Annotated in this window: 593 protein-coding genes, 66 tRNA genes, 28 rRNA genes, 1 other RNA gene, 2 pseudogenes and 3 riboswitches (1 of these 693 running past the window's edge); of the genes and pseudogenes, 444 read left to right on the top strand and 246 right to left on the bottom strand. The window is 46.5% G+C overall.

The window, feature by feature from the left end; genetic code table 11:
• Positions 1-428: 428 nt before the first annotated feature.
• The 23 genes from ACYJZR_RS15500 (at position 429) to glmU (ending at position 20,661) form a co-directional block, all read left to right on the top strand.
• Positions 429-1,175 (top strand): amino acid ABC transporter substrate-binding protein, encoded by a 747-nt coding sequence (locus ACYJZR_RS15500; protein ID WP_005497521.1) that lies wholly within the window; start codon positions 429-431, stop codon positions 1,173-1,175.
• Between the two features lie 115 nt (positions 1,176-1,290).
• Positions 1,291-1,962 (top strand): amino acid ABC transporter permease, encoded by a 672-nt coding sequence (locus tag ACYJZR_RS15495; RefSeq protein ID WP_005497519.1) that lies wholly within the window; start codon positions 1,291-1,293, stop codon positions 1,960-1,962.
• Positions 1,959-2,696 carry an amino acid ABC transporter ATP-binding protein gene (locus ACYJZR_RS15490; RefSeq protein WP_005481188.1) on the top strand — a complete coding sequence of 246 codons (738 nt, stop codon included), beginning with the start codon at positions 1,959-1,961 and terminating at the stop codon, positions 2,694-2,696. Before ACYJZR_RS15495 ends, ACYJZR_RS15490 begins: the two co-directional genes overlap by 4 nt.
• A gap of 241 nt (positions 2,697-2,937) precedes the next feature.
• The gene (gene rpmH, locus ACYJZR_RS15485) at positions 2,938-3,072 is read left to right on the top strand and encodes a 50S ribosomal protein L34 (protein ID WP_005378825.1); all 135 of its coding nucleotides are present in this window, start codon (positions 2,938-2,940) and stop codon (positions 3,070-3,072) included.
• A gap of 46 nt (positions 3,073-3,118) precedes the next feature.
• A complete protein-coding gene (gene rnpA / locus ACYJZR_RS15480) occupies positions 3,119-3,442 on the top strand; it encodes a ribonuclease P protein component (RefSeq protein WP_406966436.1) in 324 nt (107 codons plus the stop codon).
• Entirely contained in the window at positions 3,409-3,666 is a 258-nt protein-coding gene (gene yidD / locus ACYJZR_RS15475) for a membrane protein insertion efficiency factor YidD (protein WP_005378822.1), read from the top strand. Before rnpA ends, yidD begins: the two co-directional genes overlap by 34 nt.
• 2 nt (positions 3,667-3,668) lie before the next feature.
• Positions 3,669-5,291, top strand: coding sequence for a membrane protein insertase YidC (yidC, locus tag ACYJZR_RS15470; RefSeq protein WP_005497514.1), 1,623 nt, complete (start codon positions 3,669-3,671; stop codon positions 5,289-5,291).
• A gap of 116 nt (positions 5,292-5,407) precedes the next feature.
• Positions 5,408-6,769, top strand: a complete 1,362-nt coding sequence (mnmE, locus tag ACYJZR_RS15465) for a tRNA uridine-5-carboxymethylaminomethyl(34) synthesis GTPase MnmE (protein WP_005458483.1) — start codon at positions 5,408-5,410, stop codon at positions 6,767-6,769.
• Between the two features lie 104 nt (positions 6,770-6,873).
• Entirely contained in the window at positions 6,874-7,308 is a 435-nt protein-coding gene (mioC, locus tag ACYJZR_RS15460; protein ID WP_005458506.1) for an FMN-binding protein MioC, read from the top strand.
• A 474-nt stretch (positions 7,309-7,782) separates the two neighbouring features.
• On the top strand, positions 7,783-9,678 hold the full coding sequence (gene mnmG / locus ACYJZR_RS15455; protein ID WP_005481156.1) for a tRNA uridine-5-carboxymethylaminomethyl(34) synthesis enzyme MnmG: 1,896 nt from the start codon (positions 7,783-7,785) through the stop codon (positions 9,676-9,678).
• Positions 9,678-10,313 carry a 16S rRNA (guanine(527)-N(7))-methyltransferase RsmG gene (gene rsmG / locus ACYJZR_RS15450; protein ID WP_025543205.1) on the top strand — a complete coding sequence of 212 codons (636 nt, stop codon included), beginning with the start codon at positions 9,678-9,680 and terminating at the stop codon, positions 10,311-10,313. Before mnmG ends, rsmG begins: the two co-directional genes overlap by 1 nt.
• 10 nt (positions 10,314-10,323) lie before the next feature.
• Complete coding sequence (locus ACYJZR_RS15445; RefSeq protein WP_005458453.1) at positions 10,324-11,097, top strand: ParA family protein; 774 nt, start codon at positions 10,324-10,326, stop codon at positions 11,095-11,097.
• Positions 11,098-11,120: 23 nt separating this feature from the next.
• Positions 11,121-12,002 carry a ParB/RepB/Spo0J family partition protein gene (locus ACYJZR_RS15440; protein WP_005458443.1) on the top strand — a complete coding sequence of 294 codons (882 nt, stop codon included), beginning with the start codon at positions 11,121-11,123 and terminating at the stop codon, positions 12,000-12,002.
• A 190-nt stretch (positions 12,003-12,192) separates the two neighbouring features.
• A complete protein-coding gene (locus ACYJZR_RS15435) occupies positions 12,193-12,582 on the top strand; it encodes a F0F1 ATP synthase subunit I (RefSeq protein ID WP_025538347.1) in 390 nt (129 codons plus the stop codon).
• 8 nt (positions 12,583-12,590) lie between these two features.
• On the top strand, positions 12,591-13,403 hold the full coding sequence (gene atpB / locus ACYJZR_RS15430) for a F0F1 ATP synthase subunit A (RefSeq protein ID WP_005458499.1): 813 nt from the start codon (positions 12,591-12,593) through the stop codon (positions 13,401-13,403).
• A 55-nt stretch (positions 13,404-13,458) separates the two neighbouring features.
• Positions 13,459-13,713: a F0F1 ATP synthase subunit C gene (gene atpE / locus ACYJZR_RS15425; protein ID WP_002540812.1), complete on the top strand. Its 255-nt coding sequence runs from the start codon at positions 13,459-13,461 to the stop codon at positions 13,711-13,713.
• Positions 13,714-13,784: 71 nt separating this feature from the next.
• Positions 13,785-14,255 carry a F0F1 ATP synthase subunit B gene (gene atpF / locus ACYJZR_RS15420; RefSeq protein ID WP_005458451.1) on the top strand — a complete coding sequence of 157 codons (471 nt, stop codon included), beginning with the start codon at positions 13,785-13,787 and terminating at the stop codon, positions 14,253-14,255.
• Between the two features lie 14 nt (positions 14,256-14,269).
• A complete protein-coding gene (atpH, locus tag ACYJZR_RS15415) occupies positions 14,270-14,803 on the top strand; it encodes a F0F1 ATP synthase subunit delta (RefSeq protein WP_005481164.1) in 534 nt (177 codons plus the stop codon).
• Between the two features lie 13 nt (positions 14,804-14,816).
• Positions 14,817-16,358 carry a F0F1 ATP synthase subunit alpha gene (atpA, locus tag ACYJZR_RS15410; protein WP_005457301.1) on the top strand — a complete coding sequence of 514 codons (1,542 nt, stop codon included), beginning with the start codon at positions 14,817-14,819 and terminating at the stop codon, positions 16,356-16,358.
• Positions 16,359-16,402: 44 nt separating this feature from the next.
• Entirely contained in the window at positions 16,403-17,269 is an 867-nt protein-coding gene (atpG, locus tag ACYJZR_RS15405) for a F0F1 ATP synthase subunit gamma (RefSeq protein WP_005457304.1), read from the top strand.
• A 35-nt stretch (positions 17,270-17,304) separates the two neighbouring features.
• Positions 17,305-18,708, top strand: coding sequence for a F0F1 ATP synthase subunit beta (gene atpD / locus ACYJZR_RS15400; RefSeq protein WP_005481178.1), 1,404 nt, complete (start codon positions 17,305-17,307; stop codon positions 18,706-18,708).
• 18 nt (positions 18,709-18,726) lie between these two features.
• Positions 18,727-19,149, top strand: coding sequence for a F0F1 ATP synthase subunit epsilon (locus ACYJZR_RS15395; RefSeq protein ID WP_005456027.1), 423 nt, complete (start codon positions 18,727-18,729; stop codon positions 19,147-19,149).
• A gap of 150 nt (positions 19,150-19,299) precedes the next feature.
• Entirely contained in the window at positions 19,300-20,661 is a 1,362-nt protein-coding gene (gene glmU, locus ACYJZR_RS15390; protein WP_005497454.1) for a bifunctional UDP-N-acetylglucosamine diphosphorylase/glucosamine-1-phosphate N-acetyltransferase GlmU, read from the top strand.
• A 75-nt stretch (positions 20,662-20,736) separates the two neighbouring features.
• Here the strand turns inward: glmU and ACYJZR_RS15385 are convergent, their stop codons facing one another.
• Positions 20,737-21,477 carry an amino acid ABC transporter permease gene (locus ACYJZR_RS15385; RefSeq protein WP_100662331.1) on the bottom strand — a complete coding sequence of 247 codons (741 nt, stop codon included), beginning with the start codon at positions 21,475-21,477 and terminating at the stop codon, positions 20,737-20,739.
• 115 nt (positions 21,478-21,592) lie between these two features.
• Here ACYJZR_RS15385 and ACYJZR_RS15380 point away from each other — a divergent pair, with 115 nt between their 5' ends.
• Positions 21,593-22,369 carry a transporter substrate-binding domain-containing protein gene (locus ACYJZR_RS15380; RefSeq protein ID WP_005456015.1) on the top strand — a complete coding sequence of 259 codons (777 nt, stop codon included), beginning with the start codon at positions 21,593-21,595 and terminating at the stop codon, positions 22,367-22,369.
• A 57-nt stretch (positions 22,370-22,426) separates the two neighbouring features.
• Here ACYJZR_RS15380 and punC read toward each other — a convergent pair whose 3' ends face one another.
• Entirely contained in the window at positions 22,427-23,632 is a 1,206-nt protein-coding gene (gene punC / locus ACYJZR_RS15375; RefSeq protein ID WP_020904422.1) for a purine nucleoside transporter PunC, read from the bottom strand.
• 154 nt (positions 23,633-23,786) lie between these two features.
• Between punC and punR the strand changes: the two genes are divergently transcribed.
• Complete coding sequence (punR, locus tag ACYJZR_RS15370) at positions 23,787-24,689, top strand: DNA-binding transcriptional activator PunR (protein WP_005465352.1); 903 nt, start codon at positions 23,787-23,789, stop codon at positions 24,687-24,689.
• Positions 24,690-24,791: 102 nt separating this feature from the next.
• On the opposite strand, the gene ilvA is transcribed toward punR, so the two are convergent.
• The 5 genes from ilvA to ilvG are packed head-to-tail and all read right to left on the bottom strand — an operon-like array spanning position 24,792 to position 31,090.
• A complete protein-coding gene (gene ilvA / locus ACYJZR_RS15365) occupies positions 24,792-26,339 on the bottom strand; it encodes a threonine ammonia-lyase, biosynthetic (RefSeq protein ID WP_025521626.1) in 1,548 nt (515 codons plus the stop codon).
• A 2-nt stretch (positions 26,340-26,341) separates the two neighbouring features.
• Positions 26,342-28,183, bottom strand: a complete 1,842-nt coding sequence (ilvD, locus tag ACYJZR_RS15360) for a dihydroxy-acid dehydratase (RefSeq protein WP_025591450.1) — start codon at positions 28,181-28,183, stop codon at positions 26,342-26,344.
• 14 nt (positions 28,184-28,197) lie between these two features.
• Positions 28,198-29,136 carry a branched-chain-amino-acid transaminase gene (gene ilvE, locus ACYJZR_RS15355; protein WP_015297538.1) on the bottom strand — a complete coding sequence of 313 codons (939 nt, stop codon included), beginning with the start codon at positions 29,134-29,136 and terminating at the stop codon, positions 28,198-28,200.
• Positions 29,137-29,148: 12 nt separating this feature from the next.
• Positions 29,149-29,433, bottom strand: coding sequence for an acetolactate synthase 2 small subunit (gene ilvM / locus ACYJZR_RS15350; RefSeq protein WP_005378958.1), 285 nt, complete (start codon positions 29,431-29,433; stop codon positions 29,149-29,151).
• A 10-nt stretch (positions 29,434-29,443) separates the two neighbouring features.
• On the bottom strand, positions 29,444-31,090 hold the full coding sequence (gene ilvG, locus ACYJZR_RS15345) for an acetolactate synthase 2 catalytic subunit (RefSeq protein WP_005461385.1): 1,647 nt from the start codon (positions 31,088-31,090) through the stop codon (positions 29,444-29,446).
• A gap of 464 nt (positions 31,091-31,554) precedes the next feature.
• Here ilvG and ACYJZR_RS15340 point away from each other — a divergent pair, with 464 nt between their 5' ends.
• Positions 31,555-33,078, top strand: a complete 1,524-nt coding sequence (locus tag ACYJZR_RS15340; protein WP_140261187.1) for a YifB family Mg chelatase-like AAA ATPase — start codon at positions 31,555-31,557, stop codon at positions 33,076-33,078.
• A gap of 56 nt (positions 33,079-33,134) precedes the next feature.
• Here the strand turns inward: ACYJZR_RS15340 and ACYJZR_RS15335 are convergent, their stop codons facing one another.
• The gene (locus ACYJZR_RS15335) at positions 33,135-34,091 is read right to left on the bottom strand and encodes a DUF2860 domain-containing protein (RefSeq protein WP_406966437.1); all 957 of its coding nucleotides are present in this window, start codon (positions 34,089-34,091) and stop codon (positions 33,135-33,137) included.
• Positions 34,092-34,253: 162 nt separating this feature from the next.
• Here ACYJZR_RS15335 and ACYJZR_RS15330 point away from each other — a divergent pair, with 162 nt between their 5' ends.
• The gene (locus ACYJZR_RS15330; RefSeq protein ID WP_020904428.1) at positions 34,254-35,132 is read left to right on the top strand and encodes an acyltransferase; all 879 of its coding nucleotides are present in this window, start codon (positions 34,254-34,256) and stop codon (positions 35,130-35,132) included.
• A 41-nt stretch (positions 35,133-35,173) separates the two neighbouring features.
• Here ACYJZR_RS15330 and ACYJZR_RS15325 read toward each other — a convergent pair whose 3' ends face one another.
• The 5 genes from ACYJZR_RS15325 to ACYJZR_RS15305 all read right to left on the bottom strand — a co-directional run bounded on the left by ACYJZR_RS15325 (position 35,174) and on the right by ACYJZR_RS15305 (position 39,096).
• A complete protein-coding gene (locus ACYJZR_RS15325; protein WP_005454748.1) occupies positions 35,174-35,776 on the bottom strand; it encodes a thiol:disulfide interchange protein DsbA/DsbL in 603 nt (200 codons plus the stop codon).
• Between the two features lie 34 nt (positions 35,777-35,810).
• Positions 35,811-36,797, bottom strand: a complete 987-nt coding sequence (locus ACYJZR_RS15320; RefSeq protein WP_020839880.1) for a serine/threonine protein kinase — start codon at positions 36,795-36,797, stop codon at positions 35,811-35,813.
• 54 nt (positions 36,798-36,851) lie between these two features.
• Positions 36,852-38,273, bottom strand: a complete 1,422-nt coding sequence (gene ccoG, locus ACYJZR_RS15315) for a cytochrome c oxidase accessory protein CcoG (protein ID WP_015297519.1) — start codon at positions 38,271-38,273, stop codon at positions 36,852-36,854.
• Positions 38,274-38,550: 277 nt separating this feature from the next.
• Positions 38,551-38,817 (bottom strand): YihD family protein, encoded by a 267-nt coding sequence (locus ACYJZR_RS15310; RefSeq protein ID WP_005461387.1) that lies wholly within the window; start codon positions 38,815-38,817, stop codon positions 38,551-38,553.
• A 111-nt stretch (positions 38,818-38,928) separates the two neighbouring features.
• Positions 38,929-39,096 (bottom strand): hypothetical protein, encoded by a 168-nt coding sequence (locus tag ACYJZR_RS15305; RefSeq protein ID WP_011106137.1) that lies wholly within the window; start codon positions 39,094-39,096, stop codon positions 38,929-38,931.
• A gap of 296 nt (positions 39,097-39,392) precedes the next feature.
• Here ACYJZR_RS15305 and ACYJZR_RS15300 point away from each other — a divergent pair, with 296 nt between their 5' ends.
• Positions 39,393-40,199 (top strand): sporulation protein, encoded by an 807-nt coding sequence (locus ACYJZR_RS15300; RefSeq protein ID WP_015297518.1) that lies wholly within the window; start codon positions 39,393-39,395, stop codon positions 40,197-40,199.
• A gap of 72 nt (positions 40,200-40,271) precedes the next feature.
• Positions 40,272-40,925, top strand: coding sequence for a PAQR family membrane homeostasis protein TrhA (gene trhA, locus ACYJZR_RS15295; RefSeq protein ID WP_005461458.1), 654 nt, complete (start codon positions 40,272-40,274; stop codon positions 40,923-40,925).
• A 67-nt stretch (positions 40,926-40,992) separates the two neighbouring features.
• On the opposite strand, the gene ACYJZR_RS15290 is transcribed toward trhA, so the two are convergent.
• The 6 genes from ACYJZR_RS15290 to def form a co-directional block, all read right to left on the bottom strand.
• Positions 40,993-41,577, bottom strand: coding sequence for a DUF3157 family protein (locus ACYJZR_RS15290; protein WP_406966438.1), 585 nt, complete (start codon positions 41,575-41,577; stop codon positions 40,993-40,995).
• A 25-nt stretch (positions 41,578-41,602) separates the two neighbouring features.
• Positions 41,603-43,048 (bottom strand): TrkH family potassium uptake protein, encoded by a 1,446-nt coding sequence (locus tag ACYJZR_RS15285; protein ID WP_005481183.1) that lies wholly within the window; start codon positions 43,046-43,048, stop codon positions 41,603-41,605.
• 9 nt (positions 43,049-43,057) lie between these two features.
• Positions 43,058-44,434 carry a Trk system potassium transporter TrkA gene (gene trkA, locus ACYJZR_RS15280; protein WP_005461427.1) on the bottom strand — a complete coding sequence of 459 codons (1,377 nt, stop codon included), beginning with the start codon at positions 44,432-44,434 and terminating at the stop codon, positions 43,058-43,060.
• Between the two features lie 64 nt (positions 44,435-44,498).
• Positions 44,499-45,782, bottom strand: a complete 1,284-nt coding sequence (rsmB, locus tag ACYJZR_RS15275) for a 16S rRNA (cytosine(967)-C(5))-methyltransferase RsmB (protein WP_021823166.1) — start codon at positions 45,780-45,782, stop codon at positions 44,499-44,501.
• Positions 45,783-45,862: 80 nt separating this feature from the next.
• Positions 45,863-46,810, bottom strand: coding sequence for a methionyl-tRNA formyltransferase (gene fmt / locus ACYJZR_RS15270; protein WP_025606610.1), 948 nt, complete (start codon positions 46,808-46,810; stop codon positions 45,863-45,865).
• A gap of 33 nt (positions 46,811-46,843) precedes the next feature.
• Positions 46,844-47,362 (bottom strand): peptide deformylase, encoded by a 519-nt coding sequence (gene def / locus ACYJZR_RS15265; protein ID WP_005461416.1) that lies wholly within the window; start codon positions 47,360-47,362, stop codon positions 46,844-46,846.
• A 138-nt stretch (positions 47,363-47,500) separates the two neighbouring features.
• Between def and ACYJZR_RS15260 the strand changes: the two genes are divergently transcribed.
• The 4 genes from ACYJZR_RS15260 to ACYJZR_RS15245 all read left to right on the top strand — a co-directional run bounded on the left by ACYJZR_RS15260 (position 47,501) and on the right by ACYJZR_RS15245 (position 50,821).
• The gene (locus ACYJZR_RS15260; protein WP_005461388.1) at positions 47,501-48,595 is read left to right on the top strand and encodes a LysM peptidoglycan-binding domain-containing protein; all 1,095 of its coding nucleotides are present in this window, start codon (positions 47,501-47,503) and stop codon (positions 48,593-48,595) included.
• Positions 48,579-49,691, top strand: a complete 1,113-nt coding sequence (gene dprA, locus ACYJZR_RS15255; RefSeq protein WP_015297512.1) for a DNA-processing protein DprA — start codon at positions 48,579-48,581, stop codon at positions 49,689-49,691. Before ACYJZR_RS15260 ends, dprA begins: the two co-directional genes overlap by 17 nt.
• A 2-nt stretch (positions 49,692-49,693) precedes the next feature.
• On the top strand, positions 49,694-50,173 hold the full coding sequence (locus tag ACYJZR_RS15250) for a DUF494 family protein (RefSeq protein WP_005461440.1): 480 nt from the start codon (positions 49,694-49,696) through the stop codon (positions 50,171-50,173).
• A gap of 78 nt (positions 50,174-50,251) precedes the next feature.
• Positions 50,252-50,821: a DNA topoisomerase family protein gene (locus tag ACYJZR_RS15245; protein WP_285331479.1), complete on the top strand. Its 570-nt coding sequence runs from the start codon at positions 50,252-50,254 to the stop codon at positions 50,819-50,821.
• A gap of 69 nt (positions 50,822-50,890) precedes the next feature.
• Here the strand turns inward: ACYJZR_RS15245 and ACYJZR_RS15240 are convergent, their stop codons facing one another.
• Both ACYJZR_RS15240 and purE read right to left on the bottom strand, forming a co-directional pair.
• Positions 50,891-52,018 carry a 5-(carboxyamino)imidazole ribonucleotide synthase gene (locus ACYJZR_RS15240; RefSeq protein WP_285331480.1) on the bottom strand — a complete coding sequence of 376 codons (1,128 nt, stop codon included), beginning with the start codon at positions 52,016-52,018 and terminating at the stop codon, positions 50,891-50,893.
• 4 nt (positions 52,019-52,022) lie between these two features.
• Positions 52,023-52,508 carry a 5-(carboxyamino)imidazole ribonucleotide mutase gene (gene purE / locus ACYJZR_RS15235; RefSeq protein ID WP_005394016.1) on the bottom strand — a complete coding sequence of 162 codons (486 nt, stop codon included), beginning with the start codon at positions 52,506-52,508 and terminating at the stop codon, positions 52,023-52,025.
• Positions 52,509-52,707: 199 nt separating this feature from the next.
• On the opposite strand from purE, the gene ACYJZR_RS15230 reads away from it, so the two are divergent.
• From ACYJZR_RS15230 to ACYJZR_RS15215, 4 genes are all read left to right on the top strand, one after another.
• A complete protein-coding gene (locus tag ACYJZR_RS15230; protein WP_015297509.1) occupies positions 52,708-53,265 on the top strand; it encodes an L-threonylcarbamoyladenylate synthase type 1 TsaC in 558 nt (185 codons plus the stop codon).
• Between the two features lie 47 nt (positions 53,266-53,312).
• Entirely contained in the window at positions 53,313-54,230 is a 918-nt protein-coding gene (gene hemF, locus ACYJZR_RS15225) for an oxygen-dependent coproporphyrinogen oxidase (protein ID WP_021449063.1), read from the top strand.
• 101 nt (positions 54,231-54,331) lie between these two features.
• Complete coding sequence (aroE, locus tag ACYJZR_RS15220) at positions 54,332-55,165, top strand: shikimate dehydrogenase (protein ID WP_021483941.1); 834 nt, start codon at positions 54,332-54,334, stop codon at positions 55,163-55,165.
• A 3-nt stretch (positions 55,166-55,168) separates the two neighbouring features.
• Positions 55,169-55,432: a DUF1488 family protein gene (locus ACYJZR_RS15215; RefSeq protein ID WP_005461429.1), complete on the top strand. Its 264-nt coding sequence runs from the start codon at positions 55,169-55,171 to the stop codon at positions 55,430-55,432.
• A 7-nt stretch (positions 55,433-55,439) separates the two neighbouring features.
• Here ACYJZR_RS15215 and ACYJZR_RS15210 read toward each other — a convergent pair whose 3' ends face one another.
• Positions 55,440-55,988 (bottom strand): gamma carbonic anhydrase family protein, encoded by a 549-nt coding sequence (locus ACYJZR_RS15210; protein WP_005461433.1) that lies wholly within the window; start codon positions 55,986-55,988, stop codon positions 55,440-55,442.
• 496 nt (positions 55,989-56,484) lie between these two features.
• Between ACYJZR_RS15210 and ACYJZR_RS15205 the strand changes: the two genes are divergently transcribed.
• From ACYJZR_RS15205 to thiH, 15 genes are all read left to right on the top strand, one after another.
• Positions 56,485-58,037, top strand: a 16S ribosomal RNA gene (locus ACYJZR_RS15205).
• Between the two features lie 89 nt (positions 58,038-58,126).
• Positions 58,127-58,202: transfer RNA gene (locus ACYJZR_RS15200), tRNA-Glu, on the top strand.
• Positions 58,203-58,204: 2 nt separating this feature from the next.
• A tRNA-Lys gene (locus ACYJZR_RS15195) sits at positions 58,205-58,280 on the top strand.
• A gap of 30 nt (positions 58,281-58,310) precedes the next feature.
• Positions 58,311-58,386: transfer RNA gene (locus ACYJZR_RS15190), tRNA-Val, on the top strand.
• 319 nt (positions 58,387-58,705) lie between these two features.
• Positions 58,706-61,596 (top strand): 23S ribosomal RNA (locus ACYJZR_RS15185).
• 91 nt (positions 61,597-61,687) lie between these two features.
• Positions 61,688-61,803, top strand: a 5S ribosomal RNA gene (gene rrf, locus ACYJZR_RS15180).
• Together the 16S, 23S and 5S rRNA genes with 5 tRNA genes alongside form the textbook arrangement of a ribosomal RNA operon.
• Positions 61,804-61,833: 30 nt before the next feature.
• A tRNA-Asp gene (locus tag ACYJZR_RS15175) sits at positions 61,834-61,910 on the top strand.
• Between the two features lie 68 nt (positions 61,911-61,978).
• Positions 61,979-62,055: transfer RNA gene (locus ACYJZR_RS15170), tRNA-Trp, on the top strand.
• Between the two features lie 289 nt (positions 62,056-62,344).
• Positions 62,345-62,728 (top strand): fluoride efflux transporter CrcB, encoded by a 384-nt coding sequence (crcB, locus tag ACYJZR_RS15165; protein WP_005497358.1) that lies wholly within the window; start codon positions 62,345-62,347, stop codon positions 62,726-62,728.
• A gap of 61 nt (positions 62,729-62,789) precedes the next feature.
• A riboswitch (TPP riboswitch) is annotated at positions 62,790-62,888 on the top strand.
• A 168-nt stretch (positions 62,889-63,056) separates the two neighbouring features.
• Positions 63,057-64,997: a phosphomethylpyrimidine synthase ThiC gene (gene thiC, locus ACYJZR_RS15160; RefSeq protein ID WP_005497360.1), complete on the top strand. Its 1,941-nt coding sequence runs from the start codon at positions 63,057-63,059 to the stop codon at positions 64,995-64,997.
• Positions 64,997-66,331 (top strand): thiamine phosphate synthase, encoded by a 1,335-nt coding sequence (locus ACYJZR_RS15155; RefSeq protein WP_406966463.1) that lies wholly within the window; start codon positions 64,997-64,999, stop codon positions 66,329-66,331. Before thiC ends, ACYJZR_RS15155 begins: the two co-directional genes overlap by 1 nt.
• A complete protein-coding gene (gene thiF, locus ACYJZR_RS15150; RefSeq protein WP_025523519.1) occupies positions 66,321-67,103 on the top strand; it encodes a thiazole biosynthesis adenylyltransferase ThiF in 783 nt (260 codons plus the stop codon). The genes ACYJZR_RS15155 and thiF overlap by 11 nt, the downstream gene beginning before the upstream one ends.
• 79 nt (positions 67,104-67,182) lie before the next feature.
• Complete coding sequence (thiS, locus tag ACYJZR_RS15145) at positions 67,183-67,386, top strand: sulfur carrier protein ThiS (protein WP_017449536.1); 204 nt, start codon at positions 67,183-67,185, stop codon at positions 67,384-67,386.
• A 5-nt stretch (positions 67,387-67,391) separates the two neighbouring features.
• Positions 67,392-68,159 (top strand): thiazole synthase, encoded by a 768-nt coding sequence (locus tag ACYJZR_RS15140; RefSeq protein ID WP_025983445.1) that lies wholly within the window; start codon positions 67,392-67,394, stop codon positions 68,157-68,159.
• 15 nt (positions 68,160-68,174) lie between these two features.
• A complete protein-coding gene (gene thiH / locus ACYJZR_RS15135) occupies positions 68,175-69,302 on the top strand; it encodes a 2-iminoacetate synthase ThiH (RefSeq protein ID WP_017449534.1) in 1,128 nt (375 codons plus the stop codon).
• Between the two features lie 154 nt (positions 69,303-69,456).
• Here thiH and ACYJZR_RS15130 read toward each other — a convergent pair whose 3' ends face one another.
• Positions 69,457-71,247, bottom strand: coding sequence for an aminopeptidase P family protein (locus ACYJZR_RS15130; protein ID WP_047734290.1), 1,791 nt, complete (start codon positions 71,245-71,247; stop codon positions 69,457-69,459).
• Between the two features lie 201 nt (positions 71,248-71,448).
• Positions 71,449-72,390 (bottom strand): LysR family transcriptional regulator, encoded by a 942-nt coding sequence (locus tag ACYJZR_RS15125; protein ID WP_005465075.1) that lies wholly within the window; start codon positions 72,388-72,390, stop codon positions 71,449-71,451.
• Between the two features lie 106 nt (positions 72,391-72,496).
• Between ACYJZR_RS15125 and ACYJZR_RS15120 the strand changes: the two genes are divergently transcribed.
• Positions 72,497-73,690: a multidrug effflux MFS transporter gene (locus tag ACYJZR_RS15120; protein WP_005480931.1), complete on the top strand. Its 1,194-nt coding sequence runs from the start codon at positions 72,497-72,499 to the stop codon at positions 73,688-73,690.
• A gap of 91 nt (positions 73,691-73,781) precedes the next feature.
• Positions 73,782-74,066 (top strand): H-NS-like global regulator TsrA, encoded by a 285-nt coding sequence (gene tsrA / locus ACYJZR_RS15115; RefSeq protein ID WP_005458563.1) that lies wholly within the window; start codon positions 73,782-73,784, stop codon positions 74,064-74,066.
• Positions 74,067-74,095: 29 nt separating this feature from the next.
• Here tsrA and ACYJZR_RS15110 read toward each other — a convergent pair whose 3' ends face one another.
• The 4 genes from ACYJZR_RS15110 to ACYJZR_RS15095 all read right to left on the bottom strand — a co-directional run bounded on the left by ACYJZR_RS15110 (position 74,096) and on the right by ACYJZR_RS15095 (position 76,528).
• Complete coding sequence (locus ACYJZR_RS15110) at positions 74,096-74,551, bottom strand: DoxX family protein (protein ID WP_025559128.1); 456 nt, start codon at positions 74,549-74,551, stop codon at positions 74,096-74,098.
• Positions 74,552-74,561: 10 nt separating this feature from the next.
• A complete protein-coding gene (locus tag ACYJZR_RS15105; RefSeq protein ID WP_461715832.1) occupies positions 74,562-75,320 on the bottom strand; it encodes an HvfC/BufC N-terminal domain-containing protein in 759 nt (252 codons plus the stop codon).
• Positions 75,317-76,183 (bottom strand): MNIO family bufferin maturase, encoded by an 867-nt coding sequence (gene bufB / locus ACYJZR_RS15100; protein WP_029799798.1) that lies wholly within the window; start codon positions 76,181-76,183, stop codon positions 75,317-75,319. The genes ACYJZR_RS15105 and bufB overlap by 4 nt, the downstream gene beginning before the upstream one ends.
• 84 nt (positions 76,184-76,267) lie before the next feature.
• Entirely contained in the window at positions 76,268-76,528 is a 261-nt protein-coding gene (locus tag ACYJZR_RS15095) for a BufA1 family periplasmic bufferin-type metallophore (protein WP_005458571.1), read from the bottom strand.
• A 281-nt stretch (positions 76,529-76,809) separates the two neighbouring features.
• Here ACYJZR_RS15095 and uvrD point away from each other — a divergent pair, with 281 nt between their 5' ends.
• A complete protein-coding gene (gene uvrD, locus ACYJZR_RS15090) occupies positions 76,810-78,984 on the top strand; it encodes a DNA helicase II (RefSeq protein ID WP_023585906.1) in 2,175 nt (724 codons plus the stop codon).
• 782 nt (positions 78,985-79,766) lie between these two features.
• On the opposite strand, the gene ggt is transcribed toward uvrD, so the two are convergent.
• The 4 genes from ggt to rarD all read right to left on the bottom strand — a co-directional run bounded on the left by ggt (position 79,767) and on the right by rarD (position 84,176).
• Positions 79,767-81,527, bottom strand: coding sequence for a gamma-glutamyltransferase (gene ggt / locus ACYJZR_RS15085; protein ID WP_461715831.1), 1,761 nt, complete (start codon positions 81,525-81,527; stop codon positions 79,767-79,769).
• A gap of 110 nt (positions 81,528-81,637) precedes the next feature.
• Positions 81,638-82,297 carry a LysE family translocator gene (locus ACYJZR_RS15080; RefSeq protein ID WP_406966460.1) on the bottom strand — a complete coding sequence of 220 codons (660 nt, stop codon included), beginning with the start codon at positions 82,295-82,297 and terminating at the stop codon, positions 81,638-81,640.
• 91 nt (positions 82,298-82,388) lie between these two features.
• Complete coding sequence (locus ACYJZR_RS15075) at positions 82,389-83,186, bottom strand: AraC family transcriptional regulator (RefSeq protein WP_005458575.1); 798 nt, start codon at positions 83,184-83,186, stop codon at positions 82,389-82,391.
• A 75-nt stretch (positions 83,187-83,261) separates the two neighbouring features.
• A complete protein-coding gene (gene rarD / locus ACYJZR_RS15070) occupies positions 83,262-84,176 on the bottom strand; it encodes an EamA family transporter RarD (protein WP_005458576.1) in 915 nt (304 codons plus the stop codon).
• Positions 84,177-84,350: 174 nt separating this feature from the next.
• On the opposite strand from rarD, the gene recQ reads away from it, so the two are divergent.
• From recQ to ACYJZR_RS15055, 3 genes are all read left to right on the top strand, one after another.
• On the top strand, positions 84,351-86,186 hold the full coding sequence (gene recQ / locus ACYJZR_RS15065) for an ATP-dependent DNA helicase RecQ (RefSeq protein WP_024700227.1): 1,836 nt from the start codon (positions 84,351-84,353) through the stop codon (positions 86,184-86,186).
• Between the two features lie 9 nt (positions 86,187-86,195).
• Positions 86,196-86,501 carry a DUF3630 family protein gene (locus ACYJZR_RS15060; protein ID WP_005458579.1) on the top strand — a complete coding sequence of 102 codons (306 nt, stop codon included), beginning with the start codon at positions 86,196-86,198 and terminating at the stop codon, positions 86,499-86,501.
• A 293-nt stretch (positions 86,502-86,794) separates the two neighbouring features.
• Complete coding sequence (locus tag ACYJZR_RS15055; protein WP_031382036.1) at positions 86,795-87,463, top strand: 7-cyano-7-deazaguanine/7-aminomethyl-7-deazaguanine transporter; 669 nt, start codon at positions 86,795-86,797, stop codon at positions 87,461-87,463.
• Positions 87,464-87,659: 196 nt separating this feature from the next.
• On the opposite strand, the gene gppA is transcribed toward ACYJZR_RS15055, so the two are convergent.
• Entirely contained in the window at positions 87,660-89,153 is a 1,494-nt protein-coding gene (gene gppA / locus ACYJZR_RS15050) for a guanosine-5'-triphosphate,3'-diphosphate diphosphatase (protein WP_005480964.1), read from the bottom strand.
• A gap of 19 nt (positions 89,154-89,172) precedes the next feature.
• Positions 89,173-90,486, bottom strand: coding sequence for an ATP-dependent RNA helicase RhlB (gene rhlB, locus ACYJZR_RS15045; protein ID WP_005458582.1), 1,314 nt, complete (start codon positions 90,484-90,486; stop codon positions 89,173-89,175).
• Positions 90,487-90,597: 111 nt separating this feature from the next.
• Here rhlB and trxA point away from each other — a divergent pair, with 111 nt between their 5' ends.
• The 12 genes from trxA to ACYJZR_RS14985 all read left to right on the top strand — a co-directional run bounded on the left by trxA (position 90,598) and on the right by ACYJZR_RS14985 (position 102,226).
• On the top strand, positions 90,598-90,924 hold the full coding sequence (gene trxA / locus ACYJZR_RS15040; RefSeq protein WP_005458583.1) for a thioredoxin TrxA: 327 nt from the start codon (positions 90,598-90,600) through the stop codon (positions 90,922-90,924).
• A gap of 196 nt (positions 90,925-91,120) precedes the next feature.
• The gene (rho, locus tag ACYJZR_RS15035; RefSeq protein ID WP_005378757.1) at positions 91,121-92,380 is read left to right on the top strand and encodes a transcription termination factor Rho; all 1,260 of its coding nucleotides are present in this window, start codon (positions 91,121-91,123) and stop codon (positions 92,378-92,380) included.
• Positions 92,381-92,488: 108 nt separating this feature from the next.
• Positions 92,489-93,481: a hypothetical protein gene (locus ACYJZR_RS15030; RefSeq protein ID WP_005480957.1), complete on the top strand. Its 993-nt coding sequence runs from the start codon at positions 92,489-92,491 to the stop codon at positions 93,479-93,481.
• 91 nt (positions 93,482-93,572) lie between these two features.
• Positions 93,573-95,426 (top strand): 4-hydroxy-3-polyprenylbenzoate decarboxylase, encoded by a 1,854-nt coding sequence (gene ubiD, locus ACYJZR_RS15025; protein ID WP_025627508.1) that lies wholly within the window; start codon positions 93,573-93,575, stop codon positions 95,424-95,426.
• A complete protein-coding gene (locus ACYJZR_RS15020) occupies positions 95,423-95,692 on the top strand; it encodes a 2Fe-2S iron-sulfur cluster-binding protein (RefSeq protein WP_031854658.1) in 270 nt (89 codons plus the stop codon). Before ubiD ends, ACYJZR_RS15020 begins: the two co-directional genes overlap by 4 nt.
• A 14-nt stretch (positions 95,693-95,706) precedes the next feature.
• A complete protein-coding gene (fre, locus tag ACYJZR_RS15015; protein WP_005459134.1) occupies positions 95,707-96,420 on the top strand; it encodes an NAD(P)H-flavin reductase in 714 nt (237 codons plus the stop codon).
• A gap of 472 nt (positions 96,421-96,892) precedes the next feature.
• Positions 96,893-98,445: ribosomal RNA gene (locus ACYJZR_RS15010) — 16S ribosomal RNA — on the top strand.
• 65 nt (positions 98,446-98,510) lie between these two features.
• Positions 98,511-98,587: transfer RNA gene (locus tag ACYJZR_RS15005), tRNA-Ile, on the top strand.
• Between the two features lie 41 nt (positions 98,588-98,628).
• Positions 98,629-98,704 (top strand) — tRNA-Ala (locus tag ACYJZR_RS15000).
• Positions 98,705-98,968: 264 nt separating this feature from the next.
• Positions 98,969-101,859 (top strand): 23S ribosomal RNA (locus ACYJZR_RS14995).
• 91 nt (positions 101,860-101,950) lie between these two features.
• A 5S ribosomal RNA gene (gene rrf / locus ACYJZR_RS14990) occupies positions 101,951-102,066 on the top strand.
• A gap of 69 nt (positions 102,067-102,135) precedes the next feature.
• A tRNA-Ser gene (locus ACYJZR_RS14985) sits at positions 102,136-102,226 on the top strand.
• Between the two features lie 951 nt (positions 102,227-103,177).
• On the opposite strand, the gene ACYJZR_RS14980 is transcribed toward ACYJZR_RS14985, so the two are convergent.
• The 4 genes from ACYJZR_RS14980 to hemC are packed head-to-tail and all read right to left on the bottom strand — an operon-like array spanning position 103,178 to position 107,257.
• Positions 103,178-104,359 (bottom strand): heme biosynthesis protein HemY, encoded by a 1,182-nt coding sequence (locus ACYJZR_RS14980; protein ID WP_005478975.1) that lies wholly within the window; start codon positions 104,357-104,359, stop codon positions 103,178-103,180.
• A complete protein-coding gene (locus ACYJZR_RS14975) occupies positions 104,359-105,570 on the bottom strand; it encodes a uroporphyrinogen-III C-methyltransferase (RefSeq protein ID WP_406966447.1) in 1,212 nt (403 codons plus the stop codon). The genes ACYJZR_RS14980 and ACYJZR_RS14975 overlap by 1 nt, the downstream gene beginning before the upstream one ends.
• Before the next feature lie 17 nt (positions 105,571-105,587).
• Positions 105,588-106,316 (bottom strand): uroporphyrinogen-III synthase, encoded by a 729-nt coding sequence (locus ACYJZR_RS14970; protein WP_406966448.1) that lies wholly within the window; start codon positions 106,314-106,316, stop codon positions 105,588-105,590.
• Between the two features lie 2 nt (positions 106,317-106,318).
• Positions 106,319-107,257 carry a hydroxymethylbilane synthase gene (hemC, locus tag ACYJZR_RS14965; RefSeq protein WP_140282248.1) on the bottom strand — a complete coding sequence of 313 codons (939 nt, stop codon included), beginning with the start codon at positions 107,255-107,257 and terminating at the stop codon, positions 106,319-106,321.
• A gap of 347 nt (positions 107,258-107,604) precedes the next feature.
• Here hemC and ACYJZR_RS14960 point away from each other — a divergent pair, with 347 nt between their 5' ends.
• Positions 107,605-110,133: a class I adenylate cyclase gene (locus ACYJZR_RS14960; RefSeq protein WP_406966449.1), complete on the top strand. Its 2,529-nt coding sequence runs from the start codon at positions 107,605-107,607 to the stop codon at positions 110,131-110,133.
• 68 nt (positions 110,134-110,201) lie between these two features.
• Here ACYJZR_RS14960 and cyaY read toward each other — a convergent pair whose 3' ends face one another.
• Positions 110,202-110,516, bottom strand: a complete 315-nt coding sequence (gene cyaY / locus ACYJZR_RS14955; RefSeq protein WP_005459084.1) for an iron donor protein CyaY — start codon at positions 110,514-110,516, stop codon at positions 110,202-110,204.
• A gap of 74 nt (positions 110,517-110,590) precedes the next feature.
• On the opposite strand from cyaY, the gene lptM reads away from it, so the two are divergent.
• The 7 genes from lptM to ACYJZR_RS14920 all read left to right on the top strand — a co-directional run bounded on the left by lptM (position 110,591) and on the right by ACYJZR_RS14920 (position 117,837).
• On the top strand, positions 110,591-110,707 hold the full coding sequence (lptM, locus tag ACYJZR_RS14950) for an LPS translocon maturation chaperone LptM (RefSeq protein ID WP_005459128.1): 117 nt from the start codon (positions 110,591-110,593) through the stop codon (positions 110,705-110,707).
• 61 nt (positions 110,708-110,768) lie between these two features.
• Complete coding sequence (lysA, locus tag ACYJZR_RS14945; protein ID WP_005459130.1) at positions 110,769-112,022, top strand: diaminopimelate decarboxylase; 1,254 nt, start codon at positions 110,769-110,771, stop codon at positions 112,020-112,022.
• A gap of 10 nt (positions 112,023-112,032) precedes the next feature.
• The gene (dapF, locus tag ACYJZR_RS14940) at positions 112,033-112,863 is read left to right on the top strand and encodes a diaminopimelate epimerase (protein WP_029838935.1); all 831 of its coding nucleotides are present in this window, start codon (positions 112,033-112,035) and stop codon (positions 112,861-112,863) included.
• The gene (locus tag ACYJZR_RS14935) at positions 112,857-113,588 is read left to right on the top strand and encodes a DUF484 family protein (protein WP_020839837.1); all 732 of its coding nucleotides are present in this window, start codon (positions 112,857-112,859) and stop codon (positions 113,586-113,588) included. The genes dapF and ACYJZR_RS14935 overlap by 7 nt, the downstream gene beginning before the upstream one ends.
• Positions 113,554-114,486 (top strand): tyrosine recombinase XerC, encoded by a 933-nt coding sequence (gene xerC / locus ACYJZR_RS14930; RefSeq protein ID WP_005459099.1) that lies wholly within the window; start codon positions 113,554-113,556, stop codon positions 114,484-114,486. The genes ACYJZR_RS14935 and xerC overlap by 35 nt, the downstream gene beginning before the upstream one ends.
• Positions 114,487-114,494: 8 nt before the next feature.
• A complete protein-coding gene (gene yigB, locus ACYJZR_RS14925; protein WP_406966450.1) occupies positions 114,495-115,211 on the top strand; it encodes a 5-amino-6-(5-phospho-D-ribitylamino)uracil phosphatase YigB in 717 nt (238 codons plus the stop codon).
• Between the two features lie 139 nt (positions 115,212-115,350).
• The gene (locus tag ACYJZR_RS14920) at positions 115,351-117,837 is read left to right on the top strand and encodes a bifunctional diguanylate cyclase/phosphodiesterase (protein ID WP_021449835.1); all 2,487 of its coding nucleotides are present in this window, start codon (positions 115,351-115,353) and stop codon (positions 117,835-117,837) included.
• Positions 117,838-117,909: 72 nt separating this feature from the next.
• Here ACYJZR_RS14920 and ACYJZR_RS14915 read toward each other — a convergent pair whose 3' ends face one another.
• Positions 117,910-118,524 carry a tRNA-uridine aminocarboxypropyltransferase gene (locus ACYJZR_RS14915; RefSeq protein ID WP_029830260.1) on the bottom strand — a complete coding sequence of 205 codons (615 nt, stop codon included), beginning with the start codon at positions 118,522-118,524 and terminating at the stop codon, positions 117,910-117,912.
• Positions 118,524-120,074: a COG3650 family protein gene (locus tag ACYJZR_RS14910; RefSeq protein WP_140201363.1), complete on the bottom strand. Its 1,551-nt coding sequence runs from the start codon at positions 120,072-120,074 to the stop codon at positions 118,524-118,526. The genes ACYJZR_RS14915 and ACYJZR_RS14910 overlap by 1 nt, the downstream gene beginning before the upstream one ends.
• Positions 120,075-120,121: 47 nt before the next feature.
• On the opposite strand from ACYJZR_RS14910, the gene ACYJZR_RS14905 reads away from it, so the two are divergent.
• Positions 120,122-120,592 (top strand): EVE domain-containing protein, encoded by a 471-nt coding sequence (locus ACYJZR_RS14905; protein WP_011106124.1) that lies wholly within the window; start codon positions 120,122-120,124, stop codon positions 120,590-120,592.
• 50 nt (positions 120,593-120,642) lie between these two features.
• Here ACYJZR_RS14905 and ACYJZR_RS14900 read toward each other — a convergent pair whose 3' ends face one another.
• Positions 120,643-121,467, bottom strand: coding sequence for a Cof-type HAD-IIB family hydrolase (locus ACYJZR_RS14900; protein ID WP_053046720.1), 825 nt, complete (start codon positions 121,465-121,467; stop codon positions 120,643-120,645).
• Positions 121,468-121,712: 245 nt separating this feature from the next.
• Positions 121,713-122,723 (bottom strand): alpha/beta fold hydrolase, encoded by a 1,011-nt coding sequence (locus ACYJZR_RS14895; protein ID WP_102591151.1) that lies wholly within the window; start codon positions 122,721-122,723, stop codon positions 121,713-121,715.
• A 65-nt stretch (positions 122,724-122,788) separates the two neighbouring features.
• Between ACYJZR_RS14895 and rhtB the strand changes: the two genes are divergently transcribed.
• The 6 genes from rhtB to arsJ all read left to right on the top strand — a co-directional run bounded on the left by rhtB (position 122,789) and on the right by arsJ (position 128,121).
• Positions 122,789-123,406, top strand: coding sequence for a homoserine/homoserine lactone efflux protein (gene rhtB / locus ACYJZR_RS14890; RefSeq protein ID WP_005459098.1), 618 nt, complete (start codon positions 122,789-122,791; stop codon positions 123,404-123,406).
• Between the two features lie 24 nt (positions 123,407-123,430).
• Positions 123,431-124,654 (top strand): EAL and HDOD domain-containing protein, encoded by a 1,224-nt coding sequence (locus tag ACYJZR_RS14885; RefSeq protein ID WP_005459079.1) that lies wholly within the window; start codon positions 123,431-123,433, stop codon positions 124,652-124,654.
• 106 nt (positions 124,655-124,760) lie between these two features.
• Positions 124,761-125,096 carry a metalloregulator ArsR/SmtB family transcription factor gene (locus ACYJZR_RS14880; protein ID WP_005478993.1) on the top strand — a complete coding sequence of 112 codons (336 nt, stop codon included), beginning with the start codon at positions 124,761-124,763 and terminating at the stop codon, positions 125,094-125,096.
• A 42-nt stretch (positions 125,097-125,138) separates the two neighbouring features.
• A complete protein-coding gene (locus tag ACYJZR_RS14875) occupies positions 125,139-126,140 on the top strand; it encodes an ArsJ-associated glyceraldehyde-3-phosphate dehydrogenase (RefSeq protein WP_005459102.1) in 1,002 nt (333 codons plus the stop codon).
• A 12-nt stretch (positions 126,141-126,152) separates the two neighbouring features.
• Positions 126,153-126,647, top strand: a complete 495-nt coding sequence (locus ACYJZR_RS14870) for a cyclin-dependent kinase inhibitor 3 family protein (RefSeq protein WP_005496396.1) — start codon at positions 126,153-126,155, stop codon at positions 126,645-126,647.
• A 256-nt stretch (positions 126,648-126,903) separates the two neighbouring features.
• Positions 126,904-128,121 carry an organoarsenical effux MFS transporter ArsJ gene (gene arsJ / locus ACYJZR_RS14865; RefSeq protein WP_021454415.1) on the top strand — a complete coding sequence of 406 codons (1,218 nt, stop codon included), beginning with the start codon at positions 126,904-126,906 and terminating at the stop codon, positions 128,119-128,121.
• Positions 128,122-128,201: 80 nt separating this feature from the next.
• On the opposite strand, the gene ACYJZR_RS14860 is transcribed toward arsJ, so the two are convergent.
• Positions 128,202-128,582, bottom strand: a complete 381-nt coding sequence (locus ACYJZR_RS14860) for a cystatin family protein (protein WP_005478972.1) — start codon at positions 128,580-128,582, stop codon at positions 128,202-128,204.
• A 251-nt stretch (positions 128,583-128,833) separates the two neighbouring features.
• Here ACYJZR_RS14860 and ACYJZR_RS14855 point away from each other — a divergent pair, with 251 nt between their 5' ends.
• A complete protein-coding gene (locus ACYJZR_RS14855) occupies positions 128,834-129,847 on the top strand; it encodes an acyltransferase (RefSeq protein WP_017449415.1) in 1,014 nt (337 codons plus the stop codon).
• Between the two features lies 1 nt (position 129,848).
• On the opposite strand, the gene ACYJZR_RS14850 is transcribed toward ACYJZR_RS14855, so the two are convergent.
• Complete coding sequence (locus ACYJZR_RS14850) at positions 129,849-130,178, bottom strand: DUF2500 domain-containing protein (protein WP_015297474.1); 330 nt, start codon at positions 130,176-130,178, stop codon at positions 129,849-129,851.
• Between the two features lie 241 nt (positions 130,179-130,419).
• On the opposite strand from ACYJZR_RS14850, the gene ACYJZR_RS14845 reads away from it, so the two are divergent.
• The gene (locus ACYJZR_RS14845) at positions 130,420-130,788 is read left to right on the top strand and encodes a hypothetical protein (protein WP_005489749.1); all 369 of its coding nucleotides are present in this window, start codon (positions 130,420-130,422) and stop codon (positions 130,786-130,788) included.
• Positions 130,789-130,851: 63 nt separating this feature from the next.
• Here ACYJZR_RS14845 and ACYJZR_RS14840 read toward each other — a convergent pair whose 3' ends face one another.
• A complete protein-coding gene (locus ACYJZR_RS14840) occupies positions 130,852-131,031 on the bottom strand; it encodes a hypothetical protein (protein WP_005458791.1) in 180 nt (59 codons plus the stop codon).
• Positions 131,032-131,765: 734 nt separating this feature from the next.
• Between ACYJZR_RS14840 and ACYJZR_RS14835 the strand changes: the two genes are divergently transcribed.
• The 3 genes from ACYJZR_RS14835 (at position 131,766) to ACYJZR_RS14825 (ending at position 133,381) form a co-directional block, all read left to right on the top strand.
• Positions 131,766-132,386: a lysoplasmalogenase gene (locus tag ACYJZR_RS14835; protein WP_005481960.1), complete on the top strand. Its 621-nt coding sequence runs from the start codon at positions 131,766-131,768 to the stop codon at positions 132,384-132,386.
• A 69-nt stretch (positions 132,387-132,455) separates the two neighbouring features.
• Positions 132,456-132,677 carry a YecH family metal-binding protein gene (locus ACYJZR_RS14830; protein ID WP_015297472.1) on the top strand — a complete coding sequence of 74 codons (222 nt, stop codon included), beginning with the start codon at positions 132,456-132,458 and terminating at the stop codon, positions 132,675-132,677.
• A 119-nt stretch (positions 132,678-132,796) separates the two neighbouring features.
• Positions 132,797-133,381 (top strand): YhgN family NAAT transporter, encoded by a 585-nt coding sequence (locus tag ACYJZR_RS14825; RefSeq protein WP_005455144.1) that lies wholly within the window; start codon positions 132,797-132,799, stop codon positions 133,379-133,381.
• A gap of 53 nt (positions 133,382-133,434) precedes the next feature.
• On the opposite strand, the gene ACYJZR_RS14820 is transcribed toward ACYJZR_RS14825, so the two are convergent.
• Together ACYJZR_RS14820 and rsmD are read right to left on the bottom strand one after the other, a co-directional pair.
• Positions 133,435-133,701: a DUF1145 domain-containing protein gene (locus ACYJZR_RS14820; protein WP_005496405.1), complete on the bottom strand. Its 267-nt coding sequence runs from the start codon at positions 133,699-133,701 to the stop codon at positions 133,435-133,437.
• 25 nt (positions 133,702-133,726) lie between these two features.
• On the bottom strand, positions 133,727-134,326 hold the full coding sequence (gene rsmD, locus ACYJZR_RS14815) for a 16S rRNA (guanine(966)-N(2))-methyltransferase RsmD (protein ID WP_005455148.1): 600 nt from the start codon (positions 134,324-134,326) through the stop codon (positions 133,727-133,729).
• Positions 134,327-134,549: 223 nt separating this feature from the next.
• On the opposite strand from rsmD, the gene ftsY reads away from it, so the two are divergent.
• The 6 genes from ftsY (at position 134,550) to glpG (ending at position 140,118) form a co-directional block, all read left to right on the top strand.
• Positions 134,550-135,773 carry a signal recognition particle-docking protein FtsY gene (ftsY, locus tag ACYJZR_RS14810; RefSeq protein WP_005491145.1) on the top strand — a complete coding sequence of 408 codons (1,224 nt, stop codon included), beginning with the start codon at positions 134,550-134,552 and terminating at the stop codon, positions 135,771-135,773.
• A 22-nt stretch (positions 135,774-135,795) separates the two neighbouring features.
• Positions 135,796-136,470, top strand: coding sequence for a cell division ATP-binding protein FtsE (gene ftsE / locus ACYJZR_RS14805; RefSeq protein WP_005481953.1), 675 nt, complete (start codon positions 135,796-135,798; stop codon positions 136,468-136,470).
• A complete protein-coding gene (gene ftsX, locus ACYJZR_RS14800; RefSeq protein ID WP_005481956.1) occupies positions 136,460-137,428 on the top strand; it encodes a permease-like cell division protein FtsX in 969 nt (322 codons plus the stop codon). Before ftsE ends, ftsX begins: the two co-directional genes overlap by 11 nt.
• A 175-nt stretch (positions 137,429-137,603) precedes the next feature.
• Positions 137,604-138,464, top strand: coding sequence for an RNA polymerase sigma factor RpoH (rpoH, locus tag ACYJZR_RS14795; protein ID WP_005490420.1), 861 nt, complete (start codon positions 137,604-137,606; stop codon positions 138,462-138,464).
• 491 nt (positions 138,465-138,955) lie between these two features.
• Positions 138,956-139,276: a thiosulfate sulfurtransferase GlpE gene (glpE, locus tag ACYJZR_RS14790; protein WP_005460380.1), complete on the top strand. Its 321-nt coding sequence runs from the start codon at positions 138,956-138,958 to the stop codon at positions 139,274-139,276.
• Positions 139,276-140,118, top strand: coding sequence for a rhomboid family intramembrane serine protease GlpG (gene glpG / locus ACYJZR_RS14785; protein WP_025510242.1), 843 nt, complete (start codon positions 139,276-139,278; stop codon positions 140,116-140,118). Before glpE ends, glpG begins: the two co-directional genes overlap by 1 nt.
• Before the next feature lie 59 nt (positions 140,119-140,177).
• Here the strand turns inward: glpG and ACYJZR_RS14780 are convergent, their stop codons facing one another.
• Positions 140,178-140,588, bottom strand: coding sequence for a flagellar basal body-associated protein FliL (locus tag ACYJZR_RS14780; protein WP_005460376.1), 411 nt, complete (start codon positions 140,586-140,588; stop codon positions 140,178-140,180).
• A 153-nt stretch (positions 140,589-140,741) separates the two neighbouring features.
• Here ACYJZR_RS14780 and ACYJZR_RS14775 point away from each other — a divergent pair, with 153 nt between their 5' ends.
• Positions 140,742-141,281, top strand: coding sequence for a chorismate lyase (locus tag ACYJZR_RS14775; protein ID WP_274018831.1), 540 nt, complete (start codon positions 140,742-140,744; stop codon positions 141,279-141,281).
• Positions 141,282-142,136: a 4-hydroxybenzoate octaprenyltransferase gene (gene ubiA, locus ACYJZR_RS14770; RefSeq protein ID WP_025518796.1), complete on the top strand. Its 855-nt coding sequence runs from the start codon at positions 141,282-141,284 to the stop codon at positions 142,134-142,136.
• A gap of 57 nt (positions 142,137-142,193) precedes the next feature.
• On the opposite strand, the gene plsB is transcribed toward ubiA, so the two are convergent.
• Complete coding sequence (gene plsB / locus ACYJZR_RS14765; protein ID WP_020904471.1) at positions 142,194-144,620, bottom strand: glycerol-3-phosphate 1-O-acyltransferase PlsB; 2,427 nt, start codon at positions 144,618-144,620, stop codon at positions 142,194-142,196.
• A 367-nt stretch (positions 144,621-144,987) separates the two neighbouring features.
• On the opposite strand from plsB, the gene lexA reads away from it, so the two are divergent.
• From lexA to dinF, 3 genes are all read left to right on the top strand, one after another.
• Complete coding sequence (gene lexA, locus ACYJZR_RS14760; RefSeq protein WP_005480871.1) at positions 144,988-145,608, top strand: transcriptional repressor LexA; 621 nt, start codon at positions 144,988-144,990, stop codon at positions 145,606-145,608.
• 194 nt (positions 145,609-145,802) lie between these two features.
• Positions 145,803-146,597 (top strand): class I SAM-dependent methyltransferase, encoded by a 795-nt coding sequence (locus tag ACYJZR_RS14755; RefSeq protein ID WP_025523168.1) that lies wholly within the window; start codon positions 145,803-145,805, stop codon positions 146,595-146,597.
• 55 nt (positions 146,598-146,652) lie between these two features.
• Entirely contained in the window at positions 146,653-147,996 is a 1,344-nt protein-coding gene (gene dinF, locus ACYJZR_RS14750; protein ID WP_406966451.1) for an MATE family efflux transporter DinF, read from the top strand.
• A 95-nt stretch (positions 147,997-148,091) separates the two neighbouring features.
• Here the strand turns inward: dinF and sthA are convergent, their stop codons facing one another.
• Complete coding sequence (sthA, locus tag ACYJZR_RS14745; RefSeq protein ID WP_005460367.1) at positions 148,092-149,492, bottom strand: Si-specific NAD(P)(+) transhydrogenase; 1,401 nt, start codon at positions 149,490-149,492, stop codon at positions 148,092-148,094.
• Between the two features lie 292 nt (positions 149,493-149,784).
• Between sthA and fabR the strand changes: the two genes are divergently transcribed.
• Together fabR and ACYJZR_RS14735 are read left to right on the top strand one after the other, a co-directional pair.
• Entirely contained in the window at positions 149,785-150,426 is a 642-nt protein-coding gene (fabR, locus tag ACYJZR_RS14740; protein WP_005480868.1) for an HTH-type transcriptional repressor FabR, read from the top strand.
• The gene (locus tag ACYJZR_RS14735) at positions 150,426-150,791 is read left to right on the top strand and encodes a YijD family membrane protein (protein ID WP_005460363.1); all 366 of its coding nucleotides are present in this window, start codon (positions 150,426-150,428) and stop codon (positions 150,789-150,791) included. The genes fabR and ACYJZR_RS14735 overlap by 1 nt, the downstream gene beginning before the upstream one ends.
• Positions 150,792-150,856: 65 nt before the next feature.
• On the opposite strand, the gene trmA is transcribed toward ACYJZR_RS14735, so the two are convergent.
• Positions 150,857-151,966 (bottom strand): tRNA (uridine(54)-C5)-methyltransferase TrmA, encoded by a 1,110-nt coding sequence (trmA, locus tag ACYJZR_RS14730; protein ID WP_005480873.1) that lies wholly within the window; start codon positions 151,964-151,966, stop codon positions 150,857-150,859.
• Between the two features lie 186 nt (positions 151,967-152,152).
• Positions 152,153-152,352: riboswitch (cobalamin riboswitch) on the top strand.
• Positions 152,353-152,409: 57 nt separating this feature from the next.
• Between trmA and btuB the strand changes: the two genes are divergently transcribed.
• Genes btuB through murI form a run of 3 tightly spaced genes read left to right on the top strand, consistent with a single transcriptional unit; the run spans position 152,410 to position 155,841 of the window.
• Positions 152,410-154,245, top strand: coding sequence for a TonB-dependent vitamin B12 receptor (gene btuB / locus ACYJZR_RS14725; RefSeq protein ID WP_406966452.1), 1,836 nt, complete (start codon positions 152,410-152,412; stop codon positions 154,243-154,245).
• A gap of 59 nt (positions 154,246-154,304) precedes the next feature.
• A complete protein-coding gene (locus tag ACYJZR_RS14720) occupies positions 154,305-154,988 on the top strand; it encodes a Dph6-related ATP pyrophosphatase (RefSeq protein WP_023583995.1) in 684 nt (227 codons plus the stop codon).
• A 40-nt stretch (positions 154,989-155,028) separates the two neighbouring features.
• A complete protein-coding gene (murI, locus tag ACYJZR_RS14715; protein ID WP_005480859.1) occupies positions 155,029-155,841 on the top strand; it encodes a glutamate racemase in 813 nt (270 codons plus the stop codon).
• Here murI and ACYJZR_RS14710 read toward each other — a convergent pair.
• Entirely contained in the window at positions 155,795-156,250 is a 456-nt protein-coding gene (locus ACYJZR_RS14710; protein ID WP_406966453.1) for an RNA-binding protein, read from the bottom strand. The two genes, murI and ACYJZR_RS14710, sit on opposite strands and share 47 nt — an antisense overlap.
• A 556-nt stretch (positions 156,251-156,806) precedes the next feature.
• On the opposite strand from ACYJZR_RS14710, the gene ACYJZR_RS14705 reads away from it, so the two are divergent.
• The 11 genes from ACYJZR_RS14705 (at position 156,807) to ACYJZR_RS14655 (ending at position 167,545) form a co-directional block, all read left to right on the top strand.
• A 16S ribosomal RNA gene (locus tag ACYJZR_RS14705) occupies positions 156,807-158,359 on the top strand.
• 277 nt (positions 158,360-158,636) lie between these two features.
• Positions 158,637-161,527 (top strand): 23S ribosomal RNA (locus ACYJZR_RS14700).
• Between the two features lie 91 nt (positions 161,528-161,618).
• A 5S ribosomal RNA gene (gene rrf, locus ACYJZR_RS14695) occupies positions 161,619-161,734 on the top strand.
• Positions 161,735-162,051: 317 nt separating this feature from the next.
• Positions 162,052-163,604 (top strand): 16S ribosomal RNA (locus ACYJZR_RS14690).
• 120 nt (positions 163,605-163,724) lie between these two features.
• Positions 163,725-163,800 (top strand) — tRNA-Glu (locus ACYJZR_RS14685).
• Between the two features lie 2 nt (positions 163,801-163,802).
• Positions 163,803-163,878 (top strand) — tRNA-Lys (locus tag ACYJZR_RS14680).
• Between the two features lie 32 nt (positions 163,879-163,910).
• Positions 163,911-163,986, top strand: a tRNA-Ala gene (locus ACYJZR_RS14675).
• Positions 163,987-164,000: 14 nt separating this feature from the next.
• Positions 164,001-164,076 (top strand) — tRNA-Val (locus ACYJZR_RS14670).
• A 264-nt stretch (positions 164,077-164,340) separates the two neighbouring features.
• Positions 164,341-167,231, top strand: a 23S ribosomal RNA gene (locus ACYJZR_RS14665).
• 91 nt (positions 167,232-167,322) lie between these two features.
• Positions 167,323-167,438 (top strand): 5S ribosomal RNA (gene rrf / locus ACYJZR_RS14660).
• A 30-nt stretch (positions 167,439-167,468) separates the two neighbouring features.
• Positions 167,469-167,545 (top strand) — tRNA-Asp (locus ACYJZR_RS14655).
• Between the two features lie 527 nt (positions 167,546-168,072).
• On the opposite strand, the gene pssA is transcribed toward ACYJZR_RS14655, so the two are convergent.
• Positions 168,073-169,413: a CDP-diacylglycerol--serine O-phosphatidyltransferase gene (gene pssA / locus ACYJZR_RS14650; protein ID WP_020904497.1), complete on the bottom strand. Its 1,341-nt coding sequence runs from the start codon at positions 169,411-169,413 to the stop codon at positions 168,073-168,075.
• Between the two features lie 74 nt (positions 169,414-169,487).
• The gene (locus ACYJZR_RS14645; RefSeq protein WP_406966477.1) at positions 169,488-169,916 is read right to left on the bottom strand and encodes a GNAT family N-acetyltransferase; all 429 of its coding nucleotides are present in this window, start codon (positions 169,914-169,916) and stop codon (positions 169,488-169,490) included.
• A 100-nt stretch (positions 169,917-170,016) separates the two neighbouring features.
• Here ACYJZR_RS14645 and murB point away from each other — a divergent pair, with 100 nt between their 5' ends.
• Both murB and birA read left to right on the top strand, forming a co-directional pair.
• The gene (murB, locus tag ACYJZR_RS14640) at positions 170,017-171,060 is read left to right on the top strand and encodes a UDP-N-acetylmuramate dehydrogenase (RefSeq protein ID WP_025543204.1); all 1,044 of its coding nucleotides are present in this window, start codon (positions 170,017-170,019) and stop codon (positions 171,058-171,060) included.
• On the top strand, positions 171,057-172,022 hold the full coding sequence (gene birA, locus ACYJZR_RS14635) for a bifunctional biotin--[acetyl-CoA-carboxylase] ligase/biotin operon repressor BirA (protein ID WP_005478002.1): 966 nt from the start codon (positions 171,057-171,059) through the stop codon (positions 172,020-172,022). Before murB ends, birA begins: the two co-directional genes overlap by 4 nt.
• A 6-nt stretch (positions 172,023-172,028) precedes the next feature.
• Here birA and coaA read toward each other — a convergent pair whose 3' ends face one another.
• A complete protein-coding gene (coaA, locus tag ACYJZR_RS14630) occupies positions 172,029-172,952 on the bottom strand; it encodes a type I pantothenate kinase (protein ID WP_203498424.1) in 924 nt (307 codons plus the stop codon).
• A 206-nt stretch (positions 172,953-173,158) separates the two neighbouring features.
• Here coaA and ACYJZR_RS14625 point away from each other — a divergent pair.
• The 13 genes from ACYJZR_RS14625 to rpoC all read left to right on the top strand — a co-directional run bounded on the left by ACYJZR_RS14625 (position 173,159) and on the right by rpoC (position 187,119).
• Positions 173,159-173,234 (top strand) — tRNA-Thr (locus ACYJZR_RS14625).
• Between the two features lie 36 nt (positions 173,235-173,270).
• Positions 173,271-173,355, top strand: a tRNA-Tyr gene (locus ACYJZR_RS14620).
• Between the two features lie 35 nt (positions 173,356-173,390).
• A tRNA-Gly gene (locus tag ACYJZR_RS14615) sits at positions 173,391-173,465 on the top strand.
• Between the two features lie 13 nt (positions 173,466-173,478).
• A tRNA-Thr gene (locus tag ACYJZR_RS14610) sits at positions 173,479-173,554 on the top strand.
• Positions 173,555-173,657: 103 nt separating this feature from the next.
• A complete protein-coding gene (gene tuf, locus ACYJZR_RS14605) occupies positions 173,658-174,842 on the top strand; it encodes an elongation factor Tu (protein WP_005480487.1) in 1,185 nt (394 codons plus the stop codon).
• 266 nt (positions 174,843-175,108) lie between these two features.
• Entirely contained in the window at positions 175,109-175,489 is a 381-nt protein-coding gene (gene secE, locus ACYJZR_RS14600) for a preprotein translocase subunit SecE (protein WP_005384680.1), read from the top strand.
• Positions 175,490-175,502: 13 nt separating this feature from the next.
• Positions 175,503-176,051: a transcription termination/antitermination protein NusG gene (gene nusG / locus ACYJZR_RS14595; RefSeq protein ID WP_005384681.1), complete on the top strand. Its 549-nt coding sequence runs from the start codon at positions 175,503-175,505 to the stop codon at positions 176,049-176,051.
• A gap of 164 nt (positions 176,052-176,215) precedes the next feature.
• On the top strand, positions 176,216-176,644 hold the full coding sequence (gene rplK / locus ACYJZR_RS14590) for a 50S ribosomal protein L11 (RefSeq protein WP_005489784.1): 429 nt from the start codon (positions 176,216-176,218) through the stop codon (positions 176,642-176,644).
• A 4-nt stretch (positions 176,645-176,648) separates the two neighbouring features.
• Complete coding sequence (gene rplA, locus ACYJZR_RS14585) at positions 176,649-177,350, top strand: 50S ribosomal protein L1 (RefSeq protein WP_005489780.1); 702 nt, start codon at positions 176,649-176,651, stop codon at positions 177,348-177,350.
• Positions 177,351-177,642: 292 nt separating this feature from the next.
• On the top strand, positions 177,643-178,131 hold the full coding sequence (rplJ, locus tag ACYJZR_RS14580) for a 50S ribosomal protein L10 (RefSeq protein WP_005481772.1): 489 nt from the start codon (positions 177,643-177,645) through the stop codon (positions 178,129-178,131).
• Positions 178,132-178,191: 60 nt separating this feature from the next.
• The gene (gene rplL / locus ACYJZR_RS14575) at positions 178,192-178,560 is read left to right on the top strand and encodes a 50S ribosomal protein L7/L12 (protein WP_005466152.1); all 369 of its coding nucleotides are present in this window, start codon (positions 178,192-178,194) and stop codon (positions 178,558-178,560) included.
• Between the two features lie 252 nt (positions 178,561-178,812).
• Complete coding sequence (gene rpoB / locus ACYJZR_RS14570) at positions 178,813-182,841, top strand: DNA-directed RNA polymerase subunit beta (RefSeq protein ID WP_406966464.1); 4,029 nt, start codon at positions 178,813-178,815, stop codon at positions 182,839-182,841.
• Between the two features lie 75 nt (positions 182,842-182,916).
• Positions 182,917-187,119 (top strand): DNA-directed RNA polymerase subunit beta', encoded by a 4,203-nt coding sequence (gene rpoC, locus ACYJZR_RS14565; protein WP_005456484.1) that lies wholly within the window; start codon positions 182,917-182,919, stop codon positions 187,117-187,119.
• A gap of 128 nt (positions 187,120-187,247) precedes the next feature.
• Here rpoC and ACYJZR_RS14560 read toward each other — a convergent pair whose 3' ends face one another.
• Entirely contained in the window at positions 187,248-187,739 is a 492-nt protein-coding gene (locus ACYJZR_RS14560) for an Rsd/AlgQ family anti-sigma factor (RefSeq protein ID WP_005497574.1), read from the bottom strand.
• A 178-nt stretch (positions 187,740-187,917) separates the two neighbouring features.
• Between ACYJZR_RS14560 and nudC the strand changes: the two genes are divergently transcribed.
• The 4 genes from nudC (at position 187,918) to hemE (ending at position 191,432) form a co-directional block, all read left to right on the top strand.
• Entirely contained in the window at positions 187,918-188,700 is a 783-nt protein-coding gene (nudC, locus tag ACYJZR_RS14555; protein ID WP_017449540.1) for an NAD(+) diphosphatase, read from the top strand.
• A gap of 120 nt (positions 188,701-188,820) precedes the next feature.
• The gene (locus ACYJZR_RS14550; protein WP_015297455.1) at positions 188,821-189,312 is read left to right on the top strand and encodes a hypothetical protein; all 492 of its coding nucleotides are present in this window, start codon (positions 188,821-188,823) and stop codon (positions 189,310-189,312) included.
• 4 nt (positions 189,313-189,316) lie between these two features.
• Entirely contained in the window at positions 189,317-190,060 is a 744-nt protein-coding gene (locus ACYJZR_RS14545) for a hypothetical protein (protein WP_140267099.1), read from the top strand.
• A 304-nt stretch (positions 190,061-190,364) separates the two neighbouring features.
• Entirely contained in the window at positions 190,365-191,432 is a 1,068-nt protein-coding gene (gene hemE, locus ACYJZR_RS14540; protein ID WP_005456478.1) for a uroporphyrinogen decarboxylase, read from the top strand.
• Between the two features lie 219 nt (positions 191,433-191,651).
• Here the strand turns inward: hemE and ACYJZR_RS14535 are convergent, their stop codons facing one another.
• Both ACYJZR_RS14535 and ACYJZR_RS14530 read right to left on the bottom strand, forming a co-directional pair.
• Positions 191,652-192,224 carry a uracil-DNA glycosylase family protein gene (locus ACYJZR_RS14535; RefSeq protein ID WP_021450238.1) on the bottom strand — a complete coding sequence of 191 codons (573 nt, stop codon included), beginning with the start codon at positions 192,222-192,224 and terminating at the stop codon, positions 191,652-191,654.
• 6 nt (positions 192,225-192,230) lie between these two features.
• Complete coding sequence (locus ACYJZR_RS14530; RefSeq protein WP_025626642.1) at positions 192,231-193,154, bottom strand: D-2-hydroxyacid dehydrogenase; 924 nt, start codon at positions 193,152-193,154, stop codon at positions 192,231-192,233.
• A gap of 66 nt (positions 193,155-193,220) precedes the next feature.
• Between ACYJZR_RS14530 and ACYJZR_RS14525 the strand changes: the two genes are divergently transcribed.
• Positions 193,221-193,808 (top strand): YjaG family protein, encoded by a 588-nt coding sequence (locus tag ACYJZR_RS14525; protein WP_005456454.1) that lies wholly within the window; start codon positions 193,221-193,223, stop codon positions 193,806-193,808.
• Between the two features lie 58 nt (positions 193,809-193,866).
• On the opposite strand, the gene ACYJZR_RS14520 is transcribed toward ACYJZR_RS14525, so the two are convergent.
• Positions 193,867-194,991, bottom strand: coding sequence for a CNNM domain-containing protein (locus ACYJZR_RS14520; RefSeq protein WP_140164934.1), 1,125 nt, complete (start codon positions 194,989-194,991; stop codon positions 193,867-193,869).
• 253 nt (positions 194,992-195,244) lie between these two features.
• On the opposite strand from ACYJZR_RS14520, the gene hupA reads away from it, so the two are divergent.
• Positions 195,245-195,517, top strand: coding sequence for a nucleoid-associated protein HU-alpha (gene hupA, locus ACYJZR_RS14515; RefSeq protein WP_005433627.1), 273 nt, complete (start codon positions 195,245-195,247; stop codon positions 195,515-195,517).
• A 39-nt stretch (positions 195,518-195,556) separates the two neighbouring features.
• Positions 195,557-196,255 (top strand): DUF1481 domain-containing protein, encoded by a 699-nt coding sequence (locus ACYJZR_RS14510; protein ID WP_406966465.1) that lies wholly within the window; start codon positions 195,557-195,559, stop codon positions 196,253-196,255.
• Between the two features lie 88 nt (positions 196,256-196,343).
• On the opposite strand, the gene purD is transcribed toward ACYJZR_RS14510, so the two are convergent.
• Positions 196,344-197,633, bottom strand: a complete 1,290-nt coding sequence (purD, locus tag ACYJZR_RS14505; RefSeq protein WP_005456447.1) for a phosphoribosylamine--glycine ligase — start codon at positions 197,631-197,633, stop codon at positions 196,344-196,346.
• A 154-nt stretch (positions 197,634-197,787) separates the two neighbouring features.
• Complete coding sequence (purH, locus tag ACYJZR_RS14500) at positions 197,788-199,380, bottom strand: bifunctional phosphoribosylaminoimidazolecarboxamide formyltransferase/IMP cyclohydrolase (protein ID WP_029844829.1); 1,593 nt, start codon at positions 199,378-199,380, stop codon at positions 197,788-197,790.
• Between the two features lie 265 nt (positions 199,381-199,645).
• Here purH and zntR point away from each other — a divergent pair, with 265 nt between their 5' ends.
• From zntR to ACYJZR_RS14435, 13 genes are all read left to right on the top strand, one after another.
• Complete coding sequence (gene zntR / locus ACYJZR_RS14495) at positions 199,646-200,044, top strand: Zn(2+)-responsive transcriptional regulator (protein WP_005456436.1); 399 nt, start codon at positions 199,646-199,648, stop codon at positions 200,042-200,044.
• A 165-nt stretch (positions 200,045-200,209) separates the two neighbouring features.
• A complete protein-coding gene (cadC, locus tag ACYJZR_RS14490) occupies positions 200,210-201,778 on the top strand; it encodes a lysine decarboxylation/transport transcriptional activator CadC (protein WP_023624657.1) in 1,569 nt (522 codons plus the stop codon).
• Between the two features lie 688 nt (positions 201,779-202,466).
• Entirely contained in the window at positions 202,467-203,810 is a 1,344-nt protein-coding gene (gene cadB, locus ACYJZR_RS14485; RefSeq protein WP_005383654.1) for a cadaverine/lysine antiporter, read from the top strand.
• 115 nt (positions 203,811-203,925) lie between these two features.
• The gene (locus ACYJZR_RS14480; RefSeq protein WP_031382113.1) at positions 203,926-206,061 is read left to right on the top strand and encodes a lysine decarboxylase CadA; all 2,136 of its coding nucleotides are present in this window, start codon (positions 203,926-203,928) and stop codon (positions 206,059-206,061) included.
• 820 nt (positions 206,062-206,881) lie between these two features.
• Positions 206,882-208,434 (top strand): 16S ribosomal RNA (locus tag ACYJZR_RS14475).
• A gap of 277 nt (positions 208,435-208,711) precedes the next feature.
• Positions 208,712-211,602 (top strand): 23S ribosomal RNA (locus ACYJZR_RS14470).
• Positions 211,603-211,693: 91 nt separating this feature from the next.
• A 5S ribosomal RNA gene (gene rrf, locus ACYJZR_RS14465) occupies positions 211,694-211,809 on the top strand.
• A 317-nt stretch (positions 211,810-212,126) separates the two neighbouring features.
• Positions 212,127-213,679 (top strand): 16S ribosomal RNA (locus ACYJZR_RS14460).
• A 65-nt stretch (positions 213,680-213,744) separates the two neighbouring features.
• Positions 213,745-213,821 (top strand) — tRNA-Ile (locus ACYJZR_RS14455).
• Positions 213,822-213,862: 41 nt separating this feature from the next.
• A tRNA-Ala gene (locus ACYJZR_RS14450) sits at positions 213,863-213,938 on the top strand.
• A gap of 264 nt (positions 213,939-214,202) precedes the next feature.
• Positions 214,203-217,093 (top strand): 23S ribosomal RNA (locus ACYJZR_RS14445).
• A gap of 91 nt (positions 217,094-217,184) precedes the next feature.
• Positions 217,185-217,300 (top strand): 5S ribosomal RNA (gene rrf, locus ACYJZR_RS14440).
• A gap of 30 nt (positions 217,301-217,330) precedes the next feature.
• Positions 217,331-217,407, top strand: a tRNA-Asp gene (locus tag ACYJZR_RS14435).
• A gap of 130 nt (positions 217,408-217,537) precedes the next feature.
• On the opposite strand, the pseudogene ACYJZR_RS14430 reads toward ACYJZR_RS14435, so the two are convergent.
• Both ACYJZR_RS14430 and ACYJZR_RS14425 read right to left on the bottom strand, forming a co-directional pair.
• A pseudogene (locus ACYJZR_RS14430) lies at positions 217,538-218,360 on the bottom strand (IS630 family transposase).
• A 79-nt stretch (positions 218,361-218,439) separates the two neighbouring features.
• Positions 218,440-219,429, bottom strand: a complete 990-nt coding sequence (locus tag ACYJZR_RS14425; RefSeq protein WP_406966380.1) for a sensor domain-containing diguanylate cyclase — start codon at positions 219,427-219,429, stop codon at positions 218,440-218,442.
• Between the two features lie 489 nt (positions 219,430-219,918).
• Between ACYJZR_RS14425 and ACYJZR_RS14420 the strand changes: the two genes are divergently transcribed.
• Together ACYJZR_RS14420 and ACYJZR_RS14415 are read left to right on the top strand one after the other, a co-directional pair.
• Positions 219,919-221,484 carry an ABC-F family ATP-binding cassette domain-containing protein gene (locus tag ACYJZR_RS14420; protein WP_406966381.1) on the top strand — a complete coding sequence of 522 codons (1,566 nt, stop codon included), beginning with the start codon at positions 219,919-219,921 and terminating at the stop codon, positions 221,482-221,484.
• Positions 221,481-222,638 carry an MFS transporter gene (locus tag ACYJZR_RS14415; RefSeq protein WP_406966382.1) on the top strand — a complete coding sequence of 386 codons (1,158 nt, stop codon included), beginning with the start codon at positions 221,481-221,483 and terminating at the stop codon, positions 222,636-222,638. The genes ACYJZR_RS14420 and ACYJZR_RS14415 overlap by 4 nt, the downstream gene beginning before the upstream one ends.
• Before the next feature lie 127 nt (positions 222,639-222,765).
• Here the strand turns inward: ACYJZR_RS14415 and fis are convergent, their stop codons facing one another.
• The 9 genes from fis to ACYJZR_RS14370 all read right to left on the bottom strand — a co-directional run bounded on the left by fis (position 222,766) and on the right by ACYJZR_RS14370 (position 232,522).
• On the bottom strand, positions 222,766-223,062 hold the full coding sequence (fis, locus tag ACYJZR_RS14410; protein ID WP_000462885.1) for a DNA-binding transcriptional regulator Fis: 297 nt from the start codon (positions 223,060-223,062) through the stop codon (positions 222,766-222,768).
• A 23-nt stretch (positions 223,063-223,085) separates the two neighbouring features.
• A complete protein-coding gene (gene dusB, locus ACYJZR_RS14405) occupies positions 223,086-224,054 on the bottom strand; it encodes a tRNA dihydrouridine synthase DusB (RefSeq protein WP_005496441.1) in 969 nt (322 codons plus the stop codon).
• A gap of 139 nt (positions 224,055-224,193) precedes the next feature.
• Positions 224,194-225,081: a 50S ribosomal protein L11 methyltransferase gene (gene prmA, locus ACYJZR_RS14400; RefSeq protein ID WP_005459549.1), complete on the bottom strand. Its 888-nt coding sequence runs from the start codon at positions 225,079-225,081 to the stop codon at positions 224,194-224,196.
• Between the two features lie 130 nt (positions 225,082-225,211).
• Complete coding sequence (gene accC, locus ACYJZR_RS14395; RefSeq protein ID WP_020839801.1) at positions 225,212-226,555, bottom strand: acetyl-CoA carboxylase biotin carboxylase subunit; 1,344 nt, start codon at positions 226,553-226,555, stop codon at positions 225,212-225,214.
• A gap of 14 nt (positions 226,556-226,569) precedes the next feature.
• Positions 226,570-227,028 (bottom strand): acetyl-CoA carboxylase biotin carboxyl carrier protein, encoded by a 459-nt coding sequence (accB, locus tag ACYJZR_RS14390; protein WP_005459553.1) that lies wholly within the window; start codon positions 227,026-227,028, stop codon positions 226,570-226,572.
• A 61-nt stretch (positions 227,029-227,089) separates the two neighbouring features.
• Positions 227,090-227,539 (bottom strand): type II 3-dehydroquinate dehydratase, encoded by a 450-nt coding sequence (aroQ, locus tag ACYJZR_RS14385; RefSeq protein WP_005478606.1) that lies wholly within the window; start codon positions 227,537-227,539, stop codon positions 227,090-227,092.
• Positions 227,540-227,843: 304 nt separating this feature from the next.
• The gene (gene acs / locus ACYJZR_RS14380) at positions 227,844-229,796 is read right to left on the bottom strand and encodes an acetate--CoA ligase (protein WP_005458005.1); all 1,953 of its coding nucleotides are present in this window, start codon (positions 229,794-229,796) and stop codon (positions 227,844-227,846) included.
• Positions 229,797-230,033: 237 nt separating this feature from the next.
• Entirely contained in the window at positions 230,034-230,663 is a 630-nt protein-coding gene (locus tag ACYJZR_RS14375) for a 3'-5' exonuclease (protein WP_021449808.1), read from the bottom strand.
• Positions 230,664-230,695: 32 nt separating this feature from the next.
• Positions 230,696-232,522, bottom strand: a complete 1,827-nt coding sequence (locus tag ACYJZR_RS14370; RefSeq protein ID WP_031841436.1) for a DUF294 nucleotidyltransferase-like domain-containing protein — start codon at positions 232,520-232,522, stop codon at positions 230,696-230,698.
• Positions 232,523-232,751: 229 nt separating this feature from the next.
• On the opposite strand from ACYJZR_RS14370, the gene ACYJZR_RS14365 reads away from it, so the two are divergent.
• Together ACYJZR_RS14365 and ACYJZR_RS14360 are read left to right on the top strand one after the other, a co-directional pair.
• Positions 232,752-233,942 carry a 3-phenylpropionate MFS transporter gene (locus ACYJZR_RS14365; protein WP_005458010.1) on the top strand — a complete coding sequence of 397 codons (1,191 nt, stop codon included), beginning with the start codon at positions 232,752-232,754 and terminating at the stop codon, positions 233,940-233,942.
• A gap of 121 nt (positions 233,943-234,063) precedes the next feature.
• Entirely contained in the window at positions 234,064-237,495 is a 3,432-nt protein-coding gene (locus tag ACYJZR_RS14360; RefSeq protein WP_406966383.1) for a hybrid sensor histidine kinase/response regulator, read from the top strand.
• Positions 237,496-237,582: 87 nt separating this feature from the next.
• On the opposite strand, the gene ACYJZR_RS14355 is transcribed toward ACYJZR_RS14360, so the two are convergent.
• From ACYJZR_RS14355 to ACYJZR_RS14335, 5 genes are all read right to left on the bottom strand, one after another.
• Complete coding sequence (locus tag ACYJZR_RS14355) at positions 237,583-238,968, bottom strand: class II fumarate hydratase (RefSeq protein WP_053314574.1); 1,386 nt, start codon at positions 238,966-238,968, stop codon at positions 237,583-237,585.
• Positions 238,969-238,985: 17 nt separating this feature from the next.
• Entirely contained in the window at positions 238,986-239,363 is a 378-nt protein-coding gene (locus ACYJZR_RS14350) for a hypothetical protein (protein ID WP_005458016.1), read from the bottom strand.
• A 177-nt stretch (positions 239,364-239,540) separates the two neighbouring features.
• Entirely contained in the window at positions 239,541-240,023 is a 483-nt protein-coding gene (locus ACYJZR_RS14345; RefSeq protein ID WP_005458018.1) for a hypothetical protein, read from the bottom strand.
• 108 nt (positions 240,024-240,131) lie between these two features.
• Complete coding sequence (locus ACYJZR_RS14340) at positions 240,132-241,859, bottom strand: sodium:solute symporter family protein (protein ID WP_005458020.1); 1,728 nt, start codon at positions 241,857-241,859, stop codon at positions 240,132-240,134.
• 12 nt (positions 241,860-241,871) lie between these two features.
• Positions 241,872-242,135 (bottom strand): DUF4212 domain-containing protein, encoded by a 264-nt coding sequence (locus tag ACYJZR_RS14335; RefSeq protein WP_005458022.1) that lies wholly within the window; start codon positions 242,133-242,135, stop codon positions 241,872-241,874.
• A gap of 446 nt (positions 242,136-242,581) precedes the next feature.
• Between ACYJZR_RS14335 and ACYJZR_RS14330 the strand changes: the two genes are divergently transcribed.
• Positions 242,582-244,327, top strand: a complete 1,746-nt coding sequence (locus ACYJZR_RS14330) for a potassium/proton antiporter (protein ID WP_015297432.1) — start codon at positions 242,582-242,584, stop codon at positions 244,325-244,327.
• A 3-nt stretch (positions 244,328-244,330) separates the two neighbouring features.
• On the opposite strand, the gene ACYJZR_RS14325 is transcribed toward ACYJZR_RS14330, so the two are convergent.
• From ACYJZR_RS14325 to aspA, 4 genes are all read right to left on the bottom strand, one after another.
• Complete coding sequence (locus ACYJZR_RS14325; protein ID WP_017449376.1) at positions 244,331-244,960, bottom strand: response regulator transcription factor; 630 nt, start codon at positions 244,958-244,960, stop codon at positions 244,331-244,333.
• Positions 244,961-245,154: 194 nt separating this feature from the next.
• On the bottom strand, positions 245,155-246,996 hold the full coding sequence (locus tag ACYJZR_RS14320; RefSeq protein ID WP_053319976.1) for a protein-disulfide reductase DsbD: 1,842 nt from the start codon (positions 246,994-246,996) through the stop codon (positions 245,155-245,157).
• A gap of 160 nt (positions 246,997-247,156) precedes the next feature.
• Entirely contained in the window at positions 247,157-248,464 is a 1,308-nt protein-coding gene (locus ACYJZR_RS14315) for an anaerobic C4-dicarboxylate transporter (RefSeq protein ID WP_406966384.1), read from the bottom strand.
• A 175-nt stretch (positions 248,465-248,639) separates the two neighbouring features.
• Complete coding sequence (aspA, locus tag ACYJZR_RS14310; RefSeq protein ID WP_005460458.1) at positions 248,640-250,091, bottom strand: aspartate ammonia-lyase; 1,452 nt, start codon at positions 250,089-250,091, stop codon at positions 248,640-248,642.
• A 459-nt stretch (positions 250,092-250,550) separates the two neighbouring features.
• On the opposite strand from aspA, the gene ACYJZR_RS14305 reads away from it, so the two are divergent.
• Positions 250,551-251,069: an FxsA family protein gene (locus ACYJZR_RS14305; RefSeq protein WP_005460455.1), complete on the top strand. Its 519-nt coding sequence runs from the start codon at positions 250,551-250,553 to the stop codon at positions 251,067-251,069.
• Positions 251,070-251,139: 70 nt separating this feature from the next.
• Here ACYJZR_RS14305 and trmL read toward each other — a convergent pair whose 3' ends face one another.
• The 4 genes from trmL to ACYJZR_RS14285 all read right to left on the bottom strand — a co-directional run bounded on the left by trmL (position 251,140) and on the right by ACYJZR_RS14285 (position 254,505).
• The gene (gene trmL, locus ACYJZR_RS14300; protein ID WP_005460447.1) at positions 251,140-251,619 is read right to left on the bottom strand and encodes a tRNA (uridine(34)/cytosine(34)/5-carboxymethylaminomethyluridine(34)-2'-O)-methyltransferase TrmL; all 480 of its coding nucleotides are present in this window, start codon (positions 251,617-251,619) and stop codon (positions 251,140-251,142) included.
• Between the two features lie 111 nt (positions 251,620-251,730).
• A complete protein-coding gene (locus ACYJZR_RS14295) occupies positions 251,731-252,339 on the bottom strand; it encodes a superoxide dismutase (protein ID WP_021822168.1) in 609 nt (202 codons plus the stop codon).
• A 73-nt stretch (positions 252,340-252,412) separates the two neighbouring features.
• On the bottom strand, positions 252,413-253,816 hold the full coding sequence (cpxA, locus tag ACYJZR_RS14290; RefSeq protein WP_193274091.1) for an envelope stress sensor histidine kinase CpxA: 1,404 nt from the start codon (positions 253,814-253,816) through the stop codon (positions 252,413-252,415).
• Positions 253,816-254,505, bottom strand: coding sequence for a response regulator (locus tag ACYJZR_RS14285; protein ID WP_005478591.1), 690 nt, complete (start codon positions 254,503-254,505; stop codon positions 253,816-253,818). Before ACYJZR_RS14285 ends, cpxA begins: the two co-directional genes overlap by 1 nt.
• A 190-nt stretch (positions 254,506-254,695) precedes the next feature.
• On the opposite strand from ACYJZR_RS14285, the gene ACYJZR_RS14280 reads away from it, so the two are divergent.
• The 3 genes from ACYJZR_RS14280 (at position 254,696) to pfkA (ending at position 257,479) form a co-directional block, all read left to right on the top strand.
• Positions 254,696-255,208, top strand: a complete 513-nt coding sequence (locus tag ACYJZR_RS14280) for a CpxP family protein (protein WP_005487153.1) — start codon at positions 254,696-254,698, stop codon at positions 255,206-255,208.
• Between the two features lie 115 nt (positions 255,209-255,323).
• Positions 255,324-256,232 (top strand): CDF family cation-efflux transporter FieF, encoded by a 909-nt coding sequence (fieF, locus tag ACYJZR_RS14275; protein WP_005482190.1) that lies wholly within the window; start codon positions 255,324-255,326, stop codon positions 256,230-256,232.
• A 284-nt stretch (positions 256,233-256,516) separates the two neighbouring features.
• Positions 256,517-257,479, top strand: coding sequence for a 6-phosphofructokinase (pfkA, locus tag ACYJZR_RS14270; RefSeq protein WP_005460467.1), 963 nt, complete (start codon positions 256,517-256,519; stop codon positions 257,477-257,479).
• Between the two features lie 94 nt (positions 257,480-257,573).
• Here pfkA and ACYJZR_RS14265 read toward each other — a convergent pair whose 3' ends face one another.
• Positions 257,574-258,956 (bottom strand): MATE family efflux transporter, encoded by a 1,383-nt coding sequence (locus ACYJZR_RS14265; RefSeq protein WP_406966385.1) that lies wholly within the window; start codon positions 258,954-258,956, stop codon positions 257,574-257,576.
• 229 nt (positions 258,957-259,185) lie between these two features.
• Between ACYJZR_RS14265 and ACYJZR_RS14260 the strand changes: the two genes are divergently transcribed.
• From ACYJZR_RS14260 to ACYJZR_RS14250, 3 genes are all read left to right on the top strand, one after another.
• Positions 259,186-259,476 (top strand): co-chaperone GroES, encoded by a 291-nt coding sequence (locus tag ACYJZR_RS14260; protein ID WP_005381516.1) that lies wholly within the window; start codon positions 259,186-259,188, stop codon positions 259,474-259,476.
• 77 nt (positions 259,477-259,553) lie between these two features.
• A complete protein-coding gene (gene groL / locus ACYJZR_RS14255; protein ID WP_005482180.1) occupies positions 259,554-261,197 on the top strand; it encodes a chaperonin GroEL in 1,644 nt (547 codons plus the stop codon).
• A 299-nt stretch (positions 261,198-261,496) separates the two neighbouring features.
• On the top strand, positions 261,497-262,060 hold the full coding sequence (locus tag ACYJZR_RS14250) for a VC2662 family protein (protein WP_005457036.1): 564 nt from the start codon (positions 261,497-261,499) through the stop codon (positions 262,058-262,060).
• 82 nt (positions 262,061-262,142) lie between these two features.
• Here ACYJZR_RS14250 and ACYJZR_RS14245 read toward each other — a convergent pair whose 3' ends face one another.
• From ACYJZR_RS14245 to epmB, 3 genes are all read right to left on the bottom strand, one after another.
• Positions 262,143-262,640 carry an MgtC/SapB family protein gene (locus ACYJZR_RS14245; protein ID WP_005482203.1) on the bottom strand — a complete coding sequence of 166 codons (498 nt, stop codon included), beginning with the start codon at positions 262,638-262,640 and terminating at the stop codon, positions 262,143-262,145.
• 249 nt (positions 262,641-262,889) lie between these two features.
• Entirely contained in the window at positions 262,890-264,104 is a 1,215-nt protein-coding gene (gene alr / locus ACYJZR_RS14240; protein WP_005496464.1) for an alanine racemase, read from the bottom strand.
• Between the two features lie 707 nt (positions 264,105-264,811).
• Positions 264,812-265,834, bottom strand: a complete 1,023-nt coding sequence (gene epmB, locus ACYJZR_RS14235; RefSeq protein ID WP_029810291.1) for an EF-P beta-lysylation protein EpmB — start codon at positions 265,832-265,834, stop codon at positions 264,812-264,814.
• Positions 265,835-265,867: 33 nt separating this feature from the next.
• On the opposite strand from epmB, the gene efp reads away from it, so the two are divergent.
• Together efp and ACYJZR_RS14225 are read left to right on the top strand one after the other, a co-directional pair.
• On the top strand, positions 265,868-266,434 hold the full coding sequence (gene efp, locus ACYJZR_RS14230; protein ID WP_005456976.1) for an elongation factor P: 567 nt from the start codon (positions 265,868-265,870) through the stop codon (positions 266,432-266,434).
• Between the two features lie 268 nt (positions 266,435-266,702).
• Positions 266,703-268,106 carry an SPFH domain-containing protein gene (locus tag ACYJZR_RS14225; protein WP_005456928.1) on the top strand — a complete coding sequence of 468 codons (1,404 nt, stop codon included), beginning with the start codon at positions 266,703-266,705 and terminating at the stop codon, positions 268,104-268,106.
• 102 nt (positions 268,107-268,208) lie between these two features.
• Here ACYJZR_RS14225 and frdD read toward each other — a convergent pair whose 3' ends face one another.
• The 4 genes from frdD to frdA are packed head-to-tail and all read right to left on the bottom strand — an operon-like array spanning position 268,209 to position 271,523.
• Positions 268,209-268,586, bottom strand: coding sequence for a fumarate reductase subunit FrdD (gene frdD, locus ACYJZR_RS14220; protein ID WP_005456924.1), 378 nt, complete (start codon positions 268,584-268,586; stop codon positions 268,209-268,211).
• A gap of 11 nt (positions 268,587-268,597) precedes the next feature.
• A complete protein-coding gene (gene frdC, locus ACYJZR_RS14215) occupies positions 268,598-268,981 on the bottom strand; it encodes a fumarate reductase subunit FrdC (protein WP_005381491.1) in 384 nt (127 codons plus the stop codon).
• A 2-nt stretch (positions 268,982-268,983) separates the two neighbouring features.
• Entirely contained in the window at positions 268,984-269,724 is a 741-nt protein-coding gene (locus tag ACYJZR_RS14210; RefSeq protein WP_005456956.1) for a succinate dehydrogenase/fumarate reductase iron-sulfur subunit, read from the bottom strand.
• Positions 269,724-271,523: a fumarate reductase (quinol) flavoprotein subunit gene (gene frdA / locus ACYJZR_RS14205; RefSeq protein WP_005496469.1), complete on the bottom strand. Its 1,800-nt coding sequence runs from the start codon at positions 271,521-271,523 to the stop codon at positions 269,724-269,726. Before frdA ends, ACYJZR_RS14210 begins: the two co-directional genes overlap by 1 nt.
• 438 nt (positions 271,524-271,961) lie before the next feature.
• Between frdA and epmA the strand changes: the two genes are divergently transcribed.
• The 4 genes from epmA (at position 271,962) to ACYJZR_RS14185 (ending at position 275,078) form a co-directional block, all read left to right on the top strand.
• A complete protein-coding gene (gene epmA / locus ACYJZR_RS14200; protein WP_029832988.1) occupies positions 271,962-272,933 on the top strand; it encodes an elongation factor P--(R)-beta-lysine ligase in 972 nt (323 codons plus the stop codon).
• A 9-nt stretch (positions 272,934-272,942) separates the two neighbouring features.
• Entirely contained in the window at positions 272,943-273,317 is a 375-nt protein-coding gene (locus ACYJZR_RS14195) for a VanZ family protein (protein WP_005456934.1), read from the top strand.
• Between the two features lie 21 nt (positions 273,318-273,338).
• The gene (locus ACYJZR_RS14190) at positions 273,339-273,974 is read left to right on the top strand and encodes a TetR/AcrR family transcriptional regulator (protein WP_005456944.1); all 636 of its coding nucleotides are present in this window, start codon (positions 273,339-273,341) and stop codon (positions 273,972-273,974) included.
• A 147-nt stretch (positions 273,975-274,121) separates the two neighbouring features.
• On the top strand, positions 274,122-275,078 hold the full coding sequence (locus tag ACYJZR_RS14185) for an acetyltransferase (RefSeq protein WP_020839787.1): 957 nt from the start codon (positions 274,122-274,124) through the stop codon (positions 275,076-275,078).
• Between the two features lie 76 nt (positions 275,079-275,154).
• Here ACYJZR_RS14185 and ACYJZR_RS14180 read toward each other — a convergent pair whose 3' ends face one another.
• The 5 genes from ACYJZR_RS14180 to ACYJZR_RS14160 form a co-directional block, all read right to left on the bottom strand.
• On the bottom strand, positions 275,155-276,300 hold the full coding sequence (locus tag ACYJZR_RS14180) for a murein hydrolase activator EnvC family protein (RefSeq protein WP_406966386.1): 1,146 nt from the start codon (positions 276,298-276,300) through the stop codon (positions 275,155-275,157).
• A 26-nt stretch (positions 276,301-276,326) separates the two neighbouring features.
• Positions 276,327-277,148, bottom strand: coding sequence for a serine O-acetyltransferase (gene cysE / locus ACYJZR_RS14175; RefSeq protein WP_005496472.1), 822 nt, complete (start codon positions 277,146-277,148; stop codon positions 276,327-276,329).
• 78 nt (positions 277,149-277,226) lie between these two features.
• The gene (gene gpsA / locus ACYJZR_RS14170; protein ID WP_005496473.1) at positions 277,227-278,264 is read right to left on the bottom strand and encodes an NAD(P)H-dependent glycerol-3-phosphate dehydrogenase; all 1,038 of its coding nucleotides are present in this window, start codon (positions 278,262-278,264) and stop codon (positions 277,227-277,229) included.
• A 196-nt stretch (positions 278,265-278,460) separates the two neighbouring features.
• A complete protein-coding gene (gene secB, locus ACYJZR_RS14165; protein WP_005456911.1) occupies positions 278,461-278,925 on the bottom strand; it encodes a protein-export chaperone SecB in 465 nt (154 codons plus the stop codon).
• A 224-nt stretch (positions 278,926-279,149) separates the two neighbouring features.
• Entirely contained in the window at positions 279,150-279,584 is a 435-nt protein-coding gene (locus ACYJZR_RS14160) for a rhodanese-like domain-containing protein (RefSeq protein WP_005381472.1), read from the bottom strand.
• A 548-nt stretch (positions 279,585-280,132) separates the two neighbouring features.
• Here ACYJZR_RS14160 and gpmM point away from each other — a divergent pair.
• Entirely contained in the window at positions 280,133-281,665 is a 1,533-nt protein-coding gene (gene gpmM / locus ACYJZR_RS14155; protein WP_005456931.1) for a 2,3-bisphosphoglycerate-independent phosphoglycerate mutase, read from the top strand.
• An 83-nt stretch (positions 281,666-281,748) separates the two neighbouring features.
• On the opposite strand, the gene ACYJZR_RS14150 is transcribed toward gpmM, so the two are convergent.
• The 5 genes from ACYJZR_RS14150 to rsgA all read right to left on the bottom strand — a co-directional run bounded on the left by ACYJZR_RS14150 (position 281,749) and on the right by rsgA (position 288,569).
• A complete protein-coding gene (locus ACYJZR_RS14150; protein ID WP_140124168.1) occupies positions 281,749-282,636 on the bottom strand; it encodes a DMT family transporter in 888 nt (295 codons plus the stop codon).
• A 156-nt stretch (positions 282,637-282,792) separates the two neighbouring features.
• A complete protein-coding gene (locus ACYJZR_RS14145) occupies positions 282,793-284,673 on the bottom strand; it encodes a methyl-accepting chemotaxis protein (RefSeq protein WP_023583858.1) in 1,881 nt (626 codons plus the stop codon).
• A 265-nt stretch (positions 284,674-284,938) separates the two neighbouring features.
• Complete coding sequence (locus tag ACYJZR_RS14140; protein WP_015297419.1) at positions 284,939-286,354, bottom strand: SLC13 family permease; 1,416 nt, start codon at positions 286,352-286,354, stop codon at positions 284,939-284,941.
• A 168-nt stretch (positions 286,355-286,522) separates the two neighbouring features.
• The gene (gene asd / locus ACYJZR_RS14135) at positions 286,523-287,380 is read right to left on the bottom strand and encodes an archaetidylserine decarboxylase (RefSeq protein WP_021822439.1); all 858 of its coding nucleotides are present in this window, start codon (positions 287,378-287,380) and stop codon (positions 286,523-286,525) included.
• Positions 287,381-287,504: 124 nt separating this feature from the next.
• Positions 287,505-288,569: a small ribosomal subunit biogenesis GTPase RsgA gene (rsgA, locus tag ACYJZR_RS14130; RefSeq protein WP_015297418.1), complete on the bottom strand. Its 1,065-nt coding sequence runs from the start codon at positions 288,567-288,569 to the stop codon at positions 287,505-287,507.
• A 127-nt stretch (positions 288,570-288,696) separates the two neighbouring features.
• Here rsgA and orn point away from each other — a divergent pair, with 127 nt between their 5' ends.
• The 14 genes from orn (at position 288,697) to ACYJZR_RS14060 (ending at position 290,856) form a co-directional block, all read left to right on the top strand.
• The gene (orn, locus tag ACYJZR_RS14125) at positions 288,697-289,242 is read left to right on the top strand and encodes an oligoribonuclease (RefSeq protein ID WP_021454005.1); all 546 of its coding nucleotides are present in this window, start codon (positions 288,697-288,699) and stop codon (positions 289,240-289,242) included.
• Between the two features lie 156 nt (positions 289,243-289,398).
• Positions 289,399-289,474, top strand: a tRNA-Gly gene (locus ACYJZR_RS14120).
• Between the two features lie 35 nt (positions 289,475-289,509).
• A tRNA-Met gene (locus ACYJZR_RS14115) sits at positions 289,510-289,586 on the top strand.
• Between the two features lie 19 nt (positions 289,587-289,605).
• Positions 289,606-289,681: transfer RNA gene (locus ACYJZR_RS14110), tRNA-Gly, on the top strand.
• A gap of 39 nt (positions 289,682-289,720) precedes the next feature.
• A tRNA-Met gene (locus ACYJZR_RS14105) sits at positions 289,721-289,797 on the top strand.
• 30 nt (positions 289,798-289,827) lie between these two features.
• Positions 289,828-289,903, top strand: a tRNA-Gly gene (locus ACYJZR_RS14100).
• Positions 289,904-289,958: 55 nt separating this feature from the next.
• Positions 289,959-290,035: transfer RNA gene (locus tag ACYJZR_RS14095), tRNA-Met, on the top strand.
• Positions 290,036-290,065: 30 nt separating this feature from the next.
• Positions 290,066-290,141, top strand: a tRNA-Gly gene (locus tag ACYJZR_RS14090).
• Positions 290,142-290,190: 49 nt separating this feature from the next.
• A tRNA-Gly gene (locus tag ACYJZR_RS14085) sits at positions 290,191-290,266 on the top strand.
• Between the two features lie 49 nt (positions 290,267-290,315).
• A tRNA-Gly gene (locus ACYJZR_RS14080) sits at positions 290,316-290,391 on the top strand.
• A gap of 50 nt (positions 290,392-290,441) precedes the next feature.
• Positions 290,442-290,517: transfer RNA gene (locus ACYJZR_RS14075), tRNA-Gly, on the top strand.
• A 35-nt stretch (positions 290,518-290,552) separates the two neighbouring features.
• Positions 290,553-290,629, top strand: a tRNA-Met gene (locus ACYJZR_RS14070).
• Positions 290,630-290,647: 18 nt separating this feature from the next.
• Positions 290,648-290,723 (top strand) — tRNA-Gly (locus tag ACYJZR_RS14065).
• Between the two features lie 56 nt (positions 290,724-290,779).
• Positions 290,780-290,856, top strand: a tRNA-Met gene (locus tag ACYJZR_RS14060).
• A gap of 620 nt (positions 290,857-291,476) precedes the next feature.
• Here the strand turns inward: ACYJZR_RS14060 and queG are convergent.
• Positions 291,477-292,604: a tRNA epoxyqueuosine(34) reductase QueG gene (queG, locus tag ACYJZR_RS14055; protein WP_025555124.1), complete on the bottom strand. Its 1,128-nt coding sequence runs from the start codon at positions 292,602-292,604 to the stop codon at positions 291,477-291,479.
• A gap of 364 nt (positions 292,605-292,968) precedes the next feature.
• Between queG and tsaE the strand changes: the two genes are divergently transcribed.
• The 8 genes from tsaE to hflC all read left to right on the top strand — a co-directional run bounded on the left by tsaE (position 292,969) and on the right by hflC (position 302,119).
• Positions 292,969-293,433: a tRNA (adenosine(37)-N6)-threonylcarbamoyltransferase complex ATPase subunit type 1 TsaE gene (gene tsaE, locus ACYJZR_RS14050; RefSeq protein WP_005457080.1), complete on the top strand. Its 465-nt coding sequence runs from the start codon at positions 292,969-292,971 to the stop codon at positions 293,431-293,433.
• Positions 293,427-295,142 (top strand): N-acetylmuramoyl-L-alanine amidase, encoded by a 1,716-nt coding sequence (locus tag ACYJZR_RS14045; protein WP_029559151.1) that lies wholly within the window; start codon positions 293,427-293,429, stop codon positions 295,140-295,142. The genes tsaE and ACYJZR_RS14045 overlap by 7 nt, the downstream gene beginning before the upstream one ends.
• 22 nt (positions 295,143-295,164) lie before the next feature.
• Positions 295,165-297,174, top strand: coding sequence for a DNA mismatch repair endonuclease MutL (gene mutL, locus ACYJZR_RS14040; protein ID WP_406966387.1), 2,010 nt, complete (start codon positions 295,165-295,167; stop codon positions 297,172-297,174).
• Positions 297,171-298,103 (top strand): tRNA (adenosine(37)-N6)-dimethylallyltransferase MiaA, encoded by a 933-nt coding sequence (gene miaA / locus ACYJZR_RS14035; RefSeq protein WP_005496505.1) that lies wholly within the window; start codon positions 297,171-297,173, stop codon positions 298,101-298,103. Before mutL ends, miaA begins: the two co-directional genes overlap by 4 nt.
• Before the next feature lie 193 nt (positions 298,104-298,296).
• Entirely contained in the window at positions 298,297-298,560 is a 264-nt protein-coding gene (gene hfq, locus ACYJZR_RS14030; protein WP_005438329.1) for an RNA chaperone Hfq, read from the top strand.
• A gap of 38 nt (positions 298,561-298,598) precedes the next feature.
• Positions 298,599-299,888, top strand: a complete 1,290-nt coding sequence (hflX, locus tag ACYJZR_RS14025; protein WP_015297415.1) for a ribosome rescue GTPase HflX — start codon at positions 298,599-298,601, stop codon at positions 299,886-299,888.
• Positions 299,889-299,933: 45 nt separating this feature from the next.
• On the top strand, positions 299,934-301,136 hold the full coding sequence (hflK, locus tag ACYJZR_RS14020) for an FtsH protease activity modulator HflK (protein WP_005460667.1): 1,203 nt from the start codon (positions 299,934-299,936) through the stop codon (positions 301,134-301,136).
• A gap of 2 nt (positions 301,137-301,138) precedes the next feature.
• The gene (gene hflC / locus ACYJZR_RS14015) at positions 301,139-302,119 is read left to right on the top strand and encodes a protease modulator HflC (RefSeq protein ID WP_005460668.1); all 981 of its coding nucleotides are present in this window, start codon (positions 301,139-301,141) and stop codon (positions 302,117-302,119) included.
• An 84-nt stretch (positions 302,120-302,203) separates the two neighbouring features.
• Here hflC and ACYJZR_RS14010 read toward each other — a convergent pair whose 3' ends face one another.
• A complete protein-coding gene (locus ACYJZR_RS14010; protein ID WP_005480030.1) occupies positions 302,204-302,389 on the bottom strand; it encodes a DUF2065 domain-containing protein in 186 nt (61 codons plus the stop codon).
• A 173-nt stretch (positions 302,390-302,562) separates the two neighbouring features.
• Here ACYJZR_RS14010 and ACYJZR_RS14005 point away from each other — a divergent pair, with 173 nt between their 5' ends.
• Complete coding sequence (locus ACYJZR_RS14005; RefSeq protein ID WP_193275136.1) at positions 302,563-303,879, top strand: adenylosuccinate synthase; 1,317 nt, start codon at positions 302,563-302,565, stop codon at positions 303,877-303,879.
• A gap of 229 nt (positions 303,880-304,108) precedes the next feature.
• Positions 304,109-304,744, top strand: coding sequence for a flagellar protein MotX (gene motX / locus ACYJZR_RS14000; RefSeq protein ID WP_005496512.1), 636 nt, complete (start codon positions 304,109-304,111; stop codon positions 304,742-304,744).
• An 82-nt stretch (positions 304,745-304,826) separates the two neighbouring features.
• Here the strand turns inward: motX and hmpA are convergent, their stop codons facing one another.
• The gene (hmpA, locus tag ACYJZR_RS13995; protein ID WP_063517908.1) at positions 304,827-306,011 is read right to left on the bottom strand and encodes an NO-inducible flavohemoprotein; all 1,185 of its coding nucleotides are present in this window, start codon (positions 306,009-306,011) and stop codon (positions 304,827-304,829) included.
• A gap of 158 nt (positions 306,012-306,169) precedes the next feature.
• Here hmpA and nsrR point away from each other — a divergent pair, with 158 nt between their 5' ends.
• The 5 genes from nsrR (at position 306,170) to trpS (ending at position 311,945) form a co-directional block, all read left to right on the top strand.
• Positions 306,170-306,595, top strand: coding sequence for a nitric oxide-sensing transcriptional repressor NsrR (nsrR, locus tag ACYJZR_RS13990; RefSeq protein ID WP_005460673.1), 426 nt, complete (start codon positions 306,170-306,172; stop codon positions 306,593-306,595).
• A gap of 115 nt (positions 306,596-306,710) precedes the next feature.
• Positions 306,711-309,218: a ribonuclease R gene (gene rnr / locus ACYJZR_RS13985; RefSeq protein ID WP_005480076.1), complete on the top strand. Its 2,508-nt coding sequence runs from the start codon at positions 306,711-306,713 to the stop codon at positions 309,216-309,218.
• 62 nt (positions 309,219-309,280) lie between these two features.
• Positions 309,281-310,024 (top strand): 23S rRNA (guanosine(2251)-2'-O)-methyltransferase RlmB, encoded by a 744-nt coding sequence (gene rlmB, locus ACYJZR_RS13980; RefSeq protein WP_005455666.1) that lies wholly within the window; start codon positions 309,281-309,283, stop codon positions 310,022-310,024.
• A 102-nt stretch (positions 310,025-310,126) separates the two neighbouring features.
• A complete protein-coding gene (locus tag ACYJZR_RS13975) occupies positions 310,127-310,813 on the top strand; it encodes a phosphoglycolate phosphatase (protein ID WP_005496518.1) in 687 nt (228 codons plus the stop codon).
• 115 nt (positions 310,814-310,928) lie between these two features.
• Positions 310,929-311,945 carry a tryptophan--tRNA ligase gene (gene trpS / locus ACYJZR_RS13970; RefSeq protein ID WP_005468382.1) on the top strand — a complete coding sequence of 339 codons (1,017 nt, stop codon included), beginning with the start codon at positions 310,929-310,931 and terminating at the stop codon, positions 311,943-311,945.
• Between the two features lie 64 nt (positions 311,946-312,009).
• Here trpS and ACYJZR_RS13965 read toward each other — a convergent pair whose 3' ends face one another.
• Positions 312,010-312,384 carry a hypothetical protein gene (locus tag ACYJZR_RS13965; protein ID WP_042780492.1) on the bottom strand — a complete coding sequence of 125 codons (375 nt, stop codon included), beginning with the start codon at positions 312,382-312,384 and terminating at the stop codon, positions 312,010-312,012.
• A 535-nt stretch (positions 312,385-312,919) separates the two neighbouring features.
• On the opposite strand from ACYJZR_RS13965, the gene ACYJZR_RS13960 reads away from it, so the two are divergent.
• From ACYJZR_RS13960 to ACYJZR_RS13935, 6 genes are all read left to right on the top strand, one after another.
• Positions 312,920-315,874, top strand: a complete 2,955-nt coding sequence (locus ACYJZR_RS13960) for an ExeM/NucH family extracellular endonuclease (RefSeq protein WP_461715830.1) — start codon at positions 312,920-312,922, stop codon at positions 315,872-315,874.
• Between the two features lie 177 nt (positions 315,875-316,051).
• A complete protein-coding gene (locus tag ACYJZR_RS13955; RefSeq protein ID WP_005458124.1) occupies positions 316,052-316,639 on the top strand; it encodes an aminodeoxychorismate/anthranilate synthase component II in 588 nt (195 codons plus the stop codon).
• 361 nt (positions 316,640-317,000) lie between these two features.
• On the top strand, positions 317,001-318,212 hold the full coding sequence (locus ACYJZR_RS13950; RefSeq protein ID WP_005458126.1) for an aspartate aminotransferase family protein: 1,212 nt from the start codon (positions 317,001-317,003) through the stop codon (positions 318,210-318,212).
• A 109-nt stretch (positions 318,213-318,321) separates the two neighbouring features.
• Entirely contained in the window at positions 318,322-319,341 is a 1,020-nt protein-coding gene (gene astA, locus ACYJZR_RS13945; protein ID WP_029826539.1) for an arginine N-succinyltransferase, read from the top strand.
• A gap of 28 nt (positions 319,342-319,369) precedes the next feature.
• Positions 319,370-320,827 carry a succinylglutamate-semialdehyde dehydrogenase gene (astD, locus tag ACYJZR_RS13940; protein ID WP_005480036.1) on the top strand — a complete coding sequence of 486 codons (1,458 nt, stop codon included), beginning with the start codon at positions 319,370-319,372 and terminating at the stop codon, positions 320,825-320,827.
• Positions 320,828-321,069: 242 nt separating this feature from the next.
• On the top strand, positions 321,070-321,861 hold the full coding sequence (locus ACYJZR_RS13935) for a DUF1338 domain-containing protein (protein ID WP_017449501.1): 792 nt from the start codon (positions 321,070-321,072) through the stop codon (positions 321,859-321,861).
• A gap of 155 nt (positions 321,862-322,016) precedes the next feature.
• Here ACYJZR_RS13935 and crp read toward each other — a convergent pair whose 3' ends face one another.
• The 6 genes from crp to ACYJZR_RS13905 all read right to left on the bottom strand — a co-directional run bounded on the left by crp (position 322,017) and on the right by ACYJZR_RS13905 (position 327,629).
• The gene (gene crp, locus ACYJZR_RS13930; protein WP_005381432.1) at positions 322,017-322,649 is read right to left on the bottom strand and encodes a cAMP-activated global transcriptional regulator CRP; all 633 of its coding nucleotides are present in this window, start codon (positions 322,647-322,649) and stop codon (positions 322,017-322,019) included.
• 240 nt (positions 322,650-322,889) lie between these two features.
• On the bottom strand, positions 322,890-323,759 hold the full coding sequence (locus ACYJZR_RS13925) for a phosphoribulokinase (RefSeq protein ID WP_005458134.1): 870 nt from the start codon (positions 323,757-323,759) through the stop codon (positions 322,890-322,892).
• 125 nt (positions 323,760-323,884) lie between these two features.
• On the bottom strand, positions 323,885-324,097 hold the full coding sequence (locus tag ACYJZR_RS13920; protein ID WP_005458136.1) for a YheU family protein: 213 nt from the start codon (positions 324,095-324,097) through the stop codon (positions 323,885-323,887).
• A gap of 33 nt (positions 324,098-324,130) precedes the next feature.
• A complete protein-coding gene (locus ACYJZR_RS13915; RefSeq protein ID WP_005496534.1) occupies positions 324,131-325,138 on the bottom strand; it encodes a hydrolase in 1,008 nt (335 codons plus the stop codon).
• Positions 325,139-325,224: 86 nt separating this feature from the next.
• Positions 325,225-325,713: a TIGR02444 family protein gene (locus tag ACYJZR_RS13910; protein ID WP_005458139.1), complete on the bottom strand. Its 489-nt coding sequence runs from the start codon at positions 325,711-325,713 to the stop codon at positions 325,225-325,227.
• Positions 325,710-327,629 carry an ABC transporter ATP-binding protein gene (locus ACYJZR_RS13905; RefSeq protein ID WP_021449774.1) on the bottom strand — a complete coding sequence of 640 codons (1,920 nt, stop codon included), beginning with the start codon at positions 327,627-327,629 and terminating at the stop codon, positions 325,710-325,712. Before ACYJZR_RS13905 ends, ACYJZR_RS13910 begins: the two co-directional genes overlap by 4 nt.
• Before the next feature lie 167 nt (positions 327,630-327,796).
• On the opposite strand from ACYJZR_RS13905, the gene kefG reads away from it, so the two are divergent.
• From kefG to ACYJZR_RS13880, 5 genes are all read left to right on the top strand, one after another.
• Positions 327,797-328,390: a glutathione-regulated potassium-efflux system ancillary protein KefG gene (gene kefG, locus ACYJZR_RS13900; protein WP_025578685.1), complete on the top strand. Its 594-nt coding sequence runs from the start codon at positions 327,797-327,799 to the stop codon at positions 328,388-328,390.
• Positions 328,374-330,170, top strand: a complete 1,797-nt coding sequence (gene kefB, locus ACYJZR_RS13895) for a glutathione-regulated potassium-efflux system protein KefB (RefSeq protein WP_005464769.1) — start codon at positions 328,374-328,376, stop codon at positions 330,168-330,170. The genes kefG and kefB overlap by 17 nt, the downstream gene beginning before the upstream one ends.
• 33 nt (positions 330,171-330,203) lie before the next feature.
• Positions 330,204-330,404: a YheV family putative zinc ribbon protein gene (locus ACYJZR_RS13890; protein ID WP_005464767.1), complete on the top strand. Its 201-nt coding sequence runs from the start codon at positions 330,204-330,206 to the stop codon at positions 330,402-330,404.
• Positions 330,405-330,492: 88 nt separating this feature from the next.
• Entirely contained in the window at positions 330,493-331,074 is a 582-nt protein-coding gene (gene slyD, locus ACYJZR_RS13885) for a peptidylprolyl isomerase (RefSeq protein ID WP_005485547.1), read from the top strand.
• Positions 331,075-331,205: 131 nt separating this feature from the next.
• A complete protein-coding gene (locus tag ACYJZR_RS13880) occupies positions 331,206-332,147 on the top strand; it encodes an isoaspartyl peptidase/L-asparaginase family protein (RefSeq protein ID WP_029784730.1) in 942 nt (313 codons plus the stop codon).
• An 87-nt stretch (positions 332,148-332,234) separates the two neighbouring features.
• Here the strand turns inward: ACYJZR_RS13880 and ACYJZR_RS13875 are convergent, their stop codons facing one another.
• Together ACYJZR_RS13875 and ACYJZR_RS13870 are read right to left on the bottom strand one after the other, a co-directional pair.
• On the bottom strand, positions 332,235-332,462 hold the full coding sequence (locus tag ACYJZR_RS13875) for a SlyX family protein (RefSeq protein ID WP_005458294.1): 228 nt from the start codon (positions 332,460-332,462) through the stop codon (positions 332,235-332,237).
• Positions 332,459-333,445 (bottom strand): WD40 repeat domain-containing protein, encoded by a 987-nt coding sequence (locus tag ACYJZR_RS13870; RefSeq protein ID WP_017449506.1) that lies wholly within the window; start codon positions 333,443-333,445, stop codon positions 332,459-332,461. The genes ACYJZR_RS13875 and ACYJZR_RS13870 overlap by 4 nt, the downstream gene beginning before the upstream one ends.
• Before the next feature lie 128 nt (positions 333,446-333,573).
• On the opposite strand from ACYJZR_RS13870, the gene fkpA reads away from it, so the two are divergent.
• The 12 genes from fkpA to ACYJZR_RS13810 all read left to right on the top strand — a co-directional run bounded on the left by fkpA (position 333,574) and on the right by ACYJZR_RS13810 (position 343,525).
• Positions 333,574-334,356, top strand: coding sequence for an FKBP-type peptidyl-prolyl cis-trans isomerase (gene fkpA, locus ACYJZR_RS13865; RefSeq protein WP_005458290.1), 783 nt, complete (start codon positions 333,574-333,576; stop codon positions 334,354-334,356).
• Positions 334,357-334,499: 143 nt separating this feature from the next.
• Positions 334,500-335,216 carry a helix-turn-helix transcriptional regulator gene (locus ACYJZR_RS13860; RefSeq protein ID WP_005438378.1) on the top strand — a complete coding sequence of 239 codons (717 nt, stop codon included), beginning with the start codon at positions 334,500-334,502 and terminating at the stop codon, positions 335,214-335,216.
• Positions 335,217-335,218: 2 nt separating this feature from the next.
• Positions 335,219-335,614, top strand: a complete 396-nt coding sequence (gene tusD / locus ACYJZR_RS13855; RefSeq protein WP_005458288.1) for a sulfurtransferase complex subunit TusD — start codon at positions 335,219-335,221, stop codon at positions 335,612-335,614.
• Positions 335,611-335,967 carry a sulfurtransferase complex subunit TusC gene (gene tusC / locus ACYJZR_RS13850; RefSeq protein WP_005458285.1) on the top strand — a complete coding sequence of 119 codons (357 nt, stop codon included), beginning with the start codon at positions 335,611-335,613 and terminating at the stop codon, positions 335,965-335,967. The genes tusD and tusC overlap by 4 nt, the downstream gene beginning before the upstream one ends.
• A 7-nt stretch (positions 335,968-335,974) precedes the next feature.
• Entirely contained in the window at positions 335,975-336,250 is a 276-nt protein-coding gene (gene tusB / locus ACYJZR_RS13845; RefSeq protein ID WP_023622860.1) for a sulfurtransferase complex subunit TusB, read from the top strand.
• 178 nt (positions 336,251-336,428) lie between these two features.
• Positions 336,429-336,803, top strand: coding sequence for a 30S ribosomal protein S12 (rpsL, locus tag ACYJZR_RS13840; protein ID WP_004399892.1), 375 nt, complete (start codon positions 336,429-336,431; stop codon positions 336,801-336,803).
• Positions 336,804-336,904: 101 nt separating this feature from the next.
• Positions 336,905-337,375: a 30S ribosomal protein S7 gene (gene rpsG / locus ACYJZR_RS13835; RefSeq protein ID WP_005488949.1), complete on the top strand. Its 471-nt coding sequence runs from the start codon at positions 336,905-336,907 to the stop codon at positions 337,373-337,375.
• A gap of 138 nt (positions 337,376-337,513) precedes the next feature.
• Positions 337,514-339,613, top strand: coding sequence for an elongation factor G (gene fusA / locus ACYJZR_RS13830; protein WP_005496543.1), 2,100 nt, complete (start codon positions 337,514-337,516; stop codon positions 339,611-339,613).
• A 153-nt stretch (positions 339,614-339,766) separates the two neighbouring features.
• A complete protein-coding gene (gene tuf, locus ACYJZR_RS13825) occupies positions 339,767-340,951 on the top strand; it encodes an elongation factor Tu (RefSeq protein WP_005480487.1) in 1,185 nt (394 codons plus the stop codon).
• Between the two features lie 330 nt (positions 340,952-341,281).
• On the top strand, positions 341,282-341,470 hold the full coding sequence (locus tag ACYJZR_RS13820) for a (2Fe-2S)-binding protein (RefSeq protein ID WP_005496545.1): 189 nt from the start codon (positions 341,282-341,284) through the stop codon (positions 341,468-341,470).
• Between the two features lie 92 nt (positions 341,471-341,562).
• Positions 341,563-342,039, top strand: a complete 477-nt coding sequence (gene bfr, locus ACYJZR_RS13815; RefSeq protein ID WP_005395745.1) for a bacterioferritin — start codon at positions 341,563-341,565, stop codon at positions 342,037-342,039.
• Between the two features lie 208 nt (positions 342,040-342,247).
• Positions 342,248-343,525: a malic enzyme-like NAD(P)-binding protein gene (locus ACYJZR_RS13810; protein WP_005465132.1), complete on the top strand. Its 1,278-nt coding sequence runs from the start codon at positions 342,248-342,250 to the stop codon at positions 343,523-343,525.
• Between the two features lie 109 nt (positions 343,526-343,634).
• Here the strand turns inward: ACYJZR_RS13810 and metJ are convergent, their stop codons facing one another.
• Positions 343,635-343,955, bottom strand: a complete 321-nt coding sequence (gene metJ / locus ACYJZR_RS13805; protein WP_005432736.1) for a met regulon transcriptional regulator MetJ — start codon at positions 343,953-343,955, stop codon at positions 343,635-343,637.
• Positions 343,956-344,182: 227 nt separating this feature from the next.
• On the opposite strand from metJ, the gene ACYJZR_RS13800 reads away from it, so the two are divergent.
• The 3 genes from ACYJZR_RS13800 (at position 344,183) to metF (ending at position 348,944) form a co-directional block, all read left to right on the top strand.
• Positions 344,183-345,343, top strand: a complete 1,161-nt coding sequence (locus tag ACYJZR_RS13800) for an O-succinylhomoserine (thiol)-lyase (RefSeq protein ID WP_005465135.1) — start codon at positions 344,183-344,185, stop codon at positions 345,341-345,343.
• Between the two features lie 14 nt (positions 345,344-345,357).
• Positions 345,358-347,766: a bifunctional aspartate kinase/homoserine dehydrogenase II gene (locus ACYJZR_RS13795; RefSeq protein WP_406966459.1), complete on the top strand. Its 2,409-nt coding sequence runs from the start codon at positions 345,358-345,360 to the stop codon at positions 347,764-347,766.
• A 275-nt stretch (positions 347,767-348,041) separates the two neighbouring features.
• A complete protein-coding gene (metF, locus tag ACYJZR_RS13790) occupies positions 348,042-348,944 on the top strand; it encodes a methylenetetrahydrofolate reductase (protein WP_005465139.1) in 903 nt (300 codons plus the stop codon).
• Between the two features lie 70 nt (positions 348,945-349,014).
• On the opposite strand, the gene ACYJZR_RS13785 is transcribed toward metF, so the two are convergent.
• The 3 genes from ACYJZR_RS13785 to argE all read right to left on the bottom strand — a co-directional run bounded on the left by ACYJZR_RS13785 (position 349,015) and on the right by argE (position 354,039).
• Entirely contained in the window at positions 349,015-349,554 is a 540-nt protein-coding gene (locus ACYJZR_RS13785; protein WP_005395734.1) for a PadR family transcriptional regulator, read from the bottom strand.
• A 437-nt stretch (positions 349,555-349,991) separates the two neighbouring features.
• Positions 349,992-352,625: a phosphoenolpyruvate carboxylase gene (ppc, locus tag ACYJZR_RS13780; protein WP_343365080.1), complete on the bottom strand. Its 2,634-nt coding sequence runs from the start codon at positions 352,623-352,625 to the stop codon at positions 349,992-349,994.
• A 277-nt stretch (positions 352,626-352,902) separates the two neighbouring features.
• On the bottom strand, positions 352,903-354,039 hold the full coding sequence (gene argE / locus ACYJZR_RS13775) for an acetylornithine deacetylase (protein WP_406966458.1): 1,137 nt from the start codon (positions 354,037-354,039) through the stop codon (positions 352,903-352,905).
• Between the two features lie 144 nt (positions 354,040-354,183).
• Between argE and argC the strand changes: the two genes are divergently transcribed.
• The 4 genes from argC (at position 354,184) to argH (ending at position 359,417) form a co-directional block, all read left to right on the top strand.
• Positions 354,184-355,188 (top strand): N-acetyl-gamma-glutamyl-phosphate reductase, encoded by a 1,005-nt coding sequence (gene argC / locus ACYJZR_RS13770; protein WP_025787234.1) that lies wholly within the window; start codon positions 354,184-354,186, stop codon positions 355,186-355,188.
• Positions 355,189-355,209: 21 nt separating this feature from the next.
• Positions 355,210-356,001, top strand: coding sequence for an acetylglutamate kinase (argB, locus tag ACYJZR_RS13765; RefSeq protein WP_005496562.1), 792 nt, complete (start codon positions 355,210-355,212; stop codon positions 355,999-356,001).
• A gap of 89 nt (positions 356,002-356,090) precedes the next feature.
• The gene (locus ACYJZR_RS13760; protein ID WP_025501305.1) at positions 356,091-357,305 is read left to right on the top strand and encodes an argininosuccinate synthase; all 1,215 of its coding nucleotides are present in this window, start codon (positions 356,091-356,093) and stop codon (positions 357,303-357,305) included.
• 237 nt (positions 357,306-357,542) lie between these two features.
• Positions 357,543-359,417, top strand: coding sequence for an argininosuccinate lyase (gene argH, locus ACYJZR_RS13755; protein ID WP_005465154.1), 1,875 nt, complete (start codon positions 357,543-357,545; stop codon positions 359,415-359,417).
• Positions 359,418-359,609: 192 nt separating this feature from the next.
• Here argH and ACYJZR_RS13750 read toward each other — a convergent pair whose 3' ends face one another.
• Together ACYJZR_RS13750 and ACYJZR_RS13745 are read right to left on the bottom strand one after the other, a co-directional pair.
• A complete protein-coding gene (locus ACYJZR_RS13750) occupies positions 359,610-359,882 on the bottom strand; it encodes a DUF3624 domain-containing protein (RefSeq protein WP_005480479.1) in 273 nt (90 codons plus the stop codon).
• 502 nt (positions 359,883-360,384) lie between these two features.
• Positions 360,385-361,113: a redoxin family protein gene (locus ACYJZR_RS13745; protein WP_406966457.1), complete on the bottom strand. Its 729-nt coding sequence runs from the start codon at positions 361,111-361,113 to the stop codon at positions 360,385-360,387.
• 170 nt (positions 361,114-361,283) lie between these two features.
• On the opposite strand from ACYJZR_RS13745, the gene oxyR reads away from it, so the two are divergent.
• Positions 361,284-362,192, top strand: a complete 909-nt coding sequence (oxyR, locus tag ACYJZR_RS13740; protein ID WP_005465160.1) for a DNA-binding transcriptional regulator OxyR — start codon at positions 361,284-361,286, stop codon at positions 362,190-362,192.
• 55 nt (positions 362,193-362,247) lie between these two features.
• On the opposite strand, the gene ACYJZR_RS13735 is transcribed toward oxyR, so the two are convergent.
• Positions 362,248-364,818 carry a penicillin-binding protein 1A gene (locus tag ACYJZR_RS13735; RefSeq protein ID WP_005480476.1) on the bottom strand — a complete coding sequence of 857 codons (2,571 nt, stop codon included), beginning with the start codon at positions 364,816-364,818 and terminating at the stop codon, positions 362,248-362,250.
• A gap of 142 nt (positions 364,819-364,960) precedes the next feature.
• On the opposite strand from ACYJZR_RS13735, the gene pilM reads away from it, so the two are divergent.
• From pilM to rplI, 14 genes are all read left to right on the top strand, one after another.
• Positions 364,961-365,977 (top strand): type IV pilus biogenesis protein PilM, encoded by a 1,017-nt coding sequence (pilM, locus tag ACYJZR_RS13730; RefSeq protein WP_406966456.1) that lies wholly within the window; start codon positions 364,961-364,963, stop codon positions 365,975-365,977.
• Positions 365,961-366,539 (top strand): PilN domain-containing protein, encoded by a 579-nt coding sequence (locus ACYJZR_RS13725; protein ID WP_015297396.1) that lies wholly within the window; start codon positions 365,961-365,963, stop codon positions 366,537-366,539. The genes pilM and ACYJZR_RS13725 overlap by 17 nt, the downstream gene beginning before the upstream one ends.
• On the top strand, positions 366,532-367,125 hold the full coding sequence (locus ACYJZR_RS13720) for a type IV pilus inner membrane component PilO (protein WP_005480482.1): 594 nt from the start codon (positions 366,532-366,534) through the stop codon (positions 367,123-367,125). Before ACYJZR_RS13725 ends, ACYJZR_RS13720 begins: the two co-directional genes overlap by 8 nt.
• A complete protein-coding gene (locus ACYJZR_RS13715; RefSeq protein ID WP_025554074.1) occupies positions 367,115-367,630 on the top strand; it encodes a pilus assembly protein PilP in 516 nt (171 codons plus the stop codon). The genes ACYJZR_RS13720 and ACYJZR_RS13715 overlap by 11 nt, the downstream gene beginning before the upstream one ends.
• Positions 367,631-367,661: 31 nt before the next feature.
• Positions 367,662-369,410, top strand: coding sequence for a type IV pilus secretin PilQ (locus tag ACYJZR_RS13710; RefSeq protein WP_406966455.1), 1,749 nt, complete (start codon positions 367,662-367,664; stop codon positions 369,408-369,410).
• Between the two features lie 188 nt (positions 369,411-369,598).
• Complete coding sequence (aroK, locus tag ACYJZR_RS13705) at positions 369,599-370,117, top strand: shikimate kinase AroK (RefSeq protein WP_005381319.1); 519 nt, start codon at positions 369,599-369,601, stop codon at positions 370,115-370,117.
• Positions 370,118-370,148: 31 nt separating this feature from the next.
• Positions 370,149-371,249 carry a 3-dehydroquinate synthase gene (gene aroB / locus ACYJZR_RS13700; protein WP_289997995.1) on the top strand — a complete coding sequence of 367 codons (1,101 nt, stop codon included), beginning with the start codon at positions 370,149-370,151 and terminating at the stop codon, positions 371,247-371,249.
• A gap of 52 nt (positions 371,250-371,301) precedes the next feature.
• Positions 371,302-372,819, top strand: coding sequence for an SPOR domain-containing protein (locus tag ACYJZR_RS13695; RefSeq protein ID WP_053315282.1), 1,518 nt, complete (start codon positions 371,302-371,304; stop codon positions 372,817-372,819).
• 69 nt (positions 372,820-372,888) lie between these two features.
• Entirely contained in the window at positions 372,889-373,728 is an 840-nt protein-coding gene (locus ACYJZR_RS13690; protein WP_005486862.1) for a Dam family site-specific DNA-(adenine-N6)-methyltransferase, read from the top strand.
• 101 nt (positions 373,729-373,829) lie between these two features.
• Positions 373,830-374,501: a ribulose-phosphate 3-epimerase gene (gene rpe, locus ACYJZR_RS13685; RefSeq protein WP_017449467.1), complete on the top strand. Its 672-nt coding sequence runs from the start codon at positions 373,830-373,832 to the stop codon at positions 374,499-374,501.
• A gap of 243 nt (positions 374,502-374,744) precedes the next feature.
• Positions 374,745-375,134, top strand: coding sequence for a 30S ribosomal protein S6 (gene rpsF / locus ACYJZR_RS13680; RefSeq protein ID WP_005381299.1), 390 nt, complete (start codon positions 374,745-374,747; stop codon positions 375,132-375,134).
• An 8-nt stretch (positions 375,135-375,142) separates the two neighbouring features.
• Positions 375,143-375,445 carry a primosomal replication protein N gene (gene priB / locus ACYJZR_RS13675; RefSeq protein WP_005467185.1) on the top strand — a complete coding sequence of 101 codons (303 nt, stop codon included), beginning with the start codon at positions 375,143-375,145 and terminating at the stop codon, positions 375,443-375,445.
• A gap of 16 nt (positions 375,446-375,461) precedes the next feature.
• Positions 375,462-375,689 carry a 30S ribosomal protein S18 gene (gene rpsR, locus ACYJZR_RS13670; protein ID WP_000090472.1) on the top strand — a complete coding sequence of 76 codons (228 nt, stop codon included), beginning with the start codon at positions 375,462-375,464 and terminating at the stop codon, positions 375,687-375,689.
• Positions 375,690-375,722: 33 nt separating this feature from the next.
• A complete protein-coding gene (rplI, locus tag ACYJZR_RS13665) occupies positions 375,723-376,175 on the top strand; it encodes a 50S ribosomal protein L9 (RefSeq protein ID WP_005480442.1) in 453 nt (150 codons plus the stop codon).
• An 83-nt stretch (positions 376,176-376,258) separates the two neighbouring features.
• On the opposite strand, the gene ACYJZR_RS13660 is transcribed toward rplI, so the two are convergent.
• Positions 376,259-377,023 (bottom strand): DUF481 domain-containing protein, encoded by a 765-nt coding sequence (locus tag ACYJZR_RS13660; protein ID WP_005455861.1) that lies wholly within the window; start codon positions 377,021-377,023, stop codon positions 376,259-376,261.
• Positions 377,024-377,334: 311 nt separating this feature from the next.
• Between ACYJZR_RS13660 and ACYJZR_RS13655 the strand changes: the two genes are divergently transcribed.
• The 3 genes from ACYJZR_RS13655 to ACYJZR_RS13645 are packed head-to-tail and all read left to right on the top strand — an operon-like array spanning position 377,335 to position 381,025.
• Entirely contained in the window at positions 377,335-378,735 is a 1,401-nt protein-coding gene (locus tag ACYJZR_RS13655; RefSeq protein ID WP_005455859.1) for a replicative DNA helicase, read from the top strand.
• A gap of 13 nt (positions 378,736-378,748) precedes the next feature.
• Positions 378,749-379,825: an alanine racemase gene (gene alr / locus ACYJZR_RS13650; protein WP_021484673.1), complete on the top strand. Its 1,077-nt coding sequence runs from the start codon at positions 378,749-378,751 to the stop codon at positions 379,823-379,825.
• A 3-nt stretch (positions 379,826-379,828) separates the two neighbouring features.
• On the top strand, positions 379,829-381,025 hold the full coding sequence (locus ACYJZR_RS13645; protein WP_029849552.1) for a BamA/TamA family outer membrane protein: 1,197 nt from the start codon (positions 379,829-379,831) through the stop codon (positions 381,023-381,025).
• 52 nt (positions 381,026-381,077) lie between these two features.
• Here ACYJZR_RS13645 and ACYJZR_RS13640 read toward each other — a convergent pair.
• Positions 381,078-381,497: pseudogene (locus ACYJZR_RS13640) on the bottom strand (secondary thiamine-phosphate synthase enzyme YjbQ).
• Between the two features lie 306 nt (positions 381,498-381,803).
• Between ACYJZR_RS13640 and pgi the strand changes: the two are divergent.
• A complete protein-coding gene (gene pgi / locus ACYJZR_RS13635; RefSeq protein ID WP_029784682.1) occupies positions 381,804-383,456 on the top strand; it encodes a glucose-6-phosphate isomerase in 1,653 nt (550 codons plus the stop codon).
• Between the two features lie 103 nt (positions 383,457-383,559).
• Here the strand turns inward: pgi and ACYJZR_RS13630 are convergent, their stop codons facing one another.
• A complete protein-coding gene (locus tag ACYJZR_RS13630; RefSeq protein WP_005381269.1) occupies positions 383,560-384,021 on the bottom strand; it encodes a chemotaxis protein CheX in 462 nt (153 codons plus the stop codon).
• Between the two features lie 9 nt (positions 384,022-384,030).
• Complete coding sequence (gene zur / locus ACYJZR_RS13625) at positions 384,031-384,495, bottom strand: zinc uptake transcriptional repressor Zur (RefSeq protein ID WP_005381268.1); 465 nt, start codon at positions 384,493-384,495, stop codon at positions 384,031-384,033.
• Positions 384,496-384,788: 293 nt separating this feature from the next.
• On the opposite strand from zur, the gene dusA reads away from it, so the two are divergent.
• The 17 genes from dusA to ACYJZR_RS13540 all read left to right on the top strand — a co-directional run bounded on the left by dusA (position 384,789) and on the right by ACYJZR_RS13540 (position 403,073).
• On the top strand, positions 384,789-385,769 hold the full coding sequence (gene dusA, locus ACYJZR_RS13620) for a tRNA dihydrouridine(20/20a) synthase DusA (protein WP_005496589.1): 981 nt from the start codon (positions 384,789-384,791) through the stop codon (positions 385,767-385,769).
• A 163-nt stretch (positions 385,770-385,932) separates the two neighbouring features.
• A complete protein-coding gene (pspG, locus tag ACYJZR_RS13615; RefSeq protein WP_005496590.1) occupies positions 385,933-386,148 on the top strand; it encodes an envelope stress response protein PspG in 216 nt (71 codons plus the stop codon).
• A 101-nt stretch (positions 386,149-386,249) separates the two neighbouring features.
• Positions 386,250-386,909: a TIGR04219 family outer membrane beta-barrel protein gene (locus tag ACYJZR_RS13610; protein WP_005455819.1), complete on the top strand. Its 660-nt coding sequence runs from the start codon at positions 386,250-386,252 to the stop codon at positions 386,907-386,909.
• A 151-nt stretch (positions 386,910-387,060) separates the two neighbouring features.
• Entirely contained in the window at positions 387,061-387,291 is a 231-nt protein-coding gene (locus tag ACYJZR_RS13605; protein ID WP_005455817.1) for a hypothetical protein, read from the top strand.
• A gap of 117 nt (positions 387,292-387,408) precedes the next feature.
• The gene (locus tag ACYJZR_RS13600) at positions 387,409-389,280 is read left to right on the top strand and encodes an assimilatory sulfite reductase (NADPH) flavoprotein subunit (protein ID WP_031411330.1); all 1,872 of its coding nucleotides are present in this window, start codon (positions 387,409-387,411) and stop codon (positions 389,278-389,280) included.
• Positions 389,280-391,016 (top strand): assimilatory sulfite reductase (NADPH) hemoprotein subunit, encoded by a 1,737-nt coding sequence (gene cysI, locus ACYJZR_RS13595; RefSeq protein ID WP_015297344.1) that lies wholly within the window; start codon positions 389,280-389,282, stop codon positions 391,014-391,016. The genes ACYJZR_RS13600 and cysI overlap by 1 nt, the downstream gene beginning before the upstream one ends.
• Entirely contained in the window at positions 391,009-391,788 is a 780-nt protein-coding gene (locus ACYJZR_RS13590) for a phosphoadenylyl-sulfate reductase (protein WP_229608235.1), read from the top strand. The genes cysI and ACYJZR_RS13590 overlap by 8 nt, the downstream gene beginning before the upstream one ends.
• Positions 391,789-392,363: 575 nt before the next feature.
• Positions 392,364-393,916 (top strand): 16S ribosomal RNA (locus ACYJZR_RS13585).
• 120 nt (positions 393,917-394,036) lie between these two features.
• Positions 394,037-394,112 (top strand) — tRNA-Glu (locus ACYJZR_RS13580).
• 265 nt (positions 394,113-394,377) lie between these two features.
• Positions 394,378-397,268 (top strand): 23S ribosomal RNA (locus ACYJZR_RS13575).
• Between the two features lie 91 nt (positions 397,269-397,359).
• Positions 397,360-397,475 (top strand): 5S ribosomal RNA (gene rrf, locus ACYJZR_RS13570).
• Between the two features lie 317 nt (positions 397,476-397,792).
• Positions 397,793-399,345 (top strand): 16S ribosomal RNA (locus ACYJZR_RS13565).
• 65 nt (positions 399,346-399,410) lie between these two features.
• A tRNA-Ile gene (locus ACYJZR_RS13560) sits at positions 399,411-399,487 on the top strand.
• Between the two features lie 41 nt (positions 399,488-399,528).
• Positions 399,529-399,604: transfer RNA gene (locus ACYJZR_RS13555), tRNA-Ala, on the top strand.
• Positions 399,605-399,868: 264 nt separating this feature from the next.
• A 23S ribosomal RNA gene (locus ACYJZR_RS13550) occupies positions 399,869-402,759 on the top strand.
• Between the two features lie 91 nt (positions 402,760-402,850).
• Positions 402,851-402,966, top strand: a 5S ribosomal RNA gene (gene rrf / locus ACYJZR_RS13545).
• 30 nt (positions 402,967-402,996) lie between these two features.
• Positions 402,997-403,073 (top strand) — tRNA-Asp (locus ACYJZR_RS13540).
• Between the two features lie 597 nt (positions 403,074-403,670).
• Here ACYJZR_RS13540 and ACYJZR_RS13535 read toward each other — a convergent pair.
• Together ACYJZR_RS13535 and ACYJZR_RS13530 are read right to left on the bottom strand one after the other, a co-directional pair.
• The gene (locus ACYJZR_RS13535) at positions 403,671-403,862 is read right to left on the bottom strand and encodes a winged helix-turn-helix domain-containing protein (RefSeq protein ID WP_324169927.1); all 192 of its coding nucleotides are present in this window, start codon (positions 403,860-403,862) and stop codon (positions 403,671-403,673) included.
• A 405-nt stretch (positions 403,863-404,267) separates the two neighbouring features.
• A complete protein-coding gene (locus ACYJZR_RS13530) occupies positions 404,268-405,602 on the bottom strand; it encodes a cation:proton antiporter (protein WP_406966391.1) in 1,335 nt (444 codons plus the stop codon).
• A 191-nt stretch (positions 405,603-405,793) separates the two neighbouring features.
• On the opposite strand from ACYJZR_RS13530, the gene metH reads away from it, so the two are divergent.
• A complete protein-coding gene (gene metH / locus ACYJZR_RS13525; protein WP_406966392.1) occupies positions 405,794-409,474 on the top strand; it encodes a methionine synthase in 3,681 nt (1,226 codons plus the stop codon).
• A gap of 124 nt (positions 409,475-409,598) precedes the next feature.
• Here metH and lysC read toward each other — a convergent pair whose 3' ends face one another.
• Positions 409,599-410,951, bottom strand: coding sequence for a lysine-sensitive aspartokinase 3 (gene lysC / locus ACYJZR_RS13520; protein WP_005480997.1), 1,353 nt, complete (start codon positions 410,949-410,951; stop codon positions 409,599-409,601).
• A gap of 102 nt (positions 410,952-411,053) precedes the next feature.
• Positions 411,054-411,232, bottom strand: a riboswitch (Lysine riboswitch).
• A 326-nt stretch (positions 411,233-411,558) separates the two neighbouring features.
• On the opposite strand from lysC, the gene ACYJZR_RS13515 reads away from it, so the two are divergent.
• Entirely contained in the window at positions 411,559-412,680 is a 1,122-nt protein-coding gene (locus tag ACYJZR_RS13515) for a pyridoxal-phosphate-dependent aminotransferase family protein (protein WP_025506344.1), read from the top strand.
• Between the two features lie 118 nt (positions 412,681-412,798).
• On the opposite strand, the gene ACYJZR_RS13510 is transcribed toward ACYJZR_RS13515, so the two are convergent.
• From ACYJZR_RS13510 to ACYJZR_RS13495, 4 genes are all read right to left on the bottom strand, one after another.
• On the bottom strand, positions 412,799-414,577 hold the full coding sequence (locus ACYJZR_RS13510) for a PglL family O-oligosaccharyltransferase (protein ID WP_025498806.1): 1,779 nt from the start codon (positions 414,575-414,577) through the stop codon (positions 412,799-412,801).
• A 67-nt stretch (positions 414,578-414,644) separates the two neighbouring features.
• Positions 414,645-417,467 carry an excinuclease ABC subunit UvrA gene (gene uvrA, locus ACYJZR_RS13505; protein ID WP_005497272.1) on the bottom strand — a complete coding sequence of 941 codons (2,823 nt, stop codon included), beginning with the start codon at positions 417,465-417,467 and terminating at the stop codon, positions 414,645-414,647.
• Positions 417,468-417,604: 137 nt separating this feature from the next.
• On the bottom strand, positions 417,605-418,477 hold the full coding sequence (galU, locus tag ACYJZR_RS13500) for a UTP--glucose-1-phosphate uridylyltransferase GalU (protein ID WP_005466627.1): 873 nt from the start codon (positions 418,475-418,477) through the stop codon (positions 417,605-417,607).
• Positions 418,478-418,734: 257 nt separating this feature from the next.
• Positions 418,735-419,379: a LuxR C-terminal-related transcriptional regulator gene (locus ACYJZR_RS13495; RefSeq protein ID WP_005480993.1), complete on the bottom strand. Its 645-nt coding sequence runs from the start codon at positions 419,377-419,379 to the stop codon at positions 418,735-418,737.
• A 278-nt stretch (positions 419,380-419,657) separates the two neighbouring features.
• Between ACYJZR_RS13495 and ACYJZR_RS13490 the strand changes: the two genes are divergently transcribed.
• The 26 genes from ACYJZR_RS13490 (at position 419,658) to tldD (ending at position 450,867) form a co-directional block, all read left to right on the top strand.
• Positions 419,658-420,188 carry a single-stranded DNA-binding protein gene (locus tag ACYJZR_RS13490; protein ID WP_005466625.1) on the top strand — a complete coding sequence of 177 codons (531 nt, stop codon included), beginning with the start codon at positions 419,658-419,660 and terminating at the stop codon, positions 420,186-420,188.
• Positions 420,189-420,428: 240 nt separating this feature from the next.
• Positions 420,429-422,438 carry an RNase E specificity factor CsrD gene (csrD, locus tag ACYJZR_RS13485; protein WP_406966393.1) on the top strand — a complete coding sequence of 670 codons (2,010 nt, stop codon included), beginning with the start codon at positions 420,429-420,431 and terminating at the stop codon, positions 422,436-422,438.
• Between the two features lie 11 nt (positions 422,439-422,449).
• Positions 422,450-423,895, top strand: a complete 1,446-nt coding sequence (locus tag ACYJZR_RS13480) for an MSHA biogenesis protein MshI (protein WP_140134661.1) — start codon at positions 422,450-422,452, stop codon at positions 423,893-423,895.
• The gene (gspM, locus tag ACYJZR_RS13475; protein ID WP_005497276.1) at positions 423,892-424,542 is read left to right on the top strand and encodes a type II secretion system protein GspM; all 651 of its coding nucleotides are present in this window, start codon (positions 423,892-423,894) and stop codon (positions 424,540-424,542) included. The genes ACYJZR_RS13480 and gspM overlap by 4 nt, the downstream gene beginning before the upstream one ends.
• Complete coding sequence (locus tag ACYJZR_RS13470) at positions 424,535-424,864, top strand: MSHA biogenesis protein MshK (RefSeq protein WP_005481006.1); 330 nt, start codon at positions 424,535-424,537, stop codon at positions 424,862-424,864. Before gspM ends, ACYJZR_RS13470 begins: the two co-directional genes overlap by 8 nt.
• A 20-nt stretch (positions 424,865-424,884) precedes the next feature.
• Positions 424,885-426,528: a pilus (MSHA type) biogenesis protein MshL gene (gene mshL / locus ACYJZR_RS13465; protein ID WP_406966394.1), complete on the top strand. Its 1,644-nt coding sequence runs from the start codon at positions 424,885-424,887 to the stop codon at positions 426,526-426,528.
• Between the two features lie 43 nt (positions 426,529-426,571).
• Positions 426,572-427,417: an ExeA family protein gene (locus tag ACYJZR_RS13460; protein WP_406966395.1), complete on the top strand. Its 846-nt coding sequence runs from the start codon at positions 426,572-426,574 to the stop codon at positions 427,415-427,417.
• Positions 427,414-428,490 (top strand): tetratricopeptide repeat protein, encoded by a 1,077-nt coding sequence (locus ACYJZR_RS13455; protein WP_406966396.1) that lies wholly within the window; start codon positions 427,414-427,416, stop codon positions 428,488-428,490. The genes ACYJZR_RS13460 and ACYJZR_RS13455 overlap by 4 nt, the downstream gene beginning before the upstream one ends.
• Positions 428,487-430,211 (top strand): GspE/PulE family protein, encoded by a 1,725-nt coding sequence (locus ACYJZR_RS13450; protein WP_005456306.1) that lies wholly within the window; start codon positions 428,487-428,489, stop codon positions 430,209-430,211. The genes ACYJZR_RS13455 and ACYJZR_RS13450 overlap by 4 nt, the downstream gene beginning before the upstream one ends.
• Before the next feature lie 8 nt (positions 430,212-430,219).
• Positions 430,220-431,443, top strand: a complete 1,224-nt coding sequence (locus ACYJZR_RS13445; protein ID WP_406966397.1) for a type II secretion system F family protein — start codon at positions 430,220-430,222, stop codon at positions 431,441-431,443.
• 3 nt (positions 431,444-431,446) lie between these two features.
• On the top strand, positions 431,447-431,908 hold the full coding sequence (locus ACYJZR_RS13440; protein WP_005456302.1) for an MSHA biogenesis protein MshF: 462 nt from the start codon (positions 431,447-431,449) through the stop codon (positions 431,906-431,908).
• 294 nt (positions 431,909-432,202) lie between these two features.
• Entirely contained in the window at positions 432,203-432,730 is a 528-nt protein-coding gene (locus ACYJZR_RS13435; RefSeq protein WP_025613185.1) for a prepilin-type N-terminal cleavage/methylation domain-containing protein, read from the top strand.
• A gap of 41 nt (positions 432,731-432,771) precedes the next feature.
• Complete coding sequence (locus ACYJZR_RS13430; protein WP_025613186.1) at positions 432,772-433,005, top strand: hypothetical protein; 234 nt, start codon at positions 432,772-432,774, stop codon at positions 433,003-433,005.
• Positions 433,006-433,120: 115 nt separating this feature from the next.
• Positions 433,121-433,600, top strand: coding sequence for a type II secretion system protein (locus tag ACYJZR_RS13425; protein ID WP_406966398.1), 480 nt, complete (start codon positions 433,121-433,123; stop codon positions 433,598-433,600).
• Positions 433,597-434,196 (top strand): type II secretion system protein, encoded by a 600-nt coding sequence (locus ACYJZR_RS13420; RefSeq protein WP_005497286.1) that lies wholly within the window; start codon positions 433,597-433,599, stop codon positions 434,194-434,196. The genes ACYJZR_RS13425 and ACYJZR_RS13420 overlap by 4 nt, the downstream gene beginning before the upstream one ends.
• Complete coding sequence (locus tag ACYJZR_RS13415) at positions 434,196-434,909, top strand: PilW family protein (RefSeq protein WP_406966399.1); 714 nt, start codon at positions 434,196-434,198, stop codon at positions 434,907-434,909. The genes ACYJZR_RS13420 and ACYJZR_RS13415 overlap by 1 nt, the downstream gene beginning before the upstream one ends.
• Positions 434,899-435,333 (top strand): MSHA biogenesis protein MshP, encoded by a 435-nt coding sequence (locus ACYJZR_RS13410; protein WP_406966400.1) that lies wholly within the window; start codon positions 434,899-434,901, stop codon positions 435,331-435,333. Before ACYJZR_RS13415 ends, ACYJZR_RS13410 begins: the two co-directional genes overlap by 11 nt.
• Positions 435,334-435,335: 2 nt before the next feature.
• Complete coding sequence (locus tag ACYJZR_RS13405; RefSeq protein ID WP_406966401.1) at positions 435,336-439,895, top strand: DUF6701 domain-containing protein; 4,560 nt, start codon at positions 435,336-435,338, stop codon at positions 439,893-439,895.
• 151 nt (positions 439,896-440,046) lie between these two features.
• Positions 440,047-441,090 carry a rod shape-determining protein gene (locus ACYJZR_RS13400; protein ID WP_005381144.1) on the top strand — a complete coding sequence of 348 codons (1,044 nt, stop codon included), beginning with the start codon at positions 440,047-440,049 and terminating at the stop codon, positions 441,088-441,090.
• 137 nt (positions 441,091-441,227) lie between these two features.
• Entirely contained in the window at positions 441,228-442,124 is an 897-nt protein-coding gene (gene mreC / locus ACYJZR_RS13395; protein ID WP_005461822.1) for a rod shape-determining protein MreC, read from the top strand.
• On the top strand, positions 442,114-442,602 hold the full coding sequence (mreD, locus tag ACYJZR_RS13390) for a rod shape-determining protein MreD (RefSeq protein WP_005461823.1): 489 nt from the start codon (positions 442,114-442,116) through the stop codon (positions 442,600-442,602). The genes mreC and mreD overlap by 11 nt, the downstream gene beginning before the upstream one ends.
• A gap of 4 nt (positions 442,603-442,606) precedes the next feature.
• The gene (locus tag ACYJZR_RS13385; RefSeq protein WP_005461824.1) at positions 442,607-443,176 is read left to right on the top strand and encodes a Maf family protein; all 570 of its coding nucleotides are present in this window, start codon (positions 442,607-442,609) and stop codon (positions 443,174-443,176) included.
• An 18-nt stretch (positions 443,177-443,194) separates the two neighbouring features.
• Positions 443,195-444,664, top strand: a complete 1,470-nt coding sequence (rng, locus tag ACYJZR_RS13380; protein ID WP_005461826.1) for a ribonuclease G — start codon at positions 443,195-443,197, stop codon at positions 444,662-444,664.
• Between the two features lie 11 nt (positions 444,665-444,675).
• Positions 444,676-448,554 carry a YhdP family protein gene (locus ACYJZR_RS13375; RefSeq protein ID WP_406966402.1) on the top strand — a complete coding sequence of 1,293 codons (3,879 nt, stop codon included), beginning with the start codon at positions 444,676-444,678 and terminating at the stop codon, positions 448,552-448,554.
• 34 nt (positions 448,555-448,588) lie between these two features.
• Entirely contained in the window at positions 448,589-449,410 is an 822-nt protein-coding gene (locus ACYJZR_RS13370) for a carbon-nitrogen hydrolase family protein (protein ID WP_020835342.1), read from the top strand.
• Between the two features lie 11 nt (positions 449,411-449,421).
• On the top strand, positions 449,422-450,867 hold the full coding sequence (gene tldD, locus ACYJZR_RS13365; protein WP_015297324.1) for a metalloprotease TldD: 1,446 nt from the start codon (positions 449,422-449,424) through the stop codon (positions 450,865-450,867).
• A 70-nt stretch (positions 450,868-450,937) separates the two neighbouring features.
• Here the strand turns inward: tldD and ACYJZR_RS13360 are convergent, their stop codons facing one another.
• Positions 450,938-452,314: a PhoH family protein gene (locus tag ACYJZR_RS13360; RefSeq protein ID WP_042765167.1), complete on the bottom strand. Its 1,377-nt coding sequence runs from the start codon at positions 452,312-452,314 to the stop codon at positions 450,938-450,940.
• A gap of 557 nt (positions 452,315-452,871) precedes the next feature.
• On the opposite strand from ACYJZR_RS13360, the gene rapA reads away from it, so the two are divergent.
• Positions 452,872-455,781: an RNA polymerase-associated protein RapA gene (gene rapA / locus ACYJZR_RS13355; protein ID WP_005461840.1), complete on the top strand. Its 2,910-nt coding sequence runs from the start codon at positions 452,872-452,874 to the stop codon at positions 455,779-455,781.
• Positions 455,782-455,850: 69 nt separating this feature from the next.
• On the opposite strand, the gene ACYJZR_RS13350 is transcribed toward rapA, so the two are convergent.
• Entirely contained in the window at positions 455,851-457,116 is a 1,266-nt protein-coding gene (locus ACYJZR_RS13350; protein WP_343365023.1) for an NRAMP family divalent metal transporter, read from the bottom strand.
• A 328-nt stretch (positions 457,117-457,444) separates the two neighbouring features.
• Here ACYJZR_RS13350 and rluA point away from each other — a divergent pair, with 328 nt between their 5' ends.
• Positions 457,445-458,197: a bifunctional tRNA pseudouridine(32) synthase/23S rRNA pseudouridine(746) synthase RluA gene (gene rluA, locus ACYJZR_RS13345; protein WP_140093096.1), complete on the top strand. Its 753-nt coding sequence runs from the start codon at positions 457,445-457,447 to the stop codon at positions 458,195-458,197.
• 34 nt (positions 458,198-458,231) lie between these two features.
• Positions 458,232-459,194 carry a D-2-hydroxyacid dehydrogenase gene (locus ACYJZR_RS13340; RefSeq protein WP_025637851.1) on the top strand — a complete coding sequence of 321 codons (963 nt, stop codon included), beginning with the start codon at positions 458,232-458,234 and terminating at the stop codon, positions 459,192-459,194.
• A gap of 72 nt (positions 459,195-459,266) precedes the next feature.
• Here ACYJZR_RS13340 and yjgA read toward each other — a convergent pair whose 3' ends face one another.
• Entirely contained in the window at positions 459,267-459,794 is a 528-nt protein-coding gene (gene yjgA, locus ACYJZR_RS13335) for a ribosome biogenesis factor YjgA (RefSeq protein ID WP_005457057.1), read from the bottom strand.
• A 110-nt stretch (positions 459,795-459,904) separates the two neighbouring features.
• On the opposite strand from yjgA, the gene pmbA reads away from it, so the two are divergent.
• The gene (gene pmbA, locus ACYJZR_RS13330; protein ID WP_005459755.1) at positions 459,905-461,248 is read left to right on the top strand and encodes a metalloprotease PmbA; all 1,344 of its coding nucleotides are present in this window, start codon (positions 459,905-459,907) and stop codon (positions 461,246-461,248) included.
• A 76-nt stretch (positions 461,249-461,324) separates the two neighbouring features.
• On the opposite strand, the gene mgtE is transcribed toward pmbA, so the two are convergent.
• The 11 genes from mgtE to ACYJZR_RS13275 all read right to left on the bottom strand — a co-directional run bounded on the left by mgtE (position 461,325) and on the right by ACYJZR_RS13275 (position 470,163).
• On the bottom strand, positions 461,325-462,680 hold the full coding sequence (gene mgtE, locus ACYJZR_RS13325) for a magnesium transporter (protein ID WP_005468659.1): 1,356 nt from the start codon (positions 462,678-462,680) through the stop codon (positions 461,325-461,327).
• A gap of 219 nt (positions 462,681-462,899) precedes the next feature.
• Positions 462,900-463,175, bottom strand: coding sequence for an HPr family phosphocarrier protein (locus ACYJZR_RS13320; protein WP_005468661.1), 276 nt, complete (start codon positions 463,173-463,175; stop codon positions 462,900-462,902).
• Between the two features lie 2 nt (positions 463,176-463,177).
• Positions 463,178-464,041, bottom strand: a complete 864-nt coding sequence (rapZ, locus tag ACYJZR_RS13315) for an RNase adapter RapZ (protein WP_005468663.1) — start codon at positions 464,039-464,041, stop codon at positions 463,178-463,180.
• A 14-nt stretch (positions 464,042-464,055) separates the two neighbouring features.
• Complete coding sequence (ptsN, locus tag ACYJZR_RS13310) at positions 464,056-464,502, bottom strand: PTS IIA-like nitrogen regulatory protein PtsN (RefSeq protein ID WP_406966403.1); 447 nt, start codon at positions 464,500-464,502, stop codon at positions 464,056-464,058.
• A gap of 2 nt (positions 464,503-464,504) precedes the next feature.
• Complete coding sequence (gene hpf / locus ACYJZR_RS13305) at positions 464,505-464,792, bottom strand: ribosome hibernation promoting factor (RefSeq protein ID WP_005467451.1); 288 nt, start codon at positions 464,790-464,792, stop codon at positions 464,505-464,507.
• Between the two features lie 24 nt (positions 464,793-464,816).
• Positions 464,817-466,283, bottom strand: coding sequence for an RNA polymerase factor sigma-54 (locus ACYJZR_RS13300; RefSeq protein ID WP_005484866.1), 1,467 nt, complete (start codon positions 466,281-466,283; stop codon positions 464,817-464,819).
• 50 nt (positions 466,284-466,333) lie between these two features.
• Positions 466,334-467,059, bottom strand: a complete 726-nt coding sequence (lptB, locus tag ACYJZR_RS13295; protein WP_005467801.1) for an LPS export ABC transporter ATP-binding protein — start codon at positions 467,057-467,059, stop codon at positions 466,334-466,336.
• Position 467,060: 1 nt separating this feature from the next.
• Positions 467,061-467,555, bottom strand: a complete 495-nt coding sequence (gene lptA / locus ACYJZR_RS13290) for a lipopolysaccharide transport periplasmic protein LptA (RefSeq protein ID WP_005467803.1) — start codon at positions 467,553-467,555, stop codon at positions 467,061-467,063.
• The gene (gene lptC, locus ACYJZR_RS13285) at positions 467,536-468,099 is read right to left on the bottom strand and encodes an LPS export ABC transporter periplasmic protein LptC (protein ID WP_005467805.1); all 564 of its coding nucleotides are present in this window, start codon (positions 468,097-468,099) and stop codon (positions 467,536-467,538) included. The genes lptA and lptC overlap by 20 nt, the downstream gene beginning before the upstream one ends.
• A 90-nt stretch (positions 468,100-468,189) precedes the next feature.
• A complete protein-coding gene (gene kdsD / locus ACYJZR_RS13280) occupies positions 468,190-469,161 on the bottom strand; it encodes an arabinose-5-phosphate isomerase KdsD (RefSeq protein ID WP_005484881.1) in 972 nt (323 codons plus the stop codon).
• Positions 469,162-469,197: 36 nt separating this feature from the next.
• The gene (locus ACYJZR_RS13275) at positions 469,198-470,163 is read right to left on the bottom strand and encodes a calcium/sodium antiporter (RefSeq protein ID WP_005455122.1); all 966 of its coding nucleotides are present in this window, start codon (positions 470,161-470,163) and stop codon (positions 469,198-469,200) included.
• 388 nt (positions 470,164-470,551) lie between these two features.
• On the opposite strand from ACYJZR_RS13275, the gene mlaF reads away from it, so the two are divergent.
• The 8 genes from mlaF (at position 470,552) to ACYJZR_RS13235 (ending at position 475,993) form a co-directional block, all read left to right on the top strand.
• Complete coding sequence (gene mlaF, locus ACYJZR_RS13270) at positions 470,552-471,355, top strand: phospholipid ABC transporter ATP-binding protein MlaF (protein WP_005455119.1); 804 nt, start codon at positions 470,552-470,554, stop codon at positions 471,353-471,355.
• Positions 471,345-472,136, top strand: coding sequence for a lipid asymmetry maintenance ABC transporter permease subunit MlaE (gene mlaE / locus ACYJZR_RS13265; protein WP_021454015.1), 792 nt, complete (start codon positions 471,345-471,347; stop codon positions 472,134-472,136). Before mlaF ends, mlaE begins: the two co-directional genes overlap by 11 nt.
• 2 nt (positions 472,137-472,138) lie before the next feature.
• Positions 472,139-472,627 carry an outer membrane lipid asymmetry maintenance protein MlaD gene (gene mlaD, locus ACYJZR_RS13260; protein ID WP_005455116.1) on the top strand — a complete coding sequence of 163 codons (489 nt, stop codon included), beginning with the start codon at positions 472,139-472,141 and terminating at the stop codon, positions 472,625-472,627.
• Between the two features lie 2 nt (positions 472,628-472,629).
• Positions 472,630-473,268 (top strand): MlaC/ttg2D family ABC transporter substrate-binding protein, encoded by a 639-nt coding sequence (locus tag ACYJZR_RS13255; RefSeq protein ID WP_005478835.1) that lies wholly within the window; start codon positions 472,630-472,632, stop codon positions 473,266-473,268.
• Positions 473,268-473,588, top strand: a complete 321-nt coding sequence (locus ACYJZR_RS13250; protein ID WP_029801853.1) for an STAS domain-containing protein — start codon at positions 473,268-473,270, stop codon at positions 473,586-473,588. The genes ACYJZR_RS13255 and ACYJZR_RS13250 overlap by 1 nt, the downstream gene beginning before the upstream one ends.
• A gap of 3 nt (positions 473,589-473,591) precedes the next feature.
• Positions 473,592-473,846: a BolA family iron metabolism protein IbaG gene (gene ibaG / locus ACYJZR_RS13245; RefSeq protein ID WP_005484869.1), complete on the top strand. Its 255-nt coding sequence runs from the start codon at positions 473,592-473,594 to the stop codon at positions 473,844-473,846.
• A 9-nt stretch (positions 473,847-473,855) separates the two neighbouring features.
• On the top strand, positions 473,856-475,112 hold the full coding sequence (murA, locus tag ACYJZR_RS13240; RefSeq protein WP_005455110.1) for a UDP-N-acetylglucosamine 1-carboxyvinyltransferase: 1,257 nt from the start codon (positions 473,856-473,858) through the stop codon (positions 475,110-475,112).
• A 155-nt stretch (positions 475,113-475,267) separates the two neighbouring features.
• Positions 475,268-475,993: a 1-acylglycerol-3-phosphate O-acyltransferase gene (locus ACYJZR_RS13235; protein WP_005455109.1), complete on the top strand. Its 726-nt coding sequence runs from the start codon at positions 475,268-475,270 to the stop codon at positions 475,991-475,993.
• A gap of 74 nt (positions 475,994-476,067) precedes the next feature.
• On the opposite strand, the gene ACYJZR_RS13230 is transcribed toward ACYJZR_RS13235, so the two are convergent.
• The 6 genes from ACYJZR_RS13230 to arcA form a co-directional block, all read right to left on the bottom strand.
• Positions 476,068-476,457 (bottom strand): RidA family protein, encoded by a 390-nt coding sequence (locus ACYJZR_RS13230; RefSeq protein WP_005455108.1) that lies wholly within the window; start codon positions 476,455-476,457, stop codon positions 476,068-476,070.
• 162 nt (positions 476,458-476,619) lie between these two features.
• Complete coding sequence (gene pyrI, locus ACYJZR_RS13225) at positions 476,620-477,081, bottom strand: aspartate carbamoyltransferase regulatory subunit (protein ID WP_005455107.1); 462 nt, start codon at positions 477,079-477,081, stop codon at positions 476,620-476,622.
• Positions 477,082-477,097: 16 nt separating this feature from the next.
• Positions 477,098-478,027: an aspartate carbamoyltransferase gene (gene pyrB, locus ACYJZR_RS13220; protein WP_005484879.1), complete on the bottom strand. Its 930-nt coding sequence runs from the start codon at positions 478,025-478,027 to the stop codon at positions 477,098-477,100.
• Positions 478,028-478,116: 89 nt separating this feature from the next.
• A complete protein-coding gene (locus ACYJZR_RS13215; protein WP_005497312.1) occupies positions 478,117-478,212 on the bottom strand; it encodes a hypothetical protein in 96 nt (31 codons plus the stop codon).
• A gap of 92 nt (positions 478,213-478,304) precedes the next feature.
• The gene (locus tag ACYJZR_RS13210; RefSeq protein WP_005484915.1) at positions 478,305-479,309 is read right to left on the bottom strand and encodes an ornithine carbamoyltransferase; all 1,005 of its coding nucleotides are present in this window, start codon (positions 479,307-479,309) and stop codon (positions 478,305-478,307) included.
• 155 nt (positions 479,310-479,464) lie between these two features.
• A complete protein-coding gene (arcA, locus tag ACYJZR_RS13205; protein WP_005455102.1) occupies positions 479,465-480,688 on the bottom strand; it encodes an arginine deiminase in 1,224 nt (407 codons plus the stop codon).
• A 575-nt stretch (positions 480,689-481,263) separates the two neighbouring features.
• Between arcA and rraB the strand changes: the two genes are divergently transcribed.
• Positions 481,264-481,677 carry a ribonuclease E inhibitor RraB gene (gene rraB, locus ACYJZR_RS13200; protein ID WP_005455099.1) on the top strand — a complete coding sequence of 138 codons (414 nt, stop codon included), beginning with the start codon at positions 481,264-481,266 and terminating at the stop codon, positions 481,675-481,677.
• A 146-nt stretch (positions 481,678-481,823) separates the two neighbouring features.
• Positions 481,824-482,624, top strand: coding sequence for a glycosyl hydrolase 2 galactose-binding domain-containing protein (locus tag ACYJZR_RS13195; protein WP_029801856.1), 801 nt, complete (start codon positions 481,824-481,826; stop codon positions 482,622-482,624).
• 19 nt (positions 482,625-482,643) lie between these two features.
• Here ACYJZR_RS13195 and ACYJZR_RS13190 read toward each other — a convergent pair whose 3' ends face one another.
• From ACYJZR_RS13190 to pepA, 5 genes are all read right to left on the bottom strand, one after another.
• Positions 482,644-483,549 (bottom strand): bifunctional helix-turn-helix transcriptional regulator/GNAT family N-acetyltransferase, encoded by a 906-nt coding sequence (locus tag ACYJZR_RS13190; RefSeq protein ID WP_406966404.1) that lies wholly within the window; start codon positions 483,547-483,549, stop codon positions 482,644-482,646.
• 110 nt (positions 483,550-483,659) lie between these two features.
• Positions 483,660-484,064 (bottom strand): DUF2061 domain-containing protein, encoded by a 405-nt coding sequence (locus ACYJZR_RS13185; RefSeq protein WP_015297309.1) that lies wholly within the window; start codon positions 484,062-484,064, stop codon positions 483,660-483,662.
• Positions 484,065-484,276: 212 nt separating this feature from the next.
• Positions 484,277-487,135, bottom strand: coding sequence for a valine--tRNA ligase (locus tag ACYJZR_RS13180; RefSeq protein WP_406966405.1), 2,859 nt, complete (start codon positions 487,133-487,135; stop codon positions 484,277-484,279).
• 94 nt (positions 487,136-487,229) lie between these two features.
• A complete protein-coding gene (locus ACYJZR_RS13175) occupies positions 487,230-487,679 on the bottom strand; it encodes a DNA polymerase III subunit chi (protein ID WP_406966407.1) in 450 nt (149 codons plus the stop codon).
• A gap of 114 nt (positions 487,680-487,793) precedes the next feature.
• Positions 487,794-489,302 (bottom strand): leucyl aminopeptidase, encoded by a 1,509-nt coding sequence (pepA, locus tag ACYJZR_RS13170; protein WP_005461107.1) that lies wholly within the window; start codon positions 489,300-489,302, stop codon positions 487,794-487,796.
• Between the two features lie 201 nt (positions 489,303-489,503).
• Between pepA and lptF the strand changes: the two genes are divergently transcribed.
• Positions 489,504-490,604, top strand: a complete 1,101-nt coding sequence (lptF, locus tag ACYJZR_RS13165) for an LPS export ABC transporter permease LptF (RefSeq protein WP_005461105.1) — start codon at positions 489,504-489,506, stop codon at positions 490,602-490,604.
• 3 nt (positions 490,605-490,607) lie between these two features.
• A complete protein-coding gene (gene lptG, locus ACYJZR_RS13160; protein WP_005461103.1) occupies positions 490,608-491,678 on the top strand; it encodes an LPS export ABC transporter permease LptG in 1,071 nt (356 codons plus the stop codon).
• Between the two features lie 49 nt (positions 491,679-491,727).
• On the opposite strand, the gene ACYJZR_RS13155 is transcribed toward lptG, so the two are convergent.
• Together ACYJZR_RS13155 and ACYJZR_RS13150 are read right to left on the bottom strand one after the other, a co-directional pair.
• Positions 491,728-492,207 carry an RDD family protein gene (locus ACYJZR_RS13155; protein ID WP_005461101.1) on the bottom strand — a complete coding sequence of 160 codons (480 nt, stop codon included), beginning with the start codon at positions 492,205-492,207 and terminating at the stop codon, positions 491,728-491,730.
• A 181-nt stretch (positions 492,208-492,388) separates the two neighbouring features.
• On the bottom strand, positions 492,389-493,657 hold the full coding sequence (locus ACYJZR_RS13150; RefSeq protein WP_025607368.1) for a DUF2254 domain-containing protein: 1,269 nt from the start codon (positions 493,655-493,657) through the stop codon (positions 492,389-492,391).
• A gap of 303 nt (positions 493,658-493,960) precedes the next feature.
• On the opposite strand from ACYJZR_RS13150, the gene ACYJZR_RS13145 reads away from it, so the two are divergent.
• The 3 genes from ACYJZR_RS13145 to ACYJZR_RS13135 all read left to right on the top strand — a co-directional run bounded on the left by ACYJZR_RS13145 (position 493,961) and on the right by ACYJZR_RS13135 (position 495,982).
• Positions 493,961-494,626, top strand: a complete 666-nt coding sequence (locus tag ACYJZR_RS13145) for an SDR family oxidoreductase (RefSeq protein ID WP_005461097.1) — start codon at positions 493,961-493,963, stop codon at positions 494,624-494,626.
• A 190-nt stretch (positions 494,627-494,816) separates the two neighbouring features.
• Positions 494,817-494,901: transfer RNA gene (locus tag ACYJZR_RS13140), tRNA-Leu, on the top strand.
• 478 nt (positions 494,902-495,379) lie between these two features.
• Complete coding sequence (locus ACYJZR_RS13135; RefSeq protein WP_020835356.1) at positions 495,380-495,982, top strand: TetR/AcrR family transcriptional regulator; 603 nt, start codon at positions 495,380-495,382, stop codon at positions 495,980-495,982.
• A 64-nt stretch (positions 495,983-496,046) separates the two neighbouring features.
• Here ACYJZR_RS13135 and ACYJZR_RS13130 read toward each other — a convergent pair whose 3' ends face one another.
• From ACYJZR_RS13130 to cod, 3 genes are all read right to left on the bottom strand, one after another.
• Complete coding sequence (locus ACYJZR_RS13130; RefSeq protein WP_020835357.1) at positions 496,047-497,579, bottom strand: MFS transporter; 1,533 nt, start codon at positions 497,577-497,579, stop codon at positions 496,047-496,049.
• A gap of 5 nt (positions 497,580-497,584) precedes the next feature.
• Positions 497,585-498,598 (bottom strand): HlyD family secretion protein, encoded by a 1,014-nt coding sequence (locus ACYJZR_RS13125; protein ID WP_020835358.1) that lies wholly within the window; start codon positions 498,596-498,598, stop codon positions 497,585-497,587.
• A gap of 596 nt (positions 498,599-499,194) precedes the next feature.
• Positions 499,195-500,478, bottom strand: coding sequence for a chitin oligosaccharide deacetylase (gene cod / locus ACYJZR_RS13120; RefSeq protein ID WP_005478836.1), 1,284 nt, complete (start codon positions 500,476-500,478; stop codon positions 499,195-499,197).
• A 247-nt stretch (positions 500,479-500,725) separates the two neighbouring features.
• Between cod and ACYJZR_RS13115 the strand changes: the two genes are divergently transcribed.
• From ACYJZR_RS13115 to ACYJZR_RS13040, 16 genes are all read left to right on the top strand, one after another.
• Positions 500,726-501,031, top strand: coding sequence for a PTS sugar transporter subunit IIB (locus ACYJZR_RS13115; RefSeq protein WP_005478850.1), 306 nt, complete (start codon positions 500,726-500,728; stop codon positions 501,029-501,031).
• Positions 501,032-501,117: 86 nt separating this feature from the next.
• Positions 501,118-502,452, top strand: a complete 1,335-nt coding sequence (locus tag ACYJZR_RS13110; protein WP_015297303.1) for a PTS sugar transporter subunit IIC — start codon at positions 501,118-501,120, stop codon at positions 502,450-502,452.
• Between the two features lie 49 nt (positions 502,453-502,501).
• On the top strand, positions 502,502-502,813 hold the full coding sequence (locus ACYJZR_RS13105; RefSeq protein ID WP_005461092.1) for a PTS lactose/cellobiose transporter subunit IIA: 312 nt from the start codon (positions 502,502-502,504) through the stop codon (positions 502,811-502,813).
• A 10-nt stretch (positions 502,814-502,823) separates the two neighbouring features.
• Positions 502,824-504,146, top strand: a complete 1,323-nt coding sequence (locus ACYJZR_RS13100; protein ID WP_021822812.1) for a 6-phospho-beta-glucosidase — start codon at positions 502,824-502,826, stop codon at positions 504,144-504,146.
• An 18-nt stretch (positions 504,147-504,164) separates the two neighbouring features.
• Positions 504,165-504,920, top strand: a complete 756-nt coding sequence (gene chbG / locus ACYJZR_RS13095) for a chitin disaccharide deacetylase (RefSeq protein WP_110177987.1) — start codon at positions 504,165-504,167, stop codon at positions 504,918-504,920.
• 105 nt (positions 504,921-505,025) lie between these two features.
• On the top strand, positions 505,026-506,036 hold the full coding sequence (locus tag ACYJZR_RS13090; RefSeq protein ID WP_005461087.1) for a LacI family DNA-binding transcriptional regulator: 1,011 nt from the start codon (positions 505,026-505,028) through the stop codon (positions 506,034-506,036).
• Between the two features lie 148 nt (positions 506,037-506,184).
• A complete protein-coding gene (locus ACYJZR_RS13085) occupies positions 506,185-507,438 on the top strand; it encodes an HD-GYP domain-containing protein (protein WP_005461085.1) in 1,254 nt (417 codons plus the stop codon).
• A gap of 487 nt (positions 507,439-507,925) precedes the next feature.
• Positions 507,926-509,478: ribosomal RNA gene (locus tag ACYJZR_RS13080) — 16S ribosomal RNA — on the top strand.
• A gap of 65 nt (positions 509,479-509,543) precedes the next feature.
• Positions 509,544-509,620, top strand: a tRNA-Ile gene (locus ACYJZR_RS13075).
• 41 nt (positions 509,621-509,661) lie between these two features.
• Positions 509,662-509,737, top strand: a tRNA-Ala gene (locus ACYJZR_RS13070).
• Positions 509,738-510,001: 264 nt separating this feature from the next.
• Positions 510,002-512,892: ribosomal RNA gene (locus ACYJZR_RS13065) — 23S ribosomal RNA — on the top strand.
• A 91-nt stretch (positions 512,893-512,983) separates the two neighbouring features.
• Positions 512,984-513,099, top strand: a 5S ribosomal RNA gene (gene rrf / locus ACYJZR_RS13060).
• 99 nt (positions 513,100-513,198) lie between these two features.
• A tRNA-Thr gene (locus ACYJZR_RS13055) sits at positions 513,199-513,274 on the top strand.
• Between the two features lie 57 nt (positions 513,275-513,331).
• Positions 513,332-513,448 (top strand): 5S ribosomal RNA (gene rrf, locus ACYJZR_RS13050).
• Between the two features lie 31 nt (positions 513,449-513,479).
• Positions 513,480-513,556: transfer RNA gene (locus tag ACYJZR_RS13045), tRNA-Asp, on the top strand.
• A 548-nt stretch (positions 513,557-514,104) separates the two neighbouring features.
• On the top strand, positions 514,105-515,541 hold the full coding sequence (locus tag ACYJZR_RS13040; RefSeq protein WP_406966424.1) for an NAD-dependent succinate-semialdehyde dehydrogenase: 1,437 nt from the start codon (positions 514,105-514,107) through the stop codon (positions 515,539-515,541).
• A gap of 135 nt (positions 515,542-515,676) precedes the next feature.
• Here the strand turns inward: ACYJZR_RS13040 and ACYJZR_RS13035 are convergent.
• From ACYJZR_RS13035 to mutY, 16 genes are all read right to left on the bottom strand, one after another.
• Positions 515,677-515,752 (bottom strand) — tRNA-Asn (locus ACYJZR_RS13035).
• Positions 515,753-515,767: 15 nt separating this feature from the next.
• Positions 515,768-515,843, bottom strand: a tRNA-Thr gene (locus tag ACYJZR_RS13030).
• Between the two features lie 39 nt (positions 515,844-515,882).
• Positions 515,883-515,958, bottom strand: a tRNA-Asn gene (locus ACYJZR_RS13025).
• A gap of 20 nt (positions 515,959-515,978) precedes the next feature.
• Positions 515,979-516,054, bottom strand: a tRNA-Thr gene (locus tag ACYJZR_RS13020).
• Positions 516,055-516,105: 51 nt separating this feature from the next.
• Positions 516,106-516,181 (bottom strand) — tRNA-Phe (locus ACYJZR_RS13015).
• Positions 516,182-516,415: 234 nt separating this feature from the next.
• Positions 516,416-518,041: a methyl-accepting chemotaxis protein gene (locus tag ACYJZR_RS13010; protein WP_140356043.1), complete on the bottom strand. Its 1,626-nt coding sequence runs from the start codon at positions 518,039-518,041 to the stop codon at positions 516,416-516,418.
• 272 nt (positions 518,042-518,313) lie between these two features.
• A tRNA-Asn gene (locus ACYJZR_RS13005) sits at positions 518,314-518,389 on the bottom strand.
• Between the two features lie 43 nt (positions 518,390-518,432).
• Positions 518,433-518,508: transfer RNA gene (locus tag ACYJZR_RS13000), tRNA-Phe, on the bottom strand.
• 7 nt (positions 518,509-518,515) lie between these two features.
• Positions 518,516-518,591: transfer RNA gene (locus tag ACYJZR_RS12995), tRNA-Thr, on the bottom strand.
• Between the two features lie 71 nt (positions 518,592-518,662).
• Positions 518,663-518,738: transfer RNA gene (locus ACYJZR_RS12990), tRNA-Asn, on the bottom strand.
• Between the two features lie 70 nt (positions 518,739-518,808).
• Positions 518,809-518,884 (bottom strand) — tRNA-Phe (locus ACYJZR_RS12985).
• Between the two features lie 7 nt (positions 518,885-518,891).
• A tRNA-Thr gene (locus tag ACYJZR_RS12980) sits at positions 518,892-518,967 on the bottom strand.
• Positions 518,968-519,032: 65 nt separating this feature from the next.
• Positions 519,033-519,108: transfer RNA gene (locus tag ACYJZR_RS12975), tRNA-Phe, on the bottom strand.
• A gap of 100 nt (positions 519,109-519,208) precedes the next feature.
• On the bottom strand, positions 519,209-520,348 hold the full coding sequence (mltC, locus tag ACYJZR_RS12970; RefSeq protein WP_005490305.1) for a membrane-bound lytic murein transglycosylase MltC: 1,140 nt from the start codon (positions 520,346-520,348) through the stop codon (positions 519,209-519,211).
• Positions 520,349-520,436: 88 nt separating this feature from the next.
• The gene (locus tag ACYJZR_RS12965; protein ID WP_005482430.1) at positions 520,437-520,709 is read right to left on the bottom strand and encodes an oxidative damage protection protein; all 273 of its coding nucleotides are present in this window, start codon (positions 520,707-520,709) and stop codon (positions 520,437-520,439) included.
• 19 nt (positions 520,710-520,728) lie between these two features.
• The gene (mutY, locus tag ACYJZR_RS12960) at positions 520,729-521,805 is read right to left on the bottom strand and encodes an A/G-specific adenine glycosylase (RefSeq protein ID WP_241574532.1); all 1,077 of its coding nucleotides are present in this window, start codon (positions 521,803-521,805) and stop codon (positions 520,729-520,731) included.
• Positions 521,806-522,008: 203 nt separating this feature from the next.
• Here mutY and trmB point away from each other — a divergent pair, with 203 nt between their 5' ends.
• The 3 genes from trmB (at position 522,009) to glsB (ending at position 524,781) form a co-directional block, all read left to right on the top strand.
• On the top strand, positions 522,009-522,728 hold the full coding sequence (gene trmB, locus ACYJZR_RS12955; protein WP_406966425.1) for a tRNA (guanosine(46)-N7)-methyltransferase TrmB: 720 nt from the start codon (positions 522,009-522,011) through the stop codon (positions 522,726-522,728).
• Positions 522,729-522,739: 11 nt separating this feature from the next.
• Positions 522,740-523,768, top strand: a complete 1,029-nt coding sequence (locus ACYJZR_RS12950) for a TRM11 family SAM-dependent methyltransferase (protein ID WP_228067970.1) — start codon at positions 522,740-522,742, stop codon at positions 523,766-523,768.
• Positions 523,769-523,860: 92 nt separating this feature from the next.
• Positions 523,861-524,781 (top strand): glutaminase B, encoded by a 921-nt coding sequence (gene glsB, locus ACYJZR_RS12945; RefSeq protein WP_005482494.1) that lies wholly within the window; start codon positions 523,861-523,863, stop codon positions 524,779-524,781.
• Positions 524,782-524,842: 61 nt separating this feature from the next.
• Here glsB and hemW read toward each other — a convergent pair whose 3' ends face one another.
• From hemW to ACYJZR_RS12910, 7 genes are all read right to left on the bottom strand, one after another.
• Positions 524,843-526,021 carry a radical SAM family heme chaperone HemW gene (hemW, locus tag ACYJZR_RS12940; protein ID WP_005482442.1) on the bottom strand — a complete coding sequence of 393 codons (1,179 nt, stop codon included), beginning with the start codon at positions 526,019-526,021 and terminating at the stop codon, positions 524,843-524,845.
• Between the two features lie 18 nt (positions 526,022-526,039).
• Positions 526,040-526,642, bottom strand: coding sequence for an XTP/dITP diphosphatase (locus ACYJZR_RS12935; protein WP_025518666.1), 603 nt, complete (start codon positions 526,640-526,642; stop codon positions 526,040-526,042).
• Between the two features lie 117 nt (positions 526,643-526,759).
• Complete coding sequence (locus tag ACYJZR_RS12930) at positions 526,760-527,191, bottom strand: DUF4426 domain-containing protein (RefSeq protein ID WP_406966427.1); 432 nt, start codon at positions 527,189-527,191, stop codon at positions 526,760-526,762.
• Positions 527,192-527,318: 127 nt separating this feature from the next.
• Positions 527,319-527,609, bottom strand: a complete 291-nt coding sequence (gene yggU / locus ACYJZR_RS12925) for a DUF167 family protein YggU (protein WP_005482461.1) — start codon at positions 527,607-527,609, stop codon at positions 527,319-527,321.
• Complete coding sequence (locus ACYJZR_RS12920) at positions 527,609-528,166, bottom strand: YggT family protein (RefSeq protein ID WP_005482440.1); 558 nt, start codon at positions 528,164-528,166, stop codon at positions 527,609-527,611. The genes yggU and ACYJZR_RS12920 overlap by 1 nt, the downstream gene beginning before the upstream one ends.
• Positions 528,167-528,218: 52 nt before the next feature.
• Positions 528,219-529,037 (bottom strand): pyrroline-5-carboxylate reductase, encoded by an 819-nt coding sequence (gene proC, locus ACYJZR_RS12915; protein ID WP_005482485.1) that lies wholly within the window; start codon positions 529,035-529,037, stop codon positions 528,219-528,221.
• Between the two features lie 119 nt (positions 529,038-529,156).
• Positions 529,157-529,870, bottom strand: coding sequence for a YggS family pyridoxal phosphate-dependent enzyme (locus ACYJZR_RS12910; RefSeq protein WP_005461710.1), 714 nt, complete (start codon positions 529,868-529,870; stop codon positions 529,157-529,159).
• Between the two features lie 28 nt (positions 529,871-529,898).
• On the opposite strand from ACYJZR_RS12910, the gene ACYJZR_RS12905 reads away from it, so the two are divergent.
• Positions 529,899-530,939, top strand: coding sequence for a type IV pilus twitching motility protein PilT (locus ACYJZR_RS12905; RefSeq protein WP_005461712.1), 1,041 nt, complete (start codon positions 529,899-529,901; stop codon positions 530,937-530,939).
• Between the two features lie 30 nt (positions 530,940-530,969).
• Entirely contained in the window at positions 530,970-532,076 is a 1,107-nt protein-coding gene (locus tag ACYJZR_RS12900; protein ID WP_005461714.1) for a PilT/PilU family type 4a pilus ATPase, read from the top strand.
• A gap of 61 nt (positions 532,077-532,137) precedes the next feature.
• On the opposite strand, the gene ruvX is transcribed toward ACYJZR_RS12900, so the two are convergent.
• The 8 genes from ruvX to metK all read right to left on the bottom strand — a co-directional run bounded on the left by ruvX (position 532,138) and on the right by metK (position 538,784).
• Positions 532,138-532,563, bottom strand: a complete 426-nt coding sequence (gene ruvX / locus ACYJZR_RS12895; RefSeq protein ID WP_005461715.1) for a Holliday junction resolvase RuvX — start codon at positions 532,561-532,563, stop codon at positions 532,138-532,140.
• A gap of 48 nt (positions 532,564-532,611) precedes the next feature.
• A complete protein-coding gene (locus ACYJZR_RS12890) occupies positions 532,612-533,175 on the bottom strand; it encodes a YqgE/AlgH family protein (protein ID WP_005461717.1) in 564 nt (187 codons plus the stop codon).
• A 113-nt stretch (positions 533,176-533,288) separates the two neighbouring features.
• Positions 533,289-534,239 (bottom strand): glutathione synthase, encoded by a 951-nt coding sequence (gene gshB / locus ACYJZR_RS12885; RefSeq protein ID WP_005425823.1) that lies wholly within the window; start codon positions 534,237-534,239, stop codon positions 533,289-533,291.
• A 14-nt stretch (positions 534,240-534,253) separates the two neighbouring features.
• The gene (rsmE, locus tag ACYJZR_RS12880) at positions 534,254-534,985 is read right to left on the bottom strand and encodes a 16S rRNA (uracil(1498)-N(3))-methyltransferase (protein WP_005461719.1); all 732 of its coding nucleotides are present in this window, start codon (positions 534,983-534,985) and stop codon (positions 534,254-534,256) included.
• A gap of 123 nt (positions 534,986-535,108) precedes the next feature.
• On the bottom strand, positions 535,109-535,804 hold the full coding sequence (endA, locus tag ACYJZR_RS12875; RefSeq protein ID WP_005493878.1) for a deoxyribonuclease I: 696 nt from the start codon (positions 535,802-535,804) through the stop codon (positions 535,109-535,111).
• 119 nt (positions 535,805-535,923) lie between these two features.
• Positions 535,924-536,421 carry a SprT family zinc-dependent metalloprotease gene (locus tag ACYJZR_RS12870; RefSeq protein WP_020835372.1) on the bottom strand — a complete coding sequence of 166 codons (498 nt, stop codon included), beginning with the start codon at positions 536,419-536,421 and terminating at the stop codon, positions 535,924-535,926.
• Between the two features lie 66 nt (positions 536,422-536,487).
• On the bottom strand, positions 536,488-537,285 hold the full coding sequence (locus ACYJZR_RS12865; RefSeq protein ID WP_005461722.1) for a DUF2189 domain-containing protein: 798 nt from the start codon (positions 537,283-537,285) through the stop codon (positions 536,488-536,490).
• A 344-nt stretch (positions 537,286-537,629) separates the two neighbouring features.
• Positions 537,630-538,784, bottom strand: a complete 1,155-nt coding sequence (gene metK, locus ACYJZR_RS12860; protein WP_005461723.1) for a methionine adenosyltransferase — start codon at positions 538,782-538,784, stop codon at positions 537,630-537,632.
• A gap of 316 nt (positions 538,785-539,100) precedes the next feature.
• Here metK and tkt point away from each other — a divergent pair, with 316 nt between their 5' ends.
• Positions 539,101-541,095, top strand: coding sequence for a transketolase (tkt, locus tag ACYJZR_RS12855; protein ID WP_021486725.1), 1,995 nt, complete (start codon positions 539,101-539,103; stop codon positions 541,093-541,095).
• Between the two features lie 77 nt (positions 541,096-541,172).
• On the opposite strand, the gene ACYJZR_RS12850 is transcribed toward tkt, so the two are convergent.
• Entirely contained in the window at positions 541,173-542,066 is an 894-nt protein-coding gene (locus ACYJZR_RS12850) for a LysR family transcriptional regulator (protein ID WP_065779652.1), read from the bottom strand.
• Between the two features lie 136 nt (positions 542,067-542,202).
• Between ACYJZR_RS12850 and ACYJZR_RS12845 the strand changes: the two genes are divergently transcribed.
• From ACYJZR_RS12845 to mscS, 5 genes are all read left to right on the top strand, one after another.
• Complete coding sequence (locus tag ACYJZR_RS12845) at positions 542,203-544,161, top strand: ligand-gated channel protein (RefSeq protein WP_140163345.1); 1,959 nt, start codon at positions 542,203-542,205, stop codon at positions 544,159-544,161.
• 130 nt (positions 544,162-544,291) lie between these two features.
• Positions 544,292-545,329: an erythrose-4-phosphate dehydrogenase gene (gene epd, locus ACYJZR_RS12840; RefSeq protein ID WP_005461726.1), complete on the top strand. Its 1,038-nt coding sequence runs from the start codon at positions 544,292-544,294 to the stop codon at positions 545,327-545,329.
• Between the two features lie 153 nt (positions 545,330-545,482).
• Positions 545,483-546,643 carry a phosphoglycerate kinase gene (locus ACYJZR_RS12835; protein ID WP_005482432.1) on the top strand — a complete coding sequence of 387 codons (1,161 nt, stop codon included), beginning with the start codon at positions 545,483-545,485 and terminating at the stop codon, positions 546,641-546,643.
• Between the two features lie 154 nt (positions 546,644-546,797).
• The gene (fbaA, locus tag ACYJZR_RS12830; protein WP_005482445.1) at positions 546,798-547,874 is read left to right on the top strand and encodes a class II fructose-bisphosphate aldolase; all 1,077 of its coding nucleotides are present in this window, start codon (positions 546,798-546,800) and stop codon (positions 547,872-547,874) included.
• Between the two features lie 450 nt (positions 547,875-548,324).
• Positions 548,325-549,191, top strand: coding sequence for a small-conductance mechanosensitive channel MscS (mscS, locus tag ACYJZR_RS12825; protein WP_005482477.1), 867 nt, complete (start codon positions 548,325-548,327; stop codon positions 549,189-549,191).
• A 47-nt stretch (positions 549,192-549,238) separates the two neighbouring features.
• On the opposite strand, the gene ACYJZR_RS12820 is transcribed toward mscS, so the two are convergent.
• Both ACYJZR_RS12820 and ACYJZR_RS12815 read right to left on the bottom strand, forming a co-directional pair.
• Positions 549,239-549,721, bottom strand: coding sequence for a YbaK/EbsC family protein (locus ACYJZR_RS12820; protein WP_005493893.1), 483 nt, complete (start codon positions 549,719-549,721; stop codon positions 549,239-549,241).
• A 24-nt stretch (positions 549,722-549,745) separates the two neighbouring features.
• On the bottom strand, positions 549,746-550,375 hold the full coding sequence (locus ACYJZR_RS12815; protein WP_017449137.1) for a LysE/ArgO family amino acid transporter: 630 nt from the start codon (positions 550,373-550,375) through the stop codon (positions 549,746-549,748).
• Between the two features lie 139 nt (positions 550,376-550,514).
• Between ACYJZR_RS12815 and ACYJZR_RS12810 the strand changes: the two genes are divergently transcribed.
• Both ACYJZR_RS12810 and ACYJZR_RS12805 read left to right on the top strand, forming a co-directional pair.
• Positions 550,515-551,411: a LysR family transcriptional regulator ArgP gene (locus ACYJZR_RS12810; RefSeq protein ID WP_005482449.1), complete on the top strand. Its 897-nt coding sequence runs from the start codon at positions 550,515-550,517 to the stop codon at positions 551,409-551,411.
• 223 nt (positions 551,412-551,634) lie between these two features.
• On the top strand, positions 551,635-552,327 hold the full coding sequence (locus ACYJZR_RS12805) for an oxidative stress defense protein (RefSeq protein ID WP_005482489.1): 693 nt from the start codon (positions 551,635-551,637) through the stop codon (positions 552,325-552,327).
• Positions 552,328-552,391: 64 nt separating this feature from the next.
• Here the strand turns inward: ACYJZR_RS12805 and serA are convergent, their stop codons facing one another.
• The 5 genes from serA to ACYJZR_RS12780 all read right to left on the bottom strand — a co-directional run bounded on the left by serA (position 552,392) and on the right by ACYJZR_RS12780 (position 555,729).
• Positions 552,392-553,624: a phosphoglycerate dehydrogenase gene (gene serA / locus ACYJZR_RS12800; protein WP_005482463.1), complete on the bottom strand. Its 1,233-nt coding sequence runs from the start codon at positions 553,622-553,624 to the stop codon at positions 552,392-552,394.
• A 274-nt stretch (positions 553,625-553,898) separates the two neighbouring features.
• A complete protein-coding gene (gene rpiA / locus ACYJZR_RS12795; protein ID WP_005493901.1) occupies positions 553,899-554,555 on the bottom strand; it encodes a ribose-5-phosphate isomerase RpiA in 657 nt (218 codons plus the stop codon).
• Positions 554,556-554,614: 59 nt separating this feature from the next.
• On the bottom strand, positions 554,615-555,208 hold the full coding sequence (locus tag ACYJZR_RS12790) for a 5-formyltetrahydrofolate cyclo-ligase (protein ID WP_024699283.1): 594 nt from the start codon (positions 555,206-555,208) through the stop codon (positions 554,615-554,617).
• Between the two features lie 19 nt (positions 555,209-555,227).
• Positions 555,228-555,412, bottom strand: a non-coding RNA gene (ssrS, locus tag ACYJZR_RS12785) — 6S RNA.
• A gap of 8 nt (positions 555,413-555,420) precedes the next feature.
• Positions 555,421-555,729 carry a cell division protein ZapA gene (locus ACYJZR_RS12780; protein ID WP_005484120.1) on the bottom strand — a complete coding sequence of 103 codons (309 nt, stop codon included), beginning with the start codon at positions 555,727-555,729 and terminating at the stop codon, positions 555,421-555,423.
• Between the two features lie 249 nt (positions 555,730-555,978).
• Here ACYJZR_RS12780 and ACYJZR_RS12775 point away from each other — a divergent pair, with 249 nt between their 5' ends.
• From ACYJZR_RS12775 to ACYJZR_RS12765, 3 genes are read left to right on the top strand one after another with little or no spacing between them, the layout of a single operon-like run.
• Positions 555,979-556,557 (top strand): YecA/YgfB family protein, encoded by a 579-nt coding sequence (locus ACYJZR_RS12775; protein WP_005457285.1) that lies wholly within the window; start codon positions 555,979-555,981, stop codon positions 556,555-556,557.
• A 22-nt stretch (positions 556,558-556,579) separates the two neighbouring features.
• Complete coding sequence (ubiH, locus tag ACYJZR_RS12770) at positions 556,580-557,758, top strand: 2-octaprenyl-6-methoxyphenyl hydroxylase (protein ID WP_005493906.1); 1,179 nt, start codon at positions 556,580-556,582, stop codon at positions 557,756-557,758.
• Positions 557,759-557,807: 49 nt separating this feature from the next.
• On the top strand, positions 557,808-559,016 hold the full coding sequence (locus ACYJZR_RS12765; RefSeq protein ID WP_025540925.1) for an FAD-dependent 2-octaprenylphenol hydroxylase: 1,209 nt from the start codon (positions 557,808-557,810) through the stop codon (positions 559,014-559,016).
• Positions 559,017-559,098: 82 nt separating this feature from the next.
• Here the strand turns inward: ACYJZR_RS12765 and ACYJZR_RS12760 are convergent, their stop codons facing one another.
• From ACYJZR_RS12760 to ygfZ, 3 genes are all read right to left on the bottom strand, one after another.
• Positions 559,099-559,305 carry a DUF1107 domain-containing protein gene (locus ACYJZR_RS12760; RefSeq protein ID WP_005380970.1) on the bottom strand — a complete coding sequence of 69 codons (207 nt, stop codon included), beginning with the start codon at positions 559,303-559,305 and terminating at the stop codon, positions 559,099-559,101.
• Between the two features lie 648 nt (positions 559,306-559,953).
• Positions 559,954-560,427: an aminoacyl-tRNA deacylase gene (locus ACYJZR_RS12755; RefSeq protein ID WP_020835379.1), complete on the bottom strand. Its 474-nt coding sequence runs from the start codon at positions 560,425-560,427 to the stop codon at positions 559,954-559,956.
• Positions 560,420-561,388 carry a tRNA-modifying protein YgfZ gene (gene ygfZ, locus ACYJZR_RS12750; RefSeq protein ID WP_406966428.1) on the bottom strand — a complete coding sequence of 323 codons (969 nt, stop codon included), beginning with the start codon at positions 561,386-561,388 and terminating at the stop codon, positions 560,420-560,422. The genes ACYJZR_RS12755 and ygfZ overlap by 8 nt, the downstream gene beginning before the upstream one ends.
• 403 nt (positions 561,389-561,791) lie before the next feature.
• Here ygfZ and ACYJZR_RS12745 point away from each other — a divergent pair, with 403 nt between their 5' ends.
• Both ACYJZR_RS12745 and ACYJZR_RS12740 read left to right on the top strand, forming a co-directional pair.
• Entirely contained in the window at positions 561,792-562,052 is a 261-nt protein-coding gene (locus tag ACYJZR_RS12745) for an FAD assembly factor SdhE (RefSeq protein WP_086495209.1), read from the top strand.
• On the top strand, positions 562,012-562,446 hold the full coding sequence (locus ACYJZR_RS12740) for a protein YgfX (protein WP_074531431.1): 435 nt from the start codon (positions 562,012-562,014) through the stop codon (positions 562,444-562,446). Before ACYJZR_RS12745 ends, ACYJZR_RS12740 begins: the two co-directional genes overlap by 41 nt.
• A gap of 18 nt (positions 562,447-562,464) precedes the next feature.
• Here the strand turns inward: ACYJZR_RS12740 and nadB are convergent, their stop codons facing one another.
• The gene (gene nadB, locus ACYJZR_RS12735) at positions 562,465-564,087 is read right to left on the bottom strand and encodes an L-aspartate oxidase (protein ID WP_005490333.1); all 1,623 of its coding nucleotides are present in this window, start codon (positions 564,085-564,087) and stop codon (positions 562,465-562,467) included.
• 573 nt (positions 564,088-564,660) lie between these two features.
• On the opposite strand from nadB, the gene rpoE reads away from it, so the two are divergent.
• From rpoE to acpS, 11 genes are all read left to right on the top strand, one after another.
• Complete coding sequence (gene rpoE, locus ACYJZR_RS12730) at positions 564,661-565,239, top strand: RNA polymerase sigma factor RpoE (RefSeq protein ID WP_005493913.1); 579 nt, start codon at positions 564,661-564,663, stop codon at positions 565,237-565,239.
• A 26-nt stretch (positions 565,240-565,265) separates the two neighbouring features.
• The gene (locus ACYJZR_RS12725; RefSeq protein WP_005481241.1) at positions 565,266-565,892 is read left to right on the top strand and encodes a sigma-E factor negative regulatory protein; all 627 of its coding nucleotides are present in this window, start codon (positions 565,266-565,268) and stop codon (positions 565,890-565,892) included.
• Positions 565,889-566,851, top strand: a complete 963-nt coding sequence (rseB, locus tag ACYJZR_RS12720) for a sigma-E factor regulatory protein RseB (RefSeq protein ID WP_005490311.1) — start codon at positions 565,889-565,891, stop codon at positions 566,849-566,851. The genes ACYJZR_RS12725 and rseB overlap by 4 nt, the downstream gene beginning before the upstream one ends.
• Complete coding sequence (locus tag ACYJZR_RS12715; RefSeq protein WP_025592730.1) at positions 566,851-567,321, top strand: SoxR reducing system RseC family protein; 471 nt, start codon at positions 566,851-566,853, stop codon at positions 567,319-567,321. The genes rseB and ACYJZR_RS12715 overlap by 1 nt, the downstream gene beginning before the upstream one ends.
• A gap of 127 nt (positions 567,322-567,448) precedes the next feature.
• Positions 567,449-569,242 carry a translation elongation factor 4 gene (gene lepA, locus ACYJZR_RS12710; protein WP_005460681.1) on the top strand — a complete coding sequence of 598 codons (1,794 nt, stop codon included), beginning with the start codon at positions 567,449-567,451 and terminating at the stop codon, positions 569,240-569,242.
• A 103-nt stretch (positions 569,243-569,345) separates the two neighbouring features.
• The gene (gene lepB, locus ACYJZR_RS12705; protein ID WP_005460682.1) at positions 569,346-570,245 is read left to right on the top strand and encodes a signal peptidase I; all 900 of its coding nucleotides are present in this window, start codon (positions 569,346-569,348) and stop codon (positions 570,243-570,245) included.
• Between the two features lie 20 nt (positions 570,246-570,265).
• On the top strand, positions 570,266-570,943 hold the full coding sequence (gene rnc / locus ACYJZR_RS12700) for a ribonuclease III (RefSeq protein WP_005460683.1): 678 nt from the start codon (positions 570,266-570,268) through the stop codon (positions 570,941-570,943).
• On the top strand, positions 570,936-571,898 hold the full coding sequence (gene era / locus ACYJZR_RS12695; RefSeq protein WP_406966429.1) for a GTPase Era: 963 nt from the start codon (positions 570,936-570,938) through the stop codon (positions 571,896-571,898). Before rnc ends, era begins: the two co-directional genes overlap by 8 nt.
• 121 nt (positions 571,899-572,019) lie before the next feature.
• The gene (recO, locus tag ACYJZR_RS12690) at positions 572,020-572,751 is read left to right on the top strand and encodes a DNA repair protein RecO (protein WP_025535228.1); all 732 of its coding nucleotides are present in this window, start codon (positions 572,020-572,022) and stop codon (positions 572,749-572,751) included.
• Positions 572,748-573,479 (top strand): pyridoxine 5'-phosphate synthase, encoded by a 732-nt coding sequence (pdxJ, locus tag ACYJZR_RS12685; RefSeq protein WP_005484124.1) that lies wholly within the window; start codon positions 572,748-572,750, stop codon positions 573,477-573,479. Before recO ends, pdxJ begins: the two co-directional genes overlap by 4 nt.
• 13 nt (positions 573,480-573,492) lie before the next feature.
• Positions 573,493-573,873, top strand: coding sequence for a holo-ACP synthase (gene acpS / locus ACYJZR_RS12680; protein WP_021450032.1), 381 nt, complete (start codon positions 573,493-573,495; stop codon positions 573,871-573,873).
• A gap of 69 nt (positions 573,874-573,942) precedes the next feature.
• Here the strand turns inward: acpS and barA are convergent, their stop codons facing one another.
• Entirely contained in the window at positions 573,943-576,741 is a 2,799-nt protein-coding gene (barA, locus tag ACYJZR_RS12675) for a two-component sensor histidine kinase BarA (protein WP_017449144.1), read from the bottom strand.
• 193 nt (positions 576,742-576,934) lie between these two features.
• Between barA and rlmD the strand changes: the two genes are divergently transcribed.
• From rlmD to rpoS, 13 genes are all read left to right on the top strand, one after another.
• Entirely contained in the window at positions 576,935-578,254 is a 1,320-nt protein-coding gene (gene rlmD, locus ACYJZR_RS12670; protein WP_140056330.1) for a 23S rRNA (uracil(1939)-C(5))-methyltransferase RlmD, read from the top strand.
• Positions 578,255-578,378: 124 nt separating this feature from the next.
• Positions 578,379-580,598 carry a GTP diphosphokinase gene (gene relA, locus ACYJZR_RS12665; RefSeq protein ID WP_005490307.1) on the top strand — a complete coding sequence of 740 codons (2,220 nt, stop codon included), beginning with the start codon at positions 578,379-578,381 and terminating at the stop codon, positions 580,596-580,598.
• Between the two features lie 224 nt (positions 580,599-580,822).
• Positions 580,823-581,614: a nucleoside triphosphate pyrophosphohydrolase gene (mazG, locus tag ACYJZR_RS12660; RefSeq protein ID WP_025612817.1), complete on the top strand. Its 792-nt coding sequence runs from the start codon at positions 580,823-580,825 to the stop codon at positions 581,612-581,614.
• A gap of 218 nt (positions 581,615-581,832) precedes the next feature.
• Positions 581,833-583,473, top strand: coding sequence for a CTP synthase (locus ACYJZR_RS12655; RefSeq protein WP_005455581.1), 1,641 nt, complete (start codon positions 581,833-581,835; stop codon positions 583,471-583,473).
• Positions 583,474-583,551: 78 nt separating this feature from the next.
• Positions 583,552-584,853, top strand: a complete 1,302-nt coding sequence (gene eno / locus ACYJZR_RS12650; protein ID WP_005455579.1) for a phosphopyruvate hydratase — start codon at positions 583,552-583,554, stop codon at positions 584,851-584,853.
• A 630-nt stretch (positions 584,854-585,483) separates the two neighbouring features.
• Positions 585,484-585,765: a cell division protein FtsB gene (ftsB, locus tag ACYJZR_RS12645; protein ID WP_005455577.1), complete on the top strand. Its 282-nt coding sequence runs from the start codon at positions 585,484-585,486 to the stop codon at positions 585,763-585,765.
• Between the two features lies 1 nt (position 585,766).
• Positions 585,767-586,471 carry a 2-C-methyl-D-erythritol 4-phosphate cytidylyltransferase gene (gene ispD, locus ACYJZR_RS12640; protein ID WP_025507453.1) on the top strand — a complete coding sequence of 235 codons (705 nt, stop codon included), beginning with the start codon at positions 585,767-585,769 and terminating at the stop codon, positions 586,469-586,471.
• A gap of 17 nt (positions 586,472-586,488) precedes the next feature.
• Positions 586,489-586,965 (top strand): 2-C-methyl-D-erythritol 2,4-cyclodiphosphate synthase, encoded by a 477-nt coding sequence (gene ispF, locus ACYJZR_RS12635; RefSeq protein WP_005380896.1) that lies wholly within the window; start codon positions 586,489-586,491, stop codon positions 586,963-586,965.
• Between the two features lie 46 nt (positions 586,966-587,011).
• On the top strand, positions 587,012-588,055 hold the full coding sequence (gene truD, locus ACYJZR_RS12630; protein ID WP_406966430.1) for a tRNA pseudouridine(13) synthase TruD: 1,044 nt from the start codon (positions 587,012-587,014) through the stop codon (positions 588,053-588,055).
• Complete coding sequence (surE, locus tag ACYJZR_RS12625) at positions 588,055-588,831, top strand: 5'/3'-nucleotidase SurE (protein ID WP_021450028.1); 777 nt, start codon at positions 588,055-588,057, stop codon at positions 588,829-588,831. Before truD ends, surE begins: the two co-directional genes overlap by 1 nt.
• Positions 588,831-589,457 carry a protein-L-isoaspartate(D-aspartate) O-methyltransferase gene (locus ACYJZR_RS12620; RefSeq protein ID WP_005455562.1) on the top strand — a complete coding sequence of 209 codons (627 nt, stop codon included), beginning with the start codon at positions 588,831-588,833 and terminating at the stop codon, positions 589,455-589,457. The genes surE and ACYJZR_RS12620 overlap by 1 nt, the downstream gene beginning before the upstream one ends.
• Before the next feature lie 14 nt (positions 589,458-589,471).
• Complete coding sequence (locus tag ACYJZR_RS12615; protein WP_005455560.1) at positions 589,472-590,395, top strand: peptidoglycan DD-metalloendopeptidase family protein; 924 nt, start codon at positions 589,472-589,474, stop codon at positions 590,393-590,395.
• Positions 590,396-590,475: 80 nt separating this feature from the next.
• Positions 590,476-591,465 (top strand): RNA polymerase sigma factor RpoS, encoded by a 990-nt coding sequence (gene rpoS / locus ACYJZR_RS12610; RefSeq protein ID WP_005478537.1) that lies wholly within the window; start codon positions 590,476-590,478, stop codon positions 591,463-591,465.
• A gap of 78 nt (positions 591,466-591,543) precedes the next feature.
• On the opposite strand, the gene mutS is transcribed toward rpoS, so the two are convergent.
• On the bottom strand, positions 591,544-594,105 hold the full coding sequence (mutS, locus tag ACYJZR_RS12605; RefSeq protein WP_406966431.1) for a DNA mismatch repair protein MutS: 2,562 nt from the start codon (positions 594,103-594,105) through the stop codon (positions 591,544-591,546).
• Positions 594,106-594,189: 84 nt separating this feature from the next.
• On the opposite strand from mutS, the gene pncC reads away from it, so the two are divergent.
• The 25 genes from pncC (at position 594,190) to luxS (ending at position 613,579) form a co-directional block, all read left to right on the top strand.
• Positions 594,190-594,672, top strand: a complete 483-nt coding sequence (gene pncC / locus ACYJZR_RS12600; RefSeq protein WP_029826209.1) for a nicotinamide-nucleotide amidase — start codon at positions 594,190-594,192, stop codon at positions 594,670-594,672.
• A gap of 201 nt (positions 594,673-594,873) precedes the next feature.
• A complete protein-coding gene (gene recA, locus ACYJZR_RS12595; protein WP_005478550.1) occupies positions 594,874-595,917 on the top strand; it encodes a recombinase RecA in 1,044 nt (347 codons plus the stop codon).
• Between the two features lie 122 nt (positions 595,918-596,039).
• Positions 596,040-596,507 carry a recombination regulator RecX gene (recX, locus tag ACYJZR_RS12590; RefSeq protein WP_005455548.1) on the top strand — a complete coding sequence of 156 codons (468 nt, stop codon included), beginning with the start codon at positions 596,040-596,042 and terminating at the stop codon, positions 596,505-596,507.
• Positions 596,508-596,649: 142 nt separating this feature from the next.
• Positions 596,650-599,232: an alanine--tRNA ligase gene (alaS, locus tag ACYJZR_RS12585; RefSeq protein WP_025558694.1), complete on the top strand. Its 2,583-nt coding sequence runs from the start codon at positions 596,650-596,652 to the stop codon at positions 599,230-599,232.
• 202 nt (positions 599,233-599,434) lie between these two features.
• Entirely contained in the window at positions 599,435-600,622 is a 1,188-nt protein-coding gene (locus tag ACYJZR_RS12580; protein WP_005478552.1) for an aspartate kinase, read from the top strand.
• Positions 600,623-600,714: 92 nt separating this feature from the next.
• The gene (gene csrA / locus ACYJZR_RS12575) at positions 600,715-600,912 is read left to right on the top strand and encodes a carbon storage regulator CsrA (RefSeq protein ID WP_004415691.1); all 198 of its coding nucleotides are present in this window, start codon (positions 600,715-600,717) and stop codon (positions 600,910-600,912) included.
• A gap of 243 nt (positions 600,913-601,155) precedes the next feature.
• Positions 601,156-601,247, top strand: a tRNA-Ser gene (locus tag ACYJZR_RS12570).
• A 31-nt stretch (positions 601,248-601,278) separates the two neighbouring features.
• Positions 601,279-601,355, top strand: a tRNA-Arg gene (locus ACYJZR_RS12565).
• A 29-nt stretch (positions 601,356-601,384) separates the two neighbouring features.
• Positions 601,385-601,476: transfer RNA gene (locus tag ACYJZR_RS12560), tRNA-Ser, on the top strand.
• Between the two features lie 85 nt (positions 601,477-601,561).
• Positions 601,562-601,638, top strand: a tRNA-Arg gene (locus tag ACYJZR_RS12555).
• A gap of 56 nt (positions 601,639-601,694) precedes the next feature.
• Positions 601,695-601,771, top strand: a tRNA-Arg gene (locus ACYJZR_RS12550).
• Positions 601,772-601,828: 57 nt separating this feature from the next.
• A tRNA-Arg gene (locus ACYJZR_RS12545) sits at positions 601,829-601,905 on the top strand.
• A 57-nt stretch (positions 601,906-601,962) separates the two neighbouring features.
• A tRNA-Arg gene (locus tag ACYJZR_RS12540) sits at positions 601,963-602,039 on the top strand.
• A 57-nt stretch (positions 602,040-602,096) separates the two neighbouring features.
• A tRNA-Arg gene (locus ACYJZR_RS12535) sits at positions 602,097-602,173 on the top strand.
• 57 nt (positions 602,174-602,230) lie between these two features.
• Positions 602,231-602,307 (top strand) — tRNA-Arg (locus ACYJZR_RS12530).
• A gap of 57 nt (positions 602,308-602,364) precedes the next feature.
• Positions 602,365-602,441: transfer RNA gene (locus tag ACYJZR_RS12525), tRNA-Arg, on the top strand.
• A 569-nt stretch (positions 602,442-603,010) separates the two neighbouring features.
• Positions 603,011-603,268, top strand: coding sequence for an oxaloacetate decarboxylase subunit gamma (locus ACYJZR_RS12520; RefSeq protein WP_005493951.1), 258 nt, complete (start codon positions 603,011-603,013; stop codon positions 603,266-603,268).
• A 32-nt stretch (positions 603,269-603,300) separates the two neighbouring features.
• Positions 603,301-605,088 (top strand): sodium-extruding oxaloacetate decarboxylase subunit alpha, encoded by a 1,788-nt coding sequence (gene oadA / locus ACYJZR_RS12515; protein ID WP_025541890.1) that lies wholly within the window; start codon positions 603,301-603,303, stop codon positions 605,086-605,088.
• Positions 605,089-605,097: 9 nt separating this feature from the next.
• Positions 605,098-606,228, top strand: a complete 1,131-nt coding sequence (locus ACYJZR_RS12510; RefSeq protein WP_005462536.1) for a sodium ion-translocating decarboxylase subunit beta — start codon at positions 605,098-605,100, stop codon at positions 606,226-606,228.
• 152 nt (positions 606,229-606,380) lie between these two features.
• Positions 606,381-607,331, top strand: coding sequence for an NADP-dependent oxidoreductase (locus tag ACYJZR_RS12505; protein WP_017447675.1), 951 nt, complete (start codon positions 606,381-606,383; stop codon positions 607,329-607,331).
• Positions 607,325-607,786, top strand: a complete 462-nt coding sequence (locus ACYJZR_RS12500; RefSeq protein WP_406966096.1) for a YqaA family protein — start codon at positions 607,325-607,327, stop codon at positions 607,784-607,786. The genes ACYJZR_RS12505 and ACYJZR_RS12500 overlap by 7 nt, the downstream gene beginning before the upstream one ends.
• 9 nt (positions 607,787-607,795) lie before the next feature.
• A complete protein-coding gene (locus tag ACYJZR_RS12495) occupies positions 607,796-610,639 on the top strand; it encodes a M16 family metallopeptidase (protein WP_406966098.1) in 2,844 nt (947 codons plus the stop codon).
• Between the two features lie 156 nt (positions 610,640-610,795).
• Positions 610,796-612,364: a glutamate--cysteine ligase gene (gene gshA, locus ACYJZR_RS12490; protein WP_015297257.1), complete on the top strand. Its 1,569-nt coding sequence runs from the start codon at positions 610,796-610,798 to the stop codon at positions 612,362-612,364.
• Positions 612,365-612,388: 24 nt separating this feature from the next.
• A complete protein-coding gene (locus ACYJZR_RS12485; protein ID WP_015297256.1) occupies positions 612,389-612,994 on the top strand; it encodes a transglycosylase SLT domain-containing protein in 606 nt (201 codons plus the stop codon).
• 66 nt (positions 612,995-613,060) lie between these two features.
• Entirely contained in the window at positions 613,061-613,579 is a 519-nt protein-coding gene (gene luxS, locus ACYJZR_RS12480) for an S-ribosylhomocysteine lyase (RefSeq protein WP_005462534.1), read from the top strand.
• Positions 613,580-613,640: 61 nt separating this feature from the next.
• Here luxS and ACYJZR_RS12475 read toward each other — a convergent pair whose 3' ends face one another.
• Together ACYJZR_RS12475 and ACYJZR_RS12470 are read right to left on the bottom strand one after the other, a co-directional pair.
• Positions 613,641-614,921 carry an HlyC/CorC family transporter gene (locus ACYJZR_RS12475; RefSeq protein ID WP_005462557.1) on the bottom strand — a complete coding sequence of 427 codons (1,281 nt, stop codon included), beginning with the start codon at positions 614,919-614,921 and terminating at the stop codon, positions 613,641-613,643.
• 125 nt (positions 614,922-615,046) lie between these two features.
• The gene (locus tag ACYJZR_RS12470) at positions 615,047-615,841 is read right to left on the bottom strand and encodes a cytochrome C assembly family protein (protein ID WP_005462565.1); all 795 of its coding nucleotides are present in this window, start codon (positions 615,839-615,841) and stop codon (positions 615,047-615,049) included.
• Positions 615,842-616,053: 212 nt separating this feature from the next.
• Between ACYJZR_RS12470 and ffh the strand changes: the two genes are divergently transcribed.
• The 5 genes from ffh (at position 616,054) to rplS (ending at position 619,637) form a co-directional block, all read left to right on the top strand.
• A complete protein-coding gene (gene ffh, locus ACYJZR_RS12465; protein WP_406966104.1) occupies positions 616,054-617,436 on the top strand; it encodes a signal recognition particle protein in 1,383 nt (460 codons plus the stop codon).
• A gap of 209 nt (positions 617,437-617,645) precedes the next feature.
• A complete protein-coding gene (gene rpsP, locus ACYJZR_RS12460; protein WP_005379962.1) occupies positions 617,646-617,894 on the top strand; it encodes a 30S ribosomal protein S16 in 249 nt (82 codons plus the stop codon).
• A 28-nt stretch (positions 617,895-617,922) separates the two neighbouring features.
• Positions 617,923-618,471, top strand: a complete 549-nt coding sequence (rimM, locus tag ACYJZR_RS12455; RefSeq protein WP_005462552.1) for a ribosome maturation factor RimM — start codon at positions 617,923-617,925, stop codon at positions 618,469-618,471.
• Between the two features lie 27 nt (positions 618,472-618,498).
• Positions 618,499-619,242 (top strand): tRNA (guanosine(37)-N1)-methyltransferase TrmD, encoded by a 744-nt coding sequence (trmD, locus tag ACYJZR_RS12450; protein ID WP_005462562.1) that lies wholly within the window; start codon positions 618,499-618,501, stop codon positions 619,240-619,242.
• Positions 619,243-619,283: 41 nt separating this feature from the next.
• Positions 619,284-619,637, top strand: a complete 354-nt coding sequence (gene rplS / locus ACYJZR_RS12445) for a 50S ribosomal protein L19 (RefSeq protein ID WP_005462554.1) — start codon at positions 619,284-619,286, stop codon at positions 619,635-619,637.
• A gap of 389 nt (positions 619,638-620,026) precedes the next feature.
• Here the strand turns inward: rplS and yacG are convergent, their stop codons facing one another.
• The 8 genes from yacG to nadC form a co-directional block, all read right to left on the bottom strand.
• Positions 620,027-620,221, bottom strand: a complete 195-nt coding sequence (gene yacG, locus ACYJZR_RS12440) for a DNA gyrase inhibitor YacG (protein ID WP_005462546.1) — start codon at positions 620,219-620,221, stop codon at positions 620,027-620,029.
• 68 nt (positions 620,222-620,289) lie between these two features.
• Complete coding sequence (gene zapD / locus ACYJZR_RS12435; protein WP_023624252.1) at positions 620,290-621,030, bottom strand: cell division protein ZapD; 741 nt, start codon at positions 621,028-621,030, stop codon at positions 620,290-620,292.
• 27 nt (positions 621,031-621,057) lie between these two features.
• Entirely contained in the window at positions 621,058-621,672 is a 615-nt protein-coding gene (gene coaE / locus ACYJZR_RS12430; protein WP_029831400.1) for a dephospho-CoA kinase, read from the bottom strand.
• Complete coding sequence (locus ACYJZR_RS12425) at positions 621,673-622,542, bottom strand: prepilin peptidase (RefSeq protein WP_005490359.1); 870 nt, start codon at positions 622,540-622,542, stop codon at positions 621,673-621,675.
• Positions 622,543-622,606: 64 nt separating this feature from the next.
• Complete coding sequence (locus tag ACYJZR_RS12420) at positions 622,607-623,830, bottom strand: type II secretion system F family protein (RefSeq protein ID WP_023585959.1); 1,224 nt, start codon at positions 623,828-623,830, stop codon at positions 622,607-622,609.
• A gap of 24 nt (positions 623,831-623,854) precedes the next feature.
• Positions 623,855-625,540 (bottom strand): type IV-A pilus assembly ATPase PilB, encoded by a 1,686-nt coding sequence (gene pilB, locus ACYJZR_RS12415; RefSeq protein WP_029831398.1) that lies wholly within the window; start codon positions 625,538-625,540, stop codon positions 623,855-623,857.
• Positions 625,541-625,954, bottom strand: coding sequence for a pilin (locus tag ACYJZR_RS12410; protein ID WP_029831396.1), 414 nt, complete (start codon positions 625,952-625,954; stop codon positions 625,541-625,543). It lies immediately after the preceding gene.
• A gap of 263 nt (positions 625,955-626,217) precedes the next feature.
• Complete coding sequence (gene nadC, locus ACYJZR_RS12405; RefSeq protein WP_029831395.1) at positions 626,218-627,105, bottom strand: carboxylating nicotinate-nucleotide diphosphorylase; 888 nt, start codon at positions 627,103-627,105, stop codon at positions 626,218-626,220.
• Positions 627,106-627,197: 92 nt separating this feature from the next.
• Here nadC and ampD point away from each other — a divergent pair, with 92 nt between their 5' ends.
• The 5 genes from ampD to lpdA all read left to right on the top strand — a co-directional run bounded on the left by ampD (position 627,198) and on the right by lpdA (position 635,227).
• The gene (ampD, locus tag ACYJZR_RS12400; protein WP_140289365.1) at positions 627,198-627,749 is read left to right on the top strand and encodes a 1,6-anhydro-N-acetylmuramyl-L-alanine amidase AmpD; all 552 of its coding nucleotides are present in this window, start codon (positions 627,198-627,200) and stop codon (positions 627,747-627,749) included.
• Between the two features lie 405 nt (positions 627,750-628,154).
• Positions 628,155-628,922 (top strand): pyruvate dehydrogenase complex transcriptional repressor PdhR, encoded by a 768-nt coding sequence (gene pdhR / locus ACYJZR_RS12395; protein ID WP_005462576.1) that lies wholly within the window; start codon positions 628,155-628,157, stop codon positions 628,920-628,922.
• 48 nt (positions 628,923-628,970) lie between these two features.
• Positions 628,971-631,634 (top strand): pyruvate dehydrogenase (acetyl-transferring), homodimeric type, encoded by a 2,664-nt coding sequence (aceE, locus tag ACYJZR_RS12390; protein WP_005462566.1) that lies wholly within the window; start codon positions 628,971-628,973, stop codon positions 631,632-631,634.
• Positions 631,635-631,653: 19 nt separating this feature from the next.
• A complete protein-coding gene (gene aceF, locus ACYJZR_RS12385; RefSeq protein WP_140091712.1) occupies positions 631,654-633,531 on the top strand; it encodes a pyruvate dehydrogenase complex dihydrolipoyllysine-residue acetyltransferase in 1,878 nt (625 codons plus the stop codon).
• Between the two features lie 268 nt (positions 633,532-633,799).
• Complete coding sequence (gene lpdA, locus ACYJZR_RS12380) at positions 633,800-635,227, top strand: dihydrolipoyl dehydrogenase (RefSeq protein ID WP_005479684.1); 1,428 nt, start codon at positions 633,800-633,802, stop codon at positions 635,225-635,227.
• A gap of 127 nt (positions 635,228-635,354) precedes the next feature.
• Here the strand turns inward: lpdA and opaR are convergent, their stop codons facing one another.
• Complete coding sequence (gene opaR, locus ACYJZR_RS12375; protein WP_047733522.1) at positions 635,355-635,969, bottom strand: transcriptional regulator OpaR; 615 nt, start codon at positions 635,967-635,969, stop codon at positions 635,355-635,357.
• Between the two features lie 318 nt (positions 635,970-636,287).
• On the opposite strand from opaR, the gene hpt reads away from it, so the two are divergent.
• Positions 636,288-636,818, top strand: a complete 531-nt coding sequence (gene hpt / locus ACYJZR_RS12370) for a hypoxanthine phosphoribosyltransferase (protein WP_005479701.1) — start codon at positions 636,288-636,290, stop codon at positions 636,816-636,818.
• A 73-nt stretch (positions 636,819-636,891) separates the two neighbouring features.
• Here hpt and can read toward each other — a convergent pair whose 3' ends face one another.
• Positions 636,892-637,560 (bottom strand): carbonate dehydratase, encoded by a 669-nt coding sequence (gene can, locus ACYJZR_RS12365; RefSeq protein WP_005462578.1) that lies wholly within the window; start codon positions 637,558-637,560, stop codon positions 636,892-636,894.
• Positions 637,561-637,843: 283 nt separating this feature from the next.
• Here can and ACYJZR_RS12360 point away from each other — a divergent pair, with 283 nt between their 5' ends.
• From ACYJZR_RS12360 to ACYJZR_RS12345, 4 genes are all read left to right on the top strand, one after another.
• Positions 637,844-639,514, top strand: coding sequence for a SulP family inorganic anion transporter (locus ACYJZR_RS12360; protein ID WP_005493993.1), 1,671 nt, complete (start codon positions 637,844-637,846; stop codon positions 639,512-639,514).
• A 252-nt stretch (positions 639,515-639,766) separates the two neighbouring features.
• Entirely contained in the window at positions 639,767-640,684 is a 918-nt protein-coding gene (locus tag ACYJZR_RS12355; protein WP_005462584.1) for an ABC transporter ATP-binding protein, read from the top strand.
• Positions 640,685-641,455, top strand: coding sequence for an ABC transporter permease (locus ACYJZR_RS12350; protein WP_005479696.1), 771 nt, complete (start codon positions 640,685-640,687; stop codon positions 641,453-641,455). It abuts the gene before it with no gap.
• Positions 641,456-641,582: 127 nt separating this feature from the next.
• The gene (locus tag ACYJZR_RS12345; protein WP_005490362.1) at positions 641,583-642,512 is read left to right on the top strand and encodes a Kdo(2)-lipid IV(A) acyltransferase; all 930 of its coding nucleotides are present in this window, start codon (positions 641,583-641,585) and stop codon (positions 642,510-642,512) included.
• A gap of 51 nt (positions 642,513-642,563) precedes the next feature.
• Here the strand turns inward: ACYJZR_RS12345 and panC are convergent, their stop codons facing one another.
• The 7 genes from panC to sfsA all read right to left on the bottom strand — a co-directional run bounded on the left by panC (position 642,564) and on the right by sfsA (position 648,607).
• The gene (panC, locus tag ACYJZR_RS12340; RefSeq protein WP_138938303.1) at positions 642,564-643,469 is read right to left on the bottom strand and encodes a pantoate--beta-alanine ligase; all 906 of its coding nucleotides are present in this window, start codon (positions 643,467-643,469) and stop codon (positions 642,564-642,566) included.
• A gap of 11 nt (positions 643,470-643,480) precedes the next feature.
• Positions 643,481-644,275: a 3-methyl-2-oxobutanoate hydroxymethyltransferase gene (gene panB, locus ACYJZR_RS12335; RefSeq protein ID WP_005454450.1), complete on the bottom strand. Its 795-nt coding sequence runs from the start codon at positions 644,273-644,275 to the stop codon at positions 643,481-643,483.
• Positions 644,276-644,299: 24 nt separating this feature from the next.
• A complete protein-coding gene (gene folK, locus ACYJZR_RS12330) occupies positions 644,300-644,785 on the bottom strand; it encodes a 2-amino-4-hydroxy-6-hydroxymethyldihydropteridine diphosphokinase (protein WP_005494002.1) in 486 nt (161 codons plus the stop codon).
• Entirely contained in the window at positions 644,782-646,149 is a 1,368-nt protein-coding gene (gene pcnB, locus ACYJZR_RS12325) for a polynucleotide adenylyltransferase PcnB (protein WP_015297242.1), read from the bottom strand. The genes folK and pcnB overlap by 4 nt, the downstream gene beginning before the upstream one ends.
• 81 nt (positions 646,150-646,230) lie before the next feature.
• Complete coding sequence (gene gluQRS / locus ACYJZR_RS12320) at positions 646,231-647,115, bottom strand: tRNA glutamyl-Q(34) synthetase GluQRS (protein WP_021450009.1); 885 nt, start codon at positions 647,113-647,115, stop codon at positions 646,231-646,233.
• Positions 647,116-647,307: 192 nt separating this feature from the next.
• A complete protein-coding gene (gene dksA / locus ACYJZR_RS12315) occupies positions 647,308-647,754 on the bottom strand; it encodes an RNA polymerase-binding protein DksA (protein ID WP_005490361.1) in 447 nt (148 codons plus the stop codon).
• 136 nt (positions 647,755-647,890) lie between these two features.
• Positions 647,891-648,607, bottom strand: coding sequence for a DNA/RNA nuclease SfsA (gene sfsA, locus ACYJZR_RS12310; RefSeq protein ID WP_017447689.1), 717 nt, complete (start codon positions 648,605-648,607; stop codon positions 647,891-647,893).
• A 66-nt stretch (positions 648,608-648,673) separates the two neighbouring features.
• Here sfsA and hrpB point away from each other — a divergent pair, with 66 nt between their 5' ends.
• The 10 genes from hrpB to ACYJZR_RS12260 all read left to right on the top strand — a co-directional run bounded on the left by hrpB (position 648,674) and on the right by ACYJZR_RS12260 (position 664,947).
• Positions 648,674-651,142 (top strand): ATP-dependent helicase HrpB, encoded by a 2,469-nt coding sequence (hrpB, locus tag ACYJZR_RS12305; RefSeq protein WP_274000868.1) that lies wholly within the window; start codon positions 648,674-648,676, stop codon positions 651,140-651,142.
• Complete coding sequence (gene mrcB, locus ACYJZR_RS12300) at positions 651,135-653,507, top strand: penicillin-binding protein 1B (RefSeq protein ID WP_025500566.1); 2,373 nt, start codon at positions 651,135-651,137, stop codon at positions 653,505-653,507. The genes hrpB and mrcB overlap by 8 nt, the downstream gene beginning before the upstream one ends.
• Positions 653,508-653,594: 87 nt before the next feature.
• Positions 653,595-655,910: a patatin-like phospholipase family protein gene (locus ACYJZR_RS12295; protein WP_406966124.1), complete on the top strand. Its 2,316-nt coding sequence runs from the start codon at positions 653,595-653,597 to the stop codon at positions 655,908-655,910.
• Positions 655,911-656,178: 268 nt separating this feature from the next.
• Positions 656,179-658,776: a bifunctional aconitate hydratase 2/2-methylisocitrate dehydratase gene (gene acnB, locus ACYJZR_RS12290; protein ID WP_005480203.1), complete on the top strand. Its 2,598-nt coding sequence runs from the start codon at positions 656,179-656,181 to the stop codon at positions 658,774-658,776.
• A gap of 98 nt (positions 658,777-658,874) precedes the next feature.
• Entirely contained in the window at positions 658,875-659,243 is a 369-nt protein-coding gene (locus tag ACYJZR_RS12285) for a YacL family protein (RefSeq protein ID WP_025541514.1), read from the top strand.
• A gap of 188 nt (positions 659,244-659,431) precedes the next feature.
• Positions 659,432-659,770 (top strand): P-II family nitrogen regulator, encoded by a 339-nt coding sequence (locus ACYJZR_RS12280; RefSeq protein WP_005386570.1) that lies wholly within the window; start codon positions 659,432-659,434, stop codon positions 659,768-659,770.
• Between the two features lie 26 nt (positions 659,771-659,796).
• On the top strand, positions 659,797-661,026 hold the full coding sequence (locus tag ACYJZR_RS12275; protein WP_069494401.1) for an ammonium transporter: 1,230 nt from the start codon (positions 659,797-659,799) through the stop codon (positions 661,024-661,026).
• 151 nt (positions 661,027-661,177) lie between these two features.
• On the top strand, positions 661,178-662,191 hold the full coding sequence (locus tag ACYJZR_RS12270; RefSeq protein ID WP_005479089.1) for a Fe(3+) ABC transporter substrate-binding protein: 1,014 nt from the start codon (positions 661,178-661,180) through the stop codon (positions 662,189-662,191).
• 99 nt (positions 662,192-662,290) lie between these two features.
• A complete protein-coding gene (locus tag ACYJZR_RS12265; protein ID WP_005461269.1) occupies positions 662,291-663,916 on the top strand; it encodes an ABC transporter permease in 1,626 nt (541 codons plus the stop codon).
• A complete protein-coding gene (locus tag ACYJZR_RS12260; protein WP_005461276.1) occupies positions 663,916-664,947 on the top strand; it encodes an ABC transporter ATP-binding protein in 1,032 nt (343 codons plus the stop codon). The genes ACYJZR_RS12265 and ACYJZR_RS12260 overlap by 1 nt, the downstream gene beginning before the upstream one ends.
• A gap of 153 nt (positions 664,948-665,100) precedes the next feature.
• Here the strand turns inward: ACYJZR_RS12260 and ACYJZR_RS12255 are convergent, their stop codons facing one another.
• The 14 genes from ACYJZR_RS12255 to hemL form a co-directional block, all read right to left on the bottom strand.
• On the bottom strand, positions 665,101-666,513 hold the full coding sequence (locus tag ACYJZR_RS12255; RefSeq protein WP_005488437.1) for a phosphoglucomutase/phosphomannomutase family protein: 1,413 nt from the start codon (positions 666,511-666,513) through the stop codon (positions 665,101-665,103).
• A gap of 106 nt (positions 666,514-666,619) precedes the next feature.
• Entirely contained in the window at positions 666,620-669,028 is a 2,409-nt protein-coding gene (locus ACYJZR_RS12250) for a GH36-type glycosyl hydrolase domain-containing protein (protein WP_069540773.1), read from the bottom strand.
• An 84-nt stretch (positions 669,029-669,112) separates the two neighbouring features.
• The gene (locus ACYJZR_RS12245; protein ID WP_005494033.1) at positions 669,113-671,032 is read right to left on the bottom strand and encodes a beta-N-acetylhexosaminidase; all 1,920 of its coding nucleotides are present in this window, start codon (positions 671,030-671,032) and stop codon (positions 669,113-669,115) included.
• A gap of 8 nt (positions 671,033-671,040) precedes the next feature.
• Positions 671,041-671,931, bottom strand: coding sequence for a glucosamine kinase nucleotide-binding domain-containing protein (locus ACYJZR_RS12240; RefSeq protein WP_406966130.1), 891 nt, complete (start codon positions 671,929-671,931; stop codon positions 671,041-671,043).
• Between the two features lie 2 nt (positions 671,932-671,933).
• Complete coding sequence (locus ACYJZR_RS12235; RefSeq protein WP_021486807.1) at positions 671,934-673,673, bottom strand: glycoside hydrolase family 9 protein; 1,740 nt, start codon at positions 673,671-673,673, stop codon at positions 671,934-671,936.
• 63 nt (positions 673,674-673,736) lie between these two features.
• Positions 673,737-674,732 carry an ABC transporter ATP-binding protein gene (locus ACYJZR_RS12230; protein ID WP_005461254.1) on the bottom strand — a complete coding sequence of 332 codons (996 nt, stop codon included), beginning with the start codon at positions 674,730-674,732 and terminating at the stop codon, positions 673,737-673,739.
• A 47-nt stretch (positions 674,733-674,779) separates the two neighbouring features.
• Positions 674,780-675,763, bottom strand: a complete 984-nt coding sequence (locus tag ACYJZR_RS12225; protein ID WP_005461267.1) for an ABC transporter ATP-binding protein — start codon at positions 675,761-675,763, stop codon at positions 674,780-674,782.
• A gap of 2 nt (positions 675,764-675,765) precedes the next feature.
• Entirely contained in the window at positions 675,766-676,791 is a 1,026-nt protein-coding gene (locus ACYJZR_RS12220; RefSeq protein ID WP_005461261.1) for an ABC transporter permease, read from the bottom strand.
• Positions 676,792-676,793: 2 nt separating this feature from the next.
• Positions 676,794-677,780, bottom strand: a complete 987-nt coding sequence (locus ACYJZR_RS12215) for an ABC transporter permease (protein WP_005461259.1) — start codon at positions 677,778-677,780, stop codon at positions 676,794-676,796.
• 170 nt (positions 677,781-677,950) lie between these two features.
• On the bottom strand, positions 677,951-679,633 hold the full coding sequence (locus tag ACYJZR_RS12210; RefSeq protein ID WP_005461274.1) for an ABC transporter substrate-binding protein: 1,683 nt from the start codon (positions 679,631-679,633) through the stop codon (positions 677,951-677,953).
• Between the two features lie 908 nt (positions 679,634-680,541).
• Entirely contained in the window at positions 680,542-683,928 is a 3,387-nt protein-coding gene (locus ACYJZR_RS12205; RefSeq protein ID WP_005461251.1) for a hybrid sensor histidine kinase/response regulator, read from the bottom strand.
• Positions 683,929-684,154: 226 nt separating this feature from the next.
• On the bottom strand, positions 684,155-685,180 hold the full coding sequence (gene rsmC, locus ACYJZR_RS12200) for a 16S rRNA (guanine(1207)-N(2))-methyltransferase RsmC (protein ID WP_406966136.1): 1,026 nt from the start codon (positions 685,178-685,180) through the stop codon (positions 684,155-684,157).
• A gap of 86 nt (positions 685,181-685,266) precedes the next feature.
• The gene (locus ACYJZR_RS12195; RefSeq protein ID WP_005461253.1) at positions 685,267-686,352 is read right to left on the bottom strand and encodes an AI-2E family transporter; all 1,086 of its coding nucleotides are present in this window, start codon (positions 686,350-686,352) and stop codon (positions 685,267-685,269) included.
• Positions 686,353-686,689: 337 nt separating this feature from the next.
• Complete coding sequence (gene hemL, locus ACYJZR_RS12190) at positions 686,690-687,985, bottom strand: glutamate-1-semialdehyde 2,1-aminomutase (protein WP_005479079.1); 1,296 nt, start codon at positions 687,983-687,985, stop codon at positions 686,690-686,692.
• Between the two features lie 247 nt (positions 687,986-688,232).
• On the opposite strand from hemL, the gene erpA reads away from it, so the two are divergent.
• The 3 genes from erpA (at position 688,233) to vmeK (ending at position 692,939) form a co-directional block, all read left to right on the top strand.
• Complete coding sequence (gene erpA / locus ACYJZR_RS12185; RefSeq protein ID WP_005461279.1) at positions 688,233-688,574, top strand: iron-sulfur cluster insertion protein ErpA; 342 nt, start codon at positions 688,233-688,235, stop codon at positions 688,572-688,574.
• 108 nt (positions 688,575-688,682) lie between these two features.
• Complete coding sequence (vmeJ, locus tag ACYJZR_RS12180) at positions 688,683-689,798, top strand: multidrug efflux RND transporter periplasmic adaptor subunit VmeJ (protein WP_406966140.1); 1,116 nt, start codon at positions 688,683-688,685, stop codon at positions 689,796-689,798.
• Between the two features lie 9 nt (positions 689,799-689,807).
• On the top strand, positions 689,808-692,939 hold the full coding sequence (vmeK, locus tag ACYJZR_RS12175) for a multidrug efflux RND transporter permease subunit VmeK (RefSeq protein WP_023584010.1): 3,132 nt from the start codon (positions 689,808-689,810) through the stop codon (positions 692,937-692,939).
• A 24-nt stretch (positions 692,940-692,963) separates the two neighbouring features.
• On the opposite strand, the gene ACYJZR_RS12170 is transcribed toward vmeK, so the two are convergent.
• On the bottom strand, positions 692,964-694,253 hold the full coding sequence (locus ACYJZR_RS12170) for a peptidoglycan DD-metalloendopeptidase family protein (RefSeq protein WP_005490383.1): 1,290 nt from the start codon (positions 694,251-694,253) through the stop codon (positions 692,964-692,966).
• Between the two features lie 130 nt (positions 694,254-694,383).
• Here ACYJZR_RS12170 and tyrS point away from each other — a divergent pair, with 130 nt between their 5' ends.
• Together tyrS and ACYJZR_RS12160 are read left to right on the top strand one after the other, a co-directional pair.
• Positions 694,384-695,571, top strand: coding sequence for a tyrosine--tRNA ligase (gene tyrS, locus ACYJZR_RS12165; RefSeq protein ID WP_005479092.1), 1,188 nt, complete (start codon positions 694,384-694,386; stop codon positions 695,569-695,571).
• Between the two features lie 417 nt (positions 695,572-695,988).
• Positions 695,989-696,834, top strand: coding sequence for a magnesium transporter (locus ACYJZR_RS12160; RefSeq protein ID WP_005494055.1), 846 nt, complete (start codon positions 695,989-695,991; stop codon positions 696,832-696,834).
• On the opposite strand, the gene dacB is transcribed toward ACYJZR_RS12160, so the two are convergent.
• Both dacB and ACYJZR_RS12150 read right to left on the bottom strand, forming a co-directional pair.
• Positions 696,813-698,234, bottom strand: coding sequence for a serine-type D-Ala-D-Ala carboxypeptidase (gene dacB, locus ACYJZR_RS12155; protein WP_025594011.1), 1,422 nt, complete (start codon positions 698,232-698,234; stop codon positions 696,813-696,815). The genes ACYJZR_RS12160 and dacB overlap by 22 nt on opposite strands.
• A gap of 198 nt (positions 698,235-698,432) precedes the next feature.
• On the bottom strand, positions 698,433-699,461 hold the full coding sequence (locus ACYJZR_RS12150) for a porin (RefSeq protein ID WP_021486773.1): 1,029 nt from the start codon (positions 699,459-699,461) through the stop codon (positions 698,433-698,435).
• Between the two features lie 537 nt (positions 699,462-699,998).
• Here ACYJZR_RS12150 and greA point away from each other — a divergent pair.
• Positions 699,999-700,472, top strand: a complete 474-nt coding sequence (gene greA, locus ACYJZR_RS12145; protein WP_005485311.1) for a transcription elongation factor GreA — start codon at positions 699,999-700,001, stop codon at positions 700,470-700,472.
• Between the two features lie 81 nt (positions 700,473-700,553).
• Here the strand turns inward: greA and yhbY are convergent, their stop codons facing one another.
• Entirely contained in the window at positions 700,554-700,850 is a 297-nt protein-coding gene (yhbY, locus tag ACYJZR_RS12140) for a ribosome assembly RNA-binding protein YhbY (protein WP_005380066.1), read from the bottom strand.
• A gap of 138 nt (positions 700,851-700,988) precedes the next feature.
• On the opposite strand from yhbY, the gene rlmE reads away from it, so the two are divergent.
• The 17 genes from rlmE to vmrA form a co-directional block, all read left to right on the top strand.
• Positions 700,989-701,618 (top strand): 23S rRNA (uridine(2552)-2'-O)-methyltransferase RlmE, encoded by a 630-nt coding sequence (gene rlmE / locus ACYJZR_RS12135; RefSeq protein WP_005494062.1) that lies wholly within the window; start codon positions 700,989-700,991, stop codon positions 701,616-701,618.
• Between the two features lie 108 nt (positions 701,619-701,726).
• Complete coding sequence (ftsH, locus tag ACYJZR_RS12130; protein ID WP_021447645.1) at positions 701,727-703,706, top strand: ATP-dependent zinc metalloprotease FtsH; 1,980 nt, start codon at positions 701,727-701,729, stop codon at positions 703,704-703,706.
• Between the two features lie 52 nt (positions 703,707-703,758).
• Complete coding sequence (gene folP, locus ACYJZR_RS12125; RefSeq protein ID WP_005481601.1) at positions 703,759-704,589, top strand: dihydropteroate synthase; 831 nt, start codon at positions 703,759-703,761, stop codon at positions 704,587-704,589.
• Positions 704,590-704,608: 19 nt separating this feature from the next.
• Entirely contained in the window at positions 704,609-705,949 is a 1,341-nt protein-coding gene (gene glmM, locus ACYJZR_RS12120; protein ID WP_005481562.1) for a phosphoglucosamine mutase, read from the top strand.
• 222 nt (positions 705,950-706,171) lie between these two features.
• A complete protein-coding gene (gene secG, locus ACYJZR_RS12115; protein ID WP_005481580.1) occupies positions 706,172-706,510 on the top strand; it encodes a preprotein translocase subunit SecG in 339 nt (112 codons plus the stop codon).
• A 15-nt stretch (positions 706,511-706,525) separates the two neighbouring features.
• Positions 706,526-706,609: transfer RNA gene (locus ACYJZR_RS12110), tRNA-Leu, on the top strand.
• Positions 706,610-706,665: 56 nt separating this feature from the next.
• A tRNA-Met gene (locus ACYJZR_RS12105) sits at positions 706,666-706,742 on the top strand.
• A gap of 227 nt (positions 706,743-706,969) precedes the next feature.
• Entirely contained in the window at positions 706,970-707,425 is a 456-nt protein-coding gene (rimP, locus tag ACYJZR_RS12100; protein WP_005456065.1) for a ribosome maturation factor RimP, read from the top strand.
• Between the two features lie 36 nt (positions 707,426-707,461).
• Positions 707,462-708,949, top strand: a complete 1,488-nt coding sequence (gene nusA / locus ACYJZR_RS12095; protein WP_005456069.1) for a transcription termination factor NusA — start codon at positions 707,462-707,464, stop codon at positions 708,947-708,949.
• A gap of 22 nt (positions 708,950-708,971) precedes the next feature.
• A complete protein-coding gene (gene infB / locus ACYJZR_RS12090; RefSeq protein WP_005481598.1) occupies positions 708,972-711,689 on the top strand; it encodes a translation initiation factor IF-2 in 2,718 nt (905 codons plus the stop codon).
• 114 nt (positions 711,690-711,803) lie between these two features.
• Positions 711,804-712,199 (top strand): 30S ribosome-binding factor RbfA, encoded by a 396-nt coding sequence (rbfA, locus tag ACYJZR_RS12085; RefSeq protein ID WP_005456060.1) that lies wholly within the window; start codon positions 711,804-711,806, stop codon positions 712,197-712,199.
• A complete protein-coding gene (truB, locus tag ACYJZR_RS12080) occupies positions 712,199-713,143 on the top strand; it encodes a tRNA pseudouridine(55) synthase TruB (RefSeq protein WP_020835418.1) in 945 nt (314 codons plus the stop codon). The genes rbfA and truB overlap by 1 nt, the downstream gene beginning before the upstream one ends.
• Positions 713,144-713,293: 150 nt before the next feature.
• Positions 713,294-713,563, top strand: a complete 270-nt coding sequence (gene rpsO, locus ACYJZR_RS12075; protein WP_005456110.1) for a 30S ribosomal protein S15 — start codon at positions 713,294-713,296, stop codon at positions 713,561-713,563.
• 354 nt (positions 713,564-713,917) lie between these two features.
• The gene (gene pnp, locus ACYJZR_RS12070) at positions 713,918-716,053 is read left to right on the top strand and encodes a polyribonucleotide nucleotidyltransferase (RefSeq protein WP_005456067.1); all 2,136 of its coding nucleotides are present in this window, start codon (positions 713,918-713,920) and stop codon (positions 716,051-716,053) included.
• Between the two features lie 179 nt (positions 716,054-716,232).
• Positions 716,233-717,153: a lipoprotein NlpI gene (gene nlpI / locus ACYJZR_RS12065; RefSeq protein WP_005481586.1), complete on the top strand. Its 921-nt coding sequence runs from the start codon at positions 716,233-716,235 to the stop codon at positions 717,151-717,153.
• A gap of 96 nt (positions 717,154-717,249) precedes the next feature.
• Entirely contained in the window at positions 717,250-717,663 is a 414-nt protein-coding gene (locus ACYJZR_RS12060) for a MarR family winged helix-turn-helix transcriptional regulator (protein WP_024702430.1), read from the top strand.
• Positions 717,664-717,720: 57 nt separating this feature from the next.
• Positions 717,721-718,687, top strand: the 5' portion of a protein-coding gene (gene vmrA, locus ACYJZR_RS12055; protein ID WP_017447713.1) for a sodium-coupled multidrug efflux MATE transporter VmrA. It continues 380 nt past the right edge of the window; the window shows 967 of its 1,347 coding nt (coding positions 1-967); the start codon lies at positions 717,721-717,723; its stop codon lies beyond the right edge, outside the window.

Below are 718,687 nucleotides of genomic sequence, written 5' to 3'. Positions count from 1 at the left end.
GGTGCCCCCACTGAGTAATTGAATTATCGGAAAAGACTGGCAATTTTACCTGTTGATAACCAAGATCGCCAGCAATTGATCGACGATCAAGTGAATAAGATCTAAGTTATTCACAATTATTTCGCCAAACTTGGTGAGATCAACACATCTTGCCCCAAATTTGCCCACACATTGATCCACATTTGGGCAAATTTAGCGAGATCGACAGATTGGTGATAACTCTGTGTATTATTTTCTTTCCAGCGCCTCTTTTTTCGATCCTTTCGCTTTGATTCGATCGTTTTTCCATCGCCTCCTTGCCAAATTGTCTATTATCTAAACCAAATGAGAACTTATTACTCTCTGGTCTAGGTTATTGCTCTTGGTTATTTATTTAATTGAGCTAACTAACAGTAGTATTTCCAACTATAAAAATATGGAGATGTATTATGAAAAACTGGGTTAAGGTTGCCGTTGCAGCCATCGCACTATCTGCCGCGACTGTTCAAGCCGCAACTGAAGTCAAGGTGGGCATGTCTGGCCGTTACTTCCCATTCACTTTCGTGAAGCAAGACAAGCTACAAGGCTTTGAGGTGGATATGTGGGATGAGATCGGTAAGCGTAACGACTACAAGATCGAATACGTGACGTCGAACTTCTCAGGTTTGTTTGGTCTTTTAGAAACTGGCCGCATCGATACAATCTCAAACCAAATCACCATGACAGATGAGCGCAAAGCGAAATACCTGTTTGCAGACCCTTATGTGATCGACGGCGCGCAAATCACGGTACGTAAAGGCAACGACAGCATCAAAGGTGTAGACGATCTAGCAGGCAAAACCGTTGCGGTTAACCTAGGTTCTAACTTTGAGCAGTTACTACGCCAATACGACAAAGATGGCAAAATCAACATCAAAACTTACGACACTGGTATCGAGCATGATGTTGCGCTTGGCCGTGCTGACGCTTTCGTGATGGACCGTTTGTCCGCGCTAGAACTGATCAAGAAAACTGGTCTGCCACTGGAACTGGCTGGTGAACCGTTTGAAACCATTCAAAACGCATGGCCTTTTGTCAACAATGAAAAAGGTCAGAAGCTACAAGCGGAAGTGAATAAAGCACTAGCAGAGATGCGTGCAGATGGTACAGTAGAAAAGATTTCAGTGAAGTGGTTTGGTGCTGACATCACGAAGTAATGCTACTTTGCTTTCGAGAATGCGAACAATCGCAACTCTCGACCTAAAATAAACTCATGTGAAGGTGGAACATTGTTTTCCACCTTTTCTTTTCTCTAGCCTTTAGGTAAGCCGTATGGGATTTGATTTTAATTACATGTTGGAACTGCTGCCGATATTGCTCAAATATCTTGGCACAACCATGGAAATGGCCACATGGGGCTTGGTCTTTTCACTGATTTTAGCCGTCATTTTGGCGAACATTCGCGTATTTAAGCTGCCAGTTCTCGACCAATTGAGTCAACTGTACATCAGCTTCTTCCGTGGTACCCCACTGTTAGTACAACTTTTCCTGCTTTATTACGGCTTGCCACAAATCTTCCCTGTGATGGTGGGTATCGATGCATTTTCTGCCGCAGTGATTGGTTTAACGTTGCACTTTGCCGCTTATATGGCCGAGAGTATTCGTGCTGCAATCATCGGTATTGATCGTAGCCAAATGGAAGCGAGCCTATCGGTCGGCATGACAACGCCACAAGCAATGCGTCGCGTGATTCTGCCACAAGCAACACGAGTAGCACTGCCCTCATTGATGAACTACTTCATTGATATGATTAAGTCGACTTCCCTCGCCTTTACGCTTGGCGTGGCAGAAATCATGGCTAAAGCGCAAATGGAAGCCTCTTCTAGTTTCCGCTTCTTCGAAGCTTTCCTTGCCGTCGCTCTGATTTACTGGGGCGTGGTGGTGATTCTGACTCGAGTACAAATTTGGGCTGAAGCGAAACTGAATAAGGCGTACGTACGATGATCAAATTAGAAAATATCCACAAGCGCTTTGGCGATACTGAAGTCCTGAAAGGCATTGATCTCGATATCAAACAGGGTGAGATCATCGTGATTATCGGCTCTAGCGGTACGGGTAAGTCGACTCTGTTGCGCACCGTTAACTTCCTTGAGCAAGCCGACGAAGGTCGTATCACTATCGACGACATCTCTGTCGATACACAAAAGCACACGAAAGCCGAAGTCTTGGCGCTGCGTCGCCGTACTGGGTTTGTTTTCCAAAACTATGCCCTTTTTGCGCACATGACGGCTCGCCAGAATATTGCCGAAGGTTTGATTACCGTGCGTGGCTGGAAGAAACAGGAAGCTCTGACTCGTGCACAGCAGATTCTGGATGATATTGGCCTTGGCGAGAAAGGTGACAGCTACCCGGCAGCTCTATCTGGTGGCCAGCAGCAGCGTGTCGGCATCGGCCGCGCTATGGCGTTACAGCCAGAACTGTTACTTTTTGATGAGCCAACTTCCGCGCTGGATCCGGAATGGGTCGGTGAAGTTCTCTCATTAATGAAGAAGTTAGCCAATCAGCATCAAACCATGCTGGTGGTAACACACGAGATGCAATTTGCTAAAGAAGTCGCCGATCGGGTGATCTTTATGGCGGAAGGCAACATCGTCGAACAAGGTTCTCCACAGGATATTTTCGATAATCCACAAGATCCTCGTTTGAAAAAATTCCTTAACCAAGTAGGAATAGAGTAACGATCAAGCAACAGGATCGATTGATCCTTGAGATTTTACTCACACTACGTATAATCGCCCGGCCGGAATTTCGTACTCATTGAGTCATTGACACATTATGTGAGTGTGATTACAATTCCGCCTCTTTGTTGAGAGGCGTCGGTTGTTCTTCTCTATATAAAGAGCTTCTTTATAAAGAAAACAGATGCCCACGCCGGGTTTAACAAGAACCTAAAACTACTGATCAGTAAAGGTAATTATCATGAAACGCACTTTTCAACCTACAGTTCTAAAGCGCAAGCGTACTCACGGCTTCCGTGCTCGCATGGCAACTAAGAACGGTCGTAAAGTTATCAACGCACGTCGTGCAAAAGGCCGTGCGCGCCTATCAAAATAATCGCTAGTTTATTTTGAACACGTACGCGTTTAATCGGGAGTTACGCTTGTTAACTCCCGAGCATTATCAAAACGTCTTCCAGCAAGCTCACCGAGCTGGCTCGCCTCATTTCACCATCATTGCTCGTAATAACAAACTTTCTCATCCACGATTAGGTTTAGCTGTTCCGAAAAAGCAAATCAAAACTGCTATCGGTCGTAACCGCTTTAAGCGTTTGGCTCGTGAAAGCTTTCGTAACTCTCAACATCAACTTCCAAACAAAGATTTTGTTGTGATCGCGAAGAAAAGCGCGCAAGATTTAAGCAATGAGGAAATTTTTAAGTTGTTTGATAAGCTATGGCAACGCCTGTCTCGCCCTTCACGTGGATAGCCATTGGGCTCGTTTATCTTTATCGCTGGTTTATCAGCCCTCTGATTGGTCCTCGTTGCCGGTTCACACCAACTTGTTCCACTTACGCGCTAGAAGCTTTGAGAGCTCACGGTTTTGTAAAAGGATGTTGGTTATCAGGCAAACGTCTATTAAAATGCCACCCTTTGAATGAAGGGGGGTATGACCCCGTTCCACCAGTCCAAAAACAAGACAGAGATAACTAACGATGGATTCTCAACGTAATATCCTGCTCATCGCTCTGGCACTGGTTTCTTTCTTGCTATTTCAACAATGGCAAGTCGCAAAGAATCCAGCACCTCAAGCGGTTGAACAGGCTCAATCAAGCAGCACTCTACCTGCACCATCTTTTGCTGATGAGCTGGACCCAGTTCCTGGTCAACAGCAAGCTTCTGCAAAAACTATCACAGTAACGACTGATGTTTTAACTCTGTCGATCGACACCGTTGGTGGCGATGTGGTACATGCCGACCTAAACCAATACTCTGCTGAACTTGATTCATCAGACCCATTCGTTCTGCTAAAAGACACACAAGGTCATCAATTCATCGCACAAAGCGGTCTTGTTGGTCCTCAAGGTATCGATCTAAGCAGCTCTAACCGTCCTCACTACAATGTGAGCGCAGACAGCTTCACTCTAGCTGACGGTCAAGACGAACTACGCGTTCCGATGACATTTACTGCAAACGGCATCGAATACACAAAAACTTACGTATTAAAACGCGGCAGCTACGCGCTGAACGTTGAATACGATGTAGCGAACAACTCTGGTAACAACGCAACCTTCGGTATGTACGCACACCTACGTCAAAACCTAATGGACGCTGGTGGTAGCATCACAATGCCAACCTACCGTGGAGGTGCTTACTCAACTGAAGATACTCGTTACAAAAAATACAGCTTTGAAGATATGCAGGATCGCAACCTGTCTATCAACCTAGCAGATGGCCAAGGTTGGGCAGCAATGATCCAACACTACTTCGCAGCTGCTTGGATCCCTCGTAACGAACCAGGAACTAACCTTTACACTCGCGTAATTGGCAACCTAGGCGATATCGGCGTACGTATGCCGAACAAAACGATCGCGACGGGTGACCAAGCGAAGTTTGAAGCAACACTTTGGGTTGGTCCTAAGCTACAACAAGAAATGGCAGCAGTGGCACCAAACCTAGACCTAGTAGTGGACTACGGCTGGCTATGGTTCATCGCTAAACCACTTCACTCACTGCTTGCTTTCATCCAAAGCTTCGTCGGTAACTGGGGTGTGGCAATCATCTGTTTGACCTTCATCGTTCGTGGTGCAATGTACCCACTAACGAAAGCGCAATACACGTCTATGGCGAAAATGCGCATGCTACAGCCTAAGCTGCAAGCTATGCGTGAGCGTATTGGCGACGACCGTCAACGCATGAGCCAAGAGATGATGGAACTGTACAAGAAAGAGAAAGTAAACCCACTGGGTGGCTGTCTTCCTCTTGTTCTACAGATGCCTATCTTCATCGCACTATACTGGGCGCTAATGGAATCGGTTGAGCTTCGTCATTCTCCATTCTTCGGTTGGATTCATGACCTTTCAGCGCAGGACCCTTACTACATCCTGCCACTACTGATGGGTGCTTCAATGTTCCTAATCCAGAAGATGAGCCCAACAACCGTAACGGATCCAATGCAGCAGAAGATCATGACCTTCATGCCGGTTATGTTTACCTTCTTCTTCTTGTTCTTCCCATCAGGCCTAGTTCTGTACTGGTTGGTGTCGAACATCGTTACTCTGATCCAGCAAACCTTGATTTACAAAGCGCTGGAGAAAAAAGGCTTACACACTAAGTAACCTTTAACAAAAGAATAAGAAAGGCGGCCAAAAGGTCGCCTTTTTGTTTTTGGCTGATTACAATTCAGCTAATTAATAGTGATGGCTCCACCGAGCCCAGCTCAAAAGGCAAGATTATGACTACAGATACGATTGTCGCTCAAGCTACTGCACCCGGTCGTGGTGGTGTCGGCATTATTCGTGTTTCAGGCCCTAAGGCCAACCAAGTGGCATTGGAAGTCACAGGGAAGACTCTAAAACCGCGTTACGCTGAATACCTGCCGTTTCAAGCCGAAGATGGCACGGTGCTCGACCAAGGCATTGCACTGTACTTCCCTAACCCGCACTCGTTCACGGGCGAAGACGTATTAGAACTGCAAGGTCACGGTGGCCCAGTGGTCATGGATATGCTGATTAAACGTATTCTGGGCATAGCTGGCGTACGAGCAGCCCGTCCTGGTGAGTTCTCGGAACGTGCGTTCTTGAACGACAAGATGGACTTGACTCAGGCAGAAGCGATTGCCGACCTGATTGATGCTAGCTCTGAAGAAGCAGCAAAATCGGCGCTACAATCGCTACAAGGCCAGTTCTCGCAGCGTATTCAAACGCTGGTGGAATCACTGATTCATCTTCGCATCTATGTGGAAGCGGCCATCGACTTCCCTGAAGAAGAAATCGATTTTCTTGCCGATGGTAAAGTTGCAGGAGATCTGCAAGCTATCATCGATAACCTCGATGCGGTACGCAAAGAAGCGAACCAAGGCGCGATCATGCGCGAAGGCATGAAAGTCGTGATTGCTGGTCGTCCAAATGCGGGTAAATCAAGCCTACTGAACGCGCTGTCGGGCAAAGAGTCCGCAATCGTAACAGACATCGCAGGTACCACGCGTGACGTGCTGCGTGAGCACATCCATATTGACGGTATGCCTTTGCACATCATCGATACTGCTGGCTTGCGTGACGCTTCTGATGAAGTCGAAAAAATCGGTATCGAACGCGCTTGGGATGAAATCGCGCAAGCCGACCGCGTATTGTTTATGGTGGATGGCACGACGACCGACGCCACCGATCCAAAAGAAATTTGGCCCGATTTTGTCGATCGCCTGCCAGAAAGTATTGGCATGACGGTGATCCGCAACAAAGCGGATCAAACAGGTGAAGATATGGGGATCTGTCATGTGAACGATCCTACTCTGATTCGCCTTTCAGCAAAAACCGGGGCGGGTGTCGATGCGCTGCGTAACCACCTAAAAGAGTGCATGGGTTTCTCAGGTAATACTGAGGGTGGCTTTATGGCGCGCCGTCGTCACTTGGACGCACTAGAACGTGCAGCTCAACATCTGCAAATCGGCCAAGAGCAGCTTGAAGGCTATATGGCGGGGGAAATCTTGGCAGAAGAGCTACGCATCACTCAGCAGCATCTGAATGAGATAACCGGGGAGTTCAGCTCTGACGACCTACTCGGGCGCATCTTCTCTTCATTCTGTATCGGTAAATAATCCAATACGCGGCACAAAACCTTGTTTTAGTGCCGCGTTTCTTTTTATATGGACACATCCATTCGCGACTCACATCGTGTCCATTGCATTCAAAAGGAAGAAGTATGATCCACATTATTACAGGTAGCACTCTTGGTGGTGCGGAATACGTCGGTGATCACCTGAGCGATCTGCTCGTTGAACAAGGATTTGAAACCACGATCCACAACCAACCGTCATTAGACGAGATCGATAACCAAGGGACTTGGCTTGTGATCACCTCCACCCACGGTGCGGGGGAATATCCAGACAATATTCAACCTTTCATCGCAGCATTGCAAAATACACCACCTAAGATGGCCGACGTAAAGTTTGCAGTCATTGCAATTGGTGATTCGAGCTACGATACGTTCTGCGCTGCCGGTAAGCACGCTTACAACTTGTTAGAAGATATTGGCGCAACGCCGATTGCAGATTGCTTGTTGATTGATGTTCTGGCTCATGACGTCCCAGAAGATGCTGCAGAAGCATGGTTAAAAGAGAATATCGAGCGCTTTTAACCCCATACTCATCTCCTACAGAGTCGCGATGCGGCTCTGATTTCCCCTCTGTGAATAACCTTCCGTAGAAAAAATCTTTTCAACTGAACAAAAAACACCCAAACCGTCTGTGGATAAGTCAGGTAAGATCCAGTGGTTTTCCTTTAGTTATCCAAATAACAACTTTGATCTATTTTAGCCACTGTGTATAAACCCCATTTTTGATCCCAGGTAATCCTCGATCAGATCCAACCATGATCACAAGATATGATCCAAAGAAGATCCATGATCTTGTTGATCATTTTTCACTTATCCACAGAAGTAGTCGATCCTAATAATAGATCCAATAAAAGATCATATATATAGATCTTATATATATTTATCTTGAAGCCTAAAACGGAAAAACGAGAAAACGATTTTCTCTCTGGCATAAAGCAGGTAAAATACTGCTCCTTTATCTGTCCATTAAATCCTTTGAATACCTGAGGTCAGTTCATGCTTTATCACGAAAACTTTGACGTCATTGTTGTCGGTGGCGGACACGCAGGAACGGAAGCCGCGCTCGCATCTGCACGCACAGGACAAAAAACTCTTCTCCTTACCCATAACATCGATACATTAGGCCAGATGTCTTGTAATCCGGCGATTGGTGGTATCGGTAAAGGCCACTTAGTAAAAGAAGTGGATGCTATGGGCGGTTTGATGGCAGAAGCTATCGACCATGCAGGTATTCAATTTCGTACACTAAATGCTTCGAAAGGTCCTGCAGTACGAGCTACTCGAGCTCAAGCCGATCGCGCTCTGTACAAAGCGTACGTACGCAACGCATTAGAAAACGCGCCAAACCTAACTCTGTTCCAGCAATCGGTTGATGATCTGATTGTTGAACAAGATCGCGTTGTTGGCGTTGTGACTCAAATGGGTCTTAAATTCCATGCCAAAGCGGTTGTGCTGACCGTAGGTACTTTCCTTGGTGGTAAGATCCACATTGGTATGGAAAGTTCTTCAGGCGGTCGCGCTGGGGATCCACCATCGATCGCATTGGCGGATCGCTTACGTGAGTTGCCATTCCGAGTGGATCGTCTAAAAACGGGAACACCACCACGTATTGATGCTCGCACGGTTGATTTCTCAGTGCTAGAAGCGCAACACGGTGACAACCCAACACCAGTTTTCTCATTCATGGGTAAGCGCGAACACCATCCGCGTCAAATTCCTTGTTTCATTACGCATACCAATGAACAAACTCATGAAGTGATCCGCAATAACCTAGATCGTAGCCCAATGTACGCAGGTGTGATCGAAGGAATTGGCCCACGTTACTGTCCGTCTATCGAAGACAAAGTGATGCGCTTTGCGGATAAGAACAGCCACCAAATTTTCATTGAACCTGAAGGTCTTACCACGCACGAGTTATACCCGAATGGTATTTCCACCAGCTTGCCGTTTGATGTTCAAGTTCAAATCGTTCGTTCAATGAAAGGCTTCGAGAACGCACACATTGTTCGTCCTGGTTACGCGATTGAGTACGATTTCTTCGATCCACGTGATTTGAAGCAAACTTACGAGACTAAATTCATCAGTGGTCTATTCTTTGCTGGCCAAATCAACGGTACAACAGGCTACGAAGAAGCGGCGGCACAAGGCTTAATGGCGGGCTTGAACGCAAGCTTGTACAGCCAAGGCAAAGAAGGCTGGAGCCCGCGCCGTGACCAAGCATACATGGGCGTTCTGATTGATGATTTGTCGACCATGGGTACCAAAGAACCGTACCGCATGTTCACTTCTCGCGCGGAATACCGCCTATTGCTTCGAGAAGACAACGCCGACCTTCGTTTGACAGAAAAAGCTCGTGAACTTGGCTTGATTGATGATGTTCGTTGGGCGCGTTTCAACGAAAAAATCGAGAACATGGAAACCGAGCGTCAGCGTCTGAAGTCTACTTGGGTAAACCCAAACTCGGCGGGCATTGATGAACTGAACAAACTGCTGAAAACGCCAATGGCGCGTGAAGCAAGTGGTGAGGATCTTTTGCGTCGTCCAGAGATCTCATACTCACAATTGACTCAACTTGATGCCTTTGCTCCTGCTCTTGAAGATCAACAAGCGGCAGAACAAGTAGAAATTCAGGTGAAATACGACGGTTACATCAAGCGTCAGCAAGAAGAGATCGAAAAATCACTTCGCCACGAACACACAAAACTGCCTGCGGATTTGGATTACAAAGACGTAAAAGGTTTGTCGAACGAAGTGGTTGCGAAACTGAGCGAAGCCAAACCGGAAAGTATTGGCATTGCTTCGCGTATTTCCGGCATTACGCCTGCAGCGATTTCAATTCTTCTTGTGCATCTGAAGAAGCACGGCTTGCTGAAAAAAGGCGAGGAAGAGTAATGAGTGCACTACGAACCAAGCTTGATTCACTGATTGCACAGACCGATTTAGACGTTTCAGAAAAACAACGAGAGCAGTTAGTCGGTTACGTTGAGCTGCTCGATAAGTGGAACAAAGCGTACAACCTAACTTCGGTTCGCGATCCTTTAGAGATGTTAGTGAAACATATCCTTGATAGCATCGTGGTCGGCATGCATCTGCAAGGTGAACGTTTTATCGATGTGGGCACTGGCCCAGGATTGCCAGGTATTCCTTTGGCGATCATGCATCCGGAGAAAACGTTCTTTCTGCTCGATAGCCTCGGTAAGCGCATCCGTTTTATCAAGCAAGTTGTCCACACGTTAGGTTTGAAAAACGTGACACCAATTCAAAGTCGCGTCGAAGAATTCCAACCGGAAGAAAAATTTGATGGCGTTTTGAGTCGAGCTTTTGCTTCAATGACGGACATGGTGGAATGGTGCCACCATTTGCCGAAAGAACAAGACGGCGTCTTTCTTGCGTTGAAAGGACAGCACCCTAAAGATGAAATGGATCTGCTTCCTGAATGGTGTAGTGTGACCGAGATCATATCTTTAGCTGTTCCTGAGTTGGAAGGCGATCGTCATCTAGTAATCTTATCGCGCAAGGAAAATTAGCGAGGTAGTCGTGGGTAAAATTGTAGCAATCGCCAACCAGAAAGGTGGGGTCGGCAAAACAACAACGTGCATTAACTTAGCGGCTTCGATGGCGGCAACAAAGCGCAAGGTTTTGGTGATCGATCTCGACCCTCAAGGCAATGCTACGATGGCCAGTGGTGTCGACAAATACATGGTTGATGCCACCGCATACGATCTTTTGGTGGAAGAAACCCCATTTGATCAAGTGGTCTGTACTCAAACGACAGGGAAGTACGATCTAATTGCTGCCAACGGAGACGTAACGGCTGCTGAGATCAAATTGATGGAAGTGTTCGCGCGAGAAGTTCGTTTGAAAAACGCACTGTCGACAGTTCGCGATAACTATGATTTCATCTTTATTGATTGTCCTCCTTCTCTAAACCTTCTTACAATCAATGCTATGGCTGCAGCCGACTCTGTGCTGGTGCCGATGCAATGTGAATACTTTGCGTTAGAAGGTTTAACTGCTCTTATGGATACGATCAGCAAGTTAGCGGCTGTGGTAAACGAAAACCTCAAGATTGAAGGTTTACTGCGTACGATGTACGACCCGCGCAACCGCCTGTCTAATGAAGTATCCGACCAACTTAAAAAGCACTTTGGCAATAAAGTCTACCGTACTGTCATCCCGCGTAATGTGCGTTTGGCAGAAGCCCCAAGTCACGGTAAACCAGCGATGTACTACGACAAGTACTCAGCTGGCGCCAAAGCGTATCTTGCTCTAGCGGGCGAAATGCTCCGCCGCGAAGAAATCCCAGTTTAACTCTAACCTAAGGAATTCAATCCATGTCTAAGCGTGGTCTAGGAAAAGGACTGGATGCGTTGTTGTCGACCAGTTCGTTTGCTCGTGAAAAACAGCAAATTGCATCGCAAAGCCAAGCCTTGTCAGCAGACGGTGAACTCACTGAATTAGCCATTGGCCAATTGCAGCCGGGGATCTACCAACCGCGTAAAGATATGGCACCTGAAGCGCTTGAAGAATTAGCGGCTTCTATTCAATCGCAAGGCATTATCCAGCCGATCGTGGTTCGTCAGGTTGTTGGCGGACAGTTTGAGATCATCGCTGGCGAACGCCGCTGGCGTGCCGCGAAACAAGCAGGCCTGAAACGCGTGCCTTGCTTGGTTAAGAAAGTTGAAGATCGCGCAGCTATTGCTATGGCTTTGATCGAAAACATTCAGCGTGAAGACTTGAATGTGATTGAAGAGGCGCAAGCATTGGAGCGTCTACAAGATGAGTTCTCGCTAACGCATCAGCAAGTGGCGGATGTGATTGGTAAGTCAAGAACTACCGTGAGTAACTTGTTGCGTCTCAACCAATTGGATGCCGACGTTAAACGCTTGGTGGCGGAGAAACAACTTGAAATGGGGCATGCTCGTGCGCTGCTGGCACTGGAAGGTGAACAGCAAGTCGAAGTGGCTCAAATGGTGGCTAAAAAGCAAATGACGGTTCGACAAACCGAACAGTTAGTAAAAAAGTGCTTAGCCCCACAAAATGAGCAAAAAGCTCAACAAGAAGATACCGAAGCCGAGCAAATGTCGCATAAATTGAGTCAACTACTTGATGCGAAGGTTTCCTTAAGCCGTTCTGCAAACGGAAAAGCGAAGTTGACGATAAGTATTGATGAGCCTCACAAATTAGACCAACTAATTGCCAAGCTAGAGGCCTAGATGAGATAATTGATTTAGGTCAATTAATCTAATTAATCGAATTTTGTGCGAAAGTTGTCGTTTTGTAAACAAAACTGTAAGTTTTTGATGCAATATAATTGCATTAACTCCGACTGAACGTATAATTTTCGCCAATTTCCCTGCACATAGAGAATTAGTGCGAAGTGGATATTACTAGAGGTACGAATACATGGTAGCTGCGTTAGCTAGACCAGGACGAGAGCTCGCAAGGCAATTGTTAATGATCCAGTCTGGCGCGGTTATTTTTGTGGCAGCAGGAATGGCGGTAGCCGTAAATCCTGAATGGGGAGTTTCAGCGTTGATTGGTGGTGGCATCTTTGTTGTCGCCAATGCAGTATTCGCGCTATGTGCTTTTATGTTTAGTGGGGCTCGCGCTGCCAAGCGCATCGCTGCGTCCTTCTACACGGGCGAAGTACTGAAAATTCTCATCACGGTTGCACTGTTCTACGTTGCCTACATGTATATGCAGGTGGAACTCGTTCCCCTCAAACTAACCTATTTGCTGGTACTAGGTATTAATATCTGTGCACCAGTGCTATTCATTAACAACAAAAAATAGGATGAGTTATGGCTGCGCCAGGTGAAGCGCTAACATCGTCCGGATACATTGCCCACCACCTTTCTAACCTATCGCTGTATAAGTTAGGCTTAGTAGGGTCGGAGACAAGTTTCTGGAACGTACATATCGATAGCCTGTTTTTTTCTTGGTTTACTGGTTTAATCTTCCTCGGAATTTTTTACAAAGTAGCAAAGAGAACAACAGCGGGTGTACCGGGTAAGCTTCAGTGTGCTGTAGAAATGATCGTTGAATTTGTCGCCGATAACGTCAAAGACACGTTCCATGGACGCAACCCACTGATCGCGCCTTTAGCACTGACTATCTTTTGTTGGGTATTTTTGATGAACGTGATGGACTTAGTCCCGATCGACTTCTTACCATACCCAGCAGAGCATTGGCTAGGTATTCCTTACCTTAAGGTCGTACCTTCTGCTGATGTGAATATCACTATGGCTATGGCTCTAGGCGTTTTCGCATTGATGATCTACTACAGCATCAAAGTGAAAGGTCTAGGTGGATTCGCAAAAGAACTTGCACTACATCCATTCAATCACCCACTGATGATTCCGTTTAACCTACTGATCGAAGTGGTATCGCTACTTGCGAAACCTCTTTCACTTGGTATGCGTCTATTCGGTAACATGTTTGCGGGTGAGGTTGTATTCATTCTTTGTGCGGCAATGCTACCATGGTACTTACAATGGATGGGTTCACTACCGTGGGCAATCTTCCATATCTTGGTTATTACGATTCAAGCCTTCGTATTTATGATGTTGACAATTGTTTACCTGTCAATGGCACACGAAGACTCTGATCATTAATTTTTTAAGCTTTTTATTTGGGCACTAAGCCAACAACTATAAATTGGAGATAGTAATGGAAACTTTACTGAGCTTTTCTGCAATCGCCGTAGGTATTATCGTCGGTCTTGCTTCTCTTGGTACAGCGATTGGTTTCGCACTACTAGGTGGTAAATTCCTAGAAGGTGCAGCACGTCAACCAGAAATGGCTCCTATGCTACAAGTTAAGATGTTCATCATCGCAGGTCTACTTGATGCGGTTCCAATGATCGGTATCGTAATCGCGCTACTATTCACATTTGCAAACCCATTCGTTGGTCAACTAGGTTAATCACCTTTAACTCGGGACAAGCTTTAGCTTGTCACTGATTAACACTAAGTCCAAATAGAGGGGTAGCTGTTGTGAACATAAACGCAACTCTGCTAGGTCAAGCAATCTCGTTCGCACTATTTGTGTGGTTCTGCATGAAGTATGTATGGCCACCATTGATGCAAGCGATTGAAGAACGTCAGAAAAAAATTGCTGATGGTCTTCAAGCAGCTGAACGTGCTGCTAAAGACTTGGATCTAGCACAAGCCAACGCTTCTGATCAGTTGAAAGAAGCGAAGCGCACAGCAACTGAGATCATCGAACAAGCGAACAAGCGTAAGTCTCAAATTATTGATGAAGCTCGCGAGGAAGCTCAGGCAGAACGCCAGAAAATCCTAGCGCAAGCGGAAGCAGAACTTGAAGCTGAACGTAATCGTGCACGCGATGAGCTGCGCAAACAAGTTGCTACTCTGGCTGTAGCTGGTGCTGAGAAAATCCTTGAGCGTACAATCGATAAAGATGCGCAAAAAGATATTCTCGACAACATTACTGCAAAACTTTAAGTCTGGGGGCGCATATGTCTGATTTGACTACAATCGCACGCCCCTATGCTAAAGCAGCCTTCGACTTTGCGGTAGATAAGGGCCAGCTAGACCAATGGGGTCAAATGCTGTCTTTTGCTGCTGAAGTTGCCAAAAACGAACAAATGAATGAGCTTCTAACCAGTTCATTCTCTGCTGAAAAAATGGCAGAAATCTTTGTTGCAGTTTGTGGTGAACAAGTTGATGCGCACGGTCAAAACCTTCTTAAGGTGATGGCTGAGAATGGTCGTTTAGCGGCCCTTCCTGATGTTTGTGAGCAATTCTTCATTCTGAAGAAAGAGCATGAGAAAGAAATCGATGTTGAAGTCATTTCAGCATCAGAACTTTCTGATGAACAACTTGCAAATATTGGCAGCAAACTTGAAGCGCGTCTTGAACGCAAAGTGAAGCTGAATTGCAGTGTAGATGAGACCCTACTTGGTGGGGTTATTATTCGAGCCGGAGACCTAGTCATCGATGACTCAGCGCGTGGTCGTTTGAACCGCCTGAGCGATGCATTGCAGTCTTAATGGGGATTGGAGCATGCAACTTAATTCCACGGAAATTAGCGATCTGATCAAACAGCGTATCGAATCTTTCGAAGTTGTTAGTGAAGCTCGCAACGAGGGTACTATCGTATCGGTAAGCGATGGTATCATCCGCATCCACGGCCTAGCGGACGTGATGCAAGGTGAAATGATTGAATTACCGGGTGGCCGTTATGCACTGGCACTTAACCTTGAGCGTGACTCGGTTGGTGCGGTAGTAATGGGCCCATATGCTGACCTTAAGGAAGGCATGAAAGTTACAGGTACTGGCCGCATTCTTGAAGTGCCAGTTGGTCCAGAACTACTAGGCCGCGTAGTAAACACGCTGGGTGAGCCTATCGATGGTAAAGGTCCAATCGAAGCGAAATTGACTTCACCTGTAGAAGTGATCGCACCAGGTGTAATCGACCGTAAATCGGTAGACCAACCTGTACAAACTGGCTACAAATCAGTTGACTCAATGATCCCAATCGGTCGTGGTCAGCGTGAGCTTGTAATCGGTGACCGTCAGACTGGTAAAACAGCAATGGCGATCGATGCGATCATCAACCAGAAAAACTCTGGTATTTTCTCAATCTACGTAGCAATCGGTCAGAAAGCATCGACTATCGCTAACGTAGTTCGCAAACTAGAAGAGCACGGCGCGCTAGCAAACACTATCGTTGTTGTTGCATCTGCTTCTGAATCTGCAGCGCTACAATACCTAGCGCCATATGCAGGTTGTGCGATGGGTGAATACTTCCGCGATCGCGGCGAAGACGCACTGATTGTTTACGATGATCTATCTAAACAAGCGGTAGCTTACCGTCAGATCTCTCTACTATTAAAACGTCCACCAGGCCGTGAGGCATTCCCAGGTGACGTATTCTACTTACACTCACGTCTACTAGAGCGTGCAGCTCGTGTAAATGAAGAGTACGTAGAGCGTTTCACTAACGGTGAAGTGAAAGGTAAGACTGGTTCTTTGACTGCTCTTCCTATCATCGAAACTCAAGCAGGTGACGTTTCAGCATTCGTACCGACTAACGTAATCTCGATTACCGATGGTCAGATCTTCCTACAAACTGAGCTATTCAACGCAGGTGTACGTCCAGCGGTTGACCCAGGTATCTCAGTATCTCGTGTAGGTGGTTCAGCTCAGACAAAAATCATCAAGAAACTATCAGGTGGTATTCGTACAGCACTAGCTGCATACCGCGAACTAGCAGCATTTGCTCAGTTCTCTTCTGACCTTGATGAAGCAACGAAGAAACAGCTAGACCATGGTCAAAAAGTTACAGAACTAATGAAGCAGAAGCAGTACGCTCCAATGTCTGTATTTGACCAAGCACTAGTTATCTTCGCGGCAGAGCGCGGTTACCTTGATGATGTAGAACTGAACAAAGTTCTAGATTTCGAGGCGGCTCTACTATCGTACGCTCGCGGTCAATACGCTGAATTAGCAGCTGAGATCGACAAGTCTGGTGCTTACAACGATGAAATCGAAGCTCAGTTGAAGAAACTGACTGACGACTTCAAAGCAACCCAAACTTGGTAATTAGGTCGGTGGCAGTTTCTGCCACCAACTAACGGAGAGTAACGATGGCCGGCGCAAAAGAGATACGTAATAAAATCGGTAGTGTTAAAAGCACGCAGAAAATTACGAAAGCGATGGAAATGGTAGCAGCTTCAAAAATGCGTCGCTCTCAAGATGCAATGGAAGCTTCTCGTCCATACGCTGAAACAATGCGTAAAGTGATCGGTCACGTGGCAAACGCAAATCTAGAGTACCGTCATCCGTACCTAGAAGAGCGTGAAGCGAAACGTGTTGGTTACATCATCGTTTCGACAGACCGTGGTCTGTGTGGTGGTTTGAACATCAACGTGTTCAAAAAAGCCGTTACAGACATCCAAACATGGAAAGAGAAAGGCGCTGAAATTGAGCTGGCTGTGATTGGCTCGAAAGCAACAGCTTTCTTTAAACATGGTGGCGCAAAAGTTGCGGCACAGGTTTCTGGCCTTGGCGACAGCCCTAGCCTAGAAGACCTAATCGGTTCTGTTGGCGTAATGCTTAAGAAATACGATGAAGGTGAACTGGACCGTCTATATGTAGTGTTCAACAAGTTTGTGAACACTATGGTTCAGCAACCAACGATCGATCAATTGCTACCTTTGCCTAAATCGGACAGCAAAGAGATGCAGCGTGAGCACTCATGGGACTACATCTATGAGCCTGAACCAAAGCCTCTACTGGATACGCTATTAGTGCGTTACGTAGAGTCTCAGGTATACCAAGGTGTGGTTGAGAACCTTGCTTGTGAGCAAGCGGCTCGAATGATTGCGATGAAGGCTGCAACGGATAACGCAACCAACTTGATTGAAGATCTGGAACTTGTGTACAACAAAGCCCGTCAGGCAGCGATCACACAAGAACTGTCGGAAATCGTTGGTGGTGCATCTGCGGTTTAAGCTTAGGTAAAACGAAATAGTTTAGAGGATTAACGATGGCTACAGGTAAGATCGTACAGATCATCGGTGCGGTAGTCGACGTAGAGTTCCCACAGAGCGAAGTACCTAGTGTATATGACGCTCTAAACGTAACGGACTCAAAAGAGCGTCTAGTTCTTGAAGTTCAACAACAGCTAGGCGGTGGCGTAGTTCGTTGTATCGTAATGGGTAGCTCTGATGGTTTACGTCGTGGAGTTGAAGTGGTTAACACTGGCGCTCCAATTTCAGTACCAGTAGGTACTAAAACTCTAGGTCGTATCATGAACGTCCTAGGTGACGCGATTGATGAGCGTGGTGAGATCGGTGCAGAAGAGGTTTACTCTATCCACCGTGAAGCACCAAGCTACGAAGAGCAATCAAACGAAACAGCACTTCTAGAAACTGGTGTTAAAGTAATCGACTTGGTTTGTCCATTCGCTAAGGGTGGTAAAATCGGTCTATTCGGTGGTGCAGGTGTAGGTAAGACCGTTAACATGATGGAACTTATCAACAACATCGCACTTCAACACTCAGGTCTATCAGTATTTGCTGGTGTTGGTGAACGTACTCGTGAAGGTAACGATTTCTACTTCGAGATGCAGGAAGCGGGCGTTGTAAACGTTGAGAATCCTGAAGAATCTAAAGTAGCGATGGTTTACGGTCAGATGAACGAGCCACCGGGCAACCGTCTACGTGTTGCTCTGACTGGTCTAACAATGGCAGAGCGTTTCCGTGACGAAGGTCGTGACGTACTACTGTTCGTTGATAACATCTACCGTTACACGCTTGCAGGTACTGAGGTATCAGCACTTCTAGGTCGTATGCCTTCAGCGGTAGGTTACCAGCCAACTCTTGCAGAAGAGATGGGTGTACTACAGGAGCGTATCACGTCAACTAAGCAAGGTTCTATCACGTCTGTACAGGCGGTATACGTACCTGCGGATGACTTGACTGACCCGTCTCCAGCAACAACATTCGCGCACTTGGATGCAACGGTTGTACTTAACCGTAACATCGCAGCAATGGGTCTATACCCAGCGATCGACCCACTAGATTCTACGTCTCGTCAGCTAGACCCACTAGTTGTTGGTCAAGATCACTACGACATCGCTCGTGGCGTTCAGCAGACACTTCAGCGCTACAAAGAGCTGAAAGACATCATTGCGATTCTAGGTATGGACGAGCTATCTGAGTCAGATAAGCAAGTTGTATCTCGTGCACGTAAGATTGAGCGTTTCCTAACTCAGCCTTACCACGTAGCAGAAGTATTTACAGGCGACCCTGGTGTTTACGTACCTCTTAAAGAGACTCTACGTGGCTTCAAAGGTCTACTAGCTGGTGAATACGATGACATTCCAGAGCAAGCGTTCATGTACTGCGGTACGATTGACGATGCTATCGAGAATGCGAAGAAGCTATAAGGCTAACTAGGAGGCGATATGGCACCAATAACCTTTCACCTAGACGTAGTGAGCGCTGAGAAACGTATTTTCTCTGGTCGCGTAGAAACGTTTCAGGTGACCGGTAGCGAAGGTGAGCTGGGTATTTTCCACGGCCACACTCCGCTGCTGTCCGCTATTAAGCCTGGTATGGTGCGTATTGTGAAACAGCACGGCCACGAAGAGTTCATTTATGTCTCTGGTGGTATGGTCGAAGTTCAGCCTGGTACTGCTACAGTACTGGCTGATACAGCGATTCGTGGTGAAGATCTAGACGCAGCGAAGGCAGAAGAAGCCAAGCGCCGCGCTGAGGAGAAAATCCAGAATCAGCATGGTGACATGGACTTCGCACAAGCGGCCAGCGAACTGGCTAAAGCCATTGCTCAGCTTCGAGTTATCGAGCTGACCAAAAAGCGTCGCTAAGCTCAATTAGCAACGTTGCATGACAAAAGGCGACCTTTAAGGTCGCCTTTTTGATTATTTTTAGTTGGAAATTTACTTAATTCCATTAACTATTCAAAAAGAGCTGTTTAAAATAACGGCCAATTAACAGAAAACGTCTATAGGTTCTCAATGAAGTTCAGTGCTGTGATTCTTGCTGCGGGTAAAGGTACTCGTATGCACTCAAATATGCCTAAAGTGCTACACACTTTGGCAGGGAAGCCAATGGTTAAACATGTTATCGATACTTGTACTGGCCTTGGCGCACAAAACATTCACCTAGTCTTTGGTCACGGTGGTGATCAAATGCAAACCACACTTGCCGACGAGACTGTCAACTGGGTACTTCAAGCGGATCAGCTTGGTACTGGCCACGCGGTGGATCAGGCTTCTCCACGTTTCGAAGACGATGAAAAGATCCTAGTTCTTTATGGTGATGTTCCACTGATTTCTCCTGAAACTATTGAAAACCTACTTGATGCACAACCAACAGGTGGCATCGCATTACTTACTGTAATGCTCGATAACCCGACCGGTTACGGCCGTATCATTCGTAAAAATGGTCCAGTGGTTGCTATCGTTGAGCAAAAAGACGCAAGCGAAGAACAAAAGCAAATTAAAGAAATCAACACTGGCGTAATGGTTGCGACTGGTGGTGATCTGAAGCGTTGGTTGTCTGGCTTAAACAACAACAATGCTCAAGGTGAGTACTACCTAACAGACGTTATTGCTGCTGCGCACGACGAAGGGCGTGCCGTTGAAGCGGTTCACCCAGTGAATGCCATTGAAGTTGAAGGTGTTAATGATCGCGCTCAACTTGCTCGTCTAGAGCGCGCGTTCCAATCGATGCAAGCACAAAAACTACTTGAACAAGGTGTGATGCTACGTGACCCTGCGCGTTTTGACTTACGCGGTGAGCTTCAGTGCGGTATGGATTGTGAAATCGATGCCAATGTGATCATCGAAGGTAACGTATCGCTGGGTGATAACGTCATTATCGGCACTGGTTGTGTGCTGAAAGATTGTGAAATCGACGATAACACTATCGTTCGTCCTTACAGTGTGATTGAAGGCGCAACCGTTGGTGAAGAGTGTACCGTCGGTCCATTCACTCGTTTGCGTCCTGGTGCTGAGCTACGTAACGACGCGCACGTCGGTAACTTCGTGGAAGTGAAAAATGCGCGCATTGGTGAAGGCTCTAAAGCAAACCACCTGACTTACCTTGGTGATGCGGAAATCGGCCAACGCACTAATATCGGTGCGGGCACGATTACGTGTAACTACGATGGCGCAAATAAGTTCAAGACTATCATTGGTAACGACGTGTTTGTTGGCTCTGATAGCCAGCTGGTGGCACCTGTCACTATTGCTGATGGTGCCACTATCGGTGCAGGTACCACATTGACTAAAGACGTGGAAGAGGGTGAGTTAGTGATCACTCGCGTTAAAGAGCGTAAGATCACTGGTTGGCAACGTCCAGTTAAGCAAAAGTAAGCGTTACCTGAGCTTAAAAGCTAAATTATCAAAGCCGCTCCAGTGAGAGCGGCTTTGTCGTTTTTAGTGCAAGTATCAGTAACTGGGAATCGCGATACGCTTTTCTAACCAACGCACTGCTTGAGAAACGAATAGAATGAGCAACAAGTACTCCAGAACCAAGAAGGTATAAATTTCTAACGGTAAGTACTCATTCACCACTAACTCGTTGGCACGTCTAGTTAAGTCACTTAAACCGATTACGCTCACCAGAGAGCTCATTTTGAGGATATAGACAAACTGATTCCCTAACGGCGGTAAAATTTGTCGAAATGCTTGCGGAAGAATCACCAAGCGCATCTTCTGCCAATAACTCAAACCAAGTGATTCTGCCGCTTCATGTTGACCTCGGTTGATCGCTTGAATCCCACCGCGAAATACTTCTGCCATAAACGCACTTTCAGCGATAGTCAGTGCAATTACCCCCGCCCAAAAATGATTGAGAGAGACATCGAGCAGCGTTGGCATGCCGTAGTAAACCCATAAGAGCAACACCAATACTGGGATTGAGCGGATCACCTCAACGTAGATGCGATTCATCCATTTGAGCGTTGGTGAGCGAGAAAGTGCAGGCAACGCAATCAGCAGCCCAAGTGTCATGGCAAAACACATACTCAAGAGTGACACTTGAATGGTGTCATTAAACCCCGCGACTAAAAACTTTAGGTTGGTTATCCCTTGTTTCGTTGACGGGTCGAGTACATACCAGCCCCATTGGTAATCTGAGCAACCCGTTAACAACAGCAGCGAAATCAGCCATAGAGTTCGAAAGGTCACATTTACTCCCTGAATTAACTAAAAAACTTCCATTGTTACTGCTATGTTATCAATGGGGTTGTAATAAAGGTTAATAATTAAACCGTATAAGGTCATTATTTTTAAGGGAATAAAAATGAAAAAGATTTTGTTTGCGCTAGGAATATGTCTGCTTATGGTCACTCAAGTTGTTCATGCTCAGAGCCGTCTTCAAGAAATTCTGGATAAAGGCGTGTTGAGAGTAGGGACGACTGGGGACTGGAATCCGATGACAATGAAAGATCCAGCCACGAACAGTTATCGTGGTTTTGATATTGATGTCACAACCGAGCTTGCTAAAGATCTGGGTGTCAAAGTGGAGTACGTTGCCACCGATTGGAAAACGCTGGTTAATGGCATTACGGCCAACAAGTACGACATCACTGGCAGTGCGTCTTTAAACATGTCGCGTGCGAAGGTGGCTGGTTATAGCCAACCCTATTTCTACTTGGCGTTTGTGCCAGTGGTGCAGAAAAAAGACCTCGCCAAATTCTCTGATTGGGAGGATTTTAATAAACCCGATGTGAAAGTGGCTGCGACGTTAGGTACGGTACAAGAAAAAATGGTGAAAGAGTTCTTCCCATCGGCGCAGCATATTGTGATTGAAGCCCCCGCGCGAGACTTCCAAGAGCTGTTGGCTCGCAGAGCGGATGTGTCTGTGACTTCCAATGTGGAAGCGGCGACGCTGGTGGACAAGTTCAAACAGTTGGCGATTGTGCCTGTGAAAGCACCTCGCAGACCGACTCCAATCGCCATGTTGTTACCACAAGACGACCAAGTCTGGATTAACTACATCAATCACTGGGTGGAGTTAAAAAAAACACAAGGCTTCTTTAAGCAGACTGCTCAGAAGTGGGGACTGAAAAGTTTATAAATGGAAAGAGCCGCTTTACGCGGCTCTTATTATGACCGGATGGACTGAAGTACAGACTTAAAGTTCATCTTCGCTAACGACGCGAGCGTTGTCAGGTGTAGTGAAATGCTTAGATAGTTCACGATTCGACAAAATGTAACCCATCCACAAACCACCCATACAAATGACGATTGCCACGCCCGTAACCATTTGAGCTTGGCTTGCCATCGCGGCAACTAATGCGCTTGATAGGCTGCTCACGGTAATTTGCAGGCTGTTTTGCAAACCAGCTGCGGTTGCAGGGCTTTGCTTCGCACTTGCCAATGCACGGTTTACTACGATTGGGTACAACGCACCATTCGCTACCGCAATCAGACAGAAAGGCGCTAGGATTGGCCAGATGGAGGTCAATTCCCACTGCGAAGCTACAAAGATAAGCAACGCGGCAACACTGAATAAACCGATCAACTGACGTAGAATTTTTTCATCACCAAATTTGCGAACACCAACTTTACCTAGGTAACCACCCACCATGAAAGCAATGGTTTGTGGGATAAAGCTCAAACCGATGTCTTTTGCTTCGTAGCCGAGTTGAGACATGATTTCTGGCATACCAGTAAGGTAAGCAAAGAACGCTGCCGACGCGGTTGCGAACATAAACACGTTACCTAGGTAAGTTTTTGAACCTAGTAACGCTTTAATATCCGCAGACATGCTGGTTTGTTTGATTTCGGCTTGTTCGTTCTTTTGTGCCATGGTGGCAGCAACCAGCACCACGCCAACAAGCGTTAATGCGATAAAAATACTGTGCCAACCAAAGCTATCCGCTAAAACCACACCCAGTTGAGGTGCAAGTGCTGGTGATAGTGCCACCAACGGCATGATGGTTGCAAAAATTTGCTGGCTACTGCTGGAGTAACGCTTGATTACCATCGCTTGCCAGATAACCGCAGGAGCACACACGCCGATTGCTTGCACAAAGCGCAGTGTCAGTAGCTGCCAAACTTCATCGCAGAATGCTAAGCCGAATGAGGCAATGGTAAATAGTACCAGACCTGCGGCCAGCGTATTGCGGTGACCAAATTTATCCGATGCCAATCCCCACATCAACTGACCAAAAGCCATACCTACAAGAAATACGGTCAGAGAAAGTGCGATTTGTTCGGGACCTGTAGCAAAGTCGATTTCCATCGCTTTGAACGCAGGTAAGTACATGTCAGTGGCAACAAAGCCAAGCATAGATAAAGCTGCAAGATAAACTAGCTGTAGTTTTGATATTTTCATGATTCAACCAATCAAATTATTTAATCATTTTTTAATCAATATCAGTTGGCGCCAACCCTGATTTATTTACCTTATTATTCTATTTTTCGATTTTGAGAAAATAAAACGCTAAAATTGTTGGTTATCAATCAAATTTTTTGAAAGGTCAGAAATCATGTTCTCCAAAGCATCATTGGAAATGCTCGATACGGTTGCTCGGTTAGGCAGTTTCACGGCCGCTGCTGAAGTGCTTCACAAAGTTCCTTCGGCGATCAGCTATGGCGTGCGACAGGTAGAGCAGGATTTGGACGTCGTGCTATTTCGCCGCTTACCAAGGAAAGTTGAATTAACACCAGCGGGTGAGCTATTCATGGCTGAAGCGCGCTCGTTACTGCGTCAGATGGAAGAGGTGAAAGCACAAACTCGTCGAGCTGCGCACGGCTGGAAAACAACGTTGAAACTGACGCTAGATAACGTAGTGAAGCTCGAAAAGCTCAAGCCGTTAGTGGAAGATTTCTATCGTGAGTTTGAATTTGCGGAACTGCAAATCAACATGGAAGTCTTTAACGGCTCTTGGGAGGCGATCGCTCAAGGTCGTGCAGACATCGTAGTCGGAGCCACTTCAGCAGTTCCGGTCGGCGGGGATTTCGAAGTGAAAGACATGGGTGTGTTGGATTGGGCGTTTGTCATGTCGCCTGCTCATCCTTGTGTACGTCAGCAGGTTCTCACCGAAGAGTTTGTTAGCCAGTTCCCCGCGATTTGTCTGGATGACACATCGAACGTACTGCCAAAACGACACACAGGTCACTATGCCAAGCAGCGTCGTTTATTATTGCCCAATTGGTACAGTGCGATTGAATGTTTAAAAAATGGCGTTGGAGTCGGGTATATGCCGCGTCATATTGCGATGCCACTTATTCATGAAGGTGTGCTGGTGGAGAAACTGCTGCAAGATGACAAGCCATTGAGCCGATGCTGTTTGGTATGGCGTAAAGATGACGATCATAAGTTGATCCAATGGATGGTGGATTATTTGGGATCACCGAATCAGTTGCATCAAGATTGGTTGCAGTGTTAGTCAAAAGAATCATCCGATCTCAGTATTAGCTCATCACTTGGTCCATGAAACCGTAAATTGGAAACAAAACACCTCGCTGCAGCGAGGTGTTGATAAGGCGAATTAAGACAAGAAAAACTTGTAGGATGGATTATCGGTTTCATCCTTACATTGGTAGCCAAGTTCTCGTAAATGCGTTGAAAATTGGGCTAAATCGCTTTCATCTAACTCGAAACCACATAGAACGCGTCCGTAGTCGGCGCCGTGGTTACGGTAGTTGAATAGGCTGATGTTCCAATGGGTGCCAAGCGTGCTTAAGAACTTCAATAGTGCGCCTGGATACTCAGGAAATTCAAAGCTATAGAGACGCTCTTTCAGCTGTTTAGAGGGCTTGCCACCGATCATGTAACGAATGTGCAGTTTGGCCATTTCATCGTCGGATAAATCAACGACTGGGTAGCCACCTTCGCGTAGGTCACGAATGATGTTATCCAGCTCTTCCTGACCGCCTTGCAGGCGTACACCAACAAAGATATTCGCCAGTTCATCATCGTTATAACGGTAGTTAAACTCGGTGACAGCGCGGCCGCCAATCAGATTACAGAATTCAAAGAAAGCGCCTTGGCGTTCTGGAATTGTCACGGCCAATAGACCTTCACGCTTCTCACCTAATTCACAACGCTCTGAAACATAGCGTAAACCATGGAAGTTGGTATTCGCGCCAGACAACACCGTGGCAAGGTTTTTGTTTTCCAGTTGGTTTTGCTCAACAAACTTCTTCAAGCCAGCAAGCGCAAGCGCCCCGGATGGTTCAGCAATCGCTCGAGTATCCTCAAAAATGTCTTTTACGGCAGCGCAGATTTCATCGCTTGAAACCGCCACATGACCATCAATGTATTTCTGACACAAGCGGAACGTTTCTTCACCGATGCGTTTTACCGCCACACCATCGGCAAACATGCTGACTTGGTCGAGCACCACCGGTTCACCAGCATCAAGCGCCGCTTTCAGACAAGACGAGTCTTCCGGTTCGACGGCGATGACTTTGATTTCTGGCATCAGTTGCTTGACCAGAACCGCTACACCAGCCGCCAAGCCACCGCCTCCAACCGGCACGAAGATGTAGTCGAGATGACCATTTTGCTGCAGCATTTCCATGCCGATGGTGCCTTGGCCTGCGATCACCAATGGGTGGTCGAAAGGAGGCACGAACGTATAACCGTGTTGTTCTGACAAGCGTTCGGCTTCGGCTTTGGCTTCATCAAAGTTGTTGCCGTGCAGCACCACATTGCCACCGAAACTGCGTACCGCATCGACTTTGATGTCTGGTGTGGTTTTTGGCATAACAATCGTGGTTTTGATACCTAGCTTGGTGCCAGACAGTGCCATGCCTTGAGCGTGGTTGCCTGCCGATGCTGCAATCACCCCCGCGGCTTTCTGTGCTTCAGTTAGGCTTGCCACCATATTGTAGGCACCGCGCAGTTTGAACGAGTGTACGGGTTGGCGGTCTTCACGCTTGATCTGCACGTTATTCCCGATACGTGCCGATAAACGAGGCATTTCTTGCAGCGGCGTTACTGTTGCGACTTCATAAACAGGTGCGCGAAGGATTTGGCGCAGATAGTCTGCGCCAGATTGATTCGCTTTTTTTTCGGGTTGAGATTCCATCATGGCTAGCCCTCTAGCTTCGATTTATCTCGTACTGCACCTTTGTCAGCACTGGTTGCCATGCTGGCGTACGCTTTTAGCGCGAAAGACACTTCACGTTGACGATTTGCTGGTTTCCAACCCAGTTCGTCTTGTTTTACGCGGCGCTCTGCAAGTTCTTGTTCGGAGATCTCAAGAGAGATGCTGCGATTTGGAATATCAATCGCAATCAAATCGCCATCTTGAACCAAGCCGATCGCACCGCCATTGGCGGCTTCTGGAGAAGCATGGCCGATAGACAGACCAGAGGTACCACCAGAGAAGCGACCGTCAGTTAATAACGCACACTCTTTACCTAAGCCCATCGATTTTAGATAAGTGGTTGGGTAGAGCATTTCTTGCATGCCCGGGCCACCTTTTGGACCTTCGTAGCGAATCACAACCACATCGCCCGCTTTCACTTTGCCGCCAAGGATGCCGTCTACCGCATCTTCCTGGCTTTCAAACACTACCGCAGGGCCTGTAAATTTCAGGATGCTTTCGTCCACACCAGCAGTCTTTACAATACAACCATCCAGCGCGATGTTGCCTTTCAGAACGGCAAGGCCGCCATCTTGGCTAAACGCGTTTTCTTTGGTGCGGATACAGCCTTCCGCACGGTCATTATCGAGGGTATCCCAGCGACAATCTTGCGAGAATGCTTGTGTGGTGCGGATACCCGCAGGGCCTGCACGGTAGAATGATTTCACTTCTTCTGAATCGGTCAGCATGATGTCGTATTTGGCTAGCTGCTCTTCCCAAGTCAGACCTAGTACGGTCTTAGACTGATTGTGCAGCAGACCTGCACGGTTCAGTTCACCAAGGATACCGACAACGCCACCCGCACGGTGTACATCTTCCATGTGGTATTTCTGCGTTGAAGGAGCCACTTTACAAAGGTGTGGTACTTGGCGAGACATGCGATCGATGTCCGTCATATCAAAATCGACTTCACCTTCTTGCGCCGCAGCTAAAAGGTGTAACACCGTATTGGTCGAGCCACCCATGGCGATGTCGAGTGCCATCGCGTTTTCAAATGCGGCTTTGGTCGCGATATTGCGTGGTAGAGCCGTTTCGTCATCTTGCTCGTAGTAGCGTTTGGTGAGTTCAACGATGCGTTTACCTGCACTGATAAACAGCTCTTTACGATCGGCATGCGTTGCCAACAGCGAGCCGTTGCCTGGCTGAGACAGACCCAGAGCTTCTGTCAGACAGTTCATTGAGTTTGCGGTGAACATGCCTGAACACGATCCACACGTTGGGCATGCACTGCGTTCGATCTGTTCGCTTTGTTCGTCTGACACTTTAGGATCGGCGCCTTGGATCATGGCATCGACAAGGTCTAGCTTGATGATCTGATCTGAAAGCTTGGTTTTGCCCGCTTCCATTGGGCCGCCAGATACGAAGATAACTGGAATGTTGAGACGCATTGAAGCCATCAGCATCCCTGGAGTGATTTTGTCACAGTTAGAGATACACACCATGGCATCTGCACAGTGCGCATTAACCATGTATTCGACCGAGTCGGCAATCAATTCACGTGATGGCAGCGAGTAAAGCATGCCGCCGTGACCCATTGCGATGCCATCATCGACGGCGATGGTATTGAATTCTTTTGCGATGCCGCCTGCCGCTTCAATCTCTTGAGCAACAAGTTGGCCCAAATCTTTAAGGTGTACGTGGCCTGGTACGAACTGAGTGAATGAGTTCACCACGGCGATGATTGGTTTACCGAAATCTTCGTCTTTTACACCGGTTGCACGCCAGAGCGCACGAGCTCCCGCCATGTTACGACCATGTGTGGTGGTTGCTGATCTATATTTTGGCATTTCTTAAATCCTTCTTACTGCTGCTCTGGGTACACATAGTCTAACCAGCCCCACTTATCTTCCGTGGTGCCGTTAAATAGGCCAAAGTAGGCTTCTTGCAATTCTTTGGTAATCGGACCGCGTTTACCGCTGCCCACTTCAATTTTGTCGATGGTTGCCACAGGCACAACTTCTGCTGCGGTACCGGTCATGAATACTTCATCCGCAAGGTATAGCGCTTCGCGGGCAATGTTAGCTTCACGGACTTCGTAACCTTTATCGCGAGCAATGGTCATGATCGAGTCACGAGTGATGCCCGGTAGGATAGCGCTGGTTGCTGGTGGTGTGGTGATCACGCGATCTTTGATGACAAAGATGTTCTCGCCCGCGCCTTCTGACAAGTAACCGTCAACACTCAGTGCGATACCTTCGTCGTAACCATGACGACGTGCTTCACCACCAACGAGTAGTGAAGAAAGGTAGTTACCACCCGCTTTTGCTGCGGTAGGGATGGTGTTAGGTGCCGCGCGATTCCAGCTTGAAATCATCGCATCCACGCCTTTTTCTAGTGCTTCTTCACCAAGGTACGAGCCCCATGGGAACGCTGCGATGATCAGCTCCATTTCTGTGCCTACTGGAGGACACACACCTAAACCAACATTGCCCACAAATCCCAATGGACGAATGTAAGCGCTGTCGAGTTTGTTTTGACGCAGAGTTTCACGCGTTGCTTCCATGATTTCTTCAACAGAGTATGGAATAGGGAAGCGGTAAATTTTGGCGGAATCTTTTAAACGCTGTGCATGTTCACGGTGACGGAAGACAATTGGGCCTTTTGGTGTGTTGTAGCAGCGTACCCCTTCAAATACCGAGGTGCCGTAATGCATGGCGTGAGTGAGAACGTGCACGTTCGCCTCTGCCCATGGAACCATCTCACCATTAAACCAAATGAAATCTGCAGTTTTCGTTGCCATTTGTTGCCTTCCTTATGCACTTACGTGTTGTTGTAAGTTGTGATTTGGCAGTTCATCGTTGCGGATTTTCAGCACCTCAACTTTACGAACGTCCCACAACTTCTCAATTTGATTGATCAAAAACGAGATTGGTCGATCGCTGTCGACGATGATCTCGACGCTGGCTACTTTACTTTCGTGGTTTTGAGTAGCGGCCACCTGTTTGATCACAAAGCCTCGGTGACGAATCACACGTAGAACGCGCTCTAACAGTACAGGTTTGTCGTCGGCTTTGATGTCGAGTAAATATCTGTCCATGTGATGTCTCCTACGTGTTTTCCAACATATCACTGTTTGATGCACCAGGTGGTACAAGTGGCCACACGTTTTCTTCTTCATCAATTAAAACGTGAAGCATGTAAGAAGTTTCGCTCGCTAGCATCTCTTTAAGTGCTGGTTCGACTTCTTCTTTCTTGGTGATGGTTTTGCCCGGAATGTCGAAGGCTTTTGCCAACATCACGAAATCTGGGTTGTCATCAAGAATGGTTTCACTGTGGCGACCGTCGAAAAACAGTGATTGCCATTGGCGAACCATGCCAAGACGTTGGTTGTTTAGGAGAACAATCTTCACTGGAATTTGGCGACGTTTTAGCGTGCCTAGCTCCTGTACGTTCATCATGAATGAACCGTCACCTGTAATAAGGATAGACTGATCATCCGGACGCGCGACTGATGCCCCCATTGCTGCTGGCAAACCAAAACCCATGGTGCCTAAGCCTGCGGAAGTAATGAAGTTTTGCGGATCGCGTGGCTGAATGTGCTGAGCTGCCCACATTTGGTGCTGGCCTACGTCAGTCGAGACGATGGCGCTGTCTGGCATCATGTCAGATAACTGCTTAAGCAGCAGCGGCGCGTAGATAAGATCGCCAGGGTGGTCGTAACGCCACTTAAAGCCGCTACGCAGACTTTCACTATGGTGAACCCACGATGAGATATCTTGAGTCAGCTCCAATTGAGGAAGAATGGTATTGATGTCGCCTCGCAGTGGTGCGTTTGCGTGGCGAAGCTTATGGATTTCTGCTGCATCGATGTCGATATGAATGACTTTGGCGTGCGGCGCAAAGGTATCGAGTTTGCCCGTCACACGGTCATCAAAACGCGCGCCTACGACAATCAACAGATCCGCTTCTTGAACCACAAGGTTGGCCGCTTTGGTGCCGTGCATACCCAACATGCCTAAGTAGTGAGGGTCATGGCGTTCAATCGTACCTAAGCCTTTCAGAGTGCTTACCGCTGGCATCGGGTTCAGACGTAAGAACTCTCTCACTGCATCTGTTGCTTTCGCAAGCTGCACACCGCCGCCGACATACAATACCGGGCGAGTGGACGCCGCCAGTACGTCTTGCGCGCGTTTGATGTCTTCAGCGCTGACGTCTTCGATTTCAGGTGCAACGTAAGGTGGCAGTAATTCTGTTGGGGCTTGAGCAAGCTGAACATCTTTCGCAATATCGACAATGACCGGGCCCGGACGACCCGTTTTGGCCACTTCAAACGCTTCGGCTAGCGTAGGGGCAAGATCTTCAATGTCAGTAACGAGATAACTATGCTTAGTACAGGCGAGAGACATACCAATCACATCCATTTCTTGGAACGCATCGGTACCGATATGAGAGCTGGCAACCTGACCTGTGATGGCTACCAAAGGAACGGAATCAAGGAAAGCATCGGCTAGGCCGGTAACAAGGTTGGTGGCCCCAGGGCCGGAAGTTGCCATGCACACGGCAACATCTTGAGTGGATCGAGCCATCCCGATGGCGGCCATGGCGGCCCCTTGTTCATGACGGCATAAGATGTGCTCGACACCCCCGTCATACAAGGCATCATATATTGGCATGATGGCTCCACCGGGATAACCAAACACCGTCTTGATGCCTTGCTGTCTTAAAGCGGCTACGACAAGTTGTGCACCAGTCATCGTAAACCTCCTTTGCTACGTTGTGGCTCGTAGCGATTGCCATGTGTGTTGCACTTCATGTGCGCTCCCATTCTTCCCGTTAAACTGTCCGAGGGTTAGACAGATGACAACTTGTAGTTGTAAAAAAACCCCCGGACTTTTCAGCGCGGGGGTTTTTTGTAATTTGTGGTTACCTTTCGCCCACAAGCCCCCGCGCGGTGCCAATAATGACCACGATAATCAGGGCTAGCAGTGTGTTGATATGAGCGAATAGGTTCATCTGTCTGTCGTTCTTTTTTCGTTAAATAGTATTGTGTAATGTTCTACGAAAATGTTTGCGTCATTAGTGGTATCACACAAATCCGCTGCATGACAAGCAAAAAGTCATTCTTTTTTCACATTAACTCTCAATTTGGACGCGGTATATAACATAACCACATAGATAAAACATTTGTTTATATAGTGTTCAATAGATTGGGGAGTTTATGGGGCTGGCAATCATTCATAGTCGGGCAAGTGTCGGGGTGCAAGCGCCGTCAGTTAGTGTGGAAGTGCATATCAGTAATGGCATGCCCGGCTTTACTCTCGTTGGGTTGCCGGAGACTACGGTAAAGGAATCCAAAGATCGTGTACGCAGTGCGATCATCAACTCAAATTTCCAGTTTCCAGCCAAACGCATTACGGTCAATTTGGCCCCGGCGGATTTACCTAAAGAAGGCGGACGTTTTGATTTGCCTATCGCATTGGGTATTTTGGCGGCTTCAGAGCAAATCGCGACAGATAGGCTCAAAAACTACGAATTTGTTGGCGAATTAGCCCTGTCTGGAGGGTTAAGACCTGTCAAAGGTGTGCTTCCTGCCGCGTTGGCTGCAAGCAAAGTAGGACGTCATTTGGTGGTGCCTCATGTCAATGGCGATCAAGCGGCGCTGGTGGGCAAAGAGCAACATAAGTCAGCGCAATCCTTACTTGAGGTGTGTGCGGAGTTATGTGGTCAGCATCGTCTCAATCTTTATCAAACTCCGAAGCGAAAAACGGTTGAAAAGCATGGTCGAGATCTACAAGACATCATTGGCCAGCAACAAGGCAAGCGTGCACTAGAAATTGCGGCGGCTGGAAACCACAACCTACTTTTCCTTGGTCCTCCTGGTACAGGAAAAACCATGCTGGCGTCGCGTTTATGCGACTTACTGCCGGAGATGAGCGACGAAGAAGCGATGGAAACGGCTTCAGTCGCATCACTGACGCAAAGTGAGATTAATGAGCACAACTGGAAGTCGCGTCCGTTTCGTGCGCCGCACCATTCCAGTTCGATGGCTGCATTAGTTGGTGGTGGCTCGGTGCCAAGACCGGGAGAGATTTCTTTGGCTCACAATGGGTTATTGTTCCTTGATGAAATGCCGGAGTTTGACCGTAAAGTGTTGGACTCGTTACGAGAGCCACTGGAATCGGGTGAGATCATCATTTCGCGCGCACAAGGAAAAACGCGTTTTCCTGCTCGTTTTCAGCTGGTGGGCGCGTTGAATCCAAGCCCAACTGGCTATTACGAAGGGAATCAAGCTCGCACTAACCCTCAAGCTATTTTGCGTTACTTAGGTCGTTTATCGGGACCGCTTCTCGACCGTTTTGATATGTCGTTAGAAATTCCATCCTTACCGAAAGGCACGTTGGCGGAAGGTGGTGACCGAGGTGAACCCACGGAACTCGTTAAAGAGCGCGTCAGTCTTGCTCGCGAGAGCATGCTCAATCGAAACGGCAAAGTAAACGCACTACTCGGCAGCCGTGAAATTGAGGCATTTTGCCCGTTGCAAAAAAGCGATGCGGAATTTCTCGAAATTGCACTACATCGGCTGGGGTTATCGATTCGTGCCTATCATCGCATCATTAAAGTGGCTCGCACGATAGCGGATTTAGAAGGTGCTGAGCAGATTGAACGTTCTCATTTGGCGGAAGCGCTCGGGTATCGCGCGATGGACCGATTGCTGAAACAACTCACGGCTCAAGCCGTGTAGTGGTCATTTGAGAGGAGTTCGCGGCGAGTATTCACATGTTCGCCGCGAGAACCATGTTAGAAGCTGTAGTTAAAGCCTAACGACAAAAGGTATTCATTTTCGTCATAAAAGGTGATGTTTGAATCGGTTTGGCTATAACCCGCGAAGGAAATGAACGACCAGTTCTGCCAATCAAACACGTTTTGGTATTCGTAAGCGGCAAACAAGCTCAAGGTGTCATCACTGCGCGTTTTCGCAAAAGTTTGGCTAGCCGATTGATAATCTTTGAGTGCATAGCCTGCGGTTAAGGCTAAACGATGACGGTTGATGAATTTAAACCAACTTACGTCAAAGGCATAAGAGTCATACGATTCTGCTTTTCCATCCGCATCTTGGTTGATGTAGGTGAACGCGGGTTGCAGTAGCGATGTTTGGTCTAGTGAAATACGATATTCGCCTTTTACGTAATAAATACTGGCATCACGCGCGAGTGAATGGTCGGTGACTTCATCTTGTTCGACATCTTTATCGGCATAAGCTAAATCGAGGGTGAAGTTTCTATCGACCAAACCTTTGATTTGAAATCGATAGGCGTTACCACCTTCATCCGTTGTTTTACGAGCCGTACTCACCTGATAAGGATTACGCCACGTTTCGCCTTTGAGGACGGTCGGAAGGTAAGAGACATCCAATACTGTGCCTGACGGCAGTTCGTACTTATAGCCTAATTGAAAAGCCAGTGTACCGACTGCCACATCGGAACGCGTTGTACCAGCATACACTTGGTGGTTGAGCTGGCGACCAAACGTGTAGGCGATACTTCCGAGTGGCGCTGCGATGACGGTTGTGTCGCTTTCAGCGCTTTGGTTTAACGAGTCGATGGTTTTGCTGTTGTCGGTATTAAAGTTCGATTCCGATGAAATCACACCAGCATTGATTGAGATTTCGCCGCTGAACCCTGCAGTTTCAGCGAGTTGAGCCTGAGCAGCACTGACGACAAAGGCCAAAGGCAAAAGGGTTAGCCTTGGTTTCATTCGTTATCTCCTTGTTGTCGAATGAATATTGTGATTTTGATATGAGTCTGGTTTTACATAAAACAAATCTGACCATTCTCACAAATGTTCCAATGTGGCAACGGAGCAGTATAATTACACGCTGTTTTATTACTCACACCTTATCACTGTTGTTTGGTTATCATGTTGGCATATTTGTTATTTTTTTTTAACGCTTCTTTTGTGATCCTCAATTCTGCGATTTGTTCACTCGTAATTTGTGTCATCGCTATTTTTAAGATCCTACTTCCGACCGCGCAGTTAAAAGCTAAAGGGACGGAAGCTGCCAACAAAGTGATGTGGATTTGGGCGACCGTCAATGCGGGGATTCTTGCCTTGTCTAACCGTGTGGAGTGGGACGTTCAAGGCATCGAGAATCTGAAAAAAGATGGTTGGTATTTGCTGATCAGCAATCACCTCAGTTGGACGGATATTGTTGTGCTGTGCTGCGTATTTAAAGATCGTATTCCAATGCCGAAGTTTTTCCTCAAACAACAACTGCTGTATGTGCCGTTTATTGGTATGGCATGTTGGGCTTTAGACATGCCTTTCATGCGTCGTTACTCTCGTGAGTATTTAATTCGTAACCCTCACAAACGTGGCCAAGATTTGGCAACCACACGTCGTTCGTGTGCCAAGTTCAAGCATACTCCAACAACGGTTGTGAACTACGTGGAAGGTACACGCTTTACTGAAGAGAAGCAGCGTAAAAGCAAAGCGGGCTACCAATACCTGTTGCAACCCAAGTCAGGCGGTATTGCTTACACATTGGCGGCAATGGGCGAGCAGTTTGAGAACATCATTGATGTGACCCTCGCGTATCCAGAGAATACGGACAAACCTTTTAAAGACATGCTGATGGGGCGCATGACTAAGATCGTGGTCCATGTGAAAGTGTTGCCAGTTGATGAACAGGTGTTAGGGGATTACTTCAACGACAAGCCGTACAAGCGCCAATTCCAGCAATGGTTAGGGGATGTGTGGCAAGAGAAAGACCAATTGCTACAAGAGATTCACAAATAAAAAGGGGAGCCATGTGCTCCCCTGTTTTCTGTGCGTTGCGCTTATTTTAGCGTTAGCAAGTAGTTCACCAGTGCAAAGTACTCATCCATTGATTTAATGCTTTGTGCTTGAACTAGGTATTTGTTATTTACGATAACCGCAGGAACGCCTGTCAAACCGCTGTTTTCGAACTGCTTGTCCATACGACGAACCATTGAATCAACCGCGAAGCCGTTGTAAGCCGCATCAAATTTCTTCGCATCTATGCCTTCATCTAGGAAGATTTGGCGAAGTTCAGCGTCGTCACGTGGTGGTTTGCGCATGTTGTGGATGCGGTTAAACATCACTGGCACCATTTGATCTTCAACCTTCATTGCGACCATCGTGGCGAATGCTTTGCTCATTGAAGGGCCCATGTTGCCACCCATGAAAGACACGTGGTTCTTTTGCAGTTTGGTGCCTTCAGGTAGCTGCTTTTTAAGCTGCTGGATAACTGGTTCAAAGGTATTACAGTGTGGGCAGTAGAATGAGAAGAACTCAGTCACTAAAGGCTTCTTTGATACCTCAAGATCCAATACTTTGTAATGTTCACCTTCTTTGAATTGCGCTGCATGTGCCGACAGGCTTAGCATTAGCATAGAAAACAGTGCGAACAGTTTTTTCATCTAAATATCTCCATTTTGAATTGTTCGGCCTGACTTACCATTGAGGCATTAAAGACAGTGGTGCTTCTTCTAAGCTGGCAATCTGCTCTTTAAATGCAAGGACCTGACCTTCCCAGTATTTTGGCTCATTAAACCATGGAAAAGCGAGTGGAAATGCTGGGTCATGCCAACGTTTTGCTAGCCATGCCATATAGTGCACCATTCGTAGACCGCGAAGCGGCTCGATTAGTTTCAATTCCGCGGCGTTAAAGTCGCAAAACTCTTGATACGCCTCTAAAATGATGTCCAGTTGCATCAGCTTATCTTGGCGTTCGCCGTTAAGTAGCATCCACAAATCTTGTACGGCAGGGCCGTTGCGCGAGTCATCTAAATCGACAAACATTGGGCCGTCGCGCCACAAGATGTTACCCGGATGGCAATCGCCATGCAGACGAATCGTTGCGAAGCTGCCTTGCCAGTGGTTTTCGATGGCTTTGATGAGCATGTCCAAGTCATTGAAAAAGCTGTTTTCTAAATGCATCGGGATCATATTGGCGTTTTGCAAAATCTCACGTGGTTGGTAGAGATACTCTTGCAAACCAATGGTAGGGCGATGTTGAAAAGCTTGTCGGCTGCCGACTTTATGGATGCGTCCTAAAAAGCGACCAACTCCTTCAAGTTGCTCTAAGTTATCGACTTCAAACTGACGACCGCCCACGCTTTCGAAGAGAGCGAACCCGTAGCCTTGATAGTGGTGCAGGGTGTTGCCATTGATGCGTACGGGTGGGGCGACGGGGATTTCGTTATCAATCAGCTCAAGCGTGAAATCGTGCTCTTCTTGAATCTGCTCGTTGCTCCAACGTTCCGGACGATAGAACTTCACGACGTAGCGACGACGCTCTTCATCGGTAAATTGATACACACGGTTTTCGTAACTGTTGAGAGGCAGAAAGCCCGATTCAGCACGAATGCCAATGCTTTCTAACGCGTACCACATGAAATCAGGGGTGAGGGCGTCAAAGTTAAACATACTTTGGGACATATAAATAAAAAGGCTCATTACTGAGCCTTTTTCCATTAATTGTCGACGTTGTCGTTACAGCTTTTTGATAAACCGACTTTCAACTTCGATAGTGAATTCGTTGCTCTTATCGGTGAGTATAAACTGAATTGTGGTGATCGCAGAGTTTAGCTTGTCAGGATCGGCACCAAGGCTCATTGGCAAGTTCAACACTTCCCCTGGCTCAACTTGAATTGTTTGTTTGCCGTACCAACTCACATCGTTCAATCCTTTTACATCCAGATTGTATTCTTGGACTTGTTGAGTTTTGTTGATCACTTTTAGGGTGTAGGTGTTTTCTACTTCGCCAGCGCTGTTCACGCGGAACAGTTGGTTACGGTCGCGAATCACGCTCATGCCTGCAGGATCGACGGCGGCGATTTGAGCGAAGAACAGACCAATCATCACCAAGAGTACCGCGCCATAGCCCAGTAGCTTAGGTCGCATCACTTTGGTGTGTTTGCCCGATAGACGGTGTTCGGTGGTGTAGCTGATTAAGCCTTTTTCGTAGCCCATGCGATCCATAGTGTTGTCACACGCATCAATACAAGCGCCACAGTTAATACATTCATACTGCAAGCCGTCACGGATATCGATGCCAGTTGGACACACCTGCACACACAGATCACAGTCAATACAGTCACCTAAGCCCAGTTGTTTTGGATCGGCTTTACGTGAACGCGGACCGCGCTTTTCACCACGTTTGGTATCGTAACCGACGATGAACGTGTCTTTGTCGAACATCGCTGATTGAAAACGCGCGTAAGGACACATGTGAATACACATGATTGAGCGCATCCAACCTGCGTTGCCGTAAGTACAGATGGCAAAGAACATCACCCAGAATACTGGCCAGAAGTTCGCGTTGAAGGTGAAGAAATCAATCACCAGCTGTTTCATCGGCACAAAGTAACCAACAAAGGTGAAGCCTGTGGCGAGCGCGATAGCAAACCAAGCGATGTGCTTGAGTGTTTTACGCATGGCTAAGTTGGCGGTGAGTTTATTGGCGTCTTGTTTGCGACGTTTATTCGCGCTGCCTTCGAGTTTTTCTTCAAACCAGATGTACATGAAGGTCCACACGGTTTGCGGGCAGAGATAGCCACACCAGACTCGGCCTAAAAAGGTGGTAATGAAGAACAGGCCAAACGCGGCGATCACAAAGAGCAGAGCGAGTAGGGTCAGATCTTGCGGATAAAGCGTGGTGCCGAAAAAGTTGAACTGCTGGTTGCCGATATCAAGCAAGATCGCTTGTCGCTCGCCGTATGGGATCCACGGTACCAAAGCAAACAGTAGCAGTAAGAACCAACCACCGTAGCGACGCAGTTTTTGGTAAGTCCCTTTACTTTCTCGAACGTAGATGCGATTGCTTGGGTTAAAACGATCCCCGTTTCCTTTATGGGTTTTCGGGTTGAAAGTCTTGGGAGTCACATCTTTGATATCGATCTTATCCTGACTCATGCACTCATCCTTCTTAGGCTTTTTTATAATGTACGGCGGCATTTCTGGTGATGTCGCTCTGTGACATTGCTATTAATTATTTTAGTTAATACTGATAAACGGCGATTATACAAGCAATAACAATTCCTTTTCTTTAACGCAGTCTACGTTTAACAACAAAAGTCAGTACAGTTAACCTAATAAACGGCTGAACAGTTATAACTGTATTAAAAATCTATTTGATTTAGTTATAAAAAAAGCGACTCTGAGGAGTCGCTTCGAAAGTCGTGAGACGTGTTTATTTGATGATGCCGCGAGCACGTAAGATAGCGGTTTTGAAGTCATCTTCTTGGTCTTTCTTCAGGCCTGGGATCATTTCGTCTTTGCTGCTGTTGCGCATTTTAAGATGGTAGATCAGTACGTCGTCGGAGAGATCTTCCAACTTGCCGTCGTAGCCCGCCTCTTGCGCCAGTTTGACGATGAATTGCAGCAGGTTCATTTCTTGGTCTTTTTGCCACTCAGGCTCTAATAGCTCAAGTAGCTCTTCTATGCGATGACACTTCATTTCTTTCTCCACAATATTTATAAGTATTTGCGCTTAAGGTATCAAATTGCATCGCGAAGACAAATAGAAAAGGAAGGAAAAGAAAAAGCGCAGCTGGCGCCGCGCTTTTGGTTAAGCTGCTTTGATAACTTTGGTTGTAACACTCGACACTATTGCTGTCTTCTCAACCAGTGTCATAGCTGGCGCAACTTGTTTTGCCTTAGATGCAGTAGTGAAGCCACTGCGGCGGCGCATTGCACTTGTATTGGTGTGTGCGAACCTGACTGTAGTTGGGCGCATTCGATTACCTAACTGCCAGGCATATCCATTGCCGATGTAATGGCCTGATTCATTATGAGTTGAACTTCAACTGCTTGAAGGGTGGCTCTTTTGGCTTTCGCCAGTCCAATAAATGAGTCAGGAATACCGATATGCATGCATATCATGTATAGGTTAGCACCCTTGTTATAATTGGTCGATAGTTGAGCAATTGAATTCTCTCGATTTTGTTATTTTGTCGCTCGGATCGACGCAAAAATTTGTTTTGATCCCATGATCAGCAGTAGTAGTATGAGATCTCGACAAAGGAGGTGCATATGTCATTTTTGAAGAAGACACTTGCGAGCTTTGGGATCGGCAGCGCTAAGGTAGATTCGATTCTAAATCAGGATGTGCTTTATCCCGGTCAAAGTGTGGATGTTTCTATTCACGTTTATGGTGGCGCGACAGAACAAGCGATCGATAATATCGATATGAAGCTTTGTTGCCGCTACATCGCAGAGGCTCCGGACGACCGTGGTGCGCGAGAAGGGCACAGCATGCGTCGAGTACCGCAAACGCATGTCTTGGCGAAATGGAATCTCCCGTACGCCTTTACGATTCATCCTGGTGAAGAGCGCACCTTCGACGTCAAACTCGACGTGCCTTGGAACACACCAGTGACCATCGGCGATGCAAAAGTCTGGCTAGAAACCGGCTTAGATGTGGCGATGGCGCTTGACCCTACCGACAAAGACATTCTCACCGTTAGACCCGACCCACTTATGGATGCCATATTGTCAGCGTTTGAAGCCCAAGGCTTGCGTATTCGCCAAGTCGAATGCGAAGAGGTAAAAGGTTTCGAACTGCCATTTGTACAAGAGTTTGAAATGGTGCCCACTGATGGCCCATATCATGGCGTATGGCGCGAGTTAGAATTTGTCGCGCATCGCGATGAGCAAAACCTCAAGCTTTGGTTTGAGATTGACCGCACTCGCAGTGGCTCTCGCGGTATGCTTGCCAGCTTGCTCGGCAGTGGAAAACTCAAGCGCGAACTGTGTATTCCGGTGACAACAAACCTGGAAGACGTGGGTGAGCTTGTCCTCAATTACCTCGACCAAACGACCGCGATTCACGAGTCTTAATTTTAGCTTACACGTGTACGCTTAATGTGCCATACTAGAGCGAATATTCAAAACTCTAGTATAGGCGCATTGATGTCCTCACCGCAGAAACCTCAATACAGTCAAAGTGAAGAGCTCGCCAACACCATCACGCACGGTATTGGGATGATTTTCGGCATTGTCGGGTTAATCCTGTTGTTAATCAAAGCGACAAACCACCAAGCTGACACATTGACCGTGACAAGCATGGCGATCTACGGCTCCAGTATTATTGTGCTGTTTTTAGCCTCAACGCTTTACCACGCGATTCCTCATCCTAAAGCGAAACGCTGGCTGAAAACCTTCGACCATTGCGCTATTTATTTGCTTATTGCTGGCAGTTACACGCCATTTTTGTTGGTGAGTTTACGCACGCCACTTGCGTTTGGCTTGATGATAGTTATCTGGAGCATTGCTCTGCTCGGCATCATCATGAAGGTCGCGTTTGTTTATCGCTTTAAGAAGTTGTCGCTGATGACTTATTTGGTGATGGGATGGCTGTCGTTGATTGTGATTTATCAGTTGGCGATCAATCTGGATATCGGTGGACTTACGCTGCTTGCGGTGGGTGGTTTGGTGTACTCGCTAGGGGTGATTTTCTATGTTGCGAAGCGTATCCCCTTTAACCATGCGATTTGGCACGGCTTCGTTTTAGCGGGTTGTGTGTGTCACTTCTTCGCGATTTATTACTTTGTCGAGCCTATCTAAACTTAGCGACCTAAGCCTCATGCGTCAGCGTGGCAAGATACGCTCGACAAAGAATATCAGACCCGTATTAGCGAGTTTTCACTTCTAACACTTTGGCAGAAAACTGGTATTGCTGAGATTGCGGCACGGCCAGTTTAATGCTCTTACCTTGTTCTGCTTGCTGTGGTCTCAGGTAAGTATCCGCCATTCGTTTGATGGATTGCCAAACCGTGACCTTTTCTTTCGCCAGTTGCTTGCCAGACATATCAAACACTTGTACCTCAACTTCCACCTGAATGACAGATTGAGAGCTTTGGTTGGTGATAGACGTTGGCAGTACCAGTTCTCCACCTTCGTAGCTCGCAGAGCCAATCAGTACGTCAACCCCTGAGTCTGACAACTGCAAGGTTAGTTTTTTCGCGTTCACAACCACGGTGGTACCGACGGTTTTTGTTACGACCGGAATTGTCGCAATCGCAGGAGCTGCGACAGTTTCAACCGCGCTGGTTGTGGTTTGGGCTACGGCCTCTTTTGGCGCAGAACTTGTCATCACGTATTCCCAAGTAAAGTCATCGTTCAACTTCACTTCTCGACCGTCGGCTAAAGTGACGACTTCAGCGGCGTAGGCAGATGAGGTGGCGAGTAGGGTCGCCAGAGTGATCCATGTTTTCATTGTCATACCTTTTATTTGTGTCTGCTTAACGGCGCCAAAACGCAGGGAAGAACAGTACAAGAATAGTCAGAATCTCCAAGCGGCCCATCAACATACCAAAGCTTAGAAGCCATTTAGCGGCATCTGGTAGTGGCGCGAAGTTACCTGTTGGGCCGATCACGCTACCCATGCCAGGACCCACGTTGGCAACGGCGGTGATTGAGCCAGAAATGCTGGTCACGGGATCAAGACCAAGGGCACTTAAACAGCCAGCGATAAAGATGATGGTGATAAAGAACATCAACCCAAACGCCACCACAGAGCGCACGATGTCGTCGTTCACAGGACGTTGGTTGTAACGTTGCACGAAAACGCCGGATGGATGAATCAGTTTCATGATCTGTTTGTTCAACAGCGTCATAGCAATTTGGAAACGGAAGATTTTAATCCCGCCTGCGGTTGAGCCAGAACATGCCCCAGCCATCATTAAGAAGGCAAAGAGCGTGGTTGGCAGAGCGCCCCAAGCGGTGAAATCTTCCAAGCCGAACCCGGTGGTTGTCACCACAGAAACGATGTTGAACATCGACACTCGCAGGGCATCCAAAATTGTGTAACCATCGCGAATCACTAGCCAAGCGGCAACCACCAAGCTTGAGAACAAGAACAAGTATGCAAAGCCTCGTACCTGTGCATCTTTGACCAGAATATCGATGCTGCGTTTGCGTAGCGCGGCAACAAACAATAGAAATGGCAGACCGCCCAAGAACATGAAAGTGGTCGCGACCCAGTGCGCGCCGTTGGAGAAGTTGTTCATCGAGCTATCGGAGGTCGAGTAACCGCCGGTAGATAGGGTGGTAAAGGCGTGGTTGATTGCTTCAAACAGGTTCATGCCCGTCAGAACATAACCACCAATGCACATGCCTGTTAAGATCAGATACACCAACACGATGTTCTTCGCTACGGTTTTGGCTCTTGGGCTGCTTTTATCTGACCAGTCGGACGATTCCGTTTGGAACAGCTTCATACCACCGACGTTCAACATGGGTAGGATTGCCACTGCCATTACGATAAAGCCAATGCCACCCAGCCATTGCAAGATGGAGCGCCATAACAAAATGCTCGGCGCCATGTTGTCCAAGCCACTGAGCACTGTGGATCCCGTGGTGGTGATGCCCGACATGGTTTCGAAGTAGGCATCGGTGAAGCTGATGTGGTTAATGAACACAAATGGCAACGCGGCGAACGCGCTGGCGATGGTCCAGACCAAACTGGTGATGAGGAACATGTCGCGCACACTGAGTTTGAACTTGGCGGTTCGACCAATCGTCAAACAGATGAAGGCGGCAAGGTGCGTGATCACAACGGCTTGGGCGAAATCGAGGAAACCGCCCGTACCTGTGAAGAAAGCGACCAAAGTCGGCACGTACATAAAAAGGGCCAGTTTGGATAAAACCAGCCCGATAACAAACAGTACGGGACGTAAGTTGACCATAGGAAAATCCTAGAGGAAGAATGGGCTCGGCTGGAACAGCGCTTCGACGTCTGGTACGTACTTTTTGTCGACCAAGAACATCACGACGTGGTCATCTTGCTCGATGACGGTACGATCGTGTGCGATAAGAACTTCTTCGCCACGAACGACAGCACCAATGGTGGTTCCCGGTGGCAGTTTAATGTCGCCAATCGCTCGGCCAACCACTTTGGATGTGGTTTCGTCACCGTGCGCTACGGCTTCGATAGCTTCCGCCGCACCGCGACGCAGAGACGACACGTTTACGATGTCTGCACGGCGAACGTGTGTCAGCAAGGCGGAAATGGTCGCTTGCTGTGGTGAGATGGCCACATCAATCACGCCGCCTTGGACTAAGTCAACGTACGCGCCACGTTGGATTAGTACCATCACCTTCTTCGCGCCCATGCGTTTTGCCAGCATAGCGGACATGATGTTGGTTTCATCTTCGTTGGTGAGAGCGATGAATACGTCAACTTGGTCGATGTTTTCTTCAGTCAGTAGCTCTTGGTCTGCGGCATCGCCACAGAACACGATGGTGTTCTCTAATTGCTCAGACAGCTTTTCTGCACGCTGATAGTCGCGCTCAATCAGCTTCACGCTGTAAGTTTGCTCTAGGCGTTTTGCCAAGCTTGCGCCGATGTTACCCCCGCCAACAATCATGATGCGGCGGTAAGGTTTTTCTAGGCGCTGTAGCTCACTCATTACAGAGCGAATGTGGTTGCTTGCGGCGACGAAGAACACTTCATCATCGGCTTCAATAATGGTGGTGCCTTGCGGGCGAATCGGACGGCCTTGACGGAAAATCGCTGCCACACGGGTATCGATGTGCGGCATGTGCTCACGCAAAGCAGACAGCGCGTTACCCACCAACGGGCCACCGTAGTAGGCTTTTACCGCCACTAGGCTGACTTTCTGTTCAGCAAAGCTCACCACTTGCAGCGCGCCCGGGTATTGGATCAGACGTTCGATGTAGCTGGTTACCAGCTCTTCTGGCGCAATCAGGTGGTCGACGGGGATCGCACCAGACTTAAATAGGGCTTCTTTTTCTGCCAAGTATTCTGGAGAGCGAATACGTGCAACGCGGTTTGGGGTGTTGAATAGAGTGAACGCGACCTGACAGGCGGCCATGTTGGTTTCATCAGTGTTGGTTACTGCGACGAGCATATCGGCGTCTTGCGCGCCAGCTTCGTGCAGCACGTCTGGGTGGCTCGCATGGCCATTGACCACACGCAGGTCGTATTTGTCCTGCAATTCACGCAGTCGGTCGGCATTGTTGTCGACGATGGTGATGTCGTTGTTTTCACCCACTAGGTTTTCTGCCAGTGTGCCGCCAACCTGACCTGCACCAAGAATAATGATCTTCATACTCTTTTCTCGTTATCTGAAAAAGGCGATTGAAATCACTCCAATCGCCCTATTTAGCATGCTGTTACGCGCGTGTTTTTGTTAGCACTGCGTAGTAGAAACCATCCATATCTTCTTCGCCTGGTAGAATTTGACGACCAGGCTGGTCGGGATCAGAATCCAGCAGTTGCACATCCGCGGTACGTGCTAAAAACGCTTTTACTTGCTCCACGTTTTCTTGCGGTGTGATTGAACAAGTCGCGTAAACCATTGTGCCGCCGGGTTTCAGTTGCGTCCACATGGCATCAAAAATTTCACTTTGTAGCTCTGCTAATGCGGCGATGTCGTCTGCACGACGTAGCCATTTGATGTCTGGGTGACGACGAATCACGCCAGTCGCAGAACATGGGGCATCCAGCAAAATGCGATCAAATTGCTCGCCTTGCCACCATTCTTGTGGATTACGCGCATCACCGCAAACCACTTTTGCCTGAAGGTTGAGACGCTTCAGGTTTTCATGCACACGTTTCAAGCGTGTGTCGTCGCAGTCAATCGCGACCACTTCACTGCCCGACGTGCGCTCTAGAATGTGCGCAGTTTTGCCACCTGGCGCTGCACAGCAATCTAAAATCAGTTCGCCGTCTTGTGGTTTTAGGTAGTTGATCGAGAGCTGCGCCGCCGCATCTTGTACCGAAACCCAACCTTTATCAAAGCCAGGTAGCTTTATCACGTCACATGGTGCGGCCAATTTTATGGCGTCCATTGCTTCTGTGTGTGGCGTGCTATCAATGTTTTCATTTTTGAGTAGCGCAAGGTATTCATCACGAGTGTGGTGTTGATGGTTCACACGCAGCCACATTGGTGCTTTTTGGTTGTTCGCTTCAACAATGCTTTCCCATTGCTGTGGATAGGCCTCTTGCAGCAGTTTTAGTAACCAGCTTGGGTGACCGTACTTGCCAGCGTTGTTGCTGACGGCCATTTGGTCGAGTTCTTCTTGGTTGCGTTGGTAGTTACGCAGTACAGCGTTAATCAAACCACGCAGACGAGGACCTTTCAGCTCTTTAGTGCCTTCAACCGTTTCACCGACTGCTGCGTGCGCAGGAATACGCATGAAGCTCAGTTGGTAAATGCCAACCAGAATTAGGTGATGGAATACACGTTGTTTGCCTTTGAGCGGCTTATCCATCAACTGGTTTGCGATCATTTCTAGGCGAGGTAGGTAACGTAGCGCACCGTAACAGATCTCTTGTAGCAGAGCGTGGTCACGAGGTCGTACCGTTTGTTGAGCCGCTGGAAGAGCGCTTGAAAGTGAGTGGCCCTTGTCGACGACAAGATACAGGACGTTAGCAGCCGCAGCGCGAACATTCATGATGAGTACCTTAAAGTAAAGGAGGGCATCTCTGCCCTCTAAAAGTTCGTATTATTGGGGATAATAACCCCTAGTATGGCTTAAACCAGCAGAGTGCCGACTTCAAACCAAGCAGCACGTGAGTTCAGAATATCCTGAACTGACATGGCTTTTTTGCCAGGAACTTGCAGTTGCTCTAGCACCAGTACACCGTTGCCTGTCACAACATAGATACCGGTTTTATCTGCTTGCACGATGGTGCCGGCTGGCTTGTCACTGGTTTGCTCTGCCACACGGCTTTGCCATACTTTGATGCTGTTTTCTGCCGCCTCAAAGTGGCTCATTGGCCATGGGTTAAATGCACGAACGCAGCGCTCAATGTGCGCCGCATCGTCGTTCCAGTTGATGCGTGCTTCTTCTTTGCTGAGTTTTTTCGCATAGTTCGCTAGCTCATCGTCTTGCTTCACTGGCACTGCTTTACCCGCAGCAATGTCTGCTAGGCAGTCAATCAGGGCTTCTGGACCAAGCTCAGCCAATTTTTCGTACATTGAAGCGCTGGTATCTGTCGCTTCGATTGGCAGAGTTGCAATCTTCAGCATATCACCAGTGTCGAGACCGATGTCCATCTGCATAATGGTCACGCCAGTTTCTGCATCGCCCGCCCAAATAGAGCGTTGGATTGGAGCCGCACCACGCCAACGAGGTAGGATAGAACCATGTACGTTGATACAACCCAGTTTAGGGGTATCAAGAACCGCTTGTGGCAGTAGCATACCGTATGCCACGACAACCATGAGATCGGCGTTCAGGTCGGCAAGTTCTTGTTTCGCTTCGTCGGACTTAAAGCTTTCAGGTTGGTAAACCGGGATGTTGTGTTCCAGCGCCAGTTGTTTTACCGGTGGCGCAGCCAATTTCTTGCCACGACCCGCTGGACGATCTGGGTTTGTGTAAACCGCGATGACTTCATGCTCCGAAGACAACAACGCCGCCAAGTGACGGGCGGCGAAATCCGGAGTACCTGCAAAGACAATACGTAAAGACTGACTCAAGGTAGACTTCCTTCTAATTGGTATGGTTCGAGATTAAGCGTTTTGCTGCTTCTCGTTAAAGCGTTTGATTTTTGCTAGCTTGTCCTGAATGCGTTTGCGTTTCAGTGGTGATAGGTAATCCACGAATAGCTTACCTTGTAGGTGATCAAGCTCGTGTTGAACACAAATCGCTAGCAGGTCGTCGGCTTCAAAGGTGAACTCTTTGCCATCACGATCCAGTGCTTTAACGGTAACTTCTGCAGCGCGAGGCACAAGTGCGCGTGCACCTGGTACCGACAGACAGCCTTCTTCGATGCCATCTTCGCCACGCTTTTCCAGAATCTCAGGGTTGATTAGCACCATCGGCTCATCGCGAGTTTCTGAAATATCAATCACTACGATACGTTTGTGGATATCAACCTGCGTTGCAGCAAGGCCAATACCTTCTTCGTCGTACATGGTTTCAATCATGTCATCGACGATTTTTTGAATCTCAGGAGTCACCGCGTCAACAGGCTTCGCGACCGTGCGCAGGCGATCATCTGGGAATGTTAATACTTGTAATACAGACATATTCACTCGAAATATTGAACTGTGCCGAAACAGCACAAACCTTGTTGGCTCAATTCTAGACATTTTATGGCCTAAATGACAGCATCCTTGCACCAATTTCCATTCTGGTTCCTGCTTAACAGACCAAGGACGAGGGTCATGAATCGAATTTTCCGCAACGTTGCCAGTGTTACGTTGCCGTTACTTTTCTCTTTCAACGCTGTAGCAAATGTGGATGCTAAACCACTGACTGTTAAAGATGATGCGCCACAAACGTATGTAGTCGTGAAGGGCGATACGCTATGGGATATTTCGGCCATGTACTTAGATAGCCCGTGGTTGTGGCCTCGTTTGTGGCAAGTCAATCCAGACATCGATAACCCTCATTTAATTTATCCCGGAGATAAGCTGTCTTTGGTGTGGATTAACGGTCAGCCCGTGCTGAGCCTAAAACCGGTTAAGAAGCTGAGCCCGAAAGCACGCATCACAGAAAAGAAAGCCGTACCAACGGTAGCGGAAGGTTTGGTGATGCCGTATCTCAAATCGGATCGGTTGCTGGATCAAGATGCGTTGAACAATGCTGCAAAAGTGATGGGCAGCAGCAAAGGCAGTAAGTATCTGACGGCAGAAGATGTGCTGTACATCGATGGCAAGCAGACCGCTACAGGCTGGGCTATTTACCGACCGGTAGAAACCTTTTCGCGTGACGATGTGTCTAAAGAGATCACTGCGCTGCGTTTGATTGCCAAAGGCGAACTCGTTGAAGCTTCGAGCGATTATTCTGGTTTGAAGATCACGTCTCAATTGCAAGAAATCCTGCGCAACGATATCGCGTTGCCAAATCAATCGGTTGAGAACACTGACTTCACAACAACGTTCTACCCTATGCCGTCGCCACAAGGCAGTTCTGCAAAGTTGCTAGGCAATATCGAAGGTATTCGCTTTAGCTCAACCAACCAAGTCGTGGTGATTGATAAAGGTACGTCTGACAGTCTGAAACAAGGCAGTGTGTTTGATTTAAAAGAAGACGCGCATCCGGTTTACAAAGATGGCGATGAATTCAAGAAAGAGTTTGGTGTTCTCGATAAGAAAATAACCTTACCTCAAAGCAAGGTTGGCGAGTTGCTGGTCATTCGTCCTTATGAGTACTTTAGCTTGGCGTTGATCACAACCAGCACTAAACCCATCAATAAAGAGGTCTCTGTGGTTTCGCCTCTGACGCAAGAGTCGACCACCAATGAAACCACGCAATAACGACAGTGACCTTGCTGCCTGGCTTAAGCTGAGTTGCTTGCCAGGCATCGGTGGGGTCAAAATGAATAAGCTGCTCGCCAAAGATACGCCTCGCAATATCATCAATTTCTCTTCTGAACAGCTCTATCAATTGGGTTTGACGAACAAACAGTTGCAAGCTTGGGCTTCGGCCGATAAAGAGGTCGATGCTTGTTTAACGTGGCTAGCCACTTCTACAAATCATCACATTCTGACGCTGGCCGATCCTTTATATCCCCCTTTACTCAAGCAAGTTGTCGCTCCGCCTCCGTTGTTATTTGTTGAGGGGAATCCTACCTTTTTATCGCAACCACAAATTGCCATGGTGGGCAGCCGTAACGCCAGTTTTGATGGTTTACACCATGCACGTCAATTTGCGGCAGAGTTGGCTCAGCAAGAATTGATTGTCACTAGCGGCTTAGCGCTTGGGATTGATGGCCATGCTCATGATGGTGCGCTACAAGCGGGTGGTAAGACGATAGCTGTGCTCGGGTCTGGTTTAGAACATATTTATCCTGCTCGTCATCGTAGTTTAGCGCAGCGAGTAACAGAGAATGGCGCACTGGTTTCTGAGTTTCGTCCCAATGCCAAGCCTCGAGCAGAAAATTTTCCGCGTCGAAACCGTATCATTAGCGGCTTATCGTTAGGTGTGTTAGTGGTGGAAGCGGCCGAGAAAAGTGGCTCGCTTATTACCGCGCGTTATGCCCTTGAGCAAGGGCGAGAAGTGTTTGCGCTGCCGGCCTCAATTAATGCTCGCAATGCTAGTGGTGGTAACCAATTGATTCGCAACGGTGCCTGCCTCGTAGAGAAAACCCAAGATATCCTCGATGAAATACAGTCTTTACTCGATTGGTCTGTTAATCAAAGTATCGATTTATTTTCTACGTTAAATGATGAAGAAGAATTGCCATTTCCTCAGCTGTTAGCTAACGTAGGAAGTGAAGCTACACCGGTTGATATTCTTGCAAACAGGACCAATATACCTGTCCAAGAAGTCATGATGCAGCTCTTAGAGCTTGAGCTCTCTGGGCATGTTGTTGCGGTTTCAGGTGGCTATATTCGAAAGGGGAGGGGCTAGCTATGATGATGGATATACTGATGTATCTATTCGAAACCTACATCCATAGCGATGCAGAGTTACAGGTCGAACAAGACGAGTTGGAAGAAGAATTGCTTCGCGCAGGCTTCCAACAAAAAGATATCTACAAAGCCCTTGTCTGGTTAGAAGAGCTCGCAGCGCTGCAGCAAAGTGATACATCTTCTGCGATTTCGGCTTGTATCGCGTCATCATCGACTCGTATCTACACTGCAAAAGAGATGCAGCGTTTGGATTTGGAGTGCCGAGGTTTTTTATTGTTCCTTGAGCAAATCAATGTATTGACGACAGAAACTCGTGAAATGGTGATTGACCGAGTGATGGGTCTAGAAACGAGCGAGTTTGAGCTTGAAGACCTCAAATGGATCATTTTGATGGTGCTGTTTAATGTGCCTGGTAATGAAAACGCTTATACGCTAATGGAAGAGCTGTTGTACACCAAGGAACAAGGGATTCTTCACTAACCCAATCTAGGCAAGTTCGGGTTTAGCTAGCAAGAACGCGAGCTTGTCTTTTGGTGTGTTTTTCACGAAACGGTAAGTATGAGTAGTAAAATCGACAACACCCTTTTCTCTGCCCATGAACACGCATTGGAACACGAGCCGTGTCCTAAATGTGGCAGCGAGTTGACCCTCAAACATGGCAAACACGGCCCCTTTCTTGGCTGTAGCCACTACCCAAGCTGTGATTACATCAAAGCCCTGCACAACAATGATGGACACATCGTCAAAGAGCTTGGCGTTCCTTGTCCAAATTGTGGTAACGAGTTGGTATTACGCCAAGGGCGTTATGGCATGTTTGTTGGTTGCAGTAACTATCCGGCGTGCCATCATATTGAGTCGATTAATCAACCTGAGCCAGAAAAGCAGCCGCAAGAGCAACACGCGTGTCCTGAATGTGGTAAAGGTCATTTAGTTGAGCGTAAAACGCGCTTTGGTAAAACTTTCTACGCATGTGATAACTACCCTAAATGCAAATTTGCAGTTAATCTCCCTCCGGTTAAAGGGAGATGCGAAGAATGTGGTTTTACTTTGTTGGTGGAGAAGAAACTCGCCAGTGGTGTGAAATTGCAATGTGCCAACCGTAAGTGCCAGCACACCCAACAAGGGTAAATACATCAAAGGAATTAAAAAGGGTCGCATCGTGCGACCCTTTGTGGTTTTTGGGGCTAGATTTTAGCGTTATGCTTGTTTCGCAAACTCGTGCACGGCTGGGAATGCCATTGGATCTAAGACATCCGCGAGAGCGCACAATCTACGGTGCAATTCTCCTGGGTAGTCACCGCATACGTTGATGTGACCCATTTTGCGTCCTTCACGTTTCTCTTTGCCGTACCAATGGATGTGACAACCATCCATGGCGAGCAATGCTTCTGGTAACGTATCTTCACCAAGAATATTCACCATTGAGGTTTCGCGAATCAGTTTGGTGCTGCCTAACGGCAAGCCGCACACGGCGCGCAGATGGTTTTCAAACTGACAAGTTTCCGCACCTTGCTGTGTCCAGTGACCGGAGTTGTGCACGCGTGGGGCAATCTCATTGACTAACAGTGTGCCCTCGACATCAAAGAATTCGAGCGCTAATACGCCAACGTAATCTAGGCTATCTGCGACGGCCGTGAACATCTGTTTGGCTTGGGCTTGCAGCTCTGGCGCATCAATTGCGGTGGATAAGCTCAATATGCCATTGGTATGAACGTTTTCTGCTAGAGGGTAAACCTCAACACTGCCGTCTTTGCCACGCGCACCAACTAAAGAGACTTCACGATTAAATGGCACAAACTCCTCAGCCACAATGGCTTGAGTTGGTGTTGCTGCAATGCACTCCGCCATTTCTGCCCAGATCGTCTCGATCTGAGCCGCTTCTTTCAAGCGCCATTGGCCTTTACCATCGTAACCACCCAATGCACTTTTCAGCACCATAGGCATGCCAACATGTTCAATTGCGCGTTCAAAATCTTCACGTGTCTCAATCACGTAGTACTTTGCATTACGCACACCAGCATTATCGAGTAGCGCTTTTTCAACACGGCGGTCACCGCCTGCTTTGATGGCTGCGGTACTAGGGAGGAACTTGCCACTTAATTCACAGATGTCGAGTACATCGTGAGGTATATGTTCGAATTCTGCGGTGATCGCATCCACTTGTTCAATGGCATTTTCCAAACCATGACCAAGCACCTGTTGGGTAAGAGGATGGACAACGTTACCGCTACCGACATCGTAAGCCGAGATTTGGATGTTCAGTGGTGCACCAGCCAGAGACATCATGCGAGCCAACTGACCTGATCCGAGAACCAGTACATGCATCTGATTAATCCTCAGCTGGATTTGGGTTAGCCAGTACGGTTTCCGTCTGTTCATTGCGGAACGCTTCTACCTTCGCCATGATGCTTTCGTCATGAGTACCTAGGATTTGTGCCGCTAAGATGCCCGCGTTTGCAGCGCCCGCTTCGCCAATCGCTAACGTGCCGACTGCAATGCCTTTTGGCATTTGTACAATAGATAGCAAAGAGTCCATGCCTTTTAGAGCGCGAGATTGAACCGGAACGCCAAGTACAGGCAAACTGGTGAAGGCTGCCGCCATTCCTGGTAGGTGAGCTGCACCACCGGCACCTGCGATGATCACTTTGATGCCGCGTTCTTTCGCGCTGCTAGCGTAATCGGCTAATAGTTGAGGAGTACGGTGAGCTGACACCACCTTTGTTTCGTAAGACACGCCAAATTGATCCAGCATGTCTGCTGCTAGTTTCATGGTTGGCCAATCGGATTTAGAACCCATGATGATACCGACTTTCATCTCAAACTCCTTCAAGCTGCAAAATTAGGTGAGCTGATAAATTTGTGCGCATTATACGGGGATTTTTATCTCAAGCAAACGTTTGCGTCTTGTTGTTGACGCTATTGATACATTTTATAAAAAAATTGCTTTAGTGTCTGAGAATGAATATTTGTACACTTAGTGAAAATAATACAGTCAGACAATCAGGAAGTAATCGGTGGATAACTTTGAACAAGTGCTCAACGCACTACAACAAGGCGAAGTGATTGCCTACCCAACAGAAGGGGTTTTTGGTGTCGGATGCGATCCAGATAACCCAGAAGCAATTCAAAAACTGCTGGATCTCAAGCAGCGTCCGGTGGAAAAAGGGCTGATTCTGATCGCCGCAAGTTATGAGCAGCTCTTGCCGTATATTGATGAATCTCAACTGACTCCAGAACAATTAGCGACCGTTCATGCAACTTGGCCTGGCCCATACACTTGGATCATGCCAGCGAGCGATAAAGTCTCCAACTGGGTTTCAGGACAGTTTGATTCAATTGCAGTTCGTGTGACTGATCATCCTTTGGTTCAAAAGATGTGTAATGCATTCGGAAAGCCGTTAACCTCTACCAGCGCGAATCTTTCCGGCTTGCCACCGTGTATGACCACGGAAGAGGTAGAGCAGCAATTAGGTGACAAGCTGGTGGCCATTCTTCGTGGTGAAACCAGCGGCCGTGATAAACCCAGCGAGATTCGTGACGCCAAAACTTCACAAATATTAAGACAGGGCTAACCCTGCTTGCCAGCCATCAATAGGTATCACGTAATAGGTAATAACGTATGTCAGCAATCGATAAGTACGCCGTAAAGCAGTTCCTGATGTCACTTCAGGACTCCATTTGTCAGCAGTTAGAACAAGAAGATGGAAAGGCCGTCTTTGTCGAAGATGCATGGCATCGTGAACCGGGCGAACGTCTTGGTGGCGGTGGGCGCTCACGTGTTCTGCGTGATGGTCTTGTTTTCGAGCAAGGTGGGGTGAACTTCTCGCATGTGGAAGGGAAAGAAATGCCAGCATCTGCGACGGCTCATCGTCCGGAGCTAGCTGGTCGCCGCTTTGAAGCGATGGGGGTCTCTTTGGTTATCCATCCCAAAAACCCTTACGTCCCAACTTCTCATGCGAATGTACGTTTCTTTATCGCAGAGAAAGAGGGCGAAGAGCCAATTTGGTGGTTTGGTGGTGGTTTCGACCTGACTCCTTTCTATCCTTTCGAAGAAGATTGTCAGTCATGGCACGACACAGCTAAGGCCATCTGTGCCCCATTTGGTGAAGATGTGTATGCCGAGCACAAAGCGTGGTGTGATAAGTACTTCTTCTTGCCACATCGAAACGAAACTCGTGGTGTCGGTGGTTTGTTCTTTGATGATTTGAATCACTGGGAGTTTGATAAGTGTTTTGATTACATCAAAGCGGTGGGTGAAGGCTATTGCCAAGCTTACTTGCCGATTGTGTCTCGTCGTAAAGACATCGAATATGGCGAGCGTGAACGTGAATTCCAACTTTACCGTCGTGGTCGTTATGTTGAGTTCAACTTAGTGTACGACCGTGGCACTTTATTCGGTTTACAAAGTGGTGGGCGTACCGAGTCGATTCTGATGTCGATGCCGCCGTTAGCGCGCTGGGAGTACTGCTACGAACCAGAAGCAGGAACGCCTGAAGCCGAACTTTACGAGCGATACCTGAAACCTCGCGAATGGTAAGCACGGAATCTCCTTTTCTATATAGATAGATAATGATAGGGTCATCTGTAATCAGATGGCCCTGTTTTCTCTATATCTAAGTAAGGAATAAAGGTAAGGACATGACCCCGCAAATCGATCGTTACGCCGTGTTTGGTAACCCTATCGGGCACAGCAAGTCGCCATTTATCCATACACTCTTTGCTCGTCAAACTAATCAGTCCCTAACATACACCGCAGAATGTGCGCCTGTGGGTGGATTTATCGAGGCGGCGAAAGCATTTTTTGCTGACGGCGGCAAAGGCTGTAACGTGACCTTGCCTTTTAAAGAAGACGCCTATCAATTTGCCAGCCGTTTGACCGAGCGTGCTCAGCTTGCTGGAGCAGTGAATACACTTAAGAAGCTTGATGATGGTGAAATCATTGGTGATAACACTGATGGTGCAGGCTTAGTGCAGGACTTGTTGCAACATCAAGTCGTTTTAGAAGGCGCCCGCATCCTGATCATAGGAGCTGGTGGTGCCGCTCGAGGAGTGATTAAACCATTGCTCGATCAAAAACCAACATCTCTAACGATAACTAATCGTACATTTTCCAAAGCCGAAGAATTGGCAGAATTGTTTTCTGTGTATGGCCCTGTTACAGCAAAAGAGATGAATACCGTTGCTGAAGAGTTCGATATCATAATCAACTCTACGTCTGCATCATTGAGTGGTGAGTTACCTGCGATCTCTTCCTCGGTGTTCGCCGCCAATAGTACAAGCTACGACATGATGTATGGCAAAGGTGATACCACATTTAACCAATGGGCTAAGCAACACGGTGCGGCACATGCTTATGATGGTTTAGGTATGTTAGTTGGCCAAGCTGCTGAGAGTTTTATGTTATGGCGCGGTCTTCGTCCTGGGGCCAAACAGATTTTGCGTGAATTAAGAAAGAACCTTGAAGGTCAATAAGCGATGAATCAATCCATTTTATTCCCAGACATGCAATCATGGGATGAAGTATCACAATCAGTAAACTTTGCGGCGCAACAATCTGGTGCGCTAATAGAATGCTTTGTGACGAAACAAAAGTTAGAAAAGTTATCTGGCTCAGAGTTAGATACGGAGCAGGCCGTGATCTCTGCTTTTATTGACTACCGATTTGATCTGGAAGAAATAGCAGAAGAGCTAATAGAAGATGAAGCCTTCAACGAAGAAGGCCATATTATCATCGGCTAACAGACCTTTAGTTCAAGTCTTCTACTTCATGTAAGTAGTCGTTTTTGTTTTGAACATAGTTATTGGCAGACTTTTGCAAAAAAGCTCGTTCTGTCTCTGATAGAGGGCGAGCTTGTTTTACTGGACTACCGACATAAAGATAACCGCTTTCTAATCTCTTTCCTGGCGGTACTAAACTGCCCGCTCCAATCATCACCTCTGATTCAATAACGACAGCATCTAAAACAATCGCCCCCATACCAACCAAAACACGATCGTGTATCTCACAACCGTGCAGCATCACTTTGTGGCCAATCGTAACGTCATTGCCAATAATAAGTGGATAGCCGTTTGGGTTTTCAGAGTTCTTATGGGTGACATGCAAAACACTGCCATCTTGAATATTCGTTCGATCACCAATGTGAATGTGGTTCACATCGCCTCGTGCCGCTACTAATGGCCAAATGCTAGAATCGTCCCCAATACGGATATCTCCGACTAACACTGAGGTTGAGTCAACGTAAACACGCTCACCAAGTTGAGGCTTTATACCTTTGTAGCTTCTAATTGAGCTCATCTTTTCTCCTTATTAGGGGTGATTACAGGGGACATGGAGGTAGAATAGAAGTGAAAACTCGCCTTTTAGAATAAAAAACACCCAAACGATAAAAAAATCAAAAAAAACGTGAAAAAGGGCTTGCCAATGTGATCGCAATCTCTATAATGCCACCTCGCTGACACGGCAACGCTTCGAAAGAAACGAAGTCGAGGTTAGCAAGCCAAATTAGCCAAGCGGAAACGCTTGAAGAAAGTTTGAAAAAAGTGATTGACACTAAACTTTAACTCGCTAAAATGGCCGTCCTGTTTTGAGCAAAGCTCATCAGGAAAAGCTCTTTAACAATATAGACCTATCAATCTGTGTGGGCACTCGTTGATGATAATCCAATTCGATACTTCGGTATCAAATTAGGTTTCAATGAAACGAAGTGACCATTGAATCTTCGGATTCAGCACAGTCAATTCAAACATTACTTTATGTAATGTTCAGTATTCATTGAGCCGAACAAAATCTTAAATTGAAGAGTTTGATCATGGCTCAGATTGAACGCTGGCGGCAGGCCTAACACATGCAAGTCGAGCGGAAACGAGTTATCTGAACCTTCGGGGAACGATAACGGCGTCGAGCGGCGGACGGGTGAGTAATGCCTAGGAAATTGCCCTGATGTGGGGGATAACCATTGGAAACGATGGCTAATACCGCATGATGCCTACGGGCCAAAGAGGGGGACCTTCGGGCCTCTCGCGTCAGGATATGCCTAGGTGGGATTAGCTAGTTGGTGAGGTAAGGGCTCACCAAGGCGACGATCCCTAGCTGGTCTGAGAGGATGATCAGCCACACTGGAACTGAGACACGGTCCAGACTCCTACGGGAGGCAGCAGTGGGGAATATTGCACAATGGGCGCAAGCCTGATGCAGCCATGCCGCGTGTGTGAAGAAGGCCTTCGGGTTGTAAAGCACTTTCAGTCGTGAGGAAGGTAGTGTAGTTAATAGCTGCATTATTTGACGTTAGCGACAGAAGAAGCACCGGCTAACTCCGTGCCAGCAGCCGCGGTAATACGGAGGGTGCGAGCGTTAATCGGAATTACTGGGCGTAAAGCGCATGCAGGTGGTTTGTTAAGTCAGATGTGAAAGCCCGGGGCTCAACCTCGGAATTGCATTTGAAACTGGCAGACTAGAGTACTGTAGAGGGGGGTAGAATTTCAGGTGTAGCGGTGAAATGCGTAGAGATCTGAAGGAATACCGGTGGCGAAGGCGGCCCCCTGGACAGATACTGACACTCAGATGCGAAAGCGTGGGGAGCAAACAGGATTAGATACCCTGGTAGTCCACGCCGTAAACGATGTCTACTTGGAGGTTGTGGCCTTGAGCCGTGGCTTTCGGAGCTAACGCGTTAAGTAGACCGCCTGGGGAGTACGGTCGCAAGATTAAAACTCAAATGAATTGACGGGGGCCCGCACAAGCGGTGGAGCATGTGGTTTAATTCGATGCAACGCGAAGAACCTTACCTACTCTTGACATCCAGAGAACTTTCCAGAGATGGATTGGTGCCTTCGGGAACTCTGAGACAGGTGCTGCATGGCTGTCGTCAGCTCGTGTTGTGAAATGTTGGGTTAAGTCCCGCAACGAGCGCAACCCTTATCCTTGTTTGCCAGCGAGTAATGTCGGGAACTCCAGGGAGACTGCCGGTGATAAACCGGAGGAAGGTGGGGACGACGTCAAGTCATCATGGCCCTTACGAGTAGGGCTACACACGTGCTACAATGGCGCATACAGAGGGCAGCCAACTTGCGAAAGTGAGCGAATCCCAAAAAGTGCGTCGTAGTCCGGATTGGAGTCTGCAACTCGACTCCATGAAGTCGGAATCGCTAGTAATCGTGGATCAGAATGCCACGGTGAATACGTTCCCGGGCCTTGTACACACCGCCCGTCACACCATGGGAGTGGGCTGCAAAAGAAGTAGGTAGTTTAACCTTCGGGGGGACGCTTACCACTTTGTGGTTCATGACTGGGGTGAAGTCGTAACAAGGTAGCGCTAGGGGAACCTGGCGCTGGATCACCTCCTTAAACGATGATTACTCACGATGAGTGTCCACACAGATTGATACGGTTTATAAAGTAAAGAGAAGAAGAGTTCCCAAACTCTTCAATCCAGTGTCCCGTTCGTCTAGAGGCCTAGGACACCGCCCTTTCACGGCGGTAACAGGGGTTCGACTCCCCTACGGGATACCATTGGGTCGTTAGCTCAGTTGGTAGAGCAGTTGACTTTTAATCAATTGGTCGCAGGTTCGAATCCTGCACGACCCACCATTCTTCTCCACGAAGAATTAAAACTTATGTGGGCGATTAGCTCAGTTGGGAGAGCACCTGCCTTACAAGCAGGGGGTCACTGGTTCGAGCCCGGTATCGCCCACCATTCTCTAAGTATTTTTGGATAGGAATTCCAAACCACTTCAGTAAGACGTATGTGGTTAGAATCTTCGACTCTGAAAGTCTTTAGAAAATGTACTTCCTTGTGAAGAAACATTGCTCTTTAACAATTTGGAAAGCTGACAAAACAACAATTTATTGTTGTTTGTAAAGTTCTCAATGTTTGTCTTTATGACAAACACCAAAATAACACATTCAAGTGTTCTTGGAATTTGAGTCCGGCAAAATCGAGTCTGCATCATGTATAAAAATTGCAGACAACTTTGGTGACTTGTTCATCAACTCGAAACTCCTTCGGGTTGTATGGTTAAGTGACTAAGCGTACACGGTGGATGCCTTGGCAGTCAGAGGCGATGAAAGACGTAGTAACTTGCGATAAGCCCAGATTAGGTAGTAACAACCATTTGAGTCTGGGATTTCTGAATGGGGAAACCCACTTACATAAGTAAGTATCATTAACTGAATACATAGGTTAATGAGGCGAACCGGGGGAACTGAAACATCTAAGTACCCCGAGGAAAAGAAATCAACCGAGATTCCGAAAGTAGCGGCGAGCGAAATTGGACTAGCCCTTAAGCTTTACACGCGTTAGACGAACGGTCTGGAAAGTCCGACGATACAGGGTGATAGTCCCGTAGTTGACGACGTGTGTTCAGTGAAATCGAGTAGGGCGGGACACGTGATATCCTGTCTGAATATGGGGGGACCATCCTCCAAGGCTAAATACTACTGACTGACCGATAGTGAACCAGTACCGTGAGGGAAAGGCGAAAAGAACCCCTGTGAGGGGAGTGAAATAGAACCTGAAACCGTGTACGTACAAGCAGTAGGAGCAGGCTTTGTCCTGTGACTGCGTACCTTTTGTATAATGGGTCAGCGACTTATATTCAGTGGCAAGGTTAACCATCTAGGGGAGCCGTAGGGAAACCGAGTCTTAACTGGGCGTTCAGTCTCTGGATATAGACCCGAAACCAGGTGATCTAGCCATGGGCAGGTTGAAGGTTGAGTAACATCAACTGGAGGACCGAACCGACTAATGTTGAAAAATTAGCGGATGACTTGTGGCTAGGGGTGAAAGGCCAATCAAACCTGGAGATAGCTGGTTCTCCCCGAAAGCTATTTAGGTAGCGCCTCGGACGAATACTACTGGGGGTAGAGCACTGTTAAGGCTAGGGGGTCATCCCGACTTACCAACCCTTTGCAAACTCCGAATACCAGTAAGTACTATCCGGGAGACACACGGCGGGTGCTAACGTCCGTCGTGGAGAGGGAAACAACCCAGACCGCCAGCTAAGGTCCCAAATTACTACTAAGTGGGAAACGATGTGGGAAGGCTCAGACAGCCAGGATGTTGGCTTAGAAGCAGCCATCATTTAAAGAAAGCGTAATAGCTCACTGGTCGAGTCGGCCTGCGCGGAAGATGTAACGGGGCTAAGTAGTAAACCGAAGCTGCGGCAATGTGCTTTTGCACATTGGGTAGGGGAGCGTTCTGTAAGCGGTTGAAGGTGTGTGGTAACGCATGCTGGACGTATCAGAAGTGCGAATGCTGACATGAGTAACGATAAAGGGGGTGAAAAACCTCCTCGCCGGAAGACCAAGGGTTCCTGTCCAACGTTAATCGGGGCAGGGTAAGTCGACCCCTAAGGCGAGGCCGAAAGGCGTAGTCGATGGGAAACGGGTTAATATTCCCGTACTTCTTACAATTGCGATGGGGGGACGGAGAAGGCTAGGTGGGCCTGGCGACGGTTGTCCAGGTTCAAGTGCGTAGGCTTAAGAGTTAGGTAAATCCGGCTCTTTTTAAGGCTGAGACACGACGTCGAGCACCTACGGGTGTGAAGTCATTGATGCCATGCTTCCAGGAAAAGCCTCTAAGCTTCAGATTGTAAGGAATCGTACCCCAAACCGACACAGGTGGTCGGGTAGAGAATACCAAGGCGCTTGAGAGAACTCGGGTGAAGGAACTAGGCAAAATGGTACCGTAACTTCGGGAGAAGGTACGCTCTTGATGGTGAAGTCCCTCGCGGATGGAGCTGACGAGAGTCGCAGATACCAGGTGGCTGCAACTGTTTATTAAAAACACAGCACTGTGCAAAATCGTAAGATGACGTATACGGTGTGACGCCTGCCCGGTGCCGGAAGGTTAATTGATGGGGTTAGACTTCGGTCGAAGCTCTTGATCGAAGCCCCGGTAAACGGCGGCCGTAACTATAACGGTCCTAAGGTAGCGAAATTCCTTGTCGGGTAAGTTCCGACCTGCACGAATGGCGTAATGATGGCCACGCTGTCTCCACCCGAGACTCAGTGAAATTGAAATCGCTGTGAAGATGCAGTGTACCCGCGGCTAGACGGAAAGACCCCGTGAACCTTTACTACAGCTTGGCACTGAACATTGACCCTACATGTGTAGGATAGGTGGGAGGCTTTGAAGCACGTACGCCAGTATGTGTGGAGCCGTCCTTGAAATACCACCCTTGTAGTGTTGATGTTCTAACGTCGACCCCTAATCGGGGTTGCGGACAGTGCCTGGTGGGTAGTTTGACTGGGGCGGTCTCCTCCCAAAGAGTAACGGAGGAGCACGAAGGTGGGCTAATCACGGTTGGACATCGTGAGGTTAGTGCAATGGCATAAGCCCGCTTGACTGCGAGAATGACAATTCGAGCAGGTGCGAAAGCAGGTCATAGTGATCCGGTGGTTCTGAATGGAAGGGCCATCGCTCAACGGATAAAAGGTACTCCGGGGATAACAGGCTGATACCGCCCAAGAGTTCATATCGACGGCGGTGTTTGGCACCTCGATGTCGGCTCATCACATCCTGGGGCTGAAGTCGGTCCCAAGGGTATGGCTGTTCGCCATTTAAAGTGGTACGCGAGCTGGGTTTAGAACGTCGTGAGACAGTTCGGTCCCTATCTGCCGTGGGCGTTGGAAGATTGAAGGGGGCTGCTCCTAGTACGAGAGGACCGGAGTGGACGAACCTCTGGTGTTCGGGTTGTGTCGCCAGACGCATTGCCCGGTAGCTAAGTTCGGAATCGATAACCGCTGAAAGCATCTAAGCGGGAAGCGAGCCCTGAGATGAGTCTTCCCTGATACTTTAAGTATCCTAAAGGGTTGTCGGAGACTACGACGTTGATAGGTCAGGTGTGTAAGTGCTGTGAGGCATTGAGCTAACTGATACTAATTGCCCGTGAGGCTTAACCATACAACACCCAAGGGGTTTTGATGGACTCGAAGCAAGAACAGAATTGAATGTGTAGAGAACACAAAAACAGCTTTCCGAATTAAAGAATTTGCTTGGCGACCATAGCGTTTTGGACCCACCTGACTCCATTCCGAACTCAGAAGTGAAACGAAATAGCGCCGATGGTAGTGTGGGGTTTCCCCATGTGAGAGTAGGACATCGCCAGGCTTTAAATTTAGACTTAGGTCTAACCAGTGCGGAGCGGTAGTTCAGTTGGTTAGAATACCGGCCTGTCACGCCGGGGGTCGCGGGTTCGAGTCCCGTCCGCTCCGCCACTTATTTCAAAGACCTCGCTTTTGCGAGGTTTTTTTGAATCTACAATGTGATAAACTGTAGATACTACAGGGGTGTAGCTCCAATTGGCAGAGCAGCGGATTCCAAATCCGCGTGTTGGGAGTTCGAATCTCTCCACCCCTGCCATATTTAAAGCCTCAGTCGAAAGACTGGGGCTTTTTTGTATCTGTAGATCTGAGCTGAAGAGATCTTTCTATCTTCAAGTAGTACTTAAACGAGATATGTTTATCTAAACCGCAAATTCCCCTAAGGGTTCTTCCTATGAAAAATTGCTTGGAACGTATGTAAAAGTGACTCCTGTAACTTTTAAATATTTTAGTGGTTTTAAAGCGATTATATTGTCGAATTCTAAGATTGTGTTACCGATGACTGAGCGATTTTGATTACAATATCATCAGAACTTATTGGGGGAATTATGGGGCAGTTTTCTATTTTAGGCTTTATCGCACTCGGTGGGGCAATCGGTGCGTGTTCTCGATATTTAGTGTCTGAGTTTTGTGTCTTACTTTTCGGGCGGGGCTTTCCTTACGGTACGCTGACTGTTAACGTTGTTGGCTCTTTCATTATGGGGTTGCTCATTGCTGCATTTGAAAGTGAAATATTAGCAACTGAACCATGGAGACAAGTGATTGGCCTAGGCTTCCTTGGTGCGCTTACCACCTTTTCAACATTTTCTATGGATAACGTACTGCTTATGCAGCAAGGTGCTTTCTTTAAAATGGGTTTAAACATCTTATTGAATGTTGTTCTTAGTATCTCGGCGGCTTGGATCGGTTTCCAATTATTGATGCGTAGCTAGCAAAAGTAACGAAAATGTAATCAGGTCGGCTTGGTTTAACCAAGCCGTTTTTATATACTGGCTTCACTTGTCGGAGTGCCATAAGGCTGAGACCGTTAATTCGGGATCCGTTGAACCTGATCAGATTAATATCTGCGAAGGGAACAAGAGAAGATACCTACACCAGACAACGTCTGGCTAACCTATCAAAACGTCGAATGCAGTAATAGACAAAGAGTGAGCACCTGAACTCTAATCGTCCATAATTCGACCCCTCTTGTCGCATCTATCCGCCAAGCATTTTTATCCCAATACTTTTTATCTAGAATAACAAGCAAGGAAAAATGCTATGTCGAGTCGCAAACAAGCGAGGCTGGAAGCAAAACAGTTTATTGATACTCTCTCGGTACAGCCGTACCCAAACTCAACCAAAGTGTATGTAGAGGGTTCTCGTCCTGACATCCGAGTGCCAATGCGTGAAATTTCTTTGGCTGATAGCCTAATTGGTGGCACCAAAGAGGCTCCAATTTTTGAGCCGAATGAGCCTGTACGTGTTTATGACACCTCTGGTGTATATACCGATCCAGATTACGCTATCGACCTTTACAGTGGCTTACCAAAGCTTAGAGAAGGGTGGATTGAAGAACGCAATGATACTGAAATCCTTGAAGACGTGAGCTCTGTTTACGCAAAAGAGCGTCTTGACGATGAAACCTTAGATGATTTGCGTTATGGCAACTTACCACGTATTCGACGAGCTAAAGCCGGAAAATGCGTCACTCAACTACACTATGCTCGCAAAGGCATTGTTACTCCGGAAATGGAATACATTGCACTGCGTGAGAACATGGGGCGCGCTAAATATCGCGATGACGTGCTGACTCAGCAGCATCCCGGCCAAAGCTTCGGTGCAAATCTACCTAAAGACATTACTGCAGAATTCGTTCGTAAAGAAGTCGCAGAAGGTCGCGCCATCATTCCTTCGAATATCAATCATCCAGAATCTGAACCAATGATTATTGGCCGTAACTTCTTAGTTAAGGTGAATGCCAATATTGGTAACTCATCGGTCACGTCTTCAATCGAAGAAGAAGTGGAAAAACTTGTCTGGGCGACACGCTGGGGTGGCGATACCGTGATGGACCTTTCTACCGGCCGTAACATTCATGAAACTCGCGAATGGATTTTACGCAATAGCCCGGTGCCAATTGGTACGGTTCCTATGTATCAGGCTTTGGAGAAAGTAAATGGCATTGCTGAGAACCTGAATTGGGAAGTCATGCGCGACACGTTAATCGAACAAGCAGAGCAGGGTGTTGATTACTTTACTATCCATGCTGGTTTACTACTTCGCTATGTTCCAATGACTGCGAAGCGAGTGACGGGGATTGTTTCGCGTGGTGGTTCGATTATCGCTAAGTGGTGTCTAGCGCATCACCAAGAAAGCTTCTTATACACCCATTTCCGCGAGATCTGTGAAATTTGTGCGAAGTACGATGTCGCTCTATCTCTTGGTGATGGCTTGCGTCCTGGCTCGGTTGCAGACGCGAACGATGAAGCGCAATTTGCAGAGCTGCGTACGCTCGGCGAGTTGACGAAAATCGCATGGGAATATGATGTACAGGTCATCATTGAAGGCCCTGGCCATATTCCAATGCACATGATCAAAGAGAATATGGACCAACAGTTGGAACACTGTCATGAAGCGCCGTTCTACACCTTGGGTCCTCTAACGACAGATATCGCTCCGGGTTATGACCATATTACATCCGGTATTGGCGCGGCGATGATTGGTTGGTATGGCTGCGCTATGTTGTGTTACGTGACCCCTAAGGAGCACTTGGGGCTTCCAAATAAAGAAGACGTTAAAACCGGTATGATCACCTACAAGCTAGCTGCGCATGCTGCGGATTTAGCAAAAGGGCATCCGGGAGCACAAGTTCGTGACAATGCCTTATCAAAGGCGCGTTTTGAATTCCGCTGGGAAGACCAATTTAACCTCGCTTTAGACCCCGATACGGCACGTGCATTTCATGATGAAACGCTACCGCAAGAGTCTGGAAAAGTAGCGCACTTCTGCTCAATGTGCGGCCCTAAATTCTGCTCAATGAAGATTTCTCAAGAAGTCAGGGAGTATGCCAAAGATACAGAGCAAGTTGCCGCGGATCAGGCGATTTCTATCAAGATGTTAGATGACCCGCTGGAAGGCATGCGTAAGAAGTCTGAAGAGTTTCGTGCGACAGGCTCGGAGCTTTATCACCCAGCCGTGCACGCCGAGGCGGATGAGTAATGGCTAAAATCCTTATTCCGTCGTCGTTAATTCCGCTGACAGGATCTGTTCAGCAGTGCTTATTGTTGGCGAAAGAACAGGGTTTTAGTATTGATGAGATTGAGTTGGGCGTAAGCCCAACTCAATTTATTCAACTTGTTCTTGGGCAAAATACCTTTCGTGTAGGTACCGATCTGATTGACGTATGTGAGGAAGTAGAGACTGCCGATTTTGTGCTTTACTACAAATCAGGTCTATCGGTCTCAGAATGTCGCCAACAACCATCCTCGGCCATTTTTATTGGTATTGAAGACGTAGAGTCTAAGCACGATGATTCTGTTGAAACGACAAGCGCGGACGTGTTGGATATCTGGCGCCATCCGATTAATGATGAAATAAGAGCTCTGTCAGTTGCTTCTACTTCTAGAACTACAACTCTTCAAACCGATCAACACTTAGCGTGGACAGTAACGCTGCTTGCTCTCGATTTCCCTATTGAAGATGCTTTAACCTTAGCGCGCCCAATGACGAATGTTTCACGTGAAACACTCATTAATGGTGAAACAATGGTTAAGCAGGAGTGGGCGTCTCAGTTTGCTGATTTTCCTACACCAGTCTTAGAAGATTGTCGTTTAGGCATCAAAGTAGGTTGGTCATCACACGGACAGTCGGTTAACTTTCCTCATCTGAGCAAACAGAGTTTGGGGCTCTATCCGGTCGTGGACGACGTCAGTTGGATTGAACGGTTGTTGCCATTGGGCATCAACACCATTCAACTACGTATCAAAGACCCCTATCAGCCAGACTTAGAACAGCAGATTGCACGCGCAATTGAACTCGGTCGTCAGTATGACGCTCAAGTTTTTATTAATGATTATTGGCAACTGGCCATCAAGCATGGTGCTTTCGGGGTTCATCTTGGTCAAGAGGATATCGAAGATTCCAATTTGAGTCAGTTGAGCACCGCAGGCATTTGCTTAGGTCTATCAACCCATGGTTATTATGAACTGCTGCGTATCGTCCAAATTAATCCAAGCTACATTGCGCTGGGGCATATCTTTCCGACCACCACCAAACAAATGCAATCCAAACCGCAAGGTTTGGTTCGCTTAGCTTTGTATCAAAAGCTGATCGATAGCATTCCATATGGTGAAAGTGTTGGCTATCCAACTGTGGCCATTGGTGGCATTGACCAATCAAACGCAGAGCAAGTTTGGCAATGTGGCGTGTCCAGTTTAGCGGTGGTTCGTGCGATTACCTTGTCCGAATCGCCGAAACAAGTGATTGAGTTTTTCGATCAACTGATGAGCACAACGAGCACGTCATTGGTCATGGAGGACTATCGTGCTTACTGATCAAGAATTCATTCGTTATCAGCGTCAAGTTTCGTTACCTGAAATCGGAGAATCGGGCCAAGCTCGTCTTGGTCAATCTCATGTATTGCTCATCGGCTGTGGTGGGTTGGGTAGTGCAGCAAGTTTGTATCTCGCGGCTGCTGGCGTGGGTAAATTGGTTGTGATTGATGATGACCGTGTCGACAGCAGCAATTTGCAGCGCCAGGTTATCTATCGTGAAGGCGACATCGAACTGGCGAAAACCGAGGCGATGGCTCAGCAGCTTCGTCATCTCAATTCAATGATTCAGGTACGCACGATTACCAAGCGTCTCGACCAAGCTCAGTTACAACTCGAAGTCATGTTGGCGGATGTGGTGTTGGATTGCAGTGACAACCTGCCAACGAGGCAGCTGATCAATCAAGTTTGTTATGAGCAAAATACACCTCTGATATCGGCGGCAGCGATTGGTTGGCAAGGGCAGTTTGCTGTTTTTGACTACTCAGACAAACCATCAAATTCAGGCTGCTATCGATGCTTGTATCCGTTTGATGAATTGCAGCAAACAATGACGTGCAGCGAAACCGGCATTATCGGCCCTGTGGTGGGCACTCTGGGGAACTACCAAGCTCTCGCTGCTATTCAAAAGTTGGCGATAGATCGCTTTCATGTTGAGTGTGGTCAGTTACACCTCTTTGATGGACTGCGGATGAACTGGCAGACCATGTCGATCACCAAAGACAAGCAATGTCAGGTTTGTGGTGACAATAATCTTGCACCAGTGAGCAGTTAAGAGATGACCGCCATGACAGTTTCAAATCAATTCGCATCAAATTCGTTTGTACGTTCATTTGCCAAAGGAGAGAGGTAGCGTGATAACTATCGCTATTAACGACCAAGCTCAGCAGGTCGAGTGTAAAGCCAACCTACAGCAAATCATTACACAGTTTTCTCTGCCTGAAATGGGCTGTGTTTTTGCCATTAATAATCAAGTGGTGCCGCGTAGCGAATGGGCGAGTACGGTACTTTCTGAGGGAGATAGCATCTCTCTGTTTCAAGCCATCGCAGGGGGATAATGTCGATGCTGAAAATTGGTGATAAAGAATTTCAATCACGTTTGTTCACCGGAACAGGCAAGTTTTCTAATAGCCGTTTAATGGCTGAAGCCATCCAGGTTTCAGGTTCACAGCTCGCCACGATGGCGCTTAAACGTGTGGATGTGAATGATCAGCAAGATGACATTTTACAGCCTTTGATTCACGCCGGTGTGAATTTGCTACCGAACACCTCTGGCGCAAAAAATGCCAAAGATGCAGTTTTTGCTGCGCAGCTTGCTCGCGAAGCGTTGGGCACAAATTGGGTCAAATTGGAGATCCATCCCGACCCAAAATACTTAATGCCTGATCCGATAGAAACCTTAGCCGCTGCCGAGCAGCTCGTGCGAGATGGCTTTATTGTGTTGCCATATTGCCATGCTGATCCGGTTTTATGTAAACGGCTGGAAGAAGTTGGCTGTGCTGCGGTGATGCCATTGGGAGCGCCGATTGGTTCGAACAAAGGTATCGCTTCGCACGATTTTCTAGAAATCATTATTGGCCAAGCGAACGTACCTGTTGTCGTGGATGCGGGAATTGGTGCGCCTTCACATGCGGCAAGAGCGATGGAAATGGGCGCGGATGCCGTGCTGGTCAATACGGCCATCGCTGCCGCAAGTAATCCCGTTGCGATGGCGAAAGCGTTCAAGATGGCAGTCGAGTCAGGTCGTATGGCTTATGAAGCTGGGCTTGCAGGGAAAGTTTCTCATGCCGTTGCTTCCAGTCCGCTAACGGCTTTTCTCGATGAACTGTAGAAGTGAGGGTTCAATATGAGCTTTTATGATCGCTTTCAGCAGCTCGATTGGGATGACATATCCATGTCGATTTATGCTAAAACGGCGCAGGATGTGGAAAGGGCGCTAGCAAAACCAAAACGAGATTTGGAAGATTTTAAAGCGTTGATTTCTCCTGCGGCTGAACCGTACTTAGAGCAGATGGCAAAGCTTTCTTATTCGCTGACGCGTAAGCGTTTTGGCAACACTATGTCGCTGTATATCCCGCTGTACCTCTCTAATCTTTGCGCCAACGCTTGTACCTATTGTGGCTTCTCTATGGAGAACCGCATAAAGCGAAGAACGCTGAATAGGGACGAAGTTGAGGCGGAGATTGATGCGATTAAGCGAATGAAGTTCGACAGCGTGTTACTGGTAACGGGTGAGCATGAGACCAAAGTTGGGATGAAATACTTTCGCGAAATGGTGCCAATTATCAAGCAGCGATTTAACTATTTAGCGATGGAAGTCCAACCGTTGAATCAGGACGAATACGCCGAGCTCAAAACATTGGGCCTTGATGCGGTGATGGTGTATCAAGAAACCTATCATCCCAAAACATATGCTCAGCATCATTTGCGTGGCAATAAAATGGATTTCCGATACCGGCTTGAAACGCCTGATAGGTTGGCAAAGGCGGGGATCGACAAAATCGGTATTGGCGCTTTGATTGGTTTGGAAGAGTGGCGCGCCGACTGCTTTTTTGCTGCTGCTCATCTGGATTACCTTGAGCGTACTTATTGGCAATCGCGTTATTCGATTTCTTTTCCTCGTTTACGCCCTTGTGCCGGTAATGCACCAGCGTCGGGATTACAACCGAAATCTGTCATGACGGATAAGCAGTTGGTGCAACTGATTTGCGCCTACCGGCTGTTTAATCCGGAAGTGGAGTTGTCATTGTCGACGCGCGAATCACCACAGTTTCGCGACAATGTATTACCGTTAGGTATCACGAGTATGTCTGCGGCATCGAAAACACAACCCGGTGGTTATGCGACCGAAGAGGTGGAACTGGAACAGTTCGAAATCAGTGACGAGCGTAGCGCGGCATCGGTAGAAGACATGATCAGAGCGAAAGGTTTCGATCCGGTCTGGCGTGATTGGCACTCAGCTTACTCAGGTTAACCGAGGCGTGGCATGTTTCACGTGAAACATTGTGATTGAATGAACGCTTAGCTTTGATTTTCATGGATGTGATTTACGAATTTAGCCCTAAAAAAAGGCTCTCCAAGTGGAGAGCCTTTTCTATTTTATCTTTAATAGATGTTCGCACTTTTGTTTAAGAGTGGGCCAACGGCAGAGTTGCTTCGCGTAGCCATTCTTTTACTTCGCCTTCAACAAGCGGGCTGATTTGTTCCCATACTTTTTGATGGTAGTCGTTCAACCAAGCAAGTTCTGGACGAGTCAGCATATCGACATTGATATTGCGTTTGTCGATTGGACAGCGCGTCAATGATTCGAATGATAGAACAGGGAAGTCACCGTTAGTCGGTGTTTCAACTACGAGCTCTAGGTTCTCGATACGGATACCGAACGCATCTGCACGGTAGTAGCCTGGCTCGTTTGATAGCACCATGCCTTCAGTTAGCGGCACATCGATTTGTTTCTTCGAGATACTTGCCGGGCCTTCATGCACACTTAAAAAGTGACCTACACCGTGGCCAGTGCCGTGGTCGTAGTCATAACCTTCGGCCCAAAGATGTTGGCGAGCCAATGTATCGATTTGGTAACCACGAGTACCTTTCGGGAAGCGGGCACGTGCCACACCGATATGACCTTTCAGCGCGAGAGTGAACTGCTTGATCATTTCTGCTGATGGCTGACCAATCGCGATGGTGCGTGTAATGTCGGTTGTGCCATCTAGGTACTGACCGCCTGAATCCACAAGGTAAAGCGTATTCAGCTCTAGCTTACCTGGCTCTGGTTGGTTCTCATGATTGTAGTGACACATAGCCGCATTGCCGCCTGCCGCAGAAATGGTATCAAAGCTCAGATCCATCAGCGTTGGGTCTTCTTTACGGAATGCTTCTAGGCGATCAGCCAGTGTCGCTTCATCATGAAGATTGCCAGCAGCCACTTCGGCATCTAGCCAGCAAAGGAATTTGCTCATCGCTACACCGTCGCGGATATGACAGGCTTTCATGCCCGCAATCTCAACTTCGTTTTTCGCGGCTTTTGGCATTAAACATGGATCGGCTGCAGCAATAACCGATGCGCCTGCATTTTGCAGAACTAACTTAAACCATGCGTTACTGATTGCTGGGTCGAGCAATACCTTTTTACCAGACATGGCTTCAAGGCGAGATTGAAGTGCTTCTGGATGATGAACCGTCACACCAGTACCCACATGCGCTGCAAATTCAGCAGGTAAGCGAGCGGGATCTTGGAAGTACTCTACACTTGAGTCGGCATGAAGAATCGCGTGCGAGAGTAAAACTGGCAAACGCGATACATCCAAGCCACGTACATTCAATAGCCAACAAATAGAATCAAGCGCTGTGATGACTGCGCTGTCTGCACCGGCTTTTGCTACCAGTTGAGCGATCTCTTTACGCTTACTTTCGCTTGATTGACCAACGGCTTTTGTTGGCATGAGGCGAACGTCAGAAACCACTGGTGCAGGGCGGTCATGCCACAATTCATCAATTGGGTTGCCGGAGAGAATGTTTAGCTCAAGTTTTCCGGCCAGTTTTGCTTGTGCCATATCTAGCCAAGCTGAACTGTGCATACGTGGGTCGATAGCCACGGACGCATTTGCGGTTAGATTGTCTTGAATCCAATCCAATGCCGGTTCTTCAATTAGGTGGCGATATTCAAACAACTCGTTAGGAACTTGTTTGGTCACTTGCACTGTATAGCGACCATCAACAAAAATCGCGGCTTTGTCTTGTGTGATCACGGCTGCGCCTGCAGAGCCTGTGAATCCGGTTAGCCAATGGAGGCGTTCATTGTGCGCAGGGACATATTCACCCAGGTATTCATCTTCGTGAGGGATCAGTAGGGCATCAATGTTGTGTTGAGCAAGCCATTCGCGAATTGCGTTCACGCGGCTTAGGGTATCGTTGTGCATCTGTTTTATTCCTTCAAATTACCGCTCCTTCATGCTCAGGTGTGGGAGCTGTTTCCTTCTGCTTCGTGCAGTGATTGAGTTAAACGTCGTAGCAAGATGACGTTTAAGTCTGGGTACAACAGGCCATAGATGAGCCAAAAAGGACTATCGACTGTTAAGCTACTCATTTTAACCGCTAAGCGCAAATTGCGTCCGACATTTTTATCTAAGGTGATCGGTTTTTTGCGTGATCATCGTGCGCAGCCAATTCAAGGCTGGGTCGTTTTCTCTGTCTCTGTGCCAAAACAGAGTGTAAGCCATGGGCGGGAATTCAAGCGGCAATGGCAAGACCACCAAGTCGAGCTGTTTGGCAGCCAGTTGCACAAAATGGCTCGGCGCGGTAAAGATGAAGTCGGTGTAAGAACACAAGCTGGCGGCACTATTGAAATCTGGAACAGTGACTGCAATATCGCGCTCTGCGCCAATGTCCGCTAAACGATAATCCAACAGCCAACGGTCGTTTCCATCACAACGCACTTGTACGTGACGAAGTGCGAGATACGCTTCGAGGTTCCACTTCTGTTTTAGTGCGGGGTGGTTTTTACGAATGATGCACATCTGATGGTCGCGATAGATTTCGAGTTCGCAAATATCATCCGGTGGCAGCAGGGTAAGCTTTGCGTCATTGATGTCGATGTCTTTACCAGTTAATCCCAAATCCAACTCACCACGCTGCAACATTTTGAAGGTGTTATCTGACCAAGGATGCGTGCTGATGGTGACGCCGGGCGCCTGTTGAAAAATCGCTGGTAAGAAATGCGGCAAGATTAATGGGTAGACACTTTCCACCGCTGCAATTTGAAAACGGTATTCACTGCTTTGGGGCGAAAACTCTTCTGGCTGGGTCAGCACTTCTAATTGGTTAATCAACAGATCCAGTTTCGGTTTGAGGAACAATGCACGTGGTGTTGGTGTTAATCCATGTGAGTTACGCGTAAACAATGGATCATCAAATTGAATGCGAAGTTTGGCTAATGATTTGCTCACCGCGGATTGGCTAAGGCACAGTCGATGCGCTGCTCGAGTCACGTTAAGCTCTTCAATTAACACTTTAAAACAGACCAGTAAGTTCAGGTCGAGACGAGCGAGCTTTTCTATGTTCACGGTGAATTTCCTCTGGGGAATAATGGTCATGAGTATACATCATTTCCATTCATATCATCAGATGATTAAGCTCTCTGCAAAGTTCTTGTTCAATTTGGAGTGTTGTGTGTCTAGCCATATTTCTAATAGTAAAAAACAAATGGCGTTGTTGACCCTTTTGGTTCTTTTCAGTCCGCTTGCGATTGATATCTATCTACCTGCGTTACCTCTTATCGCTTCAACTTTTCAGGTAGACAATGCGCTAGCGCAAGACACGATTACATGGTTCCTATTTGCTATGGGTGTTGGCCAACTGTTTGCTGGCCCTTTGGCAGATAAACTCGGACGTCGAACTGTTGCATTGGGCGGCATCACTATCTACGCAATGAGCGCTTTATTGGCGTGGAGTGCTCAAAATATAGAGTGGATGTTGATGTCTCGTTTGCTACAAGGCTTAGGTGCGTGTGCGACATCGGTAGCAGCCTTTGCAACAGTTCGCGATATTTTCGGCCCAGAGAAAAGCGGCAAGATGATCAGCTACCTTAATGGTGCGATCTGCTTTATTCCGGCACTGGCACCAATCTTAGGTAGCTGGTTAACACAGCAATTCGATTGGCGTGCAAACTTCAGCTTTATGGCTGGTTTTGCGGTTGTCTCAGGAACGTTGATGTTCTTGATGATGAAGGAAACCAACCCTGCAACCGAGAAACAAGCGGTATTCAAAGTAAGTCGTTACTGGTCGGTACTGAGCACGCCATCTTTCATTTTCCACGCGTCACTATGTTTGATGGCCATGGCGGTTATCTTAGCTTACGTGACGTCAGCACCGTCGGTATTGATGACAGGCATGGGCCTTTCAATGAATGAGTTCACATTCTGGTTTGGCATTAACGCGGTCATCAACATCGCTGGTTGTATGTTGGCACCGAAGTTCATGGAACGTTTTGGCACACACAACACGCTTGTGGTTGGTATCTCGACGTTGGCTCTGGCTGGTGTGGTGATGCTGGTGATGAATGGCCAAAACACGGCGCTGTCGTTCATGCTGCCAATCTTTATGTCGTCCGTTGGTTTTGCTTTGATTCTTGGCGGCGCCGCGGGCAAGGCGTTGGAACCATTCGGTGATAAAGCGGGCACAGCCGCGGCGCTACTTGGTTTGTTCCAAATGAGCGGTTCTGGTTTGTTAGTGGGTACCTTACAGCGTTTGCCGTTTGATCCACAAACATTGATTGCTATTCATATGTGGGTATTGCTACCAGCATTGGTGATTCTATTTTCAAAGGCTGGTAAGAGCTGGCACGCACGCTTCGCTAATGCGTAAATCAGTGTAATTTAGTATTTTCCAATGTATGTAACGCGTGTATATTTGTCGTTCACACTTTTCCTGACACCATAATGGAATTCAAAAAGTAATGTCGTTAACCACGTATGAAATGGCTCGTATTTTAGAGCAAATGGAAGAATCACCAGAAAAGGTGATGTTTGGTAAGTTGCTTAATGAGCTGGGCAATCAAAGCTCCGAGCGCATTCGTAGTGCGGCAAAACAAGTACCTCTACCAATCTTGCGTGACATTGTGTACCAATTTCAACAAGTGATTGAGTCACGCAAGGGCGAGCAAGTTGAGCTATTAGCAAAAGACCTCGCACAACAAGGTATCTCAGCGGATGAACTGCTGGCTTACCTAAACAAGCAATAAAAGAAATCCCCGCAATCGCGGGGATTTTTCTATCTGACGAATTTGTCTTTTAGCAATCGGTCGAGCGAAAACGGACCGCCTCCCCACAGCGTCACAATCAAAATCATTAACCCCCAGAGTTGGTGGTCATGGAAACCTTTCTCCCAAAGTAGTGGGTAGGACAGGACAGCGATAATGTTGAATACAAACAACATGGCAGCCATAGGGCGAGTAAATAATCCAAGCGCTAAAAAGACCGGAAGAACTAACTCTGCGAATGTGCCTGAATAGGCGGCAAATTCCCAAGGTAGCAACGGAACTTGATACTCAAATTCGAACAAGTACAAGGTGCTATCCCATGAGGCAATTTTGATAAGGCCAGAATTAAAAAACACCCAAGCGACCCATAAACGGCAAAACAGCAGCAACAACGGCATTGCGTGAGTTTGTAAGCTGTTGGTGTATTCGTCGTAGCGGCTAATCAGGCTTTTAACAGAATCTGTCATCGTATCCTCCTTACGCGGTTTGCAGCGTAAAACCTTCAATCAGGTCAAGCGTCATAATGTGATTAAGATGAGCGAGCAACGGCTCAGGGATATCGCTCAAACATTGCTTTTGTTCCAAGCTGGCAAGCAATTGATAGGCTTCGGCATCCAGCGCGAAACACTGCGCTTCACCATTGGGCTCGACGCGGATCACCCCTTGTTGTAATTGGTTGATGTTGAGCTGATCGAATTGCTGACTACGAACAGCTGCGAATAAATCAAACACCGCGTAATGAGCATCAAAGCACTTACACCCAGGACGAAGGTGGAAAACTAAATGAGAATGTTGCGACTCTGGTACGTGTGGTAATTCAGTCAGCGGTTGCACGGCTGTGTCTGCTTGATGCTCATAACGAGCTTGGCGAGCAAGGTCGATGTTCCATTCAAAGAGAGCAACTTCTGGGCTGTATGGTGCTTGAGCCATGACCTGACCAAACAACATCACAGTGAGGTGAAAGTCTTTTCCGTAGTGAATAACACTGCCTTCTTGGAGTGGGTGCGTTAAAACATGTTGGCGTGCTATTTGAGCAAAGCACGTTTCCCCTAGTAACGCTGCAACCATCGGATAAGTAGCAGAAAGGACTTCGCTCAAGCTGATGATAAAGTTGTTGCGATATATCTGCATGCGCTCGTCAGCGGTAAACTGATCGCTCGCAATATCACAGTCATCGCCCAATGCCTGATAGTGAAGCGCTTTCGCAAACTGGTTTTGTAAGGTGGCTAGCTTCATGAGGCTTTCCTCGTAGCGCTAAGCGGGGTGGTAATTTGGGAGAGAAGGAGCGAGGCCTTTTCCGCTTCTGCCAATAACACTTCTGGTGCTGGGATATCTAAGTCCCATTCAATTAAGGTATGGCGCGGACCATACTGTTCGACCCAGTGTTGATATAACTTCCAGACTTCCGTGCTGACGGGACGGCTGTGAGTATCAATCCAAATTTCGCCTTTATCGAGTTGCTTGATGGTGAAACCTGCCAAATGAATTTCATCCACTTTGTCTGCCGGAATGGCGGACAGATAGGTATTGCAATCAAAGCCGTGATTGAAGGCTGATACGTGTACGTTATTCAGATCGAGCAGTAACCGGCAACTTGTGCGCTGCTGAACTTCAGCGAGAAACTCCCACTCGCTGATCGTCGAGTGTTTAAACTTCACATAGCTCGATGGGTTCTCGATTAAGATTTCGCGTTGCAGATAATCCTGAACTTCAAGCACATTGCGAGTAAAAACGTTCAGTGCTTCTTCGGTGTATGGTAGGGGAAGCAAGTCGTTAAAATAATGCCCACCATTTTCACTCCAGCTCAAATGGTCAGAGACAAACATCGGGTCAATGGCATCAATCAACGCTTTCAGTTGAGCTAGGTGTACTTGGCTAACGCGTTCAACAGAGCCTAACGACAAACCAATTCCGTGGCAGCTGATCTGGTATTGCTCTCGCAAAGTGTGTAGATATTTTCGTTCGGCTGCATTGGGTTGAAAGTAGTTCTCGCTGTGAATTTCTAACCAAGACAGTTCTGGGCGTTGTTGCTGAAAAAAGTCCAAATGAGGAGTCCGTAAACCAACGCCAACAAGAGGGTGAAAATCGTAGTGTTTCACGTGAAACTCCTTTTCGAACTGGATGAGAAGAGGTTGTGGGGTGTGAGTTGAGCCATCACACGCCCACAACAATTAACGGAGAAATTAAGATGCGCTGGTGCTGCCGCCAGCCAATTTGTCGCAAAGACCTTTTGGAACCACCACAAATGCGTCTTTCTGGTGGTCTTGTTTTGACGTGCCAGCGCAAGAGCTGTTCTTCGTCGCACAGTCATTTTTCCCCGCTTTTGCCACGCCGTAGCACTTTTCTTTTTCTGCCGCGACAGCAGGTGTTGCTGTTAGTAGAGTGCCACCAAGGGCTAGTAGACCAGTAACCGCAGCAGTAACAGCAAGATTCGACTTTTTCATAATAATTTCCTCTGAATGATTTCCTTTACGTTGAGATGGGCAAGCAGATGAGCGATTGAGATGCACAGTTTTTGTCCGCTTGCTTAACTTAAGAGATAGGAAGGTGAGTGAAAAACTTTCAGGGAAATTGTTTTGGAGAATGCTTTTTGATGGTTTGATTTACATAACTAATTGAATGGATAAGTAAAAAATCGTCGAACTTTTTATCTAGTTTTGTCTCAACACACCCTAGTTGTTTAGGTTATAATCTATTTTTATGTATAAATAACCAGTAGCTCATCATGATGGATCCATCTCTATTACTCGACGGTTTGAACGATAAACAGCGTGAAGCCGTTGCAGCACCTCTAGAAAACTTGCTCGTCCTTGCTGGTGCAGGGAGTGGTAAGACTCGTGTTCTTGTTCACCGTATCGCTTGGTTGATGTCGGTAGAACAAGCGTCTCCGTTCTCAATCATGTCGGTAACCTTTACCAACAAAGCGGCAGCGGAGATGCGTGGCCGTATTGAAGAGTTGATGATGGGCAGTGCGTCAGGCATGTGGAATGGTACCTTTCACGGTATTTGTCACCGCATTTTGCGCGCGCACTATCTTGATGCCAAGCTACCGGAAGATTTTCAAATCATCGACAGCGACGATCAACAACGTTTACTGAAGCGTTTGATCAAAGCACAAAATCTGGATGAAAAGCAGTGGCCTGCACGGCAAGTGGCTTGGTGGATTAACGGCAAAAAAGACGAAGGTCTGCGCCCAGCACATATCGATGCATACCACGATCCTGTGACCAAAACCTACTTGCAGCTATACACCGCTTATCAAGAAGCGTGTGACCGTGCAGGTTTGGTCGACTTTGCAGAAATTCTGCTTCGCGCTCATGAGCTACTGCGCGATAACAAGTTTGTCCGAGAGCACTACCAGGCACGCTTTAAACACATTCTGGTTGACGAGTTCCAAGACACCAACAATATCCAATACGCTTGGCTACGCATGATGGCGGGGCCTGAGTGTCATGTGATGATTGTGGGTGACGATGACCAATCGATTTACGGTTGGCGCGGAGCAAAAGTCGAAAACATTGAGAAATTCACCCGTGAATTCCCAAGCGTAACCACCATTCGCCTAGAGCAGAATTACCGTTCCACCAAGACCATTTTGGAAGCTTCCAATACCTTGATCGCCAATAACACTGAGCGTATGGGTAAAGAGCTGTGGACTGACGGCGTCGTTGGTGAGCCGATTTCGGTTTACAGTGCTTACAACGAGTTGGACGAAGCCCGTTTTGCGGTTAACAAAATCAAAGAGTGGCAAGACAAAGGTGGAGCATTGAATGATGCAGCGATGTTGTACCGCAACAACGCCCAGTCTCGTGTACTGGAAGAAGCGTTGATTCAAGCTGGTCTACCATACCGTATTTATGGTGGTATGCGATTCTTCGAGCGTCAGGAAATCAAAGACGCACTGGCCTACATGCGTTTGATGGCTAACCGCAATGATGATGCTGCATTTGAACGTGTGGTGAATACGCCAACTCGTGGTTTAGGTGACAAGACACTAGAAACCATTCGCCGTGCGGCGCGTGATCGTGGTTGCACGATGTGGGAAGCCAGCGTTGCGATGTTGGATGAACAAGTGCTCGCGGGTCGAGCGGCGGGGGCATTAGGTCGCTTTATCGAACTTATTACCGCACTCGAAGACGACACGTTAGAGATGCCGTTGCACGAGCAAACAGACCATGTGATCAAGTACTCTGGCTTGTTTGCCATGTATGAGCAAGAGAAGGGCGAAAAGTCTAAGGCTCGTATTGAGAACTTGGAGGAATTGGTGACCGCAACTCGCCAATTCGAGAAGCCAGAAGAAGCGGAAGAGATGTCGCTGCTGACTGCGTTCTTGACGCATGCGGCGCTAGAAGCGGGTGAAGGGCAAGCCGACGAATTTGAAGATGCAGTTCAATTGATGACACTGCACAGTGCAAAAGGCTTGGAATTCCCATTGGTGTTTATGGTGGGCGTTGAAGAAGGCATGTTCCCAAGCCAGATGTCGGCGGAAGAGGCTGGGCGTTTAGAGGAAGAGCGCCGCCTGTGCTACGTCGGTATGACGCGCGCGATGCAAAAACTCTACATCACTTATGCGGAAATGCGCCGTTTGTATGGTCAAGATAAGTACCATAAGCCATCGCGTTTTATTCGTGAGTTGCCGGAAACGTGCCTGGACGAAGTGCGGATGAAAGCGCAAGTCAGCCGACCTGCAAGTAGTGGTCGCTTTAGCCAAACTGCGGTGAAAGAGAACTTCAACGAGACGGGCTTTTCACTTGGTTCACGTGTAATGCATCCAAAGTTTGGCGAAGGCACCATCATCAACTTTGAAGGCAGCGGTCCACAGAGTCGCGTTCAAATTGCGTTCAATGGTGAAGGCATTAAATGGTTAGTGACTGCTTACGCTAGACTAGAGAAACTGTAAGGTTTTTATCGAAAGCTAGCTTACATTGTTCGCAAACTAACTCAAGGGCTGCTTTGGCGGCTCTTGTTGTATCTGGAGCCTACAAAGTACCTTATTTGAGTTTGAGTTTGAGTTTGAGATGGGGACAACTGTGCTTTGCAGGTCGGGCGGAAATGGCAGAAAAAGAAAAACCCCGAGGGCTTGCGCCCATCGGGGTTATAGTCTTACTCGCAGCAATCCAGCTACTAAAAAGTGCTCCTTGCATCGAATCCTTGATAGCGTGCTGTATTCCTTCAGCTTAATCCTTTCGTCGCCTTCCTAGCGGTGTCCTTGATGACCTTATCCTGGTCTGCTAACTATCCTCGTTAGCTCTCATCACTTGTTCCCTGAGCGGTGTCCATGACATCATCCTGATGTTCAGTCCTTACCTCGTCCAGAGGTGTCCATTTCCCGTCCTTAGTAGCAACCATCCTAGTCGCTATTGATTCCGTTCAATGTCCAGTTTTGCATTCCATGCCCGACTATTCATCCTGAATAACCGTTTCTTCTTCCTGAAGTTCACCAAATCCGTGGTGTTTCCTGTTCCGTGTCAGCATCCTTCCGACAGGTTTAATATTACGTTTTTGGCGCTATCCAACAACGGTGCAAGTTCACATTTTTTTATTCCGCAAACGTTTAAAAACTGCACGTACTTATATTATTCAATAGGTTATGGTTCGTTTGGGGTGCTTTTACTGCTAAAAAAGAGAGTTTTACTCAACCCTTTGTGAGAGATCTCGCACAAAGGGCCGAGCGAAAGGCTACTATTTTCCGATGGCTGCACCTTCTCGGCGTGGATCCGCAGCACCTTCTAAGCCATTTTCAGTGATGCGAATGGCGTGTAAACCGGAATTTAAATCGCGAATTTCGGTCTTAAAGCCCATCTTTTCGAGTGCCGGTTGCAACTGAGTTGCTGCGCTATCTTGCTCGAGGTCGACTGTACCAAAACGGTTTAACACTCTTGGTTGGTTGATCGCTTGCTGAATGTCCATATCCCATTGAGTATGAGCAATGATGGCTTGTGCCACGTAGCCGATAATGCGACTGCCGCCCGGTGAACCAATTGCCATGTATGGTTGATCATCTTTCATGATGATGGTCGGAGCCATGGAGGAGCGAGGACGTTTGCCCGGTTCTAATCGGTTGGCGATTGGCGCGCCATCTTGATGAGTGCGGAAAGAAAAGTCTGTCAGCTCGTTATTGAGCAGGAAGCCGCGAACCATTAAGCGCGAGCCAAAAGCGTTCTCGATGGTGGTGGTCATTGAAACCACATTGCCTTGCTTATCGACGATGTTGAAATGGCTGGTGGAAGGAAGTTCTATCGATTCATCCATACTGAGATTCATTGCATGTGACCACGGTGGGTTACCGGCTTCCACTTTCGTCAGTGCTTTGCCGACCTGAATAAGCTCGGCACGTTGTTTGAGATAGTCTTTGTCCAACAAACCTTCGGTTGGCATGGGTACATAGTCTTGATCGGCCATGTACTTACCGCGATCAGCAAACGCGAGACCAGATGCGTCCGCAATGACCTGCCAAGATTTGGCGCTGTCTGGTCCCCAGCCTTTGAGGTCGTATTGCTCGGTGATAGCCAAGATCTGTCCGACAGTTAGCGCGCCTGAGCTTGGTGGCCCCATGCCGCAGATGTCGTAGCTTTGATAAGCCGCACAAACGGGCTCTCTCTGTTTGATGCGGTAAGTATCAAAATCTTGTTGTGCCAACACGCCCGGGTTATTCACTGCGGTTTGCACGGTTGCGATAATGTCTTTGGCAATATCACCTTGATAGAAGGCTTGAGCACCTTGCTTGGCGATGGCTTGCAAGGCTTGCGCGTATTCTGGATTCTTTAATCGTGTGCCTTCGGCTTTTGGTGAGCCATCGGCGTTAAAGAAATACGCTTTTGTGGTCGGAAAACGTGATAAACGCTCGGCGTCGTTGGCAATCAAACTGGCGAGACGAGGACTGACGGCAAAACCTTCCTCAGCCAAGTTGATCACTGGCTGAATGATCTTTTTCCATTCCAGCTTGCCGTATTTTTGGTGGGTATCCCACAACAGTTTGACGGTGCCCGGCGTCGCGACAGATCGTCCGCCTACAACGGCATCATAAAATTGCAGCGGCTGGCCTTGGTCGTCCAAAAACAGTGTTGGGGTTGCGGCGAGGGGCGCAGTTTCTCGACCATCATAAGTGGTGAGCTTTTGTTGTTCGCCATCCCAATACACCAAAAATGCGCCGCCACCAATACCGGAAGACTGTGGTTCGACTAAGCCAAGCATCAGTTGTACCGCCACCATAGCATCAATGGCATTGCCGCCTTGCTCCAGTACATCAGCACCTGCTTGGGTAGCCATTGGGTTCGCTGCTGTCACCATATAGTCTTTGGCTTTGACAAGTTGTTTGTGCTCAAACCCAGTACTTTGCTCTGGGGCAATCGCATCGGTGGCTTGGTTTGCAAACGCGGTGTGGGTGATAGAGGCGCTAAGAAAAAGACCCGTAGACACGAGTCGGTTGAACGTCCATTGCATGATGACTCTCCATGTTGCCAGTTTGATTGTTCAGCTTGGCAGCCATGGAGAAGATCGTCGAGTCAGCGTTTTAATAAATGTCGGGTGTGCGACGCTTTTAAATCAGAGAGTTAACCGATTAACGTGCTGATGGTTTGCGCCAAGATGCTGCCGCCAACGAGGGTAAACACCACACCACAGATGCCATCGATGTAGATGCCAGCTTGTTGTAATCGACGTTGTAAACGTTGCGTTGAGAGCATCCACGCCAAGCTGGAAAACCAAACCAGAGACAAGCTGAACAGGATAACTAACGCGATGCTTTTGCCTGAGACCGACATTCCGGTTGGCACCAAGCTCGACATCAAGCTGATGAAGAAAACCAGTGCTTTGGGGTTGAGAATGTTGGTTGCAAAACCTTTGGCAAAAGCCTGACGTTTGTTGCTGATCACGAAGCTGTTTGTTTTATTTTGTTGATCCGTTTGCGGGTTTTTGATCGTAGCGATCACGCCGCGCAGGGCCCCAACACCGATGTAAAGTAGGTAACTGCCACCTAGCAGTTGTAATACCGAATACAGCAAAGGATGTTGATGCACAAGGTAGCTCACACCAGTCAGGCTGAACAATGAGTGCAGCAAAATACCAACGGATAAGCCAAGAGCGATGTATAAGCCCGTCTGGCGACCATGACGCGTGGCATTTTGCACCACTAATGCGAAGTCGGGGCCTGGGCTCATTAAGGCAATAAAGTGAATGCTGGCCAATGTCAGCAGGATAGTGGATTCATTCATAACACATCTCAAAGATTACCAATGCAGCTATTGTGGAGGCTTGTTGTGGCATGCGCTTGTAAAAAACTGACAGCCTAAGATGAGCGTGCTGTTATCGAGTGACTTGAGACGGAGAGACGCCATAAGTCTGCTTAAAGGCTTTGCTGAAATGTGCCTGATCGTAAAAACCAATTTGATGCGCGACTTCAGTACCGCATTGTCCTGCTTGTAGTAGCTTCATCCCTTGCTCGAGTCGTAAACGGGCAAACCACGCATACGGTGTCATGCCGGTTTGCGCTTTGAAATGGCGTTGAAATTGAGTCGGGCTTAGCTGGCAAAGCTCAGAAAGAGACTCCAGCCGTACCGATTGGTCGAGGTTTGCCATTAAGTAATCTTTTAAGGTGTTGAGAGATTGCTTACCTAATGGAATGACTTTTTGCCTTGCCAGCGATCCGTAGCGATCAAAAAGTTGGTTAAATCCCTCAAACGGAAGACAATCTTTGGTCAATTGACTGAGATTTTCGCGTCTCAACAGAGCATGTAAGTTACTAAGTTGTGAAAATATCTGTGGATCGGAGATGATCAACTCATTAAAGCGGATAATTTGACCATTTTGCTTAAGATCTGCCAGATCGCTAAGTAAGTGTGGTTCGATCGAAAAAACATTCACTTGATAGCCACTGGCAAGCTTAGATTGGCCGTCGTGCAGTTCATCGGGCGGCATAATAACGATTTGCCCATGACCGACTTGGTGATGAGAGCCTTGATAATGAAACTTCTGCTCACCATGCGTGATCAAGCCGAGGTGAAAATCCAAATGATAGTGCCGTTGAAAGGCAAACTTTTGGTATTTCGCCTCGATCAGACTCAGTTGGTCATGGTCGGTCGCGTAGTATTGAATCTGTTCCATTACATACAAAAAAAAGCTTGGTCACATAATGACCAAGCTTATCCATCAATTGTTAGATTGTCTTGTAAAAAACGATCACTGTGACTGCATGGCTCGGCGTGAACGTCGGTTGTTGCGCAGCCCATCGAAGCTAAATACCACAAGAGCTCCCCAAATAAAGGCGAACGTAATCGCTTTATCCATCGTGAAGGTCTCGCCGTAAATTAACACTGCAAGCAAGAACATCAGGCTAGGGCCGATGTACTGGAAAAAGCCGAGCGTTGATAATTTGAGGCGAGTCGCGGCACCAGTGAAGCACAGCAATGGCAAGGTCGTCACCACACCGGCTGCAATCAACAACGTATTGAGCTGCCATGGATTTTCAATCATGTTTGCCGTTGGTGAGCTGGCAATAAACAGAAGATAAACGGCGGCAGCGGGTAATAAGATTAGCGTTTCGACAAACAAACCCGTTTGAGCATCCACCGCGACTTTCTTACGTAGCAAACCGTAAAAACCAAAGCTCATCGCCAACGCCATCGCTACAATTGGCACCGAACCAAAGACGATCAACTGCACCAAAACGCCGCATCCTGCCAATACCACAGCAAACCATTGCAGCTTACGTAGTCGTTCGCCCAAGAACACCATACCGAGTAACACGTTGATAAGCGGGTTGATGTAATAGCCTAAGCTGGCATCCAGCATGTGATTGGAGTTAACCGCCCAAATGAAGATCAGCCAGTTGCCACCAATCAATACTGAACTGGAAAGCAAATACGCGATTTTCTTTTTATCTGTGGCGATGTGATAAACCGAGCGCCAGTGACGGCCAAAATGAAGAAGTGCGGCAAGCAAAAAGAAAGACCAAATCACTCGGTGGCTTAGGATCTCGAGTGGAGACACTTGTGCTATCGATTTAAAGTACATGGGCGCAATGCCCCACATCGTGTACGCGCCAACCGCAAGCAGGACACCTTGCCGCGCGCGCTGTTGTTCTTCTGGTGTCATGAAGTGTCACCTAATTGTGTGTTTATAGAGCAGAAAATCAGTATACGAGCCGTGGTGTGAAACACCTAACAATTTGCGGTTTTATTCGCCATGAAACCCCATTACAATGTGCCCTCACTTTGTGTGCTGGTGGCATGCAAAAGCATTTCTACATCACCCAATCTGAGATTTTTCATGACCTCAACTTTGTTAGCCGAACAATCAGACTTACCGGTAACGCCTCAACGTGTGTTGGAGGAAGTTTTCGGTTATCAAACGTTTCGTGATGGCCAGCAAGAGGTCATCGAATCGGCGGTCGAGGGCAAAGACAGTCTGGTGATCATGCCGACAGGTGGTGGCAAATCTCTTTGCTATCAGATACCTGCGTTGGTTCGTAGTGGCATCACCTTGGTGATTTCGCCGCTGATTTCTTTGATGAAAGACCAGGTCGATCAGCTCAAAGCCAACGGCGTTGCGGCAGAGTGTGTGAACTCCACCATGAGTCGTGAAGAGCTGCTGAGTGTGTATAACCGCATGCACAGCGGTCAACTCAAATTGGTTTACGTCTCACCAGAACGCGTGTTAATGCGTGACTTCATCGAGCGACTCGAAAACCTACCTTTGGCGATGATTGCGGTGGATGAAGCGCACTGTATCTCGCAGTGGGGGCACGATTTCCGTCCCGAATACGCCGCGCTGGGTCAGCTAAAGCAGCATTTTTCGCATGTGCCATTTATGGCGCTCACCGCCACTGCGGATGACGCTACACGTCGCGACATTCTTGAACGCTTACGTTTGCATGAACCTCATGTCCACTTAGGCAGTTTTGACCGTCCGAATATCCGCTACAACCTGGTCGAGAAGCACAAGCCGATTTCTCAGATCATTCGTTATCTCGACACCCAAAAGGGCAATTGCGGCATCATTTACTGTGGTAGCCGTAAGAAAGTCGAAATGGTGACGGAGAAGTTGTGCAACAACCACATCCGTGCGGCGGGCTATCATGCAGGGATGGACGCTGATGAGCGTGCTTACGTTCAAGAGGCGTTTCAGCGTGATGACATTCAAATCGTGGTCGCGACGGTTGCCTTTGGTATGGGCATCAACAAGCCGAACGTCCGTTTTGTGGTGCACTTTGATATTCCGCGCAATATTGAATCCTACTACCAAGAAACGGGACGAGCAGGGCGAGATGGTTTACCTGCTGAAGCGATGATGTTGTACGACCCCGCAGACATCAGTTGGCTACGCCGCATGCTGGATGAAAAAGACGATGGACCGCAAAAGCAAGTAGAAAGCCATAAACTTAATGCGATGAGTGCCTTTGCAGAAGCGCAAACCTGTCGTCGTCAGGTTCTGCTCAACTACTTTGGTGAATACCGCGAGAAGCCTTGTGGTAACTGCGATATCTGCCTCGATCCACCCAAACATTTTGATGCGACAGAAGAAGCGCGAAAAGCGTTGTCGTGTGTTTACCGTGTTAACCAAAGCTTTGGTATGACCTATGTGGTTGAGGTGCTGCGTGGTATGCAAAATATCCGCGTGCGTGAACATGGCCACGATAAGATCTCTACATACGGCATTGGCCGCGATCACAGCCATGATTACTGGGTGAGTATCTTCCGCCAGTTAATCCACAAAGGATTGTTGTTTCAAAACATCACCCGAAACTCGACGTTGCAATTGACCGAGGAAGCTCGACCATTATTGCGCGGGGATGTGTCGCTCGAGCTAGCGGTTCCTCGTTTGGATACCGCAGCACGCGCTGCGAAGTCGGACAAACTGACCAGCAAAAACTACGATAAGAAGCTGTTTGCGAAATTACGCAAGCTTCGTAAGTCGATTGCCGATGAGGATGGCTTACCACCATACGTTGTATTTAGTGATGCGACCTTGATTGATATGGCGGAGATTCTGCCGACGTCGTATGGCGAAATGCTGGCGGTGAGCGGGGTAGGTCAACGTAAATTAGAAAAATATGCCGATCCATTCTTGGATCTGATTCAAGAACACATCACTCACCACGGATAAGGAACCGAAATGCAGAAGGAATTTGGCCTAACAGAATACATTGCCGAAGAAGGTCGTTTGCTGATTGCAGCCCCAAGATTTGATTTAGACACCTTTCCGGCGTTAGGTGAGCGTTTGGTGGGTTTACTCTCTGCGACGGTAATCGAAAAACAGTGGGATGCGGATATCCACTCTTGGCTGATCGATTTTGAAGGTTGCCGCTTATTTATGAAAGCGGAGCATTACAGTGAAGCGATTTGGTTTGAAGCGCTGAACATTGAAGAGAGCAGGGAAGAGCTCGATTATCTTGCTGGATTATTTCAACGCGGCTTCTAAACTCAACTTATCAACTCTTTAAATCATTTCCTTATAGGGTGTTTCACATGAAACACCCTTTTTCGTTTTTCGCCCAATTCTTTGGTGTAAAGGTGAAATTATCGGATAAACGTTTGCGTAAAAAGCACCGCTTGCGAGCGCAATTGGTTAATGTATAATCGCCCACCGCTTCGCTTGGAATGAGTGAAGCCGATTTGAATTTTCATTTTACATTGTTGGTAAGAGTTGTTTTCGTTACTGAAAATGCTCGATTTGGGTTCCCTCGCCCCCAAACCAAACTAAAAAGGTATCGCATGAGTAACTTTACCCCTGCGCAGCAGCGCAACGCCCTTATCTATCTGGCTTTATTCCATCTAGTCATTATTGCATCCAGCAATTATCTGGTTCAGCTACCGTTTACTATCTTCGGTCTGCACACCACTTGGGGCGCATTTACCTTCCCATTTATCTTCCTAGCGACAGACTTAACTGTTCGTATTTTTGGTGCTCAGTTAGCGCGTAAGATCATCTTCTTAGTGATGTTGCCTGCGTTAGCGGTGTCTTACTTCCTTTCGGTTGTGTTCTTTGAAGGTCAGTTCCAAGGATTTAGCCATCTAGGGGAATTTAACCTGTTTGTCGCACGTATTGCGATTGCGAGTTTCATGGCTTACTTACTTGGTCAGATCATGGATGTGCATGTGTTCAACCGTCTACGCCAAATGAAGCAGTGGTGGGTAGCACCAACGTGTTCGACACTCTTTGGTAATGCGCTAGATACCATCGCGTTCTTTGCGATTGCGTTCTACCAAAGTCCAGATCCATTTATGGCTGAGCACTGGACGGAAATCGCGCTGGTGGATTACGGCTTCAAGTTGGTGATCAGCCTTGGCTTGTTTGTCCCAATGTACGGTGTATTACTGAATTATCTGATTAAGAAGCTAACCGCAGTAAACCCAGACTTCAAAGTGAGTACGGCTGCGTAATCTCGCTGATTGAATGTGAATAACAAAAAGCCGCTGAATCCAGCGGCTTTTTTGTATTTGAAGGACGGGTGCAAGTCTCGTTGTACAGCACAAGGATCAATAAGATCATGGGTGTTCTAAAGCTCCAAGCACTGTGCATTAGAATGCCAAATAACAAAAAGGCTCCATAAGGAGCCTTTTTACTCGATAACAATCATTAGCAAGCGGTAATTGTTAATGGCCAACCAATGTCTGTTTGACGGTTCGATTCTATTTCTAACTCAGCAGCCGTAAGCGGATTAGCTTCTAGCCATTTCGCATCAATGCTCAACGTCAGTTTATCACCTTCAGCCAATAGCTCGACTTGTGGTTCTAAGCTTGGGTTGCGGCGGTGGGTCAGTAGAACTGCAAGACGCAGCAAGCGCAGCACGCGTTTGGCACTTGTTCCAGATATAGCATGTTGCTCTGGTAGTGAGCTTAGCTGCTCGCGGTAACGGCGCGCAATTTCACCAATAAAGAACTTCTGCGCACGTGTATAGCCTGGCAAATCGAGGTTTTGCAGTAAGTAAGCACTATGTTCACCGCCTTTTTTAAAGTCGATGGTTAGGCCAATTTCGTGCAATTTTGCTGTGGTTTCGAGCAGAACTTTACCTTGAGGCTCAGCAATCCACTCATCGCCACCGGCTTGCTCTAAAAGCTTACCAGCCAGCGTTGCCACTTGTTCACCATATTGGCAATCAAGCTGATAACGGCTTTGCACGCTACAAATGGTGCGAGCACGAATGTCATTTTGACGCAGCTCGTCGACCATTTCATAAACCAAGCCTTCACGCAGTGCGCCGCCCGCGAGTGTCATCGCATCGATTTCAAGTAACTCGAAAATCGCGATAAGAATAGACAGGCCGCTAGGGAAGACCAAGGCACGCTCAAGCGTTAAACCTTCGATGTCGAGCTCTTCCAAATGATCGGCTAGCATGGCTTGCTTTTGTAAACGCTTAAGTTTGGAGTGAGTAATTACTTCGTCCATACCCTGCGCCAGCATGATTTCTTGTAGCGCCTGAACGGTACCAGATGCACCTACGCACACATCCCAACCAAGATCGGTGTACTGTTCTAAGATTGGCTTGATGGTTTGCTTTGCGCCTTCAATCGCAGCTTCGAAGTTACGGGCATTCAGTTGGCGATCTTTAAAGAAGTTCTCCAACCATGTCACGCAGCCCATTTTTAGGCTGGTGAGGGCTTTCGCTTCAAAACCTTCGCCAATAATCAGCTCAGTGCTCGCGCCACCAATATCAACCACAAGGCGACGACCACTACCACCTGACGTGTGGGCAACACCTTTATAGATAGTGGCTGCTTCTTCTTCACCAGAGATGACTTCGATTGGCTGCCCCAGAATCTGGTTCGCTTTCTCTAGAAATACATCCACATTGGTGGCAGTACGTAAAGTCGCTGTGCCGACAATGCGAATGTTTTGTGTAGGAATATCCTGCAAGCGTTCCGCAAATAGACTTAAGCAGTCCCATCCTCGCTGCATAGCTTCCATACTAAGAGAATTATGTTCATCTAAGCCCGCCGCTAGACGAACTTTGCGCTTAATTTTAGCCATTGTTTGAACGCTGCCATCGATGTGACGCACAACGAGCATGTGAAAACTGTTCGACCCGAGGTCGATGGCTGCGTATAGCGGTGATGATCCTGCTTGACTCATAAACGACTTCAGTTTCCTTTTATGATTGTTTCGGCGCTGATTGACGTGGCTGACGAGGACGACGTCCTTGAGGCTTACGGTTACCAGAGCGAGTACCACCGGTGTTGGTGCGGCGTTGCTGAACGCGCGGCGCACGCATGCGGATTGGCGCAGGCAGATCTTGAATCAGAGCTGATGCATCGTATTCCGACACAGGAATGGTGTGTTCGATGTATTCTTCAATCGCAGGCAAGTTGATTGCGTATTCTTCACACGCAAAGCTGATTGAGTGACCGCTCGCGCCCGCACGACCCGTACGACCAATGCGGTGTACGTAATCTTCACAATCGTCAGGCAGGTCATAGTTGAATACGTGCGTTACTTGAGGAATGTGTAGCCCACGGGCTGCAACGTCAGTCGCAACAAGAATGTCGACATCGCCTTTAGTGAATTGCTCAAGAATCTTTTCACGTTTCTTCTGTGGAACATCACCTGTTAGTAGGCCAACGCGGTGACCATCTGCCGCCAAGTGGCCCCAAACTGACTCACATTTATGTTTGGTGTTCGCAAACACGATTGCGCGATCTGGCCATTCTTCTTCAATCAGAGTTTGAAGTAGAGCCATCTTGTCTTCATTAGATGGGTAGAACAGCTCTTCTTGGATACGGTGACCGGTTTTTTGTGCTGGCTCAACCACAACATGCTCAGGATTGTGCATATGCTCGAAAGCCAACTCTTGCACGCGGTAAGACAAAGTCGCAGAGAACAACATGTTCAAACGCTCTTTTGGCTCAGGCATACGACGGAACAAGAAACGAATGTCTTTAATAAAGCCAAGATCGAACATGCGGTCGGCTTCATCTAACACAACTGCTTGAATGTTGTTTAGATTGAAAACGCGCTGTTTGTAGAAATCGATGATACGGCCAGTCGTGCCGATAAGAATGTCTACGCCATCTTGTAGCTTCGCAAGTTGCTTATCGTAGCTTTCGCCACCGTAAGCTAATGCGGCTTTTAGACCTGTGCTTGCAATCAGCGGCTCAGCATCGTTGAAGATCTGAATCGCTAGCTCACGCGTTGGCGCCATAATAATTGCGCGCGGTTGCGTTGGTTGACGGCCTTCGTGCTCAGGTGTCGTAAGTAGGTGGTTGAAGGTTGCAGTTAAAAACGCAAGCGTTTTACCAGTGCCCGTTTGGGCCTGGCCTGCGATGTCTTGGCCGGTGAGCAGTACCGGCAACGCCAAGGCTTGGATAGGGGTACAATATTCGAACCCTTTTTTTTCCAATCCTTCAGTAACTTGGGGCTGTAAACCCAAATCGGCGAACTTTTGCTCTGTGATATGCGTCTTTTTCATGGCTATAGAATATCAGCTAAAGCTTGCAATACGAAAGTAAATACATTCCAATAGGGCATCTAATTACTGGTTATCATCCAACCAGTTTCGAAAAACACATTGGAGTGGAAGATGAGTGATAAGATTTTGCAGCTAACTGATGACGGTTTTGAAAACGATGTAATCAATGCTGCAGGCCCAGTTCTCGTAGATTTTTGGGCAGAATGGTGTGGTCCTTGTAAAATGATCGCTCCTATCCTGGACGAAATCGCTGAAGAGTACGAAGGCAAACTCACTATCGGTAAACTAAACATCGACCATAACGCAGGCACGCCGCCTAAGTTTGGTATTCGCGGTATTCCAACGCTACTGTTATTCAAAGACGGCAACGTAGCGGCAACGAAAGTTGGTGCTTTGTCTAAGACTCAGCTTAAAGAGTTCTTGGACGCAAACTTATAATCACCAAGTGATTACAGATAAAACCGTGCAATGTAACAATGCGCGGTTTTGTTTTTCTAACTCTGGACTAGAATATTAATTAGTGCTAACTTATCGCGCGTTAATTGAACAAATTTCTCTTCTTGGTCGATCCTGAGACCAAATCCATCTTAACTAGAAAACAGATCTTATTTTGACTAAACAAGAATCCACCACCATGAACCTTACCGAACTGAAGAACAGACCTGTGTCTGACCTTGTAAAACTGGGCGAAAGCTTAGGACTAGAGAACCTAGCTCGCTTAAGAAAACAAGACATCATCTTCGCGATTTTAAAAGCGCACGCTAAAGGCGGCGAAGACATCTTTGGCGATGGGGTTCTGGAAATTCTGCAAGACGGCTTTGGTTTCCTACGCAGTGCAGACAGTTCGTACCTTGCTGGTCCGGACGACATCTACGTATCACCAAGTCAGATTCGTCGTTTTAACCTACGTACTGGTGACTCAATTGCTGGTAAAATTCGCCCACCAAAAGACGGTGAACGCTACTTTGCCCTTCTAAAAGTCAATACAGTTAACGACGACAAACCAGACAACGCTCGTAACAAGATCCTATTTGAAAACCTTACCCCTCTGCACGCGAATGAACGCATGGTAATGGAGCGTGGTAACGGTTCTACAGAAGACATCACAGCACGTGTTTTAGACTTGGCATCGCCTATCGGTAAAGGTCAACGTGGTCTGATTGTTGCACCGCCAAAAGCGGGTAAGACAATGCTTCTGCAAAATATCGCTCAAAGCATCGCATACAACCATCCAGAGTGTGAGTTGATGGTACTTCTTATCGACGAACGTCCAGAAGAAGTAACAGAGATGCAGCGTCTAGTTAAAGGTGAAGTAGTAGCGTCAACGTTCGATGAGCCAGCATCTCGTCACGTACAAGTGGCAGAAATGGTAATCGAGAAAGCAAAACGTCTTGTTGAACACAAGAAAGACGTGGTTATCCTGCTTGACTCTATCACTCGTCTAGCTCGTGCTTACAACACCGTAGTGCCTTCATCAGGTAAAGTACTAACAGGTGGTGTGGATGCAAACGCATTGCACCGTCCTAAGCGTTTCTTCGGTGCGGCACGTAACGTAGAAGAAGGCGGCAGCCTAACTATCATCGCAACGGCACTAGTAGATACTGGTTCTAAGATGGATGAAGTTATCTACGAAGAGTTCAAGGGTACAGGTAACATGGAACTGCACTTGAACCGTAAGATTGCTGAGAAGCGTGTATTCCCTGCGATTGACTTCAACCGCTCAGGTACACGTCGTGAAGAGCTACTGACGAAGACTGACGAACTACAGAAGATGTGGATTCTGCGTAAGATCGTTCACCCAATGGGCGAAATCGACGCAATGGAATTCCTAATCGATAAGCTAGCAATGACGAAGACGAATGATGAGTTCTTCGATGCGATGCGTCGTCAGTAATAACTGAGTTCTTATTTTGAAAAAGCCACCACAAAAAATGGTGGCTTTTTTATTGCTTTCTATCAATAGAAGCAGCAGAATGAGAACAAATGTTATCGGGAGGTTAACATGCAACAAGGAATGTTGTCGTCATTACTCCTGAGCTTGTCACTGCTCACTCTACCCGTGGCCGTTTCTGCGAAGGAAATGCAGGAGTCTGTGGTAGAACAGTGGCTTCAGGATACTCAAATTCAAACCAAAGTTTCTGAACTCCTTGAGTACGTGGTCAGAGATGAGGTTGATTCGCTTAAATTTTCCCTCGATCGGCTCGCTTTTCCTCAGCAAGAAGTGGTGCGTTTTCGCCTGTTGGAAAAATTAGAACAGCAAAACATCATACTTACCCCGCGCATGGCACTGTTCGTGGAATCGCAAGTTCGTTTGACACCCACGTATCAAATGTTGGAGCGAGGCGATGGCTATGAATTCAGTGTACCCGCATTCAATTACCCAGCGATTGCGAGTCGTTTAATTAAGCGTTGGAAACAAGACCAAAGCACGTTAGATTTTGTGCTGCAAGCTGAACGAAAAGAGTTAAACCTGCAGCAGTGGTTAACGGGGACGTCTCAACAAATTCAGACGAGAGAATCCTTGCTCATTCGTGAGCTAGATAGCTTATCGCCAAGTGCGTTAAAAGCCTTAACGACGCAGTTAACTCAAGCGAATGTCACCAGTTGGCTACCGTCCACAGCAGTGGTCGTTCGTATGGCGCAAGTCAGCCAAGACAAAGCCATGTACGATTTACTATGGCGAATGCGCGCCGATTACAATAGCCAACAGGAACTCAAGCGCTTAGCTGATACAGGAGATGCTTTCTCTTTGCAGCAGTTGATGAATGCCACGATCAACCCAAGCCTCAAACCTCACGCGATTCGCTTACTCACCAAATCCAATCCATTATCGCCGGAAGTGAAACAGTTTCTTATTGCGAAAATGGCATTATCTGAAGAAGCGACACTGGTCGCTCGTCAACTGGCTCAACAAGGCCACCAAACATGGCTTGAAGAATTAATTTCAAGTAACCGCCAAGTCAAGGCTCGTCAGATCGAGCAAGTACTAAAGTAACCCTGCTCACATACCCACACAAAATAGGAGGATCTTAGCGTCCTCCTATTTGTTATACTGCGGACAGTTTAATCAGCCAGCATGAAGGCCTATGAGTTTTAAGGATTTACGCGAATTTATCGACCATCTAGAACAGAAAGGTCGACTTAAACGCATTACTCACCCTGTCGATCCCGCTTACGAAATGACAGAGATCAGCGACCGCACTTTACGTGCTGGTGGCCCTGCGTTGTTGTTTGAAAATCCAATCGGCTACAACGTTCCTGTTTTGACCAACCTGTTTGGTACGCCAGAGCGCGTCGCGATAGGTATGGGGCGTGAAGACGTAAAAGAATTACGCGAAGTCGGCAAACTGCTGGCTTATTTAAAAGAACCTGAGCCACCAAAAGGCTTCAAAGACGCACTGGAAAAACTGCCAGTATTCAAACAAGTGTTGAATATGCCAGCCAAGCGACTGCGTAAAGCGCCATGCCAAGACATTGTGTGGCAAGGTGACGAAGTCGATTTGGATAGAATTCCGGTGATGAGTTGCTGGGCGGAAGACGTAGCACCACTATTAACGTGGGGTTTGACGGTCACCAAAGGGCCGAATAAAAAACGCCAGAACCTCGGTATCTACCGCCAACAAAAAATCGCCAAAAACAAAATCATCATGCGTTGGCTAGCTCACCGTGGTGGCGCGTTAGATTTGCGTGATTGGATGGAAACCAACCCGGGTAAGCCGTTCCCAGTTTCCGTGGCGTTTGGTGCCGACCCTGCCACTATCCTTGGTGCGGTGACGCCAGTGCCGGATACGTTATCAGAATATGCCTTTGCTGGTTTGCTGCGTGGCAGTAAAACCGAAGTGGTCAAATCCATCAGTAACGATTTGGAAGTCCCAGCAAGTGCTGAAATCGTCATGGAAGGGTACATCGACCCGAACGAGTTTGCCGATGAAGGCCCTTACGGCGATCACACTGGCTACTATAACGAAAAAGAAAAGCATCACGTCTTTACCATTACGCACATCACCATGCGTAAAGACCCAATTTATCACAGTACCTATACTGGTCGTCCGCCAGATGAGCCAGCGGTATTAGGCGTGGCACTGAATGAAGTATTCGTGCCAATTCTGCAAAAGCAATTCCCTGAGATTGAAGACTTCTACCTACCGCCAGAAGGTTGTTCGTATCGCATGGCCGTTGTAACTATGAAGAAGCAATACCCAGGTCATGCGAAACGCGTGATGATGGGGGTTTGGTCCTTCTTGCGTCAGTTCATGTACACCAAGTTTGTGATTGTGTGTGATGAGTCGGTAAATGCGCGTGACTGGAATGACGTCGTCAAAGCGATGACCGAACATATGGATCCAGTGCGCGATACCTTGATGATAGACAACACGCCAATCGATTCTCTCGACTTTGCGTCGCCAGTGGTGGGGTTAGGTTCCAAAATGGGACTAGATGCGACTATCAAATGGGATGCGGAACTTGCAACACGTCCCCAAATCAGTGAGCAAGACAGTAAAGTAATAACAGAAGCCGATTTGGAATCACTGAAACAACAGCGTCCAGAGATCATTGATATCTATCTACCGCCAACAGCCAATAATCGTTTTGCCGTCGTTACGATGAAGAAAGACCAAGCGGGCCAATCTCAAGCATTAATGGAATACCTGTGGGACTTCTTCGCGCAGTACACCGACAACAAGTTCGTTATCTTGTGTGATGAGGACGTCAATGCGCGAGATTGGAATGACATCATTTGGGCGGTGACCACTCGTATGGATCCGGATAGAGATACCACTCAAGTATCAGGTAAGGCAGAAAGTTCGTCCAAACTCGGACTGGATGCGACTAACAAGTTCGAATCTGAAGTCACGCGTGAGTGGGGTACGCCAATTAAAAAAGATCCTAAACTTGTGGCTAAAGTCGATGAGATTTGGGACCAGTTAGGTATTCTATGAGTCATCAAGTCCACCTTCTGTCTATAGACGTAACATTTGAGGTTAAAGAAGGGGAAACGGTGTTGGAAGCCGCGCTCAACAACAATATTCGCTTCCCACATCGTTGCCAAGTTGGCGCTTGTGCCATGTGCATGTGTAAAAAGCTATCGGGCGAGGTGACATATCACCTCGAACCCATGCTAACCAATAAAGAGCAGCAGCAAGGTTGGATATTCCCTTGCCAAGCCTATACAGAAAGTAATTTAGTGCTTACTTTTGATGAGTAAGCGAGAGGAACACCATGACCATCCAATGTAAAGTAAAGTCTATTCAGCCGTTAGCTTGTAATACTTACCAAATTCTACTGCACCCTGAGTCTCCAGTTGCGTTTAAAGCTGGCCAATACCTGATGGTTGTGATGGGAGAAAAGGATAAACGCCCATTCTCGATTGCAAGCAGCCCTTGCCGACATGAAGGCGAATTAGAGCTTCATATCGGGGCTGCTGAACACAACGCTTACGCCATCGAAGTTGTCGAAGCGATGAAAGCTGCGTTAGAAACAGGTAATGATATTGAAATCGATGCGCCGCACGGTGATGCGTGGGTACAAGAAGACAGTGAACGCCCGCTGTTATTGATCGCTGGTGGTACAGGTTTTAGTTACGTACGTTCGATTCTGGATCATTGCGTAGCGCAGAATAAAACCAACCCTATCTATTTATACTGGGGTGCTCGTGATAATTGCCAGCTGTATGCGAAAGACGAATTGCTCGAACTTGCACAGAAATACGCAAATGTTCACTTTGTTCCGGTTGTTGAGGAAGCCCCAGCAGATTGGCAAGGGAAAGTCGGTAATGTACTACAAGCCGTGAGTGATGATTTCGAAAGCTTAGAAAACTACGATATCTATATTGCAGGTCGTTTTGAAATGGCGGGCGCAGCACGTGAGCAATTCACTCAGAATAAAAAAGCGAAGAGTGAACGTATGTTTGCAGACGCGTACGCATTCATTTAAATTCCGCGTTTCAGGCAGAAAAAGAGGGTTTTTTACCCTCTTTTTTGCTTTTTTGATGAAATAGTCATCGAACAGCTAGTTTTATCCATTTTTTTTCAAAAAAGGGTTGCGCTCGGAACTCAACTCCCTATAATGCGCATCCACCGACACGGCAGACGCGATAAGGCTTCAGCAGGGTCGGAGAGGTAAAAAGCTTCTGAGAAAATAAATTGAAAAAAGTGTTTGACTCTTTCAATTATCTCGCTAGAATGCACCTCCGCTTTGAGAGAAAAGCTTCTCGCAGAGCAAGCTCTTTAACAATATAGACCTATCAATCTGTGTGGGCACTCGTTGATGATAATCCAATTCGATACCTCGGTATCAAATTAGGTTTCAATGAAACGAAGTGACCATTGAATCTTCGGATTCAGCACAGTCAATTCAAACATTACTTTATGTAATGTTCAGTATTCATTGAGCCGAACAAAATCTTAAATTGAAGAGTTTGATCATGGCTCAGATTGAACGCTGGCGGCAGGCCTAACACATGCAAGTCGAGCGGAAACGAGTTATCTGAACCTTCGGGGAACGATAACGGCGTCGAGCGGCGGACGGGTGAGTAATGCCTAGGAAATTGCCCTGATGTGGGGGATAACCATTGGAAACGATGGCTAATACCGCATGATGCCTACGGGCCAAAGAGGGGGACCTTCGGGCCTCTCGCGTCAGGATATGCCTAGGTGGGATTAGCTAGTTGGTGAGGTAAGGGCTCACCAAGGCGACGATCCCTAGCTGGTCTGAGAGGATGATCAGCCACACTGGAACTGAGACACGGTCCAGACTCCTACGGGAGGCAGCAGTGGGGAATATTGCACAATGGGCGCAAGCCTGATGCAGCCATGCCGCGTGTGTGAAGAAGGCCTTCGGGTTGTAAAGCACTTTCAGTCGTGAGGAAGGTAGTGTAGTTAATAGCTGCATTATTTGACGTTAGCGACAGAAGAAGCACCGGCTAACTCCGTGCCAGCAGCCGCGGTAATACGGAGGGTGCGAGCGTTAATCGGAATTACTGGGCGTAAAGCGCATGCAGGTGGTTTGTTAAGTCAGATGTGAAAGCCCGGGGCTCAACCTCGGAATTGCATTTGAAACTGGCAGACTAGAGTACTGTAGAGGGGGGTAGAATTTCAGGTGTAGCGGTGAAATGCGTAGAGATCTGAAGGAATACCGGTGGCGAAGGCGGCCCCCTGGACAGATACTGACACTCAGATGCGAAAGCGTGGGGAGCAAACAGGATTAGATACCCTGGTAGTCCACGCCGTAAACGATGTCTACTTGGAGGTTGTGGCCTTGAGCCGTGGCTTTCGGAGCTAACGCGTTAAGTAGACCGCCTGGGGAGTACGGTCGCAAGATTAAAACTCAAATGAATTGACGGGGGCCCGCACAAGCGGTGGAGCATGTGGTTTAATTCGATGCAACGCGAAGAACCTTACCTACTCTTGACATCCAGAGAACTTTCCAGAGATGGATTGGTGCCTTCGGGAACTCTGAGACAGGTGCTGCATGGCTGTCGTCAGCTCGTGTTGTGAAATGTTGGGTTAAGTCCCGCAACGAGCGCAACCCTTATCCTTGTTTGCCAGCGAGTAATGTCGGGAACTCCAGGGAGACTGCCGGTGATAAACCGGAGGAAGGTGGGGACGACGTCAAGTCATCATGGCCCTTACGAGTAGGGCTACACACGTGCTACAATGGCGCATACAGAGGGCAGCCAACTTGCGAAAGTGAGCGAATCCCAAAAAGTGCGTCGTAGTCCGGATTGGAGTCTGCAACTCGACTCCATGAAGTCGGAATCGCTAGTAATCGTGGATCAGAATGCCACGGTGAATACGTTCCCGGGCCTTGTACACACCGCCCGTCACACCATGGGAGTGGGCTGCAAAAGAAGTAGGTAGTTTAACCTTCGGGGGGACGCTTACCACTTTGTGGTTCATGACTGGGGTGAAGTCGTAACAAGGTAGCGCTAGGGGAACCTGGCGCTGGATCACCTCCTTAAACGATGATTACTCACGATGAGTGTCCACACAGATTGATACGGTTTATGTAAAAGAGACGATACTGGGTCTGTAGCTCAGGTGGTTAGAGCGTTCGCCTGATAAGCGAGAGGTCGGTGGTTCGAGTCCACTCAGACCCACCAATTCCTTTTAGGGAGTTGGCATACAGTATCGACACCTTGATGGGGCTATAGCTCAGCTGGGAGAGCGCCTGCCTTGCACGCAGGAGGTCTGCGGTTCGATCCCGCATAGCTCCACCATCTTTAAGCGCATTCGATGAGTGCTTTTAAAAATGGTTACTTCATCAGAAGTGATTAGCTCTTTAACAATTTGGAAAGCTGACAAAACAACAATTTATTGTTGTTTGTAAAGTTCTCAATGTTTGTCTTTAAGACAAACACCAAAATAACACATTCAAGTGTTCTTGGAATTTGAGTCCGGCAAAATCGAGTCTGCATCATGTATAAAAATTGCAGACAACTTTGGTGACTTGTTCATCAACTCGAAACTCCTTCGGGTTGTATGGTTAAGTGACTAAGCGTACACGGTGGATGCCTTGGCAGTCAGAGGCGATGAAAGACGTAGTAACTTGCGATAAGCCCAGATTAGGTAGTAACAACCATTTGAGTCTGGGATTTCTGAATGGGGAAACCCACTTACATAAGTAAGTATCATTAACTGAATACATAGGTTAATGAGGCGAACCGGGGGAACTGAAACATCTAAGTACCCCGAGGAAAAGAAATCAACCGAGATTCCGAAAGTAGCGGCGAGCGAAATTGGATTAGCCCTTAAGCTTTACACGCGTTAGACGAACGGTCTGGAAAGTCCGACGATACAGGGTGATAGTCCCGTAGTTGACGACGTGTGTTCAGTGAAATCGAGTAGGGCGGGACACGTGATATCCTGTCTGAATATGGGGGGACCATCCTCCAAGGCTAAATACTACTGACTGACCGATAGTGAACCAGTACCGTGAGGGAAAGGCGAAAAGAACCCCTGTGAGGGGAGTGAAATAGAACCTGAAACCGTGTACGTACAAGCAGTAGGAGCAGGCTTTGTCCTGTGACTGCGTACCTTTTGTATAATGGGTCAGCGACTTATATTCAGTGGCAAGGTTAACCATCTAGGGGAGCCGTAGGGAAACCGAGTCTTAACTGGGCGTTCAGTCTCTGGATATAGACCCGAAACCAGGTGATCTAGCCATGGGCAGGTTGAAGGTTGAGTAACATCAACTGGAGGACCGAACCGACTAATGTTGAAAAATTAGCGGATGACTTGTGGCTAGGGGTGAAAGGCCAATCAAACCTGGAGATAGCTGGTTCTCCCCGAAAGCTATTTAGGTAGCGCCTCGGACGAATACTACTGGGGGTAGAGCACTGTTAAGGCTAGGGGGTCATCCCGACTTACCAACCCTTTGCAAACTCCGAATACCAGTAAGTACTATCCGGGAGACACACGGCGGGTGCTAACGTCCGTCGTGGAGAGGGAAACAACCCAGACCGCCAGCTAAGGTCCCAAATTACTACTAAGTGGGAAACGATGTGGGAAGGCTCAGACAGCCAGGATGTTGGCTTAGAAGCAGCCATCATTTAAAGAAAGCGTAATAGCTCACTGGTCGAGTCGGCCTGCGCGGAAGATGTAACGGGGCTAAGTAGTAAACCGAAGCTGCGGCAATGTGCTTTTGCACATTGGGTAGGGGAGCGTTCTGTAAGCGGTTGAAGGTGTGTGGTAACGCATGCTGGACGTATCAGAAGTGCGAATGCTGACATGAGTAACGATAAAGGGGGTGAAAAACCTCCTCGCCGGAAGACCAAGGGTTCCTGTCCAACGTTAATCGGGGCAGGGTAAGTCGACCCCTAAGGCGAGGCCGAAAGGCGTAGTCGATGGGAAACGGGTTAATATTCCCGTACTTCTTACAATTGCGATGGGGGGACGGAGAAGGCTAGGTGGGCCTGGCGACGGTTGTCCAGGTTCAAGTGCGTAGGCTTAAGAGTTAGGTAAATCCGGCTCTTTTTAAGGCTGAGACACGACGTCGAGCACCTACGGGTGTGAAGTCATTGATGCCATGCTTCCAGGAAAAGCCTCTAAGCTTCAGATTGTAAGGAATCGTACCCCAAACCGACACAGGTGGTCGGGTAGAGAATACCAAGGCGCTTGAGAGAACTCGGGTGAAGGAACTAGGCAAAATGGTACCGTAACTTCGGGAGAAGGTACGCTCTTGATGGTGAAGTCCCTCGCGGATGGAGCTGACGAGAGTCGCAGATACCAGGTGGCTGCAACTGTTTATTAAAAACACAGCACTGTGCAAAATCGTAAGATGACGTATACGGTGTGACGCCTGCCCGGTGCCGGAAGGTTAATTGATGGGGTTAGACTTCGGTCGAAGCTCTTGATCGAAGCCCCGGTAAACGGCGGCCGTAACTATAACGGTCCTAAGGTAGCGAAATTCCTTGTCGGGTAAGTTCCGACCTGCACGAATGGCGTAATGATGGCCACGCTGTCTCCACCCGAGACTCAGTGAAATTGAAATCGCTGTGAAGATGCAGTGTACCCGCGGCTAGACGGAAAGACCCCGTGAACCTTTACTACAGCTTGGCACTGAACATTGACCCTACATGTGTAGGATAGGTGGGAGGCTTTGAAGCACGTACGCCAGTATGTGTGGAGCCGTCCTTGAAATACCACCCTTGTAGTGTTGATGTTCTAACGTCGACCCCTAATCGGGGTTGCGGACAGTGCCTGGTGGGTAGTTTGACTGGGGCGGTCTCCTCCCAAAGAGTAACGGAGGAGCACGAAGGTGGGCTAATCACGGTTGGACATCGTGAGGTTAGTGCAATGGCATAAGCCCGCTTGACTGCGAGAATGACAATTCGAGCAGGTGCGAAAGCAGGTCATAGTGATCCGGTGGTTCTGAATGGAAGGGCCATCGCTCAACGGATAAAAGGTACTCCGGGGATAACAGGCTGATACCGCCCAAGAGTTCATATCGACGGCGGTGTTTGGCACCTCGATGTCGGCTCATCACATCCTGGGGCTGAAGTCGGTCCCAAGGGTATGGCTGTTCGCCATTTAAAGTGGTACGCGAGCTGGGTTTAGAACGTCGTGAGACAGTTCGGTCCCTATCTGCCGTGGGCGTTGGAAGATTGAAGGGGGCTGCTCCTAGTACGAGAGGACCGGAGTGGACGAACCTCTGGTGTTCGGGTTGTGTCGCCAGACGCATTGCCCGGTAGCTAAGTTCGGAATCGATAACCGCTGAAAGCATCTAAGCGGGAAGCGAGCCCTGAGATGAGTCTTCCCTGATACTTTAAGTATCCTAAAGGGTTGTCGGAGACTACGACGTTGATAGGTCAGGTGTGTAAGTGCTGTGAGGCATTGAGCTAACTGATACTAATTGCCCGTGAGGCTTAACCATACAACACCCAAGGGGTTTTGATGGACTCGAAGCAAGAACAGAATTGAATGTGTAGAGAACACAAAAACAGCTTTCCGAATTAAAGAATTTGCTTGGCGACCATAGCGTTTTGGACCCACCTGACTCCATTCCGAACTCAGAAGTGAAACGAAATAGCGCCGATGGTAGTGTGGGGTTTCCCCATGTGAGAGTAGGACATCGCCAGGCTTTAAATATCGTTACCCGTACTGCGTGTAACAACATCTTCAGTGTACTAATCTGATGATGACAATTTGTGGAGAGATGGCTGAGTGGTTGAAAGCACCGGTCTTGAAAACCGGCATACGTTAATAGCGTATCTAGGGTTCAAATCCCTATCTCTCCGCCACTATACAGAAAGCCTGCAAAGAAATTTGCAGGCTTTCGTCATGTTTGACGTTTGAGAATTGGATGGGGTTTGTATTTAATCCCAAGTCGGTCGCGGCCCAGACTCTCTGTACAATTAAGAAGCCTCGCTAGAAATAGCGAGGCTTTTTTTATTTCAGCGCAAGCTGGAAATGAGAGGGGGTTGTCCCAATCTGGAAAACTAACTGGTCAGGTCTATCCATCTTCTCGAAGACATTTTGGTGACTCTTTTGGAGCAATCCAAAAACCGATTTCATGCATCACAGACTTTGGAGATGATGTCGTCGTAACCCGTAAAAGATTGGTTGGCTAAATAGCGTTGCCTCAACCAAAGCCATACTTGTTCGATAGGGTTTAGTTTTGGGAATAGGGTGGAAGTTTGATGACACTGACTTTCTTAAAGTCCATTGGCTTTATCTTTTATGCATTGGTTCAATTGCTCTCTTTGCTCGGAAATTAAGAATGGTAGTCTTCCTGTTCTTGGCTTTTCTTGCCGTCCTTCCAGCCCTTCTTCCAGAAAGGTTTAAACCTACTTATTGACACTGGTTCGGCTTACCTTGAGAAACTTGGCGATTTGTGTATGTGAGTGTCCATCTTTGAAATGAGCAAGGGTCAGTGGCCTCATTTTCATCTGAATGGATTTTTGCTGACTTGCGAGTTTTTTAACGTCGATATTATTGAGGCTGTCCATAGCGAATCAGTTCTGTGGGTCATGTTTTTACTTAGATTGGTATTACTTGTCTGCTGAGTGGTGCTCATTGGCGTGGGTGGAGAAAAGCCGAAAAAACGATAAGGGTCAAACTGTAGCGAGTGGTTTAAGATAGAGGGGGGGGGCTGGGTTTCTAGTTAATTTAATACGTGTTGATGGTTATGGATAAATGGAAGGCAATAAAAAGCCGACAGTAAACTGTCGGCTGGATAATGTTGTTACTGGTTAGTCGTGCTGAACCAGCATCAGAGCTTTACGAGAGACTTCATGAGCTGCTTTGGTTAGATTTTGCTTCTCTAGTGTGTCTGCTAGGAAAGCATAGTCAGATACGTCTGAGCGAAGTTTTAGAGCTATTTCAAAGTGCTCCTGAGCTTGTTGCCATTTCTCTTGGCGGAAGTAGAAGTGTGCTAGAGCGCTGTGTGCCGCTGCGTTGTCAGCTTCTTTCTTTACTACGCCTTCTAGGAAGACTACTACAGGATGGATATCTGGTAGGTTTAAGTCTGGCAGTAGTTGGTAAAGTTCTGGTTCAGGCTGCTTTTTCAGTGCTTCTTTTAGTACGGTAAAGGCTTCGGTATCGGCTTTACGAGCGATAAGATCACGTGCAAAACAAGCAATAAGATGCGTGTCTTGCTTCACTTTACGAGCCAGACTGTTCCAATGAGAAATTAGTCCTTCGCTACCTTGTTGTTGCGCGACTTCATGCAGTAAACCACATTGTGCTTTCTGAATCAGTTCTGCTTGCTCTTCTTCCGTTACTAGCTTTGCTTTCGCCAGTTGTGGCATTAGGTCAATCAATGGCTGCCACAATTTAAGCTGCATGTAAGTTGTTTTGAGTAAGTTCAAGACAATCGAGTTATTTGGGTATTGGCCTTTTAGCGATTGCAGGGTATCGAAAGCGGCTTCGAACTCATTATCACGAATAAATTGCTTGGCTCGAGTCAGTTCGACAGCGAGATGAGCATTCTCCTGTTGGCTAGCTAATGCAAGATAATGATCGCGTTTTGCTTTATCACCTTGACCTTGAGCAGCTTCAGAAGCAACGAGATAGCACAGTAGTGGCATATCGTGGTGATTTGCCCAACGAGTGACTTTCTTTTCAGCACCTTTCCAATCACCTTCAAGGAGCTTGATAATGCCTTCATTGGTGTAGCGACGAGAACGACGCATTTTACGTACGCTGAAGTAGTTCCAAGTGCTTGAGCTTGCGTAAACCAACTTTTTAATCAGGTATTCAAGGAGGAAAAGACCAGCTAGCGTAGCGATAACGAAGATCACCAAAGTGGTCACGCTCATTTCGATGGTCTTGTTTGCTATTGAGATCAGTACATATCCTTGTTGACCAGAAAACTGAGTACCGACAAATAGACCTGCACCTAGAACGACAAATAGGAAAATAAGGCGAATCATTATTTATCCCCCGTACCTGTCATTGTTGTGACTTCACGACGTAGTCGCTCACGAATCACATCCGATAGCTGAGATTGGCTTTCCAGTTTTGCAGGGTACTCAACTTGAATATTTTGTTGGCTTAATTGGTTGAGTGCTTTGTTGAATTCTTTCACTGCGTTGTCGTCTTGATTGAAGAAAGCCATCGCCCACTTGTCAGCTGTCGTTAACGACGTGGTGTAGATTTCGCCTTGCTCTTGGTAAACCGCTTTGATTGCTGTTTCCAGTTTGGCCTTGATGTTTTCTTTTAAATAGAAATGCTGCTCTGGAGACAATAATGGGATGACGTTGCCATCGCGAGTACGGAAAGTAATAAAGTTCTCAGAGAAGTCTTTCAGAGAGGTCATCAAATTATCTTGCCAGTTTGAAATGTCTTCTGATACTTCATGTTGAGCAACGACTTGGGCTTCCGGCAGTAGTGCATTTGCTAAAGGCAACTTATCTACTTGCTGCTGTAGAGCGGTTAAACGCAGAACAAGACCGTCACGGTCAATCAATGGGACAGTGCGCAGTTTGGTGATGTCGTTTGCCATCGCTTTACGCAGTTTAACTAAGCTTGGATCGTTTAGCGCGGCAATACGTTGGTCTGCGCTTTCCATTAGTTGAGTTGCGCTTTCTACGTCATGCTCTAAGAACAGTTTACGACCAGCCAACTTCACAAGGTAATCGGCCTCTGCCAATAGCCAGTCGTTTGGACGTCGGCCTTTCACATCTGCTACGGCGAGTTGTAAACTTTCAATGCTCTTTTGTTGTTGACCAAGCACCACTTCTGCTTTGTGCGTTACTGTGGTCGCTTTTTCGATGGTTTCTTCTTTAACTTGGTTTAGCTCTTGCTTCATCGAAGCTTGCGCTTTTTCTAGTTGGTTTTGTAGCTGAGCTATTTGGGCTTGGTAATCGGCTTGTTGCTCATGAAGTTTATAAGCGAGACCGCCACCGAAGATGATTGAAAGAATGATCGCTACGGTGCCGAGCCTGACACCACGTTTGCCTTGCTTCTCTTCAAATTCAACCTTTGTTGGTTCCGCTGGTTTTGCTGGCTCAACCGGTTTAGAGGCTTCCTTTTTAGATTCAGCATCCTTTTTCGGTGCGTCTTTTTCAGCTAGCGGTGCCGATGAGGTTTCTTCGGAAAGGTTTTTATCGTTATTTTTTTGGTCGTTATTTTTACTTGTCATGCCTATATCCTGTGTAGCTAGGGCTGGAGAGCAGCCAGTAATTCTTGGTTGGATGCGCTTCCTGTGCACCTCACCCGAGTGAACCCCCTTTGAATTGCAATGTCAGCGATGCGCTGGCTGGGGATATACAACTCTTGTTGATTAAGCCAAGTCAATTGCTCTGACGTCAATTGGCTGCACAAATAATCCAGTTGTTCACCACTGGTGACGACGATCTGGTCAATTTGTAGGGTTTTCCATAGTGAGACACAGCTTACTGGATCGAATGGGATGAATTCTCTCTTGTAAGTCTCACTATAGTGAACTTTTGCTCCGCGTCTCACCAATGCATCTTTGATCAGCTCTCTTCCTCCGTTACCACGAAGGATAAGAACCTGCTGCTGTTCTACATTCTGTAACGCTGGAAGTCGCAATAAGTGTTCACTATCACTGACTTCGGGATAGTGTACTTTCTGTTGGGTGCATTTGCTTAAATAGTGTGCTGTTTTTTGACCAACGGCAAGGTATACCGCTTGTTTCGGCCATGATGCGTCATTGCTGGTTAGGATTTGCTGGGCGCATTGCACGGCGTGTCGGCTAACGGCGATAACTATTTGAGCTTGATGGAGATGAGTCGTGAGGTGCGTGTCCGTGAGATCGGCAACAATGTCGATCAGCGGATGGTGGTGTGCGGAAATGCCGTGCCTTTCGAGCAGAGAGCAAAGCGCGCAGCCTTGCTCTCCCGGCCGAGTGACCAACACTGCCATGATTAATCGTGGTCTGCGTACAGCTTGGTTAGAATGTCGCGGGCACCGTTATCAAGTAGCTCGTTAGCCAACCGGATACCGAGCGCTTCACCATTTTTACGGTGACCACGCACTTCGCCACGCACAATTTCGCTGCCATCTGGTTCACCGACTAGCGCGCGAAGCCAAATTTCATCACCTTCAAGTAGCGCGTAGCTACCGATTGGCACCTGACAGCCACCTTCAAGAGTTAGGTTCATGGCACGTTCGCACAACACGCGATCGGCGGTGTCTTTATGGTTGAGTGGCTCCAGAAGTTTGAGTAAGCGTTCGTCGTCTACGCGGCATTCAATACCGACTGCGCCTTGGCCAACCGCTGGCAGTGATTGTTCTGGTTCGATAAAGCTGCGAATTCGGTCTTCCAATTTCAAGCGCTTTAGACCTGCGGCTGCAAGAATGATAGCGTCGTACTCACCCGCATCCAGTTTGCCAAGTCGAGTCCCCACGTTGCCACGCAGTTCTTTGATAATGATGTCTGGGCGGTATTCTTTCAGTTGGCATTGGCGACGCAAACTGCAAGTACCGACGACCGCACCTTGAGGGAGTTCATCAATGCTGCTATAGGTATTAGAAACGAAGGCGTCGCGAGGGTCTTCGCGCTCGCAAATGGTCACGAGGCCAAGGCCTTCAGGGAAGTCGACAGGTACGTCTTTCATTGAGTGCACGGCTAGATCGGCGCGGCCTTCAAGCATGGCAACTTCAAGTTCTTTAACGAACAAGCCTTTGCCACCAACTTTAGCCAGCGGTGTATCCAAAATCACGTCACCTTTGGTCACCATGGTTACCAACTCGACTTCCAAGCCAGGATGAGCGGCTTGAAGAGCGTCTTTAACAAAATGAGCTTGCCATAGTGCAAGTGGGCTTTTTCGAGTTGCAATGCGAATTGGTGTGGATTGGGTCATGATCTTCTCAATGCTGTTTGGATTTGGCTTTATCCTACCATTCTCATAAAGAAATGCTTACTGTTAGTTAGTTATCTCGTGGGGCTAAGGAAGGATTTACATAAGGTTGTGAAAATAGTGTGACTGGATTCTCAATTAGACTAAGGACTATTATTAGTTAGAGGCGATTACAAGCGACACTACCGCGTCTTCATTTTTGTGACTAAAGTATGGTTTTACGTCCGGTGCGAATTACGGGTGGAAAACTTTACCAACTCCAATGAAAGTGTTAAATTGATCACGTTTTTAGGCCGTTTTGGTTTAAAACATCAGCAGATGTCCGTGATTGTTCAACCAAGGAATTACCCTTGCAGGCTTACACCTATACCATCATTCAGCGATTAGACAATTTGAACCAGCAGCGTATCGATCGCGCGCTGGCGCTTATGGATTCGCAAAGCCAGCAAGTTTTCCACTTGATTCCTGCCTTACTGAACTACAATCACCCAGTCATTCCGGGCTACTACGACGCTGACGTTCCATTCGGCGTACACGGGCTTGAACTCAATCCTATCCAACAGCAATTCATCGACGACATACAACTCGCCATTGGCCAGCCACTCAAGACGGCAGAAAAGCCAGCGATCTTGGGCTTATATACCATGGGTAGTACGTCATCGATTGGTCAAAGCACTTCCAGCGATTTAGACATTTGGGTATGTATTTCGCCAGAGATGGATTGCGAAGAACGTGAACTGCTCACCAACAAATGTTTGCTGATCACCGATTGGGCGCAAAGCCAAGGGGTGGAAGCAAACTTCTTCTTGATGGATGAAGAGCGTTTTAGAAGTAACCATTCTGAAGAGATGACGGGTGACAACTGCGGTTCCTCACAGCATTTGCTTTTGCTTGATGAGTTCTATCGCAGTGCGGTGCGTATCGCTGGCCAGCGCCTGTTATGGCAAATTGTGCCACCAGAAATGGAAGAGTGTTACGACGAGTACGTTTCTCAATTGTGCAGCGATGGCTACATCGACTGTAGCGAGTGGATCGATTTTGGTAAGTTGAACCGCATTCCTGCCGAAGAATACTTTGGCTCGAACTTGTGGCAACTGTACAAAAGTATCGATTCGCCATACAAATCGGTATTAAAAGCCATTCTGCTAGAAGCTTACTCGTGGGAATACCCGCACACACAACTGTTAAGTATTGATACCAAGCGTCGATTCTTTGCCCATGAGCCAGATCTCTATGGTATGGACGCATACTACTTAATGTTGGAAAAAGTTACGCGCTATTTAGAACGAATTCAAGACGATACACGTTTGGATTTGGTGCGTCGTTGTTTTTATCTCAAAACCCATGAAAAGCTATCGCGTGAACCCGATGTCGGTTCGGTGGCTTGGCGTCGTGAAGCGCTGAGCGACATGATTGCGAAATGGAATTGGGATGACTGCGTGGTTGCCGAGCTCGATGACCGTCGCAACTGGAAAGTTGAACAGGTGAAAGTCGTGCATCATGCGTTGCTTGATGCATTGATGCAGAGCTACCGTAACTTGATTCAGTTTGCGCGTCGCAACGACATCACATCCGCGATCAGCCCGCAAGACATCAGCATTCTTGCGCGTAAGTTGTACGCTGCGTTTGAAGTGTTGCCGGGCAAAGTAACGTTGCTGAACCCACAAATTTCCCCTGATTTACATGAACCAGATTTAAGCTTCATCGAAGTTAAAGAAGGTGGGGTGAACAAGTCGGGTTGGTATCTCTACAAGCAACCATTGATCGCACATCGCATTCTTGGTCAGCCATGTCTTGAGCATCACGAGTACTTGAGCAAACTGGTCTCGTGGGCTTTCTTTAATGGCCTAATCACCGAATCCACGCGTTTGCATGCCGTGGTGCGTGAAGCACAGCTAGATATCGATAAGTTCTACCAAATGGTGAGTGACTTACGAAATACCTTTGCACTGCGTAAACGTCGTCCGACGATGCAAGCGTTAGCGAGCCCGTGTGAAATCAGCCAGTTGGCGATGTTCATCAACTTCGAAAATGACCCTACGTCAGAGCTGTCCGGGCGTTCACTGAAGGTGGATGTGAAAAATACCGATATCTTCAGTTTTGGTCCGGAACATAAAAACTTAGTCGGCAGTGTCGATTTGGTTTACCGCAACTCCTGGCATGAAGTGCGTACACTGCATTTCAAAGGCGAAACGGCGATGTTGGATGCGCTAAAAACCATTTTGGGCAAAATGCACCAAGATGCGTTGCCACCAGAATCGGTCGACGTGTTCTGCTACGCGAAGAACATGCGTGGTGTGATGCGTAATATGGTGTATCAGCTTCTTGCGGAATGCATCGACTTGCGTTTGAAGCCGGTGGAGCAAGAAAAACGCCGCCGCTTTAAAGCGATGCGTCTTGGTAACCAAACCTACGGATTGTTCTTTGAACGCCGTGGTGTGTCGGTGCAGAAGTTAGAAAACTCCATCGATTTCTACCGCAGCATTTCTACCAACAAGCTAAAAGGCTCGCCGTTGTTAATGCTCGACCGTGAGCAAGAATACCAATTACCAGAAGCGGTGGATGGTTTTGCCAGTGAAGGTTTGGTGCAATTCTTCTTTGAAGATAACGAAGACGGTTTCAACATCTATGTATTGGATGAGTCGAACCAAGTGGAAGTGTATCACCAGTTCAGTGGCTCAAAAGATGAGATGATCGCCTCGGTCAACAGCTTCTACACTTCGGTTAAAGACGACAGCCGCGTGGCGTCTAAGTTTATTAACTTCAACTTACCGCAGTACTATCAGATCATTCACCCTGAAGAGGGTAACGCTTACATCATTCCTTATCGCAATGATGGGTGCTCACCGCATCGTCCCACTAAAGCGGTAAACGCGTAACGTAACCATATCCATAAACAAAAAGAGCACCTCGGTGCTCTTTTTGTTTTGGTGTTCATCGAGAGGATTTACGCCCAATCAATCTCTTCGCCAGCGTGTTTTTCACACTCTTGCTTCACCATTTCAAACAACTCCATGCCCGTTTTTGAGCAGGTCCATTTGTCTTCTACTAACTTGAAGTGGAAACCACCCGATTTTGAGGCCAACCAAATCTCATGCATTGGCTCTTGGCGGTTGATGATGATCTGGCTGCGGTCTTCAAACTCTAATGTCATTACGTTGCCAGACACCTCGTAATCAATGTCTGCGCCTGAATCATCGATGGATTCTTCGATGATTTGCATCTGCGCATCCACCAGTTGATGAAATTCAGTATCGTTCATCCGTCTATCCTATTGCTTTTCCTGAGTGTGGTGCGATTATAGGGGGCATTGATTCAATAATCACGATATGCCAAATGAAAAAATTAGTAACAGTGTTGTTTGTGATGGCTGCCGCGATGCTGGCAGGGTGTGGCCAATCTGGCTCGCTGTACATCCCAGATGACGCACAACAAAACGAGCAATCACAATAAATAACCGCACCTTAGGGTGAAATTAGGGTTCAGCAGTCGAATTAAATAAGGGAAGCGAATTTTGGATTACTTCAACTATCAGGATGATGGCCAACTTTGGGCCGAAGACGTCCCACTTCAAGCTCTTGCCGAGCAATATGGCACTCCTCTTTACGTATATTCTCGAGCCACGCTAGAGCGCCACTGGAAGGCGTTTGATAGTGCTGTGGGTCAACATCCTCATCTTGTGTGCTACGCAGTAAAAGCCAACTCAAACTTGGGCGTACTGAACGCGCTGGCTCGTTTGGGTTCGGGTTTTGATATCGTATCTGGTGGTGAACTAGAGCGTGTGATTGCAGCGGGCGGTGATGCGAAGAAAGTCGTGTTTTCTGGTGTGGGTAAAACGCCAGCAGAAATGAAGCGCGCACTAGAGCTTGGCATCAAGTGCTTCAACGTTGAATCAGAGCCGGAACTTGAACGCTTGAATAAAGTTGCGGGTGAGCTTGGTGTGATTGCGCCTATTTCGCTACGTATTAACCCAGATGTTGACGCGAAAACTCACCCTTATATTTCGACTGGTCTTCGTGACAACAAATTTGGCATTGCGTTTGACCGCGCGCCAGAAGTGTATCAATTCGCCCAGAGCCTACCTAATCTGAATGTGCAAGGTATCGACTGCCATATTGGTTCTCAGTTAACGAGCATTGACCCATTTATTGATGCAACCGACCGTTTGCTGGCTTTGATTGATGACCTGAAAGCACAAGGCATCAACATTCGTCACCTCGACGTTGGTGGTGGTTTAGGCGTGGTATATCGTGATGAATTACCGCCTCAGCCTTCTGATTACGCGAAAGCGTTGTTGGGGCGTCTTGAAAATCATCAAGACCTAGAACTGATTTTTGAACCAGGCCGTGCGATTGCAGCAAACGCCGGTATTTTGCTCACCCGTGTGGAGTTCCTAAAACACACCGAGCATAAAAACTTTGCCATCATTGATGCGGCGATGAATGACTTGATGCGTCCAGCACTGTACCAAGCTTGGCAAGATATTGTGCCTGTTTCCCCTCGTAATGGTGAGCCACAAACTTACGATTTGGTTGGCCCGATTTGTGAAACTGGTGACTTCTTGGGTAAAGATCGCGCGCTCGTTTTGCAAGAAGGTGATCTACTCGCGGTTCGTTCAGCAGGTGCCTATGGTTTTGTGATGTCTTCGAACTACAATACTCGTACCCGAGCGGCAGAAGTAATGGTGGATGGTAATCAAAGCCACCTTGTTCGCCAGCGTGAAGAGCTGACCAGTTTGTGGCAGCTGGAACAGATTCTACCGGAGTAACACACAACAAATGCATTTCCACTTTTCCAAAATGCACGGTTTGGGCAACGACTTCATGGTCGTCGACTGCATTACCCAGAACGTGTTTTTCTCGCAAGACTTGATCCGTCGTTTGGCAGATCGTCACACTGGCGTCGGTTTTGACCAATTGCTCGTGGTAGAAGCACCTTATGATCCTGAAACCGACTTCCACTATCGCATTTTTAATGCCGATGGCAGTGAAGTGGAGCAATGCGGCAACGGCGCGCGCTGTTTCGCGCGTTTTGTTCGTTTGAAAGGGTTGACCAATAAATACAGCATCAGCGTGAGCACCAAGAAAGGTAAGATGATTCTTGATGTGGAAGACGACGGTGAAGTGACGGTCAACATGGGTGTGCCAGAGTTTGAACCGAACAAAATTCCGTTCAAAGCGAAGCAGAAAGAAAAAACCTACATCATGCGCGCGGGTGACAAGACGCTGTTTTGTGGCGCTGTCAGCATGGGTAACCCGCATGTGGTGACAGTAGTGGATGACGTGGATACCGCAGATGTGGGCACTCTAGGTCCGCTGCTTGAATCACACGAGCGCTTCCCTGAGCGTGTGAACGCTGGCTTTATGCAAGTGGTGAGTCGTGACCACATTCGTCTTCGAGTTTACGAGCGCGGCGCAGGTGAAACACAAGCTTGTGGTAGCGGCGCATGTGGCGCGGTGGCTGTGGGTATTTTGCAAGGGCTTTTGGATGAGAGTGTGAAAGTATCGCTACCTGGTGGTGAGCTGCATATTTCTTGGCAAGGCCCGGGCAAACCACTCTTTATGACAGGCCCTGCTACTCACGTATTTGATGGTCAACTGTCGTGCTAGTCAAAGAAAAAGGAAACGGTTTGTCTCAAGTTGAAGCTGACGCATTAACGGCAGAAGTGGTGGCTGAATACCTAAAAGATCACCCTGATTTTTTTGTTGAGCGCCCTGAGCTGGTGGATCGTCTGTCTTTTCCACATTCGGATTTAGGTACGGTTTCGTTGGTGCATATTCAAATGAATCGCCAGCGTCAGCGTATTGAAGAGCTTGAAGAAGAGATCACCACGTTAATGTCGCTTGCGGCAAACAACGATCGTACCTTCTACGAGTTCATGGATTTGCAGGGCTCGATTCTAAAGTGCGGTGACTTCAAGCAAGTTATTAGCGCGATAGAGCTAAAAGCCAAAGATCTCGGACTGCGTGCGTATGTTCGCTTGTTTAGCCAATGCGATGCATCGACGCAACTTAGCAAAGAACATTACCAGCGTTTTGCGACCAACCACCTAAATGGCAAAGAGGCTTATTTGGGCCGCTTGCGTAAAGTGGATCGTGAAGCGTTGTTTGGCAATATGGATGTGCCAGAAATGGGTTCCTATGTGGTACTGCCGCTGGTGAAGAAGCAGACGCTTGGCGTGCTTGCGTTTTCTAGCGAAGATGGCGGTCATTTCCAACCAGATATGGATACCTTGTTTTTGCGTCACCTATCTTTAGTAGTGGCACATCTTGCTCAAACATTGGTATGGCAAAGTTACGATGACGACAACTCCCAACACTCCTCTGCCAAATAGTCTTCAAAAGCCTCTTGAACGCTTCTACGAATTCTTGCGAAGCGAAAAGGGGCTCAGCTTGCACACTCAACGCAATTACAAGCAACAGTTGGAAACCATGGCGCAGCATCTTGCCGAAATGGGACTGAAAGATTGGTCTCAAGTTGATGCTGGCTGGGTTCGACAACTTGCGGGTAAAGGCATGCGAGAAGGCATGAAGGCCAGCAGCTTAGCCACGCGCTTGTCTTCGCTGCGTAGCTTTTTCGATTTCTTGATTTTGCGTGGTGAGATGTCAGCCAACCCTGCTAAAGGGGTGTCTGCACCTCGTAAAAAGCGCCCGCTGCCAAAAAACCTCGATGTGGATGAAGTGAATCAACTGCTCGAAGTGAATGAAGATGACCCATTGGCGATCCGCGATCGCGCAATGATGGAGCTGATGTACGGTGCCGGCCTGCGTTTAGCCGAGTTGGTCAGTGTGGATGTGCGAGATGTACAGCTGCGCAGTGGCGAGCTTCGTGTTATCGGTAAAGGTGACAAAGAGCGTAAAGTGCCTTTTTCGGGGATGGCAACGGAATGGGTTGGTAAGTGGCTGCGCGTTCGTGGTGACTTAGCAGCGCCAGGTGAACCTGCATTGTTTGTGTCTAAACTCGGAACCCGTATTTCGCACCGCAGCGTGCAAAAACGCATGGCCGAGTGGGGACAAAAACAGTCTGTAGCCAGTCACATTAGCCCACATAAGTTGCGCCACTCATTTGCCACGCACATGCTGGAGTCGAGCAACAACTTACGTGCGGTGCAAGAGCTTTTAGGTCACGAGAACATATCGACGACCCAAATCTACACACACTTGGATTTCCAGCATCTAGCGCAAGCGTATGACCAAGCCCACCCACGCGCCCGCAAAAAGAACGGGGAGTGAGCCAAAGCATGAAACTTTACCGCCGTATCGAGCCGATTAAGGCCATGACATTCGATCTAGATGACACGTTGTATGACAACCATCCAGTGATTGTCCGTATGGAGCGCGAGTTACTGACCTGGTTGCAACAAACGCATCCTGCAGTGGCACACATGGAAAAGGCCGATTGGTTGCAGGTAAAAAAACATGTGCTCCAGCAAAGTCCTGATCTCAAAAGCGATGTGACGCTTTGGCGCCTAGTGCAGCTCAAGCATGCTTTTCTATCCGTTGGCTATGATGAAGCGCAAGCTCAAATCGCAGCGGAAGAGGGCGTGCAACTGGCGTTGGAATGGCGCAGTCAGTTTGACGTGCCGCAGCAAAGTCTCGATGTATTGGCGGAGTTGGGAGAACGCATTCCTCTGGTGGCGATCACCAATGGTAATGTCGACCTAGATAAAATCGGTTTGACGCCATACTTCCAACTCGTATTAAAAGCGGGCCCTGACGGTCTCGCCAAGCCTGCTGCCGATTTGTTTGTCAAAGCGCAGCAGTTCCTCGATTTACCTGCCGAAAACATTTTGCATGTTGGTGACCACCTCACGACGGATGTATATGGTGCAAAGTTAGCGGGTTTTGCCGCATGTTGGTTTAATGATATGAATAAAAATGTCATTAATCATTCAAGAACACGTACGTTACCTGACATTGAAATCAATAGTTTGCAGCCGTTACTCACACTTTTTTAATTGCTTTCGCATTAATCCATTCTAAAGTCATTTTGTGCCTAGAAAAGCATCAAAAAGAAACGTAAATTACTAAGCCTAAAGTAAAAATAACGACGCCACTCATCGTGGTGAAAATAGTGTTACGGCAGTAGTAGGGTACATGCGAGCTTTTTCCAAACGGGTCCACGATGTAAGTCAGCTTAATGACTTTTTAGTCACTTCTCAGTTGCACCCAGATAAACAGTATTTGGTGCAAATTTTGTCTACGCAATCACGAGAATGTGCGGTTGCGCTCGCCAAAGCGGTTTTGTCGATGTTGCCCAATGCTCATGTCATCGGCCACAGCACTCGCAATGTAATTTTGGATGGCGACATTTTTACCTCTGGTTGCCTCATCAACCTGATTGAGTTTGACCAAACCACACTAACGTCTGCCGTCCAAGCGTATTCTTTCTCTCCCGATATAGACGGTGGCGAGCTCAAACGTTCGCTGCAGTTACAAAGCAACTCTCAAGTCATCATCAGTTTTGCCGTGCAAATCGAACGTCGTGATTATCCTTTGTATCAAACTTTTGCGACCGAAAACGTGCGAGTGTCTGGTGGATTAGCGCAGACCATAGAAGACGGCTGTTGGGTGCTCTATCAAAACCAGACATACGACAACGCCGTAGTGGCAGTGGCTTTGCACAGTGATACTTTGAAAACTTGGACAGACGCGTATTCCGAGTGGAACCCAATTGGCATGCCGCACAAAGTGACGCATGCGAAAGGCACGCGCTTGTATTGCTTAGGAGAGCGTAAAGCCCTCGATGTTTACAAGCATTATCTTGCCGACGGGCACGACGTGACGATTAACCAATTACTCAGTTTCCCGTTGTATCGAGAAACGTTGGGGCGCAAGGAAGTTTGTACCGTCACAGAACTTCACGCCGATGGAAGCATGAGTTTCGATAGGCCGTGGTGCCTCGGTGATGAGGTTCAGTTTTGCTATAACCATCCTTCTCTGACGTTAGAACAAGTGCGTCATGGGGTGGTGGAACTTGCTATGCATCAGCCAGAAGTAGTGATGATTTACAACTGTGCCTCACGGCTGGATTTTATTGATAGCAGCGATGAAGTGCAGGCGTTTATGGATATTGCCGCGACCTTTGGCAGCTACTGCATGGGTGAAATACATGGTGACATTGGCCAGCCAGAAATTCTTCACCACAGTTTGACGTACCTTGCGATGCGCGAAGGCGATGAGGTGCAATCGCTGAATTTGCCTAAACCGCAAGTGAGCGCTTCGATTTCACCGCTGTTTAGCTTAATACGCAATGCGATTGGCGATTTGAATCATATGAACGCTCACATGGGTTATCAACTTGATCGTCAAACTCGCAAGTTACAAGAAAGCTACCGTCGCGACAGTCGCACGGGGCTGCAAAATCGCGTGGCGCTGCAAGAGCGCTTAAGTCACATCGATTGTGACGAGCATTTGTTAACGCTTAAGCTGCTCAATTTCAGCCACATCAACGAAAAGTACGGGTATCGAGTCGGAGACCAGCTGCTCAAAGATCTGTCGATGCATTTTACCAATCGATTGAGAAAGCGCTTAGGCATGCCAGCGGCGCTGCAACTGTACAGCATTGGTGTAGGTGAGTGGGCTTTTGTGTTTAAGGCTGAACAAAGTAGCGAGACTATCAAACAACACTTTACTCGTTTTGCTGATGCAGTTGAGCAAACTAACTTTGAGCCGCTCGGCCTGCGCGAAATTGATTACCTGTCTATTTCCTTGTGTGGTGGCTTGGTTAGCCGTCGTGATTTTCCTTCGGCTTCTCCTGATGAGCTCTTATTAAAAGGCATAGAAGCGCGTCGTTCTGGCGTTCGCAGCAACACGCATATTTGCAACGCTAAAGACATCGAAGTCAGTGAAGATGTACGTAAAGAGCAACTAGGGTGGTTGAGTTGCGTCAGCCGCGCGATTCTCAAGCAGAACATTATTACGTATAGCCAACCGATTGTGCACGCTTACAGTCATCTTCCTGCCAGCCAAGAATGTCTGGTGCGGATTTTAGAAGAAGACGGAACAGTGATTGCTCCAGGGCGATTTTTACCGATCATCTCAGACACGCATTTGTACACCAGATTGAGTCGTCACATGATCCGCTCGACGCTGCATTACATGCGAGATAAGAAAGGAGATTTCTCGATTAACCTGTCTCCGCAAGATTTGTTGAGCGACAAAACGTTGATGTTGCTGGAGCATGAAATCAGCCAGTTGAATGACCCGACGCGGATAGGGCTGGAAGTACTGGAGTCTGAACAGATTAAAGATTACGGTCGTATGATAGAAGTGTGCAGCCATTTCAGAAAACTGGGTGCGCGCATTATCGTGGACGATTTTGGTTCTGGATACTCTAATATTGATGAGATCTTAAAGTTAGAGCCGGAAGTGATAAAGCTGGATGGCAGCTTGATTCGAGACATCGATAAGGATTTAAAGCAGCGCAAAATAGCTTCTCAGTTGGTGCGTTTGTGCCAGGTGTTTAATGCAGAAACGGTCGCAGAGTTTGTGCACAATCGAGAGGTGTGCAAAATCGCGCAGGATATGGGCGTCGATTATCTGCAAGGCTACTACTTAGGTGAACCTACGCGTCTGTTTTAGTCGTGTTTCACGTGAAACAATGCCAATAAAAAAACGCAGCCAAGGCTGCGTTTTTTGTTTCGTCGATTGGGTTTACTCGAGAGAGTGTGGCGACGGTTTGAGAGCATGGCCACTTTTCTCGGCTTGGAACAGCGCAAGGTAGTGAGCAAAGAACGTATGCATTTGCTGTTGGTTATCTTGTTCACCAAGTTGACCTAATAAGTGGGCAGCAACCTCAAAGGTGCACAAGTTGCCTTGTTGCTGATTACGTCGCAGTTGATATTGAGAATCGGCGAGTGCGGAAAGTCCCATGGTAGGGATACCTTCTAACCAGCGACTCTTATTGATCATCTTGCGTGCTTCTTGCCAGGTGGCATCCAAAATAATGTACAGCGGCATTTTGGCTTGTTGCTGGCTTTGCATTTCCACATGTTCGAGTGTGATGCTTTCTTCGCTTGGGAATAGAATCACTGGGTACAGTGATGGATTAGCCAAGCGAGTGAGCAACTCTGCTGGTGGTTGTTTGCGATCCCAGATTGCTTGCTCGACGTTGAGTTGGCAATGCTGTAATAGCTGGCCCGTATTGGTGTCACGAGTAAGCTCATTTGGGTGCATCAATAGCAGTATGTTGTGCTTGCTGGTGAGTTTCGGCACCAGCGAGCAAATACAGTTGAACTGAAAACCGCAATGGGGACACGGTTGTGACATTACAGTCGAACCCCTTCACGAACTGGGCTAATACCATCCGAGAACAGACGAACACCACTGATTTGTTCAGGTGTGGCTGTTGGTGCCATGCTCGGGTTCAGAGGGTAGCTTACGCCAGTGTACTGCATGACATGTTTTGCTGGTGTTGCACCGCCGCCACTAACATCGAAAATCAGGTCGCGCCAACCGTGCGACGTTTGTTGGCCGAGCATCATTGGGCTTCTTACCAGTGTAATTCGACTGTTGAAGCGCCATTCTTTTTCATGGTTTTCGAACACCAAGAGCGTACAACCGCCTGAGCCGCACCAATCCAATTGAACCAGCAGTTCTTCATTACCATCACCATTGAGATCGTACGTTAACCAGCGGTATTGGTTATTGCTTGGGTCGGTTTGGTGAATGAAGAAGTAGTTACGTACCGCAGCATCGACTTTGGAATCGAAATCGGCACTGGATGGGATGTCAGCACTGCCGATAGGTTGGTCTGCGCGCTTCGCCGCCGGTTGTTGAACGCCTGCATCACGAACGGTTGCTGGGTAAAGCACTAAGCCACCATCGGCGATCGGGTACACCATGCTGCCCACTTTTTCCTTGGTGGCTTTGAGTTGGTTGCCTTCGCGCGTAAAGAGTCGCTCAGACATCAAACGTTGTTGCTGGTGGTGGGTCATCACAACTTGAACTTGCGACGGGCTCAACTGTTGCCAGAAGCCGCGTTCCACTAATGGGTCTTGACCGTTTGAGTAGCTGTATTTCGTCGTGGCGCTGTGGTCAGGGTTTAAGGTCATTTGCACCTCAAAACCTTGTGATTGCGTTGAGGTGGCTACATAGGTATTTGCCCAGCTAAGCGTTGCATCAACGTTCGCTGCCATGCCACACCCTTGGTAAGTGTTTCCATCGTGTTTGAGTGTTGCTTTCCAGCCATATAAAGAGTCGCTCATGGTGTCTGAACAGAGGTTTTCCGTCATGCGTAGTTCACCATCATCAAGCCTATAAGTGCGTTGGCGCGGCTGCAGTTGACTGCTTTGAATAGACAGCATTTCGGTGGTTTTTCCCATCTGTTGGAACTTAAGCGCATTGGCTTCAAAACTGGCTGCCCAAGACGGCTCGTTGCCAAATACACGCGTCGGTTTTTGCGGTTGGCTGCAACGATTTGGGTTTTCGGTAGTGAGGAAGTTCACTTGCTCAACCACAAAGTTGGCGTCGAAATCCGCAGAGAAACCATCAATGCCCGGAGGATTAAGATGACCGATGACTTCGCCATACATGGTTTGGTACGGTTCATTGCCGAGCTTAATGGCGCGTTGAATTTGTTGAGGTGACAGTTGCAACCAATATTGTTTGTCGCTGCCGCAAGGCATGATGTATTGGCTTTCATGGCCGATGATTACTTTGCCGCGCAACATAAAAGTTTGAGGTTGAATAGTTTCAGGCTTATCTAATGATGCTGGTGGAGAGGTTGGTGTTTCCGCGCCAGATTGTGGCGGTTGCGAACTACATGCTTGCAGAACCAGCAGAGTGGCGAGTGCCACTGGGTTTTTCAAAGCCTTCATGTTATATCTTCCTCATTATTGTTACTCAATCGGCATCGGATGGCATTATGGCATATTGGTTATTTAAAACAGAACCAGATACCTTTTCTATTGACACGCTTAGAACCCAAAAGGTTTCATGTTGGGAGGGAGTTCGTAATTATCAGGCGCGCAATATGATGCGTGACCAAGTAAAGGTGGGCGATTTTGTCCTGATTTACCACTCTTCCTGTAAAAATGTTGGCGTGGCGGGGATTGCCAAAGTCGTGCGAGAAGCCTATCCCGACCATTTTCAGTTCGACCCAGAAAGTGATTATTACGACCCAAAATCGGACCCAGATAACCCTCGTTGGATCATGGTCGATATTGAGTTTGTGCGTAAAACCGCGCGGGTGATCCCTCTGTCGGTCATGAAAGCGATGCCTGAACTTGAGAACATGCCGCTGGTGAAACGCGGAAATCGTCTTTCGATCATGCCTGTGACCGAAGATGAGTGGGAAGCGATTCTTGGCAAAGAGAAGTTACCAAGCCAGAGATAAAAAAGGGCTGCAAGTAGCAGCCCTTCGTGATTTTGTTGTTAACCCAAGGGTTAGAGCAGGTGATCTTGCAGGTAATGCGCCACGGCATCGTCTGCGTTGCTGCCAATCACTTCATTGTTTGGGAGCGCTTTCATCACTTTCTCGTGTGATGTGCCCATTACTAAGCCTTTGCCTGCCATTGATAGCATTTCGACATCATTCATGCCGTCGCCAAATGCAATGCAGTTTTCGAGCGTTAAACCCAGAGTTTCTGCGACTGCTTGTAGCGCGTGGCCTTTCGAAACGCCCGCACTCATTACTTCCAAACACCAAGGAGTAGAGAACGCGATATTCAATTTATCGCCAAACTGTTCACGCAGTTTGTTTTCAAACACCACCAAACGTTCATGATCTTGCGCTGGATGGGTGAAGAAAATTTTCGCAATGCCGTCGGTAGGCGCTTGGTCTTCATCGAATAAGACGTATGTGAATTCGTCATGGAAATCACGCAGTGTTTCGTCGTCTTTGTTCATCAACCAACTGTCGTTTTGATACATGTGGATAAGTATATCGTGATCATGTTTGATCGTGTCGATCACACCTTGAACCAAATCCGCAGGTACGTTTTCACTGTACATCAGTTGATCGTTTTGGTCATGAACACGCGCACCGTTTGAGGTGATCATGTAAGCCGGAATGCCCACTTGGCGACGAATGCTTGCAACGTCTACGTGGTGGCGACCCGTTGCAAAGACAAAGGTGTAACCCTTTTCATGCAGCGCTTTTAGCGTCTCTTTTGAGTAAGCACTTAGCTGATGGTTTGGTGCCAGTAACGTGCCATCCAGATCTGAGGCAACGATTTTAGTGATCTCTTTGCAAGGTAGCGATGTGCTCATGAAGCCCTCGTAAACGGTTTGGATAGAGTGGAACAGGTTGATTGCAAACGGAGTACAGTAGACTGACTAGATCATACTGCTCCGAATGCGGGGGAACTTAATGCTGCCTGCTTTCCTCGTTAAACGTGCGAGGTGGGCGAAACAGACGCAAGCAGTGTACGCCAAAATAAGGATGAAAAAGAGGGTAAATCGTTTGAGAGACATTTCCTCTTTAATCATTGCGGTGAAGTGGTCGCCTACAACTCTTATTGCATTTTTTCGTCTGACGACGAAGTAGGGCCATCCATAAAGCGGAAGATCGCATCGAGCGCTTGATTGCGGTACTGGTCTGTTTCGAACAAGATTTCATGCTGTGCGCCTTCAATAGAAAGCAATGCCGCATGAGGATTGGTTTTACGCAGCTTCTCGATAAAGCGTTTTTGCGCGAGATTGCTGACGATACGATCATTGCCTGCTTGAACCAGTAGCACAGGCACTTTTACTTGGCGAGTTAACAAAAAGCACTGTTTCGCTGCCATGAGCCCTTGCCATACCCAGCGCGTGCTTGGTCCGCCGACTTGCAGTTCCGGTTTTTCTGTATAGAGATTGCGAAACCACTGGTAGCGGCCTGCGCTTTGGCTGAGAGGATTGTCCTCAAAAGGCTTGGGAAAGTACGGCTTGTGACCCGGCGCATAACGCGGCAGTGGTGACACGGCAGAAAGAATTTGCGTCACTGGGATAGCGATGGGTGATAAGTACCACGGCAAGTTAATGCCAAACATGGGTGCGCTTAAAATCAAACCAGTGAATGGGTGCTCTGGGTGGGTTTGCAGGTAGCGCGTCGCGATGGCACCGCCCATGGAGTGCGCGATGATAAAGCACTGCTGATATTGTTTAAGGTCGTGTTGTTTGATCACCACGTCCATATCATCAATATAGTCAGTAAAGTCATAGACGTGACCCATATCAGAGTCAGATAATAGGCGATCTGATAAACCTTGTCCTCGGTGGTCAAAGGAATACACATCGTAACCTTGGCGGTAGAGATCGTAAAACAGCTCTTGGTACTTCCAGGAAGATTCGATGCGGCCATTGACGATCAGCACGGCTTTTTTGTGTTCAGGGTTGGTGAGTTTGCACCAGTAGATTTTCTTTTTCTCTGTCCCTTTAACAAAGCCCTCTTGGCGAGTTTGCCAAAGTGCTGCGATCGGACCACCAATTGCTTGCTCAAATAAAGTCTCTTGAGTATAAGTCAAAGGTGAATGGTTAGTAGCCATTAGTCGATTACCTGAAGATACATTGTAGACGCGATGTATCATCGAAGAATTAGTGAGGAAATGCAATGGATACCCACGTTTGGTTGGCCTATGTGGTAACTGCAATCGTTTTTAGTTTGGCTCCGGGTTCTGGCACGGTTAACTCAATCAGCAATGGCTTGAGTTACGGCACGCGTAAATCGCTTGGCGCGATTGTTGGTCTGCAAATCGGGCTCGCGATTCACATCGCCTTGGTTGGCGCTGGCATCGGTGCGCTGGTGGCGCAATCGGCAACTGCGTTTACTATCATTAAATGGGTAGGCGCGGCTTACCTTGTATGGTTGGGTATTCAGAAATGGCGTGATACTTCAGGCTTGATTGCCAATGAGAGTCACAAAGAGATGTCAGGTAGCGCATTATTGTATAAAGCCGTTTTAATTAACCTGACTAACCCTAAATCGATCGTCTTTTTGGTGGCGTTGTTCCCTCAGTTTATCGACCCTGCAAAAGACCAACTGACGCAATTGTTGGCGCTAGGGGTGACGACAGTGGTGATTGATGCGTGCGTAATGTTGGGTTACACCACGTTAGCGGCGCAGATGGGACGCTTTATCCGTTCAGACAAAATCATGGGTAAAATTAACAAAGTATTCGGTTCAATGTTTATGGGTTGTGGCGCATTATTAGCGGCTGCAAAATCCTAAGCCATTTATAGGTAGTTCTATCGCATGAATACAACGTATGTCGCTCGTCAGCCGATTTTTAACCGTAAAAGACAGACGCTGGGTTATGAATTGTTATTTAGAGATGGGGAAAGCAACGCCTATCCCGCTCATATCGAATCAAACCGAGCGACATACCGATTAATCGTCGAGAACTTTCTATCACTGGGTACTAACCCAGTAATTGCTTCTTCGCGATGCTTTATCAACTTTCCTCATCAGAGCTTGGTACGTCGTTTGCCTCGCAGCTTGCCAAAAAACAAAATCGTCGTAGAAGTCTTAGAGACTTGCCAACCTACCGATGATCTTCTCGATGCAATTCGCGAGTTATATCGAGAAGGTTATTTGATCGCGCTGGATGATTTCACCTTAACGCCGGAGTGGCGTCGCTTCTTACCTTATGTGCACATCGTTAAACTCGATATCATGGCGATGGGGCTAGAAAAAGCGTGTGAGCTGGTTAAAACCCACCTCGCTAAGCGCGTCAAATATCACTTTTTAGCGGAACGCGTCGAAACCGCAGAAGAGTTTGAGCAAGCCAAAGCGGCGGGTTTTAAATTCTTTCAAGGCTACTTTTTTAGCAAGCCATTGGTGTCGCAAACCAAATACGTCAGTCCGGAGCAGGTGTTAGCGTTACAACTGTTTCGGGAAGTCTGCGCGCCAGAGCCGGATTTTGACCGCATTGAAAGCATCATTACGCAAGATGTGGCCTTGTCGTACAAGTTACTGCGTTTTGTGAATACCCAGATCACCACATTAGAGGTGGAAATCAGCTCGTTCCGTCAGGCGCTGATTTACCTTGGTCAAGACAAGCTGAAGCAATTTGTCTCTTTGGTGGTGGCGTCTTACATCTCAAGCAACAAACCGCGTGAGTTGTACAACCTCTCTTTGCAACGTGCCCAGTTCTGTGAGCTGATGTCGCGTTACCAACCTTTTTCTCATCTCAATGAGCAAGGCTTTATGGTCGGCTTATTGTCGATCTTAGATGCCATGCTCGACTTATCGATCGAAGCCCTGGTGAAGCAACTGCCGTTGAGTGATTCTGTGCAGCAAGCATTACTGCATCGTAAGGGTGAGTACGGCGTGCTGATCTCGCTAGAAGAATGCTACGAGCGAGCTGATTGGCATGGCGTCGAAAAGCTCTCGGGTCAGTTGGGTTTGTCATTCGATGAAGTCAAAGCCTCGTTAAGCGAAGCGGTTCGCTGGAGCCAAAGCGTCGTCACGGTCTAATTCTCTCTATTAGTATGAAACTTTTATGAAGGCAAGGGCGTGGCTCTTGACGCCTTGGCACAATTAAATAAACATATACGCATATCCATATATAGGTATGTTAACTATGCTTCCACATCAGTTTTTCAAGCTTTTATCTGACGAGACTCGTGTGCGCTGCTTAATGCTGGTGGCCCGCGAAGGAGAAATTTGCGTAGGTGATTTGGCGTTTGCATTGCAAGAGAGTCAGCCGAAAGTTTCTCGTCATCTTGCTCAGTTAAGATCGAGTGGCATTTTAGTCGATAAGCGTCAGGGACAATGGGTGTACTACGAGTTATCGCAGCAATTGCCAGGATGGATGCGCAAGTTGATTGAAGACTTAGTAGCATCGAATTGCTTGAAGCAAGAATACCAAGACGACATTACACGCTTGCACGATAAAAGTCGTGAGGCTTGCTGTTAACAGCGAACAAAGATTCAAGGTTGAAGATTAAAGGGTAAGACTATGACGATTAAAGTAGGGATTAACGGGTTTGGGCGCATTGGACGTTTGGCGCTGCGCGCGGCCTTCGATTGGCCAGAATTGGAATTTGTGCAAATCAATGATGTTGCGGGCGATGCAGCAACGTTGGGCCATTTATTGGAGTTCGACTCTGTTCAAGGCCGTTGGCACCATGAAGTGCAGGTTGAGGGAAATGAACTCGTCATCAATGGCAAGCGCATCGCGACGACACAGCATCGCGACATCGATGCAGTGAATTGGTCTGGTTGTGATGTCGTGATTGAAGCGACAGGCGTGCACCGCAAAACATCGTACCTTGACCAATATCTCGATCAGGGCGTGAAGCGAGTGGTGGTTAGCGCACCAGTGAAAGAAGAAGGCATTGCGAACATCGTTGTTGGCGTGAACGACCACATTTTCGATCCTGACAAACATCGTATCGTGACAGCGGCTTCGTGCACGACCAACTGCATCGCTCCAGTGGTAAAAGTCATTCATGAGAAATTGGGCATTGAGCAATCCTCTTTCACGACGATTCATGATTTGACCAATACGCAAACCATTTTGGATGCACCGCACAAAGATCTGCGTCGTGCCCGTGCGTGTGGTATGAGTCTTATCCCGACCACCACGGGCAGTGCGACTGCGATTGTGGAAATTTTCCCTGATTTAAAAGGCAAGATTAACGGCCACGCAGTGCGTGTACCGCTGGCGAATGCGTCACTGACAGACATCATCTTCGATGTGAAACGCGATACCACCGCAGAAGAAGTGAATGCTTTGCTGAAAGAAGCGTCAGAAGGTGAGCTAAAAGGCATTCTTGGCTTTGAAGAGCGTCCGTTGGTGTCGATCGATTACAAAGGCGATCAACGCTCAACCATCGTTGATGCACTCTCAACAATGGTCGTTGGCTCTCGCATGGTGAAGATTTACGCGTGGTACGACAATGAAATGGGTTACGCAACGCGCACCGCAGAATTGGTTCGTAACGTTGGTTTGGCTTAATAGGAGTTCACAATGTCTCATCCCACATGGCAATTAGATTTGGACTCTGGTGCATTAGTTTTAACACCGTGCCCGGGTACGAAAGGCGTCGATTTGCAAACGTCTTTACAGCAATTAAAAGAGCAGGGTGTTCAAGCCGTGGTTACGGCATTGGACAATGCTGAGCTAGCATCGAAAGACGTCGCGGATTTGGGTGAAGTTACCCAACAACTGGGTATGAAATGGTTCCAGATCGAGATTGAAGATGATTGCGCACCCAGTGAGGATTTCGCGGTGAAGTGGCAACAAGCTAGCCCTGAACTGCATGCGATTCTTGCTCAAGATGGCAAAGTTGCGATGCACTGCATGGGCGGCTCGGGTCGCACTGGTTTGTTCGCAGCTCACTTACTGCTAGAAAAAGAATGGACGCTGGACGATATCGTGCGAGAAGTTCAGGCACTGCGCCCAGGCGCGTTTACCAAACCAGTGCAGCTTGAGTACATCGAACGGGTGGCAAAAGACGCGTGATCAGCTTAAATAGCTTTTGGAACATCATGACCCAAAAGCTATTGTCTGGTTTTTATAATGGAATATAGCTCAGCGATAAAACGGAAGGTGATAGGTTAAGCTTTTGTTTTTATTGATTATTAATTTTCAATTATAAATGCCAGCGTGTTTGTAAACTCGAACTAAGGTTGTATCGCCTTATGGTTGGTGTACAGGTTAATCAGTATTTAGAACATGATGATCTAAATGCGTCTATCGCTGTACATAAGAGGTCAATATGATTTCTCAATTGAGCAAAAGTATTCGTCAGTACATGTTAGTGACGTTTAACTATTGGAACTTTACCGTAACCGACGGAGCGCTGCGTATGCTGGTGGTGCTCTATTTTCACGACTTGGGTTATTCAACGTTAGCCATTGCCTCGCTCTTTCTTTTCTATGAATTTTTTGGCGTGGTGACCAATCTGATTGGTGGTTGGTTAGGGGCCCGGTTAGGCCTGAACAAAACCATGAATATTGGCCTAGCGATGCAAGTGTTTGCGTTGTTAATGTTGGCAGTGCCCAACGCTTGGCTGACGATTCCTTGGGTGATGGCTGCGCAAGCTTTGTCTGGTATCGCTAAAGATCTCAACAAGATGAGTGCAAAGAGTGCGATTAAGACGCTAGTACCAGATGAGCAGCAAGGCGCACTTTACAAATGGGTGGCGATTTTGACGGGCTCGAAGAACGCACTCAAAGGGGCGGGTTTCTTTGTCGGTGGCTTGTTGTTGTCTTGGGTGGGTTTCCAAAACTCGATGTTTATTATGGCGAGTGTGCTCGCGGTAGTGTTCATTTGCAGCATGATCTGGCTAGAAGCCGACATGGGCAAAGCGAAAAATAAGCCTAAGTTTAGCCACATCTTTTCTAAGTCTGAATCGGTCAACATCTTGTCCGCAGCGCGCATGTTCCTGTTTGGTGCGCGGGATGTCTGGTTTGTGGTGGCTTTGCCGGTTTATCTCGGCAGCGTATTTGGCTGGGATCACTTGTGGGTTGGTGGCTTTTTAGCATCATGGGTGATCGCGTATGGCTTTGTGCAAGGTTTTGCGCCGCGCATTACGGGTAAAGCGCAGGGTCGCGTGCCTGATGGAAGTGCGGCATTAGTGTGGGCGGGGGTTCTTGCCTTAATCACGGGCGGGATTGCTTACGGAGTACAAATTGGTTGGCAGCCGGAAATCGTGATTGTGGTTGGGCTGATGATTTTTGGTGCGGTCTTTGCCATTAACTCTTCGCTGCATTCGTATCTGATTGTGAGCTATGCCAAAGGCGACGGCGTCTCGTTGGATGTCGGCTTTTACTACATGGCCAACGCCATGGGACGTTTGATTGGAACGGTATTGTCGGGGTGGATTTACCAAGAAGCTGGACTAGCGGCGTGTTTGTGGGTCTCTTTCGCTTTCTTGGCGCTGACAACGTTGATTTCGATTAAGTTGCCTAAAGCTAATATCGCCACGGCTTAGTTCTGATGAATGTGATGGGTTGAACAGAACATCGTGAATAAAAATGGCTCCAATCGGGAGCCATTTTTTATGTCTGCATATTATGAGCAGAAGCGTCCAAGTTTTGCAGGTTGCGTCATCTTGATTTCGTCGTCTAACGAGCGGTAGACAATCGTATTCCAGATTTCGCCATTATCCATTTCAAATTCAATCGCGTAATTCATGCCGCTTACCACCTGAGTGCGAACACTGAGGATTTGCTTTAACTTAGCGGAAGTGTTCATTTGCGCGAGTACCACATCAAGCAATGGTTGCGCTTCATCGGTCATGTCACTTTGCGACCATCCGCCGGGCAGTTTTTCTAAGTTACAGATTGGGTTCGCTTCCTGTTGCGATTGGGCAGGCGCCTCGGTCTCTTCCTTTTGATTACATCCAGCTAAAGCCACTACACATACGAGTGACGCCAATAATGTTTTCTTCATAACAAGACCTTTCTTTGTAATGTGCTCAGTATCCTAGGGGGTTCTGTTCATTATATCTGTTTCATATTCGAGAAAGTGTTGGTCACATATCGCTTCGTTTCAATTGATTCTGTTCAGCAGTATTTATCGGTTAAATACAATTAACAGGTCATTGTTGGGTTAAAAATAAGCAAAAACAGATTGTTAACTATTTAATTGAGTGAAAATTGCCCTATGCTATAAACGATAAGCGATCCAAGGTAGGAAAGGATATGAGAGAAAGGGTTCTGTTTTTTGATTTATTGCGCTGCGTCGCCGCAGTGGCCGTGATCGCTATTCATGTCTTGGCGCCTTATCGAAACGAGTTGGGCGTGATCCCAATGGACCAATGGCTCACCGCCGTTGGAGTGAACAGCGTGACCCGATGGGCGGTGCCGGTATTTATTTTGATTACGGGCGCTCTGATGCTCAGTGATACACGTCCTTTTGATGGCAAGTATTACGTGAAGCGGCGTTTGGGGAAGGTGTTGGTGCCTTTTCTAATTTGGTCGACGTTCTACGCGTATCTGTCGGGTTGGACGGCACAAGGATTCGATTTTGAAACCGTCAAAGAAGTGCTGAGTAATAGTCCGTTTCATGCCACCTATTACCATTTAGGCTTCTTCTATTACTTTATTCCACTGTATTTCGTGATTCCTCTATTCCAATGGATGGCTCGTAATGTCGATGACAATGTCCTCTATACCTATCTGGCTTTTTGGATGTTCACTAGCACGTTATTCCTGTTCAAGATTGATGGGCCATGGAGTAACCAAATGTGGCTCTATATGGGCTATCTGCCTTTGGGCTATGTTCTGTTTCAAAAAGTGCCACTAAATCGTTCTATGGTGACGTTGTTCACTGGGTTTGGATTGGTGGCGTTAGCCGTGACATTCACCATGGTGGTGACCAACAGTTTGGAAGCGGAGAAATACACCGTGGGGCGTTGGTTGTCATACAAAACATTGAACGTGATTTTGGCGGCATCGATGATTTTTATGCTGTGTCGGTATTTTGGGGAAGGGTTGCCGAAGAACGTGCAGAAAGTGGTGAGTTTTATCAGCCAGCACAGCTTGGGCATTTACTTACTTCACCCAATCTTCTTATGGCCGATGAAAGAGTTCGGTTGGTATACCGGTCATCCAGCATGGGTGATCCCTGTGTGGATTGTGTTAAGTGGGGCGGGAGCCTTGGCGATGAGTTATTTGTTCTCGAAATCAGCCAAGACTCGTTGGTTACTGCCGTAAGTTAGCGTTTGATGGCGAAATGTAGGAATTTGTCGCCGCAGTAGGTCAGGGTGCCTTTATCGCCTGGATTAAGCGCGTGGTAATAGTGCACGCCAATTTGGAATTCTCGTTTCGGGCCGATTGGGCCACGTTGCACATAAATCCAATATTCTTGGTCGTCCTGTCCCGGCTGCGCATCCGGCACATCGATCGCTTGTTTGTCTAAAATAGTGACTTGAACACTTTGTTCTGGCGCATCTTCACCAACGTAATGTTTGCTGTAGAAACGAAAGAACACCCATGCGCCAAGGGCGATGAGGGCAAAAATGGCCAAGATAAGTGAGATTGGCATGATAACCTCCAATGTTTCATTGGGCCCTATTCTACAGAACTCCCTGATTAAACTATGAGTTGAGATAAACTATTCGTGATCTAATAAAAGGGGTGTAGATTTTATTCGGCGGACTTCACAGTTTATATGCGTGCAAGGGCACAATTTGAAAGGAAAATTGCACTTAACCGCTCGAAAAAGCTCTAAATTTATAGAAGAATGAAATGACTAACGAAGGGAAGGTCAGTAAAGGAGGGTTACGATGTCAGATATCGAAAAAGTAGTCATGCGTACCCGAACGATCGAAAAGCTTTTGCGTACTCAATATCACGCAGAAGGGAAAGGGTTGCACCAACTTATCAGCAGTTGTGAAGAGCGCTTACCTCATGATGTGATCGCGAAATTGCGTTTTATCGCCACTGTGCGTAATAAAGTCGTGCATGAGGACAACTATAAGCTGGATGATCGAAAAGGTTTCATGGCAGCGTGTGATGACTGTGAAAAAGAGTTAACGCCAAGAAGTTCCCGTTTTATTTGGCGAACCGCTATTTTGCTAATGGCGCTAATCACACTCGCTGCACTCGGTTTTTACTACATGCATTGGGACATCTTGTCAGAGCACATACAGTAAACCTAAAAATTGAGAAATAAAAAAGGACGCGAAAGCGTCCTTTTTTATTTTTTAATCAGTAGCTTAGTACATCATTGGCAGTGTCATTAAACCCACAACCACTGCAATCATAACCAGCCCTTGTTTTTGAGAAGATGAAATCATAACACTACCTCTTAAATCTTTGATGAACTCGATGGAGTAAATATAGCACTGTTTTTGGCTGTTGATCAACGTATCTGTAGAAAACTTTTCAAAACTCATACTTAACTTGGCTGTTTTTACTTTAAATTGACCAATAAAACAGTGTTTTTTGGGCTGTATTTAAAGTGTTCGCTTTGGGTCTTAATTATGCTTTTGTGTTTTAAGTTATTGATTTTAATGTGTTATAAATGGTTAATAAGTGGCTGTTATATTGTTTTTTGTCTCAGTTTGGTGGTTGATTTGGTATTTTGTCTGTATTTCTCAAAAGTTGAGAAAAGTGAGTGTTGTGCTATGGCGGTGGTTAATGAAGGCACTAGGATGGTGCAAGAATTTCTTATCTGATGAGAAAATCTGGCAAGGAAGTATAATTGGTGGGTCGTGGAGCGGCTAATGGTGTTTTTGCCCTCATTAACGTTAATGTGTTTTTATTTATCATTGGGTTACGTTGTTTTAATGATATTTTTAATACAAACAAATCTACTTGGAGAGTGATGTTTAGATGGGCTTATCATGGCATTCTTTCCCATATCAGGATGAATAGGGGTAACCAGACTTTTTGTGGTTGATGTTTGTCCGTGTTGATGGTCATACACACAAGTTGGCTTTTTTACACACACTATGAAATCTTGTGAACACTAACCACGAATTCCAATCCACATTATTTTTGCTAGCGCTAGAGAGGGTTACAAAATGTTTCGAATCGCTAGCGAGATCCAACTTTCGTAGATTGTGTCTTTACATCAAAACTGGTCTACCTAGACTAGCGGCGAGTTTAAGTAAAAGGTATGTACGGCATGTGGAGTTGGCTGGCGATAGGGTTATCAGGTATGTATTCCGTGTTGGGTGCAAAGCAAGCGAACCCGACACAATCCTTAGTGTTTAAAATTTTTACGCTATTACTTCTTCTTATTTTGGTGCTAACCCAAGGGCCGTCGGCCGATCACAGCTACTGGATTGCTGGTGGTTTGGTGGTTTCTATGTTCGCCGATACGCTGCATTCGTTTAAAACACGTAAGCTGATCTATTTTGCTGCCTATCTCGCAGCGCAAGTGTGCTACAGCAAATCTTTTTGGGTTCAGCTCAATGGCGATATTGTGTGGTGGTTGTTGGCTTTGTTGCTTGCCGCCAGTATCGTGGCGTTTTTCCTTCTTTTACCGCAGTTAGATTCGCTCGTTTTTCCCGTTGTGACTATGGGCATAATGCTAGTGCAGCTCGCTTGGGCAGCCGGTGAGGTTTGGCTGCAAACGCCTAGCTACGCGAATGCCATTGGCTTTAGTGGTACCGTCATCATGACGTATTCCGCGCTCGCTTACGCCATACACGGATTCCGTAAACCAATGAAGCGCGCGTATGTTTGGGTAAGTGGTAGCTACTTCCTTGCTCATGCACTCATTGTTGCTTCTATCATTTACTAACGTAAGTCAAAGCAGTGCTCGACGATTTCAGTACACTGGTCGGGTTCTATTTGCTAACTGGAGTTAATGATGAGTGACATTCATGCTCACAACTTACTAAACCTACTACGTGAAACCCCAATGAGCCGCGACGAGCTCGCACAACATTTTGGCGCAGACGTACGTTTTCATACCTGTAAGTTGAATGATCTAGACTTAGATGCATTGCTAACCTTTTTATTACAGCGCGATAAGGTTCGCGAACTCGAAGGCAAGTTCGTCGTCAACATGGCGCGTATTTGCAACCATTAAGCGGCGTCTGAGGTTGTTTCGGTAATCGAGGGCGAATTATCTGATTTCGCCCTTAGCCGTATACTCGCACAATCTCCTTACTATACACTGGTCGCCATTTTTTTCGTCGAGGCCAGAACATGGATATTCTTTCTGCAGCGACCATGCTGTTTCTTATCATGGACCCTCTTGGCAATTTGCCCATTGTGTTGTCCATTCTTAAACACATCGATCCCAAACGTCGTCGTAAGGTGCTCATCCGCGAGCTGATTTTTGCCTTGTTGATTTTGATGTTGTTCTTGTTCGCCGGACAAAGCATCTTGAGCTTTTTGCACGTACAGCCGGAAACTTTGAGTATCTCTGGTGGCATCATCTTATTTATCATCGCAATTAAGATGATTTTCCCAAGTGCAGGGAGCATCACCGGGTTAGCTGCGGGTGAAGAGCCGTTTATTGTGCCGATGGCGATTCCAATGATTGCCGGCCCATCAGTGATTGCCGCGTTGCTTCTGCTTTCTTCCCAGCATCCCGACAAACTGGTCGAACTCTCAGCGTCGGTGGTGATTGCGTGGGGCGCGACCTTCTTTATTTTGATGTTCTATGGCTTTTTCAATCGTCTGTTGGGCGAACGCGGTCTGAAAGCGGTGGAACGCTTGATGGGCTTGTTATTGGTGATGATTTCCACCCAGATGTTCCTAGATGGTGTGAAAAGCTATTTGGGATAAATCAAAGACAACAAAAAGCCGCTCTAGTGAGCGGCTTTTCTTTATAACGATGTTTACATCATGTGTTTACGACGAATGTCGAGCAGGGCAAAAATACCAAAAATCAAAATGGAGTACTTTTCCCAACTGCTCATCTGAATCTTATCGCCAAATGCACCAATGAAGATCGCCATTTGCAAACCGTGCATGATGAACAAGAAGGCTGTCATGATGTACAGCGCAATCGCAGCATTACCTGGAAATGGCATCACAATGTTCAGAATCAAAACCAGCCAAACAAAGGCAATCGCCGCTTTAGCTAGGATAAGTAGTGCTTTCATTTAAGTGTCCTTTTAAATCGAGGCGTTAGGCTGAGGTACGTTCATACAAACGGTAACTGACTTGGCCTGCGGTTTTTTCTCTGTGCAGGTGCCAATTTTCCGGAAGCCCAGCAATGCTCAGCTCTTTTTCCGTTTCAATATAAATCATTGCGTCTTCTGCAAGCCAACCGTTTTGCTCTAGCAAGGTCACGGTTTCATCCAATAGTCCCTTACGGAAAGGTGGATCGATGAAAACCACGTGATGTGGTGTGCCTGGTTGTTTCAGAAAGCTCAAGGCATCGGTGTTCACCACTTGGATATTAGTGGCTTTCAACGACGCGACGTTTTTTTGTAACTGCTGAAAAGCTTGCGGGTTGAGCTCAATCATGGTCACGAGTTCTGCTTGGCGTGAAGCCGATTCAAAACCTAAACCACCAGAGCCAGCAAATAAATCGAGGCATTTTGCTTGCGGCACATCTTGTGCTAACCAGTTAAACAGGGTTTCTTTCACGCGGTCAGTGGTTGGACGCAAACCTTCAGCGTCATGAACAGGGAGTTTTCTGCCTCTCCATAAACCACTAATAATGCGAACAAAGCCCGTTGTTGGCTTTTTTTGTGATGTGTTTTGCTGGCGACGTCTTACCATAGATTTTTTGACCGCTAATAAAGTGATACTATACCCAATCGCCCAAGCTTTGAGCTTGGATACAGCCCAGAAAATTCAAGATGACAGAGTGTAACACTAATAAGATTAGAATCACCTAATTGGAAAGTTTTCACAACTTTGTCATTAGCCTTTTTTAGACAGATAATAATCTTGTCAAAAAAGAGTCATTAATAGATAAAAAGACAATCTAGGATAGCCCCAGATGACGGAAAAAAAGAAGCGCGGATTACTTTCGTGGCTAGGTTTTGGTGACGAAGAACAAAGCCCAAAACCAAAAACTGAAGAAACAGTAACAGAAGAAGCAGTGGAAGCGCCTTCTGAAGAACAGCAAACCGAAGAGGTTGCTGAGCAAGCGCAACAAACTCAAGAGCTTGAACAAGAGCCAGAAAAAGCTGAGGCTGCCCCAGCAGAAGCAGAAGCAGAAGCAGAAGCAGAAGCAGAAGCAGAAGCAGAAGAGCCACAAGTACCGGTTGCGCCTCGTATTCAAGAGCAAGAAAAGCCGACAGAAAGCTTCTTCGCTCGCCTTAAGCGCAGCCTAAGCCGTACGAAAGCAAACATCGGTGCTGGTTTCTTTGGTCTGTTCAGCGGTAAAAAAATCGATGACGACCTATTTGAAGAGCTAGAAGAACAACTGCTCATTGCCGATGTGGGCATGGACACCACCACAAAAATCATCAACAACCTGACAGAAAAAGCCTCTCGAGGTGATCTGAAAGATGGCGAAGCCCTTTATGGTCTGCTGAAAGAAGAAATGGCGGAGATTCTATCTAAAGTAGAACAGCCTCTAGAGATCGACAGCAGCAAAACACCTTACGTCATCTTGATGGTTGGTGTGAATGGTGTGGGTAAAACCACCACCATCGGTAAACTTGCGAAGCAGTTCCAAAGCCAAGGCAAGAAAGTGATGTTAGCGGCTGGCGATACTTTCCGAGCGGCTGCAGTTGAGCAGCTGCAAGTGTGGGGCGAGCGTAACAATGTTCCTGTGATCGCGCAGCATACTGGCGCAGACAGCGCATCGGTTATCTACGATGCGATTGAAGCGGCAAAAGCGCGTGGCGTCGATGTGGTTATCGCCGATACGGCGGGTCGTCTACAAAACAAAGCCAACCTAATGGAAGAGCTACGCAAGATTGTGCGTGTGATGAAGAAAATTGATGATTCTGCACCACATGAAATCATGCTGACGCTGGATGCGGGTACTGGCCAAAATGCGATTAGCCAAGCGAAACTTTTCAGTGATGTAGCTCCTCTAACCGGGATTACATTGACTAAGCTGGATGGTACAGCGAAAGGCGGCGTTATTTTCGCTATCGCTGATCAGTTTAGTATTCCAATTCGCTACATTGGTGTTGGCGAAGGCATTGAAGACTTGCGTCCTTTTGAAACTCAAGAGTTTATCGACGCTTTGTTTAGCCGTGAAGAGTAATTGAAGTTAGAGGAAATCAACGGTGATCAAATTTCAACAAGTGAGTAAAGCTTACCGAGGTGGTCGACAAGCACTACAAAAAGTCGATTTTCACCTGAGGCGCGGAGAAATGGCGTTTTTAGGCGGGCACTCCGGCGCCGGTAAAAGTACCTTGTTGAAATTGATATGTGCGATAGAGCGTCCGACCGATGGCAAAATCCATTTCAATGGTCACGACATCACGCGCATTCCAAGCAAAGACATTCCATTTTTGCGCCGCAATATTGGGATTGTCTTTCAAGACCACCGTCTATTAATGGATCGCAGTGTGTACGACAACGTCGCACTGCCGATGCGTATTGAATCGATTTCCGAAACTGAAATTAAGCGTCGCGTTTCTGCGGCGTTAGACAAAACGGGCTTACTCGATAAAGCCCGTTGTTTGCCGAGCCAGCTCTCTGGTGGTGAACAACAACGCGTTGGTATTGCCCGTGCAGTGGTAAACCGACCAACGTTATTAGTGGCAGATGAGCCAACGGGTAACCTTGATCCAGAATTATCCAACCGTGTGTTGCGTTTATTCGAAGAATTTAACCGTGCGGGCGTGACCATCCTACTTGCTACGCACGATGTTGGGTTAGTAAACACTCGCCCACAATATCGTCATTTTGAATTGAACCAAGGCTTCCTAAGTGAGGTAGAAGACTATGGCAGGTAACAAGCACTCCCAAAAGAAAGGGAAAGGCCGCAGTGCCAAGCGTGCAAATACCGATGGTTTTTTCTCTGTCCATGCAAAACAAGCAAAATCCTCTTTTAGCGCCTTATGGCAACGACCACTAGGCAACATTCTGACTCTAGCGGTGATCTCCATGGCACTTGCCATGCCAGCTTGTTTGTATCTATTGGGCAAAAACGTGGCAGGCGCTGCCGAAGATGTGGCATCTCCCTCGCAAGTTAGTGCTTACTTAGTGGAAGGCATGCCGGATGCGCGTGTGATGGTTCTCAAAGATCAAATTGAAACTTGGCCTCTTGTAAAAGAAGTGGAATATATTTCTCCACAGCAAGGTTTGGCCGATTTAAGCCAGTACGCGGGTTTTGACCAAGCACTGAGCTTGCTAAGCGGTTATGCATTACCAGGCGTGTTGGTGATTACGCCAGAATCTGATATCAAAACAGACATTCAAGCCCTAGCAAAAGAAGTAGGTCAACAACAAGATGTGACCGATGTTAGGCTAGATGAAGACTGGCTTGCGCGCTTAAATGCCATCAAAACACTAGCAGGCATTATTGTCGTGACTCTGACAATCCTAATGTTGGGTGCGGTATTTTTAATCGTTGGTAACACATTACGTTTTAATGTACTGGCGAATAAAGAAGAGATTCAAACCATGAAGCTTATCGGTGCGACCGACGGCTTCATTTTGCGTCCGTACCTATACACAGGTATGTGGTTTGGTGTATTAGGTGCAGTCATTGCGTGGTTTGTCACGGCGTTAGTGACTATTGTGATGAACAGCGCCGTAGAAGATCTTGCCGCGTTGTACGACAGCCAATTCCGTTTGATTGGCCTAAGTTGGGATGAATCTTTGCTGCTGATTATCACCGGTAGTCTTTTAGGTTGTATTGCCGCGCGCATTTCAGCGCAGCGTCACTTAAAAGAAATTGAACCAGTTTAAGTGATGAAGGTCTTATACTTGGAATTTATTAGCACAAGCTAATTTTTACCTCTTGTTTAGACCAATTGTTTATGGATAATTGCTCGCCCTTCTTGAAACTTGTTCATTTTGAGTTCAAGATATCGAAGCTAAATTGCAATGTAATGCTCCAGATCAGAGATTGATGAGGAATTGAATGACAAAAGAAGCGTATCCGATGGCTCTAGTCACGCAAGATAGCCTTGATAGCTATATTCGCTCTGTAAACAGCTACCCAATGCTGACAGCAGATGAAGAGCGTGAACTGGCAGAACGATTACACTACAAAGGTGAGATTGAGGCTGCGAAAGGCCTGATCCTGTCACACCTAAGATTCGTTGTTCACGTTGCTCGAGGTTACTCAGGCTACGGTTTGCCAATGGCAGATCTAGTACAAGAGGGCAATATCGGTCTAATGAAAGCCGTTAAACGTTTTAACCCAGAAGTGGGCGTACGTTTGGTGTCTTTTGCTGTTCACTGGATCAAAGCAGAGATCCATGAGTACGTACTACGTAACTGGCGTATCGTTAAAATTGCAACAACTAAAGCGCAGCGTAAATTGTTCTTCAATCTACGCAAATCGAAAAAACGCTTAGGTTGGTTTAACAATGGCGAAGTCGAAACCGTAGCTCGTGAGTTGGGCGTAGAACCTTCCGAAGTTCGCGAGATGGAATCACGTCTTGCGGCGGTCGATTCAACGTTTGATATGCCAACTGACGATGATGACAGTGCGACTAGCTCATACACTGCACCGATGCTGTACCTAGAAGACAAATCATCGGACGTGGCTGACAACATCGAAGCTGCAAACTGGGAAATGCACACCAATAATCGTCTTGGTCACGCACTAGCAAGCCTAGATGAGCGTAGCCAACGCATTGTGCGCTCTCGTTGGTTAGACGATGAGAAAGCAACATTGCAAGACTTGGCTGATGAGTTTGGCGTTTCTGCAGAGCGTATTCGTCAGTTAGAAAAGAATGCGATGAAGAAGCTGAAACTGGCCGTTGGTGAGTTCTAACTTCAGCCTCTAATATAAAGTAAGATTTTCATAGAAAGCCGAGATCATGTGATCTCGGCTTTTTTATTTTCGATCGAAAATAGATAGCGTTTGCGATCTAAATTTTCTGTGCTACCTGTGCATAACTCTGTGAAGTAATTATTTATCAACTGTTCGAAACCCAGACAAAATAAGGGTGATAGCGGTTTTGTCGCTTGGGGATAGTTATAAATATACACACAGCTAGATCAGGATCATCACTACATCTTGTGGATCAAAAGATCCAAATATACTTTATCAACGCAATTCACAGCTTTATCCACAAATGGTTGGAATGTGTACAATTTTAAAAGCCCTGATTATCCTTGTGTCTAAGTTTGCCACTGGATAGGTTACAATGGCGGCAGTATACCCAAATGACTTTTTCCGACTTAATACACCGAGCAGCATAGTGTTTAGTTCGGGTACCAAGGTTATTTGGGTATATTCATAACGACAAAATGAGAAAGTAAATGGACCAGTTTCAGCATATCGATGTACAAGGTGCACAGGCTTTGCTTGAGCAGGGCGAGGCAAAGCTTGTAGATATTCGTGATCCTCAATCGTTTGCCGTGGCACATGCTGAGTCGGCTTATCATCTAACCAACGATACGATTGTGGCGTTTATGGAAGATGTAGAGTTTGAACAGCCGATCCTCGTGATGTGTTATCACGGAATTAGCAGCCAAGGCGCAGCGCAATATTTAGTTAACCAAGGCTTCGAACAGGTGTACAGTGTAGACGGTGGCTTTGAAGCCTGGCAGCGAGCACAACTACCGATAGTGAGAAGTTAATGAAGAGATTGGTAACGTTAAATAATCCACGCATGGCGCAAGCCTTTATCGATTATATGGCCTCTCGTCAGATAGATATTGAGATGATGCCCGAAGGTGAAGGACAATTTGCACTTTGGCTTACGGACAGCCAGCATGAAGTTGAGGCAGAAGCCGAACTGAAGCAATTTTTGGCGAATCCATCCGCTAGCAAATACAGCGCCGCTTCCTGGGACGTTGCCGATACTCGTAAGAGCCAATTTCATTACGCTAGCCCAAGCATCATGGGAATGATCAAAGCCAAAGCCGGTCCAGTGACCTTATTGATCATGACCGTATGCGCCGTGATTTATGGTTTGCAGATGTTAGGCTTTGGAAATGGGGTATTTGCTCTGTTGCACTTTCCCGCGTTTGAAGGCCAGCAATGGCAATTGTGGCGTTGGGTGAGTCATGCATTGCTGCATTTCTCGGTGACACACATCATCTTTAACTTGTTGTGGTGGTGGCAACTTGGTGGCGATATTGAACGTCGACTTGGTTCTGGCAAGTTACTGCAAATCTTTGTGGTGTCTGCGGCACTCTCTGGTGCTGGTCAGTTCTATGTTGAAGGTGCAAACTTCGGCGGGTTATCTGGTGTTGTGTACGCGCTACTCGGTTATTTGTGGGTTTTGGGTTACCGCTTACCTCATTTAGGTTTAACGCTGCCGAAATCCATCATTGGTTTTATGTTGGCGTGGTTGGTACTTGGTTTTGTGCAACCGTTTATGGCCATTGCCAATACGGCTCACTTAGCTGGCTTGTTGGCCGGGATGGCGATTGCGCTGTTCGACTCGGGCAAGCAGAAATACCAACAACAAGCGTGATAGCAAAAACAAAAAAAGACCGCTCGAAAGCGGTCTTTTTGTATCTAAAGCAGCGTTACTTACTGATAGAGGTATTTGGTAAACAGCAAATCAGCAATGACGGTTTTCCCGGTCTCTGGCAGTAAGGTTTCGTTTAGCTCTTTTACCAACGTTTTGCGTAGGTCTTCTCGGCCAGAAAGCGACTTGATCGTATCTTCGGTTTGTTTGCCTAGGAGCTCGATGACCGCATCGCGAATCAAGGGTTGATGGTGCTCAACAATCGCTAGGTCTTGTTGGCTCATCACCATGATGTCGATACGCACTTGTACATAGCCTAATTTTTTACCTTTGGTGTAAAAGTTAGTGGTTAAATCTGGCTCTAGGGTGAAGTACGCTAATTTTGGTCCAGTCTCTTCCGTTTCAGCCCAACTTGGTGCGGAGATCAGGATTGTTAACGCAAAAATAATTTGGGCTACATAACGTTTGTACATATTTCTAACTTTTCTTTCTCTGGATCGCGATATTCGAATCGCTTCAGTCTTGATACAATAGACCGTCTATAACAAATAACGGAACTTACGGTTTCAATAAGACGGTAAGTTGTTGCTTTATTGTACGCATAAAGCCTCCAATTGAATACTAGTATGAATCAGCCAACATCACTCTATCTTGCTTCTTTATTGGAAGTAGAGTGGCAAAAGCCCGAAGAATTTGAATTTCCAAACGAATTTGCCAAGCATTGGCTGGAAGAACAAGGGTCTTTGTCACGTCGTTTAAAGCAGCACTGTCAGGAATTGACGGTAGAACTGCTGCAAAATCATATCGTCACAGCGAAGACACTGAAATCGGATGAAAGTCAGTTACTGTCTGAGCAAGATTGCCTCCTAAGAGAGGTCGTCCTGTGTGGAGACTACTGCCCTTGGGTTGTTGGTCGTACTTTGATCCCACGTACTACGTTGGTCGATCAGCAATACGACTTAGCGCAGCAAGGCGATATCCCACTAGGGCTCACCGTCTTTAGCGCTGATAATGTCGAGCGCGACTCGCTACAAATGGGTTGGGTTCACTTGCCTCAAGGTCGTTTTCTCGCACGACGCTCAAGGTTGTGGATGAATCACAAACCTATGTTAGTCGCTGAGTTATTCTTATCGAATTCACCTATTTACGCCAAGGAGAGAGTGTAAATGTCCGCAGAAAAAGCCAAAGCATATTGGCAGCTGATGCGAATGGATCGCCCAATTGGTTCACTATTGTTGTTGTGGCCAACGGTTTGGGCTCTGGTCATTGCAGCCCAAGGCATACCGAGTTGGGATGTGCTCATTGTATTTGTGTTGGGTGTATTTTTAATGCGTAGCGCAGGCTGTGTCATTAACGATTTTGCAGACCGCAAAGTCGATGGTCATGTGAAGCGTACTAAACAGCGTCCATTGCCTTCGGGTAAGGTCACGGCGAAAGAGGCGATTAGCTTATTTTTGGTTTTGGCCGTGAGCTCATTCTTACTTGTTTTGACTATGAACCCCTTAACGATTCAGCTCTCTTTTGCGGGCCTTGTCTTAGCCTTTATCTACCCTTTTATGAAGCGTTACACGCATATCCCGCAGCTGTTTTTGGGATTAGCGTTTAGCTGGGCGATTCCTATGGCATGGGCGGCACAAACCGGTGAGCTACCAGTGATGGTTTGGTTTGTGTTTGTGATTAATGCATTGTGGACGATTGCCTACGACACTCAGTATGCAATGGTGGATCGCGATGACGATTTAAAAATCGGTATCAAATCGACAGCGATTCTGTTCGGTCGTCACGACAAGTTAATTATTGGAGTGTTACAGTTAGTGACGTTGGCGATGTTGGTGGGGCTAGGGCAGTTTTATCAATTAGGCCAAAGTTACTACTGGACGGTTCTGATTGCCGCATCATTGTTTGTTTATCAGCAGCACTTGATCCGCCACCGCGAGCGCGATTTGTGTTTCAGAGCTTTCCTTAACAACAACTACGTTGGCATGGTGATAGCGATAGGTTTATTAGTCGCGTTCTGGTAATCAATCTGAAGATCAAAAAAGGCATCCAATTGGATGCCTTTTGTTTTTTTGTGTTTGTTATGCCTGAAGTTGGTGGATACTTTCTTCGATGGTCAACTTCACTTCTGGGTACAGCAGCGTAAACAGTAGCTTGGCAAATTTCTGCGTTTTCTTCTTATCGCAGTTACCGTCGCTATCGAGGTACTCTTGCTGTTTGAGCGTATTGAACATGGCGGTAAACACACCTTTGTCGAAGAACTCCGGCGCGTTGATACCGTGCAGGCGACCTAAACGTTGCGCGATGTCTTGGCTCTTCTGTTCCAGATCCGATTTACCCAATTCAGGGTACGCAACCAATAGGTTCATGGCGATGGAGTAACGCTGCAGCGTCTCAGTAATCGTGCGACCAAGTAGAACCAGCGGTTGGTTGTTTGATTGGTTGATGTCCAATTTGTTGCCATCAAGACAGATCATTTTCTGTTCGGCAAACTCATTCAACGTTTTCACCACAAGGTCGTTTAAATCTTCTTCTTGGTAGCTTAGGAACAGCTCTTTCTTCAAGAATGGGTAGATTTGCGCGACGTTCTCTTGGATTTTCTCCACGGTGAGATTGCGCTGACGAATAATCATCTGAGCAATCAACGATGGCAGCGCAAACAAGTGAATGATGTTGTTGCGATAGTAAGTCATCAGAATCGATTGGCTACGATCAAGAGAAATGATGTCGCCCATGCTGTCTGTTTCAATCACAAACTTATCTAACGAGATAGCGTGATCAACCAACTCTTCAGCACTTTCCGTTGGGATGGTTGAAGTGCTTGAGTATGGGTTGTTCTTCAGTAGCTTCAAGTAGCACTCAATCTGATTGATCAGAGAATCACGAGACAGTGCACGTTGACGAGAAGCCAACAAGGCCGTTGCACAAAGCGTTAAGGCGTTTGCCGCTGCCGCATCGTTAATGTGCGTCATCATCTTGTTCGCTAGCTCATTGACCACAGGGTTCATCCATTGTGGTTTGCTACCGCCCATGCTATCGATGTCTTTTGTCCACTCTGGCGCGTGCTCGTTAAGGTATTGGTTGAGCTGAATTGGCTCACCGAAGTTCACGTAGCCCAAACCAAAGTTACGCAGTTTACGTAGAGTGCGCAGAACAAGACCTGCGTTCTCTTTCTCTTTACGTTTACCGCGCAGTTCTTTGGCGTAAGTGCCTACTTCCATTACGTGCTCGTAACCGATGTAAACCGGTACCAGCGTTACGGGGCGGTTTAGACCACGCAGCATCGCTTGAATCGTCATGGCCAACATACCCGTTTTCGCTTGCAGTAAACGACCGGTACGTGAGCGACCACCTTCGCTGAAGTACTCTACCGAGTAGCCTTTTGCAAACAGCTCGGCTAGATACTCGCGGAAAATCGTGGAGTACAGTTTGTTGCCTTTAAAGCTACGACGAATAAAGAATGCACCACCACGACGGAAAATCGGACCCGCAGGGAAGAAGTTCAGGTTGATACCCGCAGCAATGTGCGGTGGCACCATACCTTCATGGTACAGAACGTAAGACAGCAGTAGGTAGTCCATGTGACTACGGTGACACGGCACGTAAACGATCTCATGGCCATCTTGCGCCAAGCGACGCACTGTCGAAGCGTTGTTGATGTGCAGGCCTTGATACAGTTTGGTCCACAGCCAGCTCAGGATGCGATCGCCGTTTTTCACCAGACCGTATGAGAAGTCGGCTGCGATTTCATCCATGATGTCATGGGCTTCTTTGCGCGCTTTCTCAATCGAAATGTCTTTGCTTTTTGCCTCGTCTTCAATCGCTTGTTCAATTGCAGGTGACTTTAACAGGCGAGCAAATAGCACTTGGCGTTGCGGTAGGTTTGGACCTGATGCCGCCAATTTTTGACGAGAAAAGTGGATACGTGCCACGCGCGCTAATTTATGCGCAATAGCACTGTCTGTACCGTGAGAATCCGCCATATAACGCAGTGAAACCACCGGGCTAAAGCGCACCAAACAGTCACGACCTGCTGCCATTACCGCTTTCGCTTTTTGTGGCCCATTCATTGGTTGCAGGTACGGGCGATGGTTCTCTTCTTTACCTGGTTTGCGTCCCCAAAGTACGGTCGCTGGGATCATCTGCACATCAAGCTCGCTATCAAGCTTGTGCAGTTCCAGCAGCTCAGTAAATAGAGAAACAGAATCTGTCGGGATGTCGTTGTCATTACCCATCACGGTTGGACGTGAGGCAATAAAGACGAAACGATTAAGTGTTTTGCCATTGATTTCCAGCGGACTGAGCGGGTCTGGTAACCCAAGGCTCATGGCTTGTTTTTGCAGTGTCAGCAAATCCACGTTCGAACGGAACGGCAAGGCATACACAATCGGCTTAGTTAGGTCGATGTTGAGATCGTCAATCGGATTCGATGGGATTGTGGTGCCCTTTACCATTACCGATAAAGGTAGTTTTAGTAATGAACGTGAAAATGATTGTCCAGAAGACATAAAGTTCACAGCCTCAATAGGTATTCAAACAGGCCCAACCTTAGTTCTGTGTCCGCGTGGCTCAACTTCTTGGCAAAGAAATGAGTACGGCAATAGAAATAAGCCTAGGCAATAAATTTTAAGCGCAGCAAGGATACCAGAAACTGGTCAAACCTTTTAATTTTATTGAGTGGAAATTAGTCGAACTCCTAAGTTGTTGCTTTACTTTGATTAACTTCAGGCACGGTGTTTTAAACGCGCTTTGCGCCACAGTTTGTGGGCAAGTTCAGAAAGCGCAGCAAATAAATTAAAAAACAACCAATTGGGTTTCCATTTGACCATTTACTGGATATACTCACAGTTAACTGTATAAAAAGACAGGTGAGACATGAAGCCGTTAACGCCACGCCAACAACAAGTCTTCGATTTGATTAAAAGCAAAATCGATGACACCGGAATGCCACCAACTCGTGCAGAGATTGCGCGTGAGCTTGGCTTCCGCTCTGCGAATGCCGCAGAGGAACACCTAAAAGCGCTTGCTCGTAAGCAAGCCATTGAAATTATTCCGGGCGCATCGCGTGGGATCAGAATCCTGCTTGAAGATGCGGCCAATGACGAACAGGGCTTGCCTCTGATTGGTCAAGTCGCTGCGGGTGAGCCGATTCTGGCTCAAGAGCACGTAGAAGCGCACTACCAAGTTGACCCTGCGATGTTCAAGCCGCAAGCGGATTTCTTACTTCGTGTAAATGGCGAAAGTATGAAAGACATCGGTATTATGGACGGTGATTTGCTTGCTGTGCACAAAACACAAGATGTTCGCGATGGTCAGGTTGTCGTTGCTCGTGTTGATGACGATGTGACCGTCAAGCGCTTGGAACGTAAAGGTTCAACCGTGTTATTGCATGCCGAGAATGAAGAATTCGCACCAATTCAAGTGGACTTAACGTCTCAGCATCTGACTATTGAAGGCTTAGCCGTTGGTATTATTCGCAATACCGATTGGATGTAAGTTTATCGCAACAGCCCAGCTTCGCTGGGCTGTTGCCTATTTGTCTTAGCTCTTTTTTTCTCATCCGCTTTGATTTCCTGCTCGCAGTTTATTTCTCATATTCTTGTCGGCTCTCTCTGTGCTTGATAATGTAATTGATATTCATTATCATCTTTTTCAGTGTCCATTCTTTCTCACTGGCGCAGGAAATGCCCATGTCTAAGTCAAAACATCAAGTTCCTAATCATCTATTGAAGCCTTTGCTATTACGCAGCCGTGAAAGCATGGTCGACAATGGTTTGGTGTATGACCCCATTGCAGCGAAAGCTTGTCTAAGCTGCAAGATGGCACCTGATTGTTTAAGTGGTGATATCGCGCAAAAGCAGCTGCTACACGTGACGTTGACTCAACTGTGCGACCAACAGGTAACGCAGTTTTTGCAGCAAAATCCGGACGCTTGGATCATCAATGTTGGAGCTGGACTCGATACCCGTTTTTACCGTTTGGATAACGGCCGCTGTCACTGGATTGAATTGGATGTTACGGAGAATCTAGTTTGGCGTCAGCGTCTATTTCATAAAAACGAACGCTACGAACATCGCAGTGGGAGTGTGGAAGACATGTCGTGGCTCGAATCTCTGACCATTCCAGATAAATCACCCGTATTGATTCTGTGCGAAATGGCATTGTTGGATTGCTCTGAGCGACATGTTGCGCGGTTTATTCAAAACTTAGGTCGCCATTTTGTCTCGGCTGAGGTCTGTATGGTACTCGCTGGAGACTTAACAGAAAGCAAGTGGGGGCAAAAGCTTGGCTCGGATTGCTATGCCCATGGATTTGAGGCACCGGCGGAACAAGTTCTGAGATGGTTGCCGTGGGCACAATGGGTGAAAGCGTTCTCGCCATTCGACCGATTCTGTTCACGATGGAAAGCTTGGCAACGCTGGCTCAATAAAATTCCAATGCTAAAGCACCGTCTCACACCAGTGCTTGTTCACATCAAGTGGTAATTGGCTAGTCATTAAGCACTCAGGTACACTCGTCGATCTAAACAACGAGGTGCCTGTGACAAACTCTATTTTCTCTCCTTTATCTAATCCTCAAGTGCATCGCCAGGTGTTATCGCTCGCGATCCCGATGGTGTTGTCGAATATTACTGTTCCACTATTAGGCTTAGTCGATGCGGCGGTGATTGGGCACCTAGAGCACGCGTGGTATTTGGGCGGCGTTACGCTGGGCAGCACTATGATCAGCGTAACGTTCTGGCTGCTTGGTTTTTTGCGTATGTCGACTACTGGGTTGGCGGCGCAGTCCTATGGCGGCGAAGACCGAAAACAGCTCGCATTGGTGTTCATGCAGGGCTCAATCATGGCTTTGCTGTTTGCTTTTGTGTTCCTCATAGTCCACAGCCCACTTGCTGATCTGATTTTTGGCTGGAGTGATGCCAGTGCCGAAGTGAAGCACTACGGCATGCAATATTTCTCTATCCGAGTGTGGAGTGCGCCGGCGGCACTGATGAATTTTGTGTTGTTGGGCTGGTTGCTCGGCACGCAAAACTCCAAAGCGCCTATGTGGATGGTGATCATCACCAATGTCACCAACATCGCTCTCGATTTGTTATTTGTGATGGGCTTAGGTTGGAAAGTTGAAGGTGCTGCGCTTGCATCCGTGATTGCTGATTACTCAGGCATGGCGTTTGGTTTGGTCTGCGTGTGGAAGACATGGCAAGCACGTCAGTTGCCGTCACCCAAGCAATTACTTGCTGACACTCAGCACGGGCTAGGGCGATTTGTGAAACTCAATCGCGATATCTTTCTTCGTTCATTATGTTTGCAAGCTGCGTTTAGCTTTATGACGTTTCAGGGCGCGAGCTTTGGTGATGATGTTGTCGCGGCAAACGCTGTGTTGATGAGCTTCTTGATGATGATTTCCTACGGCATGGATGGTTTTGCCTACGCGATGGAAGCGATGGTGGGGAAAGCTATTGGCGCGAAAGACCGAGCTCAGCTTAGTGATTCTCTGATCGGGACATTCTTTTGGAGTCTGATCATCTGCTTAGGGCTTACTGCGGTATTTGGCTTAGCGGGATCGAATTTGATCTCCATGATCACTTCTATTGCGATTGTGCAGCAGCAAGCAGCGATCTATCTACCTTGGCTGGTGGTGATGCCGTTGACATCCATGTGGTGTTTCTTATTCGATGGCATTTTTGTTGGTGCCACCAAAGGTAAAGATATGCGGAACAGTATGTTCGTGGCGACTTGCTGTTTCTTCGTAATCTTCTTTTTGTTCTCTGGCTGGCAAAACCATGCACTGTGGTTTGCGATGACCAGCTTTATGGCAATGCGAGGGATTGGTCTTGGAGTAATATTCTTCTATCAATGGCGTAAAGGAACGTTCCTCGCGTAAATAAAAACAGCAGGTCGAAAACCTGCTGTTTTTGCATTTGGATCATGGTAACCCAAATACTCATTTAACCTCATTATCTCAGCATTGTATGGCTACTAGAATAATCGGTTCAACCCATTCAATGCCGCTACACGATAGGCTTCGGCCATGGTCGGGTAGTTGAAGGTAGTATTCACGAAATATTCAATCGTATTGGCTTGGCCTTTTTGTTCCATGATGGCTTGACCAATGTGGATGATTTCCGCTGCACGTTCACCAAAGCAGTGAATGCCGAGAATTTCCTTGGTTTCACGATGGAACAAAATTTTCAAACTGCCGACATCTTTGCCTGCAATTTGCGCACGGGCCAGATGTTTGAATGAAGAGCGGCCAACTTCATAAGGCACTTTCGCTGCCGTCAGTTCTTGTTCTGTTTTACCAACAGAGCTGATTTCTGGAATGGTGTAGATGCCTGTTGGGATGTCTTCAATCAGATAGTTTTCTGCCTGACCTTTGGTGATCGCTTGTGCGACAAAGCGTCCTTGGTCGTAGGCTGCGCTTGCAAGGCTAGGGTAACCAATCACATCACCTACTGCGTAAATGTGCTCAACCGCCGTTTGGTAGTTGCGGTTCACTTTAAGCTGGCCGCGAGAATCTGATTCTAGACCGACGACATCCAAACTGAGTTTGTCGGTGTTACCGGTTCTGCCGTTCGCATACAGCAAACAATCGGCGCGCATTTTCTTGCCTGACTGCAGGTGAATAATGACGCCATCTTCTGTGCCTTCGATTTTCTCGTAGGTTTCGTCGTTACGAATGACAACGCCGCTGTTCCAGAAGTGGTAAGACAGTGCATCAGACACTTCGTTATCCAAGAACTCCAACAAACGATCCCGGGTATTGATTAGGTCGGTTTTCACACCAAGTCCGCGGAAGATAGAGGCGTACTCACAACCGATAACGCCTGCACCATAAATGATGATATGACGAGGGTCGTGTTTCAGGCTCAGGATAGAGTCACTGTCGTAGATTCGTTCATGCAAGAAGTCGACATCGCTTGGTCGGTAAGGACGAGAGCCCGTCGCGATGACAAATTTATCGGCCGAGTAGGTTTCTTCCGTACCGTCATTTTGCATTACCGCGATAGAGTGCGTATCGATAAAACGTGCAGTACCGAACAGCAGCGTGCAGTCATTGCGGTCGTAAAACCCCTGACGAAGGCGAGTTTGTTTATCGATGACCGTTTTTGCATGGCCTAAAATGTCAGAAAATGTTGCATGAAGGCTGGTGTTGTTTCTGCAAAATAGCGGGTTGCTATTGAATTCGATGATACGACTTACTGCATGGCGCAGCGCTTTCGATGGAATGGTTCCCCAGTGCGTACAGCCGCCGCCCACACTGCTTTCTTTCTCGACGATGGCAACATTCAGTCCCGCTTTGGTTAACCCCATTGCAGCCCCTTCTCCGCCAGGGCCACTACCAATTACGATCACGTCATAGTGATTAACATGCGCCATGATGCCTTCCTTGTTATATTTGCTTAACATTGCTTTAGCGCGATTTTAACTCATTTGCTCTATACGTACACGTAATGGCTGCGAGAGAGTGGAAGTGATCACGCAGAATCGAACAAAAGGATGAATTGGTATGTTGTATGTCTATAAATTGACTCGAGAACATTGCAATTAGATGCATGCCAATAGTAACGTTCTCGCCGCTTACCTTAGGTGAGGCAACATATCTTTCTCCGTAGGGGTGAATTGCGTTATATTGAAGCTCTTGTACCCTACAGAAAAGAGCAAGTTAAGAATGAAATCGATGGGAATCCGCGCGCAACAAAAAGAGAAGACACGTCGATCACTGATCGATGCGGCATTTAGTCAATTAAGTGCGGATCGCAGCTTTTCCAGTCTCAGCTTGCGAGAAGTTGCCCGAGAGGCAGGAATTGCACCCACTTCTTTTTATCGTCACTTCAAAGACATGGATGAGCTAGGCTTAACAATGGTTGATGAAGGCGGTTTACTATTACGTCAACTGATGCGTCAGGCACGTCAACGTATTGTCAAAGAAGGCAGTGTGATTCGAACTTCGGTTGAAACCTTTATGGAATTCATTGAAAGTAGCCCTAACGTATTCCGCTTATTATTGCGTGAGCGCTCTGGCACTTCTTCTGAATTTCGTACTGCCGTCGCTCGAGAAATCCAGCATTTTGCGGCAGAATTAACCGAGTATTTAATGAGCACCGGTATGACCAGAGAAGAGGCGTATACTCAAGCAGAGGCGTCGGTGACTTTGGTCTTTAGTTCGGGTGCTGAAGCTTTAGATTTAGATCGACGTGAGCGCGATGAACTCGCCGAGCGATTGATCATGCAATTGCGAATGATAGCCAAAGGGGCCTATTGGTATCGCAAAGAACGTGAACGTAACCGATTAAAAGGCGGGATAGAATAATGTCGAATGGAAATAAATCTGAAAAGAAAACGCTGATTTTGGCACTGGTTGCAGGTATGTGTGGTGATGCTTTATTGTCATGGTTGACCATGAGTGAAGTGTCTTTCTCAATCTTCCCACTGATTGCACTCGTACTGGCTGTACAAGCTCTTTACCAAGAGTACTTAAACAACCCGGTATCGGAAGATATTCCGCTAGTGGGCTTAGCGTGTTTCTTTGTTGGTGCCTTTGGTCACTCTGCGTTTATCAAAGCGCAATACCCAGAAGCAGGCTCAAATTTCTTCGCAATCATGGTGTCGATGATCCTGTTGGCATGGATTGGTAAAAAGCTGGGTTTCATGGAAAAGAAAACTTCTGCTGAATAATTGAAAAAATTCCGACAAAAAAGCGAGTTATTAAGCTCGCTTTTTTTATGTCTTTCGCTGGTGGCTTACGCTTTACGTTCTAGTAAAACGCCCGCTTCCATGTGGTGGGTGTAAGGGAATTGGTCGAACAGAGCAAAGCGCGTCACATTGTGAGTTTCGCTTAGAATGTCCAAGTTCTCTTTTAGTGTTTCTGGATTACAAGAGATGTACATGATGCGCTCGTAGCCTTGCACCATTTTGCACGTATCCACATCCATACCTGCACGTGGTGGATCGACAAAAATCGTGTTGCAGTTGTAGCTCTTCAGATCGACACCATTGTCTTTTAAACGACGGAATTCGCGCTTACCTTCCATTGCTTCTGTAAATTCTTCTGCCGACATACGGATGATTTGTACGTTGTCGATCTTGTTCGCTGCAATGTTGTATTGTGCTGATTCTACCGAAGGCTTAGCAAGCTCAGTAGCAAGTACACGGTCGAAGTTTTGCGCTAATGCTAACGAGAAGTTGCCGTTACCACAGTAAAGCTCTAGTAGGTCGCCAGTGCTCTCTTGAGTACAGTCAACCGCCCATTCCAACATCTTCTCTGCTACTTTGCCATTCGGTTGGGTGAAGCTGTTTTCGACTTGCTGGTAGATGTAGCTTTGGCCATTTACGTCCAGTTTTTCGATCACGTAGTCACGGTCTAGGATGATTTTCATCTTACGTGCGCGACCAATGATGTTTAGGTTAAAGCCTTCATCATTTAAACGCTGTTTAAGGGCTTTCGCGTTTTCAATCCACTCTTCATCAAGTTGGCGATGGTAAAGCAGTGAAACCAGAATCTCACCGCTTAGCGTTGATAGGAAATCGACTTGGAATAGTTTACGGCGTAGTGATTCGTTGTCTTTCATCGCTTCAACCAATAGCGGCATCAAATCGTTGATCAGACGGCTGGCTGCTGGGAATTGGTCTACGCGGTATTTCTCACGAGTCTCTTGGTTGAACATGATGTAGTACAGGTCTTCACCTTCATGCCAAACACGGAACTCAGCACGCATACGGTAATGCTGCTCTGGTGATTCAAACACTTCCAGTTCTGGCACGTTGTATGGCGCGAACATATCAGTGAGACGTTCGACTTTTTCAGCCAGTTGTTCTTGGTAGCGTTGTGGATTTACATCAAGAGTAGCCATGATCTTACCTTTTATGGTGCATTCAATTTAAGAGCGCAGATTTTATTCAATCTCAACAGTATGTCCAGTTTTGTACGGGAATTGATTTAAAGATAGTGCGTACAGGTTGAGGAGAAAGCAAAATTAATCAAAACGTTACAATTTCTATGGGCAATATTGGCTGGACAAATAATCAATAGCTGAATAATATTTGCCTCAAGCTGGTGGCATCTAGCAATCTAGATGGCTGAAATGGGAATCTGGTGAAAATCCAGAACTGACGCGCAGCGGTAAAAGAGAACGAACGCTCATCACGACACTGCATTAGTTTATGTGGGAAGTCGAGCAACTAGGTGGTGTAAACCTCGCTCTTCAGTCCGAATACCTGCCAGCAACTGAGCCACAGCATTGGACTGCCTAAGGAGGCAGGGCTCGGAAGGAATTACGCGATTTAGGACAATATAATGAAAAAATCCGCATTGGCGATCACCCTGGCATCGCTGCTTTCACCTGTCTCTTATCTACAGGCCCAAGAAACTTCTGTTGACGAAACCATCGTAGTTACGGCAAACCGTTTTGAGCAAGCCGAAAGCCGTACGTTGGCAGATGTCGAAGTAGTTACTCGACAAGACATCGATCGCATTCAAGCGAAAACCCTACCAGATGTATTGCGTCGTCTTACAGGGATTCAAGTTTCACAAAATGGTGGTCGTGGTCAGTTAGCGTCTTTATTTGTTCGTGGAACCAGTTCCGACCAAGTTTTAGTACTGGTTGATGGCGTACGTTTTGCACGAGCAGCGAAGGGCGCTGTGGACTTTAACCAAATCCCACTTACTTACGTTCAACGTATTGAGTACGTGCGTGGTGCGCGTGCGTCACTTTATGGCTCAGAAGCGATTGGTGGCGTGATCAATATCATCACCATTGCGCGTGCTGACGAAGAAGGAACGAAGTTAAGTGCGGGTTTAGGTAGTTTAGATTATCAAGAATTGAGTGTGGCATCTGGTATTAAAGTCACAGAGAGCGGCCAGCTAAATATCGCGCTTGGTAGTGAAAGTGATGATGGTTATAACGTTCGTCCTGTACCGGGAGTTAATGACGGCGATCGCCATGGCTTTGATACAAAGAATGGTCTGCTAGGTTACGTGCATAACTTCAATGACCAGTGGTCTGCATTTGGTAACCTACGTGCTTACGAAAATGTTTATCAATATGACAGCAGCTACGGCAGTCGCGGTTACTACGAAGCAGAAAAAGACGATCTTTCTGTCACTCTGGGCGGTAAGTATCAGTCTGATAATGTGATGTCAGAACTACAAGTAACAGCACAGAAACAGAAGTCTTGGAACTATGAGCAAGCAAAAGGCAAACACTCAGGTACTGAAGATGAACTTGAGCAGCAAAATGTCCAGTGGACCAACAGTTACTTGCTAAACAACAATACGACGTTGGCTGGTGGTATTGATTGGCGCAACGAGTCTTATAAAGACAAGAGTGCGAATAAAACGTTTGATCGTACCAATGGCGCTCTGTTTGGTATGGCAACCACCAGTATTGATAAAGCAATGCTCGAGGGCAGTGCTCGCCTTGATGATAACGAAGAATACGGTAGTGAGTTCACTTACAGTTTAGCGGCTGGTTACCAGTTTGTACCAGAGTTTGGGGTTAAAGCCTCTTTTGGTACTGCGTTTAAGGCTCCAAACCTATATCAACAGTATGACCCAACATACGGTGAGAAAGATCTGAAGCCGGAAGAGTCAGATGCTTGGGAGTTAGCATTCAGCGGTGATGTCCAAGGCGTTTTTTGGTCCGTAACGGGTTATGACTATAAAATCACGAATCTTATCGATTACCATCCAACCACATACAAATATTTGAATGTCGATGGTGAAACACATATCCAAGGTGTGGAGCTTGTTGCTGAGTTTGATACAGGGATTGTGCAGCACCAGTTGAGTGCAGATTACAAAGATGCTGAAGACGATAAAGGGCATCAGTTGCAGCGCCGCGCTAAAGAAATGTATAAGTGGAATGCTTTAGTGAGCTTCGATAAAGTGGATTGGTCGGTTAGCTATCAGTACGTCGGTAAGCGTCCAGATGTGGATTACAGCACTTGGCCTTCACAAGATATTACGCTTTCTTCTTACTCGTTGGTTGATACGGCGGTGACTTACTATCCGAATGAGTCGACCTCTATTAGCGCTCGTATCGATAATCTACTTGATGAAGAGTATGAGATGGCAAAAGGTTACCCTGCTGCAGAGCGAGCGTACTATCTCAACGTTGGCTACGGATTCTAATCGTGAATGAACACAAACCGCCTTCGGGCGGTTTTTAATATTTTGTGGTGGAAAATCGAATGAAGAAACCCAAGCGAGTGGTGATCAGTTGGTCGAGCGGTAAAGATTCGACATTAACGCTTGAGCGCCTTAACGAGAATCCAAATTATCAAGTTGTCGGTTTGTACACGACTTACGTAGGGAAAGAAGTCCCTTTTCAAGCAACTCCGCTTGAGGTTGTACAAATGCAAGCAGACTTACTTGCGCTTCCGCTCATTACTATCGAACTGCCTGAAGTCTTTCCGAGTAACGACATTTATCAATCAACCATCGTTAATGCATTACAAAGTAGTGGGCTGAACGTAGAAGCTGTCGCTTTTGGCGATATGTTCTGCAATGGTATTGCCGATTATCGTCGTAGCTACATTGAGCCAGCAGGATGGGAATGTGTCTTTCCTCTCTTAGGGGAGAATAGTTTGAGCTTAGCGATGGAAGTCATAGAGCGTGGTATTCAAGCTATGTTGATCACCATAGACGGAAGTGTTCTCTCTCCAGAATGGTGTGGTCGTTGGTATGACCAAGTATTAATCGAGTCATTACCACGTCATATTGATCCATGTGGAGAAAATGGTGAGTTCCACACATTGGTGACATCAACCCCATCATTTCAAGGACATATAGAACTGACTAAGCTTGAAGTAGAAATAGGGGAGCGATTTAGCCATCAAAGATACCGCGCCAAAGCATTGCCAAAACAAATCTAACCAGTATGATCGCCGAGTCTCTATTCATCAGGTAAGACTCGTGCGAGCATCAAGTAAGAAAAAAGTTCTAGTGTTTGATTCCGGTGTCGGCGGACTGTCAGTTTTCCAAGAAATTCACCAACTCCTTCCACACTTAGACTACTTCTATCTGTTCGATAACGAAGCTTATCCTTACGGCGAACTCGATCAGAATGTGCTTATCTCGCGCGTCAATCAGCTGGTTTCCGCATTGGTGGCAGAGCATCACATCGATATCGTCGTCATTGCGTGCAATACTGCCAGTACAATCGTGCTGCCGTCATTGCGTGACAACTTATCAGTGCCAGTTGTTGGCGTCGTGCCTGCCATCAAACCAGCCTCCCTACTAGCGACTCAGGGAGTAGGGTTAATCGCAACGCCTGCGACCGTCACTCGTCAATACACTCATGAACTGATCCGCGATTTTGCACAAGGTAAGCCAGTTGAATTGCTAGGTTCGACGCGTTTGGTTGATATGGCAGAAGAAAAGCTACGTGGTGAAAGTGTTCCTTTGGATGAACTGAAAAGTATCTTATCGCCGTTATGCAATAAAGTAGACGTCGCTGTACTTGGTTGTACACACTTCCCACTAATCAAAAACGAAATTCAGCAAGTGCTGGGTAGCAACGTCGTTTTGATTGATTCTGGGGAGGCGATAGCGCGCCGGGTTAAAGCATTACTGTCTTGTGGTGAGCTTGAAGAGAAAGAAGAAGGGATAAAACGAATCTTTGCCAGTGCACCCCCTTGGCAAGAAGATGCACTGAACATTTGTTTGGCGAAATTAGGATTTAATCCAGTTCAGATTTATCGCCATCTGGGTGTTTCGGATCGTTAGCGATACGCACTTTAAGTGTACGATCCATATATAGCTTTTCATTTAACTTGGCGATGGCTGGTTCAGCATCTGCAGCGGCCATCACAACAAATCCAAATCCTCTTCTTTTACCAGTACGTTTATCTTTCATTAAGCGCACAGCAAATACCTGCCCATACTCTGCAAATAAATCACGAACGTGACTCTCATTTGCTTTATAAGGAAGGTTACCGACATACAACGTTTTAGTTGAAGGATCAGATTCCGTTGGTTGAATAGATGGTGTTTGGCTAGAAAATGAAAATAGAAAAGCAGTAGCGGCAACACCGATAAGAAAGCTCAAAGCTGGTGGAATAGCGAATTGAGAGAATAGCACTCCCCCAATGACGGCCAGCCCGGCAGATAGGATCAGATTTTTTTTAGACGTCATTTTGATTACTACATATAGATAATAAAGAGATCGATTGTCTATTTAACAGAATAGACACATGAATCTTACGTATATGGTTGGTGTTTTTCCAACCAATTGCTGTGATATGTCTCAAATGTGACGAAGAAATATGCAAATTTCGGCGTTTTGATGGATTAATGAACGGTTGAAAGTTTTTTTGCAAAAAACGCTTGTACTAATTTCTCAACTCCCTATACTGCGCATCCACCGACACGGAGTGAGACGAAAGTCACACAGCGAGTCGGAATTGAGAGAAAAGAAATTTGAAAAAAATGCTTGACTCTCTCACGGTGTGAAGTAAGATACGCACCCCTAACGACGAGCGACTAAGTTGCTGAAAATGTTAGAAAAGCTCTTTAAAAATAAGAACCTATCAATCTGTGTGGGCACTCGTTGATGATAATCCAATTCGATACTTCGGTATCAAATTAGGTTTCAATGAAACGAAGTGACCATTGAATCTTCGGATTCAGCACAGTCAATTCAAACATTACTTTATGTAATGTTCAGTATTCATTGAGCCGAACAAAATCTTAAATTGAAGAGTTTGATCATGGCTCAGATTGAACGCTGGCGGCAGGCCTAACACATGCAAGTCGAGCGGAAACGAGTTATCTGAACCTTCGGGGAACGATAACGGCGTCGAGCGGCGGACGGGTGAGTAATGCCTAGGAAATTGCCCTGATGTGGGGGATAACCATTGGAAACGATGGCTAATACCGCATGATGCCTACGGGCCAAAGAGGGGGACCTTCGGGCCTCTCGCGTCAGGATATGCCTAGGTGGGATTAGCTAGTTGGTGAGGTAAGGGCTCACCAAGGCGACGATCCCTAGCTGGTCTGAGAGGATGATCAGCCACACTGGAACTGAGACACGGTCCAGACTCCTACGGGAGGCAGCAGTGGGGAATATTGCACAATGGGCGCAAGCCTGATGCAGCCATGCCGCGTGTGTGAAGAAGGCCTTCGGGTTGTAAAGCACTTTCAGTCGTGAGGAAGGTAGTGTAGTTAATAGCTGCATTATTTGACGTTAGCGACAGAAGAAGCACCGGCTAACTCCGTGCCAGCAGCCGCGGTAATACGGAGGGTGCGAGCGTTAATCGGAATTACTGGGCGTAAAGCGCATGCAGGTGGTTTGTTAAGTCAGATGTGAAAGCCCGGGGCTCAACCTCGGAATTGCATTTGAAACTGGCAGACTAGAGTACTGTAGAGGGGGGTAGAATTTCAGGTGTAGCGGTGAAATGCGTAGAGATCTGAAGGAATACCGGTGGCGAAGGCGGCCCCCTGGACAGATACTGACACTCAGATGCGAAAGCGTGGGGAGCAAACAGGATTAGATACCCTGGTAGTCCACGCCGTAAACGATGTCTACTTGGAGGTTGTGGCCTTGAGCCGTGGCTTTCGGAGCTAACGCGTTAAGTAGACCGCCTGGGGAGTACGGTCGCAAGATTAAAACTCAAATGAATTGACGGGGGCCCGCACAAGCGGTGGAGCATGTGGTTTAATTCGATGCAACGCGAAGAACCTTACCTACTCTTGACATCCAGAGAACTTTCCAGAGATGGATTGGTGCCTTCGGGAACTCTGAGACAGGTGCTGCATGGCTGTCGTCAGCTCGTGTTGTGAAATGTTGGGTTAAGTCCCGCAACGAGCGCAACCCTTATCCTTGTTTGCCAGCGAGTAATGTCGGGAACTCCAGGGAGACTGCCGGTGATAAACCGGAGGAAGGTGGGGACGACGTCAAGTCATCATGGCCCTTACGAGTAGGGCTACACACGTGCTACAATGGCGCATACAGAGGGCAGCCAACTTGCGAAAGTGAGCGAATCCCAAAAAGTGCGTCGTAGTCCGGATTGGAGTCTGCAACTCGACTCCATGAAGTCGGAATCGCTAGTAATCGTGGATCAGAATGCCACGGTGAATACGTTCCCGGGCCTTGTACACACCGCCCGTCACACCATGGGAGTGGGCTGCAAAAGAAGTAGGTAGTTTAACCTTCGGGGGGACGCTTACCACTTTGTGGTTCATGACTGGGGTGAAGTCGTAACAAGGTAGCGCTAGGGGAACCTGGCGCTGGATCACCTCCTTAAACGATGATTACTCACGATGAGTGTCCACACAGATTGATAGTTCACAAGCGCAAGCTTGTAGCTAACATAGCTCTTTAACAATTTGGAAAGCTGACAAAACAACAATTTATTGTTGTTTGTAAAGTTCTCAATGTTTGTCTTTATGACAAACACCAAAATAACACATTCAAGTGTTCTTGGAATTTGAGTCCGGCAAAATCGAGTCTGCATCATGTATAAAAATTGCAGACAACTTTGGTGACTTGTTCATCAACTCGAAACTCCTTCGGGTTGTATGGTTAAGTGACTAAGCGTACACGGTGGATGCCTTGGCAGTCAGAGGCGATGAAAGACGTAGTAACTTGCGATAAGCCCAGATTAGGTAGTAACAACCATTTGAGTCTGGGATTTCTGAATGGGGAAACCCACGTGCATAAGCACGTATCCTTACCTGAATACATAGGGTAAGGAGGCGAACCGGGGGAACTGAAACATCTAAGTACCCCGAGGAAAAGAAATCAACCGAGATTCCGAAAGTAGCGGCGAGCGAAATTGGATTAGCCCTTAAGCTTTACACGCGTTAGACGAACGGTCTGGAAAGTCCGACGATACAGGGTGATAGTCCCGTAGTTGACGACGTGTGTTCAGTGAAATCGAGTAGGGCGGGACACGTGATATCCTGTCTGAATATGGGGGGACCATCCTCCAAGGCTAAATACTACTGACTGACCGATAGTGAACCAGTACCGTGAGGGAAAGGCGAAAAGAACCCCTGTGAGGGGAGTGAAATAGAACCTGAAACCGTGTACGTACAAGCAGTAGGAGCAGGCTTTGTCCTGTGACTGCGTACCTTTTGTATAATGGGTCAGCGACTTATATTCAGTGGCAAGGTTAACCATCTAGGGGAGCCGTAGGGAAACCGAGTCTTAACTGGGCGTTCAGTCTCTGGATATAGACCCGAAACCAGGTGATCTAGCCATGGGCAGGTTGAAGGTTGAGTAACATCAACTGGAGGACCGAACCGACTAATGTTGAAAAATTAGCGGATGACTTGTGGCTAGGGGTGAAAGGCCAATCAAACCTGGAGATAGCTGGTTCTCCCCGAAAGCTATTTAGGTAGCGCCTCGGACGAATACTACTGGGGGTAGAGCACTGTTAAGGCTAGGGGGTCATCCCGACTTACCAACCCTTTGCAAACTCCGAATACCAGTAAGTACTATCCGGGAGACACACGGCGGGTGCTAACGTCCGTCGTGGAGAGGGAAACAACCCAGACCGCCAGCTAAGGTCCCAAATTACTACTAAGTGGGAAACGATGTGGGAAGGCTCAGACAGCCAGGATGTTGGCTTAGAAGCAGCCATCATTTAAAGAAAGCGTAATAGCTCACTGGTCGAGTCGGCCTGCGCGGAAGATGTAACGGGGCTAAGTAGTAAACCGAAGCTGCGGCAATGTGCTTTTGCACATTGGGTAGGGGAGCGTTCTGTAAGCGGTTGAAGGTGTGTGGTAACGCATGCTGGACGTATCAGAAGTGCGAATGCTGACATGAGTAACGATAAAGGGGGTGAAAAACCTCCTCGCCGGAAGACCAAGGGTTCCTGTCCAACGTTAATCGGGGCAGGGTAAGTCGACCCCTAAGGCGAGGCCGAAAGGCGTAGTCGATGGGAAACGGGTTAATATTCCCGTACTTCTTACAATTGCGATGGGGGGACGGAGAAGGCTAGGTGGGCCTGGCGACGGTTGTCCAGGTTCAAGTGCGTAGGCTTAAGAGTTAGGTAAATCCGGCTCTTTTTAAGGCTGAGACACGACGTCGAGCACCTACGGGTGTGAAGTCATTGATGCCATGCTTCCAGGAAAAGCCTCTAAGCTTCAGATTGTAAGGAATCGTACCCCAAACCGACACAGGTGGTCGGGTAGAGAATACCAAGGCGCTTGAGAGAACTCGGGTGAAGGAACTAGGCAAAATGGTACCGTAACTTCGGGAGAAGGTACGCTCTTGATGGTGAAGTCCCTCGCGGATGGAGCTGACGAGAGTCGCAGATACCAGGTGGCTGCAACTGTTTATTAAAAACACAGCACTGTGCAAAATCGTAAGATGACGTATACGGTGTGACGCCTGCCCGGTGCCGGAAGGTTAATTGATGGGGTTAGACTTCGGTCGAAGCTCTTGATCGAAGCCCCGGTAAACGGCGGCCGTAACTATAACGGTCCTAAGGTAGCGAAATTCCTTGTCGGGTAAGTTCCGACCTGCACGAATGGCGTAATGATGGCCACGCTGTCTCCACCCGAGACTCAGTGAAATTGAAATCGCTGTGAAGATGCAGTGTACCCGCGGCTAGACGGAAAGACCCCGTGAACCTTTACTACAGCTTGGCACTGAACATTGACCCTACATGTGTAGGATAGGTGGGAGGCTTTGAAGCACGTACGCCAGTATGTGTGGAGCCGTCCTTGAAATACCACCCTTGTAGTGTTGATGTTCTAACGTCGACCCCTAATCGGGGTTGCGGACAGTGCCTGGTGGGTAGTTTGACTGGGGCGGTCTCCTCCCAAAGAGTAACGGAGGAGCACGAAGGTGGGCTAATCACGGTTGGACATCGTGAGGTTAGTGCAATGGCATAAGCCCGCTTGACTGCGAGAATGACAATTCGAGCAGGTGCGAAAGCAGGTCATAGTGATCCGGTGGTTCTGAATGGAAGGGCCATCGCTCAACGGATAAAAGGTACTCCGGGGATAACAGGCTGATACCGCCCAAGAGTTCATATCGACGGCGGTGTTTGGCACCTCGATGTCGGCTCATCACATCCTGGGGCTGAAGTCGGTCCCAAGGGTATGGCTGTTCGCCATTTAAAGTGGTACGCGAGCTGGGTTTAGAACGTCGTGAGACAGTTCGGTCCCTATCTGCCGTGGGCGTTGGAAGATTGAAGGGGGCTGCTCCTAGTACGAGAGGACCGGAGTGGACGAACCTCTGGTGTTCGGGTTGTGTCGCCAGACGCATTGCCCGGTAGCTAAGTTCGGAATCGATAACCGCTGAAAGCATCTAAGCGGGAAGCGAGCCCTGAGATGAGTCTTCCCTGATACTTTAAGTATCCTAAAGGGTTGTCGGAGACTACGACGTTGATAGGTCAGGTGTGTAAGTGCTGTGAGGCATTGAGCTAACTGATACTAATTGCCCGTGAGGCTTAACCATACAACACCCAAGGGGTTTTGATGGACTCGAAGCAAGAACAGAATTGAATGTGTAGAGAACACAAAAACAGCTTTCCGAATTAAAGAATTTGCTTGGCGACCATAGCGTTTTGGACCCACCTGACTCCATTCCGAACTCAGAAGTGAAACGAAATAGCGCCGATGGTAGTGTGGGGTTTCCCCATGTGAGAGTAGGACATCGCCAGGCTTTAATTTGCACTTGCTTAAGATTTAAGCAAGTCACCATAAAGTTCTAATCTTTTTTAGAGTTTTATGTTGACTTTAAAAGTGGAAAGCGTATTATACGCACCTCGCTTGAGTGCTAAGGCACTGAAAGCCAAGCTCTTTAACAATATAAACCTATCAATCTGTGTGGGCACTCGTTGATGATAATCCAATTAGATACTTCGGTATCAAATTAGGTTTCAATGAAACGAAGTGACCATTGAATCTTCGGATTCAGCACAGTCAATTCAAACATTACTTTATGTAATGTTCAGTATTCATTGAGCCGAACAAAATCTTAAATTGAAGAGTTTGATCATGGCTCAGATTGAACGCTGGCGGCAGGCCTAACACATGCAAGTCGAGCGGAAACGAGTTATCTGAACCTTCGGGGAACGATAACGGCGTCGAGCGGCGGACGGGTGAGTAATGCCTAGGAAATTGCCCTGATGTGGGGGATAACCATTGGAAACGATGGCTAATACCGCATGATGCCTACGGGCCAAAGAGGGGGACCTTCGGGCCTCTCGCGTCAGGATATGCCTAGGTGGGATTAGCTAGTTGGTGAGGTAAGGGCTCACCAAGGCGACGATCCCTAGCTGGTCTGAGAGGATGATCAGCCACACTGGAACTGAGACACGGTCCAGACTCCTACGGGAGGCAGCAGTGGGGAATATTGCACAATGGGCGCAAGCCTGATGCAGCCATGCCGCGTGTGTGAAGAAGGCCTTCGGGTTGTAAAGCACTTTCAGTCGTGAGGAAGGTAGTGTAGTTAATAGCTGCATTATTTGACGTTAGCGACAGAAGAAGCACCGGCTAACTCCGTGCCAGCAGCCGCGGTAATACGGAGGGTGCGAGCGTTAATCGGAATTACTGGGCGTAAAGCGCATGCAGGTGGTTTGTTAAGTCAGATGTGAAAGCCCGGGGCTCAACCTCGGAATTGCATTTGAAACTGGCAGACTAGAGTACTGTAGAGGGGGGTAGAATTTCAGGTGTAGCGGTGAAATGCGTAGAGATCTGAAGGAATACCGGTGGCGAAGGCGGCCCCCTGGACAGATACTGACACTCAGATGCGAAAGCGTGGGGAGCAAACAGGATTAGATACCCTGGTAGTCCACGCCGTAAACGATGTCTACTTGGAGGTTGTGGCCTTGAGCCGTGGCTTTCGGAGCTAACGCGTTAAGTAGACCGCCTGGGGAGTACGGTCGCAAGATTAAAACTCAAATGAATTGACGGGGGCCCGCACAAGCGGTGGAGCATGTGGTTTAATTCGATGCAACGCGAAGAACCTTACCTACTCTTGACATCCAGAGAACTTTCCAGAGATGGATTGGTGCCTTCGGGAACTCTGAGACAGGTGCTGCATGGCTGTCGTCAGCTCGTGTTGTGAAATGTTGGGTTAAGTCCCGCAACGAGCGCAACCCTTATCCTTGTTTGCCAGCGAGTAATGTCGGGAACTCCAGGGAGACTGCCGGTGATAAACCGGAGGAAGGTGGGGACGACGTCAAGTCATCATGGCCCTTACGAGTAGGGCTACACACGTGCTACAATGGCGCATACAGAGGGCAGCCAACTTGCGAAAGTGAGCGAATCCCAAAAAGTGCGTCGTAGTCCGGATTGGAGTCTGCAACTCGACTCCATGAAGTCGGAATCGCTAGTAATCGTGGATCAGAATGCCACGGTGAATACGTTCCCGGGCCTTGTACACACCGCCCGTCACACCATGGGAGTGGGCTGCAAAAGAAGTAGGTAGTTTAACCTTCGGGGGGACGCTTACCACTTTGTGGTTCATGACTGGGGTGAAGTCGTAACAAGGTAGCGCTAGGGGAACCTGGCGCTGGATCACCTCCTTAAACGATGATTACTCACGATGAGTGTCCACACAGATTGATACGGTTTATAAAGTAAAGAGAAGAAGAGTTCCCAAACTCTCAGGTTTGGTTCTGCTTTTTAAAGTGGAAACAGACAGCAGTGTCCCGTTCGTCTAGAGGCCTAGGACACCGCCCTTTCACGGCGGTAACAGGGGTTCGACTCCCCTACGGGATACCATTGGGTCGTTAGCTCAGTTGGTAGAGCAGTTGACTTTTAATCAATTGGTCGCAGGTTCGAATCCTGCACGACCCACCATTCCTTCCATTAGGAATTAAAACTCAAAATATGGGGCTATAGCTCAGCTGGGAGAGCGCCTGCCTTGCACGCAGGAGGTCTGCGGTTCGATCCCGCATAGCTCCACCATATTTTGACACAATGGGCGATTAGCTCAGTTGGGAGAGCACCTGCCTTACAAGCAGGGGGTCACTGGTTCGAGCCCGGTATCGCCCACCATCTTTAAGCGCATTCGATGAGTGCTTTTAAAAATGGTTACTTCATTAGAAGTGATTAGCTCTTTAACAATTTGGAAAGCTGACAAAACAACAATTTATTGTTGTTTGTAAAGTTCTCAATGTTTGTCTTTATGACAAACACCAAAATAACACATTCAAGTGTTCTTGGAATTTGAGTCCGGCAAAATCGAGTCTGCATCATGTATAAAAATTGCAGACAACTTTGGTGACTTGTTCATCAACTCGAAACTCCTTCGGGTTGTATGGTTAAGTGACTAAGCGTACACGGTGGATGCCTTGGCAGTCAGAGGCGATGAAAGACGTAGTAACTTGCGATAAGCCCAGATTAGGTAGTAACAACCATTTGAGTCTGGGATTTCTGAATGGGGAAACCCACTTACATAAGTAAGTATCATTAACTGAATACATAGGTTAATGAGGCGAACCGGGGGAACTGAAACATCTAAGTACCCCGAGGAAAAGAAATCAACCGAGATTCCGAAAGTAGCGGCGAGCGAAATTGGACTAGCCCTTAAGCTTTACACGCGTTAGACGAACGGTCTGGAAAGTCCGACGATACAGGGTGATAGTCCCGTAGTTGACGACGTGTGTTCAGTGAAATCGAGTAGGGCGGGACACGTGATATCCTGTCTGAATATGGGGGGACCATCCTCCAAGGCTAAATACTACTGACTGACCGATAGTGAACCAGTACCGTGAGGGAAAGGCGAAAAGAACCCCTGTGAGGGGAGTGAAATAGAACCTGAAACCGTGTACGTACAAGCAGTAGGAGCAGGCTTTGTCCTGTGACTGCGTACCTTTTGTATAATGGGTCAGCGACTTATATTCAGTGGCAAGGTTAACCATCTAGGGGAGCCGTAGGGAAACCGAGTCTTAACTGGGCGTTCAGTCTCTGGATATAGACCCGAAACCAGGTGATCTAGCCATGGGCAGGTTGAAGGTTGAGTAACATCAACTGGAGGACCGAACCGACTAATGTTGAAAAATTAGCGGATGACTTGTGGCTAGGGGTGAAAGGCCAATCAAACCTGGAGATAGCTGGTTCTCCCCGAAAGCTATTTAGGTAGCGCCTCGGACGAATACTACTGGGGGTAGAGCACTGTTAAGGCTAGGGGGTCATCCCGACTTACCAACCCTTTGCAAACTCCGAATACCAGTAAGTACTATCCGGGAGACACACGGCGGGTGCTAACGTCCGTCGTGGAGAGGGAAACAACCCAGACCGCCAGCTAAGGTCCCAAATTACTACTAAGTGGGAAACGATGTGGGAAGGCTCAGACAGCCAGGATGTTGGCTTAGAAGCAGCCATCATTTAAAGAAAGCGTAATAGCTCACTGGTCGAGTCGGCCTGCGCGGAAGATGTAACGGGGCTAAGTAGTAAACCGAAGCTGCGGCAATGTGCTTTTGCACATTGGGTAGGGGAGCGTTCTGTAAGCGGTTGAAGGTGTGTGGTAACGCATGCTGGACGTATCAGAAGTGCGAATGCTGACATGAGTAACGATAAAGGGGGTGAAAAACCTCCTCGCCGGAAGACCAAGGGTTCCTGTCCAACGTTAATCGGGGCAGGGTAAGTCGACCCCTAAGGCGAGGCCGAAAGGCGTAGTCGATGGGAAACGGGTTAATATTCCCGTACTTCTTACAATTGCGATGGGGGGACGGAGAAGGCTAGGTGGGCCTGGCGACGGTTGTCCAGGTTCAAGTGCGTAGGCTTAAGAGTTAGGTAAATCCGGCTCTTTTTAAGGCTGAGACACGACGTCGAGCACCTACGGGTGTGAAGTCATTGATGCCATGCTTCCAGGAAAAGCCTCTAAGCTTCAGATTGTAAGGAATCGTACCCCAAACCGACACAGGTGGTCGGGTAGAGAATACCAAGGCGCTTGAGAGAACTCGGGTGAAGGAACTAGGCAAAATGGTACCGTAACTTCGGGAGAAGGTACGCTCTTGATGGTGAAGTCCCTCGCGGATGGAGCTGACGAGAGTCGCAGATACCAGGTGGCTGCAACTGTTTATTAAAAACACAGCACTGTGCAAAATCGTAAGATGACGTATACGGTGTGACGCCTGCCCGGTGCCGGAAGGTTAATTGATGGGGTTAGACTTCGGTCGAAGCTCTTGATCGAAGCCCCGGTAAACGGCGGCCGTAACTATAACGGTCCTAAGGTAGCGAAATTCCTTGTCGGGTAAGTTCCGACCTGCACGAATGGCGTAATGATGGCCACGCTGTCTCCACCCGAGACTCAGTGAAATTGAAATCGCTGTGAAGATGCAGTGTACCCGCGGCTAGACGGAAAGACCCCGTGAACCTTTACTACAGCTTGGCACTGAACATTGACCCTACATGTGTAGGATAGGTGGGAGGCTTTGAAGCACGTACGCCAGTATGTGTGGAGCCGTCCTTGAAATACCACCCTTGTAGTGTTGATGTTCTAACGTCGACCCCTAATCGGGGTTGCGGACAGTGCCTGGTGGGTAGTTTGACTGGGGCGGTCTCCTCCCAAAGAGTAACGGAGGAGCACGAAGGTGGGCTAATCACGGTTGGACATCGTGAGGTTAGTGCAATGGCATAAGCCCGCTTGACTGCGAGAATGACAATTCGAGCAGGTGCGAAAGCAGGTCATAGTGATCCGGTGGTTCTGAATGGAAGGGCCATCGCTCAACGGATAAAAGGTACTCCGGGGATAACAGGCTGATACCGCCCAAGAGTTCATATCGACGGCGGTGTTTGGCACCTCGATGTCGGCTCATCACATCCTGGGGCTGAAGTCGGTCCCAAGGGTATGGCTGTTCGCCATTTAAAGTGGTACGCGAGCTGGGTTTAGAACGTCGTGAGACAGTTCGGTCCCTATCTGCCGTGGGCGTTGGAAGATTGAAGGGGGCTGCTCCTAGTACGAGAGGACCGGAGTGGACGAACCTCTGGTGTTCGGGTTGTGTCGCCAGACGCATTGCCCGGTAGCTAAGTTCGGAATCGATAACCGCTGAAAGCATCTAAGCGGGAAGCGAGCCCTGAGATGAGTCTTCCCTGATACTTTAAGTATCCTAAAGGGTTGTCGGAGACTACGACGTTGATAGGTCAGGTGTGTAAGTGCTGTGAGGCATTGAGCTAACTGATACTAATTGCCCGTGAGGCTTAACCATACAACACCCAAGGGGTTTTGATGGACTCGAAGCAAGAACAGAATTGAATGTGTAGAGAACACAAAAACAGCTTTCCGAATTAAAGAATTTGCTTGGCGACCATAGCGTTTTGGACCCACCTGACTCCATTCCGAACTCAGAAGTGAAACGAAATAGCGCCGATGGTAGTGTGGGGTTTCCCCATGTGAGAGTAGGACATCGCCAGGCTTTAAATTTAGACTTAGGTCTAACCAGTGCGGAGCGGTAGTTCAGTTGGTTAGAATACCGGCCTGTCACGCCGGGGGTCGCGGGTTCGAGTCCCGTCCGCTCCGCCACTTATTTGAAAGCTCTGCTAGAAATAGCAGGGCTTTTGTCGTTTTAGGGGCGGTCATTTTCCCTTCAAAGAAAGGCCATTCTCGGTGGTCTGCCGTCCCAATAGCTCCGCCATTTACACTGATTTGAAAGCTTAGCTAGTCATTTCAGTCTACAATGCATTCTTCTCTACTATTTTGCTAATATCGATACGGGACTCGCTTTCCCCAATTTCCAATCGTCTTGAGTAATATGAGTTTGTCGATTTGATTCAATCTATAAGATTAAGCATGCGAACTCGATAGTGTGTTAACCACCTTTGTCTGTTTTTCGAGAGTGAGCTTAGTTTCAATCCTTTAATAAGTATTTTTTAAGCCGTTCTAAGGTGCTTAGAACTAATCAAATACTCGCTCTGTATTTATGTTTAAAAAGTGTGTTGGGCTTTCAGGGTGAGATATGTCTTTTGAAAAATGGAAATCACTTGATCTGCCGTGTACAAAAAAAGCCCAACATAAGTTGGGCTTTCGAAAGACAAATAAGCGGAAGATATTTAAAGGATACGCTTTAAAACACCGTCAGCTTTTAAGCGTGTGATTTTTCTCACGAGTTTTTGCACAGCAAGCGGGTAATCTTCGACTTTTTCCAACTGTTTGTAAGTGCAGATTAGCTGCGTATGTTCAAGGATTCGGGCTACTTCATCTTCAAACTTATGAGTAAGGTTTGCGTAGTCATCTTGAATCAATAAACCATTTTCAAGATCGAGAGACCAAGCACGCGGATTTAAGTTGTTACCCGTAAGCAGCATGTATCTCTTATCAACCCAGATACCCTTTAGGTGGAAGCTGTTGTTTTCATGCTTCCATAAGTGCACTGAAAGTTTACGAGCTGCAATGTTCGCCTCATTTGCTTTGGCAAAGCGGCGCAGATTTACCTCGTAAAGGTAAGGAAGACCACCAATGGTTTTGAAATCTTCTTCTGGAGAGATATAGAAATCGTTCGCGGTTTTATCTCCTACCACGATCGTTACTTTTACTCCACGTTTCATTGCACGTTTTACTTCCCGGTGAATTGATTTAGGGAAGTTAAAATATGGCGTACAGATGAAAATTTCGTTTTTTGCTGCTGCTAGTAGCTTGACGATTTGCTGGTTTAGTAAGTTTCGACGCTTACCAAGACCAACAAGAGGTGTGATCTTTACTTTATCTTCCGCCGCTGCCTCATGGGCAAATTGATAGTTGGCTTGAGCAAGAGAAGAGCGAAGTTGGCGAATTGCCGATTTAATTTCTTTGGTTTCTGGCTTATCTCGATCGGCCAAGTCGTTTACTGCAGGGTGAGCAATCATTTCATTTTGAACGAAGTTCACCATCGTATCTGCAAGGGACTTGTGCTTAATAACATGGTAGCGATCAAATCGATAGCGACCATGGTACTGTAAATAAACGTTATTAAGGCTAGCGCCACTGTAAATCACGGTATCGTCGACGACGAAGCCTTTTAAATGAAGTACACCAAATACTTCTCGACCGCGAACGGGGATACCATAAACAGGGATGGCATGTTGGTATTGGTCAGCAAACGCTTTATAAAGCGCTGAGTTGCCTTCTGATGTTTCTGCACCAATAAGGCCGCGTTGTGCTCGGTGCCAGTCAACACAGATATTAATGTCTAATCCTGGATTACGCTGCTTTGCTTCGTAAAGTGCAGTGAGTATTTCACGCCCAGCTTCATCATCTTCCAGATATAGAGCGACTAGGTAGATTCGTGACGTTGCTTTGCTGATCGCATCTAAAAGACGAGTTCGAAATGTTTCTGCAGAGTACAGAACATCAAAGTCTTCAGGATTGATTGCGAGACTAGGCAACTGCTCGAATGGATTCCTATTTACTATCATATCGGTGTGAGTACCTTATTTTAGTGCAATATTGCGAACCTGATATTTTACCAAAGATATGATTTCCCTGGCTACTAAAGCGCACGCTTTGAAACCTTTGAAGGGATAAATTGCATTGGAATGAGATCTTTGCCGCTATCAACATAACGTTGAAAGGCCATCTTTAAGGAGTTCGGCAGCTCATGACTGTCAATGGTTTCGAAACCATGTTGAGCATAATATTTTTCTAAGTAGCTAAAAGCGAAGCAATAATCACCATCTTCGAAAACTTTGTTCTCGCAATGCTCTAGCAGAGTGCGGCCAACGTTCGTGCCTCTAACTTCAGGGATGGCGAGCATGCCTGTTAATAAGCGATATTGTTCTACGGTTTTTAATCTTAGTAGTGCGACGATCATACCCTCACGACTGGCTGTGATGATGAGTTCATCTTTTTTGGCTCGCCCAGAGGGGTAATGGGCTTTATAGAGCTTTTTGATCAAAGGGAGTTTGATCGGATTTAACACTTCTATGATTAATGAGTTAGGTATTGTCACTGCGGTTAAAAGTTAACTGGGGTAGAATGTGCCCAGTTTAAGAGAATCTTATCTGGCGTTGCAAATCACTATGCAAATTAAAGAACACGCAAGCCTCAAGGCTTTTCACACTTTTGGTATCGAGCAGACTTGCTCCTACTTAGCCATTGTTGACTCGATAGATGATGTAATCAGCCTCTATCAAGATCCTGCTTTTCAAGGTCTGCCGAAGTTGTTTTTGGGTAAAGGCAGCAATGTTCTATTTACTGAACATTTTGATGGTCTCGTCATCGTTAACCGCCTTCTGGGGAAATCGGTTTCAGAAACCCATGAAGATTATCTTCTGCATGTTCAAGGTGGGGAGGATTGGCCGAGTTTAGTGGCTTGGTGTATTGCCCAAGGTATGGGCGGGATCGAAAACTTAGCTTTGATTCCCGGTTGTGCTGGGTCAGCTCCGATCCAAAACATCGGCGCATACGGGGTTGAACTAAAAGATCTTTGTAGCTACGTCGATGTATTGGATTTGACGACTTTAAAAACGAGGCGGATGAGTGCGGAAGACTGCGAATTTGGGTATCGAGATTCAGTTTTCAAACATGATCTATATGAAAAATGCTTTGTCACAGCCATTGGCTTGAAGCTGCCGAAGCGATGGACGCCGAAGAATCAATATGGGCCGTTACAAAATATCCCTGAAAACGAATTAAGTCCAAATGCAATCTTTGAACGTGTGTGCCAAGTTCGTATGGAGAAACTGCCAGACCCAGCTAAAGTCGGTAACGCAGGGAGTTTCTTTAAAAACCCTGTGATCAGCCAAGATCATTATGATCAACTCATTCGAAAGCATAGCAACATGGTGGCTTACCCTGCAAACGAGGGAATGAAAGTGGCAGCCGGTTGGCTGATTGACCAGTGTGGTTTGAAAGGTATTTCAGTCAACGGTGCTCAGGTGAACCCTTTACAAGCGTTGGTATTAACAAATGTCGACAACTGCAGTGCTGATGACGTGGTTGAACTTGCTTCTCTGGTGAAAAAGGCGGTGTGGGATAAGTACCAGATTGAACTCGAACACGAAGTGCGCTTTATGAATCGTCAAGGTGAAACTAATCTCGCTAAGATTGAGGCGGCGCAATGAGAAAAGAACACTCAGTGAAGCTACATATCCTTAAAACACTCAGCGATGGCGGTTTCCATTCAGGTGAAATGCTTGGACAACAACTGGGCATTTCTAGAGCGGCAATTGCAAAGCATATTAAAGGGTTGAATGATTGGGGAGTGGATATTTATCGTATCCAAGGACGAGGCTATCAACTGGCTCATCCTCTTCAATTACTCGATGAAACTCGTCTGAAAAATGCCATTAGCACTCCGGTTGAACTGATTTCCGTGATTGATTCAACGAATCAATATTTGTTAGAGAAAGTCAGCGAATCCGATAAAGGGCGAGTTTGTATCGCTGAATATCAGGCGCAGGGGCGCGGTCGTCGCGGACGTCAATGGATATCGCCATTTGGCACCAATCTGTATTTGTCTATGTACTGGCGTTTAGATGCGGGTATGGCGGCAGCGATGGGACTGAGTTTGGTCGTGGGTATTGCTGCAGTCGAAGCACTGGAAAGTATCGGTATCCAAGGTGTTAAGCTTAAGTGGCCAAACGACATCTACTATCAAGATAAAAAACTAGCCGGTATTTTAGTGGAGATGTCTGGTCAAGCAGGAGGCGCAGCTCACTTAGTGATTGGAATGGGATTAAATATTGGCATGCCTGATGTGCAGCCCGGTATTGATCAACCTTGGACAACACTCAACCAAATTTCCAATGAAGTGAGTATCGATAGAACTCAATTGGCGATACGTCTTATCGATCATTGGAAAGCCGCGTTAGAAGAATATGAACTGACTGGACTGGGTGGTTTTGTTGAACGTTGGAATCGTTTGGACAACTTTATCGGCCGACCGGTTAAGCTTCTTATGGGACCGAGAGAAATACACGGAGTGGTACAAGGTATCGACCAACAGGGTGGGGTGGTGCTCAAAACTGAAAATGGTTTGGAAACCTACATTGGCGGAGAAATTTCGTTGAGAAAAGGGGACTGAGCCCCTTTACTTTCTTAGCGATACTTTGTCGACAAGGTGGTTAGCACCTTTGTGGAGGATCAAATGGGCTCTTTCTCTGGTTGGAAGAATGTTCAATTCCAGATTGAGTCCATTAATATTGCGCCAAATTTCTTTCGCTTTACTTTTCGCTTCATCGACCGACAGCTGCGTATAGTGGCTGAAGTAGGAGCCTGGTTTAGTAAAAGCTCCGCGGCGAAACTTCAAAAATCTCTCGACATACCACTGCTCTATCGTTTCACTTTCCGCATCAACATAAATTGAGAAATCAAGAAAATCAGATACAAATACTCGATGTGGATCATGTGGGTAGTCCATACCGCTTTGTAATACGTTTAAGCCTTCAATAATCAGCACGTCAGGTCGGTCGACTTTTTTTAGCTCATCAGTAATGTCGTACGTGATGTGTGAGTAAACAGGTACTTCAAGATTTGGTTTACCCGCCTTTACATCAGAAACAAATTCTACCAAGCGTTTGATGTCGTAAGATTCGGGAAAACCCTTGCGATGCATGATACCGCGCTCTTCCAGAATCTTTTTGGGATACAGAAAGCCATCCGTTGTAACTAAGGCGACTTTGGGATGATTTTCCCAACGAGAAAGCAGTGCTTTAAGAATGCGTGCTGTTGTACTTTTTCCAACAGCCACACTACCCGCAATGCCAATAACAAATGGCGGAGCGTGTTCCTCGGTATTTAGAAACTGCTGAAGAACAGAGTTGCGACTTTGGCGAGCCTGTACATATAAATTGAGTAGACGAGACAAAGGAAGGTAGATCTCTACCGCTTCCTCCATAGTGAGGTTTTCATTTATGCCTTGAAGCGCCTTTAGATCGTCTTCAGAGAGTGTCATCGGAACAGAATTACGCAGTTCTGCCCACTCGGCACGGTCAAATGACAAAAATGGACTCATGGGTCTCTTTTATCCTTGGTTTAGTAGAGAGCAAGAACATACAACAAGCACCGTGCAAAGCAAACGACAAAGCACGAAAGTTTGCTTTAAAAAGCGAGGTTTGTATGATTTTGCAGCAATTGAAACTAAAAAAACGATTTTTACGACTTTTTTTTAAATAGCTATTGCAACCTAGAAAATCATTCAATAGAATGCGCACCACTTATGCCGACTTAGCTCAGTAGGTAGAGCAACTGACTTGTAATCAGTAGGTCACCAGTTCGATTCCGGTAGTCGGCACCATTCTTTCCTTTAGTAGTTAGAATGGCTTAAAAATTTGGAGGGGTTCCCGAGTGGCCAAAGGGAGCAGACTGTAAATCTGCCGGCACTGCCTTCGATGGTTCGAATCCGTCCCCCTCCACCATATTCTTTAGGAAATAGCTCTCAGAGTTACGTGTTGCGGGCATCGTATAATGGCTATTACCTCAGCCTTCCAAGCTGATGATGCGGGTTCGATTCCCGCTGCCCGCTCCACTCTAATTTGAGTGCTGATATAGCTCAGGTGGTAGAGCGCATCCTTGGTAAGGATGAGGTCGGCAGTTCGAGTCTGCCTATCAGCACCAGCTCTCAAAGTTATCTCCTTTTGATATTAGATTTACCAATAATCTTTATTTGGTTGCGTGGTCAATTTGGGCCACCAAAAATCCGTACCTAGAGGGACCACTCATGTCTAAAGAAAAATTTGAACGTACGAAACCGCACGTTAACGTTGGTACTATCGGCCACGTTGACCACGGTAAAACAACTCTAACTGCAGCTATCTGTACTACTCTAGCTAAAGTTTACGGCGGTGAAGCGAAAGACTTCGCATCTATCGATAACGCTCCAGAAGAGCGTGAGCGCGGTATCACAATCGCTACTTCACACGTTGAGTACGACACTCCAAGCCGTCACTACGCGCACGTTGACTGTCCAGGACACGCTGACTACGTTAAAAACATGATCACTGGTGCTGCACAGATGGACGGTGGTATCCTAGTTGTTGCTGCGACAGATGGCCCAATGCCACAAACTCGTGAGCACATCCTACTAGGCCGTCAGGTTGGTATCCCATACATCATCGTATTCATGAACAAATGTGACATGGTTGACGATGAAGAGCTACTAGAACTAGTAGAAATGGAAGTTCGTGAACTTCTATCTGAATACGATTTCCCAGGTGATGATCTACCAGTTATCCAAGGTTCTGCACTAGGCGCACTAAACGGCGAAGAGCAGTGGGAAGCGAAAATCGTTGAACTAGCTGAAGCTCTAGATACTTACATCCCTGAGCCAGAGCGTGCGGTAGATCAGCCATTCCTAATGCCTATCGAAGACGTATTCTCAATCCAAGGTCGTGGTACAGTAGTAACTGGCCGTATCGAGCGTGGTATCCTAACAGTTGGTGACGAAGTTGCTATCGTAGGTATCAAGGATACAACTACTACAACATGTACTGGTGTAGAGATGTTCCGTAAGCTTCTAGACGAAGGCCGTGCAGGTGAGAACGTTGGTGCACTTCTACGTGGTACTAAGCGTGACGAAGTTGAACGTGGTCAAGTACTAGCTAAGCCTGGTTCAATCACTCCACACACTAAGTTCGAATCAGAAGTATACGTACTGTCTAAAGAAGAAGGCGGTCGTCACACTCCTTTCTTCAAAGGTTACCGTCCACAGTTCTACTTCCGTACAACTGACGTAACTGGCGACATCTCTCTACCAGAAGGCGTAGAAATGGTAATGCCAGGCGACAACATCCAAATGGTTGTTGAGCTAATCGCACCAATCGCAATGGACGAAGGTCTACGTTTCGCTATCCGTGAAGGTGGCCGTACAGTAGGTGCTGGTGTTGTTGCTAAGATCTTCGAATAATTCTTAACGAATTAAACGAATGCTTTCGGAAAATCTTGAATTAGATTTGACGAACCAGTAGCAAAAAGGGCATCATTTGATGCCCTTTTTCTGCGCTCAACATTATTTTTGCTGTTTTCTTGTTCAGAAGTGGGTTGGGTGCAGAGCAAGATTAGGCAAAGAGGCTTAATCTTAAGAAGAGTTCGCTGTTTTTCAGCGATATGGAGTTTGCCCTGCAACAGCGGGGTTGTTGTCGTCTATATTAAGACTTGTAACAGGTTGGTTTTATGAAAGCAAATAATGCTGAAACTCCTGATAGCTCAAATGCAGCAGATACGTTTAAGTGGGTTGCCGCTTTCGTATTGGCAGCTGCCGCTGTTGTGGGTAATTACCTGTATGGTGAAATGTCTGTAGTGGTTCGCGCTGCAGGCGTTGTTGTTCTAATTGCAGCTGCCCTTGGCGTTGCAGCAACAACGACTAAAGGTAAAGCAGCGATCAGTTTTGCAAAAGAATCGCGTATGGAAGTACGTAAAGTTGTTTGGCCTACTCGCCAAGAAACCATGCAAACAACACTGATCGTTTTAGCTGTAAGTATTGTAATGGCTCTAGTGCTATGGGGTATTGACGGAATTATGGTTCGTCTAGTAGCTCTAGCAACTGGGGTATAGAGGGTTTTAATTCATGAGTGAAGCTCCAAAAAAACGCTGGTATGTGGTTCAAGCCTTCTCTGGATTTGAAGGTCGTGTAGCTCAATCTCTGCGCGAGCATATCAAAATGCACGGCATGGAAGAGCTATTCGGTGAAGTACTAGTTCCTACTGAAGAAGTAGTGGAAATGCGCGCGGGTCAACGTCGCAAATCTGAACGTAAGTTCTTCCCAGGTTACGTCCTTGTTCAGATGATTATGAACGATGAATCATGGCACCTAGTACGTAGTGTGCCGCGTGTCATGGGCTTCATTGGTGGTACCTCAGACCGTCCTGCACCTATCACTGATAAAGAAGCTGACGCTATTCTTAACCGTCTTGAGAAAGCGAGTGAAGCTCCTCGTCCACGTACTATGTACGAAGCGGGTGAAGTGGTTCGTGTTAATGAAGGTCCATTTGCTGATTTCAACGGTACCGTTGAAGAAGTAGATTACGAGAAGAGCCGCCTGAAAGTGTCTGTGTCGATCTTTGGTCGTGCAACACCAGTTGAGCTTGAATTTGGTCAGGTTGAAAAACTGGACTAATACTCTGATTTAAAGAGTATAAAAAATCACCTTTTTAGGGTTGTATAAGGCGCGAATTATGACTATAATTTCGCGCCTTTTTACTTCTTGTGAAGTAAAAAGTTTCTTACACAAACGGGGAGCTGATCCGTGATTAGCGTTTGTACCCAAACTTAGGAATTATCATGGCTAAGAAAGTTGAAGCTTACATCAAGCTACAAGTTGCTGCTGGCGCTGCGAACCCAAGTCCACCAGTTGGTCCTGCTCTAGGTCAACACGGTGTTAACATCATGGAATTCTGTAAAGCGTTCAACGCGAAAACAGAATCTCTAGAGAAGGGTCTACCAACTCCAGTAGTTATCACAGTATACAGCGACCGTTCTTTCACGTTCGTAACTAAGACTCCACCTGCTGCTGTTCTTCTTAAGAAAGCTGCTGGCGTTAAGTCTGGTTCAGGCCGTCCAAACACTGAAAAAGTGGGCACTGTAACTGACGCTCAAATCCAAGAAATCGCAGAAACTAAAGCTGCAGATATGACTGGTGCTGACATCGAAGCGATGAAGCGTTCTATCGCTGGTACTGCTCGTTCAATGGGCCTAGTGGTAGAGGGTTAATAAGATGGCAAAACTAACTAAGCGCATGCGCGTAATCCGCGAAAAAGTTGACGTAACTAAAGAATACGAAATCAACGAAGCTGTTGCTCTTCTTCAAGAACTAGCTACTGCTAAATTCGTTGAGTCTGTAGACGTTGCTGTTAACCTAGGCATTGATGCTCGTAAATCTGACCAGAACGTACGTGGTGCAACTGTACTACCTCACGGTACTGGCCGCGACATCCGCGTAGCAGTGTTCACTCAAGGTGCAAACGCTGAAGCAGCTAAAGAAGCTGGCGCAGACATCGTTGGTATGGAAGATCTTGCTGAGCAAGTTAAGAAAGGCGAAATGAACTTTGACGTAGTTGTTGCTTCTCCAGATGCAATGCGCGTTGTAGGTCAACTAGGTACTATCCTAGGTCCTCGCGGTCTTATGCCAAACCCTAAAGTTGGTACTGTAACTCCTAACGTTGCTGAAGCAGTTAAAAACGCTAAAGCTGGTCAGGTTCGTTACCGTAACGACAAAAACGGCATCATCCACACTACTATCGGTAAAGCAAACTTCTCTGCTGAGCAGATCAAAGAGAACCTAGAAGCACTTCTAGTTGCTCTGAAGAAAGCTAAGCCATCTTCAGCTAAAGGTACTTTCCTGAAGAAAGTAAGCATCTCTACTACTATGGGTGCTGGTGTTGCTGTTGATCAGGCTAGCCTGAACACTCAAGCATAATTTATTTGCTTAGGCGCAAAATTTGTGTATAATTTTGCGCCTAATATTTGTGGTTGGGGCTGAACTTTGGTTCTTTGAACTGTCTCCTAGTTCGAAATGAATTAAGACCCAGTCTCCGTCCAAGACCGTAGGTGTCTGCCTAACCGTTGACTTAATTATCCTACGTAGATGGTGCCCGAACTGACAGAAAGCTCTATGTAAATAGTTAACTTTCTTCTGGGAATGCACCTCAATAGCTCTCACTGTCGTGATGATAGTGAGTGGTGTAACGACAACCAGGAGTAAATCCAAGATGGCTTTAAACCTTCAAGACAAAAAAGCAATTGTTGCTGAAGTCAACGAAGCTGCCAGTGGTGCACTTTCTGCAGTTGTAGCTGATTCTCGTGGCGTTGAAGTTGGCGCAATGACTTCTCTACGTAAACAAGCTCGTGAAGCTGGCGTTTACATGAAAGTCGTGCGTAACACTCTAGCACGTCGTGCGGTTCAGGGTACAGACTACGAGTGTCTAACTGACACTTTCACTGGTCCTACTCTAATCGCGTTCTCTAACGAGCACCCAGGTGCTGCAGCGCGTCTTTTCAAAGACTTCGCTAAAGAGAACAAAGACTTCGAGATCAAAGCTGCTGCATTTGAAGGCGCGCTAACTGACGCTGAAGTACTAGCGACACTACCAACTTACGACGAAGCAATCGCACGCCTAATGATGTGCATGAAAGAAGCTTCTGCTGGCAAGCTGGTTCGTACAATCGCTGCTATCCGCGATCAAAAAGAAGCTGCTTAATAAGCCTTGCTTTTTACTGGTTGCTTAATAAACTTATTGTTGACTTAAAAGAGAATTGTTATGTCTATTACTAACGAGCAAATCCTAGACGCAGTTGCAGAAATGTCTGTAATGCAAGTTGTTGAACTAATCGAAGCAATGGAAGAGAAATTCGGTGTTTCTGCTGCTGCTGCTGTTGTAGCTGGCGGCGCTGCTGCTGGTGCAGCTGTTGAAGAGCAAACTGAATTCGACGTAATCCTAGAATCTGCTGGCGGTAACAAAGTTGCTGTAATCAAAGCAGTACGTGGCGCAACTGGCCTAGGTCTTAAAGAAGCTAAAGCTCTTGTAGACGGCGCTCCAGCACCTCTTAAAGAAGGTGTTGACAAAGCAGAAGCTGACGCTCTTAAAGCTCAGCTAGAAGAAGCTGGTGCAACTGTTGCTGTTAAGTAATTATTGCATAGTTTCTTAGCCTAACGGCTAATTGGCTGGTGGTTTTTTAACCACCGGCCTTTTTGCGCTGTAGGGTATAGGCGAATTTTCCCGCTGTTTAAGCGCCTGATATCCATGCAAAAAACATTTCATTCTTTCGAAATGAAATGTCACTACAGTAAACAGCTATATTAGTCACTGTCCCTTACCCCCCTTAAGTAACTAGGAGTGGGCGGACAGTTTGGGTCACTTATCAGCGAGCTGAGGAACCCCATGGTTTACTCTTATACCGAGAAAAAGCGCATCCGTAAGGACTTTGGTACTCGTCCACAAGTTTTGGACATTCCATACCTGCTATCGATCCAGCTCGATTCGTTCGACAAATTTATCGAACAGGATCCTGAAGGTCAATACGGTCTTGAAGCTGCTTTCCGTTCTGTATTCCCGATTCAGAGCTACAACGGCAATTCTGAGCTGCAATACGTTAGCTACCGTCTTGGTGAGCCAGTTTTTGACGTTAAAGAATGTCAAATCCGCGGTGTAACTTACTCAAAGCCACTACGTGTAAAACTACGCCTAGTTATCTTTGATAAAGACGCGCCAGCAGGTACTGTAAAAGACATTAAAGAACAAGAAGTCTACATGGGTGAAATTCCACTCATGACAGACAATGGTACCTTCGTAATTAACGGTACCGAGAGGGTTATCGTATCCCAGCTGCACCGAAGCCCAGGCGTGTTCTTCGACAGCGATAAGGGTAAGACCCACTCTTCAGGTAAAGTTTTATACAACGCACGCGTTATTCCTTACCGTGGTTCGTGGCTTGATTTCGAGTTTGATCCTAAGGATAACTTGTACGTTCGTATCGACCGTCGTCGTAAGCTACCAGCATCGATCATCCTTCGTGCACTAGGTAAATCGACTGAAGAAATCCTAGATATCTTCTTCGAGAAAGTGAACTTCGAAGTGAAAGACCAAACTCTACTGATGGAGTTGGTTCCAGATCGTCTACGTGGTGAAACTGCGTCATTTGACATCGAATCGAATGGTAAAGTTTACGTAGAGCAAGGTCGTCGCGTTACAGCTCGTCATATCCGCCAACTAGAGAAAGATGGCGTTGATCACATCGAAGTACCAGTAGAGTACATCGTTGGTAAAGTTGCATCGAAAGATTACATCAACGAAGCAACAGGCGAGATCATTGTTAATGCTAACCAGGAAATCAGCCTGGAAGCGCTAGCGAACCTGTCTCAAGCTGGCCACAAAGCGCTAGAAGTTCTGTTTACGAACGATCTAGACCACGGTCCATTCATGTCAGAAACACTACGCATCGACAGCACTGTTGACCGTATTTCTGCATTGGTAGAAATCTACCGCATGATGCGCCCTGGTGAGCCACCAACAAAAGAAGCTGCAGAAGCACTATTCGAAAGCCTATTCTTCTCTGAAGAGCGTTACGATCTATCGACTGTTGGTCGTATGAAGTTTAACAGCTCTATCGATCGTGAAGATGCTCAAGAGCAAGGCACACTTGATGAAACAGATATCATCGAAGTGATGAAGAAGCTTATCGCGATCCGTAACGGTAAAGGCGAAGTGGACGATATCGACCACCTAGGTAACCGTCGTATCCGTTCTGTCGGCGAAATGGCTGAGAACCAGTTCCGTGTAGGTCTAGTTCGTGTTGAGCGTGCAGTTAAAGAACGTCTAAGCCTAGGCGACCTTGACGCTGTTATGCCTCAAGACCTGATCAACGCGAAACCAATTTCTGCGGCAGTTAAAGAATTCTTTGGCTCTTCACAGCTTTCACAGTTCATGGACCAAAACAACCCGTTATCAGAAGTAACGCACAAGCGTCGTATTTCTGCATTGGGTCCTGGCGGTCTAACTCGTGAACGTGCTGGCTTCGAAGTTCGAGACGTACACGTAACTCACTACGGCCGTCTATGTCCTATCGAAACGCCGGAAGGTCCAAACATCGGTCTGATCAACTCTCTATCTGCGTTTGCGCGTTGTAACGAGTACGGTTTCCTTGAGACGCCATACCGTCGCGTTGTAAATGGTGTTGTAACAGACGAAGTAGATTACCTATCTGCAATCGAAGAAGGCCAATTCGTTATCGCTCAGGCGAACGCTAAGCTAAACGAAGATGGTACTTTTGCAGATGAGCTGATCACAGCTCGTCAGAAAGGTGAATCTGGTCTACACCCTCGTGAGCACGCTCAGTACATGGACGTTGCGACAAACCAGGTTGTATCTATCGCTGCATCGCTTATCCCGTTCCTAGAACACGATGATGCGAACCGTGCATTGATGGGTGCGAACATGCAACGTCAGGCAGTTCCAACACTGAAAGCTGACAAACCGCTTGTTGGTACTGGTATCGAACGTAACGTAGCCGTTGACTCAGGTGTAACGGCTGTTGCGAAACGTGGTGGTGTAATCCAGTCAGTAGATGCTTCTCGTATCGTTGTTAAAGTGAACGAAGAAGAGCTAGTACCAGGTGAAGCTGGTATCGACATCTACAACCTGACTAAATACACACGTTCTAACCAGAACACATGTATTAACCAGCGCCCATGTGTGATGCCAGGTGAACCTGTAGCACGCGGTGACGTTCTTGCTGATGGTCCTTCAACAGACCTTGGTGAGCTAGCGCTTGGCCAAAACATGCGTATCGCGTTCATGCCTTGGAACGGTTACAACTTCGAAGACTCGATCTTAGTATCTGAGCGCGTAGTTCAAGAAGACCGCTTCACGACAATCCACATTCAAGAACTGACTTGTGTGGCGCGTGACACTAAGCTGGGCTCTGAAGAGATCACAGCGGATATTCCAAACGTAGGTGAATCTGCTCTGTCTAAACTAGACGAGTCAGGTATCGTTTACATTGGTGCTGAAGTTAAGGGTGGTGACATCCTAGTTGGTAAAGTAACACCTAAAGGTGAAACTCAGCTAACTCCTGAAGAGAAGCTACTACGTGCTATCTTCGGTGAAAAAGCATCTGACGTTAAAGATACTTCACTACGTGTACCTAACTCTGTTTCAGGTACGATCATCGACGTTCAAGTCTTCACTCGCGATGGCGTAGAGAAAGACAAGCGTGCGCTTGAAATCGAACAGATGCAGCTTAAAGAAGCGAAGAAAGACCTAACTGAAGAATTCCAGATTCTTGAGGGTGGCCTTCTAAACCGTGTTAAAGCTGTATTGATTGAAGGCGGTTACTCTGAAGCGAAACTAGACGCGACTGATCGTAAGAAGTGGCTAGAACTAACGCTAGAAGATGACTCACTACAAACTCAGCTTGAGCAACTTGCTGAGCAGTGGGACGAGCTAAAAGCTGACTTCGATAAGAAGTTCGAAACTAAGCGTCGCAAGATCACTCAAGGTGATGATCTAGCACCTGGCGTACTGAAGATCGTTAAGGTTTACCTAGCGGTTAAACGTCGCATTCAGCCTGGTGATAAGATGGCGGGTCGTCACGGTAACAAGGGTGTAATCTCTAAGATCAACCCTGTTGAAGACATGCCATACGATGAGAAAGGTCAGCCTGTAGACATCGTACTTAACCCACTGGGTGTACCTTCGCGTATGAACATCGGTCAGATCCTGGAAGTTCACTTAGGTCTGGCAGCGAAAGGTATCGGTGACAAGATCAACCAGATGGTTAAAGAGCAGCAAGAACTAGCGAAATTCCGCGAGTTCCTACAAAAAGTTTACGATCTAGGCGACACTCGCCAGAAAGTAGACATTGCTTCTCTATCTGATGATGAAGTACGTACTCTGATCAAGAACTTGCGTGGCGGTCTACCAATCGCGACACCTGTATTTGATGGTGCTCCAGAAGCATCAATCAAAGCACTTCTTGAGCTAGCAGACCTGCCAACATCTGGTCAGCTAACGCTGTTTGATGGTCGCACAGGTGATGCGTTTGAGCGTCCTGTAACTGTTGGTTACATGTACATGCTGAAACTGAACCACCTTGTTGATGACAAGATGCACGCACGTTCAACTGGTTCGTACAGCCTAGTAACTCAGCAACCACTAGGTGGTAAAGCTCAGTTCGGTGGTCAGCGTTTCGGTGAGATGGAAGTATGGGCACTAGAAGCATACGGTGCGGCTTACACTTTACAAGAAATGCTAACCGTTAAGTCAGATGACGTTAACGGCCGTACTAAGATGTACAAAAACATCGTAGACGGTAACCACAGCATGGAACCTGGCATGCCAGAATCGTTCAACGTATTGTTGAAAGAGATCCGCTCGCTAGGTATCAACATCGAGCTAGAAGACGAAGAGTAATCCCCACGGGATTATCGGTAGAAAGGTGCTCACTTTTGCGGGTGAGCTCCTTTTAACTCCTTACAGGAGCTGATTGTGAAAGACTTATTAAACTTTCTAAAAGCACAGCATAAGACCGAAGAATTTGATGCAATCAAAATCGGTCTATCTTCACCAGACATGATCCGTTCATGGTCTTTCGGTGAAGTTAAAAAACCTGAAACGATCAACTATCGTACGTTCAAACCTGAACGCGATGGTTTGTTCTGTGCGCGTATCTTTGGCCCAGTTAAAGACTACGAATGTCTTTGTGGCAAATACAAGCGCCTGAAGCACCGTGGTGTTATCTGTGAGAAGTGTGGTGTAGAAGTTACACAAACTAAAGTTCGTCGTGACCGTATGGGCCACATCGAGCTTGCTTCACCAGTAGCTCACATCTGGTTCCTAAAATCGCTACCGTCTCGTATCGGTCTACTAATGGATATCCCTCTACGTGATATCGAACGTGTTCTTTACTTCGAAATGTACGTAGTAACTGAACCGGGTATGACTGATCTAGAAAAAGGTCAGATGCTAACTGAAGAAGAGTATCTAGACCGTCTAGAAGAGTGGGGTGACGAGTTCACAGCTAAGATGGGTGCAGAAGCTATCAAGGACCTACTAGGTTCTATGGATATGCACGCTGAAGCTGAACAAATGCGCGAAGAGCTTGAGACTACAAACTCAGAAACTAAGCGTAAAAAAGTCACTAAGCGCCTTAAACTGGTAGAAGCGTTCATCGCATCGGGTAACAATCCAGAGTGGATGATCCTGACTGTACTTCCAGTACTTCCGCCAGATCTACGTCCTCTAGTACCACTAGATGGCGGTCGCTTTGCGACTTCTGATCTGAACGACCTATACCGTCGTGTGATCAACCGTAACAACCGTTTGAAGCGTCTTCTAGAGCTAGCGGCTCCGGACATCATCGTACGTAACGAAAAACGTATGCTGCAAGAGTCTGTTGATGCGCTACTAGATAACGGTCGTCGTGGTCGTGCGATCACAGGTTCTAACAAGCGTCCTCTGAAATCTCTTGCTGATATGATCAAGGGTAAACAAGGTCGTTTCCGTCAGAACCTTCTAGGTAAACGTGTAGACTACTCTGGCCGTTCTGTAATCACAGTAGGTCCATACCTTCGTCTGCACCAGTGTGGTCTTCCTAAGAAGATGGCACTTGAGCTATTCAAACCATTTATCTACAGCAAGCTAGAGACTCGTGGTCTTGCGACTACAATCAAAGCTGCGAAGAAAATGGTAGAGCGTGAAGAAGCGGTTGTTTGGGATATCCTAGACGAAGTAATCCGCGAACACCCAGTACTATTGAACCGTGCACCTACACTTCACCGTCTAGGTATCCAGGCGTTCGAACCAGTACTAATCGAAGGTAAAGCGATCCAGCTACACCCACTTGTTTGTGCGGCGTACAACGCGGACTTCGATGGTGACCAAATGGCGGTTCACGTACCTCTAACTCTAGAGGCACAGCTTGAAGCTCGTACTCTGATGATGTCGACAAACAACATTCTGTCGCCAGCGTCAGGTGATCCGATCATCGTACCTTCTCAGGACGTTGTATTGGGTCTGTACTACATGACTCGTGAAAAGATCAACGTGAAAGGTGAAGGCATGTACCTTTCTGGCCCAGCAGAGGCTGAGAAAGCATACCGCACTAAACAAGCTGAGCTTCACGCGCGCGTTAAAGTACGTATTACAGAGACAGTTGTAGACGAAGACGGCAACAGCACAACTGAGACCAAGATGGTAGATACCACTGTTGGTCGTGCAATGCTATGGCAAATCGTGCCAGCTGGTCTACCGTACAGCATCGTTAACCAAAAACTAGGTAAGAAGCAAATCTCTAACCTACTAAACGAGGCGTACCGTAAGCTAGGTCTGAAAGACACTGTAATCTTCGCTGACCAAATCATGTACACAGGTTTCGCTTACGCGGCACTTTCTGGTGTATCTGTTGGTATCGACGATATGGTTGTACCGCCAGCTAAGTACACTGAAATCGCAGAAGCGGAAGAAGAAGTACGTGAAATCCAGGAACAGTACCAATCAGGTCTTGTTACTGCCGGCGAACGCTACAACAAAGTGATCGATATCTGGGCATCGACCAACGACCGCGTTGCGAAAGCAATGATGGAAAACCTTTCATCTGAAACGGTAGTTAACCGTGAAGGCGAAGAGGAACAGCAAGAGTCATTCAACAGCATCTACATGATGGCGGACTCGGGCGCTCGTGGTTCTGCAGCACAGATTCGTCAGCTTGCCGGTATGCGTGGTCTGATGGCGCGTCCAGATGGTTCAATCATCGAAACGCCGATCACAGCGAACTTTAAAGAAGGTCTAAACGTACTTCAGTACTTTATCTCAACGCACGGTGCTCGTAAGGGTCTTGCGGATACGGCACTGAAAACAGCGAACTCGGGTTACCTAACTCGTCGTCTAGTAGACGTTGCTCAAGACGTTGTTGTAACTGAACATGACTGTGGCACTCACGAGGGTGTTGACATGATGCCTCACATCGAGGGTGGTGATGTTAAAGTTGCACTGTCTGAGCTAGCTCTAGGTCGTGTAGTTGCTGAAGACGTTCTAAAACCTGGTACTGAAGATGTTCTTATTCCACGTAACACCCTGATCGATGAGAAGTGGTGTCAAATCATGGAAGAGAACTCAGTAGACAGCATGAAAGTGCGCTCTGTAGTAACGTGTGATTCTGACTTCGGTTGTTGTGCACAGTGTTACGGTCGTGACCTAGCACGTGGTCACCTAGTGAACCAAGGTGAGGCAGTAGGTGTTATCGCTGCTCAGTCTATCGGTGAACCGGGTACACAGCTTACGATGCGTACGTTCCACATCGGTGGTGCGGCATCGACAGCAGCAGCAGAGAACAGTATCCAAGCGAAGAACAACGGTTCTGTTAAGCTTCACAACGCTAAGTTCGTAACAAACAAAGATGGCAAGCTAGTTATCACTTCTCGTGCATCTGAACTAACCATCATCGATGAGTTCGGCCGTACGAAAGAGAAACACAAACTGCCATACGGCTCGCTACTAAGCAAAGGCGACAACGACGCGGTTGAAGCTGGTGAAACAGTAGCGAACTGGGAAGCGCACACACTGCCAATCATCACTGAAGTAGCTGGTCGTATCCAGTTCGTAGATATGATTGATGGCGTAACAGTTTCTCGTCAAACAGATGACCTAACTGGTCTATCTTCAAGCGAAGTAACGGACGCAGCAGCTCGTCCAGCAGCAGGTAAAGATATGCGTCCAGCTATCAAACTTGTTGACGAGCAAGGTAACGACGTAATGATCCCTGGTACTGAAATGCCAGCTCACTACTTCCTACCTGGTAAAGCGATCGTGAACATTGAAGACGGCGCAGAAGTAGGTGTGGGTGATACGCTAGCACGTATTCCTCAGAAATCTGGCGGTAACAAAGATATCACCGGTGGTCTTCCACGCGTTGCTGACTTGTTCGAAGCTCGTAAGCCTAAAGAGCCTGCGATTCTTGCTGAACACACAGGTACGGTTAGCTTCGGTAAAGAGACCAAAGGTAAGCGTCGTCTAGTTATCACGCGTGATAGCGGTGAAGTTTACGAAGAGATGATTCCTAAGCATCGTCAGCTTAACGTGTTCGAAGGTGAGCGCGTTGAACGTGGTGATGTAATCGCTGATGGTCCAGAGTCTCCACATGACATTCTACGTCTACGTGGCGTACACGCAGTAACTCAGTACATCGCTAACGAAGTACAAGAAGTTTACCGTCTACAAGGCGTTAAGATTAACGATAAGCACATCGAGACTATCGTTCGTCAAATGCTACGTAAGTGTACAATTACTCACGCTGGTGACTCTGAGTTCCTACCTGGTGAGCAAGTTGAATACTCACAAGTTAAGATTGCTAACCGTAATCTAGAAGCTGAAGGCAAAGAGCCTGCACGTTTTGAACGTGAACTTCTAGGTATCACTAAAGCGTCTCTAGCGACTGAGTCGTTCATCTCTGCGGCATCGTTCCAGGAGACAACTCGCGTACTAACAGAAGCTGCGGTTTCTGGTAAGCGTGATGACCTACGTGGTCTGAAAGAGAACGTAATTGTTGGTCGTTTGATCCCAGCTGGTACTGGTTTCGCATACCACCAAGAGCGTCAGGCTAAACGTGCTGAAGCGCAAGAAGGTCCATCTGCTGAACAAGCAACAGATAACCTAGCAGCACTTCTAAACGCTGGCTTCTCTTCTGACGAGTAATCGTTAAGAGCTTAAAAGAAAAGGCACCTTCGGGTGCCTTTTTTGTATCTATTCACTTCACTCGGTTGTGAGGTACAAAAAAGGGCTGATATATAGTCATCAACCCTTTCACTCCTTTCTATTATCATTTATGCACCAGGAGGCATCGCAAGGCTATCCGCGATAAGCTGGATCAAATGGTCTTCTACTTCAAAGCGCGTTTCAATGATCTCTCCGATCAAAGACATATCGGAGTCGAAATCCTCTAACTCATCATCTTCTGTCACGTCTGAATACTTATCAGTGAAGTTTAACAACGGTTCTGTGGTTAGCACGATTTTGCCGTAAGTTTGGTTGATTTCGTTTGTTGCGACAAAGCCCGTGGCTTTCCACTTATCCATTACCATATCGTATATTTTGAAGTGGCCTTCGGAAATATAATCGACTAGGTGTTGGCAGAAGTTTTGTAGCTCGGAGGGAGAAGGAAGTTCTAGAACGTTGGATTTCGAACAAGGTTGCAGTGCTGCAAGCTTACAATATTCGACAATTAAGGATTGTCTCGTCTCTAACCAGTGATCAATGACATCACTTGAGCCACCCCACTGGTCTTGTGTTTGTTTGAATTTTTTTAGCATGACCATGCCCTCATGATCTGATCGCCGGCTGGCGAACGTATCCTTTGCAAAGCAAAGTTAGTAAAGTTATTACAAACTCTTGTCCTTACTAGAATTTATAGTTGCAAATATCGTTAAGAACAAACTCTAGTATGAAATTAGATTGCCAGTAAAATGAACGAACTTCAAGCAAAGGGATGGTGTAATGTTAAGAAAAGGTGATGTTAACCGTGTGGCAAATGCACACTGGTGTGTTGTTGCAGGAAGTGAAATTTGGCTGGTGGATGGTGCTGTGCCTTTTGGTAGTGCGGAGCAGTTCTCACTGCCAGAAGAGAATGCGAGGCAAATTGGTGACTATCTTGGTTCGCCAGTGATGTGGATTAATTTTGCAGATTTGGAGCAAGATCTCCCACTCGTTTCATTGCGCGACTGTCTACATTTCCCTGAACCGCTATTTATGCTGTTGAGCAAGGCTATCCAATATGGGCACATGACCCAAAGCTTACGCTTTTGTCCGCAATGTGGTGGGCGCAACTTTCTTAATAATAATCAATTTGCCATGCAATGCGGAGAGTGTCGTACTTTGCACTACCCGCGCATTTTCCCATGCATCATCGTTGCTGTGCGTAAAGAAAATCAGATTTTACTAGCGCAACACCCAAGGCATCGAAATGGCATGTACACCGTGATTGCGGGCTTTTTAGAGGCGGGAGAAACCTTAGAAGACTGTGTCGCGCGCGAAGTGCATGAAGAGACGGGCATTCACGTGAAAAACATTCGTTACTTTGGCAGTCAGCCTTGGGCCTTTCCATCCAGTATGATGATGGCGTTCCTCGCCGATTATGATTCTGGTGAGCTCAATCCGGATTATACGGAGTTATCCGATGCGCAATGGTTCGGTGTGAAAGAGATGCCACCAGTGGCACCAACAGGCACTATTGCAAGAGCGCTAATTGAGCAGACCGTTAGTGATATTCTTTCAGACTGAGATGCTGATCGTAAAGGAAGTAAAGGTTAAAAATTAATCATTTTTGAGACATCACTGTTGCTAGACTAGCTTGGTATGACGTTCTGTATTGATGGGTTTATAAATAATGGAGTATACCGAATGAAGTTGAAATCAGCGTTATGGCTAGGATTAGTATCGTGCACAATGGTAAGCATGTCGGCAAATGCAAGTATCGAAGTAAAAGCGAAGCGCATGTTGACAGAAAATACCATGACAGAAAATGTAACCAAGGTGCAGCAGGCTTGTGGTAATGAAGTACTAGAAACCAATATCGATTGGGCTCAGTGGGATAATTATGATTTTTCTGAAGCTCGACTTGATAAAGTAAAAACCACAGGTTGGTTAGGTGGCCTTATTAACTACATCTATGATGATATGGTGAAGTTGTGCACGACAACTGAGCACGCAGCTTTGTATAAAGAAGAGTTTCAAAAAGTTCAAAAAATCCAATTCGTAGGTCAAGATTCAGTGAATGCGAAAAAAGCAGGTTTCGCGTTAGATGAAGGTGGTAGCGTACTCAAAGTTGCCTTGAATCCAAATGCGGCTTACGACTCTTCAACGTTGAAGTACCTTAAGCAGGCATGGAACTAACACGATGAAGAAAACGTTATTGTCGTTATTCATGGTGTCCGTCAGCTTTGCCGTGGTCGGTGAAGAAGCTCGTTACACCATGGACGACTTAAAGGCATTGAACGGCTCTAAAAATTGGAATGAGCTATTAGCGCATGCGGAAGATATTCGTCCATCTCAACGTAATAGCGAGTGGGAAAGCCTAGTTCAAAATGCGGCGTTGGGAGCGTTTGAACACTATGTCGCATCTGGAGCAAAATATGATGCGATTGGTCTGGGTCAGCAGTTAATCCTATCTTACCCGTTTCTTTCTCAATCTAAGAGTTTTACTCAGCAGTTCTCGAAAGAGCTGGTGCCTGCAGCACAACCATGTATTCAATATGCGATAGAGGGATGTGTGGAAAATTATGGTCAGCTTCTTAGTACCTTGGCACCAAGCGCTGAGGTGAGTTACGAAGAAGGAACCAAAGTTTTCCAGAATGTCTCGAAGTCACTATCGGTTCCTTTTTTTGCAGCAGCAGTGCAGCAAGCTGAGAACTACTGTGCGGATGAAAACGTCGCAAATGCGTTGCTCTACACCTTGGATAGACCAAATAATACCAACTTCGCTTTGGCGAAAGAGGTTGCTACACAAAGGTGTGCTAACACCGCACTAACAAACTTTGAAAATTACATTATTGAGTCGCAAACCGTAAGAGAAGCTCTTTGCCCGACATATTTGTCTAAAGGACATGTAAAAGGGTTAATGAAAAAAGTTTGCCAGTCATAACTGCTCGTTCTTAAAGCCACCGCAAGGTGGCTTTTTAATTTATTGAAATTTAGGCAAAAAAAACCCTCCGAGAGGGAGGGGGTAAGTAAGATGTCGTTATGAGATGCTGAGTACCGAGTACTCAGTTTATAATTGTAGTTTTCGCTAGCGAACAAATTTTTAACACTGATGCGGATTGTGTGCAAATTAAGCATTGATTTAAAAGTTAATAACTTGATCCAGGTTGCAAAGCACACAGCTATTGGCCTTAAATCAGTGATAGAATACCCCCTTTCAAAGAAAGCCTAACAATTGGAACTACGGAATGACTGAATTAAAAAATGATCGTTATCTGCGTGCGCTTCTTAAAGAGCCGGTAGATTACACGCCAGTATGGATGATGCGTCAGGCAGGTCGTTACTTACCAGAATACAAAGCTACGCGTGCTCAAGCGGGCGATTTCATGTCTTTGTGTAAGAATGCGGAGCTGGCGTCTGAAGTAACTCTTCAACCACTACGCCGTTTTCCTCTTGATGCTGCGATCTTGTTCTCTGACATCCTAACTATCCCAGATGCAATGGGTCTGGGTCTGCGTTTTGCTGCTGGTGAAGGTCCGGTCTTCGATAACCCAATTACTTGCAAAGCCGACGTAGAGAAAATCGGTCTGCCAGATCCAGAAGGTGAACTGCAGTACGTAATGAATGCCGTGCGTCAAATCCGCAAAGATTTGAATGGTGATGTACCTCTAATTGGTTTCTCTGGTAGCCCATGGACGCTTGCGACTTACATGGTTGAAGGTGGTAGCTCTAAGGCCTTCACGAAGATCAAGAAGATGATGTACGCAGAACCTCAAACTCTGCATCTTCTACTGGATAAGCTAGCAGATAGCGTGATTGACTACCTAAATGCACAAATCAAAGCCGGCGCGCAGTCAGTTATGGTATTTGATACATGGGGTGGCGTTCTGACTCCTCGTGATTACAACCTGTTCTCATTGCAATACATGCACAAGATAGTGGATGGCCTGATTCGCGAAAATGACGGTCGTCGCGTACCTGTTACGCTATTTACTAAGAATGGCGGTATGTGGCTAGAGCAAATCGCAGCAACGGGTTGTGATGCGGTTGGTCTAGACTGGACGATCAATATTGCAGATGCGAAAGCGCGTATCGGCGATAAAGTGGCACTGCAAGGCAACATGGATCCATCTATGCTTTACGCTTCACCTGAGCGTATCCGTGAAGAAGTAGCGGGTATCCTAGAAGGTTTTGGTGATGCTGGTACAGGTCACGTATTCAACCTAGGTCATGGCATCCACCTAGATGTGCCGCCAGAAAACGCGGGTGTGTTTGTTGAAGCGGTACATGAGCTATCTAAGCCTTACCACAAATAATCTCGATTTATTGAAATCCAATACCGGCCATCAGTGCCGGTATTTTTTTACCTGAAATTTGAATTGTACAGCTTAGTAAGCATTTGGCCTGTCATGATCTAATTACTATCTAAGCTGTACAATAAAAATTAAAGTCAATTATAAACAATGACTTAAATTTATGTTGTTTGTGTTTCAATTTTCTTATTCAGATTAACTAGCAATTAGAACATCGGTAACTCAAAGCATCGAGTGAACGCGTTGTTGGAGATAGGGAACGACTTCCGACTCAAACCATGGATTCTTCTTTAACCACAGCGTATTGCGTGGGGAAGGGTGTGGTAGAGGAATAAACTCAGGTTCCCAATCTTGCCATTGCTGAACGGTTTGCGTGAGAGTTTTGGGCTTGTTGGTGAGGTAGTACTGCTGAGAGTACTGACCAATAAGCAGAGTCAACTCTATATTGGGGAGCTGTTCGAGAATCTTTTTGTGCCATGTAGGAGCGCACTCTTTTCTCGGTGGCAGATCTCCCGAGTTACCTTTACCCGGATAGCAGAACCCCATCGGTACAATGGCAATTTTATTCGGGTCGTAGAACTCGTCTTTGTCGATATCAAGCCATTGGCGCAGTCGGTCACCACTTGGATCATTCCAAGGTATCGAAGTGCTGTGGACTTTTGTTCCTGGCGCTTGGCCAATAATCAGAATGCGTGCGTTTTTACCGGCTTGAACCACAGGGTTGGCTCCGAGAGGTAAACTCTCAGCGCAGATCTGGCACGCGCGCACTTGTTGGAGTAGATTCTCTAGAGACATCGGTCTTTAATACCCTTTTTCGAAATCCACTTGATTGTTTAATGAGAAACCATCGCGCCAAAGTCGGTAATTGTCGGCAAAAATGTCGACCACCTGTTCAGGAAAGCTCAATGCGGCGATGTGTGGCGTGATGGTCACTTGCGGTAACTTCCAAAACGGATGCGCTGGTGGCAATGGTTCTTGCTCAAACACGTCCAAGAAAGCGTGTTCTACCCAGCGATTCTTGATGGCGAGCAACAAGCTGGCTTCATCCAACACATCTCCTCTACCTACATTGAATAATAAAGCTTGGTTGAGATGTTGAAGTGTTTCACGGTTGAGCAAGGCACGAGTATTAGGTGTGCTCGGCAACGTATTAACGACAATATCTGCCTTTCTTAAAGCATTTACTAGTTCATTGATGTGGAAGGTTTGTGCAAATTCATCATTGGCTGTTGGAATTCCTGTGCGATTAATACCAATCGTGTTAATCCCCATCGCCTGGGCCGTTTGTGCTAGGCATTTCCCAATGCTACCCGTACCGAGAATCACCATGGTTTTGCTTTGCAGTGATGTGTAGAGATGCGGTTGCCACTGCTTGTTTTGTTGTTGCTGGTGGTAGTGCATAAAATGACGATAGTGGCTGATGCAATATCCGAGGACGTACTCTGCGATTAGCGGACCAAACACGCCACGCACATTCGTCAGCGTATAGTCTTGGCGAAATTCTGGGGTAATGAGCGCATTTACGCCCGCATAGGTAGATTGTACCCACTCAAGTTGTGAAAATTCGTCTAATCTTTGTGAGAGTAAAGGAGGATCGGCAAGAACAATGTGTGCCTCTTGCGGCTTGTCCGTAATGTTCAGGTCGGGCAGATTTTTCTCCGCCAATAACGTTTCGTAGGTGTCGCGATGCTCTGAGAGCAGGAAAATCTGATTTGGATGCTGCATTAACTTTTTTCCCTGTGATGAATCAAGTACACTTTCGCTGTTTTTTTCTTCAATGATTGAGTGACTATGCTTAAGAATCCTCTTCAGGTTCGTTTAGAAAAACTAGAACCTTGGCAACAAATTACCTTTATGGCGTGTCTGTGTGAACGCATGTATCCAAACTATGCGATGTTTTGTGAGAACACAGAATTTGCTGAACCGCGTGCTTACCGAGCGATTCTTGATAGTGTATGGGAAATTCTGACCGTTAAGAACGCGAAAGTGAATTTCGAGCGTCAACTAGAGAAGCTCGAAGAATTGTTCCCAAGTGCCGACGAGTATGATTTTTACGGTGTATACCCAGCGATGGATGCGTGTCAGGCATTGTCTACTCTATTGCATGGTCTGTTGGATCGCGACTACCTTTTCGATTCAATGCTTAAAGTGAGCCAACAGTCGGTACAAACCGTTGCTGATTTAGAGCAAGCACAGGGCAGTGAGCCAATCACAAACGACAATCAAAAAGAAAATGAAGCCGTATGTGAAGAGTGGGATGTCCAGTGGGCAATCTTCCGTCCGCTGCGTGAAGCAACGGAACGTGATATCAACTTGATCAAAGACTTGCGTGAAGAACTACGCGAAGAAGCCGTGAGCAACATCGGCATCGCACTGTAATGCGAAAGCGAATATGAAAAAGGCATCCCGTGGGATGCCTTTTTTGTTGGAAACGTGGTTACGATTCTTTTGAGTCTGGTTTTGTTGGCTCTTGTGTTTCTGGCTCAACGTTTTGTTTTTCTAACTCGTCGTCGTCATCGCGGCTTTCGATTACACCGTGCATTTCTTTCCAGCTTTCCCAGCGTTGGTAGGCCAGTTCTTGCATGTCGGTGCTCTTGTCGGCTTCGTCGATGATTTCTTCACCAACTAAGTGCTCAAAGATGTCTTCAAGTGTGACAAGGCCAAGAACGGTGCCGTATTCGTCGACCACAAGTGCCAGTTGTAGGCGGTGCGTCATCATTTGATCGAATACTTTTGGTAGCGCTGTATTGTTCAGAACCACTTGGATTGGACGCATGACCGCACCGAGTTGTTTCTGACCACTGCCTGATTGCTGCATCTTAAACAGCTCTAGACGATGCACAAAGCCGATGATGTTGTCTTTCTGCTCGCTGTATACCAGCGGACGTGAGAACGGTGTGTCTTTGTGTTTGTCCAGAAACTCATTGATGGTCATCGTTGCGTCAACGCGGAAGACAACAGGGCGAGGTGTCATGACTTGTGTGACAGGCACATCTTGAATCCCTAGCAGGTTGCTTAAGATTTTAGATTCGCCTTCTGCAAATTCACCACTTTCGCGTGCCAAAATCGCCATCGCAGAAAGTTCATCACGCATTTTTGGTGCTTCGTGGTTACGAGCCAAACGCTTGGTGATTTGCTCTGAAAACCATACAAAAGGCGTTAGCGCCCATACCATCCAACGTAGCGATACCGCCGCTGCTGGTGCAAGCTGACGCCAGTACGTCGCACCGATGGTCTTCGGTACGATTTCAGAGAGAACCAAGATCGCCAGTGTGAGCACAGCTGAGAAGATGCCAAGTGCTTCGCTGCCGAATACGACGGCCGCCTGTGCACCTGCTGTTGCTGCACCGATAGTGTGAGCAATAGTGTTTAGAGTCAGAATCGACGCTAATGGGCGGTCGATGTCGGACTTGAGTTTAGATAGCTGCTCAGCAGCAGGATGCCCCTGTTGATTGAGCTGCGCAATGTAGCTCGGACTGATACTCAGTAGTACCGCCTCCAGTACCGAACAGATAAACGAAATGCCGATAGCAATAGAGATATAAATGGATAACAGCAGCATAGTTGCCCTTGAAAGTAGTCTGATAGTTGTTATTTGCAGTGATTATAACCGCAAAAGTGCCTTATTAATTGGTCCAAATACGTAGGAAAGCAAGGGCTTTCAGACCGCATGTGGTAACAAATTGTGAGTTATTACTCATATTATGGCTAAAAGTACGTCAGAAAATCGAAAGATCGCTTACAAACCTTTGCCAGATGGGGCATTTATGCTTTAGAGTGAGACGAATTCGATAACATATGAGAAGGGAAACCTAATGAACAAGACCCAATTAATCGACTTTATCGCAGAGAAAGCAGACCTATCAAAAGCACAAGCTAAAGCTGCTCTTGAAGCGACTCTTGAAGGTGTAACTGGTGCACTTAAAGAGGGTGACCAAGTTCAACTAATTGGTTTTGGTACATTCAAAGTAAACCACCGCGCTGCACGTACTGGTCGCAACCCTAAGACTGGTGACGAGATTCAAATCGCAGCAGCTAACGTACCTGCATTCGTAGCAGGTAAAGCGCTGAAAGAATCAGTAAACTAAGTTAGAATGCACCGAGGTATCCTGCCTCGGTGCAATTTCATGAAAAAACATCTACTCACTTCACTCCTCCTATCTAGCCTTTCTCTTATTGGCTGTTCTTCTGTTGAAACGCCTAATCTAGAACAATTTACCCACTTTTCTGGCGGAAAAACCGCAGGTGACACCAGTAGTTTGTATTGGATGACTGAGCGATTAACTCGAGTCAGTACCGCGGCAGATTACGTCACGATGGGTGATCATGGCTGGTATAAAAGTGATTACCGTTGGGATGAAGGCGAGTTGCGTGAGTTGATTCGAAAAGGTGAGCAAATCGATGCCAAGCAAAGACTGGTGCCTTTTCTAATCCACATCCGCTTTAATAAAGATGGTGAAGCGATTTATCAGCAATATCGCGTAAATCGCAAAGTCTTGCCGCTGCAGCGCGAGCAACTTGATCGATACAAAGCCGAAGCTAATGATGTTGTTGTTGCCATCAAAGAGCAGTCTCGCAACGGGCAGAACCTCGTACAAGGCTATTGGAATGGTCAAGCATTTGAAACCTGCAAAGGGAAAGAGTTCTCGACGCTAGAGTTCAACCAAACCCTGCCGAAATTTGTCGTCGACCGTTTATCATCGGTCGATAGCTACATTGCCTTTGTTGGTAAAGAATCTCGTAATGAAGTGGTGGTAGACAGCCTCTTGATGCTCAATGATGACAACTTTGATTGTGTATCACGACCAAAGTTTATCTCTGAGTAAGGCTTCTACGTTTTTACGCTGGATGTGAAAGAACAATAAAAAAGGCGCTGAATGCGCCTTTTGTCTTTTTAGCCAACTGAAGTTGTTATTATTTTTCTTGCTCGCGAGCGATAGCACGGTAGCCGATGTCATTACGATGGAACATGCCATCCCAACTGATCTGTTTTGCTAGCTCGTATGCGCGTTGTTGTGCTTCTGATACGCTGTTGCCCAATGCAGTTGCACACAATACGCGACCACCATTTGTCACGATGTCGCCATCTTGATTGTCTGTACCCGCGTGGAAGACTTTCTCGCCTTCAATTTCAACTTGAGGCAGGCCAGAGATCACATCACCTTTGTTGTACGCTGCTGGGTAGCCACCGGCTGCTAGCACGATACCGATAGATGCGCGTGGATCCCATTTAGATTCCACTTGATCAAGCTTCTCGTCGATTGCTGCTAAGCATAGATCTACAAGATCCGATTCCATACGCATCATGATTGGTTGTGTCTCTGGATCACCAAAGCGGCAGTTGTACTCGATCACTTTCGGAGTGCCATCTTTGTCGATCATCAGACCCGCGTATAGGAAACCTGTGTATGGGTTCCCCTCAGATGCCATGCCGCGTACCGTTGGGTAAATGACTTCTTCCATGATGCGATTGTGAATTTCGGGTGTGACCACAGGAGCTGGAGAGTAAGCGCCCATGCCCCCTGTGTTCGGACCCGTGTCTTTATCACCGACACGTTTGTGGTCTTGGCTGGTGGCCATTGGCAGAACGTTCTCACCATCGACCATTACGATGAAGCTTGCTTCTTCACCATCTAAGAACTCTTCGATAACCACGCGGCTGCCTGCATCGCCAAATGCGTTGCCCGCTAGCATGTCTTTGATTGCGTCTTCTGCTTCTTCTAGCGTCATCGCAACGATTACGCCTTTACCAGCAGCAAGACCGTCTGCTTTCACCACGATTGGTGCACCTTGCTCACGCACGTAAGCAAGCGCTGGTTCAATTTCTGTGAAGTTTGCGTAAGCACCGGTTGGGATTTGGTGACGAGCAAGGAAGTCTTTAGTAAACGCTTTGGAGCCTTCAAGCTGCGCTGCGGCTTGGGTAGGGCCAAAGATTGGTAAGCCCGCTTCGCGGAACGCATCAACCACACCAATAACCAATGGTGCTTCTGGGCCAACGATAGTCAGTTCAATCGCCTTCTCTTTGGCGAAAGCAACAAGGCCAGCGATGTCTTCTACATCGATGTTTACGTTCTCTAGTTTTGGCTCTAGTGCCGTACCTGCGTTGCCTGGAGCAATGAAAATAGTCTCAACATTTGGGTTTTGCGCGGCTTTCCAGCCTAGCGCATGTTCACGACCGCCTGAACCAATGATTAAAACTCGCATATGAAAATCCTTAATCTTATAAATACTGTTTACTCAAAGTAGTTGATGATGTGGCTAGGCAACAATTGAGCCCATCCCGGAAACATAGCCAGCTACGTAACTGGGGTGGGCAAAAGCAGTTAACGACGCCACAGTGCCAAATACGATGAGGAAATTAGTGGCGGAAGTGGCGCATACCCGTGAAGATCATCGCCATGCCGTGCTCATCTGCTGCTGCGATAACTTCGTCGTCACGCATAGAGCCCCCTGGCTGAATTACGCATTTAATACCAGCTTCTGCTGCGGCATCGATACCGTCGCGGAAAGGGAAGAATGCGTCAGATGCCATTACGCTACCGGCAACTTCTAAGCCTTCATCTGCGGCTTTGATACCGGCAATTTTCGCTGAATAAACGCGGCTCATTTGGCCTGCGCCTACACCGATAGTCATGTCGCCTTTCGCGTAAACGATCGCGTTAGATTTCACGTACTTCGCTACTTTCCAGCAGAATAGGGCATCTTTTAGCTCTTCTTCTGTAGGTTGGCGCTTAGAAACCACTTTAAGGTCGTCTAGGCTTACCATGCCTTGGTCGCGATCTTGAACCAGTAGACCACCGTTGACGCGTTTCACGTCAAAGCCTGTTGTCTTGGTTGACCACTTGCCACACTCTAGTAGACGTACGTTCTTCTTCGCGGCAACGACTTCAATCGCTTCAGCAGAAACAGAAGGAGCAATGATTACTTCAACGAATTGACGTTCAACGATAGCGCTAGCCGTTTCTGCATCTAGCTCTTGGTTGAATGCGATGATGCCGCCGAACGCTGATGTTGGGTCTGTTTGGTAAGCGCGGTTGTACGCTTCTAGGATGTCTTTACCTAGCGCGACGCCACATGGGTTGGCGTGTTTTACGATTACACATGCTGGCTCATTAAACTCTTTCACGCATTCAAGTGCGGCGTCCGTGTCTGCGATGTTGTTGTAAGAAAGGGCTTTACCTTGGATTTGGCGAGCAGTAGAAACAGACGCTTCTTGTGGGTTGGCTTCGACGTAGAACGCGGCAGCTTGGTGGCTGTTCTCACCGTAGCGCATGTCTTGTTTCTTCTCGAATTGTTGGTTAAAGGTGCGAGGGAATTTACTCTCTTCATCACCTTCTTTGTTCTCACCGTAAGATGGAACCATGGTGCCGAAGTAGTTTGCGATCATGCCATCGTAAGCGGCGGTGTGTTCAAATGCTGCGATAGCAAGGTCGAAACGCGTTTCTAGAGTTAGGGACTTGTCGTTTGCGTCCATCTCTGCGATTACGCGGTCGTAGTCTGAAGCGTTTACAACGATAGTTACGTCTTTGTGGTTCTTCGCTGCTGAGCGAACCATGGTAGGACCGCCAATATCGATGTTCTCTACTGCGTCAGCAAGAGTACAGCCATCTTTTGCAACGGTTTCTGCGAATGGGTATAGGTTAACAACGACCATGTCGATTGGATTGATGCCATGTTTTGCCATCACGTCGTCATCTTGACCACGACGACCAAGCACACCACCGTGAACTTTCGGGTGAAGCGTTTTAACGCGGCCGTCCATCATTTCTGGGAAACCTGTGTAGTCAGAGACTTCTGTTACTGCGATGCCTTGTTCGGCAAGTAGGCGTGCTGTACCACCAGTAGATAGGATATCGACACCGCGCTCAGCAAGAGCTTGCGCAAACTCAACAATACCTGTTTTGTCTGATACGCTGATAAGCGCACGGCGAATAGGACGAGCGTTATTCATGCTTCCATTTTCCTCAAATTCACGGAGTTAAAGATGTTTGCCAAAAATGAACTTGTTTTTACCTCTTGGGGTAAAATATTGGCCAGTTTTGGTAAAGACCTTTGCAGGTGTTTTCATGTTTAGAAAACAGTCTCCACATTTGATGGCGCGTATTCTAACCAATTTATTACAAAAAAGCTCGCGCAATCGTTTGGCATCTCAAAAATAATTGCAAAAAAGTCGTTCTTTAGCTTTAAAAGTAACGAGATAGTTAATAAGGAAAGTTATGTTTCAGATAGGTGAGTTGGCAAAACGCTGTGGTGTGACTTCAGATACACTGCGTTTTTATGAGAAAAATGCGTTGATAAAACCCGCAGGGCGAAGCGAATCAGGCTACCGACTTTATAATGAAGAGAATCAAAAGCAGGTGCGCTTCATCTTAAAAGCGAAAGAGCTAGGGTTGAGCTTGGATGAGATAAAAGATCTATTAGAAATTAAGTTAGAGGCGACAGAACACAGTTGTGCAGAGGTAAAAGCCATTACTTCTGCCAAGTTAGAGCTGATCGACGAGAAGATTAATGAACTGACGAAAATTCGCCGTGCTTTGAAGAAGATTAATGATGCGTGCTGTGGCCATACAAACGATGATGCCAGTCATTGTTCTATTCTTGCAGCACTTGAGTAGTCTCATTTTTGCATCACTTAACTTAAGTTTGCATTTTTGGCGGCTTGCTTTTCTAGGTGCACGCCGTTTTCCCACCTATAATCTCGCTTTTGGTCGACTGTGCGAATGTGAAGTTCCATCATTCCTACAGCGATAGCTGTCTGGTAGATACGAGAGTTTTCATACATGGTTGGAGTCTATTTTCAAATCAATGACTGGGTTTTAAGCGTTGATGAAAATAAGCTGTATCGACAAGATAGGGAAGTTACTGTTGAGCCGCGCTTAATTAATCTTTTGCACTTCTTAGCTGAGCATGCAAATGAGGTGTTCAATCGCGAGGAATTGATCCAGTACGTTTGGGCTGGGGCGATTGTGACCGATCAAGTGGTGACTCAGTCCATTTTTGAGTTGCGTAAATTGCTGCGTGACGGTCGGGAAGAAAATACCAGTTACGTCATTACAGTGCCGAAACGTGGCTACAAGCTGGTAGCGAACGTGACTCCGATGACGCATGAAGAGTTTGTCGCAAGTCGCCAAAGTGAAGAGGAAGAGAGCGCGCCTTTGGTTGAAGAACCAGAAGAAGAGACTCTGCCTATCGCACCTGCCGTTACTTTTCCTGCCGGCCCTCTGACTCGTGCGGTCTGCGAGATGTCGAAAGAGAAAAAGGCCCCTCAGAAAAAAAATAAAATCAGCCCGTGGCGCTTGGGACTGATGAACTTCATCTGGATCAGTGTTTTGGTCGTGGTGATGGGCGTGTTTACCTACAAGCAATCGGAAGTGCGTATTACCCAAGCCATCGATACTCACCTTATCGAATTCAAGTTTCAAGATAACTTTACGAGCGAAGGGTTAAGCTATGACTTGGCAGACGGGTTTGCACAAAAGTTGATGTCCGACATTGCTCAAGTCAGTGATTACCGAGTCATGCTAAAGAAGGCGTCGTTTACTTCTGGCATTGTGCCTGGTAAATCCGTTGTGGTACGAGTTCGTGAAAATGACGGTGGCAGCTTTTTAGAGGTGGAATATCGCAATAACTCATCTGAAAAGGTGTTGTTTAGTCGTCAATACGCGTTAACCAGTAGCCATTTAAAGACAGTGCTTCAACAAGCGTCGTTGGATTTGATGCAAGTGCTGAAAGTGCCGGATGCCAAATTAAAATCTACGATGCTGGTGGCGGGAATGCCCATGAATCCCGATGCCTTGGAATTGTTTGTGCAAGCTAACCATTATCTTAATGTCTCTGATGCCAAGCAGTTTCGCCAAGGCATCGATTTGATGGAAAATATTTTAGAAATCGAGCCAGATAATGCTTATGTTCAAGCTGAATTACTGATTGCTTACCACGTGCAGAAAGTGCTTGATTCGTCTCTTGAGCTAAAGAAAGGGCGAGTGCAACAACTCAGCGATGCGCTGGAAACCAACGTGAAAATGATGGTTGGGCCAATTCAACCTCGAATTTATGAAGCTTTGGCCCTACACGAAACCATCGCTGGTGACATGGCTTCAGCCAAGCAGCATCTTGGGCAAGCATTGAGGTTACGAGATTCGGTGCTGTCTTATGTGATTCGTGGTAAGCATGCTGAATTGGATGGTGATCTGGATTTGGCCAGTGAGTCTTACAGCGAAGCTTTTTATATTGATACGTCGGTTGAGACGTACCTGCTGTGCGAAAACTTGGTCTTCCCAAGTAACATGAAGGCGATTGATTACGCCATGTATCGCGCTGTTCACCCTTCTGTCGTTCGAATGCTTTAATTCTCTCGGACTCAAATACTAGCCCCTCATTTCGGTGAGGGGCTTTTTTGTAGCTGTCGAAAAGTGAAAAAGCAGGGGCGGTGGGGCAATGACTTACGAAGGAGCTAACAACGCAAGCTTGCAACGGGAAGGCATATCCGGTTTGCTTCTCTATCTCTATCTCTATCTCTATCTCTATCTCTATCTCTATCTCTATCTCTATCTCTATCTCTATTGATTGTATGGAGTGTCTGGCTGAGTTATGTGGCGAGAATGATTCTGATGCTTTCTTGCAGGCGAGATGAATATTGATGTGGGTCAAAAAGCGCGATCAGGGAGAGATTTATGGAATCAACAGTTCAGGGAATTAACCCTTCGGGATGGGGAAGTTGATAAAGGTTGATAACTTTTATCGCGATTACCGACGAGTTGATGAGAGTTTATCTATCGGTAGAAGGTTTGATGTTTTTCTTATAACTGCATGAATAGTATGGTTTTATATTTTTGTGTTTATCATGTTTATCTCAACTTGATGTTGATTAACTAATCATTTTATTGATAACGCCAAGTTTATTTTTTTCCCGATTTTTGGGCGTAGTCTTCACTTCGAAATTTAGCGAGGTCGAGCAGGTATCTACTTCATAGCATCTCGCTAATAACCGTTCAGTTTGAGTCACGTTGACTTGAGTAGAATAGATTTGGAGATGTTATGTCATCGAATACGAAAAAAATCGGCCTAATTGCCTGTACGGGTGTAGTCGCCGGTAACATGATGGGTAGTGGTATTGCACTGTTACCTTCCAGCCTAGCTTCAGTAGGTTCTGTTTCAATTTTCAGCTGGCTGATCTGTTTGATCGGTGCACTGAGCCTTGCGTTTGTTTACGCTCGTCTGGCAACCAAAAACCCTCAAGAAGGTGGTCCTATCGCTTATGCGGGCGAAGTTTCCCCAGTCTTTGGTTTCCAAACGGGCGTGCTTTATTACCACGCGAACTGGATTGGTAACCTAGCTATTGCTATTACAGGTGTTTCTTACCTTTCAGTATTCTTCCCTGTGCTTAATGACCCAATCCCAGCAGGTATTGCGACGATTGCATCGGTATGGATCTTCACTTTCGTCAACCTACTTGGTGGTAGCTGGGTAAGCCGTCTATGTACGCTTGGTCTTGTTCTAATCCTAATTCCAGTTGTTGGTACCGCTCTATTTGGTTGGACGCACTTCGACACTGCGCTATACAGCCAAAACTGGAACGTATCTGCGGGTACTGATAGCCATGCGATTGTGACTGCGGTTCTTATCTGTCTATGGTCATTCGTTGGTGTGGAATCAGCAGCAGTATCGACAGGTATGGTAGAAAACCCTAAACGTACTGTACCGCTAGCAACCATGCTGGGTACTGGTATCGCAGGTGTGATTTACATCCTATCAACTCAAATGATCAGCGGCATGTTCCCTGCTTCTGAAGTTGCCGCATCAGGTGCGCCATTTGCATTGGCAACCACTGAGCTATTCGGTAGCTGGACTGCACCATTCGTATCAGCATTCACTGCACTAGCATGTTTTACTTCGCTAGGTTCTTGGATGATGCTGGTGGGCGAAGCTGGTAAACGTGCAGCAAGCGATGGCAACTTCCCTAAAATCTACGGCGAAACTGACAAAAACGGTGTGCCTAAGAAAGGTTTAATCCTTGCGTCAATCAAGATGACAGCATTAATGGTTGTACTGATGTTCTTCAGCTCTAAAACAGCACATGCATCAGACCTGTTCAACCAGCTAACGACTGATGCAGTTCTACTAACTATGCTGCCTTACTTCTACTCAAGCATTAACTTGATTCGCTTCGAAGGTATGACAACACGCAACGGCTTCGTAATGCTGTTCTCTGGTGTAGCTTGTCTGTTCTGCTTCATTGCCCTTGCTGGTGCAGAAGGCGGTACGCTAACAGCAACCTTCATCGTGTCTCTCGTTATCTTGATGTTCTACAGCAAAAAAGCCGGCTTAGCTCAGTACATGAAGCTACACGCTGACGACATGCCTGCTCAAGCAAGCAACTAATCCCCAAACGCTGGCACTTCGGTGCCAGCCAATAAAAACAAATTCACTCGGCGCTCACCTTACTCACTGCCTGTAAATGGCAGAGAGCGCCTTCATTCGCCTTGGAGATGTCCAAATGAATATATTCGCTATCTTGAACCACATGGGTGTGTTCTTTAAAGAAGAGCCAGTTCGTCAACTTCACGCTGCTCTTGAGAAAGCGGGCTACGAAGTGGTTTACCCAGTAGATGATAAAGACTTGATCAAAATGATTGAGATGAACCCACGCATTTGCGGTGTGCTGTTCGACTGGGATAAATACTCACTAGAGCTATGTGAACGTATTAGCCAAATCAACGAAAAACTGCCTGTTCACGCATTTGCTAACGAACAGTCTACTCTCGATATTTCACTAACAGACCTACGTCTGAACGTGAGCTTCTTCGAGTACGCTTTAGGTATGGCTGACGACATCGCTATCAAAATCAACCAAGCGACCGAGGCATACAAAGATGCCATCATGCCTCCATTCACTAAAGCGCTATTCAAATACGTAGAAGAAGGTAAATACACCTTCTGTACTCCAGGTCACATGGGCGGTACTGCATTCCAGAAAAGCCCTGCTGGTAGCATCTTCTACGATTTTTACGGTCCAAACACATTTAAAGCGGACGTATCAATCTCAATGCCTGAGCTAGGTTCTCTACTAGACCACTCAGGTCCACATAAAGATGCAGAAGAATACATCGCACGCACATTCAATGCAGACAGCTCTTACATCGTAACTAACGGTACGTCTACATCGAACAAAATCGTTGGTATGTACTCAGCACCTGCGGGCAGCACAGTACTGATTGACCGTAACTGTCACAAATCTCTGACTCACCTAATGATGATGAGCGACGTGACACCAATCTACTTCCGCCCAACTCGTAACGCATACGGCATCCTTGGTGGTATTCCACAAAGCGAATTCAGCCGCGATGTCATTGCAGAGAAAGTGGCGAGAACTCCAGGTGCAACAGCGCCAAGTTACGCAGTAGTGACTAACTCAACTTACGATGGTCTGTTGTACAACACACAATTCATCAAAGAGTCGCTAGACTGTAAACACATCCACTTCGACAGTGCTTGGGTGCCTTACACTAACTTCAACCCAATTTACGAAGGTAAATGTGGTATGAGTGGTGAAGCGATGCCAGGCAAAGTGTTCTACGAAACACAATCAACACACAAACTGTTGGCAGCGTTCTCACAAGCTTCAATGATTCACGTGAAAGGTGACTTTGATAAAGAGTCTTTCAACGAAGCATTCATGATGCACACTTCAACTTCACCTCAGTACGGCATTGTTGCTTCTACTGAAACTGCAGCGGCAATGATGCGCGGCAACACTGGTAAGAAGTTGATGCAAGACTCTATCGATCGCGCAATTCGCTTCCGTAAAGAGATCAAACGCCTAGAAGCAGAAAGTGACAGCTGGTTCTTCGATGTATGGCAACCAGAAAACATCGATACCACAGAATGTTGGAAACTAGACCCTAGCGATACATGGCACGGCTTCAAGAACATGGATGACAACCACATGTATCTTGACCCAATCAAAGTAACGCTACTGACTCCGGGGATGAATAAAGAAGGCGAACTAGAAGAATCAGGTATTCCTGCTTCGCTAGTGGCTAAATTCCTAGACGAGCGCGGCATCGTGGTTGAGAAAACAGGCCCATACAACTTGTTGTTCCTATTCTCAATCGGTATCGACAAATCAAAAGCAATGCAATTGCTACGCGGTCTGACTGAATTTAAACGTGGCTACGACTTAAACCTAACCATCAAGAGCTTCCTACCTTCACTATATAACGAAGACCCAAGCTTCTATGAAGGCATGCGCGTTCAAGAACTAGCACAAGCAATTCATGACCTAACTAAGAAATACAACCTACCAGAGCTAATGTACAAAGCGTTCGATGTTCTTCCAGAAATGAAAGTAACACCACACGCAGCATGGCAAGAAGAGCTTCGCGGTAACGTAGAAGAAATCAAACTGGAAGAAATGGTTGGTCGCGTAAGTGCGAACATGATCCTTCCTTACCCTCCAGGCGTGCCACTAGTACTTCCTGGTGAAATGGTGACTCAAGAGTCTCGCCCTGTGCTGGACTTCCTCGAGATGCTTTGTGAGATCGGTGCGCATTACCCTGGTTTCGAAACCGACATCCACGGTCTGTACCAACAAAAAGATGGTAGCTACACCGTAAAAGTATTGAAGAACTAAGTTCCTCTCGAAGATGACGCCATTGGGAATGCAAGCATGCTCCACTCTTACGAGCTCAATGTGTCATCGAACAACCACGACATTTAGATATACCCCTAGCTAATCTGTCGTAAAAGAGAAGGGCAAGGATGCTCTGATCTTTTCTTCTATATATAGAAGAAACACTTTTCCAAGACTTCACCTGAAGTACCCCAAGTAAAAAGCAAAGACCAAAGAGCAGTTCGTCATCGTTCTGCTCTTTTTTTATCTTTTATACAGCAGGACGAAGAGAAAAAGCACGTTGAGCGAAGATCATTTGCGTCAATTGCATCAAATTTGAAGATCTTAATTCAGGTAGAAACGCCCTTTTTCTTGAGGAAAGATCCTTTTAAATGAGAGAAAATAGCCAAGATCGCTTGGTATATACACAAAGTGATTGCTATTTGTTCGGTTGAAAGTTTTTTTGCAAAAAACGCTTGTACTAATTTCTCAACTCCCTATACTGCGCATCCACCGACACGGAGTGAGACGAAAGTCACACAGCGAGTCGGAATTGAGAGAAAAGAAATTTGAAAAAAATGCTTGACTCTCTCACGGTGTGAAGTAAGATACGCACCCCTAACGACGAGCGACTAAGTTGCTGAAAATGTTAGAAAAGCTCTTTAAAAATAAGAACCTATCAATCTGTGTGGGCACTCGTTGATGATAATCCAATTCGATACTTCGGTATCAAATTAGGTTTCAATGAAACGAAGTGACCATTGAATCTTCGGATTCAGCACAGTCAATTCAAACATTACTTTATGTAATGTTCAGTATTCATTGAGCCGAACAAAATCTTAAATTGAAGAGTTTGATCATGGCTCAGATTGAACGCTGGCGGCAGGCCTAACACATGCAAGTCGAGCGGAAACGAGTTATCTGAACCTTCGGGGAACGATAACGGCGTCGAGCGGCGGACGGGTGAGTAATGCCTAGGAAATTGCCCTGATGTGGGGGATAACCATTGGAAACGATGGCTAATACCGCATGATGCCTACGGGCCAAAGAGGGGGACCTTCGGGCCTCTCGCGTCAGGATATGCCTAGGTGGGATTAGCTAGTTGGTGAGGTAAGGGCTCACCAAGGCGACGATCCCTAGCTGGTCTGAGAGGATGATCAGCCACACTGGAACTGAGACACGGTCCAGACTCCTACGGGAGGCAGCAGTGGGGAATATTGCACAATGGGCGCAAGCCTGATGCAGCCATGCCGCGTGTGTGAAGAAGGCCTTCGGGTTGTAAAGCACTTTCAGTCGTGAGGAAGGTAGTGTAGTTAATAGCTGCATTATTTGACGTTAGCGACAGAAGAAGCACCGGCTAACTCCGTGCCAGCAGCCGCGGTAATACGGAGGGTGCGAGCGTTAATCGGAATTACTGGGCGTAAAGCGCATGCAGGTGGTTTGTTAAGTCAGATGTGAAAGCCCGGGGCTCAACCTCGGAATTGCATTTGAAACTGGCAGACTAGAGTACTGTAGAGGGGGGTAGAATTTCAGGTGTAGCGGTGAAATGCGTAGAGATCTGAAGGAATACCGGTGGCGAAGGCGGCCCCCTGGACAGATACTGACACTCAGATGCGAAAGCGTGGGGAGCAAACAGGATTAGATACCCTGGTAGTCCACGCCGTAAACGATGTCTACTTGGAGGTTGTGGCCTTGAGCCGTGGCTTTCGGAGCTAACGCGTTAAGTAGACCGCCTGGGGAGTACGGTCGCAAGATTAAAACTCAAATGAATTGACGGGGGCCCGCACAAGCGGTGGAGCATGTGGTTTAATTCGATGCAACGCGAAGAACCTTACCTACTCTTGACATCCAGAGAACTTTCCAGAGATGGATTGGTGCCTTCGGGAACTCTGAGACAGGTGCTGCATGGCTGTCGTCAGCTCGTGTTGTGAAATGTTGGGTTAAGTCCCGCAACGAGCGCAACCCTTATCCTTGTTTGCCAGCGAGTAATGTCGGGAACTCCAGGGAGACTGCCGGTGATAAACCGGAGGAAGGTGGGGACGACGTCAAGTCATCATGGCCCTTACGAGTAGGGCTACACACGTGCTACAATGGCGCATACAGAGGGCAGCCAACTTGCGAAAGTGAGCGAATCCCAAAAAGTGCGTCGTAGTCCGGATTGGAGTCTGCAACTCGACTCCATGAAGTCGGAATCGCTAGTAATCGTGGATCAGAATGCCACGGTGAATACGTTCCCGGGCCTTGTACACACCGCCCGTCACACCATGGGAGTGGGCTGCAAAAGAAGTAGGTAGTTTAACCTTCGGGGGGACGCTTACCACTTTGTGGTTCATGACTGGGGTGAAGTCGTAACAAGGTAGCGCTAGGGGAACCTGGCGCTGGATCACCTCCTTAAACGATGATTACTCACGATGAGTGTCCACACAGATTGATAGTTCACAAGCGCAAGCTTGTAGCTAACATAGCTCTTTAACAATTTGGAAAGCTGACAAAACAACAATTTATTGTTGTTTGTAAAGTTCTCAATGTTTGTCTTTATGACAAACACCAAAATAACACATTCAAGTGTTCTTGGAATTTGAGTCCGGCAAAATCGAGTCTGCATCATGTATAAAAATTGCAGACAACTTTGGTGACTTGTTCATCAACTCGAAACTCCTTCGGGTTGTATGGTTAAGTGACTAAGCGTACACGGTGGATGCCTTGGCAGTCAGAGGCGATGAAAGACGTAGTAACTTGCGATAAGCCCAGATTAGGTAGTAACAACCATTTGAGTCTGGGATTTCTGAATGGGGAAACCCACTTACATAAGTAAGTATCATTAACTGAATACATAGGTTAATGAGGCGAACCGGGGGAACTGAAACATCTAAGTACCCCGAGGAAAAGAAATCAACCGAGATTCCGAAAGTAGCGGCGAGCGAAATTGGACTAGCCCTTAAGCTTTACACGCGTTAGACGAACGGTCTGGAAAGTCCGACGATACAGGGTGATAGTCCCGTAGTTGACGACGTGTGTTCAGTGAAATCGAGTAGGGCGGGACACGTGATATCCTGTCTGAATATGGGGGGACCATCCTCCAAGGCTAAATACTACTGACTGACCGATAGTGAACCAGTACCGTGAGGGAAAGGCGAAAAGAACCCCTGTGAGGGGAGTGAAATAGAACCTGAAACCGTGTACGTACAAGCAGTAGGAGCAGGCTTTGTCCTGTGACTGCGTACCTTTTGTATAATGGGTCAGCGACTTATATTCAGTGGCAAGGTTAACCATCTAGGGGAGCCGTAGGGAAACCGAGTCTTAACTGGGCGTTCAGTCTCTGGATATAGACCCGAAACCAGGTGATCTAGCCATGGGCAGGTTGAAGGTTGAGTAACATCAACTGGAGGACCGAACCGACTAATGTTGAAAAATTAGCGGATGACTTGTGGCTAGGGGTGAAAGGCCAATCAAACCTGGAGATAGCTGGTTCTCCCCGAAAGCTATTTAGGTAGCGCCTCGGACGAATACTACTGGGGGTAGAGCACTGTTAAGGCTAGGGGGTCATCCCGACTTACCAACCCTTTGCAAACTCCGAATACCAGTAAGTACTATCCGGGAGACACACGGCGGGTGCTAACGTCCGTCGTGGAGAGGGAAACAACCCAGACCGCCAGCTAAGGTCCCAAATTACTACTAAGTGGGAAACGATGTGGGAAGGCTCAGACAGCCAGGATGTTGGCTTAGAAGCAGCCATCATTTAAAGAAAGCGTAATAGCTCACTGGTCGAGTCGGCCTGCGCGGAAGATGTAACGGGGCTAAGTAGTAAACCGAAGCTGCGGCAATGTGCTTTTGCACATTGGGTAGGGGAGCGTTCTGTAAGCGGTTGAAGGTGTGTGGTAACGCATGCTGGACGTATCAGAAGTGCGAATGCTGACATGAGTAACGATAAAGGGGGTGAAAAACCTCCTCGCCGGAAGACCAAGGGTTCCTGTCCAACGTTAATCGGGGCAGGGTAAGTCGACCCCTAAGGCGAGGCCGAAAGGCGTAGTCGATGGGAAACGGGTTAATATTCCCGTACTTCTTACAATTGCGATGGGGGGACGGAGAAGGCTAGGTGGGCCTGGCGACGGTTGTCCAGGTTCAAGTGCGTAGGCTTAAGAGTTAGGTAAATCCGGCTCTTTTTAAGGCTGAGACACGACGTCGAGCACCTACGGGTGTGAAGTCATTGATGCCATGCTTCCAGGAAAAGCCTCTAAGCTTCAGATTGTAAGGAATCGTACCCCAAACCGACACAGGTGGTCGGGTAGAGAATACCAAGGCGCTTGAGAGAACTCGGGTGAAGGAACTAGGCAAAATGGTACCGTAACTTCGGGAGAAGGTACGCTCTTGATGGTGAAGTCCCTCGCGGATGGAGCTGACGAGAGTCGCAGATACCAGGTGGCTGCAACTGTTTATTAAAAACACAGCACTGTGCAAAATCGTAAGATGACGTATACGGTGTGACGCCTGCCCGGTGCCGGAAGGTTAATTGATGGGGTTAGACTTCGGTCGAAGCTCTTGATCGAAGCCCCGGTAAACGGCGGCCGTAACTATAACGGTCCTAAGGTAGCGAAATTCCTTGTCGGGTAAGTTCCGACCTGCACGAATGGCGTAATGATGGCCACGCTGTCTCCACCCGAGACTCAGTGAAATTGAAATCGCTGTGAAGATGCAGTGTACCCGCGGCTAGACGGAAAGACCCCGTGAACCTTTACTACAGCTTGGCACTGAACATTGACCCTACATGTGTAGGATAGGTGGGAGGCTTTGAAGCACGTACGCCAGTATGTGTGGAGCCGTCCTTGAAATACCACCCTTGTAGTGTTGATGTTCTAACGTCGACCCCTAATCGGGGTTGCGGACAGTGCCTGGTGGGTAGTTTGACTGGGGCGGTCTCCTCCCAAAGAGTAACGGAGGAGCACGAAGGTGGGCTAATCACGGTTGGACATCGTGAGGTTAGTGCAATGGCATAAGCCCGCTTGACTGCGAGAATGACAATTCGAGCAGGTGCGAAAGCAGGTCATAGTGATCCGGTGGTTCTGAATGGAAGGGCCATCGCTCAACGGATAAAAGGTACTCCGGGGATAACAGGCTGATACCGCCCAAGAGTTCATATCGACGGCGGTGTTTGGCACCTCGATGTCGGCTCATCACATCCTGGGGCTGAAGTCGGTCCCAAGGGTATGGCTGTTCGCCATTTAAAGTGGTACGCGAGCTGGGTTTAGAACGTCGTGAGACAGTTCGGTCCCTATCTGCCGTGGGCGTTGGAAGATTGAAGGGGGCTGCTCCTAGTACGAGAGGACCGGAGTGGACGAACCTCTGGTGTTCGGGTTGTGTCGCCAGACGCATTGCCCGGTAGCTAAGTTCGGAATCGATAACCGCTGAAAGCATCTAAGCGGGAAGCGAGCCCTGAGATGAGTCTTCCCTGATACTTTAAGTATCCTAAAGGGTTGTCGGAGACTACGACGTTGATAGGTCAGGTGTGTAAGTGCTGTGAGGCATTGAGCTAACTGATACTAATTGCCCGTGAGGCTTAACCATACAACACCCAAGGGGTTTTGATGGACTCGAAGCAAGAACAGAATTGAATGTGTAGAGAACACAAAAACAGCTTTCCGAATTAAAGAATTTGCTTGGCGACCATAGCGTTTTGGACCCACCTGACTCCATTCCGAACTCAGAAGTGAAACGAAATAGCGCCGATGGTAGTGTGGGGTTTCCCCATGTGAGAGTAGGACATCGCCAGGCTTTAATTTGCACTTGCTTAAGATTTAAGCAAGTCACCATAAAGTTCTAATCTTTTTTAGAGTTTTATGTTGACTTTAAAAGTGGAAAGCGTATTATACGCACCTCGCTTGAGTGCTAAGGCACTGAAAGCCAAGCTCTTTAACAATATAAACCTATCAATCTGTGTGGGCACTCGTTGATGATAATCCAATTAGATACTTCGGTATCAAATTAGGTTTCAATGAAACGAAGTGACCATTGAATCTTCGGATTCAGCACAGTCAATTCAAACATTACTTTATGTAATGTTCAGTATTCATTGAGCCGAACAAAATCTTAAATTGAAGAGTTTGATCATGGCTCAGATTGAACGCTGGCGGCAGGCCTAACACATGCAAGTCGAGCGGAAACGAGTTATCTGAACCTTCGGGGAACGATAACGGCGTCGAGCGGCGGACGGGTGAGTAATGCCTAGGAAATTGCCCTGATGTGGGGGATAACCATTGGAAACGATGGCTAATACCGCATGATGCCTACGGGCCAAAGAGGGGGACCTTCGGGCCTCTCGCGTCAGGATATGCCTAGGTGGGATTAGCTAGTTGGTGAGGTAAGGGCTCACCAAGGCGACGATCCCTAGCTGGTCTGAGAGGATGATCAGCCACACTGGAACTGAGACACGGTCCAGACTCCTACGGGAGGCAGCAGTGGGGAATATTGCACAATGGGCGCAAGCCTGATGCAGCCATGCCGCGTGTGTGAAGAAGGCCTTCGGGTTGTAAAGCACTTTCAGTCGTGAGGAAGGTAGTGTAGTTAATAGCTGCATTATTTGACGTTAGCGACAGAAGAAGCACCGGCTAACTCCGTGCCAGCAGCCGCGGTAATACGGAGGGTGCGAGCGTTAATCGGAATTACTGGGCGTAAAGCGCATGCAGGTGGTTTGTTAAGTCAGATGTGAAAGCCCGGGGCTCAACCTCGGAATTGCATTTGAAACTGGCAGACTAGAGTACTGTAGAGGGGGGTAGAATTTCAGGTGTAGCGGTGAAATGCGTAGAGATCTGAAGGAATACCGGTGGCGAAGGCGGCCCCCTGGACAGATACTGACACTCAGATGCGAAAGCGTGGGGAGCAAACAGGATTAGATACCCTGGTAGTCCACGCCGTAAACGATGTCTACTTGGAGGTTGTGGCCTTGAGCCGTGGCTTTCGGAGCTAACGCGTTAAGTAGACCGCCTGGGGAGTACGGTCGCAAGATTAAAACTCAAATGAATTGACGGGGGCCCGCACAAGCGGTGGAGCATGTGGTTTAATTCGATGCAACGCGAAGAACCTTACCTACTCTTGACATCCAGAGAACTTTCCAGAGATGGATTGGTGCCTTCGGGAACTCTGAGACAGGTGCTGCATGGCTGTCGTCAGCTCGTGTTGTGAAATGTTGGGTTAAGTCCCGCAACGAGCGCAACCCTTATCCTTGTTTGCCAGCGAGTAATGTCGGGAACTCCAGGGAGACTGCCGGTGATAAACCGGAGGAAGGTGGGGACGACGTCAAGTCATCATGGCCCTTACGAGTAGGGCTACACACGTGCTACAATGGCGCATACAGAGGGCAGCCAACTTGCGAAAGTGAGCGAATCCCAAAAAGTGCGTCGTAGTCCGGATTGGAGTCTGCAACTCGACTCCATGAAGTCGGAATCGCTAGTAATCGTGGATCAGAATGCCACGGTGAATACGTTCCCGGGCCTTGTACACACCGCCCGTCACACCATGGGAGTGGGCTGCAAAAGAAGTAGGTAGTTTAACCTTCGGGGGGACGCTTACCACTTTGTGGTTCATGACTGGGGTGAAGTCGTAACAAGGTAGCGCTAGGGGAACCTGGCGCTGGATCACCTCCTTAAACGATGATTACTCACGATGAGTGTCCACACAGATTGATACGGTTTATGTAAAAGAGACGATACTGGGTCTGTAGCTCAGGTGGTTAGAGCGTTCGCCTGATAAGCGAGAGGTCGGTGGTTCGAGTCCACTCAGACCCACCAATTCCTTTTAGGGAGTTGGCATACAGTATCGACACCTTGATGGGGCTATAGCTCAGCTGGGAGAGCGCCTGCCTTGCACGCAGGAGGTCTGCGGTTCGATCCCGCATAGCTCCACCATCTTTAAGCGCATTCGATGAGTGCTTTTAAAAATGGTTACTTCATTAGAAGTGATTAGCTCTTTAACAATTTGGAAAGCTGACAAAACAACAATTTATTGTTGTTTGTAAAGTTCTCAATGTTTGTCTTTATGACAAACACCAAAATAACACATTCAAGTGTTCTTGGAATTTGAGTCCGGCAAAATCGAGTCTGCATCATGTATAAAAATTGCAGACAACTTTGGTGACTTGTTCATCAACTCGAAACTCCTTCGGGTTGTATGGTTAAGTGACTAAGCGTACACGGTGGATGCCTTGGCAGTCAGAGGCGATGAAAGACGTAGTAACTTGCGATAAGCCCAGATTAGGTAGTAACAACCATTTGAGTCTGGGATTTCTGAATGGGGAAACCCACTTACATAAGTAAGTATCATTAACTGAATACATAGGTTAATGAGGCGAACCGGGGGAACTGAAACATCTAAGTACCCCGAGGAAAAGAAATCAACCGAGATTCCGAAAGTAGCGGCGAGCGAAATTGGACTAGCCCTTAAGCTTTACACGCGTTAGACGAACGGTCTGGAAAGTCCGACGATACAGGGTGATAGTCCCGTAGTTGACGACGTGTGTTCAGTGAAATCGAGTAGGGCGGGACACGTGATATCCTGTCTGAATATGGGGGGACCATCCTCCAAGGCTAAATACTACTGACTGACCGATAGTGAACCAGTACCGTGAGGGAAAGGCGAAAAGAACCCCTGTGAGGGGAGTGAAATAGAACCTGAAACCGTGTACGTACAAGCAGTAGGAGCAGGCTTTGTCCTGTGACTGCGTACCTTTTGTATAATGGGTCAGCGACTTATATTCAGTGGCAAGGTTAACCATCTAGGGGAGCCGTAGGGAAACCGAGTCTTAACTGGGCGTTCAGTCTCTGGATATAGACCCGAAACCAGGTGATCTAGCCATGGGCAGGTTGAAGGTTGAGTAACATCAACTGGAGGACCGAACCGACTAATGTTGAAAAATTAGCGGATGACTTGTGGCTAGGGGTGAAAGGCCAATCAAACCTGGAGATAGCTGGTTCTCCCCGAAAGCTATTTAGGTAGCGCCTCGGACGAATACTACTGGGGGTAGAGCACTGTTAAGGCTAGGGGGTCATCCCGACTTACCAACCCTTTGCAAACTCCGAATACCAGTAAGTACTATCCGGGAGACACACGGCGGGTGCTAACGTCCGTCGTGGAGAGGGAAACAACCCAGACCGCCAGCTAAGGTCCCAAATTACTACTAAGTGGGAAACGATGTGGGAAGGCTCAGACAGCCAGGATGTTGGCTTAGAAGCAGCCATCATTTAAAGAAAGCGTAATAGCTCACTGGTCGAGTCGGCCTGCGCGGAAGATGTAACGGGGCTAAGTAGTAAACCGAAGCTGCGGCAATGTGCTTTTGCACATTGGGTAGGGGAGCGTTCTGTAAGCGGTTGAAGGTGTGTGGTAACGCATGCTGGACGTATCAGAAGTGCGAATGCTGACATGAGTAACGATAAAGGGGGTGAAAAACCTCCTCGCCGGAAGACCAAGGGTTCCTGTCCAACGTTAATCGGGGCAGGGTAAGTCGACCCCTAAGGCGAGGCCGAAAGGCGTAGTCGATGGGAAACGGGTTAATATTCCCGTACTTCTTACAATTGCGATGGGGGGACGGAGAAGGCTAGGTGGGCCTGGCGACGGTTGTCCAGGTTCAAGTGCGTAGGCTTAAGAGTTAGGTAAATCCGGCTCTTTTTAAGGCTGAGACACGACGTCGAGCACCTACGGGTGTGAAGTCATTGATGCCATGCTTCCAGGAAAAGCCTCTAAGCTTCAGATTGTAAGGAATCGTACCCCAAACCGACACAGGTGGTCGGGTAGAGAATACCAAGGCGCTTGAGAGAACTCGGGTGAAGGAACTAGGCAAAATGGTACCGTAACTTCGGGAGAAGGTACGCTCTTGATGGTGAAGTCCCTCGCGGATGGAGCTGACGAGAGTCGCAGATACCAGGTGGCTGCAACTGTTTATTAAAAACACAGCACTGTGCAAAATCGTAAGATGACGTATACGGTGTGACGCCTGCCCGGTGCCGGAAGGTTAATTGATGGGGTTAGACTTCGGTCGAAGCTCTTGATCGAAGCCCCGGTAAACGGCGGCCGTAACTATAACGGTCCTAAGGTAGCGAAATTCCTTGTCGGGTAAGTTCCGACCTGCACGAATGGCGTAATGATGGCCACGCTGTCTCCACCCGAGACTCAGTGAAATTGAAATCGCTGTGAAGATGCAGTGTACCCGCGGCTAGACGGAAAGACCCCGTGAACCTTTACTACAGCTTGGCACTGAACATTGACCCTACATGTGTAGGATAGGTGGGAGGCTTTGAAGCACGTACGCCAGTATGTGTGGAGCCGTCCTTGAAATACCACCCTTGTAGTGTTGATGTTCTAACGTCGACCCCTAATCGGGGTTGCGGACAGTGCCTGGTGGGTAGTTTGACTGGGGCGGTCTCCTCCCAAAGAGTAACGGAGGAGCACGAAGGTGGGCTAATCACGGTTGGACATCGTGAGGTTAGTGCAATGGCATAAGCCCGCTTGACTGCGAGAATGACAATTCGAGCAGGTGCGAAAGCAGGTCATAGTGATCCGGTGGTTCTGAATGGAAGGGCCATCGCTCAACGGATAAAAGGTACTCCGGGGATAACAGGCTGATACCGCCCAAGAGTTCATATCGACGGCGGTGTTTGGCACCTCGATGTCGGCTCATCACATCCTGGGGCTGAAGTCGGTCCCAAGGGTATGGCTGTTCGCCATTTAAAGTGGTACGCGAGCTGGGTTTAGAACGTCGTGAGACAGTTCGGTCCCTATCTGCCGTGGGCGTTGGAAGATTGAAGGGGGCTGCTCCTAGTACGAGAGGACCGGAGTGGACGAACCTCTGGTGTTCGGGTTGTGTCGCCAGACGCATTGCCCGGTAGCTAAGTTCGGAATCGATAACCGCTGAAAGCATCTAAGCGGGAAGCGAGCCCTGAGATGAGTCTTCCCTGATACTTTAAGTATCCTAAAGGGTTGTCGGAGACTACGACGTTGATAGGTCAGGTGTGTAAGTGCTGTGAGGCATTGAGCTAACTGATACTAATTGCCCGTGAGGCTTAACCATACAACACCCAAGGGGTTTTGATGGACTCGAAGCAAGAACAGAATTGAATGTGTAGAGAACACAAAAACAGCTTTCCGAATTAAAGAATTTGCTTGGCGACCATAGCGTTTTGGACCCACCTGACTCCATTCCGAACTCAGAAGTGAAACGAAATAGCGCCGATGGTAGTGTGGGGTTTCCCCATGTGAGAGTAGGACATCGCCAGGCTTTAAATTTAGACTTAGGTCTAACCAGTGCGGAGCGGTAGTTCAGTTGGTTAGAATACCGGCCTGTCACGCCGGGGGTCGCGGGTTCGAGTCCCGTCCGCTCCGCCACTTATTTGAAAGCCCTGCTAGAAATAGCAGGGCTTTTGTCGTTTTAGAGTCTGTCATTTTCCCTTCCAAGAAAGACCATTCTCGATGATCTGCAGTTCCACGACTTCGCCATTTATACCAATCTGGAAAACTAACTGGTCAGGTCTATCCATCTTCTCGAGCACATTTTGGTGACTCTTTGGGAGCAATCCAAAGCCGATTCCATGCATCGCAGACTTGGAAATAATGTCGTCGTAATCCATAAAAGATTGGTTGGATAAATCGCGTTGCCTCAACCAACGCCATACTTGTTCGATAGGGTTTAGCTCTGGAGAATAGGGAGAAAGTTTGATTACACTGACATTTAAAGTCATTGGCAATTTCTCTGTATGCCATCCTGCACCATCCATTACAACGACAGCGTGACGTCCCTCCTCCGTGACTGCCAAGTGCTCTATCATGATGTCTTTATGAACCCAAGGACAATGATAGCCTCACCAATTCCTTTTCTGGGACAAACTGAACCGAACAGATAAGCATACTCAAATTGTTATTGCTTCACGGCTCTGGGGTGAGTTGCTTTTTCAGTCCATAAGCGTGTTGTAGTGTTTTGTTGCCCAAATCTGTCTTCGTCCTGAAACCAAACATCAACACACTCTAAAGCTATATGTTCTGGGATCTTAAGGATCGTTTAGATTTTGATTTTTTCAAATCCTTCTGTGCTTGGCTTTTCTTGCCGTCCTTTTAGCCCCTCTTCAAGAAAGCTTTGGACCAACTTATTGACACTGGTTCGGCTTACCTTGAGAAACTTGGCGATTTGTGTGCGTGAATGTTCATCATTTGAAATGAGCAAGGGCCAGCAGTCTCATTTTCATCTGAATGGATTTTTGCTGACTTGCGAGCTTTTTAAAGTCGATATTAAGGATGGAATGATGGTGGTTTAGGTCGATAAATAGCGAACAGATATAGAGCATTTTTTACTAATAGTTATAAGGCTTTTAGATAGGTGAGTTTTTAGCGATGTTATTGTGGTCAGAAAGGGGGAGCTTATATTTAAGAAACTCTTTGTATTTTTAAGTGACCGGCTTGATAAAGCTTAAGATCTGGCAGGTTTTCGTAAGCTAGGGTGACTTGATTGCGTCCTGAGTGCTTTGAATAGTACATCGCTTTATCGGCCTCGATTAGAAGCTCTTTTGCGTTGGATTGTTGTGAATTCAACTCTGCTACACCAATACTAACAGTGGTCGTAATTTCAACGTCATCGACATGACAGATCGTTGCTTGTATAGCTTGGCGGATGCGTTCAGCTACTTCATACGCTTGAATCGCATTCGTATCTGTTAAGATTACTGCGAACTCTTCTCCTCCCAATCGACCTATAAAGTCGCTGCCACGAATGACTCCTTGGCAAACGTGAGCAATGCGAGTGATAACATGATCACCAGAAAAATGGCCAACGCTATCATTAATATCTTTGAAGTGATCAATATCGATCATCAAGCATGAAAGTGTTTTAGAACGTTTTGTATGTTGAATGATCGCATTATCTAAATTGGAGACAAACGCCCGACGGTTGAGAAGACCAGTAAGTGCATCAGTTTCTGATAATTGTTTAAGGCGTTGCTCTAGTAAATGAGTCTTAGTGATATCACGTACAGACCAGATCACCAGTTTGTTTGCATTTTCAGGAGCGTTAACTGGTTTAATAATCGCCTCAAACCACATTTCTTCTGGATTTTCTAACGCTTCTAGCTCCTCTATAGGCAGGAGTAGGTGGTCATGCAGAGAAAGGTTGTATTTCACGACCTTCGTTTCGTTACCTTGCATAACGTCAAAAATGAACCCCATGAGTTCGTCTGCTTTGGTCGGGGAAAGGACATCGCTAAGCTGTAAGCCAGTGTAGCGTTCTGCGTTGAACGTTTTGGAGTGGTGGGTTCCACCAAAGCTTTCAATATAGCGCCCGCTTTCGTCTAGGATAAACACATGATCCGGTAGGGTGTTTAAAATGGCTTCTAACCATGTTTCCCTTTCTTTATAAATCATGTGGTTACTTTCCTTCTTCTCGGCAAGTAGCCGATTATATAGGTTTGTATTGATGACACAATCAATATGGATCACATAATGGTTTATCGATTCAGCTAATCTGTGTGTGTTAGCTTTTGAGCTGTTTGAGTGAAATTTTTATAGCACTTTGTTTCGTGCGGGTGTAGGCTCTTGCCTGTATATTTTTGAGACAAAAATTCATGTTATATCTCTTGTTTAAAAACTTCGTAAGAAGGCTGAACTCCGTGCATAAAACGCGATGAAGTGTTGCTCGGAGTCATAAATTATCTTCATCAGATGTGGAAATACGTGCACAGCTAAGCTGGAAAATGCGTAGGTTGTATTACATCTGAGTAAAGACAAGAGACCGCCGGTGATATTTCATCACCGGCTTTTTTGTATCTGAAGTTTGAAATCAGATATGAAGTTACCCATAGTTGAAATAGGGGCCGGTATGTAAGTACCGGCCCTTTTTATTTGGTAAAAAACATGAGTGTGTTACACGTTAAAAATATGTCCTATCAGGTTGTTGATCATCACCTATATAGCCATTCCCACTTCACTATTCATGCTGGAGAGCATGTAGGAATCACCGGTGCAAACGGAGTAGGAAAAAGTACGTTGTTAAAGTTGCTTGTTGGTGAAATTTCTGCCGATGAGGGAGATATTCATTGGCAGCCAAACTTAGAGATTGGCTATCTTGATCAACATCTTGTGGTTGATAAAACTCAGACGATTAGAGAATGTTTACAATCGGCATTTAATGAGTTGTTTGAAGCTGAACGTGAATTATTTTCTTTGTATCAAGAGATGGCTGAATCTGCATCGCCTTCTTTGCTTCGCCGAGTTGCTAAGTTACAAACGGAATTGGAAGCCCAAGGCTTTTACGCCTTACATGCCCAAATTGAAAGTGTATCCGCAGGGCTTGGTATACAGCAGTTGGGGCCGGATACTCTAATGAGTGCGTTAAGTGGTGGGCAACGCCATAAGGTCTTATTAGCGCGCTTATTGTTGCGTGAACCAGACGTCTTACTGTTAGATGAGCCGACTAACTATCTTGATGCAACTCATATTGAGTGGTTAAAGAGTTATCTCAATGCTTATGTAGGAACCGTACTGTTGGTGTCTCATGATGTGAGTTTCCTGAATGCGGTTACTACCTGCATCTGTGATATCGACTATCAAAAAATCCAGAAATACACCGGCTCATACCACAAAGCAATGACGCAAAAGCGACACAACAATTCGCTGTTGGAAAAAGAGTACCACGCACAGCAAGCTGAGATTAAGAAACTGGAACAGTTTATTGCGAAAAATGGCGCAGGTGTGAATGCGAGCATTGCGAAGGGCCGTAAGAAGCAATTGGATAAAATTGAAAGGGTTCAGTTGCATAAAACAGATGCCGTGACTGAATTTGATTTTTCTTATGCGCCTATTGGACATCAAAGTGTTGTTAGCGCCGAAGCGTTGAGCATTGGCTATCAAACGCCTTTACTGTCACCGATTGATATCACTGTCGCACGAGGAGAAAAGTTAGTGATTGAGGGCTTCAATGGCGTAGGGAAGTCGACATTGCTTAAAACGCTAATGGGGGAGGTGCTTCCACTCTCTGGTGAAATGACGTTTGCACAAGGTCTTAAGATCGGCTACTTCGCTCAAGACCTATCTTGGCGTCATCCGGATCATACACCGGAGCAAGAGGTGTGTGCGGTCGATTCTTCAATCAATAGTAAATCGGCTCGTAAGCTGTTAGCACGCTTCGGGATAAAGGGTGATAAAGCACAACGTCGCTTAGAGGCGTTGAGTGGTGGGGAGCAAACTCGCGTTAAGCTTTGTTGTTTAGCAACACGAGGCTGCAATGTACTCATTCTTGATGAGCCAACTACGCATCTTGATACCAGCAGTAAAGATGCGTTGAAGCAGGCGCTACAACGTTTTTCGGGCAGTGTCATCTTGGTTTCACACGAGAAGGCATTTATCCAAGATTGGCCAGACAGAATCGTCGATATCGCGACCTTAGCGGAGATTTCTTTGCAAGCGGAGGTTGAAGCATGATTCAGTCGATAGCGTTGTTCTTTATTGCATTTCTGGTAGGTGCTGACGAATTGCTGCTTGGCTCAATTTTAGAACCTATCGGAGGTGATCTTGGTGTTCCTCCGAGCCAGGTGACACTCTTTATTACGGCGTATAGTCTAGCGATTGCGTTTTGTGCGCCTTATTTAGGGCGCTGGTCGGATCGAGTAGGGCGTCTTCGCCTAATGCTGCCGGCTTGTTTCGTTTTTGGCATCTCCTCGATTCTGACTGGCTTGGTTAGCCAGTTTGAATGGGCTTTAGTCACTCGTGTTGTTACGGGCATTGCTAGCGCAGGAATGCTGCCAATCGCATTTGCGTTGGCTGGTGATGCAAAAGGTGGGCGCTCGATGCGGCAGATTGTGATGGTGCAAGCTGGATTGACATTAGGCATGATAACCAGCCCTGCTATCGGTGCACTGATCACACAGCTCTTATCATGGCGAGCAGCTTTTATCATCTTAGGGATGGCGGCACTTGCTGTTGGGGCCTTAGTTTGGGGATGCATGAGAGAGCCTCACGATCAGAACGAGCGGTTAATGACATTACCTCCCGTTATAGAGGCATTTCGCCTTCCTGGAGCGTTGGGTGCGATTGCTGCTATGTGTTTTGGCTTAGGTGGTGGTATTGGTGTGTTCAATCTCATTGGGCTCAATATGCGAGATGTCGCGGGACTGTCGATAAGTTGGATTGGCATGATGTACGCAGCTTTAGGAATCGTGAGTGTTCTTGGAAATCTACTCACGACTCGAGCTTCTCATCGCCTTGGAAGTGGCCGAGCTGTAATGCGTATTGCGCTTATGGTGTGCATGCCATGTAGCATCTGGGTATTTGCGTGTGGTGCGAGCCAATTCGTGGCCTATCTTTCCATATTGGCAATTTGGTCGTTGGCAGGCGGTATAGGCTCTCCGGCTCTACAGGCTTATATAGCGAGCTTATCGGATGAATATCGAGGAGTTCTAATGTCATCTGCGATGAGCATGATGCACTTTGGCGTCGCAATTTGGTCTGCGCTTGCTGGATTTGCCTATGATGTAGGGAGTGAATGGGTCGCTGTATTGGCCGTATTACTCTTTGGCTTCGCTATCGCAGCATTGAAGCCCATTCAGGAAACGGAGCAACTCCAGCGCTACTCATAAAAGAGTGTGAATCGCGTGATGCGAAAGTGTCACGTGTGTTTCTTCACTAATATTTTTAGATCAGTAGATAAAGAAAAGCCGCTACCCAAAGGTAACGGCTTGTTCCAAATACTTTTGAAATCCGGTCTTAGTTCATGCCGTATTTCTTAAGTTTCTTGCGAAGAGTACCGCGGTTGATACCCATCATAGTTGCTGCGCGAGTTTGGTTACCGCGAGTGTACTGCATGATAGTATCTAATAGTGGCTGTTCAACTTCAGCTAGAACTAATTCGTATAGTTCTGTTACTTCCTGGCCATTTAGTTGAGCAAGGTAGTTTTTAAGAGACGCTTTAACAGAGTCACGTAAAGGCTTTTGAGTAATCTGGTCTTGTGACGTTACTGTAGTTACTGTTAATGCTTCTGAAGTCAGATTTTGTTCGAACATATTCGGTCTAGCTCTTCTCTTAATTATGATGCAACGTTATCAAAATAACCTTCTAGCGCTTCAATTTGCAGCGGAGCTGCGTCGATAGCGTTGAAGGTACGGCGAAACTCACTCGCCTGTTCATGTTCTTTCAGATACCAACCTACGTGCTTACGCGCGATACGTGGACCTAAATACTCGCCATAAAATTCATGAAGAGCATTCACATGACCAAGCATAATGGCTTTCACTTCCTGAGTGGGAAGCTCATCCATTGTGGTGCCGTTTTCCAAATAGTGATGGATTTCCTGGAAAATCCAAGGACGACCCTGGGCAGGGCGTCCAATCATTAAAGCGTCCGCACCGGTGTACTCCAGTACAAATTTGGCTTTCTCCGGGCTATCGATATCACCGTTCGCGATAACCGGAATTGAAATCGCCTCTTTTACCGCTTTAATGCTGTCGTATTCGGCCTCACCTTTGTACATACACGCTTTTGTTCTGCCATGCAGGGCAAGAGCTTGTATGCCGCAGTCTTCGGCTAATTTAGCGATTTGGACACAGTTTTTGTTGTCTGTATCCCAGCCTGTTCGGGTCTTTAACGTTACAGGAACGTCTACCGCATTCACTACCGCTTTCAAAATCTCTTCGATAATGGTTGGGTATTGAAGCAGTGCAGAGCCCGCCAGCTTCTTATTCACTTTTTTTGCCGGGCAGCCCATGTTGATGTCGATGATTTGCGCACCGTTTTCAACACTGAATTGAGCTGCATCTGCCATAAGCTGTGGATCGGAACCGGCAATTTGTACAGAGCGAATGCCCGATTCGCCTTCATGTACCATGCGCTGTTTCGACTTCGACGTTTTCCATAGTTTTGGGTTGGCGGACATCATTTCACTGACGGCCATGCCCGCACCATAACGAAGACACAACTCGCGGAACGGTCTATCCGTTACACCAGCCATAGGGGCTACGATTAGATTGTTCTTAAGTTGGTAGTTTCCGATTTTCAAAACGTCATCACAGTTCTGTGCCAGCAAGGGCGCGCATTTTACGCATTTTTTCACTGCGTGAAAAGACTAATATTTGAGCATTTACAAATTGTTTTTGTAAATTGTATGAATTTCAAACAATTAGCCCTGAAAACCTTGTCTAGCCTTGCTTACGACCAGAGATGCGACACCATTCGCTTTGCTCAACGATAGGGTCAATGTGAAGCTCATCACGGTAATAGCTTGCAACATCTTCCGCTTGCGTGTCCAAAACACCAGACATTGCTAGGGCGCCATTTGGCTTAACTAGGCCTTTAATGATTGGTGCAAGTTCACGTAGTGGACCAGCAAGAATGTTAGCAACAACCACGTCTGCAATCAGACCTTCTGGTTGGTTTTGAGGAAGGTATACTTCTAGTTTGTCGGCAACGCCGTTACGCTCTGCGTTGTCTTTTGATGCAAGTAGCGCTTGAGGATCAATGTCGATCCCGATAACTTTTTCTGCGCCCAGTTTGATCGCTGCGATCGCAAGAATGCCTGAGCCACAACCGAAGTCGATAACGGTTTTACCGCTTAAGTCCATGCTTTCTAGCCACTCAAGACAAAGCGCGGTTGTTGGGTGAGTACCAGTACCGAATGCAAGACCTGGATCCAGCATTACGTTGACAGCGTCTGGTTCTGGCACTTCACGCCAGCTTGGGCAAATCCATAGGCGCTCACCAAATTTCATTGGGTGGAAGTTTTCCATCCACTCGCGTTCCCAGTCTTTATCTTCAAGCTGTTCAACTTTGTAAGCAAAATTTTCTGCTAGCATATTGCTTGCTTTGATTTGGTCGATGATGAAGTTGGTATCGGCTTCTGCATCGTACAGTGCCAGAATGTCAGTATCGCCCCATAAGCGAGTCTCGCCAGGTAGAGGTTCGAATACAGGTGTATCCTGCGCGTCTAAGAAAGTTACAGACAGCGCACCAGTCTCTTCCATTAGCATGTCGCCGATTTGCTCGGCGTTTTCATTGGTCGCGTTGAGTTTGATTTGAATCCAAGGCATTTGTTTTTGCTCTTAAAGTGAATGAAGTGGCGCAGAGTTTACCAGAACTCTGCGATTTGTTTGAGTATAGACTTTATACAAAACAAAAATGCCCACAGATGTGGGCATTTATTTAGAGGTTCGCTGAGGCTTATTGTAGGCCTAGTTTCTTCTCTAGGTAGTGAATGTTCGCACCGCCGTGTTGGAAGTTTTCATCATTCATGATTGACACTTGTAGTGGCACGTTAGTTTTAATGCCTTCGATGATCATCTCACCCAGTGCATTTTTCATACGTGCAATCGCTACGTCACGGTTTTCACCGTAAGTGATCAGCTTACCGATCATTGAATCGTAGTGAGGTGGCACTGTGTAACCAGAGTAGATGTGCGATTCCCAACGAACACCCATGCCGCCTGGCGCGTGGAAGCGTTGAATCTTACCTGGAGACGGTAGGAAGCGCTCTGGGTCTTCTGCGTTGATACGACACTCAATCGCATGGCCGCGGATCTTGATGTCATCTTGAGTGAATGACAGTGGTTGACCTGCTGCTACGCGAAGCTGTTCTTTGATTAGGTCGATACCGGTAACCATTTCTGTTACTGGGTGTTCTACCTGAATACGAGTGTTCATTTCGATGAAGTAGAATTCACCGTTCTCGTATAGGAATTCGAATGTACCTGCGCCGCGGTAACCGATTTCAATACATGCACGAGTACAACGTTCGCCGATGTACTTACGCATCTCTTCAGTGATGCCAGGAGCTGGAGCTTCTTCCACTACTTTTTGGTGACGACGCTGCATAGAACAGTCACGTTCACCTAGGTGGATTGCACCGCCTTGACCATCAGCAATAACTTGTACTTCAACGTGACGTGGGTTTTCTAGGAATTTCTCCATGTAAACTATGTCGTTGTTGAATGCTGCTTTTGCTTCTGCACGAGTCATAGCAATAGCTTGAACGAGGTCTTTTTCTGCACGAACTACGCGCATACCACGACCGCCGCCGCCGCCAGATGCTTTGATGATAACAGGGTAGCCGATACGTTTAGCGTGAGCTTTGTTCTTGTCTTCGTCGTTATCTAGTGGACCGTCTGAGCCAGGTACACATGGAACGCCCGCTTTTTTCATTGCGGTGATCGCTGATACTTTGTCGCCCATCATGCGGATAGTGTCCGCTTTTGGACCAACGAAGATGAAACCACTGCGCTCAACTTGCTCTGCGAAGTCAGCGTTTTCTGACAAGAAGCCGTAACCTGGGTGGATCGCTACCGCGCCAGTTACTTCTGCTGCAGAAATGATGCGTGGGATGTTTAGGTAGCTGTCGATACCACGAGCAGGGCCGATACACACGGTTTCATCTGCAAGTAGTACGTGCTTAAGATCGCGGTCAGCTGTTGAGTGAACAGCAACGGTCTTAATACCTAATTCTTTACAAGCGCGAAGAATACGAAGTGCAATTTCACCTCGGTTCGCGATGACTACTTTGTCTAGCATAAGGCAAGCCTCGCTTATTCGATTACAACTAGAGGTTGGTCGAATTCAACTGGTTGGCCGTCTTCAACTAGGATTGCAGTAACAACGCCAGATTTGTCCGCTTCGATTTGGTTCATCATCTTCATTGCTTCAACGATACATAGCGTGTCGCCAGCGTTAACTTTTTGGCCAACTTCTACGAATGATTTCGCATCAGGACTTGGAGAGCGGTAGAAAGTACCAACCATTGGAGAAAGAACTTGGTGACCTGCAGGTACCGCTGCTGCTGGAGCTTCAGCTGCTGGCGCGTCTGCTACAGGTGCTGCTACTGGCGCAGGTGCTGCTACTGGAGCTGCTGCGTAGTGAACTGGTGCTGGAGCTGCTGTGCCGTGACGACTGATGCGCACTGACTCTTCACCTTCAGAAATCTCTAGCTCAGCAATGCCAGACTCTTCAACTAACTCGATTAGCTTCTTGATTTTACGAATATCCATCTTTTCTTTCTCTTTTATCTTGTGATTAAGACAACCCCTGTGGGGTTGCAGAGTGTTAGGGTTACTTTGCCTGTAGCTTGTTAATCGCGGCAGACAGAGCGAATTCATAACCTTGTGCGCCTAAACCGCAGATCACGCCTTCTGCCTTATCAGACAGGTAAGAGTGATGACGAAACGGCTCACGTGCATGCACGTTCGATAGGTGCACCTCGATAAATGGGATGGCCACGCCAAGTAATGCATCTCGCAGTGCTACACTGGTGTGAGTGAAAGCAGCTGGATTGATGATGATGAAATCAATCTTGCCGTAAGCGGCATGAATGGCTTCAATCAGTTCGTACTCACGATTTGATTGTAGGTGTTCCAGTTCCACCCCTGCGTTGTGCGCTTGTTCAGTCAAAGCGTCCACAATTTGTGCTAGGGTGTTGTTACCATAGTGTGTCGGTTCACGCAGACCTAATAGGTTAAGATTTGGTCCGTTTAGAACAAGAATCCGTGACTTTGCAGACATTATGTTGCTATCTTCCCTTATCGTGAGTGGAACGTTTATATTCCCAAATATACGATAATTCAGCACGATTTTTTTGTTAAAACCGAGCAAATTTTAAAAAATCGACCAAGATTATAGCTAATTCATAGCAATTAGCAGCAATTTACTGGTCTAATCTCCCAATTGCCCGCTTCGTTTCTGTAACCAAGTTAACAAAAACAACATAATCACCATATCTATGTTGTGGTTAATTTGCGCCCAAAAGCAAAAAACCGCCATGCAAAGATGGCGGTTTTCGTTCACTGTTTAAAACAGGCTGGCGAGCTTATACCAGTTCTGCTTTTTCGGCGATGAGTTTGTCTACTACACTTGGATCGGCAAGCGTTGAAGTATCGCCTAGGTTGCTTGTATCACCTGTCGCAATCTTACGCAGAATACGACGCATGATCTTACCTGAACGAGTCTTTGGTAGAGAGTCTGTCCAGTGCAGTACGTCAGGCGTTGCAATTGGACCAATCTCTTTACGCACCCAATCTTTCACTTCTTTGTGCAGCTCTGCGGATGGGAACTCGCCATCGTTGAGCGTGATGTAGGCGTAGATCGCTTGGCCTTTGATGTCGTGTGGAATACCAACAATCGCGGCTTCGGCAATTTTGTGATGCGCGACTAGCGCAGATTCAATTTCAGCGGTGCCCATACGGTGTCCAGACACGTTCAGTACGTCATCGACGCGGCCAGTGATCCAGTAGTAGCCGTCTTCGTCACGACGCGCACCGTCACTGGTGAAGTACATGCCCTTAAAGGTTGAGAAGTAGGTTTGTTCGAAGCGTTCATGGTCGCCGTAAACCGTACGCATTTGACCTGGCCAAGAATCAAGAATTACCAAGTTACCTTCAGCTACGGTGTCTTCAAGGATATTACCCATGTTATCAACCAGCGCAGGTTGTACGCCGAAGAATGGGCGAGTTGCTGAACCTGGTTTGAGATCTGTCGCGCCCGGAAGTGGAGCGATCAAGATGCCGCCGGTTTCCGTTTGCCACCAAGTGTCGACGATAGGTGAATTTTCGTTACCGATCGTTTTGTAGTACCACTCCCATGCCTCTGGGTTAATTGGTTCGCCCACTGAGCCCATGATGCGAAGGCTTGAGCGAGACGTGCCAGCAACCGCTTCGTTGCCTTTTGCCATCAGCGCACGAATAGCCGTTGGTGCGGTGTACAGAATGTTCACTTGATGCTTATCGACCACTTCGCTCATACGGCTTGTGTTCGGGTAGTTTGGTACACCTTCGAACAGGATGGTTTTCGCACCGTTCGCAAGTGGTCCGTAGATAAGGTACGTGTGGCCAGTAATCCAGCCTACGTCTGCGGTACACCAGAACGTTTCACCTGGTTGGTAATCGAAGACGTATTTAAACGTCATGGCAGCATAAACAAGGTAGCCACCTGTTGTGTGAAGTACGCCTTTTGGTTTGCCTGTCGAGCCAGATGTGTAGAGGATGAACAGTGGGTCTTCGGCTTTCATCTCTTCTGGTGGACAAACATCAGAGACTTTTGCGGTTGCTTCGTGCCACCAAACGTCACGATGCTCATGCCAATCTACATTGCCGCCTGTGCGTTTTAGTACCACAACCTTGCTGATGGTTTTTACTTCTGGATTAGTGAGTGCTTCGTCCACGTTCTTTTTCAGCGGAACGGCACGTCCACCGCGCACACCTTCGTCCGCAGTAATCACAACTTTCGCGTCAGAGTCGATGATACGACCAGACAGTGCTTCTGGTGAGAAACCACCAAACACCACGGTATGCACCGCGCCGATGCGTGTACACGCCAGCATAGCGATAGCCGCTTCTGGCACCATTGGCATGTATAAACACACCACGTCGCCTTTGCGCACGCCTTGGTCTTTTAATGCGTTAGAGAACTTGCACACTTCTTTGTGCAGTTCGTTGAAAGTCAGTGTTTTGTCGTCTGCTGGATCATCGCCTTCCCAGATGATCGCTACGTCGTCGCCGTGTTCTGCGAGATGACGGTCGATACAGTTTGCAGATACGTTCAGTGTGCCATCTTCAAACCAGCGAATGTCGACGTGGCCGGTGTCGAATGAGGTGCTTTTTACTTTGGTGAAAGGTTTGATCCAATCAACGATTTTGCCGTGCTCGTTCCAGAAGCCCTCTGGATCGGTGACCGACTGCTGATACATGGCTAGGTAGGTATCATTATCCGCGTGTGTATGAGTTTTAATATTTTCTTTTACCGGATAAACGTGGGCTTCGCTCATGGCTTCTCTCCTTGTGCCTTAATTCTCGGCCTTACACCAATCTACTTAAGATTCTGAATATGTATTTTTGTAGGGCTGTCTTTTGGTTCTTAAATACTCAGTCGTCCTAGAACGACGTTGTGCCTATAACTGTCAGTCACAGCGCGTATTTCCACAATTAGACTTTAGGATGAGACAGAGGGGTGTGCCGGAAAATGCTTGAAATAAAAGTAATTATGGGAGCTAGGTCAACAGGATTTATGTGTATGGCGCGGTGAGATTTGGCAGATCGCCCTTGGTGAGGCGCACAAAAACCAAGGCGGCAGAAATCGCATCTTGCAGCGCGTCGTGTTTATCTTGAATGGGCAGTTCCAGGTGCTTGCAAATCGCATCCAGACTTAAGTCGAAGTAGGCATTGGGTAAATGCCGTTCTAGTTTGTCGTGATAAATCTGGCTGACTTCAATCAATGGGTTTGGCAGTGGGAAGCCGAGTTGCCTTTGGCAGGCAAGGTCGAGAATTTTTTTGTCATAGCGAATGTGATATCCGACTAAAGGACGGTTGCCGATGAACGTGAGCAGTTTCAGCAACGCTTCTTTCTCGCTGATACCATCAGCCAGATCTTGGTGGCGAATTTTATGAATTTTCACTGACCCAGAATCTAACGATTGGGGTGCACGTAAGCGTACTTCAAAAGGCTGACTGGTGAGGATGCGGTTGTCGATGATCTTGGTTGCTGCGATGGTGACCAACTCAGCACGGTTTGGATCAAGGCTGGTGGTCTCACAATCTAGAGACACAAACTCGGTTTTGTGTGGCGCACAAAACAGCGACTGATAAGGCGAGCCTTTCAGTTTGTAATGCCAATATTTGCGTTGTAACCAGTTCATCCTCTACGCCTCATTTTGACTTGTGTAAGCGCTTAATCGCGGATTTGATAGTGGAAGCCCAAGAACTGCTTAAACTTCTTCACCACATGCAAGCTATGACGCAGCAAGTCACGCTCGGTTCGGTCTAACTGTTTGATATCAATGTTGTTAAGTGTTTCTTGTTTACTCAATTGCTGATTAAGGCGAATCTTAAAGAACAGCTTCAACGCTTCGTTTAAGTTGTCTGCGGTCTCAGGTTCTAAGATGCGTTTTTTTCTTAGTGCTTCGATGCGTTCAAAGGTGTTTTTTTCTTCAATCGCATATTCCAACGACAAGGTGCGAATACCATGCACGATAGGGAAGATGCCACCACGTTTGATATCCAAACCATCCTTGGCACTTTTTACGTTGCCAAACAGAGTCAGGGGCACGGAAAATTGCAAAGCAGGGCGCGTGAAATCCGACAAAACCAGCATGCGATCTTTCATGCTGTCTCTGAGGTGATTTGCTATTGGGGTGAGAAGCTCTCGATTTCCTGCTACTGCATGTGCGTCACTGAAAATCGCCAAGTCCATGATAGGTTCAGGCTCCGCCTTCGCAATCCAATGATCTAAGGTGTGGAGCCACTCTTGCTGCGTTTTGACCCATTTCGGGTTGTTGACCATCACTTTTCCGGGGCAGAGTGGGTAACCAAGCTGCTGCAGAGTGTGGGTGAATGATTGCATCACTTGTTCGCAATGCGGCCATTCTAGCCCGTCTTCAATAATGAGCGCGTTGTCTTGGTCGGTCTTAAGAATTTGCTCGCCACGCCCTTCTGAGCCCAGCACGATCAAACAACAGTGGTCGTGCAAAGCGGGTGGCACCACCAGTTCAAAGGCTTTTTCGATAATTTGTTCGTTTACCGCAGAGATGAGCTCCATGATGAAGCGAGTGCGGATGCCGTTTCTCAGCAAGCTTTCTACCAGTTGACGTTGGCGGTTTGAGGCCAACGCCAGTTCTTCTACGCTGCTTGCTCGTGCAATGCTGAGTGTTAACACGTGGGAATGCGTCGAAAACGCGCTGAGAATTTGTGTCATGTCGAGCATGCCCACCGCGCGATTGCCTTCGCAGACCATCAAACGTTTCATGCGATTACGTGTCATGGTGATCATGGCGTTAAACAGAAAATCCCCGTCATCAACATGGTAGACAGGGAAAGTTGCGATCTCACCTACAGGTGTGTCCACGGCGCAATTATCCAACATAACCGAGTGCAGCATGTTGGTACGAGTCACGATGGCGTACGGGTGAGCTGACGGCCATTTTTCCAATCGCGGGTCATCGTCGTGGAGCTGAACCAATGCAGCATCGATGCCGTTATCTTTTAGAGTTCGAGTTACCTCGTTGATTGGCGTTTCTGGCGCGAGGATCATCGGCGGATGATAAATGCTGTTATCGACTTTGGTCAGAATGAATTCGGCCAAGTTTTGCTGTTGCTGCGCGGCTTCGATGAGTTCTTGTCGTTTGGATAAGTTGTTGTCGAAGTAAGCCGCGAACTGGCCATTCTCGTTATAAAGCTCGAGAAAAACGTCTTTTGGTAGCAAGTACGAAAGGGTGTCTTCCAGCGCGATGTATTGATGTCGAACGCATTCTTCAAACAGTGAACGCACATCAAACATGTCGTCATTGGCGTAGTGAGCGAACACTTCGGATTGGTCTTTAGAACGCTCTTCGACTGCGCCTTTGATCAATATGTGCAAGTGAGGGTTGGTCTGCCCGCTAGATAAAATGACATCTCGAGTTCGATAGTACGCCACATCTAAGGACGAGCGCAGCCGAGTTTGCTGAGCATCGGTCAGACGATCGAACGGGGGAGATTGCATATTAAATTTGTCAGGCATGGAGACACCTAAAATTGGGAGGAACACAGTATAAGTCTGACAAATTTCTTGCCGTAAGCCAGACGACTTTGGTCTAAACCGCTGGACATTGATGGGCGAATTTGGCGCATCAAAAGTCAGAATGACATCGAGGAAACGGTAAGTTGCCTATTCTTCCCTTTTTCTAATACGCATAGCGATCCATAATCCACGGTTCGAGCGATGGTGTTCCCGTTTTAGGATATTAGTAATGTTGAAACCTTCTCCGTATGGCTGGATTTCCCAGTACTTTCTCGGATTCTTTTTTGCGTATGGCGTTTACCTGCCATTTTGGTCGTTGTGGTTTAAAGAACAGGGCGTTTCTTCCACGGACATTGGTTTACTGGTTGGTTTAGGTTTGGCGACACGCTGCGTGGCTAACCTCGTCATTACCCCTCGTGTACACCGAGTTGAACATCTAATGCCAACGTTGCGTTGGTTGAGCTTTGCAGCCCTCATTTTTGTTGGTTTCCACTTTTTTACGGGCGGCAGTTTTTGGCTCATGGCATTGGCAACGGTGTTGTTTAACTTGTGTTGTGGTCCGGTAGTTCCGCTATCAGACGCGATGGCAAACTACTACGCTCGCTTGAAAATGTTGGATTACGGGCGCACGCGTTTGTGGGGGTCTATAGCCTTCATTGCGGGTTCAACGGTGGTGGGTTTCCTTGTCGCAGAATTTGGCTCGGATATGATTCTGTACACCGCGATGGTGGGGGTGTTCTTTTCATTGCTTTTCGCGATGCGCAGCATCAATCCAATGCCTGTCACTCGCGGTGACCAGCATGCTGAACGTCCGAAATTATCTGCACTGCTTACCGATAAATCAGTGGTGAAGTTCTTGGTTTTGGTATCGCTTATCCAAGGTAGCCATGCGGCGTACTACGGCTTTAGTGCCATTCACTGGAAAGCGGCGGGTCACTCAGAAGACGTGATCGGCTACTTGTGGAGTCTGGGCGTTGCGGCAGAAGTGGCTGTGTTTGCATTGAGTAAGCGTCTGTTTGCTGGTTGGGCGCTGCGCACGCTGTTTATTGTTGCAGCTTGTGGTGTGATGATGCGTTGGGGCATGACCGCAGCAACAACGTCTATCGTTGCGTTGGTTATTGTGCAACTTCTGCACGGCGTGACATTCGCGACGGCGCACATTGCGGCCATTCAATACATCCAAAACTCTGAAGAGCACAAAATGGTGGCTCTGCAAGCGCTATACAACGCGATCCCGCTTGGCGCATTTATCGCGCTGATGACGGTGCTCAGTGGTTGGGGTTACGAGCACTGGGGCGCGCTGGTGTTCTGGGGTATGGCGGCAATGGGCCTATTGGCGCTGTTCATCAAATTGGACCCTCAAGAGCCTAGCCACAACGTGGTGGATGTGTCTGAAAAGGCACTTGAAACACAGAATTAGACTTCTGTGACAAAGGTTAAAAACTAATCTTTGTCTCCATTGTGAAAGCAGTGTTAAATGAAACCTCTCCCTCAAGGAGAGGTTTTTTATTTTCTGTAAGAAAAGCTAGAAAGGATATCGGATGCAAGGATGGCTGGTGGTTCCCGTTTCTTTGGCGTACTTGGGAGCCCTATTTATAATCGCGTGGTACGGAGACATACAGAAGCGCTGGCTCGCCCGTTGGCGACCGTGGATTTATAGCCTCTCGATTGCGGTGTACTGTACTTCGTGGACCTTCTACGGCACGGTCGGACAGGCGAGCAGCAATCCTTGGTCTTTCTTGCCCATCTATATCGCGCCGATTTTGGTGTTTACCATCGGATGGCGGGTTCTGGCTCGACTCATTCTGATCGCGAAGCGCGAACACATCACTTCCATCGCTGATTTTATTGGTGCCCGTTACGGAAAATCGCAAGGCTTGGCGGTGGTCGTCACATTGATTGCGGTGGCAGGGATCTTGCCTTACATCGCCTTGCAGCTGCGTGGCATCACCATGGGGTTGGAGATCATCGCCCCGGAATTGGCGACCGATTTTGGTTATCAGAATGACAGCGTGTCTTGGTTTGTCGTGGTGGCACTGGCCATTTTTACCATGTTGTTTGGTACTCGCCATATTGATAACACCGAGCATCACCGTGGGATGATGATGGCGATAGCGTTCGAATCCATCATCAAATTGCTGGCGTTTTTGGTGGTGGGGATTTTCATTGTCTGGCTGGCGATGAGTACTGAAGACTTGAGTCTGATTGAAGTGGCTTCTGAAACCTACCAGTCGCCAAACATTCCAACCTTATTGATTCATACTGTGCTGACCATGTTGGCAATTGTCTGTTTGCCGCGCCAGTTCCACACCATGGTGGTGGAAAATGAACGTGCGCAAGACTTGCACGTTGCGCGTTGGTTGTTCCCGCTGTATCTGATTTTGATGGGCGTATTTGTGTTGCCAATCGCGTGGGTCGGGCAAGGGTTATTGAGCGGAACATCTGCCGATACTTACGTGATCAGTGTGCCGATGGCGGTGGGGGCAAGCGAGATTGCGTTACTGGCGTTTTTGGGCGGTACTTCGGCGGCGAGCGGTATGGTGATTGTTTCAACCATTGCTTTGGCGATCATGGTATCGAACGACTTAGTGATGCCGCTGATATTGCGCCGAATGCGCTTGGCGCAGCGCAACCATCACCATTTCTCGGAGCTTTTGCTGCGTATTCGCCGCGCTCTAATTCTGATTTTGTTGATTGGTGCATGGGGATTTTATCAGGCTTTAGATAGTATCCACTCACTCTCTGCGATAGGTTTTCTCTCGTTTGCAGCCATTACCCAGTTTGCCCCTGCATTGATTGGCGGTATGTATTGGCGTCAGGGCAACAAGAAAGGCGTTTATGTTGGCCTCGCGGTCGGTTTTACGATTTGGTTGATTACCTTAATGAGCCAAACCGACATGTTGGCTGGTAATGCCAGCAACAACTTTTTGATTTGGTTAATCACGCCGCCAGAGATGCTGTCGAGCTTCGACATTGCGATTTCGGATTGGGGCATGATCATGAGTGTGGTGGCGAACGCGGTGTGTTTTGTCGCGGTGTCTCTGGCGACGCGTCCAAGCCTAAGTGAGCGCTTACAGTCGGCGTCTTTTGTCGGAACACCGCTGCCTGAAAGCGAAAACATCAGCTTGTACCAAAGTCGAGTTACCGTGGCTGAGCTGGAAATGCTTGCCTCACGCTTTGTTGGCCGCACTCGGGTGAAAGTGGCTTTCCAAGCCTATTGGAGCCAGCAGCGAGAGGAGTTGTTACCGAACCAACAAGCGCCGTCTTCGTTGATTCGTCACACTGAACGCGTATTGGCTGGAGTGTTTGGTGCCTCTTCCGCTAAGTTAGTACTTACTTCTGCGTTGCAAGGCAGAAATATGCAGCTTGAAGAAGTCGCAACCATCGTTGATGAAGCATCCGAGCTGTACGACTTTAGCCGCGGGTTACTCCAAGGGGCGATAGAACATATCGGCCAAGGGATTGCGGTGGTCGACAAACAACTGCGGCTGGTGGCGTGGAACCAGCGTTACCTAGAGCTGTTTGTATTCCCGCCCGGATTGATTCAAGTCGGCCGACCGATTGCTGATGTGATTCGCCACAATGCTGAGCAAGGTTTATGTGGCCCCGGCGATCCAGAAGACCACGTACGCCGCCGCGTGTATCACCTTGAGCAAGGCACGCGACATACCTCTTCCCGTGTGCGCCCTGATGGACGAGTGATTGAAGTGCAGGGCAACCCGATGCCCGGCGGTGGTTTTGTAATGAGCTTTACGGACATCACCGTATTCCGCGATGCCGAGCAAGCACTGAAAGACGCCAATGAAACGTTAGAAGAACGAGTGCGCGCGCGCACTAGAGAGTTGGAGCAACTCAACAAGCAGTTGGTGGCAGCGACGCAGCGTTCGGATTTGGAATCGAAATCGAAATCGCGTTTTTTAGCGGCCGTAAGTCATGACTTGATGCAGCCGCTCAATGCCGCCCGTTTGTTTGCGTCTTCACTTTCTGAAGTAGCCAAAGACAGCGAAACTCGCAAGTTGTCGGCACACATCGAAAGTGCGTTAGGCGCGGCAGAAGATTTGATCGGAGATTTGCTGGATATTTCGCGTTTGGAATCGGGTAAGTTGGAGGTCAATGTCCATGGCTTCGCGGTCAACGATGTTCTGGCGAACCTCAATGCGGAATTCAGCGCATTGGCCAAACAACAGGGGATCGAGTTCACTATGATCCCATCTTCGCTAATGGTGAAATCGGACCCTAAATTACTGCGTCGTGTGGTACAGAATTTCCTCACCAATGCCTTCCGTTACAGCCCAAATGGTAAAGTCGCTCTGGGAGTGCGCCGAGTTCAAGGACGTGTTCGCATTGATGTGTGGGATAACGGCATGGGCATCGAGGAAGAAAAACAGCAGGAAATTTTCGAGGAGTTTAATCGCGGAACGCAAGTGCGCTCCGATCAAGGCTTGGGATTAGGCTTGGCGATTTCCAAAGGGATTGCGCAGGTGTTGGGACACGACATTTCAATGCGTTCGTGGTTTGGCAAAGGCAGCGTGTTCTCGATAACCTTGGATAAGGCTCATCACGTTCAGCCACACCCTGCGAAAGTCGAGACCAGTCCTCAATCTGAGTTGTGCCACTTGCGAATTCTGTGTGTCGATAACGAACCTGACATTTTGGTCGGAATGGAAAATCTTCTCTCTCGTTGGGGGTGCGACATACGTGTTGCGACGGATCTCGTCGAAAGTTTACAAGCGCTCGAAGGCGATTGGGTGCCAGACGTCATTTTTTCTGATTATCGATTGGATAATGGACGTACGGGGTTAGAAGTGTTGCAACAGTGTCGTTTGCGTCTGGGGAATCGTTTTGAAGGGGTGATCATCAGTGCTGACCGTACTGACGATATGATGGAAGGCATCAAAGCGAACGGTTTCAGCTTTATTGCCAAACCCGTTAAGCCACTCAAATTACGCTCGGTGCTCAATCGAGTCGCGTAGCTTAGGTAAGTTGAACGCATGAGCCAGATAATAAGAGACCTCCAATGAGAGGTCTCTTTGTATTCTGCGGATCTTCAAAGCGGTGCTTTACTCAGCCACGCCACCTTGAGTCAATTTGGCTGGATTAAGCAGCCTTTCAAGTGTTTCGCGGTCTAAATCCGTTTCCTCTTCGGCCACATCAATGATGGCTCGTCCTTGTTTGTAGGCTTTTTTCGCTACTTCTGCCGCTTTCAAATACCCGATCACCGGGTTTAGTGCGGTGACTAAAATCGGATTCTTGGCTAAAGCAATATCGAGGTTATCTTGTCGAACATCAAAGGTCGCAATCGCCTTATTGGCAAGGGCGGTCGCACTGTTCGCAACGAGCTCAATGCTCTCCAAAATATTATGTGCAATCACGGGTAGCATAACATTCAACTGGAAGTTGCCAGACTGACCCGCGATGGTGATGGTTGCGTCGTTGCCAATCACTTGCGCTGACGCCATGGCTGCGGCTTCAGGAATAACCGGGTTTACTTTGCCCGGCATGATTGATGAACCCGGCTGTAAGCCTTGCAGTTCGATTTCACCCAAGCCAGCCAATGGGCCAGAGTTCATCCAGCGAAGATCGTTTGCGATCTTCATGATCGCAATTGCTGCTGTTTTGAGCTGTCCAGACAGTGCGACGATCGCATCCTGGCTGCTGAGGTTGAAAAAGAAATTGTCGCTTGAAGTAAAGGTGACTCGAGTGGACTGAGTGAGGTTGTCTGCAAACAGAGAGGCAAAACGCGGATCGGCGTTGATCCCTGTGCCAACGGCAGTGCCGCCTTGAGCAAGGGCTTTCACCATCGGCAGTGTTTGTTCAATGGCTTGTTTAGCGTGTTCAATCTGGAACTGCCAGCCGCCCAGCTCTTGCGCGAAAGTGATTGGCATGGCGTCCATCAAATGAGTTCGGCCTGTTTTTACCACACCTTGCAAAGCTTGCTTCTTGGTTTCTAGGCTTTGGCTAAGATGAGCCAGTGCAGGCAACAACTTGTGTTCAATAGCAAGTGCTGAGCTGACTTGAATCGCCGTCGGCACCACATCGTTGCTGCTTTGACCCATGTTAACGTGGTCATTCGGGTTGACGTTGCCGCCAAGCAATTCAGACGCGAGCGTGGCAATCACTTCATTAGCGTTCATGTTGGAGCTTGTCCCAGAACCGGTTTGGAATAGGTCGATAGGGAACTGATCGAGATGTTGGCCATCAATAATGGCTTGCGCAGCGTCTGCAATCGCATTAGCGATATCACCTTCCAGTAACCCTAGTTGTGCGTTGGTCAGTGCTGCCGTCTGTTTGATGTGGGCTAAAGCTTGGATGAAACCGCTTGGCATGGTGTGCTGGCTAAATGCGAAGTTATCGATAGCGCGCTGAGTTTGCGCTTGATACAAGGCATTCGCCGGGACTTTTACTTCGCCCATGCTGTCGGTTTCAATACGAAATTCGGTGGTCATAGTAGGGTTCCTTTCGTTTAATCAAGAGAAGTCTGAATGAGGCGTAATTGTTGTTGTAATTGGAGAAACTTTACGTCGCCATGTTCAAACTGATAGTAGTAACGTTTGAGGCAGAATAAGGGCGTGTGAACCGAATCAAGGCAGACTCGGCGAAATGTACGAGTGCGAGTTGGGTCTTGAATCGCTTCGAGAAGGTGGAAATACACTTGGCGCAAAAACAGTTCGCACAAGAGTAAGTTTTCGTCTTCTGCTTCATGCTCATAGCTGGATGACAACACCATACCCCAATGAATATAGTCATGAATGACGTCGGGCTCAAAGCCACTTGGCGCGGCAAGTTGGAAGCGATCTTGCGCTTTGAAGAAGGCGTTGAATATGTCCTTTCTGCGTTTCATATCTGCCTCAATTAATTAGATAATGATAATTATTATCAATTAAAAATGAATTAGCAACCCTCTATTTTCAGCAAGGCTAGATATAAAAAAGCCGACGCAGTCGCATCGGCAGAAATGGTTGGGTTTTCATCCCGCAGCAAAGCTTATCCGTTGTTTAGAAGGATTCGCAGCGTAATGTTACTCAGTAAACAAGGTTTCGTATTTCACAAATGCTGTTTGTGTTTCGCCGTAGTAAAGCGTGCCTTCGGCTTGGATAACGACTCGTAACCAGCTCTCTGCGGAGGTTGGCTTTGGCAGAGTGATGTACCAGTTTTGGCCAGCTTGATCGGCGCGTGTCATATCAATCGGCTGAGCGTTCTGTTGTTGGTCATCTACTACGGACAGCTTGACGCCTTCCAGCGGATAGGCAGCGTTGAGAGACAGTTCTAGGCTATCTTTTGTCAGTTTTTCAGAACGGAACTTAACTTTAAAATCGCCATTTTCCATGTCACATAGGCCACTGGTGTAACGGCAGTTGGACTTACTCGCGAGCTTGTAAGTTTCCCCTTCTTTAGCGGCATGAGGCTTTTCGCTCAGTGCCATATCGGTACCAAAGTAGGCAATGATAGAAAGGATGGGCGCGATTAACAGGGCGAGAATAAAGTGCTTGTTTTTGAACATCTTGGCTTCCTTGCAACGACATACTGCGAATATGGTAACTGAAAAGTGAGAATAAAAAAGCCCCGGACGGCAGGTTCCAAACGGGGCTTTTGTGGTTTTGGTTATATTTTAGTGATCCACTGCGCTACCAGCACCTACCGGTACGCGAACGTGTTCGACTAGGTCTTTCACTTCTTGTGGTGTTTCTGCTGTTACTTTCGATACAGCGAACGCGACGATGAAGTTGAATAAAGCACCAATCGCACCAAATGCGTTTGGCTCAATGCCTAGGAACCAGTTGCTGCCCCAGCTTTCTAGGTAAGTCCAATCTGCGATGAATAGGATACCTTTGTGTTGGAACACGTAGAACAGAGTGATACTGATACCGGCAATCATACCCGCGATAGCACCTTCTTTGTTGATGTTCTTACTGAAGATACCCATCATCAGAGCCGGGAAGATGGAGGACGCCGCCAGACCGAAGGCCAGTGCTACCGTACCTGCCGCGAAGCCCGGTGGATGCAGACCCAAGTAACCTGCGACTGCAATGGCCACTGCCATCGAGATTCGACTCGCGAGCAGCTCTTTCTTCTCTGAGATATTCGGGTTAATTACCCCTTTGATTAAGTCGTGGGAAATCGCGGACGAAATCGCCAGCAATAGACCCGCTGCGGTTGATAGTGCTGCCGCTAGACCGCCCGCTGCGACCAGTGCGATAACCCAGTTAGGTAGTTTCGCGATCTCAGGGTTAGCCAGTACCATGATGTCGTTATCAACTTTCAGTTCGTTAGTTGCAGCATCTGATGTGTAGTTGATGTTGCCATCACCGTTCTTATCATCAAAGCCAAGCAGACCCGTTTTCTCCCAGTTTTTGAACCAAGTAGGACGTTCGTCATAAGCCAAGTGTTGGCCCGGCGCAGGGTTAACGGTATCCATTAGGTTTAGGCGTGCCATTGCTGATACTGCTGGAGCAGTTGTGTATAGGATAGCGATGAACACAAGTGCCCAACCTGCAGAGGTACGTGCATCACGCACCTTCGGTACAGTGAAGAAACGGATGATTACGTGTGGCAGACCCGCAGTACCGATCATCAGTGACATGGTGTAAACGAACATGTTTAGCGTGTCACCGCGGACTTGAGTGGTGTATTCACTAAAGCCGAGCTCCGTCACCACTTGGTCTAGCCGATCCAACAGATAGACATCGGTGCCGGCCATGGTACTGCCGAGCCCTATTTGTGGAATTGGATTGCCGGTAAGCTGCAGAGAGATAAAGATTGCAGGAATAGTGTAAGCCAAAATGAGTACGCAATACTGAGCAATCTGCGTGTAAGTGATGCCTTTCATGCCACCAAGAACGGCGTACATGAATACAATACACATACCAATCAGTAGACCGGTTGAGTAATCCACCTCAAGGAAGCGACCAAACGCAACGCCAACGCCTTTCATCTGACCGATAACATAAGTGACCGACGCGATGATCAGACACACTACGGCTACGATACGCGCTGTCTTGGAGTAGAAACGCTCGCCGACAAACTCAGGCACGGTAAATTTACCGAACTTACGTAGGTAAGGGGCAAGCAACAGTGCAAGCAGCACGTAACCACCAGTCCAGCCCATTAGGAATACGCTGCCGCCGTAACCCATAAAGGCAATCAGACCCGCCATCGAGATAAACGATGCCGCAGACATCCAGTCTGCTGCGGTTGCCATGCCGTTAGCGATAGGGTTTACACCACCGCCCGCGACGTAGAACTCTTTGGTTGATCCAGCGCGTGCCCAAATCGCAATACCGATGTAGAGGACAAACGTCGCACCAACAACCAGATAAGTGATAGTTTTCAAATCCATCTGAGTGACTCCTTACTCATCCACGCCGAATTCACGGTCGATTTGGCGCATTCTCCACGCGTAGTAGAAAATAATACCTAGGAAGGCATAGATGGAGCCCTGCTGAGCAAACCAGAAACCAAGTTTGTATCCACCTAATTGAAATTGATTAAGTACGTCGACAAATAAAATGCCGCAGCCGAAAGACACGACGAACCAGATGACCATTAGACCGATCATGAGCTTCACGTTTTTGTCCCAATAGGCTTTGGCTCTTTCTTCGCTTTCAAATGCCATTGCCGTCTCCTTACGATTGGTATTGTTGTTAAAAAAATGTTTCACAATGTACATTAGCAAGGTGTTGGCAATAACTCTTTTCAACTTTAGTCGGGGCGTAAAAAAGGAAAAACGACCGAATAATGGGCGTTTATGGCGAAATCGATAAGATTTGATGATGTTAAAAAGGTGTTAAATTAGCCTAAGGTCTAATGATTTGATGCATAAAATTTTCAATATGTTGCATTGGTTAATCTTTTCTTCATTGATTTCACCGAATCTATACCTAGATTCAACCTTCTCAAGTGATTTGTTTACATAAAGTTTTCGTACCGGAGTACGGTTTTGAGGCACAATAAAGCTTGTGCTTAACTCATCGCGCTTACATCTTAAAGTTGAGGTGATTTAGGAACTTATATGCTTACTCGTTGAGATTGTTTGTAGCTTTTCATTTAGGGAGGGTGAGAATGGACGCAGACACCATTAACAGCTTTTTTCTGATTGGTGCATTACTGATTGCACTGAGCGTTCTTTTAAGCCCCGTGTCCTCAAAATTGGGGATTCCAATCCTTCTCGTATTTCTTGCGGTAGGTATGTTGGCTGGGGAAGATGGCCTTGGCGGAATCTTATTTGATAATTATTCCATCGCTTATTTAGTCAGTAACTTAGCGCTCGCCATCATTCTTTTGGATGGCGGGATGCGAACGCGAGTCGCCAGTTTTCGGGTCGCCTTGTGGCCTTCGGTGTCGTTGGCAACCATAGGCGTAGCCATCACGACATTGTTAACTGGCTTGATGGCGACCTGGCTGTTCGATTTGGATTTATTGCAAGGTATCTTGGTTGGCGCGATTGTCGGTTCAACGGATGCGGCCGCGGTCTTCTCTTTATTGAAAGGGCGCAGTCTGAACGAACGTGTTGGCTCGACGTTAGAAATTGAATCGGGCACCAACGACCCAATGGCGGTGTTCTTGACCGTCACGTTAATTGCGATTCTTTCTAGTACGGGAACGGAGTTAAGCGCCGGCTTTTTAGCGCTCAGTTTTGTTAAGCAGTTTGGTATCGGTGCGCTTCTTGGTTTTGCTGGTGGCTGGGTCTTGTGGAAAGTCATCAATCGCAATCAACTGCCGGATGGCTTGTACTCGATTTTGACCGTCAGCGGCGGCTTGATCATTTTCGCGTTGTCGAACTCGTTAGGCGGCAGCGGTATTTTGTCGATTTACCTCGTGGGTTTATTGCTGGGTAACCGTCCAACGCGCAGCCGTCATTCGATTCTGCATGTGCTAGATGGTATGACGTGGCTAGCGCAAATTGGCATGTTCCTCGTGCTTGGTTTGTTGGTTACGCCGTCGAACTTGCTGAGTATTGCGGTACCAGGCTTGGCGCTTGCGTTTGGTATGATTTTGTTTGCCCGTCCTATTTCCGTGTGGATTGGACTGCTGCCATTTAAGAGCTTCACGCCACGTGAGAAGTGGTTTGTCTCTTGGGTTGGTTTGCGCGGTGCGGTGCCAATCATTCTTGCGGTATTCCCTATGATGGCTGGTTTGCCAGACGCGCAGCTGTACTTCAACTTGGCCTTCTTCGTGGTTATGGTATCGCTGATCGTTCAGGGCGGTACGCTGACCAAAGCGATGTCGCTTGCCAAGGTTGAGTTGCCACCAAAGCCTGAGCCAATCTCTCGCACTGGTGTGGAGATTTACCCAACCAGTGAGTGGGAACTGTTTATCTACCGATTGAAAGCGGATAAATGGTGCATTGGCGAACCGCTGCGCAGTTTGTCGATGCCTGAGGGCACGCGCATTGCGGCTGTTTTCCGTAATCAAGAACTGCTTCACCCATCGGGCAGTACCAGGTTGGAAGAAGACGATACCCTATGTGTATTGGCTCAAGAGAAAGACTTAGCTGCACTGAGCTTGTTGTTCAGTGAAGCGCCGGAGAAAGCCTCTCTGACTCGTTTCTTTGGTGATTTCTTCTTAGATATTGAAGTGAAGCTGGCCGACGTGGCGATGATGTACGGTTTGAATTTGGGCGATGAACTGCAAGATAAAACCTTGAGCAATATTGTTGAAGAACAGCTAGGTAGCACGCCTGTTTTGGGCGACCAGTTTGAATGGCAAGGTTTGCAATGGGTAATCGCGGACGTGGTGGATCACCAAGTGACTAAGGTTGGTTTACGTTTACCCAATGAAGAAGAGGAAGGGGAAGAGGAGGACTAAGTCCTAATCATTCATTTCCGTTAACATGATGACGGCTTGCGTGCGGTTCTTCACGCCGAGCTTGCGGAAAATCGCCGTCATGTGTGCTTTGATGGTGGCTTCTGATACATTCAACTCGTAAGCGATTTGTTTGTTCAGCAAGCCATCAGACAACATCCCCAACACTTTGTATTGCTGTGGCGTTAGCGCGGCAATCTTCTCTGCTAAATCATTACACGCTGCGTTATTGGTGATCAGCCCTTCAGGGAAGTATGGGTCGCCATTGAGCACTTGGTTGAGTGCATTGACCAGTTCACGCATATCACTCGATTTCGGAATAAAGCCAAACGCACCATGGCTCTTCACTTGACTCACCACCGTTGGCTCTTCGCTGGCGGATACCACGACGATAGGCAAATCTGGGTATTCCGCTCTTAAGTGGATAAGCCCTGACATTCCATTAGCCCCAGGCATTTTGAGATCCAACAGCACCAAATCCGGCTCTTCCTCTTTGGAGAGTAATGCAAGCAGGGCATCAAGAGAGTCTGCTTCAAGCAGATTGGCACCACTGACAGCCATGTGTACCGATTGGAACAATGCATTACGGAAGAGAGGGTGATCATCGGCGATGATGATGGTGTAGGTCGAATCCATGACGTTAAACACTTTTGACTATTTCGTTAAATGAATTATTGTCCAGCTTTGAGAAGGTGGACAATATTTATTCGCTAAAAGTCTGAACCAAATCGACTTTTATTAGGAAAATTGCATATAGCCGCATTTTTCTCATTCAAATCTGTGCAACAAAAAACGCCAGCGAAAATCGCTGGCGTTTGAATGATGTGATATCAGAATCGATTGATGTGCTCTAAGAAAGGCTCGGCTTGCATAAAACCAGTTAAACGAGCGTTTGAAACGTGTTCGCCTTTCGCATCCCAGAATTCGATGGTCGGCAAACCCAGCACGTTCATGTGTTTGAGTAGCTCAATATCTTGCACTTGGTTTTTGGTGACATCCGCTTGCAGCAACACAAAGTCTTGCAGCTTGGCTTCGACTTTTGGATCGTGGAAGGTGTACTTCTCAAACTCTTTACACGCTACACACCAGTCGGCGTAGAAGTCGAGCATGACAGGTTTACCTGCTGCTTTCGCCAGCGTCAGTTGCTCTTCAAGCTCGGCCACATTAGCAATGCGAGTAAAGCTAACCGTTGTTTGCTGTGCTTGGGTTTCGTGATTGCCAAACCAATAATTCAGTGCTGGTTGTGCGGAGGCGAACAAACCGAGGACGGCAATAATGCCAATTGCACTTTGCTTCCAGCCACCAAACTCCAAGCTGTTTTTGATGTGATACAACCAACCAAATGCCACGATACCGAGCGCAGACCACAACGCCGTCGACCACATTTCTGGCAAGATACGCTCAAGCAAGAAGATTGGAGCTGCCAGCAGAATGAAACCAAATAGTGTCTTCACGCGGTCCATCCAACCGCCAGCTTTTGGCAGCAGTTTGTTGCCAAATACCGCCACGAGAATCAGCGGAATACCCATACCCATCGCCAGTGCGTAAAGCGCAATACCACCAGTCAGCAAGTCACCACTTTGTGCAACGTAGAGTAGTGCGCCCGACAGAGGTGCTGTGGTACACGGTGAGCACACCAGACCTGAGATCGCACCCATCGCGAATACGCCTGCGCTGCTGCCGCCTTGTTGTTTGTTGCTTAGGTTGTTTAGCCACGTTTGTACACTGCTTGGCAATTGCAGGGTGTACACACCAAACATGGAGAGTGCCAACGTGACGAATAAGATACTCAAACCAATCAACACATATGGGTGTTGCATCGCCGCTTGGAACTGCATGCCTGCTGATGCCACCACTAAGCCGAGAAGAGTGTAAGTTAGCGCCATGCCTTGCACGTAAACCAGGGATAAACCCAGAGCGCGGCGTTGGCTGAGTTTCCCGCTGCCAAGTACGATGCTGGTCAAAATTGGGTACATTGGCAGAACACATGGCGTAAACGCTAAGCCTACACCAAGAGCGAAAAACAGCAGCGGAGTCCACCAATTGTCAGCAAGGTTCGCCGCGAGGCTGTCTTGCTCAGTGACTGGTGCGGGAGCATTGTTTGATGACACTGACGTGCTCGCCGTTGGTGATGTCGCGTTTGTTTGGTTGTTGTTTGCTGTCGATTGAGTTGGTTTTGTTGCGACTGCGGAATCAGCAATGGAAGCCGTAAAAGCGTCTATTGGAATGATGCGAGTTTCTGGTGGGTAGCAGAATCCAGCCTTTGCACAGCCTTGATATTGCACGATCACGCGTGCGCCTTCTTGCCACTCATCAAGCGGTACATTCACAAATAAAGGCGTGGTGTAGATATGCACATCACCGAAAAATTCATCTTTATGTGGCGTGCCGTTTTCCATTTGCAGTTCGCCAAGAGAGATGTTTTCACCAGACACAGACAAGCGCTCTTGATACAGATAGTAGCCGTCACGTACCTGCCAATCGAGCATCAACTTGTCGTCTTGTTGGTAGAAGTTAAATGGGAACGCTTGGTCGACCGGAACAAAGCTGTCGTTGCTGCTACCAAAGCTGTTGTTCTGGCTATTATTAAACTGGTCTTTGCCAAATAAAGCTAAAGACGGAGTGGAAAAGGTAATGAGCCCTAAGAGTAAAACGGAAAGTAATGCGCGCATAAAAGGTTCAATTCATCTTAGATAATTGCCGTTAGTGTAACTCAATCAGACCCGCAGGCGAGTTAATAAGTTTCATCCAAGTGAAGATTTGTTAAGCAATACTCAAGGCGCAGAAAAGAAAAAAGGGAGCCGAAGCTCCCCGAGTAAGACTCTGTTTCTACTAGATCAGTAGACCACCGAATGCGAAGCCAAGTGCTACCGCTGATGCGATGGTGACCACGCCTGGAACGAAGAACGGGTGGTTAAATACGTACTTACCGATACGAGTTGAACCCGTGTCATCCATCTCAACTGCAGCTAGTAGCGTTGGGTAAGTTGGTAGTACGAATAGCGCACTTACTGCTGCGAAAGACGCAACCGCTGTTAGTGGCGCTACACCGATTGCAAGTGCTGCAGGCATAAGCGCAACGGTAGTTGCACCTTGAGAGTAAAGCAGCATAGACGCGAAGAATAGAACAAGTGCTAGCATCCATGGGTAGTCAGCTAGTAGTGCACCAGCCACTTCTTTGATGCCATCAACGTGCGCGTTAACGAACGTAGAACCTAGCCATGCCACACCAAGAACACACACACACGCTGTCATACCAGAACGGAATGTCGCTGCTGCTGGGATTTTGCCAGCATCAATTTTACAGCTCATTACGATCGCCGCGGCTGCTGCCAGCATTACTGTCATGATTGCTTCGTTACGACCCAGTGCTGGGTTCTCGATTAGACCCACTGAACCAGAGATGGCCGCTGCGTAGCACACGACGAAAGCGATAGCGCTAAGGAAGATGAACGTCGCTTTTTTCGCAGTTGGTAGGATTTCACGTTTTGCTTCTGTGTTTAGCTTGATTAGGCCTTTCTCTAGACGCTCTTGGTATTCAGGATCGTCTTTTAGCTCACAGCCCATGAAGTTCGCAACGAATGCACCGATCATACAAGCGATGAACGTGGTTGGAATACAGATCGCAAGTAGCGTTAGGTAATCCACACCAAACGGATGCAACATAGCTGCAAACGCCACAACTGCCGCTGAAATTGGAGAAGCTGTGATAGCGATTTGCGATGCCACAACCGCGATAGACAGTGGACGAGAAGGACGAACTCCTTGGCCTTTCGCTACTTCTGCAATAACCGGTAGAGTAGAGAATGCTGTGTGACCTGTACCCGCCATTAGTGTCATTAGGAATGTCACGATTGGCGCGTAAAAGGTGATGCGCTCAGGGTGTTTACGCAAAAAGTCTTCCGCAACTTGTACCATCCAATCCAAACCACCAGCCACTTGCATTGCTGCGATAGCCGTGATTACAGACATGATGATCAAAATTACGTCAACAGGAATGTACGCTTGGCTTGTCGGGACACCCAAGATCAAAGACAACGCAATGACCCCAGCACCACCGGCAAAACCAATGCCGATACCGCCGATTCTTGCCCCCAAATAGATGAAGAGCAGAACCACGAAGAGTTCGACCATGACCATATTGATACCTCTTTAGTTTTTTATTTGATTCTGATTTTTTGAACACTCAGGAACAGGAGTAAATGTTCAGAGAATCAGAACCCAGCGGCCTACGGCAATAAAAGCTTATTAAAAATGTGGTTACCGTGAAAAAGCCTAAAAAAGGGGCCTGGATGGCCCCCCTTAGCTTCAATGCTTACTCGTAGCGTTTCGCTTTGTAAGTAGGATGCATGAAGTTTTCAACTGTTAAGATTTCATCAAGTTCTTCTGCAGTTAGCAGGCCGCGCTCAAGTACGACTTCACGAACACTCTTACCAGTTTCTGCACAAATCTTACCGACAATGTCACCTTCGTGGTGGCCAATGTATGGGTTTAGGTAAGTTACGATACCGATTGAGTTGTAAACGTAGTTCTCACAGATTTCTTTGTTTACAGTGATGCCGTCGATACATTTATCACGTAGGTTCACACACGCATTGTGTAGTAGAGAGATAGACTCAAACATGCTTTGTGCGATAACCGGTTCCATTACGTTTAGCTGTAGCTGACCGCCTTCTGCTGCGAAAGAAACCGTGTTGTCGTTACCTAGAACTTTGAAGCAAACTTGGTTTACTACTTCTGGGATAACTGGGTTTACTTTCGCTGGCATGATTGAAGAACCTGCTTGCATTTCAGGTAGGTTCAACTCGTTTAGACCTGCGCGAGGACCAGAAGAAAGTAGACGAAGGTCGTTACAGATCTTCGATAGTTTCACTGCTAGACGTTTTAGCGCGCCGTGAGTCATTACGTATGCACCACAGTCAGAAGTCGCTTCGATTAGGTCTTCTGCAGGTACAACATCAAGGCCAGTTACTTCCGCTAGGTGTTTCACTGCTAGAGCTTGGTAACCAGTTGGTGTGTTAAGACCAGTACCGATTGCGGTTGCACCTAGGTTGATTTCTAGTAGGAGTTTAGATGTGTAATCTAGAGCACGAATCTCTTCGTTTAGCGTTACAGCCCAAGCGTGGAACTCTTGACCAACAGTCATTGGTACCGCGTCTTGAAGCTGAGTACGACCCATCTTCAATACGTCTTTGAATTCAGTTGCTTTAAGATCGAATGCGCCTTTTAGGTATTCAATCGCTTCCATTAGTTTGTGTACGCTGTTGTAAACCGCGATACGGAAACCAGTTGGGTACGCACAGTTAGTAGATTGGCTCTTGTTAACGTGGTCGTTCGGGTTGATGAACTCGTATTGGCCTTTTTCTTTGCCCATCAGTTCAAGTGCAACGTTCGCGATAACTTCGTTAGTGTTCATGTTAACGGAAGTACCCGCGCCGCCTTGGAATACGTCTGAAGGGAACTGATCCATACACTTGCCTGTTTCTAGGATCAAATCACACGCTTCTAGGATGTAGTTAGCAACTTCTTTAGGAATAGCGCCAAGTTCTTTGTTCGCCAACGCCGCTGCTTTCTTCGTCATCACCATGCCGCGTACGAACTCAGGCACGTCAGAAATAGTTACGTTAGAGATGTTGAAGTTTTCGATCGCACGTAGGGTATGAATGCCGTAGTACGCATCAGCAGGGACATGACGTTGACCTAATAGATCTTCTTCAATACGAGTGGCTTGGTTTGCTGTTTTTGGAGCATCAGATAGGGTAGCCATAGCAGGATCCTTAGATGATAATTCTGATAATAAAGTTATTTATTAGCCATTTCTGCAATCTAGAATCCATTCATCAGAATTTTTGGCTGGAAAATCCGTCCTGACTTATGTGGCACATCATACTGCACCTAGCGCATAAAAATAGTAACTAGATCACCTTTTTCGCTTTTCATGAGTCAATAATTTGCAAAGTATGAACGGGTTATTAATAACCCTTTGTGGGTATTCAATTTTCCTCGACAAACATGGTTTTTTAGAGTTCGAAATTGGCACTTTTCAAGCACGAAAAAATCGGTATGCGCACAAATGCAACGCATAAATGTATAGCGTGTTTTCGCAAAGTTTGCCTGTGTGTTCGCCTGAATAAAAAAGCCATGAGTATGAACACGCTTTTTTACAACGATTCGTTTGAGGTTACTTGGCTTTTACCATTACACTGAATTAAACAAAGGAGGGCGTGTGTTTCCTATCTTATTATTGGCGTTTATTTTCGTCCCAATCATTGAAATTGGCTTATTTATTCAGGTGGGGGGCTTTTTAGGTCTCTGGCCAACCATCGCATTAGTGCTGATCACGGCATTTGTCGGCGCGTCATTAGTGCGCAGCCAAGGTATTCAAACCTTGATGTCTGTTCAGGGCCGTCTTGAACAAGGCGAAATTCCAGCACAGCAAATTTTTGAAGGTGTGATGCTAGCGGTTGCCGGTGTGCTATTGCTGACTCCCGGCTTTATGACTGACGCGTTGGGTATGGTGGTATTGCTGCCTGCGCCGCGTGCCGCGATTGCAAAATACTTGATGAGCAAGATGGTCGTCAAAACCATGCATGGTGGTGGCTTCCAAGGTGGTTTTTCAAACCAAGGGCCATTTGAGCAAGATCCGTTTCATCGTGACCCGTTTGATTCTCGCTCGGACAACGGCAACACCTTCGAAGGTGAATACGAGCGTAAAGACGACGATGATCGTAACAAGCTCAACTGATTGAATCAGTGAATCAAGAAAACAAAAGGGCGCATTCCGCGCCCTTTTTTGTGTCTGGAATTCGTTGAGCTTACAACGCCCCTTCAAAGCCCATTTGACGCCAGGCTTCAAAAGCAATGATCGCAACGGCATTCGAAAGGTTCAGGCTGCGCGCGTCTGGCATCATTGGGATGCGAATACGCTGTTCCATTGGCAAGCCTTCAATGATCTCTGCTGGTAGGCCGCGAGTTTCAGGGCCAAACATCAACACATCACCTGCTTGGTATTGCGCATCAACGTGGTGACCTGTGGTTTTGGTGGTGCAAGCAAACAGACGGTAATTGCCTTGCTTTTCTTTATCGAGATATTCCAAGAATGCTTGATAGTTCTTATGACGCGTTACGCGAGCCAAATCGTGATAATCCAATCCTGCGCGGCGGACTTTTTTCTCTTCCAGATCGAAACCCAGTGGTTCAATCAAATGCAGGTTTGCACCGCAGTTGGCACAAAGTCGAATGATGTTGCCGGTATTCGGCGCGATTTCTGGTTCGTATAAAGCGATATCAAACATGGTATTGAAATAGAGTTGGTCAAAGAGAGGGGCAGTATATACCCAAGTGCAGCGACTTGGGTACAAAAGAGGGCTTGGCGCTTACCAACCTTCCCCCTTTATCGTTAGCGGTTACACGAGCGCGCGAGCGTAGTTCTCTTCGACGGCGCGCCAGTTCACCACATTCCACCAAGCGTCGATGTATTCTGGTCGACGGTTCTGATAACTGATGTAGTACGCGTGCTCCCACACATCTAATGCAAGGATAGGTTCGCCGCGTACATCGGCCACGTCCATTAACGGGTTATCCTGATTGCTGGTGGAGGAGATGTGGATGTCGCCATCTTTCACAACTAACCATGCAAAGCCAGATCCAAACGTATTAACGGCTGCTTGAGCGAATTCGTCTTTGAACTTTTCGAAGTGACCAAACTTGTCGTTGATGGCTTGCGCAAGTGCGCCTTGTGGTTCACCGCCGCCTTCTGGCGACATGCAATTCCAGTAAAGGATGTGGTTGTAGTAGCCGCCGCCATTGTTGCGAATGGCTGGGCTATGTTGCGAAACGGCTGCGAAGATTTCGTCTAGCGATTGTGTTTCAAGCTCACTGCCTTGCACGGCGGTGACGAATTTATCGAAGTAAGTTTTGTGGTGTTTGCTGTAATGCACTTCCATGGTTTTTGCGTCGATGTATGGCTCTAACGCATCGTATGGGTAAGGCAGAGCAGGAAATGTATGCGACATAGTAAATCCTCCTTAAATCGGAGGATTTACTCTAATGTTAATGAAAATCATTATCAACTGAAGTCTTGTAGGGTTATTTGCCCACTTTGACTAAAGGCAGCGTGATGGAGACGCGCAAACCTCCTAGTGGGCTGCGGCTTGCGACAATCGTACCGCTGTGCTGACGAATCGCACTTTCGGTGATGGTTAACCCTAATCCTGTGCCGCCAGAGTGACGATCACGAGCAGTAGACACACGATAGAATGGACGGAAAATCGCATCTAACTCTTCATCCGGCACACCATCACCGTTGTCATCGACGGTAATCGTCAGTGTGTCAGTCTTGTCTTGAATGTCGATCTGCACTTCATCTTTTCCGTAATAAATCGCGTTGCGGATGATGTTTTCTACCGCGCTCATCAACAGTTTTGGGTTGCCTGAGATATGTCGCTCAGGGATCTCTGAATAGCGGAGTTTTTTACCCATTTGCTCGGCTTCAAACTGCGCATCTTTAATGATCTCTCCCCACAAACTTTCTATTGGCTGTGTCTCGCGTGTCATGTGGCTGTTCACCTGCATGCGCGAGAGCTCAAGCAATTCGCTGATCATCTGCTCAAGGCGCTGCGCTTCGGTATCAATGCGAACCAACTCAGGGCTGTCACCCTGTTTGCGCGTCGCTAATGCACTGGCCATGCGCAATCGAGTGAGTGGCGAGCGTAATTCGTGAGAAATGTCCGACAGTAAACGCTGCTGACCTGAAATCATCTGATTCACCGCTTCGACCATTTGGTTGAAGCTGCTGCCCGCTTGACGAAATTCTGCGGTGCCTTTTTCAAGATTCGGATCGATGACGAACTCACCTTTTGCCACTCGCTGCGCGGCGGCTTCAAGACGTCGTGCGGGTTGGCTCAGCGCCCAAGCAAGCCACAGTAGTAATGGCGTGCTCACCAGCATGACTGCCAACAGTAACTGGAATGGGTGGTCGAAGAGACGTAGCAGCAGCGGTGGTGGCTCGTTCCATTTAAAGCCAACGTACATCAGCAGTTCAGAGTCGGCCAGAACGATTGGCACAGGGCCGGCAATCATATAGCGGCCATAAAGTCTCTGTTTTGGCTTGTTGTAATCTTCAATACTGGTGACAAAGTTTTGCATCGCACGCAGTTGAAAGTTGCTGCGCTTATCGGTGGTTAAGACGTTGCCGTTGTAATCCGAAAAGAACACTCGTGGTCGTGGGTCATGTTTACCTGCGCGGTTGCCCTCGACGCGGAATAAAATGCGTCCTAGATCGGTTTCTTTGCTGTATTTGTTTTGAATGGCATCACGCGTTTCAATGATCCGCTGATAATGCTCGTCGGGAATGTCGCGTGCTTTCCTTGGATCCAAATGTGGCAGTGATAGCACGGCTATCAATACCAACAGCATAGTGAACCAAAAGATGGCAAAGATGCGTCCATACAAGCTATTAATCTTTGGCAGTTTGATGCGTGATAGGCGCATTAATCCTCCTCAAGCAGCATATAGCCGCGACCACGTAGGGTTTTGATGCGCGGTTTGCCATTGCTTTGGTCGGGCAGCTTTTTGCGTAAGTTCGACACGTGCATATCGATTGCACGGTCAAAGGCCGCCAGTCGTTTACCTAGTACGTCGAGGCTCAACGTCTCTTTGGTGAGTACGTGTCCTGGGTTTTGGACAAAGTGGGTCAACAGCGCGAACTCGGTTGCGGTTAGATCCAGCAATTGTTGATCGCAGTAAGCCTCTTGCTTGCCCGGATACAGGCGCAACTCTTGGTACTCAATACAATCGCTGTTTTTGCCGTTTTTCTGCGTGTTACTGGTGCGACGTAAAATCGCGCGAATACGAGCGAGCAGCTCTCGGTCGCTGAAAGGTTTTGGTAAGTAGTCATCTGCGCCGAGCTCTAAACCGATCACTCGATCAATCTCTTCGCCTTTGGCGGTCAACATCAACACGGGGGTTTCCCAGTTCTCTCGCAGACGCTTCAGCGTTTCCATACCATTCAATTTTGGCATCATTACATCCAGTAGGATGAGGTCGATATCGCTGTTGATTGCGGCAAGGCCGGCTTCACCGTCGTTTGCTTCACTGACTTCGAATCCTTCGAAGCTGAGCACCTCTTTTAATAGGCTTGTCAGTTCTATGTCGTCATCAATTAAAAGAATGTTTGCCATCGGGGCACCTTTGGTCAGTTACCGTTTACTTAATATTACATTGGATTGATGTGCGACGAAGAGGGCAAAAATCACTCTTTACGATTCTTTACGCTCCCTATACGCCGCTTTACCTAGCGAGTCGTATTCTATACTCAAGCGCTGTGAGAACAGCCCAGAAGAATCACTCACTTGTGTAAGGAATCGAATTATGAAATCTGCAAAAAAACTTGTGTTAGCTGCTGTTGTTCTACCTCTAACTTTAGGCACTGCGAGTGCATTCGCATTTGGCGGTAAAGATCACCACAAAGGCCCACGTGATGAATGTGGTATGGGTATGGACCGTGGCATCATGCGCGATTTGAACTTAACTGATGCACAAAAAGACCAACTGCAATCTTTCCGTGATGCAAACCGTGCGGAAATGAAAGGCAAATATTCACAAAACCGCGAAGCACGCATGGCAGAGCGCCAAGCGCATCACGCGAAAATGCAGTCTCTATTGCTAGCGGATACGTTCGATGAAGCGCAAGCCACTGCTCTAGCGAAAGAGATGGTTGAGCGCCAAACTGAGCACCGCGTGAAAATGCTGGAGAGAAAACACCAAATGTTGAGCGTGCTGACTCCAGAGCAAAAAGCTGAATTTGTAAAACTGCAAAACGAGCGCATGCAAGAATGTGGTGACCAAATGCAACAACGCATGGGAAAACACCGCAATAATTAAGTCATGATCCGATGATATATATGAAGAGGCAGCCACAGGTTGCCTCTTTTTGATCTGGCGATTTCACGCGCATTCAACGTATACTCAAAATACGGTTTGAGTTAACTCTTTGATTATGAAACAGCAATATGCACGCTTAGTCACGACGGCAGCTTGGACAGCAACCATAGTGGCGACGCTTCTTCTCATTGTAAAAGTCATCACATGGTGGGTGACGGGATCGGTCAGCCTATTGGCATCGCTTATTGATTCGATGCTGGACATCGCCGCTTCAGTGGTGAATTTGGTGGTGGTTCGCTATTCGCTGCAACCAGCCGACAGAGAACACACTTTTGGGCATGGTAAGGCCGAGTCTCTCGCTGCGTTGGCACAGGCGATGTTTATCTCCGGCTCTGCGGTATTTTTGATCCTCAACGGTATCGATCGTTTCTTTAGGCCACACGAACTGAACGCGCCGGAGCTGGGTGTGTATGTCTCCTTGTTTGCGATGATGGTGACGTTTGGTTTGGTCATGTTCCAGAAACGCGTGGTGCGCATCACGGGCAGCCAAGCAATCGCGGCAGATTCGTTGCACTACCAAACGGATTTATACATGAACGGGGCGATCATGGTCGCGCTTGGGCTCAGCTATTTTGGTGTAACGCAAGCGGATGCGGTCTTCGCGATTGGTATTGGTATCTTTATTCTTTACAGCGCCTTCAAAATGGTCAGCGAAGCGATTCAAACGTTGCTCGACAGAAAGCTGCCCGATGAAGAGCTTGAGCAAATTAACCAAGCTTGTTTGAGCGTGAAAGGCGTGCTGGGCGTACATCAGTTGCGTACCCGTATGTCTGGTCCAACACGTTTTATTCAATTGCATTTGGAATTGGATGACAACTTGCGTTTAATTGAGGCGCATTATATTGCCGATAAAGTGGAAGATAATTTGTTGGCATTGTTCCCAGAGGCGGATGTATTGATCCATCAAGATCCATTGTCGGTGGTATTTGGGCCAGAAAAAGAGCAAAAAGCACAAGATTGGTAAGAGTCGAAAAAACGTTTTGATCTTAACGACAAACAAGCGCTTATTGACTATCTTTCCATCAATGCTTATTAAGATTCGTGATCCTGATGTGAATCAACAAAGTTTCAAAGAGAAACTGTAATACTCTTACATAAGTAGAAAAGTTACATAAAAAAGTGCGTTTTAATTGGTATTCCTGTAGAGGAAATGTAACATAACGCACAGTTCTGGATTATGCAGGTTGCTTGGTAACAAGGGGCCTAAAAGAAAATTAAATAATTGATTGCCAAAGATCGAGGGTGAGCATGATTAAGAAGATCGGTGTTTTAACAAGTGGCGGTGACGCACCTGGTATGAACGCTGCTATACGCGGCGTAGTACGTACAGCACTATCCGAGGGATTGGAAGTTTTCGGTGTGTACGACGGCTACCTAGGCCTATACGAAGGCCGCATCGAGAAGCTAGATCGTTCTAGCGTTTCAGATGTGATCAACAAAGGTGGTACGTTCCTAGGTTCTGCACGTTTCCCTGAATTTAAACAAGTGGAAGTGCGTGAAAAAGCGATCGAGAACCTAAAGAAACATGGTATTGACGCGCTAGTCGTGATCGGTGGCGACGGTTCGTACATGGGTGCGAAGAAACTGACTGAAATGGGTTACCCATGTATCGGTCTTCCAGGCACAATCGATAACGATATCGCTGGTACTGACTACACTGTGGGCTACCTAAGTGCACTAAACACAGTTATCGATGCAATCGACCGTCTACGTGATACTTCTTCATCTCACCAACGTATTTCAATTGTAGAAATCATGGGCCGTCACTGTGGTGACCTAACTCTGATGTCTGCAATCGCGGGTGGTTGTGAGTACATCATCACTCCAGAAACTGGTCTAGACAAAGACAAGCTGATCAGCAACATCCAAGACGGCATCGCAAAAGGTAAGAAACACGCAATCATCGCGCTTACTGAGCTAATGATGGATGCAAATGAACTGGCTCGTGACATTGAAGCGGCTACAGGTCGTGAAACTCGTGCAACAGTACTTGGTCACATCCAACGTGGTGGTCGTCCAACTGCATTTGACCGCGTACTAGCATCTCGCATGGGTAACTACGCTGTTCACCTACTGCTTGAAGGTCATGGCGGTCGTTGTGTCGGTATCGTGAAAGAGCAACTTGTTCACCACGACATCATCGACGCGATCGAAAACATGAAGCGTCCAGTGCGTAACGATCTATACAAAGTTGCTGAAGAACTGTTCTAAGCAAGCTTGAAATAGATAAAGAAAAACCGCGGCTTTCCGCGGTTTTTTTGTATTTGAGTATCAACCAAAGGAAGCTGATGTATCGGGTAGAATCTTACGAAGCGCTGTTTTGTTCAATCAGCGTCAATTTACGTTCGCGCAACGCGAACATGTAACCCAGCAGCCCACCTAGTGTGTTGCCCAGCGCAATACCGATGAACAAGCCTTCAATGCTGTACACTTGGCTGCCAACCCATGCAGCAGGCAGCGTAAACACAAACAGGCGCATGAAGCTCCATTGGAAAGCGCGTAGCGGCTTGTGCATCGCATTCAGCCCACTCACCAACATCATCACAATACCTTGGAAACCATAGCTAAATGGAACCACGAGTAGATAGTGCCAAAGTAGATTCTTTACTGTTTCTTCTTGTGAAAATAACGCCGCTAAAGGAATGCTCAATGGCACCATCATCAAGAAGATAAAACCTTGGAACACCACAGCAAAACGCATGCTGAGAAACAAACCAGAGAAAGCGCGCTGAGGATTTTTTGCCCCTAAGTTCTGCGCCATAAATGGCGTGAGTGCGGAGGTCAGCGACATCAACACTAAGATCAGAATCGACTCAATACGCTGCGCAGCGCCGTAAGCTGCCACCGCTGCCGTGCCGTGGCTAGATAGCAGCATCATCAAAATCGCGCCCGACAACGGATTCATCGCATTGGATAGTGCTGCAGGGGTGCCAATTTTTAACGTCTGTTGCCAATCTTGTTTCAATGAGGCCCATTGAGGTTGTGCGAGCAGTTTTTCGCGTTTAACCAGCACATAGAAAGAGCCGCACAAAGCGCCTAGCCAACTAAAGGCACTCGCTATAGCAGCGCCTTGAATGCCAAGTTCTGGGAAGGGGCCATAACCGAAAATCAGTAGTGGATCGATCATGCCGTTGATCAGACCGGCCAACATCATGATCTTAGCGGGTGTCTTAGTGTCGCCAGTGGCACGGATCGCACTGTTGCCCGCCATTGGGATCACCAACAGCGGAATGGTGAGGTACCACACCTGCATGTATTGTTCGATGAGCGGAATCAGATCGTCGGTCGCGCCAAGAAAACGAAACAGTGGCGCAATGGTAGCAAAGCCAATAGAAGAAGCGATAGCGACGAGCAACACCGCCAACAGCAAACCGTGAGTCGTAAATCGCGCCGCTTGTGGAGCATGACCTTGACCAAGCAAGCGGCCAATGTTGGTCGATAGCCCCATCCCGATCCCCATCGTGATGCAGTTAACCGCAAAGGTGACAGGAAACGTGTAGCTGATTGCCGCCAGGGCATGCGTCCCCAACAACGAGATAAAAAACGTATCCACCAAGTTAAACATCAAAATTGCAATCATGCCCATGGTCATGGGGACGGTCATCTTGCGCAGTGTTTCGGGAATGGGCGCGCTCAGCAAACCATGCTTATCTGTCGCGTGGTTTTCTGGCTTGTTCTTTTCCAGCATGTTGAACATCTATCTGGTGGGCAAACTGCAAGGATACAAGAAAGCGAGAAGCTGGGCGAGTGAGCATTTCGCACGCAAACCGTTGCTTAGCTGTTCGTTATTTTAACTAAGTCACAAAAAAAATACGTCTCCCCCTTGGGATTACTCGTTTGACCCCTTATATAGGGATCACGTGCCCCAACGCGGGCAATTATCAAATAAACATGGAAATTTTCAGGAGAGACGACCGATGAACATTCGTCCATTACATGACCGAGTTATCGTTGAACGTAAAGAAGTTGAATCTAAGTCTGCTGGTGGCATCGTTCTTACTGGTTCTGCTGCGGAAAAATCAACTCGCGGTGTTGTTCTAGCTGTAGGCAAAGGCCGCATCCTAGAAAACGGCACAGTACTACCGCTAGACGTAAAAGTTGGTGACACCGTTATCTTCGCTGAAGGTTACGGCACTAAAACTGAAAAAATCGACGGTAAAGAAGTGCTTGTCATGTCTGAAAACGACATCATGGCGATCGTTGAATAATAGCAATCATTGAGTAATTTTTTGCTCAGATTCAAATTGAAAATCAAACACAAAGAATTTTAGAAAGGAAATCAAAGATGGCTGCTAAAGACGTTAAATTTGGTAATGACGCACGAGTTAAGATGCTAGAAGGTGTAAACGTTCTGGCTGACGCAGTGAAAGTAACACTGGGTCCTAAAGGTCGTAACGTAGTTCTAGATAAATCTTTCGGTGCTCCAACCATCACTAAAGACGGTGTATCTGTAGCGCGTGAAATTGAGCTGGAAGACAAGTTCCAGAACATGGGCGCGCAAATGGTTAAAGAAGTAGCATCTAAAGCAAACGACGCTGCGGGTGACGGTACAACAACAGCAACCGTACTAGCGCAAGCAATCGTAAATGAAGGTCTAAAAGCAGTTGCAGCGGGTATGAACCCAATGGATCTTAAGCGCGGTATCGACAAAGCTGTTGCAGCGGCAGTAGAGCAACTAAAAGAGCTTTCTGTTGAGTGTAACGACACCAAAGCAATCGCTCAGGTTGGTACTATCTCTGCGAACTCTGACGCAAGCGTAGGTAACATCATTGCTGAAGCAATGGAACGCGTTGGCCGCGACGGTGTTATCACTGTTGAAGAAGGTCAGGCTCTACAAGACGAGCTAGACGTAGTAGAAGGTATGCAGTTCGACCGCGGTTACCTATCTCCTTACTTCATCAACAACCAAGAAGCGGGCAGCGTTGAGCTAGAAAACCCATTCATCCTTCTAGTTGATAAGAAGATCTCAAACATTCGTGAGCTTCTACCAACTCTAGAAGCAGTAGCAAAAGCATCTCGTCCACTGCTAATCATCGCAGAAGACGTAGAAGGCGAAGCTCTAGCGACATTGGTTGTGAACAACATGCGTGGCATCGTGAAAGTTGCTGCGGTTAAAGCGCCTGGTTTTGGTGACCGTCGTAAAGCAATGCTACAAGACATCGCTATCCTAACTGGCGGTACTGTGATTTCTGAAGAAATCGGTCTAGAACTAGAAAAAGTAACGCTTGAAGATCTAGGTCAGGCTAAGCGTGTAAGCATCACGAAAGAAAACTCAACCATCATCGATGGTGCGGGTGAAGAAGCGATGATCCAAGGCCGCGTCGCTCAAATTCGTCAACAAATCGAAGACGCAACTTCAGACTACGACAAAGAGAAACTACAAGAGCGCGTTGCTAAACTGGCTGGCGGTGTTGCAGTAATCAAAGTTGGTGCAGCGACTGAAGTTGAAATGAAAGAGAAAAAAGACCGCGTAGAAGACGCGCTACACGCGACTCGCGCAGCGGTTGAAGAAGGCGTAGTCGCTGGTGGTGGTGTTGCACTAATCCGCGCTGCATCTAAGATTGTTGACCTAGAAGGCGACAACGAAGAACAAAACGTTGGTATCCGCGTTGCGCTACGTGCAATGGAAGCACCAATCCGTCAAATCACGAAGAACGCAGGTGACGAAGACTCTGTTGTTGCGAACAACGTGAAAGCGGGTGAAGGTTCTTACGGCTACAACGCAGCAACAGGCGAATACGGCGACATGCTAGAGATGGGTATCCTAGACCCAACTAAAGTAACTCGTAGCGCTCTACAATTTGCAGCGTCTGTCGCTGGTCTCATGATCACAACAGAAGCGATGGTAACTGACCTACCACAAAAAGAAAGCGCAGGCATGCCTGACATGGGTGGTATGGGCGGTATGGGTGGCATGGGCATGATGTAATCATCCCGCGCTATTCCAAGCCGAGTAGAACAAAAAGCCGAGGTGTGAACCTCGGCTTTTTTGCGTCTGGTGTTTGCCCACTGTGCATTTTTCAGGGCAGGTAAAAGAAGATGTGAATTGTGAGGGATGCGTTCCGGCAGCGTCAGTGGAAAAACAGAAAAATAACTGAGATGAATTTTTTTCTAGGATAGTCAGATTGTTAAATATGACCTATTGCTAACACTTTTTGTGTCCGAATAGCGCAAAATCTGAACATTACACTATGTTGTAAATTACTGCTTACCATCATGGAGATAAAAATGAAAAAGCTTATGACGTCATTGGCTGTTGCAGCCACTATCGCATCACCTGTTGCTCTTGCGAACAGCACCCCTGTGATGTTTTCAACGATCGACCATACTAACGCTCCATCAAACTCTGCTGTTGGTGGTGTTCGTTTGGCGGTACTGCATGGCCAAGTAAACGAAGTAAAAGGCGTCGACTTCTCAGTTCTAGGTATGTCTGAAACTGACCGTACTACGGGTGTGAACTTCGGTCTGTTCTTTGGGGCAGCGAAAGTAAACCAAGAAATGAAAGGTGCGTCACTTGGTTTGGTTAACTGGAACCAAGGCCAAACAACCGGTGTGAACTTTGGTGCGGTAAACATCACGAACAACGTGAAAGGCCTAAACTGGAGTGCGGTGAACTACTCAGAAGGTTACACAATGGCAGACGTTGGTCTGGCGAGTATTTCTAAAAAGTCTAACTTCCAACTTGGCTTCTTCAACATGACTGACCAAATCGATGGCGTGCAAATTGGTCTGTTGAACTGTGCGGATAACGGCTTCTTCAAATGTTTCCCTATCATCAACTTCGCTAAATAATCTTAGCGAAAGCCAGATACCAAAAAGCCCGCGATGTTCGCGGGCTTTTTTATTGGAAAATTGAAACAGGCCAACCATTCTCTTATTTGATCAAGCGAGAGGAGGTTTTGCGCTGCTGAATTTTTTGATGAACACCGCGACGTAACGCCTTGATACGGTTTTCGGCTTTATCCACGCCAAGCAGAACGCTCAACGCAAGCAAGGTAATCACGACCGATTGCATTAAGTAACCGAGGCCGATCATCAAACCGAGCCCTGCCAGTACCCAAATGACGGCTGCCGAAGTGACGCCATGGATTTTGCCATCCAGCGTCATCATCACGCCTGCACCCAAGAAGCCGACGCCAGTAATTATCTGACCAAGCACACGAGCTTGGTCGAGCGTGTTTGGTGATAACGACACTGCCATCGACATAAACAGGTAGGTGCCTGAAATAATGAGAATTGCTGTGCGAATACCTACTGGTTTACCACGGGTTTGGCGTTCTATGCCAATCATTAACCCATTGATGGCACAGCAAAATAGGGCAGGCCAACTGAATGGGCCAAGATCGAAAATTTGTTCGAATGTTGTATGCATCTTGACCTCCAAAGCTGCGGAGTATGCATAGAGTTATCCTGCAAAGCGAACAAAAAGGATCGTTCGTGTCGACAAATTTACATTGAACATCTGCTTCTGGTTTGGAGCGCGACGATGAGCTAAATGGAGAGAAAAAACGATCAAATTGGCGATGATCTTATTTTATCGTTTTGATGGAATGACTTTATTAAACAATAGACATAAAAAGGCCAGTGTGAGACTGGCCTTGGTGATTATTGCACTTGCCGTTTAACGGTAAACGCGAGGGTTAGTTGCACCCCAGATAGTGTAGTGCTCAGGCAGAATACGACCGCTTTTCTCTTCGGTTTCTTCTGCTGTGATTTCTTCAAAGCCTTGGCGGCCAAATACAACTACTTCGTCGTTTGCCTGAACACCAATGATGTCAGTGACATCAACCATAGTAGTGTTCATTGACGCTTTACCCATTACGCGAGCACGCTGACCGTTGATCAGAACGTCAGCTTTGTTGCTTAGTGAACGGGCGAAACCGTCTGAGTAGCCGATAGGCAGGTTAGCCAGGATAGAGTCACGCTCTAAAACTTTAGTGCTGCCGTAGCCGATTGTGCTGCCTGCAGGGAAGAAGTGCAGTGATGCTACGCGTGTTTTGAAAGACACGATGCGCTCGTAAGGTAGGGTTGCAGGGTAATCACCGTACAGCATGCCGCCAGGACGAACCATATCCAGATGTGCTTCAGGAAGATTTAGCGTGATGTAAGAGTTAGCCACGTGCAGTGTGATGTCTTTACGTTTCAGACCTGCGCTGTCCATTAGCCACTTTGTTTCTACTTTGAAACGGTCAACCTTGCGGCGGATTTCATCAAGACCTTCATTCGGGAAGTGGGTCATCATACCTACGATTTTTAGGTTAGGATCGCTTGCGATTTCCACACCTTCAACCTGACCTTCATACGTTGTCAGATCCAGACCATTACGACCCATGCCTGAAGTATTCAGAGCAAGGTGAACAGGAATAACGGTATTGTAGTTGTATGCAATCTCGATGATTTGATCTGCCTGCATCTTAGTGCCAATCAGCTCTTCGATTTCGTACTGTACGCCGTTTTCAATTTCGTTGCGGCTAGCCGCACGGACACGCATGATCTTGCCTTCGAAGCCATGCTCACGCACTACGCGAGCTTCTTCATTACTGGTGATACCCACACATGCAACGTTGTTTGCGATGATGCTAGGCATCAGGCCTGCGATACCGTTACCGTACGCGTCAGCCTTCATGATGGCACAGATCTGAGTGTTGCCCTTTAGATCCTTCTGAAGCAACTGAATATTATTTGAAAATGCCTGAGTATCAATTTCCAGCCAAGCGTTGCTCGCCTGAACGCGTTCTTCGCGCTCGCTGTCATCAAAATCAACTAGCAGAGGAGCGGCATGTGCGGCTGTTTGGCCCATCAGAGCCAGTGCAGTTAGGCTAAGTTTCAGTTTCAAAGGATATCTCCTGTTATGAGTTTTTTCTTCTTGTTGGTTGAAGTTAAAGTGTAAATAGACGCACAACGTCGCGTAGCGCAGTAGCCTTGCGTTTCCGCTCTTCAACCCCTTGTTGTGCGTCCTTAGTAGATAATCGGTTTTCTTCGGCACTGTTGCTCAGTGCAGCATGATTGAATGATAAGTGTTCGCAGAAAAAGGTCTCTCTTTGACCGATTCAGTCCTCTCTTCCATGCTTTGGTAACGGTTGAGATTTCGCTGCGTAAACCGTTAAGTGAGGCGTTGGCCTGGTCGACAGAATGCTTGGTTGCGTCCCGAATCATCGGTTTCAGCTAGGTAATGGTTGCTGCAATACTTTCTGGTGGACTGGTTAACTTTCCGCAGGGCTGCCTTAAAGGCGATGAAGGCATTTACCATTGCGTAGACTTCACGTTTACTGGCTACCGTTCTTAACGTTTTTCATCTTCAGTTTGGTTGAATATGGATGTCGTAAACTCGACCATTTCTCATCACAATAGTGTGATTCTTATTCCATATTTTGTGTCGCAAATAATCTAGGCGGCAGAGACTACATGAGACTTAAATGTTTTAGAACGGTTTGGTGTCTTTTTTATTGAGTTTTCTGAAAATAAACAAAAATCAGAGAGAAATCGTAAGATTTTGCGTCTCGACCGACACAAAATCTCATGATTTGTAGGGGTTATAGATGGTTATGCGAGATGTAGGTCGAGCGGCGTTTTGCTTTTTCGGCCGCCGATTTCACGGGTGAGGGTCGGGATCAGGTAGCCAGAGACGTTTTCTAATAAGCCTGCCATTAGTTGTCGGGCTCGTTCGTCATCGACCATAAAGTGGGCCGCTCCCTGGACTTTGTCTAGCACGTGCAAGTAATACGGCAGGATCCCAGCATCGAACAGGGCCTCGCTGAGCTGGCTCAGGGCATCAACGGAATCATTAACGCCTTTTAGTAAAACTCCCTGATTTAACAAGGTGACATTGGCTTCTTTTAGTTTTTTCATTGCCTGGCGCAGCTCATCGTTAATCTCATTAGCATGGTTGATGTGCGTAACGAGGATAATTTGCAAGCGTGACGCTTTTAGCAACTGACACAGCTCATCTGTGATTCGAGCTGGGATCACTACAGGCAAACGGCTGTGAATGCGCAGACGTTTGATGTGCGGAATCTGAGCTATGTGTTCCAGCAGCCAATGAATCTCATCGTCTTTTGCCATTAGTGGATCACCGCCAGAGAAAATCACCTCATTGAGTTCTGGTTTTTCCGCCATGTATTCGATGCACTGGCTCCAAGCTTGTTTGCCGCTCTTGTTCTCTTGATATGGGAAGTGACGACGGAAGCAATAACGGCAATTCACCGCACAGCCGCCTTTGACGATCATCAGCACTCGGTTTTTGTATTTATGCAGCAATCCCGGGATAGCATTGTCTTGTTCGTCAAGAGGATCATTGGAATAGCCTGCATGCACTTCAAACTCGTCACTCAAGGGTAAAACCTGACGCAAAAGAGGGTCTTTGGGATTGCCTTTTTCCATCCTATCGACAAAACTTTGCGGTACACGCTGTGCAAACAGCTTGCGTGCGGCAAACCCGTCTTGCCACGGTGAGGGATCTATTTCCAGTATTTCGAGCAATTTTGCAGGATCAGAGATCCCATTCGCCAACTGTTTGAGCCAGTTTTGCTCAACAGAATCGACTTTTCGGGTTATTATGTGCGGCATTGGAATTTAGCTCTAAGAATGTAAGAGGAAAAAATGGCTACAGTTAGCACCAATGAATTTAAAGGCGGTCTTAAGTTAATGCTTGATAATGAGCCTTGTGTAATTCTGGAAAACGAATACGTTAAACCAGGTAAAGGCCAAGCGTTCAACCGCGTGAAAATTCGTAAACTTCTTTCTGGTAAAGTGCTAGAGAAAACATTCAAGTCTGGTGACACTTGTGAAGTGGCAGACGTAATGGATATCGACCTAGATTATCTATATTCAGACGGCGAATTCTACCACTTTATGAACAATGAAACGTTCGAACAGATCGCAGCTGACGCGAAAGCGGTAGGTGAAAACGCTAAGTGGTTGGTAGAAAACAACACTTGTATGATCACACTTTGGAACGGCAACCCAATTACCGTTACTCCACCAAACTTCGTTGAGCTAGAAGTTACAGATACTGATCCAGGTCTGAAAGGTGATACTCAAGGTACTGGTGGTAAACCAGCTACACTAGCAACTGGCGCTGTTGTTCGTGTTCCACTATTCATCGCAATTGGCGAAGTGATCAAAGTTGACACTCGTACTGGTGAATACGTAGGTCGTGTGAAGTAATTAATACTTCTCTGAGAAAGGTCGCTTCGGCGGCCTTTTTTATTGCCCGCAATTTCCCTTTTCTACTGCTTTTCAGCGAAATACGAAGCTCACCGCATATTCTTATCGATTTTGTATTATTCGTAAAAATCGCATTAATTTCATGAATCTTTCGATTATTTCTTAATGTAACAATTTGATACATTAACACCTGTTGTCAGCGAGTTGCATAGCAGCTTGATTTTCATCGATTTAACTCAATGACAACCGAAATAATAAGGAGAAAAACATGGAAAGCAGAAGCTTAGGACAAGGCTTAAAAGTAGAAGAACGACGTCAGTTGCTTCATCGCGGGATAAAAGCGGCATTGATTGGCGTGCCTTTATTGGCTGTAGGTTTAACGATCAACAGTTCGGTTTTGATGACAGATGCTGGCTATAGTTATGTGCATCAAAACAACATCACTGGTGAGTTGGATGTGTTTACTGAACCTGGTATTCATTTCCGGATGCCGTTTCTATCCAAAATCACTAAGTACGATCAAGTGATCACTGTGTCTTTTGGTAACAGCAAGGGTGAAGACTTTTACCAACGTCTTGATTCGGTTCAAGTTCGTTTCGCTGATACCTATATTGGTCAAATACCGGTGACGTTCCGCTTTAAATTGAGTAACGATCCAGAAGCTCTAAAAAAGATGCATCGTGAGTTTCGCAATAACAACAACTTGATCGACGCACTGCTTGTGAAAAATGCGCGTAACGTGACAGTGATTACCGCTACGCAATACACCGGAGAAGAGTTTTTCCAAGGTGGTTTGAACCAGTTCAAATCGAAACTTGGCGATCAGTTGCGAGAGGGAATTTATCTTACAGAGCGACGTCAGGTTGAAGTGGAAGAACTGGACCTTGCGCCTGTTGGGGCTAATCAGGCTAACGCGAACCAATTGCAACGTACCAATCAGCTGGTTTGGAAAACGGTGCCAGTCGTAGACAAAACCGGGCAACCGATTCGTCAAGATAACCCGTTGCAACAATACGGTATTCAGGTAACGCAGGTGACCATTGGTGATCCACAGCCAGAGAAACAGCTCGACCAATTGCTGGCGGATAAAAAGCGTTTAGTGGCAGATCGCATTCGTGCGATTCAGGAACAAGAAACGTCGAAAGCACAGGCGGAAACGGAGCAGTTACGGAAAGAAATTCAACGTACTCGTGAAGTGCAAGATGCACAGCGTCAGAAAGAGTTGGCGATTATTTCACAGCAAAAAGAGGTCGAGGTTGCGCGCCAAATCGCGGAACGTGAAATCGTCGAAGTGGAAAAAACCAAACGACTTGCAGAAGTTGAGAAAGAGAAAGAGTTGGCAATTGCCGAGGCTAACTTAGCGATTCAAAAAGCAAACGCACTTTCCGCAGAGTTTGAAGCGAAAGCGATATTAGCGAAAGGTCGTGCAGAATCTGAAGTTTTAAAAGGTAAGTATGCGGCGTTAGGAGCAAACCGTGAAGTTTACTTGGCGGAATTGAATCGAGACGTAGCGAACTCGTTGTACAACAACTTGCAAAACTTCCAAGTTCAGATGCCACAAAACTACATCGGTGGAAGTGACGAAACGGGTTTGAAAACGAACTTAGATGTGATTACTGGCTTTGGTGCTCTGGGTCTTATGGACCAAACAAAGAAGGTCACACAGCAATAAGATCATGGGTAGTCAAAAGCTTAAAAAGCAAAAAGATCATCGGTAACCAAAAGCAATAAAAAAAGCTGGCATTGAGCCAGCTTTTTCTTTTGGGTCAGTCTCTTAAATCATGAAGATAAAGATAACTGCTAGTGCAGTGATTAAGCCTGCAAATGCGTAACATGCTACTTTACCAATCACACCAGTGTGGAATTTAAGGTCGTGCATGCCGTGGTGTACACGGTGCATTGCATGCCACATTGGCAATGCTAACGTGCCAATGATGAATAGCGCACCGATGATGCTGGTTGCGAATGCAGAGACACGCTCGTAGCTCATCGCTTCTGCGTCAATCACGCCTAGTGGTACCAAGATACCTAGCACAAGAACAGTGATTGGCGTCAGCATCGCGAACCAAGTACCGCCCGCACCAAACAGACCCCACCAGATTGGCTCATCAGAACGTTTTGGTGATGTGTTTACACTATAATTCGGTTTCATTGCTCAGCTCCTTACACCACGATGAGAACGATCAGTGAGATGAACGCAACAGCGGCCCACTGAGTCAATACGATGATTTTCTTGTCCACTGGTTTGCCTTTCAAACGAATTGGCATTACTTGTGGCATCATGCTGAAGAAAGTTTGAGCGTGGAATAGGCTACCTAGCAGCGCAACGATGTTGATTGCGACTACGATTGGGTTCGCCATGAACGCTAACCAACCTTGCCAAGCTTCAGGACCTTTCACCAAGCAACCTAAACCGAAAGTTAGGAACAGAGTGAATAGGATCAAAGGAAGCACAGTCGCTTCACGTAGCATGTAGAAGCGGTAGAAAGGATGGTTCTTCCACCAAGTGCGTTTTACTTCACGAACGTAAGGTTTACGGTTGCTCATCCTTATGCCTCCTGAGGTTTCAACATAGCAATCACGAAGTCCATAGAAGACTCCACTTTGCCTTGGTTTACTGCCGCTGCTGGGTCAACATTCTTTGGACAAACTTCAGAACAGTAACCAACAAACGTACAACCCCAAGCACCGTTTTCACCGTTAATAAGCTTCATGCGCTCATCTTTACCGTTGTCACGGCTGTCTAGGTTGTAGCGGTGCGCTAGTGTTAGTGCCGCAGGGCCGATGAACTCTGGGTTTAGACCAAACTGAGGACATGCTGCGTAGCACAGACCACAGTTGATACAGCCAGCGAACTGTTTGTATTTCGCCATCTGTTCTGGCGTTTGTAAGTTCGTACCGTCTTCTGGTTTACGGTCGTTACCAATGATGTATGGTTTGATTGCTTCAAGACGTTCGATAAACGGTGTCATATCAACAATCAAGTCTTTCTCGATAGGGAAGTTTGCTAGAGGCTCGATAGTCACGCCGTCAGGGTAGTCACGTAGGAAGCTCTTACAAGCAAGTTTCGGTACGTTGTTCACCATGATGCCGCAAGAACCACAGATCGCCATACGGCAAGACCAACGGTAAGACAGATCTTTGTCTAGGTGATCTTTGATGTAGCCAAGTGCGTCAAGCACAGACATGGTTTCATCGAATGGTACTTCGAATGTTTGCTTGTATGGTTCTGCATCTTTTTCTGGATCGTAACGCAGGATGTCTACTTTTTGAATGCGATTTGCTGACATTATGCTTGCTCCTCTGCGTTCTTCTCTTCAGCCGCTGCTTTTTCTGCTGCTTCACCGTATAGACGAGCTTTTGGTTGTGACTTAGTGATGGTCACATTGCTGTAATCGATACTTGGCGCTGAATCTGGTTTGTAGAAAGCAAGTGAGTGTTTTAGGAAGTTCACGTCATCACGCTCTGTACAACCATCGTCTAGACGTTGGTGCGCGCCGCGAGATTCTTTACGTAGAATCGCAGAGTGAACCATCGCTTCTGCGACTTCTAGGCCGTAACCCACTTCGATTGCATATAGAAGGTCTGTGTTGAACACTTTACCTTTGTCTTTGATGCTGATGCGTTTGTAGCGTTCTTTCAACTCAGTGATTTTGTCGATAGTCGCTTGCATCAAATCTTCTTGGCGGTAGATACCACAGCCCGCTTCCATGGTGTGACCCATTTCTGTGCGGATCTCTGCCCAGTTTTCGTCGCCTTCTTGGTTCATCAGTTTCGCGATGCGTTCTTCAACGGCTTTTACTTGCGCGTCAATTGCCGCGTCGTTCCAGCCTTTGAATTCTGCCGCACGTTTCACTGCGTTTTCACCAGCTACGCGGCCAAATACCACGAATTCAGCCAGTGAGTTAGAACCTAGACGGTTTGCACCGTGAAGACCAACAGACGCACATTCACCCACCGCGAATAGGCCTTTAATGCGAGTTTCACAGCCGCCGTCCGTTTCAATACCACCCATGGTGTAGTGAACGGTTGGACGAATTGGAATTGGCTCTTTTGCAGGGTCTACGTTTACGTAAGCTTTTGCTAGCTCACAGATGAACGGTAGACGCTCTTGTAGGTACTCTTCACCAAGATGGCGAAGGTCTAGGTGCACCACGTCACCCAGTGGGTGTTTGATGGTGTTGCCTTTCTGTTGTTCGTGCCAGAAAGCTTGAGAAACTTTGTCACGAGGACCCAGTTCCATGTATTTGTTCTTCGGTTGGCCAACTGGAGTTTCAGGGCCCATGCCGTAATCTTGTAGGTAACGGTAGCCGTTCTTGTTAACGATGATACCGCCTTCACCACGACAACCTTCCGTCATCAGGATACCTGTGCCAGGAAGACCTGTTGGGTGGTATTGAACGAATTCCATATCACGTAGAGGAACGCCGTGACGGTAAGCCATTGCCATACCATCGCCCGTTACGATACCGCCGTTGGTGTTACAGTGGTAAACACGGCCCGCGCCACCTGTTGCTAGAACAACAGATTTTGCTTTGATAGTAACAAGCTCGCCTTCAGACATGTGAATAGCAATCAGACCTTGAACTTCGCCTTCATCAACAAGCAGATCCAACACAAAGTACTCATCAAAACGTTTGATGTTGCTGTACTTCATTGATGTCTGGAATAGCGTATGAAGCATGTGGAAGCCAGTTTTGTCTGCAGCGAACCAAGTACGTTCAACCTTCATACCACCAAAGCGGCGTACGTTGACTTCACCGTTCTCTTTACGACTCCATGGGCAACCCCATTGCTCCATTTGGATCATTTCGCGAGTCGCGTTCTCTACAAAGTATTCAACAACATCCTGTTCACATAGCCAGTCACCACCGCCAACAGTGTCGTTGAAGTGGTTGTCTAAGCTATCTTCATCCTTGATAACTGCTGCTGAGCCACCCTCTGCAGCGACCGTGTGGGAGCGCATTGGATAAACTTTAGAAATCAGAGCGACTTCTAAGTCAGGGTTTGCTTCAGCCGCTGCAATAGCAGTACGAAGACCAGCGCCGCCTGCGCCGATGACTGCGATATCTGTGGTGATAATTTGCACAGTTATCCTCCAGTGTGTGATTGCGGAAATCCGCTTGTTATTGTGATTGCGAGGCGCTCTTTTAAAAGAACTCCCCAAAAGTAGTAGGGTTAGTGTAGATGAGCCACATGGCAGAAAAATTGATGTAATTGGGTTTTTGCTTCGGTAATGCACTTAAGGGCATAGAATTTATAGGTTATGTGACTGCTATCACGGCACGAAACATTTGAAACTCAAACGTCATATCCATGAATGTTAAATGAGTGTTGCCCGACATTACTGTCATTGATAATAGGTTTTATTTCGAATGTTTTTTGTACTGCAGCACGAGTATTGCTTGCTTCAAATTTAAACAATGTGGCGGGAAAATAGAGAAGGGAAATTCCCCTCTCGTCGAACCGTGAAAAGCATGTAGAATGGGTTTTTTACGCGCTAAATTAGAGTTTTGAGAGACTTATTATGCAAACCAACTGGCAACCTACCGCTTCCATTGAGCAACTTCGTCAACGTGCGACGTTAATCGCCGCCATTCGTCAATTCTTTGCCGAGCGACAGGTGATGGAAGTGGACACGCCAGCGATGAGCCACGCGACCGTGACGGACATTCATTTGCATACTTTTCAAACCGAGTTTGTTGGCCCTGGTTACGCTGATGGCAGTAAGCTGTTCTTTATGACCAGCCCAGAATTCCATATGAAGCGCCTTTTGGCAGCGGGCAGTGGTTGTATTTATCAAATCAATAAAGCGTTTCGTAACGAAGAAAATGGTCGATACCACAACCCTGAGTTTACGATGTTGGAGTGGTATCGCGTTGGCTTTGACCATCATAAATTGATGGATGAAATGGATGACCTGTTGCAACTGGTATTGAACTGTGGCGCAGCGCAGCGCATGACGTATCAACAAGCCTTCATTGATGTGTTGGGTGTGTGTCCACTAGAAGGTTCGATGAGTGAGCTGAAAGCGGCGGCAAGCAAGCTGGGTTTGAGTGACATTGCTGAGCCAGAAGAAGATCGTGATACGTTGCTGCAACTGTTATTTAGCGTGGGAGTAGAAAACAAAATTGGTCAGGATGTGCCGGCTTTTGTGTACGACTTCCCTGCGTCACAGGCGGCGCTCGCAAAAATCAATCCTCAAGATCATCGCGTCGCGGATCGTTTTGAAGTGTACTTTAAGGGGATAGAGTTGGCGAACGGATTCCATGAACTGGACAATCCGAAAGAGCAATTAGCGCGCTTTGAACAAGATAACGCAAAGCGTATCGAAATGGGTTTAAAACCGCAGCCGATCGATTATCATCTGATTTCTGCACTGGAAGCAGGGTTGCCAGACTGTGCAGGGGTCGCGCTGGGTATCGATCGTTTGATCATGCTGGCGCTAGGCTGTGACCACATTGATCAAGTCACGGCCTTTCCATTTCCAATCGCATAAGGATATCCAATGAACTTGACGGCTGCACGTTTCGTCATCTTGAGCTACGCCATATTGATCGCTTTTTTATCTCTGAGTTCAGGTGAACTACAAGACTGGGGCAATATCGCGTACCTCGACAAAATGCAGCACGCCATGGCGTACAGCGGCTTTGCGTTTTTAGGTTGCTTTTGCGTGTGGCGTTGGCGTCAACGTTGGGCGGTGGCGATGGGTATTTTGCTATTTAGCGCCGTCATTGAGTGGCTACAAGGCTATGTCGGCAGACAAACCTCTTGGTTAGACCTTGTCGCCAACTCGACTGGCATCTTAACTGGTCTGTTATGTTACCGTATTTGGAGCCTCTATCGACCTAGGTTGGTGAAGTCGCTATACTCGATTCGTTAATGAAGAGGGAATACGATAACAATGAAAACGCGCGACAAAATCGTCTACGCGGCACTGGAGTTGTTCAACCAACATGGTGAGCGCAACATCACCACCAATCACATTGCCGATCACATCGAAATTAGCCCTGGTAATCTGTATTACCACTTCCGCAATAAGCAAGAAATCGTTCGTGAGATCTTTGCGCTTTATTCAGCAGAACTTTTAGAAAGATTTACCCCTATTCAAGGCTCACAAGAGAGCCTGACTATGCTGAAGAGCTACCTAGACTCTATTTTTACCTTGATGTGGAAATACCGCTTTTTCTACGCAAACCTACCAGAAATCTTGTCACGAGATGAACAGCTGCACGAGCAGTACATCGATGTGCAAGAGAAGCTGCAAGCCAACCTCATTGCGATTATGCAGGAGTTTGTTTCTTTGAAGTTGCTGGATGTGAATGAACAGCAGTTGAAATCACTGGTGTGCACGCTGCATTTGATCGCTTGTAGTTGGTTAGCTTACCAATCTGCAATGGCATCGAAAACCAGCATTACCGAGCAAATGGTGAAGCAGGGGATGCTGCAGATGCTGAATGTTGTGAAACCTGTCGCGACTGAACAAGGTTTGGAGCAACTACAGCTGTTGGAAGAAGCAGTCAGCACACTGCAGGGCTGATCGGTCACTTGCTTCAATATTTCGAGAGTCACTCTCATTTTCGAGTCGCGCCTTGAGTTGACTTGTCATACTTGCTACGCACAATAAGACGACTATCTCCCTCGATTAGTTCAAGGGATTGACTCTCGATAAAGGAACTATCGCTCAATGAATTACGACATCTTCAATGGTGATGCAGACGGCATCATCGCACTTCTACAACTGCGTTTGGCTGACCCTATCGATTCCCAATTAATTACTGGCGTAAAGCGCGATATTAAGCTGGTGGAAAAAGTGGACGTGCAAGCGGGTGATGAGCTGACTGTGTTAGACATTTCGATGGAAAAGAACATGGCTGGTTTAGAGCAAGCATTGGCTCAAGGCGCGCACGTGTTTTACGCCGATCACCACAAAGCTGGTGACATTCCTCAACACGGTAATTTGGACGCCCATATCGATCTTGACGCTAATATGTGTACCGCTTTGATTGTCGATAAGTTGCTGGAAGGACGCTTTCATACTTGGGCGATCACCGCTGCTTACGGTGATAACTTGATTGCTAAAGCGGATGCGCTGGCGGATCAAGCCGGACTTAATAACGAGCAAAAAGCGCAGTTAAAAGAGCTCGGTACATTAATCAACTACAACGGTTATGGCTCGAAAGTCGACGATCTTCATTTCCATCCTGCGGATTTATACCGAGCGTTGGTTCAATATATTTCGCCATTCGAAGTCATTGAAGATAAAGCCTCGCCTTACTATCAATTGCAATCAGCTTACCAACAAGACATGGATGCCGCGCAAGCGGTACCAGCCACACATGAAAGCGACACATTGAAGTTGTTTGAGCTACCAAACACGGCCGCATCACGTCGAATCAGCGGTGTGTATGGCAACTGGCTGGCAAACCAAAATCCAGACTCTGCGCATGCGGTACTCACAGAAAACGCAGATGGTACTTACACAGTTTCACTCCGTGCACCATTGAACAATAAACAAGGTGCTGTTGCCGTGTGTGGGCAGTTCCCGACAGGTGGTGGGCGAGAGGCGGCTGCAGGTATTAATGCCTTACGCAAAGAAGATGTGAATGCATTTATTGATGCGGTCGAAACGTACTACGCATAGCATTTTCCAAAATATGAATACAACAAAGGAGCCGAGTGGCTCCTTTGTTTTTACTACAAGTAAATAAGTCAGGTAATCAGCGCTTTAACCAAGACTTCGGGTTCTGTGCTTCACTATTACGGCGGATTTCGAAATACAGTGATGGTCGGTCCTGCCCGCCTGTATCACCAGCGAGTGCTATCACTTCGCCTGCGGTGACTTTATCGCCTTCTTTTTTGGTTAACGCTTGATTGTAGCCGTAAAGCGTCATGTCACCTTTACCGTGATCAAGCAGCACCACTAAACCGTAACCTCTTAAATACTCTGCAAATACGACTGTGCCAGGGTAAACCGCTTTAACTTGTTGACCATAGTTAGCGGAAAGCACCATACCTTTCCAGTTTACTTGTCCGGTTTGACGCGTACCGAAGTTATGTAACACACTGCCTTTGAGTGGCCATGGTAGTTTGCCGCGCTGTTTGCCGAGCCCGTCCATTGGTACCGCATTTCGCTTGGCGGCTTTTGCAATCTCGGCTTTTAGACGGGTTTCATTGCGTTGTAGCTCAGCAAGGTAACGTTTGTCGTTTGTAATGCTGCTCTGAATTTTGTTCAGCGTTTGCTTACGATTCGACTGCGTACTGGCCAGTGCTGTACGCTTTTCTGATTGCTGCTTGAGCAGGGTTTCGATCTGCTCTTTCTCTAGCTCAAGTTGGTTTTTGTTGTGCGCCAACTCTTGAGTGGTTTTGGTGATAGCATCAATCACTTCGGCACGAGCCTTGGCTAAGTGCTGAAAGTATTGGCTAATCCGGTCTTCTTCTACGCCTTGATTCAATAAGTGCCCATTCGCTTTCGCTCGCTCGGTCACGTAATACGTTTGCAGCAACTGCTTGAGCTCTTCCTCTTGTGCTTGGCGCTGGGCTTCTTGCAAGGAGATTTTCTCTTCCAGTTTATTGATGTTCTTGTCTGCTTGAGCAAGGTCGGCTTTAGTTTGCTTGATTTCTCGCTCCAGCTTAGAAATGCCAAGCTCTTGGTCTTTGAGCGATTTTTGCAGCTCGTTAAGCTGTTTCTCTTGCGAGGTTAGCGCCTTCTTTTGGCGATTGATTTCGCTAGAAACGCCTTTGAGCTCTTGCTGACTTGCGGCGAAAGAAGAGAGGGGATAGGTGGCAGATAAAGCACAAGTTAATAAAATAGCCGAGCGGAGCACTGGGTGATTTTGTTTTCGCACTTGAGAGTTACCTACCACATTATTGTCAAAGGATCAGAAGACGGTTAAATGCCATCTCCATGGATAAAGCTTTGTGATTTACCGTTAAAGCCTTGGTCCATATCGAGAGACGGTTTGTCTGTTTTTGGTCGACCAACGATTTTCGCGGGTACGCCTGCTACGGTCGTGTGCGGTGGCACCGCTTGCAATACTACGGAGCAAGAGCCGATTTTCGCCCCTTCGCCCACTTCGATATTACCAAGAATTTTGGCACCTGCACCAATCATCACGCCTTCACGGATTTTCGGGTGACGATCGCCGCACTCTTTACCTGTACCACCTAGGGTGACGTCTTGCAGGATCGACACATCGTTATCAACCACTGCTGTTTCACCAATCACGATGCCCGTCGCATGGTCGAGCATGATGCCGCTACCAATACGTGCTGCTGGGTGAATGTCTACCTGACACGCTACAGAAATTTGGTTTTGCAAATACGTCGCAAGGGCATGACGGCCTTGTTTCCACAACCAGTTTGCCACGCGATAGCCTTGCAGCGCGTGGTAACCTTTCAAATACAATAATGGCATTGAGTACATGGAAACAGCAGGGTCGCGGTTGACCGTCGCACAAATGTCACACGCAGCAAAATCCGTGATGGTAGGGTCTGCGGCAAATGCCTCTTCGACCACTTCACGAACGGCCATTGCTGGCATCGACGCCGTGTTTAATTTGTTGGCCAAAATGTAACTCAGTGCCGCACACAAACTTTCATGCTTGATGATGGTTGCGTGGTAAAAGCTCGCCAACATAGGCTCTTGCTCTGACATTTCACGGGCTTCTGAGACAATTTTGTTCCAGACTTTTTGTTTTTCGCAGTGTTTCATTCTCAATATCCTGAGTGGTTCTTCCGTGACCCGACAACTTCTATTCTTCTCAGATGAGGTGCGAAGGTGCGTAGAGTGCTACTTTCCTTCGGCTTTTTTGTCACGAGCAAGTAAATCTTGCGCTGCCAGGCGTGCATCTTTTCCTTGATACAATACTTGATAAATTTGGTCAACAATCGGCATTTCAACGCCCATGCGTTGGGAGAGCATCCATACTTCTTTCGTGTTGCGGTAGCCTTCTACGACTTGGCCAATTTCTTCTTGTGCGGTGTCAACGTCTTTACCTTGACCAAGAGCTAAACCAAAGCGGCGGTTACGTGACTGGTTGTCGGTACACGTAAGAACCAAGTCACCTAAACCAGCCATACCCATGAAGGTTTCTGGTTTGGCACCAAGTGCAGCGCCAAGGCGGCTCATTTCAGCCAAGCCTCGGGTAATCAACGCAGTACGTGCGTTTGCACCAAAACCGATGCCGTCTGACATACCAGCGCCAATTGCGATAACGTTTTTCACTGCACCGCCAAGTTGCATGCCGATGAAGTCGTTGTTCGCGTACACGCGGAAGGTTTTGCTACAGTGGATTTTCTCTTGCAGATCCGCCACGAACTCTGCATCTGGAGAGGCAACGGAAATCGCAGTTGGTAGACCCATCGCGAGCTCTTTCGCGAACGTTGGGCCAGATAGAACGGCCAGCGAGTAGTTCTCACCAATGATGTCGTATGCGACGTCTTTGAGTAGTCGGCCAGTTTCAGGTTCAAGACCTTTGGTTGCCCAACAGATACGCGAATCTTCGCGCAGGAACGGTTTGCAGCTGTTAAGCACGATGCCAAAGACATGGCTTGGAACCACAACTAACAAGTCACGGCTTGCTTGAACGGCTTTTTCTAAATCCGATTCAATAATCAAGCTTTCTGGGAAATCAACACCTGGTAAAAATGCGTGGTTCGCGCGATCCGCCTCTAAGCGTGCCATGTGCTCTGGCTCGTGTCCCCAAAGGACAACGTTCGCACCATTACGCGCGAGGGAGATCGCTAGAGAAGTACCGTATGAGCCTGCGCCAATTACAGTCATTGCGATGTCTTTACCGTAAGCATTGTTTGTATTTGCTTGTGTCATGCTACCGCCTAATTGTCTTTCTACTAGTAGAATCTAGTTCATAATCACCAGATTTTACGCTCTCTAGGGATTAGGAACTAGGAACTTTTGTCAGAAATAAAAAATGCACATTGCATCGGATGGTAGACGCTATGTGCATTTTCTTCGAGTCGGTGACGAAAGCGCTTATGGCTGCTCGTCACTTACAATACGTGAATTACGCTTGAGCTTCGCCTTGTTGAGCTTGCTGTTGTAGGTAGTTCATGAATAGCGCGTCGAAGTTAACTGGCGCTAGGTTCAGTTGAGGGAACGTACCTTTAACAACTAGGCTTGAGATAGTTTCACGAGCGTAAGGGAATAGGATGTTCGGGCAGAATGCACCTAGGCAATGTGCTAGTTGACCAGCTTCCATTTGCTCAGCAGTGAAGATACCACCTTGTTGAACTTCACATAGGAACGCTGTTTCTTCTTCGTTCTTCACCGTCACAGTTAGACGTAGAACCACTTCGTAAACGCCTTCACCAAGCTCACGGCTTTGAGTGTCTAGGTCTAGTTTAACGTCTGGGTTCCATTCTTTTTGGAAGATTACTGGAGAATTTGGCGCTTCGAAAGAAACGTCTTTTAGGAAGATGCGTTGAATTGCGAAGTTTTGTTGTGCTTCTTGAGGTGCTGCTTCAGCCATTTTTAAATCCTTAATAAACATTTGTTGAGTCTAGAAACGCCTAAACTCAGAAATTTGGTTTGTCCTGAGACTAACTGAGCAAATGTACCTTGACTAGATGAAGCGTGTATTACGTGCAAAGCGTCACAACTTAGGGCTTCAACTGCTTTCTATTTGCTCAGTTTTATATCCACGAGGCTTGGCAAAATCGCGTTTAAATGCGTACCTTAGTTTTTGCCACGTTCCTACTTTTTACCACGAACTAAAGGTAGGTTTGCTTCGTTCCATGCAATCAAACCATTCTTAAGTAGGCTAACTTTTTCAAAGCCCGCTTTTACTAGAAGGTTCGCGCTTTCTTGAGCGGTTTGACCCGTCTTGCATACAACAATGATTGGGTCTGATTTATGGTTTTCAAGGCTACCCAAGTTACCTGCTTTGATGTCTGACGGTAAAATGTGAAGTGAGTCGGTGATATGACCTTTTTTGAACTCATCTTTTGTGCGGATATCCACAACAACGCCGTTTTCACGGTTCATTAAATGAGTCAGTTGGTTTACGTTGATTTCTTTGTATGCTGCCGTCGCTGACTTCACGATGTTCATGATAAATGCGACAAGAAGACCTACCCAAACCAAAGATAGAATCATGTTCTGTTGGAAAAATTCAATGTACTCTTGCATGTCTTGAGCTCTTACGCTGTTGGCGGAAAAATAAAGCAGGAGTATAGCGGGGTTAAGCCTCTTAGGCGAGAGGGTTAAAATTTTCTAACGAATAATTGAGATCTCTATAAACTCGCTACGTCCTTGTTGTCGCATCCCTTCTCCTATCCTTATTCATCACTTTTCCCTATCGAAGTAATCGGTCTAAGTGACTTCTGTTTTGCCAAGAAAAGAGAACAATAGAACCTATCCTCAGCCAGTTATGTTGAGCGCTCTAAAAGCAGACCGTTTTGACAGTTTTGTGGCAACGTTGAGAGGCGCGCCATCGAATGTTGGCTTGGGTGTACAAAGCGTATTAGGAATGACTATGCTTGTGGAACACGTTTGTTGGTGACGCTTGGTTGCTCGCTAACTTGTAAGATAGCAACATTAAATCGCAAACATTATTTGATCTTAACCTACAGTTTTGGTTAAAAAGTGTAGTAAAATTACGCTAGTTTTGTTTCAAGGTTAGATAGGGCAGCGAAGCCCTACGCCAAAAGTTACTTAAATTTGATGAGGTCATCACTATGTCAGCTAAGAAGCCACTGGCTCTAGTTATCCTTGACGGTTACGGTTACCGTGAAGACACAGCAAGTAACGCAATTGCGAATGCGAAAACACCAGTAATGGATGCTCTGATTGCGAACAACCCACATACTCTAATCTCTGCTTCAGGCATGGATGTTGGCCTTCCTGATGGTCAAATGGGTAACTCAGAAGTTGGTCACACTAACATTGGCGCAGGTCGCGTTGTATACCAAGATCTAACTCGTATCACTAAATCAATTGCTGATGGTGAGTTCGAACAAACGCCTGCTCTAGTGGAAGCTATCGACGCTGCAGTGAAAGCAGAAAAAGCAGTACACATCATGGGTCTTATGTCTCCAGGTGGCGTACACTCTCACGAAGATCACATCTACGCAGCGGTTGAAATGGCGGCAGCTCGTGGCGCTGAGAAAATCTACCTACACTGTTTCCTAGACGGTCGTGACACACCACCACGCAGTGCAGAAAACTCACTACAACGTTTCCAAGATCTATTCGCGAAACTAGGTAAAGGCCGCGTTGCTTCTCTAGTTGGTCGTTACTACGCAATGGACCGTGACAACAACTGGGAACGTGTTCAAGTTGCTTACGATCTACTAACCCAAGCTAAAGCTGAATTCACAGCAGAAACGGCTGTTGCTGGTCTTGAAGCGGCTTACGCTCGTGACGAAAACGACGAGTTCGTGAAAGCAACGGCGATTAAAGCAGAAGGTCAAGAAGACGCAATCATGCAAGACGGCGATGCGGTTATCTTCATGAACTACCGTGCTGACCGTGCACGTCAAATCACACGTGCATTCGTTCCTGGTTTTGACGGTTTTGAGCGCGCAGTATTCCCAGCAATCAACTTCGTGATGCTGACTCAATACGCGGCAGATATCCCTCTAGCAACAGCATTCCCACCAGCGTCTCTGGAAAACACGTACGGTGAATGGCTATCTAAGCAAGGTCAAACTCAGCTACGTATCTCTGAAACAGAGAAATACGCGCACGTTACTTTCTTCTTCAACGGTGGTGTTGAGAACGAATTTGAAGGCGAAGAGCGTCAATTGGTTGCTTCTCCAAAAGTAGCAACTTACGACCTACAACCAGAAATGAGCTCTCCAGAGCTAACTGAGAAATTGGTTGCGGCTATCAAGTCTGGTAAGTACGACACAATCATCTGTAACTACCCTAACGCAGATATGGTTGGTCACACTGGTGTTTACGAAGCAGCTGAAAAAGCGATCGAAGCACTAGACGAAAGCGTAGGCAAAGTGGTTGAAGCAATCAAAGAAGTTGGCGGTCAGCTACTGATCACTGCGGACCACGGTAACGCAGAAATGATGATCGACCCTGAAACTGGCGGCGTTCACACTGCACACACTAACCTACCAGTGCCTCTAATCTACGTAGGTGACAAAGCAGTTGAGTTCAAAGAAGGCGGTAAACTGTCTGACCTTGCACCAACAATGCTTTCTCTAGCGGGTCTAGAAATCCCTGCTGAAATGTCTGGTGATGTGCTAGTTAAGTAATTAACTGACGACTCAAAATGACAAAAGCCCGAGTATAAACTCGGGCTTTTTTTGTGTCTGGTAATAAGGACTGGTTTGTAAGATTACTGAACCAAAATCCCCGCACCAATCACCGCTAGGGCCGCGCCCAACCAAGCAAATCGGTTTGGTCGGCGTTTAGTGTAAACCCAGAGCAGCGGTAGCAACATGATTGGCGTGGTTGAAGATAGCAGAGCAACCATACCTACGTTCCCTTCGCGCAGCGCGTAAAGAATTAACGTCATTCCTACGGCCATCGCGAGAAAGCCATTCAACGCCGTAATGCCAAAAACACGCCAAGTAATGCGTTGGGTGGAGCGAGCAACTTTTACTCCAACGATAAGTAATAAGCAGTGCGCAACGAACGCGCTGATCATTCGAATTGCCGATGCAGCGATTGGGTCGACACTGGTTTGCATGACCGGTTTGGCAATAATGCCACCGAGCGCCTGACATATTGCAGCGGTAAGGCCGAGTGAGACTCCAACCCAAATGTTGCCTTTGATTTCCTCGAGCACATTGTTAGTTTGTCCGCGTCGGCCAAAGAATATCGCCATCACCACACCGCTAAACACAAGTGCAGAACCAAGCAGTTCAATGGTCGTCATGCTTTCGCTAAACAGGAAATAACCTAAGATGGTGGAAAACACGGCATGGCAGGAAAACAACAGGCCCGCTTGCCTTGGCCCCATGCGATTCAAACAAGCAAACAGTGCGGTGTCGCCAATGAAGATCCCTATCAATCCGGATGCCATCATCGGCGTAATGTGTTCCCAAGACACACTTAGCCAACCGCCGGTTATCCACGCCATGGTCGACAAAATTACGGCTGTGCAGCCCATCCGCCAACGACTGTAAGAAAAGGCACCCAGATGCTGCGCAGGAATAACCGAAATCAGGCTGGAAACCGCCCATAAAAAGGCAGCGCACAGAGCAAGCCATTCGTAACCCATGATTGATAGACGTCCTTGTTGAATAGGGTTGAGGGCTCTTAATATGCATGAAATGCCACGAGCAATGCCATCATTTTTTTATTTATTATTGGGAAGTTAAAGGGCTAGATAACATCAATAAAAAAGCAGCTCTGGGAGCTGCTTTTTCGGGGCGGTTTACACTTTAAAGCGACTGATGTTTTCTCGCATGGTGTTCGCTGTGTTGAACATTCTGCGTGCGCCTTCACTGCTTTTCAGTGATTGCTCAGCAATGACATCTGCATCGTCTTTGATGCCTTGAGTATTGCGGCTTATGTCTTCACTTACCGCTCGCTGTTCTTCTGCTGCGCTCGCAATCTGCATCGCCATATCATTAATCTCAGTGATAGAGTTGGTGATGCTGGTTAGACTGTCGTGCGCTTGCTGTGCGTAATCCACGCTGGTATCTGCCAAGCTAGTGCTGGCTTGCATGCTGTTTACGGCAAGCTTGGTATTGCTTTGCAGCGTTTCAATCATGGTACGGATTTCTTCTGTTGAGCCATGAGTGCGTTGGCTAAGTACACGTACTTCATCCGCTACCACGGCAAATCCGCGTCCTTGTTCACCCGCGCGTGCTGCTTCGATGGCCGCATTGAGAGCGAGCAGGTTGGTTTGCTCAGCAATGCCTTGAATCGTAGACAGGATTTGGTTGATGCTTTGGGTGTTCGCTTCCAGTTCAGAAATCACATTTGCCGCATCACTCACTTGCTCAGCAAGCGACACAATCGCTTCTCGGTTTTTCTGAATAACGCTTTGACCTTCCACACAGGCAGATGCGGAGTTTTGGGATGCACTTGCGGTCAATTCTGCATGACTTGCGACTTCTGCAGCGGTTGCCGACATTTCATGAATGGCCGTAGCAATTTGGTTTACGTCATTTTGTTGGTGCTCAACGCGTCCTGCCGCCATGGCTGAGAGTTCATTCGCCTGTTGTGCTTGTTCTGACAACTGCTGACTGTTTTCGACGATGTTTTTTAGCATTGATTGCATCTGAGCAAGGAACTGGTTGACGTGCGTGGCCAGTTCACCAATTTCATCCATGCGTTCAATCTCGATGCGCTGCGTCAAATCACCTTCACCTTGTGACAGTTCAGAGAGTGCATCCGACAAAGTTTGCAGTGGACGTAGTAGGCGAGTGATCACGTAAGTGCTGATGGCAGCGATGATCAAATACATAACGATTGAAGCAATGGCAGTAAAGGTCACTTGCTCCGAAACGGATGCAAAAGCCATTTGTTTGTCTTGCACAACGCCCAGAGACCAATCGGTGTTAGGGACTTGAGCAACATAAATCAGTTGGTCGCCTTGTTTTGGCCACGTGATTGTTTCTAGCTTCGCGTGTTGTGCCAAGTTGGCCATTTTATCGCGAGTCAGTTCTGGATTTAACGTGGTGAGCGGTTTCTGGCTGAGCTTTTCATCTTTATAAGCGACGAGGTTATTGTTGCCATCCACCAAAAACGCGAAGCCGTTGTTATCCAGTTGGATATTCAATACTTCGTTGATGATGTCTGTGACAGCCAAGTCAGCGGCCAATACGCCTTGTTTGTTTTGGTTAAACGCTTTGGCAAAGCTAACCACAATACTGCCATCAAAGTCTTGGTATGGCTCGGTAATGATCAGCCCAGATTGTGCCATCGCGTCTTGATACCAAGGGCGAGTTCGAGGGTCGTAATCGGATGGCCATGATTCGCTTTTATCGCCGTAGGCAATAGCGCCGTCAGAGAATCCTGCGTAAACCGAGAGAAATTTCCCCGCGCGTTTGGTCAGCAATAACTCGCGATCTGCATCATCAGAACTGGCGATGATTTGTTCGTTAGCCAACATCATATCGCTACGAATTGAGAGCCAATCGCTGATATAACGGTTAGTCGACTCAGAAATATTCTGTATTTCTCGGTTGAGTGTGGATGTGGTTTCTTCGTGAAGTTGATTAACGGAAACCCAAGCTTGAACGCCACTTACGATGGCGATAATGACTGCGATAGCAATCTGGATTTTTAACTTAATGGTATTTCTCATTGTCTAACCTTTATAAACAGACAAAAAGATCAGTGTCACAACGTGTGACTCCAGAGGGTTTAGACGATTCAAGCACAGAGCGTTACATGAAAGGCTTTAGTGAATTTATCGACAGTTAGTGATGAAACTTGAGGCACATGGTGTGATTTTTATTCAGCAATGCAATGTTAAATCCCCATTCATCATGGTGTGCATAGGGGGCAAAGTCGAGGTCATGGGAATGAAGGGGCTCTGTGAAGGCTTAACCCCTCACAGAGCCAGAACGTTAGAAGAGAATCAACACAGCGCCGTAAACTATAAACAGACCAATTAAGCCAATGATGAGTCCGACTTTCGCCATGTCTTTGCTTTCTATCAAGCCCGTTGAATAAGCTAATGAGTTTGGTGGGGTGGAGACAGGTAAAATCATGCCCAGTGAAGCCGAGAATGCGACCACAACCAGTAAGCCTTGTAAGCCACCGACAGCGGCCAAACTCGGCATGGAAACCCCGATAGCTGCGGCAATTGGCATCAACAAGTTCGCGGTCGCGGTGTTCGACATAAAATTGGCCATCAACCAACACACGATGGAGAGTGCAACCACCACCGCAAATGGAGACAGTGCCTCATAATCAATTGCGTGGGCCAGCGCTTCTGCCAAGCCCGTTTTATCGAGTGCAATACCAATCGCAATACCACCGGCAACCAACCACAATACGTCCCAGTTGATCAGTTTGAGCTCTTCTTTGCCCATGATGCCCGTTAAGGTAAAGACTGCCAGAGGAATAATCGCGACGACGTACGTATTCATGCCATGAGCTTTGGTGGTCATCCACAAGACGATGGTGAGGGCGAAGGTCACGTAAACCACCATTGCGCGCCAGCTCTTTTTGAAAGTGCCATCCAACTTGAGTTTCATTTCTGGCTCGCTCGATGGGAACAGCTTTTGCAGTAAGAACCAAGCGATGGTCAATTGCACTAAGACAAAAGGTAAGCCCATCATCATCCATGAGAGGAAGTCGATGGTGTTTTCTCCAGTGAGATATTGCAGTGCGATGGCGTTCGGTGGCGTACCTATTGGCGTAGCAATACCACCTGTATTGGCGGCTATTGGAATACACAAAACCAGTGCTTTAATGCCTAAGTCACCTTTCGGTGCTGACGCCACAATAGGGCCAAGTAGCGCTAACATCATGACCGTTGTTGCGGTATTGGACATGAACATGGAAAACACCGCGGTGATCAACATCAGTCCGAGCATGATGAATTTGGGCTGGTTGCCAAATGGTTTAAGCAACACGCGAGCGAGGTTGTTGTCGAGCTCATACTTAGAAGCGGCAATCGCTAATGCGAAGCCGCCCATAAAAAGAATAATGATTGGTGACGAAAAGGCAGAGAAGATATCGGTGTAGTTGATCAACTCGCCAAGATCGTGCCCTGGTGGTGGATTGCGAAACAGATGCAAGCCTTTGTCAGAAATCATGATCAGTTCGAGAGCGATAATAAGAATGGACGTAGCAAAAACGGGAACAGGCTCAAGAACCCAAAGCAGGGCCGCAAGAAGAAAAATGGCCAACAAGCGATGCTGAATTAAAGTGAGATCATCAATGGGAATAGCATCAATCGGCATCATCAAAACACCGAGCGGAATTAAAAAACACACCAGCAATTTAGCCAGTGTGCTGACATTCATCTTTGGCATGGTAGCCCCTCTAAATATTCATCCTAAGCGCAGGATAAATGATTGTGGATTGAGGGTCTTAGAGGCAGGTATGAGTTTGGAGAAGAGAGTCTAAATTTCGAACAGAATTTTGCTTTTCATCAATAAAAAAAGAGCCCTTGATAAAGGGCTCTTTTAACTGAATTTCGCTTATTTTTTCAGGGCGTAAGGTGTGCCCATTACGGTTGGCTGGCCGTTTTCCATGCTTGCGTCAAACTCAATCGCGTTTTTCGCAAACAGGTTGATCACAGTCGAACCTAGTTTGAAGCGACCCATTTCTTCGCCTTTTTTCAGGATAACGGCTTTGTCACCTTCTGCTGGGTAATCCCATTTGTAGACCGTGTTACCGCGAGGTGGCGTGATGGTGCCTGCCCAAACTTGCTCGATACTGCCTACGATGGTTGCACCAACCAGAACTTGTGCCATTGGGCCAAATTCGGTATCGAAGATACATACCACTCGTTCGTTACGTGCAAATAGGTTCGGTACGTTTTCTGCTGTCAGAGGGTTTACTGAGAACAGATCACCAGGAACGTAAATCATTTGGCGCAATGTGCCGTCACATGGCATGTGTACACGGTGGTAATCGCGAGGCGATAGGTATAGCGTTGCGAATGAACCGTCTTTGAATTCTTCTGCGAGTTTCTCATCACCACCAAGCAGTTCTTGCGCCGAGTAGTTGTGGCCTTTTGCTTGAATCAGTTGACCATCTTCAATTGGGCCAAATTGGCTCACACAAGCATCTGCTGGGTGCGTAATGATCTCATCACCTTCAGTGATTGGGCGTGCGCCTTCCTTGAGCTCACGAACAAAAAACTCGTTGAACGTTTTGAAATGCTTAGGATCAGAGTGCTTTGCCTCGTCCATATTCACATTGTACTGTTTGATAAACCAGCGAATGACCGCGGTGGTTAGACTACCAGCTTTGGCTGATGCCAGTTTGCCCATTAGGCGAGTTAGGCCATGTTGTGGGATCCAGTACTGCAGTCCAACTTTAATCTTGTCCATCTTTAATTCCGATACTTCTGTCTGTTCTGTTAGATTCGCGCTTTGGGCGCGTGATGTTACTGAACTTTAATGTGCTTGTCAGTATTCGGTGAAGAATTCTTACACAGTCGCTCAGACAATCTGGTTACAGATCGGCCTTCTTGTTGCGTGAGTATTGGCGGTTTGCCTTGTTCTCCATCATGCTTTCTAGAATGCGATGGTAGTTCTCAAAACGAACCTCACTCACTTCACCTTTCTCAACGGCTTCACGCAGAATACAGCCAGGGTCGTCGTTGTGTTTACAGTCTCGGAATTTACAGCCACCAAGGTATGGGCGGAACTCAACGAACGCTTTGGTGACTTCTTCAGCCTCTAAGTGCCAAAGACCAAATTCGCGAACCCCTGGTGAGTCAATAAGATCGCCGCCAGTTGGAATGTGGTAAAGGCGTGCAGCTGTCGTGGTGTGTTGACCTAAGCCAGAGTTTTCAGAAATTGCGCCTTCTTCCACTTCTTGTTCTAGTTCAGGCATTAATGCATTAACCAAACTCGATTTACCTACGCCAGATTGACCAACAAAGATGTTGATACGATCGCGTAACTGCACTTCTAAATCACTAATGCCTTCACCAGAATTTTTACTCACGAACAGCACTTTATAACCAATTCGCTCGTATTCTTTGAGCCACTCTTCGTACATTGCACGGTCATCTGCCTCAAGCAAATCGACCTTGTTGAGCACCAACAATGGTGCGATGTTGAGTGTCTCTGCGGCCACTAAATAACGGTCGATAATGTTCAGTGATAGCTCAGGCAAGACAGACGAGACAATCACCATCTGATCGATGTTTGCCGCAACTGGTTTGAGGCCGTCGTAGTAGTCTGGGCGAGTCAGCATTGATGTACGTGGCTCTACGGCTTCAACAACACCTGAGATGCCTGCCATTGATTCAAGACCTTCACGCCAGAGCACTCGGTCACCGGAAACCAGAGACTCAATGCCGCGACGTAGGTTACAGCGTTGAACCTCGCCAGTTTCTAAATCTTCGATGTCAGCGTGCTGGCCAAAGCGAGTAATCACTAGACCCTGTTTGCTTGCGCCAAGCATGTTCTCATCCCATTGGATGGACTCTTCTTGCTTTTTTAGGCGTTTTTGTTGGTTGCTGCGTACGCGGCGCACCTGACCTTTGGTTAACTTTTTCTTCTTTGCCACAATGTTTTACTTAGTGAGTTAACTCAAGCGATTGAGCTCGATCTCGGCTCAAGTTCGTGAGTATCGTGTTTCAAGTATTTTCAGGTATAGTACCTCTTTTATCGATAAACAAATAGGCGGCGTAACCATGTCCTTTAGCGATCAAAACCTAATTTGGGTGGATTTAGAGATGACAGGGCTTGATCCTGAAACGCACAAAATCATCGAAATTGCTTCTATCGTCACGGATAGCGAACTGAATATTTTAGCTGAAGGGCCAGTGCTTGCCGTGCATCAGCCAGAAGAAGAGCTAGCCAAAATGGACGATTGGTGCACCAACACGCACACGGCTAGCGGTTTGGTTGAGCGCGTTCGGAACAGCAAAATCTCTGAGCAAGATGCCGTAGCACAGACCATCGAATTTTTAGAAAAATGGGTACCCAAAGGCGTATCGCCAATCTGCGGCAACAGCATCGGTCAGGACCGTCGTTTCTTGTACAAGCATATGCCTGAACTGGAAGAATACTTCCACTACCGTTACTTAGATGTGAGCACACTAAAAGAGCTGACTCGTCGTTGGAAGCCAGAGGTGCTGGACGGTTTCTCTAAACAGGGCACACATTTAGCGTTGGACGACATCCGTGAATCTATTGCGGAGTTAAAGTACTACCGCGAAACGATCTTTACGATCTAACTGTTAAGGCTGCGATCTAAATTGTTGTCATTCTTGATTGTTTTGCTTGCTTTTTCGTCGTTCAGTAAAAAATTAAAGTTTTTTTGAACGAAGGACTTGCATCACAAAAAAATGCTCTTATAATTCGCAGCCCTGAACAGCGGAAACGTTGTTGATGCGACACTAGCTCAGTTGGTAGAGCGCAACCTTGCCAAGGTTGAGGTCACGAGTTCGAACCTCGTGTGTCGCTCCAAATTTTTATTATTGCACTAAGCAATAATACATGGACGCGGGATGGAGCAGCTTGGTAGCTCGTCGGGCTCATAACCCGAAGGTCGTCGGTTCAAATCCGGCTCCCGCAACCAATTCTCTTCTTGAGAACATGCGACACTAGCTCAGTTGGTAGAGCGCAACCTTGCCAAGGTTGAGGTCACGAGTTCGAACCTCGTGTGTCGCTCCAATTTGATAGCTCTCATTGTGCTTAACAATGAAATACGGACGCGGGGTGGAGCAGCTTGGTAGCTCGTCGGGCTCATAACCCGAAGGTCGTCGGTTCAAATCCGGCCCCCGCAACCAAATTTAATCAATAGCGTTTGCTGTTGATATGCGACACTAGCTCAGTTGGTAGAGCGCAACCTTGCCAAGGTTGAGGTCACGAGTTCGAACCTCGTGTGTCGCTCCACTTTCTTTCTAAGTGGACAGTATAGCTCTCATTGTGCTTAACAATGAAATACGGACGCGGGGTGGAGCAGCTTGGTAGCTCGTCGGGCTCATAACCCGAAGGTCGTCGGTTCAAATCCGGCCCCCGCAACCAAATTCAATCAATAGCATTTGCTGTTGATATGCGACACTAGCTCAGTTGGTAGAGCGCAACCTTGCCAAGGTTGAGGTCACGAGTTCGAACCTCGTGTGTCGCTCCACTTTTCTTTAAGTGAAAAGTAAAGCCTTCATTGTGCTTAACAATTACATGCGACACTAGCTCAGTTGGTAGAGCGCAACCTTGCCAAGGTTGAGGTCACGAGTTCGAACCTCGTGTGTCGCTCCACTTTTCTTTAAGTGGAAAGTAAAGCCTTCATTGTGCTTAACAGTGACATGCGACACTAGCTCAGTTGGTAGAGCGCAACCTTGCCAAGGTTGAGGTCACGAGTTCGAACCTCGTGTGTCGCTCCACTTTCTTCAAAGTGAACTGCATAGCCCTCATTGTGCTTAACAGTGACATTGCGACACTAGCTCAGTTGGTAGAGCGCAACCTTGCCAAGGTTGAGGTCACGAGTTCGAACCTCGTGTGTCGCTCCAAATTTATATTATTGCACTACGCGATAATACATGGACGCGGGATGGAGCAGCTTGGTAGCTCGTCGGGCTCATAACCCGAAGGTCGTCGGTTCAAATCCGGCTCCCGCAACCAATTCTTTTAAGAGAATGTGCGACACTAGCTCAGTTGGTAGAGCGCAACCTTGCCAAGGTTGAGGTCACGAGTTCGAACCTCGTGTGTCGCTCCACTTTCTCTAATGAAAAAGCAAAGTTCTCATCGTACTTAACGGTGACGTAATACGGACGCGGGGTGGAGCAGCTTGGTAGCTCGTCGGGCTCATAACCCGAAGGTCGTCGGTTCAAATCCGGCCCCCGCAACCAATTTCAGACGATAGTTACAGTTTGAGTGGTTGGTATTTTCTAGCTCTCAGATCGTCACGGATGCGCCGCCCAGTTCACTTTGGCTTTCGCTCCATTCCATCGCTCTTTTCATAATGCTGCGAAGCATGAATCCCCTAAAAGCATATCTTAATCCGCATCAAATGATGTCGGACGGTTTCGTTTGTGTTTAAAACACGATATGAATCGGCTGGCGTAATCATTTCATGATGTTCGGAGCGTTTTACCTATGTTAATTAACAGAGTTATCCACATATAACGTTCTGTGGATAAGTTGGTTGATAAAGTGTTTTTAGCTTGAGGATTTTGATGGGTAAAGAAAGATCTTTTCTTTTTTAGGAAGTATTGGTTGCTGGTGATTTGGTCTTAACTTATTGTTATTTAAGGTTAAATGTATCATTTCATCGGATCGAATACGTTAAAATACGATCATAACCTTGTCTTTTTTTGATCCTAGTCATTTACTCAGGTTGTGTTTAACTTTTTTTTGCAACCCATTTTTAATCAAATCTAGAATTTTTTTCCACATTACAGAATTGAGAACAGGGTCATGTATTGAGCATGCAAAAAGTGTTTTCAATCTCTTGCATATAGGCTACGCACTAGGCATCCCTAGGTAAGCCTTTCTCAACAATTCTAATTAAACGCTTTTTCTTCGTCTCAATCGGTTCTGCATCTACAGAAGGGATATGGTTGAGCTGCTGGGTAAGTGCCCATTCGATGTGCTCATCCAGTAATTTACTTTCACCAAGTCGCGCATTAAGTGCGTCTATCACCCGTTGGCTGTATTCTGCATTACCAAGTGCGACAGATATATTACGTAGCCATTGTTCGTGACCGATACGACGGATAGCAGAACCTTCCATATTTTTTAAGAACGTCGCCTCGTCCCATTGGAATAATTCAACTAAGTCTGGGTTGTGAAAGCTTTCCCGGCGATGGAAATCTTCTTGTTCGGTTACGTCTGCATAGCGGTTCCATGGGCAGACGAGTTGACAGTCATCACAGCCGTAGATGCGGTTACCCATCGGTCTGCGGAATTCTTCAGGGATGACACCATCAAACTCTATCGTGAGATAAGAGATACAGCGTCTCGCATCGACAACTTTATCTTCTACAATGGCTTGAGTCGGGCATGACGTAATACACGCTCGGCATTTTTCGCATTGGTCGACACTTGGAGTATCGACTGGTAAAGGTAGGTCAATCAGCAGTTCACCAAGGAAGAACCAAGAACCACACTCTTTATCTAAGATCAGTGAGTGTTTACCTGTCCAACCCAATCCGGCCTTTTGGGCTAGAGGCCGCTCAAGTATTGGCGCAGAGTCGACAAAGGGGCGATAACCAAACTGACCCACTTCTTCTTCTATGAGCTTACCCAACTTGTTGAGTTGTTTTCTGACCAGCTTATGGTAATCACGCCCTAGCGCATAGCGGCTAATATAAGCGTGATTTTTATTCGCGAGATTTGAAGCAAATTGCGCTTCTGGCGGTAGGTAGTCCATCCGGACGCTGATAACGCGAACGGTTCCCGGTAATAACTCATTGGGTCTAGCGCGCATCATTCCGTGACGAGCCATCCAATCCATTGAGCCGTGATAGCCAGCATCTAGCCATTTTTGTAGTGCGGCTTCATGTTCACTAAGATCAACGTCGCAGATGCCCACTTTTTGAAAGCCGAGCTCTTTTCCCCAAACTTTGATTTGTTGTGCGAGTTGTTCGTAGTTCATGTTTTATCACCGAGATAAAGGGGGCGGGATCTTAACGGATCTATTCTATTGGTGCTACCGTAAAGTTGAGGTTGGTACTCGTAAATTCGTTTCTCAAAGTTCAGGCTGAATGGCCATTGGCGCGTTTTTATCAGCAAAATCATTATGCATGTATCACGGAACCTTTTGCTATATGCGGCGTTCTTATAACTGTGAGTTAAACTCTTTTCGATCAAAGTTAATACTCGGTAAATAAGTTACAGTTTTTGGCTACTTTTTTCGCACATATGACATTTGAAAGCTTGTCTCTCAAAACCAACACGGTTTACTATTCCTGTTCTTTTGATTTTTATATAGTCAACGATCATTAGTTAGAGAAGCATCAATGAGCACGAAACAATTTACTTTAAAAGATGAGCAAGAAACGGTAGCACTGGGCACCGAGCTGGCTCAACTTTGTTCTCAACAAACCACTATTTATCTGCATGGTGATTTAGGTGCAGGTAAAACAACCTTCAGTCGTGGTTTTGTCCGTGCTCTTGGGCATCAAGGAAACGTGAAAAGTCCGACTTATACGCTTGTCGAACCTTACCAATTAGATAAGTGGCAGGTTTACCACTTTGATCTTTACCGATTGGCAGATCCTGAAGAATTGGAATTCATGGGGATCCGAGATTACTTCACAGATGATGCGATCTGCTTGGTTGAATGGCCTGAAAAAGGGCAAGGATTGCTGCCACAACCAGATTTAGATGTAGAAATTCGTTATCAAGGTGAGCAACGCGTCGCTGAGATAACGGCGAACAATGATTACGGTGTGCAGTTACTCAGTCGATTGGAGCTATGTTGAGTCTTTCAAATTTTAGAGCAGTGGCGACGTTTGTCGCCACTTTTCTCCTTATCATCCCCAATTTAGCATTTGCTAACGTCGTTAAAAGTTTCCGAGTGTGGCCTTCCCCTGATGAGACTCGTGTTGTCATCGATTTAGGCTCGGAAGCGGACTATTCCTATTTTTCTCTGTCAGGGCCGGACCGTCTTGTGGTGGATATGAAAGACACCACCATGCAAGCTAAATTGCCAGTGACCGTTTCTGATAGCCCAGTGCTTAAATTGGTGCGTAAAAGCTCGCCTCCAGAGAAAGGCACCTATCGCCTTGTTTTTGAATTAAAGAAAAACGTTCAGGCAGAGTTATTCAAACTCAGTCCAACGCCGGGCGGCCAATATGGGCATCGTTTGGTGATTGACCTGCCACACGGTAAGAAAACCGCGACAACAGCAGCGAAACCAAGCAAACCGGCGACAACCAGCAAAGACATGAGTACCGTACAGCGTGCTCAAGAAGTATTGATCGTGATCGATCCTGGTCATGGTGGTGAAGACCCTGGCTCAATTGGTCCATCTCGTCGCAAGTATGAAAAAGACGCGGTACTGAGCATTTCTCGTAAGCTTGCAGCGCAACTTGATGCGACGCCGGGAATCAAAACGCGCATGACGCGTACCGGTGACTACTTTGTTAACTTAAACCGCCGTGTTGCATTTGCCCGCGAAAATGACGCGCACCTGTTAATCTCAGTTCACGCGGATGCGTTCACGTCACCACAACCTCGTGGGGGATCGGTATTCGTATTGAATACGCGTCGCGCAAACACTGAGATTGCTCGCTGGGTTGAGAACCACGAGAAACAGTCCGAGTTGCTCGGTGGTTCTGGCAATGCATTTGTCACGAACACGAAAGACCGCAACGTGAACCAAACTTTGCTCGATCTCCAGTTCAGCCATTCGCAAAAAGAAGGCTACAAGTTGGCGACCGAAATTTTGGGTGAAATGGGACGCGTCGCGCATCTACACAACACCAAGCCAATCAACACTAGTCTGGCAGTACTGCGTTCGCCACAAATTCCATCGGTCCTTGTAGAGACTGGATTTATCTCTAACCCAACAGAAGAGAAACTGCTGTTCCAACGCGCACACCAAGATAAGTTAGCGCAGGCTATCTCTAAAGCGGTGGTTAAATATCTAAAAGATAACCCACCTGAAGGCACGGTGTTCTCACCTTCCTCTAAACCAATGGTGCACATTGTTAAGCGTGGTGAATCGCTGTCTGTGATTGCGAATAAATACGGTACTAACTCGAAAGCGTTGATGGCCGAGAACAAGTTGAAATCGACCAGCTTAGCGGTTGGACAAAAACTGCGTATTCCGTCAGCTGGCAAAATCCAAGTGCCAAGCAAGCCTATTACAGTAGAGACTGAAACGATTACTCATACCGTTAAATCGGGTGAGTTCTTGGGTAAGATCGCAAGCCACTACAAAGTGAAGCTGTCGGATATTCGTCGTGAGAACAACTTAAAATCCGATACCTTATGGGTTGGTCAAAAACTTAAGATCACCGTAGCAGTGAAAGATAAACCGATTCGCAAGCACAAAGTCGCGCGAGGGGAATACCTTGGTAAGATTGCGTCCAAATATGGCGTGAGTGTTGCGAGTATTCGCCAAGCAAACAACTTGCGCTCGGACGAGCTTGCTGTTGGGCAAGTCCTGATCATTCCAAACAAATAAGTAAGTGAGCTTCTAACTCATTATGACGATAAAAATTTTGCCAGCTAGGCTCGCCAACCAAATTGCGGCAGGGGAAGTGGTCGAAAGACCTGCCTCTGTCATCAAAGAGTTGGTGGAAAATAGCCTCGACTCTGGCGCAACCCGAATCGATATCGACATCGAAAAAGGCGGTGCCAAGCTTATTCGTGTTCGTGACAACGGAAAAGGGATTGCGAAAGATGAGCTCGGGCTGGCACTCAGTCGTCATGCAACGTCTAAAATCCATACCTTAGATGATTTAGAAGCGATCATGAGCTTGGGCTTTCGTGGAGAGGCATTGGCGAGTATCAGTTCCGTTTCTCGTCTTACATTAACCTCTCGCCCAGCTGCGCAAGAAGAAGCGTGGGGTGCATATTCGGAAGGGCGTGATATGCAGGTCAAATTGCAGCCTGCTGCCCATCCCATTGGTACCACGGTTGAAGTGCTGGATTTGTTTTTCAATACTCCTGCACGCCGTAAGTTTCTGCGTACCGAAAAAACGGAATTTGCTCACATTGACGAGCTGTTAAAACGCATTGCACTGAGCCGCTTTGATGTCTCGATCAACGTGCGTCATAACGGCAAAGTGATCCGCCAGTACCGTGCGGCTAAGAATCAACTGCAAACCGAAAAGCGCATAGCGGCGGTGTGTGGTAATGCATTTGTGCGTAATATGCTTCGTATTGAGCTTGAGCATCAAGGCCTCAAGTTGCATGGCTGGATCACCACCCCGGATGGGGCTCGTCAGCAAAGCGATTTGCAGTATTGTTACGTGAATGGCCGCATGATGCGGGACAAACTGATCAATCATGCGATTCGTCAAAGTTACGAAATGAGCTTAAAGCCGGATCAATTTGCCGCTTATGTGTTGTTCATCGAGCTAGATCCGCATCAGGTGGACGTGAACGTTCATCCGGCGAAGCATGAAGTGCGTTTCCATCAAGCAAGATTGGTACATGACTTTATCTATCAAGCTTTGGCTGATGCACTGGCACAAAGCTCTGTGATTGATAAGCCGCAAGTCAATGAGTCCGCGTTCCATCGAGCAGAGCCTGAAGAGCGAGAAAGCCAACCGGAAACGACGCCTCAATACTCGCCACAATCAGTGAGTACCACTGTCCCAGAGCGAGTGTATCAAGCGATTGATAAAACGCCTATGTACCCTGGACGTACTGATTATGAGATAAAGCCACGCGATCGTGCGCCGAGTGATTCATCTGTGCGTGAAGCGCGCATTGCAGATTCCTTTAAGCGAACGGATTGGATTGAATCCAAACCTGCGCCTAAACCAAGTGTCGGTAAAGAGCGTCATGCTGAACCTGCACCAAGCAAGCGAGAAGTCCACGCTTACCATGAACTGCTAAAAACACCCGACTTCGAATCGCAACAAGCTGATCAACCGACATCGACAGAGTCCGTCCGAGAAGTGAGTTTGCCTCAAGTTACAGCGTTGGGGAAAGCGTTGGCCGTTGTGGATGAACAATTTGTTCTGATGAGCAGCGACAGCGGCGTAGCATTAGTTTCATTACCTCGATCTGAGTTCTATCGCACCAAAGGTCAGTTGACGCCAAGTGAAGGAGCGTTAAAAGCGCAGCCTTTATTAGTACCGTTGTCGATGAAGTTGGACACTGACTTAGTGAAGTTGGCACAAGATTATCAACAAGACTTTGCTCAGTTGGGTATCCAATTAAAAGCCAGAAATGATAAAGCGCTAATGGTCATGGGCGTGCCAGCACCATTACGCCAACAAAACTTACAAAATTTAGTGCCAGATCTGTTATCTTACGCGCAAACGTGGATGAAGGGAGAAAAGGCGTCAACTCAGATGCTTCCTGCGCTGATCGATTGGCTTGCTGTGCAGGTCACAACGGTCAAGAGTCACTATACTCTCTCTGAAGCCATTCAAATTATTGCGGAACTTGAACAGTTAAGGCATGGTCAATTGCCACTAGACGATAAAACATTCGTATCTGCTGTTGATTTCTCTGCCACGATAGCCAAATTAAAACCATGACAGACAAACTACCTTTGGCTCTTTTCTTGATGGGGCCAACTGCATCAGGTAAAACCGAGCTAGCGATTCGCTTGCGTCAAAAGTTTCCGGTTGAGATCATCAGTGTGGATTCTGCATTGATCTACAAAGGAATGGATATCGGTACGGCAAAACCTGACGAAAGAGAGTTGAGTTTAGCGCCGCACCGCTTAATTGATATCCTAGATCCTAGCGAATCTTATTCGGCGGCGGACTTTCGCCGCGATGCTTTGCAAGCGATGGATGATATTGTTGCAGAAGGAAAAATTCCGCTCCTAGTGGGTGGTACAATGCTGTATTACAAGGCATTACTTGAAGGCTTATCACCTCTTCCTGCTGCAAATCCTGAAATTCGTCAGCAAATTGAACAAGAAGCATTGACTAAAGGTTGGTCAGTGTTGCACGATGAACTGAAAGAAATTGATCCTGTATCAGCTGCGAGAATACATCCAAATGATCCCCAGCGTTTATCTAGGGCGTTGGAAGTGTATCGTATTTCAGGTAAAACTCTTACTGAGTTGACTCAAACTAAAGGTGAAAGCCTGCCGTACCGAGTTAAACAGTTTGCAATAGCTCCCAAGGATAGGGCAGAACTTCACCGTCGCATTGAACTGCGTTTCGACAAAATGATGGAAGCGGGTTTTGAAGATGAAATGAAAGCGTTGTATGCGCGCAAAGATCTTCATCCGGATCTTCCTTCTATTCGTTGCGTTGGTTACCGACAGATGTGGGAGTATTTAGATGGGGAGTGCACACGTGATGAAGCTGTATTTCGTGGCGTATGTGCGACTCGTCAATTGGCCAAGCGTCAAATCACCTGGTTACGCAGCTGGGATGACTTAACTTGGTTGGATAGCGATAACATTGAGCAGGCACTCGAAACCATGTCAGAAGCAATAGCATCTGATTGAGATAGCTGTGTATAATGTGATCGTTTTTGCGTGAACGCACTCTCAAAGGATCTGTTGTTGGCAGTTTTTATACTATGCTGCTAATTACTTAGAGTGCATTTTTGATTCGTTTAGCTCAGATGCAAAAGCAGTACTTTTTGCATTGCACCACTAGCTAAATAATTACAACTACAAATTAAATAAGGAAAATAAAATGGCTAAGGGGCAATCTCTACAAGACCCATTTCTAAACGCGCTACGTCGTGAGCGTATTCCAGTGTCTATCTACCTTGTGAACGGTATCAAACTACAAGGTCAGATCGAATCATTCGATCAATTCGTGATCCTGCTGAAAAATACTGTAAACCAAATGGTGTACAAGCACGCGATTTCTACAGTTGTGCCGGCTCGTCCAGTGAGCCACCACAGCGGTGATCGTCCTCAAGGCGACCGTCCACAAGAGAAATCAGAAGATTAATTCTTCATCGAGTATTTTTAAAATAAGGAGTTGATTGCTTGTTTGACCGTTATGAATCCGGTGAGCGAGCCGTACTTGTTCATATCAACTTCACGCAAGAAGGTGAATGGGAAGATCTGGCTGAGTTCGAGATGCTGGTTTCTTCCGCTGGGGTTGAGACGCTGCAAGTTATAACTGGTAGTCGTCAATCCCCACACCCGAAATACTATGTCGGAGAGGGTAAGGCCCAAGAAATTGCTACTACGGTACAATTGACTGGTGCTGAAATTGTGATTTTTAATCACTCCCTCTCTCCTGCCCAAGAACGTAACCTCGAAGCACTGTGCAAATGTCGAGTTCTCGACCGCACTGGTCTCATCCTCGATATCTTTGCTCAACGAGCACGAACACACGAAGGTAAGCTACAGGTCGAGCTGGCCCAACTTCGACACATTTCTACTCGTTTAATTCGTGGTTGGACGCACCTTGAAAGGCAGAAAGGGGGGATCGGTTTACGTGGCCCGGGTGAAACCCAGCTGGAAACCGACCGTCGTTTATTGCGTGAACGAATCAAAGCCATCCTGCGCCGCCTAGAAAAGGTAGCCAAGCAGCGTGAACAAGGACGCCGTGCCCGAAATCGAGCTGAAATCCCAACAATTTCTCTCGTGGGTTACACCAACGCGGGTAAGTCGACACTCTTCAACCGAATAACCGAAGCTGGCGTGTATGCCGCTGACCAATTGTTTGCTACTTTGGATCCTACACTACGTAAGATGGAGTTAGCGGATGTTGGCCCAGCCATACTGGCAGATACGGTTGGTTTTATTCGACATTTGCCTCACGACTTGGTTGCTGCCTTCAAAGCGACCTTGCAGGAAACGCAAGAAGCTGACATTTTGTTACATGTTGTTGATGCCAGTGATGAGCGTTTTCGTGAGAATATTCAAGCTGTTCATGAAGTCTTAGAAGAGATCGACGCACACGAAGTGCCGACGCTTGTCGTCATGAACAAAATCGACAATCTAGAGTCGCAGACACCACGTATAGAACGTGATGAGGAAGGGGTTCCTCGTGCGGTCTGGGTATCTGCAATGGAAGGATTGGGCATTGAGCTCCTGTTTGATGCGCTGACGGAACGTCTGGCGTCGCAAATGGTCGAGCATCAGTTGCGAATTCCTCCACAGTATCAAGGAAGATTCCGTAGTACATTCTTCCAAATGAAGTGTATTCAACGTGAGGAATACGACCAGGATGGTAACTTGTTGATCGATATTCGAATGCAGCAAGTAGATTGGTCTAGACTTGAAAAAAGAGAAGGGGCAGTTTTGACTGACTTTATAGTCACTTAAAGGACTGCTACAGTATAACGTCATATCAAATGATGGAGCTTTCTAATGGCGTGGAATGAGCCTGGAAATAACAACGGCAACAATGGCCGCGATAATGACCCTTGGGGTAATAATAATCGTGGTGGCCAGCGTCCTGGTGGCCGAGATCAAGGTCCGCCAGATTTAGATGAAGTGTTCAACAAACTGAGTCAAAAGCTGGGTGGCAAGTTTGGTAAAAAAGGCGGCGGTGGTTCCTCTATCGGCGGTGGCGGTGGTGCAATTGGCTTTGGTGTCATTGCGATCATTGCAATTGCGGTGTGGATTTTCGCTGGTTTTTACACCATCGGTGAAGCAGAGCGTGGTGTTGTACTGCGTTTAGGTAAATACGATCGTATCGTAGACCCAGGCCTTAACTGGCGTCCTCGTTTTATTGATGAATACGAAGCGGTTAACGTACAAGCGATTCGCTCACTACGTGCATCTGGTCTAATGCTGACGAAAGATGAAAACGTAGTAACGGTTGCAATGGACGTTCAATACCGAGTTGCTGACCCATACAAATACCTATACCGCGTGACCAATGCAGATGATAGCTTGCGTCAAGCAACAGACTCTGCGCTACGTGCGGTAATTGGTGATTCACTAATGGATAGCATTCTAACCAGTGGTCGTCAGCAAATTCGTCAAAGCACTCAAGAAACACTAAACCAAATCATCGATAGCTATGATATGGGTCTGGTGATTGTTGACGTGAACTTCCAGTCTGCACGTCCGCCAGAGCAAGTAAAAGATGCGTTTGATGACGCGATTGCTGCGCGTGAGGATGAAGAGCGTTTCATCCGTGAAGCAGAAGCTTACAAGAACGAAATCTTGCCGAAGGCAACGGGTCGTGCTGAACGTTTGAAGAAAGAAGCTCAAGGTTACAACGAGCGTGTAACTAACGAAGCATTAGGTCAAGTAGCACAGTTTGAAAAACTACTACCTGAATACCAAGCGGCTCCTGGCGTAACACGTGACCGTCTGTACATTGACGCGATGGAAGAGGTTTACACCAACACATCTAAAGTGTTGATTGACTCTGAATCAAGCGGCAACCTTTTGTACCTACCAATCGATAAATTGGCAGGTCAAGAAGGCCAAACAGACACTAAACGTAAATCGAAATCTTCTTCAACCTACGATCACATTCAACTAGAGTCTGAGCGTACACAAGAAGAAACATCGAACACGCAGTCTCGTTCAACAGGTACACGTCAAGGGAGATACTAAGAATGCGTAAGTTAATGATCCCTGTACTGGTAATCGCACTAGCATTGATGCTGATGTCTCTGTTTGTGATTCCTGAAGGTGAGCGCGGTATTGTGGTTCGATTTGGTCGTGTTCTTAAAGACAACAACGACATCACTCGAATTTATGAGCCGGGTCTGCATTTCAAAATGCCACTGTTTGATCGCGTGAAGCAGTTAGATGCTCGTATTCAAACGATGGATGGACGTGCTGACCGTTTCGTAACGTCAGAGAAAAAAGACGTTATCATCGATTCGTACGTGAAATGGCGTATTGAAGACTTCGGCCGTTACTACCTAGCAACAGGCGGTGGTAACTCTCTGACAGCTGAAGCACTTCTTGAGCGTAAAGTCACAGACGTACTTCGTTCTGAAATCGGTGCTCGTGAAATCAAGCAAATCGTTTCTGGTCCACGTAATGATGACGTGCTACCAGAAGACGCAAGCAGTGATGAAGTGAACACAGAAGCGGCACGTGAAGCGTTAGAAATTGATGGTGAACGTGACCTAATCATGTCGGATGTACTGCGAGATACTCGTGAAAGTGCAATGAAAGACTTGGGTGTTCGTGTTGTCGATTTCCGTATGAAGAAAATCAACCTTCCTGATGAAATCAGTGAGTCGATTTACCGTCGTATGCGCGCTGAGCGTGAGTCGGTAGCTCGTAAGCACCGTTCTCAAGGTCGTGAGAAAGCAGAAATCATTCGTGCACAAGCGGAACTTGAAGTAGCAACCATTCTTGCAGAAGCGGATAAAACCGCTCGTGTTACACGCGGTGAAGCGGATGCAGAAGCGGCGAAGATCTATGCGAATGCATACAACAAAGATCCTGAGTTCTTCAGCTTCCTACGTTCTCTAAGAGCATACGAAAAATCATTCAGCTCTAAGAACGACATTCTTGTTCTGGATCCGAAGAGTGACTTCTTCCAGTACATGAATAACGCGAAAGGTGCGAAAGCTGAATAAGCGAACCATCTGAAATCTAAAAAGGCTCCGTAAGGAGCCTTTTTTGTATCGGTTGTACCGTTGGTTTTGGTATGCCACCAAACATTAGCTCATCATAAATGCGATGACGGCTCCCGCCACCACAAGGCAGCCACCAATGCGCCGTAGCTGGTTGTCCGGTTGTTCACTCAGCTGTGCCACCATGTTTCGCCAGCCGTTTGGCGCGATCAAAGGGCCTATGCCTTCGACAATTAAAACAAGTCCAATCGCTAGCCAAATAGAGTCAGACATAAAGATTTCCAGTCGAATTTAGAAAAGTAAATATTATCAGTGATGTATTGATTTCGAAATGTACAGCGTTGATGAGATTACATTCTGGTATCAACTCTGTGAACAAAAAATGACTGCAAGAATTGCGATTCGGTGCTAGAATCCATTTTTAACTAGCAATCAGACTTGGAAAGATGGGAAATAACGTAGTCGTTCTAGGCACCCAATGGGGTGACGAAGGTAAAGGTAAAATTGTAGACCTTTTAACTGAAGATGCAAAATACGTGGTGCGCTACCAAGGCGGTCACAACGCAGGTCACACTCTTGTAATTGACGGTGAAAAAACCGTTCTTCACTTAATTCCATCAGGTATCCTTCGCGATAACGTAAAATGTGTTATCGGTAACGGTGTTGTACTATCACCTGAAGCTCTACTTAAAGAAATGAAACCTCTTGAAGAGCGTGGTATTCCAGTACGCGAACGTCTTTTCATTTCTGAAGCATGTCCTCTAATTCTTCCTTACCACGTTGCAATGGACCAAGCTCGCGAAATCGCTCGCGGTAAAAAAGCTATCGGTACAACTGGCCGTGGTATCGGTCCAGCATACGAAGATAAAGTTGCTCGTCGCGGTCTACGCGTTGGCGACCTATTCGATATGGAAGCTTTCGCAGAGAAACTTAAAGAAGTTATGGAATACCACAACTTCCAATTAGTTAATTTCTACAAAGCTGAGCCAGTAAGCTACGAAGCAGTGCTTGAAGAAGCAAAAGGCTACGCAGAGCTACTAACTTCAATGGTTATCGACGTAACTGACGAACTAGACGCAGCACGCAAGCGCGGCGACAAGATCATGTTCGAAGGTGCGCAAGGTACACTACTTGATATCGACCACGGTACTTACCCATACGTAACTTCTTCTAACACGACTGCTGGTGGTGTTGCTGCAGGTTCTGGTTTCGGTCCTCGCCACATCGGTTACATTCTAGGTATCGCGAAAGCGTACTGTACTCGTGTTGGTGCAGGTCCATTCCCAACAGAACTGTACGATGGTCTAGAGAAGCAAGACCTAGTAGGTAAGCACCTAGGTACTGTAGGTCACGAGTTCGGCGCAACCACTGGTCGTCTACGTCGTACTGGTTGGTTCGATGCTGTAGCTATGCGTCGTGCAATCCAAATCAACTCTGTATCTGGTTTCTGTCTAACTAAGCTAGATGTACTAGATGGCCTAGAAGAGCTTAAAATCTGTACTGGTTACAAGATGGAAGATGGCTCTGTACTAGAAGTTTCGCCAATGGCTGCTGAAGCATTCGAAAAAGCGACGCCAATCTACGAAACAATGCCAGGTTGGTCTGAGAACACATTTGGTGCTAAGTCACTAGATGCTCTACCACAAGCAGCTCTAAACTACATCAAACGTATCGAAGAGCTAACGGGCGTACCAGTAGACATCATCTCAACTGGTCCAGACCGTAACGAAACTATCATTAAGGTTCACCCATTCGAAGCTTAATAAGTACTCGTTAGAGATTTTAAAAGCCGACCTCAAGGTCGGCTTTTTTGTATCTGAGCTAAAAATACCCACAGCGATAAATAATCTGCATATGGCAAGTTATTGCCGTTAAGCTTAAGGAAGAGGCAAAAATTGTCTAAAGCTTAGCTGCTGATTGCCGATAAGTTTATCAAGCAGAGGAGATCCTTGGCTGATCTTTGGTTTCTCAGATACCTTGAAGAGTACGTTTATGAAGTTACGAACAGTGGCTGCTTCACTGTTACTGATGCTGTCTGCCACAACAGTGCGAGCGAGTGCTGCTGATGTTGGCGCGCCAGTCCCCATCTACACCGAAGCAGAACTGATAAAGCTTATTGAGCAGAATAAGCATTTACAACGCGTGCGCGCTGATAACTGCCAGCTGGTGGAAGATATCGTAGCTCGTGCGACTCGAATTAACTTGCCTGCTTACGAGTTCTTATATGGCGACATGTTGGCGTGGGGCGTATGTGTCGAGCAAGATGTCGAGCTGGGGCTCTACTACATGGAAAATGCCGCGCAGCAAGGCTTACCTGCGGCATTAGAGCAGATTGGGCGTTACTATTCGCGCGGTACTTTGGTGCAACAAGACAAAGAGCGTGCGATTCCGTATTTGCGTGAAGCCGCTTCTATGGGTAATTTAAACGCGCGTATTCATCTGGCTGAATTGCTGCTACGCGATTACGGTAGTCCGTTGGACTATGAAGATGCTTACCGCTGGTTGTACAACTCGGTGACCGCCGATCAGCGTCAACACAAACGCATTGCCGTATTAAGGCGTGGGCTAGAACAGCGTATGCCACAAAACATCATTGCACGCGCAAAAAGGCGTGACATGTTCTGGTAGATCTCCAGAAAATTTTCGGTAACTTCATACAACAAAGCCCACACTTCGTGGGCTTTGTTGTTTTCCCGATAGGTGAACGCGCTTAAACCACCTTATGTGGGCCAAAGCATTCGTAATGGAATTGTTCCTCAGGGACGCCAAGTTCTTGTAGCTGTTTCGCGACGTGCTGCATAAAGCCCACCGGACCACAGAAGTACACTTGTACGTTGTCTTGTTTGAGTGCGGCTTCGATTTCATGCAGGTTTACAAAGCCGGTAAAGTGGAAGTCTTCACCTATCTTGTCTTCTGCCGTTGGTTGGTTATACCAAATGAGCGCGTTCATGTTTTCTTTCGCCGTGACTAGCTGGTTTACGTGCTCTTTAAAGGCGTGGTGTTTGCTGTTTTCTGTTGCATGTACCCAAGTCACTGGCGCGTGATGTTCCGTCAAGCTTTCTAGCATTGACAGTGTTGGCGTAAGGCCGACACCTGCAGAAATCAGCACCACTGGTGTATTGGTGTCTACATCCATAAAGAAATCACCCGCTGGCGCTGCGAGTTTTACTTTATCGCCGATGTTTAGCTCATCGTGCAGATAGTTGGATACTTTACCGCCTTGTTCACGTTTTACGGAGATGCGGTAAGTGTTCTCTTGAACCGAAGAAGATAGGCTGTATTGACGTATCTCTTGGTTTTCAAACTTATCGCTGTTGATGTAGATGCCGAGGTACTGCCCAGGCTTGTACTTCGTCACTTTACTGCCATCCGTCGGTTTGAAAACAAAACTGCAAATGTGTTCACTTTCCAATTGTTTACCAACCAACTCAAACTCACGTAGCCCTCGCCAGCCACCTTCTTGCGATGCATTTGCTTGATAGATTTGTTCTTCGCGCTGGATAAATACATTAGCCAATACGCCATAAGCTTCAGCCCACGCGTTTAAAACTTCTTGGCCCGGATTGAATAACTCATCAATCGTAGCGATCAAGTGTTTACCTACGATTTGATATTGATCTTTCGTGATCAAAAAGCTGGTGTGTTTATGCGCAATTTTCTCCACAGCGCCAAGCAGAGCAGGCAAGTTTTCAATGTTAGCAGCGTATGCACAGATGGCATTGAATAGCGCTTCACGCTGATCACCATTACGCTGGTTGCTCATGTTAAAAATGTCTTTTAACTCAGGGTTGTGAGTAAACATGCGGTCATAGAAGTGAGCGGTCAGTTTTGGTCCTGTTTCTGCGATTAGTGGCGCGGTCGCTTTCACGATCTCAATGGTTTGATTGCTGAGCATAAGAACTTCCTATTTTTAAGTTGTATTTGTAATGCATGTTTAAAGTTGTATCTCAAATGTATCTTTCGATCAAGAAAAGATTTACACTTTTGTCGATAGCGTAAGTTAGTTGTTTCGTCACTGACATTGAGCTATTAAGTCGCACTCTGGGAGAGAACATGCAGTTAACGAGCTTTACTGATTACGCGCTGAGAACCTTGATTTACTTAGCATCATTGCCAAAAGATGAGCTGACCAATATCACCGAAGTGACGGATTTGTTTGGTGTGTCTCGTAATCATATGGTCAAAGTAATCAACCGTTTAGGGCAGCTAGGCTACGTGCATACCGTGCGCGGTAAAAACGGTGGTATTCGCTTGATGAAGCCAGCGTCTGAGATCACCGTTGGTGGTGTCGTGCGAGATTTGGAGCCGTTAGATTTGGTCAATTGTGGGGTGGAGTTTTGCCACATTACCCCCGCATGTCGCCTCAAAGATAAGCTTGCCAAAGCAAAAAGTGCCTTCCTCGCCGAGTTGGATGAGTGCACCATTGAATCCTTACTGAGCGATAACTCTGAGCTTTTGATCCTGCTTGCTCGCCCTTAGTTTATTTGCAGTTCCAGAGTCGATCTCGATCATTCTTTTTTCAAAGCAATTCTGTAGGTTATCGAGAGACTCAGATATACTAGCTCTATACCTTCCTTGCTAGATAGGCGTGCCTATGTCAGACAATATTCCAAACGATCCATTCGCAGATCGTGAATCCCAAAATTACGAAAATCCAATTCCAAGCCGAGAGTTCATCCTCGAGTTCCTTGAGCAAGCGGGCGTACCAATGAATCGCAATGACTTGTTCGAAGCTTTAAAGTTAGCGGGCGAAGAGCAATACGAAGGGTTGCGCCGCCGTTTACGTGCCATGGAACGAGATGGTCAACTGGTGTTTACCCGCCGTCAGTGCTACGCATTGCCTGAAAAACTTGAAATGGTGAAAGGTTACGTGATTGGCCACAAAGATGGTCACGGTTGGGTACGTCCAGAAGGCAGCGTCGGCAAGGACGATGATATTTTGCTGCCACATCACCAAATGAAGAACATCATTCATGGTGATTTCGTGCTGGTGCAACCAACAGACAACAGCAAGCGTGGTCGTCGTGAAGGTCGCTTAGTTCGCGTACTTGAAGAGCGCAATAGCCAGATTGTTGGCCGCTTCTTCCTTGAGTACGGCTACTCATATGTTGTGCCGGATGATTCGCGCATCAGCCAAGATATTCTGATCCCGAACGAGCACAAAGCTGGCGCTCGTATGGGTAACGTCGTGGTGATTGAAATTACCGATCGTGGTTCTCGCTCGCGTGGCATGATGGGTAAAGTGGTTGAAGTTCTTGGTGAAAATATGGCGCCAGGTATGGAAACACAAATCGCAATTCGCACTCATCAAATCCCTTATGAGTGGCCAGAAGCGGTCGAAAAACAAATCGTAAACTTGGGCGAAGAAGTCCCTGAAGAAGCGAAAGTTGGCCGTGTTGATTTGCGTGAATTGCCGCTTGTTACTATTGACGGTGAAGATGCGCGAGACTTCGATGACGCCGTTTTCTGTGAGAAGAAAAAAGATGGAGGTTGGCGTCTTTGGGTCGCAATCGCAGACGTAAGCTACTACGTGCGCCCAGACTCAGCGTTAGACAAAGAAGCCATCAACCGTGGTAACTCTGTGTACTTCCCATCGCAAGTTGTCCCAATGTTGCCTGAAGTGCTTTCAAACGGTTTGTGTTCGCTTAACCCGCAAGTGGATCGCTTGTGTATGGTGTGTGAGATGACCATTTCTGAAAGCGGTAAGCTCTCAAGCTACAAGCACTACGAAGCGGTAATGAATTCCCACGCTCGTCTCACATACAGCAAAGTGAGCGCGATTCTTGAAGGTGATGAAGAACTGCGTGAACGCTACCAGCCACTCGTGTCGCATCTTGAAGAGTTGCACGCGATGTACAAAGTGTTGAAAGAAGCGCGTGATCAACGTGGTGCGATTGAGTTTGAAACTGTCGAAACCAAATTCATTTTTAATGCTGAGCGCAAGATTGAAAGCATTGAGCCAGTGATTCGTAATGATGCGCATAAGATCATCGAAGAATGTATGATCTTAGCTAACATTGCCTCGGCATCGTTGGTAGAAAAAGCCAAAGAGCCTGCACTGTATCGTATTCACGAATCTCCGGGTGAGCTGCGCTTGCAAGGCTTCCGCGATTTCCTAAGTGAGCTAGGTTTAGAGTTGAAAGGTGGTTTAGAGCCTTCTCCAACAGACTACGCCGATCTCGCGCGTCAAATAGCAGGTCGTCAAGACCAAGAGCTGATCCAAACCATGCTACTGCGCTCCATGAAGCAAGCGGTGTACAACGCGGACAACGCAGGCCACTTCGGTTTGGCGCTTAAGCGTTACGCGCACTTTACGTCACCAATTCGTCGTTACCCAGACTTGTTGCTGCACCGTGCTATCAAGTATTTGATCGCTAAAGAAGAAGGCCGCAACCAAGACCGTTGGACGCCAACGGGTGGTTACCATTACTCATTCGATGACATGGACTTCTACGGCGAACAATGTTCAATGACAGAGCGCCGCGCTGATGATGCAACGCGTGAAGTTGCGGATTGGTTGAAGTGTGAATACATGCAAGATCACGTCGGCGATGAGCTGGAAGGCGTGATTGCTAACGTCACCAGTTTTGGCTTCTTCGTGCGTTTGACCGATCTGCATATCGATGGTTTGGTGCACATTTCAACGCTTGCGAACGACTACTACCAGTTTGATCCTATTGGTCAAAGACTTATCGGTGAAAGCTTCGGTAACATCTATCGTTTGGGTGATGCGGTCAAAGTAAAAGTGCTGGCTGTTAACCTAGATGACAAGCAAATTGACTTTGAATTGGTCGAAACAAGTCGTAAGCTACGCGGCGAAGGTAAGACAGCTAAGAAACGAGCTGCGGAAGCGAAACGCAAAGCCAAAGAGAAAAAACGTGCGGCGACACGTTCTTCATCAAAAGAAAGTGCTACAGCGCGCGCTGTTCCTGCTATTGAGCCAACTAAGCGCCCAGAACAAACGGATTCTGGCCGTAAACGCAAAGGGCCAAAACGTGGGGATGACGATAGCGCAAAGAAGCCAAAGGTGAAGAAAGCCCACAAGAAAAAGCCACACAGTAAGCCAAAGAAAACCAAGCGCACTAAGCAAGACGCGCAGTAGGCTGAAGCGCCAATCTGTTACTGCAGATTGGCGGTGAGCGAAGCACAGAAACAGGTTAAGTAATGAGTAACGAATTTATTTACGGTATTCATGCCGTGAAAGCGGTATTGGAACGTGAACCAGAACGCTTTATTGAAGCGTACGTTCTAAAAGGACGCCAAGACGATCGCCTAATGCCAATCTTGAACGATTTGCAGGTGTGTGGTGTTTCTATCCAACAAATGACGCGTAAAACCTTGGATGACAAAGCACATGGTGCAAACCACCAAGGCATCATCGCGCGCGTAAAACCAGCAAAACAGCTGAACGAAAACGACATCGACGACATCCTAGCGCAGCATGAGACACCGTTGCTATTGGTGTTGGATGGCGTGACTGACCCTCACAACCTTGGTGCCTGTTTACGTAACGCCGATGCTGCTGGTGTTGCTGCGATTATCGTTCCTAAAGATCGATCAGCACCAATGAATGCGACAGTAAGCAAAGTAGCCTGTGGCGCTGCAGAAGTGGTGCCTTTGATTCGTGTAACCAACCTAGCGCGCACAATGCGTACTCTGCAAGAGCAGGGCATCTGGTTCGTGGGTACGGCGGGTGAAGCGACACACGACATTTATCAAGCAAAACTGACTGGTCCTCTGGCAATTGTCATGGGCGCAGAAGGTGATGGCATGCGCCGCCTAACGCGAGAAACTTGCGATGATTTGATTAAAATCCCAATGGCAGGTAGCGTATCAAGTTTGAATGTGTCGGTTGCATCAGGCATCTGTTTATTCGAAGCAGTTCGTCAGCGCTTGGCTGCGAAGTAAGCGAATGAGACCATATGTCACTGAGCCCAAAGGCTTAGTGGCTTGAAGAATCAAACACATAGGATGGGAAACCATCCTTTGTTATTTTTAGCTAGGGAAATTATGACTCAACAAGATATTAAACTGATTGCGTTCGATCTGGATGGCACATTGTTGGACAGCGTACCTGATTTGGCCGTTGCTGCAGACCAAGCGGTACAAGCTTTGGGTTACCCTGCAGTATCGGAAGAGCAAGTACGTGATTACGTAGGTAACGGTGCTGACGTCCTGATTGGTCGCGCGCTAAGCCAAAGCATGACCATCAGTAGCGATCTTAGTGAAGAGCTGCGTGCAAAAGGACGCGAGCTGTTTGATGACTTTTACGCGCAAAGCGGTCATCAGCTGAGCCATCTTTACCCAACAGTAAAAGAGACGCTAGAAGAGCTACATCAGGCAGGCTTTACGATGGCGCTTGTAACGAACAAACCATCGAAGTTTGTTCCAGAAATTCTAGAGCAACATGGCATCGCAAAATACTTTGTGGACGTATTGGGTGGTGATGCATTCCCTGAGAAAAAACCAAATCCAGTCGCACTGAACTGGTTGATGGAAAAACATCAGGTGAAAGCGAGCGAAATGCTGATGGTTGGCGACTCGAAGAATGACATCCTTGCGGCGAAAAACGCAGGTTGTGCTTCGTTTGGTTTAACATACGGTTACAACCATGGTGAGCCTATTTCAGCTTCAAACCCAGATTTTGTCGCAGACAGTTTATCTGAATTATTGGAAGTAGTAGCCGTTTCTGCATAACGGCAACAAAAGAGCTTCCAAAATACTTGTTAATGAGTACACTGAGTAAACCGTGCGCTAAAAGCCGCACGGTTTTTCATTTTAATTAGATTAAGAAGTCAAAGGAATCATTCTAATGAGCAAACCCATCGTATTGAGTGGTGTTCAACCGTCAGGTGAACTAAGTATCGGTAACTACTTGGGTGCTCTACGTCAATGGCAGCAGATGCAAGACGATTATGATTGCCAATACTGTGTTGTAGACCTTCACGCGGTTACGGTTCGCCAAGATCCTAAAGCCCTACATGAAGCGACTCTAGACGCATTGGCGATCTGTCTGGCAGTTGGTGTTGATCCGAAGAAGAGCACGCTATTTGTTCAGTCACACGTACCAGAGCATGCTCAACTTGGTTGGCTTCTTAACTGTTACACTCAAATGGGTGAACTGAGCCGTATGACTCAGTTTAAAGACAAGTCTGCACGTTACGCGAACGACGTAAACGTGGGTCTGTTTGATTACCCAGTGCTAATGGCAGCAGACATCCTGCTTTACGGCGCACACCAAGTGCCAGTAGGTAGCGACCAGAAGCAGCACCTAGAATTAGCGCGTGATATCGCAACGCGTTTCAACAACATTTACTCACCAGAAAGCCCAATCTTCACGGTACCTGAGCCATACATTCCAACGGTTAACGCGCGCGTAATGAGCCTTCAAGATGCGACTAAGAAAATGTCGAAGTCTGATGATAACCGTAAGAACGTTATCACGCTGCTTGAAGAGCCGAAATCGATCATCAAGAAGATCAATAAAGCCCAAACGGATACCGAAACGCCACCAAGCATTCGCCATGATGTTGAAAACAAAGCGGGTATTGCAAACCTAATGGGTCTTTACTCTGCAGCGACAGGCATGAGCTTTGAAGAGATTGAAGCGAAATACAAAGGCGTTGAAATGTACGGCCCATTCAAGAAAGACGTGGGTGAAGCGGTTGTTGCGATGCTTGAGCCAATTCAAGAAGAATACCGTCGTATTCGTGCAGATCGTGCGTTTATGGATGAAGTGATGAAGCAAGGCGCGGAGAAAGCATCGGCTCGCGCGGCGGAAACACTGAAAAAAGCATACGAAGCTGTTGGTTTTGTTGCTCGTCCGTAATCTCAAGTAATCCAATACCCAAAAAGCTCCACTTCGGTGGAGCTTTTTTTATGTGCTGAGAAAATTACTCGAAGGGTGTGTTGTCCATACAGCGCTCCATATCATAGTACTCAACGCGGCCACGAGCGCCTAAAAACGAAGACTTCACCACCATCCCACGATCCACATAATTAGTGAGGAAAACACAGGATATCTCGTAACTTAACTGTTTGATTTTAGATGGCTCCCAGTAATAGTCTGGTCCAGGCAGGCGGGCACGAAAAGAAATGACACCATCGTCACTGACTTCAAACTCTTCCATTCCCTTGAACTCATATTTTGCTGATTGGATAGTTTTTTGATTAGCGGTTGGGTAAAGCGGTTCAGAAGATGTTAGCTGACAACCCGTCATAAGCCCAAACGCGGAGAGAGCTAGCCCAATACGTTGAATTGTTTTCATTGATTTTTCCACGATAGATGATGGATGAGATCTTATTGTCTCGCGTTGGTTTTATAACGCTTGTGTATATTTTTCTCCACTGTGTTGTCGGAATTTATCATTTTTGATTGATAAAAATTTGAAGTGTAAATGGCGAATGCGCAAAGCGGGGGAGTAAATAACAAGCGAGATTCTGAAAGAAACCAAAGTAGCAATATTCTAAATTAGTAATTAATTATATTTAATGAAGCAAGAAAGCGCTCGAAATAATAACTTGGCGTACCAAGGAAGTATTGATGTATTCCATAACATGGAATGGAAAAATAAACTGAGCAATTAGTCTAATTTTGCTTTCCTGCTGCACTACTGGACTGTATTTATTACAAAATATGTTTGAATGCGCTGTTTTGGCATATTTTTATAGATTCACATGTGATTTATTTCACGGCTTTTACTGCTCTTTCTTATTTATTTCATAAATAAACCTGATAGTAGACGCAAATGGTAGGCTCTGATCGGAGCTTAGTTTGCATTTAAATAAATATCAGGTACGACAATGGACACGTTAATCAAACCCTCAATACTTGCATTAACCATCGCTAGTGCGCTTAGCGCTAACGCGAATGCAGAAATTATCATTTCCCAGTACGTAGAAGGTGGCTCGTATAATAAAGCGGTCGAGATCGCGAATACTGGTGATGCCGCAGTCACGCTAACAGGTTATGAGCTAGCGAAATCATCTAATGGTGGTGGCACTTGGGGCAGCAAGATCGATTTGAGCCAAGTAACGTTGCAAGCGAAGCAGGTGTTTGTTCTTGCCCATGGCGATGCCAGCGATGCGATTAAAGCAGTGGCTGACCAGACCGATAAAAACGTGGCGAACTTTAATGGTGACGATCCTCTAGCACTATTAAAAGATGGTGAAGTTCACGACATGGTCGGCGTGATGGGTGGTGTAGCATTTGGCAAAGACGCCACTTTGGTACGTAACGGTGACGCACTGACGCCTTCTGCGACTTTCCAATCTTCTCAATGGACAACGTTAGCAAAAGACAACATTGATGGCTTGGGCGAGCTGAATGCAGCTGAGCCACCTGCAGCATTTGTGTGTGAAGTGGATGGACACGCGCCAACGTTCACATCCATTCAAGACATTCAAGGTGAAGGTGCTTCTTCGCCATTTATCGATGGTTACCCATACATTACGACAGAAGAGCATTTTGTTACTGGTGTTGTGAGCGCTGTTACTAGCGGTTTGACGAAAGGCTTCTACCTGCAAGCTATCGAGAACGATAACAACGATAAGACGTCAGAAGGTCTATTTATTCATACGAACGCCGCAGATACCGAGCTAAAGCCTGGTGACGTAGTTTGTGTGAAAGGTAAGGTTCAGGAGTACTACAGCAATACTCAGCTTTCTTCTGACGCAACCAGCTATGTAAAAACTGGCACGTCAGACATTCCATTGGTGACGCCGCTTGTGATCAAAGAAGGCGAAACTCTGCGTGATGCATTAGAGCGTCATGAAGGGATGCAAGTGACGCTGAACTCAGCTAGTGATTTGTTTGTTACTCGCAACTTCTCTTACGATTACGATTCAAAACGTAACAACATGATGTTGTCGCACCAAGCTCCGCTCTTTAAGCCAACTCAGCTTCACGCAGCAGACAGTGCAGAAGCGGTCGCGCTAGCAAAACAAAATGCAGAGAATCGAGTTTTCCTAGAATCTGATGCCAAAGCACCGAACGGCAAAATTCCTTACTACCCTGAGTTTGGTCAAGATTTGGATCAAGACGGTTCATCTGAACAGCACATTCGCTTAGGTTCGCGCGTTGAAGGTTTACAGGGCGTAGTGAATTACAGCTACAACGAATACCGTCTGATCGCGACGAACGATGTAAACAACACTAACTTTGTGGCAACGGGTGATGGTTTTGATGTAGAGCGTAAAGCGGCGCCAGCTATCGCAGAGTCTGATTTACGCGTTGCAAGCTTTAACGTGCTTAACTACTTCACTTCGGTTGCAGACAGCGGAAACAACAACCCGACAGGCCAAAACCGTGGAGCGACGAATCACGATGAGTTCTTGATCCAACAAGCGAAGATCGTGTCTGCGATGAATAAGATGGATGCTGACATCATTGGTTTGATGGAAGTGGAGAATAACGGCTTCGGTGATGGCAGTGCTGTGCAAAACTTGGTGGATGCATTGAATGCGGAAATCGATGATGCAGACGATCATTACACTTACGTTGAAATCGCAGATAAAGACAAGTACCAAGAAGAGTACTTCGGAAGCGATGCGATCATGGTTGCTATCTTGTACCGCGCGAAAGTGGTCACGCCAAAAGAAGCGGCGAAAGTGATCTTCACGCCAGAGCAGCACATTGCCGAAAACACCATTACTCGTAAAGATGGTGCTGAGAGCAACCCTGCGTACGACAAATACCAACGCCACAGCTTGTTGCAAACCTTCACGGTACAAGAGAGCGGTGAAGATCTTTCTATCGTCGTTAACCACTTCAAATCGAAAGGTTCTGAATGTATTGAAGAGTGGATTGCCGGCGTAGAAGACTCGGAGCCTGCGGATCTGCAAGGTAACTGTAACAACTTCCGTGTTTCTGCTGCGCACGCAGTGGGTGAAGCGTTGAAAGACGTGAAAGGCGATGTGTTGCTGATGGGGGACCTCAATGCGTATGGCATGGAAGATCCACTACTGACACTGACTGATTACTCGAAAGAGAAATACGGACGTGATATCTACACAGCGGGTTACACCACAATCAACGGTGGTGAGTTGCAAGTTGAGCAAACGCAAATCAAACAAGGTTACGGCCTGAACAACCTTAATACCTTGCTGCATGGCACAGACACGTTCTCGTACACCTATTCTGGTGAGCTGGGCAATTTAGACCACGCCTTGGCAAGCAACAGTTTGGCGCAAAAAGTGGTAGCGATTGAAGATTGGCACATTAACTCACTAGAAAGTAATTTGTTTGAGTACGGCAGCAAATACACAGGTGACATGCCGAAATACAAAGATGCGTTCTCGGCATCTGACCACGATCCTGTGATCATCGCGATTGATTTACCTGATACGGACATCGATTTACCGAAAGCGGGTGAAAACTTAGCGGTAGATGTACGTTTGCCACCAAATGCGGTTGCAGGTGACATCGTGACTGTTAGCTTAACCGTCGCGACTCAAGCTGCCGCTGTAAGTAGTGATGCAAAAGTTTACTCAGCGAGCAAGACTTTAGATCAAACGGACATTAAAGCACGCAGCGTGAATGTTGAGTTTGAACAGGCGCCAGAGCAAGGTAACTACCAACTGGAAGAGAAAGTGACAGACTCGACTGGCAACGTCGTTAAGTTTAGCTCTGCTCGTGCAGTCTCTATGACTCAACCTGAAACGGGCACCACAGATTCGAAAGACTCTGATGGTGGTTCGTTTGGGGTTGGTGCACTGCTAGCAATGCTTGGACTTGGCTTGTTCCGCCGCCGCCGTTAAGCCACTCCTGTCCTAAAAACATAGCTGTAAAACTCAAAGGCCAGCCGATGCTGGCCTTTTTATTGCGCAAAGACTTGCCTTTCTAATTGGGTGTTGCAAAATACCGCCCTCAATTGTGGTAAACCAGACAATTGATCCTTAAGCCTTGCCAAAACGGATTGGAGCAGCCGACACGCTATGTTGTTGATCATCGATAACTACGATTCTTTCACTTACAACCTTTACCAATACTTTTGCGAGCTTGGCGCTCAGGTAAAGGTCGTACGCAATGACGAAATCGACATTCAAGGTATCGAAGCCCTCAATCCAACCCATTTGGTGATTTCCCCTGGGCCTTGTACGCCAAACGAAGCGGGGATTTCCCTGCAAGCCATAGAGCATTTTGCCGGTAAGCTTCCTATTTTAGGGGTGTGCCTTGGTCATCAAGCCATTGCGCAAGTGTTCGGTGGCGAAGTTGTGCGTGCGAGACAAGTCATGCATGGTAAAACATCGCCGATCCGCCACACGGGTCGCAGTGTGTTTAAAAATCTAAATAACCCACTTACGGTAACCCGCTACCACTCTCTCGTGGTGAAAAACGGCACGTTACCCGATGTGTTTGAATTGACTGCTTGGACGGAACTGCCTGATGGCAGCATGGACGAAATAATGGGATATCAGCACAAAACCCTGCCTATTGATGCTGTGCAGTTTCATCCAGAATCAATCAAAACTGAGCAAGGACATGAGCTGTTAGCCAACTTTCTTGCACGCAGAGCGATCTGATCTCGATCACTTTTCTTAACAAATTGTTCATCTTTTTGACGGTGTAAGTGGAATGCAAAACTATGCGTTTCATGGTTGATGGTCTGCTTATGCACGCCATTTTGACTCGTCTAACCCCTGTATTACATAACTTTTGTAAAAATTCACTTCTCTATTTTACTTTCTTGATGCATAAATACTCATAAGTAGTGATTAACGGCAGTTGCGCAGCAATACGAAAAGAATAAATCACTATTGAAATGGTTAATTAAATGTAAATACAATGCCGCAATAGCTTAAATGCAAAACATTATTTGCTGGCAACGATGGCCGGTTAAATTCGCTTATCTGCTACGCATGCGGTATCAAGAAGGAATGTGCAATGACAACGGAAATTAAAGTAGAGCGCGGTTTATTCGATGAGGTGATGGTACCTTGCTATAACCCGATGGAAATGATCCCTGTAAGAGGCAAAGGCTCACGTATTTGGGATCAGGACGATAACGAGTACATCGACTTTGCTGGTGGTATTGCAGTGAGCTGCTTGGGTCATTGTCATCCAGTAATGGTTGATGCGTTGACTGAGCAAGGCAACAAGCTGTGGCATCTAAGTAACGTGATGACGAACGAGCCGGCACTTCGCCTTGCGAAAAAGCTAACTGAAGTGAGCTTTGCTGAGCGCGTATTCTTTGCTAACTCGGGCGCAGAAGCAAACGAAGCGGCACTGAAATTAGCACGCCGTTACGCGGCAGATGTTCATGGCCCTGAAAAATCAGAAATCATCGCCTTTAAACAAGGTTTCCACGGTCGTACATTCTTTACTGTGACGGTTGGCGGTCAAGCGGCTTACTCAGACGGTTTTGGTCCTAAGCCAGGCGATGTTACGCATTTACCATACAACGATATCGAAGCACTTCAAGCACACATGTCAGATCGCACATGTGCGGTTATGATGGAGCCGCTACAAGGTGAAGGCGGTATCGTGCCACCAACTCCGGAATTTGCCCAAGCAGTACGTGAACTGTGTGACAAGCACAACGCACTACTTATCTTTGATGAAGTTCAAACGGGTAACGGACGTACTGGTCATTTCTATGCTTACCAAGGTCTAGGTATCACGCCAGACATTCTAAGCACAGCAAAATCACTGGGTGGTGGTTTCCCTATCGGTGCAATGCTAACAACAGCAAAACTGGCTGAGCATCTGAAAGTGGGCACTCACGGTTCAACATACGGTGGTAACCCATTGGCATGTGCAGTGGCAGAAGCGGTCGTTAACGAAGTGACAAAACCAGAAGTGCTTGCTGGTGTTTTAGAGCGCGAAGCGCTGTTCCGCGCAGGTCTAGAAAAGATCAATGCGAAGTACAACCTATTCTCTGAAGTTCGTGGCAAAGGTCTATTGCTAGGCGCTGCGTTGAATGAAGAGTGGCAAGGCCGTGCACGTGATGTGCTGGTTGCTGCAGGTAAACAAGGTCTATTGGTATTGGTTGCGGGTGCCAATGTCGTGCGTTTCACACCATCACTCGTTATCACACAACAAGAAATTGAAGAAGGCTTGGCGAAACTGGATAAAGCCATCGCGACTTTAGTTTAAGCGCGATATCAGTTTAAACGTCAACGCAGACACCCCCGTCAAGGATCTCTGATGGGGGAATTGTTCCTACAATATAGTTAGGATCTTCTTGCATCTGGAGGGAGTATTGATGCTAGTAGTTCGCCCTATCGCGATGTCGGATTACGACGCGCTGCACACTTGTGCGGTGGAGTCTGGTCACGGATTTACATCTCTACCGGTTAACGAAGAACTGTTAACCAATCGAATCAAACACTCGGAGTACAGCTTTGGTAAGCCCGACGTGACCGAGCCCGGTGACGAAGGCTACCTAATGGTGGGTTTTGACTCTGAATCGGGTGAGGTTGCGGGTACCACCGGAATCGAAGCATCTATTGGCTGGGACGTACCGTTCTACTCATATCACATCAGTAAAGTGGTTCACTCTTCGCCAAAACTCGGCGTAAATAACGTCGTTAAACTACTGACATTTGGCAACAACTACACGGGGAACAGTGAGATTTGTACGCTGTTCCTACGCGAAAAATATCGCCAGGGCTTAAATGGCCGTCTGATGTCTAAGTGCCGTTTTCTTATGATGGCGGAGCACCCAGAGCGTTTCTCTAAAACCATCTTTGCCGAGATGCGTGGCGTCTCTGATGCGAATGGTAATTCTCCATTCTGGCAATGGTTACAAGAGCATTTCTTCTCTATTGATTTCACACTTGCAGATTATCTTACCGGCATCGGCAAGAAAGGCTTTATCGCTGACTTGATGCCAAAGCTGCCAATTTACATCAACCTATTGAGCCCAGAAGCACAAGCGGTGATTGGCCAAGTGCATGACAACACGCGCCCAGCGCTGAAGCTGTTAGAGCGTGAAGGATTTACCAACCGTGGCTACGTCGACATCTTCGATGGCGGTCCAACGGTTGAGTGTGACTTACGCAATATCGAATCGGTACGTCATTCATTCCGTGCTCAAGTCAAAATCTCAGCGCATACCAGCACTCAAGACTTCTTGATGTGTAACTCGTCATTCGAGAACTTCCGTGCCGCTGCAGCAAAAGCCGCGTACGACGCAGAAACGCAAAGCGTTGTGTTGGCGCCTGAATTAGCTGATGCGCTCTTGGTGAAGGACGGGGATTTCGTTCGCCTTCTACCGCAGTAACAGACGACAGAATTTAAGGATAGTAACAATGACACATTGGATTGCAGGTGAATGGGTACAAGGTCAGGGTGAAGAGTTTGTGTCTCTGTCGCCGTACAACCAAGAAGTAATTTGGCGCGGTAACGGTGCAACGGCGGAACAAGTAGACCAAGCCGTTGCTGCAGCGCGTGCTGCGTTCGTCGAATGGAAAAAACGTCCATTCGCTGAACGCGAAGCAATTGTGTTGGCTTTTGCTGAAAAAGTGAAAGAAAACAGTGAAAAAATTGCCGAAGTGATCGCGAAAGAAACGGGTAAACCAATTTGGGAAACGCGCACAGAAGCGGCTGCAATGGCTGGAAAAATCGCTATTTCTATTCGTGCCTACCATGACCGTACTGGTGAAGCGACTCGCGAAGCAGCGGGCAACCAGATTGTATTGCGACATCGCCCTCTTGGCGTAATGGCGGTGTTTGGGCCATATAACTTCCCTGGTCACTTACCGAATGGCCACATCGTTCCTGCCTTGCTAGCGGGGAACACAGTTGTGTTCAAACCATCTGAGCAAACGCCTTGGACTGGCGAGCTAGCTATGAAATTGTGGGAAGAAGCGGGTTTGCCAAAAGGCGTGATCAACCTTGTTCAAGGTGCGAAGGAAACCGGTATTGCGTTGGCTGATGCGAAAGGTATTGATGGCATTCTGTTTACGGGCAGTGCGAACACGGGTCACATTCTGCATCGTCAGTTTGCAGGTCAACCAGGCAAGATGTTAGCGCTAGAAATGGGTGGCAACAACCCGATGGTCATCTCTGATAACTACGGTGATTTGGATGCAACGGTGTACACCATCATCCAATCGGCATTCATCAGTGCTGGTCAACGTTGTACTTGTGCTCGTCGTCTATACGTGCCGTTTGGTGAGAAAGGGGATGCTCTGATCACTAAGCTGGTGGAAGCGACGAAAAACATTCGCATGGATCAACCATTCGCAGAACCTGCGCCATTTATGGGCCCACAAATCTCTGTGGCTGCGGCGAAGTTCATTCTTGATGCGCAAGCAAACCTGCAATCTCTAGGCGGTGAAAGCTTAATTGAAGCGAAAGCAGGAGAGGCGGCGTTTGTTTCTCCTGGCATCATCGATGTGACTAACATTGCTGAGTTGCCAGATGAAGAATACTTCGGACCGCTGCTGCAAGTCGTGCGCTATGAAGGTTTAGATAAGGCCGTAGAGCTGGCGAATGACACGCGCTTTGGCTTGTCGGCAGGTCTTGTATCAACAGACGATCAAGAATGGGAATACTTTGTTGACCACATTCGCGCAGGCATCGTAAACCGCAACCGTCAATTGACGGGCGCAAGTGGTGACGCACCGTTTGGTGGCCCAGGTGCATCAGGCAACCTTCGTCCAAGCGCGTACTACGCGGCGGATTACTGTGCTTACCCTATGGCATCCATGGAAGGGCAGGAGACGGAATTACCTGCGACATTGAGCCCAGGCGTGACGCTTTAAGTTTCAATAACAGGGTCACGACCATGCATCGTGGCCCAATGTGCTGACGCATCATTTAGGTTTGGGTAGTACGCGTTGGCATTACACGGCAAGTGAGCACAGACTCAAAAAGCGTGTTTGACTGACTGACATTTACCGTCACAGGTTGATGGTTGCTCGTTCATTATTCTGGACAGCTTTTGGGCTGTGAACGAGCGACCACACTCTTATCTTAATCCTACATCTCGTAACAAGGAGTCGTTATGACGCCCGATGTGTTATTTGAATCGCTATGGCAAGACTACATCCAACGTCTTTGTCCTTCTGCTGCTAAGGTGCATCAGCTTCTACAAGAAGATGAGGCTCTGATTAATGATCATATTGCTTTACGCACTTTCAATGTTGAACCGCTAGGTATCGAGACATTGGCGAAACCGTTTTTAGCTGCTGGCTATAAAGCGTGTGGGGACTACGTATTTGAGAGCAAAAAACTGGTCGCAAAACACTATGAGCACCCAGATCCGAAGCAGCCTAAAGTCTTCATCAGTGAGCTGAAAGTCGAAGAGTGTTCGCCAGAGCTGCAAGATATTGTGGCGAAACTGGTTGCGCAAGTGGATGCTGAAAAACTGTCGGGCAGTGCATTTCTGCATGGCGGTCGCTTATGGGAGCTAAGCTTTGCTGATTACCAAACGTTGGCTAAAGAGAGCGAGTATGCGTCTTGGCTGGCCGCGCACGGTTATGGTGCTAATCACTTTACGGTGAGTGTGAATCAGTTGAATCAACACGATGAAGTCAAACAGGTTAACGACCATCTTCGTCAAGCAGGGTTTGTGATCAATGAGTCGGGCGGTGAGGTGAAGGGTTCACCGGAAGTGCTGCTTGAGCAATCGTCGACGATGGCAGACAAAGTGCCAGTGACCTTCGAAGAAGGTTCGGAAATTATCCCAGGTGGCTTTTACGAGTTTGCTAAACGTTACCCAATGGAGAATGGCGAGTTGTATCCAGGATTTGTTGCCGCTTCAGCAGACAAAATTTTTGAAAGCACTAATGGTTAAACGTACCAATGGCTAAACGCCATGGAATACCTTGGGCTAACCTGCTAGTTCGTTAGCCTCTTGCGACCTAGAGCCTGACTGCAAGGCAAATAAAAAGCCACCAATGTCGCCATTGGTGGCTTTTATAATTTTGTTCGTGTCACTCTAAATTGAGATTAACGAGTACCGTAAACCACGATAGTTTTACCGTGCGCAGAGATTAGGTTCTGCTCTTCTAGCATCTTCAAGATACGACCTACTGTCTCACGAGAACAGCCAACGATTTGACCGATTTCTTGACGAGTGATCTTGATTTGCATGCCGTCTGGGTGAGTCATCGCATCTGGTTGTTTAGCAAGGTTCAGAAGCGTCTGAGCGATACGACCAGTTACGTCTAGGAACGCTAGGTCACCCACTTTTTGGCTAGTTACTTGAAGACGACGAGCCATCTGCGCAGAAAGACGCATTAGGATGTCTGGGTTTACTTGGATAAGCTGACGGAACTTCTTGAAAGAAATTTCAGCAACTTCACAAGGAGATTTAGCGCGAACCCAAGCTGTACGCTCTTGGTCTTCTTCGAATAGACCAAGTTCACCAATAAAGTCACCTTGGTTTAGGTAAGAAAGAATCATTTCCTTACCTTCTTCGTCCTTGATAAGAACCGCAACAGAGCCTTTAACGATGTAGTACAACGTTTCAGCTTTTTCACCTGCGTGAATTAGCGTGCTCTTTGATGGGTACTTATGAATATGACAGTGTGAAAGAAACCACTCTAATGTTGGGTCGGTTTGAGGTTTACCTAGAACCATAATATCTCACTTCCTCTGCAGGGTACGCTTGCGCTATCCATATTTTAGCTAAGCCTGAATTAGGCTTACTAGAATAAGAGCACTTTTTATATGCTGCAAGCTCTCTTGTGTTTCGGTAAGAAATAGTATCCTTTTTCGAAAACGATTTCTTGATTTTAATCGTGCCATGATTGAGATTTTGTAAGCAAAACTGTGCACATGATCACGGTATGAAAAGTAAACATCTAGCCTGCTACGTTTTTAGCCAATTTTTCCTGTTTCAATCAGCTGTTGTAGGATAGGCCTAACTATGAGCTCCATTGCAAAGCTCATTTTGCCGCCTGGCACAACAATGGTGTTGTGGCGCGACATAAATGAGCCATCAATCATGGCCAGCAGATATGGGAAGTCGACATTCTTAATGCCGCGCAGACGAATCACCACAAAACTTTCATCTAAACTCGGAATGCCTTTGGCGTTAAGCGGGTTGGAGGTATCGACGGTTGGGACGCGTTGAAAGTTGATGTGAGTACGAGAAAACTGCGGAGTGATGTAATTGAGGTAATCGTCCATTGAGCGCACGATTGAGTCCATCACCGCTTCACGCGAATGGCCGCGATCGCGAGTGTCGCGCACGAATTTTTGGATCCACTCTAAGTTCACAATTGGCACCATGCCAATCAAGAAATCCACATGCTGAGCAACATTAACATCGCCATCAACCACACCACCATGCAGCCCTTCATAAAACAGCACGTCGCTGTTTTCAGGTAAGTCTTGCCACGGTGTAAATGTGCCTGGCATTTGATTGTAGGGAACTGCTTCGTCAAAGGTGTGCAGATAACGGCGCACACTGCCAGTGCCGTCATGACCGAACTTACGGAAAAACTCTTCTAATCCCGGGAAGTCATTCGCTTGCGGACCAAAGTAACTGATGTGTCGGCCTTGCTCGCGGGCTTTGCGAATTTCGATGTCCATTTCAGGGCGAGTAAAGCGATGGAAGCTGTCTCCTTCCACCCATGCCGGCCTGATGTTCATCATATTGAACATCTTGCGGAATGCTTCAGACGTCGTGGTTGTGCCGGCACCGGATGAACCAGTAACCGCAATGATTGGGTGTTTAGCTGACATGACAAACCTTGTCGAAAATTACGTACCTGTAAAGTGCAGCAGCGAACCGCTGCACGGTCGATAACCCACTATAGCATGTAACAACGACTTGTCATCGAGTGGGATACGGTAAAAATGTGAACGTGCTAAAACTTTGCTTTGAGTTGAATATCAACCGTTTCATGCAGTTCTGAGAACACGATGACGGCTTCACCTTTTTCTAGTTGCGTCTTCACTTGATCGATTTTGTTTTGCAGTGAAATTTCAACCGCGCCATAGTCGGTGCCTTCGCGTAGTACGAACTCACGAATTAGATTTTCCAGTGTTTCTGGCGCGATGTCTTGCCAAGGAATGATCATAAATACCTCAAACTTTTATGATGAAAGGCTAGTTTACTGTGTTCGCGGTTTGGATACAGCTGAAAGGTACTCTGCCGCGACACTTTCGTAGTACGCGGGCAGGGCTTCCTCTAACCAGAACTTTGGTTTTAATGCCGTACCAGTCAGAAAACCAACGTGTCCGCCGTGCTCAAACAGACGGTAATCAATGTTATCTGGCAGAACAAATTTGGGGATCACCTCTTCGGTCATGAACGGGTCGTCTTTGGCGTGGATGATCAAAGTTGGCAAGGTGATCTGCTGTAACTTGCTCAATCCTGAGCATTGATCGTAATAATCTTGTGCATCCTTAAAACCATGCAGAGGTGCAGTGATCAAGTCATCAAATTCGTACAGACGAGTAACGCGCTTGATGGAGTTGTACGACAGCGCCAATTCGCCATGCAGTAAATGATGTTTTTGTAGAGCATTCCGTTTGAGCGAAGAGAGTAGGTAACGGCGATACACTTTGGAAAAGCCCTGCTCAATTCGATTGGCACAAGCCGCCAAATCCAGTGGTGCAGAGACGATGGTGGCCGCTTTTAAAATCGGGTCATCTTTGTATTGTGCTAAGTAGTTCGCCAGCATATTGCCACCAAGGGAGATGCCGACGGCGACTTTTGGATTGTTTGGAAAGCGCAGATGAAGGTGTTCCAAAAAGAAGCGAGCATCCGTTACTTCTCCTGAATGGTATGCGCGAGCTTTTTTGTTCGGTTTGCCGCTACAGCCACGAAAATGCATCATCACCGATAACCAACCAGATTTCGCAAACGCATTCATCAGGCCGTTTGCATACGGGCTATAGAAGCATCCTTCCAAGCCATGAAACAAAACGAAGATGGGTTTGTTCTGCGCGGGTTCTTTGGTGGGATCTTCACTCCAAGCGAGATCGAGGAAGTCGCCATCGTCGGTATCCAGCGTCTGCCAAATAGGCGTAAACAGCGCTTTTTTACGAATAAAGCGCGGTAAAAGGGTCTGAAGGTGCGGGTTCTTGATCCCGGCGGCTGCGAAAAATTGTGTCATACCTAACTGCTCTTATATGGTCCTTCATGTCAGTTGAAGAACTTATTAATATAATCCTTTATAAAGATTATAGGTATTCTACAGCGTTATGAGTGTTTTGGTGGGTGAATGTTTGGCACAGGGATAGCAAAGGCTTGTTGCAAATGCTCTCCACCAAGCTGACGACAGTATCTGAGCGTGAGTGGATCGCCATCGTTTTTAATCAGTGTAAGTGAGTTAATACAGTCGACCAAATCGGCTTGTTGTTGCTTTTCGAGTTGCAGTTCAAACTGCAGGCTTTCTCGATATAACGCATCGTTCACTTGGGATTTTAGATGACGTCGCAGGTCGCGAAAAGAGTGCAGCAGCGTTTCACTACGGCCAAGACAGCTTTGGACTAAGTGCCAGTCTTTCTCTTGGAAGATAAGCTGCTGCTCGTCGAGCCAACGGAGCAGCAGTAATAGATTCACGTTACCGTGGTAATTGTTTTGCAATGATAAACACGCTTCTTTTACTTCTCGCACGCCATAAAACTGCAGGCTGAACTGCCAAAGGTGTTCTAGGGTAAGAGTGTATTCCGCGTGTTTGTTTGTCATTGGTTAAACTCTAGCTCCATCTGCTCCAGTTCTTCCTGAGCAGACATCCATTCCATTTCCACTTCTTCAAGTTCTGATTTGCTCGAAGCTTGAAGGGCCAGCACTTCATTTAGTTTAGCTTTATTTTCGGCTTCATACAGTGAGTTATCCGCCAATTGTTCTTCAGCCTCTGCCAGTGCTACACCTAACTTATCCATTTTATTTTCTAATTGTGTCAGGGTTTTGCGAATTGGCGCCGTCAGTTTACGAAATTCCGCTTCGCGACGTTTTTGCTCTTTCTTCGCAGCGGCACTGTTTGCGGTATCTTTAACTGGTTGCGACGCTTGTGCTTCTTTTCGCTCGGCTTTTTGTTGTTCAGTCAGCCACTTGTAGTAGTCGTTTAGGTCACCATCGAATGGCGCAACTTGACGATCATGCACTAAGTACAAATCATCGGTGGTTGCGCGCAGTAAGTAACGGTCGTGTGAAACAATCACCATCGCACCTTCGAACGTTTGCAGAGCCATGGTTAACGCTTGGCGCATGTCTAAATCTAGGTGGTTGGTTGGTTCGTCGAGTAGCAATAGGTTTGGTTTTTGCCACACGATCAATGCCAGCACCAAGCGTGCCTTTTCACCACCAGAGAACGGTGCGACTTTTTCTAGCGCTTTGTCGCCTTGGAAACCAAAACTACCTAGGTAATCGCGCAGTTGCTGCTCTGTTTGATCCGGTGCAATCTGCATCATGTGCTGCAGTGGTGTTTCTTCAGGGTGCAACGTTTCCAACTGGTGCTGAGCAAAGTAGCCGATCTTTACGCCTTGCGAATAGGTCAGATCGCCGCCTTGCGCTTTAAGTTCACCTGAAAGTAGTTTGATTAAGGTCGATTTACCTGCGCCGTTGCGGCCAAGCAAACCAATACGGCTGCCCGGTACTAAGTTCAGACGAATCTTTTCTAAAATTAGGTTGTCGCCGTACCCTGCCGATACGTCGTCCATCATCATGATTGGATTTGGCAGTGCAGCTGGTTGACGGAATTCAAAGCTGAATGGGTTATCGAACTGCGCGGGCAAGACTTTTTCCATGCGTTCTAGCGCTTTGATTCGGCTTTGCGCTTGGCGCGCTTTCGACGCTTTGTAGCGGAAGCGGTCGATGTAGCTTTGCATGTGCGACATTTGCTTTTGTTGTTTCTCGAACATCGCTTGTTGCAGCATCATTTTTTGCGCACGTTGATTTTCGAATGACGAATAGTTGCCCGTGTATTCGTTCAGCTGTTGGTTTTCTATGTGGATGATGCGACCAACGATCGGATCTAGGAAATCTCGGTCGTGCGAGATCAAGATAAGTGTGCCAGGGTAGTTTTGCAGCCAGCGTTCTAGCCACATTACGGCGTCCAAATCCAAGTGGTTGGTTGGTTCGTCGAGCAGTAGTAGATCGGAACGACACAATAGTGCTTGAGCCAAGTTAAGGCGCATACGCCAACCACCAGAGAACTGAGTTAAGTTCCAGCTCATCTGTTCTTGGCTAAAGCCAAGGCCGTCAAGCAATTCTGCCGCACGGGCACGGATGCTATAACCGCCAATGGTTTCGATCTTGCCGTGAATTTCTGCCACCAGCGTACCGTTGTCTTTTTCTTCGGCAACCGCTAGCTGTTGCTCAAGACCACGGTATTCGCGATCACCATCAATGACATATTCTAGTGCGCTGCGTTCTAAAGCAGGTGTTTCCTGCGCTACCCACGCCAATTCCCAATGCTGAGGTTGGCTGAACGAGCCCGCGTCAATCGACAGTTCATCTTTCAGTAGAGCAAATAAGGTCGATTTACCACAGCCGTTTTTGCCAACCAGACCCACTTTGTCACCTGGGTGAATGGTTGCCGATGCTTGGTCTAAAAGAGGTTTACCGCCACGCAGTAACTGAATATCAGAGAAGGTAATCATAGGGTTTTTGTTCACTTTGCGCAGCGCGCGTTTCTTGGTCGTTGATCTCGCGATGAATAGTAGGGCTATTGACGGGAAAAGTCGATCACTGAGCTTTAATTGCATTATGCTATACAAAAAAGTATAACAATTTGATAACGGATAAAAATCACCACAAGGACGACCATTTGGCTGTAGCAGCGTCTATTCTCCCAAGAGTTCTGGTCATTTATGCTCACCCAGAGCCACACAACTCCATTGCCAATCAAGTGATGATAAAGCGAGTGCAATCACTTGAGCACGTGACGGTGCACGATCTTTATGGCGCTTATCCTGATTTCTTTATCGATGTGAATCACGAACATGATCTACTGATGAATCATGATGTGATTGTCTTTCATCATCCTCTTTATATGTACTCATGTCCGGCGTTGTTGAAAGAGTGGTTAGACCGAGTACTCGGCAAGGGCTTTGCGTTTGGCGACGGTTCTGCACTGGAGGGCAAATATTGGCGCAGTGTAATCACCACGGGTGGTAAAGAAGAAGCCTTCAGTGCTAGGGGGTATAACAAGTATCCGTTAGAGCAGATTCTGCAACCGTTCGAGTTGACGGCGGCACTATGTCAGATGCATTGGATGGAGCCGCTGGTGTTGTATTGGTCGCGCAATGTTTCTGATATTGAACGCTATGAACACGCGGAGCAGTATCGTCGATGGCTGAGTCATCCTCTTGATGAGTGGGAAGCGTTGCACCAAGGAGGTCAGCATGGCGATAACCAGTGAGTTTCTACAAAGCAGTGTCGTGTTTCTGTCGGCGGCGGTGATTGCTGTTCCTTTGGCGCAGCGATTTGGCTTAGGTTCAGTGCTTGGCTATTTGTTGGCAGGGGTATTGATTGGCCCATGGGGATTACGCCTGATTAGCGATGTCGATGCGATTCTGCATTTTGCCGAGCTCGGGGTGGTGTTACTGCTGTTCTTAATTGGCTTGGAATTGAACCCGAAAAAATTATGGCAAATGCGAGGGCCGATTTTAGGTCTTGGCGGCGCGCAAGTTGTAGTGACGACGGCGGTTATTGGTAGCATTGTCAGTTTGTTTGGCTTGAGTATGCAGGTGAGTTTGGTCATCGGCATGGGGCTCGCCCTTTCCTCTACGGCCATTGCACTCAAAGTTATTGAAGAGCAAGGCCTCAATGGCACCGAAACGGGCCAGTCTGGTTTTGCTGTGCTGCTTTTTCAAGATATCGCCGTCATACCGATGTTGGCTATGTTACCGCTTTTGGCTGGTGAACAGAATGTAGGCAGTTGGTTCGATGCTTTTACCGTTTTAGGCAGTGTCGTAGCCTTGTTGATTGGTGGTCACTTTTTATTGCGCCCTCTGTTTCGTTTTGTCGTGATGAGTGGGGTTCGCGAGTTATTTACCGTGGCTTCACTCTTGGTGGTGCTAGGCATTTCGGTGGTGATGCAAAAACTGGGCTTGTCCATGGCGCTAGGAACTTTCTTAGCTGGAGTGCTGCTGGCCGAAAGTGAATATCGCCATGAGCTAGAAATCGCTATCGAGCCGTTTAAAGGCTTGCTGCTTGGTCTGTTTTTTATCGCGGTTGGTATGGCGGTAAACTTAGGCTTACTGGCGTTGCATCCTCTTGAAATTCTTGGTGCGGTGGTGGCTTTGGTTGTGGTGAAAGGTTTGGTGTTGTACGCCCTAGCCAGGGCGGGGCGAGTGCGAGAAAAAGCACGTAGCCGTATGGCCGCCATCTTGAGCCAAGGTGGTGAGTTTGCTTTTGTGATTTTCACCGCGGCAAGCCAAGAAGGCATTTTATCCAAAGAACAAGTGGCGTTTTTGTTGGTTGTGGTGAGCCTATCGATGGTGACCACGCCACTCTTGTTGATGGGACAAAAGAAGTGGTTCGCTCATACGCTGAATCAGGAAGAAGAGAGCGTCACCAGTCACGTGGTTGATCGTCGTCCTCGCGTCATCATTGCGGGTTTTGGTCGTTTTGGGCAAATCGTTGGGCGCTTAATGTACGCCAATAAAATCAAAGTTACGGTATTGGAAAGTGACGCCAGCCAAATTCACTTACTGCGTAAGTACGGCTACAAAGTTTTTTATGGCGATGCCACGCAAATCGATTTATTGCGCGCCGCTGGCGCAGACAAAGCGGAAGCGTTAGTGATTTGTACAGACTCGCCGGATGAAGTGATGGCGATTGTCGATATCTGCCGTACGCATTTTCCGAATCTCAAATTGCTCGCTCGTGCTCGAAGCCGAGTTGAGGCCTATCAGTTGATGAGCCATGGTGTGCAAAACTATTCGCGTGAGACCTTTTTAGGCGCACTGGATCTTGGTCGTCAAACTCTGGTTGAGTTAGGCATGCACCCATATCAAGCAAAGCGGGCAGAAGCACATTTTCGTAAGCTCGATAATGCTATGCTTAAAGACTTGCTGCCTCAGCATAATGAAGATAAGAAGCTCGCCCAAAGAGCCAAAGAAGCTCGTAAAGAGCTAGAAGAAATTTTTGGTCGTGAGATGGAAAGCGATCACCAGTCGCCTAATCATTGGAAGTAGTACCCGCAGACCTAAGCGGGAAAAGGAACAAAAGTGAAAGCCAAGAAACGTTTTATTGCGGGGGCAACTTGCCCACAGTGCAGCCAGCAAGATACCCTACGCTGGTGGATAGAAAACAATATTGAGTTAGTCGAGTGCGTTGAATGTGACTACACCGAGCAGCGTAAACCGCAATCTGTAGAGAAAAATAAACACTCCGCGCAGGAAATGATTGGGATTTTTAAGCCTGAGTAATTGAACTTCGATAATTGATCCCCATAATACTACCATCGCAGTACTTAACCCCATTCTGGTTAAGTCAATTAATCTCTCTGGAGTTAGTATGAAAATTGAAAAGAACGTTGTTGCAAGCCTTGCATACAAAGTAATGATGGAAGACGGTGTAGTAGTTGACCAATCAACTGCAGACGCGCCTCTAGATTACCTTCACGGTCACAACAACCTAATCACAGGTCTTGAAAAAGAGCTTGAAGGTAAAGTGGCTGGCGACAAGTTCTCAGTAACTGTAGCTCCTGAAGATGCATACGGTGAGCACAACGATGCTCTAGTTCAGCGCGTTCCTGCTGACGTATTCCAAGGTGTTGAGCAAATCGAAGTTGGCATGCGTTTCCTAGCAGACACTGACCAAGGTCCAATCCCTGTAGAAGTGACTGAAGTAGACGGCGACGAAGTGGTTGTTGATGGTAACCACATGCTAGCAGGTCAAACGCTAACATTCGAAGTTGAAGTAATGGCAACTCGTGAAGCAACAGCAGAAGAGATCGAACACGGTCACATTCACCAAGCTGGTGGCTGTTGTGGTGGCCATGACCACGATCACGACCATGAAGGTGGCTGCTGTGGCGGCGAAGAGAAAGGCGACGACCACGAATGTTGTGGCGGCGGCGGTTGCGGTTCTCACTAATCGCATGCTCTTCACTAGATAAACGCATCTAGTAAAGCTTTAAAAAAGCGCAAGTTGAGGTTTCAACTTGCGCTTTTTGTTTATCTGCGGTGTAGTGCAAATCATACAAGGAATAACAGTTGGACAAAGCGATGACGAAACCGTTCTCAATTGCCATTCACGGCGGAGCAGGCACCATTTTGCGTGAACAAATGAGTGATGAACTTCAGCAATCCATCTTGGCAGACTTAGAAGCTGCGGTAAAAGCAGGACACCAAATCCTCGAACAAGGCGGAGAAGCGCTTGATGCGGTGGTCGCTGCGGTAAAAGTATTGGAAGACTCTCCCAACTTTAATGCGGGTAAAGGTTCGGTTCTTACTCACAACGAAATGGTAGAAATGGATGCCTCTGTGATGGATGGTCGCAACCTTGCCGCAGGTGCTGTCGCGGGCGTTAGACACATTAAAAACCCGATCGAGCTGGCTCGGGATGTGATGCTTCGCAGCAACCATGTGTTGTTGGTTGGTGAAGGTGCTGAGAAGTTTGCTTTTGAACAAGGCCATCAATACACCGAACAAGATTACTTCTTCACAGATCGCCGTTATGAACAGCTGCTCTCAATGCGTGAGAAAGGTTTGTTTGCGTTATCTGAGTCTCGTTACCCGGATGATCGTAAACACGGCACCGTAGGCGCAGTGGCGCTAGACCAGCAAGGCAACTTAGCTGCGGCGACCAGTACGGGTGGGGTAACCAATAAGCAATATGGTCGTGTTGGAGATTCTGCACTGATAGGCTGTGGCACGGTGGCTGAGAATGGCGTGGTGGCAGTTTCAACTACGGGTGTTGGTGAGTTCTTTATTCGTAAACGTGTTGCGGAAGATGTAGCAGCACGTATGCGTTATTTGCAAGAGGACGTACATACCGCGTGTGAAGCCATTATTCAGGGAGATCTCAAAACCATGGGCGGAGAAGGTGGCCTGATTGCCATTGATGCGAATGGGGCGTTGCATTTCGCTATGAACAGTTCGGGGATGTATCGTGCGGGTATCAATACTCTCGGTGAGTTGAGTGTGAAAATCTACGCTAACGACTAACCGTTCGATTATTTCACGACGAGCAACCGTGCAATTATAACAAAGCCCAGCATAAGTCTGGGCTTTGTTTTGTCTTTCGCGTATTGATCAGTAATGCGGCGGCGGTGGCTCGTTGGCTGGATCTTCCATATTCGAAGAATCCATATTTTTCACTTTGCCTACTACGTACTTCATTTGATCTTGCATCTTCGTGATCTGCAATTGTTGTTGTGACAATGCACTGTTCAGATCTTCGATTGTTTGCTCTTGGAACGCCACCTGACACTCTAAGTCGTTGATGCGTGCTTCCAATTGCTCAATGAGTTTTTCTGTCATGACCCGTTCTCTAGTTGCCAAGCTTGGGCGATGCCCGCCGATGTGGCAGTAATTACACGTTGCTTAGAATCAAAGGCAGCATCATACACGACCGCGCGAGGAGGGCGAGTATCTTTTTTCGGCTCGACTTCAAATCCGTCAATGCGCTTTCCGCTCTGCGTATCCCAAATCGAGACGCGGCCTGAAGGTGTTCCCGTTACCAGTCGAGAGCCATCATCAGAAAAACGCGCGGTAGAGAAAATCAACTGGCGTGACCAACTGCTGAGTTGTGAAACCTTTTGCCCCGTTTCTAAATTCCAAATGATCGCTTGATTGCCACCGTCTGACGTCATGGCGAGTTTGCCATCTCGTTGCAGTGCCACGCGTACAACACGTTGTTCATGCTCAAAAGTTCGTAATACCTGACCAGATTCAGTATCCCAGAGGTAAGCTTTGTAGTCGTTACCGCCTGTTAATGCGAATCGACCATTAGGAGAGATGGCGACAGAGTTGACTTTTTCTCGGTGAGCGAGGAACTCCAAGCGACGACCGGTGACTAAGTTGACGTAAATGGCTTTACCGTTTGAGAGCCCAAGTAGCACTTGTTCACCGTTGCTGGTGATGTCGATGTCGCGAATTAATGCGTCAGAAATGGACCACAGCCCTTGTGCTTGCGTCCAGCCAAGGTCCCAAACGGCAAAGTTCATTTGACCTGCGGTTACAGCAAAACGGCCGTTGTCTGAAATACGAATATGAGATACCGCGTTGCCATCGGCATCAAGCTCTCCGAGCGTTGCGAGTTTTTTGTTTTGCTCTAGGTCCCACAAAACCAAGTGGTGTTCTTCAGAGTAGAGCAGGGCAAATCGACCATCTCGGCTGAGTCCAAAGCTCGTTGAGCCCTGTGGTTCGAGTGGCCAACGTTGAACTTCATGCTCGGTAAAAAAGCAACCATTTAACGTGGTGATGACAATTAAATATAGGAATAAATGAGAAATTCTTTGCATCACATCTAATAATCCGGTTTGTGTCTTAAGACATATAGCTAGTATATTGGTATAACGATTGTCTTCACCAGTCTCATATAAGATTTGTGCACAATAACCAATGGCGAAGCCATTATTGGGAGAATTTAATGAAATCAGTTTTAAAAGTGTCGCTACTTGCTGCAACAGTAATGCTAGCGGTAGGTTGTCAGAAAGAAGAAACAAAACCAGAAGCAGCACCTCAAGCAGAACAAGTTCAAGCAGAAACAGGTAAAGCGGTTCACTTTAAAACCGACGACGACAAAGCGGCATACGCAATCGGTGTTTCATTTGCTAACTACCTAAGCACTAGCATCGAAAAACCAAGCGAAATCGGTATCAACCTAAACAAAGACCTTGTTCTTAAAGGTATCGAAGATGTCTTTAAAGGCAACGCAGAGCTAAACGAAGAAGAAACACGTGCTGCTCTAGAGTCTCTAGACAAGCGTGTTGCTGAGAAGATGCAAGCACAAGCAGCAGAAAAAGCAGCGGCAGCGAAAAAAGCTGGCGATGATTTCCGTGCGGAATTCGAAAAGCAAGAAGGCGTAGTGAAAACAGACACCGGTCTTCTATACCAAGTAATCACACCTGCTGAAGGCGAGAAGCCAAAAGACACTGACACTGTACAAGTACACTACAAAGGTACGTTGATTGACGGTACTCAGTTCGACAGCTCTTACGATCGTGGTGAGCCAGCAACGTTCCCTCTAAACCGTGTTATCCCAGGTTGGACAGAAGGTGTTCAGCTAATGCCAGTGGGTTCTAAATTCAAATTTGTTATCCCGCCAGAGCTTGCATACGGTGACCAAGACACGCCAAGCATTCCAGCAAACTCAACACTTGTATTTGAAGTTGAGCTACTAAAAGTTGAGAATGACAAAGCTGAGCAATAAGAACGAGCTGAGCTAAGTTATTGAAAAAGGTCCGTTTAACGGGCCTTTTTTGTTCTAGGTCACTAGTTGGTGAGTTTGCTAGGTTGCGTTTCAAATTTTCTGATAAACTTACACCAATTTGTTGATTTTTCGCTCGAAGGCTTATGACAACTACAGAAACAATAAATGCGGAGATGTTGCTCGAAATGGAATCGGTTAACGTGATGCCATTTACTGAGCACGACAAAATCATCTTGAGATCTTACGAAGCGGTCGTGGACGGTATCGCGAGCCTGATCGGTCCGTTTTGTGAAATCGTTCTTCACTCTCTGGAAGACTTAAATACCTCTGCAATCAAAATCGCCAATGGCGAAAACACCGGCCGCCAAGTAGGTTCGCCTATTACTGACTTAGCGCTAAAAATGCTGAAAGACATTGAAGGCTCTGAGCGTAATTTCTCACGTTCTTACTTCACACGTGCCAAAGGCGGCGTACTAATGAAGTCAATCACTGTTGCGATCCGCAACGGTGAAAATCGCGTAATTGGTTTGCTGTGTATCAACGTCAACCTTGATGCGCCATTTTCGCAAGTGTTGCAATCTTTCATGCCAACGCAAGAAGCGAAAGAAGCCGCTTCATCGGTGAACTTCGCGAGTGACGTAGAAGAGCTGGTGGACCAAACCGTTGAACGTACGATTGAAGAAATCAATGCGGATAAATCGGTATCGAACAACACTAAGAATCGTCAGATCGTGATGGAGTTGTACGATAAAGGCATCTTCGACATCAAAGATGCCATCAACCGTGTTGCCGATCGTCTTAACATTTCAAAACACACCGTGTACTTATACATTCGTCAACGTAAAACCGAGGACGAATAAGCGTGGGTGGATTAACTTACACGCTGGTGGTAAATGGCTCTGTTTACGGCAGCCAATCGGCACGCAGCGCATACCAATTCGCACAAGCAGTCATTGAACAAGGGCATACTCTGGTGAGTGTGTTCTTTTATCAAGATGGTGTGACCAACGGTACTGCGTTAAGTGTGCCAGCTAATGATGAGTTTGATTTGACTAAAGCATGGCAAGGTCTCGCTAAAGAACATGATGTGCGTTTGGAAACGTGTGTCGCTGCAGCGCTGCGTCGTGGCATCATTAGTGAGGATGAAGCCACTCAACATGGTTTAACACAAAACAATCTTGCAGAAGGTTTTGTACAAGCAGGTTTGGGCAGTCTAGCCGAAGCGATGTTAACCCAAGACAGAGTGGTACAGTTTTGAGTCAGTTAACTTATCTATTTCGAAGCGCACCGCATGGCAGCGCAGCTGGTCGCGAAGGCGTTGATGCGCTTTTAGCGGCTTCCGCGTATTGCGAAGATATCACCGTGATCTTTATCGGAGATGGCGTGTATCAACTTCTGTTAGGGCAAGAACCTAGTGGTATCTTAAGCAAAGATTACGCGCCGATGCTCAAGTTATTCGATCTATACGACATCGAACAGGTGTTTGTGTGTTCAGAATCATTAGCGCAACGAGGATTGGCTCAAGCTGATCTCGTTATAGATGCTCAAGCACTCAGCCTTGAGCAAGTAAAAGAAAAACTGCAGCAAGCTGGCAAGTTACTGTCATTCTGAGGACGCTATGTTACACATCATCAAAACTGTTTCAGCCTTAGAAGATGCATTCGCATTGTATAGCGAACAAGATGCTGCCTTGCTGATTGAAGATGCCGTCTACGCCGCAAATCCACAGCACAAGGTGTTTAGCCATGTAAAACACGCCACTGTGTTCGCATTAGAAAGCGATATTCAAGCGCGTGGAATGGCAAATCGTATCAGTCCATCAGTGACTGTTGTAGACTACGTTGGCTTTGTCGAATTGACGGCAAAACACGATAAATCTCTCACCTGGGATTAATACACCTTTCCTGTCGATAAAGCTTTACGGATGAATTGCTCTAATTGAACAAAAAAGATCCGTATATTTCTTGACACACCTCTCACTGCTGCATAGAATTTTGCGTCCCTAACTGCCAATGGTGGCTAGGGATAGATTTTTCACAAAGCTTACTTTCAAGTAAATCAGGAGCTAGTTAATGGCAACTATTAACCAGTTGGTACGTAAGCCACGTGCAAAGCAAGTTGTTAAAAGCAACGTGCCTGCACTAGAAGCGTGCCCACAAAAACGTGGTGTATGTACTCGTGTTTACACTACTACACCTAAAAAACCTAACTCAGCACTTCGTAAAGTTTGTCGTGTACGTCTGACAAACGGCTTCGAAGTTACTTCGTACATCGGCGGTGAAGGTCACAACCTTCAAGAGCACTCAGTTGTTCTAATCCGTGGTGGTCGTGTTAAAGACCTTCCAGGTGTGCGTTACCACACTGTTCGCGGCGCACTAGACTGTGCTGGCGTAAATGACCGTAAACAAGGTCGTTCTAAGTACGGTGTGAAGCGTCCTAAGTCTTAATGGATTCCGTTAAGTAAGGCCAAACACTAAATTATTTTTAATTTTTTGAAAAAACTGAAAAGTTTTGGATAAAACCTGAAGAAGACAACGGAGATAAATCCATGCCACGTCGTCGCGTCATTGGTCAGCGTAAGATCCTTCCAGATCCAAAATTCAAATCTGAATTGCTGGCAAAATTCGTTAACATCCTAATGGTTGACGGTAAAAAATCTACTGCAGAGAAAATCGTTTACACTGCACTAGATTCTATGGCTGAAAAGTCTGGTAAAGACCACTTAGCTATTTTTGAAGAAGCTCTTGAAAACGTTCGCCCAGCGGTAGAGGTTAAATCTCGCCGTGTTGGTGGTTCAACTTACCAAGTTCCTGTAGAAGTACGTCCGGTTCGCCGTAACGCACTTGCTATGCGTTGGTTGGTTGAAGCTGCGCGTAAGCGTGGTGAAAAATCTATGGCTCAACGCCTAGCTGCTGAAATGCTAGACGCGTCTGAGAACAAAGGTACTGCTGTTAAGAAACGTGAAGACGTTCACCGTATGGCAGAAGCGAACAAAGCGTTTGCACATTACCGTTGGTAATACCTTTTCAGTGCTGCAAGGTTCCTTGCAGCACTTCTTTAGTTCCTATGCCTATGCTAGGAACTATTGCTATATCTAGGGGATAGCATTTTTTAGCTATAGCAATAGTCCCTATCTCTAAGTTAAGAGGATTCAATCGTGGCTCGCAAAACTCCTATTGAGCACTACCGCAATATCGGTATCTGTGCTCACGTAGATGCAGGTAAAACAACCACTACTGAACGTATTTTGTTCTACACTGGTCTGTCTCATAAAATCGGTGAAGTTCACGATGGTGCAGCAACCATGGACTGGATGGAGCAGGAGCAGGAACGTGGTATCACTATCACTTCAGCTGCGACGACTACTTTCTGGCGTGGTATGGAAGCACAGTTCCCTGAGCATCGCGTAAACATCATTGATACTCCAGGACACGTTGACTTTACGATCGAAGTAGAGCGTTCTCTTCGTGTACTTGATGGTGCAGTGGTTGTGTTCTGTGGCTCGTCTGGTGTTGAACCTCAGTCTGAAACAGTATGGCGTCAAGCTGACAAATACCACGTTCCTCGTATGGTATTTGTAAACAAGATGGACCGTGCAGGTGCAGACTTCCTACGCGTTGTGGATCAAATTAAAAACCGTCTTGGTGCGAACCCTGTTCCAATCCAACTAAACGTTGGTGCTGAAGAGGACTTCCGTGGTGTTATCGACCTTATCAAGATGAAGATGATCAACTGGAATGATGCCGACCAAGGCATGTCGTTTACTTACGAAGACATTCCAGCAGACATGATCGAGCTTGCTGAAGAGTGGCGCAATCACATGATTGAGTCTGCAGCAGAAGCAAGTGAAGAGCTGATGGACAAGTACCTTGAAGAAGGTGAATTGACCGAAGCTGAGATCAAACAAGCTCTACGTACTCGCACACTAAACAACGAAATCGTACTGGCTACTTGTGGTAGTGCGTTCAAAAACAAAGGTGTTCAAGCGGTACTGGATGCAGTAATCGAATTTTTGCCATCGCCATCTGACGTACCTGCAATTAAAGGTGTTGACGAGAAAGATAACGAAATTGAACGTCACGCAGACGACAATGAACCGTTCTCAGCACTGGCGTTCAAGATCGCGACAGACCCATTCGTGGGTACGCTTACTTTCATGCGTGTTTATTCTGGTGTTGTTAACTCAGGTGACGCGGTTTACAACTCTGTAAAAGAGAAGAAAGAGCGTTTTGGTCGTATCGTTCAGATGCATGCAAACAAGCGTGAAGAAATCAAAGAAGTTCGCGCTGGTGATATTGCTGCTGCTATCGGTCTGAAAGATGTAACGACAGGTGACACACTGTGTGACCAGAACCACAAAGTGATTCTGGAGCGCATGGAATTCCCTGAACCAGTTATTCAGATCGCTGTAGAACCTCGTTCTAAAGCAGACCAAGAGAAAATGGGTATCGCGCTAGGTAAACTGGCTGCGGAAGATCCATCATTCCGCGTAGAAACGGACGACGAAACAGGTCAGACTCTGATCTCTGGTATGGGTGAACTTCACCTAGATATCATCGTTGATCGTATGAAGCGTGAATTCAGCGTTGATTGTAACGTTGGTAAACCTCAGGTTGCTTACCGTGAAACCATTCGTGGTAAAGCGGAAGTGGAAGGCAAGTTCGTTCGTCAATCTGGCGGTCGCGGTCAATACGGTCACGTATGGGTCAAACTTGAGCCTTCAGAACCTGGTGAAGGTTTCGTATTCGTAGACGAAATCGTGGGCGGTGTGATTCCTAAGGAATACATTAGTTCGGTAGCGAAAGGTATCGAAGAGCAAATGAATAGTGGTGTTCTAGCGGGTTACCCTGTCCTAGATATTAAAGCTACACTATTTGATGGCTCTTACCACGATGTAGACTCAAGCGAGATGGCGTTTAAGATCGCTGGCTCGATGGCATTCAAGAAAGGTGCACTAGAAGCACAACCTGTGATTCTAGAACCAATGATGAATGTCGAAGTAACCACTCCGGAAGATTGGATGGGTGACGTTGTTGGTGACCTAAACCGTCGTCGCGGTATGATCGAAGGTATGGATGAAGGTGTGGCTGGTCTTAAGATCATCCGTGCTCAAGTTCCACTATCTGAGATGTTTGGTTACGCAACTGACCTACGTTCTGCAACTCAAGGCCGTGCGTCTTACTCTATGGAGTTTAACGAGTACGCTGAAGTGCCGAAAAACTTCGCAGATAAAATTATTGCAGAGCGTGGTTACTAATTGACGATTGAACTACAAAAAGTTTACGACTTTTTGCGAGATCAAGCCGTCCAAATATTGCGCTAACGGGCGTTGGCGCATAAAATAACAATTTCTGGCGCGTCGTAGATCAATAATGATCACGGCGAATCATAACTAGGAAGGAACACGATCGTGTCTAAAGAAAAATTTGAACGTACGAAACCGCACGTTAACGTTGGTACTATCGGCCACGTTGACCACGGTAAAACAACTCTAACTGCTGCTATCTGTACTACTCTAGCTAAAGTGTACGGCGGTGAAGCGAAAGACTTCGCATCTATCGATAACGCTCCAGAAGAGCGTGAGCGCGGTATCACAATCGCAACTTCTCACGTAGAGTACGACACTCCAAGCCGTCACTACGCGCACGTTGACTGTCCAGGACACGCTGACTACGTTAAAAACATGATCACTGGTGCTGCACAGATGGACGGTGGTATCCTAGTTGTTGCTGCGACAGATGGCCCAATGCCACAAACTCGTGAGCACATCCTACTAGGCCGTCAGGTTGGTATCCCATACATCATCGTATTCATGAACAAATGTGACATGGTTGACGATGAAGAGCTACTAGAACTAGTAGAAATGGAAGTTCGTGAACTTCTATCTGAATACGATTTCCCAGGTGATGATCTACCAGTTATCCAAGGTTCTGCACTAGGCGCACTAAACGGCGAAGAGCAGTGGGAAGCGAAAATCGTTGAACTAGCTGAAGCTCTAGATACTTACATCCCTGAGCCAGAGCGTGCGGTAGATCAGCCATTCCTAATGCCTATCGAAGACGTATTCTCAATCCAAGGTCGTGGTACAGTAGTAACTGGCCGTATCGAGCGTGGTATCCTAACAGTTGGTGACGAAGTTGCTATCGTAGGTATCAAGGATACAACTACTACAACATGTACTGGTGTAGAGATGTTCCGTAAGCTTCTAGACGAAGGCCGTGCAGGTGAGAACGTTGGTGCACTTCTACGTGGTACTAAGCGTGACGAAGTTGAACGTGGTCAAGTACTAGCTAAGCCTGGTTCAATCACTCCACACACTAAGTTCGAATCAGAAGTATACGTACTGTCTAAAGAAGAAGGCGGTCGTCACACTCCTTTCTTCAAAGGTTACCGTCCACAGTTCTACTTCCGTACAACTGACGTAACTGGCGACATCTCTCTACCAGAAGGCGTAGAAATGGTAATGCCAGGCGACAACATCCAAATGGTTGTTGAGCTAATCGCACCAATCGCAATGGACGAAGGTCTACGTTTCGCTATCCGTGAAGGTGGCCGTACAGTAGGTGCTGGTGTTGTTGCTAAGATCTTCGAATAATTCTTAACGAATTAAACGAAATCTTGCACTCTTCTTCTTTTTGAAGAAAGCGCATCAAGAAAAGGGAGGCTTCGGCTTCCCTTTTTCGTATTTGTTTTTTATTTAGTTATAAGCACAAACTGAAGGTGCTCCCTTCTTGTTTTAAAAAAACAACCTCTTACTTGAAGTATGTTTTTTCTGATTCGCAGTTCCCTCATAAGTGATTGATCCTCTCTTTCCGAACAAAAACCTATATAACGAAATGTTCTCAATACTTCCTCAATACGAGTGGTAACAATAACTATTCTCGTTTATATTCTTGTCTTCGGTTTTTATTAGAAAGGTTTTTATATGTACGTTTGTCTTTGCCATGGCGTCTCCGACAAAAAAATTAGGAAGTTGGCGATAGATGAGGGTGTAACTGATATTCGAGGCATTAAGAGATGCACGGCTTTGGGGAGCCAGTGTGGTAAGTGCATTAAGCAGGCGAAAGAAATCCTAGCAGAAACACATTACACCGAATTAAGACAAGCTAGTTAACTACCTCATCGCTTTTTGAGGATTACTTGGTCTCTTTGACACCTTCTCATTTGCTTCTAAAGTTAATAGAAGCCAAATAGGAGGGCTTTGTCATGAAAGGCGATCCAATCATCATCCAACATCTCAATAAAGTGCTCGGTAACGAGCTCATCGCTATCAATCAATATTTTCTTCATGCTCGTATGTATAAAGACTGGGGGTTAAAGCACCTGGCCGATAAGGAATACCACGAGTCGATTGATGAAATGAAGCATGCTGACCACCTTATCGAGCGGATCTTGTTCTTGGAGGGATTACCGAACCTTCAAGATCTTGGAAAGCTAATGATTGGTGAAGATACTAAGGAAATGCTCGAATGCGACCTTAAACTGGAGATGGCGGCCATTCCTGATCTAAAAGATGCGATTGCCTATGCCGAAGATATTCGCGACTATGTTTCGCGTGATTTGTTTCAAGATATTCTCGAAGATGAAGAAGAGCATGTGGACTGGCTTGAGACCCAACTTGGCTTGATTGAAATGTCAGGCATTGAAAACTACCTTCAAGCTCAGTATGTCGATGAAGAGTAACGAACATACTGACGCATTGTTCAAAAAGAATTCATATCATAAAAAGAGCACCTGACCAGAAAATCAGGTGCTTAACACACTTATCTGGTCTAATCTCTTTTATTATCGGCTTTTTAAGGATATTGCTCGCAATCTTACCTATGAAGATTGATTTCTATCCTTTAGAATTTATGCCCCCTTACCTAAAAATAACAAAGAGAAACGATCCATGTCTGAAGACAATCGCCAAGCAGCCACCCCAGAAGAAGAACATCGCCAAAAAGCTCTGGATTACCATGCTTACCCAACCCCGGGTAAAATCGCTGTCGAATTAACTAAACCAGCAGAAACTGCTGGTGACCTTGCTCTAGCATACAGCCCTGGCGTGGCTGAGCCTGTACGTGAAATCGCACAAAACCCTGACAACGTGTACAAGTACACAGCGAAAGGCAACATGGTTGCGGTTATTTCAAACGGTACCGCTATTCTTGGTCTAGGTAATCTTGGCCCACTTGCCTCTAAGCCTGTAATGGAAGGTAAAGCGTTACTGTTTAAGCGTTTTGCTGGCCTTGATTCAATTGATATTGAAGTGAAGCATCGCACGATCGACGAGTTCGTTGATACGGTTGCGAACATTGCTGACACTTTCGGTGGTATCAACCTTGAAGACATCAAAGCACCAGACTGTTTTGAAATTGAAAAGCGTTTGATTGAGCGTTGTGACGTACCAGTATTCCACGATGATCAACATGGTACGGCTATCGTGACAGCTGCAGGTATGCTCAATGCTATCGAGCTGCAGGGTAAGAAGCTTGAAGATTCAACGATTGTTTGTCTTGGTGCTGGTGCTGCAGCCGTTGCGTGTATGGAGCTGCTTATCAAGTGTGGCGCAATGCGCGAGAAGATCTACATGCTGGATCGCAAAGGGGTGATCCATACTCGTCGTGATGATCTGAATGAGTACAAGCAACTGTTCGCAAACAATACAGACAAGCGCACACTAGAAGATGTGATCGAAGGTGCAGACCTATTCCTAGGTGTATCTGGTCCAAATCTATTGCCACCAGAAGCGTTGAAACTCATGGCTGACAAGCCAGTTGTATTTGCTTGTTCGAACCCAGATCCTGAAATCAAACCTGAGCTAGCACACGCAGTGCGTGATGACTTAATTATGGGTACTGGTCGCAGTGATTATCCAAACCAAGTGAACAACGTATTGTGTTTCCCTTTCATTTTCCGTGGTGCGTTAGATGTACGTGCGAGTGAAATCAATGACGACATGAAGCTGGCAGCAGTTGACGCAATTCGTGCATTGGCAAAAGAGCCTGTGCCTGAATCGGTACTAAAAGCTGCAGGTGTTGAGAAGCTAGAATTTGGCAGCGACTACATCATTCCTAAGCCAATGGATCCACGTCTGCTACCTCGCGTAGCAAAAGCGGTAGCTCAAGCGGCAGTAGATTCCGGTGTTGCTCGTATTGAGATGCCAGAAAACTACATGGCAGAGTAATTTACTCAGCCACATTGAACACAAAAATGGGACGCATTGACGTCCCATTTTTTATATCTCCAAAAACTGCCCCCGGCGCAGCTTCTAAAGCGGATGAATTTGTAAGCAATTATTCTTCGTCAAATGCTTCGAATTCGATACCCATCGCCGTCATTAACGCTTTTGCTTCAGTTGGAATGTCATCCGGTCTGTCTTTACGAAGGTCTTCATCCGTTGGTAATGGCTGACCTGTATATGCGTGCAGGAATGCTTCACATAGTAGTTCGCTGTTGGTTGCATGGCGTAAGTTATTGATCTGACGACGTGTACGCTCATCAGTCAGCACTTTTAAAACTTTTAGCGGGATAGAAACGGTAATTTTTTTTACTTGTTCGCTTTTTTTACCGTGCTCAGCATATGGGCTAATGTATTCACCATTCCAGTCAGCCATTGCACACCTTCATTTATGTAATAAGTTGAAAATTAATATAGGTGCTGATTTTAGCCGCATTTACTGCCACAAGCAAAGACATATGGACGTCTAGAAGTGTTGACGTCTCATTTTTTGACAAGTAAAGTGAACAGAACAGTTAAGGAAGAGTGTTGTTCAGATAGATCTGACAAATTAGATATAGCGCATTCCTATTTAGAAGTCATCACCTGTGAAAGGATACACCCATGAGCACCCGCAAGCCTGCGACCATTGCTGTACGCACTGGTATCGAATCAGACAGCCAATACCACGCTGTTGTTCCACCAATCTACCTTTCAACCAACTATGGTTTCCCTGCTTTTGGTGAAGTCCCTAAATACGATTACACGCGTTCAGGTAACCCAAACCGTGGTTTGCTAGAGAGTGCGTTATCAGAGTTAGAGTCTGGCAAAGGCGCAGTGGTGACTAACTGCGGTACTTCCGCACTTAACTTGTGGGTATCGGCTTTTCTTGGGCCAGATGATCTGATTGTTGCACCGCATGATTGCTATGGTGGCACATACCGTTTGTTCAATACACGAGCTAACAAAGGCGACTTCAAAGTGCAGTTCGTTGATCAATCGGATGAGCAAGCTCTAGAGGCTGCACTAGCGAAAAAGCCAAAGCTTATTTTGTTAGAAACTCCATCGAACCCTTTAGTTCGTGTGGTTGATATTGCAGCGGTATGCGAAAAAGCCAAACAAGTGGGCGCTTTGGTTGCGGTAGACAATACCTTTTTGACACCGGTGTACCAAAAGCCTTTGGAGCTCGGTGCTGATTTTGTTATCCACTCAACTACAAAATACATTAACGGTCACTCGGACGTGATTGGTGGTGTGGTGATCACCAAAACAGAAGCGCACGCAGAAGAGCTTGCATGGTGGGGAAACTGTATTGGCGCCACGGGTACGCCTTTCGATAGTTACATGACGTTGCGTGGGATCCGCACTTTAGGCGCCCGTATGCGAGTGCACGAAGAAAGCTCTCAACACGTACTCAACTACCTACAACAGCAGGCTTTGGTCGCGAAGATTTACCATCCGAGCTTGCCAGATCACCCAGGTCACGAAATCGCGAAAAAGCAGCAGTCGGGTTTTGGGTCTATGTTGAGCTTTGAATTTGCAGGCTCATTTGAGCAACTTAAAGTGTTTGTTAAAGAGCTCGAACTGTTTTCTCTTGCAGAGTCGCTTGGTGGCGTGGAGAGTTTGATTTGTCACCCCGCATCTATGACGCATCGAGCCATGGGAGAAGAGGCGTTAGCGGAAGCGGGCGTGTCGCATCAGCTGCTTCGTCTGTCTGTGGGTTTAGAAGATGCACAAGACCTGATTGCCGATCTCGATCAAGCCTTTGTAAAAGCTGCTCAGTAATAGGAGAACTAAAAATGAGTGTACAACGTCAGTTACATAAATTTGGTGGCAGCAGCTTAGCAAACCCTGAATGTTACTTACGTGTGGCCGATATTCTTAAAGAATACTCTGTCGAGAATGATCTGGTGGTGGTATCTGCCGCGGGGAAGACCACTAATCGCTTGATCGAGTTTCTGGAAGGTTTAGACAAAGATGGCCGTATTGCGCATGAAGCACTGCAAGGCTTAAGACAATTCCAGTCGGAGCTAATTGAATCTTTATTAGAAGGCGAGGTGCAGACGCAATTGCTCGCTTCTTTGCACGATGAGTTCAGTACCTTAGCCGAGCTGGCTGCGCCACTGACGGATGCGCAAAAAGCGGCAGTGTTGGGTCACGGTGAATTGTGGTCTTCACGTTTATTGGCTGCCTTGCTTTCACAACAAAATGTTCCTGCGGTCGCACAAGATGCACGTGCATTTTTACGTGCAGAAGCCGGTACTCAGCCTGAAGTTGACCGTGCGCGTTCTTATCCCCTGATTAAGGAGGCGTTGGCGCAGCACAGCCACAAACGTGTCATCATCACCGGATTTATGGCGCAAAATGAGGCAGGAGAAACCGTGCTGTTGGGGCGGAATGGCTCGGATTATTCCGCAACCGTAATCGGAGCTTTGGCGGAAGTGACAACCGTAACCATTTGGAGTGATGTTGCTGGCGTTTACAGTGCGGATCCTCGTTTGGTGTCGGACGCATGTCTGTTGCCTTTACTGCGCTTAGACGAAGCGAGTGAACTGGCCCGCCTTGCAGCGCCGGTTTTGCATAGCCGTACGTTACAACCTGTCGCGCAAAGCACGATGGACTTAAGCCTCAAGTGCAGTTATCAACCTGAATCGGGGTCAACACGTATTGAGCGTGTACTTGCTTCTGGGCGTGGAGCGAAAATCATCACTTCTTTGGATGAGGTATTGTTGATTCAATTGTCCTTTAGACATGGTCATGACTTCAACAAAACCCAAAGTGATGTTTTAAAGTCTCTTCAACGTGCGCAACTCGAGCCACTCTCTTACGAAGCCCAAGCCGATCAGCAAAAATTACGCTTAGCGTACACCACAGAGATTGCGACAGGTGCGCTGAAGTATCTACAAGATCTTGCGGTTGAAGCTGAAATCAAACTCAAAGAAGGCTATTCACTTGTGGCCGCTGTCGGAGCGGGCGTAACGAAGAATGCCAACCATTGTTTTGGTTTTTACCAAAAATTGAAGCACGCACCAGTTGAATTTGTTTCTGAAACTGAATCAGGTTTAAGCCTAGTTGCGGTACTGCGTCGCACCGATACCGAAGCATTAGTGCTGTTGATTCACAGCCAGTTATTCCAAGCGCAAAAGCGCGTAGCGGTAGCGTTATGTGGCAAAGGCAATATCGGTTCTAGCTGGTTAAATCTATTTGCGACTCAGAAAACAGAACTCGAAAAACGCCACGGTATGAGCTTTGACTTAGTCGCCGTCGTCGATAGCCAGACATATTGGTTTGCTGAAAAGGGTATCGATGCGGCGGCGGTTGCCGACAAGTTTGATGATGAAAGTATTGAGAACGATGGGACGTGGCTGAGTCGGTTGGGCGATTTACAAAGTTATGATGAAGCCGTGGTATTGGACGTGACCGCGAGCAAAGAGTTGGCGCAACGTTATGTTGATATCGCCCAACAAGGCATCCATTTAATTTCTGCTAACAAAGTTGCAGGCTCTGCCGACAGTCAATACTACCACCAAGTGCAAGATGCATTCGTGAAAATCGGTCGCTACTGGCTCTACAACGCGACGGTTGGGGCAGGGTTACCTATCAACCATACCGTGAGAGATCTGCGTGAAAGTGGTGATGAGATTGTGGCGTTATCCGGAATCTTCTCGGGAACACTTTCTTGGTTGTTCCAGCAGTTTGATGGCTCGGTGCCGTTTAATGAGTTGGTCGATTTAGCGTGGCAACAAGGATTAACAGAACCGGATCCGCGTGCTGATTTAGATGGTTCGGATGTCATGCGTAAACTGGTTATCTTAGCGCGTGAGTCTGGTCTGGATATTGAACCGGACAGCGTAAAAGTGGAATCACTGGTACCTGAAGAGCTGCGCTCTCTGAGTTTGGATGAGTTCTTTGATAATGGCGCACTGCTCAGTGAGATTCTTCAAGAGCGTCTAACCAAAGCACAAAGAGATGAGCAGGTGCTTCGATATGTGGCGCGCTTAGAGAAAAATGGCAAAGCGACGGTGGGCGTAGAAGCATTACCGCGCGAACATGCGCTGGCTAACTTGCTGCCATGCGACAACATTTTTGCGATTGAAAGTAAATGGTACAAGGACAACCCTTTGGTGATTCGTGGCCCAGGTGCAGGACGCGAGGTGACCGCTGGTGCAATCCAATCGGATCTCAACCGCTTAGCTGGATTATTCTAAACTTTGCGAGATACCTAAAAACCCTGGAATTCATCCGGGGTTTTTTATTCCTTCCTCAGTGCCATACTTAAAATAAGATTCGCCATTTTCAAACGTTGTTATGAGTAAATAGCAGATGCGAATTAACTTGAACTATCCTCATTATTAACGCGAGAAAAATTCATAATCACAAGGTTGACATTAAATAACATTCAATACATTCTGTAGACATATAGACGTCTAAACGTCGATTCAAGGATTTTGATTTCGTGGCGGAGTGCCACAGGGAGAGTAAGATGGGATACACGCACGCAGGCCATATCGACGCCTTAAACCAGAATATCGCTGAGTTGTCAGATAACATTAATGTCTCGTTTGAGTTTTTTCCGCCAAGCAGTGAAAAGATGGAAGAAACGCTGTGGAACTCTGTGCATCGTCTCAAAACGCTCAAGCCTAAATTTGTTTCGGTAACATACGGAGCAAACTCTGGTGAGCGTGATAGAACTCACTCCATTATCAAGGAAATCAAAGCAGAGACTGGCTTAGTTGCTGCGCCTCACCTCACTTGTATCGATGCAACACGTTCAGAGTTGATTGAGATTGCTGATGATTACTGGAATAACGGCATCGAAAATATCGTTGCGCTGCGTGGTGATATCCCACCTGGTGGCGGTGCTCCAGATATGTATGCTTCGGACTTGGTTGAGCTACTAAAATCTCGTCACGATTTTGATATTTCTGTGGCGGCTTTTCCAGAAGTACATCCAGAGGCAAAAAGTGCTCAATCGGATCTGCTAAACCTAAAACGTAAAGTGGATGCTGGTGCAAACCGTGCCATTACTCAGTTCTTCTTTGATGTGGAATCTTATCTGCGTTTTCGTGACCGCTGTGTTGCGGCGGGAATCGATGTAGAAATCGTACCGGGTATTTTGCCAGTTTCGAACTTTAAGCAAGCCTCACGCTTTGCGGCGCAGAATAACGTTAAAGTGCCAGGATGGATGAGCAAACAGTTTGAAGGTTTGGATGATGATCCTGTGACTCGCCAACTCGTAGGTGCGAGCCAAGCTATTGATATGGTTCGTGTACTAAGTCGCGAAGGTGTAAAAGATTTCCACTTCTATACGCTGAATCGTGCGGAGATGACTTATGCGTTATGCCATACTTTAGGTGTTCGTCCTCGTGTAGCCGTAGAAGCGTAAATCCGATTTCAAAAAGACAAAAGGCTTGCCAAGTGGCAAGCCTTTTTCGTTGTCTCTAAGTAAAAGGAAATTAACCAATCACTTCAAGTTCTGTTAGGACTTCTTCTGCCCAAGTGATCCACGTTTCACGTAACAGTAGGTTACGACGAAGCGTTAGGCGCTCTAAACGAGCTTGTTTGTCCAAAGTTGAAGGCGTTGCGTAGTAAGCCGCTTCAATTTCTTTGTAGTGAGAAACCAGTTTACGAGACTCTTCAACAAGTTCTGCTAGTTGATCACGGAAAGGTGTTGATGGTTGAACAGCACAAGCCATAAGTTTCGCTGAAAATTCATCACGAACGGTTGGGTGTGCAGTTGGTTGATCAAACCATTCTCCAAGAGCGCTACGGCCTGCATCTGTGATGGAGTAAACCTTACGGTCTGGTTTGCCTTCTTGAGGTTCTAGTACGCAAGTAACCAGCTCTTTCTCGGCCATTTTATTTAGCTCACGGTAAACTTGTTGGTGGCTTGCTTTCCAGAAGTAACCGATGCTAGCAGAGAATTCTTTAGTGATATCGTAACCGGTTGCGTCGCGAGTGCTAAGAACAGTTAAGATTACGTGTGGTAATGACATGTCTTCAATCCAAATGGTCAATAAACTTGTAAACAAGCTACTTACACTTTCAGCTGCGCTCTTACTGGCGCTTGAGTTTTTTAATGTATAAGTAGCACCAACAAAGTTGGTCCTGTCACCTTAAAGCCGTTTATCACCTAGAGATGGGGATCCCCATCAGGGCTGGAGCAGGTATGATTGGATTTATGAGCTCTCAGCAGGCAAGTAGTATATAAATAATAAGCATGAAGTGGAATACTAGGGCAAAATTACCCTGAAAAACTAACATAATACTCAATAGAGTTATTTTGTAGTTAATAATTCTAATTTGTTGGTATTTTATGGGTTTTTTGTGGTGTAAGTATCTGGTTATTTGCTGCGCAATTATGTGGTTGGAAGTTATGAATATAAGAAAGGCTGAGTATGAACTCAGCCTTTTGTATTACGAATGGTTATTTTTAACCCGTATTACGCATACCTGCTGCAATACCCGCGATGGTCACCATCAGAGCCTCTTCAAGGTTTGCAGACGCCTCTTCTGTTTGACGAGTACGGTATAGCAATTCAGCTTGAAGCATGTTCAATGGCTCTACGTAGATGTTACGTAGGCGAATTGATTCTTGGCCCCATGGGTCGCTTTGCATTAGGTTTTCGTTGTTCTCTACGTTCAGTACGGACTTAATATCACGTTGAAGTTGTTCACGCAGTCGGTCACCCAATGGTTGAAGTTGAGGTTCAACTAGGCGTTGGTCATAGTAGCGAGAGATTTCCATGTTGCACTTGGTGTACACCATCTCAAGCATACCTAGGCGAGTTGAGAAGAACGGCCATTCGCGACACATTTCTTCTAGCAGCGCCTGATGACCTTTGTCTACTGAGTACTGAATAGCTTCACCTGCGCCTAACCAAGCCGGAAGCACCAAACGATTTTGGCTCCACGAGAAGATCCAAGGAATTGCACGTAAGCTTTCTACACCGCCATTTGGATTACGTTTCGCAGGGCGTGAACCAAGCGGTAGTTTGCCTAGCTCTAGTTCAGGCGTCGCTTGACGGAAGTATGGAACAAAATCTGGTTCGCCACGGACGACGCCACGGTAAGCTTCACAGCTCACTTCCGACAGGACTTCCATCAAGTCGCGCCATTCTTGTTTTGGCTCTGGTGGTGGCAGTAGATTTGCTTCCAAAATGGCGCTTGCATACAAGTTGAAGCTGTTTACCGCAACATCTGGTAGACCCAGTTTAAAGCGGATCATTTCGCCTTGTTCTGTTACGCGTAACCCGCCTTTCAAGCTCTTTGGTGGTTGAGACAGCAGAGCCGCGTGTGCAGGTGCACCGCCGCGACCAACGGTGCCGCCACGACCATGGAACAGAGTCAGCTCAACACCTTCGTCTTCTGCCACTTTAACTAGAGATTCCATAGCATGGTACTGAGCCCAGCCTGCCGACATGACACCCGCATCTTTTGCGGAATCAGAGTAGCCGATCATGACCATTTGGTGGTTTTGAATAAAGCCACGGTAAAGGTCGATACTCATTAGCTGCTTAATGACCGATTCCGCATTATTCAAGTCGTCTAGAGTTTCGAACAGAGGACAAACATCCATACGGTAAGGGCAGCCCGCTTCTTGCAGTAATAGGTGCACAGCGAGTACGTCTGAGGCGGTACGAGCCATTGAGATGACGTAAGCACCGAACGCTTCGCGCGGTTGCAGAGCGATGATCTTACAGGTGTCTAAAACCTCTTTGACAGGCTCTGATGGTTCCCAATCGCGTGGCAGTAGCGGACGTTTAGACGCAAGTTCATTGGTGAGGAAAGCAATTTTATCTTGCTCGCTCCACTGTTCGTAATCACCAATGCCGAGGTATCGAGTCAGCTCAGAGAGTACATCTGCGTGGCGCGTACTTTCCTGGCGGATATCAAGACGAACTAGGTGAACGCCAAACGCTTTCACACGACGCAGCGTATCTAGCAACGAGCCGTCAGCGATGACGCCCATGCCGCACTCATGCAGTGATTGATAACACGCGTACAGAGGATCCCAAAGCTGTTCAACTTTTTGTAGCGGTGCTTTGACTGCCAGTTTTTGACCGTGGATCTTCGCATCAAGAATATCTTTGGTTTCATTGAGCAGAGCACGTAGTTGTTTCAGGATTGCGCGGTATGGTTCATGTTGATCTTCACCAGCAAGTTCACGAACTTGCTCGTTAGAAACGGTCATCGAGAGTTCGCTGATCAATTCATTGATGTCATTGAGATAAAGGTCAGCGGCTTTCCAACGAGACAGAAGCAGTACTTCACGCGTTACGCTATGAGTAACGAACGGGTTGCCATCACGGTCCCCCCCCATCCAAGAAGAGAAATGCACTGGACGAGCATCAATTGGTAAACCTTCACCTAGGTAAGACTTCAGACGATCATTCATTTCACGTAGGAAATCTGGCACTGCTTCCCACAGTGAGTTTTCTACTACGGCAAAGCCCCATTTCGCTTCATCCAATGGAGTAGGGCGTTGTTGACGAATCACGTCAGAATGCCAGCTTTGTGCGATAAGTTGCTCTAAGCGACGCTCTGTTTTTTTGCGTTCTTTAGAAGACAGGTCGCTGAGTTCTAGCTTGGATAAACACTCGTTGATCTTGACCAGTTTATTGATCATGGTGCGGCGAGTGATTTCCGTTGGGTGCGCGGTTAATACCAGTTCAATATTCAAATCACGTACCGCTTGAGCCGTATCGAGTTTGCTAACATCGTTTTGTACCAGTTTTGAAAACAGCGAGTTGATCGCGTCTGGTTCACAGATGTGCTCTTCACAGTGGCGTGAAATGGTGTGGTATTGCTCGGCAATATTGGTGAGGTTTAGAAATTGGTTAAACGCACGGGTGACTGGCGTTAGTTGCTCATCGGGTAGGTGTTTGATTTCTTCTATCAAGCTTTCCCTGTCTGCTTGATTACCTGCTTGAGCCGATTTGGATAATTTACGAATGGTCTCCACTTTCTCGAAGATTTCTTCGCCGTGGGCATCGCGAATCGTGTTACCCAGTAAGTGGCCTAACATGCGCACATTGCTTTTAAGTGCGGCGTATTTCTCGTTCATTGTCGTCCTGCCTCGTAAAAAAACTACATCCATTGTCCTTGTTAAGACTCCAATCTAGCGAAAAGCACCAGTTCTAGTCAAATAAAGCAGACTAAGTTTGCAATTATTCGGCGTCTCTCCTGATTTAGAGCAAAGTTTCGACGGGCATAGAATTAAAAGTGAAAATTAATTACAAAATAACAAGTTAAATTCGTGTTAACGGTGCATAAAACCTTGTGCTTTGAGAGCCAAAATATGCAGCTCATCGGAGCTGCATAAAGGCTTTTTTTAAACTCAATCAACAACAATACTTAACCATCGCCTTTGAGAGCACATCAATGGTTGGGTCGATAAAATCAAAGGAGAGAAACTCATCTGGTTGGTGCGCTTGTTCGATAGAACCAGGGCCAAGTACCAGAGTCGGACACAGTTGCTGCAAGAAAGGCGCTTCCGTGCAGTAGTTGACGGTTTGCGAACTGGTTTGACAGATCTCTTCAACACCATCGATAAATGGATGATCGTGCTGACATTCATATCCTGGAATTGGCTCATGCAACGGTACGATGTCGATTCGTCCCGGCCATTTAGCTTCTACTTCTTGTAGTGCGCTGCGCAGCATGTTTTCTAAACCGTCCAAACTGATGCCCGGCAATGGGCGAACGTCATAATGCAACTCGCAACAACCACAAATGCGGTTGGCACTATCACCGCCATGGATATGGCCTAAGTTCAACGTTGGACTAGGGATGGCAAATCCTGGGTGGTGATACTCTTTAATGAGTTTGTCGCGCAGTTGCATCATCGCAAACAATACTTCATGCATGATTTCAATCGCGTTGACGCCCAAAGCTGGGTCAGAGGAGTGGCCGGATTTACCGGTAACCCGAATCGCATTGGCGACATGCCCTTTGTGACCACGAATAGGAACTAAGCTAGTGGGTTCTCCAATGATGCAGTAATCCGGCTTGAACGGCGCGCTCGTGGTGAAGTGTCTTGCACCGAGCATGGTGGTTTCTTCATCACAGGTGGCCAATACGTAAAGCGGCTTGTTTTGCTTGCTCCAATCCACTTTTTTTACTGCTTCATAAATGAAAGCAAAGAAGCCTTTCATGTCTGCCGTACCCAGACCGTAGAAGCGGTTGTCTTTCTCAGTGAGCTTATGGGGATCAAAGCTCCAGCGTCCTTCATCAAATGGCACGGTATCGCTGTGCCCAGCAAGCAAAAGACCGCCTTCGCCTTCGCCCATGCGTGCAATCATATTGTGTTTGCCTGATTCGACTTCGATCACCTCAACGTGAAAACCAAGATCTTTAAACCAAGTGGCGAGTTTCTCGATCACTTTGGCATTGCCTTGATCCCAGCTTGGATCAGTCGAGCTGATCGAAGAGGTACTAATGAGTCCTTCATAGACCTCTAGAAAAGTTGGTAATTGCATGGATTCTTCAATTCTCCTATTGACAGACAGAGCACAAAAATGTAAAACACATATTAACTCATATTTAATGAATAAAAAATCAAAATAAAGCTAATTTTAAATATGAATAATCATTTTGAGCTTTAAGTATATGGATGTCACACAATGCTAAAAACCACAATTATCGGAGCCAGCGGTTACACCGGCGCAGAGTTAGCGTTCATGGTTAATAAACACCCACAACTCACGCTATCAGGTTTATACGTTTCCGCCAACAGTGTCGATGCAGGAAAAACCATTGCACAGTTACACGGTAAATTGGCGAACGTGGTCGATATGGTGGTGAATGCGTTGACCGATCCAAAGCAAGTCGCGCAAGACTCTGATGTGGTTTTTTTAGCTACGGCTCATGAGGTCAGCCATGATCTTGCTCCTATCTTTCTCGACGCTGGATGTCAGGTCTTTGATTTGTCCGGCGCGTTTCGTGTCAAAAGCGATGGCTTTTACGACACCTTTTACGGCTTTGAGCATCAATTCAACAACTGGCTAGATAAAGCGGCGTATGGCTTAGCGGAGTGGAACCAAGAAGAGATTAAAAGCGCTCCTTTAGTTGCGGTAGCTGGCTGCTACCCAACGGCGTCGCAATTGGCAATTAAACCACTACTTGTCAGTGGCTTGCTGGATACTCAGCAATGGCCAGTCATTAACGCGACAAGTGGTGTCTCTGGCGCAGGGCGTAAAGCCTCAATGACCAACAGTTTTTGTGAGGTCAGCCTTCAGCCTTACGGTGTATTCAATCATCGCCACCAACCAGAAATTGCCCAGCATTTAGGATGTGATGTGATTTTTACTCCTCATCTTGGCAACTTTAAACGCGGCATTCTTGCTACTGTCACGATGAAGTTGGCGCAAGGTGTAACGGAGCAACAAGTTGCTCAAGCTTTTGAACAAGCTTATCAAGGTAAGCCAGCCGTGCGCCTCAAAGGTGATGGCATTCCACGTATTCAGGATGTTGAAAATACCCCTTTCTGCGATATTGGCTGGAAGGTGCAAGGCGAACACATCATTGTGATTTCAGCCATCGACAACCTACTTAAAGGTGCATCGAGTCAAGCGATGCAGTGTTTAAATATTCATTACGGTTACCCAGAACTGACAGCGTTGCTGTAGTCGTTGAAAGAGGGAAAAGCAATGACGCAAACCAATCAAGCTCCTTTAGTCATTAAGCTAGGCGGTGCGGCTCTATCTTGCACTCAAACCTTAAGCCAACTGTTTGGTGCCATCGCGGCATACCAGAAGTCGGCGCAGCGACAAATCGCCATCGTTCATGGCGGTGGCTACTTGGTGGATGAGTTGATGGCGAAACTTCAACTTAAGACCGTAAAGAAACATGGTCTACGTGTGACGCCATACGATCAAATTCCAGTCATTGCCGGTGCGCTGGCAGGAACGGCAAATAAGTTACTGCAAGGTCAAGCGATTGCCGATGGTTTGAATGCGGTGGGCTTGAGCCTAGCGGATGGTGGCCTTTGTCATGTCGAAGAGTTAGATCCTGAATTAGGCGCGGTGGGCAAAGCGACGCCGGGTGACTCAAGCCTACTTCAAGCGATTTTAAATACGGGCGCACTGCCTATCATCAGCTCTATTGGTCTCACGGCTGAAGGTCAAATGATGAACGTGAATGCGGATCAAGCAGCGGTTGCCGTTGCGGGTGCTTTGGACGCGGAGTTGGTGCTGTTGTCAGATGTAAGCGGTGTGTTAGATGGCAAAGGTCATCTGCTTAAAAGCTTATCTGAGAAAGAAGCCAATGCGCTGATCGAAGGCCAAGTGATCACTGATGGGATGATCGTCAAAGTGAAAGCTGCTCTCGAAGCCGCAAACGATCTTGGTCGTCCGATAGAAGTGGCGACGTGGCGCTACCCAGAAAAACTCACGCAGTTATTTGCTGGTGAAAGTATTGGAACCCAGTTTCTGCCTCAATAAGCGGAAGCAAAACAGTTAAAGAATTCAACATTAGGAAGTGGTTGGCACTGACCGCCGAGCGCAGCGCCAGTTAAGTTTGGAGAAAAAACATGAGCAAAGTGAACATAAATAAAGTGGTAGTCGCATACTCAGGCGGTCTAGATACTTCAGTAATCATCCCGTGGCTAAAAGAGAATTATGACTGTGAAGTCGTCGCTTTCGTGGCCGATGTAGGTCAAGGTGCTGAAGAGCTCGAAGGCATCGAAGCGAAAGCAAAAGCATCTGGCGCATCAGAGTGCTACATCGCTGACCTAAAAGAAGAAATGGTGGCAGACTACATCTATCCAACACTAAAAACCGGTGCTTACTACGAAGGTAAATACCTGTTGGGTACATCAATGGCGCGTCCTATCATTGCTAAAGCGCAGGTTGAAGTTGCACGTAAAGTGGGCGCGGACGCATTGTGTCACGGCTGTACTGGTAAAGGTAACGACCAAGTGCGTTTCGAGGGGGCATTTGCTGCGTTAGCACCAGATCTACACGTTATCGCTCCATGGCGTGAGTGGGATTTAGTGAGCCGCGAACAATGTCTGGATTACCTTGCAGAGCGTAACATTCCTTGTTCAGCGTCTCTAACGAAGATTTATTCACGTGATGCGAACGCATGGCACATTTCTACTGAAGGTGGTGTGCTAGAAAATACATGGAATGCACCAAACGAAGATTGCTGGGTCTGGACCGTTGACCCTGAACAAGCGCCAAATGAAGCTGAATACGTTACGTTGAAAGTCGAAAAAGGTGAAGTTGTGGCAGTGGATGGTGAAGCGATGACACCATACAACGCGCTAGTTTACTTAAACGAAAAAGGCGCAAAACACGGTGTGGGTCGTATTGATATCGTAGAGAACCGTTTGGTGGGAATGAAGTCTCGTGGCTGTTACGAAACTCCGGGAGGTACCATCATGATGGAAGCTCTGCGCGCAGTTGAACAATTGGTGCTAGACAAATCGTCATTCGAGTTCCGTGAAGAACTTGGTCTAAAAGCCTCTCACCTTGTGTACGACGGTCGTTGGTTTACACCGCTATGTAAGTCGATTCTTGCTGCCTCAGAAGAGCTAGCACAAGACGTTAATGGCGAAGTGGTTGTTAAGCTATATAAAGGTCAAGCAACGGTAACGCAAAAACGTTCTGACAACAGCTTGTACTCAGAAGAGTTCGCTACTTTTGGTGAAGATGAGGTTTACGATCAAAGTCATGCTGGTGGCTTCATCCGTCTTTACTCGCTATCAAGCCGTATTCGTGCATTGAACAGCCAAAAGAAATAATCACTCCCCATCTCGGATTGAATAAAGACCTGCCAATATATGGTGGGTCTTTTTATTATCCAAAGAGTCTTAAATTAACCTCAGTGAATATATATGTAAAAATATTGAATTTATACTTTATTTTTATATTAAATTGCCGTAACGTTGGCGTATAAGAAAAAGTGAGCAAATGACCACCGATTTCGTCATCACTCATTAGACACGTTAGAGTAAGCAATAGTCATCAGGAGAGACGCAATGGCATTATGGGGCGGAAGATTTACCCAAGCGGCAGATACCAGATTCAAAGAGTTCAACGATTCGTTGCGTTTCGACTACCGATTGGCTGAGCAAGATATCGTAGGCTCAATTGCGTGGTCTAAAGCATTGCTTTCGGTTGGTGTATTATCAGCAGAAGAGCAGCAAAAGCTCGAGCTCGCTTTAAATGAGTTGAAACTCGAAGTGATGGAAGATCCGCATCAGATTTTACGCTCTGATGCTGAAGACATTCACTCGTGGGTGGAACAGCAGTTGATCAGCAAAGTCGGCGACTTAGGTAAAAAGCTGCACACTGGTCGTTCTCGTAACGACCAAGTGGCGACCGACTTAAAGCTTTGGTGTCGTCAGCAAGGGCAGCAACTTCTTATTGCACTTGATCGTCTACAATCGCAAATGGTGCAAGTGGCGAAACAACATCAAGGTACGGTTTTGCCTGGTTATACTCACTTACAACGTGCTCAGCCTGTGACGTTTGCTCATTGGTGTTTGGCGTATGTTGAAATGTTTGAGCGTGATTACTCACGTCTGAGTGATGCGCTGCAACGTTTAGATACCTGTCCGTTAGGCTCTGGCGCATTAGCTGGTACTGCTTACCCAATTGATCGTGAACAACTGGCGCATAATCTTGGTTTTCATCGTGCTACGCGTAACTCACTCGATTCGGTATCGGATCGTGACCATGTGATGGAACTGATGTCTGTCGCTTCTATTTCTATGCTGCACTTGTCACGTCTCGCGGAAGATATGATTTTCTACAACTCAGGTGAGTCGAACTTCATTGAGTTGGCAGATACAGTGACGTCTGGCTCGTCATTGATGCCACAGAAGAAAAACCCAGATGCGCTGGAGCTCATTCGTGGTAAGACTGGTCGCGTGTACGGCGCACTTGCTGGCATGATGATGACAGTCAAAGCCCTGCCACTGGCGTACAACAAAGACATGCAAGAAGACAAAGAAGGTTTGTTCGATGCTCTTGATACATGGAACGACTGTATGGAAATGGCAGCGTTGTGTTTCGATGGTATCAAGGTTAATGGCGAACGTACGTTAGAAGCTGCGAAACAAGGCTACGCCAATGCCACAGAATTAGCGGACTACTTGGTCGCGAAAGGCATTCCTTTCCGAGAAGCGCATCATATTGTCGGTGTAGCTGTCGTTGGCGCGATTGCCAAAGGTTGTGCACTGGAAGAGCTGTCACTGCAAGAGTTACAAGAGTTCTCTGACGTCATCGACAACGATGTGTACGACATCCTAACGATTGAGTCTTGTCTAGAAAAACGTAGCGCGCTTGGTGGCGTGTCACCAAAACAAGTCGCTTATGCCGTTGACCAAGCGGACAAGCGTTTGGCGCAGCGTGATAGTTCGGCCGTCAAAGTGCGTCCTGCACGTTTAACGGATATCGAAACGCTTGAAGGCATGGTTGCGTACTGGGCGAATATGGGCGAAAACTTACCTCGTTCTCGTAATGAACTCGTTCGCGACATTGGCTCCTTTGCCGTTGCTGAACATCACGGTGAAGTGACTGGTTGCGCGTCTCTGTATGTGTATGACTCTGGACTTGCGGAGATTCGCTCGCTCGGTATTGAGGCGGGTTGGCAAGGCCAAGGGCAAGGCAGCGCGATTGTGAACTATTTGGTGGATAAAGCACGTCAAATGGCGATTAAGAAAGTCTTCGTACTAACACGTACGCCAGAGTTCTTTATGAAGCAGAGTTTCTTGCCAACATCTAAGTCTCTGTTGCCAGAAAAAGTGTTGAAAGATTGCGACCAATGCCCGCGTCAACATGCCTGTGATGAAGTGGCGTTAGAGATCAATTTAGTTGAACAGATCATCCAACGCAGTCATGTCGCATAGAATATTGATTTTGTTAGTATTTAAACAGATATCGTTAGAGAACGATCATTTACATAAGTTTTTGCTAAAAAAATCGAAAAAACTTTGAACCTTTGAGAGGAAGCTCGGTCTATTAAAGTACCACTGCTTTTTCTTAGAAGAATCTAAGAGAGCCCCAGAATCGAGATTGATTTTGGGGCTTTTTTCTATCTGTCATTTGTGGTGATCCTCTCCATTCTGTTTCCCGCGACGACGCTGCCACGGCAAGATGACAAAACGCATCCATAAGTGCAGAAACAATAAAATGTTAAATGCAAAGCCCGCAAAGATCAGGGCGATCGATTCAATGCTTTGTGGATGATCGCGAAAAGCAAACCACCAAATGATCCAACACACAACTGAAAGTACGGTCAATTGATCCATGCATCGTTGACAACGACCGATCTTTTTCCAAAACCAATGTTCTTGGCAGCTACGACAAGCCATGATGTTTACCTCAATTCAACTTGCCCAAGATTAGCAGAAGATGAATAGGCTTTACCATGTGCGCTTGTTAGGTGATTCGAACCCAAAAATGGAAAATTAGCTTTGATGAAATTCTGTAGCACGTTACTGGTGTATGGTGCCGCGTCAGCCAGAAAATAGGAAAAGATAATGTCGACAGAACTGAGAGTAGCACTAGGGCTTGCCGGGGGATTTTTCACCATTGGGTTCACCGCGATTGTGCTAGTGAGTCGTTATGCGATGATGTAATCCATGAAACTCTAGTCCAGAAAAAAGCCTCGTATCTGCGAGGTTTTTTGTATTTGGCTTGGGAATAGAAACGAGACGTCATGATGAACAAAAAATGTTGTATTTAAAATCGTTGATTCAGGTAGTAGAACGATTTAAGAACTAAGAACTAAGAACTAAGATTTGAGCGGGAAGAACCAGGGTGGCCTCCGAGTCAAAGACGCCGGAGACCGGGGGGGGGGAGGCTATGGACAGGTTAGCCTAGGTAAGTTTCTAGCTCTTCGCTACCACCGATGTGTTTACCGCCGATGAATACTTGCGGGACGGTCGTACGGCCTGTAATAGCACGAAGACTGACGGAAGTTGCATCTTTCCCCAAAATGACTTCTTCATATTGAAGACCGTGATCAATCAAGTGTTGTTTGGCTTTCATACAGAAAGGACAACCAGGCTTGGTAAATACAGTGATCGATTCCTGAGTTCTGTACTCTGGTGCGATGTAGTTCAGCATAGTGTCTGCATCCGAGACTTTGAACGGATCTCCTGGCTCATTTGGCTCGATGAACATCTTCTCAATCACGCCATCTTTTACCAACATGCTGTAACGCCAAGAACGTTTACCAAAACCGATGTCATTTTTGTCCACGAGCATGCCCATGCCATCGGTGAACTCACCATTACCATCTGGAATAAAGGTGATGTGCTCGGCTTCTTGGTCGTGTTTCCAAGCGTTCATAACGAATGTGTCGTTTACCGAAATACACAAAATTTCATCAACACCGTGTTCTTTGAACACAGGGAATAGCTCGTTGTAACGAGGTAAGTGGCTAGAAGAACAAGTCGGTGTAAACGCTCCAGGCAAACTGAATACGATCACGGTTTTGCCTTTGAATAGATCATCCGAGGTAACGTTCACCCAAGTATCACCTTGGCGAGTCGGGAAAGTAACCTGTGGTACGTTTTGACCTTCTTTAGATACAAACATATTGATTCCTTTAAAATATTCGAGTGAAGCGTTTAGAGCGTGACTTGTCGTTTGGCTCTGGTTCGTTTTGTTGAGCCCATTATTGTAAAAATCCTTTGATAGCTCTAATCGTTTGATGCTATGGTTTTGATAGACATTGACTATCATCAAATAGAAGCGAATCGTGTGTTATGAATATTCGGGATTTTGAGTACTTAGTCGCACTGGCGGAGCACAAGCATTTTCGCAAAGCGGCAGAGGCGTGTTTTGTCAGTCAGCCAACGCTTAGTGGTCAAATACGTAAGCTGGAAGATGAACTCGGCACGGCATTGTTAGAAAGAAGCAGCCGCCGAGTGTTGTTCACCGACTCTGGCTTACAGCTGGTGGATCAAGCTAAACGCATTCTGAGTGAGGTGAAAACCTTTAAAGATATGGCCAGCGGACAGAGTGGGGCGATGACCGGTCCAATGCACATCGGTTTTATTCCGACAGTTGGCCCGTACTTATTGCCTAAAATTCTTCCACAGCTGAAAGAAGAGTTCCCTGAGCTTGAGCTGTTCCTGCATGAGGCTCAAACTCATCAATTGGTTCGCCAGCTAGAGGAAGGGAAGCTGGACTGCTTGGTATTGGCTTCTGTGGCGGAAACTGCCCCATTTAAAGAGATTGAAGTGTACAACGAACCGCTTAGTGTTGCTGTACCATGTGGTCATGAATGGGCACAGCTCGACCAGGTTGATATGTTAGAGCTCAATGGGAAGACCGTGTTGGCTTTAGGTGATGGGCATTGCTTACGCGACCAAGCGTTAGGTTTCTGCTTTGCGGCAGGAGCAAAAGATGATGAGCGCTTTAAAGCCACCAGTTTAGAAACTTTGCGTAATATGGTTGCTGCGGGAGCGGGTATTACTTTGTTGCCTCAGCTTTCTATTCCAGCCGAAAAACAAAAAGATGGCGTTTGCTACATTCCTGCCGTCAACCCTACGCCTTCACGCAGCATTGTTTTGGCGTACCGCCCTGGCTCTCCGTTGCGTGCTCGTTTTGAAGCATTAGCAGCGAAAATCAAAGCAATTCTAGAGTCGCAGCCATCTTCTATGGCTGCTTAACGTTATAAAAAAGGGGAGAGCCAACGCTCTCCCCTTATCTTTTCTTTCGTTTGGTTTAGAACAACTCTTCCGTTGTGCCACCAGAACCGCTTGAATAAATGCTGTCTTCGAGGCTGTTACCAACGTATTCGGTTGGCTCTGTGCCTTTCTCAAAGTATTCAAACATGGACGTGCTATCCACTTTATGAGTCAGCAGACCGCTGTTGCGATCGATGCGAACGCGCACGATGTCATCTGGAATATTCTTGCCTTGTTCTGGCTTGCCTTCCAATGCCACTTGCATAAAGTCAATCCATGCTGGTTCTGCTGTTTTCGCACCTGATTCAGCACCAGATACTTGGCCTTGACCCAAATTGCTGTTCACCGTCGTGCGGCCTAACGCGCGTGAGTGATCATCGAAGCCCACCCATGCAATAGCAACCACGCCCGGACCATAACCGTTGTACCATGCGTCTTTTGAATCGTTAGTCGTACCAGTTTTACCACCAATATCACGACGCTCAAGTTTTTGCGCACGCCAGCCGGTACCGTTCCAGCCAGTTCCTTCACGCCAGTTGCCGCCACCCCAGATGTTGCTGTACATCATTTCACGCATCAAGAATGCGTTTTGTTCAGAGATCACTTGTGGTGCGTATTTTGGTTCATCATTTTCTAGTGCGTTCTCTGGAGCTTGGCCATCAACGGCAACATCTTGCTCACCGAACTCACTGGCAAAGCGATCCATTTCTGGTTGTGGGCTCATTTGTGGGCAATCTTGATGACAAACGCTCTTAGGGTTGGCTTTAAACAAAACTTCGCCAAATGCATCTTCAACGCGTTCTACGTAGAACGGCTCAACATAGTAACCGCCGTTTGCAAAAACCGAGTAACCTTGCGCCACTTTCATTGGCGTTAAGCTACCCGCACCCAAGGCGATAGTTTCTGAGCGAGGCACTTCGTTGATATCGAATCCAAAGCGAGTTAGGTACTGACGAGTTTCATCCAGACCCACTTCACGTAAGGTACGAACCGCCATTACGTTTTTCGATTGCGCTAAGCCAATGCGAAGGCGAGTTGGACCACCGTAAGTTGGAGGTGAGTTCTTTGGTCGCCATGCTGAGCCTGAACCTGCGTCCCATTTGTTGATTGGCGCGTCGTTGATCAGAGTTGCTAACGTTAGGCCTTTATCGATAGCGGCTGAGTAAATAAATGGTTTGATACTAGAACCAACCTGACGCACGGACATGGTTGCGCGGTTAAACTTGCTGTGAACAAAGTTAAAACCACCTACCAGTGACAAAATGCCGCCATTTTCAGGATTCATCGCGACAAATGCGGTGTTCGCGCTAGGCACTTGGCTTAGCTTCCAGCTGCTTTGAGTGTTGCCATCTTCATCGGTCGTCGTTAGCTCGCGAACCCAAATTTGTTCACCTGCAGCTAAAACCTCTTGTGCAGATTTTGGTGTTGAACCTTGACGGTTATCGGTGAGGAATTTGCGTGCCCAGTTTATGCCAGTCCAAGGGATGGTTTGTGCGTCGTTATTTTTCACAACAACTTGCGCCGTTTTGCCTTCCACTTTTGTCACGACAGCAGGGTAAAGATCGCCGTAAGTTGGCTGGCCTTTTAGATGCTTCTCAATTTGTTCTGCATCCCAAGCGGCTTCCCCTTCTTTCCACAACACTTTTTCTGCGCCGCGGTAGCCATGACGCTCGTCATAAGCCATTAGGTTGTTTACCGCAGCCTTATTGGCAGCGTCTTGCAGTTTAGAGTCAACCGTCATATAGATATTCAAACCCGACGTATACGCTTTCTCTTCACCGTACTCTTTTACTGCCCATGCACGTGCAAGTTCGGCAACGTAAGGCGCAGACACTTCAATTTCTGCACTGTGGTAACGAGCGATGATTGGTTCGTTACGTGCTTCATCGAATTGTTCTTGCGTAATGTACTTTTCATCGAGCATACGCATTAGCACAACGTTACGACGTTTTGTTGCACGTTCTAGCGAGTAAATTGGGTTCATGGTTGAAGGGGCTTTTGGCATCCCCGCCAGTGTCGCAATTTCACTAAGCGAGAGCTCATTTAAGCTCTTACCAAAATACACCTGAGCTGCTGCACCAAAACCGTATGAGCGATAGCCAAGGAAGATCTTGTTAACGTAAAGCTCCATGATCTCTTGTTTGCTCAGCAGTTGCTCAATGTGAATGGCAATGAAGATCTCTTTGATCTTACGCATTAGTTTCTTCTCGTTAGATAAGAAGAAGTTACGCGCTAGCTGCTGAGTGATGGTACTCGCCCCTTGCTTTGCTGAGCCGGAAAGAGCAACCACGACAGCTGCACGAGTAATACCGATTGGATCGATACCAGGGTGCTCGTAAAAACGGCTGTCTTCGGTGGCGATCAGTGCGTGAATTAGGTCTTGAGGAATTTCATCGTAAGTAACAGGAATACGACGCTTTTCACCAAACTGTGCGATCAGCTTCCCGTCTTGACTAAATACCTGCATAGGTGTTTGTAATTCAACGTCTTTTAGAGTTGCAACGTCTGGCAATTCAGGCTTCACGTACTGATAGAAGCCAAAAATTGTGGTGACTCCAAGAATTATGCAAATCAATGTTAAAAATAATAAACGCTTTATGAACTTCACCGGAGAATCCCTGATTGGTTGAGGCTGTGTAACGGCAAACCCTTGTACTCTTAGGTCAAAAATTTAGCACATAGAGATATTAACTCTTATTTGGGTGCTAATAACAACCTTTGCGCGAAGAAATTTCGGAGCGAGAGTAGAGATGGATAAGCTAATCGTTACCGGCATAGATATTGGCCATAACAGCCTCAAAGCCGTAGTACTTAAACCCATTGGCGATCAATACGCCTTATTGGGTTACAAAGAAATATTACTTAAGGAAGGTATTGTCGCTGAAAATAACACTATAAATCATCAAGAAATTGTAAAGACCCTAAAGCAGATGAAAAAAGAGCTGCCTTTTGGGGCCAAGCGAGTGGCAATTTCTGTTCCAGACAACTCAGTTATTAGCAAGAAACTGCAAATCGAACAAAGCCTTGATGAGAGCGAAATCGAGTTTGCGGTGGTACAAGCTTTTTCTCATCAATCTCCTTTTCCTGTGGAAGAACTGAGTTTGGATTTCGTACGCCTTCGTGCGGAAGAAGGGATGCGTGGAACGGACAGTTATCAAGTATTCGCTACGCGCAAAGATGTGGTTGAAAGCCGAGTTGAAGCGTTACAACAGTCTGGTTTAAAGCCTGTGTTGGTTGACGTGCACTCTCAAAGCCTAGGTCATATCTGGAAGCTTGCCGCAGAGCGTTTTCCTGAAAAAAACAAATACTGTTTGTTAGACATCGGCTCGTTAGCGAGTTCATTCACCATGTTTACCGAGCAAGGCGAACTGTTTCATAAGGAGTTTGCGTGCGGTATTCGTATCTCAATGGGGACGTCACAAGAAGACTTACTTTCTGATGATGCTCAAGCCAAAACGGAACAGTTCAATCGTCAAGTGGTTGAGCGCGTAAAACGTCAAATGCAGCTCTATACCTCGATCAACGGTTCGCAAAACATCAAAGGCATTTGGTTATCGGGCGAGGGGGCATCGACGCCAATGTTGGCAGAAGAGCTGTCGCATCAGTTGGCATTGGAGTGTGAGTTGTTAAACCCACTCGGACTGTTTGAAATGAAAGTGTCGAAACGCAAGCGCCGAGCGGCCGATTGGCAACATTTTTCGACGGCTGCAGGGCTGGCGGTGCGTGGCATTCATTGGTTAGGAGGTGTGCGTGCTGTATCGCATTAACTTATTGCCTTGGCGCGAAAATCAAAGGGAAGAGCATCGTCGTCGATTTGTCGGTTTAGTGGTATTGGGAGTCATGGTGGCGTTGGGGATTCAGTGGGGCGTTGGCAAATATTATGAGTACCAACAAGATCTTCAACAAGAGCGACTCGACTATCTAACAACGTACATTTCCGATCTAGATAAGCGGATAGAAGCGATGAAGATCGCGGAGCTTGAACACAGCAAAATCTTGGAACGCTTGAAAGTTGTGGAAGCGTTGCAAAATGGTCGGAATAAAACCACTGATTTTATGAACCTCATGCCTGCTGTTATTCCAGAAGGCGTGTATGTCGACAAGATCAAAATGAACGATCTAGAAATTGAAATCTCAGGTATTTCAGACAGTACTCCTCGGCTAGCAACCATGCTCGATAACATGGAACGTTCTGCCAAGCTACTGGACGTTGAAATGCACTCTATCGTGCACGGAAAAGCCCGTTTTGGTAAAGAGTTTCAGACCTTTAAAGTGTCCTTCATGTTTAACACGGTAGAAGAGAAGAAAGAGGGAAAACAACATGGTTAATTGGCAAGATCTAGAAATGGATGAGATTGCTGAATGGCCATTACTGCCTCAGCTTGTAGTGATCTGCCTGCTTGTTCTTCTTATCCAAGGGTTTGGTTATTGGTTTTACTTAAAGCCAGAAGAGGCTCGCTTGAACAATTTGATTCAAGAGGAGCAAACATTAAAAGTGGCATTGCGCATAAAAGCCAACAAGGTAGCTGCATTACCTCAGTTGCAATCTCAACTGGACGAGCTTACTACGCGTTATGAGTTGCTGTTGCAACAACTACCGGCACAAAAAGAGTTGGCCACAATGTTGGCGTCGGTAAACGAACTCGGTATCGACAACAAGTTAACGTTTACTCGCATCGATTGGGGAGAAAAGCAATCTGAAAACTTCCTGTATCGATTGCCACTAAATATCGAGCTAACAGGTGATTTCCACGATATCGGTCGTTTTTCACAGGCCATTGCCACATTGCCACGAATCATCACCTTTAAAGATGTGACTTGGCAGCGTGTCAGCCAAGAGAGTGAAACTTTGCACTTCCGAGTGAGAGCAAACACTTATCAGTTCAAGCCTGAGGAAAAGAAAGATGAGAAATAAATCTTTGCTGATGGTGTTGGTAAGCGCTCTATTGGTCGGGTGCCAGGCGAATGATGAATCATTAACGGATTTTATTCGTGGTGTTGAGAGTCAGGCGCGACGAGATGTGGAGAAGCTCAAACCTGCTGACAAATACATCGCAGTAGCGTATGCCCCAGAAGTGATGCGTGCTCCTTTCGAATTGCCCAAAGAGGCGACCATCGCGACTCAACCTGTGGCGAGAAAAGATTGTTGGCAACCGCCGAACCGAGCGAGATCTGGCAAGTTAGAAAAATTCCCACTCAGCCAACTTCGTTTAAAAGGAGTGATGGGTATGGGGAACACCGTTTCTGGTTTAGTACAAGCCCCGAATGGCACGGTTTACAAAGTGAAACCAGGTCAATACCTCGGGCGTAATAACGGTAAGGTCACCCATGTTACCCACTCCTATTTGTTGATTAATGAAACCTTGCCCGATGGTTTGGGGTGCTGGCAAAAACGTAAAGTTAAGTTGGCTTTGAGATAGATATAGCTGCATTTATTTTTGATATTGAGTAATGAAAATGAGACAAGGATTAACACGTACACCAAGGATGCTTACTGGGCTCTTCTCCTTATGGTTGTTTTTACTTCTAGCCCCTTTAGCAGCAGCAGAAGATGTACAGTCTAATGCGCTCAAGAGCATCGACTTTCGCACTAACAAAAGCAAAGATGCCGTGATTGTGGTGGAGCTTGCATCCCCGGCGGCTATTGTTGATGTTAAACGTGTTCAAGAAGGATTAAGCATTGATTTAATGAACACGTCGGTAAAAGACGAACAGCTTTACCTTCTCGACGTGAAAGATTTCGCGACGGTGGTGGAAAGTGTGGAAGTGTTCCGCGATACCTCCACCACACGATTAGTTGCGTATATCGATGAAGAATACACGCATGACTATCGTTTGACGGGGCGTTATCTTGAAATCACTGTCAGCAAGCTTAAACCAAATGAAAAAGTGCCAGACAAGAGCATCTTAGAAAAAGAAGGCAAGCTGATCTCGATTAACTTCCAAGACATTCCTGTGCGTAACGTTTTGCAGCTGATTGCAGATTACAACCAGTTTAACTTGGTGGTTTCGGATTCTGTCGAAGGCAACCTTACACTGCGTCTTGATGGTGTGCCGTGGCAGCAAGTTCTCGACATCATCTTGCAAGTGAAAGGGTTAGATAAGCGTGTTGATGGCAACGTGATTTTGGTCGCCCCGACCGATGAGCTGGATTTGCGCGAGAAGCAGCAGTTAGAAAAACAAAAGCTGACGGAAGAAATGGGTGAGCTTTCATCAGAAATCATCAAAGTCAATTTTGCTAAAGCTTCGGATATTGCAGAGATGATTAATGGTGAAGGCAACATTAGCATGTTGTCAGAGCGTGGCAGTATGACCATTGATGAGCGAACCAATTCGCTATTAATCAGAGAATTGCCAGAGAACATCGCCGTTATTCGAGAAATCATTGAATCGCTCGATATCCCAGTAAAACAAGTACAAATTGAAGCCCGAATTGTGACCATCAGTGAAGGTAACATGGACGAGTTAGGTATTCGTTGGGGCTTCACTTCTATTAATGGTAATAACACCGTTGGTGGCTCTATTGAGAACAACCTAGCGACAATCGGTTTGTACGAAGGTGGTGGTGACGGCGAAGGTGAAGAGGGGGGGGGTGGTGCTGGTATCGATGATTTCCTTAATGTGAATTTAGCCGCGACTAACCCGAATGCGGCGAGCATTGCGTTCCAAGTGGCAAAGTTAGGTTCTGATACATTATTGGACTTAGAGCTGTCTGCATTGCAGCAAGAATCAAAAGCAGAAATCATTTCGAGCCCACGATTGATCACGACCAATAAGAAGCCCGCGTACATTGAACAAGGTACCGAAATTCCTTATCTAGAATCTTCATCGAGTGGTGCAACGTCAGTGACCTTTAAAAAAGCGGTGTTGAGCTTGAAGGTGACACCGCAGATCACACCTGACAATCGTTTAGTGTTGGATCTGAGTGTGACCCAAGACCGACCTGGTAAGGTAGTGAAAACGGGCACAGGAGAGGCAATGGCAATTGATACGCAGCGCATTGGCACCCAAGTTCTGGTTAATAATGGTGAGACGGTTGTGCTCGGTGGTATTTTCCAGCACAGCATTACTAACTCAGTGGATAAAGTGCCATTGTTGGGCGATCTTCCGCTATTAGGCGCACTTTTCCGCCGAAGTTACGAAAACGTTGGTAAAAGTGAGTTGCTAATTTTCGTTACGCCTAAGGTCGTTATTCAGTAGTGGCTATCAAGTAAATAGGCGATTAGATCAAAAATAAAGTTGCATTAGTGGCACCATGCTTGGATAATTTCGGGTCTTATCACGAATTATCTGTGAGGAACTGGTGCCACAAGCCTTGTAGAACAGCGGTTTAGCTGTGTTTTCTTGTGGCGATCTTATTGAATCAATGTTGTAAATTACTGCTAAACATGGCTGAGAAACGTAATATTTTCCTTGTTGGCCCAATGGGCGCCGGCAAAAGTACAATTGGTAGACATCTAGCACAGCAACTGCATATGGAGTTTGTTGACTCCGATACAGTGATTGAAGAACGCACTGGTGCAGACATCTCTTGGGTTTTTGATGTAGAAGGTGAAGAAGGCTTCCGTAAGCGTGAAGAAGCGGTACTTGAAGATCTGACTCAAGAACAAGGCATCGTGCTGGCAACTGGCGGCGGCTCTGTGAAAAGCAAAGAGAACCGTAACCGTCTTTCTGCTCGCGGTGTAGTTGTTTACCTAGAAACGACAATTGAAAAGCAACTTGCACGTACTAACCGTGACAAGAAGCGTCCTCTACTTCAAACGGACAACCCTCGTGAAGTATTGGAGCAATTAGCTGAAGAACGTAACCCGTTATACGAAGAAGTAGCGGATTACACTGTTCGCACTGACGATCAAAGTGCAAAAGTGGTAGCCAACCAGATCGTAAAAATGCTAGAAGAGAGATAAGTACTTATCTTCTTTTAATTGGAGCACACCGATGGAACGGATTACGGTCAATCTAGCAGAGCGTAGCTACCCAATCTCTATAGGCGCCGGGTTGTTTGAGGACCCGGCGTACCTTTCTCAAGTTCTCTCAAACAAAAATACCAATCAAAAAGTCGTTGTGATCAGTAATGTCACAGTGGCACCTTTGTATGCCGATAAAATCCTTCATCAACTAAAACAACTTGGTTGTGATGCTTCGTTACTTGAGTTGCCTGATGGCGAGCAGTACAAAAACTTAGATGTGTTTAACCAAGTCATGAATTTCCTGCTAGAGGGAAGTTATGCTCGTGATGTGGTCATTATTGCCCTCGGTGGTGGTGTAATCGGAGATCTCGTCGGTTTTGCTTCAGCCTGTTATCAGCGAGGTGTGGACTTTATCCAAATTCCAACGACGTTGTTGTCCCAAGTGGATTCTTCCGTTGGCGGCAAAACGGCAGTCAATCATCCGCTAGGTAAAAACATGATTGGCGCATTTTACCAACCGAAAGCGGTGATCATCGATACCAACTGTTTATCGACGCTACCTGAGCGTGAATTTGCTGCTGGTATAGCTGAAGTGATCAAATACGGCATTATTTATGATGGTGTATTCTTTGATTGGCTGGAAGAAAATTTAGACCGTTTATACACGTTGGATGAAGACGCGCTTACCTATGCCATTGCACGTTGCTGCCAAATTAAAGCTGAAGTGGTTGCACAAGACGAAAAAGAGTCTGGAATTCGAGCGTTGCTCAATTTGGGTCACACTTTCGGTCATGCGATAGAAGCTGAATTAGGCTACGGCAATTGGTTACATGGTGAGGCGGTGTCTTCTGGTACGGTGATGGCGGCCAAAACGTCACTTCTGCGTGGACTGATTTCTGAAGAGCAGTTTGAGCGTATTGTGGCATTGTTGCGCAGAGCGAAATTGCCAGTCCACACACCCGACAGCATGAGTTTTGATGACTTTATCAAGCATATGATGCGTGATAAAAAAGTGCTGTCAGGTCAATTGCGCTTAGTTCTACCAACCGGAATTGGCAGTGCGGAAGTGATAGCCGATACTTCACAAGAAGTGATTCAGCAGGCTATTGATTTCGGTCGCAGTATTTAACCTTGTAATGACGCCATCTGGCGTCATTCTTGTTGTTTAAGAAGGTTATTAGATGAGTTTTGCTCACGTTCTGGAATTAGATTCTCAAACCGAGTTATTGGATAGATTGGAGTTGTTGACCAACTTTGGATCCAACCTTATTGCGATCAATGGCCCTGATGGGTATGGAAAATCTTGGCTGGCGCAACGATACCTTGAGTTGGGTGCGAGTAACAAAAATCAATGTTTGTTACTTTGCCATGCGACCCAAGATGACGTGCAGCGTCGCGTCCTCATCTTGAGTCAGCTGGTTTCCGATGCATTGTTTAATCAACAAGAGCCTTTACTCGACAGTCTAGAGCGTATTCTCGAAGGTGAGCCTTGCGATATTGCGATTGTTATTGATGACGCTCATTTACTTAGTGAAACGCTCGTTTCGGAGTTATGGACGTTAGTCTTAGAGGCGCATGAAAAGCCGAACTGGACGATCAACGTGTTGCTTTTTACTCAGTCTGGGCGTTTGGAGTCGGTCTTGTCTCGATTGAGTTATGGGCAAGAACTTAAGCCAGTTGAACTTGATATCGATATGCTATCCGAAGTGGAAGCGCGTCGTTTCTTCGAATCACTAGTGGTTAGGTACGTCGATGACGATGCGGAGAAACGTGTTCGAGATGCATTTAAGAAAGTCGACCCGATTCCGGGTGACATCATGGCATTAGGAGAGATGAAAGTGGAAAAAAGGATCATTATCCGTTCAATTGTCGGATCGCCACTCAACATCGCATTAGTGGTTTTGGTGCTACTGTTGCTGGCCGCTGGTGGTTATTGGTGGATGTTTAATCAGCCAAGCCCAGATGACAAAGCGCAGCAGATCACGGGAAGCATCGAGCAAACTGCCATTCCGACACTCACTGAGCCGACTCTTTCGCCATCAGAATCTAATTTAACCTCAGTGACTGACGGCTTGCCAAATGATGGCGATTTATCAGATGCGACTGACGATTCCAACTCATTGCCACCAACGGTGACAAAAGAAGTAGCAAGCGTCGGGAATGATGACACCCAGCAGCGTGTTGTGATTGAATCTGACGTGGTTGATGCTCTGTTAGAAGGTAAGCCTGAGCAAGCGAATACAGACAATATTAGAGCGTTAGTAGAAGGGGCTGAACCTCAAGCGAAAACCCAGTCAGAGACAAACTCTTCTTTGATTAAAGTGGTGAAGCCAAGCGATGCTGCATCAGAAGAGGTTGCGAAAACAGAGACGACATCAAGTAAACCTATCGTCAAATTCTCGTTTGCACGTGAAGAGCTAAAAGCGTTATCCCCAAGAGCGTACACCTTGCAGTTAGCAGCCATGACATCAATGGAAGATGTGCAAGCTTTTCTTGATGAGCATCAGCTGAATAACAAGGTACGCATTTATCCGACGGTTCGCAGTGGAACGGAATGGTACATCGTGACTTACCAAGATTATCCGACAATTCAAATGGCTCGAGACGCGGTAGAGAAGCTGCCAGATTCACTTAAGTCGGTGAGCCCATGGGCAAAATCGCTAGGCCAAGTTCATCGAGAAATTGATCGCGTGAAATAATCCTGAGCTTCGCTGAAAAATATGTTACATTCCGCAGCCTTAATTTTTGGTCGATAGATAGAGCAGTAGATGAAAAAGCAGCGAGCCTTTCTTAAATGGGCAGGAGGAAAATACGGACTGGTTGAAGACATCCAACGTCATTTGCCACCGGCTCGAAAGCTGGTTGAACCTTTTGTTGGTGCTGGCTCGGTTTTTCTTAATACCGACTATGACCACTATCTGTTGGCGGACATCAATCCCGACCTGATTAATCTCTACAACCTGCTTAAAGAGCGTCCTGAGGAATATATCTCAGAAGCGAAGCGCTGGTTTGTCGCCGAAAACAATCGTAAAGAAGCGTACTTAAGCATTCGTGCTGAGTTTAATAAAACCGATGACGTAATGTATCGCTCACTTGCATTCCTTTACATGAACCGCTTTGGTTTTAATGGTTTATGCCGCTACAACAAAAAAGGTGGCTTCAACGTGCCGTTTGGCTCTTACAAAAAACCTTATTTCCCAGAGGCGGAATTGGAGTTTTTTGCTGAGAAAGCCAAAAAAGCTACGTTTGTGTGCGAAGGTTATCCTGAAACATTTCGTCGTGCGCGCAAGGGCAGCGTTGTGTATTGCGATCCACCTTATGCGCCACTTTCAAACACGGCAAACTTCACTTCATACGCAGGTAATGGTTTTACGTTGGACGACCAAGCGGCACTAGCCGACATGGCAGAAAGAACGGCTACTGAGCGTGGGATTCCGGTGTTGATTTCAAATCACGACACAACACTAACGCGCCGCCTTTACCACGGTGCGGATTTAAGTGTGGTGAAAGTGAAACGCACCATTAGCCGAAACGGTAGTGGTCGTAACAAAGTTGACGAACTGCTCGCCTTGTTCAAAGCGCCGGAATCAGATAGCGCTGCTTCATAGTTCTGACACTATTTTCTCTAAATAGTGGATCTCCCCACTGGCTTCGGTAGAATTGCGCGCAAATTGGTTTGCTGTTTTGCTCGTCACTACTGAGGTCAGGTATGAAAGATTTTCTTATTGCTCCATCCATTTTATCGGCTGATTTTGCACGTCTAGGTGAAGACGTAGAAAAAGTACTCGCAGCGGGTGCAGATGTGGTGCATTTCGATGTTATGGATAACCACTATGTACCAAACCTGACTTTTGGTGCTCCTGTGTGTAAAGCGCTACGCGATTACGGTATCACTGCGCCAATCGACGTTCATCTAATGGTAAAACCGGTAGATCGCATCATCCCTGATTTTGCGAAAGCTGGCGCATCAATGATCACTTTCCACGTTGAGGCCTCTGATCACGTAGACCGTACTCTTCAGCTTATCAAAGAACACGGCTGTAAAGCGGGTGTGGTATTAAACCCAGCAACACCGCTTGCGCATCTTGAGTTCATCATGGACAAAGTTGACCTGATTCTACTGATGTCGGTAAACCCAGGCTTTGGTGGCCAGTCATTCATTCCTCACACGCTAGATAAACTTCGCGCTGTTCGTAAGATGATCGATGAGTCTGGTCGCGATATCCGTCTGGAAATTGATGGTGGTGTGAAAGTCGACAACATTCGTGAAATTGCTGAAGCAGGTGCGGACATGTTTGTGGCGGGTTCTGCGATTTTTGGACAGCCAGATTACAAACAAGTGATCGACCAAATGCGCACTGAGCTTGCTCAAGTAGAATAAGTGCTAAAAATAAGCGTTATAACGCTCTGATTTTAAAGGCTGCCACTTTGCTGGCAGCCTTTGTCGTTTCTGGCACGAGCCAAACAAAAATATCCCGCGCGCTGAGCAAATAATCACTTGCCTATTTTGCGGCCTTTCTGTACTATTCGTGCTCCTTAAACTCAGTCAATTTTCTTTAGTTCCTTGCTTCCTCTGGACGACTGAGCCATTTGTGGAAGCTGAATAATCCGTAAGGAGCAACCCATGCGTCATTACGAAATCGTATTCATGGTGCACCCAGATCAAAGCGAGCAAGTTGCTGGCATGATCGAGCGTTACACTGGTTCTATCACTGAAGCTGGCGGTAAAATCCACCGTCTAGAAGACTGGGGCCGCCGTCAACTGGCTTACCCAATCAACAAGCTTCACAAAGCTCACTACGTTCTAATGAACGTTGAAGCTGACCAAGCTGTAATCGATGAGCTAGAAACTGCTTTCCGTTTCAACGATGCAGTTCTACGTAACATGATCATGCGTACTAAAGCAGCGATCACTGAGCAATCTATCATGCTTAAGCAAAAAGAAGAGCGTGCTCCACGTCGTGAAGAGCGTTCTGAAGCTAAGCCTGAAGCTAAATCAGAAGCTGCTGAGTAAGTTTTGTTATGACCAACCGAATGGAGCTGAGCGGCACCATTGCCAAACCGCCCATTCGTAGTAAAAGCCCTGGTGGCATTGAACACTGTCGGTTTTGGTTAGAGCATCGCTCTACTGTTATCGAAGCTGATTTACCGAGACAAGTTTATTGTCGTATGCCGGTAGTCGTCAGCGGGCTTAGGTCACAAGCAATTACTCAGAATTTAGTACAAGGCAGTAACATTAAGGTAAGTGGTTTTGTCGCTTATCAGACCGGCCGAAATGGCGTTGGGAAATTAGTGTTACATGCCGACAATATTACTCAAATTTAAGATCAGGAGATAGCCCATGGCTCGTTTCTTCCGTCGTCGTAAATTCTGCCGTTTCACTGCAGAAGGCGTACAAGAGATTGATTACAAAGACGTAGCAACTCTTAAAAACTACATCACTGAAGCTGGTAAAATCGTACCTAGCCGTATCACTGGTACAAGCGCTAAGTACCAGCGTCAACTAGCACGTGCTATCAAGCGTTCACGCTACCTAGCTCTACTACCGTACACTGACAAGCATCAGTAATCGGTTCCGTTTATTAAGAAAGAGGATTAAGCAATGCAAGTTATTCTACTTGATAAAATCGGTAACCTAGGTGGTCTTGGCGATACAGTAAACGTTAAATCTGGCTACGCTCGTAACTTCCTTATCCCTCAGGGTAAAGCAGTTATGGCTACTAAAGGCAACGTTGAAATGTTCGAAGCACGTCGTGCTGAACTAGAAGCTAAAGTTGCTGAGCAACTAGCTGCTGCAGAAGCTCGCGCTGAGAAAGTTAACGCTCTAGAAGCAGTTGTTATCGCTTCTAAAGCTGGTGACGAAGGCAAACTATTCGGTTCAATCGGTACTCGTGACATCGCTGAAGCTATCACAGCTGCAGGCGTTGAAGTTGCTAAGAGCGAAGTTCGCCTTCCTGAAGGTGCTCTACGTACAACTGGTGAGTTCGAGATCAGCGTTCAACTTCACTCTGAAGTTTTCGCTACTGCGAAAGTACAGGTTGTTGCTGCTGAGTAATTCAGTATCAAGACGAAATACTAAAAAGCACCTCTTCGGAGGTGCTTTTTTTTGGTCTGAAATTGAGTGATAAAAATTGGAGATTAAAACGCGAAAAGCAGATTGACGGAGAACACACTGTCGGCTTTGCTTAATCCCTCTGGCACTTTATCGTGGTATTGACGCGAGTGAGCCAGTTTCAGGGCAATGTCTTCGGTAATGTCATTAGTGACACTGAGTTCGCTATCCACACGCGTATTACTTTTACCTGTAACGAGCGTGATATCAGCGGCAAAGCTCAAGTTATCCAGAGCGTGCCACGTAGTATTGAGGTTGCCACGGAAAATGCCTTCACGAACGATGTTAGGAAAGACGATATCGTCATCATCAATCTCATCCAAGTTCGGTTCCTGATAACGAAAACCAGGGCCAATCTCAGCTTCTAAGATAAAGTTTTCGGTGTAGGAAAACTGATAACCCAGACCGCCTGATAAGGTGTAATCTTTGAAATAGGCGCTATAGCGCGAATCAACGCCTTTAAAGCTACCATACAAGTAGGTTTTTGGTCCTAACTTGTAGTCACTTTGAACAGAATATGTCGATGAACGTTTGTCTTCTTCGCCGTCTTTGTACAGGTTGTAGTACTTCCATTCACCGTTTGAACGGTGCCTGCCAGACGTATATTCAGCACTCAAACGAGCATTCAGGGAACGAGAGTCCGTGTTACCTGTGTGAGCTTGATAGCCAAACTCTACCTCAGTTTGTAGAGGGTTGGGCACATCAATATTTTGCTCTGGCTGTACTGATTCTTCAGCGTACGATGCAGTCGTGCACAGTAAGCTCAAGCCAAGTAACCAGTATCGGGACACATCAACCTCGAACGTAATTAAAAAGGAGGGGCATGATACTGATACAGATATTTTGTTGGGTCAATGGTAGGTTAAATTTTATTAGAGCTGAATGGAATTCCCACTTATTGCTAAGGCGACACCTGCATCAAATCTTCCGCTTCAATTGTTTTATCTAAGGGTTATATGTTTTGATGAGAGGGGTGAATTTAAAACGTTTAGGCTAGCTATCGGCATGTTGATTTCTTAACAAGTAATTGTCGCTTCGGGGAAGCATCTTAGTTAACTTTAAGGTTATAATCGTGGGTCATTAGTAGTTATCGAGCAAAGTCATGGCGGAAAACAGAAATCGCAAACCTTCAGATAGTCAGGTCGACGCAATCAAAGTGCCACCTCACTCACTAGAAGCAGAGCAATCAGTGATTGGTGGTCTCTTACTGGACAATGAACGTTGGGATACCGTTGCTGAGCGAGTTGTCGCCAGTGATTTCTATAGCCGTCCGCACCGTCTTATTTTTGAAGGTGTGAAAACCATTCTTGAGTCGGGCAAACCGCTTGACCTTATCACTCTGTCTGAGCACCTAGAGCGACACGAGCAACTAGAAGATGTGGGTGGTTTTGCTTACCTTGCTGACTTAGCGAAAAACACGCCCAGTGCTGCCAACATTAATGCCTACGCAGATATCGTGGCTGAACGTGCGATCGTCCGTGGTTTGATTGGTGTTGCGAACGAAATTGCGGACGCGGGTTACGATCCTCAAGGTCGCAGTTCTGAAGATTTGATAGACATGGCGGAGAGTAAAGTTTTTGCTATCGCCGAGTCTCGCACCAGTGAAAACGAAGGTCCACAAAACGTCGACAACATCCTAGAAAAGACGCTAGAACGTATCGAACTGCTGTACAAAACGCCGCAAGATGGTGTGACCGGTGTCGATACTGGTTTTACTGACCTCAACAAAAAGACCGCGGGTCTCCAAGGTTCTGACTTAGTTATCGTGGCAGCGCGTCCATCGATGGGTAAAACCACCTTTGCGATGAACTTGTGTGAAAACGCGGCAATGCAGCAAGACAAGCCAGTCTTGATTTTCTCGTTAGAGATGCCGGCGGAACAATTGATGATGCGTATGTTGGCATCCTTGTCTCGCGTAGACCAAACCAAGATCCGTACGGGTCAGTTGGATGATGAAGACTGGGCACGTATTTCTTCTACCATGGGTATCCTGATGCAGAAGAAAAATATGTACATCGATGACAGTTCAGGCTTAACGCCAACCGAAGTGCGTTCACGTGCCCGTCGTGTTGCTCGTGAGCACGGAGGTCTGTCAATGATCATGGTCGACTACCTTCAGTTGATGCGCGTACCTTCGCTAACCGATAACCGTACTCTTGAGATTGCCGAGATTTCTCGCTCGCTTAAAGCACTGGCGAAAGAGTTGAACGTGCCTGTCGTTGCACTATCGCAGCTAAACCGTTCCCTAGAGCAACGTGCGGATAAACGACCTGTTAACTCGGACTTGCGTGAATCGGGTTCCATCGAGCAGGATGCCGACTTGATCATGTTCATCTACCGTGATGAGGTCTATCACCCAGATAGCCCATACAAAGGCACGGCGGAAATAATTATCGGTAAACAACGTAACGGTCCTATTGGCTCGGTGCGTTTAACATTCCAAGGACAACACTCGCGCTTTGATAATTACGCGGGTCCAGCATTCGATATTGATGATGAGTAATGCTATGAGCTACATGAAAGCCGCAAAAGCATGCATTGACTTGTCTGCGTTGCAGCACAACTTGCAGCGTGTGAAAGCGCAAGCACCAGAAAGTAAAGTGATGGCGGTAGTGAAAGCCAACGGTTATGGCCATGGTCTACGTCATGTGGCGAAACATGCTAACCATGCCGATGCCTTTGGTGTGGCTCGCATTGAAGAAGCGTTGCAACTGCGCGCTTGTGGTGTGGTAAAGCCGATTCTCTTGCTAGAAGGTTTTTACTCGCCGGGCGATCTGCCTGTGTTAGTGACGAACAACATCCAAACCGTGGTGCACTGTGAAGAGCAACTTATCGCGTTGGAACAGGCGGATTTAGAAACGCCAGTGGTCGTTTGGCTGAAGATCGACAGTGGTATGCATCGTTTGGGCGTTCGCCCGGAGCAGTATGATGAATTCATTTCTCGCTTAAAAACGTGCCCGAATGTGGCGAAGCCATTGCGATACATGAGTCATTTTGGTTGTGCGGATGAGCTTGATAGCAGCATCACGCCGCAACAAATTGAGCTGTTTATGTCATTAACCTCGGGCTGTCAGGGCGAGCGCTCGCTAGCGGCATCTGCGGGTTTATTGGCATGGCCTCAAAGCCAATTAGAGTGGGTTCGTCCGGGCATTATTATGTACGGCGTATCACCATTTAGCGACAAAACGGCTCAAGATTTGGGTTACCAACCAGTGATGACGTTGAAGTCTCATCTTATTGCGGTTCGTGAAGTCAAGAAAGGTGAAAGCGTGGGGTACGGTGGTATCTGGACAAGTGCACGCGACACAAAAGTCGGCGTTATCGCAGTGGGCTATGGCGATGGCTACCCAAGAAGTGCACCCAATGGTACACCGGTGTGGGTGAATGGTCGTACAGTACCGATCGCGGGTCGAGTATCAATGGATATGCTGACGGTAGATTTAGGTCCTGATGCCACAGATAAGGTCAGTGACGAAGCGATTCTTTGGGGTAAAGAATTACCTGTCGAAGAGGTTGCGAATCACATTGGTACGATAGCTTATGAGTTGGTGACCAAATTGACGCCTCGCGTCGAAATGGAATATACCAAGTAATCCATGAATAAACGAATCACCTCAATGCTGGCACTTTCTGCCAGCATTTTTTTGTCTTCTCCGGCGCTAAGTTCAGAGAAAGACTCAGCCTTTGTCCCGTTCTATTTCAGTACCGATACGTTGGGCAGTACCGTTGGAGTTGCGGGGGTTGCTAAAGGGGTTGGTCAGCCTCAAGCTGCACTATTTGGTATGGGGCTGTATTCGGAGAAAGACAGCTATATTGGTTTCCTCTCTGCATTTAATTATGCGCTCTCCCCCAATGTACTGTTCAGTACTCAGATGTACCAAGCTCGTTTTAATGACAGTCCCTATTACTTAGGTGATCAAGGCGATAACAACTCGTCGTTTGAATCTCAGACGATCACAAACAGTGATGAGCAAAAGTATAAGTTCGAATTCAAATACCTGTTGCCGTGGGGCGCGGTGAAAGATCATGGTTTCAAAGGCGCGTTTCTACCCAGCCGTGACGTTCGCTATGCATCGCCTTTGGCGTCGGGCGTTAGCTCTATCCTGCTGACGCCTTTTTATTCTTCACGAGCGTTGGATGTATACAATGATAAGAAAGAGCAAGCTTACGGTTTTACATTGGGTTTTGATTGGGACAACCGCGATAGCGCACGTAACACGACCCGAGGCTCGCATACCTCTTTGAATTTGACGACGGGCGCAGAAAGTGGGCAATCAGAGGATCTGTGGCTCAAGTGGGAATTCCAAAATAGCCAATATTACTCGCTGGGGCCTCTTGGTGATTGGTTTGATCAACAAGTACTGGCCTTGGATTTTTATACAGCCGACACACCAACTTGGAATCAATGTGATGGTGTTGTTTGTAGTCGTCCGCCAGAGCAAGAACAAGTTCGTTTGGGTGGGTTGTACCGTTTGAGAGGCTATACCGCGGGTCGTTACCATGGACGCTCTGCGATTCACTATTCTGCCGAATATCGGGTATTACCAGACTGGCAGCCTCTGGACGATATTCCCATTATCAATTACTACGATATGCCTTGGTGGCAATGGGTAGCGTTTGTTGAGGTGGGGCGAGTTGCCGACGAATACGATTTAAAAACACTCCATGAAGACATGAAATGGAGCGTCGGTGGCGCGGTTCGTTTCCAAGTTGAAGGTGTTGTGGTTCGCGCTGAAGTTGCCAAGGGTGCAGACGAAGGGACGTTCCGGGTGATGATCAATCAACCCTTCTAAGCAAGATGACAAAAGCAAAGGCTAATCTTACGGTTAGCCTTTTTTACCCCTCTTACTCGCCATTGATGGTTGCAATGATGCGTCGGCTGCCGCCAAAGTCTCGGTGCTCACCCAATTAAATACCTTGCCATGTTCCTAATGCTAATCGACCATTTTGGATTGGTATCGTCACACTACTGCCAAGCAGCGATGCTTTAATGTGTGCTGGCATGTCGTCATCACCTTCATAGGTGTGCTGATAATAAGGAGCTCTCTCCGGCACAAACTTGTTGAAATGCGCTTCCATGTCCATGCGCACAGTTGGGTCTGCATTCTCATTTAAGGTCAGACTGGCGGAGGTATGCTGAATAAATAGATGTAACAAACCTACTGAAAGCTCGTGTATTTGCGGTAATTGTTGTTCAATTTCATCAGTAATTAGATGAAAACCGCGACTTCTCGCTTTTAATTGCAGTGTTTTTTGTGCCCACATACGTGTTCCTTTGGAAATTTATAAATTGGCGTCTATCCTATTCCAATTAGAGCCTGTCATAAGTAAATGATATGATTCTTGCCACCATAAATGAATTGTTCAAATTCAGGGCAGGGAACGTGACCTAACTCAATGTGAGTGTAAAAGCACTCGGTCATAATTGGCGCCTGAAAAAAAATTACAAAGACTTGTTTTGTGGCAATTCGCCCAAACATCTAATTAATATTCTATTTGCTAAATCGGGGATTCCACAGTTTTCGCTAGACTGTAAGGAATGGAACCTACTGTAACATCGGGATAAAGACCATGTTGAAAAATATCAATCCAACGCAAACACAAGCTTGGAAAGCGCTAACTGCGCATTTCGAATCTGCACAAGATATGGATCTTAAAGAGTTATTTGCTCAAGACGCAGCGCGTTTCGACAAATACTCTGCACGTTTCGGCTCAGACATCCTAGTCGATTACTCAAAGAACCTCATCAATGAGGAAACTCTGAAGCACCTGTTCGCTCTTGCGAACGAGACTGAGCTGAAATCTGCAATTGAAGCGATGTTCAGTGGCGAAGCGATCAACCAAACAGAAGGTCGCGCTGTTCTTCACACTGCACTACGTAACCGCGCGAACACACCAGTAATGGTAGACGGCGAAGACGTAATGCCAGCAGTGAACGCGGTTCTAGAAAAAATGAAATCATTCACTGACCGCGTTATCGGCGGTGAGTGGAAAGGTTACACTGGTAAAGCAATTACAGATATCGTGAACATCGGTATCGGTGGTTCTGACCTTGGCCCTTACATGGTGACGGAAGCACTAGCACCGTACAAAAATCATCTAAACCTTCACTTCGTATCTAACGTTGATGGTACTCACATCGTTGAAACGTTGAAGAAAGTTAACCCAGAAACGACGTTATTCTTGATCGCGTCTAAGACGTTCACAACGCAAGAAACCATGACTAACGCGCACACAGCACGTGATTGGTTCTTAGAGTCAGCAGGCGATCAAGCTCACGTGGCTAAGCACTTTGCTGCGCTTTCAACGAATGCGACAGCCGTGTCTGAATTCGGTATCGATACAGCGAACATGTTCGAATTCTGGGATTGGGTTGGTGGTCGTTACTCACTATGGTCTGCGATCGGTCTATCAATCGCATTAGCGGTAGGCTACGACAACTTCGTTGAGCTGCTTGATGGCGCTCACGAGATGGACAAGCATTTTGTATCAACAGATCTAGAAAGCAACATCCCAGTGATCCTTGCGCTTATCGGTATTTGGTACAACAACTTCCACGGTGCGGAATCAGAAGCTATTCTGCCTTACGATCAGTACATGCACCGTTTCGCGGCGTACTTCCAGCAAGGCAACATGGAATCAAACGGTAAATACGTTGACCGTGAAGGCAATGCTGTTACTTACCAAACAGGCCCAATCATTTGGGGTGAACCAGGTACCAACGGTCAGCACGCATTCTACCAGCTCATTCACCAAGGCACGAAGCTGATCCCATGTGACTTCATTGCACCTGCAATCAGCCACAACCCTGCGGGTGACCACCACCAAAAACTGATGTCGAATTTCTTTGCGCAAACTGAAGCACTAGCGTTTGGTAAGAGTGAAGAAACGGTGAAAGAAGAGTTGGTGAAAGCTGGTAAGAACGCTGAAGAAGTGGCAGCGATTGCGCCATTCAAAGTGTTTGAAGGTAACCGTCCAACAAACTCTATCCTAGTGAAGCAAATCACGCCTCGTACGCTAGGTAACTTGATTGCGATGTACGAACACAAAATCTTCGTACAAGGTGTTATCTGGAACATCTTCAGCTTTGACCAATGGGGCGTAGAGCTAGGTAAACAACTGGCTAACCAAATCCTGCCTGAGCTTGCAGATGCGTCTCAAATCAACTCGCACGACAGCTCAACAAACGGTCTAATCAACGCATTTAAAGCGTTCAAAGCTTAGTGAATGTTTGAATAGAAAAAGAAAAGGTCAGCAAATGCTGACCTTTTTATTGCCTGAGGCAGAAACAAAATAGGTTGGCACTGGCCAACCTATTTTTTCTCTTTTATTCGAAGCAGATTTCGATAAAGGCATTTCCCCACTGGGAAGAGAAAGGCATGATGATGATTGAGCCTTCACACTTGTGGCGAATCGTATGGCCTCGGCCTGATACCACAACGGGTGTCGCCATATCAAAATCAAAACCGCTTTCAGCCAAAATGCGCTTCGCACCACCAGTAACCATGTTGGTGATCTCACCCACCATATCGGTCACTTCTTCGTTGAGTCCGTTTGGACGCTCACCAAGCATGTTCTGCATGATTTCTAGCGCTAACGCTTCATCAAAGGTAATTGACATTGAACCACGTGTTTGTGGGCCAACCATGCCAATCAAACCAGAAACGTCACCTCGTGCGATCTCATCCTTCTTGATTCGCGGTTTTTGTGGCTTCAGCTCAAGAGAAGCCATGGTTTTTAGCACGTTCATTAAAGAAGCTAAAAACGGGTTTACAAATTCAGCGCGCATAACGTTCTTCTATACTTTTTCTTTCGTCTCGGAGGAACAGGCCTGGCATTCACCATGAGTTTCAATAACTTGGTTGGTCAGTTTGAATCCATGCTTCTCGGCGTTTTCAGCTAACAAGGATATCAGTGTCTCATCTTCGAGTTCAACGACATCACCACATTTATCGCAAATTAGTAATTGGAAAAAGTGCTGTTGAGTATTGAAAGAACAACAAGTAATAAAGCTATTTGTCGATTCCACTCGGTGGATAAAACCTTGCTCTAAGAGAAAATCTAACGCTCGATAAACAGTTGGAGGCTTGGCCTGAGGCTCACTCTCTTTTAGTTGCTCCAATAGCTCATACGCACTTGAGGCGCGGCGATTAGAACAAATGAGTTCAAACACGCGTCGGCGTTGCGGAGTCAATCTTACTCCACGCTCTGCGCAGATACTTTCAATTTGTTCAATGATTGTTGGGTTCAAACCTTTCACCATAACTATCGGACGTGCTCTATGATAAATCATTTCTATACGAAGTTCGTTTAGAAATGCTTCATTTTACCCACTATCAGAACGAAAATCATGAATTAAAGCAAGTCGCACAGGGTTTGAAGCCGGAATAGCCATCACAGAACGAGATAACCGTGCCGGAATCGTCCCTTGTTCACTTTTCTTTGATTGATGGACAACGCTCGCATCCGCTGGACACTGGGTATACAATACCCGACTTATTTTTTGAGCGTACTGCTGCGCTCGACCTTAGCAACATAAAAACGGGTGTTTAAATCATGACTCATTCTTGCAGGCTCTCCGTAGCACCAATGTTGGATTGGACCGATCGTCATTGTCGCTACTTCCATCGCTTAATGACCAAAGAAACCCTGCTGTACACTGAAATGGTGACGACAGGTGCGATCATTCATGGAAAAGGAGATTTCCTCGCTTACAACGAAGAGGAGCATCCGTTAGCCCTTCAGTTGGGTGGTTCAAACCCAGAAGATTTGGCCAAGTGTGCCAAGTTGGCGCAAGAACGTGGCTATGATGAGATCAACCTAAATGTGGGTTGTCCATCTGATCGTGTGCAAAACGGTCGCTTTGGTGCTTGCCTGATGGCGGAGCCGCAATTGGTCGCGGAGTGTGTCGCTGCAATGAAAGAGGTGGTTGATGTTCCTGTTACGGTTAAAACACGTATCGGCATTGACGATCAAGATTCTTATGAGTTCCTAACGGACTTCGTATCGATCGTCTCTGAGAAAGGCGGCTGTGAGCAGTTCACTATTCACGCGCGTAAAGCGTGGCTAAGTGGTCTGAGCCCGAAAGAAAACCGCGAGATTCCGCCGCTGGACTACCCACGTGCTTACCAATTGAAGCAAGATTTTTCTCATTTAACTATTGCTATTAATGGTGGTGTGAAATCTCTGGAAGAAGCAAAAGTGCACCTCCAGCACCTAGATGGTGTGATGATTGGTCGCGAAGCTTACCAAAGCCCTTACTTGCTTGCCTCGGTAGACCAAGAACTGTTTGGTTCTAATGCTCCGGTGAAGAAGCGCAGTGAAATTGTTGAAGAGATGTACCCATACATTGAAGCGCAGCTTGCGAAAGGTGCGTATCTTGGTCATATCACACGTCATATGTTGGGTTTGTTCCAAAATATGCCGGGTGCTAGACAATGGCGTCGTCATATCAGTGAAAATGCGCACAAGCCAGGTTCTGGCCTAGAAGTGCTGCAGGATGCGTTAGCGAAGATTCCAAAAGAGCTGAATGTGTAAAATTCACCAGTGGTTGGCTAAAAATACCAACTTACGGACAGCGAAGCCAGAGCGCAGAAATGCCTCTGGCTTTATTTTTATTTAGAAATCATAACCTTAATTTGTTTTGGATAAGTTGGTATGGAAACTGCTCTAGTCGTTTAAAACAAATGGAGAAGTGATTATGTTGGAGCTGATCTTTATTTTAGTATTTGCCGCGACCTTGTTAGTAACAGGCATCACGATGATGACAGTGTTCGCAGCAACAGGTATTGCGTTGGTTGTGATGTTCTTACTTGGCATGATCGGCGCGGTACTCAAACTATTACCATGGCTGATAGTCATCGCATTGGGTATTTGGTTCTTTAAAAACTTCGTTGCCCAACCGCGTTATAAATAGTTGGGTATAGACGATTTAGTTGATAGCGAGGCGTGAGAGTATGGTATATTTCCCCTCACGCCCTCATTGTTGAATATCAGCTATCTCGGAGTACACATTCCATGACAAATAAAGCGACCATCGCTTTAACAGCATTATCATTAGCCGCATCTCTTCCTACATTCGCAGAATCTTCTTTTTCCGCAAAAGTGGGGGCAGAAGTATGGGGTGCAGATACAAAAGTTAATGAAGTAAGAAGAGATAGCAGTACAACGGGTACTTTTTACGCTGCCATTGAGCACGATGTGAAATACGTACCGAATGCACGTCTACGTTACTCAAGTGTTGATGCCGATTACATGGGCTTTGATAAACTCGATTTAACCATGTACTACCAAGTGCTAGACCATGATCTATTGCATTTTGATGCGGGTGTTACATTCAGCAATCTAAGCGATACGAAATACATTGATGCAGGTACAAATAAGCGTACTGAAGAGTTTGATGAGCTTATCTGGGCTTGGTACGGCTACGCAGAGATCCAAGTGCCTAATACGAACTTTGATGTGATTGGTGAGATGAACTTTGGTGACAACAAAGGCATCAAGAGCACGGACTTAATGGCTGGCATTCAATACCATGTGCCACTACAAGACGCTCAGTTGGCTTTCCGTGGTGGATACCGCGTGATCGATTTAGAGTCGGAAGTGTTTCTCTCAAGCTTAGGTAAAGAGTTTATCTTCGCAAATGGCTTCTTTGTTAGCGCGGAATACTCATTTTAATTCGATTCCTTTCTTCAGTTTTAAAAACGCCACGATATAAGTGGCGTTTTTTTATACCACTTCATTATATCTATTCGAATTTCTCTCCCTATTTTGTTCAGGTAGACCATGCTTATTTAGGAGCAATGGGAAAGTTAGAGCAGGGATAGCGATGACAATAAATGAACTAAGACATCTATTTCGTGAAAACCAGCTTGTTGAAGCCATTATTGAGCCAGCAATCCAAGAAGGTGGATGGGTTGTTGAGTTTAGGCATGCGCGAGGTGGTTTCGTGTTTCTGACCGACAGTCACGGTGAAGAATGTTTGTATGAAGATTTAGATGCCGCCTCAAAATCAGCCATGGCGGTGGGCTTTCAACAAGTCCGCATCGAAGATCGCTGAGCAAAAAGTAAGCCGTTCTTACTTCCAAAAAGTTATAAAACATTCACTTCTATTCTTTCTTGTTATTAAGGAGAGTGGGTACTCTATCGTCACGCAATGAATAGGGATGTCGTGATAATGTCTTTTCAAAAGAATGAGTATTCTCACAAGAATGTGTCTGAAGATAATAATGGGCAAGGCGGAAATCCTCCGATCGCAAGCCCTCTGAATGACCAACAATTTAATTCACTCCAACAAACTGTCTCTGAGCTGTCTTCGCAGCAACTTGCTTGGGTCAGTGGGTACTTTTGGGGTTTAGCTCAACATCAACCAAGTGCGGCGGCAACACCAATCGCCCAAGCAGCTGCCGCAGTATCAGCAAAGCCTGCCGGTAAGTTGACCATCATTTTTGCTTCTCAAACCGGTAACGCAAAAGGTGTTGCTGAAGCGTTGGAACAAGAAGCAAAAGCAGAAGGAATTGCAGTAGAGTTGTTTGACGCAAGCGACTACAAAGGCAAAAACTTAGCCAAAGAAACGCACGTCATCATTGTTGCTTCTACCAACGGTGAAGGTGAAGCGCCAGACAATGCCATTGAGTTGCACGAGTTCTTACAATCTAAGAAAGCACCTAAGCTATCAAACCTTCAATATGGTGTGATTGCATTGGGTGATTCTAGTTATGAGTTCTTCTGCCAAACTGGTAAAGACTTTGACACGTATTTAGCAAAACTGGGCGCGACGTCTTTTATTGACCGTATTGACTGCGATGTTGATTACGAAGCGGCAGCGGAAGAATGGCGCAAGAATGCGCTAGGTAAAGTTAAAGAGACACTATCTTCTGGCAATGAAGCGGAAATTGTTCAACTTCCTGTAGGACAAGCGGCAGCTTCACATTCTCAGTACAACAAACAAAATCCATACACAGCGACGTTACTCACCAGCCAAAAGATCACGGGTCGAGACTCGGGTAAAGATGTTCGCCATATTGAAATCGATCTAGATGGTTCGGGTCTGACATACCAACCAGGTGATGCTTTGGGTGTGTGGTACGAAAACAGCTCTGAGCTTGCTAATGACATTCTAGGTAAAGTTGGCTTGTCTGGTGTTGAAACAGTTGACGTTGATGGCGAAAGCTTATCTATTCACAGTGCTTTAGTGAGTAAGTTCGAGATCACGACATCTAACCCACAGCTAGTGGCTAAGTTTGCCGAGTTATCTGGCAGCAAGAAACTACAAAAGCTGGTGGAAGATAAAGACAAGCTTCGTGAGTACTCTGCCAACACTCAAATTGTTGATGTATTCGCAGAGAAGAAAACCAAACTGACCGCGGATGAGTTGGTTGGTTTATTGCGCCGTTTGACGCCTCGTCTTTACTCTATTGCTTCTAGCCAAGCTGAAGTGGATGAAGAAGTACACCTTACCGTCGGATTGGTTGAATATGACCACAATGATGAAAAACGTTACGGTGGCGCATCGAGCTTCTTGGCTCAACGTCTAGAAGAAGGCGGTGACGTAAAAGTATTTGTTGAGCACAACAATAACTTCAAACTGCCAGAAGATGATAATACACCGATCATCATGGTTGGACCGGGCACTGGTATTGCGCCATTCCGCAGCTTTATTCAAGAGCGTGAAAACCGCGATGCTGAAGGTAAAAACTGGTTGTTCTTTGGTGATCGCACGTTCACACAAGATTTCTTGTACCAAGTTGAATGGCAAAAATACCTTAAGTCGGGAGTGTTAAGCCGCTTAGATGTTGCTTTCAGTCGTGACCAAGTAGAAAAAGTTTATGTACAGCACCGCATTTTAGAAAATGCCGCGCAAGTATGGCAGTGGATTCAAGATGGCGCTTACATCTATGTATGTGGTGATGCGACTCGTATGGCGAAAGATGTCCATGACGCATTGGTCATTGTTGCGGAGCAAGAAGGCAAGATGCCGCGTGACGATGCAGAACAATTTATTAATGATTTACGTAAAGCGAAACGTTATCAGAGGGATGTGTACTAATGACTTTTTCTACTGAAAATAACAAGCAGATTGTATTAGGCGAAGAGCTAGGGCCACTATCTGATAACGAACGTCTAAAAAAACAAAGCAATTTATTACGTGGAACCATCGCCGAAGATTTACAAGACCGAATCACTGGCGGCTTTACAGCGGATAACTTCCAGCTTATTCGTTTCCACGGTATGTATCAGCAAGACGATCGCGATATCCGTAACGAGCGTACCAAGCAAAAGCTTGAACCTCTTCATAACGTGATGCTTCGTGCTCGTATGCCTGGCGGTATTATTACGCCAACACAATGGCTGGCGATCGACAAGTTTGCTACAGAACACTCGTTATATGGAAGTATTCGCCTGACGACGCGTCAAACGTTTCAGTTCCATGGCGTATTAAAACCAAATATCAAGTTGATGCACCAAACGCTCAACAGCATCGGTATTGATTCAATCGCGACAGCAGGAGACGTTAACCGTAACGTACTGTGTACAACGAACCCGGTAGAGTCTGAATTGCATCAAGAAGCTTACGAGTGGGCGAAGAAGATCAGTGAACACCTTCTACCTAAAACTCGCGCGTATGCTGAAATTTGGTTAGACGGAGAAAAAGTCGAATCGACCGAAGAAGATGAGCCGATTCTGGGCAAAACTTACTTACCACGTAAGTTCAAAACAACCGTAGTCATTCCTCCACAAAATGATGTGGATGTCCACGCGAACGATTTGAACTTCGTTGCGATTGCCGATAACGGCAAATTGGTTGGCTTTAATGTGCTAGTGGGTGGTGGTTTGGCGATGACACATGGCGATACGTCGACTTACCCACGTCGAGCTGATGACTTTGGTTTCATTCCTCTAGAAAAAACCTTAGATGTCGCGGCTGCGGTTGTAACAACTCAGCGTGACTGGGGTAACCGTTCAAACCGTAAAAACGCTAAAACCAAATACACACTCGACCGCGTCGGTACAGATGTCTTTAAAGCAGAAGTAGAAAAACGTGCGGGCATTCAGTTTGAAGCTAGCCGCCCGTATGAGTTCACTGAACGTGGTGACCGTATTGGTTGGGTAGAAGGTATCGATGGTAAATTCCACTTGGCGTTATTTATCGAGAATGGTCGATTGCTGGATTATCCGGGGAAGCCGCTGAAAACGGGCGTCGCTGAAATCGCGAAGATCCACAAAGGCGACTTCCGTATGACCGCCAACCAAAACCTAATTGTTGCGGGTGTACCTAAAAGCGAAAAAGCGAAGATTGAAAAGATCGCTCGTGAACATGGCTTAATGGATGACAACGTCAGCGAGCAACGTAAAAACTCAATGGCGTGCGTGGCATTCCCAACTTGTCCTCTAGCGATGGCAGAAGCTGAACGCTTCCTCCCTCAGTTTGTCACGGATGTTGAAGGCATTCTGGAAAAACACGGATTGCCAGAAAATGACAATATCATTCTGCGCGTGACGGGATGCCCAAATGGTTGTGGCCGTGCGATGTTGGCTGAAATTGGTCTGGTAGGTAAAGCGCCGGGTCGTTACAACTTACATTTGGGGGGGAATCGTGCTGGTACACGTGTACCTAAAATGTATAAAGAGAACATCACGGATAAACAAATCCTAGAAGAGATTGATCTGCTGGTGGCTCGATGGTCGAAAGAGCGTGAGGAAGGCGAAGCCTTTGGCGATTTCACCATTCGTGCAGGCATCATTCAAGAAGTGTTCGTATCAAAGAGGGACTTCTATGCTTGATTCTGTGGCTTCCAAACCGGAGCTGGCGGAGTTACTGACATTAACAAAGACGGAGCAAATTCTCCGTCTTGCACAAATCAATGTCGAACTTGAACCGCTGTCGGCACAAGAGCGAGTAAAGTGGGCTTTGGAAAATCTGGATGGAGAGTTTGCGGTATCCTCAAGCTTTGGTATCCAAGCCGCTGTCATGCTTCATCTTGTGACTCAAGAAAAACCTGATATCCCAATTATTCTTACGGATACCGGATATCTGTTTGCAGAAACGTACCGCTTTATTGATGAGTTGACAGAAAAACTCAACCTTAATCTAAAAGTTTATCGAGCGGAGCAAAGTGCTCAATGGCAAGAAGCACGTTATGGCAAATTATGGGAGCAGGGCGTTGAGGGGATCGAGAAGTACAACAAAATAAATAAAGTCGAACCAATGCGTCGTGCATTGAAAGAACTTAATGTTGGAACATGGTTTTCAGGTTTACGTAGAGAGCAAAGTAAATCACGAGCGGGTTTACCGATACTGTCGATTCAAAATGGCGTGTTTAAGTTTCTGCCCGTAATCGATTGGACTAATAAAGATATTCACTACTACCTCGAGCAACATGGTCTTACCTATCACCCACTTTGGGAAGAAGGTTACTTGTCTGTTGGGGATACACATACGACACGTAAATGGGAGCCAGGAATGTCAGAGGAAGAGACTCGCTTCTTTGGTTTAAAGCGTGAATGTGGACTTCATGAAGATGATGGTAATGAACAAGATGGTTCAGGTATCTAGTTACAGATATATCTGTCTATAGAAGAAAGCTGCGATCATGCAGCTTTCTTTATTTATAGGCATAAGTAATGGGATTAAAAATACACATTTTAGGATAACTCTGTGGATAAGTTGTTTGATAGTTTTGGGTAAAGTTGGATAAATAAAGCTTTGGGCGAAAAGTCGTCGTTTAATCATTATTTTTGCAATTTTTGCAAAATAACACTTGCCAATGTGAGCGCGATCTCTATAATGCCACCTCGTCGACAGGGCAAGGGCTCGCAAGGGTTTCAGCAAGGTTGGCAAGGCTAGAAAGAAAGACGAAATAATTTTAAAAAAGTGTTTGACACAATAAATTATCTCGCTAGAATAGCCGCCTCTTCCGAAGTGATGTGAATCACAAAGAAGAATAGCTCTTTAACAATATAGACCTATCAATCTGTGTGGGCACTCGTTGATGATAATCCAATTCGATACTTCGGTATCAAATTAGGTTTCAATGAAACGAAGTGACCATTGAATCTTCGGATTCAGCACAGTCAATTCAAACATTACTTTATGTAATGTTCAGTATTCATTGAGCCGAACAAAATCTTAAATTGAAGAGTTTGATCATGGCTCAGATTGAACGCTGGCGGCAGGCCTAACACATGCAAGTCGAGCGGAAACGAGTTATCTGAACCTTCGGGGAACGATAACGGCGTCGAGCGGCGGACGGGTGAGTAATGCCTAGGAAATTGCCCTGATGTGGGGGATAACCATTGGAAACGATGGCTAATACCGCATGATGCCTACGGGCCAAAGAGGGGGACCTTCGGGCCTCTCGCGTCAGGATATGCCTAGGTGGGATTAGCTAGTTGGTGAGGTAAGGGCTCACCAAGGCGACGATCCCTAGCTGGTCTGAGAGGATGATCAGCCACACTGGAACTGAGACACGGTCCAGACTCCTACGGGAGGCAGCAGTGGGGAATATTGCACAATGGGCGCAAGCCTGATGCAGCCATGCCGCGTGTGTGAAGAAGGCCTTCGGGTTGTAAAGCACTTTCAGTCGTGAGGAAGGTAGTGTAGTTAATAGCTGCATTATTTGACGTTAGCGACAGAAGAAGCACCGGCTAACTCCGTGCCAGCAGCCGCGGTAATACGGAGGGTGCGAGCGTTAATCGGAATTACTGGGCGTAAAGCGCATGCAGGTGGTTTGTTAAGTCAGATGTGAAAGCCCGGGGCTCAACCTCGGAATTGCATTTGAAACTGGCAGACTAGAGTACTGTAGAGGGGGGTAGAATTTCAGGTGTAGCGGTGAAATGCGTAGAGATCTGAAGGAATACCGGTGGCGAAGGCGGCCCCCTGGACAGATACTGACACTCAGATGCGAAAGCGTGGGGAGCAAACAGGATTAGATACCCTGGTAGTCCACGCCGTAAACGATGTCTACTTGGAGGTTGTGGCCTTGAGCCGTGGCTTTCGGAGCTAACGCGTTAAGTAGACCGCCTGGGGAGTACGGTCGCAAGATTAAAACTCAAATGAATTGACGGGGGCCCGCACAAGCGGTGGAGCATGTGGTTTAATTCGATGCAACGCGAAGAACCTTACCTACTCTTGACATCCAGAGAACTTTCCAGAGATGGATTGGTGCCTTCGGGAACTCTGAGACAGGTGCTGCATGGCTGTCGTCAGCTCGTGTTGTGAAATGTTGGGTTAAGTCCCGCAACGAGCGCAACCCTTATCCTTGTTTGCCAGCGAGTAATGTCGGGAACTCCAGGGAGACTGCCGGTGATAAACCGGAGGAAGGTGGGGACGACGTCAAGTCATCATGGCCCTTACGAGTAGGGCTACACACGTGCTACAATGGCGCATACAGAGGGCAGCCAACTTGCGAAAGTGAGCGAATCCCAAAAAGTGCGTCGTAGTCCGGATTGGAGTCTGCAACTCGACTCCATGAAGTCGGAATCGCTAGTAATCGTGGATCAGAATGCCACGGTGAATACGTTCCCGGGCCTTGTACACACCGCCCGTCACACCATGGGAGTGGGCTGCAAAAGAAGTAGGTAGTTTAACCTTCGGGGGGACGCTTACCACTTTGTGGTTCATGACTGGGGTGAAGTCGTAACAAGGTAGCGCTAGGGGAACCTGGCGCTGGATCACCTCCTTAAACGATGATTACTCACGATGAGTGTCCACACAGATTGATACGGTTTATAAAGTAAAGAGAAGAAGAGTTCCCAAACTCTCAGGTTTGGTTCTGCTTTTTAAAGTGGAAACAGACAGCAGTGTCCCGTTCGTCTAGAGGCCTAGGACACCGCCCTTTCACGGCGGTAACAGGGGTTCGACTCCCCTACGGGATACCATCTTTAAATATTCTCTCTTGAGAGTTTTTAAAAATGGTTACTTCATTAGAAGTGATTAGCTCTTTAACAATTTGGAAAGCTGACAAAACAACAATTTATTGTTGTTTGTAAAGTTCTCAATGTTTGTCTTTATGACAAACACCAAAATAACACATTCAAGTGTTCTTGGAATTTGAGTCCGGCAAAATCGAGTCTGCATCATGTATAAAAATTGCAGACAACTTTGGTGACTTGTTCATCAACTCGAAACTCCTTCGGGTTGTATGGTTAAGTGACTAAGCGTACACGGTGGATGCCTTGGCAGTCAGAGGCGATGAAAGACGTAGTAACTTGCGATAAGCCCAGATTAGGTAGTAACAACCATTTGAGTCTGGGATTTCTGAATGGGGAAACCCACGTGCATAAGCACGTATCCTTACCTGAATACATAGGGTAAGGAGGCGAACCGGGGGAACTGAAACATCTAAGTACCCCGAGGAAAAGAAATCAACCGAGATTCCGAAAGTAGCGGCGAGCGAAATTGGATTAGCCCTTAAGCTTTACACGCGTTAGACGAACGGTCTGGAAAGTCCGACGATACAGGGTGATAGTCCCGTAGTTGACGACGTGTGTTCAGTGAAATCGAGTAGGGCGGGACACGTGATATCCTGTCTGAATATGGGGGGACCATCCTCCAAGGCTAAATACTACTGACTGACCGATAGTGAACCAGTACCGTGAGGGAAAGGCGAAAAGAACCCCTGTGAGGGGAGTGAAATAGAACCTGAAACCGTGTACGTACAAGCAGTAGGAGCAGGCTTTGTCCTGTGACTGCGTACCTTTTGTATAATGGGTCAGCGACTTATATTCAGTGGCAAGGTTAACCATCTAGGGGAGCCGTAGGGAAACCGAGTCTTAACTGGGCGTTCAGTCTCTGGATATAGACCCGAAACCAGGTGATCTAGCCATGGGCAGGTTGAAGGTTGAGTAACATCAACTGGAGGACCGAACCGACTAATGTTGAAAAATTAGCGGATGACTTGTGGCTAGGGGTGAAAGGCCAATCAAACCTGGAGATAGCTGGTTCTCCCCGAAAGCTATTTAGGTAGCGCCTCGGACGAATACTACTGGGGGTAGAGCACTGTTAAGGCTAGGGGGTCATCCCGACTTACCAACCCTTTGCAAACTCCGAATACCAGTAAGTACTATCCGGGAGACACACGGCGGGTGCTAACGTCCGTCGTGGAGAGGGAAACAACCCAGACCGCCAGCTAAGGTCCCAAATTACTACTAAGTGGGAAACGATGTGGGAAGGCTCAGACAGCCAGGATGTTGGCTTAGAAGCAGCCATCATTTAAAGAAAGCGTAATAGCTCACTGGTCGAGTCGGCCTGCGCGGAAGATGTAACGGGGCTAAGTAGTAAACCGAAGCTGCGGCAATGTGCTTTTGCACATTGGGTAGGGGAGCGTTCTGTAAGCGGTTGAAGGTGTGTGGTAACGCATGCTGGACGTATCAGAAGTGCGAATGCTGACATGAGTAACGATAAAGGGGGTGAAAAACCTCCTCGCCGGAAGACCAAGGGTTCCTGTCCAACGTTAATCGGGGCAGGGTAAGTCGACCCCTAAGGCGAGGCCGAAAGGCGTAGTCGATGGGAAACGGGTTAATATTCCCGTACTTCTTACAATTGCGATGGGGGGACGGAGAAGGCTAGGTGGGCCTGGCGACGGTTGTCCAGGTTCAAGTGCGTAGGCTTAAGAGTTAGGTAAATCCGGCTCTTTTTAAGGCTGAGACACGACGTCGAGCACCTACGGGTGTGAAGTCATTGATGCCATGCTTCCAGGAAAAGCCTCTAAGCTTCAGATTGTAAGGAATCGTACCCCAAACCGACACAGGTGGTCGGGTAGAGAATACCAAGGCGCTTGAGAGAACTCGGGTGAAGGAACTAGGCAAAATGGTACCGTAACTTCGGGAGAAGGTACGCTCTTGATGGTGAAGTCCCTCGCGGATGGAGCTGACGAGAGTCGCAGATACCAGGTGGCTGCAACTGTTTATTAAAAACACAGCACTGTGCAAAATCGTAAGATGACGTATACGGTGTGACGCCTGCCCGGTGCCGGAAGGTTAATTGATGGGGTTAGACTTCGGTCGAAGCTCTTGATCGAAGCCCCGGTAAACGGCGGCCGTAACTATAACGGTCCTAAGGTAGCGAAATTCCTTGTCGGGTAAGTTCCGACCTGCACGAATGGCGTAATGATGGCCACGCTGTCTCCACCCGAGACTCAGTGAAATTGAAATCGCTGTGAAGATGCAGTGTACCCGCGGCTAGACGGAAAGACCCCGTGAACCTTTACTACAGCTTGGCACTGAACATTGACCCTACATGTGTAGGATAGGTGGGAGGCTTTGAAGCACGTACGCCAGTATGTGTGGAGCCGTCCTTGAAATACCACCCTTGTAGTGTTGATGTTCTAACGTCGACCCCTAATCGGGGTTGCGGACAGTGCCTGGTGGGTAGTTTGACTGGGGCGGTCTCCTCCCAAAGAGTAACGGAGGAGCACGAAGGTGGGCTAATCACGGTTGGACATCGTGAGGTTAGTGCAATGGCATAAGCCCGCTTGACTGCGAGAATGACAATTCGAGCAGGTGCGAAAGCAGGTCATAGTGATCCGGTGGTTCTGAATGGAAGGGCCATCGCTCAACGGATAAAAGGTACTCCGGGGATAACAGGCTGATACCGCCCAAGAGTTCATATCGACGGCGGTGTTTGGCACCTCGATGTCGGCTCATCACATCCTGGGGCTGAAGTCGGTCCCAAGGGTATGGCTGTTCGCCATTTAAAGTGGTACGCGAGCTGGGTTTAGAACGTCGTGAGACAGTTCGGTCCCTATCTGCCGTGGGCGTTGGAAGATTGAAGGGGGCTGCTCCTAGTACGAGAGGACCGGAGTGGACGAACCTCTGGTGTTCGGGTTGTGTCGCCAGACGCATTGCCCGGTAGCTAAGTTCGGAATCGATAACCGCTGAAAGCATCTAAGCGGGAAGCGAGCCCTGAGATGAGTCTTCCCTGATACTTTAAGTATCCTAAAGGGTTGTCGGAGACTACGACGTTGATAGGTCAGGTGTGTAAGTGCTGTGAGGCATTGAGCTAACTGATACTAATTGCCCGTGAGGCTTAACCATACAACACCCAAGGGGTTTTGATGGACTCGAAGCAAGAACAGAATTGAATGTGTAGAGAACACAAAAACAGCTTTCCGAATTAAAGAATTTGCTTGGCGACCATAGCGTTTTGGACCCACCTGACTCCATTCCGAACTCAGAAGTGAAACGAAATAGCGCCGATGGTAGTGTGGGGTTTCCCCATGTGAGAGTAGGACATCGCCAGGCTTTAATTTGCACTTGCTTAAGATTTAAGCAAGTCACCATAAAGTTCTAATCTTTTTTAGAGTTTTATGTTGACTTTAAAAGTGGAAAGCGTATTATACGCACCTCGCTTGAGTGCTAAGGCACTGAAAGCCAAGCTCTTTAACAATATAAACCTATCAATCTGTGTGGGCACTCGTTGATGATAATCCAATTAGATACTTCGGTATCAAATTAGGTTTCAATGAAACGAAGTGACCATTGAATCTTCGGATTCAGCACAGTCAATTCAAACATTACTTTATGTAATGTTCAGTATTCATTGAGCCGAACAAAATCTTAAATTGAAGAGTTTGATCATGGCTCAGATTGAACGCTGGCGGCAGGCCTAACACATGCAAGTCGAGCGGAAACGAGTTATCTGAACCTTCGGGGAACGATAACGGCGTCGAGCGGCGGACGGGTGAGTAATGCCTAGGAAATTGCCCTGATGTGGGGGATAACCATTGGAAACGATGGCTAATACCGCATGATGCCTACGGGCCAAAGAGGGGGACCTTCGGGCCTCTCGCGTCAGGATATGCCTAGGTGGGATTAGCTAGTTGGTGAGGTAAGGGCTCACCAAGGCGACGATCCCTAGCTGGTCTGAGAGGATGATCAGCCACACTGGAACTGAGACACGGTCCAGACTCCTACGGGAGGCAGCAGTGGGGAATATTGCACAATGGGCGCAAGCCTGATGCAGCCATGCCGCGTGTGTGAAGAAGGCCTTCGGGTTGTAAAGCACTTTCAGTCGTGAGGAAGGTAGTGTAGTTAATAGCTGCATTATTTGACGTTAGCGACAGAAGAAGCACCGGCTAACTCCGTGCCAGCAGCCGCGGTAATACGGAGGGTGCGAGCGTTAATCGGAATTACTGGGCGTAAAGCGCATGCAGGTGGTTTGTTAAGTCAGATGTGAAAGCCCGGGGCTCAACCTCGGAATTGCATTTGAAACTGGCAGACTAGAGTACTGTAGAGGGGGGTAGAATTTCAGGTGTAGCGGTGAAATGCGTAGAGATCTGAAGGAATACCGGTGGCGAAGGCGGCCCCCTGGACAGATACTGACACTCAGATGCGAAAGCGTGGGGAGCAAACAGGATTAGATACCCTGGTAGTCCACGCCGTAAACGATGTCTACTTGGAGGTTGTGGCCTTGAGCCGTGGCTTTCGGAGCTAACGCGTTAAGTAGACCGCCTGGGGAGTACGGTCGCAAGATTAAAACTCAAATGAATTGACGGGGGCCCGCACAAGCGGTGGAGCATGTGGTTTAATTCGATGCAACGCGAAGAACCTTACCTACTCTTGACATCCAGAGAACTTTCCAGAGATGGATTGGTGCCTTCGGGAACTCTGAGACAGGTGCTGCATGGCTGTCGTCAGCTCGTGTTGTGAAATGTTGGGTTAAGTCCCGCAACGAGCGCAACCCTTATCCTTGTTTGCCAGCGAGTAATGTCGGGAACTCCAGGGAGACTGCCGGTGATAAACCGGAGGAAGGTGGGGACGACGTCAAGTCATCATGGCCCTTACGAGTAGGGCTACACACGTGCTACAATGGCGCATACAGAGGGCAGCCAACTTGCGAAAGTGAGCGAATCCCAAAAAGTGCGTCGTAGTCCGGATTGGAGTCTGCAACTCGACTCCATGAAGTCGGAATCGCTAGTAATCGTGGATCAGAATGCCACGGTGAATACGTTCCCGGGCCTTGTACACACCGCCCGTCACACCATGGGAGTGGGCTGCAAAAGAAGTAGGTAGTTTAACCTTCGGGGGGACGCTTACCACTTTGTGGTTCATGACTGGGGTGAAGTCGTAACAAGGTAGCGCTAGGGGAACCTGGCGCTGGATCACCTCCTTAAACGATGATTACTCACGATGAGTGTCCACACAGATTGATACGGTTTATGTAAAAGAGACGATACTGGGTCTGTAGCTCAGGTGGTTAGAGCGTTCGCCTGATAAGCGAGAGGTCGGTGGTTCGAGTCCACTCAGACCCACCAATTCCTTTTAGGGAGTTGGCATACAGTATCGACACCTTGATGGGGCTATAGCTCAGCTGGGAGAGCGCCTGCCTTGCACGCAGGAGGTCTGCGGTTCGATCCCGCATAGCTCCACCATCTTTAAGCGCATTCGATGAGTGCTTTTAAAAATGGTTACTTCATTAGAAGTGATTAGCTCTTTAACAATTTGGAAAGCTGACAAAACAACAATTTATTGTTGTTTGTAAAGTTCTCAATGTTTGTCTTTATGACAAACACCAAAATAACACATTCAAGTGTTCTTGGAATTTGAGTCCGGCAAAATCGAGTCTGCATCATGTATAAAAATTGCAGACAACTTTGGTGACTTGTTCATCAACTCGAAACTCCTTCGGGTTGTATGGTTAAGTGACTAAGCGTACACGGTGGATGCCTTGGCAGTCAGAGGCGATGAAAGACGTAGTAACTTGCGATAAGCCCAGATTAGGTAGTAACAACCATTTGAGTCTGGGATTTCTGAATGGGGAAACCCACTTACATAAGTAAGTATCATTAACTGAATACATAGGTTAATGAGGCGAACCGGGGGAACTGAAACATCTAAGTACCCCGAGGAAAAGAAATCAACCGAGATTCCGAAAGTAGCGGCGAGCGAAATTGGATTAGCCCTTAAGCTTTACACGCGTTAGACGAACGGTCTGGAAAGTCCGACGATACAGGGTGATAGTCCCGTAGTTGACGACGTGTGTTCAGTGAAATCGAGTAGGGCGGGACACGTGATATCCTGTCTGAATATGGGGGGACCATCCTCCAAGGCTAAATACTACTGACTGACCGATAGTGAACCAGTACCGTGAGGGAAAGGCGAAAAGAACCCCTGTGAGGGGAGTGAAATAGAACCTGAAACCGTGTACGTACAAGCAGTAGGAGCAGGCTTTGTCCTGTGACTGCGTACCTTTTGTATAATGGGTCAGCGACTTATATTCAGTGGCAAGGTTAACCATCTAGGGGAGCCGTAGGGAAACCGAGTCTTAACTGGGCGTTCAGTCTCTGGATATAGACCCGAAACCAGGTGATCTAGCCATGGGCAGGTTGAAGGTTGAGTAACATCAACTGGAGGACCGAACCGACTAATGTTGAAAAATTAGCGGATGACTTGTGGCTAGGGGTGAAAGGCCAATCAAACCTGGAGATAGCTGGTTCTCCCCGAAAGCTATTTAGGTAGCGCCTCGGACGAATACTACTGGGGGTAGAGCACTGTTAAGGCTAGGGGGTCATCCCGACTTACCAACCCTTTGCAAACTCCGAATACCAGTAAGTACTATCCGGGAGACACACGGCGGGTGCTAACGTCCGTCGTGGAGAGGGAAACAACCCAGACCGCCAGCTAAGGTCCCAAATTACTACTAAGTGGGAAACGATGTGGGAAGGCTCAGACAGCCAGGATGTTGGCTTAGAAGCAGCCATCATTTAAAGAAAGCGTAATAGCTCACTGGTCGAGTCGGCCTGCGCGGAAGATGTAACGGGGCTAAGTAGTAAACCGAAGCTGCGGCAATGTGCTTTTGCACATTGGGTAGGGGAGCGTTCTGTAAGCGGTTGAAGGTGTGTGGTAACGCATGCTGGACGTATCAGAAGTGCGAATGCTGACATGAGTAACGATAAAGGGGGTGAAAAACCTCCTCGCCGGAAGACCAAGGGTTCCTGTCCAACGTTAATCGGGGCAGGGTAAGTCGACCCCTAAGGCGAGGCCGAAAGGCGTAGTCGATGGGAAACGGGTTAATATTCCCGTACTTCTTACAATTGCGATGGGGGGACGGAGAAGGCTAGGTGGGCCTGGCGACGGTTGTCCAGGTTCAAGTGCGTAGGCTTAAGAGTTAGGTAAATCCGGCTCTTTTTAAGGCTGAGACACGACGTCGAGCACCTACGGGTGTGAAGTCATTGATGCCATGCTTCCAGGAAAAGCCTCTAAGCTTCAGATTGTAAGGAATCGTACCCCAAACCGACACAGGTGGTCGGGTAGAGAATACCAAGGCGCTTGAGAGAACTCGGGTGAAGGAACTAGGCAAAATGGTACCGTAACTTCGGGAGAAGGTACGCTCTTGATGGTGAAGTCCCTCGCGGATGGAGCTGACGAGAGTCGCAGATACCAGGTGGCTGCAACTGTTTATTAAAAACACAGCACTGTGCAAAATCGTAAGATGACGTATACGGTGTGACGCCTGCCCGGTGCCGGAAGGTTAATTGATGGGGTTAGACTTCGGTCGAAGCTCTTGATCGAAGCCCCGGTAAACGGCGGCCGTAACTATAACGGTCCTAAGGTAGCGAAATTCCTTGTCGGGTAAGTTCCGACCTGCACGAATGGCGTAATGATGGCCACGCTGTCTCCACCCGAGACTCAGTGAAATTGAAATCGCTGTGAAGATGCAGTGTACCCGCGGCTAGACGGAAAGACCCCGTGAACCTTTACTACAGCTTGGCACTGAACATTGACCCTACATGTGTAGGATAGGTGGGAGGCTTTGAAGCACGTACGCCAGTATGTGTGGAGCCGTCCTTGAAATACCACCCTTGTAGTGTTGATGTTCTAACGTCGACCCCTAATCGGGGTTGCGGACAGTGCCTGGTGGGTAGTTTGACTGGGGCGGTCTCCTCCCAAAGAGTAACGGAGGAGCACGAAGGTGGGCTAATCACGGTTGGACATCGTGAGGTTAGTGCAATGGCATAAGCCCGCTTGACTGCGAGAATGACAATTCGAGCAGGTGCGAAAGCAGGTCATAGTGATCCGGTGGTTCTGAATGGAAGGGCCATCGCTCAACGGATAAAAGGTACTCCGGGGATAACAGGCTGATACCGCCCAAGAGTTCATATCGACGGCGGTGTTTGGCACCTCGATGTCGGCTCATCACATCCTGGGGCTGAAGTCGGTCCCAAGGGTATGGCTGTTCGCCATTTAAAGTGGTACGCGAGCTGGGTTTAGAACGTCGTGAGACAGTTCGGTCCCTATCTGCCGTGGGCGTTGGAAGATTGAAGGGGGCTGCTCCTAGTACGAGAGGACCGGAGTGGACGAACCTCTGGTGTTCGGGTTGTGTCGCCAGACGCATTGCCCGGTAGCTAAGTTCGGAATCGATAACCGCTGAAAGCATCTAAGCGGGAAGCGAGCCCTGAGATGAGTCTTCCCTGATACTTTAAGTATCCTAAAGGGTTGTCGGAGACTACGACGTTGATAGGTCAGGTGTGTAAGTGCTGTGAGGCATTGAGCTAACTGATACTAATTGCCCGTGAGGCTTAACCATACAACACCCAAGGGGTTTTGATGGACTCGAAGCAAGAACAGAATTGAATGTGTAGAGAACACAAAAACAGCTTTCCGAATTAAAGAATTTGCTTGGCGACCATAGCGTTTTGGACCCACCTGACTCCATTCCGAACTCAGAAGTGAAACGAAATAGCGCCGATGGTAGTGTGGGGTTTCCCCATGTGAGAGTAGGACATCGCCAGGCTTTAAATTTAGACTTAGGTCTAACCAGTGCGGAGCGGTAGTTCAGTTGGTTAGAATACCGGCCTGTCACGCCGGGGGTCGCGGGTTCGAGTCCCGTCCGCTCCGCCACTTATTTGAAAGCTCTGCTAGAAATAGCAGGGCTTTTGTCGTTTTAGGGGCGGTCATTTTCCCTTCAAAGAAAGGCCATTCTCGGTGGTCTGCCGTCCCAATAGCTCCGCCATTTATACCAATCTGGAAAATTAACTGGTCAGGTCTATCCACCTTTTCGAGCACATTGGGTGACTATTTTGGATCAATCCAAAACCGATTCTATGCATCGCAGACTTTGGAGATGATGTCGTCGTAATCCGTAAAAGATTGGTTGCCTCAACCAACTCCATACTTGTCCGATAGGGTTTAGCTCTGGAGAATAGGGAGAAAGTTTGATGACACTGACATTTAAAGTCATTGGCAATTTCTTCTATATGCCATCCTGCACCATCCATTATAGCGACAGCGCGACATCCCTCCTCCGTGACTGCCAATATTTGTTTTAAGTGCTATGTCTTTATGAACCCAAGGACAATGATAGCCTCACCAATTCCTTTTCTGGGACAGACTGAACCGAACAGGTAAGTATACACAAATTGTTATTGCTTCACGGCTCTTGGGCGAGTTGCTTTTTCTACCCATAAGCGTGTTGTCGTGTTTTGAGCGGGAAGTTATTCATGAAAGGCTCATGTGGTCGAGCAGGTAATAGATAGAGTCAGGGCGGTAGTGCTTGCCAAATTCTTTCATGATATAAGCGTGGATATCGGAACCAATCAGTCGTCCGCCTTGTGTATCATTGGCCTTATCTTTTATGTATTGGCTCAATTGCTCCCTTTGCTCGGAAGTTAAGAACGGTGGTCTTCCTATGCTTGGCCTTTCTTGCAGTCCTTCCAGCCCTTCTTCAAGAAAGGTTTAGGCCAACTTATTGACACTGGTTCGGCTTACCTTGAGAAACTTGGCGATTTGTGTGCGTGATTGTCCATTTTTGAAATAATCAAGGGCCAGCTGTCTCATTTTCATCTGAATGGATTTTTGCTGACTTGCGAGCTTTTTAAAGTCGATATTATTGAGGCTATCCATAGCGAATACGTTCTATTGTTGAATGGTCTCAATTAGATCATATTTTTACTTAGATTGTTATTAGGCGTGGGCTTCGCTCTGAGGAGAGTAGAAAGGGGAGGCTTCTAGATAATATTGTTGGTGAAGTCTTTGAATTTTTGAGTATAAAAAAAGCAGCCCTAAGGCTGCTTTTTAAATATGGGGAGAATGGAATTAGGCTTCTGTTTGCTCCCTTTGCTCTGCTAAAGAGTTTTGAGCTAGCTTTTCATCTTCCATCTTTTTTTCTTCAGCTTTCGCCTTTTCAATCATTGGTGTAATGGTTGAACCTTGAATAAGGATAGAGAACACCACAACCGAATAGGTCATTACAAGGATGATCTCTTTTACATCGATCAGCTTGTCTTGAACCACCCAAATCCCTGATGGAATTGAAAGTGCCATTGCTAGCGCTAGGCCGCCACGTAGGCCACCCCAAGTCAGAATTTTTACAGACCATGAGTTATATTTTCTGTAACGTTTAAAGCCTATGTATGAGATAAAGACACTGAGATAGCGAGAGGCTAGCACCAGAGGGACTGCAATTGCCATCATGATCCAGTCTTCTTCATGGAATTTAAATAGCAGCATCGACATACCAATTAATAGGAATAGCACGCCGTTTAGGAACTCATCTACTAACTCCCAGAAGTGGTCTAGGTGGTCTTCACTCTCTTTAGAGAATCCAATAAAGCGAGTCCAGTTACCGATCATAATTCCCGACACTACCATTGCAAGTGGGCCTGAAACATGAATGTACTCAGCAAATGCGTAACCTGCTGTAGGAACACCGATAGTAAGTAGTAGTTCCATTGAGTGATCGTCAGTAGCACTGATTAGGTAGTGGAATACTAAGCCCAATAGAAAGCCATAGACGATCCCGCCAATCGCTTCTTGGATGAAGAGTAGAGTGACGCTAACGACTGTTGGTGCTTCTGAGCCAAATGCAATGGTGAAAAGCGTGACGAAAATAACCAAGCCGAAGCCATCATTGAATAGTGACTCCCCTTCGATCTGTGTCGAGATACGTTTAGGTGCATCTAACTTTTTAACGATAGCTAGAACGGCAATCGGGTCGGTAGGCGAGATTAATGCGCCAAATAGCAAGCAGTAAACCAAATCAAACTGTATGCCGATCAGCATACAAAGGCCATAAAGAACAAAGCCGATGAAGAAGGTTGAGAACAGGGTTGCTCCAAGAGCCAATACCGTGATTTCCCACTTTTGATCTTTTAAGTTGGGTAACTTGATGCCCAAGCCGCCAGCAAAAAGCAAAAATCCAAGGATGCCTTTCAACAAAAAGTCTTCAAAGTTGATCCTTGTTACCGTCTCGGTTGCAATCTCCGTAAGGTGAAACCAGTTGTTTTGACCGGCGATCAAAATAAGTAGAGAAAGAACCATTGAACCTGCTGTAATGGCGATGGTGGTTTGCATCTTTCCTATCTTGCTGTTTACAAAAGCAATTATCATTGCAGCTGCGGATAGAAAACATAAAGTATGATAGACCGACATAGAGCTCTCTATTTGTAACATTTTATGAATGGAATTCTCGGCTGATGCTGTCTAAATAGCAAACATTTTTTCGGGTTTATTTTGCAAGTTAAGAAGGAGATAAAATAATCATTAAATCTCCATTTAGACGTCTAGACTCCTGAAGTTTGTGTGATAGGATGGAATCATAACTAAAGGAATGAGGCTGTACTGTGGGAAGCAAAGTAAGACAACAGATTGAAGCTCAATTGAAGCAACGTATCTTATTGATTGATGGTGGTATGGGCACCATGATCCAAGGGTACAAACTTGAAGAGCAAGATTACCGAGGAGAGCGCTTTGCCAATTGGCACTGTGATCTAAAAGGCAACAACGACTTGTTGGTGCTAAGCCAGCCTCAACTAATTAAGGAAATCCATAGCGCTTACCTTGAAGCCGGCGCTGATATTCTAGAAACCAATACCTTTAACGCGACCACCATTGCGATGGCTGACTATGAGATGGAAAGCCTGAGTGAAGAGATTAACTTCGCCGCGGCAAAACTGGCTCGTGAAGTTGCCGATGAGTGGACGGCGAAAACGCCTGACAAACCTCGTTACGTTGCAGGTGTACTTGGTCCAACTAACCGAACGTGCTCTATCTCCCCTGATGTGAATGATCCCGGCTACCGCAATGTTTCTTTCGATGAGCTGGTTGAAGCGTATTCCGAGTCAACTCGAGCGTTAATCAGAGGTGGCGCTGATCTTATTTTGATCGAAACTATTTTCGATACATTGAATGCTAAGGCATGTGCCTTTGCTGTCGATTCTGTATTTGAAGAGCTTGGTGTTGCACTGCCTGTCATGATTTCCGGTACGATTACCGACGCTTCGGGGCGCACGTTATCAGGGCAAACCACGGAATCATTTTACAACTCTCTACGTCATGTAAGGCCGTTATCTTTCGGTCTTAACTGTGCATTGGGGCCAGATGAACTGCGCCCATACGTGGAAGAGCTTTCTCGTATTTCTGAATCATTTGTTTCCGCGCACCCTAACGCAGGTTTGCCGAATGCTTTTGGAGAATATGACCTTTCTCCAGAAGATATGGCAGAGCATGTAAAAGAGTGGGCTAGCAGCGGCTTTTTAAATCTGATTGGTGGCTGTTGTGGTACAACGCCGGAGCATATTCGCCAAATGGCGCAGGCCGTTGAAGGTGTTACACCTCGCGCTTTGCCAGATTTGCCTGTTGCTTGTCGTCTCTCCGGATTAGAGCCATTAACGATTGAGAAAGAGACTTTATTCATCAATGTCGGTGAGCGAACTAACGTCACAGGTTCTGCTCGCTTTAAACGTTTGATCAAAGAAGAACAGTATGACGAAGCATTAGAAGTCGCGCGTCAGCAAGTTGAAAATGGTGCCCAAATCATCGACATCAACATGGATGAGGGGATGTTAGACGCACAGGCTTGTATGGTGCGTTTTCTAAACCTATGTGCCTCAGAACCAGAAATCTCCAAAGTGCCAATCATGGTCGACTCTTCCAAATGGGAAGTGATTGAAGCGGGTCTGAAATGCATTCAAGGTAAAGGCATTGTGAACTCTATCTCTTTGAAGGAAGGCAAAGAGAAATTTGTTGAGCAAGCTAAACTGATCCGTCGTTATGGCGCAGCTGTGATCGTCATGGCATTCGATGAGGTTGGTCAGGCAGAAACGCGCGCGCGCAAGCTAGAAATTTGTACAAATGCTTATCGTATTTTGGTAGACGAAGTTGGCTTCCCGCCAGAAGACATTATTTTTGACCCAAACATTTTTGCCGTCGCAACGGGTATTGATGAACATAACAACTATGCTGTTGATTTCATTGAAGCTGTAGCGGACATCAAGCGCGATTTGCCACACGCGATGATTTCCGGAGGCGTGTCGAATGTTTCTTTCTCTTTCCGTGGCAATAACTACGTTCGTGAAGCTATCCATGCTGTATTCCTCTATCACTGTTTTAAAAATGGTATGGATATGGGGATCGTAAACGCGGGTCAACTTGAAATTTATGACAACGTTCCGGAAAAACTACGAGAAGCGGTAGAAGACGTTGTGCTTAACCGTCGAGATGACGCTACAGAAAGATTGTTGGATATCGCGGCTGAGTACGCAGATAAAGGCGTTGGCAAAGAAGAAGATGCCTCTGCGCTTGAGTGGCGAACTTGGCCTGTCGCAAAACGTTTAGAGCATGCGTTAGTTAAAGGGATCACAGAGTTCATCGTTGCAGACACTGAAGAAGCACGTGTGAATGCGGCAAAACCACTTGAAGTGATTGAAGGTCCTTTGATGGATGGCATGAACGTGGTGGGGGACCTATTTGGTGAAGGTAAGATGTTCTTACCTCAAGTCGTGAAATCAGCACGTGTGATGAAGCAAGCTGTCGCGCATTTAGAGCCTTTTATTAACGCCGAAAAACAATCTGGTAGCAGTAACGGAAAAATTTTGTTGGCGACAGTGAAGGGTGACGTGCACGACATCGGCAAAAACATTGTAGGCGTTGTATTGCAGTGTAATAACTACGAGATCATCGATCTTGGCGTGATGGTACCGTGTGAAAAGATCTTAAAAGTCGCGCTAGAAGAGAACGTTGATATTATCGGTTTGTCAGGGTTGATTACCCCATCTCTGGATGAAATGGTTCATGTTGCTAAAGAGATGGAACGTCTCAATTTTGATCTTCCGCTTCTGATTGGTGGAGCTACCACATCCAAAGCGCACACCGCCGTTAAGATTGAGCAGAACTACAAAAATCCGGTGGTTTACGTAAACAATGCGTCGCGCGCAGTAGGGGTTTGTTCGTCATTACTCTCCGATGAACGTCGACCTGCCTTTATAGAAAAACTGGATGCGGATTATGAGCGTGTTCGTGACCAACACAATCGTAAGAAGCCGCGTACTAAGCCTGTCACTTTAGAACAAGCGCGTGCAAATAAAGTCGCGATAGATTGGGATGCATACACGCCACCAGTTCCTGCAAAACCAGGCCTTCATATTTTCGATGATTTTGATGTCGCAACCTTACGCAAGTATATCGACTGGACGCCGTTTTTCATGACGTGGTCGCTGGTAGGAAAATACCCGACAATCTTCAAACATGAAGAAGTGGGTGAGGAGGCTCAGCGTCTATTCCATGATGCCAATGAGTTGCTTGATCGAGTTGAGCGTGAAGGATTGCTTAAGGCTCGCGGGATATGTGGTCTATTCCCAGCGGCAAGTGTGGGTGATGATATTGAAGTGTACATCGATGAGTCGCGTACTGAGGTTGCTAAAGTATTGCGCAATCTTCGTCAGCAAACAGAAAAGCCTAAAGGATTTAACTACTGCTTGTCGGATTACATCGCGCCAAAAGAATCTGGCAAACAGGATTGGGTTGGAGCGTTTGCAGTAACTGGCGGTATCGGTGAGCGTGAGTTGGCCGATGAGTACAAAGCGCAAGGCGATGACTACAACGCAATCATGATTCAAGCGGTGGCGGATCGTTTAGCCGAAGCTTTTGCTGAATACTTGCATGAGCGTGTCAGGAAAGAAATTTGGGGCTATGCAGCAGATGAAAATCTATCGAATGATGAGCTCATCCGTGAAAAGTACCAAGGGATCCGTCCTGCACCGGGTTACCCAGCTTGTCCTGAGCATACAGAGAAAGGCCCGCTTTGGGAGTTACTGAATGTTGAAGAGAACATCGGTATGTCACTTACAACGAGCTATGCAATGTATCCGGGGGCATCAGTGTCCGGTTGGTATTTCTCACATCCAGACTCTCGCTATTTTGCGATTGCTCAGATCCAAGATGATCAGTTAGAGAGTTATGCTGATCGTAAAGGTTGGGATAGGATCGAAGCTGAAAAATGGTTGGGGCCAAACATTAACGGCTAAATCAAGTGAACAAGCAATAAAAAAGGGCTGCCAATGTGCAGCCCTTTAATTTGTCGTTGTTCCCTCAAAAATCACGTTATGCTTTTTGAACCACGGTAGTGGTCACTTGAGGAACAAACCAATGTTATTGTTCGAAGAGCTCTGTATGCAGCTTCTGAATGGCTTGCTTCGCCACTGACTCATTCACAAGGAAGCATAGGTTATGAGGGCTTGCTCCATAACAGATCATGCGTAAGTTCAAATCTTCTAGCGTACCAAACACTTGCTTCGCATAGCCTTTACGTTCACTCATCTTGTTACCAATCAAGGCTACCAAACAAAGGTCATGTTCTACTTCGACCTTACACAACTCTTCCAACTCTTCACGTGCTGCTTGAGGAAGTTGTGGTGCGCCGCCTGAGGTATCAGTTTGATCTAGCGTGAGTGACACACTGATTTCTGATGTGGTGATAAGGTCTACCGAAATTTTGTGCTTGGCTAAAATCTCAAATACTTTTGCTAAGAAGCCGTACGCATGGAACATGTTCGCACTACGTAGAGTGACCATCGTTTGATTACAACGCAGAGCGAGAGCTCGGAATAGTGGTGAGCTTTCGACTTGATGACGAATCCACGTGCCGCCTTTTTCTGGTTCTTTGGATGAGCCAACAAAAACCGGGATATCATGGCGCAGAGCAGGGACCAGTGTTGATGGGTGTAATATTTTCGCACCAAAGTTAGCCATTTCAGAGGCTTCACTAAAACTGATCTCGGGGATTGGTGACGCTTTTGGTGCGATGCGAGGATCGGTCGTGTAAATACCAGGAACATCTGTCCAAATTTCAAGTCCAGATGCTTTCACACCTTCAGCAATCAAGGCTGCACTGTAGTCGCTACCACCACGGCCTAACGTTGTTGTATTGCCTTCTTCGTCAGAGCCTATGAAGCCCTGTGTGATGACGACAGAATCAAGGCATAAAGGGATAAGCTTCTCTTGGGCTAGTTGAGCAATGGCTTCGACATTCGGTTCTGCGCGACCAAAGTTGTCGTCGGTTCTTAGTACTTCACGAATATCAAATCGCACTGCATTGATACCACGCTCTCGCATGAGTTGCGCCAAAATGTGCGTCGACATTAACTCACCACATGCCACAAGGTGGTCGGTCAGTTTGGTGTTTGCTTGAATTGAGGCGGCTTCTGCAAGGCTGGTCACGGTATCTAAAATTCCGTACACCTCTGAAGAAGCTTCTGTCGCATCTTCCAATTGAGCCAAAATGGAATCATGGATCTCAGCTAGGTTTTTTAGTAACTCAGCACGGTGTTCCTGATCTTGAACTCCATTGGCCAGTTCTACCAAGATGTTGGTTACCCCAGAGCAAGCGCTGCTAACAACAAGGCGAGTATTTGGATTGTTTTCGATGATGGTGGCACAACGACTCATTGCCTCAAAATTGGCAACACTGGTCCCACCGAATTTAGCTACGTTAAATGCGCTCACTGCGTTTCTCCCACGACTTCCTAAAAAATATACACATCCAATGTTTTGTGAGGAAAGGAACAGAGCAAAAAGAGAGGTAGTTAGATTGTCATTTGAAAATGTACCCTCAGAAGCTCTTCATCAGACGGTGCTGATGACAGTTGATGGGACTCAACCCAAGTCAACCGACAAGCCAAACCCTGCAATTTTGACTTACCTCGGCACTACTCCCCCTGAATGATTGGTATTGGAATTGCGGTTCCACAAATCATCTGCCTGGGCAGTGCTCCTCTTCTACATAAAGCTCAAACATTGAACGGTTTTGACGTCACAATGTCAATCAATATTTCAACCAGAATGATGGTTTTTATTAACGAAATTGTGACAGTGGTTTGACCTCTATACTTAGGGCTAATTGCCGTGTGCAACAAAATACATTAGTGTGAAACCTTTGATGCCTGAATGTATTGCTAACCGAAATAAAAATTGCTCCTGTTTTCTGGTGAACGACTTGTTAAATAATTCAAGTGAGTTTTCTTGCAAAGCATGAAGAGTGACGATGTTTTGATGGCAAATAATTCTAAAAATGACTTCTTTCAGGCTAAATGACTGCAATCAAGGAGCTGACATGCCGATCCAAAGCTTTATTCCCCCTCACCGAATTTTAATGGGCCCTGGTCCTTCCGATGTTTATCCGCAGGTATTGCAAGCCCTTAGCCGTCCAACGGTTGGTCATCTAGACCCTCTGTTTATCGCGATGATGGATGAGCTTAAACAGCTGTTGAAATACGCTTTTCAAACCGAAAATGAGTTCACTATTGCGGTTTCTGCTCCAGGCAGTGCTGGGATGGAGACTTGTTTCGTTAACTTGATTGAGAAAGGTGACAAAGTCATCGTTTGTCGAAACGGTGTCTTTGGCGAGCGCATGCGTGAAAACGCTATTCGTGCTGGTGGTGAAGTGGTGCTAGTGGATGATGAATGGGGTGCGCCTGTTTCAGTAGATAAAGTTGAACAAGCACTACAGCAACATCCTGATACAAAAATTTTGGCTTTTGTACATGCTGAGACATCAACCGGTGCTGTCAGTGATGCGCAAACTCTAGGTAAGTTAGCCAAGCAATATAATGTGCTGTCGATTGTGGACGCCGTTACATCGTTAGGCGGCGTTCCGTTAAAAGTCGATGAATGGCAGCTTGATGCTGTGTACTCAGGCAGTCAAAAGTGTTTGTCGTGTGTGCCAGGCTTGTCTCCGGTGACGCTGTCTCCGGCTGCTATCGAAAAAATTCAATCGCGCACTACGCCAGTTCAAAGTTGGTTCCTCGATCAAAGCTTAGTGTTGGGGTATTGGAGTGGGGAAGGTAAGCGTAGCTACCATCACACCGCTCCAGTGAATAGCCTATATGCATTGCATGAAGCGCTGCTTGTGTTACAGAACGAGGGGCTTGAGAACGCGTGGGCTCGCCATCAATTGATGCATGAGAAGTTGAAAGATGGTCTTCAGAAACTGGGTTTTGAATTTGTAGTGGAAGAATCTTACCGTTTACCTCAATTGAACGCGATTTATGTGCCGGAAGGGATCGATGAAGCGAAAGTTCGCGCGCATCTACTTGAAACTTACAACCTTGAAATTGGTGCAGGGCTAGGTGCGTTAGCTGGCAAAGCATGGCGTATTGGATTGATGGGATACGGTGCTCGCGCGGAAAATGTCGCGCTGTGCTTGAAGGCTCTGGAAGAGTCTTTAACTGAGTAAGAGTTGCGCATTAGAGCGTCTCAAGAGCTTGGAACTCTATTACTCATAGACCAACAGGGCCTAAAATCGTTGGGCTGAAAACAAAAAAGCGAAGGAAGTCCTTCGCTTTTTTGTTTGTCTATTCCGCATCAGACACGCTAGGCGTTGCCGATTGGGCTTGTGAGGGTGGTTGATAATTTACTTGGCTAAAGTCGATGTTCGGAAATAGGAATTGAGCCTCAGCACGAATTTGTTCTGCTTTACTGCTGTCATCCAGTCCTTGATAAGCCAAGATCAAGTTATTGTAGAACGCAGGGCGTGGCTTATCTTTAATGATCTGCAATGACCAATCAATATAAGGTTGAATCAAACTTGGATCTTGCTTGTACAGACCAATATTCAAAAAGGTACTGTAAACGTCCCAGTCAAATCTGTCTTTCCATACGACCGGGTTACTTACCTGATTCAAAATATCAGGGTTAGTTGGTCGCGTAGTTTCGAACTTCGTCAGAATGTAGTTCGTGTGTAGTGCGCTCACCATATAGAAGGTAAACACGGCCGGAATTACCAAGCTAAAAACGCGCAGTAGACTTTTGGTCACTTTGCTAAACCCAACTTGGCGATAGCGCGAGACACGCTGGTCGACCCAATACAGCAAAATGATGAAAATCAGCCAGTGCACGAGAGAGTGATAAAACGGATATTCCAACTGAGAGTGAAGTACGATAGGAATGAATAACGCAAGCAACGCTAGGCGTGTGCCACGTTTGGCTTGATAAATCCTATGTAAAACCAATCCCATTGCGAGGATTATGCCTAATACAGGCAGAAGCCCACCTTCTACGCCCCAGTACAACATTTCATTGTGTGGATGATCCATCGATGGCAAGCCTGCAGGATAGTTCTCATTCAGCGCATGCTGGCGCGCGGTGTACAGCATGTACTCAGATTCAAACTTACCGTAACCGTAGCCAGTGAACGGTTTCTCGATCACCATATCCAAGGTTTGAGGGAAAGTGTACGCTCGAGGTGATTCCATATTCACTTTCTCAGCCGCCAGTCCACTTCCATCCGGGAATGCAATGCTCATTACAACGAACGAGAGCACCAAGCCCGTAACCAAAGCTGCGATCCAGCGAATAAAGCGGCCTTTGGTTGCAAAGCGATACATATACGGAATCACTAACAACAAACCGATGATGGTCGCTAGCCATCCTGTGCGCGAAGCTAACGCGACAATCAACGGCAAGGTAACAACAGGTACGGCATACAAAAGGTAAACGTCGCTTAGCTTACGTGAATACTTATAGGGTTGGCGAGCTAGAAGGTAACTGGCAATGACTAATCCAGTAGCGAGAAAGCTTGCCATCACATTCGGTTGCTGAAAGATCCCGTACGGACGGTTAGCAATCGTGTCGTAGCCGAAAGGATTCCCTGGTTTTAGAAAAAGATATTGCGTCAGACCAAATAGAGCTTCAATCACGACAGCCAGTACGATGAACCAAAGTAACCGTTGGCGATGCTTATTACTGAAATGAAATTGCTGTAAGACAACAAAAAACAGGAAACCACTCCACAGGCCGATAAGTTTGTTCGCTGCCAGAGTGCTGTCCGCATTGGGGTAGAATACTGGCAACGTCATGATGATCGCGCTGATCAGTAACCCGATGGTTAGCTTTGAATAGCGTAAAATGCGGTTACTCGCGAGCTGATAGCAACCGATACCTAACGCAAAGCTAAATGCAATCCACGTTGTTGCGTTGAAGGATAAGGCTAACCCTGATCCACCTGGATTGGGCATAAAAAAGTGCATGGCCAGTAAAAACAGAACGGCCAAGGCGATGAGAAACTTGCGATTGAGAGGAACTTGTACTTTTTCAGGAGAAAGTTTGGTTCCACTTACATGTATAGTAGCCATATATATTGCGTTGTTTTGAATGAAAAAAGACCAGCGTTGGCTGGTCTTTGTACTTTACCCGTTTTTTCTATTTCAACATAGGCTTAAGGAATCGAGCTGTGTGCGAACCTTCGATCTGAGACACATCTTCTGGTGTTCCCTGGGCAATGATCTCTCCGCCGCCTTGTCCGCCTTCTGGTCCTAAGTCGATGATCCAGTCTGCTGTTTTGATGACGTCCAAGTTATGCTCGATAACCACAACGGTATTCCCGTGATCGCGCAGGCGATGAAGTACGGTCAATAGCTGCTGAATATCATGGAAGTGCAGACCAGTTGTTGGCTCATCTAGAATGTACAAGGTTTTACCCGTATCACGCTTGGATAGCTCTCTTGCCAATTTCACTCGCTGCGCTTCGCCGCCTGATAATGTGGTTGCCGCTTGACCTAAACGAATGTAAGACAGACCAACGTCCATTAGAGTTTGCAGCTTGCGGGCAATCGCAGGAACAGGATCGAAGAAGGTGCGAGCATCCTCGACGGTCATTTCCAGTACTTCATCGATGGTTTTGCCTTTGTAGCGTACTTCCAGTGTTTCGCGGTTATAGCGCTTCCCTTTACACACATCACATGGCACGTACACGTCTGGTAAGAAGTGCATCTCGACTTTGATAACACCATCCCCCTGACAAGCTTCACAGCGACCACCGCGAACATTAAAACTAAAGCGGCCAGGTTTGTAACCACGTGAACGTGATTCCTGCGTACCAGCAAACAGCTCGCGAATAGGGGTAAAGATTCCCGTGTACGTCGCAGGGTTCGAGCGTGGTGTTCGGCCAATTGGGCTTTGATCGATGTCGATAACCTTATCGAAATGTTCTAGACCTTTAATCGACTTATAAGGCGATGGGTGTGCAGTAGTAGCGCCATTGAGTTGGGTGTGTGCAATTTTGAAGAACGTATCGTTGATCAAGGTTGATTTACCGGAGCCAGACACGCCAGTAATACAGCTAAACAATCCGACAGGAATAGACAAGTCGACGTTCTTCAGGTTGTTACCTGTTGCGCCTAGTAGCTCGACGGTTTTCTTTGGATCGCGAGGGGTACGCTCTTTAGGGACTGCTATCTCTTTTGCGCCACTTAGATATTGACCTGTGAGAGAGTTCGGGTTGGCGATGATCTCGTCCATGGTTCCTTCGGCAACAACATTACCGCCGTGTACCCCCGCTCCCGGGCCAATATCAATCACGTGATCGGCACAGCGAATGGCATCTTCATCGTGTTCTACCACGAGTACGGTATTACCTAAATCGCGCAAATGAGTCAGTGTTTTTAGGAGTCGTTCGTTATCACGCTGGTGGAGGCCAATCGACGGTTCATCTAAGACGTACATGACACCAACAAGACCTGCACCAATTTGGCTCGCTAAGCGAATGCGTTGTGCTTCGCCACCGGATAGCGTCTCTGCACTCCGGGATAAATTAAGGTAGTTCAAGCCCACATTTACAAGGAACTGTAGACGATCATTGATCTCCTTCATGACCTTTTCTGCAATTTGCGCACGTTGACCTTCTAGCTTGAGTGTTTGGAAGAAGGTAAGGGCATCTGCAATACTGAGCTCAACGATCTCAGGTAAGGTAGTATCGGCAATAAATACATTACGTGCTTCAAGGCGTAGACGAGTACCGCCACAGCTTGAGCATGATTTTGTCGAGATGTATTTAGCCAACTCTTCTCGAACTGAGTTGGACTCGGTGTCGCGGTAACGACGTTCAAGCGTATTTAAAATCCCTTCGAATGGGTGGCGCTTTACGCGAATGTCGCCGCGATCATTGATGTATTTAAACTCGATCTCGGTGCGGCCTGAGCCTTTGAGAATAACGTCTTGCGTTTTCTTTGGCAGAGAGTTGAACGGAGCATGCAAATCAAATCCATAATGATCCGCCAATGAAGTCAGCATTTGGAAGTAATAGTAATTCTTTTGATCCCAACCACGAATGGCACCTTGTGCCAAACTGAGTGAGTCATCTTGAATCACTCGGTTTGGATCAAAATACTGTTGTACACCCAAGCCATCACAAGTTCCACACGCGCCTGCTGGGTTGTTAAATGAGAACAATCTCGGTTCCAGCTCTTGCATGCTGTAGCCACATTGCGGACAAGCGAAGTTCGCTGAAAAGATGATTTCTTCCCCATCGCCATCCATCGGAGCAACCACCGCAATACCACCAGAAAGCTCTAGCGTCGTCTCAAATGACTCTGCTAAACGTTGTTGCAGATCTGGGCGAACTTTGAATCGGTCGACCACGACTTCAATGGTGTGTTTTTTGTGTAGCTCAAGTGTTGGAGGATCTGAAAGATCGCAAGTTTCGCCGTCAATACGCGCTCGAATAAAACCTTGTGCGGCAAGGTTTTCTAGTGTTTTTACATGCTCACCTTTGCGCTCTTTTACGATTGGAGCAAGCAGCATCATTTTGCTGCCTTCTGGCAGTTCCAATACTTTATCCACCATTTGGCTGACAGTTTGTGCGGCTAATGGGGCGTGGTGAGTAGGACAGCGTGGTTCACCAACACGAGCGTAAAGCAGACGTAAGTAGTCGTAAACTTCGGTGATGGTACCGACGGTTGAGCGAGGGTTATGCGATGTCGATTTTTGTTCAATAGAAATCGCCGGTGATAAACCTTCGATATGGTCGACATCTGGTTTTTCCATAAGAGACAAAAACTGACGAGCATAAGCAGACAGTGATTCGACATAACGTCGTTGGCCTTCTGCATATAAGGTATCGAATGCGAGAGAGGACTTACCGGAGCCACTTAACCCAGTAATTACTGTCAGTTTATCGCGAGGAATAGTCAGATTGATGTCTTTGAGGTTATGGGTTCGGGCACCGCGAACTTCTATTTTATCCATCATTTTTGCTCTATGTATAACCAAGTTGGGCAAGTATTACATAGTGTGAGAAATGTGCAAAGGAATACTGGACAAAAAAACAGTAAACAAAAAGCCCGGTATAAAACCGGGCTTTAGAGTCTAGGCTGATGAAAGGTTTACACTTCTTTCTTTGTTGCGTGCTTACCTAATTCAGACTTCTTTTCATCTTTTAGGTACAAGTTTTCGAAACAGTAGTTTGTTGCTTCAATGTAGCCTTCTACGCTACCGCAATCAAAGCGCTTACCTTTGAATTTATATGCGAGAACACAACCTGCTTTTGCTTGTTTCAGCAGCGCATCCGTAATTTGGATTTCACCACCTTTACCTGGCTCTGTGTTTTCGATCAGTTCAAAAATATCAGGGGTAAGGATGTAACGACCAATGATCGCAAGATTGCTTGGCGCTGTGCCTGGTTCTGGTTTTTCTACCATGTCATCTACGCGGTAGATGTCATCTTTGATCATTTCACCAGAAATCACGCCGTATTTGTGCGTCTCATCAGCAGGTACTTCTTGTACTGCCACGATAGAACAGCGGAATTGCTTAAACAGCGCAACCATTTGAGCAAGAACACCTTCTTCCTCGTTCACACACAAGTCATCGGCAAGTACTACAGCGAAAGGTTCATCACCAACCAGTTCACGACCCGTTAGAATCGCGTGGCCTAGACCTTTCATTTCACGTTGGCGAATGTAGGTAAAGTTCGCTGATTCAATGATCTCACGAATATCGACAAGTAACTCTTCTTTGTTGGTACCGCTAATTTGGTGCTCAAGCTCGTAGTTCTTATCAAAGTGATCCATGATTGAGTGTTTGCCACGGCCTGTCACAATACACATACCGTTCATACCAGCTTGAATTGCCTCTTCAACGCCGTATTCAATCAACGGTTTGTTCACTACTGGCATCATTTCTTTTGGCATTGATTTTGTAGCTGGAAGAAAGCGCGTGCCATAGCCTGCAGCAGGGAACAGACATTTTTTAATCATTGGGGGAATATCCTTTCTCGTCATTATCAAGAATCTGCGCAACACTTTAACACGAGAGTCGCGCATGAATCATGAATAAAGTAGGAAAAAATGTGAGACGCAGTGCGGAAAAAAGCATGATCAGTCAGGCCGTGCCGCTGTTGAGGAGCTATGTCTAACAATAATCAGGAAACTTACCCTCTCCTTGTGTTCACTATTCGACTCGCTGGGCTCGTAATCTCTGGTTCTATTAGTCGTCTTAATACATGAATGTAAGGTTAAGACATCAAGTTTTGATCGGCCCAAGCGATGGCTTGAACTCGGTTTTTCACTGAGAGCTTTTTAAAGATCTGATACAGGTGCGACTTGATCGTAAATTCGCTAACAAACAGTTCTTCTGCCATCTGGCTATTCGATGCTCCAGCTTGCAGACAACGCAGCACTTGCAGTTCGCGAATGGTGAGATCGACGGTTGCTGGCGCGGTGTGAGTATTTATCACATTTCGATAGTAGTGCAGCAGTTGGCTGGTTACGTTGCGTGGTAGCCAGTTTTGCCCGTTGACAATGCCTTTCAGTCCTTCGCCTACTTGTTCTAAAGAATCTTCGCTGTAAAACAAGCCTTTTAATTGACCGAAGGCGAGCAGTTCATCCGTAGTGAGGCGTTTTGGAACGTTGAACACGACCGTCTCAAAGTTCTTCCAAACCAATGGCAGGTTTTTAATCGATTGAACGAGTGATTTATGTTCACTGAAGTCAATGAGTAGAATTTTATTTCGATGTTCGGGTTTCGCTTCCATTAGGGCATCGGTTGAGATTACAGGAATGCTCATATCGATGTACTTTTCTAATGATGCGACTTTCTGCGCAGCATCGTCTTCCATACTAATCAGAAATAGCTTTCTTGCGTAAGCCGACTTTCTCACGTGTTCAAATCTCCCAAGGTTCAGTAGAGGCCGTAAGTTGGCATTAAAGTATGGGGAGAGCTATAGCTTTGGTGAATAAATGCGTTGAGATTCAAAGGTTCACGAATGAAGTCTGCAACGCGAATCAAAAATGCTACATATGAAAGTTGAACTGAGATTTTGGTTCTAGCGTAGGGCGTGATCGAACACAATGGCATTGGGCTTTAACCAAAACATCAAAGCGTGTATTCTATTGCGCTAAAATTAATATACAGATCCAGAGTGAAACGGAGCACATCATGGCCAGCCGTGGAATTAACAAAGTTATTTTGGTGGGGAATCTAGGTAACGACCCTGAAATTCGTTACATGCCTAATGGCGGTGCGGTAGCAAACATCACGATTGCTACTTCTGAGTCATGGCGTGACAAAGCGACTGGCGAACAGCGCGAAAAAACAGAATGGCACCGTGTTGTGTTGTTCGGTAAGTTGGCAGAAGTTGCTGGTGAATACCTGCGTAAAGGTTCACAAGTTTACGTTGAAGGCCAACTTCAAACTCGTAAATGGCAAGACCAAAGTGGCCAAGATCGCTACTCAACAGAAGTTGTGGTTCAAGGTTTCAATGGCGTAATGCAAATGCTTGGTGGCCGTGCTCAAGGTGGCGCTCCTGCAATGGGCGGTCAACAACAGCAGCAAGGCGGTTGGGGTCAACCTCAACAACCGGCTCAGCAGCAATACAATGCACCTCAACAGCAGCAACAGGCTCCGCAGCAACCACAGCAGCAATACAACGAGCCACCAATGGATTTTGATGACGATATTCCGTTCTAAATCCCCGCTATGTTTGAATCGAAAAGGCCGCGAATATCGCGGCTTTTTTATTGCCTGAATTCAGCATGTGAGCCCGATCTTTTTAATCACTTCGCACTAACGATAAAGCTTATCAATGAAAGCAATTCTCTATATGCTTCAAACTCTCACAATCAGACTAATCCGATTGTTTGCCGAGCACTTATCAAGTATAAATATTTCAATAAGGTATATGATGAATAGAAAAGGAATTTGGTATTCATGAGGTATACCCCAACTCTTAAGCTAAGCACGCGGCTGGTGGCTTTTGTCACCATGATCGTTATATGCGCAATGTTTATCTTGTTTGTCGGCGGCACCCTCTCTTTCAAACGACTTGGGCAAGAATATCTTACCCACTACTTGGAAGGGATTGTCGAGGTTGTTGATAAAGAGATGGAAGATCCTGATGCAGCTTATTCTATGCAGCGTTGGATGCCCAAAATGTTGCAAGCAAGCAACATCGTTGAAATGACGCTCTCGACAAACAACGCCGTCGTTTATCGGTTCAAAGACACTTCGCATCAAATAGAAGCGTCGGCCTTGTTTGAAACTGAGTACCAGTTAACTCACAATCAAGACTATGTCATCCGCTTTAAAGCCATCCCTCCTTACTTAGGTTACAGCTACTCCATGCAGGCGTTGTGGTCGATCACTCTCGCCGTTATTTTGATCATCTTTTGTTTGATGCGCGGTGTTGCGTGGCTAAAAGAGCAGCTTGCTGGTTCAGAAATGCTGGAAGAGCGAGGAAGAATGATCTTGGCGGGGCGAGTTGAGCAATACGCCAAGGGAGATAAAAAAGAGTGGCCTTACACCGCGAGTGAAGCACTTGACGTGTTGATTGAAGAATTACAGGATGCGCGCCAGGAGCGCAGCCGCTTTGATACCTTTATCCGCACTCAAACTTTTCTCGATAAGCTCACTGGAACAGCCAATCGAGTGCTCTTTGATAGCAAGCTGGAATCGGCTCTTTTAGAGAGTGGCGCACGTGGCGCGGTCTTGCTGATTCGTATTCAAGATTGGAAGCTCGTGGAAGAAGAGCAAGATAAGCAAATCACCGATGAGTTTATTGTTGAAGTCGGCAGCTTGTTATCCAATTTAGTGCAGCGTTACCCTGATGTGGTGTTCTCGCGTTATTACGATGCCGATTTTGCACTGTTCTTACCTCATCAAAGCGCCAAAGATGTTGCCAACTTGGCCTCACAATGTATTCGTCAACTAGAGAAACTTACGCCGCCAGATCCGCTCGACCCCGACAACTGGTGCCATATTGGTATCACTATGTACAAAGAGGGAGAGCGACACAGCCAAATTATTGATGAGGCGGAAACGGCACTCAGAAGTGCGCAGCTACAAAACAACAATAACTGGAGCCGTTTTAAGAAATGGAACCACGATGAAGAAGCGCGCGGAAGTGTGAGATGGCGTACGTTATTTGATACGGCACTTACATCAGAAAGTGTGATACTCTACGCACAATCGGTTTACTCAATAAGTGATGCGACGCATAAAAAAGCCTTACACGAAGAGTTAACATGTCGAATTCGGGATCCTGAAAATGGCATTGTTAAAGCGTCCCGATTTATCTCTGCTATCAGACAAGTGGGCTATGAAGCTCAAATGGATAGAGCTGTACTTCATAAATTCTTAAAAGACTTTAAAGAGAATTTTGACAGCTCTAAAAATTATGCTCTAAATCTAAATGTGACGCCTTTTTCGAGTCGCGAATACTTCAAGTGGTTTCGTGATGAACTCTTACAGTTGTCACGCGAGCAGAGAAAGTGTCTCAATTTTGAGTTTGTGGAAGCACAATTTGTAAGACACTTAGACTTTATGCGACCAGTCGCTAAAATGCTGGCCGGTTTGGGATGCCATCTCATGGTGGGGCAAGCGGGACGAACCATCGTCAGCACTCACTACCTAAAAGAAGTGGACATTCGTTATCTCAAGCTTCATCGCAGCTTGGTAGCAAAAATCGATCAGCGACATGAGAACCAGCTTTTTGTCCGCAGTATGCTAGGTGCAGCGGCGAACAGCAAAACCAAAATCATAGCAGTGGGAATTGAGAATCAACAAGAGCTAAACACGCTTCTTGAATTAGGTGTGTACGGCGGACAAGGACGCTATTTTTCTGCAGAGCAGCAATATCTTCCTCGCCCACAAACAGCGCAACATTCTCAATCAGAATCCCAAGTTAAATTGGGAAGACGAAATCGCTGGCGGAAAAAATAAAGATAATAATCATGGAATTTAAAGCAGTATTCGACAAGCTGATGCGATCATCTGGTGGTGGTCGCTCTTGTTTTTTGGTTATTCAGCCAGACGCAGTTTATTTATCATCACCAGCTAAAAGTGGCCGTCCGTCTCAGTTTGAAATTTCTGAATCAAATTGGGAACGCGCTGTTGAGCAAGCGTTAAGCGTGGCCGCGAGCGCTTATGATTCTCTGACCGTAGTGCTGTCACACAACTACTATCAGATGTATCAAATCGACAAGCCAGCCATGCCACGCCAAGAGTGGTCGGTGGCGCTGCCGTTTTTACTCAAAGAGCTTATTTCTGAGCGTGCCATCGACATCATCGCTGATGCGGTAGAGCTACCAAACTCAAGTAAAGTGCAAGCTTATGTTTTATCAAGAAAGATGCTTGATAAAATTGTGCTACTGGCTAGTCGTGCTCAATTGCCGTTAGAAGCGATCATTCCGGAAGATGATGTTTGGGGTGATACCGCTGGTGAGCTTGGTAACTTTTTGTTGCTGCAACGCAGCGCGCGTGGGCATTTCCGCATCAGTGCTTTTGTTGAGCACACCATTGCATTTCATCGTTCGATTCGTAGCGTGACACCTCCTCTTACTGGCGTACCGTCAAGCGAGCTACAGATGGACAGTTTGTCTCTGGAGCTGCAACGTTCGATAGATTACCTCTCTGCTCAGCTTCGTCAGGTTCAGTTACACCAATTGAAAGTGTGCTGTGATGAAGAAGATGAGAACGAATTGGTTCAGTCGCTTAACTACCGCTTAAGCACCAAAGTATCGTCACTACTGCCTGAAGAACATGAACTCTCTGGTCATGTGCTTGCGGATGCGGCGGCGGCGTCTACAAATCGACGCGTCAATCTATATCCTGATCATTTAAAGCCGAAAAAAGATCTCCTTACGCTAAAAAATGTGGCGATTTCTTGGGGTGCGGCTGCGGCTGTGATTCTGTTGTCTTACGGCTACGTGTCTTGGCAAAGTGAAGGTTTGGAAGATGAAATCGCGATTGTGAAAGGCAAGGGCGATATTCTTAAGTCTGACTTAGATTACTACCAAGTGAAGCTGCGTAAGCATCAGCCTGATCCAAATAAGTTAGCGGCCAAAGCGCGTCTAGAGCGTGAAGTCAAAGCTAAGCGAGATTCCTTGAAAGCGGTGGGCAAGTACGATGATTCGCAACGCACGGGTTACTCAGGTGTGATGCAGTCATTAGCAAAATTGGGCAACCAAGAAATCTCTTTATCCGAAATTCGCATCAACAACAACACCTTGGATTTAAAAGGCTTAGCGAAAGCTCCGAGTTCAGTGCCGAGTTGGGTTAGCCAGTTCAAGAATGAGATCAGTCTTGTTGGGCGAACATTTGACGACGTGAAAATCGGTCGCAATGAGAAAGACATAGTGACGTTTGAGTTGAAAACGCGCGAGGATAAAGAGAAATGAACGAATTCTGGAGCTCATTAGAAGAGCGCTTTGGAGACATGAGCGCGCGCGAGAAAATGCTGGTGGCGCTGTGTGGCTTCGTGACTGTAGTTATGTTGCTGTTTACGTTGGTGCTAGAACCTAAGCTCAATCAGATCTCAAACAATGAAAGACAGCTGAGTAACTTAAAGCAGTCAAACCAAAAAACAGAAATTGATATTTTACGTGTTAAGGCTCAATTGAAGAAAGATCCAAACGCAGATATTGATTTGGAAATTTCCAACCTGTTGACGGAAAGTCAGCATCTTTCGATGCAGTTGTCGCAAATTATTGAACACTTGGTAACGCCTTCACAAATGGCGGGCGTATTAGAGAGCGTATTAGAGCAGCAAAGTGGCATTCACTTGGTGTCATTGCAGACTCTGCCATCTGAGCCGATCACAGAAGATAAAGAAGCATCACAATACTCTGGCTACTACGTACACCCAGTACGCATGGAGCTAACTGGTGACTACTTTTCTATCGCCAACTACTTAAACAAGTTAGAGAGCTTACCTGCCAGCTATTTTTGGCGTAGCTTCAGTTACAAAGTAGAAGAATATCCAAAAGCGAAGTTAGTGCTTGAAGTGTACACATTAGGTTCTCGAGAGGAGTTTATCGGTGGTTAAAAAACTCATTATCTCAATCGCGGCTATCGCCTTGTCTGGTTCAGTCTTGGCAAATCAGGATCCAACTGCACCACTTGGTTGGCAAAAACCAGCAGAGGTGTCTGCCAAGCCCAAAGCGAAACAATACCGCTTGCCGACACTGAACAGCATTGTCTGTAAGCCAAATACCGAATGTGTCGCAATCATGAATAACCGACTTGTCGAACAGGGTGAACTGTTTAACGGTTATCGAGTAGCAAGCATTAATAGTGAATTTGTAACTTTAAAGCGTGGTAGCCGTCAGTGGAACCTTGAGCTTTTTGGTTTAAACGTAAAAAAATAATAACCAGAGCCTGATCAGATATGCGCAAATTAGTTGTAGGAATAACGATTGCTTCTTTAATGGGATGTTCGATGGGTCACCGCGATCCGGTTGAAGTGAAGCAAGCTCTCAATGAATCTATCAATCAAGCGAATAGCCGCGCGTTGGAGGAAATTCCTTCTTCGGTAGAAGCGGATCTTATGCCTAACTTAGACTCCAATGTTTCTTCTGATAACGGAACGTCAAAGCGTTTTCGTATCCAAGCCAATGCAGTAGAGGCGAGAAGTTTCTTTGCTTCATTGGTAAAAGGGACAGAATACAGCGTTGCGATTCATCCAGCGGTTCAAGGCAATATCACGGTCAACCTTTCTGACGTGACATTAGATGAAGTGCTTAGCGTTGTACAAAATATGTACGGTTACGATGTCATGAAATCGGGCAAAGTAATCCAAGTTTATCCGGCAGGTATGCGTACGGTGACGATTCCAGTCGACTACCTACAGTTTAAACGCTCAGGTCGCTCACTGACGAGCATTGTCACGGGCTCCATTACTTCGGCTGGTACGTCTAGTTCTGGTGGTAGCTCTGACAGTTCAGACTCTTCAGATTCCAACAACAGCAACAACGGCAATGATAGCTCGACGACATCAACAGGCGGAACGCGCATTGAAACTATCACCGAAAGTGATTTTTGGCCAATGTTGCAACAAGCGGTGGCGAACTTAATTGGTTCGGGTAAAGGCCAAAGTGTGGTAGTTACGCCACAAGCTGGCGTGATCACCGTGCGAGCTTTCCCTGATGATATTCGTGAAGTGCGTGAGTTTTTGGGTGTGTCTCAAGAACGAATGCAGCGCCAGGTGATTCTTGAAGCGAAAATCTTAGAAGTCACGCTCAGCGATGGTTACCAGCAAGGTATTAACTGGTCGAACTTATCGACGTCAATTGGTAACTCAGGTAGTATCATTGTTAATCGCCCCGCTTCTGCTCTGCCTCCATTAGATGCGATTGGTACGCTTCTTGGCGGTCAAACCAACGTTACGATCTCTGATGGTAACTTCGAGGCGGTATTAAACTTTATGTCGACCCAAGGCGACCTAAATGTGCTCTCAAGCCCACGTATTACTGCGGCGAACAACCAAAAATCAGTGATCAAAGTTGGTACCGATCAGTACTTCGTGACTGAGCTTTCCAGTAATGCGGGTAATGGTGAAAACTCTAATGCGGTCCCTGAAGTAGAACTGACGCCATTCTTCTCGGGTATTTCACTTGATGTGACTCCACAAATCGACAACAAGGGCAATGTGTTCCTTCACGTCCACCCTGCAGTTATTGAAGTAACGGAAGAGGTAAAACAGCTAAACCTTGGCGGTCAATTCCAAAACATTCAATTGCCGTTAGCAAAAAGCTCGATTCGCGAATCTGATTCGGTCATTCGTGCGAAAGATGGCGATGTTGTGGTTATCGGCGGCTTAATGAAGCAACAAAATGTCGAGCAAGTGTCAAAAGTCCCATTCCTTGGCGACGTGCCAGCTCTGGGTCACTTGTTCCGCAACACTTCGAATGTGACACAAAAAACCGAGCTAGTTATTCTGCTTAAACCGACCGTTGTTGGCGTGAACTCTTGGCAAAAAGAGCTAGAGCGCTCGCGTGATTTGCTGCAAGAGTGGTTCCCTGATGCGCAATAAGCGCAGAAGAAACGTTAGCTTTTCAAAGAGTTTGTGATTCGTTATGTACTTGTCGCATTTTGGATTTCGAGTTCAACCTTTCTCACTGACCCCAAATACGGAAATGTTTTTGGGGTTAGTGCCTCACTATGAGGCGATTCAAACCATCTTAGCTGCCGTGCAGATGGGTGAAGGGGTGATTAAGGTGACAGGTGAAGTTGGTACGGGCAAAACCATGGTTTGTCGCAAGCTGATTGAACAGATCGAATCGCAAGTGGAATTGGTCTATCTACCCAATCCTGTGCTCAATGGAGAGCAATTGCAGTTTGCCGTGGCAAGAGAGCTAGGTATTGATAATGACGATCCATTGCGCATTGTTTCTTTAATTCAAGAACACTTGATTCGTGTGCATTCAACCGGGAAGAAAACCGTTCTGATCGTCGATGAAGCTCAAGCTCTTTCTCCTGAGGGTTTAGAAACACTGCGCTTGTTCGGCAACTTAGAAACCGAGCAAGACAAATTAATTCAGTTGGTACTTTTCGGTCAGCCTGAATTGGATGAACGCTTGTCCATGCACGAATTACGACAGTTTCGTCAACGCATTACGTTCAGTTGTGGGCTGCGTCCGTTATCTGTCGATGAAGGGGTTGCGTACATCAATAATCGCTTAGACAAAGCGGGCAATGGGTCGCACATTTTCTCCATTGAACAGAAAAAAGCGATTTGGCGTTCTGCCATGGGCATACCAAGGTTAATCAACCAAATTAGCCATAAAGCTTTGTTAGCTGCGTTTAACGACCGTTGTACCTTACTGAAAAATCATCACGTTTATGCGGCCATGCACGATACGTTTGATGCCCGTAAACCTAAGTTTAAAACACCCGTATTTTGGGGATGGAGTCAACCTTGAGTGCCATCAATAAAGCATTATCTGAACTTGCTGAAAAAACATCACCGAGTGAACTTACTCGTGCTGAGATTCCGAATGTCTCACGCAGTAAGCCCTGGTTGTGGTTGGTTGCTGGTTTTTCATTAAGTCTTGCCGTAGGCGGCTGGGCTGTGTCCCAAGGCCCTGCACCTTCGGATGAGATCACATCGTTCCAACCAAGCGCAACGCAACCTTTAGACACCGCTAATGCTGACCGTCTGGCATCTTCTCCTACCAATAAGATGACACCAGAAACCAGCAACGTGGTTTATTCTAAACCTGTAGAAAAACCGCAAGCAGTTGCAGCTTTACCAACGCCTCAACCTAGTGAGGGCGTATTTGGTTCACGTGCGGATGTGGATATGAGTTCAGACGCTCCGATGCTGATCGCGCAAGTAGCGAATGCACCGAGCAATACGACCACCAATTTGGTTGAAGAGAGTTCAATGCGCATTGAGCAAGTTGAACTTTCACACCGTCAGTTATCGTTGAAAGCGATCAGTCGAGCAGAAAAAGCCATTGATGCAAACGATATGGAAACGGCGCTTTCTGCTTATACCGAAGCATTGCGTTATGAGCCAAGCAATATCGAAACGCGTCAAAAGCTGGCGGCGCTTTATTTCGGTAAAGGGGATACCAGAAAGTCTTACGAAATCCTGCAAGAAGGCATCAACCTTGAGAAGGATAACCAACCGCTAAGACTCGCGTTGTCGAAGCTATTGGTTAAAGCCAATCAGCCTTCTGCGGCACTGAGCCCACTGGTTCACTTGCCTCCAATGCCGAGTCGAGATTACTTGGCAATGCGCGCAGCCCTTGCGCAGAAACAAAAGCAAAACGACATCGCATTAGAAAGCTACCAGCTACTGACTCAACGCGAGCCAGACAATGCCCGATGGTGGCTTGGTTTGGCGATTCAGCAAGAGCGAGCGCTCACTTTTACTGCTGCGATTAACTCTTACAACGAAGCGTTGGGTAAAGTAGGGATCTCGAATCAGTCGCAAGCTTTCATTCGCGATCGATTAACCATCTTAAAGCAACTGGAGAGCGCACAATGAAAATTCAGTTGAGAAAACGCTTAGGTGACCTACTTGTTGAAGAAGGCATCGTATCGGAAGATCAAATCCAGCAAGCTCTATCCGCTCAGCGCAGTACCGGACAAAAATTAGGTGATGCCCTGATTGACCTCGGGTTTATTACCGAAAAGCAAATGCTGGAGTTCTTGTCTCAGCAACTTGGATTACCGTTGATCGATCTTGGACGCGCTCCAGTGGATGCGGATGCGGTGCAAATACTGCCAGAAGTTCATGCTCGTCGTTTACGTGCCATGGTGGTGGCTCGCAATGGTGACACTTTACGTGTTGCGATGAGTGATCCGGCGGATCTGTTTACCCAAGAGTCTTTAATGAACTTGCTAGGTGAGTACAACCTTGAGTTCATCATTGCCTCTGAGCGTCAGTTGATCAGCAGTTTCGACCGTTACTACCGCCGTACTAAAGAGATCGCGTCCTTTGCTGAGCAGTTACAAGCCGAGCACCAAGACGTACAAAGCTTTGACTATGGTATCGATGAAGCCGACAGTGAAGAAGTTACCGTTGTAAAACTGGTTAATTCGATGTTTGAGGACGCGGTGCAAGTTGGTGCATCGGATATCCATATCGAACCAGACGATAAAGTCCTGCGTTTACGCCAGCGTGTCGACGGTGTGCTGCATGAAACCATTCTGAACGAAGTGAACATCGCTTCTGCATTGGTATTACGCCTTAAGTTGATGGCGCACTTGGATATTTCTGAGAAGCGTCTGCCACAAGATGGTCGCTTCAACATCAAAGTTCGTGGCCAATCGATTGATATTCGTATGTCGACGTTACCAACTCAGTACGGTGAATCGGTTGTAATGCGTCTGCTTAACCAGTCGTCAGGTTTACGTCCATTAGAAGAATCGGGTTTACCGCCTGAGCTACTGGCGCGCTTGCGTCGTCAGTTATCTCGTCCTCATGGCATGATTTTGGTAACCGGCCCTACGGGATCGGGTAAAACCACGACACTTTACGGCGCGTTGAGTGAGCTCAATGAGCCGGGTAAAAAGATCATCACCGCAGAAGATCCGGTGGAATACCGTTTACCACGTATCACGCAAGTACAGATCAACAGCAAAATCGACCTGACATTTTCACGCGTGTTACGCACCTTCTTGCGTCAAGACCCAGACATTATTTTGATTGGTGAGATGCGCGACCAAGAGACGGTAGAGATTGGCTTGCGAGCAGCACTAACCGGCCACTTAGTATTGAGTACGTTGCACACCAACGATGCGGTCGACAGCGCACTGCGTATGATCGATATGGGGGCGCCAGGCTATCTCGTTGCCAGTGCCGTGCGTGCCGTTGTAGCTCAGCGATTAGTTCGCCGTGTTTGTCCAGATTGTAAAACCCAAGATCATCTCGATGAGTCGCGTCAACAATGGTTAGCGGGGCGTTTCCCAAATCAAGTTGGGGTGACTTTCCACAAAGGCGCAGGTTGTCAAAACTGTAACTTGACGGGGTATCGAGGTCGAATCGGTGTGTTTGAAATGCTTGAGCTGGAACATGAGATGATGGACAAGCTGCGCGCGAATGATGCGGTTGGCTTTGCACAAGCGGCTCGACGTTCAGAAAACTACAAACCGCTTCTTGCCTCAGCAATGGAGCTTGCACTGCAAGGTGCTGTGAGCCTGGATGAAGTGATGACCCTCGGCGAGGGTGACGCTTCGGGTAAAACTGATCCCATTTTCATGTAGGTAAGTGAATGCCAACTTTTCGTTATCAAGGCCGCACATTAGACGGCTCATCAACCAGTGGTAAAGTCGATGCGGTGAATTCAGAAGCCGCAGCGGAAGCGTTGATGAATAAAGGGATCATCCCGCTCAATCTGCGCTTAGAGAAAGAAGGCGTAAAGAACCACGTTAGTTTGTCTAAATTATTGGTTCCTGCCATTCCACTGGAAGTGATTATTCTGTTTTCTCGTCAGTTGTTCAGCTTAACTAAAGCTGGTGTGCCTTTGCTGCGCTCAATGCGCGGCTTACTGCAAAACTGTGAAAACAAACAGCTTAAAGAAGCGCTAGAAGATGTGGTTTCTGAGTTGAGTAATGGTCGTGGCTTATCGTCTGCGATGCAGCCGCACAACAAAGTGTTTAGTCCGTTATTCGTTTCCATGATCAACGTGGGTGAGAATACCGGTCGACTCGATGAAGCATTACTGCAGCTAGCAAACTACTATGAGCAAGAGCTAGAAACACGCAAACGCATTAAAGCCGCGATGCGCTACCCGACGTTCGTTATCGTATTTATTACCATTGCGATGTTTATTCTGAACATTCTGGTGATTCCCGAGTTTGCATCGATGTTTACTCGCTTTGGGGTTGAGTTGCCGCTTCCAACTCGGATTTTGATTGCGACGTCCAATTTCTTTGTTCGCTACTGGGGATTGCTCATTGCTGCTATGGTCGGTGCATTTTTTGTGTTCAAAGCTTGGGTTGCGACAGCAGATGGGCGGGAGAAGTTTGATAAATTTCGCCTCCGCTTACCAATCGTCGGTGATATCGTAAATCGCGCTCAATTGTCGCGTTTTGCTCGAACATTCTCGTTGATGTTGAAATCAGGTGTGCCGCTCAACCAATCTTTGGCACTTGCTGGTGAAGCGTTGGGTAACCGCTTTTTAGAAAATCGAATTTTAGAGATGAAAGCCGCCATCGAAGCGGGTAGCACCATTTCTGTTACTGCCATCAACAGCAATATTTTTACGCCATTAGTTATTCAAATGATTGCAGTTGGTGAAGAAACGGGTCGTATTGATGAACTTCTGCTCGAAGTCTCAGATTTTTATGATCGAGAAGTGGATTATGACCTTAAAACACTGACGGCAAGAATAGAACCATTACTTTTGGTCATTGTCGCTGGGATGGTGATGGTACTTGCATTGGGTATTTTCTTACCAATGTGGGGGATGCTGGACATCATCAAAGGCGGCTAATGCGTGGTTGAGAATCAAAGCCGAGCAACGCTCATTATGTTTGGCTTAGTTGCGGTCATCATCGTGGTTGGAATGGCGATTAAATTGCAGCCAGTCACTGAAGAAGCACAAGCGACAGGTGCAAAACTCGCAAAGGTTTGGATGCTAGACAGTGTTCAGCGTTATCACCAAGCGTGGTTAGTGCAAGGTGAGCCCAATCATATGGAAATGGATGGTTTTCAACTCACCATGACTGAAGGGGGATTGGTGTCGCCGTTCACACAACAAGGCGTACTCGATTGCGGATATTGGTTAGCTGTTCATTACCCGCAACGTAAGATTATGGCTAGTGAGTTATTAGATATTAGCGGAACAATCAAAAGTAATCGTTATATCTGCAACTATACTTACGAAAGTGGCCAAACAATTGTAGTTATGTCTACCGCTAATCGACTGATAATAGACGTCGAAATGTCGGCGGAGTGAATTTTTTGACACTTAAGTACTATAAATGGGAATGAAAGTCGGTATAATGCAAACATTACCATAAGCCTAAGGTTGTAATAAAAGGTAAACCATAAAATGATTACCTTTGTTATCAAACCTTTTCGGAATAATGGCGATTCGTCATTCTGCTCAAGCGGTAGATACAGTATCCACTTCACGGTCAGTTTTAGTGAACGTTGCTGCTCCAAACCGTTTTGACAATATCCAAAATGGTCGCGTGACCTAAACGAAACCTTGCAGTCACACTGCATGCTTACATAGAGAGAGTAAACAATGAAAAGACAAGGTGGTTTCACCCTTATCGAACTAGTAGTGGTTATTGTAATCCTAGGTATTCTAGCGGTCACTGCGGCACCACGTTTTTTGAACCTGCAAGATGATGCGCGCAAAGCTGTAAATCAGGGACTGAAAGGTGCAATTGATGGAGCTGCTGGTATTGTTTATGGTAAAGCAGCGATTGAAGGAAAAGAAACAAAGACAGCTAATGATACTAAGGTAGAAGATGTTACTGTGTATTTAGGCTACCCAACAGCAGATGCTGATGGTATAGGGAAAGCAGTTCAAGGTTTAAATGATAGCAAAGACTGGGTTTTGATAGCGACATCTCCACGTACAGATGCGACTGGCGATAAGCCAGCAAATGGTACTGCAGGTACTGTTACTTACGCTTCCGAGAGCGGTGTAAGTCAGTGTGTGAAGTATAGCGAATCATATTACGATAAAGATGGCGTTCAGGTACCAGCTAAAGCTTCAGTAATTGATGGTGAGGCTAATTGTACTAAAACTGCTAAATCTGAATAGAGTTTAGGGGCGAAAGCCCCTTTTAATTTTGGAGCTAAATAGTGAAGGATAATAGAGGGTTAACGACTCGAGAGTTTGTTGTTTTGCTCGTTTTTTTCTCAGTACTTGGTTACGTGGTATTACCAAGATTTATCAGCTTTGAACCAGAAACTTATGAAGCCAAGTGGGAGCAAACCAAGCAAACCGCGGAGCACGTTTCTGAAACATTGAGCAATAAAGAAACTTACGATCGAATTGAAGAAGAGATTGGTCGTTCAAAAGGGCAAAATAACTAGACATTGTTTATTTGTTCGTCTGTTCACACTTCGAATCGAAAAATTATAAACCTATCATTAATCTCATAATTTCATCGTATACTTATCTCGCTTGTTCTAAGCCTAAGGTTGGGTTATGAAAATTCGCAGCTCTGCATTAGGGTTCACGTTAATGGAGTTAATCCTCGTGATTGTTCTCCTCTCTATCCTTTCTCTTTTTGCAGCCAGCCGTTTTATGGGCTCTAGCAGTTTCTCTGCATATGCATTACAAGAACGCGTGATTTCTGTAATTCGCCAAGTACAGGTGAATCGTATGCAGTCGAATGTTGCAAGTCCTGACAACAATTTTCGTTTACAAGTTTCTAGCTCATGTGTTGGTTCGGTCGCTGCCTGTGCACTAACAGGTAGTACACAAGATGCCCGTAGTGACGTGGTTATCGATAAGTCCGCAAAGTTTTCCGTTATCAGCGGTGCCGCAAATACAATTAATTTTAACCTTCTCGGCAATCCTGTAAGTGGTGCTGTAAACATCTTAATTGAAGATAAACATGGTCGAAGCCGCTGCCAAGTTCAAATTAATACTCAAGGTTATGTTTCTAAAGGTACATGCTCATGAAGAAATCTAGCGGCATGACTTTAATAGAAATGATCATCGCGATTGTTTTAATGGGTATTGCGATGGTGGCGTTTACTTCTTTCCTCGTCCCTCAAATTCGAGATTCCGCCATACCCCATTATCAAACTCGTGCCGCTGCATTAGGCCAAGGTTTTATGTCACAGATTCTTTCACGAGGCTTTGACCAGTGGAGTGACTTTGATGGTGGTACTGTTCGATGTGGCGAGCCCAAAGACAGCCCTCATCCAGATAATCCTTTGAATTTATGCTCTTCGACTTTAGGTGTGGATACTGACTACGGAGAGGATGCATCAAATCCGAGTTCTTTCAACGATGTAGATGACTATATCGGGTGTTGGAGCACATCTACAACGGCTTCTCAGTGTGATGGTATCCCTAGAGGGAATATTAGTGATGTACTTGGTGCGGACAGTACTGAGCAGTACAAAAACTTTAGATTAGAAGTTAGCGTTGCCTATGATGATCTGACGGATAAAGCTCCCGATGAAATAACCGAATACAAAAAAGTAACATTACGGATTTTTGCGGGGAACACGCAGCCCCTTACTTTAACAGCCATTAAAGGGAACTACTGATGAAAGATCGTGGTTTCACCTTAATGGAAATGATAGTTACGATTGTGGTCGGCAGCTTCATCATGTTAGGGGTAGCTGGCTATGTCCAGTTAGGAATGAAAGGCTACGCTGATACTATTGATCGCCAACGAATACAAACGCAGGCTCAGTTTGTTTTAGAAAAGATGACGCGTGAAATCCGCCATGCTGTACCTAATAGTTTTCATGTTCCAAAGGATGCTTCTCATTGCCTAGAGTTTGTTCCGATTGAGTATTCTGGTTTTTACACGTTTAAGAATAATGACTTAGAGTTTTTGTTAGGTAATGACTCAACGCTTAATCTTATTCCTGCGAATCGCAGGATGGTGATCAATCCGAGCCGATATGAAGATTTACAATCAACCTCTTCGCAAAATATAGCCATTGGTGGTTTAGCTAAAACAGGTAAGGTTTTTGTTGTTACAGGGGCGGCAAGTACGATTACGGGTTCCTCTGTTTCTAGCCGTCTTTATATTTATCAAGAGAAGTCGGAGGTTCGCTACTGTTTCGATGCCAAGCAAGTTACGCGAAATGGTATTACGGTTGCGGATAGTGTCGATACGTCCGTAAGTGGTATGCGTTATCTAGAGCCTACTCTGCAACGAGGTGGTTTAGTTCATATAAATCTAGAGTTTGAGCAGGATGGTGAACGTAGTGTGTATCAACAAGATGTGCAGGTGCTCAATGTCCCATAGAAGAAATTCCAGCGGAAATGTACTAATCATCGTGTTATTCGTCATTATTGTAATGGGATATTTGGCTTCCTCTTTAATGAAAGTGACATGGTCGAATCAAAGCGGATTAACAAGAGAGTTTTTGGGAACAAAAGCTTGGTTTGTTGCTCAGTCTGCAAATGAGTGGGCATTGACAAAGATGTATCCGTTAAATGCCAGTACAACCGATATCGTGACCGTGTGCAGCGGGGAGATTAGCGGTGCCTTCCCGCCGGTGACAAAGGGAAGCGGGTGTCAGGTTCGCGCGATGACATGTACAAATATCGGTACTTTCAATGCGGGTACCCCTGATGCTGAATCTCTGTTTAAGGTGCAGGCCACGGCAACTTGTGGTTCTGGGGTAACACAGGTACAGCGCCAGCACGAGGTTTGGGTAAAGGAGTAAAAATGAATACAAGAATACTAATTATAATTTCTGGTTTGCTGTTTTTTTCTGGAAATGCTCTTGCTACTGTTTACGATCTCACGCCTTGGTATAGTTGGAAAGGAAAGGTATATGCTAAAAATAGCCCTTGCCCAGAGAAGGGAAGTTACAACTACAGTCTGACTACTTACACTTGCTCAAAGGGATTCTCGCTTAATCAAGGCGATAGAATCGTAACTAATGACCAAACCAGAACGCTGCGTCTGAAGAAATCCGTGAGTTTTGGTGGACATAATATAATCGGTAGTCCGAGCAACTCTTTATCGTTGGATCTCAACGGAAATTCATTTGCTGCCTCTAATCTGACTCTTAATGGCCACATTGATAATGGCAACTATATAGAGCTATCTAACTCGACTGTTCTAGGGATGGTAAGAAGTACCAACGATGGTGTCAAGCTGACCAATGTCGATGTCGGCCAAAATGTTATCGCTAAAAACTATGTAGATGTTTCAAACGGTGCTATCCATGGATACCTTGACAGCAGTCATAGTGGTATTCGTATTAATAATGCATTTGTTGGCTCATATCTCAACGCGAAGCAACAAATTGAAGCTTTCAATAGCTCGGTTAACGGTAGTATCACAAGCTCTAATGGTGGGGTAGATATTGATGCGTCTGGCAGTACCAGCGCAAAGTCTGTGAGTGGTCATATTACGGCTAAGGGGGCCGTCACGGTTAATCATTATCAGGTAAGCCAGCAAATCTCATCGGATGGTTATATTGAGCTGACGAACACTAAAGTTGCCAGCTCTGTAAGTACAAATAGTAATAGCAGTCCCGCTGTCGTCATCCAGCAAGGTTCAGATGTTTCAGGCAGTATTATAAGCAAAGGGTATATCAAAGTAAGCCATTCTTCCGTGAGCGGCAATGTAGATAATACTCGAGGCAGCAATCAGGGCATTTTAGTTGAAAGTAGTCAGATAGATGGTGATGTTTTAGCTAAAGGCTATGTGGATGTTCAAAACTCCTTTGTTGATGGCGAAGTCATAAGTTCTATTAGCGGCGGGCGGATCAACAGCTCAAGAGTGAAAAGCAATGTAAAGGTTAAGGATTATCTCGACGTAGTCAGTAATTCTTATGTGTGTGGCACTGCATCAAGTGAAAATAATGGGGCAAATATCAGTAACGCCTATATCGGTGATGATGTAAACACTAAAAAGTACTTAAACGTAACGAACTCAACTGTGTTTGGGACGGCAGGCGTTCTTAATGAAGGAATGGCTTTGTCTGCAGCAAAAATCCTTTCGGATAGTAAGGCAATAAAGTTTCCGAGTAATAATTTCATCAGTATTTCAAAAAACTCGGTTTTGTGTGGTACAGCGAATTCATCGTATTCATATTCTGACAAACTGGTTGCTTATTGTGGTTTAAACGACTCAGATTGTAATGTGCATCAATCAAAAGGGGCGTGTCCTGTCGCTTTGGTTGGTGGACCTGAATACAACAACTTTTACACCTACTGTGGGATAACACCACCTGAGCCTGAACCAAAAAAATGTGAGCAATTACCACCCGAAAACTTCGATAACGGCAGCCTAGCCAACTGGTCAGTGATGGGGTTTAAAAGCAGTACCCATCCGCAGGCGACTGGTAAGCGCTTTAGGCTGAATGAAAATATACAGAATCAGGCTACCGCGTCGGCCTACAACTATGTGTTCCCATCGGCACAAAACTATTTACAGGTTGAGTTTGAGCATTACGCTCATAGTGGTTCAGGTGGCGATGGTATTGCCCTAGTGCTGTCGGATGCCAAGGTGCCGCCGCAAACTGGTGCGTTTGGTGGCCCGCTGGGCTACGGGATGAAGCGAAAGATTAACCATCCCGAGGAGCATCTTCGTGAAGATGTTGAGGGTTTTGCCGGTGGCTGGCTGGGGGTTGGTTTTGATGAATATGGTAACTATTACCGCACTGGTGGAGAAACTATCCTGCAAGATCAAACCCTTAAACCGAATGTGGTAGGAATACGAGGAGAGGGGGCTCTGGACGCGAATGGTAAATGGCTCAATGGCTATGAATTTATTAAAGGCTATGGGCTTAAAGAAGATGAGCAGCCAGCCGAAGATATTGATGGCCTCAACAGAGAACGACATAGCTACAGAATAATTCTCAACTCACGTAAGGCGGGTAAATACTATCTCTCGGTGGAAAGAAAAATTGGTTCACAACAATGGAAGACACTAATCGAGAAGTTTGATGTCTACCAGCAAGGTAACTTTAATACGGTACCTGAGAACTTCCGCCTGTCGGTCACCGCATCAACCGGCTGGGCTACCAATACCCACGAGATTGATGATTTCCAGGTTTGTGCGGATAAATATCAGAAAATCACTAACGTTATTCACCACTTTGAATTCGAATATGCAAAGACAGGCAGCATTTGTCAGGCCTCTGATGTGATATTAAGAGCTTGTATGAATGACTCGTGTTCTGAGACTTACCCATCTTCGATAACGGGTGGCACGTCAGGTTCAAGTCTTGACCCGGTAACGGTATCACTACTGCCTGTATCGTCTTCTACTGTCTCTTGGGAAGGTGGCGACAGTGTAACCTTCTCTGATTCCGTTGCGTTGAAATTACGTGCTCATCAATCGGGCTCCGCCGAGTTGGGTATCGATAAAATCGAGAACGATTCGGAAATACAACTTGGGTTTACTGGCACGCGATGTCTTACGTCGGGGGCGTTAACGAAAAAGAACTGCAAGATTACGTTTAACTCAGCTGCATTGGGTGTCAACACACCAGATAAAATCGCGGGTAGACCTTTCTTGGACAGTCATGGTCAGCTAAATTCTGATTATAGTACGCTTCCATATTTAGATTTTTGTGGTGCGACGAGCACAAAACAAGCCGGTGATACCGGAGAGACTCGTAACATTACGTTGTCGATGGAACACGTTGAACCCATAAACCCTGTCGTGGATGTTCCGGTTTATGTGGCATTCAAACAGCAATCTGGTGCTTTTAGTAATGAAGTTTCTATCAAATCAGGCACCCCTGTCCCTGTAGAGAATGTTTACTTTGACAGCAAAGGCAAGGCTTCCTTTAATCTACGTTACCCAGAGGTAGGTAAAGTTAGGCTTCATGCTCAGCTTCAGGGTGACGATGATTCCAAGGGTGAAAACAACTTTGTCAGCTTCCCCAAATATCTGAAGTTAGCGGCAACCAAAGCGGATAAAAATGGTGCCTGCACCACGCCCGATGATGGCTGTAGCAACAGTTTTATTGCTGCCGGTGAAGAGTTTGATATGACCATTACCGCTTATCAAGCGGCGGATGGAAATACAGAAAAGGTCGCGAAAAATTATCAGGAACCGGCCATCACCATTACCAATAGTGTGGAATACCCGAAGAAGGATGGGGCTTCAGCCACGCTGTTGAATACATCACTGCCGGGGGGGAGTAAATGGGCCAATGGTAAGGTGGTGCTGCCGCAGTCGGTCTCGGAAGTCGGCGCATTTGAATTTAGCGTAGCTGCACCAGTTGCGAGTGATGAAAACGGCAAACCGCTGGCTACCTCAAGCTATTTAGGTAGTAGCACGTTCAAAATTCAGGATGCAGTAGCGACAATAGGCCGCTTCTATCCGGCTTACTTTAACGTTACGGAAACCAACTGGGATTATCCGGATAACCAGGGCGAGTCGGCCTACATGGGGCAGGCATTCGATTCGGTAAGCTTTGCTGTGACCGCCTATAATGCCAGTGGCGGCGCGACACAAAACTACGGTTTGTTTGCCAGTGGATTAAAAGCCGATTTCTATCTGTCCGGTGAACATTCGGATCGCTTGAATATCGCGAATAAGGATCTCGGCGCTAAAAACTGGAGCGGCGCGGTGTGGCGTAAGCAGTGGAATAATTCGGTTCAATGGAGCAAGCCAATTTCGCCTGATGGGCCGTTTAACTCGAAAGTGGTAGCGGACAAATCTACCAGTACCTCGATTGGCCTATCATTGAGCAACTCTGGTGGTAAAACCAGTAGCTATATTGATCCGACTTTATTCAGGTTTAAAAGTAGCGTTGACGGCAAAGAGCAGTTGACTACCAGCGTAGCGCAAGTATTGCTGGCACAACCGGATGTTCGCTTTGGTCGTATTGATCTAGATGATGTTGGTGGCAACCAAGGTTCGATATTGCATGTGCCACTTCGAGTTGAATACTGGAATGGTAGCCGCTTTATTGCTAACCCGAACGATAACCAAACAGAAGTGACAGGTGTTAAAGCTGCGCAACAGCATATCTGGCCGACAGATCAGAGTGCAAAAGACGTAACCCTAGGAGAGGGCGGGATCGTTACCTCAGGTTCTTCTCGCTCTGTAACTGCAACTCAAGCTGAACCATACCGTCAGCAAACGCGCGTTTGGTTAGATCTAGATGACTCTGCAAATGGTTTACCTTGGCTCAAATACAACTGGGATAATAAGAACGCTGGAGAAGAAAACCCATCTTCCGTTGTCACATTTGGTATTCACCGTGGTAATGATCGCGTGATTTATCGTGGCGAGCCGGGATTAACCGGACAGTAACAACTTCGGTTTCTTGCGTTAAGTAAGGAAACTGCAAGAAATTGAGGCTTTCTGCTCATGTTTGTGTACCAATGCCTTGCTGTGACAGCGAGGCATTGGTACATTTAGGACAATTTTTGTCTTCTAAATTTTTGCAGGATGAGCGAAGAGTATGTTTAAGAAACTTCGTGGCATGTTTTCTAACGATCTATCTATCGATTTGGGTACTGCCAACACTCTAATTTACGTAAAGGGACAAGGTATTGTCCTTGATGAACCTTCTGTAGTTGCTATTCGTCAAGATCGTGTAGGTTCTGCAAAAAGCGTTGCTGCAGTCGGTCATGCAGCAAAACAAATGCTGGGTCGTACACCTGGTAACATTTCAGCTATCCGTCCAATGAAAGACGGCGTAATCGCTGACTTCTACGTAACCGAAAAAATGCTTCAGCACTTCATCAAGCAAGTGCACGATAACAGCATCCTTAAGCCAAGCCCTCGCGTACTAGTTTGTGTTCCTTGTGGTTCTACTCAAGTTGAGCGCCGTGCGATTCGTGAATCAGCATTGGGTGCGGGCGCACGTGAAGTTTACCTAATTGACGAGCCAATGGCGGCGGCGATTGGTGCAGGTCTGCGTGTTTCTGAGCCAACAGGTTCGATGGTGGTCGATATCGGTGGTGGTACTACTGAAGTTGCCGTTATCTCTCTAAATGGTGTGGTTTACTCGTCTTCTGTACGTATCGGTGGTGACCGCTTTGATGAAGCCGTTATCAACTACGTGCGTCGTAACTACGGCAGTTTGATTGGTGAAGCTACGGCAGAAAAGATCAAGCACGAAATCGGTTCAGCTTACCCAGGTGATGAAGTTCAAGAGATTGAAGTTCGCGGCCGTAACCTTGCAGAAGGTGTGCCACGCAGCTTTAGCTTGAACTCAAACGAGATCCTAGAAGCGCTTCAAGAGCCGCTATCAGGCATCGTTTCTGCAGTCATGGTTGCGCTAGAGCAGTGTCCTCCAGAGCTAGCTTCAGATATCTCTGAAAACGGCATGGTGCTAACCGGTGGTGGTGCACTACTGAAAGATCTTGATCGCCTACTTATGGAAGAAACGGGTATTCCGGTAGTTATCGCTGAAGACCCACTAACGTGTGTTGCGCGTGGCGGCGGTAAAGCACTAGAAATGATCGACATGCACGGTGGCGATCTGTTCTCTGAAGAATAAAAATGTAGGTGAAGCTCATTACGGGCTTCACCTTCTTTTCTGCTCTCTCTGTAATTCAAACATGCTCCATATCTGAACGCGTTTCAGGTTGCCAAGTAAGGCTCAATAATCATGGAAGCAATCAGGTTAAAAACAAGATGAAACCGATTTTTGGCAGAGGCCCGTCTCTGCAATTACGTCTGTTTTTTGCTGTCATCGTGTCGGCGAGCTTGATGTTGGCTGATAGTCGTCTAGATACGTTTTCCAACGTTCGCTACCTACTCAACAGTATGGTTGCGCCAATTCAGTACGCAGCGAATATGCCTCGCAGTATGTTTGATGGTGTATTCGAACGTTTTAATACTCGTCAGGCATTAGTAGAAGGCAATCGCAACTTAAAGCGCGAAGTGCTTCGTCTAAAAAGCGAATTGATCTTGCTCGACCAATATAAAGAAGAGAACCAACGCTTGCGTAAGTTGCTTGGCTCGTCTTTTGTTCGTGATGAGAAGAAGGTCGTGACCGAAGTTATGGCGGTGGATACTTCTCCTTATCGTCATCAAGTGGTGATTGATAAAGGCCAAATTGACGGTGTGTACGTTGGTCAGCCCGTTATTAACGAAAAAGGTATTGTCGGTCAGGTTACGTTTGTTGCGGCGCACAATGCGCGCGTATTGCTACTGACAGATGCAAAAAATGCCATTCCAGTTCAGGTCATTCGTAATGACATTCGAGTGATTGCATCAGGTAATGGTGAAATGGATGAAATCCAACTGGAACACATTCCAACCAGTACAGATATTCAAGTCGGTGATTTACTTGTGACATCCGGTCTGGGAGGCATTTACCCTGAAGGCTACCCTGTGGCGACGGTCACGAATGTGGATCACGATACTCGTCAAGAGTTTGCATCGATCAAAGCCGAACCTGTGGTGGAGTTTGATCGTCTACGATACTTGCTGTTGATCTGGCCAAACGAAGATCGTCAGCACAAAGTATTGCAATCCAACGCGAATGACGGGTTAGAGCAAGAACAAGAGGTAACTAATGGCCAGTAATGTATTGCGTAGCAGAATGGTGATTGGTGTTAGTTTCTTCGTTGCGCTAGTACTGCAAACCATTCCTTGGCCAGGTGTATTGGACCTACTTCGTCCTTCATGGCTATTTTTGGTGACGTGTTATTGGGTGCTGGCATTGCCGCATCGAGTAAACGTCGGCACGGCGTTAGTGTTGGGCTTATTGTGGGACATTCTCATTGGTTCAACGCTAGGAATTCGGGGCATGATGATGTCCATTGTCATCTACTTGGTGGCACTGAATTTCTTGCTAATTCGTAACATGGCATTGTGGCAACAGTCGATTTTAATTGCCTTTTTTACTGCGTTATTGGAAGTTTTGATATTCTGTGGGGAATATTTGAACCAGGACGTAGTATTTAATCCATTATCTCTGTGGACGGCGGCAATAAACTGTATACTTTGGCCATGGATGTTTTTATTAATGCGACGAGTTCGTCGCGCTTGGCACGTAAGGTAATGCGGTGAAAAAGAGCCTATCTCTCGTTCTCGCTTCGGGTTCTCCGAGAAGAAAAGAGCTGCTTGCTCAACTAGGCTATGACTTTGATATCGTATTACCGGACATCGAAGAAGCCAAACAGGCTGATGAGCAAGCACAAGATTACGTGCTGCGTCTTTCTTTGGAAAAAGCTCAGGCAGGCTTAGCGTTGGCTAAGCCTGATTCCGTTGTATTGGGCTCAGACACGGTCGTAGTATGCGATGACCGTGTGTTAGAGAAACCCAAAAGTTTTGAAGATTCAAAGCGTATGCTTACTGACTTATCCGGTCGTCGTCATCAAGTGATGACAGCGGTGAGCGTCGTATCATCGGAACAACAACACTCGGTGGTCGTCACCACTGACGTATGGTTTAAGCCACTGACTCACGAAGAAATCGAACAATATTGGCAGTCAGGAGAGCCATGCGATAAAGCTGGAAGTTATGGTATTCAGGGACTCGGAGGGCGATTTGTCACCCGAATCGAAGGCAGTTATCACGCTGTAGTAGGCTTACCTTTGTTCGAAACCGATCAGCTAATTCAAGAATTTTTATAATTGTTTTGAGGTGTGCACATGAGTGCAGAATTGCTGCTTAACGTGACCCCGAGTGAAACTCGAGTGGCCATGATTGAAGGTGGAGTACTACAAGAAATTCATATCGAGCGCGAATCTCGTCGCGGCATTGTGGGCAACATTTACAAAGGCAAAGTAAGCCGAGTACTGCCTGGCATGCAAGCGGCTTTCGTCGATATCGGTTTAGATAAAGCGGCGTTTTTACATGCGTCTGATATCGTTCCGCATACTGAATGTGTGGCAGAGAACGAGAAACAGCAGTTTCAAGTTCGTGACATTTCTGAATTGGTTCGCCAAGGTCAGGATATCGTCGTACAGGTAGTTAAAGATCCTCTTGGCACTAAAGGTGCGCGTTTAACTACTGACATCACACTTCCTTCCCGTTATCTCGTCTTTATGCCTGGCGCTAGCCACGTTGGTGTATCGCAACGTATTGAAAGCGAAAGCGAACGTGAGCGCCTTAAAAAAGTGGTGAATCACTACTGCGATGAGCACGGTGGTTTCATTATCCGCACGGCCGCAGAAGGGGCAGATGAGAAAGAACTCTCTCAAGATGCTGCGTTCCTAAAACGCTTATGGCTGAAAGTCATGGAGCGTCGTTCTAAGTACAAGACACGTTCAACGCTGTATGGCGAGCTTGGTCTTGCACAACGTATTTTGCGTGACTTCGTTGGAACGGAACTCGACAAGATTTTGGTCGATTCACGTTTAGAATATGAGAACCTCAAAGAGTTTACTTCTGAGTACGTACCGGAGCTGACCGATAAGCTTGAGCTTTACGAAGGTGACAAGCCTATCTTTGATATGTACGACACTGAGAACGAAATTCAACGCTCTTTGGAGCGCAAAGTTGAGCTCAAGTCGGGTGGTTACCTAATCATCGATCAGACAGAAGCGATGACCACCATCGACATCAACACGGGTGCGTTTGTTGGTCGTCGTAACTTAGAAGAGACCATCTTTAATACCAATATTGAAGCGACTCAAGCCATTGCTCGCCAGTTACGTCTGCGTAACCTAGGTGGCATCATCATTATCGACTTTATCGATATGGCGTCAGAAGAGCATCGTCAGCGAGTACTAACTTCGTTAGAAGCAGCATTGTCGAAAGACCGCGTGAAAACCAACATCAATGGCTTTACGCAGTTAGGTCTGGTTGAAATGACGCGTAAGCGTACGCGCGAAAGTATTGAACATATTCTTTGTTCTGGTTGTCCTACTTGTGAAGGCCGTGGCACCGTGAAAACGGTTGAAACGGTGTGTTACGAGATTCTGCGCGAGATCACTCGTGTAAACCGAGCGTACGATGCCGACAACTTTGTCGTATACGCATCGCCATTTGTTGCAGAAGCGCTTTTGGGTGATGAGTCTCATGCGTTGGCAGAACTTGAAGTATTTATTGGTAAGCAAGTCCGTATTCAGGCTGAACCCCTGTACATTCAGGAACAGTTTGACGTCGTGATGATGTAATTGGAACATTTGTGAATTCTGGTTTTAACCGTTTTGGGCGTTTTTGCGCGTGGACGTTAGTCACTGTCTTGGTTTTTTTAGCCATTCTAGTGACCACTCTACGCGTCACATTGCCACAACTTAACCACTTCCAAGATGAGATCAAAACCTGGGTCAAACAAGGCACAGGTTTTGACTTTTCTATCTCCAGCGTTGCTGGTTCTTGGCGTAATAGCCATCCCTCTATCGCGTTACTCGGCTTAGAAGCTAACTTACCGAATAACCAAGAAGCTCGATTCGCCGTTGATGAAATTCAAATTGAATTCGATTTGATTCAATCGTTACTTCAGTTTAAGCCCGTCGTGGCCGACTTAACCATTCATAACTTGGCATTAGATATTCGCACGGTCGATCTTCTACCTACGTCGAGCAATCAAGAGCCGACCACTGATGTTGACCAAAATGAAATTAAGCTGATTGATCAGCTGGACTCACTATTGCTGCGCCAGTTTGAAGACTTCACCATTACGAATTCACGCGTCTGGTACAAATCGGTATCGGGCGAAACTCGTCGACTCGATATTGAACAGCTTCGCTGGAGTAACCAAGGTAAACGTCACTTAGCGGAAGGCACAGTCAGTATTGCAGACGCTAGCCTGAACTCACTGTTAGTAAATGCTAACTTTAAAGACCATGGTTCGCTGCGAGACGTGTCGGGTGAGTTCTATGTTAGTGCGCAAGATGTCTCGGTAACGCCTTGGCTTACCACTTACATGCAAGAAGAGTCGGGTGCGGAGTCTGGCAAGGTCAGTTTGAATACCTGGCTGACTCTCAAACACAGCCAACCTAATTATGCGTACGTGGAGCTGCAACCGTCTGAGCTCGTATGGAATGAAAATGGCCGCCATGAACTGTTTATCGAATCGGGAGTGTTTAAGCTCTTGCCTGATAAGCAAGGTTGGAAAGTAAATGGTCACTCACTTCAAATTCGCACCGATGACAAATCCTGGCCTGAACTTGATGCGGCTTTTGATTGGCAACCAGATGGCTGGAAGCTCAACCTTTCTCAGCTCGACATTGAGGTGTTGATTCCACTCGTTAAGCTCGCGCCGGAATCGGAAGCAACCAGTGACTTACTCAATAAATTAGCGCCGAAAGGTCGTGTTGAAGACATTCGTTTAGCCATGAATGGTGGCTTAGATACGTTGCGTTATTCGGCAGATCTCGATGAGTTAGCTATGACTCAATGGGAACTGTTGCCGGGCTTTCAACATGTGCAAGGCAGCGTTGCGGGTGACTTGAAGCAAGCGAAAGCGAAAGTCACGGTCATTGATGATGTTTTCCCGTACGGGGATGTATTCCAAGCCCCATTGAACATCAAGCAAGGCGAAGTCGACATCATCTGGCAGCAAGATGAGACAGGTTGGCGTTTGTGGTCGGATAAAGTCACGGCTGCGACTCCGGACCTTCAAGTGTTGGGCGCATTTCGACTCGATTTCCCTAAAGAGCAAAGCCCATTCCTATCGTTTTATGCTGAGGCGGATCTCTACAACGCTGGTGAAACTTGGCGTTACTTGCCAACCTTGGCATTAGGTCAAGATCTGACGGATTACCTATCAACCGCAATTCAAGGCGGTAAAGTAAATACGGCCAAATTGCTGTGGTATGGCGAGTTAGGAGATTTTCCTTACAAAGAGCACAACGGCATGTTTCAGGCATGGGTTGGCTTAAAAGACGCGAAATTCAGTTTTGATACTGCGTGGCCAACCATTACCGACTTGCAGCTTGATCTATTGTTTGAAAACGACGCCATGTATCTGGATTCCAAATCGGCGACGTTAAATGGCGTTCACGCTAAACGCATCACGGGGCGCATTCCGGAGTTGGCTGAAGATGGCCATATCGAAATTGAAGCTAAAGCCACAGCTCCGGGTAATGAAGTTCGCGACTACATGATGGCTACGCCGCTGGTTGACTCGGTTGGTGCCGCTTTGACGGCCTTGCAAGTCAGTGGCCCGGTGTATTCCGAGTTCCAGCTCAACATTCCTTTTGATATGGAAAAAGACGCGCGAGCTTGGGGTTATGCGGATTTGAAAGACAACCGTGTTGATATTGATGCGCCGCCAATGATGCTAGAAAAAGCCACAGGCCGCATTCAGTTCGACAACGATGTGGTGACGACATCTGGCTTGTCAGCAGAGTTACTCTCGCAGCCTATTTCACTCGATTTCCACGGCGAAAGTGCGGACCAAGGCTACAACGTGACCATCAATACTTTAGGTGATTGGGATGTAGAGCCTCTCAAGCCTTATTTAGGTGAACGTTGGTTGAGCTTGGTTTCCGGTCATGCGCCTTGGCAAATGGACATTGACTTACAGCTCAACGATGTGGGTTTTACTTACCAAGTAGATGTGTTGGCGCAGCTCGGTCGATTAGCCAGTGAATACCCATACCCATTGACGAAAAAGGTCGGAGAAGCTGGTCAGGCAAAACTCCAAGCATCGGGGAATCAGGAGAGCATTTCGGCTCGTTTGCAAATCCCAAATGCGAAATATCAGACCGAAATTGATATCTCGGGCGATGTGCCAGTGTTAACCGCGACCAACTTGGTGTTAGGCAAAGGCGGTTTTAAAATTAGCCCTGTCGTTGGGCACGATGCTTCGATTCGTCTAGATGAGGTAAACCTAGATAAGTGGGCGACGTTACTGGATACGCCAGAGAGTAAAGCGCAATCGGTGCTGGCAAACATGAAGACGCCTACGATTCCTTTACCAACGCGTATTGAAGTCGAAACGCCGAACTTGTTATTGGGCGGCATTGAGTTTCACGATGTGGCATTGAACGCCAGTAAAAAGAACCTAAGTTGGCAGTTGGACGTGAATAGTCAAGAGGTGAAAGGCAAAGCAACGTACCTCAAACCGTACGATTTATCGGTGTCTCTAGACCATCTGCATTTGTACTTGCCAGACTTTGAGGAAATGACCAAAGAGCGCAGTTCGATTTTCGCTAGTGAAGATCAGAATGCGCCACTTATTACCAACTTTGACCGCAAGTTTCACGCAGAGATGCCAAACTTAACGTTGAACATCGACGATTTTTGGTTGCAAGGTTACAAGGTTGGCAAAGTGAATGTCGACTTACAGCGTCAAGATGATCGTTTGGAGTGGAAAAACATTACCTTCAGTAGCGGCAAAAACCGCATCGATATGAATGGTTGGTGGGAGCTGACCAAAGATCGTAGCCATTCCAATCTGACGTTAAAAATGAAAGGCGATAACAACACGGATCTGATGGAGCGTTTTGGTATCACGTCTGGGATCCAGCAAGCGCCGTTCGAGATCAACGCCAATATGAATTGGGATGGTGCGCCTTGGTCGATGAAGACACCAACCTTGCAGGGGAATGTCTCGACAGAGTTTGGCAAAGGGGTCGTGAGTGAAGTCAGCGGCGCGGCCCGTTTGCTTGGCCTATTTAGCTTGGACTCCATCATTCGTAAGATGCAGCTCGATTTTACCGACGTATTCGACAAAGGCATGGCGTTCAACTCCATCACGGGTACAGGCAAAATCCAAGATGGTGTGTTCATCACCAATGATATTGTGATGGATGCGCTAGCTGGTGAAATGCAAATTCGTGGTATTGCAAACATGACCAGCAGAATGGTGGATGCGGAAGTGAAGTTTACGCCGGATATTACGTCAGGGTTGCCAATGTTGACGGCGTTTGCGGTAGCCCCTCAAACCGCTCTGTACGTGCTGGCGATTTCCACGGTAATTTCTCCAGTTGTAGAGGTGTTCACCCAAGTGAATTACGAGGTCAAAGGCCCGTTAGATTCACCAACCGTAAAAGAGATTTCACGTAGTAAAGGCGAATACAAGCTGCCAGAAAAACTGCGTGAGCAGGCTAAATAGATCGCCCGACTAAGTGGTAGAAGGAAGAGAACACATGGAACGTGTTGGCATCATTCAAATGACTTCGGGGCCTGATATTCAGGCGAATTTGGACTTTATTGACCAGCAATGTACTTTGGCGGCCAATCAAGGAGTGAAGCTGGTGCTCACACCGGAAAATGCGGTGTTGTTTGCCAGTCGAGAAGAGTACCATCAACATGCAGAGCCGTTAGGTAGCGGTGCTATTCAAGAGCGTTTAGCCAATATCGCGAAGAGTCATCAACTGACGCTTGTCGTTGGTAGCATGCCGATTCAAACCGCGCGTGGTGTGACAACGACGACGCTCGTTTTACCTCCTCACGGAAAATGCATTGCCCATTATGACAAGCTGCATATGTTTGATGTCGATGTAGAAGATGGCCATGGCAGCTACCGAGAGTCAGATACTTTCACCGCGGGCAACCAAATTGTGGTGGCAGAAACGGATATCGGTAGCGTCGGCTTGAGCATTTGTTACGACGTTCGTTTCCCCGAATTGTACAAAGCACTGCGTTTAGCGGGGGCGGATATCATTGTTGTTCCCGCCGCGTTTACTGCGGTTACTGGGCAAGCTCACTGGGAAGTGTTGCTGCGAGCTCGAGCAATTGAAACGCAATGTTGGATTTTAGCCAGTGGACAAACGGGAACACACCCTTGCGGTCGTAAAACGTGGGGGCATTCCATGGTGATTGACCCTTGGGGACGCATTCACAAACAACTTCAAGACCAAGTGGGTTTGCTGGTGGCAGAGATAGATTTGTCACAAACCCAGCAAGTAAGGCAGAATATGCCGCTGACTCAACACAGTCGCTTTCAAAATGAATTGAGACGGAAATAAAAGAGCTAACTATGAGCACAAACCAAATAGAACAGGCACTCCTTGCCCCAAATGGTCTGACAGAGCAGGACATTGCTGACACGCTTGCCAGCATTGCTACGCGCCAGATCGATTATGCGGACATCTACTTTCAGTCCAGCTGGCACGAGTCTCTGGTTCTAGAAGACAGCATCATCAAAGATGGCTCTTTTAACATTGATTGTGGTGTTGGTGTGCGTGCGGTGACGGGCGAAAAAACCGGTTTCGCTTACTCAGATCAAATCAATCCGGAAGGTTTGAAGCAAAGTGCTATTGCGGCGCGAGGTATTGCGCAGCAGGGCCAAAATGGCAAAGTTCAAGCATTCAAACGTTCGGAAAATCAAGCTTACTACGACGCAGTTAACCCGCTAGCAAGCTGGGAAAAACAACAAAAAACCGAGTTATTGATGTCTTTGGATGCGTACATTCGCACTAAAGAGCCTCTGATCAAAGAAGTCTCTATCAGCATCAGCGGTGTGCACGAGCAAATGCTAGTTGCGGCTACAGATGGCACTTTCGCTGGTGATACTCGCCCGCTTGTTCGACTCTCCATCAGTGTACTTGCACAGAAAGGTGACCGTCGCGAGCGTGGCAGTGCTGGTGGTGGTGGTCGTTTTGGCTACGATTTCTTCTTGTCTGAAACAGATGGTGTGAAGCAAGCCTTCCACTTCGCGGACGAAGCCATCCGTATGGCGTTAGTTAACCTAGAAGCAGAAGCTGCACCTGCAGGTATGATGCCTGTAGTTCTGGGTTCTGGTTGGCCGGGCGTATTGCTGCATGAAGCGGTAGGTCACGGTTTAGAAGGGGACTTCAACCGCAAAGAGTCGTCGGTATTCTCTGGCAAAATGGGTCAGCAGGTGACGTCATCGCTATGTACGATCGTGGATGATGGTACGCTGAAAGATCTACGTGGTTCACTCAATGTGGACGACGAAGGTGTGAATGGTCAGTACAACACGCTGATCGAAAATGGCGTATTGAAAGGCTACATGCAAGACAAGTTGAACGCGCGCCTAATGGGGGTAAGCCCAACGGGTAACGGTCGCCGCGAATCTTACGCGCACTTACCGATGCCACGCATGACTAACACCTACATGCTGCCAGGTGAACACACACCAGAAGAAATCATCTCGACCGTGAAGAAAGGCATCTACGCGCCTAACTTCGGTGGTGGTCAGGTGGATATCACCTCAGGTAAGTTCGTGTTCTCTGCATCAGAAGCGTATTTGATTGAGGATGGTAAAGTGACTCGTCCCGTCAAAGGGGCAACTCTAATCGGTTCAGGCATTGAAGCGATGCAGCAAGTGTCGATGGTCGGTAACGACTTAAGCATCGATAAAGGTGTTGGCGTTTGTGGTAAAGCAGGGCAAAGCGTGCCAGTAGGCGTTGGTCAGCCAACGTTGAAGCTTGATTCACTGACTGTTGGTGGCACCGAGTAAATCACTCGAATCTTGACAAAAAGAGCGCTCATTGGAGCGCTCTTTTACTTTGTGCGTGAAACGATGTGGGTTAGAGGTTCTCTTCTGCAAACTCTGCCAAGCGGCTACGAACCACGCCGTTGAGGTGAATGTTCGCACTGCCTTCAAAGTTCTTGAAGCGTTCGACCATGTAGGTCAAACCTGACGTCACTGGGGTGAGGTAATGTGAGTCAATCTGCGCCAAGTTACCGGAGCAGACGATTTTGGTTCCTTCACCGCAGCGGGTGATGATGGTTTTGATTTGTGATGCAGTGAGGTTTTGACACTCATCAAGCAACACAAACGCATTTTGAATCGAACGGCCACGCATAAAGTTGATCGACTTAAACTGAATGTTGGCTTTATCGCAGATGTATTTCAACGAGCCTTCGGTGCAGTGATCGTGCTTATGCAGCGCCTCCAAAGTATCGGTTACCGCCGCCAGCCAAGGCATCATTTTTTCCTCTTCTGAGCCTGGTAAGAAGCCAATCGACTCACCAATGTCTGGCGTGTTACGCGTGACGATGATTTTATCAAACATGCCTTTTTCAATGGTTTGCTCGAGCGCAGCAGCCATGGCCAATAGCGTTTTACCGCTACCGGCCGCACCAGTGAGGATCACCAAATCAATATCAGGGTCGAGTAGGGCATCGAGCGCCATGGCCTGATAAATGTTTTTTGGTGTGATGTCCCAAGCTCGGCGGTGCATCATGCGTTCTCGGCTTAGGTCGAGTAGGGTTAGCTTGTCTTCATTGATGGTTTCAACGCGGCCTGCAAAATCGCTGTCTTCATCAATGACGTATTGGTTGATGAACGTTGGGTCAAAGGGCTCACGACTGAGTTTGTGGTAGGTTTTTCCCCCCAACGCGTAGCTTTCAACTTCATCAATACTGCTCCAGAAATCGCCTTCTCGTTGCTGGAAGCCTTTAGTGAGGTATTGAATGTCGTCGATGAGTTGGTCGGTTCGGTAGTCTTCAACAAAGCGAACTCCAGCTCCTTTCGCGCGCAGACGCATGTTGATGTCTTTTGTGATAAGCACGACTTCTCGTGGTGCTCGTTTGTTTTGCAGATAAAGCACCGCGTTGAGAATACGGTTGTCACCGGCTTTGTCGGCGAAAGCTTTGACGGTTTCCTGCAATTCAAAATCCGCCAAAATGGAAATAGAGCCTTGGTCTGGTTTTTCTTTCGATACGGGAATGCCTTCTGAAATTTCATCTGGCGTTGCGTCTTTAAAGAGATCTTCCAAAGCGCGAATAGCTACGCGTGCGTCTCTTGCGACATCGCGTTTGCTGTCTTTAATTCGGTCGAGTTCTTCCAACACGGTCATAGGGATGACGACATCGTGTTCTTGGAAAGAGAAGATGGCGAAGGGTTCATGAAGAAGGATGTTGGTATCAAGTACAAACAGTTTCCGATCGGTATCGCCCATAGCGTCTCCTTGCCGCAGCGCGGCTTTGCTTGCGAGTGGTTAAGCCAAATTCAACATAAGAAATGACCTAACTCTGATTGCTTGCAATAGAGGTTATCGGGCTATCGTCGGTTAGTTAGCAACCGAGTAGCAAGACAACTTACTGCAAACCCGTGTTGATCCTAATCGTGTACTAATGCGCTCAAATCATATGCAATGTCTTTAAGCGCCCCTCATTAGAAGTATACGTAATATTTACTTCCAACAACTTAATAATTGGCATGAGTTTTTTACAATTTGATTGCATTTGTAATTTGGGAAAAAAAGTTTCCGCTTGGTGCGGTTTCGGCGTGACCTAAATCACAGCTTCAAGTAAGATTAGCGACCTTTTTCTGCGCATAGGCTACGTCCGATTTATCATGTTGAGCTGACTTAAAAATGTTCAGTCCACACTCGCATGACGAGCTCAATGTGCATAGCAGAAGCCAGAATCAGATCTAAACTATTATCCATGCCCTCGGGTGTGAGTAGACCAACAAGAAATACGAATCAAGAACTAATAACGAGGTAGTCAATTCATGACATTTGCTTTGGGGCAGCGCTGGATTAGCGATACGGAAAGCGATTTAGGTTTAGGTACCGTAGTAGCAATGGATGCTCGTACTGTGACATTGATGTTTGCAGCGTCAGAGGAAAACCGAGTTTACGCACGTAACGATGCACCTGTTACCCGAGTAACGTTTAACGTTGGTGATGTCATCGATTGCCAAGAAGGTTGGTCTCTGAAAGTTGAAGAAGTACTGGAAGATGAAGGTCTGTACACCTATTTCGGTACTCGTGAAGACACGCAAGAAACCGCAGTTGTTCTGCGTGAGATTTTCCTTAGCAACCAAATTCGTTTCAACAAACCTCAAGATAAGTTGTACGCCGGTCAAATCGACCGCATGGACAACTTCGTTCTTCGTTACCGTGCGCTAACCAACCAGTTTGAACAGCACAAGAGCCCAATGCGTGGCTTGTGTGGTATGCGAGCAGGTTTGATCCCTCATCAGCTTTACATCGCGCACGAAGTCGGTCGCCGTCACGCGCCACGCGTTTTGTTGGCGGATGAAGTAGGTTTGGGTAAGACCATCGAAGCGGGTATGATCATTCACCAGCAAGTGCTGTCTGGTCGTGCTGAACGCATTTTGATTGTGGTGCCTGAAACACTGCAACACCAATGGCTAGTAGAGATGATGCGTCGTTTCAACCTGCATTTCTCGATCTTCGACGAAGAGCGTTGTATTGAAGCATTCGCGGACGCTGAAAACCCATTTGATACTCAGCAATACGTGCTGTGTTCACTCGACTTCCTACGTAAGAGCCGCAAGCGTTTTGAACAAGCGCTAGAAGGCGAATGGGATCTGCTTGTCGTCGATGAAGCGCATCACCTTGAGTGGAGCCAAGACAAACCAAGCCGTGAATACCAAGTGGTAGAAGGTTTAGCTGAACGTACTCCGGGCGTGTTGCTACTGACAGCAACGCCAGAACAGCTTGGTCGTGAAAGCCACTTTGCTCGTCTACGCCTGCTGGATCCCGATCGTTTCTATGATTACGAAGCGTTCGTCGAGGAAGAAGAGCAATACGCGCCTGTAGCTGATGCGATTACTTCACTATTCTCAGGCGAAAAGCTGCCTGATGAAGCGAAAAACCAGATCACTGAACTGTTGTCTGAACAAGACGTAGAACCACTTTTCCGCATTATCGAAAGCAACAGCGATGAAGAGGCGAAAGCATCAGCTCGCCAAGAGCTAATCGATAACCTAATGGACCGTCACGGTACAGGGCGCGTTTTGTTCCGTAACACGCGTGCGGCAATCAAAGGTTTCCCAACGCGTAATGTGCATCTTATGCCGATGGATATCCCACAGCAGTACACCACGTCAATGCGTGTGGCAGGGATGATTGGCGGTAAGATGAGTTCTGAAGCGCGTGCGATGAAGAACCTGTACCCGGAAGAAATTTTCCAAGAATTTGAAGGCGATGACGCAAGCTGGTGGCAGTTTGACTCACGTGTGAACTGGCTACTTGAAAAAGTAAAAGAGAAACGCGGCGAGAAGATTCTCGTGATTGCTTCTCGTGCGAGCACGGCATTGCAATTGGAGCAAGCGCTGCGTGAACGCGAAGGCATCCGTGCGACGGTCTTCCATGAAGGCATGTCGATTCTTGAGCGAGACAAAGCTGCGGCTTACTTTGCGCAAGAAGAAGGCGGTGCACAGGTTCTGATCTGTAGCGAAATCGGTTCTGAAGGTCGTAACTTCCAATTTGCCAACCAACTGGTGATGTTCGACTTGCCATTCAACCCAGACTTGCTTGAGCAACGTATTGGTCGTTTGGACCGTATCGGTCAAAATCGCGATATCGACATTCATGTTCCTTACCTGAAAGGCACATCGCAAGCGATCCTAGCGCGTTGGTTCGATGAAGGTTTGAACGCCTTTGCAGAAACCTGCCCGACAGGTCGTGCGGTTTATGACAAGTACTCAGACGCCCTGATTGAGATTCTGGCGTCAGGAGATACCAGCACTCTGGATGAGATCATCGAAGAATCAGCGAAGCTGAATAAAGAATTGAAATCGCAACTAGAGCAAGGTCGTGACCGCTTGCTAGAAATGCACTCTAACGGCGGCGAAAAAGCTCAGCAAATCGTTGAGAAAATTGAATCAACTGATGGTGATACAAACCTAGTCACGTTTGCGCTTTCTCTGTTTGATACGATTGGTTTGAACCAAGACGACAAAGGCGAAAATGCACTGGTGGTGACGCCATCAGAGCACATGATGGTGCCAAGCTACCCTGGTTTGCCATACGAAGGTGCGACGATCACTTTTGATCGCGATACAGCGCTTTCTCGTGAAGACATGCACTTCATCAGTTGGGAACACCCAATGATCCAAGGTGGTATCGATCTTCTGATGAGTGAAGGTGTGGGTACTTCTGCGGTATCTCTGTTGAAAAACAAGGCGTTGCCAGTTGGTACGATTCTGCTTGAACTGATTTACGCGGTAGATGCGCAAGCACCAAAACGCAGCGGTATCACTCGTTTCTTACCGAAAACGCCAATCCGTCTGATGATGGACTCGCGTGGTAACGATCTATCGGCTCAAGTAGAGTTTGAAGGTTTCAACCGTCAACTTAGCCCAGTAAACCGTCATCTTGGCAGCAAGCTGGTGACGTCTGTGCAAAAAGACGTGCACCGTTTGATTGAAGCGGGTGATGTGCTGGTTGAAGAGAAAGTGGAAGCCGTTCGTAAGCAAGCACAGCAAGATATGCAGCAAAGCTTGAATACGGAGCTAGAGCGTTTACAAGCTTTGAAAGCGGTGAACCCAAACATTCGTGATGAAGAGATTGAAGCGATTGAAGCGCAAATCAAAGAGCTGACTGGTTACATCAATCAAGCTCAAGTGCAGCTCGACTCGCTCCGTCTGATCGTGGTGAGCCACAACTAATCGCGTAAAACGCATTAAAAAAGGTCTTCAATCGAAGACCTTTTTCTTTATCTGCGGTTTGCCTGCGGATTACATCAACCACTTCCACCAAATAAACAAAGCTAAGAAGCCAAACAAGTAAATCAGCCCAGCAATCGATAGCCATTTCAGTTTGCGTCCCACCGCCAGCGGTTCCGGTAAGTCCGTTTTGCTCACTAAGATGTAGTTCAGTAGCGCGAAGAATGGCGTCGTCATAAACGCCAGAACCATCGCGAAGTCGAGCATAGGCAGCAGTGCCGATGCCCAGAATACGACAATACCCAGCGCCAGCAATGATACCGCCAACATAATCGCTGACGTTGCTTTTGGATCGGTTTCCGCTTGAGAGCGCAACAGGCGTTGTGAGTCAGCAATTACGCGCGAGTAACCGTCAATAACAGTAATCGTGCTGCCGAAAATACAGAAGAAAGCGATCACCGCGATTAAGTAACGTGACCATTCCCCGATGGTCGAAGCGTACAAGCCAACCAACTGATGCGAGAAGCCAACCCCGGAGCTCTTCAGTTCAATTCCAGAACCGTGCAGCATTAATGCACCGAGCGAAACAAACACTAGCGCCAAAACTGCTGTACCGATGTAGCCAACGTTGAAGTCAAACAGAGCAGAGCGTGGTGTTACTTCTTGCTGACTCGACTGGCGCTTTAGCCACGCTGAGGTTAAACACGAAATCTCAATTGGTGCTGGCATCCACCCCATCGTAACCACGATGAAACCAATTGCCGCAATTGACCAAGGGGAAGGCGATTCAAAGTTCGCGACGGGTTCCACTGGGTTACCAAACGCAATTGCAACTGCAAGCAGCGTTGCAATGGTGAGCACGGACATGATCACTTTCGAAAGTGTGTCGAGTGCTTTGTAATGGCCGGCGAATAAAATGATCAAACACGTGACCAAAACGATGATGCTCAGCGATGCCATCGACAGTGAAAACGGTATGAAGTAACCCAGCAAGCTCGCACTAAACATCAACAATGCTGCGGTGTTGATCACCGCCGACACCACACTTAAGAACAGAAACAGCCAAAGGTAAGGGCGACCCAGTCTCGCGTAGCCTTCGACTAACGTAAGCCCTGTGCCTATCGTGTATTGCACGCCAGCTCGGAAAAATGGGTATTTAAACAGGTTTACGAGCAGGATGAGTGCGGCCAGTTGCCAGCCATAGATGGCACCCGCTTTGGTTGAGGCTACAAGGTGAGAACCACCCACCGCCGCAGAAGCCATTAGGATGCCTGGGCCAAGTGAGCGGAAAAATAGCGATATTCTGGATTGGGGTTGATCTGGTACGGCGGATTCCATTTCTTATTGTCCTTTGATGTTGTGTATAGCGGCATAACCTTCCCCCGCGAGAACGGTTCGCGGGAATCCAAACGGCGTGAAACCTTATTTAATGTTATGGGGTGCTTTTCCGAACGGAATAAAGTTATTTGGGTAACCACTCTATAAATATCACTCCCGCAGTACTTGTCAAACTATATTTACAAATCAGTTTTTATTTTATTTTTCGAATTTATTGACTTGATTAACCCTGTTGGTTTTGGTGTTTTCATTGGTCGCGAAATTAAAATGCGTTTTGGCTGAGCCCTCGTTATAATCGCGGCGTTTTTATTTTCTAGAGATCCCACCCATGGCAATGCTTGAGTACAACCCACCGACAGATCCTTGGATCGACATCGTTTTTGAGGACGACCATATCTTGGCTGTGAATAAGCCGTCTGGTTTGTTGTCAGTTCCGGGACGTCTTGCAGAACACCATGACAGCATGTGGAGTCGTTTACAGGAGGAGTACCCAGATATCCAAGTCGTGCATCGCTTAGATATGTCGACGTCGGGATTGATGGTACTGGCTAAAAACAAGCGAGCAGAAAGTGCGTTGAAAAAGCAGTTCCAGTTCCGCTTAACGCATAAAATTTACTACGCACGCGTTTGGGGTCATGTCGAGCAGGAAGAGGGCGAAATCGATCTGCCATTGATCTGTGACTGGCCAAACCGTCCGCTGCAAAAAGTGTGTTTTGAAGATGGTAAGCCATCAAAAACTCTCTTCCAAGTCGCGAAGCGAGAAGAACATGAAGACGGCACAAAGACGACCATCGTACGTTTACTGCCTATTACTGGCCGATCACATCAATTGCGTGTGCACATGCAAGCGTTGGGTCACCCTATTGTTGGTGATGAGTTCTATGCTACCGAAGAAGCCAAAGCCTTCTCTGAGCGTTTGGAACTGCACGCTTCTGAACTGAGCTTCTACCATCCGAAAAGTCACTGGCTCCGCAGTATTTTTGTTCCGTGTGACTTTTACCTGGAAGCCGAAGAGATGATCTTTGACTATTTCGATCCAGAGCGTAAATTACCTGATTACAAAACACTGCCACGCCCATAAATAGATTTCATTCGGCAGTGAACAAGGAGTCGTTATGTCACTGCCTAAAGTGGTCTTTCTCGACCGCGCCACCATTCCCAATCACATTCAAGTCCCGCGCCCTGAGTTTCCTCATCATTGGATGGAGTATGCACTGACACCGCCTGAGTTCGTGGTTGAACGCTTGGCTGATGCCGATATCGTCATCAGCAATAAAGTGGTGCTGGATCAATCGGTACTTTCGCAGCTGCCTCAGCTCAAGATGATTGCCGTTGCGGCGACAGGGTTTAACAATGTCGATGTAAACTATTGTGCTGAACATGGCATTGCAGTCGTGAACGTGCGTGGTTATGCCACTCGATCTGTGCCTGAGCATGTGATCGCGATGTTGTTTGCTTTGCGTCGCAACCTGTTTGGGTACCATCAAGACATTGCGGCTGGTGAATGGCAGCGTAATAAGCAGTTCTGCTTTTTTACTCATTCCATCGGGGATGTTGGCGGCAGTACACTAGGTGTCGTCGGTAGTGGTGCATTGGGACAAGCCACGGCGAATCTGGCTCAAGCGCTAGGAATGACCGTTTTATTTGCGGAGCGTAAAGGAGCGGCAGAATGTCGACCAGGTTATGTGCCATTTGAGGAAGTGTTGAAACACTCTGACGCGTTGACTTTGCACTGTCCGCTTAACGAGCATACGCAGAATTTGATTGGCAAAGCCGAGTTACAGCAAATGAAACCAAACGCGATTCTAATCAACACCGGTCGAGGCGGTTTGGTTGATGAGCAAGCGTTGGTGGATGCTCTAAAACAGGGGGAGATCGCAGCAGCAGGTTTTGATGTATTTACTCAGGAGCCTGCCGATGAGAGCAACCCTCTGATCGCTAATATTCACTTACCGAATTTGCTGTTAACGCCTCATGTTGCGTGGGGAAGTGATTCGTCGATTCAACGCTTGGCCGACATCCTGATTGAGAACATTAACGCGTTTCAGCGCGGAGACCTCCTCAATCGCCTCGCTTAATGGGCATTGATTATCCGCATTAAAAAAGCAGACCTAGTGGTCTGCTTTGTCTTTATAGTTTACGAAGGAAGATTAGATTTCTTCTTCGTTTAACGCTTTCAGGATTTGGAAAATTTCACGGTAAGATTTTGCTGGTTTACCGGCTTTTTTCTCTTTCGCTGCTTGGCGTGCAAGTTGACGTAGACGCTGACGATCCGCTTCTGGGTACAACTCCATTACGTCATCAATGGCTTTGTCGCCTTCTTCCACAACGCGATCACGCAGCATTTCCAGTTTATGCAGCGCTGCTGTTGCTTGTGAGTGTTTGTTGCGTACTTTGTCCAATGCCGCTTGGATTGGTTCTGGGTCTTCATAACGCATCAATTTACCGATACGTTGTAGCTGACGACGACGCGCTTCGTTCTTAAAGCGCTGTGCATCGGCAATTGCTTCTCGCAGGTCTTCGCTCAATGGAAACTTTTCGAGAACTGCTGGCTTTAGGCCGACAAGCTCTTCGCCAAGCTTTTGCAGCTCTTCCATGTCTCGCTTCATCTCGGATTTACTTACCCAGATGATCTCTTCTTCTGGTTCCCATGGCGCTTTTTGATTCTTACGTGCCATTTCAGTTGCCTGTGTTTTGATTAATATTATGACTATTTTAACAAGAATCGTGGGGAGAAAGCGAAATTCTTGTTATTCTATTGCGTATTGAATACAAGATGTGAAAGACAATGGATATTAAACAGCAGGTTGCTGAGCAACGTACCGAGCTAGAGCAAGCCGTGGCACGAGCATTAGAGCTCGCGTCGGCGAAGTCGGATGCAGCAGAAGTCGCAATTACTAAAAGCACAGGTTTGAGTGTTTCCACTCGAATGGGTGATGTAGAAAATGTCGAGTTCAACAGTGATGGTGCGCTTGGCATTACCGTTTACCGAGGCCAACGTAAGGGCAGCGCTTCCACATCTGATTTGAGTGAAGCGGCGATTGAACAGACAGTGAATGCCGCGCTTGATATCGCTCATTACACATCTGAAGACCCGTTCGCAGGCCCAGCGCCGAAAGAATTTATGGTGAAAGAGGTGCCAGATCTTGACCTTTTCCACCCAGACTCTCCAGACCCAGACTACGCAGCACAAGTGGCGATTGCCGCTGAGAAAGAAGCGCTAAGCTACAGCGATGCAATCAAGCAAAGTGACGGTGCAAGCTACGATAGCCACTACGGCGTCAAAGTTTACGGAAACAGCCATGGTTTGTTAGCAAGCTACGCGTCTAGCCGCCACAGCACAAGCTGCTGCGTTATTGGCGTAGGCAAAAATGGCGAAATGGAACGTGACTACAGCTATACCGTTGCCCGCCATCGTGATGATTTATGGACGCCAGAAACCGTCGGCCGCAAAGCGGCGGAAAATACTGTAAGCCGACTGGATGCTCAACGATTGAAAACGGGCCAATACCCTATTATGTTTGCGGCAGATGTGGCAACTGGCTTGATTGGTCACCTAGTGATGGCGATCAGCGGTGGCAACCTGTACCGCAAATCTTCTTTCTTACTGGATCACTTGGGTAAACAAGTCTTGCCTGAATGGTTCAATATTTCAGAGCGTCCGCATGTATTGCGCGGTTTGGCTTCCAGCCCATTCGATAGCGAAGGCGTTTATACGCAAGATCGTGAAATCATTACCGATGGTGTGTTGGCGACCTATCTACTGACCAGTTATGCCGCTCGCAAGATGAAGATGGATCCAACCGGTCACGCTGGTGGTATTCACAACTGGTACGTGAAGTCGACAGGCCAAAACTTTGAGCAAATGCTGAAGGAATTAGGCACAGGCCTTTTGGTAACAGAAGTGATGGGTCAAGGTGTGAACGTGGTAACGGGTGATTACTCTCGCGGTGCGGCAGGCTTCTGGGTTGAGAACGGTGAAATCCAATACCCAGTCTCTGAAATTACCATCGCCGGTAATTTAAAAGACATGTTCACTAAGATTGTGGCCGTTGGTAGTGATATTGAAACACGCTCACAAATCCAAACCGGTTCTATCTTGCTCGACACAATGAAAGTCGCAGGTGAATAACCGTTACTATCGCGGAAATACAAAAAAGCCTGATGTGTTCATCAGGCTTTTTTAATATTCATTGTTGGCTACTGGCTTAGATCAGCAAGGTTGCGAGACCAAGGAAAACAGACAAGCCAATCACATCAGTGACAGTCGTCAGTGCCATACCGCCAGCAAGGGCAGGATCGATATTCATCTTCTTCAGAAGGACAGGGATGGTTACCCCTGCAACCCCGGCCACGAACAGGTTGGTCAACATGGCGGCAGAGATGATACCTCCGAGCATCCAGTTGCCTTTCCAAACCACAACGATACCACCGATGATCAACGCCCACATGATGCCGTTAAGCAAACCGATTGCGGCTTCTTTCATCAACAGTTCACGTTTGTTCGAGTCACCGATATGACCTAAAGCAAGGCCACGAATAACCAGTGCAACGGTTTGGTTACCTGCAACACCACCCATGGATGGCACGATGGTCATCAAGACCGCAATTGCCGCCATTTGGTCCAGCGTGGCTTCAAACATGTTGGAAACCGAAGCAGCAGCTAATGCAGCTAGGACATTGGCTCCGAGCCAAACACTTCGTTTACGTGCGGATTTGAAGACGGGAGCGAAGGTATCTTCGTCATCATCCATACCCGCCATACTCATCATTGAGTGTTCGGCGTCTTCACGAATAACGTCAACTACGTCATCAATGGTGATACGACCAACAAGGTGCTGGTTTTCATCTACAACAGGTGCTGACACCCAATTACGACGTTCAAACAGGCTAGCAACGTCAGAGTCACTGGTGTCAACGGTAATCGCATCGTCAGCATCTTCCATGACGTCGATAATTTTTACGTCGGGTTGGGTCGTGATAAGTGTCGTGATTGGGAGTTCGCCAATCAGTTTGCTTTCGTCATCAATCACGTAGAGCGCATCGGTGGCTTCAGGCAGCTCACCCTTCATACGCAGATAACGCAGGACTACGTCGACATCAACGTCACCACGAATCGTGATAACGTCCGTGTTCATCAACCCACCAGCGGTGTCTTCAGGATAAGACAGTGCCGTCTCGACGCGAGCACGATCTGCTGAATCCATTTGGGAGAGAACTTCACGGGAAAGATCATCTGGCAAACTACGTAGGACGTATGCTACGTCATCGGTATCCATGCCTTCCGTCGCCTCTGCAAGGTCTTCGGGAGCCATTTTTGATACGAGACTGTCTTTAACGTCTTCGTTTAGTTCGTCAAGAATTTCACCGTAATCTTCGGGGTCGGTAAGTTGCCAAAGAACTTCACGGCTTTTACGTGGGGATGCTTCTAAAAGGTGAGCAATATCCTCAGGTTCCATGTCCTGAAGCTGACGACGAACATGGACGAAGCGGCCGTTTTCCAGCGCTTCTGTGACTTCTTGGAGGGCTTGGTGAGCTTGGTCGAATTCTATTTGCTCTGCCATTCGTTCCTCCCAATTCCTGATATTTACAATGCTTTGAATAATAACTTAATTCTAGGCACCTTTTAATAACAACTTGTGAAACAGGACAAAATTATTTGCTGAGTGACCAGAGCAGTCGCAAAGATTTGGGAGAGATATCGCTGTGCTTTTTAGCTAGGAAAGGGGATTGCGCTCTATTCAGTTTGGAGGCTAGAGATAGGAACTAAAAAAGCGAGTAAATTACTCGCCTTCGTCAAACTTGTCTTCAATCAGATGACATACAGCGTCGAGTGCCAACTCTGCTTGATCGCCTGTGGCATGAATCGTTACGTATTGTCCTTGAGCCGATTCCAACATCAGCAGCCCCATCACGCTGTCTGCGGTGGCGGTTTTGTCTTCTTCGTTGTCGATGGTTACTACAGCATCAAAGCTTTGCGCAAGTTCTACCAACTTAACTGCGGCGCGCGCGTGTAACCCAAGACGATTTTGAATCAATACTTTACGACTTAACTCCACTGCTACTCCTTAGCATTTTTCTCGAGCGAGGTGTGACGAATCTGAACTTGATGCCCTTTATCCGCAAAGTACTCGCCAATCTGTTGGGTTAAATACACTGAGCGGTGCTTGCCGCCAGTACACCCAATGGCTACGGTGAGATAGCTGCGATTATTTTTTTCGAGCAAAGGTAGCCAAGTTTCAATAAAACTTTCTATCTGGTACTTGAGGCTCAATACCGACTGGTGCTGTTCCAAAAACGCAGCGATAGGAGCATCTAAACCCGTCAGTGGGCGCAGTGCAGGTTCCCAGTGTGGGTTCGGTAGGAATCGAACATCAAATACGTAATCCGCATCAGACGGAAGGCCGTATTTAAAGCCGAATGATTCAAACACCATCACCAAGCCTTTGCGATCACGTCCTTCAACTCGCATGCGAACTGTTTCACTCAGTTCATGCAAAGACTGACCGCTACTGTTGAGGATTAAATCCGCATGCGCTTTTAGTGGTGTCAGGATCTCTTTTTCTCGCTCGATAGCTTGATCGAGCGATAGCGACTGGCCGCCTAATGATAGCGGGTGGATGCGACGAGTTTCGCTGTAGCGTTTGAGCAAGGTTTCCTTATTGGCGTCTAAGAAAAGTACGGTTACATCGAGTTCAGTTTTTAGCTGCTCTAACGTGCCAGTCAATTCTTTGAGCTTTTTGGGGATGTTGCGGATATCAATGCTCACCGCAACATTTTGCTTGCTGTCAGCGATGGAATGTACAAACGCATCCAATAGGTTTACTGGTAGGTTGTCGACACAGTAGTACCCTAAGTCCTCTAGCACGCGCAACGCAATACTTTTGCCTGCACCAGAGTGCCCGCTAACAACAATTAATCGCATGGTGATCGTCCTGCTTATTGGTGAATCATGATGTCGTAGAGTTCTTCATCACTCTGAGCATTGCGTAGCAATTTCAGTACTTGCTTGTCGCTCAGACGTTCTGCCATAGAGGATAGAGTCTTGAGGTGCTCTTTGCACTGTTCTTCTGGTACAAGGAGTGCAAACAAAAGGTCGACAGGTCGATTGTCAATCGCATCAAATTCAATTGCTTCATCGCATTGCAGAAGTACCGCAATGGCTTTGTCGCTAGATTGCATTCGTGCATGTGGGATTGCAATACCGTTTCCGATACCAGTACTGCCCATTTTCTCTCTGTTGAGCATGCACTCAAACAGCTCGGTAGAATCTTGGCCCGTGTGTTCAGCGACGATTTGGCTGATCATTTCGAGGGCGCGTTTTTTACTCGTACAGTGGACTGCACTTTTCGTGCAGTCCACTGACAGTATTTCGCTCAGTTGCATGATTAATGACTGTTTAATTTTTCTTTGTGCTTATTAAGTTGGCGAACCAATTTATCTACCAGCGAATCGATCGCGGCATACATATTCTCGTCATCGGCTGATGCGTGGATTTCGCCATGATTTACGTGGAGTGTAGCTTCCGCGATTTGGTTAATTTTTTCAACTTTTAGTACAACTTGTACTTGATTGATATGGTCGAAGAACCTTTCGAGCTTCTGAAACTTAGATTGAACATAGTCTTGCATTGAATCGGTAAGATCAACGTGATGGCCTTGAATATTGATTTGCATAGACTTTCCTTTTCAGTTAGTGCCTTAAAGTAGGCGTTTACGCTGACTTGAAGGGGCAATACCCAAGGATTCTCGATATTTAGCTATCGTACGTCTTGCGACCTGAATCCCTTGGTCAGCCAGAAGAGCAGCAATCTTACTGTCACTAAGTGGTTTAGCAGTATTCTCTGCCGCGACCAGTTTCTTAATGAGTGCACGGATTGCTGTTGACGAACATTCTCCGCCATTGTCTGTACTGACGTGGCTGGAGAAGAAGTACTTCAATTCAAAAATGCCACGTGGCGTATGCATGAACTTTTGTGTCGTAACACGAGATATTGTGGATTCATGCATGTCCACCGCCAAGGCTACATCATTGAGTACCATTGGCTTCATGGCTTCTTCACCATACTCGAAGAAATCTTGTTGATGTTCAACAATACATCTTGCAACTTTGAGTAGCGTCTCGTTTCTGCTCTCTAAGCTCTTAATTAACCATTTTGCCTCTTGCAAATTGCTGCGAATGTACTGGCTATCCGCACTGTTGCCTTTGCCTAATTGAGCGTATTGTTGGTTAACTTTTAACTTTGGAATGCTGTCAGGGTTGATGGAAACGGTCCATTTCCCATGATCTTTAAATACCGATACGTCCGGAATGACGTATTCTGTGTCGTCTGGGGTAATGCGACTGCCCGGACGAGGATCTAACTGTTGGATCAGTTTTAATACTTCGCGTAGATCCGCTTCTTTTAGCTTAGTTTCTTTGATGACCAGTTTGTAATCGCGATTACCAAGGTGATCGATGTGATCGGCAAGAATCATTTTGGCTTCTGCAAGCCAAGGCGTGTCTTCTGGGAAGGTTGCAAGTTGCAGGAGTAAGCATTCTTGCAGGTTCCGCGATGCCACACCAAGCGGGTCAAACTGTTGGATGCGTTTGCGCACGGCTTCGACTTCATCCAACTCAATATCTTCGTTGTCGAAGCTTTCGTGAATCTCTTCAGGAGATAGGGTCAGATAGCCGTAATCGTCAATCGCATCAATGATGGCAATGGCAATCGTACGGTCGGTTTCACTGAAAGGCGTTAAGTCGAGTTGCCACATCAGGTAATCGTGTAGCGATTCTGTGGTTTCGCCTTGGTAGACCGGCATATCATCGTCTAACGCTAAACCGGTACTGCCCGTATTTGCGCTGTAGACGTCATCCCAAGTTGTGTCGATTTCAAGCTCTGAGCTGATTTCGGATTTTTCGATGACATCAGAACTATCAGGAACTTCGATTTCTGTTGGCTCGTTGGCACTGTTGTCAGCAGTTTCGAGTGCTGATTTGTCTTCACCATTTGCTTGAGGTTCTTCGTGGCCTTCTTCAACTTCCAATAGCGGGTTTGAGTCCAACGCTTCTTGGATTTCTTGTTGAAGATCGAGAGTCGACAACTGCAGCAAGCGAATCGCTTGTTGCAACTGTGGCGTCATGGCTAACTGTTGACCTAGCTTGAGTTGTAATGAAGGTTTCATTCAGTGTTACTTACCTTGTAATGCTCAGAATCTTACCGTTCCTAATGTAATCATAGACGGAATTGTTCGCCGAGATAAACTTGTTTCACCTGTTCATTGTTCAGAACTTCTTCCGGAGTTCCCGATGCAATGAGGTGCCCTTGGCTTACGATATAGGCTTTTTCACATACGTCCAGTGTTTCACGTACGTTATGGTCTGTGATTAATACACCAAGGCCACGATCGCGTAGGTGCTCGATGATTTTCTTGATGTCATTAACCGAAATAGGGTCGACACCTGCGAAAGGTTCATCCAACAAAATGAATTGTGGGTTTGCCGCAAGAGCTCGAGCGATTTCGACTCGGCGACGTTCACCACCCGATAGTGCCATACCCGCACTGGTTCTTATGTGCTGTATGTGGAATTCTTCCAACAAATCTTCCAGCTTGTCCTGACGCTCTTCGCGGGTCATTTCTTGGCGAGTTTCCAATACGGCCATGATGTTATCTTCAACGGACAGTTTGCGGAAAATCGATGCTTCCTGCGGTAGATAGCCAATACCCATGCGAGAGCGGCTGTGCATTGGCAAAATACTGATGTCTTTGTCGTCAATGGTGATGGTGCCTTCATCACGAGGCACCAGACCAACAATCATGTAAAACGAGGTGGTTTTACCGGCACCGTTAGGACCAAGTAAGCCCACAATCTGACCAGACTCTACTTCTAAGCTAACATCGGTGACGACTTTGCGCTTTTTGTAGCTCTTTGCGAGATTTTTTGCACTCAGTACCGCCATATTAGTTCTCTATCTGATTTGGTTGCAAAATCGTGGTTACACGCTCGTTTTTAGAGCTGTCAGCCACCAACTTCTGTTGACCGATTTGGTAACGAATCGATGAGCCTTTGATGGTGTTACCATCTTGAGCGAGCTGCGCTTGGCCTTTCATGGTCAGTTCGTCAGTCGAGATGCGGTAATCGAGCTCGGTTGCTTGACCACTTAACGTTTTACCATCGTCCATCAGCTGCGAAAATGTCGCAGGCTTACCAAATGCTTGAATTTGTTTGATTGCTTCCGTTTTTGGATCGCGAGTGACAACAATTCTATCTGCATCGATATTGATGCTGCCTTGCTTAAGCGAGACATCACCTTTAAAAATGACCTGGTTACTCTTCATGTCCACCTGTTGGGTGTCAGAGTTAATGTAAACCGGCTGTTGAGTATCCGACTTAAGTGCAAACGCTTGAGGCGCTGCTAATACTAGTGCCAGTAGACTAAGGTGTAACGGTTTCATATCGACCTTGAACTTCATTCGTTAGAGTCGCGGTGTGCTGTTTTAAGTTTCCTTGCATCGCGCCTCCAGTAGTTTCAAATTGCGGTCCAACCAACATTACTTGTTGATCAGCTTTAAAATCACGATTGGTTAGATTGATGACCAACTTATCGGTCGCCATCGTATCGAAACTGGCGCCCGGTAATAGGTTTTGCATTAAGACTTTGTCGTACAAAGTCAGCACTTGGTCTTCATCTAAAACAGCTCTTGTAGCTGTTACCTTCCACTCGACGACGCTACCTTCTCGGTAAACCATCAAGGTAGGGCTGTTAAAAATCGTTTCTCCACTCTTAGCATAGTAATCTAAGTTGTTGGAGCGGATGATGTAACTACGTACACCATCTTCACCATAGGTGATGTTTTCTAAACCAGTTCCACTGAACAATGGCAGTTCGGTGTCTGGGGCTACTTGAATTGCATCGTTACCTTTTGGTGTGAGTAGGTAATAACCACACCATGCGACGACGAACACCAAGAGCAAATAAATAAGGCGAGTAAAACTCATATATTAAAGGCCTTTTGTTTAGCTCAGTACTTCCCTGACTATTGCCTTAATCTGTGTAATCAATCGTTTGAATGTTTCGTGTTGCCGATATTACATCACACCAGCTTTTAGTAAATCATGCATATTTAATGCGCCAACGATTTTATCTTCTTTGCATAGGATAAGTGCGTTGATGTTTTTGTTCTGCATTAAGTTCAATCCTTCCACTGCTAACATTTCTGGATGTGCCGTGGTTGGATTTTTCGTCATGACTTCGCCAATAGCCGTGGTATGAATATCAATGCGCTTATCCAAAGTGCGGCGTAAGTCACCATCGGTGAATATACCAAGCATAGCATCGTGTTCGTCCACGATTGCGGTCATTCCCAAACCTTTCTCTGAAATCTCCAAAAGTGCATCGCGAATCAACGCATCTGGAGACACTTTCGGTAATGCATTTCCGAAGTGCATAATATCAGACAGCTTAAGTAGCAATTTTCTTCCTAAAGCACCACCAGGATGTGAGAGAGCGAAGTCTTCTGCTGAGAATCCACGCGCTTGAAGTAGGGCAACTGCTAGCGCATCGCCCATTACTAAAGTTGCTGTGGTACTGCTGGTTGGTGCAAGGCCAAGTGGACAAGCTTCTTGAGGGACAGTGATTTGCAAGTGCAAGTCAGCCAGTTTTGCCATGTTGGATTCTGGCTTGCCCGTCATGCTAATGATTTTAATGTTTAAACGCTTTAGAACAGGGAAGAGAGACAAGATTTCATGGGACTCGCCAGAGTTAGAAATAGCGATAACAATGTCACCCGCGCTGATCATACCCAAGTCACCATGCGCTGCTTCACCCGGGTGAACGAAAAACGCTGATGTACCTGTGCTGGCAAGCGTTGCTGCAATCTTGTTGCCAATGTGGCCTGATTTGCCCATACCCATCACGACAACTTTGCCGCTATTGGAAAGGATCAATTCGCAAGCTTGTTCAAACTGCTCATCAAAGTATTTGTCTAGCTCTTGCAGAGCCGCGACTTCGATATCAAGAACTTGTTTAGCTGCAGCGCGAAAATCAAATGGATTGGACATATCAGGGCTCCAATTTGTCTCTACTTATTAATGGTATTAAGCGGCCATGTTGGCAAATAGGTACACTTGGTAACCCAAGAAACACGTAAACAGAATCGCCCCTTCGAGGCGGTTGATGCTACGTGATTTACCTAAACACATTGCTACTAACAACAGTGACACGCCAAGCATGACCCAGAAATCACGTCCCATTGCGTATTCACTTAGTGTGGATGGGTTAATGATGCCAGGAAGGCCCATTACCGCCAAAATATTGAAAACGTTCGAGCCGATGATGTTACCAACTGCCATATCGTCTTCGCCTTTCAATACACCAGCAAGTGATGCTGCAAGCTCAGGAAGACTCGTACCGATGGCAATAATTGTCAGACCGATCACTAGGTCGCTCATGCCGAAATGCTTAGCAATAATAACCGCATTATCGACCAGCAGGCTTGCTGCCAAAGGAAGCAATATTAAACCGATAACCACCCACATGATGGCCTTAGGGTTGCTAACGCCTTGTGGGATTTCTGATTCTTGATCTTCAAGAAACGCATCGCCAGATTTTTGTTCTTTGCGGCTGATTTGCAACATAGCAAATAAAAAAGCACCAAACAGAACAAATAGTAAGACACCTTCATAAAAACCAAGGTGGCTGTTCCACAGTAAAATCCCGGCTAACACAGTTACCGCGATCATTAATGGTAATTCGCGACGGATAACTGCAGAGCTAATAGAAAGAGGTTTGATCAGCGCAGTAATACCTAGGATTAGGGCAATGTTAGCAATGTTTGAGCCCAAAACGTTACCGACAGCGGTATCGGTTTTACCGTCCCAAGCGGCTGTTGCTGACACCATCATTTCTGGTGCTGATGAGCCCATTGCAAGAATGGTCATACCGATCACTAAAGGTGAAATACCGACGTTGCGGGCTATAGCTGCAGAACCAAAAACAAGTTTATCTGCGCTCCAAACAAGTAAAACAAGACCGACGATAAGCAACGCTACGGCTTCGAGCATGAGAATTCCTAAGTATTAAATGAGTGAAATGAGTAACCGCTAATTTTGACCTTTTGCAGCTTAAAATGGAAGATAAACAACGAATAAATTAAAGGTTAGTAACGAAAATGTATGTAATTGTCACTCATTCAATCATTGCAAATAAAGTGACGATTCTGGTCTAGGATTTAAACACTTGGTGACGATCAGGCCATAATTTATGGAGAATAGCTTGAATTTGGTCGGCTTTATTTAATCGAACAGTGCTTTAAATTCCAAGCCAATGTGCTTATGATTGCAGCCTAATAAATGTACCGAAGCGGCGATAAGGGAACCCTTAGCGCTATTCGGAAGTGGATTGACTTGACAACTCTGCGAGCGTTAATGCTCTGACAGTAGAAGAGATGATATGTCGAACAACGATTTAGTCACCGTGAACAACCTCACTTTTTCACGAGGAAATCGCACGATCTTTGATGGTATTGATCTGCATGTTCCTGAAGGTAAAGTGACGGCGATTATGGGACCATCGGGAATCGGTAAAACGACACTGCTCCGTTTAATTGGCGGTCAGTTGTATCCCGAACAAGGAGAGATTTGGTTTGATGGTGACAACATTCCGACTCTTTCTCGCAAAAAACTCTACAACGCTCGTAAGAAAATGAGCATGCTGTTTCAATCCGGGGCTCTATTCACGGATTTGAATGTATTTGACAATGTGGCCTTTCCACTGCGTGAACACACCAATCTTTCAGAAGATTTGATTCGTACTATGGTGCTGCTTAAGCTCGAAGCGGTTGGTCTGCGCGGAGCTGCGCAATTAATGCCAAGTGAGCTTTCGGGCGGTATGGCGAGGCGCGCCGCATTGGCTCGTGCCATCGCACTTGACCCTGATTTAATCATGTTCGATGAACCATTTGTGGGACAAGACCCCATTACCATGGGGGTTTTGGTTGAGTTGATCAAAGACTTAAACCAAGCTCTAGGCCTTACGTCTATTGTGGTATCACACGATGTACCGGAGGTCATGAGTATTGCTGATTGGGTTTACCTACTAGCAGATGGCAAGATCATCGCGTTTGGCACGCCAGAGGAGTTGAGTCAAAACCCAGACCCGCGAGTGCAGCAGTTCTTACAAGGTGATGCAGATGGCCCAGTGCCGTTTCGTTTTCCTGCGCAAAGTATCGAAAAGGATCTATTTGATGGTCGCTAGCTTTATTCAATTTGTCGCTTCATTAGGAAAACGCACGCTCGCCATCTGTGAAGCTTTTGGCCGTGCAACCTTGATGCTTGTTGGCGCTATCTTCTCTAAGCCTCAACCATCTAAAAGTTTTCCTCTACTCATCAAACAGTTGTATTCCGTTGGCGTGCAATCACTGGCTATTATCGTCGTATCTGGTTTGTTTATCGGCATGGTTCTTAGCTTGCAAGGCTATGTAGTGCTGGTGGATTACGGCGCGGAAGGCAGTCTTGGTCAGATGGTCGCGTTGTCACTACTGCGTGAACTTGGGCCGGTGGTTACTGCGCTTCTTTTCGCTGGACGTGCAGGCTCTGCGCTGACAGCAGAAATTGGTTTGATGAAAGCTACTGAGCAGCTTTCAAGCTTAGAAATGATGGCAGTTGACCCACTGAAACGAGTGATTGCACCACGTTTTTGGGCTGGGGCTATCTCAATGCCACTACTTGCGATGATCTTCATGGCTGTTGGCATCTGGGGGGCACAGCTCGTCGGTGTCGATTGGAAAGGTGTGGATCACGGCAGCTTTTGGGCAGCCATGCAATCTTCTGTTGAGTTGGGACAAGATATCGGCAACAGCATGATCAAATGCTTTGTGTTTGCCATTACGGTAACTTGGATTGCTCTATTTAATGGCTACGATGCGATTCCTACCTCGGAAGGGATCAGCCGAGCAACTACGCGCACTGTTGTGCATTCTTCTTTAGCAGTACTGGGACTAGACTTTGTACTGACCGCATTGATGTTTGGGAATTAATCATGCAACAAACACGTAAAACAGAATTATGGGTTGGCAGCTTTGTATTAGCGGGAATTTGCGCGATTCTTGTGATGATTTTTCAAGTTGCTGACGTAAAAAGCATTGGCTCTGGTGATACTTACACCCTCAAAGCCGAGTTCGATAATATTGGCAGCTTGAAAGTACGCTCTCCGGTGAAAGTTGGAGGCGTGGTTATCGGTCGTGTAAGTAACATTACTCTGAATCCAGATAACTTATTGCCAGTGGTCAGCTTGTCAATTAACAGCCAGTACAATCAATTTCCAGAAACATCCAGCGTACAAATTCTGACGTCAGGGTTGATCGGTGAGCAGTACATTGGTTTAGTACCAGGGTTTGTTTTTGATGACGAAGCTATGCTGGTAGACGGAGATACCATCGAAGACACTAAATCTGCGTTAGTACTTGAAGACTTAATTGGTCAGGTACTTTACAGCGTTGGTGGTTCAGACGGTTCAAGTAAGGAATAACTATGTTAGCTAGACTATTACTTTCATTTTCTGTGGTGCTTACCGCTTTTGGGGTTGGCGCGGCAGAAGTGGATAAAACTCAGCCATATCAAATGATGAAGCAAGTGGCTGAAGTGACATTTGCCCGACTAAAAGCAGAACAGCCAAAAATCAAACAAGATCCTAATCTATTAAAGGTGATTGTTGAGCAAGAGCTGATGCCTTACGTCAACGACCGTTATGCAGCACTGAAACTGCTTGGCCCTAACTTGAAAGGGGCAAAACGTGAAGACGTGCTAGAGTTTGTCGATGCGTTCCGTGCTTACTTGATTGCGTCTTACGCACAAGTCTTGACGCAATACAGCGATCAACAAATTGAGTTTGGTCCAGAGCCGAAATTAGACGACTCTAAGCGTATTACCAGCATCAAAGTTGAGATCATTGATGCACCTCGTCCAAACATCAAACTAGAATTTAAACTGCGTAAAGACAACAAAACTGACGAATGGGAAGCGTTCGACATGGTTGCAGAAGGCATTAGTTTGCTTTCAAGCAAGCAATCTGAGTGGAACACCAAAATTCGCCAAGACGGTATTCTTGCGGTAGCGCAAGACCTTGAAAAACTTGCAGCGGAGCCAATTCGCTTTGAGGCGAAAAAGTAATGGCTCAGTTTCACGCACAGTGGCAGTTGCAACAAGATACGTTAACACTAACGGGGGCGCTGGATAGAGACTCAGTGCCGTCATTGTGGGCTTTTGCCCAGCAGTGGAAACCGTCGCAAAAAGAACTGGAATGCTCACTAGAAGAGATCGAACGAGTCGACTCTGCAGGAATGGTGATGTTAATCCACTTATTAGAGCATGCAAAAAAGCAAAACTGTCATATAATGCTCAGTTTCGTGCCGGCGCAACTGCGCACTTTGTTTCAACTTAGCAACGTTGAATCTTTAGTGGCCAAACACATAAAGAATTATCAGGGGTAAATTGTGGACAGCGCAAAAGTACAACAGTTATTAGAAGAAGCACTAAACCTTCAAGAAGTGCATGTAAAAGGTGAAGGTAGCCACTATGAAGTGGTTGCTGTTGATGCTTGTTTCGAGGGAATGAGCCGCGTTAAGAAGCAGCAATTGATTTATGGTCCTCTGATGGAATACATCCAGCGTAACGACATTCACGCATTATCGATCAAAGCGTTCACACCGGAAGAGTGGGCTCGTGATAAGAAACTGATGTCGCTTTAAGGTTTATTGATGGAAAAGTTTCGAGTTATTGGGTCAGATAAACCACTAGTTGGTGAAGTGACCATTTCTGGTGCAAAAAACGCAGCACTGCCTATTTTATTTGCGTCTATCTTGGCTGAAGAGCCTGTAGAAGTGGCAAACGTACCACATCTTCGCGATATCGACACAACCATGGAGCTACTAAAACGCCTTGGCGCTAAAGTAAGCCGTAACGGTTCTGTTCACGTCGATCCAAGCAGCATCAATGAATATTGCGCTCCTTATGATTTAGTTAAAACCATGCGTGCTTCTATCTGGGCGTTAGGCCCACTTGTGGCTCGTTTTGGTCAAGGTCAAGTTTCTCTACCTGGTGGTTGTGCTATCGGCGCACGTCCAGTTGACTTGCACATTACTGGCCTGGAACAACTAGGCGCAACCATCACACTTGAAGATGGTTACGTGAAAGCTGAAGTTGATGGTCGTCTGAAAGGCGCGCACATCGTGATGGACAAAGTGAGCGTTGGCGCGACCATTACCATCATGTGTGCAGCAGCTCTGGCTGAAGGCACTACAACGTTAGACAACGCAGCGCGCGAACCTGAAATCGTCGATACGGCGGATTTCCTAAATAAACTTGGCGCGAAAATCTCTGGCGCGGGTACAGACACCATCACTATCGAAGGTGTTGAGCGCTTAGGTGGCGGCAAGCACAGTGTCGTAGCAGACCGTATTGAAACGGGGACATTCCTAGTAGCTGCAGCGGTATCTGGCGGTAAAGTGGTTTGTCGTAATACCAACGGTCACTTGCTTGAAGCGGTTCTAGCGAAGCTAGAAGAAGCGGGCGCATTGGTGGAGACAGGCGAAGACTGGATCTCTGTTGATATGACAGACCGCGAGTTAAAAGCAGTAAGTATTCGCACTGCGCCTCACCCTGGCTTCCCGACAGACATGCAAGCGCAATTTACGCTATTGAACATGATGGCGAAAGGCGGCGGCGTGATCACTGAAACTATCTTTGAAAACCGCTTTATGCACGTGCCTGAGCTGATGCGTATGGGTGCGAAAGCGGAGATTGAAGGTAACACGGTTATTTGTGGTGACGTTGAATCACTAAGTGGTGCACAAGTGATGGCAACGGATCTACGTGCTTCGGCAAGTTTGGTGATTGCTGGTTGTATCGCGAAAGGCGAAACCATCGTAGATCGTATTTATCACATCGATCGCGGTTATGACAAAATTGAAAATAAACTGGCTGCACTCGGCGCAAATATTGAGCGAGTGAGCTAGTCAAGTTAAACTGCACAGCAGGTGACTTGGATATGAAGAGAGCCGAAACTCAGGTTTCGGCTTTTTTATATCGCGCTTTCTGTCATAGTTTCTGACTATGTAAAAAGCGATATTAATAGCTGTATCTGGCAAAAGCCGGTTCCTGGAGAACAAGAATGATTGCACTGTTACGTGTATTTGCTGTCGCAATTTTCGCAATTGTGATGTTTATTGGTGGTTGTGGTTACTGCCTATTAAGCCCTCGAAATCCTAAACACGTTTTCACATTTGGCCGCTTGTTTGCCAAGATGTCTCGCGTATTTGGGGTAAAGCTAGAATTACGTATTCCTGAAGATGCGTACTCTCGTGGTCAGCACGTTTACATCGCTAACCACCAAAACAACTGGGACATGTTTACTGTGTCTGCGGCAGTGACACCAAAAGTGGTGACCGTCGGTAAGAAAAGCCTAGCGTGGATGCCACTGTTTGGTCAGCTTTACTGGTTGACGGGCAATATTCTGATTGACCGTGCAAACCGTTCAAAAGCGAAAGGTACCATCGACCAAGTTGTTAACAGCATGAAAGAAAGTGATGTGTCGGTTTGGATGTTCCCAGAAGGTACACGCTCACGTGGTCGTGGTTTGCTGCCGTTTAAAACGGGTGCGTTCCATGCGGCAATCGGCGCTGAAGTGCCAATTATTCCAATCGTATGTAGCTCCACTGACCACATTAAACTTAACCGTTGGAACAATGGTCATGTGATTGTTGAAATGTTGCCACCGGTGAGCACTGAAGGTTACGGTAAAGATGGCATTCGTGAACTCGCAAATGTATGCCGCGAGCAGATGAAGGAAAAGCTAGAAGCGCTGGATGAAGAAGTAAAACAGCGTAACGCCGCTTAAACGGGTTAAATACCGAATACAAAAATGGGTAGCTAAGGCTACCCATTTTTTATTCATTCAATCTGATATCGCAATTATTTGCGAACCGCGATTGCTTCAATTTCGATACCTACGTCTTTTGGTAGACGTGCAACTTCAACACAAGAGCGAGCAGGGTAGTTTGCTACTTCGTGCTCATCAAAGAATTTGCCGTACACTTCGTTTACTGTACCGAAGTCATTTAGATCTTTAACGAAAACCGTCATTTTTACGATGTCTGACACTTTAAGACCAGATGCTTCAACAACCGCTTTCACGTTGTCTAGAGATTGACGAGCTTGTTCTGCGATGTCAGCAGACACTTCACCTGTCGCTGGGTTTACTGGAATTTGACCAGAAGTTAGAACCATGTTGCCTAGATCTACGCCTTGAACGTAAGGACCGATTGCTGCTGGTGCAGACTCAGTGTGAAGTACTTTCGTCATTTGATTTTTCCATCTGTTTTAGGGGAAGAAAGAGTATACCCAAGCCTTATTAATATGCTTGAAGGTAATCAGTTTGCCTTTAAACCTGCAGCAGGTAAAGAGCAAAATACCCTGCCGAGACAGGGTATTTAATGTGTATGAGAGTTCGGGACGTTGGCGAGATTATCGCTCAGTCACAATCTCACGTGAGAATACTTTCTCACAGTATTTGCACTTCAAACGAATCTCTTCTTTCTTCTCGAAAACTTTAAAACTGCTTTCTACTGGCTCGTTGTGAGAGATACAGTTTGAGTTTGGACACTCAAACACGTTGTTGATTTTCTCTGGCAACTCTAGAGCCAGTTTTTTCACGACTTCGTAGTTTTCGATTTGGTTTACCGTCGCGTGCGGTGCGTACAGCGCCAGTTTGCTTGCTTGTTCTTCATTGATGAACACGTTCTCAATCTTCAGCAAGTCTTTGTGACCCAGAGCTGAAGATGGCAAGTTGAGACCAATCGTTACACGTTGAGAAGAATTGTGCATATCGAATAATTTCAGCACTTTGATACCTATTTGTGCTGGAATGTGGTCGATGACGGTGCCGTTTTTGATTGCTTCTACCTGCAATTGAGTTTCTTTAGCCATGTTTTTATCTCCTCGATTACAGTGTTTCGTTTAGAACCAAAGCCAACAGCGCTTGGCGAGCGTACACGCCATTTTGTGCCTGCTGGAAGTAGTACGCGTGTGGGGTTTTATCTACGTCTGTCGTGATTTCATCAACACGAGGTAGCGGGTGCAGTACTTTTAGATTTTCACGCGCGCCTTCCAATAGAGCCGCCGTCAGAATGTAAGCCGATTTGATGTGCGCATATTCAGACTCGTCGAAACGCTCTTTTTGAACGCGAGTCATGTAAAGAATATCGAGCTCAGGAATTACCGCTTCCATCTCTGTGTGTAGGCTGTATTCAATGCCAGCTTCATCGAGTTCTTCGCAGATGTACTCTGGCATCGCCAATGCGTCTGGAGCGACAAAGTAGAAGCGGATGTTATTGAACTTCGCCAGTGCTTGAGTCAGTGAGTGAACGGTGCGGCCGTATTTTAAATCGCCGACAAATGCTACGTTTAGGTTGTCTAAGCGACCTTGCGTTTCCGCGATGGTGTAGAGGTCAAGCAGAGTTTGTGTTGGGTGTTGGTTAGCACCGTCGCCCGCGTTAATCACTGGAACGCCATTCGAAAACTCGGAAGCAAGGCGCGCTGCACCTTCTTGAGGGTGGCGCATCACAAATGCATCGACGTATGAAGAGATAACTTGTACAGAATCAGAAAGCGTTTCCCCTTTCTTCGCCAGAGACGTATTACCATCGTTATCAAAACCAATGACATCACCACCAATGCGTTGAATCGCGGTCTCAAACGACAAGCGAGTACGCGTTGATGGCTCAAAGAAACAGCTCGCAACGACTTTGTTTTTAATCAGTTCTGGTCGAGGTTCCTTTTTCAGATTACCTGCAGTTTCGACGATAAGTTCCAGCTCTTCACGAGAAAGCTCTGGAATAGAGATGATGTGCTTCTGGTAAAGCGAGTTCGCCATGATCTTCTTCCCTATAACAGTGATGACTATCTCCAAAATTGACCGCTGAGGAATTTTGGACATAAAAAAACCTCCCCAAATGGGGAGGTTTAAAAATCGATAGAATTAACGAAAATAACACCACGTAAGCGTAGTCGCTTAGTTAGAGCAAATCGCGTTTTTACGTCAGCAATCAGCTTGGTCATTTCTTAATCCTCAGACAAATTGCCGAGCATTATACGCCTAACTTTTGCGAGCGCAAGCGATTACATCATGCTTTTTGCTTTCCAAAAAAACACTAACTTCCTAGCGTTGCAACCATAATGGCTTTGATTGTGTGCATGCGGTTTTCTGCTTCATCAAAGACGATAGAGTACTCTGACTCAAACACATCTTCGGTGACTTCTAGGCCTTTCATGCCGTATTTCTCTGCGATTTCTTTACCGACAGTGGTTTCATCATTATGGAACGCAGGTAGACAATGCATAAATTTCACGTGTGGATTACCCGTCTGCTTGATGACATCCATATTGATTTGATAAGGCGTCATTAGCGCGACACGTTCATCCCATGCTTCTGCTGCTTCACCCATTGAAACCCAAACATCAGTGTAGAGGAAATCACAGCCTTTCACGCCTTCTTCGACGTTTTCCGTCAAGGTGATTTTCGCGCCGGTTTGTTTAGCAATGTCTTGGCAAGTCGCGACAAGATGTTCTTCTGGCCAGAACGCTTTTGGTGCCACTAGGCGAATGTCCATGCCCATTTTCGCTGCGCCAACCATCAATGAGTTACCCATGTTGTTACGAGCGTCGCCAAGGTACGCAAAGGTCATTTCGTGGAGCTGTTTGCCACGACTATGTTCTTGCATGGTAAGGAAATCTGCGAGGATTTGCGTTGGGTGGAACTCGTCAGTTAATCCGTTCCAAACCGGAACGCCCGCATGAGCGCCAAGCTCTTCCACAATGGATTGACCAAAGCCTCGGTATTCGATGCCGTCATACATGCGACCTAAGACGCGCGCGGTATCTTTCATCGATTCTTTATGGCCGATTTGAGATCCTGAAGGACCGATATAGGTGACTTGTGCGCCTTGATCAAAGGCGGCGACTTCAAACGCACATCGGGTTCGAGTAGAAGATTTCTCAAAGATGAGTGCAATGTTTTTACCTTGAAGTGTCTTCTGCTCTGTTCCTGCATATTTTGCTTTTTTTAGCTCTGCAGACAGTTCGAGCAAGAACTGGATTTCTTTGGTTGAGAAATCCAATAGCTTCAAAAAGTTGCGGTTACGTAAATTGAAAGCCATAGCTCGTCCCTTAGTACGTGTGATTGAATTGAGTCATCGCATTAAAACATATAAATGCTTTATTTGTGAATAATTATTTTAAAGTAAAACTAAAAAAGGTTGATGCATTCACATCAACCTTAGTTTTTATTCACTTAATGTAAAAGGTGAATCGGCTATATATCGTCTCGTTCTATTGGACAGCTCATACAGCGAGCACCACCACGACCACGGCCCAATTCGTTACCAGGAACGGTCAACACTTGGATGCCAGCTTTGTCGTACTTCTCGTTGGTGTAGACGTTGCGCTCGTAACCAATCACAACGCCTGGTTTTACAGTCAGCACGTTGTTCGCGTCATTCCATTGCTCGCGCTCTGCTTCGTAGCTGTCACCGCCTGTGGTGATGATTTTAAGCTGATCAAGACCAAGAGCAGATTCAATCGCGTGTAGGTAGTTGTGTGACGCTTCGACATGCATTTCACCGTCTGTGCCTTTCGGGGTCAGACGCCATGTATCCAGATCCTTGCGCATGATTTCTGGGTAGACTGAGAAGGTATCCACATCCATATGTGTCATGACCGTATCTAAGTGCATACAAGAGCGGTGCTTAGGCAGGTCAATGGCGATCACTTCGCTCGCTTGCCCTGCTTTAAACAGGCTTGCCGCTAAGTTTTCTACCCCTTGTGGAGTGGTTCGCTCAGACATGCCAATCAATACCGCGCCTTTACCGATCACCAGTACGTCTCCGCCTTCAACGTTTGCGTTGTCGTAATGCAGATCATCATCACCAAAATATTTAATGAAATCTTGGCCTGCAAAGATCGGGTGCCAGCGATAGATAGCGCGTAAATGGTTTGTTTCGCGTTGGCGCGCAGGCATCATCATTGGGTTGAGTGATACACCGCCATATACCCAGCATGAGGTGTCGCGGGTAAATAGATGGTTTGGTAGTGGTTCGATCACGAAATCCAGTGGGCGCTTCATCTTCGGTAGCATCGAAGAAGATTGAATAGGTAACTCAGAATAGGCTAAGCCGCCAAGCAAAATAGTCGCGAGGTGTTCGTCGTCCATTTCCAAAAGGTATTGGCGTAAATCGCGAGCGAAGGTTGGCCCGTAGCGGAAGTCAGAAATCTGCGTGTTCAACAGCCACTGTTTTGCCTCTGGAACGGCTAGGGTTTCCACCAGTAAATCGTGGAGCAGAAGTACTTCAACATCTTGCTCTCTCAAGGTTCGAGCAAAAGCATCATGCTCTTCACCCGCGGCTTCTACAGCAAGCACGTCATCAAACAATAGCTCATGACAGTTTGACGGCGTGAGGTGGGTGAGGGCGCGCTCTGGGCGGTTTAAAAGTACTCGTCTAAGTTGACCAACTTCTGATCCAACGTACAGCTTACTCATTTTGCATCCTTACAAATTTTCCAGCCATTAGTTATGACAATCTTACGGCAAAGATGCAAATTCGTTAACTTCGTTTAAATGTTGTGATCGGTTATATTTTTAGTGGTTTTTATTTTAGTTGGCATTTTTGTATCTAATTCTTGGTTTTTAATTCCATTTTGCTGGTTTTTAAATGAATGCGTTTTTATTCTTTTTGTATTTTGCAGGAAAGATTACATGCTTAGTGCATAAAATGTGCATTTCTATTCTAAAATATGCAGTTTTTCAGTTTTCTTTATTCGTTATCCTTCTAAATTGGTAGCGTGGCTGTATTCACTCAGGCGTCATAATCACTCAACAAACCATCAAATATCCTACAATGAGCTCAATTAGGATCTTCTGAATATTAAAAAATACCGTTTTTTGTTAACTTTTTGTTTCTTTGTGATGGGTTTTAATATTTGGGCAGGAAGAATCATCGCGGTTTGGCGTTTGTTTGTGGCTTTTCATCGCAATCCATGCCATATTTCACCGGATCAGCATACTCAGTATCGGGTATAGTGTTTCCATCAAGTAACTAATCTGGAGCCAAAAACATGTCTCACGAAGATGAATATCTATCAGTAGAAGAATTAATTGAGATTCAAAAGGAAGAGACTCGCGATATCATTGCAGCATTGCTAGAAGATGGCAGCGATCCAGATTCGCTATACGAAATTGAGCACCACCTTTTTGCTGAAGATTTCGATACGCTAGAAAAAGCGGTTGTTGAAGCGTTCAAAATGGGCTTCGAAGTTCTAGAAGCAGAAGAAACAGAAGACGAAGACGGCAACAAACTGCTGTGTTGTGACGCGACAATGGAATCGGCTCTAAATGCAGAGGCGATTGACGCACAAGTTGAAAAGCTGGTTCACCTAGCTGAAAAATACGACATCATCTACGATGGCTGGGGTACGTACTACGAAGGCGAAGATGCGCTTTACTCTGACGAAGATGATGAAGACGAGTAATTTAATGTTTTCGAAAAACCAGCGTTTATCGCTGGTTTTTTTATGCTTAGAAAATGACAACGCCGGGTAACGATAAACAATTCACGTTGAGTTTATGGGGGATTTCTCCCTATAATGCGTGAAAATTGATCTAGCTCAAGGTAAATATGCAACTCTCACTCGCCGGATTATGGCAAGTCTCTCCACTGACGGACCTTTCTATCCCACAGGATGACATCACTTTCCCTGCTCCTCTGAGTCAGGTGCTGCCCGCTGAATTGACGGAAGCGGCCATTCGCCAACAAGAATGGCACTTGATGCACGACATTGAGGTGGATGAATCCATGATGGCGTTCCCAGCGGTTGAAATGGTGCTGGGTGGGGTGGACTACCACGCTGAGGTGCGTTTGAATGGCGTTGCATTGTTTGACTGCGATGGCTCTCAGAATGTCTACAAGAAAGACATTCGCCCTTACATGCAAATGGGGCGTAACCGCTTTGAAATCTTGTTCTTAGAGGAAGACGAAGATCTTCTGTTTGATGAAGATAAACCTGAGTTGTGTTCGCTGTCCGATCATGAATATAGAAAAAGCGATGACCGCTTAGGCGTGTGGCAAGTGCCTTACCTGCAATTTATTCGCAACGTACGTTTAGAGCGTGTCGCGACCGAACAAATTTGGCATCACGGTGGTGGTTGTGAGTTTAAAGTGGATCTTTACTATCAGACTTTTGTGCCGGGTTTGGTCTCGGCATCAGTGAAGTTTGATGGTATGACTTACCATATTCCAATTGATGTGCGCGCCGATCATGCCAGTGCGTTATTTCAGATCGAAGCGCCTAAGTACGCTGATTTGAATAATCCCGATCCGAAAGATCTCTACCAACTTGCGGTGGAATTAGATGGGCAGCGCCAAGCATTTTCAGTTGCGCTTAGCCAAGAGCTTTGCGTTACCCATGTTGTGCTTTAATTCTTAGTAATGCTCTTTATTACAGTGTTTTAAGCATCACTACTTCACATGCATCATGCCCTGTTTGTCCAAGTGGGGCATGTAAATGCTCAAAGCCTAACTTCTCATACAAACCTATCGCTTCTTTTAAGCACTCTGTCGTTTCCAAATAACACTTTTTATAGCCAAGTTGCTTAGCCAGTTGCAAACTCAGCGCGACGATACGTTTTGCCAAGCCGTGTCCGCGAGTTTGGGGTAAAAAGTACATTTTTTGTAGTTCGCACACGTTAGGTTCGCCTGCTAGTGGAGCAAAACCACCACCACCGACGATGACGCCATTGTGCTCAATCACCCAATAAGCGGCACCTTGTTGGTTATACACAGAATACATGTCATCAAGTGTTGGGTCTGCGACGCCGTATCCTTTGTCTGCGGTTAGACCATATTCCGCGGAAACCTGACGAATCACGTCGGCGACTTGTGGGTTATCGGCCTTGCTGAGTGGGCGAAGAACAAATTGGTTTGCTTGGCATACTTTGGTTAAGCCTTTTAGATACACTTCAAGCCCTTGTTTGAGCTGGTGCTGTTCGTTTTCGTCCAGATGGGATAGCAATGATTCGAAGAAAGTATTTTGTTGTTGGTCGAGTTGAGATAGCGCGTGTTGGCCTTGCTCGGTCAAAGCTATGAACTGGCTGCGCTTGTCTTTTGGATTTTCGATGCTCTCAACCAGGCTCTGCTTGATGAGAGCAGTTACGGTGCGGCTGGCATTGGATTTATCTACGTTAAGCTGCTGCGCCAGTTGATTGATAGTCAGTGGCTGTAATTGGATCTCGCCCAAGGCATGAGCTTGTACTGGGGTGAGGGTAACCTCGCCACATTGTTTATCAAGCATACCTAACAAGCGGACGGTCTGTCGGGAGTAATGTCTGAGCTGACGAGGATTCATCTTAAGTTACCTATAATAAGTTGCGCACCGCAATTAATTTAATTGCGGTGCGCAACATTGTCAATGATAAATCGGTTTGAGCTCGCTGTTGCTTTGGTTTCGACCCGCTCTTACGCGTGTTTGTGGAAGCAAAAATGCGGCGCTGAACTCTGATCAGACGATTTCCGTAACCAAACTTTTTCGTGGAAGTAGTAGGCTACGGTATTTAATGATGGCTCTAGCATTGCCATAACGCCACCGATAAATGCATCACCCGTTAACAAGTAAACCACCGTAAACGCTACGCTAAAGTGTACCGTTGCGAAACTCGCGGTTTTTAGCTTGGTCATGAATTGACGAGCTTTTAAAGCGGGAACACTTGCCCAAGCTTTTTCATGAAAGTAAAAAGCGACGGTGTTTACTGATGGCTCAATCATGGCAATTAAACTACCAATTAGAATGTCGCCAGTAAGCACGTAAGCGACACTAAATGCGATAGTAAAATGCAGCGTTGCGAATGTTAGTGTCTTTTTCATGATAATTACTCAATCGTGTTTGTTTCGATGAATACATTATCGATAATACTTCTCATTAACGCCAATGGGTGGTGGATATTAATTTGATAGGTAAAAACTATCGATAGGAGGATTTTTACTGAATGGACTGATAAAAAAAAAGGTTGGCCATGATGACCAACCTTTCTGATTTTAAGAGCAGAAGCGTTTCGCTTCTAGTCCAACGCTAACGATTAAAGAGCTGCGATGGTTTTCTTTTGCTCTTCCAGCTTCGCTAGTGTTTCTTTGTAGCCTTCAAGCTTCTCACGCTCTTTAGCAACAACGGCTTCAGGTGCTTTCGCTACGAAGCCTTCATTACCTAGTTTGCCTTCGATACGCTTGATTTCGCCGTGAGTTTTCTTGATTTCGCCATCAAGACGAGCAAGTTCTGCGTCTTTGTCGATCAGACCCGCCATTGGGATCATCAGCTCAGACTTAGCAACCAATGCTGTTGCACACGCTGGCGTTTCTTCGTCAGCTGCAAGCACGCGTACAGATTCAAGCTTCGCTAGAGACATCAGTACTTGTTTGTTTGCTTCTAGACGCGCTGCATCTTCTGCGTTTGCTGCTTTCAGCATCACGTCAAGCGGCTTACCTGGGTTGATGTCGTATTCAGCACGTAGGTTACGGATGCTGGTAATGAACGCTTTCACCCATTCAATATCGTCTAGCGCTTCTTGGTTGAAGTTTGCTTCGTCGAATTGAGGCAGTGCTTGCAGCATGATTGTCTCGCCTTCTACACCTTCAACTAGTGGCTTGATGCTTTGCCAGATAGTTTCAGTGATGTAAGGAATCACTGGGTGAGCCAGACGTAGCGTCTTCTCAAGAACTGTGATTAGTGTACGGCGAGTACCACGCTGTTGCGCTTCTGTACCTTTCCATAGAACTGGTTTAGTTAGCTCTAGGTACCAGTCACAGAATTGGTTCCAGATGAATTCGTAAAGCGTGTTAGATGCCATATCTAGACGGAAGTTGTCGATATGGTTGTTGAACGCTTTCGCCGCGAGCTCAAACTGAGACTCGATCCACTTGTCCGCTAGTGAGTATTCAATCTCACCACCGTTGAAGCCACAATCTTGCTCTTCTGTGTTCATCATTACGTAACGGCTAGCGTTCCATAGTTTGTTACAGAAGTTACGGTAACCTTCAAGGCGCTTCATATCCCAGTTGATATCGCGACCTGTGGATGCCATTGCTGCAAGAGTGAAACGCAGTGCGTCTGTGCCGTATGCTTCGATACCGTTTTCAAACGTCTTACGAGTATTCTTCTCGATCTTCTTCGCTAGCTGAGGTTGCATCATGTTGCCAGTGCGCTTCTCTACTAGAGACTCTAGGTCGATACCATCGATCATGTCGATTGGGTCAAGCACGTTACCTTTCGACTTAGACATCTTGTCGCCGTTTTCGTCACGAATTAGGCCGGTAACGTAAACCGTTTTAAATGGTACTTGTGGCTTGCCGTTTTCGTCTTTCACGAAGTGCATGGTCATCATGATCATGCGCGCAACCCAGAAGAAGATGATGTCGAAACCAGTTACTAGTACGTCTGAAGGGTGGAATACTTTCAGATCGTCAGTTTGCTCTGGCCAACCTTGAGTGCCGAACGTCCATAGTGCAGAAGAGAACCAGGTATCCAGTACGTCTTCGTCTTGGTTCAGTTCAATGACTGACTCTAGGTTGTTGTTCTTGCGAACTTCTTCTTCGGTGCGACCTACGTAAACATTACCTTGGTTGTCGTACCAAGCTGGGATGCGGTGACCCCACCATAGCTGACGAGAGATACACCAGTCTTGAACGTCACGCATCCAAGAGAAGTACATGTTTTCGTATTGCTTAGGAACAAATTGGATGTCGCCGTTTTCTACTGCTTCAACGGCTGTTTTCGCTAGAGGTGCAGTACGTACGTACCATTGGTCAGTTAGCATTGGTTCGATAACCACGCCACCACGGTCGCCGTAAGGAACTTGTAGATCGTGATCTTTCACTTCTTCAAGCAGGCCTAGCTCGTCAAACTCAGCAACGATAGCTTTACGTGCAGCAAAACGTTCCATGCCGTGGTACTTAGCAGGAAGTTCTGTTGAGTAAGCGTCGCTTGGCTCGCCGTTTGTGTTGAATACTTCAGCCGCACCGCGGATGTTTGCGTCAAACGTCAGAATGTTGATCATTGGTAGCTGGTGGCGCTTACCAACTTCGTAGTCGTTGAAGTCGTGCGCAGGTGTGATTTTCACACAGCCAGTACCTTTTTCCATATCAGCGTGCTCATCGCCCACGATTGGGATGCGACGGTCAACGATAGGAAGGATGATTTCTTTACCGATAAGATCTTTGTAACGTGGATCTTCTGGGTTAACCGCAACACCAGTATCGCCTAGCATGGTCTCTGGACGAGTGGTCGCAACAACGATGTAGTCTTTGCCATCTGCTGTTTTAACGCCATCTGCTAGCGGGTAGCGGAAGTGCCACATGTGGCCTTTAGTGTCTTTGTTCTCTACTTCTAGATCTGAGATAGCGGTGTGTAGCTTTGGATCCCAGTTAACTAGGCGCTTACCGCGGTAGATTAGGTCATCTTCGTATAGACGAACGAAAACTTCTTGAACGGCGTTAGACAGACCATCGTCCATCGTGAAGCGTTCACGATCCCAGTCTACCGATGCGCCAAGACGACGAAGCTGCTTAGTGATTGTGCCGCCTGATTCGCCTTTCCATTCCCAGATTTTGTCGATGAAAGCATCACGACCGTAATCGTGCTTAGTTTTGCCTTCTTCTGCTGCGATCTTACGCTCAACAACCATCTGAGTAGCGATACCTGCGTGGTCAGTACCTACTTGCCAAAGGGTGTTTTTACCCTTCATACGTTCACAACGGATAAGCGTATCCATGATCGTATCTTGGAACGCGTGGCCCATATGTAGGCTACCAGTGACGTTCGGTGGCGGGATCATGATGCTGTATGATTCTTTAGTAGTGTCACCGTGTGGCTTAAAGTAGCCTTTCTCTTCCCAAGTCTGATACAGAGCTTGTTCGATTGAAGTTGGGTTGTATGTCTTTTCCATAGCGCTCTTTAAATGGATACGTTGATGGTTGAATCTTAGTCAATCTCTATAAGTGAACTCTCTAAAGAGAGAGCTTAACTATAAGGATTGACCGCTAAGGATATTGAATTTCGATCGTTTGCAGCTGGTAGCCTGCTTGTCGGTAAATTTTATATCTTTCCCTTGCGAGCTGTTTAGCTTTTTCTTCGCAAGGCACGAAGTCTACCACTTGAGCAAACTTGTTCGCAAAGGTTGTCTCATTTTCCGCCAAATTAATTACCAGTTGACGATTCCAAGATGGTTTCACGCCATCGTGGCCGATTTCAATATTGGTGGCGTATTTCGGTCCTTCGCCAACGAGATTATGTGCCATGAACTGGTCTGCATCAATTTGCCAGAAAGCTTCAGCAAGCTGTTCGGCATGCGGTTTATCTTGGCAGTTTAGGTACACTTTAGCGCCTTGGCGTGCGAAATGCTGCGCCAAAAAAACGATGTACTCTTCAAAGCCAGCCGTCTTTGCTTGCGGGCTCTCTTCGTTAATGATGTAGAAGGTCGCAGTTTGCATCATTCTCTCACTTGCCTTGGTCTCATCCTAAGACCATCTTAAAGCCCATTTTCAATGAAGAAAATCGGGGTAATAAAAAAGGGCCTTGCGGCCCTTTTCGATTTAGTTCAGAAATTACTCTTCTGTCTCTTGGCCGCTGCGGTTCAAAAGGAATTGGACAAGCATTGAGACAGGACGGCCAGTTGAGCCTTTCGCTGCGCCTGACTTCCACGCAGTTCCTGCGATATCAATGTGTGCCCAGTTGTACTTTTTCGCAAACTTAGACAGGAAACAACCCGCAGTGATAGTGCCACCAGGGCGACCACCAATGTTTGCCATATCAGCAAATGGGCTCTTCAACTGTTCGTGGTATTCGTCCGCCATTGGTAGACGCCATGCGCGGTCACTTGATTGCTCAGATGCGTTTACAAGTTCGTGCGCCAGTGGGTTGTGGTTCGATAGAACGCCACTGATGTGGTGACCAAGTGCGATAACACAAGCGCCTGTTAGCGTTGCTACGTCAACAACACAGTCTGGTTCGAAACGCTCTACGTAGGTCAGTGCATCACACAGAACCAAACGGCCCTCTGCGTCAGTATTTAGTACTTCAACAGTTTGACCTGACATTGTGGTCAGGATGTCACCTGGACGGTAAGCGTTGCTGCCTGGCATGTTTTCACAGCCTGCTAGAACACCAATTACATTGATTGGTAGGTTTAGCTTCGCTAGCGCTTTCATTGTACCGAATACCGATGCCGCACCACACATGTCGTACTTCATCTCATCCATACCTTCGCCCGGTTTCAATGAGATACCGCCTGAATCGAAGGTTAGACCTTTACCTACAAGCACGATAGGTTTTGCATCTGAGTCAGGGTTACCCTTGTACTCGATGATAGACATCATAGATTCGTTCTTCGAACCACGACCTACCGCTAGGTAAGATGTCATGCCCAGTTTTTCCATCTCTTGCTCACCGATGATCTTGGTGGTTACGCTTTCGTAATCGTCCGCTAGACGACGAGCTTGAGAGGCAAGGTAAGCTGGGTTGGCTACGTTTGGTGGCATGTTGCCAAGGTCTTTCGATGCTTTTACACCAGACGCAATGGCTAGACCGTGGGTGATTGCTTTTTCACCTAGGCTCAATTCACGACGCGTTGGTACGTTGAAAACAAGTTTACGCAGTGGGCGGCGCGTTTCAGGTTTAACGCTCTTGAATTGGTTGAATGTGTATAGACCATCTTTCGTCGCTTCTACTGCCTGGCGAACTTTCCAGTAAGTATCGCGACCTTTAACGTGCAGTTCTGTTAGGAAACATACAGCTTCCATTGAACCTGTTTCGTTAAGTGTGCTGATCGTCTTTTGAATGATTTCCTTGTACTGGCGCTCGCCAAGCTCACGTTCCTTACCGCAACCGACAAGTAAAACGCGCTCTGACAAAACACCTGGTACTTGATGCAGTAGCAGCATCTGACCAGGTTTACCCTCTAGATCACCACGGCGAAGTAGTGAACTGATGTAACCGTCACTGATTTTATCAAGTTGCTCGGCTACTGGAGAAAGGCGACGTGGTTCAAACACACCAACAACGATACATGCGCTACGTTGTTTCTCTGGACTGCCACTTTTAACACTGAACTCCATGCGTACTCCTACATCCTGAAGACAAATTGCTCTAAATGTTAGATAATGATCGCTTACTTGTTGAATTTTAGCTCCGAGCTTACATTTAGAGCTGATTTAAGCGACTAACATTTAGTTTATAATTTTTAAAAAAATAAATGGTTCAACGGGAAACTATAGTGATTCGACCAAAAAAACAAGTTTTGTATAGGTAATTTCAGCGTGATTATTGTTAGATATTTGATCCGCGAAACACTCAAGAGTCAATTTGCGATTTTTTTCGTACTTTTTTTGGTGTTTGTGAGCCAGAAGTTCATCAGTGTTCTCGCTGATGCTTCTGACGGGGATATTCCTGCTGGATTGATTTTCTCTATTGTTGGTTTGAACATGCCAGCAATGGGTTTATTGATGCTGCCATTGAGTTTGTACATCGGCATATTGATCACTTTTGGTCGTCTCTATGCAGAAAGCGAAATTGTCGTGATGAATGCGACGGGGATCGGCAACAAGTTCCTAGTGCAAGCTGCACTTTACTTGGCGTTGATCACCTCTGGTGTGGCTGCGTTTAATGCACTTTGGTTATCACCTTGGTCTCAAGACCGAGTGGAGCACCTTTACGAACAAGTCGCGGCGGAAAACAGCGTCGACTTACTTAAAAAGGGTCAGTTCCAAGGTACGCCAGACGGTTCATCCGTGGTATTCATTGACGATATTAAGGACAGCACGCTTAGTAACGTGTTTGTCGCGCAAATGCGTCCACGAGATTCGGTTCTACCTAGCGTGATGTTCTCTTCTTCTGGTGAAGTAAAAGAACTGTCAGATGGCCGTCAGGTTATTACGATGCAAGAAGGTACGCGCTATGAAGGTGTGCCAACTCGCGTGGAGTATATGATCACCAAATTTGATGAATATGAAGGGGTGATCGGGCAGCGTGAAGTCAAACAGAAAGGTCGTGACTGGGAAGCTTACCCAACGGCGGATTTGATTGGCCATCCGGATCCTGAAGCGCAAGCGGAGCTGCAATGGCGTATTTCTCTGTTTGTATGTATCCCATTGTTGACGATGCTTGTGATTCCTTTGTCTGCGGTGAACCCTCGTCAAGGGCGCTTTGCCAAAATGGGCCCGGCGATTCTGATTTACTTGGCATACTTCCTTGCGATTAGTGCGACAAAATCGGCATTGGAAGATGGTGCGATTCCGGCGGCGATTGGAATGTGGCCTATTAATGCGATGTTGCTGATTGTCGCGATCATGGCCAATATGATGGACAGTGTTCCTGCTCGACGAATGAAAGAAAAATTCCGTAAGAAGAGGCTCGCGTAAGCTGTGTTCAAAATCTTAGACCTTTACATCGGTAGAACCATCATCTCTACCACAGCCTTGGTTCTGGCAACATTTGTTGGCCTATCGGGTATCATCAAATACGTGGAACAGCTACGAAAAGTGGGGCGTGGTGTATATGACCTGACGCACGCTTTGTATTTCGTTTTGTTGAGCGTGCCTCGTGATGTTGAAATGTTTTTCCCAATGGCAGCATTGCTGGGTGCGCTGATCGGTTTGGGTATGCTGGCGTCGAGCTCTGAGCTTGTGGTCATGCAAGCGGCGGGTTTCTCCAAGCTGGATATCGGTTTGTCCGTGCTAAAAACGGCCGTTCCATTGATGCTTATCGTGATGACTTTAGGCCAATGGGGGGCACCAGAAGCTCAGAAAATGGCGCGTGATTTGCGATCTTTTGCATTGTCTGGCGGCAGCATCGTTTCGGTTCGTGCTGGGGTTTGGGCTCGTGATGCCAACGACTTCATCTTCATTGGTAAAGTGGAAGATGACAAGTTGTATGCGTTGAACATGTGGCGCTTTGATGATGACAAGAACTTAGAAAAAGTTATCTTCGCTGAAGAAGTGGATTACCAACAAGATAACAATTGGTTGATGCGTGACGTGCAAATCACCAACATGCAAGACGAAAACGTGATTTCCAAACAAGAGATGGATCAAATGGAATGGCACACGTCGTTGGCTCCTGACAAGCTAGCCGTGGTGACAGTAAAACCAGAAGAGCTCTCTCTGAGCGGCTTATATGATTACGTGACGTATTTGAAAGCATCAGAGCAAGATGCTTCACGTTACGAACTCGCATTTTGGCGTAAGCTGACGCAGCCTTTGTCGATTGCCGTAATGATGTTGATGGCATTGTCTTTCGTCTTTGGTCCGCTGCGAAGCGTAACAATGGGGGCGAGAGTTTTATCTGGCGTTGTGGCTGGTTTCACTTTCTATATCTCCAGCGAGTTCTTCGGGCCATTGACTCTGGTGTATGGCATACCGCCGATATTTGGTGCCTTAGCTCCGAGCTTAGCGTTTTTGGCGATTGCGGTGGCGTTGCTAAGAAGAAAGCTATAATCAAAGAAAAAGGAAGGCGCTATGCCTTCCTTTTTTGTTTCTAGGCGATTTATTTTGCTTTTGGCAAAACCACCACTTCAGTTTTTGCCCAGATATCGTGGAAACCACGTTTTTGCGGGTCAATTGGCACGGTTAAGTTCGCAAGACCAAAGCCTGATGTCGCAAGGCGGATTAATGCTTGAGTCGCCGTAATTGGAGCGCCGTCTTTCGCGTTTCGAATTTGCATTTTCCAAGCGCGCATGCCTAGGGTTTGACCTGCTCGCGTCCAGAAAAAGACGAAGAAGTAAATCCAGACTACCGCCAGATAAAGTGTGAATATCGGACTCAACACCGGGTGTTTCCCTAACATATCTGCGGCATCCACATATTCTCCGTAGCTCAGCAAGCCTGCTGCATTCAAAGCAAACACCACTGCTATTACGACACCCGCCGCCATCATCTCAATGGCTAAGACAATTAGAGTGTCATAAAACAAAGCGGCCAATCGACGGAAAAATCCCGCTGGTGGAAGAGTTGTAGAAGTAGTCATAATTCCATCACTTACCTTAAAAATTGTGCGTCAGGATATAGATTCCGCCAGTCTGTGAAAAGAGAGCTGACGCACAGACTCTCCAATTACGACCAAATCTAAGAGCTTTTCACGAAGGATGATGGCTGCGCATACGCATGTTTGAGGCGTATGCTTAAAACGATGCTGATTGAATGGATCGTCAGCGCCGTGTTTTTGGGTCAGTTACCTGGTTCGAAAGTTGCGCAAGTTGATGCTTTTCATCTTCAGTGAAATGTTGGGTCAACGCGAGTTCTAAAGCTTTCTCTGAAAGCTTGGTTGCTGAAGCGCTAAACAGCTTGGGATGCATACTAGACAAGGCTAGTAATGCCTTTTGCAGGCGAACTTGAACTTGCAGTTGAGCCGCCCCATCATGCGCTATCGGCAAAAAGACATCATCGAATAAATCTTGGCAGTTTAACGAGGGCACAAACAATCTTGGGAAGCGAGTTTTGGTTGGCTGTTGGCTAATAAGTTCTCCCCAAAGTGAAAGCGCCCGAATCGAACGTCCCAGAACATCAATCGCAGTACCATTATCATTAACGGCAGGAGAGAGGGCCCTAGAGGCTATTTCTGCAAGTACAACTAAGCCAAAGCGAGGATCTTGGTCATAGGATCGCTCAGTTCGGATCGTGAACGCTGCCGTTACCTCACTTTCTTCTGCTAATTCGCCACAGACCCAAGCCAATGGTTGACCAAGATAAACAAAACTCCCTGGCTGCCTCTCAATATAGATAGTGGATTGAGAGGCTTTAGCAACACTATCTAGATGGTGCATATCAATATGTTGTAAGTAACCAATTTCTTTGCTGACAATCGGTTTGCTTCCTCTCGGCTTGTGTTCTGGATGACTCCAAGGAAATGCACCCAGCCAAGGCTCACAGCCTCGTTTTCGAATCGCGCTTAATAGCGCTTGTTCCACATTTGAGGTGGTTTCCGAGACTCTACCAAGTACAGATAGGTGCTGAATCCAGCGAAGTAGAGTCAGGATGATCATAATGATCACCACCATGGTTACGATGAACAAATAGATCTGTGCCTGCTCGTGATAGGCGCCAATACCAAGTGCGATGATGCCTACCAAACTAAACAAGAATGAGCCAAGAAAAGTCGCCAGAGCATTTTGCGTTGTGCTGTCTTCCATCAATAGCTTAGTAGCTCTAGGAGTGACCCCTGCACTAGCCGCGCTGTACGCTGAAACCATAATGTTGAGTGAAAACGTCGTCACCGCCAGCATCGACGTCGCGAGAATATTCAATATGTTATTCAGCAGCTCATTACTGACATTGATGGTGGGAGGCAGGGTAATGAATTTATTTAAAATAATAGAGATCAGGGCGGTTACAACAGCAAGTAAGGCGAAAAGTGATGTACGAACCCATAGTTTGCGTGTCATTTGTTTAAGCAGCCACTGCCATTTGGAGCCGGTCATTCTCATGTGCCTCTTATCTTAAGTGAGAAAGTCGATAGGAAATTCAAAACGTTATTCTTTGTTTAAGCATAGGTGAAATTTCCGGGTTCTCTTTGTGCTTGATGAGCTTCGTGATCAAGGTACTGGTATCCGAACCATTGGATAGTTTTGAAAACTATTGGGCATATTTAGAAGTTAACGAGCGTTAAAATCAGAAAGTCATGCTGCTTCAAAGAATGGCGTTCGTAAGATGTGAATCAGCCTATATTCCGTTACCTTAATTGGTACACACATTAGAAAGCACTTTTACGAACGAGGTAGAAAATGATTGTAATCACAGGTGCAAGTAGCGGCTTAGGGGCGGAGTTGGCCAAGCTTTATGATGCGGAAGGGAAAGCCACTTATCTGACTGGACGAAGTGAGAGTAAGCTCTCTACAGTCACAAACTGCTTATCGAACAATGTTGGCTATCGAGCTTGTGATCTCGCATCCCATCAAGAAGTGGAACAATTGTTTGAACAATTAGATTCTATTCCGAGCACGGTGGTTCACAGTGCAGGCAGTGGGTACTTTGGGTTGTTACAAGAGCAAGATCCAGAGCAGATTCAAACCTTAATAGAGAATAATCTCAGCTCAGCGATTAACGTGCTGCGGGAGTTGGTTAAGCGATACAAGGATCAGCCTGTTAATGTAGTGATGATCATGTCTACTGCGGCTCAGCAGCCCAAAGCTCAAGAATCCACATACTGCGCTGTGAAATGGGCAGTCAAAGGATTGATTGAATCGGTTCGTCTGGAGTTGAAGGGTAAGCCAATGAAGATTATTGCCGTGTATCCGGGAGGAATGGCGACTGAGTTTTGGGAAACCAGTGGTAAGAGCTTGGATACGAGTAGCTTTATGAGCGCAGAAGATGCAGCATTAATGATACATGGTTCGCTAGCTAACATTGGCAACGGCTACGTTTCTGATATTACAGTGAATCGACAGTAAATCTTTTCTGAATGAGAGAGTTTTTGCGCGGTTTTTTGTGAAGATGAATTTGATTTTCTCCTCCGAGCTTAGTTTTGTCACACTTTGTGGCGAAATTATCAGCAAACGATAGTTATTTAAGGTTTTTCTGCTTGCGCAGGTCAAAAGCTTCCGTATAATGCCAACCATCAAAGGGCAATAGCCCAGAGATGCCGGTGTGGTGAAATTGGTATACACGACGGATTCAAAATCCGTTGCCTTCGGGCGTGGCGGTTCAAGTCCGCCCACCGGTACCATACATAGAAAGGTCGCTTTTATAGCGGCCTTTCGTCGTTTTAGGCGTTTGTAAATATTCGATTTTTCAGGTGCTTATCTCAAAATTCCTTTCCTGCTATCGCCTCTTTTTTCGCTCCAATAGACTCACTTTATCTACCTTAAAATTTCTCCTATGGTCCATATATGGTTCATCGCATGACGATTCTGTGCGCAAGGGAATCCCAGTCAATCCAACAAATTACAGTTAATGCAAAGTTGCGGGTCAGTATTAGCAAGGGTTGCGAGCCAGAAGAAGCATGGTACGACCATGGTGACTTTACGGTGCTATGCGGTTTTAGTCTAAGAGTTATAAGTTTAGTGATCGTTTTGATGAATAGTTGAAAAAGTGCTTATTAAGTCCGAGGCTGTTCAACTTAACTTATTAATGGTACTGTACTGAACAGTTTTATTGCTACTCTCAATTTCTAGAACTGAAGTGAGTGCTACTTAGGTTTATTAATGCGCCTTTCTACTGAAAAAAAAAGAATTCGAATAATCGAAGTCGCTACAGATTTGTTTATCGAACAAGGTTACAAAGACACCTCACTCGATCAAATCGTCGCTATTTGTGGTGGTTCAAAGCAGACTTTGTATCGTTACTTTTCCAATAAAGAAGGGTTGTTTGTCGAAGTCCTCGCATACAACACCAAAACCAGCCTAGAGTCCGTATTTCAGCTAGCAGACAAGCAAGAAGAACCTTTGCAAAAGACATTACATGACTTCGCCAAGAAGTATCTAAAAGGGATTTGTTCTAATCCCATATTATCTCTCTATCGTATTGTTTCTGCTGATTTCAACAAACATGATTTTGTGCCAAATCAGTTTTGGCAAACGGGGCCCCAACGTATTCATCAATATCTGATCGATTTTTTTAAGTATGAAACTATCAACTTGCAACTCGATATTAAAGATGCCGATCTTGCTTGTGAACAACTACTCGCACTGATCAAGTTGGATTACCACAACATGGCGCTCATGGGCGTTGATTTTCCGACAGATGAAGAATTGGATTCACACACCCAAAAAGCTGTAGCTGCATTCCTAGCACTCTATCAAAGATAACACTCAACCTGATAAAACAGAGAAAGGGGGCGCCAACGCTCCCCTACTTAATTGTCTCAATGGATTAGTCAGCTTTTTGCTTCGCAGCCAGTTTCTTGCCGATAAGTAAGACTGGAGCAAGTGCAAAGACCGACACGATAAACATCAGCAACGAATTATTCAGTGCCAGTGTCATCACCTGCTCTTTAACGACAGAGCTAATTTGACTCGTTCCTAATGCCGAATTAGGTAAGTGACCATGAGTAAGAATCGTACTTCTTAACGCATCTTCATACGCACCAAATGCGTTATTCATACTATCGAGCGTCCTTCCAACCTCTCCAGAAGCTTGTGCGCTGTGGCTTTGGATTACCCGTGAGAACACGGCTCCTGCGATTACACCACCAATAGTACGAAATAGATAAAAGTTCGCGATGCCTTCTAAACGCTGCCCGGCAGGAAAATACATCAATACCGCAATCGTCACCGAAACATTGAGCAAGCCGACACCAAACCCTCTCAATAGCATCGGAAAGGGCAAAGATTCCGCCCCTGCAAAGCTCGGTAACTGACTAAACTTGTGTACCGAAAGGATAATCATCACCACACCAAACGGGACGATGGCGTCCGACACAGGACGGCGGAAGTAATACACCAAAACACTCACTAACATGCCAGCTAACATGGCGTAAAATGCCGGCAATTGCACATATCCAGCATTAATACTGTTGTACTTCAAAGCCATTTTCAGAAAGCTAGTAAACAACACATTGCTCGCCATAACTGCAAAACCAGCTAAAAAGGCATTGTACATAAAGACGTTCGTTTTCAACTTACTATGTAGCTGTGTTGATGCTGTATTTGAAGGACTGGTCTTAACCAAATGGTACACCAGCAATAAAGTCAATGCGGCGGCTATCGATGAAGCTTTAACAAACCAATCTGAGTCGAACCAATTGTAATAGCCCCCTCTCATCAATAAAAATACAACAAGGCTTATCATCAGGGCCAAAACGAAGTAAAACCAGCCGCTGGATTTGGGTTCGGTCTCGATTTGAATCGGCTTTGGATTGTAGAGACATACAATTACCAAGGCAGAGAAATACAACCAAGCCGACACGACACACAACAGTGACCAGTCAAAGACTTCGACAATCTTTGCTGCTACCCAAGGGTAAGCGCCCATCGGTAGCAAAGTTGATAAAACTAGTGTCAAAGCGATGATGGCAGGTAGCCACCTCTGCTTAAAAAAGTGGAGCAAGTACAGGTTTAATACCACCATTAACATGCTCATAAAAAAGCCACTCACGAGCCACGTCAGAGTGAATACCAGCTCTTGATGTCCGCCCCAATAAAGTACAAGATTACTCGTAAAACCTACCCATAAAATGGCATGTAAGAGAATTAACGTGCCCAGCCTACGCACCAATATTGGTGTAAAGATAAAACCTAATATTTGCACGATCATAAAGCCGACTTTAACCAAAGCGACTTCATCGGCAGATAAGCCTGACGTTGCTGCCATCTCATACGATAACTCGGTAAACATCACGGAGTTAATACCAAAGGCAACAATCGCAAAAAGCGTCAAAATCAGCAGAGGTGAACTTTTTTCCATTGCTGTTAACCTTGTGTCGCGGTCTCAATCGATACTTCTGCAGACAACCCCGGATAGATTCGTTGACTCAACTCTTGAGGGATCTCTAGCTCAATACGTACTGGTACACGTTGTACTACTTTTATGAAATTCCCCGTCGCATTTTGAGGTGGCAACAAACTAAACTGCGCACCAGTTGCTGGAGTGATCGAAGATACGCGACCATGCAATGGATGGTTTGGAAACATATCCAATACCACTTCAACCTCTTGCCCAGGTAAAACGTTCTCAAGTTGTGTTTCTTTAAAGTTTGCCTCTATCCAAACATAGTCTGGCACCATCACGATGAGCCCCATTCCTGGTTGTACAAACTTGCCGACTTGTACTTGTCTGTTTGCGACATAGCCATCGAATGGCGCACGAACTGTGGTCCTTTCCAGTGAAATATTCGCCAAGCGTAAGCTCGCTTCCGCTTTTGTACGCTGTGCTGTCAGTTGCAACTTTTCAGTCATCAGTGTATCGAGCTGTTTTTGCTCAGTCGCTAAGGCCAATTTAGCGGTTTCAAGATTACTACTGGCTTCTATAGAGCGTGTTTTTTGCGCTTCAAACTGATTTTTGCTTACGGATTGCTTTTGCACCAAACGAGAAAGACGCTTAAATTCGGCCGCTTGGTGCGCTGCATTTGCACTCGCACGGCGAATACCTTGCTTCGCCTGCTCAATCTTCATTAACTGCATGTCCGTTTTGATTTGATTCGAAGTAAGTGCAGAACTTGCAACATCAAGTGCTGCTCGAGCAATCTCTTTATTGGCAATAAAGTCTTCATCATCAATGACAAACAAAGGGGTTCCTTTGCTTACCCACTGATTATCTTTGACAAAGATTTCGCTGACTTGCCCACCAACTTCCGGTGAAATGGCCGTCACATCCGAATGAACATATGCGTTATCCGTCGTTATAGTATTTGGCTGATATAAAGTACAACCAGCAGCAAATAACGAACCCACAACAAGCGACAAGGCGATAACTTTCTTCTTCATGTTTGAAACCCAACGTAATGATTTACTAAATGCACATTTATTCGTACTGTACTGTTCAGTACGATTTTAGTAAAGGGATAGTTGAGTATTGTTAAAGGATAAAGAATTATCCTATTGTTTATATTGTTCTTATTTGGGTAGGTCCTCTTTAGATAGTTTTATGAAATTAGCTCTCATGGTGAATTGCATGACGATTCTGTGCGCAAGGGAATCCTAGTAAATCCAACAAATGCAAACTTCTGTAATCTCGCAAACCAGTATTACCAAGGGCTTCGAGCGAGAAGAACCATGGTACGACCATGGTGACTTTACGGTGCGATGGGGTTCTGTTTGGGTGAAAGATCGTTTTAATGGATTGGCGGTTAAGCCTTTTTTCATGGGGGGTGTCGAGTAGTGTGTATTAAGGCTGTTGGGGATATTCATTAACAACCAATCACACGCACCAATGCACCTTGGATCAGACCATGACATTGATTCCACTATTACCGCACCAGATTCACCACATAACACTTATACCTATTTTCCCACTCTACAAAAGAAAAAAGCGCGAGGGTATGCCTCGCGCAAACTACTACATGATGATAGTAGGGAACAGCTTATAGAGCTGTGAACAAGGTGTTCTGTGAGTTCGGAGTCCAGTCTGCTTGAGATACGTGCGGTACATTAACTAGGTAACGCAAACCTTGATAAGTCACCACATCGCCTTGTTTGTATGAAACATTCTGAGTCCAATTAGTAGCTGGATCCGCATTCGTCCACAAGCTAGATGTTGGTGATGGAGCCCAATCTTGTTGCGCTGTATGGCTTGTTACTGCTTGATATACCGTACCGAGGTGTAGAACGTAGTCGCCGGCGCTGTAGTTGTTACCAACTTGCCAGTTCGGTGTGTAGTTATCCATGGTATCGAAGACATAACCAGCCTGTTTGGCTAGCTGGATAAACTTCGCGAGCTTCGGTAGGTTTTGAGTTGCACCCATGCCACGTTTACCGTCTTCAAACAGGAATTCGTGAGTTAGCACAATAACTTTATCAGCATGCAAAGGTGTACCACATGGGAACTCTTGTGCTTTGGAGTTGATAGGGTTAATTGTCGTAGGCGCACAAGTATTTAGCGCGGAATCGACATACCCAAGGAATGGTTCAGCTTCTGTAAGGCTGTTTGCTGGCATCGCAATGCCCCAGTTTTCAGGGGCCCAATCCACATCCCAACCGTGAGTTTGATAGCCATTATTCGCTAGGATATTTTGAACCGCGATGGCTGCTTTTACACTGTTAGATGGGTTTGCCGTATCACATGCATAGCCAGGCTCCCAAGGTTTGAGATCATCGGACGTAGCACATAAGCCGTCCGCTTTGAAGTCTTTCGTAACGCGCCAACCATTGGTATACGGCAAGCGGGCAAACTCATTCGCTTTATAGTTAGGGTAGCTCGTAATGTTCGGCAAATATTTTTCTAGTACTGACAAGTTTTCTGCAAACATCGAGGCATCGTAGGCCGGATCTTGATAAGAGTTGATCTGGTGATCACCTGTTGCATTACATTCTGCCGCACTGTTTGGGCCAAATTCTTCAACACAGTTGTGAACCATATGGTCATAACTGTGGTTTGCGACGATGTGGCCGCTATCCAACGCCAGTTTTAGTGCCTCTAACGCTCTGTCTTCGTTTTCATCACCAATACCATCTAGGTGCCACGCATTAAAGTAAAACGTCGCTTTTACTTCTTCTTGATTTAGCACATTAATGACGTCAATTGAGGCGTTGATTGGGCCATCATCAAACGTCAGATAAATGGTTCCTTTGGTGTCAGTTTGGGCAAATGCATATTGAGATAGAGCGGCACTTACAAGCGTTGCAATAGCCAGTTTATTTAATTTCATTTTCGATTCCTTTTCGAAATTAATAATGACGTTGTCAGTAGTAATATATTGATAGTTGTAAATGTAAATTCGTAATCTTCCTTAATTCTCTGACTTTTATCCTAGACCTAAATAATTATTAAAAAATAGACCTTATTTTCTAAAGTGAGATTCTGTTCACGAATAACGCAACCGGTTGCGCTTTTTTGTGCTGATTATTTTTGCTACAGTTTTTGCAGGTTGAAATTTACACAACGGGAGTAAGGCTATGAAAAAGATCCTTTTATGCTGTAGCGCAGGGATGTCGACCAGTATGCTTGTTAAGAAAATGGAGCAAGCTGCTGAAATTAAAGGAATTGAATGCAAAATTGATGCGATGTCAGTGAATGCATTTGAAGAGGCGATTAAAGAGTATGACGTTTGTTTACTAGGTCCTCAGGTACGTTTTCAACTGGAAGAGTTAAGAAAAACAGCGCAAGAGTACGGAAAAAATATCGATGCGATATCTCCCCAAGCATATGGAATGATGAAAGGGGACGAAGTACTAGAACAAGCATTAGAATTAATTAACTAAGTCAATAATTTGAAATAAAAGAAAATTGTTCATCAAATATAAATATTTGATGCGGGATTATTTTGTCTGAAATAAGGATGGACTCTATGAAGCTTTATGACGCGATTATAGGAACAGTCGAAAAGCATATAGCCCCTATCGCTGCAAAAGTGGGTAATCAACCCCACGTTCGCGCAATGAGAGATGGTTTTATTGTCGCTATGCCGTTTATCATCGTGGGCAGTTTCATTTTGATTTTTGCATTTCCACCATTTGCTGAAGATACGACGTTTACCTTTGGTCGTCTTTGGCTTGACTTTGCTACCACTCACTTTGACACCATTATGATGCCTTTCAATATGTCGATGGGGATCATGACCATCTTCGTGTCGCTCGGTGTCGCCTACAGTCTGGCGAAAGCGTACAAAATGGATGGGATCACTAGCGCGGTTTTATCTTTAATGTGTTTCTTGCTGGTGGCTGCACCTGCTCAAGATGGCACGTTAGCGATGAAACACATGGGCGGTACAGGGATCTTCACTGCAGTAATGTGTGCGTTCTTTGCTGTTGAGCTGTATCGATTTATGAAAAAGCATAACATCACGATTCGCATGCCAGAGCAGGTGCCACCTGCGATCGCGCGTTCTTTCGAGGTGTTACTGCCTGTTCTAGCTGTGTTTGTCACGCTTTATCCATTAAGCATCTTCGTTCAAACCCAATACGACATGTTGATTCCTGATGCTGTTATGGCGATGTTCAAGCCATTAATCAGCGCATCAAATACTTTACCTGCAATCATTGGTGCACTACTCATGTGTCAATTACTTTGGTTTGCAGGGATTCATGGTGCCGCGATTGTGGTTGGCCTTCTATCGCCAATCTTTCTAACAAACATCAGTGGAAACATCGACGCATTTGTTGCTGGGCAGCCTGTTCCGAATATCTTCACTCAGCCGTTCTGGGACTTCTATATCTTCATTGGTGGTTCTGGTGCGACGTTAGCGTTGGTTCTACTTATGTCATTTAGCCGCTCTGTTCACCTAAAGAGTATCGGCCGAATGAGTGCGGTTCCTGGCTTCTTTCAAATTAATGAACCAGTGATTTTTGGTAGCCCAATCGTAATGAACCCAACATTGTTCATCCCATTTGTTTTTGCTCCAGTAATTAACGCAACGATTGCTTACTTTGCTGTGCATCTTGGCTTCGTAGGTATGGGGGTGGCTACTACACCATGGACGACGCCGGCAATTATTGGTGCGTCTTGGGGAAGCGGCTGGACGTTTTCTCCGGTACTGCTCGTAGTGGGTCTGTTGATTCTTGACCTTCTTATCTACTTCCCATTCTTCAAAATGTTTGAGAAGCAAATGCTTGAGCAAGAACTACCAACAACCAAAGAAACGAAACAGGCAGAACAACCTGCTGGTGAAGGCGTAACCGCTTAATTATGAATGGGCTGTTTTACCAAGCAGCCCATATTTCTGGAGAGATAAAATGGAACAAGAACTGGTTGTAATGGAAATCATCTGTAATGCGGGTGAAGCCAGAAGTTTAAGTTATGAAGCACTCCGTTTGGCGAGAGAGCAAAAATTTGAAGCAGCAGAAGAGAAATTGTTGCAAGCCAGAGAGTGCATTAACAAGGCGCATTTAATTCAGACGCAACTGATCGAAGAAGATCAGGGGGAAGGCAAAGTGCCGATGACTCTGGTTATGGTGCACGCTCAAGATCATTTAATGACAACGATTCTAGCGCAAGAAATGGCTGTTGAGATTGTCGCTTTGAACAAGCAACTCGCGAACAAGTAAGGAAATCATTATGTCTAGAGAGGCGATCAAACTTGCCATTATTGGTGGTGGCAGTAGCTATACCCCGGAATTGGTTGAAGGGGTAATCAAACGCTTGGATTACTTGCCAGTTAAACAGATTCACTTTGTGGACATAGAATCCGGCGCGGAAAAACTAGAAATCATCAAAGGCTTGGCTCAGAGAATGGTCGATAAAGCGGGCGCGGATATTGAAATTAAAGCGGATTTTGACCGCCGTGCTGCGATCAAGGGCGCTGACTTTGTCATGACTCAATTCCGTGTTGGCGGGCTTGCTGCTCGAGCAAACGATGAAAGAATTCCTATCAAATATGACGTGATCGGACAAGAAACCACAGGCCCTGGCGGATTTGCTAAAGCACTGAGAACCATTCCGGTCATTCTTGATATCTGTAAAGACATTGAAGAGTTGGCGCCAAACGCTTGGATGCTCAACTTTACGAACCCTGCTGGTCTCGTCTCAGAAGCGGTGAGTAAGCATACTAAAGTCAAAAGTATCGGTTTATGTAATGTACCCGTCTCAATGGAAATGATGATTGCAGAGATGATGGATTGCGAGCCCAAAGAGCTACAGTTGGAGTTTGCAGGTCTAAATCATCTGGTCTGGGTACACAAAGCGTGGCTGAAAGGCGAAGACATCACTCAAACCGTCTTAGAGAAAGTCGGAGATGGCGCTAACTTCAGTATGAAGAACATTTGGGAAGAACCGTGGGATCCGGCATTTCTAAAAGCGCTTGGTGCGATTCCTTGTCCTTATCATCGCTATTTTTACCAAACAGACGCTATGTTGGCAGAAGAAAAGCAGAGCGCAGGTGAAAAAGGGACTCGCGCAGAGCAAGTCATGGCAACCGAAAATGCATTGTTTAAGCTCTATCAAGATCCGAACTTAGACCACAAACCGAAAGAGTTGGAAGAGCGAGGGGGAGCATATTACTCAGATGCGTCACTCAATCTCGTCGACTCCATTTATAACAACCGTAACAGCATTCATGTCGTAAACGTTTTAAACAACGGCGCGATCAATGGCCTACCGGATGATGCCGTGATTGAATGCAGTGCAGTGATTGGTAGTTGGGGAGCAAAACCACTTGCTGTTGGTGAGCTATCAAACAACATCAAAGGACTACTGCATCAAGTGAAAGCTTATGAGCAGTTGACGATAGAAGCCGCTGTTGAAGGTAACTACGACAAAGCATTGATGGCATTAACGAATAATCCTTTGGTGCCAGACATTGGTCGAGCGAAAGCGATATTGGATGAGCTGTTAGCGGTTAATGCGCCTTATTTGCCTCAATTTAAACTTACAGCGTTGTAATACTAAGGAAGAGCGTCAATGAAAGTCATTTTTAATGCGGACGATTTTGGTCTGACTCAAGGTGTTAATAACGGCATTGTAAAGTCCTATCAAGATGGTGTCGTGAAATCGACTACTATGATGGTAGGGATGGATGCTGAGCAGAATGCAATCGAGTTAGCTCATCAAAATCCAGACTTAAAAATTGGCGTACATCTACGGTTTACAGCAGGTGCTCCTCTCACGGAGCACCCAAACTTAACCAATGGTAGAAAGCATTTCGTCAAATACAGTGAATTGTGGAACAAGCAAGATTTTGAAGCTCAAGCGGTTTACGATGAAGCTAAAGCTCAAATTGATCACTTCTTGTCACTTGGACTAACGCTCAGTCACCTTGATAGTCATCATCATGCTCATACGCACCCCCAGATTCTTCCTATTGTTCAGAAACTCGCGAAAGAGCACCGCGTGCCACTTCGCGGAAGTGGTATCTGTCATCAACCAATGACGACAAGCTATTTCTTTACCGATGAGTTTTACGATCAAAAGGTGAGTTTGGACGGATTAATGCAACACCTTTTGAGCTTAAAAGAGAATTACGATGTGGTAGAGGTGATGTGTCATCCTGCTTATGCCGACCAGCCCCTTATTATGAAAAGTGGCTATGCACTGCAAAGAGAGTTAGAGCTACAAGTGCTCACATCTCCCATTCTAAAAGAGCAATTGGCGCAGCATGGTATAGCCGTCACGGATTACTCCGCACTCGTTTCTACCAGCCAAGTTGTAGGTGTATGATTAAGGCTGCCAGATTCGACCCCTATAGTCACCTTACGAATTGCTGGCAGCCATTTTTCGAATAAAAACATTCATTATTTATTAGCAGTTGGATTCATTAGCATTATGGCAAGGATTAAAGATGTCGCCGAACTCGCCGGTGTAAATCGTTCTACCGTTTCTCGCATCATTAATGGGGAAGGAAAGTTTCGTGAAGAAACTAGAAAAAAAGTAGAACAAGCCATGGCGCAATTGAATTACCGTCCAAGTGCGATCGCCCGTTCTCTTGCAACATCGTCAAGTAATATGGTCGGTTTGTTGGTGACTTATTACACCGGTGGATTTTTCGGTGAAATGATGGAGCAAGTGCAAACGGAATTGGACATTCATAAGAAGTTTCTCATCACTGCGCAAGGTCATCATTCTGCTGAAGGAGAGAAAGAAGCGATTCAGCGTTTCAACGATCTTCGTTGCGATGGCTATGTTCTGCATAGTCGCTATTTATCCGATGATGATCTACGTGAGTTAGCAAAACTTCCTACGCCTTTTGTGCTTCTCGATCGTTATGTTGAAGGGATTGAAGAGCGCTGCATTACGTTTAATCACCACCATGCAAGTCGTATCGCTGTTGAGCACTTAATCGCTGGTGGCCATAAAAACATTGCCTGTATTACCGGGCCATCCCTACGTCACAATAGTTTGCTCAGAAAGCTTGGCTATGTTGATGCAATGAAAACAGCTGGTATCGACATTGATGAAAGTTGGTGTGAAGAAGGGAATTACGGCAGACAAAGTGGTTATGATGCGATGGCTTCCATTTTAAAACGTCACCCAGAGGTAACTGCTGTATTTTCATGCAGCGAAGAAATGACGGTTGGGGCGATGCAATATCTTCATGAGCATAAAATTTCGGTGCCGGAGCAAATCTCTTTGACCAGTTTTGACAGTGTAGACCTATGTGAAAGTTTGTACCCGACGGTATCTGCGGTGCATTTCCCTATTAGTGATATGGCGCGAGCAGCAGTGCAAACGTTAATGGGGTTAGTAAAAAAACAGGAACACATAGAAAAACCTGTCTTCGAAGCTAAGCTAAAACTGCGTCATGCGGATCGAGTATTAAAACAAGACTCTGATTGATACTCAGGTATGAGCTTGATTCAAATTATGAACAACACATTGGTTCTTAACGCGAATGACTCGCACTTGTGAGTTCTTATTGATGAATTTATTTACAGAATCTACTACTATTCTTGGTTTATCGTGAAAACTTAATAGTAGTGAAAAAGTGGCAGCAATTAAACTTACAGTGGATCGTATTCAGCCGGGATTACATATCCGCCTTCCGCTAAAGTGGAACGATCACCCCTTCCTACTCAATAGCTTTAAAATTAAAGACCAGGAACAGATCGAGATGATTCGTCATCTCGGTGTGAAGTTCGTGTACTTTAATCCAGAACAAAGCGATGCCGCACCATTGCCCGTCAATCAAATCCAAACGGACAGCACAACAAGCAATGAATCGTTGGATTTAGAAACGCAAAAACTGTGGCAAGAAAAACAGAAACGAATTGAAAAGCTCAGTGCATATCGTCGACGAGTGATCCAGTGTGAGAAAGAGTTTGAACGCTCACTTGCGCGGATGCGATCAGTCATGACGAAAATTCGTAACCGCCCAACTGCCGCTGTTGATGAAGCTCAACTGTTAATAGAAGACATTGTTGAGAAGTTGATGTGCGATGATAACGTCACGCTTCATTTAATGAACGGCAAAAACGAATTTGAAGATATCTATTTCCATTCTCTAAACGTTGCGGTTATTGCCATGATGATTGGGCGTGCGAAAGGGTATTCTGCCAAGCAACTAAAAGAGCTCTCTTTCGCTGCTCTGTTTCATGATATGGGTAAGATCAAAATCCCTACCGCTATATTAAGAAAGCAAGTGCCATTAACCGAGCCAGAAACCAACTACCTAAAGTTACATACTAAATATGGTTTGGATCTCGCGAATCAGATCGAAGGTTTTCCTGAACCAGCTAAAACCGTGATTGCTCAGCATCATGAGTTAAGAGATGGCTCCGGTTATCCTGAGGGCCTTAAAGGGGATGAAATTGATGAATTGGCTCAAATTGTCATAGTGGCAAATGCATTTGATAACTTGTGCCATACACCGATCGCATCAGAACAGAAAATCCCATACACCGCCCTTTCTCATTTATATAAAAACTGTAAACACCTATATAAAGAAGAAAACCTTAATATCCTGATCAAGTTCATGGGCGTCTTCCCTCCTGGCACGGTTGTTCAGTTATCTAATAATATGGTGGGATTGGTCATCTCAGTGAACGCTTCAAACCTGCTATTTCCAAATGTTCTGGTTTACGACCCATCAGTGCCAAGAACTCAAGCTCCCATCATTGAGCTTGCATCGAAAGATTTGAGGATCGTAAATGCGATTCATCCATCTAAATTGCCAGATAAGATAAAAGAGTACCTAAACCCACGCTCGCGAATATCCTATTTCTTTGACAGTGATGAGTAGTTATCCACAGTTTTTTGTGAGTATTCTGTAGAAATGCTGGGTGTTAATTGAGACGAATTTAGATGTTGAGTGGAAAGTGTCCATTTGGCATGTTTTTTTAGAAAAAATGCATTTTTAGTATTGCCAAAGAAATTCTTCTCCCTATAATGCGCATCCACCGACACGGCAGACGCGATAAGGCTTCAGCAGAGTCGGAGAGGTAAAAAGCTTCTACGAAAAATTAGTTGAAAAAAGTGTTTGACACTAACAACCAAATCGCTAGAATGCACCTCCGCTTTGAGAGAAAAACTTCTCGCAGAGCAAGCTCTTTAACAATATAGACCTATCAATCTGTGTGGGCACTCGTTGATGATAATCCAATTCGATACCTCGGTATCAAATTAGGTTTCAATGAAACGAAGTGACCATTGAATCTTCGGATTCAGCACAGTCAATTCAAACATTACTTTATGTAATGTTCAGTATTCATTGAGCCGAACAAAATCTTAAATTGAAGAGTTTGATCATGGCTCAGATTGAACGCTGGCGGCAGGCCTAACACATGCAAGTCGAGCGGAAACGAGTTATCTGAACCTTCGGGGAACGATAACGGCGTCGAGCGGCGGACGGGTGAGTAATGCCTAGGAAATTGCCCTGATGTGGGGGATAACCATTGGAAACGATGGCTAATACCGCATGATGCCTACGGGCCAAAGAGGGGGACCTTCGGGCCTCTCGCGTCAGGATATGCCTAGGTGGGATTAGCTAGTTGGTGAGGTAAGGGCTCACCAAGGCGACGATCCCTAGCTGGTCTGAGAGGATGATCAGCCACACTGGAACTGAGACACGGTCCAGACTCCTACGGGAGGCAGCAGTGGGGAATATTGCACAATGGGCGCAAGCCTGATGCAGCCATGCCGCGTGTGTGAAGAAGGCCTTCGGGTTGTAAAGCACTTTCAGTCGTGAGGAAGGTAGTGTAGTTAATAGCTGCATTATTTGACGTTAGCGACAGAAGAAGCACCGGCTAACTCCGTGCCAGCAGCCGCGGTAATACGGAGGGTGCGAGCGTTAATCGGAATTACTGGGCGTAAAGCGCATGCAGGTGGTTTGTTAAGTCAGATGTGAAAGCCCGGGGCTCAACCTCGGAATTGCATTTGAAACTGGCAGACTAGAGTACTGTAGAGGGGGGTAGAATTTCAGGTGTAGCGGTGAAATGCGTAGAGATCTGAAGGAATACCGGTGGCGAAGGCGGCCCCCTGGACAGATACTGACACTCAGATGCGAAAGCGTGGGGAGCAAACAGGATTAGATACCCTGGTAGTCCACGCCGTAAACGATGTCTACTTGGAGGTTGTGGCCTTGAGCCGTGGCTTTCGGAGCTAACGCGTTAAGTAGACCGCCTGGGGAGTACGGTCGCAAGATTAAAACTCAAATGAATTGACGGGGGCCCGCACAAGCGGTGGAGCATGTGGTTTAATTCGATGCAACGCGAAGAACCTTACCTACTCTTGACATCCAGAGAACTTTCCAGAGATGGATTGGTGCCTTCGGGAACTCTGAGACAGGTGCTGCATGGCTGTCGTCAGCTCGTGTTGTGAAATGTTGGGTTAAGTCCCGCAACGAGCGCAACCCTTATCCTTGTTTGCCAGCGAGTAATGTCGGGAACTCCAGGGAGACTGCCGGTGATAAACCGGAGGAAGGTGGGGACGACGTCAAGTCATCATGGCCCTTACGAGTAGGGCTACACACGTGCTACAATGGCGCATACAGAGGGCAGCCAACTTGCGAAAGTGAGCGAATCCCAAAAAGTGCGTCGTAGTCCGGATTGGAGTCTGCAACTCGACTCCATGAAGTCGGAATCGCTAGTAATCGTGGATCAGAATGCCACGGTGAATACGTTCCCGGGCCTTGTACACACCGCCCGTCACACCATGGGAGTGGGCTGCAAAAGAAGTAGGTAGTTTAACCTTCGGGGGGACGCTTACCACTTTGTGGTTCATGACTGGGGTGAAGTCGTAACAAGGTAGCGCTAGGGGAACCTGGCGCTGGATCACCTCCTTAAACGATGATTACTCACGATGAGTGTCCACACAGATTGATACGGTTTATGTAAAAGAGACGATACTGGGTCTGTAGCTCAGGTGGTTAGAGCGTTCGCCTGATAAGCGAGAGGTCGGTGGTTCGAGTCCACTCAGACCCACCAATTCCTTTTAGGGAGTTGGCATACAGTATCGACACCTTGATGGGGCTATAGCTCAGCTGGGAGAGCGCCTGCCTTGCACGCAGGAGGTCTGCGGTTCGATCCCGCATAGCTCCACCATCTTTAAGCGCATTCGATGAGTGCTTTTAAAAATGGTTACTTCATCAGAAGTGATTAGCTCTTTAACAATTTGGAAAGCTGACAAAACAACAATTTATTGTTGTTTGTAAAGTTCTCAATGTTTGTCTTTATGACAAACACCAAAATAACACATTCAAGTGTTCTTGGAATTTGAGTCCGGCAAAATCGAGTCTGCATCATGTATAAAAATTGCAGACAACTTTGGTGACTTGTTCATCAACTCGAAACTCCTTCGGGTTGTATGGTTAAGTGACTAAGCGTACACGGTGGATGCCTTGGCAGTCAGAGGCGATGAAAGACGTAGTAACTTGCGATAAGCCCAGATTAGGTAGTAACAACCATTTGAGTCTGGGATTTCTGAATGGGGAAACCCACGTGCATAAGCACGTATCCTTACCTGAATACATAGGGTAAGGAGGCGAACCGGGGGAACTGAAACATCTAAGTACCCCGAGGAAAAGAAATCAACCGAGATTCCGAAAGTAGCGGCGAGCGAAATTGGATTAGCCCTTAAGCTTTACACGCGTTAGACGAACGGTCTGGAAAGTCCGACGATACAGGGTGATAGTCCCGTAGTTGACGACGTGTGTTCAGTGAAATCGAGTAGGGCGGGACACGTGATATCCTGTCTGAATATGGGGGGACCATCCTCCAAGGCTAAATACTACTGACTGACCGATAGTGAACCAGTACCGTGAGGGAAAGGCGAAAAGAACCCCTGTGAGGGGAGTGAAATAGAACCTGAAACCGTGTACGTACAAGCAGTAGGAGCAGGCTTTGTCCTGTGACTGCGTACCTTTTGTATAATGGGTCAGCGACTTATATTCAGTGGCAAGGTTAACCATCTAGGGGAGCCGTAGGGAAACCGAGTCTTAACTGGGCGTTCAGTCTCTGGATATAGACCCGAAACCAGGTGATCTAGCCATGGGCAGGTTGAAGGTTGAGTAACATCAACTGGAGGACCGAACCGACTAATGTTGAAAAATTAGCGGATGACTTGTGGCTAGGGGTGAAAGGCCAATCAAACCTGGAGATAGCTGGTTCTCCCCGAAAGCTATTTAGGTAGCGCCTCGGACGAATACTACTGGGGGTAGAGCACTGTTAAGGCTAGGGGGTCATCCCGACTTACCAACCCTTTGCAAACTCCGAATACCAGTAAGTACTATCCGGGAGACACACGGCGGGTGCTAACGTCCGTCGTGGAGAGGGAAACAACCCAGACCGCCAGCTAAGGTCCCAAATTACTACTAAGTGGGAAACGATGTGGGAAGGCTCAGACAGCCAGGATGTTGGCTTAGAAGCAGCCATCATTTAAAGAAAGCGTAATAGCTCACTGGTCGAGTCGGCCTGCGCGGAAGATGTAACGGGGCTAAGTAGTAAACCGAAGCTGCGGCAATGTGCTTTTGCACATTGGGTAGGGGAGCGTTCTGTAAGCGGTTGAAGGTGTGTGGTAACGCATGCTGGACGTATCAGAAGTGCGAATGCTGACATGAGTAACGATAAAGGGGGTGAAAAACCTCCTCGCCGGAAGACCAAGGGTTCCTGTCCAACGTTAATCGGGGCAGGGTAAGTCGACCCCTAAGGCGAGGCCGAAAGGCGTAGTCGATGGGAAACGGGTTAATATTCCCGTACTTCTTACAATTGCGATGGGGGGACGGAGAAGGCTAGGTGGGCCTGGCGACGGTTGTCCAGGTTCAAGTGCGTAGGCTTAAGAGTTAGGTAAATCCGGCTCTTTTTAAGGCTGAGACACGACGTCGAGCACCTACGGGTGTGAAGTCATTGATGCCATGCTTCCAGGAAAAGCCTCTAAGCTTCAGATTGTAAGGAATCGTACCCCAAACCGACACAGGTGGTCGGGTAGAGAATACCAAGGCGCTTGAGAGAACTCGGGTGAAGGAACTAGGCAAAATGGTACCGTAACTTCGGGAGAAGGTACGCTCTTGATGGTGAAGTCCCTCGCGGATGGAGCTGACGAGAGTCGCAGATACCAGGTGGCTGCAACTGTTTATTAAAAACACAGCACTGTGCAAAATCGTAAGATGACGTATACGGTGTGACGCCTGCCCGGTGCCGGAAGGTTAATTGATGGGGTTAGACTTCGGTCGAAGCTCTTGATCGAAGCCCCGGTAAACGGCGGCCGTAACTATAACGGTCCTAAGGTAGCGAAATTCCTTGTCGGGTAAGTTCCGACCTGCACGAATGGCGTAATGATGGCCACGCTGTCTCCACCCGAGACTCAGTGAAATTGAAATCGCTGTGAAGATGCAGTGTACCCGCGGCTAGACGGAAAGACCCCGTGAACCTTTACTACAGCTTGGCACTGAACATTGACCCTACATGTGTAGGATAGGTGGGAGGCTTTGAAGCACGTACGCCAGTATGTGTGGAGCCGTCCTTGAAATACCACCCTTGTAGTGTTGATGTTCTAACGTCGACCCCTAATCGGGGTTGCGGACAGTGCCTGGTGGGTAGTTTGACTGGGGCGGTCTCCTCCCAAAGAGTAACGGAGGAGCACGAAGGTGGGCTAATCACGGTTGGACATCGTGAGGTTAGTGCAATGGCATAAGCCCGCTTGACTGCGAGAATGACAATTCGAGCAGGTGCGAAAGCAGGTCATAGTGATCCGGTGGTTCTGAATGGAAGGGCCATCGCTCAACGGATAAAAGGTACTCCGGGGATAACAGGCTGATACCGCCCAAGAGTTCATATCGACGGCGGTGTTTGGCACCTCGATGTCGGCTCATCACATCCTGGGGCTGAAGTCGGTCCCAAGGGTATGGCTGTTCGCCATTTAAAGTGGTACGCGAGCTGGGTTTAGAACGTCGTGAGACAGTTCGGTCCCTATCTGCCGTGGGCGTTGGAAGATTGAAGGGGGCTGCTCCTAGTACGAGAGGACCGGAGTGGACGAACCTCTGGTGTTCGGGTTGTGTCGCCAGACGCATTGCCCGGTAGCTAAGTTCGGAATCGATAACCGCTGAAAGCATCTAAGCGGGAAGCGAGCCCTGAGATGAGTCTTCCCTGATACTTTAAGTATCCTAAAGGGTTGTCGGAGACTACGACGTTGATAGGTCAGGTGTGTAAGTGCTGTGAGGCATTGAGCTAACTGATACTAATTGCCCGTGAGGCTTAACCATACAACACCCAAGGGGTTTTGATGGACTCGAAGCAAGAACAGAATTGAATGTGTAGAGAACACAAAAACAGCTTTCCGAATTAAAGAATTTGCTTGGCGACCATAGCGTTTTGGACCCACCTGACTCCATTCCGAACTCAGAAGTGAAACGAAATAGCGCCGATGGTAGTGTGGGGTTTCCCCATGTGAGAGTAGGACATCGCCAGGCTTTAATTTAGTTTTTTCCTTTTTAAAAGGCGAAGACAAAAGTTAAGAGAGCCCGTTTGTAAAAGCGGGCTTTTTTAGTCCTCACGGACACAAATAATGTGCTGATATGGCTCAGTCGGTAGAGCGCATCCTTGGTAAGGATGAGGTCCCCAGTTCGATTCTGGGTATCAGCACCATTTATTATTTGTTTTATGTTTTAAATTAAAGCCTAAAACAAAATGTAAAGAATTTTACTTGGCGACCATAGCACTTTGGACCCACCTGATTTCCATTCCGAACTCAGAAGTGAAACGAAGTAGCGTCGATGGTAGTGTGGGGCTTCCCCATGTGAGAGTAGAACATCGCCAGGTTCTTATTTAGACTCCAGAGTCTAACCAGTGCGGAGCGGTAGTTCAGTTGGTTAGAATACCGGCCTGTCACGCCGGGGGTCGCGGGTTCGAGTCCCGTCCGCTCCGCCACTTATTTGGAAAGCCTTGCTAGAAATAGCAAGGCTTTCGTCGTTTAAGGCCTTCAGAGAAACGAATTCCGTTTCAGTGCTCTGGTACTTATTCCAACCCTTGTAGTCCGGCCGTTGATACAGAATCCTCATTCGCAATAGCGATGCTCTCTCATCTACAAGCACCTGTATATGCCTATCTGTATTCTAGGCATATACAAACTAATTTGACTCATTTTGGTTTGCTTAAGAAGAATAAGCTTTATGGCTTTGTTGATTCATTTAGTCCTAGCCTAAAAGCTTTGGTTTTCATTCGTGTCTTGAGTCTAGATTCAGTTTAGTTAGTATTTCGTTGCCATATCATCATGTTGAGACTCGAAGTTATTAAATGAGTCTCGCATTTATGCAATCTTTGAATTTTCGAACTGGCTTGCTATGTGATCCATTCCTAGTCCTTATACTCACGGCTTTTTCGATTGTTAATGTCAACACTATCAGAAAACTTTGTTTGCTTTGCTGATTTCTACTAGAAGGATTACCCTAAAAGGAGTTCTCGTAGGAGTTAGTTTGGTGATGCAACAAATAAAAAATGAAACCTTAAAAGAAGTATTTCAACAATGGGCTTCCGACGATGGAGTTGTGGTCATCAACCCTGCAACTGAGCAAGAGTTAATTCGCTTGAAACCGAGTTCAATTGAAGAGTTGGATTGCCTCATTGAAGCGTGTTCGGCTGAACAAGTTCGATGGGCTAAGTTGAGTGCGAAAGAGCGCTCTAGCTGTTTGAAAAACTGGCATCAATTGTTGATGGAACACGCTGAAGATATAGCGACCATTATTACATTGGAACAGGGCAAACCATTGTCTGAAAGCCGCGGGGAAGTGAGCTACGGGGCTTCTTTTGTAGAGTGGTTTGCAGAAGAGGCTAAACGAGCTTATGGCGAAGTTATCCCAGCTCCTGCTGTAGATAGACGTTTATCTACAATTAAACAGCCTGTAGGCGTGTGTGCTGCTATTACACCGTGGAACTTCCCTATTGCTATGATCACACGAAAAGCGGCACCTGCGTTAGCTGCTGGGTGTGGGATGATCATCAAACCGTCGGAGTTGACCCCTCTGACCGCACTAGCGGTTGTTGAACTTGCGTATCAGGCTGGTATCCCTAAGCCGCTTTTACCTGTTGTTATTTCTGAACAGGCTGCTGAGTTTGGTCAGGTGTTATCGATGGATCCTAGGATCAAGAAGATTTCATTTACGGGTTCGACTCGCGTCGGCAAAATTTTGATGAAGCAGGCTAGTGAAACTGTTAAAGCGGTATCGATGGAACTTGGAGGTAACGCTCCGTTTATTGTTTTTGAGGATGCTGATTTGGAATCAGCTGCTGATGGGCTTATCGCGTCCAAGTTCCGCAATGCAGGACAAACGTGCGTGTGCACAAACCGTTTATATGTACATCAAAATGTCAAAGTGCGCTTTATGGAAAAAGTGCTCGCGAAAATGATGGAGCTAAATGTTGGGAATGGCTTGGAGTCTGGTGTGACAGTTGGGCCAGTGATCACCATGGCTTCTAAGCATCGTCTGGAGGCTGTTATTGATCAGGCGTTACAAGAGGGGGCTACCATTGCTAACCGTCCTCAAAAGCTCGCAGGGCGCTTTATGGAGCCTGTAATTTTGGATAATGTCGTTCAAGGTATGGCTATCGTGCAGCAAGAGTTGTTTGGGCCAGTATTACCCGTATTAACATTTGAAGATGATGAACAAGTGTTAGCAATGGCCAATGATACCGAGTACGGCTTAGCTTGTTATTTCTATACCGATAGCCTTAAACGAATTATCAAGTTCACTGAAGGCTTGGAATACGGAATGGTTGGTGTGAACGAAGGTATCATCTCGACAGAAGTTGCACCATTTGGTGGTATTAAAGAGTCAGGTGTTGGGCGTGAAGGCGCGAAACAAGGGCTCAATGAATACCTAGAGACGAAATACATTTGTCTTGGTGGCTTAAACTGATCTTTGGATGAGAGTGCAAAAGAGAAAGCTGGGTTTCTAAACCTGGCTTTTTTGTTTATAGAGCAAAGAGGAGAGAAGGGTGTATTTCTTCCAGATGCAAAAAAGCCGCATCAAGTGATGCGGCTTCTTCTAATATGGCTCCCCCTACTGGACTTGAACCAGTGACCTGCGGATTAACAGTCCGTCGCTCTACCGACTGAGCTAAGGAGGAACAAATTTTAATAAGTGGTGCCGACTACCGGAATCGAACTGGTGACCTACTGATTACAAGTCAGTTGCTCTACCTACTGAGCTAAGTCGGCACATTTTCATTAACAAGTAATTAACTTGCCAATTGAAAGTGGCTCCTCCTGCTGGGCTCGAACCAGCGACCTGCGGATTAACAGTCCGTCGCTCTACCAACTGAGCTAAGGAGGAATTGTCTTTTTAAGAATAAATGGTGCCGACTACCGGAATCGAACTGGTGACCTACTGATTACAAGTCAGTTGCTCTACCTACTGAGCTAAGTCGGCGTACCGTTATTCTTTATATTGTTCGTGTTAGACACCAACAATTTTAAATTGTGGTGCCCGGAGGCGGAATCGAACCACCGACACGAGGATTTTCAATCCTCTGCTCTACCGACTGAGCTATCCGGGCGACGAGGTGTATTAAAAGGCTTTTCGGCTTTCAGGTCAACAATAAAATTAAAATAAAATATCGTTTGATGAAAATGTGCTCGGAGTGGGCTGTTTTTATGCGTTTTAAATAGGGATACACCATGTTTTAAGCTTTTCTAAGAAAGAAATTACGAGCTTGTTTGCTAAATAAATGCGACGAAAACAAAAAAAGCACGTTTGAAAACGTGCTTTTTAGTGAACAATTGACTTTAAACTAGTGCTTTACGGAGAACTTATTCACCCATCCTTCCAGTTCATTTGCCAAAGAGGCCAAACTTTGGGTGCTCGATTGGCTCTCTGTTACCACTGAATTTAGCTTACTTCCGCTCTCTTCAATCAGATTTATGCGGTGTGCAATGTCATCACTGACTTGCGTTTGCTCAGCTGCTGCCGTCGCAATTTGCTGACTCATTGCTGTGATAGATTCAAGCGCGGTAACGATCTGTTGGAGAGCTTCTGATGCATTCATCGATTCAGTTACTGTGCTTTCACTTGTTTCCGCACAGATTCCCATTGTATGAATGGCATTGCGAGAGCCTTCTTGAAGATTCGAGATCATGTGTTGGATCTCTTTTGTGCTGTCTTGAGTTCGACCTGCAAGATTACGCACCTCATCTGCTACTACAGCAAAGCCTCGTCCTTGTTCGCCTGCTCGGGCTGCTTCAATTGCAGCGTTCAAGGCTAATAGGTTGGTTTGTTCCGCAATATCCCCGATTACATCCAGAACTTTCACGATGTTGTTTACATCTTGATCGAGATCGGCAACCGCTTTACTTGCAGTATTCAGCTGAGTCGCAAGACCTTGAATGTTATCTACAGTGCTGTGGATCAGTGATTGAGTGTGCTGACTTTGTTTATCTGCTTCATCGGTATTACGTGCTGTGTCGCTAGCAGAGCTTGCCACATGGTTAGCGGAAGAAGCCATTTCTGTCATCGCTGTTGCAATCATTGCGGTCGATTGCTGCTGAGAAACGGTAAGATCGGCGATGGAATTTGAGCGCGACTCCACTGCTGATAGCTCATCGCGTAGAGCGTGCATCGATTGTTCAAGGTTAGTCACCATGGTTGCCAATGATTGGCTCATATTCTGAACCGCATGGTAGATACTGCCTTTTGGAGCGACGGTATCAAAGCTAGTTTGGATATTACCTTGTGCAACCGCTTGAACCGCTTCTCGTACATCGTTAGGTTCACCTCCTAAGAGATTGAGCATTTTGCGAATCGAGATGATCAAGCCTCCAAGAATTGAACCTGCGATAATCAGACACAGCATAAGCTGCCACTGTGCTGTCGACCAAAAACGTGCATTCACTTCATTAAAGCCAATACCTGTGCCGACAACCCAACCCCAATGTGGTGTTTTTTCTGCTATTGAGTGTTTTTCTTCAATGCTGCCGTCGGCCTGTTTTTGGCTCCAGGTATATTCAACAATCTGACCTGTTTTGCGACCCAAAACATCTAGGATGAGTTGGCCTACGCTATTACCGCTGCCATCTTTAAAGTCATGGAAACTGGTTCCGTGTAGTTGAGGATCTAGAGGCGCGGCAATAAACATCATATTTTCGTCCGCCACATAAACGTACTCGTTGTCTTTGTAGATGTTGTTACGCAGTAGGCGTGTTGCGAGTGCTTTTGCTTCCTCTTCAGGCATCTTGCCTTCAACTGCCATTTTTTCTACTTCAGTCAGAATGCTGTATGCACTCTTGAATAGCTCAGTTACTCGAGCTTTGTTATCGAGGTTACTTGCGACGCGTAAGGTCCATAAACCTGTAGCGGTCAAGGCTAGCAAAGCTAACAGTATGATCGCGGATAATAAGTAGGCTTGAGTTTTTAATTTCATATTTGGCTCACAAAATGTGTCATTGCTATGCAAGGCATGGCTTATGTCAATAATCTAATAGCCGACGCATCTTATTGAAGAAGTAGTATTACGCCTACAAGCACGTATTGAAACTATGATGAGGATTAAATTTTTAGCGTGAAATAAGTGTTTTTGAAGAGGAGATTTAATATTCGGTGATGTTTGGAAATGAAGTGCGAAGCAAAGGAATATTAAAATGGAGAATAGGGCAGATGCAAAAAAGCCGCATCAAGTGATGCGGCTTTTTAAATTGGCTCCTCCTGCTGGGCTCGAACCAGCGACCTGCGGATTAACAGTCCGTCGCTCTACCAACTGAGCTAAGGAGGAACTATTCTGTTTGTGTCTTGCCATTCAGCAAGTGCACCAAATATGGTGCCTCGAGGCGGAATCGAACCACCGACACGAGGATTTTCAATCCTCTGCTCTACCGACTGAGCTATCGAGGCAAAAGAATGGTGCCGACTACCGGAATCGAACTGGTGACCTACTGATTACAAGTCAGTTGCTCTACCTACTGAGCTAAGTCGGCACACTTTATTCTTTTTAGAAGAGTTCAACTCTTCATCTTTTAGAATCTCACTTAAGTGAAACTCTGAAAAGTGGCTCCTCCTGCTGGGCTCGAACCAGCGACCTGCGGATTAACAGTCCGTCGCTCTACCAACTGAGCTAAGGAGGAATTGTTCTTTTAACAACAAAAAGTTGTTTGTGTCTTGCTAATCATCAAATGAAGCAAGCGCACCAAATAATGGTGCCTCGAGGCGGAATCGAACCACCGACACGAGGATTTTCAATCCTCTGCTCTACCGACTGAGCTATCGAGGCAAAAGAATGGTGCCGACTACCGGAATCGAACTGGTGACCTACTGATTACAAGTCAGTTGCTCTACCTACTGAGCTAAGTCGGCACACTTTATTCTTTGTGCTTTTGTTCGTGTAATAACTTTTGCTAAGACACCAACAAATCAAATTGTGGTGCCCGGAGGCGGAATCGAACCACCGACACGAGGATTTTCAATCCTCTGCTCTACCGACTGAGCTATCCGGGCAACGGAGCGCTATTAAACGGATTTTCCCGCTTTGCGTCAACCACTTTTTTTAAATAATTTCAAAAAAGTGGTTGTTCGAACGCTTTTTATTCAACTGTCATTACAAAGTGTGCTCAGAGTTAAATTCCTTTTTGAAATTTGTAACTTTTTCTAGGTAACGACGCGCTTCAGCGTTCGGATGTTTCTTAGTTAGCGCCCAATAAACTTGGTTGGGTTGCAAAGAATTGAGATCTCGCATCGCACGTTTTCGGTCACTGCGATTAAATGTGTTTAAAACACCACCAGTTCCACCGTTGTAAGCGGAAATCATACTGTACTCTAACGAAGTTGGATGCTGAACTTCGCGTAAATAACGGTTTTTGAGGATGTAGAAGTAGGCGGTTCCTGTGTCAATATTGTTTTCTGGGTTGAACAAATACTCTGGACTAGGTTGTCCTGATTTGTTCTTTACGAGCTTAAATACATCACGACCAGCGGTTTTGGGCACTACTTGCATCAATCCATAAGCATTGGCCCAACTTACTGCGTAAGGGTTAAAACTGCTCTCGGTTTTGATGATGGCGTAAATCAGATCTTCAGGAATGTCGTATTTTTTTGATGCGCGACGCACGATATCCGCGTATTGGTAACTACGTTGAGAGAAGTGATCCTCTACCATTGGAATCTCAACGTAATACGCTTTTTTAAAGTCTACATCTTTGGTTTTGATGTTATTGGCAATCAGGTAGTCTGCGAAGCGATTCGCGCGCCACGACCATTGAATGGGCTTTTTATCTTGATCGAGCACCTGTTTGTACAAAAAGGGTTGGCCTTCGAGTTTTATCTCTTTCGATGAGAACAAGTCGACGTTTGCTGGATCATCTGGCGTTAGCAATGTGGTGATGATTGCGTTCTTCAAGTGTTTTTGTGGTTCGGTCGGAGAAACGGTCTCGATAGTGATAAGACCTTTCTGGAAATCCACTTCTGCCCGACTTAAATAATTGTCGATGTACTTAACGTAGTTACTTTTACCTGCGAACTTCACTTCACGTTGTCCCCAACGCTTTTTGATATTGCCTGAGAAGCTATTGATCAACGCATCGAGTGCGGCGGTATCTTTCTCAAACTGGCCTGGTAGCTCTGCTAGGTTGTTTGCAAAGCGGTTGGTTGGCTCGTAGTTCACGTCATAAATTTTTTCGACGAATTCGCGGCTACAGCCTGCCAATAAGAGAGCGGTGGCAATAAAAGCAATTTTCTTCATAAGTTTTTAGGTAATGAGGACAAGACGCTGGAGGAAAAATGACATCACAGTTTAGGTTGTGATGTCATTGCTTTTGAACAAATTGGCTTTATTCGCTTGGTGGTGTGTAACCTTCAATGTGAACGTCTTTGCCTTCGAATAGGAAGTTCACCATTTCGGTTTCGAGCAGTTTACGATGCTCTGGATCCATCATGTTGAGCTTTTTCTCGTTGATCAACATGGTTTGTTTGTGTTGCCACTGAGCCCAAGCTTCTTTCGAGATGTTATCGAAAATGCGTTTACCTAGTTCACCTGGGTAAAGTTGAAAGTCCAGGCCTTCGCCTTCTTTCTTTAGTCGAGCACAAAACACAGTGCGGCTCATAATGACTCCTTGTATTCAATTAACGAAGTTCGTGAGGTAGCGCTTCCAATAAAAGTTTTACTGGTGCGGCTAAGCCCACTTCTTCAGGTTGAGATAAGTTATACCAAAGACCTTTGCTGCCTTCCATTACCACATCGGGTTGCTTTGACAGGTCAATCAAAATCGGTGTGATATCTAGGTGGTAATGACTAAATGTATGGCGAAACGTGATTAACGTTTCATGCTTATTGATGTCGCTGGCTTTTATGCCACGTTGCTCAAGTAGTAAATCGATATCGCTTTCGACGTCCACATGTTCGGTTTGTGGGAAGCAAAATAAACCTCCCCAAATACCAGTTTGTGGTCTTTGTTCTAGCCATACTTCGTGTCCGTTCTCATTGTGGTGATGAAGCATCACGAAGCGGGTTTGTTTGACCGGTTTTTCTTTCTTCGGTTTTTTACCCGGGTAGTCGAGCACGTTCCCTTGTTTTTTCGCCACACATAAATCAGCAACAGGGCATAGGGTGCACTTAGGTTTGCTGCGGGTACAAACCATCGCCCCCATGTCCATCATGGCTTGGTTATACTTATCTACATCAGTTTGCGGAGTATGCGCTTCGGCAATTTCCCATAACTGATTTTCAACTTTCTTCTGGCCTGGCCAACCTTCTACAGCAAAGCAGCGTGATAGCGTTCGTTTTACGTTGCCATCAAGAATGGCATGCGGCTGCTTGTGTACCGATGACAATACGGCTGCTGCGGTTGAGCGACCAATTCCAGGAAGCGCATTCATTTGTTCTAGATTAAGTGGAAACTCGCCACTGTATTTATGGGCGACCTCTTTAGCGGCTTTATGAAGGTTGCGAGCACGCGCGTAATAACCTAGGCCAGTCCAAAGGTGTAGCACTTCATCTTGCTCTGCGTTCGCAAGGTCGACGACAGTCGGAAAGCGTTCCAAGAAGCGTTGGTAATAAGGAATAACGGTAGTGACCTGTGTTTGCTGAAGCATGATTTCAGACAACCAGACACTGTATGCGGTTTTGTTTTGTTGCCACGGAAGATCTTTTCTTCCGTATGCGTCATACCATTCTAAGATGGCACTGGCGAAAGGGGTCACGACTTGCTCTGTATTCTATTATTGGTTAGGGGCAAAATTGCACCACAGAATGGGTAAGAAGTACAACTGGTAAACAGTGGGGATATTACAGGGGGTGTGATGGCTTTTGGGTAGCGATAGGCCACAAGCTCAACAAATACTTGCACCCGAGTAAATTCTTTGGATAATCCCCGCTTTGATTAATCAATGTGCAGGCAAAACCAATGAGTGAAGTAACCACTAACGAATACAACGAAGACGGCAAGCTGATCCGTAAAATCCGCAGTTTCGTTCGTCGTGAAGGTCGTTTAACCAAAGGCCAGGAAAACGCGATGAATGAGTGCTGGCCAACAATGGGTATCGATTACAAAGCAGAACTTCTTGACTGGAAAGACGTTTTTGGTAACGACAACCCGGTTGTGCTTGAGATCGGTTTCGGTATGGGTGCTTCACTGGTTGAAATGGCAAAGAACGCACCGGAGAAGAATTTCATCGGTATCGAAGTACACAGCCCGGGTGTTGGTGCTTGTCTTTCTGATGCACGTGAAGCGGGTATCACTAACCTGCGCGTAATGTGTCACGATGCGGTTGAAGTGTTCGAACACATGATCCCGAATGACAGCCTGACGACGTTGCAACTGTTCTTCCCAGACCCATGGCATAAAAAGCGTCACCACAAGCGTCGTATCGTACAGCTTGAATTCGCTGAAATGGTTCGCCAGAAGCTTATCCCTAATGAAGGTATTTTCCACATGGCAACGGACTGGGAAAACTACGCTGAGCACATGATTGAAATCATGAACCAGGCGCCGGGTTATGCAAACATTGCTGAAGAAGGTGACTTCGTACCTCGCCCTGAAGACCGTCCGCTGACGAAATTTGAAGCTCGCGGTCACCGTCTAGGTCACGGTGTGTGGGATATTAAATACAAACGCATTGCTTAAGGAGTCAGTTGATGTACCACTACGCGATATTAGCGAATCCGGGTCACAACCGAATTTACTTTGATAGCGCAATGACCATTGCATGCTCAGAGCTCAAAGCGATTTTGGCCTCTGAAGGTGTTGAAGTGACTGAAATTGGCAGCAAAGACGTGGGTTTACCTGCGGCGCAGGTGTTTTCTTGTGAGCAGGCGTTAAGTGAAGCGCAGTCTCGTAAGATTGCCGCATCTTCTATCTATTACGCGCTGTTTGAAGTGCGTGAAGATGGTTTGCTTCGTCCAATTCAGGCGCCTGCATTCAATACTTTCCCTGAGAGCATGAGCCAGATCCTGCGTTATACAGGTAAAACCAATGAGCAGTTTACTCGCTTGATGGTTAACCTTGGCGTGAGTGCTGCAAATACTGACAGCACGCAGCTAACGCTGATGGATCCAATGTGTGGTAAGGGTACGACACTGTTTGAAGGTTTGATCCATGGCTTGAATGTCGTGGGTGTGGAGATCAACCAGAAATGGGTTCAAGAGATCCAAACCTTCATCGTTAAGTTTATGAAGAATGGCCGCTTCAAGCACAAAGTGAGCAAAGAAAAGCGCACTTCTGGTGGCAAGAAAGTGGCAGATGGCTTCGTTGTTGAAGCGGCTGCAAGTAAAGAAGACTACCTCCAGGGTAATCTTCAAACCATGAAGTTGTATTCAGCAGATACCCGCATCGCTGACCAAGTTGTGAAGAAAAACTCGGTTGACGTCATGGTGTCTGACCTACCTTATGGTGTGCAGCACGGTAGCAAAAATGCCAAAGACAGCAAGCTGAACCGTAGCCCACTAGAGCTTTTGAAAGAGGCTCTGCCTGCATGGAAAGTGGTGCTGAAAAAACAAGGTTCTGTAGTGCTGTCTTTCAATGAATTCACGTTGAAATGGAAAGATGTCGCAGCATTATTTGAAGAGCAAGGGTGGAAGGTACTTTCAGAAGAGCCTTACATCGGTTATCTTCACCGTGTTGATCAATCTATCAACCGCAATATTATTGTGGCAGTGAAACCATAATCGAATCTTCGATAACGAATCCGATGAAAAGCCAACGCTCTGTTGGCTTTTTTTACCTCTGAGCGAATACTCTTGTGACAAGAAGGTAGACAATGAAACCGACAGCGGAAATTTTGACAGATATTCTGGCGGAAGTGCGCCCTTTGATCGGCCAAGGAAAAGTGGCGGACTACATTCCGGCTCTGGCAAAAGTACCGAATAATAAATTAGCTATTGCGGTATACACCAATGAAGGTGAAGTGATTAAGGCTGGCGATGCCGATGAGTCTTTTTCTATTCAGTCTATTTCGAAAGCACTGAGCCTAACGTTGGCCATGTGCTTGTACAAACAAGAAGAAATTTGGGCAAGAGTAGGTAAAGAGCCATCCGGTCAGGCGTTTAACTCGCTGATTCAGCTGGAGATGGAACAGGGTATTCCACGCAACCCGTTTATTAACGCGGGTGCAATTGTTGTGGCTGACTTGCTGCAAAGTCGTTTGTCTGCACCTCGTCAGCGCTTACTTGAGTTTGTTCGTCAGTTGTCGGGCGATACTCACATTGTCTATGACAAAGTCGTGGCCGCGTCGGAAATGATGCACGGTGATCGCAACGCGGCGATTGCTTACCTAATGCGTTCATTCGGGAACTTCGAAAACGAGGTTATTCCTGTGCTACAAAACTACTTCCATGCCTGTGCTTTAAAGATGAGCTGTGTGGATTTAGCAAAAACCTTTAGCTACCTTGCTAATAAAGGCACGTCCGTTCAAACGGGCAAGCCAGTGGTGTCACCAACACAAACGAAACAGTTGAATGCATTGCTCGCAACTTGTGGTTTATACGATGGTGCCGGTGAGTTTGCTTACCGTGTGGGTATGCCGGGTAAATCTGGCGTTGGCGGCGGTATTATTGCCGTAGTGCCGGGTGAAATGACCATTGCGGTTTGGTCTCCAGAACTTGATGCGTCAGGGAACTCATTGGCGGGTACGAAAGCACTGGAACTGCTCTCTGAGCGAATTGGCCGTTCGATTTTTTAGTGTTAACTGTTTCTATACAAAAAGCCTCTCGTCTGAGAGGCTTTTTTGTAGTTCGCGTGGTTTACTCTTCGTCTTCTTCTGCCATAAAGGCTTCAAGTAAGTCGTTGAGGAACAGCTTTCCTTTCTCGGTGATCTGCCAGTGCGTCTCCGTTTCACTCAAATAGCCCATCTCTAACGCCCAATCAATGGTGTCTTGAATGGTACTGAGCGGTAAGCCCGTGGTATCCACATAATCTTGCTTCGGACACGCTTCCATCAAGCGGAAGCGGTTCATGAAGAACTCAAATGGGCGGTCTTCATCGGCAACGAGCTGCTCGGTATGCAAATACGGCTTTACCATATTTTGATAAGCGGCCAAGTAGCCTCGAGGATGCTTCACTTTCGTGGTACGAATGATGCGGCCATCGGCAAAACTCAATTTGCCATGTGAGCCACAGCCGATGCCAAGGTAATCGCCAAAGCGCCAGTAATTCAGGTTGTGCTGACACTGATAACCCGGTTTGCTGTAGCCAGAGATTTCGTACTGAACGTAACCTGCTGCTGCTAGCTTTTCATGCCCTTGTTCGAAGATGTCCCACAAGTCATCGTCATCTGGCAGTGTCGGTGGCTTGTAGTAGAACATGGTGTTTGGTTCGATGGTGAGCTGATACCAAGACAGGTGCGGCGGTGCGAGCTCAATCGCTTTGTCCAAATCGGCTAGCGCTTGTTCGATGCTTTGATCGGGTAAGCCGTGCATTAAGTCGAGGTTAAAGCTGTTCAAACCAATTTGATGGGCAAGTTTCGCTGCATTAACGGCTTCGTCTTGACCATGAATTCGTCCTAGACGCTCCAACTTCTCCTGCTCAAAGCTTTGAACTCCGATGGAAATTCGCGTGACGCCCGCTTTACGATAACCCACGAAACGCTCTGCTTCGATGGTGCCAGGGTTTGCTTCCATAGTGATTTCAATGTCTGGCTTGAATGGAATTCGCGCTTCGATGCCTTTTAGCAAACGCTCAATGCCTTCTGCAGAAATCAAACTTGGCGTGCCACCGCCAATGAAGATGGAATGCAGCGGACGCGGTGCGTCATTTAAGCGGTACTTATCAATATCGGTATCCAGATCTTCTAGAAGGGCACTGATGTACTCTTCTTCTGGGATCTCCGCTTTAAGCGCATGGGAGTTAAAGTCGCAATAAGGGCACTTTTGTACACACCATGGGATGTGTACATACAAGCTGAGTGCTGGGGGCGTTAACATGGACAAGTTCACTCGATCTTACTGTGCGGTTTGCGCTGATAACTGAGCAAACAGTGAGTTCAGTGCTTTACCGCGGTGAGACAACTGCTTTTTACGTGTCGGCTCTAGCTCTGCTGACGCACAGTTATCTTCTGGTACGAAGAAGATAGGGTCGTAACCAAAGCCATTTTCGCCATGTGCTTCAGTCAGAATGCGCCCTTCCCATTTGCCATGACAAACGATAGGCGTTGGATCGTTCTCGTGACGCATCAATACCAATACGCAGTGGAAACGCGCGGTGCGCTCTGCTTCTGGCACGCCTTCCATTGCTTTAAGTAGCTTCTCTAGGTTCTCTTGGTCAGAGGCTTTTTCGCCGGCGTAACGAGCTGAGTAGATGCCTGGTGCACCTTTTAGGAAATCGACTTCCAGACCAGAATCATCTGCAATCGCTGGTAAGCCAGTTTCTTGCGCGGCATGGCGAGCTTTAATGATTGCGTTCTCAATGAACGTGGTGCCCGTTTCAGCAACTTCTGATACGTTGAATTCACTTTGCGCTAATACTTCAAAACCGAAGTCAGACAGTAGATCTGCCATCTCGCGAACTTTGCCTTGGTTGCCTGTTGCTAGCACAATTTTTTTCATGGGAATCTCTTTTAATAGTGATAGAGGAGAACAAATCGTTCTCCTCTAGATATTCTGGAATTGATAGAGGCTTTTGGCCTACTTAGATCAAAAAGCATTTAGATCATCACAACCCAATTACTCTTCGACAAAAAATTTCTGGGTGAATTTAAGCTTACCTGAGCCTTTGTTTCCAGCTTTAACGTCAATATCGAAGGTAAAAGTTTCTTCGTGAGTAATTGGCAGCTCGGCTAAGTAGTAAATGGCTTCACCTTCTTTAATTTCACGAAAGGTCAACTTTTGAGTTTGGCCTATTAAGTTTTTCGCATGTCCTCCTACCTTCGCCTCGACCGCTGGCTTACCTAAAGAGGCGCTGTCTAACACGCTGATGCTCACTACAGCCACGTAACCATTACGTTTGATGTCGTAGCTGCGAGCGACTTTAGGTGTCAGGAAAGTCGAGTTAAAAGCCACATAGTGTACTTCGATGTCTTTCATGTTTTTGAACTGTTCAGCAAAGATCGGTAATGACAACAGACTGATCAGTAATGCGGTAATCCATTTGCTCATTGTTACTTCCTCAAAGCACTCGTTATGAGCCAACCATAGTTGCACTTTTACCCGAGTGGCAGGTTAAAAAAGCATGTCCGATAGTTGGTACTAGTAAGTGTGGTACAAAATTATAAATAAAAAGCCATCATAAGATGGCTTTTACTTCAGCGGGTATCTGTACGGGCGATTCTATCCGAATTTGTTTGTGCCGTCCTAGTTCACCTTTTTCTATGTGAACCAAACCCTTAGCGATTTTGAACTGCTTGGCTAAGAACTTAGTGAGGTGAGCATTGGCTTTGCCATCGACAGGCGGTGCAGTGATGGCGATTTTGAGCTCTTCACCGTGCAAGCCGACGATCTTATCGCGGCTTGCTTTTGGTTGAATATAAAGCTTAAGGACGATGTCCTCGCCATCTTGCCAAACTGCTGCGGACATTACAGTTGGAACCAAATAGGACCAATGATATCGCCCATCAAGAAGTTTGCGAATTGCAAACCGATGAACAGAACCAGCACGCTCAAATCCAAGCCGCCAAAAGCAGGAAGTACGCGACGAATTGGTGCGCACATTGGCTCGGTCAATTGATGGAACACGTATTCAATTGGGCTACGACCTTGGCTCACCCAGCTTAGGATTGCGCGAATCAACAATACCCAGAACAGAAGGCCACCAGCAGCTTTTAGTAGCGATAACAAACCCAAGAATAGGAAATCAACGCTGAAAGAGACAGAGCCGTTAGACGCAATCAGAATCAGCGCGACAAATTTCAATACACACAGCACGTAAGCGAACAGAACCGTTGCAAGGTCAATATTGCCGATAGATGGAATAACACGACGCAGTGGGCCAATGACTGGCTGAGTCGCTTTTACAATAAATTGCGAGAACGGGTTGTAGAAATCTGCACGTGCAGCTTGCAACCAAATTCGCAAAATCACGACCATGATATACAGGTCAAATAGGGTTGAGATGAGAAAACTCATTGAATTCATAAGGTACCCTTAACAAGTAGTGGATGATGTTTCTTGAGAATCATCCAGATAATTAAAACAGTTTTTCCATTTCTTCTGCGCGAGCAACCGCAGCTTGCATGGCTTTTGCAACGATGTCCGTTAACTGATGCTCGTTGAATGTACGAAGTGCTTCGGCGGTTGTGCCGCCTTTCGAAGTCACGTTTTCACGCAGTGTCGAAAGTTCGGTGTCTGGATTGCTCACCACCATACTTGCCGCACCCAGCGCTGCTTGTTGAACCAACAAACGAGCCGTTTCTTTATCAAAACCTTGAGCTATCGCTTCAGCTTGCATCGCTTCCATAAACAGGAAGAAGTATGCCGGAGCGCTGCCTGCTGCTGCAATCACATTGTTGATGCCTGATTCTTGTTCCACCCAGCACACTTTACCAACCGCTTGCATCAGTTCTGCAGCAAAGGCTCTGTCTTGTTCTTTGACATGTTCTGGAGCGAATAAGCCACTCATGCCCAAACCCAACTGAGATGGAGTGTTTGGCATTACGCGAACCAAATTCAATTTTGTCGCTAGCATCTCATCCAAACGTGAACAATTGATGCCTGCCGCAATAGAAATCACGAGCTTGTTGCTAAAGTCGATAGATTGCAGAGGTTTACAAACATCCGCCATCATTTGTGGTTTCACAGACAGAACCACCACATCGGCCTCGGACGCTGCCAGCATGTTGTCGCTGGTGGTGCGGATACCAAAATCTTGCTCAAGCGGCAGACGACGCGCCTCTGATGGGGCGGTTGCAACAATGTTTTGTGCAGGGTAGCCGTTAGCCACGAGGCCCGAAACAATGGCTCTGACCATGTTTCCCGCACCGATAAAGGCGATCTTTTTATGTTCCATTTGTCTGATTTCCATCATGATATTTACGATTTATTGTGCGCTCAGGTGTATAATGGCGCCGCTTTGCGTTAACCGCTGTTTCATCGCGGTATCAATTAAGCATTTTCGCTCTTAAATGACTATTCACTTTTCGTGCTGTAGTCTCGCGCGCCAAAGATAGCCGTTCCGATACGAACCATGGTGCTGCCTGCTTCAATCGCAGCGGTCATGTCGCCACTCATGCCCATCGATAAGGTATCGATTTCTGGGTATTGCTGTTCAAGGGTTTGCTTCAGTGTCGCTAGCTTCTCGAACTCACGAAGCTGGGCGTCGTAGTCTGACACGTTCGCAGGAATCGACATCAATCCTCTTAAAGTGAGGTTGGGAAGGCGAGAAATCAACTCAGCCAGTTCGAATATTTCTGCGTCACTAACGCCAGATTTGGAATCTTCACCACTGGTGTTGACTTGAATCAGCACTTGCAATGGTTTGAGTTCTTGCGGACGTTGCTCATTGAGTCGCTGTGCGATCTTAGCGCGATCAATGGTGTGAACCCAATCGAAATGTTCAGCAACAAGTCGCGATTTATTCGATTGAATCGGGCCAATGAAGTGCCATTCGATTCGATTATCTGGATAATGCTCGGCAAAGTGCTGAACTTTACTGACGCCTTCTTGGACGTAGTTTTCACCAAACGCGGTTTGTCCCGCTTGGTAGGCTTCGAGAATTGCCTCGACAGGTTTAGTTTTGCTTACCGCTAGAAGTTGCACTGACTCTGGAGATCGACCACATTTTTGTTCGTCGCGTCGAATTTGAGAGGTGATATGTTCAATATTTTGTTGAATACTACTCATAGCTGTACTTTAGACTTAAGGATTTTAAATGGATATCACTGAGTTACTGGATTTTAGTGTAAAACATAATGCTTCGGATCTACATCTTTCTGCAGGTGTACCACCAATGGTTCGTATTGATGGTGATGTGAGAAAACTGGGCATTCCAGCGTTTACACACCAAGAAGTGCATCGTTTGGTTTTTGAAATCATGAACGATGCCCAGCGCAGTGAGTTCGAAGAAAAACTCGAAGTCGATTTCTCTTTTGAATTGCATAACGTTGGCCGTTTTCGTGTCAACGCTTTCAACCAATCTCGCGGTTGTGCGGCAGTGTTCCGTACCATCCCAAGTAGCATCCCAACTCTGGAAGAGCTAGAAGCGCCAGAGATCTTCAAAAAAATCGCGAATGCTGAAAAAGGTTTGGTTTTGGTTACTGGCCCAACGGGTTCTGGTAAATCGACAACCTTAGCAGCCATTGTTGACTACATTAACCGTAATCACAACAAGCATATCCTCACAATTGAAGATCCGATTGAATTTGTTCACAACAACAATAAGTGTTTGATCAACCAACGTGAGGTTCACCGTGATACCCATAGCTTCCAAAACGCGCTACGCAGCGCATTGCGTGAAGACCCAGATGTGATCCTTGTCGGTGAGATGCGTGACAAAGAAACCATCAGCCTAGCGTTAACGGCGGCGGAAACGGGTCACCTAGTTTTCGGTACGTTGCACACCAGTTCAGCAGCAAAAACCATCGACCGTATCATCGATGTGTTCCCAGGTAGTGACAAAGACATGGTGCGTTCCATGTTGTCTGAATCCCTTCGTTCGGTTATCGCGCAAAAACTGTTGAAACGTAATGGCGGTGGTCGTATCGCTTGTCACGAAATCATGATGGCAACGCCCGCGATTCGTAACTTGATTCGCGAAGACAAAGTCGCGCAGATGTACTCAATCATTCAAACGGGTGCCGCGCATGGAATGCAAACCATGGAACAAAATGCCCGTCAGTTGATGGCGCAAGGTATGGTTTCGCGCGAAGAAGTCGACAGCAAGATTGGACTTGAAGTGCAGCAATTCTCGTAACGCTCATACAGATAATGGTGAATACGGAAGATGGATCTGAATAAATTTCTTGAAGGTATGTTGACGCTAAAAGCGTCGGATCTTTACATCACGGTTGGTGCGCCAATTCTATTTCGTGTGGATGGCGAATTGCGTCCGCAAGGGGAGAAACTCACCGAACATGATGTTGCAAAGTTGCTTGATAGCGCAATGGATCCGGATCGGCGTCAGGAGTTTCGCAAAAGCCGCGAATCAAACTTTGCTATCGTCAGAGATTGTGGTCGCTTCCGTGTTAGTGCTTTTTTTCAGCGAGAACTGCCGGGTGCAGTTATTCGCCGTATCGAAACCATCATTCCTACTTTTGAGCAGTTAAAACTGCCTTTAGTGCTGCAAGACTTAGCGATTGCCAAGCGTGGTTTGGTGCTGGTGGTCGGCGCGACTGGCTCGGGTAAATCGACCACGATGGCGGCGATGACGGGCTATCGAAACAGCAACAAAACCGGTCACATCTTGACGGTCGAAGATCCGATCGAATTTGTGCATGAGCATAAGCGTTGTATCGTGACTCAGCGTGAAGTGGGTTTGGATACCGAAAGCTATGAAGTCGCACTGAAAAACTCGTTGCGCCAAGCGCCAGATATGATTTTGATTGGCGAGATCCGTAGCCGAGAAACGATGGAATACGCGATGACCTTCGCCGAAACGGGTCACTTGTGTATGGCAACGTTGCACGCCAACAACGCCAACCAAGCGTTAGAACGTATTCTCCATTTGGTGCCTAAAGATCAAAAAGAGCAATTCTTGTTTGATTTGTCGATGAACCTAAAAGGCGTGATTGGTCAGCAGCTGATCCGCGATAAGAATGGTCAAGGACGTCATGGTGTGTTTGAGATCTTGCTAAACAGTCCACGAGTGTCGGATTTGATCCGTCGTGGTGATTTACACGAATTGAAATCAACCATGGCACGATCCAATGAGTTTGGCATGCTGACGTTTGACCAATCGCTCTACAAGTTGGTGATGCAAGGTAAGATCAGCGAAGAGGATGCACTGCACAGTGCGGATTCAGCCAACGATCTTCGTTTAATGCTGAAAACACAGCGTGGTGAGCCATTCTCTACAGGTAGTCTTGCCAACGTCAAAATCGATATGGATTAAGCGTATTCAAGACACAAAAAAGGTTGGCTTCTGCCAACCTTTTTCATTGTGCTTGCGAGGTTTATTCACCCCAAAGCGCTTCAAACCAACTCTCCAGAATGACCACGGCAGATTGGCAGTCGATATTGCCTTTCGATAAGGCTTTGTAGCCACCCATACTGAACAATTCTGCACGCGCTTCTGAAGTTGATAAGCGCTCATCATGCAATTCAACAGGCAAGCCATAACGACCTTGCAGACGCTTCGCGAATTTTTTCGCTCGCGGGGTGATGGTTTCTAAATCTTTACCATGCAAATCCGTTGGCAAGCCTACGACCAACAAGTCTGGCTGCCATTCTTTAATTTGTTTTTCGATGTCATCCCAATTTGGAATGCCATCATTGGCTTTAAACGCTTTCAGTGGTGAAGCGGTGCCAGTGATTTCTTGACCAATCGCGCTACCAATACTTTTAGTACCGAAGTCGAAGGCCATTATTGTACGTGACATACAGTGTCTCAAATCTTAATGAAGTAGAAGTTAAGGAAGGCGGTTGTGTTACGCATGACCTGCGTCTGCCGACAATTGGCTTGGGTCGATACCTAGCTTTTCTACCGCTTTTTTCCAGCGCTCTGTAATGGGCGTATCGAAGATGATTTCTGGTGTGGCTTCGATGGTTAGCCAAGAGTTTTCAACCAGTTCATTTTCTAACTGACCGGCACTCCAACCGGAATAACCAAGAGCAACTAAATAGTCACTTGGCTCAGCCTCTGTCCCCAATACGGAAAGAATATCTCGTGAAGTGGTGACAGCAAGGTCGTCGGTCATTTGAATGCTGGATTCATAGTAATCTTTCGGTTTATGTAGAATAAAACCACGGTCTTCTGAGATTGGACCGCCATTGTAGACGGGTCTATCTAAGCTGGCTTCAAACAGGCGCGGGTGAACAGGCTGCACGTCAACTTGCTTGAGCATGTTGCCTACGGTGATATCAACAGGCGCGTTGATCATCAGGCCCATAGCGCCTTCTTCGTTATGTTCACAAACGTAGATAACGCTATTCTGGAAATACGGATCTTTCATTCCAGGCATGGCTACTAAAAAATGGTTTGTGAGGTTCATTCTCATACCGACCTTTAAGACTCGTAAATGCACTTAAGCAAACTCGCTACTATGTGCATGAGTTTGCTTAAGATAATGTCTGGTTCTCTACTATAACTGTACTATAAATTCAGTTATTCGCCTTTCACACGACGTTCAATGGCATCCATCAGTTTGCCAGTAATAGAAATGTCGAATGCCGCTTCGATTTCACGAATACAAGTTGGGCTAGTCACGTTGATTTCAGTTAGCTTGTCGCCAATCACATCAAGACCAACAAAGATAAGCCCTTTTTCTTTTAGAGTCGGAGCAACAGCTTGAGCAATCTTCATATCTGTTTCGCTTAGCGGACGAGCTTCACCAGTACCACCAGCGGCTAGGTTGCCGCGCGTTTCGCCTTTAGCAGGAATGCGCGCAAGACAGTAAGGCATCGGTTCACCGTCAACAACAAGAATACGTTTATCACCATTGCTGATGTCTGGCACGAAGGTTTGCGCCATCGCGTAGTTTTGACCATGGTTAGTCAGCGTCTCGATGATCACCGACACGTTTGGATCGTTTTCTTTTACGCGGAAAATTGAAGCGCCGCCCATACCATCAAGAGGTTTGAGGATCACATCGCCGTGCTCCTCACGGAAGGCTTTAATTTTTTCTGCTTTGCGTGTCACGATTGTGGTTGGCGTAAGTTCTGGGAACCAAGCGGTAAACAGTTTTTCGTTGCAGTCGCGTAGGCTTTGAGGTTTGTTAACGATCAATGCGCCTTGTTCTTCAGCACGCTCAAGAATGTAAGTCGCGTAGATGTACTCGGTATCAAACGGAGGATCTTTGCGCATGAGTACCGCGTCGAGCTCAGACAGTTCGATCGTCTGCTCTGATTTGAACTCGTACCAGCCGTTTGGATCTTCTTTCAGCTCAACCACTTTAGTGTCGGCAATCGCTTTGCCTTGGTCTAGGTGAAGATCGTTCATTTCCATGTAGTGGATTTCATAGCCGCGGCGTTGCGCTTCAAGCATCATGGCAAAGCTAGAGTCTTTCTTGATGTTAATGGACGAGATTGGGTCCATTACAATACCGAGTTTGATCATTATTTTTCTCCGTTTTAACCAAGATCGCCGAAACGAACTTGTAAGGCTGTAATTGCTGTCAGAGCCGCAGTTTCGGTGCGTAGAACGCGCGGGCCGAGTAGCGTCTCTTCAAATTGGTATTCGCGAGTCATGTCGATCTCTTCTGAAGACAAACCGCCTTCAGGGCCGATCAGAAGACGCACTTTCTCTACAGGTGTCGGCAGGGTGTTGATTGAGTATTTTGCACGAGGGTGAAGGTTGAGCTTTAGACCATCGTACTCTTCTTGGCACCACTGTTCCAAGCTCATGATTGGGCGAATTTCTGGTACTACGTTGCGACCACATTGTTCACACGCACTGATCGCAATCTTCTGCCACTGCGCGAGCTTTTTCTCAAAACGTTTTTGATCCAGCTTTACGCCACAACGTTCAGAAATAAGTGGTGTGATGGTATTAACGCCAAGCTCTACTGATTTCTGGATGGTGAACTCCATCTTATCGCCACGTGAAATGACTTGGCCAAGATGTAAGTCGAGAGGGGATTCAATATTGCTTTCGACGCGCTCAGTCACGTCAACGAGAACGTTCTTTTTACTGACTTCACTGATCACTGCTGGGAACTCTGCGCCACTGCCGTCAAATAATAGAACTTCTTGGCCTTCTTTCATGCGAAGTACTCGGCCGATATGGCCTGCAGCGTCTTCACTTAAAGCGATGGTACCAAGTTGATGAATGGTTTCTGGATGATAAATTCGAGGGATACGCATGAGATTTCCAGCAAGAGAATAAACTTAGTTCCTAACATGGATGCTTTCCACCGAAAAAACAAGGGGCAAGAGGCGTTTCGAATGAAGGAAACGCCTCAAAAAAGCTCGGGTGCGCTTGTGTTTTTACAGTGCGCGGCAAGCCTCTTGAACAAACGGGTTGTGGTTACCTTGTACTTTGGCGATGCGCTCGTCACGCTCACATTCCCATTTATCTACCGGATAGGTTTTGTTCCAAGCACTCATTAGCTGAGTTTGTTGCTTGGAGAGTTTGAATCCGTACTCCTTGCTCATGTACAGGTAAGTACGTGCAATCGAGCCGCGAGCTCTGTCGGGTGGCATTACTTTGCGTTGCTTGAAGTTCACTTGCATGTCGCAGCGGCCATAGCTGACACCATCCATGCCGTTCCATTGGCTGAAGTTGAAGTTAGAACGGTCACCGTTCACCTCACCAACCGCTGGGGTCAGGTTGTGTAAATCCGCTTCCATGAGCTTAAAAGCCGTGTCGTTGCGCGAACAGTTTTTACGCCCACCGCTTTGCCAACACTGGAGCTGGTGGCCGAATTGCCAGGCAGGAACCACATGTTCCCATTCAATGCGAGCTGCGCGTTTTTCTTGTTTGCGAACTTGGTAACCGCAAGAGGCTAAGTCAGGAACCCCTTTTTTGCCTTGCCACTGGATATCACAACCGCAGTAAAAACTGCTTGGGTGGTCTTGATAGATTTTCACCGCTTCACGTTTGGCGGCAGAAAATGAGCTAGGAGGGGCAGAAAAAGCGGAACTAGAAAGAACAAAGAGAAACAGAGTAAACAAGTATTTCATGATTAAAGTCTTTAAAAAGTATGACTTTAATCATTCTACCACTCAGAGATTGGCTTTAGTAATGAGTCTGTTAATAATAAAAACAAACAAGTGATCGCCGCTGTTTCTCACCGGCGAAATTAAGAAAGTTGAACACCTGTAAAATTCAAAGGCTGGTGGCATTTTTGACAGGAGTAGGTTGCCTCTTTGCGCAGAACTTTATTGTGTCGGCGAATCGAGAGCGGGTAGGTCATGCAGCCGCAACGATATTCAAACGTCTTGCCCTGGACTGAGGTAACTTCAAAGCGGTGTGTGGTGTTGGCAGGAATACCAAATACGGATTCCATGACGCCCCGCCACTCTTTTCCGTGTGGTCGAACTCTGCCGTACACTTGGTAGGTGATTAAGTGGGCGACTTCATGAGGAATTACTTCTTCCAAAAATGCCTGTGGATTTTCTCTAAATAAAATAGGGTTGAGACGAATCTGATTTAATTGAAGGTAGGCTTTTCCTGCAGCTTTGCCGCGAACGTTGAATGTGATGCTTGGGATAGGGAATGAGCGCTTAAATGCCTGCTGTGCCAAAGATATACAATCAACCATGACTTGCTTGGCTTTATAACTCAGTTCAATGTCCATCCATACTCCGGTGTATTCAATAAAAAGCCCCCGCGTTGGCGAGGGCTGAATCATAGCATTTGTCCGTTAAGGCGTGTGTTTTTTCTTGATGGTTGCATGATAGGCGTGCCATGTACCGTAGCCCAAAATTGGCATGGTAAACAACATACCGATTCCGTAGGTAGCAAAGCCAATTAAGATACCGCCACAAATAATCGCTGCCCAAACAATCATGGCCGGAATATTGGATTTCACTGCGTTAAAGCTAGTAAACACCGCTGTCATCATGTCGACACGGCGCTCCATCATTAATGGAATCGAAAATGCAGAGATACTAAATACGATACAAGCCAACACGAATCCAACCAATGAACCTATGACCAGAAAAGGCAAAAACTCAGTCAGTGGTGCGCCTTGTACGGATGGGTACAACGCGTGGAGCAGCGCAGCGATACGCATCCAGAAAATCATACAGACGGCGAGCAATACTGCGAACGCCCATTGTGAGCTTGAGTTACGACCAATCGCTTTCATGGAATGGAGCAGGCGCGCTTTGTGCCCACGTTCTCTCTCCCAACTCGCATCATAAAGACCCAGTGCTAAAAACGGACCTATGAGCATATAGACGATGAGGCTTGGCATCACCACTAAGTGTGTGCCTTGCCATTGCACCAGAAGCACAATACCAATCGCTGCTGCCATAAAACAGATGCCGTAAAAAGCACTGATGAGAGGCATACGTACGAAATCATGTAACCCCAGAGCTAACCAATGAAAGGGGGCACTCAGATTGACGGTGTTACACGGAATGGTTCTGGCGTATTCATTATCTGGCACTTCCTTTCGTTTGCTTTGGAAGTCAGATGGATTCACGGTACGAGGCATAACTCCTCCTTGATTAATTCCCACGGTGTCAACGCTTACCAAGGTCGTCAGTACTCGATCATCTCAATGGTTATCTTAAGGAGTACAGTGACTTGGTATCGAGCCATACAAAAGGATGTTTGGTTTACGTGTTTTAATCACGGACTTCACCACGTGAACCTACATCTTATTACTCGGTGTTATATGCATCGAAAAGTGCATTTAACATTATGTTAACTATTGGCGGTGATAGGGGAATTTACAAATAATTGCTGAATTTTTGTTCGGCAAGGGGAGGGAGGAATGTTCGATACAAAAAGCCCCCGCCATAAGGCGAGGGCTTTGTTGATTCTTGCGTGGCTCGATTACTTGATGCCAGCGAAATCGCGTAGAAGCTCAGCTTTATCAGTCGCTTCCCATGGGAACTCTTCGCGACCGAAGTGACCGTATGCTGCTGTCTTCTTGTAGATTGGTTGAAGTAGGTTAAGCATTTCTTGTAGACCGTATGGACGTAGGTCGAAGAATTGACGAACCGCTTCAATGATGATGTCGTGAGATACTTTCTCGGTACCAAACGTTTCAACCATGATAGACGTTGGATCAGCAACACCGATTGCGTAAGAAAGTTGGATTTCACAACGGTCAGCCATACCAGCCGCTACGATGTTTTTCGCTACGTAACGTGCTGCGTAAGCTGCAGAGCGGTCTACTTTCGATGGATCTTTACCAGAGAATGCACCGCCACCGTGACGAGCTGCACCGCCGTAAGTATCTACGATGATTTTACGACCAGTTAGACCACAGTCACCCATTGGGCCACCGATAACGAAACGACCGGTTGGGTTGATGAAGAAGTTAGTGTCTTTGCTGATCCACTCTGCAGGAAGAACAGGTTTGATGATCTCTTCCATTACTGCTTCACGTAGGTCAGGCGTAGAGATTGAATCACAGTGCTGAGTTGAAAGAACAACAGCATCGATACCGACAATCTTACCTTGGTCGTACTGGAACGTTACCTGAGATTTTGCGTCTGGACGCAACCAAGGTAGTGTGCCGTTTTTACGAACTTCTGCTTGCTTTTCAACAAGACGGTGAGAGTAAGTGATTGGCGCTGGCATGAGTACTTCAGTTTCGTTACATGCGTAACCAAACATGATGCCTTGGTCGCCTGCACCTTGCTCTTTAGGGTCAGCTTTATCAACACCTTGGTTAATATCTGGAGACTGTTTACCGATTGTGTTTAGAACAGCACAAGAGTTCGCGTCAAAGCCCATATCTGAGTGTACGTAGCCGATTTCACGAACGGTTTCACGAGTTAACTCTTCGATGTCAACCCATGCTGAAGTCGTGATTTCACCACCCACCATTACCATACCGGTTTTAACGTAAGTCTCACATGCAACACGAGCCTTTGGATCTTGCTCTAGAATCGCGTCAAGAACCGCATCAGAAATCTGGTCTGCAATTTTATCTGGATGACCTTCTGATACTGACTCAGAAGTAAACAGGTGCTTAGCCATGTTAGCTCCACTATATCTGGTTTAAAACTGAGGAATGATAAACTCCTCAGCGCAAATTAATACTAATATTTGTAGGTGTATCTACATCTAGACGTCTATTCTAATTTTGATTGCTCGAATTACAAGCTCTTTTTTGGTTTTTGTTATAACCAAACGTTTGCTTGAATTATTGATAATTTTTAGAACTTCGATGTATTTGAACTGAAAGGTGCAATATTTGTGAGGTTTTGGGTTGGAAAACGTTTGCACACCCAACTTGGCTTTGAGAGAATTGTGACCTCTTTTTTCGTTTCGCTTAATGTACTCAGGAGCAGACATGTCGTCTCGTAAACATCTTGCCAATGCAATTCGTGCTCTAAGCATGGATGGTGTTCAACAAGCTAACTCTGGCCACCCAGGCGCACCTATGGGTATGGCTGATATCGCTGAAGTTCTTTGGCGCTCTCACCTAAACCACAACCCAGCTAACCCAGAGTGGGCAGATCGCGACCGTTTTGTACTTTCAAACGGCCACGGTTCTATGCTGATCTACTCTCTACTGCACTTGAGCGGTTACGAGCTATCTATCGATGATCTGAAAAACTTCCGTCAGCTTCACTCTAAGACTCCAGGTCACCCAGAGTACGGCTACGCACCAGGCATCGAAACGACAACAGGTCCTCTAGGTCAAGGTATCACGAACGCTGTTGGTATGGCTCTAGCAGAAAAAGCGCTAGCAGCACAATTCAACAAAGAAGGCCACGACATCATTGACCATTTCACTTACGTGTTCATGGGTGATGGCTGTCTGATGGAAGGTATCTCGCATGAGGCATGTTCTCTTGCTGGTACGCTAGGCCTAGGTAAACTGATCGCATTTTGGGATGACAACGGCATCTCTATCGATGGTCACGTTGAAGGTTGGTTCTCTGACGATACACCTAAGCGTTTCGAAGCTTACGGTTGGCACGTAATCCCAGCAGTGGATGGCCACGATTCTGAAGCAATCAACGCAGCGATTGAAGCTGCAAAAGCAGACCCTCGTCCTACGCTAATTTGTACGAAGACTATCATCGGTTTTGGTTCTCCAAACAAATCGGGTTCTCACGACTGTCACGGTGCACCACTAGGCGCTGAAGAAATCGCAGCAGCACGTGAATTCCTAGGTTGGGAACACCCTGCATTTGAAATCCCTGCTGATGTATACGCAGAGTGGGATGCAAAAGCAGCTGGCGCTGAAAAAGAAGCAGCGTGGAACGCGAAGTTCGAAGCATACGCAGCGGCTTACCCAACAGAAGCAGCAGAGCTTAAGCGTCGTCTAAATGGCGAACTTCCTGCTGAGTGGGAAGAGAAAGCAAACCAAATCATTGCTGATCTTCAAGCAAACCCAGCAAACATTGCGTCACGTAAAGCATCTCAAAATGCTCTAGAAGCTTTCGGTCAAATGCTACCAGAATTTATGGGCGGCTCTGCTGACCTAGCACCTTCTAACCTAACCATGTGGTCGGGTTCTAAGTCTCTAGAAGCGAACGACTTCTCTGGTAACTACATCCACTACGGTGTACGTGAATTTGGTATGACTGCTATTATGAACGGTATCGCACTACACGGTGGTTTCGTTCCTTACGGCGCAACATTCCTAATGTTCATGGAATACGCTCGTAACGCAATGCGTATGGCTGCTTTGATGAAAATTCAGAACATCCAAGTGTACACACACGATTCTATCGGTCTTGGCGAAGATGGCCCAACTCACCAACCAGTTGAGCAAATGGCGTCTCTACGTTTGACTCCAAACATGAACACATGGCGTCCATGTGACCAAGTTGAGTCTGCTGTAGCATGGAAACTAGCGATTGAACGTAAAGATGCACCAACAGCACTTATCTTCTCTCGTCAAAACCTAGCGCAACAACCACGTAGCGCTGAGCAAGTTGCAGACATCGCGAAAGGTGGTTACATCCTGAAAGACAGCGATGGCAAACCTGAGCTAATCCTAATCGCAACAGGTTCTGAAGTTGAGTTAGCAGTGAAAGCCGCTGAACAACTAACAGCAGAAGGTAAGAAAGTACGCGTTGTTTCAATGCCATCAACAGATGCATTCGACAAACAAGACGCAGCTTACCGTGAAGCAGTTCTACCATCAGACGTAACAGCACGTATCGCTATTGAAGCGGGCATCGCAGACTTCTGGTACAAGTACGTTGGTTTCGACGGTCGCATCATCGGTATGACAACATTCGGTGAATCTGCACCTGCTGACCAGTTGTTCGAAATGTTTGGTTTCACTGTAGAAAACGTAGTGAACACAGCAAAAGAACTACTAGCGTAATCGAGACAGTTGTTTAAACCGACTCTGTTGAGCGGTTGTGAGAAAAGGCCATCATGTTGATGGCCTTTTTATTTGTCTCAATATTTCCAATCTAGCGGAATACTTTGGTGAATATCTTCAAGCAGTACGGATAAGCGAAGAGGATGGCGCCCTGCTGGTGTATAACAGTTGATCGTTATTGGCTCTGAAAGCCAGTCTTCAAGGCATGGGGTGATACGGCCGGGGTGATGTTTCTCATACCCTTGTGCAGTCCAAGTTGGCAAGAGACCAATGCCGTGTCCGTTGGCGATACTATCGATCTGCATAGCAATGTTGTCGCTATAGAGTCGGCTGACAAATGGTTCTAGAAAAAACTCCCCTTGTTCTGGGTGCGAGAGTAGCAAACCATTCTCTTGTATCGACCCAAAATCTATCCACGGATGTTTGTTTAGTTCTCTCGGGTGGTGGATGGGGCCATGTTTTTCGATGTAGTTTGGCGACGCGAATGGGGTGTAACGAAATACGCCAAGCGTTTCTTTGCGCCAATCCAGCCCTTTGTATTCACCTAGCCAGATAAACAAATCTGGATCGTGGTGTGTATCGGAAAAATCACTGGTGAGCTGGACTCTGACGTCAGGGTTCTCCGCCAGAAATTCATTGAGCACATCGCCTAACCAACTGCGAACTAACGCTGCGTGGCAAACGATATGTAGAGAGCCTGATACTTGATTATTTAAGCCTTGAAGCGCCTCATAACTTTCCTCGCTGAGCTCTAGGATCTGGCGGCTGTAGTCGGCAAAAATCTCCCCCGCGCGTGTCAGAATCAAGCGGTTGCCTTGTCGAGTCGTTAGCGCTTGGCCAAAGTCGGCTTCTAATTGTGCTAAGCGGCGGCTCACGGTGGATTTCGGCTGATTCAGTGCTTTGGCGGCTGCGGTCAAACTTTTGTGTTGGTTAAGCGCATCAAAAGCACGAATTGATGCTAAGTCGTGCATATCTTACTCCTTACTGCGTTATGTACGGATTCCATATATGGGAAGAACCGTTCCATAACTCTCACTATGCATCTCATTCTATTTATGAATAATTCCACTTCGAAAATAATAATCATTATCAATTATGGAGATGTAGATGTCCACTCTTAGACTGCCAGTGCTAACTGCAACTGGTGTTTTAGCCTTCGTCAGTGTCCCTCATGTATTTGCTAACGACTCAGTTTCTAAAATGGAAACCGTCGTGGTGACAGCGTCAAGTTATGAGCAATCCCAAGCGGATGCGCCTGCAAGTATTAGTGTTATCTCGCGAGAAGAATTGGACTCGCGCTACTACCGCGACGTGACTGATGCACTGAAAAGTGTGCCGGGTGTTGTTGTGACTGGTGGTGGTGATACAACCGATATCAGCATTCGTGGTATGGGCTCTAAGTACACGTTAATTCTTGTGGATGGTAAGCGCCAAAGTACTCGCGAAACTCGCCCAAATAGCGATGGCCCTGGTATTGAACAAGGTTGGTTGCCACCACTTCAAGCCATTGAGCGAATCGAAGTGATCCGTGGCCCGATGTCGACGCTGTATGGTTCCGATGCGATTGGGGGGGTGATTAACGTGATCACCCGTAAAGATGCGCTTGAGTGGACAGGTAATGTGCAGCTGGGGACGGTTATCCAAGAAAACAGCCGTTCTGGTGGTGAACAGAGTGCGAACTTCTTTGTAAATGGCCCTCTTGCAGAAAACTTGTTGCTACAGGTTTATGGTCAATACACCGCAAGGGAAGAAGATGACATTGATTATGGTTATGAAGACAAAGATATGCAGAGCATCTCTTCAAAACTGATCTATCAAATCAATGATCGTCACTCTGTGCAGTTAGAGGGTGGTACATCGGCACAAAGTCGTCGCGGTAATGTTGGTCTTTCTGTACCTACGACGGGCTGTCGTAGAGGCTGTGAAGATTCATTAAATGAATACCGTCGCAACTACGTTACGCTTAGTCACACCGGGGAGTGGGAGTTATTGGGTAATTCTGATACCTACTTGCAGCGCGAGGAGAGTGAAAACAAATCTCGCGAAATGACTATTGTAAACACCACGTTTAAATCCAGCCTAGTTAAAGGGTTGGGCGCGCATACTCTGACAACTGGTGTCGATGCGACGCATGCCGAGTTGGAAGATTTTACGTCTAACAAAGCATCATCTAAAACGAAAGCATCAAATACACAATGGGCTGTGTTCATCGAAGATGAATGGAAGATCGCAGAACCTTTTAGTCTGACATTAGGTGGTCGTTTGGATCACGATGAAAACTACGGCGCGCATTTTAGCCCGAGAGTGTATGGTGTGTGGCGTATTGATCCTGCTTGGACGGTCAAAGGCGGTGTGGCGACAGGCTTCCGCTCTCCTCAGTTACGTGAAATTACCCCAGGTTGGGCGCAAGTCAGTGGTGGCGGCAATATTTATGGTAACCCAGATTTGGATCCGGAAACTTCACTGAACAAAGAAATCAGTGTGCTTTACCAAGGTGATTCTGGTCTTGATGTGACGTTAACCGCCTTCCACAATGAGTTTAAAGATAAGATTACTCGCGTGGTGTGCCCAGATACAATTTGTACGGATGGCCCAAACCAATGGGGGGCGGATCCTACTTACCGCATTAATGTGGATGAAGCTGTTACTCAGGGTGTAGAAGCAACGTTGGCGAAACCACTAACCGAGACTATCTACTTAAGCTCAAGCTATACCTTTACCGACTCGGAGCAAAAAACGGGTGAATACAAAGGCATGCCACTTCAGCAACTTCCAAAGCATCTGTTTAATGTTGATGTCACTTGGCAAACAACAGACAACCTAGAGAGTTGGACGAAAGTGACCTACCGAGGCAAAGAAATGGATCCGGTCACTGGCCCATCACGCAACAGCATCGTTGAACCTGCTTATACGTTTGTAGATGCCGGCGTAACGTATCAGTTGACGGATAACACCAAGATCAAAGGTGCGATTTACAACCTGTTCGATGAAGACATCAACTACAAAGAATATGGGTACGTCGAAGATGGACGTCGTTACTGGTTAGGGTTAGACGTAGCGTTCTAATCTCTTTCAAAGAAGGCTGGGCTATGTCCCAGCCTGTTTAAATCATGCTTTACTATGATTCATTAGGTGCGTTTTTCAGCCTTATCAGGTACTATCTGTGCCACGAAATTTTTGGTGGGGCGAAGGATAAATGCTAAAAGTTGCGATCAATGGATTTGGACGTATAGGTCGTAATGTTCTGCGAGCTGTCTATGAAAGCGGCAAACATCAGCAGATTAAAGTGGTAGCGGTTAATGAGCTTGCTCAACCAGAGGCAATGGCTCACCTTCTACAATATGACACCAGTCATGGCCGTTTTGGTAAGAAAATCTCCCACGATCAAGAACATTTGAATGTTCACCATGAAAGCGGTGAATATGATGCCATCCGAATTCTTCATCTCTCTGAAATTGAACTGCTTCCTTGGCGCGACCTTGAGGTCGATATCGTTTTAGATTGTACCGGCGTTTATGGTTCAAAGGCGGATGGTCTTGCCCATATCGAAGCCGGAGCGAAGAAAGTGCTCTTCTCTCATCCAGGAGCGAACGATCTCGATAACACCATTATTTACGGTGTGAACCACGAAACCCTCAAAGATGAACACCGCGTGGTGTCCAATGGTTCATGTACCACCAACTGTATTGTTCCCATCATCAAAGTATTGGATGAAGCATTTGGGATTGAGTCAGGTACCATTACCACAATCCACTCATCCATGAACGACCAACAAGTTATTGATGCCTACCATAATGACTTACGTCGTACTCGAGCTGCGAGCCAATCTATCATTCCTGTTGACACCAAGTTGCATAAAGGAATTGAAAGAATCTTCCCGAAATTTTCCAACAAATTCGAAGCCATTTCCGTTCGAGTTCCGACAGTTAACGTCACTGCAATGGATTTAAGTGTCACAATTAATACAAATGTGAAAGTTAATGACGTAAATCAAACCATTGTTAACGCATCTCAGTGTACATTACGTAACATTGTTGACTATACTGAATCGCCACTCGTTTCCATCGACTTTAACCACGATCCCCATAGCGCGATAGTGGATGGAACTCAGACAAGAGTGAGTAACGGGCAATTAGTAAAAATGCTCGTTTGGTGCGATAACGAATGGGGCTTTGCTAACCGGATGCTGGATACCGCTTTAGCAATGAAAGCTTCTTCACAAGTGGAGCTTTAAAGGTGAAGAAGTGATGGAGAGAATTTTTATTTCAAGCCTTGAAATAAATCTGACGTATCTCCATATCTATAACCAGTTTGAAGAATTAACAGGCTTGGCAGGGTTGCCGAGTTTTCAAAAACTTTAATTATTAAATATTTGAGAGGACACATCATGTCTGTAATCAAGATGACTGACCTGGATCTTGCAGGTAAACGTGTATTCATCCGTGCTGACCTAAACGTGCCAGTAAAAGACGGTAAAGTAACTTCTGATGCACGTATCATCGCATCTCTTCCAACTATTAAGCACTGCCTAGAAGCTGGCGCTAAAGTAATGGTTACTTCTCACCTAGGTCGTCCAACTGAAGGTGAATACGCTGAAGAGTTCTCTCTACAACCAGTTGTTAACTACCTAAACGACGCACTAGATTGCGAAGTTAAACTTGCTAAAGATTACCTAGATGGCCTAGAACTAAACGCTGGTGAGCTTGTTGTTCTAGAAAACGTTCGCTTCAACAAAGGCGAGAAGAAAAACGAAGAAGAGCTATCTAAGAAATACGCAGCACTATGTGACGTATTCGTAATGGATGCATTCGGTACGGCTCACCGTGCTCAAGCGTCAACTCACGGCGTTGGTATGCACGCTCCTGTAGCTTGTGCTGGTCCTCTACTAGCAAACGAACTAGAAGCTCTAGGCAAAGCAATGGACAAGCCTGCTCGTCCAATGGTTGCTATCGTAGGTGGTTCAAAAGTTTCTACTAAGCTAACTGTTCTTGAATCTCTATCTAAAATCGCTGACCAACTTGTTGTTGGTGGTGGTATTGCTAACACATTCATCGCTGCTGCTGGTCACAACGTTGGTAAATCTCTATACGAAGCTGACCTAGTAGACACTGCTAAGAAGCTAATGGACGAGTGTGCAATTCCAGTGGCAACTGACGTTGCATGTGCGAAAGCATTCGACGAGAACGCAGAAGCAGAAATCAAACACGTTTCTGAAGTACAAGACGACGACATGATCTTCGACCTTGGTCCAGAATCAACAGCTGCTCTAGCTGAAATCCTTAAAAACGCGAAAACTATCCTATGGAACGGTCCTGTAGGTGTATTCGAATTCAAGAACTTCGAAGCAGGTACTAAAGGTATCTCTGAAGCTATCGCAGCTTCTGAAGGTTTCTCTGTTGCAGGTGGTGGTGACACGCTAGCAGCTATCGACAAGTTCGGTATCAAAGCTGACGTATCTTACATCTCTACTGGCGGCGGCGCTTTCCTTGAGTTCGTAGAAGGTAAAGTTCTTCCAGCAGTAGAAATGCTAGAAGCACGCGCTAAGTAATTTAAGCAAAGCGGGGGAGTTACTCTCCCGCTTTCTTGTTTGCTGCAACGTGAGAGGAACTCTGCTAGAATAGCCTCAGTTGTGAGCAAACGTTTGCAAGATTTTCAACTTAACAAGTTTTGTTTAAAAACGACAGATAAATAGGATTACATCCATGTCTAAGATCTTCGACTTCGTAAAACCAGGTGTTATCTCTGGCGATGACGTTCAGAAAGTATTTGAAGTTGCAAAAGAAAACCACTTTGCACTTCCAGCAGTAAACTGTGTTGGTACTGACTCTGTAAACGCAGTACTTGAAGCAGCTGCAAAAGTTAAAGCTCCAGTTATCGTTCAGTTCTCTAACGGTGGCGCTGCTTTCTTTGCTGGTAAAGGTCTAAAACTTGAAGGTCAAGAAGCTCAAATCCTAGGTGCTGTTGCTGGTGCGAAATACGTTCACGCTGTAGCTGAAGCTTACGGTGTTCCAGTAATCCTACACACTGACCACGCTGCTAAGAAACTTCTACCATGGATCGACGGTCTACTAGACGCTGGTGAAGAGTACTTCGCGCAAACTGGTAAACCTCTATTCTCTTCTCACATGATCGACCTTTCTGAAGAGTCTCTAGAAGAGAACATCGAAATTTCTGCTAAGTACCTAGAGCGCATGGCTAAAATGAACATGACTCTAGAAATCGAACTTGGTTGTACTGGTGGTGAAGAAGACGGCGTTGACAACTCTGATATGGACGCGTCTGAGCTATACACTTCTCCAGAAGACGTTGCATACGCATACGAGAAACTAAACGCTATCAGCCACCGTTTCACTATCGCAGCATCTTTCGGTAACGTACACGGCGTTTACAAGCCAGGTAACGTTGTTCTAACTCCAACTATCCTACGTGATTCTCAAGCGTACGTTTCTGAGAAATTCGGTCTTCCAGCGAACTCTCTAAACTTCGTATTCCACGGTGGTTCTGGTTCTTCTCTAGAAGAAATCCGTGAATCTATCGGCTACGGTGTTATCAAAATGAACATCGATACTGATACACAGTGGGCAACTTGGGATGGTATCCGTCAGTACGAAGCTGAAAACCACGATTACCTACAAGGTCAAATCGGTAACCCAACTGGCGAAGACGCGCCAAACAAGAAGTACTACGATCCACGCGTATGGCTACGTGCTGGTCAAGCTTCAATGGTTACTCGTCTTGAGCAAGCATTTGCTGACCTTAACGCAATCGACGTACTATAATTCGTCTGAATTGAGTTATCTAAAAACCCGCTCTTTGAGCGGGTTTTTTTTGTGTCTGTCATTTGGCTTTCTTCAACGTTAATAGATTTATACCCATGCTGAATAGAAGAATGGATAGGGGCATGTAAGTACGTATTAATAATGCGCCAATAATCATTAGGTTGTTTTTTAGCCGCTTCGCATGAATCTAGGTAATAGAAGTGGCGAAATGTTAAAGCATTGCGTACTCTGTAACAGGTCGATATCAGAAAATTCTGATAAAGCCTTGTTTTGCATATCTTTGCGAAACTCTGACTTTGCAAAATGTCAAAGTTGGGATATCGTGCCAAAAATCTGACACTGTTCAGTTGGGCAATAGGGATATTGTTGTAGATAAGGGCCTATAAAAAACAAGGCTCATAAGTTAACGGCAATTAGATTTATATATCTTTATTTTTGAGGATAAGAATTATGGCAGGTGAATCGATGGGTATCGATACCACTCTAACAGATGGGCTGACTCAAGCTGAGACTTGGCTTACAAACAACTCAGACCTACTTATTCAGTACGGTGTGAACATTATTTCAGCGCTGATTATCCTATTTATCGGTAATATTATCGTTAAAGCAGTCGCTGGCAGTGTTTCCAAAGTACTTGAAAAGAAAAACATGGATAAGGCGGTCGTAGAATTTATTCACGGTCTTGTTCGTTACCTACTATTCGTTATCGTACTTATCGCAGCTCTGGGCCGTTTAGGTGTTCAAACGGCATCGGTTGTTGCTGTAATCGGTGCGGCAGGTCTTGCTGTTGGTCTTGCTCTACAAGGTTCTCTATCAAACTTTGCGGCAGGCGTACTGATTGTTGCATTCCGTCCATTTAAATCTGGCGACTATGTAGAGATTGGCGGCGTAGCGGGTAGTGTTGAAGCGATTCAAATCTTCCAAACAGTTCTAAAAACACCAGACAACAAAATGGTTGTTGTACCTAACTCGTCTGTTATTGGTGGTGCAATCACGAACTACTCTCGTCATGCAACGCGACGCGTAGACTTGGTTATCGGTGTTTCATACAAAGCCGATCTTAAGCTAACGAAGAAAGTGATTCGCGAAACGCTAGAAAAAGATCCTCGTATTTTGAAAGATCCTGATATGACTATCGGTGTTCTAACACTAGCAGATTCTTCAGTTAACTTCGTAGTGCGCCCTTGGGTTAAAACTGCGGATTACTGGGGTGTGTACTTCGATTCAATGCAAGGCATTAAAGAAGCATTGGACGAGAACGGTATCGAAATTCCATTCCCACAAATGGATGTTCATTTGAACCGTGTCGAATCTTAATTCGAACGATAGATAATCTAAAAAGCGAGGCACTAGCCTCGCTTTTTTTATATTTCAAACAGAGGGTTATTACCTATCTGTAAGAGTGGTTTTAAATGAATGCCTGCAATACCGAAGGTACGCTCTGGTAGCCCTGGTGTATAAAGCAACTCTTCGTGATGATAGAGCTTGGTATCCACCACGATCGCAACCTCTGGTGGTAAACCTATCGGGCAAACAGCACCGGGTAGGCAGCCAAGTAATTCCTGCATGAGTTCATCACTGCCAATAGAAGGTCGCTTGCCTAATATTGCTTTAATCGTGTTGGCATCAAGGCGAGAGTCTTTATCAGTAATGAACACGGCATACCCGCCACCTTTGAGTGTTAAAAATAAGCTTTTGCTATGTGTGCCTTGCCAGCCGAGTTCTTTCGCGACTTTAAGGTCGGTGTCGAAGTCGAGAATGGCTTCATGTCGCCATTCTCGAAATGGAATCGAGAGCGAATGCAATCGCTCTTTGTTGATGCGATAGATGTTTTCCAGTGACTCCATGTCATTTATACCCTTTGGTTTGGATTACCAGTATTTAGTGATGAGCTCGCTCGCGAGTACATAAGCAATGGTGAACATCATCAGTGCAACGGCGATATCGATGCCTTTTTTCACTTTCGGTTTAGATAGCGTAGGCCCGAGTTTTGCGGCGCCCATCGACAAGGTATAGAACCAAACAAATGACGCCATAATAGTGCCTAACGCGAAAGCGATTCGATCATGGCCTTCAAATTGTCCACCGATTGAGCCTAAGATAACAACGGTATCTAAGTACAAATGTGGGTTGAGCACGGTGACAGCTAATGCGCCTAAAATGACCGTTCGGCGTCCACGAGCTACGACTTCCCCTTTTGATTCCGATTCATTCTCTGGCTTGAATGCGCTTTTAAGCGAAAGTAGTCCATAGAAGCTCAGGAAGGCAATACCACCAAGCGTCACCGATGTCAGTAGGATTTCATTTTGAGACAGAATAGCACCACCACCAAAGATACCTAGAGAAATGAAGATCATATCTAGGACGCTACAAATAGTGGCTGTCGTCAGGTGGTGATTGCGCTTTATGCCTTGATTCAAGACATACGCATTTTGTGCTCCGATCGGAATGATCATCGATGCCCCTAAACCAAATCCTTGCAATAAAACCCAAAAGCTCACGATACACCTCAAATAATTAAGAAAACGACAGAGACGAGAAAGATAATGGCTTTGGTTAAATAAGTATAATTAATGATTTTAATATATTATTAGAGTTACTTATTTAACGGTTTGGTGTTGGTTTTTTGGGAGAAAGTGAATGCGAGGGTTGGATTACAAATGGATAGAAGCCTTGGATGCCGTTGTTTATCAAGGCAGTTTTGAACGAGCTGCTGAGCATCTGTTTGTCTCACAATCTGCCATTTCGCAGCGTATTAAACAGCTCGAAAAATTCTTGGCGCAACCTGTGTTAATTCGAGAGCAGCCACCCAAGCCAACTCCCATTGGGAAAAAACTATTGGGGCTTTACCGCCGAGTTCGGTTACTAGAGCACGAAATTTTACCTGAGATCAAAAACGATACTACAACGCGCCCAGTGCAACTGTCTTTGGCTACTAACGCCGACAGTTTGGCAACGTGGTTACTGCCAGCTTTGCAAGACGTCATGAAAACTCGTCAAGTAGAGTTGAAGCTGACGATTTACGGTGAATCACGTTCAATAGAAAAACTGAAAAGTGGTGAGGTCGCAGGGGCGATCAGTTTAGAGTCTCAAGCGATACCAAATTGTCGCGCCGATTACTTAGGACGAATTGATTACGTTTGTGTGGCTAACCCTGAGTTTTATCAGCGTTACTTTTCTGAAGGTGTAAACAATCAGACCTTAGCAAAGGCGCCAGCGGTTTCCTACGATCAGTATGATGACTTACATAAAAAGTTTCTCACGGAGCATTTCAATGTGCGTCCTGATAGCGTGATTCATCACAACATCAGCAGCTCAGAGGCTTTTCTCAAAATGGCGTTAGCTGGAGTGGCATATTGTTTGATCCCTCGTTTGCAAATTACTGATGAGTTAGAGCAAGGCTCGTTAATTGATATTACGCCTGGCTTCCTGATGTCTTATCGTATTTATTGGCACCATTGGCAGTTGGAAACTGGCGTATTGCAGGAGATTTCACAAGCGATTGTCAATTATGCACAGCGTCATTTACCACAGTAGTGATTGAATCGACGGCCATTTCTGACGAATATTAAATGACGAATGGTTGAAATTACACCAAAGTTACACAGTCAAAGTTGTGTTAGAAGTGAAGTTAGGAGCTTGGATATTCACCGGAAGTTTCTATTATGAAACCACTTACTCCTACAGCTCGGCGACTTAACAAAGTCGGTGATGCTGATTTGTGGAGACACTTCACTATTGATATGGATGGATTTGTCGAATGAAACTGTATTCGTGTTTGCTGGCTTCAGCTCTTAGTCTTAGCAGTGTTTCAGTCTTGGCTGATGTGCCTGAATTTGCTCACGTAACAACAACGGGTTACGGTGAGGTGGTCGCAACACCAGACATGGCGACCTTTTCTGTAAAAGTGGTGGATACCACCATGACAGCGGAACAAGCAAAACAATCCGTCGATAAAACAGTCGAAGATTTTCTCCAATATCTGTCTGATGCTGGTTTATCAAAGGACAATATCACCAGCTCAAACCTGTATCTTGCGCCTCAGTATCACTACCCTAAATCGGGCAAAGCGGAGTTGGTTGGATACAGAGCATCACGCAGCATCAATGTAACAGTGACAGATTTAGCCGATCTTAACCAGTATTTGGATATGGCGTTGAAAGCTGGCATTAATCAGGTCGACAACATCCAATTGAAAGTGAGCAATCAAGCGGAATATCAACAAAAAGCGCGCATGGCTGCGATCAAAGATGCGAGAGAAAAAGCGGCATCGCTTGCATCTGGCTTTGATAAAAAACTCGGCGGCATCTGGCAAATTAACTATAACCAAATGCATGTACAGCCTGTCTTGATGCGCTCAATGGCGATGGACAGCAAGCAAGGTTCGAACAGTTACCAAGACTCGACTCTTGTAATTCGTGACCAAGTGGATGTGGTTTACAAATTAAAATAATTTGTTTTGGTAACACGAAAAGAAAAGGCAGGGATAATCCCTGCCTTTGTTGTATGGATTCATCTTAATGAAGAATACGAGCACGAATCGTGCCTTCAATGCTTTTCAGCTTAGTTAGTGCTTCTTCTGAACGCTCAGTTTCCACATCAATAACTACGTAGCCGATCTCAGCTTCAGTTTGTAGGTACTGCGCTGCGATGTTGATGCCTTCTTCTGCGAAGATGGTGTTAATTTGAGTCAGAATACCTGGGCGGTTTTTGTGAATGTGCAGTAAGCGAGAGCACTCACGACCGTGTTCAGGCAGAGATACTTCAGGGAAGTTAACGCTTGATAGTGTTGAACCATTATCTGAATATTTCGCCAGTTTACCCGCTACTTCCACGCCGATGTTTTCTTGTGCTTCTTGAGTAGAGCCGCCTACGTGTGGCGTTAGAATGACGTTATCGAATTTCTGTAGTGGAGATTCAAACGGGTCAGCGTTTGTTTTTGGTTCAACTGGGAATACGTCGATTGCTGCGCCAGCTAAGTGACCTGCTTCTAGGCTGTGGCAAAGCGCAGGAATATCAACAACGGTACCGCGAGCGGCGTTGATGAAGATTGCACCAGGTTTCATGCGAGCAAATTCTTCTTCGCCCATCATATTCTTCGTTTCAGGTGTTTCTGGTACGTGCAGCGAAATAACATCACATTTGTTTAGCAGCTCGCTCATCGTGTGGATTTGCGTTGCGTTGCCAAGTGATAGTTTGTTTTCGATGTCGTAGTAGTACACGCGCATACCTAAGTTTTCAGCAATAATGCCCAGCTGAGTACCGATATGGCCGTAACCAATGATACCAAGACGTTTACCACGCGCTTCGTAAGAGTTGTCTGCGCTCTTCTTCCAAATACCACGGTGTGCTAAAGCGTTCTTTTCAGGAATCCCACGAAGGAGCAGAAGAATCTGACCAAGCACGAGTTCTGCTACACTTCGCGTGTTTGAAAACGGTGCATTGAATACAGGAATACCACGTTTTGCCGCCGCACCAAGATCGACTTGGTTAGTTCCGATACAAAAACAGCCAATCGCAACCAGTTTGTTTGCCGCATTGATCACTTCCTCGGATAGATTCGTTCGGGAGCGGATACCGATGAAGTGCGTATCTTTAACTGCTTCAATCAGTTCTTCCTCTGAAAGCGAACCTTTGTGATATTCAATGTTGGTGTAACCAGCTGCTTGAAGAACTTCAACTGAAGAAGGGTGAAGTCCCTCGAGTAAGAGGATCTTAATCTTTTCTTTTTCCAGTGAAACTTTGGCCATTTTTTCTCGTCCTTAAAATGGAAAGGTGGGCTAATGTGGCGCACATTGGGCAAAACCATTAAAAAGGGGATAATTAATAGTTTTGTAGGAGGACAAACGTTTCCTTGTGCGTCTTCTGTTCAATAAAGTAACAAAAAAAAATTGCTTTGGGTAAGAAAATTACGGAATAAGAGATAATTTTCTTAGAGAAAGGAATAAAAAACGGTGCCTTGCAGCACCGTCTGTAATGAAATAACAGAAAACTGAATCAGATAGACCGATTCATGGCTGTTATTTACTCTTCAATTTTTGCGCCTTCTGGCGTGCCAGTGATCACAACATCAGCACCTCGGTGAGCAAAAAGACCAACCGTTACCACACCCGCGATGCCGTTGATTTTGTCTTCCATCTCTTTCGGGTTGGTGATTTGCATGTTGTGTACATCTAGGATGATGTTGCCGTTATCCGTTACAACACCTTCACGGTATGCAGGGTCGCCACCAAGTTTCACCAACTCACGAGCAACGTAAGAACGTGCCATTGGAATCACTTCCACAGGAAGAGGGAACTGGCCAAGTACGTCAACCGCTTTCGTGTCGTCAACGATACATACAAACTTTTCAGAGATTGCTGCAACGATTTTTTCACGAGTTAGCGCTGCACCGCCACCTTTGATCATTTCACGCGCAGGGTTGATTTCGTCTGCGCCATCAACATATACGTCTAGCTTAATTACGTCGTTGCACTCAAAAACTTCAATACCAAGCTCTTTTAGACGCTCTGTAGAAGCAACTGAGCTAGACACTGCACCTTTGATATCATCTTTGATAGTGCCTAGTGCATCGATGAAGTGATTCACGGTAGAGCCTGTGCCAACACCGACAATGCTGCCTTTCTCAACATATTTAAGTGCTGCCCAACCAGCCGCTTTTTTCATTTCATCTTGAGTCATGCCAATCTCCTGAATAGATGTTCGTTAACGTTTGCGGGCGTGATTATAGCGGCTAAGCGTTACTTTTCCCATTGCCATATTTGGCTTGGAGTCACGATCTTAGGTAATGGAATATCCCAGCTTTCAATTGGTAAGCGTTCTACATGCTGGCAATCGTGAGCAATGCCAATCGGTTTGGCACCTTCTCCTGTCTTGAACCAATGAGAAAGAGTGCGATCGTAGTAGCCTCCACCCATACCTAAGCGGTGCCCGATGCTGTCGAAGCCGACCAAAGGCGTGCAGATTACATCTAATTGTTTGACGGGAAGAAGGTGGCGAATATCGAGCTTTGGTTCGAGAATGCGGTACTTATTGTAGACCAGTTGATCTTCATTCACGTATTGAAGAAACAATAACTGGCCTTTTGAGAACGGATGGATGACGGGTAAATACACCGACTTTCCCTGTTGCCATAACCATTCAATCAGTGGCTTCGTATCGAGTTCACCATCGGCAGAGAGATAAATGGCAATGTTCTGCGCTTGTTGGATTTCTGGAAGTTGGGCGAATTGAGTAACTAGGTCTAGCCCCGCTTGAAACTGCGTATCGCTACACAAGGCGTTGCGTTTTTCACGGATAAGTTTGCGGAAGTCTTGCCGGGAGCGTGATGATATGGATTGTGATGACATAAAGGAATACCCCAGGGTGCCGTTGAGGATTGTGGCCCTTGAACCAGCTGGTTCAAGGCGGATCAGCAATGATAACCGTAGGCTTCTCGGTGCATGCCAAGCTTGCTCAATAGCTATCAAGTACTAACCCTTTGGTATTGCTTATCGGCTCAGGGACTTAAATCCGTCTGACGAACACCCCAGGGTAAATTTTGTATCTACGGCTGTCCTTGCGTAACTTTGCTTAGTGCGTTCTCTAAAGACGCGGTGAGCTTTTCCATGCGCTCAGTAATTTCTTGCTGTTGACCGTTTGATTCGTATGACTTGGTGTGCAACTCATAACAAATGTTTAATGCAGCAAACGTCAGCAGTTGAATTTCATTGGTTACCTTAGTACGTTCGCTCATCTCTTTCAATCGGCGATCAAGATCTTTTGCTGCTGCAACGAGAGACTCTTCTTGCCCTGCTGGACAATTTACTCGTGTAACTTTGCCTAGTATTTCTACGTCGATCGCTTGATTGCTCATGATGAATAAACTCTATATTCGCGCTATCTAAGGTGTTGCTACGTGCAACTACCGAGGAGGAAACTATAGGAAAACCGTTATTAAGATTCAAGCATTTCCCATCACAGAAAGAGAAATGATGACGTGATCACACAGGAATTGGGCAAATTGAGCAAATGGTGTTCAAAATTGAATTTGATAGCCGTTTCAGACGACTAACCTTGATGGTAGGATATGTCGATACATTATTACGCAAGAATGAGCCAAGTTATGAGTGAAATCACCCTTCCAGAATATCAATCTATTGCTGCAGAGCTACAATCTGCAAGTTTAGCTGTGACGCCTGCGGAGCTGCACGGTTTGCTTGTCGGTATGCTAAGTGGTGGATTGGCGATTAACGATCAAACCTGGCAACCAATTCTATTCGATTACACCAATGATGGCATGGGCTGGCCAACGACTGCGTTAGCTTTTGCACAGACGGTCTTCAAAGTGACGGCGAACGAGCTAACGGGTTCATCCATGGAGCTGTCACTACTTCTGCCGGATGAGTCGGGCGAAGAGGGTTTATTCGCGTTGGCAGATAGCTTGTCTGATTTTGTGAATCACTTTATCTCTGGTCTTGGTTTAGCAGGCATTGCGCTGAACAATGCATCGGATGATGCAAAAGAAGCGTTGGCTGACCTAGAAGAAATTGCCAAGTTAGGCATTGATGAAGATGACGACTTTGGTGAACAAGCACAATTGCTGGAACAAGTCATTGAACACGTGAAAGCTTGCGTACTTACCATTCATGCAGAGTTCGGAGCTCGCCCAGAAAGCAGCGAAAGCAAACCGACGATCCATTAATCTAGATAGACCAGAGGTTAACATGAAGCAATATGACGTAGTAATTGCTGGTGGTGCCATGGCTGGGGCTACACTAGCTTTAGCGATTGAGCATTTGTCTCAAGGGGCTTTGCGTGTTGCCGTTGTTGAACCGTTTAAAGCGCAATCTGATCAGCATCCGGGCTTTGATTCGCGCTCGATTGCTTTGTCTTATGGTACGGTTAACCTGCTGCGTCACTTAGAGTTATGGTCTGCGATTGAACCTTTTTCGACCCCGATTGAACACATCCATGTGTCTGATCGTTCTCATGCGGGAATGACGGACATCACTAAGCACGACGTTGGCGTTGAAGCGTTAGGTTATGTCGTAGAGTTAGCCGATGTTGGTCGTGTTTACCAAGAATTGCTGACTCACAGTACCGCTATCGATTTGTACTGCCCAGACTCCGCGAAGCACATTACCCGAACTCAAGAAAATGTGACGATTGAGCTTGCTAGTGGTGAGTTGCTTAATGCGAAATTACTTGTTGCCGCCGATGGTGCGGTTTCGCAATGTTGTCAGCAAATTGGTTTGGAGCTTTCTGAGCATGATTTCGACCAAGTTGCCGTAATTGCCAATATTGTGACTCAAGAGCCGCATCAAGGTCGCGCATTTGAGCGTTTTACTGAAAACGGCCCAGTTGCCCTGCTGCCAATGAGTGATAATCGAATGTCGCTCGTGTGGTGCTTACGCCCTGATGAAGCTCAAATTGTAATGGAATTGTCTGAAAGCGAATTTCTTGAACGGCTTCAGCAAGATTTTGGTTGGCGATTAGGTGCGATGCAAAAAGTGGGCCTCCGTGCGAGCTATCCGTTGTTGCTTCGTCACCGTAAGCAAAATATTTCACACCGTTTTGCGATAGTCGGTAACGCAGCACAAACGCTGCATCCGATTGCTGGGCAGGGCTTCAACTTGGGGATCCGAGACGTGGTCACTCTCGCTGAGGAATTGGTCAAGCAAGGTGAAGATGTTGGGCGTTACCAAGGCCTGATCCGCTTTAGTCAACGCCGAGAAGCAGACCGCAACGAAACCATTTGGCTAACAAGCTCGTTAGTCCATGTTTTTTCGAACGATTTACTCGCGATGCGAATTGGGCGAAATACAGCCTTAGCCGCGATGGATAACCTTTCTATTTTTAAGCAGCCGCTCTTGCGCCATACTCTTGGTTTAGTGAAACGATGATTGACTGCAACAAACTAGGTAACAACCAGTTATTAGGTAATAAATAGCAATGATGCAAAGTGTAGATATCGCCATCATCGGCGGAGGGATGGTTGGGTTGGCGCTTGCCGCCGCATTCAAAGACAGTGACCTGCGTATCGCCGTGATCGAAGGTAACGTGCCAGATGAAACGTTGAATGAACTGCCTGATGTGCGAGTTTCTGCACTGAGCCGCTCAAGTGAAACCATTTTACGTAAGCTAGGAGCTTGGCAGGGTATTGAGCAACGCCGAGCTTCACCTTACTACGGTATGGAAGTGTGGGAGCAAGACAGCTTCGCAAAAATAGAGTTTGATGCACAAAGTATGGCGCAACCTGATTTGGGTCACATCGTTGAAAATCGCGTGATTCAGTTAGCGTTGTTGGAACAAGTGCAAAAGCTAGAGAATGTGACGCTATTCATGCCAGCGCGCTGTGCGACACTCGCGGTTGGTGAACAAGAGAGTTGGTTAACGCTCGATAACGGCCAAGCGATGACAGCGAAGCTGGTGGTGGGCGCAGATGGCGCGAATTCGTGGCTGCGTAACCAGATGGATATTCCTTTGACGCATTGGGACTACGGTCACCATGCGTTGGTTGCTAATGTGAAAACAGCGGATCCGCACCACAGCATCGCGCGTCAGATTTTTACACCTCACGGGCCTTTGGCATTCTTGCCAATGTCTCAACCAAACATGTGTTCTATCGTTTGGTCGACAGAGCCAAACCGAGCGGAAGAATTGCTGGTCATGAGCGATGAAGCGTTCAACAAAACGCTAACCAGCGAATTCGATGCTCGTTTAGGCGTGTGTGAAGTGGTGGGAGAGCGAGCGGCGTTTCCGCTAAAAATGCGTTATGCCCGAGACTTTGTAGTTGAGCGTGTTGCACTGGTTGGCGATGCGGCTCATACCATCCACCCATTAGCAGGCCAAGGCGTGAATCTCGGCTTATTGGATGCAGCCAGTCTGGCGCAAGAAGTACTGACTCTTTGGAAACAAGGGCAAGACATTGGTAGTAAACGCAATCTGCGTGGCTATGAGCGTTGGCGTAAGGCTGAAGCGGCGAAGATGATTGCGGCGATGCAAGGTTTCCGTGATTTATTCTCTGGTGACCATCCAGCGAAAAAACTGGTTCGCGGTATTGGCTTGAGTTTAGCGGGACAACTACCGGGCGCTAAAGATGAGATCATGAAGCGTGCGCTGGGTTTGAAGGGGCACCTACCAGAACTGGCTCGCCAATAGCTCTGAGTTACATTACCTAAAAACACAAAAGGCTGGATAATCCAGCCTTTGTTTTACTTGTCTTTTTGACATCGATGAAGTGCTAAGCGTATGCGCATCGGAGTTTCATTATTTCTTGGTTAATCTCTTTTACCGCTCGAAAATGACGTTGCTCCGCTTTTTCCGGTAGTATCAATTTACCGTTATCAAACTCGAATCTTCCGACCCCGTAAATATAGATTCTTCCCTTAAAAAGACGACTTATATGTTTAGCAATCATACTTGGTGTATAGCGCTTAAACAGTCTCATATTTACTTTCCTTTTCTCTTACCTAGCCCAGTTATTCTACGTTTTGGACGTAAAAATTATTGTGACAGCAATAGTATTAAGTACAGGTGAAATGTATCGCTTTGGAGAATTGTGCTGCCTTAGACAAATTGACAGACTGATATCTCAAATAGCGTGAGGATTACCCCAAAAAATTACACTGGAAGGAACCCAAATGTTTCTGTTCTCCTTCATACGTGGTGCATTAAGCAATAGTTTTGTTACAGAAATAAGAATAGAAGGAAAATGATTGTTTGCTAATTGTTTCCTTTTCAAACCTACACCTTCTATCTAAGTGTTATAGCTTGCTTACACAAGATTAGATGAGACTGCTTGAAAAAAGTTCCAAGCAAAAAAAAAGCCCGCTTGAGCGGGCGAATAGTCACAGATGCATTACACAAAAGTGGATAGCTGACATCACGAGCGTGGTCATGCCTGTCAGCCGATTCACTTTATGTTGGTTAAGTGCTTGTTGAAAACTTAACCAACAGAATCAGCATATACGAGTTTTATAATGGTGACTATTTATGTTTTAATTTTGATTAAAAATTCTTTGGCGTGTTTTTATAGATATGAGGGAGATCACGCAGTGATGAGAACACTGCGCTTTATTGCATTATGAATTGGATGTTAACGACAGATTTCGGCCACGGTTGGGTGGCACAACTGAACCAAATCGTCGATGGATAACGCCAGCCCTGCCATGCGGTCCCCACTGCTGATGGTGACTTCACGTTCTTCCAATAAGCTTGGGTCAAACACAATCGGCATCTGTCGTTTGAGTAATAACGGCGTCACAGTGCCAATTTTATAACCAGTGATGGCTTCTACATCGGCCTGGTCGACACAAGTCATGCGGCGACATTGCAGTAAAGCTCGTACCTTTTTTGGATCCACACTGCGATCACCAGGGGCGCAGGCGAGGGCGTATTGATTGCCCATGTCTCGCAGCAATATCGCTTTGACCATTTGAGAAGGGCGAATGCCGCGTTGTTGCGCGGCATCCTCAATTGTTGTAGCTGGTCTTTGATGCGGAAGCAGACGAAACGTGATGTTTTGGTCGGCAAGAAACTGCATCAAAGGAGTATGAATGGCATTATTCATCATCAAGGCTGTAAGGCAATTCTGCGATGGTCCATTCACAATCAGGCTGAGACGTCAAACGAAGGCGAGTGTCGTCATCCAGATTATTTGGTAACACGATCAAACCCATAGCTTGGTTATCACTGAATTGATAGTGAGTCAGTAACGTGCCGACTGAGCGCCAGTTGTCGCCTACGCTGCGTTCTAGTTCAATCGCATCATCGTTTAACGCGGTCGACGTTACGCCTTTCACGATGTACATAGCGCGCTTGTTTGTGCCGCGGTATTTCGCTCGAGCTACGGTTTCTTGGCCTGTGTAACAGCCTTTAGTGAAGCTAATGCCACCTAGGGCTTGAATGTTCAAGGCTTGTGGAATGTGCTCGTTTTGCGCTGTGGCAGAAACGTATGGCAGTGCTGATTCAATGTCGAAACGAGTCCAAAGTTCGTGTGTTGTCAGCGTAGCATCGCTGTTTTCGATCAGTGCTTGCGCCGCTTCTTCTGTCACAACAAGTAACCAACGGTTCGCCTCTACTTTTACCGCAGTGCCGCCATTGATGATGCGTACATCACCGGCATCTTCATTTAAAGCAGACACAAACGCATCGGCGTTGACACCTGCAACGCCAAGAATCACATCGTTAGATTCTTCAATCGTGACTTTGGAAAATACGGCGTATTTTTTTATTTCTTTCAGTTCGATTTCAATCGCAGATTTCGGCTGGATCATGCCGTAGCCATCACCATGATGGAACAAGCGGAATACACTCCACACTTTACCTTTCGCGTCGCAGTGCGCACCGAGTGTTGATTGGTCTTTTTCTAGAGAAACCACATCACATGTAACTTGACCATGCAGGTACGATTTTTTGTCATCGCCTACCATGGTGATCATGCCTAGATGATCGAGTCGTGAGATAGACAGTTCTGGTAGAGCATCTTGAGTCGATAGGTTGAGCGGTGAAAAGCGAGTTTGCCATTCCATGATTACAATGCCTTTTGAAGATATTTTTCAGCTATGTTAAATGCAGATTCACCATTTGTCAGCTTTCAATATGCCCAAGTCACCTTAAGGTGTTCGGTTTAGCGAGAACCGCTCAGTTTTCAGATGTAGCGGTAATTTGGAAATCTAATCAACCTTGAGTAAGAAACGTCACAACGTATGCCAATCAAGGATAGGTGACGTTTTCTGTCGTGATTTCATGGCAGAATAATTAGGAAAGAGCTCGCTGTTGCTAAATGTGAGGTTCAGTGGTGTTGAATCAGTGACCAGCTTTGAATCTGACACCTTGAAGTTACTTAACGTATTGTGACCCGCACACTAGTGACGTAGCACATCCCTTGTTACACTCCGCATTAATAACAAGACATCTATGAAGGAATAATGAATGTACACTCCTGAAGAAAAGGCGCGTATTAAATGGGCTTGTCGTCGTGGCATGCTTGAGCTGGATGTGGTGATTATGCCGTTTTTTGAAGAGTGCTTTGATGCGCTGAACGAACAAGAACAGCGTGAATTTGTTTCTCTGCTTGAATGTGATGATCCAGATCTGTTCACTTGGGTGATGGGACATGGTCGTAGCGAGAACCTAGGCCACGCAGCAATGGTTGATAAAATTGTTGCCCACAACCTCAGCAAAGTTCGTTAATCTTAACGTATCTTCCTCAATTACGGCTCAAGTCAGCAATCTGACCGTTTTCTTAAGCTTGACTTGGGCCGTGTCTCTTTCCGACATTCCGCTCGTATTATCGATTTATTTGTTATTACTGATTGCTAGCAAGCTACGTGATCCAGGCTTTGTCCTTTTGTCGAGTCAAGGGCATTGGTATGTGCACAGCGACGGCACGGTAAAAAATGAAACGAGTAATTCGCATATCAAACACGTCAACCTGACGACGCTGCCTTTTAAACTCTCCTTTACGCTAGAGTCGGGTGAAATGGTGACGATTTGGCGAGACAGTTGTGATGAACGGTGCTATCGGCAACTTTCCTTGATTTTGCGTCAATGGAAAATGAAACAGGGAGCCAAAGCTCCCTGTTGATAAGCGTTACATTCGATATTAATTATCGGTTAACTGCTTTGCTGGTACCAGAATTGTCGGACCGCTGTTTTCCAGTTGATTTGGGTAATCAAGCGTGTAGTGCAGGCCGCGGCTCTCTTTACGCTGCATTGCACAGCGAACCATAAGCTCTGCAACTTGCAGTAGATTACGCAGCTCCAACAAGTTATTAGATACGCGGAAGTTACTGTAGTACTCATGCGTTTCTTGTTGTAGCAGTTGAATGCGGCGCAATGCACGTTCTAAGCGCTTATCGGTACGCACAATGCCCATGTAGTCCCACATGAACAGGCGAAGTTCGTGCCAGTTGTGTTGAATAATAACTTCTTCATCACTGTTGGTGACTTGGCTTTCATCCCAACATGGAACACGTGAAGGCAGCTCAACGCTGGTGTGATGTTTCAGAATATCTTTTGCAGCAGACCACGCATAAACCACACATTCCAACAGTGAGTTCGATGCCATACGGTTAGCACCATGCAAGCCGGTGTAGCTCACTTCGCCAATCGCGTATAGGTTTTTCAAATCCGTATGACCGTTTTGATCCACCATCACGCCGCCACAGGTATAGTGCGCAGCTGGTACGATTGGAATAGGCTCTTTGGTCATATCAATGCCCAAGTCCATCAAGCGCGAGTAAATGGTGGGGAAGTGCTTGGTGATGAAGTCCGCTGGTTTATGACTGATGTCGAGATACATGCAGTCTGCACCCAAGCGTTTCATTTCGAAGTCGATGGCACGAGCGACAACATCGCGGGGGGCGAGTTCTTTACGCTCATCAAAATCTGGCATAAAGCGAGTGCCGTCTGGGCGACGAAGGTAGGCGCCTTCACCACGAAGGGCCTCGGTCAGCAAGAAGTTGCGAGCTTCAGGGTGGTAAAGGCAAGTTGGGTGGAACTGGTTGAACTCTAAGTTCGCCACTCGACAGCCCGCTCGCCACGCGATAGCAATACCATCACCCGATGAGACATCAGGGTTAGAGGTGTATTGATAAACCTTTGACGCGCCACCTGTCGCTAGAACCACAAATTTGGCGCGCACGGTTTCTACGTGCTCTTCGTTTCGGTTCCAGATATAGGCACCGATGACTTTGTTTTTATCACCACCGATTTTATCTTCAGTGATCAAGTCCAGAGCGTTGTGGCGTTCAAGAACATGAATATTGGGATGGTTGTGGGCGTTGTCCTGCAATGAGGTTTGCATTGCCATACCGGTTGCGTCTGCGGCGTGCAGAATACGGCGGCGGCTGTGGCCACCTTCGCGGGTTAGGTGGTAACGAGGTTCATCGTCAGAATCATCGTCTTCACGGTCAAACGGTACACCGCCGTCAATCAGCCATTGCACACATTCTTTTGAGTGTTCTGCAATGAATCTCACGGTCTCTTCGTCACAGATACCATCCCCGGCAATTTGGGTATCTTCAACGTGCGACTCAATGGTGTCGGATTCATCGAACACCGCGGCAATACCGCCTTGAGCGTAGTAAGTTGCCCCTTCGCTGCGCGGTCCTTTGCTGAGTACCATTACTTTACAGTGGTTTGCGACACGTAAAGCCAACGACAAGCCCGCAGCGCCACTCCCTACCACTAACACATCACATTCATGTTCACGATTTGTGTTCATATAACTTTTATAATCCCAAGCTAAGGTAACAACGTTACCTTGTGTATTATTTGCACACCATGTGCATTCCATATGCGTGACATCCGTCACTAAGGGCTAAGTTGGGAGACTTATCTAAATCACAGTTACTCTGGTGACTTGAGCCACTCTTCTTTTTGCATGCTTAGGTCATTGAGGCCTAATGACACACGGTTGTTTTCTGAGTTTTGGTTGAAAACGCGTTATTCAGACAGCCAATAGCCATGCAAATGAAAAGTAATAGTTTGTCAATCTCATTGCTTTTCTAGTTTCTACCCAGCACAATCTGGGACAGAGATCATCCATTATACCCATTTCCCTTTAATATGCTCGCTTGTCAAATTAGACATAAGTCAGGCAGTGCATGGGATTTGGCGCATGACATCACACTGTGAAAAAACAATGACAAAAAACTTGAGAAACCATGGAACTTTCTCATTCACATTGGAGTCACAATAGTGCTCAAGTAAGCAGTGGTGTCAATACTACGTTTTGCATAATTAGTACCCATATCTGAGAAGAGTAGGGGCATAACAAATAGGAGTATCCGCTCGAATGAACGAGCAGCTGACCGATCAAGTATTGATTGAGCGAGTTCAGAATGGTGATAAGCAAGCATTCAACCTGCTGGTAACAAAGTATCAGAACAAGGTGTGTAATCTTATTTCCAGATACGTTAGTAATCCTGGCGATGTACCAGATGTAGCACAAGAAGCCTTTATCAAAGCTTACCGAGCTATCCCTAGCTTTCGCGGGGAAAGTGCGTTTTATACGTGGCTGTATCGCATTGCAGTGAATACTGCGAAAAATCACATTGTGGCTCAAGGGCGCAGACCCCCAGCGACAGATGTTGATGCTGAAGAAGCTGAATTTTACGAAACAGGTAGTGCACTTAAAGAAATTTCGAACCCTGAGAACTTAACGTTGTCCAAAGAATTGCAACGGGTAGTGTTCAGTGCAATCGAAGCTTTACCTGAAGATTTAAAGACAGCAATGACATTGCGAGAGCTCGATGGCTTAAGTTATGAAGAAATTGCTGAAGTAATGGATTGCCCGGTAGGAACGGTACGTTCACGTATCTTCCGTGCTCGTGAAGCGGTGGAAAAGAAAATCAGACCTCTTTTACAGCGCTAGTACAAGTAATAACTATGGTGAAAACAATGGCTGACAAAGAACAACTTTCAGCTCTCATGGATGGAGAATTGGTCGATAAGGCTTTAATTCAAGAGTTAGAGCAAGACCAAGAGAGCCGTGAAGCTTGGCAGAATTATCACCTAATTGGTGATGTGATGCGAGGCGAGGCGCCAGCAAAACCTGAGTGGAATATTGCTGAAAGCGTAGCGTTAGCGTTAGAAGACGAACCTGTGCATCGTGCGATCGATTCGCGCAGTGCCAATGTCATTTCAATCGCTGATGCGCCTAAAGAGTCGCAACCAGAACCGCAAAAAGCCAAACGTCAGTTGCCAGCGTGGTTAACTCAGTTTGGGCAAGTCGCTGTTGCTGCATGTGTGTCGCTAGTCGTTATCTTAGGTGTGCAGCAATACGGTGGTAGCGATCCAATGTCGCCACAAGCTGAACAGTTACCAGTTTTGCAAACCGTTCCGTTTGCAGGCAGTGCTGAACCTGTGAGCTTAACTCGTGAGTCCGTAGAGCGCTCAGTGGGTGAGGCAAATATGCAGGAGCAACGTAAACGCGTTCATGCTATGCTGCGTGACTACGAATTGCAGTTAAGAATTAACAGTGACGCATCTCAGCAAGATGCGCATCTGACTCCGGATAGTGAATGAAAAAATTTCTGATCAGCGCTTGCGCTCTGTTCAGTATGATGTCTTCGCAAGCCTTTGCTGGTGATAAGCCGGCGGAGGCTTTATTGCATCAAATGAGCGAGGCGAGTAAGAATTTAAGTTACGAACTTTCTTACATCCTTATCAAAAAGAACAGCATTGAGCCTTTGCTGTATCGTCACGCGACACACGGCGAAGATCAGTACGCTCATCTTGTTTATTTAAGTGGACCTGTACGTGAGGTGATTCGTCGCGGAACAGAAGTGAGTTATATCGAAACTGGCGTGGAACCGTTCACTATCGAATCAGGCAAAATGGTTGCACCAACGATACCGATGCTTAACACCAATATCGACGAGCTAAACCTGTATTACGACTACGTTCAAGTAGGGCGTGCGCGTGAAGCCGGTGTTCCAACTCAGGTATTACGCATTGTGCCGAAAGACGGACTACGTTATTCCTATGTCCTTTGGATTGACGAAAAGAGCAAATTGCCACTTCGCGCCGATCTTGTCGATCGTGATGGCGAGATGCTAGAGCAATACCGCACGATCTCTTACACAGTAAACCCTAAAATTGCAGAGTTGATGAGCGGCCTTGAAGACGTTCAACTTCCTGCTGTGCTTACAATGCCGAAAGGTGAAATTGGCACGAGCAATTGGACTGTGGGCTGGACTCCAGACGGTTTTCATCCAAACGATCTCAACCGCTACCGTATGGCATCAACAGACCAAATGGTAGAAAGTCAGTTGTATTCTGATGGCTTGTTCAACTTCTCTGTTTACGTAGCAAACAAAGATGAGCATTCATTAAAAGGACAACTGGTTCGTCAAGGCCGTAGAACCTTACACAGTTTTGTTAATGGTGATTATGAAATCTCTGTGGTCGGAGATATTCCGCCAGCTACGGCGCAGCGCATTGCTCAATCTGTCACATTTAATGTAACAAAGAGTAAGCAATAATGATGACTGCGTTAGCTACCGTGATCGGAGTAGAGCGTCACGGTAAGCAGTACGAGATAGATTTAAGCTGCGAGCAGCAAACGAGTTGCAGCAGTTGCTCCTCGCAAAAAAGTTGTGGCACAGGTGTTGTCACTAAAGCGATAGGTAATAAGAGCCTGTCGTGGCATCTGCGCACAGAAAAAAACGTGCAAGTCGGTCAAGTCGTGGAAATCGGCTTTCCTGAATCCAGCCTTATCAAGTCAGCCATGGCAGTGTATCTACTGCCTTTATTTGGTTTGATTCTTGGTGCTATGGTTGGTCATTTCTTACTGACTCCTTTGACCGCTGGTGGAGAAGGCATTGTTATTCTCGCATCCGTGCTATTTGCAGGCGGTGGTATGTGGTTCGCAAAACGCCTATCAAAACCGCTTGAAGATGAGTCAAAACGCCAAGTCACCCTCATTCGAGTTCTCGGTGAACCTATCCAATAAGCTCTACACTTTAAATTAGGTGCGCCCGTTAACGAAATTCGGTAGAATCTGCCAACTTGATTGAAATGCCGTCAAATGATGGCTTTCTTACTGTCCCAATTTGTAAAGAGTTAGTCACCCTAAATCTATGAAGCACATTCGTAACTTTTCGATTATCGCCCACATCGACCATGGTAAGTCGACCCTATCAGACCGTCTAATCCAAGTTTGTGGAGGATTAAGCGATCGTGAAATGGCCGCACAGGTTCTGGATTCTATGGATCTTGAACGTGAGCGTGGTATCACCATTAAATCTCAGAGTGTGACGCTAAACTACACCGCTAAAGACGGTGAAACTTATCAGCTGAACTTCATCGATACTCCGGGACACGTAGACTTTGCATACGAAGTATCACGTTCTCTAGCGGCTTGTGAAGGCGCGCTATTGGTTGTTGATGCTGGTCAGGGTGTAGAAGCGCAAACACTTGCTAACTGTTACACCGCGATCGAAATGGATCTGGAAGTAGTGCCAATCCTAAACAAGATCGACTTGCCAGCCGCTGATCCTGAACGTGTAGCTGAAGAAATTGAAGAAATCGTTGGTATTGATGCGATGGACGCAACACGCTGTTCTGCGAAGACAGGTCTGGGTGTTGAGGACGTTCTAGAAAACATCGTATCAGCAATTCCAGCGCCAGAAGGTGATCCTGATGCGCCGCTACAAGCGCTGATCATTGACTCATGGTTTGATAACTATCTTGGCGTAGTATCTTTGGTACGAATCAAAAACGGTTCACTGAAGAAGAACGACAAGATCAAAGTAATGAGCACAGGCCAAGCTTGGGGTGTAGACCGTTTGGGTATCTTTACACCTAAGCAAGTGGATACTGATGTTCTAAATACTGGCGAAGTAGGTTGGGTTGTTTGTGGTATTAAAGACATCCTAGGCGCACCAGTAGGTGATACGCTAACGTTAGCGAAAAACGGCAGCGACAAGCCACTTCCTGGCTTTAAGAAAGTGAAACCTCAGGTATACGCGGGTCTGTTCCCTGTATCATCTGACGATTACGAAAACTTCCGTGACGCACTGGGTAAATTGAGCCTAAACGATGCATCGCTATTCTACGAACCAGAAAACTCAGCAGCGCTTGGTTTTGGTTTCCGTTGTGGTTTCCTTGGCATGCTGCACATGGAAATTATCCAAGAGCGTCTAGAGCGTGAATACGATCTCGACCTGATTACCACAGCGCCAACGGTAGTTTACGAAGTTGAGAAAACGGATGGTGAGCTACTGTACGTTGATAGCCCAGCGAAGCTACCTGCAATTAACGACATCGAAGAGATTCGTGAGCCGATTGCGCGTTGTAACATCTTGGTGCCTTCTGATTACCTAGGTAACGTGATCACACTGTGTGTGGAGAAGCGTGGTCTCCAAGTTGATATGGTTTACCACGGTAACCAAGTGGCAGTAACTTACGATATTCCAATGGCAGAAGTAGTACTCGATTTCTTCGATCGTCTGAAGTCTACGTCACGTGGTTACGCATCTCTGGATTACAACTTCCAACGCTTTGAAGCGTCAAACATGGTACGCGTAGACGTACTATTGAACGGCGACAAAGTGGATGCTCTAGCGCTTATCACGCACAAAGATCAGTCTCAGACTCGTGGTCGTCAGCTGGTTGAGAAGATGAAAGAATTTATCCCTCGTCAGATGTTCGATATCGCGATTCAAGCGGCTATTGGTAACCACATCATTGCGCGTTCTACCGTTAAGCAGCTACGTAAAAACGTAATCGCAAAATGTTACGGTGGTGACGTGAGTCGTAAGAAGAAACTTCTGAAGAAACAGAAAGAAGGTAAGAAACGTATGAAGCAGATCGGTAACGTTGAACTGCCTCAAGAAGCGTTCCTAGCAATTCTTCACGTCGGCAAAGATTAGAGTTGAACTTTGTCCCACTGTTGTTGGTCATAAGACGTTAGAACTTAAATAAGTGAAAGGGTTTAGGCTCTTTCACTTTCGTATTTTTAGATAAGGGAATTTAATGGCGAATACATTCTCACTGATGCTGGTTATCGTCACCTTGGTAACGGGTGTAGTTTGGCTACTGGAAAAGCTGGTGTTTGCAAAAAAACGTCAAGCGAAAGTAGCGGAGATTCAAGCGCAAACTACAAATGGTTTGGATGCGGTCACTCTACAGAAAGTGGAGCGCCAGCCATGGTGGATTGAAAACAGTGTGTCTATTTTCCCTGTTATCGCTTTCGTCTTAGTATTACGTTCTTTTATCTATGAACCGTTTCAAATCCCGTCAGGCTCAATGATGCCAACCTTGCTGGTTGGTGATTTCATTTTAGTTGAGAAGTACGCGTATGGTCTAAAAGACCCAGTATGGCGTACTCAGCTAGTGGAAACTGGTAAGCCTGAACGTGGTGATATTGTTGTCTTTAAATACCCACCTCAACCAAGCGTTGATTACATTAAACGTGTCGTTGGTTTGCCGGGTGACATTGTTCGTTATTCTGGTGATAAGCAGTTGTGCATTCAAAGCCAAGGCGAATCCAGCTGTAAGCCTGTTAAACTGAGCAATGTAGAAGAGAGTCAATTCAAATCAAACGGTATCCCAATGATCCAACTGGATGAGAAATTGGGTAACGTTGAGCACAATATTTTGGTTAACCCACTTGTACGTAACCGTGTGGAGCAATACTTCCCACGTAGCGGTACAACTGAATGGGTGGTACCACAAGGTCAGTACTTTGTGATGGGTGATAACCGTGACAACAGTGCAGACAGCCGTTACTGGGGCTTTGTTCCTGAAGCTAACCTTGTCGGCAAAGCTGTTGCCATTTGGATCAGCTTTGAGTTTGATCGTGGCGCAGATAGCGTTCTACCTTCATGGATCCCAACTGGTGTGCGTTTCAACCGCATCGGTGGTATTCACTAACTATTTAATATCGAGAGAGTATGAATTCTCCAATTGATAAACTAGAGAGAAAGCTCGGCTACCAATTTAAGGATGCTGGGCTTATCAACTTGGCGCTGACTCACCGCAGCGCCAACAGCAAGCACAATGAACGTCTTGAGTTTCTGGGCGATTCAATTTTAAGTTTTGTCATCGCTGATGATCTGTACCATCGTTTTCCGAAAGTGAACGAGGGTGACATGAGCCGTATGCGCGCTACTCTGGTACGTGGGCACACATTGGCGGAACTGGGTCGTGAATTCGATCTAGGAGATTATTTAAAATTAGGTCCAGGTGAATTGAAGAGTGGCGGTTTCCGCCGAGACTCTATTCTAGCCGATGCGGTAGAAGCCATTATTGGTGCGATTTACCTAGATAGTGATATTGAGAAAGTACGCAGTATTGTTCTGAGTTGGTACAACTCGCGTCTTGAAGCCATCAAACCTGGCGTATCACAAAAAGACCCAAAAACTCGCCTACAAGAGTTCCTGCAAGGCAGAAGAAAACCGCTGCCTGTCTACACAGTGACTAATATTAAAGGTGAAGCGCACAACCAAGAGTTTACGGTTGAGTGCGAAGTAGCAGGTGTGGATAAGCCTGTAATCGGTAAAGGCACCAGCCGCCGCAAGGCAGAACAGGCGGCAGCAGAAACAGCACTAGAGCAATTAACTAATGGCTGATAACGAATTCGACATCGATGCGTTTTTCGCATCACATGGTGAGGTGAGCTCACCGGAAAACCAGCATTGTGGTTTCATTGCCATTGTTGGTCGTCCTAACGTGGGTAAATCGACGCTTCTGAATAAAATTCTAGGTCAGAAGATTTCGATCACGTCACGTAAGCCACAAACGACGCGTCACCGCATCATGGGCGTCGACACAGATGGCGATTACCAAGCGATTTACGTTGATACACCAGGACTTCACATTGAAGAAAAACGTGCAATCAACCGTTTGATGAACCGCGCAGCAAACTCATCGTTGAGTGACGTGAACCTAGTTTTCTTCTTGGTCGATGGTACCCATTGGACTAAAGACGACGAGATGGTGTTGACCAAGCTTCAGAAATCGAACTTCCCTGTTGTACTTTGTGTTAACAAAGTCGATAACGTGCAAGATCGTAATGAAGTGATGCTATACATGGCTGAAATGTCTAAAAAAATGGACTTTGTCGATGTAGTGCCAATCTCTGCGAAGCAAGGTAAGAACATTGATGTATTGCGCAAGCACGTACGTAATCACCTGCCGAAAGCGACGCATCACTTCCCTGAAGAATACGTAACGGATCGCTCTCAGCGTTTCATGGCTTCAGAAATCGTACGTGAAAAGCTAATGCGCTTTACTGGTGATGAACTGCCATATTCTGTAACGGTTGAGATTGAGCGTTTCGATTACAACCCAGAAACCGACGGTTTCCATATCAACGCCCTGATTCTTGTTGAACGTAATGGTCAGAAGAAGATGGTTATTGGTAAAGGCGGCGAGAAGATCAAAACCATTGGTCGTGAAGCACGTCTGGATATGGAAGAGTTGTTCGGTCGTAAAGTTTATCTAGAGACTTGGGTTAAAGTGAAGTCTGGTTGGGCAGATGACGAACGTGCACTACGCTCACTGGGTTACATCGACGATCTATAATTTGAGGCGAGAGCACTTCGTTTCAATATTAAGTAGAATCCAATATCGATTAAAATAAGGAGCCGCATGGCTCCTTATTTTTTACTATTCTGGCACTAGATTTTTAGGCACACAGATTTAGATGAGCAACTTATCCGCAGAAGGTTTTCAACGCTGCTTTGTCCTGCACCGACGCCCTTACAGTGAATCGAGCTTAATCCTTGATGTATTTAGCGAGGAATATGGTCGTATCACGCTAATGGCCAAGGGCGCGCGTAGTAAACGATCCAATCTAAAAGGCGCACTGCAACCTTTTACGCCGCTATTGCTTAAATGGTCTGGTAAAGGGTCGATGAAAACGTTGCGCCAAGCAGAGCCTATCAGCCTCGGTTTACCTTTATTTGGGATCAACTTGTACTCTGCCATGTATGTCAACGAGCTCGTTGGGCGAGTGCTAATGGCAGAAGTCCCAATGCCTGCACTGTTTCATGATTACCTGCATGCCTTAACCGAGCTCGCTCAGTGTGAAAACCCAGAACCCGCATTACGCCGTTTTGAGTTGGCTTTGCTCTCTTCAATGGGGTATGGCGTCGACTTTTTGCACTGTGCTGGCACGGGTGAACCGGTCGCTCCTGAGATGACGTACCGCTACCGAGAACAAAAGGGATTTATCGCATCGGTAAGGCGCGACAATCTAACATTTCTGGGCAATGAGCTGATTGCAATCAGTGAGCGGCGGTTTGTCACTAAAGAGCAGTTAAAAGCGGCAAAACGCTTTACACGTATAGCCTTAAAGCCGTATCTTGGCGGCAAACCTTTAAAAAGTCGTGAATTGTTTATTCAGACACCCAGAGCACGGAGTAATGGAAAATGAGCTCAATTTATTTAGGCGTTAATATCGACCATATTGCCACTCTACGTAATGCGCGTGGTACAAAATACCCAGATCCTGTACACGCTGCGGAAATCGCAGAGCGTGCTGGGGCGGACGGCATTACCATCCACCTGCGTGAAGACCGTCGCCATATTTTGGATCGTGATGTGCGTATTCTACGTGAGACGATTCAAACACGTATGAATCTAGAAATGGCAGTCACTGAGGAAATGGTTGAGATCGCACTAAAAACTAAGCCAGAGTTTGTTTGTCTCGTACCAGAAAAGCGTGAAGAGCTCACTACTGAAGGCGGCTTAGATGTGGTTGGCCAACTTGAGAAAGTAAAAGCAGCAACGCAAAAGCTAACGGAAGCGGGCATTAAAGTTTCTCTGTTTATTGATGCGGATCGTCAGCAAATTGAAGCGGCGAAGCAGTGTGGTGCACCATTTATCGAGCTTCATACTGGTCATTACGCTGATGCAGAAACAGAAGAAGAGCAACAAGCAGAGTTGAAGAAGATTGCTGCGGGTGCAAGCTACGCTGATGACCTTGGTATTATTGTGAATGCTGGCCACGGTCTGACTTACCACAACGTGGCACCAATTGCTGCGCTACCAGAAATTTACGAGTTGAACATTGGTCACTCTATCATTGGACGTGCAGTGTTTGATGGCCTAGAAAAGTCTGTGGCAGAGATGAAAGCACTGATGATCGCGGCACGCAAATAACTAGGTTCTACGAATGGCTATTTTAGGTTTAGGAACCGACATTGCTGAAATCGAGCGTATAGATAAAGCGCTAGGCCGCAGTGGTGAACCTTTTGCTCGACGTATTCTCTCTGAGGATGAAATGGCAAAGTTTTCGCAACTCAAGCAGCAAGGGCGTTATCTTGCTAAGCGTTTTGCCGCTAAAGAGGCAGCATCGAAAGCGCTAGGTACGGGGATTGCTCAAGGCGTGACTTTCCATGATTTTACCGTCTCGAATGATGAGTTGGGTAAGCCAGTTTTAATGCTGTCTGGCGTGGCTCAAAAAATGGCGCAGACGATGGGCGTTAATCACGTTCACTTATCTATTTCTGATGAACGTCACTACGCGGTTGCGACCGTGATTCTTGAATCCTAACCCTTTAAGCTGAATAACAAAAGCCAGAGCAAATGCTCTGGCTTTTTTGTATGAAGTTTAGTCAGAATGCTACTGCTCTAGATAAAGTTTTGCGGTGGTGGTGACCTTAATCATTTCATCTTGCAGTTCAAACATTTCAGGTTCAATTTCCTCAATGCTGGCTCCTGAACGAAGTGCGTGTTCAAGCGTAGCACAGAGAGATTTTAGTCTTGGTACGCCACAATAAGAGCTACTGCCATGCAGTTTGTGGATCACATGAATTAACTCTTCACGCGAATAATCGTCTTGCTCAAGTGCGTGGTCGACAACTTCTTCTACTTCTGGAATGAAATCGATCAACATACGCAACATATCTTTGGCTAAATCTTCCTTATTAGCGCTCTGTTTCAATGCGGCTTGCCAGTCAATAATCACATCAGGTTGTGTATTTTCAGCTGTAGCAGGTGCTTCACTTGCTGGTTCATCGACGTAGGACGGCGCAACTTTCCCTATGCTTTCTGTACAGGTATTCGGATTCCAGTGGACCAACACTTGTTGCAGTACATGCTCTTCAATTGGTTTGGTGAGGTAATCATCCATACCTGCGGCGAGAAGACGATCGCGCTCCCCAGCCATGGCGTGCGCGGTAACGGCGATCACTGGTGTGTCTTTGTTTAACTCAAGCTCTTTGATGTTCTGACAAGCGGTCACGCCATCCATTAATGGCATTTGGATGTCCATAAAGATCAGGTCGTATTTCTTCTCGGTAGCGAGATTTACGGCTTGCTGACCATTGCTACAAGCCGTTACGGTTTCAACCCTTTCTTTCAATAGTGCTGAAATCAGTTTTAGGTTTGCAGGGTTATCATCCACCGCGAGCACCGTCAGTGGCAGTCGTTCGCTTTCTTCTGTTTCAACAGGAGCGGTAATAGCTTGAGGTGCTTCAACATGTTCATTGATCAAACTTTGCAGCAGCTTACGGCGTGATAGCGGTTTGGTTAAGCACTGGATTTGATGCTCGGTCATGATTTGGTCGGCAAGCGCTAATTCGGTGCTCGGTGTACCCATGATGACACTTGGCGCCATGCGCTTCGCTTGCTCAATCCAAGCAGCGACTGATTGCTCGTCATAAGTTTGGTTAGCTGCCAAGTTCAGCAATACGTAATCGTAGTGCTCTTCGTTCTCTGGTAAGGAAGAACGATAGGTCACGAGAATACCTTCTTGACTCAAGATCTGCTGAGTCACCGATGCCGCTTGCATGTTTGGTTCTACCAACAGCAACTGTTTGCCTGTTAGTAGCTCGACTTCAATCAGATCGCTCATTGGCATTTCTGTCGAGTTGAGGCGAAGCGTAAACCAGAATGTCGAACCTTGGTGAAGACGACTGGTCAAACTGATTTCACCGCCCATCTGACTAACCAGTTTCTGGGTGATAACCAAGCCCAGACCCGTACCACCATATCGACGAGAGATGCTGGCATCCGCTTGGCTGAATGCTTGGAATAACTGCGCTTGTTGACGCTCTGAAATACCGATACCGGTGTCTCGCACCATAAATTGCAGCTCAACCGAGTCACCTGCTTGTGAACGCATTTCGACGCTAACATCGATGTTTCCGCGCTCAGTAAACTTAATGGAGTTCCCCACCAAGTTAGTCAAAATTTGTTGGATACGTAGCGGGTCTCCGACTAGACCTGGCGGGATCTTCGGATCCACTTTCAAGGTGATCTCCAGACCTTTCTCATGCGCGCTGGTGGCTTGTAGGTTGATTACTTCTTCTAAGCTTTCACGGAAATCAAACGGAATGTTTTCCAACGCCAACTTACCGGCTTCCAATTTCGAGAAATCGAGAATGTCATTGATGATGTTTAGTAGGTTGTTTGCGGACTTCTCAATGGTTTGCAAGTAGTCGGTTTGACTATTAGAAAGCTGCGTTTTGAGCATTTGACGAGTAAAGCCAATTACACCATTCAATGGCGTACGTAATTCGTGCGACATATTGGCCAAAAATTCTGACTTCACACGTGCGGCTTCTTGTGCGCGCTTCTTCGCAATATCGAGCTCAACGTTTTGAATTTCTAACTGTTCCAAGGTTTCGCGTAGGTCTGACGTGGCTTGGTCTATACTGTGCTGCATCTCGACGTGGTATTCCGATAGCGAAACCGCCATGGCGTTGATACCGTTTTTCAGTTGGTCTAACTCGCCGTGCATTTTGCCTTCGATACGCACATCCAAGTGACCACGACGAATGCGATCAACGACGTTTTTCATGTGCGTGATTGGTTGGGTAACATCATGCATTAAGCGGGAAGCAAACACGCTCGCAAGCCCAAGACCAAGGATCAAAACAAGGAAAGCGGAGAAGACTTCTTGGTATTGCTGCAAGCGTAAAGAAGAAAGATCCATTTCTACCGCGATGTAGCCAATGGCTTTCGTGCCTTGGTTTTCGTTAGACAGTTCTGATAAATAGTGTCCTTCCGATAAAATCGGCACACGCAGGATTAGGGAGTTCTCATAGATTTCCGAATTTCCCAGCTTCGGGATCGGCTTATCTTTTGGGAACATCAGCGCTTCAAAATTAGGATGGAAGTTTGACGTGACGAACAGTTCATGGTGTTCATCAAATACGGCAATACTGCGAACGAGTTTGGAATTTTTACGGTGCGCGTAGCTAATCAGGCGACGTACGGCTTCACGGCTTTCAGCAAGTAGGTGAGATTCACTGGCGATCGCAAGAGGTTCAATAATGCTATTGCCCGTAGTGATAACTTGTTTCTCTAGGTCCTGATAGCGATTAAAGGAGAAAAAGCCGCTCAGTAATAAACCAATAATGAGAGTGGGAGCGAGAGTCAGCGTAATTACACGTGCTCGTAAGCCATATCTGGTCATGTTATCTAATTACATCGGAGTCTGGATATGGGAAAATAACGCATTATTTCTCAAGAGTAGTCATACTGCCTTGAGCAAAGAAGTGACGTCACCGGATAAACGGTAAGCATAATCAAGTCACTCGAATCACACAACGGCTGCAATCAAGAATAGTGAAGCAGCAGAGCAATTAGACACTAATCAGGCACAGAGCATGGCACGTATCTTTCAACCTAAAAAGAAAACGCAATTAAACACTCGTCACCAAGCGGTACAAGTAGAGCGTTTGGATCACCACGGCGCAGGTATTGCTTACCTTAAAAAGAAACCGTTGTTCATTGACGGCGCATTACCAGGTGAAGAAGTGGTGACGCAATTGGTGGAAGAGAAGAGCAAATTTGCTCGCGGCAAGCTGATTAAAATCCTAAAGCCAAGCGATGCGCGCGTTGAGCCATTTTGTCCGCATTATCATGAATGTGGCGGGTGCGATTTGCAGCATCTCAATTATGACCAACAATTGACGCACAAACAGCAGACGCTGCGTCAGTTAATGCGAAAATTTGCTGGCAGTGACATTGAGTTGGATGCGCCAGTATTGGGCGAGTCTTTAGGTTACCGACGTCGTGCTCGCGTGAGTTTGTTTGTCGATAAGAAAACGCGTCAGTTGCACTTTGGCTTTCGCAAAAAGCAAAGCAAGCAAATTGCACAAGTGACGGATTGTCCGGTATTGGCTCCTGAGTTGAATGCGCTATTGCCTGAGATTTATTCGGTGCTAACAGCGTTCAAAAAGCCAGAGCAATTGGGGCATGTAGAACTGGTGTTGGGTGACAACGGGCCTTGTATCACGCTGCGACACTTAAGCAATTTGGCCGATGAAGAAGTCAGTGCATTAGTTGAATTAGCGACACGCCATCAAGCCTCGTTGTATCTGATGCCAGAAACTGACCAACTTAACTTAGTTGCAGGTGAGGTGCCTTTCTATCAAGAAGTGGGCGTAAAAATCCCTTTTGCACCGAACAACTTTATTCAGGTCAACCAAGCGGTGAACCAGAAAATGGTGGAACAGGCGATTGAGTGGTTAGACCCTCAAAGTGACGAACGAGTGTTAGATTTGTTCTGTGGATTAGGCAACTTCAGCTTGCCGATCGCAAAGCGTGCTAAACATGTCGTTGGCGTAGAAGGTGTGGCTGAGATGGTCGAAAAAGCCTCAAATAATGCATCTTTGAACCAAATCAATAACGCGCAATTTTATCACGCTAACCTTGAGCAGGATTTTGACGGCCAAGCTTGGGCTGCGGAAAAGTTTGACAAAGTATTACTGGACCCTGCACGAGCAGGAGCGAGTGGGATCATCGATCAAGTTTCTGCGCTTGGCGCTCAGCGTGTAGTTTATGTTTCTTGTAATCCTGCTACCCTTGCAAGGGACAGTCAGAGCTTGCTAGAGCAAGGCTATCAACTAACCAAATTAGGTATGCTGGACATGTTCCCTCATACCAGCCATCTAGAATCGATGGCACTGTTTGAAAAGTCTTAACTTTTAAGACTTTGGCCGCTTACTTGTGGTGGGCGGTCATAAAGCCAACACTCAACGTGGAGGCAAAGAACTAACCTGGACGGTGTTAGTCAAACCACACAAATATAATAATTAGGATGATGAGATGGTTGCGGTAAGAAGCGCGCATTTAAACCAAAATGAACAGTTTGAACTTGAAAACTGGGTGGCTAGCCTAGGACAAGAGAAAAGCACAGCATCACGCTTAATCGAAGTTTATCGAGATTGCCAAACGATTTTGGCGGGTCACGAACAAGCCGAACTCCTGTTGTGGCGTGGACGAGAGATGATCGAAATTCTGATCACCTTGTCGATGGACAAAGCAACATTAGTGGCGGCTCAACTGTTTCCTTTGGTTTCAAGTGGTGCTTTCAACAGAGAACTTCTTGAAGAAAAATACAGCAAAGAAATCATTAAGCTCATTGATGGCGTAGAAGAAATGGCCGCTATCGGTCAGCTTAACGTCACGATGGAAGGCAGCGCTGCGTCGTCTCAAGTAGACAACGTTCGTCGCATGCTGCTTGCCATGGTGGATGATTTTCGTTGCGTTGTCATCAAGCTAGCAGAACGAATTTGCAACCTTATTGAAGTCAAAAAAGCACCGGACGAAGTTCGACGTGCTGCGGCGAAAGAGTGTGCCAACATTTATGCTCCACTGGCTAACCGCCTAGGTATCGGTCAGCTTAAGTGGGAAATCGAAGACTACGCTTTCCGTTATCAACAACCGGACACTTACAAGCAAATTGCAAAGCAGCTTGCTGAGCGTCGTATTGTCCGTGAGCAATACATCAAAGATTTTGTCGAAGACTTATCTCAAGAGATGAAAGCTTGTGGCATTAATGCCGAAGTAAGTGGCCGTCCTAAACACATCTACAGCATTTGGCGAAAAATGCAGAAGAAGAGTTTGGCGTTTGATGAATTGTTTGACGTGCGTGCAGTACGTATCATCGCCGACAAACTGCAAGATTGTTACGCTGCGTTAGGTGTGGTTCATACCAAATACAAGCACTTACCGAGTGAGTTCGACGACTACGTTGCAAACCCAAAACCAAACGGTTACCAATCGATTCACACCGTTATTCTTGGTCCTGAAGGCAAAACCATCGAGATTCAAATTCGTACCAAGCAAATGCACGAAGAATCTGAACTGGGCGTTGCCGCGCACTGGAAATACAAAGAAGGTGCGAGCAGCCGCAGTGGTTACGATGAGAAAATTACCTGGCTGCGTAAACTATTGGATTGGCAAGAAGAAATGTCCGATTCTGGTGAGATGTTGGATGAGCTCCGAAGCCAAGTCTTCGATGACCGCGTCTACGCATTTACACCACGTGGCGATGTTGTCGACTTACCAATGGGGGCAACTCCACTAGACTTTGCCTACCACATTCACTCAGAAGTCGGGCACCGTTGTATTGGCGCCAAAGTTGGTGGCCGAATCGTGCCGTTCACCCATAAACTCCACATGGGCGATCAGGTCGAAATCATCACAGCAAAAGAGCCAAACCCATCGCGAGACTGGTTAAACCCATCACTAGGCTTTGTTCACTCAGGTCGTGCTCGTGCGAAGATCAACGCTTGGTTCCGTAAACAGAGTCGTGAAAAAAACCTCGAAGCGGGACGTGAAATCCTCGAACACGAGTTGGTGAAGATTGGTGCGACGTTAAAAGATGCAGAGCATTACGCCCTAAAACGCTTCAACGTCAATACGCCGGATGAACTCTACGTCGGTGTAGGCAGTGGCGACCTGCGTATCAATCAGATCATCAACCACATTAATGCACTGGTGAATAAACCAACGGCGGAAGAAGAGGATCAGCAAGCGCTAGAAAAACTTCAAGAAGCCGAGCACAAAGCACCAGCGCAAAGTCGCCCGAAAAAAGACGCGGTAGTAGTAGAAGGTGTTGATAACCTAATGACGCACCTAGCTCGCTGTTGTCAGCCAATTCCAGGCGATGACATTTGTGGTTACATCACCCAAGGCCGAGGTATCTCAGTGCACCGCAGTGACTGTGAACAGCTCGAAGAACTGCGTCATCACGCACCAGAACGTATCATTGATACCGTATGGGGCAGCGGATTTGTAGGGTCATACATCCTCACCGTGCGTGTCGAAGCGATGGAGCGAGGCGGTCTATTGAAAGACATCACCACACTATTTGCCAACGAGAAAATCAAAGTGACCAGCATGAAGAGCCGTGTCGATTACCGTCGTCAGCTCGCCATCATGGATTTTGATCTTGAAGTGACCAATATTGAGGTGCTCTCTCGCGTTTCGAAACGTGTCGAGCAGATCAAGGATGTTATGTCGGTAAAACGCTTAGGCTAACTTTCACGTCGTACTTGTCACTTTTACTGCGTTAACTGCGTTTACTCCGGAGTGCCGGCCCAGGCTCATCACATAGGCGAGCTATGCTCAGGAGTCGCGAAAACTTGTTGCCTTGTCAAAGTAACAATTACTTAGTGAAAGCTGCTGAGAAAATATAATGTAGAAGGTGAGTGGTTTTGGCTGCTCACCTTTTTCTTTAGATAGAAAGGTTTAAAGGAACGAAAATGAGTCATCCAATTGAACAATTAGAACAAATCATGGCGAAGCTACGTGACCCAGAAAGCGGTTGCCCTTGGGACTTAAAACAAACCTTTGACACCATCGTTCCGCACACCATCGAAGAAACCTACGAAGTGGTGGATGCGATTCAGAATCGTGATTGGTCAAATCTGAAAGAAGAGCTGGGTGATTTGTTGTTCCAGGTGATTTTTTACAGTCAATTAGCGAAAGAGCAAGGGCTGTTTGAATTTTCGGATGTGGTCGAAACCGTGAACGAAAAACTGACTCGTCGCCATCCGCATGTTTTTTCGGATGTTGAGTTTGAGTCTGACGAGGAAATTAATGCCAACTGGGAAACGGAAAAAGCAAAAGAAAAAGCGCAAGTAGGCAAAGCTGAAGAAAGTATCCTAGACTCAATACCAAACTCTTTGCCGGCGCTTTCTCGTGCTACAAAGATTCAGAAAAAATGTGCGAAATACGGATTCGATTGGGATTCGCTTGGGCCAGTAGTCAGTAAGGTTCAAGAAGAAGTGGATGAGGTGATGGAAGAAGCGCTTCAAATCGATCCAGATGAAGAGAAAGTCGAACTTGAGTTAGGGGACTTGTTGTTTGCCACGGTCAACTTAGCACGTCATCTTGGCAAAGACCCAGAAGTGGCATTAAGCAAAGCGAACATTAAGTTTGCCAAGCGTTTTAAGCAAGTTGAAGGTAAGGTCGCGCAATCAGGAAGAACACTCACCGAGTGTACGTTGTCAGAACTCGACAATTTTTGGAATGAAGTGAAAAAAGAAGAGTGAAGTTGCAGACAAAATAGTCACAGCGCGATTTATGGGACAAGTCTGACTCAGAACATAAATAAGCACTTTGCTTTGTCTCTACCCACTTTGATTTGAAGCAAAAAATAAAAAATTACGGTGTGATAGATTTCACGTTGTGGCGGTAAGGAGCTTCTGGTATATTTATCTCCCGTCCAGAAGCACTCCATTTCCCTCATTCAACCAATTTCAGGTTAAACATGACGACAAATTACATTTTTGTTACTGGCGGGGTTGTATCCTCTCTAGGTAAAGGTATTGCAGCAGCATCTCTTGCAGCTATTCTAGAAGCTCGTGGTCTTAAAGTGACTATGATGAAGCTTGACCCTTACATCAACGTTGATCCAGGCACAATGAGCCCAACTCAGCACGGTGAAGTGTTCGTTACGGAAGATGGCGCAGAGACTGACCTTGACCTTGGTCACTACGAGCGTTTCATCCGTACCAAGATGACCAAGCGTAACAACTTCACTGCAGGTCGTGTTTATGCCGACGTACTTCGTAAAGAACGTCGTGGTGACTACCTAGGCGCAACAATTCAAGTTATCCCTCATATCACTAACGCTATCAAAGACCGCGTAATTGCAGGTTCTGAAGGCCACGATATTGCTATCGTTGAAGTTGGTGGTACGGTAGGTGATATCGAATCGCTACCATTTATGGAAGCAATCCGTCAGCTAGCCGTAGAACTTGGCCGTGAACGCGCAATGTTCATGCATCTAACTCTTGTTCCTTACCTAGCAGCAGCTGGCGAAGTGAAAACTAAACCGACTCAGCACTCTGTTAAAGAGCTACTGTCTATCGGTATCCAACCAGACATCCTAGTTTGCCGCAGCGATCGTATGATCCCAGCGAACGAGCGTAAGAAGATTGCACTTTTCTGTAACGTTCCTGAGAAAGCGGTAATCTCAATGAAGGACGTAGATTCAATCTACAAGATTCCTCAACTTGTTAAGTCTCAAGGTCTTGATGACCTAGTGTGTACTCGTTTCGGTATTGATGCGCCAGAAGCTGACCTTTCTGAATGGGAACAGGTTATCTACGAAGAAGCGAATCCAACAGGTGAAGTAACTATCGGTATGGTCGGTAAATACATCGAACTACCAGATGCGTACAAATCTGTAAACGAAGCACTTAAGCACGCAGGCTTGAAAAACCGCCTAAACGTAACCATTAAGTACGTAGACTCTCAAGACATCGAAACTAAAGGCGTTGAGCTTCTAGAAGGTCTAGACGCTATCCTAGTTCCAGGTGGTTTCGGTGATCGTGGTGTTGAAGGCAAGATCCGTGCGGCTCAATACGCACGTGAAAACAAAGTGCCTTACCTAGGTATCTGTCTAGGTATGCAAGTTGCCCTTATTGAATACGCGCGTAACGTTGCGGGTATGGAAGGTGCACATTCAACAGAATTTAACAAAGACACGAAGTACCCTGTGGTAGGTTTGATCACAGAATGGGTTGATGAAACAGGTAACGTGGAAGAGCGTACTGAATCATCTGATCTTGGTGGTACGATGCGTCTAGGTTCTCAGCTATGTCACCTAGAAAAAGGTACAAAAGCTCGTGAACTGTACGGTAGCGCGACGATCCATGAACGTCACCGTCACCGTTACGAAGTGAACAACGTTCTTCGTCCACAAATTGAAAAAGCAGGTCTTAAAGTGTCAGGCCTATCTGCGGACAAGAAGCTAGTGGAAATGATTGAGAACCCAGCTCACCCATGGTTTGTAGCGGCTCAGTTCCACCCTGAATTCACATCGACTCCTCGCGATGGTCACCCATTGTTTGCAGGTTTCGTTAAGGCTGCGGGTCAATACTCACGCGGCGAATTCGAGAAGTAAAAGGATACGGGCGGCGGCGAAGGTTGTGCTGCTGCCCTTTAAAATTGACATTTATATTTGAAACGAGAGGAAACATTAATGTCTAAGATCGTTAAAGTTCTAGGTCGTGAAATCATCGACTCACGTGGTAACCCAACTGTAGAAGCTGAAGTACACCTAGAAGGCGGTTTCGTAGGTATGGCGGCAGCTCCATCTGGCGCATCTACTGGTTCTCGCGAAGCTCTTGAGCTACGTGACGGTGACAAAGCACGTTTCCTAGGTAAAGGTGTTCTTAAAGCAATTGAAGCTGTAAACGGCCCAATCGCTGAAGCTCTAGTTGGCAAAGACGCTAAAGACCAAGCTGCAATCGACGCAGTAATGATCGAACTAGACGGCACTGAAAACAAATCTAAATTCGGTGCGAACGCTATCCTAGCAGTTTCTCTAGCAAACGCTAAAGCTGCAGCAGCAGCTAAAGGCATGCCTCTATACGAGCACATCGCTGAGCTAAACGGTACTGCTGGTCAGTTCTCTATGCCTCTACCAATGATGAACATCATCAACGGTGGTGAGCACGCAGACAACAACGTTGACATCCAAGAATTCATGATTCAACCAGTTGGCGCTGCAACTCTTAAAGAAGCTGTACGCATGGGTGCGGAAGTATTCCACAACCTAGCTAAAGTTCTTAAGTCTAAAGGCTACAACACAGCTGTTGGTGACGAAGGTGGTTTCGCTCCTAACCTTAAATCTAACGCTGAAGCTCTAGAAGTTATCGCAGAAGCTGTTGCTGCTGCTGGTTACGAGCTAGGCAAAGACGTTACTCTAGCTATGGACTGTGCTGCATCTGAGTTCTTCGACAAAGAAGCTGGCATCTACAACATGAAAGGTGAAGGCAAAACTTTCACTTCTGAAGAGTTCAACCACTACCTAGCTGGTCTAGTTGAGCAATTCCCAATCGTATCTATCGAAGACGGTCTAGACGAGTCTGACTGGGATGGTTTCGCACACCAAACTCAACTTCTAGGCGACAAGATCCAACTAGTTGGTGACGATCTATTCGTTACAAACACTAAGATCCTAGCTGAAGGTATCGAGAAAGGCATCGCTAACTCTATCCTAATCAAGTTCAACCAAATCGGTTCTCTAACTGAGACTCTAGCTGCAATCAAGATGGCTAAAGACGCAGGTTACACAGCAGTAATCTCTCACCGTTCTGGCGAAACTGAAGATGCAACTATCGCTGACCTAGCGGTAGGTACAGCTGCAGGTCAAATCAAAACTGGTTCTATGAGCCGTTCTGACCGTGTTGCTAAGTACAACCAACTAATCCGTATTGAGGAAGCTCTAGGTGAGCGCGCTCCTTTCAACGGTCTTAAAGAAGTTAAAGGCCAAGCTTAATTCTTATTGAATTAGTTTAGCTAAATAGCTTTTTGAAACCCTCGCTAAGGCGGGGGTTTTTGTTTATTGGCGTATGTTTAAAAGCAGATGGTTAAGAGCGATGAGCTGTTTTGACCGTGTTGCTGCTATACCCAAAAGAAAGCAACCAACTAATCCGTATCGAGGAAGCTCTAGGTGAGCGCGCTCCTTTCAACGGTCTTAAAGAAGTTAAAGGCCAAGCTTAATTCTTAATTGAATAAAGTTTAGCTTGAAAGCTTTCTAAAAACGCCCCACTTCGGTGGGGCGTTTTTGTGTTTAAAGGCCGGTATTTTAGAGCGATGAGCTGTTTTGACCGTGTTGCTGCTATACCTAAAAGAAAGCAACCAACTCATCTGTATCTAGCAAGCTCTTAGTTAGCTAACTGCCCTGATTTCTCAGGTAATTGAAACCGAATCTTCCTCTTTCTAGCACGTAAACGGTTCTTTACTTTCTCGATTAAAGAGTGCCATCGAACTTAGGCATTTTTTATTTTCGTGCTTATTTCCTGTAAGGAGCGTGTGAGTCTCCCTTTATCCCCTAGAGGCAACTCGGCATTTATGCTATATATGTCACCTTATCTAATTCCTTCCGGTACAGAATGTTAGCAGCGATATGCGAATCTTTGTTATAGCCCTTACGTTACTGTTTGGTTGGCTTCAATACACTCTATGGTTTGGTAAAAACGGGGTGTCTGACTACTACACAGTGAAAGATGAAATTGAAGTTCAACAGCAGGTGAACAGCAAGCTACAAGCTCGCAATAATGAAATGTTTGCTGAGATAGATGACTTAAAGCAAGGACTTGATGCGATTGAAGAAAGAGCTCGTCATGAACTTGGCTTGGTGAAAGAAGGAGAGACCTTCTACCGCATAGTTGGTGAGGAAAACCCGTAAGATGTCAGAGAACGTTTCATCTCATATCGCTATTGTACCTGCGGCTGGTGTTGGTAGCCGAATGAAAGCAGATCGACCTAAACAGTATTTGTTAATCGATGGAAAAACGGTATTGGAACATACCGTAGAGAAACTGCTTGCTCACCCTCAAATCGCGAAAGTTGTGGTTGCGGTTACAGAAGGTGACCCATACTACCCTGAACTATCGATTGCCCAGCACCCAGACGTAATACGTGTCGCTGGTGGTAAAGAAAGAGCCGATTCAGTGCTTTCAGGGCTAAACTATGTAAGTGCGCAGCTTCCGTGTGAATGGGTTCTGGTCCATGATGCCGCGAGACCTTGCGTAACATTAAACGATATTAATCGTCTGATTGATGTTTGTTGTGCTCATCCTACTGGTGGCATTCTTGCCTCGCCCGTAAGAGATACAATGAAACGAGCGAACAAAGAAAACAACATCGATCACACCGTAGACAGAGAAGCATTGTGGCATGCACTGACTCCACAAATGTTTAAAACTCAGCAGCTAACAAGAGCACTGGCAGACGCATTGCAGCAAGGTGTTGCGATCACTGATGAAGCATCGGCTTTAGAGTGGTTGGGAGAAACGCCAGCTTTAGTTCAAGGTAGTGCGAATAACATTAAAATTACTCAGCCAGAAGATCTCGCCTTAGCCGAGTTTTATCTTAGCCGCGAGCGCGGTTAGAAAATAAAGGATAAAAAATGATTCGAATTGGTCATGGTTTCGACGTACACAAATTTGGCGGTGAAGGCCCTGTGATTATTGGTGGTGTTGCAATTCCTTACGAACAAGGCCTAATTGCGCACTCAGACGGCGACGTTGCTCTGCATGCTCTCACCGACGCTTTGTTAGGTGCGATTGCCGCGGGTGATATTGGTCGTCATTTTCCAGATACCGACGATAAATGGAAAGGTGCAAACAGCCGCGAATTATTGAAAGACGTTTACCGTCGAGTAAAAGAACAAGGCTACCGCCTTGGTAATGCAGACGTCACCATCATGGCGCAAGCGCCGAAAATGGCGCCTCACATTGATGCAATGTGTGCAGCCATTGCCGAAGATCTAGAAACCGATATTAGCAACATCAACGTAAAAGCAACGACGACAGAACGTCTTGGTTTTACTGGACGCAAAGAAGGCATTGCTACAGAAGCAGTCGTGCTTCTATTTAAGCAATGATCGAATAATTTGCTCCTTAAAGCTGCATAAGCAGTGGAAATACATCATGTCAGATATTTTATCCTCATTGGCTTACCTCACAGGCAAGCCAGTCGCATCAGCAAAAATTAAAGCGCAACCAGAACACTTTCAGGTTCGCGAAGATTTGGGTTTTGCCTTCACGGGAGAAGGTGAACACTTAATGGTGCGCATTCGAAAAACAGGTGAGAACACCAGTTTCGTCGCTAACGAGCTAGCGAAAGCTTGTGGTGTTAAGTCTAAAGACGTTAGTTGGGCAGGCCTGAAAGATCGCCATGCAGTAACCGAACAGTGGCTAAGTGTTCATCTGCCTAAAGGTGAGACTCCAGATTTTTCGACATTTTTGGCGCAATACCCAAGTATTGAAATTCTGGCGACCGATCGACACAACAAAAAACTGCGTCCTGGTGACTTAATCGGGAACGAGTTTGTGGTTACCTTGTCTGAAGTGACAGATGTGGCGGATGTAGAGCAACGCCTTGAAAAAGTTAAACAAGTTGGTGCGCCAAACTACTTTGGTAGCCAACGCTTTGGTAACGATGGAAATAACCTCGACGAAGCTCGTCGTTGGGGACGAGAAAACGTTCGTACGCGTAACCAAAACAAACGCAGCATGTACCTGTCTGCCGCGCGTTCATGGATCTTCAACCGCATCGTTTCTGCTCGTCTAGAAAATGGTGTGTTTGATAAATTCATCGATGGTGACATCGCACAGACATCACAAGGATTGTTGGCTGTTGATGCGAATAACCTTACTGATATGCAAAACAAGCTTGCATTGAGTGAAGTTGAGATTACTGCTGCCTTAGCGGGTGATAATGCGTTACCGACCCAAACTGATGCACTTGCATTAGAACAACCATTTATTGATGAAGAACCAGATTTAATGGCTCTGATCCGTGGTAATCGTATGCGTCACGATCGTCGTGAAATCGCACTCAAACCAAAAGACTTAGCTTGGAACGTTGAAGGTAACAATATTACGTTGACCTTCTCACTCGATGCAGGCTCTTTTGCCACATCCATTGTTCGTGAGTTGGTGAATGAGGTCAAAGTAGAAAGAGAATACTAATGGAACTGGATTCACTAAATACAAAACCTTTAAGAATTCTAATTAGTAATGACGACGGTGTGCATGCTCAAGGAATTCACGCGTTAGCGGATGAGCTGAGAAGCATCGCGGAAGTGATCATTGTTGCCCCAGACCGAAATCGTTCTGGTGCATCAAACTCACTGACATTGGAACAGCCTCTGCGAGTCACAGAAATTGCTCCTAATACTTATTCGGTGCAAGGGACACCGACAGATTGCGTTCATTTTGCTCTAAATGAGCTGATGAAAGATGACCTGCCAGATCTTGTATTATCTGGCATTAATCATGGTGCAAATCTGGGGGATGACGTTCTGTACTCTGGTACCGTCGCTGCAGCAATGGAAGGGCACTTTCTTGGCGTGCAAGCCATTGCATTTTCACTGGTTGGTAAACGTCATTTTGAGTCGGCTGCTAAAATTGCTCGACAGTTGGTTGAGCAACACTTGTCAGCGCCAATCCCAACCAACCGTTTGTTGAACGTAAACGTACCTGATTTGCCTCTCGAGAGTCTTGGTGAAATCGAAGTGACCCGTTTAGGTGCTCGTCATCACGCAGAGAATATGATCAAGCAGAAAGATCCGCGTGGGCATGATATCTATTGGTTAGGGCCTCCGGGGAAAGAACAAGATGCGGGTGAAGGTACCGACTTCTATGCGATTGAGCACGGTCGAGTTTCTATTACCCCACTGCAAGTAGACCTCACGGCTCATGAGTCTCTGCGTGCGATGGATAGTTGGTTGAAGGAAGAGAAGTAATGAGTAACCCACATGCTGACAGGTTGATAGCGTTTCTTATCTCCAGTGGCATCAAAGATCAACGCGTTTTGGATGCAATGCATTGTTTACCGAGAGAGAGCTTTGTTTCTCAAGCGATGATGCACCAAGCCTACGATAACAATGCGCTACCGATTGGTCAGGGACAAACTATTTCTCAACCTTACATCGTCGCTCGCATGACCGAGCTGCTTGAGCTTCAACGTGCTAGTAACGTTTTGGAAATCGGAACCGGTTCTGGGTACCAAACCGCAGTTTTAGCACAAATCGTTGACCATGTTTATTCCGTTGAACGCATCAAATCTTTGCAATGGGAAGCGAAACGTCGTCTTAAGCAACTTGATATCTACAATGTCTCGACGAAGCATGGTGATGGCTGGTTAGGATGGGAAACGAAAGGTCCGTTTGACGCCATCATTGTTACCGCTGCTGCAGAAGTGATTCCCCAAGCGCTTCTCTCACAGCTAAAAGATGGCGGTAAAATGGTGATTCCTGTCGGAGATGCTGAGCAGCAACTACTTAGAATTGAACGCAAGGGTGACGAGTACCTTTCTACCGTTGTGGAAATGGTTCGCTTTGTTCCTCTTGTCGCGGGTGATTTGGCTTAAGGATCTGAGGTTAGGTGAGTAAGTTACTGCGTCATATTGGTATTAGCTTTGTATTAGCTGCGGGACTCGTTGGTTGCGCGGCTCACTCACCTGCGCCTGTTTCCAGCCTAAAGAAGGATTATTCGAGCGTTGAGCGTGGCAGTTATAGAGGGAGTTACTACGAAGTAAAGAAAGGTGACACACTTTATTTCATTGCTTACGTCACAGATAAAGATGTAAATGATCTTGTACGTTACAACGAACTCTCTCAGCCTTACACCATTTATCCAGGTCAAAAGCTAAAACTTTGGGCTCCGAAATATGTCGCGCCAAAATATGGCCAAAAAGTTGAACCCGTTGTAGTACCTGTAGTTACAACGACACCGCCTCCAGTGGTGAAGCCAACGACGACGACAAAGCCTGTGACTTCAAGTAAAAACTCTAGTCAAAAGCCTACAACAACTCCGACTAAAGTCGCACAAAAAGAGCCGCCAAAGAAAGTTGAACAAACCAAAGCAAAGGAGTATGTTGGTTCAAAAGATAACCAACCTACTAAACCGAAGCCGCCAACAACGACGGTACAAAACGACAAAGTATCGAAGTGGTTGTGGCCGACAAAAGGGAGAGTAATCAAGAACTTCTCGGCGGGAGAACAGGGAAATAAAGGCATTGACATCGCAGGACAGCGTGGTCAGCCTATCGTTTCAACCGCAGCCGGCACGGTCGTTTATTCGGGTAATGCGCTAAGAGGTTATGGCAACCTAATTATAGTGAAGCATAACGACAATTATTTAAGCGCATACGCACATAACGACAAACTGCTGGTAACAGAAGGTCAGAGTGTAAAAAGCGGACAGAAAATTGCGACCATGGGTAGTTCAGGCGCAAAATCCGTCAAGCTGCACTTTGAAATTCGCTACCAAGGTAAATCAGTGAATCCAAAACGCTATTTACCGTAAGACTTTGAAAAACAACTTGCGAAATCATTTAGCGACATATTGAGTTGTCATGTCTTGCTAACTCGCCAGGGGGAGGCGTTATGAGTATCAGCAACACAGTATCCAAAGTTGAAGAGTTTGAATACGACAATGCGTCAGAGACGACCATTGATAACGAACTCGAAAAATCATCATCTACTACCGAAGGCAAAACAGCTGTCCGTGAAGAGTTTGACGCGAGCAGTAAAAGCCTAGACGCAACTCAATTGTATCTAGGTGAAATTGGCTTCTCACCTCTACTTACTGCTGAAGAAGAAGTCCTTTACGCCCGCAGAGCATTGCGTGGTGATGAAGCGGCTCGTAAGCGCATGATCGAAAGTAACTTGCGTTTAGTAGTAAAAATTTCTCGTCGGTACAGCAACCGTGGCCTAGCGCTACTCGATCTTATTGAAGAAGGTAACCTCGGTTTGATCCGAGCGGTTGAAAAATTCGATCCAGAAAGAGGCTTCCGTTTCTCAACTTACGCAACATGGTGGATCCGTCAAACGATCGAACGTGCGTTGATGAACCAAACTCGCACCATTCGCTTGCCTATTCATGTCGTGAAAGAGCTGAACATTTATCTGCGTACTGCGCGTGAACTTTCTCAAAAGCTCGATCATGAACCAACTGCAGAAGAAATTGCTGCTCAATTAGATATACCAGTAGAAGATGTCAGCAAAATGCTGCGTCTTAACGAGCGTATTAGCTCCGTTGATACCCCAATTGGTGGTGACGGTGAAAAAGCGCTTCTGGATATTATTCCTGACGCAAACAACTCTGATCCAGAAGTGTCGACTCAAGATGATGACATCAAATCGTCTTTGATCCATTGGTTGGAAGAGTTGAATCCAAAACAAAAAGAAGTGCTTGCACGCCGTTTTGGTTTGCTTGGTTATGAGCCGTCTACGCTTGAAGAAGTGGGACGAGAGATTGGTCTTACCCGTGAGCGTGTACGTCAAATTCAAGTGGAGGGTTTACGTCGACTTCGTGAAATCCTAATTAAACAAGGCCTAAATATGGAAAACTTGTTTAACGTTGAAGACGATTAATACTAAGCTTTCTCGAAACACAAAGGGCTATGGATAACCATAGCCCTTTTCTGTTTTAGGGGGGATTAGATATTCTCGTTAAAGCATTTTCTTCAAACGATACAGCTCTTCAAGGGCTTGACGAGGTGTTAAGTCGTCTGGATCGATGTTTGATAACGCTTGTTCAATTTCGCTAGGTTCAGGGATTAAGCTGAGCTGATTTGCTACATCCACAGTGCTTGGACGAGGCGAGTCGCTAGCTTGACCGAGTTGCTCTAGTTGAGACAGTTTAGTACGAGCATTTTTGATGACCGTTTTAGGTACGCCAGCTAAGCCCGCAACCGCCAAGCCGTATGATTTGCTTGCGGCGCCTTCTTGAACAGCGTGCATGAAAGCAATGCTGTCGCCATGTTCTACCGCATCTAGGTGAACATTTGCTAAGTTTGGTAGCAAGTTCGGTAATTCGGTTAGTTCAAAATAGTGCGTAGCGAAAAGTGTCATCGCGCCAATTTGTGTTGCAAGCCATTCGGCACTTGCCCATGCCAATGAAAGACCATCGTAAGTACTGGTACCGCGACCGATCTCATCCATTAACACCAAGCTGTTCTTGGTTGCGTTGTGGAGAATGTTGGCCGTTTCTGTCATCTCTACCATGAAGGTTGAACGACCTGATGCCAAGTCATCTGAAGCACCGATACGAGTAAAGATGCGATCCAATGAGCCAATTTGTGCTGACTCTGCAGGTACATAAGAGCCGATGTGAGCCATCAACGCAATTAGCGCAGTTTGGCGCATGTAGGTTGATTTACCCCCCATGTTTGGACCCGTGATGATGAGCATTTTACGGCTTGGGCTTAATTCTATTGGGTTAGCAATGAACGGGTCCGAGGTGACTTGCTCTACTACCGGGTGGCGACCTGCTTGAATGTGAATACCTGCGTCTTTAACTAGAGTAGGGCGGCAATAATCCAATGAGTCTGCGCGTTCTGCTAGGTTTTGTAACACGTCCATCTGTGAAACGGCAGAAGCTAGGTTTTGCATTTGTTCAAGATGAGGCATCAGCAAATCGAACAGCTCTTCCCACAGTTTTTTCTCTAGTGCGAGTGCTTTTGATTTTGAGTTCAGAACTTTGTCTTCATGCTCTTTAAGCTCAGGAATAATGTAGCGCTCGGCATTTTTCAGAGTTTGGCGACGCACGTAATGTGGCGGTACCAAATGGCTTTGGCCACGGCTTACCTGAATGAAGAACCCATGTACGGCGTTGTAGCCAACTTTCAGCGTATCGATGCCATGACGCTCGCGTTCATCCGCTTCGAGCTTTTCTAGATACTCGGTTGCACCATCAGCGAGCTTGCGCCACTCATCCAATTCTTCGTTATAGCCTTCTGCAATCACACCACCATCGCGGATCACTACCGGCGGGTTTTCTTTGATAGCACGTTCAAGAAGCTCACATACCTCATCTAATGGCGCAGCAAACTGAGCCAACTGCACTAGGTATGGATGAGCTAAGGATGCAGTGAGCGATTCTAGTTCAGGAAGTTGCTGCATGGCATGGCGTAGGCGAGCCATATCACGTGGACGAGCAGAACGTAGAGCCAGACGCGCTAAGATACGTTCAATATCGCCAATCTGTTTTAAAGTTGGCTGAAGATCGGTAAATATGCCTTGATCTTTAATTTCACCAATCGCATCCAGACGGTTGTTTAGCGTATCAATACAACGCATCGGTTGATGCAGCCAACGCTTTAACATGCGGCTGCCCATCGGGGTTGAGCAATGGTCGAGAACTGCGGCGAGTGTATTGTCCGTGCCGCCAGCTAAATTTTGGGTGATTTCTAGATTGCGACGCGTAGCTGCATCTAAAATTACAGAGTGATCTTGGCGATCAAACGTTAGTGAGCGGATATGTGGTAGAGCAGTGCGTTGTGTGTCTTTTACGTATTGGATCAAACAACCTGCGGCGCACAAACCAAGAGAGGCGTGCTCAACACCAAAACCGACAAGATCACGGGTACCAAACTGCTGGTTCAACTGTTGTTTGGCTGTATCCAGTTCAAACTCCCATACAGGGCGACGACGGTTACCGTTACGGTTCGACATCAAGTGGACTGGCTCGAAATCTTCAGGGAACAACAACTCACGCGGTGCGGTGCGTTGTAGTTCTGCCATCATGGCTTCTTCGGTTTCTGGCTCCGTTAATTGAAAACGGCCAGAAGTAACGTCTAACGTCGCATAACCAAATTTGCCGTTGTGATGGTAAATCGCAGCGATTAAGTTATCGAGACGTTCAGAAAGCAGCGCCTCATCGGTTACGGTGCCTGGCGTGACAATGCGTACTACTTTACGCTCAACAGGACCTTTGCTCGTCGCTGGATCCCCAATTTGTTCACAGATTGCGACTGACTCACCAAGCTGAACTAGTTTCGCGAGATACCCTTCCACGGCATGGAATGGCACTCCCGCCATAGGAATAGGTTCTCCGGCCGATGAACCGCGCTTGGTTAATGAAATATCAAGCAGTTGAGACGCTCGTTTCGCGTCATCATAGAAGAGTTCGTAGAAATCGCCCATGCGGTAGAACAGCAAAATTTCTGGGTTCTCAGCTTTTAGCTTGAGATATTGCTGCATCATCGGAGTGTGTTTTTGTTCAGCTTTCACAGGTAAGTTCTTTTGTTTATTTCCGTAGCGGCTTAGGATACGTGAATCCCTATCAAGTAAAAAGAGACAAAGGGCATTTTGGCTATGGAAAAAACAACAAAATTAAGTGCTGATTTAGGTGTGTTACTTGCGCGACATGGGCATGTGCTGACTACAGCAGAGTCCTGTACTGGCGGTGGCGTTGCAGCCGCAATTACTGATATTGCAGGTAGCTCCGGTTGGCTTGACCGCGCTTTTGTTACGTACAGTAATGAGGCCAAAATGGAGATGCTTGGAGTGCAGTTTCAAACACTCCAAGCGTATGGCGCTGTGAGTGAGCCGGTTGTAATCGAAATGGTGCAGGGGGCATTAAAACATTCCAATGCAACAATTGGGGTGTCTATCAGTGGCATCGCTGGTCCTAGTGGTGGCAGTGAGGAAAAGCCTGTTGGAACAGTGTGTTTTGCCTTTGCAGATAATCAGGGGTGGCAGTTAGTAGAAACCATGCATTTTTCTGGAAATCGAGCAGAAGTTCGCGAGCAAGCGGTGATTCATGCATTGAGTCAATTGCACCAACACTTAATCTAGATTTTTTTGGATCTGCGTAAGCCCAGAGAAAACAAGGGCTAGAGAAAACTGCACGATATTGTGAGCCAAATTTTTTTCATACAGGTATAGACACTGTATGAATCAACAGTATAATGACTTCCATTGCTGAGCAGAACTTCTGCTTAAGAAAAATGAATTACTATTCGTCGCCCAAAGAAGATGAATAAATCGGAGAAAGTAATGGACGAGAACAAACAGAAAGCGCTCGCCGCTGCGCTAGGTCAAATTGAAAAGCAATTCGGTAAAGGCTCTATCATGCGCCTTGGTGATAACCGCGCAATGGATGTAGAAACCATTTCAACGGGTTCGCTTTCTCTTGATATCGCTTTGGGTGCTGGTGGTCTACCAATGGGTCGTATCGTAGAAATCTACGGTCCAGAATCTTCAGGTAAAACAACGCTAACTCTCGAGCTTATCGCTGCTGCACAACGTGAAGGTAAAACTTGTGCGTTTATCGATGCTGAGCACGCGTTGGATCCTGTGTACGCTAAAAAGCTTGGTGTTGATATCGATGCGCTATTGGTATCTCAGCCAGACACTGGTGAGCAAGCTCTAGAGATTTGTGATGCATTAGCTCGCTCTGGCGCCATCGACGTAATGGTTGTTGACTCTGTTGCTGCTCTAACACCTAAAGCTGAGATCGAAGGCGAAATGGGCGACAGCCACATGGGTCTCCAAGCTCGTATGCTTTCTCAAGCAATGCGTAAGCTTACAGGTAACCTGAAACAGTCTAACTGTATGTGTATCTTCATCAACCAAATCCGTATGAAGATTGGTGTGATGTTCGGTAACCCTGAAACGACTACTGGCGGTAACGCGCTTAAGTTTTACGCTTCTGTTCGTTTAGATATCCGTCGTACTGGCGCAATCAAAGAAGGCGATGAAGTTGTAGGTAACGAAACGCGTATCAAAGTGGTTAAGAACAAGATTGCAGCACCATTTAAAGAAGCAAACACGCAAATCATGTATGGCCAAGGCTTTAACCGTGAAGGTGAGTTGATTGACTTAGGCGTGAAGCACAAGCTAGTAGAAAAAGCGGGTGCTTGGTACAGCTACAATGGCGATAAGATTGGTCAAGGTAAAGCAAACGCTTGTAACTACCTGCGTGAGCATCCAGAAATCGCGAAAACAATCGATACCAAACTGCGTGAAATGCTACTTTCTCCAGCTCAACCAGAAGCACCTGCTGCCGGTGAGAAGCCTGAGCAAGAAGAAGAGTTTTAATCTTCTGATAAACTTAAAATAAAGCCCTGCGTTGCAGGGCTTTGTTGTATTTGTCGAAATCAAATCGAAGAAATTTAAGGCAAACGAAAAGCCTGTACAGCCAAATTACCTTTAGGATCACTATGTACCAAAAGCGACAAGCACCGACGCTATCTAGCAAAGAAGCTGCGATTCAGTTACTTAGTCGTCGAGATCATGGCTTATATGAGCTCCATCAAAAGCTTGCGATGAAAGGCTATGAAGAGGCTGATATTGAAGCTGCGATTAACTTTTGTTTAGAACACAATTATTTGGATGACTTGCGTTACGCCAAAAGCCAAGTGCGTCAACACGTTTACAAAGGTCATGGTGAGCGTCGTATTCGCCAAGAGCTTAACCAGAAGCGCGTTGCAGAATCTGTCATTGAACAAGCAATGGCAGAAGAGCCCCAAGATTGGTTTGAATTGGCAAAGTTGGCAGCAGAGAAGAAATTTAAAGGAATAAAGGCCAAAGACCAGAAAGAGTACGCTAAACAGGTTCGTTTCTTACAATATCGCGGCTACAGTTTTGACCAAATTAGCTATGCGTTAAGCTTTGAAGACGAAGATTAGGCGTGAATTATTCACGCTGATTTTTGTTTTGCTTCAAATTTTTTCTTCTACCCCCTCTTTTCCGCAAGAAAACTAGTCTCAGCTGATTGCATGATCTACAATACGGCAAAATTCTAACTCGACTATTTTCAGGAAGAGCTGCATGTACATGAGCACTGACGAGGTTCGTAACGCGTTCCTCAAGTTCTTTGAAAGCAAAGGACACCAAATCGTAGAAAGTTCATCGTTAGTTCCACATAACGACCCAACCCTGCTGTTCACAAACGCAGGTATGAACCAATTTAAGGATTGTTTCTTAGGCTTGGAAAAACGAGCCTATACTCGAGCGACTACGGCTCAACGTTGTGTACGTGCTGGCGGTAAACACAACGACCTGGAAAACGTGGGCTTTACAGCTCGTCACCATACTTTCTTTGAAATGCTAGGTAACTTCAGCTTTGGCGATTACTTCAAAGAAGACGCGATTTCATTCGCTTGGGAATTTCTAACAGACGTTCTTAAGCTGCCTGCAGACCGTCTATTGGTGACCGTTTACGAAACTGATGACGAAGCATTCGATATCTGGAACAAGAAAGTAGGTGTTCCTGCAGATCGCATCATCCGCATTGGCGACAAGAAAGGTGGTAAGCCATACGAGTCAGACAACTTCTGGCAAATGGGTGACACTGGTCCTTGTGGTCCATGTACTGAAATCTTCTACGATCACGGTGAGCATATCTGGGGTGGCCGTCCTGGCACACCTGAAGAAGATGGTGACCGTTTCATCGAGATCTGGAACAACGTATTTATGCAGTTCAACCGTCATGCTGATGGCACGATGGAACCGCTACCAAAACCGTCGGTAGATACAGGTATGGGTATCGAGCGTATCTCTGCAATCATGCAAGGCGTTCACTCAAACTACGAAATCGACGTATTCCAAGCTCTTATCAAAGCAGCCGCAGAAGTGATCGGTTACGAAGACCTATCAAACCAATCGCTACGCGTTATCGCTGACCACATCCGTTCATGTTCATTCCTGATTGTTGATGGTGTTATGCCGTCAAACGAAGGTCGTGGCTATGTTCTACGTCGTATCATTCGTCGTGCTGTTCGTCACGGTAACAAGCTAGGTGCGCAAGGTGCATTCTTCTACAAATTGGTTGGTGTACTAGCTGACATCATGGGCACTGCAGGTGAAGAACTGAAACGTCAGCAAGCTGTCGTAGAAAAAGTACTGCGTATCGAAGAAGAAAACTTCGGTCGTACACTTGAACGCGGTATGGCGATTCTAAACGAAGCGCTAGATAACCTTGATGGTAAAGTGCTCGACGGTGAAACCGTATTCAAACTTTACGATACTTACGGCTTCCCTGCTGACTTGACTAATGACGTTGCGCGTGAACGTGAGTTCGCGATTGACGAAGAAGGCTTCGAGAAAGCAATGGAAGAGCAGCGTCAGCGTGCGCGTGAAGCGGGTCAGTTCGGTACAGACTACAACGCAGCAATTAAAGTTGATACACAAACTGAATTCTGTGGCTACGTTGGAACAAAAGGCTCTAGCTCAGTGGCGGCAATGTTCGTTGAAGGCAACGAAGTGGATTCTCTATCTGCTGGCGACAAAGCGATCATTGTGCTTGGTGAAACCCCATTCTACGCTGAGTCAGGCGGTCAATGTGGTGATGCGGGTGAAATCCGCACTGAAGCTGGTGTGTTCCGAGTAGAAGATACTCAAAAGTTAGGCAACGCAATCGCACACCACGGTGTTATGGCGGAAGGTGTTCTAGCGAAAGGCGATGAAGTTGCTACTATCGTTGACGCAGAACGTCGCGCAGCTATCTCTCTAAACCACTCAGCAACGCACTTGCTACACGCCGCACTTCGTCAAGTTCTTGGTGAGCACGTGACGCAAAAAGGCTCTTTGGTTAAAGCAGAAAACCTACGTTTTGACTTCTCTCATCTAGAAGCGGTAACGGCGGCAGAGCTAAAAGAAGTTGAACGTCTAGTGAACGCGCAAATTCGTCGCAACCACGTTATTGAAACCAATGTGATGGATATTGAGTCTGCGAAGAAGAAAGGCGCAATGGCGCTGTTTGGCGAGAAGTACGATGATGAAGTTCGCGTACTGTCTATGGGCGATTTCTCTACAGAGCTTTGTGGTGGTATCCACGCTTCTAACACTGGCGATATCGGCTTATTCAAGATCACCTCTGAGAGCGGCATCGCGGCGGGCATCCGTCGTATTGAAGCAGTAACAGGTGAAGCAGCTCTAGATGCGATCGAAGCTCAAGCAGCAAAATACGAAGAGAAACTAGCAGAATCTGCACAAAAAGCGAAAACGCTAGAAAAAGAACTTCAGAAGCTTAAAGACAAGATGGCTGCTGCTGAAAGCGCAAACATCATGGGTAAAGCAGTGGAAGTAAACGGCACGAAAGTACTGGTTGCTGCACTAGAAGGCGCAGATAGCAAAAACCTACGTACAATGGTTGACGACATCAAGAACCAAATGGGCTCAGGTGTTGTGCTTCTAGCAAACGTAACTGATGACAAAGTTGGCTTGATTGCTGGTGTGACGAAAGATCTCGTAGGCAAAGTTAAGGCGGGCGACCTCGTTAAAATGGTTGCAGAGCAGGTTGGTGGTAAGGGCGGTGGTCGCCCTGACATGGCGCAAGCTGGTGGTACTGATGTGTCAGCATTACCAGAAGCGATCAAAACTGTTCAGCCTTGGCTAGAAGAGCGCTTATAAGCATTACATAACGAATTTACGCTCAATCAAGTTTCTTTGATTGGGCGTAATTTTTTTACGGTAACCAAGTGGTTTAATTGACCGAAAAATAACCAGGTCATTTAAGCTGCTTGGTTTTTGTTGTAACTACCGCTTATATAATTTCAACTAGTGGAATATAAGTGGTCCGAATGAGACTTTGGTCTTGGGAAGGTGAAGACTGGTGAAAAAGCCCCTTATCGTGCAAAAGTTTGGTGGAACCTCCGTGGGTTCAATTGAAAGAATCCACCAGGTCGCTGAACACATCATTAAGGCGAAAAATGATGGTAATCAAGTTGTCGTAGTTGTGTCTGCAATGTCAGGCGAAACAAACCGACTAATGGACCTAGCGAAACAAGTAGATAGTGTTCCTACGGCTCGAGAACTTGATGTTTTGCTCTCTGCTGGTGAGCAAGTGTCAATGGCGCTATTGGCGATGACACTCAATAAATTGGGCTATGTAGCTCGCTCACTTACCGGAGCACAAGCGAACATTGTGACGGATAATCAACACAATGACGCGACGATTAAACATATTGATACCTCAACGATTACGGATTTACTTGAACAAGATCAAATCGTCATTGTCGCAGGTTTTCAAGGTGTGAATGAAAATGGGGATATCACCACATTAGGTCGAGGCGGCTCTGATACGAGCGCCGTGACGCTTGCAGGCGCATTGCGCGCTGACGAGTGTCAAATCTTTACCGACGTTGATGGTATTTATACTTGTGACCCACGTGTAGTGAAAAATGCTCAGAAAATGGCGGTCATTGACTTTCCTTCAATGGAAGCAATGGCAAGTCGAGGAGCAAAAGTTCTACATTTACCTTCTGTGCAGTTCGCATGGAAGAATAATGTACCGCTACGCGTGCTTTCGACCTTTGAAGTTAATGAAGGCAGTTTGGTTAAGGGGGAATCAGGCCATCAAGCCGTCTCTGGTATAGCCATTCAACGTGACCTTGCCATTATTGAAGTCGATAAAGAACATTTATCTAGTGCTACAAAACAATGTCAGATGTTAGGCATAGACATTTGGAATGTGATCGAGGAAACAGAACGAACAGGTATCATGATAAAACAAGAAGCATGTGCCAAGTTCGATCTGGTGTTCAGCGATAAAATCCGTAATAGTGAAGCAGTAAGCCTGTTAACCGCTGTAGGGCTTGAAGCCAATGGAATGGTGGAACATGCATGCGGTTTGTTGGCTCAGCAAGATATTGCGATCAATTTCTGCGCAACGAATGCTCTCACTATGATGCTGGTATTGCCACCTGAGAGTGTGGATACAGCAGCAAACATTCTTCATGATGCTTACATTACGTCTAGTGAAGCATTGAACATTCAGCAAAAACATGCCTTTTTAGGCTGATTTTCCGTGACAAGGTAGTTTACGAAAATATAACTTTTGTTGGATAATAGCTTTGTAGCAAGAAAATTTAGAGATTACTCAAGGAGCAAAGAATGCTAATTTTGACTCGCCGCGTAGGCGAAACACTTATGATTGGTGATGAAGTGACTGTAACTGTACTAGGTGTTAAAGGTAACCAAGTACGTATCGGTGTTAACGCTCCGAAAGAGGTTTCAGTTCACCGTGAAGAAATCTACATGCGCATTCAGGCTGAAAAAGGCAATGGCAACGTTGCTTCAGGTAACTACTAAGTCGCTCCTGTTTACAGAGCTTAGTTTGAATGAAAAAGGCTAGCCGATCGGCTAGCCTTTTTAGTTTCTGATAAATGTCATTTTTTAAGAGAAGATTCTCTTTTTTTCATCATAATAGAGTGATAAGGTTTGTTTTATAGTCACTTTGATTAAATCCGCATCGGTTAAGCGTTTTTTGCGTTTTTTTTCAAAGAAAGTGTTTGACATATTTTCGGTAAAACGTAATATGTGCCTCCGCAAGACGGTGAGGTGGCCGAGAGGCTGAAGGCGCTCCCCTGCTAAGGGAGTATACGGTTTATCCCGTATCGAGGGTTCGAATCCCTCCTTCACCGCCATTCTTGCAACGTTGATTTATCAACAAAAAGTGCGTCCTTAGCTCAGCTGGATAGAGTACCTGGCTACGAACCAGGCGGTCGGAGGTTCGAATCCTCCAGGACGCGCCATATCTCTTTTGAGATATAACAATGAAAACGGTGAGGTGGCCGAGAGGCTGAAGGCGCTCCCCTGCTAAGGGAGTATACGGTTTATCCCGTATCGAGGGTTCGAATCCCTCCTTCACCGCCATTCATTGACTGGCCCGATGGCCTTTTTTTTGTTTCGCAAGAAATGAATGTGATTTACTTCACAACTTCCTAGCAAGAAGATCTGCGCGTCCTTAGCTCAGCTGGATAGAGTACCTGGCTACGAACCAGGCGGTCGGAGGTTCGAATCCTCCAGGACGCGCCACTATTTAATAATTCGTTTGATAAACGGGTTATACAAAGTAAAATAAAGATTATTGCGCGTCCTTAGCTCAGCTGGATAGAGTACCTGGCTACGAACCAGGCGGTCGGAGGTTCGAATCCTCCAGGACGCGCCACTCTTTAGGGTTTCCTTGTGAACTCCTGATATTGGTAATACTGATATCGAAAACTGCGCGTCCTTAGCTCAGCTGGATAGAGTACCTGGCTACGAACCAGGCGGTCGGAGGTTCGAATCCTCCAGGACGCGCCACTCTTTAGGGTTTCTTTGTGAACTCCTGATATTGGTAATACTGATATCGAAAACTGCGCGTCCTTAGCTCAGCTGGATAGAGTACCTGGCTACGAACCAGGCGGTCGGAGGTTCGAATCCTCCAGGACGCGCCACTCTTTAGGGTTTCCTTGTGAACTCCTGATATTGGTAACACTGATATCGAAAACTGCGCGTCCTTAGCTCAGCTGGATAGAGTACCTGGCTACGAACCAGGCGGTCGGAGGTTCGAATCCTCCAGGACGCGCCACTATTTAGGGTTTCCTTGTGAACTCCTGATATTGGTAATACCGATATCGAAAACTGCGCGTCCTTAGCTCAGCTGGATAGAGTACCTGGCTACGAACCAGGCGGTCGGAGGTTCGAATCCTCCAGGACGCGCCACTTTTTAGGGTTTCCTTGTGAACTCCTGATATTGATAATACTGATATCGAAAACTGCGCGTCCTTAGCTCAGCTGGATAGAGTACCTGGCTACGAACCAGGCGGTCGGAGGTTCGAATCCTCCAGGACGCGCCACTTATCAAAAAGCCTCGCTTATGCGAGGCTTTTTTTGTATCTGAAAAACAAACACTCACTACTTATTCTCTAGTCTGCGCTGTCAAAGTAGGTTTCTTTTCTTATCTGATTGAACTGCAATGTCACTTTGCGTATCTAGTCAATCATCTCTAATAATTCATCATCGGTGCTCCATGCTTTCTTCGTTTCCAGCAAAATGATGACTAGCGTGATTTAAATAAAATATGTTAATCACATGTTGTAATGGTGTTTTTGTTTTGATCTTTACTCCTATCTTTTTGTTTTAATAGTTCTTTCTTTTAATCTCACTTGTTTTGTTTTGAAATCTTAATCGCAGTTTTCTCGTGCTCTTTGAATTAACCTGTTTATATATTGAGCATTCGTTCTAACTCGATGGTTTAAGTTTGAATTGTGATCTGGGTAGTGAATAAATAATCAATTATGGAGATTATTTAAATCCTTCCTTAAACAAAATTGACAAAATTTAACCAATCGAGATAATCCATTGGTCGGGATTTGACGCAAATAAAGTCCTGCACGTTGTCAGGATGACAAAGAAAGGAAGCAACATGACGAATATAGGAAGCCTGCTAGTAGATGCGGCCACCCTTATGGTTACGGGGATGGCGGTCGTATTTATTTTCCTCACCATTCTTGTTTATCTCGTTCGGCTATTGTCGAAACTGGTACCAGAAGAAGTACCAGAGCCGATCGCAGCACCAAAAACAAATACCAAAGTTCAATCAACCTCTTCAGCTGTTAGTCCACAAGTAGTGGCAGCGATTTCAGCGGCGATTCATCAACATCGCGCTTCAATCGCGAAGTAGCCGAATATAGGATTAAAAAGGAGTTTAAGAGCATGTCTAAACCACTAGCTATTACCGATGTGGTCCTTCGAGACGCCCATCAATCACTGTTTGCTACGCGTATGCGTATCGAAGATATGCTGCCTATCGCAGCTGAGTTGGATAAGATTGGATACTGGTCCCTAGAAACCTGGGGTGGTGCAACGTTTGATTCGTGTATTCGATTCCTTGGGGAAGACCCTTGGGAGCGTCTACGTGAGTTGAAAAAGGCGATGCCAAATACACCAATGCAAATGCTACTTCGTGGTCAAAACCTTTTAGGATATCGCCATTATGCTGATGACGTAGTAGAGAAGTTCGTTGAGCGTGCTCATGCCAATGGTATGGATGTATTCCGTATCTTTGATGCGATGAACGATGTTCGCAATTTCCAAAAAGCGGTGAAATCGGCGGTAGATGTTGGCGCTCATGCGCAAGGCACCCTGTCATACACAACAAGCCCTGTTCACAATACGGATACTTGGGTTGATTTAGCAAAGCGTTTGGAAGATCTCGGTTGTCATTCTCTGTGTATCAAAGACATGTCTGGCTTGCTAAAGCCTTACGAAGCGCAAGAGCTAATCACACGCATCAAAGCCTCTTGTGATGTACCACTGGCACTCCACTGCCATGCAACCACTGGTCTTTCTACCGCTACGGCAATCAAAGCGGTAGAGGCTGGTATCGACATCCTCGATACGGCTATTTCTTCGATGAGCTGTACTTACGGGCATACCCCGACAGAAACGGTTGTAGCAATGCTGCAAGGTACTGAGCGCGACACCAACCTGAAACTTGATCAACTAGAACCTATTGCAGCTTACTTCCGTGAAGTACGTAAGAAATACGCGAAGTGGGAAGGGCAACTAAAAGGCGTGGATTCTCGTATCCTTATCGCTCAAGTGCCAGGTGGTATGTTGACGAATATGGAAGGTCAGCTAAAAGAGCAAGGTGCAGCGGATCGTATCGACGAGGTGTTAGAAGAAATCCCACGTGTACGTGAAGATCTTGGCTTTATTCCTCTCGTAACACCGACGTCTCAGATCGTTGGTACTCAAGCCGTCATTAACGTACTGACCGGCGAGCGCTACAAGAGCATCACTAAAGAAACCGCTGGTGTTCTCAAAGGTGAGTACGGTGCCGCTCCTGCGGCAGTGAATGCCGAACTACAAGCAAAAGTCCTTGAAGGTAAAGAGCCAATTACGTGCCGCCCTGCTGATTTGTTAGAGTCAGAAATGGAAGCTCTCACGGTGGATTTAATGGATAAGGCTCAATCTGAAGGCATTAAGCTTGCGAGTGAACGCGTTGATGACGTACTTACTTATGCGTTGTTCCCTCAAGTTGGTCTGAAGTTCCTTAAAAACCGTGGTAACCCTGATGCTTTTGAACCAGCACCTACATTGGAAAGTGCAAAACCAGTTGCAGCGCCTGCGGCTCCAGTCGCGTCTGGTAGCGTAGAAACTTACAGTGTTCGCGTTGATGGACAAGTCTACGAAGTTGAAGTGGGGCCAAAAGGACAATTGACTTCTGTGACGCCAAGTTCAGCTTCTGCACCAGTGGCCGCTCCCGTTGCGCCTGTGACGACAAATGCGGAATCGGTTCCTGCACCGCTTGCAGGAAACATCTTTAAAGTGAACGTTCAGCCGGGTGCTGAAGTCGCGGAAGGTGATGTCCTACTGATCCTTGAAGCAATGAAGATGGAAACGGAAGTTCGTGCAGCCCGCGGTGGTATCGTTCAAGAACTGAACGTTAAAGAGGGTGATGCCGTTACTGTTGGTGCACCTCTTCTCAGCTTGGCGTAAGGGAGTATCATGGACGGATTGATGACCTTATGGTCAGAAACAGGGATCGCTAACTTTGAGTTTGGCCAAATCTGCATGATGCTGGTTGGCTGTACGCTGTTGTTTTTAGCGATTCGTAAAGGCTTTGAACCATTACTTTTATTGCCAATTGGCTTTGGAGCTATCTTAGCTAACATTCCTAATGCGGGCTTCACTGAGCCGGGCGGTTTGTTGTACTACGTCTACTATATCGGGATCGAATCGGGAGTTTTCCCATTGTTGATCTTTATGGGCGTTGGTGCGATGACGGACTTTGGCGCATTGATCGCGAACCCTAAAACACTTTGGTTAGGGGCGGCAGCGCAGTTTGGTATTTTTGCGACCTTGTTTGGGGCGATTTTGCTTAACTTTGTGCCAGGGATGGAGTTCTCGATGGCAGATGCATCATCGATCGCCATCATCGGTGGTGCTGATGGTCCAACGGCGATCTTCTTGGCCAGCAAGTTGTCGCCAGACTTATTGGGGGCGATTGCGGTAGCGGCATACAGCTACATGGCATTAGTTCCGATCATTCAACCGCCAATTATGAAAGCGCTGACTACCAAAGAAGAGCGTGAAATCAAAATGGCGCAGCTTCGTCATGTTGGTAAGTGGGAAAAAGTGTTCTTCCCGATGGCCGTGCTGTTGATGACGATTCTGTTCCTACCTTCTGCGACGCCATTGGTTGGTATGTTCTGTCTCGGTAACCTGATGCGTGAAGCGGGTGTGGTGGATCGTTTATCGAAAACTGCACAAAATGAACTGATCAATATTGTGACTATCTTCTTGGGTTTAGGGGTAGGCTCGAAACTGCAAGCTGACCAGTTCTTAAATTTGGAAACATTAGGCATTCTTGGTCTAGGCGCTGTAGCGTTCAGTATCGGTACAGGCGCAGGTGTTCTCATGGCTAAGCTTCTTAATAAGTTCTCAGAAGAGGACATCAACCCACTAATTGGCGCGGCAGGGGTGTCTGCCGTACCTATGGCTGCGCGTGTGGTGAACAAAGTCGGGCTTGATGCAAACCCTCAAAACTTCTTGTTGATGCATGCGATGGGACCAAACGTAGCTGGTGTACTTGGCTCCGCAGTAGCGGCAGGTATTCTGTTGGCCTTGGTTGGATAAAGACTCTTGTAACACGTAAATACAGTTATCGTGTTGAAGATAAAATTATCAACCAATTTACATGCTTGCCATTAACTTGGTTAAACAAAATGGTTTATAGTCAAAGGGATGCTCCGGCATCCCTTTTTTATTTGTCCCTCTGGGAGTGAGTTATGGAACATAAACAGATTGTTATCACTGAGTTTGGCGACGCCAATGTTCTGGCGATTCAAAGCGCTGAAACTCCGATCCCTAAGTCTGGCGAAGTGCTGGTCAAGGTGCATTATGCTGGCGTGAATCCTATCGATGTCAAAACACGAGCGGGACTTGGCTGGGCTGCTTCCCAGAATAAAGACAAACTGCCTTGGGTGCCAGGTTACGATATTTCTGGGAAAGTCGCCTCTTGTGGTACTAAGACTTCTCGCTTTGCTGTGGGAGATGAAGTGGCTGGTTTTATTGGCTTTCCTCTCCAAGGTGGTGGTTATAGCCAATATGTTTGTGTTCCGGAGTCGGAGCTAAGTCACGTGCCAAGTTCGGTCACGCTAGAAGCGGCGGCGGTTTTACCATTGGCAGGGCAAACCGCTGCTCAAGCATTAAGCAAAGCGAATGTCAGCGAATGCGATAGAGTATTAATTCTCGCAGGAGCGGGTGGCGTAGGGCACTTAGCGGTGCAGATTGCTGTGGCGACAAAAGCCGAAGTGTTTACCACCTGCAGTGAACGAAATTTAGACTACCTCGCCACACTTGGCGCTCATGCAGTGAACTATCAATTTGCACCAGTGTCAGAACGTGTTGAAGGCGTTGATGTTTTAATTGATTTGGTTGGTGGCGATGCGGCTTTAGATGCTCTCAAGTGCCTAAAAGACAATGCCCGCGTGATCACGGTACCAACGATTAGCGCTGAATTAATTTGTGACAAGGCCAAGCTGTTAGGCTTCGAGGCAAGCGGTATGTTGGTTGAGCCAGATCCTTCACAGTTAGACACGTTGTTGTACATGGTAGGTGTGGGATTACTTAAAACAGAAGTGCAACACATTTACCCAATGACTGAAGTTATCGCCGCGCACCAACAAGTGGAATCGGGGCGAACGAGAGGCAAGGTATTACTTGATATGACATGCTAGACGCATTCAATTCAGCTTTTGAACATTTAGCCCTTTGGTTTTCTGATTCAGCATTGTGGGTGCTTTTTTTAACGGGTTTTCTGAGCGCCACCTTACTGCCTGGTGGCTCTGAAGCTGGGCTGATAGCAACTCTCTCATTCAATCAATATGCGGTTTCTTCTATTCTTTTGGTTGCCACAATAGGTAATACACTTGGTGGCTTAACCAATTACTGGCTTGGGTTATGGATCCCCAATAAAACCCAAGAAGAAAAACATGGTCATACCGCTTTAAAGTGGCTAGCAAAATATGGCTACTGGGGATTATTTTTCAGTTGGTTACCAATTATTGGTGATCCGTTGTGTCTCGCGGCTGGATGGTTAAGGATGAAATTTCTGCCGTGTGTGATTTTAATATTTTTAGGAAAAGCCGCTCGGTACAGCTTGTTGGCGGCCATTTATCTCGGATTATTTTAAGGAAAGTACATGAGAATGTTTTGGGTTGGCGCGTGCTCACTGTTAGTGATCACGGGCTGTGCATCAAATTCCCCTGTTTCATCGTTGCCAAAAGGGGTGACTTTCGTCGAATCATCGAAAGCAGAAGACGGCAAAGTTAAGATCCCATATCAAAAATACAAACTCGATAACGGCTTGACCGTAATTCTAGCGCCAGAGGGTTCTGATCCATTGGTACACGTTGATGTCACGTATCACGTCGGCTCAGCTCGTGAAGAAATCGGTAAGTCGGGCTTTGCGCACTTCTTTGAACATATGATGTTCCAAGGTTCAGAGAACGTTGGCGATCAAGAGCACTTCAAAATCATCACAGAGGCGGGTGGTACGTTAAACGGTACGACCAATCGCGATCGCACCAATTACTTTGAAACCGTTCCAGCGAATCAGCTGGAAAAAATGCTGTGGCTTGAATCGGATCGCATGGGTTTTTTACTTGATGCGGTTTCACAGCGCAAATTTGAAATTCAACGATCTACGGTGAAAAATGAGCGTGCGCAACGTTATGACAACCGTCCGTACGGTTTGATTTGGGAACGTATGTCTGAAGCGTTATACCCAGAAGGTCATCCTTACTCATGGCAAACCATCGGTTACGTTGAAGATCTTGAACGTGTTGATGTGAATGATCTTAAAGCGTTTTTCTTGCGTTGGTACGGTCCAAATAATGCGACGATCACGATCGGTGGTGACTTAGATGTCGAGCAAACACTGGCGTGGGTAAACAAATACTTCGGTTCCATTCCTCGTGGTCCAGAAGTTGAAAACGCACCGAAACAACCAGCTAAGTTGCAAGAAGACAAATACATTACGTTGGAAGATCGTATCCAACAACCGATGGTAATGATTGCGTGGCCAACCACATACAGCGGCGAAGAGAGCCAAGCATCTCTGGATACGCTATCGGAAGTATTAGGTGGTGGTACCAACAGCGTGCTGTACCAAGATTTAGTGAAGACGCAAAAAGCGGTTGATGCGGGTTCCTTCCATGACTGTGCAGAGCTTGCGTGTAATTTCTATGTCTACGCGATGGGAGATTCTGGAGACAAAGGCGATCTTTCGACCTTGTACGGTGAGCTCATGAAATCGATGAGCAAGTTTGCAGAGAAAGGCGTCACTGACGATCGTCTGGAGCAATTGAAAGGTAAAGCTGAAGCGGATGCGATTTTCGCGCTTGAAAGCGTGAAAGGTAAAGTCACACAGCTAGCGTCGAATGAAACTTTCTTTGGCCAACCTGATTTGATTGAAAAACAATTGGAACAGATTCGCGCCGTGACTCCTCAATCTGTTGAGAAGGTGTACCAAAACTTTATTCAAGGTAAGTCGAAAGTCACCTTGAGCGTGGTACCAAAAGGCAAAACGGATCTTGCTGTTAAGTCTGCGACATTTACAACGCCAGAACGTACCTTGCCAGAGTACAAAAAAATTACCGATGATCAGTTAGACTATCGCCGCGCAACGGACAATTTTGATCGTTCAGTGCAGCCACCGGTAGGTGAGCCAGTGAAAGCAACAATGCCAGAACTGTACAATGTGCATTTTGACAACGGCTCTGAACTACTCGGTACAGTTAGCAACGAAACTCCGACAGTCATGATGCAGTTCAGCTTGCCGGCGGGCACGCGTTTTGTGGAAAAGGGCAAAGAAGGCCTAGCGCAACTGACGGCCGCTATGTTGCAAGAAGGAACGACCAAACGTAGCGTGGAACAAATTCAAGCTGAGCTCGATAAACTCGGCAGCATGATCTCTGTCGATGCCACAGGCTACACGACGAACATCAGCGTTTCTTCTTTAGAAAAGAATTTAGAGCCAACACTGAAAATCGTTGAAGAGATGCTGCTATCGCCAGCGTTCAAACAAGAAGATTTTGATCGTGTGAAAATGCAGGCACTCGAAGGGCTTGTGTACGAACATCAAAATCCAAGTTGGATGGCATCTCAAGCAAGTCGACAAGTGCTGTATGGCGATTCTGTTTTCGCTCGTCCGAAAGACGGCACGCAAGCCGGGGTCAGTGCGCTAACGCTTGATGATGTGCGTGAGTTCTACGCTAAGCACTACACACCGCAGAGCGCACAAGTCGTGGTGGTGGGTAATATTGCTAAACAAGACATTGAGCAGAAGCTTGCGTTTTGGGCTGAATGGAAAGATGAAGCGGCGCCACTTTATGCTCCTCAAACAATACCAGCATTAGGTGAGCAGAAAATTCATCTTGTCGACAAACCAGGGGCGCCGCAAAGTGTGGTTATGATGGTTCGTCAAGGCATGCCTTATGATGCCACGGGTGACTTTTATCTGAGCCAGCTCGCGAACTTTAACCTAGCGGGTAACTTTAACAGTCGCATCAACCAAAACCTGCGTGAAGACAAAGGCTACACCTACGGTGCTTACGGTTACTTCTCGGGGAATCCTGAAACCGGTTCGGTTGTATTTACCGCGCAAGTTCGTGCCGATTCGACGGTCGCATCGATTATCGAGATGGAAAATGAGCTGAATGAATACGCTCAATCTGGAATGACTGATGAAGAAATGAAATTTATGCGCCAAGCGGTCGGTCAAAAAGATGCACTGAAGTATGAAACGCCGACACAAAAAGCGGAACTCATTAGTGATATTCTCAAATACAACCTCGATCAAGATTACTTGCAGCAAAGAAACGCTATCGTTGAGAAAGTAGATAAGCAAACTTTGAATGCATTAGCTCAAAAATGGTTTGATCCGAATGACTATCAAATCATTGTCGTTGGCGATGCTAAATCACTTCGTCCTCAACTAGAAAAGTTGGGGAAAGACGTAGAAGAGCTTGAAATCATTCGATAGAGTACACATTTAATAGCGGAGAGTGATCTCTCCGCTATTCATCTAGATAAGCGACTTTTAATGGGTTGTTTATCTAGATGCATGAACTATCAATAACTTAGCTTTCACTTGTCCCGAGCGACAAGTGTCCTGCTCCTAATATAAGCGAACCTCATTTTGACTGATTTTGCTGCGCGACTAAAAAAAGTTGCATCAAACCCCGAAGTATTTAAGCAGTTTGGACGCGGTGTTGAGCGAGAAACTTTGCGCTATCGTCAGGATGGACACCTAGCAACAACACCTCATCCAGAGGGGTTGGGCTCAGCGTTCACAAACAAATGGATCACCACCGACTTTTCTGAATCGTTGCTGGAGTTCATCACTCCGGTTTCTCATGACATTCCAGAATTGATGGCGCAACTGAAAGACATTCACCATTTCACTCAAACCAAAATGGGCGAAGAAAAGATGTGGCCGCTTTCTATGCCATGTTATGTCGGCAGTGAAGATGATATTCAGCTTGCTCAGTACGGTTCATCGAACTCGGCGAAAATGAAAACATTGTACCGTGAGGGGCTAAAACGCCGTTACGGCAGCTTGATGCAGATTATTTCTGGTGTTCACTTCAACTTTTCATTCCCTGAGTCATTTTGGGATGCGCTTTATGGTGAGCAGGATGAGCAAGCTCGCCAAGACACCAAATCAGCTGCTTACTTTGCTTTGATTCGTAACTATTACCGTTTTGGTTGGATGATCCCTTACTTCTTTGGTGCATCGCCAGCGTTATGTGGTTCGTTCATTCAAGGCCGTGAGACTAAACTCCCGTTTGAAAGCATCGGTGGGACACTGTATCTCCCTAAAGCGACGTCTCTTCGCTTGAGTGATCTTGGTTATACCAACAGTGCTCAAAGCGTATTGAAAATTGGTTTCAACAGTATTGATCAATATCTTGAAGGTTTAGGTGATGCGATTCGTCGACCATCTGAAGAATTCGCAAAAATTGGAGTAAAAGTGGATGGTGAGTACCGTCAGCTCAATACCAACATTCTCCAGATTGAAAATGAATTGTACGCACCAATTCGTCCGAAACGCGTAGCGAAAAGTGGTGAGAAGCCATCAGATGCATTGAGTCGCGCGGGCGTGGAATACATTGAAGTGCGCTCATTAGATGTGAACCCATTCAGTGCCGTTGGTGTTAGCGAAGAGCAAGTTCGTTTCTTAGATCTTTTCCTAACGTGGGCGGCGTTGTCAGATTCTGACCCAATGGATAACTGCGAACTAGAATGCTGGCGTGACAACTGGAACAAAGTGATCATCTCTGGTCGTGAAAAAGGTTTGATGCTGCAAATCGGTTGCCAAGGTGAACGCTTATCTTTGCAAGATTGGGCGAAGCGAGTATTCGTTGAGTTGCGCCAAATTGCAGTAGAGATGGATTCTGCGGCTGGTGGCGACGCTTACCAAGCTGTATGTGACAAGCTAGAAGCATGGATTGATAACCCTGAACTGACGATTTCTGGCCAATTGCTTGAGCTAACCAAAGAACTTGGTGGACTTGGCAAAGTAGGTTGTGCTCTTGGCATGAAGTTCCGTGAAGAAAATTTGGCTCACGGTTACCAACATTACTCGCAAGATATAATGGAAACGGAAGTGGCTTCTTCAGTTGAGAAACAGCGACAAGCGGAAGAAAGCGATACGTTATCTTTTGACGAGTTTCTGGAAAACTACTTCGCTTATCTAAAACAATAATCAATAAGTAAGGATTGGGTGGGATTGAACATTAAGCCGTTGGTTGTATCGGTGCTAGGAAGTGTGTTGCTTGCGGGATGTGCGACAGCGCCACCAAAACAGCAAGATAACCTATGTGAGATATTCCGAGAAAAATCTGGTTGGTATGATGATGCGAAAGATATGGAAAAAGAGTGGGGAACGCCCATTCATGTTGCCATGGCCATCATCAAGCAGGAAAGTAGCTTCCGCCATGATGCCAAACCACCCAAAGATTACGTATTGGGTTTCATCCCTTGGGGACGCGTAAGCAGTGCGTATGGCTATGCACAGGCTCAAGATCCTGCTTGGGATGACTTCCAAGATTCCACCGGACAAGGTGGTTCGCGCACCAATTTTGATGATTCGATAATGTTTGTTGGGTGGTATACCCACGAGACTCGTCGCCAGTTAGGCATTTCATTGTGGGACCCTTATAACCAGTATCTGGCCTATCATGAAGGGCGAGGCGGTTATAAACGTGGAACTTACAAAAGAAAGCCTAGTTTGATGAAAGTGGCTCGGCGCGTTGAGCAAACCGCAAAGACTTATGGCTGGCAGCTGAAACAATGTCGTCAGGAATTGGAAGACAACAGCAGCTGGTTCTTTTAACCCCATTTGGGTATAAAAACCAAACCAATACCTCAAGGTGTTGGAATTACAATCAGGAGAGATGTAATGCCTTTACTCGATAGCTTCACCGTAGACCACACTCGCATGAATGCACCAGCAGTGCGTGTCGCGAAAACCATGCAAACTCCAAAAGGAGATACCATTACGGTTTTCGACTTACGCTTCACTGCGCCTAACAAAGACATTCTTTCAGAGAAAGGCATTCATACACTAGAGCACTTGTACGCAGGTTTCATGCGCAATCACCTAAATGGTGACAGTGTGGAAATCATTGATATCTCACCGATGGGATGTCGCACTGGTTTTTACATGAGTCTCATTGGTACGCCTTCTGAACAGCAAGTCGCAGACGCATGGCTTGCTTCTATGGAAGATGTGCTAAAAGTGGAAAGCCAGAACAAAATCCCTGAGCTCAATGAGTACCAGTGTGGTACTGCAGCGATGCATTCTTTAGAAGAAGCACAGCAAATTGCCAAGAACATTCTAGCCGCAGGTGTGTCTGTTAATAAAAACGACGAGTTGGCTTTGCCAGAATCAATGCTAAAAGAGCTGCGCGTAGACTAAGTTCTTTTGGAACGGCAACACAAAACAAAAAGCCTGACATGAGTCAGGCTTTTTGTTTTGGTTATTTGGACGTTGATTTTTTCTTCTTCGGATAGACTCGAACTAACTTGATTCGGTTTTCTTCGATTTCAACAATTTCCATTGGGTGGCCCGCGACACGGACACTTAAATGACTCTCTGGAATATCTTCTAGGTGTTCCAAAATCAGACCATTCAAGGTTCTAGGGCCATCGGTAGGTAAATCCCATTTCAAACCTTTGTTGATATCACGGATATTGGTGCTGCCTTCAATTAAGAAACTGCCATCGCCTTGTGGGCTGATTTCATCAGACAAACTAGGAGAAATAGACGTCGTGAACTCACCAATGATCTCTTCTAGGATGTCTTCAAGAGTTATTAGACCGATGATATCACCGTACTCGTCTACGATCAGACCGATGCGCTGCTTGTTGCGCTGGAACTTCAACATTTGTACGTTCAGCGGCGTTCCTTCGGGAATGTAATACACTTCATCTGCCGCGCGCAGTAACGTCTCTTTGTTGAACTCGTTCTTTTCTAGCATCAAACGGTACGCTTCACGTAAACGAAGCATACCAACCACTTCATCGATTTGGTCGCGATAAAAAACGATTCGACCGTGTGGCGAGTGTGTTAACTGACGAACAATGGATTTCCAGTCATCGTTAATATCGATACCCGTAATCTCATTACGTGGCACCATAATGTCATTTACAGTAACGTGTTCGAGATCGAGAATAGACACCAACATGTCTTGGTGACGACGAGGGATAAGTCCGCCAGCTTCATTTACGACCGTGCGTAACTCTTCCGAACTCAGATGATCCTCTACCGTGTGATCAGCTTTCACGCCAAGCAAACGAATGAAACCATTAGTAATAAAGTTCACCAGCATTACGAGCGGTGATAGCACTTTCATTAGGATAGTGAGCAAGATGCTGCTCGCGTAGGAAACACGCTCTGGATACAACGCTGCAACGGTTTTTGGTGTGACTTCGGCAAACACTAAGACAACCATAGTTAGCGCACCCGTTGCGATCGCGACACCTAAATCGCCGTATAGGCGCATGCCGATGATGGTCGCAATTGCTGAAGCAAGAATGTTCACGAGGTTGTTGCCGATAAGAATAAGACCAATCAAGCGATCTGGTCGGTCTAATAACTTTTCGACACGTTTGGCTCCCTTATGCCCACTTTTCGCTAAGTGCTTCAAGCGGTAACGGTTCAAAGACATCATCCCTGTTTCTGAACCAGAAAAATAACCTGATATGACGATAAGACACGCGAGTAGCGCAAATAAGATACCCGTAGATATGTCGTCCAAAACGTAGCTGTTCCTTGTATGTTTTTGGCAATTCAACAGCAAAGTGAGCTGCGAATTCAATGAATTAATGCGTACTGTATTTTATCTGTCCGCGAATATAAAGGATAAAGGAGCCCGAGAGCTCCTTAATTCAAGATGATTTCTTTTACAAAACGACTGCCAAAATAGGCCAACGTTAATAACGTCGCACCAGCAACCGCAAACCACGTTACTTTTCGACCGCGCCAACCTTTATGGTAGTGGCCCCAAAGTAAGATGGAATAAACGATCCACGCAATGAAGGAAAGAATACCTTTATGCGCTTTGCCTTGCGCAAACATGTCTTGTACAAACACAAAACCAGTGATGAGTGTGCCTGTTAGAAGTAAGTTACCAATCAGAATGATTTTAAATAGCTGACGTTCAACCATTAGCAGCGGTGGTAAATTAGGGTTAATAGCTAGCGACTTCTTCGCTTTTAATTTGTGATCGAGCCAAGCCAATTGCAGCGCGTACAAAGCGCCGATGGTGAGCGTTGCATAGGAAAATAGTGCAAAAGAGATATGAATGAGCAGCTTCGGGTCATTTTCTAAGTGCTTGACAAACGTGCTTGGTAAAAATGTGGCAGCAGTTAAGTTGATGGCAGCAAAGCTATAAACGACAGGCAGTAAAAACCACAGTCGGTTTTTCAACATTGCAATGCTCATGACCAGCGAAATAATAAAACTGATCAAAGACGCGACGTTAAGAATGCTCAGGTTTTGACCAGAACCATCAAATATCAGGTCACTCAAAATCCACGCATGAAAAACAAGCGCACAGGCAGCACTGGCAAACACTGTTTTTGCTTTGATTCCTGACTGTTGAGAGAGTCCAGGTATGATGGTCGCAATCGCCAAAACGTAGAGCATGGCGGCCGCGATGGCAATTAAGCTATCCATGAATCCTAAATGTTGTTGTGCACGGTGACGAAATTATACCTTGCATTACTCTTTGGGGCTACGTTATATGCGTCATCAATCATGAGAGATGAGATATTGAAATTAACAAGTTAGCCCTCAACTTAGTTATAAGAGTAGTGTTCGGGTATGACTGTGACGTTGGCTAAGGTATACTCACCCTAATTAATCGCCATTTTAGCGAAGAGACAAAGATGTTTGAGAATTTAACGGATCGATTATCCAAAACGCTGAAAAATATCAGTGGCAAAGGTCGTCTGACCGAAGACAACATTAAAGAAACCCTACGTGAAGTTCGTATGGCCCTTTTAGAGGCTGACGTTGCACTTCCTGTTGTTCGCGAATTCGTAAACCGCGTTAAAGAAAAAGCGGTTGGCGTAGAAGTTTCTAAATCCTTAACTCCGGGCCAAGAATTCATCAAGATCGTTCAAGTAGAGCTTGAAGCGGTAATGGGTGAGTCTAACGAAGCGCTTAACCTAGCAGCACAGCCGCCAGCAGTACTTTTGATGGCAGGTCTACAAGGTGCGGGTAAAACCACATCGGTAGGTAAGCTATCTAAGCTTCTAAAAGAGCGCGATAAGAAGAAAGTGCTTGTGGTGTCTGCCGACGTTTACCGTCCTGCGGCGATCAAACAGTTAGAAACACTAGCATCAGACATCGGTGTCGACTTCTTCCCATCTTCACCAGATCAAAAGCCACTTGATATTGCTAACGCAGCAATCGACCACGCGAAGAAGAAATTCTACGACGTATTAATTGTCGATACCGCGGGTCGTTTGGCTATCGATGAAGAAATGATGGGGGAGATCAAAGATCTTCACTCAGCTATCAATCCTGTTGAGACGCTGTTCGTTGTTGATGCAATGACAGGTCAAGATGCGGCGAACACAGCAAAAGCCTTTGGTGATGCACTACCACTTACTGGTGTGATTCTTACTAAGGTTGATGGTGATGCGCGTGGTGGTGCTGCGCTGTCAGTTCGTCATATCACGGGCAAGCCAATTAAGTTCTTAGGTGTCGGTGAGAAAACTGACGCACTAGAACCATTCCACCCAGACCGAGTAGCATCACGTATTCTTGGCATGGGCGACGTTCTGTCTTTGATTGAAGACCTACAACGCAATGTTGACCAAGAAAAAGCAGAGAAGCTAGCGAAGAAGTTCAAAGAGAAGAAAGGTTTCGACCTTGAAGACTTCCGTGAACAGCTAGGTCAAATGCAAAACATGGGTGGCATGATGGGCATGCTAGACAAGCTACCAGGTATGTCTCAGCTACCATCTGACGTGAAAGACAAAGTCGATGACAAGATGTTCAAGCAAATGGAAGCGATCATCAGCTCAATGACGATGAAAGAGCGTCAACGTCCTGAAATCATTAAAGGCTCGCGTAAAAAGCGTATCGCTGCAGGTTCAGGTGTACAGGTTCAAGATGTTAACCGTCTACTGAAGCAGTTCACCCAAATGCAGAAGATGATGAAGAAAATGCAGAAGGGCGGCATGAAAGGCATGATGCGTAACATGCAAGGCATGATGGGCGGTATGGGTGGAGGCGGCGGCTTCAATCCATTTGGTCGATAATTCATCGATGTGACTATGGTTTCAGGGTGTTAGCTGCGTCACAAACTTGAATTTCGATTTATGTTGGTGAAAAAGTAACTAAACCCTTGCATTGCTCCGGGATAAGAGTAAAATTCCGGAGCTTTATTTTGGCACGAGACCCCAGATTGTTCAGGTTATTGAACGGTTTTTGGGGTTAATTTTATTTTTGAGAAAGCAAAGAGGACGACATGGTAACCATTCGTTTGGCACGTCACGGCGCTAAGAAGCGTCCATTTTATCAAATCGTAGTAGCGGACAGCCGCAACGCTGCAACTGGCCGTTTCATCGAGAAAGTTGGTTTCTTCAACCCAACTGCTAAAGGTCAAGAAGAAGGTCTACGTCTAGACCTAGACCGCGTTAACCACTGGGTTGGTCAAGGCGCGTCTGTATCTGACCGCGTTGCTAAGCTAGTTAAAGACGCTCAAAAAGCGGCTTAATTTTTACTTCAGAAGTAGAAACTAGTTTATGTCGATGAAAGGTAAAGAAACAATGAGCAACGAAAAGATTGTTGTAGGCAAGTTTGGTGCTACTTACGGCATTCGAGGTTGGCTTAAGGTTTTTTCCTACACAGACAATGCTGAAAGCATTTTCGATTACAGCCCTTGGTATATTAACCAAAAGGGCAAGTGGGTTGAGTACAAAGTAGAAAGCTGGAAGCGCCATAACAAAGGTATGGTGGCTAAGCTGGAAGGCATGGATGTTCGTGAAGACGCGCATTTAATGACTAACTTTGAAATTGCTATTGACCCTGCAGTACTTCCTGAATTGTCAGAAGATGAATTCTACTGGCGTGAATTGTTTGGAATGCACGTAGTAACCACTAAAGGTTACGATCTAGGTGTCGTTACTGACATGCTAGAAACTGGCTCAAACGATGTTCTGGTTGTTAAAGCAAATCTTAAAGATGCTTTCGGGCAAAAGGAACGACTAATTCCGTTCCTTGAAGAGCAAGTGATCATCAAAGTTGATCGCGAAGCTCAACGGATCGAAGTTGACTGGGATCCTGGATTCTAATCTCCAAAATTACAGAGCGAGATAAACATGTGGGTTGGCGTTATTAGCCTTTTTCCTGAAATGTTCCGTTCTGTTACTGATTTTGGAGTAACAGGTCAAGCGGTTAAAAAAGGTCTTTTGTCGATTGAGACATGGAATCCTCGCGATTTCACTCACGACAAACATCGCACTGTCGATGACCGACCTTACGGTGGTGGCCCTGGTATGTTAATGATGGTTCAGCCTTTACGCGATGCCATTCATACCGCTAAGAAAGCCTCACCGGGTAAGACGAAAGTCATTTACCTATCTCCTCAAGGTCGTAAGCTCGACCAAAAAGGAGTCGAAGAACTGGCAACAAATGAGAATTTGCTTCTGATTTGTGGTCGTTATGAAGGGGTAGATGAGCGCATCATTCAATCTGAAGTCGACGAAGAATGGTCGATTGGGGATTTTGTGATGACGGGTGGTGAGATACCAGCCATGACGTTAATTGATTCTGTATCTCGGTTTATTCCGGGCGTATTAGGAGATTTTGCGTCAGCAGAAGAAGATTCTTTTGCTAATGGCTTGCTAGATTGCCCTCACTATACGCGTCCAGAAGTATTGGATGACAAAGAGGTGCCATCGGTACTGATGTCAGGCAATCACAAGGACATTCGTCAATGGCGACTAAAGCAGTCGCTGGGCCGAACTTGGCTTAGAAGACCAGAGCTCCTGGAAAACCTAGCTCTGACTGACGAACAGGAACAATTACTTGCAGAGTTCATTAGTGAGCATAATGCAAAGTAACCTAATTTATTTAGTATCAGTTTATTCTAGGAATTTTAAAAATGAGTAACATCATCAAGGCTCTTGAAGAAGAGCAAATGAAATCAGGCCTACCTAAATTTGCACCAGGTGACACTGTTGTAGTTCAGGTTAAAGTTAAAGAAGGTGACCGTGAGCGTCTACAGGCTTTCGAAGGCGTTGTAATCGCAATCCGTAACCGTGGCCTGCACTCTGCTTTCACTGTACGTAAGATCTCTAACGGTGAAGGTGTTGAGCGTACGTTCCAAACACACTCTCCAATCGTTGATAGCATCGAAGTTAAACGCCGTGGTGCAGTACGTCGTGCCAAGTTGTACTACCTACGTGAGCGTTCTGGTAAGTCAGCTCGTATCAAAGAGAAACTTGCTAAGAAGTAATGCTATAACTAGCGTTCTCATTAAACGGAGTCCTTTTGGGCTCCGTTTTTTTATGTTTGCCTCATAACTGGCTATTTCTCTTTCTACCGTTGTCATCGGTGCTCATGTACTGGCGTACACTCCGCGCCTCTTCCTAGGTAGCAAGAAAAATATCTGCGTTCTGAGCTAAACAAATTTGCTTGTGTTTAAATAACTTACTTAACCCGCTGATATATAGAGTGGAACTGTAACTTGAAAGGTTACAACCCCGATAGTAGTGGAGAAGCCTTCAGGGAAAGTTTTCCGACAGGCAATAAAAAAGTTGACGCTTTCACGCCAACTTCCTCAACTTTTAGAACCTAGAACCTAGAACCTAGAACCTAGAACCTAGAACCTAGAACCTAGAACCTCTAGTATTGATCTTCTGACCAGCCGTCACTGTCTGACATATCTGGGGCGCCAGCAATGGCATTTTCTTCATCTGCCCATTCACCAAAATCGATCATTTGGCATTTTTTACTACAGAAAGGGCGATGAGGACTTTGTTCTCCCCATTCAACGTCGGTACCACATTGAGGGCATTGAACGATAGTAATTTTAGACATGGTTGAATCGTCCCATTGTAATCTTGGTATTAAAGCGAAGTATTTAGAATAATAGCCTGATGTTTTGATTAGCTACAAACGGCTAATTCAAACTCGACATCTTGTGTGCATGCCTGACCATTTTCAAAAGCCATAAATTTAATCGCAAAACGATTTTTATGACCTGAAATCATAGGGTAGACGCCATACTTCATAGGAATATGAAGTCGGAGGATATTTGCTTCATCTGCGTCACTTTGGAAGAATCCTGCGCGCGCGATTTGGGCTTTAAAATGACCGGTTTCACGAGCAAGCTTTAGCCACAAGGTGAGCGCATCGGAAAGTGGTTTCAAACTCTTTTGCCATTGGTTGGCATCATGCTTTTTACGTTCAATAGGCAGATGAAGCCAGTAATGTAATGCTGGTAAATCAAAGCAGCACGAGCCACCTGGCAGATTGAAACGTTGGCGAATAGAGCTAAGGAAGCGATCTTCTTTTAACGCTTGACCAAAACGCTCTGCACCCATTAATTGACTATGAACCACATCAATTTCATTGAGTAACGAATTGAGGGCTTCTTGATCAACACCTTCTACATTTAGCCAATGGCGATAGGAGAGGCGCTGTTTCTCAAGATCTTTAGCCAATTCACTTTTTAGTTGGATCTGTTCGAAGATCTCTACCATGTCAAAAAGAGCACGGAAAAAAAGTTGATATTGGTGATTATCGGCAAAACCAGAGGCCAAGTGAGCCTGACGCAGCAGAGACTCTACTCTTAGATAAATACGAGTTTTCTCATTTAACGGATGTTCAAATTTGTGCGTGGTCATCGACATAAGCCTTGGTGAGTTTCATTCCTATTTTCGCAGATTTTTCTTACACATGGCTAGGTACTTTTCGTGCAAATCTGTGATTTGAAGCAAAAGATCTGGGTCATTTGGATTGTTTTTAACCACATCGTCAGCGATATCGAGTCTCTGCTGTCTCGAAGCTTGAGAGGCGAGAATCGCATGTGCTTGCTCTTCACTTACGTTGTCGCGTTTAACGGTGCGAGAAATTTGAGTTTCAGGTTCTACATCTACAACGAGGACACGATCGCACAAACTATCGAGGTTGTTTTCAACGAGCAATGGCACGACCAATAACGCATAATCCGACGTGACCTGTTGAAGGTCTTCTATCATTTTTTCTCGAATGATCGGATGTAACAATGCATTGAGCCAAGCTTTTTCTTCTGGATTAGAAAAGATTTTTTCGCGTAACTTGGCACGATCTAAGGTGTTGTCGTCATGCGTAATGTCTTGACCAAAATGTTGAATGATTGCATTTAACCCGGGAGTTCCAGGTTCGACGACTTCTCGTGCGACAATATCTGCATCGACAATATCAATTTTAAACTGCTGCTTGAACAGATTCGCTACGGTAGTTTTACCGCTGGCGATACCACCCGTTAAGCCTACTACCAAAGCCATTTACACCCCTAAAATTGACGTGAAGTACCAACTTAGAATTTGGTCGCCCCAGATTAAGCTTACCCATCCTGCAATCGCTAAATATGGGCCGAAAGGGAAAGCTCTCTCTATACCTTGTTTTTGTAGTCGTAACTGAACGAGCCCGAATATCACACCGACGACGGAAGAAAGTAGGATGATCATTGGTAATGATTGCCATCCTAGCCAAGCGCCAAGGGCAGCCAGCAATTTAAAATCACCGTAACCCATGCCTTCTTTACCAGTAAGCAGTTTGAACCCCCAATATACTGACCAAAGACACAAATAACCGGCAATCGCACCAATTACGGCGTCTTGTAGACTAACAGGGCTTATTTCTGTTAATGCTAACGCAATGCCAGCCCAAGTTAATGGTAATGTTAATTGGTCCGGTAGCAGCATAGTATCGAGATCGATAAAAGTCGCGGCTATTAAGAAAAATGTGAAAAAGATTAACGCAACCGTAAAGTAGCTAAAGCCGAAATGATAAGCCACAAAACCAGCGCACGCTGCAGTGAGTAATTCTATCAGCGGATATCGAGGACTAATTGCGGTATGACAATGATGGCATTTTCCTTTTAACAGTAGCCAGCTGATTACAGGAATATTGTCTCGAATACGAATTGGCGTCGCGCAGTTTTGGCACGAAGAGCGAGGCACGCTTAATGTCAAAACTTCTTGAGGTGGCTTAATCTTATATTCAGGGAATGATTCGGCGCATTCACGGCGCCATTCTAATTCCATGATTTTAGGTAGCCGATAAATGACTACATTAAGAAAACTACCCACAATTAAACCGAAGATACTGGCAAACACCACGAATAGCCAAGGGTAGTACTGGAACACTTCCATATTTATCTCTTGAGCGATAAGTCAAATCAGCAACATGCTGTTTTGAAGGGATTAACGGTTCATTCTAGCCCAATACACTCATTAAGTTAAAGATTGGCAAGTACATTGCTGTGACCAGGCCACCGACAACGATACCTAAAAAAACGATAATTAATGGTTCTAAGATTTTACTGAGGTTATCGACGGTGTTGTCCACTTCAAACTCGTAAATTGTGGCGACTTTATTGAGCATATCGTCAAGTCGGCCGGATTCTTCGCCGATCATAACCATTTGCAGCACCAACTCAGGGAACACGTTGCAATTGCGCATTGCAACATACATCGGCATTCCTGCTGCGGTATCGCGATAAACCTCTTCGATAGCCAATTGATAATGCATATTTCCGGACGTTTTCGAGGTGGTTTTTAAACTGGTTAAAATCGGAATGCCCGCCGTAAAGCTCGTAGCGAGGGTTCGACTAAATTTTGCGATAGCGGCTTTCGATAAAACTGCCCCAAGGACTGGAAACTTAAGCACAGAGCGGTTGAGCATTAAGCGAAAAGAGTCAGAACGCATAGAGAGTACTCTCGCGGAGATAAATACACTGATGGAGCCAAGTGCGATAAATGGGCTCCAGTTTTGTGTCCAAGCGGAAAGATCTAAGACTTGCCTTGTAAACCATGGCAATTCAGCGCCAAAGCCAACAAACATTTTTTCAAACTCGGGAATGACCTTGGTTAGCATGATAAACGATACTCCCAGTGCAACTAGAATAACCATGGCTGGATATATTAGAGCCTTGATCACTTTGGCTCTAAGCTGCTCATTTTTTTCCCTGTAGGTGGCTAAGCGTTCGAACACTTCGGCTAAGTTGCCCGATTGTTCTCCTGTCGCAATCAGGTCGGTATACAGCGGGTCAAAATGGTTACTGGCGGTACGCATCGCTTTGGACATCGGCGTACCCGCTTCAACAGCCCGAGTTACACTCATCAAAATGGATTTCATTTCCGCTTTTTTGTGGTTATCAGAGACCAATTTCAATGCTTGTACTAGCGGCACACCGGTTACCAGCATCGTTGATATTTGACGAGTGAAAACCGTGATGTCTTTCCCTTTTACGCGATGGCTAAGTTTGGTCAAAAAAGAGATGCTGCTTTTCTTTAGCTTTTTGATTTTGATGTGCTGGGCATCTAAGCGCTCTCGTACTTCGATTTCGCTCATTGCCAGAGTTTGACCAGAGGTCTTTTTCCCTGAGCTGTTGACGCCTTTCCAACGGAAGTTCTTTAATTGTGGTGTCGTAGTTTTCATAGGGGGTAACTGCTGATTAAAGGATTAGAAATAGAGCACGCGTTGTAACTCACTAAAGCTTGTGATGCCTTGCTTGAGTTTTTCTATTCCGGACATTTGCAAGGTACTCATGCCATTCGCAATGGCAAGCTTTTCCAGTTCATGTACCGAGGCTCCTTTAATAAGAGCTTCGGATAGAGATTCATCAAAGCGCATGACTTCATAGATACCTGTTCGGCCAGAATAACCATGGGTACATTCGTTGCAACCATCTGGGTTTGCTTTAAAGATGTTGTCAGTTGTTTGGATGTCGAGGTGCTGAAGTTGAACGGTATGCTCTTGCGGTTGTTTACAATATGGACAAAGTTTGCGAGCTAGGCGTTGGGCAATAATCAAACTAAGCGAAGAGGCGAGGTTAAAACTTTCCACGCCCATGTTTGATAAGCGAATGATGGTTTCAGCAGCAGAGTTGGTATGCAAAGTAGAGAGCACTAAGTGACCGGTTTGGGAAGCCTTGATGGCGATTTCCGCAGTATCTAGGTCTCGAATCTCACCCACCATGACCACATCGGGATCTTGACGCAGAAAAGAACGTAGTGCTTCTGCAAAGCCAAAACCAATCTTAGGTTGGACTTGAACTTGGTTAATGCCCGATAAGTTAATTTCTACTGGGTCTTCCGCTGTGGAGATGTTGATCTCTGGTTTATTGAGAATATTTAGCCCAGTGTACAACGAAACGGTTTTGCCGCTTCCTGTTGGACCTGTCATCAGAATCATACCTTGTGGACGACGCAGAGCCTCTAAATACAGCTGTTTTTGTTGCTCACTATAACCAAGCTTGTCGATATCCAGTGATGCGGAGCTGCTATCGAGCAGTCGTAGTACGATCTTCTCTCCAAACAAGGTAGGTAGAGTGGATACCCGCATATCAATCGCGGTGTCTTGATTCAGTTTGAGTTTAATTCGCCCATCTTGTGGTAAACGTCGCTCGGCAATATCAAGTTTAGAGAGAATTTTTATACGAGCTGATAAGCGACGACTCAAGTGATTTGGCGGTTGCTGAGTTTCGATCAAAATGCCATCGCAACGTAGACGAACTCGGTACATCTTTTCATAAGGTTCAAAGTGGATATCGGATGCGCCTTTACGCACCGCGTCCAACAGAATTTGGTTGATGTAGCGGCTAACGGGCGACTCGTCTTGGCTCAAGTCTTCGATATTGTCGATTTCATCTGCACCGACATCCACCAGACTCGCTAGCTCTTCTTGGTTGATCTCTTTGATCTGGGATCGTTCTTTACCAAGCGCGCGACCATAAAGACGGCGTATTGCTGCACTGAGTTCGCGAAAATCCGCCAACACCAATTCAACCTGTAAACCAATGGCAAAGCGGAAATCATCTTCAGCTTGTTGATTGGTGGGGTCGGCAACCGCTAATAATAACGTTGAAGGCGTGCGGTGGAGCGGGAGTGCATTATGTCGTGTGATTAATTCACGTAGGCCGAGTTGTTGGCAAAGCGAAGCATATTCATATTGAGATAACTCGGGCTGACTTAAGCCAAAAATAGAACTTAAGTGCTCGACCAGTTCGCTTGACGTGAAGAATCCAGAACTGAGTAAAGCTTCCGGCATCGAAATGCCAGAAGCTTTGACGTGCTCTATTAACGTTTCTTCTTGGGAAAACGTCAGTAACCCTTTTTGGCGAAGAACTGTTGAGAGGTTGGTTAGCACTTATGAGCAACCTTTTGGAGCATCAACCCCAGTTGGTTGTCCTGTCAAAGCACATGTCCAACCGGAACTAGTGCCTCTGCTATATGTGAAAGCCGCACCAGATACAGCTCCATTGTTGTGAGTAAATACAACGGCATTACCGCTGATAGATAGTGTTCCTAGGCTGTTGGCACCAGCAGATACTCCTAGGTCACTAGGGCTTGCTCCAGATATAGCGCCATTTTCTTGTATATATAATTCGGCAGGAGTGATTACTGATTTTATGGTAGCGAAACCAGATGCTAACTCACTCTTTGATACATAATCTTTATATGCTGGGACTGCAATTGCGGACAGTACACCAATAATTGCCACTACAATCATCAATTCAATCAAGGTAAAACCTTGTTGTTTTTTCTGTTTACTCTGTTTCATTTTCTTTCCTTCTTAATGAAATAAATAATGCTCTTGCATTAGCGAAAGATTATGGAGAGTTAAGGTGGGTTGAAAATGGGGAAGAGATGGGCTCTCGAGTGAGATAAAACTCTTTGGTGAAAAGTTGCATATCGTATGCAGAGTTTTGCGAGTAGCACTATTTTTTGAGTGGATAAAAAGAAAGGGCCTATTGGCCCTTTTTAATGATGAATCACTCACAACTCACTGAGTTAGTTGAAGTAATTTAGATTGTGTTGCTTTTATTATTTGAAGCGCATCGAAAGATCCATCGCTTTTAGATGCTTAGTCAACGCGCCTACCGAAATGTAATCGACTCCGGTTTCTGCGTATTCAGCGATAGTATCTAGAGTGATGTTGCCTGAGTTTTCTAAAGCGGCACGGCCTGCGTTAATCTCTACGGCTTCACGCATCATTTCTTTGGTGAAGTTATCTAGCATTATGATGTCGGCACCTGCTTCGATCGCTTCTTGTAGCTCAGCCAAGCTTTCTGTTTCTACTTCTACTGGTTTGCCAGGATTAAGTTCTTTTGCTGTGGTGATTGCTTGAGTAATTCCGCCACAAGCGATGATGTGGTTTTCTTTGATGAGGTAAGCGTCGAACACACCGATACGATGGTTAAAACCGCCACCGCAAGCAACGGCGTACTTCAGAGCACTTCGAAGACCCGGAATGGTTTTTCGTGTGTCTAGTAGACGACACTCAGTATGCGCGATTTTTTCAGCGTACTCTGCGGTAACTGTTGCGCAGCCAGACAACGTTTGGATGAAGTTCATTGCGTTACGCTCACCAGTCAACAAATCACGAGCTGGGCCTGTCAGCGTACAAAGGGTTTGGTTAGGTTTGACCTTATCGCCGTCCTTTACGTGCCATTCAATGCTGACCTTACCACCGAGCTGTTTAAAAACTTCATCAGCCCATGCTTGACCACAGAACACACCATGCTCGCGAGTAATAATCGTTGCGGTATTAACCGCATCGGCAGGGATCAAAGATGCAGTAATGTCGTTATCTGCGTCGACGCTGCCACCTAGATCTTCTTTTAAGGTATCAGCGACAGAGCGAGTGATCTCTAAAGGGAGTTGTTGTTTAAGGTATTCTAGGCGTTCTTGAATGTTGTGTGTGTTCTTCATCGCAAATCTTGTCTTGAAAGGGAGATGGCATCGAATGATACTCTCCGGTGTCAATAATTTCAGCAGTTAATTTGCAAACTATAGAGGTTGATATGTCCCTAATTATCGATAATGGATGGTTGACTCACGCAAAGCATGTTCCATCACCATTTTTTGATGCACGCAACAGCGAACACGATATCTCTCTATTAGTTGTTCATAACATCAGTTTGCCACCTGGTCAGTTTGGTGGGCCGTATATTGAAGATTTTTTCAGCGGTAATCTTGATCCTAACGCGCACCCATTTTTTGAGGTAATTCACAAAATGGGCGTTTCAGCGCATTGTTTAATTAAGCGCGACGGTGAGATTGTTCAGTTCGTTTCGTTTCTTGATAGAGCATGGCATGCGGGGCAATCAAGCTTTGCCGGGAGAGACCGTTGCAATGATTACTCTATTGGCATTGAGCTAGAGGGAACAGAATTTGTGGCGTATACAGAAGAGCAATATCAATCACTTGCTCGATTAACTCAAGCCATCATGCACCAATATCCTCAAATTACCTTGCCGCGAATTACCGGTCATCAATACATTGCTCCCTTGAGAAAAAGCGATCCTGGTCTAAGCTTTGATTGGGTTAAATATAGGCAGCTGGTTCAACGTTGATTTGTAGCAAAACTGTAAATTCAAAAAACGGAAATAAATAAGGCATACGATCAGGTATGCCTTTTTTTGATACGAGAAATATTAATGGTTGTTAAAAATTAACTACATTTTTACGACTAATGAGTTCGTTTTGGTGAATAAATAGACTGATCATTTTGTCATTTTTTGTATTTCTTTTCCAAAACCGCTAGCACGTCGAATTCCCATTTGTTTTGTTAATGTAATTGGTCAGACCAATTTTTTTGCCGTTTTAATAGTCAATTGTTATCAGACTGTTGGTTGTAAGTCTGTTCTATGATTTAGGTCAATTTTTGGCTGGACAGTTGCGTTTTAATTATGTTAATTTCTGCACCAACTTAAAATTGGTATTACCAATTACCTGCAAGAGTAGAAGAACAATAAATTATGGCTTATCAAAGGATTCGTCAGCCAAAGCTCTCTGATGTTATTGAACAAGAGTTAGAAAGGTTGATTGTGGAAGGAACATTGTCTCCGGGGCAACAATTGCCACCAGAGCGCGAACTGGCGAAACAGTTCGATGTGTCTCGTCCTTCAGTCCGTGAAGCCATCCAACGCTTAGAAGCGAAACGTTTGTTAACTCGTCGCCAAGGTGGCGGTACTTTCGTTAGCGAAAACATCTGGAAAAGCTTTTCCGATCCTTTGCTGAATTTGTTGTCTAGCCACTCTGAAACCCAACTTGATTTGCTTGAGTCACGTCATGCAATGGAAGGGATTTCGGCGTATTTTGCAGCTTTGCGTGGTACCGAAGAAGATTTTGCACGCATTCAAGGCTGCCTTGAGCGCATTAGTAAAGAGCAAGCAAACAACGATATCGAAGCGGAATCAGCGGAAGTTATGCAGTTTTTAATTGCGATAACAGAAGCGGCTCATAATGTCGTGTTACTGCACATTGTGCGTAGCTTAGCTCCTCTACTTGAGCAAAATATTCTACAGAATTTTAAATTACTACGTCGCCGCCCTGAGGCGGTCGAGAAAGTGAGTAAACACCGAGCTAACATTGTGGATGCGATTGTTTCTGGTCAGCCTGAAAAGGCTCGTGAGATGTCTCATTCGCACTTGGCTTACATCGAAGAAACATTGTTGGATTTGACTCGAGAAGAGTCTCGACGAGAGCGTTCTCTGCGTCGAATTCAGCAGGGTAACAACTCGTAAGAGTGTTACTTAAATAAGTAGATCCAACCAACAGAAGGATAGATCGCCATGTCTGATATGAAGCATGACGTAGATGCACTGGAAACTCAAGAATGGCTACAAGCACTTGAGTCAGTTGTACGTGAAGAAGGTGTAGAACGCGCTCAGTACCTACTAGAGCAGGTTCTAGACAAAGCACGTCTAGACGGTGTTGATATGCCAACAGGTATCACAACTAACTACATCAACACGATTCCTGCAGACCAAGAGCCAGCTTACCCTGGTGACACAACGCTTGAGCGCCGTATTCGTTCCATCATTCGCTGGAACGCAATCATGATCGTTCTTCGCGCATCTAAGAAAGACCTAGAACTAGGCGGCCACATGGCGTCTTTCCAGTCTTCTGCTGCATTCTACGAAACATGTTTCAACCACTTCTTCCGTGCGCCAAACGAGAAGGACGGTGGTGACCTAGTTTACTACCAAGGTCACATCTCACCGGGTATCTACGCTCGTGCGTTCGTTGAAGGTCGTCTAACTGAAGAGCAGCTAGACAACTTCCGTCAAGAAGTGGATGGTAAAGGTATCCCATCATACCCGCACCCTAAACTAATGCCTGAATTCTGGCAGTTCCCAACCGTATCTATGGGTCTAGGTCCGATCTCTGCGATCTACCAAGCTCGTTTCCTTAAGTACCTTGAAGGCCGCGGCATGAAAGATACTTCTGAGCAGCGCGTTTACGCGTTCTTAGGTGACGGTGAGATGGATGAGCCAGAATCACGTGGTGCTATCTCTTTCGCTGCGCGTGAGAAGCTAGACAACCTATGTTTCCTAATCAACTGTAACCTACAGCGTCTAGACGGCCCTGTAATGGGTAACGGTAAGATCATTCAAGAACTTGAAGGTCTGTTCAAAGGTGCTGGCTGGAACGTAGTGAAAGTAATCTGGGGTAACAACTGGGATTCTCTACTAGCTAAAGACACAACTGGTAAGCTTCTACAGCTTATGAACGAAACAATCGATGGCGATTACCAAACGTTCAAAGCGAAAGATGGCGCATACGTGCGTGAGCACTTCTTCGGTAAATACCCAGAAACTGCTGCACTAGTTGCTGACATGACTGACGACGAAATCTTCGCGCTTAAGCGTGGTGGTCACGAGTCTTCTAAGCTTTACGCTGCTTACAAAAATGCGGCAGAAACTAAAGGTCGTCCAACAGTAATCCTAGCTAAGACTGTTAAAGGTTACGGCATGGGTGAAGCGGCTGAAGGTAAGAACATCGCGCACCAAGTTAAGAAGATGGATATGACTCACGTACTACACCTACGTGATCGTCTAGGTCTACAAGACATCCTAACTGACGAAGCTGTGAAAGAACTTCCGTACCTGAAACTTGAAGAAGGTTCAAAAGAGTACGAATACCTACACGCTCGTCGTAAAGCGCTACACGGCTACACGCCACAGCGTCTACCAAACTTCACTCAAGAACTCATCGTTCCTGAGCTAGAAGAGTTCAAGCCACTACTAGAAGAACAGAAGCGTGATATCTCTTCTACTATGGCATTCGTACGTGCACTTAACGTTCTACTTAAGAACAAGAACATTGGTAAGAACATCGTTCCTATCATTGCTGACGAAGCGCGTACATTCGGTATGGAAGGTCTGTTCCGTCAAATCGGTATTTACAACCCGCACGGCCAGAACTACACACCACAAGACCGCGACATCGTTTCTTACTACAAAGAGGCAACGTCAGGTCAGGTTCTACAAGAAGGTATCAACGAGCTAGGTGCTATGTCTTCATGGGTTGCTGCTGCGACTTCATACTCGACAAACGACCTACCAATGATCCCGTTCTACATCTATTACTCAATGTTCGGCTTCCAACGTGTTGGCGACATGGCGTGGATGGCTGGCGACCAACAAGCACGTGGTTTCCTACTAGGCGCAACTGCTGGTCGTACAACGCTGAACGGCGAAGGTCTACAGCACGAAGACGGTCACTCGCACATCATGGCGGGTACGGTTCCTAACTGTATCTCTTACGACCCAACATTCGCGTACGAAGTAGCAGTAATCATGCAAGACGGTATCCGTCGCATGTACGGTCCTGATCAAGAGAACGTGTTCTACTACCTAACGCTAATGAACGAAAACTACGCAATGCCAGCAATGCCAGAAGGCGCTGAAGAAGGCATCCGTAAAGGTATCTACAAGCTAGAAACTTACACGGGCGATAAAGCGAAAGTTCAGCTAATGAGCTCAGGTACTATCATGAATGAAGTACGTAAAGCAGCTCAAATCCTAAGCGAAGAGTACGGTGTTGCTTCTGATGTTTACTCTGTAACGTCATTCAACGAACTAACTCGCGACGGTCAAGATGCAGAGCGTTTCAACATGCTTCACCCAGAAGCGGAAGCGAAAGTACCTTACATCCAAACAGTAATGGGTACTGAGCCAGCTATCGCAGCAACTGACTACATGAAGAACTACGCAGAGCAGGTTCGTGCATTCATTCCTGCTGAGTCTTTCAAAGTTCTTGGTACTGATGGCTTCGGTCGTTCAGACAGCCGTGAAAACCTACGTCGTCACTTCGAAGTGAACGCAGGTTACGTAGTAGTAGCAGCACTAACTGAACTAGCGAAACGTGGCGAAGTTGAGAAATCTGTAATTGCGGAAGCAATTAAGAAATTCGACATCGACACTGAGAAAACTAACCCGCTATACGCTTAATTAAGAAGGTAGATAAGAAATGGCAATCGAAATTAATGTACCAGACATCGGTGCGGATGAGGTTGAAGTTACTGAGATTCTTGTAAGCGTTGGCGACAAGGTTGAAGAAGAACAGTCTCTGATCACTGTTGAAGGCGATAAAGCTTCTATGGAAGTTCCTGCTTCTCAAGCGGGTATCGTTAAAGAAATCAAAGTTGCAGAAGGCGACAAGGTTTCTACTGGTTCTCTAATCATGATTTTCGAAGCCGAAGGTGCAGCAGACGCTGCACCTGCTCCTGCGGCAGAAGCGGCTCCAGCAGCGGCTCCAGCTCCAGCAGCAGCGGCAGAACTGAAAGAAGTTCACGTACCAGATATCGGTGGTGACGAAGTTGAAGTTACTGAAATCATGGTAGCAATCGGCGACAGCATCGAAGAAGAGCAATCTCTGATCACTGTAGAAGGCGACAAAGCTTCTATGGAAGTTCCTGCACCATTCGCAGGTACGCTTAAAGAGATCAAAGTAGCTGCAGGCGATAAAGTATCGACTGGCTCTCTAATCATGGTATTCGAAACTGCAGGTTCAGGTGCTCCAGCAGCTCCTGCGGCAGTTGAAGCTCCAGCGGCAGCAGCTCCAGCAGCGTCTGCGGCAAAAGAAGTTAACGTTCCAGATATCGGTGGCGACGAAGTAGAAGTGACTGAAATCATGGTTGCAGTTGGCGACACAGTGGAAGAAGAGCAATCTCTAATCACTGTTGAAGGCGACAAAGCTTCTATGGAAGTTCCTGCACCATTCGCTGGTACAGTTAAAGAAATCAAGATTGCAGCTGGCGACAAAGTGTCTACTGGCTCACTAATCATGGTATTCGAAGTGGCGGGCGCAGCACCTGCTCCGGCGGCGGCTCCAGCTCAAGCGGCTGCACCTGCAGCGGCTCCTGCTCCTAAAGTAGAAGCACCAGCGGCAGCAGCTGGCGACTTCCAAGACAATGATGAGTACGCTCACGCGTCTCCAGTTGTTCGTCGTCTAGCTCGTGAGTTCGGCGTAAACCTTTCTAAGGTTAAAGGTTCTGGTCGTAAGAGCCGTATCCTGAAAGAAGACGTTCAGAACTACGTGAAAGAAGCGCTTAAGCGTCTTGAGTCTGGTGCAGCAGCATCTGGCAAAGGCGACGGTGCAGCTCTTGGTCTACTACCATGGCCAAAAGTGGACTTCAGCAAGTTCGGTGAGACAGAAGTACAACCGCTATCTCGCATTAAGAAGATCTCTGGTGCTAACCTACACCGTAACTGGGTAATGATCCCGCACGTTACACAGTGGGATAACGCAGACATCACGGCTCTTGAAGCATTCCGTAAAGAGCAAAACGCGATTGAAGCGAAGAAAGACACTGGCATGAAGATCACTCCACTAGTGTTCATCATGAAAGCGGCGGCTAAAGCACTTGAAGCGTTCCCAGCGTTCAACTCTTCTCTATCAGAAGACGGTGAGAGCCTAATTCTGAAGAAATACGTGAACATCGGTATCGCAGTAGATACGCCAAACGGTCTAGTTGTTCCTGTATTTAAAGACGTGAACAAGAAAGGCATCTACGAGCTATCTGAAGAGCTAATGGCTGTTTCTAAGAAAGCACGTTCAGGCAAGCTAACTGCTGCTGACATGCAAGGTGGCTGTTTCACTATCTCTAGCCTAGGTGGTATCGGCGGTACGGCGTTTACTCCAATCGTAAACGCGCCAGAAGTTGGTATCCTAGGTGTGTCTAAGTCAGAAATGAAACCTGTATGGAACGGTAAAGAGTTCGAACCGCGTCTACAACTTCCACTGTCTCTATCATACGACCACCGTGTGATCGATGGTGCTGAAGGTGCGCGCTTCATCACTTACCTAAATTCATGTCTATCTGACATTCGTCGTCTAGTTCTTTAATAGAAGTTAGATGAATGAGAGGCGGCAATTTAGCCGCCTCTGCTAATAATAATTACCGGACAATTTGGTTATCTCCCTTATTCTCTACAGGGTTTTCACAATCGAATTGTTGTCTAGCTCACAGGCTAAATTGATTTACTTTTCACACCATTAACATCTCTGTAAACTGTTGGCGGTCTGAAAATAATTGTTTAAAACGAATAACTCTTAAACAGAAAAAATCGATACCCACTCAGCCTGTTAGGGATAATGACTACAAGAGGTCAAAATGAGCAAAGAAATTAAAGCCCAAGTTGTTGTACTTGGTTCTGGTCCTGCTGGTTACTCCGCTGCCTTCCGTTGTGCAGACTTAGGTCTTGAAACTGTACTTGTTGAACGTTACAGCACTCTAGGTGGTGTGTGTCTGAACGTGGGTTGTATCCCATCTAAAGCACTTCTACACGTTTCTAAAGTAATTGAAGAAGCGAAAGCGATGGCTGATCACGGCGTTGTGTTCGGCGAACCGCAAACAGACATCAACAAGATCCGTATCTGGAAAGAAAAAGTTGTTAACCAACTAACTGGCGGCCTAAGCGGCATGGCTAAGATGCGTAACGTAACAGTGGTAAACGGTTACGGTAAGTTCACTGGCCCTAACTCTATCCTTGTAGAAGGTGAAGGCGAGTCAACCGTTGTTAACTTCGACAACGCAATCGTTGCGGCTGGTTCTCGTCCAATCAAACTGCCATTTATCCCGCATGAAGACCCACGTATTTGGGACTCTACTGACGCTCTTGAACTGAAAGAAGTGCCAGAAAAACTGCTTATCATGGGTGGTGGTATCATCGGTCTAGAAATGGGTACGGTTTACCACTCTCTAGGTTCTAAAGTTGAAGTTGTTGAGATGTTTGACCAGGTAATCCCTGCTGCAGACAAAGATATCGTTAAGGTTTACACCAAGCGTATCAAAGACAAGTTCAAGTTAATGCTAGAAACGAAAGTAACAGCAGTTGAAGCGAAAGAAGACGGTATCTACGTTTCAATGGAAGGCAAAAAAGCACCTGCTGAAGCAGAGCGCTACGATGCGGTTCTTGTTGCTATCGGTCGTGTACCAAACGGCAAACTTATCGACGGTGAAAAAGCGGGTCTAGAAATCGACGAGCGCGGCTTCATCAACGTTGATAAGCAAATGCGTACTAACGTTCCTCACATCTTCGCGATCGGTGATATCGTTGGTCAGCCAATGCTTGCTCACAAAGGTGTGCATGAAGGCCACGTAGCGGCTGAAGTTATCTCTGGTAAGAAGCACTACTTTGACCCTAAAGTTATCCCTTCAATCGCGTACACTGAGCCAGAAGTGGCTTGGGTTGGTAAGACAGAGAAAGAAGCGAAAGCAGAAGGCATCAAGTACGAAGTGGCGACATTCCCATGGGCTGCATCAGGTCGTGCAATCGCATCTGACTGTTCAGATGGTATGACTAAGCTAATCTTCGACAAAGAAACTCATCGCGTAATCGGTGGTGCTATCGTTGGTACTAACGGTGGTGAACTACTAGGCGAAATCGGTCTGGCGATCGAGATGGGCTGTGATGCAGAAGATATCGCTCTGACTATCCACGCTCACCCAACTCTACACGAGTCTGTAGGTCTAGCTGCTGAAGTATTTGAAGGTTCAATCACTGACCTGCCAAACAAAAAAGCAGTTAAGAAGAAGTAAGTTCTCTTACTGAAAGAATAGTAAAAACCGCTGAACTTCAGCGGTTTTTTTGTATTTGAATGTTCGAAGCAGACAAACATAGAAAAGCCCACCATGTGGTGGGCTTGTTTGTATTCAAATCTGAGCTTTAGTGTTCGCGATTGTAGATGCAAAGCATATCTAGGTAAGCGCTCACGAGCTCTTTCAACTCGGCTTCACCTTTGAAGCGGTTTGCTTGTACGAACAGCGAGTAACAAATACCGTGGAATAGATTTGCCAAGTGTTCTGAATCGTGTTGTTCACACACTTCACCGCGTTCAATCGCTTTAATGAACATGTTTTGAACCAATAATTGGTTAGTGCGGTTGGTAGACACAAATAGAGGCCAAACTTCATCACGAGTTGATGCGCTCCACTCGAACCAAACTTTCAGCCAGTGACAATCTTGGCTTACGAGCTCGATCATCGCATTGGTGATGTTTGCGATGTTTTCTCGAGCGTGTATGTCTAGGTCGATATTATCCGAAAGGAAATTCGAGAACTGACGTACAACATGGTTGAGAACTTCATCAACCAAATCTTCGCGAGTTGGGAAGTAGTTAAAAACGGTTGCAACAGACACTTGCGCAATTTCAGCAATATCTGCGTGACCACCACGGCCAATACCACGGCGTGCAAATACTTCTAACGCGATTTCCATGAGTTGTTGCTTACGTTTAAGAGGAGAAAGCCTAGTTCTAGGTCTCTTTGCAATTGAGTCCATATCCATTTTCCTTGCCATTTGAGTTGTTGTTGGGGGTAACCCCCTAATTGATTATTTTAATAATTGCTTTAAGCAGTGATGAGTGTAATGGTGCATATGCACAAGGTCAACATCTGATGGATAATTTATAGACAGTAATGTCATTATTATTGATAAGTTTTGCTGTAAACTTTCGAAAATTTGGCAGCGCTCCCAAGAATTTTCCGCAAAAGGATGTGACTTTCAACCCACTCTTCGTGGTGATACACTACACGCCGTAAGATTAGGTGATCGTTTGCGTGCGACCTACCTCAACCCACAAACTAAATTGAGCACAGTATGAAACATACAATAGAAGTCATGATTTCTGAGCAAGAAGTTCAGGAACGAATTCGTGAATTAGGCAAACAAATTACAGAGCGTTACCAAGGCAGTGAAGACCTAGTTTTGGTTGGCTTGTTGCGTGGTTCTTTTGTATTTATGGCCGATCTAGCGCGTGCTATTGAACTGACTCATCAAGTTGATTTTATGACGGCATCAAGCTACGGCAACACGATGGAAAGCTCACGCGATGTACGCATCTTGAAAGATTTGGATGATGACATTAAAGGCAAAGACGTTTTGCTTGTTGAAGACATCATCGATACAGGTAACACGCTAAATAAAATTCGCGAAATCCTATCGCTACGTGAACCTAAATCTATCGCGATTTGTACGCTACTAGACAAGCCATCTCGCCGTGAAGTAAATGTGCCAGTTGATTGGATTGGTTTCGAGATCCCTGACGAGTTCGTTGTTGGTGTTGGTATCGATTACGCTCAAAAATACCGTCACCTACCATTCATCGGTAAAGTGGTTCCTCAAGAATAATTGAGTTCACTATTCGAAATACAAAAAAACGCCCATATAAATGGGCGTTTTTTATTTATTCAGATTTTATGGCTTAGCGACACAGAAGCTTATTGTCAGGGTTCAAAATCGTCGACAGTGCTTTCTGGTACGATGCTTCAACGGTCTCTTTAGAATTAGAGCGAATACCCAAATATTCAAGGCGACCATCTTCAATTCCGTATACGACACCGTGAATTTCGACATCTTGCCCGCGCTCCCACGCGTTTTGCATGATGGTTGAATTGCCTAGGTTATAAACTTGTTCTGCAACGTTAATTTCACCAAGCTTATCGGCACGATCTTCAACAGGCATTTGATCTAAGTAAGAACGATGCTTGAAGTAAAGATCTCTGATGTGCAGTAGCCAGTTATTGATAAGCCCGAGTTGAGGGTTATCTATCGCTGCGTTAACACCGCCGCAACCGTAGTGACCACACACAATAATGTGCTTCACCTTGAGTACATCAACGGCGTATTGAACAACGGAAAGGCAATTGAGGTCTGTGTGAATGACTTGGTTTGCAACATTGCGGTGAACAAATAATTCACCGGAGTAAAGGCCGGTTAATCGTTCTGCGGGTACTCGACTATCGGAGCAGCCAATCCAAAGAAAATCAGGCTTTTGGCCTTCGGCGAGCTTAGCGAAATATTCAGGACGATCAGATTTGATTTCTTCCGACCATTTTGAATTATTCTCAAATAACTGTTTAATTTCCGGCATCTTGCAAACTACTTCCCTTAAATGACAAAAGCACTCATCGCAATTGAAACATATCAAGCGATCAGTGTTGTAACTATACACAATGTTACAATTTCGATCCCGTTAAATATGCGTCAGACAGGACTCATCTGACGTGTTCTTGGAAATAAATTCGTACAATTCAGACCGCTTATTAGATAACGAATTAAGCCATAATTTATTTATGGTTTAATTTTTCACATTCCTCGTTAAAGTAATGACATTTTACTTATTTAATTTTGAAATTAATGCAGGGAGCTAAACGGTGTTCGGTAGTCGTTTTAAAGATATCAATTTCAAAGGGGATATATTTGGCGGGGTGACCACGGCCATTATTTCTCTCCCTTTGGCGTTGGCGTTCGGGGTTGCTTCGGGGGCAGGTGCAGAAGCTGGCCTTTGGGGCGCCATAATGGTGGGCTTGTTTGCCTCCTTATTTGGTGGCTCAAATACACTTATCTCAGAACCCACGGGGCCGATGACGGTGATCATGACAGCCGTATTGACCAGTATGATGGCGAAGTACCCTGAAACAGGTATGGCGATGACGTTTACTGTTGTCATGATGGCGGGTGCGTTTCAGATCCTGCTCGGAACGCTGAAGATGGGCAAATACGTCACCTTAATGCCTTACAGCGTGATCTCCGGCTTTATGTCGGGTATTGGTGTCATACTCATCATTCTTCAATTGTCGCCACTCCTGGGGCACGCTGCGCCTACGGGAGGAGTGCTAGGGACATTGTCCGCGCTGCCTGAAACCATTTCTAATCTAAAATTTAACGAGCTTTTCCTTGGCTTGCTGACATTAGGCATTCTGTTCTTTTTCCCAAAGAAGTATCGCAAATATGTACCCGCCCAATTGGTGGCACTGGTCGCAGTGACCTTATTGTCGGTGATGTTGTTTGATACGGAAGATATCCGCCGTATCGGGGAAATTCCGGCTGGCCTGCCATCTTTGGTCGCGCCACATATCGACCCCGATATGTTCGTTGAAATGGTCATCGATGCATTGGTGTTAGGTACGCTCGGTTGTATTGATACCTTGTTAACGGCGGTTATCGGTGACTCACTTACCCGTAAAGAGCACGATTCCGACAAAGAGCTTCGTGGTCAGGGCTTAGCGAATATGATTTCAGGTTTATTCGGCGCACTTCCAGGAGCTGGCGCGACGATGGGCACGGTGACAAACATCCAAGTTGGCGCTCGCTCTCCATTATCTGGTGTGGTGCGAGCCTTAGTATTGGCTCTGGTTGTTTTGGTGGCTGGTGGATTAACCGAACCTATCCCAATGGCAGTGCTAGCAGGCATCGCGGTGTACGTTGGCTTTAACATCTTAGATTGGAGCTTTATCCAGCGCGCGCATAAGGTCAGTTTTTCTGGCATGGCGATCATGTATGGCGTGATGCTACTGACAGTGTTTGTTGATCTCATTGTGGCCGTTGGTTTGGGTGTGTTTGTTTCAAACATCATGATTATTGAGCGCTTGAGTCGCGAACAAGCTCGTCAGGTAAAAGCCATCAGTGATGCCGACGAAGACGATGTGCCACTGACGGACAGTGAACGAGGATTGTTAGATCGCGCCAATGGGCGAGTGTTGTTCTTCTATCTCTCTGGCCCAATGATTTTCAGTGTGTCTAAGGCCATTTCTCGTCAACACACCAGTATTTCAGATTACGACGTGATGATCTTGGATTTGACCGATGTTCCTATGCTGGATGTTACGGTGGGCCTAGCACTCGAAAACGCCATTAAAGACGCGTTAGATGCTCGCTGTGAAGTGTACTTGTTGTGTCCGAATCAGCGTACTCGCGAGCAACTAGAGAAGTTTCATGTCATCGATCTAGTGCCGGATAACAATATGTATCAGTTCCGCTACGAGGCCTTGAATGCGGCTGTCGCGCATGTAGAATCGGATCACTACCAGCGAATGACAGCTTAATTTTCACACTCTGTATGAAAGCGCTGCTCAGCCTGTTTAGCAGCGCTTTTTTTGTTTCCCCTTAACCCCCTCAATTGAAAACCTTGAAAATTACAAGGTTGATATTTCCAATATTGTCGAAAGGTTTAATTGTAATCATCGTTATTCGACGATAAACTAATGAAACTTTCTCCAGCTTCCTACTAAGCTTCAGGTGATGCTTATCTTGGAACTGGTCATCCCAATTCACTAACAGATGGCAATCATTACGCTATGTACGCATTAGAAATTGAACAATTACGTAAAACGTATGCGGGCGGCTTTGAAGCGTTAAAAGGCATCAGTCTACAAGTTAAAAAAGGTGACTTTTACGCGCTTCTTGGACCTAACGGTGCAGGAAAATCAACCACGATCGGCATCATCTCTTCTTTGGTTAATAAGACTTCTGGAGTAGCAAAAGTTTTTGGTTATGACATTGATACTGATTTAGAACTTGCCAAGCAAAACCTTGGTTTAGTGCCTCAAGAATTCAACTTCAACCAATTTGAAACGGTTGAGCAGATCGTCATTCAACAAGCGGGTTACTATGGTGTTTCTAAAATTCTGGCAAAAGAGCGAGCAGAAAAATACCTGAAGAAGCTCGATTTATGGGAGAAGCGCAAAGAGCGTGCTCGTAACTTATCGGGTGGTATGAAGCGTCGCTTGATGATTGCTCGCGCGCTCATGCACGAACCAAAACTGCTGATTTTGGATGAGCCGACGGCTGGGGTGGACATTGAGCTGCGTCGTTCAATGTGGGATTTCCTCAAAGAAATCAATCAGCAGCAAGGGATCACTATCATTCTTACTACGCACTATTTAGAAGAAGCGGAAATGCTGTGTCGCAACATAGGCATTATCAATCGCGGCGAGTTGATTGAAAACACCACCATGAAAGCGTTGCTCAGCAAACTCAGCGTAGAAACCTTTATTCTAGATATCGAGACTGACGGCGAAGTGCCTGAGTTGAATGGTGTCAATCGTCAAAGCTTAATCGATGGCTCATTAGAAATTGAGTTAGATAAAAGCCAAGGTCTCAATGCAGTGTTTGCTCAATTAACGGAACATGGCGTGAAAGTGCTGTCGATGCGCAATAAAGCCAACCGATTAGAAGAACTGTTTGTCAGCATTGTCAGAGAGGGGAGCAAGTAAATGTACCAACTGTATTGGACGGCATTTCGTAGTTTGCTGGGTAAAGAGGTGACGCGCTTCTCGCGTATTTGGGTACAAACTTTGGTGCCTCCAGCGATTACGATGACGCTGTACTTCATCATCTTCGGTAATCTGATCGGTTCTCGAATTGGTGAAATGAGCGGATTTAGCTACATGGAATACATCGTGCCGGGTTTGATCATGATGTCGGTGATCACCAACTCATATTCAAATGTCGCGTCTTCATTCTTTAGTGCAAAACTGCAAAAGAACATCGAAGAGTTGTTGGTTGCACCTGTGCCAAACTACGTCATCATCGCAGGTTATGTCATGGGTGGTGTAACCCGTGGCTTGCTGGTTGGTGCTATTGTGACGTGCGTGTCGCTGCTGTTTGTAGATCTACAGGTTGAGCACTGGGGCATTATTGTGGCGACGGTATTTATGACGTCGGTGGTGTTTGCTCTTGGTGGATTGATCAATGCGGTTTACGCAAAGACGTTTGATGACATCTCAATCATTCCTACGTTTGTCTTAACGCCGCTTACCTATCTTGGCGGTGTGTTTTATTCGATTAGCCTGTTGCCTGAGTTTTGGCAAGGTGTATCGAAAATCAACCCAATTGTTTACATGGTGAATGCATTCCGTTACGGATTTTTAGGCGTATCGGATGTTGGTATCGTGACTTCATTTAGTGTACTGGGTGTGTTTGTTGTGGTGCTGTACGCCATTGCCCACTACTTGGTAACAAAAGGGATTGGGCTACGAAGCTAAGCCATGCTCATAAAGAAAAGAGCAGCGATTTACGCTGCTCTTTTGCATGCACAACAATACATACCCATACAATCTTCCGGTTTTTATCATGATAGGTTTCAATCATTTGTAATAAATGAGTGATCCTATGAATATTGTCCCGCCGCCGCTTTTTTCCTATCAGTTACTCAAGCCCAAATATTGGTCTGTTTGGCTGGCATTTGGAGCTCTAGCAATCATTGTTAATGTACTGCCGTATGTGGTATTACGAATCTTAGGTAGAAGCATCGGTTGCGTTGCGATGCAGTTAATGAAGCGCCGATACAAGATCGCTTTGCGTAATCTTCAGCTATGTTTTCCTGACTATACAGATTGGCAATGCAAGGATGTGGTACGAAAAAACTTTCAATACACGGGAATGGCGCTCATCGAAACTGGTATCGCTTGGTTTTGGCCTGACTGGCGAATTAATCGCATAACTTCTATTGTTGGCAAAGATCGTCTGCTCACAGAGGAAAAGAACGGTCGCGGTGTATTAGTGGTGTGTAGTCACCATTTGAACTTGGAAATAACCGCTCGTATCTTTAGCCAATTTGCCAAAGGCTATGGTGTTTATCGACCAAACTCAAACCCTGCTTATGAATTTATTCAACATCGAGGCCGAACTCGTTTTGGGCATCAAATGATCGATCGAAAAGACGTGAAATCAATGCTCAAAGTTTTGAAAAATGGCCATCGACTTTGGTATTTACCTGATCATGATTATGGTGCCAGTCATTCTGTTTTTGCACCGTTTTTTGCCGTTGAACAAGCTGCGAGCACTGTGGGGTCTAGTGTGCTTATTGACGCAACAAAGTGCGCGGTCATATCAGGTGTCACAGTGAGCAGGAATCATCACTACACGTTGTATATTGGGAAGGATCTCAGTGAGTATTTTGAAAAGCGTAATGCGATGAAAGCGGCAAGTATCTTGAACCAAGAACTCGAAAAAATGATAAGACGCGATATTCCTGCGTGGATGTGGTTGCACAAACGGTTTAAAACACGTCCTGAAGGATTTGATTGCGTCTATACGTAGAACATAAAAAAGGTCGACACAAGGTCGACCTTTTTCTTTTGAGCGTTTGGCTTATTCGGCGTTTGCTGTGGTGCCATCATTAGATTCTGTTTCATCTTTCGATTCCACAACCATATCAACGGTTTGGTTGTCGATAAGACGAGCTTGACCTAAGAATGCCGACATCAGAATTACAGCTTGTGTCGTTTCTGGTGTGATCACTTGCAGAGTACGAGCATCACGAATGAAGATCTCATCAGGCTGAAGACCGGCAGCGCGTAGCTGATCATTTGCATCTTCAATGATGGATGCGTAATCATCGCGGCCACCACGAATGGCACTGCTGATCCAACGCATTGTACGAGCAAGCACTGGCGCACGTTGACGTTCATCCAATGTCAGCAGGCCATTACGTGAACTCATTGCTAAACCGTCCATCTCTCGTACGGTTGGTACACCAATGATTTCAATATCCATTGCTAGGTCATCAACCATCTTGCGGATAACAGCAAGTTGTTGGAAGTCCTTCTCGCCGAAGCATGCTACATCCGGTTGTACGATGTTAAATAGCTTATTCACAATGGTCGTCACGCCACGGAAGTGACCTGGGCGAGACGCGCCTTCTAGAATCGTTGAGAGGCCAGGAACATCGACGAAGGTTTGCTTATCCAGACCTTCTGGGTAGATGATTTCTGGAGTTGGCGTGAATACCACATCGACGCCTTCTGCCGTCAACTTGCTTAAGTCTTCTTCAAGCGTACGTGGGTAGTTATTTAAATCGTCTGCACGATCAAATTGCATCGGGTTTACAAAGATGCTTACGACAACGATATCAGCGTATTCGCGTGCTTTACGCACTAAAGTTAAGTGACCTTCGTGAAGGTTGCCCATTGTAGGGACGAAGGCAATTTTACGACCTTCACGTTTAAAGGTTTTAAGGTGTTCACGAACTGCTGAGATTTCCGCAAAAGTTTGCATGCTTTTATCCTCTAGGCAATGGTATGAGCGTCGTCTGGGAATACACCGTTTGCTACATCTTCAATGTATTTTGCAACGGCTTTGCGCATATCACCTGTTTCAGCAAGGAAGTTTTTGGAGAATTTAGGCATGTAGTTGGCAGAGATGCCGAACATATCATGCATTACAAGAATCTGACCATCCGTTACGTTACCCGCACCGATACCGATGACTGGCACGTCGAGTACTTTAGTAATGCGCTCTGCCAGTTCTGCAGGCACACATTCTAGTAGGACGATTTGAGCGCCTGCTTCTTGTAGCGCTAACGCATCTTTTACCATGCGATCCGCTTTTTCTTGATCGCGACCTTGGATTTTGTAACCACCAAAAATGTTAACAGACTGAGGGGTTAAGCCAAGGTGAGCACAGACTGGCACTGCGCGTTCAGTAAGCATCTTAACGGTATCAACTAGCCAGTCGCCACCTTCGATTTTTACCATGTTTGCGCCTGCGCGCATCAATTTTGCCGCGTTCTCACACGCTTGCTCTGGTGTTGCGTAGCTCATGAATGGCATATCGGCCATTAGCAAGCAATTTGGGCTGCCAGCACGCACACAGCGAGTGTGGTACACGATGTCGTCTACCGTTACTGGTAGCGTATCGTTTTCACCTTGCAATACCATACCAAGTGAATCACCAACTAAAAGAACGGGCATTTCTTGGCTTTCAAAAAGTTGTGCAAAGCTCGCATCGTAAGCGGTTGAAGTAGCAAATTTACGACCTTCTTGCTTCCACTTGATAAGGTCGTTGATGGTCATCTTTTTCATTGTTTTATCCTTACTAGGAGCTGGCTATGACTGCCAAATTCTGAGGCCGTTTCTATCTACTTGTTCCAGTAGTTCAGAGACCTCGGTCCCATCAGGGAGTTGTAAACTTGGTGCAATTTCCGCAAGAGGGTAGAGTACGAATTCGCGCTCTCGCATTCCGTAATGAGGAACAATAAGTCTTTCGGAATTAATCACCTCATTGCCGTAAAGAACGATATCAAGATCCAAGGTTCTTGGTCCCCAACGTTCGTCTTTTCGGACACGCCCTTGCTCTTGCTCAATTGCTTGAGTGCAATCAAGTAGCTCAAGAGGCGTCAAATTTGTTTTGATCGCCACAACCGCATTGATGTAATCCGGCTGATTTTGTGGCCCCATAGGCGTGCTGCTGTATAGCGAAGACGCTTGTACAAACTCAGAGTTTGGTAACGTTTTTAGAGCCTCAATCGCTTGCTGAGCTTGGCTGACAGGATCAGCCAAGTTACTGCCTACCGCAATGTACGCTGTGATCATGATTTCGGCTTACTCTTTTTCTTGCGAAAGGTTTTGCGGCGACGTTGGCCCGATTTTGGTGCTTGACCATCTAGGTCTGCGGCCATCGCTTGGCGCATTTCTCGGCCTGCATTTTGGAAAGTTTCCCACCACTTAGCAAGCTTCAGAGTGTCGCCACCCTCAATTTCACCGCGCATTTCAAGAAAATCAAAGCCAGCTCTAAATTTGTTGAGTTCCATTAGGCGGAACGCACGTTTGCCATTGCGTCGTGGAAGGCGCAATTGCAGCTGCCAAATCTCACGGATGGTCGCAGTATGGCGACGTGGAATTGCGATGGTGCGAACTTGATCATCAAGAATGATGTTGCTCGCTTCCATGATCGCGTCGTAATGACACAAGTTATGTTGATCCATGAGTTTGTCTGCTAGTGCACACAGCGGGTACCACAGCATCGCAGCAAACATAAATGCTGGGTTAATGCGCTTGCCATCTTCAATACGCATGTCTGTGGAATCCAACACAAGATCGAGCATTTGTTCAGTATGCGACGAGTAGTCTTCTGTGAAGTGCTCCGAAATGGCTGGGAACAGCTGTTGGAATAAGTTGTATTCACGTAGCAGGTGGTATGTCTCTAGACCATGGCCTGACTGCAAGAGTTTGAGTGACTCTTCGAAAAGACGAGCGGAAGGAATTTCACGCAGTAGCGGCGCCATCTCTTCGATTGGTGCTGCGGTGTCTTCTTCAATATCAAAGTCCAGTTTCACGGCAAAGCGAACCGCACGCAGCATGCGCACTGGGTCTTCACGGTAGCGTGTTTCTGGATCGCCAATCAGACGAATCAGACGATCTTCTAAATCTTCGATACCGCGCGCGTAGTCGTGGATCGAGTAATCAGCGATGTTGTAGTACATCGAGTTGATCGTAAAGTCACGGCGCTCAGCGTCTTCATCAATGGTGCCGTACACGTTATCGCGTAGCAGCATACCTTCTTTAGATTGCTGAGAGATGTTTTTGTTCTTTTGCTCTTGATGGTGACCGCGGAATGTCGCCACTTCGATGATGTCTCGGCCAAACATAATGTGTGCCAGACGGAAGCGTCGGCCAATCAAGCGGCAGTTTCTAAATAGCTGCTTGATCTGTTCTGGCGTTGCGTTGGTCGCAATATCAAAGTCTTTCGGTTTTTGTCCAAGCAGTAAGTCTCGAACCCCGCCACCCACAAGAAAAGCATCGAAACCAGCACCGTTTAGTCGGTACAGCACTTTCAGTGCGTTGTCACTGATCTGCTTACGCGAAATGTTGTGCTCTTCACGAGTTATTACATTGAGAGCGAGCTCTGGAACTGTGGCAGGTTCGCTTGGTGTATAGTCGTTTGTATTCATGTGCATCTGGCAATAACTGGGTTTAATCCAATCTTGCTTTGGTTAGTTATCTGCGCCTCTAGGGCTGATTTTGCGGCTAATGATAGCCTACACAGTGCCATTTGAGAATCGCGGTGTGATCTCGATCTCTGATGGCAGTTGTTCTAAGCGCCAATTTTCGCAGCCCCAACGAAGAATTTCGTTCATGCTGGCGGCTTTTATTTCTTCAGGCACATCAAAGCCTAAAAACGTCATGGCATGCAATAAAGCTGGCTTAGGGTTTTCGATATCAATAGCTGTCGCGTGATTTTGTTTCGACAATTTGTTGCCGTTGTCATCCATCGCCAATGGTAAATGCAAGTAGCTAACTTCAGGTTGTCCAAGGATTTGGTACAAACTGATTTGGCGTCCTGTTGGTTCAATCAGGTCTGCACCTCGAACCACTTCAGTAACCCCTTGGTCGATGTCGTCCAATACTACCGCAAGATTATAAGCAAATAATCCATCTCGACGTTTAATAATGAAATCTTCATTAACCAATTGCTCTGGAATCTCAATCATTCCATGTTTCTGATCGAGGAAGCGGGCGACGGGTTTGGTCATTTTTAGGCGAATCGCGCCTTCTTTCAAGTTTTTATCTCGGCAAGTTCCCGGATAAAAGCCACCGTGCTCTTTAATTTGCTTGCGAGTGCATTGGCAATAATAGGCGTCACCGTTGTCGAGCCAAGCGTCGATCTGTGCTTGGTAAAGGTCATGACGCTCGCTTTGATACACCACTTCTCCATCCCAATGCAACTGGTAAGCTTTAAGCGCTTCTAGAATCAGTTGCGAAGCGCCGGGCATTTCTCTTGGTGGATCAAGATCTTCAATGCGTACTAACCAAATTCCGTTGTTTGCTTTGGCTTGAAAATAACTGCCAAGCGCAGCAATCAATGAGCCAAAGTGTAATGGGCCAGAAGGGGATGGGGCAAATCGACCTACGTAGCGTGCCATGGGTGTATCTCGAATTTATTAGATGTACAGTTTAGTCATCGTAAGTAACGCTTCAGCTAGGTTTTGTAAACACGAAGTGGCAATAACGTTTTGCCTGCGGTGAGTGTTTGTGGTTCTGAGCGCTTACGTGACTGATATTAGCCAAAACAAAAAGGGAGCCTTAGCTCCCTTCAGTAATCAAATGCGTGGTGATTAACCTTGCATCTGCTTCTCTTTGATTTCTGCAAGTGTTTTACAGTCAATACAAAGGTCTGCAGTTGGACGTGCTTCAAGGCGACGAACGCCAATCTCAACGCCACAAGACTCACAGAAACCAAAATCATCTTCTTTGATTTTGTCTAATGTTTTTTCAATCTTCTTGATCAAACGGCGCTCACGGTCACGATTACGCAGTTCTAGGCTGAACTCTTCCTCTTGAGAGGCGCGGTCAACTGGATCTGGGAAGTTTGCTGCTTCGTCCTGCATGTGGTGAACGGTACGATCTACTTCAGCTCGTAGTTGGTCACGCCAAGCTGTTAAGATTTTCGTAAAGTGTTCAACCTGCGCTGGTGACATGTATTCTTCACCAGGCTTCTCCTGATATGGCTCCACGCCGGCAATGGCTAGGATGCCGATCGTTTTCTTCTTTGCTTCTGGCATACAGCATCTCCTACTTACACCTAGTCAACTGCTACGCAGTCAATTTAAGGCGGGTATCTATAGCAAAAAGAGGCGGTGCAAGCAAACACTGAATCGCAAAGTTGTCGTCAATGTGAAGACGACATCATTTTTTCTCTTAATTGATAAAATCAATAGCGGAAATTAGCTTCATTTCAGTATTGCTCAGTTCGGCTTTATAGCAGAGAACTTCTACTCCGGCGTCTTGTGCTTGTTTGAGTAATAGTGAATATTTCGCGTCTATATGGTGTGCCGCGGATACTTTTTCAATACCTGAATGTAAAACAGTGAATAAAAGTATGGCTCTACTTCCATTTTGTGCCATTTCTGTGAGCTCTCTCAGGTGCTTTTGACCACGAGTCGTGACGGCATCTGGGAAGTATCCTTGTCCAGCAGAGCCTGTCTCATCAAGAAGAGTGACGCTTTTCACTTCTATATAGCACTTTGGCTTGTCGCTTGCGCTGAGCAAGATATCAATTCGACTATTTTCATTGCCATATTTCACTTCAGTTTGAAGTGTGTCATATCCGCAAAGCTCTGAAATGACATTATTTTCAATAGCCTCAACGGCTAATTGGTTGGCGCGGGCAGTATTGATACAAATACGATGCCCTTGCGCGGTTTCACTTAGCTCCCAGCTGTTGGGGTATTTGCGTTTTGGGTTGTCGGACGTTGAAAACCAAACTTTATTACCGGGTGTCGCGCAACCTGTCATCGCACCGGTGTTCGCACAGTGGATGGTGCGCAGCTCACCATTATCAAATTCGATATCAGCAAGGAAGCGTTTGTAGCGTTTAAGTAGAGTGGCTGACTCTAAAGCGGGTTTGAATTGCATTTGCTTATTTAGACGGGAATGTTTTTATGTACAATGTTGCCACCATTACACCACAAGGTATTTCCTTTGTCACAATTGCCGATTGAAGCCGTGATGCCCCAGCTACTTACGGCGGTCAAACATCAACATCAGGTTATTTTAAAAGCCGCGCCTGGTGCGGGTAAATCGACGTACTTCCCTTTACAACTTATCCAGAACCAAGTGGTGACTGGGAAAGTCATCATGCTTGAACCAAGACGATTAGCCGCGCGCAATATCGCGAGATATTTGGCCGAGCAACTTGGCGAGCAAGTTGGCCAGCGAGTTGGGTATCGCGTTCGTGGCGAGACAAAGGTAAGTGCTTCTACTCAGTTAGAAATTGTGACTGAAGGAGTCATGACTCGCATGATCCAAAATGACCCTGAGCTAGATGGCGTCGATTTGCTGATTTTTGATGAGTTCCATGAGCGCAGTATTCATGCCGATACGGCTTTGGCGCTTAGCTTGGAAGTTCAAGAAGCATTGCGAGACGATCTTAAGCTGGTGGTGATGTCGGCAACGTTGGATCAAGAAGCGTTGCAATCTTTACTGCCGGAAGCTTGTTATATTGAATCAGAAGGGCGCAGCTTTGCTGTGGAAACTCGCTATGTTCCGCTTACTGCCAACGATCATCTTTCAACGGTAATGGCAAAAAATATAGAGAGTTTGATGAATAAAGAGTCAGGCTCTCTGCTTGCGTTTCTTCCCGGTGTGGCGGCCATTAAGCAAGTGCAAGGGCGTTTATCGCACTTACCGGACGATGTTGAAGTATGCCCGTTGTATGGTCAGTTGAGCTTTACTGAGCAACAGAAAGCCATCTCTCCTGCAGAAAAAGGTAAGCGCAAAGTCGTATTGGCAACCAACATTGCGGAAACCTCTCTGACAATTGAAGGCATTCGCCTTGTGGTGGATTCTGGTTTGGAGCGCGTTGCGCGTTTTGACTTGAAAAATGGCCTTACACGATTGGAGCAAACGCGTATAGCTCAATCGTCAGCCATCCAGCGAGCTGGTCGTGCTGGGCGAATTGAAGAGGGGATTTGCGTTCGCCTCTATTCAGAAAGCCAACTCAAGCAACAGCCACAAGTGCCACAACCTGAGATTTTGCATTCCGATCTTGCGAGCTTGGTAATGGAGCTGGCGTTTTGGGGGACGACCGATATTCATGAGCTAAAATGGCTCGATATTCCTTCTGCTGCCGCGCTGCAACAAGCTAAGCAGTTGTTGTTTTCATTAGGGCTTATTACCGAGCAAGGACAACTGACTGCGGAAGGAAAGCAGGCTCATGACTTGGGGGTAGAACCTCGCGCGGCAGCGATGTTAATTAAATCGCAATTCCACAGCGATAAGATGGTAAACGTCGCTTTGGCGGCGGTCGCCCTAATTGAAGAGCCAGAGCGTAATGTAACGAATATCGCACATAGCTTGCATCGTTGGTTGTCCGGTTCTCATCCGAAAAAATCGTTGTTATTGAAGCGCGCACAATCTCTTGCGCATAAACTCGATACCACGTTTAGCCTTAGAGAAGTGGATGAAGATGCATTACCGTTGGTGTTGAGCTTGGCGTTTCTCGACAGGATCGCTCAGCAACGCGCCAATCAATTTGGTCGCTTTGCACTAGCGAATGGTCATGGTGCAGAATGTCGTCCTGACGATATGTTAGGCGGCTGTGAGTACTTGGTCGCGATTGATCTGATGCGGTCTCATTCCAATTCGAGCCAAATACATTTAGCGTGTGAATTGGACGTCAATATATTGCAAACGACTTTTGATTCGCTATTTTCTACTAAAGAAGTAGTGGATTGGGATGAAAAGAAAGGGCGTTTAGTGGCCGAGAAACAACGAAAACTCGGTCAATTGGTGATTGAAAGGGTGTCATTACCTAATCCGGGTAAAGAAAAAATGACACAAGCTTTACTCACTTATGTCCGCCGTCAGGGCTTAAGCAGTCTAAACTGGACGCCGGCAGCGGAAAGCCTGCTTGAACGTATTCGCTGTGCGGTGGATTGGTTACCTGAGCAAGCATGGCCAATGTTTGATGAAGCCAGTTTGTTGGATTCATTAGAAGAATGGTTAGAACCGTACATGACGTCGGTCGCTTCGGTGAAAGATCTGAGCAAGATAAACTTGGTCGAAGCGCTTAATGCTCGATTAGGCTGGCCACTCAATCAACACTTGGATGAATGGTTGCCAGAACATTATCAGTTACCGACTGGGACTAAAAAGCGCATTCGCTATCAACATGGGCATGAGCCCGTATTGTCAGTGCGAATGCAAGAAGTGTTTGGGGAAAGTACGTCGCCAACGGTGGCCATTGGCCGCAAGCGTTTGGTGCTTGAACTACTTTCTCCCGCACAACGTCCACTGCAAGTGACGTCAGACTTGGCGGCTTTCTGGAATGGAAGCTACAAAGACGTTCAAAAAGAGATGAAAGGGCGCTACCCAAAACACGTTTGGCCAGATGACCCGGCAAACCACGTAGCGACAACGAAAACGAAAAGACAATTGAATAATGACTGACAGTAAGAAGCCAAGCGCTAAGAAAGCGCCTGCGAAGAAAAGTACAACCAGCAAAGGCACCACAAAACGCCCTCGTCGCACGCCGAGTAAAAAGCCAACCAACGAGAAACGTTCTTGGCTCAAAGTGTTGTGGTCTTTCAGCTGGAAAGCCGGCGTTGCTCTTGCCGCGGTGTTGCTGTTTGTTGGTATTTACCTAGATAGTGTGGTTAAAGAACGCTTTGATGGGCAGCTATTCGAATTGCCTACCGTTGTGTACGCGCGCATTTTGAACCTCAATCCAGGTGAAAATATTACCATTCAAGAGCTTCGCAACGAATTAGATGTACTGAACTACCGCAAGGTAAGTCAGCCTCGTTACCCTGGTGAGTATTCTTCTTCTTCGACTCGCGTTGAACTGATTCGCCGTCCTTTTGAATTTGCTGATGGCCCAGAACCGGATCGCCACGTCATGCTGCATTTCTCAGACAGCGGTTTACAGCGTATTCAATCTTTAGAGTCAAAAGGCGATCTAGGCTACTTGCGCCTTGAGCCAAAGATGCTGGGGATGCTTGAAAAAGATCGTGATGAGCAACGTCTGTTCTTACGTCGTGACCAATTCCCTGAAATTTTAGTTGATGCCTTGTTGGCGACAGAAGACCGAGACTTCTATCAGCATGATGGTGTTTCACCATTGGCTATTGCCCGTGCTTTAGTGGCGAACATCAAAGCGGGTCGCACCGTTCAAGGTGGCAGTACCTTAACGCAGCAGCTAGCGAAAAACTTATTTCTAACCCGTGATAAAACGCTGTGGCGTAAGGTGCGCGAAGCTTATATTGCGCTTATTCTTGATTACCGTTACAGCAAAGACCGCATTTTAGAAGCCTACCTCAATGAAGTGTATTTGGGTCAAAGTGGCGGCGAAGCGATCCACGGTTTTGGCTTAGCATCACGCTACTACTTTGGGCAGCCAATCCAAGAGTTGCGAATTGATCAACTTGCGATGCTGGTGGGCATGGTGAAAGGACCGTCGTACTACAATCCTGTTCGCTATCCTGAGCGCACCAAAGAGCGTCGAGACTTGGTGCTTCGATTGCTGATGCAACAAAACATGCTCACATCGCAGCAATATGAACAAGCTGTGAGTCGACCTCTTGATACACAAAGCAAACCACGTATTGCGAGCCGTCAGCCTGCATACTTCCAGCAATTGAATATCGAGCTGAAAGAGAAGGTCGGTGATCGCTTCAAGGCTGAAACTGGTCTGCGCGTGTTTACGTCTCTTGATCCTGTCTCCCAAAGTAAAATGGAGCAGGCGATCGCGAAGAAAATACCGGATTTAGCGAAGCGAGGCGGTAAAGAACTCGAAGCTGCTGCCGTGGCTGTTGATCGCCACAGTGGTGAAATTCGTGCCATGGTTGGTGGTAAACGCGTGGGTTATGAAGGCTTTAACCGTGCGCTTAATGCTAGTCGTCCAATTGGTTCGTTGGTCAAGCCGGCAATTTACCTGACCGCGCTTGAACAGCCAGACAAATACAATTTGGGGACGACGCTGCACGACACCCCTCTAAGTTTGAAAGGTAGCAAAGGCTCGGTATGGACTCCGCGTAACTACGACCGTAAATATCGTGGTGATGTGCCACTTTACCTTGCGCTTGCGAAGTCATTGAATGTACCAACGGTAAGGTTGGGGATGGAGCTTGGTATTCCTGAAGTATCTGGCACACTTGAACGCTTAGGCGTCAACAAAGATGAGATTCGTCCTGTGCCTTCTATGTTCTTGGGCTCGTTTTCATTGACGCCATTTGAAGTGGCGCAAATGTACCAAACACTGACTAACTCGGGTAAACGTGCTAAGTTGACCGCGCTTCGTTCCGTCATCGATATGGACGGTAACGTGCTTTATCAATCGTTGCCTCGCTCCTCTCGCGCGGTTGATGAACAAGCGGCTTGGCTAACGACTTACGCGATGAAACAAGGTGTCGCACAAGGTACGGGCCGCTACCTTCAAAGCCAATTCGCTTGGGCTGCGTTGGCGGGTAAAACGGGCACCAGTAACGATACTCGTGATAGCTGGTTTGTCGGGATTGATGGTCGTGAAGTGACGACCATTTGGCTAGGCCGTGATGACAACAAGCCAATCAACCTTACGGGGTCAAGCGGTGCATTGCGTGTTTACGCGGAATACTTGGCGCAGCGAATTCCTGAGCGTTTGGAGCTGCCTTGGCCTAAAGAAGTGACGACGCTTGGCTTTAAACCGACCTCCAACGGTGGTTTAGAGATGAATTGTCGCAGCGATTACAAACTTCCAGTATGGGATAAAACGGGTCAAATCAAACAACAGTGTGAGAAAAAATCTAACTGGTTGAATAGTTTGTTTGATTGGTAGGATCTCCAAATCAACAACATGGACTTGTTTCACTGGTCAATTCTTAGTACATATTAGTGATCAAGTATTCAGTAAAGGAAGAAGTGGATGTTCAAAACGCTGTCATCAAGCCCGATGTCGCGCTATTTCGCGTTGTGGGTAAGTTTGTTTTTGATAGCCACTCCTTCTGTTGCTCAAGTCAAAAATGAGGATACTCCGACTCGTCCTAAAGTCGCGGTTGTTCTCGCTGGTGGCGGCGCAAAAGGCGCTGCCCACATTGGTGTACTCAAGGCGCTAGAAGAAATGCACATTCCTGTCGATATCATCACAGGGACAAGCATGGGAGCTTATGTTGGCGGTTTGTACGCGACAGGCATGAGCGCCGATGAAATCGAAAGTTTTATCTATTCTGTTGATTGGAACAGTGGTTATCGTGATCGCGTCGATCGCAGTCAGCGTCGTGTTCGTGACAAAGAATATGAAGACCGCTATCAAATCACGACCGATCTTGGTTTACGGTTCGGCGAAGTTCGTGCACCAACTGGTGTGGTTCAAGGGCAAAACATGTTGCGTGTGTTGCGCGAGACCACAGGTAACCTCGGACGTTTTGAGTCCTTTGATGAGCTTGCCATTCCTTACCGTTCCGTCGCGACAGATATTTTAGAACTGGACGAAGTGGTGATCGGCAACGGTTACTTAGTTGATGCCATGATGGCCAGTATGTCTGTACCCGGCGCACTCCCTCCGTATAAGTTAAATGGCCACATGCTTGTTGATGGTGGCGTGGTCAACAACATGCCAGTGGATGTTGCGCGTGCGATGGGCGCGGATGTGGTTATCGCGGTAGACATCAGTACCGACTACAAAACCGAAGATGATTTTACTGGGCTGTTTACCGTTGCAGACCAACTCTCCAACTATCTGGTGCGTCGCAGTACCCAGCAGCAAGTCGAAACCCTGCAAGAACACGATGTTTACATTCGTCCCAATGTCGGCCAAATGGAAACCGTTGAGTTCGACAAAATGCCTTGGGCTTTTCAATCTGGTTATGACATCACCAAAGAAATGAAGTCGAAGCTAGCGGGACTGCGTTTATCAAACGCGGAGTATCAAAAGTACATCGACCATAAGCAGGAAGTTCGCAAAAAGCTCGTTTATGGTGACGATCGCGTAGTGGATGAGATTGTGATTGTAAACAATACCCACTATAGCGATGTTTTGTTGACCAACCGTTTGGAACTGGAAACTGGCCGTAAAATCGAAACGGCTGAAATCGAAAAAGCGGTAGAAAACCTCTATGCATTGGACCGATTTGAGTTAATTACTTATCACTTTGAAGAAGTCGATGGTTCGAATTTATTGGTGTTTGACGTTAACGAAAAATCTTGGGGCCCAAACTACCTCAACTTCCGTTTCTTCCTTGAAGATGACTTTGATACCGACAGCCAATACGGCATAGGGATGTCGACTAACTTTACCAACTTAAACTCTCACGGTGCTGAAATGGCACTCAACGTTGAGATGGGCACAGATAAGCTCATTGAGGCGGAGCTGTATTCTCCGGTCCTGTCGAGCCAAGAGTTTTTTGTTGCTGGTAAGGTGGCGTACAGCAGTGAAGGGCGAAACTTGCCAGTCAGTGATGATGACTCGAGTTTAAGTTCGGTGAACGATTTTTTGCCAGTGTCTTATACCGAGTTTGTTTCCGAGATAGCGATTGGCATTCAGCCTACGTTGTGGCAAGAGTTGAGATTGGGCGGTCGATACTCTTCGGGTAGCATTGAGTTATCGACATTGGCGTCTGTAGGCAATCTAGATTTTGAGCGAAGAGGCTTGTTTGCCAATTACCGCTTAGACACCCTCGATGATTTTGCTTTTCCTACGCGAGGTTTGTTGGTCGACCTAGAATATTTGGTTTCTCACGATACCAGCCCTGAAGAGATAGGTCAGTCCAAGCCTAAAGATATTGTGGAAGATACAGTGTATGAAATTGACGCTCGATTTAAGGGGGCAATGAGCTATCAGCGTCATACTTTAGTCGGACAAGCAGAATACAGCTTTGTGCAAAGTAAAAACTCGTCGATAACGCTGGACCCTCGTGAGTTAGGGGGCTTTTTGCATTTGTCAGGCATACCGAGAAACAGCTTGATTGGGCAAAACTTATTCTTCAGCAGTTTGGTATATCGCTACAAATGGTTCGACAATGATTTTGGATTGTTTGAAGCGCCAGTTTATGTAGGCGCGTCGCTAGAACATGGCGGTACATGGTCAGACAACGATCTGAAATTGAATGAAGCACCATTGTATAACGCCGCATCAATTTTCTTTGGTGTGGACTCGCCAATTGGACCTATTATGTTGGCATACGGTCGTACGGAGCAGGATATGGAAGCTGTGTATTTGATCGTAGGAACGTCGTTTAAATAATCGGGTTGTAGAAAGCAAAACCTTGGCATATTTGGTCAAAATTAGCAGGACTTTAGTCGTAAGTTGCTATGTTGGTCAAAATGATAAGATTTTAATTTAAGGTTAAATTTGCTATTCTTTTGCCCACAGTTTGGCCTCTACGGCGCTGTTTCTCAATCAGAATTGAATGAAAACAAGGGCAATGGAGAGCCAAGTTTCCAAGGATGTTCACTCCTTTACTTTAACAATAGTAATAATAGAGGAGGAACCGCAATGAGAGGAAAAAGTCGTGCTTGAAGCCTACCGTAAACACGTCGAAGAGCGTGCTGCCGAAGGAGTTGTTCCTAAACCGCTAGACGCAGAGCAAGTTGCTGGACTTGTAGAACTTCTGAAAAATCCCCCGCAAGGTGAAGAAGAGTTCATTCTTGACCTACTAGAAAACCGTATTCCACCAGGTGTAGATGAAGCTGCTTATGTTAAAGCTGGTTTCCTGACTGCAGTAGCAAAAGGTGAAGTGTCTTCACCGCTTGTAAGCCGAGAAAAAGCGGCTGAGCTACTGGGTACAATGCAAGGCGGTTACAACATTGCACCGTTAGTTGAGCTACTAGACGATGAAGCCTTGGCTGAAATCGCTGTGAAAGCTCTGTCTCATACGCTACTGATGTTTGATGCTTTCTATGATGTAGAAGAGAAAGCAAAAGCAGGCAATGCTCATGCACAAAAAGTGCTTCAATCTTGGGCGGATGCTGAATGGTTCCTATCTAAGCCTAAGCTTGAAGAAAAAATCACGCTGACTGTCTTTAAAGTGACAGGTGAAACGAACACGGATGATCTTTCTCCAGCTCCTGATGCATGGTCTCGCCCTGATATTCCAGTACACGCGCTTGCGATGCTGAAAAACGAACGTGAGGGTATTAACCCTGACCAGCCAGGCACCATCGGTCCAATCAAACAAATCGAAGAGCTAAAATCAAAAGGTCACCAGCTAGTGTATGTTGGTGATGTTGTTGGTACTGGTTCTTCTCGTAAATCTGCAACTAACTCAGTGCTATGGTTCATGGGCGATGATATCCCTTACGTACCTAACAAACGCGCTGGTGGTTACGTGCTTGGCGGTAAAATTGCACCTATCTTCTTCAACACAATGGAAGATGCGGGCGCGCTGCCTATCGAAGTTGATGTAACAAAGTTGAATATGGGTGACGTTATCGACGTTTACCCATACGAAGGCAAAGTATGTAACCACGAAACAGGTGAAGTACTTGCTGAGTTTTCTCTAAAAACAGACGTGCTGATTGATGAAGTACGTGCTGGCGGTCGTATCCCACTGATCATCGGTCGTGGTTTAACAGATAAAGCGCGCCAAGCTCTAGGTCTTGAGTCTTCTGATGTATTCCGTAAACCTGGTGAAGTTGCTGATTCTGGCAAGGGTTACACGCTCGCACAGAAAATGGTTGGTAAAGCATGTGGTGTAGCAGGTGTTCGTCCGGGCACTTACTGTGAGCCTAAGATGACAACTGTAGGTTCTCAAGATACAACGGGTCCTATGACGCGTGATGAGCTTAAAGACCTTGCGTGTCTTGGCTTCTCAGCAGACCTAGTTATGCAGTCGTTCTGTCACACATCTGCGTACCCTAAACCAGTTGACGTGAATACTCACCATACACTTCCTGATTTCATCATGAACCGTGGCGGTGTTTCTCTACGTCCAGGCGATGGCATTATCCACTCGTGGCTAAACCGTATGCTACTGCCAGATACTGTCGGTACTGGTGGCGACTCGCATACTCGTTTCCCGCTAGGTATTTCATTCCCAGCTGGTTCTGGTCTGGTTGCATTCGCAGCGGCAACAGGCGTTATGCCATTGGATATGCCTGAATCAATTTTGGTTCGCTTTAAAGGCAAGATGCAACCGGGTATCACACTTCGTGACCTAGTTCATGCCATCCCTTACTACGCGATTCAACAAGGTCTACTGACTGTTGAAAAAGCCGGTAAAGTGAATGAATTCTCTGGCCGTATCCTTGAGATTGAAGGTCTAGAAACACTAACGGTTGAGCAAGCATTCGAACTGTCTGATGCATCAGCTGAGCGTTCTGCTGCGGGTTGTACCGTTAAGTTATCTCAAGAATCAATCGAAGAGTACCTAAACTCGAACATCGTGATGCTTAAGTGGATGATCTCGGAAGGCTACGGTGACCGCCGTACAATCGAGCGTCGTATCACTGCGATGGAAGAGTGGTTGGCGAAACCTGAATTGATGTCAGCGGACTCAGATGCGGAATACGCGCATGTGATTGAAATCGACATGGCCGAAATCCATGAGCCAGTACTGTGTGCACCAAACGATCCAGATGATGCTCGTTTGCTATCTGAAGTACAAGGCACTGCGATTGATGAAGTGTTCATCGGTTCTTGTATGACGAACATTGGTCACTTCCGTGCTGCAGGTAAATTGCTTGATAAATTCAATGGTCAGTTAGCGACGCGCCTTTGGGTAGCGCCACCAACGAAGATGGATAAAGACCAACTGACAGAAGAAGGCTACTACGGCATCTTCGGACGTGCAGGGGTTCGTATTGAAACTCCAGGATGTTCACTATGTATGGGCAACCAAGCACGCGTTGCTGACAAATCGACAGTCATGTCTACGTCTACGCGTAACTTCCCGAACCGTCTAGGTACTGGCGCGAATGTTTACCTATCTTCTGCGGAGTTAGCGGCAGTAGGTGCAATCCTAGGTAAGATTCCAACCAAAGAAGAATACCTAGAATACGCGAAGCAAATCGACGCTACGGCAACAGATACTTACCGCTACTTGAACTTCCATAAAATGGAACAGTACACCAAGAAAGCTGATGAAGTTATCTTCCAAGAGCCGGCATAAGCAAAGCTAAAAGACGAAAAGCACCTCACTTGAGGTGCTTTTTTTATGGACGTAATTCGTTATACTCCGCACCAAATTGATACGAAAAGGCAACCTCGATGGAATTTGAATTCATCCGTAATACGTTGATGGGCGAGTACTACGTAAAATGCAGCATGGGGCATGAGATCGTAGGGCGCTGGTTACAAGAAGAAATCGGGAAAGATCCAGCGAAGATTGCTCAAGTAGAAGCTTTAATTGATAAGGCGTTTTCTCTTCCTTCTCAAGAGCATACTTTAACAGGCACTGAGATCAGCTTGATGATTCAAGGGGATGAAGTTCTGGTGCAGGAGAACGCTCTATCGCACGATTACGATGTAGAGATGGACAGTGAGTTCGATTTCTATGATGCAGAGAGTACAGCAAGCTGCGGCATTGAAGACTTTGTTGCACTGATTGATCAATGGAAAGACTTTTTGAACATTTAATGCACAGTTTTGGGTAATCCCATCGGGATTGCTTTATATTTGTGAAAAAGGCGCACCATATCGGTGCGCCTTTTTTGTTTATAAACCTGTAAATTACTATAAGTACATTTAATTCAATAACTTAAAAACTTGGCACGTAGATTGGATTATTAGAAGTGTTTCAGGATGAAAGCTTCGGAGAGAATTGCATGAAAATAATCAACGCCATTATTAAGCCGTTTAAGTTAGACGATGTTCGCGAAGCATTGGCTGATGTCGGTATCGAAGGGATGACAGTATCAGAGGTGAAAGGCTTTGGTCGCCAGAAGGGCCACACTGAGTTGTACCGCGGTGCGGAGTACCAAGTGGACTTTCTACCGAAGGTCAAAATAGAAATTGCGACACATGCAGACAATGTTGATCGCGTTGTAGAGGCGATCACAAAAGCGGCGCAGACCGGAAAAATTGGCGACGGTAAGATTTTTGTGTACGACCTGAACCAAGCGGTGCGCATCCGTACGGGTGAAATGGACGCAGAAGCACTTTAAGTATTCAAGGGATTGGAGACACTATTATGGAATTAGCAACAACAGTAACCGAGTTACGTTACGCACTCGACACCTTTTTCTTCCTCATTTCCGGTGCGTTGGTAATGTGGATGGCAGCAGGTTTTGCCATGTTAGAAGCGGGTCTAGTGCGTTCTAAGAACACAACTGAGATTCTAACCAAAAACTTTTGTTTGTACGCGATAGCGTGTACCACTTACCTTGTTATTGGTTACAACATTATGTACGTCGATAACGGAGAAGGCGGTTGGTTACCATCGTTCGGTGGGTTGATTGGTACCCAGAGTGAAGGCGCAGACCATTCTCTTGAATCCGACTTTTTCTTCCAAGTGGTATTTGTTGCAACAGCGATGTCTGTTGTTTCGGGGGCCGTTGCAGAGCGCATGAAGCTTTGGTCATTCTTGCTGTTCTCAGCTGTTTTGACCGCGTTCATTTACCCAATGGAAGGCTACTGGACATGGGGCGGTGGCTTCTTATCTGAAGCTGGCTTTAGCGACTTCGCGGGTTCAGGTATTGTTCATATGGCAGGTGCATCTGCGGCGCTCGCTGGCGTGTTACTGCTTGGTGCTCGTAAAGGTAAATACGGTAAAAACGGTGAAATCTACCCAATTCCTGGCTCGAACATGCCATTAGCAACACTGGGTACGTTTATTCTTTGGTTCGGCTGGTTTGGCTTCAATGGCGGTTCTCAATTGATGGTTTCAGACTTTGAAAACGCAACGGCGGTTGGTCAAATCTTCCTTAACACGAACGCGGCTGCGGCTGCGGGTTCGATTGCTGCATTGTTTGTGTGTAAAACCACTTGGGGTAAAGCAGATTTAACCATGATCCTTAACGGTGCGCTGGCTGGTTTGGTAGCTATCACGGCAGACCCACTATCACCATCACCTTTGTATGCTGTAGCAATCGGTGCGGTATCGGGTGCGCTAGTGGTATTTAGCATCATCGGTCTCGATAAACTGAAGATTGACGATCCTGTAGGTGCAATTTCAGTTCACGGTGTTTGTGGTTTCTTCGGTCTAATGGTTGTTCCTCTAAGCAACGGTGAAGCAACGTTTGGTGCGCAGCTTCTTGGTGCCGCAGTGATCTTTGCTTGGGTATTTGGTGCAAGCCTAGTGGTTTGGGCGATTCTTAAAGCTACGGTTGGTATTCGAGTTACGGAAGAGGAAGAAATGGAAGGTATGGACATGCACGATTGTGGTGTTGGTGCTTACCCTGAATTCGTAACTGTGAAGTAAATATGCCTTGTAATAAATAGTTACATTCTCGGTATGTAAAAACCTGCTCCGATGAGCAGGTTTTTTTATTTTGGTCGTTGTTTTCTTATTGAACATACATATAATAACGCAACTGATAAACGTTATCATTAGCATGGTAAAGGATTAAACAATGAAAAAACTGCTAACTCTTTCAGCACTGACTTGCGCAACTCTAGCTCCAACAGCAATGGCAGCTGAAGAAGTGAACGTCTACTCTTACCGTCAACCTTTTCTAGTTGAACCAATGTTCAACGAGTTCACTAAAGAAACTGGCATCAAAGTAAACGTTAAATTTGCGAAGGAAGGTCTAGCAGAGAAACTAGCTCAGGAAGGCGAATACAGCCCAGCGGACGTTGTCCTGACTACTGATATCAGCCGTCTAGCAGAACTGACAAACAAAGGTCTAGTTCAGAAAGTTGATAGCAAGATCATTGAAGAAAATGTACCAGCTCAGTACCAAGACAAAGAGAATGAGTGGTTTGCACTTACGCTACGTACTCGCAGTGTTTACTCTTCTCGCGACCGTGTTGGCAAACTAGGTGCGGACTTTAACTATGCTGATCTAGCCAAACCAGAATACAAAGGTAAGATTTGTACTCGCAGCGGCAAGCACCCATACAACGTATCTCTTGTTTCTTCGATGATCGCTCACTACGGCGAAGCAGAAACGAAAGAATGGTTGGAAGGCGTAAAAGCGAACCTTGCTCGTAAACCTCAAGGTAACGACCGTGCACAAGTAAAAGCGATTAAAGAAGGTCTATGTGATGTTTCTTTGGGTAACAGCTACTACCTAGGCAAAATGGTTAACGACAAAGAGCAAAAAGCTTGGGCTGATGCGGTTTACATCAATTTCCCGAATCAAGAAACAACAGGCACGCACGTGAACATCTCTGGTATGGCGATGGCGAAATACGCTCCAAACCGAGATAACGCGCTTAAGCTAATGGAATTCTTGACTGGCGAAACCGCTCAGAAGATGTACGCAGAAGTGAACTACGAGTACCCAGTAAAAGAAGGCGTTAAGCGTTCTGAACTTGTGGAATCTTGGGGCGACTTTAAAGCAGACACGCTTTCTCTAGATGATATCGCTTCTCACCATGAAGCAGCGATTAAGCTACTAGATGAAGTGAAATTTGACCTTTAATTCCTTGTGGGGGTATAACTATACCCCCATTTGATTAAAGGATATGAGATGTATTTGCACCAGCATTTGTATTTCATAAAGCCTTGCAGTAATTAGGCAATGAAAGATAGACATTCTCTATGGAAAACCAGTAGTGGAGCGATAACTCTGTTACTGGTTTTGCCGATCTTAGCGATCTTCTACACCGCAATTGGTGAAACGGATAACCTGTTTACACATTTGATGTCGACGGTGATGCCAACCTATATCTATAACACCGTCGTCTTAACGATTGGGGTTATGGGCCTGTCTCTTATTTTCGGTATTCCAAGCGCTTGGTTAATGGCAATGTGTAAGTTGCCAACGGAAAAGTGGTTACAGTGGGCGCTTGTATTGCCATTGGCAATGCCGGGTTACATTATTGGCTACATATTTACGGATTGGTTCGACTTTGCTGGCCCAATTCAAATATTCCTGCGTGATGTCACCGGGTGGGGACCTGGCGAGTATTGGTTCCCTGATATTCGAACCTTACCGGGGGCGACCTTTGTCCTGTCTCTAGTGTTGTACCCTTACGTGTATCTACTGTGCCGCGCGGCGTTTATGGAACAAAATGTTTCACTGCTGCAAAGTGCCCGCTTGCTGAAATGCTCACCTTGGGAGAGCTTTTGGCGTATTTCGATGCCTTTGGTGCGACCTTCTATTGCCGTGGGTTTGTCGCTGGTGGCGATGGAAACCATCGGGGACTTCGGCACTGTCAGCTATTTCGCCGTTAACACATTAACGACAGCGGTTTACGACACATGGCTTGGTTATTCTAACCTTAACGCGGCCGCTAAAATTTCCGCAATTATGCTGTTGATTGTTGTGCTGCTACTCAGTACAGAACGCTATAGCCGCAGAAAGCAGAAACTATTCCAAAGCCAATTTAACAGCCATGAAGATTTTCGTTACGAGTTAAGTGGCTGGAAAAAATGGGCGGCACTGGTGTGGTGTTGGGGGCTGGTTGCTGTGGCGTTCATTTTGCCATTACTTCAGTTGATCGATTACTCAATTACTTACTTTGAGCAAAGCTGGACACCAGAATTCCGTGAGTATGCGTGGAACAGTCTTGTTGTGTCTGTCATTGCTGCGATCATCGGCGTGGCTGTTGCTCTTATTGTTAACTTTACCCACCGAGTCAATGGCAAACGTGAAAGCCTTGCTTTTATGCGTCTTTCCTCAATGGGCTACGCAGTACCTGGAACGGTATTGGCGATCGGCGTGATGGTTGCCGTGCTGTTTATGGACTATCGCGTAAACGATATTGCGAAGGCGATGGAATGGGGTAGACCGGGGCTGATTTTCTCAGGCTCAATGTTTGCGTTGATCTTTGCGATGGTGGTGCGTTTCTCTGCTGTTGCGATTGGTAGTATCGAAAGTAATCTAAATAAAATTTCTCCATCGTTAGATATGGCGTCACGCACGATGGGATGTACGCCTAATACGATGCTGTGGCGAGTGCACTTCCCACTGGTAAAACGTGGTGCACTGATTGCGGCATTGTTGGTGTTTATTGAGTCGATGAAAGAGCTCAATGCCTCTCTGCTTCTGCGTCCATTCAATTTTGAAACACTGGCAACATACGTATATAACTTTGCCTCGGATGAGCATTTAGAATTGGCAGCTCTGCCTGCTGTATTGTTGGTTCTTGTTGGGTTGATCCCGCTTGTTGTTGTTAACCGTTCACTGGAGCAAAATCACTGATGAGCTGCGCACTATCAATTAAAAACCTAACTTGCCAATACGATGCTCAAACTGTTTTAGAGTCTTTGTCGCTTGAAGTAGAACAGGGGCAAATCGTTTGTCTTTTAGGGGCGAGTGGTTGTGGCAAAACGACATTGTTGAAAGCGATTGCTGGTTTGCTGCCTCTTACTTCTGGTCAAATGAGCTTAAATTGTCAGACGATTGATGATGGTGAAAATTGGTTGCCGCCAGAAGAGCGCAATATCGGAATGATCTTCCAAGATTATGCACTATTTCCTCATCTGACAGTTGCGCAAAATATAGCCTTTGGCTTGAAGCATCAATCTGCACAAGAAAAGCGCGCGAAAGTCGATGAAATGCTAGAACTCGTGCACCTTCAAGGTTACGCCGATCGTTATCCACATCAGCTTTCTGGTGGGCAACAGCAGCGCGTTGCGATTGCTCGTTCTCTGGCTTACAGCCCTGATTTACTGCTTTTGGATGAACCGTTTTCCAACATTGATACTCAGGTTCGTCACGAGTTAATCAGCGAGATCCGTAAGATTTTTAAGGCACAAGGCGTTACAGCGATTTTCGTGACTCACAGTCGTGAAGAAGCATTTGCGTTTGCCGACAAGATGGCGGTGATGAACCACGGTGTTATTGAGCAATACGGCACGGCTTCAGAACTCTACTACCAACCTTCGAGCAAGTTTGTTGCAGACTTCTTAGGTGGTGGTAGCTACCTAGCCGCAACGCGCATTTCAGATACGGAATACGAAACTCATATTGGTGTAGTTGAGGCGAGTGCGCAGCAAGAGATTCAAATGCAATCTGCTTGTTCATTACTACTGCGACCACAACATGTCCAAATTCAATCGGATGAAGACAGTGCGGTCACTGTGCTTGAGCAGCACTTCATGGGTGATCATTGTCGTTATGTGATTGATGCTAATGGTGATCGTCTACTGGCTATCGCATCACAGCCGCTTCATATCGGTGAGCGCGTTGCTGTGAAGATCGAAACTCAAGGCGTGCTAGCGTTCGCTTAATGTCTCTGCATACGGGATTACGAATCCATTCTCGATTTGTAGATACAAAAAAGCCCGGCAGTGATGCCGGGCAAGTGCTCTTCTCCTGTTGATGAGCGCCTTTTCAGACAGCGTCGACTCTCATCATTGTGCTCGAAGCGGGCACAAGGTCAGTTATAGAGACAAGAAGTCTTTAAACTGTTGAAGAACACGTTCCGCAGTGTCCTTATCTTGCATTTCTGCAAAAATACGTAGTAATGGCTCTGTACCAGAGAAGCGCGCGATGATCCAACCGCCGTTCTTGAAGTAGACTTTCGCGCCATCTTCGTAGCTGACTTTTTCAATATCGAACTCAAACTCAGGCAGTTGTTTTTCAACATATATCTTGTTGAATAGGACTTCTTTTTGCGCTGGTTTGAATTTGCAATCACCTTCTGCCATGTACGCGTAGCCGTACTTGCCATAGATTTCATCCAGTAGTTCAGACAACTTTTTGCCCGTTACCGAGATCATTTCAACCAGTAAGCTTGATGCGAACACACCATCTTTACCTTTGATATGACCGCGAATAGTTAAACCACCAGAGCTTTCTCCACCAATCAGTGAGTCATCGGCTTCCATTTGCGAGCTGATGTGTTTGAAGCCAACTGGAACCTCAAAACATTTCTCACCGTGATCTTCGGCGATTTTGTCTAATAGGTGTGTTGTTGCGATGTTACGTACGACTGAGCCTTTCCAACCTTTGTATTTCAATAGGTAGTAATACAGAAGAATCAGCACTTCATTTGGATGAATGAAGTTGCCTTTCTCATCGATGATACCAAGACGGTCTGCATCGCCGTCAGTCCCAATACCGATGTCGTAGCCTTCTTGCTCGACAAGGTGCATCAAGCGGTACAGGGTCGCAGCACTTGGAGAAGGCATTAAACCGCCGAAGTCTGGGTTTTTTCCGTCGTTGATCACGTCTACTTCACAGCGACCGTTGATTAGGACGGTTTGTAGTGCGTTTTTCGCGACACCAAACATCGGGTCAATCAGCACACGAAGGTTGGCTTTTTTGATTGCTTCAATGTCGATAAAGTCGATGATTGAATCAACAAACTCGTTCATCGGGTTGATGATTTCAATTAACTTGTCTTCAACCGCTTGATCAAAATCGACACTTTTCACATCTTGTGCGGTAAGTGTAGAAATTTGAGTTTCAATTTTCTCGGTAATGATTTCATCTGCATCACGACCACCTTCAATGAAGACTTTGATGCCATTGTAATCGGCAGGGTTATGCGATGCGGTGATGCACGCTGAGTATGCACAGCCCATCTCTTTTGCTTTGAACATCACGATTGGCGTTGGAACAAACTTATCGATAAAGCTAACTACAATGCCATTTGCCGCTAAAACTTCGGCAAACCAACGGCCAGCTTTATCAGATAGAAAACGTCGGTCATAGCCAATGACAAAGCCACGATCTGCCACTGATTCTCTGTTAGTGATGTTTGCTACTGCCTGAGCAACCAAACGAACATTATCTTTAGTAAATTCTTCACCGATGAATGCGCGCCAACCGCCTGTACCAAATTTGATCATGATTCGAACCTCAATAAGGGCGGCAATACACCGCGCCTTAAAATTTTGCTAGCGAACCCAATGCACAAGCTAAAGAGCAAAAGTGCATTGGGGCATTTTTAAGCGATTAACCTAGTGTTACGATCACTTCGTTCACGGAGCCTTCCGCTTGAACAGGTACTGATGCGCCAGTGATAGCTTCGCCGTTCAGAGTGATAGATTTCACGCCTTTGCTGACTGAATCAGGGTTAACAACTTTGATGTTGTAAGTCGCGCCTAGCCACTGACGAGTGACTTCAAATCCAGGCCAGTTAGTTGGAATACATGGATCGATAGTTAGACCATCAAAACCTGTGCGCACACCAAGGATAAAGTTGGTCACTGCGAAGTAAGCCCAACCAGATGTGCCAGTTAGCCATGGGTGGTTTGCACGACCGTGATCTTGGTGGTCTCGACCCATAATGAACTGTACGTAGGAGTACGGTTCTGCGATACGTTTTTCGATGATGTCGTTTTGGTTGTATGGGTTGAGTGCATCGTAGAACTTCATCGCACGGTCACCGCGCCCCAATTTTGCTTCAGCAACCCAAGCCCATGGGTTTGGATGTGAGAAGATCGCCCCGTTTTCTTTTACGCCTTGGTAAACGCGTGTTACAAAGCCGATATCATCATTTGGTGTTGTGAATGATGGTGAGTTCAGATGTAGGCCGTATTCAGAGAATAGATTCTCGTCGACTGCGTCCATTGCCTTTTCACCGCGCTCTTGAGATACCGCACCAGACAGCACCGCAAGAGTGTTTGACTCAAGGTGTACACGACCTTCTTTTTGTTGCGCTGTACCAATCTTGTCGCCGTTTTTCGTTAGACCACGGATATACCAGCCGCCTTCTTCGTCCCAAAGGTGTGTTTCACACGCTTCACGCACATTTGCTGCCATCTCGGTGTATTTCTCAACGTCAGCTTCTTTGCCTAGGTATTTTGCAAGGTCGATGAACTCTTGTAGCGCCCAGAAGTGTAGGAAAGACACCATTGAAGACTCGCCGCCACCTAGGTTTAGACAGTCGTTCCAGTCGGCACGTAGACCTTTACAGATGCCCGTTTGACCCACGTATTCAGCTGAGAAGTCTAGCGCAGCTTTCATGTGGTCATACACGGTTGCATCACCGCCATCCGCGTAAGGAATCACTTCGTCGAAGAAGCTGTGCTCACCGGTTTCCATCACGTATTTACAGATGGTTGGTACTAGCCATAGGTGATCATCAGAGCAAGTGTCTTCAATACCGTGGATCTTATCTTCATCGGACGGAGTAGGAACAACTGTTGGAGACTTAGATGGTTTAACATCTGCTTTTTCAGGATCGAACCAATCAGGATCGAATAGGTGTAGGCCGTAACCCGCTTTTACTTGACCACGCAGTAGATCGACGATGCGCTTACGAGTCATTTTCGGGTTCGCGTGAGGAACGGAAATTGCGTCTTGCGCGGTATCGCGGTAACCAAGACCAGTACGGCCACCGACTTCGATGAACGAAGCAAAGCGAGACCAAACCACACATGTTTCTGCTTGGTATAGCGTCCAAGCATTGATCATGGTGTCTAGGCCTTCGTTTGGCGATTTCACTTGGAACTTGCCACAACGCTCATCCCAGTGTGCTTTGATGCCAGCAAATGCATTGTCGACTTCGGCAAGGTCTTGGTACTTAGCACGCAGACGCTCACCGTTGCCTTTACCGATACCTAGAATGTAAGCAAAGCGAACTTCTTCACCTGGTTGGATAGTAAATTGCTTGTGCAGAGAGCCACAGTGGTTGTAACACGTTTGTGCGGTGTTAAAACACTTACCTTGTTCTACTGCTAGTGGGTTTGCTTCGTCGCGGTATAGACCTAGGAAGCTATCACGTTGACCGTCGTATGAATCTGGATCAAACGTTGACGTTAGGTAGTAGAAGCCTTCGAAATCGTTAGTGTTGTAGTACAGGTCGTATTCAATCACACCTTCGTTGTATGACGTACCAGCAGAGTAGAGAGACATCTGGTGGTTTTGGTTATCTGATTGAATGTGGCTGAATGAGAACTCAACAAATGAGAATGCACTGATCGTACGCGGTTTGTCAGAGGTGTTCTTGATGACCACATCCCAAATTTCTGCATCTTCGCCTTTTGGTACAAAGAGCGTTTTGGTTGCGCTAATGCCGCTATATTCACACTTGAATTTAGAGTACGACAAACCATGACGAACTTCGTAGTTCGCTTCGTCTAGGCTTTTGGCAACTGGTTGCCAAGAGATTGACCAGTAATCTCCCGTCTCATCATCACGTAGGTAAACGTAGTGTCCTGGGCGATCGAATGTCGCATTTGGACGGAACTTAGTAACACGGTTGTATTCTGGAGAGTTGTAGAACGAATAGCCACCTGCGTTATGCGAGATAACGGTACAGAATTTTTCTGTACCTAGGTAGTTGGTCCAAGGAGCAGGTACATCAGGGCGAGTAATGACGTATTCACGATTCTCGTTATCGAAATAGCCGTATTTCATTTGTGTCTTTCCTTTTTACAAAGCTGCGTCTGCAGCCAAAATTTAAAAACTCTTCAAGCGTGATGCTTCTACATCAGCTCTGTATTACTTCCACGGTTTACGGTAATTCACTCCCTGCAAATCAAGCAGCGGTAGGTGTCCTTTCAAACGTGATAAATAGTCGGTCCAGTCTCGGTGTTGTTTGTCTGTCCAACATGCTTCTGCCATTGCGGTTAAGCGCGGGAAGACCATGTAGTCCATACGAGACTGGTTGTTGATGATTTCACACCACAATGCGGTTTGAATGCCCCAAATGCGTTTACGTATTGGATCGTCGGCTGGCACTTCAGCGAGTGGTTCATAGTTGTAAGCTTTTTCTAGCGGCAACGGGTTAGCCCAATCCACGCCCGGTTCTTCTGGTGCGTAATCTTGGGTCATATCTAGGTAGGTGGTTTGCGCAGGTTGTAGCACCACATCGAAACCTTGGCGCGCGCAGTTCAACGCCGCTTCTTCGCTTAACCACGAATAGATCACTGTGTCTTTGCTGACTTTGTCGCCATGCTGTGCTTCTTCCCAACCCAGCATGCGCTTGCCAAGTTTGCGCAGTTTGTCTTCGGCATGACGCAAGAAGTGCCCTTGTAACTCTTTGTAGTCGCTGTAACCCAGTTGTTCCATTAGTGCTTGGCATGCAGGGCTTTTTGACCATACGCCGTTAGGTACTTCATCCGCACCGATATGAACATAAGGGGCAGGGAACAACGCGGAGACTTCTTCCAACACTTTATCGATAAACTCATAGCTCCCCGGCAGAGCTGGGTTAATGACGTTGTCGTTGTAATGCTGAATGCTGCGGTATTCGGTGGTATCTTCTGCTTCTACCAATAGGTGTGGTAACGACTTGATGGCAGCTCGGCAGTGGCCTGGTACATCGATTTCAGGGATAACAGTGATGCCTCGTTTCGAAGCAAAGGCAACCACGTCTTTGATGTCTTCTTGAGTGTAAAAACCGCCGTAACGCTCAGCAAGGTGCGTGTACTGTGGCTCATTGGTTTCATCCAACCCACGCCATGCGCCAATATCGGTTAGTTGAGGCAATGATTTGATCTCAATTCGCCAACCTTCATCATCGGTAAGGTGCCAATGGAATGTATTGAACTTGTAGTGAGCCAACTGGTTGATCAAACGTTTGACTTGCTCAACGGAGTGAAAATGGCGAGCACAATCTAGCATCATACCGCGGTAACGAAAACGTGGTCGGTCTTTGATTGAACAGCAAACCACTTCCATTGAGGCTGGTTGATCGCCAACTTTGATCAGTTGCAACAACGTTGCACAAGCATGGGTAAAACCAGACGAAGAGCCAGCTTCAATTTTGATCGACTCTTCTGCTACCTTCAGTTTGTAAGCGCCTTCATCCAAGGTTGGGTTGCCTTTGAAGATGATCTGACTGCCATTGTCTGATGCGAACTCAAATTGATGAATGCGCTTAAGCTCTTCAAGTAACCACTCTTTAGCTGAATTGGCTAAGTTTGAATAAACCGCAACGCCAGCTTGATGATTAAAGCTAAAGCAGTGATCGCTGACTTCTATATGGTTTGGTTTTGGCAATAAAGGCTGTGCATGCGTCAAGCTGGAAGGGATCTCACTACGTTCACGGTACGGTGAAGCTAATACGATCGGCGTGACATCGACTTGAGCTCGCTGCAGGTTGCCGTTGACTTCAAAGTTGACCAAGGCTTCATTGAATCCATCAGAATAGTAACGGAATGGGTTCGAACCAATACTGAACTCGCAGTAAAAATGATGGTTAGCTGCCAGCACCAACCCTTCTGGTTTGAGGGTGCAGTAGCTGCCAATTTGCTTGAGCTGACCATTCGAAATACTATCCGGCAGAATGTAGCGATCAAAAGCAAAAATCAGGCTCCAATTGTGGAGATCTTGATCGCTCAAGTTATGGAAAGTCAGTCCGAAACGGCAGTTTTGCTTTTGTTCTGATAGGACGACGAGATCAACACGATATTCCATATCTACTCCTATGCCGCACTGAGCGAGTAAAGGTTATGTTCAGGTTTACCTGCAAACATAATTGCGCCTTCAATCGCGTCAAACTGTGGCTCAACAACCAATTGCTGAACTGGTGGCGAAAGCCAACGTAAAATACGTTCAGCAATGCTGCCCATTAAACAAATACGCGTTGCGCCGCGCTTGTTTAATGCCACGAGAAACATTTCTATATCAGCTGCAGTTTGCTTCAGCATCTCAATTGCCAGTGCATCACCTTGTTCTGCATGTTGGAAAATCGCAGGAGAAAACTGGCCATAATCACGAGGAAGCGCTTGTTTAGACCAAGCCACCACGTTATCAACGTCATTTTCGAAATGCGCCATGACGTGTTGTGCTAGAGGCGTTTTCTCCCTGATGCCATCTTCTGCTAACAAAACTTGTTGAACTAGGCGAAGCCCCATCACTGCGCCGCCACCTTGATCCGAAATCGGGAATTCACGACCACCGACAACGTGCTGCTCCAATCCTTTAAGGTAGATGCCACAAGAGCCCGTTCCTGCGATCATGATTGCGCCATCTTCGCCATTGTGTGCACCAACGCACGCGCCGTAAGCATCAGTATTAAGAGTCATACTGGCAAACGGATGAGGAAGAGACATAAAGGCTTGCCAAGATGCTTTGTGCTCAGCACCTGCAAGGGCTAAGCCGACATGCATCGATGTAAAATCTTGTTGTGTCAGGCCACCTTGCTCGGCAGCCGAAGTGATGGATTCAAGAATCGAAGCCATTGCGACTTCAGCACCTAGCATGATGTTGGCGCTGCCGCTTTTGGCCTCGCCAAGAAAATTACCTTGTGAATCTTTGATCCTGGCTCGACATGACGTGCCGCCACCATCGATACCGACAAAATACATCCCCATGATTATTGTTCCTTAATATTTTTAGAGGTTGCCAACTGAGAAATATGCTGAGCTTGACTCATTATCGCGAGTAAGTACCAAGCGCCATGCGGGATCCATTGTTCGCCCCAGCGCCAGTTTTGTAACATGTCGTCTTTTTGTGCTGGTGGGTTAAATGCGATGTCTTCCTCGTCTTCAAAGCCGCCAGTGATTCCGTTACACACACCGCCTTTAGCGTTGAAGAAACCATATTGAGGAAGGTAATCAGGGTTGTTACGACCGTGGCCATCAAGCATGCACATGTCGTATGGGTTTAAGCCTACAATCCAGTTCAATGCATCTTGAGCAAACACGGAAAGTTGTTGCTGTATTTCTTGCGACGCTATATGCGGTTGAGCAAGATACGCCATGGTCGCGAGTGAGCCCAATCGAGCATTCTCGCCTTGCCACCAATAGCCGGATTCATTGTTGTGTGCGACAAAAAATGCATCGCGTTTTGACTCATTTACGCCTTTAACATACTGGCGAGGGTAACCGAATGGGTTGGTCACTTTATTCGATATTTTGATCTCAAACTCACACGCTCGGTTAACGATGCGTTTTACCGATTCTGTCTGTACGGAGTCGTCTTCAATTGCTAGGTATTCGCATAGAGCAATAACTGGTAGACCTGCTTCGGCAGCGTGAAAGTATGGACGACTGCCGTCTTGGTTTGCTGACCAGAAGTGTTGAATCTGCTCGTCGCTCATTTGGCGGGCAACTAAGCGTTGTGCCCACAAACGGCTCTCTTCCAAGTAGCGAGTTTCTTTGGTGGCTTTAAACAGTTCTACACTAGCTAGTAGCGCACAGTATTCGTCGATAATGTTTTCTTCACCATCATTGAGGTACTGCGTATTGTGCTCTTTTAAGTGCCAGTAACCATTTTCAGCAGCGTTGCGGTATTTCTGTTGATCGTATTCGCCGTGAACACCTAAACGCGACGCCGCGGCCAGAGCTGCGATGGCGACACCGCCACCTTGTCGAAAGCCTGCTTGGTAGTCGTCAAATTTGTGACCAAGTTGCGTTTCGTAGGCACAGATTTCTCGTTGCGCAGTATCTTTGCTCCACTTATCAAAGACCGTCATGTAGAAGAAGCCTTTTTCGTTTTGCATACGAACAAGGAAGTCTGCACCGAACAGGGCTTCTTCAATAAGACGTGTGCGTGTGAAGGCTGCAATGTCTTCGCTTCCTTCAAGCAATGAAAGCCCTTTTAGGATGTTCCAAACCACCATTGGAGTTTGTTGAGGGTTCAAATAATTAGCGTATGAAAGATGACTTAAATATTTACTAACGTCTCCAGATGCATCGTACCAGCCACCGTGAACATCAACTGTTTGGTTGGCGTTGAGTACTGGCACTTGTCGATCTTGTTGATCGAAAACCCCACCGCAACGTTGTGATTTGAAGTAGTGGATCACATCTGACAGGGTTTGATTTAACAGAATATGTTCGCCAACAGTGAAATAAGAAGAACGCGAATCTTCCACTTGCAGGAAATAGTCGCCTGAATCTGTGAAAGATGAAAAGTCGATGAGGTAGAAATAGCCCTGATGCCAGTTCGCCACTTTACCTTGTTCTTCAACCGCAAAAGTTGCCACTGTTTGCTCGCTAGTGGCACAAATCAATTGAGCAGTGTAAGAAGACAAGTGTGGTTGTTCGGTCTGGATAATGGCTTTTTTGGGACCCAGACGTTCATAACCAATGTGGTTAGTCAGTAGCAGCATTCAATGTCTCCGGGAAACGATAAAAACAGGAATGGGCCAGGCTGAACCTGACCCTCGTTATGATTAATCTTCAAATAAATAACAGCGGACAAAGTGGTTGTCGGACAGTTGAGTGACGCCCGGTAGTCGTTCGCGACATTTGTCGGTAGCGTGTACACAACGTCCTGCAAATGGACAGCCGACAGATTCTGGTGTCCAAAGTGGGATTTCCCCTTTGTTGCCTTTCAGCTTCTCGTGAATAGACTTCGATGGATCTGGAACCGCAGATACCAACAGTTGCGTATATGGGTGTTGAGGATCGTGAATGATTTCTTCAGTATCGCCCCATTCAACCATGTGACCTACGTACATGACTGCGAGATCTTCAGCAATGTAACGCGCTGTTGCGATGTCGTGAGTGATGTAAAGCAGAGACATTTGTTTCTCGAACTTCATCTCTTCCATCAAGTTCAGAACTCCGGCACGGATTGATACATCGAGCATCGATGTTGGCTCATCCGCCAATACCACTTCTGCACCTACTGCGATGTTACGAGCTAGGTTTACACGTTGACGCTGGCCGCCAGATAGCTGGTGCGGGAACTTTTGCGCCGTTTCTTTTGGTGGAATAAGACCAACTTGTTCAAGTAGGTCGTACACACGCTCTTCCAGTTCTTTCTTGTTGCCCGGTGCTACTTTCTTATGAATCAGCAGCGGGCGCGCAATATGGTGGAAGATATTGTGCGTTGGGTTTAGCGAGCCAAACGGGTCTTGCCACACCATTTGTACGCCTTCACGATACGCCATCAAGTCTTGTCTTGAGGTGATGTCTTGAATATCACGCCCTTTGTACTCAATGATGCCGTCAGTAGGTGCGTACATTTTTGCAATCATTTTAGCGGTGGTCGATTTACCTGAACCAGATTCGCCCACTACTGACAAACCGCGGCTTTTGTACATTTTGAAAGATACGTCGTTGATAGCACGCATCTTTGACTGCTTGATTGAGTTACTGTTTAACGGGAAGTCCTTAACGACGTTTTTACCCTCAACCAGCAGTTCGCCGAGTTGTTTGCTCATAATTCTCTCCAGTGTAATTTTGTTCTTAGCTAGCGTGACTTCTGGTTTTAAACCTTGGCTTGAGCAATCGTATCGCCGTACAAGTGGCAGTTTGAATAACGACCAGGTTCAATTTGACGCAGCTGAGTCGGTACTCGTGTACAAGCTTCGTGGACACGGTCACAGCGAGCTTGGAAGCGGCAGCCTTGAGGAATCTCTAATAGGTTCAAAGGGTTGCCTGGAATACCAGTCAATTTGGTCTTAGGACCAGTTAGTGGAGGGAAAGAGCTACCCAAACCTTTGGTGTAAGGGTGGTAAGGACTTTCCAGAATTTGTTTCGAAGGTGCGACTTCAATCAATTCACCTGAATACATGATGCCGATACGGTCAGAAAACTCGACCATCAGCGACAAGTCATGAGTAATGAACAGAATCGAGAAGCCAAACTCTTCTTTAAGCGCGTAAATCTTTTGCAGAATTTCACGTTGGACCACCACGTCTAGTGCCGTAGTTGGTTCATCCATGATGATCATCTTCGGATTCAGAGCCAGAGCAATAGCGATAACCAAACGCTGACGCATACCACCAGAGAACTGGTGAGGGTAATCGCTCAAGCGGCTAGGATGAATATCAACAATTTCCAATAGGCCTTCAGCGCGTACTCTTGCTTGAGCTCGAGTGAGTCCTGTGTGGCGCATGATTACGTCGCAGAACTGTTCTTCCATAGTGAGAACTGGGTTCAGCGCGTTCATCGCACTTTGGAATACCATCGACATTTCACTCCAACGGAATGATTGCATGCGTTGATCACTGTATTGGAGGATGTCTTCGCCATTGAAGATAACTTCACCTCCGGTGATAAACGCTGGCGGCTTATGTAAGCGCATTAGCGAGAAAGCAACGGTTGATTTACCACAGCCTGATTCACCAGCCAGACCAAAGACTTCGCCCGGTGCAATATCAAAGCTTACGTTGTTACAGGCGCGGACATCGCCCGCATCTGTAATGTAGTCTACGCATAGGTTACGGATAGAAATTAGTGGTGCAGTCATGATTATTTATCTCCGCTCCATAGTGCATTTTGCGGTGCCAATTCAGGCTCACGCTCTTTCTTGTCTTTTGCTGCTAGTTTTTTCCAGCGTTTCATGCCTTTGTGAGAACGAAGCTGAGGGTTCGCAATTTCGTCAACGGCAAAGTTCAACAGAGCAAGACCAGTAACCAGTAGTGTCAGTGCAATACAAGGTGCGAGTACTTCCCACCATGCGCCAATCAACATTGCTGAAGATGTTTGTACGTTGTACAGCATGATGCCCCAGCTGATGGTGTTTGCGTCGCCAAGACCCAAGAACGAGATAACGGCTTCGGTGTTGATTGCCAGCATTACTGAACCGATGAAGCTTGCACCTACGATAGGAATTAGGTTTGGCAGAATTTCAACGAAGATGATGCGGAATGGAGATTCACCCAAAACTTCGGCTGCTTTAACGAACTCTTTCTCACGCAGTGCCATGGTTTGCGAGCGAACAACACGAGCGCCCCAAGCCCAGGAAGTACCTGCAATAATTAAGGCAATGGTGAGAGGACCTGCCTCGCCAATGAATGCCGCCAATACAAACAGCAATGGATATTGAGGAATTACTAGCATGATGTTCATTGCAGCACTCAATACGTCATCCACTTTACCGCCGAAGTAACCTGCCGAGATACCAATGACCGTCGCTAGGAAACACACGATGATGCCAGCACCAAAGCCTACCCCTAGTGATACGCGGGCACCGTAAGCCACTTGTGACCAGATGTCGCGGCCCATACGGCTAGTACCTAATACGTGATCTGCTTTTTTAGACATAATCAGCGTGCGACGATCGTCTGCTAGGTTCTTAGCCACCCAACCATCAGGGTTACTTTGCGCTTGTTTCACAACAAAGCTTGGGTACTCATGAGGATTACCAGTACGCTTGTCTGGTGCGTGTTTTGTAATTAATGGTGCTGCCACTGCAACGAAGATGAAGATCGTGATAATGGCTAAACCAATACGTGCGAACGAGTTGCCTAAAATCAGTTTGAATAAGTTTTTCATGATTATTTGCCTCCCTTGCGTAGGCGAGGGTCTAGAATCATGTACAGCATGTCAGCCATTAAGTTGAAGCACAGCATGAACATCGTCATGATAATTAGCTGACCTTGAAGTACTTGGTAGTCACGAGCGTGGATAGCGTTCAGTAGAACAGTACCTAGGCCTGGGTAGTTAAAGATCATTTCGATAATCAACTGACCACCGATAGCCATACCTAGAGACATTGAAAGTGCAGTCACACTTGGAAGTAAAGCGTTACGAGCGGCGTAGTTAAATACCACACGGTTTTCGCTTAGACCCTTACCTTTAGCCATAGTGATGTAGTCTTCAGCTAGAAGGTTGATCATGTTGTTACGCATGTTTACTAGGAAGCCACCGATTTGAACAATCGTTGCACAAAATAGAGGCAGTACCGCGTGGTAACCAACGTCTTTAATGAACGCCCAGCTTGACCAGTCTGGCACGGTGCCTGGTGTATAAGCGTAGCCAGATGGAAACCATTTCAAGCCAATTGAAAAGGTAAACAGCGCTAGCATTGCGATAACCATTTGTGGGATAGCTTGGATGATCAGTGTGCCTGGTGTTACGAAGGCATCGTAACGACTACCACGTTTCCAAGCGGCGAAGATGCCAAGAACTGATGCGATTGAGAAAGAAAGTACAACCGCTGTACCAGCTAGGAACAGAGACCAGCCAAATGCACTGCCAAGTAGAGAGTTTACTGAAAGCGGATAGAACTGAATTGAAGTACCTAGCTCCCAGCTTAGAATGTTTTTAATGTAGGACAGGTATTGGATGTAAATAGGACCATCAACGAAACCTAGCAATTCTTTCATTGCTGCGATTCGCTCTGGCGTTACCTGTACCGAAGCGTTCGCAAACATCATGGTAACTGGGTCACCAGGCATTGCTCGCGGAATAATAAAGTTTAACGTCGCCGCAACTAAGAGCGCGACAAGATAGAACGACAAACGTCTTAAAAAATAACCCATAACTCACACCTTACTCACCCAGATTTTTTCCCTGTTTCTGGTTTCAGGTCGCCCCTAGCGAAATTTAGAGCGAAAAATCCCCTGACGACGAGCGCCACATATTGGTTTCGTTATTAGGGGATTTTTATAGGCGGCACACGGGATGTGTGCCGCGAGAAATGAACTTCTACTTATTTAACTGGTTTTAGGTCCAGTACGTGAAGTAGACGCTCTGGGATACCAGCCCAAATGTTTGGACGGCCCTTAGGATTTTCTTCGTTCCACCAACCAGTGAAGCGAGTTGTGTTGTATTGGTACATGTAAGCGCCAGACAACACAGGGATAGTAACTTGATCCTGAGCGATGATTTGCTGGATACCATGAGCGATTTCTAGCTGCTCTTGCTTATCAGCTGTTTTGTAGAAGCTGTTAAGTAGGCTGTCTAGCTTGTCGTTCTTGTAGAAGTGCATCGCGAAACGAGGCATACCATCGCCAGATTGTAGCTTCGAGTTGTAACCGCTATCCCAGTACAAGTGTGGATCCGCACCGTGGAAGTAGTTGGTGTAAGCAACGTCGTAAGTACCTTCTAGCATTGCTTGGTTGTACACAGAGAAGTCTGGAGTACGAGCACGTGCTTTAATACCAACTTCTGCTAGTTGCTCAACCGCTAGTTGTACGGTGTTGTTGAAGTCCGTCCAACCGTTTGGCGATTGAATTAGAAGCTCAAAAGACTTACCTGATGGTGTGTCTACGAAGCCATCTTTGTTCACGTCTTTGAAGCCAGCTTTCGCTAGAAGTTTCTTAGCACCTTCAACGTTGTACGTGTTGTAGCCTTTGTACTTGTTGTGAGTTGCTTCGTCAGACCAAGCTTCGAATGCGTAGCCAAGGCCAGATGCGAAGTCGTTCACTGTACCGCCACCGTAGAATGCGATGTCGATGATAGTTTGACGGTCAAGCGCCATAGAGAACGCGCGACGGAAGTCAACGTTTGTTAGTGCTTCGTTCTTAGCTGCGTCTGGGTTTTTGAAGTTCACTACGAACGCTTGAGTACCTGCTGGCGGGTACCAGTAGTGGTGGTTAGGGCTTGCTGCAGCGTAAGTACGGTCAATGTCAGGAACGAATGAAGAAGTCCAGTCCATCTCGCCATTAACAATCTTACCTAGGAATTGGTCGTTGTTTGCGATTTGAGGTACACGTAGACAGTCAACATCTAGGTTGTCAGCATCCCAGTAGTTCGGGTTTTGACATTGGATGTACAATTGTGGAGTGAACGTATCGATCACTGTGAATGGGCCTGAACCTACAGGATTTTCGTTAGTAAACGTTGCTGGATCTTTCACTTTGCTCCATACGTGCTTAGGTACAACTGGTACTTTAGCAATTTCGTAAGGAACGTTAGAGTTTGCTTCGCTTAGACGGAATTTAACTTGGTAGTCGTTAACTTTCTCAACACCAGTAACCCAAGAGTTGATGCCTGACTGGTCTAGCTCAGGTTTCTCTTTTACTAGGTTGAAAGAGTAAACAACGTCGTCAGCAGTGAATGCTTGACCATCAGACCATTTCACGCCTTTACGGATATCGAAAGTTACGCTCATTAGGTCGTCAGCCATTTTGAAGTTTTCAGCTAGACGGAATACCGGAGTGTTACCGTGCATTTCGTTGAAAACAACTAGTGGCTCGTAGATGAAGTCGGTTGTTGTGTGCAAGTTAGTTGCACCCAAGAAAGGGTTAAAGTTACGAACGAAAGTTGTAAACTCTTTAGGGTGGATAGTCAGTTCACTGCGTTCAGCCGCAGTAGCTACCGATGCAAAACCTGTAGTAGCTGTTGCAATAATTGCTGTTGCTAGTGCTGTTTTTTTAATATTGGCAAGCATAGCTGTTCCTTACTATTTGCTTTCATTTCACTAAATGGAATTGAATGTCATCAATTGATAAACACTCTCCAAGACCTACCTCTTCGTTTTTCGTTACTTACGCTTTTCACATTAAGTCTCGTTAAGAGTGGCCTGTAGGCCTTAGGCAGGAGTAAGAAAACACCTTATCCATAAAATAATCAAACTCGATTCCCGTTAAAAACGTTAAAAACACACCCACTCACGTCATAAACGTCATTTTGTTTGCTTTTAGCTCGTTCTTGGTTGAAAAATGAACGTTGATATGTGTCGCAGTTTATATCCGTGTTTTGTTTATGTGTTAGTGGGTGCTAACGTTGGTGTGTAAGTTTTTAAAGGGTTTGTTCTGTCTATCTAAGGTTCGGAGATCTAGCTCACATGCGCTGAAAGCGTTAATTAATCAGGTGAAATTTAATCTGCCGTTCTGTTGTGATTGACTTCGCAATCTCTGTCAATTGTTGGTCAATTTCCGTTTGGAATATGAAAAATCGTCTTTTTTACCAGCGAAATTAAGGGGATGATTATGCTTTTTTTACAAGAAAAATGAAGTCTAATTTCCCATTTATCAAAGAAGAATGGCAGATTGATAAATAGTGCAATACAACACTTTTTAACTACGGTGTTTTTTCGTTTAAAGAAGAGGAGAGTTCCGTCGAAGCTGCTAGGAAATGAGCTCAATTAAGAAGAGTGCTTGAGGTCGTCGCTAAGATTAATGGTGTTTGTGAAAATGTCAGCTCGTACTAGTTCGTTGAGTGCATAGGAGCATACATTCACCGTTTACATGTCATGCATTTTGTTTTTTGAGAGGGGAGAGTGCGTACCACCCATAGGTAGAAAACAATAGGTATAAAAAGCCCCGCATTGAGCGAGGCTTGTATTTTATGAGAGGTTTAGCTAGTGAGCAGTCTTTGCAATTTGTCTCGCTGTGCTTCGATGTAAGCACGTTCAGGGCTCTGTTCTTTACAGTGTTCAAGAATAAACTCAATTGAACTCAGAACCGTTCTCCAGCGCGGTGTTTTAGGCAGAGTTTCGATACGCATGTATTTATCGAGCGTGCGGGTTTGCAGTGTGCTTCGGTCGAGGTAGACGCGCCACAGTCCACTTTGTTCGGCAAACGCAAATTTACTTTCACCCGTAACAGACTCCCAATAGTCTAATGCATGCGTCATGGCATCGACCAACACTTCACGCATCAAATCTTGCTTATCTTTTTTGTTGCCCAAAGCCTTATCAGCCAAACGAGTAAACTCTCCACCAAGCTCTTTGAGTTTCTGCAACTGGTCTCTATCACCATCGAATGCATAACTTGAGAGTACTTCTACCGCAGTTTCTAGGTTATGAATACGCGCGGCGTTAGCTCCACCACCGACATTAAAGATGTACATCACATCTAAGCCGGAGCCTTCTGGCAGTTTTAGAATGTCGGCTTCAATGTTTTGACGAATATCCTCAATGTAGATATCAATCTTGCCGCAATAATGAGGCTGCTTCACCGTCAAATATTTTGGTGCGATCAGTTCATCAGCTGACGAGCGTTTAAGTTGCTCTAAACTGCGTTTGAATAGCTTACAAGCCGCTTCGTTGGCAAAACGAATACGCTGATCTTCTCGCAGACAAATAATTGCTTCCGGAGCAGATTCTAGCTGTTCTAACAAACGACCTTGAGTTTCAAGAAGGCTTGCTTCGACGACAGCACGCTGTCTAAGCTCTGACTCCAGCACTTTGTTTTCCATATGGCGCATTTCCGCTTTACTTGCTGTTAAATGTGCTTGGATACGTGCCGCCAACTCTTGTTTGTTGAATGGCTTCGATAAGTAGTCATTCGCGCCTGCTTCAAAGCCTCTCACACGGTCTTCTGTTTGGCTGAGGGCTGTGAGCATAATGATCGGTAGCTCAGCATGATCATACGTTTCACGTAGTTCACTACATACTTGGTAGCCGCTCATGCCGGGCATCATAATATCGAGTAACAGCAGTTCAGGCTTTTCTTGTTCAACCAGCGCCAGCGTTTCTGGGCCATCTGAAACGGTACGAACGCGGTATCCTTCTAGGCGCAAGAAGCTTTCCAGTACTCGCAAGTTAACGGGTTCATCATCTGCGACGTAAAGCAGTGGGCCATCAGGGTTCTCTGGTAGCGATAAGTCGTCGCCATTTTCCAAATTAATCTCAGGAATTTGAAAGTGCCCGCGCGCCACCAAGGTTTGAGTTGCTTGGATTTCTTCTTCGCTGGCCAATGGCAGTGTGAAACTAAACGTGGTGCCGACCATCGGCTGACTGCTCACGTAAAGTGAACCGCCCATCAACTCAATTAGTTGGCGGCTAATCGATAGTCCCAGTCCCGCACCTTGACGATAGCGACTTGCATCTTGACCAGCTTGAATTAAAGGCTCAAAAATATGCTCAAGATGCTCTGCTGGAATTCCCTGACCAGTATCGACCACTTGCACGCGGACGTGATCGTCAACAATGGTAGCGGAAATGACGATCTTACCTTCTGAGGTGTATTTAATGGCATTGCCAATCAAGTTATACAGCACTTGTTCGAGGCGTTGCGGATCGGCCGAAACGGCTTTAAGGTCGGCGGGTACTTGGTTGATGATGCGAATGGTCTTATTGCCTAGCAGGTGATTAGAAAGCTCAAGCACCAAGCGTGTTGCACTGGCTAAGCTTACTGCCGATTTTTGGATATCCATGCTGCCATAGCGCATTTTGTGGTAATCCAATAAATCGTCTACGAGGTTAGCTAAGCGTTGACCACTTTTGATAATGATATCAAGTTGGTATTTTTGACTGGCGGGAATGACTCCATTTGCTCCTGACACAAGGGTTTCTGCTATCCCAACCATGCCATGTAGCGGTGTACGCAATTCGTGCGAGGTTGTTGCGAGGAACTCATCTTTCAGTTTATCAGCCAGTTGCAACTCATCATTTTGCTTTTGAATCAGCTTGATGTTGCTTTCAAGTTCTTCGTTTTGCTGTTTAATGGTTTGGATTTTTTCTCGAATCGAGCGCTGCATACGTTCGAAGCTGATAGCCAAGCGACCGATTTCATCTTTACGTTCGGTATTGAATGTCGTTTCGTCGAGGTCGCCAGCGGATACTTTCTCCGCTGCCCAAGTCAGTTTCAGCAGTGGTGATGTAATGAAGTTGGACAAATAATGCGATGCAATCACCACAAGAATGATCGCGATTAGCATGGCGATAACGAAGAGTTTTTCCAGTTGATGAATGCGTGAAAACGCCTCTTTTTCTGGAAGTTGAACCACGAGCGCCCATGTAATGCCGCGTGTTTGAATTGGGGCAAATGCAGCGATAATTTCTTCGCCAAGTCCATTGGTGTAGGTGCCAACGTCGGTTTGTCCCGCTAAAGCTTTATCGATGACTTCAAGACTGTTTTGAATACTGTCTTGCTTGGTATTAATCGTACGTGGTTGCTGATCGCTGCCGACCAGTAGAGTGTTGATGGACGATTCACGGTTTTTATCTGCGATCAGCTTGGTAATGCCGTTGTTTGGTAAACGGAACATAGCATAGCTGTGCAAATAGCCTTGCTGAACGATAGGTGCACCAAGCCAAGCGACTTGTCGACCATGTTCCAGTTCAAAATCAGAAATAATGACGGGCGTATAATCTTCATTCACTTTGCGGCGTTCGTTGACGTCATCAGCTAGACGTTTAAAGGTTTTACCTAATGCCGAGTCTTTGTAGCGCCCCGTTAGTAGGTTAGTACCGTAGTTGTCGTCTTTGTTGATGGAATAAGTCACGTTGCCGTTAATATCGACCAGCAAAATATCATTAAAATCTGAGCGTTTGAGTAGCTCCAGATATGCCCAGTGATAACGTTTGTGGAGTAAGCGATAACGTTCACTGCCGACATAATTTGAGGACTCCGGCAAAATCGATGTTTTGATTTGGTCACCGCTGCCTTCGATATAACGTTGCTGAGCATTTTCACGTGCTTCTTCAATATCATTGCCTAAACGGCTAAATGCATTGACGAGGCCGTAAAAACGACCACCACTGGCATACGCGAGCTCAGAGCGTACAAATCCCATGACTTCGGTTTCTTGCGCTTCGAAGTAGTCGAGGATCTGTTGTTGTTTGGTATCACGAACAGAAAGCAGATGTGAAGTGCTCTGTTCTTGCAGATCTTTACTATGGGATTGCAGGAAAAAAATCGCAGTGATGGTAAGAGGCGTAATGCTGAGGACAAGAAACGCAGTCATCAGCGTACTCTGAAGGCGCTTAAATTTCTGTTTTTTGTAGAATTTAAACATGGATAAGATTACAACTCGTAAAGGGCTCGCACGGGTTGAAGGTGCTCGCCTAGGTTCTCGTTAAAAACGGATAAGAAGTTAAATTCGATAGAATTAACAAAATTAACGAGTTTTTTTTCTTTGACAAGAAAGTTAGTTGCAAAGCGTGCAGAGTCACGCAGTTTTTCTTAAAAATGGGGCAATTTTAGGAAAGAAGCGCGCAGGTTCTTGCCTGCGCGGCTCACAATTACGATTTTTTCGCGTAGTAGATAGAGAACTTATTGGTCTTATTTAGCGTCTCGCAATTATTGAATGCGTTTTCAATAATTGGTGGGTATTTCAAGAAGTTGTTCGCAACAATGATCATCTCACCATGGTTTGAAAGATGTTGTGGCGCGTGACCTAACAGAGTTTCAGCCGCGTTGTAATTGGTGTCTAAACCACTGTGGAATGGTGGGTTGCTGATGATAAATCGGTAGTCATTGGCCGTATCTGAGTAAATGTCAGACGCAAACACGCGACCAGACAAACCGTTGGCTTCAAGCGTTGCTTGGCTTGAGGTGATGGCATACGCGTTGATATCACACATCTCAATCGCAATTTCTGGGTTTGCTTTCGCCATGAACGCGCCTAAAACACCGGCACCACAACCAAAATCGAGCACTTTGCCTGACAAGTTAGGTAAGGTTTCCAGTAGTAGACGGCTGCCTAAGTCAAATTCACCATGACTGAATACGCCCGGTAAACTTTTTACTGTAAGTGACTGCTCACCAAGGGTTACCGTGTAAGACTTAAACCACTCTTCTTGATTGAATGGTTTTGGCTCATTTAAGCAATTACCCCAGTAGAAAGAGCAGCGGCGAGCTGAGTCGTATTTGTTTACAGGACCATATTCTTTGAACATCTTTTCAATGCTCTTTACGCCGGAACGGTTTTCACCGACAACCACAATCTCCGTGTTCACGCCGAGTTTAGCCATGAGCATCGCAAGCAAATATTCGGCTTCTGCTTTCGCTTTTGGCCAATACAGCAGGAGCATGTCGGCTTGAGTTTCCACATCAAATTCAGAACCAAAATGGCTTTTTATTTTGTCTGAGTGACGGATTTGACGGAAATAGCTGTAGTTTGAAGTAAAGACTTCTACCGATTCACAGTGTGCGGTCAGTTCCAGAGGGAACATATCTTCGACTTCACCTGCAACTAAAACATGTTTTCCGTTGAAGTACTCTAGCTGACGCTGAGCGATTTGGCTTGGAGCGATATAGGCAGACATAAATTTGGTTCATCAGAAATAATTAGGGCCAGATTTTCGCACAATCTGGCCCAAGCTTGAAGCTGTTGCTTACTATTCAGTGGCGGCTAGCTGTTGTCTTGTTGGTTGAGGAAGTCTTTGAATTCCTCTTCATAGATATTAAACAGCACCATGGTGACCGCAAAAATCAGTGGGCCATAAATCAAACCAATCAAACCAAATAAGTGCAGACCACCCAATAATGAGAAGAAAATCATTAAGGTATTCATGCCTGCGCTGCCTTGCATCAACAATGGACGCAACAAGTTATCAATCGAACCGACGATGACTACACTCCATGCGGTTAGGAAGATTGCCCACGTCATATCACCGGTGAGGAACAAGTACGCGGCGGCTGGTATCCAGATCAACGCCGTACCGACAACTGGAATGAAGGAAGCAAAGCCCATCATTGTTCCCCAGAATAGGCCAGGGAAGCCAGCTAGCCACATACCGATACCGCCCGCTAAGCCTTGCGCGATAGCCGTTAAAAAGGAGCCCATGACTGCGGACTTCGAAACTTGTTCTATCTCGGTCAAGATTCTATCTTCTTGGCTACGAGAGAGTGGCAGAATATGTCGAATTGCCGAAATGATTTTGTCGTGGTCACGTAATAGGAAGAAAAGCACAAACAGCATCAGGAAAAAATCCATCAAGAAGTTTGTTGCATCACCCAGAATTTTCGCACTGATAGCGACAAGGTTTGAACCAAAAGTGGTAGCAAATTGCCCGATTTTTTCGGCGATGGCTTTTGGCTCGATTTTATCGAAAGGTAAGTACTCATTAACAATGGATAGACCTTTGATAACCCAAGGATGTTGGAAGATGTCTTGAATGCCACCATTGGTGACCCATTTGTACGTGTTCTGAGAAAAAACGGAGCCTTGTTGAACAATTGCAGCAAACACAAACAGTAGTGGAATGACAATAATGAAAGTCAAAACTACGCACGTGAGCAGCGATGCCGAATTTTTGTGTTTTGGCATTTTACGCTCAAACCACTCATGCACAGGAAACATAAGCAGTGAGATAATGAAAGCCATTACGATCGAATTGATGTAAGGCTCGACCAATAAATAGCAAGCAAAAGCAGCGGCGAGTAGAGCGATCATTAATACACGATGACTCGACGTGATTTTTACGTTGTTTGGCATGAGATAAATCCAACTTACGGATGACGTTTACAATGGCTCGCGTTGATATCAGCGCGAAACCTTTATTACTTTGCACCGGCTTTCCTTTCAGCCTTATGACACAGCTGAATTGGGAAGGGGTAAATGACCTTGTTATAATGACTACAAATCAGATGGTTATCAATCAAGAGATGAAAAATGGGTTGTTGTAACGGCGATAAGAAATGTAAATCTGAGAAGAAAACCAAACGTATTCCGTGGTTTGGCATTGTTCTAGGCGTGTTAGCTGTCTTGGTAATTTTGAACTGGCAATAAAAAAGGACCTTCCGGTCCTTTTCTTATAACTTGCGTATAGCGCTTATTTTGCTTCTGCCGCAATGATTGCAAAACAGCGATCCGCCGCTTCTAGTGTCGCGTCGATCTCTTTTGAACCGTGCGCTAGAGACGTAAAGCTTGCTTCGAATGCTGATGGCGCGAGGTATACGCCGTGATCTAGCATTAAGTGGAAGAAACGCTTGAATCGTTCGATGTCGCACTTAGTTACGTCTTCGTAGCAAGTTACGGTTTCTTGGTCAGTGAAGAAGAAGCCGAACATGCCGCCCACTTGGTTAACAACTAGTGGGATACCGTGTTTCTCTGCTAGAGACTTAAAGCCATCTGCCAGTTGCTTAGTTTTAGAAGCTAGGCGTTTTTCATTGCCTTCTTCTTTTAGAAGGTTCAAACAGGCAAAACCTGCAGCCATTGCCACAGGGTTACCAGAAAGCGTACCAGCTTGGTAAACAGGGCCTGTAGGCGCAACGTATTGCATCACTTCTTTACGGCCACCGAAAGCACCCACTGGCATACCGCCGCCGATTACTTTACCTAGAGTGGTTAGATCTGGTTTGATGTTGTAGTGTGCTTGTGCGCCGCCAAGTGCAACACGGAAGCCTGTCATTACTTCATCAAAAATCAGCAGTGCGCCTTCTTGATCACAGATTTCACGCAGGCCTTCGTGGAAGCCTTCTACTGGTGGGATACAGTTCATGTTGCCCGCCACTGGCTCAACGATGATACATGCGATTTCACCTTTGTTCGCTGCAAACAGTTCGCGTACAGAATCTAGATCGTTAAATGTTGCTGTTAGCGTGTGCTTAGCAAAGTCTGCAGGAACGCCTGGAGAACTTGGTTGACCTAGAGTTAGTGCACCAGAGCCAGCTTTTACTAGCAAGCTGTCTGCGTGACCGTGGTAACAACCTTCAAACTTCATGATCTTGTCACGACCAGTAAAGCCACGAGCGAGACGAATCGCACTCATGGTTGCTTCTGTACCAGAACTTACCATACGGATTTGTTCCATTGATGGTACGAGTTCAGACACTAGCTCTGCCATCGCGATTTCCATCTCTGTTGGTGCGCCAAAGCTCAGGCCACGTTGTGCAGCGTCGATAACCGCTTCACGAATAACAGCGTGGTTGTGGCCAAGAATCATTGGACCCCAAGAGCCAACGTAATCAATGTACGCTCTACCATCGGCATCAAAAATCAGTGCACCGTCTGCTCGTTCGATAAATAGCGGAGAACCGCCAACGCCATTGAATGCACGAACTGGTGAATTTACACCGCCAGGAATGGTTTGCTGAGCTTTTTGATACAGCTCTGATGATTTGGTCATGGGGTTATCCTCTTTTGATTGCTCGGACCAAGTGGGGCGCATTGTACCTAGCTATAATCAAGTTAGAAACGTTTTGCTTAATTTATGTGTTGTTTCGCAGTGTAATCTTACATATCAGCGACCAATCTAAAGAATCGGCGGCGAATACTTGAACGAGTTTGTCAGGTATTGGATAATCGTCCTCAATTAGCACAAATTTGACGTCTTGCTCCAGGCTTGACGCATTACACGAGTGAGAGAGGTCTTCGTGAGCGAAGTAAACGTACCATTATCTTTTTCTGATGCTGCAGCATCTCGCGTTAAGGCACTGATTGCAGAAGAAGAAAACCCAGCATTGAAATTGCGCGTATACATTACTGGTGGCGGTTGTAGCGGCTTCCAATACGGCTTTACTTTCGATGAGAACGTAAATGACGGTGATACAACCATCGAAAACAGTGGCGTGACACTGGTTGTTGACCCAATGAGCCTGCAATACCTGATTGGCGGCATTGTGGATTACACCGAAGGGTTGGAAGGCGCTCGCTTCTTCGTGAACAACCCGAATGCAACAACCACATGTGGTTGTGGTGCATCATTTAGCGTGTAATTGACACGATGACAGGCAGCCAATTGGCTGCCTGAGTTTTACGTAGCAGGATGTCACGTAAACACTCTCTCAGCGCTCCGCAGGAGAGAATAATAAAAAGGACTTTGTATGTCTGGAACTTCGTTTGGGCGACGTTTTGTCGAACGTCCATGGCTAGTATCTCTCATCCTTATTTTGCTACTTGTTGCTTGGTTGGCCGCAGGACAGCTCAAAGCACAAGGTGACCACTCCTCATCCCCATCTCTCCAATCTGAAAACACGCCCTTAGCTAAGGTGATGTTTGATACTTTCACCGCAAAACCTACCAGTAAAACGATAGAACTTTATGGCCGAACCGCACCCAATCGCCAAGCTCGTCTTGGTGCAGAAGTGGCCGGCAAAATTGTCAGTCTCAACATTAATAAAGGGCAACTTGTTAAGCAAGGACAAGTGATTGCTAACATTGATAAGCGGGATTTGGATAGTCAGCTCAAACGCGCTCAGGCCATGCTGCGAGTGAAAGAAAAGGAGTTTAATGCCGCAAAATCGCTCAAAAGCAGGGGGTTACAAGGCGAGGTGGCTTTTGCGACTGCGGAAGCCGCGTTAGTCGATGCAAGAGCGAACCTCAATAATGTCCAAACCGCTCTCAAGAATACCGAAGTTAAAGCGCCCTTTGATGGCATTGTTGATCATCATTTTGTCGAAGTGGGTGACTTTGTCGGTGTGGGCGATCCAATAGCGACAGTGATTGATTTAGAGACTCTGGTCATTGAGGCCGACGTTAGCGAGCGCCATATCCAGTATCTTAAAGACGGTCTTCAAGCGGATGTCAGAACGATCAATGGTCAGCATCACTTGGGGACTTTACGTTATATTGGTCGCGTTTCCTCCGTATCGACCAATACGTTTCCGATTGAAATCGAAATAGATAATCGTAATTCGCTCATCCCTGCGGGGATCAGTGCGGAAGTGCAGCTCCCTTTGAATGAAGTGCTAGCGATTAAAATTACCGCTGCAATGTTGGCGTTAGATGAAGAAGGGAATTTAGGTGTCAAAATACTGCAAGATGGACACGTTAAGTTTGTTCCTATTCAGTTAGTCAAAGCAGAAGAAGATGGTGTTTGGTTATCAGGGCTTGGCGAGCAAGCGGACATCATTGTATTAGGACAGGGGTTTGTTCGTGATGGCGATACCGTGATTGCGAATAAAGTCGGTGATGTCGCTACCGATGCGGCCGAAAAATAGGGAGGCAGCATGTTTAGTATAATTGACGCTGCGTTATCCCGATCAAGAACGATGTTGACCTTGTTGGTGATGATCCTCATCGCAGGGGTCATTACTTACGTCACCATCCCAAAAGAATCTAGTCCCGATATCACTATTCCTATCATTTACGTCTCTGTGGGGCATCAAGGTATTTCTCCAACTGATGCTGAGCGTTTACTGGTTCGTCCTATCGAACAAGAACTGCGCTCAATTGAAGGGGTGAAAGAGATGACATCGGTTGCCTCCGAAGGCCACGCCTCAGTCACTTTGGAGTTTAGCGTTGGCGTGGATCTCGATAAAGCGATGGCGGATGTTCGCGACGCGGTCGATCTGGCGAAACCTAAGTTACCTGCAGACAGTGATGAACCGACGGTCAATGAAGTTACTTTTGCTTCAGAGGAGCCAGTTTTAACCGTTGTGCTTTATGGCACGGTGCCAGAGAGAACCATTGTTCAAATCGCACGAACGTTGCGTGACAGATTAGAAAGCTTCCGTCAGATCTTGGAAGTCGATATTGCTGGTGATCGTGAAGATATTGTCGAGATCGTGGTTGATCCCCTTCTAATGGAAAGCTATGGATTGGATCAGGCCGATATCTATAACTTGATCGCACTAAACAACCGAGTGGTTGCGGCTGGTTTTGTCGATACTGGATATGGGCGCTTTTCGGTCAAAGTTCCGTCGGTGTTTGATTCTCTGAAAGATGTTCTCGAATTGCCTATCAAAGTGAATGGCAAAGAAGTGATCACCTTTGGTGATGTGGCCACAGTTCGCCGAGCGTTTCGTGATCCGGAAAGCTTTGCCCGCTTGGATGGTGAGCCTGCCATTGTGCTTGACGTGAAAAAGCGTGCTGGCGAGAACATTATTGAAACCGTCGCGTTAGTTAAAGAGGTGATTGCTCAAGGGCAACTGCGAGCAGAGTGGCCAAGTAATTTGCAGGTTAAATACACTTGGGATCAGTCGGATGATGTCAAGCTAATGCTTAGTGATCTGCAAAACAACATTCTCTCGGCAATCATTTTGGTGGTCATCGTTATTATCGCGATCTTGGGGGTAAGAACGGCTTTGTTGGTTGGGATCTCTATTCCAGGCTCTTTCTTAACGGGGTTGTTAGTCCTCTCGGTTTTTGGTCTTACCGTAAACATCGTGGTGCTGTTTGCCTTAATCATGGCGGTCGGCATGCTGGTGGATGGTGCAATCGTCGTCACTGAGTTTGCCGATCGGAGAATGCAAGAAGGCACGCCGCGTAAAGAGGCATACCGAGACGCAGCCAAACGCATGGCATGGCCGATCACCGCCTCTACCGCGACTACGTTGGCGGCATTTGCTCCGCTTCTTTTTTGGCCGGATATTACCGGTGAGTTTATGAAGTACTTACCGTTAACGCTAATCGCGACGTTAGCGGCGTCATTGGTGATGGCTTTGCTATTTGTGCCTGTTATTGGCGGCATTATTGGTAAACCTCAGGTTATCAATCCTAAAGCCCAACAAGAAATGGTGGAGCTACACAACGGAAACTTTGAGAAAGCGACAGGAATTACCAAGCTTTATTACAAAACTTTGTTTGTGGCGATTCAACATCCTTGGAAAGTGCTGCTGAGCGCGGTATTGCTGGCGGGTGGTGTTGGATTTACTTACAGTAAAGCGGGGTTAGGAGCTGAGTTTTTCCCTGAAGTCGATCCGCCATTTTTCACCGTAAAAGTACGCTCTTACGGGGATCTTTCCATTAATGAGAAAGATATCGTAATGCGAGAAATTGAAAAGGTCATGCTGGGTCATGATGAGTTTGAAAGTGTCTACACTCGCACTGGATCGAGCGATAATGGTGACGAAATCGGTCAGATTCAAATAACTCCTGTGGATTGGCAATATCGTCGTAAAGTCAAAACGATCATTGAAGAACTAAAAGCTACCACCGACCAATTTTATGGCGTTGAGTTAGAGTACAAATTCCCGGATGCCGGCCCTCCGGTTGAACATGATTTGGTGATTGAAGTTTCTTCTCGAAGTAGGAGTATAGGCGAGCTAGATGACGCCGCGAAGCTCGTTAGGCTTTGGGCTGATAGCAACCCAGCACTGACTAATTTGAGTGATACCACCAATAAAGAGGGGATTGACTGGCAAATTGACATTCGACGCGACGACGCTTCTCGTTTTGCTGCCGATGCAACTTTGGTGGGAAATACAGTTCAATTTGTCACGAATGGTCTGAAAATAGGGGACTATTTACCTGACGATGCGGATGAAGAAGTCGATATTTTGGTGCGCTACCCACAAGAGAAGCGAGATATTGGTCGATTCGATCAGCTAAGAGTGAAAACCGCTGCAGGTTTAGTGCCTATAACCAACTTTGCTCAAATTAAGCCAGACCACAAGCAAGATACTATCCGTCGTGTTGATGGTCATCGAGTTATCAACATTAAAGCGGATATGGTGGAAGGCTACAATTTGGCGCTTGAGTTACCAAAAATTGCGGCTGAAATGGAACAGCTCGGTTTACCGGAAGGCGTTGAATATAAGATTCGGGGTCAAAATGAGGAGCAGGAAAACTCATCAGCATTCTTGCAAAACGCTTTTGTTGTGGCTCTTGGCGTCATGGCGCTCATTCTCATCACGCAGTTCAACAGCTTTTATCAGGCATTTTTGATTTTGAGTGCGGTGCTGTTTTCAACGGTCGGGGTTTTTGCTGGGTTGCTTATTTTCCAAAAACCATTCGGCATCATCATGTCTGGCATTGGTGTGATTGCCTTGGCTGGTATCGTAGTTAATAACAACATTGTACTGATTGATACTTATAACCAAATGCGAAAAAGAGGACTGGACAAAGCAGAGGCTATCCTGCGGACCGGTGTGCAACGTTTGAGACCGGTGCTATTAACCACAATTACGACCATTTTAGGGTTGTTACCGATGGTTCTAGAAATGAACATCGATTTAGTTAATCAAAAAGTCGAATTTGGTGCGCCGAGTACGCAATGGTGGTCTCAGTTAGCGACGGCAGTAGCGGGGGGATTGGCATTTGCTACGGTTTTGACGTTGGTGCTTACGCCTTGTTTGCTTATGTTGGGAAGAGATCATCTTGCTAAGCCCGAACCTGATGAAAGCGAAGAGGCAGCGTAATGCTGCCTCTTTTTACTTTTCCGTTTATCTCATTGCCAGTAACTTACTGTAACGATCCAGCTTGTCCATACTGACTTTTGCATTCGCCATGAAGGTTTGTCTTGCTTTACCTGTTAACGATTTGGATTGCGGCAAATTCACTGTTCTTGGGTTTTTGTGCACGCCATTTACTAGGAACTCATAATGTAAGTGAGGTCCTGTCACACGACCTGTTCCACCAAGCGTACCGATAGTTTGACCTTGTTTAACACGTTGACCCGTTTTGACTGTGCGCTTCGTTAAGTGCAGATACTTGGTAATGTATGTGTTGCTGTGCTTGATGAACACGTAGTTCCCGTTGAACTTGTTGTAAGCCGATTTTTGCACCACACCATCACCAGCGGCCCAAATTGGCGTACCAACAGGTGCTGCGTAGTCAGTGCCTCGGTGAGGACGTACTCGACCCGTAACTGGGTGAAGACGACGTGGGTTAAAGTTTGAAGTCACGCGACGGAAATCCAGTGGAGCGCGCAAGAAGGCTTTTTTCATCGCTCGGCCATTTTCATCGTAATATTTGCCCGTTTTCTCATCTAAAATAGCCGTAAACGTATCGCCCTGGTTTTTGAATATCGCAGCGATGATTTTTCCGCGACCAATGACTTCACCTTCTACAACTTCTTCTTGATACAGCACTCGGAAAGAGTCGTTTTTGCGAATATCGAGTGCGAAGTCGATATCCCAGCCAAAAATTCCTGCTAGCTCCATGATTTGGTTGCCATTCAAGCCAGACGAAATTCCTGCGTTCCAGAAGTTGGATTTGATGGTTGCCTCGGCGTAGTTAAATTGGTAATCGACCTCTTTTTTATCGACCTCAGAAACGTATTTGCCGTCTTGCAGTTTGATGCGAAAGGTTTCAAATGCGCTTAGCGTACGGCGCAGTTGAACCAAGTCGTTTTTCTCATCAAAACCAAATTGCAATTTATCGCCCGGACGAAGACGAGTTAACTGCTGTTCAATTTCTTTATCGGAGGACACTAACTCGTGCAGTAGACGAGCAGAGAGTCCCACTCGATTAAATAGAATGGCGGCGCTCTCGCCATTTTTTACTTTGTAAGTTTCCCAGCGCAAAACCGAAGACATCTGAGAAGAGCCATTTAATGTCGTCAATTCAAGTGAGATCGGCACAGGATAGTGTTGACCAACTTTTAATCGGCTTTGTTGCGGGTTGAGGTCTTGCGGATCGGGCAGAAAGAACAGTGCAATGATGATCAGAGCACTAAAAAACCCGATCAATACTTTGTGCAAGAGTGGAAGTCGGACAAAAATCGAATGCATGAGGTACTTGATTGCTAAATTAAACGGAAAAAGTGACAACTACCTAGTCTAACGTGTTTCAAAATGCATCGCTATTCAAGTAATATGTTCAGCTATTATATTTTTGCCAAATCTGTGGGAGTGAACAAGAATGGCGAGCATTGAAGCTGCACTAGCCGAGATTAAGCGCGGTGTTGAAGAGCTGATTCCAGAAGAAGAGCTAATCGCAAAACTAAAAGAAGGTCGTCCTCTACGTATTAAATTGGGCGCCGATCCAACAGCACCTGACATTCACCTAGGCCATACGGTTATTTTCAATAAGCTTCGCTTGTTCCAAGAACTAGGTCATGAAGTGACGTTCCTAATCGGTGACTTCACTGCAATGGTTGGTGACCCAACAGGTAAAAACACCACTCGTCCACCGCTAAGCCGCGAAGACGTACTGCGTAACGCTGAAACGTACAAAGAACAAGTGTTCAAAATTCTAGATCCTGCGAAGACTAAAATTCAGTTTAACTCTGAGTGGCTGTCTGAGCTGGGCGCAGAAGGTATGATTCGTCTTGCTGCAAACCAAACCGTTGCTCGTATGCTAGAACGTGACGACTTTAAAAAGCGTTACGCAGGCGGCCAACCAATTGCTATCCATGAGTTCATGTACCCACTTCTGCAAGGTTGGGACTCAGTTGCGATGGAAACGGACGTTGAATTAGGCGGTACAGACCAGAAGTTCAACCTTCTAATGGGTCGTGAACTGCAAAAATCTCACGGTCAAAAGCCTCAAGTTGTACTTATGATGCCGCTTCTTGTTGGTCTAGACGGCGAGAAGAAGATGTCTAAGTCTGCGGGTAACTACATTGGTATCAGCGAAGCGCCAAGCGAAATGTTTGGTAAGATCATGTCGATCTCTGATGACTTAATGTGGAGCTACTACGAGCTGCTATCGTTCCGTCCTCTAGAGGAAATCGAACAGTTTAAAGCGGACGTTCAAGCGGGTAAAAACCCACGTGATATCAAAGTGCTACTTGCTAAAGAGATCATTGCGCGTTTCCACAGTGAAGCCGATGCAGATGCGGCAGAGCAAGAGTTTGTGAACCGTTTCGCTAAGAACCAAATCCCTGACGAAATGCCAGAATTTGACTTTGATGCTGGCACTCCAGTAGCGAATCTTCTAAAAGATGCTGGTCTGTGTGCGTCAACGTCTGAAGCGATGCGCATGGTAAAACAAGGTGCAGCAAAGGTTGAAGGCGAGAAAGTTGCCGACGCTAAGTTTGCACCAGAAGCTGGTACTTACGTATTCCAAGTTGGTAAACGTAAATTTGCACGTATTACGATCAAGTAATCCATAATTTTTACGTATGGAAGCGCCCAATGGGCGCTTTTTTTGTTCCTAAAATTGGCAAAAAAAGAACAAAGCTCACCTGTAAATATGGATTAACTTTGCTACTATACTTGCGCTGCTAATCAGGGCTGCGATATCGGAGATTTACATGAACAATACCGACCATCCTCCCAGTCGTTGGGTGAGTAAGATTAAGGGAGCGAAATAACCCGCTTCGGTATTGGCGATCTCCGTCTTACCCGAGTGGTGAGGCATCTTTTCTAATTTTCTTCTCGTTATTTCCTTCATACATTCTGAATAGACAGTGCTTTTGCATTGGTGAATTTGCGTGTTTGTGTCATCTATCGGCATAAAGGCGTGATGAGCTTGTGCTTGTGTTGTCGATGGTCGTTACCAATGCCAATCGGGAGATTCGCCATGACGGTAATGAACAACACTTTTATTGAAACAACACCAAACTTTTCTGAAGTAGAAATTGGTGCAGCTCGCAATGCGTTTTTGAAATACGATCAAGAGCAGCAACTTCATTTGCTCACCATCATGCCAATAGATGAAGCGGTGGGGATTTTGAAGCACTGTTCTGTAGGGTATGTGAACAGTTTGATGTCTCAACTTGAGCATGCGGGTCATGATAAGCGTGCGCGTCACTATGCGCACCAATTGGGTTTGCATGTGTCGGAAGTTGATACTCCTGACGGTTACTTATCAACAGGTGTACTTGAGCATGTAAAGCAGCGAATCGGCTGGATTATTGCACTCGCTTTATTGGGGATCGTTTCTGGGCTGATTATTGCTCAGTATGAAGATACATTGAGCCAACTGGTTTTACTGGCAGTATACATGCCGGTGATTGCGGCGGCTGGTGGTAATACGGGAACTCAAGCGGCCACATTGGTCATTCGTGCATTGGCCACTGGTGAACTTAAAAAGCGTCAGTGGTTAGCAGTACTTTGGAAAGAAAGTCGCGTAGCGCTGTGTCTCGCATTAGCGATCGCAATAGTTATGGTTGGACGCATTATGCTTTTTAGTGCCGGCCAATCTACGGGGGGCTTTGAACTGACAGACATCGCACTTGCAATCGCCGTTGCTTTGTTTATTCAAGTCTCAATTTCCACAACGCTTGGCGGTTTGTTGCCAATAATTGCCCGCGCTTGCAAGCTAGACCCAGCCGTATTGGTGAGCCCTGTGCTTGCATCAATCGTTGATATATCAGGTATGTGGATTTACTTTACTGTAGTGAATTACTTCTTAGGTATCGCCTGACTAAAATTCACGATGTCACGGTAAAATAACTGCTCAAAATGCGTAATAGGGGCGATGACAGGTTTGTTATCGTCCCTTTTTTCTGGAAAGTAGTCTGAGACAAACTGGACGAAAATAGTATTCGGCTGGCCATTTTTATCTAAACCATAACCCGCCATGTTGTAGGTTCCGTACAATGAACCACTCTTGGCAATCAGTTGACCTTTGATTGGGGCATTCCGCATGCTTTGGCGGTATTGCAGCGTACCCGATTCGCCTGATTTAGGCATGATGGCAATCAGCTTCAGTGTTTTTTCGTTTTTCCAGATATAACGTAGGATTTCCGCCATTTTGGTCGCAGAAATACGGTTGTTTCTTGAAAGGCCCGATCCATCTTCCAAGCGTGCGTTACGGATATCGATGCCAGTGTTGGCGAAAATGATCTGTTTGATCGCTTCTGTACCATTGGTAAAACTTCCGGGTTGAACAAAAAATTTCGCACCCAATGTTTTCGTTAATGTGTCTGCGATCAAATTGTCAGAATGCTTGAGCATGTCATCAAGTAAATCGGATAGCGGCTTTGATTGATGTAATGCCATCAATTTACGTTGTTTCTGTGGCGCTGAGCCAATCTTAATTTTGCCTTTGAGCTCAATACCTAATTGCTTGAGTAACGTACTGATATTTTGACTGGTATAACGTTCAGGATCTTGAACCGCAAATTTGAGAGGCAGCGGCTTTTCTCGTTCGACTAAGCATCCTTTTAATTCGTAGCGATTGTCTGGGTTAGCAAGCAGGTCTAAATCGCAATGGCGGCTCTTTTGAATCGTCTTAGAAACGGTCTCGACCGAACTTTTAACACGAATAGGTTGATGCTCTGGCACATAGACTCGAGTCCCGCCATCTTTTTGCGTATAGATAGAAGCTTGGACACAGTTGTTGTTGAGTGTAATGCTAGAAGCCGGAGCGCTGTAGCAAACCCCCAGAATGTCCCACGGCCAACCCACCGCTCGGTCATACCCTGTAAAGGCACTGTTGTCTAACCACAAGTCACCGTTAATGCGCGTTAAACCATTTTTTTTCGCCAATGACAGCAACGCTTTCAAATCTTGGGTTTGTAGGGTGGGATCTCCGACAAAGTAGATAACGGCATCGGAACTCGAGGTTTCAAGCTTTGTTCGAAATGCAAAGCTGTCTCCTAACTCTAATTTAGCAGCTAAGGCTGTGACAATTTTTAATGTGCTCGCTGGTGGAAATAGTTGGTCTGTTGGACGGATACCATCGAGCGTGGAACTTTCGTTTAGTTTTTCTGCAACTAAGCTGATACGGGCGCCCTCTGGCAATACCTCTTGATGAGGATACGCATAAGACAATAGCGGAAAAATAAGAGAAGAAATGAGTAGAGGCCAACGTAAACGCATAGTGTGATTTTCTAGGGTTAGTTATGTGATTGAGTATACGCAAGTCCACTCAATATACTAGGTGCATCCAAGAATGCTTGGTTCATCATTAATATTGAGACAAAGTGGTTAGAAGAACGCGCTATTAAGATGAGAAATGAAAGATAAAAAAATGCCCGCGATAAGCGGGCACTGAGTATTCAAGTCTAAAGACTGGAATTAGAAGTCGTAACGTAGACCTAGAGCTAGCTCGTCTTCTGCATCAGCTTTAGATGCTGTAGTGTTGCCACCAACTTTACCTAGTTTATCGCCAGAGTCGATTAGGTTGAAGTTGTATGAAACGTAACCACGGAAGTTAGGCTTGAAGTAGTAAGATGCATCAACAGCGAAGTTGTTAGCAGAAGTTTCGTTGTTAGTTTCTGCGTTGTTGTACGTTGTTGTGAATACTGTTTGACCTAGAGTGTAAGCACCAGCTAGTTCGTAACCAGTGTAGTCACCTTCAGTTTTCGCTTTTTCACCGTCAGTGAAGATACCAGCGAAGTATAGGTCACCCATAGTGTAAGATGCAGCTAGCATGTATTCGTTAGCTTCGTCTTGGTCTGCGTAACCAGCACCTAGCTCAAGACCTGTGTCTGCTACTGCGTAGATTGCAGATAGAGAGTAACCGTCTTGTTTGTTGTCTGAGTAGTGATCAACGCGATCGTTTTCACCAGCAGGAGTACCGTCTGCTTTTAGCTCTGTACGGTCAGCAAAGCGGTAGCTAGCTTTAACGCTTAGGTTTTCGAATTGACCTTTGTAAGACATCATGTTGTCTGAACGGTCAGCCACTGCTAGTTTGTCAGCTGCTGAGTTACCGTGGTAAGCCATGATATCTGTGAAATCAGTGATAACGCCTAGTGCACCTTCGTTTTTACCGTAAGTGAACTCACCCCATGCACCGCCAAGACCAGCGTATGCGTAACGAGTGTCTAGGTTGCTGTTTCCATCTACACCGCCGTTTTCAGCTGTAGTAAACTCACCTTCCCAGAAACCAACACCGTAAAGGTTGTCGTTGATAGCTTGAGTACCAAGGAAGTTTAGACGGATACGAGAGTTGTCTTGAGCGTCGCCATCTTTCATAGATAGACGTGCTTCAGCGCGGCCGCCCATTTCTAGAGAAGTGCCGTCTTGGTTGTAAAGTTCAGCTGCGTTAACGCCAGTTGCCATAGCTGCTGCAGATACAGAAAGAGCAATTAGAGTCTTTTTCATCTTATTTGTCCTAGTTAGCTGTCCATAATCATTGTTGTATGGGGGAGAGATGACCTCTCACAAGTTATTGGTCTATATTTGGCTTCATCTGCGAGAGTTTTCCGCAACTGTAAGCCTTTGATGTAACAACTTGCTGGACATGTTTTACTGCTAAAGTTTCATGATGAGTTAGTAAAATGATATAAATCATGCTGATGAACACTGTTCGATTGTGGCTGGTTGTTTGTTAAGTAGTTGGTTTTAATGAGTTAATGCTTCAATGACATTGGCCTGACATTGATTAGTTTTTATGTTTTTTGATGTTTTTAGTGTAATGAACAGTGTTGTTTTTCAATAAATTGCGATAATGATTGGATCTAAAATTGATTCGGTTCGTTATGCTGCAAAGGCATAGCAATGTTGAATTTCGAATTAAGATGATTTCGCTCAGGAGTTTGTTTACACTAGTTGAAAATACATCTTTAACCGCACTACCTAGTCCTACGACTGGGTGGGCTTTTTATTGTCCAAAGACCCATTTGGGCTTGAGGTTACATAATGGAAAAAGTTCCAATGACACTACGTGGTGAACAAATGCTACGTACAGAACTAGAACGTCTACTTAAGCTACGTCCTCAAATTTCAGAAGCGATTGCTGAAGCACGAGAACTAGGTGATTTGAAGGAAAATGCTGAATATCATGCCGCTCGAGAAGAGCAGGGTATTTGTGAAGCGCAAATCCGTGACATTGAATATAAGCTATCTGTTGCGCAAGTAATTGATGTAACTAAAATGGAAAACACTGGCAAGGTTATCTTTGGTTCAACGGTGACTTTGATTGATGTCGATACCGATGAAGAAAAGACATATCAGATTGTTGGTGACGATGAAGCTGATATTAAAGCTGGCCGTATTTCAGTGAGCTCTCCAATTGCTCGTGGCTTGATCGGCAAGATGGAAGGCGACGAGGTTGCTATCCAGACTCCTGGTGGAGCGAAAGATTTCGAAATTGACCGAGTTGAATACATCTAAGTGGCATCTTGAATGCCCACTATTTGTTAAATGCAAAAAAGGTCGCCAATGGCGACCTTTTTCTTCAACAACGTAAGTGAATTACTTACGAGGAATTTCGATTTTACGCTCTTCAGACTGGCGGTATAGCACAAGCACTTTACCAATTGTCTGAACTTTTTCAGCGCCTGTCTCACGTACGATAGCGTCAATGATTAGCTGTTTTGTTTCACGATCTTCTGAAGCAACTTTTACTTTGATCAGTTCGTGATGGTTTAGAGCGATTTCAATTTCTGCTAGCACGGCTTCTGTAAGTCCATTTGCGCCCATTAGCACAACAGGTTTTAAACTGTGAGCCAGGCCTTTTAGGTGCTGCTTTTGTTTGGTGCTTAGGTTCATTACGCGGCCAATTTTCTTTAAAATAAGGGTTGAAAAAAGCTATTTTAACGCCATCTATTGCTGAAGACTATAATTTATTGAGTAATAGGTTGTGCCTATTAAAACAATAGCTCCTATTTGCGCCTTGTTGGGATTAAAATGAGTAAACAAAAACATTCGGCTAGTTCTGGTCGTTGGTTGAAAGAACACTTTGATGATAAATACGCGAATGAAGCCCGTAAAAAAGGATATCGTTCACGTGCGTACTTCAAGATTGATGAAATCCAAACAAAAGATAAGTTGTTAAAACCTGGCATGACAGTGGTCGATTTAGGTGCTGCTCCGGGTGGATGGTCTCAATATGCTGCTAAAATAGTAGGAGATAGTGGTCAGATTATTGCTTGTGATTTACTTCCTATGGATCCAATAGCTGGTGTAAGTTTCTTGCAAGGTGACTTCCGAGACGATGCCGTGTTAGAGGCGTTGCTTGATAGAATTCAACCATCAATGGTTGATGTTGTAATGTCTGATATGGCGCCGAACATTGCAGGTAACAACTCTGTCGATCAACCACGCGCAATGTATTTAGTTGAATTGGCTTTAGATATGTGTCGACAAGTTCTAGCGCCTAATGGTAGCTTTGTCGTAAAGGTTTTCCAGGGTGAAGGCTTCGATCAATATGTGAAAGAAGTCCGAGACATGTTTAAAGTCGTAAAAATCAGAAAACCAGACTCATCGCGAGCTCGCTCCCGAGAAGTCTTTGTTGTAGCCACTGGTTACAAAGGTTAACTATTTTGCTCTTTCGGGAGCGTGTTAACACTATAGCTACAGTGAGTGAACTGTAGTACCCTACCTTTAATTACAATTAGTTATCGAGAGGCTTACACCTTGAGTGACATGGCAAAAAATTTAATTCTGTGGCTTGTTATCGCTGTCGTATTGATGTCGGTATTTCAGAGCTTTGGCCCTGGAGAAAGCAATGGCAGAACCGTGGATTACACCACGTTTGTACAGGAAGTTGGCCAAGGCCAGATTCAAGAAGCAACTTTTAAAGACGGTGAAATTAGCTTTGTTCGTCGTGGCGGCGGTGCCAAAATGGTCACTTACATGCCTGTGTATGATCAGAAGCTTCTAGATGACCTAATTAACCAAAACGTGAAAGTGCAAGGTACGCCTCCTGAAGAGCAAAGCTTGCTTGGCACAATTTTCATTTCTTGGTTCCCAATGATCTTACTGATTGGTGTGTGGATTTTCTTCATGCGTCAAATGCAAGGCGGCGGCGGTAAAGGCGCTATGTCTTTCGGTAAGAGTAAAGCTCGTATGATGAGCGAAGAACAAATCAAAACCACTTTCGCTGATGTTGCGGGCTGTGACGAAGCAAAAGAAGACGTAAAAGAACTTGTTGATTACCTACGTGATCCAAGCCGTTTCCAAAAACTGGGTGGTAAGATTCCAACTGGTGTTTTAATGGTTGGTCCTCCAGGTACGGGTAAAACGTTACTTGCAAAAGCTATCGCAGGTGAGGCAAAAGTACCGTTCTTTACTATTTCAGGTTCCGATTTCGTAGAAATGTTCGTTGGTGTTGGTGCATCTCGTGTACGTGACATGTTCGAGCAAGCGAAGAAAGCCGCGCCTTGTATTATCTTTATCGATGAAATCGATGCAGTAGGTCGTCAGCGTGGAGCTGGTGTAGGTGGTGGTCACGATGAACGTGAGCAAACACTGAACCAAATGCTAGTAGAAATGGATGGTTTTGAGGGCAACGAAGGTATTATCGTTATTGCTGCGACCAACCGCCCAGACGTATTAGACCCTGCATTGCTACGTCCGGGTCGTTTTGACCGTCAAGTAGTTGTAGGTCTTCCTGATGTACGCGGTCGTGAACAGATTCTAAAAGTACACATGCGCAAAGTGCCATTAGCTGGTGACGTAGAGCCTTCTTTAATCGCTCGTGGTACACCAGGTTTCTCTGGTGCAGACCTAGCCAACTTAGTTAACGAAGCTGCGCTATTTGCTGCACGTGGCAACAAACGCAATGTCTCTATGGTTGAGTTTGAGCTAGCGAAAGACAAAATCATGATGGGTGCAGAGCGCCGTTCTATGGTGATGTCAGAAGAGACCAAAGAGTCAACAGCGTACCATGAAGCTGGTCACGCGATTGTTGGTCGTTTAGTACCTGAGCATGATCCTGTGTACAAAGTGTCTATCATTCCACGTGGTCGTGCACTTGGTGTAACGATGTACTTGCCAGAACAAGACCGCGTAAGTATGTCTCGTCAGCACTTAGAATCTATGATTTCAAGCCTGTATGGCGGTCGTCTTGCTGAAGAGCTAATTTACGGTCCTGAAAAAGTATCGACAGGTGCTTCCAACGACATTGAACGTGCGACTGATATTGCTCGTAAGATGGTGACACAATGGGGCTTCTCTGAAAAACTTGGTCCTCTACTTTATGCAGAAGATGAAGGTGAAGTATTCCTTGGTCGTAGCGTAACGCAGACTAAACACATGTCTGATGATACCGCTAAGCTTATCGATGATGAGGTTCGTCAAATCATCGACCGCAACTACGACCGTGCGAAAAAGATTTTGGAAGACAATATGGACATCATGCATGCGATGAAAGATGCGCTAATGAAGTATGAAACCATTGATGCTCGCCAAATTGATGATCTCATGGAACGTAAAGCGGAAATTCGTGAGCCAGCAGGCTGGGGTGATAACCCAATGAATAAGCCAAAGGATGACGATAAGTCTCAAGCAACGCCTGAAGTGAAAGAGGAAGAGAAAGCAACGGATTCTGCGAATGCCGCAGAGCAAGTTACTTCTCAAGATTCTGCTTCAAGTGAAGTTCCAGAAAAGAAAGACTCTGAATAAAGAGTGTTGATAATAATAAACCCCGAGTTAGCTCGGGGTTTTTGTATTTATTATGATTATTACAGCAAATAACAAATCTCTCGACCTTTCTCGTCCACATGTAATGGCGATTCTTAATGTTACCCCTGATTCATTTTCTGATGGTGGTAAATTCAATTCTTTAGAACTTGCTCTTGCTCAAGTTGAAAAAATGATTACCGCAGGGGTTAGCATCATTGATGTTGGTGGTGAGTCTACACGCCCTGGTGCGCCAGATGTCTCTCTAGAAGAAGAGCTGCAACGCGTTGTTCCTGTTGTAAAGGCCATCCGCGAAAAATACGATGTATGGATCTCTGTCGATACCAGTAAAGCAGAAGTAATGCGTCAGGCTATCGCTGTTGGTGCGGATCTAATTAACGATATCCGTGCGTTACAAGAACCTGGTGCACTTCAAGTTGCAGCTGCATCAAAACTACCTGTTTGCTTAATGCATATGAAGGGGCAACCTAGAACTATGCAGGAAAGCCCTCAGTACGAGAACTTGATGGATGACGTCGCTCAGTTTCTGGAAGAGCGCATAGCTGCTTGTGAAGCCGTAGGTATCAATAAGTCTCAACTTATCCTCGATCCTGGTTTTGGCTTTGGCAAAACCATTGAACACAATTATCATATGCTCGCTCATCTCGAGAAGTTTCATGAGTTCGGTCTGCCTATCTTGGCGGGTATGTCTCGTAAATCAATGATTTTCAAGCTGCTTGATAAGCCAGCAGCAGATTGCACTAACGCCAGTGTGGTTTGTGCCACGATTGCTGCCATGAAAGGCGCGCAGATCATTCGTGTTCATGATTTTGAAGAAACTATTGAAGCAATGAAAATTGTCGAAATGACGCAAAACAATATTTAAAAATAATAAAGGTAAGTTTATGTCGAATAAAAGACGTTACTTTGGTACGGACGGTGTACGCGGTAAAGTTGGACAGTACCCAATCACTCCAGACTTCGTACTTAAGCTTGGCTGGGCTGCTGGTCGTGTACTAGCAAAACAAGGCACAAAGAAAGTTATTATTGGTAAAGATACTCGTATCTCTGGTTACATGCTTGAATCTGCACTAGAAGCTGGTCTTGCTGCCGCAGGTCTGAAGGCAACCTTCACAGGTCCAATGCCGACACCTGCTGTCGCTTACTTAACGCAAACTTTCCGCGCAGAAGCGGGCATTGTGATTTCTGCATCGCATAACCCATATTACGACAACGGTATTAAATTCTTCTCATCTGAGGGCACAAAATTGCCTGATGATATCGAGCTTGCTATCGAAGCTGAATTGGACAAAGACATTGAATGTGTTGAGTCTTCTGAATTGGGCAAAGCGACTCGTTTAAATGATGCTGCAGGTCGTTACATCGAGTTCTGTAAAAGCACATTCCCATCGACACTAAGTCTCTCTAACTTAAAGATCGTCGTTGATTGCGCTCATGGTGCTACCTATCATATTGCTCCAAATGTCTTCAAAGAACTTGGTGCAGATGTAATCGCGATGGGTGTTGAGCCAAATGGTATCAACATCAATGAAGAAGTCGGTGCTACAGATGTTCGCGCGCTACAAAAACGCGTTGTAGAAGAGCAAGCTCATCTTGGTCTTGCATTCGATGGTGACGGCGACCGTATCATCATGGTTGACCATTTAGGTAATAAAGTCGATGGTGACCAAATTGCTTACATCATCGCACGTGATGCTTTGCGTCGTGGTGAACTAAAAGGTGGCGTCGTTGGTACGTTGATGACTAACCTAGGTATGGAAAATGGCCTGAAGCAATTAGGTATTCCATTTGTTCGTGCTGCTGTCGGTGACCGCTATGTAATGGAGCAATTGCTGGCTAAAGGCTGGAAGATCGGTGCCGAAAACTCTGGTCACGTTATCTTGCTAGATAAAGTAACAACGGGAGACGCGATTGTTGCAGCTCTACAAGTGCTTGCTTCTGTTGTTGGTAGTGATATGTCTCTGCACGACTTGTCGCAAGGCATGACGCTTTACCCACAAGTTTTAGAAAATGTACGTTTCGCTGGTGAAAACAACCCTCTAGAAGCGCAAGCAGTACTGGCTGCTGTAGAAGAAGTTGAAGCTGAACTAGGCGATAAAGGTCGCGTTTTACTACGTAAATCAGGTACAGAGCCTTTGATTCGCGTAATGGTAGAAGGTGAAGATGCCGAGCTTGTTCAAAGCTCAGCGCTTAAGATTGCGGATGCAGTAAAAGCAAGTTGTTAATCATTGCTTTAACGTATTTAAAGAAAGAAAAGGGCAAGTTTTGCCCTTTTTTTGAGCGCTTAACCCGCCAGCATTGATTTTTTACTAATTTTCCCTTGTCAGCGTTACTTGCTTTCGCTAGTATTGCTCCGCCTCCCGTTAGGAGGTCGCTAGCCTTGTTCATTAACGATGTTTCGATATTGAACGGCGCTGGCTCAACAATTTGGAACATAGGTGGAAAAAATGTTTTCAGTTCTACTTGTGATTTACCTGTTGGCAGCGCTTGGTGTGATTGGCCTTGTGTTGATTCAACAAGGTAAAGGCGCAGATATGGGAGCCTCGTTCGGTGCTGGTGCTTCAAACACAGTGTTTGGTGCTAGTGGCTCAGGTAATTTCTTAACCCGAACAACTGCTATTTTAGCAACCGTATTTTTTGTCGTTAGCTTGCTACTTGGTCGTATGTCTACACACAAGACCGAGTCTCAATGGGTAGACCCAACATTAGGTCAACCAGTAGTTGAACAAGTTAAAGACGCAGCGAGTGAAGTTCCAGCACCTACTGGTGATGAAATTCCTCAATAAGCTGTAAGGTTTTGTGCCGAGATGGTGAAATTGGTAGACACGCTAGCATGAGGTGCTAGTGCCTTAGGTGTGAGGGTTCGAGTCCCTCTCTCGGCACCATGTATTTACAAACTTGTAAATCACTTGTTTGCGAGTATAATGCTCAGCAAGTCGGACGCGGGGTGGAGCAGCTTGGTAGCTCGTCGGGCTCATAACCCGAAGGTCGTCGGTTCAAATCCGGCCCCCGCAACCAATCTCCTTCTTTGAATAAAGAAGTTGCAGATTGGCAAGTTTACGTAGTGCTAACCACACTACGAGTTAAGAAAAGTAATTTTGACTATTCTTAACGTATCAGGGTCCAGCAGCATAAAACCCCGACTATCGGGGTTTTTTGTTATCTGAGTTTTTTAAATGACTCAGGTCACTGCTTGGTTTTTTGATTGGGCTCTGAGCCCTTTTTTTGTTTCTGGAGTGGTTTAAATGACTGGTTTAGAAAGACAACTTACTGAAATGCTTGAAGCGCCAGTAGAGGCATCAGGCTATGAGTTAGTTGGATTAGAATTCATTCGTGCTGGCGCGCACTCAACGTTACGCATCTACATCGACCATGAAAATGGTATTAACGTGGACGACTGTGCAGAAGTTAGCCACCAAGTAAGTGCAGTGTTAGACGTTGAAGATCCAATTTCTGTTGCTTACAGCCTAGAAGTGTCTTCTCCAGGTTTAGAAAGACCACTATTCAAAGCAGCACATTACGAGCAATTTATTGGTCACGAGGTCAGCATCGTTTTGAAAATGGCTGTAGCAAACCGTCGTAAGTGGAAAGGCATTATCCACGGCGTGGATGGCGAAACAGTGACAGTTACTGTTGAAGGTCAGCAAGAAGAGTTTGCTTTAAGTAACATTTCAAAAGCTAACCTGATCCCTAAATTTTAGGTCCCTAAAAAAGTTTAAGCTTAGAGGCTAAATACAATGAGTAAAGAAATTTTAGCGGTAGCAGAAGCGGTATCGAACGAAAAAGCGGTACCTCGTGAGCGTATCTTTGAAGCTCTTGAGATTGCTCTAGCAACTTCTACAAAGAAAAAGTACGAAATCGAAATCGACGTTCGTGTTGCTATTGACCGTAAAACTGGTGAGTTTGTAACTTACCGTCGTTGGTTGGTTGTTGACCAAGTAGAAAGCCCAACAAAAGAGATCTCTCTAGAAGCTGCTCAATATGAAGATGATTCAGTTGAGCTAGGCGATTACGTAGAAGATGAAATCGAATCAGTAACGTTTGACCGTATTACGACTCAAACGGCTAAGCAAGTTATTGTACAAAAAGTTCGTGAAGCTGAACGTGCACAAATCGTTGAGCAATTTATCGACAACGAAGGTGATCTAATCACTGGTGTTGTTAAGAAGGTAAACCGCGACACAATCGTTCTTGACTTAGGTAACAACGCAGAAGCGGTAATCCTACGTGATGACCAACTTCCTCGTGAAAACTTCCGTCCAGGTGACCGTGTACGTGGTCTTCTGTACAAAGTTGCTCCAGAAGCGCGTGGTTTCCAATTGTTTATCACTCGTTCTAAGCCTGAAATGCTTGAAGAACTATTCCGTGTAGAAGTTCCTGAGATCGCTGAAGAAATCATCGAACTGAAAGGTGCTGCTCGTGATCCTGGTTCTCGCGCTAAGATCGCAGTGAAAACAAATGACAAGCGTATTGACCCTGTTGGTGCGTGTGTTGGTATGCGTGGCGCACGTGTACAAGCTGTTTCTGGTGAGCTTGGTGGTGAGCGTATCGATATCGTGCTTTGGGATGATAACCCAGCGCAATTCGTTATCAACGCAATGGCTCCAGCAGACGTAGCTTCTATCATCGTGGATGAAGATGCACACTCAATGGACATCGCAGTTGAAGCCGACAACCTAGCACAGGCTATCGGTCGTAACGGTCAGAACGTACGTTTAGCATCTCAGCTAACGGGTTGGGAACTGAACGTAATGACAGTTGCAGATCTTCAGAAGAAACACGCTGAAGAATCACAAGCATCTATCGAAAACTTCATGAAGTACCTAGACATCGAAGAAGACTTTGCTCAGCTGCTTGTTGAAGAAGGCTTCTCTACTCTAGAAGAAATCGCATACGTTCCAGTTAACGAGCTTCTAGAAATCGACGGCCTAAACGAAGAGCTTGTAGAAGAGCTACGTGGTCGTGCGAAAGACGCGCTAACAACAATTGCATTAGCACAAGAAGAATCTTTTGAAGGTCTAGAACCTGCAGACGATCTACTAGGTCTTGAAGGTCTAGAGCGCGAAATGGCATTCAAACTGGCAGCTAAAGGTGTAGCGACACTGGAAGATCTAGCTGACCAAGGCATTGACGATTTAGAAGGTATCGAAGGCCTGACCGAAGAACGTGCAGGCGAGCTAATTATGGCCGCACGTAACATCTGTTGGTTCGGCGAAGAAGCATAATTTCGGCAAGGAGGAAAGCGGCATGACACAATTAACAGTTAAAGCACTGAGTGATGAGATTGGTACGCCAGTCGACCGCTTGATTGAACAACTTGCTGACGCTGGCATGAAAAAGGCGAGCTCTGACAATGTAACTGATGAAGAGAAGCAAAAGCTTCTCTCTCATCTAAAGAAAGAACACGGTGATAAATCTGGTGATGCAGAGCCGACTCGCCTAACGCTTCAGCGTAAAACTCGTAGTACACTTAGTGTGAATGCGGGTGGTGGTAAGAGTAAGAATGTTCAGGTTGAGGTGCGCAAAAAACGTACATACGTGAAGCGTAGCACAATTGAAGATGAAGCTAAGCGTGAAGCAGAAGAAGTAGCAAAACGTGAAGCAGAAGAAGCAGCAAAACGCGTAGCAGAGGAAACTGCTAAGCGTGAAGCTGAAGAGGCTGCAAAACGTGAAGCTGAAGATGCTGTAAAACGTGAAGCGGAAGAAAAAGCGAAACGCGAAGCTGAAGAAAAAGCGAAGCGCGACGCAGATACGAATGCACAACGTAATGCTGAAGAAAAAGCAAAACGTGATGCTGAAGAGAAAATTAAGCAAGAAGCAGCGCGAAAAGAGGCCGACGAGCTTAAACGTCGTCAGGAAGAAGAAGCTAAGCGTAAGGCTGAAGAGGAAAGTCAGCGCAAGCTTGAGGAAGCTCGCGAATTGGCTGAAAAGAATAAAGAGCGTTGGTCTGCTGCAGAAGAGAAAAAGGGTGATATGGAAGATACAGATTACCATGTAACGACTTCACAATACGCACGTGAAGCCGAAGATGAAGCAGATCGCAAAGAAGAAGCCGGTCGTCGTAATAAGAAGAAGAAAAAACCTTCGACTAAAGACGAGCAGGCACGCAATAGCGGTCGTAGCCAACGTGGCGGTAAAGGCGGCCGTAAAGGTAAGCTAGCTAAACCAACATCAATGCAGCACGGCTTTGATAAGTCGGCGACTGTTGCTAAGCAAGATGTTGTGATTGGCGAAACAATTGTTCTTTCAGAACTTGCTAACAAGATGTCGGTTAAAGCGACAGAAGTTATCAAAGTGATGATGAAGATGGGCGCTATGGCGACTATCAACCAAGTGATCGACCAAGAAACAGCACAGCTTGTTGCTGAAGAAATGGGTCACAAAGTTGTTCTTCGTAAAGAGAACGAACTGGAAGAAGCAGTACTATCTGACCGCGATACTAATGCCGAATCAGTACCTCGTGCTCCAGTTGTTACTATCATGGGTCACGTTGACCACGGTAAAACGTCAACACTTGACTACATCCGTCGTACACACGTTGCTTCAGGCGAAGCGGGTGGTATTACACAGCACATCGGTGCTTACCACGTTGAAACTGAAAACGGTATGATCACGTTCCTTGATACTCCTGGACACGCGGCGTTTACTGCTATGCGTGCTCGTGGTGCTCAAGCGACAGATATCGTTGTTCTTGTAGTTGCAGCAGATGATGGCGTAATGCCACAAACAGTAGAAGCGATCCAGCACGCGAAAGCGGCAGGCGTTCCTTTGATTGTTGCTGTGAACAAGATCGATAAAGAAGATGCGAACCCAGACAACGTTAAGAATGAGCTAGCTCAATACGACGTAATCCCTGAAGAATGGGGCGGTGAGAACATGTTCGTTCACATCTCGGCAAAACAGGGTACAAACATTGATGGTCTGCTAGAAGCAATCCTTCTTCAATCTGAAGTTCTAGAACTTACAGCTGTGAAAGAAGGTATGGCGTCTGGTGTGGTAGTTGAATCTCGTCTTGATAAAGGTCGTGGTCCAGTTGCTACAGTACTAGTTCAATCTGGTACGCTACATAAAGGCGACATCGTACTTTGTGGTCAAGAGTACGGCCGTGTTCGTGCAATGCGCGACGAACTAGGTCAAGAAATCACAGAAGCAGGTCCATCTATTCCTGTAGAGATCCTTGGTCTTTCAGGTGTGCCAGCTTCAGGTGACGAAGCTACTGTAGTACGTGATGAACGTAAAGCGCGTGAAGTTGCTAACTACCGTGCTGGTAAGTTCCGTGAAGTGAAACTTGCTCGTCAGCAGAAATCTAAACTAGAGAACATGTTCTCTAACATGACTGCCGGTGAAGTTGCCGAACTTAACGTTGTTCTTAAAGCTGACGTTCAAGGTTCTGTAGAAGCTATCGCAGACTCACTACTGAAACTATCGACTGACGAAGTGAAAGTGAACATCGTTGGTTCTGGTGTTGGTGGTATTACTGAGACTGACGTAGTACTAGCAGAAGCTTCAAACGCAATCATTCTTGGCTTTAACGTACGTGCTGATGCATCTGCTCGTCGTGCAGTTGAAGCCGCAGCAGTTGACCTACGTTACTACTCAATCATTTACCAATTGATTGACGAAGTGAAACAGGCAATGGGCGGTATGCTTGCTCCAGAATTCAAGCAAGAGATCATTGGTCTTGCTGAAGTTCGTGACGTGTTTAAGTCACCGAAACTGGGCGCAATCGCTGGCTGTATGGTTACTGAAGGTCTAATTAAGCGCAACAACCCTATCCGTGTTCTACGTGATAACGTTGTTATTTACGAAGGTGAACTAGAGTCACTACGTCGCTTTAAAGATGACGTTCAAGAAGTTAAGAATGGCTACGAATGTGGTATCGGCGTTAAGAACTACAATGACGTTCGCGTTGGTGACCAAATCGAAGTATTCGAAATCGTTGAAATTCAACGTACTCTAGACTAATTGACTAAAATTACTCATATTATCTTTGATAGATAAGTAGTAATTGGTTGTTGAATACACCATGGGGGGCTGGCTTTGACCAACCCCCCATTCTTTCTATATAAGAGAAAAGATATGTCAAAAGAATTTAGCCGCACGCAGCGTGTTGCACAGCAGCTGCAAAAAGAATTAGCAATGATCCTTCAACGTGAAGTTCGTGATTCACGTTTGGGTATGGTTACCATTTCCGATGTGGAAGTCTCTCGTGACCTTGCTTACGCAAAAGTGTTCGTGACTTTCCTATGTGTAGGTGAGCAAACACCAGAATCATGCCTAGCGGCACTACGTGAGCATGAAGTTCACATTCGCATGATGCTTGGTAAGCGTATTCGTCTGCGTCTAACTCCAGAAATCCGCTTCTACTACGACAACACGCTCGTAGAAGGTATGCGTATGTCTAACCTAGTAACCGAAGTGGTTAACTCAGACAAGCAGAAGCAAAAGAACTCTGGCCGTGAGGACGAAGAATAATGGCTCGTCGTCGTAAAGGTCGTCCAATTAATGGTGTTATCTTGTTGGATAAACCAACAGGTATCTCTTCCAATGATGCACTGCAAAAAGTAAAGCGAATCTACTTTGCTGAAAAAGCGGGTCACACTGGTGCGTTGGACCCTCTAGCGACGGGTATGTTGCCGATCTGTTTAGGTGAAGCAACCAAGTTTTCTCAGTTCCTACTGGATTCAGACAAACGCTATCGCGTGATCGCGAAACTTGGCGAACGTACTAACACTTCAGACTCTGATGGTGAAGTGGTTGAAACGCGTCCAGTAGATGTGACTCTCGAGAAACTAGAAGCGTGTATTGAGAAGTTCCGTGGCGAATCTGACCAAGTGCCTTCGATGTTTTCTGCTTTGAAATACCAAGGCAAACCTCTGTACGAGTACGCTCGTAAAGGTATCGAAGTTCCACGTGAGTCTCGTAAAATCACCGTTTACGAAATCGTTCTTCACCGTTTTGAAGGTGATGAAGTTGAGATGGAGGTGCACTGTTCAAAAGGCACTTACATTCGTACTATCGTCGATGACTTGGGCGAAATGCTCGGTTGTGGTGCTCACGTAACGATGCTGCGCCGCACAGCTGTAGCCAAGTACCCTTACGAGAAAATGGTGACTCTTGAGCAGCTTAATGAGCTACTTGAGCAAGCTCATCGTGAAGAAATCGCTCCTCGCGAGTTACTCGATCCACTGCTTATGCCAATGGACACTGCAGTTGAAGACTTACCAGAAGTAAACCTAATTCCTGAATTAGCAGATATGGTTCAGCATGGCCAACCGGTTCAAGTATTAGGTGCACCAGAGCAGGGGTCTCTGCGCCTGACTATGGGCGAAGAGCATTTGTTCATCGGTGTTGGTGAAATGAACGATGATGGTAAGATCGCACCAAAACGTTTAGTCGTTTTCCGCGACGAAGAGTAATCTCTATCTCACTTGAAAAATACCGGCATTTAGGCCGGTATTTTTATATTGCGCCTATAAGCAAACTTCCTTATAATTCGCGCTTCTCGTGTCGGCTGAATCAGAGATTGGCTGGCACAAACATTAACTTACTCTTATTAGGAGAGAATTATGTCTCTGAATGCAGAAACTAAAGCAGCAATCGTTGCAGAATACGCACAATCTGAAGGCGACACTGGTTCACCAGAAGTTCAAGTAGCTCTACTTACAGCTTCTATCAACCACCTACAAGGTCACTTCAAAGCTCACAAAGGCGATCACCACAGCCGTCGTGGTCTTCTACGTATGGTTTCTCGCCGTCGTAAGCTTCTAGATTACCTAAAAGGTAAAGATCTAGCTCGCTACCAAGACCTAATCAAGCGTCTAGGCCTACGTCGCTAATAAGCGACTGCATAGCAGTTTGTCAAAAAAGGGGCTTTATGCCCCTTTTTTGTTGCCCCTAATTTATTTTTTGACTGCTATAGCTTAGCCAAATCATCCTTAAGCCGTTATAATACTGGCGGCTTAATCTTTTGATACCGTTCTAGATGAGTGATTAGTCGCTGTTTAGTCTGGTATATTAGATTTTTATTAAACTCATAGCATTACAGTCAACCTCGTCGACCAAAAGGTCGCGGCTATTAAAAAGAAATTTAGGTAAGTTTCTTTTCACTAGTCGCGATTCGTAATGCCTTGAGTGTTTATTAACACACCTAAGCGGCTATTTATCGGTGCGCTTAGAAACAAGGAATAACAATGTTCGAAAAACCAGTTGTTAAAACGTTCCAGTACGGTAACCACACGGTTACTCTAGAAACTGGCGTTATCGCACGTCAAGCTACAGCAGCAGTTATGGTTACAATGGACGATACAGCAGTATTCGTTTCAGTTGTTGGTAAAAAAGAAGCAGTAGCGGGTCAAGATTTCTTCCCTCTAACTGTAAACTACCAAGAGCGTACTTACGCTGCAGGTAAAATCCCAGGTGGCTTCTTCAAACGTGAAGGTCGTCCATCTGAAGGCGAAACGCTAACAGCTCGTCTAATCGACCGTCCAATCCGTCCACTATTCCCGGACGCGTTCAAAAATGAAGTGCAAGTTATTGCAACGGTTGTATCTGTAAACCCAGACGTTCAACCAGATATCCCAACAATGATTGGTACATCTGCGGCTCTTGCTATCTCTGGTATTCCATTCAATGGTCCTATCGGTGCAGCGCGTGTTGGTCACATCGATGGTCAGCTAGTTCTTAACCCTAGCCAAACTGAGCTAAACGCATCGCGTCTAGATCTAGTGGTTGCAGGTACAGAGTCTGCGGTACTAATGGTTGAGTCAGAAGCTGACAACCTAACTGAAGAAGAAATGCTAGCAGCAGTTGTGTTCGGCCACGATCAACAACAAGTTGTAATCAACGCTATCAACGAGTTCAAAGCTGAAGTTGCTACTCCAGCTTGGGATTGGGTTGCTCCAGAAGAAAATACAGCACTTAAGACTAAGATTGCTGAACTTGCGGAAGCTAAGCTTGTTGAGGCTTACCAAATCACTGAGAAAATGGCTCGTTACGACCGCATCCATGAGATTGCAGCAGAAGTAAACGAAGCACTGCTTGCTCAAGATCCTGAAGCGGATACTAAAGAAATCCACACAATCTTCCACGATCTAGAGAAGACTGTTGTACGTCGTAGCATCATCGCGGGTAACCCTCGTATCGATGGTCGTGAGAAAGACATGGTTCGTGCGCTAGACGTACGCACTGGTGTTCTTCCACGTACACACGGCTCTGCGCTATTCACTCGTGGTGAAACTCAGGCCCTAGTTACTGCGACTCTAGGTACTCAACGTGATGCACAAATCATCGATGAGCTAACTGGTGAGCGTAAAGATCACTTCCTACTACACTACAACTTCCCTCCATACTGTGTGGGTGAGACTGGTTTCGTAGGTTCTCCTAAGCGTCGTGAAATCGGCCACGGTAAACTGGCTAAGCGTGGTATTGCAGCTGTAATGCCATCTGTTGACGAGTTCCCATACACAGTTCGCGTTGTATCAGAAATCACGGAATCTAACGGTTCATCTTCAATGGCTTCTGTATGTGGTACATCTCTAGCACTTATGGATGCTGGTGTGCCAATCAAAGCATCTGTTGCGGGTATCGCGATGGGTCTTGTGAAAGAAGGCGATGACTTTGTTGTTCTTTCTGACATCCTTGGCGACGAAGACCACCTAGGTGACATGGACTTTAAAGTAGCAGGTACTAGCACTGGTGTTACTGCACTTCAAATGGACATCAAGATCGAAGGTATCACTAAAGAGATCATGCAAATTGCGCTTAACCAAGCACAAGGCGCACGTAAGCACATCCTATCTGTAATGGATGAAGCGCTTGCTGGTGCTCGTGACGATATCTCTGAGTTCGCTCCGCGTATCCACACAATGAAGATCAGCGCAGAGAAGATCAAAGACGTTATCGGTAAAGGTGGTGCAGTTATCCGTGCTCTAACTGAAGAGACTGGTACAACTATCGAAATCGAAGACGACGGTACAATCAAGATTGCAGCAACTGAAGGTGCAGCAGCGAAAGAAGCTATCCGCCGTATCGAAGAGATCACTGCTGAAGTTGAAGTAGGCCGTATCTACACTGGTAAAGTGGCTCGTCTAGCTGATTTTGGTGCGTTTGTAACGGTTCTACCAGGTAAAGATGGTCTAGTACACATTTCTCAAATCGCTGAAAAACGCGTTGAGAAAGTGTCTGACTACCTAACTGAAGGTCAAGAAGTTCAAGTTAAAGTTCTTGAAATCGACCGTCAAGGCCGTGTACGTCTAAGCATGAAAGAAGCGGTAGAAAAGCCTGCTGAAGAAGCAGCGGCAGAAGCACCAGCAGCGAAAGAAGAGTAATCTGAAACTCGCCTTTCGGTCTTTTATTAGCTTAAGAGCCTGAAAGCATGCTATAAAGGGGAGCATTTTCGCTCCCTTTTTTTTGGCCTGTTTCGAGGAGTTTGACCTCAAATGAGGTTATTTATCCTATAGTGCATTAAGGAAACAGACCCAGGCGGTCCAAACAGGAGTATCAATTAGTGAAATGGTTTCAAACCGCAAGTTTATGTGTTGCTATAGCGCTGACCGGTTGTGCAAATACTTCTCAGCATTCAGCACTGAAGTGGCTTTACCCACCAATGGCTGTGCCTTTACAACCGAGCGTTCAACAAGAAGTTCAAATTGCGCGTTTATCACAACTACTGCAGCGCCCTGATCTCAGCGATGAAGTGCGTGCCAAAATGCACTATGAACGTGGTAATTACTACGACAGTGTTGGCTTGCGTGACCTTGCTCGTTTGGATTTCAACCAATCATTGCAGTTGAACCCAGCTCAGCCAGATATATTTAATCTTCTCGGCGTTTACTTTACTCAGGTTGGAGAGTTTGATGCGGCATACGAAGCATTTGATTCAACACTCGAACTTGCACCAGATAACTCTTACGCAGAGCGCAATCGGGCGATAGCGCTATACTACGGCGGTCGTATTGATTTGGCCTTAGAAGATATGACCAAGCATTATCAAGAGATGCCAAGCGATCCATTTCGCGCATTGTGGTTATACATCATTGAAGCGGATCAAAACCCTGAGCAAGCAAAAGCAAACCTTCAGCAGCGTTACCAACAAGATCGCAGTGAAGAATGGGGTTGGGTGTTAGTCGCTCTTATGCTACGCGATGTTTCTGATGAAGCGGCTCTTGCTGCGATTATGGATGGGACGCGAGAAAACTATCGCCTTGCTCAGCGATTGACGGAAACCTATTTTTATCTCGGTAAACGTCATCAATTGGAAGGTGACATCGCCAGCGCGATTTCGTTGTATAAGCTCGCCATTTCGTTGAATGTGTACGAGTATGTTGAGCATCGTTACTCTTTCTTGGAGTTAGCACAAATTTATGACCAACTTCAGCAAGATAGGTTGGCCAAGCTAAAAGCCGCCGAGCAACAAGAACAGCAATAATGATAAAGCCGCTTCCATAAGCGGCTTTTTTACGCTTGATGATTGAGATAACTCGCTTTAGAATAGTTAGCCTTGCTAACTAATTGGTGAATCTTTATGGCTTTAGAAGAGAGTTTGATCGATTTGGAGCGTTTTTGCGCCAAAGCTTGGCGTGTTTACGCTAAAGAAGATCCATTGTCTCATCTTAGCTTTAACGAATTTGATTACTTACGCGTAATTCAGGTGTTTCCTGAAGGCGTTCGTATTACTGATCTTGCTGACGAGTTACAGGTAACCAAACCTTCTGCCTCCAATATGGTGGTGCGTTTAGAAAAGAAAGGGTTAGTGAAGCGTATTGCTTGCAATGAAGATGCTCGTGCAAAGCGTGTCTTATTGACGGAAGAGGTCGCTGAAAAAATGTCTTTAGAACAAATTGTTTATAAGGATATTTCGGATCAAATGATGCTAAAGCTAAACGAACAAGAAGCCAAACAATTGCAGTCGTTACTCAATAAAGCGCTTGGAAATTAATTCAAAAATTCATTTATTTAACTATTTAGTTAGCTTTGCTAACTATTGGTGAGAATCATGCAAAACTCCATTTATAAACAGTTTTGGAAATATACCATTCCAACTGTCGCAGCCATGTTGGTCAATGGGCTGTACCAAGTCGTCGACGGTATTTTTATTGGCCGTTACGTCGGCGCTGACGGATTGGCGGGCATCAATGTCGCTTGGCCAGTGATTGGTAGCATTCTGGGAATAGGGATGATGGTTGGTGTGGGAACGGGAGCCCTGACTTCCATCAAGCAAGGAGAGCAAGATCAACAAGGTGCGAAACGGGTCTTAACCACAGGCTTGTTATTTTTGTTGGCCCTGATGCCTATTGTCGCAACGATTCTATTTTTCTTTGCTGATGACTTTATTCGTTGGCAAGGCGCTCAGGGGCGAGTGTACGAGTTGGGCTTGCAATATCTCCAGATACTAATCGTCGCGTGTATTTTTTCACTTGGCTCTATTGCGGTTCCATTCTTGCTACGTAACGACAACAGCCCTAACTTAGCTACAATTTTGATGGTGATAGGTGCAATCATTAATATTGTGTTGGACTATGTTTTCATTGCTTGGATGAACTGGGAGCTAACAGGAGCGGCTATTGCGACCGCATTGGCACAGATGGTTGTCACCGTGCTAGGTGTGGGCTACTTCTTCTCTTCTAAAGCGAAGTTACGTCTAACATTTAGAGAGTTGAAAGTGCAATTGGATGCTATTCCTAAAATTGTGCTTATCGGGACATCCAGCTTTTTTATGTACGCTTATGGATCTACGATGGTAGCTCTGCACAACGCGTTATTCGCACAATACGGCAGCCCGCTTTTGATCGGCGCTTACGCCATTTTAGGCTATATCGTGACGGTCTATTATCTCGTGGCGGAAGGCATTGCCAATGGTATGCAGCCTTTGGTGAGCTACAACCATGGCGCACGAAATCAAGATAACATTCGTAAGTTGCTACAAATTGCTATGGGGACATCGGTTTTAGGTGGTGTTGTGT

It is taken from the genome of Vibrio sp. RC2502, from assembly GCF_054850435.1.
The sequence above is the reverse complement of the archived record's forward strand: the minus strand, read 5'-3'. Positions and strand labels throughout refer to the sequence as shown.

Excerpts from the sequence above, each read along its gene's own strand:
- ACYJZR_RS15500 (WP_005497521.1), top strand. The coding sequence starts at position 429 with ATGAAAAACTGGGTTAAGGTTGCCGTTGCAGCCATCGCACTATCTGCC.
- ACYJZR_RS15495 (WP_005497519.1), top strand. The coding sequence starts at position 1,291 with ATGGGATTTGATTTTAATTACATGTTGGAACTGCTGCCGATATTGCTC.
- ACYJZR_RS15490 (WP_005481188.1), top strand. The coding sequence starts at position 1,959 with ATGATCAAATTAGAAAATATCCACAAGCGCTTTGGCGATACTGAAGTC.
- rpmH (WP_005378825.1), top strand. The coding sequence starts at position 2,938 with ATGAAACGCACTTTTCAACCTACAGTTCTAAAGCGCAAGCGTACTCAC.
- yidD (WP_005378822.1), top strand. The coding sequence starts at position 3,409 with ATGGCAACGCCTGTCTCGCCCTTCACGTGGATAGCCATTGGGCTCGTT.
- yidC (WP_005497514.1), top strand. The coding sequence starts at position 3,669 with ATGGATTCTCAACGTAATATCCTGCTCATCGCTCTGGCACTGGTTTCT.
- mnmE (WP_005458483.1), top strand. The coding sequence starts at position 5,408 with ATGACTACAGATACGATTGTCGCTCAAGCTACTGCACCCGGTCGTGGT.
- mioC (WP_005458506.1), top strand. The coding sequence starts at position 6,874 with ATGATCCACATTATTACAGGTAGCACTCTTGGTGGTGCGGAATACGTC.
- mnmG (WP_005481156.1), top strand. The coding sequence starts at position 7,783 with ATGCTTTATCACGAAAACTTTGACGTCATTGTTGTCGGTGGCGGACAC.
- rsmG (WP_025543205.1), top strand. The coding sequence starts at position 9,678 with ATGAGTGCACTACGAACCAAGCTTGATTCACTGATTGCACAGACCGAT.
- ACYJZR_RS15440 (WP_005458443.1), top strand. The coding sequence starts at position 11,121 with ATGTCTAAGCGTGGTCTAGGAAAAGGACTGGATGCGTTGTTGTCGACC.
- ACYJZR_RS15435 (WP_025538347.1), top strand. The coding sequence starts at position 12,193 with ATGGTAGCTGCGTTAGCTAGACCAGGACGAGAGCTCGCAAGGCAATTG.
- atpB (WP_005458499.1), top strand. The coding sequence starts at position 12,591 with ATGGCTGCGCCAGGTGAAGCGCTAACATCGTCCGGATACATTGCCCAC.
- atpE (WP_002540812.1), top strand. The coding sequence starts at position 13,459 with ATGGAAACTTTACTGAGCTTTTCTGCAATCGCCGTAGGTATTATCGTC.
- atpH (WP_005481164.1), top strand. The coding sequence starts at position 14,270 with ATGTCTGATTTGACTACAATCGCACGCCCCTATGCTAAAGCAGCCTTC.
- atpA (WP_005457301.1), top strand. The coding sequence starts at position 14,817 with ATGCAACTTAATTCCACGGAAATTAGCGATCTGATCAAACAGCGTATC.
- atpG (WP_005457304.1), top strand. The coding sequence starts at position 16,403 with ATGGCCGGCGCAAAAGAGATACGTAATAAAATCGGTAGTGTTAAAAGC.
- atpD (WP_005481178.1), top strand. The coding sequence starts at position 17,305 with ATGGCTACAGGTAAGATCGTACAGATCATCGGTGCGGTAGTCGACGTA.
- ACYJZR_RS15395 (WP_005456027.1), top strand. The coding sequence starts at position 18,727 with ATGGCACCAATAACCTTTCACCTAGACGTAGTGAGCGCTGAGAAACGT.
- glmU (WP_005497454.1), top strand. The coding sequence starts at position 19,300 with ATGAAGTTCAGTGCTGTGATTCTTGCTGCGGGTAAAGGTACTCGTATG.
- ACYJZR_RS15380 (WP_005456015.1), top strand. The coding sequence starts at position 21,593 with ATGAAAAAGATTTTGTTTGCGCTAGGAATATGTCTGCTTATGGTCACT.
- punC (WP_020904422.1), bottom strand. The coding sequence starts at position 23,632 with ATGAAAATATCAAAACTACAGCTAGTTTATCTTGCAGCTTTATCTATG.
- punR (WP_005465352.1), top strand. The coding sequence starts at position 23,787 with ATGTTCTCCAAAGCATCATTGGAAATGCTCGATACGGTTGCTCGGTTA.
- ilvA (WP_025521626.1), bottom strand. The coding sequence starts at position 26,339 with ATGATGGAATCTCAACCCGAAAAAAAAGCGAATCAATCTGGCGCAGAC.
- ilvD (WP_025591450.1), bottom strand. The coding sequence starts at position 28,183 with ATGCCAAAATATAGATCAGCAACCACCACACATGGTCGTAACATGGCG.
- ilvE (WP_015297538.1), bottom strand. The coding sequence starts at position 29,136 with ATGGCAACGAAAACTGCAGATTTCATTTGGTTTAATGGTGAGATGGTT.
- ilvM (WP_005378958.1), bottom strand. The coding sequence starts at position 29,433 with ATGGACAGATATTTACTCGACATCAAAGCCGACGACAAACCTGTACTG.
- ilvG (WP_005461385.1), bottom strand. The coding sequence starts at position 31,090 with ATGACTGGTGCACAACTTGTCGTAGCCGCTTTAAGACAGCAAGGCATC.
- ACYJZR_RS15340 (WP_140261187.1), top strand. The coding sequence starts at position 31,555 with ATGGGGCTGGCAATCATTCATAGTCGGGCAAGTGTCGGGGTGCAAGCG.
- ACYJZR_RS15335 (WP_406966437.1), bottom strand. The coding sequence starts at position 34,091 with ATGAAACCAAGGCTAACCCTTTTGCCTTTGGCCTTTGTCGTCAGTGCT.
- ACYJZR_RS15330 (WP_020904428.1), top strand. The coding sequence starts at position 34,254 with ATGTTGGCATATTTGTTATTTTTTTTTAACGCTTCTTTTGTGATCCTC.
- ACYJZR_RS15325 (WP_005454748.1), bottom strand. The coding sequence starts at position 35,776 with ATGAAAAAACTGTTCGCACTGTTTTCTATGCTAATGCTAAGCCTGTCG.
- ACYJZR_RS15320 (WP_020839880.1), bottom strand. The coding sequence starts at position 36,797 with ATGTCCCAAAGTATGTTTAACTTTGACGCCCTCACCCCTGATTTCATG.
- ccoG (WP_015297519.1), bottom strand. The coding sequence starts at position 38,273 with ATGAGTCAGGATAAGATCGATATCAAAGATGTGACTCCCAAGACTTTC.
- ACYJZR_RS15310 (WP_005461387.1), bottom strand. The coding sequence starts at position 38,817 with ATGAAGTGTCATCGCATAGAAGAGCTACTTGAGCTATTAGAGCCTGAG.
- ACYJZR_RS15305 (WP_011106137.1), bottom strand. The coding sequence starts at position 39,096 with ATGCGCCCAACTACAGTCAGGTTCGCACACACCAATACAAGTGCAATG.
- ACYJZR_RS15300 (WP_015297518.1), top strand. The coding sequence starts at position 39,393 with ATGTCATTTTTGAAGAAGACACTTGCGAGCTTTGGGATCGGCAGCGCT.
- trhA (WP_005461458.1), top strand. The coding sequence starts at position 40,272 with ATGTCCTCACCGCAGAAACCTCAATACAGTCAAAGTGAAGAGCTCGCC.
- ACYJZR_RS15290 (WP_406966438.1), bottom strand. The coding sequence starts at position 41,577 with ATGAAAACATGGATCACTCTGGCGACCCTACTCGCCACCTCATCTGCC.
- ACYJZR_RS15285 (WP_005481183.1), bottom strand. The coding sequence starts at position 43,048 with ATGGTCAACTTACGTCCCGTACTGTTTGTTATCGGGCTGGTTTTATCC.
- trkA (WP_005461427.1), bottom strand. The coding sequence starts at position 44,434 with ATGAAGATCATTATTCTTGGTGCAGGTCAGGTTGGCGGCACACTGGCA.
- rsmB (WP_021823166.1), bottom strand. The coding sequence starts at position 45,782 with ATGAATGTTCGCGCTGCGGCTGCTAACGTCCTGTATCTTGTCGTCGAC.
- def (WP_005461416.1), bottom strand. The coding sequence starts at position 47,362 with ATGTCTGTATTACAAGTATTAACATTCCCAGATGATCGCCTGCGCACG.
- ACYJZR_RS15260 (WP_005461388.1), top strand. The coding sequence starts at position 47,501 with ATGAATCGAATTTTCCGCAACGTTGCCAGTGTTACGTTGCCGTTACTT.
- dprA (WP_015297512.1), top strand. The coding sequence starts at position 48,579 with ATGAAACCACGCAATAACGACAGTGACCTTGCTGCCTGGCTTAAGCTG.
- ACYJZR_RS15250 (WP_005461440.1), top strand. The coding sequence starts at position 49,694 with ATGATGATGGATATACTGATGTATCTATTCGAAACCTACATCCATAGC.
- ACYJZR_RS15245 (WP_285331479.1), top strand. The coding sequence starts at position 50,252 with ATGAGTAGTAAAATCGACAACACCCTTTTCTCTGCCCATGAACACGCA.
- ACYJZR_RS15240 (WP_285331480.1), bottom strand. The coding sequence starts at position 52,018 with ATGCATGTACTGGTTCTCGGATCAGGTCAGTTGGCTCGCATGATGTCT.
- purE (WP_005394016.1), bottom strand. The coding sequence starts at position 52,508 with ATGAAAGTCGGTATCATCATGGGTTCTAAATCCGATTGGCCAACCATG.
- hemF (WP_021449063.1), top strand. The coding sequence starts at position 53,313 with ATGTCAGCAATCGATAAGTACGCCGTAAAGCAGTTCCTGATGTCACTT.
- aroE (WP_021483941.1), top strand. The coding sequence starts at position 54,332 with ATGACCCCGCAAATCGATCGTTACGCCGTGTTTGGTAACCCTATCGGG.
- ACYJZR_RS15215 (WP_005461429.1), top strand. The coding sequence starts at position 55,169 with ATGAATCAATCCATTTTATTCCCAGACATGCAATCATGGGATGAAGTA.
- ACYJZR_RS15210 (WP_005461433.1), bottom strand. The coding sequence starts at position 55,988 with ATGAGCTCAATTAGAAGCTACAAAGGTATAAAGCCTCAACTTGGTGAG.
- crcB (WP_005497358.1), top strand. The coding sequence starts at position 62,345 with ATGGGGCAGTTTTCTATTTTAGGCTTTATCGCACTCGGTGGGGCAATC.
- thiC (WP_005497360.1), top strand. The coding sequence starts at position 63,057 with ATGTCGAGTCGCAAACAAGCGAGGCTGGAAGCAAAACAGTTTATTGAT.
- ACYJZR_RS15155 (WP_406966463.1), top strand. The coding sequence starts at position 64,997 with ATGGCTAAAATCCTTATTCCGTCGTCGTTAATTCCGCTGACAGGATCT.
- ACYJZR_RS15140 (WP_025983445.1), top strand. The coding sequence starts at position 67,392 with ATGCTGAAAATTGGTGATAAAGAATTTCAATCACGTTTGTTCACCGGA.
- thiH (WP_017449534.1), top strand. The coding sequence starts at position 68,175 with ATGAGCTTTTATGATCGCTTTCAGCAGCTCGATTGGGATGACATATCC.
- ACYJZR_RS15130 (WP_047734290.1), bottom strand. The coding sequence starts at position 71,247 with ATGCACAACGATACCCTAAGCCGCGTGAACGCAATTCGCGAATGGCTT.
- tsrA (WP_005458563.1), top strand. The coding sequence starts at position 73,782 with ATGTCGTTAACCACGTATGAAATGGCTCGTATTTTAGAGCAAATGGAA.
- ACYJZR_RS15110 (WP_025559128.1), bottom strand. The coding sequence starts at position 74,551 with ATGACAGATTCTGTTAAAAGCCTGATTAGCCGCTACGACGAATACACC.
- ACYJZR_RS15105 (WP_461715832.1), bottom strand. The coding sequence starts at position 75,320 with ATGAAGCTAGCCACCTTACAAAACCAGTTTGCGAAAGCGCTTCACTAT.
- ACYJZR_RS15095 (WP_005458571.1), bottom strand. The coding sequence starts at position 76,528 with ATGAAAAAGTCGAATCTTGCTGTTACTGCTGCGGTTACTGGTCTACTA.
- uvrD (WP_023585906.1), top strand. The coding sequence starts at position 76,810 with ATGATGGATCCATCTCTATTACTCGACGGTTTGAACGATAAACAGCGT.
- ggt (WP_461715831.1), bottom strand. The coding sequence starts at position 81,527 with ATGCAATGGACGTTCAACCGACTCGTGTCTACGGGTCTTTTTCTTAGC.
- ACYJZR_RS15080 (WP_406966460.1), bottom strand. The coding sequence starts at position 82,297 with ATGAATGAATCCACTATCCTGCTGACATTGGCCAGCATTCACTTTATT.
- ACYJZR_RS15075 (WP_005458575.1), bottom strand. The coding sequence starts at position 83,186 with ATGGAACAGATTCAATACTACGCGACCGACCATGACCAACTGAGTCTG.
- rarD (WP_005458576.1), bottom strand. The coding sequence starts at position 84,176 with ATGACACCAGAAGAACAACAGCGCGCGCGGCAAGGTGTCCTGCTTGCG.
- recQ (WP_024700227.1), top strand. The coding sequence starts at position 84,351 with ATGACCTCAACTTTGTTAGCCGAACAATCAGACTTACCGGTAACGCCT.
- ACYJZR_RS15060 (WP_005458579.1), top strand. The coding sequence starts at position 86,196 with ATGCAGAAGGAATTTGGCCTAACAGAATACATTGCCGAAGAAGGTCGT.
- ACYJZR_RS15055 (WP_031382036.1), top strand. The coding sequence starts at position 86,795 with ATGAGTAACTTTACCCCTGCGCAGCAGCGCAACGCCCTTATCTATCTG.
- gppA (WP_005480964.1), bottom strand. The coding sequence starts at position 89,153 with ATGAGTCAAGCAGGATCATCACCGCTATACGCAGCCATCGACCTCGGG.
- rhlB (WP_005458582.1), bottom strand. The coding sequence starts at position 90,486 with ATGAAAAAGACGCATATCACAGAGCAAAAGTTCGCCGATTTGGGTTTA.
- trxA (WP_005458583.1), top strand. The coding sequence starts at position 90,598 with ATGAGTGATAAGATTTTGCAGCTAACTGATGACGGTTTTGAAAACGAT.
- rho (WP_005378757.1), top strand. The coding sequence starts at position 91,121 with ATGAACCTTACCGAACTGAAGAACAGACCTGTGTCTGACCTTGTAAAA.
- ACYJZR_RS15030 (WP_005480957.1), top strand. The coding sequence starts at position 92,489 with ATGCAACAAGGAATGTTGTCGTCATTACTCCTGAGCTTGTCACTGCTC.
- ubiD (WP_025627508.1), top strand. The coding sequence starts at position 93,573 with ATGAGTTTTAAGGATTTACGCGAATTTATCGACCATCTAGAACAGAAA.
- ACYJZR_RS15020 (WP_031854658.1), top strand. The coding sequence starts at position 95,423 with ATGAGTCATCAAGTCCACCTTCTGTCTATAGACGTAACATTTGAGGTT.
- fre (WP_005459134.1), top strand. The coding sequence starts at position 95,707 with ATGACCATCCAATGTAAAGTAAAGTCTATTCAGCCGTTAGCTTGTAAT.
- ACYJZR_RS14980 (WP_005478975.1), bottom strand. The coding sequence starts at position 104,359 with ATGATTCGCCTTATTTTCCTATTTGTCGTTCTAGGTGCAGGTCTATTT.
- ACYJZR_RS14975 (WP_406966447.1), bottom strand. The coding sequence starts at position 105,570 with ATGACAAGTAAAAATAACGACCAAAAAAATAACGATAAAAACCTTTCC.
- ACYJZR_RS14970 (WP_406966448.1), bottom strand. The coding sequence starts at position 106,316 with ATGGCAGTGTTGGTCACTCGGCCGGGAGAGCAAGGCTGCGCGCTTTGC.
- hemC (WP_140282248.1), bottom strand. The coding sequence starts at position 107,257 with ATGACCCAATCCACACCAATTCGCATTGCAACTCGAAAAAGCCCACTT.
- cyaY (WP_005459084.1), bottom strand. The coding sequence starts at position 110,516 with ATGAACGATACTGAATTTCATCAACTGGTGGATGCGCAGATGCAAATC.
- lptM (WP_005459128.1), top strand. The coding sequence starts at position 110,591 with ATGAAAAAATTAGTAACAGTGTTGTTTGTGATGGCTGCCGCGATGCTG.
- dapF (WP_029838935.1), top strand. The coding sequence starts at position 112,033 with ATGCATTTCCACTTTTCCAAAATGCACGGTTTGGGCAACGACTTCATG.
- xerC (WP_005459099.1), top strand. The coding sequence starts at position 113,554 with ATGACGACAACTCCCAACACTCCTCTGCCAAATAGTCTTCAAAAGCCT.
- yigB (WP_406966450.1), top strand. The coding sequence starts at position 114,495 with ATGAAACTTTACCGCCGTATCGAGCCGATTAAGGCCATGACATTCGAT.
- ACYJZR_RS14920 (WP_021449835.1), top strand. The coding sequence starts at position 115,351 with ATGCGAGCTTTTTCCAAACGGGTCCACGATGTAAGTCAGCTTAATGAC.
- ACYJZR_RS14915 (WP_029830260.1), bottom strand. The coding sequence starts at position 118,524 with ATGTCACAACCGTGTCCCCATTGCGGTTTTCAGTTCAACTGTATTTGC.
- ACYJZR_RS14910 (WP_140201363.1), bottom strand. The coding sequence starts at position 120,074 with ATGAAGGCTTTGAAAAACCCAGTGGCACTCGCCACTCTGCTGGTTCTG.
- ACYJZR_RS14905 (WP_011106124.1), top strand. The coding sequence starts at position 120,122 with ATGGCATATTGGTTATTTAAAACAGAACCAGATACCTTTTCTATTGAC.
- ACYJZR_RS14900 (WP_053046720.1), bottom strand. The coding sequence starts at position 121,467 with ATGAGCACATCGCTACCTTGCAAAGAGATCACTAAAATCGTTGCCTCA.
- ACYJZR_RS14895 (WP_102591151.1), bottom strand. The coding sequence starts at position 122,723 with ATGGCTACTAACCATTCACCTTTGACTTATACTCAAGAGACTTTATTT.
- rhtB (WP_005459098.1), top strand. The coding sequence starts at position 122,789 with ATGGATACCCACGTTTGGTTGGCCTATGTGGTAACTGCAATCGTTTTT.
- ACYJZR_RS14885 (WP_005459079.1), top strand. The coding sequence starts at position 123,431 with ATGAATACAACGTATGTCGCTCGTCAGCCGATTTTTAACCGTAAAAGA.
- ACYJZR_RS14880 (WP_005478993.1), top strand. The coding sequence starts at position 124,761 with ATGCTTCCACATCAGTTTTTCAAGCTTTTATCTGACGAGACTCGTGTG.
- ACYJZR_RS14875 (WP_005459102.1), top strand. The coding sequence starts at position 125,139 with ATGACGATTAAAGTAGGGATTAACGGGTTTGGGCGCATTGGACGTTTG.
- ACYJZR_RS14870 (WP_005496396.1), top strand. The coding sequence starts at position 126,153 with ATGTCTCATCCCACATGGCAATTAGATTTGGACTCTGGTGCATTAGTT.
- arsJ (WP_021454415.1), top strand. The coding sequence starts at position 126,904 with ATGATTTCTCAATTGAGCAAAAGTATTCGTCAGTACATGTTAGTGACG.
- ACYJZR_RS14860 (WP_005478972.1), bottom strand. The coding sequence starts at position 128,582 with ATGAAGAAAACATTATTGGCGTCACTCGTATGTGTAGTGGCTTTAGCT.
- ACYJZR_RS14855 (WP_017449415.1), top strand. The coding sequence starts at position 128,834 with ATGAGAGAAAGGGTTCTGTTTTTTGATTTATTGCGCTGCGTCGCCGCA.
- ACYJZR_RS14850 (WP_015297474.1), bottom strand. The coding sequence starts at position 130,178 with ATGCCAATCTCACTTATCTTGGCCATTTTTGCCCTCATCGCCCTTGGC.
- ACYJZR_RS14845 (WP_005489749.1), top strand. The coding sequence starts at position 130,420 with ATGTCAGATATCGAAAAAGTAGTCATGCGTACCCGAACGATCGAAAAG.
- ACYJZR_RS14840 (WP_005458791.1), bottom strand. The coding sequence starts at position 131,031 with ATGAGTTTTGAAAAGTTTTCTACAGATACGTTGATCAACAGCCAAAAA.
- ACYJZR_RS14835 (WP_005481960.1), top strand. The coding sequence starts at position 131,766 with ATGTGGAGTTGGCTGGCGATAGGGTTATCAGGTATGTATTCCGTGTTG.
- ACYJZR_RS14830 (WP_015297472.1), top strand. The coding sequence starts at position 132,456 with ATGAGTGACATTCATGCTCACAACTTACTAAACCTACTACGTGAAACC.
- ACYJZR_RS14825 (WP_005455144.1), top strand. The coding sequence starts at position 132,797 with ATGGATATTCTTTCTGCAGCGACCATGCTGTTTCTTATCATGGACCCT.
- ACYJZR_RS14820 (WP_005496405.1), bottom strand. The coding sequence starts at position 133,701 with ATGAAAGCACTACTTATCCTAGCTAAAGCGGCGATTGCCTTTGTTTGG.
- rsmD (WP_005455148.1), bottom strand. The coding sequence starts at position 134,326 with ATGGTAAGACGTCGCCAGCAAAACACATCACAAAAAAAGCCAACAACG.
- ftsY (WP_005491145.1), top strand. The coding sequence starts at position 134,550 with ATGACGGAAAAAAAGAAGCGCGGATTACTTTCGTGGCTAGGTTTTGGT.
- ftsX (WP_005481956.1), top strand. The coding sequence starts at position 136,460 with ATGGCAGGTAACAAGCACTCCCAAAAGAAAGGGAAAGGCCGCAGTGCC.
- rpoH (WP_005490420.1), top strand. The coding sequence starts at position 137,604 with ATGACAAAAGAAGCGTATCCGATGGCTCTAGTCACGCAAGATAGCCTT.
- glpE (WP_005460380.1), top strand. The coding sequence starts at position 138,956 with ATGGACCAGTTTCAGCATATCGATGTACAAGGTGCACAGGCTTTGCTT.
- glpG (WP_025510242.1), top strand. The coding sequence starts at position 139,276 with ATGAAGAGATTGGTAACGTTAAATAATCCACGCATGGCGCAAGCCTTT.
- ACYJZR_RS14780 (WP_005460376.1), bottom strand. The coding sequence starts at position 140,588 with ATGTACAAACGTTATGTAGCCCAAATTATTTTTGCGTTAACAATCCTG.
- ACYJZR_RS14775 (WP_274018831.1), top strand. The coding sequence starts at position 140,742 with ATGAATCAGCCAACATCACTCTATCTTGCTTCTTTATTGGAAGTAGAG.
- ubiA (WP_025518796.1), top strand. The coding sequence starts at position 141,282 with ATGTCCGCAGAAAAAGCCAAAGCATATTGGCAGCTGATGCGAATGGAT.
- plsB (WP_020904471.1), bottom strand. The coding sequence starts at position 144,620 with ATGTCTTCTGGACAATCATTTTCACGTTCATTACTAAAACTACCTTTA.
- lexA (WP_005480871.1), top strand. The coding sequence starts at position 144,988 with ATGAAGCCGTTAACGCCACGCCAACAACAAGTCTTCGATTTGATTAAA.
- ACYJZR_RS14755 (WP_025523168.1), top strand. The coding sequence starts at position 145,803 with ATGTCTAAGTCAAAACATCAAGTTCCTAATCATCTATTGAAGCCTTTG.
- sthA (WP_005460367.1), bottom strand. The coding sequence starts at position 149,492 with ATGGCGCATGTTAATCACTATGACGTGATCGTAATTGGTAGTGGCCCT.
- fabR (WP_005480868.1), top strand. The coding sequence starts at position 149,785 with ATGAAATCGATGGGAATCCGCGCGCAACAAAAAGAGAAGACACGTCGA.
- ACYJZR_RS14735 (WP_005460363.1), top strand. The coding sequence starts at position 150,426 with ATGTCGAATGGAAATAAATCTGAAAAGAAAACGCTGATTTTGGCACTG.
- trmA (WP_005480873.1), bottom strand. The coding sequence starts at position 151,966 with ATGGCTACTCTTGATGTAAATCCACAACGCTACCAAGAACAACTGGCT.
- btuB (WP_406966452.1), top strand. The coding sequence starts at position 152,410 with ATGAAAAAATCCGCATTGGCGATCACCCTGGCATCGCTGCTTTCACCT.
- ACYJZR_RS14720 (WP_023583995.1), top strand. The coding sequence starts at position 154,305 with ATGAAGAAACCCAAGCGAGTGGTGATCAGTTGGTCGAGCGGTAAAGAT.
- ACYJZR_RS14710 (WP_406966453.1), bottom strand. The coding sequence starts at position 156,250 with ATGACGTCTAAAAAAAATCTGATCCTATCTGCCGGGCTGGCCGTCATT.
- pssA (WP_020904497.1), bottom strand. The coding sequence starts at position 169,413 with ATGATAGTAAATAGGAATCCATTCGAGCAGTTGCCTAGTCTCGCAATC.
- murB (WP_025543204.1), top strand. The coding sequence starts at position 170,017 with ATGCAAATTAAAGAACACGCAAGCCTCAAGGCTTTTCACACTTTTGGT.
- birA (WP_005478002.1), top strand. The coding sequence starts at position 171,057 with ATGAGAAAAGAACACTCAGTGAAGCTACATATCCTTAAAACACTCAGC.
- coaA (WP_203498424.1), bottom strand. The coding sequence starts at position 172,952 with ATGAGTCCATTTTTGTCATTTGACCGTGCCGAGTGGGCAGAACTGCGT.
- tuf (WP_005480487.1), top strand. The coding sequence starts at position 173,658 with ATGTCTAAAGAAAAATTTGAACGTACGAAACCGCACGTTAACGTTGGT.
- secE (WP_005384680.1), top strand. The coding sequence starts at position 175,109 with ATGAAAGCAAATAATGCTGAAACTCCTGATAGCTCAAATGCAGCAGAT.
- nusG (WP_005384681.1), top strand. The coding sequence starts at position 175,503 with ATGAGTGAAGCTCCAAAAAAACGCTGGTATGTGGTTCAAGCCTTCTCT.
- rplK (WP_005489784.1), top strand. The coding sequence starts at position 176,216 with ATGGCTAAGAAAGTTGAAGCTTACATCAAGCTACAAGTTGCTGCTGGC.
- rplA (WP_005489780.1), top strand. The coding sequence starts at position 176,649 with ATGGCAAAACTAACTAAGCGCATGCGCGTAATCCGCGAAAAAGTTGAC.
- rplJ (WP_005481772.1), top strand. The coding sequence starts at position 177,643 with ATGGCTTTAAACCTTCAAGACAAAAAAGCAATTGTTGCTGAAGTCAAC.
- rplL (WP_005466152.1), top strand. The coding sequence starts at position 178,192 with ATGTCTATTACTAACGAGCAAATCCTAGACGCAGTTGCAGAAATGTCT.
- rpoB (WP_406966464.1), top strand. The coding sequence starts at position 178,813 with ATGGTTTACTCTTATACCGAGAAAAAGCGCATCCGTAAGGACTTTGGT.
- ACYJZR_RS14560 (WP_005497574.1), bottom strand. The coding sequence starts at position 187,739 with ATGGTCATGCTAAAAAAATTCAAACAAACACAAGACCAGTGGGGTGGC.
- nudC (WP_017449540.1), top strand. The coding sequence starts at position 187,918 with ATGTTAAGAAAAGGTGATGTTAACCGTGTGGCAAATGCACACTGGTGT.
- ACYJZR_RS14550 (WP_015297455.1), top strand. The coding sequence starts at position 188,821 with ATGAAGTTGAAATCAGCGTTATGGCTAGGATTAGTATCGTGCACAATG.
- ACYJZR_RS14545 (WP_140267099.1), top strand. The coding sequence starts at position 189,317 with ATGAAGAAAACGTTATTGTCGTTATTCATGGTGTCCGTCAGCTTTGCC.
- hemE (WP_005456478.1), top strand. The coding sequence starts at position 190,365 with ATGACTGAATTAAAAAATGATCGTTATCTGCGTGCGCTTCTTAAAGAG.
- ACYJZR_RS14535 (WP_021450238.1), bottom strand. The coding sequence starts at position 192,224 with ATGTCTCTAGAGAATCTACTCCAACAAGTGCGCGCGTGCCAGATCTGC.
- ACYJZR_RS14530 (WP_025626642.1), bottom strand. The coding sequence starts at position 193,154 with ATGCAGCATCCAAATCAGATTTTCCTGCTCTCAGAGCATCGCGACACC.
- ACYJZR_RS14525 (WP_005456454.1), top strand. The coding sequence starts at position 193,221 with ATGCTTAAGAATCCTCTTCAGGTTCGTTTAGAAAAACTAGAACCTTGG.
- ACYJZR_RS14520 (WP_140164934.1), bottom strand. The coding sequence starts at position 194,991 with ATGCTGCTGTTATCCATTTATATCTCTATTGCTATCGGCATTTCGTTT.
- hupA (WP_005433627.1), top strand. The coding sequence starts at position 195,245 with ATGAACAAGACCCAATTAATCGACTTTATCGCAGAGAAAGCAGACCTA.
- ACYJZR_RS14510 (WP_406966465.1), top strand. The coding sequence starts at position 195,557 with ATGAAAAAACATCTACTCACTTCACTCCTCCTATCTAGCCTTTCTCTT.
- purD (WP_005456447.1), bottom strand. The coding sequence starts at position 197,633 with ATGCGAGTTTTAATCATTGGTTCAGGCGGTCGTGAACATGCGCTAGGC.
- purH (WP_029844829.1), bottom strand. The coding sequence starts at position 199,380 with ATGAATAACGCTCGTCCTATTCGCCGTGCGCTTATCAGCGTATCAGAC.
- zntR (WP_005456436.1), top strand. The coding sequence starts at position 199,646 with ATGTTTCAGATAGGTGAGTTGGCAAAACGCTGTGGTGTGACTTCAGAT.
- cadC (WP_023624657.1), top strand. The coding sequence starts at position 200,210 with ATGGTTGGAGTCTATTTTCAAATCAATGACTGGGTTTTAAGCGTTGAT.
- cadB (WP_005383654.1), top strand. The coding sequence starts at position 202,467 with ATGTCATCGAATACGAAAAAAATCGGCCTAATTGCCTGTACGGGTGTA.
- ACYJZR_RS14480 (WP_031382113.1), top strand. The coding sequence starts at position 203,926 with ATGAATATATTCGCTATCTTGAACCACATGGGTGTGTTCTTTAAAGAA.
- ACYJZR_RS14425 (WP_406966380.1), bottom strand. The coding sequence starts at position 219,429 with ATGATTTATAAAGAAAGGGAAACATGGTTAGAAGCCATTTTAAACACC.
- ACYJZR_RS14420 (WP_406966381.1), top strand. The coding sequence starts at position 219,919 with ATGAGTGTGTTACACGTTAAAAATATGTCCTATCAGGTTGTTGATCAT.
- ACYJZR_RS14415 (WP_406966382.1), top strand. The coding sequence starts at position 221,481 with ATGATTCAGTCGATAGCGTTGTTCTTTATTGCATTTCTGGTAGGTGCT.
- fis (WP_000462885.1), bottom strand. The coding sequence starts at position 223,062 with ATGTTCGAACAAAATCTGACTTCAGAAGCATTAACAGTAACTACAGTA.
- prmA (WP_005459549.1), bottom strand. The coding sequence starts at position 225,081 with ATGCCTTGGATTCAAATCAAACTCAACGCGACCAATGAAAACGCCGAG.
- accC (WP_020839801.1), bottom strand. The coding sequence starts at position 226,555 with ATGCTAGACAAAGTAGTCATCGCGAACCGAGGTGAAATTGCACTTCGT.
- accB (WP_005459553.1), bottom strand. The coding sequence starts at position 227,028 with ATGGATATTCGTAAAATCAAGAAGCTAATCGAGTTAGTTGAAGAGTCT.
- aroQ (WP_005478606.1), bottom strand. The coding sequence starts at position 227,539 with ATGTCTGCAAAGTCACGGATTCTTGTTCTAAACGGACCAAATCTTAAC.
- acs (WP_005458005.1), bottom strand. The coding sequence starts at position 229,796 with ATGAGCGAAGCCCACGTTTATCCGGTAAAAGAAAATATTAAAACTCAT.
- ACYJZR_RS14375 (WP_021449808.1), bottom strand. The coding sequence starts at position 230,663 with ATGAACTGGTTACAACGCAAATATTGGCATTACAAACTGAAAGGCTCG.
- ACYJZR_RS14370 (WP_031841436.1), bottom strand. The coding sequence starts at position 232,522 with ATGCCTGACAAATTTAATATGCAATCTCCCCCGTTCGATCGTCTGACC.
- ACYJZR_RS14365 (WP_005458010.1), top strand. The coding sequence starts at position 232,752 with ATGTTGAAACCTTCTCCGTATGGCTGGATTTCCCAGTACTTTCTCGGA.
- ACYJZR_RS14360 (WP_406966383.1), top strand. The coding sequence starts at position 234,064 with ATGCAAGGATGGCTGGTGGTTCCCGTTTCTTTGGCGTACTTGGGAGCC.
- ACYJZR_RS14355 (WP_053314574.1), bottom strand. The coding sequence starts at position 238,968 with ATGACCACCGAATTTCGTATTGAAACCGACAGCATGGGCGAAGTAAAA.
- ACYJZR_RS14350 (WP_005458016.1), bottom strand. The coding sequence starts at position 239,363 with ATGAAACGCAGAAAGGACATATTCAACGCCTTCTTCAAAGCGCAAGAT.
- ACYJZR_RS14345 (WP_005458018.1), bottom strand. The coding sequence starts at position 240,023 with ATGTTCAAAAACAAGCACTTTATTCTCGCCCTGTTAATCGCGCCCATC.
- ACYJZR_RS14340 (WP_005458020.1), bottom strand. The coding sequence starts at position 241,859 with ATGGATTTGAAAACTATCACTTATCTGGTTGTTGGTGCGACGTTTGTC.
- ACYJZR_RS14335 (WP_005458022.1), bottom strand. The coding sequence starts at position 242,135 with ATGGCATTTGAAAGCGAAGAAAGAGCCAAAGCCTATTGGGACAAAAAC.
- ACYJZR_RS14330 (WP_015297432.1), top strand. The coding sequence starts at position 242,582 with ATGGACGCAGACACCATTAACAGCTTTTTTCTGATTGGTGCATTACTG.
- ACYJZR_RS14325 (WP_017449376.1), bottom strand. The coding sequence starts at position 244,960 with ATGGATTCGACCTACACCATCATCATCGCCGATGATCACCCTCTCTTC.
- ACYJZR_RS14320 (WP_053319976.1), bottom strand. The coding sequence starts at position 246,996 with ATGCGCGCATTACTTTCCGTTTTACTCTTAGGGCTCATTACCTTTTCC.
- ACYJZR_RS14315 (WP_406966384.1), bottom strand. The coding sequence starts at position 248,464 with ATGGTCATGGTCGAACTCTTCGTGGTTCTGCTCTTCATCTATTTGGGG.
- aspA (WP_005460458.1), bottom strand. The coding sequence starts at position 250,091 with ATGGCTACCCTATCTGATGCTCCAAAAACAGCAAACCAAGCCACTCGT.
- trmL (WP_005460447.1), bottom strand. The coding sequence starts at position 251,619 with ATGTTTGATATCGCTTTATACGAACCAGAAATCGCGCCGAATACCGGC.
- ACYJZR_RS14295 (WP_021822168.1), bottom strand. The coding sequence starts at position 252,339 with ATGTCGCATACATTTCCTGCTCTGCCTTACCCATACGATGCGTTAGAG.
- cpxA (WP_193274091.1), bottom strand. The coding sequence starts at position 253,816 with ATGCGCCTATCACGCATCAAACTGCCAAAGATTAATAGCTTGTATGGA.
- ACYJZR_RS14285 (WP_005478591.1), bottom strand. The coding sequence starts at position 254,505 with ATGGCAAACATTCTTTTAATTGATGACGACATAGAACTGACAAGCCTA.
- ACYJZR_RS14280 (WP_005487153.1), top strand. The coding sequence starts at position 254,696 with ATGAAATCTGCAAAAAAACTTGTGTTAGCTGCTGTTGTTCTACCTCTA.
- fieF (WP_005482190.1), top strand. The coding sequence starts at position 255,324 with ATGAAACAGCAATATGCACGCTTAGTCACGACGGCAGCTTGGACAGCA.
- pfkA (WP_005460467.1), top strand. The coding sequence starts at position 256,517 with ATGATTAAGAAGATCGGTGTTTTAACAAGTGGCGGTGACGCACCTGGT.
- ACYJZR_RS14265 (WP_406966385.1), bottom strand. The coding sequence starts at position 258,956 with ATGCTGGAAAAGAACAAGCCAGAAAACCACGCGACAGATAAGCATGGT.
- ACYJZR_RS14260 (WP_005381516.1), top strand. The coding sequence starts at position 259,186 with ATGAACATTCGTCCATTACATGACCGAGTTATCGTTGAACGTAAAGAA.
- groL (WP_005482180.1), top strand. The coding sequence starts at position 259,554 with ATGGCTGCTAAAGACGTTAAATTTGGTAATGACGCACGAGTTAAGATG.
- ACYJZR_RS14250 (WP_005457036.1), top strand. The coding sequence starts at position 261,497 with ATGAAAAAGCTTATGACGTCATTGGCTGTTGCAGCCACTATCGCATCA.
- ACYJZR_RS14245 (WP_005482203.1), bottom strand. The coding sequence starts at position 262,640 with ATGCATACAACATTCGAACAAATTTTCGATCTTGGCCCATTCAGTTGG.
- epmB (WP_029810291.1), bottom strand. The coding sequence starts at position 265,834 with ATGCCGCACATAATAACCCGAAAAGTCGATTCTGTTGAGCAAAACTGG.
- efp (WP_005456976.1), top strand. The coding sequence starts at position 265,868 with ATGGCTACAGTTAGCACCAATGAATTTAAAGGCGGTCTTAAGTTAATG.
- ACYJZR_RS14225 (WP_005456928.1), top strand. The coding sequence starts at position 266,703 with ATGGAAAGCAGAAGCTTAGGACAAGGCTTAAAAGTAGAAGAACGACGT.
- frdD (WP_005456924.1), bottom strand. The coding sequence starts at position 268,586 with ATGAAACCGAATTATAGTGTAAACACATCACCAAAACGTTCTGATGAG.
- frdC (WP_005381491.1), bottom strand. The coding sequence starts at position 268,981 with ATGAGCAACCGTAAACCTTACGTTCGTGAAGTAAAACGCACTTGGTGG.
- ACYJZR_RS14210 (WP_005456956.1), bottom strand. The coding sequence starts at position 269,724 with ATGTCAGCAAATCGCATTCAAAAAGTAGACATCCTGCGTTACGATCCA.
- epmA (WP_029832988.1), top strand. The coding sequence starts at position 271,962 with ATGCAAACCAACTGGCAACCTACCGCTTCCATTGAGCAACTTCGTCAA.
- ACYJZR_RS14195 (WP_005456934.1), top strand. The coding sequence starts at position 272,943 with ATGAACTTGACGGCTGCACGTTTCGTCATCTTGAGCTACGCCATATTG.
- ACYJZR_RS14190 (WP_005456944.1), top strand. The coding sequence starts at position 273,339 with ATGAAAACGCGCGACAAAATCGTCTACGCGGCACTGGAGTTGTTCAAC.
- ACYJZR_RS14185 (WP_020839787.1), top strand. The coding sequence starts at position 274,122 with ATGAATTACGACATCTTCAATGGTGATGCAGACGGCATCATCGCACTT.
- cysE (WP_005496472.1), bottom strand. The coding sequence starts at position 277,148 with ATGAAACACTGCGAAAAACAAAAAGTCTGGAACAAAATTGTCTCAGAA.
- gpsA (WP_005496473.1), bottom strand. The coding sequence starts at position 278,264 with ATGACACAAGCAAATACAAACAATGCTTACGGTAAAGACATCGCAATG.
- secB (WP_005456911.1), bottom strand. The coding sequence starts at position 278,925 with ATGGCTGAAGCAGCACCTCAAGAAGCACAACAAAACTTCGCAATTCAA.
- ACYJZR_RS14160 (WP_005381472.1), bottom strand. The coding sequence starts at position 279,584 with ATGCAAGAGTACATTGAATTTTTCCAACAGAACATGATTCTATCTTTG.
- gpmM (WP_005456931.1), top strand. The coding sequence starts at position 280,133 with ATGTCAGCTAAGAAGCCACTGGCTCTAGTTATCCTTGACGGTTACGGT.
- ACYJZR_RS14150 (WP_140124168.1), bottom strand. The coding sequence starts at position 282,636 with ATGGGTTACGAATGGCTTGCTCTGTGCGCTGCCTTTTTATGGGCGGTT.
- ACYJZR_RS14145 (WP_023583858.1), bottom strand. The coding sequence starts at position 284,673 with ATGAGAAATACCATTAAGTTAAAAATCCAGATTGCTATCGCAGTCATT.
- ACYJZR_RS14140 (WP_015297419.1), bottom strand. The coding sequence starts at position 286,354 with ATGCCAAAGATGAATGTCAGCACACTGGCTAAATTGCTGGTGTGTTTT.
- asd (WP_021822439.1), bottom strand. The coding sequence starts at position 287,380 with ATGGACAAGATTAAAGTTGGACTGCAGTACTGGATCCCACAACATGGC.
- orn (WP_021454005.1), top strand. The coding sequence starts at position 288,697 with ATGTCCTTTAGCGATCAAAACCTAATTTGGGTGGATTTAGAGATGACA.
- queG (WP_025555124.1), bottom strand. The coding sequence starts at position 292,604 with ATGAACTACGAACAACTCGCACAACAAATCAAAGTTTGGGGAAAAGAG.
- tsaE (WP_005457080.1), top strand. The coding sequence starts at position 292,969 with ATGAGCACGAAACAATTTACTTTAAAAGATGAGCAAGAAACGGTAGCA.
- ACYJZR_RS14045 (WP_029559151.1), top strand. The coding sequence starts at position 293,427 with ATGTTGAGTCTTTCAAATTTTAGAGCAGTGGCGACGTTTGTCGCCACT.
- mutL (WP_406966387.1), top strand. The coding sequence starts at position 295,165 with ATGACGATAAAAATTTTGCCAGCTAGGCTCGCCAACCAAATTGCGGCA.
- miaA (WP_005496505.1), top strand. The coding sequence starts at position 297,171 with ATGACAGACAAACTACCTTTGGCTCTTTTCTTGATGGGGCCAACTGCA.
- hfq (WP_005438329.1), top strand. The coding sequence starts at position 298,297 with ATGGCTAAGGGGCAATCTCTACAAGACCCATTTCTAAACGCGCTACGT.
- hflK (WP_005460667.1), top strand. The coding sequence starts at position 299,934 with ATGGCGTGGAATGAGCCTGGAAATAACAACGGCAACAATGGCCGCGAT.
- hflC (WP_005460668.1), top strand. The coding sequence starts at position 301,139 with ATGCGTAAGTTAATGATCCCTGTACTGGTAATCGCACTAGCATTGATG.
- ACYJZR_RS14010 (WP_005480030.1), bottom strand. The coding sequence starts at position 302,389 with ATGTCTGACTCTATTTGGCTAGCGATTGGACTTGTTTTAATTGTCGAA.
- ACYJZR_RS14005 (WP_193275136.1), top strand. The coding sequence starts at position 302,563 with ATGGGAAATAACGTAGTCGTTCTAGGCACCCAATGGGGTGACGAAGGT.
- motX (WP_005496512.1), top strand. The coding sequence starts at position 304,109 with ATGAAGTTACGAACAGTGGCTGCTTCACTGTTACTGATGCTGTCTGCC.
- hmpA (WP_063517908.1), bottom strand. The coding sequence starts at position 306,011 with ATGCTCAGCAATCAAACCATTGAGATCGTGAAAGCGACCGCGCCACTA.
- nsrR (WP_005460673.1), top strand. The coding sequence starts at position 306,170 with ATGCAGTTAACGAGCTTTACTGATTACGCGCTGAGAACCTTGATTTAC.
- rnr (WP_005480076.1), top strand. The coding sequence starts at position 306,711 with ATGTCAGACAATATTCCAAACGATCCATTCGCAGATCGTGAATCCCAA.
- rlmB (WP_005455666.1), top strand. The coding sequence starts at position 309,281 with ATGAGTAACGAATTTATTTACGGTATTCATGCCGTGAAAGCGGTATTG.
- ACYJZR_RS13975 (WP_005496518.1), top strand. The coding sequence starts at position 310,127 with ATGACTCAACAAGATATTAAACTGATTGCGTTCGATCTGGATGGCACA.
- trpS (WP_005468382.1), top strand. The coding sequence starts at position 310,929 with ATGAGCAAACCCATCGTATTGAGTGGTGTTCAACCGTCAGGTGAACTA.
- ACYJZR_RS13965 (WP_042780492.1), bottom strand. The coding sequence starts at position 312,384 with ATGAAAACAATTCAACGTATTGGGCTAGCTCTCTCCGCGTTTGGGCTT.
- ACYJZR_RS13960 (WP_461715830.1), top strand. The coding sequence starts at position 312,920 with ATGGACACGTTAATCAAACCCTCAATACTTGCATTAACCATCGCTAGT.
- ACYJZR_RS13955 (WP_005458124.1), top strand. The coding sequence starts at position 316,052 with ATGTTGTTGATCATCGATAACTACGATTCTTTCACTTACAACCTTTAC.
- ACYJZR_RS13950 (WP_005458126.1), top strand. The coding sequence starts at position 317,001 with ATGACAACGGAAATTAAAGTAGAGCGCGGTTTATTCGATGAGGTGATG.
- astA (WP_029826539.1), top strand. The coding sequence starts at position 318,322 with ATGCTAGTAGTTCGCCCTATCGCGATGTCGGATTACGACGCGCTGCAC.
- astD (WP_005480036.1), top strand. The coding sequence starts at position 319,370 with ATGACACATTGGATTGCAGGTGAATGGGTACAAGGTCAGGGTGAAGAG.
- ACYJZR_RS13935 (WP_017449501.1), top strand. The coding sequence starts at position 321,070 with ATGACGCCCGATGTGTTATTTGAATCGCTATGGCAAGACTACATCCAA.
- crp (WP_005381432.1), bottom strand. The coding sequence starts at position 322,649 with ATGGTTCTAGGTAAACCTCAAACCGACCCAACATTAGAGTGGTTTCTT.
- ACYJZR_RS13925 (WP_005458134.1), bottom strand. The coding sequence starts at position 323,759 with ATGTCAGCTAAACACCCAATCATTGCGGTTACTGGTTCATCCGGTGCC.
- ACYJZR_RS13920 (WP_005458136.1), bottom strand. The coding sequence starts at position 324,097 with ATGATCATTCCTTGGCAAGACATCGCGCCAGAAACACTGGAAAATCTA.
- ACYJZR_RS13915 (WP_005496534.1), bottom strand. The coding sequence starts at position 325,138 with ATGACACAATTTTTCGCAGCCGCCGGGATCAAGAACCCGCACCTTCAG.
- ACYJZR_RS13910 (WP_005458139.1), bottom strand. The coding sequence starts at position 325,713 with ATGACAAACAAACACGCGGAATACACTCTTACCCTAGAACACCTTTGG.
- ACYJZR_RS13905 (WP_021449774.1), bottom strand. The coding sequence starts at position 327,629 with ATGATTACCTTCTCTGATATTCAGTTACTGCGTGGCGGTAAACCTCTT.
- kefB (WP_005464769.1), top strand. The coding sequence starts at position 328,374 with ATGGCGATAACCAGTGAGTTTCTACAAAGCAGTGTCGTGTTTCTGTCG.
- slyD (WP_005485547.1), top strand. The coding sequence starts at position 330,493 with ATGAAAATTGAAAAGAACGTTGTTGCAAGCCTTGCATACAAAGTAATG.
- ACYJZR_RS13880 (WP_029784730.1), top strand. The coding sequence starts at position 331,206 with ATGACGAAACCGTTCTCAATTGCCATTCACGGCGGAGCAGGCACCATT.
- ACYJZR_RS13875 (WP_005458294.1), bottom strand. The coding sequence starts at position 332,462 with ATGACAGAAAAACTCATTGAGCAATTGGAAGCACGCATCAACGACTTA.
- ACYJZR_RS13870 (WP_017449506.1), bottom strand. The coding sequence starts at position 333,445 with ATGCAAAGAATTTCTCATTTATTCCTATATTTAATTGTCATCACCACG.
- fkpA (WP_005458290.1), top strand. The coding sequence starts at position 333,574 with ATGAAATCAGTTTTAAAAGTGTCGCTACTTGCTGCAACAGTAATGCTA.
- ACYJZR_RS13860 (WP_005438378.1), top strand. The coding sequence starts at position 334,500 with ATGACAACTACAGAAACAATAAATGCGGAGATGTTGCTCGAAATGGAA.
- tusB (WP_023622860.1), top strand. The coding sequence starts at position 335,975 with ATGTTACACATCATCAAAACTGTTTCAGCCTTAGAAGATGCATTCGCA.
- rpsL (WP_004399892.1), top strand. The coding sequence starts at position 336,429 with ATGGCAACTATTAACCAGTTGGTACGTAAGCCACGTGCAAAGCAAGTT.
- rpsG (WP_005488949.1), top strand. The coding sequence starts at position 336,905 with ATGCCACGTCGTCGCGTCATTGGTCAGCGTAAGATCCTTCCAGATCCA.
- ACYJZR_RS13820 (WP_005496545.1), top strand. The coding sequence starts at position 341,282 with ATGTACGTTTGTCTTTGCCATGGCGTCTCCGACAAAAAAATTAGGAAG.
- bfr (WP_005395745.1), top strand. The coding sequence starts at position 341,563 with ATGAAAGGCGATCCAATCATCATCCAACATCTCAATAAAGTGCTCGGT.
- ACYJZR_RS13810 (WP_005465132.1), top strand. The coding sequence starts at position 342,248 with ATGTCTGAAGACAATCGCCAAGCAGCCACCCCAGAAGAAGAACATCGC.
- metJ (WP_005432736.1), bottom strand. The coding sequence starts at position 343,955 with ATGGCTGACTGGAATGGTGAATACATTAGCCCATATGCTGAGCACGGT.
- ACYJZR_RS13800 (WP_005465135.1), top strand. The coding sequence starts at position 344,183 with ATGAGCACCCGCAAGCCTGCGACCATTGCTGTACGCACTGGTATCGAA.
- ACYJZR_RS13795 (WP_406966459.1), top strand. The coding sequence starts at position 345,358 with ATGAGTGTACAACGTCAGTTACATAAATTTGGTGGCAGCAGCTTAGCA.
- metF (WP_005465139.1), top strand. The coding sequence starts at position 348,042 with ATGGGATACACGCACGCAGGCCATATCGACGCCTTAAACCAGAATATC.
- ACYJZR_RS13785 (WP_005395734.1), bottom strand. The coding sequence starts at position 349,554 with ATGTCATTACCACACGTAATCTTAACTGTTCTTAGCACTCGCGACGCA.
- ppc (WP_343365080.1), bottom strand. The coding sequence starts at position 352,625 with ATGAACGAGAAATACGCCGCACTTAAAAGCAATGTGCGCATGTTAGGC.
- argE (WP_406966458.1), bottom strand. The coding sequence starts at position 354,039 with ATGCAATTACCAACTTTTCTAGAGGTCTATGAAGGACTCATTAGTACC.
- argC (WP_025787234.1), top strand. The coding sequence starts at position 354,184 with ATGCTAAAAACCACAATTATCGGAGCCAGCGGTTACACCGGCGCAGAG.
- argB (WP_005496562.1), top strand. The coding sequence starts at position 355,210 with ATGACGCAAACCAATCAAGCTCCTTTAGTCATTAAGCTAGGCGGTGCG.
- ACYJZR_RS13760 (WP_025501305.1), top strand. The coding sequence starts at position 356,091 with ATGAGCAAAGTGAACATAAATAAAGTGGTAGTCGCATACTCAGGCGGT.
- argH (WP_005465154.1), top strand. The coding sequence starts at position 357,543 with ATGGCATTATGGGGCGGAAGATTTACCCAAGCGGCAGATACCAGATTC.
- ACYJZR_RS13750 (WP_005480479.1), bottom strand. The coding sequence starts at position 359,882 with ATGGCTTGTCGTAGCTGCCAAGAACATTGGTTTTGGAAAAAGATCGGT.
- ACYJZR_RS13745 (WP_406966457.1), bottom strand. The coding sequence starts at position 361,113 with ATGTTTGTATCTAAAGAAGGTCAAAACGTACCACAGGTTACTTTCCCG.
- oxyR (WP_005465160.1), top strand. The coding sequence starts at position 361,284 with ATGAATATTCGGGATTTTGAGTACTTAGTCGCACTGGCGGAGCACAAG.
- pilM (WP_406966456.1), top strand. The coding sequence starts at position 364,961 with ATGGATAAGCTAATCGTTACCGGCATAGATATTGGCCATAACAGCCTC.
- ACYJZR_RS13720 (WP_005480482.1), top strand. The coding sequence starts at position 366,532 with ATGGTTAATTGGCAAGATCTAGAAATGGATGAGATTGCTGAATGGCCA.
- ACYJZR_RS13715 (WP_025554074.1), top strand. The coding sequence starts at position 367,115 with ATGAGAAATAAATCTTTGCTGATGGTGTTGGTAAGCGCTCTATTGGTC.
- ACYJZR_RS13710 (WP_406966455.1), top strand. The coding sequence starts at position 367,662 with ATGAAAATGAGACAAGGATTAACACGTACACCAAGGATGCTTACTGGG.
- aroK (WP_005381319.1), top strand. The coding sequence starts at position 369,599 with ATGGCTGAGAAACGTAATATTTTCCTTGTTGGCCCAATGGGCGCCGGC.
- aroB (WP_289997995.1), top strand. The coding sequence starts at position 370,149 with ATGGAACGGATTACGGTCAATCTAGCAGAGCGTAGCTACCCAATCTCT.
- ACYJZR_RS13695 (WP_053315282.1), top strand. The coding sequence starts at position 371,302 with ATGAGTTTTGCTCACGTTCTGGAATTAGATTCTCAAACCGAGTTATTG.
- ACYJZR_RS13690 (WP_005486862.1), top strand. The coding sequence starts at position 372,889 with ATGAAAAAGCAGCGAGCCTTTCTTAAATGGGCAGGAGGAAAATACGGA.
- rpe (WP_017449467.1), top strand. The coding sequence starts at position 373,830 with ATGAAAGATTTTCTTATTGCTCCATCCATTTTATCGGCTGATTTTGCA.
- rpsF (WP_005381299.1), top strand. The coding sequence starts at position 374,745 with ATGCGTCATTACGAAATCGTATTCATGGTGCACCCAGATCAAAGCGAG.
- priB (WP_005467185.1), top strand. The coding sequence starts at position 375,143 with ATGACCAACCGAATGGAGCTGAGCGGCACCATTGCCAAACCGCCCATT.
- rpsR (WP_000090472.1), top strand. The coding sequence starts at position 375,462 with ATGGCTCGTTTCTTCCGTCGTCGTAAATTCTGCCGTTTCACTGCAGAA.
- rplI (WP_005480442.1), top strand. The coding sequence starts at position 375,723 with ATGCAAGTTATTCTACTTGATAAAATCGGTAACCTAGGTGGTCTTGGC.
- ACYJZR_RS13655 (WP_005455859.1), top strand. The coding sequence starts at position 377,335 with ATGGCGGAAAACAGAAATCGCAAACCTTCAGATAGTCAGGTCGACGCA.
- alr (WP_021484673.1), top strand. The coding sequence starts at position 378,749 with ATGAAAGCCGCAAAAGCATGCATTGACTTGTCTGCGTTGCAGCACAAC.
- ACYJZR_RS13645 (WP_029849552.1), top strand. The coding sequence starts at position 379,829 with ATGAATAAACGAATCACCTCAATGCTGGCACTTTCTGCCAGCATTTTT.
- pgi (WP_029784682.1), top strand. The coding sequence starts at position 381,804 with ATGTTGAAAAATATCAATCCAACGCAAACACAAGCTTGGAAAGCGCTA.
- ACYJZR_RS13630 (WP_005381269.1), bottom strand. The coding sequence starts at position 384,021 with ATGCGCGCTGAATTTGTAAACCCGTTTTTAGCTTCTTTAATGAACGTG.
- zur (WP_005381268.1), bottom strand. The coding sequence starts at position 384,495 with ATGGTGAAAGGTTTGAACCCAACAATCATTGAACAAATTGAAAGTATC.
- dusA (WP_005496589.1), top strand. The coding sequence starts at position 384,789 with ATGACTCATTCTTGCAGGCTCTCCGTAGCACCAATGTTGGATTGGACC.
- pspG (WP_005496590.1), top strand. The coding sequence starts at position 385,933 with ATGTTGGAGCTGATCTTTATTTTAGTATTTGCCGCGACCTTGTTAGTA.
- ACYJZR_RS13610 (WP_005455819.1), top strand. The coding sequence starts at position 386,250 with ATGACAAATAAAGCGACCATCGCTTTAACAGCATTATCATTAGCCGCA.
- ACYJZR_RS13605 (WP_005455817.1), top strand. The coding sequence starts at position 387,061 with ATGACAATAAATGAACTAAGACATCTATTTCGTGAAAACCAGCTTGTT.
- ACYJZR_RS13600 (WP_031411330.1), top strand. The coding sequence starts at position 387,409 with ATGTCTTTTCAAAAGAATGAGTATTCTCACAAGAATGTGTCTGAAGAT.
- cysI (WP_015297344.1), top strand. The coding sequence starts at position 389,280 with ATGACTTTTTCTACTGAAAATAACAAGCAGATTGTATTAGGCGAAGAG.
- ACYJZR_RS13590 (WP_229608235.1), top strand. The coding sequence starts at position 391,009 with ATGCTTGATTCTGTGGCTTCCAAACCGGAGCTGGCGGAGTTACTGACA.
- ACYJZR_RS13530 (WP_406966391.1), bottom strand. The coding sequence starts at position 405,602 with ATGTCGGTCTATCATACTTTATGTTTTCTATCCGCAGCTGCAATGATA.
- ACYJZR_RS13515 (WP_025506344.1), top strand. The coding sequence starts at position 411,559 with ATGCCGATCCAAAGCTTTATTCCCCCTCACCGAATTTTAATGGGCCCT.
- ACYJZR_RS13510 (WP_025498806.1), bottom strand. The coding sequence starts at position 414,577 with ATGGCTACTATACATGTAAGTGGAACCAAACTTTCTCCTGAAAAAGTA.
- uvrA (WP_005497272.1), bottom strand. The coding sequence starts at position 417,467 with ATGGATAAAATAGAAGTTCGCGGTGCCCGAACCCATAACCTCAAAGAC.
- galU (WP_005466627.1), bottom strand. The coding sequence starts at position 418,477 with ATGATTAAAAAATGTCTGTTCCCTGCTGCAGGCTATGGCACGCGCTTT.
- ACYJZR_RS13490 (WP_005466625.1), top strand. The coding sequence starts at position 419,658 with ATGGCCAGCCGTGGAATTAACAAAGTTATTTTGGTGGGGAATCTAGGT.
- csrD (WP_406966393.1), top strand. The coding sequence starts at position 420,429 with ATGAGGTATACCCCAACTCTTAAGCTAAGCACGCGGCTGGTGGCTTTT.
- ACYJZR_RS13480 (WP_140134661.1), top strand. The coding sequence starts at position 422,450 with ATGGAATTTAAAGCAGTATTCGACAAGCTGATGCGATCATCTGGTGGT.
- gspM (WP_005497276.1), top strand. The coding sequence starts at position 423,892 with ATGAACGAATTCTGGAGCTCATTAGAAGAGCGCTTTGGAGACATGAGC.
- mshL (WP_406966394.1), top strand. The coding sequence starts at position 424,885 with ATGCGCAAATTAGTTGTAGGAATAACGATTGCTTCTTTAATGGGATGT.
- ACYJZR_RS13460 (WP_406966395.1), top strand. The coding sequence starts at position 426,572 with ATGTACTTGTCGCATTTTGGATTTCGAGTTCAACCTTTCTCACTGACC.
- ACYJZR_RS13450 (WP_005456306.1), top strand. The coding sequence starts at position 428,487 with ATGAAAATTCAGTTGAGAAAACGCTTAGGTGACCTACTTGTTGAAGAA.
- ACYJZR_RS13445 (WP_406966397.1), top strand. The coding sequence starts at position 430,220 with ATGCCAACTTTTCGTTATCAAGGCCGCACATTAGACGGCTCATCAACC.
- ACYJZR_RS13435 (WP_025613185.1), top strand. The coding sequence starts at position 432,203 with ATGAAAAGACAAGGTGGTTTCACCCTTATCGAACTAGTAGTGGTTATT.
- ACYJZR_RS13425 (WP_406966398.1), top strand. The coding sequence starts at position 433,121 with ATGAAAATTCGCAGCTCTGCATTAGGGTTCACGTTAATGGAGTTAATC.
- ACYJZR_RS13420 (WP_005497286.1), top strand. The coding sequence starts at position 433,597 with ATGAAGAAATCTAGCGGCATGACTTTAATAGAAATGATCATCGCGATT.
- ACYJZR_RS13415 (WP_406966399.1), top strand. The coding sequence starts at position 434,196 with ATGAAAGATCGTGGTTTCACCTTAATGGAAATGATAGTTACGATTGTG.
- ACYJZR_RS13410 (WP_406966400.1), top strand. The coding sequence starts at position 434,899 with ATGTCCCATAGAAGAAATTCCAGCGGAAATGTACTAATCATCGTGTTA.
- ACYJZR_RS13405 (WP_406966401.1), top strand. The coding sequence starts at position 435,336 with ATGAATACAAGAATACTAATTATAATTTCTGGTTTGCTGTTTTTTTCT.
- ACYJZR_RS13400 (WP_005381144.1), top strand. The coding sequence starts at position 440,047 with ATGTTTAAGAAACTTCGTGGCATGTTTTCTAACGATCTATCTATCGAT.
- mreC (WP_005461822.1), top strand. The coding sequence starts at position 441,228 with ATGAAACCGATTTTTGGCAGAGGCCCGTCTCTGCAATTACGTCTGTTT.
- mreD (WP_005461823.1), top strand. The coding sequence starts at position 442,114 with ATGGCCAGTAATGTATTGCGTAGCAGAATGGTGATTGGTGTTAGTTTC.
- rng (WP_005461826.1), top strand. The coding sequence starts at position 443,195 with ATGAGTGCAGAATTGCTGCTTAACGTGACCCCGAGTGAAACTCGAGTG.
- ACYJZR_RS13370 (WP_020835342.1), top strand. The coding sequence starts at position 448,589 with ATGGAACGTGTTGGCATCATTCAAATGACTTCGGGGCCTGATATTCAG.
- tldD (WP_015297324.1), top strand. The coding sequence starts at position 449,422 with ATGAGCACAAACCAAATAGAACAGGCACTCCTTGCCCCAAATGGTCTG.
- ACYJZR_RS13360 (WP_042765167.1), bottom strand. The coding sequence starts at position 452,314 with ATGGGCGATACCGATCGGAAACTGTTTGTACTTGATACCAACATCCTT.
- rapA (WP_005461840.1), top strand. The coding sequence starts at position 452,872 with ATGACATTTGCTTTGGGGCAGCGCTGGATTAGCGATACGGAAAGCGAT.
- ACYJZR_RS13350 (WP_343365023.1), bottom strand. The coding sequence starts at position 457,116 with ATGGAATCCGCCGTACCAGATCAACCCCAATCCAGAATATCGCTATTT.
- rluA (WP_140093096.1), top strand. The coding sequence starts at position 457,445 with ATGGCAATGCTTGAGTACAACCCACCGACAGATCCTTGGATCGACATC.
- ACYJZR_RS13340 (WP_025637851.1), top strand. The coding sequence starts at position 458,232 with ATGTCACTGCCTAAAGTGGTCTTTCTCGACCGCGCCACCATTCCCAAT.
- yjgA (WP_005457057.1), bottom strand. The coding sequence starts at position 459,794 with ATGGCACGTAAGAATCAAAAAGCGCCATGGGAACCAGAAGAAGAGATC.
- pmbA (WP_005459755.1), top strand. The coding sequence starts at position 459,905 with ATGGATATTAAACAGCAGGTTGCTGAGCAACGTACCGAGCTAGAGCAA.
- mgtE (WP_005468659.1), bottom strand. The coding sequence starts at position 462,680 with ATGGCAGAGCAAATAGAATTCGACCAAGCTCACCAAGCCCTCCAAGAA.
- rapZ (WP_005468663.1), bottom strand. The coding sequence starts at position 464,041 with ATGCGATTAATTGTTGTTAGCGGGCACTCTGGTGCAGGCAAAAGTATT.
- ptsN (WP_406966403.1), bottom strand. The coding sequence starts at position 464,502 with ATGCAACTGAGCGAAATACTGTCAGTGGACTGCACGAAAAGTGCAGTC.
- hpf (WP_005467451.1), bottom strand. The coding sequence starts at position 464,792 with ATGCAAATCAATATTCAAGGCCATCACGTTGATCTTACCGATTCAATG.
- ACYJZR_RS13300 (WP_005484866.1), bottom strand. The coding sequence starts at position 466,283 with ATGAAACCTTCATTACAACTCAAGCTAGGTCAACAGTTAGCCATGACG.
- lptB (WP_005467801.1), bottom strand. The coding sequence starts at position 467,059 with ATGGCGGTACTGAGTGCAAAAAATCTCGCAAAGAGCTACAAAAAGCGC.
- lptA (WP_005467803.1), bottom strand. The coding sequence starts at position 467,555 with ATGAAACCGTTACACCTTAGTCTACTGGCACTAGTATTAGCAGCGCCT.
- lptC (WP_005467805.1), bottom strand. The coding sequence starts at position 468,099 with ATGAGTTTTACTCGCCTTATTTATTTGCTCTTGGTGTTCGTCGTCGCA.
- kdsD (WP_005484881.1), bottom strand. The coding sequence starts at position 469,161 with ATGTCCAATCCATTTGATTTTCGCGCTGCAGCTAAACAAGTTCTTGAT.
- ACYJZR_RS13275 (WP_005455122.1), bottom strand. The coding sequence starts at position 470,163 with ATGCTCGAAGCCGTAGCGTTGCTTATCGTCGGTCTTGTTTTACTTGTT.
- mlaF (WP_005455119.1), top strand. The coding sequence starts at position 470,552 with ATGTCGAACAACGATTTAGTCACCGTGAACAACCTCACTTTTTCACGA.
- mlaE (WP_021454015.1), top strand. The coding sequence starts at position 471,345 with ATGGTCGCTAGCTTTATTCAATTTGTCGCTTCATTAGGAAAACGCACG.
- mlaD (WP_005455116.1), top strand. The coding sequence starts at position 472,139 with ATGCAACAAACACGTAAAACAGAATTATGGGTTGGCAGCTTTGTATTA.
- ACYJZR_RS13255 (WP_005478835.1), top strand. The coding sequence starts at position 472,630 with ATGTTAGCTAGACTATTACTTTCATTTTCTGTGGTGCTTACCGCTTTT.
- ACYJZR_RS13250 (WP_029801853.1), top strand. The coding sequence starts at position 473,268 with ATGGCTCAGTTTCACGCACAGTGGCAGTTGCAACAAGATACGTTAACA.
- murA (WP_005455110.1), top strand. The coding sequence starts at position 473,856 with ATGGAAAAGTTTCGAGTTATTGGGTCAGATAAACCACTAGTTGGTGAA.
- ACYJZR_RS13235 (WP_005455109.1), top strand. The coding sequence starts at position 475,268 with ATGATTGCACTGTTACGTGTATTTGCTGTCGCAATTTTCGCAATTGTG.
- ACYJZR_RS13230 (WP_005455108.1), bottom strand. The coding sequence starts at position 476,457 with ATGACGAAAGTACTTCACACTGAGTCTGCACCAGCAGCAATCGGTCCT.
- pyrI (WP_005455107.1), bottom strand. The coding sequence starts at position 477,081 with ATGGCTAAAGAAACTCAATTGCAGGTAGAAGCAATCAAAAACGGCACC.
- pyrB (WP_005484879.1), bottom strand. The coding sequence starts at position 478,027 with ATGGCGAACTCGCTTTACCAGAAGCACATCATCTCTATTCCAGAGCTT.
- ACYJZR_RS13215 (WP_005497312.1), bottom strand. The coding sequence starts at position 478,212 with ATGACCAAGCTGATTGCTGACGTAAAAACGCGATTTGCTCTAACTAAG.
- ACYJZR_RS13210 (WP_005484915.1), bottom strand. The coding sequence starts at position 479,309 with ATGGCTTTCAATTTACGTAACCGCAACTTTTTGAAGCTATTGGATTTC.
- arcA (WP_005455102.1), bottom strand. The coding sequence starts at position 480,688 with ATGAGTAAGCTGTACGTTGGATCAGAAGTTGGTCAACTTAGACGAGTA.
- rraB (WP_005455099.1), top strand. The coding sequence starts at position 481,264 with ATGTCTCACGAAGATGAATATCTATCAGTAGAAGAATTAATTGAGATT.
- ACYJZR_RS13195 (WP_029801856.1), top strand. The coding sequence starts at position 481,824 with ATGCAACTCTCACTCGCCGGATTATGGCAAGTCTCTCCACTGACGGAC.
- ACYJZR_RS13190 (WP_406966404.1), bottom strand. The coding sequence starts at position 483,549 with ATGAATCCTCGTCAGCTCAGACATTACTCCCGACAGACCGTCCGCTTG.
- ACYJZR_RS13185 (WP_015297309.1), bottom strand. The coding sequence starts at position 484,064 with ATGAAAAAGACACTAACATTCGCAACGCTGCATTTTACTATCGCATTT.
- ACYJZR_RS13180 (WP_406966405.1), bottom strand. The coding sequence starts at position 487,135 with ATGGAAAAGACATACAACCCAACTTCAATCGAACAAGCTCTGTATCAG.
- ACYJZR_RS13175 (WP_406966407.1), bottom strand. The coding sequence starts at position 487,679 with ATGCAAACTGCGACCTTCTACATCATTAACGAAGAGAGCCCGCAAGCA.
- pepA (WP_005461107.1), bottom strand. The coding sequence starts at position 489,302 with ATGGAGTTCAGTGTTAAAAGTGGCAGTCCAGAGAAACAACGTAGCGCA.
- ACYJZR_RS13155 (WP_005461101.1), bottom strand. The coding sequence starts at position 492,207 with ATGACTACTTCTACAACTCTTCCACCAGCGGGATTTTTCCGTCGATTG.
- ACYJZR_RS13150 (WP_025607368.1), bottom strand. The coding sequence starts at position 493,657 with ATGACCGGCTCCAAATGGCAGTGGCTGCTTAAACAAATGACACGCAAA.
- ACYJZR_RS13145 (WP_005461097.1), top strand. The coding sequence starts at position 493,961 with ATGATTGTAATCACAGGTGCAAGTAGCGGCTTAGGGGCGGAGTTGGCC.
- ACYJZR_RS13135 (WP_020835356.1), top strand. The coding sequence starts at position 495,380 with ATGCGCCTTTCTACTGAAAAAAAAAGAATTCGAATAATCGAAGTCGCT.
- ACYJZR_RS13130 (WP_020835357.1), bottom strand. The coding sequence starts at position 497,579 with ATGGAAAAAAGTTCACCTCTGCTGATTTTGACGCTTTTTGCGATTGTT.
- ACYJZR_RS13125 (WP_020835358.1), bottom strand. The coding sequence starts at position 498,598 with ATGAAGAAGAAAGTTATCGCCTTGTCGCTTGTTGTGGGTTCGTTATTT.
- cod (WP_005478836.1), bottom strand. The coding sequence starts at position 500,478 with ATGAAATTAAATAAACTGGCTATTGCAACGCTTGTAAGTGCCGCTCTA.
- ACYJZR_RS13115 (WP_005478850.1), top strand. The coding sequence starts at position 500,726 with ATGAAAAAGATCCTTTTATGCTGTAGCGCAGGGATGTCGACCAGTATG.
- ACYJZR_RS13110 (WP_015297303.1), top strand. The coding sequence starts at position 501,118 with ATGAAGCTTTATGACGCGATTATAGGAACAGTCGAAAAGCATATAGCC.
- ACYJZR_RS13105 (WP_005461092.1), top strand. The coding sequence starts at position 502,502 with ATGGAACAAGAACTGGTTGTAATGGAAATCATCTGTAATGCGGGTGAA.
- ACYJZR_RS13100 (WP_021822812.1), top strand. The coding sequence starts at position 502,824 with ATGTCTAGAGAGGCGATCAAACTTGCCATTATTGGTGGTGGCAGTAGC.
- chbG (WP_110177987.1), top strand. The coding sequence starts at position 504,165 with ATGAAAGTCATTTTTAATGCGGACGATTTTGGTCTGACTCAAGGTGTT.
- ACYJZR_RS13090 (WP_005461087.1), top strand. The coding sequence starts at position 505,026 with ATGGCAAGGATTAAAGATGTCGCCGAACTCGCCGGTGTAAATCGTTCT.
- ACYJZR_RS13010 (WP_140356043.1), bottom strand. The coding sequence starts at position 518,041 with ATGAAATTAAAAACTCAAGCCTACTTATTATCCGCGATCATACTGTTA.
- mltC (WP_005490305.1), bottom strand. The coding sequence starts at position 520,348 with ATGAAGAAAATTGCTTTTATTGCCACCGCTCTCTTATTGGCAGGCTGT.
- ACYJZR_RS12965 (WP_005482430.1), bottom strand. The coding sequence starts at position 520,709 with ATGAGCCGCACTGTGTTTTGTGCTCGACTAAAGAAAGAAGGCGAAGGC.
- trmB (WP_406966425.1), top strand. The coding sequence starts at position 522,009 with ATGAGTGAAGTAACCACTAACGAATACAACGAAGACGGCAAGCTGATC.
- ACYJZR_RS12950 (WP_228067970.1), top strand. The coding sequence starts at position 522,740 with ATGTACCACTACGCGATATTAGCGAATCCGGGTCACAACCGAATTTAC.
- glsB (WP_005482494.1), top strand. The coding sequence starts at position 523,861 with ATGAAACCGACAGCGGAAATTTTGACAGATATTCTGGCGGAAGTGCGC.
- hemW (WP_005482442.1), bottom strand. The coding sequence starts at position 526,021 with ATGTTAACGCCCCCAGCACTCAGCTTGTATGTACACATCCCATGGTGT.
- ACYJZR_RS12935 (WP_025518666.1), bottom strand. The coding sequence starts at position 526,642 with ATGAAAAAAATTGTGCTAGCAACAGGCAACCAAGGCAAAGTTCGCGAG.
- ACYJZR_RS12930 (WP_406966427.1), bottom strand. The coding sequence starts at position 527,191 with ATGAGCAAATGGATTACCGCATTACTGATCAGTCTGTTGTCATTACCG.
- yggU (WP_005482461.1), bottom strand. The coding sequence starts at position 527,609 with ATGTCCGCAGCAGTTTGGCAAGATGGCGAGGACATCGTCCTTAAGCTT.
- ACYJZR_RS12920 (WP_005482440.1), bottom strand. The coding sequence starts at position 528,166 with ATGAATTCAATGAGTTTTCTCATCTCAACCCTATTTGACCTGTATATC.
- proC (WP_005482485.1), bottom strand. The coding sequence starts at position 529,037 with ATGGAACATAAAAAGATCGCCTTTATCGGTGCGGGAAACATGGTCAGA.
- ACYJZR_RS12910 (WP_005461710.1), bottom strand. The coding sequence starts at position 529,870 with ATGAGTAGTATTCAACAAAATATTGAACATATCACCTCTCAAATTCGA.
- ACYJZR_RS12905 (WP_005461712.1), top strand. The coding sequence starts at position 529,899 with ATGGATATCACTGAGTTACTGGATTTTAGTGTAAAACATAATGCTTCG.
- ACYJZR_RS12900 (WP_005461714.1), top strand. The coding sequence starts at position 530,970 with ATGGATCTGAATAAATTTCTTGAAGGTATGTTGACGCTAAAAGCGTCG.
- ruvX (WP_005461715.1), bottom strand. The coding sequence starts at position 532,563 with ATGTCACGTACAATAATGGCCTTCGACTTCGGTACTAAAAGTATTGGT.
- ACYJZR_RS12890 (WP_005461717.1), bottom strand. The coding sequence starts at position 533,175 with ATGAACCTCACAAACCATTTTTTAGTAGCCATGCCTGGAATGAAAGAT.
- gshB (WP_005425823.1), bottom strand. The coding sequence starts at position 534,239 with ATGATCAAACTCGGTATTGTAATGGACCCAATCTCGTCCATTAACATC.
- rsmE (WP_005461719.1), bottom strand. The coding sequence starts at position 534,985 with ATGCGTATCCCTCGAATTTATCATCCAGAAACCATTCATCAACTTGGT.
- endA (WP_005493878.1), bottom strand. The coding sequence starts at position 535,804 with ATGAAATACTTGTTTACTCTGTTTCTCTTTGTTCTTTCTAGTTCCGCT.
- ACYJZR_RS12870 (WP_020835372.1), bottom strand. The coding sequence starts at position 536,421 with ATGGACATTGAACTGAGTTATAAAGCCAAGCAAGTCATGGTTGATTGT.
- ACYJZR_RS12865 (WP_005461722.1), bottom strand. The coding sequence starts at position 537,285 with ATGCCTCGTACCGTGAATCCATCTGACTTCCAAAGCAAACGAAAGGAA.
- metK (WP_005461723.1), bottom strand. The coding sequence starts at position 538,784 with ATGGCTAAGCACCTGTTTACTTCTGAGTCAGTATCAGAAGGTCATCCA.
- tkt (WP_021486725.1), top strand. The coding sequence starts at position 539,101 with ATGTCGTCTCGTAAACATCTTGCCAATGCAATTCGTGCTCTAAGCATG.
- ACYJZR_RS12850 (WP_065779652.1), bottom strand. The coding sequence starts at position 542,066 with ATGCACGACTTAGCATCAATTCGTGCTTTTGATGCGCTTAACCAACAC.
- ACYJZR_RS12845 (WP_140163345.1), top strand. The coding sequence starts at position 542,203 with ATGTCCACTCTTAGACTGCCAGTGCTAACTGCAACTGGTGTTTTAGCC.
- epd (WP_005461726.1), top strand. The coding sequence starts at position 544,292 with ATGCTAAAAGTTGCGATCAATGGATTTGGACGTATAGGTCGTAATGTT.
- ACYJZR_RS12835 (WP_005482432.1), top strand. The coding sequence starts at position 545,483 with ATGTCTGTAATCAAGATGACTGACCTGGATCTTGCAGGTAAACGTGTA.
- fbaA (WP_005482445.1), top strand. The coding sequence starts at position 546,798 with ATGTCTAAGATCTTCGACTTCGTAAAACCAGGTGTTATCTCTGGCGAT.
- mscS (WP_005482477.1), top strand. The coding sequence starts at position 548,325 with ATGGCAGGTGAATCGATGGGTATCGATACCACTCTAACAGATGGGCTG.
- ACYJZR_RS12820 (WP_005493893.1), bottom strand. The coding sequence starts at position 549,721 with ATGGAGTCACTGGAAAACATCTATCGCATCAACAAAGAGCGATTGCAT.
- ACYJZR_RS12810 (WP_005482449.1), top strand. The coding sequence starts at position 550,515 with ATGCGAGGGTTGGATTACAAATGGATAGAAGCCTTGGATGCCGTTGTT.
- ACYJZR_RS12805 (WP_005482489.1), top strand. The coding sequence starts at position 551,635 with ATGAAACTGTATTCGTGTTTGCTGGCTTCAGCTCTTAGTCTTAGCAGT.
- serA (WP_005482463.1), bottom strand. The coding sequence starts at position 553,624 with ATGGCCAAAGTTTCACTGGAAAAAGAAAAGATTAAGATCCTCTTACTC.
- rpiA (WP_005493901.1), bottom strand. The coding sequence starts at position 554,555 with ATGACTCAAGATGAAATGAAAAAAGCGGCTGGTTGGGCAGCACTTAAA.
- ACYJZR_RS12780 (WP_005484120.1), bottom strand. The coding sequence starts at position 555,729 with ATGAGCAATCAAGCGATCGACGTAGAAATACTAGGCAAAGTTACACGA.
- ACYJZR_RS12775 (WP_005457285.1), top strand. The coding sequence starts at position 555,979 with ATGAGTGAAATCACCCTTCCAGAATATCAATCTATTGCTGCAGAGCTA.
- ubiH (WP_005493906.1), top strand. The coding sequence starts at position 556,580 with ATGAAGCAATATGACGTAGTAATTGCTGGTGGTGCCATGGCTGGGGCT.
- ACYJZR_RS12765 (WP_025540925.1), top strand. The coding sequence starts at position 557,808 with ATGATGCAAAGTGTAGATATCGCCATCATCGGCGGAGGGATGGTTGGG.
- ACYJZR_RS12760 (WP_005380970.1), bottom strand. The coding sequence starts at position 559,305 with ATGAGACTGTTTAAGCGCTATACACCAAGTATGATTGCTAAACATATA.
- ACYJZR_RS12755 (WP_020835379.1), bottom strand. The coding sequence starts at position 560,427 with ATGAATAATGCCATTCATACTCCTTTGATGCAGTTTCTTGCCGACCAA.
- ygfZ (WP_406966428.1), bottom strand. The coding sequence starts at position 561,388 with ATGGAATGGCAAACTCGCTTTTCACCGCTCAACCTATCGACTCAAGAT.
- ACYJZR_RS12745 (WP_086495209.1), top strand. The coding sequence starts at position 561,792 with ATGTACACTCCTGAAGAAAAGGCGCGTATTAAATGGGCTTGTCGTCGT.
- nadB (WP_005490333.1), bottom strand. The coding sequence starts at position 564,087 with ATGAACACAAATCGTGAACATGAATGTGATGTGTTAGTGGTAGGGAGT.
- rpoE (WP_005493913.1), top strand. The coding sequence starts at position 564,661 with ATGAACGAGCAGCTGACCGATCAAGTATTGATTGAGCGAGTTCAGAAT.
- ACYJZR_RS12725 (WP_005481241.1), top strand. The coding sequence starts at position 565,266 with ATGGCTGACAAAGAACAACTTTCAGCTCTCATGGATGGAGAATTGGTC.
- rseB (WP_005490311.1), top strand. The coding sequence starts at position 565,889 with ATGAAAAAATTTCTGATCAGCGCTTGCGCTCTGTTCAGTATGATGTCT.
- ACYJZR_RS12715 (WP_025592730.1), top strand. The coding sequence starts at position 566,851 with ATGATGACTGCGTTAGCTACCGTGATCGGAGTAGAGCGTCACGGTAAG.
- lepA (WP_005460681.1), top strand. The coding sequence starts at position 567,449 with ATGAAGCACATTCGTAACTTTTCGATTATCGCCCACATCGACCATGGT.
- lepB (WP_005460682.1), top strand. The coding sequence starts at position 569,346 with ATGGCGAATACATTCTCACTGATGCTGGTTATCGTCACCTTGGTAACG.
- rnc (WP_005460683.1), top strand. The coding sequence starts at position 570,266 with ATGAATTCTCCAATTGATAAACTAGAGAGAAAGCTCGGCTACCAATTT.
- era (WP_406966429.1), top strand. The coding sequence starts at position 570,936 with ATGGCTGATAACGAATTCGACATCGATGCGTTTTTCGCATCACATGGT.
- recO (WP_025535228.1), top strand. The coding sequence starts at position 572,020 with ATGAGCAACTTATCCGCAGAAGGTTTTCAACGCTGCTTTGTCCTGCAC.
- pdxJ (WP_005484124.1), top strand. The coding sequence starts at position 572,748 with ATGAGCTCAATTTATTTAGGCGTTAATATCGACCATATTGCCACTCTA.
- acpS (WP_021450032.1), top strand. The coding sequence starts at position 573,493 with ATGGCTATTTTAGGTTTAGGAACCGACATTGCTGAAATCGAGCGTATA.
- barA (WP_017449144.1), bottom strand. The coding sequence starts at position 576,741 with ATGACCAGATATGGCTTACGAGCACGTGTAATTACGCTGACTCTCGCT.
- rlmD (WP_140056330.1), top strand. The coding sequence starts at position 576,935 with ATGGCACGTATCTTTCAACCTAAAAAGAAAACGCAATTAAACACTCGT.
- relA (WP_005490307.1), top strand. The coding sequence starts at position 578,379 with ATGGTTGCGGTAAGAAGCGCGCATTTAAACCAAAATGAACAGTTTGAA.
- mazG (WP_025612817.1), top strand. The coding sequence starts at position 580,823 with ATGAGTCATCCAATTGAACAATTAGAACAAATCATGGCGAAGCTACGT.
- ACYJZR_RS12655 (WP_005455581.1), top strand. The coding sequence starts at position 581,833 with ATGACGACAAATTACATTTTTGTTACTGGCGGGGTTGTATCCTCTCTA.
- eno (WP_005455579.1), top strand. The coding sequence starts at position 583,552 with ATGTCTAAGATCGTTAAAGTTCTAGGTCGTGAAATCATCGACTCACGT.
- ftsB (WP_005455577.1), top strand. The coding sequence starts at position 585,484 with ATGCGAATCTTTGTTATAGCCCTTACGTTACTGTTTGGTTGGCTTCAA.
- ispD (WP_025507453.1), top strand. The coding sequence starts at position 585,767 with ATGTCAGAGAACGTTTCATCTCATATCGCTATTGTACCTGCGGCTGGT.
- ispF (WP_005380896.1), top strand. The coding sequence starts at position 586,489 with ATGATTCGAATTGGTCATGGTTTCGACGTACACAAATTTGGCGGTGAA.
- truD (WP_406966430.1), top strand. The coding sequence starts at position 587,012 with ATGTCAGATATTTTATCCTCATTGGCTTACCTCACAGGCAAGCCAGTC.
- surE (WP_021450028.1), top strand. The coding sequence starts at position 588,055 with ATGGAACTGGATTCACTAAATACAAAACCTTTAAGAATTCTAATTAGT.
- ACYJZR_RS12620 (WP_005455562.1), top strand. The coding sequence starts at position 588,831 with ATGAGTAACCCACATGCTGACAGGTTGATAGCGTTTCTTATCTCCAGT.
- rpoS (WP_005478537.1), top strand. The coding sequence starts at position 590,476 with ATGAGTATCAGCAACACAGTATCCAAAGTTGAAGAGTTTGAATACGAC.
- pncC (WP_029826209.1), top strand. The coding sequence starts at position 594,190 with ATGGAAAAAACAACAAAATTAAGTGCTGATTTAGGTGTGTTACTTGCG.
- recA (WP_005478550.1), top strand. The coding sequence starts at position 594,874 with ATGGACGAGAACAAACAGAAAGCGCTCGCCGCTGCGCTAGGTCAAATT.
- recX (WP_005455548.1), top strand. The coding sequence starts at position 596,040 with ATGTACCAAAAGCGACAAGCACCGACGCTATCTAGCAAAGAAGCTGCG.
- alaS (WP_025558694.1), top strand. The coding sequence starts at position 596,650 with ATGTACATGAGCACTGACGAGGTTCGTAACGCGTTCCTCAAGTTCTTT.
- csrA (WP_004415691.1), top strand. The coding sequence starts at position 600,715 with ATGCTAATTTTGACTCGCCGCGTAGGCGAAACACTTATGATTGGTGAT.
- ACYJZR_RS12520 (WP_005493951.1), top strand. The coding sequence starts at position 603,011 with ATGACGAATATAGGAAGCCTGCTAGTAGATGCGGCCACCCTTATGGTT.
- oadA (WP_025541890.1), top strand. The coding sequence starts at position 603,301 with ATGTCTAAACCACTAGCTATTACCGATGTGGTCCTTCGAGACGCCCAT.
- ACYJZR_RS12510 (WP_005462536.1), top strand. The coding sequence starts at position 605,098 with ATGGACGGATTGATGACCTTATGGTCAGAAACAGGGATCGCTAACTTT.
- ACYJZR_RS12505 (WP_017447675.1), top strand. The coding sequence starts at position 606,381 with ATGGAACATAAACAGATTGTTATCACTGAGTTTGGCGACGCCAATGTT.
- ACYJZR_RS12500 (WP_406966096.1), top strand. The coding sequence starts at position 607,325 with ATGCTAGACGCATTCAATTCAGCTTTTGAACATTTAGCCCTTTGGTTT.
- ACYJZR_RS12495 (WP_406966098.1), top strand. The coding sequence starts at position 607,796 with ATGAGAATGTTTTGGGTTGGCGCGTGCTCACTGTTAGTGATCACGGGC.
- luxS (WP_005462534.1), top strand. The coding sequence starts at position 613,061 with ATGCCTTTACTCGATAGCTTCACCGTAGACCACACTCGCATGAATGCA.
- ACYJZR_RS12470 (WP_005462565.1), bottom strand. The coding sequence starts at position 615,841 with ATGGATAGCTTAATTGCCATCGCGGCCGCCATGCTCTACGTTTTGGCG.
- ffh (WP_406966104.1), top strand. The coding sequence starts at position 616,054 with ATGTTTGAGAATTTAACGGATCGATTATCCAAAACGCTGAAAAATATC.
- rpsP (WP_005379962.1), top strand. The coding sequence starts at position 617,646 with ATGGTAACCATTCGTTTGGCACGTCACGGCGCTAAGAAGCGTCCATTT.
- rimM (WP_005462552.1), top strand. The coding sequence starts at position 617,923 with ATGTCGATGAAAGGTAAAGAAACAATGAGCAACGAAAAGATTGTTGTA.
- trmD (WP_005462562.1), top strand. The coding sequence starts at position 618,499 with ATGTGGGTTGGCGTTATTAGCCTTTTTCCTGAAATGTTCCGTTCTGTT.
- rplS (WP_005462554.1), top strand. The coding sequence starts at position 619,284 with ATGAGTAACATCATCAAGGCTCTTGAAGAAGAGCAAATGAAATCAGGC.
- yacG (WP_005462546.1), bottom strand. The coding sequence starts at position 620,221 with ATGTCTAAAATTACTATCGTTCAATGCCCTCAATGTGGTACCGACGTT.
- zapD (WP_023624252.1), bottom strand. The coding sequence starts at position 621,030 with ATGACCACGCACAAATTTGAACATCCGTTAAATGAGAAAACTCGTATT.
- coaE (WP_029831400.1), bottom strand. The coding sequence starts at position 621,672 with ATGGCTTTGGTAGTAGGCTTAACGGGTGGTATCGCCAGCGGTAAAACT.
- ACYJZR_RS12425 (WP_005490359.1), bottom strand. The coding sequence starts at position 622,542 with ATGGAAGTGTTCCAGTACTACCCTTGGCTATTCGTGGTGTTTGCCAGT.
- ACYJZR_RS12420 (WP_023585959.1), bottom strand. The coding sequence starts at position 623,830 with ATGAAAACTACGACACCACAATTAAAGAACTTCCGTTGGAAAGGCGTC.
- ACYJZR_RS12410 (WP_029831396.1), bottom strand. The coding sequence starts at position 625,954 with ATGAAACAGAGTAAACAGAAAAAACAACAAGGTTTTACCTTGATTGAA.
- nadC (WP_029831395.1), bottom strand. The coding sequence starts at position 627,105 with ATGAAGAACACACACAACATTCAAGAACGCCTAGAATACCTTAAACAA.
- ampD (WP_140289365.1), top strand. The coding sequence starts at position 627,198 with ATGTCCCTAATTATCGATAATGGATGGTTGACTCACGCAAAGCATGTT.
- pdhR (WP_005462576.1), top strand. The coding sequence starts at position 628,155 with ATGGCTTATCAAAGGATTCGTCAGCCAAAGCTCTCTGATGTTATTGAA.
- aceE (WP_005462566.1), top strand. The coding sequence starts at position 628,971 with ATGTCTGATATGAAGCATGACGTAGATGCACTGGAAACTCAAGAATGG.
- aceF (WP_140091712.1), top strand. The coding sequence starts at position 631,654 with ATGGCAATCGAAATTAATGTACCAGACATCGGTGCGGATGAGGTTGAA.
- lpdA (WP_005479684.1), top strand. The coding sequence starts at position 633,800 with ATGAGCAAAGAAATTAAAGCCCAAGTTGTTGTACTTGGTTCTGGTCCT.
- opaR (WP_047733522.1), bottom strand. The coding sequence starts at position 635,969 with ATGGACTCAATTGCAAAGAGACCTAGAACTAGGCTTTCTCCTCTTAAA.
- hpt (WP_005479701.1), top strand. The coding sequence starts at position 636,288 with ATGAAACATACAATAGAAGTCATGATTTCTGAGCAAGAAGTTCAGGAA.
- can (WP_005462578.1), bottom strand. The coding sequence starts at position 637,560 with ATGCCGGAAATTAAACAGTTATTTGAGAATAATTCAAAATGGTCGGAA.
- ACYJZR_RS12355 (WP_005462584.1), top strand. The coding sequence starts at position 639,767 with ATGTACGCATTAGAAATTGAACAATTACGTAAAACGTATGCGGGCGGC.
- ACYJZR_RS12350 (WP_005479696.1), top strand. The coding sequence starts at position 640,685 with ATGTACCAACTGTATTGGACGGCATTTCGTAGTTTGCTGGGTAAAGAG.
- ACYJZR_RS12345 (WP_005490362.1), top strand. The coding sequence starts at position 641,583 with ATGAATATTGTCCCGCCGCCGCTTTTTTCCTATCAGTTACTCAAGCCC.
- panC (WP_138938303.1), bottom strand. The coding sequence starts at position 643,469 with ATGCAAACTTTTGCGGAAATCTCAGCAGTTCGTGAACACCTTAAAACC.
- panB (WP_005454450.1), bottom strand. The coding sequence starts at position 644,275 with ATGAAAAAGATGACCATCAACGACCTTATCAAGTGGAAGCAAGAAGGT.
- folK (WP_005494002.1), bottom strand. The coding sequence starts at position 644,785 with ATGATCACAGCGTACATTGCGGTAGGCAGTAACTTGGCTGATCCTGTC.
- pcnB (WP_015297242.1), bottom strand. The coding sequence starts at position 646,149 with ATGCACATGAATACAAACGACTATACACCAAGCGAACCTGCCACAGTT.
- gluQRS (WP_021450009.1), bottom strand. The coding sequence starts at position 647,115 with ATGGCACGCTACGTAGGTCGATTTGCCCCATCCCCTTCTGGCCCATTA.
- dksA (WP_005490361.1), bottom strand. The coding sequence starts at position 647,754 with ATGCCAGAAGCAAAGAAGAAAACGATCGGCATCCTAGCCATTGCCGGC.
- sfsA (WP_017447689.1), bottom strand. The coding sequence starts at position 648,607 with ATGCAATTCAAACCCGCTTTAGAGTCAGCCACTCTACTTAAACGCTAC.
- mrcB (WP_025500566.1), top strand. The coding sequence starts at position 651,135 with ATGACTGACAGTAAGAAGCCAAGCGCTAAGAAAGCGCCTGCGAAGAAA.
- ACYJZR_RS12295 (WP_406966124.1), top strand. The coding sequence starts at position 653,595 with ATGTTCAAAACGCTGTCATCAAGCCCGATGTCGCGCTATTTCGCGTTG.
- ACYJZR_RS12285 (WP_025541514.1), top strand. The coding sequence starts at position 658,875 with ATGGAATTTGAATTCATCCGTAATACGTTGATGGGCGAGTACTACGTA.
- ACYJZR_RS12280 (WP_005386570.1), top strand. The coding sequence starts at position 659,432 with ATGAAAATAATCAACGCCATTATTAAGCCGTTTAAGTTAGACGATGTT.
- ACYJZR_RS12275 (WP_069494401.1), top strand. The coding sequence starts at position 659,797 with ATGGAATTAGCAACAACAGTAACCGAGTTACGTTACGCACTCGACACC.
- ACYJZR_RS12270 (WP_005479089.1), top strand. The coding sequence starts at position 661,178 with ATGAAAAAACTGCTAACTCTTTCAGCACTGACTTGCGCAACTCTAGCT.
- ACYJZR_RS12265 (WP_005461269.1), top strand. The coding sequence starts at position 662,291 with ATGAAAGATAGACATTCTCTATGGAAAACCAGTAGTGGAGCGATAACT.
- ACYJZR_RS12260 (WP_005461276.1), top strand. The coding sequence starts at position 663,916 with ATGAGCTGCGCACTATCAATTAAAAACCTAACTTGCCAATACGATGCT.
- ACYJZR_RS12255 (WP_005488437.1), bottom strand. The coding sequence starts at position 666,513 with ATGATCAAATTTGGTACAGGCGGTTGGCGCGCATTCATCGGTGAAGAA.
- ACYJZR_RS12250 (WP_069540773.1), bottom strand. The coding sequence starts at position 669,028 with ATGAAATACGGCTATTTCGATAACGAGAATCGTGAATACGTCATTACT.
- ACYJZR_RS12245 (WP_005494033.1), bottom strand. The coding sequence starts at position 671,032 with ATGGAATATCGTGTTGATCTCGTCGTCCTATCAGAACAAAAGCAAAAC.
- ACYJZR_RS12240 (WP_406966130.1), bottom strand. The coding sequence starts at position 671,931 with ATGGGGATGTATTTTGTCGGTATCGATGGTGGCGGCACGTCATGTCGA.
- ACYJZR_RS12235 (WP_021486807.1), bottom strand. The coding sequence starts at position 673,673 with ATGCTGCTACTGACTAACCACATTGGTTATGAACGTCTGGGTCCCAAA.
- ACYJZR_RS12230 (WP_005461254.1), bottom strand. The coding sequence starts at position 674,732 with ATGAGCAAACAACTCGGCGAACTGCTGGTTGAGGGTAAAAACGTCGTT.
- ACYJZR_RS12225 (WP_005461267.1), bottom strand. The coding sequence starts at position 675,763 with ATGACTGCACCACTAATTTCTATCCGTAACCTATGCGTAGACTACATT.
- ACYJZR_RS12220 (WP_005461261.1), bottom strand. The coding sequence starts at position 676,791 with ATGAAAAACTTATTCAAACTGATTTTAGGCAACTCGTTCGCACGTATT.
- ACYJZR_RS12215 (WP_005461259.1), bottom strand. The coding sequence starts at position 677,780 with ATGGGTTATTTTTTAAGACGTTTGTCGTTCTATCTTGTCGCGCTCTTA.
- ACYJZR_RS12210 (WP_005461274.1), bottom strand. The coding sequence starts at position 679,633 with ATGCTTGCCAATATTAAAAAAACAGCACTAGCAACAGCAATTATTGCA.
- ACYJZR_RS12205 (WP_005461251.1), bottom strand. The coding sequence starts at position 683,928 with ATGTTTAAATTCTACAAAAAACAGAAATTTAAGCGCCTTCAGAGTACG.
- rsmC (WP_406966136.1), bottom strand. The coding sequence starts at position 685,180 with ATGTCTGCCTATATCGCTCCAAGCCAAATCGCTCAGCGTCAGCTAGAG.
- ACYJZR_RS12195 (WP_005461253.1), bottom strand. The coding sequence starts at position 686,352 with ATGCCAAACAACGTAAAAATCACGTCGAGTCATCGTGTATTAATGATC.
- hemL (WP_005479079.1), bottom strand. The coding sequence starts at position 687,985 with ATGACCAAATCATCAGAGCTGTATCAAAAAGCTCAGCAAACCATTCCT.
- vmeJ (WP_406966140.1), top strand. The coding sequence starts at position 688,683 with ATGTCTGGAACTTCGTTTGGGCGACGTTTTGTCGAACGTCCATGGCTA.
- vmeK (WP_023584010.1), top strand. The coding sequence starts at position 689,808 with ATGTTTAGTATAATTGACGCTGCGTTATCCCGATCAAGAACGATGTTG.
- ACYJZR_RS12170 (WP_005490383.1), bottom strand. The coding sequence starts at position 694,253 with ATGCATTCGATTTTTGTCCGACTTCCACTCTTGCACAAAGTATTGATC.
- tyrS (WP_005479092.1), top strand. The coding sequence starts at position 694,384 with ATGGCGAGCATTGAAGCTGCACTAGCCGAGATTAAGCGCGGTGTTGAA.
- ACYJZR_RS12160 (WP_005494055.1), top strand. The coding sequence starts at position 695,989 with ATGACGGTAATGAACAACACTTTTATTGAAACAACACCAAACTTTTCT.
- dacB (WP_025594011.1), bottom strand. The coding sequence starts at position 698,234 with ATGCGTTTACGTTGGCCTCTACTCATTTCTTCTCTTATTTTTCCGCTA.
- ACYJZR_RS12150 (WP_021486773.1), bottom strand. The coding sequence starts at position 699,461 with ATGAAAAAGACTCTAATTGCTCTTTCTGTATCTGCAGCAGCTATGGCA.
- greA (WP_005485311.1), top strand. The coding sequence starts at position 699,999 with ATGGAAAAAGTTCCAATGACACTACGTGGTGAACAAATGCTACGTACA.
- yhbY (WP_005380066.1), bottom strand. The coding sequence starts at position 700,850 with ATGAACCTAAGCACCAAACAAAAGCAGCACCTAAAAGGCCTGGCTCAC.
- rlmE (WP_005494062.1), top strand. The coding sequence starts at position 700,989 with ATGAGTAAACAAAAACATTCGGCTAGTTCTGGTCGTTGGTTGAAAGAA.
- ftsH (WP_021447645.1), top strand. The coding sequence starts at position 701,727 with ATGGCAAAAAATTTAATTCTGTGGCTTGTTATCGCTGTCGTATTGATG.
- folP (WP_005481601.1), top strand. The coding sequence starts at position 703,759 with ATGATTATTACAGCAAATAACAAATCTCTCGACCTTTCTCGTCCACAT.
- glmM (WP_005481562.1), top strand. The coding sequence starts at position 704,609 with ATGTCGAATAAAAGACGTTACTTTGGTACGGACGGTGTACGCGGTAAA.
- secG (WP_005481580.1), top strand. The coding sequence starts at position 706,172 with ATGTTTTCAGTTCTACTTGTGATTTACCTGTTGGCAGCGCTTGGTGTG.
- rimP (WP_005456065.1), top strand. The coding sequence starts at position 706,970 with ATGACTGGTTTAGAAAGACAACTTACTGAAATGCTTGAAGCGCCAGTA.
- nusA (WP_005456069.1), top strand. The coding sequence starts at position 707,462 with ATGAGTAAAGAAATTTTAGCGGTAGCAGAAGCGGTATCGAACGAAAAA.
- infB (WP_005481598.1), top strand. The coding sequence starts at position 708,972 with ATGACACAATTAACAGTTAAAGCACTGAGTGATGAGATTGGTACGCCA.
- rbfA (WP_005456060.1), top strand. The coding sequence starts at position 711,804 with ATGTCAAAAGAATTTAGCCGCACGCAGCGTGTTGCACAGCAGCTGCAA.
- truB (WP_020835418.1), top strand. The coding sequence starts at position 712,199 with ATGGCTCGTCGTCGTAAAGGTCGTCCAATTAATGGTGTTATCTTGTTG.
- rpsO (WP_005456110.1), top strand. The coding sequence starts at position 713,294 with ATGTCTCTGAATGCAGAAACTAAAGCAGCAATCGTTGCAGAATACGCA.
- pnp (WP_005456067.1), top strand. The coding sequence starts at position 713,918 with ATGTTCGAAAAACCAGTTGTTAAAACGTTCCAGTACGGTAACCACACG.
- ACYJZR_RS12060 (WP_024702430.1), top strand. The coding sequence starts at position 717,250 with ATGGCTTTAGAAGAGAGTTTGATCGATTTGGAGCGTTTTTGCGCCAAA.